Genomic DNA, 922746 nt, shown 5'->3' on the forward strand with positions numbered 1-922746 from the left:
GGAATTTTTACCCGATTATTTAGACACCGAATTTTAATTTAAAAGAATATCATGTTACAATATATACAAGAAACTGCTGCATTTTTAAAAGACCGAGGTTTCGACCAACCTGAAGTAGGAATTATTTTAGGTACAGGGCTGGGCAAACTATTGGAAGATGTTGAAATACAAAGCGAGGTTAGCTATAACCACATTCCTAATTTTCCAACAGCTACGGTAGAATTTCATAAAGGTAAATTGATTTTCGGAATGTTAGGCGGTAAAAAAGTAATGGTCATGCAAGGTCGTTTTCATATCTACGAAGGCTATTCGTTACAAGATGTTGGTTTTCCAGTACGTGTTATGCACGAATTAGGCATTAAAAAACTTTTGATTAGTAATGCTTCCGGAGCGGTAAACCTTAACTTCAAAAAAGGAGAGATCATGTTAATTGATGATCACATAAACCTACAAGGAAGTTCGCCATTAGCCATTCGTGGTATTGAAAAAATGGGCGAACGCTTTGTCGATATGAGCGCTCCTTATGATCCTGAAATGAACAGTACAATTGAAAAAATTGCTTCAGAAAAAAATATCAATCTACATAAAGGTGTATATGCAAGTGTTGTTGGACCACAATTGGAAACACGAGCAGAATATCGTTATTTAAAAATTATTGGCGCTGATGCCGTTGGGATGAGCACCGTGCCGGAAATTATCGTTGCCAATCATTTAGGATTGCGTGTTTCAGCCGTTTCGGTATTAACAGATGAATGTGATCCTGATAACCTAAAGCCTGTAGACATTTCAGACATTTTAGCCATGGCAGCAAAAGCTGAACCCGATATGATCACCTTATTTACTGAATTGATAAAGCAACTTTAAAAAGCTTAATACGCATTCATAAAATCCTCCTCCAATACGATTTTTAATTTTGAAACAAGCTCTTCAGCATGTTCTTTACTAAAAACCATTGGAGGTTTTATTTTTAATACGTTGTAGTCCGGACCGTCGGTGCTCATTAAAACACCTAGCGTTTTCATTCGGTCGGAAAGATAAGCAGCGTGTTCGGCCAAAGGTTTTTTATTGGTGTCATTTAATTCAAACCCTAAAAAAAGTCCCTCTCCCCTCACATCGCCAATAATGGGGAATTCATTTTGAAGCTGAAGTAATTCAGACTTTAAAAAGCCTCCTGTTTCCAAAGCATTTTCTTGAAGGTTTTCATCTTCAATCACCTCTAAAACCGTTCGGCCAATCGCACAAGATACTGGGTTACCACCAAAGGTGTTAAAAAATTCCATGCCGGTATGGAATTTTTCAGAAACTTCTTTTGTACAGGCTACAATGGCTAAAGGATGCCCATTTCCAGCTGGTTTTCCCATGGTGACAATATCAGGCACAACATCGAACAATTCAAAAGCCCAAAATGTTTTTCCCATTCTACCAAAACCAGTCTGCACCTCATCTGCAATACAAAGCCCACCAGCTTCTCTCACGGTTTTATATACTTCCTTAAAATAATTTTTTGGGGGTACAATCTGTCCGCCACAGCTAATCATCGATTCGCCAATAAATGCGGCTACATTTCTTTTCTTTTCTTTTAAATTCTGCACAACTTGTTTGGCATAATCTGCATATTCAATACCACAATCAGCACCTGTATGTTTTCCTCTATACGAATCAGGCAGCGGTAAAATATGCGTATGCTTAGGTTTTGGGAACCCTCCTTTTCCTTCAAATTTATAAGAACTCACACCCATTACCGAATTGGTGTTTCCGTGATATCCCACCTCAATAGCTAGTATATCTTTTTGTTTGGTAACGGTTTTAGCCATTCGCAATGCGAGTTCGTTGGCTTCACTCCCAGAATTGACAAAATGAAGCACCGAGAGTTCCTTAGGTAGTTTTTTAAGTAAAGCTTCGGCATAATTTACTATTTCTTTATGCAAATAGCGAGTATTGGTGTTTAAAACCGCCATTTGTTGTTGTCCCACCGCTACGACCTCGGGATGCTGATGCCCTACGTGGTTTACGTTATTGGCGGTATCGATGTATTTTTTTCCGTCGGAATCTATTAAATACACGCCTTCGCCCCTAACTATGTGCAAAGGATCTGAATACGAAAGACTCAAACTTTTTCCTAAATGTTCTTTTCTGAACGAAATGATTTGCTCGTTTGAATAGGTTTCAGGCGTATCGTGGGTTTCTTCAGTAAAAAGTAATTTCGGGTTTTGACAAATACTTTTCCAAACTTGAACTTCAGAAGGAAACGCAACTCCAGGATAATTTTCTGTGTTCCCTAACAAATCGAGCATCACTTGAAAGTGAAGGTGTGGTGTCCAGATTCCATTTTCAGAAGTATCACCTATATAACCAATTTGTTCTCCTTGTTTAACTTCTTGCCCAATCTTGGTCATCTCTAGTGAGGAAAGCGTTAAATGGCCATACAAAGTGTAAAAAGGATTACCGTTAAATTCGTGTTGCAACACCAAAAGCGGTCCATAATCTTTTAAATAATCATTGTAGTGCAGAATAACCACTTTCCCATCATAAGCGGCGTGAAGCGGTGTTTTAGCATCTACCCAAAAGTCGGTTCCTAAGTGTACTGTACGGTATTGGGGACCATTGTTGCCATCCATTCTAAAAGCATTGGTCGTATAAAAAGGACGGACTTCTAAATATCCATTCGCTAAAATGCTTTCCGGATTGTCTTTTTCAATTTGTTTCAACTTGTATTCGGTGATATCGGTATCACTATATTCTTGCTTATTTCCCAGCCAAGCACTCCCTATACTCATATCTACATGCGTTACTTTTTTAATAGTAAGCGTAGGAAATAGTTGATTTAATGAAATTTTGTTGCTCGATATCCAATCTTTAAAATCGTGTTCTTTTGGGTGTGGTGTGTAGCCACATGCATTTCTGAAATTGTACAACACAAAATTTTCATAGGTACCGTACCAATGTTTTAATAACTGCCAAGCATCGTGTTCACTAATAAAATGATACACGTTTTTAGAAACATCAGCCCTTCGCAAGGCTGCTTTTGTAACTGTAATCACTAAGCGCATTCCAACTAAAGTATAGAGACATTCCAGTTCTTTTTCTGAAAGCGGATATGCTGAATGATACCCCTTAACTAGTTCCACGGCTGCAGCCAACGGGTCTGGCGTATTCATAATGGCGTACGCTATAGCAATGGCCAAATCGTTTACGGTTTGGGTATAAACGGCATCACCAAAGTCAATAATTCCGGTAACTTTAGGGTTTTTTAAATTTGAAGAAACGAGAATATTATGGTCGTTTACATCGTTATGAACCACACTTTTAGGCAGTGATTGATAAACAGGTTTAATTTCTTGAAACCGCTTTTGGAAAAATGAAACCATATCCTTTTCAATATTTTTAAAAAGGTCGGTGTATTTTTGCGTCCAAAGAGAGTCGGCCAAATTCCAATCGAAGGTTCTATTGGCCTCGGGATGTTTAAAATCTTGTAATGCCTGTGTAATTTCTCCGGCTTTTTGCCCTAAACTAAACCGTAATTTTGAAGTTTTAGGATTAACATGGGCCCAAAGCCTTCCTGGCACCCACGTTAGCAATCGTGCTGTCCTTTTTTCTTCGGAACTAATAATTGAAGTTAATGGCTTTCCTTTATCATTAAGGATTACTTCAGAGAAATGACAATTTGTTTTCTTTGAGGCTAAATGATTTAAAATCTCTGTTTGAAACTGTAAAAATGATGCTGCTGTTTCCGAAGTGGAAATTTTTAAAAGGTAAGTGTTGCCATTTTCGGAAACCAATTTAAAGTTTTCATCTTCATCGCCTTGTAGAGCTGAAGCTTTACCAGTGATTCCATAGTGTTCTAATGCTATTTGAGATGCAATTTCCGTTGTCATTAGCAGTAATATATTTTACTAACAATATTAGGGAAAATTAGAATCATTTCGAAAGAGAAATAGTTAAGAAATGGTTTTTAAACTACAGTCATTTCGAGGAAAAATCGCATCTAAATAAAGGCTATCTTTTTCTTGAAATGTGAACGTGTCATGCAGGATGGGATTTATCCCTGCAGTCGAAATGATTATAACACTCCTTTCTGTTTCTTATAAAAAGCATCAGCCTGCAGTTGCATCAACTCGCGTGCTTTTTTACGTTTGTAATCGTACAATTCCTGTTCTTCGGCAATATCAGCGTACACCCTGTTGTTGATGTCTCGGTCTGTAGTAACAAGAATTTCTCTTTGGGCTTGTTGCTGCGTAACCCACGATTTTAATGCACTTTCTTGCTCTTCCAGTTTTAAATCGTACGCGCCTTTGGGTGATAATAGTTTAGCGATGATCGGTGACGTTTCAATGGCTAAAAACAATAAGAATATAAAGAATGACGGTAGCCAAGGTAATTTATCAAGCGCATTGACACGAGCCATCAACCCATCAAAACCATCAATTACCGGTTGGGTCTCGGCGACTTTGGTTTGATACGCATCAGAAACTGTTGCAATCTGGCTTTCCAATGCTGTAATCTTTTCAGTGTTTACAGTCTGTAATTCTTGTAAAGCAGCTAATTCTTCATCGTGTTTTTCCCGTTTTTCTTTGTAAACGGGACCTTTGCCAATAAGTTCGGTTCCTTTCCTACCTTCGGCTTCGGCGATGTAAGTTTCATACAAGGCGTTTACCTCGGTTTCTTTATCAGTGACCTCCTTTTTAAGGGCATCGATTTCAGTGTTCAATGCTTCAACCGTTGGGGTGTATTGCAAGGCCAATTGATCTTTGTTGGCGAGCGTCATGTCGTTTTTTTCTTCGAGTAGGACTTGATTAATTTCCTTTTCAAAAATTTTCATTTCCAACGGTTTTGAAATGACAATCGCTATAATAATCGCCAAAAGAATCCGTGGCGAAGCTTGTATTAGTTCATCAAAGAAATTCTTTCGTTTTTTGATGGTTGAAACTATAAACCGATCGAGGTTAAAAATGAGCAAGCCCCAAATCATTCCAAAGAAAATAGCGGTAAACAGGTTATCAAAAACGGTGTACAAAGCATACGAACCTGCAATAGCTGCCATGACAGCCGTGAAAAATACGGTGGCGCCAATACCAGCATATTTGGTGCGTTCGCCAGGTGAGCACGCTGATAGAATAGCCGTATCGGCACCGGAACAAAAAATAAAGAAACGTTGTAACATAGGTTGATTGATTTTGATTGACAGACTATTAGAACGTTAATTCTAGGTATTTGTTACAAAAAAGCCTCGATAATTCGAGGCTTTTGCATTTTGAATTAATATTGGTATTAGTCAATCTCAATTCCTTTTTTCGAAATTTTCACAATAGGATTGCTTTTTTCAAAGTTGGTTGTTTGGATATTTAAATTTCTATCCTTCTTCACTAAAGCGATGGCTTTTTCGGCTGTAATTCTTTTCTCTTCATAAAAAAAAGCAGCATTCCTTTTTGCCATCAATGTAATATGATCTACTGGGTTTAAAGACTCTGGTGGTAATGGCGGAGCCATTTCATTATCATCAATTTTTGGTGGCGGAGGTGGTGGCGGTATGTTTCCGCCCTTATCATTCACGCCTTTAATTACTTTTTTGGGTGGTTTAGGTGCCTTTGGAGCTGGTGGTGGGGGCGGAATTAACAAAGTCGCTCCTTTTTTATGTTGCGCATAGTCTGTTTTCTGAAATTCTACTTCTAATTTTTTTAAATAGTCTTCACTATTTTTTGAAATAAGTATAGAGGGAAGTGCTTTATTAAAATCATTTTTAGTCCATCCTTTTGTTATAACATTTAGATCGTCTTTAAAAGTTTTAATGCTCGACGGCTTTCCATTAAGGGTCACACTATTTACGCTAATCATGACTACAAATGTTTTTTTATTGTTTTTTTGAGCGCCTTCTACAAAATCGGTTGCATACGTATCATAACGGCCTATTTTATTTTCCAAATAGCATTCTGGAAAAGGTTGAGCCTTGTCTTTTTGATTAGCCGTCATTAATCCGTAAATATGCTCTAATGTTTCAAGATCGGTTACCGGAATTTTACGGTCCTCAATGGCTACAGCATTGTACTTTTTAGCTAATTTGTTATACGTAATAAGTTGTTCTTTTGTAGCTTTCTCAATACTTTTTTTTGAAACTGTTTCCGTTTGTGATGTTTCTTTCACAATGGTTTGCTTACTACTGAAGCCATAAAGCATGAGGGCTACTAATGGCATTAAAAACAAGCTTCGAAGCCAAATTGCTTTTTTTGAGGTGTGTGTTTTCATAACTGTAAATCGTTTTTTGATTAATGAATAATTGATTGAATTTGCCAATTGTGGCGTTACGGCATGTGATGAATATGCCAATAATAAATTTTGATACACTGATGTTTTTGTGCCTTGATTTAATACAGCACGATCGGCTAAAAATTCGTGATTGAGCTTCATACTTCTTTTTAAGAATATAAAGAGTGGATTAAACCAAAATAGGACGTGAAGCAATTCAATAACAAGAATATCGAAACTGTGCTTTTCTTGAGCGTGAGCTTGTTCGTGAAGCAATACTTCCTTCGGAATTTCATTCGCCTCATACTTAGTTTTATTTAAGAAGATGTAACTGAAAAATGTGTGTGGTGCTATATTTTTCTGAAGTAACACGTGGAAAAAGTTTCTTTCTTTCAGCATTGGGTTTTGTTGAATTTTCTTCCAAATACTGAAAAGGTTTCTACAAAAACGAAACCCGAAAAACGCGACACCCAATGTGTAAACAGTCCATAAAACATACGGTAAATAATCAACGCTTTCTTCGGCAGGAATTGCTTGAATATCTGAAACATTTGTAAGAACCATATTGGTTGTCTGTGGTACTTCAACATACGTAGTAAACGTGATAAATGGGATTATAAAAGAAACCGAAATAACGCCTAACAAATAGAATCGTTTAAAAGTATGTGCGCTTATTTTCTCCAAAAAAAACTTATAAAAAGCAAAGAAAATCAATAAACAAGCGGCCGATTTTAATAGATACCCTTCCATATTATTTTTCTTTAAGTTGTTGGTCAATCAGTTTTTTTAAGTCTTCCAATTCTTCTTTACTCAAATCAGTTTCTTGCGTAAAAAACGAAGCAAATTGCGAAGCGCTGTCGTTAAAAAAATCTTTGATCATGCCATTCATTTGCTTAGAGAAATAGTCTTTCTTTTTTACCAACGGAAAGTATTCTCGAGAACGCCCCAGTTGTTTATAATCCACAAAGTTTTTATCCTGCATGCGTTTTAACAGCGTAGCCACAGTAGTTGGGGCAGGTTTTGGCTCTGGATAAGCTTCAATTAAATCTTTCATAAACGCTTTCTTCTGTTTCCAGAGCAATTGCATTAATATTTCTTCGGAATTAGATAATGACATATTTCTACAAAATTAGAATCAACTCTACAAATGTAGAATAATATTTTAATTCTACAAACATAGAATTAATAATTTTTCAGAAAAAAATAAAATTCCAACTGGAAATGAATTAGGCTATCTTTGTATCAAATTGAATAGTAATACCCTAAAAAGGGTTTAATAAGATTCTCGACTTCTCGGGAAATGAATATGAGCCTGGAACGCGATTTAAGCAAACGAGCTGAAAACAAATGTGAATTATGTACTTCTGAAGAAAACTTATCGGTTTTTTCAGTTCCAGATTCCCCAAAAGAAGGGTTGGAAGCTAGTATTTTAATCTGTTCAACCTGTAAAGAACAAATTGAAGACGAAACCAAACGCGACCCTAACCATTGGCGTTGTTTAAATGATAGCATGTGGAACACTACCCCAGCTGTTCAAGTAATGGCATGGCGTATGTTACAACGGTTGAAAAGCGAAGGGTGGCCTCAAGATTTGCTGGATATGATGTATATGGAAGATGAAACCCGCGAATGGGCAAAAGCTTCGGGTGATGGCGTTGACAAAGGCGATGCAATTGTTCATCGTGATAGTAATGGAAATATTTTAGAAGCTGGTGACTCAGTCGTTTTAATTAAAGATTTAAAAGTAAAAGGAAGCAGTATGGTTGCTAAACAAGGTACTGCGGTTCGCCGAATTTCACTAGACCACGAAAACTCAACCTACATTGAAGGAAAAGTAGACGGACAACAAATTGTAATCATCACCGATTTTGTAAAGAAAATGTAATGTTTTTCAAACCCCTACACTTCAATAATTTATGAAGGGTTTGTAATTTTGTTATGATTATATAAAGAAATTTCCTGCTATTTTTATCGTATGGTAATAAAACAACCCGATGTAATTAAAGTATTGGAAGATCCTACTCAAGCTGCGGAGCTTGCAAACTTAGTATATATTACCGAAAAAAAACTCACCATACAAAGACACCGTCACGGACGCGGGTTTTATTATACCAAAAACGGCAAAAAGATAAAAAGTAAATCGGCCATTAAACGGTTTAAAAGTTTGGTCATTCCTCCTGCTTGGACCGATGTTTATATTACCCCACTTAAAAATGGTCATTTACAAGTTGTAGGACGAGATGAAAAGAAAAGAAAGCAGTATCGGTATCATCCACATTGGTCACAAATACGCAATAAGACGAAGTTCTTTAAAATGGCGGAATTTGGAAAAACACTGCCGAAGATAAGAAAGCAAATTGAAGAGGATTTGAAACGTCCTAAAATGGACAAGCGGAAATGTTTAGCAGTCGTACTTCATCTAATGGAAGAAACCCACATTAGAATAGGAAATTCCTACTATGCAAAGAAAAATAAATCGTACGGGCTCTCCACCATGAGAACGAAACATTTAGAAGTTTTGGAAAATGAACTATTGTTTGAGTTTGTAGGTAAAAAAGGGAAAGAACACCGTATCCCCATAAAAGACAAACGTCTTCAAAAGTTGGTTTTGCAATGTGAAGAAATACCCGGTTGGGAGTTATTTCAGTATTACGATGAAGATGGAGATCACCATAGTATTGACAGCGGAATGGTAAATAATTATATACAAGAAATTACAGGGGATATTTTTTCAGCAAAAGACTTTCGTACTTGGGCCGCCAGTAAAATTGTTTTCGAAACACTACATCATTTAGGTATTGAAGAAAACGAAAAACAAAATAAAAAAAATATTCTTACCGCTTATGATGCCGCTGCAGAAGGACTGGGAAACACCCGTACCGTTTGCAGAGAATATTATGTACATCCTGTTTTAATTGAAAAGTATGAAGATGGTTCTATTCGGTCCTATTTTGAAAAAGTAGATACCATTAAAAACAACAAAGATTTGCTTTCAACTTCTGAAACGGTGCTTTTAGACTTATTGAATGAATATGAAGTAACTATAAATTAAAAACTGTATCCAAATAGTTGAACTACTTGAATACAGTTTTTAAGAATGAATTGTTTGTCAGTTATTTACTCATCTCTGTAAAGTAATGATAGAACTGCGGAATAGTTTCAATTCCTTTTAAGTAATTCCATATCCCAAAATGTTCATTCGGTGAATGGATCGCATCGGTATCCAACCCAAAGCCCATTAAAATGGTTTTACTTTTTAATTCGTTTTCAAACAACGCAACAATAGGGATACTTCCGCCACTACGTTGAGGAATTGGTGTTTTACCAAAGGTTTCTTCATAGGCTTTACTTGCAGCTTGATACCCCGTATTATCGATTGGCGTTACATACGCTTGCCCTCCGTGATGTGGCTTCACTTCTACCGTAACAGCTTTTGGTGCAATACTTTCAAAATGATCTTTAAACAATTGGCTTATTTTCTTCCAATCTTGGTTGGGTACCAATCGCATACTTATTTTAGCGTACGCTTTACTGGCGATTACCGTTTTGGCGCCTTCGCCAGTGTACCCACCCCAAATACCATTTACATCTAGTGTAGGCCGTATAGAGTTTCTTTCGTTTGTTGTATAACCGGCTTCACCATATACATCGCCAATCCCTATTGCTTTTTTATAGGCTTCTTTATTAAAAGGAGCTTCGGCCATTTTAGCACGTTCTTCTTCTGAAAGAATCTCCACATCATCATAAAAACCAGGAATGGTAATATGATTGTTTTCATCCTGAAGCGACGCAATCATTTTCGCTAAAATATTAATTGGGTTTGCTACTGCCCCACCGTACAAGCCACTATGCAAATCGCGATTGGGACCAGTAACTTCAACCTCAACATAACTAAGTCCCCGCAGTCCTGTTGTAATCGATGGCGTATCGGGCGCAATCATTCCGGTATCGCTAATTAAGATAACATCGTTGGCTAATTTTTCTCTATTTCGAGTAATAAACCACTCCAAGCTAGCACTACCCACTTCTTCTTCGCCTTCAATCATAAATTTTACATTGCAAGGCAGTTGATTGGTTTCGGTCATATATTCCAACGCCTTTACGTGCATGTACATTTGTCCTTTATCATCACAAGCACCGCGGGCAAAAATAGCACCATCAGGATGAATGTCAGTTTTCTGGATTACCGGATCAAACGGCGGGCTGTTCCATAAATCCATCGGGTCTGGCGGTTGCACATCGTAATGACCGTACACTAAAACAGTTGGAAGATTTTTATCGATTATTTTTTCACCAAAAACAATAGGATACCCTGGTGTTTCACAAATTTCAACGGTATCACATCCTGCTTTTTTTAGGCTATCTTTTACTGCTTCCGCGGTATTAAACACATCGTCTTTATAAGCTGAGTCTGCACTAATACTTGGTATTTTTAGCAGCTCGATTAATTCGTCTATGAAACGTTGTTTGTGTTCTTCAATATAAGGTTTTGCACTTTTCATCTGTATAAAATATTTTGAGAAATAAGAAGATGGAATGCCCTCTATTATTCATTTTCAGTGAATTTTAAAATTATAAATGGGCATTTCATAGTAATTTTTTTAACTGAAAAGCTAAAGGTACCAAAAACAAAATTTTATCTGAAAAATTTGTTTGCCAATTATGAACTTTATGTATATTTGCACTCCTTTTGAAATAAAAAGGTACTTATTGAAATGCGGGTGTGGTGGAATTGGTAGACACGCTAGACTTAGGATCTAGTGCCGCAAGGTGTGAGAGTTCGAGTCTCTCCGCCCGCACTAAAAGCTTCTTTATGAAAATAGAGAAGCTTTTTTATTCAAAATAAGAAACGGCCAACGATTTCTTGGCAACTAAAAATTAGTTGTTATTTTAGAGGAATGAAAATCAACAGAAATTCATTCCTCCTTTTTTTCTTTAATCTATTTGGTTTCTTATTTATTATTTCTGGTTCGCTCTTTGCTCAAAAGGCAATTGATAGTACACATTATTATTATAAGGTAATTGTACAATCTGAAAACCCCACAGAGATTACTTCAGCACTTACTTTTTACGAACAAAATTACAAGCAAAAAATAAAAAAAGGCGACAGTATTGGGGCTGCATACGCATTGGAAATGCTAGCACTGGGAAAATACAATTTTGGAAGCTATAACGAAAGTGAACAAAAGACAATTTTGGCATTACAGCTTGTTGACACTAACACCGACTCTATTTCTATTAACACAAAAAAAAGGTTGTATAATCGATTAGGCATTTTATACAGTAAAATAAACGCATTCCAGAAAGGGTTAGACCTTTATAAAAAAGCTGCTGAGTATAGCTATACAGCAAAAGATTCGTTTTCCATTATCAACAATGTGGCCAATATTCTAAGAAAACAAGAAAACTATACACAAGCGGTTGACACATTGCAATATGCCAATATAATAGCATCGAAATTAAATGACCCAAATAAAAAAGCTTATGCATTGGATAATTTGGGCTTCGCTCAATCAAAATTAAACCACCCAAAAGCATTTCAAAACTTACAAGCTGCTCTTCGCTTACGACAGAACATCAAAGATTCCATTGGTCTTTTTTCCAGTTACAGACACTTATCACTTTACAGTAATGAAAACAATAAAAAAGAGCAAGCCAAAATATATGCAGATAAAGCACTCTTAGTTTCCCAAGCAATTAATGATATCCATTTTAAAAAAGAAGCCCTAAAGCTTATTACTGCATTAGATAACAACCCGAACATAAAAAGGTATCAATTTTTAACCGATAGTTTGCACAGTGCTGAACAAGAAAAACAAAACAAGTATGCGGCTATGCGTTACGATGTTGAAAAAGAACGACGCTTGACTCAACAAGTTGAACTAGAACGGGAAAAGGAAAAGCAACTAAAGCTTATCTACCTTGGTGTAGGAGCTATCATCCTATTGACATCCATCTTTATATATTTTATACTTCGTTCCCGTCACAAAAAAGAAAAAATACGGCAACTTTATAATACCGAAACCCGCATTTCAAAAAAAGTACACGACGAAGTTGCCAATGATGTGTATCATGTAATGACGAAGCTTCAGACTTTTAAATCTATTCAAGAAGATGTACTGGACGATTTAGAAGAAATTTATATTAAAACACGTGATATTTCAAAACAAAACAGCGGTATTGATCTAACTGAAAATTTTGATGAAACTCTAGACGATTTACTGCTAAGCTATAAAAATGAGGAGACAACAATTATTACAAAAAATAGTGCTTCAGTTGATTGGGTTCCCGTTTCTGATATTAAAAAAACAACCATTTACAGAGTACTCCAAGAATTGATGACCAATATGAAAAAACACAGTAACGCTACGGTAGTTGTTATTGCTTTTCAGCAAAAAAACAAAAAAATAACGATTGATTATAATGATAATGGCGATGGGTGTAGCTTAAAAAAAGGAAATGGTCTTCAGAATACGGAAAACCGTATAAAAACAATTGGAGGAACGATTACTTTTGATTCTCAAGTTAATAATGGGTTTAAATCTACCATTATATTGTAACTATTATGTTTAAAAAAGTACTAATTTCTGATGATCTAGGCAGTATTAACAAAGGAGTTGTTTCTGTTTTAAATAACCTTTCTATTCAAAATGTACAGCAAGTACAGTACTGTGACGATGCATATTTAAAAATTAAAGCCGCCATACAAGAAGGAACTCCGTATGACCTATTAATTACAGACCTTTCGTTTAAAACCGACCACAGAGAACAAAAATACATTTCGGGTGAAGCCTTGATTAAGGAATTAAGCCATGAAGGTATTGACATTAAAGTCATTGTCTATTCTATTGAAGATCGGCTTCAAAAAGTGAGAACACTTGTGAAAGACTTTAAAGTAGACGCATATGTATGTAAAGGTAGAAAAGGCCTTGTTGAATTAGCTGAAGCTATTAATACTGTAGTAACTGATAAAGTATATCTTTCACCCCAAGTACATGAAGCTCTCACAAAAAAAACTAATTTAGATATTGATGATTACGATATAGAGCTTGTAAATCAATTAGCCAACGGTTTGTCACAAGATGAAATTAGTAACTATTTTAAGAATAATTCTATATATCCCAATAGTTTAAGCACCATTGAAAAACGCCTTAATAAATTACGAATTCAGTTTAAGGCCAATAATGCTATTCAGCTTGTAGCCATCATGAAAGATTTAGGTCTTATTTAAAAATGTAGAAAACTTCCTTACATTAAGGAATCCCGTAAAATTTATTTAAAATTTCCTAGTACGTTTGAAAAACAAATGGTTTTCACCACTTTCCATACAACTGGGGAGTTAAAAAAGTGGTTTCAAAACTTCTATAGTATCTTCTATAGAAGTTTTTTATTTTTAAAAGTTTCATAACGGTCATTTTATTCTTTATCACGTCCCTAAAAGTTTCCAACTAACTATATGCTTATAGGTAGTCCTAACGATGATTTCCTGCATAAAATTCGGGTATTAGGTAAGGTCCAGCTTATCATTTAAGATAGCTACTTTCCCTCTTCAATCTTTTCTTCTACTTCTTTTTCTTCATCTCCGTTTAGTTTTCCTTTTGTTTCGGTTTTTCTTCTTTTTTTATGATGTATTTCATAATACATGGCAAAATGGTCACTTCCGAAGTTCTTGGTTCGCACCATCGTTTTTACAAACAGATCTTTGGTATGAAACAAATGATCCAATGGAAACCGCATTAACCGATATTTAGCATGATAGGTTGGAAAAAAACCACGCCCAATACGCGGATCGATCATAGCTGTCATTTTTTTAAATAACCGAGTAGTTCGGCTCCAAACCACATCATTCATATCACCACAAATTACTACTGGTTTATTAAGTTTACGTATTATTTTGCCCACAATCATCAACTCAGCATCCCGCTCTTTTGACGTTTCATTCTCAGTAGGGCTTGGTGGTGCTGGATGTAAACAAGCAAAGAAAATAGTTTGGTTTTCAGAAAGCGGGTATTCAAAAAAAATAGAGGGCACCCCTTCTTCCACATGGTAGTTTACTTCAACATTTATCAAATCAGTTTTGGAATATAGATGCATTCCATAATAATTGTCCAATGGTATTTTAACTGTATATGGATATACTTTTTCTATTTCTGAAAGACCTTCTTCCCATTTTATATCACTTTCCATAGTAAGCACCAAGTCTGGGTTGTATTGTTTTATTTCGGTTTTAAGTAAATTATATTGAGTATTATCTTGCAATACATTGCCTGCAAGTATAGAAACACAGCCGTCACTGGGAAAATCAGGCTTATTTCTTGGATATAAAGAACTATACGGGAATACTTTCACTACTTGATAAATAATGGATCCAACGAGTGCAGCAAGCAAAATCCAACTAAAAAGAGTAAAATAATTTTCAAAAATTAAAAACAAGGCAAGAAGCACCATCTGTATTGTCACGGATTGCAAACGGATAAAGTCTGGAGTTCTAAAAAACCAATGTGGATTTTCAGTAGCTGGAAAAAAGGGACTTACTATAAATATCAGGATTACAACATATAAAACCATTGTATAAATGTACTGTTTTAATTAAAAATTTTCTTCAGAAAAAAAGTAAATCCTATTTCATAAATCAATCTATTTTTTTCACTCGAGGCTAATATGTATTTTTGAGAAAAATAAACAACTCCTTAATTATTATGAAAAACATTACACTTTCAATTTTACTGACTTTTTTTGCAGTTGGCTTTATGCTGGCGCAAGAGACTTACACAACGCCTAATGACGGCGGAACCTATACACTAGACGATATTGCCGCCCTAAGCGCCACTACGGTTACCGTTTCTGGAACCGATTATACGCTTTTAGAAAACCTCATAATTGCTGAAAATGATACTTTTTTAATTGACCAAGATTTAACGCTTTCCATAGATATCGATTTATTAATCACTGTATTTGGCGCTTTCAATATCACAGCAGATGCAACAACAATTACTGCAATTGATACTGCCAATCCATATGAAGGCTTCCGCTTTGAAGAATTTTCAAGTATTGACCTTCAAAACACAACTATAGAGTATGGAGGCGGTCTTAGAGTGTTGACTGAAGATTTCAGCATAGATAATTGCACCTTGACCAATAACGTAGAAGGTGGAGCCACTACTGGCGGTGTTATTTCGTTGTTTAGAGGAACTCCTCAAATTACCAATAACACGATTACCTTCAATGCACTTCCAGCCGTAAGCTCGGGTGCAAATAGTGGCGTTTCACCAAATATTTCAAATAATTATTTGGAAGGCAACAACCAGTCCAACTCTAACCGACCACAGATTAATTTAGGTATTACAAATCCTGGTGATACTTTGAGAATTATCCAAAATACAATAATTGGTGATAGAAGCCTCGATATGGTAGGTGGAATCGCTGTTGCCAATTTTTTTGGTGGAAGCGGAAACATCTTAGCCCGAATTGATGACAATACTATTGTTGATAACCGTTACGGAATGAACATTGTAGGTAGTAACTCCTTTGCATTCGTGACAAACAATATTATTGAAGACAACGATACTCAAGGCCTACCAAATTCCGGAGGAAGTGGTATTTCCCTTAACAGTGCATCTGCCGGAATGGAGGTTATTGCTTCTGGTAACGAATTTAGACGAAACCTTTGGGGTATAACTGTAATTGACCAAGCTTCCATTAACTTAGGCGACGGAGAAGATAACACAGGTGAAAACGTTTTTTCTGAAAATGGAAATGGCGGCGTAACGTATGCAATATACAATAACACTGCAAATACTTTACAAGCTAAAAATAACTGTTGGATTGAAGGACAAGAAAGCGAAGAGCAAGAAGTAGAAGATGTGATTTTTCATGTGGTAGACGATTCTACTTTAGGTGAAGTAATTTTTGATCCCTTTTTATGTGGTGTATTAAACGTAAATGAAAACACCTTTGCAAACTTCAACTTTTACCCAAATCCAGCAAGTAGCCAAATTCAGTTCAACAACCAATATTCTTTTAAAACATTAAACATTTATAATGTTACTGGAAAATTAGTTTCTAAAACATCGCTTACCGAAGGAGAAAACACAGTAAAAACTAACTTACCTTCTGGGGTTTATTTTGCTCGTTTTAGTAATAATAGCGAATCAACTACTGAAAAACTAGTGATTAAATAAAAGATCACTTTATACTTATTTAAAAAACACGCTGATAACTAAACAGCGTGTTTTTTTGTTTAGTGCCCTCTTTCTATTGCTAAAAGCGTAATTTTGCACTTTTAAAAACCTCCAAAGAAAAAAGAATTGAAACTGGATAAAAACGCAAAATTAGAGTTGAATAAAGCCGAAATGAAAAAATATGGCTACGAAGTTGTAGAAGCCATTGTAGATCATTTTGATACACAGAAAGAGAAACATCCTGTAGCATTGGCTTCTCGTGAAGAAATGGATACAATGTTTCTTGAAAAAGCTCCTGAAAATCCTGAAGACGCTCATAAAGTACTCGATTTTGTATTGAAAAATGTGATGACCAAAAGCAACATCGTTTCGCACCCAAAATCATTTTCCTTTGTTCCGGGCCCTAGTAATTATATCAGTGCGATGGCCGATACGTTGGCTACAGGTTTTAACGTGTTTTCCGGCGGATGGGCTGCTTCTCCTGCCGCAGCGGAACTTGAAATTGTAACATTAAACTGGTTATTAAAAATATTTGGTTTCCCTGAAAAAAAAGGCGGTGGGATTTTCACTAGTGGTGGCTCGATGGCCAACTTAACGGCAATTGTAACTGCAAGAAGAATTAAATGTGGGGATGATTTCAGTAAAGCTGTGATTTACTTATCAGATCAAGCACATTCTTCCAATATTAAAGCCATTCGGATTTTAGGGTTTAAAAAGGAACAAATTCGTATTATCCCGACCGATATTGAGTTTAAGTTATCGATGAACAAGCTCCGAAATGCTATTGCCAAAGATCGCTTAGAAGGATTACAACCTTTCTGTATGGTCGCTACGGCCGGAACTACAAACACAGGAACGGTAGATCCACTTTCCGAACTTTCAAAAATCTGTAAAAAAGAAAATATTTGGTTTCATATTGATGGTGCCTATGGCGGAGCGGCTATCCTTGCCAAAAACGGTAAAAAATTATTGAAAGGTATTGAAAAAGCAGATTCACTTACCGTAGATCCACACAAATGGTTTTTCCAACCCTACGAAATGGGCTGTTTGTTGGTTAGAAATAGCAAATGGCTTAAAAATACTTTTACCGAAACGCCAGAATATTTACGCGATGTAGAAGGTAACGAAAGTGAAATCAACTTTTACGATCACGGCGTACAACTAACGCGGCGTTTTAGGGCGTTGAAGTTCTATATGTCTATTAAAACTTTTGGTCTAAAAGCATTTAGAAATGCCATTACCTACAATATTCAATTAGCAAAAAAAGTAGAAGGTTTACTTCGGAAAAGTGCCAATTGGGAAATTATTTCGCCCGCAACCTTGGCGGTTATCAACTTTCGCTACAACCCCATTGGCAACAAACTCACTGAAGATGAACTCGATGAATTAAACCAATATATTTCAGAAAAAGTAGTGGGTTCCCGCGAAGCATTATTGGTCACTACGGTTTTAAATGGTCAAACGGTTTTAAGAATGTGCCTGATTAATCCTCGAACCACGCTGGAAGATGTAACGGAAACTATTCTGCTGTGTAACGAGTTTGCTAAAGAAAAATATTCCACTTGATACATGCTGACGTCATAGTAATTGGCGGACTTTTTTTTCGACAATCAACGTGGTGGACCTATCTGCCCGCCCCCGTATTATCAGAATCGACTGACCGAGATGGTAAAGAACAATCCAAGTTTTAAAAAAAACTATTATATTTAGCTTAGAACATTGAAATTCAAGGCTCTAGAAACTTATTAAAACAATAAAAGAAAGACTGTTATGAAAACAAGTATAAATCTAAAATTGTTACTGGGTTTTATTTTTATATTCAACCTACAAACTGTTATTACAAATAAGCAATCAAGCACGCTTTACGCTCAAGACCCCGACCTTTTTGAACATACTTGGTATTTTATAACTGGTGAATTAGAAGGAGAAATGTTTTTTCAACCTCCAGAAGAACACAACATAGAAGTAAATTTTAGTAATGATGAGATATTTTTATGCTACCCCAGTTGTGATGAATGTTACAGTAATTATGTAAAAATAACAGCAGATAGTTTTACAGTGTCTGAGCTTGAATCTTGGATAGTGCTAATAGGTGATTGTATTCCGCCACAAAATGATTTTATAGGTGTACATAATTCAGTTTATTTTTATAATCATGAAAATTCAAAAAACCCTTTTACCTACACCATAGAACCCGTTGATGATTACCAACAGCTCACTATAACAAACGTCGAGGGTGACTGGGCAGTATATAACAGTGTGTTGTTGTCCACTCCAAATTTTAATGATACACGTTTTAGTATCTACCCCAATCCCGTAAAAGAAACCCTAAAAATAAGCAATGATTTAAACCAAACGGTAACAGCAACAATCTATGATGTGAGCGGTAAAAGATTACAAAGCCATGCTCTTGAAAACAGCTTGTCAAGTATAGATGTAAAAGCGTTAAGCGCAGGTTTGTACTTTGTATTTTTTGAAAATAAGGCCGGAGAGCGAGCAAGCAAAAAGTTTATTAAAAAATAATAGCTATCAACCCTTTCAAGTTTTACTACCTGAAAGGGTTATTTAACCTTTCTATTAGCAAAGTCAACATTTTTAAAAAATAGGTTTTATCAACCTGTTTCCTTAGCATTTCTTACTTTTATGGATTTGTAAACCAACCCTACTTTAATGCCCAATAAGTCTGACATACTAATAATTGGCGGCGGCGCGGCCGGATTTTTCACGGCGATCAATGCTGCAGAACAAAACCCCGAATTAAAAATAATCATTCTCGAACGCGGAAAAGAAGTACTTACCAAAGTGAAAGTTTCCGGTGGTGGACGTTGTAATGTGACCCACGCCAAATTTTTACCCAAAGAACTTACCCAAAATTATCCGCGTGGCGAAAAGGAACTCTTAGGCCCGTTCCACAGCTTTATGACCGGTGATACCATCGAATGGTTTTCAAAACGCGGTGTAGAACTAAAGATTGAAGAGGACGGTCGCATGTTTCCGGCAACCGACAGTTCTCAAACCATTATTGATTGTTTTATTTCAGAAACCGAACGGTTGGGGGTTGACGTGCTGAAAGGTCAATCCGTTAAGTCAATAGAACACTTCGACTCCGCTCAGCATCCATTTTGGAAACTAGGAACTCTTTCTGATGAATTTTCAGCAGAAAAACTAGTCATTGCAACGGGAAGTAATCCTAAAATTTGGAAGGTATTAGAAAGTTTAGAGCATACTATCGTCCCACCTGTTCCTTCATTATTTACATTTAATATCGATGATAAACGAATAAAGGATCTACCTGGTCTTAGCACTGAAGCTTCTGTAAAAATTTTAAATGAAAACAAAAAAACAATACTTGAAAGTGAAGGCCCGCTGCTTATCACCCACTGGGGCATGAGCGGTCCCGCTATTTTAAAATTATCGGCTTGGGGTGCCCGATTATTAGAACCTACCAAGTATCATTTTAGGGTGCAGGTTAATTGGCTGTTGGATGCTTCAAAAGAATCTATTTCAGAAAAACTTAAAAGCCTTAAAATAGAGCTTGCTAAGAAAACAGTTTTAAAAAACGCACAATTCGATCTTCCCAAACGGTTATGGCAAAGTTTGGTAGATGCTTCAGATATTTCAGAAACTACAACGTGGGCTGATATTTCAAAAGAACAGATAAACAACCTTGCTTCACAGCTTACCGAAAGTCGATTTAATGTACACGGAAAAAGCACTTTTAAAGAAGAATTTGTAACTGCTGGAGGTGTAAAACTAAAAGAAGTTGACTTTAAAACCCTTGAAAGTAAAAAACACAAAAACCTGTATTTTGCAGGAGAGGTGCTAAATATTGATGCGATTACAGGTGGTTTTAACTTCCAAAATGCGTGGACCGGAGGATATCTAGTAGCGCAATCTATTGCAAAATAATATGGCAAAACATATAGCTTTACTAAGAGGAATCAATGTAGGAAGACATAAAAAGTTTACCAAAGCTCAGCAACTTGACATGTTATCAGATTTGGGCTATAAGAATACAAATGTGTACTTACATACAGGCAATTGGATTTTTGAAGCTTCGGAAAAGAAAGAAAAAATAACCCAAAAAATTTCGGAAGCCATACAAACCAAATTTGGTTGGGAGTTGCCTATCCAAGTTTTGACACCTTCAGAAATTGAAACGATTTTTACAGCATGTCCTTTTTCCGAAGAAAAGAAAATAAAAAGCTATTTTGTAATCCTTTCAGAAAAACCTAGCGACAGCTTGATTAAAGAAGCAAATTCAATACAATATCCTAACGAAGAAATTATAATACTAGATAATTGCATCTACTTTTATGCTGCAAAGGGCTATGGCCGTACAAAGTTTAACATGAATACTTTTGAAAAAAAACTAAACGTACAAGCTACCTCCCGAAATTATAATACAATTACAAAAATAATTGCACTAGCTTCTACTTAAGGTGTTTTATTCAAAAAACAAATACATACTCTCTTTTTCAGTATGGATAACTGGTTCTAAGCGGTAGGCAGTTTTAATGTGTTGTTTGGTCAACACCGCTTCTTTAGGACCCGCGGCCAACAATTTTCCGTGATCCAGCAATACAATATGGTCTGCGAATTTTGCTGCTAAGTTGAGATCGTGGACTACTCCAACGATTACGATATCCTTTTGTTTTAGCAGTTCGAGCAGCTTATGCATAAAATGAAACTGATAATGTACATCCAAAAAAGTGAGGGGTTCATCCAACACCAAATATCTTCCTGCTTTGTTTTCAGGTGGATACCATATTTGCGCAACAACACGCGCAAAATGGACGCGTTGTTTTTCACCGCCGCTCAAGGTCATATAATCCCGGTTGGCCATATCCCAAACATCAAAAAACCGCATAGCTTCTTCGCAAGCGATTTCGTCTTTTTGACTGGGTTTAACCGAAAAGTGCGGGTATCGCCCCATCATTACCACTTCAGAAACTTGTAAGGGGAAGGCCAATTCAATATTCTGGGACAATACCGCACGGATTTTTGCCAATTGTGCTACGGTCATTTCGGTTAAATTTCTGTTTCCATACTGTACAGAGCCCGTTTTAGCTTTAATTTGATTACAGATAACTTTTACCAAAGTGGATTTTCCCGCGCCGTTGGGACCAATGATTAAATTGAGATTTCCAGGTTTAAAAGTGACCGAAATATCATCAAGAATTACCTTGTCGCCAATTTTGTATGTTATGTTTTGTGTCTGAATCATTTTAGAAGAAATAGTTTTTCTTTCGTAACAGAATTATAAAAATAGGAACACCCACTACGGAAGTTACAATCCCAATAGGAAGTTCGGCAGGACGCAATAGCATTCGGGACAATAAGTCGGCAAGACATAGCAAGACACCTCCCAGAACGGCACTATTCAGAATAAGAAAGCGATTGTCCGATCCTTTTAAAATTCGTAACAAATGCGGCACAATAAGCCCCACAAAACTAATTACCCCCACAAAAGCGGTTGCCACAGCTACCATAACCACGTTAATGAGTAGGATTTTCCATTTCAGACTTTTGAGGTTGACTCCAATAAACTGTGCTTCTTCTTCGCCAATCATTAAAGCATTTAAGTGTTTTGCATACCGTAAGGAAAACAACAAGCAGATAATAGTAGAAGCCCCCACAATAATAACCGATGGCCAATTAGCGCCGGAAAGGGTACCTAAATTCCAGAAAATAATGGAGCGTGCCTGTGGGTCACGTGCTATGTAGGATAAAAAGCCAACACCGCTTAAAAACAAGGCGTTAATGGCGATACCCACGAGCAATAAAGTGACCACGGAGCTTTTACCGGTCTGTTTGGATTGAGATAGGAAAAAAACCAAAGCTGTGGAACAAATGGCTCCCAAACAAGCGGCTAATGGAAGTGTGTATTCCCCAACATTAAAATCGAAAGTTGCTCCTAATGCAAAATACAAAGCCGCGCCAAAAGCTGCGCCACAAGACGTGCCTACCAAACCTGGCTCCACAATAGGGTTTCGGAACAATGCCTGAAGCAAAGCCCCGCCAACCGCAAGGCTTGCTCCCACAAAAATACAGAGGATAGCGCGGGGCAAGCGGATTTCCATAAAAATACGCTCGGTGAGGTTTAATCCTTGTTCGCCCGAAGTCATTTTTTTAATTGCAGAAACCATATCATCTAATGTAATCGATACGGCTCCATACCGAATGGAAAATAGCACGATAACAAGTAATACAATGCTTAATAATGGAAAAACACCTATATACTTACTACTTTTCTTTTTCATCTTGATGGATCAGTTCTTGAAGTTTTAATACATTTTCACCGGTTCGTGGACCTAGATACACCATATCATGCTCTTCAACCCGATAAATGTTTTTGTTTTTGAAAGCCCGTGTAGTGGAAACTCCGGGGAGATCTGCTATGCCATTCATAGAGCCTAATTTATCATAGCCATAATCGGTAAGCAGTATAACATCAGGATCTGATTTTGCAACTACTTCAGGTGAAAACTGTTTCATACCACGGTCGCCTTGTACAGCCATTTCGCCACCGGCCCATTTAATCAATTTCCCCGCGGTGCTTTTTTTGGTCATAACTAGATAAATATTGGAAGCACGCCCAAAGTGTATAACCAAAACTTTTGGTTTCTCTTTATAGCTATGGGTGTTTGCCAATGCCTTTTTCATATCACTATCCAGCTTTTTGCACAGTGCTTCTGCTCTAGATTCTTTGTCAAAATACCGTCCCATTTCGCGCATTAATGAATCTGTTCCAGCGATGGTATTTTCGTATTTCCCAAATTGTTTCATCGGGATTTTGAGTTTTTTTAATTGGGTTATCACATGTTCAGGGCCTATATTATTATCTTCCAAAATCAGGGTTGGTTTCATAGACAAAATAGCCTCCGTGCTCAGTGCTCGGTGATAGCCTACGTTGGGAAGTTCTTTAATTTCCGGCGGATACGTACTCGATACATCGACGGCTACAACATTCCCTTCAGCACCAAGTGCATAGATGATTTCGTTGTATTGTTTTGAAATTACAACAAGGCGTTCCTCATGATCCTTCTTTTTGTCTTCATTACCAAAACGTCCGCAAGCTGAAACCGAAAGCGCCAATAACGTATATATAATTAGTTTATTCATTTATTTAAATTTTAAAAAGGAGGTTGAAAAGGGCTTTCATTTGACAAGGCTCTATTAAGAAACTATTCAACTAAAAAATGTTAGCCCTAAAAAACATACAAAGCACCTTTTCAATACCTTCCTTTATAGTTATTTCTTATAAATTATATTTCAAATTTATACCTCCAAAATAATTGGTAACTAAGGGTGCTGGGATGTAGGCATCATCCAACTGGTTTAAAAAGAGCATGTAATAATATTGTTCGCCTGTTATGTTGTTGGCTCCAAAAAATGCATCTAAGTCAAACTGACCAATGCTGGTTCTATAACCTATTTTTCCATTCAGTAAGTTGTAAGAATCGGCTACATTTAGTCCGTCTGATGTAAAAGGAACAGCATCACGGTATAAATAAGTAAGGTTTCCGTAGAACCCGAGATTAGTATTTACATCTACCCCCGCATTAATTACCCAAGGTGCAACTCCGGCAACATCATTCCCGCTGTAATCTTGTTGGATCAATTCGCCATCCCTGCTTACCGCTTCGTATTGAAAATTCTCATATTTAAAATCGGAATACGTCACATTTGCATACGGATGCACACTTCTGAAAAACCCTGTCGATGATTCGTAAGCGGTGTATTTTACCAATGCTTCAACTCCTTTGTTGTTGAGTTTTCCTCCATTGGCCAAATAAGAATAAAGCGTTGTACCATCACCAGCCGGAACTGCCACCGATGTAAATTTATTTTTAAAGGTTGCTTGGAACAAAGCCACTTGGTAATACAATTTGTTGTCAATTACATTTCCTTTAGAGCCAATTTCAAATTGATTGCCTTCTTCTGGCACCAACCCTGTGTTTAACCTACCTGTAGTGGAAAGAATAATATTTCCACTTACTGGTGCTTTATACCCATTTCTGTATGAAGCATACACAGAAATATTATCGTTGAACACCTTATTTATAGCGAAATGTGGCGAAACCAGATCGTCGTAATTTGCTGAAACTACTCTAGGCGAATTGCTATCTGGGTTGTACATACGATCTTCAATGTCTATGAATAAGGAGCTTTTTCCCACTCCAGCCGTTAATGAAAAATCATACGGCATATTCAGTACCCATTCGGTAAATAGCAAATGTGACTTTGATGTAGCAAATTTATTGCTTTTAGTACCTCCAATAATGTTATATCCATCAGGATCGCTTGGGTTTTCTACCATACTGTAGCCAATATCTTGCGTGCGTTGCTCCTGAAATTCAAGACCAGCTTGACCAGAAAGAGTAAAATCGTCACCAAGGTCAAAGTTTAGGTCAAAAACAGAACGAGTTCCGTAGTTTAGTGGAGCACTGTCATTCCATCCACCTGCAGAGCTATTGTTAGCACTTCTTCCAGTACCAAAAACGGTTGTGGTATTGCTCAACCAGTTATTAAAAGCATAGGTATGGCTCAATCCTGCGCGAAAGCTTATTACTTCAGAATGAGCATTATTTTTTATATAACGAGAATTCCCACTGTAATCTTCGTTCTCATACTGTTCTATGGTAAGCTCTCCACCACGCTCGTCATAACTATTACTGAATCCAAAATATGTACTAATGTATTGCTTTTCACTAGGGCGAAAGTCGAACACCAAATTCATATAATCCTTAGTGGAATTGTTATGGTCCATAAACCCATCGGATATCTGATGTCCGTAATTCAGCAATAAAGAGGTTTTTTCACGCCCCATTTGAAATTGGGTGGTAAAACGTGCCAAGCCGTAATTGCCTACTGTTACTTTTTGTGATAAAGAGGTCTCCCCATTTTTAGGGCGAATGGTTTTTAAATTTACTGCTCCTGCAATAGCAAAACCATATTTACTGGCTGCCGGACCTTTTATAACGTCCACGCTACCAATAGACGCAAAGTCAATATCGTCTAAAAGCGTTACTCCTTCCGCATCGGTAATTGGAATATTGTTTAAATATGCTTTGTAACCTTGGCCATCAAAATTATTGCTAATTCCTTTAAAGCCGACCCCATTTCCATATCCTCGGATATTGAATTGTTGTCCTGAAGAAACTGCTCTACGAGTCATAGTAACGCCAGGAACATTGGCATTGATAGCGTCGTCCAAAAACAGCCCCGTACCTCTATTTAGCTCCATAGGATTCAGTTTTACCTCTGAAACAGGTTTTTCTAGTGATTCTTGCCTATAACTTTTAGCTGAAAGCTGCACCTCATCCAAACTACTAGTAGAAGGCACCATCAATATTTGAAGTGTTTCGCTGCAAGTGCTCACATTCGCGGTATAGGGTTTATAACCAATAAAAGTTATTGTTAATTTCATTTCTCCATTATTGCACGGCAATGAAAATGCGCCGTTGTCATCTGTGGTAGTTATTTGAGATTCATTTTTTTTAATGGTGGCACCTGTAAGAGGGTTATTATTGGTGGCGTCCAGAACTTTCCCATTCAGTTGGGATTGTGCAAATACAGATGCACACACAAGTATCCCACAAAGGGACAAAAGTATTTTTTTCATCATTTTGAAAGTTTAATAAGTTGTATAAATACGAATGGGCAGGCATAATAATTATGCTGCCTTATTTGAAATGAAAGCAAGAGGTGCTTTCTTTAAAAAAGTCATTAAACTGTTTTGGGAGGAGGGCTTGAAATATCAAGCTTGGGTGGATTGTAATAATTTACATAGTGAAAAATAACCTCTGGGTTACGTTCAAAAATTACTATTCCTTGTTTTTGTTGTTGAGGAGGTATTTTATTAAAAACCTTAAAGAACGTTTTTACAGGGTTCTTTCTATTGTTTTTGGTCTTTTTATTCTTTTTTAAAATATCTTGAAGTTCAGCCAGCAAGTTGGTTTCTTGCGTATCGGTAAGGCAATGGTAGATTGTAGTTTCTTTATCTACAGTTTCCATTTTTACCACATCGTACATGATTCCTTTGTAACGGAATTCTTCTCCATCTTCCCAAATAAGTTGGTTTTCGTTTTCTGAAGTGATTCTAATTTGGGTTAAATCTGCATCTGCAACACCCGCTTTTATCTGCTGGATCATCTCCTTTTTTGCCTGATGTTGTTGAAATTTTAGAATAATATAACAACCCCCAAAATTGAAGAGAAATGTTATAAGCAAAAATGTGGCAACAGTACTTTTCAAAACACTGGAAACAAACAAGATTTTCACGAAAGTAAAAAAAAATATAAAGTAATAGGATTTTCTGTGCTTATTTAACTAAACTAGCACAGAAAACTCTACCATATTTAAGTGTTTTTTCGCTTTAAGAAATAGAAAAACAAACTACCCATTAATAAGGCGGCAATAAGATACACGTACCAAGGCAATCCACTTTGTTGAAGTTCAATAGTTGCCGAATTGCCCATCAATGCCAGCCCACCCCAATAAAGTGGTGCCAAAGTGCGTCCTTCAGCTTTTGAAAGATAGGTTAATTTTGCTTCTTTTAAGGCTTGATCTTTAGGTAAACCGTTTTGTAAGTTATCGTAAAACGTCGCAATAATTTCGGCACTTGATTGTTCATCAATTTTCCAAAGACTGGTCAAAATACTTTCGCTCCCGGCATAGGCAAAGGCGTGCGCCAAGGAAATCATCCCTTCCCCGGCTTGATACGAAGGTTTTCCCGTTTCGCAAGCGGTTAGAATAGCAAGATCTGAAGACAAATCGCAATTGTAAATTTGGTAGGTATATAGAAAATTTTCACCCTTTTTATGTTCTGAAACGTTTTTAGCAAAAATCAATCGGGACAGTTCTGGACTTATATTATTAGATTCTGCGTGGGTGCCAATATGAATAATTTTATGGTTTTTAGCATGATTTATAAATGCATCTTTAGAAGCATTTTCGTTAACATAAGTGATACCGTTGAGCTTTTTCGAATAGGTATCGACCAAATTAATACTAAATGGCTGTGGCAACAGAGTTAGATATTCTTGGTCTAACAAAAGCGAGTCTTTTAAAGTACTTTTATACGTGGTTTTCATTTCTGAAGAAAACTCTGGTGCGAAGGCAATGAAATTTTCAGAGAAATTAGACTCAGAATGTTGATTTTTCAGAACTAGAAAGCTGAAATTATACGAAATGGTATGCTTTGCCAACAAACTTTTTGTTGCTAATTCTTTAAAAGAAGTGATTCGTTTTGGGGTCAGGGTTTCAAAACTTACATTGTACAACTCGCCATCTGGGATTATGATCACTTTTTCTGTGCCGATTTCTTTTTCAAAAGGCTGCCAAAGTGCATCGTACATTTTTTTTAATTTTGGGCCAACTTCAGTAATGTTGAAAGAGTTTTCATTTATTTGGGCAATATCTTTTTGAACGTTTTTAAAAGATAATCTATATAAGCTTTTTTCAGTATTTGTTAGCACCAAAGCGTACAATGATTCTTCGATGAAAACATATCGAACCACTGTTGTATTGTCAGGGATAAACTGTTTCATATTTTTTAACGAAGGTTCTATTTTAGCATAGCGCATTCGGTAATACTTGGGATAGTTTGCTTTTAGTGAATCTTTAAATGCATCCCATTGGTCTGAAAGTTCAAAATAATTGTTCAATCCTTCTTTTAAGAGTCCTATCGAAAGTCCTTCTTTCAACTTTTTTTCCCGCATTAAAATGGGTGTAGGGACGTTGGGAACATTTATTTCACTTCGAAGGTTTAATCGAGAACGTATTCTATTATACAATGATGTTTCGTGCAATGAAAGTACATTTGCTAAATAGGTTTCATTTTGGGTTCTTTCATACAAATCCACATTTAATTGCTTCGCAAAATCATACAGTTGATTATTTTCTTCTATGAGAGCTTTTACATTTTCGGCATCAGCAACAAACTGTTTTCTTCGGTTTAGAGTCGAAATGGCTTCTTGCAAATTGATTAGAAGTTCTTTTAAAAAAGTAGTGTCTTTTTCTTTTTTCAACAGATATTGAGAGCGGGTTTGTATCAAAATTGCTACAGGTTTACTGAACTCCACTTGAATGGAATCCAGTGCATACTCCCGTTGAAAAGCCTTGTCTTCAAAAGTTTTTAAAGCATTTGTACTGTATTCCAACGCCTTTTCCGTTTCGCCTATTTCAAAATAAATTCCCGCTAAATTCACAGTTTGCAAAAAAGCTGGAAGTGTATTTTTTCCTTGATGCTTTGTAACATACTTGTATGCCTTTTCCGCTAACTGCAAAGCCTTTGCCTTTTGGTTAGTTTCGGCATAAAATTGAGAAGCATCCTCAAAAAAAGTAAGAATAATCGGGTCGTAATAATTTTGTGAAGATAGGCTAAAATCAGCTGCCGCTTTTTCATAAAAATGTTCCGCCCTTTCCACTTGCTTATCTTCTGCATACAACTTTGCCAATCCATAATGTGCACTTGCACTCCAGTCATAAAAGTTGCCAGGCAGTTTTTTTATGGCGGTAATTCCTTCCGTGAAATGATTTTCCGCTTCCTGAAAGTTCAAAAGATTTAATTGGGCATTTCCCAACAAGATTTTCGATTTAAACAATTCAGGATTTCCCGTCTCAAAGTTTTGCAATTTTCCGCTATACGAGTACGTCAATAAATCTAATGCTTTCTTATAATCGCCTAATTTTTCATAAATACCAGCCAAGTTGTCTATATACTGAAAGTGTGCTCGTCGGGCATCCGTTTTTTTATACGTTTCGGCATCGGACTCCAGGAATTCTTTATTATACTCGATGCATTTTTTCATCGCCTCAAGGCTTTGTGTTGTTTGGCCTTGAAAACTATAAAGGCCGGCAATATTGTTAAGTAACAAAGCAGGCCGATAATAGGAGTTTATAGGCGAATCCTCTAATTGAGCCACATTGTCTACAGCCTTTTGGTAAAAATAAATAGAGCTGTCTATTTTTGAAGCATAATACATAGACGTGCCCATACCAGAGTAACTGAAATAATAATCTAAAAAGTTGGTTTCAGGATCGCTTTTGTAATGCTTCAACGCTTTTTTGTAATTATCAATAGCCTGGCTTACGTTTCCTTCTCGTAACTGTCCTGTTCCTAAATTGTAATACCCCTTCCCTATTTTTTTTCCGGGCTTCCCGGGAATTTTCAAGGCATATTCCAATGCAGTTTTATGGTTTTTGGTTTCTTCTTTATGAAGACCGATGGATTGATAAAAAGAACCTATTTCGGCATATAAATCCTGAAAGTAAATTGGGTTGGAAGTGTGTTTTTTAAAATCAGTCACAAAGGCGTTCATTTCTTTAATCGCCTGTCGCTGATTGGAATTTTCCAACGTTATTTTACCTACATAATAGGGATAACCCGAGAGAGAATCGTATCTTTTATTGGTTGTAAGTTTGTCAATTTGAGCCTGAAGTTCGGTTTGTGCCGTTTTGTGTTTTTTTTCTGAAAGTAAACTATCCAGAAGGGGCGTCCCAGTTTTTTGTTGCGCCATACCAAATTGTGATATAAAAATCACGAAAACAGTGAATGGTACAACAAAAAGTTTCATTTTAATTGTTTAGTTTTTTTAATATTGTTTGGCTTTCGTCGCTGTTGCTTTTTTTAAAACTTGTTTTGGCTTTTTCTAATTCGCCATTTTTTAAAAACGCCAACCCTAAATAATAATAGCTTTCCTGAAGGAACATACTCGATTTGGTTTTTGACACTTCGCCAAGGTAATCGATGGCTTCACCTTCATTTTTTTCAGCAAGGTAGGCCACGCCCAGAAAATAATTAAGTGTATCGTTCTCCGATTTTTCACTTAACAAAGGCGTCCATTTTTCGATGGCAGCTTTGTAGTTTTCCTGTTTATAATCCACCATTCCGTCAAAAAAAATATAGTTATTTGTCGTGCTCATAGTAGTGGGCAAACCAGGATCGGGTGTAAAATGTTCAGCAAATAACCTTTGGTTGGAATCAGCTGAATTAAAAAACCATAAAATACCAAATACCACCACTAAAACAGCGGCAATGGCGTATAACGGTATTTTAGATCGTTTTGGTTTTTGTATCAGTTTACTCTTATTGACTACTTTTGAATGTGTTTGTAGAAGCTCCTTATGAAAATCGTCCAGTTTATTTTTTAAAGCCGAAGCTTCTATCCCATCAATGAGCGCACGTACTTCATTTACTTTTTGCTGTAAAAAAGGGTCGCTTGAAAGTGTATCGACAAACGCTTTCTGCTCCTCAGCACTCATTTCATTCGTAAGATACCGTTCTATGGTTTCGAATTCTTTTTCTGTTATGCTCTGTTTCTCATTCATGATTTTGTTGGGGATAAGGTCAATGCTCTTAATTTATTGATACATCGGTATTTTTTGTTCCGTGCCGAAGCTTCTTCAATGTTAAATTCCGAAGCAATTTTTCGCATAGATTTTTTGTTGTAATAAAAGTCGGTCAACAGTTTTTTGCATTCAGCACCTAACTTTTCAAAGGCGTTCATGGTTTGTTTATGTTTTATTTCAGTTTCCGTATTAATAGTTTCTGAAATATCTATTTCTAAATTGTTTTCCAAAGGTTCAAGAGATGTTGTCTTTTTAAATCGTGACGATCGTAAATAGTCTAACCATTTATATTTCGCTATTTGATACAGATATCCTTGTACGGCTGTTTCATTTTTCGGAACAAATTTTCCGTCTTTAATATTTCGCCAAACCGCAATAAATGCTTCCTGGTATATATCTTTTGCTTGGGGCATGGTACCGTTGTTTTTCAAAACATACTGTTCAGTCTTATAAAAGTTTTCGGTATATAGCTTATGCAAAGCCCGTTCATTATTGCCTTTTATTGCAGTTATAAGCTGAAATTGTTTTTCTATGTACTTGATTTCCCCCATCTTGTAGATAAAGGAAAGTTACACATTTTTTTAATCTTTTAGTTTTCTTTTTCAAATTTCACCCATTCACTTCCATTGATTTTATTGTCTATTCGAGGATCGTACAACGAATTGTTCGTTCCAATATACTCGCCGTTATTATTTACCCAATAATATTTGCTTCCGGCTTGCACATTAAAATGTTCATTGGTTTGGTGATTGGCTATTATGGTGCGTTCACCAATGGTATTGATGGTTTTACTGTGTCCCGCACTGTTTATATCACTTCGTTTTAAATAACCTGCATGACTGATATCGGAAATCTCACTATATGTTTTAGCAATAGAATTTGATGTATTACCCCGAGCTTGAATAGCTGCCATGCGTTGCCGATGGGCTTGGGCACTTTCGGCTGTTTTCGTGGCCCAAAAAACTTCGTTTTGTTGTATTTGTCCCATTAATTTTCCGTTCATCATTTGTTGCCATTGTGGGTTTATTTCTATACTGCCCACACCCTGAAGGTATGATTTAACTGCTTTTCCAAAAAAAGCTTGTGGCGCTTCCAGCTCGGTTGTTTGCAATGACCAATGGACAATTTGATTTTTGGTCGTAATGGCCTGTACAATTGCGATAAATGAATAGTTGCCATTGCTGTCCTTCCATTCCGTTCCCAAAACACGATGTTGCCGTTGCGAACCTGTTTGTGGCATTCCGGCAGAAAAACGTTGCCAAAAGGCTTCTACTTTTGGTAAAGGATATGATTTTATATACCTATATCCTTCTGCTTGGGCAGCTGGTTGAATAAATTGTTGTACCACTTGTTCTAAGGGATATACCGGCGCAATTTGTTTTCCGGACATTTGCAACGTCTGCTGTGTAAAAGGATCATTGGAATAAACGAATTCTACCATTTCAGCTTTATTTACTTTTAAATTATTGGGCCCTGTTATAAAATATCGTGCATTGGGTTCTTGGTGAATTAACCAATCTATAGGTAACAACATTTTATATTGTACCATTCCTGATTTTGGATCTTTTACATATTGAAATTTAATGTTCTTTTCTTGTTGTGTTCTTGCACCTCTTTTTCTACTCAGGGTGGTTTTATTTGTTATTTCTTGTTTATCATATGCAACCCCGGTAGCGGGTTCTTTGGTTTTTGAAGTCCCCATCACACAAGATGAAAGGAATAAAGCTGTGGAAACCAGTAGTAGCGTTTTCATGTCAGGTTTTTTTAAGTTTCTTTTCTATTATTTCATCGGAAATTTTTTAAAATGTCATCAGATAAACTTTCACCCTTTTTTGTTAAACAAAAAAAACGCCCCCACTACAAAGGGCGTTTTGCAAACCACTCCAGTCCTCCTCAAAACGGGAAATAGCTTTTTATTATTTATGAAACATCGGTTTGTTTACACTATGTCATCATTATTCCAAAAATGAAACATATTTATATGCATAAAGGTTGATTTATCATCTTAAAAATTAATGCTTTACAATCCTTAACGTGCTTGATCCTTTTTTAGCGATACTTACTTTTATAAAATAGATTCCTGCGGAAGTGTTTATTTCCTTTTGAATGAATTTTGCCGAGGCATATCTTTCATCAGCAATTAGTTGCCCAAGAATATTGTAAATCTGTACAGTAACACCTGAGTATTCCCTTCCCAAATCAATGGTAAAATTACCGTCAGTTGGATTTGGATAAAGCGTAAGGTTGCTCAACGTATTTTCTTCGGCTCCCAAAATGATGTTGTTTACTTTTAGGATAATATTGTCTGGATTACAGATTACATCAAACGTGTGCTGCATAAAATTATAAGATGCAGTTACTGTAGCAGGCAGATTACAACTAGTAATATTGTTTGCGGTTAGGATTACGAATTCGTCATTCACATTTGCTACATACCCCATATTTATATTAATGTCGCCATTTAAAATTGCATCGCCTTGAATTTCAAAAACGTCATATTCGGTTCCAGAATTTGGTCCGTTTATTTCAGGAGCTATGATTGCATCTGAAGTGCTGGTATAATCACCAAAATGAGTTAAGATTCCTGGGTGACCTCCTGGTGAAAGCCTACCTTCGAATGCAATTCCATTAATAAGTTGTACCGTTCCATTTCCCATTAGGATACCATCGCCTACAAAGGTTTTTTCAAATTTTAGGGTGCCTGTTTCTACGTTTATTATTCCAGGTGCTCTATTGTCAACATTAATTGAAATATCAAAAATTCCTGATCCTTGCACTCTATTAATAAGACCTGTGTTTACTATAGTACCTGCCTGATTGTTGCTATCAACGATGGACCCATTTGAATTTAGATTAAGCACTCCTGTTGGTAAATTGTTAAGGATAGGGTTTCCATCGCCTATATGAAATACACTATTTTCTTCAACATTAATAATTCCTTCATTGTTCAGAGTCATTTGATCTTTGATTGTTGTGCCCTGACCGCCATCTACTATGTGGAGTACTCCAAGATTGGTTAGGGTACCATCACCTTTAAGTTTTCCTTGTATCCAATTAACATCACCAGGTCCATCAAAATCGAAGATAGCTTCCGTTCCAGCTTCTATATTCAAATTCCAATTCCAGTTAATAGGGCCGTCTAACTGACCACTAAGGGTGCCTTCACAGGTTATTCCTGGTTCAGGGACCGAATGCCATTCGAGTATGCCGTTAGATGATATGTTGTAGGTTCCGTTAGTCAATACTGTGTTTTCATCAGTAATTTGCAGGGTTCCACTTTCTACTAAAATTGTTCCATTGTTATTTAGTAGCGGGGTATTTATTTCAAATACACCTGTGCCCTGAGCTCTTTTTATAAGCCCTGTGTTAACTATAGTTCCATTTTGGTTATTCCCCCCAACAATTTGGGTATTTGAATTTAGATTGAGAACTCCAGTAGGTAAATTATTAAGTGTAGGATTGCCATAACCTATTTTGAATAAGCCAGTGTCATTAAAGTTGATAGTTCCTTCATTATTCAGGGTTACTTGTTCTCTGAGTGCCTGGGATAAAGCAGCACCTGGAACTAAATTTATTGTTCCAAGATTGGTGATGGTACCAGTCCCTCTAAACTCTCCAGTAGTCCAGGAAATTACTGCATTGGCCGAAATAGAAGAGGCTTCAGAAGTAGTAATAGAATTATTCGTTATCGTTGCCATAGCGTTCCCTTGAAGGGTAAAAGAACGAATAGTTGCCACTGTATTAAAAATCATATTACTTCCTGTGGGAATAATAACGTCATTACTTCCACCTGGAACACCTGTCGGACTCCAATAAGCCTCAACATCAAAGTCACCACCTGAAGGTCCAACCCATGTTTTCGTTTGTGCTGAGATGCTGAAACAAGAAATGCTCAAAACGTAAATTAATAGCAATTTTTTCATGATTTTTGGTTTTTATGATTAGTATGTATACATCGAAACAATTCAACTATGTCATCATATTAACCAAAAAGAACTTTATTTTTGTAACATAATTCTAATCTATGGTCAAACAATCCTTTATCCCTACTGCCTATTCAAATTTTTTAACTGAAGGAAGCATTTCTTGGCAAAGTCCTAGCAACATCGCTTTGGTGAAATACTGGGGAAAGTACGGCGAGCAGTTACCGAAAAATGCTTCCATAAGTTTTACGTTGAGCAATTGTCACACAAAAACGACACTTTCTTATAAAAAAATAAAACCTTCAGAAGGATTTCATTTTGAAGTGTATTTAGACGGAAAAAGAGAAAAAGATTTTGAACCTAAGATTCAAAAATTCTTCGAACGGATTGAAAAATACGTTCCTTTTCTGAAGGAGTATGAATTTAAAATTGAAACCAGTAATAGTTTTCCGCATAGTAGCGGGATTGCCTCTTCAGCCAGTGGGATGAGTGCCTTGGCATTGTGTTTGACACAACTTGAAAGGTCCCTGAGCGGAGCCGAAGGGACAGAAACCGAAGAGAAGGCTTCATTTTTAGCACGACTAGGTTCCGGAAGCGCATGTAGAAGCATAGAAGGCCCATTGATTGTTTGGGGCGAACACCCAGACATTTACGGAAGTAGTAACTTATTCGGAACAAAATATCCCTTTGAAGTTCACGATACTTTCAAAAATTATCAGGATACTATTTTGTTAGTCGATAAAGGTGAAAAGCAAGTGAGCAGCACGGTTGGGCATAATTTAATGCACGACCATCCGTTTGCCAAACAACGCTTTCAACAAGCCAATAACAATCTCTCAAAACTAATCCCAGTTTTAAGAGAAGGTGATATTTCAGAATTTATTAAAATCGTAGAAAGCGAAGCTTTGTCATTGCATGCGATGATGATGACGTCTATGCCTTATTTTATATTAATGAAACCAAATACCTTGGAAATTATTAACCGCATTTGGAATTTCAGAAAAGAAACAGGAAGCAACGTTTGTTTTACGTTAGATGCGGGTGCCAATGTTCACGTTTTATACCCCGAAGCTGAAAAAGAAAACGTTTCTACCTTTATTGAAACTGATTTGAAGCCTTTTTGTAAAAACGGGGAATATATTCATGATCACACCGGTGATGGAGCAGCTGCTCTCTAAAAACCACTGTAATTGTTTGATAAAGCATATTTTATAAAAAATTTCAGAAAAATACGAGTTCCATTCATATCTTTGCAGTACTGAAGGAAAATCAGTACATTTAAAAAACCATTAACCATTACTTTATGCGCGGCCCTTTATTCTATTCAAAAATCCTATTGTTTGGTGAATATGGAATTATAAAAGATTCCAAAGGTTTATCGATTCCTTATAATTTTTATAACGGAGCGTTGAAAATCGACGAACATAAAACCATCAATACCAAAAAGAGTAATGATAGTTTATTACGTTTTGCAAAGTACTTAGCGACACTTCAAAAGGAAAATCCAGAGTTAGTAACTTTCGATATTGAAGCCTTAAAAGCTGATGTTGAAAAAGGATTGTATTTTGACAGCAGTATTCCTCAAGGATATGGTGTGGGCAGTAGTGGCGCACTGGTTGCGGCTATTTACGATAAATACGCTAACAATAAAATTACGGTTCTTGAAAATTTAACTCGTGAAAAACTGCTACAACTTAAAGCTATTTTCGCTGAAATGGAGTCTTTTTTCCACGGAAAATCCTCTGGGCTAGACCCGTTGAACAGTTATTTAAGCTTACCTATTTTAATCAATAGTAAAGACAATATCGAACCGGCCGGAATCCCTTCGCAAACTGAAGATGGTAAAGGAGCGGTTTTCTTATTGGATAGTGGTAGTACTGGAGAAACGGCGCCGATGGTTCATATTTTTATGGAAAATATGAAGCAAGAAGGGTTTAGAAGCATGGTAAAAGACCAGTTTGTAAAACATACCGATGCTTGTGTTCATGACTTTTTAAAAGGTGATGTGAAATCGCTCTTCGGAAATGTAAAACAACTTTCAAAAGTAGTGCTGGACAACTTTAAGCCAATGATCCCAAAACAATTTCACACCTTGTGGAAAAAAGGAATTGACACCAACGCTTACTACTTAAAGTTATGTGGTTCTGGCGGCGGCGGTTATATGCTAGGTTTTACCGAAGATATTGACAAAGCACGCGAAGCTTTAAAGGATTATAGGCTAGAAGTGGTGTATAATTTTTAAAAATATTCAGTACTTTTTTCAACTTTGGTTTAAGTAAAATACTTTTTACTAAGGTTTCCTATAACTGCAATCTACAGGAAATCATTTTATTTCTTTAGATTTGACCTCAATACCCTAAAATTTACTTTTAATGAAAACACATTTACTTACCATATTTGTTTGTTTGTTAGCCTTTTGTAATTACGCTCAAGTTGATTTTGAAGAAAAAACAGTTATCGATAATCAAAATGCAACCAACAATGCAAGGTCTGTGTTTGCAGCTGACATTGATGGTGATGGGGACATGGATATACTTTCCGCTTCTTCAGACGACGATAAAATAGCATGGTATGAAAACACTAATGGACAAGGGGCTTATGGAAATCAGCAATTAATAAGTACAGAAGCAAATGGCGCTCAGTCAGTTTTTGCAATTGATATTGATGGTGATTCAGATATGGATGTACTCTCTGCTTCAAGTTTTGATAATAAAATTGCTTGGTACGAAAATTTAGATGGCCAAGGAACTTTCAGTTCGCAACAAATAATAACCACAAATGCTTTTAATGCTCAATCTGTCTTCGCAGCTGATATTGACGGTGATGGAAATATGGATGTACTTTCTGCTTCAGGGCCTTATGGAGAAGGCAAAATTGCTTGGCACCAAAATATAGATGGACTTGGCAATTTTGGAACTCAGCAAATAATAACCACCGAAATAAATCTTGCTCAATCTGTTTTTGCGGCAGATATTGATGGAGATGGGGATATAGATGTATTGGCCAATTCACTGGTAAACCAGAATTTAGCTTGGTATGAAAACACTAATGGTCAAGGGGATTTTGTAGCGCAACAAATTGTATCTTCTACTAGCACTAGTTCAATATCTGCTGCCGATATAGATAATGATGGAAATATAGATGTGGTTTCTGCTGGTGGTGATCAAGTAGCTTGGTTTAAAAACCTAGATGGCGAAGGAAGTTTTGGGCCGCAACAGGTTATTCTTACAACATCCTCGTCTGCCTATGATGCAATTACTTCAGATATCGATGGTGATGGAGACTTAGATGTAGTTTCAGGATTTTTTTCTGATGATACAACTCCAGCAATTGTATGGAATGAAAATTTAGATGGAGCAGGAAATTTTGGAACAATGCAAGAAATTAATAATACCGCTCAATATGCAATTTCACTTTATCTAAATGATATTAATAATGATGGAAATATAGATGTGCTTTTTGCCTCTCAAGATAGAATTGGTTATAATAAAAATGTAGATGGCAACGGAACATTTGAAACACAACAAAATATTACTTACAATGTAGAAGCCCCAACCTCTGTTTATGCCGCGGATATTAATGGGGATGGAAATATGGACATACTTTCAGCATCAGAAATTGATGGAGAGATAGCTTGGTATGAAAATCTAGAAGGCTACGGTAATTTTAGCTTACAAAAATCAATATCTCAAAAAATGTTTGGCACCAGAACTGTAGTGGCTAGCGATATTGATGGTGATAACGATATGGATGTACTGGCTACAGTCAATACTAAAATAGAATGGTATGAAAATTTAGATGGAAATGGAAATTTTAGTTTGCATAAAAATATTATTACCGATCAATATGCTTCTTTTGTAGATGCTTCGATTGCAGATATAGACAGAGATGGAGACAAAGATGTTGTATCTGCATCTTTTTTTAGCGGAAAATTATCATGGTTTGAAAACATGGACGGTCAGGGTAATTTTGGTCCTGAATACATTATCGCTGACGATTCTGGATTTGCACCTATTTCCATTGATATAGTAGATTTGAATAATGATGGAGCATTGGATATTGTTTCAGCTGCATTAAATGATGGAGAAGTAAATTGGCATGAAAATTTAAATGGTGAAGGTGACTTTGGACCACCACAACTTATTACTTCTAGTTATAACAATAATGTAGATTTTGTTCAAGGATCTGACTTAGACGGAGATAACGACGTGGATATTATTATCACCAATAGATCAGATGGTAAAATTGTCTGGTTTGAAAATACAAATTCACAAGGAAGTTTTAGTCAAGAAAAAATTATAACTACTGAAGTTGACACACCCCTAGCAACGTATAGTGTTGATTTAGACAATGATGGCGATTTAGATGTGATTTCTGCATCTGCAGATGATAATAAAGTCGCTTGGTATGAGAATATGGATGGACTAGGTAACTTTAGTTCTCAAAATATTATTTCAAATAATGCAGATGGTGCAAATTCTATTTATGCTGCTGACATAGACTCCGATGGTGATGTTGACGTTATTTCATCACTGGCGTTAGACAATCAAATAAATTGGTATAAAAACTCTTTAATACTTAAACTCAACGAAACCCCAACCCTAGATTTTTCAATCCACCCAAACCCTTCTTCAGATTATTTAAATATTACCCTTCAAAAAGAAATAACACAAATAGCCGTTTATAACAACGTAGGACAACTAGTAATGGAGCCTGTTGATTTTACAAATGACAATCCTACAATAAACACAGCAACATTAGCAACAGGAATTTATTTTATCAAAATTAAGACGGAAGATGGCAAAGTTGGTATTCGTAAATTTATAAAAATATAAACCATTTTAGTTTGTACTTTTAAGGCCAGGTATTAAACACCAAAAAAATGCTAAACAGAAAACAAAAACATTTTCTACTAAAGGTTTTCAGTCTGTTTTCGGTGGTTCGTGGTTATAATATTCTTATAATCATTATTGCGCAATACTTAACTTCTATATACATTTTAGCACCAGACTTGCCTGTAAAAAGGGTTTTATTTGATGTTAATTTGTTGATGTTAGTTTTAGCTTCGGCAGCAGCCATTGCATCGGGTTACATAATCAACAGTTTTTACGATAGCGAAAAAGATTTAATCAATCGCCCACGAAAAACGATGCTCGATCGGTTGGTAAGTCAGCGTACAAAACTTTCGGTATATTTTATTCTGAATTTCCTTTCCGTGATTTTTGCCAGCTATGTTTCATTCAGGGCTGTGCTCTTTTTTTCAGTGTATATTTTTGTGCTTTGGCTGTATTCGCATAAACTTAAAAAGTATCCTTTTATTGGAAATATAACAGCGGCAATTTTAGCGGTAATTCCCTTCTTTGCGGTATTTATCTATTACAGTAATTTCGACTTGGTGATTTTTGTCCACGCTACCTTCTTATTTCTTCTTATTTCTATGCGAGAACTAGTGAAAGACCTTGAAAACATTAAAGGTGACTTGGCGCAGGATTATCACACCATTCCTGTTGTGTATGGTGAAAAAGTTTCAAAACGGATGTTAACCCTCATGTGTTTCGTTGCATTTATACCAGCTTTGTTGCTCATTTTTAAGTTCCCAATTGGGTATATGAACTACTTTTTCTTCGGAAGTATTTTGGCGCTATTCATTTTCCTATTCGTCCTATGGAAATCAAAACACAAATTACACTATATGGTGTTACATAACATCCTGAAATTCATCATTGTTTTGGGTGTCTTTAGCATTGTTTTAATCGATGTAGATTTGTTATTGAATCGGTTTCTTCTGAAAATATAAATAGTGGATTTTTAACTATTGCTATTTGAAAACCAATGGCTTTGCCTACCTTTGCAAAAAATTTGAGAACGTTGCCTTTTATATAAGGCATTAAAAAGATTCCGAATTAAGTTCGGAAAAGAATATGAGCAGAAAAGACAATAGCGGAAAAGGAAAACCTTCTGGGCGTGGTGCCGGAAACACCCGAAAAGGAAGCAATGCACGAGGAAATGCTCCTTTAAGTAGAAAAAAACCTACCACGAAAAAACAAGACAAGAGTGGAAATACCAACCACCAAGAAAACCCGAATGGAATTCGGTTAAATAAATACATTGCTAACAGCGGTATTTGCTCTCGTAGAGAAGCGGACACTTACATTAAAACGGGTTTGGTATCGGTAAATGGAAACATTATAAACGAAATGGGCTATAAAGTTCAGTTAGCCGACGATGTTCGTTTCGATGGTCGTCGTATTAATCCAGAGCCAGACACCTATGTTTTATTGAACAAACCAAAGTCTGTTGCCACAACTACCAGTGAAAGCAAAGGATTAACCGTAATGGATTTAATCTCGAATGCAACTACTGCCGATGTAAAACCGATAGGCCGTTTGGGTAGAAATGCAACCGGATTATTGTTGTTCACCAACGATGATAAGCTAGTTAAAAAGTTGCATAGCAAAGGGATGCCTCGTCTGTTTCATATTGAATTAGACAAAAACCTTAAAGCTTCCGATCTTCAGAAAATAGAAGAAGGTTTAAAAATTAACGGTAAAACAGTTGAAGTAGAAGAAATTAGCTACGTAGACAATTCGCCTAAAAAAGAAATTGGTCTGAAAATCAAAAATATGGGAAACAGTATTATCCGTGATATTTTTGATCATTTAGACTACGATGTGGTGAAAGTAGACTGTGTAACCATTGCACATCTTACTAAAAAAGACTTACCAAGAGGCCGTTGGAAAATATTGACCAAAAGAGAAGTAGAGCTTTTTAGCATGATGTAATACTTTACTGATATTCAAACTAGAACACCTCTTTTTACAGGGGTGTTTTTTTATGCTAAATTTTTACTGAAATGATTTTCTATATCAAAAAATAAAGTACATTTGCTGCGCATTTAGCTGAACAAATTGAACCGTGTTTCTGTGTTCGGGTTTTTGAAGATTAGGAAGTCATATTCAAAAACAGGTTGCCAGGCAACCAGCCGAAATTTAAAGCTAGCTTCCGCCTTACCCTTAGAACCTGTAGAAGGTTTCTCACAACGTTTAGCCTACTGGCTCAACCCTATCCGTATTTGAAAATACCGTTAATTTTTTGTTATTTCTCTCAATTTTCTGAGGGTATCAACTAATTGATTTATAATTTTCATGTCTAACCGTTACTTTTTAAAATGAATACTAAATATATTGATCTCATTGATCAAACCTATTATTTTCCGCAGGAAGAGTTTGCTTTAAACGAAAACAAAACCTTAACTTTTCACGATATCGACTTAATGGATCTCGTTTCAAAATACGGGGCACCTTTAAAGTTTACCTATCTTCCTAAAATTTCAAAAAACATACAACGCGCCAAAAAATGGTTTGGCAATGCGATTGAAAAGCATAATTATCAAGGCAATTATAACTATTGCTATTGCACGAAAAGCTCTCACTTTAAACACGTGTTACACGAAGCGTTAAAAAACGATATTCATATTGAAACCTCATCGGCATTCGATATTAATATTGTTGAAAACTTAAAAGCGGAAGGAAAAATCAATAACAACACCTATGTAATTTGCAACGGTTTTAAGCGGGAACAATACGTTAACAACATTGCGCGATTAATTAATGAAGGACATAAAAACTGCATTCCTGTAATTGATAATTATGAGGAAATTGGGTTACTTTCCGAACAAATTGAAGGCAATTATAAAGTAGGAATTAGAATCGCTTCGGAAGAAGAGCCTAAGTTTGAATTTTACACCTCTCGCTTGGGGATTGGGTATAAAAATATTGTTCCTTTTTACGAAAAACAAATTAAGGACAACAAACAGGTTGAGCTTAAAATGCTTCACTTTTTCATTAACACCGGTATTCGCGACAACGCCTATTACTGGAACGAATTGGTAAAGTGTTTAAACGTGTACACCAAACTGAAAAAGGTTTGTCCTTCACTGGATAGCTTAAACATTGGCGGTGGGTTTCCTATAAAAAATTCATTGGCTTTCGAGTATGACTATCAGTATATGATCGATGAAATCATCAACCAAATAAATATCACCTGCGCAGAAGCCGATGTGCCTGTGCCTAGTATATTTACGGAATTTGGTAGCTTTACAGTAGGTGAAAGCGGTGGAGCCATTTATGAGATTTTATACCAAAAACAACAAAACGATCGCGAAAAGTGGAATATGATTAATTCTTCTTTTATTACAACCTTACCCGATACCTGGGCGATTAGTAAACGTTTCATTATGCTAGCAATCAATCGTTGGAATGATGAATACGAACGCATCTTATTAGGAGGGTTAACCTGCGATAGTGACGATTATTACAACAGCGAACAGCATATGAACGCTATTTATTTGCCTAAATTTAAAAAAGAAAAACCGTTGTATATCGGCTTTTTTAACACGGGAGCTTATCAAGAAAGCATTGGCGGATTTGGTGGATTACAACACTGTTTAATCCCTTCACCAAAACATATTTTAATTGACAAAGACGATGATGGAAACATCACGACCAAATTATTTTCACAACAACAAACAAGCGAGCAATTGCTAAACATTTTAGGTTATGAGCACTAAAACGTATGCCGGAATCCCGCAAAAATATGCGGCTCTGGAAACTTCAAAAATTGTATTAATTCCTGTTCCTTACGATGGCACCAGTACGTGGCAAAAAGGAGCCGATAAAGGTCCAGGAGCTTTTTTACACGCTTCAGAAAACATGGAATTGTACGATATTGAAACCGAAACCGAAGTTTACAAACAAGGAATCTATTTAAGCGAACCCATTACTGAAAATGCTTCACCGGAAGCGATGGTAGAAGCGGTTCACAAAAAAACAAAAGATTATATTCTTCGGAATAAGTTTGTAACTGTTTTTGGTGGTGAGCACAGTATTTCAATCGGTACAATCCGTGCATTTAATGAATGTTTTGACGATTTAACCGTGCTTCATATCGATGCCCATGCAGACCTTCGGAAAGAGTATGAAGGTTCTACTTGCAACCATGCTTGTGCGGTTTACGAAGCCAGCCAAATGACTAATTTAGTACAACTAGGCATTCGTAGTATGGATGTTGCCGAAACAACCGTAATGGACCGTGAAAAAACATGGTTTGCACACGAAATGGCAACCGATGAGTATTGGATGGACAATGTAATTGAAGCGCTGGGTGAAAACGTATTTATTACGTTCGATTTGGATGCATTTGATCCTTCTATCCTACCCTCAACGGGAACCCCAGAACCAGGTGGGTTGTTTTTCTATGAAACCATGGAGTTTTTAAAACAAGTTTTTGCTGAACGCAATGTGGTTGGATTTGATATTGTAGAATTATGCCCAAATCCAGCAGAGAAATCATCTGACTTTTTAGCGGCTAAATTGTATTACAAAATGCTTAGCTACAAGTTTGAAGGTACAGAAGGAGAAGATGACTATGAAAGCAATTTCACAGACTCAAAAAAAGGAATTTCAAAATTTAACGACAACGAAGATGAGGACTAATAAAGGAGCGATTTCAGAATTTATTCAAAAATATTATTTGCACTTCAACGCTGCCGCTTTGGTAGATGCTGCAAAAGGATACGAAGACCAATTGAACAAAGGTTCAAAAATGTTAGTGTCCTTAGCTGGAGCTATGAGTACTGCGGAATTAGGTAAAATATTTGCTGAAATGATCCGTCAGGATAAAGTGCATATCATTTCGTGTACGGGTGCAAACTTGGAAGAAGATATTATGAATTTAGTGGCGCACAGCCACTATAAACGAGTTCCTAATTATCGTGATTTAACCCCAAAAAATGAATGGGATTTATTAGAAAAAGGACTGAACCGAGTAACAGATACGTGCATTCCAGAAGAAGAAGCATTCAGAAGAATTCAAGAACATATTGTAAAAATATGGAAGGAAGCAGAAGCCAATGGCGAACGCTATTTACCGCACGAATATATGTACAAATTGCTTTTAAGTGGTGTGTTAGAAGAACATTACGAAATCGATTTAAAAGATTCTTGGATGTATGCTGCGGCAGAAAAAAACCTTCCTATTGTTTGTCCAGGTTGGGAAGACAGTACGATGGGTAATATTTTTGCTAGCTATGTTTTAAAAGGCGAGCTAAAAGCCTCAACCATGAAAAGTGGAATTGAGTATATGACCTTCTTGGCTGATTGGTACACCGATAATTCAGAAAAAGGAATTGGTTTCTTCCAAATTGGTGGTGGAATTGCTGGTGATTTCCCTATTTGTGTCGTACCGATGTTGTATCAAGATATGGAACGTACCGACACGCCTTTTTGGAGTTATTTTTGTCAAATTTCAGACTCAACAACGAGCTACGGAAGCTATTCGGGAGCAGTCCCAAACGAAAAAATCACGTGGGGTAAATTGGACATTGATACACCAAAATTCATTATAGAAAGTGACGCTACCATCGTCGCCCCTTTAATTTTCGCATATCTCTTAGATATGTAACCCATGGAAAACAAAATAGAAAATATAGAATTAAAATTCTTAACGCTTAAAGATTACGAAGCGTTAAAAAAAGCAACCCTTCAGTCATATGGAGGGTTGCCAAATTCTTATTGGAAAATTGAAGAGATTGGTAATTTAATTTCTTTGTTTCCAGAAGGTCAAGTGGTCATTATGGCCGATGGCGAAATTGCAGGTTGTGCCCTATCGATTATTGTAGACTATGATAAAATTGAAGACAATCATACCTATGATGATATAACGCGCGACCCGTCGTTTAAAATCCACGATCCCAACGGTGATGTGCTCTACGGAATTGACGTGTTTATACATCCCGATTACCGCGGACTTCGATTAGGTCGCAGACTCTACGATTATCGAAAAGAATTGTGTGAAAACTTAAACCTGAAAAGTATCGTATTCGGGGGAAGAATGCCTAACTACCATAAACATGCCGACACTATTTCACCAAAAAAATACTTAGAGAAAGTACGAAGCAAAGAAATTGAAGATCCTGTATTGAACTTTCAGTTATCAAACGATTTTCACCCGCTTCGTGTTTTAAAAGGATATTTAGAAGGCGATGCCGCTTCGGGCGAATATGCCGTTTTAATGGAATGGGACAATATTTACTACACCAAACCAGATAAAAAACCAAGTGCTACCAAAAGTATCGTTCGTTTAGGACTTATTCAATGGCAAATGCGTTCGTATAACGGCATAGAAGATTTAATGCAGCAAGTTGAATATTTTATTGACAGTGTTGCAGGATACCGAAGTGATTTCGCTGTGTTCCCCGAATTTTTCAATGCGCCGCTTATGGCTGAATACAACCATATGAGCGAACCAGAAGCGATACGCGAACTGGCAACGCACACTGCTGAAATTACCGAGCGATTGTCTAAACTTTCTATTTCATACAACATTAATATTATCTCCGGAAGTATGCCGGAAGTAGTAGATGACAAACTGTACAATGTTGGCTATTTATGCCGCCGTGACGGAAGTGTAGAGCGGTATGAAAAATTACACGTAACCCCAGATGAAGCAAAAGTTTGGGGCATGCAACAAGGAAATACGCTTAAAACGTTTGATACCGATTGCGGAAAAGTAGGAATATTAATTTGTTACGATTCTGAATTTCCTGAGCTTTCCAGACTTTTATCTGATGAAGGAATGGACATTCTGTTTATACCATTTTTAACAGACACACAAAACGGATATTCTAGAGTTCGGTTGTGTGCACAAGCTCGTGCCATTGAAAACGAATGCTATGTCGCCATTGCTGGCAGTGTGGGTAACTTACCGAAAGTACATAATATGGACATTCAATATGCACAATCGGCTGTGTTTACACCTTGCGATTTTGCTTTTCCTAACAACGGTGTTAAAGCAGAAACCACCCCAAATACTGAGATGATTTTGGTAGCCGATGTTGATTTAGATTTGTTACGGGAATTACACACCTTTGGCGCTGTAAGGAATTTAAAAGACAGACGAAAAGATTTTTATAATTTAGGACGGGTAAAGAAAATATAGTATTAATATCTGAGAGTTACTATTATACCAAAATCGCTAATACTTTATGCAAATGATTGTATTATCTTTATACGACATTCATAATAATATAGATAATGAAGAATAAGATAATAGCTATATTCGTTTTAATACCACTTTTGGCTTTTGGGCAAAACAATCCCGAAAATAGTTCTTCTTCAAGTGTCAAGCTTGAAAAGGATCTGATCTGGCAAACTTCCAATGGGCAAAGCATTATAGGTGTCTATCAAGTATTGCCTTTGGATTCTAAATTTCAGAACTATGATATATCCATGAATATATCTTATCATTATTCTGAGAATAGATCTCTTCAAAAATTAATTGCGGGCAAAGGTGCTGTGTTAAAAGATACCATCATTGTAGATGAATATGGAAATATGCACGATGTACAAGCTAAGTTTATTCGTCCTACTGATCTTTTTGTTTATAAGGACTTTAGTAATAACGTTTTTAAAATGCAGTTTGACAAGAATAAAAAAATGAGGGCAATCCAAGACACTATACCGAAATATAATTGGATTTTGTATAATGAAGCAAAAAAGTTGAAGGGCTATAAGTGCAAAAAGGCCACAACTACAGTACGAAAAGAAGGCAGAAATTTTAACATCGTTGCCTGGTACACTGATGAAATACCAGTAAGTGACGGCCCTAAAGATTACACCGGACTTCCAGGACTCATTTTACAATTATATGTAGGTAATTATACTGTCATAAAAATTGATAAGTTGAAAATCTTAGAAGATCAATCGCAACTCATACCAGAACCTGCTGTAAATGCTCCTTTGACTTTTTTACAATACAATACTATTTACAACCAAAATGATTGAGGTATTTATGAAACCTACTAACAGGCTACCAATAGAGAACTGAAAAAAATAACTTAAGGTGTATAACCATAATTTGGCTCACGTAACTCTTATGTTATTGCGCTTCCAAATTTTCTCCTAAAAAAAATCTCCCAAACCGCATACCCAATTACTACGACATACTCCGTAGCTACCAACCAGAGGTTTTCATTAAAACCATCAGCTCCATAAGCACTATAACTTAATATTACCACAGCACTCCAAACTATAGGAAAGCGGTATCTGGTAAACAAGCATAGCAGTAAAGGCGTTGCAACATACCAAGGATGTACGGTCGTAGACAACAAAAAGTAGAACGAAACGCCAAAGAGCATAGCCGTAATTAATTTTGGAAGTGTTTCATTTCTTCGGAAGAAGGTGAGTATCAATATGAAAGCAATGACAATCAGTGGTAATATCTTACCTACCGTAGCAATAATATTCCATCCCACGGTTTGAAAACCGATCCACCTTATGATGTAATACACACTCGCATTAAATTCAAAATTCTGAAACCATAATCCAATAGTTGTTGTGAAATTCTGAAGAAATTCTGAAGAAAAGAACGGTAAGAATGTTACAACAGCTGTTAACAGGCAAACTGAATAAAACATAATCAGTTTCTTTATTCCAAATGAGGTGAATTCCAATGAAGAGTTTTTTTCGCTCTTCTTATTCTTCAAGAAGTAGTTAAAAAATAGTGGCAAAAACAACAATGGCAACAATTTAACTGAAACAGAAACCCCTATCAATATAGCAGCCCAAACCCATTTCCTTTTTTGTAATAAATATAGTGCCCAAACTAGAAAGAAAAGCATAACGCCTTCAAAATGTAGGTTTCCCGTTAATTCAATAATGATAAAAGGGTTCAGGAAATACCAAAAAATAGTATGTGGATTTAGATTTAGGTTCTTTAGTAATTTTCTTCCGAAGTAAAAGGCACCTACATCTGCAAGAATCATAATTAATCGTAAAACTACCACTGAACCGAGTATACTGTTTTTAGCAAATAAAGCAGCTATTGCAAAAAATAGTTGATTGATTGGCGGATAATTACTGTAATGGCTGGCATTGAGAGCGCCCATACCATTTATTAGTTTCGTTGCTTCCGCTCCGCTAAGCCATCTTAAACTATTCAATATTTCAGATGTTTTATTTACATATTGTTCTGGGGTAAAAAGGTATGGGTTTTCACCTTGCAGCAACAATCTGCCATCCCAGATAAAACGATAAAAATCCTGTGACAAATTGGGGATGGCAACTAAAAAGACCAATCGAAAAGCAATTCCGAATCCGAACAGCACCCAGAAATTGCCTTTTGTTATTTGGATGAGCTTATAGGCTAAGAAAAATAAAGCTCCATACAGCGGAAGCAGTTTTGCAAAATCACTTCGGTTTAAATCGTAGCCAAAACTGGCGTATAAAGCAATGCTTATCACAGCGAAAAGCAATGGAATTCTATACAGGTTGAAAAAGTCTTTCACTTAGTTTTACTTTACGAAACCACAAGATATAAAACCTTCAAGGTTTTTTAAAGTTTAGGAGGTTTTATATAAAAAAGACGATCAAGAGATAGGAAGGTTTAATTAATGAAGGTTGTCTTTAAGGTAACAACTCATTTTTTTTAGCTTCTACTTTTCTGAAATGTTCACTTTCCGCTTCAGTTAGCAGCCTTGATTTTATTAAAAATCGAATACCTAATGGAATTTCTACAGAAAAACTAGAGCCACGACCTTTTGTAATATCGACGGTTAAATGTGTGTGTTTCCAGTATTCGTATTGATCTTGATTCATATAAAAAGAAACGCCAGCAACTGCTCCTAAAAGGATGTCGCTTTCATCTAAATAAAAGTCATCTTTTGAAATCAACATAGGTGACGATCCATCGCAACAACCTCCACTTTGATGAAAAATAAGCGAACCGTGTTGTTCTTTCATTTGTTCAACAATCTTTTTTGCTTCATCTGTTATTGCTACTCTACTATTTTTCATATTCTAAATTTAAAAATAAAGGCCGGAAATTAATTCCGACCTTCTTAAAACCAACTAAATATTAAAAGAAACCTAATTTTTTCTTATCATAGGAAATTAGCATATTTTTAGTTTGACGGTAATGATCGAGCATCATTTTATGGTTTTCTCGACCAATTCCAGATTTTTTATAACCTCCAAATGGAGCGTGCGCAGGATATGCATGATAGTTGTTTACCCATACTCTACCCGCTTTTACTTCTCTTGAAATTTGATACGCTTGATGCATATCACGTGTCCAAACCCCAGCGCCTAAACCATAAAGTGTATCATTCGCTATTTCGATCGCATCTGCTTCATTCTTGAAGCTTGTAACACAAACTACAGGACCGAAAATTTCTTCTTGAAATACCCGCATCTTGTTATTTCCTTTAAAAATAGTCGGTTTAATGTAATACCCGCCTTCTAAGCCTTCATTGTAAGCTGAATCTCCACCAGCAAGCACTTCACAGCCTTCTTCTTTTCCAATTTTTATGTAATTTAAAATTTTCTCGTATTGATCGTTAGAGGCTTGAGCTCCCATCATCGTTTCCGGATCTAACGGATGTCCTATTTTAATAGCTTTGGTTCGCTCTACAACACGCTCCATAAATTTATCAAAAATACTTTCTTCAACTAAAATTCTAGATGGGGCCGTGCAAACCTCTCCTTGGTTAAAGGCAAAAAGGACTGCTCCTTCAATAGCTTTATCAAGAAAATCATCATCTTCATCCATGATGCTTTTAAAGAAAATATTTGGTGATTTTCCTCCTAATTCTAACGTAACAGGAATAATGTTTTTAGAAGCATATTGCATAATTAATTGTCCGGTAGTAGTTTCACCCGTAAACGCAATCTTTTTAATGCGAGGGCTTGATGCTAATGGTTTCCCAGCTTCGAGACCAAATCCATTTATAATGTTTAATACTCCAGCAGGAACAACATCTTGAATCAATTCAGCTAAAATCATGATTCCAACAGGGGTTTGCTCAGCTGGTTTTAAAACCACACAGTTTCCTGCTGCTAATGCAGGGGCTAACTTCCAAGCTGCCATTAAAATTGGGAAGTTCCACGGGATAATTTGCCCTACAACCCCTAATGGTTCCCAAATATTTAATGAAACAGTATTTTCATCTAATTCACTAGCCCCACCTTCTTCGGCTCTAATAACACCAGCAAAATACCTAAAGTGATCTACTGCCAGTGGTAAATCTGCATTGGTAGTTTCCCGAATAGGTTTTCCGTTATCCCAAGTTTCAGCTCGTGCTAACGTTTCAATGTTATTTTCAATTATATCAGCAATTTTTAAAAGCACATTACTTCGTTCGGTTGCTGACTTTCTATTCCAAGTTTTAGCAGCTTCCCAAGCAGCATCTAATGCCTTGTCTACATCCTCTTTAGTGGATCGGGCTACTTTTGTAAACGAATTTCCATCTACTGGGGAAATACTTTCAAAATACTTTCCCTTAACTGGTTTTACCCATTTTCCACCGATAAAATTATCATACGTATCTTTAAATTTTGGTTGCTCAATAGCCTTTCCTTTTTCTGTTTCTATATTACTCATAATGACAATTATTTAGTTATTATTTTGTGAATTACATAATTTTAATAAAGGTATTTTATAATATTGTTAAGCAATTGAACAATACTATTGAAGAATAACACATTTCTATTTTTTATAGATTTTACTGAAATTTTTACGTAATATTGAATATGAATCACTCTTTAGCAAGGCATAAAGAAAGTCGGAAAATTTTCACTTTAGTTGAAAATAGAACTACGTACAATGCTGAATATTCTGAATTAAATATTTTTGAAACGCATAAAGTGGCAGAACGAGTTTCGCTTACTTTTGATTTCCCAGTTATTGCTAGTATGCTCACAGGCAAAAAAATAATGCACCTTGCCAATATCCCTGAATTTGATTTCCTTCCAGGCGAATCAGTCGTAATGCCCGCTAATAAAGAAATGATTATCGACTTCCCTACTGCAACTAAAAGTAGTCCTACGCAATGTTTGGCGTTGGGTATTGATCCCCAAAAAATAAATGAAGTCGCTTTAAAGTTTAATCAACAAGTAGAAATTGAAAACGAAAACAACAACTGGAGTCTAGAGGAAGGGTTTGCATCTCACCTTACCAATCAAGTTGAAGTGAATTACCTTATAGATAGATTGGTGAATACATTCACTAAAAACTCTTCGTCGAAAGATGTATTGCTAGATCTAATGATTCAGGAGTTAATTATTAGACTGCTTCAAACAAAGGCCAAATACAGTATTTTAAATGATCATTTAGAAATGTTTAGTGATACACGTATTGGCTCTGTAGTAAAGTACATAAAAGAAAATTTAACCAACAAAAATATTAGCGTGGACACCTTAGCCGAAAAGGCATATATGAGTACGTCTAATTTTCATAAAAAGTTCAAAAATACTTTAGGCGTTTCGCCAATAGATTTTATGAATTCAGAAAAGATCAAGTTTGCAAAAAGGTTAATGAAAAAAAATAAGACTATGCTTATCTCAGAAATTGCTTTTAAATCTGGATTTAATAATGTGAGTTATTTTAACCGCCAGTTTAAAAAATTAGAGCTGATGACCCCACAACAGTTTCGACTTTCTATTCACTAAATTAAGCTCTGCTTAACAAGCTCTTAAAAAACACAAAAGCAAAGCCTACAAAAAGCATCAAGTGAAAAGGAAATAGACCAAAATCGCCATCTTCTTTCCCAACAACAAAAGCACTGTACATCCCAAAGGCAAAATAGAGCATTAAAACCCCTTCAATAATCGTGTTTCCTGAAAGGTTTTTTGTCAGGTACTTGTTTTCTTTCCAGCTTTCTTTTAGAGAAATATTGAACTTTGGTGTTCGAATAAAATCACTTTTTTTACCAAAATGACCTTCTAAAACTGCAAGTGAGTTATGAACTGAAAAGCCCATGGCTACAGAAAAGAACGTAAAGAACATCCCAATATACTTTAGGAAGTTTTTAAATCCCCCACCATTTATTTTTGAATACGTGAGCCAATAGCACATAAAGAAGATAACAGTACTAAAGGCAAAACCTGCCAATACATAAAAAACCACAGCCCATTCAGGGTTTGCTGCTTTTATATAAAGCATGGGTACACTTAAAATGGCCACGGTTAAGATCAACAAAAACATACTACTATTTAATAAGTGGAAAAAACTATGAAATTTTGTTTTCCAAGGAACCGTAGGATCTTTCAGCAACCTTACATATAGTTTTTGAAAATTTTCAGCAGCACCTTTATTCCATCGAAATTGTTGCGATTTTGCAGCACTGATTACTACTGGGAGTTCGGCTGGAGTTTCTACATCTTCCAAATATTTAAACTTCCATTTTTTAAGTTGAGCACGGTAACTTAAGTCTAAATCTTCAGTGAGTGTATCACCTTCCCAATTCCCTGCATCGATAATACATGTCTTCCGCCAAATACCAGCGGTACCGTTAAAGTTGATAAAATGATTGCCGAAATTGCGGCCTACTTGTTCTAACACAAAGTGAAAATCGAGGGCAAAGGCTTGTATTTTTGTAAGGAGTGAGTAATCTCTATTAATATGGCCCCAACGAGTTTGTACCACGCCAATTTTTTCGTCTTTAAAATAAGGAACTGTCTTTTTTAACCAGTCTTTCTTCGGAAGGAAATCGGCATCAAAAATGGCAATAAACTCTCCTTTTGCAGTTTTAAGGCCTTCTTTTAATGCTCCAGCTTTAAACCCAGAACGCACTTCCCTACTCATCTGTTTAATATCTAAACCAGAATCTTTTAGTTTTTTTATGTGGGCAGTTGTCGCTTGAAAAGACTCATCGGTAGAATCGTCTAACACTTGTATCTCAAGCTTATGTTTTGGGTAGTCTATTTCAGCAATATTATTGAGCAGGCGCTCCATCACATACAGCTCGTTATAAACGGGAAGCTGGATGGTTACAAAAGGAATTTCTTCAGGATTGGAAAAATCGAAAACAGGATCAGTGCGCTTTTGCTTTTTCGCTTTTAAGTAGTTGACAAACAAATTAAGTTGTGCCAAAGCATACAAGAAAATGAGTAGCAATGCTATAGAATAGATGATGACTATGCTTATCTCAAGTATCATTTTTTAAAGCTATATTTAAAGATCCAACTTAATATTTTTACGCCGGCAAAGATAGCACCTTTTACCGTTCCTGAAACTTTTGACACCCCTATTCTGTTTCGATAATGAACGGGAATTTCACGGTATGAAAATTTTTGTTTTAATGCTTTTAATTGCATTTCTACGGTCCATCCGTATGTTTTATCTTCCATTTCTAATGCTATCAACTTTTCATATTTTATAGCACGAAACGGTCCAAGATCGGTAAATTTTGAATTGAAAAACAGTCGCATTAACGAAGTTGCCAACCAGTTTCCAAATTTCTGCGGAAATGTCATGGATCCCTCTTCCCTTAATTCTTTAACCCGCGTTCCGATAACAAAATCGATATTTTCTTCAATAATTGGTGCAACAATTTTTGAAAGTTCTTCTGGATAATCACTGTAATCGCCATCCAGAAAAACAACAATATCAGGTTTAGGGGTTTGTCGGGCAATGTAGGCCATTCCTTTCAAACAAGCGTGGCCATATCCTCTTTTTCCTTCGGAAAGAACGGTGGCACCGGCTTTTTTAGCAACCTTTTCTGTTTCATCGGTAGAATTATTGCTGATTACAATAATTTCTGAAACTTCCTTAGGAACATCACCAATCACCTTGGCAATGGAATCGGCTTCGTTAAAAGCCGGAATAATAACTTTTATAATTGGAGGCATGCAATTTTGAGGTTGTAAAAGGATTTCTTTTAAGGTTGGTAGATAGTTTTAATAAGTGTCAAAAGTCTTATTTCCCATTTACATATTCCATTAAATCTACATCGTTCCCTAGCAGTACTTCATTACCTTCAATACGCCCTTTTCTTGGTCCATCTTCTAGTTTTAAAACACCTCGAGGGCAAACGGCAGAACAAATTCCGCAGCCTACACATGAGCTTCGAACTATGTTCTCACCTTTTTGAGCATATGCTTTTACATCGATTCCCATTTCGCAATAGGTAGAACAGTTTCCGCAGGAAATACATTGTCCACCATTGGTTGTAATTCTAAAACGAGAGAACAAACGTTGCTGAAATCCTAAAATTGCAGCCATTGGGCAACCAAAACGACACCAAACACGACTTCCGAAGATAGGATAAAAACCAACCCCAATAACACCACTAAACATGGCTCCTATTAAAAATCCATAGGTTTGGCGCAATTCGTACGCATTAAAAAAGAATAGTTTTCCCGGCGTGCTGAAATACGTGAATAGCAAAATAGATGTTACCACTACAAAATACCCAATAGCACCATATTTAGCATCTTTAGCCAATTGTTCTCTTCGGAAAAGCATAACACCACCAAAAACCAAGGTTAGCACCCCAACAACAAACCAAATGAAAAACTCTTTCGAAATCCAAAGGTTGTCGAAAAAGGAAGTTTCTACTCCATCATTGATTGTTAAATATTCTTTTGAAGCAGAATCTACTAATAATGAAGCGCTCAATCCGTTTTTTAAACGAGTGAGGGCAATTTCATTTTCAGTTTCAGAAATAACATGAAACGGAATATTCATTCCTTCTGTTGTTTCTAAGACGGGGGCTTCTTTTGAGTCGGCTTTATTAATAAAAATCACCTGACTCGCTTTTGCTTTTTGAGCTGCCAAAATACGTTCGTTAATAGGTTTCCCATCCGGGTCACTCATAAAAACGGTTTTATTTTCCAGTCCGCTCCATTCACTTATAGATTGCGACTCGTTGCCTTGCAAATAGCTAAAAACAACGGCTGTGGTCATAACTGTAACAAAAACCACTACACTATGTACTACCCACCGTTCTACTTTCCAGGCGACCATGCGTTTGTCTGATAAATGACGAAAAGGGTCTCCAGCAGTTTCGGCCAAACCGCCACAACCACATACCCATGAGCAATACCATCGTTTCCCGTATTTATAGGTTAAAATAGGTGTAATTACAAAAATGGAAAGGATTCCGAAGATGATCATAATCAACCCTACATCGCCAGCACTTAAAAATTCATCTATCTTATAACCTGCAAAAAGCTCATAGTTAAGCGGCCAAATGTTTTTAAAATCGTAATACGGTTGATTAAGACGAACTAGTATTTCAGGAATAATAAATGCAAAACTTAGTTGAAAAAACATCACTGAACACGTTCTGATAACTTCGTACCGGTTATGACGGTATTTCCAGATAAATTTTATTCCGAAGGCTAAAATCGCCAAGGTATAAAGCGTTCCGTATAAAAACCATTGACTTGCTGGGTTGCCACTTAAAAATTTACTCAACGGATCGAATAACGAAATTACTCCTGTGTTATCACCGTCTTTAACCAAACCTAGATACTGCGGAAACCAATACAACGCTACATAAAATAATGTTAAGGTAATCCCTAGCATCCAACCCCAGAATCCACGTGAAGAAAGTGATTTAAAGTATACACCATTATTGCTTATCCCTTCGTGTTTACTTAAATATTCTGCTCTAGAAAACCATATAGTACCTACTGCTATAGACAATAATGAAACACTCAACCACAAGGTTTTATTCGGAAAATCGACATTAAATAATGCTACAAATAGCACTAACAAACCAGCTAAACCTATAAAGCTTGCTATTTTTTGTTGGGTATTAATTGTTTTTGGTGGTTCGCCAGTTAGGCTCATATTACGTTGAAAAGTACTCATAGGTTATACGGTTACAGGTTGTTGATTTTTATAAGCTGAAAGAATTTTTTTCTCATATTTTCTATAGAATTCAGGATCAAAATTGGCTTGTTTTAAATGATTTATCACATAATTGACGTCTCTCTTTTCATTGAGCCAACGGTCAAAAACTTCGTGACGCATTCGTATTCCGAAAGTGTTTATTCCCAAAAACTCATTTGTTTCTTTATGATAAGAAACGGTAACGGCCCGTTTATCACTCTTACATTTCCAATGAAATTGCGCTTCAAAATCTTTTCGTCTGTCTTTAGGCTGCACCCAACCATAGGTTTGGTATTCAATATCGAAAAACTTCGCACTATTAAACCAATTACCAGGTTTGTATTCCCAAGGGTTACCACAAATAGTTTGCGCTAGCGTTTCTCCCATTATGCGGCCGGTATACCAAACCGCTTCAACTGGTGGACGGTTACCAATTGGCTCTCTTTGTTGGGCACAATCGCCAATAGCATAGACGTCTTTTATATTAGTTTCCAATTTTCGATTTACTAAAATGCCTTTATCGGTTTCAATTCCTGAATCTTTTAAAAATGTGATATTAGGTTTTACGCCAGTTGTAATTCCAACGACGTTACATGGTATTTCTTCTCCAGTTTCTTTTACAACAACAGCACGTACATTTCCGTTTTCATCACCTAAAATTTTATCGAGATTAGTTTCGTGACGGATATTAACACCATGCGACTGAATGTGGCGTGATAACATTTCGGCCTCAGGTTTTGGTAAAGCACTAGTCCAAAAAGCATCTTCACGAACTAACATAGTGACTTCAATTCCACGGGTGCGAAGCATTTCGGCCATTTCTACGCCTATTAATCCGCCGCCTACTATAACCGCACTTGGGCACTCTTTTTTGTTTGGTGCATTTTTTTCTAATTTTTCTAAATCTTGCTTGGTTACCAAACCTTGTACACCATTTAAATCGAGTCCTTCCCACCCAAAAGTATTGGTAGTCGAGCCAGAAGCAATAATCAATTTATCGTATTGCATTGAACCTCCTTCAGCAAAATGAAGTGTTTTAGCATTGGCATCAACTTTTTCTACGTATGCATTTTTGAGGTTTAAATCGTTTTTCTTCCAGAAATAGCTTTCGTATGGTTCAATATCCCACCAACGCATATGTCCCATATACACATACATAAGAGCCGTTCGAGAAAAAAAATAATCTGCTTCCGCAGAAATAAGTGTGATTTTTTTATCGGATTTTTTTCGGATATGTCGGGCTGCCGTAACGCCCGCAATGCCATTTCCAATAATAACGATATGTTCCATAGAAAAAGAAGTATTGCTTTTATGTCGTACTTAAATGTACGCAATTACAAGCAAAACAGATTACAAATTAAAATAAGTGATAAATTAACTTGTGCTATTTGTAAGGTTTACTAAAACCAAGACGACTTAAAATGCGTAAATTATTATAATGAAACATTTTTTATTTCTTATTGCAACTATACTGTTTTTCAACATATCATCTGGGTTTTCACAGTCAACGGATACCTTCTTAAATGATGCTGATATATTTTTTAAAACCTATATTTCCAACGGAAAAGTTGATTATAAAAGTGTTGAAAAAAATCCTGAAAAATTAAATCGTCTTTTAGACCAAGCTGCAAACATTTCAGTTTCAATTTCTGAAGAAAAAACCTATCAAGCCTTTTGGATTAATGCTTACAATCTTGCTGTTATAAAAGGAATTATTGATAACTACCCAATTGATTCGCCTTTAGATAAAGGCGGTTTTTTTGAGAGTATAAAATATAATTTAGGCGGAACATCGCTTACCTTAAACGATATAGAGAATAAGAAACTCCGTGCTCAATTTGATGAACCTAGATTTCATTTTGTTTTGGTTTGTGGCGCAAAAGGATGCCCGCCAATTATTGCTGAAGCCTATAAACCTTCAACTTTAGAAAAACAATTACAAGAACAAACGGTAAAAGCATTAAACAATCCTTTATTCATTAAAGTTTCAGAAAATGAAGTTTCTATTTCTGAAATTTTTAAATGGTACAAAGAAGACTTTGAAAAGAACGGCCAAAGTGAGCTGGATTTTATCAATCAATTCCGAAAAGAGAAGATTATTCCTTCAAATTTTAAAGTTTCTTACTATCCCTACAACTGGCAATTAAACCAAAAGTAATTAGTACGATCTAATTTTTTAAACTATTTTCAGTTTTGAAAAAGTTGTCAATCACTCTATGAAAAATTACCTGTTAGTTCTAATTCTATTTTTTATCGTAGTTAGCCATGCGCAAGACACTAAAATAAATGGGATTAGTTTTGTTGCATCTCGTGATTCAGTATCACTTAAACACACAGCTCCACTTTTAATGATAAACGCTAATTATGCAGCGGTTATGCCTTTTGGCTTTATTGAAAGTTTGGATCATCCCGAGTTACTGTACAGTACAGACCGACAATGGTATGGCGAAACGATAGAAGGCACTAAACAATACATTAATAAGCTACAGCAAAATGATATTAACGTTATGCTGAAACCTCAAATTTGGATTAGAAAAGGTGAGTTTACAGGGCATCTTGCTATGTCTTCGGAAAAAGATTGGGAAATATTGGAAACTTCATACCGTAATTTTATACTCGATTTTGCTCGTCTTGCTGAAGAAACCAATGTGCCCATTTTATGTATTGGCACAGAACTAGAACAGTTTATAATGCGACGTCCAACATTCTGGAATCAATTAATTTCTGAAATAAAACGTTTCTATAATGGCAAGCTGACCTATGCTGCTAATTGGGATGAATACACTAAGGTTCCTTTCTGGAATCAATTAGATTTTATTGGCGTAGATGCTTATTTCCCTATTTCAGAAGAAAAAACCCCAACATTACAAGAAGCCAAAAAAGGATGGCAAAAGTGGAAGAATGAAATGAAAACTGTTTCAGAAAAACACAATAAAAAAATACTGTTTACTGAATATGGTTACAGAAACACAGACTTTTCCGGAAAAGAACCTTGGCACAGTGGCAGAGAGCAAAAAAGTATAAATCATGATAATCAAGGCACGTTACTTACCGCCCTTTTTGAAGAGGTTTGGCAAGAACCATGGATGGCCGGTGGCTTTTTATGGAAATGGTTTATTGACCATGATAAATCTGGGGGTGGATTGAACAATCAATTTACCGTTCAAAACAAGCCTTCACAATTAGTAGTACAATATTTTTACTCTATTTACGAATAATACTATCGTTTTTCTTTCATCACTTTTAAGTATTCTTCAGCTATAGAAGTTTTTTGCTTCTCGGTAAATACTTTCCCAGCGAGCTGAAAAAAAGTATGCTCTTCGTCTTCTAAATGGTGTTCTACTTTTTCGCAAAGTTGTTTAGCATGCACCAACCAACCAGGCGAATCTAAATCGGTATCGTCAATTTTTTCAATTAATTCGTCCATTTCATGATGTTCTGCTATTCCATGTCGCGCATGTTCTTGCATCATATCATTTTGAATAAGTGGAGTGTAAAAGGTACGCTCTTCAGCATCTGCGTGAACTTGTAGTTCGTGTTTTAGTTTTTCCCACATTTCTTTTCGGCCTTTACTATCGCCAGATGTGGAAGTAACTAGTTTACACAATTCACGTTGTTTATCGTGGTCTTTTCTTATCGCTTCAAAAATATTCATAGTTCGTTTTTTTGGTTTGAACTATTAAAATACAACCAACTAAATTAGTTCAGTGTTTAGAAAATCATAAAATTTTCAGGAAGAAATCTTGAAAGGAGTAATGAAAAAGAATCTAAAAAATTATTTATCTACAAAAGCTTCTCTTGGAGATTCTATGGAAGTCGCCTTTACCTTTCTATTTTGCTTAATATGTTTGTTATAATACGCCAGCAATTCGTTTGCATCGGCTCCGAACCACTTTTTAACGTAGATGGTCCAGAAATGATATTGTATGTACCAAACGCCTTTTTCGCGGTATAACCGTGCTGAGGAAGTCAGTTTTTTATTGATAACTATAAACTTATTACGTTCGTACAGTTCGTTTATAAGAATATTGTCTTCGTAAATTATAAAGCGCTCATCATAACCGCCTATTTCATCAAATAATTCACGAGTAATAAACTGACTTTGATCGCCTCCACGGCATGCGCGCCAACTAAATTTTGTTAACCAGCTTGCTAATTGCAACCACCAATGGTTGCTGTCAAACTGCATCCTGAAACAACCTGCGGGATTGCCTTTTTCCACTTCGGAACGTATTAATGCATCGTAATTTTTAGGAGGAAAAGAGTCGGCGTGTAAAAAATAAAGAATGTTTCCAGAAGCCACATTCGCTCCTGCGTTCATTTGTTTAGCACGTCCTTTTTCAGAAGAAATTAATTGAATACTAAAATCACTTTCAGCTACAATTTCTTTTACTAGTTGTTGTGTTCCATCGATACTGCCACCATCGACAATTATAATATCTGATATATATTCTTTTGAAGCATTTTCAACTAAATGGTTGAGTAAAACAGCTATAGATTGCGCTTCGTTTAAAACGGGGATAACAATACTGATCATAGGCTAAACTTACGAAATAATTAGCCCGGAAGTTTTTTCCGGGCTAATTTACTTCAAACAAATATTATTTCTGTTCATTTAAATTCCAATCGTATTCTTTAAAACTAAAGGTCGCCCTTGGGTTTATTTCCGTTTTACTATATTGGTTTACATACCCAATTACATCTGTTTTTCCACTGTACTTAAAATCCTTTGTATAAAAATCGAAAATCTTAGATAGTTTTGGATCATTTGCGGTAATCTCGTTTTTATCACTATTAATAAAATCTTTGGTCACCCTATCCAATTGTTCATTGATTTTTGAAGCCGTATAGGCTTCATCTAATAATGGAGGACACGAAATTGAAGCACAGTTAATCGCAAAGTGAATACGAGGTTCGTTCATTTTACGCAAAACGCCATTTTCTATACCTCCCAATGAAAGCTCTCTATCTCCTATTGGTATAAAACCTTTAGTAAAAGCACCATCAATATCCTGAATACTTTTTGTTGGATAATTGTTCAATATAAGATCGACCGTATACGCATTGTATAAGTTAATGTAATACGCCAATAATTCTTGTACACTCCAATCGTTGTTCGGTTCTGTTGACGATAATTTTTGAAGGTATTTGTTTAACGCTTCACGGTCGTTTTTAAAACCTTTATAGTCAACAAGACCTTGGCTGTTTACGTGCTTTTTTAAGAGTCTATCCCAATCTGAATGATCAAAATTTACTGTAGAATTTGCGGTAGTGGAAACTAAATCCCCTTCTACTTTCTTAGTTGGTTGTCCTTGACTTGTCAATCCTGCTGCTGAAGTTAAATTGCAACTTACCAATGAAACAGAAATAAGTAACAGTGTGACAACTTTAAGTATAATTTTCATAATTTTTGTGTTTGTACCCTTATATACGGGCAATGTTATTTTTTGGTTTTAATAGGATATATACTTTGATGAATGAATTTTTGAGGAAAGTGTTCATCACCATCAAAGCCTAATTCTATATCCCTTCCGTCGTGCGGAATGTGGTTTGTTTCAAAAAGATAGTCCCAAATACTTAAACTAAGCCCGTAATTAACACCGTATTTAGTATGTTTTGGCAAAATTTTAGCGTGATGCCATATATGCATCTTCGGGTTATTAAGCACATATTTTAAAATTCCGTAGTTCCATCCTAAGTTCGCATGGTTAAGGTGACCAATGGTTAAGGCAGTAAAATGAACAATCGCCACATCGGTAATATCAAAGCCGCCAATAATCGCCAACGGAATGTACAAAATGGATTTATAGACTACCGGTTCCATCCAGTGATAACGCAAATGAGCTGCGAAACCCATCTCTTTTACGGAATGATGGACTTGGTGAAATTTCCAAAGTATAGGTACTCGGTGTAACAATCTATGGGTGTTCCATTGTACAAAATCTGACACCAAAAAGAAAATCAATAATCCCAATCCATACGGTAAAGCATCTACGTTTAGCAATTCAAAATCTGAAACTTGCAATCCAATTAAACCGAGGAAATCATTAAAAAAAGCTTCAGCGGTGTTTGAAAGGAAAATGAGTACGATCAGGTTCAGCAAAAAGAAATTGAAGAACATATAGAATGTATCCAACCAAAAGTCTTTACGGAATACTTTCTGGTTTTTTCGCCACGGAAATAGCAGCTCCAATAACCAAACGACTACCGAAACGATAATAAGCCCGTAGAAATAGTTTTCCCAATGAAAACGGGTGATTTCATCTAACAAATAGTTGAAATACCCAATATATGAATCCTTAAATATCTGAATATACTTTTCCATAAGAAATCTATCCTACTTGTCGGATTTGTAGCTGCAAAATTACAGATTGTAAAAGTAAAATGGGAATTGTGTATCTTTATATTTCTCTGAAACTATTATTATGAAAAATATTTTTCTTTTAAGTATCCTCTTCACCCTAACCACAACCTTTGCTCAAACCGAAGCCGAAGACAAAGCCGCCATTTTAAAGATCATGAAAACCCAAGAAAAAGCTTGGAGCAATAATGATCTCGAAGGTTTTATGCAAGGTTATTGGAAAAGCGATTCTCTTAAATTTTACGGTAGCAACGGACTCACCAAAGGTTGGCTACAAACGCTGGACAACTATAAAAAAGGATATCCCACGAAAGAACATTCCGGTACGTTAAACTTTACTATTAAAGATATTTCAAAAATCAGTGATGAAAGTTATTGGGTAATGGGCGAATACTTTTTAAAACGAAATGTAGGCGATGCCAATGGCGTGTTTATGATTATTTTTAAAAGAATTAATGGCGAGTGGAAAATTGTAGCAGATACGAGTTGTTAAACAGAGTTGGTAGTTGGTAGTTGGTAGTTGGTAGTTGGTAGTTGGTAGTTGGTAGTTGGTAGTTGGTAAAGAAAATCAATTTCCCTTTACCCGTTCCCAAAGATCAGCCAACAATTTTTTAGCATCATCTCTATTTTTAGGTTCTTCAATCACATTCAATCCTCCTAAAGTTGGCTGTAATTGATAGCTAAAAGCGTATTTATCCGTTTGTGGATCTACGCTCAACAAACCAAAACGTAAATCGTTAAAATAGGTAACGTTGTTCTTTTCTGAAATAGCATACCATCCGTTAGAAATTGCAATGAGACGCTGTACTTTATTTTCATTCTTTAAATCTCCCAACGCTGCATGGTTTTTAGGATGCCTATAAAATTGGATAGGTTTGCTATCAAAAAAAGAGTAATCGCCAATTAAAAAAGCATCGTCCACCTCAACATTGGCCGTCCAAAGAATCGTGTTAAACGGACTCGGTTTGGTTTCAATAGCTTTGTAAGCGATGTTTTGTTCGTCTAAGGCGTTAGTAAACTTATGATAGGTAATTCCTTTTAAAATCAACGTGATTACCATATAACCACTACTAATTAATATGCCCGCGTTATTTATTTTACGTCGGTTTTCAGTTCCCCTTTTTAGGAAAGCTGCCCAGATCACGCACACTAAAAAGGGTAGTGTATATAAAGGATCGATCACAAAAATGTTTTTATACGCCAGGCGAAGATCGAAAGGCCAAAAAAGCTGGGTTCCCCAAGTGGTATGTGCATCGAGCAAGGGATGGGTTATAAAACACATAAACCACAACCAATACCACTGTTTAAACGTAGCTCGTTTTTCGTATAACGAAGTAAGCCAAGCAAAAAAACCTCCAAAAACAATTGAAAACACAATGGAATGCGTAAAACCGCGATGAATTTCCAACGCAGTAACAGTATCTACAAAATTACTGGATAACACATCTAAATCTGGAATGGTGCCGGCGATGGCTCCGTACAGCATCGCTTTATTCCCCATGGTTTTTCCAAGGGTGGCTTCCCCTACGGCGGCGCCTAATACAATTTGGGTTAACGAATCCATTAATCAACAATTTCCATTTTCTTCAATAGAAAAGAAGCGTTCATATTTTGACAAATCCCGGGCTTGAAGGTGTAATCAAAATACAATTCATCATCTTCTATTCGGGCATCAAAAAAGTAGTTTTTTACTTGCGGGATGCTTTCAGAAACTTCACATAAACTTAAATCGTGTGTTGCAATAATTCCAGTGGCACTTCCAGCTACTAATTTCTCCACAAACTTTTTAGAACCAATCGCTTTATCCGTACTATTCGTGCCTTTTAATATTTCATCCAGTATAATAAAATAGCGGTCGGTTTTTATTTCTTCAACGATAAATTTTAATCGCTTCAGCTCACTGAAAAAGTAGGATTCGTCATCCGTTAAACTATCCGTCGTTCGCATACTGGTAATGAGTTTAATGGGTTGGTAGGTCGATTTTGTGGCACACACCGGAAGCCCAACATTCGCCATCACAATTTGCAGGGCAACAGTCCGCAAAAAGGTACTTTTCCCAGCCATATTGGCACCGGTGACGATGAAAAACTCTTCCGAAGCAATTTTAAAATCATTGCGCACCAACTTGTCAGGATCTAATAATGGATGCCCAGCACCATCAGCTTGCAGCTGCGTAGTTGATGATGCAATAGTCGGGAAAACGTGATGTGGGTGGTTAAAAACATAGTTTGCAAAGGTGTTGTAGGCATCGAAAAAAACAATGCTGTCTATCCATTTTGAAACGTGTTCACTATGTTCTGAAATCCATTTTTCGATATTGTACGATTGCCGAAGGTCACGTAACATAAAACCATTAGCCACAACACCCACCAATAGGTTACTACGTTGATCCAGCGAATCGAGGTGCTTTGCAAATTGCTTTAAGATGGTAGAAGCTTTTGCGGTATCACTTACAACCGTTTTCTTTTTTTCTGAAAGTAAACTACTGCTGAAATCTTCCGTTTCAATCTCTAATAACAACTTATGAAACTGCTCAAACGTACTTTGGATTTTAGCTGTATGCTGCGATAAATCGTTTACTTTTTTTAAATAGCGGCCACTAATGATAAGACCTAACAAAAACCAGCCAAACACAATATAACCCGAAATAAATCCTGAAAAATAGGTCACTAAAAGTCCTAATGAAATGATAGAGAAAACGGTGGAACCCGCTTTTATCCAATTTGGCACAAACGATTTGTAGTTGGCTAACCAATTTAAAACAGTAGCAGCCGACACTTCAGTTTTTACCAACGAAGCAACCGCTGAAAAATGCTGTCGCCAGGTTGCTTTTTTAGCCAATTCTTGAATAGCTTCTTGTTTCTTCGGGATATTTTCAATTTCGTTTTCGGTAAGCAAATGGGCTAAATGGTCTGAACCACTTTCCAAAGCCGTTCTATTGATATATTGATAAAAAGAACCTCTTCCGAACAAATCGATATCCTGACTATAATAATGTTCCGGATTTTTATACTTTTCTCCGTCCGGTAAATGATGAAAAGCCCTATTCAAGACCTCCAATTCTACATTATTGGCTTCAAACAAGGCTTTCGTTACATCGCGTTTGTATTGTAAATTACTATGTCGGGATACTAAAAACACGAACAATGCAATGCCACCTAAAATTATGGCAATAACAAACTTTGTGTTTCCGAAAGTGAAATAAACGCCGGCACACAATGCCAGAAACACCAACAATCTAAACGTTCCGGAAAGGGCGAGCTGATTTTTAAGGGTTTTAAGGGTTTCGGTATGTTTGGTTATTTGTTCTTTATAAAACGATTCGGGTTTCTTCATTTTTCTTTTTATAGCTTTTCTAATTCCGCTTGTAATTTTTTTGTTAATCCTTGCACTACCAAATTATAGGAATGATCAATTAATTCTAATAGCAAGTCAGCTGGAATGTTGCGTTCCAATTCGACGGTGTTCCAATGTTTTTTACTCATATGATAACCGGCAGTGATAAGTCCATCATATTCGGCTCTCAATTCTATGGCGCGTTCTGGGTCGCATTTTAAGTTGGCGGTAGCGGGCATTTTTTCCAAAGCGCATAATGCAAACATTTTGTCCATTACTTTAAACACCAACACATCTGGACCAAATGGAAGCGATTCAGTTACACCTTTTTTTGACAGACAATACTCTCGGAATGCTTCAATGTTCATACCTAATCAATTTTATAGCCTAATGCTGGTTGGTCGTCAAAATAGATTAAAAGTGTTGAAGCACCTAATTGCAAGGGAATTTTAAATGTAATGAGATTTGCTTCTTTTTTAATTTCTGAAATAGCAATCGGCTCCTTTCCAAAAGAATATGAAATATTTGAAGGATTACTATTTCGGATTTGAAAATCAATATACCCATCGTCATCTTCCGAAGAAATAATCCCTGTCAACGGTTTTTCTACATCTTCCCTTCGTAGCGTTTCTGGAATGATAATCGGCATATTCGCAAACACTTCTTTTGAAATTACAGTATCTATCAGCGCATCTTCATAAATCGCTGGATAATGCGTTTTAAAAAACAGTTTAGGCGGCGTTTTGTAGTAAAAATACGTTGGCTCTTTTATAAACTTCCCGTTGTATTTTCCAGCTCCCCACGTGGGGTCGAATATATACTGATCTCCATCAATGGTGGCGATATTCCACATGTGGTTTTTCTTAAAAGGGCGGCCAATATCATTAAAACTGGCTTTGGTATCACCACGCACCAAATAGTTTTCAATTCCCTGTAACTCACATAAACGCTCAAAAAGCATGGCATAGCCTTCACAAACAGCGATTCCTTTTTGTAGGGTGCGTTCAATTATTTTTTTTCGGGTGGCTTCTTCCTTTTGATTTCGCTCTCTAAAATTTTTAAAGTTATAGTTGAATTTTTTGTATTCCGAAGGTTCATAAGCCACATTGTTTATAATCCAAGTGTAAATGGCCCGGACTTTATCTTCTTCGGAAGTGAAATCACGCGAAATAAACTTTGAAAGCTGCTCGGGATTGTTAAAACTCTTTGGATATAACTGAATGGTAGCAGCTACTTGCTCGTAGTTTTGAGCTGCTACTGAAAATGAACCGCTTACAATTAGCAAACAGAAAATCAAAAATTGCACATATAAAGGAAGTTTACTTTTCACTTCTTTCTGAAATTTTTTCCTGAGCGTTGCGATCGCTTTCCAAAGCCGAATAATCCAATTTCCAATTGATGGTTTCTACCAATTTTTCCATCAGTTTTATCGTTTCCATCGCTTGATTGGAAGCTTCGAGTAACAAACCACTACTTGGTACTTTATCAACTATGTGTTGTTTGGCTTCGCGGTTAATATCGGTTAAGTCGGATGACGTAAACGGGTTTGCCCACCCTTCGCGTTTGTCGTAATATTTAAAGTCGGTTTCAATGGTCATCAATTCTGGTTGGGGGAAATTGGTCAACGTGATTGTTTTATTTTTGGTGTCGGCATTCATATTAATCTTCGTAAGGTCGAACCCCACGTGAGCTTTCGCTTCAATTAAAATAAGTGCTTTTTTCTTTCCTAAAATCACGTTGAGCCATTTATCCTTTACGCTTTCGTAATGGTAAATTTCAGAAAAATCGCCTTCCACCGTAATAAATTTACAGACACTGCGAATACGCTCCATCAATACCACCGATTGTGAATGTACTTTCTCTTTTTTTCGAGAGCCCACAAACCATGAGAAAATGAAGTACGCCACTACAGCTCCAACAGCCAGACCTATAAAAAGTAATTCCATATTAATTGTTTCCTATGCTTCCTAAATGTGTGTTTTTAAAACTGTCTGGATATTTTAAGCCATACCCAAAAATCCGATCCATCGCTGAATGGGAAAACAAAATAACACCTATTAAGGTACAAATTTCGCCAAAATAAAGCATTCCCACTACAATTAATAGGATTGCGATTGCTTTATGATGAAATAAATTATACGTTATCGCTCCTATTTTGGTGTTAATCGCATAGCCAATCATACCAATATCGGGCACTAACAATAAGGCTGGAAAAACCCACCACGAAAATTCCAATTGCGAGAACAAGAAGATCCCAAACATAAATTGGGCAAACTCCTCAATTTTAAGTGTTGTTTTCATTTAAATAAAAGTATATAAAACCGGTTTACTCGGCGACGCATCGTTATGAAATGAAGCGATTTGTAGGTTTAGCAAATAACTGCCGTCTTTAACTTGGTTGGGCACATAAATAAATTCGGTTATGGTTGCTTCGTGTCTCGGGCTTTCAGGATAATTCCAAAATGCTTTGTGTGCTAGCAGTTTTCCCTCGTCTTTTTCTTTATCAACTGAAGGCAAGTCTATCAACAGATGCTTCACTCCTTTTTCACGAAGCAACAACGCAGCCTCTTCGTGTAAATACGGCCAATTGGTATTTGACCATTGCTTTTCTTTTTTTTCTGAAGTATTCGGTAAGGTTCTAATGATAACAGCTTCGGGGTTTTTGTTTTCAAGAGCCGATTTTATTTCGCACGCCGGAATTATTTGATCATCCCCTATTTTTTCTGGAACGAGTGAAATTACTTCCGCCGAAAAAAAGAACGTTTTCAAGGCTTCATTCACTGAAAGAAATTCTTCTGAAATATGCCCCACACATTCGGTGTGTGTACCGTGGGCATGTGGATTAAAAGCAATGTTATTAAAGTTCACCGAAGCGCCTTCGCTAACCTTCGCTACCCAACTTTCCATTTGGACTGGTTCAATTGTAGGCGGTTGTAAATACCATGCTTCTGGGTTTTTTTCTGAAGCCCGTAACGGAATCGAAAGGTCTAGAGGCTTAGAAAGATCGACTGTTTTTAAAACTCCGTCTATGTTAAAAGTAGCTCGCAAATGCTTGGTTTTTAAAAATGTAATATACGATTCTATTGTGAGATTAATCTGTTAAAAACAAATCGGACGCAATGCCATCACTTAAAAACTTCCCTTTTTTTGAAACTTTAAGTGAATCCTCTTCTATAAATAGCAAATCCTTCTGTAAATGCTGAGTCGCTTGCTCCAAAGCGTATATTTTATATTTTTTTCCGAAGGAATTTTCTAATTTTTCTAAGGAAACACCCCATTTGGTTCGCAAACCAGTCATAATATATTCGTTGTAGCGATCTTTTACGGAAAGTGTTTCCTGCTCTTGCGGAAGTTCTCCAGCGGTAATTGCTTGTATATATTTGGTGTTGTTGGCAACATTCCAACTACGGATTTTACCATCAAAACCGTGTGCCGAAGGGCCAATACCCAAATACGGTTTTCCTTGCCAATAAGCCGTATTGTTTCGGGAATAATAACCAGGTTTTCCAAAATTTGAGAATTCGTAGTTTTCAAATCCTGCGGTTTCGGTTTCTTTAAGTAACGTTTTGTAATGGGTTTCCGCAACGGCATCTTCAACGGGCGGAACGATTCCTTTCTCTATAAATTTTTTCAAGGCTGTTCTAGGCTCAACCGTTAAGGCATAACACGACAAATGCGGAATATCCAATGAAATAGCAGTGTCCAAATTCTGCTTCCACCGTTCGTTGGTCATTCCCGGAATGCCGTAAATTAGGTCGATACTTATGTTGTTGAAATGTTTTTTTGCTTCTTCAATACATAAAAACGCTTCTTTTTCATTGTGGGCGCGGTTCATGAGCGTTAAATCTGATTCAAAAAAAGATTGAACGCCAATGCTTAACCGGTTAATCTTACTCTTCGCTAATGTTTCAATTCGGTCTTTTGTTAAATCGTCCGGATTGGCTTCAAGGGTGATTTCAGCATCGGTAGCTATTATAAAATGCTTTGATATCGTTTCAAAAATCTGCTCTAATTCTTCCAAAGTAAGCAACGACGGTGTTCCGCCGCCAAAATAAATGGTCTGGACGATTTCAGTAACTTCTTTTTTCCGAAGAATTAATTCTTCACACAACGCATCGACCATCGCTCCTTTTTTCTTTATCGAAGTTGAAAAATGGAAGTCGCAATAATGGCAAGCCTGTTTGCAAAAAGGGATATGTAGGTAAATTCCGCTCATTCAGTACTAAAAAAGGTTCTGTTATTGTTTTTGACAAAAATACGCTATATTTTATGGCAGACCTTACGGTAGCTTTATAAACACAATTCATCTTTATGATTAAGAGAACCATCTATTTTTTATTTTTTATCATTGGTATTTCCGCTTCAGCGCAAACAACACAAGACACTACCTCATTACGGGTTGGTATTGCTGGCTCTGCTCCTTTCTACATCAATAATGAAAAACCAGAAGGTATTATTTCAGATTTGTGGCGAGAAATCGCTTTTAATATCGATAGACAATACACGTATAAAAAATACGCTTCGGTCGAAGAAGGCATGCAAGCCACTACAAATGGTGATATCGATGTGCTCATCGGGCCTATTACTATTAACTCTCTGCGAGCAGAAACCGTTAGTTTTTCACATCCATTTTATGATACCGAACTCGCTATTCTAGCTCCGGTATTAGAACTCACTTTTTGGGACCATTTAAAACCGTTTTTATCATCTACTTTCTTATACGCAGTAGGGTTATTATTGGTTATCTTAACTATTGTAGGCACTTTATTTTGGTTATTAGAAGGACGGAAATACCCCGATGAATATGATAAGCACCCAATTAAAGGAATTGGCGGCGGAATTTGGCTAGCGATTGTAACTATGACAACTGTTGGGTATGGTGATTATGCCCCTAAAACAATACCAGGACGGTTTTTAATAGGCGCTTGGATGATTATTTCGTTAATAATGGCAACTTCTTTTGTTGCTGGTATTGCGACTACATTTACTGTTACTAGTCAGCAGGAAAAAACCATTAAAAGCTTAGCTCAATTAGAAGGACAAAAGATTGCTACACCGAATTACGATAAGGTGCTTAATCAAGTGCGCAATGTAGGTGGAAACCCAGTACCTGTAAAGAATGTAAATGACGCGTATAAATTACTCTTGAATGAAGAAGTAGATGCTGTTTTATATGATGTGGTTCCGTTGGAATATGTTTTTAGCAACAAAGAGAAGAAGAATTTTGAACTGACGAAACGAAATATTCAACCGCAACATTATGGTTTTATATTTCCGCTGAACAGTCCTTTGCGAAGACAAGTAGATTTACAGATTATTCAGTTACGTGAAGACAATGAGATTGAAGATATCGTTACACAATGGATTAATACGAAGAAATAAGCTACCTTATTTTTCAAAAGCTGTTCCCATTACTACTAAATCGGCTCCGGCGGTATAAGCCGTTTGTTGTTGCGTTTCGGTTTTAATACCGCCACCTACAATAAGTGGAATATTGACGGCTTTTTTTACTTCGGAAATAATAATTGATTTTACCGGGTTAATTGCTCCACTTCCGGCTTCTAAATAGATTAATTTGGCACCCATAAATTCACCTGCAATTGCAGTATGTACTATTTTTGAAGTATTATTTTGCGAAAGTGGCTTTGTATTGCTTACCCGTGCTACGGCAGATTCTGTGCCGCCATCCACTAGAATATAACCAGTAGGAATTACTTCAAGTTTTGATGCTTTTAGTTTCTCAACCGCTTTTAATTGTTGGCCTACTAAATATTCTGGGTTTCTACCCGATAACAAAGACAAAAATAAAATGGCATCTGCAAACTCGGTGATTTGTGTGTGGTCACCTGGAAACAAGATTACAGGCAACTGAGAATGATTTTTTAGTGCTTTTACGGTAGCTTCCGTATGGCCATTAGCATCTGTACTGCCACCTACAAATAAATGTGTGGTTTCTGTTGGCAGTTGTTGAAGAAAAGAAGCGGTTTCAGAAACAGTAAATTTATCAGGGTCTATTAAAATGGCAAGGCTTTTCCTCTCTTCGGAAATAGCTTTTAAAATACTTTCGTAATGATAGTGTTTCATTACCTAATCTTTTCAGAGATTAACGCATAGGCGCAGGTAAACCCTTCAAATTCTAGAAACCATACTTTATAGGTTTCTTCTTTATCTTCAAAAGAAACTTCGGCGGTAGAATGCATATCATCGAAGCGGAAATCTTCCACATAAACGTGTTCTAAAAAGCTTACGCCTTTTCGGGCAAAACTCTTGTACAATGATTCTTTTGCACCCCAAACCATCGTCAATTTTCGCATTACGGCATCATCGTTAGCTAGGGTTCTATATTCTTCAATCGGGGTAAATTTATGGGCAATTTTTAATATTTTTTGACGTTGCTTTTCAATATCAATCCCCACTTCTTGATCACTGATTATAATCGCCGAAAAAATAAAGGAATGGGTAATGGAGATATGTTTGTCATCCGTTAAATGCGGCTTGCCTTTATCATCATAATACAGATCGTGATCGGTATAACCAGCAGCAGCCAATAAATGACGAACGCTCATAAATCCGCGACGGTGTAGGTCGCTTTTCATACCATCTACACGCTTTCGACAATGATTGGTAAGTGAGATTCCATCGGAAAGAAATTCGTAGGATTCCTCTATCTTCCAAATCAAGACCTTAGTCGTTTTATTTACTGTTATAGTTTTGTAAAGTGGCATAAACGTTTACTAGATATTATGTATTTTTGCAACCTGAAAACTGAGCAATATCAGTTAGCAGAAAAAAAGATTGTTAATCCAAAGATAAGAATATGTCAACGAAAACAGTGCCTTACACGGCGTATAAAGTAAAAGATATTTCCCTAGCAGATTGGGGACGTAAAGAAATTGAACTAGCAGAAGCAGAAATGCCAGGTTTGATGTCGTTACGTGAAGAATACAAAAACGAGCAACCGTTAAAAGGTGCCCGTATTGCCGGATGTTTGCACATGACCATACAAACTGCGGTTTTAATTGAAACCCTTATTGAATTGGGAGCCGAAGTAACTTGGAGTTCTTGTAACATTTTCTCTACACAAGATCAAGCTGCTGCTGCTATAGCTGATGCTGGAATTCCGGTATACGCTTGGAAAGGAATGACCGAAGAAGAATTTAACTGGTGTATTGAACAAACGCTTTTCTTTGGGGAAGATCGCAAGCCATTAAATATGATTTTGGATGATGGTGGTGATTTAACCAATATGGTTTTTGACAAATATCCTGAACTAGCTTCTGGTATTAAAGGACTTTCTGAAGAAACAACTACTGGTGTGCACCGTTTATACGAGCGTATGAAAAATGGAACCCTTGTTATGCCAGCAATTAACGTAAACGATAGTGTTACTAAAAGTAAGTTTGATAACAAATATGGATGTCGTGAAAGTGCTGTAGATGCGATTCGTCGTGCTACCGATGTTATGCTAGCTGGAAAACGCGTTGTGGTATGTGGTTACGGTGATGTAGGTAAAGGTACCGCTGCTTCTTTTAAAGGAGCTGGAGCTATTGTTACCGTTACTGAAATTGATCCTATTTGTGCATTACAAGCTGCAATGGACGGTTTTGAAGTGAAAAAACTGGAAACTGTTGTAGGCAATGCAGATATTGTAATCACTACTACTGGAAATAAAGATATTGTTCGTGGTGAGCACTTTGAAGCAATGAAAGACAAAACAATCGTTTGTAACATTGGTCACTTTGATAATGAAATTGCTGTTTCTTGGCTAAAAGAAAACCACGGAAACTCTCACGTAGAGATAAAGCCTCAAGTAGATAAATATACGATTGACGGTAAAGACATTATTTTGTTAGCGGAAGGTCGTTTAGTAAACTTAGGTTGTGCTACCGGCCACCCAAGTTTTGTGATGAGTAACTCGTTTACAAACCAAACGCTAGCGCAGATTGAATTGTGGAAAAATACAGATCAATACGAAAACAAAGTGTATATGCTTCCAAAGCATTTAGATGAAAAAGTAGCGAAATTACACTTAGAAAAAATTGGTGTAGAATTAACCAATTTAAGCGAAGAACAAGCTAAATACATTGGTGTAGAAGTAGAAGGCCCATTTAAGCCTGAGTACTACCGATACTAGATGCTAGACTGCGCTCTTGCGCTGTTAGAAAATAAAAACCCTCACAGATATTGTGGGGGTTTTAGTTTTTATAGCCTAAATTATCTTAAGGTCTACTTAAAACTTTCACCGTTACAACTAGCTTTTATAACTTTATATAGATTTAATTTAAAACACACTTATGAAACTTAAAGTAGCTATCCTCACCTTATTTATATGTTTTAGTTCGTATGCTCAAAAAGACGATATAAAGCAACTGGATATTGTACTGAGTAATTATGAATATCCTTTTGAAGTTGATTATATCAACCTTGACATTCAGCAGCAAGAATTAAAAATGGGTTATATGGATGTTACCCCAGATAATTATAATGGTAAAAACATTCTATTGTTCCACGGAAAAAACTTCAATGGCGCTTATTGGGAAACTACTGCTAAAGCACTTCTAAAAGATGGTTTCCGAGTTATCATGCCTGATCAAATTGGGTTTGGTAAATCTTCTAAACCAGCACATTTTCAATATACATTTCAGCAGTTAGCAAAAAACACAAAACAGCTTTTAGATACTTTAGGAATTTCAGAAACAGCAGTTTTAGGGCATTCTATGGGAGGTATGTTAGCCACTCGATTTGCCCTAATGTATCCTGAAACTACTGAAAAATTAATTTTAGAAAACCCAATCGGATTAGAAGATTGGAAGTTAAAAGTTCCTTACCAGTCTATAGATTGGTGGTATAAAAATGAATTGAAGAAGGACTACCAAAAAATTAAATCATACCAAAAAAGTAATTATTACGATGGAAAATGGAAGCCTGAATATGATGAATGGGTTAATTTATTAGCTGGATGGACTCTAAGCCCTGACTATGAAACCATAGCTTGGAATGCAGCCTTAACGTATGATATGATTTTCACACAACCAGTGGTTTATGAATTTAAAAATATCAGTAGCCCAACACTGTTAATTATCGGAACTCGTGATAGAACAGCTTTAGGAAAACCATTAGTAAGCGAAGAAGTACGAAAAACGATGGGTTTATATGACAAACTTGGGAAAGCGACGCAAGAAAAGATCCCTAATTCAAAATTAGTTGAGATTGAAGATATTGGGCATTTACCACATATTGAAAGTTTTAATAAGTTTATTACACCGTTAATTCAGTTTCTAAAAGAATAAATTAAACTATAAGTCGTTTTATAGCAAAAGACTATCCTTCTGCTATGCTTAGACAAATTATAATTGCTTTATTAATAAGTTGTTTTTCGGTAGGGAACAGTTATTCACAGATAGGTGATGTAATTAATACGCGCACTGCTTATAAAAGAACAGCTCCTGTACCGAAAGCAACACACATTGACACTAAAAACCTTGCAAAGCAGATTACCAAAAATAGTCGTACAGATTTTGAAAAGGCACAAGCTATTTTTTTATGGATAGCAAGTACTATTGAATATGATAATGAACTTCGTACCGATGCTACCCTTCAGAAGTCTATTTACACTTCAGAAAAAAACGTACTTAAAAATGTATTGGAGCGCAGAAAAGCACTTTGTGGTGGTTATGCCTTTTTATACAAAGAAGTTTGTAGACAAGTAGGCATTGAAAGCCAAGTAATACACGGCTATAGTAAAAAATATTATCGTGTTAGTAGAAGGAAACAAGTTGACCATACTTGGAACGCCGTAAAAATTAACGGAAAGTGGCGATTATTGGATCTTACCTTAGCAAGGAGCCAGCGAAAAAATAACATACCAAACATGTATTGGTTTGACACAAATCCTGACTTTTTTATAAAAACACATTATCCTGAAGAAATACAATGGACACTTATTCATAACCCTATCTCAAAACGTAAATTTGAAGAGCTTCCTTCGAGATAAAATTATCAGCTTTATCTATAAACAAAAAACCCTTAGTTTTCACTAAGGGTTTTCTAAATATGTTATAACTATTACTTACGCTTCTGCACTAGGTACAATAGAAACGTACGATTTGTTATTTCTTTTCTTGGTAAATTTTACAACACCATCAACTTTAGCATGCAAAGTATAATCTTTACCTGCATAAACATTATCAGCTGGGTGATGCTCCATACCACGTTGTCTTATAATGATATTTCCTGCAATGGCAGCTTGACCACCATAAATCTTAACACCTAAGCGTTTCGATTCTGATTCTCTACCGTTTTTGGAACTACCAACACCTTTTTTGTGAGCCATGGTTAAAAATTTTTGTGATTACTATTTATTTTTCAATAACGCTTTAGCTTGTTTTACCCACTCTTCAGATTCTATCTTTTCGCGAGTAATACCGTCTAATGCAGAAAGCTCATCTCTATCGGCAGCTTTCAATTTACTGATTTGTTCGTAGGAGTAAATACCTACTTCGTTTAATCTTTTTTCGTAAGCTGGTCCAATTCCGTTGATTTCTTTCAAGTCATCAGCGTCAGCTTTTGTAGCAGTACCAATACTGTGAAGTACTTTATCGATGTCCATTTCGATGTCGCTATCTTCAGCTCGGTGTTCTGCACGTGTTACCAAGTTATCACTTACCTCTTCTTCTTTTTTAGATTTAGGGGCAGCTTTTTTTGGTTCTGCTTTTTTAGTTTCAGCTTTCGCTTTTACTGGAGTTTCTTTTTTAGTTTCTTCTTTTTTAGCAGAAGATTTCTTTTTAGCTCCAGAAGAAGCAATGCTTTCAATTACGATTTCAGAAAGGGCTTGTCTGTGACCGTTTTTAACACGGTAACCTTTTCTACGTTTCTTTTTGAAAACTATTACTTTATCACCTTTAAGGTGCCTTAAGACTTTTGCTCCAATAAGAGCTCCGTCTATAGCCGGGGCGCCAACAGTAACATTGTCTCCGTCACCAATAAGAAGAACATTGTCAAAATCGACTTTCTTTCCTTCTTCTGTGGCTAAACGGTTAACAAAGACTTTTTGGTCTTTCGCAACTTTAAATTGCTGCCCTGCTATCTCTACAATTGCGTACATAGCGTATCGTTTATGATATTAATTTATTTAAAGCTTTTCACTATAAAAAGCCCGCCTATTTTTAAGGCGGGTGCAAATATAATTCTAATAATTTAAAAACACAACCTGTTTTTAGAGTAATTTACATAGTATTTCGCTTACCCTCAGGAGTGTTCCACGAGTCTTTTAAAAGTTGCATAAATGCCAAGGTTAACACTAAAGAAGTAGAAACCCCCATCATAACGATTGAAATTATTAAAATAAGTGTTCCCTTATTGAAGTTCATGTTCCAAGAGTCTAATATGTTGTGAGCAAACTCTGTATCAAGTTCAAAGATATAAAGAGACATGAAAATAGTAAAAATCACGGTCGCTATGGCTCCAGCTGCAAATCCAACTTCAAATCCTTTAGCATAATCAAATTTAGGAGTATCTGCTTTGTATTTTTTTAAGGCCAATAATATTCCAGCTCCATAAATTACTCCATTAGCAGCACTCAAAACAGGATATTGGTGTAAACCAAACAATTTCAATAACAAAAAATAAACAATTAGTGCCACTGCAATTATAACTCCGTATCGTGAATAAATTTTAAACATAATAGTTGGTTTAGATTTTAAAGCTACTGAAAGTTACAAAATATTCTTCTAAAGAGTTTGTTAACTTTTCTTTGAAAGGAGCACGCCAACTAAAATAACTGCTGCCGCAAACAACTGAAATAGACTAAATTGCTCACCATCCAAGACTCCCCAACATAAAGCAATAATAGGGATGGTATATGTTACTGAAGAAGCAAAAACCGGTGTACTCATTTGCACTAAGCTATTAAATAGAACCTTTGCCAAGCCAGTACCAATGACTGATAAGATTAATAAATACCCTAAGGAAGGATATAATTCTTCAGACTGCAATGTAGCTTCAGAAAAAAAGTCTGAACTAATTAAAACAAGGATGGCTGGTACAATAATTACTGAAAACTGTCCCGCGGTAATAGCCAATGCGGAAACATTTTGAAGGTGTCGTTTTATAATATTTACATTACATGCATAACAAACCGATGCGCATAGTATTAACCCGGCATACCAATAATTTTGTTTGGGGTTTACCTCACTACCACTCCAAATAAGAAGAAAACTCCCTAAAAGCCCTACTATAACACCTATTAATTGATTTCTAGTAAAACCAATACTAAAAGCAAGAGCCCCCAAAAGAAGCGTCATTATAGGCGTAGTAGAATTTAAAACGGAAGCAATAGCACTATCAATTTCAGTTTCGGCAAAGGCAAAGAGAAAAGCAGGTATAAAGGTTCCTAAAAAACCAGAAATAGCAATCCATTTCCATTCTTTCTTTTTTATGGTTTTTAATTTTCTGAAACCGATAATCAACAAAAAAATAGCAGCAAACAAGGAACGAAGCGCCCCCAACTGAAGTGGCGTTAACCCTATTAATGCTTTTTTAATAAGAATAAATGAACTACCCCAAACCACCGAGAGGATAGCCAAATAAATCCATTTTTTATCAATGCCTTTCATGCTTCAATTTTGAAGCGGCAAAGGTCGGGAAATTGGGTGGATTTTTACACCTTTATAAGTTCAAAAGAAATTACTTCCACTCCATCGTTTCCATCAACACTCTAATATCCTCCCGAAGATACATGGCTGCTGGATAAATAGAGTCGAAATTAGGTTTGGCCTTAAAATATAAGGAACCAGTGATAAAATGGTTTATACTATCGGTTACATAAAACTGTGATTGTGTTGCGGCATTACCATCAATCATGTAAAACATCCCATACACCTTGTTTATAGAATCCACCCTCGGCTGTTCTAAAATGCTATTGGCTTTTATAGTATGATCGTAGGTGAGCTTTTGAGCATCGTACAACAACGAATCAATATTATTATTTTTGATAGATTGATAGGTTAGATATACAGTAGCTTTCATATCTGGATAGTCAACATCAAGGTTACAGCCGTCAGTAGTATCTAACGTAGCATTGGTGTTCATTTTAAAAGAAAACGGACAATCAATAGCCACTTTTTTATAATTATTTTTCGGGTACTCTAATCTTAATTTTGCAGCAGGTTTTACAACCACCTCTTCATTACAGGCTATTATTAAGAAACAAAGGAAAAGAACTGCTAAAAACCTCATATATTGATAGAAAGTTTAATCTGTTTAATACGTTTATTTTCGAACGCTTCAATAGTAAACGAATAGCTATGGAAGGTTATTATTTCGTTTTTCTTCGGAAATCCTTTTGAAATTTCTAATAAGAAGCCTGCAAGGGTCTCGGCTTCTCCTTTTTCAGATTCAAAAACTTGTGGATCTTCGACACTAATTACTTTGTAAAAATCCTTTAACGGAGTTTTACCCTCAAAAACATAATTGTTTTCGTCCAATTTAGAAAAAACCAAATCTTCATCGTCAAACTCATCACTAATTTCACCCACGATTTCTTCAATAATATCCTCTAAAGAAATCAATCCGCTAGTTCCTCCGTATTCATCTACTACAATAGCAAGATGCATTTTCATTTCCTTGAACTCATTAAGCAAATCATCTAGTTTTTTATTTTCGGGTACAAAATATGAATCGCGTTTTAAAGATTTCCAATCGAACGTCTTTCTGTCTATATACGGCATTAAATCTTTTACATATAAAATTCCTGTAATATTATCAATGCTATCTTTATAAACAGGAATGCGGGAGTAACCGTTTTCCATAATGTGCGGCATTATCTCCTTATAGGACAACTCTTCGTTAAGGGCAAAAATATCCATTCGCGGCTTCATAACCTGTTTAGTGTCAGTATTTCCAAAAGTTACAATACCTCTTAATATTTTTTGTTCTTCATGAGTAGTGTCGGCTTCACTTGTTAAATCTAATGCTTGCGATAATTGATCAACACTAATATTTGCTTTTTGTTTACCAAACCGATTGTGTATATAAATAGTAGTACTACGCATAGGCAAACTGAGTGGCGAAAATACTTTGTCAAGCACCTGCAGTGGGTACGCCATGAACAACGAAAAGCTCACTTTATTTCGACTAGCATATATTTTTGGTAATATTTCACCAAACAATAAAATTAAGAAAGTGGCTACTCCAATTTTTAAAAGCAACAATAGACTTAATTGAAAAAAATAAAGGTTTATCGTATAATCAATCCCGCTAAACCAACTATCGCTCAGTGATTCAAACAACAACACAATAGCTATATTTATAAGATTATTGGCTATTAAAATAGTAGCTAATAGTTTTTTAGGACGATTTAATAGCCTTTGGACAATCTCCAGTTTTTTTGAAGCTGCATTATTCTCATCAGCATCAAAATCGGTTGGAGAAAGTGAGAAAAAGGCCACCTCTGCACCAGATATTAATGCCGAACATAGTAGTAAAACCACAAGTATGGCAATACCGGGTATTTCAGTATAACTTAGTAATGCAGTAATAAATAAACTCGGGGGTTCCGGATCCAAAATTATATGTTAGATTAAACTTGAAAGCTTATATTTCCCTTTATTCTAAAAAGGAAGGTCATCCTCTTCTTCACCAGCAGGTTGTTGAGATTGCTGCGGTTGATTTTGACGCTGTTGCTGCCCAGAATTGGTGTTATTTGAGTGACTCGCACTTTTGTTTTGAGGCATCGCACCACCTCCTTCAGATTCGTTTTTAGGACTTAAAAATGTAAAATCTGTACATTGTATTTCGGTGCTATAACGATCGTTCCCGCTATCATCTTGCCATTTACGGGTTTTTATCCGCCCTTCTATATAAACCTTGTCTCCTTTTTTAAGATATTTTTCGCAGATTTCAGCACCTTTATTACGCACGACAATATTATGCCATTCGGTATTAGAAACACGCTCACCAGTATTACGATTGGTATACGTTTCATTAGTTGCTAGAGGGAAACGCCCAATGCTTCCACCACCTTCAAAATAATGCATTTTCACTTCATCGCCCGTGTGCCCAATTAGCATCACTTTATTTAATGTTCCACTCATAATTATTGTATTAATTTACAAAGGTATATATAGTTTTAAAGATAGCGAATTTTTCAGTTTTTAAAAACCGAAAAGTTTGAAATAAAATTATTAATCAAGACTGGCACAGCGTATTGCTCTATTTCTGAATAAGGAATAGTTTTTTGTTTTATTTGTGAAACTTCAACAATCCAAAAACGTGTAAAAAGATGCTGGTGTGATAATTTATGCACTACTGAAGTTTCATTATACAATGAAATGGAATCTATTTCTATTTTTTCAGAAAAACATTTAAACGATTCTAATGCTATCAATTCTTTTTCTGAAACCTCCTTTTTACTTTCAAGTAAGGGAAACTCATACAATTGTTGCCAAATTCCTTTCCCGGTTCGTTGATTAAGAACAGTTTCACCGTTTTCAGAAAGTAATACCATATAATTAAAGTAACGTTTTTTTATTTTATTTTTTTTCAATTTTACCGGGAGAGAGGAAACCAAATCTTTATTATAAGCTTCGCAGCGCTCATTAAATATACAAATTTCACATTGTGGGTTTTGAGGCACGCAATACCGAGCACCAAATTCCATAACAGCTTGATTGTAGGTCCCCGGCTGTTCTCTATCAATTAATTGTTGCGCAAGGTTTTTAAATTCTTTTTTTCCGGTAGTACTATTTATAGGTGTAGAAATTCCAAAAACGCGAGACAAAACACGATACACATTACCATCTACCACCGCTTCGGGATCGTTAAAACAAATAGACGCAATGGCACTAGCCGTATAGTCTCCTACTCCTTTTAACTCCAAAAGACCCTTGTAGTTTGTAGGAAAGTTTCCGTTTAAATTTTCTGAAATATATTGCGCCGATGCATGTAAATTTCTGGCACGTGAATAATATCCTAACCCCTGCCATAGTTTCAATACTTTTTCCTGTGGCGCTGCAGCAAGATCGAAAACGGTTGGAAACTCCTCAATAAAGGTTAAATAATATGGTAAACCTTGTGCTACTCGTGTTTGCTGAAGTATAATTTCACTCAACCAAATATGGTACGGATTAGTAGTTTTTCGCCAAGGCAATTCTCGCTTATAATCTAAGTACCACGCTATTAGTTTATTACGAAAAAAAGTTGTATTTTCTGGCATCTAGCAAAAATAGGGTATATCTGTTTATATTTTAACCAATTAAGGTTTGAGTATTTGATTTTAAAATTGTTATATTTGCCCTCTTGAAAAAAATAACCCTAAATAAAAATTTATAATAATGACGAAAGCAGATATTGTAGCGAAAATCTCAGAAAAGGAAGGAATGGAAAAAGCTGACGTACAGGCAGTGATTGAAACTTTTATGAGTGAAGTTAAAAACACCCTTGAGGGTGGTGACAATGTTTATCTAAGAGGTTTTGGAAGTTTCATCATCAAGAAAAGAGCCGAAAAGACAGGTAGAAATATCTCTAAAAACACAACAATCAAGATTCCCGCACACAACATTCCCGCTTTTAAACCAGCAAAAGTATTTGTAGAAGGTGTAAAAACCAATGTGGAAGTAAAATAATAATAACACAAAAACAAGCTTAATATGCCAAGTGGTAAAAAAAGAAAAAGACATAAGGTAGCGACACACAAGCGTAAGAAAAGAAGACGCGCTAATCGCCACAAAAAGAAAAAGTAGTTTCTAAACTACTTTTTTCATTTAAAGACCTTTCATTTTGTTGCTTCTGTTTTGAAGCAACAAAATGAAAAAAAGAAATTTAAAACGTTCTTTGAAAATGAAATTACAACGTTTGCTTACCTTAAAACTGCGTGATTTCGACGGGTTATTCTGAATATATTAGTATTCTGAATACAAAAACCTGTGATAAAATATTGTTTAATCCATCCCGGAACCCCATTTGGGGCGGGATAAAAATTAATTACAAGTGAGCTACGAATTATTTATTAGATCCAGTTCACAAGAAGTTGATTTTGCCCTTTTAAAAGATGGAAAACTATTAGAATTACATAAAGAAGAAGAGGACAATAAGTTTTCGGTAGGTGATGTGTTTATCGCCAAAATACGGAAAACAGTTCCTGGTCTTAACGCAGCCTTTGTTAATGTAGGCTACGAGAAAGATGCATTTTTGCATTATCATGACTTGGGACCAAAAGTCACTTCTCTTTTAAAATTCGTAAAACGTGTAAGCACAGGTAAACTTAAAGACTATTCTTTAAAGGATTTCCCTTTTGAAAAAGAGATTGATAAAAACGGCGGCATTAATAACGCCTTAAAGTCTAATCAATCTATTCTGGTACAAATTGTAAAAGAACCTATATCCACAAAAGGCCCGCGGATAAGCTCAGAGCTTTCCATTGCAGGCCGGTATATAGTATTGGTTCCTTTTTCAGATCGCGTTTCTATTTCACAAAAAATAGAGAGCAAAGACGAAAAAGAAAGGCTAAAACGCCTAGTAACCAGTATAAAACCCAAAGGATTTGGTGTAATTATACGTACTGTAGCAGAAGGCAAAAAAGTAGCAGAACTGGATGGAGATTTACAAAATCTCATGGATCGCTGGACAGCGATGTGTAAAAAGCTACGGGGAGCGCACCACCCCAGCAAGGTGCTAAGCGAGTTAAACCGAGGAGCTTCTATTATTCGAGATGTATTTAATGACGATTTTTCGGCAATACATATTGATGATGAAACCCTTTACTTGCAAATAAAAGATTATGTGCAGCAAATTGCACCTGACAAAGAGAACATTGTCAAATTATACGACTCGAAAGTACCGATGTATGAAAAATTTGGTATTGAACGTCAAATAAAAACGTCCTTCGGAAAGACTGTTTCAAGCAGCAGAGGAACCTATTTGGTGGTTGAGCACACGGAAGCCATGCACGTAATAGACGTGAACAGTGGTAACCGCAGCAATAAATCGAAAAACCAAGAAGACACTGCGCTAGAAGTAAATTTAATAGCAGCAACCGAAGTAGCAAGACAACTACGCCTACGGGATATGGGAGGTATTATTGTGGTAGATTTCATTGATATGGGACATGCCAAAAACCGCAAAAAGCTCTACGATCATCTTCGTGATGAAATGAAAACAGATAGAGCAAAGCATAAAATACTACCCCCAAGTAAATTTGGATTGATCCAAATTACCCGCCAACGTGTTCGTCCAGAGATGAACATTAAAACAGCTGAAGAAGCCCCAGGCGGTGAAAACGGAGAAATTGAAGCTCCCATAGTTGTAGTAAACAAAATTACCGAAGACCTTAAAAAACTCTTCAACAAGAACCATAAAAAGATGACTTTAAACACACATCCTTTTATAGCAGCCTTCTTAATAAAAGGCTTTCCATCTGTGCGAACCAAATGGTTTATGGAGCACAAAAAATGGGTAAAAATTCAACCAAGAGATGCTTACACGTATCTGGAATATCATTTTTACGATAAAGACGGAGAAATGATTAAATAAATCCAATTAAAAAACCCTTTCAATTTGAGAGGGTTTTTTTTTGCCCTAACTTTAAATTCATTCTTATTTCTTTTTTCTGAAAAAGTATCCTTATTTTTCCACTTGTGAATACTGTAAAAATATATACTGTAGATGAAGCGAAGGCAAAGCTAGAACATTACTGTGCCTATCAAGAGCGTTGTCATAAAGAAGTAGAACAGAAACTAAAGGGAATGCGTATGATTCCTGATGCCATTGACCATATTATTCACCACTTATTGCAACATAACTTTTTAAATGAAACTCGTTTTTCCCAAGCGTTTGCACGAGGAAAATTCAAAACTAAAAAGTGGGGTAAACACCGGATTGTTCGTGAGTTGAAATTTCGAGATATTTCAGCCTACAATATTAAAAAGGCGCTTCAAGAAATTCCTGAAAAAGATTATTACAGTACTTTTCATGAACTTGCAGACAAACGAATAAAACAATTGGACGGTGAAACAAATCTTCAGAAAAAAAGAAAGAAATTGGCCGATTACTTGTTTTACCGAGGCTGGGAAAGCACTTTAGTATATGAAAAAGTACGGGAAATAACTCAATAAAAAAGGAGAGCAAAAACAGCTCTCCTTTTTTTCTTCAATTAACACAAAAATTAAGATCCACACATCAAGCAATCATCATCTTCCTCTGCCGTACGTGATTTGGCTAGCATCTCACGCAATTCTTGCGGCGATAGTGGCTTATTTGTAACTGCGGATGTTGCTTCCACTTCTGTTTCGGCTACTTCAGCTGTTTCTTTTACAGGCTCTTTCTTTACCTCTTTTTTCAAGGTAAATTTAATGGCATCCACAGCACTCTTGGTGCGTAAATAGTACATTCCCGTTTTCAGTCCGTTTTTCCATGCGTAGAAATGCATGGAAGTCAGTTTTGCATAATTTGCATTTTCCATAAACAAGTTAAGCGACTGTGATTGATCAATGAAATATCCTCTGTGACGTGACATATCAATGATGTCCTTCATGCTTAGTTCCCAAACGGTTTTATATAGTTCTTTTAAGTCCTGAGGGATAACATCCACTCCTTGAACTGAACCATTAGCACGCATAATTTCTTCTTTTACATCGTCGTTCCACAGTCCTAATTCAACTAAATCTTCCAGTAAATGCTTGTTAACCACGATAAATTCACCAGAAAGTACACGACGCGTATAAATATTTGACGTATATGGCTCAAAAGCTTCGTTATTACCAAGGATTTGAGATGTAGAAGCGGTTGGCATAGGCGCCACCAATAATGAGTTACGAACGCCGTTCTTTTTAATCTGTTTGCGTAGTTTTCCCCAATCCCAACGACCGCTTAATTCTTCATCTTTTATACCCCAAAGGTTATGCTGAAATTTCCCTTCGGAAATAGGCGAACCTTCATAACTTTGGTAAGGGCCATCTTCTTTGGCTTCTTCCATAGAAGCTGTTAGTGCAGCGAAATAGAGCGTTTCAAAAATTTCTTGATTTAATTTTTTAGCTTCATCGCTGGTAAATGGCAACCGTAGCATAATAAAAGCATCGGCCAACCCTTGAATACCCAAACCAACTGGACGGTGACGAAAATTAGAATTTTCAGCTTCTTTTACTGGATAGTAGTTTCTATCAATTACTCGGTTTAAGTTTTTTGTTACCCGTTTTGTAACTCGGAATAATTCTTTGTGATCGAATTCGCCTTTTTTAACAAACATTGGTAAAGCAATGGATGCTAAATTACAAACAGCAACCTCATCTGGTGAGGTATACTCCATAATTTCGGTACAAAGATTAGAGCTTCTTATAGTTCCGAGGTTTTGCTGATTGCTTTTTCGGTTGGCTGCATCTTTATACAGCATATAAGGTGTCCCCGTTTCAATCTGAGATTCCGTTATTTTCTCCCAAAGCTCACGAGCTTTAATAGTTTTACGGCCTTTATTTTCAGCTTCATATTTAGCGTATAATGCTTCAAATTCTTCTCCATGACAATCAAATAACCCAGGGCATTCATTAGGACACATCAAAGTCCACTCGGCATCCTCCTGAACACGTTTCATAAACAAATCTGGTATCCACATCGCGTAAAACAAATCGCGAGCTCGCATTTCTTCTTTCCCGTGGTTCTTTTTCAAATCAAGGAAATCGAAAATATCGGCATGCCACGGTTCAACATAAATTGCGAAAGAACCCTTCCGTTTTCCTCCTCCTTGATCTACGTACCGAGCGGTATCATTATATACGCGTAACATTGGCACAATTCCGTTTGAAGTTCCGTTGGTTCCTGCAATGTATGAACCAGTCGCTCTTACATTATGTATAGACAACCCAATACCACCAGCAGATTGTGAAATTTTTGCCGTTTGCTTTAACGTATCGTAAATACCGTCAATACTATCGTCTTGCATAGTCAACAAGAAACAGGAAGACATTTGTGGTTTTGGGGTACCACTGTTAAACAATGTTGGTGTTGCGTGTGTAAAGAACTTCTTAGACATAAGCTCATACGTTTCTTTAACCGAAGCTAAATCGTCTAAATGAATCCCAATAGAAACACGCATTAACATATGCTGTGGCCGCTCTACTATCTGACCGTTTAACTTCAATAAATACGACCGTTCTAATGTTTTAAAACCGAAATAATCATATCCAAAATCACGGTTATAAATAATGGTAGAGTCTAGCTCTTCGGCATTATCCATAATTACTTTATGCACCTCATCGCTAAGTAATGGTGCCGCTTTACCTGTACGAGGATTCACATATTCATATAGGTCAGTCATTACTTCAGAAAAGGTCTTCTTTGTATTTTTATGTAAGTTAGAGACTGAAATTCGAGCTGCTAACCGGGCATAATCTGGATGTGAAGTAGTCATTGTTGCTGCAATTTCAGCAGCTAAATTGTCCAATTCACTTGTTGTTACACCATCGTATAATCCTTCAATTACGCGCATGGCAACTTTTACCGGGTCTACCAATTCATTTAAACCGTAGCATAACTTACGCACACGTGCGGTAATTTTATCGAACATGATGGGTTCTCTGCGACCGTCTCTTTTAATTACATTCATACTTTTTTATTTATTGAGGTTAGCGATATAGTTGACTACTTTCTTTGTGCGCAATTATTACCCTGCACATTATCAGTTGATTATAAAAAAGCCCGCCCCTTGGGGAGAAAGCGGAGACTTTTATTCGTTAAAAATCTGCGTCGAAGCTGATTTTGTTAGATTCTTTGTCTTTATTGGTAACACCCGCTTTTTGGTATTCAGAAACACGTTTTTCGAAGAAGTTCGTCTTTCCTTGTAGGGATATCATATCCATAAAGTCGAATGGATTGGTGGCGTTATATTCTTTTTCGCACTCAAGCTCAACCAATAAACGGTCTGTTACGAATTCTAGGTATTGTGTCATTAGTTTTGAATTCATCCCAATAAGACTTGCGGGAAGAGATTCGGTAATAAATTCACGTTCTATGTTAAGCGCATCGACAAGTATTTCACGAATGCGTTCTTTTGGTACTTTATTTACTAAATGGTGATTGTGAAGGTGAACAGCAAAATCGCAGTGCACGCCTTCATCACGAGAAATTAACTCGTTAGAGAAAGTCAAACCTGGCATTAAACCACGTTTTTTCAACCAGAATAGTGAGCAAAACGAACCTGAAAAGAAAATACCTTCAACAGCTGCAAAAGCGATAAGACGTTCTGCAAACGAGTCCGATTCAATCCATTTTAAGGCCCAATCTGCTTTCTTTTTAATAGCTGGGAAGTTTTCTATTGCATTAAAGAGTTTGTCTTTTTCCTCTTCGTTTTTAACGTAAGTGTCAATTAGCAATGAGTAGGTTTCACTATGAATGTTTTCCATCATAATTTGGAAACCGTAAAAGAACTTTGCTTCGGAATACTGTACTTCACTCACAAAATTTTCGGCAAGATTTTCATTTACAATTCCATCTGAAGCAGCAAAAAAGGCAAGAATATGTTTTATGAAATATTTTTCATCCTTATTTAGTTTGTCATTCCAATCACTAAGATCTTGATGTAAATCTATTTCTTCCGCAGTCCAAAAACTTGCTTCACTTTTTTTATACCAATCCCAAATATCGTGGTGCTGAATTGGAAAAATTACAAATCTATCTTTGTTTTCTTGCAAAATCGGTTCTACTGCGCTCATTGTCCTTCGTTTTTATATTTGTTAAAATTTGACACCCCTTGGGACTAACAAATATGGAAAAAATTAAAGGTAATTACGGTAAAATGCCGTTTGGGTTTTTAACAAAGTTTTCAACACAACGTATTTACTGGGCTTAAGGGAGGTTATTTAAAAACAATGTATAATATATTGAATTTCAAAATGTTATTGTTTTTATTTCTTCTTTAGACAGTGTTAATTTTAGAGTCATAAAACAGTTGTGAGTATCCAATTTACCATAGTCTATGATGAATTTTCCTTACCGTTTTTTGAAATTAAAATTTCAACAATACATACTTGTGAATTTTAACATTTCAAAAAAAAATTAAAACCAAAAAAAGGCTGCCAAAAACTGGCAGCCCCTTACTATTAAACTAACAAAAAACACTTACTCTTTTATAATTTTATACGTTTCTGTTTGACCATTTACTCTTATTTCCATAACATATATGCCCGATGTTAAAGATGCAGTGTTAACTATAAACTCACGATTATCAGGGTAAGCTTTTAAGACTTCCTGCCCTAAAAGTGAATATAAGGCAATGGTGTCTATATTATTTTCTGCGTGAATGTTTAAAACCTCATTGGCAGGGTTTGGGTAATACGACAACCCCTCTATAATATTGTCTTGAGTACCTAATATCTCTGTCTTAGCATCGAAATATAGGCCATAACCAAAACTACCGCCTCCACTGGTCCCTGCAAAAGCCATACAGGGTAATTGGTCATCAGTTTCGGCAGTTGCTGAAGGGAACCCATCAAAAACGTCAATATCTGTATCGGCAACCTGTTCGAAAATATCAAAACCGGTACCGTTAAATGTCAAGGACCTGTTGAGATCATTTTCACTATTGTCAATGTTGTCCCTTACATATGCTGTACGGATTACCTCTGTTCCGTTTACTTTACGCACCCAAGAATCGGTATGTGCTATGTTCCAATTGCTGCCTCCAGAGGCAAAGTTGGAGAACAAGGCATAAGTCCCTTCATTTTCACGCAGATAACCAATACCATCAAAAGAGTCTGATGTCCCTGCATCACGTTGTGAAGCCCAGATAATCACTTTGTCGCTTGCCAAACTATTTCGGGCAGCAGCAATGGTAGGGTTGATTGTTTCTTGGCCCCCTCCCAATTCTATGGTTTCTCTGGCACCCCACGAAGTAGGGTCATTATAATCAGAGTTTACATTTGCATATAAACTTCCTGAAGTAGCGCCAGTATAGGTGGTATAAACAACCCCATTAAGACCATAGGTAAAATCCACTTGTTCGCCACAAGTATTACTTTCGGATACTTCATCTACCCAATCAAACCCATAGCTCCCAACTGTGCTTCGAGCAGAATGCACTTCGGTACAGGTCGTCATTTTCTGGTAGGTAGCAAACACCTGTTGGGCATTGGTAGCAACTGGATAGTTTCTGTCCACACTAAAATCTGAAACGTCCCCGGAAATAACCTGAGCATCAAAATTGCCATTGTCCATATTCCATCGCCAAACTTGAAAGTTCCCACTTTCCGTATATAAATATGCCAACAAATAATCGTCGCCATCCCCATCCATGGATATAATCTGCATTTTACGCATAGGGGCAGTAACATTAGCTGCCTGCCATTGCTGAAAGGTTTGTCCTCCATCAAGGGATCTGTAAATAAAAATGATGTCAAAATCACCTCCAAATTCAATGTTGTTCTGGAAGGCTGAAATATAGATGTCCCCATTCTGGGTTACTTCAATATCGACCCCACCATCTACAAACTCATCCAGTAACAGCCTATCGGTGTCCCAATCACGGATTTGTGGTACAGCATCACGTTCTTTAATGACATCCGGAAAGTATATCCCATTGATTGCTAAATTTTCCATTGTTTCAGGAAGTGCCCCACCATTATCGACTGGTTTGTACAAAGCCGCAATTTCAGGACTGACTGCCATCCAAGCTTCTTTGATTGCCAATCTATTGGCATTGATTTCTGCAGCCGTTCCGGTTGTTTCCAACACCTTGGCTTCGGCAAATAACTGCTCGAGTTCTGGGGTGCGTTCTACCTCCGCAGGAACAATCTGGTTTGATAGGACTGTCCTATCTATTTGCGAAAATCCTGTAATACTTATTAACAGGATACTGATTAATGTAATTGCATGTTTCATAACATTAAGTTTTAAAAATTAAGTTTCTGTTTTTTAATTAATATTGAATTCGTGTTTCAAATTTACTGTTCAACGCGTGTCTTCAACCAAAGTTTTCACCCTATAAATAAGCGTTTTATCCCCCTTTTTATAAACGGGGTTTTTCCTGTACTCTAATAATAAAAGCCTCTTTGTTTATTAATAAACACCCTTTTTTAAGACTCATGAACAGGTCAGGAAATTTTAATGAGGAGAGTGCTGAAGGTGTTTTTTGTCAAATTATTGATTGCTAATTATTTGTGATTCGCTTTATCAAAAAACATTTATTTCAAAACTAATGCGCTGACCCAAAGTCGTATATAACAAATGTTCCAAAGTGCATCACTTATGTAACATCATAAAAAAAGCCGGAAACACAGTGTTTCCGGCTTTAAAACATAGGTAAGGTTTTTTAATTATCCAAGGTCATCGACGTCCAATTCGTCAATAGCATCCCAAGTCTCATCGATATCCATATTGGTGCCGTTGGCTTTTATATAAAAACGGTTGCTTTCCATTAATTGAATTTCGCTGTTGTTATTGTTTTTCTTGTATTCTTCGATGGCTTTGTTTCCATTCTTTTTTACAGTTCTGCGGGTTTTATATTCGTCTTCCTCTTCAAAATCCTGCGAAAACAACATGCGCATTCCAGCAGTGGCTGCGGCACCCATTTGTCCGGCTCCATCGATAACCTGAAATTTAAACTTTTTAGATTTATCTTCGTTAGCATACGTAGCTTCAATAGAAGCAATTTTCATATAAGATGCTTGGCCTGCCTTATATGCAATGCGTTTCATTCCGTCTACCTCATCGGGCAACCACTCTTTTAATTCCTCATTGGTTAAAGGCTCCATTTTTTGGAGTTCTTTAATGTCATCACCCATTTTGTTCATTTCCTTTACCGCATTGGTAGTATTTGAAACATTTTCGCGGGTTTCTTTAATTTTTTTTGAAACGGGGTTGTCTTTACAAGCCACAACGATTAAAATTGCTGCTAATGCTATCCATATTTTTTTCATAATTAAGGTCATTTTAATTGGTTATTGATTTATTTTGATTTAACATGTTGAATATCAATATACTTATAAATGTATAAAAAATTAACTTATTTATAAACACATATATTATTTATATAAAATGGATAGCTCCTCCATTTTATTTCTACTTATTTTGAAACGTTTTCTGTTCTAATATTTCTGTAACATTTCAAAAATAGTCAATGCTATTATTACTAGTTTTCAAATATGTAACAAAGCGTATCAACTATGTAACAGATAAGACATACTGGTTCAACCAAAACCCTAATGTGACAAAAAACAACTAAAGAAAGTTAGGTTTATAGCTTCACAATTGTATGTGTTTTACAAATTTAAAAAACCTGTGCCAACCCCATACGTTGTTGACACAGGCCAAAAATTACACCAAATTATTGTTTGATTAGTTTAATAGATTCAACTGCTTTCCCGGCCTGGACTTTGGCTATATAGTTGCCTGCTGAAAGTCCTGATATATCTATAGTAAAGTTATTACTATTATTTCCGGTGATTTGTTTTACTTCTTGCCCCAGTAAATTGTAAATACTAATATTTGAAATTACTTCTTTTGAACCGAAAGTAACTTCTCCCGCTGTCGGGTTTGGGTATGATGTTATTTCAGCTACGATTTCGTTCTCAACACCTAATGGTTCATCGGCAACATACACATTAAACAGTGCATTTTCTGGCATTGTCGAGCTGTCTTCGGTGTAAATAGTCCACTGGTTACCATTGTACCAAACACCAAGGGTACGATCCAATAGTATGTTACTAAGATCTCCAGAAGACCCCCAGTTATGGGTAATCACGGGATACGCTTCTGGTTTTCCGTTTAGGCTCGGGTGGTCTATTACCGTGTAATTGGCGGTTATGTTTCCAGTTGTTGCTGTATGTTTAAATGCCGTGGCACCGCCTGTTCCTTCACCAATCAAAAGATCAAAAGCAGCTTGAGCGGGAATATTATCATCCGTAGATTCATTATATACATACCAATAATCATCACCATTATCGTAATACACCCCGTAATTATTATCGTTGCGTACTTGAAAAGTATTGTAATAGTTAGCATATAGAATTATGGCATCTGGGTTACCATTAATGCTCGGGTTATTCACTCTAACTCTATACTCAGTTCCAGACGCCACTACGCCATCCCCTTCACCACCATCAATGATATAAATATTGTAAGACGAGCCTTCTGCCATAGGATTACTATTTTCATTATACAACATCCATTTAGATGTACCAGTGTTATAATAGGTACCCGTTACATGGTTATTGTACTGTACTCCACCATAGTTAAGGTTATGCGTAACCATAATCATAGCACTGGGATTGCCGTTGAGGTCGGGATGGTCCAATTCGGTGGCATCACTAGTAATATTGCCTGTTGTTGCCGTGTGCACAAAAACTTTGTCCTGTGCCATTGCCACTGTAAAGAGTAGCACACTTAAAATTGTAAATATTGTTTTCATAATAATTAATTTAATTTTGATTTATAATTTCTTTTATCCCCTATATCTCACTTTAATAATGAACACTTGATTATCAAGTATAATTAACTATGCAACGAGAGTTAAAATAAAAAACCTGTACCAAGTCCAATTGAAATTGGCACAGGTTAAAAATTTAGTGAGAATTTTTATAAGTAATGATTTTAATTATTTAATCATGACACATATAGCCACCGTTTACATTTACTAAAGTATTATTACTTTCAGTAAGGTTTGGATTTGTTGAACCATAACGGTTATATAATGCGCAAGCATCAATATCTTTAAAAGTTGTGTTCGTAACAGTTAACACTGGATCTACCCACATTTCGATAGCACCACCTGCTCCTGCACCGCCAGCATATTCAATTAAAACATTATCTATTTTATTTTGGACAGAAGTAGTTCGGCGAACGGAAATTGCTTTCCAAGCACCTGGAACTTTAGTGACCCCTGTAAAAGTAATTGGGTTTGTAGGTGTTCCCTCCGCAATTATAGCACTGCCTTCATCAAAAAGTTTATCTATTTCAATACCTTTTGTGTCTTCAAATTCGATAACAACACCAGGTTCTATGGTAAACTTAGCTCCATTATTTATAACTAGATTACTAGCCATTCTATAAGGAACTCCTAATTCCTTCCAAGTAGTTGAAACGTCCATGACATTCGCTCCCGAACCACTAACTAACCTTATGACATCCGTGGCATTCCCCGTAAAATTTCCTCCAGAAATATTGCCTGCTGTAATGACATTGGTAAATATTGGTATACTACAATTAGTTATAGTACTATTATTAATTTCCACATTATAATTATACGATGTAGCGGCTATACCATAATTTAAGCTATTTTCAATACTTACATTATTTAGTCTAAAATAAGCAGTTGCCCCTAAAATTAAACTTGCTGGTTCACTATTACTTGTTAAGCCACCATCACCAGCATATTCAATATTTACATAGTCAAATTGGTTTTTAACACTTTCACTGCCAGAGAGGATTCCTTTCCAAGCTCCCTTTGCCTTAGTAATTGCACTTAGGGCTATGGGTTCATTTTGGGTTCCAATAGCATTTAATGACCCATCGTCTCTAATTATCATTCCTGCGCCATCAGCAAACTCAATAACCACTCCTGGTTCAATTTTTAGATCCAATTCCACCGAAGCTACACAGTCAATAATATAATCTACGTCGCTGCTTCCGTTTTCAAGTAAAGAAATGGCATCAGCATTGTTCCTTTGAAAAGAGTCGCAACTCAATACAATAGGACCTGACTGATTCACAGTCGTAAATGAAGCAACATTGCTCAAGGTCTCTCCTTGATTTCCATCTTTGGCTACTACCGCCCAATAATAAGTATCACCAGAATTTAAATTATCCTGCGGGATATAAGTAATGTCACTTAAATTTGAAGCAACTGCTGTGGTAGGTGGATTTTCAGTATCAAGATATACATCATAACTTACGGCATCGCCATCAGGATCTATTGCGGGTTCCCAAGAAAAAGTGGGGTTTAAATCTACATCGGTAGAACCATCCGGCACTGTTATCAGGTTAAAACTGTCAGGCGCCTGATTGCCCGGATTTGGACTGTCGTCGTCTTTACTACATGAGAATACACTTACTACCAAAAGGGCTAAAAGCGTTGATTTTAAATATTTCATAATTTTAATTTTTAATAGGTTTGTGGGAAGTTCTGCGATTATAATGTTTAATTTTTATTGATTTTTAAATGTTGAATTTAACACCGGCTGCCAGCACAAGCTGTCCGCCATCTATTATTACGTACTTTAATTCTGCAAAAGGCATAATGTTACTATCCAAATCCAGATTGGCTCCAGCACCTAGGTTAAGGCCAAACCGTCCATCGGAGGTATCGCTGGAAAAGTTACCAAATTCCCCAAAATCGATATCTGCATCTACACTAATATTAGTGTAATTAAGACCTCCAAGGCCATACACCTGAAAGCCTTCGTCTTGTAAGAAATAATAATTTACGTTTCCGTTGATTTCCCACCAGTTTACCGTAATAAAGCTTTCTTCTTTTGGCAAGTAATAGATAAAGCTCGGTGAGATACTAAGGTTGTCCAGCACGCCAAATTCTGCATTGGCTCCAATCCCGAGGTTTTCAATTTCGGTACCGTAGGCGAGTTCAGCGCCAATACGGGTATCGATTTGAGCCTGCGAGACCATAAAGCCTGCAAAAAATAATAGGGTGGCGAAAAATAATTTTTTTGTTTTCATGATAGAATAATTTAAATTTTAAGTTTTTTTAATCCTTTACCTATTTATGTGACAGAAAAGAAGAAGTAAACATTTTTGGTAAAAAATTTAAGACAAATATGTAAAGCAGGTCTCGTTTTGTCAATAAGCAATGAGTAAACAACCTGCATCAATGAGCGGACACATCAATTTTTTTATTCAAGCACTTTTCTTAAAAAAACTCCGGAAGATAAAAACCTTCCGAAGTCTAAAAGAATAAAAAACTATTTTATTAAGTACCTACTTTTTAATCACTTGCTTAACCAAGGTGCGGTCACCATCGGTAGTGATCTCTACAAAATAACTTCCAGATGCAAATGGAGCCATATTGATTTCAGATTTCCCTTCCCAGGTTTCTAAACGCTGACCGGTAATTGAAAGAAGGGAAACTTTTTGAATGGTACCGCCTTTAGTATCTAAGTGCAAAACATCTTGTACGGGATTTGGGTACAGGGCTATTTTGTTTTCCGATACCGCGTTGTTTTCAACACCCAACTGGCCATCGTCCACAAATACCGATAAGGCAATGGCATCGCTTGAACCATCAGTCAGGATTTGCGGGGTGCCGTTTTTCCATAGCTTGGCCAAAGCATTTGTAGCATTGTTTTCTTGTCCTGCCACAAACACATTACTACCAGAAACATAGGCCGACTGGGCACTGGCATTGTTCGAACCATCGGTTAGGGTTTGTGGTGTACCGTTTTTCCAAAGCGTGGCCACTTGATTTGTTCCATTATTATCACTGCCTGCGACATACACATCAGTCCCAGAAACGTAGACAGAATTGGCAAAGGCATTGCCTGAACCATTGGTTAAGATTTGTGGAGTTCCATTTTTCCATAGTTTGGCCAAAACATTTATGCCGTTATCTTCATAGCCAGCTACATAAACATCACTACCAAAAACAAAGACCGACTGGGCACCGGCGCCTTTCGAACCATCGGTTAGGGCTTGTGGTGTGCCATTCTTCCACAGCATGGCCACGTCTTTTGAGCCATTATTTTCATACCCGGCTACATAGACATCGCTGCCAGAAACATACACTGAATAGGCAGCGGCACTATTTGAACCATCTGTCAAGTTTTGAGGCGTGCCATTTTTCCAAAGATTGGCCACATTTGCCGTGCCGTTGTTTTCATAGCCTGCTGCATAAACATCGTTGCCAGAAACATATATAGAGGTAGCAGTGGCATCGTTAGAACCATCGGTCAAGATTTGGGGCGATCCGTTTTTCCACAGCATAGCCACATAATAATTACCATTATCTTCATAACCTGACGCATAAACATCATCACCTGAAACAAAGACCGAAAAAGCAGCGGCACGTTTTGAACCATCTGTCAGGCTTTGTGATGCACCGTTTTTCCAGAGCGTGGCTACATCGGTTGTACCATTGTTTTCAGCTCCCGCCACATAAACATCCTGTGCGTTGATACTTATGCTAAAGTATAAAGCCCATAGCAAGATCATTTGTTTTAAAATAGTAGTCGTTTTCATTGTTTTGTTTTTTTTAACAGTTAAAAATTGAATATTGATTTTTATTTTAACCCTTTACATATTTATACCGCAGCAATAAAGAAGTAAACGTTTTTGGTAAAAAAATATCGGGAGATTGACTTATATAACTATTAATGAGTTTATTGAATCTGAAAAAATTAAATAGCGAGGGCTTTTTATTGAATTGCCTTATTATGTCAGGTTTAAAAAGTTTAACTTTGTTTTTGTTTACTTTTACCCTACTTATGCATTAATGATTGAAGACCAACATTTAATAAAGAAACTCAAGCAAAAAAACTTAAAAACCTTAGACAAGGTTTACCTTACTTATAAAGAAGAGTTTTTCTTGTTTGCCAGAACGTTTTCAATTTCAGAAGAAGATATAGCAGATGTATATCAAGAGACCGTTATTTGTTTTTATGAAAATATTCAAAAAGGGAAACTCAACAAATTGACAAGCTCCTTAAAAACGTATTTATTTGCTATTGGGAAGTTTAAGATTTATAGGCAAATCAAAAAAAATAAATTGAGTTACGAGGATGACCTAATTATTCATTCCGACGAAGAGATAAAAATCTTTGAAGTAGAAGTAAGCAATAAACGCCAGAAAGTATTAAAGGAAGCTTTTAACTATTTAGGGAAAAAATGTAAAAAAGTATTGGAGCTTTATTATTACGAAGGCTTGACTTTAGATGAAATACAAAACTTTTTAAATTATAGCTCTAAAGATGTGTTGAAAAGTCAAAAATCAAGATGCTTAAAGCAATTAAAAGAACTTGTGAAAAAGAGAGATGAATAAGGAAGAATTAATAGCGCACTATTTTAACGGGCAGATTTCCAAGGATGACTTTTTACAGTTAAAAACGTTACTGGAAGAGGACAGCGAGTTCAAGAAAGAATTTTACGCCCAGCTGGAAGTGCAGCAGACTATTTCTGGAGAAAAAAGTGCTCCTTTAAAAGAGCGGCTTAAAAAACTGGACCAAGAGTCTGCACCAAAAACCAAATGGTATTTTTATGCGGCTGCTATTGTCATACTTATTGCTATTGGTTCTTTTTTTTACAATACGCAACCAGATTATCAAGATCTGTACGCCAAAAACTTTGAAGCATACCCCAATGTAATAGCCCCTACAGTTCGCGGCAATGAAACCCCGAAGAAAGATAAAATGGAGTTGACCTTTCATTATTATGACAACAAGGAGTATGCTAAAGCTGCAGAGTTATTTAAAACACTTTATAAAGAAACCAATGAGGATTATGCCTTTTTTTACCAGTCGGTAAGTTTAATGGCAGCAGGAGAAACTAATAAAGCTATCATTGCCTTAGAACAACATAACTGGAATGAACCAATAGACTACCAAACCATTACACAATGGTATGTAGGCCTAGGTTATTTGAAACTGGAAAATAAGGAAAAAGCCAAATTACATTTAAAAAAAGTAACCGTTTCAGGCAAACCCCTTGCTAAACAAGCAAAAGAAATCCTACAAAAAATAGAATAACATCGTCTTTTTTTTACCTTTGGGTATACTAATTATAGTGCCCCATTATGAAAAAAATTACGTTACTCCTTTTACTTTTCTTTTCTTTTCAATCGTTTTTTGCTCAAATCTCCAAAAATAAAAAAGCTGAAGAGCTTTTTTCTAACGAAGCTTATACTGAAGCCATATCTGTTCGGAAAAAAATTCTGAAATCCATTGACGACAAAGATTCAGATGCCTACAAAAGACAACTTTATAAAATAAAAGCCACAGAATCCTACCTTGCTTCCGATTATGCTGAGATGTTGAGCTTAGTGGAACAAGCTATCGAAGTGTTTAACGGCATAGAAGAACCATCAACCCTAGAAAAGATTGAAATAAATATTGAATATTTCAATGTACTGATACCTAATGGAAAATTGGAAAAAGCATGGCAAGTGGCTTCAGAAACCTATGATTTTACACTTACTCAACAAAATGATGAAAAATATGGATCACAGCTAGCCAAAATCTTTCAGGGCTTGGGAAATATTAAATGGTTTTTGCAAGAATGGGAAACCGCAATCCCATATTTCAAAAAAGCTATTGAAAAAACCACAGAGGTCTATGGCTATTATTCGGTGGAAACTGCAAAAAACTGTCGGTTGCTTTCTACTTTGTACACTTTCACCCCTGATTTTAATACTGGTTTAGATTACGGCCTGAAGGCACAAAAAATTTACGAAAAAATTCAGCCCGAGGACAAATTCTTGTTGTTCCAGCAATACGCGAATAATTTAACCAGCTTTAAACAGTACGGAGATTTGGAAAAAACCGAAGAATTGTTAGCTAAATTGACAGGATATTTTAATAAAAACAAAACCTACCTCCTTAATTATGAGCATCAAGATTTTCCTAACCTAAGCGCTGCCAAAACCATTTACTTATACAAAAAATTGGAGTATGCCACCGCAAGGCAAGATTTTAATGAAGCTGAACAAGTCTATGCCCGTTTTCAAAGGGAAATTATGCCCAAAATAATTCAACCTTATTCGGAAGCAGAACGTAATACCCTCGCAAAATTCAGTCTGGAAACCGGATCGCTTTTCCATCGGTCTGGGAATTATGAGAAAGCAAAAAAATATTATTCCAATGCCTTGAAATTTTCCCAAAGCATCGACTATAATTTTGGCATTTTACAAGCCTATTGGATTCTGAGCACCGCTGCAGCAGACAATCAAAAATGGGATGATGTTATTCATTATGTAGACCTTGCTTTCGAGAACCCTGAAATTGAAAAATTCAACCAATCCATGACGATGCGGAACAATCTTGGGCATGCATATTTTGGGAAAGGAAATTACGACAAAGCTTTTGCTGTTTTCAACAAAGTATTGAAGCACTATTTTTCTGCAGATGAAGAAATAAACAATTTTCATGCCATTCAAAACCTTAATGAAATTGCAGGGGTTTATTTGAAAATGCACCAAAAACAATCGGACAGTAAATATTTGGAAGAAGCCTACAAAGCCTATCACCTTTCTTCCGTCATATTCTCACGGCTCTACCGGGGAGGAAAATTCAATGACCGGTTAGCGACTTATCAGGATCAAATAAACGAAGGTATGCTTTTATGTACCACCATGCTGGATGAACACTTTCAAGAAACTGCCGAACGGGTGGAAATTAATAATTCAGATTTACTTTGGTCACGCTTTTTGAACAATCAAGAAGGTTCAGGATTAGAAGGCACAAGGCTTCAGGCCAAAATTGATTCGCTCATCACGGAAAAGGAAAAAACCAAATTCACAGCAGAAAACGATACTGGAGCAACAGTGGATTCCTTGAAGACAAAATTGGAGAAACTCACTAATTCAATTACTGAGGCACAAACAAAAATCGAGAAAAATCATCCTTCTTTTTACCAATTTTCACAGAAAGATTTTGATTTAAAAAGTCTGCAAAGTAAGATTAGCAAAAACGAATTAATTCTCCGTTATGTATTAACAGATTCAATGGTTTTTGCCTATGGCATCACAAAAAATAATCTGTTACTGAAACGCTTGCCAGTCGACAAGGTAGAATTACGGAAATCCATTGACGATTACCTTTCCGATCTTAAAAACTTCAAAACTTCCTATCTCGAAAAATCGAAAAAGTTGTTCGCGGTTTTAATAGAGCCTATGTCTGTCGAGAAATATGATAAACTAACTATTATCAATGACGGTTTTTTAGGCTACCTTCCTTTTGAAACCTTAATCAGTGAAAACAAAAGCTTTTTGTTGGAAAACTACCAAATAAGCTACTCCACTTCGCTGAAACTTTGGAGCATTCAAAACGAAAACAATGAGGGTTCCTCGACCAAGTTTACGGCCTTTTCGCCAAAATATAAATTGTCATTTGCCGCAAATACAGAAGATAAAGCTGTGAAAGATCTTGTCCGGGAAGGAAATTACGAACTGTTGGGCGCAGAAAGAGAGGCGAAAACAATAAATGCGCTTTTTGATGGAAGGCTCTACACGGCGGAAGAAGCTACAAAAAACAACTTTGTATCAAATGTGTCAAGCTATGACGTACTACATTTAGCAATGCACGCTGTTTTGGACGAGGACAACCCTGCCAAGTCCAGCCTCATTTTTGAGAATAATGAAAAACTCTACCTTCCAGAGTTTTACAAACTGAAAATTCCCGCACAGCTAGCCGTTTTAAGTGCTTGCAACACGGGTGTTGGTGAAATAAAACGAGGCGAAGGTGTACAGAGTCTTTCAAGAGCATTTACCTATGCTGGGGTAAAAAGCACGGTCATGAGCCTGTGGCCTGCACCCGATAAAGAAACTCCAGAAATCATGGTGTCCTTTTATAAAAACCTCAAAAAAGGCGAAAATAAAGCCCAAGCCCTGCAGCAAGCTAAATTAGACTACTTGAAAAACACGAAAACCGAAAAATTGCAGCACCCTTTTTACTGGGCAGGTTTTGTACTTTCAGGGGACAATTCTCCTATTCAATTTTCAAAACCATTATGGAAACAACCTCTTTTTTATATAATACTAGTATCTGTATTGGCGATTTTATTGGTTGTTATTTATTTCAGAAAAAGAAAAAACAATTCCACTTCTTTATAAAGAAACAAAGAACAAATTATTTTCTTTCCGCTATGTGTAGAAAAAATGGCTGAAATATTCTGAAAAAGGCTATCGCTCGGAAACTACTTTCTCCAATTCCATGTACCAATCTTCGCCATATTTACGTATCAACGCATCTTTTACAAATTTGTAAACAGGCACCTGAAGTTCTTTACCCAAGGTACACGCATCGTCACATATAGGCCATTTGTGGTAGTTTATAGCTGAAAATTCGCTATAGTCTTGAATACGGACAGGATATAAATGGCAAGAAATAGGTTTTCTGAAATCGACCTCCCCAGCATTATAGGCATCTTCAATACCACAACTGGCTGTCCCGTTTTCGGTAAAGGTTACGTAGGCACATTCCTTTCCGTTTACCAATGGAGTTTCCAGTTCGTCTTGCGGACTTTTTATAAACGTGCCTTGTGCTTCAATGGACTGGATCCCTTCTGGGCGTAAAAAAGGCTTCACTTTTGGATAGATTTCTTTTAATACGTTAGTCTCCTCTTCTGTGACGGGTGCACCCGCCTCTCCTTCAATGCAACAAGCTCCTTTACACGCACTGAGGTTGCACACAAATTCCTTCTCAATAATATCTTCTGAAATGATTGCTTTTCCTAATTGAAACATATGGCAAAGGTACTTTGTTTTCTATGTTTTTATCGAAAAAATTTTACTAAAAATTTAACAGCATTATATAGTTTAAAAAATTGCAATATTAATTACTTTTGCCGGCTTAAATTTTTAGGATATGGAATTCAATTTTAAACAAATAATAACAGCAACTATGGTATTGTTCGCTGTTATCGATATTATAGGAAGTATCCCTGTCATTATTTCGTTGCGGGAAAAATCTAAAGAAATAAAAAGCGGACGTGCGTCTATTATTTCAGCTATTGTTTTAATCGTTTTTCTATTTATAGGGGAGCGTATTTTAAACCTTATTGGCATTAACGTAAACGAATTTGCTGTGGCCGGGGCATTGGTACTTTTCTTTATTGCTTTGGAAATGGTTTTGGGTATTACTTTGTTTAAACAACAGGACAACGATTTAAGCATGGCAACTGTTTTTCCTATTGCTTTTCCAATTGTTGCAGGTCCCGGAAGTTTAACTACATTACTTTCCTTACGAGCAGAATTTGAATTAGAAAACATTATTGTTGCTATATTAATCAACATAATTGTTGTTTTTATTGTTCTAAGAACTTCTTCCTCCCTTCAGAGATTTCTAGGTAAGAACGGAATTGGAATTATTGAAAAGATTTTTGGGGTAATTTTGCTTGCTATTTCAGTAAAACTGTTTACATCGAATATTCAAGAATTATTTAGTTAATTTTGTAGTATGAAAATATTCATATACATACTCATAGCCTTAGCCGCAGGTTTAATAATTTTCAATGCTACAAAGTTAGATTTTGATCATCTTTTTGAAGGAGATAGCATGGTGGCCGTTATTAGTGTATTAGCCGGTGCTTGTGCTATTTTACTGTTGGTTATTTTACAGGTGTCGCAAGTAATACAGAAGAAAAGTAAAAGGAGAAGGTCTTAATTAGCAGGTTGTAATTACTCCTGTTTTGAGAGGACTATTGTGCCGCTTTTTCTTTCGCCTCTAATTCTAATACTTTGGTGAGCATAAGATCACCTTGGTTTAAAATTAATTCATGAGCATTGGGACCATAAAGTTGTTGCGCTATATTGGCTTTTAGAGCTTTTTTCAAACGCGCTTCGTAACCCGTTAAGTTTATTTGCGCTTCGTTAAAACGAGCATACTCTATAAATTCTTTTGACAGCGACTCGTCAACGGTATAGTTGTTAACAAAATCCTTGAAGTTCATTCCGCTGAATTGCTTTCGATTTTGCTCTAAATATTCAAAGATAAAATAACTCATAAAGCCACTTCGAGAAACATAATTAATCGTCTCACTACCCACACTGGTATCTTTTGGCACAAAAATATCAGGAATTATGCCTCCACCACCATAGACGATTTTTCCTTTTGGTGTTACAAATTTTAAAGAATCTACTACCTCGATATCTTCTTTGTGTTCCAGTTCGCCATTTTTGTAGCGTTTTTCATAGTCACTATAATAAGCATCGTTGCCATTACCATAAGGTCTTTGAATGGAGCGACCGGTTGGTGTGTAATATCTTGCAATGGTTAATCGTACAGCGCTACCATCACCTAAAGACATTTCGCGTTGCACCAAGCCTTTACCGAATGACCGGCGACCAATAATAACGCCTTTATCGTTATCTTGAAGCGCCCCGGCGACAATTTCGCTGGCCGATGCTGAGTTTTCATTAATAAGCACATAAACTTTTCCATCTTCAAAATCACCACGTCTTGTGGCATAATCTTTATTGATGTCACCACTTTTGTTTTTAGTGATCAATACTAGTTTATCATCTTCCAGAAACTCATCTATCACACGTTCAGCAGTCGAAATGTACCCGCCAGGATTATTACGAAGGTCTAAAACCAAGCTTTCTATATCCTTGTCGATCAAATCGTCTAACGCATCTTTAAATTCATTGTAGGTGGTTTCAGAGAAGCGATTCAGTTTTATATAACCTACATCATCATTGAGCTTATATGAAGCATCTACGCTGATTAAAGGCACTTCTTTTCTTCTGAATTTGAAGTCTAGCAACTCATCTTTGTTTTTTCGGTACACCTTCAATTTTATCTTAGAGTTTTTTTCACCTTTAAGGTACGATATCACACTATCGCGGTTAATGCTGTCTCCAAAAATTTTTCTTTCATCTGCGTATAAAATACGGTCACCTCCTTTAATTCCGGCTCGTTCTGCCGGTCCTCCTTTTATGGAGCGAATTACAGCAATTGTATCTTTATAAATGTAATAACTAACGCCAATGCCCACAAAGTTACCGCGCATATCATCGGCATTTTCTTCATACTCATCACTAGGAATATAAACAGAATGTGGATCGAGGTTTTCCAAAATACCGTTGACGGTAACATCTACAATACTATCGGTATTTACGCGATCTACATATTCGTAGTCAATGTAATCGATAAGACGGTTAAGTTTGTCTTTTTTGCTATTAGTAGCAAAAATCTTTTCCGTAGTGTCGTTAAAATTGAGTTTTGATCCCACAAAAACACCAGCGGCCAAAGCCGTACCAATAATTAATGGTAAGTATTTTTTGTAGTAACCCATTTTTCTATTCTAAATTTTCAATATGCATTATGGTAACGCCTGCTTTTTCTAAAAATTTTATACCGCTATTGTCTTTATAGCCCTTATGGTACACCAACCGCGTAATCCCTGCTTGATGAATTAACTTACTACATTCTTTGCAAGGTGACAAGGTGATGTATAACGTCGCACCGTTACAGGATTGTGTTGACGAAGCTACTTTTAATATAGCGTTTGCCTCAGCATGAAGCACGTACCATTTGGTATAGCCTTCTTCATCTTCACAAAAATTTTCGAAGCCACTAGGAGTACCATTGTATCCGTCGCTAATAATCATTTTATCTTTAACAATAAGCGCGCCAACTTGTTTGCGTTTGCAATAGGAAAGTTTGCTCCATTCTAGCGCCATACGTAAATAGGCGATGTCGTACTGTCGTTGTTTACTGATATTCATATTGTTGAATAAGTAGCGAAATTAGCAGGAAGTTACATGATTGCAAAATATACAGTGTTAAGCATTTGCAAAAGCTTCAAGTATTAAAAGTATCATTATTTACTGAAACTGAAATGGTTTAACTCCAAGATATTTTAAGAAAAAAGAAAAAAACAATTATCAATAAGCATTGGGATAACGAGCCCAATTACTATCGATGAAATCACCAACACCCAATCGCGTTTGTTAAAGCGGAAAATAGTTTGCATCAAAAAGGCTAAAATAAGCACTAAAATTACTACAATTAATTGTGCAGCTTCAATACCGAGGGCGAACTCTAATAAGTGCAAAACATCATTATCTCCGCTTATCATCTTGAAATAACCAGCAAAGCCAAAACCGTGAATCAACCCAAAAAAGACAGTTGCAACATATAATACCCCTAACTTTTCAGCTCTTTTTTCTTTTCCAGCCGTAAACAAATTAAATAAAGCTGTGACCAAAATGGTAATAGGAATTAAACACTCAATCCAACTGCTAGAAACACTTACAACTCCATAATTGGCCAATAATAGTGATATGGTATGCCCCACGGTAAACAGCGTAACTAAAACCAGTAATTTTCGCCACGCATTGAAGGTATATGCCGCGCACAACACAATAATAAAAAGCACATGATCATATGCTTGCCAGTCGAGCACATGTTCTAATCCTAATTTAAAAAAAAGCCAAAAATCGGTCATTGAGGAAGGTTTTAAGATTCCTCAAAGGTAGGAAAAGTCCACAAAATTTTATAACTTAGTAACCAACTGATAACCAATCATTATGAAAACACTATTACTTTTTATAGCCTTGTTAATAGGTTTCACATCCATAAGCCAAGAACCAGACCCAGATTTATACCAAACGTGGTATTTATATAGTTATGAATACGATTTGGGCGATTATATTTTGGTTACCGAAATTGAGCCAGCCATTTCCCCTAACCTAATAATAGAAGAGAATCTTGATTTTTTTGGGAATGGTGCATGCAATGCATACAATGGTAACTTTATATATGACGCTACAGCTGAAACTTTAACACCCGAAAATTTTGTACAGTCCCTATTAAACTGTGATTATCAATCGCATACCGACTTTGAGCTAGATTATTTTGGGTTTTTCAGCCCTGATGTGCCGTTTGAATATACTATAGACACAAACCCCAATAACCCCAATAATCAAACATTGATTTTGTCTCCTGCCCCGGGTTTTTTCCTTATTTATAGTAACACCCAACTTTCGGTTTCAGAAAATGAAATAACTTCTTTTAAAATCTATCCCAACCCAGTTTCGGAAACACTTTTTATCAGTTCCGAAAACAATACTATTGAAAATATTTCTGTATTTTCGATAAATGGGCAAGTAGTCCTTTCAGAAAAAAGCAATACCAATCAACTCGATGTTTCGACACTTTCTAACGGCTTGTATTTTGTGGAGATTGCCTCGGGAAATGGCACTAGTATTCAAAAATTTATAAAAAAATAAAGATGAAAAAAATCCTGTTTTTTTTGACAGTTTTATTAATAGGGCTTAACTCATATAGCCAAAATCCAGATCCAGATTTAATACAAAAATGGTATTTGCATTTAATAACAATTGAAGGAGAAGACCATTCGCCAGCAGTTTATGGCTTTTATCCTGATATTGAATTTGCGGACTTAGGCGAAACTCACGGCTTTTATCTTCCAGACCCCCTCAACGTATCTTGTACTATAGAAGACGTTGTATTTTCCCAAGATCCCCCCTATTTTCAGCTTTCAGAAAACCGAGTCTGTTTCCCAAAACAAACTTGTTTAGATGGACCAGAAGAACCTTGTAGCCAAATTTATGGAATGCACGCTGATTTTTATTACAACACCCTTCAAACACTGTTAAACTACAACCTTGTTACTAACGGAGATGGAACTCAAGCGCTAGAAATTACAAACGAAAATGGTAATGTATCACTATACGGCGATGAACCTTTATTGCAGCGTTCCCAATTTTCTGAAAACACTTTTAAAATATACCCTAATCCAGTTAGCAACCAACTTTTTATCTCTTCAAAAAATAATACCATTGAAAAGCTGAATGTGTATTCCATAAATGGACAATTAATGCTATCTGTAAGAAAAAACACTAATCAACTCGATGTTTCGACACTTTCTAACGGCTTGTATTTTATAGAGATTGCTTCGGGAAATGGCAGTAGTGTTCAAAAATTTATAAAAAAATAAAGCCCCAACATCTCTGTTAGGGCTTTGTACCTTGGGCGGGAATCGAACCCGCACGTCGTTAGACACTGGATTTTGAATCCAGCGTATTTACTACTAAATTTCCATAAGTTATATTATAATCAACTGACTAGCAAATATTTAATTTTATATAATATCAATTGATATCGTTTAAAATCATAATTTGTTGTACCTATGTTGTACCGAAATGATTATCTTTATATCCTAATATTTAAGATATGTCATCAAATGCAAAAATAGTACTTCGGAAAAAGCCTAATAAAGAAGGACATTGTCCTCTTTGTATTCGTATCACAAAAAACCGTCGCTCAAATTATCATTATATAGGTCATAATATTGACCCAAATGATTGGGATGTGAAAAATATTAGAGTTAGAAAATCACATCCTTACTCAGATAGGTTAAACGGTTTGCTTAGTACCAAACTGTCTGAGGCAAATAAAATGCTGATTGATTTGCAGTCGAGCAAAAAGGATATATCGGCAAATCAAATAAAAGAGAAACTTTATGCTTCTTCGGAATCAGTTACTTTTTTTGAAGTGGCACAAGACTTTCTTGATGATTTAGAAGCAAACGAAAAGCTGTCTAGGCTTTCAACAGATAAAGCAAGAATTAATCACGTTTTAAAATTTACCACGTCAAAGCAGCTAACCTTTCAAGAAATTGATGAAAATTTTCTAAAGAAATTTAAAACCTACCTCCGTACAAAACACAACCTATCAGAAAGGTCGATAGTAAATAATCTTATTGTGATTAGAACTATCTATAATAGGGCCATAAAATTGGGTATCGTAGATAGAAAACTTTACCCATTCGGTTCGGATAAAATACGAATTAAGTTCCCTGAAACTGAAAAAATAGGTCTTACTCGAAATGAAGTCATAGAGCTAGAGTCAGTTGATAATCTTACCAAGAATGAAACTCACGCTAGAAATCTCTGGCTTTTCAGTTTTTACTTTGCTGGCATCCGTGTAGCTGATATATTAAAAATTCGTTGGAACGACATTTTTGACAATAGACTTCACTATCGAATGAACAAGAATTCAAAACTGTTATCCTTAAAAATTCCAGATAAAGTTTTTCCAATTTTGAAAGATTACATAAATGACAAGCAGAGCGAAGAGGACTTTATATTTCCTGAAATGAAAAAAGCCGATTTAAAAAATGCTAAAGATGTTTATGCTAAAACAAAAACCGCTAATAAGAAATTCAATAAATATTTGGTAACGGTAGCTGATAAAGCCAAAATATCAAAAAAAGTAACTATGCATATTGCTAGACATACATTTGGGAATATATCGGAAGATAAAATCCCAATTAATATGCTCCAAAAATTATACAGACATTCATCGATTACCACTACAATAAATTATCAATCTAACTTTATGCATAGAGATGCAGATGACGCATTAGATAGCGTGGTAAATTTTTGAAGGGATAAAAAAATCAATTAGCGGATATTTTGAATATGCTAAACCTATCTGTAACAACAAAATATCTGTTCTTTATCTTTTCCAATTAAAAATTTAGTTTTTCCTAAATTAGGAATTAAATTTAAATTGGATCCGCTAATTTTTGATTGAAACATTTTACCAACATTTTATATAGGTCAGGATGTTTCTTTTTGAGTAAGTCTGGACGCTCGAAGAAATATTCTGAAGCTACTGCAAAAAATTCAGCTTGATTTGTACCTCCATATTTTCGGATATCAGAATGATTGTCGTTTATGGCTTCCATTTCCTTATGAATTAAATTCAACCAAGGTAATGCATATTGATGTTCTAATAATCGCTCTGGAACTCCATCTGTACTATCATCCAGCTTATCAATAAGATGCACAAATTCGTGTATGCCAGTATTGCTTTTATCGGTTGTATTTTTAAAGCCGTGGTACAATGCTTTCTTGGAAAGTATCATCTGTTTCTCGAACCTTCCATTTCCAACTATTCCACCAATATTCCGTGAGTTATCCTTACTGCTAAATTGCATATCCTCATTAAAATTATCAGGATATAAAAGGATGCCACTTAAATTTGTGTAGTGCCATTCCTTGAAGCCAAAAACTGGAATGACGGCACTTGCTGCAATTAAAACCTTATCCAACTCTTCCAGTTCAAACTGCACAGCATCGATATAGACCTCACTTAAAAATAGCATCATTTTTTGCTGAAAAATTAGCTGTGCGTCTTTTGATAGATTTCTATAAAACAGCACATTATCCGTCAATAATTTATGCCAATGTTCTGGAAATGGCTTTACACTATGACGTTTTGCTTTTCTATAAAAATGAACAGCAAAAAGAACAATCACAACCGAAATAAAAATATAAGCCATATTAAAAACGTATTAATCTACAGGTTCGGCCTTAAATCCCACTTTTTGCAAAGTCGCCTTTACATCTTCTTCGGTTACACCATCGCTTTCAATGGTTAGGAATTTATCAGGATTAGAGGTATCTACTTCCCAACTTTCTACACCTTCTTGTTTGTTTAAAAAAGGGGTGACTTTTGATACGCACCCACCACAATTGATATTTGTTTTAAATTTTAAAGTTTTCATAGTATTGAATTTATTTATTATTAAAGTTTTACTCGTTTAAGTCTTAAGCTATTTGCAACTACGGATACACTACTGAATGCCATTGCTGCACCTGCAATCATCGGATCCAACAAAAACCCATTTACAGGATAAAGAACTCCCGCTGCAATTGGAATGCCAATAATGTTGTAAATAAATGCCCAGAATAAGTTCTGACGTATGCCCAACACGGTTCTTTTTGATAGTTCCAATGCTTTTGGGATAGATTGTAAATCTGATGTTATCAAGGTCATTTTTGCTACATCCATTGCGATATCCGAACCTTTGCCCATAGCAATACTCACATTGGCTTGCGCCAGGGCGTGCGAATCGTTGATACCATCGCCCACCATTGCTACTATCTTTCCGTCCGCCTGTAATTTTTCGACAAAAGCCGCTTTGTCCGAAGGCATCACTTCTCCTTGGTAATTTGTTATTCCTACTTGTTTTGCGACAGCAGATGCGGTTTTATTGTTATCTCCAGTAAGCATATAGACCTCAATGCCTCGTTCTTGAAGTGTTGCTATGGCCATTTTTGAAGTTTCCTTAATCTTGTCTGCAATGGCGAGTATCGCCAGCACTTGTTTTTCATTGCCAAAGAAAATGACGGTTTTCGCTTGCTCTTCGAGACTTTCTGCTGTTTGCATCAAGGAAGCATCGATTTGAATATTTTTCTCAAGCATTAGTTTATGGTTTCCAACATAGTATGGTGAACCATTTTCTGTTTGAGCTTTCACACCTTTTCCTGTAATACTTTCAAAAGAAGCAATTTCAGCTTTTTCAATATTTTCATCTTTTAAGTGATTGACTACAGCTTCCGCCAAAGGGTGTTCTGATTGTGCTTCAATAGCTAGAAGAACTTTTTTGTATTCGTTGATATCTTCGAGTTTATCCTTCCAAAATATATCAGTTACTAAAGGTTTTCCTTCTGTAATTGTACCTGTTTTATCAAGAATGACAGCATTCACTTTATGACCGAGTTCTAAACTTTCGGCATCCTTTATAAGGATATTATTTTCTGCGCCTTTACCAATTCCCACCATAATGGCGGTAGGTGTTGCCAATCCCAAAGCACAAGGACAGGCGATTACCAATACTGCTACAGAGGTCAATAAGGCTTGTGAAAAGGCATTATCGCCTCCTAAAGACATCCAGACAATGAAGGTTACAATGGAAATACCCAATACCACAGGAACGAAAATACCGGCAATCTTATCGACCAGTTTTTGAACGGGTGCCTTACTCCCTTGCGCTTGCTGAACCATTTTAATGATTTGGGAAAGCAGGGTTTCTCCACCTACTTTTTCAGCGGTAAATTGAAAACTTCCTTTTTGATTAACGGTACCAGCGAATACCTTTTCATCTTTTATTTTTTCAACAGGAACAGGTTCTCCCGTAATCATACTTTCATCTACATACGAGCTTCCTTTAGATACTTCTCCATCCACAGGAATCTTTTCTCCCGGACGCACTAAAATGGTCTGACCTACTTGAACAGACGAAATAGGAATTTCCTTTTCTTCACCATTCTCAATAATTTTCAACGTTTTAGGCTGTAGTCCCATTAATTTTTTAATGGCTGAAGATGTATTTGACTTTGCCTTTTCCTCCAATAGTTTCCCCAAGGAAATAAAGGTTATAATTACCGTTGCCGCCTCATAATAAACGTGAGGCTCGATACCACGATTCAACCAAAATTCAGGAAAAAAAGTGTTGAACACACTAAACAGAAAAGCGATTCCTGTACTCAAGGCTACAAGCGTATCCATATTTGATTTACCGTGTTTGGCTTGCTTGAAAGCATTGATGAAAAAGCTACGACCGAACCAAAAAAGAATTGGAAAAGTCAACACCAAAGAAATCCACTTACCTGGTTCCCATTGCATAAAAAACATTCCTAATACAAAAATGGGAAGGGTAAGTATGGCCGACCAGATAGTACGGTTTTTTATGTCTTGATAATGTTTTTGCTGTAGTTCTTGTTGTACTGCTGAAGGATTCTCCGCATCAATGATTATGTCATAACCAACTTCGCGAAGTGCATTTTGAAGTTGATTAGGACTCAACTCTTTGTCGTACTCTACAAGAACAGAACTGCTCGCAAAGTTTACGCTAGCATCAAATACGCCATCTGTGTGTTTTAAAACGGATTCAACGCTTGCTGCGCAAGATGCGCAGGTCATACCTATAACTGGGAATGATTCTTTTATTCCCTGTTTAACATTCTTTTTTTCGGTTTCAAATATGTTGATTGTCTCCATAAACCCATTCTTATTTGTACACTGCAAATTTCAGGATTAAAGGACTTTAATGTGTTACATTATATGCTGAATGATTTGTAGAATTTGCTGATTAAAAGAATATCTGAATTTAATATGTTTATTTACTCAAATTTAATATTCTTAAAGCACCTTGAATTACTAAAACAAAGACAATCGTTCCTATAATCAAATCTGGTTTATTGGAATTCAACCAGTAAACTAAAAGTCCAGCAATAATTACACCTGTATTTATAATTAGATCATTTGAAGTAAAAATCATACTTGCTTTCATATGTGCCTCATCTTTACTCTTTGACTTTTGCAAAATGTAAAGACAAATTCCGTTTGCTATAAGTGCAAATATCGAAACGATAATCATTGTGGAAAAGTCGGGAAGTTTTTCCGCTCCGAAAAAACGCCTTAAAACTTCCAAAAATCCTATTGTAGCAAGTAGTATTTGAAAATATCCTGCAATTTTAGCTATTCTTTTCTTTTTGATTAATGTGCCACCTATTGCAAATAAGCTAATTCCATAAACGAAACTGTCTGCTAGCATATCTAAACTATCGGCAACAAGTCCCATTGATTCAGAAATCAGTCCTGTTGCCATTTCAATAACAAAGAAAGCAAAGTTTATTCCGAGAACCGTCCAGAGTAATTTCTTTTGGTTTTTATGTTCTTTGAATTCGATTTGGTCTGTTTCTTCTGTTGTGAGTAATTTTCCGCCTAAATTAAGTTGTAAAATTGATTGTTCTATTTCATCAATTTGACCTTTGTGAAAAACGGTCAGTTTTCGGTTAGTAATATCAAAATCGAGATTCGCTATACTCGAAACCCCATCCAATTTCATTCGGATTAGATTTTCTTCCGAAGGGCAATCCATTTGGGTTATTTCAAATATTGATTTTAGCATTTATTTCTTTTATTAAATTTAAATCTCATCCAAGGATTTTCGGTTTTTGCCCATCGATTTCTTAAACTGTGATGGTGTCATCCCAGTAATTTTCTTGAACTGATTGCTTAAATATGCAACGCTACTATAATGTAGTTGAAAAGCTATTTCACTTAAGGTTAGTTCATCGTAAACTATGAGTTCTTTTATACGTTCAATTTTTTGGTTGATGATATATTGCTCAAACGTGATGCTTTCTACTGACGAGAATAGGGAACTTAAATATTTGTAATCCAAATTAAGTTCACCACTTATAATATCTGCCCATTTTAAATCGGTTTCGTCGTTGGAATGATGTATTTTCTCAACAACCAAAGTTTTCATTTGCTCAATAAGTTGACTTTTACGGTCGTCAATCAAACTGAAACCTGAATTTTGAAGGGCTTCGGAAAGCTCTTTTTTGGTGTTTGCATTTAATGTTGACACTAATTTAACTTCTCCCAATTTAATAGAAGCATAGGATATTTCAAGTTGTTTTAAAATATTGGATACTGCCGAGATACATCTTGGGCAGACCATATTTTTAATATAGATAATCTCTCTCATATAATACTTGTCTTTAAAACAAGGTTAACCCAGATTTGTGTAGAGAATAGTAAACAGCAGCTATCGCAGCAATTACAAAAATCAATACTATCACAACAAAAGCTATAATTTTATCTTTTTTTGTGATATTACTTTTAGGTTGATGCTTCTTCCTTTCATTTTTTCGTCTATTTCTTCTGCTTTCACTCATTATCGTTCGCCATTATAAAACCAAGATTATTTTTTGGCCTTATGTAGATTACTTGATTAATCCGTAATTCGTTTTATTTTAAAGTTGCTTTTACCTCTCCACAGGTTAACATAGCCTCTCCATAATATGGATTTAGCACTTCTTCTTCCAAACTTATCCAATAGGCACCTTTATTGTTATTGGCCATTGGGCAAAACTGGATATATACATTTTGGTTGACCCCAAAAAGCTGTACACCACTTATCATATGTGCCGAAAGATGCTTGAAATGCCCTCTTTGTGCTGCTATGTCTGAACTGTTCTCAATAGCATTTGCAGATGATTTTAGTTCCTTTTGAATGGTCATCCAATGGTTATGCGCCTTTTTATCAGATAATAATTTCATATCCACTTTTTTCAAAGATTGGTTTATTTGTTTTCCTGCCTGTTGAGCGCCCTTGGCATCATCATTTACCAAAGCATCTTTTAAAAGGATATAATCATCAAAAACCTGTTTTAACTGATTCTGAAATTTGTTTGAAACTTCAATCCTTTCTTTCATTTGAGAATGGTTGGCTTCATTTGTATTTTCTCCAGAATTATCTTCTTGCATTCCCAAATGCCCTTCGTGGCCTGTCATTGTTTTACCACCAGATGCATTCATCATACTTTTTTTTCCCTGTAATTGTGCAGCGGCATCTACGGTAAACGTTCCGTTAGTTACGACTTCATCTCCATTCTTTAAACCTTCAAGAATGGTATAACTATCGCCATTGGCATTGCCCAATAAAACTTCCCTCATTTCAAAAATAGCTTCATTAGGGTTTGTTTTGACATAGACTACAGAGCGTTCTCCCGTCCACATAACAGCGGTTGACGGTACGGAAACGGTATTCTCGGTGCTTGTTTGCGTACCCTCAATTATACCTTCCACAAACATTCCCGGTTTAAAGAGGTCTTTCTTATTTTGCAAGACCGCTCTTACAACCACCGTTCTAGTTGCAGAATTTAATAAGGGGTCGATGAATGAGACTTTTGCATCAAAAACCTCATTGCGATAAGCATTTGTGGTCACTTTAATAGTTTGCCCTTCTTTTAGGGATGCAATTTGATTTTCATAAGCATCAAATTCTGCCCATACTGTATTGAGATTCGCAATTTTATATAAGGGTTGTCCTTGCTTTAAATAATCCCCTTCTTCTACCATTTTCATTGTTACCGTTCCTGAAACGGTTGCAAAAACCGGAAAGTTTTCTTGCACTTTCCCAGCAGTTTCTATGGCGTTGATTTGCTTTTCGGAAAGTTTCCAAAGTTTAAGTTTGTTCCTAACAGCCTTATACAATTCTGGTTGCGATTCTTTTAAGGATGAAGCGGTAAGCAGTTCTTGCTGTGCAGCAACCAATTCTGGCGAATAAATAGTTGCCAAGCGTTGTCCTGCTCCAACACGTTCTCCTGTAGAATTAACGTACAGTTTTTCTATTCTTCCTCCAAAATATGTAACCTGTACGGCATTTGACTCTTCATTAGCTTTTATCTTACCAGATAATTTAAGGGAATTATTTCCCATTTGTCCTTTTCCTACAAGTGATGTTTGGATATTGGCCAGTGCCATTGCGTTATCGGTCATTTTTATTTCATTGGCATTGAGACCATCTGCACCAGATTCGGCTGGAATTAAATCCATTCCACAAATGGGACAATCCCCAGGTTCTGGTTGCATAATCTGTGGATGCATAGAACACGTCCACATTTGATTAGAAGCAATTTCTTCTGAATGGTCGTGGGTGTCTTTCGCATTATTTGTTGCCTTGTCCGCAGAACCTCCACCGAATAGTAGAAAGCCGCCTAACAGGCCAACAATCAAGGCAACACTTATATAAATGATGTTTTTATTCATTTTAATTTTATTTATTTGTTATTTTCCAATCGTTTTATCATTGCTTTCATTTCTGCAATTTCCTTTTCTTGTGCCTTGATAATATCTTCAGCTAACTTTTTAACTTCTGGATCTTGGATATCAGCACGCTCACTTGTTAAAATCGCAATAGAGTGGTGAGGTATCATTGCTTTCATCCACAATATGTCTCCTACCGTTGACTTCTGATCGCGTACCAATCCTAATGCACCAACAAATAGCACAATGCTACCCAAAACAATGGCGATATTCTTCTTTTTGTTTTGGTACATATTACGCATCGCCACAAACATTATAATGGCCATAGCAGCAATACCCAAGCAACTCATATAAAAACGAGTAAGGCTAAAATAGACGTGATCTAATTGATAAGAGTTTAGGTACATTGTAATGTACATTGCCACAAATGATGCCGCCAGCATACCTACAAATTTTGTGTAATTGTTTTTTTTTGAATTTTGATTTGAATTTTCCATTATATATTGATTTTAGTGTTACTTATTTTCGTTTCTTTTTAATTATTTTTCTAATGGTTGGGGATGACGTGTACCAAAGTAAAAAACCACTTAATACAGTAATCAACCCTAATAGTGAAAACCCTCGCAATACTAATGTGTTAAAATTGTCTCTACCTTGATAATCCATAGTGTGTGTCATCCAAAGGAAATCGAACCAACGCCAATCCCTGTGTCTTACCGTTTGAAATGCGCCATTTTCAATGGCCACGTAGGCCTTTAAATTTTGAGGTGTTTCATACGAAATTTCATACGCCGGAAGTGGACGACCACGATATTCGTGATGCTGCCCTACCGTATCGACCCGTTGAATTTCAGCTATTTTTAAATCGGTTAGCATATACCTATTTGCAACTTCTTGCGCCTCTTCTTCAGAAACCCCATTTTTCTTATGTCCTGTTCTGGCATTAATAAGTTGTGTTTCATTAATCCAATAGTAAGGTTCGTTTGCAATTTCCAATAGTTCTAAAGTTTGGATTGGTTGCTCTGTATCGAGTTGAGATGTACCGAGTAAATCGTTAAAAGACTTCTGTTTAGGTGCTACTTTTTTAAACTGGTCGCCGTGAATTTCATCTATATCTGTCCAACTGAAATACATCCCGCTAATCGTCCACATCAAAAACTGGATACCTAAGAAGATACCCAAGTAACGGTGTGCTTTTCTAATCCATTTTGCTGTTTTTCTGTTGACCATTATTGTTTTTACTTTATTCTTTATCTATATTTTAATTCACGAAAAATTTTACAATCAGTCCACCTGCCAACCATATATAACAGATATAGGCCGCATATTTTAAAACACTTTCAAGCAATGGACTTTTCGGTGCCATTTCGCTCATTGAGTGCTTTACATCCTTTCTCTTGAAAAACCCTAAGTATATGAGATATCCTGAAATTGCGAGAAAAGCCATATTCAAATAGAAGGTATAGTCAATTTTGAAATGCTCTTTGTCCTGTATTTTAACTTGTGATGTGTCAGGCAACATACCCAACAAATCGAAAGAGTAATGCAGAGCCAAAGCTGTTCCTATTAATGCCGTAAACAGTAAGAATAAAATGAACAGCGACATTTTCCACCCATAATACTTGGCGTTAATACGAAGTACAGGAAAGACTACCAAATCACTAAAAATAAAAGCCATAACCCCTGCAAAACTCACGCCCTTTCCAAAAAGCAATGCCGCCAACGGAATATTACCCATTGAGCCAATAAAAGTTAAAAATGCGGCAATAGGTCCTACAACGATATGTTCCAATATTTCAAGAAAGGTAAAGTCTGTATTGCCTTGACCACTATTGATAAATAGTGTCTGGAAGAAAGAATCGGGAACGAAGGCTGCGACGATACCTGCAATGGTAAAGCCAACGGTAACGTCCTTCCATACCATCTGCCATTCCATCTTATATTTTTTGGCAACCCTTGCCCAACTATCTTCTTTCTTGATTTGTTTTTTCCAATCTTTGGAATCATCCATTGAATCGTCATCTTCGTTCTCTAAATTCTTGCGCGCTTTTTCTATGAGCTTTTTAGGATTGATTATTCGTATCAAAATCCACGAAATAAGAATTAAAAGGATTCCACCTACATATTCGCCGACTACAAACTGCCATCCCAAAAATATGGAAATGATGATTCCAAGCTCAATTACGAGATTGGTCGATGCAAGAAGAAAAGCAATGGAAGACACAAAGCTTGCACCTTTTTTAAAGATAGATTTTGTGCCCGCTAAAGCCGAAAAACTACACGAGCTGCTTATAAAACCGAAAAACGTGCCTAAGAGTACACTTTTACCTTCACTCTCGTTCATTGTTTTTTGCATCCTTTTTTCAGTCACAAAAATCTGTATCATACTACTGATGATGTATCCCAAGATGAATGCCCAAAGCGCCATCCAGAAAAATCCGGTGGTCGTATAGGCCGCTTCGCCCCATTGTTTTAAGAATTCGCTCACAGTTTAAATTTTATTTTACATTTCTTGACGAAGAATGTGTTTTAATAATCTTCCATTTACCATCCATCTTTTTTAAGATAGACGTCGCTACTCCTTTTTTCTTTATCGTTCTACTTTCGCCTTTTTCATCTGGATTGAGCACGATAGTGTAGATGTAGGTTTCAGTAGTAAATGCATAAGGCAAATCTACTTCCGCATCAATTTCATAATCTGAAAATTCAAATTTTTTGAAATGCCCCAACTCAGGCCCCAAATGGTGTTCTATATAGTGCGCATACGAGCCTTCTACACCACCAGATTCAAATACTTTTGAATCTTCTGTAAATAGTTCAAATGTCCCCTCGGTCGTTAAGTTTTGTAGTGCATCTTTGTAAGCTTTCATTACTGCGATAACATCTTCTTTATCTTTAGAATCTTTATCATTCTGTGCATTGGTAATGCTGACTGTTGAAATGAGAACAGTTACGAGTGTAATAATTTTAAGTACTTTCATATTTATATTTTTAAAGGGGTTATTTGTTAACGTGAATTCTATTAATGTTTGCAATACCAAATACCAATACCAAAAAGCTCAAGAAAACTTCCATCATTACCAATAGTTTACCTGCAATATTCAATGGTACAATATCTCCGAAGCCAACCGATGAAAAAGTAATTAAGCTGAAATATAAAAACTCAAAAAACTGTAATGAAAATGAGCCATTGAGCGCTGTACTCGATTTAAAATTTTCAGGGTTCAAAGTATATAAAGCGTGATAATCTGCTGAAAACGAAAGGACAATCAAAATAATCAATACCCCAAATAAAGTAAGAACGTGGGTTAGCTGATGACTTTCGCCTATTATTTTACTTAACTGTATAAAAGTGAGCCTTACGATAAAAATGGTTTTGACCAAAGCCAAACCAACAATTATAAAGGGTAAAAATTGGCTGGCGGAATCTACACCTACCCATAGTATATAACTTAACGATAGAGCAATCACTATACTTGCAGTAAGCAATACCTTTTTAAACAGTTGCTTGTAAAAGCCAATTCTTTCAGATTTTTCTATTGTGTTCACTTTAGTCATTTTCAATTTATTTCCTTAACTAAATAATTGAAGCGCCAAAGCACCACCAACTATTAAGATTAGTATGGTATATATTATGTAATTGAACCATTTTCTAATTACAGACTTTTCAGTTGTATTTTGACACCCGTCTTTGCAACACTCTTTCATTGTTATATCATCCTTTTTTATATGCAAAATCCTTTAAATAATACTTGAAAATGAGAGGCAACCTTTATTAACCAATAAACCAACCAAAATGTTTACCCCTCACAATCAAGTACTCTTCACTAAACTTCTCTTCATCATAAATTTTTAATTGCCTGACATAGGAAGAGAGATGTTATTATTTTAAGGGTTTAATCCCTCTCCCTTGTGCAGGCTGCTATTAACCAAATCAACTTTTCTTTTTCAAAATTCGTTGTGCCTGACTAGGGAAGGAACTAACACTAACCATCAACATTGTTTTTCCTTCCCAGGACAGGACTTAAAAACTATTCAGATATCTTTATCATTTTACAACCTTCTGTTAACTAATAAACCAGAACATTGAAAATATTTTTTAAACAAAGGATTATCTATTGAATAGTCTTTTGAACTTTTCCGCATTTAAGCATTCTACTGCCGTAATATGGATTTTTCACTTCTTTACTTGTACTCAACCACGCACTACCCTTATCATACATTGGGCAAAATTGCTCGTATAACGTGCTTTTTGTACCCGTAATAGCTACCATATCAGTAATATCCTTACTTAACGTTTTAAAGTGCTCGCGTTGGTGGTCTATCTCACTTTCAGAAATATGTTCTGCGTGCTCGGTAGCATCTTCTATGATATCGGCCAGCTCTTTTTGTTGTTCTTTTGTATAACTACCCATATCAAATGCTTTAAGAGTGGCTACCAATTTTGTTCCTGCTTGTGCTGCCTTTTTTGTATCGTCCGCAACTAAAGCATCTTTTAAATTAAAGTAATCACTTAAAATAGCTTCTGCTTTTGCGTCACTATTTTTATTCATCATTTTGCTATGGTCCATTTTCATATCTCCGTGATCGTGGTTCATTTTTTCTTTTTCCTGTGCATTGGTAAAAGAAACTGCTAACAATAGCATTGCTGCAATACTCATTTTTAAATTTTTCATTTTAATTACTTTTAAATTATTGTTTATAAACTATCTTTTAATTGTGTGATAAAATTGATTAACTCTTCTGCTTCAGCTTCTGTAAATGTTGCCTCACTATGTATCAAAGTGTAAGAATCCAAAGGCATTTCGCCATTTTCAATCTGCTTGATAATAGACCTTAACTTACTTGCTTTTCTTCGGCTGGATAATGAATCCCATTCGTTGAAATTAAGTTCAGCTTTTCCTTCTTTAATATGGTCTTCCAAAAACCAAGCAACAGGTTGAATCTTATTATACCAAGGGTATTGAGTATTATTGCTGTGGCAATCATAGCAGGATACCTGTAACTTTTTTTGAATAGTTTCTGGTACATTATTGACCAGCATAAAATCAGTTGACGGTACAGTATCACTTTGATTGCGTGTAGTCGGAATAAATTGAATTCCCACGAACGCTACCAGTAGTACTATTGCTATAATCTTTACAATTTTCATTTAGTTAATTTCACGTTGTACTTTGCCGCATTTTAACATTTGACTACCATAGTATGGATTGCGCACTTCCTCTTTAGTACTTAGCCAAGCTGTACCGCCATCATACATAGGGCAAAACTGCTCGTAAAGCTTCATCTCTGCTCCTGTTATAGCAACCATATCTATAACATCTTTACTTAAAACTTTAAAATGTTCGCGCTGGTGTGCTATATCACTTTCTGAAATGTGTTCTGCGTGTTCAACTGCATCCTCTACAATATCCTTTAATTCCGATTGCTGGGTATCGTTATATTGTGAGGCGTCAAAATTTCCTAAGGATGTTGCTAGGGTTGCCCCAAGTTCTTTGGCTTTGCCATTATCATCTCCCACCAAGGCATTCTTTAAGTTGAAATAGTCATTTAATACCGCTTGTGTATTACTATCTCCACCCATTGCCATTTCCCTCTTTTCGCCGTCGTGATGACCATCACTGTTATCGTGGTTCATTTCTGAATGGTCTCCATCCGTGCTATTTTGTTCTTTGCTGTTGTCTTTACAAGACATTACTGTTAAGGTTATGAATGCTATCGCAACTATACCTAATGTTGATTTTAATTTGCTCATTTTGTTTTAATTTAAGTTTGTGTTTATTAATTATTATTACTGCCTTTTTATAGTGTCTTATAATTTTTCAATGACGTTTTCCAACATTGCAGTTATTTCGCTGGCTACCTCATTCAATTTTTCATTTTTTACAGCTTGCATTGAAGCCATTGGGTTTACGGCCGCAACTTCAATGATACCTGCTTCGATTTCCTGTACTATGACATTGCAGGGCAACATCGTTCCAATTTTATCTTCTGCTTGCAAAGCTTTATGTGCATAGGGCGGATTACAAGCTCCGAGTATCCTATACTTTTTAAAGTCTATATCCAGTTTTTTCTTTAGTGTTTCTGTTACATCAATTTCTGTAAGGATTCCAAAACCTTCTTCCTTTAATCCTTGTGTCACTTTCTCTATGACCTCTTCGAAGGTTCCATTGATTGTTTTATTAAAATAATAGTTCATCTTTTTTTAATTTTTAGTTGTTTAAAATCTTGCTAATAGTCCACCACCCAATCCATATCGGTTATTGTAGTTAGCTTGGATTGAAAAATTGCGCGAAAGAATGTATGCAACCCCTACCAACCATTGTGTTTCGCTTTCAAATGATTTATTATTCTCTAAATCATTGACCCATCCAAAATCTGCTCTGTATTCGTATTCGCCTTCCAAAAAAATTCTTGGAAAAATCAATAATTCTCTGTCCAAACGTATTCTTGGGCGTAGCTGATGGTCCATACTCACATCTACATTAAATCTATAAGGCGTAAAATACTTTACACCAACCAATCCTACGGTATTAAATGTATCGTAAGAATCTGGTGTTGACGTTTCGGTATTTACTCCTGCATAAACACGTACCCAATCGTTCAGATACCTATTATAACTTATTTCGGCTTCAAGATTTTGGTCGTAATCGAACTCTGTTCTCAAACCAAATTCATTTCGGATATTGCTCGACGTTAAAAAGAGTTCATTAAAATTTGAACCTGCACGAGCCAATCCCCACGAATAATAATGGTCTGTCTCATCGATAAGTTTCTGAACTGGATAATCTTTCATTCTATCATCCCTTGGGGTATCGTAACTAAACACTCTTGCCATACCACCCATCATATGGTACAATACGTGACAATGAAAGAACCAATCGCCATACTCTTCGTTATAAAATTCAATAATAACTTTCTGCATTGGTGGTACGTTCACGGTATGCTTTAATGGGGAACGTTCTCCTTTTTCATTAATGACCCTGAAGTAATGACCGTGCAAGTGCATTGGATGGTGCATCATAGTCAGGTTATTTAATGTAATTCTGGTTACCTCGCCTCCTTTTATATTTATCTTATCGGTTTCTGATAATGGAACCCCATTCATACTCCATACATAGCGATTCATATTACCTGTTAGGTTAAGCAACACTTCATTTACTGGTAAATCTGCCTTAAATTCAGTTTTTTCTTTTGCCTCTAAAAAATCATAGTTGAAGTATGTCTTTCGCTCCTCATAATCAAAAGAAGTAGAATCCTTCTGCATCATTGGCATATTGTGCATATGACCTTCCATTTTATTTGATGCTCCATTATGGCTCATTGACATCGAGTCTTTTTTCATTCCCATTGTATCATCCATCTTCATATCCATTTGGTCATTCATTTTGCCATCTTTCATCGACATCTTATCGTTCCCCATTTTCATCTCGCCGTCCTTCATATTCATCTTCATTCCGTACTTCTGCATTAAAACTTCGGGTGTATTCTTCTTCTTGTTTCCAACCATTGCAGGTGCTCCCATTTTCATATCCATTTTAGCCATTTGCTTCATCATCGCTACCTTATCAGGTCTATCAATTCTTTTGGCTGGGTAAAGAGTGCCATTACCTAACTGTATAGAGGTATGACCTGAACCATCTTGAGCGGTTGCGGTAATTTCAATAGTTCCTTCTAGAATAGTTACAATTACATCATACGTTTCGGCTATGCCAAAGAGAAATCTGCTTTTGGAAACGGGTTGCACGTCAACACCATCACTGGAAACCAACATTGGGTTACCTCCGCCAAAGTCCATCCAATAATAGGTAGAAGCCGATGCGTTAATGAAGCGAAGCCTTACTTTTTCGCCAGCCGTAAATTCTGGATACTCTGCCAGTTTTTTACCGTTGGACAAAAATGCGGGATAATAAATGTCTGCAATATCAGCCCCTTCCATACGGTCTCTCCAAAATTTAAGTTGAGCACCAAAGGCACCTTCTGAAATGACCCTACTTAATGGCACTGCTGTGCCTTTTTTAACTTGATACCACTCGTTACCTCTTTTAAGGTTTCGTAATACATTCATTGGTTTTTCATTGGTCCAATCTGATAATACCACGACTAAATCTTTATCATATTCCAAGGTTTTCTCTTTTGGATGAATGATAATAGACCCATAAACACCTTTTTGTTCTTGTAGCATTGTGTGGGAATGGTACCAATATGTTCCCGATTGGTTGATTGGAATCCTGTATTGGAAGGTTGTTCCTGGCTCAATCGGTGGGGTAGTTAAATATGGAACCCCGTCGTAAAAATTGGGAAGTATCAATCCGTGCCAATGCACTGAAGTTTCTTCATCCATTTTATTGGTTACGTTGATTATAGCAAGGTCTCCTTCATTAAATTCCAAAACAGGCCCAGGGATACCTCCATTGATGGTCATTGCATTGGCAGTAACACCTCCAAGTGTCATTTCTTTTTCCTCAATGGTAAGGTTATACTCCTTAACAGGTCGCCCATCTTCCTTTCTATCATTTCCGTTTGTGCCTACTTGGGCAAAAATTGAAGTTGTGAAAAGTAATAGCGTAATAATTTTTATTGTTTTCATTTTGTCAAATAATTTATGATGGCATATTCTGTATAATACCCTCTATTAGATTCGATTAAATTGATTTGAAACCTTAACTGCAATTCTTGTACATCGAGCACATCGTTAAAATCTATAGTTCCGGTTTCGTAATTCTTAATGAGAATTTCTTCGGCGTCATTCGCCTGCTTTAAATTGTCTGTTTGTACATTAAACTTAATTCTCATTGTATTTCTATTATAAATAGCTTGTGCAAGACGTGTTTCAAGGTTATTGAGCCTCTCTTCTTTCTGTGATTTTATTTCCAATTGTTTCAATTCATTTTGCTTTGTCACTGACTTATATTTATTATTGAAAATGGGAATTGAAATAGAAACCATAGGCATCACAATGTCTTTACCATTATCGGAAAAATTCATATCTGGACGTTCTGACACAGGCACATAGTCCAAACCAAAACCGATATTGGGCGCACTCTCTTTTTGGTTTAATAATTCGGCTTCTTCGATAGATTCATATAATTTATCGTATTTGATAAGTTCTGGGTTAAGCTGTAGATTGTCAGTCAAAATAAACACATCTTCTTCGGGAATTATCATCTGCTTTACGACCTCTACGGCAATATTTTCATCACGATTCAAAAGATTATTAAAGAGCGCTTGCTCCGCCAAATAATCCTGTTCCAGCACTTCTTTCTGCTGAATCAACTCGTTCTGTCTTATCTGAAGGCGAAGTACATCAACCGCTGATGCCTTTCCCACTTCTACAGAGGTTAATGCAAGGCGTTCATAGGTTTCCAGAAGTTCTATATTCTCATCCAGAATACCCTGTTTTGCACTTATGGCATAGAGTTTATAATAGGATTGGGATACTGATAACGAAAGTTTTCTTTTTGCAATCGCTATATCAACAAATTGGGCTTCGGCCATTGATGAAGCATAGTTTTCCCTTGCTGATATGGTTCCAAACCAAGGCAACATTTGCTTTACTGAAAAACGTGCACGTTGCGCCCCTGTTCGGGTTTCTGGTTCGCTCACAAAGTAGCCTACGCCAATCTCTGTATTTGGTAACCAATCTGCTTCATTTACCTTTTCTTCCGCTATGTTGTAGCGCAATTCAAAAGCTTGAATTTCTGGATTATTCTTTTCAGCTTCCTGAATATAGGATGCTAAATCTTGTGCATTTACTTCAGCGAAAGCGAAAAAAACAAATATTATTAAAATTATATATCTCATTTTGTAGCTCGTTTTAATTGAAATTCCTGCTTCCAACTGAATAAAACTGGCACAACAAATAGCGTTACAAGTGCTATAAGCATTCCGCCAAATGAAGGGATTGCCATCGGAATCATTATATCACTCCCACGACCTGTTGATGTCAATACAGGTAACAAAGCGAGAATAGTTGTTGCAGTTGTCATTAAACACGGACGGATACGCTTTTCTCCAGCTTCAACTACAGATGCCCTAATTTCCTGTTTTGTTTCTGGGGTATTTCTATCAAAGGTTTGGGTCAAATAAGTTGCCATAACCACACCATCATCAGTTGCAATACCGAATAGGGCAATAAAACCAACCCAAACGGCAACACTTAAATTAATGGTGTGCATTTGAAAAAGGTCTCGTAAATTCTCCCCAAAAAAGTTGAAGTTTAAGAACCAATCTTGCCCATAACCCCATATCATCAAAAACCCACCTGCAAAAGCAACGGCAATACCCGTGAATACCATTAATGATGTACCAACGGAACGGAACTGGAAATAAAGGATGAGAAAAATGATTGCTAGGGCTAAAGGCACAACAACGCTTAAAGTTTTTTCTGCACGTAATTGGTTCTCGTAGGTTCCTGTAAAGCGATAGTTAATCCCTTTTGGCACGATAAGTTCTCCACTATCAATTTTTGATTGGATAAGCGCTTGTGCATTTTCCACCACATCTACTTCGGCGAAGCCATCAAGTTTATCAAAAAGAACATAGCCCACTAAAAATGTATCTTCACTCTTTATTACTTGTGGTCCTTGTTCATATCTAATAGTGACAAGCTCACTTAATGGCACTGGACTCCCTTTTTCAACAGGAACATAGATGTCTTTTAAATCATTAGGGTTTGCCCTTAATTCTCTAGGATAGCGAACTCGAATGCCATATCTTTCTCTACCTTCAACAGTCTGCGTAAGCACCATTCCTCCAACAGATACTTGAATGACCTGTTGTACCTGTTCGATGGTAATTCCATATCGAGCCAATCGGTCTCTGTCAATATCCAATAATAGATAAGGTTTCCCGACAATACGGTCAGCAAATACGGCCTCATCCTTAACCCCATCTGCTTGCTTAAGAATATTTTCCAATTGTACTCCAAAGGCTTCAATTTCCTTTAAGTCTTGCCCTTTTACCTTTATTCCCATTGGTGCTCGCATACCGGTTTGTAACATTACCAAACGTGTTTCAATGGGTTGTAACTTGGGTGCAGAAGTAACTCCAGGAAGCTTTGTGACTCTCACAATTTCTTTCCAAATATCATCTGGCGATTCAATTTCAGGTCGCCAGTTTCTAAAGTATTCTCCGTCATCATCTGGTATCAGTTGTGATATGTTGACAGAAAATGGGTCTGCTATTGCCGAAGCATCGTATGTTACATTTTCAGTTTCTACTTCATTATTTGGATTGGTAACCAACCTTCCGTCCTTTAGAATAAACAGTCCATCTTCATTTACCTTAAACCGCTGTCTTTTTCTTTTCTCATTTAATATATATTCAGACTTGTATTGAATGACATTCTCATACATTGATAATGGTGCTGGGTCTAATGCAGATTCTGTACGACCAGATTTACCAACTACGGTTTCAATTTCAGGAATACTGGCCACAGCCATATCCAATTGTTGTAATACCCGTTTGTTCTCTTCAACACCAGCGTGGGGCATTGAAGTGGGCATCAGCAAGAAAGAGCCTTCATTAAGAGATGGCATAAATTCCTTCCCTGTATTTTTCATAATCATTACCCCAAAAATTATAATGGCGGTGGGCAGGGAAAGAAACAATAGTTTATTCCGTAATGCCCAATTTAAAATACGCACATAATACTTTCTGAAAAGTGTGAATACACCTAGAAGGCCAAAACAGATAAGTCCAACAAAAATCAAATTTATAAATATGCTGCGATCGACGCCAAGTGGTCTCCAATATTCTGCCAATAAGAATATGATAGCAAAAGCAGATACAAATATGTTAATCACATTGGCACGTTTTGGGGTAATTTTCTCCTTTAGCGAGAGGATACCAACCACACCAAATGCAACTAATATTAATCCTAGCGGGTAACCAAAAATAAGTGCTACAACACCCAAAATAATCATTGCTCCATTTAGTATATAACTAAAAGAAATCTTTATGCTACGTTTTTTAAATAAATATGCTGCGAACGGTGGGATTAAAAATAAGGCCACAATTAGGGATGCTGTTAGGGCAGCCGTTTTGGTAAAAGCCAATGGTCGAAACAATTTACCTTCAGCACCAATCATCGTGAATACAGGAATAAAGCTTATAATAGTGGTGAGTACCGCAGTCAATATTGCCCCAGAAACTTCGGCGGTTGCATTATATACTACCGTGTTCATTGGCAGGTTTTCCTCATTTTCATCAATATGCCGAAGCACATTTTCTGTAAGAATCACACCCACATCGACCATTGTTCCAATAGCAATAGCTATACCTGACAAGGCCACAATATTGGCGTCTACATTAAACAGCTTCATTGAAATAAAAACCATCAATACTGCAACAGGTAATAATCCTGAAATTAAAACCGAAGCCCTTAAATTAAATACCATTATAATAATTACGAAAATTGTAATTAAAATTTCTAATGTAAGTGCTTCGTCCAGCGTACCTAATGTTTCTTGAATAAGTTCTGTTCTATCATAAAAAGGAACAATGGTAAGTTGAGATGTTCTACCATCACTTAATGTTTTAGAGGGCAAACCTGAACTTAATTCATTGATTTTTTCCTTCACATTATTAATAACCGCCATAGGGTTAGCACCATATCGGGCTACCACGACACCACCTACAACTTCTGCTCCTTCTTTATCCAACAGCCCTCTTCTTGTTGCAGGTCCGTGGGAAACTTTTGCAATATCCTTTAAGCGTATTGAGGTAAAATTTTCTGATGTTACTACAGCGTTTTCCAAATCGGCAATGGATTTGACATATCCCAAGCCACGTATGAGATATTCCGCTTGGTTAATTTCCAAAGTCTGTGCTCCAACATCCTTATTACTCTGTTTTACAGCTTTTACAACTTCATTCAAACCAATTTTATACTGCTTCATCAACTCGGGGTTGACATCTACTTGATATTCCAAAACATAACCACCAATTGAGGCGACTTCAGAAACACCACTTGCTGATGAAAGCGCATATTTCACGTAAAAATCTTGAATGCTTCGTAATTCCTGCAAATCCCAACCGCCAGTAACGTTTCCGTTTTCATCACGACCTTCCAGCGTGTACCAATAAATTTGCCCAAGACCAGTTGCATCAGGTCCCAATGCAGGATTTACTCCATCAGGTAGCAGTCCTGCTGGTAATGAATTCAACTTCTCAAGTATTCGGCTACGACTCCAGTAAAATTCGATATCCTCTTCAAAAATGATGTAGATACTTGAAAAGCCAAACATAGATGAACTTCGTATGGTTTTGACACCTGGAATACCAAGAAGTGATGTGGTTAAAGGATAGGTAATTTGATCTTCAATATCCTGTGGGGATCGACCATCCCATTTAGTAAATACAATTTGTTGGTTTTCGCCAATATCGGGAATGGCATCTACAGCCACAGGATTACGTGGAAGTGAACCAGTATTCCATTCAAATGGGGCATTAACGACTCCCCAAGCCACAAATAAAACTAATAGCAAAACTGCTACGAGTTTATTTTCAATTAGAAATTTGATGCTTTTATTCAGCATAGAAATGATTATTAAGTAATTATAAATCTTGTTTAAAAAGTGGCAAACAAGCAGAAATGTCCAAAACAAATTAATGTAGGACTACAGTTCTAATTACTTAAAAATCAAATAAGGAAAGTCTGGTCTAAAACTTGAATATCCCTGACCAAGGGAGGAGGTGTATAATCTCTATATGAATTTAAATCTTCTTGAGATTCGAAAAATAAATTTAAATAGGTATGGATAAAAGCAGCAACAAATAGTTGTTGGTCTTTATCTAATTTGTCGAACGATGTTTTTAAAGTATCTTGACCTTCAACAATCACTTGTTCATCACTACAGCAATCTTTTTTTGAAATATCACACTCTGATGACGAGGATTGTTGTTGAACTTCCATACCACAAGTTTCGACGTGGCCAAATAAAGAAGAATCCACTAAAGTATCGCCACAGTAATGACTATCAACAGTAAAAGAAACAGTTGACAACAACACAATAAGTGCTAAGCAAGCGGATGATATTTTATAAAAAACCTTCTTCATTAATTTTACAAAGCTATTAAATTTTTAGCAGAATGTCTTGATTTAACAAATAATTTAGATTCCACTTGAAGATTTGTACTGAATTTAATCCATTACAAATTATAAATTATTGAGTCTAAATTGCTTAAATTTTTTTATTAAGAATTATTCTAAATAATATTTGTTTAATTGAAAAAGACTACTACATTTGTCCTTTATTTATATTCATTCTAAATAATTTAAAGCAAATGCGAATTCTCTTTCTTCTAATACTTATTTTGCAATTCCCAAATATATGGGCACAAACTAATCCCCAAAAAAAGATACTATCCAACAAAAAACGGAACAGTTAAAAGAGGTTGTAGTCTCAGGAAATACTATACTAGGTAGTAGATTTGAGGTTAAAAACAAAACGGGTTCTGCAAGCTATATTACCGAAGAAGACTTAAAAAAATTCTCTTATACTAACATCAACAGGGTATTACAAATAGTTCCAGGAATTAACATTTATGAAGAAGATGGCTTCGGACTACGCCCAAATATAAGTTTGCGAGGCACATCGCCTGAGCGTAGTGCAAAAATCAATTTAATGGAAGATGGTGTGCTCATTGCCCCTGCACCTTATAGCGCACCTGCCGCCTATTATTTTCCTACCATTGGTCGTATGCAGGCCGTAGAAGTTTTAAAAGGAAGTAGTCAAATTCAATACGGGCCCAATACCACTGGTGGCGCCATAAATATGATATCTTCCCGAATTCCAAACAAATTCTCTGGAAGGGCTTCCATTGCTGCAGGAAATTACGATTCAAGAAGTACTCAATTAACAATTGGTGATAGCTATAAAAATTTTGGATTTGTAACGGATTATTTTAATTATAATTCTGATGGTTTTAAAAATCTTGACGGTGGTGGCAATACAGGATTTGACAAATCTGATTATTTGGCCAAGTTTAGGGTTAACTCAAATTTAAACGCAAAAACGTATCAGTCATTAACGTTTAAAATTCAGTATTCCGAAGAAGAGGCAAACGAAACTTACTTAGGTTTGACAGATGAAGATTTTCAAGAAAATACCTTTAGAAGATACAGAGCTTCTTCAGAGGATGTAATGAATGCCGAGCATCAACAATACCAACTTACCCACTTTATCCGATTATCATCATCATTAGAAATAAGCACTACGGGTTACTTGAATAAATTCAAACGTAATTGGTACAAATTGGATGATGTAAATTTAGGCGAAAGAGTGAGCATTAGTAATATCCTTTCATCGCCACAGAATTTCCCATTAGAATACCAAACCATTTTAGGAAACGAAAACACCGAAGAAGATGCTATGGGCGTAAAGGCAAATAACAGAGCATACACTTCAAATGGTGTTCAATCCATTGCCAAATTACGATGGGGTTCTGATTGGTTACAAACTTTAGAAGCCGGAATACGCTACCACGAGGATGATGAGGACAGATTTCAATGGGTGGACAGGTATGCATTCTTGAACAATGAATTAATACGTACCGAAGTAGGCGAAAAAGGGTCTGACGCTAACCGCATAAGTGGTGCAAAAGCTCTCGCTGCACACCTCTTATACACCCTAAAAGTTGAGAACTTGACCCTAACACCTGGCTTACGCTATGAGAATATAACTCTAACCCGAAGGGACTATGGTACCAATGACCCTTCGAGGACTGGTCAAGATTTATCCATTCGCGAAAACAAGGTAAACGTATGGATTCCTGGTTTAGGCGCAAACTACAGATTTAGTAACGATTTTTCAGTTTTTGGTGGTGTACACAAAGGGTTTTCCCCACCAAGCAATACACCAGGGCAAAATGCTGAAGAAAGTATTAATTACGAAGTAGGAACCCGAATTAGCGTTAAAGGGCTACAAGGGGAACTTGTTGGGTTCTACAATGACTATCAAAACCTACTGGGAAGTGATTTGGCTGCTACAGGTGGTACGGGAAGTCTTGACCAGTTTAATGCAGGTGAAGTGCGCGTAAGCGGTATTGAATTTTTACTGAATTACGACCTATTATATAATAAGTCAGGAAAATTTAAACTTCCTGTGTCGGTTTCCTATACCCTCACGGATACCGAATTTCTGACCAGTTTCGATAGCAACGAGGATATTTATGGAGTGGTGACCAAAGGGGACGAAATACCATACATCGCAAAAAATCAATTAAATGCAACTTTTGGGCTAGAGCATAAGAAATTTGAAGTAAACCTAAATTCACGATATACTGGAGCATTTAGAACTAAAGCCGGTTCAGGATCTATTCCTGAAAATTTTAAAGTGGATTCTAACTTCATAGTTGACTTATCTGCTCGTTATTTTCTTAATGAAAATTTTACGCTATCAACAAACATCATAAACCTATTTAATACAAAATATGCTGTATCTCGTGTGCCAGCAGGTTTACGTCCTGGCCATCCTTTTGGAGTTAACTTTTCTGTAGTATATGGATTTTAAGAGAAATTATATTTGATGACAAATATCATATTCCTGTTGAACCTTTAAAATTATCTTCGCATTAATTAATTATGCTTCCAATTGATAATAAGCTTATTAAGTAGTATCATTTAATCTATGAATAACCTTTAATGTTGGACAAAATTTATTAATTTTATAGAGTGAAATCTTTTTTTACCAAAATACTGTCCTTTTTTTTAGCAGTTTTTATACTGTTTTCTACTTCTTCTTTCACGGTGGATATGCACTTTTGCTGTAATAAATTGGTGGATATGGCTTTTTTTAGTAAGGCAGAATCTTGTATGGAGGCAGCGAAAAAAAAAGATACAAATTCCAAGCAATGTACTTCCATACAAGAGAAGGATTGTTGCGATAATCAGACCATTGTAAAAGAAGGAGATGACACCTTTAAGAAGTCCAATACAATTTTAGAGATTGAGACTTTAGTTTTCTTAAATACTTTTTTTAATACTTATATTAATCTGTTCGAGGGGCTAGAAGAAAACGTCATTTCTTTTAAAACCTATAGGCCGCCTTTATTATCTACAGATATTATAATTCTCAACGAGACCTTCTTAATTTGATTTTCTACATCGCAGATTGACTTTAATCTGCATTACCTCTATAGCCATAGTTTCACTTCTGGCTAACATTTGTTGTACCCTATTATCAACAATACCATACACCATTAACCCTGTTAGGTCTTAACCTTTCAAACCATTGAATTAAAACTCAATGACAATACATTATATACTATGAGCAAACCAAAAGAATTTTGGATTAAGAATATGGTCTGTAATCGCTGCTTAAAAGTAATTATGCAGGAGTTACAGGAACTTGAAGTAACCGTACTTTCATTGGAATTGGGAAGGTTGTTAGTAGAAGCACCAAATAAAACAGACAATGAAATTATCAATGCAGTAACAACCGTGCTTCACGCCAATGATTTTGAAATAGTGCAGAACGAAGAAGAAATGCTCGTTGAAAGAATCAAGATTATTCTAATTGAACAATTGCAAGAGCTACCATTACATATCAAAGTAAAAACATCTGAACTATTGGCATCAAGCCTTCATAGGGAATACAAGACATTGAGTAAATTATTTTCAGCAAATCAACAGACAACCATTGAAAAGTACTTTATCAAATTAAAGATAGAGAAAGTTAAAGAGCTCATTCAACTCAAACAACATTCCTTTTCAGATATAGGGTACTTATTGGACTACAGCAGCGTAAACCATCTGTCTAGACAGTTCAAAGAAGTAATTGGAGTGAGTATGACCGATTATAAAAATACTGAAAACTGGAAAAGAAATTTTTACGATGAAATTATGTAGATAACAACGAAAGTTATGCAGATAAACGCTTAAGGCAATCATTAATTTTATCAAAATAAATCAAACTAAAATGAAAAAACTACTCATCACATTAGTATTAATTCCGTTTCTAGGGATTGCACAAACTATAGAAAATTTAGAGTACATCTCGCCTTTTAACAATGAAGTAGCTGCCATTAAAAAAGGGAACGAATGGGGGTTTATTGACCAAGACGGCAAAGTAATCATTGATTTTCGAAATGATTTGGTGCTAACCAAAACAGGAAATGCAACCTACCCCATATTCAGTAACGAAAAATGCTTGATTGCCCATCAAAAAGATGGCATACTGTATTATGGCTATATCGATAAAACTGGAAAAACTGTCATTACACCTCAATTCTTGAATGCGACCAATTTCGAATATGATAAGGCATTGGTACTAAAAGTTGAAAAAGAGACCATAGGCTATAATGACATTTTCAACAAAGACGTCGTTAGCTACCATTATTTTGAAGTAGTTATAGATAAACAAGGAAAAGCCATTGACCATCTAACTCAATTGGCCATTCACATATCGCCTAAAGATAAGGAGGATAAAAATCCACCTACCATAACATCTAAATTCATTTCGGAAAATTTAGTGGCCATTAAAGACAGCAACAAGAAATGGCGTTTAAAAAAAATTGAATAACAACGAAAAAGTTCCGGACAGAAATGAAATTAAAGAAGATTGAAAACCTTTTTAAATCTGACAGTTAATAGCTGATAACCCATTCCCTAAACTACGGTTTGTGGATTGTTGGGAATGGGTTTATAAAAATAAAAGTTTAACTCAATAAAATAGAAAATTATGAAAACATTACTAATTGTTTTATCAACAATCGGGCTTTTAAGCTTAAGCAGTTGCAACCAAGGAGCAGATCCTCAAGCACTTTTGGAAAATCCTGAAACTCGTACGGAGGTGTTTAATGCCATTACCGAGAACCACGATTATATGACCGAGTTTATGGAAAGTATGCACGGCAGTCAACACACAATGGCAATGATGCAGGGCAACAAAAAAATGATGGGCTCTATGATGCAAGGAGAAGGAATGCAAATGATGATGAAGGACAGTACAATGATGCATTCGATGATGAACCAAATGATGAATGACGGAAAAATGATGGGAACAATGATGAAAATGATGCACGAAAAAGGAATGATGAGCGAGGACTGTATGGAATCTTGCTCAAAGATGATGGGCGAAAAAGGAATGGATATGCAGAATATGAATAGTCCAAACAAACAGGATCATACCGAGCATCATTAATTTTTAACTTCTAAATACAAAAACAATGAAAAACAATCACTGGATTTGGATGGTCATAGGTTGTGGGCTACCACTATTGTTCATCTTTTTAGCGCCCTCATTTGGTATAGGAGGTGGTTCATCACTATTTATTTTCATCCTTTTTATGTTCGGCATCCATCTGTTTATGCCCCACGGTTCACACGGACACGGAAGGCACAATAATCATAAGCATCAGGATAGCGACCACAATCATTCTGAACAAGAAACAAAAGAAGAACACAAAGGACATCAACATCACTAAAAACTATATACAATGAAACAAAAATTTCAAATAAACGGAATTAGTTGTGGTGGATGTGTAGCAAGGGTCAAGAAGACTTTGGAAGAACATCCCAATATCGAAAAGGCAGAAATTTTTCTGGCACCAAAAGGAGCTACACGTATCACGATGAATGAAGCACTTTCGGTTGCCGACTTGCAAAAGCAACTCGATGAGCTCAATGGATATACAATCACAGAACTTAATCAATAACAATTAAAACCTAAAAACTATGCATTTATACGACGGACACTTTGGAGGAATGCACCTAATATGGTGGATTATATGGGTCATCTTACTTGCTTGGATATTCTTTATCCCAGCAGATATACCCTATCAAAAAACAATGAAGGACAGCCCACTGGATATTCTTAAAAAACGCTATGCAAAAGGCGAAATATCCAAGGAAGACTATGAAGAATCTAAAAAAATTTTAAACTCGGACAACTAATCTTAAACTATAAAATTATGCATCGCTTAAACGTAAAAAAACTCGGATTTGCCTTCGGTCTTACAGGAACCATAATTTATTTGGGCTGTATGATAGTAATGGCTACAGCAGGACGGGAAGGTTCAATCATCTTTTTCAATAGCTTATTGCACGGCTTGGACACTTCCAATATCATTAGAATGGATATTCCCCTATTAGAAGTGTTAATGGGTATCGTACAAACTTTTATCCTTTGGTGGCTTATAGGCGCTTCTATTGGCGCTTTTTATAATGCGCAAATAAAAATAAAAAAGTAAAAAAACCTTTTAGGATTTATGCAATACGTCTGGTTTATATGGTCACTAATTATTCTTGCCCTTTGGGCAATAATCTATTTTTCAAAAAAAGGGCATAGAAAAGAAATGCTCAAAATGAGCCTGATTACGATGCCCTTTGGTTTAACAGAACCGTTGTTTGTACCAGAATATTGGTTTCCACCTTCGCTTTTTGATTTGGCCGAAAAAACAGGCTTCGATTTCGAAAGTTTGATTTTCTCTTTCGCAATAGGTGGCATTGGCACTGTACTCTACAACCTTATTTTTAAAAGAGGACTTGCCCAAATACCGCATAGCGAACGAAGTCATAGCAGGCACCGATTGCATATTTTTATACTTTTTATACCAGCAGCTGTATTCATCATTCTGGCGCTTTTTACGTCGCTCAATCACATTTATTGCGGCATTATAGCTTTGTTCATAGGTGGATTGGCGACTCTTTATTGTCGCCCAGATTTAAAAGGAAAGATTTGGGTTGGGGGAATTCTGTTTACGGTATTGTACTTCATTTATTTCGGAAGCATCCTTCCGTTCTATCCTCAATATGTGGAGTTGTACTGGAATCTTGACAACCTGACCCATATTCTTGTCTTGGGCATTCCTATTGAAGAATTAATGTTCGCCTTCACTTTTGGGATGTATTGGTCTGGATTGTATGAACATATCTATTGGCGAAAACTCATTCAAACTGAAATAATTATTCCACTTAAAGATTAACACTATGAAACGAATACAATCAAATCAAAAAAACAATGCTATCCAAGTTGTAGCCATTAAGAACCCAGTAAGAAAGATATGCCAGGTATCCATCGCTATATTGTTCCTTCTACTGCTTTCAGCAGTACTTCTATCCTGTTCTGGCAAGAAAAAAGATGTTGCAGAAAGCGTAACACAGCCAACTGTTGAAACATCCCAAACAGCAAATGAGGCCATTATATCAGCCCAAAATTATGAAATCGTTCCCAACGAAAAAGTCTGTATGGTCAATGACCGATTTATGGGTGTGTCACAAATACCTATTGACGTCAATGGAACTATCTACTATGGTTGTTGTGAAATTTGTGTTGAAAAGTTGCAGAAAAATCTAGATGATGTTCGCTTCGGGAGTAATCCACTAAATGATACAAAAGTTGATAAAGCTTCAGCAATTATTGTTCAAGATAAAAGTAGCGGAAGTGTTTTTTATTTTGCTTCCATAGTAGATGCCCAATCATTTATAAATAAGAATAAAGGATAGGAAATCTTTATTCATAAAAATTCAAGTTATGAAAATAGTGTTAGCCATAGATGGTTCTGATTTTAGTAAACTAGCGGTAAAAGAACTTGCAAAATTACCCTTACAAAATGAAAGTGAGATCTGCATTATAAACGTGTATGAACATCCTGCGATATCAACACCATCATTAATTACATCCACAAGTTCTATTAATTCTTACTACAAAGAGTTTTTATCAAACGCTGAAAAAATAGGGAAAAAGATTGTTTCCGAAGCTGGTAAAGTATTGAAAGAAAAAAATAGCTCACTTCGTATAACAACAAATGTTGTCAGCGGTCTTCCTAAAAAAGAAATTTTGGAAAAAGCGGAATCTTTTGATGCCGATTTGATTGTAGTGGGTTCGCAAGGGCAAGGCGCATTTTCACGTCTTTTATTAGGTTCCGTTTCACAGTATTTAGCAACACACGCCAAATGTTCAGTAATGATTGTAAAAGACAAGGACACAAAGTAAACTATTGCTAATACCAATGATATAAAAATTAAATATGAACGCTAACCACTTAAATAATAATACAAAAGAATCTGCTTGCAAGGTAACAGATGAAATCTGCCTTCCAGACTCTAATTTACCTCGTGTTATTATTATAGGTGGTGGGTTTGCAGGTTTAGCGTTGGTTGAAAAACTGAAACACAAAGAGGTGCAGGTGGTACTGTTCGATAAAAACAACTTCCACCAGTTTCAGCCCTTATTTTATCAAGTGGCAACGAGTGCTTTGGAACCTGATAGTATTGTATTCCCTTTCAGAAAACAAATTAGTGGTTATAAAAATGTATTGTTTCGTTTAGCTGAAGTCGAGGAAATCCAACCTTCTACAAACACCATTATAACCAATAAAGGAAGAGTTCACTTCGACTATCTCGTATTGGCAACGGGTACAACAACTAATTTTTTTGGTATGGACAATGTCGAGTCCCATAGTCTTGGGATGAAAAACATTCGCGATTCTTTAAATATTCGCCATATGATGCTGCAAAATCTGGAACAAGCTGCAATCACTTGTGATGATAAAGAACGTGATGCCTTAACAAATTTCGTCATCGTTGGCGGTGGTCCCGCTGGTGTGGAAATGGCAGGAGCTTTGGCAGAATTCCGCAAATATATTCTTCCCAAAGATTATCCAGAATATCCTTCTTCCATAATGAACATCTATTTGATTGAAGCCATTGATGAGCTTTTAAGTACAATGTCAGACAAGGCATCATCAAAAACGCTAGAATATTTGAAGGATTTGGAGGTAAAGGTATTACTCAATGAATCGGTAAGCAATTACGATGGTTCACAGGTTGTCACAAATTGTGATAAGATTATTTTAACAAAAAACCTAATCTGGACAGCTGGTGTGAAAGGACAGTTTCCAAAAGGTATTGATAAAAAACACGTGGTAAAGGGTAACCGCTTAAAAACAGACTCATTTTTAATGGTAGAAGGCTACAAAAACATTTTTGCCATAGGCGATATAGCGGCTGTAATTACAGAAGAAACGCCAAAAGGACATCCGCAAGTAGCACAAACAGCTATTCAGCAAGGTAAATATTTAGGTAATGTATTATTGAAAATTATTAAGGATGAGGGTGTGAACCCTTTCGAATATAAAGACAAAGGTTCATTAGCTACAGTAGGGAAACGTAAGGCAGTAGCTGATTTGGGCAAATTCAAATTTGCAGGTTATTTCGCTTGGCTATTATGGTCAGTTGTACACTTATTATCCATAAGCGGATTTAGAAATAGATTGATGGTTGGTTTTAATTGGGCGGTAAGCTATTTCACTTATGAAAAGAGCAACCGCCTAATTATTAGAAATTTTAAACCAAAACCGTCGGTTAATAACACAAAGAAATAATTTACGAATGAAAGGCACAACAGATAAAAACAATAAGCTTTCCTTAATAGGGTCTATATCTCTAGGAACTGGTGTAATGATTGGTGCTGGCATATTTGTTCTTATGGGACAAATAGCGGAGTTAGTTGGAGATCTGTTCCCGATTGCCTTTATTGCGGGAGCTGTTGTGGTGGGTTTCAGCTCTTATTCCTACGTAAAGTTCTCAAATGCTTTTCCATCCTCTGGAGGTGTGGTTAAGTTTTTCAATAAATCCTATGGACCTGGAACGACAACCGGTGTCTATTCTTTACTAATGTATGTTTCAATGGTCGTTGCACAAAGTTTGGTTGCAGGAACCTTTGGCGCTTATACCCTTCGATTATTCCCAGAAAGTTATGCTGGTTATGCATCCATACTTGGTATTCTACTTTTGGTAACAGCTTATATAATAAATATTCTAGGAAATAAAGTAATTGGAGCAACGGCCACTTTTACAGCAATTATTAAAGTAGGTGGTATTGCACTACTTGCGATTGCAGGTCTGGTAGCTTCCGGATTTGCGGATATTACAGGAGACTATATCCCACAAAATACCGAAACCTTACCACAAGGGTTCGGCTTTGTAGCGGCATTGGCATTATCAATCCTTGCCTATAAAGGGTTCACAACAATAACGAATCAAGGTGGAGACATCAAAAATCCACACAAAAACCTTGGAAGATCCATTGTGATTTCTATTCTTATCTGCACACTTATTTATGTAGCCTTGGCACTTGCTGTTGCAGGCGGTTTAAGCATTCCTGAAATAATAAAGGCAAAAGATTATGCTTTGGCAGCAGCAGCCGAACCTGTTTTTGGGGAATGGGGTTTATGGTTTACTATAGCAATCGCTATTGTAGCAACCTTTTCAGGGGTTATCGCCAGTGTCTTTTCGGCATCGCGCTTATTGGGGATGTTGAGTAATATGAAACAAGTACCCTCTTTAAAAAGGATAGGTAATTTTAAAAATCCAGCGCTCATATTCACGGTTTCCCTTGCCATTTTACTCACTGCCCTTTTCGATTTAACAAGAATCGCTTCTATAGGAGCTATTTTCTACCTCATTATGGATATCGCTATCCATTGGGGGCTTTTTCGCCACCTAAAAAACGAGGTAAAATTTAAACCCATCATTCCGTTAATAGCCATTGTAATGGACATTGCAGTACTAGCAGCCTTTCTATATATAAAATATCTGAATGATCCAATGGTGCTCATCGTAGCAGCAATTGGAATTATCCTGATTCTCATTGCGGAACGTTTTTTTATGATTTCGCATACAGACGATGATGGCAATATGCCTATGGGAATGGAGAATACAAATAATAAAAACAACAAATCATAATTAATTAAAACAATTTATATGAAAAATATAGCAGTTATAGGATACGGAGTCATAGGAAAAAGGGTGGCCGATGCCATCAATCTACAGGACGATATGAAGCTTTCGGGCGTGTGTGATATCATAAGCGATTGGCGCATTCAAAATGCCGTGAGAAAAAAGTACGATATCTACGCAGCAACTCAAGAAGCAGAAGACAGAATGAAATCCGAAGGTATTTCAGTAAAAGGCGATATGCACGACCTGTTGAAAAAATCAGATCTCGTTGTGGACTGTACCCCTAAAAAGATTGCGGCTCAAAATGTAGCAATTTATAAAGAGCAAAACATCAAATTTATTTTACACGGAGGCGAAAAACACGAAACAACAGGCCATTCCTTTAGTGCTGAAAATAATTATCAGTCTGCTCTAAATCTAGATGCTACACGTGTAGTTTCCTGCAACACCACTTCTATTTTAAGGACGTTGACCGCTTTAAAAAGAGCCAATTTATTGGATTATGCTAGAGGTACACTTTTAAGAAGAGCAACAGATCCTTGGGAAAGCCATTTAGGTGGTATTATGAATACGATGGTTCCTGAAAAAGACATCCCGAGCCACCAAGGTCCTGATGCTAAAAGCGTTGACCCAGATTTGGATGTCATCACTGCCGCAGTAAAAGTTCCAGAAACTTTAAGCCATATGCACTATTGGAATGTGAAGTTAAAAAAACAAGCCTCGAAAGAAGAAGTGCTGAATGCTTTTAAGACATCTAGTCGTATCAAGCTAATTCAATATGACAAAGGCCTAGTTTCTAACAACACTATCAAGGAAATGTTTTTGGATATGGGAAGACCTTGGGGCGATATGTATGAAGTAGCCCTATGGGAAGATATGCTGAAGGTAGTGGGGGATGAACTTTTCTACGCCTATGTGGTAGACAACCAAGCAATTGTTATACCCGAAACTATTGATGCCATTAGAGCACTTACAGGAATTGAAACAGATGGTGCCAAATCTATCGCTAAAACAAATGAAAGTTTAGGAATTCATTAATCATTAATACAATGAAAATAGACATAAATATTACACAACTGTTAGGGGAAAAAGCAGACTTCTATTTGAATCACGTTTGTGAAAAAATAACCAAGGATGAATTGCAAACCCCAAGTAGCACAAGCCTAGATAAGGCATTTACCCAAAGCAACAGAAATCCGCAGGTACTGCGAAGCCTTTCGCAATTGTATAACCACGGAAATCTTGGTGGTACAGGCTACTTGAGTATCCTTCCAGTAGACCAAGGTATCGAGCATAGTGCAGCTTTTTCTTTCTATAAAAATCCGGATTATTTTGACCCAGAGAATATCATAAAACTCGCCATTGAGGCCGGTTGTAATGGTGTGGCTTCCACCTTCGGTGCTTTGGGATTGAACGCTAGGAAATACGCCCATAAAATCCCGTTTATCGTAAAGATTAATCACAATGAACTGCTCACATTTCCTAATAAATATAACCAAACTTTATTTGGTAAAGTAAAAGCTGCGTGGGATATGGGAGCAGTTGCTGTCGGTGCTACTATATATTTTGGTTCCGAAGAAAGCAATAGACAGCTTAAAGAAATAGCTGAAGCTTTTGAAGAAGCCCACAATTTAGGTATGGCTACCATTTTATGGTGCTATACCCGAAATGAAGCTTTCAAAACTGGAAAAGAAGATTATCACGCTGCTGCCGATGTAACAGGGCAAGCAAATCATATTGGGGTAACCATTCAGGCAGATATCATTAAGCAAAAATTACCTACAAATAACTTTGGTTTCAAAGAAATCGGTTTTGGAAAATATGATGATGAAATGTATGAGACGCTGACAACAGAACATCCCATCGACCTATGCAGGTTGCAGGTGGCTAATTGCTTTATGGGAAAAATCGGATTGATTAATTCCGGTGGTGGCTCTAAAGGTAAGTCTGATTTGGTGGAGGCAATAACAACTGCTGTTATCAATAAAAGAGCTGGTGGCTCTGGATTGATAATGGGAAGAAAAGCGTTTCAAAAGCCCTTCGGCGAAGGCGTGGAAGTATTACAATCCGTTCAGAAAGTTTATTTGGATACTAAAATTAGCATTGCATAACAATAAAAAAAAATGTTCGACACAGAAGTAAAATCACTTAAATCATTCAATCACTACCTCTCAAAATTGGTAGAAAGTCGTCTATGGCTAAAGGTTATCATTGCCTTATTTTTGGGTGTTGGTTTTGGATTGCTGTTAAGTCCTCAAAACGGGTGGATTACTAAAGAAACAGCAGACATCGCAGGGAATTGGCTGGCATTGCCTGGCGTACTTTTTCTAAAACTGGTTCAAATGATTATGATTCCTTTGATTGTGGCTTCTATCATCACAGGAATCGCAAGTAATGATAAGGACAGTTTAAAAAAATTAGGTGGTGGCGTTTTATTATATTTTCTAGGCACTACCATAGTTTCGGTAAGTTTGGGTGTCATACTATCTCAAATTTTTAGACCTGGTCGCTTTTTACATCAACAGGCTCTAGCTGAACATAATGAAATTACTGCTGTTCCAACGGAAAATCCCGAGCTTTCCTTCGGTCTTGAAACTATTCCAGATGCCATATCAAACTTACTTCCAGAGAACCCTTTAGCATCTATGGTTAGTGGTGAAATGTTAAGTATTGTGATTTTCACAATCATTATTGGTGTAGCTGTGCTATCACTTGAAAATGCCTTACTGCGCCCAGTAAAGCTTCTTTTAAGTGCCATTCAGGAAGTCTGTATGACAGTAGTAAAATGGTCAATGCTTCTAGTACCTATTGCTGTTTTCGGACTAATGGCGGAGCTTACCTCTAGTGTTGGTTTAAGTTCTTTATCAGGTTTAACGTACTATGTTGGGGTAGTACTTCTCGGTCTTCTTTTATTGGTAATTTTCTATTTGGGACTCATCGTACTTCTCGGAAAGAAAAACCCATTGCATTTCCTAAAAAAAATAAGGGATGTTCAATTATTGGCTTTTTCAACCACAAGTTCTGCCGCTGTGATGCCCTTATCTCTAAAAACCGCCGAAGAAGAACTAAAAGTGGACAAGACTATTAGCAATTTTATCATACCTATAGGGGCGACCGTCAATATGGATGGTACTGCACTATATCAAACTATTACAACTCTTTTTATTGCCCAAGCTTACGGACTGGAAATGAGTTTACTCAATATTATAGTGGTCATTGTAACTATTGTCGCTGCATCCATTGGTACACCTGCCATTCCAGGAGGTGGTGTGGTTATACTCGCTTCTGTTTTGGGAAGTGTCGGCATACCTGCTGAAGGCATCATCATTATCATTGGTGTAGAAAGACTCTTGGGAATGTTTAGGACTGCTGTAAATGTAACTGGTGATTTAACTGCCTGTATGGTCTTCAATAGAATCTATGGTAAAACCCCAATCTTGGTTAGTGAGAAAACGAATAATAAATCAATTTCAAAACAATGACATTACTACTCATATCCATAGTGTTCATTCTTCCTGTTGTGGCTATTGCCAGCTATCAGCATTATAAGATTGGTAAGCAACCAGCTTATGATGCCAAAGAAACACTGTTGAATTATGAAATAATAGGCTCTGGAGAAAACAAACTTGTTTTGTTACACGGTTTAACAGGCTCATTGCATTATTGGAAACGCAATTTAGAAAGTATTACAACTACGCATAAGCTACTTTTAGTCGACCTGCTAGGTTTTGGTGATTCGCCAAAACCACAAAGTGATTATTCCCTTTCAATACAATTGCAGGCCCTTGAATTGATTCTTAACAAAGAAGGATTCAATGATGGAAATATCATTATTGCAGGACATTCTATGGGAGCTATGATTTCATTAGCAATATTGGAAAAGCAACCAACTTGGTTCAAGGCAGGAATTTTTATAAGCATACCTGTTTACAAGAACGCTGATGAGTTTAAAGAAATTATGTCTTCTCATTCCTTTGTAGATAGGATTTCAACAAGCAAATTCTCAAAATATATTTGTATGATTCATCCCATATTTATGTCACGTGCATTCAAGCCTGATAACCTCACGGATGATGTCTATGAAGATGCAAAAAAGCATCATTGGATGAGTTATTATTATTCTCTCACAGAAGTCATCCTAAAAACAGATTTATATGCGATTACAAAGAAAATTAAGGATAAAGATGTGCTCTTTATTCACGGAGAAAAAGACACTACTGCACCTTTAGAAAATGCCTTAAAATTATCGAGGGAATTTAAAAACGCACAAATAATTACTTCATCTGAAGGAGACCATCAGTTCTTTCTGAAAGAAGCAGAATTTGTTTGGGACACAATTCAAGATTTTACTATTTCTGAAAAAAAGTTAAAAAAAACCATACCCAATGAGCACGAATAAAATTAAACATATAGGCGTATTCACATCTGGAGGCGATAGCCCTGGGATGAATGCTGCACTATACGCCATTGCCAAATCCGCTGAAGCAAAAGGCATAAAAATAAGTGGTTTTCGAAAAGGGTATGAAGGGTTGATAGATGGTGATTTGATACCATTAAAATCTCACGAACTAAAAAAAATAACCCAAATAGGTGGCACTATTCTAAAAACAGCACGAAGCAAACGATTTCTGGAATTAGAGGGTCGTAAAAAAGCATTGCAAACTTTAAAAGCAAATAACATAGATGCTTTAATTGCTATTGGTGGTGATGGTACTTTTAAAGGGCTATTAGCTTTTTCAGAAATATGCGACATTCCGTTTATAGGCATTCCTGGCACTATAGACAACGATATTTTTGGTACTGATTACACCCTTGGTTTTGATTCGGCTGTAAACACTGCCATTGAAAATATTGATAAAATAAAAGATACTGCCGAATCTCACAACCGTGTATTTATTGTTGAAGTAATGGGAAGGGATTCAGGCTACATTGCTATTCATTCCGGGTTAATGGTAGGTGCCGATTCCATCCTTATTCCCGAGAGTGGAAAGGACTTTATTTATCTATTGGACAAGGTTAAGAATTACGATAGCGAAGATGCTTTCCTTGTCGTGGTTTCAGAAGGCGATGAATTAGGTGCCGAGCTTGTTTCATCAAAAATAAAGGAAGTCAATCCCAATGTCGATTTACGGATTACGAAGCTTGGGCACGTCCAGCGAGGTGGAAATCCGTCAGCTTTAGATAGAATGTTAGGCATTAGACTTGGAGTGGCGGCTGTGAAAACACTTTTACAAGGTAAAAAAAATGTAATGGTAGGAGTCTTAAATAATCAATTGCATCTAACCCCTTTTGAAGTGGTGGTCAAGCAACATCAAGTAGATAATGAATTGTATGAACTTTTAGAATTATTTGGAAAGTAAGAAATGATAGAAGCCTTTAAAAATATCAACCCTTTCATCCTTGGATTGCTCATCAGTCTGGGCATTGGCCTTATTCTTGGGCTGGAACGTGAATATGATAAATTGAAGGAAGAACAAGGCTTTGCAGGTATAAGAACCTTCCCAATTGTTGCCATTATTGGTTTTATATTGGGAAATCTTTCCACAACCTATACACCTTGGTTGGTCATTATCATTGCGGCAGCATTTCTTTTGTTTCTGTCTTTGAGTCATCTTTCCATAGTACAAAAGCATATTATGACTGGTATTACCACCAATATGGCCTTGTTCGCTACGCTAATTTTGGGTGTTATGGTTGCCAATCATTTGCATAAGGAAGCAGTTGCGACCGCAGTAGTCGTGGTTACGCTGTTATCATTGAAAACGACCTTTAATACATTCATTAAGAATATTACTTCTGAAGAGCTCTTTGCTTTTATTAAGTTTTCAATTATTGCGCTTCTTATTTTGCCTTTCTTACCAAATCAAGATTATGGTCCAGAGGGATTACTTAACCCTTTTGAAATTGGAGCGATAATAGTGATAGTGTCATTTCTGAATTTCATTGGTTACTTTCTTGTAAAATATGTAGGTTCTAAACGTGGTATTCTGCTCACTGCTATTTTAGGCGGATTGATTTCAAGTACCGCAGTAGCTTGGATATATGCTTCGCGAAGTAAGGAATCGCCAGAACTTTCAAAAGAATATGCTGCGGGTATCATTATAGCTTCCGCAATTATGTTTCCCAGACTTGCGATTCTGGCCTATATTTTCAATAGTGCCATACTTTTAAATTTAGTCATTCCATTTACTATTCTTACCCTTATCTGCTTGATAAGCGCACTCTTATTCATCAAAAAGAATACAGATGTCACAAAAACAGCTATCAATCTGGGTAATCCGCTCAATATTTGGAACGCCCTTGGGTTTGGTGGTATTTATGTGGTCATCCTGTTTGCAGTTTTTTATGGAAATCAATTTTTTGGCGAAAGCGGTTTATACTATTCAGCCCTAATTGCAGGATTGGCAGATACGGATGCAATAACTATTAGTATGGCAAAATTTGGGTCATTGGAAGAAAAACTCACGCTGGCCACCAATGTCATTATAACAGCAACCATAAGCAATATGATTGTAAAACTTGGTATTACCTATTTCAAAGGTTCTAAAAAGACCGGGAAACTCGTGATGCTAATTTTTGGAACTGTTGTCATCGTAGGGTTAGTATATATTTTAATACAGTTAGGAAATTAAAAAAAGTGAAATGAAAACAACAGTATTCAGCACGCATAAGTTTGAAGAGCCGTATCTCGTAAAAGCGAATGATGGCAAGCATCAATTAAAGCTGCTTGAGAGTCGTTTAACTCAAGAAACTGCTATTCTCGCAACGGGTTCTAAAGCAGTAAGTCTATTTACGGGCGATGATGCCTCGGCACACATTCTTGAAAAATTCAATGCTTTTGGCATAAAATATATTGCTCTGCGTTCAGCAGGATTCAATCACGTGGATTTAGCAAAAGCAGCTGAACTGGATATGAAGGTGGCACGTGTTCCAGCCTATTCCCCTTATGCCATTGCAGAGCATACAATGGCGCTCATACTTGCATTAAACCGAAAATTGATTAAAGCACACAACAGGGTTCGTGACCAGAATTTCTCATTGAACGGTCTTACCGGTTTCGACCTCAATGGAAAAACCGTCGGCGTTATCGGGACTGGAAAAATTGGGTCTGTATTGGTAAAAATACTACACGGTTTTGGTTGTAAAATACTTGTTCAGGATGTCATTGAGGATGAAAATTTAATCAAGTTTTACAATGTAATCTATACCAATTGTGAAACTATTTGTAAGCAGTCCGATATCATAAGCTTACACGTACCACTAACGTCTTCAACGAAACACTTGATTGATGCAAAACATATTTCATTAATGAAGCAAGGCGTAATGCTTATCAATACAAGTCGTGGTGGATTGGTCGATACCAAAGCTGTTATCGAAGGATTGAAAACTAAAAAAATTGGGTATTTCGGAATAGATGTGTATGAGGAAGAAGAAGGATTGTTCTTTGAAGACCATTCCGATGACATTTTGCAAGACGATGTCATTGCACGCTTAATGACTTTTAATAATGTTTTAATTACCAGTCATCAGGCCTTTTTAACCGAAACTGCATTGACAAATATTGCTGAAACCACAATATATAATCTGGATTGTTTTGAAAAAGGCAAAGTTTCAGGAAACGAAGTTTCTTGATTAAGAAGCAAAAAATAGTAGTAACACTTAAATCTTAAAATTATGAAACGAGTAAAAAATAAAGTAGCCATTGTCACAGGAGGAGCATCTGGTTTGGGAAAATCAAGTGCTAAACTATTGGCACGAGAAGGAGCAAAAATAGTCGTGTCCGATATAGACGAAGAAGGTGGTAAAAAAGTAGTTCAACAAATAAAAGAAGACGGTGGTGAGGCCATATTCATTAAACAAGATGTTGCCAAAGAAGATGAATGGAAAAACGTTATTGAAACTACCCTTGAAACTTATGGGAAATTACACATTTTAGCAAATTCTGCTGGAATAGGGCTCGGAGGAACAGTTGAAGATGTAACCCTTGAAGATTGGAAAAACCTTATAGATATAAACCTAAATGGCACTTTTTTAGGCACCAAATATGGTATAAAAGGTATGAGGAAAACAGATGAAGGTGGTTCCATCATTAACTTCTCTTCCATTGAAGGACTTATCGGTGACCCCAATTTACCTGCGTATAACGCAAGTAAAGGCGGTGTTACCATTTTCACTAAATCTGCCGCCCTACATTGTGCTAAACAAGGCTATGGCATCCGTATCAATTCTATCCATCCTGCTTATATCTGGACCCCAATGGTAGAGAATTTTCTCAAGGCTCAAGGTGACGTAGAAGAAGGCAAAAAACAATTGGAAAGTTTACATCCAATTGGTCATTTGGGAGAACCTGACGATATAGGGTACGGAGTTGTATATCTGGCCTCTGATGAATCCAAATTTATGACCGGTTCCGAACTGGTTATCGATGGTGGCTATACCGCCCAATAAGAAAAACAATAAAACTAAAATTATGAAAAACATACTCGTACCTACCGATTTCTCGAAAAACTGCACTAAAGCAGCAAATCTTGGTATCGAAATAGCCAAACTATACGATGCAGAGATACACTTTTTACATCAAATGACTACCCCTGTTGATTGGGTAAAACTGGATAAACAAAAAGAAAAAAGGTATCCCGAAACTTTAAAGGAAATTGGAGTCGTTAAATCAAAATTGCGGGAACTGGAAAAAAAGGCTGAGCACGAAGGTCTTAAATGTCGAACTTTTCTTCAATTTGATTCGGGACAGAAAGATATTTTAGAACATTCTGGTCATTTCCATCACGATTTCATCGTTACCGGCAGCAGTGGAACCAAAGGTGTCATTAGAGAAATTACGGGTAGTAATGTTGAAAAAATAGTTCGAAAAGCCAATGCACCCATTATCGTTGTCAAAGAAGAGGATGTAACGTTTCCCTTCAAGGACATTCTATTTGTTTCTTCTTTTGAAGAGGATGTCACGCATCCATTTCAAGAAATCTTGTCAATAGCCAAAAAATGCGATGCTAAAATCCATTTGTTACGAGTAAACACAGAAACTGACTTTAATAGCATAGAGCTTGGCTTAAATCCTGTAAAGGAATTTCTTGAAAAATTCCCCAATCTGAAGAACTTCTCAATGAGCGTCCATAATGAGTCTTCCGTAGAGGCAGGCATCAATACATTTTTAAAACATCAGCCCGCAGATTTAATTGCAATGAGCACCCACGGAAAAACGGGATTTTTGAGCCTATTTTCAAAAAGTATTGCCGAAGGTGTTACAAACCATTCTTCTCTACCTGTAATGACCATACATATTAAAAAATGAAAAATCCAATCAAAATAGTAAAGTATTCAGGTGATGTGGTAGCCTTTGATGTAGATAAGCTTATCAATTCCTTAAGGCGTTCACAAGCGAGCGAAGAATTAATTCAGCAAATAGTTGAACAAGTCGAAGGTCAACTCTATGATGGAATTACCACAAAAAAAATCTATCAGATGGCATTTAAAATGCTTAAGCGTAAATCTCGTGTAAGTGCCTCAAAATACAAGCTAAAAAAAGCGATAATGGAATTAGGGCCATCAGGATTTCCTTTTGAAAAATTTGTTGGTAAGATTTTAGAGATGGAAGGCTTTAGCACAAATGTGGGAGTTATTGTTCAAGGTAATTGTGTACAGCACGAAGTTGATGTTATCGCCCAAAAAGAAAACAAACACTATATGATTGAATGCAAATACCATAGCGACCAAGGCAGATTTTGTAATGTAAAAATCCCATTATATATCCATTCACGGTTTTTGGACGTAGAAAAGCAATGGGAACACCAAAAAGGTCACGAGGCTAAACTTCATAAAGGAGCTGTGTACACCAATACGCGTTTCACAACCGATGCCATTCAGTACGGGAAATGTGTTGGAATGCTTTTAAGCAGTTGGGATTATCCAAGAGGAAATGGTCTCAAGGACAGAATAGATAAATCTGGGCTACATCCCTTAACCGCTTTAACAACACTTACTAAAGCTGAAAAAACAAAATTATTAGATGAAGGCATCGTACTCTGTAAAGAGCTTCACGAAACCCCAAAAATTTTAGAACAAGTAGGAGTGCCAAAATCAAGACACAAAAAGGTTCTCGAAGATTCAAGAGAATTATGTGGAATTCATTAGAGCACTACTTAAATTTTTAATCTAAATAAATAGGACAAATGAAAACAGAAGAACTGAAAGAACAGAACCGTATAGATTTAGAGCCATTTTACCAAGCATTGGAAGATGATTCTAAACTACTTGAAGAAGCCCTCGAAATATTATTGGGTATGGTACACTTCGAGCCTAAATCCGTAAAGAAGTTGGCACTCGTAATAAAAGAGGATTCCCGCAATCTATATAACGAAATAGCGGAATTGAGCAAATCGAACCAAGACAAAGGAAATACGCCTTCCTGTTGTGGTGGACATTAATAAATACTATAACGATGAAAAACAAAAAAATAAACATCCACTTTTTGGGAGCGGCAGGCACCGTGACTGGCTCAAAATATTTGGTGGATACAGGAGATAGAAAGATACTTATAGACTGTGGCCTCTTCCAAGGGTTAAAGGAATTACGCCTTAAAAACTGGGAGTACCCACCTGTTAATGTAGGTGATATTGATGCTGTTTTGCTTACCCACGGTCATATGGACCATACAGGTTATTTACCCAGATTGGTAAAACAAGGCTTCAATGGTCCCATTTATGGTACGAATCCTACTTTGGACATTGCAAAAATCATTTTGAATGATAGTGCAAAAATACAGGAGCAAGAAGCCGAACGTGCCAATAAGGAAGGCTATTCCAAACATAGTCCCGCAGAACCATTATACGATTTAAAGGATGTAGAAAAAACTATCCCACACTTTAAAGGAATTCCACAATCACAATGGATTCTGTTATTTGATGGTATTAGGGCTCGCTTCCAATACAACGGACATATTCTGGGTGCAACCTATATTGAGTTGGATGTGCACGGAAAACGTTTTGTCTTTTCAGGAGACATTGGTAGAACCAATGATTTATTGCTCTATCCACCCCTTAAACCAAAAAAAGCGGATGTGCTTTTCATTGAATCCACTTATGGTGGAAGGTTTCATCCCGATGAAATAGAAGCACTTCCACATATTGAAAAATTAGTAAATGATACCATCAACAGAGATGGTAGCTTATTTGTCCCAAGCTTTTCGGTAGAACGTGCCCAGCTAATGATGCTCATCTTTTGGAAATTATTGAAAGAAAAGAAAATCCCCAGAGTACAAATGATTATGGACAGCCCGATGGGTGCCAATGTATTGGAACTGTTTCATAGAACTCGCGATTGGCACAGATTGGAGGACAACGAATGTGACGAAATGTGTTCTCACTTTACGGTCGTAAGCAGTTATCGTGAAACAATGGAAATAAGAACAGATAACAAACCAAAAATCGTGATTGCAGGAAGCGGAATGCTCACAGGGGGAAGAATGCTAAACTATCTTGAAACACAGGCACAAAATCCAAATAACACCTTACTTTTTGTAGGCTATCAAGCTGAAGGCACTCGTGGCAGAAAATTATTGGAAGGTGAAAAAGAACTAAAAGTATATGGAAAATGGGTGCCGTTTAAAATGCAAGTAGCAGAAATTGAAGGGCTTTCGGCACACGCAGACCACGCAGAGCTTATGGACTGGATGGACAGTATAAAAAACAAACCCGAACGCATTTTCATTATACACGGTGAAAAAGAGAGTGCAGAAGCATTGCAAAAAGGCATCAAGGAAACTTATGGGTGGGATGCAGAAATTCCGCAATTATACACTATCGAAGAAATAGAATAAATCGAAAAATCACAACAACCAATAATATATGGACACACACTCAAACATATTAAAATACAAACATCTCGGCATCTATACCCAAAACGAGAATGTAGTGTATATGCGCGAAGATTGCCACGTCTGTATTTCAGAAGGGTTTGAGGCACTTACCCGAATAAGAATATCGAACGCAAGTACATCAATCGTTGCAAGTCTTAATGTTCTGAATTCTGATATCCTTTTGCCCAATGAAATCGGACTATCAGATGCTGCTGCTAAAAAACTCAATGTGTCCCAAAACGATACATTATATGTTTCCCATTTAGAACCTATAGAATCATTAAGCCACGTTAGGGCAAAAATCTATAACAAAAAACTGGATTATAAGGCCTATAACAACATCATAACCGATATCGTGGAAGGCGATTATTCCAACATCCACCTTTCGGCATTTATTACTGCCTGTGCTGGCGACCGAATGGATATTGATGAAATAAGTGACCTTACTAAAGCAATGATTGCTTCCGGAAAGCAACTGAACTGGAACAAGGATATCGTGGTCGACAAGCATTGCATTGGTGGATTGCCTGGCAATAGAACAACACCATTGGTCGTTGCCATTGTTGCCGCGTATGGTCTTACTATGCCAAAAACATCCTCACGGGCAATCACTTCGCCAGCAGGCACAGCAGATACAATGGAAGTATTGACCAATGTTACGCTCTCTTCCGAGGAAATAAAGACTGTAGTAGAAAAAGAAGGCGGATGTTTTGTTTGGGGAGGCACGGCGCAGTTAAGTCCTGCCGATGATGTGCTCATCAAAATTGAAAAAGCCTTGGATATTGATAGTGAAGGGCAGCTCATTGCTTCGGTACTCTCTAAAAAAGCAGCAGCTGGTTCCACTCACGTGGTCATTGATATTCCCGTGGGTGAAACCGCCAAGGTTCGCAGTACCGAAATGGCTCAAAAACTAAAAAATCATATGGAAACCGTTGGGACATCTGTTGACTTGAATGTAAAAGTTGTAGTTACGGATGGCACGCAGCCTGTTGGAAGGGGTATCGGTCCAACATTAGAAGCCATAGATATATTAAAAGTTTTGAAAAATGAGGAAGATGCACCTAAAGACTTAACAGAAAGAGCATTGCTTTTAGCTACTGAACTATTAGAACTTTCTGGAAAAGTAGAAAAAGGAAAGGGACTGGAAACCGCACGTGAAATTCTCAAATCTGGTCAGGCTTATAAAAAATTCCTTGCTATTTGTAATGCGCAAGGTCGCTTTTCAAAACCTGTTTTAGCACCCTATAAAACCGAAATTAGAGCAGAAAACTCTGGGGTTTTAAAGCGCATAGATAATAGAAAGATAGCAAAACTCGCCAAGCTTTCCGGCGCACCGCAGTCTAAATCGGCAGGGATTCTTTTGAATGTCCATTTAAATGAAAAAATTGAAATAGACCAATTATTATATACCATATATGCTGAATCCAAAGGCGAACTCAACTATGCTCTGGAATATAAAAACAACCATAACGACATCCTAACTATAATTTAAAAAACTATGAAAACAATATTATTCAGTCTTCCCGGAAATGAAGAACTCACAGAACTTATGGCTACAAAAATGGATGCTGAAGTGGGCAAAGCCACTTTGCGTAAATTCCCTGACGGGGAATCGTACACACGTATATTATCTGATGTTAAAGATAAATGTGTGGTACTGGTATGCACCTTACACGAACCAGATGAAAAACTGTTGCCGCTTTATTTTCTAAGTCACACAGCCAAATCATTAGGCGCTATGTGTACCTGTTTGGTAGCACCCTATTTGGCGTATATGCGGCAGGACAAAGTATTTAATGAAGGTGAAGGAGTGACTTCTGGTTTCTTCGGAAAATTGATTTCTGGTTTTGCCGATAGCATTACCACGGTTGACCCTCACTTGCACAGAATTAGTTCGTTAGGGGAAGTGTATCAAATTCCAAATAAAGTGATTCACGCTGCCGATGCCATTTCAGAATGGATAAAAGAAAACATCGAAAACCCAGTACTTATCGGTCCCGATTCTGAAAGTGAACAATGGGTTTCAGAAGTCGCCAAAAATGCAGGAGCACCATTTATAGTATTACAAAAGGTACGTCACGGTGACCGTGATGTAGAAGTCTCTGTTCCCGATGTGGATAAATATAAAGATGCTACACCTATTTTAGTAGATGACATTGTTTCCACAGCCCGAACAATGATTGAAACCGTACAACATCTTAAAAAGGCAGGAATGAAACCGCCTATTTGCGTCGGCATTCACGCCGTTTTTTCAGGAAATGCCTATCAAGATTTATTGGATTCCGGAGTAGAAAAGATAGTGACCTGCAATACCATTCCGCATCCGTCCAATGGCATAGATTTAAGCGATATACTGGCAAAAGAGGTAAAAAAATTAATGCACCATATATGAGAAAGCAAAGTTTCATAGTACTATTTATTTTATTCAGCATCACAATGACTGGACAAACTGAAATGCTTATTGGGCAGATTTCAGGCAGATTGGTCATTCGTGAGAATTTTGATGAAAAAGGTGCTTTTCTCAATAAACAAACTTTTGAAGCTGGTAAAACAATAGAGAAAAATGGATACTATGAAATTAAGGTGGTTACGGAATTGTTTGATAAAGACAAAATAGCGACCGATAAATACACCACAACCTATCGCTGTAAGCCTGATGAAGCCAGTATAATGGTAATGGCATTTCCATTTTCAAACCCAAAATCAAAAGAAACCGAAATTAATACCACTTCTAAAAAATTTAAAGAACTCTACGACTTGAAAAATCTTGAAAATATAGAACTGGAAATGAGTTTTGATTCGGGCTTGTTGAATTTTTTTGGCTCAAAAAGTACCATAAAAATTTACGACCGAAAATTTAATAATAGCGAAAATAATATTAATTCAAAAATTAACATTAAGGCCTATGCCTTGGGAATTCGCATTAAGCAACTCAATTATACTGTTAACGAGAAATTAAATGCACAAGGTCTATTGACCTTTCAAAAATTTACAGAAGAAGACAACAGTTATTTTACAATGACTTATAAATAAAAATAAATGAAAAATTATGACACCCTTTCAGAAGCTATTAACGATTTACAGGCAAACGAATACCCTTATGATTTCAACTTAAAACCTGAATGTCTGGAATGTGCTTCCCTGAAAATTGAGATTCGACCAGAAGATTTTAAAGTGGATAAAATATATCGCTTTGAAGGAATGAGCAGTACCGATGATAACAGCATTTTATATGCAATATCTTCCAAAAAAGGGCTTAAAGGTCTTTTAGTAGATGCTTATGGCGTCTATGCCGAAAACATATCGGAAGCAATGAGAAAAAAATTACGATAACACTTAAACAATACTATAATGGAAAATCACGAGCAGCACAAAAACAACGAAATGGACCATTCGAAAATGGATCATTCTAAAATGAACCACGAAAAAGAAGATCATTCCAAAATGGATCATTCCAAAATGAGAAATGGAGGTGGAGACCATTCGGGTCATAATCCGGGTCACGGACAAATGGGTCACGACCATCATAAAATGATGATTGCAGACTTTAGAAAACGGTTTTGGGTAACACTCGTGCTTACCATCCCCATATTGTTCTTCTCACCAATGATTCAAGAATTTTTTGGTTATGAATTTTTACTTCCAGGAAATCCATACATCCTTTTTGCACTTTCCACTGTTGTATATTTTTATGGTGGTTGGCCTTTTCTTAAAGGATTTGTTTCCGAAATAAAGAATGGTGCACCTGGTATGATGACACTTATATCTATGGCAATAAGTGTCGCCTATTTCTACAGTTCTGCAACTGTCTTTGGTTTACGAGGAGTTGACTTTTTCTGGGAGCTTTCAACACTAATTGCTATTATGCTTGTTGGTCATTGGATAGAAATGAAAAGTGTATTAGGCGCTTCAAAAGCATTACAGCTTTTAGTTAGTATGATGCCTGCCGAAGCTCACAGGGTAAAAGGCGACACTATTGAAGATATACCACTTGAAGATTTATTGAAAAATGACGTGATTTTGGTAAAGCCAGGAGAGAAAGTTCCAGCTGATGGTATCATAGTAGAAGGTTCAAGTTATTTAAACGAATCAATGCTTACAGGGGAGTCCAAGCCTGTAAAAAAAGAAGAAAAGGATAAGGTAATAGGTGGTTCAGTAAATGGCAATAGCACTTTAAAGGTAAAGGTGGAACATACAGGAAAAGACAGCTATCTCAATAAGGTTATTACGATGGTTGAGGAAGCACAAAAGACCAAATCTAAAATGCAAAACCTTTCCGATAGGGCAGCAAAATGGTTGACTTATATAGCTTTGGCTATTGGTTTTGGTACGTTGGCAGTTTGGCTGATTTTAGGCTTTCCGTTTGTGTATGCATTAGAAAGAATGGTTACCGTTATGGTCATCGCTTGTCCACACGCATTGGGTCTTGCAATTCCTCTTGTAGTTGCCATTTCTACTGCTGTATCTGCACAAAATGGATTATTAATCCGTAATAGAACTGCCTTTGAAGAATCACGTAAGATATCCGCCTTACTATTTGACAAAACAGGGACTTTGACCAAAGGGGACTTTGGCGTTACTCGAATCAAATCTGTAAATGTGTCCTATTCAAACGATGAAATCTTAAGACTGTCAAGTGCATTGGAACAAAGTTCAGAACATCCAATTGCTGTTGGGATTATTAAAAAAGTTAAAGAAGACAATATTACAATCCCAAAGCCTGAAAACTTTAACGCGATCACTGGTAAAGGTGTAGAGGCAAATGTAGAAGGAAAGCAAATAAAAGTGGTTAGTCCTGGTTATTTAAGGGATGAAAAAATAACTATTCCTGAAGATGCTTATAGTGACGCTGCTGAAACTGTTGTATTTGTATTAATTGAAGGACAACTAGCAGGATACATTGCGCTTGCTGATGAAATAAGACCTGAATCTGCGGAAGCTATAAAAATATTTAAAAAGAATAATATCAAAGTTTTGATGGCAACTGGGGATAATGAAAAAACAGCCAAAGCTGTGAGTGAAAAATTAGGATTGGATGGCTACTATGCCGAAGTGCTACCACACCAAAAAGTAGAAATTGTAGAAGAATTACAAAACAAAGGAGAGTTTGTGGCTATGACTGGAGACGGCGTAAACGATGCGCCCGCACTTGCCAAAGCTGATGTAGGAATCGCTGTTGGTTCTGGTACTGATGTAGCCGCCGAAACAGCCGATATTATATTGGTAAATAGCAATCCACAAGATATTGCAAACCTAATTTTGTTCGGAAAGGCTACGTACAATAAAATGATTCAGAACCTAATATGGGCAACTGGGTATAATGTGGTGGCCATTCCATTAGCTGCAGGTGTTCTATACTCTTCTGGCTTTGTTTTAGGACCAGCTGTAGGAGCGGTATTTATGAGTTTGAGTACAATTATAGTGGCTATTAATGCGCAATTATTGAAGCGAAAAATCGGTAAAAAATAAATGGATAGAAAAGAAAAACTCAACAGGATATTTTTAATTCTATTGAGTTTGTTTGTAGTGATGTTGGGCTATGGTATATTATTGCCAACCCTTCCTTACTATACCGAAAGATTAGCTTTAAAAGACAATCTTGACACCGACCTTATTAATTTCCATATTGGATTGCTCACAAGCATTTATCCATTTTTTCAGTTACTATTCGTAGTGGTTTGGGGAAAACTATCGGACAGATACGGCAGGAAACCTATTATCATTTGTGGACTAATCGGTTTTGTAATTATGCAATTACTTACTGGCCTAGCCACATCCTTGACAATGCTATATATTGCTCGAATTTTTGGTGGAATTTTTACGTCATCAGTTATTCCAGTTAGCAATGCATATTTAAGTGATATTACATCTGAAGAACGTAGAACAAAAATAATGGCCTGGTCTGGTGTTGCCATTAGCTCTGGTGTTATTTTCGGCCCTGTCATTGGCGGCTTTCTGTCCCAAACTGATATTCATATAAAATATACAATAGGCCTGCTACATTTAGACCGATTTTCAGTGCCCTTTTTATTCGCTGCACTACTAGGATTGATTGTCCTTTTGGTTGTGATGAAATGGTTAAAAAACACCGCTCGCGTACATAAGTTCACAACACGAAAAGTGAGTTTGCGGTTCACATTTACTAAATATTTTATCGTATTACTAGTGCTATCGTTTGTTATCCAATTTGTGGTGACGCTATTTGAAACTGTCTTTTCAATCTACGGAAAAGATGAATTAGGATTTAATAGTAATCAAGTTGGTATTGGTTTTATGCTATGTGGTTCAATAATGGCTGTTTTACAACCTGTGTTCGCTACTTATGGAGAGAAGTTTTTATCAACAAAGAAACAAATTGCTTTAGGGTTATTAATATCTGGTTTATCCTTGATTGCCTTTCCATTTTTTAACAATGAATTTTTAGTCTATGGATTAATCGTTGTTTTTGCTGCTGGAGGCGCTATGGTAACACCAAATTTGCTCTCTGCGGTTTCATTGATATCAAAGAAAAATACTGGCAGGAATATTTCTATTCAGAGTTCGACCAATAGTATTGGTCAGATTTTAGGCCCCGTTTTAGGAACTTGGCTGATTGCAGGCGGTTTTTACTATCCTTTCATAATTGCTGGTAGCATTGTTTTGCTCGCTATTGGTTGTCTGTTATTTTTTAAAAATCCCCCATAAAAAGATATAACATACAAACATTACTTATTAATAATTAACCCAAATCTAAAGCCCCAAAAATATTTTGCATAAGTTAATTCATATAATACTAGACAATTACAAAGAGGAAATAAAAGTAGTTGAGGAATCTAATCTTGGCGATTTCAATAATGTTGAACAAGGTATTTCTATTTCAAGACAATACTTGCAGAAATTACGCATCTGTGTAAGGGAAAATGAATTCGTAGATAAACAGAATGAAATAATATTCTTTAAAAAGCATAAACCCTACATCTATAGCAGACTGAAATTTTATGCCAAACTCTACAATTTCTTGATAAATAGACCTGCGGGAACAATAAAATTTCAACAGGAATTTATTGATTCAGAAATAAATAGGCTACAAGAAAGTAATCGACGGAATATAGATTTCATTAAATATTATAGAGAGGATTCTGAACTTCTGGATGAATTCTATTTTCTGCGAGGAAATGATAAAATTAGCTTGGTATCAAACACTTCTCATTTTTATACAGATGCTGAATTTTCCACAAGCCACGATAATGCAATTGCCAAAATTATGGCCTATGACCTATTAATAAGCCATTACGTTGAAGAGTTAAGTAATTTAAGGGATTTGTCATACGGCATACCGAATAAGCTGAATACTCTATCAAACGGTGAGCGACTTGGTTGGACTGCTTCAAAAACAGACCTAATTGAGTTAATTTATGCATTACAGGCATCTGGCGCAATAAAAAGTGGTACAGCTGGTATTAAAGAAATGGCATCAGCTTGTGAAGATATTTTTGAACTTAATCTTGGTAACGTTTATAGAACTTTTCTCGAAATAAGAGAACGGAAAATCGACCAAACCAAGTTTATTGATAGACTAAAAGCAACACTTTTAAGGCGAATGGAAGAAACGGACGGTTGATATTTTCATTTTTAAAAATGTTAAATTTTTTCCCAAGTTGGGTCTTACTTGGGAAAAAATAAAATTAATTTTATCTATTATCATTTGGCATTTATGATTTTAAGTGACACCTCTAAATCAAACCAATTTAAACCATTGAAAATGAGTAAATAAAAACACCCTACTTGGGTACAACTTGGGATTAAAATCCAATAAACCATCCCAAATTTGTAGAACGAAAGTCAAATCAGGTCAGGGACTATCAAATTAGTTGAAATCGATACGATAGTCCCTTTCTTTAAAACCGTTCTATTATGCCAGCAAATATTATTACCACCGACGACCTTCGAGAATTTAAAATGGAATTGCTCGATGACATCAAGAATCTTCTATCTAAACAAGCAACTGGAAAACTCAAGAAATATTTAAAATCTTCCGAGGTAATGGACTTGCTTCAAGTCAGTCCAGGTACATTACAGAATCTTCGCATCAATGGAACGTTGCCATATACAAAAGTTGGGGGCATTATCTACTATGATGCAGAGGAAATTCAAGGTGTAATGAACTCAAATCGAGTGCAGCACAAGCAAAATTCTTAAAAGATGAACTATATAAAGCTACTAAATGCGGCTTTTGAAAAGTTCTTTTTTGATGACCGCCTCAATCCAACGCACATAAGCCTATATATGGCGCTGTTTCAAGAATGGAACAGTAGTCGGTTTGCAGATGAGTTCTATGTAAACCGTCGCGAATTAATGCGCGTTGCCAAGATTGGTTCAAAATCCACTTATCATAGATGTGTGACAGACCTCGATTCTTGGAACTATCTATCCTACTTCCCTTCTAACAATCCCTACAAAGGCAGTAAAATCAAGATGTCCATTATTGGGACAAGTGATGAACCTGTTACGGGACAGTACAATCCCATATTAGAACAGCTTGCGGAACAGTACCGTCCCATACGTGAACCAGTAGTGTACCAACACCATCCCAATAATGGACAAGCTGTGGACTCGCACCGTCCCACCAGTGGACAAGCATTGGTATCTACTATAAACAATACCAAACAAGTAAACAATATAAAACAACCAAAGGGCTGGCAGACCGTTATTAATTTTTTTATTGAAAAAGGTTTTAATGCTGATGAAGGAAAAAAATTCTTTGAGCATTATGAAACCCGGAACTGGCAAACGAGTGATGGAAATGAAATTAGAGATTGGCGTGCCTTGGCCACAAACTGGATGGACAGAACAGAATTATATGCCGAGGAAAACAAACCAAACAAAAAACAAGCGTCCCAAATCAAGGACAACCTGCGAACCACTAAAAGCAAAGATTATGGACAACCCCTCTAAAATTATCGAAGGTGGCGTGGAATATTCGCTCGGAAAATTTGATGGAAAAAGCGTGCTTTACGATTTTCCAAAAATCTTGATTTACCTGAATGCCAAAGGCAAGCTGCTGTTTGGGAAGAAGTTTAGGATATATGATGAGGACAAGGATATTTTGTTGAAACTCTGTTCCTACTTCATTAAAGATAAAGATAACTGTAAAACTTATGGGATTGACATCGATAAAGGCATCTTGCTTTCTGGACCCGTAGGCTGCGGTAAGACCAGCTTAATGAAATTGCTACGTCATTTGGTGCCGTTGCAACGTCCTTACGAAATGATTCCTTGCCGGAATGTAACCTTCAGTTTTAACCATTTAGGTTTTAAAACGGTCGAGGAATATGGAAATACCAAATTTTATTGCTTTGATGATTTGGGTGTGGAACCCTCTGGCAGATTTTACGGAAAGGATTTGAATGTGATGGGCGAAGTGCTTTTATCTCGATACGAACTGTACCTACAAACCAAACACAAAATTAAAACCCACGCCACAACCAATCTCAATGCTGAAGAACTGGAAGAACGCTATGGCAATCGTGTTCGTAGCAGGATGCGTGAACTGTTTAATCTGGTGGCTTTTGATAAGGGAGCTGGGGATAAGAGAAAGTAGATGCCTATTAGCTGTGGCATCACTAATGGTAATACTAGTTGGCTTAAAAATATTTCTTAAAGCAAATAGGCTTGTTTAAATATCCAAAATGTTATGTTAAATTTTATCTTTGTATAAAAATCTAAACCTTTTGCAACTATCTCAAACTTTTAAAGACGGACTCAATTCTCTTGGTTTTAACCAAGAGAACAATGATTGTCTTTTTCTTACTGATGATTACAAGCAAACAGAAGATTTATCGGTAAAACTTCAACTTGAAAAAGCAATGAAGTTTGAAGCCTCGGCAGTTTTTTTCAGGAATGAAATTAATAAGCTCAAAGCCCAAATTTATATCTACGACCATACTCAATTAGATTCTGATGAGAGCCATTTGAGCCACATACAAAAAATGGTATGGAGCAACGGAGCTGTTCCTATTGCCTGTATCTTTTACAGGACAGAAATAAAAATACTCGATTGTACCCAACATATTCAAGATGACAATAAGCCCGTTTACCTAGCAAGTTTAAAAATTGTAGCCAAAGCACATCAGCTTTATAATAAAAATTTTGCTGTTAAGATAAAAACTGGTACGTTCTGGGAAGAATCTAGTGTCAAAAATAAATTTAAATTCAATGCCTCTTCCTACGATATCCTTATACGGTGGATACGAGAGATAGCTAAACAAATTGCATTCTCAAATTCCAATGCCGATGAGCGAATAATAAAAAAAATCATTATTCAGTCTATAATGATTAAATATCTGGAGGAAAGAAAAGATCCAGATGGCAATAGCTCTTTTAATCAAAAATATTTCCAGAAATATGGCAGTTGCCAAGAATTTGTAGATGTTCTGTCTAATGGAAATTTTGTTGCTTTGCTAGACGATTTACAGCAAGATTTAAATGGTAATCTTTTTGAGTGGAATTCCGAAGAGAAGAATCTAATACCAACTTTAAATTTAAATGGTCTGGTAGAAGCTTTAAAAGCTTATAAAAGACCCGAAGAGAGCCACAACCAAATTCTGGAACTTATTAGATACTATGAGTTCAGCTACATTCCTGTAGAATTGATAAGTCGTATCTACGAAGAGTTTTTAGCAGGTGGCGATGATACTTTATTTAGTCAAAAAGAGAAAAAACAAAAAGATGGCATCTTTTACACACCATCTCATCTTGCGCAGTTATTAGTCGATGAGATTATGCCATTACATCAGTATATCAGTATTGATATCAAATCATTTACGATTTTGGATCCAGCTTGTGGATCGGGTATTTTTCTTGTATTGGCATTTAAAAGGTTAGTACAATGGTGGCGTTTACAGAACAGTCTAAAACAACCAAATATTCAAACTTTAAAGACTATTTTAGCCTGTCTTTATGGTGTTGATAAAGAGTATCAAGCAACCAAATTAGCAGCATTTAGTCTTTGCCTCGCACTCTGTGATGAGCTTTCGCCTAAACAGATTATCAATGAATTAAAATTTAGTGACCTTACAGAAAATCAAATTTTACATTCTGATTTTTTTATAGAACACTTATTAGTTAAGGAAGATAAAGATTCTGCACAGAGGTCTGCTTTTAAAAAAATAAGTAACAAGAAGTTTTCAAGAATTATCGGCAATCCACCTTTTGACCGTGGAGCCCTCAATTTATACACTAAAAAATGGGAGAAGGAAAATATAGATATTCCTCAAGGTCAAATTGCCTTAAAGTTTTTATCCGAAGCTTTAGAATTTTTAGAGCCTGGTGGTTTACAATGTCTTATAATCAAATCATCCAGTCTTCTTTACAATACAAGTTCAACGGAATTTAAGGAAAGACTATTTTCAAATTACAATGTGCTTCAAGTCCTTGATTTTACACCTTTGGGGCGTAACAACAGTTTATGGGATGGAGCAGATGTAGCTAGTGCAGCTATATTTCTACGTAATGAAAAACCTGACTTTAGCAAAAACATCTTGCATTTAATCTTTAGAAGAACTAAAGCGGTCAAAGAACGTATTGTATTCGAAGTCGATGAATACGATTTCCATTTTGTTAATAGGAATGACGCGATAAACAATCAATTTGTTTGGAAAATAAACTTGTTAGGTGGTGGTAGAATTGCAAGTTTAGTAGCCAAATCACAAGTGCTAAATACATTCGAAGAGTATCTAAAGGCAGAAGATTGTATTTCGATGGAAGGGTATCAAAAAGGGTCTCGTGGCAAAATGCAGCCCGATTATATGTATGAACTAAATAGTTTGCCTACATCAGCCATTACATCAAGAGGCATTGATTACAAACAATTGGAATCAATACCCAATAATACAGTTTTTTCAAAAGTTCCACAGAGATTATTTTTTGAATCCCCAAATGTAATCCTATGGGAAAATATGGGTGCAGAAAAACTACCTGTTTTTTTGAACACTCGAAAGTCTTTTTCGTTCAAGGACAAAATAATATCCTTAAAATCTAAAACCAATGATTTAAAAATTTTGCAGAGTATTGTTAAGAATTTCGAGACAAATTCTGATTTTTACCGCTTTTTTATATTCTGTACAAGTAGTCAAGTATTAGTTAATCTGAATTCTGCTATCCTAAAAAAGGATTATATGACCTTACCATATGTTGAGGATAGGAAAGGGTTTTTTAGCCAAATAGACCTGAATATCATAGATGATGTAAACACATATTATCAAGACTTTCTAAGGCACGGAGAACGTTCTGTAATCTTGGATAAACTTGAAGGAAATGAACTAAAAAATTCAATTGAGTTATATGGTATTGAATATTGCAAACTGTTAAACGATATACAAAACAACCAAAAGCAAAATTTCAAAATCTATGAAGTTTGCGAGCTGTATGATAGCACTTATATATGTATAATTTTTAAATATAGTTCGGCATCCTTGAAAAACGAGATTAGCTGGAAAAAAGATGGTCTTGAAGAAATTGAATCATTATCCAATTTCCAGATTTCAAGTAGATTAAATTCCCAAAGGATTGTTCGGTATTATCATTCTGACAATACGATAGTTATAGTTAAACCAAATCAAAAGAGGTATTGGCTTTCTCATAAGGCCTATAGAGATGCTGACAAAACCTTAATTGATTTAGTAAAAAATCGAAATTAAGAATGGTAGTCGATGATTTTTCTGAAGAGAGCACTGGAGCTTCTTTTAGTATAGACTTGTCTGCGGAAGATATTCGTGATAAGATTTTAGAAAGTATTTCAAATACTGCAAAACCGTTCGTTCATTCTGTACATACGCATAAAAATACCCATTGGAATGAGGATAGCCTAACCCAAGTTTTCATAGCACAAAACACAGTTCAATTACAAAAGCTTTCCTCATCGTTAATGGTTGCTGCTCAATACAGGGATATCTATCATAAAACTAAAGGTATTCCCGATGTATTTTATTCAATGATTGAAGAAGGCAGAGACCATAAGCCGTCCTTTGTAATGGAAGCTAAACGATTGCCTACACCCACAAGTACTCGTGAAAAGGAATATGTTGTAGGTAAAACAACAACTGGAAATCCCAATGGTGGAATCGAACGGTTTAAATTAGGAAAGCACGGTGCAGGCCATTCTCATTGTGGAATGTTAGCATTTGTAGAGAAAGAAGAATATCAATATTGGTTAAAAAATATAAATTCTTGGATAGCAGAATTATACCCTGTATGGTCTGAAAGTGAGTTGTTAAAACTACAAAAAAACTATTCGCATTACAGTCATTTTAAGTCCAAAGCAGAAAGAGATAAAGGTGAAGTTAATCTTGATCATTTTTGGATAAAAATTTAAAATAGATTTTTCCGCAACTTAATTATTTAACAACTTCAAGAAAACTGAATATTAGATGAATTGAAAAAAAAGATTTCATAAACCTAGAGATCCTAAAGAAGGGCATTATTTTGATATTAGATATTTTGTCTATTAGCATCATTTTTACGATGATTACATCAATAATCATATAAAGAAAGATAGGGAAAAAGTCACTGCCCTTATTGTGGAAAAAAAAGAATTATCATAGAGATAGAATCAGTTTTTGAAATGTTACCGAATGGTCTAAACTACAGTACAAAAATTGAGCTAAAATTCCAGTTTAAAGTATTATTTATTTCGAAATTTATAAGTGTATTTGTAAACTTCAATTAAAATCTCTTTTAAACATTTTACAATTTCAATTCCCAACTCTTTCATAACTACTTATATTTTATTAAACATTCCAATACCAGCAGAGCCAAAGTCAGAAAGCTATCTTGGTTGCTGAGATAGTTGCTTTCATCCTTATTACTCAAAAAACCCAATTCCAAAAGAACAGAAGGACAATAATTAACCGTTTCACGTAGCACCTGAAAACTTGCAAACTTCACACCCCTACTTTCAAAACCTAATTCTTTATTAAGCGCAGCTTGCAATTGAAAAGCCAACCAACTGGCATCCTTTGAATATTGTGAAGTGGCGTTTGCCACATACACTTCAATTCCTCTAGCGTTCGGATTATTGGAATGATTGCAATGCAAAGAAACGAACAAATCAGCATTCAATGTTATTGCCAATTTAGTTCTGTCCGATAATAAAATTAAAGTGTCTTTGTACCTGGTCAAATAAATATCCAAAGGCTCATCTAAATCGTTATTTAACTTCAAAATCTCATTTGCAATTGATAAAACCACATCCTTTTCTTGGATACCCTTTATTCCAATAGCACCAGAATCTTTTCCACCGTGTCCAACATCAATAATTATTCTTTTTTGAGTGGCAATTTCCTGTCCAAAAATGACACACATTTTTAGAAGCAAAATTACAAAACTGACGCTTTTGAGCACTTTTTTCATTTTCAACTTTTGGGTTATTAACAATTCAACTTCGAAAAATCATAAAATTTGATACCAAATAATAACAACGGAATCCAAACAATATCAAATAATATTTTATTCATAAATATTTGATTTTCAGTTATTTATAAACAAATATATGTAAATTTCCAATAACGAAAACAACACAAATTTTTAAATTTTCTGATATGAAAAAATCAAATTATTTCGCAGTATTTCTTTCACTTATCTCAACATCTCTTTTTGCACAAATTGGTGGCATTGAAGATTCTGTAAATGATGTAGGTGATACTATAAGAACAATCTTTCCAATTTTACTCGGTGTTATTTTTTTAGTTGGATTTCTTTTTAATGCAGGACACTTCTTTGGCGAGAACGCAGATTTAAAAAAAGGTATTACCAGAGTTTTGGTATTCGTTTTAATTGCGGGTGCTGTCGTTGGAATATTTACTTATCTAATTGGAATCGTAGTCTAATGAACCCTCATCGAGGGCTTTAACATCAAAGCTGTATGAAGAAATTCGAGGTCTATAAAAACATCAGAAAAAGGGCGGTCATTTTTGGACTGCCCATTTCCCTGTTTGCTTTAATGATGGTTTCCGTTTTGGCTTCGTTGCTCATCATCATCTTCTCTTTCAGCTTTGGGATAATAATAGGTGTGTTGGTATTCAATGCTTCCCTTTATGTGGCGCTGACACGAATAGCCCACAATCCACAGCTATTCCAAATGGCAAAGGCTTTCCCAAAAATCATTAGTAACAAAAGAAATTCTGGCTTCAATTATGAACAAGATTAACCTTTCGGCATATCAACCTATTGTAGATATTCAAGACAATATCGTATTTGCCAATAATGGCAATGTTATTCTGTGCTACAAAGGTAATCTACCAGAAATCTATTCCTTATCCGAAAAGGATTTTGAAGATATGCACGGTGCTTGGTTTCAGGCATTAAAGTCATTGCCAGTTGGTACTGTAGTTCATAAACAGGATATCTATCTCAAGAAATCATATACTTCAGAACAACTTCCGAATTCTACCTTTCTGGAAAAGGCTACCCACGAACATTTTAAAGGTCGTGGGGATATCGAGCATAGCTGCTATTTGTTCTTCATCTTGACCAAAAATAAGGCACTCAACAATCCGAAATACGTCAATCCCTTCAGAAAAGTTTCAAAAGGAATCGTACAGGAACTGGATGATAACATAAAGAGTTTCGTAAACTCAGTAAGTGATTCGGTTTCCTTTATCAACAATAGCAGAAAGATGGATTTTGTTTCGCTTAAAGCTGAAGAAATACAACAACTAACAAGTGCCTACTTCAATGGCTTTAATGAAGGTTATGATACTGACATTTTACTGGACAAAAAAAGTGTCAATATTGGCGAAAACCATTTTGATGCCCTGGCCATCAACAGCGAACTGTGCTTTGGCGAAAGTGTACAAAGTAGCAAAACCAATGAGAAATTCACTTCTGACGATTTTGTGTTTCATCAAGGGTTTATTGATGGCTTAGGGCTTACGCTAAACGAAAACCACATTGTCAATCAAATCCTTTATTTAGATGACAAACAAAAGTGGCGCAAGCTACTTGATAAGAAGATTGAGGAACTCAACAAAAGTTCCAACTTCGGTTCGCAGAATAAAGTGGTTCTTGGCAAAATCCAGCACATTCTTGACCAAATCAATGCCGATGATAATGCACGAATCATCCGTGGTCATCTCAATATCGTGTATTGGGCAAAGGAAGCCAAAGAGCTCGACAAAATAACTTCAAAAATAAAGACTGAATTTAAGGAATTGGATATCATACCATACTATCCAAGAGGCGAAGAACGTAAGAATTACATCCTAAATAGCTACTGCTGTTTCTCTTCTAACTTCTCAAATAATGATTTGTACGTAACCGATTTAAAACACGCGCTTTGCCTGTTCATCAATAACACTAATTACAAAAGCGATAACACCGGAATTATCTTTAATGACCGCGAGCACAACATTCCTGTTCTGAAAGATGTTTGGGATGAAAAGAAGAAACGCATCAAGGCACGAAACTTTGCCATTTTCGCGCCAACTGGCGAAGGGAAATCCTTTTTAGCCAATAATATTCTACGTCAATACTTTGAAGGTGGTGTTCGTCTGGTCATTATCGACCTCGGTGGATCCTACACCAAGTTTGCCAAACTCTATCCTGAAAAGTATACGGTGCTTCGTTATGAAAGTGGAAAGAACTTAGGCATCAATCCTTTTTACATAAGTGATACCAATGACCTTACACCGGAACGATTGGAAGACTTATCCGTTTTCCTGTTCGAACTGTTTGCTTCAGACTTGAAAGTTACGAAAGCACAATCGGTATCGGTTAAAAAGATATTGCGCCATTATTACGATAGCACTTCCGAAAATCACTCGTTGGATGGTTTTTACAGCTTTATAGAAAGGAATCAGAAGGATCTTCTGGACACCTTAAAAATCCATCCCGACTACTTCAATGTTGCGAGCTTTTTGCACGTAATGTCAGAGTATGTCGGCGATGGTCTATACAGTTTCCTTTTTGAAGTCAGCGAAGACCAGACTTACAAAATCGAAGACAAACGCTTGATTGTTTTTGAACTGGATGAAGTTAAGGACAATAAGGAAATCCTTTCCGTAATGCTCAAGCTCATCAAGTCTGCCATCCAGAGAACCATTTGGAAAAATAGAGCTGAAAAAGGTATTATCCTTTTTGATGAGTTTGCCAAGCAGCTAAAGTTCGAAAACGTACTGGAAAGTGTCGAGTTTTATTATCAGGCCATCCGGAAACAGAATGGTGCCATCGGTATAATTCTGCAATCCATCAATCAGCTTCCGAACAATTCCACCTCGGCAAGCATACTGGAAAACACACAGGTCATTTATAGTCTGAATAATGAAAAAGGTTATGACGAACTAGTCAAAAGGCTCAACCTATCCAGCCACGACCTGAACCAATTGAAATCTATCAAGAACAATCTTTCCGGTCCACGCAAGTACACCGAAATGTTCATTAAAATCGGAAAGGAAAGCAACATCTTCCGCTTGGAAGTCCCGAAAGAAGTCTTTGCGGCTTATTTGACGGATGGAACAGAAAACGACCGCATAATGCGGATTTATGAAAGGACAAACGATATGGAAAAGGCTATTAAAGAATTTGTTAATCCCAAAAACGAAATACAATGAAAATTAAAACAATCACAGTAATGCTGGTATTCGCAACCACATTTTTATTGCCATTGCGCGCCACGTGCCAAGGAATGCCAGTTTACGACAACACCAACTTTATAAGTTTGGTAAAACAACTATTGGAATCTGGAAAACAGACAGCAGAAATGATAAAGTCTGTGAAATTCCTAAAAGATGCAAAAGAAGCCATCGAGAAAGTATCAAGCGTTGTGCAACAGCTTAGGGCAGTTGAAGAAATAGCGGCCAACAATCAGCGCCTTATCAACGTAATGCAAAATGATTTACAGGATATTTTGAATTCGCCCTACATCAAACCCGATGAAGTTTCAAGGGTTATGGAATCGTTCGATGCCATAGTTCAAAATTCTTTGGACACGGTGGATTTTATTGATGAAGTCCTTTCCAGCGATTACCTAAAAATGAGTGATGCCGAACGTGCTGAAATTCTAAAGGCGAAAGAACTGGAATCCAAACAAATGGTTTCCAGCATCACTATGAAAACAAAACGCTATCGTGACATTATTTCTTTTAGAAAAATGCAGGATAAAGTCAATAATCGAGAAACCAATTACTAAACAATGACCGCCACTATTCTTTTAGGGATTGGACTGGAATACATCGATACCGTCTTCCAGACCATACAGGCCAGCAACTTTTCGCAATACACCATTGCGGGAATGAAAACGCTCGCTGTCCTGTTCTTTTTGGTCAACATCCTTAAAAAATACAATGAGGGCATTGCAGATAAGGACGGTTACACTTGGGGATTGAGTCCTGGTGAACTGGTCAAAAATTTTGCTATCGTCATCTTGGTCATTTTCTCAACACAGGTCTTAGGCTTTTTCGATGGCATCTTAGTCGCTATTGAAGGGCAATATCGTGGCACAGCACCAGCATTATTGCCTTTGCAAATGCAGGATATTCCTTTAGAGGAAGATGTAAGTCTCTTTGATGCCGCAAGTTCCGCAATGACACTATTATATGAAGCCTTGGTCACACCATTGTACGGTTTTAAGATATTGGCTTTCATACTGAGCACCATACTTTGGATATTAGATCTGTTCATCTATCCGCTATTCTTGGCAGAACGATTCTTCCTTTTAGGCATAATGCAAGCCTTTTTTCCTCTGGTCATTAGCCTTGCTGTATTTGAAAAGTTCCGTTCGCTCGCCTATACATTTTTCAAATTGTATGCTGCCGTGTATATGCTCGTTCCAGCGTTCTTTTTGGTCAATGTATTCATCAATGCCATTTATACGGAAATCAACACCAATTTTTGGGTCAACCTTTTTGGAACCGATACAGGTCAAGGCTTTTTTGCGCCCGTTGTTCAGTTAGGTTCGGTTGGATTTATTGTTTTCTTGAAATTCAAACTGTATAAACGTGCCACGTCATTCACTCTCAGACTATTTACTGCCTAAGGCAGATTAAAAATTAAAATATGAAAACACCATATAAGAATATTTACAATGTCCTAAAGCTGAATCGATTTATCGTTTTGGCAGTTGTTGTCTGCGCCTTACTATCCAGCACATTTTCGGTTTGGATGGTATTCAATACCAATCAAAAAGCCCTGAATAGTGCCTTTGCAATCAATACCGATGGTAGTATCATTCCGCTGAAGCTCGTGACCCAAAAGGAAAATTTTCGGGTTGAAGCTTTGGCACATTTGGATCTGTTCCACAACTACTTCTATAATATCGATGCCAGTAATTACGAACGCAACTTGGAAAAGGCGTTGTGGTTGGGCAATAGTTCCGTGGACAATCTCTACCGCCAGAAAAAAGCCGATGGTGTTTACAACAGATTGCTTCAGTATTCCTTGGTTCAAAAAGTATTGAGCATCGATTCAAGAATATCTGAAAATGATGGTTCGTATGGATTTACAACGATAACCATTTTTGAAATCAATAGAGGTTCAATCATCGACACTTACGAATTGGTTTCCACCGGAAACTTGATTATGGTTGACCGAAACTTCCCGAACAACCCACACGGATTATTGATTACAAACTATTTCGAAAACACCTTAAAGAAAATATCAGATGAAAGTTGAAAGCCGATAATCGGCATATAAAAAACACGATTATGAAAGTAGAAAAGAATAAAATAGTATTTGCAGCGGTATTGGCTGTAATCTTCATATTCCTGATTTCCTATTCCGTAATGGTAATGGGCGATGATGAAAATGAGACTGAAAACCTTAAACAGACTTTAGTGCCAGATTTGGAAGAGGACCAAAAAGAGTACGATTCTAAATTGGATGCGATTAACGACTTAAAAAAAGTGCGTGAAAACAATGCACCCAGCATCTATGATGAAAAGCTGATTGATTCCTTGGGGTTTTACGACCCAGATTTACCGGAACGAGAAAAAGAACGTATCGTAGATAGTATCTATGAGGCAGGCAAAATTCAGTATTCAGAACAGCGATACCAAAACTTGGGGCAGAAAAGAACTGTTCGCAAAGTGGTATCAACGGTCGATTCTGCTGAAGAAAAGCGGGAACAAAAAATTCAAGCGAAAGAATTGGGCTTGGAACATCAATTGTTTTTTGCTGCTTCCCCCCAACCCAATGAAATTTCAATCATAGGGAATACAGATGAAACTATTTACGTAGTTGTGGATGGCGACCAAGTTGTAAAAGCGAATACCAGATTGCGAATGCGACTGACCAAAACTGCTACAATCAATGGTAAGCTGATGCCCAAGAATACACCTGTATTCGGATTTATCAGTTTTCAGCCCAATCGTGCGCTCATTGAAATTGAAAAAATAAAGCACCATCCCACAAAACTCAAAGCTTTTGATTTATCTGATGGTAGTGAAGGCATCTACGTACAGAACAATTTTAGAGCAGAAGCTACTACTGAAGTGTTGGATGATATTATTGGCGACATCAACATACCTACCGTTCCGCAAGTAGGTGGCGTAACAAAGGTGCTCAGGCGTAGTAACCGCAATGTAAAAGTTACTGTACTGAACAATTACAGATTAATTCTAAAACCTAAATTATGAGCCTATAATGGGCATTTAAAACGCACTCTTATGAAAAAGTATATTATTATTTCCGCGCTTATTATTGTTTCCGCTTTCGCGAAAGCACAAGAGCAATCAATACCACTTGATACAATCTATGCCAACGACACCAAGAACGTTGCGCTATTCTTCCCAGAACCCATACGACAAGGCATAACGGGTTCGGACAATTTTGTATTTACTTATAACCGTGAAAAAGAACAGTATTTCGGACTTCTTCAAGCAAAGCCTGGGAAGGAAAGTAATTTGCTGGTAGTCAACAGAAATGGTTCAATTTTTTCGTATATTGTAAGGTATAAAAAACAGCTTTCTAAGCTCAATTATTTCATTCTGCTATCAAGTAGTATCGGTAATGAAAAGCCGATTGTAAAGGATTCGGTTCTTGTTGAATCTTCTGAAGAGCTTGTAGATAACAGCACCTATTATTACCAAAAATTCTGCTCATATCTTCTCAATAGAAAACAGCGCATAGCGCGCATCAAGAAACGAAACGAAGGTATTATCTTGACTGTAGAGAATATTGTTTTTGATAAGGATGAGCTCTATTTCGTTATCGAGATTGAAAATAATTCTACGTTGGATTACGATTTGAATTTCTTGAACCTTTCGATTGAAACTCGGCAAAAAGGGAAAAGGAAATCGTTGCAACGACTCTATAAAGAACCGATATATAAACATAATCTGCCGTCTAAGATTAAGGAAAATGAAATGGCTCGATTCGTTTATGTGTTGCCCAAATTTTCATTATCCGATGACCGTAGGGCAATTTTGGAATTGAATGAAAAGGATGGCGAACGGAACATAGAAATGAAACTATCGCATAGATATATTAATAACCCAAATTAATACTGTTATGAAAAAATTTGTTGTTTTCTCTCTCATAATGCTGTTCCTTTCTTGTGCTGATTCCGAAACTAAAATCTCGGGACCAAGTGCTACAGCCCAAATTGTTATTGAAAGTTTTTATGAAAAAGATGAAGAGACTTTAAAAGCTAACTCAACACCACAGGCATATTTTAACTATATGAATACTATAAATATGTTCAATGCGACCAAAAAGAAAGACTCTGAGTTCAAGGTGTTACAAGACACGATAATGGGCGACGTGGCTTGGGTAAAATATACCACAGCTTACGATAAAACGCCTGGTGTTTTTAAACTGGTCAAACAGAATGGTAAATGGCTGGCCACGGCAAGAGGTTCAAAGGATAAAGCACCGTTTTAAAAAAGACTTTCATTTTAAGCTTTATCAGTTCTTATCGAGATTGATTTCCCAATAACCTCTTGTATCGCCTTGACGCGTTAAAAATCCTTTATTTTTGATAGCTGTAATATGCTTACCAACAGCAGATTCATTAATACCCAAAGCTTCAGCTATTTCGTTATAAGTTATGGAAGGATTAGCAGCAATAAGTTTAAGAACTTCTTTTTGTCTTTTAGTTAGAGCTTCAGTCGTATCAATTACACCACCTATTGCACCACCTATTACACCACCTTTTTGACCACCCATTACACCACCTTCTTCAACAGCAGTTTCTTTAGCGGTAAAAGTCATTCTAAGGAAGTTGTCCGAAAAGCCAAAACTCTCTTTGCCATAGTGTTCCAAAATACGAGGGATGCCAGAACCCAACTGTTCCACAAGTTCCAAATCCTTAAAAATCCGCATCAGTTCTTTATTCCGTGGAACTGAAAAGCCCTCGAAAAATTCCTGTTTGCTCAATCCTTCCGGAAGACCGCCTGCCGATGTGATTTCAATTCTATCCGCAAATATTTCAAACTTTGGGGTAATTTCATTGGTATAATCATTATGTACAAAAGCATTAATGATGGCCTCTCGCAAGGCAATGGGATTCCAAAGGTTGGCTTGTTGTCTTTCTTTGGCGGTTATTTTTGTGTTGGTTCTGTTTTCAACCGCAATTTTATCAATCACTTGCTTGGTGGCTTTGACCAAGCATTCGTGACCATATTCGTTGCTTTCTATCAAGTCTGTTCGGGTTTTGCCCGAATACTTGGCTACTTTAATAGAAGTATTGTTCTTATCTGCCAAAAGATAGCCAGCATAATTGAATGCACCATCTTCAGTCAATAGTTCCAAGTTCTTTGCAAAAGCTTTACCAAGGGTGTGACCCGATTCCTCGTAGTAGATTTTCAACTGGCTAAAGCTTAAATCTTGACGACCCGCTTTAATTTTGCTGATGGAATTTCGGGTGCGCTTAGCAAAGAGCTCGTCAATCATTTTTTGTGGCATCGGTTCAGCTGCTGACCCTAAGCGGATAAAACAACCCTTTTCGCTCATCCCGTATTTTTTGAGATGATAAGGTTTTTCTGGACCGCTCGCCACAATGATTTTCAAGATATTCTTGCCTTCTCTTTCCTCGCTTACAATATCAAACAAACCCAAAGCTGAAGGACGGATATTGTTCTTTAACCTGTCTTTAATTTTTAATTGGTCGCCATCCGCATCAGCCAGACCGTAAGTATTCCCTTCCTTATCAATACCAATATAAATAATGCCGCCTTCACGATAGTTTAAAAAAGCAATGACCTCTTTTTCAAGTCCATCGGACAGTTCTCGTTTGTATTCTATGCGGTTTGTTTCGGTCATTATTTAAATAAAAAATCTGACAGTAAAGATAATGATATTAAATTGTGGGAATAGGTTTTGCTTCTTATCATAAAGTATATAGCATTAATAAATTATATTTATTTTTTCTTATAATCTGTTTAACATCCACTTTATTTAATGACACCTTCAGAACGCTATGTTGCCAATTTGTGCCAAAAATCTTTCCTTCCCTTTTGGAACTTTCCAAATCCTGTAGGTAAAAAGAATAAAGAGTTATGTGATGTTTTGGTTGTTTGCGGTAATTATATTTTAATCATTTCCGTAAAGGATATTAGAATGTCAAACCACTCTGATGAAAATGTTAGATATGAGCGTTGGGTAAAAAAAGCTATTGAAGATTCTGCAAAACAAATTTATGGTGCTGAACGCTTTCTTAAAACTGCGGATGAAGTTTATGCCAAAAACAGAGCGAACAAAATATCCCTACCACCAAAAGACGAAAGGATAATATTTAGAATTGCGATTGCTTTTGGAAGCGACAACACAGTCCCTTTACCTTATGGTGATTTTAGTCAAGGCTTTGTTCACGTTTTTGATGAGGAATCGACATCAATACTGTTGAGCGAACTTGACACCATTACAGATTTCACAAAGTATCTTACGGACAAAGTGCAGTTTCTAAAAGGAAAATATTTCTCTATGCCCAAAGAATCTGATTTTCTTGCTTTTTATATCCAAACTGCTCTCGATGTAGATGAAAAAGTGGACTCGATAGTATCTGACGGTGGGCTGTGGGATTCTTACATAGAGTCTAAAGAATATGCAGAATGGCAAAATCTCTTACCTCAAAGCTATATTTGGGATTATATGATTGCACAATTACATAATTACCATATTACCAAAGAAACTACTGATGAATACAGAAATGAGTTAGAGGAAGCCATAAGAGTTATCAATCAAGAATCTCGTATAAATAGAATAGAATTAGGTGGTATTTTGGATAATGCTATTCAAAGAAAGTCGAGTGCCAGAATGCTAAGACCTCTGAAAGACGCTAATCATTGTTACGTATTTATGCCCTTAACTTCCAAGAATTGGGAAGGCAAAGAAAAAGAGTTAGAGCTTAGATGCATTGTCGCCAGAATGGAAAATCCAAGTGTTGAGAAAGTTATAGGTATTGGTTTTGGGAATAATGGCAATGGACAAGATGTTTATGATATTTGCGCTCACTATATTCCGGAAATGAGTGAAGAATTCATAGCAAGTGCCAAGGAAGTTCAAAACGAATTAGGTTATTTTAAAAAACCAACTATCTCACATAGTAAGACTTACAGGAAAGAAGATTTCAAAGGATTTGGACTTTAATAGTTATTCTTCTTTTTATGCAGGATTAACTTTGTTAATTTTATAACCTAAAACCAACCTTTCGACTACCATATGTATGTATCACAACTTGAAGTAATAAATTATAGGAATTTTAAAAACTTTACTGTAAAACTAAAACCAGTAACGCAAATTATTGGTGAAAATAACATCGGAAAATCCAATTTTTTAGACTCTTTAGGCTTAATATTCAGCCAAGAAGTGTCTTTTTTCAAAAGGCGTATGTTAGAGGTCTCAGACTTTAATTACGAGACTATTCTGAAGCTTAAAAAAGAAATTCTTGATACTTCTATAGAGCCAAAGGATATTTCCTATCCAAAAATTACAATAAAAGCAACTCTTAAGGATTGGAATCTAAAACAAGAAGCTGTTATAACTGACTGGATGAGTAATTCTGAATTTACAGAAGCTACTCTTACCTATACGTTTGCACCAATATCATCTTTTGATACAATTGAAGAAATAACCCTGCAAAGGCAGTTTCTTAAGGACTACGAAAATGAATTAGGGTCTGAGGAATTTAATAAAATACCCGAAAGCGAAATTCTGAATCTAATAAATTTTCCCATTTCAAAGTACTATTACCGTATTCACGGTGGAAATCAAAATGAGAGCGTAGCGAATGCCTATCACTTAAACCAACTTAAGTTTGAGCTATTGGATGCACTCAGAGATGCCAAATCAGAACTTTCCGCAAGTAGGAATAACGGATTACTTTTTAGAGTGCTTAATGCAAATGAAGAAACCGAATATCAAGACTTAAAAAAACAGTTAGTAGGTCTTCAACGAGCAATTGAAGGTAATGTAGCTATTTCAGGAATAAAGACTCGGATTTCAGAGCAACTTGATAAAATTTCATTGAGTACCGAAACATCCAATAATGTAGTAGACCTTATATTCTCTCTACCAAATGTATCGGACTTATTAAGGAAACTGAGCCTAATTTACAACGATAACCCCATAAAAATCGAACGTAATGGAACTGGGCGAAACAACCTTCTTTTTATTTCGTTAATGCTCTCTTTCATAGAAGATCCAGAGCGAATGCAGTCCACTTTCTTCAGAATTGTCGGACTTGAAGAACCAGAAGCGCATCTTCACGCAAATCTTCAGAATCATTTAGCCTCTAATCTTGAAGGGCTTATAAAAAAAGAGGACGGTACTTACAGAAAAGATATACAGCTCATTCTAACTTCACATTCTAACCATATTACTACCAAAATTGATTTTGAAAATACTGTGGTGCTTCATTATAAAAACGGCATCGTACAACCTCATTATATATTGGAAGGTTTTGGAACAACTGCCGAAGAAAAAAGACAAGTAAACTATCTCAAAAAATATCTTGATAGTGAGAATGTCAATTTGTTTTATTCAAGAAGATTGGCATTGGTAGAAGGGATTTCTGAAAAACTTCTATTTCCTATATTCTATAAAATCCAAACTGGCGAAACTATTGACCAATCTGCAACTGCTGTGGTTAATGTTAATGGACTTGCCTTCAAAAATTTTATACAAATAATCGTAAACGGTTTTCATACAAGGTGCTTAGTTTTAACTGATAGCGATATTGGAACACAAACAGAGCATAGGGCTCAAGAACTTAAAGACAAATATGATGCTGTAGATGAAGTTGATGTTCAAATTTCTGAATTATCTACGTTTGAAAAAGATTTAATTGACTGCAATAAATCTGGAAATGGTAAAAAAATCTTGTGTAAAGTTGTTCAACTGGTACGGCCTAACTCTGGGAAAAAATATGTAGAAGAATTAGGCACAAGTGATATTGATGTCGAAGGATATTTTGCTTTAATTGAAGGCTATAAAAGCGAATTTGCTTTGCAACTCTCACTATCGCTGACAGAAGACCATAGCGGTTTTACATTACCAAAATACATTGAAGATGGTATTAAATTTTTAGACCCTTTGATGTAATAGATATGGGAAATGTAACTAAGCCAAAACTTGTTATCGCTGGTCCTGGGGCTGGAAAAACCCACGGAATGGTAGACGAAATAATTCACGCCCTAAAATCCTTGGAACGTCATCGTTATATGATAGTTGTTACCTATACCAATTCAGCAACAAAAAACATAAAAAAACGGCTCGGCAAGAGAATAGCCATACCACCTAATTTATTTATTGGCACCATTCATTCCTTTTTGAATAGATTTATAGTGATTCCGTATTCGAGTTTACATAATGAAGATGTAAATGGGGAAAAACTATTTATTCAATGCGGGACTGATGATGTTTTAAAAAGGATGTTTGACAACAACGGTGAAACACCTGACTATAAAGCTAAAAATCGTATTAAAAGCAAATTGACCAAATCCTTACACAAAAGTGGGTACATTACTTATGACCAGACTCTTAACTTAGGCGAAAAAGCTATCTTGAACAAGAGAATAAAGGAAATGTTGGCTAACAGAATACAGTATTTGTATGTGGACGAATTTCAAGATACTGGAAATAAAATGTTCTCAATAATAGAATCTCTTAGAAAGGAAAAAAGGACCGTAATTTATTGCGTTGGCGACCCAGAACAATATATCCAAAGCTTTGACTCTTCCGTTAAGAACTTTCAAAACATTCCGATTCTCAAAGCTTCAAGAATGAACCAATATGAGACCCGATTAAATAAGACTAATCGACGCTCAGTAAACACGATTGTGACATTCTTGAATAATTTTAGCAAACGTGTTTATGAGGACAATACATTTGAACAACAATGTCATAACGAGATACTTGGTACACCTGTAAAATTTATAAGTGCGACCCAAAATATTACGGTAATGCTTCCAGAATTCTTTGCTCGATGTGAAAACGAAAACATTTCGCATAAAGAGCGAGGTATAATAGCCAAAAAGAATGATGTCGTAAATAAGGCCGTCGCCGCTTTGAATGGAAATGTTCTTGCCCCAGATAAATCTGCTAAGGTTTCAGCAGTTTCAGAAATCAAAGACACATTACTATCCTCTTTGGGAACTAACCAAAATGCCTTTTGTGAAGAACAAGGTTTAACGCCATTTGATTTAAGGATAATGGCGGTTCAAATAATAAGAGCCATTCGTGCGGAAGTTATAACAAACGAAAACACTTTTGCTGCTTTCGTTAAAGATGAGTTTGACCTTACTATCGAAAACAATATACCTTTTAAATTGGATAACCTCAGGCAAATCATCGTTTCTAACACCGATGCAGAAGCTATAATGGTTTCAAACATTCATAGATTTAAAGGTCTTGAATTAGATGCTATACTCGCTGTTGCTAAAAATGAAGCAGAACTTAATCTTTGGTTAGAAACTAATACTGCAACCAGAGATGCACATTCGGACAGAGGCACAAGTGACTATCCAAGATTGGGCTATGTAGCTTTCAGTAGGGCGAGAAAAGTGCTATGTATCGCTTGTTTAGAACCAATCTCAGATAACACAAAAGAAAAACTTAATAATTTAGGGGTTGAATTAGATTCCCCAACTCTTAAGTTTCCCAGTTTAATTTAAGGCTGCTAATAATGCATATTTAATTCTGAAAAATCGACTTCGCCTCATCATAAACCCGCTCAAAATTAGCCACTAAATCCGCCTGAGAAAATTGCTTGGATTCTTCAGGAAGCTGCCGCTGAATTCTTGACAATTTAAACTGCACTTTCTTATCCTTACCATCAGCATAGGTTATAAATTCGCCCTGTTTTAATCGAAAGAAAACGTCTGCTCTAATTTTCGGGATTTCTTTTTCGCCCGTTGTGATTCGCGTATCAAAATCGAGATTATGGCCTCGGCTGATGCTTTTGGTTGGGTCTTTGATGATTTCAAAAAAGCGTTCGTAATATTTAGCAGTATCTGGGTCATTTACCTTACCGAAAAACTGGTAAGACAAGTTGCTCAATATTGCTTTGCTTGCCTTGTCGCCATACATCATATCGTTCTGTATCTTATCCTGCATTACGTAAATGGTGGCAATATCATAACTTCTAAGTGTTGCCGGAATTCGGTGCATATTCAATAGGCGAATCGTTGGTGCTTCTTCCATCAACAGGAATGACGGTTTGGAATTTCTTACACTCATTTGTTTAGTAATGGTGTGAATGATTGTGGCAATTACTGGCGAATAGGATGTTTCATATTTAGGGTTGTTTACTACCGAAATTATTGCAGGGTTTTCCTCGCTATTAATATTCAATGGCACTTCGTCTGCGGACAATGCCATAAAAATACGCTGTGTACTAATACGTTTCAGCGCATTCGCCAAAGTACTTTTTACACCAGCGGTCTGCCTATCCGAATCCTTACCACTAATAAAAGCATCTGCCATCGCTCTCGATGTGGTATTTGTTTCCAAAAACTGGATAAGGCTATCCGTATCGAGCATTTGATAGATGGCTATCAAATGTGGAAGCGTACAGTATTTGGGATAGTCGGTTTTCAGTTTCCAAATCAATCCACCTATCAAGCCTTCAGCGGCATCGTTAAAGAATTTTGTTGTTCCTGTAGTTCCACCTTCCCGTTGTTCCAAAAGGTTTTCAATCAACACCCTCGACACCTCGTTTACGCTTTCCTCGTTCTCTAAGTAGCGTGGCGCAACAGGATTTACCCTATGGATAATTTTATCAAAGGAAATAACCTTAAAAGGAATATCGCTATCCTTAAAAAGTGGATATGCCATTTCGGTTAATTCAAAATCCTTGTAGTCGTGAATGATTCCGCAAAAGCTTTCTTTCCGGAAATGTTTTAAAAAGCCATACACCACACTTTCGGTCTTTCCACTTCCCGCAGAACCAATGATGGATGCGCCCCTTTTGATATTATCCAATTTGAAATTTCCTTTGTTAGTGGCAAAATAGACTTGGTATTTTCTGTCGCCATTCTGTACGGTTTCGATTTTATGCAGAAAGACATACAACCCTATATTAATTAACATTAGAGGGCATACCAGATATAGCAATATCGATACTAATTCGTTCACTTCGGTTAAATAGATTACCAAGAACGAAAGCATTATGAAATTCAAGAAAAGCGCATACTTGCTCACTCGAAACATCGCATAAAAAACCATATTGGCCACACCAATAATTGAGAGTATCGTTATGAGATTGTCTATTTCCATACCCTAAATTCCAATTGAACTTGATTTGATGGCCACTTCTGCGCCACGTCTTAACCGTTTGAAAATTCGAAGTGCAATTTGTGCTTGATTAACTGGAATACTTGGCACTATCGGTAATCCTGATTTGGTAATCATTTTAAACGCCAACGCCTTTTCATTTGCTGGCAGTTTCATCAAGGCAGCGAAATAGAGATTGGGATTCTTTACAAAATCCTTTCTTGCTTTGTAGGTCTCAGCAAAGTTGCGTTTGTAGTCAAAAGTTTTGTCGAACGTTTTTTCCGCTTTCGTGAAAAAGGCATCTCTATCAAAACCACGCTTTACCTTTTTGCCGTGCATTTCAACTTCGGAAGCTTTGTGTTTACTTCCTGGGGAAAGACTGACCGAATTGGAAGCATCCTTTCGGCTCACGATTATATGAATATGACTTTGGTTTCCATCCTTTTTCATTCCCTGGACAATCCGTTTTCCGTTTTGTTGATGTGGCGCTTGCAGTTCCAGTTTGGCGATTTCTTTTTTCATCCTTTTAATATTCCCTTCAGCTCGTCCTTCTTGAATGTTTCTGATTTCGGTTTTCAGCTGAAGAATTTTTGTAGCAAAAGATTGGTTTTCTTTAATCTGAAAATCTGTTCCCTTGAATGTTCTTTGGTGTTCAATTTTCGCATAGTATTTTATATCATCGATGGTTATAGGTCGCCCGTTTATTTCCCGATTGAAACTGGCAACATAATCTTTCATCAATTGACGAGTGTAGGTTTTTAAATCTTGACTGTTGTTCTGAAGTTTTTGCAATTCATACTTTGAAGGACTGACCGTGATAGAATAAAACTTGGGTTCTTTCTTTTTTAATTTTGCGGTGTTTCCATCAATTTCTTTGACCACTTCTTCAGCGGAAATCTCATCGCCATATTGATTGAAAAAATGTTCCATTTCGTGCTGTTCCAAACCTTGATTTTCCTTTTCCAAATAGCCAACAAAATCTGCTGAACTTTGTGAATAATTAGTACCCAACTTTTGAGGTGTGATTGTGATGTACATAGCTCAAAAATCTACAGTTGATTGCTTTGGTTTTTCTTTTCGCGAAAGCGGACATCCTTCTTTTCTTCAGCATATTTCTTTTCTACAATCAAAGGTTTTTTTGCAGGTTCTTCCATTTCAAAAAGGGATTGAATCATCGCCACCGTAGGTTTAGTCTGTGTCTTTTCGACATCCCGCATAATGGCAATAACCGCATTGATTCTTTTAAGCAATTTAGCTTCGATGGTTCGTCCAGTTGGACCTAATTTTTCCTTTGGCGAAATTTCATTGTAGAAGAAAAAATCGAGCATCGTAGCCATTGCTTCGGTGTGTGATTTGAAGTACTTGCGTGAGAAAGTTTGGAAGCGTTTTGCGGTTTCCTTTTTAAATCTAATTCCAGTAAATGAGTTCATATTTCGCCGATTTGTCGCAAAATCTTCCCTAAAAATGGGTCTTTACAGCCCGTTTGTCGCAAATCGTTGATTGTCAAGAAATTATAAAATATTCAAATCGCTGGTAATCAGCTATTTGAAAACGAAAAGGAATCCGAAACATCGCGCAGCGTGTTACCCTCTTGCTATTCCTTTTCGTCACGCGCAAGCGTGACAAAAATCCATACAATCCGGCTAAAGAGCCGATTGCCATTTTCAGGGAAAATAATTTTCCGATAGTTATTTTTCGATGTGTACGGTTATCGGCGAAAGTCGAAAAGTGGATAACCCTACTTAAATTTGAATGCTGAATTTCAGCGAAATAAAGATACGTTTTTTTCTTGACTATATATTAACTGTATAAAAAAACACCTCTAAACTTTTAGAGGTGCTTATTTAATCAGTATCAAAAATTATATGTTGAATACATAGGTATAGGAATACAAATTCCGCAATGCTTCTTCATCCAATATTTTATCCAAATTGGTATTATGCTTTGTAGCATAATCAATTATATCCTTGCCATACTTATGCTTTACTTCTTCTTTGGAATTGGCAATTAATCGCTCTTGTGTTTCCTCGTTCAAATCGGTAAAATTTAGATATATCATAACGTCCGATTTTTAATATTCGCTTGGTAACATCAGCGTATCATTTACAAAAAATAACCGCAGTTCATCGAGTGGAAAATCGGTTGCTCTGTAACCGTGTTTTTCTAAAATATTATCGTTGCCATCGCTGTAAACTATCTCGGCTTCGTAACCTGTAAAATCCTGCTTTTCTTCGGATAATCTTTTGAAGTCAATGGTTACAAATTCGCTTCGGTTCATCAGACTTTTTGCGATTACCGATGTGTCCGTAATGAGCCAAAAACATTCTGCTACTTCCGATAAATATTTCAATCCGTCCGTAAATCGGGTTCTTAATAATGGGATTTGGTAGAACATTTCTGTTCCTGTAAAATATTGCAATCGCTCTTTTATTTCGTTAACTTGTGCTTTCATTGTTATCTGATTTTAATTAATGGATAATGTAAAAAGAGGGCGCATCTTTCGACGGTTACGCCCTCTTTCTTTTTGAAGATTACTTGTCGCTCTTGCTTCCAAGTAATAGGATTTCATCGGCTACAACTTCCGTTACATAACGTTGGTTGCCATCATCGGTGGTGTAAGTTCGGGTCTTTAGTTTCCCTGTAATTCCTACTTCTTTGCCTTTTTCGACAAATTTCTCAACGATTTCAGCAGTCTTGCCCCAAGCTACTACTGTATGCCAGTTGGTGTCCGTTTGCTTTTCGCCTTTGCTGTCTTTGTAATACTCGTTCGTAGCGAGTGAGAAGCGGGCTACTTTCTTACCGCTTTCAAGGTTCGTAATGGTTGGCTCTTGACCAACGTTTCCAATCAATTGTACGTGATTTCTAATAGTACTCATAATAAAATATTTAAGTGATTTATATTTCCCCTATTGATTTAAAACAGATTAAATTTTAAGGGGTGTTTGTTCTTTTCTTCTGTGCATCGCACAATGGATAGAGTGGGTTTTGTCAAGACTTTTGGGGAATAAATCAGGTGTGTTTGCGACGTAGTAAATTCCTTGGAATTTCAAGGAAGTAGAAACCTTATTTTTCACTAAAACTCGTACAGTCTTGACAAGTTCCATAAGGGCATTAGCAATTCTTTTAAACGCAGTTGCGTTTGAGCGTACCGACAGTTAAGCGAGATAAGTGGCTGTGGTTAAGTTAGAATTGGTTATGTCGTGCCTGTTTTTCGACGACCCGAAAAACAACAAAGGCTTTATCCATTATAAACCCCTTAAAATGTGTAAGACAGCGGTTTGGTTTTTAAGGATTTTCGAGTGAGGGCTCAAGAAGACCGCGCCGAAAATCCTGTCAAGAAAATCAAGCCGATGGCTTTCCGATGTAAAAGCGGACTTAATTCACGATTTTGGCTCTGGAATGAAGTGTTCCTTCCCAGCATAGCGGGAAGGGTTAACGGAATGGAAAGCTGAAATTGGGGATTGTGTCCAAGACCTTTGTAGTGAAGCTCTTTTCCCAAAATGAAGTGGTTGCCTGCTTTTTCAGCTGGCGAGCGTGGAATGTAGGGGAATGTGCTGAATGGGATTAGAAGTAATCGTTCGTTATATGCTCAGCCATCCAGTTTGAGGTACTGGACAAACCTTTATTTAATTTATGCCATAGCATAGACTTCATCAAACAGCTTTCTATCCAACCGTTCTTGTTGACCAAAGCTTTTCTTTAAGACATTATGAAGTACTGAATTAAACGCATTATAGCCCAACCAGAGATTTGGTTCTTCATTGAGCAACAAGGCTTCATAGTTCAAGATTTCTATGACCTCACGAGACTTTTTTGAAGGGTCGCTGTTCTTATCGCTACACTCGTATCTGAACAGTTTCGTTCCGTCGAGAATTGCCTTCACAAATTCTTGTGTATCGATGATTTTAAATTCCTTCATTTTGTCGAATTTCTTGGTAATAGTATAGAACTCATTGTCCAGAAATTTATCGAATAGATTATTTAATCTCGGCATAATCAAGTGTGTATTGTTCTTACTGTGTTTGATTGAAAACTCAATTTCAGCCTGTGAAACGTGCAGACCATTTGAGCATACTTCCCTATAAATCCCGAAGTGTCCAGAGGTCTTTTCACTTCCGTCATACGAGTTTTTGAACCGAAGCATCGGTAGTATCAGGTCTTTATCGTTCTTGACGGTAAACTGGCTTTTATCTTCGATAATAAAGTCAGTAATGAACGACCTGTCATTTTTGTTGATGGTGCGTTTATGGAAGTTCAGCTGTGCATCGGTCAGCATTTCTTCAGCTTTCTTGAAGAACAGTTGGTTCGGAATGTGGCCATAGCTGTTCGATACCACGTTGACGATTTTACCATTTGAGATAATGACATTTTCAAGCCCTCTTCGGGATTCCATCTGGGTCAGACTTTTTAAGGATTTCATTTCTGATGGTACGAAGATTTCATCCTGTTGCAAATTTTGTAAATACATAGCTTTTGAATTTAGATTAAACATTTTCTGATAATAATCGGTAATAGTTGGGATGCTTATCCCTGTAATAAGCCAAGTGACTTTCGCCACTATCAAAGTCATAATTTTCACTACTCGACTGATAATGCTTTTCAGCTTCTTGTAGCGAAATTTTAGGTTTTTTGGATACTCGTTTCATAATGATATATTTTGATTAAACAATATTTGAGCAGTACCCAAACGGAAGCTAAAATCTCAGCTCAAAAGGAAACGGAATAAATAAGCGTAGGATGTTGCGTTGGTTTTATGCCGTAGTCTTTTGATGGGTGTATTTTACGAGTTTACCTTTGCGCTAACTATTGATTGATAACCCCTTCCTTGTAGATGCATCTTTTAAAAAACTATCATACAAAAGAAAAAGGGCCAGCACGAATGCCGACCCTTCTTCAAACAACAAAAGCTACTCGTTGAGTTCCTGAACTTTCTTTTCAAGAACTGTGATGCGCTCTTTCAAACGTGCTTCACGCTTGTCTCGTTTTTCAGCATATTCCTTTTCTATGCTGGCAATCTTGGATTTGTAATACCCTTGCATCGCATTGTAGAATGAAATGTTCGTCAGATTGTTGACGTGATTGCTTTCGCCAAAATGTATTTGCTTTGTGAGCATATAGCGTATCAACTTATGGAAGATTTCCTTTTTGAACTTCTTCTTGAAATTCTCGACCATTTCAACTTTGGTCATCTTTGAAGTGTTGCCTAAGAATTTTGAGAAGTACTTCTGTTGGCTCATATAGTCCACATTGTTCTCAAATAGCGATATCGAGAATGCCACCATTTCATCTGTTGAAAGTGTCTTCTTCGTATCAATGTATTTGGTCTCACGAATCATCTGCACAACATCTTCAAACTGCTTGTTGTTCTCAATTTGCTTCTTCCGGATTTCCCTTTCGTTGATTTTTACGATTTGTTCTTCGGGCGTACAATCTGCCATTTTTCTGTTGGCTAATGGTTCTGAATATGTTGAATTTTCTGTTTCAGATTTCTCAATGACCTTAACAAATACTTCTTTGTGTTGATATGTTTCAGGATGAAACACAATACCGTTTTTAAATCCATCTTCTTTTGCTGAATTGAACTTTTCCAATGCTTCTTTATAATTCTGCATTGCTTCATCCAATTCTGCCTTTAATTCATCTTCAGAATAATCGTAATGCTGATATTCTATCTTGATACCCTCGATTGTAGGCTCAATCGGATGCTCTATAATTTCAACATCATCCAGTAAATAGACTTTCAATCCGTTCTTTTCCAATTTTGATATAACGAGCTGATTACTTTCGTCATCCGCCCAATACTGTCGTATTTCTGGAATCAACAGTATTTTCTCTTTCTTGCATTTCTCAATCAAGTTTAAGAACGACTTGCTTTTCTTCGTTTCAAAACAGGCTGCTTTCGTACAGACCATTTTTCCTTCGCCGAACAGATTGCCTTGATTAGCTGCATTGAAAGGACATTCAACACAAGACCCAACTTTCGGAACCAATTTTTTATCGGCTACATCAAAAGATGCTTTTTCCAAATCATAGGTCTGGTCTTTAATCATCCTGTTTATCTGATGTGCATTAAAATTTTCGCCCATTGTTTCCAACATCATCTGTTGTTCTTCAGGTTCAAATAAAGCGACACCAACACCCAAGGAAATGGTCATTTCGCCATTGCGGACATAGTGCTTGAAACCGTCAATCAATCCGGCTAATTTTAATCGCTGTCTGATGAAGTTATCCGTTCTACCCAATCGCTTCGCAATTTCGGTAGGTGAATATTTCTCACTTAGGTAAGCAATCGCCTCAGCTTCTTCGGTGGGCTCGACATCCTGTCTTTGCAGGTTCTCGATAATCTGAACTTCCAGAACATCGTTGTTCTCATAACTTCTTACGATACAGGGTACGGTCTTTTTTCCTGCAAGCTTGCTCGCACGATATCGACGTTCGCCCATCACGATGATGTAATGGCCATTTAGTTGCCTTACCGTGATTGGCTGCAACACACCGTGCTTTTCGATACTCTCAGAAAGCTGTTGCAAGGCATCATCATTAAAAGTCTTTCTGGGCTGCTCAAGGTCAGGCTTGATTTTACCCAATGGTAAGTTCTGAATTTGAAGTACGGATGATTTCTTTTCATTTACTTCATTCTTGGCAGCTACTTTAGTTCTACTGCGCTTCTTTGTGGTACTCGCTTTTGTTGTCATAATACTCAAATTTTTGATTAAACAATATTTGAGCAGAAACCAAACGGAAGATAAAATCTTGGCTCAAAAGGAAACGGAATAAATGAGTAGGGGAAGAAGCGGTGGCTTTATGCCGTAGTCTTTTGATGGAAGCATTTTACGAGTTTACCTTGCGTGTATATTGTATGATAAAAAACTCTCAACCGAAGAACAAAGGATGAGATATTGCAGAAAATATTAATTACAACCTTAAGAAATACTGTTTGATTGCAAATGAGAGCATCAAGCATCAAACTTAATTAAAGGAAGAAAAAAGTGAAAATGTTGTACCTATGTTGTACCAAGTCATAAAAAAAAGCCGAGATTTTCATCTCAGCTTTTTTAGTACCGAAGGCGGGAATCGAACCCGCACGCCTTGTGAGCAATGGATTTTGAATCCATCGTGTCTACCAATTCCACCACTTCGGCATACTTTATTGAGCCTTTCAAAATTTGGATTTTGAATCCAGCGCGCCTGCCTGCCGGCAGAGGCAGGTCTACCAATTCCGCCACCAAGGCAAATAGGGATGGCAAAAATACAATTTTTTTAAATTCAAGCAGTGTTCTTCAGTAAAAAAGTTAACTCCTAAAATTTATTATCTATTCCGTTTGCTTCTTATTAAAGAAATAAATTAAACCTATTACTACCTTGCTACAAAAATTTCCAAATCTCCTTTGAAAGTTTTTCTTAAAAAAACCACAAAATAAAAACCATTGTGTTAAGTTGTATAGGTAAAGGGATTCCTGCCTCCAGAGGAGAATAATATGAAATTATACCTGTTTATTTTAGCATTTCTTATAGCCGCAGTTGGCTTTGCGCAGGATACGCTGTCCAATTATCGAACAAAAAAAACAGTGATAACCGATACCGTTGTGGTGGATAGTTTTAGCATCAACCCTTCCCAATTTCGAGTTATAGACAATACAGGAGCGGTTATCGATTCCCTTTCCTATACCGTGGATTATGAAAAAGGAACTGTAATTTTTTCTGAAGAAATTAAACAATCCAAAGATTCCATCACTATTGAATACCTACGCTATCCTCTTTTTTTAACTCGCGACTATTATACGTTTGACAAAAATTTAATTGTTGAAAATACCGGTGCCATTGAAAAATTATACTCTTTGGAAGAAAGCACTGCCGATAACACTTTTACCCCTTTTGACGGTCTAAATACCGTAGGAAGTATTTCACGAGGCATTACCATTGGGAACAATCAAAACGCAGTTTTAAATTCCCAGCTAGACCTTCAGATTACAGGAAAATTAAGTGATAAGGTTTCTATTAGAGCTTCGATACAAGATGCCAACATACCTACACAAGAGGGTGGTTATTCGCAAAGTTTAGATGAATTTGATCAGATTTTTATTGAACTCTACAGCGATAATTGGAAAATAAGAGCAGGTGATGTAGATCTTGAAAACAACAATAGTTATTTTGGCCGTTTTACTAAAAAAGTTCAGGGAATTGCCCTCGGCGGTACTTTTGAACACAATAACGGAGCCAAAACCTCAGCTTTTGCGAGTGGTGCAATTGTTCGAGGAGTATTTCAGCGAAGTGAATTTACTGGGCAAGAAGGTAACCAAGGGCCTTATAAGTTGGTGGGACCCAATGGCGAACTGTTTATCTTGATTGTTTCGGGTAGCGAGCGAGTGTATGTAAACGGCCTGCTGTTACAAAGAGGGGAAAACAATGACTATGTAATTGATTATAACGCTGGGGAAATAAAGTTCAATTCTACCTACCCCATTACCGCTAATATGCGTATTACGGTTGAATATCAATATTCCGATCGTAGTTACACTAGATTTATTGGTTATGGTGGTGGAAACTACAGTAGTGAAAAATTGGATATTGGTACGTATATCTATTCGGAAAATGATGCTAAAAATCAACCGTTACAGCAAAACCTATCAGAAGAGCAAGTAGCTATTTTAGGGGCTGCTGGCGATGACATGGATAAAATGATTGCTCCTTCAGCTATTCCAGATCCATATTCAGAAAACAAAATTTTATATAAAAAAGAAGTTATTGGTGGTCAAGAAGTATTTGTTTTTTCCAATAACCCAGAAGATGAATTGTTTAGCGTTCGGTTTACGTTAGTGGGAAATAATCAAGGCAATTATGTAGTAAGTGACCAAAGTGCCATCAGTCGTATTTTTGAATATGTAGCTCCTGTCAATGGTGTGCCACAAGGTAATTACGAGCCCATTATACAATTAAATGCACCCACAAAATTACAAATTGGTGGCTTGAATGGTCGGTATCGCCCTTCGGGAAAAACAGACATTGGTTTTGAAGTAGCTGGAAGTCAAAACGACCTCAACCTATTTTCAAACATTGACGACGGCAATAATGATGGGTTTGCAGGGCGCTTAACCGCCAGACAACAAATTTTGAACACACAGGATACTCTACAAGTAAACGGGTATGGTACAGTAGATTTCATCAACAAGGATTTCAGGACCATTGAACGATTGTATAACATTGAATTTAATCGGGATTGGAACTTGATAAATCCAGTGGGGGATCAACGTTTTATAACATCTGGAGTAAATTTTTCATATCCTGAAATTGGTGGTGGAAGCTATGAGTTTCAGAATTTAGATTTTTCTGAAAACTTTAGTGGGGTGCGACACGTGATTACTTCAGCAATTAAACTAAAAAAGTTACGAACCCGAACCAATGCAAGCTTACTAAACAGTAAAAGTGATTCGCTAGACAGTAAGTTTACTCGCTTGGCAAATACCACAACCTATTCCTTCAATAAAAGCTGGGTGGGCGGTAAAATAGCGTATGAAGACAACCAAGTGCGAACCATACAAGATGATGAATTAACACCTGTAAGTCAAAAGTTTCAGTCTTACGAAGCATTTGCAGGAATTGGTGATAGCACAGATGTTTTTGTAGAAGCAGGCTATCGTCATCAAATTAACGATAGTATTCGCAATGCAACGCTTGAGAAAGTAAACAGCTCGAACACCTACTTTTTGAAGTCGAAATTAATTAGCAATGAAAACACACAACTTTCGGTATTTGCTAATTATCGGGTTTTAAAACGGGAAGCAGTTTCAAGAGATTCCACAGGTTTTTCTAACGTTATTAATCCTCCTCAAGCTGCAGAGGAACAATTGGAAAAATCGCTAAATTCCCGTATTATCTACAATCAATCTTTATTTGATAACGGGATCCGGCTTAATACCACACTAGAATCTAATAATGGTGTCGTGCCACAACAAGAATTCACATACGTAAAAGTGGATGCTGGTCAAGGGGTTTATACTTGGAACGATTATAATGATAATGGGGTTCAAGAGCTTGAAGAGTTTGAAGTAGCACAATTTCAAGATCAGGCAGAATATGTTCGGGTATTATTGCCAAACCAGGTTTTTGTGAAAATCAGGCAGAATAAATTCAGCCAGATTGTTACGTTAAACCCACAGCAATGGTCTAACAAAGAAGGGTTTTTTAAGATACTTTCCAAGTTTTACAACCAAACATCGTATGTAATTGACCGAAAGGTACGACGAGATAACGATGGGTTTAACATAAACCCTTTTGAAGATGGAGGCGATAACCAATTAGGGTTAAACCTCAACTTTAGGAACGCATTGTTTTTTAACCGTGGAAAACAGCGCTACACAACAAGCTATACGTATATTTCTTCTTCTAGCGACAACTTGCTTTCGGTAGGGCTTCAGAAAAACACATTACAGAGCCACCAATTAAAATTTAACCATAAGGTTTGGGAGAGTTGGTTGTTAAACCTAAAAGGTGCTTTGGGTAATAATGAGAGTACTTCGGAAAACTTTCCTGGGCGAAACTTTCAATTAGATACGTATGAGTTTGAACCTAAAATTTCTTATTTACTCGACAGACAGACCCGGTTTGATGTATTTTACCAATTTGCCAACAAAGACAATACCTTAGGAGAAATGGAACAATTGGATCAACAAAAACTAGGGGTTTCGTTTGCATATAGTAATGCCGAAAAAATTTCAATGAATGGTGAGTTAAATTATATTACCAACGATTTTTCAGGCAGTGCTTTTTCGCCAGTGGCTTACCAAATGTTAGAAGGACTGCAGCCTGGCACCAATTTTACGTGGCAAGTATTATTTCAGAAAAGAATAACTAAATACTTAGATGCTAATCTATCGTATTTTGGTAGAAAGAGTGAAACGTCAAAAACAGTCCACACCGGTAGCGTACAATTACGGGCTTATTTTTAGAGCATAAAAAAGGCGGAACTTAAATGCTCCGCCTTTTATTACTTATTTTAAAAAGAATAGTTATTCAACAATAATACGCTTTACGCTTCCATAAGTATTGTTTCCTATTCGTACAATATAAACTCCTGAAGCTACATATGACATGTCAAGGTTATATTCATACCCATTTCCGGTATTCTCTACTAAGTGACTTAATAAAGTTTGGCCTAACATGTTAGTAACTGTTATAGATAGTTTATTTGTCACATCTGTGGTTAACAACTGTGCTTTAAATTGATCATTGCCTTCGTTAATAACGATTAACTCAGACCCATCCACAAAATCTTCTCCTATTACTCCTAATAAATCGTCACTACACAATTGTAATGTCCAATCTAAAAGTTGACCACCGTCTCCACCAGCATTATCAGTAATAACCAATGTCCAGTCACCTTGTGAGGTTAGTCCATTGAAATCGGATAAATTACCATCTGGTGAAAATGATCCCGTAAATGGAGGTGTTCCAGAAGAAATAGGTGATGATGCGTCATCATCAAATGTAGTACTTATATAATCATCACCTGAACCACCATTTCTGTCAGATAGTATTACTTCAGTTCCGTCAGGAGCTACTATTTTAATATCTATATCACCTGTATAAGTGTGTTCTAGGTTTAAAGAAACATTTGCATCATTAATAATATAATCATCTGTTATAGTAATGATTGACTCAGTTACTTCACCAGAATCAGGACCTATAGGTTGATTGGTATCATTAGTATTTGAATCACAAGGGAAGTTTTCTACAATTTTTGTTACACCATCGTTACTAGAATCTCCATCTCCTGATAATTCAGTTTGTACTAATAAGGGGTGAGCTGAAGTTGAAGAAAAATTAAGTGTTTCAGTAAATGTATACGTAAGTGTGCTTCCAGCATCCAGTGGACCAGGAACTGTTTCGGTTATTTTTGAAACTGGATTATTGTCTACTTCTGCCGAAACATTAAAATCTGATTGGGATGCAGTACCAAAATTCTCTATTACAACTGTTATTTCTTCATCACCTAATCCATCTCCGCTTTCAGGACTTGTAATTTCAGTAACTCCAATATCATTAGAAAAAACATGTAAGATATTAGCTGTAGTACTATCATTAGAGTTATCCTCATCTCCACTTAAATTGGTCGATGATGTTATTTCATAGGTTTGTCCTTCGTTAGATAAATCTATTGATTCAGTAAATGTATACTGTTCAGATGTATTAGAAGCTAAAGGTCCTGCAAAAACTTCATTAGCTATGGTCGTTCCATCTACTACTAATTCAACTGGAATATCTGATTGAGAATTTTCACCATAATTAAATATGGTAACTGTTACATCTTCATTATTTGACAAAGTCCCATCTGTTGGCTCATCAATACTAACAACACCTACGTCATTATTAAAGTTAGGGGCAATCTGGAATACACCTACAACATCTTTTCTACCGCTGTTCATATATTCGTTAATAAACCAAAACTCTTTATCGTTATCGGGATCAATGTCAATTTTACTATAATCACCATATCTAAGACCTGGGATATTTTGGTTACCAGCTGCGATTAGTTCCTCAGAAATAGTCATTGTATTTAAAGGGTCGCCTGTAAATCTACCTGTATAATATGAACTTACTCTAAAATCTGTAGGGTTTGGGGTGTCTGGGCCAGCCATTGCTGTATATCCCATCCCTATATTCCCTTGAATATCCATCATCATACTAGCGTGCCAAGCATGTTTCCCATCAGGTGAAGTATATGTTCCTTCTTGGTGAATAGACCATGGTTGTCCATCACCAGATTGGCGTAATTCAAACCAACGAACACCCGCTAACTCTCCGCCAGAGGCATCTGTATCAACAACAAAATTGAATACAGCAGAATTATGCCCAGAGAATTTTCTGAATTGAGCTTGATTCATAACCGTAGCTTGCAAAGCATCAATTGCAACACCTCCATTGGGCTGTGTTAAGTTTGAGAAACTACCTCCGTCAAAAACAGAAATAAATGGAGTCGTTGTAATTTCGTTAGGCTGAGATATAGTTGAGTTTCCTGGGGTATCCCAATCCACATTAACTGTCCATAATTTTATATGATCTTCTGAAACTCCACTCCAAGCATCGTCCTGAAGAAATACAATAGGAGCATTACCTGGCGCAGGCATATTATCATCAGTTACATTAATAGCCTGTGGGCTGTAAAAACCATCCGTTGCAATCCCAGGAAGTGGGAATCCAATAACTTGTGCATTTGGATCACCTGCTAGCATTGCATCTCTTTCAAGTGCATATATACGATTGCTGGTGTTTGATGTATTATCAGTTATATAATATCCATCACTCCATACAGAAAGCTTCTGATAATCGTTCACAGAAGGGATTGTGTATGTAAACCAACCATCATTAATAGGGTCTGGTCCATCTGAAACTGCTATTTGAGCACCACCGCCTAAAAATGTTAATACCCAACGGTCTACTGCTTTATCATACGATACAGTAAGGTCACAACAACCTCCACTAGGAAATATTGTTGGGTTAGGTGCTATTTGATTTGTTAAAGCATTCCCTTCTTTATCGTAAATAATAAAACCCGTATTAAAAACTACTAGAACATGGTTTGGTCCTACGGCAAGAGAAGGATCGGTTGGTTGAGAACTTGATTCAGCAGCATCGAACACTAAGGAAGGTGTCTTTCCAGCTATTTTTCCAGCTAACCTATGAGGGTTACGTACAAAATAATCATCTTCAGTTTGTGGATCTTTCCCAGGTACAACATTATTTTTAGAAGCTCTTGCATCTTGCATTTCTACTTCTTTAACTCTAGCTGGAGGTAGGTTTGTTTGTGAAGCTATAGAGGGAACCTTTTGCATAGAAATTGCTTTTCCTACAAACGTGGGTTTCTCTCCATTTTTGTCTTGGGCTTTCACAGAAAATACAACTAAGAATAAAATTCCTAGTAGGGATAATTTTAATTTCATTATATAAAGTTTTAGTTAATGTTTCTTAATTTTATAAAAATACAATGTCTTTATTGAACAACAATAAGGCTTTACGTTAAAATTCCTGACCAATAAAGGTATTCTTTCTAATTTTTATACGATTTTAAATGTATTCGTTTTTCAAAAAGTCTAAAAATTATTTTTTTTAATATTTAATAGTTTTTTTGCGGTACATTATTTGTAATTTACCCTATTATAAAACAAAACCTAATATCAATGACACTACTAAAATTCAGTTTAGGATTCTTATTTTTATTTGCAATAGCTTGCAATAGTACTAAAGAAACACCCTCAGACAATAATGAAATGATTTCAATAGAAAAGCAAAACGAACAAAAAATGATGGATGCCGGCTTTAAAAAAGGCATGATTGTGTTTTCAGAAAAAGAAGGTGATTGTCCTTACACCATTAAATTGGAAGAGGGAGATACGTATTACGACCCCATTAACTTAGAGGAAAGCTATAAAAAAGACGGTGAAAAAGTTTGGTTTCAATTTAACCCATTGCGTAGAATGAATCGCTGTGTAAAAGCCAACCCAGTATTTGTTTCTGAAATACAAAAAAGAGCAGAATAGTATTCCGCTCTTTTTTACAATAAGTTTTTAACTATTTATTTTTATTGAAGCCATGCTTTAAAAGAAATGCTTTTTTTCAGTCTTTCTGAAAGCTCTGAAATGGCAATTCGCTCCTGCTCCATGGTATCACGGTCTCTAATAGTAACCGTGTTATCTTCTTTTGTTTGGTGATCTACCGTGATGCAATAAGGCGTTCCAGCAGCATCTTGACGGCGATAGCGTCTTCCTACTGCATCTTTTTCATCATACGCCACGTTATAATCCCATTGTAGGTCTTCTATTATTTTTTCGGCTATTTCTGGTAATCCATCTTTTTTAACCAATGGCAAAATGGCTGCTTTGGTAGGAGCTAAAATAGCTGGTATTTTTAAAACAGTTCGCGTAGAATCACCCTCCAACGCTTCTTCTTCTAAAGAATTACTCAATACTGCCAAGAACATTCTATCTAGACCTATTGATGTTTCAACTACATAAGGAACGTAGTTTTTGTTCATTTCAGGATCGAAAAACTGAAGTTTTTTTCCACTATGTTCTTCGTGCGCTTTTAAATCGAAATCGGTTCGGGAGTGAATTCCTTCTAACTCTTTAAATCCGAATGGGAAGTTAAATTCTATATCGGCTGCGGCGTTAGCGTAATGAGCTAGTTTTTCATGATCATGGAAACGATAATTTTCTTCTCCCATTCCTAATGACATGTGCCATTTTAAACGAGTTTCTTTCCAGTATTCGTACCATTTTAATTCGTCACCTGGACGTACAAAAAATTGCATTTCCATTTGCTCAAATTCCCGCATACGGAATATAAACTGACGGGCTACAATTTCATTTCTAAATGCTTTTCCGGTTTGAGCAATACCAAAAGGTATTTTCATCCGGCCGGTTTTTTGAACGTTTAAGAAGTTTACAAAAATACCTTGTGCTGTTTCAGGACGTAAATATAAATCGGTTGCACTCTCTGCTGAAGCACCTAATTTAGTGCCAAACATTAAGTTAAACTGACGTACGTCGGTCCAGTTTTTACTTCCTGTATCAGGGCAGGCAATACCAAGCTCTTCAATAAGGGCTTTAACGTCTTTTAAATCTTCTGCAGAAAGTGATTTTGCCATTCGGCTTAAGATTTCTTTTTGCTCTTCACGATACCGAACTACTCGCGGGTGCGTACTTACAAACTCATTCTCATCAAAATCGTCGCCAAAGCGTTTTTTGGCTTTCTTTATTTCTTTTTGGGCTTTTTGCTCTAATTTTTCGGCATAATCTTCAATCAACACATCTGCTCGATAACGTTTTTTAGAATCTTTATTGTCTATCAACGGATCGGTAAATGCATCAACGTGACCAGAAGCCTTCCAAGTAGTAGGGTGCATTAATATGGATGCATCGATCCCTACAATGTTTTGGTGCATATACACCATACTTCGCCACCAATACTCACGTATATTTTTTTTAAGTTCAACTCCATTTTGTGCATAATCATACACGGCGCTAAGCCCGTCATAGATTTCACTGGACGCAAAAACATATCCATATTCTTTTGCGTGGGAGACTACCTTCTTAAAATGATCTTCGTTGTTTGCCATAGCACAAAAATAAAAAAACCGCTACGATAACACCGTAGCGGTTCAATAAATTTATTATTGTTATTATTTTAATTCCATTGTGGTCGTGGCTACTTGCGTTTCGCCGTCAAAAACATTTACCGTATAACGACCCTCGATTAAGTTATTTTCGGTTGCATTAACAAGTACACAAACATCTAATTCTTCATTTTCGTAAAAAACACTTGTCTTAGCACTGTAGTTTAACACACCACTTTCAAAACTGATTGTTTCTTTATCTCCTAACAAATTGTTCTTTGGATTAATAACTTGAACATAGAGTTCTCTATCGCCACTTTCTGCAATAACGTTGGGAGCTAGCGTAAAACACGCTCTTACTTTATCGGCTCTGCTAGCCCTACGGGTATCGACTACTTTTCCACTGTTACGGATAATAACCGCTTCTCCTCTTAGATCGGTAGCATTCACTATAGACCCTTTTTTAATAGTTTCGGCCATCGACGTATTTTTTTCGTTTACAGAGTCTACCACCTTTATGGTCTCATTTAAAACAGTGGTTGTGCTGTCACGCTCCATCGAGATGCGTTTATTAACGGCTATCAAACTATCGGCTCGTTTAAAAAGCATTTTACGTTCATTCTTCAATCTTCCTACTTCAGATTTATAACGTTCTATCAACAAGACGTTGGCTTCTGCATTTTGTACAGAATCTAAAAGTATCTCTATTCGATCTCGCGCCGCTAAAAGATCTTTATCTTTCAACTCATTATCTTGGATCACCTCATCATAGTTAGCGATTAGTTCTTCCAATTCATTTTCAATGGTTTCTTTTTGTTGCTCAAGCCCTGTTACCTTATCTTTACTATCATTGTATAGGGAAACGGTGTAAACTGCAAGCGCAATTAACAATACAGATAGTACTCCTATAAGTATTTTGAACTTAGTTCCGCTAGTTTCTGATTCTGAACTCATATTTAAGATGGTTTTAAACGCTAAAATACGAACGTAGTAACCACCGAAACGTTTACAAAATGGTAAAAAAAATTAAATTATGTTAAATCTTTTGTTTCCGAAGGTTTGTAATGGTTGCAACGAGTTGCTTTTACAGGATGAAACCATACTTTGTTCTACCTGTAGATTTAATGTTCCTTTGGCTTGTCATCATAGAAATAACGATTCAACATTTATGGATATATTTTACGGTCGTTTCCCTGTTGAAAACGCTACTGCCTTGCTTCAGTTTCAAAAAAGAGGGATTACACAAAATATACTTCATAATTTAAAATATAGGAATCAAGATGAGATAAGTGATTTTTTTGGAAGATGGCTAGGAGGAGAACTTGCTGAAATTACAGCATACAAAAAAATCAATATGGTGATTCCTGTACCACTTCATAAACAGAAGCAAAAAAAAAGAGGCTATAACCAAGTGGAAGGTTTCGGTAAAGCGATTGCTGAGGCTCTAAATGTACCGTATCGGGATGATATTTTATTGAAAATTTCAAAAACAAACTCGCAGGTTTTTAAAGAACGATTTTCACGTTTTAACCCATTAAGGAAAGGAGAAGGTGTTTTTTCACTTCAGAAAAAAGAAATAATTGAAAATCAACATATTTTGCTAGTAGATGATATTATTACCACTGGAGCAACCCTCGAAACGTGTGCACAACAATTGTTAAAAGCAAACAATGTAAAACTTAGCCTTGCAACTATTGCGATTGCATAATAAAGATTCGTTATTTTTGCCCCAATGAAAAGCCGATTACTATACATTCCTATTTTACTGTTGTTTTCACTGTCGTTTGTAGAGTGCGCAAAAAAGGGCTCTCCTTCTGGCGGGGAGCGTGATAGTATTCCACCAGTAATTGTAAGGAGCGTTCCTGAAAATTATACTACTAACTTTAAAGGAAACGAAATAAGTATTTATTTTGATGAATATATTAAGTTGAAGGAACTTCAGAAAAATTTAATTATTTCTCCTCCCCTTGAGTATCCGCCCAATATCACACCGCTTAGCACATCTAAAACATTGCGTATTCAAATTGATGACACCTTAAAAGAAAACACCACCTACTCTATTAATTTTGGGCAAAGTATTGTAGATAATAATGAGGAAAACCCATTTGAGTATTACAAATACGTATTCTCTACCGGAAGTTATATTGATAGTCTTACGGTAAATGGCCGCGTACAAGATGCCGTACTTCCTAATCCGGAAATACCAACTACGGTCATGTTATATGAGGCAAATGAAGCTTATAATGATACTTTGGTCTATTCTGAAAAACCTAAATATATCACTACCACAAAAGACAGTACCGGTATATTTGAAATCACCAATGTAAAGGAAGGCAAATACCTATTAATGGCGCTTAAAGAAAGTAATAACGATTATACGTTTCAGCCCGGAAGTGATAAAATAGGGGTTGCTAAGAATTTTATAACATTACCTTCAGATAGTACTTACACGTTAACTCTTTTTAAAGAAACTCCAGAATACCTAATTGCACGACCCAAATACCAAGCAAAAAACCATATACTTTTTGGGTATGAAGGCATTGCCGATAGCCTGCAAGTAGAACTGCTTTCAGAAGTACCTGCAGATTTTGAGTATAAAACATACCGCGACCTAAAAAAAGACACGCTGCATTATTGGTTTAAACCTGAAGTGGAAAACGATTCACTACTCTTCTTGGCTAAAAACAACCGTTTTACTGACACTTTAAGTGTAAGAATCAAAGAATTATATAAAGATTCACTTAATATATCGGCTATTAATGCCGGAACAGTTTTACCTAAAGACACCTTAAAGTTATTGGTTAACACTCCTTTTGAATCTATCAATACTGAAAAAATAACCATTTTAGACAATGATTCTCTTAACATAGAGCCTAAAACGGCAATCAATAAAAAATATAATATTGCTCAATTATTTTTTCCTAAAACTGAAGGAAAAACGTACCAAGTACAACTATTACCCGGTGCCATAACCGATTTTTATGAAGCGACAAATGATACATTAAACTACACCCTGCGAACAAAAGTAATTTCAGATTATGGGACGTTGAATATTACGATGGAAAATTTGAAGCAGTTTCCGGTTATAATTCAGTTGGTCGATAGTAAGTTTAAGGTTATAGCCGAAGAATACGTAACCGAATTAAAGCCTATTTTATTTGAAAACATAAACCCTGGCAAATATTATGTTCGGGTTATTTTTGACGAAAATGAAAATGAAAAATGGGATACTGGAAGTTTCTTAAACCGACAACAGCCTGAACGGATTTTATATTATCCTTCACAGTTGGAAGTTCGTGCTAATTGGAGTTTAAACGAAACTTTTATTCTAACTGAAAACGATCCCGGTCCTGTAGAAACTTTAGATGACCCCGAGTAGCAGCAATATGTTCTTTTGTTATAGACACGGTTTCAATAAATTCTATTTCATATTCTTTTGTGGAGATCTGTTCGCCTAAAACATCATAAACCGCAGAATGGCCGCTGTATTCGTGATTATTTCCATCAAAACCTACACGATTTACCCCAATACAATAACTCATATTTTCAATGGCACGTGCTTTTAATAAGGCATCCCAAGCGGAAGTTCGTTTTTTGGGCCAATTGGCTACATATAATAGCAAATCGTAATCTTCTGTATTGCGAGCCCAAACCGGGAAACGTAAATCGTAACACACTAAGGGGCAAATTTTCCAGCCTTTGTAATCCACAATAAGCCGTTCGGTTCCTTTGCTGTATGTTTTATGCTCTCCAGCTAATGTAAACGTGTGCTTTTTATCATATATTTTATAATTGCCGTCTGGAAAGACAAAGAAAAGTCGGTTGTAAAAATTACTCTCTTCTGAAACGATGACACTTCCCGTTATAGCAGCATTGCTTTTTTTAGCTTCAGAAATCATCCATTTTAAGGTTGTTCCGTTTATTTCTTCAGCAAGATTTGAAGCATTCATTGAAAAACCGGTGGGAAACATTTCGGGAAGGATAATCAAATCGGTTTCTTCAGATATGGAATTTATTTTTTCTGAAAACATACGCCTATTTTCTTCAGCATTTTCCCAATGTAACTGTGACTGAATTAATGTGACGTTTAAAGTTTCAGAATTCAAAATGTATGTGTTTAAATTTCTACTTTTTACTTTCTAGTAACTCAATAATTGGTTGTGCCTCTTGCATTTGAGCATGGTCCATTGCTGTGTTGCCGCGATCATCTTTTATCGTTGTATCTGCACCATTCTCTAGCAAAAGCTTCACAATGTCTTTTTTAGCGAATGTAGCCGCATAGATTAAGGCTGTGGCTCCATTAAAGTTTGTGACGTTTACATTAGCGCCATTATCTATTAATAATTTTGCGATATTAGTATGACCTTTAAAACAAACACCCATTAAAGCGGTATTCCCAGATGCATCTTGGGCATCGATATTGGGGTTATACTCTATAATTATTTTTGAAATATCTTCAAGTCCGTAATAACACGCTAGTAAAAGGGGAGTAGATCCTCTTGCGTCTTTCTCGTTTATCCATTTGGGATGTTCTTGTAAAAGCTCTTTTACCTTTTTATCTTCTCCTTTTCTAATGGCGTCAAATAATATTGTACTCATAACAACTAAATTAATAAAGCGGAATGATAAAGTTACCATTCCGCTATGGGTTTAACAAAAGTTTACCTTGTTAAGAAAGGTCATACCTGTCTAAATTCATCACTTTGTCCCATGCTTTTATAAAGTCTTTTACAAATTTTTCTTTAGCGTCTTCTGAAGCATAAACTTCAGCAATGGCACGTAATTCAGAATTAGACCCAAAGATAAGATCTACTCTACTTCCTTTCCATTTAGCATCACCTGTTTTTCGGTCTGTGCCTTCAAAAACAGTATCATCATCAGAAGTTGCTTTCCATGTAGTTCCCATATCAACAAGATTTACAAAAAAGTCGTTTGTAAGTTTATCTGTTTTATCCGTAAATACACCCTTGTTAGAACCGTCGTAATTAGCGCCCAACGTACGCATACCTCCTACCAAAACAGTCATTTCTGGTGCCGTTAAGGTAAGCAACTGTGCTTTGTCAACTAATAATTCCTCTTCAGTAACTTTATATTTATCTTTTACGTAATTTCTAAAACCGTCTCCAAGTGGCTCTAAAGCGTCAAATGCTTCGGCATCGGTTTGTTCTTCAGACGCATCTGCTCTACCTGGAGTAAAAGGCACATTTAGATTATGACCTGCATTATTAGCAGCTTTTTCTACTGCAGCACATCCCGCTAAAACAATTAAATCTGCCAACGATACTTTTTTGTTTCCAGATTGTGCATTATTAAATTCTTTCTGAATACTTTCAAGCGTATTTAGAACTTTATCTAATTGTTTTGGATTATTTACTTTCCAGTTTTTTTGTGGTGCTAATCGAATGCGCGCTCCATTTGCTCCACCCCGTTTATCTGAACCTCTAAAAGTAGAAGCAGATGCCCAAGCGGTTGAAACCAATTCTGATATAGAAAGATTTGTATCTAGAATTTTAGATTTTAAATTGGCGATGTCTTGACTGTTTACTAATTCGTGATTTACTTCAGGAATTGGGTCTTGCCAAATTAACTCTTCTTGTGGCACTTCAGGACCTAAATATCGTTCTTTTGGTCCCATATCACGGTGTGTAAGTTTATACCAAGCACGTGAATAAGCATCGGCAAACTCTTCTGGGTTTTCGTAAAAATGTCTTGAAATTTTTTCGTAATCTGGATCCATTCGTAATGAAAGGTCGGTTGTTAACATAAACGGATCGTTCATTTTATTAGGGTCGTGAGCATCAGGCACTGTTCCTGCACCCGCATTATCTTTTGGTTTCCATTGATGTGCGCCCGCAGGACTTTTAGACAACTCCCATTCATATCCAAATAAGGTTTCAAAAAAGTTATTATCCCATTGTATAGGTGTTTTAGTCCACGCTCCTTCTAATCCACTAGTAATCGTATCGGCACCTTTTCCTGTCCCGAATTTATTTTTCCAACCCATACTTTGTTCTTCCAAACCTGCTGCAGCGGGTTCTGCATCTACATATTCTTCAGGATCTGCGGCTCCGTGGGTTTTTCCGAAAGTATGTCCGCCTGCGATTAAAGCTACGGTTTCATAGTCGTTCATCGCCATACGCCCGAAAGTCTCCCGAATGTAATGTGCGGCATCTACTGGGTCTGGATTTGCGTTATGGCCTTCAGGGTTTACGTAAATTAATCCCATATGAGCAGCCCCAAGAGGCTTTTCAAGTTGGTCCTCTGTAAATCGATCTTCGTTCCCTAGCCATTCGGTTTCTGAGCCCCAATATACTTCTTCAGGCTCCCAAACATCTTCTCTTCCTCCAGCAAAACCAAACATTTCTAACCCCATAGACTCGTGCGCACAATTACCTGCTAATACCAACAAATCTGCCCAAGATAATTTTTTACCATATTTTTTCTTAATGGGCCATAATAGAAGTCTAGCCTTGTCAAGGTTTGCATTATCCGGCCAACTATTTAAAGGGGCAAACCGCTGTTGTGCTGTTCCTGCACCACCACGACCATCTTGAATACGATACGTCCCTGCACTATGCCAAGCCATACGGATAAAAAATGGTCCATAATGACCATAATCTGCTGGCCACCAATCTTGGCTATCAGTCATTAATTTATATAGGTCTTCTTTTACTGCTTTTAAATCGAGTGATTCAAATTCTTTAGCATAATCGAAACCTTCATCCATAGGATCTACCAAGGATGAATTTTGGCGTAAAATATTTAAGTTTAATTGGTTTGGCCACCAATCTCTATTACTTGTACCGCCTCCAGTTGTGTTGTTTAGATTACCATTTAAAAAAGGGCAATTCGCTGATGATTCGTTTACTTCCCATGCTTCACCATGGTGGTTACTATTCTTGCTGTCCATAATTATATTGATTTTTTAAGGCTATAGAACGATAAAGTTAACATTTATAAACTATTCAAAATCAAAATCATGATTTCAATACATAATTTAAGTATCAGTATTTCTTATAACAACAGGTCAATCTATTTGTTTTCTAGATTGAATTTAAGATTGCAGCGGCTTTTTTCAACTCTGAATCTGTTTTGGCAAAACAGACTCGTATTTGTTTAAAATCCTCGTTATTCTCATTAAAAACCGAAGTGGGAATAGTTGCAATTTTATGTTCTCTAGTTAATCGATCCGCAAAATCGATATCACGTTCTTCTGAAATTTTAGAAAAATCAAGTAATTGAAAATAAGTACCATTTGAAGGAGTAAATTTGAAACGGGAATCTTTAATTAATTCTAGAAAGTAGTCCCTTTTTTGTTGATAAAATGAAGGAAGTGACAAATAATTCTCTTCATCTTGTAAATAGGTTGCTAATGCTTTTTGAATAGGATGGTTTACCGAAAACACATTAAACTGATGTACTTTTTGAAACTCTTTCATTAAATATTCTGGAGCTACGCAATAGCCCATTTTCCATCCGGTGTTATGAAATGTCTTCCCAAAAGAAGCGGTTATAAAACTGCGTTTTGCCAATTGTGGAAACTTAGCCGCGCTTTGGTGTTCTTCGCCATCAAAAACAATATGTTCATACACTTCATCACTTAAAACCAAAAGATCATGTTCTTCAGCAAGTTTTTGCAGTTGTAGCATATCATCTTCAGAAAACAACATTCCAGTTGGGTTGTGTGGCATGTTAATTATAATCATTTTGGTTTTTTCGGTTACCTTTTCAGTAACCTTTTTCCAATCGGGTTTATAATCTGGAACCTGTAATTGAATTTCAACCGTTTTACCTCCAAACAACTCTACCGATGGTTTATAGCAATCATATGCTGGGGTAAAGATTATTACCTCATCATCTTTGTGAATAGTGGCTGCAATGGCCGTAAAAATAGCTTGTGTAGCACCCGCTGTAATGGTAATTTCCCTATCAGCATTATATTTTTTATAATATAAACTTTCTATTTTTTTTGAAATAACCTCTCGCAATTTTTTATCCCCAGGCATAGGAGCGTATTGATTATAGCCATCTTTCATCGCTTTATTAACTAGATCAATCAAAACCGGATCGCTTTCAAACCCTGGAAATCCTTGAGCTAAATTGATAGCATTGTGGTCTGAGGCCAATTTGCTCATCACACTAAAAATTGAAGTTGTTGTATTTGGTAATTTTGAAGTCATTTTATAAATGTAACGGTATAGTTTAAGCTCTCCAAAACTTACTTTTTTAATTTCAGGCGGTTTTTTGTGAAATTATGTAACTTGTTGATTTTATTGAAGTCTTTTTTTATGAATAAAAATCTACTTTTATTTAGCTTTCTTCTTTTCTACATAGTTGGTTTTGGGCAAACCCAAGAACCATCTCTGGATAATCTACAGATTTATAAAAAATATTCCTTTAAGGAATTAGATGAAACTGCCGATATTTTTTATAACAAAGGAGACTTTACAGAATCTCTTAAAATTAATATCGAGTTATTAAAAAAAGGACTAGAAAGCAAAAACAATTATTACATACATCAAGGATACCGAAATTTAGGATATGATTATTTAGAGCTAAACGATACCCTTCAAGCCAAAGAAAGTTTTAAAAAAGCAGAAAAATATGCCAAACTTTCCAAAAACGATACTGCTAAAGCACTTTCATATATGGATCTGGCAAATGTGTATGCTGAATTAGATCATAACTACAAGAAAGCATTTCAGTACCATGATAAATCTATTGTTGTTTTTGAAAAATTAAAGGATTCTGCTGGCATAGCTGATGCGCACTACAACACCATCCTTACGGCAATGGACGCAAAGGATTATAACAAAGCCTATATACATCTATTAAAGGCCAGAAAGTTAAATGATTTTAATAAAAAGCATTACAATTACATAGGTATCGATGTTTTAACGGGTGAGTATCATATAGAAAAAGGCAATTATAAATTAGCGGATAGTTATTTAAATAAGGCAATAGAAAGTGCTAAAAAAGAAGGTCTTTCCTTAGAATTAGAATCTGCTTATCTAGCCCTTAGCCGAAGTTTGTATCATCAAAATGAGTTTGAAGAAGCATATATTATGCGAGCTGAATATGACAAATACCTTGAGCAAAATCTTCGTAATGTTAACAACGCACAAACAGAAACTGTTTCAGCTAAATTTCAAGTTTCAGAATACAGGAAAGACATTGAAGCTGCCGAGCTTAAAAACCAACTACAAGCTGAAATAGTAAAAAATAAAAGTAACTTAAACACCATACTTTATGTGGTTTCAGCAATATTATTGTTTTTGTTCATCATTTTCTTGTTAGCCTACCGCAGAAGAAAACAATTGGTGGAAAAACTTAGAAGACGAAATAGGGAATTTTTAGAAGCCAAACAGCATGCCGAAAAAATGTCTCGTTCCAAAACCGAATTTTTCTCAACAGTAAGCCACGAACTACGTACGCCGCTATATGGTGTAATAGGATTAAGTTCCATTTTATTGGAAGACCCCTCTCTAAAAGGGCACGAAAACGATTTAAAATCATTAAAGTTTTCAGCAGACTATTTATTGGCATTAATTAATGATGTACTTCAAATAAATAAAATAGATGCGAATAAACTGGAAAACCACACCACAACTTTCAATGTAGAGGATTTAATTGATAAAATAGCTTCTTCTTTTGAGTATATGCGGCTTCAGAACAAGAATAGGATATCAATAAATATTTCAGAAAAAGTACCGAAAGTACTAAAAGGAAACGTCATTGCCCTTTCGCAAATATTGATGAACCTTGTGGGCAATGCTTGCAAGTTTACCGAAAACGGACAAATAACAATTAGTATTAGTCCTAAAAAGGTTAGTCCTACCAAAGCTTTGTTATGCTTTGAGATAAAAGATACGGGTATCGGGATTTCGGAAAAAGACCAAGAGCGTATTTTTAATGAATTTTCACAGGTAGATAGTGAAAATTATAGTTATCAAGGAACAGGACTTGGCCTTACCATTGTTAAAAAATTGGTAGCACTTTCAAACTCCAAAATTTATTTAGAAAGTAAAAAAGAAGAAGGTTCCAGCTTTTGGTTTAATTTAAGTTTTGATGTAGTGAATAAAGCTGAAAAGAAATTAGAAGATAGCTTATTAAACAAGAAGCTATTGATAAATAAACGTATTTTAATTGTTGAAGATAATCGCATTAATCAAGCTGTGACCAAAAAAATACTGGAAAAAAACCAAGTAATCTGTTCTGTTGCCGAAAACGGGAAGCAAGCTGTTGAACAGATAAAGCAAAACACCTTCGATTTGGTTCTAATGGATATTAATATGCCTGTAATGAACGGACTAGAAGCAACCAAAAAAATAAGAGCTTTCAATACAACTATCCCTATTGTCGCCTTAACAGCCGTTGAAGTTGAGGATATGAGGTTTGAAATTTACAATAGCGGTATGAACGACATTATTGTAAAGCCCTACGATATGAACAAGTTTTTACAAGTTATTTTACGGAACCTGACTGTTTTTTACTCTGGTAAAATGGCGCCGCAATTCTTCTAAAAATAAAAAACCCAAACTAACTAGTTTGGGTTTTTTTATTATAAAATCAATTTTTTATCCTTCAGCACTTGCCTTTAAGTACTCACGGTTAATACGTGCAATATTTTCTAATGAAATATCCTTAGGGCATTCAATAAAGCAAGCTCCGGTGTTACTACACGCTCCAAAACCTTCTTTATCCATCTGCTCTACCATGTTTAAAACACGTCTTGTGGCCTCTACTTCACCTTGTGGCAATAAAGCAAACTGACTAACTTTGGCCGAAGTAAACAGCATCGCACTAGCGTTTACACACGCTGCTACACAAGCTCCACAACCAATACATGTTGCTGAATTAAAAGCTTCGTCTGCGTTATCTTTTTCTACTGGAGTAGCATTTGCATCGATTGTATTTCCAGAAGTATTTACTGAAACATATCCTCCTGCTTGTTGAATACGGTCAAAGCCACTACGATCTACCACTAAATCCTTAATTACAGGAAAAGCAGTTGCTCTAAACGGTTCAATTACAACTGTATCACCGTCATTAAAGCTACGCATGTGTAATTGACAGGTAGTTGTGTGACGTTGTGGCCCGTGTGGTTTTCCGTTAATTTGTAAGGAACATGATCCACAAATTCCTTCGCGACAATCATGATCAAAAACAACTGGTTCGTCTCCTTTTTCAATTAGCTGTTCATTTAAAACGTCCAGCATTTCTAAAAAGGACATATCTCCATCGATACCATCTATTGGGTAAGTCTGTAAACTTCCTTTCGTGTTAGCGCCTTTTTGACGCCATATTTTTAGAGTAAGCTTCATAAGTTAAGCTTTAAATATTATTTATAACTTCTAGTTTTAACTTCAATGTTCTCGTAATCCAAGTTCTCTTTGTGCAACACAGCTTCACTAGGTTCTCCTTTATATTCCCAGGCAGCTACATACATAAAGTTTTCGTCATCACGCATCGCTTCACCTTCATCGGTTTGGTATTCTTCTCTAAAGTGACCGCCACACGATTCTTCACGATGCAACGCATCTTTTGCAAACAATTCTCCTAATTCTAGAAAATCTGCTACACGACCTGCTTTTTCAAGTTCTGGGTTCATTTCGTCCATCGAACCGGGTACTTTTACTTCTTTCCAGAACTCTTCACGTAAGGCTTTAATTTCTGAAATAGCTTCTTTTAGTCCTTTCGCGTTTCTAGACATTCCAACCTTGTTCCACATGATCTTTCCTAGACGCTTATGGATATCATCAACAGACTTAGTTCCTTTATTGTTAATTAGTTTTTCTAACCGTTCGCGAACATCTTTTTCTGCTTGTTCAAAAGCTGGAAGATCAGTTGAAATTTCTCCAGTTCTAATATCATCAGCTAAATAATCTCCAATCGTATACGGCAATACAAAATAACCATCGGCCAATCCTTGCATTAATGCAGAAGCTCCTAGTCTGTTTGCTCCGTGATCGCTAAAGTTAGCTTCTCCAGTAACATAACAGCCTTTTATCGTTGATTGTAAATTGTAATCTACCCAAACGCCACCCATGGTGTAGTGCACGGCAGGATAAATCATCATTGGGGTTTTATAAGGATTCGCATCCACAATTTTTTCATACATCTCGAACAGGTTTCCGTATTTATTCGCAACGACTTCTGTTCCTAATTTTATGATTTCTTCTTTGCTCGGGTTGTGATTTCCATGCATTACGGCTTGCTCTTTTCCATAACGCTCAATCGCAGAAGCGAAATCTAAAAATACGGCTTCACCCGTTTTATTAACACCAAATCCAGCATCGCAACGCTCTTTTGCAGCACGAGAAGCCACATCACGAGGCACTAAATTACCAAACGAGGGGTAACGACGCTCTAAGTAATAGTCTCGTTCTTCTTCTGAAAGTTCTGTTGGTTTCTTTTTACCTTCACGAATAGCAATCGCATCTTCTTTTTTCTTCGGAACCCAAATACGTCCGTCATTTCGAAGGGATTCAGACATCAACGTTAATTTAGACTGATGATCTCCCGAGACTGGAATACAGGTTGGGTGAATTTGTGTATAACAAGGGTTTGCAAAGTAGGCGCCCTTTTTATGTATTTTCCAAGATGCAGTCACATTACTTCCCATCGCATTGGTGGAAAGGAAAAATACGTTTCCATATCCTCCTGAAGCAATAACAACCGCATGAGCAGAATGTCTTTCTAGTTTACCTGTAACCAAATCACGGGCAATAATACCACGTGCTTTTCCGTCAACAATCACTAAATCTAACATTTCGTGACGGTTAAACGGCTGAATTTTACCACGGTTTATTTGGCGGTTCATAGCAGCATACGCTCCTAGTAGTAATTGTTGTCCTGTTTGTCCTTTTGCGTAAAAAGTACGCGACACTAATACCCCACCAAATGAACGGTTATCTAGTAATCCACCATATTCACGAGCAAAAGGAACTCCTTGTGCCACACATTGGTCAATAATATTAGCAGATACTTCAGCAAGACGGTATACGTTTCCTTCGCGAGAACGATAATCGCCACCTTTTACAGTATCATAAAAAAGACGGTAGTTAGAATCGCCATCTCCTTGATAGTTTTTTGCAGCGTTAATCCCTCCTTGTGCCGCAATAGAGTGTGCTCTACGAGGGGAATCTTGATAGCAAAATGTTTTTACGTTATACCCTAGTTCGGCCAACGTTGCAGCGGCACTTCCACCAGCTAAACCTGTTCCCACAACGATAACATCAATGTTTCGTTTGTTCGCAGGATTAACAAGATTAATGCTGTTTTTATGGTTTTTCCACTTCTCGTCTAAAGGTCCTTCTGGTATTTTTGCATCTAATATCGACATAGCTTTTGCTGTTTAGTGGGAAATTTGATTAAAATGATGGTACAAGGCTATAATGATAAAGCCTAACGGAATTACAATAGCATAGAGCTTTGTAAATCCTTTAACCGCTTTTGAGAACTTATTATTCCAACCCATTGTTTGGAAAGAAGAAGCAAATCCGTGCCATAAATGAAACATTAATAACACAAATGATAGCACATAAATTCCAGTTCGTACTGGGCTTTCAAACTTATGAACCAACTCGCCATAATACCGTGTCGCATCTGCTGGATGGGATTCTACATATTTATGTACAATTTCCGGAACCCAAAAGTCGTAAAAGTGCAATCCTAAGAATGCTAAGATTACAGCTCCTGAAATAATCATATTTCGGGATGCCCACGTAGAATTGGTGTTTCCTTTATACGATTTGTAACTTATTTTTCGAGCTTTATTATTTTTAAGCTCTAAGATAATTCCCATTACAAAGTGAAATACAACACCAAAAATTAATACGGGTTGCAAAATAAACTGCACCAACGGGTTGGTTCCCATAAAATGAGACCAGCTGTTAAACGTTTCTTCAGAAAAAACCGAGGAAAAGTTTATGGTAAAATGTTGTGCAAGAAAAAATACAAGAAATAGACCTGAAAGGGCCATCGCCACTTTTTTGGCGATCGAAGCGGATAATATTCCCATTATGGTTTAATTTTTCAAAAATTAAGGTAGACAAAAGTACTACTGAAAAAGGTTTCAACAAAAAGTATCAATTGTTTTCCTCTTTATTTAGAACTGTTTTAAATACAATACTTATTTAATTTCAAGTTTTTGAGTTTTTGAGGCACCACTTATTGACACCTTTACATCATACATCCCCTCAGGCAAATAATACTTTTCATTATCTGCTTTCTTCACTTCGACATCAGCTTTTTCCAGAATTTTTCTACCTTTTTCTGAAACAGTTATATCATACTCAATTATATTAACACCTTTTACAACATCTTTTGTAAGCTGCTGTACTTCTTTTCCTTCTTTCGTTTTAATGGTAATAATTGCTTTTCCTTCGGAAGGACTATAAAGTTGAAGGTTTATTGAAGGTTCAATTACATCGTACCATTCTCCATATTTGCTACCCCAACGGCTCGAGAACTGGATGGGGTTTAATTCAGCTAACAATACATCATTCATTTTAGAAACATTCATTTGCTGAAGCAAAGAAACATTAGCCAAATAGAAAGAGCGGCCGTGTGTACCTAAAATCAAATCTTTTTCGCGCTCTTGAATGACCAAATCGTGAACCGCTACATTCGGCAACCCTTCTGAAAATGCCTCCCAAGAATTTCCTTTATTAAAAGAAACATAAGCTCCATTATCTGTACCTATATATAGTACATTTTCATTTTCAGGATCTTCCTTAATTACATTTACAGGTGATGCTGGTAGATTACTACTGATATCTTTCCACGTTTGTCCGTAGTTTTCACTTGCATACACGTAGGTTTTAAAATCATCCCAACGATACCCGTTCAACGTAACATATACCCTTTCTTTTTTATGTTTTGAAGCGATTACTCTGCTCACCCACAAATCTTTTGGAAATGATTTTGAAATATCCGTCCAATTACCACCTGCATTTTTTGAAACGTGCAACATACCATCGTCACTTCCGGCATATAACAACCCGAAGGTAAAAGGTGATTCACTAATACTTGTTAACGTTCCGTAAGCAACATTTCCAGGTTTTCCACCTTTGGTAAGATCGCCAGAAATGGCTTCCCAATCATCACCTTGGTTCATACTTCGCATGAGTTTATTTCCTCCTAAATAGAGAATATCTTGATTATGCGGACTCAATAAAATAGGTGTTTGCCAATTAAAGCGATACGGGCTATCACCCAGTTCATGTTTCGGCTGGATATAGGTTTGTTCTTCAGTTTCACGATTGATCCTGAAATAATTTCCAAACTGAAAACCGGTATAAACAATGTTACTGTTTCTGTTATCAATTTGAACATGCATACCATCACCGCCCATAATACTTTCATATGGGTTTTGTCCAGATTGTTGCCAACCATAATCTATTTTGGCATTGTGCGGCCCTACCCACACACCATTGTCCTGCAAGCCACCATACACATTATAAGGCTCTTCGTTATCTACATTCACAGTATAAAACTGCCCCACGGCCGGCGCGTTGTTTTTAATCCACGTTTTACCATCATCGTAACTAATGTTAACACCACCATCATTACCATCAATTAAATGACCTGCCTTTTTAGGGTTAATCCATAACGCATGATGATCTGCGTGTACGTTTTCTGCACTAATTGATTCAAAGGTTTTACCTCCATCGGCTGATTTTAGAATAGGAACTCCATAAATATATATTTTATCTGAATTGGAAGGATCTACATGTATTTTTCCGAAGTAATATCCGTACGAATAATACAAATTATTAATATACCCTTCGTGGGTTTTACCCCATGTTTTGCCCCCATCTGTACTTTTATATACCTCAGCACCAATAACTGGTGTGTCAAATAATTGCGTATTGGCATCTTCTAAATATTTAGCAAGATCTGCTGGTTTTACGCTGCCACTACGCACCATGTTTTTTACGTTTTCGGCTTTGTATTTTTCCTGAAAACCATTGGCGCGCAAAAACTTTTTCAGCTTATCATTGTCCAACGCCAAAAACTCTGAAGCACTCATTTTTTTGAATACATCTTTCGTCAACGCATCACTATCAGTGTCCATTTTTTCTTTTTTACGATGATCTTGGTTGTCGATTATAGCATAGACTGCATTATCATCAACCACAGCTAAACCAATACGACCAGCACCTTTTCCTGTTGGAAATCCGCTGCCAGAAACAGACATCTTTTTCCAAGTATCACCCCCGTCGGTGCTTTTATAAATAGCACTCCCTTCACCGCTTCCGGTAAAATTCCACGCTTTTCGGTCTTTTTCCCAAGAAGAAGCATAGAGTAAATCGAAATTATTTGGGTCGCGATCCATTTCGATAATACCGCTTTCGTCATTTACAAATAAGGTTTTATTCCATGTTTTTCCTCCATCTACCGTTTTATAAACACCGCGTTCTTCGTTGGTAGAATATAAATGCCCCACAGCACTTACCACCACCTCATCAGGATTTGATGGGTTTATCAATATTTTGCTAATATGGTGACTGCCTTTTAACCCCATATTTTGCCACGTTTCACCTTTATCGGTAGATTTCAGCAAGCCAATTCCAGCATATGACGAGCGAGAAGCGTTTACTTCTCCGGTTCCTACCCAAATCGTGCCGTTTTTCCAATCTACAGCAAGACTTCCTACATTTTGTGTTACGCTATTATCTAACACTGGTGTAAAGGAAGTACCGTTATTGTTGGTGTACCAAACGCCACCACTAGCATAGCCCGCATAAAATTCAATTGGATTATCAGGGTTTACAGCAAAATCAACAATACGGCCACTCATTACTGTCGGACCAATATTTTTAAAAGGTAGATTTTTTACGAGTGAGCTTTGCGAAAGTTGTTCTTTTTGCTGCAATGCTTTTTCTAATTCGGCTTTTGAAGTTGCCGGTTGTTGAGAAAATGCTGAAATAAAAAGGAAACTGAATAATAAAAGTAAGGATTGCTTCATTGAGAGTAATTTTAAACGTTGAAATTACTGAAATCCCTTGCTTTAACAAAATTTTATTTTCCTAGCAGCAGCCTTTGGTTTAATTTCCATTAATTTTGAAAAAATTCAGAAAAAAACACCATGAAGTATCATCCAATTGACAGCAACTTATTTATAAAAAACCGTAAAAATTTTATGGCTCAAATGAAGTCAAAAAGCCTTGCGGTATTTAACAGTAATGACATCTACCCTATTGGCGCAGACAGCACGATGCCGTTTCAGCAGTCTCGTGATCTTTTCTACCTAAGTGGTGTAGATCAAGATAAGAGTATGTTATTATTATTTCCAGATGCTGTAGAAGAAAAACACCGTGAAATTTTATTTTTAACTGAAACCAACGACCACATTGCCGTTTGGGAAGGTGAAAAACTAACAAAAGAAAAAGCAACTGAAACTACTGGCGTTAAAACCGTGTATTGGCTAAAGGAATTTGATAAAATTTTCTTTGAACTAATGACACAAGCCGAAACGATATATTTTAACACCAACGAGCATTACCGTGCCAATGTGGAAACGGAGACTCGTGAAGACCGTTTTATTAAAAAAACAAAAGCACAATTTCCGGCACACAGTTGGGCAAAAAGCAACCCTATTTTACAACGGTTGCGGTCTGTAAAAGATCCTATCGAGCTTGATATTATGCAACAAGCGTGTAATATTACCGAAAAAGGTTTTAGAAGAATTTTAGATTTTGTAAAACCAGGCGTGATGGAATACGAAATTGAAGCTGAGTTTATGCACGAGTTTCTAAGTAACCGTTCACGTGGTTTTGCTTACACTCCAATTGTTGCGAGTGGTAAAAACGCCTGTGTATTACACTATGTTGAAAACAACCAGCAATGTAAAGATGGGGATTTAATTTTACTAGACGTCGGTGCAGAGTACGCCAATTACAGTAGCGATATGTCTCGTACGATTCCGGTAGGTGGAAAATTCACCAAACGACAGAAAGAAGTTTATAATGCTGTAAATCGTGTTAAAAACGACGCTACAAAAATGCTCGTTCCTGGAACGCTTTGGAAAGAATATCACGAAGAAGTTGGAAAATTAATGACTTCAGAATTACTTGGATTAGGAATCTTAGATAAAGCTGATGTAAAAAACGAAAATCCAGACTGGCCAGCATACAAAAAATACTTTATGCACGGTACTAGCCATCACATTGGTCTAGATACACACGATTACGGAATTTTATGGGAGCCTATGCAAGCCAATCAAGTGTTTACCGTTGAGCCTGGTATCTATTTACCGGATGAAGGTTTCGGAATCCGCTTGGAAGATGATGTGGTTATTCAGGAAAATGGGGAACCTCATAACCTGATGCGCAACATTCCGATTGAAGCAGATGAAATTGAAGAAATCATGAATAAATAAACGTTTTAGGCGTTTTTAAATATATTCCGGTATAGAAATGAATCGCTATGCCGGATTTTTTTATACCATTATATAATGACACATACTTTTAAAAACACACCTATATATTATAGTATAACCGGAAGTGGTCCGGCAATGGTTTTATTACATGGATTTCTAGAAAGTTCAACTATATGGAATGAATATATTGCTGCCCTTTCTGAAAAACATACTGTCATTACTATAGACTTCCCTGGGCACGGAAAAAGCGAAATCGTTTCTAAAACACATAGTATGCAACTTATGGCCAAAGTGGTAAAAAGTGTTTTACATGAATTAAATATTGAATCTGCAATTCTTATTGGTCATTCTATGGGCGGCTATGTGGCATTGGCTTATACTGAATTGTTTCAGGATGACGTTGAAAAATTAATTTTATTGAATTCTACGCCTACAGCAGATTCTGAAGAACGTAAGCAAAACCGAAGACGCGCTTTAAAAGTACTAGATCATAATGCAGAAGCTTTTATAAGTATGGCGATTATGAATCTATTTTCTGAAAATTCAAAAAAGAGATTTACTTCAGAAATTGAAACATTAAAAAAAGAAGCGCTTCAGTTTCCAGTAGCTGGTATACAAGCAGCCATCCGTGGGATGATTAATCGAAAAGACCGGACCGATGTTTTAGCGAATTTTGATAAGAAGAAAATCATGGTTTGCGGTAATGAAGACCCAATTATGTCTATTTCAGATTCAAAAGTTATTTCAGAAACAACAAATACGGAGTTAATTCAGCTTGAGGGAGGACATATGAGTTGGCTAGAAAACACCGATGAAATTCATAAAATAATGCATTTCATCGAATAAATATGCGTTTTAACGTTTTTTTAAAACTTTTATCTATATTTATCACAACAAAAAAACGTAGAAAATATGGATAATTCCTCTAAATCATCATTTTCAATAGGAAGTGTAATTTGCCAAACCATAGGGCACAAGTATACAGAAACACGAAAAATCACTAATCACATTCACGAATACAAGTGCAAACACTGTGGCCGTGAAGTAACTGAAAATTCTGCAGGAAAAATTGAACTGCTTACCCATAAAATAAGGCAGGTAAACAATAACGTAGCTGAGTTTTTTGAACGTAAAAACAGAAAAGTAGCTGTATAAGCTCTAATTAATCTTCTTGCATTGAATTCCAGCCTCTTGCTACCAATGGAATTTTTGTATTAGCGCGTGTTATTAAATGCATCCCTTCGCTTTCTTGTGTCATATGCCCAATAACTGTTAAGTGTGGATTCCCCTTAATTTTCGGAAAATCTTCTGTAGAAACGGTAAACAGCAATTCGTAATCTTCGCCTCCACTTAAAGCAATTGTAGTGCTATCCATTTCAAATTCTTCACAGGTTGAGATAACTTGTGGATCTAACGGAATTTTGTCTTCGTATAAATTACAACCTACTTTCGAGTTTTTACAAATGTGGATTACTTCCGAAGATAATCCATCACTAACATCAATCATAGAAGTAGGTTTGACATCTAAATCTTTTAATAGAGCAGAGATACCTTGCCGCGCTTCGGGTTTTAATTGACGCTCAATTATATAAGTATATTTATCAAGGTCAGGCTGCGATTTTGGGTTTACCTTAAATACTTGTTTTTCCCGTTCTAACACTTGAAGCCCCAAATAGGCAGCACCCACATCACCCGTTAAAACTAAAAGGTCATTTTCTTTGGCGCCGCTTCTATAAACAACACTTTCTTTGTTTACTTGGCCTAAAGCAGTAACACTAATAACCAAACCCGTTGTAGATGATGTGGTATCTCCTCCCACCACATCAACATTATAAATACTTGCAGCCGTTTCAATTCCGGCATACAATTCTTCCAACGCCTCAACCGGAAACCGATTAGAAACAGCAATAGAAACCGTTATCTGGTTTGCCTTAGCATTCATAGCATATATATCAGAGAGATTGACTACAACAGCTTTATACCCTAAATGTTTTAATGGCATATAGCTTAAATCGAAATGTACGCCTTCTACCAACATATCTGTTGTAACTACTATTTGATTATTTTCTTCTGAAGTAATAACCGCAGCATCGTCTCCAATTCCTTTAATCGTGGTCTCTTGCTTTATTTTAAAGTTTTTTGTTAAATGATCTATTAGACCAAATTCCCCTAATTGTGAAATGCTGGTTTTAGAAGTATCTTTATTATCAAACATATATAGAAGGTTTTAAAGTACAAAAATAAGGGTTAGGGTTTAAACAAAGTCTCTTTCACTCTAAAAACTCAATATTGACAATGAGCAAATTAGATGTTCTCTATATAAATAATTTTTGTAGTTTCGCATCACATTTTTATGATAATACTATTAACTTTTATCTTTTAGTAAAGAATTCATAGTCTTCTATTAAATAATTTAATACCTCAATAATGAAAAAATCTCTACTTACCCTATTAATTTTAGCGTGCACACAAGTATTTGCTCAAACACCATGCAATAATGGTATGGCTGGTCAATATCCTTGCAATGGCTATGATTTACAGTCACGCGTTTCACTTTCTGACATGAATGCGAATGCGGCAAACGATTCTTGGGGTTGGACAGATCCTCAAGATGGAAAAGAATATGCCATAATAGGTTTAGAAGGCGGCACTACTTTTATTGATATTTCAAACCCAACAAACCCAATTTATTTAGGAAAATTACCAACACACAGTTTTAGTAGTAACTGGAGAGATGTAAAAACATATAACAACCATGCCTTTATAGTTAGTGAAGATTTTTCACACGGTATGCAAGTTTTTGATTTAACTCGATTGCGAAATGTATCAAATCCACCCGTAACATTTACAGAAGATGCCCATTACGATGGGTTTGGCAATGCACATAATATTGTAATTAATGAAGACTCAGGTTATGCCTACGCAGTTGGGACATCTACATATAGCGGAGGCTCTCATTTTATAAACATACAAGACCCTACAAACCCCGTTGCTGCTGGTGGTTTTGGAGGTGACGGATACACTCATGATGCACAAGTTATAACTTATAATGGACCAGACAGCGATTATACTGGCCGTGAAATTTTACTAAGTAGTAGTGGAAATGAAAACTACGTTTCTATTGTAGATGTAACCGATAAAGCAAATCCTCAAAGTATTTCCACAATTAGTTACCTTAATTCCAGTTATACACACCAAGGTTGGTTTACAGAAGATCAACGCTATTTTATACTTGGTGACGAAATAGATGAGCAAGATTTTGGATTTAACACTAGAACAATCATATTTGATCTGACCGATCTTGACAATCCAGTATTGGATTTTGAGCATTTTGGAGAAACCGAAGCAACCGACCATAATGGATACGTACTTGGAGACAACTATTATCTAGCTAATTATGCTGCTGGTTTAAGAGTACTCGATATTTCAGATATTGCGAATGGAAATATTTCCGAAGTAGGATACTTTGACTCATTTAGTGCTCATAATAGTGTTGGATATGAAGGGGTGTGGAATGTATATCCATACTTAGGAAGTGGCAATATTATAATTAGTGATCGCGTAGGAGGATTGTTTGTTGTAAAATCATCAGCTCCAGATACCACGGATCCAGTTGCTATTTGCCAGAATACAAGCGTATCCTTAGATTCAAACGGAGAAATAATTATTGATCCCGCTTTACTGGACGGAGGCTCAAGCGATGATAGCGGTTCTTTCTCATTGTCCTTGAGTGAAAACACATTTACCTGTTCAGATATAGGAGAAAACACGGTTACCTTAACCGTAACAGACCCTTCAGGAAATACCGATGCTTGTACAGCTATAATCACTATAGAAGATAACACAGATCCAATAATAACGTGTACAACAGACACAACTGTTGAATATGATTCTGGAGCCAGTTTTTATACGTTACCTAATTATGAGGCAGAAGGTTTAGTACTTACAATAGATAATTGTTCTCAAAATCCCACCGTTACACAAACCCCGGTAGCTGGAACAGAACTTACAGAAGGTATATACACCATTGATTTTCAGTCTGAAGACGCTGCTGGAAATACCGGAAACTGTTCATTTGAGTTAACCGTAATAGAAGAATTATCTATTAATGATAATACTTTTGAAAACAGCATTAAAGTGTTCCCGGTACCTGCTTTAAATGAAATAAACATCACTTCGGAAAACAAAACAATAGAATTTATTGATGTTTATGATATTATGGGGAAAAAGGTTTATACCGAAAAGAACATCAACACCACTAAAAAAACAATAAACATCTCAAGCTTTTCAAAAGGAATGTATTTTTTATCAATTAATAATAAGGCAACCAAAAAAATTGTAAAAAAATAAGCTTTTTTGTAATGTAATGGAGCTCGATGAGACATACTTACTGTTAATAGCACACTAACTTTTAACCTTTTACGTTAGGATGTAAAGCTTTAAAATAATATTTTATATATAAATTAAACTTAAATAATGAAACAATTCTATCTACTTGTATTTGCACTTATCAGCGCTGTCACTTTCAGCCAAACGCCTTGTGAAAATGGAACCGCTAGCGGTTTTCCTTGCCAAAATTTTGACTTATTATCGCGTATTAGCCTTAGCGAAATGAACGCCTCCGGTGGTAACGATTCTTGGGGGTGGACCGATTCGCAAGATGGCAAAGAATATGCTCTTATTGGATTAACCAACGGAACTGCTTTTATCGATATTTCAGACCCAATTAACCCGATTTATTTAGGAAAGCTACCTACGCACACATCTTCAAGTACATGGCGAGATGTAAAAGTATATAGTGACCACGCTTTTATAGTAAGTGAAGCTTCCGGTCATGGTATGCAAGTTTTTGACTTAACTCGATTGCGGGATGTAAGTAATCCTCCAGAAACATTTACAGAAGATGCTCATTATGATGGTTTTGGTAATGCTCACAATATTGTAATAAACGAAGACACGGGATATGCATACGGAGTAGGAACTTCAACATATTCTGGCGGGCCACATTTTATAAACATACAAGATCCAATTAACCCAGTAGGTGAAGGAGGATACGCAATGGATAGTTATAGTCATGATGCTCAGGTAGTCACTTATTCAGGTCCCGATTCTGACTATACAGGAAAAGAAATCTTAATTGGCAGTAACGAAAACGAAGTAGTATTAGTTGATATTACAGACAAATCTAGCCCTCAAGGTATTTCAACCATAAGCTATAATAATGTAGGCTATACACACCAAGGATGGTTTACAGAAGATCAAAAATATTTTATTCTTGGAGACGAAACAGACGAAATAAACTTTGGATTTAACACTAGAACATTAATATTTGACTTCACAGATTTGGACAACCCTCAATTTCACACTGAATATCTAGGGCCAACAGCTGCTACAGACCACAATGGATACGTAGTGGGTGACAAATATTATTTTGCTAATTATGCAGCTGGTTTAAATGTTTTAGATATAAGTGATATTGAAAATGAAAACATCTCACAATACGGATATTTCGACACCTTCCCAGGTAGTAACGGCGCAGGATTCGGCGGAAGTTGGAATGTATATCCATATTTTGAAAGCGGAAACATCGTAATTAGTGGTAGTGGTGGTTTTACCTTGGTAAAAGATACAAATGAATTAAATATTAATGAGTTAAACAATTCTGGCTTTGTCATTTATCCAAATCCAGCTAAAGATCATTTAAACATTGTTTCTTCAACGTCTCCTATACAACAAGTTGAAGTATATTCAGTTATAGGTAAACGTATTCTAAATTATACTTTTTCTGAAAATAATAATGAAGAAAACGTCAACATAAATTCACTGCAAAGTGGAGTTTATTTAGTTAAAATCAATAATCTAACTACCAAAAGATTGGTGGTAAAATAACACTATGAAAATTTATAGCTTAACCTACAACATACTATTACTTTTTACATTGATTGCATTTTTTTCGTGCAAAGACGATGACTCCCCAACGGTTGAGGAAGAAGAAACTGAAACTGAAACCACAGGTTTTCAGGGTGAAATAGACTATATAAAAACCTATGGCGGTAGTAATCTTGACAAAGCAGTTAGTATCGTATTGGCTAATGATGGCAACTATGTTATCTTAGGTTCTACTAAAAGTACCGATGGCGACATCACGGACAAAACAACTTCTGATGAAGATTACTGGCTCTTAAAAGTGAAGCCTGATGGCGAAATAATCTGGAGCAAAACATATGGTGGTCCCGAAGACGATACTGCCTCTAACCTAGAAAAAACAAGTGATGGAGGTTATATAGCCTCTGGTTACAGTAGAGGTGCTGGTGGCGATGTTAGTAGCAATGCAGGATTTCATGACTTCTGGGTTGTAAAATTTAGTGCCTCAGGTGATCTTCAATGGCAAAAAAGTTTTGGTTTTCCAGGAAGTGATAAAGCTTATAAAGCTAAACAAACTAGGGATGGTGGTTATATAGTTGCAGGGGTGCTAGATGTTTCTGCCAGTAATGGAGAAGGTGGATTAGGCTCCAAAAAACCTAAAGAAGCAGCAGGTAGATCCCCTCAGCATGCTGGAGGTGATTACTGGGTTATCAAACTCTCCGCAACGGGAGAAATGCAATGGAGAAATTATTTCGGTGGCACTTTTACCGATACCGCTTACGATGTTTTGCAGACCTCTGATGGAGCGTACCTTATTTTTGGCACCTCAGATAGTTCTGATGTGGACATTTCAGAAAATATTGGCACGTACGACTATTGGGTGGTAAAAGTTTCTGCAAATGGTGAATTGGTATGGGAAAAAAACTATGGCGGTAAACAAATAGAAAACTTATATACTGCCTCTACAGCTTCAAACGGAAATTTTCTCATCTTTGGCGACACCCGAAGTAATGATATAAACGTAACTAGTAATTTTGGTAAAGCAGATATATGGGGTGTAAAAATTGATTCAGAAGGAGAGCTATTATCACAGCAATCCTATGGCGGACTTGAATTTGAAAGTGCCAGAGGTATCTCTCAACTATCAAACGGAAATCACATAGTAACAGGCAACACCAGAAGTATCGATGGAGATTTTGATCAAAACAAAGGTGATAACGACGCTTTGGTTATGATAATAGATGATAAACAAAGTATTGAATTTCAATTAACAGTAGGTGGTTCAACCTTTGACTTTGCTCAGGATGCAATTGAGGCAGAAAACAAAACCTACGTTATTGCAGGTAGCACGCAGAGTGACGACAAAGATATTCCTTTAAACCGCGGCGTAGAAGATTTATTATTATTTAAAATTAAGTAAACGGCATTAACATTAAATCAAATCGAATGAAAAAAAATGTTTTATTATTATTTGCAATAGCTTTGAGTTTTTTTGCTTGTAAAGATGTAGATGAAGAAGAGGTTGTAAACCCAAACCGAAATGTTACTTTTAATTTTACTCAAAACTGGGAAGGTGAAGAAATCACTAACCCTGACTACCAAACGACTGAATATACAAATGCGAATGATGAGGTATTAACCATCTCAAAGTTACGCTATTTGATTTCAGATGTCACATTTACCGATGAAGAAGGCGACAGTACCGTTATTAAAGGCTATAACCTAGTTAATGCCAGAGAAGGCACAAACCTACAATACAAACCCTCTAAAAAAATACCCGAAGGAACTTACGACCTAAGCTTTACTTTTGGTTTTGACAAGGAAGACAATATTGACGGCACATATGAAGATTTAACTGCTGCCAGTTGGGGCGTTCCCGAACAACTTGGCGGAGGCTATCACTTTATGCAGATGGAAGGTACATTTATAGACAGTAATGATTCTCAAGCCCCATATCTATATCACACCATACGAGCAGCCGATATGACAGACGAAGGCTTGCTATTAGAAGACACTTCGTTTGAAGTAAGCTTAGGCACTGTAACAGTTAAAGAAGACGCCTCTTTTGAAATTAAGATGGACGTGTCCGAATGGTATAAAAATCCAAATCGATGGGATTTAAATGTTTTGAACACTAATTTAATGATGAACTTCGAAGCGCAGAAAATGATGTCTGAAAATGGTAAAACCGTTTTTAGCCTAGGAGAAGAAACCACTGTAGAAGAATAGTAATTGACTTATTTTAAACACATACAAACATTCTTTTTTGCAGCAGCATGTTGTTTTTTTATCGCTTCATGTGCTAGTGATGAAGGTAGTACCCCCGAAGAGGAAGGCTACGAACCAACTCCTTTGGACTTGAAAGTACCGGTATTGTTTCAACAAACAATATCATCGCCTGTAATTCCTGGAGACAACCCTCAAACCGTTGAGGGGGTTGCTTTAGGTAAAAAATTATTTTTTGATCCCATCCTCTCAGGAGACAATACCTTAGCTTGTGCTGGTTGTCATGCCCCAGAGGAAGCTTTTTCAGATTCAAGACAATTCAGTCCAGGGATTGATGGTATAGAAGGTAGAAGAAATTCCATGCCGTTATTTAATTTGGCTTGGAATTTCAAAGAAAACTTTTTTTGGGACGGCCGTGTTAATTCTTTAGAAAAACAAGCATTAGAGCCCGTTATAGATCCTGTTGAGATGCACAACACGTGGCCAAATGCCATTTCGAATTTACAAGCAACATCAGCGTACCCAGAACTTTTTTCAAAAGCATTTGGCACCTCTACTATAGACTCCACTATGGTTTCAAAAGCCATTGCACAGTTTGTACGTACACTTATTTCGGGCAATTCAAGATACGATCAATTTTTACGTGGTGAAATAGAACTAACGGAAGCTGAACAGAATGGTTTGGATATCTATATTGATGAAGAACGAGGCGATTGTTTTCACTGCCACGGCACACCCCCCAACGACCTGCTTTGGACAGACAATGATTTTCATAATAATGGCTTAGACGAAATCTTTGACGATCTTGGTCGTGGTGCTGCCACAGGTGATCCAAGAGAGTTTGGTCTCTTTAAAACCCCTTCCTTGCGTAATTTGGCCTATACAGCTCCATATATGCACGATGGCCGTTTTGAGACCCTAGAAGAAGTAATAGATCATTATAGCGAGGGCTTAGTCTATTCTGAAACCATAGACCCACTTATGAAAGCCGTGGGCGAAGGTGGTGTTCAGCTTACCGAACAAGACAAACAAGACCTTAAAGCTTTTTTACTTTCTTTATCTGATGAAAGTTTTATAAATAACCCAGACTTTCAGGAACCTTAGTTTTTTTCTTTAAAAAATCAATATTTCTCTTTCAATTTTAAGTCTTTACACGCCAATTTGTTAATTATTATTTAAAACTATCGCGTCATAAGTTTAAATCGATAGCTAACTATGGCTACCATCCGTATTTACCGTATATTTGCAGTCTAATAAGAACAAATTTATCTTATGATAAAAGTTAGTGAAAATGCAAAATCAAAACTAGAACAATTGATGTCTGAAGAAGGCTTCAATATAATAAACGATTTTGTAAGAGTAGGTGTAAAAAGCGGAGGTTGCTCTGGTTTGTCCTACGATCTTAAGTTTGACGACAAAATTGGAGAAAACGATAAGCTTTTTGAAGATGAATCGGTAAAAATTGCTATCGATAAAAAAAGTTTTCTCTATCTAGTAGGAACCACGTTGGAATACAGCGGTGGATTAAACGGTAAAGGGTTTGTGTTCAACAATCCCAATGCAAACCGCACCTGTGGTTGTGGCGAAAGTTTTTCGCTTTAATTAATTTGAATAAAAATCTTGCTTTGCTTTATATCTGAAATAGATCTAGTAAAGAAGAAAAAAAATAAAAGCTACAATGGCTAAGTTTACTGAAGACGATTTAAAGAAAGAACTCGAAACAAAAGAGTACGAATACGGATTTTATACCGATATAGAATCTGACACGTTCCCTGTTGGCTTAAACGAGGACATTGTTCGTGCTATTTCAAAAAAGAAGGAAGAGCCCGAATGGATGACCGAATGGCGTTTAGAATCATTTCGTTATTGGAAAGAAATGATTGAACCTGAATGGGCAAACGTTCATTACAACAAACCAGATTTTCAAAACATATCATATTATTCAGCTCCTAACAAAAAGCCGAAATATGACAGTATTGACGAAGTAGACCCAGAATTATTGGAAACCTTCAATAAGCTAGGTATTTCACTAGATGAGCAAAAAAAATTAGCAGGTGTTGCCGTAGATATTGTAATGGACTCCGTTTCAGTAACTACAACTTTTAAAGATACTTTAGCAAAGAAGGGGATTATTTTCTGTTCTATTTCCGAAGCGATTAAAGAGCATCCAGAATTAGTAAAAAAGTACCTTGGTTCAGTAGTACCACAAAAAGACAACTTTTATGCGGCCTTAAATAGCGCGGTATTTAGTGATGGTTCATTCTGTTACATCCCAAAAGGCGTTCGATGCCCAATGGAACTTTCAACCTATTTCCGAATTAACCAAGCAGGAACAGGGCAATTTGAACGCACATTGGTTGTCGCCGATGAAGACAGTTACGTGAGTTATCTAGAAGGTTGTACTGCCCCGATGCGTGATGAAAATCAATTACACGCCGCTGTTGTGGAATTGGTAGCGTTAGATGGTGCTGAAATTAAATATTCTACAGTCCAAAACTGGTTTCCAGGAAGTAAAGATGGAAAGGGCGGAGTATTCAACTTTGTGACAAAAAGAGGGATTTGCGAGAAGAACGCAAAAATTTCGTGGACACAAGTAGAAACCGGAAGCGCCGTAACTTGGAAATATCCTAGTTGTATATTAAAAGGCGATAACTCTATTGGAGAGTTTTATTCCATTGCTGTTACGAACAACTTTCAGCAGGCCGATACGGGTACCAAAATGATTCATTTGGGTAAAAACACCAAGAGTACCATCATTTCTAAAGGAATTTCGGCTGGAAAATCGCAAAACAGTTATCGTGGATTAGTACAGATAAATAGCCGAGCCGAGAATGCCCGTAATTTTTCACAATGTGATTCGCTGCTAATGGGTAATGAATGTGGTGCGCATACCTTCCCTTACATTGAAGCTAAAAATAAAACGGCCCAAGTAGAGCACGAGGCTACAACAAGTAAAATTGGAGAGGATCAAATTTTTTACTGTAATCAGCGTGGTATTGACACTGAAAAAGCTATTGCATTAATTGTAAACGGTTTCAGTAAAGAAGTGTTAAATAAACTGCCTATGGAATTTGCCGTTGAAGCGCAAAAACTATTAGAAATTTCACTAGAAGGATCTGTAGGTTAATTTTTATGAAAAAATAAAAAAACCAAAATATAGTGCCATGAAAAAAATATTTTTGCTGCTATTACTTTCAGCCACAGTGATTGCTTGTAACAATACTAAAAAAGAAACTGAAAAACAGTCTGAAGAAAAAGTAGCTTCAACAGCCGACGAGAGTCTAAAGACTTACAGGGGCGAATTTATTTATACAGATGAAGCCGCAGTTTTAAAAGGGAATAACTTTATTTATGGCGTTACCATAGATGAAAAAAGCCAAGAACTAGCTGATAAGGTTTCTGAAATAAAAAAAGACGCTTATGATATGGTTCCGGTAATTGTTACCGGTGAGGTAAAACCCAATCCAAAGGCCGAAACCGAAGAAGTTTGGGAAGAAGTGATTACCATTAAAGATATTTTACATGTTAGCGAGAAACCCGCTAAAAACGATATAAAATTAGAAGAAAAGAAAAGTTAATTATGCTACATATAAAAAACCTGCACGCAGGTATTGAAGGAAAAGATATTTTAAAAGGCATTGACTTAGAGGTTAATGCTGGGGAAGTTCATGCTATTATGGGACCAAATGGTTCTGGTAAAAGTACATTGGCTTCGGTAATTGCAGGAAAAGAAGAGTTTGAGCTTCAACAAGGAGAAATTGTCTTTGAAGGCGCTGAGATATCTGAACTGGATCCCGAAGAACGCGCACATAAAGGCTTGTTCTTGTCTTTTCAATATCCTATTGAAATTCCTGGGGTTACGGTAACCAACTTTATAAAAACGGCTATCAACGAAACTCGTAAGGCCAAAGGCTTGAAGGATATGCCAGCTAGCGAAATGCTTAAAAAAATCAAGGAAAAGGCGGATATGCTCGAGATAGACCGAAAGTTTTTATCTCGTTCCTTAAACGAAGGATTTTCGGGTGGTGAGAAAAAACGAAACGAGATTTTTCAATTAGCTATGATGGAACCAAAATTGGCCATCTTAGACGAAACAGATTCTGGCTTGGACATTGATGCCCTAAAAGTTGTGGCCGACGGAGTTAACAAACTAAAGAGTAAGGACAATGCCGTTATCGTAATTACGCACTATCAACGTTTGCTAAACCATATAGTTCCGGATTATGTACACGTACTAATGGGTGGGAAAATAGTAAAATCTGGCGGCAAAGAATTAGCTTATGAGCTTGAAGAAAGAGGCTACGACTGGATTAAAGAAGAATTGGTTTAAACAAGCCTATTCCCTCATTGAGGGCCGATAAGCATGTTTTCCATAAATCTTAAACAAAGATAAAAATGAGTTTAAAAGATAAATTAGTTTCATCATACATCGCTTTTGAAGATCACTTGGAGCCCGACTCTCCTATACACGACCTTCGCAATAAAGCCATGAAAGTTTTTGAAGAACAAGGTTTCCCTTCCAAAAAGGAAGAAGCTTGGAAATACACTTCTTTAAAATCAGTTGAAAAAACCGATTACAGTATTTTTCCAAAGCAACAGGAAAAGCACATTGAGTTTAAGGATGTCAAAAAATACTTCCTACACGACATCGATACCTATAAAATCGTTTTTATAGACGGTGTTTACAGTTCATTTTTATCCGAAACTACACACGATTCTATCGATGTTTGCCTGCTATCTTCTGCTTTGAACAAATCGAAATACCAACCGGTAATCGAAACGTATTTCAATAAAGTGGCTGAGAAAGATAGTCTTACCTCTTTAAATACCGCTTTTGCTAAAGAAGGCGCGTATATTCACATTCCAAAGAACAAAGAAGTTGAAAAACCTATTGAAATTATCAACTTCTCAACTGGAAATGAAGCGGCAGCTATGTTGCAGCCTCGTAATTTAGTAGTAGTTGGTGAAAATGCACACGTTCAGATTATTGAGCGACATCAAAGTCTTTCAGAAAATGCTGTGTTCACAAATAGCGTTACTGAAATATTCGCAGAAAAGCGCGCGTATGTAGATTATTATAAAATCCAAACTGACAACCCTACAGCTTCTTTAATTGACAACACATACGTTTCGCAACAACGAGAAAGCAACTGCCGAGTACACACCTTTTCATTTGGTGGAAAATTAACTCGTAATAACCTTCATTTTTATCAATTTGGAGAGCGTTGCGATTCTACACTTAATGGTATTACTATTATTGAGGATAAACAACACGTAGATCACAATACCTTGGTGCACCACACAGCACCAAACTGTGAAAGTCACCAAGATTATAAGGGTATTTATGCAGATAAATCAACTGGGGTTTTTAACGGTAAAGTATTGGTTGATAAAGTAGCTCAAAAGATTGATGCATTTCAAAAAAACAACAACATTTTAGTGGACGATGGTGCTACTATTAACTCTAAACCACAATTAGAAATTTTTGCAGACGATGTAAAATGTACGCACGGTTGTACCATTGGTCAATTAGATGAAGACGCATTATTCTATATGCGTTCTCGTGGTATTGCTAAAAAAGAAGCTCGTGCATTATTAATGTATGCTTTTGCAAATAGTGTACTTGAAAGTGTGAAAATTCCCGAATTGAAACAACGTATCAATAAACTAATTGCCAAGAAAATTGGCGTTAGTCTGGGTTTTCAATTGTAATCACCCCTTAAATAAAATTTTCCATGGCCTTTAACGTTCAGGAAATTAGAAAAGACTTTCCCATTCTTCAACGTGAAGTAAATGGCAAACCCCTTGTATATTTGGATAATGCAGCTACTGCTCAAAAACCACAAGCGGTGATTGACTGTATTGTAGATTATTATTCAAACTACAATGCAAACATCCATCGTGGTGTTCATACGTTGTCTCAAGAAGCAACCGACGCGTATGAAGGTGCTCGGAAAAAAATTCAAGAGCATTTCAACATACAGCATTCGCACGAAGTTATTCTAACCGCGGGTACCACTCATGGCATTAATATGATAGCGAATGGCTTTAATGAATTTCTAAAAAAAGGCGATGAGATTATCGTTTCTGCTTTAGAACATCATTCTAATATCGTTCCTTGGCAAATGCTTTGTGAACGTACGGGAGCTGAATTAAAAGTAATTCCTATTGATGAAAAGGGCGTTTTAGTTCTTTCAGAATATGAAAAATTGCTTTCAGAAAATACAAAGTTGGTTTTTGTGAATCATATTTCAAATGCATTGGGAACTATTAATCCTATTGCTGAAATTATAAAAAAAGCACACGAAAAAGACGCAGCAGTCTTGGTGGATGGAGCACAAGCCTGTTCGCACATTAAACCTGATTTACAAGCCTTAGATGTTGACTTCTATGTAACATCTGCCCACAAAATGTGCGGCCCCACAGGGACAGGAATGCTCTATGGAAAAGAAGACTGGCTCAACAAGCTACCTCCGTATCAAGGTGGTGGCGAGATGATTGCCGAAGTAACGTTCGAAAAAACGACGTATGCCGGACTTCCGCATAAATTTGAAGCTGGCACGCCTAATATTGCAGGAGGTATTGCTTTTGGCGCTGCAATTGATTATCTTAACAGTATCGGTTTTGATGAAATTGAAGCGTACGAACATGAATTATTAACCTATGCCACCGAGCAATTAACATTAATTGAAGGATTAAAAATCTACGGAACAGGAGTGGATAAAACATCAGTAATATCGTTTAATATTGAAGGTATTCACCCGTATGATATTGGTACTATTGTTGATAAATTAGGTATAGCAGTTCGAACCGGACATCATTGCGCACAGCCGATAATGGATTATTATAAAATTCCTGGTACGGTGCGTGCTTCGTTCGCTTTTTACAACACAAAAGAAGAAATTGATGCACTCGTTAAAGCTGTAAAAAAAGCAAAATCAATGTTAACCTAAACTTAATTAAATATGAAATCACTTGCCACGCTTAGCTTATTAGTATTCGCCCTTATTTTTACAAGTTGTGATGAAACCAAAAAAGTAATTGATGTTGCCGGAAATGTACAGTTATCTGGTGATTATACCGTAACTAATGTTGAAGGCACTTCTATGTCTGCAACTAAACCAACCATTACTTTTGCGGCTCTTAGTAGCAGAGTTTCTGGAAATGCTGGGTGTAACAATTACTTTGGTGATTACACAATTACCAACAATACGTTGACTTTGGGTGAACTGGCTGCCACAAAAAAAATGTGCGGAGAAGATGTAATGCAAGTTGAAGACAAGTTTTTAGAAACTATAAATAAAGTTGGTGGATACCGTATTCAAGATAACGTGTTAACTTTATATGCAAAAAGCGACCAAAGTGTCCTGATAACCGCAACAAAAGACAAAGAAGAAAATTAATGACCATACAAGAGATACAAAACGATTTAATTGACGAGTTTTCCATGTTCGATGATTGGATGGAACGCTATGAATATATGATAGAGTTGGGAAAATCGTTACCATTGATTGATGAGGAACTTAAAACGGAAGATAAACTAATTAAAGGTTGTCAGTCTCGTGTTTGGCTAAATGCCGAAGTAAAAGATGACAAAGTAGTCTTCACTGCAGATAGTGATGCCATTATCACAAAAGGCATTATTGCTATATTAATCCGAGCTTTTTCAAATCAAAAGCCAGAGGATATCATTGAAGCAGACACACAGTTTATTGACGAGATTGGCTTAAAAGAACATTTATCTCCTACACGTGCAAATGGTTTGGTTTCTATGGTAAAACAATTAAAATTGTATGCCGTAGCATATCAAGCACAACTAAAAAATTAAAATTATGAGCGCTGAAACTATAAATACAACCGAATTGGGCGATAAAATCGTAAAAGTGATTAAAACCATTTACGATCCTGAAATCCCTGTAGACGTATACGAGCTTGGACTTATTTACGATGTTTTCGTAAATGAAGATCACGAAGTAAAAATATTGATGACGTTAACTACTCCTAACTGCCCCGTAGCAGAATCTTTACCTCAAGAAGTTGAAGACAAAGTGAAATCTATAAAAATGGTTAAAGACGCCGAAGTGGAAATCACCTTCGACCCACCGTGGAGCCAAGAATTAATGAGCGAAGAAGCGAAGTTGGAATTAGGAATGCTTTAATTTCAGTTGGCGGTACGCAACAAATCGGTGGTTTCGATACTATTCTCTAAACCCTTTGGGTTGTAGAAAATCACTCAACCACCTTAGATTTAGAATGAATTAAGGTGGTTGAGTGATTTTTATGTTTTGCTTCGCAAAACATAAAAATTGTACCAAAACCCCCGATTAAAAAGAAACAGTTTATGGAAGAACAAATTATAAACCGCGTAGCGAACAGCAAGCTTATCACCTTTAATCTGGAAGACTTTTACCCAGAAGGGAAACGTGTTTCCATTGATATTTCGCAATGGTTACTGGAAGGTATTGTATTGCGCGAAAAAGATTTTCGTAGCGATGTAAAAGAATACGACTGGTCGCAATATGAAGCTTGTTTTGTAAATCTATATTGTTCTACCGATGCTATCATCCCCGGTTGGGCATATATGTTTCTTTCACTTCAATTAGCGCCGTATGCTAAAAAAACGGTAGTCGGTACTTCAGAAACACTTGAAAGTATTTTGTTTGCTGAAATTTTACACACATTAGATGTTTTAGAATATGAAGATAAACCAGTCATCATTAAAGGCTGTGCCAATAAGCCCATTCCTGAGAATGCTTATGTACTTCTTGCACAAAGACTTCAAGAAGTTGCCAAAAGTGTAATGTATGGAGAAGCATGTTCTTCTGTCCCCTTATTTAAGCGAAAAAAGTAGCATACACCTACTTTAACTTTCACTATACCTAAATTTTTGTTTTTCAGAATTCATCTACTTTTTAAATTGGATAGATGCCTTATATTTGCAAAAAAAATAAACGTAACAATTATGAAAAAAGTTTTAATTCTCCTACTGTTCATTTCCCCATTTATTGCAATGGCACAAGATGAAGAAACTGAAGAACCAAAAGACGGTTGGACCCGATCTGGAAATGTTTCTTTAATTTTTAACCAAGCAGCTTTTAACGACGAATGGACTGGTGGAGGAACATCCAATTATGCAGCAAACCTTAATTTTACTTACGACTTTAACTACCGACAGGGAAAATTAACGTGGGATAACCGGATATTGGCAGATTACGGAATTACAAAAACAAAAGATGATGATTTTTCCAGAAAAACAAATGACCGATTAGAACTAAATTCTATTTTAGGTCGTCAAATACAAGAAAGCAACTGGTATTACTCCTTTTTTGTAAACTTTAAAACCCAATTTGCAAAAGGATACGAATTTGGCGAAGATGCTGATGGTAACGAAATACGTACCGAAACCACACGCTTTATGTCTCCTGGTTATCTCCAGTTTGGACCTGGCATGCTTTGGAAAAAGAGCGATAACTTTAAAGTAAATATAGCTCCTGCAACTGCTCGTCTTATTTTTGTAAACGAAAAATTTACGACTGTTGATCCAGCTCTAGCTGATGAATTTAACGAAGCAGGTGGTTATTTTGGTGTTGACGCAAACGAAACTACTCGTTTTGAGTTTGGCGCCTCGATAAATGCATACTATAAAGTAGATTTAATGGAAAATGTATCTATGGAAAATGTTTTGGGGCTGTACTCTAATTACTTAGAAGATCCTCAAAATGTTGATCTAGATTATACAATGAATCTAGTATTGAAAGTAAACGACTGGATTACGGCCAATGCTACCTTCCAAGCAATTTATGACGATAATGCCGTACAAGCTTTTCAAATACGTGAAACTCTTGGTGTAGGTGTTGGTTATAAATTTTAATAGCTACTGTAAAAAATCATGAAAAAACCGGCAAATAGAATTTGCCGGTTTTTTTATTCTTCTTCATACAGGTACTTCTCTGGATAGAGAAAGTTATTGTAGGGGAAACGTGTAACGTGAATATCCCTTACTTTTTCATACACCAGCTTCCTAAACTCTTCAAAATTATCTTTATTCAATGCTGAAATGAAAATAGCGTTTTCCTCACGGTTCATCCAAGTCTGTTTCCAATCTTTCAAGGTGTTGTGTGCTGTTGTTTTTTCAGTAACCAAATCGTCTTCTTCAATCACTTCAGGGTTGTATTGATCAATTTTATTAAAAACCATAATTACTGGTTTATCTGCACTTTCAATTTCGTCCAATACTTTGTTTACCGAAGCAATATGATCTTCAAAAGAAGGGTGCGAAATATCCACAACGTGTAATAATAGATCTGCTTCCCGAACCTCATCCAACGTACTTTTAAATGATTCTACCAACTGGGTAGGCAGCTTTCTTATAAATCCAACGGTGTCAGTTAATAGAAAAGGAAGATTCCCAATTACTACTTTTCTAACTGTAGTATCAAGCGTTGCAAAAAGTTTATTTTCGGCAAATACTTCACTTTTACTAATGCTGTTCATCAAGGTAGACTTACCAACATTTGTGTAACCCACTAAGGCCACACGAACCAACGAACCACGATTTCCACGTTGCACTTCCATTTGCTTGTCAATCTTCTCCAACTTTTTCTTCAAAAGTGTGATGCGGTCTCTTACAATACGACGGTCGGTTTCAATTTCGGTTTCACCGGGCCCACGCATACCAATACCACCACGTTGACGCTCTAAGTGCGTCCACATACCGGCTAATCGGGGTAGTAAATATTCGTATTGGGCTAATTCCACTTGCGTACGAGCATAGCTAGTTTTAGCTCTTTGTGCGAAGATATCTAGTATTAAATTAGTTCGGTCTATAATTTTGCACCGTAATATTTTCTCAATGTTTTTTTGTTGAGCAGGTGATAATTCGTCATCAAAAATTGCGGTACCAATATCGTTTTCTTCAACAAATTCCCGCACTTGTTCCATTTTACCACTTCCAATAAAAGTTTTAGGATTTGGGGAATCCATTTTTTGGGTAAAACGTTTTGATACTTCACCTCCGGCAGTATAAGCCAAAAACTCTAGTTCATCTAAATATTCTGTAGACTTATCTTCGTCTTGATATTGTGTTATTAAACCAATGAGTATGGTTTTTTCGTATTCTATTTTAGTTTGTTCAATCATATATTTAGTTCTGTAACAAAGATACAAAAGGTTTTGCTTCAGAATTTTGTAATTTAGGTGCTTTTAAGAGTTTTAAAGTCTATAAGAAGTTATAAATAAATAGCCGCACTCAATTTATAGCTTCGGCATTAATTAAAACCTCGTCAAGTTCGTATGTTCCATCAAAATTTTCTTCGTCTTTACCCACATACTTAAATGCAATATGAACACTCCCTTCTATACAAGATAAATCTATGGTGCCAGACTCAATCCAATCTCCAAAAAAGTCACTATCCTCAACAATTAAGGCTTCAGGAATTGGTTTCCAATTGGCTAATGGAATATTTTTAGAATTCCCGTCCCAATCAGTTGCATATAAAACCACCATATAACTTAAATCAGAAAAACTATTCGATGTTTTAAAATTCAAGGTTTCTCCTTCTTGAGCATCAAAATCGATTTCTGGACTGACCAACCAACCAATTGAAAGTTCATCATTACTATTCCTGGCACTAAACCGTGCCGAAATACCCAATGACGCATTGCTGCTATCATCAAAATAAGCTTCCCACAACTCGGCACCCGCTTCGGCGTAATTAGTCCACCCATTTCCGCTAATAGGACTATCTTCAGTTTGAGTTTCAAAGAAATCCTTGAATAATTCTATTTCACCCATTTCGTTAGCTATACCACAAACATCGCAACGGTCACTTCCTTCTAACTTTATAGTAGAAGGATTGTTTACTGTCACAATAAATTCACTTCCATTAAAACTTTTACTCAATATTGCAGCCATAGAACCTTTACCTTGTGGTAAAAGCAATGATTTAAAATCTGCGAATGTGCTTGTACTGAAAACAGTTTTACTTCCTGTTGTACAACTCTCTAAAATACGTTCTCCGTCAAAGCTATCTTCAGGTTCACCGGAAAATGTTTTTCTATTTTCTCCGAAAACTTCGCTACTGTTAAACTGAACGTTTTCCAGTTGAATATATAGGTTTGTTTTTGAGTCATCAAACTCTGTTATGTTAATTGGTAACGCAACAATTTCAGCTAATTCTTCATCTCTAATAAGGAATTCATCAAATTGAGATTCTGCAATGCTTTCAATAGCGTTTCCATCTCTAATTCCCAATGTTAACACACCGCTATCCAAACCTACTGTAAGGCCATCCAATTTAACATGTACTTTTCGGCCAAATTCATAGACTGTAAACAATGGGTTTGAATCTATTAACACCTTTACTCCGGCTTTTGGATTTTCAGGGCTGTCCTGTATTATTAATTCTTCAAAAAAGTTTCCTCCTTCATCGCTTGAAATAACATATCCGGTAACATATGAGTCGGTTTCAGAAAAAGTTAAAAACTCATTTTCATTTGTGTTTAATTCTTGTAAATATAGGTTTCTAAGCTGCTCAACAGTAACATCGCCTTCTAGATCAACAACCGTAGTATCGGTATTTGGCACATTAAAATCGTCGTCCTTAACACAGGAAGTAGCTACTACTGCCAGTAAGAACAGGGTTATCAGTTTATAAAAGTTAAAAGTTTTCATTTTATATAGGTATTTGTTTTATTCGGTTTTAGTTAAAAGCGTACGTAAAAATTTAGGTAATAGGAAGTTCCATATCCAAAGAAATAACGGGGTCCAAAAATAGCGCCGTTTGCTCTAGATTGATCTTCTTGTAAATCTGGATAGGCAGTTTTTCTTCCTTGTTCAAAACCTCCTGTTTTATATTCTTGGTCTAAAATATTGGTGATTACAGCAAAGAAACCTACATAGTAATCGTTTATTTTCCAGGATTTTCCACCTATTGCATTTACCAAAAAGTAATCGCCAAATTCTTCTTGTTTAAGGATATCTTTTGCAACTTCAGGATCGTAATTTGAATAGGGTTGTCCATCAAAATCAGTACTGAAATTGGCAGATCGTGCCAAGTTATTTACATCTATATATGCATTGCTGAAATAATTGGTTGTTGTACCTACCCACCAAAAGTCAGGATCACGATATTCAAACCCTACTTGATATGCTCTTTCAGGCCCTCCAGCAATGTGATAGTTTTTTAAGTTGGTTGTACCGCCACCAAATACCAACGGGCCTTCAAAATCATCACTTGTTAAATACAAGTTAGGATTGTTATTGTAAATGTATTGTCCAACAGACGCCGCTGCTTTTAATTTAATTGTAGGTGTTACTTGGGCCTCAATACCTAATTCGGCTCCTAAGTGTCTTTTTTCGGCACCCTTAATCACTTCCTGTACAAAAGCCCCTTCGTCATAACCAAGACCAGTTAGATTTTCAGTAAAGTAGAAACCTATATCTGTTGCATCTTTAATATTTGCGTAAAATCCAGTCAATCTTGCTTTTACTATAGGCGAACGGAAAATGTAACTAAGGTCGGCAGTTGTAATTTTCTCATCTTCTAAACCAATAACTACATCGTTATTTTGACGTGCATTGCTAAAGGTGTTGCGAATGCTTGGGGCTTTCGTCAAGTAACCGGCATTAAAGTCAACCAAATGACGGCCTGTTACTTTATAAGTTGCCCCTCCTTTTACTTTAAAGTTAGTAAAGCTCACCTTTTCACTTTTCCCTAACGATCTGCTACCTGGGTAATTTCCGTTTTCATACAATCCATTACGTTGGTAATTAGTTGATGAAACTTCGGCACCTGTGTAAAAATCTATTTTGTTGTATTTAAATTGAGTTTGGGCAAAACCTGTAAGCACATCAGCGTTGATATCGTAATTATACTTGTAACGATCGCCTTCTTTTACAATACGATTTCGATTTTGCAAATCACTCTGTGCTATATCGCCTACACTTATTTGTTGGTTTTGGGCATCTTCGCCAGCAAAGAAATCTACATCTAAATAACCTGTACCTCCCAATAAGTCTTTTAGTTCAGCAAAATTTTCACTTTTTAAATTACGATAGTTCGCACTAGCAGTAAAAAGTATATTTTCTGCAAAACTGGTATTTAAAATGGTGTTTGCAGTAAGTTGTGTATCGTCAACTCTATCTTCTTGTATAGCATAAATAGCATTTCCTCCATTTGTTCTTACAATGGAATTAGCTCTATACAATGACTCCCAATCTAATTGACCGTCATTTATAAACTCTTGTTCGGCCAAATATGCATTTCGGTAATCAGCTGTTGTTGGGTCGTCGTCCTGTAAAAAATAACTAGGTAAACGTTGATAATAATTACCCAAAGGGTTTCGGGCACCCCCAATATAGGCTTCTTCTCCGTCAATGTTTATCAATCTAGTACCTCCATTGTCTATGCGGGTATTTCCCATTTTTCCAAATTGGTAGCCAAGATTGGTATTAAGTGTTGTTTTATCTGAAATATCCCAGTAATGGTTCAACATAATGACCGGTTCTTCAATCTCCCGAATGCGGCTATTGCGTTTACCCCCATCTTGATAGCCCCAGTTTGGGTTGTACCTTCTATCTTTTAGGTCTTTCATCTCTTGAGTAATAGCCGTAGATTTCCCTCTTCTATTTGGTGTATAAAAAGCCGAAAAATTTAAACTATGATCATCGCTCAATTGTTTTTCTACTGAAGCAAATATGGAGTTAGCATCATATAAAGTACCATCTATATATCCTTCGTTACCAAAACGTCTAGAAACCAATACTGAGTATGCCCAACCATTGTTTAATAGACCACTATTATACGACCCCATAACACGACCACTATAACTGCGGTTTGCCATAGCATATGAAATACGCCCTCCTTCCCTGTATTGAGATGCACGCATAACAATATTAGTAGTCCCAGCAATGCCCCCGAATGTATAATCATTAGGACTCAAGCCCATTGAAAACTCTCGGTTTCGTTGCGCATCGTTCAACCCGCCCCAATTGCTCCATTGTGGGCGGCCGTTGTATTGTTTGTTCATTTCAATACCGTTGATCAATACTTTCCCGTTTTCATTGTCTAGTCCTCTTGGACGGAAAAAAGTAGCACTGAAATCGAAAGCGGCAGCATTAAGAAATACATCCCTTGATGCTTGCAAAAGCCCTGAAATATTAAAAGAGGTTCCATCATCTTGGTCCAACTCATTATTTGAAAGACTAATAACACCTATCTGAGCTTCTACTTCAGTTAGGTCAACCTCTAATAAAATAGGGTCAAGGTTAATAGTTTCTCCATTTTGAATAATAATTGGAATACGTTGGCTTATGTAACTTGGGGTAGCAACTAAAAGTACTTGCTCCCCTTGTGGCAAGTCACTTGCTTTAATACTGAAAGTTCCTTCAGCAGAGGTTTCAGCACTAAAATTACTGGACTGAATATGTACCTCAACACCGGTTATGGGCTCACTGGAATCTGTATCAACAATTCTCCCCATTACAACTGTATCTTGGGCTTGAAACTGAAAGAAACTCAATAACCCAATCCACAGCACAAATAGATACTGTTTCATATTAAAAAATAGTTGCTTGTTGCTAAAAAAGGAGAGTCTTATTAAAAGTAAAATTACAATTTTTTATTGAATAACTTTCTTTTTAATACTTTTATAGTTATTTATTTACAATTTTAACTATATTTTAATGAAATTCACTTATTATTATTTTGTCCTTTTGACTCTCTATTGTACCCTTGCCTTCTCTCAAGAGACTAAAAAATATAAAATAAATACCATTGCTTTTTACAATCTTGAAAACCTATACGATACCGAAGATGACACTACTATTTATGACGAATCTAGCCCGATGATGGAAATGGGAGAGAATGTACGAGAAGAAGTATACAAACAAAAGCTTTCCAATATGGCGAAAGTTATTTCAGAAATTGGAGAAGATATAACTGGGACTAGCCCTGCTATTATAGGGGTTTCTGAAATTGAAAACAAGAAGGTAGTAGAAGACCTTGTAAACCAAGAACCTCTTTTAAACAAAGATTACGGTATTATTCAGTTTGACTCTCCCGACAGGCGTGGGATTGATGTAGCATTTTTATACCAAAAAAAACTATTTATACCAACTAATTATAAAGCGCACCCACTTTTAATATATTATAATAATGATCGTACTAGACGCATATATACAAGGGATCAACTTTTGGTTAGTGGTATGCTCGATGGTGAAAAAATACACTTTATAGTAAATCACTGGCCCTCTCGTAGCGGTGGGGAAGCTAGGAGTCGTCCCAAACGAATAAAGGCTGCAAAGCTGAACAAACAGATTATCGATTCACTTTTTAGTCAAGATCCATATGCTAAAATTATTACCATGGGTGATTTAAACGACGACCCCACTAGTCCAAGTGTAAAAGAAGTTTTAAAAGCTAAAAAAAATAGAGAGGATGTTAAACTTAAAGAACTTTATAACCCTATGGAAGAGATGCACAATAAAGGAATTGGTACTCTGGCATGGAGAGATAGCTGGAATTTATTTGATCAAATAATTCTCTCTAAAGAATTACTTAAGAAAGACTATTCTTCATATAGGTTTTACAAAGCTGGTATATTTAACAAGAGCTATCTTGCAAATCCTAGAGGGAGATATAAAGGGTATCCGTACCGAAGTTTTGCAAATGGTTTTACTGGTGGTTATAGCGATCACTTCCCAGTGTATGTTTATTTAATTAAAGAAGTTTCAAAATAAATATCTTCTTTTAACGACAATAAAAAGGGCTTTTTTTAATTCTTAAAACCACTGTCCCCAAGGTATTCTACTCAGCATTAAAATAAGGGCGATGGTATAAAATATAGCCAGCATCTTAAATTTTGGTTTGGAAACCAATTTCTTTTTATGTTTTGAGTAACCAATTGTTATAAAAACCACCGTAAGTATCATAACAAGTGGATGTTCTACTGCATATAAGCGTAACATAGAATCTTTCATAACAGTCCCCATACCATTACTTGTCAACGATTGTAAGCCTAAAGGCGACACAAAATAAAGTATTAGACCAATTAATAACTGAATATGAGTTACGATTAACGCAAATAACGAAATCCTGAAATCTTTAGGGGAATATTCTTTATTAGAGAAAAAGCTAATTAAAGCGTTTAGGGTTGCCAAGACAACAATAACTAAAACAAGGTATGCCCAATACGAATGAACAAATTGAAGAGTGGTGTACATAGTTAGATTTTTAGAATCCCAAAGGTAGCGATTATTCCATAAAAAAACCGCTTCAAATAGATGAAGCGGTTTTAGAAAATTTAAAGATATTTCTTAGAAGTTAAAACGAACACTTGCGTTCCATGTTCTTCCAAATCCGAAGAATACGCGGTTTTGAGTTGATATACCATCGTAAGTACTGTCTCCTGCTTCAGCAAAAACATTTGTATCAGATTCTGAAATATAAGTTTCGTCAAGAACGTTGTTGATGTTTAATCTAAACTCAACTCTTTCATCATTTACGAAAGGAACGTTAAAAGACAAACCTGCATCTAATAAACCATAAGATGGTAATTTAAGCGCTCCTTCTGGTCCTACAGATGTAGCGTCAAAGTCTGCATATAAATTATCGTGGAATCTGTAGTTTGCATCTACACTTAAATTATCTAAGATATTTACATCTGCTCCTAATGATGTTGTAAACTGTGCAGCATCACCTACTTTTACACCATCTAATTCCAATGTTTCTACTTGTGGCACTCCTCCAACAATAATTGGAGATTGGTCATTGTCAAAATAAGCTGCCGTTACATCATCCTGATATTGCCAATCTGCTACAGAAAGCATTCCTCGTAATGTAACAGTATTTGTCAATTTATATCTGAAATCTGCTTCAACACCCATATGGACTTGAGTAATACCTGTAATGTTAGCAGTACCTCTTACTTCATCTGGTTCACCTTGGTTAAAGGTAGCTCCAACTGATTCAAATCTATCTGCCCAGCTTGTTCTGTACACATTTACATTGGCTCTTAACTTTCTGCTTCTGTAACCATATCCTGCTTCTATACCTACTATCTTTTCGTTTTGTAAGTCTGGGTTTAGGTTATTTCCAAAGTTTATATATACAGCATCAAATAAAGGTTGTTTAGAGTAGTAACCTCCATTAGCAAAAACATTATGGTTGTCATCAATATTCCAGTTAACACCACCTTTTATATTTCCACCTAAGATGTTCTCATAATCAGTTTTCTCTGGAGGTGTTTCCCCGAAAAATTCTTCACGAGCAAATCCTTGGTTTGCTAAAGATCCTTGTACAAAAGTTGTTATATCCTCACCTATGGTATATTCTAATTGACCAAATGCACCTACCCAATTAACTAGACCTGTATTATAGTAGTCAATTTTTTCTTCATCGTCGATATCTCCAAATACCCACCAAGGTTGATCTGCATCATAGGTTTCATAGAAAATATTTGTTTCGCCCTCTCCTATAGGATTGTTTCTATCATCGGTTTGCTGGTATGCATCAGCACCTAGGCGGTCATTAACCCTTCTGTAGTGAAAACCTGTGTAGGTTCTTAAGTCAACACCAAAATCTAACACAAGATTTTCATTTAGTTCAGTTTTTAAGTTAGCTAATACACCGTACCAGTTATGTGAATTAATAGAAGCTCGACGAGTAATACCATTCGTATTATCGGCATTATCGTTTATATCGCTATTATTTAAGTATAGACCGTTTACTTGATCTCTTTGAATTACTCTAGTAAGATCCTCTCCTACTAATCCTTGTACTGAACCACCACTATTATAACGAATGATATCATCTACTCTAATTAATCCATCACTAGTTCTATTCAATTGAAACTGTCTAGCTCCTTGTATCTCACCAATTTCTCCGGTTCCACCACCACGGCCAAATGAAGCATAGGTAGTAGTCGTTAATTTTGTTGCATCAGTTATATCCCAGTCCCAAGTAAGGTTTAATACAGGCTTGTGGTAGAAGTTTCTTCTAAATGAAAATTCTTTTCCATTTTTATATCCCCATTCATCGTTATATTTTATATTCGGCTCTCCATCGTTACCATACTTTAGGTATTCACTTATTGCAATACCTCTAGAACGTTGGTGGTGCCACTGTGGTGCTCCAGTTACTGTAAACTCTAAAGAGTGATCTTCATTAGGCTTATAACCTATCGCAGCAAAATAGTTGTATCCTTCAAATTTTCCTCCGTTAATATAACCATCACCAGCAGTTCTACTGAAAAGGAATGATCCAGACCAACCATTTTCACTTAAACCAGTTGAGTAAGACACAACATTTTTTAAGTAATCATTATTCCCTACAGCACCTGAAAAGAAACCACCTTCTTTACGTTCTGAAGATTTAGTAATTACATTAATAGTACCTCCAACTGAAGAAATAGCCAGCTTTGAAGAACCTAAACCACGTTGTACTTGTATTGCCGAAGCAACATCAGACAAACCAGCCCAGTTACTCCAATATACTTGTCCGTTTTCCATATCATTAACAGGAACCCCGTTAATCATTACAGCAGAGTTTTGTGTATCGAAACCACGAATGTTAATACGAGCATCTCCAAACCCACCACCTTGCTTAGTAGCATAAATAGAAGGAGTGTTGCTTAAAATTTCAGGAAATTCCTGAGACCCTAGCTTCTGCTGAATTTGTTCAGCTCCAATTGTTGAAACAGCAACAGGTGTTTTTCTGTCTTTTGCAATATCTAATACCCCAGCAGCTGTAATTACAACTTCAGACAATGCATTGTCATCAGGCATTAATACGATTGTTTTAAGATTGGCTGAACCATTACTTAAAGTATATGAAATATTTTGAGTTTCATAACCTACATAAGTAATGTTAACACTTCCAGAATTTTCAGAAACTTTCAAAGAGAAGTTACCGTCAAAATCGGTAGTCGTTCCATTATTGGCTCCTGTTTCTACAACATTGGCCCCTAAAAGAGGTTCGTTTGTATTTCCATCTAATACTTTTCCCGAAATAGTCCCTTGCGAAAAGGCAGCAAAGCCTATCAAAAGGAAAGTAAATAAAAATAATTTTTTCATTGTAATGAAGTTTGTTTTTAAAAATTTCTGCAAATATACATCTCCTTTTTCCTTTTTTAAAGTATAAAGGTTAAGAAAACGCTAACAAATTTTTCAAAAATAAAAGTACAATGAAAATTGTAAGGAATTGAATTTCTGATTATTAGTTAATAACAGGTTTTTAACAAATTAAAAAAATGTTAAATATCAATATTCAATACAGTCTAATTGAGTCTTTAAAGGCGTCATAAATGAGATGTAATCTTCTTTATATTTTTCCTCTAAAGGTTTCGACATGGGTAAGTCTTGTTTAAAAGGATCTACTTGCTTACCATTTTTCCAAAAACGATAGCAAACATGAGGACCTCCTGTATTTCCGGTCATCCCAATCCAGCCAATTACATCGCCCTGGCGTACATAATTGCCCACGCGTACATTACGTTTTTTCATGTGGAGATATTGGGTTTCGTAGGTGCTGTTATGACGAATTTTTACATAATTGCCATTTCCACCGCGATATTCAGATTTTGTAACAGTACCATCTGCTGTTGCCAAAATTGGAGTACCTAATGGTGCAGCAAAATCCGTCCCTTTATGTGGACGTAACTTATACCCATAATAAGCAATCCTTCTATTAAGATTGTAACGGGAAGAAATTCTACTAAACTGTACCGGTGCTTTTAAAAAAGCACGACGTAGGTTATCTGCTTGCTCGTCATAATAATCCATTACTGTTGTGCTATCCAATTTCGTTTCGTAATTAAAAGCATACAATGGTGTGCCTCGGTGTTCAAAATAGGCTGCTTTAATTTCTCCCAAACCAGCAGGAATAGTATCATTAATAAATTTTTCAGTATAAACAACTTTAAAACGATCTCCTTTTTGAAGATGAAAAAAGTTAACAGTCCACGCATAAATATTAGATAGCTTATCGGTCATATACGGACTTAAATCTGCATCTGCCATAGTTTGCGACAAGGAACTTTCAATGATTCCACCTGCAGACTTTTCAACATACGTGACAGGTTTTTCGCCAGTATAACTCGATAGGTCATCCCTAAAATCGACCACCGAATAGTCCACTTTATTATTTTCGTAGATAAAAACCTGTGTGGTATTTAATGAGTCTTTTGAATTGAGAAGTACATACGGTTTGCCTACTACTATTTTACGGACATCAAAACTGTCTTTAAACTTAGTAGCTACTTTAAAAATTTTATCCTGTGGAACTCCATGAGCATCAAGAATATCCCCGAAGGTGTCACCAGACTGAATTGTATCCCTTATTATATTATAATCATTTAAAATATAACCGTATTCTTTAATTAATTCAGGGGCCTTTTCTATTTCTACAGCTTCGGCTAAGTCTTTATTGCCAGATTCGCAAGCTATTAAAAGCAAAACGGGCAAAAACATTACTAGTATTTTCTTCAATTTTTTGTAGCTTTATTGGGGTTCTACGATACTGCCATCTTTGGGAAGGAGCAGTAGGTTTTAAGTTCAGGTTCAATATTACGAAAAAAAAGGCCTTTTTGAATGTAAATCCTCAAAAAAAGAAGCTAACAGACTTATTTTAACACAAATAGCATAAAACTATGTTATAGCTAAGATGAAAATTAATTTCTTTTCCTTATTCCTTTAGTTTCGTTAACGTAGAAATTTCAAATATCTTATATTAAATAGGGTTTATTTTTGAAGTTTTCAATAACCTGTTAATCCATTATTATTTTAAAGGAATGTTTGAGGCCTTTAAATTCTGAAAGCGATGCTTTTAAAGATCCAACAGCTAAATCAGCTTTTATAAGCATAGGCATCTTGTTGTCATCATCTGTTACCCAAACAGTAAGGCTTTCTTTCTCTTTAAACACACGACCTGCTTGTACATATGGTCTAAATATTAAACAAGGGACTTTCCCAAATTTAGTGTCTAATACTTCTCTGCCTAAAAATTTTAAACGGAATTTATAGTTTTCTTTATCAAAAAACATATCCATGTCTATTGTTTCACCTTTCTGTATATTACTTGCATCTAAATTATTACGCAAGTAGTAAAAGGCCGAAACCATATCTTGTGCATTTTTAGGAAATGAAACTACCTCTTTTTTTTTGTGCTTTTTATTATTTATATGTGCAATTCCTGTTGCGTGGTCAAAATCTATCTGAATGTCTTTGGTATGTCCTCCTTCATCTATTTTCCTAATGAAACGGTATGGAATATCTTTTTCTTTATCTATATAAGATTGATAATCATCTTCTACATTAAAAAACACTTTTGAAAGCCCTACAGTTCTTCCTTTTCCTTTTACATGATACACTTCTCTACCTTCCAATTTGGCATTATCAACTTCAAGGGTTGCATAACCTGCAGTAACAAAGCCATAATGCACCCGAAATTTGAACCATTCACCATCGCCATAGGCCTTGTCTTGTGCCAGTAACACAAAAGAAGTACATAAAAACAGAAGAGAAAATAGGTATTTCATTATTTGGGGTTTTAGTTTGTATAAGAATATATACAAGTTTTATTCCAAAAAAATAAACTCCATCTTTAAGACGATGGAGTTTATTATATGTTACATTTATTTACAAGGTTCCTCTTGATGCTTGTTCACGTTCTATAGACTCGAATAACGCTTTAAAGTTACCAGCGCCAAATCCTCTAGCACCCATACGCTGTATAATTTCGAAAAATAAAGTTGGCCTATCTTCTACAGGTTTTGTGAAAATTTGCAATAAATACCCTTCTTCATCTGCATCGATCATAATACCTAAACTCATTAATTTTTCGATGTCTTCTTTTAATTCGTGCTCAAATTCTTTTAACCGAGCAGGTACAGCATTGTAATATTCTTCTGGAGGAATGGATAAAAACTCCACACCGCGCTCTCGTAATTTGGAAACCGTTGTGATAATATCGTCGGTAGCAACTGCGATGTGCTGAACGCCTGGTCCTTCATAAAAATCTAAATATTCTTCTATTTGTGATTTTTTCTTTCCTTCGGCTGGTTCGTTAATGGGAAATTTAATTCTTCCATTCCCATTACTCATCACTTTACTCATTAAGGCAGAATATTCGGTGTGAATTTGTTTATCGTCAAATGAAAGGAAATTCACAAAGCCCATCACGTCTTCGTACCATTTTACCCAAGTGTTCATCTCGTTCCAGCCTACATTACCAACCATATGGTCTATGTATTTAAGACCAACGGGTTCTGGATTGTAATCTGGGTTCCACTCTCTAAAACCTGGCATAAAAGTTCCGTTGTAGTTTTTACGCTCTACAAACATATGTACAGTTTCTCCATATGTGTAAATTCCGGCCCGTACCACTTCGCCATGTTCGTCTTTCTCAACTGTAGGTTCCATAAATGGTTTTGCACCGCGTTTAGTGGTTTCTTCAAAAGACTTTCGAGCATCTTCTACCCAAAGTGCCACCACTTTTACACCATCACCGTGTTTAACAATATGGTCATTAATTGGATTTTTTGAACTTAAAGGTGTTGTAAGCACTAAACGAATTTTATCTTGTTTAAGCACATACGAAACACTGTCTTTACTACCTGTTTCCAAACCTTTATAGGCGTATGATTGAAAACCAAAAGCAGTTTTGTAAAAATGAGCTGCTTGTTTGGCATTTCCTACGTAAAACTCTACATAGTCCGTCCCTAATAGAGGAAGAAAATCTTGTGCTCCCTCGAATATTTTCTCTAATCCGTAATCTACTGATTTTATGTCTTTACTCATTGTGTTTAGTTTTTAATGAATGCGTTACTGTTTTTTTCTGAATAATAATATATCTGCTTATTAAAGAGAATTACCACATAGCACGCATTTGTGCGGAAATAACTAGTTTTTTCAAATATTTCGTTTTTTTAGTCATGTTCTAACCAAGATTGGTAATACGTGCCATCGGCTAGCTTTAAAGCATCTTCGGTTACCTTAAGCGGTTTAAATGTATCGACCATAACAGCTAATTCGCCTGTTTTTTCTTTCCCAATACTACGCTCAGTCGCTCCCGGATGTGGGCCATGGGGTATTCCTGCCGGGTGTAATGAAATGTAACCTGCATCAATATCGTTACGACTCATAAAATCACCATCTACATAATACAACACCTCATCACTATCAATATTACTGTGATTATACGGTGCCGGAATAGATTCCGGATGATAATCATATAATCGAGGTACAAAACTACATACTACAAAAGCATCGGTTTCAAAGGTTTGATGTACTGGTGGTGGTTGGTGAATACGTCCGGTAATAGGTTCAAAATCGTGAATAGAAAAGGCATACGGATAATTATAACCATCGTAGCCTACTACATCAAAGGGATGAGTGGCGTAGGTCATTTCAAAAATATCATCCTGCTTTTTTATTTTTATTAAAAAGTCGCCTTTTTCATCGTGAGTTTCCAATTCTTGCGGTCTGCGTAAGTCGCGTTCGCAATATGGGGAATGCTCTAATAATTGCCCAAACCAATTTCTATAGCGTTTTGGAGTGTAAATAGGCCTTCTAGATTCTACAATAAACAAGCGGTTGTCATCTGTATCAAAATCTATTTTATAGATAATGCCACGAGGCACTAATAGATAATCCCCATACTTAAAATCCAAATTTCCTAAATGCGTCCGTAGCTTTCCACTGCCTTTATGAATAAAAATTAGCTCATCAGCATCTGTATTTTTATAAAAATAATCTCTTTGCGATTCTTGTGGTGCGGCAAGAATAATACTACAATCACTGTTTGTCAATACTGTTTTTCGACTTTGTAAGTAATCCTTTTCAGGTTGCACATTAAATCCCTTAAATTTATACGACTGCATATTATTATGCTTCGCAATTTTAGGTGCAACGCTGTATTGTTTCGCTATTTCTTTAACTTGAGTAGGGCGATGTTCGTGGTAACTATTAGTGGACATACCATCAAAACCAATGGTTCCGAAGAGTTGTTCTGAATATAGACTCCCGTCTGGTTTACGGAATTGTGTATGTCGTTTATGAGGTATTTTTCCTAATTTATGATAGAATGGCATAATGTGCTTGTTTTCTACACAAATATCGGAAAAAAATCACTGTTTTCGTTTTAAGGTTATGCTAAAACCTAAACCCTGCTGCAATATGCCATTCGCTTTCATCCCGTTCCGGCGAAAAAGCCCATTTCACTTCAAGGGGACCTAAAAAGGTTTCCATACCATACCCTAAAGCAAAACCACTATAGTCAATGCCGTCTATCCATTTTCCATCGGTTAAAAGATCATCGCCTACATTGGCAATATTAACTGCTATGTTGATGTGGTTTTTTCTAAAAAATTCATAATCTAACGTCAAAGAAGATTTTAAATAGGTGTCGCCACGAAGGCTCAAACCTTCATACCCATAAAATTGTTTTATATTATTTATAGGTCTATATCCATATCCGCCTAAGAAAAAATCTAATGAGTGAGTTGAATCATCCCCTATTTTAAAACCGCCTTCTGTGGTAATCACTGCCGAAAGTTTGCTTGAAAAAGACTGTGCATAGCCAACTTTTGCTTGAGCGATTGAAAACTGATCGAAACCTGTGTTTCTGCCCTCGCCCAAAATATATAAATGAAAATCTCCATTGAAGTAAAATCCATCATTCGGGAAAAAGCTATTGTTAAACGTATCGTAACGAAGGTATCCGTATGTGCTAAAATAGTTTGTACTTTCAAAAACAGTTCGAGGAATACCGTCTTCATCAATACCTATGGTTTCAGAAAGATATCGCAACCATTTATGCTCTATTCCCGCACCTAACAAAAAACTTCTTCTAAAAAGTGTTTCTACGAATATACGATTGGTTAAATCACTATACTCGAGCTCTAATTTATTTATTTGTGAATTTTCTTCCGGGGGTAATTCTGGAGAAAGGAAATCAATGTCTACATCTTTATCAAAAAAAGTATACTGAGAATTTAAACCAATGCTCCAGTAAAATCCTTTGTCAATATAATAGTTGAAATCGTACCTAATGTTATCACCTACCACAAAATCTAATGAAGCAATATCGTTATTGGTAAATATTCTTTTTCGAGTTACATTCATTAATGCTGCTGTGCCGTATAAATCGTCATAATGAGCGCCCAAACGCATCAGCATTTTAGATTCGTTTTCCCGTAAATTAAAAATAAGGTCATAGGTATTATCTTCATTAGTCTCCAATCGATAATTTATATCTTGAAAATTGCCTGTCGCCGATAGATTGTTAACTCCTTCGTTAAAACGGTCATAGCTTATTTTTGCAGGCACTTTTAGTTTTAGTTTTCCTAAAACATATGCGCGGGTATAATTTTCGTTACCTTTAATACTAACCGATTGAATAAAAATGGAGTTTTTACTGAAAAAATCTACCTTTTGCTTTTTATGTGTTTTTTGACGAGAAGCCACACTATCTAATTGATCTCTTAACCTATTAGCTTCAATCTCTCCTGATTCGATTATTTTTTTTCCATCATTAAATGAAACCACCGAAAAGTCTTTAATATTCGGATTAATATAAATATCCGTCCGCCCTCTTTTCTCTGCCATATCTTCGATGGTGCGATAATTATTTATTTGTACCAATACATCAAATGCCGATTTTAGCATTTTTCGGCCTTTCAAACTGTCTTGAACATCTACACCAATTACAATATCTGCCCCTTTATTTCGCACCTCATCTACTGGATAATTGTTAACCACACCACCATCGACCATGACCGTATCGTTTATTATTACTGGTGAAAATAAAGAAGGCAAGGCTCCACTTGCGGTAATGGCTCTAGGTAAATACCCTTTGTCTAATAACACTTCTTTACCAGTTTCCACATTGGTGGCCACACAAAAAAATGGAATAGGAAGTTTACTAAAATCTTCAATATCACTCACATGAAGGGTTAACTTTGAGAGTAGATTATATACATTCTGTCCTTTTGAAAGCCCTGAGGGAAATCCTACTTTAAAATCATCAAACGGTAAACTAATGGCGTATTTTTCAGATTCATCTTTTTCGTAAAAAGTTTTAGCACTTCGTGGAATATCATCCTGAATTAACGTATTAAAATCGACCATATTAAAAATAGAGTCTAATTGTTTTGCTGAATACCCCGATGCATACAAAGCCCCTACGATCGCCCCCATACTCGTTCCTCCAATGTAATCTACCCGAATACCTGCTTCTTCAATTACTTTTAACGCACCAATATGTGCCAAGCCTTTTGCGCCACCCCCGCTAAGGACCACACCGACTTTTAGGTCTTCTTGGTTCTCTTTCTCTTGAGAAAAAAGAATGCCTGAAAGTAACATGCATAGTATGATTAATATCTGCTTCATTTGGTTTGTTGAAAATGCGTGACTATTTTTTTTGCTCTGCTCGTTCCCACTACATCTGCTAATTCATCAAAACTTGCATTTTTTATACGCTTTGTGCTTTTAAACTGTTTCAATAACTGAATTACTGTTTTCTCTCCTATTCCCGGTATAGTCTCTAGTACTGTATCTAAAGCTTGTTTACTTCTTTTGTCACGGTGAAAGGTGATTCCAAACCGGTGTGCTTCATTTCGTAATTGCTGAATTATTTTTAACGTTTCACTTTTCTTGTCTAAATACAACGGAATTGGATCATCGGGATAAAACAGTTCTTCTAGTCGTTTTGCGATACCAATAATTGCAATCTTTCCGCGTAATTCTAATTTATCTAAACTTTTTAAAGAGGAAGACAACTGTCCTTTCCCCCCATCTATGATGATAAGTTGCGGTAAAGGTTGCTCTTCTTCTTTTAATCTTTTGTACCGACGATAGACTACTTCTTCCATAGAAGCGAAATCGTCCGGACCTTCCACTGTTTTTATATTAAATTTACGATAATCCTTTTTACTAGGTTTTCCATTTTTAAAAACCACACAAGCAGCTACCGGATTTGTCCCTTGAATGTTACTATTATCAAAACATTCAATATGCCTTGGCTCTTCACTCAACCGAAGGTCTTTTTTCATCTGCGCCATAATTCGGTTTTCATGACGGTCGGGATCGACAATCCTCGCTTGCTTAAATCGCTCCATCCGGTAATATTTCGCGTTGCGAAGGGACAGGTCCAGGATTTTCTTTTTATCACCTGCTTTCGGTATGTGTACTTTCAAACCTTCTTCAGTTTCAATTTTAAAGGGTACATACAATTCTTTAGACTGCGAATTAAAACGCTGTCGCAATTCGATTACAGCTAACGTGAGTAACTCTTTATCGCTTTCGTCCAGTTTCTTTTTTATCTCTAAGGTGTGGGAACGAATAATACTTCCAAAGGAAATTTGAAGGAAATTTACATACCCGTAGCTTTCATCTGAAGTAATGGAAAAAACATCGACATTATTAATTTTTGGATTCACTACCGTGCTTTTTGCTTGGTAATTTTCCAACACATCAATCTTTTCTTTTATGCGTTGTGCATCTTCAAACTTAAGATCGGCTGCATATTTTTTCATTTGGGTTTTAAACTGATTAAGCGAATCTTTAAAATTTCCTTTAATGATGTTTCGTATCGCTTCTATATTATCGTTATAATCGGCTTCGGTTTGTTTGCCTTCGCAAGGCCCTAAACAATTGCCTAAATGATATTCTAAACAAACTTTATATTTATCGTTTCGTATTTTTTCTTCGGCTAAATCGTAATTACAGGTTCGTAATTGATACAACCCTCGAATTAAATCTAGTAAGGTGTGTACCGTTTTCATACTGGTATAAGGGCCAAAGTATTCCGAGCCGTCCTTGATCAACCGTCGGGTGGGAAAAACTCTGGGGAAACGCTCCTTTTTAATGCAAATCCACGGATACGATTTGTCATCTTTAAGCAAGACATTATAGCGAGGCTGGTATTTTTTAATTAAGTTGTTTTCTAGCAATAGTGCATCGGTTTCGGTAGCTACAACAATATGCTTTATGGTTTTTATTTTTTTTACCAATAACCGTGTACGGGCATTATCGTGCTGTTTGGTAAAATAAGAGGAGACTCTTTTCTTTAAATTTTTTGCCTTTCCAACATATAACAACTTTTCGTTTTTATCATAATATTGGTACACCCCAGGAGAGTTAGGGAGTGTAGAAATTTGTAGCTGTACCGAAGCTTCTGCCATAGTTCAAAGATAGTGGCTATTTTGTAATTTACTTTTCCTATAACTTACGAAATTTTGTTAAGAAAGGGTTAAACAAAACTATTTATAAAACCAATCTTGCCTTTCTTTACGTACTTTATAGTAACTAACACAACTCAATGTTTAACACAGCCTTTCTTTCAATTTTAAAAAAGCGATTTATACTATCGCTGGCTGTCTTGTATCTTATAGTTCCGTTACATCAATCGTTATCGGAAGGCTTTCACAAACTTTCACATGCTTTAACGCACACTAGTGCAAACCATCACCATGATTTAGAACACGAATTGGACAAGGAACACACGCACGAACATAAAGCGATTGCCTTTTTCAATAACTTGTTTTCTGCAGACGATACAAATTCTGATAAAGATGCCCTCTTATTTGAAATAAAGTACGACAAACACATTACACAGGAATACTTTCAATTAAAACCCGTAATCTCACCCCAAACAAAACATACATTTACGTATCACTACGGAAAATACTGCACGTCTCTTTCTGTGCAAACACCTCCTCCCAGAGTAATGGTTTCATAATCCGTTTTTCAAGTTTCAGAAATACTTTTTCCTTCCCATCTTATATTGGGCAGGTCTGAAACAATCTATTTATTCAAAATTTTAAAATTTATGAAACCTATATTATTATGGGCACTATTACTATGCTCTGTTGTTGCGCAATCGCAAAGCATTACTGGTAAAATAGTTACCCAAAACAATACACCACTTGAAAACGTTTATGTTTTCAACAAAAACTCAAACACACATACCCATACAGACATTTCCGGAAATTTTACCATAGCTGGTAATACAGAAGGCGATCAACTTATTATTTCTCATTTAGGTTACAAAGGCATAACAATTCCTGTTACTGCTGAAAGTTTCACCGAAAATCTTAGCATTGTATTAAAGGAAGCTTCAGTAAGTTTGGGACAAATTGTTATCACACCTCAAGTAAATGCCTTAAACCAATTGACCGATGTTGATTTAAAAACCAATCCTGTAAAATCGTCACAAGAAATTCTACGGAAAGTTCCCGGACTTATGATTGGCCAACACGCCGGTGGTGGAAAAGCTGAACAGATTTTCCTTCGTGGTTTCGATATTGATCACGGTACAGACATCAGCCTTTCGGTAGATGGTATGCCGGTTAATATGGTATCGCACGCGCACGGACAAGGTTATAGCGACCTCCACTTTTTAATTCCAGAAACCATTGAAAATATCGAATTTGGTAAAGGCCCTTATTATGCATCACAAGGTGATTTTGCTACTGCCGGTTATGTAGATTTTAAAACTAAAAACAAATTGGACAACAGTTCCATTTCGGTTGAATACGGTGATTTTAATTCATTTAGAACCGTTGGAATGTTCAAGGTATTGGAAACCGAAAAAAGCAACGCCTACATTGCGACTTCCTTAAATACCTTTGACGGACCGTACGATTCCCCTCAAAACTTTAACCGTTATAATATAATGGGGAAATTTAATTTTCAACTCCCGGGTAATCAGCATGTGAGCGTAAGTGCATCACACCTGCAGAGTAAATGGGATGCTTCAGGACAAATTCCCCAACGCGCTGTAGACGCAGGTTTAATAGATCGTTTTGGTGCTATTGATGATACCGAAGGCGGTAATACCAGCCGTACCAACTTAATTTTAAACCATACCAAAATAATTTCACCAACACAGAAGCTTAAAAGCACTGCTTATGTGACTCATTATGATTTTGAATTGTATTCTAACTTTACTTTTTTTTTAGAAGATCCTGTAAATGGTGATCAAATAAAACAAAAAGAAGACCGTAACCTATTCGGCTTTAAAACCGCCTACACGGAAAAAATGGAAGCAGATGCTTTCGATTTTGAATATACTGCCGGTGGTGGCGTTCGGTATGACGATGTAAATGATGTCCAGCTTTCCAGAACCAAAAACCGAGATGAATTATTGGAGCGCTTAGCCTTCGGAAATGTAGACCAAATGAATGCCTTCGGATTTGTAAACACAGAATTTGATTTTGGCGACTTTAAAATAAATCCTGCCTTACGTTTGGATTACTTTAAGTTCGATTATGAAAATTTCTTAACGGAAACATACGATAACAAAAGTGAAAGCAAAGTCTTCGCCAGTCCGAAGTTAAACTTTGTTTATAGCCCCAACCGTCAATTACAATTGTTTGCAAAAACAGGAATTGGTTTCCATTCCAATGACAGCCGTGTAGTGGTTGCTAATAGCGGGGAAGATATTCTACCCGCTGCATACGGAGCCGATGTAGGAGCCATTTATAAAGTAACTGACAACTTAATCCTGAATACTGCTCTTTGGACGTTGTTCTTAGATCAAGAATTTGTGTACGTAGGCGATGCTGCCATTGTAGAACCTAGCGGAAAAACCCGTAGAATGGGAGTCGATTTTGGTGCTCGTTATGAAGCTACCGACTGGATGTACTTTTTTGGTGATGTAAATTATACGTATGCCCGAAGCACTGAAGCTCCAGATGGTGAGGATTACATACCGTTAGCTCCAGACTTAACCTCAACCGGAGGTGTTGCTTTTGATAATATTGGCGATTTTTCTGGCGGATTGAATTACCGTTACATCAAGGATCGTGCGGCTAATGAAGACAACAGTATTGTGGCAGAGGGCTATTTTGTAACCGATTTCAACATTAATTACACCTATAAAAACCTAGTTTTTGGGGTGATTATTGAAAACCTATTCGATACCGAATGGAACGAAACGCAATTCGCCACCGAAAGTCGTTTATTTAATGAAGCTAACCCAGTTGAAGAAATCCATTTTACACCGGGAACGCCTCTTTTTATTCGAGGGAAAGTGACAGTTAATTTTTAAAATTTTCAGAATTATTTATTATGAAAAGCACAGTGCTATAAGTACTGTGCTTTTTTAATTAAAAAGCTGTTGCAACACTGCCAATGATCTTGGTGTTTTAAACCCTTGCGAATGATATTGATAATAGGTAAGCATTAAATTTAATGTTGCCGTACGTGTATTCTTTGTGAGTTTTATTTCAATTAAATCGTTAAAATCTTTATTGAAAAACTGTTTTAAAGCTTCCACTTCATTGCCTTCTGCTGAAAAATGATCGTCAAATTGTTTTTCAAATGTACCTTCTTGTATATTGAAATATGAATATTCCATATGTGAAGTGTCTGGATAAAAACCTAAGTATTGTGATAATTTCAGCAGAAAAAGAATGTGAAAATCGGCATAGTTTTCATGTAAGTCCAACCACTGAAAGGAATAGGCTAAAAACTGAAATAGTTGGTTGTTGGTTTCTTCTTCTTTAATGGTGCTTTTTAGTATTTCAGAAAGGAACATAACGAGCGACGATTTAAAAACATCGTTATGCAAGGTTTGATAATGCAGGATAATTTTTGCCTCTTTTATATACTCTAAAGTTCCCTTGTTTTTATGGTTGGCAACCAGTTCAAGCTGTGTTAAAGGCTGAAAAAAAGAAGTACGTAATTTTCCTTTTTTGGACTTTAAAATATTGCGAAGCATATAGCTTTTCATGCCATCAGCTTCGGTAAAACAGCTCACAATTAAATCGGCTTCAGAATAGCGTAATGAAGAAACAACAATCGCTTTGGTGGAAACAAGCATTACCTGACAACCATGATTTTAGCGACTTTGGTTTCCAAGGCATCCTCTGTGCTTATTAACACCAAATACACTCCAGAGGCAACTTTATACTTACCAAAAGCTGTGGTATCCCACAAAATACTACCACCCTCGCTTGTTTCTTCAAAAACAAGATTTCCTTCTATATCGGTTATTTTTACATTGGCATTAGCGGTGAGCCCATCGATGGTTACATTTCCTTTAAACTCGGGGCGTACTGGATTGGGATATGCATAGACCTCATCTAAATTTTCACGTGGCGCTGTTGCTGTTCCATTATAAGAAACCAAACCTTTATTGGTTGCAATGTAAACCACTCCGCTAAAGTCATCGATAGCAATATCTTGTATGTTATTAGATGGCAATGGCGAGTTATCCTTTGTAAAGCGTAAAAGAGTTTCTTGTCCGTTAGGAGAAACATAAAAAACGCCGGAATTACCAGTGGCTATCCATTTATTATTTGAGCCGTCAACGACAATTTGTGTTATGGATTGTTCAAAAAGTAGTTCTTGCGGCACACCGTCTTCAACAATAATTATTTCTTGGGCTTCAACATTTGTATCTTCTTCAAAAAACCCTCCTGTATTGAAAAGTACGCGCAAACCTTCAAAAGTACCTATCCACAATCTGTTTTGTTTGTCCAATGCCAAGGCACGAATATACACACTGGGTAAATTTCCATTTCCTTCACCTTCGGTTATTCTGTTAAATTTATTTTGGTTCTGGTCATAACCAGCCAAGCCGCTTTGAGCGGTCCCAAAGAACACATAACCTTGGGAGGTTGTTACTACCTCAGTTAAGGCCAATTCACTCTCTGTATTAACAATATCGCTTACATCAACACGTTGAAATTGACCTTCAGGCGTACGTTTTATTAGCCCTTCGGCTATTCTTGACTGTGTAAACCACAAATTGCCTTGGTTGTCGTAATCCATTCCAAAAAGGCGAATTCCTTCAACACCTCCGCCTGAGGTAGTGGTTATCTCGAGCGGACTATTCGTCTCATTAAATAAAGTGGTTGGCTGCTGTTCTATAATTTGTAACAAACCCTTTTGATACGATGTCATGAAAACCTCTTCAAAATTATTTGGATTTATTTTTACCCTTACCAAATCGTTTACATCAGTATTAAATTTTTCAGCAAGTTCTTCATAAGATATATTGGTCCAGGTTCCTTCCCTTAAATTACTAATTCCTTTAAATGTTAATGGAAAAGGGTTAAAAGTAACGGTAACATCACCATAATTCATCCACAATTGTCCAGGAGATGCATCAATGCTAAACCCTTGATTAAAAAGTGGACCATCGGGTAAAATTTGTTCAGCTTGGTTGCTATCAAAGGGGACGGCTAAGATACCATCTTCGCTTGTACCCATGTAAAATACATTATTGAAAGCATAACCAGAAAGTAACTGATAATCAAACTCTGGAACCGAAGTTACAGATGCCTGCTGCTGAAAACCTTCTGTATAAGCATTTATAGATGTTGTGGTTGTAATCGTCAACACATCATTAAACGTTTGAAAATCTACAATATCATTAAAATTCCCTACGGAATTTATACCTCCATTGGGATTAAAGTTGAAAACAGTATTTCCAGTATTTGCAACATAGAGTTCTGCACCTAGTTTTTGAATCCCTTTAAAATTTCCGTTTTGTATGGTGGTCCATTGTTGAAAATCGATTAAATTTTCATTTTCCAATAGCGCTCTTTTAATTCCGTTGGAAGCAGTTGCTGCAAAAATATAGGGTTCTGCTACTGTTGTTTGTGCAATGTTTATTTGTGTTCCTCCGGCACCAATAAAATAGGTGTCCCCAAACTCTAAAGTTGCTAAATTATAGACAGATATACCGTATTCTGTTGAAATATAAAGCAGATCGTTGTATTCATCAAAATAATTAATATTTTTTTGATTCGGTGGAATCACCTGTTTGTCTAATATATCAACAACCGTCAATACGTTTTCTTCGCCGTCTTGAACAATCTCTATCAGTCCAGTTTCATAACCTATTACCAATAAATTATGATTTTCACTATAATGAATGGTTGAAATAAGCTCTCCGGAAAGACCGTTAATAGTTGAAATTGTTTGTATTTCGTTGGTGCTTAAATCGTACGTAAATACAGCATTTTCTGAAGCTGCATATATTTTATCATTTCCTTGAGATATGTCCTTGATTGAAGTGTATGAAAAATACCCGGACCAAGAATTTTCAAAATTTTGAGCACTACCAGAAAAAACAATGAAAAACAGAATAGTTGTTACAACATACTTCATAGAGAATACTTTTTCAGAAATATAACACGCTAAAATACTATTTATTGCAGGATTTTAATGAAAAAAGGTTGATGATTTGAAATACAAATCATCAACCTTTATACTATTTCGATTATATTGATATTCAGAAATTACACCACTCCTTGAGCCATCATAGCTTCTGCTACTTTTACAAATCCTGCAATATTGGCTCCTTTTACGTAATCTACATACCCATCGCCATCTTTACCATATTTAACGCAAGCTGCATGAATATCGTTCATGATTGTATGAAGTTTTTCGTCTACTTCTTGAGCAGTCCAATTTAAACGTAATGAATTTTGAGACATCTCTAGACCTGAAGTTGCAACACCTCCAGCATTTGATGCTTTACCAGGAGAAAATAATATTTTAGCTTTCTGGAAAACTTCTATTGCTTCTGGAGTAGAAGGCATATTAGCTCCTTCGCCCACGCACATACAACCGTTATCTATTAGTGTTTTAGCTTCATCAGCATCTAATTCGTTTTGAGTTGCACACGGTAAAGCAATATCGCATTTTATGCTCCAAGGACGTTTACCTTCATGGTATTCAGCCCCAGCATATTTATCAACGTATTCTTTAATACGTCCTCTTTGTTCATTTTTAAGCTCCATTACAAAAGCTAGTTTTTCTTCATCTATTCCTTCAGAATCATATATAAAACCTGATGAATCTGAAAAAGTAACTACTTTACCACCAAATTCCATCGCTTTTTGAGCCGCAAATTGCGCTACATTACCAGATCCTGAAATTACAACCGTTTTTCCTTTAAACGATTCGCCTTTAGTTTCTAACATGTTTTTTGCAAAGTACACGTTTCCATAACCAGTTGCTTCTGGACGGATTAATGATCCTCCGTACGAGCGTCCTTTTCCTGTTAAAACCCCGGTAAACTCATTTCGTAATCTTTTATATTGACCAAACATATAGCCAATTTCACGTCCTCCAACGCCAATATCTCCTGCAGGAACATCGGTATTTGGACCAATGTGTTTAGCCAATTCTGTCATAAAACTTTGACAAAAACGCATTACTTCATTATCACTTTTCCCTTTCGGGTTAAAGTTAGAACCTCCTTTTCCACCTCCCATTGGCAACGTGGTAAGACTGTTTTTAAAAACTTGCTCAAATCCTAAAAACTTTAAGATGCTCAGGTTTACTGAAGGGTGAAAACGCAATCCTCCTTTGTATGGTCCAATCGCAGAGTTATACTCAACGCGATATCCTTTGTTAACTTGAATGTCGCCATTGTCATCTATCCAAGGGACTCTGAATAATATAGTGCGCTCTGGCTCTACCATGCGCTCTAGCAACATTTTGTTTTGGTATTTTTCGTTTTTTTCTATAAACGGAATAACTGTTTCTGCAACTTCAGTCACAGCCTGCATAAATTCAGGTTCATTGGGATTGGATTGTTCAACTTTTGAAATGAAATCTTGAATACTTTGTTTCATCTTAGAAAAGGGTTTTTATTGTTTGTAGGAAAGTATTTCGAAAATAAGAAGATGATTTTTAAACTTTTACAAATAGTTTCTACCGCTTCAAAATACTTTAAAAAATTTGTTTACGTTATTAGATTGCAAATATAAACGTTATATAAAAAAAGGACGTTAATTTTTTACAAATAAGCTAAATATCTTTATTATATTTCACTGTTAGATATGTTTTTATATATTTGTTACGATTCAAACTAAACCCAATCGACAATGAATACCAGAAATCTACTATTGGTATTTTTACTACTAATTTCTGCTAGACAGGAAGTTTTAAGCCAATTTGGCTTCTCTCACGAGGTAGGTGTAATTACAGGACCTGTCACTTTTTATTCAGATTTTGGACAACGAAATGACTTTGAAACCAATGCAGGAAACGTAGGTTTTGGTATAGGTTTAGTGCATTATTTAAACTTTTCTTACAGAGCTGATTGTAATTGTTATACTCGCGACACCTACTTTAACGATCATTTTAAAATACGTAATGAGATAGATTACCATAAAACCAACTTGGAACATATGGGGCGTTGGGTTGACCCTGATGACAACTCTGAGTTTGCACAACAGTTGCGTGCCATGGAAGCTTCTACAACTGTTTTTGATATTGGTTCACAACTTGAATATTACCCTCTTAGTATTAGAGATTTTGCTGCCGGAGGTTACAAGCTTGCTCCTTTTGTAAGCTTGGGTGTTCACTATGTCAATTTTAATCCAGAAGTTACATCAAGCCGCGGTCCGTTAAACACACCTGCTTCCACCCCTGTTAAATATTTAAACGCATTTCAACAAGAAGCTGCATCTACATTCTCTATGGTAGGAAGTATTGGAGTTCGATATAAATTAACGCCTTTGAGCGACCTGATGCTCGATAGCCGCTGGCAATATTATTTTAGTGATTGGGTAGATGGTCTAAACCCAGGTATAGACCAAAATGAAGTACGTCCTGTTCCCGAAAATAAAAGTAATGATTGGATATTCTGGTTAAATGTAGGGTATATTTACTATTTAGATTAAAGAAACACACTTATTATATAAAGTCCGAAACTGTTAGTTTCAGGCTTTATTTTTATACTAAAATCAATTTTTGTTATCCAATTGCTTGTTTAAGATCGGCAACCAAATCGTCTCCATCTTCAATACCAACACTCAACCTAATTAGGGAATCTACAACTCCCGTCTTTTCACGTTCTGCTTTTGGGATGCTAGCATGTGTCATACTCGCAGGGTGTCCAGCTAAGCTTTCTACGCCTCCTAAACTTTCTGCTAAGGTAAATATGTTTAAGTTCTCCACTATTTTAATGGCTTCTTCATAGTTATTCCCTTTAGTAGTAAATGAAATCATCCCTCCAAAACCGTCCATCTGTTTTTTAGCAATATCGTGATTAGGATGATTTTTTAGTCCAGGCCAATATACATTTTCTATTTTTGGATGGTTAGAAAGATATTCTGCTACCTGTTTACCGTTTTCACAATGGCGCTGCATTCTTACATGTAATGTTTTTAAACCTCGTAATACCAAAAAACAGTCTTGTGGCCCAGCGATAGCTCCACTAGCATTTTGAATAAAGTATAATTTATCGGCTAGCTCCTTATCTTTTACTGCTAAAGTACCCATCACCACATCACTGTGTCCCCCTAAATATTTAGTAGCACTGTGCATTACAATATCTGCTCCTAAATCTAAAGGACGTTGCAAGTAGGCTGTCGCAAAAGTGTTATCTACTGCTAAGAGAACATTATGCTTTTTAGCAACTGCTGCTGCTTTTTTAATATCGATAATGTTCATCATTGGGTTGGTTGGTGTTTCTACCCAAATGAGTTTTGTTTTATCGGTAACGTATTCGTCTATTTTTTCGGCGTTTTCCATCCCGATGAACTTGAATTTAATCCCGAAATCTTCAAAAATAGACGTGAATAATCGGTACGTGCCTCCATACAAATCGTTGGTAGAAATCACCTCATCACCAGACTTCAATAACTTTAGAACCGCATCAATTGCAGCTAAGCCGCTTCCAAAAGCCATTCCGTGGTTTCCATTTTCAATACTAGCAATAGCTCGTTCTAAAGCATCTCTTGTTGGATTAGCGCTCCGGGAATACTCAAAACCCTTATGGCCACCAGGTGTACTTTGCGAGTAAGTAGTAGTTTGATAAATAGGAGGCATAACAGATCCATAAGCTGGATCTATTTCTTTTAGTCCCCCGTGAATTGCTTTTGTATTAAATTTCATATCCTTCATCTATACTGTTGCTTTTAACCTTTTAATATAATTTTGAGAGTTGCTTTCTCTAATCTTACTACTTTTGATAAATAAAGATACTGGTTTCCCTTTGGAAAGATAAACCCATCAATTATTTAACGTATGAATAACAAATTTTTACTCATTTGCATCTGTCTATTTTCATTACTAAGTTGTAAAAAAGAACAACCCCTTTCTTTTTCTTCAGAAAGTTTCACTGAAAAAACCCTCCCCGACTGTAACAATGGAGACTGTCCTGAAATTACTATCAACTATTTTACGGTAGAAGGAGAAGAAGCTGTTTCAAAAAATATTAATTCTAAAATAGAGAGATTTATTCTTTCTTCCTTAAAAACCATGGAAGAAGAACCAACTGCCAATAGTATGGAAAAAGCGGCAACAAACTTCATTAAAACATACCGAAGGGATAAGGCAGAATTTCCAGATATGGCAGGCGAATATGTAGTTGATATTACGGTGCGTAGGAATCTTGAAAACTCTGAAATCCTTTCGGTTGAAGAAAAACAATATAAATTTACTGGCGGTGCCCATGGCTACGGGAGCACCACTTTTGCTAATTTTAACCCTAAAACTGGCGAGTTACTTCAGAAAAAAGATTTGTTTAATAATATAGCTGATTTTAAAAGTTTTGCTGAAACAGCGTTTAGAAAACAACATACTATTTCAGAAAGCGAATCGATAAACTCAACGGGTTTTTGGTTTGAAAATGAAGCATTTTACCTTCCTGAAAATATCGGGTTTACAGAAAGCGACGTGATTATAGTTTATAATCAATACGACATTGCTAGCTATGCCGATGGTCCTATTGAACTGAAAATACCAATAGAAAAAGCCAAAGAGTTTCTAACCTTTTCACTTGATTAAATTCAAAATGTATATTTAAAATAACAAACCATGAAAAAAGTATATTATTTGAGCAGTTGCGATACATGCAAGCGTATTATGAAGGAAATTGAAATTCCTCAATCGTTTCAAAAACAAGACATAAAAACCCAAGGCATCACTGAAAATGAACTGGAAGAGCTTTATAATTTAGCAGGCACTTATGAAGCATTGTTTAGTAAACGCGCTCAATTATACAAAAAGCGTAACTTAAAAGATGAACAGTTGCTCGAAGAAGATTTTAAAAATCTGTTATTGGAACACTACACTTTTTTAAAGCGGCCTGTTATCGTGAATAATGACGAGATTTTTATCGGTAATAGTAAAAAAACGGTTGAAGCCGCTAAAAATTCAATCCATAACAATACATGAATAGCCGAGTACTAGCCTTACTCGCGGCTACTGCTGCCAGTGCTATATATGGAGTAAACCATACCATAGCAAAAGACTTGATGCCTACTATAATTGAACCTTATGGATTTATCGTCTTGCGGGTGGGTGGTGCTGCTGTACTATTTTGGGCGATAAGTATCTTTTATCCTTCGGAAAAAATTGACAAGAAAGATTGGCCACGAATCATTGCCTGTGCTTGTTTTGGAATGGTTATAAATATGTTGATGTTTTTTAAAGGTCTAAGTTTATCCACGCCAATTAACAGTTCCGTTGTGATAACGCTCTCGCCAGTATTGTTGCTTATTCTTTCAGCCTTATTTTTAAAAGAACGTATTACCCTTCGAAAAGCGATAGGTATTTGTATGGGTTTAGCCGGAGCCTTGGTGTTGATTTTATTTGGGTTGAAAATTCAGCCGAACGCACCCAACATTCCATTGGGTAATTTGTTGTTTATTATTAATGCCACTTCGTATTCCATCTATTTAATTATTGTAAAACCGTTGGTTTCAAAATATAGCTCTATCACATTAATGAAGCTGTTTTTCTTATTTGCCATAGTAATAAACCTACCTATAGGATTTACTGAATTTAAAGCTGTAGATTGGTTTAATTTACCGTTTGATGCTATTTGGAAACTGGCTTTTGTAGTGATTGGGACTACGTTTTTAACGTATTTATTCAACATTTATGCTCTAAAGCAATTAAGCCCATCAACCATTGGTGCATTTATTTATCTACAGCCCGTATTAGCTGTTTTATTTGCTGTTTTGTTAGGTGCTGACACGCTTACCCCAATTAGAATAGTAGCAGCTGTATTGATTTTTTTAGGGGTATATCTTTCTTCTAGAAAACCGAAAAGAAGAAAAAATCTATCGACTTGATATTTTATTTAATGTGAATAAATTAAACAAATAAAAAAAGAGCCCCGAAAGGCTCTTTTTTGTTTTATAAATTACGAATTACCAAATTCGAACGCGATCTTCTGGTGCTAACCACATAGAATCTCCTTCTTTAATGTCAAATGCTTCATAAAAAGAATCTACATTTTGTAAAGGCTGTGTTGCACGGTAACGACCTGGCGAGTGTGGATCGGTTTTCACCTGCTCGCTCAATGACTCGTCACGTTGCTTAGTACGCCAAACAGTTGCCCAACTCATAAAGAATCGTTGCTCTGGAGTAAACCCATCAATTTTTTCTGGACGTCCGTTCTTTTCGTAAAAACGTTGTAAACCATCATAAGCAGCTAATACACCACCTAAGTCACCAATATTTTCACCCAAAGTAAATTTACCATTGATAAACACACTGTCTAATACTTCAATATTGCTATATTGTTCAGCCAATTGGTTTCCTCTTTTAGTAAAGTTTTCAAGATCGGTATCGGTCCACCAGTTTACTAGGTTTCCGCTGGCATCAAAACGTGATCCACTATCATCAAAAGCGTGAGAAATTTCGTGACCAATAACAGCTCCAATTCCACCGTAATTTACAGCTTCATCAGCTTTATAATCGTAAAAAGGTGGTTGTAAAATTGCTGCTGGGAACACAATCTCGTTGTTAAACGGATTAAAGTATGCATTCACTGTTTGTGGCGACATACCCCATTCGGTACGGTCTACAGGTTCATTAATTTTTTCTAAGTTGTCTTTCAGGTTCCATTTACCAACAGCGATCATATTATCGTAATAACTGTTTCCTGATTTTACTTCCAAGGTTGAATAATCTTTCCACTTGTCTGGATATGCGATTTTAACAGTGAATTTATCCAATTTTTCAATGGCTTTTGTTTTGGTACTATCACTCATCCACTCTAAATTGTTGATGCGGTCTTCAAAAGCTACGATGATATTTTTTATCATATTTTCAGCTTTTTCTTTAGCTTCTGGAGGAAACATTTCGTCCACATACAATTTACCGACAGCTTCACCAACCGTTCCGTTTACAGTACTTAAAGCTCTTTCGTCTGCTGGTTTTTGTTTTTTACTTCCGTTAAGGTATTTGCTGTAAAAATTCCAGTTTGTTTTGTCAATTTCGGTAGTTAGCATTCCTGCAGAATCATTTAAGGTTGACCAACGTAGTACTGTTTTCCAAGTATCTACATCGTCATTTGCAAGTGTTTTTTCAACAACATCCATATACTTAGGCTGCATCACGATTAACGTATCGACCGCTTTGGTTACACCCAAGTCTTTTATCGCTTGCTCCCACTGGATAGTCGGCACCATCTTCTGTACTTCTGCCACAGATCGTGGGTTATTAAAGTTTCTAAAATCACGACTTGCTACTTTATCTAATCTTGGTTCTGCCAATTTTGTTTCAAAAGCTAAAATGGTTTCAGCTTGCTTACGTGCTTCTTCTTCAGTATCTCCTAAAAATTGAAGCATACGCGTAATATGGTTTACATACTCCTTTCGTATTTCAATAGATTTGGCGTCCGTATTGGTGTAATAATCACGATCTGGCAATCCTAATCCACCTGGAGTAAGATAAGCCGCATTCATAGCACTATTACTTGGGTTTGAATATGCCGCAATGCCAAAAAACGGTTGGCTCACCATTGTTGCATCTTCTGTAATAACTTTTTGAAAATCTTTTACCGAAGAAATACTTGCAATTTTATCCAATGCCGGTTGTAAAGGTTTAATTCCAGCTTCGTCTCGCGCTACAGTATCCAACTTCGTTTCAAAAATCATTAATGCTTTAGCCTGATCTGTATCATCGGCATATTTGTCACTTTCTTTTGCTGTTTCAAGAATGCCCAACATATCATGAGCAGTCTTTTTTCTTAACACACCAAAGCCACCCCAACGTACTTGATCGTCTGGAATTTCAGTGTTTTTCATCCACGTACCATTTACATAATTGTAAAAGTCATTTTTAGGATTTACAGTGGTATCCATATTTGAAAGGATAATCCCGCGCTCTTCTTCTTCGTTTTGAGCCATTTTTTTGTCCTTGTTATCACAAGCACTTACTGCTAAAGTAAGGACTGCAACAGCAACAACAGATTTTAACATATTTGTTTTCATTGTCTGGTTATTGAATTAGTACTTTTTTAAAGTTTGAATTATCTATATACGTATCAAAAAATTGATATTGTTACAGTTATTGTTGGGTTTTATCTTTTAATTCTTCTTGAAATATCGAGTCCCTAAGCCTTTTTTGCGTTTCAATTTCTTTTTTCTCGGTATTGATACGCTGCTGGTCTATAGCGTCTTTTTTAAATTTATCATTAAGCTGAACAATTAGATTACTCGTAGCATTATTCATCTCAGCAATGTATGTTTGAAGTGTAACAGAATCGATATGAGCTCTATGAACTAATTGGTCCAATAAATGGGCTCTTGTTTTGGCTATCATAACACGAGATTTTATAGACTGTACAGCCAATGTATCGGGTATTTTTTTTGCAATGGAATCGGTATATACTAAAAGACGCTCTGTTTTATTTTTCAATTCTTCCACAGTGCTTCCATTAATAGATATTGCCTGAGATTCGAAGTCTTCAAAAGCGCCCCATTGGTTAGTGTACGAACGAGTATTTTCAGATAATTCAGGAAATGAAAAGCTTGTGTTTCCATATAAAACATCGGTGTGTTCTTGTAGGGTATCGGTTTCGTTTTGCGTTTCTTCATTTCCGCAATTAACCATAAGTACGCCAATAAAAGCTACCGTTAAAAAAGATAAAAGTCGATTCATTCTAAATTTCAACAAGTGACAAATATACGTGATATCTGTAAAATTAAGTCCGTTTTGTGTTAAAGAAGTCCCTTATATAATGAGTATCTTTGCCCTGCTTTAAATCGATTAAAACTCCACTATGAAAAAAAGAATCCTCATTATTGGTGCTTGCGGGCAAATAGGAACTGAATTAACTGCCTTTCTACGAAACAAATACGGCGCTCACAAAGTAGTTGCCAGCGACATTCGTGAAGGAGACGATGAATTGATGGAAAGCGGTCCATTTGAGGTATTAGATGCTATGGATTATGATGCCGTGCAAGACATAGTAATTAATTACGAGATTACCGATGTGTATTTAATGGCGGCTATGCTTTCAGCTACGGGTGAAAAATTCCCTATGAAAGCTTGGAACCTGAATATGAATTCTCTTTTTAACGTTTTAAATCTAGCTAAAGAAGGAAAAGTGGACAAAGTATTCTGGCCTTCTAGTATCGCAGTCTTTGGCTCTACAACCCCAAAACAAGACACCCCACAACGTACCGTAATGGAACCTTCTACTGTATACGGAATTAGCAAACAAACCGGAGAACGTTGGTGCGAATATTACAACAAACGTTTTGGAGTTGATGTTCGTAGCATTCGCTATCCTGGTATTATCAGTTATAAAACTCTTCCTGGCGGCGGAACCACCGATTATGCGGTCGATATTTACCACAAAGCCTTAAAGCACAAAAAATATATTTGTTTTTTAAATGCTGAAACCACCTTACCGATGATGTATATGGAAGATGCCATTAGAGCAACTGTAGGTATTATGGAAGCCGATGAAAAAGACATTAAAATAAAGAGTTCTTATAATTTATCTGCTATGAGCTTTAATCCTGAAGATGTTACAGCAAGCATCAAAAAACACATTCCCGAATTTACAATTAGCTACGAACCTGATTTTAGACAAGAAATTGCTGACAGCTGGCCCAGTAGCATTGACGACAGCAAAGCCCGTGAGGATTGGGGTTGGCAGCATAAATATTCGTTAGATGAAATGACAGAAGAGATGTTGAAGAATTTGAAGGGGGAGTATAAGTAAACCTGTAAAAAATCATAAAAAAGGATTGCTATTTTATTTTCACAAAGTGGGTATAAAAAAGTTACTCCTATTCAGATTGCCAAAGTAATTTTTGGGCAGTACCAAAAGATCCCAATTGATAGACGCTTATGGAAGTAGCTTGAAACTTCGTTGGTCGAAAATTGTTTTGATTTAAACTGTCCAATAATGACGTTTTAGCTACGCCGAGGCTGATGTGTGGATTGTAGTTCTCAAAGCTATGCTCAGGTACAAAAACAGGCACATAGTCTATGGTAAATTGATCTATGGGTGTGTCATCGGTGTTTTGTACATACGATTCTTGGGAACCGTTGGTAACCATATATGGTTTTACAAGTGCTATTACTTTTTTATGAAGTGTTACTAACTGGTTACTTTTTTTAATACGGATAGACGAGAAACTTTCCTCTTTCTCTTTTGTGTACTGAAGATTATCAGCCCATAACGTATCATGCTCCACCGTTTTATAAAGTCCTTTTAATGCTTCAGCTACGTTGGAAAGATCACTTTCTGGAATATAACATTGCAACAGCGTAATATGTGGAATATGGTTTTTATCTAACGTAAAGTTAGTGGGATTGTCTTTTACTATCGCCTGGTTCAATTGAATGGCCTGTTGATCCATTTCTTTAGGAAGCGTTAGCAGTACGTCTATGGCTATAATTTCCTCTTGTTTCGGGGCGCAAGCGCTGGCAATGAAGAAAATGGATAATATAAGACCGAGAATGTTTTTGTTCATATGGTATGATTAAAGTTGGTGCTTGTATTGGGAAAGAAACATTATCCTTCCAAAAAATAGGACACCATCGTTTCGCTTAAACGATCCTGGTCTACTTGTCCTATTGGGTGTTTAAAACCTTCTATTTCCAAAAAAGTGCCATTGCTTAAAGTATCAGCCAATTGTTCTGATTCTTTCTTGCTGACCATCGTATCTTCTGTGCCCAGACAGACCAAAACTTCCGAATTAATGGTTTTAAAAGATTCCGAATTAATTGCTTTCCCGTTCCCTAATCCGTGCATCATCGTGGCTGTTTTTGTTACAAGATGTTTCCAAGTAGCTGAACCGTGCTCTTTTTTTAGTACTTCAACAAATTGTGGGATTTTTTCGACCATCTTTTCGGGGTTCAGGAGTCTAACTTCTTTTTCGGCCGTTTCAGGATCCCACTGAACTTTTGTCCCCAACGTCATCACTTTTTGGACTTTTTCAGGATACTCTATCGCTAATTTTAGCGCTACATACCCTCCCATACTATAGCCGAAAATGCTAGCCGAAGCCAATGAATTATCTTTCATAAAACGCAACACATCCTCCTGAAACAATTTCATAGAAAAACCTTTATCGGTCGGTTTGTTTCCGTGCCCAGAAAAATTGAATGTATGCACTTGAAAATAAGGCTCCAGCAATTTCTTTAAACGGGTAAATTGGGTTTGGCTACCCAAAGCACCGTGAAGTAATAGTAAGTCGGTCTTTTTTTTCATATTAAAAAAATGATTATTAGGAGACGCCAAGCGTCTCCTAATTTTCTTTAAATGCTTTTAACAAAGTCTGAAAACACCTTTTTATGACGTTCCAAATCTAGATTACCAGAAACAGATACCCGGACAATATAATCTTTGTCGCCCTCTTTAGTCGTCCCCTGCGTAGAAGTTGCAGGTACCGTCCAGTAGCATCCTTTTAACTGTCCGTAGCTCACACAAAACTTACTTTCATTCGGGATTTCGGTAATCATTAAATTGATTAACTTCAGGTTTAACGCTCTTTTATACGCTTCTTTTTCTTCAGCTGTTTCCCCTTTTGTGGGAAGATCTAATGAAAATACGGAGGGTGTAAACCCTTCAGCTGCTAATTCCTCTGAAACAAAGTTGATCTTTGCTTTTGGTAAAACATCGTGGATAAAGATTACAAATTCACGTGTGTTTTTATAAGCATCCTTAATCCGTTGGTTCATAGAAGGCATTTGCTTTGCCAATATTTCATATTGAAGTGCTGTAGCCTCATTATCGCAAAGATTTAGATGTGCTTCAATTTTATCTAGTAGTGAATTAGTTTTTGTATTTCCTACACAATAACCGGCCGTACATTTTCCGCCACTTGGGAATTTCGATCCACTAACATACGAAATAGTCCGCACTGTTGACAGTATTTCACCTTCCCCCAAAAAGTGATAGTTAGGGCAAAAGGTTTGATCTAAAATAAAAACGGGATCAATCGCAGTTTCACCTGTCGCCGTTTTACGTTCTTGACTTAAAACTTGTTTTAATTTTTGAAGGTCTGGAACTTCAACTCTAGGATTTGTCGGAATTTCAGCAATGATATACGGAACCGCATCTTCCTTGGCAATTTTAGTTAAAATAGTGTCAATACTTGTAACCATATCGTTATCACCATCCACGGGTAAATCTACCACTTCAACAGTATCAAGACACGCGGCAACACGTCTTGCTTGGTCATTTGTACCGCCGTAACAATTAGGAGGAACAATAAATTTGATGTCTTTGCCTTTATGGTTTTCTAATGCATCGTGAACGAGTCCCATCATAATCGCATACTGCATCGATAGCCCACAAGATGCAACAAGTGCCTTTGTAGTAGTGCCAGTAATGGTATTAATGGAATCTACAACACTTTTTTTGTTGGTTTCGACAGTATTTTGTTGAGCTTCAAAAGAAGAACTTTCTACTAAAGATTTTAACGCAGTATAACAATTGTCTGGCGTCATTGAAATGGTTTCCCTTCTTCTTACATGCTGTATTTCTGAAATATAGGGTTTATTTTGCGACCCATTTACCGTTAAAATACTTCCAAGGTGATCATGAAGGCTGATATAAAAGTCAACATTTGAGTTGAGTGCAACAGTCGAGATTTTATCATCTTGTGAAATAAAAATAGTACTGCCGTTAAATTCAGAAACATCCGCTACGTTGTCAACTTTCTTTAATTCAAATTTATATCCATACACACGTTTCACCGTTTCAACATCAAAATCTTTCGGTAATTCATCTGTGTAAACTATTTGAGTGTCCTTATGGTTTAATAAGTTTTTTCTCAAAATCGCCAAAATAGGAATCGTCTTGGATTGAAAACTGATTACGTTTTCTGAGTTAAGATGATGCACGTTTGCAATTCCCCATTCTAGTATACTAGATAACGGATGCCCTAATCGAATATAATCATAGGCAGTAGGTAATGCCCTGAGTGCCGATGTTTCGGCATTATTTTCTTTAAATAAGTTTTCAAATTGATCTAAAAACTGTGTTTTCGCCAATTTTTCATTATAAATATCCAGTCGATGGGTTGTTAGCTTCAACCAGTCTGTTGGCATATTTTCTAATACATCTTTTATATAATTGCGCATCTTATTGTCTGTCATATTTTATTTTTAGGTAGATTGGAAACATACGGTATTTAGATTTGTTTTAAAAGTAATATAAGACGTTTTGTAACACTTTAACTATTACACGAAACTACTATTTTGTAGCCTCGCCAAGAATCACTTCGACAAGCTCAGCATAAACTTCTCTTCTTTTCTCGTAGCCTCGCCAAGAATCGAACTTGGATCTAAAGTTTAGGAAACTTCTATTCTATCCATTGAACTACGAGGCCAATTGAATTTCAATAATAATACTACTTTTTTTTATCCCAATACACATAGACGCCAAAAGCAACTAAACAGACCAAGGAGCCCCACAACAATCCATTTTTTAAACTGTCGGTGTTTTGCCCTACAATAGCTATAAAGATAGTCAATGGTGTAATGCCCAACATGGTGGCACCAATAAAACGCCAATAGCCCATATTCAAGATCCCACCAACAAAACTAATTGCGTCGTTAGACAAAAATGGATTTATACGGGTTACCACAACAGCCCAAAAACCATAATCTTCAATAAAACCTTCGATTTTCTGTTCGGTTTTTCCTCCGATAATTTTTTCTACCAAGATTTCACCAAAATAATTACCGATGGCATAGCCTACTGAAGATGCCGTAAATACGGATAGTAAAATGATTAAACTTCCCCAGAGGGGTCCATATGCCAAAACCGAAACAACCATAAGTGCTACAGAAGGAATTACAATTAAAAACATTTGAACCACCATCGCTAAGACAAGCACCACCGGTCCCAGCCAACCAAAGCCGGAAACCCACTCCTCTATACGTTTTTCATCATTACTGGTAAGAACATTCCAAGCTTCGGTAAAAAACTGTTCAACAGAAGGAATTGTAAAATAACAGATAACCAAAGTAGCCACCAATGCAATTGAAACATACAAAGGCAAGCGTCCTTTGCTTTTTGAAGAATCGGTGTCGTTGTTACTCATATATCCTGTTAGGTTTTTATTTCAATTCTACTTTTAAAATACTAGGCACGCCGCCTGTTGCTTCATTAGAAATATACAACGTCCCGTCTGGAGAAAAAGTAATCCCTTCGGGTTGATAAAAAACCTTATTATTTAACGGATATTCTTTTTTTACGGAACCATTAGAGTTTACAATTAGTATTCTGGGTTTTGTACCTTGAAGCACGTAGATTTCTTTTGTTTTAGGATGAATGGCAATATCTGAAGGGCGGATTTTTTTCAGCGTTTTTTGTAAATCGGCATCTGTTGCGGTGATTAATAAAACTGGTTTTTCTTGTAATGTTTTTGTATCCAAATTATAACCGTAAATGCCCCTGCCGCCATTGTCAAAAGGTTCATGGTCTTTAGCCATTAGTAAGAGCCTGTTGTTTTCTTGATCGGCCAAAAGCGTTTCGATATTGTTTTTTTCTGAAAGGGGTAGCTCGTATTGATTAAAGACGGGTTCTTCCCCCAAAAAGTCAAGCAATTCAAAAATTTCACCGTCACTACGTACCACATACATATTTTCGCCCATTAAGGCTAATCCTTCATAATCGCCATCGCCTGCAAATTTCACTTGACCGTCCAGTTTTTTTGTTTCCAAATTATAGAAAAACACAATTCCTACTTCGTCTTGAATACAGGCAATGCGGCCATCTTTAAGCCACACGATTCCTGAAATTTCATCCAGTATAGAAGGCAGTTCCCAACTTTCAATCACTTCTTGTGTAGAGTCTAATGCAATCCGTTTTTTCTCGATGCGGGTTTTATAAAAATGGTAAAATAAAAAAGATACAACTATTACTACAACAGCAAGAATGGCCACTATTTTATTCATGTGCTTATTCATATATTTTCTTGTTTTGTTAAGTTCCATTTTTAATCCCAATAAGAAATGTTAGTAACTTGCCCTTTTAAATCTATCACCTTTTTAAGGTCTTTAAAAGATTTTTCTATTTCAATTTGATAATATTCCTTGTTGTCTATAAAAAGCAACTCTACATCATCTATTTCTGCATCTGGATGCGTTAATGAAATAGATTTTTTTACCGCTTCAGGTAGTTGCTCGTTGTTTACTTCATATTTATACTTTAAAATCTCTCCTTTGGAATTTAATTTTGCAGTATAATCTACATCCTCTTTTTCAAACTCAACTATAAAAAATTCATCCGATTTTTCCCATTCTCTGTCCGTTGTATTTAAAAAACTCACTTTAAGGGCGTTAACCACTACAGATGGTACTTGATTTTCATCAATATCAATATCGCTTTCACAAGCAAAACTTATGAGTGCTATAGTGATAAGTAAGAGTGTTTTTTTAAACATTTGTATCATAATACAAAAATGAGCTACAAAACTGTAAAGAAATAGGAATTACAATGTTTAAGGATGGTTTTTAAGAAATCTTTAAACTTCGTTTATACCACTTTCTAAAAGCGTATTGTAAAGGTATGAAGCTTTTTACTGTAATTATACTGAAGGTTGTATTGATATTTATCGACAATAGCTTTGGAAATTGCCAATCCTAATCCAGTAGATTTATTAGTAGTTTCACTTTTATAAAACCGAGAAAACAGTTGTTTAGAATTTAATTCTTTTTCTTCGGAAACATTACTAATCGCAACTAAAGTATCGTTTACTTCAATGATTACCTCCGTTTCAACCTTTCCATGCAACACCGCATTTTTAATAAGGTTAGCAAATAGAATACTAGCTAAGTCGCGATTCATACTAATACTTAGCTGCGCATTTTCTTTTATTGTAAATTTTACTTGTTTGTGAGTAGCGAAATCTGAAAAGTCTTCAATTTGTTGATGCAAAAGTTTATTTACATCAACTTGATCTTTAGCCGTAAACTGTTTATTGTCAATTTTTGAAAGCAATAGCAACGATTTATTTAACCGGGTAAGACGTTCTAAATTCTCTAAAGCTGAAATAAGTTTTACCGCCTGCTTTTCATGTAATTCGTTTTCTTCTAGAAAAAGTTCAATTTTATTAATGCTAATAGCTAAGGGTGTTTGCAATTCATGGGCTGCATTTTCAATAAATTGCTTTTGGCTGTTATAACTTTCTTTCGATTTTTCAAGTAATCTTTCTATACTTGTATTAAGTAGAGAAAACTCTTCAATATTGGTTTTCTGAAATTGTATTTCATCATTATTTTCAATACTAAACGTTTTTAATTGTGCTACCAATTTGTAAAAAGGTCGCCATACTTTGCGTAAAAAAACATTGTTAAGCAGTAAAATACTTATTAAAAGAGCGACATATAGGATGATTAAATACAAAAGCAGGTTTTGTAATTGATCGTCTTCTTCTACCATAGAAGTAACCACCTTTATTTTATAATAGTCCCCGTTTTGTTTAAACACACTTTCCAATAACCGAACAGGCTCGTAATCCTCTTCGTTTTGCATATACATTATGGTATCACGGTATTGGTCTTTAACGTTTTTTATTTCTGAAAAAGGAACTTTTTTAATCGTATACCCACTTTCATCAAAGTTCTGCTTACGTAAAATGGTGCTGTCTTTCTCGGCATATTGAATGACCAACATTTTTTGGTTCTCTAACCCATCGTCCAAGCTATCATAGATCTCATCGAACATTGCATAATAAAACAACACAGCCCAAACCGAAATAAGCACCAGCAACAGAATTGAAAAATACGTAGTCGTGTAGTTTAGCAGTTTCATATAACTTCCAGTTTATAGCCCATTCCGTACACCGATTTTATAGTTATATCTGCTTTGTTTGCTTCAAGTTTTTTCCGAAGATTTTTAATTTGTGAGTAGATAAAATCAAAGCTGTCCGTTTGGTCTATATGGTCGCCCCAAACGTGTTCTGCCAAAGCGGTTTTACGTACTAATCTTTTTTTATTTGAAACAAAATATAGCAATACATCAAATTCCTTACGGTTTAATTCAATCTCGGTATTGTCTATTGTTACTTCTCTGGTTTCTGGATTAATGGAAAAATTTCCCAATTTTATATTGGTTTTTCCTTCAAATTGATTGCGCCTTAACACAGCCTTTATTCTCGCGTTTAATTCGGCCATATGGAATGGTTTTGGCAAATAATCATCTGCACCAAAATCCAGTCCTTTTAATTTATCGTCCAAAGAATTTTTTGCCGAAACAATGATAACAGAATCTTGTAATTCCTTTTTTTTAATTTCTTTCAATAAATCGAGTCCGTTGCCATCGGGCAATCCAATGTCCAATAAAATACAATCGTAGTTATACACCCCTATTTTTTCTCTTGCATTAGTAAAATTAGTAGCAGTTTCGACAATATATGATTCCTTTTCTAACGATTCTTGTATGTTTTGAAGCATATCCTGCTCGTCTTCTACGATTAAAATTTTCATCTCAATTCAATTTACCGTTAAAAATACAGCTGAAATCTATAAAGAAATGGGATTATGGTCATTCTTTTACATCTCCATTCCAAATTCTTTACAGTTTTAGGTCTTTACTTTGACCTAAACATAAAAAAGAAATACTATGAAAACTTTAAAATTTTTATTGGTTGCATTATTTGTAACAACTGTTGCAACCGCACAGGATTTAAAACAAACTGATGTCCCTAACAGTGTTCTTTCTAACTTTCAGAAAGAAAACCCAAATGCTACAGATGTAGAGTGGGAAAAAGAAATGGACAATTACAAAGTAGAGTTTGATCAAGACAGTCAAGAATACGAAATCTGGTACTCGACTTCTGGCACTATGGTTAAAATGGAACAAGATATTACTGAAAACATGCTTCCAAAAGCCATTACAAGCGTTATTAGCAGCAAGTATTCTGGATACAAAGTAGATGATTGTGAAAAGATAACTAAAGACAATAAAACTACGTATAAAGTGGAGTTAGAAAATGGGACAGATGAAATGGATGTTGTCTTTAACGAAACTGGAAAAGTAGAAAGTGAAATGAACGACAACTAAATATAATATTCACTTTATTAAAAATAAAAAGCCTTACAGAATTCTGTAAGGCTTTTTTTGCTCCTCCACTTGGACTCGAACCAAGGACACCCTGATTAACAGTCAGGTGCTCTAACCAACTGAGCTATGGAGGAATTTAATTTTTATGTCTTTTTTGAACGTTTTGCTTAACCACACTCTAGTAAGTATTGTTAGGCGGCTGCAAATATACCCAATTTTTAATTTCATCAAAATAATTTTGAAAACTTTTTTAATGAATTTTGCAATTAACTTTAGCTTAAAATTGCTCTAATTTTAGTTCTGAAAGCTTCAGCAAAAAATGCTTCAAAATTTCTTCCGAAGCATTTTTATATATTGTACTCTCTTTCAATAGTATTACTCGAATAGCCAACGGTAAATATCGTTTCCATTTGCAAATAATACCAATGCTATTAGCAAGAAGAAACCGACCATTTGTGCGTATTCCATAAACTTATCTCCTGGTTTGCGACCACTTACCATTTCATATAATAAAAACATTACGTGACCCCCATCTAATGCCGGAATGGGAAGAATGTTCATAAACGCTAGAATAATAGAGATTAAGGCTGTTGTTTCCCAGAAACTTAACCAATCCCACGTATCAGGGAACAAGCTTCCTATAGCTCCAAATCCACCAACTTGTGTAGCACCTTTTGCGGTGAAAACATATTTAAATTGTGTAACATAATCTGTTAAAACATTATAGCCGTAGCTTATTCCTCCCGTAATACTTTCGCCTAGACCATACGTTATTTTGGTACCACTACCTGCTAGCTCTTTAGCGTAGTTGTTCACTCCTATTTGTCCCGTTTCGTTTGGTGTGACGGTAAGGGTTTCTAATGTATTATTTCTTGAAACCACTATTGTGTTTTCTTTATCTTTATTTGCTTTTACCAATGAAGTAAACTGGTGCCAATGCCCCACTTTAGTTCCATTTACAGACACAATGCTATCGCCATTTTTAAAACCTGCTGCAATAGCTGGAAAATCGGCTGCTACGGTATCGATTACCGCATTTCGCATCGGGTTAAATGGGCGTAACACATCTTGCTTAAACATTTTTGTCCCAATATCTTCCGGCATTGCAATTGTTTCTGTTGTTCCATCGCTATGTTCAACAGTAATGTTTTGAACATCCCTTAAAAATAAATGCTTGTTTATTAAAGTAACGTCTTCAAATTCTTTTCCATTTACTTGTAAAATATGATCGCCGTCTTCAAAACCCATTTCCTTAAAAGTCTCAGCTACTGCAAAACCTTTAGGAATATCTTCGTTTGTAATAATTGTAGTTCCGTTGAAAAATAAAATCCCCATATATATTACAAACCCAACGATAATATTCACGGTAACTCCACCCAACATAATAATTAATCGTTGCCATGTCGGCTTACTTCTAAACTCCCACGGCTCAGGTGGTTTAGCCATTTGCTCCTTGTCCATACTCTCATCGATCATTCCGGATATTTTCACATACCCACCCAGTGGCAACCAACCAATACCATAAACGGTGTCACCGATTTTCTTTTTGAAAAGGGCAAATTTTACATCAAAAAAGAGGAAAAATTTCTCGACACGGGTTTTAAATAACTTGGCTGGGATAAAGTGTCCCAGTTCGTGCAATACGATCAATATAGATAAGCTTAATAATAGCTGAATTGCTTTAACGGCAAATGGACTCATATACTTTATAAAATTAGCGTACAAAAGTAATCTTTTATAACCGCTTACAAAAATTAATAAAAAACTACTAAGAGCGTCTTCTAAAACTTTTAACGCTTACAACTTTACCATTTGTTTATTAGGCAGTAATTTTGCCTAAATTATACATATAACATGCTTCAATTTTTTTCAAAATATAAGTTTTTTGGCATCGTGATGCTTGTTCTTTCTGCCATTATCATCACTATTATTTATAATGTTTACACTATTGATGACGGGAAAACCTTACCCATTTATCAGCCCAATGATGTTACGGCTGAACTGGTTGACACAACCATTCAACACGTTAAAAAATACCATGAGATTGCAAATTTTTCATTGACCAATCAAAACGGGCAAACCATTACCCAAGAGGATTATAAAGATAAAATATATGTAGCCGATTTCTTTTTTACTACCTGCCAAACCATTTGCCCAATAATGACAGATCATATGGTTAAAATTCAGGAAAAAGTAAAAAATGATCCTGAAATTATGCTACTTTCACATTCGGTTACCCCAAAAGTAGATACCGTGGCACAGCTTAAAAAATATGCTTTGGAAAAAGGGGTGAACGATAAAAAATGGAACTTAGTTACTGGTGACAAAAAAGAAATCTACGATTTGGCTCGAAAATCATACCTCGCCGCTAAAGACATGCCATATAATGAGTACGATTTAATCCACACTGAAAACTTTGTGTTGGTCGATAAAAAGAAGCGTATTCGCGGATTTTACGATGGTACAGACCCCGAAGCCATTGAAGAAATAATGGAGGATATTAAAATATTAGAAAAAGAAAAATAACGCATTCATTTAAACCGCTTCCAAAAGATTACTTTATCACTTTAAAACCTTGCAAAGCAATCCTAATTCCCTTATTTTTGCGTTGTTTAAAATCAATCTAAATAAAGATAATGAACACAATCGCCACACTTAAAAAAGGGCAACGGGCTATCATTAAAGAGTTTTCGGTAGAACACGTCCCTTTGAAATTGCTCGAAATGGGCTGCTTGCCCGGCAATGAAGTGGCATTGGTACAATCAGCTCCTTTTCAAGACCCAATGTATCTCAACATTAATGGAAGCCATTTAGCTATTAGGAAAGAAACTGCTGCACTTATTGAAATTGAATTATTGTAATCTATGGCTAGGCAAATTAATGTAGCACTTATTGGAAACCCGAATACAGGGAAAACCTCTGTTTTTAATCGCTTAACAGGGTTAAATCAAAAAGTAGGGAATTATCCAGGAATCACTGTTGAAAAAAAACAAGGGCTTTGTAAATTGGATCGTGGCTTAAAAGCTCATATTATTGATCTTCCTGGAACTTATAGTTTAAATGCTTCTTCAGTTGACGAAAATGTAGTGATTGAGTTACTGCTCAACAAAAATGACAAAGATTTTCCAGATGTAGCAGTGGTCGTAGCCGATATAGAAAACTTAAAAAGAAACCTTCTACTCTTTACCCAAATAAAAGATTTAGGTATTCCTGCCGTTCTTGCCATTAATATGGCCGATAGAATGAAGCGCAAGGCCATTTCTCTAGACATTGATGCGCTTGAACAAAAACTAGAAACCAAAATTGCCCTAGTAAGTTCTCGTAAAAATGAAGGGTTTGACAACCTTAAAGAGCTTATTACAAATTACAGCCTGCTTTCTACTAAGCCGTGTTTAAATGCCTCCAGAATTGCACCTGAATATTTTGAAAGACTACGGAAAGCGTTCCCTAATCAAGAGTTATATAAACTTTGGTTGGTCATTACGCAAGATGTTAACTTCGGAACATTAACAAGGAATGAACTAAAAGGGGTTACTGGTTTTCAAACCGAATCGAAAAGCAACCTGAAACGGCTTCAGCAAAAAGAAACCATTGTCCGTTATCAGTTTATAAATGGTGTGTTAAAAGACACCCTGACTGTTGATACGGCAAATGCGAAAGACTTTAGAAGCCGAATGGATCGCATCCTTACTCATAAAGTGTGGGGTTATGTTATCTTTTTCGCCATTCTCATGCTTATTTTTCAAGCTATCTTTGATTGGAGTAGTTACCCAATGGATTTTATTGATAATACTTTTGCCTCCTTCAGTGAATGGATAAAAAATTCGCTTCCACCAGGTGATTTTACCAATTTAATAGCTGAAGGAATCATTCCAGGAATAGGCGGTATCGTGATTTTTATTCCACAAATTGCCTTTCTATTCCTCTTTATTTCCATTTTAGAAGAAACTGGCTATATGAGCCGTGTCGTCTTTTTAATGGATCGAATTATGCGCCGTTTTGGATTGAGTGGTAAGAGTGTCGTTCCGTTAGTTTCGGGTACTGCATGTGCTATTCCGGCGATTATGGCCACCCGAAACATTGAAAATTGGAAAGAACGATTAATCACTATTTTAGTTACGCCTTTTACCACCTGTTCAGCTCGGTTACCGGTATACCTAATTATAATTGCTTTGGTAATTCCCGACGAACGTGTTTTAGGCATATTCAGCCTACAAGGAATCACCTTAATGATTATGTACTTAATAGGCTTTGGCGCTGCAATTGGCTCGGCTTGGTTATTAGATAAATTTTTGAAAATACCAGGGCGTTCATTTTTTGTTATTGAAATGCCCAATTATAAAATTCCGCTACCTAAAAACGTATTGATTACTGTAGTTGAAAAGACAAAGTCCTTTGTTTTAGGTGCTGGTAAAATTATTTTAGCAATTTCTATTATATTATGGGTATTAGCTTCCTATGGACCTGGAGATTTTAATAATGCTGAAGAAATTGTAACTGCTGAGAGTAGTGGGCAAAATCTTACTCAAGAAGAGATAGACACTAAAATAGCTTCCTTTAAGTTAGAGAATTCTTATATTGGTATGATGGGTAAAGGCATTGAACCTGCCGTACGACCATTAGGATATGACTGGAAAATAGGAATCGCAATTGTAAGTTCGTTCGCCGCACGTGAAGTTTTTGTAGGTACACTTGCCACTATTTATAGTGTGGGTAGTGAAGAAGAAGAAACTATTAAAAATCGTATGGCAGCCGAAACAAATCCTGTTTTAGGCACTCCGTTATTCAATTTTGCGAGTGGTGTTTCGTTATTGCTATTTTATGCTTTCGCTATGCAATGTATGAGTACTCTGGCAATTGTAAAACGGGAAACAAACAGTTGGAAATGGCCTACTTACCAATTATTTATCATGAGCGGTATTGCTTATGTATTAGCGTTGGCGGCCTATCAACTATTAAAATAAATGAAGTTATAACCTAACGTTAGGTTATAAAAGAGGTTTCGACCAAAAAATGCTATTAGAAATTAAAAAACAATAAGATTATGCAGACGATATTGGTACTTATAACTTTTTTAATCGCAGCAGGCTATTTGCTGAAGAAATTTGTATGGAGCCCTCTAACTGAAAAAAGAAGGCAAACCACTACAGGAACTTTTGATGGAGGCAACACTAAGTGTGGTAAAAATGATTGTGGTTGTCACTAATTTTTATACGCACAAATTAAAAGCGTATATCCATTATCTATTTTCTCTTTCTCTGTATTAGGATAAGGCATTACTTTCATTCCCTCAAGTTTTATTGTTTCCGAAGAGAAAAATGTATGATTTTTATTCTCCCCTGATTTCGTAGCCCCAAAAATTAATTTTTCCGTCTTGGCATCTACCCCTTCTGCTTCGACCTTAACTTTTACCTTTACTCGACCTTCCCAAATACAGGTAACGTTTATAGGACAACGGGAATCTTCTAATACTTCAAGAAAAGTTATGGAATGACCATTGGTTTTAACAGTTTCTCCTAAAGCTATTTTCATGGCAATTTTTGGCACCTTTATTGGCTTATCTACGTTTTGCTGTGAAAAAACCGTTGTTGAAATGGTTAAAAGCAATAAAGCAACTATCTTTTTCATACTAATCCTATTTTTCAATTTTAAAGGTAAAGAAATATTGCCAAATAGATTACCCAAGTCCAACGTCTAGTGTCATCATTATTATAAAACCTCCAATAAAACCGAGTGTTGCGATATCTGCATTACCAGCTCGTTGTGTTTCAGGCACTACCTCTTCAATAACCACAAAAATCATTGCACCTGCTGCAAAAGCCAATGCATATGGTAAAATAGGTTGAAACGTTAATACTGCCCAGGCTCCAAGAACAGCTGCGATAGGCTCTACAATAGCAGAAGCTTGTCCGTACATAAAACTTTTCCTTCTACTCATGCCCATTCCGCGTAGTGGCATGGAAACAGCAATGCCTTCAGGGAAATTTTGCAAACCAATACCCATTGCAAGTGCAACAGCACCCCCAATAGTAGCGCCATCAAACCCAGCAGCGACTCCTCCAAATAACACACCTACAGCCAATCCTTCAGGAATGTTGTGTAAGGTAATAGCCAAAGTCAACAAGGTCGTTTTATGCCAAGGTGTTTTTATTCCTTCCTTTTCGGACTCTTTAAAGTTTATGTGTAAGTGTGGTAATACTTTGTCCAAGCCAAACAAAAATAAAGCTCCTAATAAAAATCCTACCGCCGCGGGTATCACTTTTACAAACCCTTCGCCAGGGCTCATTTCAATACCTGGCGCTAATAAACTCCAAAAACTTGCTGCTACCATAACACCACCTGTAAACCCTAACATTCCATCTAAAACAGTACGGTTCATATTCTTAAAAAAGAACACCAAAGCGGCTCCTAGTGCTGTTAAGCCCCAAGTAAACAAAGTAGCGTATAAAGCCGCTAAAATGGGATCTATCGATTGAAAATATTCTATTATTGATTCCATACTTTAATTGGTTTGTACATATAAATTTTCAGCCGTTTTTTTCGATATAAAAGATTGGTCTTTGCCTACCTGAATAACCATAGAACCATCGAAAAATTCTTTTCCTAAAACGTGAATTTTAGTACCTATCGTAATTTTCTTTTTATCTAAATACTGAAGAAACTCAGGACTTGATTCTTTCACTCCTACACAAACTCCACCTTGGTTTTTCTTTAAATCTGATAAAAGCTTTTTCTCAGTACGTTTTATATTTCCATCTTTATCAGGAATAGGGTCTCCGTGTGGGTCAAAATCTGGTTCTCCTAAAAATTTATCAAGTCTAGAAATTAGTTCTTCAGAATGAATATGCTCTAATTGTTCAGCAATTTCGTGGACTTGATCCCAATGAAAATTCAGTTTATCAACTAAAAAAACTTCCCACAGACGGTGTTTCCGAATGATGGTTAAAGCTGTTTTTTTTCCTTTTTCAGTTAGCGTAACCCCTTGATACTTTATATAGTTCACTAATTCCTTTTCCGAAAGCCTTTTAACCATATCGGTTACCGAAGATGGTTTAGTCTCCATTTGCTCGGCAATAGCGTTAGTAGCAACTCCAGTTGCAGCGATTTTCTCTAAATGATAAATCGCTTTTAAATAATTTTCTTCAGAAAGACTGTATTTCATATGGCAAAAATACATTTTTAAATTTAATAAACAATATTTTAGTCTTATCTAAAATTTAATTTAACTTTGTTGCAAAATAAAATTAACATCTATGAAAATTATATGGTTTTTTGTAATCATTCTTATTCCTTTATTGAGTCTCTCACAAACTGCAACTTTAAAAGGAACTATTAATACTGGAAATGAACCGCTCTCATTTGCAACTATTCAATTAAAAGGTCCGGAAACAAGAGGAGTCAATGCAGAGGAAGATGGAACGTATTCCATAAAACTTAAGAAGGGCTCTTATCAAATAAATATTTCATCAGTTGGATATAAAACCTTTTCTAAACAGATTTATATTTCAGAAGGTATCAATGAAATGTCTTTTACCCTCAAAGAAGATCTTCTAGGTTTAGAACAAATTGTAGTAAGTGCCACTCGAAATAGAGTAAACCGCAAGAAAGCCCCAGTTGTGGTATCTACGTTGAACCCTAAATTATTAAAAGCTACCCAATCTTTATCACTGGCCGATGGTTTAAATTACGCACCAGGTGTACGCGTTGAGACCAACTGCCAAAATTGTGGATTTACTCAGGTTCGCCTTAACGGACTCGATGGCGGTTATACTCAAATATTGGTAAACAGCCGTGCTATATTTACATCGCTTTTGGGTGTTTATGGTTTAGAGCAAATACCGACAAACACAATAGAGCGCGTAGAAGTGGTTAGGAGTGGCGGTTCCGCTTTATTTGGATCGAATGCGATTGCTGGAACCGTAAATGTTATTACAAAAGACCCGGTTTTAAACACTTGGGAAATTGGGAGTTCCCTCTCGCTCATCAATGGTGAACAACCCGATCGCGTCGTGAGTTTTAATACTTCGGTAGTGGCAGACAATTTAAATAGTGGTATTACCCTCTTTGGGAATTATAGAAGCCGAGATGCTTATGATGCCAATGACGATGGTTTTACCGAAATTACGAAACTCACCAATAACACTGTAGGAGCCAAAGCGTTTATAAAACCTACAGACAGAAGTAGAGTAACTTTAAATTTAACGGCCATCAGGGAGTTTAGGAGAGGTGGAAATAAATTAGACCTCGCCCCTCAATTTACTGACATTACCGAGCAATTAGACCACGATACTTTTACAGGTGGTGCTGAATATGAACTTAATAGTAAAGACTACACCAATAAATATTCAATATATACCTCTGCATCCTACACCCAACGCGATAGTTATTATGGTGGTTTAGGCGGTGGAAGAACCAAGCAGGATAGTATTTTAGCCAATAATGCCTTCGGAAATACTACCGATTTGGCGATTGTTAACGGACTTCAACATACCAAAACTTTTAAAAATGACGATGTATTAACCTCGGGAGCCGAATATAATTTTAGCACTACCGAAGATATTATCGCAGGATATAATCGGTTAATCGATCAATCGGTTGCTAGTGTGGGGGTTTACAGTCAATACGAATGGAAACCTACCGATGCATTTACGGCTTTATTGGGAGCCAGATTTGACAATGTATCCGTAGATGGAACGTATCGAGTTAACACCATAGAACGAAATGTAAACCTCAGCCAATCCTCATTAAGCCCGCGATTAACCATAGCCTATGAATTTACAGATGATTTAAAATTTAGAGGAGGGTATGCACGAGGATTCCGGGCGCCTCAAGCTTTTAATGAAGATTTGCACATTTCATCGGTTGGTGGTGAGCCCCAATTTGTCATTCTTTCTGAAAACCTAAAAACCGAATATTCCAATGCCTATACAGCATCTTTAAATTATTCAAAAGACTTCAACAAAGTGCAAACCGATTTTTTACTGGAAGGATTTTATACAGATTTAAAAAACCCTTTTACCATTGTAAGCACGGGAACCCTTTGCCTAATGGTTCTATTGTAGAAGAAGTACGAAATGGATCGGGAGCTGAAGTATTTGGAACCAATTTTGAAGTAGGGCTTTCGCCTTCAAAAAAGTGGCAATTTCAATTAGGAGGGACCGTTCAGAAATCAAAATACAAAGAACCTCAACTTTTATTTGAAAGTGACGGTACTGCAGGGGAAAATGATATTATAATTGATGAGTTTGTACGGAATCCAAATGTGTATGGTTATGCGAACTTATCGTGGCTTCCTTCCGAAGTTTTTAGCGTATACCTTACTGGAAATTACACTGGGGCCATGACGGTGCCACGTGTAATAAGTAATACTGGATTTTTAAAATTGAATGACGTAAATCCTTTTCTTGATATGAATATCAAGTTTGACACCCATATAGATTTTTCTGAAGATTTTCAGACCACCTTTTCGGCTGGAGTAAAAAACATTTTTAACAGCTATCAAGATGACTTTGATAAAGGTCCTACCCGAGATTCAGATTACATCTATGGTCCCAACGCGCCTCGAACTTTTTTTATAGGTATCACTTTCGGAAAATTACATTAAGATGAAACAGTCATTATTTTTAATAACGCTATTGGTTTTACTATTTTCTTCTGAAGAAATTAAAGCTCAAAAAACAGAAGCTATCAACTGGGTTACGTTCGAGCAATTAAACGATTCTCTTTCGGTTAAACCCAAAAAAGTGGTGTTGTTTTTCTATGCAGATTGGTGTGTGTATTGTAAAAAAATGGAGCAAGCAGCTTTTAAAAAGCCAGAAATAATTCAGAAAATAAATAGTGGTTTTTATGCAGTAAAATTTAATACTGAAACAACCCAAGCGGTTGTTTTTGACGGAGTGATTTTTAATAATACGGAAGCTAAAACCAAGCGAAATCCCGTTCACGACATCGCAACCCTTTTTGCATCCCGAGAAGAAGTTCCTTTTTCACTACCCGCCACCATTTTTCTAGATAAAGATTTTGCAGTAACCCATCGGGTTTTTGAATATATAAGCCCTAAAAAGATGATGGAACTTCTTAATAATTGAGTGTTTTTAAAACCTAACCCTCATTTTTAGTAAAACAAATCGTGGTAACAAGCGATACTGTGTACTAATGATTCCTGTATCGTCAATGTTTATGTTATTGAAGTTTTTGATATTGAAGAGGTTTTTTCCTTCCACAGAAAATGATAATTTATTTTTAAGGACAGTATATTTTGCTTCCATATCCATAAAATAATAGGTGTTGTTATCGCTGTCTAAGTTATCAAAAAAGTAACGTTCACCATTTGCTGAAATATTCAGTTTTTTAAATGGTTTATAAATCAAATCCAAAAAACTTTTGTTGGTCATGTTTGTTTGCTTGCCTGTGAATGATGTAGATTTTTGGGTTGTTTTAAAGACACTTTCAAACCATTCAGTCCCAATGTGAAAATTAAACGGACCTGAAAAAGCAGATCGGACTTCCATTCCGTAGGTATAGGTTTGAAGTTCTACATCTCTAAAATTTTTATTTACACTGTTTTGATATTTCTGTGTTGAAAATCCGCCTTTTAATTTCAAATTTGAATTAAGGGCTGCAAAGTAAATATTTCCTTCCGTTTGAATATTCAGTAGATCTCTGTCTTCCAGCCGCACCAACTCTCTGGTTGTAAAATTGGGTGTAATCACCGAGTTGGATGCAAAATAATCGTGGTATTTTTTATAATAAAAAGTAGTGTTCGAAAAAAACGTACTCAAGTAATGACCAAGCGTGTAATTTACTAAAAACGTAGAAGTTTTTAAAGGCTCTAAGGTGGCAACTCCTTTTGAAAAGTAATTATAGCGTTTTAAAACAAAGTCATCGTTTATGTTTGGGAGGCTTGGGTTTTCTTGTTCAAACTTGAAAGAAGAAATGAGTTTATTTTTGTCATTGGGTTGCCAGTCTAAAATGATTTCAGGGTTTATAAAAAAGGGGCTTTTATTTTGAGATCCTTCCCGGTTTTTTAATGAATTAATATGTTGCCGCAGTTCAAGATTTCCCGTAAGGGCAAAATTTCCAAATTCACGACGGTAACTGGAACGTACATACCCGCTGAACAATTGATAGGTCAAACTATTTTGAAAACCAGTGGGATTTATGTGTTGCGTATTTTCATCGTTTTCTAATTGAAAACTGGATTTATATTGGTTGTCCTGGTAATCAAGCCCAGCATCCAACTTAAACAAATCGCCATTGTCTTTCCGGTTAAAAAGGCTCGCTTCTACCTTGGCCGAATGCAAACTGTGTTCGCTATCCTGAAAAACGCCATCAACTGTTTCTTCAGGCATAAACAACCCATCAAATAAAAAGCGGTTATTGGTATAATCTTGTGGTTTTCTATCAAAAAGATACATCCCGGTCAATAAAAAAACCTGGTTCTTTTTAAACTTATGGGTATATGTTAGATTTTGGTGGGTTGAAAATTGATACTCGTTCAAGCGTTCGTTGGATGGGGAATTATTAAACAATAAATTGGAACCCGTATCCAAGTCGGTGCTGTTGTAATCACCAGAATATTCAAATGATTTTGTTTTGGAAATATCGTAGGTTAAAGTCGTTTTTCCAAATCCTGTAAACTGTTTGCCGCGCAGACTATAATTTTCGGTATTGGTAAAATCACCCGTAGGCAAAAAATAATTTTCCGTTTTATTTTTGAAAAAATCACGCTCATCCCAATTGAAAAACCCGATTGTTTTCAGTTTAACCTTATCGCTAAGGTTTTGGATATTAGTGAGCGAACCCATTTCGGCATTGTTAAAGTTGGTACGGGCATCGCCAATATCGTTGGGTTTCCTAAAGAGATTTATAAATGAAACTGCTTCGCCACCGTCATTGTTCGTTACAAAACTATTTTGTTGCCCTTCGCCCAATAGTTGATCGATGTCACCGGTAACATTTTCGCCTATGTTATTGAAATTGGCAAACAAATAGTACTTGCTTTTTTCCCGAAACGAAATCAAGTTTGCCTTGCTATCGTATTTATTTTTATACCCTAATCCGTATCCCGGTCGTACTACCCCAAACAATTGGTTTTTTGCCTCTTTGGTCAAGGTTAGGTTGAGGGCTACTTTATCGCTTTCTTCAATGTTTTTAAGCAAGCGGTTGCTGGAATATTTTTCATATACTTCAACTTTGTCCACCACCGAGGCGTCTAAGTTTTTGGTTAGTAGCTTATAGCCTTTTTCAAAAAGATCGTCGCCTTCCACCATTACTTTTTCCACTTTTTTGCCACCCACTTTTACGGTGCCATCGTTTTCCACCTCGACACCCGGTAGGTTTTTTAACAAATCTTCCACGGTTTCCTCGGTGCCTTGTTTAAACGAATCGGCATTATAAATAATCGTATCCTCTTTTACTGTTATGGCTTTGTCGTTATTAATGATTACCTCGTCCAGCGCAAAAGTGGCTTCGTTTAAAACCGCATTGACTGTTTTGGTTTCGTCTTTTTGCAAACTAACAGGAACAGTTTTGGTTGTATAGGATATAGAGCTGAAACTAAGTTGAAAATCTCCAGTTTTATCGGTTGTTATTTTATAGGTGCCATCTTCTTGAGTGGTGGAAAAGGCAATGATGGCATCACTGTTGTTAGGTTTTAAAAAAACATTGGCAAAGGCAACTGGCTGTTGTAAAGTGTCGGTCACGGTGCCGCTTACCACGCTTTGCGAATAAACACTATTGCCCGATACAAAAAGTATTAGGTAATATAAAGTTGTTGTAAAGTATTTCTTTATTCTTTTTCCCACTCGAACTCCATTTCTATAGCGTTAATCTCTATTTTATTAATCACAGTTTTTGATCCCTGTGGCATACGCGATAGAATGGCTTTAGAAATTTTATCAGTTCTCTCAGTTCTTTTTTTAATAAATTCTCTATGACCAATTTTTTTACCATTATTAGGAGCTTTTAGTAAATTAGTGTTTTCTTTAAATGGAATACTAATTTCATCTGCTGAAAAGTAAACTTGTTTATTTAAATCGTACACTTCTAAAATTAAACCTGGTAATCCAACAAGTTTCCAGGGGCCATACGGTAATGGAATTTCGGGAGTAAACCAAGCTTCATAACTACGTCCCCTAAAATTACCAGTTGCTTTTTGGCAATTGTATCCCGAAATGGTTTTAAAGTCATTTTGCAGTTTCCACAGTATTTTAGCAGCTCCCTTGTCCTCATAAATGTAAAATTTCAACTTAAGATTCTCTGTTACAGACCCTCTGCAAAGAAAGGTTTTGTCTTTTAAGTTATAATAATACTGATTCCCTATCGAATCATTATTAACGCTTATATATATGTTAACTTCTTTATTTGTACTTGATGTCTGTTTTTCCGTTACGCTATTTTTTTTAGTCTTCGCTCTACTTTTTGGCTGCTTTTGGTATAAAGAAGCCATTTTATTAAACAACAGATCTTTTTTTGTTTCTTTAAAGCGTGAGCCATTTAAATTAATGGCAGATGTATAGGTTATTTTTCCATTTTGGGCCATCAATATAGAAGAGGAAAAAAAAAGAATAAATAAATATTTCATAAATTTAATGTTTCAGTCTAAAAGAAATCTTCTATTTACCTTTATAAAAATTATAATGTTTACAAGTGTATTCAGTATTCTATTATTACCTCTTGCCTAATTTTTTTTAAGATAGCTTTCATGCATTTTTAAATCTGTCGGTAGAAAAGGCGATAGTAGTTTAATTTTTGTATTTAATACTATTTTAACTTCAAAATATAGCTTTTTAATCAATTTTTAGTCAAAAAATTACGTTTTTATGTTTATTAGTCGTTTTTTGCGTGTTTATTCTTTTTCCCACTCGTACTCCAGTTCTATATCACTTTTAATGGTTTTTACAGACGTCATTTTATGGTCTTTGGGCATACGGGCTTTTAAAGCCTTGACAATTTTGTTTGTAACATCATGCTTTGCCGTTATAAATTCTTTATGGCTTATTTTTGGATCATCGCTTGGTTTTTTCACCCAAGTATTGGCTTGTTTAAAAGGGATTTTTATGTCTTCGGCAGCAAAGTATACTTCCTTCTTTAAATCGTACACTTCCAAAATCAGGCCAGGCAACCCTACAAATTTCCATGGGCCATACGGTAAGGCTATTTCAGGGGTAAACCAGGCCTCATAGCTACGACCCCTAAAATCACCTATTGCTTTTTGGCAGTTATAACCCGAGATGGTTTTAAATTTACCCTCTAATTTCCAAGCTATTTGCTTGGGGCCTTTATCTTCATAAACATAGAACTTCATTTTGAAATTCTCGAAAAGAGCTTCCCGTATGGTAAAATTTCGGGTGGTAAGGTCGTAGTAATATAGGTTGCCCAAGGAATCACTTTCAATACCAATATGAATTTCCTCAACATTGGGGTCGTTGTTTTTATTTATATTCTTTTTTTTAGGTTTATCGTCTTTTTCACTTTTATAAAGCGAACCTTGCTTAGTAAAATACAAGTTGTTTTTACCTTGGGTTAAAGGCGAACCGGAAAAATTAAGAGTGCTTGTGTAAGTAATTTTTCCTGTTTGCGAAAAAGTTGTAACACAGAATAATAATAGAAGAGTAACGTATAAATACTTCATACAGGTCGAAATTTTTAGGCGTTTTAAAAAATGGTTAGCATCTTAAAGACGAGTAAAACCACCAACTGTTGCAAGTATGTATTTTACAAGATCTAATATTCAATAAATTTACCTAAAAAATGTATCTTAAAATCCGCGCTCCTTCTGCAATTGCTCATATGCATCTTGAACCTTCCTGAATTTTTCTTCGGCTCCTTTTTGGTAGGCTTCGTCCATGTGCTGTAGCTTGTCGGGATGATATTTTTTAGCCATCGTGCGGTAGGCTTTTTTAACCTCAGAATCAGTAGCGGTTCGGTCAATTTCCAAAATCTTGTAAGCACTGTCCGGATTTTTAAAGAACATGGCTTTTATACTGGAAAAATCACGCGCTGAAACTCCTAAGTAACCCGAAATTTCATTTATCTTCCGTACTTCCAGTTCACTTACACGTCCATCTGCATTCGCAATACTAAAGAGAAAGTGAAGCACTTGTAAGCGGGATTCGTACCGCATACGCTGGCGAAACATATTACAGATCTTTGCAGCAGAAATTTCCCGTTTTTTTATAACGTCATTAAAAACCCGAAACGTGGCATTGGCACGTTCCCTTCCGTAAGCTTGAACAAAATACTTGCGAACATAGTCCAATTCTTGTTGGCTTACTTGTCCATCGGCTTTGATGACCAAAGATGCCAAAGAGAGTAAGTTGAGTTCAAAATCGGCTGGAGTAACACGTCCACTTTGCTGTTGCTGAAAGGCCCTCTGAAAACTACCTCCGGATTTTTTTCCACCAATAAAATTATCTAATAGGCTTCCTATTAAAAATCCAACAATAGCGCCGGGAAACCGATACACCATATAGCCAATAAAAGCTGCAAACCAACGAATCATACTTCTTGTAATTTCTTATAAAAATTGCGACCAAAGATAACCATTTCCTGCACTACCCAATAACGAACCTAACATTCCTTATTGGGTATTTCAGACTTCGGGTTACTTAACCGTAAACCCGTTAAAAATTAGTTATCTTTGTGAAAAATTGTTACACACTTAAATTCAATATATTATGTATCCACCGGAATTAGTAAAACCTATGCGTGAAGACCTTACTAACATTGGTTTTTCCGAACTGTTCACTGAAGAAGATGTAAAGCAAGCCATGCAGAAAGAAGGAACCACCTTAGTTGTGGTAAATTCGGTTTGTGGTTGTGCTGCTGCCAATGCACGCCCTGGAGCCCGCATGTCGCTTCAAAATGCAAAAACACCCGATAATTTGGTAACTGTGTTTGCAGGAGTTGACCGGGAAGCGGTTGATGCTGCCAGAGCACAAATGGTACCGTTCCCTCCAAGTTCGCCTTCTATGGCCTTGTTTAAAAACGGAGAGTTAGTACATATGCTAGAGCGCCACCATATTGAAGGTCGCCCAGCAGATATGATTGCTGAAAACTTAAAAGGAGCATTTGACGAACATTGTTAATCCACTCCTCGATCCTCCTCAAAGGGGAGGAAGATAAAAATTCATATTAAAAAAAACCATTTTGGTCCCTGAGCGTAGTCGAAGGGACAATGGTTTTTTTTACTTTTGATAAACTATGAAGCAACTTTTACATATTTTAAGCTATCCATTATCGGTTATCTTTTACCTTTTTTTTGGGTTAAACCTCCTTATTTTCCATCCCATTCAATGGATTTGTTTTAATATTTTTGGGTATGAGGCTCATAAAAAAAGTGTTGATTGTTTCAACTGGGTCATTTTACGGTGTCTAAACTTATTAGGAACCACTTTCGATGTTACTATCAATTCGAGTATTCCCAACAACGTTCCAATTATCATGGTTTCCAATCATCAAAGCATGTGGGATATTTCGCCTATTATTTGGTTCCTACGGAAATACCATCCAAAATTTATTTCCAAAATTGAATTAGGAAAAGGAATTCCGTCGATATCCTATAACTTAAAACACGGCGGAAGTGTGTTGATAGACCGAAAAAATCCAAGGCAAGCCGCTGGTGAGATTATTAAAATTGCCAAATACGTTTCAAAATACAACAGAAGTGTTGTTATTTTTCCTGAAGGAACCCGCAGTAAAGACGGAAACCCAAAACCCTTCAGAAAAACAGGATTGCTCACGCTATTTAAAAAAGCACCTGACGCCTATGTGCTACCGGTTAGCATTAGTCATTCCTGGAAATTACAACGTCACGGCATGTTCCCTATTCCTATTGGGGTTAAAATGCAGTTAATTGTGCACCCTTCCTTAAAAGTTTCAGAACACGAACCCGAAGCACTAATTGATCTAGTTGAGACGCAAGTTAAATCGAGTATTACTGTATAATGAATAGTATTTCAGAAACACTCATAGAAAACACAATCACTTTTGTGAAAAATGAATTGAAAGATGCCGAAGGCGGTCACGATTGGTTTCACATAGAGCGGGTTTATAAAAATGCGATGCATATTTCGCAAACTGAGCAAGTAGGCACTTTAATTGTAGCTTTAGGCGCTTTGTTACACGACATTGCAGACTCAAAATTTCACAATGGTGATGAGACAGTTGGTCCCAAAAAAGCAACTGAATTTTTAGCTTCGGAAGATGTTTCCGAAGAAATTATTGAACACGTAGTGCAAATAATCAAGAATATTTCATTTAAAGGTGGAAATAAAGCACAGGCTTTTCACTCTAAAGAATTAGCGGTGGTTCAAGATGCCGATCGGTTAGACGCTTTGGGAGCTATTGGTATTGCTCGTACCTTCAATTACGGCGGATTTAAAAATAGATCGCTTTACAACCCTGACATACAACCTAATTTACAGATGTCTCCTGCTGAATATAAAGCTTCAGAAGCCCCAACCATCAATCATTTTTACGAAAAATTGTTGCTTTTAAAAGACCGAATGAATACTAAAACCGGACGGCGTATCGCCGCTGATAGACATATGTTTATGGAAACATTTCTGCAACAGTTTTATGCAGAATGGGATGGAAAAAAATAATGCCGATACATGAGTACCGGCATTTTAAATATTCAAATAAATTAATGGTTATCCTTTAACAGGACTTGTTTTTTCAACCTTAAGGTGCTCTGCGAAAAAGCCCATCATGGCATTGTATAGATCCAATCTGTTTTCTTCTTTACCAAATCCGTGTCCTTCATCGTATTTCACCATATACGGTACTTCTACGCCTTTTTTTCTTAGCGTTTCTACAATTTGATCAGCTTCATTTATATTCACACGAGGATCATTTGCACCTTGTACTACCAATAATGGATTCTTTATTTTATCTACGTGCAATGCTGGAGATATTTCGTCCATAATCGCTTTCTCTTCTGGATTGTTTGGATTGTACCAGATTTTATATAGTAACTCACGGTACTTTTCCCAGTATGGAGGAATGGTTTCCATAAAAGTATTTAAATTACTTACTCCAACATAATCTACACCACAAGCATATTTGTCTGGTGTTTTTGTCATGCCACGCAATACAGCATATCCACCGTGACTTCCTCCATAAATAGCTACACGGTCTTTATCTACCCAACCTTGTTCTACCACATAATCAACACCGTCTTCTACATCGTCCATTGCTTTACGGCCTATTTGTCCAAAACCGGCTTTTAAAAATTCTTTTCCATAGCCGCCAGACACTCTAAAGTTTACGTGCAATGTTGCGTAACCACGACTTGCAAACAACTGTGCTTCTGGGTTAAAGCCCCAATTATCACGAACACCTTGTGGACCTCCGTGTGGATTTACAATTAATGGTACTTTTTGTCCTTTTTTATAGTCATCGGGTAACGTAATATATCCGTGGATAGTAAGTCCATCACGACTTTTAAAGGTAATGGGCTTCATGCTTGCCATATCTTCTGCTTTTAGCTGTGGCAACAACTTGTACAATAAGGTAACATTATCTTTTTCTACATCGTACAAATAATACTCTCCTACAATTTTATCACTGGTAACAGCTACCATATATTTCGACTCATCATCAGTTCTGCCAACAGTAAAAAACTGCTTATCACCAAACTCTTTTTGAAGTCGTTTATAGATTTTTTTATACGTATTACTAACAGGAGTAATCACAGATTTTTCACCTGTATAACTATAATAGTCTATTTCGTAATTACGTTTTCTGGAAAGCGACATACCTGAAACGTCAAACGTATCATTACTAAAAACTGTTTTTATTTTTTTGTCTTTCTTTAAATCGTACAGTTGAATCTCAATTTTATCACCATCAAGGTTGGAGATTACATAAGCATCATCTGGATTTTCGGTATTCGGATTAAAAGAAGAAATGCCAAACGTATCACCAAAATCAGTAAGTTTTACCTGCTTAAATTCGCCGTCAATCTTGTACAATAGTTCCGTTTTAACACCGTCTACAATGCGGTTTATGGCTCGTAAGTTACCCTTACGGTCAAAATTATAACCAGCAACTGGTGGGTCGCCTGCTTGTACAGTGTATAATTTGGTTACTTCTCCGGTGTTTATATTCAGGCGATACGGCTCTTCCTGTTGCAGATTGTCCTTATTCATCTGTACAATTACGTGGTCTTCATCCTCTTTTAAGCTTTCGATGATGTTAACTCGTACACCATCAAAAGGAGTCAGTTCCTTGTCGTTTTCACCCGTAACATCTACTCCATACACATGGTAGTTTTCATCACCGCCCTTATCTTGAAGGTATAAAATACGGTCGTTGTTTGCCCACGAAAAGCCACGAATTAAATCTTCTTCTTGCTTTTTCATGAGCGTTTCTTTTTGTGTTGCGGTTTCTTTTAAATATAGGTCACGCTCTCCAGACTTTCTACGTTTCATATAAGCGATGTATTTTCCGTTAGGGGAAAGCTTAAACGAAAAAGCTTCTGGAGTTGTAAAATAATCTTCTACAGAGTATTTATAATCACCTTTTTCTTTTGCAGCAAGTTTATCTAATTCAGCTTCAGTAGATGGTAATGTCGTGTTTCCTGGTTTTGTCTTCACAGTTTTCTTGAATGTTAGTGGGTATTCTTTTCCCATTTGTTCGTAGGTTCCATCCATGCCATTTTCGGTCAATTTCCCTGTGTAGGTCATTTTCATTTTAGCCGATGTAATAGTCACAGTATCATCCTGCAAAACTACCGAATCAAGTTCGATTCCCGATGCTCCTTGAGCAGGAACATCTAAGGTTGCATCATAGCCGTCTTCAGTTGGTGTGATATTAAAAATCAACTCCATTTGCATTCCTTGAACATCAAGAGTGCCACTGTAAGAGCCATCTAATTTTTGAGCTTGTGCCGACGCTCCAAATAAGAGTATCGCCAGTACTATTGAATATTTTACAAGTGTTGTCATAATTTTGTGGGTTTTAAAAGATTAGTTGAATAAATAGATAAATTGTTACACCTATTAAGATGCCAATGGCAAACTTTATAAGTTTAATACGTTTTGTAGTTTTATTTTTCATTTTTAATGGTTTTGTAAGTGTATGCATTGAGTTATAAATATATATCTTGTTAAAGCGTAGGCTATGAACCATAAAATCGCTTGGTTTTTGAATTGTCTTTGATTATAAAATGGTTCCGTTCTTGATTTTTACGGTTTCGTTTTTCTCTCCTGATTTGAAGTGAAAAGTGATAAAATCTACTGTATTATAATCTTCCACTTTGTCTATTAAAATATCATTCAATCTTTTTGCTTCTTTTTCTGAGGAAGAAGTAAAATCGCAATTCATTAATGTGAAATTTAATTTAGTATTACTGATGCCATCACTTTTACTGAATTGAATTCCAGTATAACTATTTCCAGATTCTATATTCTCACAATTACAGTTTTGCTGAAGTGTGGTTTCAATTGAATTAATACGTTTTGTATTAGACTTTACCATTTTGCCAATCCCGAAACCAAAGGAGATTCCTATTATAAACCCTATCAATAATTTTAGGATTAACTTTTTTGTACTTTTCGTTTTGTTTCGTGTTTTCATAATAAAAAGTTTTAGTGGTTACTTTCTGAAAACAAATCTGCAACACAATGCACAATATAAAAAGAGAAGCTACCCCAGTTTTAGGAAATTGGGGTGGCAACAAAACTGTGAAATACACTTTAAACAGTGGATTATAAGCTTTTTTTAGAGAAATAAAATCCTGATAATACTGCAAACCCCATTTTTATAAATTTAGGGTGCGAAACCGGTTTTTAGGCGATATTTCTAATCTCTTTAATGTAGAAAGAAGGATTTAATCCTGTGTCTTTTTTGAAGTATTTCGTAAACGAATCGGCAGATTTATAACCTACTTCTTCAGCGATGGATTGAATGGAATAGGATCTGAAAATAACATCGTCCTTTAACCGGACAATGGTATAATTAATACGAAGATCATTAATATAGGTATTGAAGTTTTTTCCGAAATGAGAATTAATCACTTTAGAAAGATATGATGTATTGGTGTTTATTTTTTTGGCAACATTGTATGAGTTACAATCTTGGTTTAAAAAGTATTCCTTTTCTTCTAGTTTTTTGAGGCCGTTGAGAATTTGCTGCTTGGTTTCTTCAGGTATATCGGTGTTATTTTTTTCTTCAAGTTCTTCGTCCTTAGTATCAATAATGTCTTCGGGTTTCTCTGCAGCTTTAATTTTTGCCAATAAAGCCTCGAATTTGGCTTCGTTCGCTTTCTTATTTCGATAAAACTTCAGCAATAGAAACAGAAGTATTAAAATAATTATAGAGCCTCCTAGCAATAGATAGTTGAGTTTTGATTGGCTTTTTTCTTTTTCGGTAACCAACGCATCAAAATCTTCTTTGAAAGCGGCTCTTTCTTTTTTAATAAAGCTCTCCTTGGCACTTTCTTTTAGTTTATTAAATTCAGCTTGTGTGGTAAGGTATTTTTCAAAATAGTAACTTGCCCTTTCAAAATCGCCTGTGTGTTTATAGGCTTCAGCTAGTTTTTCGTAATAATCCCTCATGAAACCCTCTTCTGCAGCAGTTACTTGATAATCATCAAGACCTTGTTGTAATATTCTAATTGCCTCATGATAATTTTTTGCACCAACTTCTATTTTACCGAAAGCATACGCTTTATTTAGTTGAATTAAGTCATATTCGCTAGGACAAATTGTGTATGCTTTTCTATAAGCTTTTCTAGCGGTTTCAAACTTTTTTTCTTTATAGGCTATCTCTGCGTCTATACTATAAGAAAAACCTAAAAAGCAAGAATCAAGTTCCTTTTCTTGAAATTGTTTAACGTATTCGTTATATAATTTTGCGGAGTCTATTTGTTCTAATTTTATGTGTGAAAACGCTAAGCTCCCATATAGTGAAACAATAGCACTGTTCTTTTTTATTTGAGTGAAATTAGAATCTAACGGTTTGTTTTGGTAATACTTCAGTGATTTTTTTCGAATGGTTATGGCTTTTTCGGTATTTCCGCTTAAGTCCTGAACACCAGCTATTTTATTAAGTGCTATCTCCCTATATTGTTCATCATTTTGGGCTTTTGCAAGTTTCAACAACTCATTATAATAGTAAAGTTGTTTATCAACAGTTGTTGCTATTTTTTGAAGATCACCAAGCAATGTAAGTGCTCTCATCTCCTTTTTTGGAAGATTGTTTTCTCGGGCAAAGGCAAGTGTTTTTTCAGATTGTTCATTAGCCTCTTTATACATTCTGAAATTAACATAGATTAAGACTACAGACTCCATCCCTAACCATTCTTCGGTTTTGTCATCTTCTCTTTTTCCTTTTAAAATATAAGCTTCAGAAGCTTTGATAGCTTTCGGCATATTAGAAAACTCATATTTATGAATGGAATCCCTAATAGCATCAAAAGAAAGTTGAGATAGCTCCTCTTCGGTCTGTGAAAATGAAGAAGACACAAATGTGATGGCGAAAAAAAGGAGTAGGTAATATCTCATAAAATGTGAGTAGCTAAAAAGCTATTTTTGTAACACTTTGATGCCAAATATACCAATTAAAATAAACGCATTTGTGGATTTTTTAAATCCAAATAGTGCTTTGAGTCTAAAGAAGGTATCTCTCTATCGTTTAAGTACTTATTTTTAGCAATCGTCATCGTATTTTTTATTTGTTTGGCTATTGTTCCTTCTCCGCGCATGCGTCTACCCCATTGACTATCGTTTAATGTGCCGCCATGGCATTCTGCTATTTGATTGAGAATGCGTTCGGCTCGGTCTGGTATGGTTTTACGTGCCCAATCTTCAAAAATAGTGGCTATTTGACCATTAAGCCGAACAATAGTGTACGAAACCCCTTTTGCTCCTAATTCTGAAACCTTCTTAACCAACGGAAGTATTTCATGACTGTTTAATGAAGGAATAATTGGCGCCATCATCACGCGGACAGGAATACCATGTTCTGAAAGCACCTCAACTGCTTTTAACCGTTGCTTTATACTTGCCGTTCTAGGCTCTAATAACCGACGGGTTTCTTCGGACAGCGATGTGATTGAAATATTTACTGAAATAATATTCAGCTTTGCCATTTCTTTCAGGATATCTAAATCACGCAATAACAAAGCGTTTTTGGTAATAATTCCAGTTGGGTGTTTCCATTTTAGCATTACTTCAAGACATTTTCGAGTTATCTGAAGTTTTCGCTCAATAGGTTGGTAGCAATCGGTATTTCCGCTAAAAACGATGGTTTTTGGTTCCCAGGATTTACTTTTTAGTTTTTTCTCTAGCAATTCGGGAGCATTCTTTTTTACTAAAATGGTCCGTTCAAAATCGAGACCGGCGCCGTACCCCCAATATTCGTGGCTGTTTCGAGCATAACAATACACACAACCGTGTTCACAGCCTTGATATGGATTGGCCGAATACCCCATCCCCACATCGGGACTGTCCACTTTATTGACGAAGGTTTTAGGAAACACATCAATATACTTGGTTTTATTGGCATCGGCTTCCTCACCTTCGGCTTCACAATAGTTTAAAAAGTCGTCCCGAAGTTCATGGCTCAATTCAAAAAACCGGTTGTGAACTCGCTTTTGTGCGCCGCGACCTTTTATATGATTTTCATAATTGGACATAAAAAAAACTTTGAAGTAGATAATGAATACTCCAAAGTTAATTTAAATAATGGAAATATTCCTTTTTATATTGGATTTATTCCTTTTAAATAGAAACTTTAACTAATTGTTTCTTCTTATTTTTTCTTCCTAAGAAAATAACATCTTCTCCCTCATCTAGCAATGTACCTTGACTCACGTATAAAGGCACCTCAAGTTGATCGTCGGTTTGAATAATTGAGTAATCGAAACTGCCTTCTCCATTTATTTCAATTAGATAAAGGTTTTTCTTCTTTGCTCTGGCATCTTTAAATTCAATACGATCATTTCGTATCTTCTTTACTTTTTTAGATCCATTTAGAAAAATATATACATTACCATCTTTATAAGTAGATGTATAAGACTCCTCGTTAAAACTAGGATTCATCGATGTTTGCTTTTTATTTATATTTCTTGCCCACTCCAATGTTCCCTTTGCATCAATTTTTATAGACACAATATCATTATAGTGATAATAGGTACTTGTTGAGCCCATATTCATATTCATACGTTGCGTAAAAAAATATTCTTCAGCATTTAACACAATATCACCTGTATTTTCATCTAAGAATATTCCACGATATCGAAGCGAAGAAAGCTCCTTATCTTTTTTCTTTCCATATTTGTCAATAATAAACTGTTCCGTAAAGGGTTGGAATGATTTCTCTTGTAATGTAAAATCTGCTGTGTTAATGTTATATCGAATTACACCTTTATAACGACTTTCTTTTTTTTCAGAGTAAAAACCTACACATGATAAAAATGACCCTGCTTTAACCGTTGTTAACGAAGCTACAAAGTGTTCATCGGTCTCAAACGATATCATTTTTTGTTCTTCTTTATTAATTTTATACAACTCGTAATGATAGTTTATTTTTCCTTTTTTCTTTTTACGTTTAGATTCGCCTTTATAGGTTTTTCCTAAAAAGTAAACAGTTCCGTTTGTATCATCTACAGTTACATTTTCATATTCAAAATATTTATCCTTAATGTTTTTAGTAAATTCTTTTTCAAATACTTTCTCGAAATTTTTATTGAATACATATATTCTATGTACTTCATTATCCTTATCCTTTATGTCGAAATTAAAGGCCATAAAATTTTTATCTTTAGAAAAAGTTACCTCTCCAAATGAATCGTTGTCACCTTGAGCAGCTCCATTATTAAATAATAATGCGCCTATACCTATTGCGAAGTATTTTTTAATATCATCTTGATCTATTTTAAGTAACAAGCTAGAAGAGAAATTTAATTTTTCTACATTGGATGTTAATCTATTAATTTCGAAATATTCGTCACCGAATTTCTTTTCAAAAAGGTGCACTTTTCCATCCCTTACTAATATGCCTTCAATTTCACTTTGATCAACTTCTATTTCTGTATTGCTTTTTAAGTTTAGATCAGAATCGAAATGTTCTATATAATATCCTCTTGGAGTTTTTAATAGACCTCCATAAAACATTCGTACGGTAACGACACCTCCTTGCCCATCATCTTCTGAAAACACAAGTTCGGTATGTTTTTTCTTGTCTTTAAAAATTTCGCTTTTAGCTATTGAAACAGGATCGTTTTGTGCAATGAGGAAGGAGCAGACCAGCATTGCAATTACAGTAATAAAATTTTTCATTGGTTAGTTTTTGTGTGAATAAAGCCACAAAATATAAAAATTTTTCTTTTTAAAATTTTAAATGATTAAACATATCACATTTTAAAAAGAAATAAACCTCAACTACAGTACGTTATAGTTGAGGTCTTTATATAAATTCGTGTTTTTAACAAAACCCTTTTTATTTCCTTGGAAATTTTGGCTTAAGTTCTTCTAAACAAGTTTTACTCCTTTAGAGCTTTCTGAAATTTTTCCTTTCCACCCACTACTGGAATTTCAATATTTGTTTCGTCTAAGTCGATGGTTAATTCCGTGCCAGGTTCTGGCAAAAGCGTGAATTTGTTGTCGCTAGAAAAAATCATCAATCCAAATTGCTGTCCGGCTGGAATTACTTGATCGTCTGGAATAAGATCGAATGAAAGTTCATAAAATTTGCCAGGTTTTAAAGGTTCACTCTCGGTTAGGGATTTATAGTTTTGGGGATCTGCCCAGCCTCTTGTGATAATATTGTCTGTTATTTTAGCTTTCTTTTCTTTGTTCCAAGGCAAAGAAACCATCCAAACGGACAAGTTTGCCGCAGATTTGCTGCTGGCTAATTTTATCTTCAAGGTTGATAAACCCGAAAGATGAACGTCTTCCTTTAAAATAGGGGTTACAAATAACAAACGGTGCTTAGAGTTTGCTAGTTGTGCTAACGAATCGCCCGAAAGCGTATAATCATCAATCAAGGTTTGTTTACCTTGTTTTTTTCCCTTTTTGTTGGTTAAGCTCCCTGTTTTAAGACCGTCTTTTTGTAAGTATAGCGTAACGTTTTCGGCATCAGGATTTGGATAATTAGCATAAGCTGTTGGATTATCGTTTGAATCATTTTCACGAACAATATAGGCTTTCGGTCCTTTTTCGGCCCCATTGTCAATTCCGAAAAGGTATTTTGTAAACCAACGGTTCATCATCGATACTGGTGGTGGCCCACCGTGGCCGTATTGATGGTAATAAATTTTTGTAGGCAGCCCCATTTCTTCTGCAGCTTTGTAAATACGGTAACTATGCTCGGGCATCACGTTCCAATCGTTAAAACCGTGCGACATTAGTAAAGCGGCTTTCATTGGTTTCATATCGTTTAAATAATCGCGCCCAGCCCAGAATTCATTATAGTCACCTGTTTTACGGTCAATCCCATTTCGTATTTCGGTATCACGGTACACAGAATCTGCATACGCTCGTTTAGATTCATCACCACTATGTATAAAATCATACAAAACATCCACATCTTCTCCTAAATATCCACCAGGAGAACGCACTAACCCGTTAGATCTATAATAATGGTAATAAGAAGTGTTCGGTGCAATAGGAATGATTGCTTCTAAGCCTTCAACACCGGTTGTAGCAGCCGCAAGTGGCAACGTTCCGTTGTACGATGTACCTGTCATACCAACTTTTCCCGTCGTCCAATACGCTTTTACCTCTTCGTCTCCGTATGGTGTTTTGTAGCCTTTTGCACGACCGTTTAGCCAATCGATTACTGCTTTAGGAGCTAATGATTCATTATCCCCGCCAACTGTTGGAGATCCTTGTGAAAGACCTGTTCCTGGAGAGGAAGAATGCACTACAATATATCCTCTAGGCACCCAAGTATTTATTTTTGAATTTGAAATGATAGGTCGCTCACCCTTTCTTTTTACTGAAGGATGGACAATTTCTTTTCCTAAATCACCTAATTCGTGCTTTACATCGTGAAAAGCACCTTCCACATTGGGGGCTACGCCTGCAAAATAAGGACTAGACTCATATACAACAGGCAACTTCAACCCTTCAGTTTCTGTTTGTTTGGGCCGTGTAATAGCTACGTGCATCCTATCCATCTTGTTATCGCCATCGGTATCAAATGTTGTTTCTACCCAAAGGTCTTCCCGAATCCAATCTTTTGGATTCTCAAAAGCCGTGACAATCTGTGCCTCGCCGTCTTTAAAGATTGGTTTTACTTTTTCTTGGGCGATCAACGTACAAGTAGACGACCAAATGATAAGTAATAAAAAGTATTTTATCATTATAATTTCATTTTGATTATTGTCCTGGAAATTTCGGTTTACGCTTTTCTAAAAACGCACTCGTCCCTTCTTTAAAATCTGCGGTGCCAAAGCATTTTCCAAATTCTGTGATTTCGGTTTCAAATCCATTTTCTCCTGCTTCAAATCCAGCGTTGATCGAGGCAATGGCCGATGCGATTGCTACCGATGAGTTTTTCATAATTTTCCCAGCAATTCTCAAGGCCAAATCCATTACTTCTTCTTGGGACGTTACATGGTTTACTAATCCATATTCCAATGCTTGTGCAGCATCAATCATTCCGGCACTCATAATCATTTCCATGGCACGTCCTTTTCCCACCAATTGTGGTAAGCGCTGCGTACCTCCATAACCGGGAATTACTCCTAATGAGACTTCTGGAAGTCCCATTTTAGCATTATCACTAGCAATTCTGAAATGTGCCGCCATCGCCAATTCTAGTCCTCCTCCTAAAGCGAATCCATTAACAACGGCAATTACCGGAGTAGAAAGATGTGCGACAAAATCGAATAACTTAGCTTGTCCTTTTGCTGCTAATTGCTCTCCTTGTACTACTGAATAGCCAGCAAATTCATTAATATCAGCACCGGCAACAAATGCTTTTTCACCACTGCCAGTAATGACAATTATTTTGGTGTTAAAATCATCTTCTGCTTCTTTAAAAGCTTCGTGCAGTTCTTGTATTGTAGCCTGGTTAAGGGCGTTTAGTTTCTTAGGACGATCAATGGTAATAGTAGTAATCCCATTATCGTGTTCGTAAGCTAGGTTTTCAAATTTCATATTTAAATCTTTTTCAGTTTTTTTGTTAGTGCAAAAATACAAAATTGCCTATAACTGTCTCAAAAAGCGAACAGTAAATGTAGCTCCTTCGCCTTCTTCAGATTTGAGCGTTATGGTGCCTCCGTATGTTTCTACAATGTTTTTTACCATGGCAAGTCCAAGCCCCATCCCGCTATTTTTAGTAGTAAATTTAGGCTCGAATACTTTTTCTTTATTGTTTTCTGGAATTCCTGGCCCATTGTCACAAATATGCACACAAACATGTTCCGCTTCTGAGGCCACCATAACTTTAATCAACGGTACTTCTGGTTTGATTTGCTCAATGGCTTGAATACTATTTTTAACTAAGTTAGTCACTACTCTAATTAGCTGTGTGCGATCTAACTTAGCGATGATTTCTTCTTCTTCAGAATGAAACTCAATATACTCTTCGTTAAAAATATCAAGAGCGAGTTTAGTTATTTTAACCACATTGAGCGTTTCATCTTGTTGGGCGGGCATTTTTGCATAATTTGAAAACGCTTCGGCAATCGAACTCATAGTATCAATTTGCTGAATGAGGGTTTTACTGTATTCGTCTAAACGTTTTTCAATTTCAGGATCGTTTTGGTTAAATTTTCGCTGAAAACTCTGTACCGTTAAACGCATGGGTGTTAACGGATTTTTAATTTCGTGCGCTACCTGTTTTGCCATTTCGCGCCAAGCAGCCTCTCGCTCACTTGTTGCCAATTGTGCAGCACTATTTTCAAGCTCTTCAATCATACCATTATAGGCGTTTACAAGAGTTGAAATTTCTTCGGTAGTTGAATCGATCACTATTTTTTTATTGCGTTTATTCAGCCGGGTTTCGGTTATTTTTTCACTAATGGTGTTTAATGATCTTGTTATGTATTTTGAAAGAAAGTATGCCAAGGCAATAGCAATCAACAACATTAATAAGTATGCCATCCCCAAGCGGGTTAAGTTTTGCTTCAGTTCTTTTTTGATGAACCCGTCGTCTTCAATGTAGGGTAGGTTCAGGATTGCCAAAGGCTTAAAATAATTATCGGTTATGTATGAATAAGAAGATTGAAACTCCTGTCCGGCTTCAGTAAAGTTTTTTACATAATGTTTGTTAGAAGAATTACGTAATGCAGCTAGCGCAGTATCTGGCATTTTTTGATTGGCAGTATCCTTTAAAAAAGATGCTTTTGACGATTTTAGGAGGTTTCCGTCCAGATCATATAAATAAATTTCAAGATTGTGAATTTCCTTTATTTCATAAATTTCATCTTTAAAAATAAGAGGAATTTTAGCTGTTTCTATTGGATAAGTGGTTTCTTTTAAAACGTAATTAATTTTTTCACGAATAGCTGTTTCCTTACGTTCTAGGCGATCCCGATGATAATCTTTTGCCTCCTCTTGATATTGATAAACAGTAACCAGGGCTATCAAAATTGAGGCACCGACCACCAATAATAACATGGAGAAGAAAATGCGGTTGCGTAACGAATGCCTGAAGATTTTCATGAATGGTTTTTACAAAGGGAATATAGCAATAATTAAACCGAAATTGAAAGTCAAGTTTTAAAAAAGAAAAACCCCCACTTCTATTAAGAAATGAGGGTTTTCTAAACTCTGGTAATTAATTAAACTTTACTCTTTAATAAATCGTTCTACCAGTTCTTTCTGTCCGTCGTTAATCTTGATAAGATAAAGACCGTTAGAAAGCGTATCTACGTTGATGGTTGCAGTTCTGTTTACAGAACCCTTTAATACTTGTTGTCCAAGTACATTATAAATTGAATACGTAGCTTCTCTATTATCTAATAATTCAACATTTAAAATGTTGTGTGCAGGATTTGGATAAACATTAATTCCAAATGCTGCCTCAGAAGTACCCAAAGGTTGACCTTCTACTTCACCATAAACAGTATTGGTTGTTTGACCAATATTTACAGTATAATCCTCTACCTCTCCATATGAAAATGATTCGCAAGCAGTTTGCGCACTATTATATTTCATAGAAACACGCATTCTAGTTTGCCCAGATAGTGCTGAAGTAGGTACCGAGAAAGTAGCGCTTAAAGTTGCACTGCTACTAGAAGAACCACTAACAACTGCTTCACTGCTTTCAAATGTTCCATTCTGGTTATAATCAATCCAGATTTTCCAATATTCAGTATAACTAGAACTTGAGAAACCAGCACTAATATAAATGGTGTTAGAACCGTAAGGGACATTAGCAGATAGGTTTGAATAATCAGCATATCCACCATCATTTCCGGTAACATTATTTAGGTTATTAAGCCTAACTAAATCAACCCACTCGTATGATGAATTGTTTCCTTGAGAATCACAATAATTAATATTATTTGATAATGTTGAAACAGTAACGGTATTACTATCTGCTGAGTTATTTCCTGCATCATCAAAAGCTCTAACTTTAAATGAATAACTAGTTGCAGGAGAAAGTCCGGTGATATTTGTTGATGTTCCAGTTACATTTCCTAGGCTTGTACTTCCTTGGAAAACTTCATAACCAGTAACGCCTACATTATCAGTTGATGCATTCCAGTTTAATGTTAATGATGTTTGTGTAATATTGGAAGATGCTAAACTTGTTGGAGCAGTAGGCGCTTGAGTATCGGCACCGCCTCCAGTAATGTTTACTGTATAATCTTCAACTTCTCCATAAGTAAATGCTTCACAAGCGGAAGGAATACCATTATATTTCATTGAAATTCGCATTCTTGTGTTTCCACTTAATGCAGATGATGGTACTGTGAAGGTTCCGCTAATAGGTGTTGTTGTTGAGGCAGCTCTTGTCCATACTTGCTCTCCACTATCTGTAAAATCTCCATCTTGGTTATAATCTATCCAGGCCGAATATCCTTCAGAATACACTGTTCCGGTCCATACAGGTGTTACAGTAATAGTAGCTGAACTGTTTTTAGCTAAATCCGTACTTAGGTTTGTGAAATCTGAATACCCATTACCAGAACCAGAGGTGTTGTCAATTGATCCTATTTCAACTTGACCAATATATTCATCACTTACATTATTTCCTTGTGAATCACAATAATCAAGTTGTACTACTGAAGTTGTAAAGTTTACTGAGGACGAATAGTTCGAGGTACTCCCATCACTACATTTACTACGAACTTGAACTTCATAATCAGTTTCAGGAGACAATCCACTTAAAGTTGTTGAAACTCCAGAAGCTGCTTGAGTTATCCAAGAACTAGCACCATCTTCACGATATCTTACATCGTAAGTTGCACCAGATACCGCATCCCAAGCAACAATTGCAGAGTTAGAACCTACGCCTGAAACATCAACATTGCTAGGTGTAGTAGCTTCACAGACAGCAGCTTCTTCAGTAATTCCAGTTACAATCAAGCTAAAGTTTTGACTTCCTCCGCTTAAATTACCTTTATTAGTAACAGTAATTGTATAAGTTCCTGTAGCATTCGCAACATCAACTCTTTCATAGGGATCTACGTTATTATCACCCGTTCCATTACTTGTTACGGAGGTAAGTTTGTAAGGCATAAAAGTTGAACCGCTTTTTGTAACTCTAATGTCTAAATCATTCACTAATCTAGGTGTTGAAGAGTTTGTTTGTGTGGTTGCGGTTCCCGGTAAATCTGTCCAAGATATGGAGGCCATTAAATCATTTACGCCATCAGCTTCTACTGTTATAGTGTAGGTTTCTCCAGAGTTTAAAGTTAATTCATCAATAATAGAATTAGCACCTTCATCAGTAACGGCTTCAGCAGCACGTTTTGCGTTTAGCAATCCCCAACCATATACAGCATCAGGCCCAGAAGGTCCAGCATCATCAGCTGTATGCATTGCTAAACCTTTTAATGTAGAGGCACGCATAAAGCTTCCATTTAAATTATTGTGATGTTGTTGCAATAGCAAAAGAGTTCCTGTAACGTTAGGAGATGCCATTGAAGTACCTGTTATACTTGCATAGGCAGTATCACTATTTTCATATGTAGAATAAACCGAAGTACCATTTCCGGTAATATCTGGTTTAATTCTTAAGTCATCTGTTGGTCCCTCACTACTAGAGCTATTAATAGTAACACTTACTAGGTTACCGTTTGAGTCAATATTAGCATCTTGAGCATTTGCTACTACTAAGTTATTTTTTGAAGTAGAATGCCCAGTTAATTTATCATAAGCAGAATTTCCATTTAAGGGTGAGCCATTATAGTTTGTATTTCCGTCATTACCGGCAGCTACTACCATTAAGTAATATGGAGCATTATACATTACTTGATCCCAATCGCGAGATTCAGTTATGTAAGCACCAAAATAATAATCTGGAACTAAATCAGAACGAAACCCGTAACTATGATTTGAAAGAAGCATTCCGTTTGAGGCTGCGGCCGTTGCTTCAGCAATATCGTTATTCCACATATATCCTCTAACTTTAGATTGTGGGGACATTCCTTTTGCACTAGCTTGAACACCAGAGGCAGTAATTGTTCCTGTAACGTGAGCAGCGTGAAAATTAAGTTGAGTTCCACCTTCAGACGAGGCATCTTCTACACTTACACGATTGTTGCCTCCAGGGCCATCGTATTCTTGGTGTGTTACTCTAGCATGACCACCATCCCAAACGTAGGCTATCATATTTTGTCCATCAAGGTTTAATCCTAAGCCACCACCAGAGTTTAGAAAGTTAGCTCTTGTTGAAACTGCGGCATTAGCATTGAATGTCCTGTAATAAATAGGGCTTCCATCATCGGCAAAATACTGAAGTTCAGCAAAACCTCCATCAGCTAATTGAACTCGGGTTTCTATATTTCTTTGCTGAGCTAAAGCTAAAACTTCTTGCTTTTGTTGTTTGTTCTTACTGTCCAATCTTTTTTCAAGTTGGGATAAGTTCTGTAAGTCGTAACGACTTGTTATTTGTTTTAATTGACTTTCGGTTTGTGAAAAAGCCATTCCTGCAATTAAAAGTAGCGCAAATGTAAATACGCTTCTGTTTAAGAAGTACTGAGATTTCATAGGGATTGAGATGTTAAAAGGTTTTAAAAAAGGTTTGCTTAGATTGAAAAACATGTAGTGGTTTTATGGTACTTTGAAGTTTTTCTGCATAAAACCAATAATTGAAGCTAATAATAATGACGTTGCTACAGCAAGGTCTTTATAATTGTTTCTCATAATTAGTGAATATTAAGGGTTAATAATTAGGTCTGTTATTTTTAAGTATTTGTGGGGATACATATTGTGGGGCAATACGTTTATTACGTTTTCTCGTAAGTTATCTTAGATTTTGACCAAAAGGAATGGTACAAAAATTTTATAGGAAATTTTGAATGTTGAAATTGTGGTAAAGAAGGGAAAAAAAGTAAAAAGGAATAAAGTGGAAGCGTATTTTGAAAAAAGCAATATGTGAAAATTAGTCGGGGTGGTTGCTTTATTGTGCGCTTTTCATCTTTAACAGAATTAAAGAGATTTGCAACTTTATAAAAATCGTATTTTTTTGTCATAAGTGGGGATAAAAATGACTTTTTGTTCAAAATCTGACACGAATTAACCCAAAATATTAATAAAAACAAAATTTTATCGACAAACTACACACTTAAAATTGTTAAAATTTGTAGGTAAAATCCTTAAACCCTAGTGTTTATATAGGGTAAGGAAAAAATAGAAATAAAGTTAAAATTGGTACATTTGAATTAATGAACAACAATTTGCTTCTTTCAATTAACAATCTTTCCATTTCCTTCGGAAAAAAACCAAATTTGGTTGAAGTTATCCATGATATTTCCTTTTCAATTTCTGAAAATGAGATACTTGGTGTAGTAGGAGAATCCGGTTCCGGAAAATCAGTCACGGCTATGTCAATCATGGGGTTGTTACCTGAAAAACAATCACATGTAAAGGGCGAAGTCCTCTTTCAGAAAAAGAATATTTTAGAAATAAGTGCTAAAGAGTTTCGGAATATTCGCGGAAAGGAAATCGCTATGATTTTTCAGGAACCCATGAGTGCATTAAACCCTTCATTGAGTTGCGGATATCAAGTTTCAGAAATAATACAACACCATTTAAACTATTCTGCTTCCGAAGCAAAAAAAGAGACGCTGTCTCTCTTTGAAAAAGTAAAACTTCCAAGACCCAAAGAATTATATAACAGTTATCCGCATCAAATTAGTGGTGGGCAAATGCAACGGGTTATGATTGCCATGGCGATTGCTTGTAAACCTAAATTGCTTATTGCCGATGAGCCAACAACAGCTTTGGACGTTACCGTTCAAAAAGAAATTTTAATGCTATTGAAAGAATTGCAACAAGAAACGGGAATGAGTTTATTGTTTATCTCACACGATTTAGCTTTGGTTTCAGAAATCGCAGATCGGGTAGTAGTTATGTACAAAGGTAATATTGTTGAAACAGATACTGTAATTGAACTATTTAAAAACCCAAAAGACGAATATACTAAAGCTTTACTAGCTTCACGCCCAACGTTAGAAAAACGTTTGGAAAAATTACCTACCATTTCTTCTATTGCAGATAACAGTTTTGTGCCAAAGGTAGAAACATCGCAAACTCGTGCGAAACGACATAAAAAAATCTATACACAAACACCATTGCTAGAAGTAAAAAACCTCGAAAAAGAATATTATAGTAATGCCGGTTTTTTTAAAACTATACAGACGGTAAAAGCAGTAAATGATGTAAGCTTCGCCATTTTTGAAGGCGAAACCATGGGCCTTGTAGGTGAGTCTGGCTGCGGAAAATCAACTTTGGGTAAAACCATTTTACAATTAGAAAAAGCCACAAAAGGGCATATTTTATACCGCGGAAAAGAATTAACGCAATTAAAAGCTTCAGAAATACGAAAACTGCGCAAGGAGATTCAGCTTATTTTCCAAGATCCGTATTCGTCTTTAAACCCACGTGTTTTAATTGGTGAATCTATAACCGAACCCATGAAAGTACACAACATTGGCTCATCAAAAAAAGAACGCCAAGAAAAGGCAAAAAAAATATTAAACCGGGTTGGGTTAGATGAGTCATATTATTATAGATATCCGCACGAACTTTCCGGCGGACAAAGACAACGTGTAGGTATAGCTCGAACTATCGCTCTAGAACCCAAATTAGTTATTTGCGACGAGTCGGTTTCTGCATTAGATATTTCAGTACAAGCTCAGGTTTTAAATTTGTTGAATGAATTGAAAGATGACTTTGGGTTTACTTACTTATTTATCTCCCACGATTTGGCGGTTGTAAAATATATGGCCGATCAATTATTAGTAATGAATGAAGGGAAAATAGAAGAGATAGGCGATGCAGATGAGATTTACGCCAATCCTCAAAAAGAGTATACCAAAAAATTGATTGATGCGATTCCGAAGGGGATTTAGGCTTCAGGGCTTCGATAAAATCCCGATTCCATCGCGATCTCTCAGCCACCTCAAATTCGATTTATTAAAAAAATACTTTAAAAACGAAATAAGGCTCAAGTGCTGAGGTATTTGAGTGTTTTTTAAAAATTGCAAAGCAATGATTTAAAAAATGTATCGAAACCACCGACCGAAAAATTTTGAGCATAAAAAAACCCGTTCTAACCTCACAAAGAACGGGCTTATTATATGAATCATTGCAGATTCGGGGCATAATTAAGTAGCCCATAACTACCAACAAGTAGTAGTATTACATGAGCAAGAAAACTTTCTTTGCTACATAGAGCACATTTTTAAGTAATGAAAATGTATTCTTTAGGGAGTTAATTATGTTTTTCATAAGTAAGCTTTTAGTTAGTTAAATTTGGGAATGCTAATATGAAAAATAAACTAGATTTAGTCGATTAAAAACATATTAATTCGATAAAGAGCTTAAAATTTTAACACTTACAGTTATAATGTAGGAAATATCTTATTTTTATACTAAAAAAAGACCGATGTGTAAACATCGGTCAATTCTTTAAAGAAGTAAAAAAATTAAAATTTCATCTCGGGAATTTCTCCGTTTACTACCAATTCACCCTCAGTAGCTTCTTTAATTTCATCAATACTCACACCAGGTGCACGTTCCAGTAAATGAAAAGCATTGTCTTTTATTTCAAGAACTGCAAGGTTGGTAACTATCTTGCGCACACATTCTACGCCAGTAAGCGGCAAAGTACATTCTTTTAATAATTTTGAGGCACCGGCTCTATTAGTATGCATCATCGCAACTATTATATTTTCGGCAGAAGCCACCAAATCCATCGCGCCGCCCATTCCTTTTACCATTTTTCCCGGTATTTTCCAGTTGGCAATGTTTCCGTTTTGTGCCACCTCCATAGATCCTAAAATAGTCAGATCTACGTGCTGACCACGAATCATGGAAAAGCTCATAGCCGAATCGAAAAATGAAGCGCCTGGCAACGCTGTAATAGTTTGTTTACCTGCATTAATTAAATCTGGATCCTCTTCTCCTTCAAAAGGGAAAGGCCCCATTCCTAAAATTCCGTTTTCGCTTTGAAATTCTACTTGAATATCGTCCCGTACATAATTGGCAACCAAGGTTGGAATACCAATACCAAGATTTACGTAATAACCATCTTTTACTTCTTTCGCGATGCGTTGTGCTATTTGTTCTTTAGATAATGACATTATTTCTTAGGTCTTACGGTTCGTTGTTCAATTCTCTTTTCATAATCTTTTCCTTGGAAAATTCGTTGTACAAATATTCCTGGAATGTGTATTTGATTAGGATCTAATTCTCCGGCTGGCACTAATTCTTCAACCTCAGCTACCGTTATTTTGGCAGCACCACTCATATTCGCATTGAAGTTTCGAGCAGTTCCTTTAAAAATTAGGTTACCTGCTTCATCACCTTTCCAAGCTTTTATAAAAGCAAAATCGGCTTTAAAGGCCTTTTCCATTACATGCATTTTACCATCAAACTCTCGAGTTTCTTTTCCTTCGGCAACTTCAGTTCCATAACCTGCAGGTGTAAAAAATGCTGGAATACCGCTTTGGGCAGCTTGACACCGCTGCGCCAAAGTTCCTTGAGGGATTAACTCAACCTCCATCTCGCCACTTAACATCTGGCGTTCAAATTCTTTGTTCTCACCTACATACGATGAAATCATTTTTTTTATTTGGTGTTTTCTAAGCAGTAATCCCAATCCAAAATCATCTACACCTGCATTATTAGAAATACACGTTACATCTTGAATATTTAACCGAACTAATTCTTTGATAGCATTTTCAGGAATTCCGCTTAATCCAAAGCCGCCTAGCATTAAAGTCATACTGTCTTTTATGCCTTTACAAGCTTCTTCAACATTTGAAACCGTTTTATTAATCATTATTTTTTATTTTTCAGAAAATTACAAAATTTGCTTCAAAAATACTTCGTAAGGGAGTGGCATTTTCAGAAATACAATAAAAAAACCGCTTCAGAATCTGAAACGGTTTCAATTATTTTTTAGATTTAGCTAGAAGTCAAACTCGTCTGGCACATCATCTACGTCTTGATTGTCTTCTCTCCATTTAGCACAATCTGTTTCAATCGTGACACCCGAAGGACGTTTAAAGTTTTCATCGGAAACATTAAGCTCTTCATCGGCGAGGCATTTTTTCATATAAATAGCCCAAATAGGTAATGCCATAGTTGCTCCTTGACCGTAAGCGGTGCTTCTAAAATGCGTAGCACGGTCTTCACCGCCAACCCAAACACCGGTTACTAGATTAGGAACAATCCCCATAAACCAACCATCACTATTATTTTGTGTAGTTCCAGTTTTTCCAGCGATTGGATTTTTAAAATCGTATGGATAGCCTGTAATGACATTTTTATACATGTGACCTCCACGCCACGTTCCTCGCAGTCTACTACCCGACCCAGACTGCACCACTCCTTGCATAAGGCTTACCGTTACATAGGCGGTTTCGTCACTGATTACATCTTTGGTTTCAGGAACGTTTTGATATAAAACAGTTCCATTTTTATCTTCTATGCGTTGTATAAGTGTTGGTTTTACATATACACCTTCATTGGCAAAAACACTATAAGCGCCTACCATTTCATATAAAGAAACATCTGGTGTACCCAATGCAATCGATGGTGCTGCAGGCATATTTTTAGTATCTACTCCCATTTTTGAAATCAACTCAATTACTGGTTTTGGCCCAACACGATCTATTAATCTAGCTGTTACGGTGTTAATTGAGCGCGCCAAAGCTTCTTTTAAGGTTACCATACCTCCATAGTCACCTCCAGCATTTCTTGGAGTCCAAGGTTTTAATAAACCATATTTTCCTTCTTCAATAGTATATTGTGTATTTGGAAGCGTATCACAGGGCGACATATGCATTTGGTCTATCGCCGTAGCATAGACAAAAGGTTTAAATGTAGAGCCAATTTGACGGTGTCCTGTCTTTACCATATCGTACTTAAAATGCTTGTAATTAACACCTCCTACCCAAGCTTTTACTTCTCCTGTTTGTGGCGTCATCGACATTAAAGAGGCTCGTAAAAAACGTTTATAATACCGAATGGAGTCCATTGGGGTCATAATGGTATCGATGGCATTATTCTCGGCAGTCCAAGAAAAGATGCGCATTTGTGCTTTCTTTTTAAAACTGGCTATAATTTCTTCCTTATCCTTTCCTTGTTTTTCCATTTCGCGCCAACGATCGCTTCGTCGCATGGCCGATTTAAAAATTTGCTCGGTCTCTTCTTCGGTAATATCACGAAAAGGTGCTGTTTTGTTTTTTTCGTTTTGGCTGTCAAATTCTTTTTGAAGATTTCTCATATGCATATCGACAGCTTCTTCAGCGTATTCCTGCATTTTAGAATCTATAGTCGTATATACTTTTAAGCCATCACTATAAATATTGTATTGAGAACCGTCTGTTTTTGGGTTTTCCTTGATCCAATCTGACATAAAAGCACGAGCATACTCCCTAAAATACGTTGCAATCCCTTCATCGTGACCCTGTGGGGTGTATTTTATTTCAAGCGGTAATGCTTGTAGTGAATCTTTTACACTTTCAGTTATAAAATCGTACTTCTCCATTTGAGATAACACCACATTTCTACGATTTTTAACTCCAACTGGATTTCTTAATGGATTATATAAAGAAGAGTTTTTAAACATCCCAACTAACATAGCAGATTCTGCTGTAGTGAGTTCGGTAGGGCTTTTATCGAAATAAATGCTGGCTGCAGATTCAATACCAACCGCTTGATTAAGAAAATCGTACTCGTTAAAGTACATAGTCAATATTTCTTCCTTTGTATAGCGACGTTCTAAACGAGTAGAAATAACCCACTCTTTTATTTTCTGAAGCCCTCTTTCTAATTTATTATCTGAAACTTGTTCAGTAAAAAACAATTTGGCTAATTGTTGTGAAATAGTACTAGCACCACCTCTAGATCCTAAAAAAACTGCTGCTCTCAACGTTCCTTTAGCATCAATACCTGAGTGATCGTAATAGCGAGCATCTTCAGTTGCAATTAATGCGTTTATTAAATGATCGGGTAGTTCTTCATATTTAACTGGAGTTCGATTTTCTTTATAAAACTTTCCTAATGTTTTACCATCTGCAGAGATAATCTCGGTGGCGAGATTTTTTTCAGGGTTTTCAAGACTGGTTTCATCAGGCAAACTTCCGAAGAAGCCCCACGAAGCGAAAAGGAAGACAAGAATTATCAATCCTATTCCAATACCAAATATTTTCCAAAAGGTTCTAATGTGTCTTCCGGTATCGTCTTTTTGTTTCTTCGGCTTTTTTTTCGAGGCCGATTTTTTAGCTTGTTCTTTTGCCATGTTATTGTTGTTGCGATGCTTCTTCAATGCTGAAACCAACATCTGTAATGCCTTCTAGTTTGGTAACGCCCTCAACATCGCCGTTATTGCGTACGGCTTGCATGATGCGAAGTTGATATGTGCCTTCTTCTGGAAACGTAACATCTTCTTTAAACCAAAGTTTGCTGTCTTTTAAACTTCCAATTCCTTCACCTAGCCATGCGCCATCAGGTTCGGCCATTCTGTACTCTAACGTATCTTGAATGGTTTTACCGTGCGGGAATTCCATCGAAACAATTAAAAAAAGGTTGTTAAAACGATAGTCATTTGTATTCCGAAGATGTAAAAAGACATTATACTGTTTTAACGTGTCTAACTGCGGAATTGAAAACGCAATGGTGTCGTTTTTATCCCAGTAATTAGGCAACGAATGGGTGTCGCTCATAACAGCATCGGTATTGCAAGAGGCTAATAAACCTGCTATTGCAACTAAAAAAAGATTACGCATTCTTTTTTGAATTTCTATTTTTACTTCGCTTTCTGTTTTTGTTACGGCTTTTACGACGTTTGTTCCGCTTTTTACCTTTTGGTTGGTCAAAACGCGTTAAACTATCTTGCCCAACTACATTGCTAAACAGTTCTTCTTTCGATTTTTGAACCTCAACAACGTATTCTTCAAGGCTTGCAACTTTAGTGCCTTTTTTATTGAGTGCAATAATTTTATTTACATTTTCTACAGAAAGTTCCAGCCAATTCATTCCTTCTTTTACATACGAAAACCACATTAGCCCTTTAAAAATATCGGTTTTCTGGCATATGGCAGGTCCTTTTTCAGTCTGCAGCTTTACATCACTTTTCGGAAACTCTTTTAAAGCTTCTAAATAAGTGTCTAATTCGTAATTAAGACAACATTTCAGTTTGCCACATTGTCCGGCCAGTTTTAATGGGTTTAATGACAATTGTTGGTATCGAGCCGCTGAAGTGGTTACAGATCTAAAATCGGTTAACCAAGTAGAACAACACAATTCACGACCACACGAGCCAATACCGCCTAAACGTGCTGCTTCCTGACGGAAACCAACTTGTTTCATTTCGATACGGGTATTGAATGTACGGGCAAATTCTTTAATTAATTGTCTAAAATCTACACGCTCTTCAGCAGTATAATAGAAAATAGCTTTTGAACCGTCACCTTGGTATTCAATATCGCTAATTTTCATTTTTAAGCCTAAGCGAATAGCAATCTCACGGGATTGCTTTTGAATACTAGGTTCTTTATCACGGCAGCTCTGCCATTTATCAATATCTTTTTGAGAGGCTTTTCGGTATATTTTTGGAAGCGCATTCATATCTACGCGTTCATTTTTCTTTTTCATTTGTACACGAACCAATTCGCCGGTAAGTGTTACTATACCAATATCATGACCAGGGGAAGCTTCAGTAGCAACCACGTCGCCCATGCTTAGCGTAAGGTTTTCGTTATTATGGTAAAAGTGTTTCCGTCCGTTTTTAAAACGCACTTCCACGCCTTTAAAAGGTTCCATATCGGCAGGAAGTGACATATTGGAAAGCCAATCGAACACCGTTAATTTATTACAGCCATCGGTACCGCAAGTTCCATTGTTTTTGCATCCCTTTGGCTGTCCATTGGCGCCTGTGGCACAGCTTGTACAGCCCATATTGTATATATATAGCTCATTTTCAAAAGAAAACGAGACGAAGATTAAACATTCTCTTGAAAAGTAAAGATACCAATAATTGAAGAACCTACTTCTTAAACTTTAGTTTTTCTGAACGCCCCTTTTTAAAGATTTTATTACTATTCGGAATGCCTTTCCGAAGCTTTTTTTGTTCCTCATACGGAAGTTGAATAATCTCTTTACACTCAGTACTACAACAGGTTTCCATAGCAGACGAACAGTCTTCACACTGGATGAAAAGCAAGTGACACGCTTCGTTAGCACAGTTTACATGCGTGTCGCAAGGTTTTCCACATTGATGGCAACTAGCGATAATATCTTCGGTAATTCGTTCCCCGCGACGATGATCAAACACAAAGTTTTTACCAATAAATTTATTATCTAATCCTTTATTTTTCACTTGACGGGCGTATTCAATGATGCCGCCTTCTAGTTGAAATACATTTTTAAACCCCTTGTGTTTATAGTACGCACTGGCTTTTTCGCATCGAATCCCGCCAGTGCAATACATTACTAGGTTTTTATTTTCCTTGTGGTCTTTTAAATCGGCTTCAATAATATCCAGCGAATCACGAAATGTATCCACATCGGGCGTTACGGCTCCTTGAAAATGACCAATTTCACTTTCGTAATGGTTTCGCATATCGACCAACACCGTGTTGGGGTCATCGATAAGTTTGTTGAAATTTTCAGCATCTACGTGAACGCCTTTGTTGGTAACATCAAACGTTTCGTCGTTTAATCCGTCTGCCACGATTTTTGGGCGCACTTTTACTTTTAGTTTTAAGAACGATTTCAAATCGTGTTCAATGGCGATATTCAATCGAACGCCATTTAAAAAATAGATATTGTCGATAAATTCTTTAAAATTTCCGAAGTTCTTGGCAGGTACTGAAAGTTGGGCATTAATCCCTTCGTGTGCTACATAAATACGGCCTAGAACGTTAAGTTCGTCCCAAGCGATAAACAAATGATTTCTGAAAATTTCTGGATTGCCAATCTTGGCATATTGATAAAAAGAGAGGGTCAAGCGGTCTTCTCCTGCTTGTTCCAATAAATCGGCCCGCTCTTTTGCACTTAAGGTGTTGTACAGTTGCATGCTATACTTTGTTTAGTGAAAAGAAATATTTTTTAAATAATACGGCAAAAATAAGCAAACCCTTCGTTTTTGGCAATAAAAGAATGATGTTCATGATTTTTTTGTATTTTAGTAGAGACTTCCCTTATTTCCTAATTAAAATTAATTTTAATATGATGAAAAAATTACTTTTTTTTCTTTGCTTATTGACTGCTACGTCTGCTTTTTGCCAAAATTCTGAGCTTTTTGGGCATACTTGGCATGCAAAAAGCATTACAATAAATAATATCACCACCGAAGCACCAAAAAACCCCAATATGGAAATACAGGCTACGTTTGACGAAACTTCTTCGTTTACCGATATGTGCTGCGCGGGAACCTTGAATTTTAGTATTGATTATCAAAGCCAAACCACCTTTGGAATTACTGACTTTTCTCCATTTTTAGAAACTTGTAATGAAAATGACAATAATGAATTTAGGGGTTTATATATCAGCTTTTTTCAAGAAGGACTTGCTGATAATTTTGAATATGAAATTATTGAAGATTATAACAATTGGTACTATAAAATTTTGACATTAACCAATATAGATGGGGATACACTTCAATTATATAATTCACCACACAATACAGATGCGGATGGATATATTTTTGAAGATGGCCTTGGATATTGGTATTTACAGGATTTAACAAATGAAGGTACTTTTTATACACTACCTTATAATATCGCAAAGGAAACTGAAATTAGCTTTAATACCGATGGGAGTTTTAAAAGTATTATTTGTGGGGAAATAAATTCAAAAGTAGTTTTTAATGGAGATTACAACGAGGGAGATTTTTACATTTCTTGCGAGAGCTTAACCCTTACTTCAGGTAATTGCGGTAATCAGGATTCTATGGACGTAGAACAAGATTTTTATGCCATTCTTGAAGATCTTGCAACGAGTGACGATTTCACCTTTCAAAGATGGTTCTCAGAATTTGGTGATGATCCTTGCGATTATGCCAATGTTCTTGAAATTTATAATCCATCGAGGGATATTGGTTTTACTTTAATCGACTGTGTAGAGCATTTATCTCTAGAAAATTATTCTAAAAAAATGTTCTCCATTTACCCAAACCCAGTAAAAAACAAATTGATTATAGAAAATTCAAGTTTAAAGTCTTCACAATTAAACCTAAGTATTTATACAATTCAAGGAAAAGAGGTAGTTTCAAAAAATATCCAATTTGAAAATGAAACTTCCATAGATGTTTCCAATTTATCTTCTGGTATGTATTTTATCAATATAGAAGATGAAAGAGGGATCAAAACCACTCAAAAAATTGTGAAGTTTTGATGCTTTCTTCAGAATACAATTACTTTAAAAATAGCCCTATAGAATTCACTTCAATTTTTATTTCAATTCTGTTAACAAAAAAACTAGTTTCAGGGTTTTTCCTTTTGTAGTAAAAGCAAAGAAATAGTACCTTAGCCTACTGACTTATTTACAGCTAAAACACACACTATGAGCAAAGAAAAAGAAGCAAAATTAAAAGCGCTAAAGCTTACACTAGATAAAATGGATAAAACGTACGGAAAAGGCACCGTCATGAAAATGGGAGATGCCGCTGTACAGGAAGTAGATGTAATCCCAACCGGATCGTTAGGGCTTGATGTAGCACTAGGTGTAGGCGGATATCCACGCGGACGAGTAGTTGAAATATACGGTCCAGAATCTTCTGGTAAAACCACTTTGACCTTACATGCCATTGCCGAAGCACAGCGAAAAGGTGGAATCGCAGCTTTTATTGATGCGGAACACGCTTTTGACCGTTATTATGCCGAAAATTTAGGGGTTGACATTGAAAACTTGATTATTTCACAACCAGATAATGGAGAACAGGCTTTAGAAGTTACCGACAACTTAATACGAAGTGGTGCTATCGATCTTATTGTTATTGATTCCGTAGCAGCGTTGACACCAAAAAGTGAAATTGAAGGCGAAATGGGAGACAGTAAAATGGGGCTTCACGCTCGATTAATGTCACAAGCACTTCGTAAACTTACCGGATCAATTAGTAAAACTCAATGTACGGTAATCTTTATTAATCAACTGCGTGAAAAAATTGGAGTGATGTTCGGTAATCCGGAAACCACAACCGGTGGTAATGCCCTTAAATTCTATTGCTCTGTAAGACTTGATATTCGCCGTTCTACACAAATTAAAGACTCAAACAGTGATGTACAGGGGAACAAAACCCGTGTAAAAGTGGTGAAAAATAAAGTGGCACCACCGTTTAAAACGGCTGAGTTTGACATTATGTACGGCAAAGGAATTTCAAAAGTAGGTGAGGTTGTCGATTTGGGTGTTGATTTTGAAATCATTAAAAAAAGTGGTTCTTGGTATAGCTACGACGAAACTAAATTAGGACAAGGTCGTGACGCAGTTAAAACATTACTTTTAGACAACCCAGAGCTTATGGAAGAATTAGAAACCAAAATAAAAGACGCTATAAAAGCCCTTAAGGAATAAAAAGGTACATTCTGCACGCAACCTTTTGGAAATTAGGGTATCTACAGTATGTAGGGCCTTGATTATTAGTATCGTTTGCACTGTAATTAAGTAATAACCATCAATAACCACGGTACCGCAATTTGACTTTAGACGAGCTCATACTAAAATGTAAGAAGCAGGACAGTAAGGCACAGGAAGCATTGTACAAACGATATTCCGGCATCTTATTTGCCATTTGTTTGCGGTATTCGCCCAATAAAACCGAAGCCGAAGACAATTTACAAGACGCTTTCCTTACCATTTTTAAAAAGATTGAGCAGTATAAAGCAAAAGGCTCTTTTGAAGGTTGGATAAAACGAATAACGGTCAATACTGTACTTCAAAAATATCGTAAACAAAAGGTTTACAATATAGATGATGAAGAACGGATAGAACAAGAAGACGAAGTAACAGTAGAAACAGAAACGGTACCGTTGGATTTTTTATTGAAAATTATTCAAGAATTACCAGATCGTTATAGATTGGTATTTACTTTATACGTCTTGGATGATTATTCGCATAAAGAAATAGCCGAAATGTTAGGAATTAGCGATGGCACGTCTAAATCTAACTTGGCAAGAGCAAGAGGAATATTAAAAAATAAGATAGATAACTATAACCCTTAAATTAACGTATATAAAGTAGAACTCCCCTCTATGAAAAACAAAAAGCACATAGACGAGCTTTTTAAAGAGCGTTTCAAAAACCATGAAACGACTCCGCCTCCACACGTTTGGGATAATATTCAAGCAGAATTACAGGAAAAGAAAAAAGACCGAAAAGTAATTCCACTTTGGTGGAAACTAGGCGGTGTAGCTGCTTTATTGGCACTGTTGTTCACTATTGGAAATTCGGTTTTTAATAACGAAGAAACCAATAATAAAGTGGTTACTGAAGAAAAAACAGCCCCCATACCCACAGATTCTGAAACAAAAGCGGAAGAAACTATTTATAATGACTCACAAGTTGCTTCAGAAACAGGTGAAAAATCAACCGAAAAAACAATTGATGATGATCAAAAGCAACATTCAGATACAAACAAGGCTTCAAATAATAGCTTAAATTCTGAAGAAAACAACAAATCTGCTGTCGCTGTTGAGAATACTCCCGAAGGAAAAATAAAAAACCCAGTACATAAAACTACTTCTGAAAAAGAAGATAATAGAGCTAAGCAACGTAACGTAATTACTGAAAACGATGTTACTGCAATTGCTTCCGAAACTAAAAATAGCGATTCAAAAGAGGTTTCAGAAAAAAATAATTCGGAAAAAACGAATGATTTAATAAGGAAAGAATCTAGTATTTCAGAAGAAATAAATTCGGAAACAGCTATTTCCGAAACTGAAAAAGAGATAAAAAAAGAAACTGAAAAAAAATCCATTTTTGACGAAATTGAAGATACCAAAAAAGCAGAAGAAGCTGTTGCCACAACCAATAAGCCTCAAAATAGATGGGATGTTGCGCCCAACGTAGCACCGGTTTATTATAGTTCACTTAATGGCGGTTCATCAATAGACCCTGTGTTTGCAGATAATTCACAAAGCGGTGATGTTAACATTAGCTACGGCGTGCAAGTGGCATATAATATTACAGATAGATTAAGCATTCGTTCTGGTGTAAATAATGTAAATCTTGGTTATGCAACAGGAGGCGTGGACATTGGCACAGGCCCGGTAGCTTTTGGTCTTAGTACAATAAATTATAATGGCAATGAAAACATTATTATTCCTGCTGATAAGGGAGCGTTGAATATGGCGACACCTGGAGGAGATGGTTTTGGCACTATAACCCCAAAATCAACTGGTGGAAGTGCTCAAATTATACAGGACATTAGTTATTATGAAGTGCCCTTAGAATTAAAATACGCCCTTTTAAACAATCGTTTTGGTATTAATATGATTGGCGGGGTAAGTACACTCTTTTTAGGAAACAATGAAATATCAGTAAAAGACGGAAACTTCAGAAGTGTATTAGGAGAAGCGAACAACCTTAATTCATTAAGTTTTACCACAAACGTAGGTGTAGGTTTTGATTATAAAATAAGTAAACGCTTAAAGTTTAATGTTGAACCTATGTTTAAGTATCAACTTAATCCATACACAGACTCATCTGTAGGGTTTAAACCATATTACATTGGCCTGTATAGCGGGTTGAGTTTTAAGTTTTAGGTTAGTGCTAATTTTTTAAAGTTTAATTGGCACATTTTTTAGTTGGTTAGGTTTGGGTGATGCCAAACATGATTAAAGAAAAACCGTTCTTCGCCATAGGACGGTTTTTTTATATCGTAGGATTAACTAGCTCCTCTTCAATAATAGTATGAGTTGTATGATTCAAAATTCGTCTATCGTCCATACTCAATATTTTAGTGGGCAGAGTTTCGTGAACTTTCACCCGCATTTTACCAGGGCTTGCAGATAAAAAGGAATAGGAAAATCTTTTTTTATTATCGTGGAACGTCATCGGCGCAATAGGAATTTGATGATTTATTGCTAAACGAAAAGCCCCGTCCTTAAATGTATCTAATATTACAGTCAGGTCGTCCGGAACACGGCCTTCTGGAAAAATACAAACGCTTAACCCTTGATTCAATTTATCTTGTGCCCTTTTAAACACTTCTAGCCGACTTTTGGGATTAGTACGGTCTACCAGGATACAGGTACGTTTATAGAAAAAACCGAAAATGGGTATTTTAACCAATTCCTTTTTTCCTACAAATACAAATGGATTTCGGGTTACGTATAGCATCAACATAATATCGGCCATTGAGGTGTGATTGGCCACGAACATATAACTTTGTCCTTTTTTGTATCGGGTTTCGCGCTTTATTTTAGGAATAAAACCCATCCCGAATAAAATAATGGTAGCCCATAACCGCGCCAAAGCAAAAAAGAACGGATACCACTTTTCACGGAGAATACTTATCAAGAGTACTGGGAAGAGTATAATAATAGGCACCGAAAGAAGTATATAGAACCAAATACGGTATAAAAAAATAAAGAAGTAGTTTATTATTTTCATTCAAAGATCAAAAGTAATGATTTGGGGCGTATCAAAAAGGTAAAAAAAGTACCTTTGCTGAAAATTGATTATTAATTAAAATAGATTCCCGTTCTTTCGGGAAATTATTATGTCTAGAATACTTACAGGAATACAAAGCACAGGGACGCCACACTTAGGAAATATTTTAGGAGCCATCAAACCTGCAATTGACATGGCAAACGACCCTAAAAATGAATCGTTTTTGTTTATAGCCGATATGCATTCGTTAACTCAAATAAAAGATGCTGAAACATTACGGAACAACACCTACAGCGTTGCAGCAACCTGGTTAGCCTTTGGACTAGACATAAATAGAGTAGTATTTTATAGACAAAGTGATGTACCACAAACAGCAGAACTTTCGTGGTATTTAAGTTGTTTTTTTCCATATCAACGCCTAACCTTGGCACATTCATTTAAAGACAAGTCGGACCGGCTGGAAGATGTAAACGCGGGTTTATTTACCTACCCAATGTTAATGGCTGCCGATATTTTACTATACGATGCCGAGATTGTTCCCGTAGGAAAAGATCAATTGCAGCATATTGAAATGACGCGCGATGTCGCTTCCCGGTTCCACGCAAAAATGGGCGAAACTTTTGTGATGCCTGAAGGTAAAATTCAAGAAAACACCAAGCTTATTCCTGGTACCGATGGGTCAAAGATGAGTAAATCGAACAATAATTTCATTAACATTTTTTTGCCTGATAAAAAACTTCGGAAGCAAATAATGAGTATTGATACTGACAGTACACCTTTAGAAGAACCGAAAAACCCAGATACGTGTAATGTGTTTGCACTTTATAAATTATTGGGCTCATCTGAACAAGTATCTGAAATGCGCGGTAACTATGAAAACGGTGGCTACGGCTACGGTCATGCCAAACAAGCTCTCTTTGAACTGATAACCGAAACTTTTTCTGAAGAACGCACCAAGTACAATCATTACATCAATAATCTAAATGAAATTGATAAAGCCTTAAAAATAGGAGCTGAAAAAGCGAAGAATGTTGCTGATGAGGTGTTGAAACGCGTTCGTAAAAAGGTAGGGTACTAAATTAACTGAAACAATTTGCCCGGTAACGGCCGCACCACACCTTTCAATTCCATATTTAACAAAATGGTTGCGGCCTTAAAAGTGGGGATTTGGCATTCTAGCGCAATAATATCCAGTAACTCTTTGTCCTTTTGCTTTAAAAAATGATAGACTTTTTTCTCTTCCTCGGTCAATTCGACAAAAAGTTGAGTTTGCTGTGATTTTTTGTCTTTTTCTTCAACTTCCCAGCCTAATTGGTAGATAAGATCAGCAGCATTGGTTAGCAAATGTGCTTGTTGTTTTTTAATTAGGTTATTACAACCTTGGCTTTGCTTATCGGTACTTCGACCAGGCACGGCAAAAACCTCCCGGTTATAAGAATTTGCAATATCTGCCGTAACAAGACTTCCACCTTTTTCAGCAGATTCTATCACGATGGTAGCTTCAGATAAGCCAGCGATAATTCGGTTACGTTTTAAAAAATTGTTTCGATCAAAAGGATCATCGCTCCAAAATTCGGTAATAAAACCGCCGTTGTTCTCCATGTTTGCAACATACTTTTTATGCACTTTTGGGTAGACTTGGTTTAACCCATGTGCTAAACACGCGACGGTTTGTAATCCATTGTCCATTGCCGCTTTATGAGCGGTAATATCGACTCCATAAGCAAAGCCAGAAACAATAACGGGATTAAGTGGTGCTAATTCTTCAATAAAATTTTGACAGAAAGTAGTTCCATAAGTAGTTACTTTTCGTGTGCCAACAATGCTGATAATTTTTTTATTCTTTAAATCGATGTTCCCACTATGGAAAAATAAGATTGGGCCGTCCAAACAATGTTTCAGGTGTTCGGGGTATGTTTTGTCAAGAAAGTAACTGTATTGGATTTTTTCCTCTTCAATAAAACGGAGTTCAGCTTCTGCCTCGGTAAGTTGTTGATTTTCGTTGAGATCTTTTAGCTTAAAGGTTCCTATACCATCTACTTTTAGCAAATTTTGTTTTTTCTCTTTAAAAATAGCTTCCGCAGAACCTACCGCACGCAACAGTTTTTTAGCAGACGTGTCGCCCAAATTAGGAGTGCGCTGTAAAGCAAGAGTATAGAGTAATTCTTTTTGTGATAACATAAGAGTATATATGCAATCGGGGAGTTGTTAAAAATACAATTTTTTAAGTTGTTGATAAATTTTATGTCCAGCAATTGAAATACCTAAAAAAATAATCTATGTTTGTTAGTATGCAACTAGCCACCTACATAAAAGACTTACTCTATCGGTATGAGTGTGTTATCATTCCGGGGTTTGGTGCGTTTTTAACGCAATATCGTTCCGCTAGAATCGATGAAGAAACTAACACTTTTTATCCCCCTGGAAAATCACTTTCATTTAATAGGCAGTTGCAAACCAATGATGGGTTATTGGCAAATTATGTTGCTTCAGTAGAAAACTGTAGTTATGAAACAGCAGTTCAAAAAATTCGAAGTTTTACGGCTAACATATCCCTTCAAGTTACAGAAGGTGAAACCGTTTTACTTAAAAACTTAGGTAAGTTTTATTTGAATGCTGAAAAGTCAGTACAGTTTATTCCTTCAGAAACAGAGAACTTTAGTACTGCGTCCTTTGGGTTAAGTGCGTATGTTTCAACAAAAGTAAGCCGTGAAGAATATAAAGAATCGGTTGAAACCCTAGAAGAAAAGGCACCTATCCATTTTACACCAAAGCGTCGTACAGCTAGACCATATTTAAAATATGCAGCAATTGGTTTGATAACACTTACTTTAGGTGGTTTTGGAGGAATGAAACTATACGAAAGCCAAGTGCAAAAACATAATTTTGCAGCAAAGCAAGAGGCCGACAGCAGAATTGAAAACCAAATACAAGAAGCGACTTTTGTTATAGAAAATCCATTACCAGCATTAAAAATTACCGTTCCAAAACAAACTGGTAAATATCATATTATTGCTGGAGCCTTCCGTATGGAAGAAAATGCCAAGAAAAAAATTGCACAACTTTCAGAAAAAGGGTTTTCTGCAAAACTGATTGGCGCCAACAAATATGGTCTACACCAAGTTGTGTACAGCAGTTATGAAGATCGATTAGAAGCACTTCGAGAACTTCGAAACATTAAACGTACCGAAAACGAAGCCGCCTGGTTATTAGTTAAGGATCTTTCTAACTAAATAATAACCCCTTTCTTTATTCCATTTCATTAAAAACCAATGTACCTTTGCAAAAATTTATTTTGCAATGGAATCTAGAACATCTTTAGAGTCAAGAACTATTATTACAGACCTAGTGCTTCCTAGTGAGACCAATCCTATTGGTAACATGTTTGGAGGTGAATTATTAGCTAGAATGGACCGTGCAGCTGGTATCGCTGCCCGTAGACATAGTCGTCGTGTTGTAGTAACGGCTTCGGTTAACCACGTAGCTTTTAATAAAATGATTCCGCTAGGAAGTGTTGTAACCGTAGAAGCTAAAGTATCTCGAGCCTTTAAAAGCTCAATGGAAGTATTTATGGATGTTTGGATTGAAGATCGCGAAAGCGGTATGCGCAGTAAGGCAAATGAAGCTATTTATACTTTTGTAGCTGTAGATGAAATGGGAAGCCCGGTACCTATTCCTCCTTTAAAACCAGAAAGCGATCTGGAAAAAGAACGATATGAAGCTGCTTTGCGTAGAAGACAATTAAGTTTGGTATTAGCAAAAAAGATGGATCCTAAAGATGCAACGGAATTAAAAGCATTGTTTCAATAAAGGTGAATTTTTCATAGAAATTATAAAAAAACTGATTTGTTACTATTTATTGATTGTATCTTAGCTTTAATTCAGAAAAAGCGATCAATAATTACACATGAATCAATCAATTCATCCTACATACGCTTCAATTTTTGAAAAAGATTTAATAGAAGAAATTGAACAAACTGCGATCTTTAAACAAATTTCCCAAGACACAACCTTAATTAATATTGGCGATTACGTAAAATCAATGCCTTTACTACTCTCAGGTGCTATTAAAGTACTTCGTGTAGATGATAAGGGAGATGAGTTACTAATGTATTTTTTAGAGACTGGCGACACATGCGCCATGACCATGTCTTGCTGTTTAGGACATACCAAAAGTGAGATTAAAGCAGTAGCCGAATTAGATACAGAGCTTTTAATGATTCCTGTACAAAAGATGGAAGAATGGACTGCTAAATATAAAAGTTGGAGAAACTTTGTTTTTGAAAGTTATCATAACCGTTTACAAGAGTTATTACATACAGTAGATACCATTGCTTTTTTAAATATGGATGAGCGTCTGTTGAAGTATTTAAAAGAAAAAGCAAAAGTTTCTGGTGATACTACTCTACACACTACACACCAAGAAATTGCCTATGATTTAAACACTTCTAGAGTAGTGATATCAAGACTTCTAAAGAAACTGGAGACTATGAAAAAGATAAAGTTAAAGCGAAACAGCATAACATTATATTCCTTTTGATTGTTCTATGTAACATAAGATACGTTAGCACTAATGCCAATAGGCTACATTTGCCTAAAATCACTTTAGATTAATGGAGATCACTCAAATTTTAGGATATGTTGGCGCTTTAGCAATTGGCATTGTTTTAGGTTTAATAGGTGGCGGAGGTTCAATTTTAACCGTTCCCGTGCTTGTTTACTTACTATATATCAACCCTGTTACTGCAACAGCTTATTCTTTATTTGTCGTAGGTGTTTCGGCTTTAGTAGGAGCTATTCGAAATATCCAAAAAGGATTGGTAGACTTTAAAACAGCTATCGTTTTTGCTATTCCCGCTTTTATAGCTGTCTATGCCACTCGAAAATTTTTAGTACCCGCGATACCTGATCAATTATTTGAAATTAATGGTTTTTTAGTAACTAAAAACATCGCTATTATGGTGTTTTTTGCAATAATCATGTTTGTGGCTGCCATTTCGATGATTAAATCAAACGGTAAAAAAATAACTTCTGAAACAGCAGTTGTATATAACTATCCATTAATAATAATTGAAGGAGTTGTAGTTGGGCTTTTAACTGGAATTGTTGGTGCTGGCGGTGGTTTTCTTATTATTCCGGCGTTGGTTTTGTTGGCAAAACTACCCATGAAAAAAGCCGTAGCCACTTCCCTTCTTATCATTGCTATAAAATCGCTAATTGGTTTTATTGGCGATGTTGAAAACCTAGACATAGATTGGACTTTTCTATTAATTTTCACAACCATTTCAGTAGTTGGAATATTTGTAGGTACTTGGTTAAATAAGTTTATCGACGGTAAAAAACTGAAAAAGAGTTTTGGATGGTTTGTATTGGCCATGGCGTTGTATATTGTTTTTAAAGAGTTCACTAAATAAATAATAATGGAATCTTTAAATGAACCCTATTGGGACAACCGCTATAAAAATAAGGACACCAAGTGGGACATTGGCTATGTTTCCACGCCACTCAAAACCTATTTTGACCAGCTGACCGATAATAAAAACCTAAAAATTCTCATTCCAGGAGGAGGTAATTCGTATGAGGCGGAATACTTACACGAACAAGGTTTTGCCGAAGTGTATGTAGTTGATGTTTCAGAAACTGCTTTACAAAACTTTAAAAAAAGAGTTCCTACGTTTCCTTCTGAAAAATTACTACATCAAGACTTTTTTAAGTTAGAAGAAACATTCGACCTCATTATAGAGCAGACCTTTTTTTGTGCGCTCGATCCTTCTTTGCGTAACGAATATGTTGCAAAAATGCATCAATTGCTGAAGCCAAAAGGAAAACTGATCGGGTTACTTTTTAATTTCCCCCTAACCAAAGACGGGCCGCCCTTTGGTGGCAGCAAAACGGAATATAAAAAACGGTTTGCCCCTTTTTTTGAAATAAAGGTTATGGAAACTGCGTACAACTCTATCCCGCAGCGGCAGGGAAATGAATTGTTTGTTATTCTTCAGAAAAAATAAACTGTATTTCTACTAGCTAGGTAACCAATGTTACTGATAGCATCTTATTACTTGCCTATCTTTGTTATATAATTTTAAAACAGGTGTTATGAAAATAAAACAGTTTGAATATAAGCCACTTTCACATTACTCCTATGCTATCATCAGTGATGGTAAGATGGCATTGGTAGACCCTGAGCGTGATCCTATGCAATACTATACCTTTGCTCAAGCGAACAACGCAGAGATTGTTGCAGTATTCGAAACCCATCCACATGCCGACTTTGTGAGTTCTCATCTACAAGTTCACAAGGAAACGGGTGCTACTATTTATTCTAGTGAAAAAACAGGAGCAGATTATCCACATACGTCCTTTGATGATGGCAATACCATAAAAATGGGTTACATAACCTTTACTGCCATTAACACCCCTGGGCATTCCCCAGATAGTATTACCATACAAGCCACAGAGGGAGAAAACACAGCATTATTTACCGGAGACACACTGTTTGTAGGTGATGTAGGCCGTCCCGATTTACGGGAGAAAGCAGGTCATTTAAAAGCCAAACGGGAAGAGCTGGCAAAAATGATGTATAACACCATACAAACTAAGTTTAAAGACCTTCCCGATTCAGCACTTGTTTATCCAGCGCATGGTGCTGGTTCACTCTGCGGAAAAGGAATGAGCGCTGACGCTTCTTCAAGCACATTAGGAAACGAACGTATCGGTAATTGGGCATTTAAAAATCAAACAGAAGAACAGTTTATCAATCATTTATTGAATTCGCAACCGTTTATTCCGCATTATTTTGGGTACAATGTTGCCATTAATAAAGAAGGTGCTGAAAATCTTTCGGAAAGTATCGGTCGAATTCCTTTGCAACTTGCTGTTTCAGAAAAGAAAGATGATATTTTAGTAGTCGATTCCCGCGATGAAGCAGTTTTTAAGAAGAATCACTTGCCTGAAAGTATCAATATTATGGCAACTTCAGAAACTTCTAAATTTGAAACGTGGTTAGGATCTATCGTTAAACCAGAAGAAGAATTTTATGTCGTGGTGGATTCAGTAGAAAAAGCAAATTCATTACTGAATAGAATTGCAAAAATAGGCTATGAGAAGCAAGTTAAAGCGGTATTGACTTTAGGTGAAAAGAAAATAAATCAATCCCCAGCGTTTAATCTTTCAGAATTTAAGAAAAATCCCGATGCATTCACTATTGTTGATATTCGTAACGAAAGCGAAGTAAACGAGAGGAAATTTTTTGAAGAGGCTCTTGCTATTCCCTTGCATCAATTACGGGAACATGTTTCTGAAATCCCAACCGAAAAACCCATCATGGTTCATTGCGCTGGAGGCTACCGAAGTGCTGCCGGAAGCAGTATTCTGGAAACCGAACTAAAAAACACCCCCGTTTTCGATTTAAGTGATGCGGTAACTCAATTTCAAAACTAAATTCTATGAATTTAATATATGAACCTTGGCCGTGGTACGTGGCAGGTCCTTTAATTGCTTTAATTATGTTTTTACTGCTTTTTGCAGGAAAGCAGTTTGGTATGTCTTCAAACTTACGAACCATGTGTGCCGTAGGAGGAGCTGGAAAAGCAGCGGATTTCTTCAAATTTGACTGGAAAAAAGAACGTTGGAATTTATTGGTTGTTTTAGGCGCAGTAATTGGCGGATTTATTGCCTCTCAATTTATGTCTAATAACACAGTTGAAATCAATCCTAATGTTGCCGAACAGCTTTCCATAGATTATGGAATTACAAGTGCTAACGAAGCGTATATGCCACCGGAGTTATTTGCTACAGACCAACTGTCAAACCCATTTGTGTTATTGGTTTTATTAGTTGGAGGGTTGCTAGTTGGTTTTGGCGCCCGTTATGCTGGCGGATGCACATCCGGTCATGCTATTTCAGGATTAAGCAATTTGCAGCTTCCTTCGTTAATAGCCGTAATTGGATTTTTTATCGGGGGATTGGTTATGATTCACGCTTTATTTCCATTAATATTTTAAGAATATGAAACAGACAGTTTATTTAAGTATTGGTATTTTCTTCGGAATTGTAATGTATAAATCTGAAGCAGCTTCGTGGTTTCGTATTTACGAAATGTTCCAGTTTGGATCCTTTCACATGTATGGTATTATTGGTTCAGCTTTGGCGTTAGGGATTATCGGGATTCAAATTATAAAGAAGAAGAATTTTAAAGCAGTTGGCAATCAACAAATACAGTTAACCCCTAAAAATAAAAGTTTTGCCAGATATGCCATTGGCGGAATTATTTTCGGCTTGGGTTGGGCGTTAGCGGGTGCTTGTCCAGGACCGATGTACGTTTTGGTGGGATCGGGTTACCTTTCTATTTTGGTAGTGATTTTTGGCGCTTTGCTAGGCACGTTTTTATACGGAGTTTTAAAAGATAAACTTCCGCACTAATTTACATTCTATAGATCCAATCGGCTGGATTCATACGGTTGGTGTTTTGGTAAATCAAGAATTTCATAGTAGTTTTTCCAGTAGCAGGATTACTAAAAATAGTTCCTAAAGATTGCTTTGTATCTATTTTATCTCCTTTTTTAACCGTAACGGTAGCTAGGTTGTTATACACAGTTATGTAGTTACCATGCTGCACATAAATTGCCTTATTTGCCCCTTTTAGCTGTTGAATTTCCAATACCACACCTTTAAAAATAGCGCGAGCTTCTGCGCCTTTTTCAGTCGCTATTTCCACACCACTATTAAAAGTGGTTACATTAGGTAATTGTGGATGTCTGTGTTTTCCGTATTTTTTAACTACTACACCACCTTTTGTTATGGGCCACGGTAATTTTCCTTTGTTGCTAGTAAAGTTGGCAGCCAATTCTTTTGCTTCAGCATTTAAGGCAAAAGTAGATTCTCGCGTGCTTTCTACCTTATTTCCTGAAGCTTTATTAGATTTTGCAATGGCTTCACGAATCAGTTTGTCTATCTGTCGGTCAATTTCATCAGCTTTGCGTTGCTTTTCCCGTATTTGACGAGCAAACTTACCTTCGTCTTTTTTAAGCGACGCTACGAGTGCTTGTTGATCTTTCTTTTCTTTAGCGAGTTCGTTTTTGGTTTTTCGGTTTTGGGCAATCAACTCCTCTTTTTTACTTTTTTGAGTGATAAGATCTTTGTTCAATTGCTGCAACTCTGCCGTTTTTTCTTTAATGCTTTCCCCTTGTTCTTTGCGATGCTTGGCATATTGTTTCATATACTGCAAGCGTTTGTAAGCCTGCAAAAAACTTTCCGAAGACAGTAGAAACATCACCCGGCTTTGTTGTGACTTGCTTTTGTACGATTTATTAATCATCGCTGCATAGTCTTCTTTCAGCTCTTTCAGTTCTGTTCTCAAGTTATCTATTTTGGTAAGATTGTCGTTAATTTCGCGCGTTAATAAATTGGCTTGTCTATTGGTAATGCGGATTAAATTTTCAGTAGCACTAATACGTTGATCCAAATCTTCCACCTGAGTTAACACCGATTTTTCTTCCTTCCGGGTCTTGAATAAAAGGGAGTTAATTTGCTTAATTTCTTGAAGAATCGCCTGTCGTTGTTCTTCTAGTTCTTTTTGCTTTTCAGATTGAGCAGAAAGCGTTGTCGCTAGTAATAAGAAACATCCAAAAAGAAAATATGTAATATAGTTATTACGCATTATAGTTTAATTTCGTCATACCCTTCAGGAATACTAAATGGAAAACCAATATTTACATCCAGGTCTATTTTTTTATAAATAACGTCAATATTTGTTTTACTGTCTTTTTCAGTTGTGTTTATTTTTATTTCTGAAGGATAAAAATCGGTTCCCACTTTTTGATAGTCGGTATACCGAACGCTCAATAGCCGTTCATCATTTGGTTGCGAAAGGCTTTCAGAACTTATTTTGAAATTTTCAGGGTTTAAAAAAAGCGAGTGAATAAAATTTTGTGGCTGTACATTGGGCTGCAATTTGTATTTATTTTGAAGCACCGTAGATTTATAATCTGCCTTGTTGATATTAAAAATAGACTGTCCTAGTAAAATCGCTTGTGCTTTATCAAAATTAATTTCGGTACCCAACCAATCGCTTAACAAGGCATAATCCCCGTTAAAATAGGTGCCGCCAATAGTTTCGTAATACTGAACACGGTCTGGAGTAATGTTTGCTTTTACTAGTGTTATACCCAATAACGATACTTTTACCCAAATAGTTTTATCTTTTTCCATACGTAAACTAACCGTCACGCTTTGTTGGGTATCGTCGTCTTCATAGGTAACTTGAATACGGGCAGCCATCGTCTTAAAACTGGGTGATGCTGCTTCGTGTGAAGCAATGATATTTTTTACAGAAAGATTTTCTTTAGCAGTTTTAGAGCCTTTTACTTTCTTGGCCGCACCACAAGATGAAAGCACGATAGCCAAGACTATAAAAATATATTTTGTGTAGTTCATGTATTAGTTTGTCAACTTTATTTGTGAAGCTTTTTCAGCATACTCAGCGGCCTTTTTGGCTTCCCCTTTTAATGTATAAGCTTGTTGTAATTGTTTGTAAAAATCCTGCTCCATCGTTGGGTTGTCAAATAAATAATCCAAACCGCTGTTAAGACTTTCAATAGCTCCGTCTGGTTTTTTAAGATTATTTTGAGCCACGCCATTGATTAAATACAACAGCGGTTGCGCAGGAAATATTGCCAAGGCATCAGCACTTAACTGTTGAGCTGCATCATATTTTTGTAAATCAATTTGAAGCAATAACGTGCTTTTTAATAAGCTAAAATTATCCGAATCGCCTTCAATTCCTTTCTTATAAAACTTTAAAGCGGTTTCCTTTTCACCTTTTGAATTATAATAACCGCCTAGTTGTTCATAAATTTTACCAGTATTTGCTTCGCTGAAATTTTCTACCACTTTATCCAAATCGGTTTCGTATTGCGGGTTTTTTTCAACAAAACCTATAAAATCGCTTAACACCTTGTATTTACTTTCCTTTTCTATTTCATTAGCAGAAAATACAATTTTCATTGATTTGAAAGCTTCCTCAGTGTTGTTTTCTTCTAAATAGAATTTATACAAAGCCAAGTGAACCTGTTTGGAATTTGGCTGATTTTTTAATAGTTCTTTCGCAGTGGCAAAGGCTTTTTCGGTATTACCTTCTTCGCTGTACAAATAAATTAAACCTAAGTATTCTTGCTCTTTTTTTGGGTTTTTACTAATACGGGTTTCAAGATTTTCAATTTGACCTTCTGTATCACCGGTTTCCCGATAAATTTGAGCGCGAAGGGCATCTCGATAGTCACTTTCACCTAAGGTTTCATCCAAGTCATCTAGTACCTCAATGGCCTTATCAAATTGACGGGTTCGTGAATATAAGTTAGCTAAATCTTCTTTGTAATCTTCATCAAACTCAGTAAGCTGCTTCACCAACGGAATGGCAGCATCATAATCGTTTTTTTGATAATATAAATCGTACAACGACTCTAACACGTCCAACCGCTTGGGCTCGGTTTTCAACACTTTTTTAAAACTTACTTCGGCTTCTTCAAACTGCTTTAATTCAGTCAAGTTTTTAGCTTTTTCAAATGCAACGACAGCTTCTAATTTCGGATCATTTTCCGCTGCTTTTTCAGCTTTCCGAAGCGCATCTAATGCTAATTCATAATTTTCGATCCCTTTTTGCTTTAAGGCTTCAAAAAAGTTTTCCTGAAAAGCATCGGTAACATTCCCTAAATCGTCCGTAGGCTGTTCTGCAACAGGTTCAGTTTCTTGCGCAGCAACTTGCTTCGGAATTACAATGATTCCGAAAAAAACTAAAAAGATATATAAAAACTTAAGTTTCAAATTATAATTGAATCAGCCTTAATTGACTTATTTTAAAGTTGAATAATCCCCTATACTAACGTTGGTAAACTTACCGTCAAACGTGGCGTGATTACCAATCATCGCATTGTCCAAAGTAGCATTTTTAACGACCGAATGCGTTTGAATTATACTATTTTTAACGGTACTATCCTCAATTATTGTGCCTTTGCCAATCGACGCATACGGCCCCACTTTACTATTTTTAAGCACAACCCCTTCCCCGATAAAACACGGTTCTATAATTTCTGAATTTTCGATGGTATGATTATCTGCTATAAGCTTTTCGCTGGTTTCAGCAATAAAACCTAACATTTTCTTGTTGGTAGCAACGGTTACTTCTTTATTACCGCAGTCCATCCATTCGTCAACCGTTCCGGTTTTAAATATTTTTCCATCCGCCATCATGCGTTTAATACCGTCGTTTATTTGGTATTCGCCGCCATGAATAATGTTATTATCTAGTACATACTGAAGTTCTTGCTTTAAAATAGCAACATCTTTAAAATAATAAATACCAATTACAGCTTGATCGCTTACAAATTCGGTTGGTTTTTCAACCAATTCGGTAATTTCTTCTTTATCATTCAGGTTTACCACCCCGTACGCTTCTGGATTTTCCACTTTTTTTGTCCAAATAACGCTATCGGCTTCTTTGTCTAAGTTGAAATCGGCTTTAATTAATGTATCAGCATACGCAATAACCGCTGGACCTTGCAATGATGGTTCAGCACACATAATAGCGTGACCGGTTCCTTTAGGCTCTAACTGACGATAAATAGTAGGTTTTGCCCCTAAACTGTTTGCTAACTCTTCTAAACTTTCAACGACATCATCCCCAAAAAATGCAGGATCGCCTAGTATAAAAGCGATTTCATCTACTTTTTCATCTAAAATTTCGGTAATCTCGGTCACTAACCGGTGTACAATTGGTTTTCCCGCCACCGGAATTAACGGTTTAGGTATGGTTAACGTATGTGGACGAAGGCGCGAACCACGTCCGGCCATTGGTACAATTATTTTCATGATTTTTTTGTTTGTGGGGAGGTTTAGGTTTATAGTTATTTTATTATTTAGTTCCGGTGCTACCAAATCCACCAGTCCCTCGGGATGTTTCTTCTAGCGTTTCTACTTCTTCCCAAACAGCGCGTTCATGTTTTGCGATAACCAATTGTGCAATACGCTCGCCGTTTTCAATGGTAAAATCTTCATTGGAAAGATTCACAAGGATAACGCCAATTTCGCCTCGATAGTCTGCATCGATTGTTCCGGGGCTGTTTAGAACAGTAATTCCTTTTTTTGCAGCCAATCCGCTTCGTGGTCGTACTTGTGCTTCAAAACCAATGGGAAGCTCAATAAATAAGCCGGTTTTAACGATAGCACGCTGTAACGGTTTTATGGTTGAAGGTTCTGAAACATTAGCCCGAAGATCCATTCCTGCTGAGGCAATGGTTTCATAAGAAGGAATTGGGTGTTCAGATTTGTTGATTATTTTGACTTTCATATTTTGATTGCTTAATATGTATAATTCTGAAATATAAATCGATATGTTTCTTGAGCCATTCGCTTTTTGAGTCGAAGGGTCAAATTACGAAATACCCAGCAAAAGTACTAAGCTGAACCTAAAAATGAACAAAGTATTGCGTTTATTCAGAAAAGTATAACAATTGAAACACACAGAACGTTAATTAAACCCATTCTTTTGGGTTTTTTAAACACTCAACCAGTTTTCCTTCTTCGCTACCAGGCTCTGGATTATGATCATATCGCCATTGAACGTGAGGCGGTAAACTCATTAAAATGCTTTCAATACGGCCATTGGTTTTTAGGCCGAATAACGTGCCTTTGTCGTGCACCAAATTGAACTCAACATAACGACCGCGTCTTATTTCTTGCCAATCTTTATTTTCTTGGGTGTACGCTATGTTTTTTCTCTTTTCAACAATAGGCACGTAGGCTTCTAGAAAACTATCGCCCACTTCGGTAACAAAGTTATACCAGTCTTCCATGCTCATCGTTTCATTCTTCTTTAAGTAATCGAAAAACAAGCCACCAATTCCCCTGCCTTCGCCACGATGTGCGTTGTAAAAATATTCATCACAACGGGCTTTGTATTTAGGGTGAAATTTGGGATTGTGTTTATCGCAAGCTGTTTTACTAACTTGATGAAAATGTCTGGCATCTTCTTTAAACAAATAATAAGGAGTAAGATCTTGCCCGCCGCCAAACCATTGATCAACAATGTTTCCTTCTTGGTCGTACATTTCAAAATAGCGCCAATTGGCATGAACGGTAGGCACAAAAGGATTTTTTGGGTGTAATACCAAACTCAAACCGCAGGCAAAGAAGTTGGCGTCTTTTACGCCAAAATAGTTTTGCATACTTTCGGGCAACTCACCGTGCACTTCACTGATATTGACACCGCCTTTTTCAAAAACGGCTCCGTTTTCGATTACTCGCGTACGACCGCCGCCGCCCTCTTTTCGAACCCATGGGTCTTCTTTAAAAGTAGCTTTGCCATCGATTGCTTCTAATTTTGAAGTGATGGTATCTTGTAGGTTTTTTATGTAGGTTACGAATTTTTCTTTCATATTAATTATTTCTTTCTAATTCATATAATTCCATATCCATAGGCGATTCACCTGGTGGCGTATACTCTTGTAGCAATGTTTTTTTCCAGATAAAACCTGTTTTTTCGGCAACGCGGATACTTGCTGTATTTGTTTTATGTACTATAATTTTTAATGTTGAAAACTGTAATTTAGAAAAAGCAATTTTTGAAACTTCACTAATTGCTTTTTTCATAAGGCCTTTGCCTTCAAAATTACTTCCGATACAATAGGCTAGTTCTCCTTCTTTGTTATTCCAATCTATATCTTTTAAGATAACTAAACCGGCAACTAATTGTGAAGTAGTCTCTTTTATAGCAAAGGTAAATTCAGTTTTATCAGTACGTTCTTTAGCTTTATTTTTAATATAGGTTTCAGAATCTAAAACAGATAAATTTTGTGCCAGCGTTTTAGGAAAATACCGCTGAAAACGTTCTTTGTTTGAAACCATTAAACTGGAAAGAGACCTAGCGTCTTTTTTAGTTAAAAAGGAAAGATATGTGGTTTCAGAAACTCCCATAATTATTTGTTCTGAAGTGTTTCGGTATTTTGAATCTCCTCATTTTCTTTTATAAGTTTCACCGTTTCACTACTTGCAGCCGTAACCGATAGCGGTAAAACCAAAATAATGCCGATAACCGGGATTAGAAGCATTGCCATAAAAATAATTCCATTACCAAGGGCAGTGCCTTTGTTTCTTTTTACAAATGAAATGCTTTCCCTATAGGTAAAATGTCGTTCTAGTGTATAATCCATATTTCCGAAGCCAGCGTAATACGATTGTACCAAAAACAGTAAAACCGAAGTGAAAATATTTACAATTGGAATTAAACTGAGTAGTAAAATAGGAATAGTAAAGAGCAGCTCCAACAGTAAATTACGGACGTTGATCCGTATGCCTCTCCAGAGTTGCGCTGTATTTGTAGTGTTTCTGTGGGTATGAGTAATTCCTAAAAGATGTTGTTCAATTTTTTCTGAAACAGGACTCATAAAAGGCGCACTTAACGCCATAATGATGTGTTTGTAGAGAATAAGGCCAATGGCGACAATAACGAAAGCTCCCAATACATCGCTAATGGTTCTGAACGTTCCTGCACCCCATTCCCAAAACCAAATTTTTGAAATAAACGCGCCAATATTATCGCTTAATCCCCATGCTAAAAAGCCAATGGCTGTAGCCGTTAACAAACTTATTAAAATAGGTATACCAAAATATTTCCATAGCTTCAGTTTTGAAATTAGTTGAAAAGTTTTAAAATAAGCTTGTATGCCGCTTAAGATATTTTTAAGCATGGTTTGTTCTATAAAGGTTTTTTAATAAAAACTAATTCTTTTTTTAAAATTTCAATTTCGCTTGTTTTTACCACTTTTTGAGCATTTTCTGCCTTTTTTTGAAGAAAACTGATCATTTCTTCTTCTGAAACATCTAAAACTTCCTCAAAAAATTGGCGACCCATCTGATTATTGTGTAAATCCATCGCGGTTTCTAAGGGGCTGTTTGGCGCTAATTTTTCGTGTAAATCAGTCACTTTTTCTGCCCATTCGATGCTTTTGTCAACATTCTGAAATTTACTAAACGCCGCTTTTGCAATCAACACATTCCACATCGCATGCCGAAATGCATTGGAAGGGCCATTTTTATGGTGTGCCTTTCCATACAAATCACCACTAATTCTCATGGTTTTTTTAGTCGCTTTCAACGTTGGAAAGACTAAAAAAGGTTGTTTAATAAACACCACCGATAAATGCCACAACTGTTTTATGCTAAGCTGACGGATGCGTTTTAGAACATTCATGAATCGGCTTTATACTCTTTAACCGCTTCAATAAAAGCCCCAGCGTTTTCAATTGGAATATTAGGTAAAATACCGTGGCCTAAGTTTACAATGTATTTATCTTTTCCGAAGTCATTTATCATTTGCGTGACCATCTTTTTAATTTCAGATGGTGGACTAAACAATCGCGTAGGATCAAAGTTCCCTTGTAACGTAATATTTCCTCCGGTCAATTTTCTAGCTGTTTGTGGGTCACACGTCCAATCAACGCCTAAAGCAGATGCGCCACTCGCCGCCATCGTATCCAAAGCAAACCAACAGCCTTTTCCGAAGGCAATAACAGGTGCTTCGTCCTTTAAAGCATCGATAATCTGCTGGATATACTTCCAACTAAATTCTTGATAATCGGTAGGCGATAACATACCGCCCCAGCTATCAAAAATCTGCACTGCATCGACTCCTGCTTTTACTTTTTCCTTTAAATAAGCGATGGTCGTATCGGTTATTCTTTGCAGTAAAGTGTGAGCCGCAACGGGTTGCGTGAAACAAAATTCTTTTGCTTTATCAAAGTTTTTCGATCCTTGACCTTGCACACAATAACATAAAAGGGTCCAAGGACTTCCGGCAAAACCGATTAATGGAATTTCGTTATCCAACTTTTCCTTGGTCATTTTAATGGCGTCCATCACGTACCCTAACGTGTCATGAATATCGGGAACAATGACGTTGTCTAAATCTTTTTCGCTACGAATCGGGTTTGGAAGCCACGGCCCAACGCCGGGTTTCATCTCTACCTCAATATTCATCGCTTGCGGAATGACCAAAATATCGCAAAACAAAATAGCGGCATCCATTCCGTATCTACGGATGGGTTGTACGGTAATTTCACTGGCAAGCTCTGGGGTTTGACAGCGTGTAAAAAAATCATACTTGGCTTTTATCTCCATAAATTCAGGAAGGTAGCGTCCTGCTTGACGCATCATCCAAACGGGTGGTCGTTCTACTGTTTCGCCTTTTAAAGCACGAAGAAATAAATCGTTTTTAATCATAATTTTTTAATGTTTTAACTGCTTTGGCAATGACGCTTTCAACCGAAGTTGAATTAGAAATCACCACATTTTCGGTATGTTTTTTTGCTTCTGCCGCTGTGGTTGTACCAATACAGAAAGCAATTGAGTTTTTTAGTTTATTTTCTGAAACAAAACTTTGCACCGCACTTGGACTGAAAAACAAAATACCATCAAATTGACGGTCGAATTTCGTTGGGTTTAAGTTTGTTTTGTAGGTTTCTATTTCAGAAAATACAATGTTTGCTTCTTTTAGTGCATCAGGAATGGTATCTAATCGTTTATTTCCGCAGAAAAAGTGAAACGTGTCTTTTTTATGGTTTTTAGTCAAATAATCAGCCAATTCTGAACCATAATGCGTCATTTTCATCACCTTTTGACCATTTTCTTCCAAAAGCGCTTTTGTTTTTTCACCCACACAAAAGCAATTTTTAATTTCAGGAGTTGTCTTTTTATTTAAAAAAACAGCTTTTACAGCATTTTTACTCGTGAAAATTGAATTTTCAATACGTTTTGGAGTTTCAAAGGCCACAAATTCAATAGAAATGGCATTGTATTCTACAAAGGTTAAACCTGAGTTTAGAAGCAGCTCTTTTTGATTAAGAGTTAGTTTTTTAGTGGAGAGAAGTGATTTCATGCAGCATCTATTTTTCCATTTCAGACTTAATCACTTTCATCAATTCCTTTCCGCCAGTATTTAAAATTTCTTCAGCGCAGTTAGTGCCTAAAGTTTTGTAATCACTTTTTGAACATTGTTTGGCAACTTCTAACTTTGTTTGACCATCTAAAGAAAATAACACTCCTTTAAATTGGATTGTGTCGTCGATACAAGTGGCCAATGCCCCAATAGGTGCGGTACATCCACCTTCTAATTTCTGTAGAAAAGAACGTTCAATATACGTGCAAATATCGGCTTCTGTATTGTTTAATTTTGAAGTCGCTTCTCTACTAAACGCGTCCTTTTCTAAAGCTACAATCACCATGGCGCCTTGGGCGGGAGCGGGTATCATCCAATCTAAGGATTCAAAATTATCAGGCAATACGTTTATACGTTCCAAGCCTGCTTTTGCAAAAATGGCACCCTGCCAATCGTTATCTTGGAGCTTTTGTAACCGGGTGTTTACATTTCCGCGTAAATTGACGACTGTGTGGTTGGGGTAGCGGTTAAGCCATTGAGCTTTTCGGCGTAGGCTACCAGTTGCAATGGTGCTGGGTTGTTCGGGATCGAAGTCGCCTTTTGTTACCAAAATATCCGTTGATGTTGCCCTTGGTAAAACAGCGGTTTGTACAATCCCTTTTGGTAAATGGGTAGGCACATCTTTCATGCTGTGTACAGCAATATCTACCGTTCCGTTCAGCATAGCAACATCTAGGGTTTTGGTAAAAATACCCGTGATTCCCATTTCATATAAGGGTTGGTCTAATACCAAATCGCCTGTAGATTTTACAGGGACCAATTCTGTTTTATATCCTATTTTTTCAAGTTGGGCTTGTACGGTTTTTGCTTGCCATAGTGCTAATTCACTGTCGCGCGTACCGATTCGGATGGTTTTATTCACGTTCACTTTCTTCTAACTGAAACATGGTTTCCAGCATCTGTAAGTGTTCTTCTGTCGAACCATTTGCTTGTTTCAGGTGGTTTACAACTTGGGTTGTTATTTTTTGAATGATTCGGTCGCTGATAATTTCAGCTTGCTCTTCATTAAAATCATTGAGTTTTTTACGGTGATAATCAATTTCACCTGCTTTAATTTCAGAAAGCTTTGTTTTTAAAGCTATTACCGTAGGAATAAAGTGACGATTACGCACCCAGATATTAAATTCAGATTCAATCTCGTATATTATTTCTTTTGCAACAGGTATCTGCTCGGCTCGATGTTGTAAGGTTTGGTTGGTAACGGAAGATAATTCGTCTAAATGTACTAATGTAACCAACTCGTTTTCTTTTACGTCTTCTGAAACATTACGCGGAATGGAAAGATCTAAAATTAGTAGCGGTTTTTTTAAGAACAACAACTCTTTTGAGATAGTAGGCTGCTGTGCCCCGGTAGCAACTACCAATACATCGGTTTGCGCTAATTCGCTTTGTATATCGGCGTAATCTTTAACAATAAGATTGAACTTACCAGCAATTTTTTCAGCACGTTCCTTGGTTCGGTTAATGAGCGTAATATGCTCATTCTTGGTGTGCTTAATTAAGTTTTCACAGGTATTTCTACCAATTTTTCCTGTTCCGAAGAGTAAAATGTTTTTTTCTGAAACATAAGGAACGTGTGCCATTATATATTGAACGGCAGCAAAACTCACCGACGTAGCACCTGTTGATATTTCGGTTTCATTTTTAATACGTTTACTGGCTTGAATCACGGCATTGATCAACCGCTCCATATACGCATTAAGTAATCCGTGTTTTTTTGAACGGCGAAAGCCACTGCGTAATTGACTTATAATCTCAAAATCACCTAAAATCTGGCTATCTAACCCAGTACCAACATTAAATAAGTGTGAAACCGCCTCACTGTTTTTGTGAATGTAAGCTACTTTTTCAAACTCTTCAACAGTACCATGTGTATGTTCGCACAATAATTTAATAAGCTGAAAAGGATGTTGCGCAAAACCATATAACTCGGTACGATTACATGTAGATATTACCGTTAATGATGGAATCCCATCTTGTTTTGCCTGCTTTAGAATGTTTGCTTGCGCTGTCTCGTTGATACTAAAATGACCACGGATTTCAGCATCGGCCTTTTTATAATTAAGACCAATAGCATAAAAATTCCCTTCAGAAGTTGATAAAGGTGTATTGTTAATTCTTTTCATACCTAACGGCGCAAATGTAAGGGCAATAACAATCAAAAAATAACGCTTGCGGTATCAATTATATCGGAGGGTGTTAATTTCTATTAAAATATGACATTTGTCATATAAATGCCCTAATTTCGCATTGTTCGAGCAGTAATTTTGCTATACTGTTTAGAACAATTCTAAATAAAGATTAAAAATTTAGTTATGATTTCTGAAAAAAATGTCGCTGAAAGTTTTTATGATGAAACACTTATTTCTGAAGGGTTTTATATTTTAAAATTTGACAATGAAACCAATGATAACCAGACTTTTAAACGAGAGACAGGGTCCAACTTTATTCAGTTTCACTTTTGCATTAAAGGGTCCGCTAGCTTTCTTTTTAATGAAGGGAATTACACATTACCACTTAGTGAGGAAAATTCACTATTACTATACAACCCACAACGAGATTTACCATTACATATAAAGGTTCCAGCCCATTCTTGGGTAATTTCGGTGTTACTTCCTATTGAAAAATTCCATGCGTTATTTTCAAATGAAGCAAACTATATCACTTTTTTAAGTGCCGAAAATAAAGACAGGAAATATTACAAAGATGCGGGTATATCGCCATCAATGGCTATTGTTTTAAATCAATTAATGAATTATAATTTACATCCTTCTGTAAAACCACTTTATTTTAAAGGGAAAGTCTATGAGTTACTAAGCCTTTATTTTAACAGACCAGCCGATTTGGATGTGGAGCAATGTCCTTTTTTAGCTGATGAAGATAACGTAACCAAAATAAAAAGAGCCAAACAGATTATTATCACAAATATGGCAGAACCGCCTACTTTACAGGAATTAGCTGACCAAATCAATTTACCTATCAATAAATTAAAAGAAGGTTTTAAACAAATTTATGGTGACTCAGTCTTTAGTTTCCTCTTTGATTATAAAATGGAAGTAGCGCGACAATTATTAGCGACCGGTTCTCATAATGTAAATGAAGTAGGTCTAAAAGTAGGCTACAGTGCTGCCAGCCATTTTATTTCTGCTTTTAAGAAAAAGTATGGTACCACACCTAAAAAATATTTGATGAGTCTTTCAGCATAAGAAACGTAAATAACTTCATAGTTTTTATATGTTTCAGGTGTTTGACAATTCACTTTAATACAAGTAATTTTGCAACAGAAATATTCAATATGAAAAAGGGAGTCCTCCTTGTAAATCTTGGTTCGCCAGATACAACCAAACCTAAAGATGTTAAAAAGTATTTGGATGAATTTTTAATGGACCCACGTGTAATTGACGTACCGCGATGGGCAAGAATATTAATTGTTCGAGGTATCATTTTAAATACTAGACCAAAAAAATCTGCCGAAGCCTACCAAAAAATTTGGTGGGAAGAAGGTTCTCCATTGATTGTTCTTTCTGAAAGGCTTCAGAAAAAAGTGCAAGACAAAGTAACACTCCCTGTATCTTTAGCCATGCGCTATGGAAGTATGACGCTAAAAAAAGGATTGCAAGAACTAGTTGATCAAAATGTGGATGAAGTTTTAGTGGTTCCGTTATATCCACAATTTGCTATGGCAACCACCGAAACGATAAATGTAAAGGTAGAAGAACTTTGCAACGAATTTTTTCCGCAGCTAAAAACGGCATCTTTACCTGCATTTTACAACAAGCCAGAATATATTGAAGTACTCTCTAATAGCATTCAGGAACATATTAAAGGGTTGGATTACGAACACTTACTGTTTAGTTACCACGGCGTACCAGAAAGACACATTAGAAAGAGTGATATTACTAACAGCCATTGTAAAATAGATGGCTCATGTTGCGTTACTTCTTCAAAAGCACATCAATATTGTTACCGTCATCAATGTTATGAAACCACACGATTGGTTGCAGAAAAACTGGGCTTAACCGAAAATAGTTATTCGGTTTCCTTTCAATCTCGATTAGGTTTTGACCCTTGGTTACAGCCTTACACAGACAGAACCATTGAACGAATGGGAAAAGCTGGTATTAAAAAAATGGCAGTTGTAACACCAGCTTTTGTAAGTGATTGTTTAGAAACATTAGAAGAAATCGCGATGGAAGGTGAAGAAATATTTCATGAAACAGGCGGAAAAGAATTTACAACAGTCCCTTGTTTGAATGATCGGGATGACTTTGCTCAATTATTGGCAGATTGGATTGATGAATGGCGAATTATAGATGTTGATAAAGCAATAGCATAGAACTTAATTTAATCATTTAATGGCGTTACAAAACCGCTCGGCCAGTCTAGGTACAGAGCCCATTAGTAAGTTACTTATTAAACAATCGGTTCCGGCATCTATTGGTATTTTGGTAATGTCATTAAATATTCTTGTCGATACCATTTTTGTAGGGAATTGGATTGGCTCCATAGCTATTGCAGCTATAAATGTTGTGTTGCCTGTTTCATTTTTTATTGCCGCTTTAGGCATGTCAATCGGTATTGGAGGCTCTTCAATAATTTCTAGGGCTCTAGGCGCTAATAATAGAGAAAGAGCTCTTAAAACCTTTGGTAACCAAATTACTCTTACCCTTTTAGTAACTATATCAATGGCTGCATTAGGGCTCTATTTTGTAGATGAGCTCATTCCAGCTTTTGGGGGTAAAGGAGATATTTTTGAACCTGCAAAGGTTTATTATCAAATAGTACTTTATGGTGTCCCAATTTTAGGACTCTCCATGATGGGAAATAATGTGCTACGAGCCGAGGGAAAGCCAAAAATAGCTATGATTGCCATGATTATTCCATCTGTAGGTAATCTGCTATTAGATTATATTTTAATATATATCTTTGATATGGGAATGGCAGGTGCAGCCTGGGCTTCAACTGCTTCTTACGTCTGTTCTTTTCTATTTATTTTATGGTTCTTTTTAAGTGACCAATCTGAACTTCGCATAAGCTTTTCGCATTTTGGACTCAATAAAGTTATTTTAAAAGAAATAAGCGCTCTAGGTTTCGTAACCTTGGCACGACAAGCGGTTGTGAGTATTACGTATTTACTAATGAATAATATACTCTTTAATATAGGAGGAGAGGCTTCAGTGACTATGTATGGCATTATTGGTCGTATGCTCATGTTTGCGTTGTTCCCTGTGTTAGGAGTTACGCAAGGCTTTTTACCGATTGCCGGATATAATTATGGCGCTTATAAATTTCCTAGAGTTCGAGAAAGTATTAATAAAGCGATAAAGTATGCTGGGTTACTAGCTTTGGTGATTTTTATTCTGATTATGGTGTTTCCCGAAGCTATCGTTTCCGTATTTACAACCGATCAAGTGATTTTAGCTGAAACGCCTTCTGCGATGCGCTGGGTGTTTTTAGCCATACCCATAATTGCTATTCAATTAATAGGTTCGGCTTATTTTCAAGCGATCGGGAAAGCCACGCCTGCTTTATTACTCACACTTACTAGGCAAGGGTTTTTCTTTATTCCGTTGATATTGATTTTACCCAACTTTTTTGGTGAACTGGGTGTCTGGATCTCTTTCCCCATTGCCGATGTGTTGTCAACTATTGTAACTGGATATTTTCTGAATAAGGAAATTAGGAAAACATTGATTGAGTAACTTTAATAAAGATATTTGAAGTCTCTAAATTAGTACCTTTGAAAAATGGAATACAACTATATAAAAGCGCTACACTTAATATTTGTAATTACCTGGTTTGCGGGCTTGTTCTACATCGTCCGGCTTTTTGTATATCAAACTGAAGCCACTGAAAAGCCTTCTCCTGAAAAGGAAATTCTAGGAAAGCAACTTAGCATTATGGCTAAAAGGTTGTGGACTATCATAACTTGGCCTTCGGCGATATTGGCTATTGGATTTGCTATTTGGCTTATTTCGTTACGTACTTTTTACTTAACCGATGCATGGATGCAAGTAAAGCTCGGTTTTGTGTTTTTATTAATCTTATACCATTTAAAATGCCACCAAATTTATAAACAACTGCAAAAAGGAATTGTAAAACACTCTTCCAATTTTATGCGTTTGTTTAATGAGGGAGCTACCATTATCCTCTTTGCCATCATCTTTTTAGTAATGTTGCGCAATGCTGTAAATTGGATTTATGGTGTCTTAGGTCTTATCGCCTTTTCGGTTTTGTTGATGTTGGGTTATAAATTTTATAAACGGTTGCGGGAAAACCGGAACTCTTAAACCGACAACACCTCATCCTCTTCCAAAAGCAGCTCATTCCGAAGTTTTAAAAATATTTGAGCCACAGTAATAGTGTCTTTTTCGCAGTAGATAATAATGCGGTCTATATCATTTTCTTCGTAATACACATCACGCACATCGCTACCATCGATATCGTCTTTTGGGGAGGGAATACCTAAAACGTGCGCCATTAACTTTAAAGAAGTGAAGGTTTTATAGTCACCAAACTTCCATAATTCTAACGTGTCTAAATGAGGAACTTCCCAAGGCTTTTTTCCGAAGAGGTTCAGTTTAAAAGGCAAGCTTATTCCGTGGATAATCATCCGTCGGGCGATGTAAGGAAAATCAAACTCCTTTCCGTTGTGCGCACAGAGTACATGTTGCGGTTTATTAAAGTGAGTTTGTAGGAGCGTTTTAAACTCCTTAAGTAATGTAGCTTCTTCTCCGTGAAAGCTAGTCACCCGAAAGTTTCGAACGTCACCTTTCATTTTAAAATAGCCTACCGAAATACATACAATTTTTCCAAACTCGGCCCAAATACCAGCACGATCATAAAATTCCTCTGGAGTATATTCCTCTTTCCGTTGGTACTTTGTTTTTTGTTCCCACAATACTTTTGCAGTTTCGTCCAAATCATTATAATCTGGGTATTGCGGTACAGTTTCTATATCTAGAAACAATACGTGTTCTAGGTTTATTCGTGTAAGCATACTTCTGAAATTTTACAATCGGGGAGAACTTAAAGCTACGAAAAAATTACGAACCAGCATTTAGCATTTTATAGGCCTCTTCCATATACGTATAATAATCGTTGCTAAAAGAATCATCACCTTTTTTACCACGGTGATGCCCTAAACGCACAATTATCACATTATCTTCAGGAATAACAATCACATATTGCCCTAAAATTCCTCGCATGGCAAATACATCTTTGCCTTCGTGTTTATTGAGCCAAAATCCATAACCATATTCTGTACTTTCTTTAAATCGAGGTCTTATGGATTTAGCCACAAAAGTAGAGTCCAATAGTTGTTTCCCGCTCCACTTTCCGAAGTCTTTGTAGAGCTTACCAAAACGGGCAAAATCACGGGCATTACTGCCTATGCAACAGTATGCTTTCACCAAGCGATGATTTTCATCATCTATTTGCCATAAAGCTGGATTTTCTGCACCCAAGGGTTGCCAAAAGCTTTCTTGTAGATATGTAGATAAATCCATACTGGTAGATTGAATAGCCTTCTGAATTACCATTGCCAATAATTCTGTATTTCCACTCAAGTATTTATATTCTTTACCGGGCGTTTCTACCACTTTTAAATTGAGAATGGTTTCGGCCAGATTATCATCGTAATAGGCACGGGCGGTAATTCCAAAGGGATTTTTGTAAGACTCGTCCCAATTTAATCCTGAAGCCATGGATGATAAATCACCAACAGTTAAATTTGTTCCTTTAAATTCAGAATAAAAGTCTCCAACGGATTGATCTAAACTTTTTATATAGCCATCGTCAATTGCTTTTCCTAATAAAGCAGAAACCACGCTCTTTGCCATGGAAAATGAATTGGTTTGTGAAGAATCACTATATCCTTCTGCATACTTTTCATACCAAATACTGTCGCTTTTTATGATAAGGAACGCAACGGTACCGAACTCTTTATTTGTTTTGGTAAGTGTTTCGGTCGCTGATATGGTGTTATAATCTGAAGTTTTAGGCCAAGGCTGTGGGTTGCTACTCGCTGAGATAGTTTCACTTTCAAAATACTTAAAGTCGTCTATAAAGGCTGTTGTATGCCCAGTAAGATAAACCACACGGATTCCTTTTAAAATGTAGTTATAATCGGTTAGGTATAAAACCAATACAATTATTGCTATAATACCGAAAAACCAAGCAAGAAATTTTTTCATTGAAAGTAGATTATATTCTCAAATATAAAAGAAAAGATAGAAGTAGTTTGAAAATGTTTAGGTGTACTATTTTTTATGTTAGAAACAGCTCAGAAGGTAATCAATTAATAGTGTGTCCTGCTTCGTGAGTCTTTTAAGTCGTGGCTCTTTTTTAAAACAACTCTCCTTGTTTTACGGGGCTTTCGTGTTGCAATAACCATTTTTTTCGTTGCAGACCGCCTGCATAGCCGGTTAAGGATCCGTCGGTTCCAATAACGCGATGACAGGGAATAATAATGGAAATCGGGTTTTTCCCATTGGCAGATGCTGCTGCGCGAATTACTTTAGGGTCGCCCAAGGCATTTGCCATTTTTTGGTAGCTTGTGGTTTTTCCAAAGGGGATTTCTTGCAGTTCTCGCCATACCTTTTTTTGGAATTCAGTGCCTTGTGGACTTAATGGAATATCAAAAGTTTGTCGGTTCCCTTCAAAATATTCTGTGAGTTGTTCGATGGTTTTTTGAAGCGAATTAGGAAGTTTTTCTCGATTATTTTCTTCCGAAGAAATTTCACTATCAATAAAAATAACTGATCCTAAACCTGAAGCATCACCTTTCAATTCTATCCAACCTATCGGACTTTTAAAATAGGCTATTTTCACGATTGATTTTGGTCTTTAGTCTGCCCTTCATCTTGCTTAAACTCTTTTTCAGGGATGTCGCTAAGTTCTATTCCCATACGTTTAGCACGGCGTTCCCAGTTTTTACGAGCTTGTACTTGCATATCTTCAATGGCATCGCTTTCGTCCATAATTTCGAGACCTAATAAGGTTTCAATGATGTCTTCCATCGTTACAACACCTATTGTATTTCCAAATTCATCAACAACCGAAGCGATGTGAACACGTTGTTTAATAAAGGTTTCGAACAAGTCTGGAATGGGTTTATCAGCATCGACTACAAATATTTCTCTCTTCAGCTCCATCAACTGCATTTCACCATGTTCTTCCACAATTTGCTCTAGAATATCATCACGAAGCACAAAGCCAGTTATGTTATGTGTTTTTTCGCGATATACAGGAATTCTTGAAAATCGGAGGTTTTTATGTTGAGAATGAAAGTTTTTCAAAGACATGTCCTCGTTCTCCAACGTTACTACTGGAAAAGGTGTCATTACATCTTTTGCCTTAACCGATTTAAACACCAAAAGGTTTTTTATTACCGTAGTTTCATTTTCTTCAAAAACACCTTCTTCTTCAGCGGCATCTGTTATAGCAAGAAATTCCTCTCTACTCATCGTGCTTACGTGGGCAGATTTACCAATTAAACGCGTGGTGAGCATCAAGAGCCATAAAATTCCCGTGTATTTTAGCGGAAATATGATAATTTTCAAAAACTTAGCTGTAAAATTACCTAAGGATTTCCAATACGTAGCACCAATGGTTTTAGGTATAATTTCAGAAACAATTAAAATTAATCCAGTCATTATTGCAGATACAATACCTACCATCCCTCCAGAAGGCCATACTTTTTCGGCTTGAACTCCAACTAATATAGCTCCAACAGTGTGTGCTATCGTATTAAGCGTTAAGATAGCAATAAGAGGTTTGTCGATGTCCTTTTTAAAATTGGCCAACGTCAAAGCATAACTTTTCCCTTCGTTTTTTTTCATTTTTATGAAAGTAGGTGTAAAACTAAGTAAAGCTGCTTCCAAGATAGAGCAGAGAAATGAAAAGAAAATAGAAATTAAAGCGTACAGTATTAGTAGGGTCATTCCTTAAATATAAAATTTTGACTAAAATAAAAATTTAATTATCGTTTTATTACAATGTAATGTTAATAACACAAAAAAAGGGGCAAAATCGCCCCTTTTTAAAAAACAAACCTTAATCATTACCAATTACATTTGCTGTTTAATTATTTTCTCCCAATGACTGGCGCGGTTTAAGCAAATCTGCGCATCTGTTGAAGGAGATGAGTCATCATTTTCTTCGTAAAAGATAATTTCATCTGTAGCAGATGGGCTTCTCAACTCCAAAGCAACACGAGACAGCGGTTGTTTACGTTCTTTAAATGTAGCAACTCTACACTCATTTATAGTACTTAAATCGACCGTTTTAAAGGCTTCTGCTAATTTATTTTTATAAGAGAACACCAATTTATGAACGTTTTCATCTAGACCGATAAGGGTATTGCCAATCACTTCGGACGTATTTATTGTTACTCCGTTCTGGGATGATAGGTTTTGTAAACTCTTTTTCAGTTTTTTTTCAGTTGAACTACTTTTAATGATTACGAATACGATAGGCACCATAAATAATAATAATATGAAGAGCCCAATAAGGGTGGAACTTGTTTCCATTTTTATAAAGTTTTAAAGTTATTTTAAGTGAAATAAACGTGTATTTAAAAGTATTATACACGTGTTTGCCTAGACTAAATGTGTTTAGTCCGGCTGTTTACTGTTTCAAAAAAAGGAAACGTTCACCAAAAAAAATGGAAAGGGTATAACTGTTCTTGAATTCGCTTTTTATGATTCCGTTGCGGAAAATAATTGAGCGTATTAGAAGTGTTGTAATTTGTTGCCTCTGTATGTTCTAACGGCTGATAAAATATAAAAAACGGATTTACAGGTTCATCCGTTTGTTGATAGGATACCTCTACAACCGATACTTCATGAAAATAAAGTTGTTTAGAGAATGAATCAGCACTAAATCTCGTTTCGTTTGAGACTAAAGAAGTATGAGATGCATTTGAAACCGCAAAAGCATTACCCGAAATCAATAACAGACTTACGAGTAAAAAAAAGTAACTTATATGTGCTTTAAATGGTTTCACTAAGCAAAGGTATATAGAAATTGAATTGGAGGTGCCAAAATTGTATTAAAATTACTAGTTATTAAGACAATAGTTTCACAACATCTTTAGCAAAATAGCTAGCAATAATCTGTGCTCCAGCTCTTTTTATAGCTGTAATCTGTTCTAACACAACCGCATCGTGATCTAGCCAGCCTTTTTCAGCGGCAGCTTTTATCATCGCATATTCGCCGCTTACTTGATATACAGCAACGGGAACGTTCACCGTATTACGTATATCCCTAACAATATCTAAGTAACACAGTCCTGGTTTTACCATTACAATATCGGCTCCTTCTTCAATATCCATCAAGGTTTCTTTAATGGCTTCTTCCCGGTTGGCATAATCCATTTGATAACTGCTCTTATTTTTTGGGACATCTTTTTTGTCTACTGGCGCAGAATCTAACGCATCACGAAATGGACCATAAAAAGCAGAAGCGTATTTAGCACTGTAACTCATAATTCCGGTATCGTGAAACCCTTCATCTTCTAATAACGTTCGCATTTCAAAAATACGGCCGTCCATCATATCGCTGGGTGCGACAAAATCGGCTCCGGCTTTGGCGTGTGATAGGGCCATTTCGGCTAAAATTGCTGAAGAATCGTCATTGAGAATTTTCCCTTCGGAAACAATACCATCATGCCCAAAAATTGAATAGGGGTCTAACGCGACATCGGTCATAACCAACATATCAGGCACAGCATCTTTTACGGTTTTAATGGCGCGTTGCATTAACCCTTCGGCGTTCAAGGCTTCTGTTCCGCTGTTATCTTTTAAGTTTTCGGGTACTTTCACAAAAAGTAAAACGGATTTTAATCCTAAACTCCATAATTCTTTCACTTCTTTAGCCAATAAATCCAGACTATAACGATAATAATTAGGCATCGAAGCAATTTCTTCTTTCACACCTTTTCCTTCAACTACAAAAAGGGGAACTAGAAAATCGTTTGGAGAAAGCGTGGTTTCTCTTACTAAGTTTCTAAGGGTTTCGGTAGTTCGTAATCTTCGGTTTCTTCGTAGTGGATACATATTCAAATTATGAATTAAGAGTAGTGAGTTTACTCTATGGTGAAAAATTCAGTTTTAATAGTTCGCAACTACCGCTTTAGGATGCTGCTGAATTCTTTCTTTTCAGAAAAAAAAACTAATAGCAAAAATACCAATAATAAGACAGTACCTATAATTAAATTGCGTTCAAATACGTAAAATGAAAGGACAGAAAATCCGGTTGCGAGCAATAAATATCCGACTATTCGCTTTACATCGTATGGCACGGCGTAATTTCGTTGTCCGAAAAAATATGAAAGTAACATCATACTTCCATATGCAGCTAACGTTGCAATGGCCGAGCCTTGATAACTAATTATCGGAATTAACAAAAAGTTCAACCCCAAGGTAACTATTGCGCCAAACACTGAAATATACGCTCCAAATTTAGTGCGATCGGTCACTTTATACCAAACGGAGAGATTGTGATAAATACCTAAAAACAAATTGGCTAACAAGATAAGCGGTACAACTGAGAGTGCACCCCAATATTCGGAGTTAGGGATCAAAATGCGTTTAAAAATATCGATATATACAATTACAAACAGTAGAATAATGCTTCCAAAAATGGTGAAATATTTCGTAATAGTCGCATACGTCTGTTTAGCGTTTTTACTTTGCGCATGATTAAAGAAAAACGGTTCTATTCCTAACCGGAAAGCAGTGGCGAAAAGCGTCATAAAAACACCTAATTTATAACAAGCGGCATACACACCTACTTCAGCTTCTGCGATGTTTTCGGGTAATAGATATTTCAGCAAAATTTTATCAAATGCTTCGTTTATGGAAAAAGCAATCCCTGCAATTAATACCGGAAAAGCGTATTTAAACATCCCCTTCCAAATGGTTTTACTGAAACCAAACCCTATTTTAATATACAATGGCAGCAACACAACCAGTGTAATGGCACTAGCAATTAAATTGGCGATAAAAACATAGGCTACTTTGTTTTCTTCGGAATAAATACTACTCCAAAAAGAATCAGGAGCATTTTCTGCTAAATCAGGGAGTATTAAAAAGAAAAAGAGGTTAAGTCCTAAGTTTATACAGACATTGAAAATTTTAATGACTGCATATTTCATTGGTTTTTCGTTGGCACGATACCAAACAAACGGAAGCACTGCTAAGGCATCTAACGCTAAAATAAGTAGACCGTAGGTGACATATTCTGCTTTAAATTCAAGAAAATTCGCCAGCGAATCATTAGCAAGCAAGGTGATTGTCAGAAACAGAATGGTGGAAACAGTAAGCGACGTTAGCGCTGTGGACTGAACTAGCTTTTTCTGCTCTACGTGTTTATTGATAAACCGGAAAAAAGCGGTTTCCATTCCGTAAGAAAGTAAGACGTTTCCTAAAATTAAAAAAGCCATTAAAGAGGCGTAGACGCCGTATTGTTCTTTTCCCAATACGGAAACATACAACGGCACCAAAACGATTGCCAACGCCCTTGGAAGAACGGTGGCAAGGCCGTAAACAAAAGTTTGCTTAAATAGTTTTTTAAAAACGCTCAATCTATTCTATTTTGAAGCGTAAAAGTATTGAAATTATTGCCGCTTTCTGCTAAACAATTTGTCATTCCTTAATTATCTGACGGTGCATTGCTCTCTGGATACGCAAGCATTTCTTTTCGGCGGATATTGGCTATCTTATAATAGTTGGTCGTGCCATTTTGCACATAGCTCACAACGGCTTCGTTATCTGCTAGCTCAAATGGAAATTGTTTTGGAGGAATGTTTTGTGCTTCTTTTTTAGGGTCGCTATCCATCACAATACTACGATTGGCTTTATTCTTAAAATAGCCAATGTATTGCTTTCTAGCTTGGGGTGCGTTTTTAGCTTTTTCGGTTTTATTTCTGAAATAAATACTATCAATCCGTACATCTTCCGTGAAATCTTTAAAGGTAATATGAACATTAGTTCCCGAACCACCATCTTGCACACCGGCAACCCAATCTTGATAATACACATCGTCAATAGTAAACGGAGGGTCTTGCGTAAGCTTATAGGAGTTTATCTGGCTGCTACCACAGTTTGAAAAACTAAATAATACTAAGGAAACAATGCAAAGAGCAATTATATTTTTAAATGGGCGCATAAGCTTATTTTTATTGTGAAGATAGAAAAATTATAGTTTATACCCTATACCAATAAACGCTGTTGCTCCGTCTGCTGCTTTTGCATCTATTGTCACATTTTGGGCTTTAAAATAAGGGATGGTGAGTTTTAGCATCCAATTTTCAGAAAAATTATAGTTACCGCCAATACCTATGTTGAAGACGGTCAACGCGCTGTTTTCAATATATCCACGGGTTAAATCTTCGAATCCGTATCCGTAGCCAATTTGTGCAAATACATTGAACTTATTTTTATTAAAAGCATAGTATTGCAACGAAGGAACCACTCCATACGAGTGGATTGTTGTACCACTTTCATTTTTTAAAACGGTATTGTTGGTGGTGAAAAAACTAACTCCTGCAGAGAGTTTTGGAATAATAAAAAACTCTGCAGTTGCCAATGCCATCAATCCCAAATCATCAGGGCCATCTTGAGTAATAAATGGAGCTCCTTGTATGGAAAGAGAAATATCGCCTTTTTCATATTGCGAATAGACTGAGCTGAAGGCAATTAAAAATAGGATGCTAAAAAATAGTTTTTGAAATTTCATAAAAGTTGGTTTGGTTGTTTTCTCAAAACTATCAAATAGTATTCCATTACCAAGAGATGACTCAAACAAAAAAAGCCTTCCGAAACAACGGAAGACTTTTCTGCACTAAGTAGGTATTATATTTTATCCAGCTAATGCTTCGCTTTTTTAATGATTTGCCTTGCGGTCAATCTTATCCAGCTAATGCTTCAGCACCACCAACGATTTCTAAAATTTCATTGGTAATAGAAGCTTGTCGCGCTTTATTGTATTGTAATTTAAGATCATCACGAAGGTCTTTCGCGTTGTCTGTTGCTTTGTGCATCGCTGTCATACGAGCACCGTGCTCACTAGCTACACTATCACGAATCGCCTTAAACAATTGTGTTTTTAAGCTCTTCGGAATTAATTCTTCAACGATATCTTCTTTGTTTGGCTCAAAAATATAGTTTGGCGTTGCTTTTTGCGCCTCCGCTTCATCCATTTCAGGAGGAAGAATAGGTAAAAATTGCTCATTCATCACAATCTGCGTAGCTGCATTCTTAAACTTGTTGTAAACCAACACGATTTTATCGTATTCTCCTTCAGCAAATTTTTGCATTAACATTTCGGCGATTTCTGAAACATTTTCAAACGAAAGATCATCAAAAACTTCATTGTTATTTGAGATAACAGTTTCGGTCTTTTTTAGGATATCGTTTCCTTTTTTACCGATTGTTACGTAATCTACTTGTTTTCCAGAATAATTATCTGAAGCAATACGTTTTGAACCTTTGATAATATTACTATTAAATGCCCCTGCCAAACCACGGTTAGAAGTAATCGCTACCACTAACACTTTATTTACTTCGCGCTGATCTGAAAATTTACTTCCACTATCAGCATCTAGTGTTGCACTTAAATTTTGAAGCAACTCGGTTAGTTTATCAGCATACGGACGCATCGCTGTGATGGCATCTTGTGCTTTTTTCAACTTTGCAGCCGATACCATTTTCATGGCGCTCGTGATCTGCATGGTTGACCCAACAGAGGTGATTCTACTTCTTATTTCCTTAAGATTTGCCATTCTTTTATAGAATTAACTATTGAATATTGAGCATTTAGCTAGAAATGCTCAATATTAAAATCTAACTACTTTTTATACTTTGCTGAAAGATCTTTAGCTATAGCCGTTAAGGTATCAGTCACTTCATCAGTTAACTTACCAGATTTTAGCGTGTCTAGTGCATCTCTATGCTTTGCATTAAGCAATTCAAGATAATCTCTTTCAAATTCTTTTACTTTTTCTACAGGAACATCACGCAATAGGTTTTTAGAACCTGCATAAATAATTGCAATTTGATCTTCTACTGTAAATGGTGTATTTTCCGGTTGTTTTAAGATCTCTACGTTACGTTTTCCTTTTTCAATAACATTCTTAGTAGCCGCATCAAGGTCTGAACCGAATTTAGCAAATGCTTCCAATTCACGGAAAGCAGCTTGATCCAGTTTTAAAGTACCTGATACTTTTTTCATAGATTTAATCTGTGCGTTACCACCCACACGTGATACCGAAATACCTACGTTAATCGCAGGACGAACACCAGAGTTAAATAAATCACCATCCAAGAAAATCTGACCATCGGTAATCGAAATTACGTTGGTTGGGATATACGCAGAAACGTCACCCGCTTGTGTTTCAATAATTGGTAATGCTGTTAATGATCCACCACCTTTTACCATCGGTTTCAACACATCAGGAAGATCGTTCATTTCAGAGGCAATTTTATCATCATTGATTACTTTTGCTGCACGCTCCAACAATCTTGAGTGCAAGAAGAATACATCCCCTGGATATGCTTCACGTCCTGGTGGACGACGAAGTAATAGCGATACTTCACGGTAAGCAACTGCTTGTTTTGATAAATCATCAAATACAATTAAAGCAGGACGACCCGTATCACGAAAGTACTCACCAATTGCTGCACCTGCGAAAGGAGCATACACCTGCATTGGCGCAGGATCTGATGCATTTGCTGCAACAATAGTTGTATATGCTAATGCTCCAGCATCTTCTAATACTTGAGCGATGTTGGCTACGGTAGAAGCTTTCTGTCCTATGGCAACATAGATACAGTAAACTGGCTCACCAGCATCATAAAATTCTTTTTGGTTTAAGATGGTATCAATAGTAACTGTAGATTTACCAGTTTGGCGGTCACCAATAACCAATTCACGTTGTCCACGACCTACCGGGATCATCGCATCAATAGATTTAATACCTGTTTGTAATGGCTCAGTTACCGGCTCACGATAAATAACACCAGGTGCTTTACGCTCTAGTGGCATTTCGTACGTTTCTCCTTCAATAGGTCCTTTTCCATCGATTGGCTGTCCTAGTGTATTAACTACACGACCAACAATACCTTCACCAACGTTAATAGATGCAATACGCTGTGTACGCTTTACAGTAGATCCTTCGCTAATTTCTTTTGAAGGTCCTAATAATACAACACCAACGTTATCTTCTTCAAGGTTCAAAACGATTCCTTCTAAACCGTCTTCAAACTCTACCAATTCACCGTATTCTGCGTTAGCAAGCCCATATACACGTGCAATACCATCACCTACGGTTAAAACAGTTCCTACTTCGTCAAGTGAAGCTGATGCTTCAAAACCTGAAAGTTGTTCCTTTAAAATTGCTGAAACTTCAGCTGGTTTTACTTCTGCCATCTTATTTAGATTTTAGCTTGAGAAAATTCCTCAACCCTTAATTTAATGTAAACTCTCTTTTTAATCTATTTAATTTGTTTGCGATACTCGCGTTGTATTGAAGATCGCCCACGCGAAGGATAAACCCACCAATGATCGACTCATCAATTATATTTTCAACCGTAACTTTATCGCTACCGGTCATTTCTTTTACTTTAGCCAATACTTTTGCTTCCAACTCTGAAGACAATGCCACTGCTGTTGTAACTTTGGCAACCTGTATACCTTGTTCTTCATTATAAAGTTTCACATAGCTTTTGGCAACATCGCCCAATAAAGCGATACGTTGATTCGCTATCAAGACACCAACTAGGTTCTTGGTAACATCTGTTTGATTACTAAAAACTTTTAGCAATACTTGCTTTTTATCTTCTGCTTTTATTACCGGACTCGTTAGCATATTACGAAGCTCTTCGCTTCCTTCAATAGTAGCTTGAACGGATTGCATGTCACCAAACAAAACGTTTTCTGTTTTAGTTTCACTTGCATGTTGCAAGGCTGCTTTGGCGTATCGTATGGCTGCTCTGCTCATCTTATTACTAGTTTAAAGTAGCGTCACTTAACATTTCGTCAACCAACTCTAATTGCTCATTTTTAGAAGACAATTCTTTTTTTACAACTTTTTCAGCAATTTGAACTGAAAGTTCTGCTACGTGGCTTTTCAATTCGGCCATAGCTGATTTCTTTTCGCTTTCAATAGCTGTTTGTGCTTGCGTAATCATTTTGTTGGCTTCAGCTTGAGCTTCTTCCTTAGCATCTGAAATCATTTTTGTTTTGATTTCGCGTGCTTCTTTCATCATGCTATCACGTTCGTTTCTGGCTTCTTGAAGCAGTTTTTCATTATCTGCTTTAAGGTTTGCCATTTCAAGCTTTGCTTTTTCAGCTGAATCCAATGCATTTTTAATGCCCTCTTCACGATCATTAACCGCGCTTAAAATTGGTCCCCAAGCAAACTTTCGAAGCAACAGTATTAAAGCAACAAAAATAAGTATTTGCCAAAAAAACAGTCCAAATGAAAATTGTTCTAATAATTTTTCCATTATCTAAAATTTCAAAAAAATAATTTTTAATTTTTAATAACACAGTCGCTGTAACCAACCGTTACAGCCACTGTGTATGTAATTTATGCTGCGAATAAAGCAGCGAATCCGATACCTTCAATAAGCGCCGCTGCAATAAGCATTGCTGTTTGAATTTTACCAGAAGCTTCTGGTTGACGTGCAATCGCTTCCATAGCTTGACCACCGATTCTACCGATACCAAGACCAGCTCCGATTACAATTAAACCTGCTCCTACAATTGTTGGGATTTCCATAATATATATAATTAAAAATTAAACGTTCAACTTAATGTGATTCTTCGTTTGCCATACCAAAGTACAGTGCCGATAACATTGTAAATATATAAGCCTGTAAGGCTGCTACTAATAATTCTAATATCGCCAATCCAAATGCTAACCCGAAAGAAAGTGAACTTCCTAACCAGCTTTTAAATATAAACATCAATGCGATAATACTCATTAACACTACGTGTCCTGCAGTCATGTTTGCATATAATCGAATCATTAATGAGAATGGTTTAATAAACACTCCAAGTAATTCGATTGGTGCCAATACAATTCGCATTAATTTAGGCACTCCAGGCATCCAGAAAATGTGTGCCCAATAATTTTTATTTGCTGTAAATGTGGTGATTAAAAACGTAATTAAAGCCAAACCAAAGGTTACTGCAATATTACCAGTAACATTCACTCCTAATGGAGTCATCCCTAGTAAGTTTAAAAACCATATAAAGAAGAATATAGTTAACAAGAAGCTCATATACTTTTTATACTTCTTCTCTCCTATATTAGGTATGGCTATTTCGTCTCTAACGAACAAAACTAGTGGCTCAAGGAAACGACCCACCCCTTTTGGAATGCCTCTATTTTTCTTATACGATTTTGCAAGCGTACGAAACAAGAAAAACATAAGTATTGAAACCAATAACATAGTTACTACGTTTTTGGTAATAGAAAAATCTAGTGGTTTACCATTGGTAGCATGACCTTCCTCGTCATAATTTATATCACCCGCAGCATTGGTTTTATATATTTTTGAATGATATAATTTGTAATAATCTCCGTCTACCTCAGCAACTGTATTACCGTGGTTAAACTTTGAAGAAGAGAATACTTTTAATCCATCGTCAAAAAGAATAACAGGCAATGGAAAGCCATAATACTTTCCTGCTTCTTCATCAGAGAAGAACGTAAAATCGTAAGAGTCTAACAGGTGATGATTAATATACTCCTGTATCTCAGATTTTTTATCGCTGTCTTCTTGCTCGGTAAGCTCGTGGGTTTGAAGGTTTTCTTCAACATCTTGAGCATAGGCTGTAGTAAAACCTAATAAAACTACTACTACAAATAAAATCTTAACTATAAATGGCTTTTGCATAATACACAAATAGTGATGTCCTTAAAATCGGTGCAAAAATACAGTTATATATTTTATTGTAAAAACAATTTTAAGTCTTTTTTTAAAGTTATAAAACAGTCAATATACTTGATTATTAAGCTGTTTGGAAAGATACATTACTTCTAGGGCTAAACAGACGGCGTATGGGATGAAAAATGTAACAAATTCAATAGTCTGCATGCTTGCGTCGGCATTATATGCCGGATAGAAAATAAGGAAGAATACGAGGAATTTTAATCCGCTTCCTGCCATAAAAATAAAACCCGACTGAGCCGATTTCTTTTTTAATGACCGCTGAATAACCATCAAAATAGTAGCTGCCATAACAAAATTTACAACATAAGACAGTACAATTTGATGTGCAAAAAGGGGCTTTTCTAATGTGCTTAATAGTGCGAGATGGATACCAAAAGTAACAACCAATACAGCAGCCAGAATTCCTAAAAATCTAACGGTTTTCGCCATTGTCTATTTATTCAACCTATTCGTCTGTTGCACTACTAAATAAAGGGAAAGGCCTACTCCTAATAGTGTTCCAATAATCACGTACAGTTTATTACCGTCATTATATTCGGCATCAAGCCATAGACCTCCCTGAACAAAAAGATAGATAACCACGCCCATTTCAATCGCGATAGCACTGAGCACTGCCCACCGTCTTAAGCCATTATTTTTATTATCGCCCACAGTTATTTAAGGGGTTCTGAAGATTTTTTGGCACGCTGTTGCCTATGGTAAGGACTCGGCTTTGATGCCGGATCTTCTTTAAGCTTTGATTCAGTTTTAGGTTGGGTGTCTTTTTTAGATCCTTTCATTACACATGAAGCATTAAAAGTGGCTCCTGGCTCTACAGCTAATTTTCCCGCGACTACTTCACCCTCAATAGTAGCAGTAGATTTTAATGATAATGTTCCTGAAACATCTAGATTACCTTCAAACTTTCCTTCAATATCGGCATTTTCACAAGTTAGGGTTCCATTAATATAACCACTTTTACCCAACACCACTTTTGAAGGAGTTTTAATAGTGCCTTTTACGGTTCCATCTATTCTAAAAAAGCCTTGTGAAACCACATCACCTTCTAGTGTTGTGCCTTCATTAATTCGGTTTTGTCCGCTACTGGGCTCTTGTCCGGTTCGTTCTTTTTTTTCTGAAAACATAGGTCTGGGTTTTTAGGTTTGTCTTTACTATTCTACAGGTTCTTTTTCAGTATTTAAATAAGCATCCAAATTTTTATGAATCTGAATAATCTTGTAGTTAGGCGTTGAAATTTCAAAAGAAGGTTTCTTTATTTTAAACTCTTTGTTTTCTTTTAAAACCTGTGCAAAATTACGTCCGCCTGTTTTGGTATTTAAACCATGGATTACAACCAATTTGGTTTCTGGGGTATAATAATCCAGTGAAGCACTCATATTAGTATATCGATAGGCGTCAATGGCTTCAACTAATTTGTCTTTTAATTCTTGTGCAGCTTCGGTTTCAGTACTGTCAAACTTATAAACTACTTTCCACTTCTTAGCTTCTTCATCGGGTACAAAGTCGCTGGATTCTATAGTACGTAAGGTCTTTCCGTAAATAAATTCAGCTTGTTCCCCTTCTTCGGAATTTGGATAATTTAATGCTATAAAATTTAAAGCTTTTTTATACGCTTCAAATCCTTGCTGACGACCAATTGCCGTAGCTTTTAATATTTCAAATTTAGGAACAATTTCCGTTCCAGTGTATTGCGAAATATAATTATCGCTTTGTTCAATTACATATTCGTATTTTGAAGCTTCAAAATCTTTATACAATTGCTTGTACTTAAATTCTGGACTAGACTCGTCGGTTGCCAACGCAGTATTCGGGTTGCGCAATATTTCAGCATAACGCGAATCTGGGTGGTTGGTTATAATGTCATTTTTATATTTGCTTGCTAACGACTCGTTTTCCTGTTCGTTATAAATTTTATACAAATTATATTTAGAGGGAAGAATTAATCGTTCTTCTGGGTTGAAGGTTAATAATTTTTCAAGCCGTTCGATTGCAAGACCGTTTTCTTTAAATTTTTCTTTGTAGATGAGTCCTAATTGATAATAAGCAAAGTCTCTATCGCCAACCAAGCTATCTATTACTTTTTGATCGGTTGGAATTTCTGCAATATAAGTTTGTGGATCAAAACGCTTGTTCCCTGTAATAACTTCAACTGGTTTAATTTCTTCTTCGGTTATTAATGACGTTTGTTTTTCAGAACGTCTCCAATTGTCTTCCAGTTCTCGATCCCCCCAAACTTTTTGGAACTGCTGTTTTCCATACGCTACCGTGGTTGAGTTGTAAAAATAAAAGGTACTGTTGTTTTCATTAGGTCCACCAGGTCCGGCATTTTTGGTATAAAACTCGTTATTAGCAATACTTTGCTGTTGTTTTACTTGAGCAATGGAATCGGCAATCGCTTTTTCTTTCAATTTGGCAGTGTAATCTGTAAAATACGCCAATTGTTCGGCTTCGCTCATATTGGCAAAACGGATGATACTATCATTTTCTGTGGCGATGTCTTCGTATTTTATTACATCGTCCAAGTTTTCACGCTTCTTAGTAATACGTCGGTGTTTTTTTGTGTTAACCTCAAGATTTGTTAACGTACTATCATAATACGCTCCTGCTGTTTTATAATTAGTCGCATCAAAATTGATAATCGCCAGCGTTTCGTAATTCTTGGACTGAAGGATTTTATCTGGTGAGTTTTCCTTGATAGATTTATTGTAGTACCCAACAGCGGTTTGGATGCTATCTAAATTGTAATAGTATTCACCAATCTGGTTGTAGATTTTATCTAAAAACGGACGGTTTTCACGGTTTTCGGCTAGTTCATTCAATAATTCTAAAAAAGCTGTTTTGTCTTCGTTATCATAATCAAAATTCCTCGCTTTGGCTATGTAAGCGTTAATCATATACACTCGTGGTGATTTCCGATTAAGTTCAATCACCTGATCAAAGGCCATATTGGCGCTATCACGCTCGCCTATACGGTTATAAAGTTGTCCTTTAATATAGTTGTAACGTCCTTTTAGCTCATTTTTTTGTACGTTTTCCGAAGCTATTTTCATATACGGTAACGCTTCAGCAATCGAATCCATTTTAACGTAAGCTTCAGCCATGATGGCTGCAACGTCTGCTAACTCCTCTTCATCCATTTCTATCTTCTCTCGCTCGACATCTTCCAATAGTTCTTGCAAGCTTTCTAACGCTACTTCTTCATTGTCTAATCTAATATTTGCTTTTGCTTTCCACACATTGGCATTGGTAATATTATTACTAGTTGGGTAGCGATCTAGTATAAAGTTAAAAGCATCTAAGGAAGGAATAAAACGTCCATCGAAATAACGAGACTTGCCAAGCAACATATATGCTTCGTCTGTTTGTGGATTGTGTTCCTTGTTGTTTACATACACTGAATGCTTTTGAATAGCTTTCGCAGCTTTCTCTTCAGCACGGTTAAAGTTCGGATTTTTAGATTCTCCAGGTAAAGTTGAATTTTCATCAAGGTCGAGACGCTCAACAGGTAGAATTTCCCAATAGTTATCACGGTAGCCTGTGGCCAATTCTTCTTTGCCGTCTTCAAAAGCTAAATTTCCGTTGTACAACGCATTGTATTCTGCGGTTACTGCGTGATAATTACGACTTAAAAAAGTGTTCTTTTTTCGTGAACAAGCTGCTAAAACAATAACAGCCAATAAAAAGAGAGTAGTTTTATATATGCCTTTCAAAATTATGTCAATTTATTATAATACTGTAACTTAAAAGCGTTGCTTTTAGTATGTAAAAGCAAGAAATAAGCTGTAAAAATAAGGTTCTTTTTGGTTTCTGTAGGCTTATAACGTTAAAAATTGGTTGTAATTGGCTTATTTCTATTCTTTAAAATATTTTCCTTTGTAAATTTGCAAAAAATTGAAATCTATGAGTGGCTTCTATTCGCTACCCGTTTCCGAAGTAAACAAGGAAACCCCTAACGCTGTATCGATTACTTTTACTATACCCGAAGACTTAAAAGAGATGTTTTCTTTTAAAGCTGGGCAGTATATAACTATAAAACATACAATTAATGGAACTGAGTTGCGCCGAGCGTACTCCATTTGTTGTGCACCAGACAGCGGCAAGCTGAAAGTAGGTGTGAAAAAAGTGGAAAAGGGACTTTTCTCTGTCTTTGCCAACACCAAGCTAAAAGTAGGCGATACGTTGGAAGTATTTCCACCAGAAGGAAAGTTTGTTTTTGACCCCAAGGATGAAGAAATTGGTGAAATTTCAGATCATTACGCTGCTTTTGTCGCTGGAAGTGGAATTACTCCTGTACTTTCCATTGTAAAAACTATTTTAAATGAAGTGCCAGACAGTACCTTTTTATTGGTATATGGAAACCAATCGCTTTCTGAAACTATGTTTCATTCCGAAATATTAGAACTTCAAAAAAAATATAAAGACCGTTTATTTGTTGAATTTATTTACAGTCGCAAGCTGGAAAGTGACGCGTTATTTGGTCGTATTGAACGTTCTACCATCAACCTATTACTTAAAAATAAATTTAAGGACCGCACCTTTAACTCTTTTTATCTGTGCGGGCCCGAACCAATGATTGATGAAGTTTCTTCTACTTTGAAACAGAACGGTATCAATGAAAAACAGATTCTTTTTGAACTATTCAACACCGCAGAAAAAGGACTGCTGACCAAAAAACACGATGGTGATACCAAAGTAACTATTACTTTGGATGACGAAGTGGAAACCTTTTCTATGCCGCAGAAAAAATCGGTGCTCGAAGCAGCATTGGATCACGATTTAGATCCGCCGTATTCGTGTCAAGGTGGAATTTGTAGTACATGTATTGCAAGAATTACGGAAGGAAAAGCCGAAATGCGTAAAAATCAAATTTTGACCGATGATGAAATAGCCGACGGATTGATTTTAACCTGTCAAGCGCATCCTACCACCGAAACATTGTCTGTGGATTATGATGATGTGTAGCTTCGGCTTCGCTCAGTTGTTACCAGAAAAAGTTTAATGTTTTAATTCTACTGAGTTAAAAAAGTTTAAAAATAGCTTCAACAATCGTTTTTGGTGAGATGGTTTTTATTGCCTTTTCATATCCTTCAGGAAATTTGTTTCCATAAATTGAAGTAGGAATCAATGGAAATTGCTCTCTGTCTGCTGTCAACTGATTTACAGTGGGCTGATTGAACGGTACAAAACCCGCAAATGGATGTGTTACCCCCCAAAGTGTAATAACTGGAATACCAAACATCGCTGCTAAATGACCGTTTCCGCTGTCCATTGAGAGCATTCCGTCCAAGTTTGAAATTAACGCTAGTTCTTCTTCAAAAGTCAATTGTCCGGCGATATTGGTTACTTGTGTAAAATCTGAAGCCAACTGATTTAAAAGCTCTTCTTCTTTTTTGCCACCACCAAATAGGAATATTTTAAATTTTTCAGTTTTATGTAATTCTGAAATTACCTCTTTCATTAATTCCAACGGATACATTTTACTTTCGTGAGCTGCAAAAGGTGCGATCCCAATAGCTTTTTTTGTGTGTTTTCCTATCAAACTGTGCAACCTCTTATTAAGTTGTTGCCTTTCGGGAAACGTATGGTTGGAAAGGTCTAATGGAAAACCTAGTTTTTCAAAAACATCAACATAGCGTTGGTGCGTTGTTTTTAACTGAGAAAATTCTTTGTTTTCAGAAGCAGTGAGTTGTCTTTTTTCTTCTCTACCTTTATCAATAGTAGCTGTTTGTATTCCTTGTACCCGTAAATAATTAGAGATTATTTTTGAGCGAATTACATTATGCAAATCTGCGATTGCGTCTATTCCATTAGATTTTGCTTCATTGGCCAGTTTCAACAACCCAAAACCTTTGTGTATTCCATAAACATCAGCCTCTAAAAATTCTACAGTAGATATAGATTTGAAAAAAGGCTTAAAGTGCTTTTTTGAAACAACCGTAAGTTTCACTTGTGGGTATGTTTTGGCAAAAACCTGTAATACTGGGACAGTCATAGCCACGTCACCCATTGCGGACAGACGGATTACAAGGATGTGAAAAGGTTTGGGCATTGTTTGTTTTGACTTTGATGCCGGGGCTTCGATATAATTTAATTCCTTGATGTGCCATCACGGAATTAAATCACTCAGCCACCTTAAATTCAGCAATCTGAATACTTTTTAATTCAAATTATTTTTCACCTCGAAGTACTGGATTCAGCTCATCGTCGTTGTACATTTTCATCTGCTTATAGACTTTCATATACTTATCGCCATTTGCGATATCGTCCAGCAATTGATTAATGGCTGTACTTAAGTCTACTCGCTGTTCTAATAATACATCCAGCTTTGCTTTACAAGCCATTTGGTGCTTTTGAGAAGCGTCTTCTCGATTGGCTTCTTCATTCATGTGATAAACTTTCAATGCCAATATGGATAAACGGTCAATACCCCAAGCAGGACTCTCAGTGTTAATCCTAGCGTTGTCCTTCACTTTTACATCCTTGAACTTTTCTAGAAAATAGCTGTCAATATATTCTACCGTATCAGTACGGTCTTGATTAGAAGCATCAATTTTACGCTTTAATAATAAGGCTCCTGCAGGATCAATATTTGGGTCACGAATAATATCTTCGTAGTGCCACTGCACCGTATCGATCCAACATTTTCTATACAATAAATGTTCAATTAGATCCGAATCTTTATCATACGGATTGGTAAACGGCTGGTCCACCGTATCTATTTCGTGATATTTATTAATTACTTCTTGAAATATTTTGTTGGCTTTGTCGCTGAACATAGGTTTTATTTTTTAAATCGGTGGTTTTGGTACAAATTTACAAAATGCTAAGGCATTTTCCTGTGTTATTTTATAGCTTCACCATTCCAGATACTTACAAGTTCTTCGAGACCTTGTAGGATAGATCAATTGGTCCTTTACTACTATTTTGTTTTAAAGTTTTGTTCCAAGGTGGTTGAGTAATTTCAAAAAACCCTGTAGATTTTTTGAAATTGTATCGAAACCTTATTTTTTCTCCAATATATGCAAATACTCAACTGTCATACTGGCTTTATGGTTTCTATTTTCGGTTTTATCTGCTTTAAAACGTTGATATTCTTTTGTTTCCAGACTATATTCTCCGAAGCGTTTCATAATTGTTTCTACATCGTCTCGGCTCATTAATCCTTCGTTGTTATAACTTAAAAAGATGAATTTAAATTGTGCATTTTCAATCAATTCGGTGAACGATTGTAGCACTTCCCCTTTTTTACAATAATCACTTTTATAATACTCCCGTAGCCCCGTTTTTCCTTTAGGCACAAAGGTATCATATTTTGCAATAGTATTGAGTAGGTGGTAGTTTGCACCGTATTGCCGGGCGTTATACGGCGGATCTAAATATAAAATATCACCTTCAATTTCCTTAATCAATTCGTTGCTGTCTTTTTTAAATACTTGATGTGAACCTTCTGTTTTCTGAAACATTGCCGGTTTAATCACCATTGTTTTTGCGGCAGAAGTTTTTATTTTTTTCAAGAATGCACCGTAAACCGAAGCCGTATTCGCCACCTTATCGGCACTTTCCAGCAACGAAGCCAAAAGAAAGTAATATTGGTTTTCGTCTATTTCTGAAGCATTGCACCAAACTTCAATTTGCTGGCGAGCAGCATCTATTTTTTGTCCATTTTCTGAAGTAAAATACAACCGTCCAGCTTTTCCTCCTTCTGAATAATTATCGAAAATAAATCCTTTTTGACCTTTCAGGTTATTTAATTTGGTGATTGCTTCTTCAGAGCTTAATTCAGCATGGTTTTCTATATAATTCCTATTCAACACATAACTGTAAAACTCCACATCGTTGGCGATTACTTGTTTTACGTGATTTTTAAACGTTCTACCTACAATCCCAGTTCCCGCAAAAAGATCGCAAAATACTTTTTCGGACAAATTGTTTCCGCAGACAGAAGTGACAGCATCGAAAATAAAGGAGGATAATTTGTGTTTGGAGCCTATGTAATTCATTTTGTTACCCAAATAATTGCGCTTAACGCTTGTGAATTGTCTGCAAAAGTAAGGGAATGCAGCTTGTTAGGGTTAAAATTTGAAACATATTTTTCTACTTCAGATTTAAGTAGTGAGAGGTTAGCTTTCAGTTTCCAATGTTCTCCATGTTCATCAAAAACCAAAATAAATAATCTGTTTTTTAAGTGATGTCGCTGCTGCGTACTTTGGTTATCGTACAACCATGCAATCAATTCTTCTTCATTTTTTTTCGCATACGTCAAAGGCTTTTTAAACTGTTTGGGAAAAACAGTGGTTTTATGATCAAATGGAATATTGTGGATTGTAAAATCGACCAAACGATTTTTTGGGTTTTTAGATGGGTTTACTTCAGGCAAGCTTGTAAAAATATGTTCAACTGCTGTTGCACTCCAAAAGTTGTACCAGCGGTTTATGGTGTAATTAAAAAGATCGCGTTTATTCAACTTATGTTTTTCAAGTATTGTGGCCATTTGCGGCATTAAGGCTTCCCACGTTTTCGTGGTATAAATAAAGTTGGTGTAATTATCCCAAAGATTGTTTTGTTTACGGCCCCATACATATGGGTATTGCAAACGTTTTTGCAATTCGAATTCCAAAGTTTTTAGATTGATCGATTTCATATAAACAACAATACAATCGGTACTAGTACAACAAGCCAAAGCAATCCTTCTTTAAAACGAGCTTCCTGAACGTTTTCAATATAATTGGTTACAATAACAGATAACGGCGCGATGATGAAGAACAATTCAGCCCCTGTTTTTTGGGGACTAAAAAGTGCTATGACCATACAAATAGCCAAGGTTATAAGCAATAAAATAGCATTCGGCTTTTCTTTTTTTGACAGGGAAGCGATTTTTATTAGCCTAAACGGCAACGCCCAGATTAAAAACGTCGCCATAATAGCAGCCGGAAGTAATATCTTAATGTTGTTGTATGCAGAGAAATTTAAACTCACAGAAGGAATCCACTCAATTATCCATAAAAATGAATCGTCAACCATTAAATGAAACGATGTTGACAAAATAAATATAGTAATAAAGCCAATAAAGGGGATAATAAAAAGCTTGTGGTTAATTTCTGGTTTTTGTAGGATTGAAAAAAACAATGGTATAAAAAACAAAATACTCCAAAAATAGAACATGGTTGCAACGGTTATCCAAAGCGAGGCATCAAGAATTTTCCGCTCGGTATTTTTTTCCGAAGAAAGGCTTGCTAACCTTCTAAACGCCATTAACAGAAATACATTAGCAAGTAATATGTTTCGATCCAGAAAAATGACAGGTAGCGTTATCAAAAAACACGTAAACAATAATACAGTATAGGTGTTCTTGTAGGTAAGATCGTTTTTTCTAACAATAAAATCCAATAGAAAAATAGCAAATATAGCCCAGCCAATAAAAAACAAGCTAATAAGCAGTTGAGAAAAATCTAGTGGATTTTTAACTTGTACCAAAGCCCCGAAAACATAGCCCAAAAAAATGACCATTCCGAAGATTACGAAATTAATAGGCTTAGATTTTCCAAAAAAACTTGTAAGCATAGCGGGTATTATCTATTTTTGCGGTATAAATATACAGATATGGAATTGAAAGATTTGTTTTACGGTATTGCAGATTTATTTGAAAATGTACTTTTTATACCATACGATGCACTACGCAGCTTAGAATTGGATAGCTGGTGGTTGGCTAATGCAATGAGCTGGATATTTATTATTATTGGTTTTGTTGCCTTTTTCTATTGGATGAAGCAACTTAAAATATTTAATAATAATGACGAAGAAGATCGTTCATCTACTTCACATTCTTACTTAGGATAAAGGTTTAGCTTAAATCGAAACCAATATCGGTTCGAAAGTACATCCTGTCAAAAGATAGTTTTTCTATGTTTTGGTAGGATTTTTTTAGTGCCTTTTTGTAATCTTCGTCTAGTGAAGTAACTGCTAACACTCTTCCGCCATTAGTAAGTATTTTTCCATCTTTTATTGTCGTTCCTGCATGAAAGACTATAGCGTCTTGTATTGCATTAATTCCCTTTATTTCTTTTCCTTTTTCATACGCTTCAGGATATCCTCCAGAAACCGTCATTACTGTCGTAGCGGCACGATTGTCTATTTCTAAGTCTATCGTATTTAATTTTTGCTGAAAAGTTGCTTGTAATAATTTCCCTAAATCGGTTTTAATTCTTGGGAGTACCACTTCAGTTTCTGGATCGCCCATTCGCACGTTGTATTCTATCACATACGGTTCGTTATTAACCTTAATCAATCCAATGAAAACAAACCCCTTGTAATTAATTTTTTCTTTCTGAAGTCCTTCAACCGTAGGTTTTACAATTCGTTCTTCAATTTTTTGCATTAGAGATTCGTCAACAAAAGGAACAGGTGAGATAGCACCCATACCACCAGTGTTCAAGCCTTTGTCGCCTTCGCCAATACGTTTGTAATCTTTAGCGGTTGGCAATATTTTATAGTTTTTACCGTCGGTCAATACAAAAACGCTCAACTCGATTCCGTCTAGAAATTCTTCAATAACAACAGTACTACTCGCTTCGCCAAATTTTCCGCTCAACATATTCTCCAATTCGGTTTTTGCTTCTTCAATATCTTCCAATATCAACACCCCTTTTCCGGCTGCCAAACCATCTGCTTTTAATACATACGGTGGTTGTAGTGTTTCCAAAAACGCTTTTCCGGCTTGCAACGATTTTTTTGTAAAGCTTTCGTACGCTGCGGTCGGGATGTTGTGCATCGCCATAAACTCTTTTGCACGTTCTTTACTGCCTTCTAACAAAGCGCCTCGTTCTGAAGGACCTATAAGCATCACGTCTTTTAAGGTTTCAGAAGCAGAAAAATAATCTGCTATTCCTTGTACCAACGGGTCTTCTGGCCCCACGACAACCATCTCAATATTATGGTTTACAACCGCTTTTTCAATCGCTTTAAAATCAGTTACATTTAAATCTAGATTTTGTGCAATAGCTTCGGTTCCGGCATTTCCGGGCGCTACAAACAATGTATCGCAGAGTTCACTTTTTTTAAGTTGATAGGCAAATGTATGTTCGCGGCCACCAGAGCCCAATATTAAGATGTTCATGAGAAAGATTTTTTTCGACTTCAAAAATAATTGTTTGTAACTTGAAGCCCTAATTTTTTAGGTTGAATTTATTTGAAACTACATTACGGTTAAAGGGTTTTCCTATTCAGGAAGCAAAAAAGCGGTTAGCGGAAATACAAAAGATTCCGACAACCGATTATGAAACTTATGTCATGGATAGCCGACAAAAAGTGTTCGACTATCATTTGCGAGAGAATCCGTTCTATCAATCTTTTATTGGCAACAAGACCATTAAAAAATGGGAAGACGTTCCGGTTTTGACCAAAAGCGACTTACAAACCCCTTTAAAGCAGCGGCTTTCGAACGGTTTTTCAAATAAAAATAGTTATACCAGTAAAACTTCGGGGTCTAGCGGAACACCATTGTTTTTTGCAAAAGACAAATTTTGTCACGCCATGACTTGGGCGGTAATTATTAACCGTTTTGGATGGCATGGAGTTGATTTGGACGCTTCACTCCAAGCTCGTTTTTATGGTATTCCGTTAGATTTTAAAGGTTACCAAAAAGAACGATTAAAAGACAAGCTGAGCAATCGATACCGGTTCCCAATTTTTGATCTTTCGGAAGAAAAATTAGAGGAGTTTTTATCTGTTTTCAGAAGAAAAAAATTCGATTATATCAACGGACATACAAGCTCTATTGTTTTGTTTGCAAAATATCTTCAGAAAAAGAATTTGCTATTAAAATCTGTTTGTCCTACCTTAAAAAAGTGTATCGTTACTAGTGAAATGCTTTATGATACCGACAAAAAACTATTGGAAAAACAACTTGGTGTCCCAATTGTAAACGAATATGGGGCAAGTGAGCTTGATTTATTGGCTTTTACCAATGCTGAAGATGAATTTCAGGTAAACAATGAAACACTTTTTATTGAAATTTTAGATAAGAACAACCAAACTGTCAAGAGCGGAAATCCCGGTCGTATTGTTGTCACCTCATTATACAACAAAGCACATCCGTTTATACGGTATGATATTGGCGATATTGGAGTGCTAGACGAAACTTCTACCTTAAAAAAGCCTATTTTAAAAAAGTTAATAGGTCGATCTAACGATACCGCTGTTTTAAAGGGGGGAAAAACCGTACCTGGTCATACTTTTTATTATGTTACAAAAAGCATCGTAGAAGAAGACGGAAACGTAAAAGAGTTTGTTGTAGAGCAGACCGCTTTAGACGCGTTCACTATCGTGTACGTTTCCGAAGTAGTACTTTCTGCAAAAGACCTAAAAAAGATTGAAGTAGCGCTTTCTAAATACATTGGAGCCGACCTCAACATAAATTATGAACGCTTAGAAGTACTAGATAGAAATAACCGTGGAAAATTGAAGCAGTTTATTTCTAAAATAGATAGGAGAAATGAGCCGTGATATTCTATTAATTACTAATTACTTTCCGCCTGAAAAAGGAGCAGCTCCCAACCGCATGCATACCTTGGCTAGTAACTTGACCAAAGCTAACTATAATGTTCATGTGGTCTGCCCAATGCCCAATTATCCCAAAGGAGCCATATTTAATGGTTTTGAAGGTAGTGTTTATAAAAAAGATTCAGAAGCTGTGGGGACCATTCACCGATTGTGGTTGTGGCCCAGCAACTCGGAAAACAAATTTATACGCTTGCTTTCTATGATTTCGTTTTCGGTGAGCCTTTCGTTGTTTTTTTTGTTTAAAAGAAGTCCGAAAAAAATATTTATACAATACTCTCCTGTTTTTGTTGGGTTTACTGCTATTTTTTGGTCGTGGCTATTCGGTAAAAAACGGTTTTTAAATGTTTCAGATCTTTGGCCTTTGGCCGGACTGGAAATGGGTTTGTTGAAAAAAGGGCTGTATTATTCCGTTTTGGAATTGATGGAGCGGTTTTGTTATAAAAAGTCCCATTTAATTGTGGGTCAATCTGAAGAAATCCTTGCGCACGTAGATACCAAGTGCAACACGCCTCTTTTTTTATACCGAAATATTCCGGATTTCAACCCTCCTTCTATCACTGAAATCGCTGTTAAAAAACCCATTACGCTCGTGTATGCAGGTTTATTAGGTGTCGCACAAGGATTGGTTGAAATTTGTAAAAAAATAGAACTGCCCAAACATATTGAGCTCCATATTTATGGTGCCGGACCAGAGGAAAAACTAATTTCAAAAATCAACAAAGAGAACATTTTTTATCACGGCGAAGTAGAACGAACCGTACTGCATAAAACATTGCAGCAATATGATATAGCTTTTATACCGCTGACAAATAGAATTTATGGCTCGGTACCTTCAAAGTTGTTTGAATATACTCGCTTGGGACTTCCTGTAGCTTATTTTGCCGGTGGTGAAGGAGGAACGTTGGTAGAAACCCATAAACTAGGTTGGAACATACCAGTTTCAGATTTTAATGCTTTTCAGCATTTTATTTCTGAATTAACTATACTAGAATTAGAGCGGTTTAATAAAGAAAAGGTACAAGAAAAAGCAATTGATGCATTTAATTTTCAGAAACAGTTTGATAAGCTTACAAAAGCAGTAAGCGAACTTTAATATGCTTTCTTATCTCCTTTAATAGCGTTGTAGATAGTTTGAAACACAATTTTAATATCCAAAAATAGCGACCAGTTTTCTAGATAGAAAATATCGTACTTAACGCGGTTAATGATATCATTTTCGGTTTCCACTTCCCCGCGGTAACCACTTACCTGAGCTAAACCTGTGATGCCAGGTTTAATAAAATGGCGTACCATAAACTTATCAATCCTCCCAGCATACATATGCGTATGGCTTACCATGTGTGGTCTTGGCCCTGCAACGGACATATCGCCTTTTAGTACGTTTATAAACTGAGGTAGTTCGTCTATACTAGTTTTACGTATAATCCTACCAACATTGGTTACTCTTGCATCACCTTTACTTATTTGATGCAGGTTTGCCATTGGATTGGGCTTCATGGACCTAAACTTATAACAGAAAAATTCTTTGTAATCTAGCCCGTTTCTTTTTTGTTTGAAAAATACAGGACCTTTTGATTCTAGTTTTATAAGTATAGCTAATATAGGAGTTAACCAAGAAAGAACTCCAACTATTACAAGTAGCGACAAGATGATATCAAAACTCCTTTTTATAAATTGATTAAAAGGCTCGTCCATAGGTATTTTACGCAATGATAAAATGGGTAAGACTCCATAATAACTAAAATCTAGTTTTTTACTATAAATTTCTTTATTATCTGGTAAAAACTTCAGTGTTTTAAGATTATTATCTACATAATCAATTAACTGAATAAGATCTGTATTATTTACTTCGGCTACTGAGGAGTATATTTCATCTATATTATTATCGGTAATATATTGGATGCAATCTTCAATTGTCGTTTTTTGGGGTCCTTTTAAATTGAATGTCTTGTCGAGGTGATATCCATATTCTGGATTATCTGAAAAGAATTTACGCAACTGATCCGTTTTTTTGTTTAATCCAATAATTACAACTTTCCTTTTGTTCCCACCAGTTAATAGCCTATACCTTTTAAGTAAAAAATAAATAGTGAATTTTACAACCGTTATACACGCCATTACCAAAAGCACATAATTTACTACAGCAATAGCACTTTTATTTTCGGTGTTGAAAATACCGAAGTAAGCAAACACAATCAATAGGAAAATGATAAGCTGTTTGCCTATCAACGACATAATTTTCGAAACATGAGTGAAGCGATATATTTCGTAAAAGCTAGACTTTAACGAAAGGATAACCCACCCCATGGTTACAAACGCAATAAAGTTGATGATATCGTAAGTTTCAGAAAAGAAATAAAGCGCCCATAGATGAATGATTAACAGATCAATCACATAGGTTACTGGCCTTAAATAGCCCGAATATCTTCCACTTTTAAAAATCATCATTACTTTCTAATGTGTTCTGAAAAATCTTTATGTTCACTTTTCAATAATTCTTCTTTTGAAAACTCCTTAAAATATTCATAAGTTGTTTTCAACCCTTTTTTTCTAGATATTTTAGGTTCCCAACCCAATATGTCTTTTGCTTTTGTAATATCTGGTTGCCGTTGCATGGGGTCATCTTTTGGCAAGGATTTGAACACAATTTTCTGTTGAGTTCCGGTTAATTTTATAATTTCTTCGGCAAAATCTAAAATACTTATTTCATGCGGGTTACCAATATTAACTGGCAACGAATAATCACTCATTAATAATTTAAAAAGCCCTTCTACCTGATCATCCACATAACAAAAGGAACGGGTTTGCGAGCCATCGCCAAATACAGTTAAATCTTCACCCCGCAGCGCTTGCCCTAAAAATGCTGGAATAACACGACCATCGTTCAATCGCATTCTGGGACCGTAAGTATTAAAAATACGGGCAATTCTAGTTTCCAGACCATGAAACCGATGATAGGCCATGGTAATGGATTCCTGAAAACGTTTTGCTTCATCATAAACGCCCCTAGGGCCAATGGTATTTACATTTCCGTAGTATTCCTCATTTTGAGGGTGTACTAACGGATCTCCATAAACTTCGGAAGTGGAGGCTATTAAAATGCGGGCATTTTTTTCTTTAGCCAAACCAAGTAGGTTATGTGTACCGAGTGATCCCACTTTTAAGGTTTGAATTGGAATTTTTAAATAATCTATTGGACTAGCCGGGGACGCAAAATGTAAAATGTAATCTACCTTCCCCGGAACGTGTACAAACTTGGTAACATCGTGGTGGTAAAAATGGAAGTTTTTATTTTGAAAAAGATGTTCAATATTTTTTAAATCACCGGTAATAAGGTTGTCCATACCTATTACTTCAAATTCTTCTGCAATAAATCGATCGCATAGATGAGAGCCCAAAAAACCTGCGGCACCGGTAATTAATATCTTTTTTTTCATTTTTTAATTTCTTCCTATTGAAACGTACTTAAACCCTTCTTTCTTTACATCATCAACATTGTAAAGGTTTCTGCCGTCAAAAATTGTTGGGTTTTTCAACTCTTTTTTTATTCTACTGAAATCTGGCGTTCTGAAAATACTCCATTCGGTGCAAATTAATAATACTTCGGCTCCTTCTAAAGCTTGGTACATCGAATCTGCATAGTTTAGTTTATCTCCAAATTGCTTTTTAATGTTTGGTATTGCTTCAGGATCGAAAACAGTTAGTTTAGCGCCTTTTTTAAGCAGTCCATTCATCATATCGATAGCTGGTGCTTCGCGAACATCATCTGTTTCGGGTTTAAAAGCCAAGCCCCAAATAGCGATTTGCTTTCCTTGTAAATCTCCTTTAAAATAATCTTCAATTTTTGGAAGCAGGATTGTTTTTTGATTTTTGTTTACTTCAATGACCGAATTCAAGATTTTAAAGTCATAATTTTCATTCTTTCCGGCTTTCTGAAGTGCTTTCACATCTTTTGGGAAACAAGACCCGCCATAGCCTATACCTGGGAATAAAAAACGTTTGCCAATACGGGAGTCGGTACCCATTCCTGCGCGTACTTTATCAACATCTGCCCCTACTTTTTCACAGTAGTTAGCGATTTCGTTCATAAATGTAATCTTTGTTGCCAAAAAAGAATTCGCTGCGTATTTGGTCAATTCTGCAGATTTTTCGTCCATTACAATAATGGGATTCCCAGAACGCACAAATGGCGCATACAGTTTTTGCATTAATTGAGTTGCTTTTTCACTACTAGACCCAATAACAATTCGTTCTGGCTTTAAAAAATCGTCTACTGCAAAACCTTCTCTTAAAAATTCTGGATTTGAAACTACATCAAAGTCACAGCTAGCGTTTTCGGCAATTACCGCTTTTACTTTTTCGGCTGTACCAACAGGAACGGTGCTTTTATCGACAATTACTTTATAGGTTTTTATTTTCTTTCCTATTTCTGAAGAAACATTTAAAACATAGGAAAGATCGGCAGAGCCATCTTCATCTTCGGGTGTAGGCAATGCTAAAAATACAATCTCACCGTGTTCCAACCCTTCATCTAAAGAAGTTGTAAACTTAAGGCGGTTGGCTTCAATATTACGTTCAAAAAGGACATCAAGATGCGGTTCATAAATAGGGACGTTGCCATTACGCATCGTATTGACCTTTTCTTTGTCAATATCTACACAAACTACTTCATTTCCAGTTTCGGCGAGGCAAGTTCCTGTAACGAGACCTACATAACCGGTTCCTACAACTGTTATTTTCATAATTTAATGTCTTAATTTTAAGAGTGCAAAAATACAATTTGCTAGCATTTTAACCCTCATTTATGGTATTGTTTTGCGCAACCATTTTATTGGATACTAACACAATAAGTATAAACCCAATATAATATGCTCCTATTTGCCTGTGGAATACATTTTCCACCATACAATAGGCTACCAATGAAAGTAATAAGGCAATGGGAAAATATTTTTTTCTTTTTTTTATGAATAGAGCAGTTATAAGAATACTAAATAATAGAAACCCTATTAATCCTGTACTAACATAAAAATCTAAAAATTGATTATGAGTATTGTACCTTTTATTTGTAAAATCTTGCTTTTTTTCGGAGTCTATTATGTTTTCATAACAAGAAACTAACCGGTCTTTGGTATTGTAAAATCCTATTCCTGTTAAGTTAACCCCTTCCTTTTTGGCTGTTTTCCACCCACATTCCCAAGTTTCTGAGCGGAGCTCCCATGTCATCGTGTTAGTTACCAAACTGGTCAAGATAGATGGTTCTTTATCATCTTTGTGTGTAAATCCTACATAAAATAGGGTTCCTAAAATTGCTATAAAAAGCACTAGAATTGGTATCCGAACTCGCTTTTTTGTACCATACAATTGGCGCAATAAAAGCAAGAACACTAACAATAATAAGGCGATTTTTGTACCTATCAAAAACAAGAACAGTATATTGATAATCATATTGGCCAAATAGTAACGGTTTTTAGGGTGGAACTTAGGCCGCATTAAACTATATGATACTAAGATGCTTAAAACAGATAACATCCCTAAATACAATCTATCTACTAACAACGCTTCAATTATCATAGGTGAGTCACCAAAATGAAAGTCGTTTAACGTATTGGTTAATATTACAATATTTACAACCGAAAAAATAATAGCGGCCACTGAAGAAAAGATGATAGCTTTTTTGATTTTGTTAAAATCATTTACAGGGATGTAAAGTAAAACTAACCCGACTGCTATTAGTACTTTTTTTATAATACTGAAATCTTCACCCAGGGTTCCTGATAGTGCCGCATTGACCAATAAATAACCGAAAAAGAAAAGTAAAATAAGAATAAGGGATTGGTCAATTTTTTTGAAATCGTCTTTCTTTACTATAAAAGGAAATACAATAACCAAAATACCTAGCAAGATATTGGGCAATGCCCGTACATAATCTTCAAATGGAATAGTTACAAATAGCAATAGATATACGTATGGATAAATTGCAGAAAGTAGAATTTTCATATACCTAAGTTACTATTTATATTAAAAGACGAAAGATAAAAAACAAAAATATAATAACCCTGTTCTAGTTACAAAATCATAGGCTCTAAGATGTTCATCTGTTAGTTAGAGTTCTAATCCTTCCCAAAAATTTTCTCTCTAAATACCAACATAATAAACTTGGTATTCCCTACTAAATAACGCTTCCACATTCGTTTGGGTTCTTGTAAAAAACGATAAAACCATTCTAATCCAGAGTTTTGCATCCATTTAGGGGCTCGTTTTGTTTTTCCCGAAATGACATCGAAGCTACCACCTACACCCATTACAAAGTTGACTTTTTTTAATATCTCCCGATTATTATAAAGGAAGTTTTCCTTTACGGGAGAAGAAATGGCCACAAACAACATCTGCGCCCCGCTATTGGCAATTTGTTGGGCGATTTGTTCTTCTTCTCCAGGTTTAAAGTATCCGTTTCTATACCCTGCTACAAGGTTTTTACTGTATTGTTCTTTGTATATTTCGGCAACTTCTTTAACCACTTCTTCTTTGGCGCCAAATAAGAATATTTTATAGCCTTTTTCGTGTGCCATGGCAACTAGATTTGCCATTAGGTCTATTCCTGCAACGCGTTCCTTTAATGGCTTGCCCAAAAATCGAGAGGCCCAAACTACTGCTTGTCCATCGGCATTTATTAAATCGGAGCTGTTTACGCTTTCGCGAAGCTGCAAATCCTTTTGCATAGAAACCAGCTTACCCGCATTGACCACCACGTGGTGAACTTGTTTTTCCTCTTCAATGTTTTTCGCCACCAATTGCAAAGTTTCTTGCATGGTAAGGTTGTGAATTTGGGTGTTGAGTAGGTTTTGTTTTTTAACCATGTTACAATTTAAAATTTCTGTTTAGGGTTTTTATTTAATTATATTGTTTTGAGTTATAAAATGAGCCAACTTCTCCCCAATATCATTTAGTCCAGTCTGATTATAATGAACAACGTCTTTCATCCAATTGCGCTCTATAAAATATTGCGTTTCATCGTAACCAATAAAAGTGTATTCATCTTCCATAGCCACTTCTTTTTGAGCATCGCGAACTATCGCATTACCTTGATCACAAACTTTACATGAAGTATGCCTACCTGTAGTAATGATTATAAAAGGCAATGTTTCTCCATAACGCTCTCTGTAATTTAAAATAAGGTTTCTTAATGATTGTTTATACTCGTTTTTCAATAGCCTGCCTCTACCAATAGCAGCCCCATCTGCCTCCCCTTGCGACCATATAATTGCACTTAGTTTAGTTTTCGATTTGACTGTAGCGGCGTCTATTTTAATAAAACTGTTTTTTAATAACTTACCATCAATACTCCAATTACCTAAATTATCCTCTTCTGCTTTTTTGTTGAGCGAACTACCTCCTTTTGCGCATTGTACAACAACAATACTTTTATTATTTAAAATAGCATAATTATAGGCTAGGGAAGGTATAAAACTTCCTGTTTTAGCTGGTTCAAAACCTAAATGCTCTTCCCCAACAGGATCTTCTAATTCTAATAGGGCATTTCTAGAGGACAAATATTGAAAACAAATACTATTGTATTTTACAGATTTTGAAAATTCTCCTACCCCCATAGCATTGCTTTGCCCAAGAATTGCAAAAAGATTTTTATCTAGAATTTCGTTTTCATCTTTATTACAACTATAGACAAAGAAGATAATTAATAATCCTATTAAGAGCTTCACTTTCTATATTTAATAAGTTTTGCGGGGACTCCTCCCACTATTGAAAAAGGTTCTACATCTTTTGTTACAACTGCTCCAGCTCCAACAATTGAGCTTTCTCCAATAGTGATACCCGGCATAATTATTACATTTCTTCCAATCCAGACATTATCTCCAATTATGGGCGGTGAAGAGTCGGTATCACCTTGATTAACGATTGGAATTTCTATATTACTATGATTATGTGTCGTACTTAAAATAGCAGTATTAGGTGCTATTAAAACGTAATTTCCAATATGGGCTGCCTGTATAAAAACGTTTTCGTTTATTCGACAGGAATGGCCTATTTTAATATTTTTTGCATTAGAAAGATAAATATTATTTTCAAATTTACTAGCAACAGTGTAGGGCATAATCTTAAGTACTTTTGAAACGTACCATAAACGAATCCTACTCAAAAAGCTCAATAGTCTAGAATGAGGAAGATGACATATAAAAAGGTAATAAAATATTAATTTTATTTTATGCATCATTTATAGCTGTTTTAATTTAGTGAATAACTGTTTTGAAACTTTTTCCGAACTGTATTCAAGTGCCGTATTACGAGCATTTTTCTGTAATAGATTTTTTTCTGAAACAGGTAAATTAAAGTATTCAATCAGTTTTTCGGTTAAATTTTCGTCATTATTTATATCAAATAAAAACCCATTTATACCGTTTTGTATATAGCTTGAGGGTCCTCCTATATTTCTAGCAAAAACTACTGATCCAGAACTCATTGCTTCCAACCCTACTAAACCAAGGCTCTCTGGCAACCTCGTTGGAAATATAAAAACATCTGCTTCCTGATATATTTTGACCAATCCCTCAACTTCCTGAAAACCTTTATAGTCAACTTTATTTGAGTATTTACTTATTTGAATTACTTTCATTAAATTTTCACGTTCATAACCATCGCCAGCAATAAGCGCACTTACATCTAACCCACTTTCATTCAATTTATTAAAAGCTTGAATAAAAGTTTCCCACCCTTTTCCTTTATCTATCCTAGAAACGAATGCTAATGTATAATTACCTTGTTTTTTATTAACATTGGGTTTAAACAAAGATGTGTTGACTCCTCCTGATGGATATATATAAAAATTTAAATCGTCAATACTGTATCTTTTCTGTACAATAGATTTGAAGTAACCCGAAGGAACAATGAGTAGATTTACTTTTTTTAAAGCCTTTTTTTGAATTCTATCAATAAAACTCCCTTTAGCAACTTTATTAATATCAGAGCCATGAAGATTTAATACAATCTTAGAATTAGTAAACCAAAAGTACCAATAAACTAAAGGAATATTATGTGTTAAGAAATGTATATATATAATATTATCCTTAGATGAAAATGAAGAGCAAATAGCTTTAAAATAATATATTAAATAGGAAAAAACCTTTTTTACCTTGGAATTTGATTTTCCTTTAATAACGACTTTCTTAGAAAACTGTACTCCGAGACTCTCAAGCTGTAAAACAGTTTTTTTAACAAACACGCCAAATAACGCATCTTTTTTGGAAGGATACATATTTGACAAAAGAATAATTTTCATGATAAACCGATGTGATTTTTTCTTTGTAATATTACTAAAACAGAAAGGAACAAAGCCATATTTGTATTAATAAAGAATTGCCCAACAACTATTGCAACAAAAATCATTGTATAAAGAAGGTACTTTGGAAAATTACTAAAAGACTTTATAACAATCTTATAATATAATGCACAATATAAAGCAAACCCGATAAGTCCAAACATTATCAACATATCAAAAAACGCATACTCAAAACTGAGAATATGTCCATATTTTCCACCAAACAGATAATTTAAAAAATTCCAATCATTTTTGTAATAGGCAAAAAGTTCCGTGAATTTTGTACTTCTCTTCGATGTAATAACAGCCCATATACCTTCATCTTCGTATAACTTATAAAAATTTAACATTGTTTTATCGATAATCTTTTTGAATAGTAAATAGACTAGTACAATTAAAATAGGTAAGATAACCAATGAGGCTAGAAAGTACTTTTTATTTATTTTCAATTTCTTTGTCCACAAACCAATCGAAAAAGCCAATAAAAAAAATAGCCAAGGAGCTTTCGTGCCTACCAGAACACAACAAAGGAAAGTAGTTGCCAAAAACAGTTTATACCTCGCTATCTGTTTTTTAAATGTTTGAATATATATAAATACAATCATCAAAAAATAAGAAGCATCTGACGATTTGTTAAGTATCCCTTTGTACCCAAACCTATAATAATAGGTTTTAAAGCTATTAATGTCAAAAATTGATCCAATTACCATACTAACTAAAACCAAGCCAATGACAAAAAGAAAAGCCTTTTGCAGGTTTTTTATCTTTTCTTCTGTATTTACTATTCTGTTGAAGCCAAAGATGAGTATAAAAATGTAGGTATAGTTAAAGAACATCCCTGTCATTCTCAAGGCTTCTATTTCAAATTGGGACAAAGTAAGTTGACCTATTAAAAAGAATAAAAACAACAGGCCTATTAATAATAAATATCTTCTATTCTCTTTAAATGAAACAATCAAAAAAAAGATGAGTAAACAAAATTTTGCTAAAAAGGAGGGGAAAAATTTTTGTGGAGAATAAAATAAAATTTGGGTTTGTACTACATCCATAAAAAAGACGAATACAAATAGTAATGCCGGTAGCTTATTTTTAAACCAAGTTAGGTTCATCTCTATTATTGTTAAAAATGAGCATTGTGTTAAATGAAACAAATAGCATAATGCCTAACTGTCTTTCTAAAATAGATTCGGTGATAAAAAAAACAAAAAATGTTATTATTGTTAATATCAATAGTACGTCTTTTTTTCTAAACCCCCTAAAAAGCAAATACCCCATTAACAGTAGTAAAAACAAGAGCCCTAAAAGCCCTTTTTCGAGTAGCGTTTGCAGGTATTGGTTATGCGCATTATAATTAAGTTCGGCTCCAAAAAATCCATTTTTTGAATAGCAGGAGTTTATTATATCTTGGCTCTTTTTTAAACCCGCTCCAAAAATTTGTGATGGTGAATTCTCTATCGCACAAAATACACTCTCCCACAACACCTCTCTGTTTTCGATATCTGATCTATTTGCTTCATTTTCTTGTGTTAGATTATTTATACGCGTGCCAAAATATCCTGAAAAAATAAAAATAGACACACAAACTACAACACCGGCAAAGAAAAATACAGCTTTTTTTCTCTTTTTTAAAATCACTTGATCTATAAGGACAACTAGAAGAATAAGAGTTATAGCAACAAATGAAATGCGAGAAGACAAAAGAAATAAGATTATTAAGAAATAAAAACTAATGAAAATATATTTAAAATGAAATGCTTTTCTTTCTTTGAATATCCTTACAATTGAAACTATAAAAGCAAGTACAACCAATAAGGCAAAATAGGTTGAATGTATTTTTAAAACATTTGAAAAAGACTCATAAAATAATTTATTTTCTGTATCTAAAATATACAAGGTTATTATTTTAAAAACCCCTAACAGACTAAAAATAAAAACCGAAATCACAAAGTTTCTTAGTATTAGTTGTTTTTGTTTGTAGTTAATTTTTGGGCCAAGGAAAAACAAAAGGGGAATGGCCAAGAAAAATAGATTTTTTGTTACTTGACTGTCCAATAAATTTTCATTATTAATTAAGCCAGATAAAAAGGCAGAAACGAATATAAGTGCAGAAATTACTACATATTTTTTTCTGGTAAAGCTTTTCTTTTTAAGGTTTCTACTTTTTAAGGTTGATACAATAGCGACAGCCAGTGTTGTAAACAAAACGATATTTGTTAGTGGTGGAGAAGGAAAAGCAAACGAAATAAAGAGAACATTCAATAAAAAAAAATATCCCCCTTTTACATTACCTATTTTGGAAAACTGCATCATCAATGTTTTTTACAATAATTTCATATGCTTTTTCTGTGAGTCCGTAATTTTTAAAGAACATAGTTTCTTTCCAATTTTTTTGACTTTTAAGAAGCTCGTAGCTATTTATTTGTGTTACATCTGGCCAACGCTCTTTTTCTAAGGCCATAACTGTTTGTTTTATTTTATCGTCATATTCTTTTACTGGACTGGGAGCCGGATACAAAAGGATTAATCTTGACGTAGGTGTTTGTTTTTTTAAGCTTTTAAACGTTTCACTTATGTTTTTAACAGTTTCATTAGCTGACATATTCCAATCATTCCTGCCGGTCCATACAACAATTATATTTGCTTGTTCAATTTTTTTTGATTGTTCTAAGATACCTTTGGTGGTTAAATTTTCACCACCATAGTACTCATATCCATATACATCTTTTTGATTGCCTACAAAGTTAAGTTCTGGGTTTATTTTGTTCCATTGATACCGGAATTTTTTTCCGGTCAATAAACAGCATCCCATTTGTTCTGTTAACATGGCAACTTTAATTTGTCCTTTCTCTTTTCTATCTAAATCTACTTCTTCAATGTGGGCATAGCCTTCCTTTTCAATTGGCTTTTTAAAATACCAAACTACATAATTTAAATGTAAACTATCAGAAACCTCTTTATTGTTAAAAGAAAATAGGTAGGACTTATTTGATTTTTTAAATGTAAGTCTATAATGATGTTTTGGTTTAAGTTCTTTTCCAGTTTTATTATTAAGTATTAATTTATTGTAAAATGTTGTGTAAACATACATTTTCCCAATATCATCGATTACCTCGGTATTGCTGAGGTTGAACTTAAACCGGAAAAACAATTCATCTTTTAAATAAAAGACAAAACTTAGTATTGAAATGCAAATAAGCACCCCAAATACAATTATATATCTATATTTAATCAGCTTTTTCAAAAAGAGCGTTTATTTTTTTTGATTTAGAATAATATAGAATAGCATACAACAAAGCGAAAAGCAGCGGCCATGTTCCTGCAGAAAAGCCCATTGTAAAGATCACCTGCACAAAATAAAAGCACATTAACATATACACATAAACTTTTGCGTTTTTATGGGCTTTTAAAAGGGGAAAAAACAAAACAAATAAATAAAGCAAACAGGTTATACCTTGTTCTGCAATTACATGGGACAATGCGGAGTCTGACAAATACACAAATTGGTCTGGCCACAAAGAAGCAGGCATTTTATAGGCTTCTGGATTGTATTTAGATGAAGCATCCCCAAACGTCCCTAAACCTAACCCAAATAGATTATTTTGTACTATTTTAATACTTTGAGCCCAAAACATGGCTCGCATTTCCACATTGGCCAAATTGACTATTTTAGGATTGTATAAGTTCTCTAAGAAAAATTGATATTGAATTATCTTGGATATAATAGCTTTATAAGTATAGAAAAAAATTACGGTTCCAATTGCGGCTACCCCCGCAATAATTTTAAGAAAATGCTTTAAAAGTTGTTTTCTGAAATAAATAAATATCCATAAAATTAAAATAGCATACGAGGCTTTAGAGCTCGAAAAAATAACCGACAAAACCCCAAGTATCAAAATGTACTTATGGCTTTTGTTACCTTTGTTTCCTATTTCGTTTAACATAAGGATTAATAGAGCGGTTGCACCTAATGTTCCCACGTCGAACAGACCTGTGTAGCGTCCTATTTTTTCCCAACCACTTACCCTAAGTTCACTATAACCAATTTTAGTAAGGATTGCATTTTTAGTGATGTACTGGAGAACGATAAATACAAAATTAATTGACAGAACCAGCAAAAAAAGTTTGTGTAATAATTTTAAAAACCGCTGCAACGTGGCAGCATTAAAAAACTTTAAAACCGGCAAGAAAACAAGAAATATAAACAGTTTGTAATACTCATAAACAAAAGAAATAAAGGTCTCGTAATAAAAAAACACATAAACTAGTGTAAGCAACGGGAATAGTATTAAAAAGTCTTTATTGTACACCCGCACCTTGCGTAAAGAAAGTAATATATAAACCCCTATGCATAGCACCAATAAAATGCCCAATTCATCGGTAAATCCAATACGGTATATACCGTTTAAAATCTCTCCAAAAAAATTAAGCGAAAAAGCAAAAAGCAGTATCGTCGAAACGATAAAAAAATTAAATGTTTGGATACTGATTTTCATAAATAGATGATTAACTAAAATGTAATTTTAAGGATAACAAAACGCTAATAACAGTAAACTTATTTCTATATTCAAAAATGTCATCTTCTATCTTGGTGAGAAAAAATTATAATTTCTCCATTTCTGACATTCGTATGCACAATCAAAATTACAGTAATGACATTTATAACTATAAACAAAACCTTAATCAAATTATGCTTATTGTTATTCAGCTCCTTTTCTTTTATATTTAAATTGATCACTCTAAAAAAAGTTACCGAAATTGAAAATGCAATCAACCCAATCAAAAACAATTAAAAAAATTCTAATTACTGGAAAAGGAAAAAGTGATATTTTATCTTTTAAAGCCATTGGTCTTTTATCTATAGAAATGGAGCCGTATTGCCAATAAAACCGTAATAACACCAAATCTATTACGGTATTCAAAAATATCATCCTTATAGATTTTTTCTAAATCCCGTTGAAGTTCTTTATCTTTAATTAAAGTGATGTTTTCTTGAAACAGTTTATCAAACTGTTTTAAAATAGTAGAATCTTTCTGAAACCAGTTTGCAATAGGATTCATGCTGTCATATTTTAATCCAAAGTATTTTTTACCTCCATTGACATATTTTTTGATTAACCGCCCATAATTGATATTAAAGTTTGAGTTGGGTTTTAAACCTATTTTTTCCCATTTGTACCGCAAAACTTCAGGATGCTTTGCTTTAAGCCATTCGAAATAAAGGCGTTGATTCATTTTATATTTAAGTGGAACTGAAAGCGTATACTCAATAAGCTCTGTGTCATAAAACGGAGCTACATGATCTATAAAATTATTAAAAACTCGATCCCCTAACAAAGTTCCATTGATTTGGCGTTGTTCATAAGTGAAAACTTCATAATCTGACCCTTGGTAACGCTCGGTCAGTTCATTTAAAAAGGTTAATTTTTCCAAATACTTTCTATTTTGAACAAAGCCTGTAAGTCCTATTTTATCTTTATTGGCCTTAAAATCAAAGTTTTGTTTAATAAAATAACCAAAAGGGACATCCCCAATTTGACCAGAATGCAATACTCCATAAGAGGTTGTATTCACGCTTCGCATAACATTATAGATAATGGCATTGGCGGTGAAATGGGTTAATCCATCAGTAGCTTTCACATAATTTTCCAGCGTATTTTCAACAAAAAAGTCACCATTTTGCAAGTTAAATTGAAGCTGGGATTCAAAATTTTCACTAGCTACTTTTTGCGCAATTTTCACATCGCTGGAATTAGGATTTCCGTAGGTATAGCCATTTATTTTTTGAAACCCCATTTTTTTTGCAAGTAAGGCATTTACCCGCGAATCCATTCCACCGCTGATTAAACTCAAATGTTCTGAATACCCATTATCTGTGTCTTTCTGCCATTCCTCTTTAATGGCCTTAAGCATAATGCGGTCAACATTTTCAATGACATCATTAAGGTTTAGGTTTTGTGGTTCTATTTTTTTCTCTAGCTTAAAATACTGGTCAGCAATCAATTTTTTTGTTTCTAAATCATAAGAAAGTGTCGAGCCATACCGCAAACGCTTAATCTCTTTTACCAGCGTAAACTCATCAAACATTTGTCCATATAATGCCAAAGAATAAATACCATCGTAATCATAATTTATAGAGATTTTATTTTGACGTAAAAGCTTGGACAGCACATGCATTTCTGAAGAAAATGCAAAACCAACCTCTTTGTCATAAAAATAGTAAATATCCTTGGTGGCCAACTGATCATTAAAAAGAATAATCTTGTTTTTCTTCTTGGAAAAAATAAACCCTGAAAAGGTTCCTTTTAAGGAAGAGATGAAATCTTCTTGGCTTTGTTCAAACGCTTCAATAAAATCATGGGGGGTTCTTGTTAAAGAGTAATTAATCCCTTCATAACAAACAATATAATCTTCATTTTCATATAGAAATCGATCATCATTAAATTTATTAAGTACCGAACGACCAAAAGTAAACCCTCCAACTTCAATTTCCTCTTGAATCGTATTTGAGAAATCGGCGTTATAAAATTGTTTGTACAATTCCCGCTGTTTGTTCTCTTTTAATAAAACTCCGTAAATTCCTGCCATTATTATCGTTTTAATTTTTGAAAAGGATTAAAATAAGTTACAATATTCTCTTTTCGTTTTAAAAATACCGCATTGCTTACATTCCAAAAGCACAAACTAAATGCAGTGGCTATTGCCGCACCTGTAATTCCAAAATTAGGAATAAGAATGAAATTTAAGCTTAAATTAAACCCTAAACTTACCAGCGCAATATTATGATATTGTTTTTGATAACCCGTCATTTGCATAATTATAGCTGCGGACCCCATTGCGCTACTGATTAAGTGAATACTACATAAAATAAGTAATACAGTTGTACCCGACTTAAATTCTTCCCCAAACAATCCCAACAACCATTTATTGGAAATATTTTCACTCTTGTTATCCTTAATCAATACGCCATATATTCCTGCCATGGTTATATTTTTTTAAATAAAGTAAGTATCTAATTAGTAATCCCAATAAACTTACAGCCGCAATACCTATAAGACCATATTTTGGGTAAAGAAAAAAGCTAAAGCATATATTAAATAACAAAGCAACTATCAAAACGATTAAAACGTAGGTGTATACCGCTTTAGTAGCTAGGTATACTCCATAAGGTATTGTAAGGCTTTGAATTACTTTAGCGGCTAAAATTACGATAAACACCACTAATGTGTTTTCATATTCAGTATATATAAATTTTGTCAATAAAAAGTAAAAAATAAATAAAAGAATAGCTCCTAAAAAAGTAAAAAGAGTGTTTTTCCGCAATGAAGATTTGAAATAACTGTGTTTTTGTTTGTATTTTTCTATATCCACATTGGTTAAGGTCATAGAAACAATAAGCAACATATTTGCAATCATTAAAGGAAAATTATAATCAGCCAATTTTCCTTCACTACTGCCAGAATAATAATTAATAATAAAAACATCGGTAACTAAAAAAGAAGTGTTTACCAATGTTGTTAAAAACAAAACACTTCCATTATAAAATTGAGATTTCAGGATAGCTTTTGTTTTTTTGAAAGACGTAATAACTGCTTTAATACTGAAGTCCTTAATAAGGTAAATAATTCCGATAATAAAAAGTGGGTAGGTACAATATATGATAGAAAATTCCTTTTCCTCTATCGTAAAAAAGAACAATAAGATAGAGACTGTAAATAATATAGATACCAAACTCTTATAATAAGAAGCATATTTGCTGCCTTTTTCAACTAAATTATAGGCTTGATATATAGAATTTGAATAATGAAATATGGCAAAGAAAAGTATTGGTACTATCAAAAAAAGATAATTAGCATTAAATAGTATCAGGATTAAAGCAGCAAATATGGTAATACATAATGATAGAAATACACCCGTTATAAAAAAATCTTGTTTTTCTTGTTTGGTGCGCGTATAGGTCAATATTAATGCTGGGAAACCTAAAGATGCAAAAATTGCGAAGAACTCTATTATTTTTTTATAGAGCTCAAATTCACCGTATTGTTGTTTTGTGGCATAATAGCTAATTATAAAAAACCATAGATATTCTAGACCTCTACCAAAAACAATCGAAGAGCCATATAATAAATAATGGGAGTATTGCTTATATTTATTGTTAATCAATTCTAACATTTTACTTTAAAAGATTTACATCTCCATAAGATACACCATTAATAATACACCCTTTAATTGAATATGTTTTTGACACATGAACAACCTCATCGTTATTAAAAAGAGAATAACTTATTTGTCCAAACTTTAAAGAATATCCATAAGTAATCCTTTCTGGATAAATAGAAAATAAAAAATCATACTTTTTAGTCGAATAACCAAATAAAGAAACCGTTCCAACATACTCATATATTTCTGAATCAAATTCAGGGTTAATATTACTGTAAGTTACACTCTCTTCTCCGTCAGCTATTTTAATTTGTTTAATTTTATAATATGTTTTTGAGTCTTCTTGAAACTTTTCAACTGATTCAAATATATATTGAGTACTTACACTACTACTTCCCCAAGGATCAACGATACTTTCGGAACCTTCATAATACCATTTATTTCCTACTGAATAAGGGAATTGATACTTACCATCACAATTTTCATCTATTTCATTTCCGTCAATTTCTTGCGCATCAGGGTTTATTTCAGGGTTAATATCATTACAATCTAAGTTATTATCAACATAACCTTCAGGCTTAATACATACTTCTAGTAATACATCAGGGTTACCATAACCATCATTGTCCATATCTTCATACCAAATCGGAGTAGGAAAATCAGGGTTAATTTCAGGGTTACTATCATTACAATCTAAATCATTATCCACAAAGCCTTCAGGCTTAATGCATTCTTCTAGTGACACATCAGGATTACCATAACCATCGTTGTCCATATCTTCATACCAAATCGGAGTAGGAAAATCAGGATTTAATTCAGGGTTATTATCATTACAATCTAAATTATTATCTACATAACCTTCAGGCTTAATGCATTCTTCTAGTGACACATCTGGATTACCATAACCATCGTTGTCCATATCTTCATACCACGCGATTTTTTCACAATTATTTATTACCTCTTCTGAATCATCGGAATTACAACAGGTTAAAAATATACTTACAATTAATAAAAAATGTACTCTCATAAAATTGTATTTTAAGATTCTTAATAAATCAATTTTATTGCCTAACCCCACAAAAATCCAACACCTCTTTTGAAGTATCAATATCAAGCGTTTTAAAGGCTGTATGCGCTACCAAAAACACAATAATATCAGCTTGGTGTATCGCATCAGAAACAGTCGTTAAATCGCGTGTGTCACCTTCTTTTAGGTTGGGTTCTACATCTAAGGTTGAAAAACCTCCTTTCTTTAAGGTTTTGGCTACGTATAATGCTGGAGATTCCCGTAAATCGTCAATATCAGGTTTAAAAGCAAGGCCCATACAGGCAATTTTGGCTTCACGATCATTTTCAATCTTAAAAGCCAATGCTTTATTCTTTATTTTTTCAAGTACCCACTCGGTTTTGTAATTGTTGGTTTCGCGCGATTTTTTAATCAGGCCGCTTTCATTTGGAAATTCTGAAACGATAAACCAAGGGTCTACCGCAATACAATGGCCACCTACACCTGTGCCAGGCTTTAAAATATTAACACGCGGGTGTTTATTAGCCAAATTAATCATCTCCCAAACGTTGATGCCCGCTTTGTCACAAATTACTGAAAGTTCATTGGCGAAGGCAATTTGGTTGTCACGGGATGCGTTTTCTACCAGTTTTACCATTTCGGCAGTCTTGGCATTGGTTGGGTGAAGTTCGCCTACCACAAAGTGCTTGTAAAAAGCGATGGCTTTATCGGTAGCATCTTTATTGATACCTCCAATGGCACGGTCGTTATGCTTTAATTCGTGCAGTACATTTCCTGGCAATACACGCTCAGGACAATAAGCTATGTGAATGTGTCCTTTTAGTTCGGGACGTTCTTCAAAAATGAGTTTTTGCACCTTCTCTGTGGTTCCTACAGGGCTGGTGGATTCCAATATTACCAACGCTCCTTTTTTTAGAGTAGGAATTAAGTTTTTGGTTGCAGAGAGCACATAACTTAAATCAGGTACGTGATTATCTTTAAACGGCGTGGGAACAGCTATTAAATAAACATCTGCTTCAACTGGTTTTGTAGCTGCTTTTAAATGTTTTTCTTTTACCACGTGATGTACAAGGCCATCCAAATCAGGCTCTACAATATGTATTTTCCCTTGGTTAATAGTTTTCACCACATCTTCGCGAATGTCAACACCGGTTACTTTTAAGCCTCTGCTTGCTATCAATGCCGCTGTGGGAAGACCAATGTATCCCAACCCCATCATTACTACGCTTGGTTTGTGCTCCATGTTTTATAGTTCTTTTATAAATGAAATTATCTTTTGCGTCGATTTTCCATCCCCATACGGATTGTGGCGCAGGCTCATTCCATTGTAATATGCTTTATCGTTTAGTAGTTTATGTGTCTCAGAAGTTATTTTATCTGAATCGGTGCCAACTAATAGTACCGTGCCTTCTTCTACTGCTTCGGGACGTTCGGTGGTGGTTCGGGTTACCAATACCGGTTTACCCAAACTAGGCGCCTCTTCTTGTATGCCGCCGCTATCGGTTATAATCAAATATGATTTTTCCATTAGCCATATAAAAGCTGGATACGCCAACGGTTGTACCAAAATAATGTTGTCCACTCCAGCTAATAACTCATGAACGGGACCTTTTACATTTGGATTTAAATGAACTGGGTAAATTATTTGAACATCTTTATTTGCTAGAGCTATTTCTTTCAACGCTTTGCATATGTTCAACAAGCCTTCCCCGTGATTTTCTCTACGGTGTCCAGTGACTAAAATTATCTTTCTGTCAAGATCCAGCTTCTCTTTCAGCATTTCGATTTCAGTATCCTTGAAATTTTTTGCATTCACTTTATCGATTCCGTATAACAAGGCATCAATAACCGTGTTTCCCGTGACCAAAATATTTTTTTCTGAAGTATTTTCAGCTAGTAAGTTTTCTTTGGAAAGATTTGTGGGAGCAAAGTGATAATCTGCTATTTTCCCTGTTAATTGGCGGTTAAACTCTTCAGGGAATGGATACTGCCTGTCAAAGGTTCGTAAACCTGCTTCTATATGACATACTTTTGCGCCGCTATAAAAACCTGCAATCCCGACAGCCATGGAGGTGGTTGTGTCACCATGCACATATACATAATCTGGATTAAAGTCTTCCAATACCGGTTTCATCCCTTCAATAATGGTAGCGGTTAGGCTGTATAGGTTTTGGTTCGGTTTCATCACATCAAGATCGTAATCGGGTGTAATGTCGAAAAAAACCAATACTTGGTCCAGCATTTCACGGTGCTGAGCCGTAACGCATACTTTAGTTTCAAATTCCGAAGTGTTTAAAAATTGTAACACCAAGGGAGCCATTTTTATGGCTTCTGGACGTGTTCCGAAAACAATTAGGTTTTTTTTCTTCATAATCAGTTGTTCAAAATAATTTTGAGGCTTTCTTTCCAATGGATTGTTTCCACGTTTAAATTCTGTAATACTTTTTCAGTATTCAGCACACTGTACTTAGGCCGCGCTGCAAAAGTAGGATAATGGTCTGTTTTAGCAAGTTTTATCGCATCATTTTGATTGGAATAGTCTATAATAGCTTTGGCAAAATCATACCAAGTAGCTTCCCCAGTATTGCTATAATGGTATAAACCGTATTTTTTGTTTTCTGAAGCAATAGCCTGTAATAATACACTTGCCAAATCATTTGCATTAGTAGGAGTTCCCGTTTGCTCGGTTGTGATACTAATTGTTTTCCGCTCCTTGACAAACTTTAGGATGGAGTTTAAAAAGTTATGTCCGTAAGTGGAGTATAACCACGAGGTTCTAAAAATAAAATAGTTGGTGCAAATCTCCCGAATGTATTGTTCTCCTTTCAATTTTGAAGCACCATATACATTAATTGGATTCGTGGCATCGGTTTCTAAATACGCCGTTGTTTTCTTTCCGTCAAAAACATAATCTGTTGAAATATGAATTAAAGTGGTTTTGGCTGTTTTGCAGGTCAATGCCAAGTGTCTTACAGTTTCTGCATTGTTATTAAACGCCTTCTTTTGTTCACTTTCAGCTTTTTCAACATTGGTATAGGCTGCGGTATTTATGCAGTAATCGAATTTCTTTTCTGAAAAAAGGGCGGTAACCGCTACTTGGTTTTCAATATCAAGTTGGTTTCGCGAAGCAAAGAAAAAATTTAGTTGTGGATATTTTTCTGAGGCATCTTGTAAACACCTTCCCAATTGTCCGTTTGCACCTGTTACTAATACGCTAGTCATAAAATCGCTTCCTTAAACGCGGGAAGTTGTTTATCTTTTTCTGAAATGATTAAATCCTCTTTAGGCAGATGCCAATCCACCCCTAAGGTTGCGTCATCATAGATAATTCCTCCTTCTGAAGTTTTATCGTAAAAGTTATCACATTTATAGGCAAAAACAGAGGTTTTAGAAAGTGTAATGAAGCCGTGGGCAAAACCTCTAGGAACAAATAATTGTTTTTGCTCTACATCGTCAAGAATTACGCTGATGTGCTTTCCGAAAGTTTCAGAATCTTTTCTGATATCAACAATAATATCCAGAGCTTTGCCTTTTACCACCCGAACCAATTTGCTTTGCGCCATAGGTCCTCTTTGAAAATGTAAGCCTCTTAACACACCATAGGTGGAAATAGATTGGTTGTCTTGAACAAAATCAATATCTAAGCCCGTTGCTTCTTTAAATGTTTGTTTATTATATGTTTCAGAAAAAAAACCTCTTTCATCTTGAAACATACGGGGTTTTAAAATGAAGCAGTCTTTTAATGTTGTTTGTTGTAGTTCCAAATTAATCAAGTTGCATTAAATGGTTTCCGTATCCGCTTTTTAGTAATGGTTGGGCGAGTTTTACCAATTGTTCTTTATCAATATATCCCATCTCATAAGCAGCTTCTTCAATTGCGCCAATTTTTAGCCCTTGGCGTTCTTCAATCACCTCAACAAATTGAGCGGCTTGCATTAAAGAGGCGAATGTACCGGTATCTAACCAAGCCGTCCCTTTATCTAATATGCTAACGCTTAATTTTCCTTGATTTAGGTAAGCGTTGTTCACATCAGTGATTTCTAGTTCACCCCGATTGCTAGGTTTTATGTTTGCTGCTATCTCAACAACGCTGTTATCATAAAAATAAATACCTGGTACCGCGTAATTGGATTTGGCTTGTTTTGGTTTCTCTTCAATAGAAAGTGCTGTTCCGTTTTTATCGAATTCTACCACGCCGTAACGTTCGGGATCGTGCACGTGATAGGCGTAAATAATACCACCATCAGGGTTATTATTGGATTGTAATAGTTCTTTTAATCCGCTTCCGTAGAAAATATTATCGCCTAAGATTAAAGCTACTTTGTCTTTCCCTATAAACTCTTTTCCAATTATAAATGCTTCGGCAAGGCCGTTGGGTTCATCTTGCACTGCATATTGAAAATCGCAACCGTATTTTGAACCATCCCCCAATAATTTTTCAAATAAGGGCAGATCTTCAGGTGTTGAAATAATTAATATTTCACGTATTCCAGCATGCATTAGAGTTGACAAGGGGTAATAAATCATGGGTTTGTCATACACAGGCATTAACTGTTTGCTTACCGCAAGCGTCAATGGGTGTAATCGTGTGCCGGAGCCTCCTGCTAATATGATTCCTTTCATAATCTATCTGTATTTTTTAAATACCACTCAATGGTCTTTTTTATACCGCTTTCAAAATTTTCTTCTGCTTTCCAACCCAATTCATTTTCAATTTTTGAAGCATCTATGGCGTATCTAAAATCATGTCCCGGTCTATCGGTTACAAAAGTGATTTGTTCTTTATAGGAAACATCCTTTGGTTTTAAATTATCTAAAATATCACAAATAGTATGTGCGATGTATAGATTTTCTCGTTCATTCCGACCACCTATATTATAGGTTTCTCCTAATTCGCCTTTTTCTAAAGCTAATGTAATGCCTTTGCAGTGATCTTCTACATATAACCAATCACGTACGTTTTTACCGTCGCCATAAATTGGAATGGGGTCGCCTGAAATGGCTTTCCTAATGATTGTAGGGATTAATTTCTCTTTATGTTGGTTAGGACCATAGTTATTAGAGCAATTTGTAGTTACAACTGGCATGCCATAGGTGTGGAAATAGCTTCTTACAATAAAATCTGAGGATGCTTTTGATGCACTATACGGACTATTAGGAGCATAAGGTGTTTGCTCGGTAAACAATCCTGTTTTACCTAAGGTTCCATATACCTCATCGGTTGAAACGTGAAGAAAGCGAGCATTTTTAAAGAATTCTTTTACCTTATTCGGCCCATCCATCCACGTGGTATATGCTTGGTGCAATAAGTTAAACGTACCATTTATGTTAGTTTCAATAAAAGCAGCCGGACCGGTAATGGAATTATCTACATGCGATTCTGCCGCAAAATGAATCACTTTTTGAAATTGGTGTTTTTCAAAAAGTGTTTTCAAAAACTTTTTATCGCAAATATCCCCTTCGATAAAATGATAGTTTGGAAGCTGCGAAACAGTCTCTAAATTTTTCAAATTACCGGCATAGGTAAGCTTGTCAAGCACAAAAACTTCGTTACTTGTGTTGTTAAGGTAATACTGGGTAAAAATAGACCCAATAAAACCTGCCCCTCCGGTAATCAGTATATTATCGTTATTCAAAATATTTTTTTAGATTAATCTAAACAGATTTTAACACGGCATTGCGTATCTATATGCTCTGTCTACTTTGCTTTTCTGCATCTTCATTTTGAGCTAATTTCCTGGCGTAATTAAAAGCTCTTACCAGCAATGCAAACAACAAGAAAAGGAAGATTAACAGGATAGGATATACAATCATTTTATTACTTAGTTTACTGGGGGTAGCTTCAATCAATGATGACTTATTTATTAGAACACTCACACCTTTAGATAATATTAGATCTTCACTGAATTCTTCAATTTCTCTTTGAAGATCCATTTTTGTTCTAACTAAGCCTGTTAAATCTTTATCAAGTGTTATTTGATTGGTTCTTATACCAATTTCCCCTGTATTATAATTGTTTAATATATTGTTTATTTGTTTAATAGTTTCTTCATTTGTTGAAATCCGTTCCTCAATATTGCCAATAGATTTATTTTTTAGACTACCCAAAAGATCATTCGTGTTCAAATACTCAATAAAATAATCAACAGATTTTGGGGTAGCATTAGGGGCAAGAACCATTTCTATACTATGATATTTAAAATCAATTTTGAAAGTACTATTAATAGTGTTGCCGTTCTCGTATTCATAATTTTCAAACAGAGCCTTAAGTGTAGCATTATCTCTACCGTAAATACTTGCTATATCTTTAAAGCTTATTACAGGCTCTATTTTAACATCCTTTAAAAGAGGCCCATTTTTCCATAAATTAGCTTCTTTTAAAAAAACTGAATCCCTATTTATTATCTTATCATTAAGCAAATCAATCGTATTATAAACATAGCCAACAGTATCAAAATTAATACGAATCAAAGCATTAGCCTCTTTAGGATTTTCGGTATCATTCTGAGAAAAATATCCCGCTAAAACTCCTACGATTATAAGCGCTAATAAAATAATCCAGTTTTTGAGTAAAAAAATGATAAAACGATAGGCAGCAATAAAGCATTTTTTAAAAAAATTGCCTACTAAACTAAAGAGATAAAATAAATCTATTTCTTCGGAAGAATTGGTGGTTTGATTGCTCATAATCTATAGCGTATTATTGGTCTAAAATTTGTTTTATTATTTTTTCGGTAATTAAATAAGTGGGTTTTACACCACTGGTACCCAATCCGCCAGAAGCTAATGTGCTTCCTGTTTCTAAAGGGTTGTCCGATGCGTAATACGCATATCTCACTTGTACTTTCGAGCTAATGCTTCCCCTTATTTTAGCTGCCGCCTGGATGGCTTTTTGATAATGTGCTCCTTCCATTTCTAGCCCTATTACATTCCAGGTAGATTCGTGGAAAAAGCGCAACACATCTCTGTTTTGAAGCGATGTTCCCAAAACTGTTATCATCGCTCCAGTACACACGTTTACATCTTCCTCTTTAAAATCTGATATATTCAGTTGGTTATCAAACGGATAATTATCTGCTGTCCCTTCAAATACGTGTGCCGAAGGAATCATAATATCGCCTTTGCCTCCTTCTAAAATACCTGCTTTGCCCATAATGGAAACCGAAGCCACATTTAAAAAATGGGAGTTATTAGTGCTGTCTTCGAAAGGTTTCAACAACTCATCCATCGTTTCATAAGCTTGTTCACCAAAGGCATAGTCCATTACGATAATAACAGGTTTATCCTTTGTTTCAACTTCTTTAGCGTTATATAATAACTTCGGAAATTTATCCGAATCAAATACCTGTACATCAATGTTGGCACCACTGTCATCATCTATAAAGGTCATTCCATTCTTTAAGGCTGTTTTTGTTACTTTATCTCGCAATTTCCCGTTGGCTGGGTTACTTAAAGATTCAAAAAGTTGTAAAGGTTGCTTCTTTTTTGCTTCTGAAGTTAAAGCGGAGTTTGCATACAAGGTATTCATAACGCTGTGCATATTCGCACTTATAATGTGCAATGGCCTTTGCAACAGGTCATTATCTTCGAGAGCTTGCTTAATTTTTAAGGCCCATTTTTCTCCGTGAATATGGTGTCCCAACCGTTCCCGCAATACAGGACTGAAGGTAATAATACGTTTATTGTTATTAACCACCTCATCAAGCGCCAATTTTCCTAAGTAATAGATGATATTTAAAAAGCGATGTGGGTCTTCTTTTGTGGCAAATTGTGGATATACATCATTTACTTCTTCAAAAGTTCTACCCAAAAAGTTTGCGGTATGTGTTAGCGCAATTTCCTTTTCTTCTTTAGTTAATTCATCTTTTTTCTGAATAGCTTGTTCCAGTTTTTTCCAATCCCGAATCACTTTCCCTTTTTCATCGATCATGATATGTTTCATAATCTTGTGCGATTCAACATAAAGAAAGGTAAGGTGCGTAAGTACATCGTAGATTTCTGATCGCCCTCGCGTTACTTCTATATTCATCTGCTCTTCATCAATACGGTAACAGTTTCTGCGCCTTTTTGAAGGGATAATGGTTTTAAAATGCGAGTTTTTATAGCCTTCGTCACTAGTCAAATTAATGAATCGACATTCTTCAATTCCTGTGGGAAGTCTATCTATTACGTATAACAGGCCTTGTAATTCTATTTTATCTTCGGAAATAGAACCGTAAATTTCTGGACGGAGCGTTAACAATGATTCCCGCAACGTTTCACCAGAAACACCCATAGGCTTATAAAACCCTCGATTAAATAAGTGACGCATTGTGATATACAATCGTTCTATAGCGCTAGTGCTTTCTTGGGCGCGAGTTCTATTATGTGGCTTCAATTTTCTCATTGCTGCAAATATACATTAATTTCAATCTTGTAAAGAAATGAGTTGTTCCGCAATTTTTCGGTCATTAGAAAGCCTTGGTAATTTATTTTGACCCCCTAGTTTTCCTTGCGATTTCATATACTTTGTAAAGCTACTTTTCTTTAGCGTCCTAATTTGTAAAGGCTGCAATATTTTTCCTTCAATTAAATCAAGATAATAGGAGTTTTGTTGTTGCATCGCTTTATCTATGGTGTTTTCAATTTGCTGAAGTGATTCAGGCTCACTTTCAAATTCAACAAACCATTCGTGATAGGGCAACCCATCTTTCGGGTTGGTTTGTGGAGCGACTGTAAATTCTGAAATGGAAAAACCATGTTGCTGTATCGCTTCTTGCATAGCTTGCTCTACTTCTTTCCCAATCACATGTTCACCAAATGCCGAAATAAAGTGCTTAATTCTCCCTGAAACAATTACCCGATACGGTTTTGTAGAAGTAAACTGAATGGTATCGCCCACGTTATACGCCCATAAGCCCGCGTTGGTTGAAACTATCATTACATAGTTAACACCAATTTTTACATCGCCAATAGTAAGCCGTTCGGGGTTTTCATCGAAAAAATGTTCGGCTTCAATAAATTCATAAAAAATACCTGAATCTAATAACAACAACATCCCATTAGCCTCTTGCCTATCCTGAAAGGCAAAAAACCCTTCCGACGCAGGAAAAAGCTCGATACTATCCACTTTTCGACCAATCAACGATTCAAATTTTGCACGGTACGGCTCGTAATTAACACCACCGTAAATAAACAATTGGAAGTTTTTAAATAAATCGCCTACATCTTTTCCTGTCTTTGTCCGTAAGCGTTCAAAATACATCTGTACCCACGACGGAATACCACTTATCACAGTCATATTTTCTGCTTTGGTTTCTTCTACAATGGCATCGACTTTAGTTTCCCAATCGTCTATACAATTGGTTTCCCAGCTAGGCATGCGGTTTTTTTGTAGGTATTTGGGCACGTAATGCGCTACGATGCCAGAAAGTCTCCCTAATTTAATTCCGTTTTTTTCGGTCATTTCTGGGCTTCCTTGTAAAAAAATCATTTTACCATCTACAAAATCGGCGTTTCCAGTTTCGTTTATGTAGCAAAGTATAGCATTCCTAGCGGCCTCAACATGGTGTGGCATTGATTCTTTAGTTATGGGAATGTATTTTGCTCCGCTAGTAGTTCCAGAAGTTTTAGCGAAATAGAGCGGTTTTCCCGGCCATAGAATATCGTTTTCTCCTGAAACAACACGATCCACATACGGTTTTAGTTCTTCGTAATCCCGAATGGGAACTTTTTTAGCATAATCGGCAGGGGATTGAATAGCATCAAAATTATGATCTTTTCCAAAAGCAGTATTTTTTGCTTCAGAAATAAGGGTTTTAAATACTTTTTGCTGTGCCTCAATCGGGTTTTGTGACCATTTTCTAATTTTGGAAACAACAATTTTTGCGAAAATTTTAGCTGCGAAGGATTTTATAAACATAATTTGCTATTCAAAATCTATAAAATTTGTTGGATTGATGGGATAACCGTCACGCCATAGCTCGAAATGGAGATGCGGACCTGTAGTGAGCTCTCCTGTGCTGCCTACCGTAGATATAACCTCACCCGCTTTTACTAATTCTCCTTGTTCTTTGGTCAAAGATGCATTGTGTTTATAAGCTGAAAGCAAATCGTTACGGTGTTTAATGATCATTACATAGCCTGTTTCAGCAGTCCATTCGGCAAAAATCACCGTTCCGTCTGCAATAGCTTTAACTGGGGCATTTTTAACAGTAACAACATCAACAGCGTAGTGTTTTTCGGCTGGATTGTAGGCTTGAGAAATTGTCCCTTTAACAGGAGCAAACAGTACATAGTTTATCCCAGAGTCACTCAACAACGGATTATATTTATCTTCTTGTGACACTTTTTCACGTAAGAGTAAATCTTCTTTTGAGGCGGATAGATCTACTTCCGAAGCATCAACACTAGCGGCATTGAGAATAGAATCTTTATTAAAATGAACCGTTTTAACGTCGCCTGTGAGTACTTTTCGTATCGAGGCAAGGTATTGATTATTTATATCTAGTTCGCGCTGTATAGAGTCTGTTTTATAGGTTAAACGAGTGGCGCGTTGCTTCAGTTTGGTTGATGAGTAGCCTGGTATGTACTCCCGAAGCGGGGTAAAAGCAATCAATATAGTAGTTCCGGTAATTAAAAGTAAGGCTGAAATAACACTAAATACAAAAACATTTAACCGGTTTAACTTAAAAGAGAAGCGTTCTTCAAATGTATCCTCATTAAGCACAACCAACCGGTATTTGTGCAGCAGCTTCTTTTTTATCTTTTTTGTTCTTTTTTCTTTTTTAGCCATGGTATTAACTTGCTAGTACAAATATAAAACAATCTTACGCCCTCCTGCACTAAACTTATACTGAAAACGTTTTATGTAAGGAATTCTTGTTACCTTTGCTTTATAAAATTTTATATGATGATTGCACTCTTTTTACCCCTTGCTATAGGCCCTTGGCAAATTGTTTTAGTAGTATTGGTCGTTTTGCTATTGTTTGGCGGACGTAAAATACCAGAATTAATGCGAGGTCTGGGTAGCGGAATTAAAGAATTTAAGGACGCTTCTAAAGACGAAAATGAAGATACCAAACACGTGGAGGACAAAAAATAATCTCTCCCAGTTGTTAAAAACACTAAAAACCCGCTACTTTTTGTTGAAAGTAGCGGGTTTTTAGTTAATGTCTTTTACTTTATTTAGTTAGTAAGCTTCGCAGACCGTAAAATAGACTCCAGCTCAAACTGTAAATCTCTTTTTTCTACGGACGGTGCGTATGTAAAGCCCTCCAAGATCAAATATCGATCGTTTTTTTCATCTTTTACAGCAAAATTTAAAAAAGGTCCACCCATAAAAGCACCTTTCACTTCCCAAGTACCTTTAGTTTCGTAAGCAAAATGTCCGTCTATTTCAGACTTAAAAAGATAAGGAGCATAGGCATCTTCAGTAATAAAACGGCCCTCATCTTCAACCGGAAGGTAGTCACCGCCTATAGAATCACGCATTTTAATTATCTGGCTCACTGCCATGCTATCGTTTGTAATGGTGTTTAGCGGTACCTGATAAATCAATATATTGGTTGTTCCAGATTTTAAGTTTTTACGCAACCAATAAAAATCATCACTTGAATTGGCAAGGCGATATGCAGAAGGTACCTTCAGACTAACGCCAAACTGTTCTTTAAGTGAATCGGTATCCATCATCGAAACTTTAGTGCGGCGTTGTCGCTCTTGTATTTCTGAAGCGTGGATTGCTTCAATTATTCGGTCGTGCTTTTCTTCAATTAATTTAATTAACCCTTCCTCTGAAGTAGCAGTAATAATAGCTCCTACTTGTGGTCTAGCATATTCATTTTTGGCAATTTTCACGTTGTCCTCCTTCCCCAAACTCACATGAAGAAAGATGCGGTTGGTACGCGCAAAATCGGTAAATGTTGATACCGGCATTTGGTTCATGGTAAACAAGGGTTCATCTTGTGGTAAACCATCGGTCGGAGCGGCAAAATAAGTTCTTATTTCTTCGCCTACAGGACCGTTCCATAAATCGTTGTCGATAACTACTTGTAGATTATTGATATTTCCAACGGAATCAGGGCGATACGAAGTGTCTTTTTTCCCTGAGTCGTTGCATGAGAATAGTATAAAAACCGCTAGAAAAGCGATGTACATTGTTTTCATAATAGTGTTTTTGTTGGTTTCTTAGCCTTTTTGAATTTTTAATTTCATCCCTGGCTTTAAGTTAGTACCACTAATATCGTTCCAATTTTTAATTTTTTCAACGGTAACTCCAGGAAATTTTTGAGATATGCTCCATAATGAATCTCCGTTTTTAACTGTGTATAATTTTACGTTATTAGTTGAAGCGGTTGTTTTTGAAGATCCACCAACTGGTTTTCTCGGGTGTATTGTTAACCGTTGTCCCACTCGCAATCTGTTGCTTCTAAGGCTGTTCCATCGTTTTATTTGACTTACACCAACACCGTATCGTTCTGCAATTTTACCTAGATAATCCCCTTTTCGCACGCGATATCGAATGCGATCAGGGTGATCATTTACTTCGTCTAAAGGTTTTTCACGTTCGTTTAATTTTTTTTCAGCGTACGCATAAATTGCCTCTTCATGAGTTACAAACTTTCCTATTTGATCAATTGGAAGACGAAGTACATAGTTTTCATCTTTAATAACAGGGATTATACCTAGCTTATACGCAGGATTTAAATATTCTATTTCTTCCTTTGGAATTGATGTAATTTCAGCAATTTGATCAAAGGTGATCATTTTCTTTACCTTGATGGTATCAGTAGCAATGAAGGGAACCTGAGGTCCGGAACTTTTTAAACCAAGCTCATCGGCATATTCAAAAATATACATCGTTGCCAAAAAAGCTGGCACATAACCTGCTGTTTCACGTGGAAGATAAGAGCGGATGTTCCAGTAATTTCTTTTACCTCCAGAACGACGAATAGCTTTTGCTACATTTCCAGGACCTGAATTATAAGCCGCCAACGCAAGATCCCAATCTTCTAAACTGTTGTACAAACTGAAAAGATACTTGCTAGCTGCTTCCGTAGCCATAGTCGGATCTGAACGCTCATCAACATAGGAGTTTACGTCTAACCCAAACATTTTACCCGTACTAAACATAAACTGCCAAAGACCTGTTGCTCCCACACGGGAAACCGCGCGAGGGTCTAAAGCAGACTCTACAATAGCAAGATACTTCATTTCCAGCGGTAAACCGTACCGGTCCAACTGTTCCTCAAACATAGGAAAGTAATAATCGCTTAAGGACATTAATTTGGATAAGCTGTTTCGGCGGTTTTTTAAATAACCGTTAATCACACTTTCTAAGGAAATATTATATTCTACATTAAAAGGGGTACGGGCATTCAATTCGGCTAATCGCTGTTTTAAAACTTCTGTGGGAACCTCTTTATATGGAAGCGGATCATAGGTCTGGTTTTGGACCGTACCGTACATTTCTTCAAAACGGCCAGTAGAAAATAACTCCTGCAACCAAAGACTATCTACTTTTCTGGCATTTGCCATATCTTCCAATGAAAAAACCATCGTATCTTTTACTTGAGTGGCAATGACAGTTTTGGGTAAATCTCCAGTTATTTTCTGTACGGTTATAGAATCTACAACTTGAAGATTTTTTTTCTGAATAGAGTCAATAGCAGGTTTATCTTGAGCATTCGAAAATAATAATCCGAATACTAATATACTTGAAACAAAAAGGAGTTTTTTCATAGTCTTAATAGCCTGGGGTTAAGCTTAAAATATTATTAAAAATACACAAAAGGAAAAAATGGACAACAAATTTCAATATTTATTCCCTTGTTTTAACGGTTGTAAAAGGGTTTTATTCTCTAATTGCTTTAATTCCTGGAAGGGTTTTTCCTTCTAGCATTTCAAGCATAGCACCACCTCCGGTAGATACATAGCTTACCTTATCAGAGAAATTAAACTTTTTTACTGCAGCTACCGAATCACCTCCGCCCACAAGTGAAAAAGCACCATTTCTGGTAGCTTCGGCAATTGCGTTACCTAGGCTAATGGTTCCTTTTGCAAACGGTTCCATTTCAAAAACACCGGCAGGACCGTTCCAAAGTATCGTTTTAGATTCTGCAATAACAGAGGCAAATAATTCATTCGTTTTTGGACCGACATCTAAGCCCATCCAGCCTTCAGGGATTGTATCGATATCGCTTACATCGGTAGTTGCCATTTCAGAAAAACTATCAGCAATTATAGCATCGGACGGTAAATGAATGGCCACACCTTTATCTTTTGATTTTTTAAGAATTTCAAGTGCTAATTCTTGTTTGTCTTCTTCAACCAAGGAAGCACCAACCTTTCCGCCTTGGGCTTTTACAAAGGTAAAAGCCATCCCACCACCTATAATTAGATGATCAATTTTATCTAATATGTTCTCAATTACAGTAATTTTTGAAGAAACCTTAGCACCACCAATAATGGCAGTTACGGGAGGTTTCCCATCGGTCAACACCTTATTTACATGTTCAATTTCTGAAGCTAACAGTAAACCAAAACATTTATTTTCTGGAAAAAACTCAGCTATTACAGCAGTTGAGGCATGTGCTCGATGTGCAGTTCCAAAGGCATCGTTCACGTAATAGTCACCTAATTTGGCTAATTTTTCAGCAAAAGCACGATCGCCTTGCTTTTCTTCATCGTAATATCGAAGATTTTCAAGCAATAAAATTTCACCGGATTTTAAATTTGCAACAGCTTGTTCTACCGTTTCTCCAATGCAATCTTCCACAAATTTTACGGTCACTCCTAGAACATTTGTAGCAGCTTCTACCACGTGGCGTAATGAAAACTCCGCTTCTTTATTTTTGGGGCGACCTAAATGCGACATTAAAATACAACTTCCTTCATCTTCCAGAACATTGATTATGGTAGGCTTAGCAGCTTCAATCCGGGTAGTATCAGTTACTTCATGATCATCGTTTAACGGGACATTGAAATCCACACGAATCAATACTCTTTTTCCTTTAAAGTTTACATCTTTTGCTGTTCTCATACTTGAAATTTTACACTTGCAAATATAGTTTTTTAAACGGCAATGCTGAAACGATTACTGACACATGCTACTATGGGTATTTTACTGAAAAATTCCGAAGAAAAAATATGTAGTTTTGCGTATGGATTTTTCAGAAATAATTGGTCAAAAGCACTTGCAATCTCACTTACTAACCACGATTGAACACGGGCGTATTCCACACGCTCAGCTCTTTATTGGCAAGGCGGGAACAGGTGTTTTACCCGCTGCCATTGCGTATGCTGGTGCTATTTTATGCACTAATTATGAAAAAGATTCTACTGCTTATAAAAAATGTTCTCAACAGGTGTCAAGGTTGGCACATCCCGATCTGCACTTTGTATATCCCGTTAACACGAACGATAAGGTGAAAAAACATCCAGTTTCCGATAATTTTAGTGAAGAATGGCGGGAGTTTATGAAGGAAAATCCGTATGGATCGCTTTTTCAATGGCTTCAAAAATTAGGAATTGAAAAAAAGCAGGGTACTATTAAGGTTGACGAAGCAGCAGATATTATGAAAAAACTGTCCTTAAAAGCATATGAAGGCGGCCATAAAGTGATGATTATTTGGATGGCCGAAAAAATGAACACCCAATGTGCCAATAAAATTTTAAAATTAATAGAAGAGCCACCCGAAAAAACCGTGTTGTTGTTGCTTTGTGAAGATGAACAACAAATTATGGGAACCATACAGTCCCGGTGTCAAAAGCTTAACTTTCCATTGTTATCTGAAGAAGATATTGCTACTTTTTTAACTAATACAAAAGGACTTGACCAAAACATTGCATTGAAATTAGCGCATCGTGCCAATGGCGATGTAAACAGAGCCTTACAGCTTTCCGAAGAAGGGGGTGATGATTCAGATTTTGAACGATTATTTATTCAATGGGTACGCACAGCATTTCAAGCTAAAGGAAATAAAAAGGCTATTAACGACTTGTTAAGTTGGAGTGAAAAAATAGCCAGTTTGGGACGTGAAACACAGAAAAAATTTTTGGTTTATTGTATTGAAGTTTTTAGGCAAGCTTTACTGAAAAACTACAAAGCTGACGATTTATTATTTTTTGAAGCGGAAGATCCTAAATTCTCCCTTGAAAAATTTGCGCCTTTTGTACATCAAAACAATATTTTTGACATTACCCAAGCACTGGAAGATGCAACCTACCATATTGAGCGAAATGGAAATGCCAAAATTATCTTTACAGATTTATCCATCTCTCTAACACGACTTATCCATAAAAAAGAGCTTGTATAATAAATTTCTATTATAATTTAATATTTAAATAGTTTTAAGCTATTGAATTTGACTTAAAAGTGATTGGTTTTCCGTTTATAAAAGAAAAAAGGAGACATCAGAACCTTTTTAGAGTTCAAAACAGGCTTAAAACGGCTCTAATTAACTTTTGAGCTCTTTTTGAAGCAATATATGTGAGAAGAATACTCTTTTGACGACCAAGCACGCACATTAGACCAAAACCCAATCCAAACAGCTCGTAACGAAAAAGAATTACCAGTTTTATATTTTTCTGAAAGTAGGCTTACATAAAACGAATCGAAAATCATCGGCTTTATTTTTTGTACTGTTGTGGTTTCAGAAAAAAGTTCAACCATGCTTTCTTTTGAAAAATGCCAAAGATGTCTAGGCACATCATAAGCAGCCCAAAAATCTTTGTAAAATTTTGCGTCGAACGATTTATAATTTGGCACAGCAATTAAAAGGGTCCCTCCTGGTTTTAATAAATTCTCAATTTCTTTAATAGATTCATGCAAATTAGGCAGATGTTCCAGAACGTGCCAAAGGGTGATTACGTCAAATTTTTGATTTGAGTAATCATTAAAAATTTCTATCAAATCAATTCCTTTTTTCTCTGAAATTAATCTAGCTTTTTCATTTGGTTCAGCTCCATAAATCTCCCAACCTTTTTCTGAAGCTACTTTTAAAAACTCTCCTGTTCCAGCTCCAATATCCAAAACAGAACCTGTCCCCTTATTTAATTGTGTGATAAGATGTACTTTCTTTTTTAAGGCTCTTTGTTTTACTTTTTGATATAAAAAAGGAAGTAATCCTTTTTCAGAATCGGTATGCGAAATGTAGGCATCACTCTCATAATAATCAGGAAGATTTTCTGCAGCAGGTTGTGGTGTTGTAACCAACATTTTAAATTCTGGATCATATACCAATTGGAAAGATTCCCCCGAAACAAAAAAATCTTTTGTGGTTATATAAGTTGGATTTTGTGTGTTTTTCAAATGGAATATTTTAATTTAATCTATTAGCACACTTCGACTCCGCTCAGTGTACGATAATTTATCTAGGCAGAAAAAGGTTACTGAGCGGAGCCGAAGCACCCATGTGTTCCACGTGGAACACATTTTTCTATCGCCCCATATATACAAGCATTACAGAAACATCATTTGGTGACACACCACTAATTCTTGAAGCTTGAGAAACCGTAGCTGGTTTAATAGCTTTCAGTTTTTCCATTGCTTCGTAGGATAATGATTTCAACTTTGTGTAATCGAAATTTTCTGGAATTTTAATCCCCTCTAGCCTATTCAGTTTATCGGCATTGTTCTTTTCTTTTTCTATATATCCAGCGTATTTAATTTGAATCTCGGCCTGATCCAACACTTCATAATCAAGATTATTCTCTTTAATATATTCTTCAACATTATCGATTTTACGCATATCGTTCATGTCGATTTCTGGTCTTGAAAACATCTTAACCATCTTGTCACTTTGCTTTACTTCGGCAGAATTCTTTTCTTTTAAAATAGGATTCGCAACAGTATCACTTACACTCGTTTCTTTAAAGAATTGAACAAACTTTTCAGATTGATCTTTTTTCTCCTCCATTCTTCGAAGACGCTTTTCAGAAGCTAAACCTATTTCAAAAGACTTTGGTGTCAATCTAAAATCGGCATTATCTTGTCTAAGTAGCGTTCTGTATTCAGCCCGAGAAGTAAACATTCTATAAGGTTCCTCTGTGCCTTTTGTAATAAGATCATCTATTAAAACACCTATATATGCTTCGTTACGTTTTAAAATAAACGGCTCTTTCTCGTAGGTTGTTAAGTGTGCATTTATACCAGCCATCATTCCTTGACAAGCTGCTTCTTCGTAGCCCGTAGTTCCATTAATTTGTCCCGCGAAAAACAATCCTGAAACCAACTTGGTTTCCATCGTATGTTTTAATTGCGTAGGTGGAAAATAATCATACTCGATTGCATAACCCGGACGGAAAAATTTCACATTTTGAAAACCATCACACTCCCGTAACGCTTTAAATTGAATATCCTCTGGCAAGGAAGTTGAAAAACCGTTTACATAATACTCAACCGTATTCCACCCTTCCGGTTCTACAAACATTTGGTGCCGATCTTTATCGGCAAAGCGATTTATTTTATCTTCGATAGAAGGACAGTATCGAGGCCCAACACTATCAATTGAACCGTTAAACATCGGTGAACGATCAAAACCTTCCCGTAGAATATCATGCACCAATAAACTAGTGTGGGACATATAACAATCGCGTTGTTTAGTCAAAGGCTTAGTTTTGTCTGAATATGAAAATTTCTCAGGAGTAGCATCTCCTGGTTGAACTGACATTTTAGAAAAATCCAACGAACGTCCATCAACTCTTGGCGGGGTTCCAGTTTTCATTCTACCCGATTCAAAACCTAAATCGATAAGATCTTTTGTGATTCCGGTAGCAGCTCTTTCTCCTGCTCTACCACCTCCAAATTGTTTTTCTCCAATATGGATTAGTCCGTTTAAGAAAGTTCCGTTTGTTAATACAATTGATTTAGCTTTTACTTCTAATCCTAAGGAAGTTTTTACGCCTACTACTTTACCTCCCTCAACTAAAATACCCGAAACCATTTCTTGATAAAAATCTAGGTTTGGAGTTTGCTCTAACATGAATCGCCAAGTTTCAGCAAATAGCATTCTATCACTTTGAACTCTTGGGCTCCACATGGCAGGCCCTTTAGATTTATTCAACATCTTAAATTGGATTGCAGACTTATCTGAAACTATTCCGCTATAGCCACCAAGCGCATCTATCTCTCGAACAATTTGCCCTTTAGCAATTCCACCCATAGCGGGGTTGCAAGACATCTGTGCAATGTTTTGCAAATTCATCGTAATCAACAATGTTTTTGACCCCAAATTAGCAGCAGCAGCAGCAGCTTCAGAACCCGCGTGACCAGCACCAACTACTATAACATCATATTCCTTTTCAAACATAAATTATCTTTTATTTTCAATTGTTCCACGTGGAACACACTTCGTCTTCGCTCAGTGTTAACTTCATTAGCTCGATTTTGATCACCAACCTCTACACTCAAGAAAACTCTTTAAGTCGTTTGGTTTTCTAAAACGGGTGCAAAGATAGCTAAATTGCTAATAATCAACAACTTAATTATATAAATATTTGTAAATCAACGTTCTACAGAAAAGAACGCTTTTCTAAAGCTTCATTTTCTTTGGTACGCATAAGGGCGGCTTCCTCTTCCGTTTTGTCCTTATAGCCACAATAGTGCAGGATTCCGTGTATTATAACGCGGTGCAATTCATCTTGAAATGACACCGAATATGTTTTTGAATTTTCCTTTACACGTTCTACAGAGATATAAATTTCGCCGTGAATTTGCTTTCCTAATGAATTATCAAAGCTGATAATATCGGTCAACGTATCGTGATCTAAAAACTGAACATTCAATTTATGCAAATAGGCATCATCGCAAAACACGTAAACTAGCTCCCCTTCTTTATATTTTTCAGTAGAAATTATTAATGAAATCCAGTCTGAAATTTCTTGACTGTTCTCTAACTCAAAATCAGTTTCAGAATAAAATTCAATCATTCGTTTGCTTAAAATAAGTTTGTACTTTTTCCTTAAATTGTGGTTGCAAAGGTAGTGCTTCCCTATTTAAAATTTCAGTGGTATTAAAGTACTTTTTAATAGCTTCAGGTGATAAGCGTAGGTTATTAGAAAATTGCTTTCTATTGGTTTCAGATTCTCTTCTATTTTCTTGACCTTGTTCAAAAGAAGCTTTATCCAATTTTAATAATTGATGCTGTAAATTAAGCATGCGTTGGAGCGTTTGTTGGTTAAATCCTTTTTCTAACAACTGCTGTTCTACACCTTCCATTTCGCGTAGCAATTCGCCTCCTTTTCCTTTTAGTCCTTCTTTGTTTAATCGGTCTTCCAATTGTTGTCTAAGCATTTGCTGTTGCTTATAAATTTCATACAATTTTTCACTGGATTGTTCGCTATTTCCATTTCCAGACTTTCCGTCTTGCTGTCCTTGATTTCCGCCTTGTCCACCTTCACCGTTTCCACCTTCGCCTTGGCCTTCACCCTTACCTTTTCCTTCACCTTGACCCTGACCTTCTTTTTCACCTTTATCGCCTCCTTTTTGTCCTTCCATTCCTTCTTTCATTTGTTCGGAAAGACTTTCTTGTTTTTTAATAATATCTGGAAGTTGAAAGCCCTGACCCTCTCCTTGACCCTTACCTTGACCTTGGCCCTGACCCTGTCCTTGACCAGAAGCATTCATTTGCATTTGATTTTGCATATTGTTTAATAGCTCACTTAGCATGATAGCAAGTTCATTGGCTCCGGTTACAGTGTATTGCTGACTTGAGACGCCTTGTCGCATTTGGTTTTGTGCTAAACGGTCAAGGGATTTATCGAGATTATATTGTATTTCAGTAAGTGTACTGTTTATTTTACCGCTAATCATAGGTTGGCGTAACGAAAGGGCAAAAATACTATCGTCCACGTGTTCAAAATTGAGCTTAAGGTCATTTTGAATGTTTAATTTTTTTCCGAAGACAGGACTACCATAATCGATGGTTTTAAACTCTTCCATTAAATCCTCTTGGCCAAAAGAAAATACAATTAAATTGTCTAATATCTGTCGAAGCATTTTTACATCTTCGCTTATGGTTTCCATTTGCCCGGCTTGCATTTGCATCTGCATTTGCTTGCCCATTTCCTTCATCTTTTCACCTGCCTTTTGCTGACTTTTTTGAGCATCTTGCTTTTGTTGCTGTTCTAGTTTTTCTGAAGCATTTTGTTGTTCCTTATCTACAACTTTCTCACCTACCTCATCTTTAGGGAGCTCCATTGGGTTTTTTAAATCTTCGTTGTCTTTTTCTAACTGCTTCTTCTCTTCTTTATATTCCTCAAACTTTTCATTAAGTTCCTCTTGTGCTTGTTTAGTATTTTCTTCCTCGGGCGCTTCTGAAAGCTTCTCCTGTTCCTCTCCTAATTTAAAAAGATCTTCAGCCAGCTTTTCAGCTTTTTTGGTAACATAATAGCGCTTGGTTAACTCAACCAATTGTTCTAAGTTCTTTTCTTGATTTTTATTTTGCTTTGCAAGTTTTTCTAATTTTTCGGTTAAGTCTTCTTTCTGGATTTTATCTTGTAGCTTTTCCAGTTCATCCAGGAGCTTTTCATTCTCTTTTAGGCGTTCTTCATTTTCTTGCAAACGGTCTTCCAATTGTTCTTTAAAAGGATCATCTTTTTCCTCTGGTTGGAAGTTTTCAAGGTTTTCCTTCATTTCTTTTGAAAAATTCTTCATCATCTGCTCTTGTTGTTTTTGCCGTTTGATGAAATTTTCCAGTTTCTTCTTATCGTTCCAATTCAGTTCTTTCTTTTCTTTTTGGGTTTTAGACAACTCTTCCAAACTTTTATCCTGCTCCTTCATTTTTTCCAAGGTTTTGTCTAAGTCTTTAATATTTGAATCTTGTTGTTTCAATTGTTCGTTTTGTAATTCATTATCCGTTAATTTTCTGAAAGAATACACCCCAGATTTACTAGATTTAAAATTATGAATGGCATCGTTATCAAACACTTCAAAATAATAATCGTAGGCTACGCCTTCTTGTAAAGGCAATTGCCCTGGAAAGGTGTACACAAACTGATCGAAATTGCTCTTGTTAAGCGAAAGTGGCTCCTTTTTAGCCTTTTCTTCCTCACCGGTTGGGTAGTAGACCAAACGGAGTTTTGTTAACCCATAATCGTCGCTTACACGGCCTAAAAAATAAACCAACTGCGTGTCGGTACTGTCTTGTTTGGACTGCACATCAATTTCAGGGTATTCGTCTTTAATTACACCTAATGTAAACGACAGATTTTCGTAATCTTTCAAGCTTTCATTCGAAGTAGTAATGGCATAATCCAGTTTATTATAAATGTTCTTCTGAAAATTAAATTGTTGTTCTTTTTCAGCAAAACCATACACCGTATCGGCTGTTTTCAAATTAACCTGCTGTGTGTTTTTAGTGGCCACTTGCCAAGTAACCTGTGTGCCCTCAGGAATGGTCGCATTCCCCGTGCTTTTTAAGGTTTCGTCTTGCTTTCCGGTATAAGAAGGATAATTTAAAACCATTTCAAAACCCAATAAGGATGGGGTTTTGACTACATCGAGTGTGTAGTTTCTAGATTGAACTTTATTGGCTTTTAATCTAAAGTCAATCGGTTCCAACGGTTGTGAAAATGTATATTCAAACAAACCGGGTGCTGTTTGTTGCAGGTAATAGGTTTCGTTATTGAATTCAATACTCGCGTTCTGCGGAATGACGGTTCCTTCGGTTCTTATTTTTAGCGTATAATTTTTACTTTCTATGGCTGAAAGGTTATCGTTCAACACCACAAAACTAAAGGGTGCTGGCGGTTCATAAGCCGTATTATAATTTACAACTCGCTCATAACTACTGGAGAAAAGATCTTTTTCACCCAACAAACTAATCACTATAAATATGAACACTGGGATGGCAGCATATTTTAAATATTTACCATTTTTTTTGAAATCAACTGCAGTTTGAAATGGAATGGGTTGCAGTTCGGAAGCTTTTTGGTCAATACTCGCTGCTAATAACTCACTTTCCTGTTGGTTTCTGTTCAACTGAATTACATTTAATAGCTTATCGCTCACATTTGGAAAGTGATTTCCAATAATAGCAGAAGCTTCTTCGTGTGAAATTCCATTCTGGAATTTGAGTAGTTTCGCTAATGGAAACGCAATAAAACGAATAAAAAGAGTAGCTTCAACTACTATGAAAACCCAAAACAAAATAGTTCTGCCTAATGGGCTAAGCCATAAAACATATTCTACCAGCAGTGTGATGAGAAAATACAACAGCCCAATAGCAAAAAACAAAATAGCGCCTTTAATCAATTCATTTGTGTAGAATTTTTTAATGAATTGTTCCAGCTTTTGCTGAATGATATTAAAGGTGCTCATAGTACGTACAATCGTTTTATATAGAACTCCTAAAAATACAATTTTATTTCAAGACTTCTATGAGTTAGTTTAGTATCAAAAATTGCTCCAAAACGCTAAGAAAAACACTATCCGTTAAGATGTGCATGGGTACAAAGAGAATTGTATCTTTGCTATCCTAATAAAATTTACAATCCATGGCTCAAAAAACACGGGTACGTTTTGCTCCAAGTCCTACAGGACCGTTACATATTGGTGGTGTTCGCACTGCTTTATTCAATTATTTGTTTGCTAAAAAACACGGGGGCGATTTTGTGTTGCGTATAGAGGATACCGACCAAACTAGATACGTGGAAGGTGCTGAAAAATATATAATTGAAGCCTTAGATTGGTTAAATATTCCTTTTGATGAAGGTCCTAAAAAAGATGGAGGTTTTGGCCCGTATCGCCAAAGTGAACGAAAACATTTATACAGAGAATATGCCGATAAGTTGCTCGCTTCAGAGAATGCTTATTATGCATTTGACACCCCTGAAGAGTTAAATGAACACCGAAAAAACCATGAAGCCGAAGGGAAAACTTTTATCTATAATTGGCATAATCGATTAAAACTGAAAAATTCCTTATCACTTTCAAAAGAAGAAGTTCAGCAGAAATTAGATGCAGGTGACGAATATGTAATTCGGTTTAAATCTCCTGAAAACGAAACGCTTCATTTAAAAGATATGATTCGCGGTGGCATGCAGATTGACACCAATATTTTAGATGATAAAGTATTGTTTAAAAGTGATGGTATGCCAACCTACCATTTAGCGAATATTGTAGACGATCATTTAATGCAAATAACCCACGTAATTCGTGGGGAAGAGTGGTTGCCTTCTTTAGCACTTCACGTTATGTTATACAGAGCGTTTGGTTGGGAAGCACCTAAATTTGCCCATTTACCATTGATTATGAAACCCGTTGGTAAAGGGAAGTTAAGTAAGCGTGATGGCGATAAAATGGGCTTTCCAGTATTTCCCTTGGAATGGAAAACAGCTGACGGCGATACTTATTCTGGGTACCGAGAAGATGGATATCAGGCCGAAGCGGTTATCAATATGCTCGCTTTATTAGGATGGAACCCAGGAACCGAACAAGAGATTTTTAGCTTAGAAGAATTAGTTCAGGCGTTCGATTTAGACCGTGTAAACAAAGCCGGTGCTAAGTTTGATCCTGAAAAAACGAATTGGTTTCAACATCACTATTTACAGGAGGTTGACAACGGTATTTTAGCCGGACAATTTAAAGAGTTATTGAATAATAAAGGAATTAAAACCGCTCTTCCAGTTGAAACAATCACTGCTTTATTAAAAGAGCGCGCTACGTTTGTAGAAGATATTTGGGATCAAGGAAGCTTTTTCTTTATCACTCCTGAAACATACGATGAAAAAGCAGCTAAAAAAGCCTTTAAAGATGGGACAGCTGAATTACTTCAACAGGTTATTAAACTTATGAACGAAGTGGACGATTTTTCTGCAGCCAACGTATCTGATAAAATAAAGGGTTGGATTACTGACAATGAAATAGGCTTCGGAAAAGTAATGATGCCATTACGCTTATCGTTAGTTGGCGAAATGAAGGGCCCCGATGTGTTTGTAATAGCTTCACTTCTTAGGAAAGAAGAAAGTATCAAGCGCATTGAAAAAGCTATTGATACTATAAGTTAGAGGATTCTATTCCTATTTTGTGTTAAATTCAAGTAACCTGTATTCCTCATTTTTGTAGTCTGCTTCAAACATATACAGGCTTCCATTCGGTAAGAAATGTGAATAGTAAAATGTCTCTGATTCAGGTGAAATTGACTCAAAATAATTTTTCACTGAATCCTCAAATAAGTAAGCAATTATTGAATTTTCATCTAAAACTGTTTCTTTTGGTAATTCTTCTAAACGGATACCGTAAACATAGTCTCGCCATCTAGGTTCATTTCTAGTAATGTGATCAAGGTTTGTGATTTTATCCATTTTAAGCAACTTTCCTTCTTTCTTATCTATTGATAAAACAGAAGCCACTTTACTATCTGGTTCACCGTTGTAACAAAAAAAGTATACTTTATCTTCAGCAAAAACGGGCTTAGTATATGTATATTTCATTTTTGCTACTCCTATATCTTCATCCATTATAAGTTGTTTTATTTCCCATACTTTTTCACCATCTTCATTAAATTTTGAAAAATAAACTTTTACACCATCTTCTTTTTCTCTACCTGCAAGTAATGAGGTTACATAATAAAAATTGCTGTTATGATCAATATTTATTGTTCCTGTAGCGGGAGACTTCATTTGTCTAACTGCACGATTTCCAGCAAAAGTGTTTATAAAACCCTTGGCTAACGATGCATTAGCAAATTTATAGTGTTTATCGTCAATGCTAATTGTAAAAGATTTATCTTCAAGTAGGTTGCCATTAAAGTCATAGATTGAAACGATAAGTTCTTGTTGATTTATACGTTCATTATTATTAGTGGAAGTTAATTTTTTTGAGAGTAAGTAAAATTTATCTTCTCTCACATCTAGAAGGGTATATCCATTTACAGATTCTTTTCCTTCTATCCCTTTCGGGGTAAAGGGTATTAATTGTTCTTCTTTAGAGGAAATATTCATTTTATAAAGATACCATTCAAATGGTTTATCTTTTTTAAGCCTTTTAGAAAGGTCATATCCTCTTTCATTAGGACCTATTGTATATAAGTAATCTTTCATTAGATAGGTCCTAGGAGTGCCATCATATTCAATTTCACTATTATCTACAGTTATTGTTTCTGATACATTTCCATTGGTATCGACAAATTGATATTTTGATTTTCCGCTAGAAACCCCATTAGACTTAGAAATAACATAATTACCATAACTACTCTCAAAAAATAAGTTATGTTTTTTTCCCAATAAATATTGGTTCAATAATTTGCTGTTTTCTAAATCAACTGTTTTAATCATAATATCCTTTCTTCCTTCTAGCGCCTGTACGGAAAAAGTATTTTCTTCCCAATTAAAATCAGTAACACCTTTTTTATTGATTTCTAAATCAACAACTTCTGTCTGAGCGTTATTAACTATAGGGAGCAGAATAAAAAGAAGTAGAAATTTTTTCATAATAGTTCAGTTAGTTTATCAAATAATTAATAGAAAGTGAAAAGCTATTTTGTTTAAGTTCAGGCTCTCTTGGGCCATCTTCTTCTAGGTAGGTAAATTTTCTTAACGTATTGGTAAGCGCTAGCTGGTATCTAATATTTACTCTCAGCCAACTATACCCTGTTGTTAGACCTAAAACCAATCCTGCATTGAATGGCTTTATTTGCTCAAAATCATCGTTTGTGTAGCCTAATGGTTCATAAGAATATCTAGAATTATCATATGTTTCTTCGGCTTTCCATTCATTTGAAAACATAAAAATTGGTCCCAATTGGGGGCCAAAAAAGAATGCTTCATCATTATTGATTACATATTGAGTATATAAAAAAGTGAGGTTTAAATTATCTGCTGAAAATTTTACATCAGCTCTTTCTGTAGGGTCAAACGTTTCATAACCATCTAAAACAATTTTATTTGAAGTGTAGGTGAATTCTGCTATAAAATCGCCTTTTTCGTAAATTTCTTCCTTAAAAGCAATTCCAAACCCGTACCCAATTCCACTACTGTTATTGAGATCTTCATCACTGAAAGAAGAAAAATTAGCTTCGGCTATTAGTCCAAATTGAGAAAAGCTTTTGGCACTAATTAAAATAAAGAAAATTAAAAATAAGTAAGAACATCTATCCATAGATGATGCAATATATTAAAAATAAAGAACAGCAGAAATTATTATAGTAGAGCTATTTCCCTTAATATCATCAATTTCTGAAATATCTTTATCATTTAAATTGTTAAGCATATTAGTAAGTCCGTATTGGTAATGAGCACCTAATCTGAAACTTTTTAACCCAGCAGTAAGGCCACCCATAAGCCTAAAATTAAACGTTGAAATCTCTTGTATAACTTGTGCTCTAACAGTCGTATAGCCGTCTAGAATATAATCTTCATATGCACTGTCATCGATTTTCATTTTTCCGTTGACGTTTAAAATTGGGCCAAATTCAAGGCTTAAATGGTGTTCTACAATGTTAAAACTTCCAAGGAAATTTATCTGGGCTGCCAAAATGGAATATTTAATATACTGAGAATCGGTTAAGTTACTTCCTAAAACTTCAATATTGGATTGCGTAAAGTTTATTCCGTAGATTAAATCAAAATTATTTCTGAAAGAGCCGCGGGTAGTAAAACCTCCAGAAAATCCTTGTCCCTGTTTCGTTGTAAGGTCTGATGTGTTTATATCAAACAATGTTAAACCCCCGTTGATTCCCAATCGGTTATATTCGTTAAAATTACGCTGTGCCGTAAGTTGTTGAAAAGATATAACTAATACGGTAACAATAAACAGGTTTTTAATACTCATAGTATGGTAGATTAATAGCGTTTAAAAGTAGCTTTATTTTTGTATCTTCAACTAATTATTCAACTAAAAAAATTAACAAATGGGTGGTTTACTTTTATTAATACCGGTTATCATTATCGGTTTTTTTATTTTGCTTTCGGGAATTTTCACTGTAAAACAACAAACGGCAGCTATTGTAGAACGTTTTGGAAAGTTTTTAAGTATCCGAAATTCCGGCTTACATTTTAAAATCCCGATTTTCGATCAAATTGCAGGCCGAATCAATCTAAAAATTCAACAATTGGATGTTTTGGTAGAAACCAAAACAAAAGATGATGTGTTTGTACGGCTTAAAATTTCGGTCCAATTTAAGGTAATTCCAAATAAAGTCTACGATGCTTTTTACAAGCTTGAAGATCCGCACGGTCAAATTACCGCATATGTATTTGATGTAGTTCGAGCCGAAGTACCTAAAATGAAATTAGATGATGTTTTTGAGCGTAAAGACGATATTGCCATTGCTGTAAAAGAAGAATTGAACGATGCGATGATTGATTACGGGTACGATATTATTAAAACCCTAGTAACCGATATTGATCCTGATGTACAAGTAAAAGCTGCGATGAACCGTATTAACGCTTCTGAGCGTGAAAAAGTAGCAGCTGAATATGAAGCCGAAGCCGAACGTATTAAAATCGTTGCTAAAGCACGTGCAGAAGCTGAAAGTAAACGTTTGCAAGGACAAGGTATTGCTGACCAGCGTCGAGAAATTGCTCGTGGTCTAGAAGAAAGTGTAGATGTTTTAAATAATGTGGGGATTAATTCGCAAGAAGCTTCTGCCTTGATTGTGGTTACACAGCATTACGATACCTTACAATCTATTGGGGAAGAAACCAACACCAACTTAATTTTACTCCCTAATTCGCCGCAGGCCGGTAGTAATATGCTCAACGATATGATCGCTTCGTTTGTTGCCAGTAACCAAATTGGGGAAGAAATGAAAAAACAAAACGAAGCTAAAGGCATTGGAGCTTCCCAAAAAACTAAGAAAAAACGGAATCCGCCACCGGAAAGTAATGATGATATCAATTTTTAAAATAAAAAACGCCGCTTAGTATTATATAAGCGGCGTTTTTTTCTATGTGTTATAAGTTCGTTTAGTAATCTTTATCCTCTACCTCTTTTACTTTCTTAACTCCTAAAATACTATTGGCAATTTTTACAACAAGTGCCTTTTGGGCAATCGATCCAATCATACTAGCAATGAGGTTTAAGGGCGAAAAGCTATCTTTAATAGATGTTTTTGTATCACTTACGCTAAGCTTCAGTTCCTCTTTATCAATTTCAGATTTTAGCTTTAAGTATTTAAGATCACGGTCTATTTCATCAAAAGTAGTGTATCGTTTCATACGCTTTCGTTTTCTACGGTGTCAATAAATTCTTCTGCATCTTCATGCGCTTGTTCTTTTGCGTTTTTTTTGGCATAATCATCATCATAAAGTAATGCCGAAAATTTCTTGAGAAGACTCCTTTCTATCAATTTCTTTCCAAAAATGACTAAAAATAAAGTCACTAGCCCATAAAAACCTCCTACAATTAAAAAACCTGCAAAACTACTTTCCATAACAATCCCAAGATATAGTGCTACACCAATTGATATAAAAAGTAAAACAAATAAAAAAAAGCTGCCAAACACAAGTAAATTTACCAATGATATGGCTCCTTTCATAGACGACTTGAAAAAGTGAAGTTTATAATACTCCACTGTACTAGTGGTATAGTCTTGAAATTTCTCGCTTATAGTATGTAAATTGTCGTTAAGACGATCAAAAGCCATATTATGAAGTTGCTTTTTTAGCTTTAGTTTTTGTTTTTTCTTTTTGAGTTTCCAACTGTAACTTGGCGTTTTGTTTGCGAAGTGTTTCCAGCTTATCTTCCATAGCTAATAAAATATCATCGGCTTTATAGCTTGCTGAAGACAACGTATTCTCCAATTTTTCTTCAAAGTTTAACCGAGCTTTTTGTGCCTTTTCGCTAAGGTTACTTGATGTTTCTTTAACTTGTTTATCAAATTGTTTACGAGCTTTATTAGCTTCTTTGCTAATTTGCTTTCTAGTTTTAGAGCCTTTATCAGGAGCGTATAGAATTCCAATCCCTGCTCCAATAGCAGCTCCTGTTAATAGAGCCAAAAGCGTTTGTCCTGTGTTAGATGCCATAGTGTGTATTTATTGGTTAATATATTTATGTTCAAACAAAGTTACGTAAGTAGCATTATAGTTGCTGTTAACAACCGGTTAATACTCAAAATTTTACTAATAAAATATTCTTAAAATAGCGTTTTTATTGCCAAAAACTCTTAATTTTTACTTGTTATCATATGCAAAAGGTTAAAACAAGGTGTTGTATTTAATTCATTCAATTGTTTTACATTTGCTGCCTATGCATTTTCTGAAGATATTAAAAAATGTACTTACTTCAGTGCTACAAATAGCACTGTTTTTTGTTTTTCCAGTATTGGTAGTTTGGATAAGCTGTTATTTTTTAATTCCACAACTAAAGTTTTATTTAAAAGAGGCTATAGGCTTTACGGTTATGACGCTATTTTTATTTTGCGTTGTACTCCTTCTACCAAAGTTGCTAAGAAAAGGTTTTAGTTACTTTTCAATCGCCTTATTATCATTCCTGGCATTCGTAAAAATTAGTTTTTATCATCATTATGGTGTAAAATTAAGTGCTTCTGCCTTGTTTGTTATTTTTGAAACCAACAACACCGAGGCATCGGAGTTTTTATATTACTACTTAGATACATATACGCTGGCTTTGGCAATGCTTATGCTTCTATGTTTAGCTGTTACAGCTTTCTTTTTGTTCTCCAGAAGAAGTTTTTTCAATGTATTCCAAAAGGCATTTCAAATTAAAATAAGACCAAAACTACTATTTATAGTGCCGTTAGCGATGATAGCTGTTTCAATGTATTTTATACAAAGAACCTTTGCTGAAGAAAACATTCTCTATAAAAGCTATCATGCCTATAATGAATATAAAGCCACTAAGAAAGTGTTGAAAGGGCAATTGGCTAAAAAAAGCAGTGAAAATCTTACTGTTACAAGCAGCTCAGAAAAACAACAAACTTATATAGTTGTAATTGGTGAATCTACCACCCGAAGACATTTGCAATTGTATGGCTACAAAAGAAAAACTAATCCACAGTTAAGTAAAATAAAAAACAATTTACTCGTTTTTGATAGTATTATAAGCCCAAACGTACATACCATACTTTCACTTGAAAAAGTATGTACACTTTCCAACTTTAAAGAACCCAACAAAAAGAAAAACGGCTCTATTGTACAATTGGCCAACCAAGCTGGTTTTAAAACCTATTGGATTTCCAACCAAAGACCTGTAGGTATTCATGAAAGTATCCCGACTTTAATTTCCGGTGCTGCAACGGTAAAAAATTACGTAGCGACCGATAATTATTCCGAATCAATTTATGACGAAGCGTTGCTGCCTTACATAAACAAAGCAATAAACGACAAAGAAAAAAAGAAAGTCATTTTTGTGCATCTAATTGGTACACATAGTAGGTATGGTTATCGTTACCCTAAAAACAAAACTTATTTTAAAGGTAATCCTAACACTACTTTTAGTAAAACAGCAAACGCCATCGAAACCATAAATGAATATGATAATGCCGTTAGGTACAACGATTCAATCGTCAATGCTATTATAAAAATGACGCAACGTAAAGAAGAAAATAGTTACGTGCTTTATTTTTCAGATCATGGCGATGATGTTTTTGATACTAGCCAAACGTTTTTGGGCCATAACGAGTTTCACGGCACCAAACCTATGTACGAAGTGCCTTTTATTTTTTGGGCTTCTGAAACCTATAAAAAGAATCATTCTTTCTTCGGTAAAGGAGGAGAAATTACCACCCGAAGATATAATTTGGAAGATTTTATCCATACCTTTTCCCACCTCAGCGATATTGATTTTGATAAAAAGGACTTAAGCCGAAGTATTTTTAGTGAAACTTTTAAATCGCGACCTAGGATTATAAAAAAAGGCGAAGACTATGATGCGCAGTAAAAAGGTAAAAATTATCTTGTTTTCTATACTTGCACTAGTTGTATTACGGTATGCTTATAAATTTAGCCCTTATAAAATTGAATTTTTAGGCCATTATGACAAAGTCTGGGCGCACCGAGTAAACTCAACCGATAAACTCAATTCCGCCACTACTTTTTTTAAAGGAATTGAACTAGATTTAGTGTACCAAAAACAAACCAATAGTTTTGATGTAAACCATCCGCCTGCAGAAAGTATCGATTTAACCTTTGCCGATTATCTTTCCACTTTAAAACCTGATGAAAGACCTTATTTGTGGTTAGATATTAAAAATCTGAATCCAGAAAACGCAACGTCCATTCACGAAAAATTGATTTCCATTTTTTCTTCTTTAAGCTATCCTTTTGAAACGATTTTAGTTGAAACCAAACATCCTGAAGCACTTGCCATTTTTCAACAATCTGGTTTCAAGACCAGTTATTACTTGCCTTACGAAATGTATAAAAAAGATCCGCAGGCATTGAAAACAGCTATTTCAACCGTAAAAAAATTTTTAGCTACCGATACTGTTTTTGGTATTTCGGCTAGTTATAAGGATTATGAAATTTTAAAAAATCACTTTCCTAAACGCACAAAATATATTTGGGCCACAGGACGGTGTACGGTATGTGATTATACTGAAATACGTGAACTTTTAAACGATACCACAGTAAAAGTAGTGCTGAGTACCTTTAGATCATTTAAAGGAAATAGATAGCTACTTCTTATCTATTTTCCCCCAAGAATCACGTAATGGCACAGTTCGGTTAAAAACAATTTTTTCTTCGGAAGAATCCTTATCGACAACAAAATAGCCTAATCGTTGAAATTGAACTTTATCCTCCACTTCTAGATTTTTTAAACTTGGCTCCGCATAAGCTGTGATAACTTCTAAAGAATTTGGATTTATAAATTCCATAAAATCTTTTTCTTTATCAGCATCTGGCGAAGCTTCCGTAAACAAACGATCGTAGAGTCTAACCTCAACAGGAAGTGCTTCTTTTACTGAAACCCAGTGTAACGTTCCTTTTACTTTCCGTTTTGAAGCTTCAGAACCACTTCCACTTTTACTATCAGGGTCGTAGGTGCAATGTATTTCGGTAATATTTCCATCTGCATCTTTTACAACACTTTCACCCTTTATGATGTATGCATTTTTTAACCGTACTTCTTTATTCAGTGTTAATCTGAAGAATTTTCTATTGGCTTCTTCTTTAAAATCTTCTTGTTCAATATACAGCTCACGCGAAAAAGGAACTTCTCGATAGCCAGCACTTTCATCTTCAGGATTATTTTCAGCTTCGAGCATTTCGGTTTCACCTTCAGGATAATTGGTAATCACCAATTTTATAGGATTTAAAACCGCCATCACACGAGGCGCTCGTTTGTTAAGATCTTCGCGTACATTAAACTCTAAATGCGAAACATCTATGACATTCTCTCGTTTTCCAACACCAATGCTATCTACAAAATTTTTAATGGATTCTGGCGTATAACCACGTCTTCTCAACCCTGAAATGGTAGGCATTCTTGGGTCGTCCCAACTGTCAACAATTCCTTCTTCAACTAATTTTGCCAATTTACGTTTACTCACCACGGTATGACTTAAGTTTCTGCGGGCAAATTCTCGCTGCTTAGGACGTAATGTATCTTTCTGGTGTACTTGGTCCAAGAACCAATCGTAAAGCTCTCTATGGGGTAAAAATTCGAGTGTACAAAGTGAATGTGATACACGCTCTATATAATCGCTCTCGCCGTGGGTCCAATCGTACATCGGGAAAATTTTCCAATCGGTACCTGTTCTGTGGTGACTTTTATGCAACACGCGGTACATAACTGGGTCGCGCATCAACATATTTCCAGAGGTCATATCAATTTTAGCACGTAGGGTGTGCTTGCCTTCCCCTAATTCGCCATTCTTCATTTTTTCGAAAAGATCTAAACTTTCTTCCACAGGACGATTTCTGAAAGGACTTTCAGTTCCTGGTGAATTAGGTGTTCCCTTTTGCTCAGCAATTTGTTCAGATGTTTGCGAATCTACATACGCTTTACCGTCTTTAATTAATTGAACAGCCCAATCATATAATTCTTGAAAATAATCGGAAGCATAGCGTTCTTCAGCCCATTCAAATCCTAACCAAGAAATATCACGTTTAATAGCGTCCACAAATTCCTGTTCTTCTTTTGCAGGATTTGTATCATCAAAACGTAGATTTACTGGGGCTTTGTAGCGTTCGCCTAAACCAAAATTTAAACAAATAGAAGAAGCGTGACCAATGTGCAAATATCCATTAGGCTCTGGCGGAAACCGAAACCGCAGTTCATCTTGTGTGTGCGATTTAGTTAAATCTTCTTCAATAATATGCTCAATAAAATTAAGTGGTGCTTCTTCTTTTGCCATGATTGGTATATTGTTCCTATAAAAGGAATTATAACTAGTTAAATGTAAATAGAATTTATTGGTCAGCCTATTTATAAATAGACAAGTAGCAAAGGTAAAAAAAGTATCTTTGTAAAAACAATTTGCATGAGTACAATACGCTTAAAGAACATCCGCATTTTCGCTAATCATGGATGCTTAACTGAAGAAGAAAAAATAGGGAGTGACTACATTGTAAACTTAAAGGTTACGGCAAATCTATCAAAGGCTGCAAAAACTGATGATTTAGGCGATACAGTAGATTACGTGCACCTTCAAAAAATAGTTAGAGAGCAGATGGCTATTCGTTCAAAACTACTAGAACAAGTAGGCCAGCGTATTATAGATGAAATTTTAAAAGAAATTGAATTGGTTGATACTGTAAAGGTTCGGGTTTCAAAGATTAATCCGCCAATTGGTGGTGATATTGCTGAAGTAAGCGTTACAATGTCATCATCTCGCTAATTTCAATTTAAAATAGGAAAATTCAGTTTAATTTTTTTACATTTGCAAACCTTATTGGCATCGTGGCCGAGTGGCTAGGCAGAGGTCTGCAAAACCTTGTACAGCGGTTCGAATCCGCTCGATGCCTCAACAAAACCTTCTTTCTTAATTGATGGAAGGTTTTTTTATTGAATAGGGTCTTCTACTGGGGGAATCGGTTTTTCTAAAGGATGTTTCGGTCCCGGAATTTTATCCAAATTGGACTGCATTTCATCAGGAAAAATTCCTTGAAGCAATAATGCTACGCCAAAGCCTGCAATTAAGATACTCACCCATTTCTTAGTTTTAATAATAAAACGGGGTGTCATTTTATTTTTAAGCTTTTTAGCTAATGTAATTTTTAATAAATCGGTACAGAAAAAGGTGATCAAAACGGTTAATAGGAAGAAAAATACACCGTTGTCAGAATTAGTTAAGGCATTTGCCATAATAATAGTACCTATCCATCCTGCTAGCACACCAAAGTTTACAAAATTCAGTAGAAAACCTTTTAAAAATAAACTTCCTAGTTTCTTTTTAACCTTGACTCCGTAATGTTCTCGTACTATTTTAAAAAAGGAACGGTTGGTGCGGATGTATGATATAATTCCGTAGGCTATTAAAACAGCACCTCCAAAGATTAATAATCCTGGATCATCTTTTACTTTATCTAAGATTTTACTAGTACTAAAATAAGCTATGACAATAAAGACAATATCTGCGAAGATTGCTCCTAAATCAAAGAACACTCCTGCTTTAAAACCTTTAGTAATACTGGTTTCAATGAGTGTAAAAAAGACAGGACCTACTGCAAAAGCAAGTAGGAACCCGTAAAAAGCTGCGTATCCAATACCATCAAACATAGTATTGTAAAAGTACAAATAAGTTTATAGTTGAAAACGCTTTAGCTAACTATTAATCCACAATACGAATAGTACCGCCTGCAAAACTCTTTTTCTTTACTTCTTTAGGGTTTCCATACACCGTAACATCGCCGCCTGCAGTTACTTTTATAGTTGCTTTTTCACTAGCGTTAATTTCAGCTTCGCCAGCTGCAAAAAGTTTTAAGTTAGTGTCTTGGGTTTGTAAATGCATTGCTTCGATGATACCGCCGGTTCTAATGGTAATATCTTGTGATTTGGCTAAACCGGAAGCTTCAATTGTTCCTCCCGTCACGGCTTTCATTTCAACATAATTTACTTTTAAACCTACTCGAATCTTTGCTCCTTCTTGTGAACGTAATTCAATTTTATTTTGAGTTATTGCTTCGTTTGCAACAATTCTAGCTCCTTCATTGGCATCGATTATATCAACATCAGTGTAGTGAACTTCAACAAAGGTTTCTTCTCCATCAAAACGTTCGTCTAATTGCATTCGGATTTTTAATTTTCCGTTGTCATTAATTATCTTAACACTTTCGGTGTTTTCACCTTTGATAACAACTTTGTTTTCTTCAGAAGGAATTAAATTCACTTCAATTAAATCGAATACTTTTAATTCATCAAAATCGCCTATATTTTTTTCAACCATACGTTGAGAAAATGCTGAAAAAGTAATTAATGCAATAAGAATTGTGGAAAATGTCTTCATAATTAAATGGTTTAGTTTTCTTTAAAGAGTAGGTTACAATTGAAATGTTACACTTACTTTTCAATTTCTTTTTTACTTCCCAACAGGGTGAAATCTAAATGCTTTCTAACAAGATCGGCATTTTTCACTTTTACATAAACCTCGTCTCCTAATGTATATTTATTATGTGTCCGTTGACCCACTACTGCAAATTCATCTTTATCAAAAACATAATGATCGTCGCGTATATCACTTAAACGAACCATTCCTTCACATTTATTAGAAACTATTTCTATATAAATTCCCCATTCAGTCACACCAGAGATAACACCAAGAAAATCTTCATCTTCGTGGTCTAACATGTATTTTACCTGCATGTATTTTATACTGTCGCGTTCAGCGTTTGTGGCAAGGTTTTCCATTTCGCTGGAATGACCACATTTATCTTCGTACTCATCTTGGTTAGCCGATTTATTTTTATCTAAATAAGATTGTAACAACCTATGTACCATAACATCAGGATAACGACGAATAGGTGACGTAAAATGTGTGTAATAATCGAATGCTAACCCGTAATGACCAATATTATTAGTAGTATAGACCGCTTTACTCATCGTTCTGATAGCTAATACATCGACTAAGTTTTGTTCTTTTTTTCCAACGACATCTTTCAATAATTTATTGATAGAATTAGCTGTTTTTTTAGGATCTCTAGTATCTAGTTTATAACCAAATCGTTGGATAATACGTTCCAGAGCGGCAATTTTCTCATCATCCGGCTCGGCGTGTACACGGTATACAAATGTTTTTGGTGGGTTTTGTTTCCCTATAAATTCAGCAACACTACGGTTGGCAAGCAACATAAACTCTTCAATTAGTTTATTTGCATCTTTACTTTCTTTGAAATAAACACCTTCTGGTTCATTGTTTTCATCTAATTTGAATTTCACTTCCACTTTATCAAACGAAATAGCACCTTGGCGCATCCTGTCTGTACGTAAAATTTTAGCCAACCGATCCATTTCTAAAATTGCCGAAGCAATATTAGAATCTACCGTATATTTTTTATCTGTAATAGAAATATTGGATGGTATTTCGTGCTTTTTAGCATCTTGATTTTCAATTACATGCTGTGCTTCTTCGTACGCAAAACGAGCATCGCTATAGGTTACTGTACGACCAAACCATTGGTTTTTAACCTTCGCTTGATTATCGATTTCAAAAACAGCTGAAAAGGTATATTTTTCTTCGTTAGGGCGAAGCGAACACGCATTGTTAGATAACACTTCAGGAAGCATCGGTACCACGCGATCTACTAAATAAACTGAGGTTGCACGTTCATACGCTTCATCATCTAAAACGGTTCCAGGTTTTAAGTAATGTGAAACATCGGCAATATGGATTCCTATTTCGTAATTTCCATTTTCTAATTTCTGAAAGGATAACGCATCGTCAAAATCTTTTGCATCTTTTGGGTCAATGGTAAAGGTTAATACATCGCGCATATCACGACGTTTATTAATTTCGTCTTCTTGAATGGATGTATCTAATTGATTCGCATATTCTTCTACTTCAGGTGGAAATTCATACGGCAATCCATATTGTGCTAAAATAGAATGAATTTCGGTATGATGTTCACCAGGCATTCCCAATACCTTTTTAACTTGACCCAATGGAGAATCTGCTTTTTCTGGCCAATCTATAATTTCGACTAATACTTTTTCACCGTTTTTTGCTTCTCCAATATTACTTTTCGGAACAAAAATATCAGTGTACATACTGGTATCATTAATTTTAACAAAAGCAAAATTATCAAGTATATCGATAGTTCCTACAAATTCTGTGCGTTTACGTTGTAATATATTAGTTATTTCGCCTTCAGCTTTACCACCCTTTTTACGTTTAAAAACATAGACTTCAACCACATCGCCATTTAAGGCTTTGTTTAAGTTTTTATTATTGACGAAAATATCGTCTTCGAGACCGTCAACGATAATATATCCTTGTCCGCGACTGGTAACATCGACCTTTCCAGTGTAGTAATTTTTTGAAGGAGCAATAACGTACTTTCCCCGTTCAACTTCGTTGATGGTTCCTTTAGCTAGTAACTCTTTTATTTTTTTTGTAATCTGATTGCGGCTGTTAGGATCATCAACTCCTAGTTTTGCAGCAATTTGTTTGTAGTTGTAGGGTTTGGAATTTGCTTTTCGTAGTATTTTTGTGATGCTTTCTCCAAGCCCTTTTATTTTGTTATTTTTTTTCTTCGTATTTCTTTTTGGCATTGTTTTATTTTAATTGTTGTAAATGTACTATTATTAAGATAATAGCGTGTTTCCTTTAGGAAAGATTTAGTACCTTAGTAAGGCTTCAATAAAGCATTTTTTAAGCTATGGAAAACTTTATTACAGTTGCTACTTTCACGTATCAAAGTGAATATGCTGTTCTTGCATTACTACTAGAACAGCATGACATCCCGCATGTTTTTTTAAACGAAACCATGGCGAGTGTTTTTCCTTTTTATTCAAACGCAATTGGCGGTATTCGCTTGCAAGTACACAAGGAAGATGCAGAGCGTACTCGTGAAATCATCAAAGATTTTGACAATACGTCAAAAATGAGAATTGTTTAAATTTAAAGTTTTCAACCTTATTAACAATATAATAATCATCTCTTTTCTTTTTATAAATTTTAAAATAAATAATGATGGTTATTATAGTGTGTTAATATGTAGCATAACTTTTTGAAGTTTAATTTTGTTTTTAAGTTATAGGTTATTTTATACACGTTGTTAACATAGTTTTAAGAATGTTTTCTTCTGAAAAATAAACGAATAGGTATCGTAATTAACAGCTGTCAACAATCCTTGTTAACAACGTATTTTTAATATGTATTTATGAAATATCTGTTTGAAACTTACTTTTTAATGCTGATAACTCGGTCAAAAAAGAAGGAGTTAAAATTTGCTTTTAAAAAATTAAAGTACCTATGGAATTTTATATCGGATTTCACAACTTTTTTTTTGCTAAACTATTAACAAATGTAAACATAGTTGTTAACTATAAAGTAAGCTAAACTTTAATAAAACGTAAAGGATTGATTTTTAATTATAACCGTTTTATTATGTAATAATACAACTATATTTGTTGTAAAATAAACACCATGAAAATAGCAATAGGAAACGACCACGCAGGGACTGATTATAAAAATACAATTTCAAATTACTTAAAATCAGAAGGATACGAAGTTATTAACTACGGTACCGATACGGAAGAAAGTGTAGATTATCCAGATTTTGTACATCCTGTTGCAGACGATGTAGAAAACAAAAAAGTGGATTTCGGTATCATAATTTGCGGAAGTGGAAACGGTGCAAATATGACGGCTAATAAACACCAAAAAGTACGTTCAGCTTTATGTTGGACCAAAGAAATTACAGCCTTGGCCAGAGAACATAACGATGCTAATATTTTAAGTATTCCAGCTCGTTTTACTAGCGAACCACAAGCACTGGAAATGGTAAAAACCTTTATTTCTACAAAATTTGAAGGTGGTCGTCATCAACGACGTGTTGATAAGATTGCATGTTCATAAGTACGTTACTTTTTTAAATGTCCCAGGCGCAGACACATACACACGATCATACAGATTTAAAGGGTAGAAATCTGTTAATAACGATTGTTTTAAATATTATTATAACAGTTGCACAGGTTATTGGTGGGTTAATTTCTGGTAGCCTTTCATTATTAAGTGATGCCTTACATAATTTTAGTGATGTAACCTCTTTAGTCATTAGTTATGTGGCCGATCGGTATTCAAAAAAAGAAGCGTCTTTCGATAAAACTTTTGGGTATAAACGTGCTGAAATAATTGCAGCCTTTGTAAATGCTGCTACACTTCTGGTAGTTGCTATTTACCTTATTTATGAAGCTATAAAAAGATTTTTAAATCCACAAGAAATTGAAAGTGGATTAGTAATTTGGTTAGCAGTCCTTGGTATTATTGCAAACGGTTTTAGTGTGTTACTCTTACATAAAAATGCCAAAGAAAATATGAATATGCGTTCGGCTTATATTCATTTATTTACCGATATGTCTGCTTCGGTAGCCGTTTTAATAGGTGGTTTGCTAATGAAAAATTTTGGATGGTTTTGGGTAGACAGTGTACTAACTGTTTTAATTGCTATTTATTTATTGGTTGTAGGGTATGACTTGCTAAAAAATTCTTTTAATGTATTGATGTTGTTTACCCCTAAGGATATTAAACTGGAACGTATCAGTAAAAAAATAACAACTATTTCTGAAGTAAAAAGCATCCATCATATTCACGTTTGGCAGCTTAACGAAAAGGAAATGCACCTAGAAGCGCATATGGAATTTTCAAAAGATTTGACGCTTTCTGAATTTGATGCCATTTTAGAAAAGGTAGAAAAAATACTCTTTGATGACTTCGGAATAAATCATGTAAACATCCAGCCAGAATTTCAAAAAGACGATCCGAAAGAAATCATTGTTCAAGATTAAAAAAATAGAATCAATGGAAATAACCATTAAAAAATTTGAAAACCTATCTATTTACGAATTATACGATATACTACAGCTTCGTTCCGAAGTATTTGTTGTAGAGCAAGACTGTGTATATCAAGATATTGATGGGAAAGATGCAAAAGCACTTCACATTATTGGTAAAAAAGACGGAAAAGTAATCGCGTATACCCGTTGTTTTCCAGCCGGTTTTTACTTTGAAGAAGCTGCCATCGGCAGGGTCGTTGTAGCTGAAAACCAACGGAAATTTAGTTATGGTCACGACATTATGGATGCTTCAAAAAAGGCCATAAAAAAATATTATCAAACCGAAAACATAAAGCTTTCGGCTCAACAATATTTAATTAAATTTTACCAATCTCATGGTTTTGAACCCATTGGTGAGGGATACCTTGAGGACGGCATCCCTCATATTGCTATGGTTAAAGCTTGATAAGCTTTTTTTCCATATTCAAATGGTCCAGCATTTCATTGGTAAATTTATAATGCCCCCGTCTTGTAATTATTTTAAATCGCTCGTTTCGCATACGAGTCAATACATCTAAAAAGCGCCATTTTGACTTCAATAAATTTGTTCTGTCAGACTTTAAGCTTACTTCAAAATAATGCTTAATTCCTGCTCGCTCCGCTACAATATCAGGGGTGATACTTATATCACTTCCTTTTTTATTGTACGACTTAGGGGTCTCATAGCCTTCAATATCGGCTTTAATGTTTTCGAATCCTTTGTTTTCTAAATACGTAACGGATTCTTTAAGAACCTCGTCGTTTTCCTGTTTGTCTCTCTGTACCATAACCCATATTATACGAAAATTTAAGCAGTATCACTATTAAAAATATGTTAATAAGTTGGATTAATGGCTTTCTTTTCCTTTTGAAACCACTGTTTTGTTAAAAGGAATTCCTAATTGTGTGAAGATATTCTCGTCATCAATATGATCGGCTAGGTCCACTCCATATTTAATTTTCTTGGTGTCATCATATACGAATGTCCCAAATAATCGGTCCCAAATGGAAAACATATTCCCGAAGTTACTGTCCGTCCAAGGGAGTTGATAATGGTGATGAAACTTATGCATATTAGGTGTTACAAATACATAGCTAATTCCTTTATCCAACCAAGCAGGCAGACTGATATTAGCGTGCGTCCAATACGTAAAAAGTACACTTAAAATACGATAGAATAAATAAAAAGCGATTGGCATGCCCATAATGACGACGGCAATGAGGGCAAACGTTTCACGGATAATAAAATCAAATGGATGATGGCGGGTTCCTGTGGTAGCGTCTACATGTTTATCGCTGTGATGTACAATATGCAGCCGCCACATTGCTGGAACTTTGTGCAACAAGTAATGCACACCGTATTGCGCTATAAAATCCAATACTAAAAGTGACAATAACAATTCAACAAAAATAGGTGCTTCAAAAAGGTGTAATAAGCCAAATTGCGAATCGTTCAGCCAAATGAAAATAGCTGCGGTAGCAATACCGAAAACGGCGTTGATAACCATGACAAAAGCCAGTAAAATAAGATTGGTTTTGGCGTGCTTCCACTTCTTATACTTTAAGTTTATTAAACTGTAGTACCCTTCTAACACCCAAAATAACGCCAACACAAAAAATACCCAGGCGGCTTTCATCCAGATAGGCATGGTTTCAAAAAAGGTTAAGAAGTCTTGCATGGAGTATTAAATATACGGTTCTCTTGGTTTCGATACAATTTTGAAAGGCTTTTTGCCTTTCAAAATCACTCAACCACCAATAATCACAACTATTTTAAAATCTTCTCATATCTATTTCCATCACTAAGTACCGAAACAGCTTCCAAAATCTCAGGATTATGGTTAGAATGATAGTTATACATACCGTCCCTGTAAAAATAACGCTTTAAAATTTCGTCGCTTAGCAATGATTTAATCTCTGCTTTTTTAGCGACCAACGCTTTTTCCTTGGCTTTATCTATGGAAGTCATTAATTGGTTATACCCTTGCTGTATTTCATCTTTTAGGTCATCATCTTCCGCTCTACGGAGTGCTTCAGCAAATTCTTTTTCAGTTTCGGTTTCGTATTCAAAACCGTTTTTAGTTAAGTAGGTCACGAAATCTTGAAAATCAGCATCGGTAAATTCAAACGTATTATAATCTTCTAATTGATGTGAATAATAATACTGCGTGGCATAATCAAAAATCGCCATATCTTTTAGCAAAGCCGTCGTAATAGGACTGAATTTTGCCGTTTCCACTTCCACATCGGGCATAATACCACCGCCGTCATAAACCGTTCTACCGCCTTTGGTTTTAAACTCATTGTATTCTTCGGTATCTACCCGAAGTGGGTCGCCATTTTCATCACGATGCCAATAATCCAATGCTTGAATACAGCGGCCGCTTGGCGTATAATACCGTGCAATAGTTACTTTTAGTTGGGTTCCATAGGTTAGCTTTTTAGGGCGTTGTACAAGACCTTTTCCGAAACTACGCGCACCAACTACTACCGCGCGATCTAAGTCTTGCAAACCTCCTGAAACAATCTCACTAGCCGATGCACTACGACCATTGACCAACACGACTACCGGAATCTCTGTATCTACCGGATTAAATTGGGTTTTATAGACTTTGTTGTATTTTTCAATCACCGATTTTGTCGTGGTGATCACTTCACCTTTATCAACAAATAAATTAACTACGTTTATCGCTTCATTTAAGAGTCCGCCAGGGTTTCCGCGCAGGTCTAAAATTAATTTATCGGCGCCTTGTAGTTTTAAATCTTCCAAAGCAGATTTTGTTTCAATAGTTGTTTTTCGATTGAATTTACTCAACACGATATACCCAATATTATCGTCCAATAATTTATAAAATGGAACGGCTTTTATCCCAACCTTTTCACGTTTAAGTGTTGTAGTCTGTGTTTTACCTTGACGTTTATAAGTGATTTCAACCGAACTGCCTTTCGAGCCTTTTAGCAGCTCTCCAGCATCCCCATCAAAACCTGCCACCGGCGTCGTACCGATTTTAATGAGTTCGTCCCCTGCTTTTAACCCAGCTTTGTCGGCTGGATAATTTTGAAAAGGTTCTATAATGGTTATTTTATCTTTTGTGGTTTTAACCGAAGCTCCTATCCCGGTGTAGGTACCCGAATTTTGTATGCGCCCATCTTCTACATCTTGTTCGTTCCAATATACGGTGTAGGGATCCAAGTCTTCCAGCATGCCGGTGATGGCTTTATCCATTAACGTAGCGGGCGTTACCTCGTCCACATAGTTCATATTGAGTTCTTTGTAGAGCGTGGTGAATATTTCTATTTGTTTGGCAATTTCAAAGAAATCGCTTTTAAAACTCACCGTTGTAAACATGATAACCACGGCGATTATTGGAATAAATATTTTCTTTTTCATGGTTATAACAGTTTTTTATTTTTATAATTAATTAAAATTTTTTCTAGATTAGTTTTAAATTCAGAAGCATTAATAAAAAGGCCAGGATCTTTAAACTTAGAATCATTATATTGATTCCCAGATTTCAAAATTGGGCCAAACTCTTTAACACCTAATCCAAAGGTATGAATATATTCTAAACCAGACTTTTCAGGATGCTCAATAAGAATATTTCTTACGTTTCTAATGCCTTTACTTTCAAAAGACTTGCCTAATCCTGCGGAATATCTAATTATATTTCGAAGTCTGAAAGCTTTATAATAAAACATCTCTGCATATAGCTTCGTTTTAAATAACATTTCCTCAAACTTTTTATAGTCCGATATTTCAGAAATTTTATGATAATTTTGAATTAGATATTTTTTACTGTTTATGTTATTTTCTCTAGAATATTCCATCCAATTATTTATTTTGTTGGTTAGAACCTCATTTCGATCGAAAAAAAAATTATTTAATATTGTAGTCTCTTTAATTAGATAGTCAAGCTGTTCTAAAATTTCTAGTCCATCAATTGTATATCCTAAATGAAATCCTTCAATAGGATTTTCTAAATTTTCAGTTTTGTATTTTTCATATAGCTTATATACATAACTGAAATAGAACATTAATAATTTTTTTATAAAGTTTATTTATTTCTTCCTATTCCTCCTAACCAACCAACGCACCACCAACAGCACAATAATAACTACAATAAACAATGGCCAGAGGTATAACAACCCTAAAAAGAACACCGAAACGCCATTCCAACCGCCTTGTAGAGCGTTTTTAATTTTTTGTCCGTAAGAAACGGTTACGCCACTTTCGGCAGTGTATTTGTAAAACTCTAAGTTGATGGTACTAACCGATACCCTGTTTTGAAGGTATTTTAAGCGGCCTTCTTTGGCTTCAATCTCTTCACGGATATTGGAAAGTTCGCGTTCAATTTCGAGCATTTCCTTGACGTTTTTCGCTTTGGAAAGGAGTTCTAAATAACGGTCTTCCAACTTACGTTTGGCTTTTAAACGCGCTTGTAGATCGACAAACTCTTCGGTTACGTCTTGGCGCGAAATATCCCGCTGATCGAAATACTCCACCCCTTCTGAAACCGAATTGATAAACGCTTGAAAGTTTTTGGTGGGCACGCGAACCGTCATATTCCTAAAAATACGGTTGTAGCTTTTCCCGGAATTGTCATTGGCTACAAATCCTTCGTATTGAGACGTTAGTTTGAGTATTTTTTGGTGGGTTTCCTCGGGTGATGGGGTTTCAAAAGCGAGCCGGGCGGTTTTAATGATTTTCTGCTCTTGCTCTTGAGTAACCGTTCTCTTTTGCTGAACCATACTTTCTTCAGAATACGCTTGGTCTTCTAGTACTTCACCAGCAGGAGAAGGCGGAGCAGAAATAGCATTAGAGTTCCCCCCATTTGAACATGCGAGAATAAACGAAAATAAGAATAAGCTAATTGTTTTCATCTTTTAGTTTTTTAAGAAGTGAAATAACCGAAGCTTCAACAGCTTCGTAGGTTGGTTTTTCCCTTCCAAGATACAAAAACAACAGCGCAAATTTCTTGCCGCTTTTTTCTATATACGCTCCTTTGTTGAGTCTATAGGCTTCGCGAAGCTTTCTTTTTATATGGTTTCGGCTTACGGCCAACTTAAAATTTCGTTTGGGAACGGCGAAGGTGGCTTGATTGGTTTCAGCATCTTCCACTTCAACAAAAAACACTTTTACGGGATATTTTTTATAGGATTTCCCTTCAGAAAAAAGCCGGGCTATCATTTTTCGGCTTTTTAGTTTTTCAGTTTTAGGAAAATTTTGACTCATAGCGTAAAGATATAAAAAGACCTCACAAGTTATGTAAACTGTGAGGTCTGTTCTTTAAAAGAGGTTTCAGAATAACTTATTCTACACCCCACGTATTGTTTTCCAAATTGATATCGGCCATAAGGTTTGACGCATCAATCTTCATACTTTTTACTTTTTTACCGTCCGTGATTTCAAATTGGTAGGTAGGATACGCCCACGCCCAATCTGGTAACACACGGGATTTCATATTTGGATATGGAGTTGGTTTTTCAGCACGTGCCATTTGCAACGGAATGTAGAAGTACTCTTCCGTTCCGTCTTCATACGTTACAAATAAATCGATAGGCATTGGCATTAAACCGATACGCTCCAATGTTATAGTTGTTGTGTTTCCAATAGATTCAACACCTTTAATTCCGTAGTCTATAGTGTTTGTAGTTTGAGCAAAATCGGTTAAATACCAATCTAATTCAAAACCAGAAACTTTTTCAGCTACACGTATAAAATCGTTTGGTGTAGGGTGTTTAAACGCCCAATCATCGTAATACTTTTTAAGTGTCTTTGCTAAATTTTCTTCGCCAATTACATATCCTAATTGCGCTAAAAACACAGCTCCTTTACTATATGCGGTAATTCCGTAGGCTCTGTTACTGGCATAACGATCTGCATGCGTGGTTTGTGGTTGCTCTTTGCCGCTTTTAGCTAAAAAAGTATAACCTCTATAGGAACCACTAAACGGATTTGGCTTCTGCTCGTCCATTACCTCGTTCATGGCAGCTGCGGAAATGTAACTTGTAAATCCTTCGTCCATCCATTCGTGTTTTGCTTCGTTGGTAGCCATTAAAAACTGAAACCATGTGTGGGCCAATTCGTGAGCGGTAACGCCAACTAAACTTCCAAACTTACGCTCGCCAGTTATTAGGGTGCTCATACCATATTCCATACCGCCGTCTCCACCTTGAATTACAGAGTATTGCTTATATGGGTAAGGTCCTATCTTTTCATTGAAATACTTAAGTAGTTCGGCAGTTTTAGGCTGTAAATTTTTCCAGTTTTCTTTTATTTCAGGATTGTCTTTGTAGAAAAAGTGAAGTGTTACGTCGTTAGGTCCTTCATAGGTATCATGAACATACTCATCATCTGCAGCCCAAGTAAAGTCGTGTACATTTGGTGCTTTAAAATGCCACGTATATTTTCCATCCACTGGCTTCATATTTTTTAAGCCTTTAGGTCCGTAGCCGTGACCTACTTGTTCAGGATTTTGTAAATAACCAGTACCGCCAATAGTATACGCAGCGTCTATCGTTATTTTCACATCATAATCACCCCAAACACTAAGAAATTCTCTTCCTATGTAAGGATATGCGTGCCATCCTTGAAAATCGTATTCGGCTATTTTAGGAAACCATTGTGCCATTGATAAAGCAACACCTTCTTCATTATTACGACCAGAACGACGAATCTGTACCGGTACTTGTGCATCCCACTCCATATTGAAAGTGGTGCTTTCACCTGGCTGAATGGGTTTGTTTAATTCTACTTCAAGAACAGTACCTACTACTTCATAATTTAAAGTTTGACCGTCTTGTGTTAATAAAGTTGGTTTAATGTACCCTATTTCTGAAGGAGATAATTTTGAAATTCGATCTGCTACTCTACTATCTGGATCTGTAATGGTTCTAGAACGAACGTCCATTTCGCTTCCCGGTTGAAAAGCGTTGAAATATAAGTGATAAAATACTCTATCGAGAACATCGGGTGAGTTGTTTGTATAAACTAATTCTTGTTTTCCTTTATATTGATAGGATTTAACATCCATATCAATTTCCATCTTATAATCAACTTTTTGTTGCCAATATGACGTATTGTTCTGCGCTAAAGCAGTAGCAACCATACAAAAGATTAAAATGTTTCCGAAAATATATTTCATAAGCGTAGTATTAGATTCAAAAAAAATACGGGATTTCATACTTTAATAAAACCCCGTATTGCTAAATTATTTTAAACGAGACCTTTTATCGGCCATTATAAATGCATTGTACATATTCACCATCTTTCCAGAGGTTGAAATGTTTTCGAAATTATCGGTATTAGATTCTTCTCCACCTAGTATAACAGGGCTTTTTGTAGTAAGACCGCTATCCATTATAACTTGCTTTACTTCTTTTGCTGAAAGGTTAGGATAGTAAGAACGAATCATCGCAGCAACTCCAGCAACAGCAGGTGCCGCCATAGAAGTTCCTTGTAAATATTCATACGTATCTAAAGGTGTAGTTGCCCATATTTTTACACCAGGTGCAAAAACATCAACATTAGATTTACCGTAGTTTGAAAAGTTAGCCACTAATTCGTTACCGTATTTGAAGTTTAAGGCACCAACAGTTAATACGTTATCTACATATTCAGCTCCAGTTTTAGTTTGATCATTTGGATATACTTCCGTTTCATCTAGATTAAGACCTTCGTTCCCGGCTGCATTTACAATTAATACATCTTTTGAAGCAGCATATTCAATAGCTTCACGAACCCATTCTGGATGTGTGCTGTAATACTTTCCGAAGCTAGTGTTTATTACTTTCGCGCCATTATCGGCAGCATAGCGAAAAGCAAGTGCGATATCTTTATCGTACTCATCGCCATCTGGCACCGCGCGAATAACCATAATTTCAACATTTTTTGCTACTCCATCGATGCCAATTTCGTTGTTACGTTCTCCAGCAATTATTCCTGAAACGTGTGTACCATGTTTAGCATCTTCTTTTTTAGGATCTGGACCGTCTACATCGTTGTTTCCGTAATCAGTGTCTGTAATGTCATCAGGGTTATCGCCTAATACACCTCTAAAATCTTTTTCAAGGTTGAAGTGAGTGTCTAATCTTCCATCAAAATATTCAATACCACCTTCTAATTGCTCTACTACTTCTGGCACAGCATCGCCATAGCTAAGCATTTGAGTAAGCATACCAATTTGTTGTTGTTCTATTGCAGTTGGGTTTGCGATTCCAGCTAAGTCTTTAGCAGTATAATCTTCTTTACCCAGTTTTTTAATCATTGCTTCGTGAGCAGGTTTTACTTGCGATAATATTTGCTCATATCTAGTTTTATTAGCTATCGCATCTTGCTTTTCTTTTTCATACTCAGCTTTAGCTTTTTTATAAAAAGCAAATGACTCACGATCTGCAGCACTTATAGAAGCATCTGTTTTTCCTTCAAATTTTGGACCTAATTTCTTAACGATACGAGCGTATTCCATATTTTCACCTACAATATCCCCTAGGAAATTCCATCCGTGAATATCATCTACGTACCCGTTGTTATCATCATCTTTACCGTTACCGGCAATTTCTTCTCTATTTGTCCAGATAACATTTTTTAAATCTTCGTGCTCAATATCAACACCACTGTCTATTACACCTACAATAACAGTTTTTCCTTTCCTTTTTGATAAAATTTCGGCATATGCTTTATCAACACTCATCCCTGGGATCGTATCATTTATAAGATCTGCAGCACCCCATTTTTTATATTGCTCGTCATTTAAAGGAGCTGTTTTAAGTGGTAAGGTATCAATGTTTTCAATAGGAGTTGAAACAATTGGAGCCGAGATGCTTCCGCAACCAGCTAAGACTACTGCTGAAGCAGCAGCCATAAAGGATGTTTTAAGAATATTCATTTTTTGTAAATTAATTAAAAAGTTCATTAAAAGTAAAAACCTGATCTAAACGAACGCCTTTTTCAGTGTGTTTTACGGTAATAATTTGGTTATGAGCATCGTGCTCTAAAAAAAGATAATACTTGTTATCTGCTGCTTGATTCAGAAACTTTTCTTTTTCAGGTAGCGTTAATAAAGGCCTAGTATCATATCCCATTACGTAGGGTAATGGTAAGTGACCTGCGGTTGGCAATAGATCTGCCATAAACACTAATTTTTTGCCTTTGTAATCTATGTGGGGTATCATTTGTTTATCGGTATGACCATCTGCAAATAACATGCCGAAGTCCATTTCATTTGCTTTGGCAAAATCACCAGTTGGTTTATCTACAAAATGTAATTGTCCGCTTTCTTCTATGGGAAGGATGTTTTCTTTCAAAAAAGAAGCTTTTTCACGTGCATTTGGATGCACTGCCCAATCCCAATGATCTTTATTACTCCAAAATTTTGCATTTTTAAAAGCAGGTTCATAGCCAGAATGGTCTTTGTTCCATTGTATAGCTCCGCCGCAATGATCGAAGTGAAGGTGTGTTAAAAAAACATCTGTAATATCATCACGATGAAAGCCGTGCTTTTTCAAAGATTCATCGATATTATGATCTCCCCATTGGTAATAATATCCAAAAAACTTTTCACTTTGCTTATCACCCATTCCAGTATCGATAAGTGTTAGGCGATCTCCGTTTTCAATAAGAAGACAACGGGCCGCCATATCGATCATATTATTGCTGTCTGCGGGGTTTGTCCGGTTCCAAAGAGATTTTGGTACTACTCCAAACATAGCACCACCATCTAATTTAAAATTTCCAGATTCTATGGGGTACAACTTCATATTTTGAATTTTAAAGTGTGCAAAATACTAAAAGGGAAGCAGTCCCTTGGGTGCAGACCGAAATATTTGTATTATTTTTAACAAAAAGTTAGCTTTTGAGAAATTTCAAAAGACCTTATTTTACAAAAAAGGAATTATATGGTTGAATTAGCAGGAATTATCGTTTTAGGAATTTTAGCACAATGGGTTGCTTGGAAATTTAAGATTCCAGCTATTTTACCGTTAATACTTATTGGTTTATTTGTAGGTCCAATTTCCACATTGTTATCTGAAGATGGCCAACAATGGATACAGCCTATTTATAATGGAGAAAAAGGACTCTTTCCAGGAGAAAACCTCTTTTACTTTGTTTCCTTAGCCATTGGTATCATTCTTTTTGAAGGAGGGCTCACCCTTCGGCGTGGTGAAATTACCAAAGTTGGTGGTGTTATAGGAAAGCTCATCAGTTTAGGCTCAACGGTAACATTTATAGGTGCTGGTGTTGCAGCCCATTACGTTTTTGGACTCGATTGGCGTATCTCTTTTCTATTTTCAGCCTTGATTATTGTTACGGGTCCTACTGTAATTACCCCTATTCTACGTAATATTCCATTGAAAAAACATGTTTCTGCAGTATTAAAATGGGAAGGTATTTTAATAGATCCCATTGGTGCTTTGGTAGCGGTTTTGGTTTTCGAGTTTATAAGTGTGGAAGGCGATGCCGGGTACACTAAACAAGCCTTGGTTGAGTTTGGTAAAATTATCTTAATAGGTTTTTCATTCGGAATTTCAGCAGGGTACGCTTTATACTTTTCAATAAAAAGAAAGTTTATACCTCATTACCTTTTAAATGTGGTTTCACTTTCTATGGTATTGATGATTTTTGTTTTAAGTGATCAATTTGCACATGAATCTGGTTTGTTAGCAGTTGTAGTAATGGGAATGTTTTTAGGGAATAGCGATTTACCAAGTTTAAAAGAGTTGCTGTATTTTAAAGAATCATTAAGCGTTTTATTAATATCTATTCTGTTTATACTTCTGGCAGCCAACATTAGTATAGAAGATCTTTTATTGGTGTATAACTGGAAAACAGCCATTTTGTTAGCCGTTATCATTTTTTTACTGCGGCCACTTGCGGTTTTTTTAAGTACTGCCGGCTCTAGTTTAAAAACCAATGAAAAACTATTTATTAGTTGGGTAGGACCACGTGGTATTGTTGCTGCAGGTATTGCTTCTCTTTTTGGTACCAAGTTGGTAAATGAAGGTGTTCCAGGAGCCGAATATATAACGCCGCTAGTTTTTGCAGTAGTATTGGTTACGGTTTTATTAAATGCGGCTTCTGCCAGGTTGTTTGCTTCAGCAGTTGGGGTTTTCTTAAAATCTTCAGAAGGAGTTATGATAGTAGGTGCATCAAAAGTTTCAAGATTGATTGGTACGTACCTTCAGAAAAACAATCGTCACGTAGTGTTGGTCGACACCAATCGATTGAACATTGAAAGAGCCAAAGAATTAGGCCTTGAGGCTATCAACGGAAACATCTATTCTGACGATCTTACAGATAATATAGAACTGAATGACGTTGGATATCTCTTGGCTATGACTGGAAATGACGAAATCAACAAACAAGCCATTCTAAGATATGGTTCTGTTTTTGGCGAAAATGGTTCGTTCCGGTTGATGAATACCGAAGAACGGAAAGTAAAAAACACACTTTCTTCAACAGAGCTTTTCTCAACTACCCACGATTATGTGCGTTTTACCGAAGTGGCTCGCGATTTTCCTTCCATACAAGAACTGCCCATTGAAACACAATCCAAGTTCATGAAACTACTGGGTTATATTGAAGAAGAGGAAAATGCTGTTGCCTTGTTTGTTAAAAACGATGAAAACCATATCGATCTCATTGAAAACCCTCAGGAAATGGAAATTACCGAAGGCAGTCAATTAGTCTATCTTGGAAAACCAATCGATTTTGAAGATATTGTAAACGCGACCAAAGAAGAAGAGGAGAAGATTCAAGAACAAAACTCATAATAAACTAGTTATGTTTTCGTTTTTCAATAAAGCTTCTTCATTATGAAAAAAGGTCTATACCTGAAACTATTAGCGATATCTTCAATCGTATTTACTCTATCGTGCGAAGATGATCCCGAAATTTCATGTGTAACGTGTAACTCTCCTGAAACCACACCTTTTGAAGTGTGTCGTGATCAAAACGGAAATGCTACCGTAAATGGTGAAAATACAGATACCGATTATAATGTTTATGTAGCTGGTTTGGAAGAATCTGGGGCTACTTGTGGCGGCTAGCTTGCCTTAATCATTCAACTTCAACACCGCCATAAATGCTTCCTGTGGTATTTCAACGTTACCAACAGCCCGCATACGCTTTTTACCTTTTTTCTGCTTTTCCAATAGCTTACGCTTACGTGAAATATCACCTCCGTAACATTTTGCAGTCACATCTTTTCGAAGTGCTTTTACAGTTTCTCTGGAAATAATTTTAGAGCCAATGGCAGCTTGAATAGGAATATCAAATTGCTGTCGTGGAATAAGTTCTTTTAGTTTTTCACACATACGCTTACCAATATCATAGGCATTATCACGGTGTAAGAGTGCAGAAAGGGCATCTACTGTGTTTCCGTTCAATAGCACATCTACTTTTACCAAATGTGATTCGCGCATTCCAATGGGTGCATAATCAAACGAAGCATATCCTTTTGAGACTGTTTTTAAGCGATCATAAAAGTCGAATACAATTTCAGCAAGGGGCATATCAAAAGAAAGTTCTACGCGTTCTGTAGTCAGATATGTCTGATTTACAATTTCACCACGTTTTTCAATACATAGCGACATAACAGACCCTACAAATTCTGATTTTGTAATAATCGTTGCTTTTATAAAGGGTTCCTCTACCCGGTTTAAGCTAGAAGGCTCCGGTAAATCTGATGGGTTATTAACCATAACCAGCTCATCCGGCTCTTTATTTGTATAAGCATAATAAGATACGTTGGGAACGGTTGTAATAACCGTCATATCAAACTCACGCTCTAATCGTTCTTGAATAATTTCTAAATGAAGCATTCCTAAGAAACCACAACGAAAACCAAAACCAAGTGCAGCCGAACTTTCTGGTTGAAAAACCAGAGAAGCATCGTTCAATTGCAGCTTTTCCATAGAGTTTCTAAGCTCTTCATACTCTTCCGTATCAACAGGGTAGATACCGGCAAATACCATAGGTTTTACATCCTCAAAACCTCCAATCATATTAGTGGTGGGGCTATCAGCATCGGTAATAGTATCACCTACTTTTACTTCACGGGCATCCTTAATTCCAGTAATTAAATAGCCTACATCTCCAGTTTTTACTACCTTTTTTGGTAGTTGCTTAAGTTTTAGGGTACCTACTTCGTTAGCTTCGTAGCTTTTATCGGTAGCCATAAACTTTATTTTTTGGCCTTTCTTTATTTCACCGTTTAATACTCTAAAATAGGTTTCCACCCCACGAAACGGATTGTAAACTGAATCGAAAATCAAGGCTTGCAACGACTCGTCTGGATTTCCTTTAGGTGCAGGAACACGCTTAATAATAGCTTCTAAAATCTCGTCGATTCCCAAGCCTGTTTTCGCACTAGCAGGAATTATTTCCTCACGATCACAACCTAAAAGATCAACAATATCGTCTGTAACCTCTTCAGGGTTTGCTGAAGGAAGATCTATCTTGTTTAACACAGGAATGATTTCCAAATCATTTTCCAACGCTAAATATAAGTTTGAAATGGTTTGCGCTTGAATACTTTGAGCGGCATCAACTACCAATAAGGCTCCTTCACATGCTGCGATGCTACGGGAAACCTCGTACGAGAAATCCACGTGACCAGGAGTGTCTATTAAATTTAAGGTATATTTTTCCCCTTCAAATTCATAATCCATTTGTATAGCGTGGCTTTTAATGGTAATGCCGCGCTCACGCTCTAAATCCATACTGTCTAGCAACTGTTCTTGCTTTTCACGCGATGTTACCGTTGCGGTTGAGTCCAATAATCTGTCAGCCAAGGTGCTCTTACCGTGGTCAATATGGGCGATTATACAAAAATTGCGAATGTTCTTCATAGTGTTCTTCTTCCGTAGCAAATGTTAACTGCAAATATAGTTTAAATTGAAACGAAAGAAAGGATTTGTTCTCTTTCATCGAAAAAATTACTCACTCTTTGGGAGTTTAAGATAATATTAACATATTTGTAAAAGCTGTGTATTTAATTGAAGCCTGCTTCATCTCCCCTTAAATCGCATTAAAAAAAAAGAATAACAAACCAAATCTTAATCATGGAAAGACTGTGTTTTCTGGTCTTGCTATTTTGTACTACCTCACTTTTTGCACAAGAATTTTCAATTTCTGGGAAGATTATTAATGCTAAAAGCAACCCACTTTCATTTGTAAATGTGCTTGTTTTTGAAGGTGAAGCTATAGAACCTCTCAAAGGAACAACTACAAATAAAGACGGAAGTTTTTTACTGAACGGCCTTGAAGCTAAAAAATATAAACTTACTTTTAGTTTTGTAGGGTTTAAGACAATCGAAAAAGTAATTTCTGTCTCTTCCGAAGAAAATATAGGCACAATAACCTTACAAGAAACTACTGAAACCCTAGACGAAACTATAATTACTGCAAAAAAACCAACGATCGAAAAAACAGTTGGAAAACTGGTTTTTAATGTTGAAAACACCTCACTTTCTATAGGAAGCACCTTTGATCTATTGAAAAAAACACCAGGTGTAGTGGTAATAGGCGAGTCTATTCAGGTTAAATTTCAAAGTCCCGAAATATATATTAATGAAAAGCGGGTGCACCTAAGCTCATCTGAGGTTGTTTCTCTGCTTGAAAATACCGATGCTTCAAACATTAAATCGGTTGAGGTGATTACAATCCCTTCGACCAAGTATGATGGTGCTACGGGAACAGTATTAAATATTAATACTTCAAAAGCGATCTCCATAGGCTATAAAGGTTCGTTTAATGGATCTTACAAACAAGGAACGTATCCAAAATATCAATTGGGTACCTCACATTTTTATAAAAATGATTGGCTTAATTTTTACGGAAGCTATGGTTTTAATACTCGAAAAGACCTTAAGGAAGATGAAAATTTCACTCGGTTTTTTAACCCTGATGGCAGTACCAATTCTATTTGGAATACCGATTTTAAAAAAATTACACGTACCAATGCCCACCAAGGAAATTTGATTGCGGATTTTACCCTTGATGAAAAACAGACTATAAGCTTAGCGACCACGCTTTCCATAAATCCGAACGAAACGTTTGACAACAATGGCTTTGCAGTTATACGAAATGCCCAACGAGTAATCGATAGTACGTTTACTACACTGAGCGACCTAGGATCAAATACGCACACATTATCCATTACAGGTGATTATAGGGTTTTGTTGAATCCAGAAAATTCCAATATAACGGTTTCAGCTAATTATACAGACTATAATAACGAACGGTTACAAGATGTGGCTACCACATACAATGATCCCGCAGGCAGTTTATTGCGCCAAAATAGTTTTTCAACCAATGCTGACCAAGGCACGAATATTTTTACCGGACAAGCAGATTTAACCCATTCCTTTTGGAAAGGAACTTTGGAAGCCGGTGTAAAATACAGTAACATAGACAGTAACAGCAAACTTGATTTTTTTGATACCGATATGGGCGGTATGCAGTTCAATCCATCTTTTTCAGATGATTTCAATTATCGTGAAAAAGTATATGCCGAATACATAAACTTCGAGCAAATATTTGGCGATTTTAGTCTTGTTGCAGGGCTACGGGGCGAATATACCGATGTGGAAGGCCGTTCAAGAACGTTAGGCGAAACGAATACAGACGATTATTTTAAGTTGTTTCCTAGAGTTTCGGGACAGTACAGTTTTAATGAAAAGCACAGTGCTGGTTTTGCATACACCAAAAGTATTTCACGGCCTAACTATCAAAATTTAAATCCCTTCCGCTATTTTATAAACGAGAATAATTTCAATGAAGGAAACCCGCGCTTGGTGCCTGGAATTTCAGATAAAATTGCACTGAATTATTCGTTTAACAATGTGTGGAATTTTGAGGCGTATTATGAAACGATAGACAATTCATTGAGCGCTTTGACTTTTCAAGACAATGAAAACAGAACACTACGTAACAGTGAAGCAAACCTGTTACGCGATTTTCAATATAGTTTCGACATACAATATACCCCAAGAAATTTACCAAATTGGCTCTATTTTTACGTGATAACTTCTACGTATTATTTGGAAAACAAATTTTTGGCAGTAGAAAGTGTCCCGAGAACTTATAAAAACCATACGGCTGGATTCTATGGTTATGTATATTCTAATTTTACGTTGACTAAAGACAGGTCTTGGACGGCAGACCTATCATCACAATATTTGTCTAACTTTATTCAAGGTTCCACATCTTTTAAAAACGGCTACTTTTTAAATATTTCGTTCCGAAAGTCTTTTTGGAACAATCAAGCCAGTATTACGGCAGGGATTGACGATATTTTTAACACAGCAACTAATTATCGGCAAGTTTCCCAATATTATAATCAAGATAATTATTTTTCCGCTCAAGTGGAAAGCAGAGTGTTTACAGTAGGTTTTAAATATAACTTTGGCAATGCTCGTTTGCGCGATAATAATCGATCTACTACAACTGATGAGAAAAACCGTATCAATTAACAGAAAATAGACTTCTTTAGTCCATAATTGTTTCCTAGCGTATTTTCCGTAATTTTGCAGACATAAATCATTAAAAAACTTCCGCTAAATAGTATTTGTTAATACTGAGCGGAGCCGAAGTATGGCAAAAATTGGAAACATAGATGTAGGCGATTTTCCGCTGTTGCTCGCACCCATGGAAGACGTGAGTGATCCCCCTTTTCGTGCGCTTTGCAAAGAGCAAGGGGCCGATGTGGTGTATACGGAGTTTATTTCTTCGGAAGGATTAATTCGTGACGCTGCCAAAAGCACAATGAAACTTGACATTTACGAAAAAGAACGTCCTGTGGGTATTCAGATTTTTGGTGCGAACCTCGATTCTATGCTAAAAAGCGTGGAAATAGTGGAAGCTAGCGGTCCGGATATTATTGATATTAACTTTGGTTGTCCGGTTAAAAAGGTGGTGAGCAAAGGCGCTGGAGCCGGTATTTTAAAGGATATTGATTTAATGGTTTCGTTAACCGAAGCCATGGTAAAACACACCAAGTTGCCTGTTACTGTAAAAACGCGCTTAGGGTGGGACGAAAACACCATTATGATTAAAGAGGTGGCCGAACGCCTGCAAGATGTAGGTTGCCAAGCTATTTCCATTCATGGTCGCACTCGTGCACAAATGTATAAAGGCAGTGCTGATTGGGCTCCTATTGCCGAAGTTAAAAACAATCCTCGCATGCACATTCCTGTTTTTGGAAACGGCGATGTAGATACACCAGAAAGAGCAATGGAAATGCGTGATAAGTATGGACTTGATGGTGCCATGATTGGCCGAGCGAGTATTGGGTATCCTTGGTTTTTTAAAGAAGTAAAACACTACTTTAAAACCGGAAAACACGCATTACCCCCAACGATGGAAGAACGTGTGGAAGCTGCTCGCCGCCACCTACAAATGGCAATCGACTGGAAAGGTGAAAAATTAGGTGTTTTTGAAACACGTCGGCATTATACTAATTATTTTAAAGGTATTCCAGACTTTAAACCGTACCGAATGAAAATGGTAACAAGCGATGACAGCGTCGATGTTTTTGCTGCCTTCGATGAGGTGTTACAAAAATTTGGTGATCACCAATTTGTTTAAGTAAGCAGTTTTTTCCGAACTCGACTCGATGCAATCTTTGAAGCAATCAGTCCTAAAATGGTAATCGTTACAAATACGACTACCACATTTATAATCTTAAATTTTACAGGATATGGCAGTGTTTGGGTAATGTTCACAAACCCGAACTGTAGCTGTGCCCAAACCAATAACATTCCTAAGCCAATGCCCAGCAAACCGCCAAATGTGGTCATGAGCGTGCCTTGAAGGAAGAAAATTTTCCGTATGTCTTTCAGGGTAGCACCCATATTATAGAGGGTTTTAATGTCCTTTCGTTTATCAAGGATCATCATGATAATAGATCCAACTACATTAAAAAGAGCGATAATTAGCACCAAAGTAAAAATGAGGTATACGGCAATGTTTTCAGTATTCAACATTTTATACAACGCGTCATTTTGCTGAATGCGGTTTTTAATAAGTACTTCTTCTGAAAAGATAGGTTTAATTTTTTGACGTATTTCAGCTTCTGAAACACCCGGCTTTAATTTCAACTCAATAGACGAAACGGTAGTGCTGTCCAGTTTCAGTAAACTACGGGCAAAATTGATGTCACTGAATACATATTTGCTGTTCAATTCTTCATTTACATCATAAATACCTGAAACTACGGCATTCCTTTTAGTGAACGCGTTGGCAACATCGGTGGCTAAAATTTGACCAGTTCCGGGGCGCGGCACGTAAATATCCAATAAATCGGTGTAATCGTTTACTCCCACGGAAAGTTTATGGGCAATATTAAAGCCAATGACCACTTCTTGCTGACCGGGCGTAAACCAATTACTTAAAAACAAAATGCTATCGGTAGGATTTACTGCATTGTAATTTTCATCCACGCCTTTTATGTAGGCAATATGGTTTCGGCCTTTATATTGAAGGAACACGCGTTCCTCTATTACTTTTGAATAGCTTTCAATGCCTGTAATGTTTTTTAGTTTTTCTTCGGAAGCTTCAGAAAAATTGATTGTTTTTCCGCTCTCAGGAAATATTTTTAAATCGCTATCAAAAACGTTTGTAAACTGAAGACTAAAGTCTTTTAAGCCAGAAAAACCGGAGAGAACAATAAACAAAGACATAGCCCCCACAATAACACCTAAAGCTGCAATTCCTGTAATGATATTAATAGCGTTGTTGCTACTTTTTGAAAATAAATACCGCTTGGCGATGTAGAGCGGAAATTTCAATGTTATGATTTTTTTCTTTTAGGGAGTAAATCCGGATTTTCGATTGGGTTTTCCTTGTCTTTTACCGCTTTTTCTATGTTTTGAATATACTCCATAGAATCGTCATTGTAAAAAGAAAGATCGGGCATTTTGCGTAGCTGATGCTTGGTAAGCTGTGCTATCTGGTGTTTTATTTTTGGGGTAAGTTGTTTAAGTTCCTTTATAAGAGCTTCTGCTTTATCGGAAGGAAAAACACTCACATACACCTTCGCAATGGAAAGATCTACTGTTACCGAAACTTTTGAAACGGTTAAAATCGTGCTTAACTGCCCCGATTCGCGAAGCAATTCTTGTAAAACTTTAGCAAGGTCGTTTTGTAACACCCCTGCAATTTTTTTCTGTCTGTTACTTTCTGTTGTACTCATACTGCAAAAGTAGGACAATTAATACTAACAACCATGTATTTAATTGAAACAAGACCAAAGGGAAACAAGAGGCTGGATAACTTATACTATATAAATTCTTTGAAAATGATTGCAGATACAACTGTAAAGATTTTGTAATTTTGAAATAGATAACAAGTTATACAAATGAAAAAAATAGAACATATAGGCATTGCTGTTAAGGATATAAGCGAAGCAAATAAGATTTACAAAAGTTTGCTGGGATATGAACATTACAAAACAGAAAATGTGGAGCGGGAAGGTGTAACGACTTCTTTTTTTAGATGTGGTGAAAGTAAGATTGAACTTCTAGAAGCGACAAATCCAGATAGTCCTATTGCAAAATTCATTAAAAAAAAGGGAGAGGGAATCCATCACATTGCTTTTTCCGTAAGTAATATTAAGAAAGAAATAGAACGCCTAAAACAAGAAGGCTTTACTGTAATTAATGAAGAACCCAAAAAAGGTGCTGATAATAAATTAGTGGTTTTTTTACACCCAAAATCAACCAATGGCGTGTTAATTGAACTTTGTCAAGAAATAGAATAAAAGACAAAAAGTGTAATTATTGTAAAAAAATGTTTGCATTAACTGTAAAGTGTTTTACATTTGCAGCCATTCTGGTCCCATAGCTCAGCTGGTTAGAGCACCTGACTCATAATCAGGGGGTCCATGGTTCGAGCCCATGTGGGACCACTTTTATTTGGTTTAAAGAGTTTAGTTCTTTTTTTTAATTATAAAAGTTTTCAATTTCGTATTACTTTTTTATATTGATGATTTTATTTAAAAACAGCTTTAATTTACTTTTTCATAGAATTATAAATTATAATTTTTTATTTGAAACAGTAATATAAAGCAGCAAAATGAGTTAATAATTATTGGATAACTTTAATTTTACTTTGAAATTAATAAAAAAATAGTACTTTAGACCCCAACTATGCGATCCCGAATCATTTTCATATTAACCATTGCACTAAGTTTTTACAATAGTGCGCTAAGCCTTGGGCAATCTCTTGCAGAGACATCCTCTGGACCACCACCACCTAATGAAGGTGGGGGTACTATGAATGGCCCAGAATTTCCTATTGATGATAATATTTTTATCCTTGTAGGGTTAGGATTGGCTTTAGGCATCTACTTTTTTATAAAAAAATACCGCTCTAACGATATCCCTGCGTAATACGTCTTACGTATTTTCCCACTACGTCAAACTCTAGATTAACAACCGATTCCTTTTTCAGTTCTTTAAAGTTCGTGTTTTCATATGTATAAGGTATGATAGCAACGCTAAACTCATTTTTTTTAGAACCTACAACCGTTAAGCTCACCCCATTTATAGTAATAGAACCTTTTTCAATGGTTACATTTCCTTTTTCCTCTTTATAGGTAAAGGTAAAAACCCAGCTTCCGTTTGCTTCGGCAACAGATTTGCAAACGCCAATCTGGTCTACGTGGCCTTGCACAATATGTCCATCCAATCGGTCACCAAGTTTCATAGCACGTTCTAGATTTATAGAATCGCCCTTACTAAGATTTCCAAGATTGGTTTTTCGCAATGTTTCATCAATAGCAGTTACAATGTAGCTGTCGTTCTTTACTTCAACCACAGTAAGGCAAACGCCATTGTGAGCCACACTTTGGTCAATTTTTAATTCCGAAGACACATCACTTTTTATTTCTATATGAAGGTTACTGCCTTGTTTGGTTAGCTTTTTTATTTTACCAACCCGCTCAATAATTCCTGTAAACATCCTTAAATTAGTTACATTTGTATTGCAAAAATAGAAATTAAAAACCGCATTAACGGCTATGGCGAAAAAGGAAAAAACAATTGTAGGGATTTCAATAGGCGACCTTAATGGAATAGGTAGCGAAATAGTGCTGAAAACATTTGAAGATTCCCGCATGTTAGAGTTTTGTACACCTGTAATTTTTGCTTCGACTAAACTACTATCCTTTTTCAAAAAACAATATAACCTTGATCTCAACTTTCACGGGATTGATTCGCTCGATAAAATAGCTCATAAAAAAATAAATGTGCTCAACGTTTGGGAGGAACATGTAGATATTAATTTTGGGTCAGAAGATAAAAAAATAGGGGAGTATGCTATAAAATCGCTTAAATCTGCTGTTTCAGCATTAAAAGATAAAAAGATAGATGTTTTGGTAACGGCTCCAATCAACAAATCTAACATACAATCTGAAACTTTTACCTTCCCAGGTCATACAGATTATCTTGCGCAAGAACTAAAAGGTGACAGTTTGATGTTATTAATTTCAGGTAGTTTGCGTGTAGGTTTGCTTACTGATCATGTTGCTGTAAAAGATGTGGTGAAAAACATTACTTCTGAAGTTATAGAAAAAAAAATTAATACTATTCACAACACTTTAATTCAGGATTTTGGCATAAGAGCGCCTAAAATAGCCGTATTAGGTATCAATCCCCATAACGGAGATAATGGTGTTATTGGTAATGAAGACGATACTGTTTTAAAGCCTAGTTTGGAAATCCTGCGGGAAAATAGCAAATTGGTCTACGGTCCTTACGCCGCCGACAGTTTTTTTGGTTCTGGTAATTATAAAAATTTTGATGCCATTATTGCATCCTATCATGATCAAGGTTTAATTCCATTTAAAACACTTGCTTTTGGAAAAGGCGTAAATTACACAGCAGGGCTCAATAGAGTTAGAACGTCTCCAGACCACGGCACGGCTTATGATGTAGCTGGAAAAAATGAAGCAGATTATGAGTCGTTTAAAGAAGCTGTTTTCAGTGCTATTCAAATTTATAAAAAGCGAAAAGAGTACAAGAAAATTTCAAAAAATCCTTTAAAAACTAGTCAAAAAAAATCCTTTTCAAAAAAGAAACGATAAATTAATTTGCTATTCAAATAATTTTTTATCTTTGCACCCGCCTTACAAGTAAGGTGGGAATGAGAAATTGGTGTGATTATGAAGGAATTGAAAGAGTTTACGATCCCTTTTGTAGGGTTGAAAATAGGCGAACACTGGTTTAAATTTACGATTGAAAAACCGTTCTTTGAGCATTTTGAGTATAACGAATTTAACGATGCGACTATAAAACTAGACGTATTGTTGGTTAAAAAGGCAACATTGTTAGAGTTTACCTTGTTTTATACAGGAACTGTAAATGTAAATTGCGATGTTAGCAATGAGCCGTATGACCAGAAACTAGACGGAGAATATAAATTTGTTGTAAAGTTTGGCGAAGAAACTAACGTAGAAGATGAAGATTTATTAATTCTACCTCACGGAAGTTACGAAGTTAACATACAGCAATTTGTATATGAATCTATTGTATTGGCAATGCCGATAAAAAAGATACATCCAGGAGTAGAAGACGGTACGTTAAAAAGTGAGATACTCGATAAACTTGAAGAATTACAGCCTAATAATGATAAAAATCCAGACGAGAAAGAAATTGATCCTCGCTGGAACGAATTAAAAAAACTATTAACGGATAAATAATATAGAGCAATGGCACATCCTAAAAGAAAAATCTCGAAAACAAGAAGAGATAAAAGAAGAACACATTATAAAGCTACTGCCCCTCAAATAGCTACAGATCCTACAACGGGAGAGGCTCACCTATATCACAGAGCACACTGGCACGAAGGTAAATTATACTACCGAGGACAGATTGTAATCGATGCTGTAGAAGAGGTTGAAGCATAGAGCGTTCAAACTTAAAACAAGTAACTCTCACATACCAGTGGGAGTTTTTTGTTTTTGAACTTGTAAACGTTAAAAACACCCCATTTTACCCTCCATTTTGATGAATTTTTAGTAATTTTCACTTCCTTTAAAAGGTTCTGAAACCTTTTTTGGTGAATTTAATTCAAATCTATGAACAAAATCACAGCAGCAGTTACCGCTGTCGGTGGCTATGTGCCGGACTACGTGCTTTCCAACGAGATTCTTGAAACCATGGTTGAAACCAATGATGAATGGATAACATCCCGTACTGGAATTAAAGAACGTAGAATTTTAAAAGATAAAGACAAAGGAACTTCTTTTCTTGCTATTAAAGCAGCTGAGGATCTCCTTAAAAAGAATAATACCGACCCTAAAGACATCGATATGGTGATTATGGCAACAGCCACACCCGATATGCCGGTAGCAGCAACAGGCGTTTACGTAGCCACCCAAATAGGTGCCGTAAACGCTTTTTCGTACGATTTAGTAGCTGCTTGTTCAAGCTTTTTATATGGAATGTCAACTGCCGCTCGCTATATTGAGTCGGGACGCTATAAAAAAGTACTGTTGATAGGGGCAGATAAAATGTCTTCTATTATCGATTATGAAGATCGAACAACTTGTATTATTTTTGGAGATGGAGCAGGCGCTATGCTTTTTGAACCCAATGAAGAGGGCTACGGACTTCAGGATGAAATTTTACGCAGTGATGGAATAGGGCGACAAAGTTTGAAAATAGATGCTGGTGGTTCCCTTTTACCAGCTTCTGCAGAAACAGTTGTAAATAAAAAGCACTATGTTTTTCAAGATGGAAAAACGGTTTTTAAATTTGCAGTTTCAAATATGGCAGATGTAAGTGAAAAAATAATGAATCGTAATAACCTAACTGGTGAAGATGTAAATTGGTTAGTGCCGCATCAAGCAAACAAGCGAATAATCGATGCCACTTCAAAACGGATGAATCTTCCTTCAGAAAAAGTGATGATGAACATCCATAAATATGGTAACACAACATCAGCAACTTTACCATTGTGTATTTACGATTACGAAAAACATTTAAAAAAAGGAGATAACTTAGTATTTGCTTCCTTTGGGGGAGGCTTTACTTGGGGTGCTATTTACTTAAAATGGGCCTACGATGCAAAATAAAAAACGAAAGATTAAACCAACTGATATGAAGTTAAAAGAAATTCAAAATTTAATCAAGTTTGTGGCAAAATCCGGAGCCAGTGAAGTAAAACTTGAAATGGACGATGTTAAAATTACCATTAAAACCGGAACAGAGGATGGTAAAGACAAGACGACGTATATTCAGCAAGTGCCAGCGATGGCTGCACAGCCACAACAAGTAGCCCCTTCGGCTGCTCCACAACAAACGGAAGCTTCAGCCGCTCCAGCATCTGAAAGTAAAGAACCAGCTGGTGATGACGATTCAAAATACATTACTGTAAAATCTCCAATAATCGGAACTTTTTACCGCAAACCTTCTCCAGACAAACCTGTTTTTATAGAAGTAGGCGACACAATAAAAGAAGGAGATGTACTATGTGTTATTGAAGCGATGAAACTTTTCAACGAAATTGAAAGTGAAGTTTCAGGAAAAATAGTAAAAGTATTGGTAGATGATTCTTCTCCAGTTGAATTTGATCAACCACTTTTCTTAGTAGATCCTTCATAAATAACCTCTAAAATTTCGAATCGAAGTCTGAATTTTTTAGAATTTAGGATTTGGAATTTGTTAATTTCAGAAAGTTATGTTTAAAAAGATATTGATTGCCAATAGGGGAGAGATAGCACTTCGTATTATCCGAACCTGCCGCGAAATGGGTATTAAAACCGTTGCGGTTTACAGTAAAGCAGATGAAGAAAGTTTGCACGTTCGTTTTGCAGACGAAGCTGTGTGTATAGGCCCTGCGCCAAGTAATGAAAGTTATTTAAAAATTTCTAATATCATTGCTGCAGCTGAAATTACTAATGCAGATGCCATTCATCCTGGATACGGATTTTTATCAGAAAACTCCAAGTTTTCTAAAATTTGTGAAGAGCACGGTTTTAAGTTTATTGGTGCTTCTCCTGATATGATTGACCGTATGGGGAACAAAGCAAGAGCCAAAGCTACTATGCGCGAAGCAGGTGTACCTTGTGTTCCAGGAAGTGAAGGTGTAATTCCAGATTTTAAAGCGTGTAAAAAAATTGCCAAAGAAACCGGTTATCCAGTCATGCTTAAAGCAAGTGCTGGGGGTGGTGGGAAAGGAATGCGTGCCGTTTGGAAAGAAGAAGACCTTCAAGATGCTTGGGAGTCTGCGCGTCAAGAAAGTAAAGCTGCTTTTGGTAATGACGATATGTATATGGAAAAGCTAATTGAAGAGCCACGCCATATCGAAATACAGATTGTAGGTGATAGTAATGGTAAAGCGTGTCATTTAAGTGAACGTGATTGCTCCATACAACGTCGTCATCAAAAATTGACCGAAGAAACTCCAAGCCCGTTTATGACTAAAAAGTTGCGGGACGACATGGGGAAAGCTGCGGTAAAAGCTGCTGAATTTATTAAATACGAAGGAGCTGGTACTGTAGAGTTTCTAGTGGATAAACACCGTAAGTTCTACTTTATGGAAATGAACACCCGTATTCAAGTAGAGCACCCGATTACCGAACAAGTTGTGGATTACGATTTGATTCGTGAGCAGATTTTGGTAGCCGCAGGTGTTTCTATTTCAGGAAAAAACTATTTACCAAAATTACACGCCATTGAATGTAGAATTAACGCAGAAGACCCATACAACAATTTTAGACCTTCTCCAGGAAGAATAGAAGTATTGCACGCTCCAGGAGGTCATGGAGTAAGGCTTGATACACATGTGTATGCAGGGTATATTATTCCGCCAAATTACGATTCTATGATAGCCAAGCTAATAACCACAGCCCAAACAAGGGAAGAGGCTATTAGTAAAATGAAACGTGCCTTAGATGAGTTTGTTATCGAAGGTGTAAAGACTACAATACCATTCCATAGACAGTTAATGGACGATCCGGCTTATGTAAGCGGAAACTACACCACGGCTTTTATGGATACTTTTGTAATGAACGAACCCGAAGAGGAGAAGTAAAAATTTTTACAGTAAGTTGAAAGCATCAAGTTCCAGAAAGATCTAATTTCTTTGGAGTTTGATGCTTTTTTTATTGAAATTTACTATTAAATGAATATAAGTAAGGTTGCTGAGTGTTTCGAGGAACGAGAAATGCGATGCACTGAGTTTACCGAAGTGTATCGAAGTGACCGATAACGTCTAATTACTGCATACATGAATCTCTCCTATTGGGAACATAAATCCTGGTTACAAAACATCGACTTCGCTGTCATTGGCAGTGGATTGGTCGGTCTCAACTGTGCCTTGGCTCTTAAAAAGAAGCATCCAACGGCCAACATTACGGTATTCGAAAAAGGAATGTTGCCCAGTGGCGCCAGCACTAAAAACGCCGGTTTTGCTTGTTTTGGAAGCCTTTCGGAAATAGTAGACGATCTTTCAACACATTCTGAAGCAGAAGTTACCAACCTTGTAAAAGAACGCGTAGAAGGCTTGCAATTGCTTCGGAAGAATATTGGTGATGGACAACTTCAATTTAAAGAATATGGCGGATATGAATTGTTTACGGAAGAAGACGGCGAACTCTTTCAAGCGTGTCAATCCCAATTACAAAGTATCAATGAATTATTGAAGCCAATTTTTAATGACGACGTGTTTTCAATTACTGAGAATACTTTTCAATTTAAAAAAATTCAGCAGCAGCTTATCTTTAACAAGTTTGAAGGGCAAGTAGATACCGGAAGGATGATGCATGCGTTGCTTCAGAAAGTATACAAAGAAGGAATTACTGTTCTAAATTGTGCCGAAGTTACTACTCTGTCACAAGAAAATAACTCAGCTTCCTTTCAGCTTAACAATGAAATTGAAGTTTCAGCAAAAAAAGTGTGCATTGCAACTAACGGCTTTGCCAAACAATTGTTAAGTGAAGAAGTACAGCCCGCACGTGCTCAAGTTTTAATTACAAAGCCCATTGATAACCTACATATTAGAGGCACTTTTCATCTAGATAAAGGCTATTATTATTTCAGAAATATTGATAATCGAATTCTTTTTGGTGGCGGAAGAAACCTTGATTTTAAAGGGGAAGAAACCACTGAAATGATTACTACAGAAAAAATTCAAAGTAAATTGGAAGTACTACTACAAACCACTATTTTACCTAAAACTTCATTTGAAATTGATAGGCGATGGAGCGGTATTATGGGCGTAGGAACACAAAAAAAACCCATTGTAAAACAGCTTTCAGAAAGGATATTTTGCGGGGTTCGTCTTGGCGGAATGGGAGTGGCCATTGGGAGTGCTATTGGTACTAATTTAGCTAAACTAGCAAGTGAATGAAACGACTATTAAAATTTATTTTTAAAACACTGGTATGGTTTATCGTTATCACTGTCCTGTGGGTGGTTGCGTATAAATTTGTACCCATTCCGTATACGCCGTTAATGGCAATTCGTTCGTATAACGGAGATGAAAATTATGAAATGAAGCATCAATGGGAATCTATTGATGCTATTTCTTCTTATTTACAATTGGCTGTTATTTGTTCGGAAGATCAAAATTTTATAAACCATAACGGGTTTGATTATGATGCCATTGAAAAAGCGTACGAAAAGAATAAAACAGGAAAGAAGTTGCGCGGAGCAAGTACTATTTCGCAACAAACGGCAAAAAACGTTTTCTTGTGGCCAGAACGAAGTTGGTTTAGGAAAGGAATGGAAGTGTATTTCACCTTTTTAATCGAAACGATGTGGAGCAAAGAGCGCATCATAGAAGTGTACTTAAACAGTATCGAAATGGGTGACGGTGTGTTTGGTGCGGAGGCTGCTGCACAGTATTGGTTTAATAAAAATGCTAAAAATTTATCACAATACGAAGCCGCCGCAATCGCTGCTATCTTGCCAAACCCAAGAAATTATAGGGCTTCTCCAGCTTCATCTTATATTGAAAAAAGAAAGGCGTGGATTGTAAAACAAATGCGCTATTATGGTACTTTTACGTTACAAGAAACTAGTGATAAATGACGACAAAAGAATTAAAAACCACTTTATTGAACCAATGCAAAGATGTGGTAGAAACGCGTTATGGTAAAATAAAACAAACTATTTCAGGTATTGAGGAATCGCTTTTTGAAGAGTCTAAAAGCAGTGCGGGTGACAAACATGAAACCGGTCGGGCGATGCTACAAATAGACCGTGAAAATGCCGGAAAGCAATTGCAAGAAATAGAAAAACTTCAGCAGTTGGTGCGTAAAATTGACGTCAAATCCAAGTCAGATTATGCCCGTCTTGGGAGTTTGGTTTACACTAATCAGGCAACGTATTTTCTTAGTATTTCAATTGGCACTTCGATAGTTGGAAAAACAAATTATATGTGTGTGGCGTTAAATTCACCCATCGGGCAATTGCTTTTGGGGAAGCAAAAAGGAGATGCGTTTGTGTTTAATGAGAAAGAAATTAAAATTAAACGTGTGGTTTAGTGAGCAAGTAACTTTATAGAAACACGATGATAGGGAAACAAGAACCACGAGCAAATACGTCGTGAATCCTGTTTCGTGTTACATCCTTTCTGCGGTAACTTTTCCTTATTTAGATGTATTGACTTCAGTAATAATTAACCAAATTGAACTTTTTCACTTATCTGAAGCATCTTTTTACTAATAGAAAACAACCAGTGTAATTGTTCCCGCACCAAATGTGCTTCCTGAAATTGGCGCTCTAACTTAGGATGAACAGAGGTAGGTAAATCAGGATTTTCTGTAGTGAATTTCGGAAGCTCTTGTTTGAAAAACTCATTCTTATTTTCCACATTAACCGCTACTGAACCATTTTTTTTTTGTTGTAAAAAGGATAAAATATGCTCTAAATTTTCATCGATATGTTCTCCTGCGGTTGTAAACCTACTAGAAGCTTCAGTCGTTGGGTTGTTTTGAATATAGGTGCTTAACGAGGCGAGGGAAGATAAAAAAGTATGGTTCAGTACGACTAGCTCATAAATCTTTTCCAAGTTTTTTTGTTTCGATTTTGGGTCTTGTGTCATGCGTTGAAAAGCGGCACTTAAATTAGACATTTCTAAAAATGCATGTTTTCTCGCTAGTTTAAATGTGGGTGGCAAACTACCTTTTTCTTGATAGTAATCGATAATCTCTGAAAGGAAAACCCTATTAGCCGCTACGCTTTTTTCAATGCTGCTTTTAATGTCCATAAACTCCCAGGCTGGCCATAAAAATAACATAGCAACGGTAGAAATTCCTGCTCCAATTAATGTATCAATCACTCTAAACTGAATAACCGTTAAAACATCGGGTCTAATAATGGCGTAAATAAACACCACACTCAGTGTAATAAAGGTGGCGGCAGTTTTATAATTTTTTTGCAGCATGGAAAGTGCCATAACCAAAGAGCCTATTCCTAAAACAGCAAAAACGTAGGTGTTTTGAGTAATGAAAACAATTCCGGTTGCAATGGCGCCACCAATTAACGTACCTATAATACGTTCTTTTGATCGGGTTTTAGTTAGGCCATAACTAGGGCGCATAATAACAATAAGAGTTAGCAAAATCCAGTATGGGTTTTGGAAATCAAAAAACACGCCAATGCCGTAACCTACCATCACCGCTACTGCTAAGCGTAAAGCGTGTTTAAAAATAGCCGATTTAAAACTTAAGTTTCTAATCAACAACGCTGGATTATAATCTTGTGTGGTTACAAAACGCTTTGCCACCTCTTTTTTAATAAAAGTAAGTTCTCTAGGGTTTGGATTGCTTAGCAACCATTTTATTTTCTGAATTTTTTCAATTTGCTTCTCTTGATATTCCAATAAGTTTTGAAGCATTAAAAACCCTTCATAATCGTAATCTTCTTTACTGGATTTTAAAAGGGAAATCTCTTCTTTAATCTTTCTGAAAATTTGAATTAGTTGGTCATGCTTCGGAATTTTCTTCGCATTTTGACCTGCTTCAGAAATAAGAAGTAATTGATTGGACATTTCAAAAAGTAAATTTTGAAAGCTTTTTATGTACTCAGGATGGTCATCTAATAACTCATCCATTTTAGAATAATTCACAGGGTTTGCCAAGGCCATTTCTTGTATATCGACCAACTGAACAAAAACCAATAATCGTTTACTTTGATAGATAGATCTACCAGAGCTTTTACGAGAGGAAATTAAAATTTCCCTAAGGGTTTCATGATTGTCACTAATGTCCGCTTGTAAATCTAAAAGCTGAGATTGCAACGCTTCCCTGTTTGACTGGGGACCAATTAACTTTCCTCTAATTCTTAAAAATTGTGCCGTTAATTGATAGGCTTGCGTGAGGAGTTCTTCGGTTTGTCCTTTCGGGTTGATTTTGTGCCAAATCGTAGCTAATAATAAATACCATAGTCCGCCAAGGCCTACAAAAAAAGCATATTCATAGGTTTCTAATCGTTCGGCTTCGTGGGCAAAACTCAATACCAGCGCCAATAAGCCGGAAAAACTAATTAAAGATGCCCTAAAGCCAAAAACAGCTATATATGAAATGGCAAAGGTCAACACACCTAGTACAGGTACTAAAAACCATGTATCAAAATCAAGATATCCGCCAATAAAACTTACTATAACAATGAGTGCAATAGAATATAAAATTCCGTAGGTCTTATGGCGAAAACTACCGCTTACATCACTTGGTGAGCTCCAGAAGGCACCAAACGACAAGGCAATAGCTATTTCGAAATAGCCAAGTTGCAAACCAATTAAAATAGGTAATGAAAGGGCAATACCAACAATGATAGCTTTTGAAAAGTCGGTGCTTTTTAAAAACTGAATCAGGTCTTGAAAGTTGCTTGAAATGGTTTCTGTAAGGTTCAAATCTTGATGTTTCAATTGCAAAGGTACTGTGTTACTAAGGTAAGAACGTTAATCTTTTCAGAAAAAACCCAAAAATCAACATAACACCTAAACTGCTGTCCTTACAAACTTGTAACTTTATAGAACACTGAATTTAAAAAAAATTGAAAAAGAAATGAATAAGGCCATATTGCTAAAAAATAGACCAAAAGGAAGACCAGCCCTTGACGATTTTGAGTTTAAAGAAATTGAAAAACCAAGCCCAGAAAAAGGAGAAGTATTATTAAAAACAAAGTATGTTTCCGTAGATCCATATTTACGCGGAAGAATGCGGGATGAAAAATCGTACATAGAACCATTTCAACTTAATGAACCAGTAGAATCGGGTATTATCGCTGAGGTACTGGAGAGCAACTCGAACGATTTTAAGAAAGGAGATTATGTAAATGGCATGTTGCAATGGAAGCAATTTCAAACCTCAAATGGAGAAGGGCTTCAAAAAGTGGATGGCAGCAAAGCACCATTATCAGCATATTTAGGAGTTTTGGGACTCACCGGAATTACGGCACTTTTAGGCCTCAAAAAAATTGGTAAACTTGAAAAAGGGGAAACATTATTAGTTTCTGGAGCATCAGGTGCTGTGGGAACGGTTGTCGGCCAAATAGGAAAAATTAAAGGCTGTAAAGTAGTTGGTATTGCCGGAACCGATGAAAAAATAAAAACCATTAAAGAGAAGTTTCATTTTGACGAAGGCATCAACTACAAGACCACTGATAATATGAGCAAAGCAATTGCAGAAGCTTGTCCAAATGGAGTAGATGTCTATTTTGACAATGTGGGTGGTGAAATTCTAGATGCCGCTATGGCAAACATTAATAGAAAAGGTAGAATTATAAATTGTGGTGCTATCTCACTATATAATGAGACTGAACGACCTACTGGTCCAAGACATGAAACTACCCTAATTAAAAAAAGTGTTTTGATGCAAGGGTTTACCGTTCGAGATTTTCAAGAGGAGTTTGGTGAAGCCGTTCAACAGCTAGCCACTTGGTTGCAAGAAGATAAATTAACGTATACAGAAACCATTGTGGAAGGCTTTGACAAAATACCACAGGCCTTTATTGACTTGTTTGACGGAAAAAACAAAGGAAAGATGATTGTAAAAGTGTAAACCTACTTTTTTAAACTTAAAATTTATTAAAACCATCCTAAAACCTACGTTAAAAGGCGTTAACGTAGGTTTTTAAGTTTCATAGTGTTTGTAAATTGCACATATGGAAAAAGTATTAGTAGTGGGTGCCAACGGTACCACAGGAAAAAAAATAGTAGATATATTAGACGAATATAGAAATTATGAACCTGTAGCGATGATTCGCCATCAAGAACAGGCGGAGCAATTTAAAAAAAATGATATCGAGACAGTTATGGGCGATTTAGAGAAAAACGTAAGCCATACTGTAACGCGAATCCATAAAATTGTTTTTGCAGCTGGTGCTGGTGGAGGTAGTTCAAAAGAAAAAACCACAGCTGTTGACCAAGAAGGGGCTAAAAAACTAATTGACCTTGCCGAAATTGCTGGGATTAGAAAATTTGTAATGTTAAGTTCTATGGGGGCTGATAATCCAGAGCAAGTTGAAGATTTGCAACACTACCTGGAAGCCAAGCAAAATGCAGATGAACACTTACGAAATAGCGGAATGAATTATTCCATAGTGCGTCCAGGAGCGTTGACTGATGATAAAGGCACAGGCAAAATAAAACTAGCCAAAAAACTAAATGAACGTGGTAGTATTACTCGTGATGACGTAGCCGAAACATTGGTTGCAGCCCTTCACGACGATATTGCAAGCGATAAGACTTTCGAAATTTTACAAGGCGAAACAGAAATTGATGATGCTGTAAAAACTATTTAGAAGTTAGATAATATAGAAGAAATAGAAGAATATGTAAGCCTCACAAATTTTTAAATCTTGTGAGGCTTTACTTTTAGAGGTATTGTTTTACCATTTTCAATACTTTCAAAATGGTTGAAGAATACTGGAAGTTCTTTATAAACAGCTTCAATTAAATAATGACTTCCTTTAAAAAAAGACTTTTTAATCTGTACTTTTAGATTGGTTTCTTTTAAAGAAACGATTAATTGATGCGGTAGCAATATCCTTTTTTCTGAAGAGTTTACTTGCGAAGGAAGGACTGTAACATCTCCAAAAAAACCAGCTTGATATTCAGTTTCTAAACTGTTATAAATTGTCTCTGGTTTCCCAAAGCGTTCCATTTCTCCTTCTTTCAACAGTAATAATTCATCTGAAAAAGCGAGGGCTTCTTCAGCATCGTGCGTAGCGGTGATACAACTTATATTCTCTTCTTTTAGATAACGAAACAAACTCCGACGTAATTTATTTTTCCGAAAAGTATCAATACTGCTAAAAGGTTCATCTAACAATAACAATTTTGGGGCTTTTGCAAGTGCTTTAGCCAAGGCAACTCGTTGTTTTTGGCCGCCGCTGAGGTTCTTTACTTTTCGGTTAGCAAAAGCTTCTAAATCGACTACTTTCAACAAAGTGTTTACACGATCACTTTCTTCATTAGGATTCAATCGTGGTAAATGCTCCGCGATATTTTCTCGAACAGTGGTAAAAGGCATCACGTTTAAATCTTGAGCGACTAACTTCATAAACGGTTCGCCCGGGATGAGCGTGTGACTAGGACCTTTTAATTTTTCATTTTCCCACAAAACAGACCCATTTTCTACATGCAACAAACCATAAACAATATGAAGTAAGGTAGATTTTCCACAACCGCTTTCGCCTAAAACGGCAAGATGATTTCCACGCTTCAGTTCAAAATTAATATTTTGAAGTATCGTTTTTGAATCGTATGAAAATGATTGTATGGATACGGACAGCATAAAATTATATATTGAAAAAGGTTGTCAACCGAGTTTTAAATAGATTGACAACCTTTTTTATGATATTAACAAGAAGTTACTCTTTAATTTTTTCGTTTACTTTTTCAGGTAACACTTCATACCCCATATTGTATAAGGTAAATCCAAAAATATCAGCATATTGATCGATGGTTTTACTTACAGGAGTTCCTGCACCGTGACCCGCATCGGTTTCAATTCTAATTAAAACTGGGTTTGAACCGCTTTGGTGTTCTTGAAGTTCAGCAGCAAACTTAAAGCTGTGAGCCGGTACTACCCGGTCATCGTGATCGCCAGTGGTAATCATGGTTGCAGGATACTCCATACCGTCTTTTACATTGTGCAATGGCGAATAGCCTTTAAGGTATTCAAACATTTCTTTACTTTCTTCGGCTGTTCCATAGTCATATGCCCAACCAGCTCCAGCTGTAAATGTATGGTACCGCAACATATCTAAAACACCAACAGCAGGTAATGCTACTTTCATTAAATCGGGACGTTGTGTCATAGTTGCTCCAACTAATAATCCTCCATTAGAGCCTCCACGAATGGCTAAATAATCTTTTGAAGTGTATTTATTCTCTATTAAATATTCAGCTGCAGCGATAAAATCGTCAAACACATTTTGCTTTTTCATCTTAGTTCCGGCTTTGTGCCACTCTTTACCGTATTCGCCACCACCACGTAGGTTGGGTACCGCATAAATACCGCCTTGCTCCATCCAAACGGCATTGGTAATACTGAAACTTGGGGTTAGGCTAATATTAAAACCTCCATAACCATATAAAATGGTTGGGTTTTTACCGTTCAGTTCGATACCTCTTTTGTGGGTAATAATCATTGGGACTTTTGTACCATCTTTTGAAGTATAAAATACTTGCTTGCTTTCGTAATTTTCAGGATTGAAATCTATTTCTGGTTTGCGGTACAATTCTGAAGTTCCTTCTTCAATATTAAATTTATAAATACTTCCTGGTGTTACATAGTTAGTGAAGCTGTAATAAAGCTCTTTTTCATCTTTTTTGGCTCCAAAACCTCCTGCGCTTCCTACGCCTGGCAGTTCTATTTCCCGTATTTTGTTTCCTTCATAATCATATTGGGACACTTTTGAAACAGCATCGACCATATATTTTGTAAAGAAATAACCACCTCCTTTTGAAGGACTCAACACGTTTTTGGTTTCAGGAATAAAATCGTTCCAATTTTCAGGAGTTGGGTTTGCAGCGTCAACGGTAACTATTTTTTTATTGGGTGCGTTCAGGTTGGTTACTAAATACAATTTGCTACCGTCATTGTCCAATAAATAGGTATCGCTATCGGTATTGTCTAGAATAGTTTCCAGCTTACTATCCGGTTTGGTCAGATCTTTTAAAAATAATTTGTTTCCAGAGGTAGAAGTACTAGCACTAATGGTAAGGTACTGGTTATCTTCGGAAACACTCCCGCCAATATAACGGTGTTTTTCGGCTTCTGTACCACCAAAAATCAATTCATCTTCTTTTTGAGACGTTCCCAATTTGTGATAATACAATTTATGCTGATCTGTTTTTGCTGAAAGCTCACTACCTTTTGGTTTGTCATAACTAGAGTAATAAAAACCCTCGTTTCCTTTCCATGAAAGGCCACTGAATTTAATGTCTATTAACGTGTCTTCAACAATTTCTCTGTCTTCAACATTCATAACTAGCACCTTCCGCCAGTCGCTTCCTCCTTCAGAAATACTATAAGCAGTTGTTTTTCCATCTTCAGAAAAACTCAAATTGTCCAATGAAATAGTACCATCATCTTTAAATGTGTTGGGGTCGAGAAAAACCTCAGCAGTACTTGGGTCTTCTCCTGTTTTGTAGCGATAAACTACATATTGGTTTTGTAAACCATCGTTTTTATAAAAATAGGTGTAGTCACCTTCTTTAAAAGGAGCGCCTACTTTTTCGTAATTCCAAAGTGTTGATAAGCGTTCTTTTAGTGCATCACGATAAGGAATATTATCTAGATAGCCATAGGTGGTTTTATTTTCACGTTGCACCCAGTCGGCAGTTTCGTCACTCATATCGTCTTCGAGCCAACGGTAGGGATCTTTTACTTCGGTTTCAAAATAGGTGTCTACGGTATCGACTTTTTTGGTTTCGGGATAGGTCAAAGCAGTAGTTTCTTTTTTAGGTTCTTCTTTGCAAGCCACAACGGTAAGGCCAATTACAATAGGTATGATTAGTTTTTTCATATTAAAATAATTTAGTAGTCGGTAAATGTAGTAAAAACCACTCATGTAAACTGTTATAAGTTTGTTAGTAATTTCTTCAGAAAAAAAATTAATACTGAAACAATGGACGATACACTTTCCAGTACTTATAAATTAGAATAATATTGATTACTGTAACCACAATGGCGCCTGCTATACCTGGAAGATCCAAAAACAAGTGAAATAATACAATGTTAACCGAAATGGGAGCTAATAAAAGCAAAGCAAACGGAACCCATTTTTTAATAAGTAAAAGGAAACCAATAAAAATCTCCAGAGCACCCACAATAGGTAAAACATAACCAGTTGCTTTTAAAGATTGCATAAAGCTCCCAGCAGTTTCCGGTAGCTCTGGCGCAGGCATAAAACCAATAAATTTATTAAATCCGAAAACGAGTAAACCCAACGCAAGGATTATACGCAGAATAGTAGTAAAAGTTGAATTCATAGGGATGGTTGTTTAGTGTTTCTTTTTTAAATATACTGAAAAATAAAAAACCTCGACACCAAATTATTGATTTCGAGGTTAAAAGACTTTTTTTAAAAGATTACACTAATTTATTTTCTACCAAATATTCAGCAATTTGCACGGCGTTGGTAGCAGCCCCTTTTCTTAAATTATCACTCACAATCCACATATTTAATGTGTTTGGTTGCGTTTCATCCCTTCGTAAGCGACCGACAAACACCTCATCTTTGTTATGCGCATAGACTGGCATTGGATAGGTATTGGTATCTGGATTGTCCTGCACTGTAATTCCTAGGGTATTGTGTAATTCCTTTCGAATATCCGTCAGGTCAAAATCGTTTTCAAACTCCACATTAACCGATTCACTGTGTCCACCAGCCGTTGGAATACGTACCGCAGTTGCCGTTACTGAAAATGTACGATCGTTTAATATTTTTTGAGGTTCGCGCGCCAATTTCATTTCTTCTTTAGTGTATCCATTTGTTTCAAAAACATCGCAATGTGGTAATGCGTTTTTATGAATGGGGTATGGATACGCCATTTCGCCTTTTACACCAGCCATTTCGTTTTCCATTTGCTGTACCGCTTTTACACCAGTTCCTGAAACAGATTGGTAGGTAGAAATTACCACACGCTTCATTTTATATTTTTTATGAAGCGGTGCCAACGCCATCACTAACTGAATAGTTGAACAATTGGGGTTAGCGATGACTTTATCTTCTTTGGTTAATTCAGAAGCATTAATTTCTGGAACAATCAGTTTTTTATCTGGATCCATTCGCCAAGCGGAAGAATTATCAATAACCGTAGTACCCGCTTCGGCAAATTTTGGTGCCCAATCTAATGACGTATTTCCTCCAGCAGAGAAAATAGCGATTTGCGGTTTGGCTGCTAGCGCATCTTGCAATGAAACGATTTTATACTTTTTACTCTTAAAAGTAACCTCTTTTCCTACAGATCGCTCTGAAGCTACAGGCAACAGGTTACTAATTGGGAAATTACGTTCTTCCAATACTTTTAAAAGGACAGTGCCTACCATTCCTGTGGCACCAATAACGGCTATTGTCATGGTTTTCAATTTTGATGTAAAAATACACAGTATGGTTTGATTTTTTCTGAAATAAAACCAAAAAAAGACCCTCCGAAACTTTTAGTAACGAAGGGTTTAATTAGTATTGAATAATAAGTAGTGTAGCGGTTTCCTAACTTAAATTAGGAACTAAATAGTTTATTTGCTTTGTTTTTTTAATTCATCACGAATTTCAGCCAACAACTCTTCCTGAGTAGGACCCTTTGGTGCAGCAGGAGCTTCTTCTTTTGGTTTTTTGGTCTTGTTATAAGCTTTAACCATAAGGAAAAGGACAAAACCAACAATAATCAAGTTAATAATAGCATTGATCCAATTACCATACATCACGGCATTTTCGGGCTTAACAATTTTGCCATCGGCACCTACAACCGCCTGATCGAGTACTACCTTCATATCGGCAAAATCTAATCCACCGGCAAAATGACCTACAATTGGCATCATAATATCAGTAGTAAATCCTTTGACCACTAAACTAATGGCTCCGGCAAGGATAACAGCAACGGCCAAATCGATGACATTGCCCGTCATAATAAATTTCTTGAATTCTTTTAACATGTTGATTGGTTTATTAGGTTAACAGCAAGTAATTTAGACAAAAACTTGTATTAAAAGAAGTAAGAAGTGTTTATTTTCGACAAATAACCCGTTTTACACGTTGTGAAACGCCTGTAATCAACTCATAAGGAATGGTGTTAATTACTTTAGAAAGCTCATCAGCCGAGGGGTTTTCGCCAAATACAATCACCTCATCGCCTTCGTCACAATCGATACTAGTAACATCTATCATAATCATGTCCATACACACATTACCAATAATTGAGGCTTTTTTACCATGTACAGTTACCCAGCCTTTTCTGTTTCCGAAAATACGTTTAATTCCATCAGCATGACCTACAGGTAAGGTTGCAGTTTTTGTTGTTTCAGAAGCTTTAAAGGCACGGTTGTATCCAACAGTTTCCCCTTTTTTTACGGTATGGATTTGTGAAATCACCGTTTTTAAAGTCGCAACTGGTTTTAGATTTTTGTTTTCTTCGGGGTCGTTACCAAAACCATACAAACCAATCCCAGTACGTACCATATCGTATTGCGCTTCGGGGTAATTTAAAACGCCAGATGTATTTAACGTATGAAGCAATGGTTTATACCCAATCTTATTAATAATTTTTTCTGAAATATCTTTGAATTGACCCAACTGCGATTCAGTAAAATCTTTTTCTGCAGCATCTTCACTTGCTGCTAAATGCGTGAACATTGATTTAATTTTCACACTAAAAGTAGCAGTAGTCTTTTCAGCAATAAAATCAATATCATCTGCAATAAAGCCTAATCTATTTAACCCGGTATTAAACTTTAAATGGATGGGAAAATCTGTGAGGCCACTTTTTTCAGCAAAATCAATAAATTGCGTTAACATGGAACGTGAGTAAATCGCGGGTTCCATACAAGAATCGGTTATTTTTTTAAATGTTGCCGGTAACGGATGTAAAACTAAGATAGAAGTTTCAATGCTTGCTTTGCGAAGTGAAATTCCTTCATCCGGATAAGCAACTGCAAAATAGGAAACACCTAAAATAACTAACTCTTTCGCTACTGCTACCGAATCGCTTCCATAACCAAAAGCTTTTACAACCCCCATAACCCGGGTGTCTTTATCTAATTTTGAAGTAAGATACCGATAGTTTTGCGCTAAGGCGTTTAAATCTATTTCTAAAACTGTTTCGGTTGCTTTTTGCATAAATTATGCTTGCTTTTTAGGCGGTATTTGTTGCGGATCTTTCACCTCCATTTTTTTTACTTTATCCCGTAAAACGGCTTTGTAATAAGCTGCACGGCTTAGTGGTTCGTATTCTTCGTTTTCTCCCAAAAGTACCAAATCGTCACTTTGAGCTTTTCTAAAACTATAATTTGCAAGGTTTCCGGTACGCGTACAAACAGCGTGTACTTTGGTTACATATTCTGCTGTGGCCATTAAATTGGGCATCGGGCCAAAAGGGTTTCCTTTAAAATCCATATCGAGTCCGGCGACAATGACGCGAATCCCTCGATTGGCAAGATCGTTACAAACTTGTACAATTTCATCATCAAAAAACTGGGCTTCATCAATACCAATAACATCACAATTATCGGCAAGCATAGGGATATTCGCCGCTGCCGGAACTGGGGTTGACCGAATTTCGTTGCTATCGTGAGAAATTACTTTTTCTTCGTCGTACCGAATATCGATGGTCGGTTTAAAAATTTCTACCCTTTGTCGTGCAAACTTAGCACGTTTTAGTCTGCGGATGAGTTCTTCCGTTTTTCCCGAAAACATAGAGCCACAAATAACTTCAATCCAGCCAAATTGTTCTTTTTGATTAACGGTATTTTCAAGAAACATACTTCAATTTTAGAATAAAACGCAAATCCTTGACGTTTTCATATAGGATGCGTAAATTTAACAAAACAAAATACAGTAAAAACACATCATTTTAAAAAGTTATGAAGAAGAAGCTGAGGGAGCAGATACAGGCATTGATAGAAAAACTTTCAGAAGAAGAAAAACAGTTTAACACCACTTCTGTAAAAAAAATAGTGGGACAATTATACGAAAAACTGGCCATTCTAGAATATATGGAAAGTCAGATTAATACCGGCCAAGAAGAAGAGTCTTTCGACTCTAAAAGCTTCCGGGAACAAAACTGGTTTAAAGAACCCGAACCGGTTCCGCAGCCACAACATGAAGAAGATTTGGTAGAGCCTTTAATGGAAAAAATAAAGGATATCGTGGCCCAAATGCCACAGGAAGCCGATCGGGTGGATCAATTGCTTGAAGATATACTTCCGAAGAAAAAGTATCAGAAAAATGATAAAAATGAGTTGGAAGATTTTGCGGCTCAATATCAACAAATGCCCACTTTTGAGCGTAAAGCGAGTGATGAGAAAAAACAAGACAATGGGCAAGAACCTCAAAAACCAACTAATACCGTTAAAGTAGCAGAACTTGCTAATACAAAAGAAGCAAGGCAGCGATCTTTAAACGAATCGGTAAACAAGGGTCTTCAAATAGGATTGAATGATCGTTTGGCATTTATTAAACACTTATTTAATGATGATGCAAACGATTATACCCGAGTATTATCGCAAATTAACACGATGAAAACGTTCGATGAAGCCGAAAACTTCATTAAAGGAAAAATAAAACCCGATTACAATTATTGGCTTAACAAAGATGAATATGCCGAACGGTTTATGACGGTAGTAGAGAAAAATTTTAATTAAGCCTTTTTCAATTTTTTATGGGAAAACTCTATCTCGTTCCAACACCAATAGGGAATCTAAAAGATATTACCTTCCGCGCAATTGAAGTATTAAAAGAAGCCGATCTTATTTTAGCTGAAGATACTCGCACCAGCGGAAAATTACTGAAACATTACGAAATTGACACACACATGCATTCGCACCATATGCACAACGAGCATAAAACGGTGGAAGGTATTGTGAACAGAATAAAAAGTGGTGAAACCATTGCTTTAATTAGCGACGCCGGAACACCCGCCATAAGCGACCCTGGTTTTTTATTAACTCGAGCATGTGTAGAAGCTGGTCTTGAAGTAGATTGCCTGCCAGGTGCCACAGCATTTGTTCCCGCTTTAGTAAATAGTGGATTGCCGAATGATAAATTTGTATTTGAAGGCTTTCTACCTGTTAAAAAAGGCCGCCAAACTCGGCTAACCCTTTTAGCTGAAGAAACCCGGACGATGATTTTCTACGAATCACCACACAAACTAATTAAAACCTTAACCCATTTTTCCGAATATTTTGGCCTAGACAGAAAGGTTTCCGTATCCCGGGAAATAACAAAACTACACGAAGAAACCGTTCGCGGTACCGCGGAAGAAGTATTGAAACATTTTACTAACAAGCCTCCTAAAGGCGAATTAGTTGTTGTTGTGGAAGGAAAAAAATAAGTCTTTCTAAACGTGTTTCCCTTTTTCCCAACCGTGCTTGCCCAAATACTGCTCACCACTTTCTACAGCTCCTTCTTCAATAGAAGTTCCCATGGAGTCGTTCCAACGGTTTAGGTAGCCAAATAGAGAAATAACACCTAGCATTTCCACAATTTCACCATCATTCCAATGCTCGTGTAAGCGTTTTTCAATTTCTTGAGTTACTGCATTCGGTACTTGTGAAGCGGCTAATGAAAAATCTAAGGCCGCACGTTCAGCTTCCGAAAAAGCGGGATGCGTTCTGTATTCCCAAATGTTATCCAATTGCTCTTGCTCGGCGCCGTAGCGTTCTGCAGCGCGAATGGCGTGTGCTTGACAATACCGACATCCCGTTGCATTACTGCTTACCCAAGCAATCATTCGTTTTAAGGCTGAGGTTACGCTACCTTCATTAGCCATTACCGCTTTATTGAGGTTTATAAATGCTTTACTAATGGCTGGTCTGCGTTGCATAGTCAATACGCTGTTGGGGCAAAAACCGAGGGTTTCATTGAAAAATTCAGCTAATTCTTGAGTTTCTTTGTCGTGATCAGAAGATAGAGGGGTAACTAATGGCATGTTTTGGTTTTAAAAAATTCAGAGTATGAAATTACAAAATTGAAACTTATTTGATGGAACTATTTTAATTTGAAATGTTTAATTTTACGTTTCTCCCCTTGTTTAGAATAGAACTTTTATGCGCTGGACCATACAACCAAAACCTTCTGAAGAAATCGTCAATCATCTTTCAAAAGAATTAGGTGTCGATACTATGATAGCCACTTTATTGGTTCAACGTGGAGTTGAAACCTTTGATGAAGCAAAGCATTTTTTTCGTCCGCAATTGAGCAATCTTCACGATCCTTTTTTGATGAAAGATATGGACAAAGCGGTAACTAGAATTGAACAAGCTATCGCTGCTGAAGAAAACATTTTAGTGTACGGTGATTACGATGTAGATGGGACCACTAGTGTCGCCTTACTTTCTTCGTATCTAAAAAGTTATTATCCCAATGTAGCCACATATATTCCGGACCGTTATGATGAAGGCTACGGGGTTTCATATAAAGGAATTGATTTTGCCGAAGACAATGGCTTTTCATTAATTATTGCATTAGACTGTGGCATAAAAGCGATTGATAAAGTAGCGTATGCTTCCGAAAAAAATATAGATTTTGTTATTTGCGACCACCACCGTCCGGGTATTGAACTTCCCAAAGCAGTTGCTGTTCTCGATCCCAAACGAGAGGATTGTTCCTATCCCTATAAAGAGTTATGTGGTTGTGGCGTTGGTTTTAAACTGATCCAAGCACTTTCAGAAAAAAGAGGTCTGCAACTCGATGACTTGTTGCTGTATTTAGATTTGGTGGCTACAGCCATTGGAGCCGATATTGTTCCTATCACTGGGGAAAATAGAGTGTTAGCATTTTATGGCTTAAAAGTCATTAACAGCAATCCTAGAGTTGGGTTTCAAGCTATTTTACAACAAGTAAAAAAAGAAACGCTCACGATTACCGATGTGGTTTTTATAATCGCTCCCAGAATTAATGCCGCCGGAAGAATGAAACACGGCAACCACGCCGTCACTTTATTGACTGAAACTGATTTAAATCGTGCTGCTGAATATGCTTCGGAAATTGAACAATTTAATACCGATAGGAGAGAAGCCGATAAAATCATTACGGAAGAAGCCCTACTTCAAATTATTGAAAACAAGGAGGAAGAACGTACTACAACCGTGGTATATCAAGAAGATTGGCATAAAGGCGTCATCGGTATTGTAGCGTCGCGATTAACGGAAACCTATTATCGCCCAACGCTTGTGTTTACCAAAAGCGGCGAAAAACTGGCCGCTTCGGCGCGTTCTGTTAAAGGTTTTGATGTATACAATGCACTTGAAAGCTGTTCAGAATACATTGAGCAGTTTGGGGGGCATAAATATGCAGCTGGATTAACCCTGCACGAAAAAGATTTTGAAGCATTTAAAGCGGAATTTGAAAAAGTAGTCTCAGAAACCATTGACCCCAAATTATTGCAACCCGAATTAAAAATTGCTTCTGAAATCAATCTAACTGAAATAACTCCAAAATTTTATCGTCTTTTAAAGCAGTTCGCTCCTTTTGGCCCTGGAAATATGACCCCTGTATTTATGACGCAAGGCCTAAAAGACACCGGTTGGGGAAAATGTGTAGGCGAAGATAAAACGCATTTACGCATTACGGTACAACAAGGCAATTCACCACAATTTGTGGGAATTGGTTTTAGCATGGCAGAGAAACAAGAGATTGCTTGTGGAGGCATCTCGTTTAAAGCAGCCTACGTAATCGATGAAAACGAATGGCAAGGCAATGTAAGTTTGCAGCTTCGGTTAAAAGACATAAAAGAATAGTTTGAATATAAAATCCCATCTTTTTAGAACATTAAAAAACCTACTATTCTTTGTTGGACTTATATTCTTTTCAACTTCTCTTTTATCACAAGAAATTTCAGGAAGGGTCTATGATGATACTTCGGTACTACCTGGCGTTACTGTTTTTAACAGTAATAATAAAACGGCTGTTGTAACTAATGAAGATGGTGCGTTTACAATTAAGGCTGCTGTTAACGACACCCTTCAATTTCAATCTTCGTTTCATGAAAGCCAAGATAAAATCATCACATTAGCCGAGTATAGAACGATTTTAATTGTTGAACTGAAGCAAAAAGTAAACACACTAGATGAGGTGCTGTTAAGCGGAGAAGAAAAAGAATTTGATGTAGAAAAGTATAATGCTGATTTAAGCAAACAAATAGAAAATGATATTGAGAACAATCCTTTTGATTATGGGAAGGCTCCCGCTGGAGGTGGTGTAAATTTGTTAGCTCTTGTAAAGCTGGTTATTTCCATTTTTAAAAAGAAACCTGAGGAAAAGATTATATACGCTACCCAAATAGACTTAATACAACTTTTTGAAAAAGATAAATTTTTTACTGAAACCTTACTTGAAAACACGCTAAAAATTCCGAAGCAGTACAAAAATCTATTTTTAGATTATTGCGCTGCAAAACAAATTGAAGAAGCTCTTTTAATAGAAGAAAATAAATTTCAATTGCTTGATTTATTGGTTGTTAGTAGTAACGAGTTCAGAGATATTGTTAAGGAATATGAAGCGAATAAATAATTTATTTAAACTCCTTCAAATCAAACTTCTCACCATCAAAAACCCCGTAGGTATAATGATTAATCCAATCACCAAGGTTAAAGTAGGTTGAATTTTCACCTACTTTTATTTCCATCGGTAAATGACGGTGACCAAACACAAAATAATCGTAATGTTTGTTTCCGAGTTTACGTTTTGCATATTGTGCCAACCATTCGTTTTCTTCACCTAAAAACTCTTGGTCTTCGTCGCCCGAAATCAATTTATTTTTTACTGAAAGGTGTTGTGCTAAGCGCACTCCAATATCGGGATGTAACCAGCGGAACAACCATTTAAAAAAAGGATTGGTAAAGATTTTTTTCATTCGTTTGTAACCTTTATCACCCGGACCCTTTCCGTCACCATGACCTATAAAAAAGCGTGTGTTGTTAAAGACAAACTCCTTGGGTTCGTGATATACAGGAATGTTTAGTTCCTCTTCAAAATAACCGTGCATCCAAAGATCGTGATTTCCCACAAAAAAGTGAATGGGAATACCGCTGTCTCGAATTTCAGCCAACTTCCCTAAAACCCGCACAAACCCTTTTGGGACTACCGTTTTATATTCAAACCAAAAATCGAATAAATCACCTAGCAAAAAAATGGCAGTTGCGTCTTCTTTTGCTTCATCTAACCAAGCGATAAATTTTTGTTCCCGGGGTTTGCTTTCGGTAGCAGTAGGAGCGCCTAAGTGATTGTCGCTAGAAAAGTAAATTTTTTTGCCTTCTGGTAGTTGCATAGTGGGTAAAGATAATAAAAGACCCTTCGACTCCGCTCAGGGTCTGCAGTAAAGTTAGTTGTCAGAAGCGTACCACTCTGCGTAGCTGGTAGCGGTTTCTTGCAATTTTAATGAATGCAGTTGTATGGTGTTGGGTAATCTGTTTTTAATTTTTTCAGCAAAATCAATCACCATCATTTCACTCGTGGGTTGGTAATCGACCAATAATACATTGTGGTCTCTGTCCTGTAATTCTTTTGCTAGTTCTACGTGCGGAGTGTTTTTATTAAATACCGTTGCATGATCAAAAACATCGACAATATCTTCTTTTACAATCTTTTTAAGATCACTAAAATCAATCACCATTCCGTATTTAACGTTATTGTTATTATCAATTGGCGTACCAATTACCGTAACGGAAAGTTTATAACTATGCCCGTGCACATTGCGGCATTTACCGTCGTAACCATACAAGGCGTGTCCGGTTTCAAAAGAAAACTGTTTGGTAATTCGAATCTTGCTCATGTTTTTACTTTATGTTGCAAAGGTAGTGGTTTTGACTACAACTATTTTTTCTTCGGAAGAACTTATGCCACCGATTACCGTTTTTTATATTTTTGGTAAATAACTACGATTACTACAAGAATAGCAAGGATTAGAAACAATCCGGGACCGCCTAAAAATTCTAAAATTTCCATTTTTTTTTTTCTTTCTAGTAAAATTACGATTATACTTCTTTATTCAAATATTTTCGTCGGAATTTTATTACCAACCCGCCGGCCCTGATAAGCATCCATACAAAAAAGGCAATCCATATAGCGTGTAGTTTTAGTCCAAAATAATCTGAAATAAGCAACGCAGGCGTAAAGCCTAAAAGGGTAGCGACCAATAATAAATTACGAAGGTATTTTGCTTCGCCCAAGCCCTTAAAAATTCCATCGAACATAAAGGCAATAGCATTGATGGGTTGCATTAACAAAACAATCCAAAATACCGAACTAAACAACACCAGAACGGTTGCTTCTTTGTTGAATAACAGTCCAATTTCGTCATACGCCAGCGCACAACCTCCCATTAAAATAAGCGCTATCAAAATGGCGTACTTACTTATTTTCTTACTCAACACCCAAAGGGATTTATAATCTTTTGCACCTAATAAACGTCCGCCAATGGCATTACCGGCATTGGCATAGCCGTCGATAAAGAAGCTAAAAAACAACCAGATATTCATTAAAATACTCTGGGCGGCGATGTAGTTTTTACCGTAATCGGTTGCATAGGCGTTGGCTAAATAAATAGCAAAATTTAATGCCGCCGTACGCACAAAAAGATTAGCCGCCATTAAAATCAAAGGCTTCATCTGTGGATTGATATTGAAACTCAATTTTAAATGAAATGGGGTTTTTTTCCAGAAAAACCACAAAGCCATTAGCAACATCACACTTTGTGCTGCTAAACTAGCGTAGGCAGCACCTTTTAAATGCAGTGGCGGAATAATGCCTTCTACTCCATACACCAGCAAGTAATCTAAAACCACATTTACCAACGCTCCAGTAAGGCTACATTTCATCGCCCAATAGGTGTTTTGCAAGCCTCGGAAAATTCCGAAAATAGCGAACGTAATCAAGGTTAGCGGATAACCGATGGCTCGAATTCGGTAATAGTCTGCCGAATAACTTAGAATAAGTCCTTCAGCATTGTACAAACTAAAAATAGCTTCAGCAAAAAAAGCGGTAAGACCATAAATAAAAAGACTCAATATAAAGTTGAATCCAATGGCCTGCGGAATTAAGGTTTTAACGGCATGCAACCTATTGGCTCCCAAATGCTGTGAAACAATAGCAGAAATTGCAGTCTTTGTTTGTGCTACTATCCAAATAATAGCGGATAAAAAAGAACCCACTAAACCTGCCGCCGCCAAAGCTTCAACCGAATGCTCTTCCACATTACCAATTATTGCAATATCGGTTAACGAAATAAGCGGCTCGGCAATCCCAGCGATGATGGCAGGAATTGCTATTTTATTGATGCTCTTAAAATTGACCGTTGTGCTCAAAGCAAACTAATTAAGTTGGCAAAAATAGCAGTCTAAATTTTAAAAGACCAACTCGTAACAATAAAAAGGATGTTTGCTTTGCTTCGGAAAATAAATAGATTCTAGTTTTTGATAGCCACGAGCTTCATAAAATTTTTGGTTTCGGGGGTTTTGGCTAAATGTGTCCAATCGAATTGAAGTCGCATCCTTTTCTTTAGCTGTAGTTTCAGCAAAATCCATTAATTTTTTGGCATATCCTTTATGTTGATGTTCTGGATGAATGGCCAATCGATGGATGTAATAGTTGTTTCCATCTACAGTAAGCCAGGTTATGTCGTTATATTCTTTATCTTTTAATGTTGAAACAACGACGCTACCAATTATTTCTTCAGAAAAAGTAAGTACATAAAGCTCATTTCTTTTAATATCGTTTTCAAATGCTTCATATGTAGGGTACTTTTCATTCCATTGATAGATTTTTTCAGCTATCATTTTAGTGGCACACGCCCGTGTTATTGTTATAATCTTATCAATATCAGAAAGGGTTGCTTTTCGAATCATTTAATAAAAAAATTAATTGTTTATTGATTTTAAAGGTTCAAGATTAATAAAAATTATTATTTTCGCTTTTAAATTGGGGGATTAGCTCAGTTGGCTAGAGCGTTTGGCTGGCAGCCAAAAGGTCATCGGTTCGACTCCGATATTCTCCACAAACCACCGTTAACGCGGTGGTTTTTTTATTTTATAAAATCTATTGTTGCTTTTACAACTTTCTTAAGAGCGGATGGCATTTTATCATCGTTCCATGGATGTTTCGCTCCAAAAACATGGTTGGTATCTTCTATAATTTTTAGTGTGCTTTTTGGGTTCCACTTATGCATAGATTCTGCTTCTTTTACTGAAACCGTTGGGTCATCACTTCCGTGTATAATAAGGTGAGGGGTTTCCAGATGTTCTACTGCTCGTTGAATGGTCAGTCTGTTTTCATTTTCCTTAAAATCTTCAGTACCTTCCTTAAAACGGGTTTTATAATCACTCACGCCAGCCCAGGTGACGATATTTTTTACTTTATCGTTTTCTTCAGCTTTTATCAAGACAATCCCACCGCCACGACTATGCCCAACTAACGATATTTTTTTTACATCGGCTTCCAGCATATAATGTTTGGTCGTTGCAAAATACTCAATGACTGTTTCTAGGTCGTCTAATTCTTTGGTATAATTGTTTTCGGCAAAAGCCTCCAAGTCTGGAAAGTCAATAGGTTCGTCAACCGTACCGCCATTATGCGAAAAATTGAATTTAATAAAGAAAAAACCTGCTTTGGCAAACGCTTCGGCAACCAAATGCCAGGCTCCCCAATCTTTAAAACCTTTATAACCGTGGCAGAAAATCACTACTGGTTTAGGTTTTTGATTTTCATTGTAATACACATCGTACACAATGGGCTTTTTATTTTCTCTATGCAATATGTTGTTTTGTTCAATCATCATGATGCAATCTCTTTTTCGGTAAACGGTTCCTCTGCGTTACAAATGTCAAGGATCAACCGTTTTAATTCAACAGTAAAGCTGTCCAGCGTATTTTGCGTAATAATTTGATCTTTCGTGCGAGCTCCAGCTTTCTCTTTTTTTCCAAATTTTAAAAATCCGCTGCTCAGGTTTTTAAACGAAATAATACCTGCTTCCGCATTGTTAATAGGAATTTTTTTGTTCATCATTAACGCATATGCTAACACTTGAAACACTTTACTGTATTTGTAATCTAATGTTATCTCTTCCCAATCTACTAATTCTACATCGTTTTGAGCTACTTTTCCGGTTTTATAATCAACGATGCGCAATTGTCCATTGTACTCGTCCACGCGATCCACTTTACCTTTTATTTTCACGGGAAACGATAATTCTGAAATGGACACTTCAACCTCTAAATTGTTTTCAATAGAAATAATTTTAATTTCATTCCCTGCTTCTATTTCTGAAATCTCTTGATTAATGAAATTTTCAATATAGCGTTTCGCTACTTCAAAAATGATGAGGTTTTTGCCTTTGCTGAAGGTTCCTCCTTTAAAAGTTTTTTTAAATTGGGCGGCAACTTCTTCCTCAGTCTTCGATTTTAAAGACTTTAAAATTTCCGAAGTTAATAGTGTTCCTTGTAGGGGTTTATAAAACTCCTCTAGTGTGTCATGAACGATAGTACCAAGCGTATTGGCGGCAACGGTTTCTTCTACTTCTTCGGTTTCGTTTAGTCGCAATATTTTCTGAAAATAAAAATCAATCGGATTCCGAATGTAACTGGTAAGCGCCGATGGAGAAAAGCCTTTACCGGCTATATCCTGCAAGCGCTGCATGACCGTATCAGTTTTCTTAATGGTTTTCAACGTCTGTACCGTCGGAGTAATTTTTGGCGATAAAACGGTTTTTGAAAGCGTATGGTTGGCCTGTTTTTCAATTTCTAACTGTAAAATAAAACGGCTTTTTTCACCTGTATTTATGCCTTCAGAATGATTGTTATACAACAGCGTAACCTCCTTTGCGCGTTGTAACATGTGGTAAAAGTGATAGGTATAAATAGCATCCTTTTCGGTATAAAGCGGAAGGTTGAATTCCTTTTTTAAATCATACGTTATAAAAGAAGCGTTTGATTTTCCAGTGGGTAAAACACCTTCATTTACCGAGGTAACAATAAGTGTCTCAAAATCGAGGACACGAGTTTCTAAAACTCCCATTATCTGAAGTCCTTCGTAGGCATCGCCTTCAAAGTCTAACGATGTAGTTGCAATAAGTTCGGTAAACAAACCTTGAACCGTTTTTATGGAATCTAAATGGGAGTATGAAGTGCTCAACGCTTCAATCTTAGTGAAAACCTGATATAACTGGTATAAAACAACACGTTCAATAGGGTTTTCCTGAAATTTATTTTTCAGTTTATTTAATAGTTTTAAGCAGGTAGTAATGGCTGTTTTGCTACTATTGTTCCAATCCTGAAATAAAAGCAATACAACTTCGGCGTCTTCTTTATCTGAAAACTGGAGTACATCTTTACTAGTGAGATGTGTTTTGTTTTCAATACTGATCTTTGATGCTATCACAGGAGCGTTAGTTAACAATGAATTTCCTAACGGATGGTTAATAAGCGAGAGAACATCTTTATAGTAAATTGCTTTTGCTGTTTCGGTTGAAGCTTCCGAAGTAACCGAATGAAGTGACAATAGGAGTTCGAAAAATAAGGTTGCTGGAAAATTTTTAAGCACAGTCCCCATCGTGACATTTACAGAATCTACATTGTCTGGTAATGAATGCAATACTGGAATTAACAAATTTTCATCGGCCAATACCACAGCGGTAGTATTGAGTTTTTCCTTTGAATAAGAGGCTAATAGTTCGCCTACATATTTTGCCTGTCCTATATTTTTCTGCACTTCAATGAAACGAATATCTTTCTGCTGTTTAAAATGATTGGAAGTGCCCAGTGGTTTGTTCTTTTCAAAATACGGCCAGTTTTTGAAATATCGTCGTATAAAAAGAGAGGCGCTGTGTTTGGTATCGTTAACAAAGGTTTTATCAGCGTCCCAATATACTTCTGTATTGCCAGTTTGTAATAATTGTTGGATAATGTGCTGCTCGGCTGAGTTAAGCGCATTAAACCCTATAAAAACGTGTTTTTTATCAGGATATGTATTTTTATAAGCTTCTATTTTTTCTGAAGCCATGCGGTATACCAACCCTTGATACGCTATTGATTCTTTAAGTTGTGTTTCTTTTAAATTGGTATATAGTTCTAATAGACTATTCCAAAATTGAAGATATTTCTCTATAAGTTCGGTTTTCTCTTCTTTCAAGTTCCACCGCTCCATGGTTTTTATGCTTCCTAAATAGGTGAAGAAGTCTTTTGGATTCACTAAATAGCGATCAATTTCATTAAAATCATTTAGTAAGGTAATTGCCCAAGCATTGTAATTTTCAAAATTTTCTTTTTCTGAAAATGAATCGGTATTTAAATAAACCTGATAGCTCTTAAAGAGGAGTTCTGTGCTATCTAATATAGAAATTCCTGAAACGGTTTCTATAAATTCTTCAATACTAATTATATGGGGTAGAAAAGAGGTTGTTTTCGAGTACTTACTCAAGTAGTTTTTAAGAAAACTACCAGCACGTTTACTGGGAAGAATAAGTGTAAGACCTGAGAGGTCTTCGTGTTTACTTTTTAAGCTAATTAGGGTTTCTTCCAAAAATGTTTGCATACCCTAAAAATAAGAAACGCCCCCGATTTACGGAGGCGTTTCTGCTATTTATTTAATGAACATTAGTTCATTATCGTTTAGTTATCTCTGTTTTTGTTAAGAGAGATTTCAACACGTCTGTTTTGTTGTCTTCCAGCAGCAGTATTGTTTGTAGCAACTGGTTTCTCTTCACCATAACCTTCAGAAGTTAATCTGTTAGATGGCATTCCGATTGTAGTTAAGTAATCTTTTACAGAAGCTGCTCTTTCTTTAGAAAGCTTCAAGTTGTAAGAATCACTACCTCTACTATCTGTGTGTCCTCCAATGTGGAATACAGTGTTTGGATATTCTTTCATAATATCTGCAATACTCTGTAGTGCACTATAAGACTCTTGACGGATAGAAGATTTGTTGTAATCAAACAAGATTGTTTTAGAGTACTCGTTGATTTCTTTAATTACTTCTACAGTTACTTCTGGACAACCGTTGTTTGCAACAGTACCAGCAACGTCAGGACATTGGTCATCTTTATCTAATACACCGTCGCCATCTCTATCTTCGAAAGGACAACCGTTATTAGCAGCAGGACCAGCTTCGTTTGGACACTCATCGTCTCCATCAGCAATTCCGTCACCGTCAGCATCTGGACAACCGTTTAATTCAGCTAAACCAGCTACAGTAGGACAAGCATCTTGTGGATCAGCGATTCCATCACCATCAGTATCAGGACAACCGTTAAACTCAGCTAAACCAGCAGTTTCTGGACAAGCATCGTTTCTGTCTTCGATTCCATCACCGTCAGTATCAGGACAACCGTTGAATTCTGGAAGACCAGGAGTTTCTGGACATTCATCATCTTGGTCGTAGATTCCGTCGCCGTCAGTGTCTTTTCCACCGAACTTAAACACAATACCAGCAGAATGTTGGAAATGCTTTACTCCGTAATCATCTTCAAATGCATGCTTATAAGTTGTTTGTAGGTTTAATGCTATGTTTTCAGCAAACCAGATTTTAACGCTCGCTAAACCGTTAGCGGTTCCAAAGCCGATATCATCAACCCAAGTGTAACCACCACCAACACCAATAGATGGGTCAAACCATCCACCAGGACCGTTGATAAGGTCTCTGAAGCTATATCTAATTTCACCATCAGCAGCGTAGTAACTTAAATCGTCTACACTTACATCACCTACTTTATCTATTCTGTTAATAGAACCTACAGCAGAAAAAGTAAAACCACTACCAACATATCTGCTGATTGCAATTTTAGATACTGAAGGTAAGATGTTCCAGTGATCGTTTACATTGTAAAATTCTTCAAAAAGCTCTCCTCTCATAGAGTTGGAAGCTGATTGGCCGTCCTCGAGGCCAACGGGAAAGACGTCAACAGCATTGACACCAATCTCAAAAGCCCAAGGGTTGTTTTCGTCTTGTGCGTTCGCTACGCCAATACCCATAAATAGGATGGCAGCAACTAATAAACTGTTAAGATGTTTCATATTCGATTGTTTAATTTTTAAGTGTTAATTAGAGCAAAAGTAAGTTGTTATAACTTATAAACAAAGTCAAATCTATTAAATTTTTCATAAATACAAAGCCTTTTGCTCGCAAATTTATTTTATTCAGTCTTAATAATATCTAGTTTTTTACCTACTTTAATGAAGGCGGCTATAGCTTTGTCTAATTGCTCATTTGTATGAGCGGCAGATAATTGAACCCTGATTCTTGCTTTCTCTTTTGGTACTACAGGGTAGAAAAATCCGATAACGTATATGCCTTCTTCTAGTAACATATCGGCCATATCTTGCGATAATTTTGCATCATATAACATGACAGGAACAATGGCAGAATCACCATCAATTATATCAAAACCTGCTTTTTTTATGCCTTTTTTAAAGTATGTGGTGTTTTCCTGTAAACGATCTCTTAATGTGGTGTCGGTATCTAGCATGTCAAACACCTTAATAGAGGCTCCAACAATTGCCGGAGCTAATGAATTTGAAAATAAATACGGACGCGATCGCTGGCGAAGCATTTCAATAATTTCTTTTTTTCCAGTAGTATAACCGCCCATAGCGCCACCTAAAGCTTTACCTAATGTACCCGTTATTATATCTACACGATCCATAACTCCTTTTTCTTCTAAGGTTCCACGGCCTGTTTTACCTATAAAGCCTGTAGCGTGACATTCATCGATCATAACCAATGCGTCATACTTATCTGCTAAATCACAGATTTTATCTAATGGTGCTACTAAACCATCCATAGAAAATACACCGTCGGTAACGATAATCTTAAAACGTGCACCATTTTCATTAGCTTTAATTAATTGCTCTTCTAGCTCATCCATATTGCTGTTTTGGTATCGATACCGAGCAGCTTTACATAAACGAACGCCGTCAATAATAGAAGCGTGGTTTAGTGAATCTGAGATGATCGCATCTTCCTTGGTCAATAACGGTTCAAAAACACCCCCGTTTGCATCAAAACAAGCTGCATATAGTATAGTGTCTTCTGTTTGGTAGAAATCGGCTATTTTTTGTTCCAGTTCTTTATGAATGTCTTGCGTTCCACAAATAAACCGAACAGACGACATACCAAAACCGTGGGTATCCATCGCATCTTTGGCTGCTTGTATAACATCTGGGTGTGAAGAAAGCCCTAGATAATTGTTGGCACAGAAGTTAATTACCTCTTGGCCTGTCGAAATTTTAATAGCGGCATCTTGTGGAGAGGTGATAATCCGCTCTTTTTTAAATAATCCGTCGTTTTTTATTTCCTGAAGTTCTTCTTGCAGGTGTTCTTTAATCTTTCCGTACATAATGTCTGTTTTTTTTCGAGTAACAAAGTTAGGCTTTATTTATAAGTATGCCATTTTCTGAAGTATAAACCAAGATTTTTTCGGCAATCTTAAAATTCATTTCTGAAAGCGCTGTTGCATATTGGTTTATTTGAATCTTGTGTTTTTCAGATTGACTTCCGGTTTTATAATCTATAATACTTACGCTGCCGTCGGGATGAAAATTCAATCGGTCGGGACGTAATATTTTCCCTTCTGAAGTCATTAAATCCCGTTCGTTTTCTACTTTTTCTGAAGGTTGAAATAAGTGGTTTAACTTCTTATCACTTATTAAAGTTTCAACCGCTTCTTTTAAAATTTTAAAATCACTTTCTGAAACAATCGCTCGTTTTTTTATATTGTCTAATATTTCCGAAGCATCGCTTTCATATTTAATTTCAGCCATCGTATCGTGGAAGAGGTTTCCGCTTAAAATGGCAGCTTCGGTTTCGGTATCCCAAAGCAATGCTTCTTTAGTAACAATTTTTAAGTTACGACTTGACGGCGAACTGTTAATATATGTAGGCGCTACCGTATTCGTTATAGAACGTTCTTTTTTAACTTTTTTGGTGGCTTTATTACCAAATTGATACAACAATTGGCCATCGTTCCATTGTTGCTCATGTTTAAGGTATTCCACAAACAGTTGATTAAAATTCTTTGGCTGATCCTTTACCTTACTTGGCTTTTCAGAAAAAATATAGAGTTGTTCTACCGCCCTTGTTAGGGTTACGTAGAGCAGGTTTAAGTTGTCGAGTTCTAACGTGTTTCTGCGTTCGGCATAAATTTTAGCGCCTTGTTCACCAAATTCTGCTACACTACTATTAAAGTTTATTAAAGCCTCTTCAAAACCAAAATTATTTTCAGGGGCTTTAAACCAAGTTTTAGGTTCTATTTCTTTATACAAATCGGTTTCAGCAAACGGGAATATCACGATAGGAAATTCGAGTCCTTTTGCTTTATGAATAGTCATTAATCGTACCGCTCCGGTAGTTTCGGCCGCGGCGACAGAGGCTTTTTCTTTTTTGGCATCCCAATACTCCAAAAAAGCAGTTTTTGAAGCCAAGGGTTGTTGTTCAAACTCATACACTAAATCCATGAATCCGAAGAGATAGGCATCGGCATTTGGCTCTAATTTAAATTGACGAATGCAATATTCAAACGCCTCATATAAGGAAACTGAATGTATGAAATTGGGGTTAAAATCGATTTCGTATTGCTGTAAGGTTTGCGTTACTTCTTCAGCAGATTCGTTTAAAAACTGGATGAAAAATGTATGTTTTTCTTCTGAAATGGCAAGAAACTCGTGTATAAAATCAAGCATATTTATTTTTGCTTCTTCATTTTCAGGTTGTAAAGAATAGATAAGCGTTTGCATTAATCCTTGAACCAATGGCGAAGATTGTAGTAATAATGTTTCAGAAGAAACAATTGAAATTCCGTTTTCCATAAGCCAAGAACCCAGCGCAATTCCCTCTTTTTTACGGCGCGTTAAAATACAGATGTCTTGTTCTTGATAACCACTGTCTTTTAAATCCTGTATGGTTTGTAACACCAATTTTGCGTAAGTTTCTTCCTTTTCTGCAGCCGATTGTTTTTCAATAAATTCAATCTGAACATAGCCACCTTCTTTTTTAGTATGCTTTTGTTTATTACCTATTTCATATAAATGCGTATGACCGGAATCACCGAAGTATTTTGAAACAAACGTAAAAAATGAATTATTGAACGTAATAATCTCTTTGTAACTCCTATAATTGGTGTCTAAGGTTTCTACCTCGGCTTTTGAGACAGCAAAAGGAGTTTTGCCACCATACAAATCCATAAACTGTTCGGGTTTGCCGCCTCGCCAACGATAGATAGATTGTTTGGCATCGCCTACCAATAATAACGAACCTACTTCTTCATCTGCTACTTGTTGTGATAACGCATTTTCAATCAATGGAATTAAGTTTTCCCATTGCAATTCGGAAGTGTCTTGAAACTCATCAATAAAATAATGACGGTATTTTTCGCCCAGTCGTTCATAAATAAAAGGTGCTGGCTGGTTTTTTATTTCTTTATTAATGATGGAATTAAACTCTGAAATAGGTAAGATGTTTTTCTCTTCCTTAATGGCTTCTATTTCTTGCTGAACCAAGTTTATCACGGAAAGCGGCGTAAGATTTTTTACTATGGAATTGATTAAGTGAAGCTGAAACACCAATTTTTTACTCGTTGAAAAAGCAGAAACCAATTCTGGAGTCAATCCGTCCATAATGCTGCTTTCGGGTGCTTTTACACGTCCTGGATACAATGGTTTATCTCCTAAAGTTTCTTGCCATTTGGCTCCATAGGGAACATCAAAATTTCCTTCAGAAAGCTTTACAAAATAGCTGTATAAGTATTTGCCACTAAAGTGGCTTTCGTCTAACCCATTGTCGGCAATTGTTTTTAGTGTAATGGAGGCAACTTGAATGATGTTTCCTGAAAGTTTTTTCTGTTGTTTCAGCAATTGCTTTTTAAACGAAAGAAAGTCATCGAGGGATCGTTGCTTCAGCTTTCCAACTTGATTAGATTCATTCTCAGAAAAAAGTAGCGAAGAAGCTTTGGTAATGTCGCGAGCAATATCCCACGATTTATCATCATCGGTTTTTTCAAGTGCGAAATCCAATAGGATATTAGTAATCTTTTTATCGTCGCCTGCTTTGCTTATCAATTGATCCACGGCTTCTGCCAATAATTGATCTACATCCAGACTCACTTCAAAATTTGAAGAAAGTTTCAAATCACGTGCAAAGGTTCGTAATAATTGGTGGTTAAAACGATCAATTGTTTCTACACTAAACGCCGAATAATGATGTAGTAAATGTTTTACAATTGCTTTTGAAGTTGTTTGAATAGTTTCGAGGTTCATCCCGGTTTCAGCAGCGAGAAGTGTCATCATATCCGGCGGGTTGGTAACTGAAGTTTCCTTTGAAAATTCAACTAAATTTAAAACAATACGTTGTTTCATTTCAGCAACCGCTTTGTTGGTAAAGGTTATTGCTAACAAATTTTTATAGCTTCCTTCATTTTTTGAAAGCAGTAACGAGCTTAAATATTCTTTTACAAGGGTGAAAGTCTTCCCACTTCCTGCGGCAGCGTTATAAATGGTAAAAGGCGAGGTTGTTTTCAAGCTGTTTTTGTTTAAAAGTAGCAAATTGTGCTTTTATCTACACAAATTATCAATATAATTTATATGGTTATAAAATCTTATAAATTTTATAACATTTTTTACGTCATCTTCTGCGTACCTTTGATAATGAACATAACAAAAAAATATAAACAACTAAAAAAGATATAATTATGGCTTTTGAGTTACCGAAATTACAGTATGCTTTTGATGCATTAGAACCACATATTGACGCAAAAACGATGGAAATCCATCATGATAAACACCACAACGGATACACCAACAAATTGAACGCAGCCATTGAAGGAACTGATCAAGATGGAAAAACAATCGAGAATATTTTGAATAATCTTGATATGGACGATAAGGCTGTCCGTAACAATGGTGGTGGTTTCTACAATCACCGATTGTTCTGGGAAGTAATGTCACCAAATGGTGGTGGAAAACCCTCAGGAGCATTAGCCGAAGCAATTAATAGTGCATATGGAAGCTTTGAAGATTTTAAAGAGAAATTTTCTACAGCAGCGAAAACTCAATTCGGATCAGGATGGGCTTGGCTTTGTGTTCATGAAGGGGGTAAAGTGGAGGTTTGCTCTACCCCTAACCAAGACAATCCATTAATGCCTGGAGTAGGCTGTGGCGGAACACCAATTCTTGGGTTAGATGTTTGGGAACACGCGTATTACCTAAATTACCAAAACCGCAGACCTGATTACGTAAATGCATTTTTTAATGTGATCAATTGGGATGAAGTTTCTAAACGATACGAGCAGAATAAATAAGTAGAAGCTTATAGATTAGAAAGGAAATCCCACTGGAAACGGTGGGGTTTTTTTGTTTATGACTTTTTAGTTAAAGGACGAAGAATCGTGTTTGACTAAAAACTTTTTTTTAAATAGAAAAGCAGAGAGTTAAAAGCGGGTGGTATTTCTCCTGCCGTCGAAATGACTATCAGATTTATACATAAAAAAGCGGATAAGATGTTTGAAAGAAGAAAAGCGGCTCGCACTAAAGTTTGTTCAGCAGGGAATGAAGTTTTTTCGGTTACTCGCTACCCCATTTAGGTTTATGGCATAAAAAAAGGCGGATAAGTGTTCATGGAGAAATATGAAACGGCTCGCTTTAAATTTTCTTCTTGTGATTCAAGTTTTGTCTATAGCTTGCCACTCCATTTAGATTTGGCGCATAAAAAAAGGCGAACAAGTGTTCGCCTTTTTTTGCCCCAAATCTACCATGAACTTAACCTACTTATGCTATGGTATGATTCAAATATATACAATAAAGTATTTCAATATTTATTTTTTAGACCAATAGCTTTTATTTTCGATAAAGAGGGTTTTTTGATAAGTGTTTTCCTTCAAAAAAGGGAAAACATGTGAATGATTTATTAAAAATTCATATTTTTTGCTATTTGCTTGATAAACAGCTTTTAAATGTTAATCCAATGTTATGTCAATGTAAATTTAACGTTAAGTAATTAAATTTTTCATATATTTGGGTGTGATAAAAATGAATGTATTATGAGTAATGATGAAAACAAATATTATATACTGAAAGTAAAATATTCTGTCCAAGAAATATCTGGAAAGAAAAAGAATGGTAAAAAATCAATCCATAAAAGGAAGAAACGGTATTTGGTTAAAAACCTTGACACGTTAGATAGTAAATTTCAAGATATTGAACACGCATTAACCGAAGTGGATGATTCTACATCCAAAAATATCTTTACTCTTTTTAAAAATTATATGGTCAGGTTTGGCTCTAATTGCAATTCAACTTATCATAGAATGTTAAGGATTTAAACCTTTATAAAACATCGATCAACAAAGCAAGTGGTTTTAAATCACTTGCTTTTTTTATTTAAAGGTGAAGTTTTAATTAGCTCTCACCAACCGAAATTTAATTAAAAAAAAAGATAAACAATTGTCATTGGAAGATGGGAAACGACTCGTAATAAAATCCGTTCAACAGGAATGGAGTCTTTTCTGTTACTCACCACCCCACAATTTAGCGCATAAAAAAAGGTGAACAAGTGTTCACCTTTTTTTGCCCCAAATCTTACCATAAACTTAACCTACTTATGCTATGGTATAATTCAAATATATATCAAATTTTCAGTTCTGCAATAAGGCTTTTCCTACTTTTGGATGAACTGTTTTATAAACTCGATTAAGTGTTCAATAATAGTTATTTACACTGTTTTTTAACAGTTTAATACGCTCTTTCTGGGTTTCCTTCGTAAAAATGAACGTAAGCTTTGTTAACCACTCGCTTTCCGCCATTTGTTGGGTAATTACCTGTAAAATACCAGTCACCTAAATTCTTAGGACAAGCTTTGTGCAGGTCATCTACCGATTGAAAAATCAATTTTACATCAGCATTAATGTTATTATCACTAATAATATCAGCAATCTTATCTGAGATCTCTTGATCGCTAAATGGAGCATATAGATCTTTCACGTGATTCACTACATCCTTATCTTCTACATGTAGTTGCTCTTTACATTTATGGTAAATTTCTTCAACAACATCATACGTACCGCGTTCTTTATGTAAAGCCAATGCTGCTTGAAATGCAACTAAACCTTCCAAACGTGCCATATCGATACCATAACAATCTGGATATCGAATTTGCGGAGCAGATGAAACCACGACGATTTGCTTCGGGTTTAATCGATCCAGCATCTTTAAGATACTCTTTTTAAGTGTTGTCCCGCGTACAATACTATCATCAATAATAACTAGATTGTCCGTTGGTTTAACAACCCCGTAGGTGACGTCGTATACGTGGGCAACTAAGTCATCACGACTGCTATCTTCGGTAATAAAAGTTCGCAGTTTTACATCTTTAATCGCAATTTTTTCGGTGCGAATTTTATGTCGTTGTATTTGCTGAAGCCTTTCAGTGGTTAAATTACCTTCTTCTTCTAAAATGGCTTCATTTTTCTGCTTGTTCAGTTCGTTTTGGGCAGCGTCAAGCATCCCATAGAAGGATGTTTCAGCTGTATTTGGAATAAAAGAAAATACGGTATTTTCGGTATCATGATTTATTTCTTTTAAAACCTTTGGCATAACTAAACGCCCTAATTCTTTTCGCTCTTCATAAATTTCAGCATCGCTTCCGCGGGAAAAATAAATTCGCTCAAACGAACAAGATTTACGCTCTAGAGGTTCTAATATCTTTTTTTCTGAAAAACTACCATCTTTTTTCAAGATAATAGCGTGTCCAGGTTCTACTTCTTTAATATCTTCAAACGCCACATTAAATACGGTCTGAATTGCCGGTCTTTCTGAAGCGACAACTATCACTTCATCGTCTTTGTAGTAATAAGCTGGACGTATTCCTGCAGGATCGCGTAACACAAAACCGTCACCGTGACCCAACATTCCGGCCATGGCATAACCACCATCCCAATCTCTAGCCGACTTTTTAAGTATTTTTTCAATCTTTAGATTTTCAGCAATAAAGGGGGAAGCTTCCATTTTGTTTAACCCTGCCTTTTTTGATTTTTTATAAAGCTTGCGAACACCTTCGTCTAGAAAATGACCTATTTTTTCCATTACAGTAATGGTATCAGCCTTTTCTTTAGGGTGCATTCCAAGTTTAATCAAATTATTGAACTGTTCGGTAGTATTCGTCATATTGAAATTACCAGCAATAATTAAATTACGGTGCATCCAGTTGTTCTGGCGAAGGAAAGGATGTACGTTTTCCACGCTGTTAATACCGAAAGTTCCATACCGAACGTGACCTAAAAGTAATTCGCCAATGTAAGGGATGTTCTTTTTTTGGGCGGCGACATCATTTTTGTATTCTGGGTGTCTTATAAACTCCTCATTTATACGACCGTTAATTTGAGCAAAAATATCCTGTATAGGCTGCGATTTATTAGATCGTACTCGGCTTATATAACGCTCTCCAGGATCTACGTCGAGTTTAATACTAGCAAAACCAGCACCATCTTGACCACGGTTATGCTGTTTTTCCATCATCAAGTACATTTTATTTACCCCATAAAATGCAGTTCCGTATTTCTCCTTATAATATTCAAGCGGTTTCAGCAATCGTACCATTGCTATTCCACATTCGTGTTTTAACGCGTCGCTCATTTTTCTAAAAAATTAGTTCAATTAAAAACGCCCCGAAAATTCAGGGCGCGTTATTATGTTAATTCTATATCAAATTGTGTTAGGCTTTGAAATTGTTTCAAGCGCTGATGTACTTCTTTTTTTGTGAGACCCTCCAATCGTTCTGTTCCAAATTTTTCTACACAGAAGGAAGCTAAAGCCGAACCATAAATAATGGCATTCTTCATATTTTCGAAACTGTAATCTGCGGTTTTTGCCAAATAACCTGTAAATCCTCCTGCAAAGGTATCTCCAGCTCCGGTTGGGTCAAAAACTTCTTCTAATGGTAATGCGGGTGCAAAGAAGACATCTTCATTATGAAATAATAATGCGCCGTGTTCCCCTTTTTTAATGACCACATATTTAGGTCCCATCTCTCTTATTTTTTGAGCTGCAACCACCAATGAATATTCGCCGGTTAATTGCCTAGCCTCTTCATCGTTAATCGTAATTACATCTACCTTAGCAATGACTTGTTTTAATTCGGCTAACGCATGATCCATCCAAAAATTCATGGTATCTAATACTATTAATTTTGGCGAATCCATTTGCTCAATTACGCTTAATTGGACGAGTGGGTGCAAGTTTCCTAACATCACTACTTCAGCATCTTTATAGCTTTCAGGTACTTTTGGCTGGAAATTTTCCAATACATTCAACTCGGTTGCCAAGGTGTCGCGGGAATTCATATCGTTATGGTATTTACCACTCCAAAAGAATGTTTTTCCCTCCTTAATAATTTCAAGTCCTGAAACATCCAAATTATTGTTTTTCAGCATAGCGATATATTCTTCTGGAAAATCACCTCCAACTACTGAAACAATGGCGCCATCGGCATTAAATTGACTAGCAGCCAATCCTATATATGTAGCGGCGCCACCTAATATTTTATCGGTTTTGCCAAAAGGCGTTTCAATAGCGTCGAAAGCAACGGTACCAACTATAACAAGTTTGCTCATATCTAATGCCCGCAAAAGCGGGTATCTTTTTAAGGTTTCTATCTAATTTTGAAAGTACAAAGATATGGTTTTGGGTTTGGAAATGCTAAAAAAATAAACCCCTCAGTTTTTAAAGCCGAGAGGTTTTTCTAAAATGCATGAAGACTATTTATTTTTGAATGGTAATATAAGTTCTTGTATCTGAATCATCAAAAATGTCTTTAACCTCTTTTAACTCTCCGTTAATATAAAGCTCAAAAGTTCTTTCGAAGTTAGATTGTAAAATATCTATTATTTTTAATGTGTCAAATTCTTCGTTGGGATATTGTAATACATATTGTCTTTCATTTGTCCAACTATCATCTTCCTTTACTTCGTCATTTTCCCAGCCTTGGCCATAAACCAATGCAATATATTCACTTTCCGGGCAATTGTCATTAGGACATTCGGGACCGAACAAAACCATCTCATTATCAAAAGTGTTTACCCTGCCTAAATTGCTCAATTCAGGGTTTTCGGTACTATATGTAATTTCGCCATCCTCTTTAGACTGAACAAGGCCAATTTTAACTTCGTTGTTTTCAAATAAAGAGCCATCCTGTATTAAAAATTGAAAATAGAGTTCTTTATTGTCTGGATCATTTTGAGGTGTTGTACTTTCTTCTTTGTTACAAGCAACAAATAAAGAAAGGCATACCAATAAGGTGCTAAAATAAAATACTGTTTTCATGATGTTGATTTTTAAATTAAGACCGCTATTTCTCTATAGTAATATAATTAGCGCTAAACAGACTAAAATTAGTTGGTTCACCTAGAATTTCTTTCTCTTGTCCATTAAGGAAAAAAGTGAAATCAGTCGATGGTGGATTTGTATAAAAACGCTCTCTTATTCGAAGCGTATCGGTATCATCACCTTGATATCTTAGCAAGTAGTATCTATTAATGTCGTAAGCATCTTCTTCCTCATATTCAATATTTTCCGGACTCATAGAAAAAATGAATCCAATATAATCACCTAGACAACTTTGTCCTGCACATTGCGTGCCAGTTAAAGTTTTATCTATATCGTCTAGATACTCTACTTTCCCCATTGGCACCCAATGGATAATTTCGCCAGTGGGAACTATTTCACCATTTTCCATTTTCATTTCATCTGACAATTCAACACTTCCATTTTCAAAAAAACTTCCGTCTACTTTTGAAATATCAAAATATAAAAAATAATCTGCAGGGATACCTCCACTATCATTGCTTTCGTCTTTATTACAGCCTGCACACAATAACAGGAATAAGCTGCTTAAATATAGTAATGCTTTCATAATTTTATTTTTTTAAGATTAATTTTTTAGTGAAATATTTTTCTTGCCCAATAAGCTTTACAAAATAGATACCCGAGGAATAATTTTGTATGTTTAATGAAAAGGTATCCTTTTTATATCTTTTTTGTCTATAGAGTACTTGGCCCAACAAATCATATAAAATCAATGTATATTTGGTTTGATCTGGTGGCACAATAGTGATACGTCCTGATGTTGGATTTGGATATAGTTGCAAATCTCCAGTAAATTTAACAGGCAGATTCGTTTCATTGGATAGTACTACATTATTTCCAGTTTCTATAGCGAGTATTGAATCAGAATGTTTTTCAGTTTCTGTTTTTTCACTGTTTGGACGTGTCGAAAAACATTGCTGTGCTGGTGGTGGCGGATCTCCATGCACAATTGTTTTTTGTCCAAATACACTGCCATCACAGAGCCCAGTTACTTCTAAATCGAGTATTGTTTCGTCTGAAGGATGAACCGCTAATGCCACATCTACTTCATTAGTCCCTTGTCCCGAGACAATAGAGCCATGGGTTACGCTCCAATCATAATTTACAGATGGAAAATCAGGTGCTGTGTATGTATAAGTAAAAAGTGGGCACGCTTGGTCGAGTCCGTCAATATCAATGGTAAAAATATCTAAAACACTAAATTTTGCTGTCTTTGTACCACAATTGGGTGTTACTTTTATCACACCACCAAAATCGCTGACTGCCTCTACAGTAAGGGTATTGGTGCCTTGACCGCTTAAAATATTCATATTATACGGTGGATCCCAAGTATACTCTGTAACACCCGGCAAGGTATTTACAGTATAAGTAGCGGTTTGCCCTGCGCAAATACTTGAAGGGCCTGTAATTTCAAAATTTGGATAATTAATGCCAATGTCGCCAATGTAACCGTACATTTTTCCAACTTGCAATGGAGAAAAAGAATTTCTACAATTTGATGGTGCATAGCTCATTATATTTGTAACATCAGGAGTCCAATTATCATTCCAGTTATCAGAACCTCCATCCATGGTATTATAATCACAAGGAAAATCTACATAAGATTCAGGGACTCTTCCGATTTTTCTTAATCCAGGATCAGCTTGTGTATCACATAAAGCATCGCCATTAATTTCACATTTTAAATCATCAATCGTACTAACACAAAAAACACCCTGTCTTTTAGACCTGCTTACAGCCTCTTGGTAACAATTACCGGCACTTTCGTTATAATGTTCACTGGAACGGGAGGTTTCTTGGGTGTGTAAGAGCCCTAATGTATGCCCTATTTCGTGTCCTAAAGTTTTTGATATAGACGAAGACCCTCCAATACTTACAGCGCAGGTGTATGCCCTTGGGTCAGGTATGCCTGGAAAAAGCTCGAAAGGAAAATTTGCTTTGCCTCCCCATATTTCCCTATTGGGGGGAGGAGCGGAATGTAAAACAAAATGCACGTTAATTGCACCTGTTGTTTTGTTGCTTAACGTGTAATCATCAAAATATTGTTCTCCATAATTTGCATAATTACTGTTATTTACCTCACTAATATCACATAATAAGTAGAAATTAATATTGCTTTCATATGCATAAAGAGAATTTAATTGGTCAATAACATTGTAAACTTGACTGTTTGAAATATTTCCGGCACCATTGTCATTTTTATAAATCCAAGCTTTGATGGGAATGTTTCTTTTATAACTTTCTGCGGAAAACCTGCTTTGATCCATAACCATTTTGGCGGTTCCTTCCATTACATTCTTCATATAATTGGTATCGATATTTACTTTGTTTTCCAAAAGTATGTCCACCAATTTTTGATTATTGCCAAAGAACTTGTCGTTTTTATAGGCTCCTGGCGCTGCTTCTGTACCACAATCTAGAGGGTCAGGGTTTTTTTGTGAAAAAAGTATAAAAGATGAAAACAGTAAAAATAGAAATAAAGTCCCTTTTAAAAAATTGAGGGGGGGGGGTAGTGGTTAGCTTCATAATATGTAGTTTTAATAAATTACAATTGTCTTATTGGCAAAACCGTTTACACGAAAAAAAACCTTTTTAAACAGAGTTTTAGTTAGCCAAAAATTGCTTGTTATTAATTTAGGGAGCCAAAATGTAGGATAAATCTACAAAAATTATGTTAATTTAAAAAAGATATAAATGGGAAAGGTTTTATTTGCGACAATAGCCTATTTCCTCCCAAAATCTGCTGGAATTTCGCCCCACGCTTTGGTTTCCCATTTAACCACTTTGGTGGAATAAGTGTTTGTTTTAAGCCAAGTTTCGGCTCGGGCAATTAATTCAAATAACGATTTATTTTTTGAAGACTTCTTTAATTTAGTGTTGCATTTTTTTCGTTTTACCCACCCCATCGCAATTTTGCTGTCCGTATAAATAATACGGTCGCTATTAATCTTTTTTAAATAGGCTAATCCGTGAACCAATGCTAAAAACTCACCCACATTATTTGTGCCTTGCTTAAATGTCCCTTGATGAAACAATTGCTTATGCGTTTGCGTATCTACACCGCGATATTCCATTTTCCCAGGGTTGCCGCTAGAAGCCGCATCAACAGCGATGGAATATAAGTTTGGCTGGCCTATTTTGGCTAATTGCTCTTTGGTGAGTGTTTTTTTCTTTTTGGTATTTTTTCCTTTATAGTCAGCATATTCTTTACTGAAGGCAATTTTTGCTTCTTTTAAACTTTCAAAGCTTTTGTATTGTGCACCGGTAACTCCTGTAATAGCTTTTTTGCATTCTTTCCAACTGTGAAAAATTCCTGCTGGGTTTCCAAACCAGACTACATAATATTTTTTGGTCTTTGCCATCAGTTAGTTTCTTCTCCAATTAATACTTGTTCAATCACTTTCGGGAAATGCTTATATTCTAATGTATGCACTTTTTCCGCAACTGTTTTTGGTGTTTCATTATCTGAAAGCGGCGTTTTTTCTTGAAATATAATAGCACCTTCATCATAATTTGCGTTCACATAATGAATTGTAATACCAGTTTCAGGTTCTTTATTTGCAATAATTGCTTCGTGAACATAATTCCCATACATTCCTTTTCCGCCATATTTAGGAAGCAAAGCCGGATGGATATTTATTACTTTGTTAGGGTATTCTTTTAAAATTAATTCAGGAAACTTCCATAGGAATCCTGCTAACACAATTAAGTCTGGTTTGGTTTCTTGGAGCGTTTTTAAAATACCATCTTCAGAAAATAAATTTTCCTTATTAAAGTATAGCGATTTGATATTGTGTTTTTTAGCCTTTTCTAGCACCTTGGCATTCTTCTTGTTTGACAACACAAGAACAACTTCACCAACATTAGATTGTTTAAAATATTTTATTATATTTTCGGTATTGGTACCACTACCGGAAGCGAATATGATAATGCGTTTTTTCATCAAAATAATAATGAGGTTTTCAAGAAGTAATATAAAATAAATAACAAAAGTAAGGTAATAGGGTTTTACTTCTCCCAAAAATGTTTAAATTGGTATTCACATTTTATGTTTAAAATGGTGTATTAAATTAAAAAATTTTATTTTTGCCACTTAATTAAATTTTAAAAACAAAGATTATGTCAGACATTGCATCAAGAGTAAAAGCAATTATAGTAGACAAACTAGGAGTTGATGAGAACGAAGTTGTTAACGAAGCAAGCTTTACAAACGACTTAGGAGCTGATTCCCTAGATACAGTTGAACTTATTATGGAGTTCGAAAAAGAATTTGATATCCAAATTCCAGATGATCAAGCTGAAAACATTGCAACAGTAGGTCAAGCAGTTTCATATATAGAAGAAGCTAAATAAATTTAGTCCTTTATGGAACTTAAGCGAGTTGTAGTTACAGGTCTTGGAGCACTTACGCCTATTGGTAATACTATTCCTGAGTATTGGGAAGCATTAATCAATGGAAAGAGCGGTTGTGCCCCTATTACTTATTTTGATGCTGAAAAGTTCAAAACTAAATTCGCTTGTGAGCTAAAAGATTTTAAACCAGAAGATTTTTTTGATAGGAAAGAAGCCAGAAAACTGGATCGCTTTGCCCAATATGCTTTAGTTTCTTCAGATGAGGCCATTAAAGATGCGGGAATAAACCTAGACGAAGTTGATAAATTTCGCGTAGGTGTTATTTGGGGTGCTGGTATTGGCGGACTTGAAACCTTTCAAAATGAGGTAATAAATTTTGCAGAAGGGGACGGAACACCACGTTTCAACCCCTTCTTTATTCCTAAAATGATAGCAGATATTGCCCCTGGTAATATTTCTATTAAACACGGCTTTATGGGGCCTAACTATACTACGGTCTCTGCTTGTGCATCTTCCGCCAATGCAATGATTGATGCTTTAAACTACATTAGGTTAGGGCATTGTGACGTGATTGTAACTGGGGGTAGTGAAGCTGCAGTAACCAAAGCAGGTATGGGAGGATTTAATGCTATGCACGCCCTTTCAACCCGAAATGAAAGCCCTGAAACAGCATCAAGACCTTTTGATGCAACCCGTGACGGATTTGTATTAGGAGAAGGTGCTGGCGCATTGATTCTTGAAGAATACGAACATGCCAAAAAGCGTGGAGCTAAAATCTATGCCGAAGTTGTTGGTGGCGGGATGTCTAGTGATGCCTACCATATGACAGCTCCTCATCCAGATGGTATTGGCGTAGAGCGCGTAATGCTTAACTGTCTGCGAGATGCAGGAATGAGTCCTAATCAAGTCGATGCCATTAACACACACGGAACTTCAACACCACTAGGTGATGTGGCCGAACTGAAGGCGATCACCAAAGTATTTGGGGAACACGCTAAAGACATTAATATAAATTCTACCAAATCCATGACCGGACACTTATTGGGTGCCGCCGGTGCAATTGAAGCGATAGCTTCTATTTTAGCCATGGAAAATAGTGTAGTACCACCTACTATTAATCATACTACAGCAGATGAGAACATTAACTCATCGCTTAACCTTACCCTTAACAAAGCCCAAGACCGCGAAATTAAAGTAGCGATGAGCAATACCTTTGGCTTTGGAGGACACAACGCTTGTGTGCTGTTCAAAAAACTGGACGCATAAACACTAGATGACATCTATAAAACACATATTCAATTCCCGCACCACAAATGACGGGGATTTTTTTTATGCGATGAAAAAAATTCTAGGCTTTAAACCCAAGAATATTTCAATTTATAATGAAGCGTTCACCCACAGATCCCTTCATGAGAAAAACAACGAAGGACAACCCCAAAACTACGAGCGCTTAGAGTTTTTAGGCGATGCCATGCTAGGCTCAGTGATTGCAGCCCACCTTTTTAGTAAAGTGCCTTCAGGCGATGAAGGGTATCTTACCAAAATGCGCTCTAAAGTAGTAAGCCGCGAACATTTGAACGAATTAGGACGGGATTTAAACCTTATCAAGTTTTTAAAATCCTCCGTTTCTTCTGATCAATTTGGAGGGAATATTCACGGCAATATCTTTGAAGCTTTGGTAGGTGCAATTTATTTAGACCGTGGCTACAAGTATTGTGAAAAATTCATCTATAAACGGGTGATAAAACCATATGTTGATATTGAACGCTTGGAAGGTAAGATAATTAGCTACAAAAGTATTTTCATTGAATGGTGCCAAAAAACAAAACAGCATTTTAAATTTAATATCTATGAAGATACTGGTAAAGATGAATTGAAACACTTTGCAGTTAAACTTCAACTAGATAACGAAACAATAGCCAAAGCAAGGGCTACGTCAAAAAAGAAAGCTGAAGAACGAGCCGCCAAAAGAGCCTATTATAAGTTTCAGTCAAAAATTGACAAAGAATTAAACTAAGCCGTTCGAAAGTTCCCTAAAGTATCCTTATTTTTATGCTAAAATCCGTTATGGGTAAACATAGATTAGTGCTCGAAGACGATTTTAGAGAAAATTTTCAGATACTAGCCATTCACTGTGCTGTAGAGCCCTATAAAATGGCGTTCTATCTAAATAAATACTTACAATTACGGTTAAAAAGACGACGAACAGATCTTGAATTTTCAAAAGATGGATTAGAAGTTCAGTTTCCGTTGTTTGAATTTGAAAACACTGCAAATTACACGGTGTACAATCTCGTTTCAAATACCTGCAAATCTGCTACTGCGCATACAACAGCTAGCGGAGGATTGTTTGAGTTAAATACTTCGGAAGAATATGTAACCACCTATTTAATTCCGGAGTATAAAAAAGTAGATTATTTTTTGAAAATCACGTCAGAGCACGATCAGGTTTCAATAAACACACTACTTTCAGAAGTAAATAAAATAAAATCCATTATTTCTTCTTATCTTATAGATAGTGAGCATATAAAGTCTAAAAACAATTTAATATTTAATTAATGCCGAAATTAAAACGAACCAAAATAGTTGCCACCTTAGGCCCATCGACCACCAAAAGAGAAGTTTTAAAAAAAATGATTTTGGAAGGAGTGGATGTTTTTCGTATCAACTTTTCCCACGCTAAATACGAAGACGTAAAAAAGCGAATTATCATGATCCGAGAGTTAGGGGAACAATTAGGTATTACTCCTGCAATTCTGGGCGATTTACAAGGCCCTAAATTACGGGTAGGTATTATGAAAGAAGAAGTGGTGGTTAAACCAGGAGATAAGCTTAGTTTCTGTACTGGAAAAGAGTTTGAAGGCACCAGTAAAAAGGTGTACATGAATTATGATAATTTCCCTAAAGATGTAAAAGCGGGCGAACGAATTTTATTGGACGACGGTAAATTAATGTTTGAAGTACTTGAAACCAATGGCAAAGATGAAGTGAAAACCAAAGTTATTCAAGGCGGGCCATTGCGTTCTCGCAAAGGGGTAAACCTACCTAACACTAACATTTCTTTACCAGCACTTACCGAAAAGGACAAAAAAGACGCCATTTTTGCAGTACAACAAGAGGTAGATTGGATTGCACTTTCGTTTGTGCGCCACGCCGAAGACTTAAAAGAATTGCAGGCTATTATTGAAGCACATTGCGATTACAAAATCCCGATTATAGCCAAAATAGAAAAGCCCGAAGCGGTACAAAACATTGATAAAATTGTTGCTTATTGTGACGGTTTAATGGTTGCTAGAGGCGATTTGGGAGTAGAAGTTCCAGCTGAAGAAGTACCACTCATTCAAAAAGAATTAGTATTAACAGCTAAGCGAGCTCGGATTCCCGTTATTATCGCTACGCAAATGATGGAAACAATGATCACCTCATTAACACCCACTCGGGCAGAAGTAAACGACGTCGCTAACTCTGTAATGGATGGTGCGGATGCCGTAATGCTGAGTGGTGAAACTTCGGTTGGTAAATATCCGGTAGAAGTGATTAAAACCATGGCCAATATTTGTAGAAGTGTAGAAAACTCTAACCTAATTGCTGTACCTCACGAGCCACCACAAATTAGAACCAATCGTTATATTACTAAATCGGTTTGTTACCATGCAGCAACCATGGCGAACGAAATTGATGCGACCGCAATTTGTACTTTGACTAACAGTGGTTATACAGCCTTTCAAATTTCGGCATGGCGACCAGACGCGAATATTTTGGCGTTTACTTCCAACAAACGTATTTTGTCACGGTTAAATTTACTGTGGGGTGTTAAAGCCTTTTACTATGACAAATTTGTAAGCACGGATGAAACGGTTGACGATGTAAACAAAATTGCCCAAAATCAAGGGTACGTAACAAAAGGTGACTACTTGATAAATCTTGCGGCAATGCCCATTGCTGATAAAGGAATGGTAAATACGTTAAGAGTATCATTGATTAAATAAAAAAAGCCGAGTTTTTAACTCGGCTTTTTCAATTTTAATAAATTTTTAATCCGCCATTTCAGTGCGTTCTAATTTCATTTTATTTCCTTCTTGGAGAATGTCTACAGAATAGCCATAGCCTTCAGTTCGGTAGTCGTAATTTATTTTTTCTAAATTATTATTTTTTCTATTCACGGTTAACTGGCTTGTCCAAGTTCCGCTTTTAGGGTCTTTTTCTTTAACGGTTTCTTCATTGCTTCCTTTTGGGTTGGGGTATGCAAAACTCTTCGGAATATCGAACAACTCGGCTGCAATATAGAATACTTCGTGCCACTTGTCTGTTGGGAGTACTAATGTTTCAGTGTTTGTAGGTTTACTAGCCGTTCCGCCGCTGGTTTCTGTAAATGAAACTCCTGGGAACTGTCCTTTTAAATCATCAGCGTAAATTTTAGCTTTTATGTCTTCTTCCGGAGGAAAAAATCTGGAAAGATATCCGTTAAAAGCATAACCGGTTTTCTGATTGTATTCAATTTGATGCATCGCGCCTCTAATACCGCCAATAGTCATCGTCTCTTCATCTTCTGGGGCAATTACTTTAATTTTTGTTCCGTACGGCATCACCCCTAATTTTTCACTGTTTAGGTTATTGTGTTCTCGTAATGTGAGTCCGCTTGAAGCAGTTACGTAGAGAAAATCTGGCGTGGTTTCGGTTTCTTTTTCAGCAAGGGCAAGTTCGTTGGTTTCTTCTGAAATTTCTGAAGATTCATTTGATTTCGTTTCATTTTTACAGGATAATACTGAAATGATCACGGTAAAAACAAGCAAAGAATAAGCTACTTTTTTCATAATAGATGGGTTTTGGAATTACTAATTAGATTCAAGTAGTTTTATTGCATGTTTTAAAAATCAAGTTTAAGTTGAACGTCTATACTTTCCTCAGGTTCGGGCTGTTGCTCCTTTTTTTCATTGTTGAGGTTCGATAAAGAAATCCCCAATAATCGCACCGAATTTTTCATTTTCTCTTGAAATAACAAATCTTTAACAGCTTCTAGCATTAATGACTTGCTTGAAATATAAAACGGTAACGTCTTGCTTCTAGTTTGTAACGTAAAATCGCTATACTTAATTTTAAGGGTAATCGTTTTTCCTGCCACATTGCTTTTTGTGAGGCGTCGTTCTACTTCTTCGGCAATGGTTTCAAGACGTTCCAACATATAGACTTCCGAAGAAATATTTTCTGAAAAAGTCCGCTCGGCAGCTAATGATTTTCTCGTTCTGGTTGGTTTTACGGCGCTGTTATGGATTCCGCGAACCACGTGGTAATAATAGCCACCACTTTTTCCGAAGTGTTCCTGTAAATACTCTAACGATTTGGATTTTAAATCTTCCCCTGTATAAATTCCGTGGCGATACATTTTTTCTTTGGTCACTTTCCCAACACCGTAAAACTTTTTAATGTCGAGTTTTTCTAAAAAATCTAAAACCTCTTCGGGCGGTACAGTTTTTTGCCCATTGGGTTTGTTGATGTCACTCGCAACCTTGGCAATAAACTTATTAATGGAAATCCCTGCGGAAGCATTCAGGCCGGTTTTCTCTTTAATTTTCTGCCTAATTTCTTTCGCAATTAAGGTCGCACTAGGATTTCCTTTTTTATTTTCTGAAACATCTAAATACGCTTCATCTAACGATAATGGTTCCACTAAATCGGTATATTCATGAAAGATCTTCCGGATTTGTTGCGAAACTTCCCGATAGCGATCAAAATTACTTTTTACAAAAATTAGATGGGGACAAAGGCGCTTTGCCGTTACACTGCTCATTGCCGATCGCACCCCAAATTTTCGCGCTTCATAACTTGCAGCACTAACGACCCCACGTTTACTGCTTCCGCCCACAGCTATAGCCTTTCCTCGTAATTCGGGATCGTCCAGCTGTTCTACTGAAGCATAAAACGCATCCATATCTACGTGAATTATTTTACGAATGGGCAGCCCTTCTTCCATAGTGTAAATTTAATATCTTTATAGCAACCAAATCTCTAAGAGTTTCAATTATTAAACAGAAAATTTTGGTTAACTACTAATTAAAAAAACCCGTTTGCGGGCATAATGATGAGCAAAACAGCGATTATTTTAGGAGCAACTGGTTTAACTGGAAGTATGTTGCTTCAGCAGTTACTTGATGACGATTCAATTTCGACCATAAAATTGTTCTCACGTAGTTCAAGTAACATAAAAAGCCCTAAAGTTGAAGAATATCTAATTGATATGTTTCAATTGGAAAAAGAAACGGAACGTTTTACCGGGGATGTTGTTTTTTGTTGCATTGGCACCACAAAATCAAAAACACCGGATAAGGAAACGTATAAAAAGATAGATTATGGTATTCCGGTAGCGGCGGCAAAACTTGCCAAGCAAAATTCTATTAAAAAATTTGTTGTAATTTCAGCTTTAGGATCAAACCCAGATAGTAGCGTATTTTATAACAAAGTAAAAGGTGAAATGGAGCGCGATGTGTTGCAGCAGAATATTTCAGAAACCTATATCTTGCAGCCGTCATTAATAGGTGGTGACCGAAATGAAAACAGAACGGGAGAGTCGATTGCGCAGTTTTTTGCTAAAACCTTCAGTTTTTTAATTCCTAAGAAATATAAAATGATTGAACCAGAAACCATTGCAAAAGCCATGCAAAATTTACTATATAAACCCTATGCTAAAACGAGAATCCCTTCAGATGAAATTAAAAAGATAGCAACAGTATGATTGAAATAGAACGGAAATTTTTAGTGACTTCCGAAGCTTTTAAAGAACACGCGTTTAAAAAAACGAGAATCGTACAAGGATTTTTAAATACACATCCCGAACGGACAGTGCGTGTGAGAATAAAAGGCACCGAAGGATTTATTACCGTAAAAGGCATTGGAAACGAAAGCGGAGCCAGCCGTTTTGAGTGGGAAAAGCAAATTACTGAAGAAGAGGCTGAATCGTTATTAGAACTTTGCGAACCGGGAAGTATTGAAAAAATAAGATATGAAGTAAAAGCTGGAAAGCATATTTTTGAAATAGATGAATTTTTTGGTAATAATAGAGGGTTAATTGTAGCTGAGGTTGAACTTCATGAAGAGCAGGAAACGGTCACCATCCCCAATTGGATAGGAAAAGAGGTTACCGGAGAAACAAAATATTACAATTCGCAACTAAGCAAGCACCCTTTTAAAACGTGGAATCATGAAAAATAAAATTAAGTTATTTTGTATGTTGGCAGTACTTTTTAGCTGCAATAATCCTCAAGAAAAAGAAGAAACAAACACTTTTGTTGAGGAAAAAGAGCAAGCATTGGAAACTGAAAAAGAATCAGCTGCACAACTTAAAAAAGAACTGACCGATAAAGGCTACCAGATTTTTGACTATGTAGATGAAAAAACCGGCGATACGGTATTGATGCAACAATATTTCATTGCTTTTTTAAAGCAAGGCACCAATAGATCGCAAAATAAAGCTGAGGCAGATAGTTTGCAAAAACTGCATTTAGCACATTTAGGCAGCATGTATGAACAAGGCTTTGCCGACATTTCAGGTCCTTTTGGGGATGATGGAGATATTCGCGGGATTACCATTTACAACGTACCTACACAACAAATGGCAGATAGTTTGGCTAATATGGACCCTATGGTACAAGCAGGTCGTTTAGCCATTGAAATACACCCGTGGTGGGCAGCAAAAGGGTTTTCGTTACGCTAATTAATCTATCAACGAAGCATCAATGACAATACCTCGTAAATTATAAACCACCAAGTGGTTTAGCATTTGCTGCGTGGAATATTGGGTGTTGAATTCAGGATCGGCCAGAATTTCATCAATTTTAAATAAGTGTATTTCACAAAAAAGGTTCAGGTTTAGATCTTGCCTGATTTCGTTTACTTCTTGTGCTTCCTTCAATAAGCCTAAAATTGTTTCAAAAATTATCTCATTTTTATATTTTTCATAATGTTTGTGTGCCGAAATATGATATTTTTTTAGCTCAAAATAAAAAGCGGGATCGTAAGAAACCATTTGGTTAATTCCGTAACGATAAATAAGAATGATTTTTTGAAGTGGGGAAAGGTCTTTTTCTAATATACGATCTATTTTGCTGAAATGTTCCGTGAAAACATAACAGATAGTATCTTTAATAAGCAGGTCTTTACTATCAAAATATGTGTACAATGTTTTCTTTGATACGGCTAATGCTTTAGCAATATCATCCATAGAAACGCTTTTAACACCGTACTTTTTAAAAAGTTCTAATGTTTTAATTATAATTTTTTTGTTGTCGTCTTGCATACTATCTTCTAAAAAAATTCCCGCCCTGCATCGCTACAGGGCAGGAATCAACAATCAACCAATCATGAAAACTATGATTTTTATTGCCAACCGCCACCTAAGGCTTCATACAAGTCAACGATAGCTTGTAACTGGCTATTTTTTGCACCTACTAAATCTAAACTTGAACTTAACGCATTTTCACGGGCAGTTAAAACTTCTAAGTAGTTTGCCAACCCATTATCCAATAACTCTTGGGAATAATCGGTAGCTAAAGAATAGGCTTCATTTTCTTTTTCTTTTACTTCAATTTTATCGGTAGCAGCTTCATACGAATACATCGCATCTGAAACTTCTTTTCCGGCATTTAAAATGGCAAACTTAAAATCCAATCTTGCTTGCTCTTGCAGCGCTTGTGATACTTCGTATTGAGTTCGTATTTTTCGTCCATTAATAATAGGTTGCACTAGGCCTCCCGTTATGGTTGCAAACAACGAGCTAGCACTGAATAAATCGTCTATATCCAAACTCTGCAATCCTCCGGTTGCTGTTAGCGTAAGTGAAGGGTAAAAACTACTTCTTGCTACGTTTGTTAATTCAAATGCATTGACTAGGTTATACTCTGCGGCAATTACATCGGGGCGATTACGTAAAAGCTGAGCAGGAACGCCCGTTTTTAAATGCGTATTTATTTCTTGGTTTTCCAATGCACCCCGAGTAATATCCTTCATAGGACTTCCTAATAAAATAGACATGCTATTCTCTAACAGTCGGGCTTCATTTTTCAAATCAATTAGTATGGCTTGTGCGGTGTATAACTGTGCTTCCGTTTGCTTAACGCCTACTTCGGTCACATTACCAGCTTCTTTTAACGCCTCCGTTGTTTCTAAACTATTGGTTCGGGTTTTGATGGTTTCTTCTGTAATTTTTATTTGCTCATCCAATGCCAATAATTGATAATACGTAGATGCAATATTCGCCACCAATCTACTTTTAACAGCTTTGTGAGCAGCAACGGTTTGTAAGTAGGAAGCTTGAAAAGCTCGTTTGTTACTGCGTATTTTCCCCCAAATATCAGCTTCCCAGGAAAGACCACCGCTTAACTGATATTGATCTAAGGTAGAAAATTGGCTTCCAAACTGACTGTTTTCTGAAAGTTCCTGTCGGGTATACGTAGCATTTCCATTTAAAGTAGGGAAATAACCTGCTTTTCCTTGTTTTAAATATGCTTCGGCAGCCGAGATTTGCTGAATGGCTATACGAATGTCAATGTTGTTCTGAAGCCCTTCTTCAATATAACTTTGAAGTTGTGCATCGGTAAACAACTCTTTCCAAGAAACTGAAGCCATGGATAAACTGTCTTGAGGTAGTTTATCCGTTCGATAATATTCAGTTTCTACAACGGTTTCCGGTCTGTTGTACTCTTTAGCTACAAAGCAAGATTGTAGTGTTAAGAAAACCAATCCTACCGTAGCTATTTTATATATTTTAAATCGTTTCATTTTTTCAATTTTCAGTATTAGTTGGCTTCTACGGCTTCCGGTTTTTTACTAACTTTTTCTTGTAACCATTGGAACATGATAAACAGTATAGGTATTATAAATACGCCTATAATAGTTCCTATTAACAGTCCTCCAGCGGCCCCAGTACCAATAGATCGGTTTCCTTCGGCCCCAACACCGCTTGCCAACACTAATGGCATTAGTCCTAAAATAAAGGCGAAAGAGGTCATTAAAATAGGGCGTAAGCGCACTCTTGCTCCGTCAATGGCTGCATCTGTCAAGGACATTCCTTCCTTACGTCGCTGTATGGCAAATTCGACTATTAATATGGCATTTTTAGCCAACAAGCCAATTAACATAATCAAGGCAATCTGGAAGTAAATGTTATTTTCCAATCCTGCCATCCAAGTTGTAAAATAGGCTCCTGCTACACCAATAGGTAGCGAAAGAATTACTGAAAATGGTAGCAGATAACTTTCATATTGTGCCGCTAATAAAAAGTACACAAAAATGATACTCAATAAGAATATGATGCCTGCTTGACCAGAAGAAGCAATTTCTTCTCTTGTAAGTCCAGAGAAGGCGATATCATACTCATTAGGAAGATTTTGCTCGGCAACTTCTTCAATGGCAGTAATAGCATCTCCTGAACTATAACCAGGTGCAGCCGACCCATTTAAAGCAACAGAGTTGAATAAATTAAAACGGGTTACTGTTTGTGGACCATATATTCTATTTAAAGTTACAAACTGTGAAACGGGTGCCATTTCGCCACTAGGCGTTTTCAAAAACATGCTGTTTAAGCTTTGTTGGTCTACCCGATCTTCAGGTAAGGCTTGTACAAATACTCTAAATTGTTTTCCAAAACGGCTAAAGTTGGCAGTATAAACCCCTCCTACATACCCTTGCAACGTTCCCAATATATCACTAATGGTCACCCCCGCTTCTTTCGCTTTTGGAACATTGATGTCCATTTGCAATTGCGGATAATTAGTACTAAAAGGATTGGAAGCAAATGCAATTTCTGGACGTTGAAAAAGACCACCCACAAATTGATTGGCAGTTTCATCTAAGGCTTTTAATTCTCCTGAAGTACGGTCTATTAACTGTACTTCAAACCCATCGGCGCTACCAAAACCGGGAACACTGGAAGGCGTAAAATAAATAATATTGGCATCGCTAATAGCCGCCGCCTTTTTGTTTAGTTGAGCAATAATCCCATCTACTGAAGTTTCATCAGTTTCCCGATCTTCCCAATCTTCAAGAATGATAAAGCCCATTGCGTTTGAACTACCAGCCCCAGAGAAGAAGTTTCGTCCTGCAATTACAGTTGCCGTTCTAATTCCTTCCACGCTCTGCATTTGTCCATATAACGTTTCTGAAACTTCATACGAACGGTCTAGAGAAGAACCTGGAGGCAATTCAGCATTTACGAAAATAACACCTCTGTCTTCTGTAGGTACAAATCCTGTTGGAATGGTGCTGTCTGCCCAGAAAATTGCTGCTCCAGCAAGTACTAAAACTAAAAAGGTAATCCACTTATGTTTTATCAAAAACCCTAAGGAATTGGTGTATTTTTTAGTGGTGGTTTTAAAAGCAACATTAAATGCTGTATAAAATCGTTGTAATAAATTTTTCTTTTTGTCTTTTTCAGTATGAGGCTTTAAAAACACCGCACATAATGCTGGGCTAAGTGTTAAAGCGTTTAATGCTGAAATTAATATGGCTACAATCAGGGTAACACCAAATTGCTCGTAAAACACTCCAGAGGGTCCTTGAATAAAGGTAATAGGAACGAAAACTGCAGCCATTACCAAGGTTATGGATACAATGGCTCCACCTATTTCACTCATGGCAGACACAGATGCTTTTTTAGCACTTTCGGCACCGTCTTCCAGTTTTGCATGGACGGCTTCCACCACCACAATGGCATCATCTACCACAATACCAATGGCCAATACCAATGCGAATAATGTAAGTAAGTTAATGGAGTATCCTAAAACTCCTAAAAAGAAAAACGTACCTATAATAGATACCGGTACTGCAATAGCAGGTATAAGGGTAGATTTTAAATCCTGGAGGAAAATAAACACTACCAAGAAGACTAGTAAAAAGGCTTCAATTAATGTGGTTTTTACTTTTCCTATAGATGCGGTTAAGAATTTATTGGTGTCATAATTAACAATGTAATCCACACCTTCTGGAAAATCTTCTTTTAAGTCGTCCAGTTTAGTATAGATTTCTTCAATAATTTCCTGTGCATTCGATCCAGGTGTTTGGAAAATACCAAAACTAATCGCTGGATTTCCTTTAGAGCGTGATAACGATGAATACGAGAAAGCATCTAATTCTACCGTCCCGACATCTTTTACTCGTAAAAACTGACCGTTACCTTGCGATTTTATTATGATATTTTCATATTCTTCGGCTGTTTTGTAACGGCCTTTATATTTCAGAACATACTCAAAAGACTCCCCAGCGTTTTGTCCTAACGATCCCGCTGCAGCTTCTAAACTTTGTTCGCCAATAGCATTGGTAACATCGGTGGGCACTAATCCGTAGTTTGCCATTTTAGCAGGGTCTAACCAAACGCGCATAGCGTAATCTTTTCCACCAAAGACATTTACCTCACCCACACCATTAATACGTTGCAGTTCGGGTTTTACATTAATATTCAGATAGTTTTGAACAAACGTATCGTCATAATCGGGATTAGTCGAGTATAACCCAGCGTATAATAGTGCTGAGTTTTGCTTTTTCGTAGTAGTTACTCCTGAACGGATTACTTCGGCAGGTAAAACGGAATTTGCACGAGATACTCTGTTTTGAACGTTTACGGCAGCGATATCTGGATCGTATCCTTGTTCAAAAAATACTGAAATACTCGCACTACCATTATTACTTGCACTGGAAGTTATATAGGTCATTCCTTCCACACCGTTAATTTGTTCTTCAATAGGAACAATGACACTTTCCAGTATTGTTTCGGCGTTGGCTCCGGGATAGGAAGCATTTACCTGCACAGTAGGTGGCGCAATATCAGGATATTGGGTTACGGGCAATTGCGTGAGCCCCAATATACCCAAAATCACGATAATGATGGATATAACGGTAGATAGTACCGGGCGTTCTATAAATGTTTTTAGCATAGCTTTTTATTTAAAAACTGTGTTGAATGAGTTTACGATACTGTCCATGGAAGTGGTTTGTGGCTTAATCTTAGCTCCAGGCTTTACTTTATTAGCCCCTTTAGCCAAAATAATAGATCCTTTTTCCACCCCGTCTTTTACTACATATACTTTGTTTACTTCGGCAAGAACAGTAAGAGAAGAAGCTACTAACGAGTCGTTCACTACTTTATAAACAAATGTTTTTCCTTGCTGCTCATATGTGGAAAGTGCTGGGACAATTAATGCATCTTCATATATTTCTGGAACTTTAATGGTACCACTGCTTCCATTACGCAGTAAACCAGAAGTATTGTCAAATTTTGCTCGAAAGGTCACTGTTCCAGTCTGTTGGTCTATTTCGCCTGAAATGGTTTCAATGGCTCCTTCCTTTTCATATTCTTGTCCGTTGGCTAAAATCAACTTTACCTTCGGTAGGTTTTTAATTCTATCTTCCATAGAATTTCCTTCAGCGTTATTCATAAAACTTAAAAAGTCTTTTTCATTCATAGAAAAATAAGCGTACACATTTTCTATAGACGAAACACGCGTCAAAGGCATTTGATCTTGCCCACTAACCAACGCTCCTTTTCTGAAGTTTATAGAACCTACAACACCATCAACAGGACTTTTAACATTGGCATACCCAATATTAGCTGCGATGCTGTTGTAACCGCTTTTCGCCTGCGCCAATTTTGCTTTAGCTGTCTCTAGTTGTACGTTACTGATAATGTTTTTTTCCACTAAAGGTTTTAGTTTGTCTACTTCAACCTGCGCTGCATTTACGTTGGCTTTTGCTGCTGCCGCATCTTGGGTTAAAGACTGCGTTTCCAGCTTAAACAATAGCTGCCCTCTTTTTACGGCTTCTCCTTCATCGACTAAAACATCTGTAATATATCCTGAAACTTTAGGGCGCACTTCACTGTTTACTACACCTTCAATACTGGTAGGGTAGGCCTTATAAGCAGTAACGGTTTTGGTGGGAACTTCTACTACAGGAAAAGGCTTCGGACCTTGTGCTGCCTGCGCTTGTTGTTTCTTGTCATTCCCGCAGGATATTAGTGCAAGAGATGATATAAAGAGCAAGATTAATAATTGCGTTTTTTTCATAGCTAGTTAAATTTACAGTTGATCAAATTCGTTTTTAAACGCGATCATCTTTTGAATGGTAGTTTCTAAATTTTCTTTTTGTGTGGTTAAATATTCTTGAAATATGAGGCCAAGATTTTTATTTTTTTTAAATTTTTCAGGATTGTGTTTCTTGTTAAAGGTATTTACTTTTTTTACTAACTTCAGTTCTTTATCTATGGACTCGTGGTACTCTTCTAAGGTAATTCTTAAATAATTTTTAGTTGTTTTGAAATAACGTTTCCGATCTCCTGTTTTTGTGAAATATTCGATAAATTTTAACTGGACCAACAAATTAAGATTGGTAGATACAGAACTTTTACTTGCACACGTTATTTCTATAATGTCTTCAAAACTGTGACCTTCCATGCTGGAAAGAATCATAAAAGCATATATCCTTCCTGCAAGAGGGGGTAGGCTGTGCTTTTCTTCAAAGTTTAAACCTAACTCTTCAACGAGCTTACATTTTTCTTCTGAAATATTTTGCATTAAAATAATTTTCAGCAAAGATAGTATTGGTTCGGAAACTACCGAACTAACCACATGCTAAACTTTTGTTAAATGAAATTAAAGAAGAAAATACACCCATTAATTAGCTGCTGAGGCCACTTTTATCTGTTGCTTCACTTCATTTCCTTGGGCATCGGTGGCAGTCAATAGATAAGCACCCGGTTTTATTAAAACGGAAATCTCATGAAAGGTTTCGGTTGAACCTATGTAATTTGAATCAAGATACCAATAGACGGTCCGTTCTGGATCGCGGTGTGCAAGCTTGAAGATTAATTCTTGTGTAGCTTCATTAAAATCTTTTGCTAATAAAATGGTTTCGTTTTTCTTCGGAACTATAAACTCCATCAATTTTTCGCCTTCTTGCATACAACCATTTTTAAAAGGTGGCAACGGTTTGTATTCAGGGTGCAAGGGTGCGTAGTAATATTCCATTACAGGCGGAAGGGCAAACCAACTCTTTTGTTTCATTTCAGACAATTCATAACAAGATGAATTTACGCGTGCTGTTTCTGAAGCATTTAAAAATACTTTTTGATGGTACGGACAAGGGTCGGTTTTCACACCGTTCTTTGGAATAAATTCCAAAATAGTTTCTTCACAAAACACATTGGCTAAATGGCCACTTTTTTGGCATATTTCAGCTTCAGTTAGTTCATCATATGGCGTTGCAAACCACTCTGAAGTAGTGGGCAACACATCTAAGACATCAAACAAAACAGGTGCTGCGGCTTCAATTCCAGTTAAACCTGGACGACCTTCTCCATCGGCATTGCCTACCCAAACCCCTATGGCATATTTTGGGGTAACGCCAACGGCCCACGCATCTTTAAAACCAAAACTAGTTCCCGTTTTCCATGCGATAGCCTGCGAATTACTGAAAAAACTCCAGTTTTCCTCCCCTTGTGGACGATTCACCTCCTTCATAGCAGTAAAAGCTTCATAAATAGCACCCGCATTAAAAGCAGAAGGATTCGCCTGTTTTTTTCCAAAATCAACTTTTTTATTTTTCACATAAGTGGGCTCGGTAAACTCATTGGGACGGTATTCGCTGGACGAGTGATTAAAATAATTCAAAGTCGAAGCAAGCCCCGCATATGCATTTGTAACTTGCCACAAGGAACTTTCCGCTCCTCCAAGAATCAAGGATAAACCGTAGTAATCGGCAGGATGATCCATGCTGCTTAATTTAACGTCGTGCAGCCGATTGTAAAACCGTTGTAATCCATATTCCTGAAGCATACGCACGGCGGGGACATTCAAGGAGCGCGACAAAGCTACACTAGCAGGAACAGCACCGTTAAAGGAATTGTCAAAATTTTCAGGGCTATAGCCGTTTACTGTGGTTGGGACATCGGCTACTAGCATATTTGGTAATAACTCGCCACCATCTAGTAATGCAGAATATAAAAAAGGTTTCAATACACTTCCGGTGCTTCGATTTTTGTCTATAATATCAACATAATTATTGTGATCAAGAGTAGTGGGAGCGTTGCCAACATACGCCATCACTTCACGTGTATTTACATCTAAAATCAACACCGAGAGATTATGAATCTGATTTTGCTTTAGTTGAAAATGATGCTCTTTTACAATGCGATTGGTTTTTTGTTGCAGTGAAAGATCTATTGTGGTTTGTATGCGTTCACCGGGATATTCAATCCGGGATTTTTCGGTTAAATGAGGGGCAATTTCAGGAAGCGGCATCGGTTTACCGGGTAATCGTTCGGCGATTGCCAATTCATATGTCGTTTTATCGATTACATTTTTCTGAAATAATTTTAATAACAATCGATCACGTTTCTGTTTTAAAATAGGTTCATTTTTACCTGGAAAAATCAAAGCCGGGGCATTAGGTAAAACTGCTAATGCAGCCGATTGTCCCCAACTCAATTCACTGGCTGGAATGCCAAAATACCGCCATGATGCGGTTTCCAACCCTACCACATTACCGCCAAAAGGCGCATGCGAAACATATAAATTTAAAATTTCATCTTTTGAATTTCCCGCTTCCAATCTGGTAGCTTGGAAAATCTCAATCAATTTTTCAAAATACGTTCGTTTTTGGTTTTTACGGGAAAGCCTGATTACTTGTTGGGTGAGTGTACTTCCGCCACGACGGGAATCGGTCGTGATATTTTGCCAAAGCGCTTTTGTAATGGACACCGGATTAAAACCTGGATGACTGTAAAAATATTCATCTTCAAAATATAAAATGGATTGCTCAAATCTATGAGGTACCGAATCCAGCTGTGGGAATCGCCATTGTCCGTCATCGGCAATACGAGCGCCCATCATAATTCCTTCCCGACTTTCAACAACGGTTGAGGTGGGTGTTTTAAATAATTGAGAAGGAAGACAAAACAACCAAACAAGGAAAACCACAAACATAACACTAAGTTTGAGCTTGTGTTTTTTAATGAAAGCTTTTACGTTCGTTTTCCTTTTCAAAATTTAATTTCAACATTTTATATAAATGATATTTTACTTTTCAACCTCAACCCACATCCCCTTATTACGCGCATAATAATTACGGTCGTACATTGCTTCTACTTGTGTTCCTGGCAAATAATAGGTTCCTAAATAGGAAGCGTTCAATTTTACCGTAAACGTTTTCGACTTCTTTGCTCGTAAATCGAAGTAAAAGTTTACTCGGTCATCACGAATATCGGTATAACGAGCCTCGCCATTGGCTCCACCTCCAAGCTCCGTATAACTGGTATTGACAATTTCCCAACCACTTGGGAAGATTTTAGTGAGTGCCACGTTATTTATGTGATCATTTGAGATATTTGTGACTGTAACGGTTGCGGAAATTTCGGTTCCTTGACGTAACTTAGAAACGTCAATTGTTTTCCCTGTACCATCTAAATATTGTGCTTGAATGGTAAGGTTTTTTCGTTCTGCTAATTCTTTACCTAACGGAAGTTTCCCTTGCTGAATTAATGTAACATAGACTACATTTCCTTTTTTATTGGAAACCGATACTGAGTTGCCACCCATAGTAAATCCAAGTTCTCGTTGCGCTACGGCACGTTCGGTTTTGATCTTTTTGGTTTTTCCATTGTCCGTATAGGTTAATTCCATCGCTTTCCCACCATTTTTATTGATCATTTTTGCCATAGCTAATAAAGAGTAAGCAGTTTCTTGCGTACTGTACCAACGCTGTGATGATAATTCTTTCGCTACGGAAACGGCCATCTCTCGTTGTTTTGAATCTCCCAAAGCCACCATCGTTTCTAAAGCCATTGCTTTGTTTCTAAAAGGGGATCCATAGGTGTAATAATCATACCGTTTAGGCTCAAAATTGATGTTTGCAGTTTGTGAAATCTGCTCCGCCACGTTCTTTTTCCCGGCTAAAGCATAAGCTGCTGCCAATCTCCATTTAGCATCATTACTCAAGTTTTTAGACTCTCTAAGTCGGTTCATTGCTGCTAATTCGGGTTGGCCAGCTAGTGCCAAGGTGTACAACCGATACGCTTGTGTGAAACTGGAATTGTAACTCGTACTGCTATTGCGCCATTGCCGTGCTGTATTTTTCTGAAACTGCAACCAACTACTTAAAAACGAAATGGGCAAGGCATATCCTTTTTGCTTCGCCTCTAGCATAAAGTGGCCTACGTAATTGGTACTCCATTCATCAGCCTCTCGCTCGCCAGGCCAATAACTGAGACCGCCAGACGTGTTTTGATACGTCCCTAATTTTCTAATGGCGGTTTCTATATTTTTTTGAATGGTTTTTTTCTTATCGTACGTAATATCGAAGACGTCAGCTAAAAACAATTGTGGAAAAGCTGCCGAGGTAGTTTGCTCTACACAACCGTGTGGATACCGAATTAAGTATTCCATCCGTTTGCCGAAATTCATGGGCGGGACGGTAGAAAATTCGAGCATCACTCCGTTACTTCCCGATACACCGAAGGTTTCAAAATTAATAGTTTCATTTCCGTTTTCCGTCAAGGTGTATTGAGTGGTTTTTTGCGAAATAGGGTTCGGGTTTTCTACATCAATTTCTACGTTATAACTCGCTTTTTCTCCGCTTCCAGAAGCCAACACATCAATGGCTTGTATTTCAGAAGTAGGTAGTACTTCAAATTCAAAATTCACTATTTTTTCACCTATCGAAGGAAATGATATGTTTTTTGAAGTTCCACTGATTGGTTTTAAGCTTTCGCCAGTTTTTACAGTAATTGTTGCATTTTTCACTTTTTCTTCCATCGCAAAAACGGTTACTGGAAGCGTTACTTTTTCACCTGGGGATAATTTCCGAGGAAGCGAAGCTAACACCATCAACGGCTTTCGTACCGGTGTTGTTTCGTCAGCTTTTCCATAGGCACTTTTTGAGTTGTCACCAGCAATAACCATGGTACGAACCGAACCGACATAATTAGGCATAGTAAGGGTATGCGATGCTTTTTCGCCGGCCTCCAAACTAAACGGACCTATATATTTTACCACGGGTTTAAATCGGTCAGCTTTTCGGTTTTTGGCACCGGCAGCCACGTCGCCACCACCAATAGCATAGATATTATCGACACTTCCAGAATACGAACCAATTACATCATCGTACATATCGAATGTCTTCACGCCCAGGGCTTCACGAGTGTAAAAAGCTTTGTGAATTTCTGGTGTTTTAAAGCGGGTAAGATCCAGCAAACCTTCATCGACCATGGCCAATGTATAGGTCATTGGTTTGTCATTTGCTTCGGAAACGTTCACGGTAAAGTTTTCTTCTGGCTTTAATACAGTTGGCATATTAATCTCCGGTTTTAAGATGGTTGAAGCATCTACCACCAACAACGGAATTACACCATACAAACGAATGGGCAAATCGTTTTTAGTTTGTGCATGCGGTTGCAACAAGGAAATATTTACATACACGTTGGGCGTCATTTCCTTGGTAAGCTTGATTGCAGCTTTGGTCTCGCCTTTTTTAGTCTCAATCCAATGAGTTGCTAAAACCTCAGTGCCGTTTTCCACACTAATCAAGGCTCGACCTTCACTACCGGAAGGAAATGTTATAAAGGCTTCTTCGCCTACATTGTACTTTTCTTTATCAGCTGAAAAAACCAACATTTTAGCACTTTCAGCATCGCCATCAACAGGGGCTTTCCACCAATTTCGATAAAAATAAGCTACCCGACCTGTGGCGTGACCAGACTCTTTATCAATCACCCGAATTAAATACCGACCGCCTTCATCTTCTGGAATGTTGACGGTAAAATTGGCTTTTCCTTTGCCGTTGGTCGTGACCTTAAAATTTTTAACGGGTTTGTGAACGGTTGCATTTTCATAGCGGGATAGATTATCGTTGCCGCGGTTCCACCACCAACGCCATTCAATTCTGAACACTTTTATTTCTACTTCACGGTTGGCACTCGCATTGCCTTGGGCATCGACAGTTGCAACATCAAACTCCGTGTTTTCATCGGTAAAATAAGAACCGTATTTATGGGCCTCAGGCGAGCGTAATCCTACAAAATGTGAATAGGGCGCTAAGTTTTTTGAAAATACATCGATTGAAAAATCGCCTCCGCCTTCAAAAACCTTGGTTAAAAAAGTAGCTTGGAGCATTCCCGGAGCTTTGCCACTGATTTCAAAATCTTTTGAAAAGGCCGTGGTTCCTTCCGAAGAAAGTTTGGTATCCAACACTGGGACTTCTAGTTCGTTGAACGTTCGAACTGGGTCATTAAATTGATACTTTGGATATTTTTTAAAAGCGGTCGACGTTGTTCTAAGTGTAGCGTCCATTTCTACTTTTAAGTTTCGGGCTGGCGCACCGTGTAACCAAGCAGCGGTTGCCATTCCTTTTACCAGTTTGCTGGCATCGAGGATTTCATCGTCAAAATCCAATTTAATTTTTAAACGGTTTGGTTTTACTGTAGCAACCTTTAACGTTTTACTGAATTTTACCCCTCCAACGGTCAAAGTAGCGTTCCAATTGCCGGTTGGAGCCGCTTGTTGAGTAGTGATGGGGAAGTGGTAAAAACCATCTTTGCTTGTGGACACCTCCCTGCCCCCTTCAAGGGAGGAATTACCGCGTAAAACTGAACGTTGCACTAATTTTCCACGGGCGTCGGTTACTTCTAGTTTTACTGGATGGTTTTTGGGTAAAGGGTTGGCAACATCGTTCAATACAAAAGTCAAGTGAATGCTATCACCAGGGCGGTGTACCCCGCGTTCGGTATATAAAAACCCTTTAATTCCTTTTTGTAATTGTTTTCCAGAAACATCAAACTTACTTAATGATAATGCGTTTCCGTCTTCCAGTTTTGCGTAGGCATAGTCATTTCCCTTTTGGGCAACGGCAAACGCAATGTTCTTTTCACTGTCATATAAGGTCATCCCTTCAGAATCTGTTGTAACAGTTTCCACCAATTGCTGCTGATAATTATAGAGCTTGATTTTTACACCGCTTTCTGGGTTTGTAGTAAGTAGGTTATTGGTGATAAAATGATAGGAACGGTTGCTGCTTTCTTTAACAATCAAACCAAGATCACTGCCTAACACATTGCTGCTAATTATGCGATCTTGATTATAGTAGGCGGGATGGCAAGGGTTATCATTTTCACGCCAATTATAGGTATAATCGCGCCAACGGTATATTTCGTTATCCCAATACTGTTCTTCTAGTTCATCTTCATAGGTTTCGTCAGTGCTGGCATAATAATTTTCATTTTCTGTTTCTTCGGAAGTAGTTTCCGCGCAATCATACGTAGTATATTCTTTCTTAAAACTTAGCTCTACGCGATAAATAGCACCTGGGTCGGCCTTAAAAAATTCAGAAAGATTTAAGGCGTGGGCTTTCCAAGTGTCATTACTTCCAATTGAATTTTCAGTTAGGTTGATGGTTTTTTTAGCAATGCGTCTACCTACTCGCTTTATATCGTACACATTGTTGCTGTTCAGGTTTGCCGTTTGTAAATATTGAAGGATGTTATCCTGATAAATCTTTATAATGCGTACATCAACTGCTGAAAGGTTAACCGTTTCAAAATAATAAGGCGTAGAAGTGGCATTGGGTAAGATTGTTCCTTTTGAAATAAGCCGAATGGCAGGTTTAAGCTCTTCAAAAGAAACCAATTCTGAAAATTCTTTTTTCAGACCGAAGTTTTCGGTGTTTTTAATTCCGTTGAAAATAGTAACGCGGGCATCGCCAGTGATTCGCGTGTTTGGATAGATATTCAAAACGTTTCCGTTTACTTCAAAACGGAGGTTTTGGAGGCTGTCAATAGTCACCAAACCTGCAAAATCTTGATTTTCCTTTAACGGATCGGAGAAATTAATGGCAAGGGAGGTTTGTGGCGAAAGGGTGCTTTCTACATCGATCACCGTAAAATTGTTCTGTCCAGGAATTTCGAAGGTGTTTTCACCTTTTGTTTCAGCACCTATCGCATCGCCATTCCAGCGTATTTTAATTTCTGAATCGTCTATCTTGCGCTGTATGCTATCAATAGTAAAACTGAAATATTTAGCATATTTCCCTTCCGAAGGCCATTGAAATTTTAAGTTTTTATTGTTTTGTTCTGCTTGAACCAGTTTTTTGGCTTTTTCTAATGTAATCACATCTGAAGTTTCTATGCTTCCATTTACATATTGCCATTTTTTACTATAGGACTGCAAGTTGCCCAAATCGACTTTAAAATTGGGCGTAATGGTTTTAAAGCTGAAGGTGTATTCTTTAAAATCTTTCCCTACCCCATCATAGAGTTTACTCAGCTTTACTGTTACGGTGTATTCGGTGTCTGGTTTTAGGTATTCTGAAGGGTTGAAAATAAGAGTCCGACCGTTTTTTATGGTGAGTTTACCTTCAGTTTTGGGTGAGATTGCTACATAATCTTTATCAATTTCCTGGGTGAGTTCAAATTGTTCTAAAGGTTGTTGCAACTCAATACGAATAGGCTCTGCAATGCTTTTGTTTCCGTAGGTATTATATGAAATATACTCTTTAAACTTAAAAAGATTATCGGTTTCTGAATGTTCTTTATCCCCGCAAGCGGAAAGAAATACAATAGCGACTAGGGCAAATAAACAAGACAGATTTTTCATAATTGATGGTTTTTAGCGTTCTTAAAAGTATAAAGAATGTGACCTAACAACAAACAAAAGTCGCTGTTTTAGGGGGATAAAACGTCCCTGATTTCAGGGGTTTCAATTTTTTAAAAATATTGGAAGGAAGCTATTTATGAAACGGAAAAACGATTAAGCTTCGTATTTGAAATTTTAACATTTAGGAAGAGTTTAACAAGCCTTTGCCCAATCTAGGTGTTTTTAGAAATGTACTTTATACATAGGTTTGGGGTAAGAACTATTTTTTAAATTCATATTCTCGTTCCACTTTACAAATCCGCACTTTATACCAAGCATACCACTGTTTTCTACCTAATTTTTGAGCCATTTGATGGTCCAGATTGGCTTTCCAGTTTTTAATGGCTTCAAGATTTTCCCAATAACTTACGGTTATTCCTATTTGGGATCGAGCACTTTCAATACCTAAATATCCCGGCTGTTGTTTTGCAAGGCTTTCCATGGTTTGCGCCATTTCATCATAGCCTTTTATGGTTTCTGCTTGTTGACTGGTAAAAATAACTGCGTAATACGTTGAATCCATATTATTCTTTATAAAGACCTATTTTTAAATCTCCTTCAGCATTCATATGAGCACGATACATGCCAGCGGTATTAAATTCCATAGAAACATTTCCATCTTTATCAATAGCAATGATACCACCATTACCGCCTAAGTCTGGTACTTTCTTCTGTATCACTTCTTGCGCAGCTTCTTGAAGCGTTACACCTTTATATTCCATCATGGCCGAAATATCATGCGCGACCATGGCACGGATAAAATATTCACCCCAACCCGTTGAAGAAACAGCACACGTAGCATTGTTGGCATAGGTTCCGGCACCGATAATAGGTGCATCCCCAATACGGTTCCAGCGTTTATTGGTCATTCCACCCGTTGAGGTTCCAGCAGCCAAGTTTCCGTTTTTATCTAAAGCGGCACAACCCACGGTACCAAATTTAGAATCTTTAATAAATGGATCGTCGGCGAAGGAAACTTTTGAGTCGTGATCCAATTCGGCTTTTTCTTTATCTTTAATCCGTTGTAAGGACTGAAATCTTTTTTCTGTGTAGAAATAAGAAGGATCTACCAGTTCAAACCCTTGTTCTTCTGCAAAGCGTTCGGCCCCTGTTCCGCTAAGCATTACGTGTGGTGAGTTGTTCATTACCGTTAACGCTAAGTTTATTGGGTTTTTAATCTGCGTAACGCCCGCAACGGCTCCTGCATTTAAAGTAGCACCATCCATAACAGAAGCATCTAGCTCATTTGTTTCTTCATGAGTAAATACAGCTCCTTTTCCGGCGTTAAATAAAGGAGAGTTTTCCATAACATTAATGGTTTTGGTAACTGCTTCCATAGCAGAGCCACCATTTTTTAAAACAGTATGTCCTATTTTAATAGCTTCTTCTAATTTTATTTTATAAGCATTTTCTAACGAATCACTCATGTTTTTTTTCAGGATGATTCCGGCTCCTCCATGGATTACAATTCCGAAGTTTGGTTCAGCTTTTTGTTTGGTTTTTGTTAATTTATCAGAATTTTCTGACACATTTTCTTCATTTTTACAGCTGAAAAGCACAAAAAACAGGATTAAAAGTGTTAAAGTTTTTTTCATAACATGTTCAGTTTTAGGATGTACTAATATAATAGAAATTATAGTGTTTATAGAAGCTAACAGCTTTTTTAACGATGTTTTGTAATCGTAAAAATAACGTTAATTATCGATTAAGTGCTTAATAAAATCGATTAACTGTATTTTTTTGTAAGTTTTTTTCTATATTTGACTCAGCATCATGCCCCAAATTTGATGCCCCCGTACTTATGAATCTACTAAAAACTAGCCTACTGGCAATGGTACTTTTTTGTACTGTGACATCATGTAGCAAAGACACAGATGTAATCGTTGAGGAAACACCAGAAGATTACACAATCGATTTAAACCTTGCCAATGAAACCGACTGGGAGATGGCAAATGAAATTTTAGACCTTGTTAACCAGCACAGAGTATCTCAAGGGCTTACTCCTCTTAAACGTGATCAACAATATGCTTCTGCGTATGCAGTAGATCACACCTTTTATATGATTGACCTTGAGGAAATTAATCACGATCATTTTGATGTTAGAAAAAAAGGACTGAAAGACAGAGGCGCCAAAATCGTTGGTGAAAATGTGGCTTTTGGTTATCCAACAGCTGAGGAAGTGGTAAATGCTTGGATAAATAGTCCAGGTCACCTTGCTAACATTGAAGGTAATTTCACTCATTCAGGTTTTGGAGTTATAGAAGCTCCTGACGGAAGAGTTTATTTTACTCAGCTTTTCTATAAAAAATAATTCCCACTTTTTTGTTTATAGCTTTTGCCGTATTTTTATGGAAATATAAAAATACGGCTATGGCTATTAAAAAACCTTTCAATCTTACTAAATGGGTAGAAGAAAACAGAGAACAACTTAAACCACCTGTTGGGAATAAAAACCTTTATAAAGATGCTGGCGATTATATTGTCATGATCGTAGCTGGCCCCAACGCTCGTAAAGATTATCATTATAACGAAACAGAAGAGCTTTTTTATCAATTAGAAGGCGAAATTGAAGTACACGTTCAAGACGAAGGGAAAAAGAAAACGATGAAGCTAGGTCCTGGCGATATGTATTTACACCCTGCAAAAGTGCCACATTCTCCAGTTCGAAAAGAAAACTCTATTGGGCTGGTTGTAGAACGTAAACGTACAGATTTAGAAGGAAAAGATGGCCTTCTATGGTTTTGTGACAACTGCAACAATAAATTATATGAAGTGTATTTTGAATTGGACGATATTGAAAAAGATTTTCTGAAACACTTTAAACACTTTTACAATTCAAAAGAGCTTCGCACTTGTAAGAATTGTGGCACGGTAATGGAATCTGACGATCGATTTACTGCAGATTAGCACCTTGTTTTAAGATAATACCTTTAATTTCAAATTCTAACTTCGATTATGTACCTTCGCATTTATTAAAAATAGCGAACAAAATCTTATTAAAATATGTCAACAGTAGCCACAAGCTTCGGTATTGAAGAAGCATTGAAAGAATTAGGATTAAACGAAACAAACAACGGTACTTCAACCGGTGCAAATTGGTTTTCTAATGGAGAGGAAATAGCGTCTTACTCCCCAGTAGATGGAAAATTGATAGGAAAAGTTTCTGCTACCACAAAAGAGGATTACGAAAAAGTAATTTCTACAGCAACAGAAGGCTTTAAGGAATGGAGACAACTTCCTGCTCCACAACGAGGAGAAATTGTAAGAAAATTTAATGATGAACTTCGTCGTTTAAAAGAACCTCTTGGAAAATTAGTTTCCTATGAAATGGGAAAAAGTTACCAAGAAGGTTTGGGTGAGGTACAAGAAATGATTGATATCTGTGATTTTGCAGTTGGGTTGTCTCGTCAGTTACACGGTTTAACCATGCACAGCGAGCGTCCAGGCCACAGAATGTACGAGCAATACCATCCGCTTGGTGTAGTTGGTATTATTTCAGCATTTAACTTTCCTGTAGCTGTTTGGAGCTGGAATACAGCTTTAGCTTGGGTTTGTGGAGATGCTTGTATTTGGAAAGGTTCAGAAAAAACCCCATTAACATCAGTGGCTTGTCAAAATATTGCAGCACGTGTATTTTCTGAAAACGGCGTACCTGAAGGAATTTCTTGTTTAATTACAGGAGATTATACGGTAGGTGAAATGATGACTAAAGATGAGCGAGTTCCTTTAATTTCTGCTACTGGTTCTACCCGAATGGGAAAAATTGTAGCTAAAGAAGTTGCTGGCCGTTTAGGAAAAACATTACTAGAGCTTGGCGGAAATAACGCCATCATTGTAACACCAGATGCAAATATTAAAAACACCGTAATCGGAGCTGTATTTGGCGCTGTAGGAACATGTGGGCAGCGTTGTACTTCTACTCGTCGTTTAATTGTACACGAAGATGTATATGATAAAGTAAAAAGTGCTGTTGTAGATGCGTACAAGCAAATTAAAATAGGAAACCCATTAGACGAAAACAATCACGTAGGTCCTCTTATCGATAAAGATGCCGTTAAAAACTATCAACATGCATTAGATAAAGTAGTAGAAGAAGGCGGTAAAATTTTAGTTGAAGGTGGCGTTTTAGAAGGCGAAGGTTACGAAAGCGGATGCTACGTAAAACCAGCCATTGCTGAAGCAGAAAATAGCTTTGAGATTGTACAACACGAAACGTTTGCCCCAGTACTTTACATTATGAAGTATAAAGGTGATGTCTCTGATGCACTTGAATTACAAAATGGAGTTCGTCAAGGACTTTCTTCAGCTATTATGACAAATAACTTGCGAGAAGCAGAGCGTTTTCTTTCTGTAGAAGGATCTGACTGTGGAATTGCCAACGTAAATATCGGTACTTCTGGTGCAGAAATTGGTGGTGCTTTTGGTGGTGAAAAAGAAACCGGAGGCGGTCGTGAAAGTGGTAGTGATGCTTGGAAAGTGTATATGAGAAGACAAACCAATACCATTAACTACACAACGGAATTGCCATTAGCGCAAGGAATCAAGTTTGATCTTTAGTATCTAGATGTTAGACCGTTTGTCTGCCTGGATCGGCAGACTCACTAATAGAATATAGAAAAACCCGTTGCAAAATGCAGCGGGTTTTTTAATTTCGGTAATAAATAAATTTATGACCTTTTAGCGAAATGGTCTGTCTTCTCCTTTAAATTATTCCGTTTGGCTCTACCCATTTAAACAAGGTTTGATCTTGCGGAATGGAAATACGGTTAGCAATGCGTCGCATTCTACTTGGAAGCTTCATTAAATAATCACGAGCTTTTTCGGCTTCATCGTTTAGGGAATTTAGCTTGTCTATTTCCCAATACGTGTTTAGTTTTTCCATGATATCGATATAATCGAACGTAGTGTAAACGCCCAATCGCTGTGCGGCATTCGAGAAATTTTCAAAAGCGGAAGCAATTCCTTCGCCAGATTCACGTAAAAACTGCGCCGGCATGACGATTTTCTTTTTCATCATATCTTCATAAGCGAGAATCATTTCACTCGCATCATATTCCATAATGGTTTTTACAAATTCACGATACGCTAAATGGTGTCGCATTTCATCTCCTGAGATAAGCTTGCACATTTTAGCGAGCATCTTATTGTTTCTTTTTCTTGCCAATTGTCCCACACGTTTGTGTGAAATATTGGTTGCCAATTCCTGAAAACTCGTGTACACAAAGTTTCTATAGGGATCGCGCCCGGTACCAATATCGAAACCATCATTAATCAAGTGGTGTGTGGTGATTTCAATCTCGCGCATATTAACCCGTCCGCAGAGATATAAATATTTGTTCAGTGTATCGCCATGACGGTTTTCTTCACCCGTCCATTGTCTAATCCATTTAGACCAGCCATCACGACCATGTTGATCAACGCCTTCCATATCCATTAGCCAAGATTCGTAAGTAGGTAAGGCTTCTTCAGTAACCATATCGCCTACCAAAACCACCCAAAAATCATATGGTAATTCTTTTGCTTCTTCCCGCATTTGGGTAAGCTCATCCATGTAATTTTCATTTTGAAGGTTAGGCAATAAGTCGTTAGGTTGCCAAATTTCTTCAACTGGAATTAAATAGTTTTTTACATAGTCATCTACCGATTTTTCAACCGTTTTCATGACTTCAAGACGTTTATTTTTAAGAATCATTCTTTTGTAATTTTGGGTATTCGAGAAATTTAAGGTATTGTTTTTTCTGAAGAAAACATTTACTTACCGTAAAGATACGAAGCTATAAATTAAACTATACTAAAGTAGTCTTAATTTCTACCGTCTTCATTAGGGTATAATTGCCACACAGGGTCACTTTGCCATACTTCTTTGGTATCAGCATTTATTACTGAAACAGCGCCTTTAAAAGCCGCCCCAGTATCTACATTCCAAACATTGGCAAAATTGGCCGGTTTTGTAAAGCCAACACGTGTAACTGGGGTGTGACCAATGTAAATTTCTTTGAATAATTTTAAGCGTTTTGGGTAGGTATCATCTTCTTCTGAAATTGAATTATCGAGTGCACAGACCATCTCCCATAACGTTCTATCCCAATACACCATATTGGGGTAATATTCATATTCTGGACCGTGAAGGTTGGTGAACCCGGCGTGTAGATAAAGTCGGTTTTCTTCATCTACAAAGTAATTTCGTAGGTTTTCAAGAAAATTGATATGCGCTTTAACTTCTCCTTCGGAAAGGTTTTCGTAGCTTTTTTTACTGGATTCGCCACCGTGTTGCAACCAAGTGGGGTTATTATCGCCTTTTTTCAGAAAATTATAAAGTAGCGCATCGTGATTACCACGAATAAAAACACATTCATATTTTTCAGAAAAATTGATTAAATACGAAATGGTTTCGGCACTTTCACTCCATCCATCAACATAATCGCCCACAAAAATAAAACGGTCGTCCTGTTTTAAATCCATACGTTCAAAAACCTGTTTCAACCCTTTTAATCCTCCGTGAATATCACCAATAACTACTGTTCTCATACGTTAGAAATATATACAATTGCAGCGATTATTAAAAGGATACCGAGGACTAAAAAGAAAATCTTCCAAAAAGAGTACGGTCTTTTTCCAGATAGGGCTCCGGTCTGTCCATTTATAAAAAAATTGTATCGTTTTCCCTTAAACTTATAAGCACTTATATAAACGGGAAGCAGAATGTGCTTAAAGGTTTCGTCGCTTAACTTCATATCGATGGAATGTACGCGTTGCGTGTCCCCTCCAATATCCCGTCTTGCCCAGTTGTCGGCTATATTTCGGGCTTCTTTGGTAGCCCCTAAATGACCGTCTTGTAATGGAATCGTATATTTTTCGGTTACAAAACCTGCTAAAAAACTACTGTCAAAAGGCTGTAGTTCTTTTAAATTCCAATGAGCAACCTTAGAAGGAATAACTCCAGAGCGTTGTTTTGAAGCTTTAATTAAAGTATCATCTACAAATCCTGAAACATTACCAGAAGCTGGATACCAGCGGGTACGCCTTTCTCGTACAGTACGTTTATTTTTTCCACTACCCACTGTTTTAGTTACATAATAATATTCACCTCGTTGTCCTGAATAATCGGCATACAATTGAGCATCGAAGGTCCAATACGGCGCGTAGAGTCCTTTGGTAAATTGCGGGTCGATGGCCGCTTTTTTTAAATCGTTTGGGGCAAACCACAGGCCTTTTACCCATTTTTTAAAGATTTGATGTGCTTTTCCTTGGTTTATCTGAAATGGTAGTACTGCTCCTGGCAAAATCCAAGATTCTTTTTTAGCATCTTCAATAATGAGTGGCGAGCCGCAATACACACAATGTAGGGATTTGTAATTTTCTTCTATATGTTGCTCGGCGCCACAGCTTTTACATTGCAGCATCATTATTTCTTCGCTATGCGATTGGCTGCCTAGCTTTTCTAGATATGGTTTTAGTTCAAGCTCTTCAAAAGTAGTTTTGGCAGGGTCTATTTCTTGTGTATAGCCGCAATAATCACATTTTAAACTTGTCGTGCCTGGTGCATACCGAAGCTCCGCCCCACAGTTGACACAGGATTTTTTGAGTTCGGATTTTTGTTGTTTGGGTTGTTGCATTTTCTATTATAAGAGGCTATGGACGGTCATCTCGATGGTTTCGATACAATTTAAAGCGTTGCTTGGCAACGTTTTAAAATCACTCAACCATCTTAAATTGAGCATTGTCTATGGTGGTTGAGTGATTTTGATATTTTTTGCAGAGCGAAAAATATCAAAATCGTATCGAAACCACCAAAAACTAATTATTCCGGTATCGGCGGAGGTGTATTTCCACCCAAAAATGCTTTTAATTCTTCCACTTCTTGTAATGCAGTCCAGTTTTGCATGCCTTGTTTCCAGACTAGGGTGTCTTTATTAACGGTACGGTTGGCAAATAACGCACGTAGTTGTTCAAAACCTACCGGACCATTTTGTTGCCCGTTGCTGGCGTAGAAATACTGAACGGCTTTCGGCATAGGTGGTGGCATACTTCCGGCTTGTTGTTGCGGTTGTTGCATCTGTTGTTGTTCACCCATCTGAGGGTTCATCATGCCGCCCATTTGTTGTGCGAGGACGAAGCCCATTCCCATGCCCATACCAGCACCAGCTGTTCCGCCTTCATTAGCAGCGGCTGCTTCAATAGCTTTCGCGGTTTTAAATTTGGTCAATTTATCCAGATCCAATTTATCGATACGGCTGTACTCGAAGATTTCTTTTTTAAGGTCTTCTGGCATGGATACGTTTTCAATAAAGAATTTTTCTAAACCAATTCCGACGCTGTTAAATTCTGGCTTCATTACTTCTTTACACGTTTCAGAAAGTTCGGTGGTGTTGGCAGCGTAGAGTTCAATAGGTAAGTTTGCTTCGCCAACAGTATCAGTAAAACGAGTGGCGATTAAACTTTTTAGGTGTTCATTGATTTCAAAATTGGTAAAATTGTTATCTGTTCCTACAATATCGACAATAAACTTGCCTGGATCATTAACTCGAAATGCATAAGTTCCGAAGGCTCTAATTTCAACCAACCCAAACCGGTCATCATTTAAGGTAATCGGGTTTTTAGTGCCCCATTTTTCATCGGTAAACAAATGGGTATTTACAAAATACACTTCAGCTTTAAAAGGACTGTCAAAACCGTATTTCCAACCTTTTAAGGTGGTTAAAATAGGTAGGTTTTTGGTGTTTAAGGTGTAGGTGCCGGCTTCAAAAACATCGGCTAGTTGTCCTTCGTTTATAAAAACAGCGGTCTGTCCTTCGCGTACAATAAGCTTGGCATTATTTTTAATTTCGTTTTGGTAGCGCTCAAAACGATGACAGATAGTATCGTCTGTATAATCTAGCCACTCGATGATGTCTATAAACTCGTGGCTCAGTTTTTCCTTGATTTTGTCGAATATGCCCATTTGTTAGTTGTTTTTTAGTGAGTGATTGAAAGTTAAAGGTATAAAATTTAGCTGAATGGATTGTTAGTTATATCGCACCTTTCTTAATATCCTAATTGATTCCTTGTAAGCCTTATACACCTTTCCATTGGTTTCCTTTAAATAAGGTTTGGCTTCCAGTAATTTTTCTTTCGCATTTTTAAAATCGTTCAAGTAGCAGATTAAATAGGTTTCTGGTAGGTTTTGTAGGTCTTTTTCTTCAGAAGAATTAAGGCGCACATTCTTTTTTAGTTTTTTGATCAACGTATTATTAGCATTATAAATATGATGTAACGTTTTTTTGTTGAATCGTGGTGGTTTAAAAATCATTTTGGAGTCAATATGATACGACCCGTTTTCCTGAAAAGTGATTACTACTTCTTCCAAGGGATAATGTTCTTGACGGTTGTTCAATCCTAAACTTACGTACTCTATTGTTTTAAAATAGTGGTCGGTTACTTCAATAGTTACTTCATCTAAAGCAGAATAGAACAATCTTACTTGTTCGTTAATCAATTCAATATCTAACCGAGAATAATAGGTTTCATTTTTTGCATGTTTGGTGTTGCCTGCCCAGCAAACCACAAATTGTTCTTTAAAAACTTTGTAGTGTGATTCGAGCTCGTCGTGGCGGTTATTCATAAAATCGATTACGCCGTCCAAAGTATGCTCAATGTTATTTTTCGCTTTGTTTTCAATGGACTTAACAATTTCAGAATTCACATCTTTAATCTTGATGTCAAAATCCTTAGGCATAGAGATGCTTCCGTCTCGAAGAAAAATGCTACCGCCCCAATATTTCCAAATATTCTTCCGAAGTGAAGTAATTTCTCCTGTTGGCCGAATGGTGACCAACCCGACCACCTTGTCTGGTGGCAGATGTGGAAACATTACATTTTCATAACTTATCAGCGGCGCATTTGTTAAATAGGCGTTCACTAAATTTTGAAGCTTGCTATCATCAAAAAAATCAACGCCTCGTATTTCGTTCACTTCATCTTCCACACCCACCACGATAAACGAATTGTTTTTCGGGTTGCTGTTACTAAGTGCGCAAATGTGTTTTAAAAATTTCGCTTTTCCTTCTTTACTACCCAAATCAATCTTTCGCTTTTTATCATAGAAACTGCTCTCGTCATTATGTGCGAGTAAGTTTTTAATAAGAAGTCGTTTGTTGATCACAGGGTAAAAAGTTATTGTTTACTATGTTATTGAGTTTTTAAGGGCTCTTCGATACATTTTTAAATGATGCTTTTCAAGCATTATTTAAAACACTCAGAGACCGGCACATCTTAATGTTTAAAGGTGGCTGAGTGATTTATTATCAAAATGGAACATTTTGCTAATAAATTGTATCGAAGCTTAAATTATACCGAAGTCTTATTTACAATCATACTTGACGATTGGTCTAAACACATTACCGTTAAATCGGCTATATTTACGTGTGGCGGTCTGGTTACAGCAAACCAAATAATATCCGCAATATCTTCCGGTTGCAACGGTGTGTAACCTTGATAGACCTTATCAGCTTTTTCGGTGTTGCCTTTATAACGCACTTCGCTGAACTCAGTTTCCACCAACCCCGGATTGATAGCACCAATTTTTATGCCTTTTCCGTTTAGGTCTAATCGCATTCCTTCGTTTATAGCTTCTACGGCGTGTTTACTGGCACAATACACATTTCCGGTAGGATAGACTTCTTTTCCAGCGGTAGAACCAATATTGATAATATGCCCAGACTTTCTGTCGATCATTTGCGGAAGAATCGCTTTGGTAACATACAACAATCCTTTTACATTAATATCAATCATCGCATCCCAATCATCCGTGTTTCCCTCATCAATCGGGTCTTTTCCGTGGGCATTTCCTGCGTTATTTATTAGAATATCGATTTTTGAAAATGCATCCGGTAGATCTTGAAGCTGTTCAAAAACGGTTTTTTTATGCCGAACGTCAAATTTAAGCGTGAGAACTTTTGTGATTTTTGAAAGCTCTTCTTGAAGTTTATCAAGTCGTTCTTGTCTTCTTCCACAGAGAATAACGTTCAATCCGTTTTTGGCAAAATTCTTAGCAATGGCGCGACCAATTCCTGAAGTAGCACCCGTAATTAAGGCAGTTTTATTTTTCATTCTATAGTTTTCATTAAAAATAGAACTTCTGCTGCTTTTATTAAAGTTAAGATAGGGTTAATTGCCAAGTTAAACCATGTTAATTCCTCCGAAAGAGCTATAGTAACTAGCTACATTAGTGGTAACCAAAAACAAATTAACTATGAAATCTTACATAAAAACAAGTTTACTTATTGCTGTTACAGCCTTATTTATTAGCTGTAGTAGTAACAATAATATATTTGGAGGAAACAATAATGCTTCAAATGCAGAATCTACTAATGAAACAGAAGTCACTAACAACGACAAAGAAACTGAAACTCAAAAAACTGACGGTGCTATAATGGGAAGTGTAATTGCTCCTAATTCTGAAGTGTCAATTGTTGCGACAAATTCTGAAGAAAAAATTATAGGAACCACAAATGACGTCGGCGAATTTTTTATCACAGGATTTCCAGCAGGAAATTATACTGTGAAAATAAAAACCGAAGACAATAAATTAGCTGAACAAACTTTTGAAAACGTTGAAGTACGTATTGGTGAAGTAACCGCTTTAGGTACTGTTACGGTAGCTTCAAACTAATGTTTTTACGTTATAAAACTTTAACAGCACTGTAACTTTATTTTAAGAAACAGTGCTTTTTTTGTATCGTCTATTAAGATGAATTTTTTAACCCTTTATTAACAGCCTTTTTAGCAATAATTATACAATTTGCGAGACTGTATATAGAAACGTTTACTATTTGAAATTTTAAAGTATGGATCAAACAGATACTGCCTTGGATATTGGCGCGCTAAATGAAAAAATTGAAAAGGAAAGTGCATTTGTAAACATCCTTTCCATGGAAATGAACAAAGTAATTGTTGGCCAAAAACATATGGTCGAGCGATTACTTATTGGTCTTTTAGGCCAAGGACACATATTATTGGAAGGTGTTCCTGGTTTGGCAAAAACATTAGCTATTAATACACTTTCAAAAGCCGTTCACGGAAGCTTTAGCCGAATACAATTTACACCCGACTTACTTCCTGCCGATGTTGTGGGTACGATGATATACAACATGAAGGTGAACGATTTCAGCATTAAAAAAGGGCCAATTTTCGCCAATTTTGTGTTAGCAGATGAGATTAACCGGGCACCGGCAAAAGTGCAATCTGCTCTTTTAGAGGCGATGCAGGAAAAGCAAGTGACTATTGGGGAAGAAACTTTTATCTTGGATAAGCCATTTTTGGTAATGGCAACTCAAAACCCGATTGAACAGGAAGGAACTTATCCGTTACCAGAAGCTCAGGTTGACCGTTTTATGCTTAAAACAGTTATAAATTATCCTAAGATTACCGAAGAGCAGCTAATTATGCGTCAAAATCTTAAAGGTGGTTTTGAAAAAGTAAATCCTGTTGTTTCCATAGAGCAAATTTTACGTGCTCAGCAAGCCGCTCGGGAAGTATATATGGACGAAAAGATTGAAAAGTATATTCTCGACATTATTTTCGCAACAAGAAATCCTGAAAATTACAAATTGGACGACTTAAAGCATCTAATTGGTTTTGGAGCTTCTCCTCGTGGTAGTATAAATTTGGCAGTTGCTTCAAAGTGTTATGCGTTTATTAAACAAAGAGGGTATGTAATTCCAGAAGATGTTCGCGCCGTGGTTCACGATGTATTACGTCACCGTATCGGGATTACTTACGAAGCCGAAGCAGAAAATATTACTTCAGAAGATATCATTAACAAAATTGTAAATGTAATCGAGGTACCATAAAAACAGTACGCAGTAAGCAGTGGTCAGTATGCAGTTTTGTTGTCTGACTACTGTTTTTTACTGCTCCCACTACTTATTGAATATTGACTACTGGAATAATGGATACAAAAGAACTTCTTAAAAAAGTACGAAAAATCGAAATCAAAACGCGTCGGTTAAGCGATCACGTTTTTGGTGGCGAGTATCACAGTACGTTTAAAGGTCGCGGGATGACCTTTAGCGAAGTGCGTCAATATCAGTTTGGTGATGATGTACGAAGTATTGATTGGAATGTGACCGCTCGTTATAACGAACCCTTTGTAAAAGTTTTTGAAGAAGAGCGCGAACTTACGTTAATGCTTGTGGCAGATATTAGTGGCTCAGAGTTTTTCGGTACAGACTCACAATTTAAAAACGAAATTATTACTGAAATCGCTGCAACGCTTGCTTTTTCGGCACTTCAAAATAATGATAAAATAGGATTGATTCTTTTTTCAGATGAAATTGAACTCTTTATTCCACCGAAAAAAGGAAAATCGCATGTATTACGTTTGATTAGGGAATTGCTTGAGTTTAAACCAAAAAGTGAAAAAACAGATTTATCGCAGGCTTTAAAATATCTAACCAACGTAATGAAAAAGAAAGCCATTGTTTTTGTGCTTTCTGACTTTATTACAGATAATTATAAAGACACGCTAAGGATTGTAGCTAGAAAACATGACGTAACAGGAATTCGGGTGTATGACAAACGCGAAGAAGAAATACCGAATCTTGGAATGGTACAAATGCAAGATGCGGAAACGGGTGAACTCATGTTGGTAAATACCAATGCAAAATCTGTTAGAACAAATTACAATAAGTATTATCGAGAACGTGTGGATTATTTTCAAGAATCGTTTACCAAAAGTGGCGCCGGCGCATTAAGTTGTCGCGTGGATGAAAGCTACGTAAAAAAATTACTGGGTTATTTTAAACACAGAGCATAAAATATAATGAAGGAGAGTACTGAACATACTAATTTTTTGTCTTTGAAAATGAAACAGCGATACCTTTTTGTCACTGTTCTTTTTTTCCTTTTCTCTTTTGCAGGATTTTCTCAAGTAAAATCGTCGATCGACTCTACTTCCATTAAAATTGGGGAAGAAATTGTTTATAGCATTCAGGTGGAAGCAGACTCCACTGATTTGGTTGTTTTTCCCGAAGGACAAACCTTTACACCTTTAGAAGTAATCGAGTCGTATAAAATCGATACTACTTTTGAGCAGGCAAAGTACCGCTTAATCAAAAAATACGGTCTTACACAGTTCGATTCAGGACGTTATACGATTCCGCAACAACAAGTGGTTATTAACGATAAGCGATTTGGAACCGATTCTGTTTCAGTCGAAGTTCGTGATGTTGCCGTCGATACGACCAAACAGAAGATGTTTGATATAAAACCTGCTATAGAGGTAGATGAGCCGCCTTTAGATCTTAAAACATTATTGTTATGGCTTATTTCCATCGTAATTGTTTTAGCGATTGTGGGGTATATTTTATTCCGAAGAAAAAAATTAAAAGATGCCAAAGAAGAACAGTTGCCGCCTTATGAAGAAGCAATTACAGCTTTGCATACGCTTGATAGTTCTACGTATCTAAAGGAAAACAAACCCAAAGAATATTACTCGCATTTAACTGAAATTGTAAAACGCTACTTAGACCGAGAAGTTGATGAAACCGCTTTGGAAAGCACTTCAGATGAATTGATTGCTCGTTTACAGCTACATAAGGATTCTGGTAATTTCGAATTTAGCAATGAAACCATAAAAAGACTCGACGCTATTTTAAAGCGAGCCGATTTGGTAAAATTCGCCAAAATGTATCAGGCCGAAGGACAAGCCTCGTCTGACCGGAAAACCATTGAAGAAATTATAAACGAAACCAAAGAGGTAATCCCCGAACCCACCGAAGAAGAATTACAGGAAAACGCCGAATATCAAGAAGCACAACGTAAAAAGCGTATCCGTAGAAAATGGGCATATGGTGCTTTGGGTCTATTGGGGGTTGTTCTTATTGCCGGTGCTGTTTATGGAGGTGTAAAAGGATTTGATGACCTTAAAGATGCCGTAATTGGCAATGAAATACGCGATTTGGCCGAAAGCCGATGGATAAAAAGTGAATACGGAGATCCTGCTATTATCATAGAAACCCCAGAAGTTCTAATACGAACTGATATTGAGGTTCCAGAGTCACAAAATATGCGCGTTGCCAATGCAAGTGTGTTTACGGAAGGTGAAATTACCGATCCGTTATACGTTTGGTTAAATACAACGATGCTAAAACAATCTTCGCAAGGACAACAAGAAGGACAAGCAGAAGCCGATTTAGAAGCATTAATGGATGAAGCCTTAACCAACCTTGAAAAACGGGGCGCTAAAAATATGCTGGTAAAACGTGAAAGTTTTGAAACCGAAAAAGGCATTACGGGCTTAAAAGCTTATGGAAAATTTAATGTACAAGTATCCGACGATAAAGTATTGACAAATGCTAGTAACTACGAGTTGTTATTGTTTGCTCAAAAAGGCGGTATACAACAAGTGCTAGTCGTGTATCAAGAAGACGATGGCCGTTTTGCTGAAGATGTAAAAAACAGAATAATTAATTCTGTAGAACTTGAAATTTCAGAAAAATAATGTTTGAAAATTTTGAATTTGTAAACCCTATTTTTTTCTGGTTGCTGTTAGCACTTCCGGTGTTAATTGCATGGTATCTATGGAAACGGAATAAACAAACCGCTACCTTAAAAATTTCCAGTGTAAAAGGCTTTAAAAGTGGGAAAAACTGGATAGCAAGACTGAAACCTTTGTTGTTTGTCCTACGTTTATTGGCTTTGGCAGCAATAATTGTAGCCTTGGCACGTCCCAGAACAGTTGATGAATCTACACGTATTAAAACGACAAAAGGAATTGATATTGTGATGGCGATTGATGTTTCAGCAAGTATGCTGGCGCGTGATTTAAAACCAAACCGACTTGAAGCATTAAAAACTGTAGCAGCCCGTTTTATACAAGCCCGACCAAACGATCGTATTGGCTTAGTAGAATATGCTGGCGAAAGTTATACTAAAAACCCGCTCACTAGTGATAAAACTGTTGTGTTGTCGTCTTTAAAAAGCATGGAGTACAATACCGTTATTGAAGGCGGAACCGCAATTGGGATGGGGCTAGGTACAGCTGTAAACCGATTAAAAGAAAGCCGAGCAAAGAGTAAAGTGATTATTTTATTAACCGATGGTGTAAACAATAGCGGATTTATAGACCCTAAAATTGCAAGTGAATTAGCAGTCGAGTTTGGTATTAAAGTATACACCATTGGTTTGGGAACAAACGGCTTGGCCATGTCGCCAATTGGTTTGCGACCTAACGGTAGTTTTCAATATGGAAGTATTCAAGTTGAAATTGATGAAGAATTATTAAAAAAAATAGCTCAAACCACCGGAGGACAATATTTTAGAGCTACCAGTACCACAAAGTTGAACGAGATTTATAACGAAATCAATAAACTGGAAAAAACAGATATTGAAGAATTTAAATACACCAATTACGAAGAAATGTTTCGTCCTTTAATATTCCTAGCTTTGGGATTATTATTGATAGAATTATTACTTAGATATACGGTGTTTAGGAGTTTTATTTAAAAATTAAAAAAGATTCCTGCTTGTGCAGGAAATGAATATGTATCAATTAGAACAGCCCATATATTTTTACGTGCTCTTCGTCATTCCGGCGGTGGTTGTACTATTTCTATTGGTGTTGGCTTGGAAAAAACATACCCAAAAGAAGTTTGCAGACAAGCAGCTATTAAAGAAGCTGAGTCCCAACCAATCAGTTTTTAAATCTATTTTAAAAGTTTTGGTTGTTTGCTTGGCAATTGCATGCTTAAGTTTTGCAATGGTTAACCCAAAAATTGGTACCAAATTAGAAACCGTGAAACGTGAAGGTGTAGATGTGGTGTTTGCTTTAGATGTTTCAAAAAGTATGTTGGCTGAGGACATTGCGCCTAACCGTTTAGAAAAGTCAAAGCAATTAGTTACGCAGATAATAAATAGTCTAGCAGGTGATCGTATTGGTATTATTGGGTATGCGGGTAGTGCTTTTCCGCAAGTACCGATTACAACTGACTTTTCTTCAACAAAGCTCTTTTTAAACGGAATGAATACCGATATGGTTTCTTCGCAAGGAACAGCTATTAATGAAGCGATACAAATGGCCGAAACCTATTATAACGATGAAGAACAAACCAATCGAGTGTTGTTTATCGTTTCAGATGGGGAAGATCACGAAGGGAATGTTGCAGGTATAGCAGAAGAAGCTGCACAAAAGGGAATAAAAATATATACAATTGGTGTAGGAACACTTCAAGGAGGTCCTATTCCGATAAAGCGAAATGGTATTTTGCAGAATTATAAACGCGACCAGAATAATGAACAGGTTATAACCCGTTTAGGAGAAGAAACGTTAAGAGAAATTGCTGAAGAGGCAAATGGCGAATATATTAATGGGAGCAGCACTAAGGAAGTGGTTGATACAGTGACAGCAATCCTTAACGGAATGGACAAAAAAGAATTCGAAGCCAAACAATTCACAGATTTTAAAGATCAATTTCAATGGTTTTTAGGTGGGGCATTATTTTTGTTGTTAATAGATGTGTTGCTGTTAGAAAGAAAAACAGCTTGGGTAAAAAGACTCAACTTATTTAATGAAGGAGCTAAAGAAGACAAATAATATGAAACCGAAACTTTCTGAAATAACTACTATTTTAAAACTACTTTTAGTGATATTGGCTTTTAGTTTTTCTACCGAAGCGTTTTCACAAACTTCTAATAAAGAGCAAACGAAACTTCAAGAAAAAGAAATACGTCAATCTAAGGAATTAATGAGTAATGCAAGCTTAGAGTTGCAAGATGAAAACTTTCCAGTGGCAGAAGCAGATTACCGAAAAGCTATATCATTAAACCCTGGAAGCGAAATTCCGAAATACAATTTAGGAAACGCTTATTACAACAAAAGTAAAGGAAGTGAAGCCATGTTACGGTATAAACAAGCAGCTTCAGTAGGTACTTCAAAGGCTCAAAAACACAAGGCGTTTCACAATCTTGGGAATGTGTTTATGAACCAGAAAAAATACCAAGACGCGGTTGAAGCCTATAAAAATGCTCTTCGCAATAATCCAACAGATGATGAAACCCGATATAATTTAGCGTTGGCAAAAGAAATGTTGGAGAAAAATCCACCACAAGGTGATGGCGGCGATGATGATAAAAATGACAAAAACGAAGACAACAAAGACAATAAGGATAAGCAAAACCAAGACGATAAAAGCGACGAAGGAGATAAAGGGGATGAAAAAGAGGAAAATGACGAAGGTGACAAACAAGAGGATAAAAAAGAAGGTGACGATAAGGAAGATAAAGGAAAACCTGATGAACCTAAAGACAAGGATCAAGGTAAAGGAGATAAGCCTCAGCAGCAACAGCAACAACCTGTTCCTGGTCAACTTTCGCCACAGCAAGTAAAAAGCTTATTAGAAGCGATGAACAACGAAGAGAAAAAAGTTCAGGATAAAATGAATGCCGAAAAACAAAAAGGCGCCAAAACAAAGTCAGATAAAGACTGGTAAGATGAAACCTAATTATATTCTTTACATATTGATTTTTATGCTGTGCAGCGCAGGCTCGTTTGCACAAGTAACTTTTGATGCTAAAGTGAGCAAAAAAAGATTGGGTATCAATGAACGGCTTCGCATAGATTTTGAAATGAACCAAGATGGCGATAACTTTAATCCGCCAGATTTTAATGGTTTTCGAGTGGTTGGAGGTCCTAATCAAGCCATTAGCAATTCGTACATCAACGGAAAACGTAGTTACAGTAAAACCTATTCATATTTCCTTTCTCCACAGTCCCAGGGGAAATTTACTATTGGGCAAGCAACTATTGAAATTGATGGCGAAACCTATAAAAGTTTGCCTATTCAAGTACAAGTTACAGCTGCGGTTTCTAGACCACAGGACGGTAACAATGCCGATTATATCGCCAGTGAGAAAGTACATCTAGTTGCTGAGATTTCAAACAACAAACCATTTTTAAACGAAGCTATTACTGTGGTTTATAAAATGTATGTCTCACATGATGTAAGTATTACCAGTAGTTGGCGAGAAATTGATACCCCTAAATTTGCCGACTTCTGGAGTCAGAATATCGATAATCAAGGGAATTTTAAAGTGTACGAAGGTAAATACCAAGGTGAAGACTATCGGTATGTTGTACTAAGAACTACCGTCCTTTACCCACAAAAAACTGGAGAATTAGAAATAGAACCACTTACATTAGATGTTCCTATAGATGTGCCAACCAATCGCCGTGATTTCTTCGGAAGAAGAGTCACTACACGGGTTAATAAAACTATTTCTGCTGGAAAAAGAAATATTAACGTAAAACCATTGCCTTTAGAGGGAAAACCAGATGATTTTGCTGGTGCAGTAGGCGATTACAGCTTTGATGTTTCGGTAAATAAAAATAAGTTAGATGCTAACGAATCGTTAGAACTTACTACTACAGTTTCCGGAACAGGAAATTTAAAATTATTCGAGTTACCAAGTGTAACCTTACCTAGTTCATTAGAAATCTATGAGCCAGAACGTTCTGAAAAAGTTCGAACCACACGAAGTGGGATGAATGGTTCAGTAACCGAAAAACACACGGTTGTACCACAATTTAAAGGTAATTACCCAATTAGACCAATCACATTCTCTTATTTTGACCCGAAGACCGAAACGTATAAAACGCTTTCTTCTGAAGAGATTATAATAGATGTAGAGAATGGTCCTGTTACAGCTTCTGCAAATAATGATACTTCAGAAAAACAAGAGTTGGTGCTAGATAAGGAACAATTTAAGTTTATAAAACTAGACACTAATTTGGAGCCTATCGCTAGTGAATCATTTTTTAAATCTACTTTATTCTGGTCATTGTTAGGAGGACCGCTATTGCTTATTCCAATATTTATATTAGCTGGAAGAAACCGACAGAAGCGATTGGCAGATGTAAAAGGAAACCGATTGCGTAGAGCAAATAAACTCGCTAAAAAATACCTAAGTGAAGCTAAAAAGCAAATGAACAATAAGGCTGTTTTTTATGAATCGTTAGAAAGAGCTTTACACAATTATTTAAGAGCAAAACTGAATATCGAAACATCAGATTTCAGTAAAGAACGCATTGCGATACTTCTTTCAGAAAGAAGTGTGGAGTCGCAAACGGTTACTCAATTTATAACCTTGCTTAAAAGTTGTGAGTTTGCGCGTTATACCCCAACTTCAGCTGTTGAAATTAAAGAGGACTATAATAAAGCCGTCTCGGTTATTTCAGAAATTGACAAACAAATTCAATATCCAGAATCATGAAGAGATTATTGATACTTGGTATGCTATTGGTTTCCGCTTTGGGATTTGCTCAAAACGACGCATTGTTTGAACAAGGAAAAGAAAATTATAAAAATGCCAAATTCAGCGAAGCTGTAACCAATTGGAAAAAAATAGTAGACAATGGACAGCAATCTGCCGAGCTGTATTTTAACCTTGGCAACGCTCATTATAAGCTTAATAATATTGGGCCTAGTATTTATTATTTTGAAAAAGCACTTCAGTTGCAACCCAATGATGACGATATAAAAACCAATCTTGCTTTTGCTGAAAACGCCCGAATAGATGTAATTGAACCTTTACCTAAAACCATCTTTTCCAGATGGTATAAAAACGTGTCAGGAGTTTTTACGTATAATGGCTGGGCTATTGTTTCGGTAATAGGTGTTATATTATTTGTATTGCTCTTTCTGTTATATTGGTTTTCTATTTCAGAAACTAAAAAACGCGTTTATTTTACCACCTCTTTATTTTCAGTAGTTGTTTGTATAACTGCCTTGGTTATGGCTTTTCAAACCTATGTGGACTTTAATAAAAATAAACCAGCCATTATTTTTGCCGAAAACACCGAAGTAAAAGGCGAACCCAATATGGGAAGCGACACAGCTTTTGAACTTCATGAAGGTACCAAAGTACAAATTATTGGAAACGAGCAAAATTGGGTGCGTATAGAATTAGCAGATGGAAAAGATGGTTGGATGCCTGTTAATGATCTAAAGCAATTGTAGATTTAATAAATAGTTAACAGGAAATTACCTCTAAAATACTATTTTTGTAAATCTTAAAAGACAAAGCGTATTGAGGTTAAAAAGTATTTTCTTTTTATTGGTATTTTCTTCATTCCTACTAACACCTGTATTGGTTGTTATGGTAGACTTGGATGTAGATATGACCTCTTATTTCTCCATGAATGAAGAAGAAAATACCGATGGTTTTAAAGTAGGACCAAAACAGAAATACGCTTCAGAAAAAGACTTAATTCCAGATTTTTTAAATGAAACGGAATTAAAGAAAAGAGTTCAATCTCCGTATTTAAAGACCTGGAGACCTATTTATTTTGAAACTCTGTCCCCACCTCCTGAACGAATTTTATCTTAACAATTGATTTTAATTTAAAGAAAACTGTAACTATCTATTTTTGATAGAAACAGTACATTGCTATTATTCATAGCCTTGTAATATATTATATAATTATAAAATTTTAATACCAATGAAAGCACATACTAAAGAAACACAAGCAAAATTAACACCTAATACAGCATTAGACATTTTAAAAGAAGGTAATAAGCGATTTACCAATAACTCTAAAGCGGATAGAAACTTATTAGAACAAGTAAAAGACACACAAGGAGGGCAATACCCATTTGCAGTAATTTTAAGCTGTATAGACTCTCGTGTTCCGGCTGAAATAGTATTCGATCAAGGAATTGGTGATGTGTTTAGTGCACGAGTAGCTGGTAATATTGTTGACAAAGATATTTTAGGAAGCATTGAATACGGTTGTAAAGTAGCCGGGTCAAAATTAGTTGTGGTATTAGGACATACCTCTTGTGGAGCTGTAAAAGGAGCTTGTGACGATGTGGATCTAGGTAATATTACCAGTCTTGTTTCAAAAATAAAGCCAGCTGTTGCTGCTGTAAAAGAACCAACAGATGAATCACTTCGAAACTCAAAAAACACTGATTTTGTAAATGAAGTTTCAAAAACTAATGTAAACCATACGCTAGATAACATGCGCAAACAAAGCCCTCTTTTAACCGAAATGGAAGCTGAAGGCGAGATAAAAATAGTAGGCGCTATGTACAACGTAAGTACAGGCGAAGTAACGTTTTACAACTAAATAAAAAACTATGTTTAAAGGAATATTTACAAATTTTAAAGGCAATCTTTTTGGTGGTATCACCGCTGGGATTGTAGCACTACCATTAGCATTGGCCTTTGGTGTGCAGTCTGGTCTTGGACCGGCCGCCGGTTTGTATGGAGCTATCATGATCTGTTTTTTTGCTTCCCTTTTTGGAGGGACAAATACACAGATATCTGGACCAACTGCACCTATGACAGCCGTTTCCATGATTGTTGTGGCAGGGATTGTTGCAGCTAATAATGGTAGTGTAGAGCAAGCTTTGCCTTATATATTAATGGTATTCTTATTGGCCGGATTATTTCAGGTCGTTATGGGAGTCGTAGGTATTGGTAAATACATTCGTTATATACCTTATCCCGTTGTTTCTGGTTTTATGACCGCTATTGGGGTTATTATATTAATAACGCAAATATTACCCATGTTAGGCTATTATGCTGAAGACGATACGGAATATATTAGTGAATTTAAACCCCAAGCCGAGGAAGTCTTATTGGATAATATCTTAAAAGATGAAGCTGGAGAAGGCATTTTAGTTTTAGAAGATTTCAAAGAAACGGTAATCAGAGCTGGAGAAATAACTGAATCTGAAATTAATAAAGAAGCGACAACACTTGCTAAATCTGAAAGTTCAGGGGTTTTAGGAGCTATAAAATCAATGCCTAGAGCCTTAAGCAGTATAAGCTGGTTGGAGTTTGCCTTGGCCGCATTGACCATATTTATCATTTATGGCTTTAAGCGCATAACAACTGCAGTACCTAGTACTCTTGTGGCTTTATTGGTTGTCTCGGTAGGAGCTTATTTTTTAAATTTAGATTATCGCCCAATTGAACAAATACCAGGTGGTTTTCCTATACCAAACCTTGATATGTTTGCAAGTTTCAGTGTAGGGAAAATTTCTCCCTATGTGTTTAGTGCCATAACTTTGGCGTTTTTAGGGGCAATCGACTCGCTTTTGACCTCTGTTGTGGCAGATAACATGACCAAAACTAAACACAAACCCAATAAAGAATTGGTAGGACAAGGTATTGGTAACAGTATTGCTTCTATTTTTGGTGGTATTCCAGGTGCGGGAGCGACCATTCGTACCGTTGTAAATATTAAATCTGGAGGTACTACTCGGCTTTCTGGTATGGTTGCAGCAGTATTATTACTTATTATTTTACTAGCATTGGGTCCTGTAGCATCACAAATTCCAGCCGCTGTACTTGCAGGTATTCTAATTACAGTGGGTATTGGCGTTATGGATTATAAAGGTTTAAAAGCTATCCCAAAAATGCAGAAAAGTGAAATTGCTGTGATGATGGTAGTTTTAGTATTATCCGTTTTTTGGAACTTAGTATATGCCGTAGGTATTGGACTAATATTAGCTTCCATAATTTTCATGAAAAAAATGGGAGATCTCACAGCAGACCAATCGAAAGTAGTTCCATTAGACAACGCAGATGAATTGGCATTGCCTTGGAGAGACGAAGTGGAATTTCCAAATAAATTTCGTGAAGAGGTGTTTATCAAAAGATTGGAAGGGCCATTATTTTTTGGGTATACATCAGATTTCCAACTCCTATCAGAGCAAATTCCAAATACGGCTAAACATGTTGTAATTCGAATGGGGAAAGTTCCATATATGGATCAATCCGGTTTATATGCTATGGAAGAAGTGTTGTTAGAACTACGAAGAAGAAAGGTAAAAATCATTTTCGAGCAATTGCAAACACAACCGCGCATTATGATGGAGAATATTGATATTATTCCAGATTTAGTGTCGAAAGATAGAATTTTCGATAACTTTAAAGAAACGATAGTCTACATTAAAGACAATGTAGAAGATGAAGTTTAATATTTCAAAGCCTCGCAAAAGCGGGGCTTTTTTATTTTTCTTGTGAAGAAGTATCAGGAAATTGTTCTTGAATTTCAGGTTCTACTTCTCTTATTTCCTCCTCTTCATATCTTAAGTCATCTACTTCTCGTAAAATATGAGGAAGAACCAATGGCGCTAAGGAAGCTACTGGCGGATATAAAATTGATTCACTACGTTGTTCTTCAGAAACAATAGAATAACTCTCCGAAGCATTTACAAACATAAAGATTACACTTACTATAAAAGCATACTTTAGTACGCTAAAAACGGCTCCCAATAGTTTGTTTACAATTCCTAAAGCGGCAAAGTCTGCTATTTTTGTCAACAGCTTTCCGGCCAATGAAACCACAAAAACAATAATTAAAAACGTAACAGCAAAAGCCGCTAGATTGGTAGTTTGCGTGCTCCAGTCAAATCGGTTGGTAAGAAAATCAGCCGCATAATGCGAAAAGTAAATCGCACCATACACGCCGGCAACAATCCCAATTAAAGACGCTAGGGTCACAAAAAGGCCCTTTTTAAATCCTAAGTAAAAAGCAATTAATAAAATTACGCCTAAAATAATATCGATTGTGACCATATTAGAAGTTTGAAGTAAATATACTATTTCTTAAAATATTGGTGTGTGTCTATCGTACTTTTACTCTTTTTCCATTTGCCTTTTGGCGTTTTAAACACGTATCTTTGCCACTATAATTTATGGCAAGAGACGAACAATTAAAACAACAATGGGAAACGCTAGTTACGCTTTTAAGTAACCGCTTTGCCGATGGCGAAAAGTTAGACCTGGACGCAATAATCTATTTAATTGGCGTGCAAGAGCTAGGGCAACTACACAGAAAATTTAAGAAAGACGATAAAATAAACTTAATGCATATTGCTATTTGTAGGTTGCTAGAACCTTTTGGGTATTATGAGTTTGAATATTTTGATGACCAAGGTTGGCCACATTATAAAATGCTAGAGCAACTGCCACCTTTAAAGGCTGGAGAGCAAAGTGTATTAATGAAAGAAGCAATTGTACAGTATTTCCTTGAAAAGGAAGTGATTGAATAGCCAATAATTTATGTAATTTTGCCATCCACAAGAATATGGGTATGCTAGATAAAATTAAAGAACATATTACCGAAGTTGAAGCGTTTAACACAACTTCAAAAGACGAAATAGAGAAATTCCGCATCAAATACCTTGGAAAAAAAGGCTTGCTGAATGATTTCTTTGCCGAATTTAAAAACGTTCCTAATGAGCAAAAAAAGGAATTTGGGCAGACTATTAACACACTTAAAAATGCTGCTCAAGAAAAAGTAGATTCTTTAAAAGCAACATTAGAAGCGAAAGAAGAAACCAAAGGTATTTATGGTGATCTTTCTCGTCCAGGTGAACCGATTGAACTAGGTTCACGCCACCCTATTTCTGTCGTTAAGAATAAAATTACGGAGATATTTTCTCGTATTGGTTTTAATGTTTCCGAAGGACCCGAGATTGAAGATGATTGGCACAACTTTACAGCTTTAAACTTACCCGAATACCACCCAGCTCGTGATATGCAGGATACCTTTTTTGTGCAGACTGATCCTGATATTATGCTACGGACGCATACATCGACCGTTCAAGTTCGATACATGGAAAATAACAAACCGCCCATTCGTACTATTTCCCCGGGACGCGTATATAGGAATGAAGCTATTTCAGCACGGTCTCATTGCTTTTTTCATCAAGTGGAGGGTTTGTATGTAGATAAAGGCGTAAGCTTTGCAGACTTAAAACAAACGCTTCAATACTTTACGACGGAATTGTTTGGGAAATCTAAAATACGATTGCGACCTTCTTACTTTCCATTTACAGAACCCAGTGCCGAAGTAGATGTGTATTGGGGACTAGAAACCGAAACCGATTATAAAATGACTAAAGGTACCGGTTGGTTAGAAATCATGGGTTGTGGTATGGTAGATCCCAACGTTCTTGAAAACTGCGGAATCGATTCTGAAGTATATTCAGGTTTCGCCTTCGGGATGGGAATAGATCGTATCGCCTTGTTATTACACCAAATACCAGACATTCGCATGTTAAGTGAAAATGATATTCGCTTTTTACGACAGTTTAAAAGCGTATTATAAAACTAGCATAATGCTAGACCCAAAATAGCTTCTCACAAGTACTGATTAAAACCTAAAAACAGATGAAAAAATACTTAATTGTTGGTCTTTTAATCGTTGCACTATTTGTAGTTGCCTACCTCACCTTTGTAATTGCCGCTATAAAGATTATCGTGGGTAGTATTTTCTTAGGCATATTTGCCTTGGCTTTGTTAGGCATTTGGATTACTTGGAAAGTTAAAAAAGATTGATCCTGTATGCGTAAAGATATTATAATCCCTGAAGTGAAGAATGTTTATATAGCTGCTGTTAACGAGTTTAACGAGGAGTTTAAAACATATGATTGGAACGCCTATATTATTAATGATAACTCCGAACCATTAGAAACGGTCATCATTATATCACAAGGCTACGATAATGAAAAGATGACTGCTCCTATGCGGAAAACAATCCAATTATTACCGGCTAAAGGATACGCTAAAATTGAATACCTAGAAGAAAACGTATTGAAAGTAAACAACTTTTTTACTGTCACCTATTTTATTGGCGACAAATTATACGACAAACGTTTTGAAATTCCAGCAAACGCAGCCATTAAAGATAACGCCGTTTCACTCCCTGTGATGAAAAAGGATGGAGTTTTAGCTCGGTAATTAATCCAACTTATCCGTTAACTTTATAAACACCTTTTTCGGGTCTTTTCCTTCATATAGAATATTATACACAGCAGTTATAATAGGGGTTTTTGCTTTCTTCTTTCCTTTGGCCTGGTTGAGGTTATAGGCACTTTTGGTGGCATAATAACCTTCGGCAATCATACTCATTTCCATTTGCGCACTTTTTACGGTATAGCCTTTCCCTATCATATTGCCAAACATCCTATTTCGACTAAAAACGGAATAGCCCGTAACCAATAAATCTCCTAAATAGGCAGAATCGTTTATGTTACGTTTCATTTTGTGTACTTTCTTCACGTACTTTTTCATCTCGCGTATGGCATTGCTCATCAACACACTCTGGAAGTTATCTCCGTAACCCAAACCGTGTGCAATTCCGGCAGCAATTGCATAGATGTTTTTAAGCATTGCCGCATATTCGGTGCCCATTACATCATCGCTAGTGGTACATTTTATATAATCGCTGGACAATGTATCTGCAACTAACTTGGCTTTTTCTTCATCGGCGCAGGCAATGGTTAAATAAGACAAACGTTCTAAAGCGACCTCTTCGGCATGACAAGGACCGGAAATAACGCCAATATTATTAAAAGCTACATTATAGTGGGTGTTAAAATGGTCTCCAACAATTAAACTAGTTTCAGGAACAATCCCTTTTATCGCTGAAAAGATTACTTTTTCTTCAAGAGAAACAGTAAGTTTCTTAAGTTCGGTTTCCACAAATGCTGAGGGGATAACGAAGATAAGGTAATCTGCATATTCCACCATTTCATTGATGTCATTACTCAATTTAAGCTGTGAAACCTTAAACTCCACAGAACTCAAGTAATTGGGGTTGTGGTCTTCTTTTTTAATATGCTCTAGTGCATATGTGTTACGCATGTACCAACCTACTTCATCTAGATTTTCACAAAGCATTTTCACAATGGCGGTTGCCCAGCTTCCGCCGCCAAAAACGGCAAATTTTGGTCTTTCAGTCATAATTAAGTTTTCAATTGTTTCAAAAGTACGCAATTATTGTCAAGGCTCGAATTAAAGTGTAAATTTCAAGAATAGAACGAATCAATTAAAAAACTTGGCACGTGTTTTGAATCTTTTAAAACTGAAATAATTATTGTTTTAGTGGTGTAGATTATTTAACAATGGATTATGAATGTTTAAATAAGAATACCTTAAACTTTGCGTTATAAGAAGACAAGAAAAAACTGAATTGTAAAAATAATTTCAGAAAATATATAAACCTTTTTTTTGGTTGGTTAGTAGAAGCCGTCTCACACTGTTTAATTTAATCAGTTGGGGCGGTTTCTCGTTTAAAAAGGGTTATTTATAAAAATTCATTTCATCCAAATACTTCCAAACAGTATGAGGCAACATAGGGCGAATATTAATTCCAGACTGTATTCCTTTTCGTATAAAAGTTGAAGAAAGCTCCATAATGGGAGCATCTACTTTAGTAATTTTTGGATGATCTGTAAACTGAGTTTCAATCGTCCCTTCGGAAATTCTAGGATATACATAAATGGAATACCGGTCTAAAATGACCTCGTAATTTTTCCACTTATGCAAACTCTTTAAATTATCCTCACCCATTATTAAAGAGAATATCTTTTCAGGGTATTTTTCTTCTAAATGTGCCAACGTGTTGGTCGTATAATTGGGCTGCGGAAGATCAAATTCAATATTGCTAGCTTTAAGTTTTGGATATTCTTCTAACGCAATGCGTACCATCGCCAAACGGTGATGATCTTCAAGTAATGTTTTTTTCTTTTTATGCGGATTGTGTGGCGTTACTACCAACCAAATTTCATCTAAATCACTATTCTCCACTAAATGGTTGGCAATAATGAGGTGACCAACGTGAATAGGGTTAAACGTACCAAAATAAAGGCCTATTTTTTTTGCCGAAATCATTTACTCTTCTTCTTTTTCCGGGTGACCATTTTTAATAAAATCAGATACTAATTCTTTCGCTTCGTTTAAAGCAGTATCTAAGTCGTTATTCTTAATGATATAATCAAACTGTGGGGCAGTAGCTAATTCGACTGAAGCTTTTGCAATGCGCATATTAATACGCTCATCGCTTTCAGTTTTTCGTTTTTTAAGTCTGCGTTTTAATTCGTCCACACTAGGTGGTTTTACAAAAACGGCTAAGGTTTTATCGGGATATTTCTTCTTAATTCGAAGTCCGCCAACTACATCGATATCAAAAATTACATTTTTACCTTGTGCCCAAATGCGTTCTACTTCGGTTTTTAAAGTTCCGTAAAAATTATCGCGATAGACTTCTTCCCACTCTAAAAACTCATCATTTTTAATGTGTTGTTTAAAGTCTTTTAAACTAATAAAATGATAGTCTTTACCGTGCGTTTCGTGCCCTCTAGGTTCTCGAGAAGTACACGAGATGGAAAAGGCTAAATTCAGTTCTTCTTGGGCGAGCAAATATTGTACAATCGTTGTTTTACCGCTTCCGGACGGGGCCGAAAAAACAAATAATTTCCCTCCTTCCATTACAATACATTTAAAGCTTGTTCCTTTATTTTTTCCAGTTCATCTTTCATTTGAACCACTACTTGTTGCATAGGGGCAAAGTTGGCTTTGCTACCAATGGTGTTGATTTCACGACCAATTTCTTGAGAGATAAACCCTAATTTTTTACCGTTACTATCTTTACTTTGTAAGGTTTCAGAAAAATAAGAAAGGTGATTACTTAATCGAACTTGCTCTTCGGTAATGTCGTATTTTTCAAGGTAATAAACCAATTCTTGCTCAAAACGGTTTTCGTCAACGGTTTCTTTTAAATCGCTTACGGCTTTTGTCAACCGTTCTTTAACATTATCCATACGTTGTGGATCGAGTTCCATAACTTCATCTAACAAAGAGGAAATGTTAGTAATACGTTTTTTAAAATCGGATTCCAATGCTTTTCCTTCGTCATTTCTGTATTCATTTATAGAATGCAATGCTTCGTCAACCGCTTCGATTATTTTATTGTATTCTGTCTCATCAACTTCATCTCGCTCGGTTTGTAACGCATCGGGAAAACGAACGGCCATTTTCATCAACTCAACGGGATCACCATCTGTAATATGAGCCAATTGTTTCATGTATTGTTTAACAGCAGTTTCGTTTATTACAGTTGATGTTTCCTCACCTGTTTGCTCTACGTACAGGTTAAAATCTACTTTCCCGCGAGAAAGGGATTTTGAAATTCGTTTCCGAATATCTAATTCCTTTTCACGATAAGCAGAGGGAACCCTCGCATTTACATCAAGGTTTTTACTGTTTAACGATTTTATTTCAACCGTAATTTTTTTGGAAGGCAATTGCACTAGGCTTTTACCATAACCGGTCATGGACTGGATCATATTTTCAATTTAATGGTTGCAAAGGTAGTAAATTAGAATATAGTAGCTTATCATTTAAAGGTTGCGGACTAATTAAATGTATTATGCTTCTTTATTTAAAAAAGAAGTCGCTCTTTTTTCACTGTAATAGGTTGCATTTGTTTGATGAAACCCTACGTGACCACCATATTCTGGGGTTTCTAAATAGATATTTTCAGAATTTTTTGCAAACGAATACGGATAGCTTTCCTCCGTTAGAAATGAATCATTTTTGGCGTTTAAAATCAACACCGGGATACTGATAGTAGGCAAAAATTGACCGCTACTATTTTGTTTGTAATAATCGTACGCATCTTTAAACCCAAATGCGGGAGCGGTATATAGGTTGTCGAAATCCAATAGGGATTTAACTTGTTTTACATCTGAAGGGCTCATTTTTTCAGGGAACTGTTGCACCTTAATCTTTAATTTCTTCCGAAGATTGTGTAAAAACGAAGTTCGGTATACCCAATTATCAAAATTGGAAAGCGATTCTAGTGTTCCTCTCAAATTTAAAGGCGTAGAAATGGCAACGGCACTTTCTATTTCCTTCGGAAGGTTTCTTTGCTCACCTAAATATTTCAACATTAAATTTCCGCCTAAACTGAAACCAATTAACGATAGGGTATCATACTTTTCTTTCTTCAGAAGAAAATCGACAACGGCTTGCAAATCGTCTGTTTTTCCGGCATTATAAGAAGAAAATAGCTTATTTGGTTCGCCGCTACAACCCCTAAAGTTAACAGCCACGGCATCCCAACCGTGTTTTGTTAGGCTTTTCGCTTGTCCTTTTATATAGCGGCGTTGCGCGTTTCCTTCCAATCCGTGCAAAATAATAGCCACTTTTGAAGTTTTATTATCTGCAAACGAGAAATCAATATCTAAAAAATCACCATCTTCTAGATTTATGCGTTCGCGACGCTGCAGTATGTTAGGGACAGGACGCAGTTTAGCTGAATAAATCGTGGCAACATGCCCGCTTTTAAAGATACCGCTAGGGGAATAAGTAGATTCAATTAGTGGCATAAATAGGCTTGCTTTTAATTACAAAAGTACCTAATTCTTAATTTGTAGTTAATGTATCTATGCTTTTTTGTATTTAAGATACCAATCGGTATCTTTGTGGAATGAGAAATGCACAGGCAACAAAAAATACCATTATTAATGAAAGCGCAAATTTGTTTAATACACAAGGATATAAGGCGACTTCCATTAGTGATATCACCAAAGCAACGGGTTTGACCAAAGGGGCAATTTATCGTCATTTTGAAAACAAAGGTGATCTAGAAAAACACGCATTGCAGCGATTGTCTAAAGTTATGTTTGGCGAAATAGGAACTACTATTAAAGAAGCGAAAACCTTCACGAGCAAAATAGAGGCTATTTTTTTGTTTTTTGAAAATTATATGGACACACCGTTGTACGAAGGCGGTTGCCCTGTAATGAATGCAGCCGTCGAGGCAGACGATGCCAACCCAGTTTTACGCGAACAAGCCTGCGCGATGTTACAACAGTTTAAAGATGCGGTGTCTACATTAATTGAAAACGGCATTAAAAACAACCAAGTTAAACCTGATGCAGATGTAGCTTTTTACAGTACCATTTTTATTGCTACACTAGAAGGCGGAATTATGATGAGCCGTTTACAGCGGGACAAAAAGGCGATTACACATACCATTGCCCACTTACGAAATATAGTTGCTGAGATTTCAATCTAAAAAACTATTTAATATATCACATAGAAAATTTCCTATGAAAAAGTTACTTACCAAATTAACAGGAAAATATTTAAACGCAACGGCACCATTATTCCCAAAACTGAATAGGGAACAAGCTTTTAAACTGTTGTGTAAGGTGAGGTCCGTTCCTATTTCAAAAGAAGGACATGATTTTTTTGATACTGCTGAAACCTCATACATTGAAGTGCCTCAAGCTTCCATTGCGGTGCACAAATGGGGTAATGGACCTAAAAAAATACTTTTTTTGCATGGTTGGATGAGTCACTCTAAAAGATGGCAACCTTATATTAATAAGTTAGATACTTCAGAATATGCTATTTACTCATTAGATGCTCCAGCCCATGGTCTTTCAAAAGGAAAAACCATGAATATTGAGATGTATCGTCAGGCTACCGAGACTATAATTCAAAAATTAGGAGGCGTAGACCATTTAGTTTGTCACTCGTTAGGAAGTTTAGTGGGCGCTTATACTTTTTTAGCTAACAAACAAATTCAGGTTAACGACTATATTATTATGGGAGCTCCTGCCGGGATGAATTCCATTTATGGATTTTTTAGAGACGCGCTAAAACTTTCAAATAGAACCATTGATAATTTAGGAATAAAAGTAGATTCTGTTTTAAAAGTTCCGGCATCAAAACTTACCATGAAACATTTTTTTGAGGAAGCTGAAAAACCAATATTTGTGGTTCATGAAGAATCTGATAAAGTAACGCCTATTTCAGAAATAAAAAAAGCAATACAAGCTACTAATCCACCTATACAAACGTGGTTTACAACCGGTCAAGATCATAATCTTACCAAACCGGAAACAGTTGAAACCATACTAAACCATATAACAGAAAAAAATAGTAAACAAAAAGAACTATGTATTTAAAAAAATTTGAAATTCGTTGGGACGATGTAGATGCCAACCGCCACTTACGTAACAGTGCCTTTATAGATTATATGAGCCATACTCGAATGAGTTTTTTTAGCGAAAAGGGTTTTGGGCAAAAACATCTAGCCGAAATGAACTTAGGCCCAGTGGCACTTTACGAACGTATGTATTATTTTAAAGAAGCATTTCCAGGCAAACCACTACGTGTTTCATTACAATTAAGAGGACTTTCTGAAGAAGGAACTTTTTTTGAATTTGTGCACAATTTTTATGACCATAAAGGAAGAAACTTAGGTCGTTGCGAAATGTTAGGCGCTTGGATTGACCTTAAAGAACGAAAACTGGTTCCATTACCAAAAAAGTTTTATAGCTTTTTAGATGGTATTGATAAAACCGATGATTTTAGAACAATTACCAAAGAGGATACTCGTAAACACGGACAATTTCCGAAGGATTTAGAATAGAACTTTTTCATTCTGGGCTTCGGGACATTCCGTCAAAGACAGAAAAATTAGCCACCTCACATTTTTAATTTAAAATTCATATTGTGAGGTGGTTGAGTGATCCCGATAATAATCGGGATTGTATCGAAACCTCCGTGATGCACTGAATATTCCCTGTCATAAAAAGCTGTTAGGGTTGCTGTTTAAAAGCATATCCTAATATTTCTGGAACATTCACAGACGTAACTTTCTTGTAAACTGCAAGATCATCTTCTTCGGAATAAGAAGGTGGCTCAAGGTTCAATTCAGTTGCTTTTTGAGTGTAATAATGTTTTTTTAAAGGATGAAAAGGGGCTACGGCATTAAAAATATGCCCAAAAGCCTCTTTTTTTATAATTTCTGAAAGAATGCCAATACAATCTTTTCTATTGATAAGATTAACTGGCGCATTTCCGTTGTTCAGATTTTTTCTTCCAGCTAAATACCGAACCGGCTGTCGTTTGCCACCTAATAATCCACCAAATCGTACAATTGTGGTTTGTAGTTTTTCAGAAGTAAAAAATAGTTTTTCTACTTCAATTAATTGTTTGGCAGCATTATTTTCAGCAACAGGGATGTCTTTTTCGGTTACAGTGCCTTGCGCATCACTATAAACCGCAGTACTGCTAACTACTATTACTTTTTGTACCGCAGCTTTTTCAATTTCGGTTAAAAAATGCGTCATTTTTGCCACGTAATCGGCACCTGTATTTTTCCGTAAACCCGGGGGAATCATAATAACTAAACAATCAATATCTTTTAAGAGAGCTTCCACTTCACCAGAAATTCCATTTTCTGAAATTTCAACAGGAAAGGCTTCAAGACCGTTGCGTTGCAATGTGCCAGCTTTTTCAATGCTTGTTACCGAGCCTTTTACGCGATATCCTAAATTTTGTAAGAGTAAGGCAAACGGTTTCCCTAGCCACCCAAGGCCTGCAATTGCTATAGTTTTATTCATTCCGTAGTTTATTTTGCTTAAAAAGTAATGCTATCCTTTTTCAAAGTTGACAACGTGTCAACGGCAAAAGTACGTTTTATAACAATGGCATCGGTAACCACAAAAGGTTTTGGCATCATATCCTTGGGACGCTTACTAATACTGAAATTAGCATTGTCCATTAAGTCATACGAAAATTCCAAAGCTGTAAATGAAATGGGTTTTTTAGATTCGGTTGTATAAGAAACTTCTAAGGAATCATTGTTATTCACCCAATACCGAAGTAATAAATCATTTTTTCTGTTTCCATAGACCAAACCGGTGCTGTCTTTTAATGCCTTTTGACCATTAAAGGAAAGCGAATTAAATGAAATCTCTAAATCTGCATACAAATTTAATTGATTCACATTTCGTTTTGGAATAATGGTGAATGTAACTTCCTTTTTGTTATTGACGAGCGTGTCTTTCTTCAGAATAATTTCAAACGGTGCAATCGATTTTTTAGATGCTTTCGCTGCGTAGGTATAACCGGTATTGTATTTACTTCCGGAAGCGCTCAATATTTCTGAAGGAACTTCGTCTGGCTTTTCGCCCAAATAGCCTTTGGTCCAATCGTCGAGTATTTTATCATATGTTAACCAATATGATTTTTGAGTATCTGCATCTTGATAATAGACCAAACTATTTGGTTTTTGCCGTGTTTCAGAAAAATCACTGGTAAAATGTGCTTTCAGAAAAAAGCCAAAGGCAAACAAAAAGCAAAGAATGGACAGTAGTTTTTTCCAACTATAAAAACCAAATACTGGAAGTAATAAACCAAACAATAAAACGGTAAATACGCAGCTTATCACGACCATTTCAGAACCCAACCCAACTGGAAAAAATTGTATAAGTGGAGAAAAGAAAAACAATGCTGGAGCTGCTAATAAGGCCATTATTATCAAGCTGGGTTTTTCTTGCTTGATAAGTAACCAAAACGATAACAGCCCAAAAAACACAGGAATGATAAAATAGGCTGCTCCTTTCAGAATAACAAAAACGGCTACGTTGACCAGCAACCAAAAAATAAGCGGTGCGACATAAACTGAGGCTACTGGTTCTCTATTCGCAAAACGTCTGTACAAATAGAAAGTGATGGAAAGGGTAAGGAATACAAAAAACGCTACATAAGCGTGCCCGTTGTATTTAAATCCGTGTTGCACTTCGTTGTATTGTGGATAGATGGCAAGTAATAATTTCCATCCAAAAAAACCGATAGCACCACAAATAACCAACGAAAGTAAAAACGGAACAAAACCTTTTGCAATGCCCTTTGCAGTTATTTTCCCTTTTTTAAACCCGTAAAAAACCAAAATACCAAACAATACCATGGCGACTAAGAGCAATGGTAAAATCCATAAAAACGGAAAGGAAATCATTTTTAACAGTGGAATATTTACATACACATATTCATCGTTCGATTTTAAGTTGTTTAAGTCTGCATCGGCAAAATAGTGAAGTAACGGCAAGAGATAACTTCCTTGATGCTGTAAGGTTTTAATATCTAAATTTTCAATGGTATCGTTAGCTGTATGATAGTCAAAATGATCGTCTATAAATGCAAAAAAGTAACTAGGAATATCGCCATTTTCTCTAAAAATGGTAGAATCGGTATCGTTGGGCAACATTTTATAGACACTGTACATCAAAGAGGAAGCCACTGGGTAATCAGGATTTGCTTCTTTAAAGGCTTTTACTAGTTTTTCATTGCCTCCATTGGTTTCTAAAATCATATTGCTGGGACCACCACTGCCACGAGCTTCAAAGTTGAGTACGAGGCCAACATCTTTTGCCCACGGATGTTCGTTTACAAAAAGCTTGGCACCGTCTAAGCCTATTTCTTCTGCATCGGTAAAGAGGATAATAATATCATTTTTAGGCTTTTTCCCGCTCGCTTGGTATGCACGAAGGCTTTCTAAAATAGTTACAAGTCCGCTACCAGCATCGCTGGCTCCCGGTGATGGAACCAACGCGCTATCGTAATGCGAAAGCAATAAAAGTGCTTTTCCATTTCCAGTTCCTTCAATTCGTGCCACAATATTAATGGGGCGGTTCATGGTTCTACTTTGTGTAGTAAAAACAAATCCTTCTTGTGTTTGGGTTTGCAACCCAAGCTTCTCTAATTCACTGACTAAATAGTTTCTAACCGTTGCGTGTTCTTTTGAGCCGTGATAATGAGGTTTTTGGGCTATGTTTTGAAGCTTTTCAAGAGCTCGCTCGGTTGAAAACTCGGTTTTTTCGATACTCTTAGGAGTACCTTCTCTAGGCATTAAGCTATAAAAGGAGTAAAAAATTAATCCTAGTACGATTAGTAGGGAAAGAACAGCAGGTATTCGTTTCATGGGTTGGTTTTTTTGCGTTCTAAAAGTACAATATTTAATGAGATTGTTCTTTTTCAGAAATAAATAGTAAGCTGCCTATTATAAAAATGACTATATTTAAAGGAGATAAAAAGCTAAGAATATGGGAATTAAAAATTATATAGGCAAACGTGCAAAACCAAAAAAGGGTTCTACGGAAAACATAAAAGTCTCAGATTATATGACCAAGAATTTGATAACCTTTAAGCCGGAACAGACTGTTTTAGAAGTAATGAACACGCTTATAAAAAAGAAAATTTCCGGTGGTCCAGTGGTAAACGAAAATCATGAACTGGTAGGCATTATTAGTGAAGGAGATTGTATTAAAGAAATAAGCAATAGCCGTTATCATAATCTTCCAATGGAAGAAATAAAAGTGAAAGACCACATGATAAAAGAAGTGGAAACCATTGATGGTGAAATGAATCTGTTTGATGCCGCCGAAAAATTTTTAAGAGACAAACGTAGGCGTTTCCCCATCTGCGAAAACGGAAAATTGGTTGGGCAGATAAGCCAAAAAGATGTATTAAAAGCGGCGTTGGAACTAAAAGGAAATAGCTGGTAGTTACATAGTAAGCTCTGTCTTTACCAATAAATACCAATCCTCCTCAAGAGGGAGGTAACCTTGGTCGTACACATAAAAATAAACCGTTCCTGCCTTGGTGACGTACTGCCCGGTAAAAAACTGAAAATTAAAGCCGTGTTTATGTAAAGTTTGTTTTTTAACCTTGGTTTTATCTTTTGTGTTTAGTTTTTCAAGGATACGGTAGTTTTTACGAAGGCGGTTGTTGATATTCCGCACGAGGTTTTTGTTGTCTTTATTTAAGGCGTTATTGTGAGCATTGCGGCAAGCATCGCTGCAAAACTTTTTGTCTGCTCGACCAATTATTTTATCGCCACATTCGGGACAGGCTCGTTCCATACTTACTTATAATCTATGTGTCCCCAGTTTTTACCAGATTTTATACGGTATAATTGCATTTCTGATATTCCAAATTGCTTAGCAATTAAACGCAATCGTGTTCTACGGTTGGGGTCAAATATTTTCTTTTTTAATAATCTAACTTTCTCGGGCGTAAGCTTCGCATATTTTGGTTTTAGCAAGGCTTCTTTTTTTGCTTGTATTACTGCCGGATTATTTTTATTGTGTTCCGTTAGCTCTTTCCGGTTAGCAAATTGCAAGTTATTTATGTGATTATTTGCTTTGTTAAAATCTTTATGGATAACCAAGTTTTTACCTTCTATTTCTTCTAAAAATAATTGGGCAACGGCTCGATGTATATAAATTAAACTGGTTTTTCCATTTTTTTTAAGGGTTGAAAAAACTTCATAACCATTTAACATATAGGTTTTTAAAAATTCACCTTTGGGATCATTTTTATAATGTTTTATTCTTCCGTAGTTTGAAATATCAAATAAGTCATTTCTACGCCATGAGGGATCGGAAAATTGTTTCCAGACCTCTCCTTTTAAATTTGGTATCATTTTAGGGGGAGTTTATATCAAATATAGTAAAAATAACTTTTTGGAGTATAAATTTATTGATTTTCAGGTGTTTTGTTCTCTTTGGTGGGTAAGTTAAAGCGATAAATGGCTTCAATTTTAGCAAAAAAACCACCGTTCAGTTCAGGATTTAATTGGGTTCGGTCATCTCCAAAACTAAAGGCTGAAAGGCCTAAATCTATCGTTTCCCCATCTGCATATACTTCATAATTATTACTGGAATACCCTAATTTGGTGCGTAACAACACACTTTTATCCAAAAAATTGAATTGCCAGTAGGCGGCAAATTCCAACGAACTTAAATCAACATACGTATCGGGCTGATTTTCTTTTTTTAAATTGAAACTTCTTCCAATTCCAAAATAATCCATCCCAATAGTGGTTTTTCCCAAAGCATAGCTTAAATCTGCTGAAATGGGCAACGACATATCCATTTCAAACTTTTTATTAGGGCTTAAATAATACCAACCAATAATTGGGGTGGTAAAAAACCCAAAAGCTTCTTGTGAGCCATACACCCCAAAACGATAAATTAAATTTTCTTTTTTCTGAAGTTTCAGCAATGCAAACCCACCTAAATAAAAATCATCGCCAGAAATATCGTTATAATCTGAAGCAATTTTAGGCAATAAAATAATGGTCGAACTCCATGTTGAAGAATACGTTGAAGCTAACCCCAGTTTTATGTTTGTACTGTATAAACTCGTGCGTTCGGCCTCCGGAAACAGTTGTAGATTGTTCACGCTAAAATCTGCTCCAGTGATTAGAGCATTATTGTTATTGAGGACGACAGGAAGAGTGAGTCCAACTTCAAAAGATCGTATGCTCGTACCGCTATTAGTACCTTCAAAGTTATTGTTAAATGTTTCGCCGTGGCCTATCCTAAATAGATCCACATAATCTTGTGCGGAAGTGAACATGGGAAAAAGAAGCAGCAGAAGGAATAGTTTTCTCAAAAGGCGGTGATTTTTTAGTAAATATAGAAAAATATGAAAGAAACTTCTGTAAGCGAATAAAAAACGAGGTAGCGATGTGTTATTTGAAGGTTTTCGACATAGACTTTTTCAGTAAAATTTCTTACTTTCGCAACCTTATTGAAATGCAACTTGTTATGAGCAAAAAGTTTAAAGAATACAAGGGATTAGACCTTCCTAAAACAGCGACAGAAATACTTGATTTTTGGAATGAAAACAACATTTTTGAAAAAAGTATTTCCATTCGTGAAGGGAATGAACCGTTTGTGTTTTTTGAAGGACCTCCATCTGCAAATGGAATGCCGGGTATTCACCATGTCATGGCACGTTCTATAAAGGATATTTTCTGCCGTTATAAAACCCAAAAAGGATTTAAAGTAGACCGAAAAGCCGGTTGGGATACGCATGGATTACCGATTGAATTAGGCGTGGAGAAAGAATTGGGCATCACCAAAGAAGACATAGGTAAGAAAATTTCCGTAGAGGCTTATAACGCTGCGTGTAAAAAAGCCGTGATGCGGTATACCGATGCGTGGAACAAAGTAACCGAAGGCTATGGCTATTGGGTGGATATGGACGATCCATACATTACCTACAAACCAAAATACATGGAAACGGTTTGGTGGTTGCTAAAAGAAATATACAACAAAGGCTTTATGTACAAAGGCTACACTATACAACCGTATTCGCCAAAAGCGGGAACGGGTTTAAGTTCGCACGAATTAAACCAACCGGGAACCTATCAAGATGTTACCGATACAACGGCCGTAGCCCAATTTAAAGCCATTGCAGATACATTACCAGACTTTTTAGCTGAAGAAAGCAACAACATCTTCCTTTTAGCTTGGACCACCACACCGTGGACGCTGCCAAGTAATACGGCACTTACCGTAGGAAAGAAAATTGATTATGTCTTGGTAAAAACCTATAATCAATATACGTTTGAACCTATTTACGTAGTACTTGCTAAAAACTTGGTAGGGAAACAATTTGGTGGCAAATATGAAGAAAAGCCAAATGAAGAGGTCCTTGACAGCTACAAACAAGGCGATAAAAACATACCGTATTTTATTGTAAAAGAATTTAAGGGGAAAGACCTTTTAGACATTCGGTACGAGCAGTTATTGGACTATGCAAAACCGTATGAAAATCCTGAAAATGCGTTTCGTGTAATTGCTGGGGATTTCGTAACTACCGAAGACGGTACGGGTATCGTGCATACCGCGCCAACTTTTGGTGCAGATGATGCCAAAGTTGCTAAAGAAGCATCGCCAGAAGTTCCGCCATTATTGGTGAAAGATGAAAATAGCAATTTAGTTCCGTTGGTGGATTTACAAGGGAAATTCCGTTCGGAAATGAAAGAACTCGCCGGAAAATACGTAAAAAATGAATATTACGATGATGGTGAAGCACCTGAAAAATCAGTCGATGTTGAATTAGTCATCAAACTGAAAACTGAAAACAGAGCTTTTCACGTTGAAAAATATGTGCACAGCTACCCAAATTGCTGGCGAACTGACAAGCCTATTTTATATTATCCATTGGATTCTTGGTTTATAAAAGTGACCGATTTTAAAGATCGCATGCACGATTTAAATAAAACTATCAACTGGAAGCCAAAAGCAACCGGAGAAGGACGTTTTGGCAATTGGTTAGCCAATGCAAACGATTGGAACTTATCTCGTTCCCGCTATTGGGGAATTCCATTACCCCTTTGGAGAACTGAAGATGGTAAAGAAGAAAAATGTATTGGCAGCATAGAAGAGCTGAAAGCCGAAATGGAAAAAGCTGTTGCAGCTGGCGTGATGGATAAAGCAATTTACGAAGACTTTACCCCAGGCGATTTTTCCGAAGAAAACTACGATACAGTAGATTTACATAAAAACATTGTTGACGAGATTACGTTGGTTTCAGAAAGTGGAAAACTGATGAAGCGCGAAGCCGATTTGATCGATGTATGGTTTGATAGTGGAAGTATGCCGTATGCGCAATGGCATTACCCATTCGAAAATAAAGACAAAGTAGAACAAACGTGGCGTAAAGCTGATTTTATTGCTGAAGGCGTAGATCAAACCCGTGGATGGTTCTATACCTTGCATGCTATCGCAACGATGATTTTTGATGATGTTGCCTATAAAAATGTAGTGAGCAACGGATTAGTACTCGATAAAAACGGGCAGAAAATGTCCAAACGTTTAGGAAATGCTGTAGACCCATTTGAAACCTTAAAAACATACGGTCCCGATGCTACGCGTTGGTACATGATTAGCAATGCGAATCCGTGGGATAACTTGAAGTTTGACTTGGATGGTATTTCGGAAGTGCGTAATAAATTCTTCGGAACGCTTTACAATACGTATAGTTTCTTCAGTTTGTATGCCAATTTGGATAATTTCACATACGCTGAAGCTGATGTTCCGTTAGAAAAACGTCCGGAGATAGACCGATGGATTCTTTCCGAATTACACACGCTTATTGAAAAAGTAGACACTTTTTATAGCGATTATGAGCCTACAAAGGCAACGCGCGCTATTTCAGAATTTGTACAAGAAAACTTAAGTAATTGGTTTGTTCGATTGAGCAGAAGACGCTACTGGAAAGGAAGTTATAACGACGATAAAATTTCAGCCTATCAAACACTTTACACGTGTTTAGAAACAGTTGCAAAGCTTAGCGCACCGGTAGCGCCGTTCTTTATGGATCGTTTGTATAAAGACTTAAATGAAGGCGTTGAAAAAGAAGGAAAAGAGTCGGTTCACGTAAGCGATTTCCCTAAAGCAGATGTCTCTTGTATCGATAAAACCTTAGAGCGAAAAATGCAACGGGCGCAAACAATTTCTTCGCTTGTTTTATCGTTACGACAACGTGAAAAAATAAAAGTGCGGCAACCGCTTCAGAAAATAATGATTCCAGTTTTAGACGAAACCGTTAGAGCCGAAATTGAGGCAGTGGAAGATTTGATAAAATCTGAGGTAAATGTCAAAGAAATCAAATTAATTGATGAGGCTTCTGGTCTTTTGGTGAAACAAATTAAACCCGACTTTAAAAAACTGGGACCACGTTTTGGTAGAGATATGAAATTAGTATCTCAAGCCATCGCTGGTTTTGGACAAGATGAGATAGCCAAACTGGAGAAAGATGGTGAAATTTCAGTAGAAATAAACAAAAAAAATACTACATTGGTCCTTGACGACGTTATTATTAGCTCTCAAGATATTGAAGGTTGGTTGGTTGCAAACGCCAATGGAATAACGGTTGCACTCGATGTAACCATAACCCCTTCGCTTAAAAATGAAGGTATAGCTAGAGAATTGGTAAACCGAATTCAAAACCTACGGAAAGATTCTGGATTTGAAGTAACCGACCGTGTAGAAGTAACTATTAAAGATGATAATTACTTAAAATCTGCAGTTGAAGAAAATTTAACGTATATTAAAGAAGAAACATTAACCGAAGTTTTGCAATTTAATAATGATGTAAGCAATGGAACGGAAATTGCTTTTGATGATATTGCAACCCAAATTAAGATAAAAAAACACTAGATATGGCAAACGACGTAAAAACCCGATACAGCGATAAAGAGCTGGAAGAATTCAAAGTATTGATTCAGGGAAAAATAGAAAAAGCTAAAGAACAATTAGAGCTTATAAAAAGTGCTTATAAAAACGATAGCAACAACGGTACTGATGACACTTCGCCTACGTTCAAGGCTTTCGACGAAGGCAGTAAAGTAATGAGTAAAGAGGCAAATTCACAACTGGCTATCCGTCAGGAAAAATTTATCCGCGATCTTAAAAATGCTTTAATTAGAATAGAGAACAAAAGCTACGGTATATGCCGCGTAACCGGTAAACTAATTAATCCAGAGCGATTAAAATTGGTGCCACATGCTACATTGAGCATCGAAGCCAAAAACATGCAGAAGTAAATGCAGTTGTTAAGCTAGATCACATTGGGCGAGAACATTCTAACAAATATTAGAATGCGCTATTTTTTTTAATTCACTTAAATATCGCACTTTATAGATCATAAAATGCTTTAAAAAATACGCCCCAAATTTTGGGGCTTTTTTATGCTAAAATACATTGTAATACTAGTAGGTGTCATTTTGTTTACAACTGAAGCTAAGGCTCAAAAAGTACTTCAGAAAGAGTTTAGTGCGTCAGGTTTTGAAACTCTAATTATTGAGTCTGACGATGTGTTTACCATAGACATTTCAGCAAAAAAGACGGATAAAATCAAGATTAATACTCATATTGAAGGCGAGTACTATGAAAGTGTCGTTTTAAATACTTCTGAAGCACATAAAACGTTGACACTTTCAACGGGATATACCCCATTTTTCAAAAAAGAAAACGATAAATTGGCCGCACACAAAGTAATTGCCATAGATATGGTCATCACCGTTCCGGAAAACCTAAAAGTGGAAATACGGTCAAAAATTGCTTCGGTAACCGGTAAAGGGACTTTTAAAAATATGTTCATAGCGCTGGAAAACGGACAGTGTTTACTTAAAAATTTTACTGGAAACGCTACTTTATATACCAAACAAGGAGCTATAACCGTTTATGCAAAACCAGATGTTTCTGGACAAGGTCTTTCCAAAAAAGGGACTATTTTAAATGAACTCTCTAAAACAGGAAAGTATAAAATTACAGCCGAAAGCATAACAGGCTCAATCACACTGCTACAAAACAAATAATATTGCTATTTTTGCAGCTGTTAAAATAACCTATGTCACTAAAGAAGGCTTCCCTAATTATAATTTTGGTTCTATTAATCGACCAAATTTCAAAAGTATATATTAAAACTCACTTTATTTTAGGTGAAGAAATCCCTGTGTTCGATTGGTTCCGCATTCTTTTTGTGGAAAACGAGGGCATGGCTTGGGGGGCCAAAATCCCTGGAGAGTACGGAAAATTATTCCTTACGTTGTTTCGCTTAGTTGCTATTGTAGGAATAGGGTATTGGCTGTGGGATTCAATTCGGAAAAATGCTTCCCGAGTGTTGATTTTTTCCATTGCTCTTATTTTTGCAGGTGCTTTCGGCAATATTATAGACTCTGTTTTCTACGGAATTATCTTCGAGGACAGCCACAATCAACTTGCCAACTTTATGCCCGTAGATGGCGGTTATGGCACGTTGTTTCACGGAAAAGTAGTCGATATGCTATACTTTCCGCTATGGAAAGGCTATTTGCCTGAATGGTTGCCTTTTTGGGGTGGTGATTACTTTACATTTTTTGAACCCGTATTTAATGTTGCTGACACTTCGATAAGTGTGGGAGTGATATTGTTATTGCTTTTTCATAAAAAAGCATTTCCTGCTAATGAGGAAGAGGAATAAGAAAAAGATACTTTTTATAAAGTAGTTGGTGCTAAATAGCTAAACGGCTCAATTGGTATATTTCTCAATATCCAAAAAGCAACCACAATCCCAAAATAGGTATAGATAAATGTATTCTTGTAAAAAAACGAAACCCGGTATTTGGTTTGGTTAATAAAATTATACAACGTTATTCCTACACTGTAAATAAGTATAGGTAAAGAAAGCACCAATAACGGGTTATACCGAAAAGCTTCATACATATTAAAATGAACCAATTGATGCAATGCCCGTTGTGAACCACACCCAGGACAATGTAGTCCTGTTAAATAGTGAAAAGGACAGGGAATAAAAAATGACTGCTCTATCGGGTTAAAGGCATAAAAAAGCAAGAGACCACTTGCTAGTATGATAAAAATGACCCCTATTTTTAAAACTTTTTTAATAGCCACTATCTAGTATTGCTCCAAACACTCCAAGAGCAAGTAAAATAACCATCGGAATTACAATAAGTAACAACCAGCCTAAAGCACTCCACATGGCCCATTTTTTTGCTTCCTGTGCGGCTTGCTGTGCTTCAGCGAAATTGCCTTGCGCATATAACTCATTCACTTTTGTTGATTTAACAATAGAGATAATCCCTAAGGGTAAGCAACAAAATATAGTTGATAAAATAGCCCAAACTAAGTAATTGTCAGGTTTTGGAGGTTGGTTGGTTAAGTTTTCCATTTTTTTGTTTTTTGAAGAAGTAAATATAGATAGTTTTTTTAAAAGGAAAATACTTTTGTGGGAGTTATGCAGTAATGCAAAGGTATGTCGGTCTTTTCAAAAGGGATTTCTTTTTCGGGTGAAAAAAACGAAAGCCCTACAAAAATCGTTTCGGGTTTACAATTAGCTAAAAAGCGGTCATAAAAACCCTTTCCGTAGCCTATTCGGTTGCCTTTTTCATCATACGCCAATAATGGAACGAAAACCACATCTAGTTTTTCTGCGGAAACTTCAATGCCGTCCACCGGTTCGGGAATGTCATATTTTGAACGTTTTATAACGGTGTTTTCCTGCAACAAATAATGTTTTAGTTCACCTGTTTCAAATTCAGATTTTGAAACGACGATGCTTTTGTCTTTCCCTTGTAGAATATGCATGATATATTCTGTATTAACTTCTTTATGTGATTCAATAGGAAGAAAGATGTGATAATACGTTTCTTCCCAAATTGATAGTTTTAAAGCTTGATTAGCAATTTGCAAACTCAATTCTTCTATTGTTTCCGAAGAAAGTTGCTCCCGACGTGCTTTATATTCTTTTCTAAGTTGTGCTTTGTCCATTAATAATCTTCTTCCTCTTTTTCTAAAATAGGCGTATTTTCTGTTGAAATATGAAAAATAGCATCCCCTTGATAGATAATAGGCGATTGGTTTACATTAATAATATAACCATCATTGGGCGAAAGTACTTTAAACCGCATGGTTCCATACGGGTCGGTAATCGTGGCTAAAAATTCACCTTTTACTACATGTTTGTGACAGGGAACTTTAACATGCAACAAGCCACTTTTTTGGGCGCGTAGCCATTTGCTTTTTTCAATTAGGACACTTTCTGTCTTCGTTTTTGGCACTTCAAAAGTATCTTGAAGCATATCTAGGTGTTTTAAAACTCGAGCAATACCATCAACGCCGTGTTTGGCAATATGTTTATCGCTTTCTAATGATTTTCCGCCTTCAAATAACAAGGTGGGGATGTTCATACTGTCACATGTTTCGCGATATGATTTTTTCAACAAACTTGAATACACGATGAACGGTGGATTGAATACTTGAGCTAAGTTCAATAGTTTTTCATCATTAGGTTTAATGCGAATCTGTGCGGCATTAAACCGACTTGCGCCACCAGTATGAAAATCTAAACAATAATCTGCGTGTGGAATAATTTCTTTACTAAAATGATAGGCTACCCTGCTGGCTAAAGAACCGTGCTTAGTTCCCGGAAACTTACGGTTTAAATCTTTACCATCCGGAAATTCGCGTTGGGCGTTTAAAAATCCGAATACATTTAAAATAGGAATACAAATTATAGTACCGCGTTTGGGGCGGTTCATCTTTTTAGCAATAAGTTGTCGAACTACTTCAACACCGTTTACTTCATCACCATGAATACCAGCAGTAATCAAAATAGTTGGGCCAGATGCTACAGCACGCTCTACAATAATAGGAATTTCAACTTTGGTTCCAGTATATAGTTTAGCGATACTGAAATTAAGTTTTTTACTTTCGCCCGGCGCTATCTTTGTTTTCAGAAGTATTAAATCGGTGTTTTCTTCTGCCATAGTTATACGTTTCGTTCTATATATTTTATGATGGTAGTTGCAATATCTTTTCCAGTTGCAGCTTCAATTCCTTCTAATCCCGGTGATGAATTTACTTCTAGAATCAAAGGTCCTCTATCTGACTGTAACATATCAACGCCTGCAATACCTAAGCCCATAGCTTTGGCAGCTTTTAAGGCAGCTATTTCTTCTTCGTCACTTAGCGTTATAATAGAAGCATTTCCGCCACGGTGTAAGTTTGAACGGAACTCTCCTTCTTTTCCTTGCCGTTTCATAGCGCCAACTACTTGTCCGTCCACAATAAAAGCACGAATATCGGCACCGCCGGCTTCCTTGATAAATTCTTGAACAATTACACGTGCTTGCAGATTGTTGAATGCTTCAATAACCGATTCGGCTGCTTTTCGTGTTTCGGCTAGAATAACTCCGATTCCTTGTGTGCCCTCCAAAAGTTTGATAATTACTGGGGCTCCACCAGCTTGTTCCACAATTTCCTTTACGTTTTTTGAATAATTGGTAAAAATGGTTTTAGGTAATCCCAATCCGGCGCGGGATAGTATTTGTAAACTCCGCAGTTTGTCGCGAGAACGCACCAAAGCCATCGATTCGGTAGTAGAAAAGACGCGCATCATCTCAAACTGGCGAACTACAGCTGTTCCATAAAAGGTTACCGAAGCACCAATACGCGGAATTACAGCATCGGTGTGTGATAATGGTTTACCCTTGTAATACACCATTGGGTTTTTCTTTTCAATGACAATATCACATTTGGTGTGATTAATAATCTCTACTTCATGCTTTCGTTTTTTAGCAGCTTCTATTAAGCGTTGTGTAGAGTATAACCCTGCATTGGCCGAAAGGATCTTTATATTCATTTCTGTTTTGCTTTAAGTTTGTGTGATAGGTTGGTTTTATTAATATCTACTACAAATTTCTTGGTTAAAAAATTACGTCCCAATAATACGGGAAATTTCATTTCCTTTCGGTCGCTTAAGGTTAAAAAAATAGGATGTCTTTTTCCGAATAATATAATTTCAGTGTGTATTCTATAACGGGTTTGCGATTCACCGTTACTACTTTTTACAATTTTCACATCATACTGATCAAAAATAAACTCTTTATTATGATACTGTGGGTGTTCTTCATCTAAAAAACGACATTTTAAATAATCGTTTTCTATGGTAACGTCGGTACAATGAATAGACGATGTAAACGCTCCTGTATCAATTTTTACTTCTATATCTTCTAATTCTAATTTTGGAAAATCTGCTTTATCTATTCGGCCTATATTTCTCTTCATATATTTAATTTATGCACGTTATAACGGCACGTTTTTTATAATTCACTAATCACTTTGCAAGGGTTTCCATATGCTAAAACATTACTAGAAATGTTTTTAGTTACAACACTTCCTGCTCCAATTGTAACATTATCACCAATTGTTACCCCAGGAAAAATAACAGAATTTCCTCCAACCCATACATTATTACCTATTTTAACTGGTTTTGATGAGGTTAAATAGCGAGATTGATTTCCATCTTCTAATATTCTGTCTGCTGCTTTCAAAGGATGACTTGCAGTATAAATTTGTACGTAAGGTGCAATAAGGCCATTTTTTCCAATTGTTATTTTGTTATTGTCTATAAACATACAGTTTGTATTAACAAATGTATTTTCTCCAATTGAAATATTCTCTCCATAATCGCAAAAGAAAGGTGTTTCAATCCAGACACGCTTTCCTTTAAAACTAAATAATTCAGTTAAGATGTTTTCACGCTCTTCAGTTAATTCTGAATCAAGACCATTATATTCCTTCAATAGCTTTCGTGCATTATGATACATTTTTATCAATTCTGGATCTCGAGAATCATAAAAGTCACCATTCAGCATTTTTTCTTTTTCAGTCACAGAAACCTTGTATTTATATTAACAATATACCAAAAACCACTGCCAATCTAAGGGCAGGGACTGTTTTTATATTTCCTTTAACCCTTATCGCTTACTTCGTTCTATATAGCCGATAATACTTTTGGAAATATTTTTTTGTGTAGTTTTTTCAATTCCTTCTAGTCCTGGGGTAGAGTTAACTTCTAATACTAAAGGCCCTCTTTCAGATTGTAAAATATCGACCCCGCAAACACCCATTTTTAAAGCTTTGGCGGCTTTTAGAGCAACGGCTTCTTCTTCGCTGCTTAGTTGCAAGCTTTGAGACGAACCGCCCCGGTGTAGGTTAGACCTAAAATCACCTTCTTTACACTGTCGTTTCATGGCTGCAATTACAACGCCGTCCACCACAATAACACGAACATCGGCTCCTTTGGATTCTTTAATAAACTCTTGTAGTACAAATTTTTGGTTGGCTGCCTGAAGTGTTTCAATAATAGGCATGGCTTGTTTACCGTTTTTGGCTAGTATTACACCTTGTCCGTGGGTGCCTTCTAATAATTTTATGATAATTGGATTGTCCTCAAACGTATCTACTTGCTCAGTTGTTAAATAGGGATTTACGAAAACAGTATGCGGAACGGCTACTCCTGCTTTTGAAAGTATTTGAAAAGAAGTCCATTTATCACGAGAATCTAATATGGCTTGCGCCGAAACAATACTGAACACATCCATTGCTTCAAAATGCCGCACTAGCGAAGAACCGTAGTAGGTATTTGAAGCTCCTACCCGAGGAATAACAGCGTGTAAGTCGTCCACTTGCTCTTCGTGATAATACAGTATAGGTTTTCCTTTTTGAATACTCAGCCTACAGTAGGTGGGGTCTAGCACTTCCATAGTATGGTTGCGTTTTTCACCTGCTTTTAAAAGACTTTGTGTTGAGTATAAATGATATCCTCTAGATAAAATAGCTATGTTCACAATGGGTTCAATTAAAAACGCAAGATATAAATTGTCTGCCTCTTTTCAGAAAAATAAAACCTTACAATGCATTCTTAATAATATCTTCAACCACCTCAGGATTAAGCAGTGTGCTTGTATCTCCCAAGCTATCGGTTTCATTAGAAGCTATTTTCCGAAGAATACGGCGCATAATTTTACCACTTCGGGTTTTAGGCAAGCCGTCTGTAAACTGAATTTTATCCAACTTCGCAATCGGTCCTATTCGATCGGTTATTAACTGATTTATTTCTTTCCGAAGGTTATCTTGGTTTCTACTTTCTCCGGCTTCTTTCAGTGTAATATACCCGTATAGAGCATTTCCTTTTACCTCGTGTGGAAAACCAACAATTACACTTTCTGCCACAGCTGGATGCTCGTTAATCGCATCTTCAATTGGCGCGGTGCCTAAATTGTGCCCCGAAACAATCACAACATCGTCTACACGACCCGTGATACGGTAATAACCAACACTGTCGCGCATCGCACCATCACCTGTAAAATACATGTTTTCAAAACTTGAAAAGTAGGTGTCTTTATACCGCTGGTGATTGCCCCAAATGGTACGTGCCATAGACGGCCAAGGGAATTTTATACATAACCTACCATCTACTTGGTTGCCTTTAAGTTCGTTTCCGTCGGCATCCATAAGCGCCGGTTGTATGCCAGGTAACGGCAAGGTTGCAAAAGTGGGAATGGTGGGTGTCACATACGGAATGGCTGCAATCATAATACTACCGGTTTCGGTCTGCCACCATGTATCGGTAATGGGGCTTTTTTTATGCCCGATGTTTTCGTCATACCAGTGCCATGCTTCTTCATTAATAGGCTCCCCAACGGTACCCAAAACTTTTAGTGAGCTGAGGTCGTATTTTTCAACAAATGCTATGTTTTGCTTTGCCAACGCTCTAATGGCTGTAGGCGCTGTGTAAAACTGATTTACTTTATGTTTTTCAACTATTTCCCAAAAACGACCCCAATCTGGGTAGGAGGGAACGCCTTCAAACATAACCGTTGTGGCTCCATTCGCCAAAGGTCCGTATACGATGTAACTGTGGCCGGTAATCCAACCAATATCTGCTGTACACCAATATACATCGTTTTCACGGTATTGAAATACATTTTTAAACGTAAATGCACTGCCAATCATGTACCCAGCAGTGGTATGTACCATTCCTTTGGGTTTTCCAGTAGAGCCGGATGTATATAAAATAAAAAGCGGATCTTCCGCGTCCATAATCTCAGGTTCGCATGTAGTAGCTGCATTATTTAACAAAGGTTGTAGCCACTCGTCACGGCCTTCTTTCATGGTGATGTCTGCTTCTATTCGCTTTGCTACCAATACGGTTTTTACCCCCTCGCAAGTCTCCAACGCTTTGTCTACAATTCCTTTTAAATCGATTGTCTTTTTTCCTCGGAAAGAACCATCTGCTGTAATCACTATTTTACAATCGGAATCGTTAATTCGCGTGGCCAAGGCATTAGAAGAAAACCCTGCAAACACCACAGAATGTATCGCCCCAATTCGAGCACAGGCCAATAAAGAGATGGCCAATTCAGGAATCATCGGCACGTAAATACACACTCGATCCCCTTTTTTAACGCCTTTTTCCTTTAACACGTTGGCGAATTGGCACACCCTGTCGTGCAATTGCTGATAGGTAATATGTTCTGCCTTTTCTGAAGGGTCATTCGGTTCAAACAGAATAGCCGTTTTATCACCCCGAATACGCAAGTGGCGGTCAATGCAGTTTTCGGTAATGTTTAGTTTGGCGCCTTTAAACCAAGTGATTTCTGGTTTGCTGAAATCCCACGATAGCACTTCATCCCATTTTTTACGCCACATAAAATGCTCCTCGGCAATCTCGTCCCAAAACGTTTCGGGGTATCGAACCGACTTGCGATATACGGTAAAATATTCTTCTAAATTTTTTATGTGGTAGTTACTCATGAGTTGCGATTTATGATGAAATAATGTGCTTGGTTACCAAATTTAGCAAATGTTTAGGGAAGTAGGAAGGTATTAAAGGATACTAACACGATATTTAACGAATGGTGTGAAATTTTAAGAGGATTGTGTTAATGTGCTTTATAATTATAGAAAATATAACAGTCAATTGACGTCATTTGACTGCGATTGACGACGTATGGATACGACTGCTTATTTTTAAATACAAATGCACGGCATTGCTTACCGATGCATTTATTTGCGTGCGATTGACTTTACATGACGAATAAACCCAAATTTTAGGGGGTTTTGTTCGGGCTTCCTTCGGGGATCCTTCGGGAACGGCTTGGGTATATTTTCTAAAAATGGACGTTTTGCGAAGAAAGGGCGAATGATGATGGGAGGGGACTAGTTCTTCTAATTGATAGTAATAACCTTATTTTGAATTAAATAAAGGAAATATAGTTGTTAGCCTTTAGTTCTAACTATGCTTATAGCTTCACTATCTTTTTAGAGATCCTGTTATCAAAATTGTTTATTTGAAGAAAATAAATTCCTGATTGTAGGTTAGAAATATCAATAGTATCAACATTTGTTTCTTTTTCAATAACCAAGCCCCCAATACTATTATATAGCTTTATACATTTAATGGGCATTGCACTATCGATTTGTATCAAATTATTAGCAGGATTTGGATATACAGTAAGTTTGTCAGAGTTAAAATCATCTATGTCCAACGTACAATCTTCACTGTAAATAGCCTCTTCATCTTTACACCAACCCCAATCTTCTGTACAAGTAGGGCGCGTTGCATTTTCATCATCCACTAAAATACAAGGTAAATTTTTGTTTGAAGTTGCTACCATAACAGACATACTGTTATTATTTCCGTTCCGCACATTTAAATACGTTAATTCATTGTTCCAAGACCATAACCGACGAAGATTCGTGTTTTGTGAAACATCTAAAGAAGTTAATAGATTATAGCCTATATTTAGTTCTTCTAAAATTATATTTTGTGAAACATCAAGAGTTGATATTTGATTTTCTCTTATGTCTATAATTTCTAAGAGTGTGTTATTAGAAACATCTATTGATGATAAATTATTACCTATGGCCCCTAATCTTATTAAATTGGGGTTTTGAGAAACATCTAGTGTTGTTAGCTCACTTCCAGAGAGAAAAATATGAGTCAGTTCTGAAAGTTGACTAAGATCAATCTCTGTTATATCATTTCCAAAAAGGGTTAAAATTTCAATGTTTACAAAACTTTCGATTCCTTCAACTGAAACGATTCCTTCGTTAGTTCCTCGCAATCTTAATACAGCTTCGGCCTCACTTACTTGAATTTCACCATCATTGTTAGTATCTACATCGCCATCATAAACTCCGTCATTATCAAAATCTGCACAGTTTTGGTTTAGTAATACATTTTTAAAATTTGCATCTGGAATATTTACAATTTGAGCAACTGAAGAAACACTTAAAAGAAAAGTTATAAAGTAAATTAGTCTCATTGTTTTTTTATAAACCTACAACTATTTTTTTGTTTTATAGATAGTTATATATAAATACAAATACTTACAAACGTTTATAAACAACTATAAACGAAAGTAAATACGTACCAACCGATTAAAACTTCTTGCTCGTTCTATGTTTGTACCGTTGAATAATTAGTTCAACAATAATCTTAACTGTTAATCCTTAAAATTTAAAATTATGAACGCACTTAGAAACAAAGTACAGTTGATTGGAAGATTGGGACAAGACCCAGAAATCCTAACCTTTGCCGACGGTAATAAAATGGCAAAATTCTCAATGGCTACAGATGATAGCTACAAAGACAAAAACGGACAAAAAGTAGAGCGTGCCTATTGGCACAACGTTGTAGTAAAAGGCGGCTTGGTAAACGTTGTAGAAAACTACGTAACCAAAGGTCAAGAAATCGCCATAGAAGGCAAACTCACCAACCGCGCCTGGGACGATAAAGACGGCAATAAACGCTACATAACCGAGGTGTTGTGTAATGAATTGTTGATGTTGAGTAAATAGCTTCGATACAGTTTTAAAATGGGCGTCGTAAGGGCGCCCATTTTAAAATCATTCGGCAAGTTGTCGGTCGCTTCGATACATTCTGCTGTGCAGAACACTCAGCAACCTTCGAAGGATAATTTTAATGCTAAATCCGAGGTGATTGAGTATTTCGAGGCACGAGAAATGTACCGAAACCACCGAATCAGAAAGCCAAAACCGAATTGCATCAAAAGCAGTATCATCACTCATTAAATTAATTTAACTTTGCACCCTATGCCCATTACAAACACACCTCCCACCATACAAGACCTTTTAAAAACCCACTTTGGGTACGATGCTTTTCTGCCGAATCAGGAAAAAATTATCCAAAATGTGCTGAAAGGAAACGACACGCTGGCTATTATGCCTACAGGTGGAGGGAAGTCGTTGTGTTTTCAATTACCGGCTTTGGCGTTGCTGGGAACAGCAATTGTTGTATCACCCCTAATTGCATTAATGAAAGATCAGGTGGATGCGTTGCGCTCTAATGGAATTTCAGCAGCCTATTTTAATAGTTCACAACCGCAAGAAGAGCAGCAACAAACCCTTTCCGATTTACAAGCAGGGAAGTTGAAGCTCTTTTATGTAGCACCAGAAAGTATTTTTTTACTGGAAGATACCTTGCACCATATTGATATAAACCTGTTTGCCATCGACGAGGCACATTGCATTTCGTCCTGGGGGCACGATTTTAGACCGGCTTACACCCGACTGGGGAGCTTAAAAGAGCAGTTTCCGAAAAAACCTTTAATAGCGCTTACCGCAACAGCAGATAGTGCTACGCAAAATGATATCGCAAAGCAATTGGCCATTCCAAAGGCTAAAAAGGTTATTGCTTCGTTCGATCGTCCTAATTTATATTTAGATGTTAGACCTGGACAGAAAAGGATTCAGCAAATACTACAATTTCTGAAATCACACAGAGAAGAGAGCGGTATCATTTATTGCTTAAGCCGAAAAAGCACACAAAATGTAGCCGATAAATTACTTGCTGCTGGGTATGACGCAAAAGCCTATCACGCTGGGTTGTCTTCAGAAGAAAGAAGCAACATACAGGAAAGTTTTGTTAATGATAGAACAGCTATTATCGTGGCGACTATCGCTTTTGGGATGGGGATTGACAAAAGCAATGTTCGTTGGGTGATTCATTATAATATGCCTAAAAATATTGAGGGTTATTATCAAGAAATTGGACGAAGTGGCCGTGATCGATTACCAGCACATACTTTACTGTTTTATAGTTTTGCCGATGTTGTTCAGCTTCGGAAATTTGCCGAAGGAAGTCCTACAGAAGAATATCAACTTGCCAAACTAGAACGGATGCAGCAGTTCGCTGAAGCCTTGAGCTGCCGCAGGCGAGCTTTATTGGGTTATTTTGGGGAGCACTTACAAGAAGATTGTGGGAACTGTGACATTTGTAAAAATCCACCAACGTATTTTGATGGTACGTTGCTTGCACAGAAAGTATGTTCAGCGGTAGCACGTTTGCAAGAACAAGAAGCATTGGGGATGGTAATCGATGTATTACGAGGCGCCCAAAATGCACAAGTGTTCAACAAAGGGTATCAAGGTGTAAAAACGTACGGCGCAGCAAGTGATGTTTCGTGGCGAGATTTGCAGCAATACGTCATTCAATTAATCAATCAAGGAGTGTTGGAGATTCGGTTTCACGAAAACGGAAGATTGATATTGACACCTTTGGCAAAGTCTGTTTTATTTGAAAATAGAAAAATATATTTGGCGCGTCCGCTTCAGGAAAAAGAAGAAGAAAAGACAACGAGCGAAAGTGCTGTAAAAACCAGCGGACTTTTTGATAAGCTTAAAAAACTTCGAGGCACATTAGCAAAAGAAATGGGTGTCCCAGCGTATGTAATTTTTAGCGATGCCAGTTTAAAAGATATGGTGGCAAAAGTTCCGCAAACTGAAACTGAATTCGCGACTATAAGCGGTGTAGGGCAGGCAAAATTAGAAAAGTATGCAACACCTTTTCTAAAAGTCATTACAGAGGAACAGAAAAAGAATCCAAAAAAAGCGATAAAAGCCACCAAAAAAAAAGGATCTAAAAAAACACCCACACACCTTGTGAGTTTGGCATTATTTAATGACGGATTAACCGTCGATGAAATTTCAAAAGAACGAAACCTAACTACGGGAACTATCTATGCACATCTGGAAAAAGCACATATTTCTGGGGAAGAGATCGAGATAGAACGCTTAATCACTTCAGAAGAAATAGATAAAATTATCGCCGCAAAAGATAAGATAGAAAGCCCTGAAAGTTTAAAAGCATATTTCGAATATTTTGAGGCTAAAGTTCCGTATTGGAAAATAAAACTGGGGTTACATCTTTCGGAATAAGTGATTTTGAATTCGGTGCTTTCGATACAATCCCACCTTTCGGCGGAATCACTCAATCACCTCACATATTGCTTTAAAATTCACAATATGAGGTTGCTGAGTGTTCTGCGAAGCAGAATGCGGTGTGCTGAGCAGAGCCGAAGTGTACCGAAGTGACCGGGTTATTTACACAAAAAACAAATCCTGCGCCAAGCGATACGTATTTGCGTGGGCATCAATAATTACTTTTATATCAGGCGAATAGCCTCCGCCCATACTCACTTGCATTGGAATTTCAAGATTACGGATAGTTTCCAACACAAAAAGATCGCGTTCCTTACAACCATCGACCGTGCAGTTTAATCGACCTAACTTATCAGTTTCCAAAATATCGACACCGCTGAGGTAGAAAATAAAATCGGGTTGTACGGTTTCAATTAAATTAGGAAGTGTTTCCTTTAGTTTGGACAAATAAAAATCATCACCCGACCCATCAGGAATAGGAATATCCAAATCACTTACTTCTTTCTTGAAGGGATAATTTCCGGCGCCGTGCATAGAAAAGGTAAAAACCGAATCATCGTTTTGAAAGACTTCAGCAGTACCGTTTCCTTGATGCACATCTAGATCGACGATTAGAATCTTTTTCGCCAATCCTTGGCGTTGTAAATAACGCGCGCCAATGGCTTGATCATTAAAAATGCAAAAGCCTTCCCCATGATCGGTATACGCATGGTGTGTGCCTCCGGCTATGTTCATGGCAATACCGTGTTCTAAAGCATATTCGCAGCCTTGAATGGTTCCTTGTGTAATGAGATGCTCTCGCTTTACCAAGCCTTCAGAAAGTGGAAAGCCTATTTTGCGGGCGGCTCGTTTATCAAGCGTCAACTTTTTTAAATGTGAAAGATACTCAGCTGTGTGTACTGCAAGAATATGTTCATCTAAGGGCATGTTAGGTTCAAAAAAATTAGCTTCATTACACGTTCCCTCATATAACAACTGCTGCGGAAGGAGTTCGTATTTTTCCATAGGAAATCGATGCCCTTCCGGTAACGGATGTTTATAAATAGGATGATATGCTATTTTGAGCATGCAATACGTCTTCTTTTTGAAGGAAACAATCGATTTTTGAAGTTGATTTCTTTATTGTAGAAGGTAATTCTAATTCCTAACAATAAAATTAAACCCCCAATAACCATTTGCAAGTTAATGGTTTCATCTACAAATAACCACGCTAAGATAGACGCTAAAATTCCTTGTCCCAACAAACTCACCGATACGAGGGTAGCTCGCATTCTTTTAGTGGCAAAACTTATCAACAACCAAGCAGCCAACTGGCATATTACCCCTTGAATAAGTAATACAAACCAGCCCATGTTGCTAAACCCAGAAAACGGTTCGCCAATAGCATAGCTAATAATGCCCAAGGCAATGGCCGAAGCAAGTAAACTAATGCTCATAAAAGACACCACGTTAAATTCGTGTAAGATGAATTTACTCACTAACATATAAACGGCATACAGCATCCCCGATAGAATGCCAAATATAAAAGCAAGATCGAAATTAAGGTTTATGAAAAAGTGAAAACCGACTAAGGTTACCATACCTAAAACAGCAACGACGGTACCAATCCAAAAGTTCTTTTTAGGTTTATTTTTTAAGAAAAAGAAGGCACCAATTCCTACCCACACAGGTGATAAATTGGTTAACAACGAAGCCTGCGTTGCGGTTGATTCTTGTATGGCGACATTCCAAACGGCTACGTCTAGCCCAAACACCACACCACACAAGATGCCCAAAAGCAAAATTTTGGTAGAAGGAATTTTTAACTGCCTTGTTATTAATGCATACGGAAGCAATAAAGCCGAAGCAATTGCCATTCGGTAAAACGCAGAGATAACCCCCGGCGTAAGACTCAATTTTACTAATACTGGAAAGATGGAAATACAAATTATTCCTACTACTAAAGCGATTCTTGCCTTTTTCATAAGCCTAACAGTTAAAAGGATGAAATAATAAAAACGCGAAATTAGCTAATAAAAAACACTAGCAAATAGAAAAAGGGAAAGAAAACAGATATTTAACACCTATTTATGAAGTTTCAACTGAATCCGTTTTCTGTCAACATCTACCTCCAATACTTTTACGATAATTTGTTGGTGTAAATGTACGTGTTCATTGACATCAGAAACAAAAGAATCTGCCAAATTTGAAATGTGAATAAGACCACTTTCTTTTATCCCAACATCCACAAAAGCACCAAAATTTGTGACATTATTTACAATTCCTGGTAGTAATTGACCTTCTTCTAGATCGGTTATTGTTTTAATGCTTTGGTTAAAAGTGAATACTTTCGCTTGCTCCCTGATATCAAGACCAGGCTTTTCCAATTCTTTTATAATATCCTGAAGCGTAGGTAAGCCGATGGTTTCTGTTTGGTATTTTTCTAACGGAATTTTTTGAAGCAATGTTTTATTTCCTATTAATTCTGAAATATCAACCTTTTTATCTTTTGCCATTTTTGAAACCACAGCATAACTTTCTGGGTGTACGGCTGAATCGTCCAATGGGTTTTTGGCTTCTTTTATCCGAAGAAACCCAGCCGCTTGCTGATATGCTTTTCCGCCTAATCTGGAAACATCTTTAATTTCCTCTCTGGAAGTAAAAGCGCCGTTTTCATCGCGATGTTTTACAATATTTTCAGCCAGTTTATCACCAATACCCGAAACATAGCTTAGCAATGAAGTACTCGCAGTATTAATATTGACACCTACAGCATTTACACAGGTTTCCACTACGCGATCTAGTGAGTTTTTAAGTTTGGTTTGGTCCACATCGTGTTGGTATTGCCCAACTCCAATTGATTTTGCATCGATTTTCACCAGTTCTGCTAAGGGGTCTTGCAAACGTCGCCCAATAGAAACCGAACCCCGAACGGTAACATCATAATTTGGAAACTCATCGCGTGCAATTTTTGAAGCCGAATAAATAGAAGCACCGGCTTCGCTCACAACAAATACTTGAATGGAACGGTCAAATTGAATACGGCGGATTAGCTGTTCGGTTTCTCTAGAAGCGGTTCCGTTACCAATGGCAATGGCTTCAATTTTATGAGCATTCACCAACGTGCTGATCTTTTTGATTGCCCCTTTTGAATCATTTTTTGGCGGATGCGGGTAGATGGTTTCGTTGTGTTCTAGTCCGCCTTGCGCATCGAGGCAGACAATTTTACAACCCGTTCTAAAACCTGGATCGATTGCTAAAACTTTCTTTTCACCTAACGGGGAACCCAATAACAATTGTTTCAGGTTTTTCGCGAATACCTGTATGGCGGTTTCGTCTGCTTTTTCTTTAGCCGCGGTTAAAATTTCGTTGGAAAGTGCCGGAAACAATAATCTTTTATAGGCATCTACTATAGCCATTGAAATTTGTTCAGCACAGTCACCGTTCGATTTTATAATTCGGTTTTCTATTTTGTAAAGCGCCTTTTCATCATCAATTTCTATTTTAAGACGAATAAACCCTTCTTCCGTAGCACGAAGAATTGCCAACAATCGGTGTGACGGACAACGACTTAATGCTTCGCTCCAGTTAAAATAATCCCTAAATTTCTGCGCTTTTTCATCATCTTTCTTCGTTTTCACCACTTTGGTTGTGAGGATAGCGTGGCGTTCTAATTGGTTCCGAAGCATATTTCGAATGTCGCTCCGTTCGTTAACCCATTCTGAAATGATGTGGCGCGCGCCCTCCAAAGCATCTTCGACTGGAATGGAATTCGAAGAATATTGTTCAGCAATCGAATCGATATTTGAAGCATTTTGCGCCATAATAATTTTGGCGAGTGGCTCCAAACCATTGTTTCTAGCCGTATCGGCTTTGGTTTTCCGTTTCTTTTTATACGGCAGGTATAAATCTTCTAATGTGGTGCTATCGGTAGTTTCTTCTATTTTTTTCTGAAGTTCATTGGTAAGTACGTCTTGTTCTTTCAACGCTTTTAAAATAGTGGCTTTTCGCTTTTCTAAGGTTTCAAATGCTTCTTTATACGATACAATATCTCCAATTTGCACTTCGTCTAAATTCCCTGTTTGTTCTTTTCGGTAGCGCGAAATAAATGGAATGGTACAGTCTTCGTTCAACAAAGCAATGGTGTTTTGTATTGCTTTTTCGGGAAGTTGGGTTTTGGAAGTTATATATTTAAGAAGGCTGTTCATTTTAAATTTATTCTGAAAATTTTACAAGCCTATAACTGTTCTCTTTCCTATTGTAATGTCCCCAGATAAAGGATTCGTTTAATTTAAAGATAGTTTCGGCGGTCGCTCCTTTTGTGTTTTCAAAAGCAGTTTTTATTCTATCAAAGGGATTTTCAGAAATCGACCCTTCAAGATGGTTAAAATCTTTATCAAACAAACCTGTAATTCTAACAGATTTTGTGTTTTTATATCCGTTGTATGTGGAGTTTAAGTTATTAAAAGAGGCTGCTATAATTCCACCGGCAAGACCTCCTAATGCACCTCCAATAATCATTGCGTTACTTGGTTTTTCTGTGGCACTGCCCATTGTAATTTCATAAATTCCATTTTGTTTATAAATGGATAGACCAATACCTTCATTCGAAATTTTCCGTAGGAATTGATTAGTTTTTTCTAGTTCTCTATACGAATCAAAATCACCTCCTTCTTGTATTATTGGGGTGTTTTTAAATTCTAATTGTTCGTCATCAGTGACAGCGATTTTTTTAATTATTTTTCCTGAAGGTATCTCTGCTATTTGAAATTGAAGCTCATCTGAATTGGAAGCTATTTGAAAAAGCTTATTATCCAAAAGAAAGCTATTGCTGTATGTTGACATTTGGAAACCGTCAAATTCCCGTTGCGCTACTTTTTCAACTGTTTGCTTAAAGGAATCTAAATCAAACTTAATAACATAAGTATATTCCTTGAAATGGTCTGAGGTTATGCTTACTAAACTACCTCTTCGGTAAATTTTAAAATCTTTAGAGGTAAGCTCTAATGAATTTGGTGTATTTAATTCAATCTGACTTATTGTAGATCTACTTACAATTTCACTCAGTCTAATGGGTCTGTCATTTCTATCTAAAAGAGCTTGTTCTTCAAATTTAACTTTGTTAACTATGGGTGTAAGCGTATTTTTAAACGAGTAAATATTGATTTGTGAGCTTCTTTTAGGAACAGATAAAACGTGTAGTGTATTGTTGTAATATACTGCGTCTAAATAGGTCTCACCACGAAGTTTAAAGTCTAATTCCTTAGCTTGACTAATACTTTTTTCAAAATCAAAGATCATTGCTCCATAACTCCTACCATTTAAGGTATTCATAAAAAGAGTTACTTTTTTATCCTCGATAGTATACCCAATTATAGACTTAAATTTTGAAGAAAGGTCTGGGCAGATTACATTTCCCAAGGTATTATAATTTTCATCATAGAGAAAACCATATACTCTATCACTGTCTTCAAGAAAAACAAAGAAATTCCCTGATTTTTCATCTACTATACTAAAGGATTGCTTTATAGTATTGAACTTGTCGTCGCCATTTATCTGTATAACTTCCTCCTGTCCATTCATAAATGTATAAAAGAACATGGTTAGAAATAGAAATAATTGTTTCATAAAGTATTAATTTATCGATGCTCCGTTTTCAACTCCAGCTCCTGTACTGAGCGGAGTCGAAGTGTCTGGGTTTACAAAAGATAACTTCCCTTCAGCTGTTTCGGTCATTAAAATCATGCCTTGGCTTTCTACACCGCGTAATTTTCTAGGCGCTAAATTAACGAGTACCGTCACTTTTTTACCAATAACTTCTTCTGCTTTAAAACTTTCAGCAATTCCTGAAACGATGGTGCGTACATCGATACCCGTATCCACTTTTAATACCAGTAATTTTTTCGTTTTTGGCATTTTATCGGCTTCGATAATGGTTCCCACGCGCATATCGAGTTTGGTGAAATCTTCAAACTGAATGGTTTCTTTTTCAGGCTCTACGGTTTTGTTCATGGCTTCATTGGCTTTTTTACTGGCTTCTAGCTTATCTAACTGCTTTTGTATTTGCTCGTCCTCAATTTTACTGAACAACAAACTTCCCTTTCCTGTTTGGTGACTAGGCTTTATAAGTTCAGTTTTTGAAGTGACATCACTCCAAATAAGTTCATTTTCACCTTTTTCAAGATGAAGCATTTCTCTTAATTTTTCTGAAGTAAATGGCAAAAACGGTTCGCTCAAGACTGATAAAGCAGAGGCGATTTGCAATGCGACATACATCACCGTTTTGGTTCGTGTTTCATCGGTTTTAAACGTTTTCCAAGGTTCTTCGTCTGCTAAATATTTGTTACCTAATCGCGCGACATTCATCAATTCTTGCTGCGCTTCTCTAAAACGATACCGCTCTATCGAACTCGCAATAACAGCTGGATAGGCCTGTAACTCTTTTAATGTTTGTTTGTCAACTTCAGAAAAATCTGAAGCCTCTGGAACAATACCATCGTAATATTTATTGGTTAAAACCACCACTCGATTTATGAAATTTCCGAAGATAGCAACCAACTCATTATTGTTTCTAGCTTGAAAATCGGACCAAGTAAAGTCGTTGTCTTTTGTTTCTGGAGCGTTTGCTGTTAATACATAGCGCAACACATCTTGTTGATTTGGAAACTCCTCCAAATACTCGTGCAACCAAACCGCCCAGTTTTTACTAGTGGATATTTTATTGCCTTCCAGGTTTAAAAATTCATTCGCAGGAACGTTATCTGGTAAAATATAACTTCCGTCAGCTTTTAGCATACTCGGGAAGATAATACAGTGAAAAACAATGTTGTCTTTCCCAATAAAATGAAGCAGTTTAGAATCTTCATCTTTCCAATATGGTTCCCAGTCTTTACCTTCGCGTTCGGCCCATTCTTTGGTTGCCGAAATATACCCTATCGGCGCATCAAACCAAACATATAAAACCTTGCCTTCACCTCCTTCAACAGGTACGGGAATTCCCCACTCCAGATCGCGGGTTACCGCTCGTGCTCGTAAGCCGTCGTCAATCCAAGATTTGCATTGGCCGTACACATTGCTTTTCCAATCTTTTTTATGGTCTTTTAAAATCCATTCTTTTAAAAAGCCTTCGTATTGGTCTAAAGGTAAAAACCAATGGCGTGTTTCTTTTAAAACAGGCTTGTTACCCGTAATGGCACTTTTTGGATTGATTAAATCGGTTGCGTTGTGTGAGGTTCCGCAGTTTTCGCACTGGTCGCCGTAGCTTTCTTCAAAACCACATTTTGGGCAGGTTCCTAAAATAAACCGATCGGCCAGAAATTGGTCGGCTTCGGCATCGTACAATTGCTCGGTAACTTCTTCAATAAACTTTCCGTCTTCATACAATTTTTTGAAAAATGCTGAAGCAGTATCGTGATGAACTTTTGCTGAGGTGCGGGAATAGTTATCAAAGGAAATTCCGAAATCTTCAAACGATTTTTTAATGATTCCGTGGTATTTATCCACTACTTCTTGAGGCGTGATGCCTTCTTTTTTGGCCTTAATGGTAATAGGCACGCCGTGTTCGTCACTTCCGCAGACAAATGCTACATCTTTATTTTGTAAGCGTTGGTAGCGCGCGTAAATATCTGCTGGCACATATACCCCAGCTAAATGCCCGATATGAACAGGGCCATTGGTGTACGGTAAAGCGGCGGTAATAGTATATCTTTTTGGTGTCGTTTGCATAATTGAATCCTTCGTTTTCTTGATGGAGGTGCAAAATTACGGATAAATGTGTTAATTTGGGTGCTATACTATTTTAGATTACCACTACTTATGATTACACCTGAATTTTTACAAAAAGGCGATACCGTCGCAATTGTTTCCACTGCTCGAAAAATTTCAAAAACAGAATTAAAACCCGGTTTAGACTTGTTAGAAGGATGGGGCTTGAAAGTAATTTTAGGAAAAACAATCGAAGCCGAACAAAACCAGTTTGCAGGAGATGATGGATTACGAACAGCTGATTTTCAAGAGATGTTAGATAACCCAAAGGTAAAAGCCATTTGGTGTGCGCGAGGTGGTTATGGAACGGTTCGGATGGTGGATGGACTGAATTTTTCAGAATTCAAAAAAAATCCGAAGTGGGTTATTGGGTATAGCGATATTACGGTGCTGCATTCGCACATTCATAATTTGGATGTAGAAACGATGCACGCTGATATGCCAGCAGATATTAAGAAGAGAACAGTAGAAGCAGCAACTTCCATAAAAAAAGTTCTATTTGGAGAAGAATATAAAATTTCATTTCCTTCCGAAGAAAAAGAATTAATCCGAACCGGAAAAGTAACAGGGCAATTGGTGGGCGGTAACCTTTCGGTTTTGTATTCTATTTTAGGAAGTACTTCGTCAGTAAATACCGATGGAAAAATACTTTTCATAGAAGATTTGGATGAATACCTATATCACATTGACCGAATGATGCAAAACCTTAAACGCAGCGGATTTCTGAAAAACCTTTCTGGATTGGTAGTAGGTGGTTTGAGCGATATGAATGATAATACGATTCCTTTTGGAAAAACGGCTGAGAAAATTATTGCTGAAGTTGTTTCAGAATATGAGTACCCGGTTTGTTTTAATGCTCCGGCAGGTCATATAAAAGACAATCGCGCATTGATAATGGGACGAAACGTTACGTTGGAAGTGACTGAAAAGGAAGCGAAACTTACTTTTTAAATGCTATTTGTCAATCGTATATTTTTTGGAATTAGATCGAATCAATAAATAGGGAATCCCTATGATTAATGCCCCAAAGAAAGCGATGTTTTCAATTTCGGGATTCGCAAACCATGTAGCGGCAAAATAACCGATTATCATTATAAAAGCCATGCCAAACATGGCGTTTCTAAAGACTGTTGCAATTCCATCGACATCTACTTTGGCTTTTTCTTCTTTTGGAATGGTATTATAGCCTGCTATTAAAAAATATAGTTTACCGTATTTAATCAGTATGCCAAGGATAATAAAGAGGATTGCTATTGCTATCATTATTTTAAGTGGTAAATATGTGAAAAACGGTATCATAGATATGATACCACAATGATTTGTTTGTTTTTTCAGAATTAGGGTCTTCAATCCAATATTCACAAACATTACAAATTACCTGATTTTTGGAAGTTACTTTTACTGTTAATCCATCCATTGAGGCAATTTCATCCTCATAACCAATTTTATTTGTAGTATCTGTCCATTCAACTTTCTCGGTTCGAATTTTATCCGATGAACATCTGGGGCATCGCATTTTTCCTTTTTTTTCTTCTTTTTTTGGGTTGATAGCGATTAGTTGATTAATCCTCTCTTCCGTGAAACCTTGTTTTAAAAGATGCTTTTTAATCTTTAATTGAGTTTCTGGCATATAGGTTTGAAGTTTGAATTTTGCAAAATATGCTAATTCATAATCATCCAATTCATTCAGAAATCTTATTATTCGACTCATTATCAAATAAAAATATAAAAAAATCCCCTTTTCAAGTGAAAAGGGGATTTGAAAATTAAAGCGTTTCTTTTAGCCATTTAAAAAATTCGTTTTGCCAAACCAACGCGTTTTGCGGGGTTAGGATCCAGTGGTTTTCTTCTGGAAAATAAAGCAATTTACTCTTTATTCCTAACAATTGTGCAGCTTGATAGGCGCTTAAACCTTGTTCAATCGGCACACGATAATCTTTTCCTCCTTGAATAATTAAAATAGGCGTGTCCCAATTTGATACTTTGGTAATTGGGTTGAACTCGTTGTAAACTTTTTGGGTTGTTTTATTGTTTTTGTCCCAATACGGTCCGCCAAAATCATGGTTTACAAAGAACAATTCTTCGGTGGTGCCATACATACTTCTAGTATCAAATACACCATCGTGAGCGATAAACGACTTAAAACGGTTGTTATGGATTCCAGCTAAGTAAAACACTGAATATCCGCCATAACTAGCGCCAACAGCTCCTAATCTATCATTATCAACGTACGGCTCTTTAGCGATTTCATCGATGGCCGAAAGATAATCGTCCATTACTTGTCCGCCCCAATCTTTGCTAATGGCTTCGTTCCATTCTACACCGTGACCGGGCATACCGCGACGGTTAGGCGCCACGACAATATATCCTTGCGATGCCATTAATTGGAAATTCCAACGGTAGGAATAAAATTGTGATAGCGGCGATTGTGGACCACCTTGGGCGTATAATAAGGTTGGATATTTTTTGGAAGCGTCAAAATTTGGAGGTAGAATTACCCAAACCAACATTTCTTTGCCGTCGGTAGTAGTTACCGTCCGCTTTTCAACTTTTGGCAAGTCGATACTATTGTATAACTCTAAATTGATATTCGTCAATTGCTTAAACGTGTTGTCTTTTAAATTAAAACTAAAAATTTCAGCAGCATGATTCATATCGGTTCGAGTAACTAACAGCGTATTGTCTTTTTGTGCAATAATACTTGTTACATCAAATTGGCCTTTGGAAAGTTGTTTTACTACCGGCGCAATTCGTTTTTTACCTGGATAGTTCACCTTAAAAAGTTGAATGGTTCCATCAACGGCAGCGGTAAAATAAACATCGGTTCCGTCGTTATTCCATAAAAAGCTACGTACTGTACCATCCCATTGTGCAGTAAGATTTTGCTTTACATCATTTTGTAAAACAACGATATCGTTTTTATCAGCTTCATACCCATCGGTTTTCATCTGCAACCACGCCAAAGCTCCTTTTGACGAAAAAGCTGGATTAGTATCGTAACCTTTATTGTCCTTGGTAATATTTTCGGTGGTTTTAGAATCCAGATTGTACTTGTAAATATCAGTATTAGTACTAGTAGCATACTCTTTACCTTTTAACTTCTTGCTTACATAGTAAATGTCTTTGCTGTCTGGCGACCAAATATAATCTTCGTCACCACCAAAAGGACGTTGTGGTGTATGATACGGTTGTTTGGGCATAATATCGGTGCCAGTCGCATTTTCGTTATCAGTAGGTTTGTAAAAAACATGGTTGTAGCTACCATCTTGCCACGTGTCCCAGTGACGGATATCTAAATCGGAAAAAATATAGGCGTTAGACTCTTCCAGATTTTTATATACATCTTTTCCTTTAATGGCTTCAACATGCACTTCTTCATTAAACAATTTATACGTGCCGTCGGGTGAAATATTTTTGTCTTTTGCGTTAGCATCGTCTTCATTAATTTCGACTATAGTTCCTCCCGAAACTGGCATTTTATAGTACTTGGTGTTAAAATCATTTTCTTCAATATTCGGTGTTTTTACCTTGAAAAAGATTGTCGCACCATCTTGATCCAACCCCATTACGCTTAAGCGTTTTACTTGCCATAGCAGTTCGGGGGTCATTGTTTGTTGTCCAACCATTAAACTACTGCTTAGCATTACACTTAGAATTAGAATTATTTTTTTCATACCTGTTCTTTTTTATACTAGAATTATTTTTTTCTGAAATGTTATAGGATATAATCATACAAAACAAAGTTAACCATAAGTAACGTTATTTGCCTGGGGTTTCAAAGGTTATTCTTTTCAACTTTAATGGTTATCTTGTAAGGTGTAATCCTAAATTGGCATGGCACACCACAACGAACTTGGAAAAATAGGCGAGCAATTGGCAGCAGACTATCTTCTGAAAAACGGCTATGAAATTTTAGAACGAAATTTTTTCTTCGACAAGGCCGAAATAGACATCATAGCCCAAAAAGATGAAGACACTATTGTAATTGTAGAAGTAAAAACCCGAAATAGTTCTTTTTTTGGGGATCCACAAAGCTTTGTTACTAGAGGAAAAGTAAAACTATTGGTAAAAGCTGCCAATGAGTATATGATTGATAACAACCTTGACAAAGAAGTTCAGTTTGATATTATTGCCGTGTTGAAAAACAAAACTACCGAACAGATTGAACATTTTGAAAATGCATTTTATCATTTTTAAAAAAACCCTTATTCTATTGGTATTTCTGTAATTTTGAAATAAGGCAATCGACTCACTCAATCTTAGTTTCAACTTATGAATTTTACCAAAAAAGATATTATTCAAGCCATTCAGCAACAGAAAGAAAACCCTAATTTAAAGTATCGTTTAAAAGAGCGTACCGAAGAGTTTACAAGGTTGTTATTCCATACCTTATTCGATTCGGAAACATCCGTTTCAGAAAATTTTGATACGTTAGAAACACTTTTTGAAGAATTAGTAGATATTGCGTGTTGGACACCAGAAAAACCGTGTAAAAAGCTGTGGAAATCATACTTACAAAAACTTCCAGGAATTTTAGAAAAATTAAATAAAGATGCGAAGGCATTTGTTGAAAACGATCCTGCAGCAAATTCTATCGAAGAAGTATATCTTTCGTATCCAGGATTTTACGCTATTGTAATCTATCGATTAAGTCACGAATTATATGAAGTGGGAATGCCTTTAGTGCCCAGGCTTATGAGTGAATATGCACACCGTATTTCAGGAGCTGATATCAATCCCGGGGCGAAAATAGGCGAGTCCTTTTTTCTAGACCATGCAACAGGTACGGTAATTGGAGAGACTACAATTATTAAAAATAATGTAAAAATTTACCAAGGGGTTACCTTAGGAGCGCTTTCAGTAGCAAGAAATTTACGAAATATAAAACGGCATCCAACTGTTGAAAACAATGTGGTTATTTATGCAAATGCAACTATTTTGGGCGGAAAAACAATCATTGGTGAAAATAGCGTAATAGGAGGAAATACGTGGATTACCAATTCTATTCCGCGGAACTCTATTGTTTCAAACACCAATGAAGTGAAAATTAAAACAACAGAAAATGTTTAAAAATATAACCGATTTTATAGGTAAGACTCCTTTAATTGAAGCACAAACCTTAATTAAGAACCCGAAGATCACCTTACTCTTAAAAATGGAAGGTCATAACCCAGGCGGAAGCGTAAAAGATCGGGCGGCTTATAACATGATTAGATCTGCTTTAGATCGAGGCGAAATTGATAAAAGTACGAAGCTAATTGAAGCCACAAGCGGAAATACCGGTATTGCATTAGCGATGATTGCCGGAATTTTTAAGCTTAACATTGAACTCGTGATGCCCGAAAATTCAACTAAAGAGCGTGTGCAAACCATGCGAGCGTATGGTGCGAAAGTTACGTTAACGTCATCCGATATCGGTATTGAAGGTGCAAGAGATTATGCCGAACAAAAAGTAGCTGAAGAGGGATATTATTCCTTTAATCAGTTTGCAAATGATGATAACTGGAAAGCCCATTATAAAACCACAGGCCCTGAAATTTGGAAGGATACAGAAGGGAAAATAACGCACTTTGTTTCAGCAATGGGAACTACGGGAACCATTATGGGCACCTCTACTTATTTGAAAGAACAAAATAAAAACATTCAAATTGTAGGTGCGCAACCAACAGACGGTTCTAAAATTCCTGGAATTCGAAAATGGGAGAAAGCATATTTACCTAAAATATTCAATCCTAAAAAAGTGGATCAAGTAATTGAAGTAAGCGAAACGGAAGCTACCGAAATGGCAAAACGCTTAGCAGAGGAAGAAGGTGTATTCTCTGGGATGAGCAGCGGCGGCAGTGTTACAGCAGCGTTGAAATTAGCCGAAACATTAGAAAGTGGTGTAATCGTAGCAGTAATCTGTGATCGAGGCGATCGGTATTTGTCTTCTCTCTTGTTTGAGTAAATTGTTACGTCGCTTCTGAAAAACTACTTGAAAAAGGCGCTAGCGCTTCCAATGCTCTATCTACTGAAGTAATTCTATCAAAAGTCAATAACAACCGCAGTCCGTTGCGGGTTTTCTTTTCTTTCATCGTTACGCGCTGCGGATGGTTTTGAACGTATTGCAATACTTTTGTAAACGCCGGACTCTGATAATACGCACTTGCTTGATCGCTCACAAAATAACCAACCAATTTGTTTTTCTTCATAATCACGCGTTCCAGTCCCATTTTAATCGCAATCCATTTAATACGAACACTGTTCAATAAATCAATTGCTTCGTCAGGAAGTTCCCCAAAGCGGTCTATTAATTCTTTTTCAAATTGTTGGAGTTCTTCCTCAGTTTTTAACTGATTTAACTTGGTGTACAGATTAAGCCGTTCCGTAATGTTATTGATGTAATCATCAGGGAAAAGCAATTCAAAATCGGTATCGAGCACGGTTTCTTTTACAAAATCCTTTTTCTCATGTTCGGTACCTTCATACAGATCTTTAAATTCTTTCTCTTTAAGTTCATCAATCGCTTCGGAAAGAATTTTTTGATAGGTTTCAAACCCAATTTCATTGATAAACCCGCTTTGTTCGCCGCCTAATAAATCTCCCGCACCACGAATTTCCAAATCTTTCATTGCAATGTTTAACCCGCTACCTAATTCTGAAAATTGCTCCAAAGCTGTAATTCGTTTTCGCGCTTCGTCGGTCATGGCTGAATAGGGAGGTGTGATAAAATAACAGAACGCTTTTTTATTACTTCTACCCACACGCCCGCGCATTTGGTGTAAATCGGACAATCCGAAATTATTGGCATTGTTGATAAAAATAGTGTTGGCGTTTGGAACGTCCAGTCCGCTTTCAATAATAGTGGTTGAAACCAATACATCAAACTCATTGTTCATAAAACCGAGCATGAGTTTTTCCAGTTTTTTACCGTCCATCTGGCCGTGACCAATTCCTATTTTGGCATCTGGAACTAAGCGCTGAATCATTCCGGCTACTTCTTTAATGTTTTCAATACGGTTATGAACAAAAAATACTTGTCCGCCACGTGATATTTCATACCGAACGGCATCGCGAATACTTTCTTCCCCAAAACGAATCACGTGGGTTTCTACCGGATAGCGATTGGGTGGCGGCGTGGTGATTACCGATAAATCCCGTGCGGCCATTAAACTAAACTGTAACGTTCTCGGGATAGGTGTAGCGGTCAATGTCAAGGTGTCTACGTTTTCCTTTATGGTTTTTAGTTTGTCTTTTACCGCAACACCAAATTTTTGTTCTTCGTCAATTATTAATAATCCAAGATCTTTAAATTCAACCGATTTGTTTACCAATTGGTGCGTCCCAATCACAATATCAAGTGCTCCATCTTTTAAACCTTCTAGTACAGCACGACGTTCTTTGGCAGTTCGAAAACGGTTGAGGTAATCTACGTTTACAGGCATTTCGGCCAATCGCTCCGTAAATGTTTTGTAATGCTGAAATGCCAAAATGGTGGTGGGCACCAAAATAGCAACCTGTTTGTTGTTATCAACCGCTTTAAAAGCGGCACGAACGGCTACCTCCGTTTTTCCGAAACCTACATCGCCACAGATTAAGCGGTCCATTGGTCGCTCGTTTTCCATGTCGCGTTTTACATCTTCGGTAGCGGTAGATTGATCGGGCGTGTCTTCAAACATAAAAGACGACTCCAATTCAGCTTGTAAATACGAATCGGGATCATACGCAAACCCTTTTTGCAAACGACGTTTGGCGTAGAGCTCAATTAAGTTGAAAGCAATTTCCTTAACTCGTTTCTTGGTTTTCTGTTTTAATTTTTTCCAAGCAGCACTTCCCAGTTTGTATATTTTGGGTTCTTTTCCATCTTTGCCGTTGTACTTGGTGATTTTATGAAGCGAATGAATGCTGAGGTATAAAATATCGCGTTCGCCATAAATCAATTTGATGGCTTCTTGTTGTTTTCCTTCCACATCAATTTTCTGAAGTCCGCCAAATTTCCCAATTCCGTGATCAATGTGGGTAACGTAATCGCCTACTTCAAGGTTGGTCAATTCTTTTAAGGTAATTGCCTGCTTTTTGGCGTAGCCGTTTTTAAGCTGAAATTTATGATAACGCTCAAAAATTTGATGATCGGTATAACACACGTTTTTTTGAGTGTCATCGATAAATCCTTGAAACAATGGAAATACGACCGTTTGGTATTCTTTTACATGTTGTTCAGCATCTTCAAAAATGTCGTGAAAACGTTTTGCTTGCTGTTCGCTACTGCAGAAAATGTAGTTTTTATAGCCATTTTCAACGTTCTCGTTCAAGTTTTCAATTAACAAATTGAACTGCTTGTTAAACGACGGTTGCGGTTTTGTATTAAAATGAATTGCCTCGCTACTGGTTTTACTGTCTAGCGTTACGGTTGTAAATTCAGAGAGTTGGCTTTTTAATAATTCTGAAGTGCAAAATAAATCTTGTGGTTCGCTTTGTTTTACTTCGCCAGAAGCTTCATTAAAAGCGTGGGTTGCTTTTTCAAATAATTTTGTGATACTGCTGCTTAATAGTTCTTCATTTTTCAGAAAAACCACAGTTTTGGAAGCGATATATTTTAAGAAACTTTCACGGGTTTCTTCCATCATTTTATTCTCCACATTGGGAATGATGGATATTTTCTTTAATTGCTCGTCTGAAAGTTGTGTTTCTACATCGAAGGTACGGATGCTATCTACTTCATCGCCAAAAAATTCAATACGATATGGCTCGTCATTACTAAAACTGAAGACATCTAAAATCCCACCACGGACTGAAAACTCACCAGGTTCAGTTACAAAATCGGTACGTTTGAATTTATATTCAAATAACACTTCATTTACAAAATCGATAGACACTTCTTCGCCTACTTTTAGCTTTAAGGTGTTTTTTTCAAGTTCTTTTCGAGTTACTACCTTTTCGAATAAGGCTTCGGGATAAGTAACAATAATAGCCGGCTTTCTGCGGGAATTAATACGATTTAATACCTCACTCCTCAGCAACACATTCGCATTGTCGGTTTCTTCAATTTGGTAGGGTCTGCGATAACTTCCTGGATAAAACAACACGTTATCGTCGCCGTGCAATTGTTCTAAATCGTTTAAGTGATAAGCAGCTTCTTCTTTATCATTTAAAATAAGAAGGAATGGTTTTTCTGAAGCTTTAAACACTTCAGAAATAACAATAGAAGTAGCAGAGCCAACTAAGCCTGAAACCGAAATTTTTGGTTGCGAATCGAATATAGCTTCCCCTAGCTTTAGGGTTTCTTCAGCCTTTGCAAAAAGCGTATTAACAAGAGTCTTGCTCATAAAGGCGCAAAGATAGTATCTTATCTTCTTATTTTAAGCTGCCTTATTGAGTTTTATCATTTTCATAACACAATTAGGGTAATGCATTGAGTAATTTTAATACTTATGAAAAAGATTAGTAATAACCAGTTAGCGTTTTTTGTAGCTCGACTCACTATTGGGATTAATTTATTGGTTCACGGATTGGTTCGAATACCTAAATTAGACGCTTTTGCAAATGGAATAGTAAAAGGTTTTTCTGAAACCTACTTGCCTGAAATTTTAGTAAGCCCATTTGCATATTCCTTACCTTTTATCGAATTTACAATCGGAGCCCTGTTATTACTAGGTTGGAAAACTAAATATGCAGCAGCTGCGGGCGGACTTTTAATCGCCTTGTTGATTTTAGGCTCTGCTTTTAAAGAAGATTGGGCAGCGGTAGGAACACAAATGGTATATGCAATCTTTTTCTTTTTACTAATTAAAAATCTAGACCATAATTATTGGTCTATTGATACAAATGCAAGAAAAAAAGTAGATGGATTTAAAACTGAAAGATAAACGAGTTCTCATTACAGGATCAACGAAAGGAATTGGTTATGCAACCGCAAAACTATTTGCCGAAGAAGGCGCTCACGTTATTTTAAACGGACGTAGTGAGCAATCTGTGAAAAGCGCAGCAAGTTCTTTGAAGAAAAGTGTAAAAGGTGCAATGGTTACAGGAATTCCCTGTGATTTTTCCAATGCTGTTGAGGTGGGAAAACTTATAGAAGAAGTACAAGAAGTAGATATTTTAGTGAATAACGTAGGAATTTTTGATCCGACAGAATTTCTAGATATTCCAGATGAAGATTGGCAACGTTTTTACGATGTCAATGTTATGAGTGGCATACGTCTATCCCGTGCGTTTTTACCTAAGATGATGAAAAAAGATTGGGGACGTATTATTTTTATTTCAAGTGAAAGCGCGATAAATATACCTGTTGAAATGATTCACTACGGAATGACGAAAACAGCACAATTAGCTATTTCTCGTGGTCTTGCAGAAACCACTAAAGGTACTAATGTTACCGTAAACAGTGTGCTACCTGGGCCCACATTTTCAAATGGCGTAAAAGATATGACAGGGGTAAGTGATGGAAAATCTAAAAAAGAAGTAGAAAATGGTTTTTTTAAGACCGAACGCCCCACTTCCCTTATTCAGCGGTTTGCAGATCCTGAAGAAGTAGCTTCGATGATTGCTTATGTTGCGAGTCCGTTAGCGTCTGCGACAAATGGAGCCGCACTTCGTGTAGATGGCGGTGTAATTAAAACAATATATTAAGATGGCAATAGAAAAATTTGATGTTTTTGTAATAGGAACCGGAACAGCTGGAAAAAGTGTAGCGTACGATTGTATAGAAGCCGGAATGAGCGTTGCCATTGCCGATAATAGAGAATTTGGCGGTACATGTGCCAATCGTGGATGTGACCCAAAAAAAGTATTAGTAGGGTTTACCGAAGCCATACAATTAGCTGAAAACTTAAAAGGAAAAGGAATTACGGCTGCCCCTGAAATAAATTGGAAAGACATACAAAAATTCAAATCTAATTTTACTGAAGCGGTTCCCGCGGCAACGGAACGCGATTTAAAAGAAGCTGGGATTGCAATGTACCACCAATCACCGCAGTTTTTGGATGAAAACACCCTTACGGTGGAAGGAAAAACCGTAAAAGCTAAAAAAATAGTAATCGCTACGGGCCAAAAACCGATGGAGTTAAAAATTCCTGGAAGAGAACATTTAAAATTAAGTGACGATTTTTTAGACTTGCCAGAATTACCCGAAAGCATCGTCTTTGTTGGAGCGGGTTATATTGGGATGGAATTTGCACACATCGCCGCTCGCTGTGGCGCCAAAGTTACCGTAGTGGAATTTGCTCCACGACCGTTAACACCATTTGATGAAGATATTGTGAGTCATATTACAAAAGCTTCAGAGGAATTAGGAATTGATTTTATTTTTAACGCCCAAGTAACCGAAGTGGAAGAGCTTCAGAAAAACTACCGAGTTATTTTTCAGAAAGACGGAAAAAAGAATTCTGTAAAAGGACGGGCTGTTTTTAATACGGCAGGCCGTGTACCTTCGATAGACGCATTGGATTTAGAAAAAGGAAACGTTGCCTTTGAAAAAGGAGGTATTTCGGTGAATGAATTTCTTCAAAATACTACCAATCCGTCGGTGTATGCTTGTGGTGATGTTTCGGCAAGTGGTTCTTTACCATTAACACCTACTTCGTCTCAAGAAGCGAGGGTTGTTTCAAAAAATATTCGAAAAAACAATATCTTGAAAATGGATTTTCCGCCGGTTCCTTCCGTGGTATTTACATTGCCGCAAGTCGCTGCTATTGGTTTAACCGAAGAGCAAGCTAAAAAACAAGGCTATGATATTGTGGTGGAGTATAAAAGTGTGCCTTCTTGGTTCAATGCAAAACGTATAAATGAAAAGACCTACGCTTATAAAACCATAGTCGATAAAGAACGAAATTTGATTTTAGGTGCGCATATTATTGCGCCTCATGCAGGCGAAATGATTAATTTATTTGTACTCGCCATGTGCGGTAAATTGAAATGTGAAGATTTAAAAGCCATGATTTTTGCCTACCCAACGTGGGGTAATGATATTAAGGGGATGGTTTAAGGAAGTCGAAATTGAAATCGAAACTGAAATCAAATCTGAAAAATTGAAAATCAGAGCTATTTACCAAAATGCTCTTTGCATTTTTGCACCGGGCTAGTATCCTTGTTTTGAAAGGAATGAACGGCACTACTTATAAATAACACAGCAGCAGTTATCAAGGTTGCGTAAACGACAGCTTGGTTGCTGTCCCAATTGGCTACGGCAATTGCGATTAACGCCCAAACGCCTACTAATGCAAACTCGCGCATATTGCGTTTCCAGGTGACGGCTAGATTGATGATTCCGGCAATGATAACCATTATCACCGTCCAAGAAGTTTCAGAAAAACCCCAACCATCCCATCCGGTACTGCTTAAATAAGCAGCAATATTGGCAATACTTGCGACGGTTATCCATCCGCTATAAAAAACAAACGGCCACCATAAAAATGTAATGACTGAAATAGGGGCGTCCCACAATTCCATACGATTGTTCATGACAATTTTCAGTAGTGAAAATAGTAATACGAACATTACTAGTATAGAAAAACTAATATATCCGTAAAGCCAAAAGGTAACCCATAACATATTAGCCACGCACGATAACACGAACCACCAACCCGTTTTCAGCACAAAAGCATCATCCCTAACGGAGGTAAAAAGACTTCGGCTTTGGTAGATTATAAACCCTAATAATAATAAATAGATAAACCCCCAAATGGAGAAAGCATAGCCTGCTGGAGTAAACAAGTTTGGCATGGAGGCCGAAACTTCACCGATTGTGGTGTTGTTCATCGCGCCAGTGTTTGAGAGGTAGTTCACAAAAATAGTGGCCAAAAAGGCAAGAATATTAGCAATTTGTAGTGTTTTTTTCATAGTCCTTTAAAGTTAAAAGTTTAAAAGATGACTTCTTTTTAAATTAAGAAAAATTTAGCGAACGGTATTTTTATTGAAAAATAAAAAAGTCTAGTTTGCTAAACTTGATTTGTAAATATTTTATATTTGTAGCTTAATACGATACTATGTCATTTACAGATCTTTTTGAAAGAGGAGAACACTCCAGAAATTTGAGCCACTTTGCTTCTATAGCGAACATTGCAGCCATTGATGGTGAATTGAACGAAGAAGAAGAAAAGCTATTGAAGCGTTTTGCACGAAAGTTGGATATCGATGAAGATGAATACAAAGAAGTGATTAAAAACCCTTCAAAATATCCGATAAACCCTCCTAATAGTGCTGATAGGCGTTTGGAGCGTATGCACGATCTTTTTGAAATGATCTTTGCCGATCACGAAATAGACGATCATGAGCGTTTTTTAATTGAGCGCTATGCAATAGGGTTAGGTTATACGGCAGAATTAGCTCAAAAACTAATTAAACGCTCTATCGAAATCTACGATGGGGGATTAAACCTTGAAGATTATCGTTATTTATTGAACAGAGATAAGTAACTAAAAATCACAGAAATATAATGGGAACACCCAAGGCTTAAACTAGCTTTGGGTGTTTTTTTGTATGTTTGAATTATACAACTTAACCAATAATTTAGATATTCTGTTATGAAAACCATACCGCCTATTAAAAAAATAAGCACTTTTTTGTTATGTATTTCAATTTTCTCCTCCTCGTTTGCGCAAACATTGGAAATTGTGGAGAACCAGCCTGAATATGATTATGCTGAAGCTTTTGAAACTGAGGATAATATTGTTTTTACTGATTATTATGGGGGAACAAACCCTGCTATGTATAATTTTGATGGGATTAATTTTCAATCTATTCCTTTTGAAGATTATGCTAATGTTCAATACTTAGATAAATATAATAACAAATATTATTTTGCTCAATATGACCCTATAGCGAGCTTAATGGAATATGACGGATCTCAAGTAATATCCTACAATCTCCCAGAGGGTTATGAAAACCCTGTATTTCTAGGTAACTTTAATAATAGATTATTTATAGTAGGACAAAATTATCTGGAGGGTGATATAATTCTTGGTTTTAATGGTAATGAACTTGAAGAATTTGAAGTTCCAAACCAAAGAGAAATAATAGGTTATTATTTCTCTGAAAACAACCAGTCTTTATACCTTATTCTTAGAGATAATCAACAAAATAATCCTACATCAGCTTGGGTTTTTGACGGAGAAAATTATACCGTGATACCAAACCCCCAAGAAAAGGAAATAGTATCTATTCAAGGTGAAATAGATGGTGTATTGACTTTGGCCTGTATAGATGTCGTAAATACGGATATCTTTTCACTGTATTCTTTTGATGGGACAAATCTTACAGCCCTTCCGACCTCTGGAAATACTTCACTATCCTACAAATTAGGTTCAAATAATCAACAGATATTTTTTCGGTATAAAAATTTAGCCTCTGAAAAAGGAGAGTTGTATGGCTTTGATGGTAATGGGTTAAACCCGATTTACACAAATTTGGATAAAGACGCATATTTGTATGGAGGTAATTTTAATAATGAAGATTATTTTATCTTTTCTATGTATAATAGTTCCTCTCAATCTCATTTTTACAAATATGATGGGGTATCTTTTACAGCTATCGGAGTGCCAGAAAATTTAAGTGCGGTGGGATATGCTACGTCAACAGATGAAAAATTATATATGGTCTATGAGGATACCGAAGAAAATTATTCATTGACCGAACTGACATTAGGAGAAACAACAGCCACGTTGGTGTCAAACCCTCCTGAAAATTACAGCTTCTCTGATTTTCTAACTAGCTATGGAAACACATTATTTTATAGTTATGAATCGGATTCAGAACAATATCTCTATAAGCTTTATGCTGTAGATCAATCAGGGTTTGTTGAAGTTGTAGTGCCAGAAAATGCAGCCTTAGTTGATTACGAATTTACTTTAGACCAAGATTTGTATTTTAATTATTTAAATCAACAAACCAACACTACGCAACTATATAAAATAAATGGCAATGACTTAGGAAGGTTAGAAGCAGTAGAAACCAATCAAAATATCATCGTATCCCCAAACCCCGCAAACGGATATTTTAAAGTTCACTTTACGGATGCTACAATAGCAGGAGAAGTGAAAGTAAACCTATTCTCCATTTCTGGAAAGTTGATCAACGCTCAAGATTTTACGGTTTCAGGTTCAAATCCTGAAATTTTTTACCCAACTGAAAGTTTAACTTCCGGTGTTTATGTCATGGAAGTTATTTCATCTTCAGGTAGGGCTATTGAAAGAGTAGTTGTGCAATAATTTTTTGATGTGAATGAAAGACAATTTATTTGTCCGCATTCCTCATAAACTCTTCAGCCTTGTTCATCATTTTTATGCTTCCGCAGAAAAAAGGAACGCGTTGATGTAGTTTAGTAGGTTGAATATCTAAAATACGAGTATAGCCATCACTGGCTTTTCCACCAGCTTGTTCGGTTAAATAAGCCATCGGGTTGCATTCATACAACAAGCGAAGTTTGCCTTCAGGGTTTTTTGAAGTACTTGGGTAAATGTAAATTCCACCTTTTATTAGATTTCTATGAAAATCTGAAACCATCGAACCAATATATCGTGCCGTATAAGGACGATCCTCCTCTTCTTTTTGGCAATATTTTATGTAATCCTTTACGCCTTGCGGAAATTGAATATAATTTCCTTCATTTACAGAATAGATGTTACCATCTTTTGGGAATTTCATATTTGGATGCGATAAATAATACGTTCCAATTGCTGGATTTAATGTAAAACCGTTAACACCATGGCCTGTAGAATATACAATCATCGTTGAGGTGCCATATACTATATAACCTGCTGCCACTTGGCGGTTACCAGGTTGTAAAAAGTCGTCTAAAGTAACAGGCGAACCAGAGGGAGTTACCCGTCTATAAATAGAAAAAATAGTCCCTACCGAAACATTTACGTCGATATTTGAAGAACCATCCAACGGATCAATCAACACCACATATTTATTGTCGTTTTTTTCGTTCCGACCTTGAATGTTGATAAAATCATCTTCTTCTTCACTGGCAATACCACAAACAATCTCTCTATTGGTTAAGGTATTAATAAAAGCTTCATTGGCATAAACATCCAATTTTTGCTGATCTTCACCTTGTATATTTTGGTCGCCAGCTGTACCTAGAATATCTACTAAACCCGCTTTGTTTACTTCGTGATTGACCACCTTTGCTGCTAAGCGAATGGAATTAATTAACCGCGATAATTCGCCCGAAGAATACTTAAATTCCTCTTGATTTTCAATAATAAACTCGCCTAACGTTTTGTTTTTGTTTGCCATTTTTATCTTAATAGGTGGATTTTAGTCGCAAATATCGATATTTTTGTCCAAAGCGTATTTTAATTAAACCAAAAATAAGATGGATTTCAACATTCGCAAAAGTACTAAAGAAGACATGCCTGCCGTATTGCACTTGATAAAGGAGCTAGCAGATTACGAAAAAATGGAACACGAAGTAGAAATAACTTCAGAAGACTTAGTGAAAGAAGGTTTTGGGGATGATCCATTGTTCGATTGTTTTATTGCTGAAAAGGAAGATGGCGAAGTAGTGGGAATGGCATTGGTTTATTTTCGATTTTCTACGTGGAAAGGTAAAACACTCCACTTAGAAGATTTAATGGTTAAAAAAGAATACCGTGGAGAAGGTTTGGGTATTGCTATCTATTCTGAAGTGATAAAATTTGGCGCTTCACACGGCGTAAAACGTATAGAATGGATTGTACTCGACTGGAATAAAAACGCTATTAAGTTTTATGAAGATACAGGAGCTTCGCTTCAAAAACAATGGTACACAGTACAAATGGATGAAGAAGGAATTAAAAACTTTGTTGAAAATTTATAGATGAAAGTATTTAAGTTTGGAGGGGCATCGGTTAAAGATGCTCAGGGAGTTCAAAATGTAACAACCGTACTTAAAAAAACCGGAGAAAAAGATTTAGTAGTTGTAGTTTCGGCAATGGGCAAAATGACCAATGCGTTGGAAGAAGTAGTTACCGCACACTTAGCAAAAAGTGATACGTTAAAAGACCATCTTTTAACTATTGAAACATATCATTACGATATTTTAAAAGAGTTATTCCCTAATCAGGAACACGTTATTTATAAAGCCATATCAGGCCTTCTTAATCAATTAAAAGGGTTTTTAGTCTCTTCAAAATCGAAAAATCACGCTTTTGTTTATGATCAAATAGTAAGCTACGGTGAGTTGATATCTACAACAATTGTTTCGACATATCTTTCTGAAGAAAACATTAAAAACACTTGGTTAGATGTTCGCGGCTGTATTAAAACCGACGCTAATTATCGTGATGCCAAAGTAGATTGGGAAGTGACACAAAAACGAATTATCGATAATGTGTCCCCTACCGGAATTACAGTGACACAAGGATTTTTAGGTGCTGAACACGAAAATAACTTCACAACTACACTAGGGCGGGAAGGGAGTGATTACACCGCAGCAATTTTTGCCTATTGCTTAAATGGCGAATCCGTTACTATCTGGAAAGATGTACCGGGTGTGTTAAATGCCGACCCGAGATATTTCAGTAAAACGCAGTTGTTGAATAAAATATCGTATCGTGAAGCGATTGAGCTTGCTTTTTACGGCGCTTCTGTAATTCACCCGAAAACCTTGCAGCCTTTACAACGAAAAGAGATTCCGTTGTATGTAAAATCATTTTATAATCCCCAAGATGAAGGGACTTGCGTAGGTAAAGGCGTCACCTTAGACCCTCAAACGTCTTGTTTTATTTTAAAAAATAACCAAGTACTTATTTCACTTTCATCGTTGGATTTCAGTTTTATGATGGAAGACAATATAGGCGATGTTTTTAAATGGTTACACGAGTATAAAATGAAGGTGGAATTAATTCAAAATTCGGCCATAAGTTTTTCGGTTTGCGTTGATAATAAGTACGATAAGTTAGATGAATTATTAGTGAAACTTCGCGAAAAGTTTAAAGTTAAATGGAATGAAGGGGTAACATTATACACCGTTAGGCATTCTGTTCCCTCTGAAATTAAAGCGTTGATCGAAAACAGAAACGTATTATTAAAACAAGAAAGTAGGGACACCGTTCAAATTATTGTTGAAAATTAGTTGAATTGCTTTCGCTATATTTGTGTAAGGTATAAACCATACTAGATTCAAAATTAAAAATTCTATGGGATTAGTGAATGCTAAAGAAGTGGCCAAAGCCATTAATGTCGATAACCTCGGCTTTTTGGGCACTTTTATGGGCTGGTCCTTAATGAAGGTACTGAACATTTCTACCCTCAACAAAATTTATGATCGTAACAAACACCTAAGCGATCTTGAATTTATAAATGCCCTTTTAGAAGAATTTGAAATTAATTTTGAAATCCCAGAAGAAGATTTAAAAAGAATTCCAAAAACAGGTCCTTTTATAACGATATCTAATCACCCATTGGGAGGTATAGACGGCATTCTTTTGCTGAAGTTGTTATTAGAGCATCGTCCCGACTTTAAAATTATTGCAAACTTTTTACTACATAGAATTGAACCGCTAAAACCATATGTGATGCCCGTAAATCCTTTTGAAGACAGAAAGGATGTGAAATCAAGTTTAATGGGCTTTAAACACGCTTTGGCTCATATAAAGGAAGGTCACCCCTTGGGCATATTTCCTGCTGGGGAAGTTTCAACGTATAGAGATGATAAGTTGGTAGTAGATAAGCCTTGGGAACCAGCCGCTATGAAATTGATAAAAAAGGCAGAGGTTCCAGTGGTTCCTATCTATTTTCATGCCAAGAATAGTAAGATGTTTTATAGAATGGCGAAGCTGAACGATACGTTACGGACAGCTAAATTACCTTCTGAATTACTAACCCAAAAAGAACGCGTTATTAAAGTGCGTATTGGGAACGCAATTTCAGTAAAAGATCAAACTGAGCTTGAATCGTTGGAAGACTTCACAAACTTTTTAAGAAGAAAAACGTATGTTCTTGCCAATCCATTTCAGAAGAAAAAATTACTGGATACCATTCCAAAATCTTTAAAAATACCAAAATTGCCCAAAAAAATTGCAGGACCTATTCCTTTAGAAGCCTTGGAGCCCGAAATTGAAAAGCTACGTAAAAATGATAAAAGGTTACTAATTAGTAAAAATTACGAGGTGTTTTTGGCTCAAGCCGAAACGATACCCAATATACTTCGTGAAATAGGGCGTTTACGAGAAATTACGTTCCGGGAAGTAGGAGAAGGAACCAATAATGCTGTCGATCTTGATAAATTTGATGCCTATTATCACCATATGTTTTTATGGGATAATGATGCCAAAAAGCTAGCTGGAGCCTACCGTATGGGCCTTGGCGAACAAATTTTTAAGCAATTTGGTATCGATGGTTTCTATTTACAAGATTTATTTAGGTTCGATCAAGAATTATATCCTATGATGAGTAAAAGCATCGAAATGGGACGCGCTTTTATCATTAAAGAATATCAGTTAAGACCGATGCCACTTTTCTTATTATGGAAAGGAATTGTACATACTACGCTTAGATTTCCAAACCATCGATATTTAATCGGTGGAGTAAGTATTAGTAATAAGTTTTCCGATTTCAGTAAAAGTTTAATGATTGAATTTATGAAATCAAACTACTACGATCCGTATGTGGCGCAATATATTAAACCTAAAAAGGAATATAAGGTAACGTTGAAAGATGCCGATAAAGACTTTATTTTTGATGAAAGTGAAGCCGATCTTAACAAATTTGATAAAATAATTGATGAAGTAGAACCAGGCGATTTGCGACTTCCCGTTTTGATAAAAAAATACATTAAGCAAAATGCAAAAGTAGTAGCTTTTAATGTAGACCCGCTGTTCAATAATGCGGTAGATGGTTTAATGTATATTCGAATAGCTGACTTACCTGAAAGTACCGTTAAACCCGTTATGGAAGAATTTCAAGAAGAGTTGGAAAAAAAGTATGCCAACGGAAAAACCAAAGAAGAAGAATAGATTAATCTACACTCAAACTACTGTATTTGGCTTTAATAAACATAAACACCCCGTAAGCAATTAAACCAAGAGCAATTATTCCCAGTACCAAAGATCCAAATTCATTTTGAAGAAAGTCAAAAGCTTGTGTTTTATCGACCTTTTCACCAGAAGTTGAAAAAGCGGCTCTGAACATTAAAAAAGCCATAATCCCTACAACAATACCACGGGCGGTAAAACCAATTTTTCCAGCATGTATAACCCCTTTTTTTGCTTTATGACCCAATCCAGACTCATCAACTTCTTCCCGGAATTTCCCAGAATAGGCTTGATAAAACTCATAAATCGATTTTCCTACTAATGCTAAACCAATTATAATTACAATTACTGTATAGTCAAATAATTTTATTAGAAAGCTACTGCTTCCACCTCCAGAGCTGTTACCTATTATTTGTTTAACCGCTGAAAAAGCTAAAAGACCATAAAAAGTACCACTTATAAAATAACTTACTCGCTTAACTATTGCCTTGAAATCTGTTCCTGCACCTTTTGGATCGGCAAATGCTTGATACCACCTCCAAAACACATAGCCAATAAGCCCAACAGCTGTAATTATGAGTAAAATTTTTCCAAAAACTTGTTGCGAAATAAAATCCAATGCATTGCTACTGCCAGATTTTTCTCCACCAAGTCCAAAAGCTCCCAAAGCGGTAAGGCCTCCAATTAAAAAATAGACTAATCCTTTAGTTGCAACTCCGAAACGGGCAAAGTTTTGTTTTTTGTTTCCCATCCATTGATTTTTACATTAGTAATGTACTTATAAAGAATAATATATGAAAGGAAAGAAATTAACGATACTCTGGATTTTCAAAATTCCATCGAGTGCCGTCATCCCAATCACCACGTGAGTTTCCATAAGCGGGATATCCTCCTTGGTCTTTTAGCATTTTAGCTAAATGTAAAAGATTATAGGTCATAAAAGTGGTGTTCCGATTGGTAAAACTGTTGTTTTTTGCATCACTTTCTTCGTCCATATAACTTGGGCCGGGGCCTGCTTCGCCAATCCAGCCACAATCAGCTTGAGGGGGAATACTATAGCCAACGTGTTGTAAGGAATATAAAATATTCATCGAGCAATGTTTTATACCGTCTTCATTACCGGTAATAATGCAACCACCTACTTTTCCATAAAAATAATACTGTCCTTTTTCATTCTGTTTGCTACTCATAGCATAGAGCCTTTCAATAAGTTTGGTGGCTTCGGAAGACTTTTCACCTAACCAAATTGGGGTGCCAATTATTAAAATATCGGCAGCATCCACTTTTTTCCAGAGTTCGGGCCACGCATCTTTTTTAGCACCGTGTTCGGTCATATCAAAATAAACGCCGGGAGCTACTTCATAATCTACAAAGCGGATAATTTCTACTGAAACCCCTTCGGCCTCCATAATATTTGCCGAAACATCTATTAAACCACGGGTGTGGCTCATTCTAGGAGATTGCTTTAGTGTGCAATTAATGTATAGTACTTTAAGATTGCTGAAATCTGGTTTTTTTGTAGCCATAGAAGTAGTTTTTTTGTTATACGTATGTCGAAGAGGCTATGAAAACCTTTCAAAACAAACGTATTAAAACTACTGAAAAGATATAAGAAAGAAACTATTCTGAAGTCAAATCTTCCATAATGAATTTAATTTTATCTTCAGAAATAGGTTTGATGACAAAGTTTTTAACTTGCGAATATTTTTGTGATTTTTTAAAATCTGCAGGATCTATGGAAGAGCTGACGATATAAATTATAACTTTTTTTGTGGTTTTTATTTTAATGAATTCATCTAAAAATTGCCATCCGTCCATAACTGGCATGTTCAAATCTAATAGAATTATATCAGGGAGGATCTCTTTAGAGTTTCCTACCATGATTGGGGTAAGATGGTTAAGGGCATCTTTTCCATTGTTAAAAATAAGAAAGCCATTGCAAAAATTAGATAGTTGCATCATTCGCTTAGCCCCAAAAACAAAAATGGGGTCGTCGTCAACTATGCAGGCTAGATCAATTTTTTTCATGTTGTAAATATATAATAAATGTAGTTCCCTTGTTTATTTTGCTTAAAACTTCAATTTTACCGCCGATGGCTTCAACCTGGTTTTTAGTAATAAAAAGGCCTAAACCCCTAGCATCTTTATGTTGATGAAAGGTTTTGTACATGCCAAATAGTTTTTCACCATACGTTTTTAGGTCGATGCCCAAACCGTTATCTTCAATTTTTACCTGTACAAATTCGTCCTTAATTTCTGTATTTATTGTTATTAAGGGAGTACGTTCTGGGCTTTTGTATTTTAAAGCATTTGTGAAGAAGTTTAAAAATATACTATCTAAATATGCGGGTATCCCTTTTATATTAATGTTTTTATCTGCGTTATTTTTAAAAGTGGCATTATTCTCCAGAATTTGAGGTTTTATACTGTCAATCGATTTTTCAATATAATGAGACAAACTTAATGTTGTTAAGTTTTCAGTTGTTTTGGTATTTACAACAGCAACTTCATTTAGATTTTCGATGGTTTCCTGTAAATGATCTACCGCAGTTTTCAGCATAGGGAAAAATTCATTTTCGGTAGATTCGGGCAGGTCCATTTCCATTAAATTGAGTAGCATCTCTAAGTTACCGGAATGGGAACGTAAATTATGCGAAACGATATGCGCAAAGTTAAGAAGCCGCATATTCTGGTCTTTGGTAACCTCGAGTAGCGATTTATTTTTTACTTCAGTCTTTTTTCGCTCTGTTATATTGTTTATTTGAGATACAAAATACTGTGGTTTTCCTTTGCTGTTTTTAACTAACGAAACCGACAACAACGCCCAAATTATGGAACCGTTTTTATGAAAATATCTTTTTTCAATTTTATAGCTATCCCTTTCATTAATGAGCATTTCTTGTAATAAAGACACATCAGAATATAAATCGTCAGGGTGAGTAATATCTTGGAAGGTCAATTTTAAAAATTCTTCACTTGTGTAGCCAATCATCTCGCATAGCGTGTCATTTACTTGAAGCCACGTACCGTCTAAGTCTACCAATGCCATGCCATTGGCGGCATATTCAAATATTTTTCTAAAACGCTCTTCGTTAAGGGCTAACTTTTTAGAGGCCTTTGTTTTTTCATGAATGTCTTGAAAAATCCCGTGTACTTTTACACAAGAATCATTTTTATCAAAAACCGCTGCGCCGATAGAACGCACCCATTTTTCTTTCCCTTTGGAAGTTATTATTTGAAATTCTCCATCAAATTTTTCACCAGTTTCTATACAGTTATTAAAGAGTTTGGTTATTCTTTCTCTATTTTCTCCTTCTTTATAAAAGTTTATACCTTCTTCAAGGATTGGCATGTAATCTGATTCAACTTCGTGAATTTCTTTTGTGACTTTACTCCAAAAAATCGTATTGTCTATAAGATCTACTTCCCAACTTCCAATTTTTGCAGCTTCCTGCATGAAACTGAATATTAGGTTGTCTTCATTTAATTGTAGGTTGTTTTGGGCATTGGCTTCCATTAGCTTACTAAATTGGGGAGTTAAAACTAAATTTTATAATATTAACGTGGTTAACAATTAGCTGTATATTATTGCAGTTTTTTAATGCTTTAAAAAAACGGCAAAGTACATTAAATATACGATTAAAGACCTAAAATAGTTTTAATGAAACCTTAAAGTGTAGAATTTTAACGTGTACAGGTTAGTACATGCTATCGAGAAAAGTAAGGATTACTTCATATTGAAATAAAATAAAAAGCTTTCAGTTGAAAAACTGAAAGCTTTTTTAAATAGATTTTAAAACCAAGGTTTTTGTCCAGCTTGGTACGTGTTGTAAAATTCTTCGTCGCTTTTGGTAAGGTAGATAATACCTTCAATAAGACCTACAATTCCTGTAGCCATTAAAATAAAGAATCCTACGCCTAAACAAGAGGTGGCGTATCCAATTAAGGTGGCTACAAGCAGTATAATACCTTCTTTATTATAGCCTAAAATGAATTTGTGGATACCTAAAGAGCCTAAAACAATAGCTAAAATACCTGCCATTAATTTTTTATTGTCGCCGTTATTGGTTGCTTGGTTCCAGCCTTCTTTAAATTCATTAGCCGAGTTTTTAGCTTCGTTTTCAAAGTTCTCGGCCGTATTGTCGGTGTTTTTTTTAGTGCTATCGTAGCCTTCGTTTTTATTTTCTTCCATGATTGTAGTTGGTTATTTTTTGTTTACTACGTAAAAGTATGAAAAATTAATCTAAGAAAGCACTATCAATAGGTTCCCAAAGTTCAACTTTATTTCCTTCAGGGTCAAGGATCCATCCAAATTTTCCATAATCATATTCTTCCATTTCACCTACAATAGTTACGCCTTCCTCTTTAAGCACTTTTAACAATTCAACTAAGTTTTCAACCCGGAAATTCATCATAAATTCTTTTTCACTGGGTTTAAAGTATTCTGTTTTTTCATCAAAAGGACTCCATTGAGTTGAGCATTTGTTGCCTTCTTCGTCTTTCCACCAAAACGTACAGCCGTATTCATCGGTGTTTAATCCTAAATGTTCGTTGTACCAGTTTTTTACGGTTTTTGGGTTTTTGGTTTTAAAGAAAAATCCACCTAGACCTGTGACTCTTTTTTTCATTTTGTTAGTTCTTTAAATTTATCTAATATCTTTTCTACAATCGTTTCTGCTAATTTTATTCTACTCTCCACTGTCCAACCAGCAATGTGCGGGCTTAGCAATACGTTTTCAAGCTGCAATAACTGCTGAAGCGGTTGTGGCATATCTTTATCAGCGAAAAGCGATTCAAAAGATAATTTTTCATATTCAAGCACATCAAGGCCTGCGCCTAAAATTTTTCCATTTTCTAAGGCTGAAACCAAATCGGAAGTTACGACGCTTTTCCCTCTTGCAGTATTAATAAACCAAAACGGTTTGCTGAAGTTGTTTATAAAATCTGCATCAATCATTTTATCGGTCAAAGGTGTCCAAGGGGTGTGAAGGCTTAAAACATCTGCCATTTCTTGAAGTGTCTTAAGCGAAACTTGGGTAGCATGTTTATCACCAACATCGTCCTTAATATCGTAACACAGCACGGTACAGTCAAAACCTTGTAGTTTTTTGGCAAACGCTTTGCCCATATTTCCGTAGCCAATAAGCCCAACCGTTTTACCGTCTAATTCGGTGCCTCGGTTTGCTTCACGGTTCCATTGTCCGTTTTTTACTTCTGTATTGGCTTTGTTTAAATTGTTAAATAATGACAATAGCATTCCTAAGGCGTGTTCTCCAACGGCATTTCTATTGCCTTCGGGTGCTGCGATTAAATGAATGTTTTTGCTTTCGGCGTAGTCAATATCGATACTTTCTAGTCCGGCGCCAACACGAGCGATAAATTTCAGGTTTTTGGCAGCATCGATAAATTGTTTGTCAATTTTAAAGCGACTTCTAATAACAATACCATTATACTTTCTAATATCTTTTTCAATTTCTTCTTTTGAAGACGTATAATCTTCTTCATTATTAAAACCAGCTTCTGCTAGGCGCTCCAATAAAAGCGGATGGTTGTTATCTAAGTGAAGAATTTTCATAGTTTAGATTTTTGGATAGTCAGAAACTGTTTTTTTATCGATTACGTTTCCTGTGTGGTTTGTGACCAGTTTTTCAAATAGCAGTACGTGTACTTCTTCGTTATTTTGAGTTTTTGGGCAATGTTCCACACCTTTAGGAACAACAATTAGTTCACCTTCTTTTACAATTTCAACGGTATCCCGAAAATGCATTTCGAGGGTTCCTTTTTGAACGAAAAATAGCTCGTCTTCCTCTTCGTGTTTGTGCCATACAAATTCATCTTTTAGTTTGGCGAGTAGCACTTGCATATCGTCCACAACAGCTATTTGATGCGGGTGCCAGTGTTTGCTAAATGATTTGAGTTTTTCCTGAAGGTTTATTGTCTTCAATTTGTTTCAGTTTATAGAAACAAATTACGAATTTCTTCTGTAATACGTGTAGGCTTTTGGCTTTTCAGTTCAACAAAACACCAAAGGGTTTTAGCAGTGACCATTACTTTATCGTCACTTTTTCTGAAAATCTTGTAGTGTCGCTCACTTTTTACGCCTTCGGCAGAAGTTACCCAAGTTTCAATTTGTAATTCTTCACCTTCAAAAGATGGGTTTTTATATTCAATAAAGTGGTTTAAAACAACCCAAAAGTAGGTGTTGTGTGTTTCTTTAGGAGCTTTTGAAAACCAATGCTTTTCAGCAATATCAAGGCACCATTCTAAATAGGTGATATTATTAACGTGACCATTAACATCGATAGCCGATTTTGGTACTTGAAACGTATATGAGAAAACCGAGTTCAAAATCCTAAAATTAATTTAGCAATAGTAAAGTAAATCAAGATACCCAAAATATCGTTGCTGGTAGTAATAAAGGGACCTGTTGCCATAGCGGGATCTATACCGCGTTTATCTAAAATAATAGGGACAAAAGTTCCTATTAAAGAGGCGCTTATAATTACGGAAATTAAAGAAATGGCAATAGTAAGACCAAATTTAAAATCGAGACCCATGATAAAAATCCCTCCGGCGATTAATAGCAAGGAAAGCACAAAACCATTAAATAGACTCAAAACAACTTCTTTTAACAATCGTTTTAAAAGGGAATCTTTTAGGCTGTTGTTTGCCAAGCCTTGCATAACAATAGCAGACGATTGTACACCAACATTACCAGCCATCGCCGCAATAAGCGGAACGAAAAAGAAAAGCGCAGCGTGTTTTGCCATCGCATCGGAAAAAGTGCCCAAAACGGTAACACTTATAAAACCACCTGCCAACGCTAAAATTAGCCAAGGCAAACGAGCTCGGATGATTTTCCGCATGCCGTCATCGGCTTCAACATCTTCAGAAATACCGGCTGCCATTTGGTAATCGCGCTCGGCTTCTTCTTTTATAAAATCTACAATATCATCAATGGTAATTCTACCTACTAATATGCCATTGTCATCGACTACTGGGATAGCTTCCAGGTCGTATTTTTGCATAATACGAGCTACTTCTTCATTTTCAGTATGGACAGTTACATAGTCAACTTTCGGAATAAAAATATCACTTATATGCGCTTTTTCACCAGCGGTCAATAAATCTTTTAATGAAAGTCTTCCAGTTAATTTTCCTTGTTTGTTTACAACGTAAATAGAGTGAACGCGGGTAACATTTTTGGCTTGTCGGCGCATTTCACGAACACATCCGGCTACCGTCCAAGTTTCTTTTACTCGTACTAACTCTTTAGCCATTAGAGCTCCGGCGGTGTCTTCTTCATACTTGAGCAGTTCCACAATATCGGCAACGTGCTCCGTATCTTCAATTTCTTTAATTACTTGTTTTTGGATATCTTCATCCAATTCGCCCATGACATCCACCGCGTCATCGGTGTCCATTTCTTCAAGTTCGGCGGCAATTTCTTTAGGGGAAAGACGGTCTAATATTTTTTCTCGAATATCCTCATCTAGCTCGATTAAAGCTTCGGAAGTGATATCACTTTCAAGCAATTTTATAAGATACGTGGCATCGTCAGAGTCTAATTCCTCTAAAATTTCGGCGACATCAGCAAAGTGAAACTCTTGCAATAATTCACGCAGCGCACTACCATCTCTAGTGGTAATGAGTTGTTCAACTTGCTCAAGAAATTCATTAGTGAGTTGAAATTGCATCGTTTTCTATCTTTTGGGTGAGCGAAATAAATTGAGATACCGAAAGTTGTTCCGGACGCTTGCCAAATATACTATCTTCTTTTAGCTTATTGGAAAGATTAAAGGTTTTTAAACTGTTCCTTAACGTTTTCCTGCGTTGCTGAAACCCTGTTTTAACCACTCTATAAAATAATTTTTCATTACAAGGCAGTGAGAAATCTTTTTTCCGCTTTAACCGAAGTACACCGCTATCTACTTTTGGAGGTGGGTTAAAAACACTAGGCTTTACCGTAAAAAGATATTCGGCATCGTAGAAAGCTTGCGTAAGCACTGAAAGTATTCCGTAGGTTTTATTACCTTCTTTCTCACAAATTCGTTGAGCAACTTCTTTTTGAAACATTCCTGTAAACTCTGGAATTTGCGCTCTATTTTCTAATGCTTTGAAGACAATTTGTGTTGAAATATTATACGGAAAGTTGCCTGTTATAGCGAAAGGCTCATCCCCAAAGAAATCACTTAATTCTGTTTTCAGAAAATCCCCTTCTAAAATTTGAAGGTTTTCATTGGGATAATTTGCTTCGAGAAATGTAATGGAATCGCTATCCAAATCCATTGCAACTACTTGAATATCCTTTTTAATCAGATATTTTGTGAGCACACCCATTCCAGGACCAATTTCTAACACATTTTTATAGCCTTGCAGGGTGAGTGTATCCCCAATTTTTTCAGCAATATTCTCGTCGTGGAGAAAATGCTGACCCAAATGTTTTTTTGCTCGAACTTGTTTGCTCATACTAATTAATGTAATTGGCTAAATATACTGTTATTGAATAAGAAATGGATAGCATTCTACAATTAAAAAAACACCTTAAAATGGTGCTATTTGCGTAGTTGAACGAAAAAAACATCATTTAAACAAAAACTGATAAAGAATGTTTTAGCATAAATTATTTTGACAGTATATTGCGTTCAGTAATTGAAAATCAGTGCATTGTCTTGTTGAGGAGTGAGTGCAATGTACATCTTATAAAGCCCATTAAAACTATTTTAGTTTTTTGGGCTTTGTTGTTTACTATTCAAAATTACTGTTCATTAACAACTTGCATCTCTGTTCTAAAAGCTACAAACTTTCCTTCAAATGGTTTGCTCTGTTCTCGCAATGTTTGGGCATCTTCTTCGTAATATTTTTGAAGCATTTCCTTACTTTCGGTTCGGTATTGTACCGAGTAAGTAATCCCGCCCATTTCTTCTTCTACTTGGACCCGGGTCATTAATGCTTTTTTAAATTTTCCAGTATCCAACATTGCTGGAATGTGTTTTGTTTTCATCCAATCTAGCCATTCGTCGTGAACGCTATTGTCTATATTTATAGTTACATTATATATGTACATAGAGGTTTAATTTTTATTAATGCTCCGTCATCTGTGTTTCAACATATTACTCAATAGCATCTCCGCGTAGAGTCCTAAAGCGTTTTCTGGCTTCTACAAAGTAGATACTGTCTGCAAAGTTATAGATTATTTGTTCGTACAAGTCTTTTGCCTTATCGGGTTGCGCTAGTTTATCCTCGTAAAGTTTTGCCAGTCTATAATAGGCATCGTCAGCAACGATTTCGTCTGGATATAATTCTATTAATTTATTGTAATTAGTTTCGGCTTTTTGCAGTTGCTCTGTTTTTTCAAATAATTCAGCTTGTTTTAATAAGGCTTCATCTTCTATTTTTTCTCCTTTATGGTTGGTAAGGATATCTTCTAGTTTTTGGATGGCTTCAAAATCTTTGTTCTGTAATGCCAATAAATCTGCGCGAGCATACTTTTTCAAAGCAGTTTGGGTAGAATCTTCCAACGAATTATCACGAATCATTAAACTAAGTTCCATTGCATCGTTGGCGATAAGTTGGGAAGCAGATTTTCTTAAAACGTCCAATTGTATTTGCGCCCATTCAAAATCACCTTTATAATAACTCGTTTGGGCTACTTTAAACCTTGCTTCTTGTGCCAAGACATCATTTTTAACTTTTTTCTGAATTTGTGAATAATAAATTAATGCTTGGTTAAATTTTTCATCGAATACCAAAATATCGGCAAGTTCCATTTTTACTCGTGCTTCCTGAAACGAAGTGAGTCTGTCTTTTAAAAGTGTTTTTAAATTTAAAATAGCATCTTCTTTTTTTTCAGCGTTGAAAGCCAAGAAATGATTGTAATCTACTTGAAGCGCATAAGTTTGTGAACCATAACCAAATTCGTCTAATAAAGCTTTAAACTTTTTTTCAATTTCTGGATAGTCGTTTTTTGTAGTCGTTTTTAAGGCAATTTTCATTAAATATTGATGGCCTTGTAATTTGGCTTCTGGGGTATATGAGTGTTCTATTATAAAAGTGACAATCTCCTTTGCATTTTCATAATCTTCTTCGGCTATAGTAACCAAAGCAAGATTGGCAATACCACTTAAATCTTCTCCAGTGCGTTTATAAATAGCTTTTTCTTGTGTAAATGCTTTTTTAAAGTCTTTTTGCTGAATAAATAACCAACTTAATAAATCATTATACAGAACATCAGGATTGCTTTGTAGCTTTTGTAGTAATAATTTTCTAAAGATTGTATTTCCTTCGTTTGTCGGCTCTTCTTTAATAAAACTACTGAACTTACGCTTTGCACTAGATTTATAAGAAGGATTTTTTTCGATTAAATTAATATAGCTAGAAAACATTTTCTCCAACTTTCCCTGTTCGCCATAAATTTCAGCCAATTGAATATCGTAGTTTTTATTAGAGTCATTTTCCATTGCTTTTTCATAGGTAGTGATTGCATAATCAAGCAAACTATATTTCGAAAAAGCTTTTCCAATGGAGTATGAATAATTAGGACTTTCGAGCGTATATTCAATCGCTTTATTATAATTGGCATTCGCTAAACTATCTTTTTGTTGAAGCGAATAGTTATACCCTAACTCCACATATAATTGTGGATTAATCATGCGGCTATTCAACTTTTCTTGAAGTAGTTTTTCTGAAGCAGTAAAATTTTCCAACTGTTGGTTCACTTCCACCAAAGCGATAAAAAAGTCTAATCGGTTTGGGGTTTGTTTATATAGTTTTTCATAAATAGTTAAAGCCTTTTCATACTCGCCTTGTTCAAAATAATTTTTGGCCAATGCCTCATTTTGAGCAGTCACGGATGTGATTGTTAGAATAAAAAGTAGACTAAATATAAAAATACGCATGGGTTAAAGATACTGAAATGATATGGTACAACCATTGCAAAAATAAAGCCAGTTAATTAGAATATCAACTCCGTAATCTTATTGATCTTCCTCCTTTTATAAAGTTGTAATATCTGTACCTTTGGCTATAAACTTATTTTAATATGAATATTTCAGTAGAGTTAACACTTACGCCCATTCAAGATGATTACGAGCCGGCTATTATTAATTTTATAAAAAACTTACGAAACTCTGGCCTTACTGTAAAGGAAAATCCGTTGAGCACTCAAGTATATGGAGAGTATGACGCCGTAATGCAATTGCTCAATAAAGAAATGAAAACAGCCCTAGAAGCTGTTGAAAGAGGGCTGTTGTTCATAAAAATAGTAAAATCAGACCGAAGCGACTATGAACCCCATTTTTGAGTTTTTATTCGGGCAGTACGAAGGCTATGCCACCCACCAAATAGTACTTGAAATCACAGCTGTTTTATTTGGGTTAGCCTCTTCATTATTTTCAATGAAAAATAGTATTTGGGTCTATCCTACGGGGATTGTCAGCACATCGATTTTTGTGTATTTGCTATGGCAATGGGGTTTGTTGGGTGATTTGATTATAAACGGCTACTATTTTATAATGAGTGTGTACGGCTGGTATATTTGGACCCGAAAAGTTACTCCAACTCGATATACGCCAATCAGTAAAACAACCAAAAAAGAACAGTATATTTCAGCAGGAATTTTTGCGGGCACTTTATTGTTTATCTATGCGGTCTATGATTTTTTTGAAAAATGGACCAGTTGGACCGCTTATGTAGATACCTTAACCACCGCACTCTTTTTCGTAGGAATGTGGCTCTTAGCAAAACGGAAAATTGAAAATTGGCTTTTCTTATTAGCAGGAAACATAATAAGTGTCCCATTGTATTTTTACAAGGGGTACACCATTAGCAGTATGCTGTATATTATTTTTGTCTTTATATCAATCGCTGGTTATTTCGCATGGAAAAAACGCTTAAACAATCCGCAGGAAACGGGGATCATTGCATAAAGATTGTGCTGTATGGCCCTGAATCTACAGGAAAAACAACCTTAGCCAAACAATTGGCTACACATTACAACACCAAATGGGTGCCTGAATATATGCGTGGTTATTTAGAGGAAAAGTGGGAAACTAAAAATGAAACCATTACCCGTGACGATCTGTTGCCCATTGCAAAAGGGCAGATTGCATTGGAAAATAAAATAACCAAAATAGCCAACACCCTGCTGTTTTGCGACACCAACCTTTTGGAGCTGAAAGTATATTCAGAATACTATCATACTGGGTTTTGCCCTTCGGAAATAGTAGAAGCTACCGAAGAGAACCAGTATCACCATTATTTTTTAACCTATATTGATGTACCGTGGGAAGCAGACAGATTACGAGATCGTCCTAACGATAGGTTAAAAATGTTTACTATTTTTGAGGCAGAACTACGTAAAAAACAACTCCCTTATACTGTCTTAAAAGGTTCTGTGGAACAACGGATGAAAACCGCGACTAAAATAATTGAGGGATTGCTCAACAGCCAAGTATGCTAAACAAAAAAGACGTAAAACAAATAGAGAAAAGCGGCCATACCGTAGAAAGTGTTGCAAAACAACTGGAAACCTTTGCAAAGGGGATTCCGTATTCAGCTATTGTAACTACTGCTTCTATTGGTAATGGAATCGAAGCTATTTCAGAAGAAAAGCAACAACAGCTAATCCATCTTTTTGAAGCCGAAAAGCAGCAAATGGAACTCGTAAAATTTGTTCCAGCTTCTGGCGCAGCAACGCGTATGTTTAAATTTTTGTATCAGTTTTTAAAAGAATACGATCCTGATGAAGAATCCCTAAATAAATACATTAAAAAGGGAAACCATAAAGCACTGGATGTTTTTATAAGTAATGTAAAAGATTTTGCTTTTGTAAACGAAGTGCGGAGCAAAATACGTGAACTATACCCAGATTATAAAACCAGCAAAAAAGGAAAACGGGCTCATTATTTTGTAAAAGCCATGTTGCAACCAAAAGGTTTGGGATACAGAAACCTTCCAAAAGGATTGATACCGTTTCATAAATATAAAAAATACTACACCACAGCTTTTGAAGAGCAATTATACGAAGCCGCTTTCTATGCTTCGGCAAAAGACAATGCGTACTTACACTTTACGTTTTCAGAAGCGCATGTTTCGAAATTCAAAGAAGAGTTTGAAGCTGTAAAAAGTAGGTTGACAAAGAGTACCAAGACTAATTTTCATATTTCGTATTCCTTTCAGAAAAAAGAAACCGATACCATTGCGGTAACCGAAGAAAATCAACCTTTTCGCGACACCAATGGAAACCTTATTTTCCGACCTTCTGGTCATGGAGCTTTATTGGAAAATCTCAATGAGGTTAATTCCGATATTGTTTTTATTAAAAACATAGACAATGTAATAATTCGTGAACGCGTGGAGGAGGTTGCACAGTATAAAAAAATGTTAGCTGGTAAATTAATTTGGTTGCAGGAAAAAGCTTTTGATTTTCTTGAAAAATTGTCGAGTGATACCATTTCCGAAGAAGAAATAAACGACATCCGTTCTTTTCTGTGGAACCATCTTAACTGTAAAGAATTGCCTCAAACCAAAGAAAAACTGTACGAAAAATTGAATAGACCATTGCGTGTTTGTGGTGTGGTAAAAAACACGGGAGCTCCTGGAGGCGGTCCTTTTTGGGTGAAAAATAATGAGGGGGAAACCACCCTACAGATTGTGGAAACCGCCCAAATAGACATGGAAGATTCTCATCAAAAAGCAATTGTAAACGAAGCAACACACTTTAACCCAGTAGATTTGGTATGCGGTATCCGAAATTTTAAGGGCGAAAAATTCGACTTAAAACAATACAGCGATCCTGATACTGGCTTTATATCCTTAAAATCGCAAGATGGAAAACCATTAAAAGCTTTAGAACTTCCTGGACTTTGGAATGGTGCGATGGCCAAATGGAACTCGGTTTTTGTAGAAGTTCCCTTACTTACCTTTAATCCGGTAAAAACGGTAAACGATTTACTGCAGCCGGAACACCGCTCTAATAATTAAGATGAATACCGAAAAACTAATAAAAGAACTAACCTTTAAAGCCATGCGAAGTAGTGGCCCAGGTGGTCAACATGTAAATAAAACGTCCAGTAAAGTTGAGGTGAGTTTTAGTATTGAAACATCACAAGCATTAAGTGATCAAGAAAAGCAGCGGATGCAACAAAAACTGCAAAATAAAATCTCTTCGGAAGGAATCCTGAGCCTTCAAAGCAGTGAAACTAGAAGCCAGCACCGCAACAAAGCAATCGTGATCGAGCGCTTGATTAATTTGCTGAAATACAGCTTGAAACCGGTTAAAAAAAGGAAGAAAACAAAAAAACCAAGAAAGGCAATCGAAAAACGGTTGAAGGCAAAAAAGAATACCGCCCTAAAAAAAGCCAACCGCAAACCTCCCAAAATTGACTAATTAAATACAGTTAATGTGTATTTTTTACACAGCTGTACCTGTTTTCTATACAGTTTTCCGCTTTTTTATAAAAAATCGAATACCATTTAAAATACTGAAAACAAGTATTTTAGACTGATATTTTATAAAAAATTATTATGTGGCACTACTTTTTCATTATACAATTTAAATAACAAAAAAAACAATAACAAACCTATAAACTTAAAAACTATGAAAAAGTCAATATTAGCAATCGCAATCACGCTGGGATCCCTAACAGCAGTACAAGCACAAGACAAAGCAATCGCACAATCTTCTACCAATGAAGCAAAAGCGACTTTAAGTGCTCAAGCTCCAGCCCAAGATAACTTTAAGCAAATTAAAGCAACCGAATTACCAAAACCAGTATTGGAAGCCGTAGCCAAAGAATTTGAAGGTGCTACTGTATCTAAAGCTTACAAAAATGAACAAGGCGAATACAAACTGGTACTTGCAACAGCTGAGAAAGCAGAACAAACCGTTTATGCAAACAGTCAAGGTGAGTGGATTAAGAAGCAGTAAGCTGCAGTAGTTAGATTCAATACTTCTGAGGATGTCCAATAGGGCATCCTCTTTTTTATGCTTTTTCCAGATAATAAGTAGAAGGTTGGCTTTTACAGAATAGATTCTCAATAAACGCTTTTTGTGGGAATATTACACAATTGTGTAGATGTTTACACACTTTATGTGTTGAATTAAAAAACAAGTAAAATCTTGTTATCCTAATGATAACAGTACTTTTAAAGGGTTTTAGGTGAGGTTTTCATTTAATGGCACTACTTTTTCACTATATAGAATAGAATTAGAAATAATAATAACAACATAAAATTTTAAAACTATGAAAAAGTTAATTTTTGCAACCGCACTAGCAATAGGATCATTAACCGCAGTAAATGCACAACAAGATGCCGCAATAGCACAAGCATCGACTGACGAAGCAACGATTACAAAAGCTGTCGATACTCAAGAAACCGTTGCACAAGACTTTAAAGAAATTAAAGCGACTGAATTACCAAAACCAGTATTAGAAGCAGTAGCAAGTGATTTTAAAGGCGCTACCGTATCTAAAGCATATAAAAATGCTAAAGGAGAATATAAAGTTGTTATTGCAACAGCAGATAAAAAACAAAAAACAGTATATGCAAGTGCTGACGGTGAGTGGATGAAGAAAAAAATGAAAATGAACAAAAAAAGTAGACAATAATTTGAATTAGCCACATTCAATACTTTTAAGGGGTGTCCAAACGGACATCCCTTTTTTTATGCGCGGTTTTTAAAAAGTAATACTATACGTTCTGAAGTTTGCATCTTTTGTGAAGTGTTTCGATTTGCTTCAACGTTTATATTGAGCAAGGTTATGTGATTTTTAAAAAGACTTGGCTGTTTTTGTCTAGAATAAAAAGTGTTTTAATAAAAAATAGTTTCGAGTCTACAACTTTCACCTCTTCAAATAAATTAATTTCTCTTTTATGATTAAACGCTTTTTGTGTGAAAATTATACAGGTGTTTAGTGATTTTACACAGCTTTAAAATAGCTGTAAAATAAGTAGAATAGTTGTTGTTTTAGTATTGATAGGGGCTTTGGTTAAGTTAAATCTTCTTCGTAATCTTCGTGGCATTACTTTTTCACTATACAGAACAGATTTAGAAAACGAAATAATAATTATAAAATTTAAAATTATGAAAAAGTCAATTTTAGCAATCGCAATCGCAATCGCATTAGGATCATTAACCGCTGTAAACGCACAAGATGGAGCAATTGCTCAAGCATCAAGTGATCAAGCAACATTAGCTCAAAAAGCACAGGCTTCAGAAGCGCAAGGATTTACTGAGGTTAAAGCTTCAGAATTACCAAAAGCAATTTTAGAAGCTGTATCTACAAAGTATGATGGAGCAACTGTATCTAAAGCATATAAAAATGCTAAAGATCAATATAAATTAATGCTTGCAACAGCTGACAGTAAAGAGAAAACTGTTTATGTAAATAGTGAAGGACAGTGGTTACAGACTAAGTAATTTCACTTGATTATATTCGATATATTTGGGATGTCCTTCGGGGCATCCCTTTTTTTATGAAAACTTTAAAAGTTTGCTCCTACCATAGCTGTATTTTTGTGTGGAGACAAAATTAGCATGACACACAAAATTCTTATTGTTGAAGACGATATCGCTTTCGGAAAAATGCTGGCCACATTTTTAGAGCGTAAAAATTTTTCGGTGACCACAACCAGTACCGGTACAGACGGTAAAGAACACCTTAAGAAAGAAACGTTCGACTTACTGATTACCGATTTAAAACTACCCGACACCAACGGAATGGCACTGTTGGAGCACGTAAAAGAAACCTACTCCAATACCCGCGTTATCCTTATGACAGGTTATGCTGAAGTAAACACAGCGGTCGAAGCCATTAAAAAAGGAGCCTTGGATTATATTTCAAAACCTTTCCGTCCAGAAGAATTGTTAATGATTATAGAACAAGCTTCTGAAAGTCTTGAAAAGCCTGTTACAGAACATTCAAAGAAATCTTCAAGCCAACAGAAACCTGCCTCCTCCTCAAGCACAGAACCAAAAGCGGTACAAAAAGAAGAATCGAAACCGAAACCATCGGAAAGCAATTTCGTTACCGGAATTAGTGAATCTTCAAAAAAATTCAATCAGTATTTAAAGTTGGTAGGTCCTACCGATATGTGTGTACTTATACAAGGCGAAAGCGGTACTGGAAAGGAAGTAGCGGCAAATGCCATTCACAAATTTAGTAATCGAAGTAATAGACCATTTGTAGCCGTAGATTGTGGTGCTATTCCCAAGGAAATTGCTTCTAGTGAGTTTTTTGGTCATGTAAAAGGAAGTTTTACGGGTGCTGTAAACGATAAAAAAGGTCATTTTGAAGCAGCAGATACCGGAACGTTATTTTTAGATGAAGTAGGAAACCTCTCCTACGAAAATCAAGTGCAATTGCTCCGTGCCTTGCAAGAAAGGAAAATAAAGCCAGTTGGGAGTAATACAGAGATACACGTAGATGTACGGATTATTTCCGCTACTAATGAAGATTTAACCAAAGCAGTTGAAGAAGGAAGGTTTCGGGAAGATTTATATCATCGTTTAAATGAATTTTCAATTCACATCCCTTCGTTGCGTGAACGTAGTGAAGATTTATTTTTATTTACCGAATTTTTCTTAGAACAAGCCAACCAATCATTAAATAAAAATGTGATGGGTCTTTCTAAAGAGGTAGAAGCAGCCTTTAAACAATACGCTTGGCCAGGAAATCTTCGCGAGTTGAAAAATATTATAAAAAGGTCTGTATTGTTAACACCTGGCGAACAAATACCGCTAGATGTAATCCCGCGGGAAGTGGTGACAGCTAAAGAAACAGAAACAAAAACAACTGATTTTTCAAAAGAAAGTAATGAAAAACAATTGATTTTGAATGCTTTAAAAGAAACAGAAAATAACAAATCGCGTGCTGCCAAGCTATTAAACATCACCCGGAAAACCCTCTATAATAAATTAGAACAGTACGATATTGAGCTTTAGTGGTCTTGTTGCAAAGCAGTAAGCAATTTATTTATTTCAACCTTTAAATCCTCAAAAAGGAAGGGAAGCTCTTTATTTCCCTCTTCTGAAATAACTTCTAAAGTTTCCAAGAGTGGAATTACTTTTTTGGCACTAATCTGTCGGCACATGGTCAACATTCTATGTACGGTTTGGCCCACATTTTCTAATTTTTCTCTTTCTACAAACCGCTCCAATTCAGCTATATCTTTTTTAGTTTGGGTATAAAAAACCTGCAAGACATCATCTAAGGCTTCATCAGTATCTAGAAACGATCGTAATAGGGACAAATCATATAACTCACTCTTTTCGTGTCTAACAGTCTGGATGGATTTGTCTTTAAGTGCATCTTCTGAAGGATATGTTTTAATTTTTTTGGATGAATTTGAAACGAAAGAAGGGAGCACTTTCTCTAAAACCAGTGCTAAGTTTTTTTTGGTAAACGGTTTTTGTAATACTTCAGAGAAACCTTTGTCCAGATAATTTTGTCGGGAGTGTTCTCGGCTTCCAGTCATCGCAATTATAGGCTGGTTGCTATAATTTTTTATGGCTCCATTTTTTAAGTGTTTTAAAATTTCAAAACCACTAGTTGTTGGCATTTGTATATCAGTCAATACAAAATCAAAATAGATTTCTTTAGCTTTTTCAAAAGCAGAGAATTTTTCGAAATCATGTACTTCAATGTTCATTTGCCCAAATAATTCAGAAAGCATAGTTCGCATTGCGGGATCATCATCAAAAACAACCGCTTTCAATCCTTTAAAGACTGTTTCAGGTTTTTTTGTAAGTTTCCGAACTGCCCGATCAGATTTTTTTAAAGGAATTTTTAATGTAAACGTACTCCCTTTGTTGGGTTCGCTTTTCACTTTAAGGCTCCCGTCAAGCAGACTAGCTAACTTCTTTGAAATGGCCAATCCAAGTCCATAACCCCCAAATTTTTTACCCGTATCGGCTTCAGCTTGGGTAAATTCTTTAAAAATGAGTTGTTGTTTTTCTTCTGAAATACCAATCCCTGTATCGATTACATCGATTTTAACTCTAACTGATTTTTTTCTGGCTTTTTGTAAAGTGGCTTTTAGTTCAATGCTTCCGGTTTCAGTAAATTTAAAAGCGTTCCCAACCAGATTATTTAGAATTTGTTGCATTCGCAATGGATCGCTTTCAAAGACTTTTTCTTGTAATTCAGGAGCTATGGTAACCAAAAGTTCCACTTTCTTTTCTGAATACATATCCCGATACGTTTCTGTTGTTTGCTGCAATAGATTTTCCAACGAAAATGGTACCGACTCCATTTTTAATTTTCCTGCTTCTAATTTTGAAAAATCAAGCAAATCATTCACTAATTTCGAAACGTATTCAGATCCTGAATGAATTTGGTTTACATAGTGATGTTGTTTTTCTGAAAGCGGCGTGTTTTCCATCAAGCCAGTGTAACCCACAATGGTGTTTAAAGGGGTTTTAAGGTCGTGGCTAACGGTAGCTATTAATTGTTCCCGACTTTTAAGTAAGTCTTCAGCATATTTTTTTGATTTTTCAAGCGATTGTTTAAAACGTTCGGCTCTAAAAAAGTCACTTAAAATAAAATAGGTAAACAATAAAATTACTACGAATCCAACCACGGCTGCACCTTGTAAAATAGTGACCGTTCGTGCTACCGAAGCTTCTCTTTTGGTTTTTTCTAGGTTGTTTAGTTTTGTGTTTTCTGCTTCAAAATTGGTAATGAGGAGTCGTAGCTGAGAAGATAAGGTTAGATCACTTCTAATTAACTCATTTTCTTTTTGTTGAAGCGAGCGCTGGGCTCTCGAATTTTCACGTTTAGCTTCAGCAACAAGATAACGGGATTGTGCCAACATAGAATCGACCATACGGGCCTGTACTTGGGTGGTATCTACCTCGTTGTTCTGGTTTATTATATCAATGTAAGAGTTCCAAAACGAACGTTCTTTTGGAGTAAGGGCAGCAGGATTTTCAACAAACGTTTCCAAGGTGAGTTTGCCCATGGAGTTATCCAGCTTTTTGAACTCATTTAAAATATCGTCTAAAGAAGTGTCTTTACTATTGGTGATTTTTAAAATGCGGAGTTGCTCTATATTTTTTTTCTTTTCGGTAAGCAGTTCACGCACGCTGTCCAGTTGTCTTTTCTGGCTTTCATCATTGGTGAGTAACTTTATGGTTTCTACCTTTTCAAAGAGCGAGTCACTTAATGTTATGTATTTTTTGTAATCTTCCTCTTTTTGGGTTAGCAGTGCCAAACGTGAAAAACTATCGGCTTCATAAACCAGATTAACTAGTGATCCTGTAGCAAAAAACTTTTTTTCCTCGGTTTTTTCGGTAGGATTAATAACATAGTTTTTAAATTCAGAATAGATAAAGTATCCTACTACAACAGCCAATGCTCCTAAAACCAGATAGCTTAGGATGATTTTAAAGGTAAACCTGTTTTTGGTTTTTGGCATGGTTCAAAAATACATACAATGTAAACGACAGCATATTAATGATATGATAAAAAAGTACGATTACGCTTTTACAATCTTAAAGTCTTGATTACTTTTGCCGCACATCTCAAAGGGGTGCCTATTTTAATTTGTTTTTTAAATTATTAGAAGCTGAGATGATACCCATAGAACCTAGAACAGGTAATGCTGTTTAGGAAAAGAACAACAAGCAGTTGTAGCCAGTAAAAATCATTTTTACTGGAATTTTTAAACCTTTTATTAACCGAGAATAATGGCCCCTTTTATTCGTAATTAAATTTTTTACGAATGAAATCCTTATTTATTTCGGCTGCTTTACTAACAACAACCATAGCAGCCATTGCACAAGAAACACAGCAAGATTCAACCAAAGTTGAAAGCTTGGAAGAAGTTTTTATTCAGGCAGTTCGCGTAGACGCAGACTCACCAATTACCCACTCTAACCTCGATGAAGAGGAAATTGAAACCCGAAATTTAGGACAAGATGTTCCTTATTTACTTAACTATTTACCGTCTGTAGTGACTACCAGTGATGCCGGAGCCGGTGTTGGGTATACCTATATTCGTGTAAGAGGTAGTGATGCCTCTCGAGTGAATGTAACACTAAATGGAATCCCCTATAACGATTCTGAAAGCCAAGGAACTTTTTGGGTAAATATGCCAGATTTTGCTTCTTCTATTCAAAACTTACAGTTACAACGGGGTGTAGGTACATCAAGTAATGGCTCTGGAGCATTTGGAGCGAGCTTGAATATTTTAACCGACGGAACTTCTGAAGAGGCTTATGGTGAAATTTCAAATTCATTTGGTTCATTCAACACCCGAAAGCACAATGTGAAATTTAGCACAGGTCTTTTAAAAGATCGCATAGAAATTGCTGGACGGTTATCCAAAATTGAATCAGATGGATATATTGACAGGGCAAGTTCCGATTTAAAATCCTATTTTTTGCAAGGAGCTTATAAAGACAAAAACACCTTAATAAAAGTATTAACCTTTGGTGGAACCGAAGAAACCTATCAAGCTTGGAACGGTATCGATGCGGAAACATTGGAAAATGACCGAACGTTTAATCCGTCAGGAATGTACACAGATGAAGATGGAAACACTCGTTTTTATGATAATGAAGTAGATAATTACGCACAAGATCATTATCAAGTTCTTTGGAACCAGCGTTACGATAACAATTGGAGTAGTAACGTTGCATTAAATTATACCTACGGAAGAGGTTATTTCGAACAATATAAAGAAGACGAGGATTTTGATACCTACACATTTGACCCTATTGAAATAGGAGGCGATACTATTAACACTACCGATTTAATACGTCGCCGTTGGTTAGATAATGATTTCTACGCCGTAAATGCCAATGTAAACTACAAAGATGATGCGCTTAATATTTCCGCAGGAGCATTTTTTAGCACTTACAAAGGGGATCATTATGGTGAAGTAATTTGGGCACGCTATGCAAGTGATTCTGAAATACGAGATCGATATTATTTTAGCGATGCTACAAAAAACGAATTTACAACCTTTGCAAAAGCTACCTATCGATTTAATAATCAATGGCAGGTGTTTGGAGATTTACAAGGACGGTTTTTAAGTTATGAAACTGGAGGAATTACATCAGATGTTGTGCCAATTGATGTAGATGAAACGTATAGCTTTTTTAACCCCAAAGCGGGTGTTTCATTTCAATTGAACGATGCCAATCAGTTTTATGCTTCCTACGGAAGAGCACATCGCGAACCTACCCGAAATGATTTTGAAGAAGATATTACCACACCAGAAAAATTAGACGATTTTGAATTAGGGTGGCGTTTTGCTTCAGAAAAAGTTCAAGTAAATACCAATTTGTTTTATATGGATTACAAAGATCAGTTGGTGCTTTCTGGCGAGTTGAATGATGTAGGCGCACCGCTTCGAACTACCAGTGGTGAAAGTTATCGTTTAGGGCTAGAAGTGGATGCCACTATTGCTATTACAGAAAAAATAAGCATTCGTCCTAATGTAGCGCTAAGCTCTAATAAGAATGTAGATTTTGTAACCTCTCAAGATGGCGAATTAGTGAATCTTGGAAATACAAATATCTCCTTTTCACCAGAAATTGTAGCTGGAAATATGCTAGAGTACCGTCCAGTAAAAAATGTACAACTAGCTTTATTGTCTAAGTTCGTGGGCGAACAGTTTATGGGAAATATTGACAGTGAGGTTTCAAAACTGGATAGTTTCTTTATAAATAACTTCAATATTGCGTATCGTTGGGACAATGTGCCTTTTGTAAATGAAATTCTGTTCACGGGATTAGTGAACAACATTTTTAATGTAGAATATGTTTCCAACGGATACTTTTTCACGTTTGATGGTGTAAACGACCAAGGAGATGTTACCACATTTGAAGGTGCAGGATATTACCCACAAGCTAAGACTAATTTCTTAGTAGGGGCTACGGTTAAGTTTTAACACCAATGTAGTAATATAGTAAAGAAAGCCTGTTCAATTTGAACAGGCTTTCTAATAATTAGTTTGTAATACGAATAGTATTGCCTGAACGTACAGCACGATAGCGTTGCATAGGGTAACGGCTTGGGTCGGTTATGTTTTGGCCAGTTACAATATTGTATTTATTATCATCATCGCAAGGACAAGTAGCTTCAATACCATCAACCTCCATAAGAGAACAATCTGTAGGTACGTGATTAGGGTCGCTTAATTCAAAAGCGTGATACGTTGTGTTGTCCACATTATAAATAACAACGCCTCGAATGCCTTGTCGAGTAACGACTAATGAATTACTTGGGAAGTTAAGGGAATTATACTCTGGCAGATTTAAATTTAGGTTTAAATTTACCAAAGGGGACGTTAAAAAAGGATTATCGTCTAAATTATCATCATCATTTTTGCAGGCAAATAGCATACTAAGTGATAAGAGGAAAACAATTTTTTTCATAGCTTAATTTTTCAATCGCGAAATTACAATTATTTATGCAACAAGTTATTTTTTAGTATATTTGTTAGAACAGATCCCGTCAAGCGCATGGGATTTTTTGTGTTTAATATCTTAACGCCAAAGTAAAAGTGGTGTTCTATATAAAATAAAAGAATAACGTGTTTAGTACACAAACGATGAAGTTATGAGTAAAGTATCTTATTATACTGCAGAAGGACTAAAAAAATTGAGGGACGAGCTTAATCAATTAAAGGATGTGGAGCGCCCAAAAGCTTCTCAAGCTATTGCCGAGGCAAGAGACAAAGGGGATTTAAGTGAAAATGCCGAGTATGATGCTGCCAAAGAAGCGCAAGGAATGCTTGAGATGCGTATTTCAAAATTAGAAGAAGTTGTTGCAAATGCTAGAGTTATTAATGAGTCACAATTGGATACATCAAAAGTATTGATACATTCCAATGTGAAAATTAAAAATCAATCTACCGGAGCAGAAATGCAATATAAACTGGTGGCACAGAGCGAAGCAGATTTAAAAAGCGGAAAAATTTCCGTAGATTCACCTATTGGAAAAGGACTTTTAGGAAAAGAAGTAGGTGACACAGCCGAAATAAGTGTTCCTAATGGAACTATGAAATTTGAAATTCTTGAGATAACAAGGGGATAACCATGGCAACACTATTCACAAAAATAATAAAGGGTGAAATACCAAGCCACAAAGTGGCCGAAGACGATAGTTTTATCGCTTTTCTTGATGTGAACCCTAATGCAAAAGGACATACTCTATGTGTTCCAAAGGAAGAGGTGGATAAAATTTTTGAAATGGGCGAGCATAAATACTTGGGATTAATGCAGTTTTCTAGGCGCGTGGCTAGGGCGATCGAAAAAACAGTCCCTTGTAAACGAGTGGGAATGGCTGCTGTGGGTCTTGAAGTGCCACACGTGCACGTACATTTAATTCCACTTAATGGAATGAGTGATATGGACTTTTCTAAAAAAGTTGACATGTCGCAAGATGAACTTTCTCAACTTGCTGCCGCTATCCACAAAAACTTGGATTAAAAGCTTTTTTTAATCAGGCTTGATTCAAAAGTAAAAAGGTTGCAGCTCCAATTATCACAATCCCAAACAAAATTAAACCATACGTTAATGGTTTTAATTTTAGATAGGTAGTGTTTGGGTGTGCTTGTTTTTTATGGTATTGGTAAACTCGTTCAATATCTTCATCCCAATTTACCGGGTAAATAGTATTCTTACACGTATGGCAATATAGTTTTTCATCAATTTCCTTATTTGCTTGGGTGTACAGTTTTGTGTGTTTTTCCTCTTGGGTAAAAGTAAACTCCAAACCATCTGTATCGTAACATTCTGGGCAATTGTTGTTTAGGCGTGCAGTGTGTAATACGTGTCTTGTTGTCATATTTAATTTTGTAAGCGTAATACTATTTCCATTGTGGTTCCTTTACCGGGTGCACTGTTTAAAACGTGTATTTTTCCGTTATGGTATGTTTCAATAATGCGTTTTACCAACGAAAGCCCAAGTCCCCAGCCTCTTTTTTTGGTGGTATAACCGGGCAGGAATACTGTTTTATATTTTCTTTTTGAAATGCCTTTTCCCGTATCGCTTATGCGCAAGTATACTTTTTTGGTGTTCTTTTCTATGGAAATAGTAATGGTTCCTTTTCCTTTCATAGCATCGATGCCATTTTTCACTAAGTTTTCTATAGTCCATCCAAAAAGTTGATGATTCAGTAAAACTGGAATAGGCTCTTTTGGAATATTTAACTGGAAATCAATTAATTTTGAACTTCTCCTTTTTAAATAATCAAAAGCAGCTTGTGTTTCAACAGCTAAATCTGCTTCTTCCAATTTTGGCACTGAGCCAATTTTTGAAAACCGTTCGGTAATGGTTTGCAATCGGTCTACATCCTTTTCAATTTCAACAATGTATTCCTGATTTACATTTTCCTCTTTTAAAATTTCGGTCCAACCAACTAACGAAGATAGCGGGGTTCCTATTTGGTGTGCAGTTTCCTTAGCCATACCGGCCCAGAGTTTGTTTTGTTCGGCAGATTTAGATGTTTGGTAAAACAGGTAAATAGCCAAAAATATGAGCAGTATGATCACGATTAACATCGCTGGATAATATTTTAGTTTATTGATTAAGGATGAATTTCCGTAGTAAATAACCTGTAACAATTCATCTTTATAATAAACCTTAATGGGTTTATATTCTGAAGAAAACTGCGCAATGAGCTTTTGTCTTTTTTCAGGTGTGTTAAATTGTTTTTCAGGAATATTACGTTCGTTGTAACTATCTGCTTCGGGACTGTAAAGAATCATTGGAGTAGTATTGTTACTCTGTATTACTACCGAAGCTGTTTCGCTCATGGCATCTTCTGCAGGATTCAGTTTTTGAAGTTCCTCTTGAGCCGCTGCCCAAACCTTCATTTTATTGCGCTCGTCATCTTTTAATTGATTAAAAAACACAAATGTGTTCCATAAAATAAGACCAATGATTATAATGGAGGCAGCGATGAAAAACCATCGTGTAAAAGCTGTTTTGTTAAACATAAAAAAAATGTAAAATGTGTTTTACTTCTATAGTTATTTTAAAAGGGGAATAAATATAAAGCAAATATGTTGATATTATTGTACAATCAAATTTTTACAACTTTTTAAGTTTGGGTACATTTGTAGCTTATGATTAGTATTGACCCACAAGAAATTACCACAAAAAAACTGCACGGCTACTTAGTAGGCGCCGTAGCACCACGTCCCATCTGTTTTGCTAGTACGGTAGATGCAGACGGACATGTAAACTTATCCCCCTTTAGTTTTTTTAATGTATTTGGTGCTAACCCACCTACGATGATTTTTTCACCGGCTCGTCGGGTTCGTGGCAATACCACCAAGCACACTTTGGAAAACGTCTTGGAAACCAAAGAAGTGGTTATCAACATTGTAAACCACGCTATGGTACAACAAATGAGTTTGTCTTCTACGGAATACGATAAAGGCGTAAACGAGTTTGTAAAAGCGGGCTTTACCGAAGTTACTTCCGATGTTGTAAAACCACCTAGGGTTGCCGAATCGCCTGTTCAGTTTGAATGTAAGGTGAAAGAAGTTATCGAGACCGGAAAAGAGGGCGGTGCCGGTAATTTGGTAATTTGCGAAGTAGTAAAAGTACATGTAGATGAAAGTATTTTAGATGATAAAGGGAGTATTGATCCAGACAAATTAGACGCCGTAGCACGTATGGGTGGCAATTGGTACACGCGAGCAAAAACTGGTATGTTCGAAGTGCCAAAACCGCTAAGAACTTTAGGTATGGGCGTTGATGCCTTGCCAGAGCCAATTAGAACAAGTGATATCCTTACTGGAAATGACTTAGGAATGCTGGGCAATGTGGAAAACTTACCAACGCAACAGCAAATTCAAACATATATTGAAGATGCTTCGGAAACAGAGCAATACTTAATTGCATCCGGTACGGAGGAAGAAATTCATACTAGAGCACAAGAGTTGCTTTGCGATGGTAAAGTAGCAGAAGCATGGAATTTATTGTTGGCACGTTCTAATTCAGAAAAACCCAATAAATAAAAAGAAAAACTTAATCTTGATAACGAATAAATCAATAACACAATAACGAACACGATGGAAGTACAAGGAAAAATAAAGATGATCGATGACACGAAAACCTACGGAAGTAATGGTTTTAGAAAACGTGAGATGGTAGTAACCACAGAAGAGCAGTACCCACAACACATTTTAATAGAGTTTATACAAGATAAAACCGATTTGCTAGACAAGTATAACGTTGGGCAAAACGTAAAAGTGAGTATTAACCTTCGTGGTCGCGAATGGACAAACCCACAAGGGGAAACAAAATATTTCAACTCCTTAAATGGATGGCGTATTGAAAATGTAGATCAGTCGGTGTCGCAAAATATGCCACCAATGCCGCCTGAAGATGCTTTTGAGCCAGCAAACGATTTAAACGAAGAAGATCACGACGATTTACCGTTTTAAATATAGAAATTATAATAGTAAAAAAAACAGCTTCAGAAATGGAGCTGTTTTTTTTATGATAGCGTTTTTTCTTTAGCTGCTTTTATTAAATAAAATTTCATCTCCATTCTTTTTTATTTATTATCTTTTAAAAAAGTTCTCCTTTTCTAAAGAAAAAAACCATAAACTAATTTTATGCATTTTTTAACCGAAACATTATGGTTTCCACCCGTTACCGATGCTTCAGAAGACGGATTATTAGCCGTTGGTGGCGATTTGTCTTCAGAACGATTGTTGTTAGCGTATCAATCGGGAATTTTCCCTTGGTATTCAGAAGGACAACCAATATTGTGGTGGAGCCCAGATCCACGAATGGTTTTATTTCCGAAGAACTTAAAAGTGTCTAAAAGCTTCCGGAAAACAATTAATTCTGAAAAATTCACGGTTACATTCAATCAAAATTTTATGGATGTAATTGAAAACTGCGCTTCCATACGAAGAGAAGGGCAAGATGGAACTTGGATTACTTCAGAAATGGAAAAAGCATATATCAATTTACATGAAAAAGGTCATGCCGTTTCGGTAGAAGTGTGGCAAGAGAGTGAATTAGTAGGAGGATTATACGGTATCGATTTACCAGAACTGCGGGTGTTTTGTGGTGAAAGTATGTTTACGAAAGTAAGCGATGCTTCAAAAGTGGGGTTTTATCATTTGATAGAATTTCTGAAAGGAAAAAATTATAAAATAATCGATTGTCAAGTTTATACAGAACATTTAGAGCGCTTAGGGGCTGAAGAAATTTCTAGAAAAGAGTTTTTGCAACACCTTAATTTTTAAAGACTTAATCGAATTTCTTCCTTAGCATTAAAAAAAGTATCTTCGTAAGGTTAATTAATTTAGTATGAAAAATCAATACCTTACATTTCTATTACTTACAATATTCTGTTCTAGTGTAGCATTTTCACAGCAAAAACCATTACCAAAAGGATTATCCGAAGCTGAGAAAGAAATAATAGCTGATTATCAATTTACATCTAATAGAATTACACCACCACCCAGTACTCCGGTTCGTGCCGCCGCCGAATGGGAAGAGGTAGAATATTTAGTAGTAAGTTGGGATCCAAGTTTTCCAAACATTTTAAAACAAATAGTAGAAGCAGGAGTTGAGGAGTGTAAAGTGATTATCACAACTACAAATCAGGCTTCGGTAGCATCGTATTTACAATCTGAAGGAGTAGACTTAACCAATGTTTCTTTTTTAAATGAAGAGTTTGATACCATTTGGATTCGTGATTATGCTGGAAATACCATTTACAGTAATGATGTAGGAGAAAGAGCTCTTACGGATTGGATTTATAATAGACCAAGACCTAATGATGATGTTATGCCAACAGCGCACGCAAACTTAGTAGGTATGCCTATTTATACAACCACTTCAGGTAATAGCGATTTAGTGAATACAGGCGGAAATTATATGAGTGACGGAATGGGAAATGCGTTTGCTTCAGAATTGGTTTTAGATGAAAATGCACCCGGTAATCCTTATGGAGTGTCTGTAAAAACTGAAAGTGAAATCGATGCTATTATGAATGAGTATATGGGCATAGAAAATTATATTAAGATGGAAACGCTGCCGTATGATGGTATTCATCATATTGATATGCATATGAAGTTACTGGATGAAGAAACCATTTTAGTAAGCGAATATCCTGAAGGCGTGGCCGATGGTCCTCAAATTGACGAGAATATAAACTATGTGTTAGATAATTTCCAATCCCCTTTTGGGACACCCTACAAAATTAAATGGATTCCTGCCCCACCAAGTCCATCTGGCGCATACCCTGATACAGGGGGAAGTTATAGAACCTACAGTAATATGATTTTTGTAAATAAAACGGTAATGGTACCTACATATAGGCCAGAAGTAGACCAACCAGCTTTGGATTATCTGGAAGAATTATTACCAGGTTATACTATTGTACCTATAGATGTAGATAACTCAGGAGAGAATTTAATTTCATTATCAGGCGCTATTCATTGTATTTCACATACTATTGGAGTAGAAAACCCATTATGGATTGTTCATAATCCTATTGAAGAAGCGCAAGCAGGTAGCACAGTAGATATCAATGCCATGATAAAGCACAATTCAGGGGTAAATACCGCGGATCTTTATTGGAGAGAAGTAGGGGCTACAGATTTTACTGAAGCTTCCATGACATTAAGTAGTGACGATAATTGGACAACCAACCTTACTTTGCCTTCAGAAGATGTAGATATTGAGTATTATATTCACGCTGAAGCAAATTCAGGAAAAACCATAAATAGACCTATTGTTGCACCAGAAGGCTATTGGACAATCGATACCGCTACGTTGTCTTCTGAAGAGTGGGCAGAGAACAATATTTCAGGTCCGTATCCTAATCCGGCGACAGATGAAGTGAACTTTAATCTGAATGCTATAGAAGGTCCTGTTGAACTTTCAGTTTACAATATTTTAGAACAACAATTATACAGTACGATTATTACAGATGCCAACGGAACTATAAACCTAAAATTAAATTCAAGTTGGAAGGGAACCTTATTTGTATCCTTTCAAGGACGCTTTGGACAGGTAAATAAAAAAGTACTTAAGTTGTAGTAAATAAGCTACTTTGTGTTAGAAATACTTTAACAAAACAACTGCAATAATTTGCGGTTGTTTTTGTTTTCTTTACAACCTAATTATAACAAACCTGTATTTTATCGAATATATTTGCTTTTTAATCAGTTAATTAGCATATTTGACTAAGTAATTTCTTACGCCCCAAATTATGAAACGATTTCCCCTCGCTCTGTTTCTGTTGTTATTTTGTGTTTCATTCACAATAACGGCACAAAATAGCGCTACTGAAAAAAACATAGATGTCAATAAAGATGTTGATGTTATAAAAGTGTATGAACAAGTAGTAAAGGAAGGCTATGGCACTCCTTTCATTTATAAAAAACTTGCCAACGCCCATTATTTTAAAAATAATTATGGTGCTGCTAAAAAATGGTTTGAAAAGCTTTTTTCAATTGAAAAGCCAACGGACGAAACCCTAAAATATAGATATAAGCAAAGCTTAAAAGCCTTGAGCTCCCGTTCTTCTGAAAACAAAGATGTTACGTATTCAGGTACAAATTAGGCAGATCTCGAAACTTCCTTTTTAATTTCTTGATATCGAAAACAGGAAGTTACATGGTCATTAACCATACCGGTTGCTTGCATATGTGCATACACTACGGTGGAACCTACAAATTTGAACCCTCTTTTCTTGAGATCTTTACTTATGGTGTCACTTAAAGGTGTATTTGCGGGTGCTCCATCTAGTGATTTTAATTTATTCTGAATAGGTTTTCCGTCTACAAATCCCCAAATATATTTACTGAAGCTACCAAATTCCTCTTGTACTTTCATAAAAGCCTGTGCATTGGTCACAGCCGAATTCACTTTTAATTTGTTACGGATAATACCAGCATTCTTTAAAAGCGAATCAATTTTTGTTTGATCGTATTTGGCTATTTTTTTATAGTCAAATTCATTAAAGGCTTCTCTGAAGTTTTCCCGCTTTCGTAAAATGGTAATCCAACTTAACCCAGCTTGAAAGGTTTCTAACAATAAAAATTCAAAGAGGGTTTTGTCATCATAAACCGGGACGCCCCATTCGGTATCGTGATAGGCGATATATAAAGGATCCTCTCCACACCAGGAACAGCGTTGTTTTGTCATAACACGTAATTTTAAGGGAAAGATACTAAGATTTAGGACAACTAATTACTGTCCTGGGAAATTGTACGTAATGGTACCTAATTGCCTTTTTTTACTGGCTTTTGTAGTGAATCGGGCTTGTTCTGCGTATTCAATAGCGCTGTCTATTAAACAACCGTTTGCGGTAGTTGAAGCACTTTCACTGTAAGAAGTTTTTACTACTTTCCCTAGCGAATCAACGACAATGTTAATTACTACTTTCCCGCTTCCTTCACAGGTATAAACGGGGTTGGGTAAATCTAAATCGCTTCTGTTTACCAAACGGTAACTAACTGTGGTATTTCGATTGGCAGATTTTTTTCCAGAATTTTCCTTAGCAGAATTACTTACAGGTTTTTTGTTTTTATTGGATGCTTTTTCAGCAGCTTTAATGCCATTTCCGTTATTTGAAGCATTTGAACTTTCAATAGCCGCATCAATTTCATCCATTTTGCTTTGCATCTCATCAGAAGTCTCTAGTTCTTCTTGACTCATTTCAGCAAGCATTTTTTCAGCTTCATTGTAGGCACGGTTGGTTTCTATGGCTGTTTTTTCTGAAGACATTTTAGCCAACTCTTGTTCTTTGGGTAACAATTCTTCCACTTCTGCATATTCAATGTCGTAAACCGGTTCTTCTACTTTTTTTACACTGCCTAATTTGATGCTATACAGCAATAGAAAGAGTATCCCAAATAAAAGGGACGTTACGAGTAGGGATCGGTATGAGTAGTTTAGGTTCATTACTTCGGGGAAAAATTACGTAAAATAAAGCAAAACCGCTTGGTAATTAATAGATTATTAAGACTCAGAAGGTTATAAGGATTGCTCAAAAGCTTCAATTGTAGTGGCGTTTTCTACGGAAAAATCACCAATTTTAGTTCGTTGTAAGGCAGAAAGATGTGCTCCGTTATTAAGTGCTTTTCCAAAATCGTGTGCTAATGAGCGGATGTAGGTTCCTTTACTGCATGCTACTCTAAAATCAACTTCCGGAAGTTCAATTCGCGTAATTTCAAAAGCTGAAATATGTACCGTTCGTGTGGGGATTTCGACTTTTTCTCCTGCTCGAGCATATTCATACAATCGTTTCCCTTCTTTCTTCAACGCTGAAAAAACGGGCGGTTGCTGTTGAATTTCTCCTGTAAATTGTTCAGTAGCATTCTTAATTTCTTCCGAAGTTATTTCTGAAATATCAAATTGTTGGTCAATTTTAGTTTCCAGATCGTAACTAGGGGTTGTAGCGCCTAATGTAAATGTTCCGGTATATTCTTTTTCCTGCGCTTGAAAAGTTTCGATTTTTTTAGTGAATTTTCCAGTACACAGAATAAGCAATCCGGTTGCCAATGGGTCTAACGTTCCGGCGTGACCTACTTTTATTTTTTTTAAACCAAAGCGTTGTTTAATGAGCCAACGGACTTTATTAACCACCTGAAATGAAGTCCAGTTAAGAGGTTTGTCTATTAAAAGTACTTGTCCGTCTTTAAAATCTTGTTCGGTCATTTAGATAAAGCTTACGATGATGGCTATCAATCCAACGATTACACAATACACAGAGAAATAGCGAAGTTTGCTCTTTTTTACCAATGAAATCATCCACGTGCAAGCAATGAGTCCGCAAATAAAAGCAGCGGTAAAGCCCAATCCAAGTGTTGTGAAATTAGTGCTTTCGGCAGAAAGGTCGCCACTTAATAAATCTTTAGCAATTTTACCAAATATTAACGGCACGACCATTAAGAAAGAAAAACGAGCGGCCTTACTTTTATCATTTCCTAATAAAACGGAAGTTGAAATAGTCGCCCCACTTCGGGAAATCCCAGGAAGCATGGCAATGGCTTGCGAAATACCGATAATGAACGAATCTTTAAATGTAACGGGTTTACCAGTGTTTTTGGAACGGTCTGCTAGCCACAAAAGTACAGCGGTTACAATAAGCATAGCGCCTACAAAAGCGATGCTTCCGCCGAAAAAGGATTCTAATTGTTCTTCAAATAACAACCCGATAACAACTGCGGGTAGCATGGAAACGCCAATTTTTACAATAAACTGGGTTTCTTCATTCCATTGAAATTTCAGCAAAGCGGTTATAATTTCAATAATATCTTTTCTGAAAACTACAATCGTACTTAAAGCCGTAGCAAAGTGTAAAACGACAGTAAATAAAAGGCTTTCTTCGGCAACCATAGTGTCGCCAAGAATGGCTTTTCCTAATTCAAGGTGACCACTAGAAGAAACGGGTAAAAATTCGGTAAACCCTTGGATAATACCCAAGAGAATGGCATCCCAACTATTCATGGATTATTTTTTCTTGTGAGGATTCAATAAAATAGCGTACACTTCAATGCCAAAACCAATCAAGATTAAAGCAGGTGCTAAGCGAATGCGTCGCCAACTGTAAATTTCAGGATTAAAAACATTAGGATCATCGCTACCACCGCCAGACATTAAAATAAAACCTAGGGCGATAAACGCAATACCAATAAGCATAAACTGGTAGTTTTTACGCTCAAATATAAAGTATCGTTTTTGGGCTTCTTCTTTTCTTTTCTGTTCTCCCATACTAATAATTGTTTCCTGTTTTCGGGTGCAAAGGTACGGTTTAATAATATAATTCGTCTGTGCGTAAATTTAAGAATCGCTGCGTTGCAAAAAAGGTGCTCAACCAACTTATAAACACGCCTACGAAAAAGACACCTGCAAATAACCCGACTAATAATAATTTGTCTTCCAGTAATTGTAATTCAGGGAAGCTTCTGTTGAGATAATATAACACGAAGCCCATTCCTATTAGCGCCAAAACTGCGCCAATCATACCTAACCGAACACTTTTCCAGATAAAAGGGCGTCTAATAAATCGTTTGGTGGCACCTACCATTTGCATGGTTTTAATGGTGAAACGTTTCGCATACACCGAAAGCCTAATGGAACTATTAATAAGCAATACGGCTATAAATAAAAAGATGCCGCTAATCACTAATACCCAAAAACTGATTTTTTTCACATTGTCATTCAACAAAGCGATAAGGGGTTTATCGTACACAACTTCATCGATAAAATCTTTGGTCATCAGCTCGTCTGTAATTTCTTCCAACTGAGTAGGCGATACATAATCGGCCAATAAATAGACATCAATGCTATTTTGTAGCGGATTGTACCCTAAAAAGTCCATAAAATTTTCACCAATGGTGGCACTGTGGGCTTCGGCGGCTTGTTCTTTGCTGATGTATTCAGCCGTTTTAGTGTATTCGGCTAATGCCAAACTTTGCTTTAATTGCGTGATTTCAACTTCCTTGGCGGTGTCTTTTAAATAGACGGTTAAGGCAATTTGCTCTTTAAAATGATCGGCAACTTTCTTGGTGTTTAGCACCAACAACCCTAACAATCCCAGTAAAAATAAGACAAGCGAAATGCTAATTACTACTGAAAAGTAAGAAGAAATCAACCTGCGTTTTTGATATTTTTCAAAAGATGATGCCATAAATATGTTGAATTAGTGTTGTAAAAATACAAGGAATTTTAAAGCTACGAGTAACTAACGTTTAAACTTTTGTCTTTCGTACAATAGCCGTAAATTTGCCACCTATTTTCAAACGGTAGCGATGAGCAAATACGACTTTAAAAATATTGAAAAAAATTGGCAGAAATATTGGGCGACCAACAAAACCTTCCAAGCTAAAAATAATAGCGAAAAACCTAAATATTATGTATTGGATATGTTTCCCTATCCTTCTGGTGCAGGGTTACACGTTGGGCATCCACTTGGGTACATAGCCAGTGATATTTATGCGCGTTACAAACGCCATAAAGGGTTTAATGTATTGCATCCGCAAGGGTACGATAGTTTTGGGTTGCCGGCAGAACAATACGCGATTCAGACTGGGCAACATCCTAAAAAGACTACCAAAGAAAATATAGCGCGTTACCGTGAACAACTGGATAAAATCGGTTTTTCATTCGATTGGAGCCGTCAGGTTCGGACTTCAGATCCGGAATATTACAAATGGACGCAGTGGGTTTTTATGCAGCTTTTTGAAAGTTGGTACGATTATGAAGCGGATAAAGCCAAGCCGATTTCAGAATTAGAAGAAATCTTCACTTCTGAAGGAAATACGAAGGTAAATGCAGCTTGCGATAGCGATGTAGAAGCTTTTTCTGCGGATGCATGGAACAAATTTTCTTCTGAAAAACAACAAGAAATATTATTACAATACCGATTAACCTATTTAGCCGAAACCGAAGTAAACTGGTGTCCGCAATTAGGAACGGTGTTAGCCAACGATGAAATTGTAAACGGCGTTTCCGAACGTGGTGGTTATCCCGTTGTTCGTAAAAAAATGAAACAATGGAGTATGCGCATTACTGCGTATGCACAACGTTTGCTGGATGGTTTAGACGACATCGATTGGCCACAGCCGCTTAAAGATTCACAAACCAACTGGATTGGTAGAAGTGAAGGGTCAAGTGTGACGTTTGATGTAAAAGATCACAACGAAACCATTGAGGTGTTTACAACCCGTCCCGATACTATTTTCGGAGTTAGCTTTATGACGCTAGCGCCAGAGCACGATTTGGTGTCAAAAATAACAACCGAAGCTCAAAAAGCTGCTGTAGAAGCCTACATTGAAGCGACCGCAAAACGTAGCGAACGCGAACGCATGGCTGATGTAAAAACCATTTCAGGAGTGTTTACAGGTGCGTATGCTGTACATCCTTTTAGCGGAGAATCGATTCCTATTTGGATTGGCGACTATGTATTGGCAGGCTACGGAACCGGTGCCGTGATGAGCGTTCCGTGTGGCGATCAACGAGATTACGATTTTGCACGTCATTTTGATATCCCAATTCCCAATATTTTTGAAGGGGTTGATATTTCTGAAGGCGCTTTTGCTGATAAGGATAAAACGGTAATCACCAATAGTGATTTCTTAAACGGATTACAATACAAAGCCGCCACCAACAAAGTAATTGAAGCGTTGGAACAAAAAGACGCGGGAAAAGGAAAAATAAATTACCGATTGCGCGATGCGGTTTTTAGCCGTCAGCGGTATTGGGGAGAACCATTTCCAGTGTATTACAAAAATGGATTGCCACAGTTAATTGACGAGAAGCATTTGCCACTAACCTTACCCGAAGTATCTGCTTATTTACCGACCGAAGAAGGCGAGCCGCCATTAGGCCGTGCCGATGTTTGGGCGTGGGATACGCAGAACAACGAAGTAGTTTCCAATGACAACGTGGATGATGAAACCGTGTTTCCGTTGGAATTAAACACTATGCCGGGTTGGGCAGGAAGTAGTTGTTATATGTTCCGGTATATGGATCCAAAAAATGACGACGCATTAGCCAGCCAAGAAGCGATGGACTATTGGCAAAACGTCGATTTATATGTTGGTGGAAGCGAACACGCCACCGGTCACTTATTATACAGCCGTTTTTGGGTGAAATTTTTACACGATCGTGGGGTTTTACCAGTAGAAGAACCGTTTAAAAAGCTGATTAACCAAGGAATGATTTTGGGAGAGAGTGCTTTTTTAAATATTGTTTACTTAGTTTATAGAAATGAAAAAGCACCAGACTCTGTTTTAGGCTTAACATTCGCAATAGATGAAAAAAATTATCAGAAAATAAAGAATGGTGATATAGAAGGTTTAGATTTAGAAATCTTCAAAAATCATCATCGATATGATAAAGATTTCAATTTCGATAATCTTGTTATAGAGTCGATTGACAAAGGCAACATTCGGAAAGTTCATATTCCTGTAGAGTTCGTTAATACTTCAAATGAACTTGATATTGAAAAAGCGAAAAAGTGGGACCCTAACATGGATTTTGTGAGCTTTAAGTTTAATTCAGAAGGAAAATATATTGTTTCTCGCGAAGTCGAAAAAATGTCCAAATCCAAATACAACGTGGTCAACCCCGATGTTATTTGCGAAGACTACGGCGCCGATACCTTACGAATGTATGAGATGTTTTTGGGGCCGCTAGAGCAAGCGAAACCTTGGAATACCGCTGGAATTAGTGGTGTGCACAACTTCCTAAAGAAATTATGGAAATTGTATCATCAAGGTGATTCCCCCCTTGAGGGGGGCACGGGGGGTGTTTTCCACGTCACCGACGATTCCGCTTCCAAAGACAGTTTAAAAACCTTGCATAAAACCATCAAAAAAGTAGAAGAAGATATTGAAAACTTCAGTTTTAATACATCGGTTTCTACGTTTATGATTGCCGTAAATGAGTTGACGGCTCAAAAATGCACCAGTCGGGAAGTGTTAGAGCCATTGGCGGTGTTGATTTCACCGTATGCGCCGCATATTTCAGAAGAGCTGTGGAGTTTGTTAGGGCATAAGGAAAGTATTGCTACTGCACCGTTTCCGAAGTTTGAAGAAAAACATTTGGTCGAAAGCAGTAAAGAATATCCAATTTCGTTTAATGGAAAAATGCGATTTACATTGGAGTTGCCGTTAGATATGAGCAAAGATGAAATTGAATCTGCCGTAATGGCACATGAGAAAACAGCACATTACCTCGAGGGTCGCACGCCTAAGAAGGTGATTGTAGTACCGGGTAAAATTGTAAATATTGTTGGATAACAATTTGCACAGTATTTGCTATATTTAGTTTAGAATTTAGGTTTAACAATAAAAAAATCACAGAAGCTTTCGCTACGTTATGGACACTAAGTGGAGCCGAAGTGTAAAACAATAGAAATGATAGGATATTATATATTAGCAGGGATCATCTTTTTGGTGAGTATGTACGTAAGTAACAAGCTGAAAAGTAAGTTTAAAAAATACTCTAAAGTACACCTGCAAAACGGAATGAGCGGTAAGGAAATTGCCGAAAAAATGCTAGCCGATAATGGTATTACCGATGTTCAGGTAATTTCAACGCCGGGACAACTAACAGATCACTACCATCCAGGAAAAAAGACGGTGAATTTAAGTGAGTCTGTGTATATGCAGCGCAATGCTGCTGCAGCTGCGGTTTCGGCACACGAATGTGGTCACGCTATTCAGCACGCAAGGGCGTACGGTTGGTTAAAATTTAGATCAGCTATTGTGCCGGCGGTAAGTGTCGCGAGTAAACTGTCTAATTTTGTGATTATGGCAGGTTTGATATTATCGTTCGCAACCTCTATGACAGGTTTAGGAAACACACTTTTCCTAGTCGGAATCATTTTATTTGCGGCGACCACCGTATTTGCATTTATCACTTTACCCGTAGAATTTGATGCGAGTAAACGTGCTTTAGCTTGGTTAGAAAATGAAAATATGCTTACGCAACAAGAACACGACGGCGCGGAAGATGCTTTAAAATGGGCAGCTAGAACGTACGTAGTAGCCGCATTAGGTTCGTTAGCGACGTTATTATACTTTATAAGTATGTTTTTGGGGGGAAGAGATTAAAAGAGGTAAGTTCGAGCGGACTCAATAACGCTTGTATATACGAAACGGAGTATTTAAAAAGAGGCTAACTTTCAGGATGAATAGAAAGTCGAATTTTTATTTAAAAGGCAAAAACCTTTTAGAAAGCCTAAATACTTATGTTCAGTAAATATTGTTAAGCACAGTTTTTTATTCGAATCTAACAGGATTTAATTTTATTTCGCTAATATTCAGTTCTTTTCCTTTAAAAAAATTACAGACTAAATCCCCAATGACTGGAGATAACATATATAAATTATGACCTGCATTTTCAATAATTATATGTTGCCCGTTTTTAAATGACTTAGCAATTTCAATAGCAGAAGAAAGATAGGTCCGACCATCCATTTTTCCACTTAAAAGTAAAGCGGTAACGTTGTTTTCTTTGAGTTTTCTGAATTCTTCTGGACGATGAAAATAATTAAGCTCTTCTATCCAATCTAGCATCAAATAATTAATGCCATCACCGAGCAATGAAGTTTTCTGTTCATTCCTAATTTCTTTTCTTCTTGATTCTGATGCACCGCTTTGCATATCCATGGCAAAAGACATAGGGTTTTCAGGTTCTGAAATAGATTGTTTAATCAGTTTTATCATGGGTGCGATTTCAGAAAAATCGTTTTTGTACATTGCGGAATATAATTTCGGTATCTGTTTCGACATTGATGGGTCTCTTAAATAAATAGCTGTAATTGCAAGCTGCAATTCAAATTCTGAGATTCCTACTTTCGTTTTTCCCCCATTTTCATTTTTTATTTCAACGACAATAGGCTGCGCCTTTAACTTCTTATGTACTTCCGTTATCTTATTCTTGAGATTTGGATACTTGGGGCTCTGACCGTAATTGTCTTTCGCTCGTTCACATATTTGGTTTAAAAAAAAGTCTGTTTTTGAAGGAAGTCTTAAAGTTTCATTTGGACCCTCTAAACTTGCTAAGACCAGTTTATCGATATTTTCTTCAAAAAGTCTTATGTATTCAAAACCCAAGTGCGAACCGTAGCTAATTCCCCAAAGAGATATTTTCTTTGCACCTAATACTTTTCTTAACACATCTAGATCTTTTGCATTTTCTGTAGTATTGTAGGCAGACAAATCCACATCATTAGAATCCCAGAATGACTTGCATTTTTTTAGATTCTTGGTTGTTATTTTTAAATAGTCCTCTTTTGTTAACGGTTTATCTAAGGGAACGTTCAATTTATAGGGACAATCAATTAATTTGTCTGACATTCCAGTTCCTCTTTGGTCGAAAGCTATTACATCAGCAACTTCGCTCAATTTCATAAATAATTCAAATCGTTCGTGCTTGGCAGTTTCAGAACCGGAACCGCCTGGCCCACCAGATAAATAAACAATTGGACTGGATGGACTTGGGTTTGTGCTTTTAAACCTTATAAAGGATAGTTGAATAGAATCAGAGAAAGCTTTTTCTCTATTTTCTTTAACTTTAAACGTTCCCCTTTCTGCTTGTACTGTATCATTTGAAGTGGTTATGAATTCGTAAGGTTTAATTTCAAGTTGTTGGCTGAAAATAAGATTTTGATTTAAAAACAAAATGAATGCTATAGACAGTTGTAAGATGTTCTTTTTTGACATATTTGATTGTTTGCTATAATGACGACTGCAAAAGCCGAAATGTTACATTAAATTCTGCCTAAAGCATAATAAAAAAAGCCCGATTCATTAGAATCGGGCTTTTTAGTTTAATAACCTTGAACGTTATCAGGATTGTATCCTAGGTATTTGGTGAAGTTTTCTTTAAAGGTAATTCCGTGTTTTTCCATTTCTTCTAGAATAGGTTCGTATACCTCTTTTTTAATTGGGCGTTGTACACCTGGAGTGGTAATTTCTTTATTCAGAATTTTAATGGCGGCCATGGCTACTGGAAGTCCAACGGTTTTTGCCATTGCGGTGTAGGTTTGGTCTTCGCCTGTTAACACCATATGGCTGTCAATCTGTTTCTTTTCGCCATTTAGCTCGTACCCAAATTTGTGGTACATAATAATCATGTCCTTATCTTCAGGTTGAAGCGTCCATTTATCTTCTAATATTTTCTGAAGTGCCTTCGCCGGGGTTGCATCTTTAATCCCGATCTTTTTGTTAGGGTTGAAAATATCAAGCTCTTCCAATTTTCCCCACATTAGATCGTCTTGATCTATTTTAAGGCTGTGGCGCATTTTTAACTCTACTGAATCGGTTGGGGAATACGGTAAAAATAGGTTTACAAAATCACGATACGATAAGTTTTCTGAATCTGGAATCGTATATCCATCATCGGTCATTCCTAATTGCACAAACATGTTCCACGCTTTACTAAACCCAACACGACGGATGGTTCCGCGGTAAAGCGTAAGGACATCTTCCAAGCCATAAACTCCTCTATATTTAAGGGAATTTCGGTTAGCAAGTCCTTCAAAACGGCCGTGGCCTTCAATGTTTAAAAATTCAGTTCTTCTAAACAAACGGTGATATGGAATGTATTTATACGTGCCTTCTTGTATAAATTCGGCAGCGCCACCTTGACCAGCAACCACTACATTTCTTGGGTTCCAAGTAAATTTATAATGCCAAAGGTTGTCATCACTTTCTGGAGCTACTAATCCGCCAGTGAAGGATTCAAACAACAGCATTTTTCCGCCGTTATCACGAATGCGATCAATCACTTGCATGGCACTCATATGGTCAATACCTGGATCGAGACCAATTTCGTTCATAAAAACCAGTCCCTTTTTTTCTACGTCACTACTTAAAGCTTGCATTTCATCACTTACATACGAAGCGGTGACCATATGTTTGTCAAACTCTAGGCAGTCTTTTGCCACTTCAATATGAAAACGGGCTGGCAGCATGGAAATTACCAAATCGGCTGCTTTTACAGTTTTTCTTCTTTCTTCTTCGTTGAAAATATCTAATTTAATAGCGGTTGCATTGGGATGCTCACTCGCTAATTTTTGAGCATTTTCCAAAGAAAGGTCACCAATAGTAAGAGCTAATTTTTCAGCTTCAGACTTTTCTAGTAAATATTGAATTAAACTCGTTGCAGATCGGCCAGCGCCGATTATTAAAATGTTTCGCATCGGTAGGTTTTTTCGTAATTTTGAAATTGATTTTTCAGATTGACGAATTTACTAAAATCCATTTGGACAAATGCGAGATTATAATAAAAATATAGTGGTTATGGCTTCTATTTTAACGGCAATTACCATTGCTATTGGAGCTTTCGGCGCTCACGGATTAAAACAATTAGTTGATGCAGAATCAGTTGCTACTTTTGAAACGGGGGTGCGTTACCAAATGTATCACTGTTTAGCACTTTTGGTTGTTGGTTTTGCAAAACCCATACCGGCAAAAATCAAAAAATGGGTGTTTCGTTTCTTTATTTTCGGAATTATTTTCTTTTCTGGTTCTATTTATTTGCTGGCATTAAAACAGGTTTTACCTTTTAATGTTTCCTTTTTAGGGCCTGTCACGCCAATTGGTGGGTTGTTTTTCATTGTTGGTTGGCTGTGGTTGGCGCGAGGACTTTATTCGTTAAAGTAATTACAATTCCTTAATTAATTTCTCGTTATCTATTTCAGAATTCATATTTTTGTAACCCACAACAATTAAAATAAGTGATGGTCGATAAAAACCAAACTATACGAAAAATCTCATTAGATAATTATGGGATTAAAAATGCAACAGTTAATTATCAACTCTCTTCAGAAGAACTTCACAACGCAACAATACAAAAAGATCAAGGTAAAGAAGCATCTAGTGGTGCTCTTGCAGTGAACACTGGTGAATTTACTGGTCGATCGCCTAAGGATCGTTTTATTGTTAAAGATGAGGTTACCGAAGATAAAGTATGGTGGGGAAGTATAAATATCCCCTTTGATGCTTCAAAATTTGATGCATTGTATAATAAAGTAACGGATTACCTTTCTGAAAAAGAAGTGTATGTAAGAGACAGTTATGCTTGTGCACATGATGACTACCGTTTAAATATTCGTGTTATTAACGAGTATCCGTGGTCTAACATGTTTGCACATAACATGTTTTTACGCCCTACCGAAAAAGAACTAGAAAGTTTTGATCCAGAATGGGTCATTGTAAATGCACCTGGTTTTATGGCCAACCCAGGCGAAGATGGGACGCGCCAACATAACTTTGCTATCTTAAATTTCAGTAAAAAAATCGCTTTGATTGGTGGTACTGGTTATACAGGTGAAATTAAAAAAGGTATTTTTTCTGCACTGAATTTTATTCTACCGGTGTATAAAAATACATTGCCTATGCACTGCTCTGCGAATGTAGGTGAAGATGGTGAAACGGCAATTTTCTTTGGTCTTTCTGGAACAGGAAAAACAACATTATCTGCAGATCCCACACGAAAATTAATTGGTGATGACGAACACGGTTGGACAGCAAACAACGAAGTATTTAACTTTGAGGGTGGTTGTTATGCAAAAGTGATTGATCTTTCAGCGACCAAAGAGCCAGATATTTTTAAAGCTATTAAGCCGGGAGCGATTCTTGAAAATGTAGTAATGGATAGCAAGGGCAATGTAGATTTTAAAGATACTTCCGTTACACAAAACACTAGGGTAAGTTACCCTATTTATCATATTGATAACATACAGCAACCTTCAATTGGGAAAAACCCTAAAAACATATTCTTCCTTACGGCAGATGCGTTTGGGGTGTTGCCTCCTATTTCAAAATTAACACCTGGTCAAGCAGCATATCACTTTATTAGCGGGTATACGGCAAAAGTAGCCGGAACCGAAGCTGGAATTGATGAGCCGTTACCGAGCTTTTCAGCTTGTTTTGGAGCACCTTTTATGCCGTTGCACCCAACAAAATATGCTGAAATGCTAAGTACTAAAATGAAAGAATCCGGGGTAAATGTTTGGCTGGTAAACACGGGTTGGACAGGTGGTCCTTATGGTACTGGAAGACGTATGAAGTTGAAATATACTCGTGCGATGATAACAGCAGCGCTAAACAATCAGCTGGAAGATGTGGCGTATGAAAACCATCCTATTTTTGGTTTGAATATGCCAAAAGAATGTCCTAATGTGCCAGACGATGTTTTAAACCCACGGCAAACTTGGGCAGATAAAGAGGCTTATGATGTGAAAGCTGAATCCTTAGCAAAATCTTTTAAAACTAATTTTGAGAAGTTTGAATCCTATGCGAATGAAGAAATTCTTTCTGGAGCACCTATTAAAGGGTAACTAACACTCAATAATAAACTAAAAAACGCGCTGTAATTAAACAGCGCGTTTTTTGTTAGAAGTTTTTAACGAAGTCCCTTTATTTTTTATTTACCTCCTTAATGTACTTTTCAAGTGCCATAGTCATAGATGGGGTTTCAGTTGTAGGAGCTTGAATATCTACTCGCAGACCATTATCGGTTACGGCCTTTACAGTTGTGTTTCCAAAGACGGCGATTCGTGTATTTTTTTGTTCAAAATCTGGGAAGTTTTCCAAAAGAGATACAATTCCACTTGGGCTAAAAAACACTAAAATATCATACGATACGTGACGAAGATCAGAAAGATCGCTTACTACAGTTTTGTAAAAAGTGGCTTGTTTCCACTTTACGCCTAACTCATCTAATAATTCAGGAACGATAGGTTTCAACTTATCTGAAGAGGGAAGTAAAAAACTCTCGCTCTTGTATTTTTTAACAAGAGGCATAAGTTCTTGAAACGTACGTTTACCAACATAAATCTTTCGTTTTCTATAAACAACATATTTTTGCAAGTAATAAGCTACCGCTTCACTCTGGCAGAAATACTTCATTGAGTCCGGCACTTTAAAACGCATTTCTTCGGCTATTCTGAAAAAATGGTCAACCGCATTCCTACTTGTCAAAATAATTGCCGTGTATTGAGACAAATCAACTTTTTGCCCCCTAACTTCTTTGCTAGGAACTCCTTCAACGTGAATAAAAGGTCTGAAATCTATTTTTACTTTTTGTCTATCAATAAGATCAAAATAGGGGGAGTTTTCAACCTTGGGCTCAGGTTGCGAAACCAAAATAGTTTTCACTTTCATAAAATCAGTTTTTTTAATTCTTTTCTATCTAAACCAACGTTTTATACAAGATAAAATAGGGTGAGATTTCAAGTGCGCAAAGATACAAAATAAAATAGAAGAAATTACCAATTATTAAATTTCTGTTAGTTTTGTAGCTGTAAAACAGTGCAATACCATTAAACACTACAATTACCGCTAGAAAGATAAATAGGATTTTAGTCGTAGGCTCAATAATAAAATATAAAAAAAGATTGAATATGAAAATCAAAAGCGAAATTAGGTTTCGGTAACTTAGCTTTTGAAACAAATAAGAGTTTATAACGGTATCTATTGAAAAAGCAGTTCCTATAATTTTTTCAATGCAAAATTTTACAAAAACGAACACCGAGTAGCCGGTACAAATTTGAATAAACAGAAACTCGTCCGAACTTACAATTTCAGGACTAAAAACCTTGAAAAACAAATAAATGAACAAAGAGACCGAAAGAATCTGGCCAACAAACAATAAAATATTAAAGGGATGCACGATGACTTCTGTCTTTCCTTGAACCAAAAAATACTTGTCACTTACAGGCAATGTTATAAATTGCTGAAATTGTCTCGGGTACAAATGTTTTGCAAGGGTTATTACCAATAGACAAATAACTAACGTGATTATCACCCAATCTATGGACTCAATATGTCTTTCAATATACTGCAACTGTTGCTTTTTGGAGTTAAAGGTACATTAAAATACATATGACAAAAAGCAATTCAATTAGAATTTCCTTCACGTTTATTTGCTGAAAAAAGGGTACATTTGCCTCAAAAAGTAGGCTATGTCCAAAGCCCTTGTGGTGATACCAACATACAATGAAATTGAAAATATAGAGCGGTTGGTACGTAATGTTTTTTCGTTGGGAATGGGTTTCCACATATTAGTGGTCGATGACAACTCTCCAGATGGTACGGGACAAGCTGTTGAGTCACTTTTTGAAAACTACCCCGAACAACTTTTTTTGCTAAAAAGGAAAGAAAAAGCAGGGTTGGGCACAGCATATATAGCAGGATTTAAGTGGGCGTTGCAACGTGATTATGAATATGTTTTTGAAATGGATGCTGATTTTTCTCATAACCCAAACGATTTAATACGTCTCTATAATGCCTGTAGAAAAAATGGTGCGGACGTATCCATCGGTTCCCGGTATGTGCAAGGTGTAAATGTTGTAAATTGGCCTATGGATCGCGTATTGCTATCTTGGTCGGCTTCAAAATACGTTCGGTTTGTAACTGGTATGAAAATTTATGATACTACGGCAGGGTTTGTGTGTTATCGACGTAGAGTACTAGAAAAAATAAACCTGGATAAAATACAGTTTGTAGGGTATGCGTTTCAAATAGAGATGAAATATAAAGCTTACCTAGCAAAATTTAAAATAGAAGAAGTCCCCGTTATTTTTACAGATAGAACTCGGGGCGAATCAAAAATGGATAGAGGGATTATTTCCGAAGCCATTTTTGGAGTAGTAAAAATGAAATTTAAGAGCCTTTTTGGCAACACCGACTTTAATGAAATTTAAATGAGTAGCATTTTAATAAAAAACGCGAATATTGTAAACGAAGGAAGCATTTTTCAAGGAGATGTGCTTGTAGAGAATGATATAATTGCCGAGATTTCCAATAGTATCAGCGCAAAATCTTCTGATACTAAAATCATTGATGCAGATGGTCAATATTTATTGCCAGGGATGATAGACGATCAGGTTCATTTTAGAGAACCAGGTTTAACCCATAAAGCCGATATTGAAAGCGAATCTAAAGCTGCAGTTGCTGGTGGGATTACAACTTTTATTGAAATGCCCAACACCATTCCGCAAGCTACAACCATTGAGCTTTTGGAGGATAAATTTACCATTGCTAAAGAGACTTCTTGGGCCAATTATAGCTTCATGTTTGGTGGCACGAATGATAACCTTGATGAAATTTTAAAAGTTGATCCTACTAAAGTTGCAGGATTAAAATTGTTTTTAGGTTCTTCTACAGGAAATATGCTGGTGGATGATCCTGAAACCATTGAAAATATCTTCAGTAAAACAAAATTGTTGATTTCTACCCATTGTGAAGATGAAGCCACGATAAAGAAAAACTTAGAAGAGCACATTAAAGAATATGGAGATAATATTCCATTAGAAAAGCATCCAGTTATTAGAAGTGAAGAAGCTTGTTACCTTTCTTCTTCAAAAGCAATTGAATTGGCTAAGAAAACAGGAGCTAGATTACACGTGTTCCATCTTTCAACAGCAAAAGAAACAAAGTTATTTAGCAATAAAAAGCCACTTTCAGAAAAGAAAATCACAGCAGAAGTATGCATTCATCACCTTTGGTTTAGTGATGAAGATTATAAAACCAAGGGCACAAAAATTAAGTGGAATCCAGCCGTGAAAACTAAAAACGACCGGGAAGGATTATTGAAAGCATTGAAAGATGATCGTATTGATGTAATTGCCACCGATCACGCTCCACATACTTGGGATGAAAAAAACAATGTATATACAAAAGCCCCTTCTGGAGGACCTTTGGTACAACATGCGATGGTTGCGTTAATGGAGATGTACCATAAAGGACTTATTTCGTTAGAAAAAATTGTTGAAAAAACAGCGCATAACCCAGCGATATTATTTCAAATTAAAGATCGTGGTTACATTCGCAGGGGTTATAAAGCAGATTTGGTATTGATGGATTTACAATCACCTTGGACGGTAAATAAAGAAAATATTTTATACAAGTGCGGCTGGTCACCTTTTGAAGGTGCCGTATTTAAATCGCGTGTAACGCACACCATTGTAAATGGAACATTGGCTTACGAAAATTTAAAATTTCCTAATAGAAGTCATGGCGAGCGTATAACTTTTGATCGTTAATGAAGTATCTATTTTTCATACTATTTTTTGCGGCTTTTGGTTGCCAAAGTGTTGAAAAACCTAAGAAACCAGATAATTTAATCTCTGAGGAAAAGATGATTGAAATTATGATGGAATCTTACATTAGCAATGCTGCACGAAGTGTAAACAACCGAAAAATAAGATCTTACGGCTTAAAACTAGATTCGGTTATATATGCGAAATATAATGTAGATAGTACCCAAGTTAGTAATAGTAACAATTACTATGCGGCAAATCTAGAGGACTATGAGTCGATGTTTCAAATTATTGATGAACGGTTGAAGGCTTTGAAAAAAGAAGCAGATAGTATTCAAAAATTAGAAGAGGCTAACAAAAGTGAAGAAGAAAAGGTTAAAGATTCCGTTTCGGAACAATCCGGCTTGGTGCCAGCTTTACAGGCATCTTCTCAGGACTCCATTGAGTAACGATCTACTACGCGGTCTAACGTTTCAGAAATAGGTGTAAACTGAAAATTTAATTCCGATTCAATTTTTGAGCTACTGTAATTAGAGACCGTATATAATGAATTAACCGTAGCTTTTAGCATGGTCCGTTTTGTTCCAAAAAGTTTAGAAATAAACCAATCAAATTTACTGAATACCATCAAAACCCATTTAGGTGCTCGTTTTTTAGGGGGCTTTACTTTCAAAGTAGTGGCTATTTTGGTAAGTAATTTTTTATACAATACATTATCACCTACTAATATATATGATGTGTTTTTTACTGAAGTCTGCATCCCTTGAATCATAGCTTTCACTACGTCTTGTACATCCACAACTCCCATCCCTCCATCAGTATAAAAAGGGATTCCTTTTGAAGCCGTTTTAATAATTACGCCACTACCAGAATTAAAATAGCCTTCGCCAAGAATAACGCCCGGTTTAAAAATAACGGCATCCAGTCCTTCTTGCGTACCCCGCCAAACTTCCATCTCGGCTCCGTATTTTGTAATGGAATAGATATTATTTTTTTCTTCGGGATTCCAATGTGTTTCTTCTGTTATAGGAGCTCCATTTAAAGCTGTACCTAAGGTTGCAACCGAACTCACATAACACAATTTTTTTACCGAATGAGCCAAACATAGATTAACAATATTCGCTGTACCTTCAATATTGGCTTTCTTTAGTTTTTTGTAGTGCTTAGGGTCAAAACTAATGTAGGCGGCAGCGTGATATACATAGGTAATATCTTTAAAGGCATCAGTTAAAGCTGGTATTTCGGTGATATTGGCTTCTTGCCATTCAATTTTATTAAAAAGTGTTTCAGCTTCAGTTTCATTTACATAATAGCTAAAAATCTTTTTCACAGCTTGCAAATCGCTAGATTTTCTATGGATGGCACGAACCTGTTTGTTTTCTTTCAGAAGAAAATATAACAAATGCGATCCTACTAATCCTGTGCCTCCGGTGACTAAAATCATGCTGTAAAAATAGTCTTTTTTATAGTATTCTTTTCTGTTAACGCCATTGGGTATATCTTTGCTGAAATAATACAAATAAAATATTTTAAAAGTGAAAAATTTCGTTGAAGAATTGCAATGGCGAGGTATGGTACACGATGTAATGCCAGATACCGAAGAACACCTTATGGAACAAATGCGATCTGCTTATATAGGATTTGATCCTACGGCAGATTCATTACACATTGGGAATTTAGTTCCTATTATGCTGTTGTCTTTTTATCAACGCTGTGGACATAAACCATATGCCTTGGTTGGTGGCGCCACAGGAATGATTGGTGATCCTTCTGGGAAATCGAATGAACGTAACTTATTGGATGAAGAAACCCTTCAGCACAATCAGAATTGTGTAAAAAAACAATTGTCTCAGTTTTTAGATTTTAAATCGGAAGCAGAAAATGAAGCAGTTATATTAAATAACTACGACTGGATGAAAGAGTTTTCATTCTTAGGCTTTATTCGCGATGTTGGAAAGCATATAACGGTTAATTATATGATGGCGAAAGATTCAGTTAAAAAACGTTTAACTGGAGAAGCAGCCGATGGCATGTCTTTTACCGAATTCACTTACCAAATGGTACAAGGCTACGACTTTTACCATTTGTACAAAAACTACGATTGTACCCTACAAATGGGCGGAAGCGACCAATGGGGAAATATCACTACGGGTACCGAAATGATTCGTCGTATTGGTGGTGGAAAAGGTTATGCGTTAACCTGTCCATTAATTACTAAAAGTGATGGTAGTAAGTTTGGAAAGAGTGAAGGCGGAAATGTTTGGCTGGATGCAAAGCGTACTTCTCCGTACAAATTTTACCAATATTGGTTAAACACCAGCGATGAAGATGCTGAAAAGTATATTAAGATATTCACTTTTTTAGATAAACAAACTATTGAAGCTTTGGTTGCTGAGCATAACGAAGCTCCACATGCTAGATTGTTACAAAAACGATTGGCTAAAGAAGTAACCGTAACGGTGCATAATGAAGAAGAATATGAAAAAGCTGTAAAAGCTTCGGAAATATTATTTGGGAAATCAACTTCGGACGATTTAAAAACGTTGGATGAACAAACTTTTTTAGATGTGTTTGAAGGTGTTCCCCAAGCCGAGATTGCCAAAACTGAAATTGAAAACGGAATGGACATTATAGCTGCGCTAGCTTCAGAAACCAATTTCTTGAAATCCAATGGGGAAGCGCGTCGGGCGTTACAACAAAATTCCATTTCGGTGAATAAAGAAAAAGTACAAGAGGATTATAAAATCACTTCAGATAACTTAATAAATAATCAATTTATACTACTGCAACGCGGTAAGAAAAATTACTTTATTATTAAGGCTGTTTAGGCTATAAACATAAGAAAACCCCGTTTCCTAAGAAGGAGCGGGGTTTTCCAAATTAACTAACCAACCAATTATGAACTGAGCCCGAAGGCTCAAGACATCTTTGCACTACAGTAGTCGTATATCTTTACGTATCTTACAGCTAATTGTATAAATTTAGCATTTAATTAACTTTATAACAGAGGGTTACAGCATCATCAAATTGCAGCCTCGTATATCGCTATCATCAAATCGTCCTAAAATTTCAAAAGTGTTATTTTTATGTAGTTTGCCCAAATCTTGGGTGGCGATGAAACTACATGAATACAAGTTTGCTAAATCGATTACATTAATTCCTCCGTTTTTTTCATTGACGTATGTAAATGGATCTTCGGTGTCTCGAGTTAAGGTTTTCATCCAAGGCGGACAGGTAAAGATTCCGTTTCCGGTTGAATAGGCTTGGGAGAGTAGTTCGGTCATTCCATACTCGCTGTGTATTTCAGAAACACCAAAACCTTGTTGAAGTACTGCGTGTAATTCTTCTTTTATCATTTCTTTTCTTCGACCTTTCATACCGCCAGTTTCCATAACGATGGTGTTTTTTAACTGAAATGATTGTGTTTCAATTAAATCTAATAACGCATACGAAACACCTAATAATAAGGTCTTTTTTCCTTCAGCTTCTAAAAATGTAAGTTTTTCAATTAGGGCGTCCATTTCATGTAAATAAAAACCACTGTTTATATTTTCACTTTGCTTTATTAACGAATCGACCATATAAATTAAGGAAGAACCTTCGCGTTCTAGGTAAGAGGGTAATAAAGCCAAGATGGTATAATTGGTAGGGTTTCCGTATTGATTTTGAAATGCTTTGTTGAAACTTTCTTCGTATAGCTTTGTACTGGCAACATAATGTTTACTTGTTATACTTCCGGTGGTCCCACTACTAGTAAAAATAGTTTCTTCGTTATATCCTTCAGCAATAATAGGATGGCTTTTAAAAAACTGAATTGGGAGAAATGGTATTTCAGAAATTTCTTTTACTTGCTTCGGATTAATTTTTAAGATATCGCAAAACTGCCTGTACACTTTTACATGTTCGTATTGAAAGTTAAACACTTCTAATGCAATTTCATTGAAGTCTTCGGGTGTTTGTATGTTGAAAATTTTTTCTTGAAGCATGGTTTCAGAATAGACATTTCAAAAATAAGGAAATAAAAAAAGCTCCTGCCTAAGCAAGAGCTTTATTAGTATTATAATTTCAGAAAAATTACTTCACTACTAACTTCTTAGTAACAGAAGCGTTTCTTTGGTTTATTTTTACAATGTAAACACCAGTTGTAAGTGTAGCAATATTTAAACGCTCACCATTTAAAGTAGTATTAATTACTTGCTTTCCTAATACATCAAAAATAGCAACTTGTTTTGTGCCGTTTACTTTTGAAACGATATTTACAAGACCATTAGAAGCTGGATTTGGGTACATTGAAAACTGGCTTTCAAAATTATCACCTACGCTTAATGGCTCACAATCACTCTCAGCTCGTAAGGTAGGTTCAGCAATACAGTAAGTTCCATCAGTATTTAACTGTAAAGACTCTGTGTCCTTGTTTCCGTTAGCATCTTCATCATATTGTACAGTTTCTCCTAAAGCGGCCAATAAGTCTGTATCGTTATCGTCACCTGTTCCATAGACAATAGCATCAATTAAATTGGTAGTTGTAGCTGGTGTTTCATTTGGAAAGTTAGCAGCATCGTCTTGATAAATAGCCACGGCATCTGCACCATTTTGTATAGTATTACTAGCGCCTAAAGTTACGTCTGCACCAGAAACAGCATCACTACCTATAACAAAATAGCCATCTGAATCGGTTTGAAAACCTGCCAAATCAACTGTTGTATAACTTACGTTGTCAGTTGTGTTTCCGTTAAACAGCACCACTATATACCCGTCGAGTGAAAAGTTTGGGGTATCGGACAAAAGTTCTATAAACTCTTCTGTGTCCGTTGAAGTTTGATCTGAGTCAACCTCATTAATAGAAATCTGGGCAAAAGAAGCAACACTTGCAAAAAGTGTAACCAATAAAGTAATTTTTTTCATTAAGTATAAAATGTTTGATTACTTTGCAAATATACATAAATGTCTGTTAGTTGTTGATTTTGAATAACAGTTTATAAATTGCTTAACATTAGGATAATATACATGATAAAAGAGCTTGATTTAAGGGTGTTCATGTTACAATATCGTTATCATTTAAAATAATAAACGATACGAAAAAGTAATATATGGTATCTTTAAACTTTTAAAAAACCAATAGTTACTATCTATGAAGAAAAAAGACATAAAAATTCTATTAGTAGATGATGAACCAGATATTTTGGAAATAGTTGGTTATAATTTATCATCAGAGGGCTATACAGTTATTACTGCTGAAAACGGTAAACAGGCTGTGAAAAAAGCAAAAAAAGAAATACCGCACTTAGTCATTCTTGATGTAATGATGCCCGAAATGGATGGAATGGAAGCTTGTGAAAAAATGCGTAACATGCCCGAGTTGGCCGAAACCATCATTACCTTTTTAACAGCCCGTGGTGAGGATTACTCACAAGTTGCAGGTTTTGATGCAGGTGCCGATGATTATATTACAAAGCCCATTAAGCCAAAAGTATTGGTAAGTAAAGTGAAAGCATTGCTTAGAAGGTATAAAGAAACAAAAGAAGAAACGGGTAAAATTAAATTAGGTAACTTAGTAATTAATAGAGAAGAGTATAAAATCATTTTAGGCAAAGAGGAAATGGTACTGCCTAGAAAGGAGTTTGAATTATTAGCTTTGTTAGCGTCAAAACCTGGGAAAGTATTTAAACGTGAAGTAATTTTAGACCGTGTTTGGGGCAACGAAGTGGTTGTAGGAGGAAGAACCATCGATGTTCACATTCGTAAGCTTCGTGAAAAACTCGGGGATGAAAAATTTAAAACCGTAAAAGGAGTAGGTTATAAGTTTGTAGTTTAATGGCGAAAGAATTTAAAAGAACATACAAGTTTGCTGCCTATACATCAAGCTTTTTGACATTCTTTCTAACACTCGTCGTGGGTGTTTTTTTTTATGTCACTAAAGTTGAGATGTATTGGTTTATAATCGCATTTGCCATTGTGTGTTTTTCTTTTTCATTCTTTTTCATTCAATATAGAGTTGAAAAGTTCATCTATCGTAGAGTAAAAAAAATATATGATGATGTTCGGTTACTCGACGCTTCTACTTTTGATAAAAAACAAATCACTACCGACATGGCAACGCTTACTAGAGAAGTGGAACGTTTTGCTGAAACCAAAAAAATTGAGATTGAAACCCTTAAAGGCCGCGAAAACTATAGGAAAGAATTTATGGGAAACGTTTCTCATGAATTAAAAACTCCCTTATTTACTGTTCAAGGCTATATTTTAACTTTGCTTGATGGTGCTATGGAAGACAAGGCCATCCGTAAAAAATACCTGCAGCGTGCTAATAAAGGTGTGGAACGACTTATATATATTGTAAAAGACCTTGATATGATCACCAAGCTTGAAGTAGGTGATCTAAACCTGAACAAAGAACGCTTCAACATTATCGAACTAATACAAGGTGTTTTTGACCTGTTTGAAATGAAAGCAGCCAAGAAGAATATTACATTAACGTTCGATATTGATTATAAAGAAAGCATTTTTGTGGAAGCAGATCGTGAACGTATACAACAGGTATTGACCAATTTGATTGTAAATTCTATTAAATACGGTAAAAAAGATGGCACAACTGAAGTAAGCATAGAAGACCTAATTAAAAACAAAGTAATTGTAAGGGTGACCGATAATGGCGAAGGTATACCAAAAGATAAAATACCGCGGTTATTCGAACGTTTTTTTAGGGTTGATAGGAGTGGTTCGCGTAAAGAAGGCGGTAGCGGTTTGGGACTTTCTATTGTAAAGCATATTCTCGAAGCCCATGATGAAAAAATTTATTTGGAAAGCCAACTTGAGGTAGGCTCGGAGTTCTCATTCACCCTCGAAAAAGCGAAATAGATTTTTAAAATCAGGTTGGCTGTTAAAATCTTTCAGCCCCTTATAAAACGAAATTTTATCCAATTTCACTATTTTAAATTTATGTTGCTTGCAACTTGGTACAAACCCAGCTTGTTTTAAACGTTTGGCCAAGTAAAGTTGCTCAAATTGTCCGGGTGTAGGTATAAAAAAAGCTTTCTTTTCCATAGCGGCCAGATCCATAATAGTTGTGTAACCCGAGCGAGAAACTACACAAGCACTTTCATTAATAGCCTGTTCTAGTTCGTTGCTTTGTAGAAAGTTTATAATTTTTATAGTCCCTGCTTGCCTTTCTTTTTTTTTGTCTTCAACAACTCCTTGAACCAATAAAATCTTTTTTTCTGAATTTTTAAAAACTGAAATTAATTGCTCCTCCAAAGCTGTCCGTTGCGGTTCTGGTCCGGAAAGTAAGCACAAAACATCATACACAATGGGGGTTTTATTTTTTTGCATTCGGCTTAACAAGCCAATATAAGTAACAGGAAAAGGAACGGAAAGCGCGTTTTTAAAATGACCTAATTTCCCACTTAAGTTAATAGAACCTTCCAAATCTGGAACCCAACAAGCATCAAATTTTTTAATTAATTTTTGATGCATTTTACTGCTTACATACGAGGTGCTCCCCGACAACACATTTAGTTGATGGGTTATAATCACCGAAGGAATTTTTTCACTGCGTACACCCCAACGGTTATCACTTATTATTGCGTGGATTTTCCCGTCAGAGACTACTTTATCAATTACTTTTTTTTCTGAAGCAATTATTTTCTGAATATAGGGGATTTTCAATAGTAATTTTAGCTTAAAAAAAGTCCCCTTTTTAGGATAGGTTATATTGTAGGAGGGTAACGAAACGTACGGTAACTCGGGAAATTCTTTCCGAAGTAATAATAAAGCACCTCCATCTGAAGCTAGAAGAACATTATAATTGTTTTTAATTAACGCCCGTATAATGGGTATACAACGCGTAGCATGCCCTAAACCCCAATGTAAAGGGGCGACCAAAATCGTTTTTTTACTGTTCACAAAAACAAAGGTACACAATGTAGTCACTTACTACTATTTCCTTAATTTTACCAAATTATCAACAGTACTAAGAAATAGGTAACAGTGGGCAGTAAAAACAAACTAAAACGATTTAAGCAAAACGAGACTTTTGAAAACGTAATCCAACCAACACGGGAAGAAGTATTTTCGAATAGCTTAAACTTAAAAGGAAATTGGAAAAAAAACTTTTTTAAAAATAATAAACCATTAGTGTTAGAACTTGGTTGTGGCAAAGGAGAATATTCAGTAAACTTGGCCCGAAACTATCCAGATCATAATTTTTTAGGAATAGATATTAAAGGAGCTCGCTTTTGGCGTGGTGCCAAGACAGCCTTAGAAGAAAAACTAGACAATGTTGGTTTTCTAAGAACACAAATTGAGTTAATTGATCTTCTTTTTGAAGAAAACGAAGTAGATGAGATCTGGATTACCTTCCCCGATCCACAGATAAAATATAAGCGCACAAAACACCGCCTTACCAATGAAGATTTTTTAAATAAATACCGAAAAGTTTTAAAACCCGACGGTTTAGTACATTTAAAAACCGACAGCGAATTTATGCACGGTTATACCTTGGGATTACTGCATGGTCTTGATGAAAAAATAGAATATGCTCATCACGATGTGTACGGAAACGCCCATTCTCCAAAAGAAGTAACCGGTATCCAAACCTTTTACGAGCAACAATATTTGGAGGAAAACAAAAAGATAACCTATATCAGGTTTACATTCAGATAGATAATTTTGTTTATATTCACACTTGAAACAGCGTTTTTATGACTGTACTTGTAAATTTTGCCATTGGCTTTTTAGCAGCATTTGTAGGAGTAATCCCTCCTGGTTTGCTAAACTTATATGCGGCAAAAATAAGTATGAAAGAAGGTCGGAAAAAAGGATTCTTGTTCTCCACTGGCGTTTGCATTACCGTAATGTTTCAAACCTTGGTCGCTTTATTTTTTGCTCGGTTTTTAGATCAGCACCCTGAGTATGTTTCTATGCTTCAAAAAGTAGCATTGGGTATTTTTATTTGTATCACCATTTATTTTTTCTTCATAGCAAAAGATACCCGTAGGCAATTACCTGATGATGTAAACCATTCTAAAACCAATCGATTATTTTCAGGAATGTTATTGGCGTTAGTAAACCTACTGCCCCTACCATATTGGGTATATATAAGTATCACCTTTGCAGGTTTTGGCTGGTTTAGTTTTTCTCAACCAGACCTATGGAGTACGGTGGTGGGATCAGGTTTAGGCACTTTTGCCGTGTTGGCTATGTATGTGTGGTTTTTTAGGCAAAAAGATGACCAAAACAAACTGAATGTCAACATGAATTTTATCATTGGGATAATCACAGCAGTTATTTCAGTTATTACGTTACTTAAAATTATGCAAGAAATATAAGATGGCTTCGGAAGGTTTTTTTGAAAAAGTGTACCAAGTTGCAAAACAAATTCCCTACGGAAGAGTAACAAGCTACGGTGCCATTGCCCGTTATTTAGGATCTGCCGGAAGTGCTCGAATGGTAGGTTGGGCTATGAACGGAAGTGGCAAAGATCCAGACGTTCCTGCGCATAGAGTAGTAAATAAAAGAGGATTACTTACCGGAAAGCACCATTTTAAAGGAACCAACTTAATGCAACAGTTGCTGGAAAGTGAAGGAGTAGAGGTTGTTGACAATCAAATTCAGAATTTTGAAAAATTGTTCTGGGACCCCATGAAAGAACTTTAAGCTTATATTTTTCACTCCCAACTTCTAATACCCCCGCATCTGTCACGTCGAGTAATTTTGATTGGCCATTAAGGGCAAACAAAATTGTATCGAGACGCGGCTTCGATCAACGTCTATCTATCCATAAATCATTTCAATCCAACTCCTTTAAAATCCAAACTAATACCGTTATATTTGTACTTTAGAATCAGTCTAAATATTGTGAAAAAGAATTTATGAAATTGAATAAAACAGATATACTTAAAGCATTAGAAACCATAACTGTAGCCGGAGAAGGTAAAAATATGGTAGAAAGTGGTGCTGTGAAAAATGTAGTAACATTTGCCGATGAAGTAATTGTAGATGTTACGCTTTCCACTCCTGCTTTACACATTAAAAAAAGAGCTGAAGCAGACATTATAAAAACTATTCAGGAAAAGATAGATGCCAATGCTAAAGTTCAGGTTAATATAAAAATAGAAGCTCCAACAAAAAAGGAAAATCCGAACTTGATTAAAGGGAAAGCCATTCCAGGGATCCAGAATATCGTAGCAGTAGCTTCAGGTAAAGGTGGCGTTGGTAAATCTACCGTAACGGCAAACTTGGCGGTTACCCTTTCAAAAATGGGCTTTAAAGTAGGGGTTCTAGATGCTGATATTTACGGACCATCCATTCCTATTATGTTCGATGTGGCTATGGAAAAACCACTTTCCGTAAAAGTGGATGGAAAAAGTAAAATGAAGCCTGTAGAAAATTATGGCGTTAAAATATTATCGATAGGGTTTTTCACAAAACCAGATCAAGCAGTAATTTGGCGAGGCCCCATGGCTGCAAAAGCATTAAATCAGCTGATTTTTGATGCTGATTGGGGCGAGTTAGATTTCTTATTAGTAGATCTCCCTCCAGGAACGGGTGATATTCACTTAAGTATTATGCAATCCTTGCCATTAACAGGTTCTGTCGTGGTGAGTACGCCTCAAAATGTTGCCTTGGCCGATGCCCGTAAAGGAGTCGCCATGTTTCAGCAAGAAAACATACAAGTGCCCGTATTAGGAATAATAGAAAATATGGCTTATTTTACTCCTGAAGAATTACCGGAGAATAAATATTATATCTTCGGAAAAGAAGGAGCCAAAAATTTAGCTGAAGATTTAGATATCCCCTTTTTAGGAAGTGTGCCATTGGTACAAAGCATTCGGGAATCTGGTGATGTAGGTCGCCCGGCAGCTATGCAAACTGCTACGCCTACCGAAGAGGCTTTTGAAGAAGTAACAAAAAATGTGGTGGAGCAAACGGTACGTCGTAACGAAAATCTCCCCCCAACCGAAGCCATTAAAATAACAACAATGGCAGGTTGTAGTGCCGTTAAAAAATAATATGGAAGAGCAAGAATTAAAATTAAAGGTAGAAGATGCGTTGGAAGAAATACGTCCATTTCTTCAAAGCGATGGGGGAGACATTTCCCTTATCTCTATAGATGATGGGAAAAGAGTAGTGGTGCGTTTAGAAGGTGCATGCGTAGGCTGTACCGTAAACCAAATGACCCTAAAAAGTGGCGTGGAAATGACTATTAAAAAACATGCTCCCCAAATTGAAAGTGTAGTAAATGTAGAGTAAGCTGATTTATGTCATTTACTAACCCTAAAAACAATTATACTTTTATACTTGTAAAGACGAATTAGATTCATGATTAAAACAGATATATTGATAATCGGTGCAGGTCCTACGGGGCTTTTTACCGTTTTTGAAGCCGGATTATTAAAACTGAAATGTCATTTAATTGACGCATTACCGCAACCTGGCGGTCAGTGTTCCGAAATTTACCCAAAAAAGCCTATTTACGATATACCCGCTTTTCCAGAAGTATTAGCTGGAGATTTGGTTGATAATTTGATGAAACAAATTGAACCGTTTCAACCGGGTTTCACCTTAGGCGAAAGAGCACAAACGATAGACAAGCAAGATGATGGAAGTTTTATTGTTACCACCAATAAAGGAACAAAACACCATGCGCCAATTGTAGCTATTGCAGGTGGATTGGGAAGTTTTGAGCCTCGTAAACCCCCTATCACGGGTATTTCAGAATACGAAGATAAAGGAGTGGAATACATTATACGTGACCCGGAAGTGTATCGAGACAAAAATGTTGTAATTGCCGGTGGAGGTGATTCTGCCTTAGACTGGAGTATTTTCTTAACCGATGTAGCCGCAAGTGTTACGCTAATTCACCGTCGGAATGAATTCCGTGGTGCGTTGGATAGTGTAGAAAAAGTACAAGAACTCAAAAACTTGGGTAAAATTGAATTAATTACCCCTGCTGAAGTAATTGATGTCTACGGAAAAGAAACCATAGAAGGTGTTTCTATCAAGAGAGGTGCAGATGTATTTAACAGAGAATGCGATCATTTTATTCCATTGTTTGGATTGGCTCCAAAATTAGGGCCTATTGCAGATTGGGGACTAGAGATTGAAAAAAACGCCATTAAAGTTGACAATTCATTAGATTACCAAACTAACATTCCCGGAATTTATGCCATTGGCGATGTAAACACCTATCCTGGAAAATTAAAATTAATTCTTTGTGGTTTTCACGAAGCAACATTAATGTGTCAAAGTGCCTATCATCGCATCTTTCCAGATAAGCGTTATGTTATGAAGTATACAACTGTAGGTGGTGTACAAGGATTTGACGGAAGCAAAAAACAGGCTCCTAAAGCTGTTGTTAAAGCGATAAATTAAACTTATAAGATAGAAACCTCACAAACTTTCAAAATCTTGTGAGGTCTTTTGCGTAAAGATATGGCACAGGATATAAAAATAACCATAATAGATAGGGAGGGTAAAAGCCATCAAATTGACGCTCCAACCGATATGAATATGAACCTTATGGAAGTGGTGCGCTCCTATGAGCTTGCTCCGGAAGGAACCATTGGTGTCTGTGGTGGAATGGCGATGTGCGCTTCTTGTCAATGTTATGTTCAAAGTGACCACGAACTCCCTGAAATGAGCTACGACGAAGATTTAATGCTTGCTGAAGCGTTTCACGTTAAAGATAACAGCCGATTGGGATGCCAAATACACATACACCCTGAAATGGATGGTTTGCAAGTGAAATTGGCTCCAGAGAGCTAATTCCAGTCATCTCGACCGTAGGGAGAGATCGCATCCTAATTGTAACGTCCTACTTATCATTTCGACTGAAAGGAGAAATCACATCCTGTTATTCACGCTTTACTTTTCAATTGTTATTTAGGATTAAGAAATTGTGTGATTCCTCGTTGTTCCTCCTTCGGAATGATAACTTTATTTTAAAATCTCAACTGCTTTCACAGACAATAGCTTCACAAACTGGTTATACGCTTCTTTTGAAGGATGCAAACCATCTGAAGCGACCAGAGTTTCATCCTCTAGCCCTTTTCTGGTAATCGGAGTAATATTTACAAAAGCAGCAACACCTTCTTTTTCTGAAATGTTCTTTGCGTATGCATCATATTGACCTAATTCTTCTGAAATTTTAGATGGATTGTTCTTCGTTTGTCCAAAAGGTGTAAACGCATAATCCGGAATGGAAACTACAATCACATTGTCTTTATTACCGCCAGCAAACTGTATGGCTTTACTTAACAATTCAGGAAATTCTTTTTCGTAAGTAGAAAAGGGTTGTCCTTGATATTGATTATTAACCCCAATTAATAAGGTAACAAGATCATATTTGTTTGAAGGTTTTTGTTGCGCTATAGCGTTTAATAAATCGGTGGTGGTCCAACCGGTTTTGGCAATGATTTTTAAATCGCCTTGCTCATTTAAACGCTGGTCAAGCTCTTTTTTTAACTGTTCAGGAAATCTGCAGGTATCACAAACACTTTCGCCAATGGTATAACTATCGCCAAGGGCCAAGTATTTATAATCTGAGGTTGAATCTTTATCCTTAACGGTTCCTTTTTGTACGGAACAATTCAGAAATAAAAAGAAGCTTGAAAGTAACGTTAATATAGAAAAGGTCTTTATCATAGTATGTTATTTACGTGAAATTATTTTATTCGGTTTTGTAATCGATTAATTGTTGCGGTCCTTCCAGAAGAATACGAACGACTTTTAATGTACCGTCTTCGGTAGTGGAGATGTTCCATTTTACGAGTGAAATTTCGCCATTTTCTATTTCTAGCCCGGTAATGCTCCGTGGGTGCACGCAACTACCGTCGTTAAAATAGGCTATATCTCTAGGTTCAGGAAACCGGGGGCGATGGGTGTGACCCGTTATGGTAAAGATGTTGTCGTTATCAACAATCCACTTTTTGGTACGTCGTTCTACTTTTATGAGTTCTTTGTAATTACGTGCCGGACTCGTGGGGTCGCCAATACCAAAAACCTGCAAGGGCCGCCAAAGGGCACGTACTAAGAAACGATTGAATTTCCACCCGTGGTAATTCATCCAATCGGCTTGGTGGCCGTGGAGCATAAAGATCTCCTGCTGTGTTTCTTCGTGTTTTAAAATCAATCCTTCGGTGAAGGTTATTTCAGGAAAAAGCGGGTCGTCTTTTCCCGTTACTTTATTAAAATAGCTGAAGAGATTTTTCTCGATATACTTTTCATTTTTATACACCATATCATGGTTGCCAATTAAACGGTACAATTTGTTTTCCGCATAAAATTTCCGAAGTAATTCAAATACATTTTGGTGTGCTTCAAAAACAGATTGAAACGTAAGGTTTTCCCACAATTCATCGCCATCGCCCAATTCGCAATAGGTAAATCCTTCTTTATAATAATACTCTAAAGCGTGAAAGTAGATGTTCCGGTTGTTGGCAAACTCATCGGCAAAACTGTTGTCACCTCTGTGGCAATCGCTAAAAACGATAAATTTTGAATGGTCGTTAAAAGAAACACGCCGCGCATTCCTGTAGGCGTTCGTAATTCTTTTTTGTGAGGACATCGATGGTTTCTTTGTTTAAAGATACAACTTGCCTCGAGTGCTATGCAAGTTTGTCGTTTAAAATTTCAGAAAGTACGCCTTCCCATAACTGTTCTCTTGCTTGTAACGATTGCACGATGGTCCGTTCGGCTTCGCGCCATTTTTTACCGTCATCGCCACAAAGGTTCTTTACCATTTGCAGAGCCATAGGACCGTGTTCGTCTTCATCTAATTCAATGTGGCGGTCAAAATAGTATTTAAACTCCGTTAAATCTTCTTTCGGGAAGTTTTGTTGAATTCTTTTAATAATTTCTGAAAACATTTCCGGAATTAAATCCTCTCTGCCAAAAGTAAAAGCGGCCGCTATTTTATGAGGTTTGTTTTCTTCAATAACCGAGAATGTATAAGTTAAGGATTTTTGTACAGCTTTGGGGACATCAGATTTTTCAATCGCTTCGGAAATAGAAGTGCTTTTTAAAAGTTTTAAAAAATCATTCATTGGAGTCGTATTCGCCTTTGCTTTTTTCATAGCATCGAGGTACATTTCAAAATGACTCTGACGTTCTCCTTTTAAGTTTATATCGGTTTCTTCAGCTAATACAATTTCATTGATTAAATACCGAGTTTCTGGTTCACCATTAGGTATCCACGGAACAGCTGTACACGTTAAGTTGTTTTGCAATGATTTAAGGAGCGACATAAAATCCCATACGGCAAACACGTGATATTCCATAAAGGTTTGCAGATGTTCTGGGGTTTTTATCTCACTATATAATGGATGCTGAAGCAGTGTGTCGCGATAAGGCTTTATTCTTTTGTTTATTTGGGCAATCATAGCTGTTTTTTAGCAAAAATAAAAGGCTTCACCTTTATAGGGAAGCCTTTATCAAAATTTTAATACCTAATTTTTTACTTAAATGCGTTTTCACCAGTAATATCCAATCCAGTAATTAATAGGTGAATATCGTGTGTTCCTTCATAAGTGATTACACTTTCTAAGTTCATCATGTGGCGCATAATGCTGTATTCTCCAGTGATGCCCATTCCGCCTAGCATTTGTCTAGCTTCGCGGGCAATTTTTATAGCCATATCTACATTATTTCGTTTTGCCATGGAAATTTGTGCAGAGGTAGCTTTTCCTTCATTTTTTAGTTGTCCAAGGCGTAAAGCTAATAGTTGTGCTTTTGTGATTTCAGTAATCATTTCAGCTAATTTTTTCTGCTGTAATTGAAATGCTGCAATAGGTTTTCCAAACTGCACACGTTCTTTTGCGTAGCGTAAAGCTGTATCGTAGCAGTCCATTGCCGCTCCAATAACTCCCCAAGAAATTCCGTAACGAGCAGAATCTAGGCACCCTAATGGTGCGCCCAAGCCACTTTTGTTGGGTAATAAGTTTCCTTTAGGGACTTTTACGTCTTGAAATATTAACTCTCCAGTTGCACTAGCGCGTAAAGACCATTTGTTGTGTGTTTCTGGAGTAGTGAAACCTTCCATACCACGCTCCACAACCAAGCCGTGAATGCGTCCTTCTTCATTTTTTGCCCAAACAACAGCAACATCACAAAACGGAGAATTTGAAATCCATAACTTAGCTCCATTTAATAAATAGTGATCCCCTTTGTCTTTAAAGTTGGTCACCATCCCAGCTGGATTACTTCCGTGATCAGGCTCTGTCAATCCAAAAGAACCCATCCATTCACCAGTAGCTAATTTTGGCAGATATTTTTTGCGTTGTTCTTCATTACCATATTTCCAAATAGGATACATAACCAATGAAGATTGTACTGAAGCTGTAGAACGAACACCACTATCACCACGTTCAATTTCTTGCATGATAAGTCCGTAGCTAATTTGGTCTAAACCTGCTCCGCCATATTCTTCAGGAATATAGGGGCCAAAAGCACCTATTTCAGCAAGTCCTGGAATAATAGATTTTGGAAATTTAGCGTCTTGAGCTGCTTCTTCAATTATTGGAGATACATCGCGTTTTACCCAATCGCGAGCAGCATCGCGTATAAGCTTATGCTCTTCGGTTAATAAATCGTCGATATTATAATAATCTGGAGCTTCAAAAAGGTCTGGTTTCATGGTTTCATATTTTTAAGGAATACAAATGTAGAAATCACGACTTTAACCTCCTACATTTTCAAGTAAAAATCACGCACCAAGTTTTTATAAGCTTCAGTATAGTTGTGGCGACTGATTTCAATAACAAGATTTTCAATTTTAGGAGAAATTTCAGAAAATGAAAACTCTAAAAGGCTTCTTTTTTCTTCGGTAGTTTCTGTGCCGCGAACTCTGCAAATACGATTAATAAAAAGCCCTTTGGCAAAAGCTAATTGAATAAAACGTTCTTCTTCTCTCTTTGGAATAATAATAGAAAAAATACCGCTCTCAGAAAGTAAAAGAGAAACACTAGTCACTAAATGTTCAAAGGGTAAGGCTTCGGTAAAACGTGCTGTATCTCGAGCAGCATTACCTGAGGTGTAGTCTTCAGAATGAAAAGGCGGATTAGAAACAATCAAATCGTACGTCTCGTCCACCATTTCTTCAGTAAATTCATTTAAATCTGCGTGATAGCAAAACAAACGATCGCCCCAAGGCGATGCTTCAAAGTTTTCAACACATTGTTCATATGCGTTTTCATCTATTTCAATAGCGTCTATAAGTTCTGCGGTGCTTCTTTGTGCGAGTTGTAAGGCGATTATTCCAGTTCCTGCACCAATGTCTAAAATAGAGGAGGGATTGTGTTGTAGTGAAGTCCAAGCACCTAACAATACGCCATCGGTGCCAATTTTCATTTCACAATGATCTTGCGCTACAGTAAATTGTTTAAAGTGGAAAGGTTTGTTCACGATTAGGTAATTCAAATTATTTTATAACAAAGATAAATGATGTGGGTGGCTGAGTGATTCGAGTAACAAGAAGCGCGCTGCACTGAGCTTGCCAAGGTGTATCGAAGCCACGAATACGTTCATGACCTCCTATTCAAGATACAACTCAATCAATCCTTCCGGTGCGGTTATACGGATGTCTTTCTTTTCGCGGTCTACTTTTTCAATTAAATCGTCACTAACAGGAATTAAAACTTCTTTTCCGTCGTGGTCAATCTCAAACAAAGCTTGCGCAGTAGTGTCGTTTACACCAGTTATAGTCCCGACAGTACCAAAATTGGTATCGGTAACGGTAAAACCTACTACTTCGTGAAAGTAAAATTTGTTGCCGCTAAGTTTAGGTAGCATATTTAAAGGTAGATACAATTCATCTCCCAATAAGTTAGTAGCATCGGTTTCGTTTTTCACGCCTTCAAATTGAATACGGAGTAAGGTAGATTTGTGTAAGGAAAGTGATTCAATAAAAAATGGAATCAAATTTTTGTTGTGTTCAACAAAAACCGATTCCATTTCCAGAAATTGTTCAGGGTCGTCTGTATCTAGCTTTGCTAGCAGCTCCCCTTTAAAGCTGTATTTTTTAACGATTTTGCCTAAGTAGAAACAAGCTGACTTTTGCATCGTTAGGCTACGCTTTATTCTTCTTCTTTTGCAGCATCATCAGTAGTAGGAGCCTCTTCGGCTGCCTTTGCTTCTGCTTCCGCTTTTGCCTTAGCCTCTTCTTCAGCTTTCGCTTCATCTTCAGCTGCTTTGGCTTCTGCAATACGTGCATCACTAACTGCTTTTTCAGCTGCTAAAGCTTCTGCTCTCGCTTTTTCTTCAGCTTCTGTTAGTTTTGAACGTTTCCCTTCAACTTTCTTAGCTTTTTCTTCTAACCAAGCGTTGAATTTTTCTTCGGCTTGTTCTTCGGTTAATGCACCCTTACGAACACCTCCTGCAAGGTGGTTTTTAAGCAAAGCTCCTTTGTAAGAAAGAATAGCTTTTGCCGTATCGGTTGGTTGCGCCCCGTTTTGAAGCCAGTTTACAGCACCGTCCACATCTAGTTCAATGTGAGCAGGGTTAACGTTAGGATTATAAACACCTAATTTTTCTAGGTATTTACCATCTCTTTTCACTCGGCTGTCTGCAGCCACGATCCAGTAAAAAGGTTTTCCTTTTTTACCGTGTCTCTGTAATCTAATTTTTAAAGGCATACTATAATTAATTTTTGAGGTTCCCGACCCCGGTTATAATTTTGAGTTTGCAAAGATACAGCATTTTTTGTTTGAAAGTCAACCCAATATAACTTTTTCTTTCTTTTCTGAAATTTTATTAATCATCACCTTTTTTCTTCAGAATTAAAACAATAATCCTTCATTTTACCAGAAGCAACACAGTTCCACTGTTTATAAGGGTTAAACTCTGTTAAATTATTATAAGCTTAGGTTAATTGTTCGTCAAGAGGACTTTTATAAGTTATATTAATATTAGTTGAAGATTGATGAAGAAAGCAGCCAATCACGGACTGAATGTAAAATAAACTAATTATGAAGTACACAGAAGATATATCAAAAAGAGTAAACAACTTGTTAGAAAAGAATTATGACGCCGAAAAAGGATATAAAAAAGCCGCAGAAATTGTTGATAACAATAAATTGAAGCAGTTTTTTAATGAACAAGCTCAAAATCGATACGATTTTGGACACCAACTTAAAAGTGAAATAGAAAATTTTGGTGAAACCCCTGATAAAGGTGGAAGTGCTAAAGGTTCTATGCACAGAACGTGGATGGATATTAAAAGTACATTTACATCAAACGATGAGCAAGCTATTTTAGAAGAAGTGAAAACTGGGGAAGAAGCTGCTATTGAAGAATACAATGAGGTTATTAACGATACGACTTTGCCTCCAACGACACAGAAAATTTTAACGCAACAACGCAATAATGTGCAGACCACATTACAGAACGCAAAAAATTTCGAAGCAGTATTATCCTAAGATAAAATGCTATGAGAAAGAAGAGAGACCGGTTATTTTTCCGGTCTTTTTTTATGTAAAAAGTTAACAACTCGTAGCAAGTTTCTTTCCTTAACTGTTGGTCTTTTTTTATTTTTACTTTTTTCAGAACGTATTCTGAAAACTTCTTATTTCTGAAACTAGACCGAGACCCATGTACCTGATTTTTGACACCGAAACAACCGGATTACCTAAGCGATGGAACGCTCCAGTAACTGATACCGACAACTGGCCAAGATGTATACAGATAGCTTGGCAGCTACACGATGCAATGGGGAATGTCATTGAGCATCAAGACTACTTAATACAGCCGGAAGGTTTTACCATCCCGTTTGATGCGGAGAAAATTCATGGAATTTCTACTGCCTTAGCACAACAAAAAGGTATTCCTTTAGCTGATGTTGCTGAAAAATTCGCAGAAGCTTTATCCAAAACAAAATTTGTAGTGGGTCAAAATGTAGGTTTCGATCTTAACATAATGGGAGCAGAATTCCACCGTTTGGAAATGCATAACCCATTGCCACAATTACCCGTTTTAGACACCTGTACCGAAACTACCGCACAATTGTGTCAAATTCCCGGAGGTCGAGGCGGTAAGTTTAAATTGCCGACGCTAACCGAGTTGCACGAGTTTTTGTTTAACAAGCCTTTTGCTGAAGCCCACAACGCAACTGCCGATGTGGAAGCAACTACTCGGTGTTTTTTAGAGTTGGTTAGAAGAAATATCTACACTGAAAAAGAACTAGATGTACAGCCAGATTATTTCGAGAAGTTTTCAGAAGAAAATCCAAAAGAGATTGAATTAATTGGTTTAAAACACATTAATCTTAAAAAAGCTTCTGAAAAAATAAGGAAAGAAATTGAGGCAGCGACACAGACTGAAACCATTTCTTCCGAAGAAATAAAAGAAAACATTGCTACGCTTGAAGAAACGGCTTTTTCACACCTTCATAACCATTCGCAGTTTTCTATTTTACAATCCACTTCATCTACTCAAGACTTGGTAAATGCAGCTATTAAAAATGAAATGCCCGCCGTAGCGCTTACTGATAGTGGGAATATGATGGGGGCTTTCCATTTTACAAAAGCGGTAAATTCATATAACGCAGGTCTTCCCGAAGAAGAAAAACACAAAGAATTAAAAGCAATTGTTGGATGTGAATTTTTTGTTTGTGAGGATCATCTTAACAAAAACCACAAAGACAATGGCTACCAAGTTATTTTGCTGGCTAAAAACAAAAAAGGCTACCACAATTTGGCCAAAATGGCTTCGATTGCTTATATCGAAGGGTTTTACTATGTACCGCGTATAGATAAAAATGTAGTTGAGAAGTATAAAGAAGATATTATAGTGCTTACCGGTAGTTTGTATGGGGAAGTACCTGGAAAAATATTAAACGTAGGTGAGCATCAAGCGGAAGAAGCATTAATCTGGTGGAAAGAGCAATTTGGTGACGATTTGTATGTAGAAATTATGCGTCATAATCAAGAAGATGAAAAACGCGTAAACACCGTTTTAATTGAGCTGGCTAAAAAGCATGAGGTGAAATTAGTGGCGTGCAACAACACCTATTATATTGACAAGGAAAATGCCAACGCTCACGATATTTTACTCTGTGTAAAAGATGGTGAAAAGCAAGCTACGCCCATTGGTAGAGGTCGTGGGTATCGGTATGGATTGCCAAACGATCAATATTACTTTAAGTCTCAGGAGGAAATGAAAAACCTCTTTAAAGACCTGCCAGAGGCGATTAGCAACATTTCAGAAGTTGTCAATAAAATTGAATCGTATACGCTGGCAAGAGACGTTTTGCTTCCTAAGTTTAGTATTCCTGACGAATTTCAAGATCCAAAAGATGCTGAAGACGGCGGAAACCGAGGTGAAAATGCATACCTAAAATACCTAACCTTTAAAGGTGCTGAAAAGCGCTATCCAGATATCACCCCTGAAATTGAAGAACGCCTTAATTTTGAATTGAGCGTAATTGAAAACACAGGATATCCGGGTTATTTTTTAATTACCGAAGATTTTATTCGTGAAGCTCGAAATATGGACGTTTCGGTAGGGCCGGGACGTGGATCTGCTGCCGGTAGTGCCGTGGCATATTGTTTGGCAATTACGAATATTGATCCAATTAAGTACGACTTGCTTTTTGAGCGTTTCTTAAATCCGGATCGTGTGAGTATGCCTGATATTGATATTGATTTTGATGATGAGGGCCGAAGCCGGGTGATGGATTATGTGATTGAAAAATACGGTGCAAATCAAGTAGCGCAGATTATCACCTATGGTACGATGGCGGCGAAGTCTTCCATTCGAGATACCGCTCGGGTGTTGGATTTACCATTGAATGAAGCCGATAGGATTTCGAAGTTGATTCCGAATATGACCAAGCTGAATAAGATTTTCGGTATGAGTGAGCAGGAATTGCGAAGTAAATTTAGAAGTGATGAACTTCCTAAGGTTAATGAATTATTGAACCTTTCAGAAGGAAGTGATTTAGAAGCCGAAACCATCAACCAGGCTAAAATATTAGAAGGATCGGTTCGAAATACTGGAATTCATGCGTGTGGAGTAATCATAACCCCAGACGATATTACCAACTTCGTGCCTGTTGCCTTGGCAAAAGATTCCGATTTATATGTAACCCAGTTTGACAACTCGGTAGTGGAAAGTGCCGGTTTGTTGAAAATGGATTTCTTGGGATTGAAAACCTTGACCCTAATTAAGGACACGGTTAAAATTGTAAAACACAAACACAATATAGATCTCGATCCAGATAGTTTTCCGCTAGACGATGAAGAAACCTATGCGCTTTTCCAGCGTGGGGAAACGGTAGGGATATTTCAGTATGAATCTGCAGGGATGCAGAAGTATATGAAAGAGCTAAAACCTACCGTTTTTGCCGATCTTATTGCAATGAACGCGCTGTATCGTCCGGGTCCATTAGAATATATTCCAAGTTTCATTCGAAGAAAAAACGGAGAGGAAGAAATTGAATACGACCTTCCAGCGATGGAAGAATATTTACAAGAAACCTATGGAATTACGGTTTATCAAGAGCAAGTGATGCTGTTGTCGCAAAAGCTAGCTGATTTCAGTAAAGGTGACGCCGATGTCTTGCGGAAAGCAATGGGTAAAAAGCAAAAAGCCGTACTGGATAAAATGAAACCACGTTTTATTGAAAACGCTTCCAAAAAAGGGCATGATGCCGAAAAATTAGAAAAAATTTGGAAAGACTGGGAAGCATTTGCAAGTTATGCGTTTAACAAATCGCACTCTACTTGCTATGCTTGGATTGCTTATCAAACAGCCTATTTAAAAGCTCATTACCCTGCTGAATATATGGCAGCGGTGCTTTCTAATAATATGAACGATATTAAGCAGGTGACCTTTTTTATGGAAGAATGCAAACGGATGGGCATGACAGTTTTAGGGCCCGATGTAAATGAATCCTTCTATAAATTTACAGTAAATGATCAAGGAAATATCCGTTTTGGAATGGGTGCTGTTAAAGGGGTTGGTGGTAATGCCGTGGCTACTATTGTTGACAACAGAAAAGACGGAAATTACAAATCTATTTTTGATTTAGCTAAGCGAATTGATTTACGAGCGGCCAACAAAAAAGCCTTTGAAAGTCTAGCATTGGCAGGTGGTTTTGATAGCTTTGATACCCACCGCGCGCAATACCTACACGATGAAGGCGATGGGGTGATGTTTGTTGAAAAGGTGTTGAAGTATGCTTCAAAATATCAGGAAACGCAAAACTCGTCTCAAGTAAGTCTGTTTGGTGAAGCCAGCGATGTGCAAATTCCTGAACCGGAAGTTCCACCATGTGAAGAATGGGGAACGATGAAAAAATTAAAATTAGAGAAAGATGTAGTTGGGGTTTATATTTCTGGACATCCGTTAGACGATTTCAAATTAGAGATGAAATATTTTACAAACTGTAAAGTTTCAGATTTTAATGAACTTGAAAAGTTTGTAAATAGAGAGCTAAGTTTTGGTGGAGTAGTGAGCGATGTGCAACACCGGGAATCAAAAGCCGGTCGTGGCTGGGCTATTTTTACAGTTGAAGATTATAATGACAGTTATGAGTTTAAAATTTTCGGAGAAGATTATTTAAAATTACGCCACTTTTTGGTGCCTAATTCTTTTATCTACGCACGGGTTTTTATAAAAGAGGGATGGACAAACCGAGATACAGGTAAAAAGAGCGAGCCACGCATTCAGTATTCGAGCATGTTGCAGTTACATGATGTAATGGAAAAACACTCCAAGAAACTAACGATACGCATGCCTTTGGAAGATCTTGAAAATGATAGAATAGACCGTTTAAAGGATTTGTTTACTATTCATAAGGGAGAAAAACAGCTACACTTTCTGGTGTATGAGATGGCAGATAAGGTAAAATTGAACATGCCAAGCCGAACTCAAAAAATTGAAATTAATAAAGAGCTTTTAGACGAATTACAGCAAGAACAGGTAAATTTCAGGCTCAATTAAGACAGAAATACTATCAACAAAAACAATAAACCTATTACTTAAAGTAATGTTAGGGCTGTAAGGTTTAGCCTAAAAAATGACTACTTTTGCATAACAATAAAAAACAAAATTATGGCTTTAGAAATAACTGATGCAACATTTGACGAAACCGTTTTAAAAAGTGATAAACCGGTAGTAGTAGATTTTTGGGCAGCTTGGTGTGGACCATGTAGAATGGTAGGACCAATCATCGATGAGATAAGTAAAGACTACGAAGGCAAAGCTGTTGTAGGTAAAGTTGACGTTGACGCAAATCAAGAATTTGCAGCTAAATACGGCGTTCGTAATATTCCAACAGTATTGGTTTTCAATAAAGGAGAACTAGTTGGAAGACAAGTAGGTGTTGCGCCTAAAAATGTATATGAAGAAGCGATTGATCAGCTTTTATAAGAAGAAAATTGAAAAAGAAAAATTAAGTTGAAAAGGCTTGGCGATTTGCCGAGCCTTTTTTTATTTTTAGTAAGTTTACAAGAAGTACATAAACACAAGTGTTTTAAAACAAATAATATGGAAAAAGAAAAAGTATATAAAGTACAAGATAAAATAGATAACCAGCTTTTAAGCGAACGAAAAGTGTTTCTTTGGGGACAAGTAGATGATAAAAGTGCCCGTCACGTAGTAGATAGATTATTGTATTTAGATTCATTAAGTAACGAGGAAATTAAATTTTACATCAACAGTCCAGGAGGGTATGTAACCTCAGGTTTTTCAATGTACGATACGATTAAACAGATTAAAAGCCCTGTTTCAACTATTTGTACTGGTTTGGCAGCTTCTATGGGAAGTATTTTATTGTCAGCTGGAGAAAAAGGGAAACGATATATTCAGCCTAATGCTCGGGTGATGATACATCAGCCAAGTGGAGGAACAAGAGGACCTGCAAGTGATATTGAAATTACGGCTCAAGAAATTTTAAAGACGAAAGAATTAAGTGCTCAAATTTTAGCCGATAATTGTGGTCAAAAGGTTGAAAAAGTAATGAAAGATTTTAACCGTGATCATTGGATGGATGCTGAAGAAAGTGTTGCCTATGGTATTGTGGATGGAGTATTAAAATAAAAGTCACCTCGCGTGGATCTTCAAAAAGAAATAAATGAAATAACCGGATTTAAAAACTTAGAACTGCTTGCAAACCAAGTGGTAGAAGGTTTTATTTCCGGTTTACATAAAAGTCCATTCCACGGATTTTCAGCAGAATTTGCTGAACATAAAATTTATAATCAAGGCGAAAGCACCAAACATATAGATTGGAAATTGTTTGCCAAAACCGATAAGCTGTATACAAAACGATATGAAGAAGAAACCAATTTGCGATGCCATATAATTATTGATAACAGTAGTTCGATGCATTATCCTAAGATAAAGCAATTTGGGATCAATTCTTTAAATAAAATAGGGTTTACGGCTTTGGCTTCTGCTGCAATCATGAACCTACTAAAAAGACAACGAGATGCAGTAGGGATGAGTATTTATAGTAATGAATACGAGTTTTACGCCAATGAAAAAGGTAGCGAACGGCATCACCAAATGCTATTAGGAAAGTTAAATGAAGCGATACAAAAGACTGCAGAAAAGAAAACAACAAAAACCTATTCGCACCTACACTTAATCGCTGAAAAACTAAAAAGGCGTTCGTTGGTTTTTTTATTTACCGATATGTTTCAAAGCGATGCTGAAGAAGAAGCTTTGTTTGAAGCATTGCAGCATTTAAAATACAATAAGCACGAAGTGATTCTGTTCCATACTTTCGATAAAGAGAAAGAACAGAATTTTAATTTTAGTAATCGCCCGAAGCGCTTTGTAGATGTAGAAACAGGTGAGCATATTAATTTATATGCCGAAAACATTAAACAATCTTATGAAACTGCTGTAGCTAATTATTTTTCAGAATTAAAATTGAAGTGCGGTCAATACCGAATTAAGTATGTAGCAGCTGATATTAATGAGAGTTTCAATAAAATTTTGACTACCTATTTAGTAGAGCGTCAAAAGTTTGGGGGATAGAAGTAAATTTTTTTCAAAAAATGTTTGTCAGAATGAAAATGCGTGGTATATTTGCCACCGCTAAGATAGCAACGGTCTGGTAGTTCAGTTGGTTAGAATACCTGCCTGTCACGCAGGGGGTCGCGAGTTCGAGTCTCGTCCAGACCGCTAAATGGGAAATCAAATTTCCTCAAAACCTTGTAAATCTTATGATTTGCAAGGTTTTATGTTTTTAGGGCAATCATATAATTTCATATCATTTGCATCTAAAAGGTCACAAATCGTCAACATATTTTTTTATCTGCGATTATGTTGACAGATTGACGTAACTTACTGGTGTTAGTATAGTTGATTTGACTTTCGTCTCACTAAATGTTTAATCATTAAAGACGACAATTATGCGAACTTCATCAACATTTTCAATATTGTTTTGGGTGTACGGAAAACGTGCTGTAAACAACAAAGCAAATATCTACATTCGGGTTACCTTAAACGGTAAACGTGTCAACATTAGTCTCAAGAAGAAAATCAATATTTCTACTTGGGATGAAAAACTACAAAGAGCAAGTGGGACCGATAAGGATTCCCGTATTCTCAATCTTTACTTGAACGAAGTACAATCAAAAGTATATAGGATTTACGAAGATTTCAAGAGGGATGAAGTGCCTTTCACTTCCCAAATGGTCAAAGCCAAATTTTTAGGCGAAGATAAAACACGTTTTTCCTTTCAAAACCTTGTTGATTACTACAATGAAAAGATGCAACATAAGTTGCATAGGAATACGATGGGTCAATATAAGACCAGTCAACGTTATATGATGGAATATATTCTAAAGGAATACAAACTGACAGACATCCCACTTTTCAATCTTGAATATGGTTTTATCGTGGGCTTTGAAGATTTTCTTCGGTCGTATGTACCTAAAAGCGGACAATCTAAAATTGGCAATAATACCGCAATGAAGCATATTAAGCGTTTACGCAGAATGGTTACTCTTGCCTATCGGATGAAATGGATTGAAAGAGACCCGTTTGTCAATTTTAAAATGAAAATTGAAAAGAAAGAACGTGGTTTCCTTACAGATTTTGAATTATTAAGTATTGAAGATTTGTCTTCTTCCATAGAGCGTCTTATGGTTGTGAAAGATTTATTTGTTTTTAGTTGTTACACCGGTATTTCTTATGTTGACATTGTACAATTAAATGAAGATAATATTGTAATGGGTATAGATGGTAGTCCTTGGATAATGGCCGAAAGAGTAAAAACAGGTGCACCATTCAAAATTCCACTATTACCCAAAGCTGCAATCTTAATAGATAAATACAAAGACCATTATAGAACCAATGACACATCCAATCTTTTGCCCAAGTTATCTAATCAGAAATTGAACAGTTATTTAAAGGAAATCGCTGACCTATGTGGTATCAAAAAAAACCTGACTTTTCATATGGCGCGCCATACTTTTGCTACCACAGTAACTTTAAGCAATGGTGTTCCAATAGAGACAGTATCTAAATTATTAGGGCATACCAAACTATCCACAACACAAATCTATGCAAGGGTCGTTGAGAGGAAAGTGAGTGATGATATGGCGCTTCTCAAATCAAAAATTGGTTGATGAAATTTTATAAGCATTTACTAACTGTTGAAATCTTCAATTGAGATTTTAACAGTTTGCATTTTCATTCCACTACCTTTACAGACTAAAATAGTGTGTATGATTATAAAGGTAAAATGGGAAGATTTTAAAGAAGAAATCGATGGGTTTGTATCTACTGGAAATGCAATTGTCGATAAATATAGGTCTTCAAAAACAGAAGATGAATTTAATAATTTTAAGGAAGAAAAACAATCTTGGGAAAATACTGTTGTTAGCTATGTTCGAGCATCTTTTGAACCAGAAAACAGAAATTTTGCAAATGAGTTTAAAGCTCAAAGAGGATATAATACTGGCTTTAAATTAGGGACTGACCAAAAAATTAAAAATGAAATTCAAGCCCTAAAAGATGAAATCAACGGGCTTGACTACTACTTGAAAATGTTATTCATTTCAGATGCAATTGTAAGGCCAGATGAAATTGATTTGAATGAACGTCAAAATCTTGACACCGAAGGCATACTCGAACTAATACTTTCAAAACTATATGACCTTTATAAAGATGGTAAATACCATTCTATTAACTGGATTCTTGAAGGCAATGGAATTAAATTAAACGGTCGTGGCGAAGATTGGGACTATGGAAGAATGCTTGAAAACCGAGGATTTATTGAATGTATGAATGGCAGGAATGTAAATGCCAAACTGAAATTGGAAGGTAAATATGCCATTGAGCAATCAAGAAAAGCCCAGACAACGGACTATTCCAAAATTAGTAATTCCGATGAGGAACTGAAAGAACTTATAAAACAGGTTCTCTCGAAAATTGAAGGTTTAGGTTTTGGACAGCAAATTATTTTCGACGAGTTCGATGAGCTTCGCGATGACATTCCGCATTTGAGCAAAAAGTCATTTGGTCAATTATTAAAATCGAAACTTGGCGATTTAGTAACAGCCAAGGCATTTGATAAGGCATTAGCGAGCGAAATATTCAAAGAATTTACAAGTCAAGTATTGCCATTTTAATTTATGAGGTTACGCAATACGTGTTTTCAGATAAACAACGTATCTATGGTAAATCTACAGTTTCCTTCTTCGTAAATAATCTTGAGCCAGATGATAGTGTAACACGAACTTTTGAGAGTGAAGATGAGACCGTGAATTGGCTTATGGACAATGACGATTACCCAAGAATGTTATTTGAAAACCTATTTCACACATCCAATTCTGTAATATTTCATTGCGGTGTTAAAGAGCCTATTACAAATTCCTATTCAAATGCTGTAAAAATTATATTGACATTTTTCTTTCACAACAACCATACGCTATCAAACAAACTTCATCCACAAAGAGGCAGATGATACATTAAATAGTGTGATTAATTTCTGATTTCATACTGCTGATTAATCTTTGCACAGCCTGTGCATCGATTAATTTGTATCTTTGTCAAACTTTATGAAAATATTCTTTTCCATATCAATGTCAATTTTATTCTTTTTTCAGGGAATTAGCATTGATATGGACTTTTGTGGACCAATTAAAGAAATTTCAAGCATTATTACCCATTATCAAGACCATAAAGTTTATGGAGACTCTTTCCTTGAATATGTAGTTGAAGATTACATTGACAATGATGCAAAAAATGAAGGGCATCATAATAACCCAGATAAGGAGAATACACCAGTCCATTCCCATCATCAATGTTGTCACCCTTTAGTATTAATTATTGCGAACAACAATTCGGTTTTAACCAATCGACTAAAGTTTGAAGAGAAAAAACAGTTTAACTTACATAAAGTAAACTTCACTTCCAGATATCTGGAATCGCTTTTCCAACCCCCTAAAGTATAATTCAGTTTTTTTTTAGGATAGCTATATCCTACCGTGATGCTTTTCAAAGTAAGTATCGCATCATAAACGTATTGCACCTCTTTGCATTGCGATGTTTAAACTGAATTAATACTTTTTCTATGATTAACAAAATCATTTCATTTTCCATTAATAACAAGTTTATTATTGGGCTCTTTATAGTGGCACTTGTAGGTACGGGCATTTGGTCTATGGCCACTATAAATCTGGGTTCTGTACCCGATATTACCAACAACCAAGTACAGGTTATTACAGTGGCCCCAAATTTAGGTACTGAAGATATTGAGCAATTTGTTACCTATCCGGTAGAATTGGCAATGGCAAATCTTCCTGACGTTATCGAGCTGCGTTCAGTATCCCGTTTTGGGCTGTCCGTGGTTACCATTGTATTTAAGGACGAGGCAGGCACTTATCTTCCCCGGCAATTGGTACAAGAGAAATTAACCGAAGTTGCTGGAGAAATCCCCGAAGGCTTCGGCACGCCATTTATGGCACCAATAACTACAGGTCTGGGCGAAATCTACCAATACACCTTAAAATTAAAAGAGGGCTACGAAGATAAATACGATGCAATGGAGCTTCGTACCATCCAAGATTGGATTGTAAAACGTCAAATGGCATTAGTCCCCGGAGTGGTCGAGGTCAATGCTTTTGGAGGTTATGTAAAACAGTATGAAGTTGCAATAAATCCTAATAAGCTGAAAAGTTTCGGTATTACAATGAATCAGGTCTTTGAAGCCTTGAAAGTCAACAATGCCAATACTGGTGGTGCTTACATTGAAAAAAACCACCAAGCAAATTTCATTCGTGGAGAAGGTTTGGCACGTAGCATTGAAGATTTGGAAAATACAGTTGTAACCACACAAAACGGAAGCCCTGTTTTAATACGGGATGTCGCCGAAAAAGTAGGCTATGGTAATCAAGTGCGTTATGGTGCGTTTACCCAAGATGGACACGAAACTGTTGGTGGACAAATTTTAATGCTGAAAGGCGAAAGCCCAGGCAACGTAGTCGAAAATGTGGAGAAGCGCATTGTAGAAATACAAAAATCCCTACCCGAAGGCGTTTACATAGATACATTTTTAAGCCGAAGTGAACTCATTGGAAGAACCACAAGCACCGTTGAAAAAAACCTTATTGAAGGTTCATTGATTGTGATTTTTGTGCTTGTCTTGCTTTTGGGAAGTTTCCGTGGCGGCTTGATTACCGCTTCGGTAATTCCTTTGTCATTATTGTTCGCATTTATTTTGATGAAACAATTTGGAGTATGGGCAAACTTAATGTCCTTGGGTGCAATCGATTTTGGAATCATCGTGGATGGTGCTGTAATCATTGTGGAAGGAATGGTATTCCACATTCATCAACGGATGAAAAAAACCACAACCGCCATAGACCAGTCTGAAATGGATGAAATAGCCTATGAATCGGCAAGTACGATGATGAATTCGGCATTTTTCGGACAATTGATTATCCTTATTGTATTTACCCCCATTTTGTTCTTAACAGGTGTTGAAGGAAAAATGTTCCGTCCAATGGCATTTACCTTCGGATTTGCAGTTTTAGGAGCGATTATCCTTTGTCTTACTTATGTTCCAATGATTTCTGCAATGTTCCTAAAACCTGCTAAAAATCAGAATAGTTGGTTTGCCAAATTTGAAAACAAGATTGATAGGTTCAGTGATAAAATAATGTCCGGTTTAAACAGAGGGTATGTACCATTGCTCAATTTTGCACTTCGCTTTCGAGCTGGTGTCGTGATTGGCGCAGTTGCTCTATTACTGATTGCAGGATTTATTTTCAGCAATATGGGTGGCGAATTCATACCTAAATTTGATGAGGGCGATATTGCGTTTCAAGCGTTGATAAAACCGGGGAGCAGTCTAACAGAGTCCATTGAAGCTTCAAAAAAACTTCAAAATCTAATTAATGAATTTCCAGAAGTAAAAACGGTAGTTTCAAGGATTGGTGTGGCCGAAATACCAACAGACCCAATGCCTATGGACATTGCCGATAGTTACATTATTCTTGAAAAAGATAAGAGTAAATGGACTTCCGCAGATAGCAAAGAAGAACTCATAGAAAAAATACAGGAAAAAATTTCAGTCGTTCCCGGCGTAAATTTCGTATTTACCCAACCCGTAGAACTTCGTTTTAATGAATTGCTTACCGGTGTTCGTGAGGACGTGGCAATTAAATTGTACGGCGAGGATTTAGAAGTGTTAGCCGACAAGGTACAGGAAATCGCAGCGGTCATCAGAACCGTTCCCGGAGCGGCTGACCTCAATGTGGAAGCTACAAGCGGTTTACCTCAAATGACGGTGGAATATAACCGTGCAAAAATGGCCCAATATGGTGTAACCGTTGACAAGTTGAACGATTATGTAAGTGCATCATTTGCAGGCGAACAGGCAAGTGTGATTTTTGAGGGCGAAAAACGATTCGATGTGGTCATTCGTTTGGCAAAGGAATTTAGACAGGACATCAACAGCCTTAAAAATCTTTATATCGATTTGCCAAACGGAGCGCAAGTGCCTTTAAAGGAAGTGGCAGATATCAGCTACAAACCCGGGCCAATGCAGATTTCAAGGGACAATACCTCTCGTCGTATTTCGGTTGGTGTAAATGTTCGTGGGCGCGATGTGAAATCGATGGTCGAGGAAATACAGCAAAAATTGGAAACGGACGTGAAACTACCGCCAGGTTATTTTGTAACCTACGGAGGTTCGTTTGAAAACCTTCAACGTGCTTCAGACCGATTGATGATTGTAGTGCCTATTGCACTTTTCCTAATATTCATATTGCTCTATTTTGCATTGAGTTCGTTCTCACAATCCCTAATGATTTATATGGCAGTGCCCTTGGCGGCTATTGGTGGCGTGTTTGCCCTTTGGATAAGGGGAATGCCTTTTAGTATTTCTGCCGGAGTAGGTTTTATTGTGCTCTTTGGAGTTGCGGTTTTAAACGGGTTGGTACTGATAAACAAATTCAATGAACTAAAAGAAAGTGGAATGACAGACTTAAAAAAACGAATATACGAAGCAACGCACGAACGTTTACGACCAATTCTGCTGACGGCAACGGCGGCCATTATGGGCTTTATCCCGATGGCGATTTCTACCTCTGGTGGTGCGGAAGTACAACGTCCCTTGGCAACAGTGGTTATTGGCGGTTTGATAACCGCAACATTTTTAACGCTTGTAGTCCTTCCTGTATTGTATTATTGGCTCGAATCGAGAAAGGAACGAAACAATAACGATGGAGATGTAAGTTATGTCAACAAATCAACGAATATTGTAACTGTATTATTGATGGTTGGCGGTTTGATGGCTTCTGGAACTGCGTTTGCCCAAGACATCAATCAAGATGGTACAATTCCAAAAACATTGACCATTGATGAGGCCATTGCTCTGGCAAAACAGAATTATCCATCCCTTAAAGAGAGCCAAGCTTTTATTGAACGGGAAAAGGCTATGAAAGGCACCAGTTTTGACCTTGGTAGCACCCAAGTTTTCACGGGCAAAGAAGAATATGGCAATAATCTTCCTGGAGTACAGACCACCGTTGGTGTACAACAGGGCAATATTGATTTGCTTTCCGGATTTTCAAAATCGAAGTTTTACAAAGAGCGTATTGCCTTGGGAGAAAAGTTTTATGTGGCAAGTGAACAACAATTGGTGCGTAATGTGATGCAGGCGTATGACCAAATAAATTATTACAAGGCACAGTTGCGCTTTGCAGACCAATTGGACAGTATTTATGCCAATTTTAAGACCGCTGCCCAACTTCGGTATGATACTGGAGAAACAGGTAAGTTGGAATTTATTTCGGCCTCTTCCGAATTTCAACAGATTCAAGTATTAAGGCAACAAGCTTTTGATGATATTGAAATAGCCAAACGTGCCTTAAAACAATATTTGGGAACGGATGAATCCATTGAAACGATTAGTGAACCATACAAAACATTGGATTTTATGGCGACATTAGATTCCACTTCGGTAGCGAATAACCCAATGTTGCAATATGCCTTGCAAAATGCCGAAGTAAGTAAAGCAAACGTGGGCGTTGAGAAATCACAATTCCTACCGAAATTCAGCTTATCGTATGGCAGACAGGTTGTGGATGAAGTGTCAGGCTTCAACACCTATCAGGCAGGTATTAGTATTCCGTTGTGGTTTTTTCCGCAGAAGTCGAGGGTCAAGGCAGCCAAGGCAGACGCAATGGTAGCAGAGAATCAATATTTGGAACAAAAGGCCGTCACGGAAAGTCGTGTGTCGCAATTGACCAAATCCCTTGAAAAAACAAAGAAGATTTTGCAATATTACGAAGAAGGTGCACTACTCTTGGCAGAAGAACAAATTACCACCGCACAATTGGCATCTAAAGAAGGCGAAATAGATTACGTCAATTACATCACGATTCTCAATAGTGCCATCCGCATTAAACAAAACCATTTACAATACATCAATCAGTATAACCAACAAACCATTGATATGCAATATCAATTGGGCAATTTATAACCTTAAAAAAAGAGAAATGAAGAATATACTATTAGTAAGTACCGTATTATTTGCACTTATGTTTATAAGTTGTAACGATGCCCAAAAATCTGAACTTGGGCATAACGAAGCTGAAGGCGTATCAAAAACCAATGAAGCCAAAGAGGATGCGCACGGCGAAGAAGGTCACGATGAAGGAGAGGAAGAAGGTGGACACAGCGAGGAAGAAGGCGTTGTCGAACTTACAAAACAACAGGCCGAAACCATCGGTTTGGAAATGAAACCTTTGGAGGAACGGAATTTAGGGAACAACATTAAAGTAACAGGTACGTTGGAGCTTTTCCCACAGGACAAGGCGAACATCAGTCCGTTTGTTGGTGGAAATGTGAGTTCCATAAAAGTAATACCCGGAGATAACGTAAGCAAAGGACAGGTGTTGGCATATATAGAACACCCTGATATCATTGCAATGCAACAAGATTATCAGGAAAAAAATGATGAATTGGTCTTTTTGAAACAGGATTTTGAGCGCAAGCAGACTCTTTATGATAAAGGTGTTTCTTCTGGCAAGGAATTTCAAATGGCACAGTCAAAATTTCGTTCTACAACATCCAGCGTCAATGGTTTGCGGTCCCAATTGAGACTGTTGAGCATTAACCCGGACAAAGTGGCGGAAGGACAGATATATTCCGCTGTTCCCATTACCTCGCCTATAAGTGGGTATGTGGATGAAGTAATGATTAGCCTTGGCGATTACGTGGCACAACAATCCAAAATGTTCTCGATAAGCGACAACTCAAAAATTTATGTCAACTTCAAAGTATATGAGAAGGACATAAAGCAAATCAAGCAAGGGCAACAGATATATTTTTCCACGGCCTCTCGTCCAGATGAACTGCTTAAAGCAACCGTTCGGTCTGTTGGTAAAACCTTCAATACAGACCCAAAAGCTTTGGAAGTTCTGGCAGATATTGAAAACAAGGATAAAAACCTATTGCCGGGTATGTATGTGGAAGGGCGCATAGTGCAGGGCGAGAAAAAGGGTTTTGCCGTACCGGAAGCTGCCATTATAAAAGAAGGCGAGCAATCCTTCATTTTCATTTTGGATGAAGATGAAGAAATGGAAGCGGGCAAAATGAAATTCAAAATGATACCCGTAACGGTCGGTATTACTGATTTAGGCTTTGTTGAAGTCAATCTTCCTGCCGAAGTTTCAAAGGATGCCAAAGTCGTGATAAACGGAGCTTATAACCTGTCTTCGGAAATGGTCAAGGGCGAACTGGAACACGGACATTAATTCAATAACAATCAAAGATTTTGATTCCGAGTTTGTTTATCGTCTTAATTAATTAGTTAAAAATTAAAAAACAGGCTCGGTTCAAAATCGATTAAAAATTTAAAAATATGAAATGAGCTATAACAATGTGGATACCAACCACAATGTTGATTGGGGAATTACATATGACCATTAAAAAACAAATAAATATCAACAGATGAAAGAAATAAAAGCATTTATAAAACCAAACCGAATCCAAAGAGTCATTGAAGCACTTTCTGACAATGGATTTGAAAGTATGACCCTTTCACAAGCAGAAGGCACGGGCGCATTCAAGGCAAAAGGTGCAAGACCGTCGCTAGATTTTCACGTAACAGATAGTCCTGTGGTAAAATTGGAATTGGTCTGTCAAAATGAGGAAGCCCAAGCGGCCATTGAAACAATTATAGCCAACGCCAAAACCGACGGGCCTGGAGATGGTATTATTTATATAGCAAATATTGAAGATGCCTTTCAGATTAAAACAGGAGATTCCTTAAAACGGCACGACCTGTAAATCTCTTTTTAAACAAATGGAAAAAATAGTTCAATTTTTAGAAAGCAAAGGGATACGACCTACGGCTATGCGCCTTATGACTTATAAACGTTTGGTGGAATTAAAGGTAGCCATCAGTCTTGGCGATTTGGAAAAGGATTTTAAGGTCAGTGAAAGAAGCACCCTATTTAGGACTATGAAAGCGTTTGAAGAAAAAGGTATTGTGCATCAAATCGAGGATGGAACAGGAGTCATAAAATACGCCCTTTGCGAAGAAAATTGTGAGTGCGAGGTCGGCAACGACCTTCATTTGCACTTTCATTGCAACAATTGTAATGAAACTGTCTGTTTAACAGAGCATAAAATCCCTCATATCAACTTACCTGATGGCTATATTACCGAGGATATCAACTTGGTGGTAAAGGGCATTTGCGAAAAATGCAGTGGCAATTTGGATTAAACGTTTGGTTTTTAAATTTAATTATCATTTATAAATAATTAGCAATGATAACAATCTATAAAAAAGAGGCTACTGTATATATGGTGGCAGAGAAAAAGCTGGATGCCAAGGATTATGAAAACTTGATACCAGTCTTAACCGAGCATATAACTGTTCATCCCGAAGTTTTCTGGTACATCGAGATGGAAAATTTTGAAGGTTGGACGGCAGAGGCACATTGGAAGGGAATTGAATTAAACCTTCCGAATGAAAAGCATTTAAAGCGTGTTGCTTTGGTGGGTAGCGTTAAATGGCAGGAGCAATTTACCGAGGTATTGCTTCCTTTTTCAGAAGCTCATATAAAATTTTATAAGACCGAAGAAAAAGACGATGCCAAAGAGTGGATAAAATAAAAATAAAAAATGGAAAAACTACAACTAAAAATACCGGTCATCCTTCCGCAAGTTCCTAACGAAAAAGATTCTTGTGTTGAAAGGCTTATTCAAAAACTACAAGCTAAAGAGGGCATCGAAAAAGTGCACATTGCCGATGCAAACGGAGATGATGTGCCGCAGCTCTGTTTTCATTATGACCCAGATATCATTTCCATTGACCGCATTCAATCCCTCGCCGAAAGTACTGGTGCCGAGATTACCGAAAAATACGGGCATTTGCTCATTGAAGTTAAAGGAATCAGACACACAAGGCAGGCTCGTTCCATAGAGAAAAGCCTTTTGACAATCAATGGAGTTTTGGAAGTTTCCGTTTCAGGCTCTGGAATGGTACGACTTGAATTTGATAAAAAGCAAACAAATTTTGATGAAATAAGTAAACAAATTGAAAAAGAAAACCTTCAGATTCAGCGGAGTGCTTCAAACGAAAATGATTACACCAAAGCATCCAAAAAACAGGAGCGTTCAAAGAAGGAAGATACTAAAGAACAAACTTCCACAGAGGGCGAGACCCACGATGAAGGAGAAGAGCACGCCCACGGTGGTATTTTCGGTAAAAATACGGAGCTCATTTTTTCCATTATCTGTGGGGCACTTCTCGGAATAGGTTTCGGGCTTTCCTATGTAGAATCCATCCCAGATTGGGTCAGTCTTACTTTATATATTGGTGCTTACTTTTTCGGTGGTTTCTTTACGGCCAAGGAAGCAGTACAGACCGTCGCCAAAGGCGGTTTTGAAATTGACTTCTTAATGCTTGTTGCAGCCATTGGGGCAGCCATTTTGGGAGAATGGGCAGAAGGTGCCTTGTTGCTGTTCCTGTTTAGTTTGGGTCACGCCCTTGAACATTATGCAATGGAAAAGGCCCGAAAGTCCATTGCGGCACTGGCAGATTTAGCACCAAAAACGGCATTGCTCAAAAAAGATGGCAAGACCGAAGAAGTTGGAATTGAGGAATTGAGTATTGGCGATATTATAGTGGTCAAGCCCAATAGTAAAATATCCGCAGATGGCGTCGTGGTCAATGGAAAAAGCAGCGTCAACCAGGCACCTATTACCGGGGAAAGTGTACCCGTGGACAAAATTCCCGTGGAAGATACGAGCAGGGACTATTCCGCAGATGATGATATAAATGATGAAAACCGCGTGTTCGCCGGAACTATCAACGGTAATAACACGCTGGAAATAAAGGTAATCAAAGAAGCCAAAGACTCTACGCTGTCCCGACTGGTCAAATTGGTCAACGAGGCACAGACCCAGAAATCCCCAACCCAACTGTTGACCGACAAGTTTGAAAAATACTTTGTACCATCCGTACTGATATTGGTGGGTATCCTACTCTTTGCCTTTTTGGTCATCGACGAGCCATTTAGTGCCAGCTTTTATAGGGCGATGGCGGTATTGGTCGCAGCAAGTCCCTGTGCATTGGCCATTTCAACACCAAGCGCCGTATTGAGCGGTGTGGCACGGGCAGCACGGGGCGGTGTACTTATTAAAGGTGGGCGACCTCTGGAAGACTTGGGCGAATTGACCGCCCTTGCTTTTGACAAAACAGGCACGCTTACCGAAGGAAAGCCTAAACTTACCCAAGTTGTTCCACTTGGGGATATAGAAGAAAATGAACTTATAAAAATAGCCGTAGCTGTTGAAAATTTGAGCGACCACCCTTTGGCAAAAGCCGTTGTAAGGGATGGAAAAGAACGTCTGGAAGGCACTTCAATACCCGATGCGACCGATTTGGAAGCTGTTCTTGGAAAAGGTATCAAAGCTTCTTTGGGCAAGGATAAAATCTATATTGGAAACCTTGACTTGTACGAAGACCTCGATGAAGCAAAACCATCCGAAGAAATATCGAATAAAGTAAAAGAACTTGAAGGTGGTGGAAATACCACAATGCTCATAAGAAGGAACAAAGAATATATCGGTATCATCGCCCTGATGGATACCCCACGGGAAGCGGCCAAGGAAACACTGAAAAAATTAAAGGAAATCGGCATCAAACGGATGATAATGCTAACCGGGGATAATCAAAAGGTTGCCGATGCCGTTGCTAAAGAAATTGGGTTGACCGATGCCTGGGGAAGCCTGTTGCCAGAGGAAAAGGTTGATGCCATTAAAAAATTAAAAGAACAGGAATCCAAAGTCGCAATGGTAGGCGACGGTGTGAACGATGCCCCTGCAATGGCAAACAGCACCGTAGGAATCGCAATGGGTGCTGCGGGCAGTGATGTAGCATTGGAAACAGCTGACATTGCCCTAATGGCCGATAAACTGGAAACCCTGCCCTTTGCCATAGGTTTGAGCAGGAAGGCAAAAACCATTATTAAGCAAAACCTTTGGGTAAGCCTCGGTATTGTGGCATTGCTCATACCATCGACCATTATGGGTTGGGCCAATATCGGTATTGCAGTGGTCATCCACGAAGGCTCAACGTTACTTGTGGTTTTTAATGCGTTAAGGCTTTTGGCTTATAAAAAATAAATTTAATAAAAAAGGGTTGCTTTTGAAAAGGTTAAAATGACCAAAACGGAAAAGATACTATCATATCACGGGATTCGACCTACTAAAATGAGGTCGAAGATATACAAGTTCCTAAAAAGGAAACAAAGTGCCGTGTCCTTTTCCGATTTGAAAAAGGCCTTTGTTCAAAAGAGCGAAACCAATAAAACAGCAAACAGAACGACCTTTTATCGCAATCTCAAGATTTTTGAGGATAAAGGGTTGATTCATCAGATTAATGATGGTGTCGGGGTGTCAAAATATGCGATTTCTGATGAAAATGCCAGAGATAAATACGGTACAGATTTACATATGCACTTTCATTGTACCGAATGCAGAAAAACAATCTGTTTACCAAATAAAATATCGGAAGAAAGCCTGCCAGAAGATTATGAAGTGAACGATGTGAACCTTGTATTGAAAGGAATATGTGAAAAATGCAGGAAAAAATGACAGGTGGGAGTACTTGAACCTTGAACCCTTGCGCCCAATAGTCCAGTTCAGGTTTCTTCCACCCTCTTTAACTAAAAAATATGGCAGAATTAAAAAAATCATTGGGAACACTTCGACTCACTTTTTATGGCGTTGGGACAATTGTTGGCGCAGGAATCTATACCGTAATCGGTGCAGCTGCTGGACAAGCGGGCACAGACCTTTGGTTGAGTTTTATTTTTGCAGCAATTGCGGCTAGTGTCTCTGCAATGTCCTATGCAGAGTTGTCCTCTACCTATCCCAATGCTGGTGCGGAATTTATTTTTGTACGCAAGGCATTTCCAAAAATTGATATTCCGTCTTTTCTCACGGGTTGGACGATTGCGTTTCATAGTTCGGCCACCATTGCAGCCGTGTTACTTGCCTTTTCGGGGTATTTCAATACGTTTTTTAATATGCCCTCTCTTCTAATAAGTTATGGCATTTTATTGGTGTTGTCATTAATTAGTATTACAGGCATCACAAAATCGTCGACAGCAAATATTATTATGGTCAGCATTCAACTTTTGGGATTGTTATTATTGATAGTATTTGGACTTTTGGAAACTGGTCCACCCAAAGCAGAATTTTTTAAAGTTGAATCGATTTCTGGAACTTTGGCGGCCACAGCTACACTGTTCTTTATCTATACTGGTTTTGAACATATGGCAGCTTTGGGTTCGGAAGTTAAGAACCCAGGGAAAACAATTCCCCGCGCATTTTTAATGACTATGGTAATAACTACAATAATTTATTTATTTATTGCTTTTACGGTTTTGAATATTGCAGACCCTTCCGCTTTGGCAAACGTGGATTCGCCACTTTCTCTTGCGGCATCCAATCTCAACAGTTGGTTGCCTTTGGTATTGGCTATCGCTGCACTTTTTGCTACGGCTAATGCTGCTTTTAGTGGTATCATATCCATAAGTAGGTTGCTTTTTGGAATGGCCAGTGTGGGAGAACTTCCAAAGTTTATGACCAAAACCAATGCACAGAAAGTACCGTGGGTTACTACCATTGTAGTTATGGCAGCAGTTGCGGGATTTTTATTGTTGGGCGATATTAAGATTGTAGCGGGTATGTCTTCTTTAGGCGCTTTACTTGTTTTTGTTTCCGTAAATGTCGCACTTATCGTGCTTCGGTTTAAAGCACCAGAGCAAGAACGACCATTTAAAGTTCCTTTGGCTATAGGACGAGTGCCGATTTTACCCATTTTGGCGATACTTATAAGTCTATCATTGATAATCCAATTTAATTGGCAGGTTTATGCAGCGTTCGTAGGTGCTGTTATCGTGGGTATTGTGCTTGATTATTTTTTGGACAAAAAGTCAAAAGATGAAATAGACCCTGAAAAAGAAAAGGAACTTTTTAACCATTAAAATGAAGCTATGGACTGGACGTTTGAAGATTTTAAAACTGACCTAGATACCTTAAATCCTATTGTACGAGAAAAAGCCCTGTCCATAGCAAAAGAACTAATTGAAAAAAAAGATATTTCAGCAAAAGAAGCTTTATCAGAAGGCATCATAAGGGCGGAAGAATGGTTTTACGATTTAGAAGGATAATTATTAATTAAAAACTATATAAAATGTTACAGATAATCGAATTAAAAGAAAAAAATATTGTTGCAACAAAAGCTTCGGGCAAATTGAGAAAAGAAGATATAGAAAAAATCCACCCACTTATCCACGCCATACTGGACAAGGGAATGAAAGTCCGTTGGTATTTTGAGATGGAAAACTTTACAGGTTGGGATTTACCTGGTTTATGGGAAGACCTGAAAATGGACACAGCCCACGCCACGGACTATGAAAAGATTGCTATGGTTGGAGATAAAAAATGGCAGAATTGGATAACCCAATTTATGAAGCCTTTTACGAACGCCGAAATTAAGTATTTCAATATAGACCAAAAGGAAGATGCCAAAAATTGGATTGAGAGCCAGTAAGCTTACTTCCGTAAAAGACAGACGATGAATAAAAAAAGCATTCTTATTACCATTTTAATTGGGTTTGCCATAGGTGTTTTTATCCTTCAACCTTTGGGGATAACAATTTTCACGTTTAGCAGCCAGAATTACGAAATCAATTGGTGGCAATATTTAATAAATAATTTCATTGAAATTTTGAATATCAATGGGAATCAAATTTTTGAGAATATTCTGTTTGGATTATTAGGTGCCAGTGTTGCGCTGATGTATTCGGTAACAGAGAAAAGGATATAGATAATAAGTAGCGGTAACTGGTTATGTGAAAGAGTGAAATTTTTTATTTAAAATAAATTAAGTGAAAACTTAATTAATAGCAGGCAGCTTTTATGATGCTTCTTAAAGCAAAATGATTAATAGCATTAAAAGCAAAAGTAGAAGCTGCTTTTTTTTTGTTATAAAATTAAAGATGGATATTATGAATGTTAAACATTGTATTTTAATAATCTTGTTGGTTAGTTATTATAAAGTAAACGCCCAAAAAATTTATACAACTGAAGAAGGTCATATTATGATGATGACTTTGGTTGATGATAAAGCCGTCAAGGCAGAAAGCCATAAATTGGCCTTATATCTTGATTATGATTCCAAAGTGGTTAATGGTGTACTCGACCTTAAGACTTTATCAACAGATATTCCTGAAATCAATACCATTTTACAACAGCAGGAAGCCCCTTTGATGCTTCGGTTCACGGGCACTATTCCATCACAGGATTTTTTATCAAAACGGCACGACCCTATCAACTTTAATTGGTTGATAGATGTTACTTATCAAGGAAAATCTTTTAAATCACAATTTAAAGCAACCCTTACCCATATAGAAGAAGGAGTAAGTATGTCCTGCCTGATAAGTGCAACCGGACAATTATTGGTTTCAAATACTGGTTTGGATTCCTTAATAGAGGGTATCGATGATACCATAGAGGTGCAGTTTGCCCAAATGGTGTTGAGATTGGAATAACCATAGATTTAAATGAAATTATAATCGAATTAATGAAAAAAAAGAAATTGAATTTAAGAGATTTGAACAAAACTTCATCAGATACTCACAAGCGCAATGATGGCCGCAACCATAGCAGTTCAGAAAACATAGAGAAATTCAAAACCTATTTGCCAGCAATTTTCAGCTTTGTAATGCTGATTATTGGTATTGCGGTGGATTATTTTGACGTAGCATTTTTTAAAGATTGGATACGTATCGTCTGGTATGCAGTCGCATACCTTCCAGTAGGTTTTCCTGTAATAAAGGAAGGTTGGAAAAGCATCAAAAATGGCGATTTTTTTACCGAGTTTTTATTGATGTCCATCGCAACCATAGGTGCATTCGCCATTGGCGAATATCCCGAAGGTGTGGCAGTAATGTTGTTTTATGCTGTAGGCGAATTGTTCCAAAGTGCCGCCGTTAAAAAAGCCAAGGGAAGCATCAAGGCATTATTGGATGTACGACCTAATGAAGCCTTGGTCTATAGGAACAACAATTATGTGTCTGTAAATCCCGAAATTGTTCAAATTGGCGAAAAAGTACAAGTTCGTGTAGGCGAAAAAATCCCTTTGGATGGTGTTTTATTGTCCGAAAAAGGCTCATTCAATACAGCAGCCTTAACAGGCGAAAGCAAACCTGATACCATTGCAAAAGGAGAAAAAGTTTTTGCAGGAAGCATCAATTTGGATGGCGTTATTGAAATCGAGACTACCAAAGAATTTAAGGATAGTTCCATTGCAAGAATTCTTGATATGGTGCAAAACGCCACAGCACGGAAATCAAAAACCGAATTGTTCATTAGAAAGTTCGCAAGAATCTATACACCAATCGTTGTCTTTCTCGCGATTGGATTAACGTTTATACCCTACTTTTTTGTGGACGATTATGTCTTTAGCGATTGGTTGTACAGAGCATTGATTTTCTTGGTTATTTCCTGTCCGTGTGCTTTGGTTATCTCTATTCCGTTGGGCTATTTTGGTGGATTGGGAGCAGCTTCAAAAAACGGGATTTTGTTCAAAGGCGCATCTTATTTGGATGAAATGACAAAGGTTAATACCGTTGTTATGGACAAAACAGGAACCGTGACCAAAGGTGTTTTTAAAATCAAAGAAATAAAAGCCATTGGTTGGAAAGAACCTGAATTTATGAAATACCTAATGGCGATGGAAGAACAATCCACTCATCCCATTGCCAAGGCAATTATGGAATATAAAGCCGATGGCGAAGATTTTCAAGCTACCAAAGTAACTGAAATAGCAGGAAAAGGCTTAAAAGGAACAGTAAACGGCAAAACCGTATTGGTTGGGAATAAAGCATTGATGATTTCAAACAATATCGAAGTTCTATCTGAAACCGACAGCATTGTAGAATCTATCGTGATGGTTTCCATTGAAGGCAAATTTGCAGGCTATGTAATCATTGCAGATGAGTTAAAGGATGATGCACACGAAGCCATTAAACAAATTCGGGAATCTGGTATTTCAAAAATCATAATGCTTTCGGGCGATAAGGATTCCATTACGCAACAAGTCGCAAAAGAAATGGGCATTGATACCGCAAAAGGCGGATTGTTGCCAGAAGATAAATTGAACGAAGTCGAAAAGCTGATGTCCGAAAATGACGGAAGAGTAGCCTTTATTGGAGACGGTATAAACGATGCACCAGTATTGGCAGCAAGTGATGTAGGTATTGCAATGGGTGGTTTAGGTAGCGATGTCGCCATTGAGACCGCAGATGTTATAATACAAACAGACCAACCGAGCAAAATTGCAAAAGCTATTAAAATAGGTCGTTCAACCAGAAGTATTGTATATCAAAATATTGCGCTTGCTTTTGGAGTAAAAGCTGTGGTACTTGTTTTGGGTGCTGGCGGTCTGGCGACAATGTGGGAAGCTGTATTTGCGGATGTGGGAGTGGCTTTGTTGGCTATTTTAAACGCTGTGCGATTGCAGAAGATGAAATGGAAATAATCAAAAACGATGTATCAAAAACAGAGAAATAAAAGAAATAAGAAAGTTAAAAAATCATCGAATAACAAAATCACAAAAAAAGATAAGTTCAATGGGATTCTTGCAATAATCTTTGTGGTAATAGCTGCATTACTATTATACTATTTTGTACTAAAAGGGAATATTCATAAGCATTGATTAAGTGCGAGAATTTAATGTTCCAAGTGGTTTGTGGGATTACAGCATATAAAGTGGAAGTGATTGGTTGGTTGGTTCATAGCAAAAATGATATTCTATGTTAGAAAATAGACGAGATAGACGAAAAAAAAAAGACAATAAAGTACCAGCTGTAAAAAATAGCATTACCAAAAAAGATAAAATAATTTGGATTGGTATTCTAATCGTTGTTATCCTGTTAATCTGCTTTGTACTGTTCTTGCAGTTCCTAAAGTATTTTATATCTGTTTAAGTGATTAATAAAAATTAAAGAAAATATTTAGCATAGCTATAAAATATGCAAGAGTTGTGAAGGATAAATTGACTGGTTTTAACTTTCCCAATTTAACGTTACTTATAATTTTGAATGCAACGTTTTTGCAAAATATGAAACGGTAATAATGATACCGAAAATAAATGACAACAAATTACGACGACATATTAAAAAAATTAGACTCTGAATTAAATGTTCTTGAAATAGAAGAAGAAGATATTTTAGTGAGAGCTGAAAAAGGGATTAAACTTGCAAAGCAAACCCTTAAGAAAGTTAGAAGTATCATAGTTGACTATGAATTTAAAACCAAATCAGAGGAAATACATTTCTTTAAATGTACTAAACCGAAAATTTATAGCAAACTCATCTATTATGTAAAACTATTTAATATTGAAGGTAAAAGACCGAGGGGAAGTAATAAATCTCAAGTAAAATATTTGAACAATTATATTGAAAAACTTCAAACTTATTTTAACGACAATCTCGATTTTTACCATTATTACCGTAGGGAAGCAACTGTATTTGATGAACAATATTTTTTGAGAGGCAAGGCAGATATTCGGTTATTCCCGGATTCATTTCACTTTTTTGTAGATGAACAATTTGCAACAAGCCACGATAGTACCGTAGCCACAATTTTAGCCTACGACCTTTTGATTGTACACTTAAAACGGGAAATTGATAAATTGGAAAATAATGGAAATTATGCAAGTTTAAGATTGTTACAAAGTAAAACCAAAATTACCTGGACAGCCCACAAAATATATTTAATTGAACTGATATACGCTTTGCACAGCACAGATGTCATAAATAATGGTACTGTTGACATTAAAGATATTGCCTATTTTGTTGAAAAAACGTTTAAAGTGGACTTGGGCGATTATTACAGAGCTTTTCTGGAAATACGAATGCGTAAAAATGGTAGAACCAAATTTTTGGATATACTGAAAAAGCAGTTGACCAAAAGGATGGATGATACTGATAACATAAAATAAAACACCCAAGATGCTTCAACTTGGGTGTTTCTCGTTTTGAGGGAAAAATCATTTTTTTTGGTGGTTTTTAGATGTGGTATTTTTTGGGAAAGTACCAAAACCCTCTATTGTATTACATTGAAAATGAGAGAGAAAAAATACCCAAGTAGCCGCATCTTGTGAATAAAATCCATCAAACTATCTCAATTTTGTAGAACGAAAGTCAAATCAGGTCAGAGGCTATCAAATTACTTGACAGCGATGCGATAGTCTCTTACTATTAAAACCGTTCTATTATGCCGACATCAATAATTACTACAGACGACCTTCGGGAATTCAAAATGGAATTGCTCGATGACATCAAAAACCTTCTTTCCAAGCAAGCTACTGGAAAACTGAAGAAATATCTTAAATCTTCCGAGGTTATGGATTTACTACAAGTAAGTCCAGGAACACTTCAAAATCTGCGTATCAATGGTACGTTGCCCTACACAAAAGTTGGCGGAATCATTTACTATGATGCAGAGGAAATCCAAAATGTGATGAACGCCAACCGCGTTCAACACAGCATAAATTCTTAAGCGATGAACTATATAAAGCTACTCAATGCGGCTTTTTCAACGTTCTATTTTGATGACCGCCTCAATCCCACGCACATAACCCTGTATATGGCATTATTTCAAGAATGGAATAGTAGCCGATTTGCGGACGAATTTTATGTGAACCGCAGAGATTTAATGAGGGCTGCCAAAATTGGTTCTAAATCAACCTATCACAGATGCGTTACGGATTTGGACTCTTGGAATTATCTATCATACTTCCCTTCCAACAATCCTTACAAAGGCAGTAAAATCAAGATGGCCATAATTGGGACAAGTGATGAGCCTGATGTGGGACGGTACAGTCCCATATTAGAACAACTTGCGGGACACTACCATCCCAGAAATGAACCAGTAGTGTACCAACACCATACCACAAATGGACAAGTAATGGACTCGCACCGTCCCGTGAGTGGACAAGCATTGGTATCTACTATAAACAATACCAAACAAGTAAACAATATAAAACAACCAAAGGGCAGGCAGGCCGTTTTTATTTTTTTTGAAGAAAAAGGTTTTGATGCTGATGAAGGAAAAAAATTCTTCGACCACTACGAATCGAACGATTGGAAAACAAGCGACGGAAAACCGATACGAGATTGGCAAGCTTTGGCTAAAAACTGGATGGACAGAACTGAATTATTCAATGAGGAAAACAAACCAAACACAAAGCAACCGTCCCATATTAAGGACAACTTGCGTACCACTAAAAACAAAGATTATGGACAACCCCTCTAAAATTACCGAAGGTGGCGTGGAATATTCGCTTGGAAAGTTTGATGGTAAAAGCGTGTTATACGATTTTGATAAAATCCTGATTTATTTGGATGCAAAGGGAAAGTTGCTCTTTGGCAAACAATTTAGAATCTATGATGAGGACACGGTTATCATCCGCAAACTATGTCACTATTTCATCAAGGACAAAGAAAATTGCCTGAAAGATGATATCGACACTAACAAGGGTATTCTTCTATCCGGGCCTGTGGGATGTGGAAAGACCACTTTGATGAAACTATTGCGATATATCGTGCCAATGCAACGACCTTATGAAATGATTCCGTGCAGGAATGTTGCTTTTAGCTTTAACCATCTAGGCTTTAAAACCATTGAGGATTATGGCAGCACCAAATTCTACTGCTTTGATGATTTAGGCATTGAACCTGCAGGACGATTCTATGGTAAAGATTTGAATGTGATGGGCGAAGTATTACTTTCCCGATACGAACTTTACCTTGAGACCAAACACAAAGTCAAAACCCACGCTACTACAAACCTAAATGCTGAAGAACTGGAAGAACGGTATGGAAACCGTGTTCGTAGTAGAATGCGCGAACTGTTTAATTTGATTGCTTTTGATACAAAAGCTGGGGATAAGCGGAAGTAAATTTTAGAATACTATTTTTCAAATTGGCGCTTGTTTAATGGATGGTCATTTAAAACCTATTTACTTAACAACAACTGTTGTTTTCTTGAATTGGTGGACAAGAAACTGTCCCATAACTGCAATAAACACAGCAATCCCCTTCATTTGGTTTTAGAACCGTTTTACAATTCTCACATTCGTAGAAAAACTGACAAGCTTTTGTTGGCATATCCTCTACTTTTTTATGTCCGCAGTTTGGGCAGGTAATTTCTGATTTTAATTGGACTTCCATTAGTTTTCTTCTTTGTAGGTTACTTTATAGCCTGTAGAATTAATTGCTTTTTCTATATCCTCTTTAGTAGTTTTCGAATTATCGAATTCTACTTTTGCGTTAGCTTTTTCATAGGAAGCATTTACATTTACAATACCCTCTAATTCATTAACAGCGTGCGTAATGTGTTGTTCGCAAGAAGCACAAGTCATCCCTTTTACATCAAAATTTACCGTTTGAATATTGGATTGATTCACTATAACCACTTCTTTTTTATTAACTGGATAAAAAATATGAGAGTAGTATGGAAAGCTTATTGAGATAGCCGCAAATAATGTAATTCCTATTAAAAACCCTTTAGTTTGAAACCACTTTGGCTTTGCATCTATTTCACAGCAATCATCTGCTTTTTTAGGTTTTAGATAATCATACCACGCATAACCAATTGCTATGATAGCGACACCAATTAAATAGGGTCTAAAAGGTTCCATCCAAGATAAAGCGGATGCACTCCCTCCAATTCCAGCAATTAATGCAATAACTGGTGGTATGCAACAAGATGACGCTGCTATTGCAGCAAACAAACCTGTATATGCTACATTTTTTGATGTTTTTTCTGTACTCATAATTAAAAATTTATGCTGTTTTTCTTTCTAATTTGATTGACTTAAATATACTATTCAGAATATCCGTCTCATCCTCATTCAATGAATAGTATAAGGTTTGCCCTTCTCTCCTTGAGCTTATAATACCTGCATCTTTCATTTTTCGTATATGCTGAGAAACGGCAGGAACACTCATACCTAAAATATCAGCTAAATCACAAGGGCATAATTCTTTTTCCATATTTAAAAGAAATAGAACTTTTAAGCGCACTTCATTACCTGAAATAGATAGTAGTTTCGATATTTTGTCGAAACCATTAGCCATACCATCAATGGTAGTTCTACAGTTTAGTAATTGCTTATGGTCAGCCTCAGCTCTTGTACAGGATATTTCTAATTTCATATTAATGCTTTAGACGAGCAAAGGTAAAAGTAATTACTTATTTAAGCAAATACTTAAATATTAAATTATATTCTGCTCTAACTTTTAGTTGGTTGTCTTAAATAAGATAGCGGGTGTTATGCGGAAATAATCTAATTTCTGAAAGACTTATATAAGAAAATCACTTCAGAAATAAATTGGATTACAATCGCTTTTAAACTCTTTGTTAATTCTAAAAATAGGTCTTTCATAATAGTATTAGTTTTGTATAGATAACAAAATGGCTGTGGCAATCAATTGGATATTGTTAGAATTTGAAATATAGTTGCCTTCATCTTTATTACTCAAAAACCCTAATTCTATAAGTACAGAAGTGCAAACATCAACCGTTTCTCGAAGTACCTGAAAATTTGCAAACTTGACACCTCTACTTTCATATCCCAATTCTTTATTAAGTGCGGCTTGCACTTGAAAAGCAAACCAAGTAGAATCATCTGAATATTTGGATTCTGCATTTGTCACGTAAACTTCAACACCCCTAGCATTCGGATTATCCGAATGATTGCAATGCAACGACAAAAATAAATCAGCTTTTAGAGCTTTGGCAAGTTTGGTTCTATCTGATAGTGAAATAAGTGTATCGCTGTACCTGGTCAAATAAATATCCAAAGGCTTATCCAACTTGTTATTTAGCTTCAAAATCGCACTTGCAATATTGAGTACAACATCTTTTTCTAGGATGCCATTTACACCTATCGCACCAGAATCTTTTCCACCGTGTCCAACGTCAATTAGTATTCTTTTTTGAATGGCTGTTTCCTGTCCAAAAATGATACACATTTTCAAGAGCAAAATCATAAAACTGACGTTTTTGAGCACTTTTTTCATTTTCAATTTTAGGGTTATTAACAATTCAACTTCCAAAAGTCATAGAATTTGATATCAAATAATAACAAAGGAATTCAAACAAAATCAAATAATATTTTGTTCACAAATATTTGATTATCAGGTATTTGTAAATAAATATATGTAAATTTCCAATAACGAAAACAACACAAAAATTTAAACTGTTACGTTATGAAAAAATCAATCTATTTGGCAACTTTTTTGTCGTTGCTCTCAACATCACTTTTTGCACAAATTGGGGGAATCGAAGATTCGGTCGATGATGTTTCCAACACCATCCGAACCATTTTTCCAATCATATTAGGGGTCATTTTCCTCATCGGTTTCCTGTTTAATGCAGGGCATTTCTTTGGGGAAAATGCTGACCTAAAAAAGGGTATTACCAGAGTACTTGTATTTGTTTTGATAGCTGGCGCAGTAGTCGGCATCTTCACTTACCTAATTGGAATCGTTGTATAATGAAGCGGTTCGAGGTCTATAAAAACATTAGGAAACGGGCAGTCATTTTTGGCTTCCCCATTTCCCTGTTTGCCTTAATGATAGTTTCCATATTGGCCTCATTGCTCATAGTAATTTTCTCTTTCAGCTTCGTGATGATTATAGGTATTCTCGTTTTTAACGCTGCGCTCTATGTGGCTTTGACAAGAATTAGCCACAACCCACAGATTTTTCAAACAGCCAACGCTTTTCCAAAAATTATAAGTAACAAAAGAAATTCAGGTTTTAACTATGAATAAGATTAACCTTTCGGCATATCAGCCCATCGTAGATATTCAGGACAATATCGTCTTTGCCAATAATGGCAATGTGGTCTTGTGCTATACAGGGAATCTACCTGAAATTTATTCGCTTTCCGAAAAGGACTTTGAAGATATGCACGGTGCTTGGTTTCAGGCTTTGAAATCGCTGCCTGTGGGAACTGTGGTTCATAAACAGGATATATACCTGAAGAAATCCTATTCTTCTGAACAGCTTCCGAATAAAACATTTTTAGAAAAAGCAACGCACGAGCATTTTAAAGGTCGTGGACATATTGAGCACAAGTGCTATTTGTTTTTCATCTTGACCAAAAACAAAGCGCTCAACAATTCAAAATATGTCAATCCCTTTAGAAAAATTTCAAAGGGAATTGTACAGGAACTGGACGATAACATTAAGAGTTTTGTAAACTCTGTAAGCGATTCTGTTTCCTTTATCAATAATAGCCGAAAGATGGCATTCCTTCCGCTTAAAGCGGAAGGGATTCAGAAACTCACAAATGGCTATTTCAATGGCTTCAACGAAGGCTTCGATACCGACATTCTATTAGATAAGAAAAGCGTCAATATTGGCGAAAACCATTTTGATGCCCTTGCCATCAATAGCGAACTGTGCTTTGGCGAAAGTGTACAGAGTAGCAAAACCAATGAGAAATTCACATCTGACGATTTTGTGTTTCATCAAGGGTTTATTGATGGCTTAGGGCTTACGCTTAACGAAAACCACATTGTCAATCAGATTTTATATCTCGACGACAAACAAAAGTGGCGCAAGCTGCTCGACAAGAAAGTCGAGGAACTTAACAAGAGTTCCAATTTCGGTTCACAGAACAAAGTGGTTTTGGGGAAAATCCAACATATTCTTGACCAAATCAATGCCGATGACAATGCACGGATTATTCGTGGTCATCTCAATATTGTGTATTGGTCTAAAGAAGCCAAAGACCTAGACAAAATAACTTCAAAAATTAAAACTGAATTTAAGGAACTGGATATTATTCCATACTATCCGAGAGGCGAAGAGCGCAAGAATTATATATTAAACAGTTACTGCTGTTTTTCGTCCAATTTCTCGAACAACGATTTATATGTTACCGATTTAAAACACGCATTATGCCTATTCATCAATAATACCAATTACAAATCTGATACTACCGGAATCATCTTCAATGATAGAGAGCATAATATTCCTGTTCTAAAAGATGTTTGGGACGAGCGAAAAAAACGTATCAAGGCTCGGAATTTTGCCATTTTCGCACCAACGGGCGAGGGTAAATCCTTTTTAGCCAATAATATTTTACGCCAATACTTTGAAAGTGGTGTTCGTCTGGTCATTATCGACTTGGGTGGCTCGTACACTAAATTTGCCAAACTATATCCTGAAAAATATACGGTACTTCGGTACGAAAGTGGAAAAAATCTTGGCATCAATCCTTTTTATATAAGTGATACAAATGATCTGACACCTGAACGATTGGAAGATTTGTCTGTTTTCCTTTTTGAGCTGTTCGCTTCAGATTTAAAGGTTACTAAAGCACAGTCGGTTTCAGTCAAAAAAATATTGCGTCATTATTACAATAGCATTTCAGAAAATCATTCGCTCGAAGGATTTTACAATTTTATAGAAAGGAATCAAGAGGATCTTCTTGACACCCTAAAAATCCATCCCGACTACTTCAACGTTACCAGCTTTTTGCACGTAATGTCCGAATATGTCGGCGATGGTCTATATAGTTTTCTGTTTGAAGTGAGTGAAGACCAAACCTATAAAATAGAGGACAAACGTTTGATTGTTTTTGAACTCGATGAAGTCAAAGACAATAAGGAAATCCTGTCCGTAATGTTGAAGCTGATTAAGTCAGCCATCCAAAGAACCATTTGGAAAAATAGGGCTGAAAAAGGTATCATCCTATTTGACGAGTTTGCCAAGCAACTGAAGTTCGAGAACGTTCTTGAAAGCGTAGAATTCTATTATCAAGCCATCCGTAAACAGAACGGTGCTATTGGTATCATTCTTCAATCCATCAATCAACTTCCCAACAATTCAACATCTGCAAGCATCCTTGAAAATACACAGGTCATTTACAGCCTTAACAACGAAAAAGGCTATGCCGAATTGGTCAAACGCCTTAATCTTTCAAGCCACGATTTAAACCAATTAAAGTCCATCAAAAACAACCTTTCCGGGCCACGGAAGTACACCGAAATGTTCATTAAAATCGGTAGGGAAAGTAACATCTTCCGTCTTGAAGTTCCGAAGGAAGTCTATGCGGCTTACTTAACCGACGGACAGGAAAACGAAGAAATAATAAAGCTCTACAACGAGCATCACGATATGGAAAAAGCAATAATTCAATTCACATCTAAAACATAACATTATGAAGACAAAATTCAAAATTTTAGTAATGACAGTAGCATTGACCTTATTTATGTCGGGCAACGCTACTGCCCAAGGAATGCCCACTTATGACAATACCAATTTTATCAGCTTGGTAAAACAACTGATTGAATCGGGTAAACAGACTGCTCAAATGATTAAGTCTGTAAAATTCTTAAAAGATGCAAAAGAGGCCATCGAAAAGGTTTCAAATGTGGTTCAGCAACTTAGAGCAGTTCAAGAAATTGCAGACAACAATCAACGCCTTATTCAGGTAATGCAAAATGATTTACAGGACATTTTAAACTCGCCTTATATAAAGCCAGATGAAGTAAGCAGGGTTATGGAATCGTTTGATGCTATAGTTCAAAATTCATTGGACACGGTAGATTTTATTGATGAAGTTCTATCAAGCGACTATCTAAAAATGAGCGATGCAGAGCGTGCCGCAATTTTGAAAGAAAAAGAACTGGAATCAAAGCAAATGGTTTCTACCATCACTACAAAAACGAAACGCTATCGTGATATCATTTCATTCAGAAAAATGCAGGATAAAGTAAATAACCGCGAAACAGGATATTAAAAATGACCGCAACCATACTTTTAGGAATTGGATTGGAATATATCGATACGGTATTTCAGACCATTCAGAACAGTAGCTTCTCGCAATATACTATTGCCGGAATGAAAACGCTTGCTGTCCTGTTCTTTCTGGTCAACATCCTTAAAAAGTACAATGAAGGTATTGCGGACAAAGACGGGTACACTTGGGGATTGAGTCCTGGTGAACTGGCAAAGAATTTTGCTATTGTTATTCTGGTCATATTCTCAACGCAGGTATTAGGGTTTTTCGATGGAATTTTAGTGGCCATCGAAAGTCAATATCGAGGGACTGCACCTGCATTATTGCCATTACAGATGCAGGATATTCCGTTAGAGGAAGATGTAAGTCTTTTTGATGCTGCGAGTTCAGCAATGACGCTTTTGTATGAGGCCTTGGTAACACCCTTATATGGGTTCAAGATATTAGCTTTCATTTTAAGTACAATACTCTGGATATTGGATTTGTTCATCTATCCGCTATTCTTGGCAGAGCGTTTTTTCCTTTTGGGGATAATGCAAGCGTTCTTCCCTTTGGTCATTAGCCTTGCAGTATTTGAAAAATTCCGTTCACTTGCTTATACATTCTTCAAGTTGTATGCTGCTGTATATATGTTAGTGCCGGCATTCTTTTTAGTCAATGTATTTGTTAACGCTATTTATACGGAAATCAACACCAATTTTTGGGTTAACTTATTTGGTACCGATACAGGTCAAGGCTTTTTTGCGCCTGTGGTTCAATTAGGTTCTGTTGCATTTATTGTTTTCCTGAAATTCAAATTGTACAAACGAGCAACGTCCTTTACACTCCGATTGTTTACTGCCTAAGGCAGATTAAAAATAAGAATATGAAAACACCATACAAGAATATTTATAACGTCCTAAAATTGAATCGGTTTATCGTTTTGGCAGTTGTTGTCTGTGCCTTACTGTCCAGTACCTTTTCAGTTTGGATGGTATTCAATACAAATCAAAAAGCGCTCAATAGTGCTTTTGCCATCAATACAGATGGCAGTATAATTCCCCTGAAGCTCGTAACTCAAAAAGAGAATTTTAGAGTCGAAGCTCTGGCACATTTAGAACTGTTCCACAACTACTTCTATAACATCGATGCCAGTAACTATGAAAGGAATTTGGAAAAAGCACTTTGGTTAGGCAATAGTTCTGTGGACAATCTTTACCGCCAGAAAAAAGCCGATGGTGTTTACAACAGGTTGCTTCAGTATTCATTGGTTCAAAAAGTATTGAGTATTGACTCAAGGATAAACGAAAATAATGGCTCGTATAGTTTTACAACCACCACCATTTTTGAAATTAACAGAGGTTCAATAATTGACACCTACGAACTGTTTTCAACTGGAAACCTGATTATGGTTGACCGAAACTTTCCCAACAATCCGCACGGACTTCTAATTACAAATTACTTCGAAAACACTTTAAAAAAACTGAATGATGATAGTTGAGCCGAAAATCGGCATTTAAAAAACCAAGATTATGAAAGTAGAAAAGAACAAAATAGTATTTGCAGCAGTATTGGCGGTGATTTTCATATTCCTTATTTCCTATTCCGTAATGGTAATGGGCGATGATGATAGCGAGAACGAAAGCCTACAACAAACATTAATTCCCGATTTAGAGGAAAACCAAAAAGAGTACGATTCTAAACTGGATGCCATCAATGATTTAAAGGAAGTGCGTGAAAATAACGCACCCAGCATCTATGATGAAAAGCTTATAGACTCGTTGGGCTTTTACGACCCAGATTTGCCCGAACGTGAAAAAGAACGTATTGTGGATAGTATTTACGATGCTGGCAAAATTCGATATTCTGAAAAACGCTATCAAAATCTGGGACAGAGAAAAGTTGCTCAAAAAAGCACAAAACAAATCGATTCATCAGAAATCAAACGAGAACAAAAAATTGAAGCCAAAGAATTAGGCTTAGAACATCAATTGTTCTTTGCCGCATCGCCAAAACCCAACGAGTTTTCAATCATCGGTAATACTGATGAAACAATTTACGTAGTAGTAGATGGCGACCAAATAGTCAAAGCGAATACCAGATTACGAATGCGCCTTACCAAACCTGCAATAATAAATGGTAAGCAGATGCCGAATAACACACCAATTTTTGGGTTTATCAGCTTTCAGCCCAATCGAGCTTTAATTGAAATTGAAAATATAAAGCACCATCCTACTAAACTCAAAGCATTCGATTTGTCAGATGGTAGTGAGGGCATTTATGTCGAGAACAATTTTCGAGCTGAAGCCACCACCGAAGTCTTGGACGATATTATTGGCGATATCAACATTCCCACCGTACCACAAGTTGGTGGTATATCCAAAGTACTCAGACGTAACAACCGAAACGTAAAAGTTACGGTATTGAATAATTATAAATTAATTCTAAAACCTAAATTATGAGCCCATAATGGGCATTTAAAAACACACTCTTATGAAAAAGTATATCATAATTTCCACTCTTGTTTTAAGTTTCGCTTTCGCGAAAGCGCAAACAACTACAGTCCTCGATACCATATATGCCAACGACACCAAAAACGTTGCATTATTCTTCCCTGAACCTATTCGGCAAGGTATAACCGGTTCAGATAATTTTGTTTTTACCTACAACCGTGAAAAAGAACAGTATTTTGGACTTCTTCAAGCAAAGCCTGGCAAAGAAAGTAATCTACTGGTAGTCAATAGAAATGGTTCAATTTTTTCGTATATTGTAAGATATAAAAAACAGCTATCTAAGCTCAATTATTTCATTCCGTTATCTAATAGTATAGGGAATGAGAAACCGATTAAGGTCGATTCGATTCTTGCTGAATCCTCTGAAGAACGTGTAGATAATAGAACGTATTACTACCAAAAATTCTGCTCGTATCTTCTTAACAGAAACCAGCGTATAGGTCGAATTAAAAAGCGAAATGAAGGTATCGTTTTGAGTGTTGAGAATATTGTTTTTGATAAGAAAGAACTCTACTTCGTTATCCAGATTGAGAATAATTCTACTTTGGATTACGATTTGAATTTCTTGAACCTTTCGATTGAAACAAGACAAAAAGGGAAAAGAAAATCGTTACAACGCCTGTATCAAGAACCAACGTACAAACACAATCTGCCTTCAAAAATTGCAAAAAGTGAGACGGTTCGCTTCGTTTATGTATTGCCCAAATTTTCATTATCTAATGACCGTAGGGCGATTTTAGAATTGAACGAGAAAGATGGCGAACGCAATATAGAAATGAAAATATCACATAGATATATCAATAACCCAAATTAAAATATTATGAAAAAAATTATTGTTTTCTCACTCGTACTGTTGTTCCTTTCTTGTGCCGATTCTGATACTAAAGTTTCTGGGCCAAGTGCTACAGCCCAGATTGTTATTGAAAGCTTTTATGAAAAGGATGAGGAAGCTTTAAAAGCCAACTCAACACCACAGGCATATTCTAATTATATGAATACTATAAATATGTTTAATGCGACGGTAAAGGATGATTCAAACTTTACTGTTTTGCAGGATACCATTATGGGTGATGTGGCTTGGGTAAAATATACGACAGCCTATGATAAGACACCAGGCCTTTTTAAACTGGTTAAGCAAAATGGCAAGTGGCTGGCGGATGCGAGAGGCTCAAAGGACAAATCTCCTTTTTAAAAGGACTTTTACTGATTGTTTTTGAGATTAATTTCCCAATAGCCTTGCGTGCCACCGTGACGTATTAAAAAGCCTTTAGTTTTTAGTGCGTTTATATGTTTGCCCACAGGGGATTCATTGATACCTAAAGCTTCAGCTATTTCAGTATAAGTAATAGTAGTATTGGTTGCAATAAGTTTAAGCACTTCTTTTTGTCTTCTAGTTAGAGCTTCAGTTGAATCAATTACACCACCTATTGCACCACCTATTACACCACCTTCTTGACCACCCTTTACACCACCTGTTTGACCACCTTCTTCAACAACAGCTTCTTTAGCAATAAAAGTCATTCTAAGAAAGTTATCTGAAAAACTAAAACTCTCTTTTCCGTAGTGTTCTAAAATACGAGGAATGCCAGAACCTAATTGTTCAACCAGTTCTAAATCTTTAAAAATTCGCATCAGTTCCTTGTTTCGTGGGACTGAAAAGCCTTCAAAAAATTCTTGCTTGCTCAATCCTTCCGGAAGACCACCAGCCGATGTGATTTCGATTCTATCGGTAAAGATTTCAAACTTTGGGGTAATCTCATTTGTGTAATCATTATGCACAAACGCATTTATGATGGCTTCACGCAAGGCGATGGGATGCCAAAGATTGGCTTGTTGTCTTTCTTTGGCTGTAATTTTTGTGGTTGTTCTGTTCTCGACCGCAATTTTATCTATCACTTGTTTGGTAGCCTTAACCAAACATTCGTGACCGTATTCGTTGCTTTCTATTAAGTCTGTTCTGGTTATACCCGAATATTTAGCGACTTTAATTGATGTGTTATTCTTATCTGCCAAGAGATAGCCGGCATAATTAAAAGCACCATCTTCAGTAAGTAGTTCCAAGTTCTTGGCAAATGGTTTACCAAGGGTGTACCCAGATTCTTCGTAGTAAATTTTTAGCTGTCCGAAGCCTAAATCCTGCCGTCCTGCTTTAATCTTGCTGATGGAATTTCGGGTACGTTTGGCAAAGAGCTCGTCAATCATTTTTTGTGGCATCGGTTCAGCTGCTGAACCTAAACGAATAAAACAGCCCTTTTCGCTCATCCCGTATTTTTTAAGATGATATGGTTTTTCTGGACCGCTGGCCACTATGATTTTTAGAATGTTCTTACTATTCCTTTCCTCACTCACAATATCAAACAGACCAAGGGCGGAAGGGCGGATGTTGTTTTTTAATCTATCCTTAATCTTTAACTGGTCGCTATCAGAATCTGCCAATCCGTAAGTATTTCCATCCTTATCGATGCCAATATATATAATGCCACCTTCGCGATAGTTTAGAAAAGCGATGACCTCTTTTTCAAGTCCATCAGACAATTCTCGTTTGTATTCTATGCGGTTTGTTTCGGTCATTAATTAAATAAATTGGCAATTTGGAAATAAAGATAACTATACGCTAACAGTTTTTTCGCTTAGTAAGGTTTTCATTTTATCCAATAATAGTGCCTTCCTTTTTTCGTGGAAATTTCCATATTCATTCAAATTCAAATCGACATCTGGAATTAAATGAGCGTTCAAAAATTGAGTTCTATTATTTTCATTTGTTTCTTTCTCAACCCAATCCAACAGATTCATATTACTCTTGGACATATTCTCATTGGCATCTAACATTTGAAGGTTATAGATAGAATTGTAAGTGTGCCATCCATAGCTTTCTTTGTCGGAAGCTTCAAGATTATTAAACTCAAATGCAGAATGTATATGGTCTTTATGAAAATTATTATTTCTATAATCTAAATCTGGATATAATAGAGAGAGAATAGAAAAAGCATACTGATTGTCTTTCTGTGTGAAAAGTACTTCTTCTATAAATTCATCGCCAACGCTCGTATCCTTTCTTATATGATTAAAAATAGAATTGACAGGAAAAGAAGTAATCTCTGGCTTAATTTTCATTTCAACTACATTGTCCGTGAAAGTCCTTCTTATTTGAGATAAAACTGAATCTGATGTTCCACCAAAAATCCTCTTAATCAACACTATGTGAAGCCATTTTTTTATCGATTCTCTGTCCTCTTTGAACTCTATCTTAGTTGAATAATCTCTATAAATATTCTTGTGGTACAAATAATAAATGATAGGGATTACAGAGTTCTTGGAAGTCAAAGTGTAATCCGTAAATCCGAAAGTTTTTATTAAATCAAATGTGGATAGGATTGAATCTCTAATCTTTTCCCATTCTGTCTCAAAATCCTTTGCGTTACCTTTGGAAAAGTTTGTAACCCTAAACTTAATATCTCGACTGTACAAATAAAGAAAGGATTTAAGTATTAGGTCTTTGGATATTGAAAAACCCTTATCTCTTATACTATCTACAAGTTTATGAATCTCTTTACGCGCATCTTTTTTTGTCCAGTTTGCAACTGCAATAGACATTAATAAATCTGAAAAATTTAAAGGTTCGCCACCACTATTTATCCTGATAAAAATGTTTAGCGCCTTATCTAAACTTTGGTCTTTTTCAAGGAAATAATTAATTATAGGCTTTTCCATTATGGTTCGCCTTAGCTGTCTTATTGCTTTCCGGGAAAAGCTACTTTCAAATTCTTCTACAAACTCATCAAAAGCTTCATCCTCGGTATAATTTAAAATTGCACCTACCTTAAACCATTTTTGTTCATTCGCTTCGTAAATTTCAGATTCTTCTGTTTCAGATTTTTCAAGAAAACTAAATTCGTATATTCTGCCATCTTCCTCGTCTTGAAGTTCAGTTGTAATGTTCAAATACAAATGGCGCGTTGGAATACTCCATTCTGTATCTTCCCACTTTCTACGGTACTCTTTATAACCGAAACTACCTTTTAACCCAAGATATAAAGAAGTTAATCTTTGCTGACCATCTAAGACCGCATTAAAAGAACTGATACCATTTGTTGAAATTTCCTCATTGTGGGTTTTATATCGTTCGCGATACTCATTTATGAACTTGTAGAATCTATATCCTTTTGACGTGGTTTCTTCTACTTTCCAAAATAGAAAAGAACTGATTGGATAATTTCTCATTATTGAATCAAAAAGCCATTCAATTTTAGAGTGATTCCAAATGAATTCTCGTTGTATGGCTGGAAGTAAAAACTGATTTGAGTCTATTTTTTCGATTGCATCAGAAATGGTTATAGGGGTTTGAAATGACATAAATTTCTTGGTTGGTTTTAGTTTCTATTATGCAGTTGGCATTTATTTTATATTATTTTTTTACCAGCTTATTAAATTATTTTCGATATCAAATCCTGAAGCTTCTACTTTTCCAGTTTCGGTAAATCCGTGTTTTCCGTTTTCATTTTTGGAAACGGTTAACTCATTTCTCAGGATATGTGTGAGTTCAAGATTATTTCCTAAAATATAATCTGAATTAATCGCAAAATTGATTCCTTGTTCGCCAAAAGGTACACTTGGATAATAAATTCCATCTACTTTACCCTCGGAATGAGCAAGAGCCACGTTGCAATAGGCTGTTGTTATAATATATGTTTTTCGGTCATTTTTTGCAGATTTCCTGAACTTCTCGAAAAGAAATCTATAAAATAAGATTGTAGCTTCTCTTATTTCAGGGTCACTTTGTTCAATGAAAGTTTCCATAGCTGCTCCGTGTTCTTTGTCGAACTCCGAAATTCTATGGTCTTTATCGGGTGTCGTTACTATAATTCCGATTAAGGGTTTCTTTAATTGCCAACGCCCAATTGTAACGTAAACTTTATCGCCAAAATCTTTTGTATCAGACCAATACTCGACTAACTCAGCAAATGAAGTAGGTCTATTTTCTGAACAGTAGAATTTAGACTGAAAAGGTCTATTACATCTCGCAAAATCTTTGACAAATTTATTTGGTGTTATTGAGATGTCGGATATTAATGGAAATAAATCATCGTCTTCGTGGGTGCGTGTTCTGAAAAATACTGATTTGGCAGGAATTTCATATTGTAAAACTGGAAGCCTTCCTATGGTTAAATAGGCTAAAACCGCTTTTTCGTAAGCGTACTCATTTTCTGGATTTATCGCTTCCAATAAAGTAATAGCTTTTTTTACATTTTCAACAGTCATATTCTTTTAGTTCTATGTACTCAATTCTTTATCCAAATTACTCGTAAATAGGCCTTGAACCAATTTACCATTTCTCAAATATTCAAAGAAATCATCATAATTCTCAGGACTTAGGAAATGAAAATTATAGCGTTGATTCACATTATTTTCTTCAAGTTGTTTATTTAATTCCTGAAAATGAATGGTCGCCCATTTAAATTTTGCTTTATTTAAATCAGAATAGTCTTGGTCATCTTTAATCTCGACAACGGTAATATATTCTATTTCCGTATCTGAGGTTTTAACAAAAAAGTCTGGATTGAATTTGCCCTGTTTTGTATGGTTTCCTGATTTACTTGATAGCGAATACTCAATAGTATAGAAGCTTTGATTAGTTGATTTTAGCCAAGCATCCAAGGCTTTGGAATTTTCATTCCTAACCAATTTTTCAGCAAATTTTCTTTCAGGTGTTGCGTTAAGGAACGCTAAATCTACCGGTGTTTTAAAATCATAACTATTTGCCTGCAAAGTAGCATTACGAGGAAAAGTTCCATCATCAATTACTTCCTGCAAAAAGTTTAAGACGTCTGTGTCTTTAACTTCTTCATTGTAATTATTTGAATACATAACCGTAGAATTATGGCGTAAATTCCCTATTGACAATGTTTCCTTTATTCTTTCTTTAGTTGAGATAACAAAGGGCTTTTGCGCTATTCTGACTAATTCAAGCGATTTATTTTTTCGTCTTAGAAGCGTATTGAATGAAGAAAAAATATTTCGTTTATTCTTTTCGTTCAATTCATCTCCTTCCAGACCAACCTTATCCATAGAACGCCTTATCAGCTTTGTAATCTCTTCTTTGGGCGGAAGGTTGTTTTTTGTGTATTGACCTTCTTGTAATTTAAGTGTAACACCTTCCCATTCTCTCGTCTGAAACTCGTGATAGATTTTATCAACGATTTCCTTAATTGGTGTCATTCTATTTTTAATCTTGTACTCTACACTCTTATAATCACTCGCAAGGTTGGTATATGTTGTTTCCTGACTTACTTGGTCTACCGAAGATTCTAAGTTTATGATACCTTTATAATTAAACTCTTTCTCTTTACTGTTGTTTTCTACCGCTTTTTCAATTTTGTTGTAATCTATATTGTAAAGTTCAAAATGAAATTTACTCCTATCGCCATCGATTAAGTTAGAACTCTCCAATCGCATTTCTAACTCCAGTACTTCATCTACCAATCCTTTAATTTTTGAGCCCCAAGATGAATGGTTAAATATTGTAACTTCTGCATTATTTATATATTCAGGCGGCACTCTTAGTCCTCTACCTAAAACCTGAGAAATCAATAATTTTGAATTAAAAGCTCTTTCTTCCATAGGGACTATTTGGAATACATTCTTAACATCCCATCCCTCTGTAAGCATAGAAACGGACACAATCCATTCTACAGTAGAGTCTTGTTCATCTACTTCCTCTAAACGAATTACATTATGCTTATGTACCTTATCTGAAGTTACCGTCATAACCAATTTATCCCGAACCTCTTGTTCTTCCAAACCTTCTTCCAGCATTAAAAATTCAACCAATCGTGTTTCAAGTCTTTTGGCATTTGTAATATTGTTTGTTACCAGAATTGTTAATGGTTTTACATTTTTGTAAGTAACTTTATTATTGCTATGGTTCTGATATATTTTCTGAAATCTTTGGTCTTCGTTTATGCTATCATCCTCTGAAACATAATTAATCTTCTTAACAAATTTTTCATCAACAGCTTCTCGTAAAGAGTATCTGTAAATAACGTCATTGAAGTAATCATTCCCTATATATGCTGTACCTGTAAAACCAAGCATATATTTAAAATTATAACCATCGTCCAATAAAAATTTCTTCCATATTTTTAACCCTCTTGCTTCTGTAGTATTACCTGAAATCTTATTATAAATGTGATGGGTTTCATCATTCAAAACTACCGTGTCAAAACCTCTTTTGAAACCAAAACTATCTTCAATTGATGAACCTGTCCTTTCGTAAACAGCGTGGACATTTTCAATACAAATGGCACCTTCATCCACGGTAACACTTCCATCAACTATACTCGGATTTCTAATAATTGCAGATGGCGGAATTGTTTCTTTTAGAATTGGGTCAGAAACCAAGGCTAAAAACTTTTTATGCAGTTCTTTTTCAATTGTCGTTGATGGACACAAGACGAGTACTCTTTTGACCAAGCCTAAACCTAATAAGATTTGTGCTATGCCATACATTACGTAACTTTTTCCCGTTCCTGTAGCAAGGTCTATTGTCGCAGATAACTTTGAAGGTAACTGTAGCTTACGGTGGTAATCTGCAAGCTCAGGATATCTCTCCCGTAATTGAGGATTTTGATAATGATTTTTAGAAACCAAGTCTTGAATATTAGTATACTCTTTGGATGCCAAGTAAATGACTGAACTTCTTATGGCTTTCTTTTGGTATTCCCTTGTTCCACAAAGTGCATCCAAAAACCTATCCCAATAAGGAAGTGGTAGCTCGCTTTGATTATAAAATTGATTTACTTTTAATATTAAATCTTTTGTGTCGTATCGCTTTTTTTCCTGAATCATCCCTTCGTATTTTTATTGGTAAATACCTCGCGGAATTCATTGCCATAAATGTCGATATATACTGCACTTACTTTAGAGCCACAATCTTCAATGGAAACATTAGCTTTACCATCCTCACTAACAATATCAGCAGCAAAAAATACATCGGACATTAAAAACTCATTGCCGTTATAGTTTTTATCTACAACAACCATTGCCAAGGCTTCCAGACCAGGAATATCTTCCAAGGTATCTTCATCAGGGTAGTAGGCTTTAAAAGCCTTTATTGTGATTACACCATCATCAAACGAGGACTTAACTTCTGGTTGTCTTATAAAGTGAAAACCAACTGCATTTTCAAGTGAATTTACGTTGCTGGAACTGGTAGGCTGTCTGAATTTTTTAAATTTCTCCTTATGCAATTCTTGAATAATTTGATATGGTACTTTCAAAAAGTAATAGCGCACATTCCCTATCTCATAGTAATCATCAATAAATTGAACAGAATTTGCTGGCGCTATAATATAGATACGGTCGCCAACTTTTTTGCCAATATTTTTGTGAAGAATTTCTAAATAATCTTCATCAACTGCTGCATCCTTATGCTCCCAATATTTCCAAATCAATACGTCATACCCATCCTTACGTTCTCCTTGAAATTCAATACCTGCAATTTTTTTTGGTTTTGGGGTTACTTCAAAGAGATTTAGTACGAAGTCTTGATATTCTTTATGTTGTAATGAAAATAGTTTTTCTATATCGTAAAAACCCGTATTAATCGTGTGAAATGATGTTGACTTCTTGCCAAAATCTTTAGTTTTATTTTTTAGAGATTTTGAGTTTTGAATTGTCAATATTCTTTTTTGAATCGTGTAAAAAGCAAATTTACCAATATCACAAGTAATCCATTTTCTACCTAATTTTTCAGCAACTGAGGCTACGGTTCCGCTACCTCCAAAAAAATCCAAAACTAAATCATCCTTATTGGTTGACAACCGTATAATTCTTTCGATTAGTTCTTCAGGCTTTTGTGTGGGATAACTAACTCGCTCTTTGGACTGTGAATTGATGGGATTTACTGTATCCCATAATGACTGTAACGGAATTCCTTTTAATTCCTCTAAATACTTTTTAACCCGGATTCCTCCCTTGTTCGTAAAGTGCAAACGATTCTCAGAATCAAGTCTTTCCATTGTTGATAATGGACATCTCCAATATCCTTTTATGCCTTTGTATTCATAGGTATAACCTGAACCCTTTAACCCCTTAGCTGTTACAGGACCATCAGTCCATAAACGACCATCTTCATCTTGATTACGAAAGCGTTTCAAATGTTTTTCTGAATAATACTCATAAAGCTGATTCCATATATATTTTTCAGAATTTGTATAGTAGAAAATAAATTCACAGTTTATTCCTAACTTTCCGCTATCGCTGTGAGCACTTGTTCTTTTCCAAACTATTTCATTACGAAAATTACCTTCTCCAAAAATCTCATCTAATATGGTTTTGATATAGTGAGATTTTTTTTGGTCAAGATGAATATAAATACTTCCATCACGAGCCAAAATTTCTTTGGCAATAATTAATCTTCTTCGTATAAACTCTACAAATTCAGCATCTTTAGCCTTGTCTGTATATGCTTTTTGACCTTGTGACCCTGAAAAATCAGATTCTGTCGCAAATGGTGGGTCTATGTAAATTAATTTAACCTTTCCCTTAACCTTGTCTTTTATAAGTGGGTCTTCATTTTTGTAAATGGTTTTGAGAAATTGAAGGTTGTCGCCAAATACAATCATATTTTTCCAACCGTCAGGATAAGACTCACGGTCGCCGTTATACGTTCTTTCAATTTGTAAAGGTGCGGCAGTTACTCCATCTTCGTCTGCAAGAATATCTTCTTTACGCATTTTTCCAGCATAAACGAGTTCATATTCCTTTTGAATAGTGGGGAAAAGCTTGTACTTGAAGTCCTCGGGTAGTTGCTCGCCCTTTTGTAATTTTTCTATTAAATAGTCCTTTTCTCTTTGGCTTAATTCTGTCATTTGGTGGTAAAAATAAGTGTTAAAGATATTGGTATAATTTCACGTTGCAAAAAAAGGGTTAAGATAATTTTAAGATTATCATTTATTAACCGTTTAGCCCAATGAATTAAGGTGTTTAACGTTATTTAAATATAGACCGTGCTTCCTCATAAACCCGCTCAAAATTAGCTCCCAAATCAGCTTTAGAAAACTGTTTAGTCTCATTAGGAAGTTCCCTTTGAATGTCGGCTAATTTAAACTGCACCTTTTTATCCCTACCATCTGCATAAGTGATAAACTCGCCCTGTTTCAACCTGAAAAATACGTCCGCCCGAATCTTTGGGATTTCCTTTTCGCCCGTAGTAATGCGAGTATCAAAATCGAGGTTATGTCCTCGACTTATGCTCTTGGTTGGGTCTTTAATGATTTCAAAAAAGCGTTCGTAATATTTTGCGGTGTCCGGGTCATTTACCTTTCCGAAAAATTGATAGGATAGATTACTAAGAATCGCCTTGCTTGCCTTATCGCCATACATCATATCATTCTGAATTTTATCCTGCATCACATAAATCGTAGAAATATTATAGCTTCTCAATGTTGCAGGAATTCGATGCATATTCAATAAACGAATGGTTGGTGCTTCTTCCATAAGCAAGAATGATGGTTTTGAATTACGCACGCTCATTTGCTTTGTAATAGTGTGTATAATTGTAGCGATTACTGGTGAATACGAAGTTTCGAATTTTGGGTTGTTCACAATCGAAATTACGCAGGGATTTTCAGCACTATTTATATTTAGCGGTACTTCATCTGCGGACAAAGCCATAAAAATCCGTTGTGTACTAATTCTTTTCAGCGCATTTGCCAATGTGCTTTTTACACCAGCGGTCTGCCTTTCAGAATCCTTGCCACTTATAAAGGCATCTGCCATTGCTCGTGATGTGGTGTTGGTTTCCAGAAACTGAATCAAACTTTTAGTATCGAGAAATTGATAAACCGCAATTAAATGTGGCAACGTACAAAACTTGGGATAGTCCGTTTTCAGTTTCCAAATCAAACCACCAATCAACCCTTCTGCAGCATCGTTGAAGAATTTTGTCGTGCCAGTTGTTCCGCTTTCTCTTTGCTCTAATAGATTCTCAATCAACACCCTTGACACCTCGTTTACGCTTTCCTCATTCTCTAAATACCGTGGCGCAATAGGATTTACCTTATGAATGATTTTATCGAAGGAAATGACCTTAAAAGGGATGTCGCTATCCTTGAAAAGCGGATATGCCATTTCGGTCAATTCAAAATCTTTATAATCGTGAATAATTCCGCAGAAACCTTCTTTTTCAAAATGCTTTAGAAATCCATAAACCACGCTTTCGGTTTTACCACTTCCGGCAGAACCAATGATGGATGCACCACGTTTGATATTATCCAATCTGAAATTTCCTTTAGTAGTTGCAAAGTTTACTTGGTATCTGCTGTCGCCATTTTTCGGGCTTTCGGTTTTATGTAGAAAAACATACAGTCCTATATTAATTAGCATTAGCGGACAAACCAAATAAAGTAATATAAATATCAATTCATTTCCTTCAGACAAATAGAACACGAGAACTGAAAGCGATATGCTATTCAACACAAACGCATATTTTGATACTCGAAACATTCCATAGAAAACGGTACTGGCCAAACCAATAATTGAAAGTATCGTTATAAGATTGTCTATCTGCATATCTATTAGATTCCGATGGAACTTGATTTGATGGCCACTTCTGCGCCACGTCTCAATCGCTTAAAAACTCGAAGCGCTATTTGTGCCTGACTTACTGGAATACTCGGCACTATGGGCAATCCTGATTTACTTATCATTTTAAAAGCCAATGCTTTTTCATTGGCTGGCAATTTCATCAATGCTGAAAAATATAGGTTTGGGTTCTTTACAAAGGTCTTTTTAGCTTTGTAGGTCTCTGCGTAATTGCGCTTATATCCAAATGTCTTATCAAATGTTTTTTCCGCTTTCGCGAAAAATGTATCTCTATCAAAACCACGCTTCACTTTTTTTCCGTGCATCTCTACTTCGGATGCTTTGTGCTTACTTCCTGGGGAAAGGCTTATAGAATTTGAAGCATCCTTTCGGCTAACGATAATATGAATGTGACTTTGGTTTCCTGCTTTCGGCATTCCCTGAACTATCCGTTTTCCGTTTTGTTGATGTGGCGCTTGGCGTTCCAGTTTGGCAATTTCCTTTTCCATTTTCTTAATATTCCCTTCAGCTCGTCCTTCTTGAATATTTCGGATATCCGTTTTGAGCTGAAGTATTTTTGTGGCGAAAGGTTGGTTTTCTTTTATCTGAAAGTCCGTACCCTTGAAGGTTCTTTGATGTTCAATTTTAGCGTAATATTTTATGTCGTCTATTGATATAGGTCGTCCATTGATTTCCCGATTGAAGCTGGCAACATAATCTTTCATTAGCTCACGAGTGTAGGTTTTTAAATCTTCACGACTGTTCTGTAATCTGTTCAATTCATACTTGGAAGGACTGACCGTTATGGAATAAAATTTAGGTTCTTTCTTTTTCAATTTTGCGGTGTTTCCATCAATTTCCTTTACCACTTCTTCTGCGGAAATCTCGTCGCCATATTGATTGAAAAAATGTTCCATATCTGCTTCCTTTATCCCTTCATTTTCTTTCTCTAAATAGCCTACAAAATCGGCTGAACTTTGTGAGTAATTTGTTCCTAATTTCTGTGGTGTGATTGTGATATACATAGTTCAAAAATTAGAGTTCGTTCTTTAAGTTTCGCTTTTCGCGAAAGCGCACTTCTTTCTTTTCTTCCGCATATTTCTTTTCCACAATCAGCGGTTTTTTTTCTGGCTCTTCTGTTTCAAAAAGTGATTGAATCATAGCCACCGTAGGTTTGGTTTGTGTCTTTTCCACATCTCGCATTATGGCAATAACCGCATTGATTCTTTTGAGCAATTTAGCTTCGATGGTTCGCCCCGTTGGACCTAATTTTTCTTTTGGCGAAATTTCATTATAGAAGAAAAAATCTAGCATTGTAGCCATCGCCTCGGTGTGCGATTTGAAGTAAGTACGTGAGAACGTTTGGAAACGTTTTGCAGTTTCCTTTTTAAATCTAATTCCAATAAATGAGTCCATATTTCGCCGATTTGTCGCAAAATCATCCCTAAAAATGGGCGTTAACAGCCCGTTTGTCGCAAATCGTTAACTGTCAGGAAATTATAATATATTCAATTCGCTGATTATCAGCTATTTGAAAACGAAAAGGAATCCGAAACATCGCGCAGCGTGTTACCCTCTTGCTATTCCTTTTCGTCCCGCTCGCGGGACAAAAATCCATACAATCTGGCTAAAAAGCCAATTGCCATTTTCAGGGAAAATGATTTTCCGATATGTTATTTTTCGATGTGTAAGATTATCGGCGAAAGTCGAAAAGTGGATAACCCTACTTTAATTTGAATGCTGAATTTCAGCGATATAAAGATACGCTTTTTTTTGACTTGATATTAATTGCAGACAAAAACACCTCTAAAATTTTAGAGGTGTTCGATGCTCTATTTTAATGGTGCTACATATTGAAAATAAAATTATAAGTGTATAAGTTTTTAATCATTTCTTCGTCAATCAAGTTTTCATAATCTGCACCAGTTTCTTCCACATATTTTTTTATGGAATCCCCATAAAGATGTGTTACGTGTTCTCTCGAAACCTGTAAAAGTTCCTCTTGTTTTTCCTCGCTCAAATCTTGAAATTTTATGTAAATCATAGCTTCAAAATTTTAATATTCGCTTGGTAACATCAGCGTATCATTTACAAAAAATAAACGCAGTTCATCGAGCGGAAAATCGGTTGCCCGATATCCGTGTTTTTCCAAAATATTGTCGTTGCCATCGCTGTAAATTATCTCTGCTTCATAGCCTGTAAAATCCTGTTTATCTTCGGGCAATCTTTTGAAGTCTATGGTTATAAATTCGCTTCGGTTCATCAGACTTTTTGCAATTACGGAAGTGTCCGTAATGAGCCAAAAACAATCTGCCGCATTAGCAAGATATTTTAGTCCGTCCGTAAAACGTGTTCTTAATAATGGGATTTGATAGAACATTTCCGTTCCGTGAAAATGTTGCAATCCTTCTTTGATTTCGTTAACTTGTGCTTTCATTGTTTTGCTTTTTTAAATTAGTGAATAATGAAAAAGAGGGCGCAACTTCTCACGGGAACGCCCTCTTTATTTTAAGATTTACTTGTCGTCTTTGCTTCCAAGTAAAAGAATTTCATCGGCTACAACTTCCGTAACATAGCGTTGTTCGTTATCATCATTTGTATAACTTCGGGTTTTAAGTTTTCCCGATATTCCAACTTCTTTGCCTTTAACAACATACTTCTCTACAATTTCGGCAGTTTTGCCCCAAGCTACTACGGTATGCCAATTCGTGTCCGTTTGCTTGTTGCCTTCTTTGTCCTTGTAATACTCATTTGTTGCTAATGAAAAACGGGCTACTTTCTTTCCGCTTTCAAGGTTCGTAATGGTTGGCTCTTGTCCAACGTTTCCGATTAACTGTACGTGATTTTTAATAGTACTCATAATAAAAAGATTTGTGTCTGCTTTGTTACAGACTGGTTTATATTTCCCTTATTTGATTTAAACTGAATTAAATTTTAAGGGGTGTTTGTTCTTTTCTTCTGTGCGCCGCACAATGGATAGAGTGGGTTTTGTCAAGACTTTTAGGGAATAAATCAGGTGTGTTTGCGACGTAGTAAAATGCTCGCATTTTCAAGGAAGTAGAAACCTTATTTTTCACTAAAACTTGTATAGTCTTTACAAGTTCCATAAGGGCATTAGCAATTCTTTTAAACGCAGTTGCGTTTGAGCGTACCGACAGTTAAGCGAGATAAGCAGCTGTGGTTAAATTAGAATTGGTTATGTCGTGCCTGTTTTTCGCTGTACCGAAAAACAATAAAGGCTTTATCCATTATAAACCCCTTAAAATGTGTAAGGCAGCGGTTCGGTTTTTAAGGATTTTCGAGTAAGGGCTCAAGAAGACCGCGCCGAAAATCCTGTTAAAAAAACCGAAGTGATGACTTTCCGATGAAAAGCGGACTTGATTCACAATTTTGGCAAAGGAATGAAGTGTTCCTTACTAGTCCCGATAGCTATCGGGACGGGAAGGGTTAACGGAATGGAAAGCTAAAATTGGGGATTGTGTCCAAGATATTTGTAGTGAAGCTCTTTTCCCGAAATGTAGCTTTTCGGGAAATGCAGGGGAATGTGCTGAATGGCTTATGAAACTCGCATTAAATAAAAGGGTAATAGTACTTTTGTGAATAGTTAGCTCACTCTTCAAAAAGTACTTTTTGATTTTTAGAATAAACATTATTTAAAAGTATTTGGTAGTAAAGGGGATGCTTCTCTCTGTAGTAAGCTAAATGACACTCTGCACTTTCAATAGTATAATTTTCACTACTTAATTGGTAATGTTCTTCGGCTTCTTTTAATGAAATGTTGGATTTTAAAGCTGTACTTTTCATAATGTTAAAATTTTTGGGTTAAACAATATTGAGCAGAAACCAAACGGAAGCTAAAATTCTTGGCTCAAAAGGAAACGGAATAAATAAGCGAGGGAAGAAGCTATGGCTTTATGCCGTAGTCTTTTGATGGAAGTATTTTACGAGTTTACCTTGCGTGTATATTGTATGATAATTGATTTCCTTTTTTAAGCGGACTTGATTCACTATTTTGGCTAGGGAATGAAGTGTTCCTTCCCAGCATAGCGGGAAGGGTTAACGAAATGGAAAGCTAAAATTGGGGATTGTGTCCAAGACTTGCGTAGTGAAGCTCTTTTCTTGGAATGTAGCATTCCGCGAAATGTAGGGAAATGTGCTGAGTGGGTTATTAAAACTGATATCTATCTTAAAGTGAATGGGGTGTATTTGTTGCTTGATTAAGCACTTAATCTTTGGTAAAGCACGAAGCCATATTTTTAATTTCCTTTTTAACTTTCTTATCGTCAAAATACAAATTAAAAATATGGCTACTTTGCAAATACTCCAAAGCTTTTATTTAAGGACTATTTGCCCTCTTTTTTATATACATTGCTCTGTGTTTGTTCTTTTTCACTCGTTTAGTTCGGTGAATGCAGACCGATTTTATTTCCTTCCGAATCAAGAAATAGACCGTAATAACCACTTTCATCTGCGTGAAGTGATTTCGGAACAATTATTTCGCCACCATTTTTCTCAACTTTATCAAGAATAATTTGAAGATTATCTCCACCATTTAAGTATATAGTTACACCATCAGATGAAGGTTTATAGCCTTCTGCTTTAATGATAACTCCTGTAACCATTTGTTCTTCATAAGGGAATATCCCCATTTCCATTTCGGGCATTTCTATCTTCTCAATGTTAATGTCTAAAATTGCTTGATAAAAATTTACTGCTCTTGAAACATCCGTTGCTGGAATTTCAAAGATTGAAATATGACTTTTCATTTCTTTTGTTTTTTGATTAATATTAGATTCAACCGGGATAGTTTCGGTTTTAGATTTGTTTTGGTTGTTACAGGCTGTAATGCTAAAGGAAAGAATTATGGCTGTACAAAGAATGGATTTTTTCATTTCGTCCTGTTTGATTTGACAAGACAAATTTAGATTTCGTGCAAATACAAAAATTGTAAAAATGCGACACGCTGACTATTTGTAGAAGAGGGTAGAGAGTGCCATATTTTCATTGCCTAAAAATTCCTTCGGATTAATTCCGGTAAACTCTTTAAAGTCTTTTATAAAATGCGCTTGGTCGAAGTATTCACTTTCGTAAGCAATGTCGGTTAGGTTTTCTGACTTTTTATTAAGAAGCATTTTTAGTGCATTTTGCAGTCGGATTACTTTACCCAACTGTTTTGGGCTAACACCAATTTGTTTTTTGAAATTTCGTTCAAGTTGTCTCCGTTTTGATAAATCTTCTTTAAGGATTTTGCTTATCGAAGCACTTCCATTTGTTGCTAAAAGAGCATCAATTGTTGTTTTTACGATATTATTAATTGTAGTTTTTTCATTCAACTTGTCTAAAAAAAAATTTTCAATAATTTCTATTCGTTCACTAGTATTAGTTGCCTCAATTATTTTTCGCTCCAAGTCACTAGCAGTTTTTTCTCCGAACAACAATTCTATTGTCGTTTCCTTGTTTGCCAAGTTATTAATGGGCATTGTTACAAAATTTGCAAAACCATAAGGGTAAAAACGAATTGCAAAAGTATTCACATATCCTGTAGGTTCTATATAAAAGGGTTCAATTGTCTGTCCGAGAACCATTGCACGAGGTTGTAGTATAAATTCATCTTTCGAAGTGTATCGTTTAATGTCGTCTCCAAGTATAAACGCCATTTCAATTGTGCCATCAGGAATGATTCGTTGTTTTTGTACATCAGGTTCAGCAGGAACTTCTAAAGTCCAATAGCAACTGACAAGAGATTCTAAATCCGGATGTGGTTGGAATGTTTGATAGTTCATTGAATAATTGATATTTTGTTAAATGACGCACAACTCATTTTTGTGGTCAATAAATATAATGTTATTCGTATTATTAGATAGGATTAATTAATTCTTATAAAAATTTCTATTTGAACATTACTGATTAATTTACGTATTTGAATAGGAACTGAAATGTTATTTAGCAGTCTCGAAGTTTCGTGACGGGAAGGGTTAACACTATGGAAAGCTAAAATTAGGGATTGTGTCCAAGATTATTATAGGGAAGCGCTTTTTCCGGAATGAAGCTTTTCGCGAAATGTAGGGGAATGTGCTGAACGGTATTGCTTTTAAACATAAGTAGCAAGCACAAAAAAATCCAGTTTAAGGTACTGGATGAACCTTTTGGCTTTAGGCCATTTCATAAATTTCATCAAACAATTTCTTGTCCAATCTTTCTTGTTGGCCAAAGCTTTTCTTCAGCGTGTTGTGTAAAACTGCATTGAAGGCATTGTAACCTAACCACAAATTAGGTTCCTCGTTTAGCAACAATGCTTCATAATTCAGGATTTCCAGGACTTCACGAGATTTTTTCGAAGGGTCGCTGTTCTTGTCGCTGCATTCATATCTAAAGAGTTTCGTTTTATCAAGAATGGCTTTTACAAATTCCTGTGTATCGATGATTTTAAATTCTTTCATCTTGTCGAATTTCTTGGTTATCGTATAGAATTCATTGTCCAGAAACTTGTCGAACAGGTTGTTTAGTCTTGGCATAATAAGGTGTGTATTGTTCTTACTATGCTTGATGGAAAACTCAATTTCGGCTTGTGAAACGTGCAAACCATTGGAACATACTTCTCTATAAAATCCGAAGTGTCCAGAAGTCTTTTCACTACCGTCATACGAGTTTTTGAACCGTAGCATTGGCAGTATCACGTCCTTATCGTTCTTGACGGTAAACTGACTTATATCGTCTATGATAAAGTCGGTAATGAACGACCTATCATTTTTGTTGATGGTGCGCTTGTGAAAGTTCAGTTGTGCATCTGTCAGCATTTCTTCAGCTTTCTTGAAGAACAATTGGTTTGGAATGTGTCCATAACTGTTAGATACCACATTGACGATTTTACCATTTGAAATGATGGCATTTTCAAGCCCTCGTCGGGATTCTATCTGTGTCAGAGTTTTTAAGGATTTCATTTCTGATGAAACAAAGATTTCATCCTGTTGCAAATTTTGTAAATACATAGCTTTTGAATTTAGATTAAACAATATTTGAGCTTAACCCAAACGGAAGCTAAAATCTCAGCTCAAAAGGAAACGGAATAAATAAGTAAGGGAAGAAGCGGTGGCTTTATGCCGTAGTCTTTTGATGGGTGTATTTTACGAGTTTACCTTTGCGTTACTATTGATTGATTATTCTCTCTATTCCTTGACCATTTTAACCAAGTGTCTATTATAAAAAAAAAAGAAGGACCAGCACGAATGCCAATCCTTCTTCAAACAACAAAAGCTACTCTTTCAATCCTTGAATTTGCTTTTCAAGAACTGTTATTCGCTCTTTCAAACGTTCTTCACGCTTGTTTCTTTTTTCGGCATATTCTTTTTCGATGCCGTCAATCTTGGACTTGTAATAACCTTGCATCGCATTGTAGAATGAAATGTTAGTCAGATTATTAACGTGATTGCTTTCGCCAAAATGCACTTGCTTCGTTAGTATATACCGTATCAACTTATGAAAGATTTCCTTTTTAAACTTCTTTTTGAAACTCTCAACAATTTCTTCATCTGTCATCTTGGATGTATTGCCCAATAAATTTGAAAAGAATCTTTGTCGTCCAACATAATCTACATTGTTTTCATACAACGTCAATGAGAATGCTACCATTTCATCCACCGAAAGTGTTTTCTTCGTATCAATGTATTTGGTGTCTCTAATCATTTCAACAACTTCTTCAAACTGCTTGTTGTTCTCTATTTGCTTCTTGCGTATTTCCCTTTCGTTGATTTTAATTATCTGTTCTTCAGGGGAACAATCTGCCATTTTTCTGTTTTCCAAAGGTGCTGAATACGATGTCGATTCATTTTTGGACTGTTCAACAATCTTTATAAAGACTTCTTTGTGTCTGTATGTTTCAGGATGGAACACAATACCTTTTACAAATTCATTTTCTTTAGCGGAATTGTATTTTTCCAATTCTTCTTCGTATTGCTGTAAGGCTTCATCCAGCTCAGCTTTAAATTCATCTTCGGAATAATCGTAATGTTGGTATTCTTTCTTGATGTCCTCAATTGTTGGCTTTATCGGATTTTCTATGATTTCAACATCATCCAGCAAATAGACTTTCAAACCGTTCTTTTCCAATTGTGAAATAATCAGCTGATTGTTTTCCTCGTCTGCCCAATACTGTCGTATTTCAGGAATTAACAGTATGTTCTCTTGTTTCGATTTTTCAATCAAATTCAAGAACGACTTGCTTTTCTTCGTTTCATAACAAGCTGATTTTGTACAAACCATTTTGCCATCGCCGAAAAGATTACCTTGATTTGCCGCGTTAAACGGACATTCAATACAAGAGCCTACTTTTGGCACCAATTTCTTATCATTTACATCAAAAGATGCTTTTTCCAAATCATAGGTCTGGTCTTTAATCATCCTGTTCACCTGATGGGCACTAAAATCTTCGCCCATCGTTTCCAACATCATCTGCTGTTCTTCTGGTTCAAAAAGTGCAACACCCACACCTAACGAAATCGTCATTTCGCCATTACGAACAAAATGCTTAAAACCTTCAATTAAACCAGCCAGCTTTAATCGTTGTCTGATAAAGTTATCTGTTCTTCCCAATCGCTTTGCAATTTCTGTAGGCGCATATTTTTCGCTTAAGTAAGCAATCGCCTCAGCTTCTTCGGTAGGTTCAACATCCTGCCTTTGCAGATTTTCGATGATTTGAATTTCAAGAACATCGTTGTTCTTATATTCCCTGACAATACACGGAATAGTTTTCTTGTCGGCCATCTTACTTGCTCGATACCTACGTTCGCCCATCACGATGATAAATTCGTTTCCAGATTTTCGGACTGTAATAGGCTGTAGAACACCGTGCTTTTTGACGCTTTCGGAAAGCTGTTGCAGATGTGCTTCATTAAAAGTCTTTCTGGGTTGCATCGGGTCGGGAATGACCTTTGCAGTTGATAGGTTCTCAATCTGAAGCCCAATCGCTTTTTGTGTCAATTTTTCTTTGACTTCTTTCTTGGCGGTGGTAATTTTTTTACCGCTCTTTCTTGTGGTACTCGCTTTTGTTGTCATAATACTCAAATTTTAGATTAAACAATATTTGAGCAGAAACCAAACGGAAGATAAAATCTTGGCTCAAAAGGAAACGGAATAAATAAGCGATGGAAGAGACGTTGGCTTTATGCCGTAGTCTTTTGATGGAAGTATTTTACGAGTTTAAATTGCGGTCATATTGTATGATAATAAACCCCCTTAGTTAAATTTTTATTTTCAATTCATTGGTAATATATTAGTTTAATATTTATTGGTAATAAATGTTGTTAATTGAAAAGAATTATTATTTTTGCATCAGACGAATCAAATTGAACTACAACTCACGAGAATTAGTTCACAAATCGTCAACATAGATAAAAATATTTGGCAGAAGTGCCACAGCGACAGGGCTCGCCAAGCAAGGTTCGAGTCTCGTCCAGACCGCAAAATTTCCTTCTTCAAGGAAAATTAAAATGTTGTGTTGTCCCGATTAAGTTCGGGAAGTGGTTTAGAAATAGACCGATGAGAAGCTTATCCAAATGGATGGGCTTTTTTTGTTTTGCGCTATTCTATAAAATGAAACATAAAAAACCCGAAACGTTTGTTTCGGGTTTTACATTTTTAAAGAAAATTAAAAATTAATTATCGTTATCGGTCTTAACCTTCATTTTGGTTTCGCCGTCTTCTTCTTTAATTTTTACTTTTTTGTCTTCGGTTTCCATTTTTATTTTGGTTTCGTCACCGTCAACTTTTCTCTTTACTTCAGCACCTTCGTCTTGCATTTCTTCTACCATTTCTTCAGCTTCGGTCTTTTTTTGATCGCGACACGAAGTTAATGGGGCTAAGAATAATGCAGCTAAGGCAATCATTGCTATTTTTTTCATAATAATTGGTTTTGTTTATTGGTTAAAGTTTGGTTTACATGTCATCAGTACCACCGGTGCCTGTGTTTTCTTCCACTTCATTAACACCTTCTTCAATAGCGTCTCCTGTGTCATTCACTGCATCTTCAACTGCATCACCAGCATCGTCCATAGAATCTTCTACATCATCTGCTACGTCTTCTACGTCGTCTGCTTTTTTGTTGGTGTCTCTACAAGACACAAAAGTGGTGCTAAATGCGACTACTAATGCTAAACTTAAAATTACTTTTTTCATGATTATTGGGTTTTTGTTGTTAGGTTACTAAATTTAATTATCATCACCAATTTTGTCAATCTCTTCGTTAACTTCTTTGTTAACTTCCTTATCAACTTCTTTAGCAGTTCTTTCTAAAATTCCTTCAGACTCTTTTTCTACAGGAACCTCTTTTTCTACTTCTACTTCACGAACAACCTCTTTGGTTTCTGTTTTAGTATCTCTACACGAAGTTGTACAGAAGCCTACTAATGCCAATGCGGCTACAATAAATACTTTTTTCATAATTGGTTTGTGTTAAATTATGTGACAAATCTATGTATTTTAACAGTTGGCATATTGTAAAGTTTTATTAAAATTTAAATCCAAAGGCTTTAAAATAAGTAGATTTAAAAGAAAAAATGAACTTTAAGAGCTTATATCAATTCCTTCGGAACCTACAGAAAAACAACAATAAGGAATGGATGGACGCACACCGTGGAGAATATCATACTGTACGTGATTCATATATTGATTGGTTAAACGAAATGGATATAAAATTGGCCGCTATTGATGCTGATTATACACCCACCACAGGTAAAAAAGCCATCAATCGTATAAATAACAACCTGATGTTTCATCCCAATAAACCTATTTATAAAGACCATTTTGGAGCGGGTTTGGATCAAGAAAGCAAACAAGGTGATTTTTACATTCACTTAGGGGTTAATGAGTCGTTTATTGGAGGCGGGTACTGGCACCCGTCTTCTAAAATTTTAAAAAGTATCCGCGCAGCGATAGATTATAATGGAGAAGAATTAAAAAGGATTCTTAACAAACAGAGCTTTAAAGCCCTGTTTGGGGATATGATTGTTGATGATCCTCTTAAAACATCCCCGAAAGGATACTCCCAAGACCATAAGCATATTGATTTATTGCGACGAAAATCGTTTGCAGTCTCCTGTCCACTTACCCAAAAGGAAGTAATGGCATCAAATTTTGAAGAAAAGGTCATTGCTATTTACAAAGAAATGTTGCCTTTTAGGCGTTATTTAAATCAGGCCGTTACGGTTTAATTTAGTTATATAGTTTAATGTGATGTTTGTCGCGCCTGTATTGCTGTTTACAAAATGCTCGGCAATCATCCCGGTTTTCTCCCTGAAACTTGAATTAGTAACTAGTTTGTTTAAAATTTCGGTGCATTCTGCTGCTGAATCTACTGCATAAAGCCCAGCTAATTGCTGTAATCGCTTGGCTTCTGGAAAGTTCTCAAAATTCTTTCCAATTACAATAGGAACCCCAAAAGTGGCGGGTTCTAATATGTTATGTAAACCGGTTTTTCCCATGGCACCACCTACATATGCAATATCGGCGTAGCTATATATTTTGGTCAATAAGCCAATAGTGTCAATTATAAAAACGGAATAATCAGCTAATTTTTTTCCTTCTTTTTCTGAATACTTAACCGATGAACCTTTCAGTTTTTTTCTAAAGTGCTCAATTTTTGAAGTATCAATATTATGGGGTGCAATAATGAATTTTACATCTTCCGAAGCTTCATTTATATACTTCAGTAAAACTGCTTCGTCTTCTGGCCAAGTACTTCCGCAGACAATACAAAGCGAATTTTCTTTAAATGCTGAAATAAAAGACAACGAGTTGTCATGCTCAATCTGATGCGAAACTCGATCAAAACGAGTATCTCCACTCACAGTCACATTTGTTATATTGATGCTGTGCAATAGTGCTTCTGAAGTTTTATCCTGCACAAAAATATGATCAAAACTTTTTAGAGCTTTTCTCATAAAACTACCGTGTCCTTTAAAAAACACTTGACCTTCCCTGAACAACCCTGAAATTAATAGCGTAGGGATATTACGATTTTTTAATTCGAAAAGGTAATTGGGCCAAAATTCATACTTAACAAATAAAACAAGAGAAGGATGAACGACATTAATGAATTTTTTAGCGTTAGAAATGGTATCTAATGGAAGATAAATCACCACATCAGCCACTGGAGTGCTTTTCTTTACTTCATAGCCCGATGGCGAAAAAAACGAAACCACTATTTTATGATTTGGAAATTCCCTTTTTACAGCTTTCATAATGGGAACGCCTTGCTCAAACTCTCCTAATGATGCGCAATGAAACCAAATAGTTTTATCTTTAGAAGTAATGTGTTGTGCCAAATTTTCAAAAACTTGTGTTCTACCTGACACAAACAGCTTCATTTTTTTGCTAAAATATTGTGCTATCCATAAAAACAGGTAACTAATTCGGGTTAAAAAACTATATAAAATACGCATACATGGAATATATACCGCTAAAATACGGTATTATACTATTATTGGAAATTTATAGTTATATCTATTGAAGTTTTAATAGTAAAATCCCCTTTTTTTCTGAAAATCCTATTATTAACAAGAGCAGTCTGTGTCTTATTTCCCCGTGAATTTCAAAATAAAATCGGTTTAACAAAAAATTAGTACGTTTATAAATGGTTGGCACGGTTTTTTATATAATTTAGAACATTAAAATAGAAGAAGAAAGATATGCGAATTATGAAAAAGAATTTAAAGGTACTGTTCCTTGCTGTATTTGTTGCGGTCGCATCATGCAGTTTTACAACCAAAGAGTTTAACGATACCGATAAAGATAAAGTACTTATAGATCTTATAACCTATGTATTGCAAAAAGGGCATTACAGTCCGGCAGACATAAACGATGAGTTTTCTGCAGAGGTTTATAAAGATTTTATAACAGGGTTAGATCCATTAAAAAGATACTTCCTTGCTTCAGACATTGAAGAGTTCAGTAAATACAAAACTGAGATTGACGACCAAATAAAAAGTAAAGACCTTACGTTTTTTAACTTGGTGTACAATCGTTTGCAAGAACGGATGGAAGATGTGAAAAAAATCTATCCTGAGGTATTAAATACTCCTTTTGATTACACAAAAGACGAATCTATAAATGTAGATTATGACAATATTGATTACGTATCTTCCAAAAAAGAATTGAAAGAACGTTGGAGACAACAGCTTAAGTTTTCCACTATTTCTACTTATTACGATAATGTTGAGGAAAATAAAACAGCAGCTGCTGATAATGATTGGGAAGAAAACGAAGACTTTAAGCCTGAGAGTGAAGAAGAATTAGAAGTTAAAGCTCGCGAAACCTCAAAAACTTCATTAGATGAGTATTTCGATTTCACACAAGATTTAGAACGAAAAGACTATTTTTCAATCTATTTAACCACTATTGTTGAGGAGTTTGATCCGCATACCAATTATTTTGCTCCGCCAGATAAAGATCGGTTCGACCTTAGAATGAGTGGGCGTTTAGAAGGTATTGGAGCACGGCTTCAAAAGAAAAATGATTATATAAAAGTAATCGAAGTAATAAGTGGTGGTCCAGTGTGGCGTGGTGATCATCTTCAAGTAGGAGACCTAATCACAAAGGTTAGACAAGAAGATGAAGATAAAGCTGTCAGTATTGTAGGAATGCGTGTTGACGATGCTGTAAAATTGATAAAAGGACCAAAAGGTACAAAAGTGACGTTGACGGTAAAACGTGTAGATGGTGCTATTGAAGAAGAAACTATTACTCGCGATGTAGTAGAATTAGAAGAAACGTATGCTAAATCTTCTCTTATTGAAAAAGAGAACAACAATTATGGGCTTATAAACCTTCCACAGTTTTATTTTAACATGGAAGACTATAAAGAGCGAAATGCTGCCAGTGACGTAAAAAAAGAAATTGAGCGACTTAAAGAAGAAGGTATAGAAGGATTGGTTCTTGACCTTCGTGGAAATGGCGGAGGTTCTTTACGTACAGCAGTAGATATTGCTGGTCTTTTTATAGAAGAGGGGCCTGTTGTTCAGGTAGCTTCTAACGGTAAAAAAGAAGTGTTAGAAGATGAAGACGATGCCATTGTATGGGACGGACCATTAGTAATTTTAGTTAATGAGCTTTCAGCTTCAGCTTCTGAAATTTTAGCTGCAGCAATGCAAGATTACGAGCGTGCTATTATTTTAGGAAGTAAGCAAACTTACGGTAAGGGTACTGTTCAAAACGTATTGGATCTAAACCAATGGATTAGAAAAAGTGATATGGGCGATATGGGAGCTTTAAAAATAACTACCCAAAAGTTCTATAGAGTTAATGGTGGTTCAACACAGCTTGAAGGTGTAAAAAGTGATGTGGTTATGCCAGATCAATACAGTTATTTTGATGTAGGGGAACGCGATTACGATAATCCATTGCCTTATGATAAGATAGACTCAGCTGATTATAAGAAATGGGATGGTTATATTGACTATAAGGAAACCATTAGCAAGAGTAAAGCTCGTATGGAAAAAAATGCACAACTTCAATTAATAGATGAAGATGCAAAATGGATAAAAGCACGTCGTGATGAGTCTGAAGTTCCACTTAACTTTGATAAATACGTAGCCGATATAGAGAAGCGAAAGGAAGAAACAAAAAAGTTTGAAGAGATAGATAAATATGATAATAAGTTAGATTATAAATCGCTTCCTTACGAAATTGAAATGATGAAGCAAGATACTACCCTACGTGAAAAGCGTAAAAGATGGCACACAAATCTTGCTAAAGATATTTATGTTGAAGAGGCAATTAACGTTCTTAGAGACCTGAAAATAAATAATATCAAAGCCGGAAAAATGGCAGATATTAAAAATTAAGTTACGTTATAAGTGTTGTAAGTAAAATGGAAAGCTTGAACCTTTTTGTTACATTTACAGCGTGAAAACGTCTACTTCATTAACAAAATTAGCGCTCCAAAAGTTTAAGAAGAACTTTTGGGGCGTTTTTAGTTTTTCATTTTTAGTAGTTTGTGCCTTCATTGCAATTTTTGCATATGCCATAGCACCGGATAATTCGCAAGATGCTAACCAGATGCATCTTTCTGTTCATTCAAAACAACCCGGTTTTGCTGTGAAAATGCTTACAGTACCAGCAGAGCTTAAAGAACAAAACGCTATTTCGGTATTTTTCTTCGGAAAAAAGAATGCCGATAGTGAAATTCCTATCTCAACCTATTCAGTTAAAGATTCAACACCTCAAGCAACATTATATACAGGTGATGGAAGTAGTGGTCTTCAAAAGGAATATCCTTTAAACTTATTCCCAGAAGCTAAAACGGTTAAAGAAATTCCTCAAAAGTATATTTCAGAAAAAACGTTTTTATTGGGTACCGATAAATATGGCCGTGACCTATTAAGCAGAATGCTAATCGGTATTCGAATATCATTGGGTATTGGTTTTGTAGCGGTTTTTATTTCCTTAGTGATAGGAGTTAGTTTAGGTGCAATAGCGGGTTATTTTGGAGGTAAAGTAGACGCAGCTATTATGTGGATTATCAATGTCACGTGGTCTATCCCTACTTTACTTTTGGTAATTGCCATCACTTTAGCTTTAGGGAAAGGGTTTTGGCAGGTTTTTATTGCTGTGGGGCTTACTATGTGGGTTGAGGTAGCAAGAGTTGTAAGAGGTCAGGTTATGGGTGTTAAACAGATGCAATATGTTACAGCGGCAAGAGCTTTGGGGTATAAAGATTTTAGAATTATCACCAAGCATATATTACCCAATGCGATGGCTCCTGTCATTATCATTTCGGCGGCTAATTTTGCTTCCGCGATTTTAATTGAAAGTGGATTAAGCTTTTTAGGAATAGGCGCACAGCCACCTATGCCTAGTTGGGGAGGCATAATAAAAGATCATTACGCCTATATTGTGTTAGGGAAACCTTGGCTAGCCATTATCCCAGGTTTAGCTATTATGAGTTTGGTAACTGCTTTTATGCTAATTGGTAATGCGCTAAGGGATGCTTTAGATGTAAAAACATAAAAGCAAACGACTACACTTAGTCTACTCGTGTATAATTTTCAGAATAATATTTATTGCCTTGTTCGTCAAGTGCTATTTGACTAAAAGTGCTTTCGGTTATCTCTAAATTAAAACGGAACACTTTTGTAGTGTCTATTATTTTCATCATCTGAAAAGATCCGTATTCTAAGCGTTCTTCTAGAGTACCGTCTTTTACAATATAGTTTCCATAACCAAACCATTCTACGGAATCCTTGGGGTTGTAACGTGTCCACATTACCTTATTGTTTGTGTACATTTTAACTTGGCGACTATTTTTATAATTTTCAATTGTATCAACCACCATATTGTTTTTGTACATATATTGATCTTGAAGTTCCCAAACACCTTTGAGAGTATTTTTTTCTTGTTGATCTGTTGTTGAAGCACTAATTAATATGGCAACAAGGGTTAATCCGAGAATAATAGAAGTTATTTTTTTCATAGGGATAGGTTTTTAAATGAAAAAAGAATTAAGTACAGTAAGGTACAAAAAATCAGTAACTTAACATATTATATATGAATGTGGTTTTATAAAATTGAAGTCTAGCGTAGATTTAAAATAGAAAAGCCATCACAGATGTGATGACTTTTCGCCCCAAATTTGATCGACCCACCTTAGGTTGGTCAACCTACTTATGTATAACAAAGCTACTAAAATTTATAAGTTTACTATCATAATTTTCTTTTTTGTGAAAAAAATAAGGGTTACTACGTAGGATATAACTCTCTAAAATAGAAATGGTTACTGGGTGTTTTTGTAGGAAAAGTCCAAATAGTTGTAACGTGTTATTATAATCTATCAATTGTAAACACTTATAAAACAGTTAAAAAAAAGTAAATTCACTTTTCAGCGTTTTTAAACATGGTATCTTTAAAAAATTCTTACTGCGCTTATGACACTACGTTGGGTAATTTTTATTTCAATATATATATTAGTTGACCTTTATGCTTTTCAAGCGATTAAAACTCTTACCCGCAACTATTGGGTATATGGGCTTTGGGTGCTAATTTCTCTTTTAATATTGGGAGCCTTAATCTATCAATTAGGAATTTTAGATTCTGGAAGAATGATAGGTTTGGACAAAATGTATGTTTTTGGCTTTTTTTTAGTCGTTTTTGTTCCAAAATTGATATTGATTATTTTAATGTTCGGCGAAGATATTATCCGCCTATTCGTTGGGCTTTTTACAAAAATTGGAGGTGGTAGCGAAGCATTTCATCTTCCTTCAAGAAGAAAATTTGTTAGTACGTTGGCATTGGGTATTGCGGCAATTCCTTTCGCTTCATTGTTGTACGGTATGTACAAAGGGAAATACAATTATAAAGTTTTAAAGTACGCTTTAGAGTTTGATGATTTACCAGATGCTTTTCACGGTTATACTATTACGCAACTAAGCGACATTCATAGTGGAAGTTTTAACGATGAAGACAAAGTTGCTTACGCAGTAAACTTAGCCAATGAGCAGGAGAGTGATGTAATTCTTTTTACGGGTGATCTTGTTAATAATGTTGCAGATGAAATGAATCGTTGGAAAAAAACTTTTTCAACTTTAAAAGCAAAAGACGGCGTGTTTTCAATACTTGGAAATCACGATTACGGTGATTATGTAAGCTGGGAAACCGAAGTTGCTAAAAAAGAGAATCTTGCGCAATTGAAAGCCCTTCAGAAAGAAATAGGGTGGGATTTATTGTTGAACGAAAATCGAACGCTTACACGAAACGGAGAACAAATTAAATTAATAGGAGTTGAAAATTGGGGAGAGGGAGGATTTAAAAAAGCAGGTGACCTCAATAAGGCTTCCGAAGGCGTTGCTAAAGAAGACTTTAAAATACTTATGAGCCACGATCCATCACACTGGAAAGCTCAAGTAAAAGAAGATGATAGAAATTATCAGCTTACCTTAAGTGGTCACACACATGGCATGCAATTTGGTATTGATATACCTGGATGGATTAAATGGAGTCCGGTGAAATACCGCTATGAAAACTGGGCAGGTATTTATGAAGAATTTGGAAGGTATATAAATGTAAACCGTGGTTTTGGCTTTTTGGGTTACCCAGGAAGAGTTGGAATGTGGCCTGAAATTACGGTTATCCAACTTAAAAAACGAGGTAAAGAAGCATAATCAAAGGGAAATACTATATTTGTAATAGAGGTATTCAAGAAACACGATAAGAAATGTCAAAATTTGGAGAATTAATCGAAACGAAGCTACCAGTCCTACTTGCATTTTTTGCAGATTGGGACGAGGCTTGTAAAGAAATGCACCCAACCTTACGGGATGCAGCCGCTGCGCTTGGTGATAAAGCAAAAGTTGTTAAAATTGATGTAGAAAAAAATCAAGAACTAGCCGAAGCACTTCGCATTAAAGGGCTGCCTACGCTTATGATCTACAAAAATGGCGAAATGAAATGGCGCCAAAGCGGAGAACAAGATGCCAATACACTTATCGGTTTAGTCAAGGAATATATATAGTCCTTCTTACCATAATGCGTTCGCAGTCATTTTGATAAAAATGAAAAACCACATCTTGATAATCACGCCTTACTTTTTATTTTTAAATTAGTACTGCCTACTATTTGATTCAAATATCAACAAATAACATTTTTATGATTTCAGAAATAATAAAAAGCAGACGTTCTGTTTTTCCAATTCAATATAATAATCAACCTATTTCAAAAGAAGAAATTCAGACGATCCTTCAATCGGCCAATTGGGCACCTACCCACAGAAAGACTGAACCATGGCGCTTTAAAATTTTTCATTCTGAAACTGCTAGAAAACAATTAGCTGAATTTTTAGGTAAAACCTATAAAGAGATAGTTGAGAGTCCTTCAGAATTTAAACAAAAAAAGATTGAGGAGAAACCGATGCAATCTGCTTGTGTTATTGCTATTTGTATGCAGCGCGATCCTAAAGAATCAGTACCCGAATGGGAAGAGGTTGCAGCTACAGCGATGGCGGTTCAAAATATGTGGCTCACTGCTCACGATCTAAAAATAGGTGCATATTGGAGCTCCCCAGCACTGAAAGACCATATACATAAATTAGTAGATTTTAATGAAGGAGAACGGTGCTTAGGCTTTTTCTTTATGGGAAAATACGACGAAAATTTACCCGAAGGTGTTAGAAAAACTAGTGTTGAAGAAAAAACAACTTGGTTTTAAAAAAAGGAATCCAAGTTAGTCCAGACTTTATAAACAAATAGCCCTAAATAAACTAGCGTAGCCATAAACTTGATAAAAGTGGAAGCTAAGAATCCAATAAAAGATCCAAATGCAGCTTTCAATGCATGATTACCACGGGTTTGGTTAAATACCACTTCGCCTATAAAAGCGCCAGCAAACGGACCAATTAAGATTCCGAAAGGGATGGGAGCAATAATTCCGACAATTAGACCAATTGTAGTTCCCCACGCTCCAGCTTTACTACCGCCAAACTTTTTAGTACCCATAGCTGGAATTACATAATCCAATACATATAAGCCAATTGCCACAATGCCAGTTATGGTAATAAAAATCCAATCAAATTCAAGGGAAGGTGCGAGATATAAGAGTATTAAGCCCAACCAACTAATGGGTACGCCTGGTAAAACGGGTAGAACACTTCCTAATATGCCAATGAGCATACACACCAATCCCAAAACAAGTAAAATGACATCCATACAATCAATTAGACACTAAAAATAAGGAAGTGTTACAACTTTATAACTAAAAAATTAGTTTAAACTAAACATTTAGTTTATATTTGAAATATCAATTGTAATATTATGAAGCAACTTACAAAAGCAGAAGAAGATATTATGCACATACTCTGGGAACTTGGAGAAGGCAATGTGGCAGCAATAATTGATGAGCTGCCAGAGCCAAAACCAGCATATAACACTGTCTCTACAATCGTTCGGATTCTAGAAAGCAAAGAATTTGTGGATTATAGAAAAGAAGGTCGCGGTCATATTTATTTTCCAAAGGTGAAAAAGAACGAGTACAGTAACCAATCGATTAATAAGTTGGTTGATGGCTACTTTCAAGGCTCTTTTAAAAGTATGGTTTCGTTTTTTATGAAGAAAAACGACATCAGTATCAACGAACTGGAAACGATAATGAAAGAGATTAATAAAGAAGAAAAGTCATGATACATTACATACTACAAACCATCGCTTTTCAACTACTGTTTTTAGTAGTGTACGACCTATTTCTGAAAAAAGAAACATTCTTCACTTGGAATAGAATCTATCTAATAGCAACCCCAGTAGTAAGTTTTTTACTTCCTTTATTTAAAATTGAAGCGTTCAGGAATGCAATTCCAGAACAATATTTAATACAACTTCCGGCTGTGATTATAGGTGGAGAATCCGCTCAAAAAGCAATACAGTTAGATGCTGTGACCATTTCAGAAACAACCGCCTCTTTTTTAACTATTTCCGAAATAGTACAAGCGATTTGGGTACTCGGAATGTTAGTGGCTTTAACTCTTTTCAGTTTAAAAGTGATCAAGTTTTATAAGTTGAAACAATCGGGTATTAAAAACGAATTTGAGAACTTGAAAATCATCCAACTACCAAACAGCAAAGCGGCTTTTTCTTTTTTCAACACCATTTTTTTGGGAAGTGACCTTTCAGAAGAGCAAACCGAAAACATTTTACTGCACGAGAAAGTACACGCTAAACAAAAACACACAGCAGATTTGTTATTTTTTGAAGCCTTACGCATCATTTGGTGGTTTAACCCATTGGTGTATGTATTTCAGAAAAAGATAACCGAACTGCAAGAATTTATAGCCGATAGTAGTGTGGCTAAACAGCAAACCAGAAAAACATATTATCAAAACTTATTATCGCAGGTGTTTCAAACATCGGATATTTCATTTACAAATACATTTTTCAATCAATCATTAATCAAAAAACGAATCGTTATGTTACAAAAATCAAAATCAAAGAAAATTTTTCAACTAAAGTATTTATTACTTATTCCCGTAGTTTGCGCCATGTTGTTTTATACATCGTGTACCAATGAAGCGGACGAAGTAAAAGAGGAAGCAAATTTAGTTTCAAACACTGGCGATAGTGAGGTGATGACCAAAATCAATGAACTTTCCGAAGCTATTATGAAAAAAGGAAACTTGACTCCTGAAGAAGAAAAAGCGTTGCAGTTTTTGGCCACAAAAGCAGAACTTGGAGATAAGGTATATACTTCTGTTCAAGAATATCTTGACAAAACTGAGGACGATACAGATGTTCCGTTTTCGGCAATCGATAAAGTACCTACTTTCCCAGGTTGCGAAGGAATGAGTAATGAAGATGCTAAAAAATGCATGTCTAATAACATAATGCAATTAGTGGTAGACAATTTTAATAGCAAAGTAGGCGATAATGCCAATTTAAATGGAAAGCAGCGTATTTTTGTTCAGTTTAAAATAGACAAACAAGGAAATGTTGCAGATGCCAAAGCGAGAGGGCCACATCCCGATTTAGAGGAAGAAGCACTTCGTGTGGTAAATAAAATCCCGCAAATGCTACCAGGTGAGCACAGAGGAAAAAAGGTAGGTGTGCTATATTCATTGCCAATTATTTTTGAAATTAATTAAAGTAGGCCTACAGATAAAAATTCAAACCCGAAACAGATCTGTTTCGGGTTTTTTATTGAAGAACTTCATTTTTCAAAGGATTAAGTTTCAGTAAATTTGTACTTTTCAAGCTGTATTAATTCTGTAAATGAAATACGTTTTACTTTTTATAATTATGCCATTGGCAACTTCTTGCCAGTTTTTTGAAACCGAGAAAATTTCTTCGGAAACTTTTTATGATGAAGAAATTAAAACGATAGACTGGAAAGATGTAGATCAATACCCTGTTTTTAAGTCGTGCGAGGCTTTTTCAGAAAAAGAGGCGCAAAAAAACTGTTTTGAAAATACGTTGGCAACGTCTCTTTTTGAGGCTGTTACCAGTAATAAGGATATGTCTATAAAAGACTTGAGCGATACGGTGTATGTGAAGTTTTCAGTTTCAGAAAAAGGGCAACTTTCCGTAAAAAGTATTGAGATGGATAGTCTAACCCAAGCCGAATTACCTAACTTAAAAAAGAGTCTGCATATTAAAATTGATTCTATAACGTTGATTGCTCCAGCTTACAAACGTGGCATTCCTGTAAAAACCAAATTTACACTGCCCATTGTTTTGCAAACAGACGAGGAATTATAAATTGAACTTATACCCTACCGTAAAATCCACCGGAAATTCGTCACTGCTTTCTCGTCCAATAGCTACAATATCGTTGTAGGAGACGGTAAGATAACCATTACCTAATGCAATGTCGGCACCTAACCCAAAAGCTCCAGGCGTTTGCAAATCACCTCCAGAACCAGTGATGCGCTCTTCGTTTCCGCTACTGTTAATAAAAATAACATCACGTGATGCATACGAATAAGCAACAAGCTTGGTGTTTACAAAAACCTCTATCGCACTTCTTTTTATAAACTTAAAGCGGTAGTTCAAGGAAAATTCCGAATTTGAAAAGTCATAATCACTGTTTTTCAATAATTGCTTAAACCGAAATACAATGGCGTGTCTTTTTAGCTTTACTTCATCTATAATTTCAAAATCTATCCCAAAAGCCGGTAGCACTGTATTATCAGGATTTGTGTAATACACATTATTTGAAGCTCCTACAAATGCTCCCAAGCGTGTTTTAAGTTGGATAGATTTTTTTTCAGAAGTATACGTAGAATCTACTTGTTTGTTGTAACGCACAACAAAATCTCGTAAGCTGGGTAAGGTTAATTTTACATCGTCCACTGCAAGCGAAGTATCTGAAGTTTGCAACTGCAACACTTCTTTATATTCTTCTTGGTATTCGCCGTTAACCTCGGTGTTTTTTAGTTCGGTTATGGTATTGTCTTTTTGTAAGAAATAGCGGTACTCATTATCAATACTATTCCATAAAAGGGTGAGTGGACCATCAACTTCCTTCTGTAACATATAAGTTTCACCATTTACAGAATATTGTTGCTGGGCTATAGTAGTAATACTGGCTAATATGATGAATAAGAAGAGCAGACGTTTCATAGGGACAAATTTTATAATGCTAAAGTTAACTAAAAGTAATCAATTTGAAGTTATGCTTTAAAACGGCGGCCTTTCCAGTGATAACTCCCTAATAAGCTCATAATAAATACAGTTACCGTTATAAATGGATATAGTAGACCACTGGCTATAACGTGCAAAATTGATGTTAAAGACACTGCTTTATTTTTGAAAAGAGCTTTTGTTGAGAAAATAATAAACCCTTCAACTACTATTTTTATAAGAAGAACAAAAAGGTAAAAGTATAGAAATTGCGTGTTGTAAAAAATGTAAATCCATCCAAAGGCAACCCAAAGATTAACCATAAAAACAAGTACTCCAATTATTTTTGGAAGCCAATTCTCCTGTTTTGTTGTTTTTGAAGCCCATCGCACCCGCTGATTGATTATTTGTTTCCAGCTTTTTTGTGGTTGAGTTGTTACAATAGCGGCAGCGGTTTTTAAAAATCGTATTGAGTTTGGAGCGTGGTTTTTTATTTTTTCCAATAAAAATATGTCATCACCACTAGCAATATGATTATTTCCGCTAAAACCCTTTAATTGATTAAACACATCCTTTTTGTACGCTAAGTTCGCTCCATTGCATAAAATTTCTCGTTGTAGTCCAAATCCTCCCATAGTTACGGCTTGTAAACTCAATCCATCAAACTGTTGAAAAGCTTCAATTAGGCTACCGTTACTTTTATAAATAACTGGACCGCAAATCATATTTGGATTATTTTTTTGAATAATAACATCAAAACATTGTAACCATTTTTTTGGTACAGAACAGTCGGCATCAATTGTAAGAATCCATTCGTGTTTTGCTTCAGAAATAGCAGTAGTAATTGCATCTTTTTTTGGAGAATTTGAAAACCGCTTGTTTCGAATTATTTTAAAAGGGAACACACAGTTTTCTAATGCTTTTGAAACGGTCAATACCGAGTTATCTTCCGATTCATCATCCACTAAAATCACCTCAAACAATTCAGAAGGATAGTTTAGTTGTTTTAATGAAGTGAGTAAGGCTGGTATTTTTTCGGCTTCATTTCTAAAAGGAACAATAATAGTAAATGCTGTTGTGGGTTTTGTAGCATGTAAAATGGTAGGCTTTAACTGTATCACCCCTATCCAAATAAATAGTAGAAGTACTAGATAAAAGGTGAGCAAAATAAAACCTAATGTCATCATAAGTTGGTGGTTTTATAACGTGCTACATAAAAACCTCCAATTAATGCTGGGAGAATAAAATTAAGCAGCCACATAGTAAAAACAGTACAAAGTACAGTTAATTCGTCCACGCCTGCTAATGAAAAAAGCCAAACGGCTACACCTCCTCGCACAACCACATCAAAAACAAAAAAAGAAGGAAGAATTGAAACCAAAAGGTACATAGCGAATATGAGTGGAACAGCTTTTAAAATCGAAATATTAGCATCAAAAAATAATAAGATTACAAAAAATAAAAAGCTAAAAACAAAGTATCGTATAAAGGAATATAACAGCAATTTTAATTTTAAAGAATAAGATAATTTTTTGATGTATTGAAATAGGTTTATAACAGAGAGTCCCTTTATAAGAAGTTGTTTTTTTCTGAAAAAATACGTAGCAACAGCTACGATTAATAATACAGAAATTAAAATACTTAGTTTGACGCTTGAAACTGGCAAGGAATAATTTAAAGCCAAAATACAAAGTCCAATGCCACCAAAAAAACAGGTAATGATCATTTGGATACTGTTGCTTAAAAAGTTGAGTAAGAGTATTTCTTTTCTTTTCTCTGAAGGATAAAAAAACGCTTTGGCACCATAATCACCAATACGGTTAGGCGTTGGTAAGGATATTGTTAAAGCCATCAAGCTTTGTTTAGTAGCTTCGAAAAATGAAATAAATTTTATTTTTGAAACTGTTGTTTGCCATTTCGCTATTTCAAAAAACCAGTTAATCGCCGCTAACAATATAAAAAGTAGAATGTATGCAAAGCTTTTCGATTGAATTTCAGAAGTAAACAAGTTCCATTTTAGTGTTTCTCCAGAAGTGATTTTATAGTATATATACGCAAATGTGAGCCCAAGCAACAAAACTTTTAGGGCAACCAGCCAATATTGTTTAGATTTGTGCAAAACGGTGCGCATAAGCAACGAAGTTACAGAAAGTTTTCAAATATGAGTTCAGAAAGGATAATCTTGGGTATAGATCCCGGAACCACCATTATGGGTTTTGGACTTATAAAAGTTGTGGGTAAAAAGATGCAGTTTATGCAACTGAACGAACTGCAACTTAAAAAGTATAAGGATCACTACGTTAAACTGAAACTTATTTTTGAACGCACTATCGAATTAATCGACACCTATCATCCCGATGAAATAGCCATCGAAGCCCCGTTCTTTGGGAAGAACGTGCAATCCATGCTTAAGCTGGGAAGGGCACAAGGTGTTGCCATGGCGGCCGGACTTTCAAGAGAAGTCCCCATCACCGAATACTCCCCTAAAAAAATTAAAATGGCCATCACCGGAAACGGAAATGCAAGTAAAGAGCAGGTCGCTAAAATGTTACAAAGCACGCTTGGCTTAAAAGAATTACCTAAAAACCTAGATAGCACCGATGGCCTTGCGGCAGCCGTTTGTCATTTTTATAACGAAGGTCGCATGGAGACGGGTAAAAGCTACACGGGTTGGTCCGCTTTTGTTAAACAGAATGAAGATAGGGTGGGAAGGAAATAAATGTTTTTCCCTAAGAAACTTTCTTGAGCTATGATTTAACCACCCCGCCCTTTGGGCACCCCTCCTAAGTTAGGAGGGGATAAATTATATGGTTTAAAACAAAAACCAAGACTTCACTAGATAGTCTTGGTTCTTATTTCCTGTAGCGCAGCGGTCTTGGCTCTTGTAGTTTATTTTATCATATCAAAACCACAATACGGCACTAGTACCTCAGGAATTTTAATTCCTTCAGGAGTTTGGTAATTTTCCAAAATTCCTGCTAATACACGTGGTAATGCTAGAGCACTTCCGTTTAAAGTGTGAAGAAGGTTGTTTTTACCGTTTTCATCTTTAAACCGAAGTTTTAATCGGTTAGCTTGAAAGGTTTCAAAGTTTGATACAGAAGAAATTTCTAACCACCTGTCTTGAGCAGTTGAAAATACTTCAAAATCGTAGGTTAAAGCAGCGGTAAACCCTAAGTCACCTCCACATAGACGTAAAATTCGGTAGGGTAATTTTAATTCTCGTAATATATCCTTTACATGTTCTACCATGCCATCTAATGCTTTGTAGCTATTATCAGGATGCTCAATACGTACAATTTCAACTTTATCAAATTGGTGCAAACGGTTTAAACCACGAACGTGGGCGCCGTAACTTCCAGCCTCTCTTCTAAAGCAGGGTGTATACCCAGTACATGTGATTGGCAATTGATCTTGCTTTAATAAATCACCTCGAAACATATTGGTTACAGGTACTTCAGCAGTAGGGATCATATACAAATCATCGTTGGTGATATGATACATTTGCCCTTCTTTGTCAGGCAATTGACCAGTACCACGCGCAGAATCTTCATTTACCATTAACGGTACTTGATATTCGGTATACCCAGCCTCCACATTTTTATCTAGAAAATAGGTGATTAATGCACGCTGTAACCTAGCACCTTTTCCTTTATAAATAGGAAATCCAGCTCCAGTTACTTTTACACCCAATTCAAAATCGATAAGGTCGTATTTTTTGGCCAACTCCCAATGTGGTAATGAGCCTTCCTCAAGGGTTGGAATGTCTAATTCACGAAAAATTTCTTCATTGTCTTCTTCGTCATTTCCGGCGGGTACGGTCTCATGTGGTACGTTGGGAAGGTTGTACAACAATTCTTGTAGCTTTTCTTCGGCAGCATTTAACTGTTCTTGTAGCGTTTTAGACTCCTGTTTTAATTGGGTTGTTTTTTCTTTTAGCAAGTTTGCTTTTTGGGCTTCTCCTTTTTGGAAAAGCATCCCAATTTCTTTTGAAAATTTATTGGACTTTGATAATATGTCATCCAGTTTCGTCTGGGTGTTTCTACGAGTTTCGTCTGCAGCAATAATTGCATCCAGATCGTTAGTAGCATCAATACCTCTTTTAGCAAGTGCTTTAATAAATTGATCCTTGTTTTCTCGGATTTCGTGTACTTGTAACATAGTCCTAAAATTTTAAGAAAGCAAAGTTAGGGAAATACAGCTTTTAACGAAGATTATTTTAGGAGTTTTATTTTTTCCTCGCAAACCCTTCTGGGGAAGGTAAAATCCAATCGGTGTGTTTAAAATGTTGCCAAGGCTGGGCAGCTAGATCTATTTCTGGGTTGGTTAGTTGGTTGTAAATCCCTGTATTCACTCGTATATATGAATCCATGTAAACCTCTACATCCTTCTTCCCATTTTTTTCTTCAATTTGTTTAATACGCTGTGCGAGTTGCCAAAGCATATCAGGCTTCGATTTTACAGCTCGTTGTTGTTTTTTACTTAGTAGCAAGTTGTAATTATAGCGTTTTTTCTCCGTATCCCCTTTTTCTTTTATCCAAACTGTCAAACTACCTGCTTTGCTACGTAGCATCATGCGCCAACTTAGACGGTGACCTTCTTCGGTCCAGAGTACGTCGTCTTTAAAAAACCAATGGCGTAACGGTAATCCTATTTGAATTATAAAATAGACTGAAAATATAGTTAGTAGTGCTGGTTTATAATTTGGTACAATAATCTCCCCTTTGGTGTATAATTTTTTCTTCGGAAGAAATCGTTTTTGTAATATTTCCGAAGAAAAGAAAAAGAAGGCAAATGCCATGGACATATACGGGAAAATCCCTATTTGAAATATAATTGAGTTAAATAGATGAAAGAATATGGAAACAATAAAAGCTGCCAATCGGGTCCTTTTCCAAAGTAATAAGGGGACAATCAATAAATCGAACAAAATACCAACGTACGCAATGCACCAATGTACCCAATTTTCCTGAAGCAACCCTCCCACCAACCAGTAATCACTTTTACTCTTCATAAATAGGGCAGGTACACTGGCATCAAACCAGCCAGGATACCATTTTGCTATAGAACCGTACGTATAAACAATCCATACTTGAAGAATCAATACCAACAGTACCCATCTAGGCATGGATGGTGACTTAAGTTCAGAGCTTTGTCTGGCATCGATGGAAAACCATCGGTTGGCTGGTAAAAAAACCATTAGCCAGCATAGTAGCATCATTAAATAGTAGTGATTGTTGTAAGATGATTTTTGCATTAAATAGACGCAGCTCCACATAAGGGCGTAGCAAAACATACCAAACCGGTACTTGTAGCCTAACATAACCAAAACGCCAAAAGTGCCCATCAAGGCAAAATACCAATACATTAAATCGCCTGGCAATGGCTGTAAAAACTCAAAACCGATAAAGTTGAAGGTAAATTTAGGTTCAACCAAAGTACGTCGTACCCAACCAGAAGCAATTGCACCAAATCCTTCTATGGCAATTAACGCTCCAAAAACTACTCTCCAAAGTACGAGACCAGTATTGTCTATATGTTTGAATAAAAACCTATTCACGAGTTTTAAGTAAATTCCTTGCAAATAATTCGTCTTGTTTTATCGCTTTTTTCAATGTTTCCATTCCGTCAAATGTTTCTTCATCTCGTATATGGGTTATAAACTCTATTTGTAAATCTTGATTGTACAAGTCTTGATTGTAATCTAAAAAATGGGTTTCAATAGTTTTTTTTCTTCCTCCAACAGTTGGATTGGTACCAATACTTGTTATTCCAAATACTTGTTTATTGTTAATTGTAGCTTTTACAACGTACACTCCATTTTTTGGAATTAACTTATAATCTTCGGTAAGGTTTAGGTTGGCGGTTGGGTACTCCATCGTTCTTCCAATGGCTTTTCCTTGCACTACTGTTCCTGAAATCATAAATTGATAGCCCAGGTATTCATTAGCCGTACTAATATCGCCTGCCTCCAATGCTTTTCGAACTTTGGTGGAGCTTACCGTTACTTCATCCAATTCTTGAGCACTTATTTCTTCTACCTCAAAGCCATAAGTGTTTCCGAATTCTTTTAAATCGTTTATATCTGCGGTCCGATTTCTCCCAAAACGGTGATCGTATCCAATAATTACTTTTTTAGCTTTGAGTTTGTTTACCAAAATATCACGGACATATTCTACTGCGGTTAACCGTGAGAACTGTCTAGTAAACGGATGGATGACCAAGTGGTCCAAACCTGTTTTTTCTAGCAGTTCTTTTTTTTCTGAAAGCGTATTAATGAGCTTGATGTTTGAATCTTTTTGAAGCACCATCCGTGGATGTGGAAAAAAAGTTAACAAAACAGAGTCCAAATTGTCTTTTTCTGCGGCTTGAACTAAACGTTTTAAAATAGCTTTATGGCCAATATGAACACCATCAAACGTGCCAATGGTTATTGCACAAGGTCTTTCATTATCGTATTTCGAAGCTGAGCTGTATTCTTTCACCTTAGTTTCCGTTAAAAGTATTCATAGTATTGTTTATGCCTGCCAACCCGAAAGACTCAATGGCTTTAGACGCTTTTTCTAAGCGTTCAGGTAATTTTTTATTTTCTTCTTCATCCCATTCTCCTAACACATAATCTACTTGTCTGCCTTTGCTGAATTCATCACTTATACCAAACCGAAATCGATTGTATTTATTTGTCTGTAAGGTATTTTGTATGTCTTTTAACCCATTATGACCACCATCACTCCCTTTTGTTTTTATTCGAAGTGTACCAAATGGGAGGTTTAAGTCATCGGTTACTACCAACAAGTTTTCTAGCGGTATTTTTTCTTTATCCAGCCAATATCTTACTGCTTTTCCGCTGAGGTTCATAAAAGTACTAGGTTTTAGTAATAAAAAAGTGCGTCCCTTCTTTTTATGAATTGTAATATCACCTAGTTTTTCTGTTTCCCAGGTTAAATCATTTTCTTTTGCTAGAGCATCTAGAATCTTAAAACCAATATTATGACGTGTATTATGATACTTTGGACCTATATTTCCTAATCCTGCAATTAAAAATTTTTTCATGGGGTCACCTTCTGTGTAGGGTTGTTTTTGGGTTGTGCTAAAAAGCTTTTTAAAAAATGATAGCATTTCATAAAATGTTTCAGCGGTAAAAATAAAAAAAGCATCCCAAACTATAGGATGCTTTTTATATATCTTAAGATAGAGAGATTTATTCGTCAGAAGATCCTTCTTTCTTTTCAGTTCCTTCAGCAGTGCTTTCAGTTCCTTCTTCGCCTTCAGCTCCTTCTTCAACTTCTTCGTCTTCGTCTTCATCTTCTGGTACTTCGTCAACGATAGCTGTACGAGAAGTTCTAACTTGACAAATTACTTTTTTGTCTTCGTGCAAGAATTCAAAATCCTCTGTTTCGATGTCACCAACTGCCATGACATCTCCAATTTTCATATTGGTAATATCAACATCGATAAAATCTGGAAGGTTTTTAGGCAATGCCCTAACACGCAACCTACGGTTAATAATACGCAATACCCCACCATTTTTAACTCCAGCGGCGTTACCTGAAACACGTACCGGAATGGTCATGCTTATTGGGGTACCATCGAATAATTGATAGAAATCAATGTGTAGAATTTGGTCTGTTACCGGGTGAAATTGAATATCCTGTAAAGCACAGTCAATTTTATCGCCATCTGCCAACTCTAATTCAACCCTAAAAACGTCAGGTGTATAGACTAGGTTTTGAAATGATAGTTCATCTGCTGAAAAATGAATGGTACTATCCCCTCCGTACACGACGCAAGGAACCTTTCCAGCATTACGTAAAGCTTTGGTTGCTACCTTGCCTACGCTTTCTCTTTTAGATCCTTTGATTGTAATTGATTTCATTGTAATGAATTGTAAATTAGTATATATTAAAAATTTTGGAGTGCAAAGATGCAGTTTTTTTCTTTGTACTGAAAATAAAAAAGCGGTTATTTTATCGCTTTTCTGTCTGTATTGTTGAGGGTTACATTAAAAACTTAGAACTAATGCTTTTATTGTGGTTTACACTTAGCATGACGTCAGCAAATAGGTTAGCGCAGGTTAACACTTTTACTTTTTTACTTTCTTGACTTAACGGAATGGAATCTGTAACAATCAACTCTTCCAGTTTCGATTTTTCAATACGTTCGTAAGCATTGCCTGAAAGGATTGGATGCGTACAAATTGCACGTACACTCAAGGCTCCACGTTCCATCATAAGGTCAGCAGCTTTGGTTAAAGTTCCTGCGGTATCAACCATATCATCAACCAACACCACATTTTTGCCTTTTACATCGCCAATGAGTTCCATATGTGAAATAACGTTTGCTTTTTCACGCTGTTTATAACAAATTACAACATCGCTATCCAATGCTTTGGAATAGGCATATGCTCTTTTACTACCACCCATATCTGGGGAAGCTATTGTTAAGTTATCTAAGTTTAACTTTCGTAAATGCGGTAAAAAGATTGTAGAAGCAAAAAGATGATCTACTGGTCTTTCAAAAAAACCTTGAATTTGGTCGGCGTGCAAATCCATGGTGATTATTCTTGTAGCTCCTGCTGTTTCTAGCATTTTAGCTACTAATTTTGCAGCAATAGGAACACGCGGCTTGTCTTTTCTATCTTGCCGAGCCCATCCAAAATAAGGCAACACAGCTGTAATATGCCTTGCCGAAGCTCTCTTTGCAGCATCGAGCATTAACAGCATTTCCATTAAGTGGTCACTGTTTGGGTGGGTGGAACCAATTATAAACACACGGCTTCCGCGAACAGACTCTTCAAAGGAAGGTTGAAATTCACCATCGCTGTAAGTAGACGTTATTATTTTACCGAGCGAAATACCAAATGCTTTGGCAATATTGCCAGCAAGGGTTTCACTTTGTTTACATGCAAAAATTTTGGGCTCTGGAATGGGAACGGACATGGTTTCTGTTTTGAAATTGGTTGTGTGCAAATGTAAAAATTTATTGTTTAGCTGATTGAGAATAGACCATAGAAATATAGTAATTTTAAAAACTTCTTTTATTTCTAAATTAAACGTATTAAGATGGTAAAGATTTAGAAGTAGAGTTGCTTAAAGCGTTTTAGATTTTTAACTTGCCTTTCATAAACTAATTGATAACCTATAAAAAGATCTCTGCCTTTGCAGCGAATATTATGAAAATTATTTCCTACAATGTAAACGGCATTCGAGCTGCCATTAGAAAAGGATTTTTAGATTGGATAAAGAGTGCTAACCCCGATGTTATCTGTATTCAAGAAACCAAAGCGATGAAAGAGCAGGTTGATACCGATGCGATTTCCGAAGCCGGTTATCCGTATCAATATTGGTATAGCGCCCAAAAAAAAGGATATAGCGGTGTTGCTATATTTTCAAAAACAGAGCCTAACAATGTAGCCTACGGGACAGGCGTAGATTATATGGATCACGAAGGACGAAACATTCGGGTAGATTTTGACGACCTTTCGGTGATGAGTCTCTACTTACCCAGCGGAACAAACATCGCCCGTTTGGAGCATAAATTGGGTTATATGGATGACTTTCAAATTTATATTAATCAATTAAAGCAAGAAATACCTAATTTAGTTATTTGTGGTGATTATAATATTTGTCACGAAGCGGTTGATATTCACGATCCGGTTCGGAATAAAAACGTTTCTGGATTTCTACCGGTAGAACGGGAGTGGATAGGCAATTTTATGGATAGTGGATTTATAGATTCGTTCCGTCATTTCAACAAAGAACCACATAATTATACTTGGTGGAGCTATCGTGCCAATGCTCGCAATAATAATAAAGGATGGCGTATCGATTATAATATGGTGGCAAGACCATTACAAGAAAACCTGAAAAGAGCCGTTATATTACCCGAGGCCAAACACAGTGACCATTGTCCCTTGTTAGTTGAGCTCGAATTTTAATTTTTTCTGAAATACCAACAAACAACGGCATGAGTTTTCCTAACGATTTCTACGCACATTTAAAAAATCATAATTACACCGAAATTAAAGGTGGAATAGAAAGAAAGAACTTTTTAGAAATATGGGTCGTTGCAGTTGATAATCGCATTTTTGCAAGAAGTTGGAATAAAAGTGCAAAAAGTTGGTTTACTGCTTTTATAGAAACAGGTGTTGGGCAATTAAAATACGGTGAAAAAATAATTAATGTTGAAGGTGAGAAACTCGATAAAACGAATAAAATCCAACAGTCGATTAACGAAGCTTATCTTTCAAGATACAATCAAAAAGAAAATATTTATTACTCAGAAGGCATCACAAAACCTGAATATTTAGACTATACAATGGAGTTTTTCTTCTCAAAAAATGATAATTAATATGAAACGAATTATTCAAGTTTTCTTCTTCGGAATTCTAATCGTATCGGTAACTACTTCGTGCGTATCATCAAAAATCTATGACGATTTAAAAGACCGTTATGCGGCTTTAAAATCTGAAAACGAATCGTTAATGAATCAATTGGACAATACTTCATCAAATGGAGAAGTGTATTCCGTTGCTCAGTTGCGGGAAGAAATTGAAAAATTAAAAGCCGAAAACACGCGTTTGGCGATGGATTTGGCTGCTTCAGAAAAAAGCTTAGCCCGTTTACAAGAATCTTATGATGCGTTGGAAGCAAATAGCTCATCGGCCTTGACTGAAAACTTAGAACGTAACCGAAAGCTATTAACGCAGTTAGAAGAAAAAGAACGAGCGTTGGCTGCGGAAAGCCAGCGATTAAATAAACTACAAAAAGACTTAGCTGCCAGATCACAACGTGTAGATGAACTGGAAGGCATCATCGCTGCAAAAGATGCAAAAATGAAAGCCTTAAAAGATGCTATCTCTGCTGCCTTAACCAATTTTGAAGGCAACGGCCTTACAGTAGAACAGCGGAACGGAAAAGTCTATGTTTCCATGGAAAACAAGTTGTTGTTTGAAAGCGGAAGCTGGGCGGTAAATTCACGTGGGAGACAAGCGGTGGTTCAGCTAGGAAATGTACTAGCTCAAAACCCCGAAATAGCCGTGTTAATTGAAGGGCATACCGACAATGTACCATACGGTGGTAATGGCCCTTTAAAAAATAACTGGGATCTTTCCACCAAACGAGCGACTGCAATTGTAACTATTTTGACTGAAAATGCTTTAATACCAAAAGATAACCTCACCGCTGCAGGGCGAGGGGAATACGCACCCATCGCAACAAACGCAACTTCTGAAGGGAAAGCAAAAAACCGTAGAATTGAAGTAATTTTAACTCCAAAACTGGATGAAATTTCTAAGTTGCTGAATGATATTTAATAGTATTCGAGTTTTACTAATATGTTGTAAGTAATTAACAAATAGCTTTATTACACCATTAGCGTTTATTTAGAAAAGAATATGAGTAGATTTAAACACATAAATTCTCTATCCTCTGCAATATTTTTGGCCTTGACAATAGTTCTAATTTTGATAGAAATTATTGCTTCCAAAATGGCATTTCAGAATTTTGGCGAAGTAACATCTGGATTTTATAAAATTTTGATATTCACAAACATTCTTCCGATTTTACTTTTCCTCTTTAATTTTAAAAAGACAGCATTAATAACTTTAATATTAATCGGACTAATTATCGTACCTGAAAATCTAACATTAAATAATAGGTTAGTAAAACTTAAAGAAGAAAGTTCAAATATTATTCTGTTTGCCTACCAAAATAAAATCAATAATGGATCTTTTCCAAAAAACATAAATGAATACAAATTTAAATACCCTGAATTAAAAGAACATATAAATTATACCCAAAAAATTATTAATCATAGTGAGGATAAAGAATATATAAAAGACCATTTTGGTTTAATTTATCACGTTGGAACGAGAAATACGTCACATATGTTAATGAAATCTGATTATTTTGATAATAGCGGATATATACAATGGTATTATTATCCAGACTGAAAAACACTCGAAAGCAATAAACAACTGTTAACAACCTATTCTTGACTAAAGAGAACCTTGAAAAAGAAAAATTACTAGATCATTCAACTAAAAAGAAAAAATGAATAAAAGGTACATCGACTACGCTAACTATAACATTTGGGCAAACAATAGATTGGCAAACGATTTATTAAAACAAAATGATGAATTGTTACATAAAGAATTGGTAGCGAGTTTCCCGACTATTCGTGCCACAGTTTCACATATTTGGATTGCAGAAAAAGGCTGGCTTTCCCGTTTAGAAAAGAATGACTGGGACGTATCTGATGTTCTAAATTTCTCAGGAAACAACAAGCAGCTGTTTGATTCTTGGCGTGCTACTTCCGAGGATTTTAAAAAATTTGTAGAAAAAGCAGATTTAGAAAGAGAAATTAAATTTGAACATAAAGGAGAGCACTTTTCAATCCCTACACGTGAAATAATTCAGACCGTTTTTAATCACGGAAGCTTTCATCGTGGACAAGTTGTGATGATGATGCGACAGCTAGGAATTTCAGATATATCGCAGACAGATTATATTGAATGGGTTCGAGAAAAAGAGAGAGCCAATTTTTAACTAACAAATGCACTATAACCAGTAATTGCTCTACCCACAATAAGTGAATTAATTTCTTTCGTACCTTCATAGCTGTAAATCGCTTCAGCATCTGCTACAAAACGAGCAACATCGTGCTCTAATAAAATACCGTTTCCGCCCATTACTTCGCGAGCTCGGCTTACGACGTCTCGGGTTCGCATACTACAAAACACTTTAGCAAGTGATGCGTGTTCGTCAGTTAATAAGTCTTCATCTTGTAATTCAGACAGTCGGAAACACAATGTTTGCATCGCAGTTAAGTTAGAAACCATTTCCACCAAATGATTTTGTATCAATTGAAACGAAGCAATAGGACGACCAAACTGCTCGCGTTTTTTAGTGTATTTTAAAGCACTTTCATACGCACCTCTAGCACAACCTACAGCCTGCCAAGCAACGGCAGCACGTGTCATTTTCAGCACTTGTGCCGTATCTTTAAATGATTCACATTTTTGTAATCGATCACTTTCCGGAACACGACAATCTTTCATCGTTATCAAAGCATTTTGAACCGTACGAAGGGCCATTTTGTTTTCCATTTTCTCAGCTTTAAAACCAGGGTTTCCTTTTCTAACTAAAAACCCTTTAACGCGATCACTTTCTTCGTCTCTTGCCCAAATAATAATCACATCGGCAAACGTGGCATTTCCAATCCACTTTTTTTGTCCGTTAAGAACCCACTCATCACCTTCTTGTCTACACGTAGTGCCCAAACCACCGGCAACCGCCGACCCTACATCAGGTTCGGTTAAACCAAAGGCACCAATTTTTTCCATGCGCTGCATTTTAGGGAGCCATTCTTGTTTTTGTTCTTCACTTCCACATACGTAAATAGAACCCATCGCCAGACCACTGTGTACACCAAAGAACGTTGAGATAGATACATCAACACGGGCTAATTCCATGGCGATAATTCCTTCCATTAAAAAGCTTTGTTCGTCTGGACCAATGCCTTCATAGGCAATTCCGCAGATGTCTAATTCGGCCATTTTTGGGATTATTTCAAAAGGAAATTCGGCTTTGTTCCAATATTCGTTAGCAATTGGCTTCACTTCCTTTTCCATAAAATGCCGCACTTTTAACTGAATTTCGCGCTGACGTTCGGTTAATTTTAAACTTAGATTATAAAAATCACCATCGATGGGCGGTAAATTGTGCTGTCCTTTTTTGCCTTGACTTTTCAGCATCTTCATCAATCCTTTTAATTGACGATCATCCAATTGGCCAACCGCAGTCATTACTTCGGGTAAATCTACTTTTTGAGATAATTTCCCTAGGGCATCAAGATCTACATCTTTTAACAACGATATGGTTTGTTTAATTTTTGAAAAGAAAGACATGCTGTATTTTTTAAGATTGAATCTTAAAGATACCCTGTCTGTTTTAGTTTCGAGCCTAAAGAAGTGTTAATTTGAAGAAGTGGGTTTCAATAACGATTGATGAATAAAGCCTTTTAACGAATTGTTTTTCTGAATGTGATACCAACTGTTATTCTTTCCAAGAATTGAAACCGAATCGTTTTTTTGCAAACTAGCTATTTGCTGAAATTTGGTTGATGAACCTAATCGCAATTTGGCATTATTGCGGGTTACTGTTCCGAAGAGATTTGTATTGGCATTTTTAACTTCAGGAATTTCTTGCTTTTTAATAAACGGTAACGGGTTGATAGCTCCCGAATAGCCTTTATAAATTCCGAAGTGTAAATGTGGTGCCGTGGTTTTTGCGTTTCCGGTATTCCCTACAAACCCCAATGTGTCGCCTCTTTTTACACGTTTTCCACTGGAAGTTGCAATACTATCTAAATGTGCGTAATAAACAGAACTACCAAAAAGTCCATCGCGCAGCCAAACCTGTTTGCCACCTAAACCGCGGTTGCCGGTAGATGAAATGCGGCCATCGGTTACTGCTAAAATAGGTGTTCCTCGTTCGGCAAAAATATCCACCCCTTCGTGTGAACGTTTTCCGCCATCTCGTGTGGCACCCCAATAACTTTGGATGTTTTTGTTTGTGGCACCGCTTACTGGAAAACCATAGGTGGGAACAGAATAAATTTTAAAAGAAAAAGAAGTGTTTGCAGCTAATTCTGGTTGAATGATAAGTTTTATCGTTTCATTTTTAGTGCTTTCATACGTTACCGATGCTGTGCTTGGCTCGTTACTTAGTTTTGGCTTTTGTTGAAATATAGAATCGTTTTTTTTCTGAAATAAATCGATAAATACAGATAATGAATCGGTTTCTAGCTCAGTAGAAATCACCAGCTTTTCTCCTTCTTGAACAAAAACCAAATAACTATAAACTAGATGATTTTCGGAATTGAAAACTCCCGTTTCAGTATACGGAAGTTCAATTTTTAAACTGTCGTTGAATGCTCGATTATAAGCAGCTTTCCAAGAAGTAAATTGTAGGTTTTCATCATCAAAATCACGTTCGTACACTTCTCTGGCGGTAGGTTGTGTAACGACATCGGTTGCTTTTTGTATTTGTTTACATCCTAATAATACAAGGAATGTTGCAATAGCGAATATTTTTATTTTCATAGCTACCTGATACTGTGCAGAAACTGTACCAAAAATTAGCCAAACAGATGTCGAACCACATCGTGTACCTTCGCCACTTTTATAATGTTGATGGTGAACTTTTGTTTTGGAAATTTGCAGTGTTTAGACACAATAATACTGCCAAAACCTAACTTTTCCGCTTCCAGAATACGTTGTTCTACTCGGGTTACGGGACGTACTTCGCCTGCCAGACCAACTTCGGCAGCAAAACATAAGGATTTATCAATTGCTACATCGATGTTTGAAGAAAGTACTGCGGCAACAACCGCTAAATCGATGGCTGGGTCGTCTACCGAAATCCCGCCAGTGACATTTAAAAATACATCTTTAGCGCCCAGTTTAAAGCCAGCGCGTTTTTCCAGAACGGCTAGTAGCATGTTCAATCGTTTCGAATTATAACCAGTTGCGCTTCGTTGTGGAGTTCCGTAGACGGCAGAACTTACCAAAGCTTGTATTTCAATCATCAACGGACGCATGCCTTCTAGTGTTGCGGAGATAGCTGTTCCGCTGAGGTCTTCTTGGTTTTTAGAAATTAATATTTCCGAAGGATTAGAGACTTCTCTAAGTCCGCTGCCTTGCATTTCGTAAATCCCTAATTCGTTTGTACTTCCGAAGCGATTTTTTTGAGCACGCAGTATTCGGTACACGTGGTTTCGGTCGCCTTCAAACTGAAGCACAGTATCGACCATATGTTCCAAAATTTTTGGACCAGCAATATTGCCATCTTTGGTAATATGACCAATTAAAATTACAGGCGTAGCTGTTTCCTTAGCAAACTTTATAAGCTCGGTAGTGGTTTCCCGTATTTGCGAAATACTTCCGGCACTGCTCTCAATTTGGTCTGTATGTAGGGTTTGAATGGAATCGATCACCACAATATCGGGTTCGGTTTCTTCAATATTTCGGAAGATATTTTGTGTTTTTGTTTCGGTAAGAATGTAGCAATTTTCTGAAACCGGTTGTATGCGTTCGGCACGCATTTTAATTTGTTGCGCGCTTTCTTCCCCTGAAACATAGAGTGTTTTGTAGGGTAGTTGCAAGGCTACTTGAAGCATTAACGTACTTTTCCCAATACCAGGTTCACCGCCCAATAACGTTAGAGAGCCAGGAACCAATCCGCCACCCAACACGCGGTTAAGCTCGTTGTTTTTTGTATTCATTCTCGCTTCTGAAACATTAGATATTTCAGAAATACGTAAGGGCTTTGCTGCTCTTTTTGCGTTTGCTGAAGCCGGTTTCCAAGTTACCTTTTCAGCTTTTTGAATAACTTCTTCGGCGATGGTATTCCATTCGCCACAAGACGTACATTTGCCTTGCCATTTTGAATATTGTGCGCCGCAGTTTTGACAGAAAAAAGTGGTTTTGGTTTTTGCCATAATCTTTTGCTAAAATAAGTATATTTACACAAGTAATGGCATTCCCCATGAAACAACTTTTACTTCTCACATTTTATACTTTCAGCTTATTCGTTTCAGCTCAAGAAACCGATGCAAAGATAAATGTACTTACCCAAAAAATAAACACTTCAGAAAAAGGAAAAAAATTGAAGTTGATGGAGAGTTTGTCCAACTATATTTATTTTGAAACCAATCGTGATCCTGATTCAATTTTAGCAGAAACTATCGATTTTGCTCTACAAGTAGATTCATTAAATGTTGCCATCTATCAGCTTTCAAACTGGATGGATTATTTAAATAACAGAAAAACAAACCCTGAAAAAGCCTTGCGGAAATATAAAAATTATAGTAAACAGGCTTTTTTGCTTCAAAACAATAAGACAAAAGCAAAATTGTATTTAAATATAGGCGATAGTTACTATTACTTAAAAGAATATGAAAAGGCCATTGAATATTATGATACTACAGAGGTTTTTGCAAAATGTGCAGAAGAAAAAAAATTGTTGGGTCTTGCAATGATGTATAAGGCGGGAACGCAAAGTCAAATGGGGCGTTTTGCCGAAAGCTCACAAGGCTTACAAGAATCAATTAGAATATTTAGACAATCAAAAGATACTTTCAATATAATAAGTGCAAAAAACTCACTCTCCATATTATATAGCCAAAACGGGTTTTTTAACGAAGCCAAAAAAGAACGTGACGAAGCAATTAATTTGGCAAAAGGAATTAATAGCAGAACACATTTAATTTCATTTTATGTTAATGCGGCAACCGATGCCAAAAAACAAAACCATACAAAAAGCAGGATTGAAAATTTGCTATTGGCTAAAAAAATATCGGATAATTCTTCTCATTCAGGCTTTTACAATTCAATTTTGTGTTCACATCTTAGTATTGCTTATGCACAGCAAGACAGCATTGATCTTGCAGAAAAATATTTACAGAAACTGGAAGAAATATTAAAAACAAATGAAAGCCAACAAAACAAAGTAGGTTATATTGAGGCTTTAAAAAACGTTTGGTTTGCGAAAAAAAATTATTCTAAAGCGTTGCAATACGGGAAAGAGCACTTAGAGATTACCAGGAAAACTTCCGATTTTGAAAATGTTATGAATGCCGAAAAATTTTTAGTTGATGTCTATGAAGCACAGAATAATAACTCTCAAGCATATCAACATTTTAAAGTGTATGAAAGGATAAAAGATTCTATTTCAAACGTTCAAAAGGTTAAAGGGTTAAGCTATTTTCAAACCTTGTATGAAACTGAAAAAAGGGATTCACAAATAGAAGTGCAGCAAAGTGACATTGCGTTGCTTGATGCCGAAAATAGGCTCAAAAACCAGTGGTTGCTTTTTGGTGGGTTGGGAATGTTGGGTTTGTTTGGTGGAGTATTGTTGGTGCGCTCTCGATCTGCAGTCAAAAAACGACAGAAACTTCAGGAACGGTTTTCACAAGATTTAATAAAAGCACAAGAAGAAGAGCGAACTCGTGTAGCCCGGGAGCTTCACGATAGTGTGGGGCAAAAATTGATGTTGCTCACCAAGAGAACCAAAACAGCAGGCGATGCTGATATGGAATCGTTAGCAGGGAATACACTGGAAGAACTTAGAAGCATTTCAAGAGGCCTCCATCCGGCAACCCTTGAAAAGTTAGGTGTCACCAAAGCCATTGAAACGATGATAAACGAGGTTGATGCGAATACGAATATTTTCTTCACCAATGAGATTGAGAACATCGATGGTGATTTAAACCAAGATCAGGCGTTACATTTGTACCGTATAATACAAGAAGTACTCAATAATATGGTAAAACATGCCGAAGCTAAAGCAGCTTCGGTAAGCATACATAGAAAAGGAAAAACCATTGAAGCACTTATTAAAGATAATGGTAATGGTTTTGAGTATTCAGAAAAACTGAATAGCGGTGAAAGCTTAGGTATGAAAACCCTGTTAGAACGCGCCAAAATAATTCAATCTAAACTAACCATACAAAGTGCACATTTAAAAGGTACGTCTATTTTATTGCAAATTCCTACTTAATATGAACGATAAAAACTTTACAATAGTAATTGCAGATGATCATCCTATGTTGTTGAGCGGACTTAATGAAGAGTTAACTCGTAACGGATATAATGTGATTGGCCAGGCTAATAATGGTAACAAAGCGTTGAGTTTAATTTTACAATTAAAACCTAACATTGCCTTGCTAGATATTGATATGCCCTTGATGACTGGACTGGAGGTTATTAAGGCTGCTAAAGACAACAATTGTGAAACTAAGTTTATAATTCTTTCCTTTCATCGCGAACCTGAATATGTAGTACAAGCTAAGGCTCTTCAAATTGATGGATATTTGCTAAAAGAAGACTCCTTTAAAGAAATTGGCGATTGTATGGAGTCTGTGCTTAACGGGCGGGAATATTTCAGTGAATCTTTTGATAATGATTCTTTAAATACCGCTTCAGAAGAAATGAAAAAACTTAAAACATTAACCCCTTCTGAAATTACCATACTTAAATTAATAGCGTCGCAAAAAAATACAATGGAAATTGCAGATGAACTTTGTGTATCTACACGAACCGTAGAAAAACATAGAAGCAATATTATTGATAAACTTTTAATTGAAAAAGGTACCAACGCCCTTACCAACTGGGCATTGATTAATCGTGTGGTTATTAGTGAAATTTAATAACCAAAGTCTGCTTTTATTTTATCGGCACGATCCAATAACATATCTACCGTTATAAAATCGGTTTCTTCTTTATCAAAACCTCCTTGAAAGGTTCGCATGGCCTTTTTAGATTCGCCTGTCTCTTCATAATAACGACCTAGGTAATAGTCGCTCATGTTTTTATCTGGATATTGTTTTTTTGCCATCGTGCCAATTTCTCGAAGTGACTCCCATTGCTTCAATTTTTCGGCAGCTGTAGCAGTTGCAATAAAATCATTTACCCTAATAGGATTTGTCAGGCCAAACAGCGTTTCAATTGTATTGTACTTTTCTTTAAGGTATTCGTCCACTGGACTTTCCATTTTTAAAAGAACCTCATTATATTCTTTTTTACTAATAGGGCGGTAAACAGAAAATATTTTTTCTAAGGCGTTAGGAATTCCCCGGCTTACAAGGGAATAATGGGTAGCACCATCAAAATTATCAAAATAATATTCAAAATTGTCTTTTTCTATTTTTTGTAAAGGTTCGTTAAGTAATTTTGTAACGTCCATCAATGATTTAATATCGTCAGTTCCCGTAGCCAAATAATAAAAAATCTTAGATTCTATTTCAGGAATCCGTTGAGGTATGCGCTCGTCTAGCAACGGAGCTAAATCTGGACTTAAGCTAATGTACCCATTAAAAAGCGGCGGGTCTTTAAAAAGATAGTAATTAATAAAGTTTGCAGTGAAATCGTGACCTACAGCGATGGTAAATTTTGCCGTACGGTAATTATTATCTATATAAGGTAACAGCTCAAGGCCAATAAATTCAAAAAAATCGGCGCCTTTTTCAGCAGGAAAAAAATTAGTGTCATCATAGTTACAGTCATCATAGCGCGACTCGCCTTGCATAACGCCTACAACAATACTTTCTGGCATATCTTCCCAATAGCTAAGGTAATCCACGTTTCCGGCAACAGGCTCAAATAGATAATCGGCATCGAGTACAATGACAATCGGATACACTTTTTCGGAATTTGCGTCGTAATTTCGGGGAAGTTGTATTTTTAACTTTCGGGTTTCCTGTAGTTTTTCGGAGTTGAATTCTTCATAAAGAATTTGTGCGGAAGTTGAAATGGTTACTAAGCAACAAAGGACGAGGAATATTATTTTTTTCATGCAGGTTACGTTTTAGGATGGGAAAGATACTAAAATTTAAAAAACACTGTTTTCAGAAAAAAAAGAAAATTACTTTTTGCCCTTATTATATATAGGAAGAAATAGAAATGACAACCCGCCAAAAATAATAATAGAACTTATGTTTGAAGTCCAAACAATCCAGCCAAATGCTGTTCCAGCAGTTTCAGCAATACCAAATACGGCGAGGATTGCAGCTACAAAAAATGGATAACTACCAAAGCCACTATTAGTAAACGCAAATGCAAAGCTACCTACTACAAAAGCGATAATTACCGTTCCAATAGGAATAGAAGCGGTGTCTTCAAGCGCATACATAGCTGTATAAAAAGAAAGTAGGTATAACCCCCAGATTAAAAAGGTTTGAATAATGAAGGAAAACTTCTTCTTCATCTTGAAAATACTAAAAACACCATCTTTCAACCCTAGTAAAAACTGTTTTATTTTTTGGGTTAAATTTGATTTTGAATAGTTTAAGAAAAGTAGAAAAATAATCCCGAAAGCCAGCAATGCACCAAAAACGAGGATTAATTTTGAAGGGTTGATTATTTCGGTTAAAAAGGCATATAAATCATCGAATTCAAGAAATAGAGCCAAAGCGGTAAAAGCCATTAAAAAAACCAGATCAACCACCCGTTCTGAAATAATGGTTCCAAAACCCTTATCAAAAGGCACTTTTTCATATTTGTCAAGCACAATTCCACGTGAAATCTCACCACTTTTTGGGATGAACATATTCATTAAATAGGCTACTGAAATGGCCATAAAATTATTGACCACACTAGGCTTGTATCCTACAGGTTCTAATAGTAAATTCCACCGGACAGCCCTAATTATATGGCTTACCAAACTGAGAAACACTGATAATACAATGAAGGTGTAATCTGCTTTTTTAAAGTAAAAAGCAATTTCGTCTAGTTGTTCTGGAGTGAACTTAGTATATGAATAATAGACTAAAAAAATGCCCAGCGCCAATGGCAGGGCAATTTTAAGAAATTTTGTAAGTGATTTTTTCAAATTACTTTAAAAGGTTGTTTTCTTCATTTGGGAAAACCAACGCAGGTTTAAATTGTTTGGCTTCTTCTATGCTCATCATAGCGTATGTAATGAGTATTAAAATATCGCCCGGAGCAACTTTTCTAGCAGCGGCGCCATTGAGGGTTATTTCGCCACTATTGCGAGGTCCCGGTATTGCATATGTTTCTAGGCGTTCACCATTGTTATTGTTAACAATTTGTACTTTTTCACCTTCAATAATATTAGCGGCTTCCATTAAATCTTCATCAATGGTAATACTGCCAATATAGTTGAGGTCTGCACCGGTAACTTTAACTCTGTGAATTTTAGATTTTACTACGTGTACTTGCATTTTGCAAAGATATTAATTTAGAGCCATATTATCTATTAATCTTATTTCTCCTGCAAAAACAGCTATAAAGGCTCTATATTTCTCGTTTTTAGACTTTTTTATTGCTGTTTTTAAGGTTTTTTCATTAGCTATTTCAAAATATTCTAGGGCTAATTGGTCGTTTTTATCGAATGTTTCTTTCACAAAACGGTTTAATTCTGAAATAGAATGTGACGCAAATCGCTCTTTCACTTCTTTTAGCATTTTTGAAATTAAAACGGCTTCCTTTTTATAAGTTTCGGTAAGGCGTTTGTTTCGGGAACTTAAAGCTAGACCGCTTTTTTCACGAACAATAGGTACTCCCACTATGTTTAGAGGGAGATTCTCAATTTCAACGAGTTTTTTTACAATTTGTAATTGCTGAAAGTCTTTTTCACCAAAATAAGCATTATCTGGTTCAATAATTCGGAAGAAAATATTTAAAATAGTACCTACCCCGTTAAAGTGACCTTCACGATGTTTGCCCTCCATCTCGTGTTCTAAGCCTTGAAAGTTATAATCTGTGGCAGTAATTGAATCCCCATACAAGTCAGAAGCTTCTGGTGCGTAGATTATTATGTTTTTCCCTAACGATTTTAATAAAGCTACATCTGTTTCTAGATCCCTTGGGTATTTTTCTAAATCTTCTGTATTGTTAAATTGGGTGGGGTTTACAAAAATGCTTATAACTACACAGTCGTTTTCTTCTAATGCTTTATTAACAAGGGTTAGGTGGCCTTGGTGTAAAGCTCCCATAGTAGGGACGAAGCCAATTTTTTTAGATTTCCGCCTAGGTGTGAGAGCAGCTAAAAGCGATTCTCGGTTGGTATATACGCTCATGATTTTAAATTGAGTGGCGGCAAAATTAATAGATTATGAGCAATCTACATAAATTTTCGTAATTTTGCACTTTCAAAACAGCTAAGCTATTAAAGTAATAAATATATGAAAGATAAAAGAGTCTTGTATGTGTCTTCTGAAGTAATTCCTTATCTACCGGAGACCGAGATTTCTTCCATGTCGTTTGAAGCCCCTAAAATGGTTAATGACAATGGTGGTCAAATTCGAATTTTTATGCCACGTTATGGCAATATAAATGAAAGACGCCATCAACTACATGAAGTAATACGTTTAAGTGGGATGAATTTGGTGATAAATGATTTAGATATGCCATTGATCATTAAAGTCGCTTCCATTCCCAAAGAGCGTATGCAAGTATATTTCATTGATAATGACGATTACTTTAAGCGTAAAGCAACTTTTGCAGACGAAGAAGGAAACTATTTTGGTGATAATGATGAGCGTGCAATCTTTTTCGCGAAAGGTGTAATAGAAACAGTTAAAAAATTAAATTGGTCGCCAGACATTATCCACGTACATGGTTGGTTGGCTTCCTTTTTGCCTTTATACTTAAGAAACTACTACGGAACAGAACCTTTGTTTGAAAATAGTAAAATAGTTACCTCTGTATACAATCAAGGCTTTGATGGAACGTTAAACAATAATGTAATGGAAAAAATATTGTTTGATGGTATTGAAGAGGAAAGCATAGAAGAGTTGAAAGAGCCTAATTATGTTAATATGATGAAAGTGGCTGTAAAAAACTCTGATGCTGCTATTATTGGCTCTGAAGAACTACCCGAAGAAATGGAAAACTTCCTTAACAACTTGGATAAACCGGTGTTAAAATATCACAAAAAAGAAGAGTTTTCCGAAGCATATTTAGACTTTTACCAGTCAGAATTATCATAAAAAAGAAAATACCCGTACACATTTAAATTTGCTTATGAAGATTAAGAATATGTTGCCAAAATTAGCAACCGTTTTACTATTGGTTGTAGTAGTGGCATCTTGCGAAGAGGATATAGATATAATTGGATCTGAAATTGTTGGGGATAATACCTTTATTGAGCCAGATCAAACTAATTCAGTAGTATCATATAGCCGTAAACTATTGCCTATACAAACCAATGGCCTTAGTGCTTATCAATTGGGAGTTAAAAACGATCCTATTTATGGCAAATCTACTGCTAGCTTACTTTCTCAAGTGACTTTGGGAGAAGTAGAGCCTGAATTTGGTGAGGGTGCTACACTCGATAGCGTTGTGCTTTACATTCCATTTTTTAGTGAAAGCGAAATTGTAGGCGAAGACACCCTTAGTTATACTTTAGATTCAGTATTTGGTAGTGACCCTATTAATATTTCAATGTATGAGTCTAATTATTTTTTAAGGGATTTAGACCCTGAATCGGGTTTTCAAGACCCTCAAAAATATTATTCAGACCTAGAAAAAACATTTGACAATAACCCAGCGCTTATTGGAGATTTAATTCACGAAATTGAAAATTTCACACCAAGTGATGAGGGTTTTAACTTAGTTTCTTATACTTCGGCAGGAGATACTATAAATGAAACAGTAGCTCCGGGACTGCGAGCTAAACTTCCAATTGAGTATTTTCAAGAAAAAATTATTGATAAAGAAGGTTCACCAGAACTTTTAAGTAACAATAACTTTAAGGATTATTTTAGAGGTATTTACTTTAAGACTGAATCTGCTACTGATAACGGTAACTTTTTTCTTTTTAATCCTTCAAATGCGAATATAACCCTGCATTACTCATTTAGTGATGATGACGATGAAGAGGATGACGGTAGTCTAAGATTGAATTTAGGAGGAATAAATGTTAGTTTGCTACAGGACGAATTACCTCAAAATGTATTGTCGGCTATTGAAAACCCCGATGTTGAAAATGGCGATGAAAATCTTTATATAAAAGGAGGCGATGGTATTACAGCAGTGGTACAATTATTTGGAACAGAAGATAACTTGAATGCTAACCTAGAACAAGGATCAAATGGAGTTGCAGATGAGCTTGATATGCTTAGAGAACAAAAACCAATAATAAACGAGGCTAACTTGGTGTTTTATGTGAATAAGGATAAAACAGCAGCTTTAGATAATGAACCTGAACGAGTGATTATTTTCGATGCAAAAAATGGAACGGTACTTATTGATTATGTTATAGATGACTTGAGTACACAACTACCATTAACTCACAAGACAAACCACTTAGGGCCTCTTGAAAAAGATGCGAGTGGTAAGGGTGATTTTTATAAAATACGATTGACTACCCATATAAGTAACCTTATAAACAACGACTCTACAAATGTTCCATTGGGCCTTATGGTTACCGATAATGTGGTGAGTCCTAATTTTAAAAGTCTTCAAAACACCCAAGAGCCAGGGCTAGAAGAAGTTCCAGGTACTAGTGTGCTAACACCAAAAGGAACTGTTTTACACGGGAATAACTCTCCTGATGTAGACAGAAAACTAAAATTACAACTTTATTATACTAAACCTGAATAGATAACTATGTGTGGAATTGTAGGATATATAGGTAAAAAAGAAGCGTACCCAATTATTTTAAACGGTTTAAAAAGGTTAGAATATCGGGGTTATGATAGTGCAGGAATAGCACTGTTTGATGGAGAAGATATTCAATTATGTAAAACAAAAGGAAAAGTAGCTGGTCTAGAAGCAAAAGCCGAAAAAAACATTTCTTTAAAAGGAAGTTTAGGAATTGGGCATACAAGATGGGCTACACACGGAGTACCTAATGATGTAAATTCACATCCACATTATTCTAATAGTGGTGATTTAGTGATTATACATAATGGAATTATAGAAAACTATGCTTCTATAAAAAAAGAATTAATCAATCGTGGTTATACATTTACTTCAGATACCGATACAGAAGTATTAGTAAACTTAATTGAAGAAGTAAAAAAGCAAGAAGATGTAAAGCTTGGAAAAGCAGTTCAAATTGCTTTAAATCAGGTAGTTGGTGCTTATGCTATAGCGTTGTTTGATAAAAATAAGCCAGATGAAATTGTTGTTGCTAAGTTAGGAAGTCCGCTTGCCATAGGTATTGGTGATGATGAGTTTTTTGTAGCTAGCGACGCTTCTCCTTTTATAGAATTTACAAAAAATGCGATTTACCTTGAAGACCAGCAAATGGCTGTTATACGCCGAGGTCGTGAAGTTAAAGTACGAGAAATAAAAGACGATAAACTGGTTACTCCTTATATTCAAGAGCTTCAACTTAACTTAGAGCAGATTGAAAAAGGTGGTTACGATCATTTTATGCTGAAAGAGATTTACGAGCAGCCATCAGTAATTAAAGATACATACAGAGGTCGCTTGTTAGCCGATAAAGGTATTGTTCGCCTAGGAGGACTGGAAGATCATATAAAGCGATTTACAAATGCAAACCGAATTATAATTGTTGCTTGTGGAACCTCATGGCATGCCGGTTTGGTAGCCGAATATGTTTTTGAAGATTTAGTTAGAATACCAGTTGAGGTTGAATACGCTTCAGAGTTTAGATACAGAAACCCAATAATCACCGAAAAAGACGTGGTAATTGCCATTTCACAAAGTGGTGAAACAGCCGATACTTTAGCAGCTATTAAACTCGCTAAACAAAAAGGTGCTTTTGTATATGGAGTGTGCAATGTGGTTGGCTCTACTATTTCTAGGGAAACACATAGTGGTACTTACACACACGCTGGCCCTGAAATTGGAGTGGCATCAACCAAAGCATTTACTACACAAATAACAGTATTGACGATGATGGCCCTTAGATTAGCAAAATCTAAAGGGACACTATCACAAAGTGATTATATGCTGCACCTACGCGAACTGGATATGATTCCTGGAAAAGTAGAAGAAGCTTTACAGAGTGATGAAAAAATCAAAGAAATTGCAAAAGTATTTAAAGATGCTGCAAATTTCCTGTATTTAGGTAGAGGGTATAACTTCCCAGTTGCATTGGAAGGAGCTTTAAAGTTAAAAGAGATTTCATACATTCACGCTGAAGGGTATCCCGCGGCCGAAATGAAACACGGTCCCATCGCCTTGATTGATGAGCAAATGCCAGTTGTGGTTATCGCAATCAATAACAACCATTACGAAAAAGTGGTTAGTAATATTCAGGAAATTAAATCCAGAGCAGGAAAAATAATTGCCGTGGTAAGCGAAGGTGATACCACTGTAAAAGAAATGGCAGATTATGTTATGGAAGTTCCTGTTACCCCTGAAACGCTATCACCGTTGGTAACCACCATCCCACTGCAATTGCTATCATATCATATTGCGGTTATGTTGGGCAGAGATGTAGATCAACCTCGAAATTTGGCAAAATCTGTTACAGTAGAATAACTAGATTTAATAATATTTTGAAAGCCTTCGTATTTTGCGAAGGCTTTTTTATTTCCCTTCACCCAAGGTGTGTTAAAGTATATTTTTTGATGTATTTTTAGTATTTGTTTCTTTAATTCACGAGCTATTACTATGAAAATCGTCAACCTCATTTCAGGTCCTAGAAATCTCTCTACTGCACTTATGTATTCATTTGCACAACGGGATGATTTTAATGTTTTAGATGAACCTTTTTATGGGTATTATTTAAAAAATACGGAAACAGAAATAGACCATCCTGCATCTAGTGAAATTCTCCGTACGATGGATTTAAAGGAAGAAGTCGTCATAGATAGTATTCAATCACTTTCAGGTTTGAAGCATGTTTTTGTAAAAGGAATGGCGCATCACTATATTAATAAGGAGCCTGATTTTTTTCTGAAATGGGACAATATTATTTTAATAAGGCATCCTGAAAAATTGCTTGCTTCGTTTTCAAAAGTGATTGAAAACCCAAAATTGGACGATATAGGGTTACAAAAAGCAGCAGAATTATTTTTATTTCTGAAAAAAAACGGACGCATTCCTATTGTAATCGATAGTGACGAATTGATGATAAACCCTGAACGCTATTTAAAAAAGCTTTGTAAAAAATTAGATGTTTCATTTACTTCAAATATGCTCAGTTGGGAAAAAGGAGGCATTCCAGAAGATGGAGTTTGGGCGCCCTATTGGTATACAAACGTGCATAATTCCGAAGGGTTTCAGAAACAAAAGAAAACACATTCCGAACTTCCAAAACAATTAGAGCCTGTGCTAGAAGAGGCCATGATTTATTACAACACTTTAAAAAAACACATTCTTAAAAACGATTGATTATGTTACAACAATTTGACGAACGCAACCGCGATATTAAAGTATTTATAAAGGACAAGCTGCATCATAGAGATGAAGCCAAAGTATCGGTTTTTGACAGCTCGGTACAAGGTGGCGATGCTGTTTGGGAAGGATTGCGGGTGTATCCCGAAGGAGTGGTTTGTTTAGATAAACACCTTACTCGGTTGCACGAGAGTGCAAAAACATTAGCGTTTGTCGATATTCCATCTAAAAAAGCTATAAAAGAAGCCATTCAAAAAACACTCGATGCAAACGGTATGAATGATGAGGTGCACATCCGTTTAACGTTAACACGAGGGGAGAAAATTACCAGTGGTATGGATCCGCGTGTTAATCAAAATGGCTCTTGCTTAATAGTTTTAGCCGAATGGAAACCCTTGGTGTATGATAATAGTAGTGGTATTAAAGTGATAAGTACAAGTCAACGTCGAAATGCCCCGCAGTTTTTAGATAGTAAAATTCATCATGCGAATCTTCTTAATAATATTCTTGCAAAAATACAGGCCAATGTAGCTGGCAAAGACGCTGGGCTTATGTTAGATGAACGTGGTTTTGTAGCCGAGTTAAATGGAAGCAATATTTTTATGGTAAAAGAAGGTGTAATTTATACGCCGTATGCTCACGCTTGCTTGCCAGGTATTACCCGCGGAACTGTTATAGAATTATGTAAGGAAAACAATATACCTATTGAGGAAGCAGATCTTACGCTTTCACAATTGTACAATGCAGACGGTGTTTTTGCCACAGGAACAATGGGAGAACTTACTCCAATTATAGAAATTGATGGCAGAGCTATTCTTGATAAAAATGAATTACAACAAAAAATAAGATCGTTATTTAAAAACAACATAAAGGGATATTGTGAAAAATTAACATAATTTTAAAAAAATTCATATCTTTCATATTAAATCGTATAACTAACTGAAAGATTATGAAAAAAACTTTACTCTTCTTATGTCTACTTGTATTAAGTAGTGTTGCATTTTCACAAACAAAAATTACGGGAACCGTTACCGATCAGAATCAAGTACCTATTTTAGGTGCTAACATTATTATAGTGGGTACCAATACAGGTACTGTTTCAGATTATGACGGTAATTTTTTACTTACGGTCAACCAAGAACCACCCTTCACTCTGCAAGTTAGTAGTGTGGGATTTCAATCGGTAACTGAGGAAGTCACGGCTTTAGATCAAGACTTATTAATTGTATTGCCTGAAGGGGACAAATTGGATGAGGTAATTATTTCAGCTTCCAGAACTCCAGAAAGTGTCCGTGAATCGCCCGTAACCATTGAGCGTATCGATGCTCGCGATATTGAGAATAGTTCGTCTCCAAACTTCTACACTAGTCTTGAAAATTTAAAGGGTATCGATGTTAACAAAGGGGGATTGACTTATAATTCAGTAAACGCGAGGGGCTTTGCTGGTTTTGCCAATACACGCTTTGTTCAACTCGTTGATGGTATGGATAATGCATCACCAGCGTTGAACTTTGTGATTGGAAACTTTCTAGGAGTTAATGAGCTCGATGTGCAAAGTGTTGAAATATTACCTGGAGCATCCTCTGCCTTATATGGTGCTAATGCTTTTAACGGTATTCTTTTTATGACTACCAAAAGCCCATTTGATGATCAAGGCATAAGTGTGTACTATAAGACAGGAATTACTAGTCAAGAAGCGGCTGGTGATAACCGTTTTTACGATTTTGGAATCCGCGCCGCTCATAAGTTTAGCGATAAAGTGGCGGCGAAAGCATCGTTTTCTTATTTAAATGGAACTGATTGGTTTGCGACAGATTATAGCCAATATACCTTGAACGAACCAGGAGAATCCGACTTTATATTACCGTTCCGTTCTGGTTTAGCTCACGATGGAATTAATATTTATGGAGATGAAGTGGCAACCGATATTAATGCCGTAGCGCAATCTTTAGAGGCAGCAGGTCTTATTCCTCCAGGGGCAAGTGCCTTGGTGCCATCTGTATTGGTAGGAAGAACAGGTTATCAGGAAAGAGATATTACAGATTATGAAGCCGTCAATGGAAAGGCAGATTTTTCATTGAACTTTCGACCTTTCAACAATAGTAATACAGAGATTATATTGAATTCAAGACTTGGTTTTGGTAATTCTATCTATCAAGGAGCGAGTCGCTATCAGCTTAAAAACTTCCTGTTACAACAACACAAACTAGAGGTTAAAGGTGATGACTTTTTTGTACGCGGATATGCTACTACTGAAACAGCTGGTGATTCTTATGATATGCGTTTTACAGGAATTAACATAAATCGTATTAATGCCTCAGAATGGTTTGGAACATACGTAGGGGCTTATTTAACCGGAGTTACTACAGGCGCTACACCAGAACAAGCACATGCAGGAGCCCGAGTTTTTGCCGATGAAAATGTAACCCTTCAGCCTGGAACTCCTGAGTTTAAAGCTGCTTTTGATAAAGTAACCTCAAACCCCGATGTAAGTGTAGGGTCTAAATTTGTAGATAATTCAAAAATGTATGTAGGTGAAGGAAATTATAATTTTAAAACGTTGCTCAACGATGCAATGGACCTTCAGGTTGGAGGCTCTTTCAGAAGATATTCTTTAGATTCTGGAGGAACTATTTTTACTGATTACGACGGTCCTATTGAATATGATGAATATGGAGCGTATGTACAAGGAATAAAGAAATTCTTAGACGACAGACTTAAATTAACAGGATCTATTCGGTATGATAAGTCAAATAGATTTGATCCAAGTTATTCTCCAAGAGTTTCTGTGGTGTACTCAGCAGGTGAAAATAAAAACCATAACTTCAGGGCTTCTTTTCAAACAGGATTTAGAAACCCAGATACACAATCCCAATTTATAGGGTTGAATGTTGGGCGTGCCATTCTTGTAGGTTCAGCTGAAGATAACCTAGATCGCCGTCTACCTGGCACCAATTTAACAGGACGGGACGCTTATTTTGATTCGTACTCCTTGGCTTCGGTAACGGCTTTCACTCAATCAGGCGATCCTTCATTGCTGGTTCCGGTACAGACCCCTTTGGTTGAACAGGAAAAAGTTTCGGCTTTTGATGTAGGTTACCGCGGACAATTAGATAGAATATTTTTAGATATAAACGCCTATTACAATATTTATGATGGCTTTATAAGCAGTAAATTGGTTGTAACTCCAAGAAGTGGAAGTGCTTTCGACGCATCTGGTATTGGTGATTTAGCAATAGGGAATTTTGATGTATTTCAATTATATACCAATTCGCAAGCAGATGTATCTTCTTATGGTGTAGTAACAGGATTGTCAACTAAATTCGCTGAAAACTATCAAGTAGGATTGAGTTATACGTATGCAAAATTTGATTTTGATCAAGCTTCCGATCCAGATTTCAGGGCTGCCTTTAATACTCCAGAGCATCAAGTGAAATTTTCTTTTGGAAACCCAGAAGTATTTAAAAACTTCGGGTTTAATATTAATGCCCGATGGAGTGATGAGTTTTTATGGGAATCTACTATTGCAAATGCTATAATAGATTCTAGAACCGTTCTGGATGCGCAGATAAATTATGCTATTCCAAAACTTAAGTCGGTCATTAAAGTTGGTGGAACAAACATTGGCGGTGAGGAATATCGAAGTGCTCCTGGCGCTGGTTCTATAGGGTCGCAATATTATATTTCATTGACTATTAATAATTAACATATATACTTTTTTAATAGATTGACCTTTATATAATCAAAAAAACCCGAGGAACTATCTCCTCGGGTTTTTCATATGTATGAAACCTTAAATTATTTTATGGTATTCACTTTAGATAAAGTGACGTATTTTTTTCTGAAACATGAAGTCATAATATTCTGATAGCTATCAGAAAGATGTTTTAATTGACTTTTATTGAAAATAAATAATAAATAGCACTATTTGAAGCAGAGTTAAAAATTCACTAATTTCCATTGCGTAATTTAAACAGAAAAAACTATCTTTGCACCGTTCAAAAACAGGGTGATAATTGCACCCTTAGATAACTAAAAAATAAACAGTTAATAATGTCACAAGTTAAAGGAAAAGTTGCACAGATCATTGGCCCAGTAGTAGATATAGAGTTTGCTAACGGAGCAAAACTTCCAAAGATATACGACTCAGTAGAAGTTGACAACAACGGAAGCCTGTTGGTTCTTGAAGTACAATCTCACATTGGGGAAAATACAGTACGTACCATTTCTATGGATTCTACTGATGGATTAAGCCGAGGTGTAGAGGCTGTAGCAACAGGAGCGCCTATACAAATGCCAATTGGTGAAGATGTATATGGACGTCTATTTAACGTAATTGGAGATGCTATTGACGGGATGCCAGACCTTCCTAAAGCAGGAAAAGACGGACTTCCAATTCACCGTGAAGCACCAAAATTCGAAGACCTTTCAACCTCTACCGAAGTTTTATTTACAGGTATTAAAGTAATCGACTTGATTGAGCCATACGCAAAAGGTGGTAAAATTGGATTATTTGGTGGTGCCGGTGTAGGTAAAACGGTATTGATTCAAGAATTGATTAACAACATTGCAAAAGGTCACGGTGGTCTTTCTGTATTTGCTGGTGTAGGAGAGCGTACTCGTGAAGGGAACGATTTACTTCGTGAAATGCTTGAATCTGGAATTATCAAGTACGGTGACGACTTTTTACATTCTATGGAAGATGGCGGATGGGATTTATCTAAAGTAGATAAATCTGTGATGAAAGAAAGTAAAGCAACATTCGTATTTGGACAAATGAACGAACCACCAGGAGCACGTGCTCGTGTGGCACTTTCAGGATTAACGATTGCCGAGTATTTCCGTGATGGAGCAGGGGATGGACAAGGAAAAGATGTACTTTTCTTCGTTGATAACATTTTCCGTTTTACACAAGCAGGTTCAGAGGTGTCGGCACTTCTAGGTCGTATGCCTTCTGCGGTAGGTTACCAACCAACATTAGCAACCGAAATGGGTGCGATGCAAGAACGTATTACTTCAACTAAAAAAGGATCTATTACATCTGTACAAGCGGTTTACGTACCTGCAGATGACCTTACAGATCCAGCACCGGCAACAACCTTTGCTCACTTAGATGCAACAACGGTATTGTCTCGTAAAATTGCTGAGCTTGGTATTTATCCAGCGGTAGATCCATTAGACTCTACCTCTCGAATTCTTACAGCAGATATTTTAGGAGCAGAACACTATGATTGTGCACAGCGAGTAAAAGAGCTATTACAGCGTTATAAAGAATTACAAGATATTATTGCTATTTTGGGTATGGAAGAATTATCTGAAGAGGATAAGCAAGCGGTAAACCGTGCACGTCGTGTACAACGTTTCCTTTCTCAACCATTCCACGTAGCAGAACAGTTTACAGGTATTCCAGGTGTGTTGGTAGATATTAAAGAGACCATTAAAGGCTTCACTATGATTATGGACGGAGAGTTAGATCACCTTCCAGAAGCAGCCTTTAACTTGAAAGGTTCTATTGAAGAAGCAATCGAGGCTGGAGAAAAAATGTTAGCTGAATCATAAAAATAGATTTGAGAGATGAGTACTGAGATAGTAGAGTATCTTAGTACTCATCTCTCAAATCTCAATACTAAAATATATGTATTTAGAAATAGTAACCCCAGAAGCATTATTGGTAAGTGGCGAAGTAGATTCGGTAACAGTACCAGGAGTAGAAGGTGAGTTTCAAATGTTGAACAATCACGCTCCTATCGTTTCTGTTTTAGCGAAAGGAAAAGTAAAGTTCTCCGGAAGTCCTACTATAGCTGAAGGATTTGAAAATAAATTCAGTAAAGAAGATGGGAAATGGGTACTTGAAATTACCAGCGGAACCATTGAAATGAATAACAATAAAGTGATAGTGTTGGCAGATTAAACAGCATACATTAAAATAATTACACCCCAAATTTCAAATATGAAATTTGGGGTTTTTTATTAAAGTGTGTATTATTGATTAGTGAATAAACAAGACGTTTATATTTCCGAAGGAAATCGGCCTCTGTGGCATAGAATTATAGCTGCGCTTTGCTATACTCTTATGCTAGTCTGCGCTTACAAATTTATTATACAACCAAATATTAGCTGGCTATACGGGGCAAGTTTTCTTTTTTCAACAGGGGTGACGTTTTCCTTGGTTAGAGACTATCATTTTGATTTCGAAAACAAAAAGTATAAAGTTGAAAAGTGTGTTGGTCCTTTAAAATTTGGTAAATGGAAAGCTTTTAAAAAGTTAGAGTATATCTCAATTTTTAAAAACGGAAAAGGGTTTTACGAAGTTAATCTTTGGTACAATAGAAACAAACATTTTAATATAACTACGCTCGATACTTTTCAAGACTGTTTTGAAATAGGGAAAAGTATTGCAGAAAAACTTAAAATCAACTTTTTAGATGCTGCCACAGATCCAAGAAACTCTCTTTGGATTAAGCTATAATTTCATTTAATGAGGAGCAGATGCCTTTTCTTCTTCTTTCTTTTTAAGCTGGATACGTAAAATAAAATAACCCGCTATACCTGCGACTACTGTTCCTAATAATATACCAATTTTCGAGGTAGTTAATAAATCGTCTGAGCGGAAAGCTAATTCGGCTATAAAGAGTGACATGGTAAAACCTACCCCTCCTAAAAAGCTAACCCCTATAATTTGTTTAAAATTAATTCCAGTAGGTAATACGGCAATTTTTAGCTTATAAGCTAAATAGCTAAAGAGAGAAATTCCAATTACTTTTCCTGCAACCATAGCAATGGCTATTTGCGAGATAAGCTGTGTTTCGTTTAATGAATCAAGATTGATAGTGATTCCGGCATTAGCGAGTGCAAATACGGGCATTATGACAATGGCTACCCAGCCACTAAGACCATTTTCTAATTGCTGCATGGGTGTTTGTACACGGTCGGTTATTAAATTTATTCTATCAACTGCATCTTGTTGTTTGTTGGAGAGTACAAATTTTCTAGCTTTTGTTTTTTCAAAAACATTAAGAGAGCTTCGTATTTCTTTAAAAAAGTTATCCAGATTCATATTTCTGGCTGAAGGAATTACTAATGCTAATAAAACCCCTGCAATTGTAGGATGTATTCCAGATTTCAAGAAAAGAATCCAAACAGCAATACCACAAATAAGCAATAAGTATTTTGAGTGAAATTTTTTGTAGGCCAAAAAAGCTAAAAAAGTTAAAATGCCAAGCGCAATAAATAAATAGGAGAGGTGCATCTCATGACTATAAAAAGTTGCAATTACCAAAATGGCACCAATATCGTCAATAATAGCGAAGGTTGTCAAAAATATTTTCAGTCCCAAGGGTACGCGTTTACCTAATAAATTGAGTATTCCCAATGAAAAGGCAATGTCTGTGGCCATAGGGATACCCCACCCCGAAGCACCTCGATCTTGATCGTGTAGTAATAAGAAAATGGCAATAGGCACTACAATGCCACCTAAAGCCGCAAAAATAGGCATGGAAGCCTTCCGCATAGTAGTAAGCTCTCCATCGAGTATTTCCCTTTTAATTTCCAATCCTACATAAAAGAAAAAGATGGTCATTAACCCATCATTTACCCAGAGGTATAGCGGTTTTTCAATAATAAAATCTGTATTACTAAAACCAATGGCAAATGTTTCACTCCAGAAAGTATGATAGCTTTCTTGCCAAGGTGAATTTGCCCAAACCAAAGCAATGACCGTAAATAGGATAAGGATGTAACTCCCCGAAGTTGAACTGTTTATGAATGTTTCGACGGGGTTTTTGGCTATTTTCAAGTCAATTTATATTTTGAAATTATATATGAAGGCATAAAGTTATAAAATGTGATTATGTTATACTCATAAAAATATGTCAATCTTTAGAGTACTTTAAAATATCGCCTGGCTAATACTTTAGCAAAGCACACATGGCTTCTGAAGAAAAACTCATTACGCTTCTATTTGAAACGTTACTTTTTTATTCCACCTATACGTATATATGTGAGGTATGTAAAGAAAAATTCAACCTCACAAAAGGCAATACCTTTGCAAAGTAAACTTTTCTTTAAGAAAACCTTTCGACTAAGTTTTGTAGTTTTGTCGTTTTCAGATTATTTATGCAATTACAAGAAATAGATAGAGTCGAGACAATTTCAAAAAAAGACTTTATTTCAAAATACTTTAAGCCTCAAAAACCAGTAGTTATCGAACGTTTTGTTGAAGATTGGCCTGCCTTTAAAAAGTGGGACTTAGACTATATGGCCAAAGTAGCGGGAGATAAAGAGGTGCCGCTTTATGACGATAGACCAGTAAGTCATGAAGATGGTTTTAACGAGCCACACGCAACTATGAAAATGAGCGAGTATATCGATTTGCTCAAGAAAGAACCTACTAAATACCGTATTTTTCTTTGGAATGTTTTAAAAGAAGTGCCTGAGCTACAGAAAGACTATTCGTATCCAGATTTTGGTATAAAACTAATGAAAGGGCTTCCTATGCTTTTTTTTGGTGGGCAAGACAGCTACACCTTTATGCATTACGATATTGATTTGGCTAATATATTCCATTTTCATTTCCACGGAAAAAAAGAAGTTATTTTGTTTGATCAAAAACAGAACGACTACCTATATAAAATTCCTCATTCGCTAATAACTCGTGAAGATATCAACTTTGCAGATCCGGATTATAAAAAATGGCCTGCTCTAAAAAAAGCAAGAGGTTTTAAAACTCATTTAGAACACGGAAACGTATTGTATATGCCTGAAGGCTATTGGCACTATATGCGGTATATAACGCCTGGTTTTTCTATGAGTTTGCGCGCCATTGCTCGAAACCCTAAAAATTTAGGTAAAGCGATTTATAATATTACTATTATGCGTCATTTTGATACCTTGATGCGTAAATTAAAAGGACAAGATTGGATTGATCAAAAAAATGAAAAAGCCATTACCAAAACACATAACAAGCTTGGGATAGACGGGTAATCAAGTTATTCTAAAATTAAAAAAGAGCCTTCTAGATATTTTGCAGAAGGCTCTTTTTGTTTCCGAATAATACTACTACTACTATGCTTTTTTATAGCTTATATAATACTCTTCCATTAAGTTCATTAAAGCAGTAATCAAATCTTTTGTTTCTAACAATAGACTGAAATACAGTGCCGTATTTTTCGGGCTCGATTCTTCTGTTCTAGTACGAGCTATCTGTTTTTCAATTTTTTCTGAAACAAACTCAAAAAGCTCTTGTTTTTTATCTAACACGTTTTCAATTTTTTCAATTTCCCTATTTTGGAAAATGGATTCAATATCAGTAAAGAGGTCTTGCAGGGATTGATCAATTTCCTGAAGATCTTTAATTTGATTGAAACGTAACGCCTTGTGGTTGTTGTTTACGTGCTTGTAACTTGCTTTTGAAATAAACTCAAGCGATTGGGCTACATCTTGTAAATAACCAAGGATAATAATGTAGAAGTTGCTTCCGCGAACACTTTTCTCGTCTAGGTCTTTAATGAAATAGAAAATATTATCACGTAATTCGTCAATTTCATCATTTAGTTTCTTAACTCCCTTTTTGCTCTTTTTAAGCTTAGATGTGTCTTGTTTAGCCAATCCGCGAAGCATGTCAGAGTAAATTTTATTGCTTCGGTGAATCACTTTTGCGATATTATCAGCACTTTCTTGAATGATGCCTTGTACGGTATTACTTTCGGTCTTCTTAAGTCCGGTTTCATCCATAATGGCATTGCTTTTCTTTTTGTAAGAAAGGTAATTTCTAACTAATAAAAGGACAGCCAACATTAGTAAAATAGCGATAGCAACTCCTTTTCCTAAAAAGATAAGGTATGCTAATGTTCCTGCGGCTACAAAAGCGCTAAATGCTGTAAAGAACCAGCCGCCAATTACATTAAGTACTCCAGCAACACGGTACACCGCACTTTCTCGTCCCCAAGCTCTATCGGCCAAAGAAGTACCCATAGCAACCATAAAGGTTACGTATGTTGTAGATAAAGGCAGTTTCATAGAGGTAGCTATTGAGATAAGTACTCCTGCCACGACTAAGTTAATTGAGGCACGAATCATATCAAAAGCTGGTAATTCGTAGGTTCTATGTTTTGGTAATTCTACTACAGGTTTCTCAAAACGTGAGTTTATATTTTTAGTGGTAGCTTTTGGCAAAACATAATTTAATCCTTGAGCTACTCTCGAAGTACCTTTTACAACTACCCTAGATAACATATTAGGTTGAAATTTTTCATGACCTTCTCCTTGTCTGGATAGTCCGATTTCGGTTTCAGCGACGCTACGGGCTTTTTTAGAGAACCAAAGTGTCAATACCATTACACCACCAGCTATAAATAGCAAGAAAGGTTCTGCGGGCACTTTTTCAGAAAGAACATCCATAGAGAAAGTAGAGGCAGATTCACCAGAGGCCAACCAAGCTTCGTAAGAATGAAAGGCAGCCATAGGGACACCAATAAAGTTAACCAAATCGTTACCTGAAAAGGCGAGTGCTAAGCCAAACGTACCTATTGCAATTACCATAATAAGGATGCTTTTCTTGAACAGTTTCATAAAGAGAAAAGAAAAGAGCGTCCAGAAAATAAAGCTTCCTCCAATAAAGTATAGCTCGTTTCCTTCTACTACTTCTTTAAAATCCCCGTAATAAGGGGTTCCTTTCAATCCTTTCATAAAGATGAAATATCCAATGGCCGTTAGGGCAACGCCGCCAAATAATGCACCAAAATTTTTAATTCTCTTTTCGTAATGGAAGGTAAACACCAAACGGGATAACCACTGAACGACTGCCCCTACCGTAAAGGCGATGACGACGGAAAGTAGAATCCCCAATATAATTTCAGTAGCTTTTGCAGTGTTTATGTATTTGCCAAGATCTGCCCAAGTTTCAGTTTCATTAGCACCAATTTTTATTAGCGACATCACTACGGCAGCTCCCAATAATTCAAAAACGATTGAAACTGTTGTTGATGTTGGTAAACCGAGGGTGTTAAAAAAGTCGAGCAGTAATATATCGGTTATCATAACTGCCATAAAAACAATCATGATTTCTTCAAAGTAAAATTGTCCAGGGTCGAAAATACCTTTTCTTGCAACCTCCATCATCCCGCTTGAAAAGACGGCACCGATAAAAATACCAAGACTGGCAATGATCATTATCGATTTAAATGATATGGCTTTAGAACCGATGGCCGAGTTAAGGAAATTAACGGCATCGTTACTAACCCCTACAACAAGATCGGCAACGGCAAGTACTGCCAATGCTACGATCATTAATAAGTATATGTTTTCCATTTTCTTTAATTAAAGTGGTGCAAATCTCTTAATTTAATTGCCTTTTATTGTTACCAAATTGTTATCTATTATCTTTTAAAAATGTAGGTCAAACCCTATGCGAAATGTTATTGGGCCTTTTTCATTTTCAATTGTATTATAACTTAAATCACTTTGTACTTTTAGTTTATGACCTACAATATATTTTGAAACGCCAAAAGTATATTGATTTTGATTTTGTTTCTCAGTTATACTGTCAAAACTTAAAGTAGTAAAGCGTCCAGCTACTTCATAATTGTTTTTAAAAAGATAGCCGGCTTGAAAATTTAAAGCGTCTCCAACTAAAACAACATCGTTGGTTGGGTTTCCTTCTTTATCTAAAGCAGGTGAGCCATCAGTTTCTGTAGCAACGGGATCGTCAGCATTTCTATTTGAATATTCACCCATAAAAGAGAAGCCTTTGTATTTAAACATCGCATCAACAAATACAGTTGAGATATCTGTCTCGTAAAAACCTGTGCTGGTCTGCATATAGCTTCCTTGGTTACTTCTTGTCTTTACAGCATTATCATTATAATCATAGGTAACACCTATCATTAATTTTGGGGTTTGTTCGCGTTTTAAATCACTCTGCACATACTCAGAACCTCCAGTAAAAGCACCGAAAGGTAAAAGCTCTAGCCTTCCTGTATATTGGTGGCCTCCAAGATTACCTGAAGTAATATTTCTTCCTTCACCTTGTGAAAGCGCAAACTTTTCACGTAGAATAATTTTTTCTGAAAGTTTAGTACGGTGTCGTAATTGAATACCTAAATCCCGGTCTATATTAAATCTTCTGTTTAACAAGGATCGGTCAATCAATTGCATATTGGCAGATGATACCACCCGCTCTATGTTACCAGGAAGTTTGGTTTGTCCTGCCCATAATTCGAAATTTTCATAAAAATTCCACATAAGTACGGCATCCAAAATATACCGTGGGGCATTGCTGGTAAATTGGTTCTCTCCAGATAGATCTCGGTTGGAAAGACCAAGTTCTATTTTATATTTTAGTTTTGGGGAATAAGCGAAACCATCAAACTTTAGCCGAGCTCTTCTAATTAAAAAATTTTGATCTGGCTTTGTATACTGGACTCCATTATGATCCCAAGTAGAAAGTGCCCTAAACTGAATGCGAGGGGCAAATTTAACACTCCATGAACTATCTTTAGCAACTATGTTTAGGAGCCCTTTGCCAAACGAAGTGTTAGTTGTATCTTGAGCACTTCCCTTTAAAATAAAGGAAAATAATGCTAGAAACACTATTAAATAGTGTAGCCTCATATAAAATCGTTTTTAAGTTTTTGTCGCTGCAAAGAACTTACTTCCGTGTTAAGTTAACGTTTCCTGAATATTATTTCTATATAATAATACAGTTATTTGTTAACAAGAAACATATAAAAAAGCTGCCTGATCAGGGCAGCTCATACACTTAAAAAATCCAGTCGACAAAAACTTTAACGATTTTAGATAGGTGTAAAAATTGTCTATAGACTTTACAAATTAAGGGATTTAATGTAGTGTAGTTATCATGGTAAGATTACTAAATTATTAATTTGCTGAGATTTCTAATGTTAAGTTTTTATATATAAATAACTGATAATAAGGTTTATAAAATTTTAATGTAAATTTAATGTTAAGTAAACATTTAATTAATGTAAAATATGTTGTATATTTGGTATATAGATATTAAAAAAGAATATTATGAAAAATATAATCACACTTCTAGCTTTAGTAGCCATAGTAGCAATAGGTACAGCTCAAGAAAAAAATAATAAAGATAAGTATGTACTTACTGGATTGGATGGTAATGTTGTTGAGGCAACTTTGTATCACGATAATGGTGTAGTGGCACAAACAGGCTTTTATACCTTAGATAATAAATTACAAGGTAAATGGGTAAGTTATGACACGAATGGAAATAAAACAGCTATTGCAGAATATGACAAAGGAAAAAAAGTAGGATCTTGGGTTTTCTTTCAAGGTGAGACCATAAAAGAAGTTACTTATATGAATTCTAAAATTGCAAAAGTGAATACTTTTAAAAAGGATAACACTCAGATTGTTTCCAACTAGAGTTTAAACAATAAAATAAGAAAGCCCGACAGTTTAAACTTGTCGGGCTTTTTTTAGTAACTTATTTATTATTCTAAAACCGAATACTATAAGAAAGGCTAATTTCTTGTCCGGGGTTCCACTTAGAATAAATTTGATCTTCTCCACCAAAAGATTGATAAACACTTTCTACGTCGTCATCTAATAAATTTTCAAATTGTAAACTAATTGTAGAATTTTTGTTTTCACCAAATGTCTTTGAAATATTCAACTTAACATTATGGAAGGGTAGCGTAAATACATCGGCTACATCACCTGCACCTACAATTTGTAATGTTTTACCTTGCGTATTATAAAACAATCCACCTTGCCAGCCAGTGTCGTCGTTGTTATAATTAAGTCCAACATTAATTAAGTAAGGAGATTGACCTTGAAGTTGGCGTGTATCGTCTAGTGTTTCGCCTTCTCTAAGGTTATCAAGTCTTCCTTCCCTTTCATCGTCACTGTAGTCCTGTTGTGATTCTATTAATGAAAAATTGGCGTTGAATGAGAGGTCCTGCAACCCATCAATAAAACCAAGGTTTTTTCTAACCTCAATTTCTCCTCCAAAAACATTAGCGTCTCCAAGGTTTAAAGGGGTGTACTGTCCATACGCTCTTCTAATAAAGGAAAGTTCAATTGGATCATTAAATGATTTATAAAAACCACTTAATGCGAAGAAATCACTGTTTTCGCCGTATTTTTCAAACCGCAAATCAAAGTTATTGATATAACTAGGCTGTAGATCAATGTTACCAATAAAAGTGGTGCTACTAATAGGATCGAAAATTTCAGCTAATGATGCTTCTTTAAATGAAGGTCTTGCGGTAGTACGTGCGTATGAAGCTCGTATTTTTTCATTGCCATCTTCATCAAGGTCAAAGATTAAATTTGCTGAAGGGAAAAAGTCGGACTTATCTAAAATAGTAGCATCAACTAATTCAGTTCCATTTTGGTTTTCTCCAGTGTAGATTAAATCGAATTTTTCAAAACGAACTCCTAAAATAGCATTAAACCAACTGGTAACTTTAAACTCTTCTGAAAGATATCCTGCAGCAACAGATACCTCAGAATCATATGAATCTGAGTCGTTAGAGTCATCTCTAATATAAAAACCACTATTTGTAGTTGGATTATATACATTCTCATCATCAAGAATTAAATTAGGATTTCCGCCTAACGAAGCCGATGGAAAGTTTAAGAATGGGATTGCAAATTTAACTACTTCAAAATCACGTTGCTTATACGTATAAGCACCACCAAATTTTACTTTAGCGTCGTAACCAAATAGGGTGTGTTTTTTTTCAATATCTAATTTTCCAGCTAAATTTATTTCTTCTAAGTTTCTATAAAACCTTGAAGGTAGACCAGACTCACTAGGTTCGATTGTGAAAACTTCTTCGCCAGTTTGTGAGTTAGTAGACACTCTAAAAGGTGTTACTCTAAAATCTTTATCGTCAATTCGGGCTATAGTAGGAGATAACTTCCATTCAATAGTCCAATTATTTTCACTTCCCAAAGAGTGTTTTCCGCTTAATAAACCATTGGTTATAGCTCTTTCAGTGTAAATTAAATTATCTTTCTTTACATTATTGCTGCTTATAATAAAGTTACTTTGTCTAAAGATTGATGCTTCAGATTCTCCATTTTGAATGTGAAGTACATTAAATCTATATTTAGATTTTTCAGTTTTGAAAGACAATCCAGCTAAACCACTAATTAATACATTGTTGTTACCTACGTCTCCATTTTGGGTTCTATCGGCAAGTAGTTCAAAGTTAGATTTATCAGTTTCATCTTTTCTGTATATCTGGCCATCAACATATTCATCATAGTATTTAGTTTCATTTTTGTAAGACAATGAAGCTAAAAACCCAAGTTTGTTATCACCAATTTCATATTGATTACCAGCTGTGGCTGATAATTTAAAATCCATCAAACTTTGTTCACGTTGTGCAGCTAAGGTTGGGTTAAAACGTTGTGTTATAACTTGTGCAACCTCACCGTTTTGTTGTGGTAATGGCACATCTTGATTAGGAACCAATGGGTTATCTCTCAAGCCATCATCAAAACCTAAAAAGTCGGTGTTACTTTTATCAGATACTAAATAATTATCCTGAAAGTGGAAATCTGAATTATAACTTGCTCCTATAGATAAACTATATTCTTCTCGGCTTGGGATGTCTTTTGTTACAATATCAACAACACCACCAGTAAAGTCTGCAGGTTGATCTGCTGTAGCAGATTTAACAACTAAAATATTTTCTAGTATTTGGGTAGGGAAAATGTCAAGTTGTAATGTATTTCTGTCTGGGTCAAGACCTGGAACATCTACTCCGTTTAAAATAGATTTTGTGTACCGGTCGCCAAGCCCTCTTACATACACAAATTTTCCACCTTGAATAGAAACACCTGGTACATTTTTAACAGCATTTGCTACACTACTAGCCCCTGTTTTTTTAATACTTTCAAGAGATAGACCATCCATTAAATTAACTGAATTTTTCTGTAAGCTAAGAACAGCTGCTTCAGTGTTTTTTCGGGCAGTTGTAGTAATTATTACCTCGTCTAATTGACCAGCACTTGCTTGTAGCGTTACATTAACAGCTGTAGATTCGTTTTCAGAAATAATAATATCTGTTATTTCTTTAGTTTGATATCCAACAAACGAAAAAACCAATGTATAGGTACCTGGCTTTAAATCTAATGTGTATTTTCCTTCAAAGTCTGATGTAGTTCCTGTTTGAGTTCCTTTAACTACAACATTTGCAAATGGAAGGACATCGTTGTACTCTCCATCATTTATGGTGCCGTTTACAGAACCTGTTTGACTAAAGGCTAATTGTGTTAAAAAAAGTAATAATACTAGTAACGTATTTTTCATAACTATTATTTATAAAACTTGCCCGCTTTGTTTAAAGCGAGCAAGTTGGCTAATTATATGAGAACAAAAATTTAATCAATCGAATTAAAGTGCTCCTTTAGAGCTTGCGAATGTCCAAGAGAATACAGACATATTAGCACCACCACTAGTTCCTTGTGAGGTCCAATTAGCAGCTCTTTCGCTAAAAGAAGGGTTTAAAATTATTAAGTCTTCAAATACATCATTTTCATCATTTTCATCATCACAGTTTTCAATACAACCTCCTTTTTCAACGAATATAGTATTGTCAGCTCCATTAAGTATCCAATTTTGGAATACTATTTTTCCATCTAAAAAGTTTTGAGAAACTACGTTGTTGTCTAATTCTACATCTGAAGAGGATTTAAATCCTGTTGCGTAAACGTTACGTACAGTTCCCATTGCATTATCTCTAAAATCTGCGTACTCACCATTTTCGGTTGTAGTGTTTCCAATTAAAGTAAGACCGTCAATAGTAAAGCTACCTTCTAATGAACCTGCAGGACCGTCAATTTCAAGACCGTGGTCAGAAATATCGCCCATAACTACTGCGGCATTAGATATAGTACCTGAGTAAGCTTCGTCAATATCAAGACCATCATCTCCTTGTGCCCAAACCAATAGGTTAGAAGAGTTTACTGAACCTCCAAACCATTCGATACCGTCATCAACATTCCCTACAACTTCAATGTTTGAAACTGTTGTTCCTGTACCTACACCACCTAAAGTAAGACCGTTAATTTCATTTCCTTCACCAATTAAAGCTCCACCGTGACGGATAGAAATGTAGTTAAGCGTTCCTGAATCATCAGAATCATCGTTACCACCATATAATCCATTTCTGTCACTAGCAGGAATTCCTTCAATTTGGTTTTCTGTAGCATCACCAGATAGAGATGCTCTAGCATTTCCTAAAACAATAACTCCACCCCAAAGGCCACGATCACTTTCGCTTAGATTAGTTCCAGCAACTTGTCCTAATTCAATATTATCAGTTACAGAAGTAAATATTATAGGATTGTTAGCTGATCCGTTAGCTTCAATATTTGCATTTCTTGCAATAATTAAAACAGAAGCATTTGAATCTTGACCAGTTTCGGCTTTAATTATAGTTCCTGGCTCAATTGTTAAAGTTGCTTCGTTAGTTACAGTAACACGACCGTCTAAAGTCCATATTACATCGTTAGTTAATGTGAAATCTTCAGTAATTTGGCCTGTAAGTACAGAGTTTACAGGAGTTGGATCATCATCTACTGCGATTGGATCATTATCATCACTGCTACAGCCAACAAATAATATTGTTGCTGTAATCGTTATACAAGAAAGAAAGAATTTTTTCATTTTTTAATCTATTTTTTAGTTTTATTTAGTGCCACAAAGAAACTCACATACTGTAAAGCTGGTGTTAACTAGTCATTACTAATTTGTCATAAGAAAGTTATCTTAATGTTAATTGCTTAACATTGCCTTTTCACTTTGCACGGTGTGGTCAAAATAGTATCTTGCAAGTAAAATTCAGTGTTATGATGCAATGGGAAAAACTACTCTCGCTTAAACGACAAGGCGATACCAATAAGCGACTACGGATAGAACAAGACGAAACTCGTTTAGGTTTTGAAGTAGATTATGATCGTGTTATCTTTTCTTCTGCCTTTAGGAGCTTACAGGATAAAACCCAAGTTATTCCGCTTTCTCAAACATCGTTTGTGCACACGCGTTTAACCCATAGCTTAGAAGTTTCTGTGGTTGGGCGATCATTAGGGAGGCAAGTAGGGAAGGCTATTCTTGAAAAACACCCACAACTTAAAAAAACACATGGATATCAGTTTAACGATTTTGGTGCTATTGTAGCAGCAGCAGCGTTAGCACACGATATTGGTAACCCGCCTTTTGGTCATAGTGGTGAAAAAGCGATTGGTGATTATTTTTTAAATGGAAAAGGAAAGCGTTTCAAAGAAAAGTTAACCCCAAAAGAATATCAAGATTTGGTAGATTTTGAAGGAAATGCCAATGGTTTTAAAATATTGACTGAATCCAAAAATGGAGTCGATGGTGGGCTACGTCTATCATACGCAACTTTAGGTGCTTTTACAAAATACCCTAAAGAATCTCTTCCCAAAAAACCTACTAACCATATAGCAGATAAAAAGTACGGTGTATTTCAATCTGAAAAAGATTCTTTTAAAGAAGTAGCTGAAGAATTAGGGTTACTAAAACGTGGTGAAGATAATGATATGAGCTATTACCGTCACCCCTTAGCGTATTTGGTGGAAGCGGCCGATGACATTTGTTATACCATCATAGATTTTGAAGACGGTATTAACCTTGGTTTGATAGAAGAGGAATTTGCGTTAGAATATCTAATCAACTTAGTAAAAAATACCATCAACACTGAAAAGTATCATAATTTAAAGCAAAGTTCTGACCGGTTGGCGTATTTACGTTCTTTGGCAATCAATACGTTGATAACCGAGGCAGTTGAGGTTTTTTTAGAACACGAAGAAGAAATTTTAAAAGGCGAATTTTCCCAAGCTTTGTTGGATAAAAGCCGGTATCAAGCACAGATAAATGATATTATTAAAATTAGTATCGAAAAAGTATACCAGAGCAAAGAGGTGGTGGAAAAAGAAATAGCAGGCTATAAAGTGTTGGAAACCTTAATAGACACCTTTACAACCTCCGTTGAACGTGTAGTTAACGGTGAAGAAAGACATTACGACCGCTTGATTTTGAAAAATTTTAACGACACTATATCTGAAAAAGAATCACTTTATAAAACTATTTTAGCCGCTTGTCATTATGTGTCAAGATTAACGGATGGGAAGTCGTTACAGCTTTTTGACAGAGTACGTGGAAATTTTAAGTAGATAGTGTTTATAAAGCTACAACCAATGTAAACAGAAATAATCATCTTAGTAATGGATAAAGAAAACCCACAACAAAAAGAACAGCCCAATAACCCGATGCATGGGGTGAAACTGAAGACATTATTAGAGGTATTGGTGGAACATTATGGTTGGGAAGGATTAGCAAAGAAGATTAACATCAATTGTTTTAAAAATGATCCTTCCATTAAATCGAGCCTCACGTTTTTAAGAAAAACACCCTGGGCAAGAGATAAAGTGGAACAATTGTATCTTGATTTAGTAAAAAGGAGTAAATAAAATAAGCCAGACTTTGCACATCCAAACGGTTACCACAATTAAATTATAATCCAAAAACATTGAAAACAAAATTATACTTTTTGATTCTTTTTTGCTTCACTTTGTTTAGTTGCGGGATAAAAAATGACGACCGATTTATTTTCTTTCTTCACAATCGATTTTTAGAAGAACACGAATTGCATGAATTGCATCCTGAATTCGGGCGGACTGAGTACAACGAAATTATTGCCGAGTTTGAACAAAGTGGATTAAGGGTTATTAGTGAAAAAAGAAATGGAAATGTAAATGCGAGAGAATATGCAGTTGGGATTGTCGCTCAAATTGACAGTTTAATAAAAACAGGAATTGAACCTAAAAAAATTACAGTTGCTGGAACTTCAAAAGGGGGATATATCGCTCAATACGTTTCAACCTTGGCAAATAATCCTGATTTAAATTTTGTCTTTATTGCAAGTTTTAGGGATAGCGACATCGATACTATACCTGAAATTAATTATTGCGGGAATATTTTAAACATTTATGAAAAGTCTGATTCGTTTGGAGTTTCTGCATTAGAGAGGAAAAATACTTCCACTTGCCAAATCACACATTACAAAGAAATTGAGTTGAATACAGGAATGGGACACGGATTTTTATTTAAACCTTTAAAAGAGTGGATTGAACCAACGATAAATTGGGCAAAAGGATATTACGATGCGAAATAAAAACTATGGGCCTGTTTCCTATGAAAAGTACTACTATACTTTTTTGAAGATTAATCTCTTTTTTACAACTCATTCAGGAACCTTTTTATAAAAAACTCAAAATAGTTTCTTTTATTTTTCCCTCAGAAATCCCTGCTTCATGTTTCAATTCATCAACCGTTCCATGTTGGGGAAAGTAATCTGGGATTCCTAACATTTTGATAGTTCCTTGATATTCTTTTTCTGAAGCATATTCTAACACAGCACTTCCAAATCCTCCTTTTATTACACCATCTTCTACGGTGATGATAGTTTGGTGTTTTTTGAAAATAGCGTTCAACAATTCAGTGTCTAATGGTTTTACAAAGCGCATATCATACACGGCAACTTTTTCTTTTTCTGATATACGTTCAATGGCATTCAAAACTGTTTCAGACATTGTACCAATAGTCAAGATAGCAATTGCATAACCTTTTTGTAGGGAAACTCCTTTTCCTATTTCAATTTCAGAAAATGGTTTTTTCCAATCTTTTATGGAGCCTCTTCCACGTGGATACCGAATGGCAATTGGGTTTTTAAGTCCTAATTGAGCTGTATAAAGGATGTTCCGTAGTTCAATTTCATTTCTAGGAGCAAAAATGATGAGGTTAGGAATGCATCGTAAAAAAGCAAGATCGAAAATACCATGGTGTGTGGCGCCGTCCTCACCTACAATACCAGCTCTATCCAAACAGAATATCACGGGCATATTTTGTAAACAAACATCGTGAATCACTTGATCATAAGCACGTTGTAAAAATGTTGAATAAATATTACAGAAAACGGTCAGACCTTGTGTAGCAAGACCAGCAGAGAGCGTAACAGCGTGTTGTTCGGCTATACCTACATCAAAAGCACGTTCTGGGAAGGTTTCCATAAAGTATTTTAGCGAACTTCCTGTTGGCATAGCAGGGGTAATACCTACTATTTTTTTATTTTCTTTAGCTAGTTCCACGATTGTTTCACCAAAAACATCTTGAAATTTAGGAGGAAGTCCATTGCTATCTTTTGGCAATAAATCGCCTGTGAGCGCATCAAACTTTCCTGGGGCGTGATATGTTACTTGGTTCTCTTCAGCTTGCCGAAGTCCTTTTCCTTTTTTGGTGATGACGTGCATTAATTTAGGACCGGGAACATGTTTTAGACGCTCTAATTCCGAAGTTAATTCTTCTAAATTATGACCATCAATAGGGCCAGAATAGTTGAAGTTTAAGGCTTCGAAAATATTGTCTGTGTCTGGCGCTCCATCTAAGGTGACCTTTGTTAGATAGTCTTTAAGCGCACCAACACTAGGATCGATTCCGATAGCGTTGTCATTCAGAATAACCAAGATATTGGTGTTGGCAATTCCTGCATGATTTAAGGCTTCAAAAGCCATTCCGCTAGCTATAGAAGCATCGCCTACTACCGCAATATGCTGTTTATGTGTTTCTCCCTTAATTCGTGAGGCAATTGCCATTCCCAGCGCCGCTGAAATTGAGGTGCTACTGTGCCCCACGCCAAACGCATCATAGTTGCTTTCACCTATTTTAGGAAACCCAGAAATTCCATTGAGCTTTCTATTTGTGTGGAAACTATCTTTTCTTCCAGTCAAAATTTTATGTCCATATGCTTGATGTCCCACATCCCATACCAAAATATCTTCAGGTGTATTAAAAACGTAATGTAGCGCAATAGTTAATTCTATTACACCAAGACTAGCTCCTAAATGACCTTCTTTGGTTGCTACGATATTAATAATGAAGTCACGCAGTTCTTTCGCAACTTGCGGTAATTTTTCCTTTGAAACCTTCCGAAGGTCCTCAGGAAATTGAATGTTATCTAATATCTTTTTTGACACGTAACAAAGATACATTTTGATATTGTACTTTTGAATATTCTATAAAAGATACTCATGGATTTATTAGAACCGTACGACGACACCTATTTTATGAAACGCGCTCTTATGGAAGCCGAGGCTGCTTTTGAAAAGGATGAAATACCTATTGGAGCAGTAATTGTTGTAAACAACCAGATAATTGCTCGCGCACATAACCTTACTGAAACGCTAAACGATGTTACTGCGCATGCAGAAATGCAAGCAATTACCGCAGCTGCAAATTATTTAGGAGGGAAGTATTTAAAAGATTGCACGCTATATGTAACCATTGAACCCTGCCAAATGTGTGCGGGAGGCTTGTATTGGAGTCAAATTGATAAAATTGTATATGGAGCAAGAGATGAGCAGCGTGGGTGTATTAATATGAACACAAAACTACATCCTAAAACCAAAATGAGCGGCGGTGTTTTGAAAGAAGAAGCTTCACAATTACTTAAAAAATTCTTTATTGAAAAACGGAATATGAACTAATAAAAAACCCTTCACAAAGTGAAGGGTTTACTAAAATCTGTAAAAGTATATCACTTATTCGTGAATAACGCGCACTTGACCTGCGGTCATTCCTTTTCTTCCTTCTTCTTCAACATATTCTACTTTGTCACCTTCGTTAAGGGCTTCGCCGTTAAGACCGGTAACGTGTACAAAAATGTCTTTTCCGGTTTCATCATTTGTGATAAATCCGTAACCTTTAGATTCGTTAAAAAACTTTACTGTTCCTTCCATTGTAATAAAAAAATAAATTAATAATAACTCAAAGGTACTATTAATTTAGGCTGAAACGTTAAAAAAATGCAAAAAAAGTCAAAAAAGCGTGTAGTTTACATTTTTTTATCTTTTCCTTCTTTTCTCATTTTATCAAGGTTTTCTTTGGTTAGCATATAGTCTTTAAAATTTCTTTTTCGCCACCTATGGTAGATAAAAAGAGGCATCCAGACAAAAAATAAACCAACTATGGAAAGTCCAATACAAAGCTCTCCCGTACTGTAATCTTCTGGGCGGATGTAAAACCCATAACTTCCACAGCCAACAATTGCTATAAATACTATAATTAAAACAGACCTCATAAATGTTTTGTTAGTTTCCTGAAAAATCAATTAATTTTCTACGATAAGCTGTAAGCAATTTGGATTTTGAAATAAAGCCGTAATATTTTCCCTTATTAATTACAGGTAAATTCCACGCGCCACTGGCTTCAAACTTTTTCATTATTTCTTGCATGGTATCTTCTTTGTAAAAAATTAATGAGGGCGCACTTTCCATTAAATCTTTTGCCGTAATCTTATCATATAACTTTTGATCGAACATGATTTTACGAAGATCATTCAGTAAAATGATTCCTAAAAAAGTATTGTCTTTATCTACTACTGGGTAAATATTCCTGTTTGATTTTGCGACTGCGTGATCCAAAATTTCGCGTAGCTTCATCTCTGGCGTAATACTTATAAAGTTTTGTTCTATAACTTTATCAAGTTCCATTAAAAGCAATGCATTTTTATCTCGATTATAGGTTAACAAAGAATCTCTTTTTGCAAGTTCGTGGGTGTAAATGGTATGTTCCATTCCTTTTTTGGTGATCATATACGATATAGCAACGGTAATCATTAAAGGTACAAAAAGCTCATAACCTCCAGTAATTTCAGCAATCAAGAAAATAGCGGTCAAGGGAGCATTTATTACCCCAGCTATTAAACCTGCCATACCAATTAGTGTGAAATTTGTTTCTGAAACATAAAAATCCAGGCCAATGTTATTAATCACTTTGGCAATTACGTTTCCTAAAGCACTCCCCATAACCATAGTAGGAATAATTACTCCTCCTACACCACCAGCAGCGAATGTAGTTGTCATGGCGATTGCTTTGAAAACTGTAATTCCGAATAACAATGCAATAACAATCCAAATATTATCAGTGGCATCACCAAATGGAGTGTTCCCTAGAGCGTGCAGATGATTTCCCTCTAATAAATCTGTGATAAAACTTAAACCCTCACCATATAAGGGTGGGATAAAATAAAGCATAGTACCAATGGCGAGCCCTCCTACCAAAAGCTTTAAAAAACGTGATTTTATATGATCGAAAAAACCATATATGGCAAAATATATTTTTGTGAAATAGATAGATGCAAGCCCGGTTCCGATACCTAATAGTATATAAAATAGCGTGTCTTTAATAACAAATTTATCTGATGCTTGTATGTTGAAAAGCAATTCATCTCCCAAAAAAAAGTAAGATGTTAAAACTGACGAGATAGATGCTATCAGTAACGGTAACAAGGAAGCAAAAGTTAAGTCTAAACTAAAAACTTCTACCGCAAAAACAATAGCTGCAATAGGCGATTTAAACATAGACGCCATTACACCCGAGGTTGCACAGGCAATTAATAATGTTCTAGTTTTTTTATCGACGTGCAATATCCTGCCCAAATTTGAACTTATTGCCGAACCAGATGTAATTGCAGGGCCTAATAACCCCACCGAACCACCAAACCCAACTGTTAACGGTGCCATAATTAAAGGTTGGTATATTAAGCGATACGATAACAATCCTTTTTGACGCAATAAAGAATAAAGCAATGAAGGGATGGAACGTTTAATAAATGAAGGGACAGAGGGTTTCAACTCTTTTACTAAAACGTATTTCTTCAGCAGATATACTAGTAACAGCCCTACAAAAGGTAAAACAAAATATATATGGTTTTCAGTAATTATAAGAGCGTGCTCAAAAAAAGACTGAATTGTAAAGGTTATATTTTTTAATGATAATGATACAATACCTGCTAATAAGCCTACTAAAGCACTTAAAACAAGTACAAAGTTTTTTTGGGAAATATGTTTATATCTCCACTTTAAAAATTTGGACAGAAACGTTTTAGACTCTGGCATTGTATAAAGATATAAATAAAGAGTTGGTATATACTTGTTATTGTTTTTTAGCTATAAGTATAGAGTACAAAAAAGTATTTTAAATCACGACTATTTACGTAGTTAGTTTTTCAATTCATTTAGTAATTCTGTAAAATTTTCTGAGTACAGTTGACGTAGGGTTTCAACATAATGTCTATTGTTATGACTACCTGTATTATAATCCTCAATAGCATTATTTGTTAAAGCTAATGCTTCTTCGTTTTTACCTCTAGCTTTTAAAATATGCGCCTTGTAATATTTTGCATCGGCAGAGCGATTATTGTTATAAAGCAATACTTTATCAAAATCTGCTAGTGCTTTTTCAACGTCATTGCTTTCGTAATATGCAATGCCTCTGTATAAAAAAGCAGTTGGTTCTACCCAATCTTCACCATATTTTTCGGTTTCTGTATGAATGTTTTTATTAAAATATTTAATAGAATTTTCGTGATCTTTTAACCCTAAATAGGCAATACCACGCCAATAATCTACACTGTGACCTTGGGGTGCATCAATAAAATTCGGTGTTAAGGTGTCACTTGCGTTAAAATCTGCAATGGCTTTTTTATAATCTCGGTAAAACCATAAATAGTTATACCCTCGATAGGGTTGCCAAATAACAGGGTCGCAGGCAACAGCCTTGTCTATTTGTAGCTTCCATTTATCGGGCATTCCTCTTTTTAAATAAGCGATTGAAAGTTCACGAACAGCATCACAATTATTGGGGTCAATTTCAATAGCTTTTTCTATACGGGTCATACTTTTAGGTGAACCTTGAAAAAGATGACTTCCACCTTCAAATACCTTTTTGGAAAGTGCTGTGCGTTCTTCTTTGGAAAGTATTGAGTAATCATCACTATTAGCGCACGAAAACAATAATACAACACAAAATAAACTAAGGTAATATTTCAAGTAGTTCCCCATTTTCAATTTTATAAAGCACATACATATAGTGATTGTAAGCGTTGCCGTCTTCATCTTTCATATATCCTACTTGCCAATTTTCTTTTCTAACGGTCAGTTTTAATAGTTGCTGAACCATATCGTCATTCATAGTAATAGGTTGCATTTCTTGGTTTAACTCTGAAACAGCTACATTTCCAGTTTCTCCATTACAATTTATATGAAAACGGAATATTAAAAAACCACTATCGGTATAAGAATCATTTGTATAATGCTCTTGAATATAGTTTCTAAAAGCATACTTACCTCCTTTATATATTTTAGGCTGCGAACTAGAATGAATTCCTGCAATTCCAATGTCACAAAGTTTAAAATTTTCAGTTAATAAAGCCTTTTCAGGATTTATATAGCCAATATGATTTGAGTATTTTTCTTCATCAACAGGAAATTTACCATAGTATTTGTAATAGACATAGCCGACTAAAACACCACCTATAACAACAAGTGACCCAATTATAATTGCTAAAACCTTAAAGGTCTTTTTCCAATTCATCTTACGGTTTAAGCGTGATCGCTAAATTAAGTTCTTTAAGCTGTTCTTTGTCAATTGCTGCAGGAGCATCTATCATAACATCGCGTCCAGCATTGTTTTTAGGGAAAGCAATAAAATCTCGGATGGTTTCTTGACCACCTAAAATAGCGACTAATCTGTCTAAGCCAAAAGCAAGGCCACCGTGTGGAGGTGCTCCGTATTGAAATGCGTCCATTAAAAAGCCAAATTGAGCTTTTGCTTCTTCAGGTGTAAAGCCTAAATAATCAAACATTTTTGACTGTGTTTCTTTATCGTGAATACGAATAGAACCACCGCCAATTTCATTTCCATTAAGGACCAAATCGTAGGCGTTGGCTTTTACAGCACCTGGGTTGGTGTTTAGTAATTCCATTTGGCCGGGTTTTGGAGACGTGAAGGGGTGGTGCATCGCGTGGTAACGCTCTGTTTCTTCATCCCATTCTAGTAATGGAAAATCGATAACCCATAAAGGGGCAAACTCATCGGCCTTTCTTAGCTCTAAACGTTCTGCCATTTCCATGCGCAGAGCACTTAATTGCGAACGCGTTTTATTAGTTTCACCAGAGAGTACACAGATTAAATCGCCTGCTTTGGCTCCTGTAGTCTCAGCCCATTTGGCTAAGTCGTCTTGGTCGTAAAATTTATCTACGGAAGATTTATAACTTCCGTCGTCATTACAACGCACGTAAACCATTCCTAAAGCACCTACTTGTGGTCGCTTTACCCAATCTATTAATTTATCAATTTCCTTTCGAGAATAACTGTTTCCGCCGGGAACGGCAATTCCGGCGACTAATTCAGCTGTATTAAACACCTTAAAATCTTTATGTTGCACTACTGTGTTTAACTCTCCAAACTCCATCCCAAAACGGATATCAGGTTTGTCATTTCCGTATCGTTGCATGGCTTCATCATAAGTCATTCTTGGGAAATCGCCAATTTCAACATTGTTAATTTTTTTCAGCAAATGGCGTGTTAACCCTTCAAAAATATTTAAGATATCTTCTTGTTCTACGAAAGCCATTTCGCAGTCAATTTGAGTAAACTCTGGTTGGCGATCGGCACGAAGATCTTCATCACGAAAACACTTTACTATTTGGAAATATTTATCCATTCCGCCAACCATAAGCAATTGCTTAAAGGTTTGTGGTGATTGTGGCAAGGCGTAGAATTGACCTTCATTCATTCGGCTAGGCACGACAAAATCGCGAGCGCCTTCAGGTGTTGATTTAATAAGGTAGGGTGTTTCAACCTCAACAAAATCTTTTTCCGAAAGATAATTTCGCACCGCCATAGTTACTTTATGACGAAAAACCAGATTGTTGCGTACTGGATTTCGGCGAATGTCGAGGTAGCGATACTTCATACGTAAATCCTCTCCGCCATCGGTTTTGTCTTCAATGGTAAAAGGGGGTGTTAGTGAGGTGTTTAAAACAGAAATTTCAGAAACTAATATTTCCACATCGCCAGTTGGCATATTTGGATTTTTAGATTCACGCTCAATTACGGTTCCAGTAACTTGGATAACAAACTCTCTTCCTACTTTTGAAGCTTTGTCCATCACTTTTTTAGGAGTTCGTTCTTCATCAAATATTAGTTGGGTAATTCCATATCGATCTCTCAAATCTACCCAGACCATAAACCCTTTATCCCGAATTTTTTGAACCCAACCTGATAGGGTTACTTCGGTATTAATATTTTTAGCTCTTAACTCGCCGTTGTTGTGCGTTCTATACATGTTCAGAAAATTGAATTGCAAATTTAATAAGATAAAGAAACTTGAGAAGATTTATCTAAGAATATTTAAAATCATTGTTGACGGTTAATAATAATGTGTATAAATAACTAAGTTAATGATAATTTGTTAATAAATGTTTAGTAAATTCGAGGTATTAACAATAAAACACATAATTATGAAACAAAACAACTTTAGTCACAGGTACCTCCTGTTCTTAATTTTACTATTACCGTTTTTTGCCTTTTCGCAAACAACTTTAACGGGAACAGTGATTGGTGAAGCAGGAGAAACCGTCCCCTTTGTCAATGTAATTGAAAAAGGGACAAGTAATGGAACAACGACTGATGTAGATGGTAAATTTACCATTGATGTTGGTGAAGTGCCGGTAGTTTTAGTCTTTTCTTCTCTAGGTTTTGAAAGCCAAGAATTTCGGGCTATTAATAGAAATCCTATAAATATAACGTTAGGAGAATCTGCTCAGGCATTAGAAGAAGTAGTTGTAACCGGTTTAGCAACATCGGTTAAACGAACAAATTCTGCAAATGCCGTAGCATCACTTTCCGCAGAGCAAATTACAGGAACAACGCCTCCGCCAACATTAGATGGAGCTTTATATGGTAAATTTCCTGGTGCTGTTGTAAATGCAAACTCAGGTGCTCCTGGAGGAGGGCTTTCTGTTAAATTAAGAGGAGCAACTTCCATTCAGGGAAATACACAGCCTCTTTATATTATTGATGGGGTGTATGTAGATAACTCTTCCATAGCAGCAGGGTTAAATACTGTTTCTGCCGCCTCTGCGGGTGGTAGTGCTTCCAATCAAGATAACCCAACCAATCGTATTGCGGATATAAACCCAGAAGATATTGCTAATATTGAAATATTAAAAGGAGCTTCAGCAGCTGCAATTTATGGATCGCGAGCTGCCGCAGGGGTAGTTATTATTACCACTAAAAGAGGTAAGGCTGGTGAAACAAAATTTAGGTTTTCACAAACAACTGGTTGGAGTGAAGCTATTAACTTGCTAGGGGTTCGTGATTATACTGAAGAACGCGTTCTAGAAAGTTTTGGAGAGGCAGACCTTATAGCATACAGAGCTGCACGAGATGCTGGAAGATTAGTTGACTATGAAGATGAAATTTTTGGTGAAAAAGGTATTATCAGTATTACCAATTTTAATATGAGCGGTGGTAGTGAAAAAACTAAATTTTTTGCTGGTGTAACTCATAATAATGAAAAAGGAATTGTATTAAATACTGGATATGAAAAAACATCATTACGGTTAAATTTAGACCATAATCCAGAGGACTTTTTGAAATTTACATTGAGTTCTAATTATATCTACTCCTCATCCGACCGTGGATTTTTTAATAACGATAACTCAGGAACAACAATTGGTATTGCTTTAACTAGAACGAGACCTTGGGATCAATTATTTCCAAATGAAGATGGTATTTACCCAGATCATCCCAACAACGGATCCAATCCTTTGCAAACCCGTGATTTGGTTACAAATAGAGAGACAGTAAACCGTCTTATAATGGGGGGTACCGCAAACTTAGATATTTATAGGGCTGATAATTCTAACCTAGAATTAATCCTTAGAGGGGGTATTGACTTTTATGGTCAACAAAGTAGAGCTATATTCCCAAAGGAGTTACAATTTCAGAAACTATCTAACGGAGGGTTAAATGGAGTTTCAGCTCAGGGTGATACTCAAAATAAAAACTATAACCTTTCTGCTTTTTTAGTACATAACTACTTTACAGATAGTGATATTAATTTTAGAACTCAGTTTGGTTTAACAAGAGAATATTTTAATCAAAACACAGAGCTTATAACAGCTACTGGTTTGGTTGCTTCAGAAACCAATGTGGATCAAGCAGCAAATACAGGTGTAAACCAGACAAGACTGTTGCAGGAAGACTCTGGTTTTTTTGCGCAAGAAGAGGTTAATTTTAAAGATATGTTTATTGCAACCGTGGGTGTTCGTGGTGATAAGTCGTCTAATAATGGAGATGCAAACGAGCTATTTTATTACCCAAAAGCATCGTTAGCTGTTAATTTAAATGAGTTTGATTTTTGGAATGAAGGATCTGCTTGGAATCAACTTAAACTACGCGCAGCGTATGGAGAAGCAGGTAACTTTCCGCCTTTTGGTGCGTTGTTTACATCTTATAATGCCTTTACTACAGATGGTATATTAGGAATAAGCCTTATTGGTGTAAGAGGAGATGCTAATTTAAAATCGGAACGTCAAAAAGAATTGGAATTTGGTACCGATATTGGATTTTTTAATGGCCGAGTTAATCTATCTGCCACGTATTATATTAAAACAATAGATGACCTTATCTTACAAGCCAACTTAGAGCCGACTACAGGTTTTACTAGCCAATTTGTTAATGCAGGTAGCTTAGAGAATAAAGGTATTGAAATAGGTTTGAACACAACTCCTATACTAACAGATGATATACAATGGAACTTAGGTATCAACTTCTTTAAAAACCAATCTGAAGTTACTCAACTAGATGTTCCTGCGTTTAATACTGGAGCGTTTGGCCCAAGTTTAGGTTCTTTTAGAATTGAAGAAGGACAAAGTGCTACACAAATAGTAGGGGCTTACCCTGAAGGATTACGGGTAATTGGTGATGCAGAACCTGATTTTCAAATGGGTTTCAACAGTGATTTAAAATATAAAGACCTTCAATTTACTATGCTATGGCAATGGAAAAACGGAGGGGATAACGTAAACCTTACTACTTTATTAACTGACCTTAACAGAACGAGTCATGATTATGACGATTTTGGAGCAGATCCATCTGGCGAATTACCAAATGGTGAGTATAGACCAGGTGCACCACCAGAAGTACACGTTGAGGATGCTAGTTATGTGCGTTTACGTGAAGTAGGGTTGTACTATACCTTACAAAGCGAAGTTTTGGCGGGAATTCTAAACGGAAGTATAGATAGTATAAAGTTTGGTGTATCTGGTACCAATGTGCTTAACTTTTTCGATTACAATAGTTATGATCCTGAAGTATCAAACTTTGGTGGAGGCTCCATTTTTACAGGAGTTGATGTATTGCCTTTCCCATCGTCAAAAAGATTCTTATTTAATGTATCGGTTAACTTTTAAAAATAAAAATGATGAAAAAATATATATTTAAAATATTATTTTTCACTTCGATAGTCGCAACCCTCGGTTCGTGCGAAGTAGAAGAATTTAATGATCTAAACAATGCGGAAGTAGATGTTTTTGAAGAAAACCTCACCCGTGGAGATTTACAGGATCTCGTTGGAGGTATTTTGTACAGTTCTAGGGTTCGTTTAGGAACTTATTATGACGATTGTGGTGTTATTGGTCGTGAATACTATCGTTTCTCAGGTTCTGAGCCTCGATTTACAGGAGATTTATTAGGACGTGAAGGTCTTATCCTGGACAACAATACCTTTTATATAACAGGTCCTTGGGGGGCTCGGTATAGAACGGTTAAAAATGCTAATTTAATTATTGGATTTATTGAAGGGCAAGATCTTTCGGCACTATTTACAAGTGCTGAATTATCGGGGACAAAAGGGTTTCTAAAAACCTTTATTGCTTATGAACTGTTGTTAAATTTAAATCTTACCTATGATAATGGAATCCGGCTTGATGTAGATGATGAAAATAACCTTGGGCCTTTTGTGTCTAGGTCTGCTGCGTTAACTGGAATTAGAGTTTTATTAGAAGAAGGCGCCAACGATTTGGCAAATGGAGGAGCAGAATTCCCGTATATTTTATCTTCAGGGTTTGATGGGTTTGATACGCCAAGTAGCTTTTTACAAGTGAATAAAGCTATTTCAGCAAGAGTAGCTGCTTATCAAGGAGATTATCCGGCAGTGTTATCATTTTTAGATGATTCATTTTTATCATTGGACGGTTCGACTTTAAACACGGGAATTTTTTATAACTTTTCTTTAAATCAAACCGATATTATAAATCCATTGTTTCAAGCAATTGACGGTTTATCCTCAGCAAATGCACGAGTTGCTCAGCCCTCTTTTGTAACAGACGCAGAAGTCGATGACAATAGGTTAGAGAAGGTAGTAGAACTTGACGAGCCTTTAAGTCAAGATGATTTAGAAGGAAATTTTGCACTTTTTAGATATGAGACTAATATATCTGATATTCCAATTATTAGAAATGAGGAATTAATTTTATTGTATGCTGAAGCCAATATAAATATTAACTCAACTGAAACTGTAAATGCACTTAACATTATTAGATCAAGTGCAGAATTGGATCCATATACAGGACCTACAGATTCAGCTTCGTTAACAGATGAAATGTTAACCCAGAGAAGGTATTCGTTATTTGCTGAAGGACATCGCTGGATTGACATGAGAAGATTTGGGAGATTAGATGAACTTCCAACAGATAGACCAGAAGATGATGTGTTTTCTCAGTTTCCAATTCCATTAACAGAGAATCAGTAATAGAAAGTTATTTTCTAACTAATTAAAAAAACCCTTTCCGTTTGGAAAGGGTTTTTTAGTATTAAATAAATTCTTGTTTAATTATTCTATAGGTTTTTCTGTTCTTTCTTTTTCTTCTAACTTTCGTTGCTTCCTGTCTGCTCTTTTATTTGCAAATTTCACTTTTGCACGGTTTACCAAATAGAACATTACGGGTACCACAACCAGAGTAAGGAAGGTAGCAAATATTAATCCGAATATTACTGTCCAAGCTAATGGCCCCCAGAAAATAACGTTATCACCACCAATATAAATACCAGGATCATAATCTGTAAACAATCCAAAAAAGTCAATGTTTAACCCTACAGCTAATGGTATTAACCCCAGAACTGTTGTAATAGCTGTTAACAATACAGGGCGTAAACGTGATTTACCACCTGCTACAATTTGTTTGAAATACTCTTGTTTTGTTAGCAAATCATCTTCATCCATTCCCAACTCTTCTTTTTTACGATCGAAGAGTATTTGTGTGTAGTCTATCAATACGATGGCATTGTTTACCACAATACCTGCAAGTGAAATAATACCCATCATCGTCATAATGATTACGAAGTCCATTCCAAATATAACTAAGCCTAAGAATACACCAGCCAAACTCAATACAATAGCCGAAAGAATAATCATAGGTTTTGACAGGGAATTAAACTGTGCTACCAAGATTAATAAAATACCTCCCATTGCATAAAATAAAGCGAGGAGTAAGAAGCTCATATTGTCTGCTTGTTCTTCTTGTTCTCCCGTGAAAGCATAATTTATATCTTGCGGCATTTCATAGTTGTCTAGTTCGCTTTTAAGTTCGGTTACTATTTCAGTAGGGTTATATCCACCCAACACATTAGAGTACAATGTAATTACTCGTTTTAAATCCTTTCTTTTTATGGAACTAAATGAAGACGAATTACTTTTTGTAATTAACGATGAAATAGGAACTTGTATTAACTCTCCGCTATTATTCCTGAATGTAACGGGCTGATTAAACAAAGCACTTTCATCGTATCGGTATTGGTCATTTAAACGAACATTTATTGGGTAATCATCATCACCTTCTTTATAAGTTGAAACTTCTTCTCCATAAATAGAACGGCGTAACGTTTGCCCTACAGAAGCTGTTGAAACCCCTAATTGACCTGCTTTTTCACGATTTACGCGAACATCCATTTCTGGCTTAGATTTGTTTACGTCAATTTTAAGCTCTTCAATTCCAGCTATGCCTAAGTTCTCAATAAAGTTTCGCATGCTTTCAGCTTCGCGAAGCATTTCTTCGTAATCTTCTCCACTTAATTCAATATTAATTGGGTAGCCTACGGGTGGTCCAGCAGCGTCTTTTTCTACTACGATAGAAGCACCAGGAAATCCTTTAACAGCATCCCGTACTTCAGATAAAACAGTACTGCTTTTTACACCCCGACGCAATTTAAACTCACGCATGGAAAGCGTTATTTTTCCTTTATGCGGCATCTCATTGGACTGTCCAGCATCGGTCTGCGGGTTACCTGCGCCTTCACCTACTTGAGAAATAGCAGACTCGACCATATAGTTATATCCATCTTCATCTTCATATTTCTCTATGGCACTATAAACTTGATCTTCAATTTTCTTAGTAAGCTTATTCGTTTTTTCAATATCCGTTCCTTGTGGATATTCAATATAAGTGATAATTTGATTGGGTTCATTCTCAGGGAAAAACAATACATTAGGTTGTGCTAATCCTACTAAAACAAAGGAAAGAAGAAGCACGCCAAATGTTCCAAAGAAAAATACATACGCTTTTCTTCCTCGAAGCGCATATTTCAGGAAACGTTCATAAAAATTCTCTAATTTTTTAAGTGATTTAAACTGAAAATATTCTACAGCGCCCGCAAGGAAATATTTATATACCCAAAGCATAATGGCAGCAAGAATACTTAAGTTACCAATTCCACGAAGGCCAGCAACATCTAATACAAATCCTGCTATTAACAAAATGGCACCTACGCCTGCTAAAATTAAACTCCAACGAACCAATTTCTTTTTAGTCAATGATTCTTCTTCTGTTTCCATAAATTTTGAAGTAAGCATGGAGTTGATAATCAATGCTACAAATAATGAAGAACTCAACACTACGGAAAGCGTAATAGGGAAGTAAATCATAAATTTACCAATAAGTCCTGGCCATAATCCTAATGGGAAAAAAGCAGCCAAGGTTGTTGCTGTTGAGGCAATAATTGGCCAAGCAATCTCACCCATACCTTGTTTGGCAGCTTCCTTTCTAGACATGCCTTCACTCATTAAGGAGTACACGTTCTCTACCACTACAATACCATTATCAACCAACATACCTAGCCCCATTACAAGACCAAAAAGCACCATTGTATTTAATGTAAATCCAAAAGAGGATAAGATAAACAAGGATAGTAACATCGATAGTGGGATTGCAAATCCAACAAATAATGCGTTTCTAAACCCTAAAAAGAACATTAATACCAAAACAACCAATATGACCCCGAAAATGATATTATTTACAAGGTCGTCAACTTGATTTTGAGTTTTTATAGATTGATCATTACTTAATGAAATATGAAGTCCTTCAGGTAAATAATTTTCCTGTTCGACTTCAATTATTTCCTTGATGTTTTCAACCGCTTCAATCATGTTTTTTCCGGCACGCTTTTTAATATCAAGCATTACTACTGGCTGATTGTATTCACGGGCAAACGTAGTAGGGTCTTCTTCTTTAAATTTAATAGTAGCAATATCTTTCAAGAAAATATTTCCACCATCTCTTTTAACCACAATATTTTCTAGTTCTTTGGGATTTTCTATCTCACCGAGAATACGAATGTTTTTTTCAATGCCATTGCTAATAACATTTCCTCCAGAAATCGTATTGTTTTCTCCTCTTACAGCGTTAATAATATCATTGAAGCTTACTTTTGAAGCGGTCATTTTATAGATGTCCACACCAATTTCCACTTCTTTGTCTTCGACACCGCGGATAGTAGCTTCTTTAATAGGTGCAAGCAATTCAATTTTATCCTGAAGGTACTCTGCGTAATCTTTTAGCTTTTGTACTGGATAATCACCCGTTAAATTAATGTTGAGAATGGGCTGTTCTTCAGAGAGGTTTAAATCGAAAACATTAGGTTCAACTTTAGCGCCGTTATCTAATGTAGGCCAAGTAGTTTCAGCCTTTACTTGATCTACTTTGTCTTTTACTAGCTGTTTTGCGTTTGGAATGGCAACATCTTCTTCAAATTCAATAATAACCATCGAATAATCTTGAAGGGTAGTTGAGGTTATTTCGCGAACGCCGCCAATATTATTGAATTCTTCTTCGAGAGGTTCAGTGATGAATTTTTCAACATCTTCTGCTGAGTTTCCAGGATTAATGGAGCTTACATAAATTTTTGTTTCCACAATCTCTGGGAACGATTCTCGTGGCATGGTGTAGTATGAAAATACACCCAAAAATAGAATGATGGCGATGATAACATACACCGTCATTTTATTGTCAATCGCCCAGGAGGATATACTAAATTCTTTATACGTGTTCTTGCTCATAGTGCAATAGGTTGTTTAGTTTTTGGTAGTTACTTTCTGGCCGTCTCGTACGCTTTTCGCGCCTTCTACAATAACAATTTCTCCATCTTTCAAGCCGCTTTTCACTTCTATTTTACTGTCATAATTAAGTCCGGTTTCAAGAACAATTCGTTTTGCTGTTCCGGTAGAATCGGTTACTGGCTCATAAATAAAAGCAATAGTTTCTCCCTTTGAATTTTCCTGCAAAATACTCTCAGGAATGGTAATTGCATTTTCGCTAGTATAATCGTTTACTTGCACCGTAGCAATCAAGTTAGGCTTTACTTTTTCATCTTTGTTTGGGATGGCTATTTTTACATCAAACGTTCGGTTGTCTGGATTTATATAATTTCCTACTTGTCTCACAGTCCCTTCATACTCTTCGCCAATAGAAGAAAGACGAACATTCACTTCGGTACCTTTTTTAATACTGTTTAAGTAATTTTCTGGCAAGGAAGCTTTTACATACATGTCGCTTAAGTTAACTATACGTATCACTTCAGTCTGACCTTGATTTACCACTTGGCCTTGTTCGGCGATAACATTGTCAACTACACCAGAAAAGGGAGCTGTAATCATTGTTTTTCCTAATTGCGATCGAATTTGTTGTGCTGCTTTATCGGCGGCTTCGTAATTGGCTTTTGCTTCTAAAAATTGAATTTCTGAACCAATTTTTTGATCCCATAATCGCTTTTGACGTTCAAAAGTAGTTTTTGCCAAAGCTACTTGTGTTTCTTGTTGTGCCAATTGACTGGAAAGTCCACCATCATCAATCTTAGCGAGTCTTTGCCCTTTTAAAACACGCTGACCTTCGTTAACGTAAACATTGGTTAGAATTCCAGAAAATTCTGGGTAAATAATAATGTTTTGATCGGTTTCGACATTTCCTTGAACTTCAACAAAATGTTTAAAAATAGTATCGGTTACTTTTTGTGTACTTACTAAAAGCGCACGATCGTGTTTTTCTTCTTTTTCAATAAACGTGTTAAGTTTATCTATTTTGGCTTTCAATTCTTTTTGTTGCGTTGAAAGCTCCGCTTTTTTAGCTTTTATTTCAGAAAGGTTCCCCTTTTCTAAAAGAGAATCTACAGATCCTTCTTTGCCACCACAGGAGGCTACTGTAATTGTGATTAATAATAGGTATATAAACTTTTTCATAATTGTATGGATTGCGGTGTTTTTAGTTGTCTTTAGTCTCAGGGTATTTTGTTGTGTCTAATAATGTTTCAAGTTCTGCTTTAGTGTTTATAACATCTAACATAGCTTGTAAATAATCTTGTTGTGCCTGAAAAAGTTGCTGTTGGGCTTCACTTAGCTCGAAACTGGTTGCAATTCCTTCAAAAAACTTGATGCTATTTTTCTTTTCAATACGTTCAGCTAACTCTAAGTTGCGCTCTTTGTTTTCGAAGTTTTCCAAGGCAAATTGATAATCGTTACGAGCGTTCGCTATTTCTAATTTTACTTGATTGCGGGTTTGCTCTAACTCTAATTTTGCTTGCTCAAAAGCTAATTGTTTTTGAGCTGTTTTAGCACTTCGCATACCACTACTGAAAATGGGAATACTTAAATTAACTCCCAAGACGGATTGTGTAAAATATTCTTGGTTGCTATCAAAAAAATTGAATTCATCACCATAACCGGCAACACCATAATTAACGAAAGCGGAAAGCGTTGGTAATGCTTTACTTTTTTCAAGCTTAACTTCTACTTCTGAAAGATTTGTTTGGTCTTCTGCTATACGATAATCAATATTTTCTTCAATATTAATTTCTTTAGAAAGTAACAGTAAGTTGAAGTTTTCCTTACTTAATTTATTTAAATCATCTGTCGCAACGATTTCTTCTTCTACTGGAATGCCCATGGTTACTTTTAGCATATCGTAGGCAATAGCTTGCATGCGTATGGAATTATTCAGATTTGTTTTTAAGTTTAAAAGGGTTATTTCCAGTTGTTCTGCATCTTCTTCTTCGGCTAGTCCATTTTCAAAGATCTTTTGGGTGTCGCTGAGGTTTTTTTCAACGGTAGCAACGTTTTTCTTTAAAATTTCTACGCTTTCAGTTGCTAACAGTACATTTCCGTAAGCATCGGTAATAGCTTTTTTGACTTCCAAATCTGTTTTTACCTTTGCATTTTCTGAAATTTGCAATAAGGTTTTGGCTGATTGAATTCCCACGATATAAGAGCCGTCAAAAATTAATTGGTTCCAAGTTCCGGTTGCATTTACGCTATGTTGAGTTCCAAATGTAACAGGCACAAAAGTTCCGGGCTCTCCTCCCGCAACTTCACTAGGAATTAAAGTTACAGGTTGTTTAAGGTTATTAGTATAGTTGGCATCTCCGCTAATTTGAGGGAGGCCTTGCGCAATAATTTCCCACTTTTGTTTTAATGCAATAGCAACGTCTTTTTTAGCGATACGTGAGTTATATCCATTGTCAAGACCATACAAGATGGCTTCTTCTAGTGTGAAGGCTCGCTTTTCAACTTGAGTTGAGTCTTGTGCATTTACTAAAATGGCACATAGGGAAAAGGCAATTAAAAAAATATGTTTTTTCATTAATTTGAATTCTCGTTAATAAACTTATTGAGTGTTTGTAATCCTTTAGGGGTTACAATTCCACGTAAATGATATTCTAGATAATCCTCCATTAATTGGATTTTTGAAAACTGAGATACAGGAAAAAGAGTCTCATCATTAATACCATCTATCCCTAAAAAATAGAGTTTTGAAATAAAATCAACATCGATATTTTTTCTGTAAACTCCTTTTTCAACCCCACGTTTTAAGTTCTCTACCGTACATTCTGCCATATTCTTGTACTTTTTGGCCTTTATCATCGTGTATATCTCGGGATAGTATTTTTGAAGTTGGTATTGTGGTGATGATTTTTCATCTTTTAATCGAAGCATTACGAATTTTTTAATTTCATATAACTCTTCAATCGGGTCCTTCTCTTCTATGCGGATGTTATCAATACCGCAAGAAATACCTTCAAAAACTTTTAATACAGATTCCTTAACAAGTTCTGTCTTGTTTTTGAAATGGGTATAAATAGTTTTTTTAGAAATACCCATTTCATTGGATATATCATCCATTGTCACACTCTTAAAACCAAGAGAGAGAAACATTTCTGCTGCTTTTATAGTAATTTTTTCTTTCATAATTTGGCACAAAGGTATATAAAGGAAACTCTAGGAACAAAATAAGTTTCCAAAGTTTTACTATTATTTAACATATCAGTTAAATAAAAAATAGAAGGTGTAATTTTTTTAAATTTTAAGGCAGCGGTTTATCTGGCAACTTGTATTTTAGCGGCAAATTTTTAGCATCATGGAATTACTCAAAAAATATAATATCGCGCTCGCCGATGAATTAAAAAAAATAGTGCAAATAAAAGAGCCTGAGCAGTTATATGAGCCTATTCAATATATTGTTAATATTGGAGGTAAGCGTTTACGTCCAATTCTTACTTTATTAACGTGTGATTTTTTTGGTACTGACTTTAAAAAAGCTATGCCTGCGGCCTTGGCTATTGAGTTGTTTCATAACTTTTCATTAATCCATGATGATATTATGGATAAAGCCCCCTTGCGCCGAGGAAAAGAGACTGTTCATGAAAAATGGGATTTAAATACTGGTATTTTGTCTGGTGACGCTATGTTGATTCTAGCTTATCAACTATTTGAAGAGTATGAACCGGAGCTTTTTAGAGAGTTGGCAAAACTCTTTAGCAAAACAGCTATTGAAGTTTGTGAAGGGCAACAATACGATGTTGATTTTGAAGATCGCGACGATGTAACAATCGATGAGTACATTAAAATGATAGACTATAAAACAGCCGTTTTATTAGGAGCAGCTATGAAAATGGGGGCAATTGTTGCTGGCGCCTCTGAAAGTTGTAAAGAAAACATGTACAAGTTTGGAAGAAACCTTGGAATTGCTTTTCAATTGCAAGATGATTACTTAGATGTTTTCGGAAACCCAGAATCCTTTGGAAAACAAGTAGGCGGAGACATTATTGAAAACAAAAAAACGTTTTTGTACCTAACGGCACTCAATAAAAGTGAAACGATACAAGCTGAAGAGTTAGAGCATTTATATACCATAAATCCACGGGAGCCATCTGGTAAAATTGAAACGGTGACACGTATATTTAAAAACTCAGGTGCTGCGGAAGCTACTCAAGCAGAAATTTCAAAATATACAAATAAAGCAAATGAGCTATTGGAGCAGATTAAAATCTCAGAAGAAAAGAAAACCGAACTCCGAGAATTTGGCGAATGGTTGATGAAAAGAACGTTTTAAAAGCTTAAAAATAAAACCGTACAAAGGGCAACCAGGGAGAAGTGTAAATGTCCTCGTTATCTTTGTATAAAACATTGTATCGTACACCTATTGTTACGTTTCCATTTCTATATCCAGCACCTGCAAAGAGTGCCGTATTCCAAAAGTCATCTTCAAAATTACCACCTTCCAATTCAATAGTTTGGTTTACCCGAAGTTGTTCTACTTCAGCGGATAGTTGAATTTCAGGAATAGGATTAAAGAGCGTAATTAAACTTGCACCATATAATACGGTATTGAAATTATCGCCCGATTGATAACTAAATTGTAGCGCAGGACCAGCACTGAAATAGCGATTAAAATCATAAATCGCGCTAGGTGAAATCGTGCCGCTAAAATAACCATTACCGATATTTATCCCCAGCCCGCCACCAAAGCGAACACGGTCCCAAAAATTATTTTCGGGTTGTGCTTGTACACCAATTTGCCCAAAACTTACATTCGAAAAAAATATAAATAAAATCGTTAATACGGTAAAATATAGTTTTTTCATTAGGAAATATTTAAGAGTTAGATGACCATAAATATACGTATTACAATCGCCTATTTATTGTAAATGTTGTATTTTTGTACTGTTTTACAACATGAAACCCTTGTATTCCAATTATGGATAGATATTCTTTTCTAAATGCGGTACACCCTTCGTACATCGCAGAACTTTACGACAAATACTTACAATATCCAGATAGTGTTGAGCCTAGTTGGCGAGCTTTCTTCCAAGGTTTTGACTTTGGGATTGAAAACGATTCGTTAGAAGCACTCGGTATTGAGAAAAATGGTGAGATACCTGAAGGCTATTTTAAAGAATTTCAGGTAATTAAGTTGATTGATGCATATCGATCTCGTGGCCACTTGTTTACAAAAACAAACCCTGTACGCGAGAGAAGAAAATATACTCCTAAACTTGATATTGAGAATTTTGGATTGTCACAAGACGATTTGCAAACTTCTTTTAAAGCAGGAGAAATACTAGGTATTGGCGAATCAACGCTTGAAGAAATTCTAAAACACCTAAATAAGATCTATTGCGATTCTATTGGTATTGAATATATGTATATTCGGAAGCCTGAAGAAATTCAGTGGATTCAAGATAAGCTGAATGTTAATGAAAATCAGCCAAAATTTTCAGCAGACAAAAAGAAACATATTCTTAAAAAATTAAATGAAGCCGTCGCTTTTGAAAGCTTTTTGCACACTAAATATGTGGGGCAAAAACGGTTTTCATTGGAAGGTGGAGAAAGTTTAATCCCTGGTTTGGATGCTTTAATTGAAAGTGCTGCCGAAAAAGGTGTTGAAGAGTTTGTTATGGGAATGGCCCACCGAGGTCGTTTAAGTACTTTGACCAACATTTTTGGTAAAAGCGCTAAAGACATTTTTAGTGAATTTGACGGGAAAGATTACGAACAAGTTATTTTTGATGGTGATGTAAAATATCACTTAGGTTGGACTTCAAAGCGGAAAACCGATAGCGGAAAAGAAATTAACCTTAATATAGCACCAAACCCTTCGCATCTTGAAACGGTTGGCGCTGTAGTGCAGGGTATTGCGCGTGCAAAACAAGATGATCACCACTTAGAGCATCCTGAAAAAGTACTACCTATTGTAGTGCACGGAGATGCTGCTATTGCGGGACAAGGTATTGTGTACGAAATTGTGCAAATGGCGCAATTAGATGGCTACAAAACACAAGGAACCATTCATATTGTAGTAAATAACCAAGTTGGTTTTACCACGAATTATTTAGCGGGTCGTTCTTCAACCTATTGTACCGATGTAGCTAAAGTAACGCTTTCACCAGTGCTTCACGTAAATGCAGATGATGTAGAAGCTGTGGTGCATGCGATGCTTTTTGCGTTAGAATTTAGAATGCATTTTAAACATGATGTTTTTATAGACTTACTAGGATATAGAAAATATGGACATAATGAAGGTGATGAGCCTAAGTTTACACAGCCAAAATTGTATAAAGCAATATCAAAACACGAAAATCCTCGTGACCTTTATTCTGAAAAGCTAATTAAAGAAGGTGTAATAGATAAAGAGTACACTAAAAAATTAGAAAAAGAATACAAAAACAAATTAGAAGAAAACCTTGAAGATTCTCGTAAAGAAGAGAAAACGGAAATCAGTGCCATTATGCAAGAAGAATGGGAAGGTTTTAATTATGCCGAAGAGGACAAGATGATGGAAGACGTAGATACTACGTTCGATCTTGATAAAATGACAGAAATAGCCGAAGTAATCACGAAACTTCCAGAAGATAAAAAATTCCTTCGTAAAGTAACTAAGCTGATTAAAGCAAGAAATAAAATGTACTTTGAAGACAACAAGCTAGATTGGGCTATGGGTGAGTTGTTAGCTTACGGTACGTTATTAGCAGAAGGACATGATGTTCGTATAACTGGGCAAGATGTAGAAAGAGGTACTTTTTCACATAGACATGCTGTAATTAAAGCTGAGGAAAACGAAGAAGAAGTTGTATTGTTAAATGAGTTGAGTGAAGAACAGGCTCATTTCTATATTTACAATTCATTACTCTCGGAGTATGCGGTAGTAGGTTTCGATTATGGTTATGCAATGGCAAGCCCTATTACATTGTGTATTTGGGAGGCACAATTTGGTGATTTTAGTAATGGAGCCCAGATAATGATCGATCAATACATTTCGGCTGCAGAAGACAAATGGAAGCTGCAAAACGGATTGGTAATGTTGTTGCCGCACGGTTATGAAGGGCAAGGAGCAGAGCACTCGTCAGCAAGAATGGAACGCTACCTTCAATTATGTGCAAAAGATAACATGTTTGTGGCAGATTGTACCACGCCGGCAAACTTTTACCATTTACTTAGAAGACAAATAAAAGTTGATTACCGTAAACCATTAATTGTATTTACACCAAAAAGTTTGTTGCGTCATTCAAAAGTAGTTTCAACTAAAGAAGAATTAGCGAATGGAACTTTCCAAATGGTTATTGACGATGCAGATGCAAAAGTTTCAAAAGTAAAGACGCTCGTGTTCTTAACGGGTAAATTTTATTACGATCTTTTAGAGGTAAAAGAAGAAGAGAAGCGTGATGATGTTGCGTTGGTTAGAGTAGAACAGTTGTTTCCACTGCCAACTGAACAGATGAAGAAGTTAATGAAAAAATATAAAAACGCTAAAGATGTAGTTTGGGCACAAGAAGAACCTAAAAATATGGGTGCTTACTCACATATATTAATGCATTTTGAGGAAGCACGTAACTTTAGAGTGTGTAGTCGAAAAATGTATGCGGCCCCTGCATCAGGAAGCAGTGTGCGTTCTAAACAACGTCACCAAAAAGTAATTGAGAGCGTTTTTGATACTAACGAAAAATAATACTATTATATAATATCCGTAACAGGTAAATTAAATTACTATGGCATTAGAAATGAAAGTTCCCTCACCGGGAGAATCCATAACCGAAGTAGAAATAGCACAATGGTTAGTTGAGGATGGCGACTATGTAGAAAAAGATCAAGCCATTGCAGAAATTGACAGTGATAAAGCAACCTTAGAATTACCTGCTGAAGCAAGCGGTATTATTACCCGTAAAGCAGAAGAGGGCGATGCTGTAGCTGTGGGAGAGGTGGTTTGTTTAATCGATACTGAAGCTGAAAAGCCAAGTGGCTCAGATGATGATTCTGATGATGATTCTGATGATGAAAAAAAATCAGAAGATAAAGACAACGATAAACCTGAAGCAAAAACAGAAAAACCATCTAAGCCTTCTACACAATCGCAAGAGCAGGATAAAAAAACATATGCTACCGGAACACCATCTCCTTCTGCTAAGAAGATTATGGACGAAAAAGGAGTGGATGCCAAAAATGTTAAAGGCTCTGGACGTGATGGACGTATAACAAAAGACGATGCAGTGAAAGCGAATCCATCGATGGGATCCCCTGGAACTGGTAGCAGAGGCACGGAACGTAAAAAGCTTTCAATGCTTAGACGTAAAGTTGCAGAGCGCTTAGTTTCAGCAAAAAATGAAACAGCTATGCTTACTACCTTTAACGAGGTGGATATGAGTCCTATTTTTGAGTTACGTAAAAAGTATAAAGAAAACTTTAAAAAGAAGCATGGTGTAAGTCTTGGCTTTATGTCATTCTTCACGTTAGCCGTTGTTAGAGCATTAGACATGTACCCAGATGTTAACTCTATGATTGATGGTGATTATCAAATAAAATATGACAACAAAGACATTTCAATAGCGGTTTCTGGTCCTAAAGGATTGATGGTTCCAGTTATTAGAAATGCAGAAAATTTAAGCTTTAGAGGTGTTGAGGACGAAGTAAAACGATTGGCACTTAGAGCTCGTGATGGAAAAATCACGGTTGATGAGATGACAGGCGGTACTTTTACCATCTCCAATGGAGGTGTTTTTGGAAGTATGCTTTCAACTCCAATTATTAACCCTCCACAATCTGCTATTTTGGGAATGCATAATATTGTTGAGCGTCCAATTGCCAGAGATGGAGCTATAGCCATTGCGCCAATTATGTACGTTGCACTATCCTATGACCATAGAATAATCGACGGAAAAGAATCTGTTGGGTTTTTGGTTGCTATTAAAGAAGCTTTAGAAAGTCCTGAAGAACTTTTAATGGACAACGATGTTAAAAAAGCTTTAGAACTTTAAAAAATATCAATTACTATAAACTAAAAACACCCGGCAAAAGCTGGGTGTTTTTTATTTAATTAGTTAGTTGAAATATTAACATAAAAATTAAGAAACAAAATAATTAACAATATTCAGTAATACAATAGAAATTACAATGACAACTAAAAGGGTAAAAACCCTTTTCTTATTTTTTTCATTTTTCTTGTCGTCATCTTTAAACACCATGTTAATATTCAGTAAGTAAATGTCAGAAAATAAATACAATTATAAAATACGTGTAAACACGTAATTATCCTATAAATGATGTTTTTACAGCATTTTATCGTGATTTTCCTTGGCCCAAATAAGCAAGCTGTTTGTTTTAGGCTCTAAATCTAATTTAGATATTATATTACTTCTATGTTTTTCAACAGTTCGGTGCGAGATAAAAAGCAGAGAAGCTATTTCTTTATTGGTTTTATCGTTTGCAATTAATTTTAATATCTTTTTTTCAGAAGGGGTTAATGCATTTAAGGCACTATCAGAAAAAAGAATTTCATCAAGTAGTTCCTTTATCTTTGGGCTGAAATACTTATCGCCTCTTGTAACGGTATTAATACAATTTTCAATTTCTTCTAATGCAAATTCTTTTAAAACATAACCAAATATGTTTAACTCTTGGGCTTTAAGATAAAGCTCTTTCTCTTTATGCAGTGTTATGAGTACAATTTTAGTGGCGATTAAATTCTCCTTGCATTTTCTGGCTATTTCAATTCCAGACATATAAGGCATTTGTATATCTAGAATGGCAATGCTAGGTTTTTCTTTGGCAATTATATTGTAGGCATCCCTTCCATTATGCGCACTACCAATAATGTTATATTCTTTTTCTAGTAAAAAATCATTTAACCCTTTCAATAAAAGGGGATGATCATCTGCTGTTATGATGGTTTGTGTGTTCATGATACCGGAAATTGAAAAATGATTATAGTACCATTATTTTTTATTGATTTCACCTTCATTTGTCCATTTAAAAATCGGGTTCGTTCCAAAAGTGTTTTTAAGCCTAGGGATTTTATATTTTGGTACTTTTCAGTAAAATCAAAACCTACACCATTGTCCTTAACTGAAATAACGATGTTTCCGGTGAGTTTTTTTATGGTTACTCTACTGGCTTCAGCTTTGGCGTGCTTTAAAATATTATTGAGTGCTTCTTGCACAATCCTATAGATATTCACCTCTTGCTCTTTGGTGAACAAGTTATCAATATTATCTATTTCAGAAGAAATAAAAAGCGTTGTATTTTCATCTATTTGTGTTAATGTGTATTCTATTGCTTTGGTTATCCCCATTTCCTGAAGCTGAAACGGATGAAGGTCTCTTGATATAGACCGAACTTCGTCAATTGCATCATCAACCATTTTTTTGGTGTCATTGTCGCCGTTGGCCACAATTTTATTTTTAATGAGTAGTAATCTTTGTCCAAGTCCATCGTGAAGGTCTTTAGAGATACGCTTTCGTTCTAGTTCTTGTGATACCAAAAGTTTTTGACTAAATTTTTCTTGTACTTCTTTATTACTTTTAAGGTAGCGTTGGTTACGATATAGTAGTATAAGGCCAAATAGAAGTACGACCGCTAAACTTGAAAAGAACACAATCTTCTTGAAGTTTTCATTGTCTTTTTCCAATAATTGAATGTTAGTGTTTTTTTCAACTAGCTTTTTTTCTTTTTTTTCGGTTTCGTACAAGGTTTGATAATAGGCTAGAAATTGTGCTGTACCTTTATTGTATAAAGAATCCCGTAAGTTTAAGTAAGCATTTTTATTTTCAAGACTTTTTTTAAATTTTCCCGTTTCAGAATAAATATTAGAGAGTAATAAGTGGGAATACATAATATCATCCTCATGGCCAACCGCCTTTGCAAATAACAATTGATCTTCGGCAAATTGCAATGCTTCATTATCGAGGCCCATAGCATGATAATATTTAGCCTTGGCACCATTGTAACTTATTTTAGCTAAGCGATCTTGTTTTGCCTTGCCAATCCATTGATCTAGTATTTTTATATACTCTTTTGCTTTAAATAATTGATTGTTGCTTATGTAATATTCGGCAAGTTTAGCATTAACGTCTATGCGGTTAATGTAATCTTCTTGCGTATTGTCGGTGATAGTAAGTAACGAATCTGCTTTTAAAAGATATGCAAGTTCTAATTCTTTGTTCCCAGTTTTTTGATAATCAATAGCTTGATTGTAATACTCGGTTATTATGTATTTTTTGTTTTCCAACCCTTTAAGGGTTTCAATAAGATCTTTACGTTCTTTTTCAGCCTTATCATAAAAACCGTTCATGCTGAACATGGTAATGATACCTTGTCTAGCATGTAACATATACTCATACTCTTTTCTCTTTTCGTAAAAGCGATATGCTTTTTCATAATAATCACTCGCGGCTACAAATTTCCCGATGTTCGAATACGCTTGCCCACTAAACAAGTAGGCATCTGCAATATATATGGAATCTTTTGTAGAAAAATTATTTATTGCCTTTGCATAGTCTTCTATAGATTCTTTTACGTTAAGCTTAAGATTTGCTTTTCCTCTTTTAAGGTAGAGTCCACCTAATAAAAAGCTGTCTTTTATTTTATACTTATGAGCCAGAACCCCATCGATTATCATTATGGCTCGTCGGGGTTCATTTTTATAGTCTGAAAGAATCAACTGTAAATTCATGGCCTTTTTGGCGGCTAATGATATGCTGTCTATTTCTTTAGCCAACTCAATATATTGACCACTATATTTAACAAAGGTGTCATTATCAACACTATAGCTTTTTGAGAGAACAGAGTCGATAGCCGCTAGCTTGGAGAGCGTGTCAGTGGCAATACGGGCTTTTCTTTTATAAAAAGATATATCTTGCCCACTACCCATAAAAGGGTATACTAATAATAGGCTAAATACTACCAAAAACTTTTTTTGCATTGTTACCTATAAGTTAGGGGGGAGTATCTAAAATTACTAAAAAATATTCAGTGATAGGATACTTATAGGAAACTTATTTTAAATACACACAGTTTCTTCCATAATCAATAACAGCGCGGAATTGCTTTAAAAAATCGGCTCCGATAATTCCGTTTACAGAATCTTCTTCCGCTTGTTGTAGTGCTTGATTTACATGTGAGAGATCAAAAACCACAAAATCCATAGAATTTGAACTCCAATTTCCTATAGCAATTTTGTTTTTTCGAGTAATTTTCGTTTCCATATTGATAGCTCCGGCACCAGCAGCTTTTATTTCACTGTCTTCACTTTCCATCATAAAATAATTGATTTCATCAAAACCAATACAACTTGTTGAAGCCCCTGTGTCTAAAATAAATAAACCTTGAACTCCATTTATTGTGGCAGTTAATTCATAATGTCCTGTTGCCAATTTTTTTAACGGTATTCTATAAAATTTTTTCCCTTCAAGGAATGTACGTAATTGCATCTCTTGTTTTTTGTAAAGATAGCCAACAAATTTAAGTAGCTTTGTTGTTATGTTAACAGATACACACACACATTTATATAGTGATGCTTTTAATGAAGATAGAAAGCAGATGATGCAGCGGGCTATCGATGCTGGAGTAGAACGTTTTTTTATTCCTGCAATAGATTCGGGGCATACAGAAGAAATGTACGAGTTGGAAAAAAACTATCCTGATCAGGTTTTCTTAATGATGGGGTTGCACCCAACTTCGGTTAAAGAGAACTATGAAGAAGAACTTGCCCACATAGAAAAACAGTTTAAAAAACGTAGCTTTTATGCGGTAGGTGAAATTGGGATTGACCTATATTGGGATACTTCAACCTTGGCTATTCAACAAGATGCATTTAAAAGACAAATACAATTAGCTAAAAAGTACAAATTGCCTATTGTAATTCATTGTAGAGATGCATTTGATGAAGTGTTTGAGGTTTTGGAAAGTGAAAAGGGTGATGGCCTCTTTGGGATTTTTCATTGCTTTACCGGTACAAAAGAGCAAGCAGAGCAAGCCTTGTCTTATAATATGAAATTAGGCATTGGCGGTGTAGTAACCTTTAAAAATGGTAAAATCGATCAATTTCTGAATCAAATTGATTTAAAACATATCGTTTTAGAAACCGATTCACCTTATTTATCTCCAACACCGTATCGTGGTAAACGAAATGAAAGCAGTTACTTAAAGTTGATTTGTAAGAAAGTGGCGCAATTATATACTATTTCAGAAGAAGAAGTAGCTAGAGTGACCACTCAAAATTCAAAAGAAGTATTCAGTAAATAATATAACAGCATGCATAAAAAACCCAACATACTTTTAATATATACTGGAGGTACCATAGGTATGATTAAAGATTTTGAAACCGGAGCACTTCGTAATTTCAATTTTGACGATCTGTTAAAGCACATTCCAGAATTAAAGTTGTTGGACTGCGAAATAAGCACTCGAAGTTTTGAAGAGCCCATCGACAGCTCTAATATGAGCGCTAAATATTGGACGATGATAGCGGGTATTATTGAAGAAAATTATGCAGACTTTGATGGGTTTGTGGTATTGCACGGAAGCGATACCATGTCTTACACTGCTTCGGCTTTAAGTTTTATGTTGGAAAACTTAGCAAAACCAGTCGTGTTTACAGGATCGCAGTTACCTATTGGTGATTTACGCACCGATGCGAAAGAAAATTTAATTACCTCTATACAAATAGCAGCACTACAAGAAAAGGGGAGGCCTAAAATATCTGAAGTATGTCTGTATTTTGAATATAAATTGTACCGGGCGAACCGTACCACAAAAATAAATGCAGAACATTTTGAAGCATTTGCTTCCTTAAATTATCCGCCATTGGTTGAGAGCGGTGTTCATCTTTTTATCAACCACGAAGCACTTTATAAACCCAACCGAAGAAAAAAACTGAAGGTGCACAAGCGGATGGAATCTAATATTGTGTTGCTGAAAATGTTTCCCGGAATCGATATTGCTACCGTAGAACACATTTTTGCATATCCCGAGATAAAAGGGTTAGTGATTGAAACCTACGGAAGTGGAAACACAACAAATGAAGAATGGTTTTTAAAAGCTCTAAAAAAAATAACCACAAAGGGAATTCCAGTAATTAATGTAACTCAATGTTCAGGTGGAAGTGTAGTAATGGGGCTTTACGAAACTAGCACAGCCCTAAAAAAAATGGGGGTTATTTCAGGTAAAGACATAACAACTGAAGCCGCCTTGGCAAAATTAATGTACCTTTTAGGGCAAAAAATATCACCTAATAGCTTTAAAACCATATTTGAAACATCTTTAAGAGGAGAGATGATGTAAATTTCCTTGTGAAATGTTTTATCAACCAACATTTTTTTTGTTATTTGGCACTCCGTTTATAAAATGCCTTTACCTCAGTATTAAAATAAGATTCTTTATTTGATAGAATAAGGTTTTTTGCTTTGTTTGGGGTTAGTAAGAAAAAAATTTAGAGAGGTGGCCGAGTGGTCGAAGGCGCACGCCTGGAAAGTGTGTATACGCCAAAAGCGTATCGAGGGTTCGAATCCCTTCCTCTCTGCTAAGAAAATTAACAATTACCGTTAAAATATAACAAAAGGGTTGATTTTGTATAAGTTCTTGTTATTTTCGTTTTTCAGGGCATAATCACATTAACTAAATTAATGTGATTTACACACGAAACAAAGCATTTTGAAGCTATATAATAGCTTATTAAACTTAAAAAAAAGCCTTAACTAAATAAATTTAGGGTAATAAAAATCAATAAGTCTTGAAATACAGTTGTTTATTGGTAATACACAAATTTATTATTGTATATTAATTAATTATTTTTATATCTTTAAACCTTTAACTAAAAACAAACTTTAAGTCGATAGCAATGAAAAAATTATTTTCTATTATGGCAATTGCCGCAATGGTCTTTGCGGGAACATGTAACGTAAACGCAGCAACTGCTCAAACAGTACAGAGCAATGCCCAAACATTAACAACCGCAGCTACAGTGACCTTTGTACAAGACGAGGAAGCAGCAGCCGAGGCAGATGAGCCACAAGGATGGCATCAAGAATTAAAACAACGTTTTATAGAAGGTGGTCCTGCTTTTATGGGGATTGTACTTTTATGTCTTATCCTTGGTCTAGCAATTGCGATTGAAAGAATTATTTATTTAAACCTTTCAACTACCAATACACAGAAATTAGCTGCAAATGTAGAAGATGCGCTAAATAGTGGAGGTATTGAAGCGGCTAAAGAAGTGTGTAGAAACACTAAAGGGCCAGTAGCTTCTATTTACTACCAAGGTCTTGATCGTGCAGACGAGGGTGTTGACGCCGCTGAAAAAGCTGTAGTAGCTTATGGAGGTGTACAAATGGGACAATTAGAGAAAAACGTTTCTTGGGTGTCCTTATTTATCGCTCTTGCTCCTATGCTTGGTTTTATGGGTACCGTAATAGGTATGATTAAAGCCTTTGATAAAATTCAGGCTGCAGGTGATATGAACCCTTCTCTTGTTGCTGGTGGTATTAAAGTAGCACTTTTAACAACAGTATTCGGTTTGATCGTTGCGATTATACTTCAAATTTTCTATAACTATATTATCGCTAAAATTGATAGTATCGTAAACAGTATGGAAGATGCTTCTATCACATTAATTGATATGTTGGTAGATTACAAAAACAGAAAATAAAAACATAAAACCACCATAATAATGGCTTTACATAAAATTTTAAAAATTGTAGCAGTAATCCTTAGCTTGGCTGGCATTATTTTCCTTGGTTTAATTATTTCAAAAGGAGACGATGTTGTTAAAGCAACAGGTGAAGGTGTTGATGGATACTTGTATGTAGCATACATTACATTTGCCATTGTGCTTTTATTTGTAACAGTATTTGTATTAAAAGGGATTTTTGCTGGAAATATAAAACGAACGCTCTTATCTATTCTTGGCTTTCTTGTTATTGTAGCTATTGGCTTTGTACTCGCAAATGGAGTAGAAACACCAATGCAAGATGGCGAAATGCTTTCTGAAAGTGGTTCTCGATGGGTAGGTACAGGTTTGTATGTATTTTACATCTTAGCGGTATTAGCAATAGGTGCAATGGTATTCAGCGGAATTAAAAAAATGACAACAAGATAATATGGCAAGAAGAGCAACACCCGAGGTTAACGCAGGGTCTATGGCAGACATCGCATTCCTGCTCCTTATATTTTTCTTGGTAACAACTACCATTGAAAAAGATAAGGGTATTGCGAGACAATTGCCCCCTGACGAAGAGATAGAAGATCCACCAATAATCAAGCAAAAAAACTTGTTTATTGTTAGTGTGAACAAAGACGATCAATTATTGGTTGAAGATGAATTGATGAAAGTAGGAGATTTACGCGAAGCTGCAATACAGTTTTTAGACAATGGAGGTGCTCCAAACGGAAGCCCCGAATATTGTAATTACTGTAAAGGAGCAAGAGATCCGAAATCATCAGATAATCCTGAAAAGGCAGTTATATCGGTGCAAAATGACCGTTTAACCTCCTACAGTATGTATATAACCGTTCAAAATGAATTGGTTGCAGCATACAACTTCCTACGGAACAGGGAATCACAACGATTATTTGGTTGGAAATTTACAGAGGTGAAACAGTCTATAGATGAAGGTAGCTTTAATGGAAATGAGGATGATGCTCAAGAAAAATTAGAGCGAATTCAAAAACTATTCCCTCTTAAATTATCAGAAGCTGAACCTAAGAAGAGCGGACAATAAATAAAAAGGTATTATGTCAAAATTTAAAAAGAAAAAAGGCGGCGAAATCCCAGCAGTTAATACAGCATCCTTACCCGATATTGTATTCATGCTATTATTCTTCTTTATGGTTGTAACCGTATTAAGGGATAATAACCTGTTGGTGCAAAATACGCTTCCTAAAGCAGATCAGTTAGAAAAGTTGAAAAAAGACCGCTCTGTATATATTTATGCAGGGAAACCAAGCTCTCGATATAAAGACAAGTATGGTACTGAAGGTAAAATTCAAATTGGAGATAAATTTACAGACATCTCTAATGTAAAATTTGCCTTAACAGAAGCCAGAGAGGCATTACGTCCTGAGTTACAAGATAAAGTAATGGTGGCACTTAAAGTAGATGAAGAAACCAATACCGGACTTGTTACAGATATTAAACAACAATTAAGGGACTTGAATATGTTAAAAATTATTTACATAACAGCTCCTGGAAACCCTGTTAATCAATAAACAGAAAACATAATAATAAATAAAAAAAAGCCTTGTTCTACAATAGATCAAGGTTTTTTTTATTTCAATATTTTAAAAATACACCTATCTTTAACGTATGTTGAATAGCTTTAAAATAGTATTTTTTTTAATTGGATTAGTATATGCTTTTCCCAGTTTTTCGCAGGAAAAAGAAAATGATACCACATTAGATACAAAATATAGGGAAGATCAATTTTACATCGGGCTTAACTATAATATAATCTCCAGTGTGCCCAACGGTGTTAACTCCAGAGGTCTTTCAGGAGGTATTCAATTAGGTTATTTTAGAGATATGCCCATTAATAAAAGACGAAATATAGCCATAGCAATTGGCGCGGGATTGGCTTTCGATCAGTTTGGGCAAAACCTATTTATTGGAGAGGAAGCTAATGAAACCACAATTTTTAGAGTACTTGATGATGAAGTGAGCTTTGATCAAAACCGTTTTACGATGGCTGCTTTAGAAATTCCTATACAATTTAGATGGCGCACATCAACCGCAGAGACTTATAAGTTTTGGCGTATTTATGCCGGAATGAAAGTAGGATATACCTATTGGTACAAAGCTACTTTTAAACAATCTAATAATAAAGTAGTACAAACCGACATACCAGAGTTTGATAATGTTCGTCTTTCAGCAAACCTAAGCTTTGGATATAATACCTTTAACTTTTATGCTTCTTATAGTATAAATCCATTTTTTAAAGACGCAACTACAAGTGATGGTGAAACTGTAGATTTTAAAGCTATTAAATTAGGGTTGATATTCTATATTTTATAACCAAAAGTTCACCACAATTAGCTGCGGAATCAGGCCTATAAAGAAACCGATAATAAGCTCTAAATACGAGTGTGATTTAGTATGTAACCTTGACGAAGCAACCCACCCGTTAAAAAAGAAGAAAGCACTTATCCACGGCAATACATTTATTTTAAAATGAATACTTAACACAATTAAGAACATAGTAATGCCCGCAATTCCTATTTGGTGGAGGCTTACCTTAACTTTTAAAATAACCATTAACAATGCTGCGATAGCAGAAAATAGAATTCCGACAAAAAAGTAGTATAGTTCGGGGCTATCATAAGCATCAAATACTAGTTTAATAATCAGTAATAATAATACACACTGAATCATTAAGGGTATTTTACGTTCTTTAGTAGTTTCTAAATGAATAGAGTTGATGACCCCAAGGTTTTTCAGAAGAAAAAAAGTTATAATGGGGATAAGCAGCGTGACAATGGCTACGGCAAATAACTTTGCTCGCATTAAATCCATTTCAACGTAGCGTGGTGTAAAAACAAAATAAAGTATAGTGCCCAAGGTAGGCATTAACAGAGGGTGCAGTAAATAAGCTCCAAGACGTAAAAACCGATCCATTAAATTTCTTTTCGAAGGCGTGCCACGGGAATATCCAACTGTTCCCTATATTTTGCTATTGTACGGCGTGCAATAGGGTACCCTTTATCTTTGAGTACATTTGCTAATTTATCGTCCGTTAGGGGTTTTTTCTTGTCTTCTTCTTGTACGGTGATCTCGAGAATCTTTTTTATTTCTCGTGTTGAAACATCTTCCCCTTGATCATTTTTCATCGATTCACTGAAAAATTCTTTTATCAGAAACGTACCATAAGGCGTATCTACATACTTACTGTTGGCCACCCGTGAAACAGTTGAAACATCCATATCTATTTCATCGGCGATATCTTTTAAAATCATCGGCCTTAATTTACGTTCGTCACCGCTTAAAAAATACTCTTTTTGATAGTTCATAATACTGCTCATAGTGACAAAAAGGGTTTGTTGTCTCTGTTTAATGGCTTCGATGAACCATTTTGCAGCATCCAACTTTTGTTTAATAAACATCACAGCATCTTTCTGCTTTTTCGATTTTTCCTTCGATTCCTTATACCCTTTAAGCATATTGGTATAATCACGCGATACGTGGAGTTCAGGTGCATTTCGGCCGTTTAGAGTGAGTTCTAGTTCGCTATCGCGTATTTTTATGGTAAAATCGGGTATTACGTGCTCAACAATTCGGGTATTGCCCGAATAACTTCCTCCTGGTTTAGGGTTTAAGGTTTCAATTTCGTGAATTGCATTGCGTAATTGGTCTTCAGAAATATCAAATTTTTGAAGTATTTTCTTGTAATGTTTTTTTGTAAACTGGTCAAATGCTTCATCTAAAATAGAAATCGCTAAAGCGACAGATTCAGTTTCTTCTCTTCTTTTTAATTGTATCAATAAACACTCCTGAAGGCTTCGGGCTGCAACCCCGGCAGGATCTAAACCTTGTACTACGTTTAGGATTTTTTCTACTTTTTCTTCGCTGGTGTATACGTTTTGGGTAAAAGCCAAATCATCTACTATATCCAATACTTCACGGCGTATGTAACCACTTTCATCTACACTACCAACTAAAAATTTGGCAATTTCCATTTCCTCATCATCAAGACGATAGGTGTTTAATTGCTGTAATAAATGCTGATTAAACGATTTTCCAGATGCGTATGGTACTTGCTTGTCCTCATCATCTGCGCTGTAATTGTTAGATGATAATTTATAACTAGGTACTTCGTCATCACTTAAATAATCGTCAACATTTATTTCGGCTTCAATTACTTCGGTGCCTTCGTCTTCATAGTCATCTTCATAAGAATCTGAAAATTCATCTTCATATTCATTGAGTTCTTCCTTGCCACCTTCTAAGGCAGGATTCTCTTCCATTTCCTCCGAAATTCGTTGTTCAAAAGCTTGCGTAGGCAATTGTATCAACTTCATCAACTGGATTTGTTGAGGCGATAGCTTTTGCGATAGTTTAAAATTAAGTTGTTGCTTTAACATAGATTATAACTTACTTATAAAGTTAAAAAAATCCAGCTACAAAAATAATATTGTAGCTGGATTTAATAAACTATTGGGAAATTTTGACGAATATGCAGAAAGTTTAAAATTCTGCATTACCTGGTGTGCGTGGATAAGGTATTACATCACGAATGTTGCCCATACCAGTAACAAACTGTACCATGCGTTCAAAACCAAGACCAAAGCCACTGTGCACACAGGTGCCAAATTTACGGAGCTCTAAATACCACCAAAGTTCTTTTTCTTCGATGCCCATGGCTTCCATTTTTTCTTTTAAAACATCATAACGTTCCTCTCGTTGCGAACCGCCAACAATCTCACCTATTCCTGGGAAGAGAACATCCATAGCCCGAACGGTTTTACCATCGTCGTTTAATCGCATATAGAAGGCTTTAATTTTTGCTGGGTAATCAAATAATATTACGGGACATTTAAAATGTTTCTCTACTAAAAAGCGCTCGTGCTCGCTTTGCAGATCGGCACCCCATTCGTCGATTATATACTTAAATTTTTTCTTTTTGTTGGGTTTGGAGTTTCTAAGGATTTCAATAGCTTCAGTATAGGTAACACGTTTAAAGTTATTTTCCAATACAAACTTCATTTTTTCCCGAAGTGCCATATCGCTACGTTCTGCTTGAGGTTTGCTTTTTTCAATCTGTAGCAAACGGTTTTCCAGAAATTCAAGGTCGTCCGCACAGTTTTCCAATGCGTAGTTGATGATATATTTAATAAAATCTTCAGCTAGATCCATGTTTCCGTCTAGATCGCAAAAGGCCATTTCGGGTTCGATCATCCAGAACTCTGCTAAGTGGCGAGAGGTGTTAGAGTTTTCTGCTCTAAAGGTTGGGCCAAACGTGTATATTTTGCCCAATCCCATAGCATACGTTTCACCTTCCAATTGACCACTTACAGTTAAGTTTGTCTCTTTTCCGAAGAAATCTTTTTTATAGTCAATATTTCCTTCTTCATCTAAAGGTGGATTTTTAGGATCCAAGTTACTCACACGGAACATTTCGCCGGCACCTTCTGCATCACTACCAGTTATGATAGGAGAATGCATATAATTAAATCCGTTTTTCTGAAAATATTCATGGACCGCAAAAGCCAATTTAGATCTAGTGCGCATAACCGCTCCAAAGGTATTGGTACGAACGCGTAAATGGGCTTGCTCTCTTAATGTTTCTAGTGAATGACGTTTGGGAGAAAGTATGGTTAGTTTTACATCTTCAGGGTCTGCTTCACCTAAAATAGTAACTTTTGAAACCTGAACTTCTACAGTTTGTCCTTTTCCTTGGCTCTCCACCAAAATACCATTTATTTCTATAGCTGCACCAACATTGATTTTCTTTAATGTTTCTTCTTCAAAATTTTCAAAATCAACAACACATTGTAGGTTTTTAATGGTAGAACCATCATTTAATGCAATAAATCGATTGCTTCTAAAAGCACGTACCCAGCCCTTCACGGTTATTTCGTGTAAGGAAGGCTCTGTTTTTAATAGTTCTATAATTTCTGTATGCTGCATGATGCTTATTTTTTTCGAATGGTAAAGATACTTTTTCTATTAATTTCAGAAAAATATAATCTGAAACAGCGAATGTCTTTACTCTTTGTTTTTATTAGAATAAGGTGTGTCTTCTTCATCTTCATCGTCTGTCAAAATTTTCAATGAAGGCTTTTTAAAGGTTTTTTTATTGGCAATTTCTTTTTCAAGAGATAATAGTAATGCTGGCAGTAACAACAAATTAGCTAGCATCGCAAATACTAAAGTTATAGATACTAGTGCTCCTAGAGCAACTGTACCCCCAAAACTGGAAATGGTAAATACCGAAAAACCGAAAAAGAGCACAATGGAGGTGTAGAACATACTTACTCCAGTTTCACGCAAAGCTGCGTAGACGGATTTTTTAATCTTCCAATTATTGGCAATAAGCTCTTGCCTATACTTTGCCAAAAAGTGAATGGTATCGTCAACCGAAATACCAAAGGCAATACTGAAAACCAAAATGGTGGAAGGTTTAATGGGCACGCCTAAAAAGCCCATAAGTCCAGCGGTAATTATCAATGGAAGCAAATTGGGCAATAATGAAACCAATATCATTTTGAAACTACGGAACATCCACGCCATAAATATGGCGATTAATAAGATGGCGAGTGATAGCGAAATAATTAAATTATGTACTAGGTATTTAGTTCCTTTTTGGAACACTAAAGCTTTTCCTGTAAGCGTAACATTATAGCGTTCTGGAGGAAAAATTTTATCTATTTTAGCTTTTAAATCTTCTTCAATCCTTTCGTAACGCTCTGTTTCGGTATCTTTAATAAAGGTGGTAATACGGGCAAATTGACCGGTGCTATCCACATAGCTTTCCAATAAATTGGTTTTGCCTGCACTGCTTTTAGCTTGCGAAAGAATGAACGTCCGTTCTTGACTATTTGGTAATTGATAATATTCAGGATTGTTATTGTAGTATGCCTGTTTGGAGTATTTAACCAACTCAACAACAGAAAGTGGTTTAGAAAATTCAGGAACTTCTTCAATATATTCCTGCAATTCATCCATTCGTTTTAAGGTAGCGAGTTTCATCACCCCTTTTTTACGTTTGGTATCGACCAATATTTCCAAAGGCATGATGCCCTCATATTCTTTTTCAAAGAAACGAATGTCCTTAAAAAATTCAGCATTTTTAGGCATATCTTCAATGAGACTACCTGAAATTTTAATCGTATAAATACCAATAATACTCACACAGAGCGTTATAATAGAAATAATGAAAATTGCAATACGGTGCTCTTTTACCATACGCTCCATCCAGTTTACAAACGTAGTGATCCACCCTTTGTTCAAGTGCTTTAAATGTTTGTACTTAGGGATGGCCATATAGCTGTACACTATAGGAATAATGAACAAACTGAGTAAGAAAATAACGATGATGTTGATAGATGCTACAATACCAAACTCACTGAGCAGTTTGCTATTGGTCAATATAAAAGTGGCAAAGCCCGAAGCGGTCGTTACATTAGTCATTAATGTAGCGTTTCCTACTTTACTTATAACACGTTGTAGCGATTTTGCTTGATTTCCATGCTGCTTAATTTCCTGTTGGTATTTATTAATAAGAAATATACAGTTGGGTATTCCAATTACAATTATAAGCGGTGGAATTAAAGCGGTAAGCACCGTGATTTCATAATGAAGCAACCCCAAAATACCAAAAGACCACATGACACCAATGATAACTGTGGCCATGGAGATGAGTGTGGCACGAATAGAACGGAAGAAAAAGAAAAATATCAATGAGGTGACTAAAAGCGCCGCACCAATGAACATTCCGATTTCATCAATTATATTTAGTGAGTTTAGGGTACGTATGTAAGGCATACCCGAGGTATGGACATTAATTCCCGTTTCTTTTTCAAATTCTTCAATGCTCGGTATTAGGTCATCAACAATAAAATCTTTCCGTTCCGCAGTGTTTACAATCCCTTTTTTTAAATAAACAGCCGTTCTAACAGATTTTTTATTAGGACTATATACCAGTCCATTGTAAAAAGGAAGGTTGTTGAAAAGATCTTGTTTGTATTTCTGAAGTTTTTCTGAAGTAGTGATAGAATCTTCAATAAAAGGTACTAATTGAAATCCAACAGTATCTTTTTTTCGTTCTAGTTTTTGAAGATCCCCAATGGACAATGTAAGGTCTACTTCATCATATCCCCCTATTTTTTTTGAAAGCTGTGTCCAAGCATTAAAATGGGAAGGAGTAAAAAGGCTAGAATCTTTTATACCTAAGACTATTAAATTACCTTCTTCCCCAAATTTTGAAAGAAACTTATTGTATTCTAGGTTGATTTCGTGGTCATCGGGCAGTAAATTGGCTTCGGTGTAGGTAAAACGCATGTTTTTCCACTGTAAAGCGAAAAACACGGTAGCTACTGCAATAGCAATAATAATAAGAGTACGATTACGTAATATGAACCGGGCTACGGCACTCCAAAAACCGATACTAAAAAGTTTGTTCAATTTATTTGTTCTTTAGAAGGCGCAAAGGTATAAAATATAAGGGATTGCAAGTTGTTTTGCTAATGATTTTTACAGGCTAAAAGGTAGCATAAAATGTAAATTTAAACGAAATGTTATCTTCTAAATCGGGTAGATGATAATATCCGTAGCGATACGCAAAGCTCAACCCAAAGCCAAAAATAAGTTTGTTGAGTTCAAACCCCGACTCTGAATAAAACTGGTCTAAGGTATTAAAGTTAATACCGGTGTGCTTTTTGGGATTTTCCATGTTACCAATAGCGTGACGGGTAATTATAACTAATTCGGGTTTGAAATGATCGGAAAAATAAAACCGTCTCAGGCTGTGCTTAATCTGTAGGGTAGCAAGTTTATCTGAAAAAAACTCCCCAAAGTACATGGTTTCAAAACTTTTCCGTCCCGCAACCGAGAAGCGCTGTAATATTGTATTTTTAGTAGGGCTGTTGGGGTAGGCGTGAAATAAGTGTGTTAACGGTACGTCACCAATTGCATAATCACCTTCCAATAAAATACTAGTAGAGGAGAGGTCTGTGCGTTTAATATAATAGTCTAGCTTTAACCCAAATTTTGTATAATTGAAATCACTACCACCAATACCTTTTAATCCTTGGGTAACCTGTGCACTTATTTTTGGGGAGCCATCAAAGTATTCTACAAAACCATCATTAGTAGTCGTAAAATCTTTTTTAGGGCTAATTCTAATCGAAGCAGTAATTTCACCCAACTCGTAACCATCATATATTTTACCGTCATTTATAAAGGTGTAATTTTCAATTTGCTCTACATTACTGTGAGAAATACGGAATTCTGATAAAATTTTAGGATCAAATTCACTTTGGATATTAGCCTGCCAAGTACGGTGCTTAAAAAACTGTGTCACATTAACCAAACGGGGCTCAAAAACCGAATACACGCGGGCATCGGTTAAATATTGAAAAGTTCCAATCTCTCGGATATCATCAATGTAATAAAGGTTAACCCATGTTTTAGTGTCTTTGTCTATGCGTGCGCTTCCACCTAAACTGAACTTAAAATCGTGGTCTTTAAAACCGTGGGCTATATAGCCACCAAATTTATAATTTTCTAAAAGTCGATCATTAGTAATTCCACCAATGCCCAACCGAATACCTTCGTAATTATTGTATTTTATTAAATAGCGTAGATCGACATCAAAAAACCCAATAGGGTAAAAACCGGTATTAAAAGGATTTTTCTTTTGTTCTTTTTTAGATGCAGTTGTATCTTTTTCGGTCTTAATGGCGGGTTCTTGCGCAGCAACAACATAACCAAGCAGCAGCGAAAAAATAATAAGAAAGTTGCGCATACAGGGATTCCGAAGTTTATTTTTTAAAAATATAAAGAAAGCGGCATAGGAGCCGCTTGTTTTTGTTTTGTTTAACGTAACTATTATTTAAACAGTCATTATTTCTTTTTCTTTTTTCTCAAAAATTTGATCAATTTTAGCAATATGACTGTCCGTCATTTCCTGAATATCGTCTTCTAGATTTTTTTGTAAATCTTCTGAAATATCCAATTTTTTCAAATCGTTATTTGCATTTTTACGGTCGTTTCTAATCACAACCTTTGCCTCTTCGGCTTCGGCTTTTGCCTGCTTTGCCAAATCTTTACGACGCTCTTCGGTTAATGGTGGTACGTTAATTATAATACTTTCACCGTTGTTTTGAGGATTGAACCCAAGATTGGCAATCTGTATTCCTTTTTCAATTTCAGGTATCAACGATTTTTCCCACGGCTGAATGGAAATGGTCATCCCGTCTGGGGTATTTACGTTAGCAACTTGACTAAGTGGAGTAGGACTACCATAGTAATCTACCATCACACTACCTACCATAGAAGGAGAGGCTTTGCCAGCTCGTATATTCGCTAATTGTTTTTCAAGGTGGTTAACAGCTTTGTCCATAGCTTCGCGGGTGCCGTCTATCAAAAATTCAATTTCGTCTTCCATTTTTAATTTTTTAAGTGTTTTTCAAAAATCAAGCCAGAGGTTAGCTGGCAAATTATTCGATTTTATAAATTTACTTTAGTTCCAATTTTTTCACCTGAAACTACTTTCAGTAAATTGCCTTTTGTGTTCATGTCAAAAACAATGATGGGCAGTTTGTTTTCTTGGCTTAAGGTAAAGGCAGTAGTGTCCATCACTTTTAACCCTTTTTTTAGAACATCTTCAAATGTAATATAATCATATTTTTCGGCAGCTTTGTCTTTCTCAGGGTCGCTGGTATAGATACCATCTACGCGTGTTCCTTTTAAAATAACATCGGCGTGAATTTCGATTGCCCGCAATACGGCTGCACTATCAGTAGTAAAATAAGGATTTCCAGTACCACCGCCAAAAATAACTACACGTCCTTTTTCAAGATGGCGAATGGCTTTTCTTCGTATAAAAGGTTCTGCTACTTCGTTTATTTTAATGGCGCTTTGCAAGCGGGTAGGCACTTCCTCATCTTCTAAGGCACTTTGTAATGCTAGGCCATTTATAACTGTGGCAAGCATTCCCATATGATCACCTTGTACGCGATCCATTCCGCGACTAGCTCCAGCAACACCTCTAAAAATGTTTCCGCCGCCAATTACTATGGCCACTTCAACCCCTTTATCAATAAGTTGTTTTATTTCTTCAGCGTATTCTTTCAGCCTTTCAGGATCTATCCCGTATTGGCGTTTCCCCATTAAAGCTTCGCCTGATAATTTTAAAAGGATTCTTTCGTATTGCATAGTGGTGTTTTACTCGATAATCGAGATTTGAATGCTCCGAGGCTTTCCTCGAAACCAAACTGTTTTTTCTATAAATGTCTTGTGGATCTGCCACAAGGTAATTTACTTGAGCAAAAATAATGAAAAATTTTGTACGGTGTGGAGAAATTTAAAAAGGTTGAAAGATTCCAAATCTTTAATTAATATTAAACTATGATGACATATTGAAGTGACTTCGATGTAAAGGCATATAGACGATTAACTTAAAATTACTTTATTATGAAAAATCAATTACTGCTTTTCTTCTGCTTGCTTGCCATAGGTGTAACAGCGCAACAGCCCAACGGTTCTCATTTTTCCTTTACTCCTGCGGAATTTGAAAAAACCGAATGTATTTCAGCTTCCGAAAGGCAAGCGGTACGACAAACTATTTCGGAAAACAAAAAACAAATTTTAAAGAAGAATCCCACTGCATTTCAGCAAAGGGGCGGTTCACCTTTGTTTATTCAACCAATACGTGCCAATCCTAGCTTTGATGATTATGGCTATTTCATTATCAACAATCAGGTAGATCACGATTTAACCCCCAATGGAAGCTTATTAGATTATGACTGTAACGAACGAACTTACGATTGGGCAACAGGCAACCATGAGGGTACCGATTATGTATTATGGCCGTATCCATGGAAACGCATGCAAGAAGAGGTAATGCAGGTAATAGCGGCTGCGCCGGGTATCATTATCGAAAAACGAGATGGTAATTTTGACCTTAACTGCCAAAACAACGGTAACCCAAACTGGAACGGAATCATTATTGAGCATCCAGACGGTTCGCAAGCTTGGTATTGGCACTTTAAAGATGGTGCTATTACGGCTAAAAATATTGGTGATACGGTTGAAGTAGGTGAATACCTTGGTGCTGCCGGAAGCTCGGGCAGTAGTACTATTCCACATTTGCATTTTGAGGTGTATGATGCCAACGGAAACTTAATAGATCCTTACGAAGGTCCTTGTAATGATATGAACCCTTCCAGTTGGTGGGCGGACCAACCAGATTATTTTGTGCCTGAAATCAATCGCCTTTCAACACATAACTCGTCCAATTTTGATACAGAATGTGGCGTAGTGGAAAACACGTATGAGGAATTGAATTTTGAACCAGGCGAAGATGTGATTTTCCATATTTATTATCGAGACATTAGCACGGATGATAACACCCACATAACGGTTACCAAACCGGATGGCTCTATTTTATACGATTATGATTTTACTTCGCCTTGGCCCAATTACACCGGAGTGTATGCCGAATGGGTTTTTCCTGTTGATGCTACTTGGCCAGACGGAGTCTATACTATAACGGCCGAATTTTACGGAACTACGTACGAAACCATTTTTGGAGTAAACACCAATCTTGGAACTGAAGAAGAGGAACTTCAAGAACTATCCATTTACCCTAATCCAACTTCAGGAATTGTGTTTTTTGAAAGCAACTCCGTAATTGAAAAAATTGAAATTTATGATATGTTAGGGCGAAAGGTATTGCAGCAATTTTCAGCTGAACGAAAATTAGAGATTAATACCGAAACTTGGAGTAGTGGGCTGTATTTGGCTTTTATTACTTCAGAAGGGAAAACTGTTTCGAGAAAAATTGTGAAGAAATAATTTTTAGTTAATACAAAAAAAGAGGTTTCAGCAATAGTTGAAACCTCTTTTTACTTATTATATGGTATATGTTTAGTCTAGAGAAACACGTTCAAAAGCTACCACTTCTACGTCACCAAATGATTTTACATATTGAGCAACACTTTGTTTGTTGTCTTTAATAAAAGCTTGGTTTACCAACGTATTGTCTTTAAAGAAACGCTTAATTTTACCTTTGGCAATATTGTCTAACATTTCCTCTGGCTTCCCTTCTTGGCGTAATTGATCTTTAGCAATCTCGATTTCTTTATCGATTGTTGATTGATCTACACCATCTTCGTTTAAAGCAACTGGGTTCATCGCTGCAGCTTGCATAGAAATATCTTTGGCAACCTCTTCAGCATTATCAACATTTTTTGAAAGTCCTGTTACTACAGCAATTCTATTTCCTGCGTGGATATAAGAACCTACAAAAGGAGCTTCTAAAATTTTAAAAGCACCAATTTCAACTTTCTCACCAATTACACCAGTTTGCTCAGTTAATTTTTCCTGAACTGTGATGCCATTGTAATCTGCAGCTAAAAATTCATCTTTAGATGAAGTGTTTAAAGCTAACTCAGCAAAATCGTTTGCCAATTTTACGAAACCATCGTTTTTGGCCACAAAGTCTGTTTCACAGTTAAGAGAAACAATAACACCTTTAGAGTTGTCCTTGTTTACTTTTGCGATTACAGCACCTTCACCAGATTCACGGTCGGCTCTTTTAGCAGCAATTTTCTGTCCTTTTTTACGAAGAATTTCAATTGCTTTGTCAAAATCACCTTCTGCTTCGACCAATGCTTTTTTACAGTCCATCATACCGGCACCGGTAGATTTTCTTAATTTATTTACTTCTGCGGCGGTTATTTTTGCCATCTTTATTACGTTTTTAATGTATTAGTAAAAAAGCCGTTCAATTGATTTTCAACAAAGAAAATAACCAAACGGCAAATTTGTTTTAACAATGGGTTATTTTATTCTTCTTCTTTAGCAGCTTTCTTCTTTGCTTTTGCATCAGAAGTTTTTTCTTTCTTGGCGTCAGCTTTCTCTAAAGTTTCTTCTTTAGACTCTAATTTAGTCGGCTTTTTAGCCTCCTTCATTGCTTTTTTATCTTCTTTGTCTTTAGAAGGAACTTCTTTTTTGTCAGCGTTCTTTTCTTTAGCCTCTTCTTCTTTCTTCGCTTCCTTTTTAGCTTTTTTAGCTGCTTTTTCTTCTTCGCTCTTTTCTTTCCCGGCTTTACGTTCTGCAAGACCTTCTATGATAGCTTCAGAAACTTTACCAACGATTTTCTCAATAGATTTAGATGCATCATCATTAGATGGAATTGCATAATCAATCTCACGTGGATCACTGTTGGTATCCACCATTGCAAAAATTGGAATGTTTAATTTTTGAGCTTCTTTAACTGCAATGTGCTCGCGAGTAGTATCTACTACAAACAATGCACCAGGAAGACGGCTCATATCACTAATAGAACCTAAGTTCTTTTCTAGCTTAGCACGAAGACGATCTACTTGTAAACGTTCTTTCTTAGAAAGTGTATTAAAAGTACCATCTTGTTTCATTCTATCAATAGAAGCCATTTTTTTAACAGCTCTTCTGATAGTTACAAAATTAGTAAGCATTCCACCAGGCCATCTTTCAGTAATGTATGGCATTTTGGCGTCGCTTGCTTTTTCTGAAACGATGTCTTTTGCTTGTTTTTTAGTAGCTACGAAAAGAATTTTTCTTCCGCTTGCTGCAATCTTTTTTAAGGCTTCATTCGCCTCTTCTAGCTTTGCAGATGTTTTATAAAGGTTGATAATGTGGATTCCGTTACGCTCCATATAGATATATGGTGCCATATTTGGATTCCATTTACGGGTTAGGTGACCAAAGTGTACACCTGCGTCAAGTAACGACTTAACTTCTTTGTTGTCTGCCATTTTGTTTTAGTTTACGTTCCTGTTTAGATAGCAACCTTTCCTATATAGTAGGACTTGGTTTAGATGCTAAACTAACTTCCGCGACATACGGAATTAACAGCTTGTTTATAATTATAGTTTGTATTTGAATGGTTCTCTTTCGAATATACATAAGAAAGAGAACCAATTTTTTCTGTGTAAAAACGGTATCTGGCCGAAGCCGAAGATTAACGTTTTGAGAATTGGAATTTTTTACGCGCTTTCTTCTGTCCGAATTTCTTACGCTCCACCATTCTTGGATCTCTTGTTAGCAATCCTTCTGGTTTTAAAATACCTCTGTTCTCTTCGTTAAGCTCACACATGGCTCTAGATAGGGCCAAACGGATCGCTTCAGCTTGTCCGGTGATTCCTCCTCCAAATACATTTACTGAAACGTCAAAGTTTTTGTCGTTTTCAGTTAACATAAGAGCTTGTTTAACTTTATATTGTAACGTACCTGTGGTAAAGTATTTTTCCATATCACGTTTATTGATAGTGATATTCCCTTTTCCATCAGAAAGGTACACACGCGCAACAGCGGTTTTTCTTCTTCCTATTTTGTGAATAACTTCCATTACTTGATATCGTTAAGGTTAATGGTTTTTGGTTTTTGTGCGTCTTGATCGTGCTCAGCACCTGCATATACTTTAAGGTTTCTGAAAAGATTTGCTCCTAATTTATTTTTAGGCAACATTCCTTTTACGGCTTTTTCTACTACTCTCGCAGGATCTTTTCCGTATAATTCTTCTGCAGTTAAGCTACGTTGTCCACCTGGATACCCTGTGTGACGAATGTATTGTTTTTCGTTCCACTTGTTTCCAGTCAATACAATTTTACTTGCATTTGTAATTACAACGTTATCTCCACAATCTACGTGAGGAGTAAAATTAGGTTTGTGCTTACCACGTAGCAATTTTGCTACCACACTGGCCATGCGACCTAGCGTTTGTCCATCAGCATCCACATGCAACCACTCTTTGTTTACAGTAGCGCTGTTTGCTGAAATTGTTTTATAACTTAGTGTATCCACTTTTAATAATTTTTTCTACTGGCATTCACCTACCAACAGGTTAAACATTTCCTTCTTTTGGATAAATCGGGGTGCAAATGTACTATTATTTATTTGAAAAACAACACCCAAGGTTTTAAATTTTTATGCCTCAAAGTGATAGCTACTTAATTTTCTTTATAGGGTGATTATTGTTTTATAAATTTCTTCGTAGCAATTTGCCTACCGGCTGTAAACTGAACATAATACATGCCGCTTGCCAATTGTGAAACATCGATTGTTTTTGAAGTTTCGAAACCTTCAACCTGTTGCACCAAATCACCTTTTACCGAAAAGATTTTTACTCGGACTATTTGCTGGTTGTTAGCGTTGAGCTGTAGGGTGTTTTTTGTGGGGTTGGGATAGAGGGTTAGGTTTGAATATAAGGAGTTTTCGTCTAGGCCTAAGGTGCCGTTTAATTTTAATAGCCAAAAATCATAATGTCCCCTTGAGTTTTCAGTTTTATCGCCTGAGATGCTTGAAACAGATTGACCACAAACGTAAAAATGTCCATCATCGGTTTCAATTATTTTAGCATAGATATCTGCATAAGCAGCTCCAATTGTATTTTGCCATTCAATTACACCCACATTATTAAGTTTAACAATCCAATAATCATCTCTTCCTTGAGAGTTTTCTGTTTTGTCTCCAGAAATTTCTGAGTCTGAATTACCAGAAACAATATAGCCTCCATCTTGTGTTTGTGTTATATCCCATGGCTGTTCTCCAAATGCACCTCCAATTGTATTTTGCCAATTAATTTCTCCGTTAGAGTTTAATTCTAAAACCCAAAAGTCAAACATCCCTTGCGAATCTTCTTCTTTATCTTCAGAAATATCTGAACTCGACGTTCCAGCAATTATAAAATTTCCTTCATTCGTAGCTTTTACAAAAGGAGTTAATTCAATCCTATTCCCTTCATAGCGATAATCCCATAATACATTTCCTGAAGCATTTACTCTTGTAATATAATAGGCGTCATTTTGTCCATTAAGTGTTGAGCTAAAAATATAATCCCCGTTATTTACAATGTCTAGGTTTACTGCTTGATGAGGGGAATGAGGAACTGTTAAAAATCCATAAGAGTTTTGCCAAGTAATTGATAAATCAGAATCTAATTTTAACACCCAAAGGTCCGGATATCCTTTATTTGTTGCTGTTCTATCTCCAGAAGGCTCAGAACTAGAATCTCCATATATAATAAAGCCATTGTCATCCGTTTGTTTTATTGTTCGTAAGTCGTCATCCTCTGTACCCCCAAGCGTCTTTTGCCATAAAATGGAGCCCGATTCATCTAATTTTAATATCCAATAATCAAAACCACCTCTTGAGTCTTCTGTTTTTTCACCAGAAATTGGAGAGTTTGAAAATCCTCCTATTAAATAACCCCCATCATTCGTTTTTGATAGGCTGGTTAAATTGTCATCTCCACTACCACCAATCGTTCTTTGCCAAAGTATATCACCATTATCATTTAATTTAAGTATCCAAAAATCTTTTCCACCCCTTGAGTCTTCAGTTTTTTCTCCTGAAATATCTGATTGTGAAGTACCGCCTACTAAAAGGCCATCCTGAGTTTTTAATAAAACTGGGCGTTTGTCTTCATTAGCTCCCCCAATAGTCCGTTGCCAAATAATATTTGGGTCTTGCGCATATAGAGTTGCGGCTATTAAAACTAAAACGAGAGTCACGTAATTTTTTAATTTCATAAATTATTGTTTTATAAATTTCTTCGTAGCAATCTGCCTACCGGCTGTAAACTGAACATAATACATCCCACTTGCCAGTTGTGAAACATCGATTGTTTTTGATGTTTCAAAACCTTCAACCTGTTGCACCAAATCTCCTTTTACCGAAAAGATTTTTACTCGGTCTATATGTTGGTTGTCAGCATTGAGCTGTAAGGTGTTTTTTGCTGGGTTAGGGTAGAGGGTTATGGTTGAGTATAGGGAGTTTTCGTCTAGGCCTAAAGTAGTGTTTAATTTTAAAATCCAAAAATCTTTGAGTCCTCGACTGTTTTCTGTTTTATCAGCAGAAATATTTGAGTTGGATTCACCACAAACGAAAATGTTCCCATTTTCACCCTCCATTACTTGTGCATAGTCATCAATAAACTCACCTCCAATAGTATTTTGCCATGTAATTACACCTACATCATTGACTTTTACAATCCAATAGTCACTTCCTCCTTTGGAATTTTCTGTTTTATCTCCAGAGATGTCTGAGTCTGAATTCCCAGAAACTATATACCCTCCATCTTGTGTCGTTATCACATCCCATGGCTGTTCGCCAAATGCACCTCCAATTGTATTTTGCCAGTTGATAGCTCCATTAGAATCCAATTCTAAAAGCCAATAATCAAACGAACCTTGCGAGTTTTCGTTTTTATCTCCTGAAATACTTGAGTCTGAAGCTCCAGCAACGATAAAATTCCCTTCATTAGTTGCTGAAATAAAAGGTGCTAACTCTGTCCTTTCACCTCCATATATGTTATTCCATAAAGTAGTTCCTGAGGAATTTATTTTTGTAATATGGTAAGAGCTAATTTGTCCAAAGGAATCAAGAGTCGAGCTGAAAATATAATCACCATTATCGGTAATCTCTAAGTTAGATGCGTGATGACTAAAAGTGGGAATATAGTTATAAGAATTCTGCCAAGAAATCGATAAATCTGGTTGTAGTTTTAAAATCCAAAGGTCTGGATCTCCATTATTTGAGACTGTTCTATCTCCAGAAATTCCAGAATATGAACTTCCATAAACTATATAGCCCCCATCATCAGTTTGCTTCAAGGTTCTAGAGGTATCATTTTCTGTACCTCCAATGGTTTTTTGCCATAAAATGGAGCCCGATTCATCTAATTTTATTATCCAATAATCTGATCCACCTTTTGAGTTTTCTGTTTTTTCTCCAGAAATAGGTGAATTTGAAGATCCTCCTATTAAATAACCCCCATCATTCGTTTTTGATAGGCTGGTTAAATTGTCATCTCCACTTCCACCAATCGTTCTTTGCCATATAATATCACCGGTATTGTTTAATTTAAGTATCCAAAAATCCTTTCCACCTCTTGAGTTTTCAGTTTTTTCTCCTGAAATATCTGATTGTGAAGTACCGCCTACTAAAAGGCCATCCTGAATTTTTAGTAAAACAGGGTCCTTGTCTTCATTAGCTCCCCCAATAGTCCGTTGCCAAATAATATTCGGGTCTTGGGCGTAGAGATTGAAAGCTGTAATTAAAATTGAGATAAAACATAAAAAGGTAGTCGTGCTTTTCATAAAATGGATTGTAAAATTAGGCACGCAAAATACATACCTTTTCTACTATTCCAAAAGTTTTGAGGGATTTTTCTTAAAAAAATGTTAATGAAAAAATCTTGACTCCATTACAATTGTTACCAGTAACATAAATTGCTTCAACTTAAGTTTCGAATTCAATTTCACTCCACCGTCACCACTAAATCACCTTTCATCAACATCGTTCCCGGTTTTAAAACAATCGATTTTACTTTTCCGGCTTTATTGGCAGTAACCGTGGTCTCCATTTTCATGGCTTCAATAACAAAAAGCGGTTCGTTTTCCTCGATTTCCTGTCCTTTTTTAACCAACATTTTATATAACATTCCTTGAAGCGGAGCACCGTATTGGTTGGCATCTTCAGGATCTGCTGGGACATGGACTTCTTTTTCAACCTTGATAGATTTATCCTTAATTTCCACAAAACGGTTTTCACCGTTTACAGAGAAGAATACAATCCGTACGCCTTCATCATTCGGTATTCCTACTGAAAGCAATTTTACGATAATGGTCTTTCCTTCTTCTAGCTCAATGATGGCTTCTTCTCTCGGTTTCATTCCGTAGAAGAAGGTTTTGGTTGGTAAAATAGCTAGGTTTCCGTACAACTTATACTTCTCGTGGGCTTGTTCAAAAACTCTTGGATATAAACTATAGGAAAGAAAATCTTCAAATTCAATGGGACGACTAAATCCTTTCTGAAATTTCTTTCGGAACGCAGCATATTCTTTATCAAAATCAATGGGTTCTAAATGAGCGTTCGGTCTGTCGGTGTAAGGATCGGTGTTTCTTAAAATTATTTTTTGCAGTTCCTTTGGGAATCCACCCAACGGTTGTCCTAAATCACCCTTAAAGAAATTGATAACAGATTCTGGGAACGAAATTTCATTTCCGCGTTCCATTACGTCTTCTGGTGTTAAATCGTTGGTGACCATGAAAATGGCCATATCGCCAACCACTTTACTACTTGGGGTTACTTTTACCAAATTTCCGAAGAGATCATTTACCTGCTCATACATTTTAGTCACTTCGTGGAACCGATCGGCAAGGCCTAATGCTTCAGCTTGTGGACGCAAATTAGAATATTGCCCGCCAGGTATTTCGTGTTGATAAACTTCGGCCGTTCCTGCTTTTAAACCTGATTCAAATGGATAATATACCTCGCGGGTGTCTTCCCAGTAGTTTGAGAATTCATTCAGCTTCTTAATATCGTAATCGTGAGCACGTTCGTGGCGTTTCATCATTTCAACAATTGAGTTGAAATTAGGCTGCGAGGTTAACCCAGATAAACCACCCAAAGCAACATCAACTACATCTACACCCGCTTCAATCGCTTTTAAATAGGTGGCAGATTGTATGGAAGATGTATCGTGCGTATGCAAGTGCAACGGAATGTTCACCGTATCTTTTAAAGCCGAAATCAATTCGGTGGCAGCATACGGTTTCAATAAACCGGCCATATCTTTAATGGCAATCATGTGGGCACCTGCATTTTCTAAATCTTTCGCTAGTTGCGTATAATACTTTAAAGTGTATTTACTTTCATCAGGATCTAGGATATCTCCGGTATAACTAATAGCAGCTTCTGCAATTCCGCCCGTTTTATTTCGAACATAATTGATGCTCGGTTCCATGGCTTTTACCCAGTTTAACGAATCGAATATTCGGAACAAATCCACGCCGTTTTCCCACGATTTTTCTACAAATTTTTCGATTAAGTTATCTGGATATGCTTTGTATCCTACGCCGTTGCTGCCTCGAAGCAGCATTTGGAACAAAATATTCGGCATACGCTCCCGCAATTCTCGCAAACGTGTCCACGGGCTTTCGTTTAAAAAACGCATACAAACATCAAAAGTAGCACCGCCCCACATTTCAATACTAAAGGTATTTGGATGGTTTTTAGCATAACTTTCGGCTACTTTCAACATATCATACGTTCGCATACGTGTTGCTAACAGTGATTGATGCGCGTCGCGAATGGTCGTATCGGTATAATGTATTTTCTTTTCGTCTTTTAACCACGCACAGAATTTTTCAGGTCCCATTTCGGTAAGCATGTCTTTTGTGCCTTTTGGGAATTTTTCTGCAGGACTGTAAATAGGAATTGTAGGATTTCTGAATTTTTTATTCTCGTCAACAAATTTCACATCAGGATTTCCATTCACAATTATTTCTCCTAAATAATTGGTGATTTTGGTCGTTCTGTCTTGTGGTAATTTTACATCGAACAACGAAGGTGTGTTCCCGATAAAGTTTACCGTTGCCATTCCTTCTTTGAAAGTCTCGTGCTGAATGACGTTCTGAAGAAAATGAATATTGGTTTTTACACCACGAATTCTAAACTCTTTTAATGCACGGACCATTTTCCGAACCGCACCATCCAACGTTCGACCGTGTGCTGAAACTTTTACCAGCATCGAATCGAAAAAAGGACTGATGCTATACGATTGATAAATACTACCGGCGTCTAAGCGAATACCCATCCCTGAAGCACTTCGATAGGTAGTAATCGTACCATAGTCTGGTGTAAAGTTATTGGTGGGGTCTTCGGTTGTTAATCGACATTGCAGGGCAAAACCGTAGGTTCTAAGCGAATCTTGATCGTAAATTTTAATTTGTTTGTCGGAAAGTTTATAACCCCCAGCAATAAATATCTGAGACTTAATTAAGTCAATTCCCGTCACCATTTCAGTAACGGTATGTTCAACCTGAATACGCGGGTTTACCTCGATAAAGAAAACATTGTCGTTTTTATCTACTAAAAACTCTACTGTTCCTACGTTATTGTAGCTTACTTCTTCGGCAATAGAAACCGCATATTTATATAATGATTGTTTTACTTTTTCTGAAACATTATACGAAGGAGCAACCTCTACTACTTTTTGATGACGGCGTTGTACCGAACAATCGCGCTCGTATAAATGACGAATATTTCCGTGGTTATCGGCGACAATTTGTACTTCTAAATGCTTGGGTTCCTCCACATATTTTTCTAAAAACATGGTATCGTCTCCAAAGGCGTTTCCGGCTTCACTTTGTGCCGATTCAAAATTATTTTTCAGGTCATTATCATTTCTTATAATGCGCATCCCGCGACCACCGCCACCTGAAGCTGCTTTTAACATCACAGGATAGCCAATTGTTGAAGCTTCAGAAAGAGCGATTTTAAGAGAAGTAAGATCTTTTGTATTACTTTTTATAGTGGGTACGTTGCATTTTTCAGCAATTTTTTTGGCTGTAATTTTATCGCCCAAGGCATCCATCACTTTTGGGTCCGGACCAATAAAAATAACACCTGCTTCGGCACATTTGCGAGCAAATTCAGAATTTTCAGATAAAAAACCGTATCCAGGATGAATGGCATCGACGCCTTTTGCTTTTGCTAACGCAATAATTTCATCACCGTTTAAATAGGGTTTAAGTGGTTCGTCGTCTTTACCAATTTGATAGGCTTCATCAGCTTTATACCGGTGTTGCGAGTAGCGGTCTTCATAGGTGAAAACGGCGACAGTTGTCAAATTTATCTCGGTGCAGGCTCTAAAAACACGTATGGCAATTTCTCCGCGGTTGGCAACTAATACTTTTTTAATATCCATGATGGTGTGGCTTTTTATCTGAAAAACTTAAATGCTGCTAAAGATAAAAAATACTATGCACGCATAATAATTTTTAAACACTTTTTCTGAAAATCTTTATGAAATATAATACGGGTTCTCATTTTTATAGTTTCGGATGATGAAATCTAAGGCGCTTTGCAATATCTCGCCCATGTTTTTCGACTTTTTAAAGTTTACATCGCCTGTTAATTTAAAAAGGTCTTTTTTTAATTGATTTATTTTTTCCGGTGGCGAAATGGTGTCGCTATTCATGCATTCCATAATTTCACTCAATCGACTTTGTTCACTTACTGCTCTTTTCGCTAATAAAGATCGTTCTTCTCGTTTGTATTGTTCAATGGATTCTTCTTGCAATAAACCCATTGTCATTTTCACCAATTCGTTGTTTTCTTTTAAAAATTGAGGTTTATAAACCTTAGCATTACCTTCATAACTTTGTTGGTCAAAATCGATAGCGCGGATTCTATATTGAATTCTGTCAAAATCGTGGGTGAGGACCATTACGTAATTGTACGAACGCATATCGCCTAACAACCTAACAAAACAACGTTCGTTAAATTTCACAAACTCTTTGGCAATCTCTTTTTTTTGTTGCTCGGAACATTTTGCTAATTCATTTTCAATAAAATCATCACCGGGAATGCCCGAAATATGTTCTTCAATTAGTGTGTTGCCATGTACTAAAAAGTTGATGTGATTAGGGGAGAGCAGGTGTTCCAACTCAAGTCCGTAAATACGGGAAGCATCTGCTTTTTTAATGTAGAGGAACAAATAGTTGTCGTTTAGGATGTTTCTGACCTTTACTCTAAAAGGTTTTGAGTTTCCGAAGGTGCAGAAATCGATACTATCGATACTAAGGTAGGGCAATAAGCTATCACTACCATCGGAATGCAAAATGGAATACATTCGTTTTAAGCTAAAATCTATTTCTTCCCGTTCAAATTCAGAATAATAGACACTTATCCAAAGCGTGTCGTTTCCGTGTTTGTCATAAATAGAAACTGAACCCTGAAACCGTAACAAATCGTCATAATAAATGGTGATCTTGCTATTTCGTCCGTGTTTAGTTAAGTAATCGGACAAGGCATCGGTAATTTTGTAAGCCGGTTTCTTTTTGGAGATTAATTTTCGCATAGCAACATTTTAAACCTTAAAGATACCATATTTAAGACGATGTAAATAATAGGATTGAACTCTCAAAAAAAACCTTTAAATATACTCTAACTGTCACATTTCTTTAAAAATTTAGTCTTTTAAAGAAATTAACCAATCATGTTCAAGTCTCTTTTCTTTTTTATCATCAGTATTTTTGTATCACTCTCACTTCACGCTCAAGTAGAAACAAGTTCTGACACCGCTGACGGTAACACCAAAAAAAGAAGTTATACCACGCAATCTATAGGCAGTGAAGCAGCTCCCACGATTGACGGGATAATAGATGAAAAAGCTTGGAGTAAAGTACAATGGACAACTGATTATGTAGAAAACCAGCCAGATAACGGAACGTCGCCAACCGAACAGACCAAAATGAAAATAGTCTATGATGCCAAAAACTTATATGTGGCGTTTAGATGCTATGATGCAGAACCAGATGAAATAGTGCGGAGGCTTTCCCGAAGAGATGGTTTTGAAGGGGATTGGGTAGAGTTGAATATTGATAGTTACAACGATAATAGAACAGGTTTTTCATTTACTATCACTGCTGCTGGGGTTAAAGGCGATGAATTTATTTCAAAAAACGGAAACAACTGGGATGGAAGTTGGAATCCTATTTGGTATGTAAAAACACAAATAGATGCAGAAGGGTGGACCACGGAAATGCGAATCCCGTTGAGTCAGCTACGGTTTGGAAATGAAGAAGAACAGATTTGGGGTATACAATCTACGCGTCGTTATTTCAGAAAAGAGGAGCGTTCTCTTTGGCAACCTGTAGATGCTAATGCTCCAGGTTGGGTAAGCGAGTTTGGTGAATTGCGAGGAATTAAAGGTATAAAACCACAAAAGCAATTAGAAATACAGCCTTATGCGCTTACCAAGTTGAACTCGTATGAAAAAGAACCTGGAAATCCGTTTCGCGACGGAAACGATACCCGTTTTACAGCCGGATTGGATGCAAAAATCGGCATTACAAATGACCTTACCTTAGACGCCACTATAAATCCAGACTTTGGTCAAGTAGATGCCGATCCCGGAGCTATAGCTTTGGATGGTTTTGAAATTTTCTTCCAAGAGCGGAGGCCCTTTTTTGTAGAAAACAAAAACATATTCGATTATAGCATTAGCGGCGGTTCTGATAATTTATTTTTTTCTCGAAGAATAGGAAGAAGTCCACAAGGCTCAGCCTTTGGACCTACAACTGCTTATGTGGATCAACCTCAAAACTCTACCATTTTAGGTGCGGCAAAATTTAGTGGAAAAACCAAAGATGGCTGGTCTATAGGGGTGTTGGAAAGTGTAACAGCTAAAGAATATGCTGGTGTTATCAACGAGGATGGCTCAGAAGAAGAAGTATTGGTAGAACCTTTAACTAACTATCTTGTTGGGCGATTACAGAAAGACTTTAATAATAGAAACACATATATAGGTGGAATATTTACAGCTACTAACCGAAACTTGGAAGATAATTTGGACTTCTTGCATAAAAATGCATATTCTGGCGGGCTGGATTTTAAACATAACTGGAATGATAGAAATTATTATGTGGAAGGGAAAGCCTTTTTAAGTCAGGTTAATGGGAGTGAAGAAGCCATTGAAAGAACCCAGCGATCGATAGTTCATTTATTTCAACGGGTAGGTGGCAGCCATGTTAAAGTAGATTCTACAAGAACATCTCTAACAGGAACAGGAGGAAGAATGGAGTTTGGAAAAAGCGGTGGTGGAAATTGGCGGTATAATATTGGTGGTTCTTGGCGATCACCAGAGCTCGAACTAAATGATATAGGTTTTTTACGGCAAGCAGATGATATTAACCAATATGCCGGTGTAACCCGTGTTTTTAATAAACCTACTAGCTGGTATAGAAGAGCAAATGTTAGAGTGTATCAATCTTTAAACTATGATTTTGAAGGAAATTATAATAGCTTGTTTTATCAATTGGTAGGATATGTAAATTTTAAAAACAATTGGTTTGCGGAAGCTGGTTCAGAAAATAATGCCACAAGATTTGATAATTCTGAATTACGTGGCGGACCACGATTTAGAAGAAATGGGGATCATTTAGGTTTTTTATATGTAGGGACCGATAGCCGAAAAAAGTTTAGTACTACGTTGGGCTATGTGTATGGGCAAGCGACTGAAAAAAACTACTCTTTTACGCGTTATGAAGTTCGGTTTAACTATCAGCCGTTAAATGCGTTGAGCCTTTCTATGACGACCAAATATGAATCTAGACCCGATAAAACTCAATATGTTGACCAGCCAATTTTTAATGGAAGCAAACGCTACGTTACAGGCGAAATTGATCAAGAGACTATAAGTACAACCCTTCGGGTAAATTATACGATTAACCCTAACTTGACGATTCAATATTATGGACAACCATTTATCGCACGTGGAAAATATAGAAACTTCAATTATGTAAATGATCCTATAGCTAAAAGTTTACGTGATCGTGTAACGTTGTATGATACCAATCAAATATCTTTTGAAGAAGATAGCTACTTGGTAGATGAAAACCGAGATGGTACAACTGATTATTCTTTTAGAAACCCAGATTTTGCTTTTGTACAGTTTCGGTCTAATTTGGTATTACGTTGGGAGTATATTCCAGGTTCTGAAGTTTTCTTTGTATGGTCACAAGGCATCAATGGTTTGGGTGATTCTATGAACGATTTCAATAAAATTGTAGATAATCAATTATTTAGAAAACGACCTCAAAATACCTTTTTGATTAAAGCTACATATCGATTTGTATTGTAATTTAATGCGCCTCCAACCAATTATCACCTAACCCAATTTCAACATCTAAGGGAACTTTCATAGTGTAAGCGTTTTCCATTTCCGTTTTAATGAGTTTTTGAAGCTCATCTAATTCTGGTTTATATACATCGAACACCAATTCATCATGTACCTGAAGTAGCATTTTACTTTTATAGTTGGCTTCCCCCATTTTTTTGTGAATGTTGATCATCGCCAATTTTATAATATCAGCGGCGCTACCTTGTATGGGCGCATTTACTGCGTTTCGTTCTGCGGCACCACGAACTATAGCGTTGCTTCCGTTGATGCCATTCAAGTATCTACGCCTTCCTAAAACAGTTTGTACATAGCCATTATCACGGGCAAAATCGACCAATTCGCTCATGTAATTTCGAAGCTTCGGGTAGGTTTTGTAATAGGTATCAATTAATTCTTTTGATTCTTTTCGGGATAAATCGGTTTGATTGCTTAATCCGAAAGCTGAAACACCATAAATAATTCCGAAGTTCACGGTTTTAGCGTTGCTACGTTGTTCCCTTGTCACTTCGTCAATTGGAACATTAAAAACTTTTGCAGCGGTGGAAGCGTGAATGTCTTCGCCGTTTTTAAACGCTTCAATCATGGTATCCTCTTCACTTAAAGCAGCGATGATGCGTAATTCAATTTGAGAATAATCGGCGGCCAGCAAGGTGTAGTCTTTGTCTCTAGGTACAAATGCTTTTCGCACTTGGCGACCTCGCTCCGTACGGATGGGAATGTTCTGCAAGTTTGGGTTATTACTGCTCAATCGCCCAGTGGCGGCGACGGTTTGCATATAATCTGTATGGACGCGACCCGTACTTTCCTCCACTTGTTCGGGTAAGGCATCAACATACGTACTTTTTAATTTTGCTAAGCCGCGATATTCTAATACATCCCGAATTATTTTATGATCTTTCGCCAAATAGGAAAGTACATCTTCCGCAGTGGAAAACTGCCCTGTTTTTGTTTTCTTAGGTTTATCAACCAGTTTCATTTTTCCGAAGAGAATATCACCCAATTGTTTCGGAGAAGCGATATTAAATTCTTCTCCAGCTTCTTCGTAAATATCTTTTTCTAAGCGGTCAATATCGTTATTTAGTGCTTCGGAAAGACTGCCAAGGTATTCTTTGTCTAATTTAATTCCTTCCAATTCCATATCGGCTAATACGCGAAGTAGTGGAATCTCAATATCATCAAACAACTCTTGAGTGTTTGCTTCGCCTAATTCTTTGGCAAAATGCTCTTTTAGTTGAAGCGTGATATCTGCATCTTCTACTGCATATTCGGTTTGATCTTTCACCGGAACATCTCGCATCGATTTTTGATTCTTTCCTTTTTTGCCAATGAGTTCGGTAATGGAAACAGGCGTATAATTGAGATATGTTTCAGCTAATACATCCATATTATGCCGCATATCTGGATTGATAAGGTAATGTGCTAACATGGTATCGAACAATTTTCCTTTCACTTCTACATTGTATTTAGCCAAGACTTTAATGTCATATTTTAAATTCTGACCAATTTTTTCAATGTCTTCTGCTTCAAAGAAAGGACGTAATTCTTCAATTAATTTTTGCGCTTCGTCTTTATCTTCGGGAAAAGGAATGTAAAAACCTTTTCCTGTTTCCCAAGAAAAAGCAATCCCGACCAATTCGGCAGTTAATGGATTTAAACCTGTAGTTTCAGTATCGAAACACACACTTTTTTGTTTCATTAAATTTTGAAGAAACAATTTAGTACCCATCCCAGGTTTAATGGTTTGGTAAAAATGCTCGGTATCTTTTATAGTTTTTCGAGAATTGTACGCTTCTGCTTCTGTAGCGGCTTCTCCATCCCCACCAAATAAAGAAAATTGACCTGTACCAGCAGATTGCGATGTTTTTTTAGCGGTTTCAGAATTGGAAACTTTTGTTACCTCTTCTTGTGCCCCTTCTGAAGAAAAAAGTTTTAAAAATTGATCGCGCAGCCTTCTAAATTCTAACTCTTCAAATATTTCCTGAACCTTTTCAGAATCAGGCATCGACATTTCGTAATCTTTTTCATTAAAGGTTACTTCACAATCGGTAAAAATAGTCGCTAGTTTTCTGGAAAGTCGTCCTAATTCGGCATTGGCAATTACCTTTTCTTTCATCTTACCCTTTAGCTGGTCGGTGTTTTCTAACAAGCCTTCCATAGAATCAAATTGCTTGATGAATTTTTTGGCTGTCTTATCACCCACGCCAGGTAATCCGGGAATGTTATCACTAGCATCGCCCATCATTCCTAAATAATCTATCACTTGCTCGGGACGTTCTACCCCAAAGCGTTTTTGTATCTCAGGAATTCCCCATATTTCAATGGCATTTCCCATTCGAGCTGGGCGATACATAAAAATATTTTCTGAAACCAATTGCCCAAAATCTTTATCGGGTGTCACCATAAACACTTGGTAATTCTCTTTTTCAGCTTGTTTAGCCAACGTACCAATAATATCATCTGCTTCCATTCCTGAAATTTCTACACAAGGTATATGCATCGCCTTTATAATGTCTTTAATAATAGGAATGGATTGTCTAATAACATCTGGAGTTTCGTCACGATTGGCTTTATATTCTGGATACATTTCCTTTCGTTCTTTACTACCGTCTTTATCAAAACAAACAGCAATGTGATCGGGTTTTTCACGACGAATAACATCAAATAGGGAGTTAGTAAAACCCATAATAGCTGAAGTATCTTGCCCTTTTGAGTTGATTCGTGGGTTTTTAATAAGTGCGTAATAGCCACGGAATATTAGAGCATAGGCATCGAGAAGGAACAGGCGTTTTTTATCAGACATGGAATGGTAAATTGTGTTTCCCTCAAAAGTAAAAAGAAGACTTCAGAAATAGGGTGTTTCCATAAAAAAATAAAAGCCGTTCTTCCTCAAAAACGACTTTTATCTGTGATTTATAGTGCAAGGCAACTGAATGTTACTTACACTTATTAATACATACGTAAGACTTGTAAAACTGGTTTTCCTTTTTTAAAGTTTTAACAATTAAAAAGTCGCTCCTCCTCAAAAGCGACTTTTAGTTTTGATTACTATTGAAAAGAGCTCTCTTTTCGATAGTAAATCTAATTTGTTTTACCATTATACAGATTACCTTACTATTAAGGTTTCTTAAAAATACACATCAAATCTTTAAAGTATTGTTAAAGTGATTTAAATACTTACAAATAAAACACATTTATTATTTTTTCTACGATAAAAAGGTTACTTTAAAGGATTAATGGCATACATTCGTGCCCAGATTAAATAACCTTACAAATCCCCAAAGCTATGAAGTCTATAAAATTACTCCTTTTAAGTTTATTATTTACCGGTTTTTCTTACGCACAAGTAGGAATCGGTACCACAGATCCACACTCCTCATCTATGTTAGAGATTGACTCTGACTCACAAGGATTATTAATTCCAAGAATGACCTCAGGCGAGCGGGATGCAATTGTTGATCCTGCAAACAGTTTGTTGGTATTTGACACAGATGAAAATACATATTATTATAATGAGGGTGATAGTACTACTCCTAATTGGGTTCCATTTTTTTCTGATAATGAAAAAAGAGATAATTATGTACTTGTTAAGAGTGTAGCGGATTTTCCAGGAGTCACCAGTGGAACTATAACATTAGATGAAAACACGTATTATGAAATTAATGGGACTATTGATTTAACTGCTCCCATTGATTTAAACAATGCGTATGTTTCAGGATTGGATGCCAATGAAGATGTGCTTTCTGCACCTGGTGTTGTTTTTCAGGGAAACACAGGAGGAGCTATTAGAAATGTTACTTTAGAAGGCACAACAGCCTTTAGTCTAAATGGTCCGGGGATTTCAACAAATTCTACTTTATTGATTCAAAATACAATTGTAGATGGAATGAGTGGAAGTGTTGGGAGTATTTCAAACTTTGGTGTGTATTTTTCTAATATTGTTCAATTTGTAAATAATTCCAATGGTATTACATACTCTAATATTGGCAATTTGTTATTGAATAATCAAGCTTGGTTTGGGAACAATACAGGTACGTATGAGACGTTTACCAACAATTTTGGTTTAATAGAGAAAGTAAGTGGTTTGTCTGCTGTTTCATCTGGTAATACAGGTATTGATGTAAGTTCAAACCCTTCTGTTGGTGCAGGGATTATTCAAGGAACTGTTTTTTCAGGAGCTGGAACAGATGTTAATGGCTATCCTATGGCAAACACGTATCCTGGTTATAATTTTTCTGTTAATTGGGAAGTAAATGCGCCAGGTATACCTAGGGAAAGTGATGATAATGCATCAGGAAATTTTTACATTACAAGGAACTCAACAACTAGCAACACTGTATTTAGTATAGCCACACCAACTCCCATCAACGCTTCAATAGATCCAGGGCAAATGTTTAGATTTTCAAATTCGACACCTACAGTTACAGGTAGTAATAATGTTTTAGAGTATGAAGGGAAAGAAACCAGGACGTTTAGTATAAGAGGAAATCTTTCTTATAAGCCTTCACCTTTACCAACAACTGGTGTAGCGACCGTACATGTTTTTTATATAAGAAGATATAGTAGTGGTGGTAATCCAATTGAAGTGCCATTGGGTACAGAGGTATATGAAGAAGTAGGGGCTCAAGGTGTAGATGATTTAGTAAGAGCGATTCCTTTAAGTGGTAAGGTTACATTAGATCCTGGTGATTATGTTAGGATATTTGGGCAAAGAATATCAGCTTCAGGAACAGGAAGAAGTAATATTCAAATTTATTCAGTCAGTTTAACCTTAGATTAAGGCATTTTTATTTAAAGAAAAATTATTTTTAATACAATACTCCAAAACCTTCGGTAACACATACCGAAGGTTTTTTTGTGCTTTTATACTATCATGAAAAACGATAATAGTTCCAGTATCAATGTTTTGCAACACATTTTGCAGACATTTTTCTTCTGAAACGGAAGCATCATAATCATAACTCAATACACTCCACATAACTATTTTATATCCTTTTTGCTGAAGCAGATTAGCTTGTTTGGAAGTAATTTTTCCATACGGAGGACGGAACAGCGAAGTACGAGGCGCAAGGTGCGAATAACGAGTGCTTTGTATTTCTTTTTTAAAAAGCAAAACGTTATCAACATAACTTTGGGTCTCTGTTTTCCATCCATTCAAATGATGAAACGTGTGGTTGCCCACTGAATGACCTTCAGAAATTATCCTTTGAAAAATTTCAGGATGTTTTTTTATGTTATCGCCAATACAGAAAAAAGTGGCTTTGGCGTTGTATTTCTTTAAGGTGTCTAGCACCCAGGGCGTCACTTCGGGGATTGGACCGTCATCAAAAGTAAGATAAACCTTGTTTTCATTATTTGGCAATGCCCAAATTCGCTTCGGATAGATCCGTTGCACAAATTTGGGCACTGTTACCAAACGCAGTTTCACTTTTTTTACTCTTCTATTGCTTCGTTTATAACTTCACTAGGAACCGAATCTGCCATTATCTGGATAGACTCTTTTTGCTGAAGATCTTGCTCCACATCAACGCCTTCGCTTTCATTATAAAAATGACGGAAGAGCTTTAAGTAGTCATTAAATTCAGAGGCTTCATCTTTAGCAAAAGTTTCATCATCGTAGACTATTATAATATCGACTAGGCCACGATAACGTTCCATATCACTGATTATTTCATCAGCAATATTGTATTGTTTTTTTACTTTCATTCCGCTGTAATACAACAATTTTTCTTGGTATTTTTTAGCGACTTCTTCGTATAATTCTCGGGCCTTTTCAGGTTTGTTTACTTCATAATACCCTAAAACAAAAGGTTCTAATAGCGAGTAATATTCAAAATACTTAACGGGCATTTTCTCCATTGCTAAGTCTAAAACATCTTCAGCTTTATCTTTCTTGCCTTCATTAATTAAATTTTCGGCTAGACGCGCTAAGTTGCTTCGGTACGTAATACCATTTCTTCTGGTTTCGGTATCATGATATATGTCTGGACTTCCGCTATTTCCCCAATCCCAGTTCATAACGATATCATACATTTTATCGGTATCAACACGGCCCATGTCAAACGGATTACGTGGATTAACAGGTGTTCTTATAGGTACTAATTTATATACAACTCCGTCTAATTGTAGATAATCCTTCATCCATAAATAATCGTCATCGCCAAAAGCACCACCGCTAAAGTAAATAGGGCGTTCCCAATCGTTATTGGCGATAATGTCCAACATCATCATTCGGTTTTTGTAAATAACATTTCCTTTTAGCTGAATGTAAATCTCATCTACAATTTTATCAGCATCTTCCTGTGGAACAATACCATTGCGTAATACAGCCTCTTTATCAACCGGAATACGAATGGTTTTTGAAGGGAAGGTATTTGCCATTTGGTTACTCTCCAGTTCAACACGTGTAGCAGGGCTATCGTTTGCAACCCAATTCATCCAAGTTTTGATGTCTATAGTATCTTGCTTGGTTTCTTGGTAATAGAGAAAATCTCGAGTTCCATACCGATATTTATCATGCGTTAATTGCGATGGAATAGGATCGCTAGTAAACGCCTTCTTTTTCATATCGTCTATATACCAATCGGTTTGAAAGAGACTAGTATTAATAATACGAGCATCCTGACGGTAGCCTTCTATATTTTGTGCGTACCACAAGGCAAACGTATCATTGTCCCCAATGGTAAACAAGATGGCATTTTCATCAACCGAATCGAGATACATTTTTGCCATCGAGTTAGCGGTATATCGATCTGAACGATCATGGTCATCCCAGTTTTGATACGCTAACAAGACTGGCGAAGCTAATAAAGTAGCACTCAGCACAACTGGAATGGCAATTTTTGGAGACAGGTATTCTTTTACCATTTCAAAAAGGGCATAGACTCCAAAACCAATCCACATAGCGAATATGTAAAACGAGCCTACCAGTGCATAATCCCGTTCTCGAGGTTCAAAAGGGCGTTCGTTGAGGTATATTTTTAGGGCTAGGCCTGTAAACAGGAAAAAGACGAGTAGCACCCAGAATTTCTTTTTATCATTTTTAAAGAGGAAAACCACTCCTAAAATTCCTAATATTAAGGGCAGGAAAAAGTAGGTATTTCGGGCCTTATTGTTTTTAACATCACTAGGCAGATTATCTTGTGAGCCTAAACGGAGTTCGTCTATAAAGTCGATACCACTCAGCCAGTTTCCGTGCAGGTCGGTATATTGCCCTTGCACATCGTCTTGTCTTCCGGCGAAATTCCACATAAAATAGCGCCAGTACATATAACCAAACTGATACTCAAACATAAACTTGAGGTTTTGGCCAAAGGATGGTTTTTCAATATTGAGTGCTACCCCAAACTCACGTAAAAATTTATCGTAGTCTTTACTATCTACGACGCCTTGGTCGTAAGCTTGTTTAAATTTATTTACCTCTTGTACCAATCGTTTTTCATTTCGGTATTCGGGTTTTATTGTAAAATCAAGTCCTCCAGTAAACTCCAAATAATTGGCATTGTTCTCTACACTCCACATTCTGGGTAGATATGCTTTTTGCGAATCATCGGTGTTTTGCCCAGCATTTTTATATTCGTTTACGATAACGTATTTACCAGCTTTCTCATCTTCTTCATATTTTGGCTTCTCGTCTTTATATGGATTGTCTGGATCTAAACCTACATATGCTTCAGTAAATAGAGGGCCATAAAATAAATGGGTTTGTGGGTATTGTTCTCGATTATAATAAGCTAATAATTCTCGGGCATTGTCAGGGTTATTTTCATTAATTACGGTTCCCGCATTAGCACGAATAGGAAGCATCAACCAACTTGAAAAACCTATAAAAATGAACAGCACACAAAGCAACAAAGTGTTAAACTGTGTATGGTTTTTTCTGCGGGTATACCGTAATCCGAAATAAAACAATGCAATAAATAAAATACCAGCAATAAGTGTCCCGGTATGGAAAGGCAAGCCAATACTGTTTATAAAGAAGAGTTCCGAAGCACTGAAAAACTTCAGGGTCATCGGCAACAATAACTTAAAGATAAACAGTAAGATCGCTACCATCACTACATTAGCAATTATAAAGTTTTTAACTGAAATGGTTTTATAGTTTTTGAAAAAGTATAAAAACCCAATAGCCGGAATAGTAAGCAGTCCTAAAAAGTGAATCCCGAAGGAAAGCCCGATGATAAAAGAAATTAAAATAACCCATCTGTCGCCTCTAGGGGTGTTCATTTCACGTTCCCAACGCAGGCCACAATAAAACAAAACCGCAGTAATAAATGCTGAAGAAGCATATACTTCGGCCTCCACAGCACTAAACCAAAAACTATCGGTAAAAGCAAAACTGAGCGATCCTACCACAGCACTTCCTAATATTGCGATTGCAGAGCTTTTGGTTAATTCTTTATGCTTTAAAATCACTGTTCTTAATAAAATAGTAAGCGACCAAAACATAAACAAGATGGTAAAAGCACTGGCAAAAACCGACATCAGGTTAATGGTAAGTGCAATGTTTGAAGCTTCCATAGCAAAAATGGAGAAAAATGCTCCCAATAATTGATACAGAGGAGCTCCAGGTGGATGCCCAACTTCTAGATTACTTGCTGTAGTTATATACTCACCAGCATCCCAAAAACTGGCAGTGGGTTCTACTGTAAGCCAGTAAGTAATAAGGGATATAAGAAATACGGACCAACCTAAAATCTGGTTCCATTTTTTAAAGTTGAAAGAAGCCATAAGCTCGTACAGTTTTTGTTGTGGCGAATTTACTAATAATATACGTAGTGCAAACCACCAAAACTATGTAACGTACCGAAACAATGTGTTATTTTATGATTTTTTTAAAAAGTTTACATTGAAGCAAGATTTTTTGGTATTTTTATTTGCGGAAGAAAAAGTTTGTATTAAATTTGCAACCGCATTACGGTATTGGCCCATGGTGTAACTGGCAACACGTCTGTTTTTGGTACAGAAGAGTCTAGGTTCGAGCCCTAGTGGGCCAACAAAAGTCTCAAACTATAAAAAGTTTGGGACTTTTTTTATTTAAAGGATAATCCAGAATTATTTATTTTCAATTTCTATAACCTTAGCCAATGTCCTCACTAACCGTTGGTGGTTTTTTACAAATGGATTGCTGGTATCCCACACATAACCAGCCAATACTGCGCAGATTTGTTTTTTAATTTCAGGGTTTATAGTACTAGCAAAGAATATTTTCTGAAGGTTACCAGAGTACCATTCATCAACATACGTTTTAAAAACTTCGACGCCTTGTTTTAAGTGGTTTTCGTAATCCCTTTCCCAATCCACTACTTCGTCTCGTAGTTTTCTGGCTGTTAATTTAGCGGCCAATAATCCAGATTCCGTTGCAAACGTTACTCCAGATGAAAAAACGGGATCCAAGAAACCTGCACTGTTCCCGGTAATGGTATAACCTTTTCCATAAAGCGCATTCATGGACGAAGAGAAATCTTTAAACTCTTTGGGTTCGAATAAAAAGTCGCTATTTTCAAACCTTTTTTTATAGTGTTTTGAAAGGTTTAAAAGTTTCCGAAGTTTTTCAGAAGATGCACCCGAAAAAGAATCGATAAATTCTGAAGGGCCCACAAAACCAATACTCGTATTTCCGTTAGAGAACGGAATGACCCAAAGCCAAGCTTCATCAGTAACCACATCAAAAGTTATTAACGTGCCTTCTTCGCCTTTTGGCCTTTTAATATCTTCAACATGGGTAAAAATTGATGAGTTCCCTTGAGATGTTGTAGGTTTCACAAGATGTAATAACTTCGGAATAACCCGTCCCGGACCACTAGCATCAATAATATGTTTTGCTGAAATTATATCTGCTTTCTCTTCTGAAGTTTTTATCGTCGTTTTTGAAGTTCCGTCTGCATGAAATTCAATCCCTGTCATTTCAGTTTCAAAGGAAATGGAAATACCTCTTTTTTGAAGCTCGTTTGTCAAAGTTTCGTCAAATTTGGCTCTCGGAACTTGCCAAGTCCAATCCCAACCCTCAGTGTGTTTTTCCTTAAAATCGAAGTGACAACTTTTATCTTCTTTTAAAAACCGAGCGCCTTTTTTTATCTGGAAGTTTTCAGATTTCAGACAATCTAATAACCCTACTTCCTCAAAATGTTCCATACAGCGAGGCAACAGACTTTCACCAATGGCAAACCGAGGAAATTTGCTTTTTTCTACTACTTGTACTTTGAACCCTTGTTGGTGTAAATAGGCTGCTGCTACCGAGCCCGAAGGTCCTGCACCAATAATTAAGATATCAATTTCTTGTTCAGTCATTCAATAAGGGTAAAAGAATAGTTTTTTATTATAATTTTACACCCCAAAATAACTACATTACGTTGGTTATTGCAGGATAATTTGCTAAAATTTCCAATTTATTTCAAATGATAATAGGTAAAGAAGGGTTGGTACTTCAAGATTTTCAGGATATCGTTTTTTCTGAAACAAAAATATCCATTGATGATTCGGTTTTAAAAACGGTTCAGGATAGTTTCGATTTTTTAACGGAATTCTCTGAAAATAAAATTATTTATGGTGTTAATACGGGTTTCGGCCCGATGGCGCAATATAAAATTGACGATTCCAAACGCATTCAACTTCAATATAATTTAATACGCAGCCACGCTTCAGGAACGGGAAATCCCATTCCGCCAAAATACGTAAAAGCATCTATGTTGGCGCGTTTAAACACGTTAGCAATTGGTAAATCTGGGGTTCATCCATCGGTTGTCGAGTTAATGACAACGCTTATAAATAGAGATATTATTCCGGTTGTGTATGAACACGGTGGCGTGGGTGCAAGTGGCGATTTGGTTCAATTGGCGCATATTTCGTTGGTACTGATTGGCGAAGGCGAAGTAACTTATAAAGGTAAAACTAAGCCAACCGCAGAAGTTTTTAAAACCGAAAACTTACAACCCATTACAGTTGCCCTTCGAGAAGGACTCGCATTGATGAATGGCACATCCATTATGTCCGGAGTGGGTATTCTGAATACTATTTTTACGAAACGTTTACTTAATTGGGTAGTGGCGTGCTCTTCGGCTATTAATGAAATAGTAAAAGCGTACGATGATCATCTCTCTTTTGAGTTAAATGAAGCCAAAAAGCACAGCGGACAACAGCAAATTGCCGAACGTATGCGAAGCCATTTGGAGGATAGCAAACTGACCCGAAAACGCGAGCATCATTTATATAATGGGGAACATACGGAATCTGTAATTGAAGAAAAAGTACAAGAGTATTATTCCTTACGTTGTGTGCCGCAAATTTTGGGACCAGTGTTAGATACGCTGCAAAATGTGGAGAAAATTGTTCTGGAAGAAGTAAACTCAGCCAACGACAACCCAATTGTTGATGTTAAAAAACAGCAAGTGTATCACGGCGGAAATTTTCACGGCGATTACATTTCGTTAGAAATGGATAAATTGAAACTGGTAGTCACTAAAATGAGTATGCTTGCCGAACGACAGTTAAATTATTTACTCAATTCTAAACTCAACGGAATTCTTCCTCCTTTTGTAAATTTAGGTGAGTTAGGGTTGAATTATGGGATGCAAGGCGTGCAATTTACAGCTGTTTCTACAACTGCAGAAAATCAAACGCTTTCCAACCCGATGTATGTGCATAGCATCCCAAATAATAATGACAATCAAGATATTGTGAGTATGGGCACCAATGCAGCATTACTCACCAAAAAAGTAATTGAAAACACCTATGAAGTGGTCGCTATTGAGTTAATAACAGTGGTTCAGGCGATAGAATATTTGAAAATTCAAGGTGAAGTTTCTTCAAAAACAAAGAAATTATATGATGAAATCAGGTCGATTGTACCTCCTTTTAAAGAAGATGAAGTGATGTATCCGTATGTGAAAGAAGTAAAAGAACATCTAATTAATTCTGAAATATAATTATGAAATGTGCATTGGTTACAGGAGGTTCACGAGGAATAGGAAAAGCAATCTGTCTACAACTAGCTGCCGATAGCGAGTATCATATTCTTATAAATTACTATAAAAATAAAACGGCGGCTCTTGAAACATTGCAAACCATTGAAAAAACAGGTGGAAAAGGTTCGTTGCTTCCGTTTGATGTTTCAAATAGGGAATCTGTGGTTGATGCTTTGGAGACTTTTCAGAATAACAATCCGGAAGCCGTTATCGAAATACTTGTAAACAACGCCGGAATTACAAAAGACGGACTCTTTATGTGGATGAAACCGGAAGACTGGAATTCAGTTATAAACACCAATCTTAATAGCTTTTTTAATGTCACCAATCACCTTATTCAAAATATGTTGATGAATCGCTACGGGCGTATTATTAATATTGTTTCATTGGCTGGTGTAAAAGGCAATGCTGGACAAGTAAACTACGCTGCCGCGAAAGGCGCAGTAGTTGCAGCAACCAAATCACTTGCGCAAGAAGTAGGAAAACGCAATATTACCGTAAACGCGGTGGCGCCGGGGTTTATTAAAAGCGAGATGACGGAAGATCTAGACGAAAAAGAGCTTAAAAAAATGGTTCCATTAAACCGTTTTGGCAATCCCGAGGAAGTTGCACATTTAGTGTCTTTTTTAACTTCCAAAAAAGCATCGTATATCACGGGCGAAGTCATTAATATTAATGGCGGAATCTACTCCTAAGCCAAAAATTCCTGTAATTTTGCCACGTATCTAATTGCTAATTTAATAACGCACATGGCGGCAGAGTGGGACGGAAAATCACGAGGGACGGTCTTCGGGTTTAAAGTATTTGTCTTTTTTATCAAAAACTTTGGTATTCGCGCTGCGTATGCCTTGATGCATTTGCCGATTCCTTATTTTTGTCTGTTTTCTAGAAAAAATGTCCGCGGACTCTTTTATTATTTCAGAAAACGGAAGCACTATTCTTGGTTTAAAAGTTCAATGAATATTTACAAAGGTTATTACCAATTCGGTCAAACCTTGGTCGATAGGATTGCCATTCAATCTGGGCTTCGGGATAAATACACCTACGAGTTTGACGGCATTGAAAATTTAAAAGAAACATTAGCACTCAATAAAGGCGGAATCCTGATCAGTGCTCATGTTGGCAACTTTGAAATGGCGCAGTACTTTTTTAATGATTTAGATGAAGAAGCTAATATCAGCATTGTTATTACCGATCAAGACCACGAGAATATAAAAGAATATGTAGGTTCGGTGATAAACCGAAAGCAAGAGAATTTCATCATTGTAAAAGATAATATGTCCCATATTTTTGAAATAAACGCCGCATTAGCTCAAAATAAAATGGTTTGTATTTCCGGCGATCGGTATATGGATGTTGCCAAAACCATAGAAGCTTCTTTACTTGGAAAACAAGCAAAATTTCCAGTAGGTCCTTTCCTTTTAGCAACTCGATTAGAGGTCCCGGTATTATTTGTATATGTGATGCGCGAACCGAAACGTCATTACCATTTATACGCAAGAAAAGTGGCCGTAACGCGACGCGATGCTAGTGGTTTATTAACTAAATACACCCAAAGTTTAGAAGAGATTTTAAACCAATATCCGCTGCAATGGTTTAATTTTTACGACTTTTGGGATGATATTGATTAAATGCAATTGAGTTTTGAAAGAATTACGATTCCCTATTACTGATCCTTTTGTATTGGAAGAACTCCTTCCACAGCGCCAACCTATGATTATGGTCGATGCTTTAATGTATTACGATAAAAAATCCTTAGTTTCAGAACTGACTATTTCCGAAGAAAATATTTTTGTTGCTGATGGATTTTTATCTGAAACAGGGTTATTGGAACACATTGCTCAATCGGTGGCCTTACACACCGGATATACGGAATATTTAGAAGAAAAACCGACCAAAGAAGGCTATATTGGTGCCATTAAAAAAGCTGAAATTTTAAAAACACCAGCTATCAATAAAACCATTGAAACTGAAGTGAAAATTATTCACGCAGCGATAGGAATTACTTTGGTAAAAACCATAACTAAATTAGAGCAAGAAGTGATTGCGACCACCGAAATGAAAACGATGTTAAAACCGTAATGCAGAAACCTGTTTACATACAAGAAGCTTCGCTTATTACCCCTTTGGGGTTTTCAGTTTCTGAAAACGTATCTGCTATCGAAAAGGAACAATCCGGAATTCAAGAACAACATTGTACGGATATTTTAGACACCCCTTTTTACGCAGCGATGATAGCTTCAGAAAAAATTGATGCTGCTTTTGAAAAATTGGGTGACCCTTCAAAATTTATGAAGCTGGAGAAAATGATGTTACTTTCCGTTGCTGAAACGGTAGAAAAATCAAAACTTCATATTTCAGAAAAAACCGCCTTGATTATTGCGACCACAAAGGGAAGTATCGACGCACTCGATCCTGATAATTCTTTTTCAGAAGAACGAGCGTATTTGCCGGTTTTAGGAAAGAAAATTCAATCTTTTTTTGGTTTTAAAGAAGAACCGATCGTGGTTTCCAACGCGTGTGTTTCAGGAATCTTAGCGGTTGCGGTCGCTAAACGCCTTATTCAGAACAATGTATGTGAAAATGCTGTAGTTGTTGCGGGCGATTTAGTTTCTAAATTTACTGTTACCGGGTTTAACACCTTTCAAGCACTGAGTGATGGCCCTTGCAAACCTTATTCAAAATACCGAAATGGCATTAGCATTGGCGAAGCGGCGGCATCAGTCGTGGTTTCTTCTGAAAAAAATAAAAATACAATTATCGAAGTCGTTGGAGATGGTTCGTGTAACGATGCCAACCATATTTCGGGTCCATCACGAACAGGAGAAGGTTTGCTGAAAAGTATTCAATCTGCTATGAAAGAAGCTAAAATTTCAGCAAATAATATTGACTTAATTTCCGCCCACGGAACCGCAACTATTTATAATGACGAAATGGAAGCTATTGCGTTCAACCGGGCGAACCTGCAACAGGTTCCCTTACATAGTTTAAAAGGCTATTATGGGCATACGTTGGGCGCTTCTGGTTTGGTAGAGGCCATTGTCGGTTTTGAAGCAATGAAACAAAATAAATTGTTTACGTCGTTAGGATATGACGAATCGGGAACTTCAAAACCGTTGAATATCATTCAAAAAGTTGAAAACTGCACCGTAAACACCTTTTTAAAAACCGCTTCTGGTTTTGGGGGTAGTAATGCAGCCGTACTCTTTAAAAAAGTCGCTTTTGAACAATAAACTAAACATACAAGCGTGGTGCAGCGTACAAAACGGAATGGTAATTTGCAATGGCAAGGAAATTATAACTGTTGATAATAAACAAACATTTTCAGCATCTGCAAAACAAGTTTACAAAGACCAGCACTGGGAATACCCTAAATTTTTTAAGATGGATCGGTTGAGTAAACTCACCTTTTTAACTGCTGAAATTTTAATGAATGAAGTGACAATCTCTTCTGAAGAAAAAGAAAGCTTAGCGGTTGTATTGTCCAATAAAAGTGCGAGTTTGGATACCGATAGAAAGTATCAAGACTCTATAAACAGTATTGAAAATTTTTACCCCAGTCCGGCAGTATTTGTGTTTACATTGCCTAATATTGGGATGGGCGAAGTGTGCATTCGGCATAAGATACAAGGTGAAAATGCTTTTTTTGCCTTTGATGATTTTAATCCGTTATTTTTGAAGCAATATGCTGAAAGTTTAACGCAAAACAACAAAGCAAAGCAGGTTTTGTGTGGTTGGACCGAAATAGATGAAAAAGGATATAATTCTTTTTTATATTTGGCATCCCCAAATGGAACCCTTCCGCATACGGAAGAATCAATTAAAAAATTATACACCCCAAGTTGATGGACGCATTAAAACAGGAACTAAAAGAAAATATCATCGAGCAATTAAACCTCGAAGAATTTACCATTGAAGATATTGATAATGACGATGCGTTATTTGGCGACGGCTTAGGATTGGATTCTATCGATGCCTTGGAATTAATTGTGATGCTCGATAAAGATTACGGTATAAAACTGACCGATCCTGAAAAAAGCAAAGAGATTTTTCAGTCCATTAATGTTTTGGCAACCTATATTACTGAGCATCGTACTAAATAAGAAAATTCATAAGAGAAACATGGCTTCTTTTCCAAAGCTTATTATTAATACTCTTTTCTTATTGCTTATATTAATTTGTACAGCTTTTACAATATTTTTAATAGTTAATTGGAATTTTATTTCTAATCCAGCTTTAGTACCTGGATATGTTGAATCACAAGCAACTTTTGCATATGGCAGAGATGATTTAGCTAAGTTTAGAAATTGGGCTTTTAATTATCCAATGGCAATACTTCCGTACTTAATATATATTCAAAGCATTCTCTTGGTTCATTTGATAATTAAGAAAAATCTCTTGTTGAATAAACTTCAATGGGTTGCTCTTTTTGTATTTCTGTTGTTTATGATATTCTCAGATTATATTTTTGATAATTTATCTGAGATATTTAACTCAAATTATTATCGCCAAACAGGCTATGACATTAATGATATCTTAGGTGTATTATTTAATATTGCTTTTTTGTTTGTTTTAATCAGTTCTTTAATTTTAATCTTTATTCCAAGATTCAAAAACTATAGAAAACTTTTTACTTTAAATATAATAACAATCGTGGTGTTTGTTATTTTTATATTTTCGTTCATTGAATTTTTCTTTGATTAAAAAATAAGGTATGAAAAAAGGAGTCGCTATAACCGGAATGGGCATTGTTTCTGCCATTGGTTGTTCGGTTGAAGAAAATCTGCAAGCGCTTCTTACTTCAAACAGTGGATTAGGAATTTTAAAACACATTCAAACGCATCATAAAAATAGCATTAAAGTAGGGGAAGTAGGTTTTACCAATACTGAAATAGCTGCGAAATTAAACCTTCCGGAAGATAATAACTATACTCGAACGGCTTTGCTAGGGTCTTTGGCAGCAAAGGAAGCTTTAGAACAAGCTGAAATTAATGACATTTCAACATATAGAACTGGACTCATTTCGGCCACCACCGTTGGCGGAATGGATATGACCGAAAAATACTGGAAACAATTTGCTTCAAACCCCGAAGTTCAAAAATACATCTCGAGCCATCATGCGGGCGATAGCACAAAAAAAATAGCAACACTTTTAGGAATTACCGGTTATGTCACGACTATTAGCACCGCATGTTCGTCAGCCGCAAACGCTATTATGTTAGGGGCACGGCTTATTAAAGTGGGAAAACTCGACCGGGTTGTAGTTGGTGGAACCGATGCGTTGTCAAAGTTTACCATAAATGGATTTAAATCATTGATGATTTTAAGCGAAACCAATTGTACACCTTTTGATGCCAACCGAAGCGGTTTAAACTTAGGCGAAGCCGCTGCTTATTTGGTATTGGAATCTGATGAGGTAGTTGCAGCGCAAAACAAATCTGTTTTAGCCTATGTAAGTGGCTATGGCAATGCCAACGATGCTTTTCATCAAACGGCATCTTCAAAAACAGGCGAAGGGGCATATTTGGCCATGAAAAAAGCTTTGGAAGTCGCAGGTTTAAAATCTTCAGAGATTGATTATGTGAATGCTCACGGAACCGCAACGCAGAATAATGACTTATCCGAAAGCATTGCGCTGCAACGAATTTTTAAAGAAAAAATCCCCAGTTTTAGTTCCACAAAAGCGTTTACAGGTCATACACTGGCTGCTGCTGGAGCAGTGGAAGCTTTATTTTCTATATTGGCGTTGCAAGAAAATTGCATGTTCGCCAATTTAGGTTTTAAAACGGCTATGTCCGAAACAAGTTTGGTTCCGGTTACCCAACTTCAGAAAAAAGAACTAAAACATGTACTGTCTAATTCCTTTGGTTTTGGCGGAAATTGTTCCACCTTACTATTTTCCAAATAATGAAAACGTGTTACATCCATAGCGTAGTGAGTATTTCGGCACAAGACAGTTTTGCTGAAGATGGGATTATTTCTGAAATACAAGAACAAGCAGATTATAAAATTTTAGCAGTTCATCCACCGTATCGCGATTTTATTCCGCTTTCCCAATTGCGAAGAATGTCACCAGCCATTAAAATGGGGGTTGCTGCATCAAAAAAAGCATTGGAAAAAGCTAATGTAGAGCAACCTGACGCCATAATTACCGGTTCTGGTTTGGGCTGTATGGCCGATACCGAAACGTTTTTGAATACCTTACTGGAAAACGACGAGCAATTTTTAACACCGACAGCTTTTATTCAATCGACACACAATACCGTTGCCGGGCAGATTGCGCTTGGCTTAAAATGTAAGGCTTATAATACAACATACACCCATGGTTCGGTATCGTTTGAATCGGCTTTGGTAGATGCGCAATTACAGATTGAAGCCGGAGAAGCTAGCAATATATTGATAGGTGGCGTGGACGAATTGGGAAGTGAATTTGTGGATTACGTTCATTTAGTTGAACAAAAACAAAAGCAACCCATTCAAGTGCCTTTAGGTGAAGGGGCTACGTTTTGTGTATTGTCTTCAGAAAAAAAAGAAGAAGCGGTAGCGGTTTTAAAAGCGGTTGAAATTCATTCAAAAATTACTGACGAAAATATAGTTGCTGAAATGCAAGCTTTTCTAAAAAGAAACAAGGTTGATGCTTCAGATATCGATGCCGTAATTTTAGGAAATAACGGTGATGCTTTTGATGTCTATTATCAAAATATTGAAGAGGTATTTCCTAAAATTGACTTTCTTCAGTACAAAAAACACATTGGTGAATTTTTTACAGCTTCCGCATTTGCTTTTTGGATGGGAGCGCAATTAATAGAAGGTGAAACGCTTCCAAAGGATTTTTTTATTCGTAAAGCTGAAAGCAAATCGTATAAAACTGTTTTATTGTACAACCAATTTAAAGGAAGCCAACACAGTTTTGTACTTTTAACCCAATGCTAAAATTTGGTCAAATAACAGTTGTTGCCACCATTGCTTTACTCACTATTGGCGTAATTGATTTCTTCTTCAAGATTTCACCTATTTTATATGTAACAATACTTTTACTTTGGTTTTTAATCGTAGCATTAGGCTCATTTACTATGCGATGGCAAATTTTTACTACTGCTTTTACAAAAGGTAACCAAAATAAAAAACAAGTAGCGATCACTTTTGATGATGGTCCAAATGCAGAATTTACGCCTCAAATTTTACAAATACTGAAAGCGTATAACGCAAAAGCCACGTTTTTTTGCATTGGGAAACACATAGAGAAATATCTAGGAATCGTGCAACAAATACTAGCTGAAGGGCATACTATCGGAAACCATTCCTATTCGCATGCCACAAATTTTGGGTTTTTCAGAAAAACGAGGATTGTGCAAGAACTTTCAAAAACCGATGCTTTAATTAAAAAAATAACTGGTTCAACAAACACATTATTTAGACCGCCTTATGGAGTCACCAATCCTTCAATTGCCAAAGCAGTAAAAGAAACAAATCATACCATTATTGGTTGGAATGTCCGTTCGTACGATACGGTTATAAAAAATCCTACTAAAGTTTTAAATCGTTTAAAAAAACGTTTGTCACCAGGTAGCATCATTTTATTGCACGATACACATTCCCGATGCCCAGAAATTGTGGAACGTTTGTTGCAATTTCTGAAAAAAGAAGGATACGAAGCTGTAACCATTGAAACGCTACTAACTAAAAATTAATATGAAACCTACATTTATAATACTATTCAGTTTGCTTGTGCAACAAGCTTTTGCGCAAACGCCTTTGACTTCTACTGAAATTAAAGACTTTAAACAGCACGTAGAACAAACCGCCCAACAAACCGAAACCATTGTAAGCGATTTTGTACAGGAAAAACAATTGGAGTTCTTAAATGAGGCGGCTCTTTCCAAAGGGACACTCACTTTTAAAGCACCCGATGCCATTCGTTGGGAATACACCAAACCGTATACATATGAAGTGATTTTTAAAGGAAATCAATTAACGGTTCATGAAGCAGGCTCGACAAAAAACATTGATTTAAGTTCCAATAAATTATTTGAAAGTTTCAACTCGTTACTTATCAATAGTATAAAAGGTGATATGTTCAAAGATGAGGATTTTACTATTTCGTATTACAAAACCGAAAAAGGGTTTATGGTGAGTTTTATTCCGAAAGAAAAGAGAATGAAGCGCTTTATCGCATCGTTTCAGCTCAGTTTTTCTGAAAAAGATTATCAAGTAACGCAATTGAAATTAATTGAACCTTCAGAAGATTTTACATTGATTACCTTTAAGAACAAACAGATTAATGTGCCGGTTCCCGATTCGATTTTTAAAATGTAAAAAGATGTTATTGCCCAATTTATATCAGGTTATAGAGAAAAAAGTAATTGATGCAGATGCTGTTTCGGTAACGGTAGCGGTGAATAAAAATCATCGCGTATTTGAAGGCCATTTCCCGAATAATCCAGTTATGCCTGGGGTGTGTATGCTTCAAATAATAAAAGAACTTTCAGAAGAACATTTGGAAACATCCCTTTTTCTTCAAAAAACATCGAATGTGAAATTCACAGCGGTGATGAACCCTCAAATACAATCCAATCTCACCGTGAACTTGTCTTTTATTCGAGAAGAGGATTCGATAAAAATAAAAAACACGAGTACTTTTCCAGATGGGACGGTCGTGTTAAAATGTAATGCTATTTTTGTGGAAACAAACCGTGTGCATGAAAACGGCTGAGCAAAATAAAATTCATTCAACTTATCTTGAAATAACCCAAAAACTCAAGCAGTATAAGTGTTGTGTGTTGATGCCAACTTACAACAATTATAAAACGCTAAAACGGGTATTGGATGGTGTTTTAAAATACACCGATGATGTGGTTTTGGTCAACGATGGTTCTACTGATGAGACACTTCAAATTCTTTCTGCGTATCCGCAAATTGAGCAAATTCATATTAACAAAAACCAAGGAAAAGGATATGCACTGAAAAAAGGATTTAAACACGCTGTTTCTTTAGGTTTTGATTATGCCATTACGTTAGATAGCGATGGACAACATTTTCCATCGGATATTCCAGTATTTATTAATGGGTTAGATGCTTCGGAAAACAAAAACCTGTTATTGATCGGTGACCGAAATATGAACGAGGCCGATGTACTCGCCCAAAGCCGAAAAGGCAATAAAGTGTCTAGTTTTTGGGTAAAAGCAGTAACCGATTTGGAATTGCACGACACACAAGCTGGTTTTAGACTGTATCCAATAAAAGCATTGAAGGATATTAACTTTTTCAGAAATACCAAAAAATTTGAATTTGAAGTTGAAGTAATCGTTAAAGCAATTTGGGGCGGTATCTTGGTTAAAAATGTCCCTATTCAGGTTTTGTATGATTTAGAAGAACGGGTTTCGCATTTCCGACCGTTTATGGATATTGCTCGAATTACCATTTTGATCATTTGGTTCTTGATTGTTAAGTATTTTTATATTCGTCCGCGTGATTTCTTCAGAAAATTAAAAAAAAAAGGAATCCGTCGCTTTTTGAATGAAGAGTTTTTAAGAAACAACGATTCCCCTGAAAAAAAAGCACTTTCGGTAGCGTTAGGACTCTTCATTGGGTTGTCGCCACTTTGGGGTTTTCATACCGTAATCGTTATATTTCTCGCTATTGTTTTAAAGCTGAACAAAGTAATTGCCTTTGCCTTTTCAAACATAAGTTTGCCACCATTTATTCCGTTTGTGTTTTTAGCTAGTTTAACCACAGGATATTGGGTTTTGGGACAAGATAATGAAGTTACATTAGCAAGTGTAAACAATAATTTTGAAGTGATTACTTCGTTAAAGGCTTATTTTATTGGTAGCATCACGCTTTCGGTTGGGGCTGCAGTTATTTTGGGAAGTTTATCGTATTTGTGTTTTTACCTTTTCGATACTAAGAAAATACAGCCAGATGGATAGATTTTTCTTCAAGCTATATACATCGATTCAGAAACAGAGAGCGGTCTTTTTTATAGTATTGGCAGTAATCTGCGCAGGGTTGTGTTCCATAGCGTTTCAAGTTTCTTTTGAAGAAGATATTTCTAAATTAATACCTTCCAATTCTGAAAATGAACAATTTCAGAAGGTTTTAAAGAACATCCGTTTTACCGATAAGGTAATTATAAACATCAAAAAAGAAGGCGGTACGACCGAAGATTTGGTTGGTTATGCTTCAGCTTTAAAAGACAGTTTAATCCCCTTAAAGAAGGATTATATAGAGAACATTCAAGGTGCTGCGAAAGAAGAAACGCTTTTCGAGACCATGGATTTTGTGTATGGTAATCTTCCGTTGTTTTTTACAGAAACAGATTATGCAATTCTGAAAAATAAATTATCTAAAGATAGCATTTCAAAAACCATGAAGGCGAATTACAAAACCTTGGTGTCGCCCTCGGGAATGCTTGCAAAAAAAGAAATTCTAAAAGACCCACTGCATCTTACCAACTTAGCATTGCAAAACCTTAAAAATATAGGAATTGAAGACGGGTTTAAGTTGAAAAATGGCTTTGTAATGACCGATGATGAGCAACATATTTTGTTATTCATCACCCCAAAATTCTCTTCTTCCGATTCTGAAAAGAATACAGCTTTCACTAAGAAACTGTATCAACTGCAAGAGCAAATAAATACAACATTTGATAGAAAAGTAACAAGCAATTATTATGGAGCGGCTTTTATTGCTGCTGCAAATGCAAAACAAATAAAGAGTGATATTCAACTTACCATCGGGATTGCATTAACCATTCTATTGCTAATTTTTATTGGCTTTTATCGCAGTGTTTGGATTCCATTAATCATTTTATTCCCTACAATTTTTGGCGCGTTAGTATCGATTGCTTTTTTGGTATTGATTAGGCCGCAACTTTCCGCTATTTCGTTGGGGATTGGCTCTATTTTGTTGGGCATTACCTTAGATTATTCTTTACATATCCTTACACACATAAAAAATGGCGAAACCGGCAAGCAATTGTACAAAAGCATTACCAAGCCTATATTAATGAGCAGCTTGACAACGGCTTTGGCTTTTCTATGTTTGCTTTTTATCAAGTCACAGGCGTTGCAAGATTTAGGAATTTTCGCCGCAGTGAGTGTGTTGGGCGCTTCGGTGATGGCGTTGTTGTTTATTCCGCAGGTGTATAAAAAGAAGACGGTTTCAAATACAAAAAAGAAAACAGTTTTTAATCGTATCACAGCCTATCCCATACATAAAAACAAAATGGTGGTCGTTTGTCTGGCTGTTTTGTTAGTGATAAGTTGTTTTAGCTATAGTTCGGTTGAATTCAATAAAGATTTAGAACAATTAAACTACAAACCAGAGCAACTTGTAAAAGCTGAAGAAGAACTGGAAACGATAACTAATTCGGTATCCAAATCTTTGTATGTAACCACGTATGGGGCTACATTGGAAAAAGCATTACAGCAAAATGATTCAGTGTATAGTTTGCTGAAAGCATTAGAAAAACAATCAGAAATTGAAGCTTTTAATTCAGTAGGCGGTTTGGTCGCTTCGGAAGAAAAACAAAACGAGAAGATTCAGGAATGGAATCAGTTTTGGAAATCAGAACGGCTTGAAAATGTAAAGAGTTCCATTAACAACACTTCAGAAGCATTAGGATTTAAGTCCAATGCGTTTGCATCATTTTATAACCATTTGAATTCAAACTATAAACCTTTGGAGTTATCTGATTATCCTGAATTTGGAAGCAAGATGATAGCCGATTACATTTCAGAAAAAAATGGATTTGTAACAGTGACTTCGGTTGTAAAAGCAAATGAAAATCAAATAGAAATGCTTCAAACAAGAATAGAGGAACTTCAAAATACATTAGTGATTGACCGTAAACAATTAAATGAAACCCTACTGAATACCTTACAAAACGATTTTAACACACTGTTGTGGTATTGTTTTGGCGTGGTCGTGTTAGCGTTATTGTTGTTTTACCGAAATTGGAAATTGGTTGTTGTAACAACCGTACCTATTTGTCTAACGTGGCTGTTGACCATTGGGGTTATGGGAGTATTTCAATTACAATTTAATGTATTTAACAGCATCATTTCGGCCTTTATCTTTGGGTTGGGTGTAGATTACAGCATTTTTATTACCAACGCTTTATTGAATAAAGAAAACACAAACACTTTGGCAACCCATAAAACAGCTATTTTGTTGTCGGTTGTAACGACTATTTTAGGTGTTGGAGTGTTGGTTTTTGCAAAACATCCTGCTTTGCAATCGGTTGCGGCGGTATCGGTAATTGGTATTTTTTCAGCTATGTTAATTGCCTTTACCGTTCAGCCTTTGTTGTTTAATCTTCTTATTTTTAGAAAAAGAACCAGTACCGATGGGAACCATTAAAACAACACCTGTAAAACGAGTAACCTCTATCACCAAAGAGGAGTTTGTAAAAAACTATTACAAACCGCAACGTCCTGTGTTAATTGAAGGTTTTGCAAAACAATGGCCAGCCTACGAGAAGTGGAACTTGGAGTACATACAGCAATTAGCGGGCGACCAAATTGTACCTCTGTACAATAACAAACCTACGAAAGGACATAAAAAATCTGTAGTTCCCGCGAAAAAGTTGAAGCTTTACGATTATATAGAACTATTAAAAGCGGGCCCCACCGATCTGCGGATGTTCTTTTACAATGTGCTTCAAAAAATGCCAGCGTTGACCAAGGATTTTGATTATTCAGATATTGGCTTACCGTTTTTTAAAAAACTTCCTGTGATGTTCTTTGGCGGAAAAGGCTCGAAAGTATTAGCGCATTACGATATGGATTTGGCCGATTTGCTGCACGTGCATTTTCACGGTACTAAAAAGGCGATGTTGTTTGAACCTAAACAAGCGAAAAATCTTTATAGAGTTCCATTTACGGTTCATAATATTGAAGCCATCGATATGGATAATCCAGATTTCGGAACCTATCCAGCATTACAACAAGCTGAGGGAATTTCAGTAGAAATGAAACACGGCGATGCGTTGTACATGCCAAGCGGCTATTGGCATTATATTACGTATGAAGATGCTGGTTTTTCCATTAGCCTTCGAGCATTTCCACGGAAACCTAAAAAACTGGGAAAATTGCTTTCTAATTTGTTGTTTATGCGCAATTTTGAGAATATCATGCGTTATATTGCAGGAAGTAAGTGGGTGGATTACAAGGAAAGCAGTATGATAAAACGTACCAATAGAAAATTTAAAAACACGCAATAATGATGCGTAGTCAAACAGTTTCTACATACTTTTTTTGCCTTTCTTTTTTGTTGGTGTTGGCTTCTTGTGGCGTTAAAAAATCGTTGCAAGATCGATCTGATATCAGTCAATATACAGCAGATATTCCTGAACGGGAAATAATAAACGATTCCACCTACGTTGCCGGAAACAATTTTCTTACCAAAAACAAACACGGCCAATGGGAATTGTATGTAGAAGGCGACCCACTTGAAATTGGTTTGTTAACCGGAAGCTTAACGCGAGAATTACTTCAAAAGCAAGAGCGGGTGTTTCTTCAAAAAGTAGAAGAATTGGTGCCTTCAAAAGGAAAACAAAAATTCCTTCGGAAATTTTTATCGTGGTACAACCGTAAGTTATACAAACATGTAACCGAAGAATACAAAACTGAAATCTATGGTGTTTCCCGCTACGCTTCAGATGAATTTAACAACATAGCGCCACCTTATTTACGCGCACTTTATTTGCACGGAGCACACGATATTGGACACGCATTAAAAGATTTAATGTTGGTGGGTTGCAGTTCGTTTGCGGTTTGGGGTGAAAAATCGGAAGATGGCAACTTACTCATTGCTCGTAATTTCGATTTTTACGCCGGTGATGCTTTTGCAGAAGATAAAATAATCGCCTTTGTAAAACCCGATCAAGGCTATCCGTTTATGTCAGTCACTTGGGGTGGGATGATGGGAGTGGTTTCCGGAATGAACAATCAAGGATTGACCGTTACGATTAATGCAGGAAAATCGGATATTCCGTTAGTAGCAAAAGCACCTATTTCGTTGGTTACACGAGAGATATTGCAATATGCTTCCACGATCGATGAAGCCATTGAAATCGCAAAAAAGCGAGAGGTATTTGTTTCCGAAGCTATTTTTGTAGGCAGTGCCAACAATGGAAAAGCAGCTATTATTGAAGTGTCGCCAAATGATTTAGGCGTGTACGAAGTGGAGAATACGAGTGAATTAATCTGTTCCAACCACTTTCAGAGTGAAACCTTTGCTAACGATCGAAAAAATGTAAAATGGATTAAAGAAAGTCATTCACAATACCGTTTTGATCGAATGGAAGAACTGCTGAATGAAGACCAAAAGATAAATCCTACAGAAGCGGTTGCTATTCTTCGGAATAAAAAAGGATTAGATAATATCCCTTTGGGTTACGGCAACGAAAAAGCACTGAATCAATTATTGGCGCATCACGGAATTGTATTTCAGCCCGAAGATTTAACCGTTTGGGTGTCTTCAAACCCATATCAATTAGGGGAATTTGTTGCTTATGATTTAAACAAAATTTTTAATGAGAATAGGAGATTTTCAAGTCAGCCCATTTCAGAAGAAAACTTAACCATTGCTGAAGATTCTTTTGCAGTTTCCCAAGAATTTAAAGATTATGAAGCCTATCGTATATTAGAACGTAGAGTAGAGGAGGCTTTAGAAGAAGAAACCGAAATAGGCGCTGCTCAATTAATGAAATTACAGTCTTTAAATCCTGAATATTGGAAAGCATACTTTTTATCTGGGAAGTATTATTACGAACATACACAGTATGAAAAAGCCTTAAAAGCCTTTACTTTGGCAGAAAGCAAAGAGATAACCACAGTTCCTGACGAGGAAAAGGTGGAAAAATATCTTAAAAGAACAAAACGAAAACTACGCTAATGATCCCTGAAATAGAAAAAGTATCCCAAACCGAAATAAAACCGTTTCAGGAGCAGAAGTTGAGAGAGCTTGCTGCTTATGTTTATGCCAAATCGCCTTATTATAAAAGACTGTTTGTAAAGCATAATCTTACTCCGGAAAGCATACAGACATTAGAAGATTTGCAGCGCTTTCCAGTGACCACCAAAGATGACTTGCAAACGTATAACGATGATTTTTTATGTGTTCCGAAGCAACAAATAATAGATTACGTGACTACTTCCGGCACGTTGGGGGAGCCGGTAGTAATCGGGTTAACAGATGCCGATTTAGATCGATTGGCGTATAACGAAGCGATTTCGTTTGCGTGTTCAGGGGTAACAAAAGACGATATCATTCAATTAATGACCACGATGGATCGTCGTTTTATGGCTGGGATGGCTTATTTTTTAGGGGCTCGAAAACTGGGAGCGGGGATTATTAGAGTAGGCTCAGGTGTGCCCGAATTGCAATGGGATTCCATTTTAAAATTTCAACCCACCTATTTAATTACCGTACCTTCCTTTTTGTTAAAACTAATAACTTATGCAGAAGCGCATAATATAGATGTAAACAAAACAAGTGTAAAAGCAGCCATCTGTATTGGCGAACCCATCAGAAACCAGGACTTTACCTTAAATGTTCTTTCTGAAAAAATAAAATCTAAATGGAATATCGAGCTTTTTTCTACCTATGCTTCCACCGAAATGAGCACCGCTTTTAACGAATGTGAAGCGCATTTGGGTGGTCATCATCATCCCGAATTAATAATTACTGAAATTTTAAATAAAGAAAACAAACCCGTTTTAGAGGGTGAAGTAGGCGAGTTGACCATTACTACGTTAGGTGTGGAAGGAATACCTTTAGTACGTTTTAAAACTGGTGATATGCTCAAGGCTCATTCAGAACCTTGTTCCTGCGGAAGAAATACGTTGCGATTGGGCCCAGTTGTAGGGAGAAAAAAGCAAATGATAAAATATAAAGGCACGACATTATATCCGCCAGCTATGTTAAATGTGTTACAGCATTTTGAGGCGGTAGAAGCTTTTGTAATCGAAATTTTGACCAACGATTTGGGAACAGACGAAATTTTGTTGAAAATAGCTGCAAGAGATCCTTCAGAACAATTAGTCCAAGATATTAAAGATCATTTTAGAGCAAAGCTACGAGTGACACCACAATTGGTTTTTGAAAAAGCGGAAGTCATTGAAGCGTTAAGAAGATCAAAGACTGATAGAAAGCCACAGGTTATTATTGATAGACGGACATAAACATTTTATTCTTCTTCTATAGGAATAGTTTCTGTAAGTAACTTCCAAGTATAACCTGTTTCAGAACTTTTATCCATATCGAAAACAGAATAATACCGGATTACTTTTGTAGAATCTTTTGGGTCTATAACAATTGGCCGTAAGGTGTCGGGGCGATTACTTTTATGAATGGCAAAACCATTGACCACTGGTTTCCATTGGTCGTTTTGTAATTTATAAAGAAAGTATTTGTTGAAACTAGTGTCTTTTAATTTTACAGTTGCTAATAATAAGTCCCTGTCAACCCCTTTCATTTTTAGAGAGTCTAACAAAACACCATACGTTTTTGGTATTTCGATAACTGGATATTGATCATTTTCAAAAGCTATAGTTGTTAAAGCTTTTGTGGTATCTATTTTTTGAACATAACTATAAAATGGTGTGCGATTACCGTTAAAATCTGCAGTTACAGCGCCATCCGGTATAACGGGTTCAATAGCTATAACCTCTTTTTTAGATGGCTCATCTTCTATAATACTCTTTTCTTTTTTGTTAGGAGTACCACAGCTTACAAAAATAAAGATGAGTGAAATAACAATATATTTCATTAAATTTTGAATGTTACAACCGGCATATTAGCGTGGTTCACCAAGTCTTCACTAATACTACCATTAAAAAAGTGTGATAAGCCCTTTCGACCGTGTGTACTCATTCCAATTAATTGATACTTGTTTTCCTTGGTAAAATTTAAAATACCTTTTTCTACAGCGGTCTCATTATAAACGTTCAAGGTGTAATTTTCGGCGCCCATTCCTTTAATAAAATTGTTCATTATTTTATGAGCTTCGCTGGAAGTTTTAAAGCCGCTAGGTGTGTTTACGTATAGTAAGTGCATTTTCGCACCCAAGGTATCTGCAAATTTTTGAGCTTTGCTGAACGGCGTACGGCATTCTTCAGAAAAGTCGGTTGCAAAAACAAAATCGTTTACCTCAAATTTTTCGTGTTCATTTTTAATTACTAAAACAGGAATTTTTGAAGTCCGGACTACTTTTTCGGTATTGCTACCTATAAACATTTCTTTAAACCCACTAGCACCGTGTGAGCCCATTATGATAAGATCTATGTCTCTTTCTTTAACTGCATTTAGAATATCTTCATAGATTTCGCCGTGACCAATAGTTTGGCTTATGTTCACGTTCTCTATATAAGGACGTTTCATAATGTCTGCAAACCGTTTTTCGGTTAGTTTTATAAAATAAATGGATTCTGGTAGTGCGCTGGTATTAGCTGTAGTTGCAAGATGGCTTGGCAGTTCTACAGTGTGAAATAAATAAATTTCACTGTCGTGTTTTTCTGCCATTTGTACGGCTACTTTCAGTGCGTTTTCTGCTTGAGGTGAGAAGTCGGTGGGTACTAAAATCCGTTTCATAGGCGTGGTTTTTGGAAGGTGTTTTTTCGTACCATTAAAATACAAAAATAAATTGGTAGCTACTCATTTTTATAATATTAAAATTTGTATTATATTTGCAGCGAATTAGATAAGCAACTAGCTGAGGGGACAAGAAAGTCCCCTCTTTTTATAGCTTAAATTTATGCGTGAAGAGGTATTACAATTATTGGAAAAAGCCCTTGAAGACAACAAATCGTTGTTTTTAATTGACTTTACTATTACTGAAGCTAATCAGATTAGGATAACCATAGATGGTGACAACGGTGTTACTGTTGAAGATTGTATTGCTGTAAGTCGCGCTATTGAGCATAATCTAGATAGAGAGGAAACTGATTTTTCTTTGGAGGTTATGTCGGCAGGGGTTTCACAACCTCTACAGGCGCCTCGCCAATACAAAAAGAATATTGGAAGAAAATTACAAGTTAAAACCGAATCTGGAGAATCCATAGAAGGAGAGTTAACCGAAGCCACAGAACAGGAGGTTACTTTAAAATGGAAAACCCGCGAACCCAAGCCAATTGGTAAGGGGAAGCACACTGTTAAAAAAGAAGCAGTTGTGCCCTATAACGATATTGTTGAAGCAAAAGTGATGATAACATTTAATTAGAATGACATGGAAAATTTAGCGTTAATCGATTCTTTTTCGGAATTTAAAGACGATAAGCTCATTGATAGGGTAACGCTTATGGCGATACTGGAAGACGTTTTTAGAAACGCTTTGAAGAAAAAATACGGAAGTGATGATAATTTTGATATAATTATAAACCCTGATAAAGGTGATTTAGAAATTTGGCGTAACCGAATTGTGGTTGCAGATGGCGAAGTTGAAGATAGTAATGAAGAAATATCACTTTCTGAAGCACAAAAAATTGAACCCGATTTTGAAATTGGGGAAGATGTTTCAGAAGAAGTAAAATTAATAGATTTAGGACGCCGCTCTATTTTAGCGCTACGTCAAAATTTAATCTCAAAAATACACGAACACGATAATACAAACATTTACAAGCAGTTTAAAGAGTTAGAAGGTGATATTTACACCGCCGAGGTACATCATATTCGTCACCGTGCAGTAATTTTGCTTGATGATGAAGGTAACGAAATCATTATGCCGAAAGACAGGCAAATTCCTTCAGATTTCTTCAGAAAAGGAGACAATGTCCGAGGAATTATTGAAAGTGTTGAGCTTAAAGGAAACAAGCCGGTTATTATCATGTCGCGTGCAAGCCCTATATTCCTCGAAAAACTATTTGAACAAGAAATCCCTGAAGTGTTTGATGGGTTAATAAATGTTCAAAAAGTTGTAAGAATACCAGGTGAAAAAGCAAAAGTTGCTGTAGATTCGTACGATGATCGTATTGACCCTGTAGGAGCTTGTGTAGGGATGAAAGGATCTCGTATTCATGGTATAGTTCGTGAATTGGGTAATGAAAATATTGATGTAATAAATTACACCAATAACCTTAATTTGTTTATCACAAGAGCATTGAGTCCTGCAAAAGTGACCTCAATCAAGATAGATGAAGAAACTAAACGCGCAGAAGTTTTATTGCGCCCAGAAGAAGTTTCAAAAGCTATTGGTCGTGGCGGTCACAACATTAGATTGGCTGGACAACTAACTGGATATGAAATTGATGTATTGCGTGAAGGCGCAGAAGAAGATGTAGAATTACGTGAATTTTCCGACGAAATCGAAGATTGGATTATTAAAGAATTTCAAAAAATTGGTCTGGATACAGCCAAGAGTGTTCTTGAATATGACATGGCCGATTTGATTAAAAGAACCGATCTTGAAGAGGAAACTGTTAAGCACGTTATTAACATTTTAAAAGAAGAATTTGAAGAGTAGTTGTAACTTTACCTACTTTTACAAATATTTATAAGAAAAAAAAAGGAGAAAGCATTTATATGGCTGAAGTAAAATCGAAAAGGCTAAACAAAGTATTACGCGAATTCAACATCTCGCTGGATCGTGCCGTAGAATTTTTAGGTTCTAAAGGCTACGAGGTGGACGCACGTCCTACCACGAAAATCTCAGATGAAGAATACGAAGTGCTTTTTGACGAGTTCCAAACCGACAAGAGCAAGAAGATGGAGTCGAAAGAAGTTGGAGAGGAAAAACGCAAAGAGAAAGAAGAACTTCGTTTGGAACGGGAACGCGAACAGGAAGAAAAGCAAAAGAAGGAAGCCAAAAAAGTCGTAAAAGCTGAAGCCAAGCTTGATGGCCCTAAGCAAGTAGGGAAAATTGACTTAGATGCTGATAAAAAGAAAGCCAAAGAAAAAACCGAACCTGCTAAGAAAACGGAAGAGAAAGTAGAAGAAAAGGCAGCGGAAAAAGTTGTAGAGGCAAAACCTGAAACTAAGAAGGATACTTCTAAAAAGGAAGCCACTAAAAAGGAATCCACTAATAAGGAATCCCTTAAAAAAGAAACTCCTAAAAAGGAAGAGCCAAAAGCTAAAGAAGAAAAGCCTGAAGCTAAAAAACCTAAAGAGGAACCTAAAAAAGAGGAGCCTAAAGCTGAAAAAATAGAGAAAGAAGAAGAGAAAGATTCTGGCTCTGTTCAAACTAATTATAAAAAGCTTGACGGTCCTAACTTTACAGGTGAAAAAATAGACCTTTCTAAGTTTAAGAAGCCTGAAAAGAAAAAGAAGGAAAAGAAAGAGGACGACAAAAAAGGCAAAAGAAGCCGAAGACGTCGTATAAGTAAAAAAGCTCCTAATAAAGGTGGTAATTATAAAGATAACAGAGGTCGCGGAAAAGGCAGATCTAATGCGCCTAAAGAAGAGCCTACTGAGGAGGAAATCCAAAAACAAGTAAGAGAAACCCTTGAAAAACTTCAAGGAAAATCTTCAAAAGGAAAAGGAGCTAAGTATCGTAGGGATAAAAGAGATACCCACCGTCAAAAAACGGAAGACGATCTAGCACAGCAAGAAGCAGACAGCAAATTACTTAAAGTTACCGAGTTTGTAACTGTAAGTGAAGTTGCTACGATGATGAATGTTCCGGTAACCAAGATTATATCGACTTGTATGTCTCTTGGTATGATGGTAACTATGAATCAACGTTTAGATGCAGAAACCCTTACCATTGTTGCAGAAGAATTTGACTACGAAGTGGAATTTGTAACTGCTGATATAGAAGAAAGCGTTCAAGAAGAGGTAGATGCACCTGAAGATTTAGAGGCAAGAGCTCCAATTGTTACAGTAATGGGTCACGTTGACCACGGTAAAACATCGTTATTGGATTACGTACGTAAAGAAAATGTAATTGCAGGAGAGTCTGGTGGTATTACACAGCACATTGGTGCGTATGCCGTACAACTGGAAGATGGTCAGAAAATATCATTCCTTGATACACCGGGACACGAAGCGTTTACCGCGATGCGTGCTAGGGGTGCTCAAGTTACCGACCTTGCAATTATTGTAATTGCGGCAGATGATGATATTATGCCACAAACCAAAGAGGCAATTAGTCACGCGCAAGCTGCTGGAGTACCTATTATATTTGCTATTAATAAAATTGATAGACCTGTATCTAACCCAGAAAAAATTAAAGAAGGATTAGCAGGTATGAACCTCTTAGTTGAAGACTGGGGTGGAAAAATACAATCACAAGATATTTCGGCAAAAACGGGACAAGGTGTTCCTGAGTTGTTGGAAAAAGTATTACTAGAAGCCGAATTATTAGAGCTTAAAGCTAACCCAAATAAAAAAGCAAACGGTACTGTTGTTGAAGCCTATTTAGATAAAGGGCGTGGTTATATTTCCACAATCTTAGTACAAGGCGGAACTTTAAAAATTGGAGACTACGTATTGGCCGGTCAGCATAGCGGTAAAATTAAAGCGATGCAAGATGAACGGGGTAATAATGTTAAAGAAGCAGGGCCTTCAACGCCAGTCTCTATTTTAGGATTGGACGGAGCGCCACAAGCAGGTGATAAGTTTAATGTGTTTGAAGACGAGCGTGAAGCTAAAGATATTGCAAATAAACGTACTCAATTACAACGTGAACAATCTGTAAGGACTCAGCGTCACATTACACTTGATGAAATTGGAAGAAGAATTGCATTAGGCGACTTTAAAGAGCTTAACATTATCCTTAAGGGTGATGTAGATGGTTCGGTTGAAGCATTGACAGACTCCTTCCAGAAACTCTCTACGGAAGAAATACAAGTTAATATCATCCATAAAGGAGTTGGTGCCATTACCGAAAGTGATGTGCTGTTAGCTTCGGCTTCAGATGCTATTATAATTGGATTTAATGTACGCCCAATGGGTAATGCACGCCAAATAGCTGATAAAGAAGAAATCGATATCAGAATGTATTCTATTATCTATGCAGCCATCAACGATCTTAAAGATGCGATGGAAGGTATGCTTTCCCCTGAAATAAAAGAGGAAATCACAGGTAATGCTGAAATAAGAGAAACCTTTAAAATCTCGAAAATCGGAACGATTGCTGGTTGTATGGTAACAAGCGGGAAAATATATCGTAACTCGGGTATCCGTTTAATTCGGGAAGGTGTAGTTGTTTATACGGGTGAACTAGCATCCCTTAAACGATTTAAGGACGATGTTAAGGAAGTAGCTAAAGGATACGATTGTGGTATTCAGGTTAAAAACTACAACGATATAAAAGAAGGTGATGTAATTGAAGCCTTCCAAGAAGTTGCGGTTAAAAAGAAACTTAAGTAGTTTTAGTAAACTTCAAACTTATATATAAAAAACGACCTCATATTGAGGTCGTTTTTTTTTGTTTTAATCTTTAGTGTAGCTTCTCTAGTTTTAATAGGCGTATTACAAGAACAGTTCTTAGCTGCAACAAATTGAATTATAAGTATATTTCAGATTAAATAACCCGATAACGTAGTAGCAATTTATAACTTCTAAATTACTTAAAAATCTATGTGTTTTCAATTCAAATTAATAGTGGTTCAATTTTTTGTGGCTTGATGCTATTTTAGCCTCTATTCTGTGGTTTTAAAATAAAAGCGGAAGGAAATCCTTTTTGAATTTCAATCAGTGCTCTATCGGCGTCTAAACGATCGTTAAAACTACCAACCCAAACTTTATAGTTAGGTGTTTCATATTCAATAGAGGCAGGCCAAGTTCCGTAGAGACCACGATATTTTTTTATGAATGTGTTGGCTTTTGTAAGTTCACCATAGTACAACTGTATGGTATATCCGTTGGATAGCTTGTTGTCTTTTTCCAAGCTTTTTTTTAATTCCAACAATTTCGTGATTTTCTGGTCTTGATCAATGGTTACTTTTCCTTGTTGTGCTAGCGTGGACTGTGAAAAAAAAGTAAATAAAATACTGGCAATAACCAATTTATAAATATAGGCTGTTTTCATAATTTAATTTATATAGTGCAAATGTACTTGATAATAACTATAAAACCGACTCCAATATTATTTAGAACAAGTATAAATTAGTTGTTAACACTTTGTTTGGATTTCTAAAATCGACTTTATAATGTATTTTTGTGCCGTTATTTGAGGTACGTTAAAACACTAATTTTAGTAACTAATTACGTACCAAACTTATGGACAATAATTAACTGTCAGTATGAAAAAGGTGAATTACCGAAATCTATCCTCCTGTTTGTCATTTCTCTTGTTGGCTCTATTGCTAACAGTTTCCACTACCGTTTTAGCGCAAGATGAATCTGCTGCTGATACAACAGCAACTGCGTCTACTGAAACTGCTCCGGCCGAAGGGTCTGGTGGTGATGTGGCCGCCGGGGAAAATTTGTTTAAGGCCAACTGTGCCGCTTGTCATAAACTTGATCGTAAAGCGACAGGGCCTGCTCTTCGTGGTGTGGCTGATAAATATGATCGTGATTGGTTGTACGAATGGATAAAGGATAGTCAGGCAATGATTAAGTCTGGAGATCCTCAAGCTGTAAAATTATTTGAAGAAAACAATAATTCTGTTATGACTGCCTTTCCGCAGTTGAGTAATGGTGACATAGATAATATATTAGCGTATACTAGCGCACCAAAACCTGAGCCAACTGTTGCTCAAACACCTGCAAACGGTGGCGGTGGCGAAGGAGGAAGTGGTGTTTCCAATAATATTGTGTTAGGCGCTCTTGCTTTAGTGTTTTTGTTGTTAGTTGTAATGTTGTTCTTAGTAACAAATACACTTAAAAAGATTGCTGCGGCCAATGGCGTTGAATACCCAGAAAAAGAAGCTCGCACTCCAATTTGGAAAGCTTTTGTTCAAAATCAATTTTTGGTATTAGTAACCTCTGTTTTCTTATTATTGACAGCGGGATATTTTATGTACGGTTTTATGATGCAGGTGGGTGTAGATCAAGGTTACGCTCCTGTCCAGCCTATTCATTTTTCACACAAAATACATGCGGGTGATAATCAAGTAGATTGTAACTTCTGTCACTCTTCGGCAAGAAAAAGTAAAACATCAGGTATTCCTTCATTAAATGTTTGTATGAACTGTCATAAGAACATTGCTGAGGTAGCTCCCGAAACTGCTACTGAAGAATACTCAAAAGAGTTCTATGACGCTGAAATTCAAAAATTATACGATGCAGTAGGTTGGAATGTAGATGAACAGGCTTACACGGGTGAAGAAAAGCCGGTTAAGTGGGTTCGTATTCATAATTTACCAGATTTTGCATACTTTAACCATTCACAGCACGTAACTGTGGCTGGGATAGCGTGTCAAGAATGTCACGGTCCTGTAGAGGAATTTGAAATAATGGAACAACATTCTCCATTAACAATGGGATGGTGTATTAATTGTCACCGTGAAACCAATGTGCGTATGGAAGGCAACGAATATTATGAAAAAATTCATGAGGAACTTGCTAAAAAATACGGCGTTGAAAAAGTGACTGCTGCACAAATGGGTGGCCTTGAATGTGGTAAATGTCACTACTAAACTTAAAATGATTAAAGAAATCGTACTTTCAAAAAATATTTTGAATAAACGATTATTAAATTAAATAAAAATAAATGGCATCAAACAAGAAATACTGGAAAAGTGTTGAGGAGCTTAATGAAGATAGTTCTGTTGTTAAGACGTTGCAAGAAAATGAATTTGTAACAGAAATTCCTACAGATGACTTTTTAGGCGATAAAGAAACATTAGAAGCTTCTTCAACAACACGTCGTGATTTCTTAAAGTACGTTGGTTTCACCACAGCAGCTGCTTCACTTGCAGCCTGTGAAGGGCCAGTTGTAAAATCAATCCCTTATGTAGTGGCACCGGATGAAATAGTTCCTGGGGTAGCAAATTTCTATGCTACTACAATTGCAGATGGGTTTGACTTTGCTAATGTGTTAGTAAAAACAAGAGAAGGTCGTCCTATTAAGATAGAGCGAAATGATCTTTCAAAATACGGTGATGGCGTAAATGCCCGAGTGCATGCTTCTGTTTTGTCTCTTTATGACAACAATCGCTTGCAAGCTCCTTCGGTTAATGGAAGTGAAGTATCTTGGAGTGATTTCGACGCCAAAATGGCTCAAAAAATGAATGAAATGGGTGGAAAGGACGTTGTGTTGCTTACACAAACCTTTGCTAGTCCATCAACTTCAAAACTTATAAAAGAGTTTACTGCAAAGTATCCAAATGTGCGTCACGTAGTGTACGATACAGTGTCTTCTTCTGAAGCACTAGATGCTTTTCAAGCTAAATATGGCGCTCGTGCCCTAGCAGATTATGACTTCTCTAAAGCCGAAGTAATTGTTTCCGTTGGAGCTGATTTCATAGGAGATTGGCAAGGTGGAGGCTATGAAGGTAGTTATGCTAAAGGGCGTGTACCTAAGAACGGGAAAATGTCTCGCCACGTCCAGTTTGAATCTAATATGAGTCTTTCTGGTGCAAACGCAGATAAACGTGTGCCAGTAACTCCTTCTCAACAGCTTCAAATTTTAAAAGCCTTAACAGGTGGAAGTGCTTCTGGTTTACCAGAAAACATAGCTGATGCTGTTTCTAAAGCAAAAGCACAATTAAATAAAGCAGGTAGCAAAGGTGTTCTTGTAACAGGATTGCCTAATGTTGCTGCTCAGAAAATGGTATTAGACTTTAACGAATCTAAGGGTAGTGTGGTAATGGATACTGCAAAGCCAAAAATGACTCGTAAAGGAAATACTGCTGAAGTAATGCGCGTATTAGATGGCGTTATTTCAGGAAGTGTAAAAGGATTGATTACAGTAGGAGTAGACCCTGTGTATTCATTCCCAAATAATAAAGCATTTAAAGAAGCGTATCAAAAACTAGATATGAGTCTTGCGTTTTCTATGAAAGAAGATGCTACAGCTTCTTTAGCACAAATGGTTGCTGCAACTCCACATTATTTAGAATCTTGGGGAGATGTACAGATGAAAAAAGGAAGTTTCAGCTTAATGCAACCAACTATTCGTCCGTTGTTTAATACTAGGCAATTTCAAGATTGCTTGTTGAAATGGACCGGAAATACAAAAAATTATTACGATTATATAAAAGAAACTTGGACTTCTTCCGTGTTAGCCGGTGGTTCTTGGAATCAAGCGCTTCACGATGGTTTTGTTGAAAGCAGTGTTGAAGTTTCTATGGAAGATGCAACTGCAGACGAAGCTAATATGACTTTAGAAAGCAGTACTAATAATGGAGCATTAGCTGCTTCAGCTCAAAATGGAGATGGATATGAGTTAACATTATATAGTAAAACTGCTTTAGGTGATGGTCAGCAAGCTAACAACCCATGGTTGCAGGAAATGCCAGACCCTATCACTCGTACATCTTGGGATAACTATTTAACTATTTCGGCAGCCGATGCTAAAGAATTAGGTGTTGAGAATGAAAACGTAGCAAACGGTGCATTAAACGGCGGGTACGTTAATGTGAAGATGGATGGTGTTGTGGTAAATAAAGTTCCTGTTCTTGTTCAGCCTGGACAGGCTAAAGGATCTGTTGGTTTAGCATTCGGATACGGAAAAACTGCTGCTATTCAAGAAGAAATGCAAACAGGTGTAAACGCCTTCCCGCTATATAAAGATTTCTCTTCAGTACAAAACGTTACCTTAGAAAAAGTAGGGGGTGTTCACGAATTTGCTTGTGTTCAATTGCATAATACTATGATGGGTCGTGATATTATTCGCGAAACAACTCTTGAAATATTTAATACGAAAAACGTTGAAGAGTGGAATGCGGTACCTAAAGTATCTAAAGATCATCAAGAGATTCCAGTGACCTCACCAGATGCAGATCTTTGGGAAAGCTTTGACCGTTCAGTAGGTCATCATTTCAATCTTTCTATAGACTTAAATGCCTGTACAGGTTGTGGGGCTTGTGTTATAGCATGTCACGCTGAAAACAACGTTCCTGTTGTAGGTAAATCTGAAGTTAGAAGAAGTCGCGATATGCACTGGTTGCGTATTGATAGATACTATTCAGCAGAAGAATCATTAGAAGTTGATCAAGATAAAAAAGAAGGATTCTCTGGTTTATTTGGAGATAATGGTTCGTTAGGTGGTTTTGGAGAATTAGAAGATCCATCTGCAAACCCACAAGTGGCTTTTCAACCGGTAATGTGTCAACACTGTAATCACGCTCCATGTGAAACAGTTTGTCCGGTAGCGGCAACTTCTCACGGAAGACAAGGTCAAAACCATATGGCATACAACCGTTGTGTGGGTACGAGGTATTGTGCAAACAACTGTCCTTATAAAGTACGTCGTTTCAATTGGTTCTTGTATAATGAAAATGATGAGTTTGACTACCACATGAACAATGATCTTGGTCGTATGGTGTTAAACCCAGATGTAGTGGTACGTTCAAGAGGGGTTATGGAAAAATGTTCTATGTGTATTCAGAAAACACAAAAAACAATTCTTGATGCGAAACGTGATGGACGTCCTGTTAAAGATGTTGAATTCCAAACTGCTTGTTCTGCAGCTTGTGGAACTGGTGCGATGGTATTTGGAGATATTAACGATCACGATAGTGAAGTATATAAAGAGAAAAAAGATAAAAGAATGTATCACTTATTAGAATATGTAGGAACTGAACCAAATGTGTTCTACAAGACTAAAATAAGAAATACAGAAGAAGTTTAAACTAACTAAGTAACAGTAGTAAAGATATGGCGTCGCATTACGAAGCACCTATTAGAAGACCCTTAATTGTAGGAGATAAAAACTACCACGATGTAACTGTGGATGTTGCTGCTCCTGTAGAAGGAAAAGCCAATAAATCGTGGTGGATTGTTTTTACAATTTCCCTAATAGCATTTTTATGGGGGCTAGGTTGTATAATATATACAGTATCCACCGGTATTGGTGTATGGGGATTGAATAAAACAGTAGGCTGGGCCTGGGATATTACCAATTTTGTTTGGTGGGTAGGTATCGGTCACGCAGGAACTCTTATTTCTGCGGTACTTTTATTGTTCCGCCAAAAGTGGAGGATGGCAATTAACCGTTCTGCAGAAGCAATGACGATTTTCTCTGTGATACAGGCGGGATTGTTTCCTATTATCCACATGGGGCGACCTTGGTTAGGGTACTGGGTGTTACCTATACCAAACCAGTTTGGTTCGTTATGGGTAAATTTTAATTCGCCATTACTTTGGGATGTATTTGCAATTTCAACCTACCTATCAGTGTCGTTAGTTTTCTGGTGGACAGGTTTACTTCCAGATTTTGCAATGATTCGTGATAGAGCAATTACACCTTTTACAAAAAGAATTTATAGCATCCTATCATTTGGATGGAGTGGTCGTGCAAAAGACTGGCAACGTTTTGAAGAAGTTTCATTAGTATTAGCCGGATTGGCAACACCACTTGTACTTTCGGTACACACCATTGTATCTTTTGACTTTGCTACATCGGTAATACCAGGATGGCACACTACCATTTTCCCTCCTTATTTTGTGGCAGGAGCAATTTTCTCAGGATTTGCAATGGTAAATACACTTCTTATCATTATGCGTAAAGTGTCTAATCTTGAAAATTATATTACCATTCAGCATATCGAATTGATGAACATAGTAATTATGATTACAGGTTCTATTGTTGGGGTGGCATATATTACTGAGCTATTTATCGCTTGGTACTCAGGAGTAGAGTACGAACAGTACGCTTTCCTTAACCGTGCAACGGGACCTTACTGGTGGGCATATTGGGCTATGATGACTTGTAATGTGTTCTCCCCGCAGTTTATGTGGTTTAAAAAATTGCGTACAAGTATTATGTTCTCTTTCTTTATTTCGATTGTAGTAAACATAGGTATGTGGTTTGAGCGTTTTGTTATTATTGTAACATCACTTCATAGAGATTATCTACCATCATCTTGGACAATGTTTCAACCAACGTTTGTTGATATAGGTATCTTTATTGGGACAATAGGATTCTTCTTTGTATTATTCTTATTATATGCAAGAACATTTCCTGTAATTGCTCAAGCAGAGGTAAAATCTATCTTGAAGTCTTCAGGTGAAAAGTATAAAAAGCTTAGAGCTGAACACGGCGATGATGTAAAACATTACGACGCTGCGGTAGCGCCTGCTGCTAATAATGAATTTCTAAAAAGCACGGAAGAAACAGCAACAGATACTGTACATGCTGGTAAAATTGCTGAAAATGATGTAGAACGTGAAAAAATAGAGGATCTTTTAGATGGAATTGGACGTTTTGATCCTGAAACTGAAACCCAAGACGATCTAAAAAAGATAAGTGGAGTTGGTCCTGTAATGGAACAAAAGTTACACCAAATAGGTATCTATACATTTAATCAAGTAAGTAAAATGACCGATAGAGAGTATGACCTTCTTGATACTATTATAGACGAATTCCCTGGAAGAGCAAAACGTGATGACTGGGCAGGCCAGGCAACAAAACTTAAAAACAATTAGTAAGATGGCATCGAAAACAATTCACGCTATTTACAACGATGACGACCTGTTAATGCAAGCTGTTAAGCAGGTACGTGCAGAGCATTATCATATTGAAGAGGTATATACTCCTTTTCCGGTTCACGGGCTAGATAAAGTAATGGGCTTAGCTCCTACAAGAATTGCCATAACATCATTTATGTATGGATTGGTAGGACTTACAGTAGCAGTTTTAATGATGAACTTCATTATGATTGAAGATTGGCCACAAAATATAGGTGGTAAACCAAGTTTCAGTTATATTGAAAACATGCCAGCCTTTGTGCCAATTATGTTTGAACTAACTGTTTTCTTTGCAGCTCACTTAATGGTAATCACTTTTTATATGAGAAGTAAATTATGGCCATTCAAAAAAGCTGAAAATCCTGATGTTCGAACTACCGATGACCATTTTTTAATGGCTATAGATGCAGGATCACATGATGTAAAGAAACTTACTAAGTTTTTATATGATACGGGAGCCATGGAGATTAGTTTAATTGAAAATGAAGAAGACCATTAATATGAAAAAAAGTTTAAACATAACCATAGCGCTTGTAGCTGCATTCAGTTTGTTTTCTTGCTTTAATGATAAAAAACCCAATTATCAGTTTATGCCTAACATGTATGAACCGGTTGGGTATGAAACTTACGGTGAATATGACGTTTTTGAAAATGAACAAGAGGCAAAACTTCCTGCCGAAGGCTCTATCCCTAGAGGATGGACACCTTACGAGTATGACAATACAACAGAAGGATTAAACTTAGCCAAAGCAGAGTCAAAAAATCCTTTAGAGATTACGGAAGATAATATTTCAGAAGGAGAAGCACTTTATACTATTTATTGTGCAGTATGCCACGGTGATAAAGGGGATGGACAAGGTATATTAGCTGAAAGAGAAAAATTTCTAGGTATTCCGAGCTATGCAGATCCGGGAAGAGAAATTACTATGGGAGGTATCTATCACGTAGAAATGTACGGATTAAATGCAATGGGTTCTTATGCATCACAAACTAATGAAAAAGAGCGTTGGCAAATTGCTATGCATGTAATGGATTTGAAAGCTGCTTTAAATGGTGAGCCTTCATTACTAGAAACAGTTGGTGCTAAAGCTGTAGATTCAAGCAATACCGAAACGTCTCAAGTGGAACAAAATGAAACTGATACCGAAGGTGAAGATGTTTCAGAAGCATCAGAAAACGAAACTAACTAAAGAATAAAGAGAATAGTTAAAGATATGTACACGCTACCAAGTAAATTAAAACTGTTTGCAATTATTTTTATGGTCGTTGGAGCCATAGGAATAGTATCAGGTTTCCTTACTGCTCCCTCAACCACAGCCGAGGTTAAAGAAATGATGGCTAGTCATGGAGATGGACATGGGTCAGACCAATCAACAGCCGAAGAATCACACAGTACAAATGAAAACCACAATGCAGAAGGAAACCTTGGCGACGAGCACGCTCAAGTTGCTAATGAACACGGCGAAAACGCACATGATAGTGAAGAAGCACATTTAGAGCATACTTTACATCAAATGCAAAATAGACCTTGGTCAGCATTATATATTGCTTGTTTATTCTTTTTATTTATTGCATTAGGAACCTTGGCTTTTTATGGTATACAATATGCCGCACAAGCCGGTTGGTCCCCTGTCTTATTCAGAGTAATGGAAGGAATTACAGCTTATTTACCAGTAGCTTCGGTAATACTATTTGTATTATTATTGCTTTCTGCTTTCCATGTAAATCATATTTTCCATTGGATGGATCCAGAATTAGTTGATCCTAATAGTCCACATTACGATAAGTTAATTGCTGGAAAAAGCGGATGGTTAAATGTTCCTTTCTTTTTAATTAGAGCAGCTATATTCTTAGCTGGATGGAACCTATATAGATATTTTTCAAGAAGAAATTCTATTAAACAAGATGCTGCTGATGATAACAGTTGGTTCAAAAAGAACTTTAAAATGTCAGCTGGATTTCTAGTGTTTTTTATAGTAACTGAGTCTATGATGTCTTGGGATTGGATTATGAGTTTTGATCCGCACTGGTTTAGTACTTTATTTGGATGGTATGTTTTTGCAGGGATGATGGTTTCAGCTATTACAGTAATAGCAATGGTGTCTATCATTTTAAAGAAACAAGGATATTTAGAATTTGTAAATGATAGCCATATCCACGATTTGGCAAAATATATGTTTGGCTTTAGTATTTTCTGGACCTACCTTTGGTTCTCACAGTTTATGCTAATATGGTACGCAAACATTCCGGAAGAAGTAACCTATTTTGTAACACGTATAGAAGATTATAAATTACCATTCTTCGGAATGCTAGTAACAAACTTCGTATTCCCTGTACTGTTATTAATGAATAGTGATTACAAGCGTGTAAACTGGTTTGTAATCTTAACAGGGGTGGTGATTTTAGCAGGACAATACATAAACCTATTTGTTATGGTTATGCCTGGTACCGTAGGAACCTCTTGGTTTATTGGCTTGCCAGAAATAGGTTCCATATTATTTTTCTTTGGCTTATTTGTGTTTGTTGTGTTCACAGCATTAACCAAAGCGCCTCTACTTGCTAAACGAAATCCGTTTATGAAGGAAAGTAAACATTATCATTATTAATTAATTGAATAGAGACAGATAACGATGACCGCATTTTTAGTTGTATTAGTAATTATTCTTTTTGGAGTTGCCGTTTGGCAAATGACCAAGGTTTTTGAAATGTCTAAAACCAAACAGACAGATACCGGCGATATAGCATCAGACAAGGACAATAAAGTAAACGGATACCTAATGGTGATGTTCTTGGTCTTTTTGTATGTGCTAGCTATTGTTTGCTTTTGGAAATGGGGAGATGTACTCCTTCCTGAAGCTGGTTCAGAACATGGATCACAGATAGATAATTTAATGTTAATATCCATGATTCTTATTTTCTTTGTGGGTATAGTAACACACTGGCTTTTACTTTCTTTTGCGTTTAAGTATAGAGGCGAAAAAGGTAAAAAAGCAGTTTTCTATGCAGATAATGATAAATTAGAGTTCATATGGACCATAATCCCAGTAATTGTATTAGCAGGTCTTATTATCTATGGTCTTTTTACATGGACTGATATCATGAATGTAAGTGAAGAGGATGATCCATTAGTTGTTGAATTATATGCTTATCAGTTTGATTGGCGTGCTAGATACTCAGGTGAAGATAATACCTTGGGAGAAGCCAATGTACGGTTAATCGAAGGGGTTAATCAACTGGGTGTTGATGCTTCAGATCCCAATGCTCAAGATGATATTGTAGTGAATGAATTACACTTACCAGTAGGTAGAAAGGTGTTGTTCAAAATGCGTTCTCAAGATGTATTACACTCTGCTTATATGCCACATTTTAGAGCACAAATGAACGTAGTTCCAGGTATGGTTACTCAGTTTGCATTTACCCCAACCATCACTACTGAAGAAATGAGGCAAAATGATGACGTAGTAGAAAAAGTAAGGCATATTAATGAGATACGAAGGGAAAATAGTAAAGAATTAGCAGCAAAAGGGGAACAACCTTTAGAGTCTTACGAGTTTGATTATTTATTGCTTTGTAATAAAATATGTGGAATTAGCCACTATAACATGCAAATGAAAATTGTAGTTGAATCACAGGAAGATTATGAGGCTTGGTTGAAAGAACAACCAGCACTCGAAGAAACATTTGCACAACTGAAAGAGAACAGATAAGAAATTAGTTTACAAGATATGTCAGCACACACAGAAGATTTAGCAGTAGATCACCACGATGATCACGGGCATCATCACGAACAGACCTTTATATCTAAATATATATTTAGTACAGATCATAAAATGATATCCCGGCAATACCTTATCACCGGTATTTTCATGGGGATAATTGGGATATTAATGTCCGTTCTTTTCAGAATGCAGATAGCATGGCCTGAAGAACCATTTACAATTTTTGAAATTTTCTTAGGGAAATGGGCAGAAGGTGGCGTAATGGACCCAAGTGTTTATTTGGCATTGGTAACTATACATGGTACCATAATGGTATTCTTTGTATTGACAGCAGGGCTAAGTGGTACCTTTAGTAACTTATTGATTCCGTTGCAAATCGGGGCTCGTGATATGGCCTCAGGCTTTTTAAACATGGTATCATACTGGCTTTTCTTTATATCTAGTGTGATTATGGTACTCTCGTTGTTTGTTGAGGCAGGACCCGCATCAGCTGGTTGGACAGTTTATCCTCCGCTGAGTGCTTTGCCACAAGCTATACCAGGATCTGGTACTGGAATGACGTTATGGTTGGTGTCATTAGCTATATTTATTGCATCCTCTTTATTGGGATCGCTTAACTATATTGTAACAACATTAAACTTACGTACCAAAGGAATGTCCATGACAAGACTTCCGCTTACTATATGGGCGTTTTTTGTAACAGCCATTATTGGTGTGGTATCGTTTCCTGTATTATTATCAGCAGCGCTGATGTTAATTATGGATAGAAGTTTTGGTACATCATTCTTCCTTTCAGACATTTACATTGCTGGGGAAGTGCTACACAATCAAGGAGGGTCACCTGTATTATTTGAGCATTTATTTTGGTTCTTAGGACACCCAGAAGTATATATTGTTATTTTACCGGCAATGGGTATTGTTTCAGAAGTTATGGCTACCAACTCACGGAAACCAATTTTTGGATATAGAGCAATGATTGCGTCAATACTTGCAATTGCCTTTCTATCTACTATTGTTTGGGGGCACCATATGTTCGTTTCAGGGATGAATCCTTTCTTGGGGTCTGTGTTTACCTTTACAACATTGTTAATCGCAATTCCTTCAGCAGTAAAAGCATTTAACTGGATTACAACAATATGGAAAGGTAATCTGCAAATGAATCCCGCCATGTTATTTTCTATTGCATTTGTTTCTACCTTTATTACAGGTGGGTTAACAGGGATTATCCTCGGGGATAGTGCTTTAGATATTAACGTGCACGATACGTATTTTGTAATTGCTCACTTCCACTTGGTAATGGGTATTTCAGCTGTATATGGTTTATTGGCTGGAGTATATCATTGGTTCCCAAAAATGTTTGAAGGGCGATTGATGAATAAAAATTTAGGATATGTCCACTTTTGGGTAACTGCAATAGGAGCATATGGAATTTTCTTCCCAATGCATTTTGTGGGTATGGCAGGTTTACCGAGAAGATATTATACAAATACTAACTTCCCATATTTTGATGATCTGGCTGATATAAATGTGGTGATAACCATCTTTGCTATCATTACGGCAGCGATTCAAGTGGTATTTTTGTATAACTTCTTCCATTCTATTTTCTACGGAAAGATAGGACCAAAAAATCCTTGGAAATCTACTACCTTAGAATGGACGGCCGAAATGAAACATATTCACGGAAACTGGGATGGTCCAATACCACATGTATACCGTTGGCCTTATGACTACAGTAAGTTGAATAAAGATGAAACCGGCTATGTAATACCAGGACAGGATTTTATCCCTCAGACCGTTCCTTTAAAAGAAAACGAGGATGAATTAAATCACTAAATAAATTAATTTATAATATAAATGAAATTTACGTATTATTACGTATTGACTTCACTGCTCCCTGTTCGTATATTTGGTTAACGATTAAGGAACAAAGAGTGGGGACTTTGTGACTGTAAAAGCCGTACTATAAAAAAAGTACGGCTTTTATATTTTTAAATTGTATGTAAAAATACCCACAATTGGGTATTGTTTATAGACTAATTATTCTTCTATATTTGGAGAAGATTTAATTAGTAAAATGGGGAGTTTACTGATTTAATAAACCGCACTTTTTGAGGAGGAGTGCGGTTTTTTTATTTATTTTCCGCCCCTAGCAGGATAATCTTCTTTTAATACAAAATCAAGAGACTTTAGCAAATCATCAAATCCAGGTCTAGCAAATGGCATCGTCTGTATAGAAGCACTATAAATAGTTGCGTCTTTATTAATTAAAAATAAAGCAGGTTCAGAAAATACGTCTGGTTCAGCATCTTTAATCGCATGGCTAATGAACAGTCCATATTCTCTAGCTTTTTCTTCAGTCATCCCATACGCAAGTGGAATGGAATCAATATCCCATTTTTCAGTAGAGATAGTAGCTCTTTTCTTAGTATCCATACTTGCAGCTACTACATTTACACCTTTTTCTTTAAAGTCATTTATTTTAGTCTGTAATTCTTCTAAGTACTTTTTACATACAGGACAGTGTAGACCTCTGTAAAAAATAATCATTGTAAAATTTTCAGGTTGTTGTTTCTCAATATCCCAAGTTGTACCATTAGTTAAATCTAACTGTAGTTTGGGTGCTTTTTCTTTCGGCTTAATCATAACTTTTTTTTGTAAGGTAGCTAATGGAATACTGTTTCTGTCCCAAGGCATTATTAAATCTTGTTAAATATTTCCAAAGCTTACTTAAATACACTTCGTATATTTGTTTTTATGAATGAAAATCTTGATCCTACTGGCGATAATCTTTCCCCTCAAGAAATTGATCTGGAAAAAAAACTAAGACCACTTAGCTTTGACGATTTTACAGGCCAAGATCAAGCCTTGGAAAACCTTCAGATTTTTGTGCAAGCCGCCAATCTACGTGAAGAAGCGTTAGACCATACGCTATTTCATGGCCCTCCTGGCTTAGGCAAAACCACATTAGCTCATATTTTAGCTCATGAACTGGAAGTTGGGATTAAAGTTACCTCAGGTCCGGTATTGGATAAACCTGGAGATCTTGCCGGTTTATTGACCAATCTTGAAGACCGGGATGTGTTGTTTATTGATGAGATTCACCGGTTAAGTCCTATTGTTGAAGAGTATCTCTATTCAGCAATGGAGGATTATAAAATTGATATTATGATTGAAACGGGTCCTAACGCTCGGACGGTTCAAATTAACCTAAATCCATTTACGCTAATAGGGGCCACAACGCGTTCAGGATTATTAACGGCCCCTATGCGAGCTCGTTTTGGTATTTCATCCAGGCTTCAATATTACACTACTGAATTGCTTACTTCTATCGTTCAGCGAAGCTCTGGAATATTGAACATTCCTATTTCCATGGAAGCAGCGATTGAAATTGCTGGAAGAAGTAGAGGAACACCACGTATTGCTAACGCCTTGTTACGAAGGGTGCGAGATTTTGCACAAATAAAGGGAAATGGGAAAATCGATATTGAAATATCAAAGTTTGCATTAAAAGCATTGAATGTTGATGCTTTTGGTTTGGATGAAATGGACAATAAAATTCTCACGACTTTAATAGATAAGTTTAAAGGCGGTCCAGTAGGGATATCGACTATTGCTACGGCTGTTTCAGAAAGTCCTGAAACTATTGAAGAGGTTTACGAACCTTTTTTAATACAGCAGGGGTTTATCGTAAGAACACCGCGTGGTCGAGAAGTAACAGAAGCAGCTTACAGACATCTGGGAAAAACCAAACAGGGAACGCAGGGAGGTTTATTTTGAGTATAAAAGAACAAAACACAAAACTTATTAAAACCGAAGCCAAACGCCTCGGTTTTCTTTCCTGTGGCATTAGCAAAGCTGAATTTTTAGAAGAAGAAGCACCTCGGCTCGAAACATGGCTTAAACAGAATATGCACGGTGAAATGAGCTATATGGAAAACTATTTCGATAAGCGGTTAGATCCAACAAAATTAGTGCCTGATTCTAAAAGTGTTATTTCATTATTGTTAAATTATTACCCTTCAGAAACACAAAATGAAGACAGTTATAAAATTTCAAAATACGCCTACGGAAGGGATTACCACTTTGTTATAAAAGACAAGTTAAAACAATTGTTGAATCATATTCAAGAAGAAATAGGCGATGTTCATGGCCGTGCCTTTGTAGACTCTGCTCCAGTACTAGACAAAGCGTGGGCTGCTAAAAGTGGTTTGGGCTGGATTGGTAAACACAGCAATTTATTGACAAAACAAACCGGTTCCTTTTATTTTATAGCTGAATTGATTGTTAATCTCGATCTTGAATACGATACTCCAGTTACAGATCATTGCGGAAGTTGCACCGCTTGCATTGACGCCTGTCCTACTCAAGCCATAGTAGATCCGTATGTGGTAGATGGAAGTAAATGCATTTCTTATTTAACGATAGAATTGAAAAACGAAATACCTACTGAGTTTTCAAAAAAGATGGACGATTGGATGTTCGGCTGTGATATCTGCCAAGATGTATGTCCTTGGAACCGGTTCAGCAAACCCCATAACGAACCACTTTTTAATCCACATCCTGAGCTATTAGAAAACACTAAAAAGGATTGGGAGGAAATCACTAAAGAGCTTTTTAATGAAATTTTCAGAAAAAGTGCTGTAAAACGTACTAAATACGAAGGCTTAAAAAGAAATATTCAGTATTTGAAGAACTAATATTTCTTATAAAAAACAACCTTTAAAATTTCATCATTCCACTTACTCGGCTAACTTTGTATGTCATCAATTTATTTTTTGACGATTAAAACTTCAGACTATGAGTAAAGAGAGCAGACGCCGAGAGGCTTTAGTATACCACGCAAAACCGAAACCAGGTAAAATTCAAGTAGTGCCTTCAAAAAAATACGCGACCCAAAGAGATCTTTCTTTGGCGTATTCTCCAGGTGTTGCTGAACCTTGTTTAGAAATAGAAAAAGAAACGAATAACGTTTATAAATATACCAACAAAGGAAACTTAGTTGCTGTAATATCAAACGGAACAGCGGTTTTAGGGTTAGGTAACATAGGGCCTGAAGCTTCAAAACCTGTGATGGAGGGGAAAGGATTGCTCTTTAAAATATTTGCGGATATTGATGTGTTTGATATTGAGGTAAATACTGAGAATATAGATGAGTTTATCGATACTGTTAAAAACATCGCCCCCACATTCGGCGGTATTAATTTGGAGGATATTAAGGCTCCTGAAGCTTTTGAAATTGAGCGCAGATTAAAAGAAGAGTTGGATATTCCGGTGATGCATGACGATCAACATGGAACAGCTATTATTTCAGCCGCAGCTTTGTTGAATGCATTAGAGTTGGCAGACAAAAAAATTGAAGAAGTTTCCATCGTTATTAGTGGTGCTGGTGCTGCGGCAGTTTCTTGTACAAAGCTTTATAAGTCTTTCGGAGCAAAAGCTGAAAATATTGTAATGCTCGACAGCAAAGGAGTAATTAGAAAAGACCGTGACACACTTTCCGAAGAAAAAGGAGAATTTGCGACTGCTCGTAAAATAGACACGTTAGCTGAGGCCATGAAAAATGCAGATGTCTTTGTAGGCTTGTCAATTGCTGATATTGTATCGCCAGATATGCTAAAAAGTATGGCAGACAATCCAATTGTCTTTGCCATGGCCAACCCGAATCCAGAAATAGATTACGATTTAGCGATTAAAACACGTAAAGATATCATTATGGCGACTGGTCGCAGTGATCATCCTAATCAAGTTAACAATGTACTTGGGTTTCCTTTCATTTTTAGAGGTGCACTAGATGTTCGTGCCACCAAGATTAATGAAGAAATGAAGATGGCTGCTGTGAAAGCCTTAGCTGAATTAGCGAAAGAGCCGGTTCCAGAACAGGTAAATATTGCTTACGGTGAAACAAGATTAACTTTTGGAAGAGACTATATTATTCCAAAACCCTTCGACCCTCGCTTAATTGCTGCGGTTCCTCCAGCGGTTGCCAAAGCGGCTATGGAAAGCGGAGTAGCCACTGAAGATATTGTCAATTGGCAAAAATATGAAGATGAGCTACATGAACGTTTAGGTAGTGATAATAAAATTATACGATTGTTATTAAACAGAGCTCGTACAAACCCCAAACGAATTGTATTTGCTGAAGCCGATCATTTAGATGTTTTAAAAGCAGCTCAAATTGTACATGAAGAAGGAATTGGGACTCCAGTCCTGTTAGGGAGAAAAGAAATTATTCTCGAATTGATGGAGCAAATTGAATTCGATGTAGAGAATTTAGAGATTATCGATCCAAAGTCTGACGAGCAGGAAGAAAAGCGAAATTATTATGCTGAAAAGCACTGGAAAAACCGAAGAAGAAGCGGTATTACACTATATGATGCTCAAAAAATAATGCGGGAGCGTAATTATTTTGCTGCCATGATGGTAAATGAAGGCGATGCAGATACCATGATTTCAGGATACTCAAGAGCGTACCCTTCAGTTGTTCGGCCAGTTTTAGAAACCATTGGTAGGTTTGATGGGGTAAGTAAAGTTGCCACTACCAATTTAATGTTAACAAAGCGAGGACCTTTATTTATTTCAGATACTTCGATAAACATAGACCCTACAGCTAAGGAATTGGCTAAAATTGCACAGATGACCAATTACACTATGAAAATGTTTGGGTTAACACCAGTAATTGCGATGGTTTCATATGCAAATTTTGGTTCGTCAAAAGACCCACACGCCACTAAAGTAAAAGAAGCTGTGGAGTATCTTCATAAAGTGACGCCAGATATGCACGTAGATGGAGAGTTGCAAACAGATTTTGCGTTAAATCCAACGTTACTTCAGAAAAAATTCCCTTTTTCAAAATTGGCTGGTAAAAAAGTAAATGCTTTAGTATTTCCAAACTTAGACTCTGCAAATAGTAACTACAAGCTTTTAAAAGAACTGAACGGAGTAGAATCTATTGGTCCTATTATGCTTGGTATGCGAAAACCTGTACACATCCTTCAATTAGGGGCTAGTGTTGAAGAAATGGTTAATATGGCTGCTGTTTCAGTTGTAGATGCACAACAGAAAGAAAAGCGTAAAAAAGAAGCTTTAAAGCAGCAAAAAGACTAAACTTTTTCCTTCTATATTTTCACATTTTTCAGACGGGCAGATGCAAATAATTATGCTATATTTGGCCTTTAACATTTTTATAACGTATGATAACCCACATTGAGGGAAAATTAGTAGAAAAAAACCCGACTGATATAGTGATAGACTGTAATGGTGTTGGTTATTTTATCAATGTTTCGCTACATACGTTTTCTCAACTTCCTAATTCTGAAAATATAAAAGTATATACTCATCTACAGGTGCGTGAAGATGCACATACATTATTTGGGTTTTATGAAAAAGCAGAACGAGAGATTTTTAGGTTGTTGGTGTCGGTTTCTGGAGTAGGTGCTAGTACAGCTCGCACCATGTTATCATCTTTAACACCCGATCAAGTAAAAGATGCGATAGCTACAGAAGATGCAGCGGTTATTCAATCTGTTAAGGGAATAGGTACAAAAACCGCACAAAGGGTGATATTAGATTTAAAAGACAAAGTACTAAAAGTAGAAGGCTTGTCTGGTATTTCTTCTAGTTCAAGCAATACGAACAAAAATGAAGCGTTATCTGCTTTGGAGACGCTGGGATTTGCACGTAAACAATCTGAAAAAGTTTGCGAAAAAATAATAAAGCAAAACCCACAGGCAACTGCTGAAGAAATTATAAAACAAGCTTTAAAAAATTTATAACAATTGGGCGCAAAAAATTACAATTACATTCATAAGTTTTGTAGGTTATTATTAATTATAGGGGCTGTCTTTGCAACTACAGCAACTGCCTTTTCACAAGATTCTACCAAAACTGGATATGTTGAGGGACGAATAGACCTACCACAACCAACAAGCATTGAAGATTTATACACCTACGACCCGGTTACCGATCGGTATATTTACACCAGAACATTAGGGAGTTTTAAAATTTCGTATCCTATTATTCTTACTCCGGAAGAATATCAACAACTTATTTTGGAACAGGATATGAAGTCCTATTTTAAAGAAAAAATCGATGCGGCCGATGGAAGGAAAGAAGGATCTGAGGAGGCACAAAAAAACTTGTTACCAACATTTTATGTAAACTCTAATTTTTTCGAATCTATTTTTGGCGGAAATACAATTGAAGTAATTCCACAAGGTTCGGTAGAAATTGATCTTGGTCTTTTATATACCAAGCAGGACAATCCATCTTTTTCTCCTAGAAACCGAAGCAACTTGTCTTTTGATTTTGACCAACGTATCAGTTTAAGTTTATTAGGTAAAGTAGGAGAGCGGCTTCAGATTACCGCAAATTACGACACTCAATCAACGTTTGATTTTCAGAATCAAATAAAATTAGAATATACGCCTACCGAAGACGATATCATTCAAAAAATAGAAGTAGGTAACGTAAGTATGCCACTCAACAGCTCCTTAATTCAAGGTGCTCAAAGTCTGTTTGGGGTAAAAACCCAATTACAATTTGGAAAAACGACAATTACAGGAGTGTTTTCTGAACAAAAATCTGAAACTCGTACCGTAACAGCAGAAGGCGGTGCTACCGTTACTGATTATGAGCTTTTTGCTTCCGAATACGATGAAAATCGTCACTTTTTCTTAGCACATTACTTTAGGGATAATTATGATAGGACATTAGAACAGTATCCTTTTATCAACTCAAACGTACAAGTTACAAGGGTAGAGGTGTGGATTACTAACCGTAATAATAATACTGAAAACGTTCGTAATATTGTTGCTTTACAGGATATTGGGGAGTCAAACTCAGAAAATATTGGTCTTACTGTGCCACCAGGAGGGTTTATCAATAAACCTCGAAATTCATTTCCTGATAATAGTAATAACGATTTTAATCCCTTTGGTATAAATGATCCTTCAGTACCTTCTGTTTTGAACAGTGCGATACGTGATGTTGCCACAGTACAATCTGGTTTTGGAGGTGTTCCTGTACAACAAGGAGTTGATTATGTAGTTCAGGAAAACGTAAGAAAGTTGCAGCCAAGTGAATATACGTTACATCCTCAATTGGGGTATGTTTCCTTAAACCAACGGTTGAGTAATGATGAAGTCCTTGGTGTGTCTTACCAATTTACCGTAAATGGGAAAGTATATCAAGTTGGTGAATTCTCTAATGATGGAGTAGAAGCTACGGGTACTGGAAATACTGGTGACGGTGGCGGTGATCCAAATATTCCACCACAAGGAGGTATAGAAGGAGTGGCTCAAAACTTAGTGGTTAAAATGTTGAAAAGTAATATTACCAATGTTGAAGAACCGGTTTGGGACTTGATGATGAAAAACATCTACTCTATAGGTGCTTTTCAATTAGAGCAAGAAGATTTTAAAATGAATATTCTTTATACAGACCCTTCTCCGCTTAACTATATTACTGGTGTAGATGGAGTACCGTTACCCGAAGACGTTGAAAGCACGACGTTGCTTCGTGTCTTTAATTTAGATAGATTGAATTTTAACGGAGATCCACAACAAGGAGGAGATGGTTTCTTTGACTTTTTGCCCAATATTACAGTTGATACACAAAACGGTCAAATAATATTCACCTCGGTGGAACCTTTTGGTAAGTACTTATTCGACAAGTTAGACAATACACCAGGTGGTGTGGAAAATTATAATGTACCATCTACCTATAACGCCAATCAAAATAAATATGTGTTTAGAACTTTATATACTTCTACCAAAACACAAGCAGAACAAGAAGACAGTGATAAAAACAAGTTTCAGTTAAAAGGTAGTTATAAATCTACCGGAGCAGATGGTATCCCAATTGGAGCTTTTAATATCCCACAAGGTTCGGTTACAGTTACAGCTGGAGGGCGTGAATTAGTTGAAGGGGTAGATTACACCGTAAATTATCAACTTGGGAGGGTGCAAATTTTAGACCCATCATTATTGAACTCCAATACACCTATACAGATTTCTACAGAAAATAACACGCTTTTCGGGCAGCAGACTAAACGTTTTACAGGGTTAAATGTAGAGCATAAATTCAGTGATAAGTTTCAAGTTGGAGCTACGTATTTAAATTTGAACGAACGTCCTTTAACGCAAAAGTCTTCTTACAATGCAGAGCCTATTAATAATACTATTTTTGGGTTCAATGCAAATTATTCTACCGAAGTGCCATTCTTAACAAGGTTGGTAAACAAATTACCTAATATAGATACCGATGTAGAATCGAACGTTTCATTAAGAGGTGAATTTGCTTACTTGATGCCTGGAGCACCAAAAGTTTCAGACTTTGAAGGAAAAGCGACAGTTTATGTTGATGATTTTGAAGCTTCACAGACCGAGTTGGATATCAGTACACCAAATACTTGGTTCTTAGGAAGCACCCCAGTAAATTTTGGAGGTGAAATTTCAAACGAGTTATCTTATAATTACAATCGCGCAAAACTAGCTTGGTACACAATAGATCCTATATTTTATAGTAGCCAACGTCCAGATGGCATTACAGATGAAGACCTTTCATCACCTTTTACAAGAAGAGTTTTTAGGGATGAAATTTTCCCACAACAAGATATTATACAAGGGCAAACACAGGCTTTATTTTCTTTAGATTTAGCTTATTTTCCTTCAGAAAGAGGCCCCTATAACTTTAACCCACAAGCGGCAGGGGGGAATACATTACCAAACCCTCAAGATAGGTTTGCAGGTATTTCTAGGCAATTAACCACCACAGATTTTGAACGGTCCAATGTAGAGTATATCCAGTTTTGGGTTATGGATCCCTACATTTATGATGAAACTAGTGGGCAGACTGGTGGATCTATTAATTTTAACTTAGGTAATATTTCCGAGGATCTTTTAAAAGACGGAAGAAAACAATATGAAAACGGATTGCCTGAAAATGGTGGGGATGAGAATACGATACCTACCATTTTTGGAAAAGTACCAACTAACCAATCACTTGTTTATACATTTGATACTGAGGGACAACAGCGTACCAACCAAGATATAGGTTATGATGGACTTAATGATGCTGGTGAAGCTGCTAAGTTCACAGACTTCGGTAACTTGGCCGATCCGGCAAATGACAACTATCAATACTTTTTACAAGCAGATGGCGATGTAATCAACAGATACCGTCAATATAATGGTACAGAAGGGAACTCTCCTGTAGAAGTTACTGACGTTAACCGTGGTTCAACTACACAACCAGATGTTGAAGACATTAACCGTGACAACACCATGAATACGGTAGATGCTTATTTTGAATATAACGTTCCAGTATTTCCAGGGATGGACGCAAGTAACAACGATTATATTACCGATGTAAAGGAAATACAAGTAACCACACCTAACAACGAAACCATTGATGCTCGTTGGGTACAATTTAAAATACCAATTAGTGATCCAGACCAGGTCATTAATGGAATATCTGACTTTAGATCTATCCGTTTTATGCGAATGTATCTTTCACAATTCTCTGAAGCGACCGTACTTCGTTTTGGTACCCTAGAATTGGTACGTGGTGATTATAGAAGATATACTCAAACACTTGATTTAACTGGAGAAGACCCTGAAATGGATGATACTGTCTTTGAAAGTGAAGCAGTAAATATTGAAGAAAATGAAAATAGGCAGCCAATTCCTTATGTATTACCTCCTGGGGTGTTGCGTGAGCAATTAAATAATAACAACAACTTGATCCGTCAAAATGAGCAATCCCTTGCTTTACGGGTTAATGGATTGGAGCCTGGCGATGGTCGTGGAGTTTATAAAAATTTCAATGTAGATATGCGTCAGTATAAAAACTTAGAAATGTTTATCCACGCAGAGTCGTTACAGAATGAAGCAGCTTTAGCTGATGGCGAAATGGTTGCGTTTATGCGTTTGGGGAATGACCTTTCACAAAACTATTACGAAATTGAAATCCCGTTAAACCCAACCTCCTTTGGATCAACGTCTCGAGAAGAAATTTGGCCTGCCGCAAACCGAATAAACCTTCCATTGGCATTACTTCAAGAAGTAAAAACACGTGTATTGGGAGCAACAGAACCGCCTGAGGATCTAACGCAGCCTGTTTATTTTAATCAATCGGAACTCGATCCCAATTTCTCAGGTCCTGAAAATGAAATGCGTATTGGTATTAAAGGAAACCCGAGTTTTGGTAATGTACGTACCATCATGTTGGGTATGAAAAATAGAGAATCTAATACCAGTGATATTGCTGGAGAAGTTTGGTTTAACGAACTGCGTCTTTCTGATTTGAAAAATGAAGGCGGTTGGGCAGCAGTTGCTACGCTCGATGCGAATATGGCCGACTTTATGAATGTAAGTGCAACTGGGAGAAGAAGCACCGTTGGTTTTGGATCTGTAGAACAAGGACCAAACCAAAGAAGCCGTGAAGATATAAAGCAGTACGATGTTGTTACTAACTTTAACTTAGGACAATTACTTCCTGAGAAATGGGGTATTCAGTTGCCATTTAATTATGGTCGTTCTGAAGAATTGATTACGCCACAATACGACCCCGAATTTCAGGATATTGAATTAGACACTCGTCTTGATAATACCGACGATGAAGATGAGAAAGAAGATATTAGACAACGATCTGTAGACTATACTAAAAGACAAAGTATAAACTTTATAGGTGTTCGGAAAGATAGGACTGGTGATAAAAAACCTATGCCGTATGATATTGAAAACTTTACCTTCTCATATTCTTATAATCAAGTAGATCACCATGATTTTGAAATCGAAGATGCCTTGGATCAAAACGTAAGGTTAGGTGGAACTTATAATTATAATTTTGATCAAAAACCCTACGAACCTTTTAAAAAGAATGATTCTCTTTTTACCGGGAAGTATTGGCAGTTTTTGAAAGATTTTAATGTCAATTACAAACCAACAAATATTTCGGTAAGTTCAAATATAGTTCGTCAATACAATGAACAAAAATTTAGAGAATTGAATACGTTACCTGGAAACATTGGTATTCCTACATTATATCAACGTAATTTCTTGTTTAATTGGGAGTACACTATCAATTATAATTTAACTAAATCACTACGTTTCAACTTTACTTCATCAAACAACAGGCTTGTAACCAATTATTTGGACGATCAAGGTTTTTCAGATGATAGTATTGGTATATGGGATGGATTTTTCGATATTGGAGAGCCTAATCAACATTTTCAGTCTTTACAATTGAATTACGATTTACCTTTCGACAAATTTCCGTTCTTGAAATTTATTAGGGCAACCTATTCTTACACGGGTGATTTCCAATGGCAGGATGGTAGTGATCTCTTTAACAACATTTCAATACCAAATAATGATGGTTCGGGTAGTCAAGTGTATGATTTAGGAAATTCGGTGCAAAACGCAATGACGCATGCCATTAATTCTAATATTGATATGAGTGGCTTCTATCGTTATGTTGGTCTTACCAAGAAAACTAAAAGCAGCAATGAGGCCAACGCACGTAGTGCAAGACAGAACAGTGCCGCTGGCGGTAACAAGGCAGGATTGGGTAATGACAGAGAAGGCAAAGACAGGGAAGAACAAGAAGATAGAAATGCCCAGTTCACCAAAAGTGGCGATTCCAATGTTTTAGGTAACAACGGGAGCACTCAAACAGGTGGCGGTTCATTAAGTACTGGCGATAAAGCTGTTAATACTGTTATTGGCTTGGTTACTTCCATTAAGAAAATTAAGTTCAATTATCAAGAAAACCAAGGTATTTTCCTTCCAGGATATACTCAATCCATAGGTTTTATTGGTACGTTAAGGCCTACAACCGCTTTTACTTTCGGTAGCCAAGCTGAAATAAGAGAAGAAGCGGCACGCAAAGGGTGGCTTACGCTGTATCCGGAATTCAATGAGCAATATACTGAAGTGGAAAATAGGCAAATGGATATTCAGGTGAACCTAGAACCATTAAATGACCTTACCATAGATATTAACGGAAACCGTTTATATTCTGAAAATTATGCTGAAAATTATATAGTTGAAGATAATAGATACCGTTCATTAACGCCAAATACCTTCGGAAACTTTAATATATCTACCTTATTAATAAAAACAGCATTCAGTGCTAGTGACGAAAATAGTTCTGAAGCTTTTAATGACTTCAGAAGCAACAGACTTGTTATTGCAAACAGACTCGCTGAAGATTATTATGGCGGAGGAAATATTCCACGTGATCCTGATACAGGATATCCAATAGGTTTTGGCAGAACTAGTCAAGATGTATTGTTGCCAGCGTTTCTAGCAGCTTATAAAGGGAGCGATGCTTCTAGCGAAAAGAAAGGGTTTTTAAGAGACATACCGCTACCTAACTGGGATATTAAATATACAGGGTTAATGAACTTAGATTGGTTCAAAAAACGATTTAAACGTTTTTCATTACAACATGGTTATAGAGCTGGTTACACGGTAAATCAATTTCAAACCAATTTAGATTATGATCGCTTTAATCCAGATGCGGTAGACCAAGCAGGGAACTTTAAAAGTGAGACTTTGTTGAGTAATGTAAATCTTACCGAACAATTTTCACCATTATTACGTGTAGATTTTGAGATGAAAAACTCTATAAAGATTCTTGCCGAATACAGAAAAGACAGGGCACTATCTTTGAGTTTTGCAAACAACTTACTTACCGAAATACAAGGAGATGAAATTATTCTTGGTTTAGGCTATAGATTGAAAGACCTTACTATTGGGACTAATTTTGGTGGAAAAAAGAAAATACTTAAAAGTGATTTAAACTTTAAAGTAGATCTTTCTAGAAGGGATAACAAGACTATTATTCGCTACTTAGATATTGAAAATAACCAAACAACCGCAGGGCAGACCATATATGGACTTCAGTTTTCTGCAGATTATGCGTTGAGTAAAAATTTGACAGCATTATTTTATTACGATCATACGTTCTCAGAATATGCCATCTCAACAGCATTCCCACAAACGACAATTAGAAGCGGTATAACCCTTCGGTATAACTTCGGAAACTAAACTACAAAATAAACTTTTTAAGAATTATATATTATGAATATACCAGCAGACCTAAAATACACCAAAGACCACGAATGGATAAAAATTGAAGGCGATGTAGCAACGGTTGGAGTAACCGATTTTGCCCAAGGCGAATTGGGTGACATTGTCTATGTGGAAGTAGAAACTGTAGATGAAACTATGGAAAGGGAAGAGGTTTTCGGAACTGTAGAGGCTGTCAAAACTGTTTCTGACCTTTTTTTACCGCTTTCAGGAGAAATTATTGAGTTTAATAAAAACCTAGAAGAAGAGCCCGAAAAAGTGAATTCTGATCCATACGGCGAAGGATGGATGATAAAAATTAAACTATCAAACCCTGATGAGGTTGAAGATTTATTAGATGCAGCAGCTTATCAAGAGATTATCGGAGCCTAAAGTCCTTGGCATACTGGCCATAACATATACAACTTTCATAACCATTATGTTGTTGGTGCCTTCACAAGGTTTATTGCCTCAACAAGATGGAATACCGTATGACAAAGCCGCCCATGTAATTATTAATTGCATTTTAATAGTGTTTTGGCTTTTGTTTTTTTATATAAAGGAAAACAAAATGATGGCTGTAATAACTATATATGCAGTTTTTGGCTTTTGTTTGCTCTATGGCATAATAATTGAAGCTTTACAATATATGTTTACAACCTATAGACAAGCAGATATGCTTGACGTAGTGGCAAATGCAATAGGACTACTTATAGGTGTTGGCCTTTTTAGAAAGGTAAAAGACAAAATTTACAACTAAATAGTATTTTAGTTTTCAATTGAACTAGAATTTCTATATTTTAGCAATATAATAAATACTCTATTATGGAACCGAAGAAAAACCCTAAAGCGAACATGAATCGCAAAAGCACATTGTTCTTTCAAATAGGAATGATTTTGATGCTTTTGTTGGCATGGCAAGCTATTGAATGGAAAACGTACGATAAATCAGATTTAGATGCCGGAATGGTTGATGTAGGTGATGATCTTGAAGAAGAAGTGCCAATTACCCAACAATTAACACCTCCACCACCGCCACCGCCACCACCACCAGCACCTGAGGTAATAGAAGTGGTAGAAGATGAAGAAGAAGTGGAAGAAACCATAATAGAATCTACCGAAGCAAGTCAAGAAGAAGATATTGTTGAGGTAGAAGAAATTGTAGAAGAAGAAGTAGAAGAAGAAATTGCTGATGTACCCTTTGCCGTTATTGAAAACGTGCCAATCTACCCAGGTTGTGAAAACGAGAGTGGTAATAATGCCAAGAAAAGATGTATGTCGGAAAAAGTACAAAAATTTGTACAGAAAAAATTCGACACAGAACTTGCTAACGATTTAGGATTGGACGGAAAACAACGTATTTTTGTTCAGTTTAAAATTAACAAGAGTGGAGATATAGTAGATGTACGTGCACGTGCTCCGCATCCAAGATTAGAAAGGGAAGCAGTTGATGTTGTAAAGTCATTACCTCAAATGACACCTGGAAAACAAAGAGGAAAAGCAGTTGGGGTATTGTACTCACTGCCAATCTTATTCCAAGTACAGAACTAGACGCTTAAAATATAGAGTTACAAACGCCTTCAGCAATGAAGGCGTTTTTTTATTTGGCATAACCCTTGTATTAGGTTTTATATATTAACCAGTAAATACAATAGGTATGAAATCTTCAACACGGAAACATTCAGGAAATTATATACGGTATGAATCAGGAAACTCCAAAAAAAATCTTCACTAAAATCAAAACCGATTAAATTTTAAATTGTATTTCTTATGAAGATTCATAAAACTATAATAATAAGTTTGTTAATATTAAGCCCATTAATTGGGTTTGGACAACATAAAGAAATAAGTGTTGAGTTGAATAAGTTGGAGCTGAGAAATGATAATTTCAACACAGTTTTAGATTCTTTAGTGAAACATGAGAAGGTATGTAACTATTATAGCACGGAATTACTCTTTACAATAGACATACATAAAACTTTTGACAATGCTTCAATATTAATTGAATCCATAGACGATAAAAATATTGCATTTGATTTAGATCCAAATGGTTTTTTTTATTATGATAAACATTTGTTTCTTGTTATTGGAGATAAGTTAAACTCTATTTTTATTGAATCACAAATTAAAAAAACGTTTGAATATTTAGAATATGACATTTTTTACAAAGAATATGATTCTAAAGAGCGACGAATTTTAAGAATTATACATGACGATTCATTCTCACAATGGGAGTTTTTATATGATACGGAGAATTTAATTTTAATAAATAAGTCTACTACCTGTGAATAATAAATATGGAATCGACGCAAGTAATTTTTGTATCTTCCGAGCGTTGAATATATGTTGACCCGCCACAGTTGTTAAAATGGGGTATTAAAATTTTAAAAGCTCTTCTTCGTGAAGGGCTTTTTCTTTTTATCTTTTCAGAAAACGAAAAAACCGTATCTTTCAACAAAATTTGTATCCTACAATGAAGCGTTTTTTTTCAGTTTTGCTCATATTGGCTTGTCTTCCCGCAGTGGCTCAAAAGGTAAGCGGTTCCTTCGAAAAATATCCTGTTTTCCCTGAATGCGATAATCAAAACATCGACAATCTTCAAAATTGTTTTGATGTAACGGTACGCTCTAAAGTGTTTTCAAATTTTAAAGTACCTGAAGTGGTGACTGAAGAAAACTATACTGGTAATGTGTCTGTCTTTTTCGAGATCACAAAAAAAGGGGATTTTAAAGTGCTGTACGTAGATGCTATGTATGATGAACTTAAGAAAGAAACCAGACGTGTTTTTGAATCACTTCCACGGATAAAACCTGCTACTTACAACAGTAACCCTGCTTATGTACAGTTTACCATGTCTATCCCTATTCCTATAAAAGCTGTACCCGCTCAAATGGATAATGAAGCAGCTGTTTCAGAAACTAAAAAAGTGGAAACATTAAAAAATGAATATGATGAAATTAAAAACCTACCCTATGAAAATGAAGAATATACCAGCCAGATAAACATCCCGTTTTCACATCATAATTATAGCTTATTCGATCCTGCTTTAAACCGTGTAGGGCAAAACAACCATACAGCACAAAAGCCATATGTTTATTCTGAAATTAACAAATACTACGATTTTGAGGCTGAAAACCAAAAAATATTAAAAGATAAATCGTCTTGGTTTGGCAAAAAACTATGGAATGAGCATTTAGTTACCCTAAAGGGTAAAGACTATTGGATTACTTTAGACGCTGGAGTTGACCTACAAGTAGGAAAAGATTTTGATGCCGATATTGATACTTATAATAATACCCGTTTGGTATATACACAAGGTGGTTTGGGTAAAAACTTTAATTTTTTTGCTGTAATTTATGAAAGCCAAGGGAGATTTGCTGATTACTTCAACCGATTTGCGGAAGCTAGAAGACCTGCCGGTGGTAATCCTGCTTTAATACCTGGTCGTGGTATAGCCAAAAAATTCAGAAGTGACTCCTATGATTACCCAATAGCAACGGGGCATATTTCGTATTCACCTTCAAAACATTTTAATTTTCAATTAGGTCACGGAAAAAACTTTTATGGTGATGGATATCGCTCCCTGTTGCTGAGTGATAATGCAAGCCCATATCCGTACTTTAAGATAAACACAACCTTCTGGAAACTTAAATATACCAATACTTGGATGTCGTTGCGCGATGTAAGACCGGAAGTTCAGGATGGCGGATCGTTTCGTACCAAGTTTTTTGCCAATCATTATCTAAGCTATAACGTTACAAAACGTTTGAATATAGGTCTATTTGAGTCCGTTGTTTGGGAAAACGATAACGATCGTGGGTTTGATTTTAACTACATAAATCCAGTCATTTTTTACAGGGCAATAGAGTTCTCTACAGGCCCAAGGGGAGGGAATGCTTTGATTGGGCTTACCTCAAAATATAAATTTACCGATCGCATTAATGTTTATGGGCAATTGATTATAGATGAATTTTCTTCTAGCGATATCTTTGGAGGCGAGGGAAGTTATAAAAATAAGGTTGGTTACCAGCTGGGAGCCAAGTATTATGATGCCTTTGGCATAGATGGTTTGTATCTGCAAGCAGAATACAACCGGGTTCGGCCTTATACTTATTCGCACAACTCCATTATTTTAAATTATGGGCACAACAATCAATCAATGGCACATACTTTAGGAGCGAATTTTTCTGAATTTATAACTATTGCTCGCTACCAAAAAGGACGGATTTTTGGTGATTTAAAGTTGATAGTTGCTAAACGTGGTTTTGAGTTCAATACAGATGAAGATAGTCTTTTTTACGGCGGGAATATATATGGAACAGAAGATAACCGCGTTTCAGACCTTAATAATGAAGTAGCGCAAGGTAATACCGCCGATTTTTTTCACGGCGAACTGCAGGCTGGATATTTGATAAATCCAGCCACTAATTTAAAAATATATGCAAGCTTAATCGTTCGCGATTTTAAACCAGAAATTAATACTGAATCCGTTTTTGAAAACCAGACTACGTGGCTGAACTTTGGTTTACGTACCGATCTGTTTAATTGGTATTATGATTTTTAAAAAAAACTAGGACAAACAATTAATTGTCTTTTTTCTCTTTTTGCTGTTGTTTGTACTTGTCCTGTAGTCGCTCTTCCATACTTCGGTTGTCAACTGGGCCTTTTGTCTTTTTTATTTCATTGTAAATAGTAGTGAGTATTTTATCTGTGGAAATAAAACCTTTTCCATAGTCTTGTTCATCATATTTTGAAGTAATATCTTTCATAGCAATAATGTCTTGAAGCGACTTTTCTTTTGCGTAATGAAAGCGGACTTCTTTATATATGTCTGTAAGCATATTAATGGTGAAAGTAAGGTCGTCAATAGTACCCAAATCTCCATGACCCGGAATAACCTTGGTGTCTTCATTTATCATCATTTTAATTCTCTTTAACCCTCTAATATATCCATCTATTGAACCGCCATTTTCGGTATCTATATAGGGGTATTTTCCGTTAAAAAAAACATCACCCGTATGGATTACGTTGCTTTTTGGAAAATAAATAGCCACATCACCATCGGTATGGGCGTTTTCAATATGGAAAGCTTGTATGGTTTCACCGTTATGATGAAACTGTAAGTTGTTTGTAAAAGTAACCATGGGTAAAGCAGATTGGTCAATTCTCTTTTGATCAGAATTTACAATACCAGCAAGTCGTTCTCGTGCCTTTTCGTGTGAAAAAATAACAGCTCCTTCTTTGTTAAACGCCATGTTTCCACCGGTATGATCGCCATGAAAATGGGTGTTAATAAGCATTTTAATTGGTTTGTTGCTAATTTTCCTAACAGCTTTAAGTATATCTTCTGAAAGCTCTGCGTATTGGTCATCAATCATTAAAATAGATTCCTTTCCGAAACTTAACCCAATATTACCTCCTTTGCCTTGTAGCATATATACATCGCCACTGGCTTTAATAACTTTAAGGTTTATTTTTTCACCTGAGTCAGTTTGTGAAAAAGCAATAGTTGTAAATAATAGAAGCAATGAAAGGATCGTTTTTTTAATGTTCATCTTTTATGGATTTTATTAGGGTATTAAAATAATAAAAAAGTATAAATAAAGCACTAAGAAATGATAGAATAAATTGTGGAAATTGGGTAGTTGCTGTATCTTTGCAGCGCAAAAAAAATGAGCTTGTCCGTAACACAAACACAAACTGTTCCTCAAACCCTTGTCAGGAATTTTACCGAGATAACCAAGTTTCGGTTATCAGTCAGTGTGGTTTTTTCGTCCGTAGCCGGATATTTGTTAGGTGCCGAAACTGTTGACTACTATATTTTACTACTGCTATGCGTAGGTGGCTATTGTATGGTAGGAGCTTCCAATATTTTCAACCAAATTATTGAACGCGATCTGGATGCCTTAATGGATAGGACAAAGGACCGTCCCATTCCAGCTGGCCGGATGCAGGTAAATTCAGCTCTTGCGCTGGGAATTGCTTTAACTATTATAGGTTTAGTGGTTTTATATAGCATTAACCCTATTACAGCGATGTTTGGTGCCATTTCGATATTTATGTACGTAAGCTTGTACACACCACTTAAAACTAAAACTCCCTTATCGGTTTTTATAGGAGCTTTTCCAGGAGCGATACCTTATATGTTGGGGTGGGTTGCAGCTACTAACAACTTCGGTATTGAGCCAGGTACTTTGTTTATGGTGCAGTTTTTCTGGCAATTTCCACACTTTTGGGCTATAGGGTGGTTTTTATATGAAGATTATCAAAAAGGAGGCTTCTTTATGTTGCCTACAGGAAAAAGAGATAAAGGAACAGCCATACAAGTGGTTTTATATACCATATGGACCGTATTGGCGTCATTGATTCCTGCTTTTGGCGTAACGGGTAAACTCTATGTGACTCCAGTAAGTGCTGTAATTATTGGATTGTTGGGAGTAGGATTATTATATTATGCTATTCGCCTATTCAAAGAAAAAACAAATAAAGCTGCCAAACAACTAATGTTAGCAAGTGTTAGTTATATTACACTACTGCAAGTGGTGTATGTGCTAGATAAATTTATACGATAATGGATTATACGGAAGGGACCGAACAACATAAAATAAAGCGTGCTAAAAAAATGATGCTTTGGTTTGGCATTATAAGTCTGTCAATGAGTTTTGCAGGACTTACTAGTGCTTATGTAGTAAGTAAAGAGCGACCAGATTGGTTAACCGATTTTCAAATTCCACAGGCATTTTACATTAGCCTTGCAGTAATTTTAGCGAGTAGTATCACGGTTCATTTAGCAAAAATGGCCATAACTAAAGAACAAAATAAAAAGGGAATGCTCTTTTTAATAGCTACCCTTTTATTAGGAGCAGCTTTTGTTTTTTTTCAGTTTAGAGGTTTTTCACAGATAATAGCAAATGGGTATTATTTTACTGGCAGCGAAAGCACTATTACTACTTCGTTTATTTATTTAGTGGTGTTATTGCACCTAGCCCACGTTAGTGCGGCGCTAATTTCAATACTTGTTGTAATTTATAATCATTAT

Annotated in this window: 835 protein-coding genes, 11 tRNA genes and 2 pseudogenes (2 of these 848 running past the window's edge); 401 read left to right on the forward strand and 447 right to left on the reverse strand. The window is 36.3% G+C overall.

Annotation, left to right across the window (positions count from 1 at the left end):
* Together DZ858_RS01770 and DZ858_RS01775 are read left to right on the forward strand one after the other, a co-directional pair.
* Positions 1 to 37 carry the 3' end of a TIGR04282 family arsenosugar biosynthesis glycosyltransferase gene (locus DZ858_RS01770; protein WP_117157858.1) on the forward strand. The gene continues 653 nt to the left of window position 1, outside the view, so only the last 37 of its 690 coding nucleotides appear in the window; its start codon lies beyond the left edge, outside the window; its stop codon occupies positions 35 to 37.
* Positions 38 to 51: 14 nt separating this feature from the next.
* On the forward strand, positions 52 to 864 hold the full coding sequence (locus DZ858_RS01775) for a purine-nucleoside phosphorylase (protein WP_117157859.1): 813 nt from the start codon (positions 52 to 54) through the stop codon (positions 862 to 864).
* Positions 865 to 869: 5 nt separating this feature from the next.
* Here the strand turns inward: DZ858_RS01775 and DZ858_RS01780 are convergent, their stop codons facing one another.
* The 4 genes from DZ858_RS01780 to DZ858_RS01795 form a co-directional block, all read right to left on the reverse strand.
* On the reverse strand, positions 870 to 3875 hold the full coding sequence (locus DZ858_RS01780) for an aminotransferase class III-fold pyridoxal phosphate-dependent enzyme (RefSeq protein WP_117157860.1): 3006 nt from the start codon (positions 3873 to 3875) through the stop codon (positions 870 to 872).
* Between the two features lie 185 nt (positions 3876 to 4060).
* Positions 4061 to 5161, reverse strand: a complete 1101-nt coding sequence (locus DZ858_RS01785; RefSeq protein ID WP_117157861.1) for a DUF4407 domain-containing protein — start codon at positions 5159 to 5161, stop codon at positions 4061 to 4063.
* Between the two features lie 107 nt (positions 5162 to 5268).
* Positions 5269 to 6990, reverse strand: a complete 1722-nt coding sequence (locus DZ858_RS01790; RefSeq protein ID WP_147309560.1) for a M56 family metallopeptidase — start codon at positions 6988 to 6990, stop codon at positions 5269 to 5271.
* A 1-nt stretch (position 6991) separates the two neighbouring features.
* Positions 6992 to 7357 (reverse strand): BlaI/MecI/CopY family transcriptional regulator, encoded by a 366-nt coding sequence (locus DZ858_RS01795; RefSeq protein ID WP_117157863.1) that lies wholly within the window; start codon positions 7355 to 7357, stop codon positions 6992 to 6994.
* Between the two features lie 189 nt (positions 7358 to 7546).
* Between DZ858_RS01795 and DZ858_RS01800 the strand changes: the two genes are divergently transcribed.
* Positions 7547 to 8125 carry a PhnA domain-containing protein gene (locus DZ858_RS01800; RefSeq protein WP_117157864.1) on the forward strand — a complete coding sequence of 193 codons (579 nt, stop codon included), beginning with the start codon at positions 7547 to 7549 and terminating at the stop codon, positions 8123 to 8125.
* 90 nt (positions 8126 to 8215) lie between these two features.
* Complete coding sequence (locus DZ858_RS01805) at positions 8216 to 9292, forward strand: DNA topoisomerase IB (RefSeq protein WP_117157865.1); 1077 nt, start codon at positions 8216 to 8218, stop codon at positions 9290 to 9292.
* A gap of 61 nt (positions 9293 to 9353) precedes the next feature.
* Here the strand turns inward: DZ858_RS01805 and DZ858_RS01810 are convergent, their stop codons facing one another.
* Positions 9354 to 10742 (reverse strand): dipeptidase, encoded by a 1389-nt coding sequence (locus DZ858_RS01810; RefSeq protein ID WP_117157866.1) that lies wholly within the window; start codon positions 10740 to 10742, stop codon positions 9354 to 9356.
* A gap of 215 nt (positions 10743 to 10957) precedes the next feature.
* On the opposite strand from DZ858_RS01810, the gene DZ858_RS01815 reads away from it, so the two are divergent.
* From DZ858_RS01815 to DZ858_RS01825, 3 genes are all read left to right on the forward strand, one after another.
* Positions 10958 to 11039 (forward strand) — tRNA-Leu (locus DZ858_RS01815).
* 99 nt (positions 11040 to 11138) lie between these two features.
* The gene (locus DZ858_RS01820; protein WP_117157867.1) at positions 11139 to 12800 is read left to right on the forward strand and encodes a tetratricopeptide repeat-containing sensor histidine kinase; all 1662 of its coding nucleotides are present in this window, start codon (positions 11139 to 11141) and stop codon (positions 12798 to 12800) included.
* A 5-nt stretch (positions 12801 to 12805) separates the two neighbouring features.
* Complete coding sequence (locus tag DZ858_RS01825) at positions 12806 to 13471, forward strand: response regulator (RefSeq protein ID WP_117157868.1); 666 nt, start codon at positions 12806 to 12808, stop codon at positions 13469 to 13471.
* A 305-nt stretch (positions 13472 to 13776) separates the two neighbouring features.
* Here the strand turns inward: DZ858_RS01825 and DZ858_RS01830 are convergent, their stop codons facing one another.
* The gene (locus DZ858_RS01830; protein ID WP_117157869.1) at positions 13777 to 14808 is read right to left on the reverse strand and encodes an endonuclease/exonuclease/phosphatase family protein; all 1032 of its coding nucleotides are present in this window, start codon (positions 14806 to 14808) and stop codon (positions 13777 to 13779) included.
* A gap of 131 nt (positions 14809 to 14939) precedes the next feature.
* On the opposite strand from DZ858_RS01830, the gene DZ858_RS01835 reads away from it, so the two are divergent.
* The 5 genes from DZ858_RS01835 to DZ858_RS01855 all read left to right on the forward strand — a co-directional run bounded on the left by DZ858_RS01835 (position 14940) and on the right by DZ858_RS01855 (position 20862).
* Positions 14940 to 16421: a T9SS type A sorting domain-containing protein gene (locus tag DZ858_RS01835; protein WP_117157870.1), complete on the forward strand. Its 1482-nt coding sequence runs from the start codon at positions 14940 to 14942 to the stop codon at positions 16419 to 16421.
* A 132-nt stretch (positions 16422 to 16553) separates the two neighbouring features.
* The gene (locus DZ858_RS01840; RefSeq protein ID WP_239990758.1) at positions 16554 to 17987 is read left to right on the forward strand and encodes a pyridoxal phosphate-dependent decarboxylase family protein; all 1434 of its coding nucleotides are present in this window, start codon (positions 16554 to 16556) and stop codon (positions 17985 to 17987) included.
* Positions 17988 to 18191: 204 nt separating this feature from the next.
* Positions 18192 to 18944, forward strand: coding sequence for a T9SS type A sorting domain-containing protein (locus DZ858_RS01845; RefSeq protein WP_117157871.1), 753 nt, complete (start codon positions 18192 to 18194; stop codon positions 18942 to 18944).
* Between the two features lie 147 nt (positions 18945 to 19091).
* Positions 19092 to 20330, forward strand: a complete 1239-nt coding sequence (locus tag DZ858_RS01850; protein ID WP_117157872.1) for a BaiN/RdsA family NAD(P)/FAD-dependent oxidoreductase — start codon at positions 19092 to 19094, stop codon at positions 20328 to 20330.
* 1 nt (position 20331) lies between these two features.
* Positions 20332 to 20862, forward strand: a complete 531-nt coding sequence (locus DZ858_RS01855; RefSeq protein ID WP_117157873.1) for a DUF1697 domain-containing protein — start codon at positions 20332 to 20334, stop codon at positions 20860 to 20862.
* Positions 20863 to 20868: 6 nt separating this feature from the next.
* Here DZ858_RS01855 and DZ858_RS01860 read toward each other — a convergent pair whose 3' ends face one another.
* From DZ858_RS01860 to DZ858_RS01905, 10 genes are all read right to left on the reverse strand, one after another.
* A complete protein-coding gene (locus DZ858_RS01860; protein ID WP_117157874.1) occupies positions 20869 to 21648 on the reverse strand; it encodes a heme ABC transporter ATP-binding protein in 780 nt (259 codons plus the stop codon).
* 1 nt (position 21649) lies between these two features.
* Positions 21650 to 22684 (reverse strand): FecCD family ABC transporter permease, encoded by a 1035-nt coding sequence (locus DZ858_RS01865; protein WP_117157875.1) that lies wholly within the window; start codon positions 22682 to 22684, stop codon positions 21650 to 21652.
* On the reverse strand, positions 22668 to 23546 hold the full coding sequence (locus tag DZ858_RS01870) for a heme/hemin ABC transporter substrate-binding protein (RefSeq protein ID WP_117157876.1): 879 nt from the start codon (positions 23544 to 23546) through the stop codon (positions 22668 to 22670). Before DZ858_RS01870 ends, DZ858_RS01865 begins: the two co-directional genes overlap by 17 nt.
* Before the next feature lie 136 nt (positions 23547 to 23682).
* Positions 23683 to 26052: a TonB-dependent receptor gene (locus DZ858_RS01875; protein WP_239990699.1), complete on the reverse strand. Its 2370-nt coding sequence runs from the start codon at positions 26050 to 26052 to the stop codon at positions 23683 to 23685.
* Positions 26053 to 26153: 101 nt separating this feature from the next.
* On the reverse strand, positions 26154 to 26579 hold the full coding sequence (locus tag DZ858_RS01880; protein WP_147309561.1) for a hypothetical protein: 426 nt from the start codon (positions 26577 to 26579) through the stop codon (positions 26154 to 26156).
* Between the two features lie 206 nt (positions 26580 to 26785).
* Complete coding sequence (locus DZ858_RS01885) at positions 26786 to 30004, reverse strand: CHAT domain-containing protein (protein ID WP_117157878.1); 3219 nt, start codon at positions 30002 to 30004, stop codon at positions 26786 to 26788.
* A 1-nt stretch (position 30005) separates the two neighbouring features.
* Positions 30006 to 30758, reverse strand: a complete 753-nt coding sequence (locus DZ858_RS01890) for a tetratricopeptide repeat protein (protein WP_117157879.1) — start codon at positions 30756 to 30758, stop codon at positions 30006 to 30008.
* Positions 30755 to 31330, reverse strand: a complete 576-nt coding sequence (locus DZ858_RS01895) for an RNA polymerase sigma factor (RefSeq protein ID WP_117157880.1) — start codon at positions 31328 to 31330, stop codon at positions 30755 to 30757. Before DZ858_RS01895 ends, DZ858_RS01890 begins: the two co-directional genes overlap by 4 nt.
* Before the next feature lie 38 nt (positions 31331 to 31368).
* Positions 31369 to 32532 carry a hypothetical protein gene (locus DZ858_RS01900; RefSeq protein WP_147309562.1) on the reverse strand — a complete coding sequence of 388 codons (1164 nt, stop codon included), beginning with the start codon at positions 32530 to 32532 and terminating at the stop codon, positions 31369 to 31371.
* Between the two features lie 259 nt (positions 32533 to 32791).
* Positions 32792 to 34702, reverse strand: coding sequence for a T9SS type A sorting domain-containing protein (locus DZ858_RS01905; RefSeq protein ID WP_117157882.1), 1911 nt, complete (start codon positions 34700 to 34702; stop codon positions 32792 to 32794).
* Positions 34703 to 34803: 101 nt separating this feature from the next.
* Here DZ858_RS01905 and DZ858_RS01910 point away from each other — a divergent pair, with 101 nt between their 5' ends.
* The 10 genes from DZ858_RS01910 (at position 34804) to DZ858_RS01955 (ending at position 47544) form a co-directional block, all read left to right on the forward strand.
* Positions 34804 to 35880: a diphosphomevalonate/mevalonate 3,5-bisphosphate decarboxylase family protein gene (locus DZ858_RS01910; protein WP_117157883.1), complete on the forward strand. Its 1077-nt coding sequence runs from the start codon at positions 34804 to 34806 to the stop codon at positions 35878 to 35880.
* A 125-nt stretch (positions 35881 to 36005) separates the two neighbouring features.
* Positions 36006 to 36944 carry a mevalonate kinase family protein gene (locus tag DZ858_RS01915; RefSeq protein WP_117157884.1) on the forward strand — a complete coding sequence of 313 codons (939 nt, stop codon included), beginning with the start codon at positions 36006 to 36008 and terminating at the stop codon, positions 36942 to 36944.
* A gap of 130 nt (positions 36945 to 37074) precedes the next feature.
* Positions 37075 to 39537 (forward strand): T9SS type A sorting domain-containing protein, encoded by a 2463-nt coding sequence (locus DZ858_RS01920; RefSeq protein WP_117157885.1) that lies wholly within the window; start codon positions 37075 to 37077, stop codon positions 39535 to 39537.
* 47 nt (positions 39538 to 39584) lie between these two features.
* Positions 39585 to 40499, forward strand: coding sequence for a geranylgeranylglycerol-phosphate geranylgeranyltransferase (locus DZ858_RS01925; RefSeq protein ID WP_117157886.1), 915 nt, complete (start codon positions 39585 to 39587; stop codon positions 40497 to 40499).
* A gap of 124 nt (positions 40500 to 40623) precedes the next feature.
* Positions 40624 to 41484, forward strand: coding sequence for a pseudouridine synthase (locus tag DZ858_RS01930; protein WP_117157887.1), 861 nt, complete (start codon positions 40624 to 40626; stop codon positions 41482 to 41484).
* Positions 41485 to 41870: 386 nt separating this feature from the next.
* Positions 41871 to 43271: a type III PLP-dependent enzyme domain-containing protein gene (locus tag DZ858_RS01935; RefSeq protein ID WP_117157888.1), complete on the forward strand. Its 1401-nt coding sequence runs from the start codon at positions 41871 to 41873 to the stop codon at positions 43269 to 43271.
* Positions 43261 to 44196: an agmatinase gene (gene speB, locus DZ858_RS01940; RefSeq protein ID WP_117157889.1), complete on the forward strand. Its 936-nt coding sequence runs from the start codon at positions 43261 to 43263 to the stop codon at positions 44194 to 44196. Before DZ858_RS01935 ends, speB begins: the two co-directional genes overlap by 11 nt.
* Positions 44186 to 45163: a deoxyhypusine synthase family protein gene (locus DZ858_RS01945; RefSeq protein WP_117157890.1), complete on the forward strand. Its 978-nt coding sequence runs from the start codon at positions 44186 to 44188 to the stop codon at positions 45161 to 45163. Before speB ends, DZ858_RS01945 begins: the two co-directional genes overlap by 11 nt.
* A gap of 3 nt (positions 45164 to 45166) precedes the next feature.
* On the forward strand, positions 45167 to 46699 hold the full coding sequence (locus tag DZ858_RS01950; RefSeq protein ID WP_117157891.1) for a bifunctional GNAT family N-acetyltransferase/carbon-nitrogen hydrolase family protein: 1533 nt from the start codon (positions 45167 to 45169) through the stop codon (positions 46697 to 46699).
* Between the two features lie 95 nt (positions 46700 to 46794).
* Positions 46795 to 47544, forward strand: a complete 750-nt coding sequence (locus tag DZ858_RS01955; RefSeq protein ID WP_117157892.1) for a GLPGLI family protein — start codon at positions 46795 to 46797, stop codon at positions 47542 to 47544.
* A gap of 89 nt (positions 47545 to 47633) precedes the next feature.
* Here the strand turns inward: DZ858_RS01955 and DZ858_RS01960 are convergent, their stop codons facing one another.
* The 3 genes from DZ858_RS01960 to DZ858_RS01970 all read right to left on the reverse strand — a co-directional run bounded on the left by DZ858_RS01960 (position 47634) and on the right by DZ858_RS01970 (position 51139).
* Positions 47634 to 49046, reverse strand: coding sequence for a glycosyltransferase 87 family protein (locus tag DZ858_RS01960; protein WP_239990700.1), 1413 nt, complete (start codon positions 49044 to 49046; stop codon positions 47634 to 47636).
* A 118-nt stretch (positions 49047 to 49164) separates the two neighbouring features.
* Entirely contained in the window at positions 49165 to 49554 is a 390-nt protein-coding gene (locus tag DZ858_RS01965; protein ID WP_117157893.1) for a DUF779 domain-containing protein, read from the reverse strand.
* A gap of 61 nt (positions 49555 to 49615) precedes the next feature.
* Entirely contained in the window at positions 49616 to 51139 is a 1524-nt protein-coding gene (locus tag DZ858_RS01970) for an aldehyde dehydrogenase family protein (RefSeq protein ID WP_117157894.1), read from the reverse strand.
* Positions 51140 to 51288: 149 nt separating this feature from the next.
* Here DZ858_RS01970 and DZ858_RS01975 point away from each other — a divergent pair, with 149 nt between their 5' ends.
* A complete protein-coding gene (locus tag DZ858_RS01975; RefSeq protein ID WP_117157895.1) occupies positions 51289 to 52206 on the forward strand; it encodes an AraC family transcriptional regulator in 918 nt (305 codons plus the stop codon).
* Position 52207: 1 nt separating this feature from the next.
* Here DZ858_RS01975 and DZ858_RS01980 read toward each other — a convergent pair whose 3' ends face one another.
* From DZ858_RS01980 to DZ858_RS01995, 4 genes are all read right to left on the reverse strand, one after another.
* Positions 52208 to 53695, reverse strand: coding sequence for a cellulose synthase family protein (locus DZ858_RS01980; RefSeq protein WP_117157896.1), 1488 nt, complete (start codon positions 53693 to 53695; stop codon positions 52208 to 52210).
* Positions 53692 to 54387, reverse strand: a complete 696-nt coding sequence (locus tag DZ858_RS01985; protein ID WP_117157897.1) for a glycosyltransferase family 2 protein — start codon at positions 54385 to 54387, stop codon at positions 53692 to 53694. The genes DZ858_RS01980 and DZ858_RS01985 overlap by 4 nt, the downstream gene beginning before the upstream one ends.
* Positions 54388 to 54454: 67 nt before the next feature.
* Positions 54455 to 56356, reverse strand: a complete 1902-nt coding sequence (locus tag DZ858_RS01990) for a 4Fe-4S binding protein (protein WP_117157898.1) — start codon at positions 56354 to 56356, stop codon at positions 54455 to 54457.
* Positions 56357 to 56359: 3 nt separating this feature from the next.
* On the reverse strand, positions 56360 to 57667 hold the full coding sequence (locus DZ858_RS01995) for an NAD(P)/FAD-dependent oxidoreductase (RefSeq protein ID WP_117157899.1): 1308 nt from the start codon (positions 57665 to 57667) through the stop codon (positions 56360 to 56362).
* Positions 57668 to 57815: 148 nt separating this feature from the next.
* Between DZ858_RS01995 and DZ858_RS02000 the strand changes: the two genes are divergently transcribed.
* Both DZ858_RS02000 and DZ858_RS02005 read left to right on the forward strand, forming a co-directional pair.
* Positions 57816 to 58535, forward strand: coding sequence for a DUF547 domain-containing protein (locus DZ858_RS02000; RefSeq protein WP_117157900.1), 720 nt, complete (start codon positions 57816 to 57818; stop codon positions 58533 to 58535).
* A 58-nt stretch (positions 58536 to 58593) separates the two neighbouring features.
* Positions 58594 to 59595 (forward strand): glycoside hydrolase family 113, encoded by a 1002-nt coding sequence (locus DZ858_RS02005; RefSeq protein ID WP_117157901.1) that lies wholly within the window; start codon positions 58594 to 58596, stop codon positions 59593 to 59595.
* Between the two features lie 2 nt (positions 59596 to 59597).
* On the opposite strand, the gene DZ858_RS02010 is transcribed toward DZ858_RS02005, so the two are convergent.
* The 4 genes from DZ858_RS02010 to DZ858_RS02025 form a co-directional block, all read right to left on the reverse strand.
* Complete coding sequence (locus tag DZ858_RS02010) at positions 59598 to 60032, reverse strand: hemerythrin domain-containing protein (protein ID WP_117157902.1); 435 nt, start codon at positions 60030 to 60032, stop codon at positions 59598 to 59600.
* A 120-nt stretch (positions 60033 to 60152) separates the two neighbouring features.
* On the reverse strand, positions 60153 to 60914 hold the full coding sequence (locus tag DZ858_RS02015; protein WP_117157903.1) for a TIGR04283 family arsenosugar biosynthesis glycosyltransferase: 762 nt from the start codon (positions 60912 to 60914) through the stop codon (positions 60153 to 60155).
* Positions 60915 to 60978: 64 nt separating this feature from the next.
* Positions 60979 to 61782 (reverse strand): DUF547 domain-containing protein, encoded by an 804-nt coding sequence (locus tag DZ858_RS02020; protein ID WP_117157904.1) that lies wholly within the window; start codon positions 61780 to 61782, stop codon positions 60979 to 60981.
* A gap of 35 nt (positions 61783 to 61817) precedes the next feature.
* Positions 61818 to 62702 (reverse strand): sterol desaturase family protein, encoded by an 885-nt coding sequence (locus tag DZ858_RS02025; protein WP_117157905.1) that lies wholly within the window; start codon positions 62700 to 62702, stop codon positions 61818 to 61820.
* A 100-nt stretch (positions 62703 to 62802) separates the two neighbouring features.
* Between DZ858_RS02025 and DZ858_RS02030 the strand changes: the two genes are divergently transcribed.
* Positions 62803 to 63231 (forward strand): YybH family protein, encoded by a 429-nt coding sequence (locus DZ858_RS02030; protein WP_117157906.1) that lies wholly within the window; start codon positions 62803 to 62805, stop codon positions 63229 to 63231.
* Between the two features lie 75 nt (positions 63232 to 63306).
* On the opposite strand, the gene DZ858_RS02035 is transcribed toward DZ858_RS02030, so the two are convergent.
* Genes DZ858_RS02035 through hemW form a run of 8 tightly spaced genes read right to left on the reverse strand, consistent with a single transcriptional unit; the run spans position 63307 to position 70290 of the window.
* Complete coding sequence (locus DZ858_RS02035) at positions 63307 to 64302, reverse strand: metal-dependent hydrolase (protein ID WP_117157907.1); 996 nt, start codon at positions 64300 to 64302, stop codon at positions 63307 to 63309.
* The gene (locus DZ858_RS02040; RefSeq protein ID WP_117157908.1) at positions 64302 to 66074 is read right to left on the reverse strand and encodes a MutS-related protein; all 1773 of its coding nucleotides are present in this window, start codon (positions 66072 to 66074) and stop codon (positions 64302 to 64304) included. Before DZ858_RS02040 ends, DZ858_RS02035 begins: the two co-directional genes overlap by 1 nt.
* Positions 66075 to 66082: 8 nt before the next feature.
* Positions 66083 to 66442: an MmcQ/YjbR family DNA-binding protein gene (locus DZ858_RS02045; RefSeq protein ID WP_117157909.1), complete on the reverse strand. Its 360-nt coding sequence runs from the start codon at positions 66440 to 66442 to the stop codon at positions 66083 to 66085.
* Positions 66443 to 66444: 2 nt separating this feature from the next.
* Positions 66445 to 67404 carry a transglutaminase domain-containing protein gene (locus DZ858_RS02050; RefSeq protein WP_158548340.1) on the reverse strand — a complete coding sequence of 320 codons (960 nt, stop codon included), beginning with the start codon at positions 67402 to 67404 and terminating at the stop codon, positions 66445 to 66447.
* On the reverse strand, positions 67394 to 68020 hold the full coding sequence (locus DZ858_RS02055) for a DUF4230 domain-containing protein (protein WP_117157911.1): 627 nt from the start codon (positions 68018 to 68020) through the stop codon (positions 67394 to 67396). Before DZ858_RS02055 ends, DZ858_RS02050 begins: the two co-directional genes overlap by 11 nt.
* 1 nt (position 68021) lies before the next feature.
* The gene (locus DZ858_RS02060; protein WP_117157912.1) at positions 68022 to 68375 is read right to left on the reverse strand and encodes a DUF4260 domain-containing protein; all 354 of its coding nucleotides are present in this window, start codon (positions 68373 to 68375) and stop codon (positions 68022 to 68024) included.
* Positions 68376 to 69122, reverse strand: coding sequence for a cyclase family protein (locus tag DZ858_RS02065; protein ID WP_117157913.1), 747 nt, complete (start codon positions 69120 to 69122; stop codon positions 68376 to 68378).
* Positions 69123 to 69165: 43 nt separating this feature from the next.
* Complete coding sequence (hemW, locus tag DZ858_RS02070) at positions 69166 to 70290, reverse strand: radical SAM family heme chaperone HemW (RefSeq protein ID WP_117157914.1); 1125 nt, start codon at positions 70288 to 70290, stop codon at positions 69166 to 69168.
* 95 nt (positions 70291 to 70385) lie between these two features.
* Here hemW and DZ858_RS02075 point away from each other — a divergent pair, with 95 nt between their 5' ends.
* Positions 70386 to 71456 (forward strand): transporter substrate-binding domain-containing protein, encoded by a 1071-nt coding sequence (locus DZ858_RS02075; RefSeq protein ID WP_117157915.1) that lies wholly within the window; start codon positions 70386 to 70388, stop codon positions 71454 to 71456.
* A 6-nt stretch (positions 71457 to 71462) separates the two neighbouring features.
* Here the strand turns inward: DZ858_RS02075 and DZ858_RS02080 are convergent, their stop codons facing one another.
* Positions 71463 to 72158 (reverse strand): geranylgeranylglyceryl/heptaprenylglyceryl phosphate synthase, encoded by a 696-nt coding sequence (locus tag DZ858_RS02080; RefSeq protein WP_117157916.1) that lies wholly within the window; start codon positions 72156 to 72158, stop codon positions 71463 to 71465.
* Positions 72158 to 72799 (reverse strand): 4'-phosphopantetheinyl transferase family protein, encoded by a 642-nt coding sequence (locus tag DZ858_RS02085; protein WP_117157917.1) that lies wholly within the window; start codon positions 72797 to 72799, stop codon positions 72158 to 72160. The genes DZ858_RS02080 and DZ858_RS02085 overlap by 1 nt, the downstream gene beginning before the upstream one ends.
* Before the next feature lie 92 nt (positions 72800 to 72891).
* On the opposite strand from DZ858_RS02085, the gene ahcY reads away from it, so the two are divergent.
* From ahcY to DZ858_RS02100, 3 genes are all read left to right on the forward strand, one after another.
* Positions 72892 to 74208, forward strand: a complete 1317-nt coding sequence (gene ahcY, locus DZ858_RS02090; protein ID WP_117157918.1) for an adenosylhomocysteinase — start codon at positions 72892 to 72894, stop codon at positions 74206 to 74208.
* A gap of 160 nt (positions 74209 to 74368) precedes the next feature.
* A complete protein-coding gene (locus DZ858_RS02095) occupies positions 74369 to 75364 on the forward strand; it encodes an alpha/beta fold hydrolase (RefSeq protein ID WP_117157919.1) in 996 nt (331 codons plus the stop codon).
* 44 nt (positions 75365 to 75408) lie between these two features.
* Positions 75409 to 76068 (forward strand): transglutaminase domain-containing protein, encoded by a 660-nt coding sequence (locus DZ858_RS02100; RefSeq protein ID WP_117157920.1) that lies wholly within the window; start codon positions 75409 to 75411, stop codon positions 76066 to 76068.
* 75 nt (positions 76069 to 76143) lie between these two features.
* Here DZ858_RS02100 and rpmA read toward each other — a convergent pair whose 3' ends face one another.
* The 8 genes from rpmA to mutY all read right to left on the reverse strand — a co-directional run bounded on the left by rpmA (position 76144) and on the right by mutY (position 82287).
* A complete protein-coding gene (gene rpmA, locus DZ858_RS02105; RefSeq protein WP_117157921.1) occupies positions 76144 to 76407 on the reverse strand; it encodes a 50S ribosomal protein L27 in 264 nt (87 codons plus the stop codon).
* A gap of 21 nt (positions 76408 to 76428) precedes the next feature.
* Complete coding sequence (gene rplU / locus DZ858_RS02110) at positions 76429 to 77178, reverse strand: 50S ribosomal protein L21 (protein WP_117157922.1); 750 nt, start codon at positions 77176 to 77178, stop codon at positions 76429 to 76431.
* 121 nt (positions 77179 to 77299) lie between these two features.
* On the reverse strand, positions 77300 to 77755 hold the full coding sequence (locus DZ858_RS02115) for a DUF4199 domain-containing protein (RefSeq protein ID WP_117157923.1): 456 nt from the start codon (positions 77753 to 77755) through the stop codon (positions 77300 to 77302).
* A 60-nt stretch (positions 77756 to 77815) separates the two neighbouring features.
* Entirely contained in the window at positions 77816 to 78688 is an 873-nt protein-coding gene (locus DZ858_RS02120; protein WP_117157924.1) for a DMT family transporter, read from the reverse strand.
* A gap of 70 nt (positions 78689 to 78758) precedes the next feature.
* The gene (gene gldD / locus DZ858_RS02125; RefSeq protein WP_117157925.1) at positions 78759 to 79310 is read right to left on the reverse strand and encodes a gliding motility lipoprotein GldD; all 552 of its coding nucleotides are present in this window, start codon (positions 79308 to 79310) and stop codon (positions 78759 to 78761) included.
* A complete protein-coding gene (locus DZ858_RS02130) occupies positions 79307 to 80638 on the reverse strand; it encodes a gliding motility-associated protein GldE (protein WP_117157926.1) in 1332 nt (443 codons plus the stop codon). Before DZ858_RS02130 ends, gldD begins: the two co-directional genes overlap by 4 nt.
* Positions 80639 to 80683: 45 nt before the next feature.
* Positions 80684 to 81166: a single-stranded DNA-binding protein gene (locus DZ858_RS02135; RefSeq protein WP_117157927.1), complete on the reverse strand. Its 483-nt coding sequence runs from the start codon at positions 81164 to 81166 to the stop codon at positions 80684 to 80686.
* 53 nt (positions 81167 to 81219) lie between these two features.
* The gene (gene mutY / locus DZ858_RS02140; protein WP_117157928.1) at positions 81220 to 82287 is read right to left on the reverse strand and encodes an A/G-specific adenine glycosylase; all 1068 of its coding nucleotides are present in this window, start codon (positions 82285 to 82287) and stop codon (positions 81220 to 81222) included.
* Between the two features lie 118 nt (positions 82288 to 82405).
* On the opposite strand from mutY, the gene DZ858_RS02145 reads away from it, so the two are divergent.
* The 3 genes from DZ858_RS02145 to DZ858_RS02155 all read left to right on the forward strand — a co-directional run bounded on the left by DZ858_RS02145 (position 82406) and on the right by DZ858_RS02155 (position 85183).
* On the forward strand, positions 82406 to 82696 hold the full coding sequence (locus DZ858_RS02145) for an HU family DNA-binding protein (protein ID WP_116693152.1): 291 nt from the start codon (positions 82406 to 82408) through the stop codon (positions 82694 to 82696).
* A gap of 364 nt (positions 82697 to 83060) precedes the next feature.
* Complete coding sequence (locus DZ858_RS02150; protein WP_117157929.1) at positions 83061 to 84602, forward strand: Rne/Rng family ribonuclease; 1542 nt, start codon at positions 83061 to 83063, stop codon at positions 84600 to 84602.
* Between the two features lie 104 nt (positions 84603 to 84706).
* Entirely contained in the window at positions 84707 to 85183 is a 477-nt protein-coding gene (locus DZ858_RS02155) for a regulatory protein RecX (RefSeq protein WP_117157930.1), read from the forward strand.
* 50 nt (positions 85184 to 85233) lie between these two features.
* Here the strand turns inward: DZ858_RS02155 and DZ858_RS02160 are convergent, their stop codons facing one another.
* The 8 genes from DZ858_RS02160 to DZ858_RS02195 all read right to left on the reverse strand — a co-directional run bounded on the left by DZ858_RS02160 (position 85234) and on the right by DZ858_RS02195 (position 97238).
* Complete coding sequence (locus DZ858_RS02160) at positions 85234 to 87666, reverse strand: ribonucleoside-diphosphate reductase subunit alpha (RefSeq protein WP_117157931.1); 2433 nt, start codon at positions 87664 to 87666, stop codon at positions 85234 to 85236.
* A gap of 127 nt (positions 87667 to 87793) precedes the next feature.
* Complete coding sequence (locus DZ858_RS02165; RefSeq protein WP_117157932.1) at positions 87794 to 88771, reverse strand: ribonucleotide-diphosphate reductase subunit beta; 978 nt, start codon at positions 88769 to 88771, stop codon at positions 87794 to 87796.
* 406 nt (positions 88772 to 89177) lie between these two features.
* On the reverse strand, positions 89178 to 90935 hold the full coding sequence (locus DZ858_RS02170; RefSeq protein ID WP_117157933.1) for a T9SS type A sorting domain-containing protein: 1758 nt from the start codon (positions 90933 to 90935) through the stop codon (positions 89178 to 89180).
* A 434-nt stretch (positions 90936 to 91369) separates the two neighbouring features.
* Positions 91370 to 91972: a hypothetical protein gene (locus tag DZ858_RS02175; protein WP_147309563.1), complete on the reverse strand. Its 603-nt coding sequence runs from the start codon at positions 91970 to 91972 to the stop codon at positions 91370 to 91372.
* Between the two features lie 407 nt (positions 91973 to 92379).
* Positions 92380 to 93462: a T9SS type A sorting domain-containing protein gene (locus DZ858_RS02180; RefSeq protein ID WP_117157935.1), complete on the reverse strand. Its 1083-nt coding sequence runs from the start codon at positions 93460 to 93462 to the stop codon at positions 92380 to 92382.
* A 190-nt stretch (positions 93463 to 93652) separates the two neighbouring features.
* On the reverse strand, positions 93653 to 95143 hold the full coding sequence (locus DZ858_RS02185) for a fibronectin type III domain-containing protein (RefSeq protein ID WP_117157936.1): 1491 nt from the start codon (positions 95141 to 95143) through the stop codon (positions 93653 to 93655).
* Between the two features lie 64 nt (positions 95144 to 95207).
* Entirely contained in the window at positions 95208 to 95723 is a 516-nt protein-coding gene (locus tag DZ858_RS02190) for an outer membrane protein (protein ID WP_239990701.1), read from the reverse strand.
* Between the two features lie 258 nt (positions 95724 to 95981).
* Complete coding sequence (locus DZ858_RS02195) at positions 95982 to 97238, reverse strand: T9SS type A sorting domain-containing protein (protein ID WP_117157937.1); 1257 nt, start codon at positions 97236 to 97238, stop codon at positions 95982 to 95984.
* Positions 97239 to 97491: 253 nt separating this feature from the next.
* Between DZ858_RS02195 and DZ858_RS02200 the strand changes: the two genes are divergently transcribed.
* From DZ858_RS02200 to DZ858_RS02210, 3 genes are read left to right on the forward strand one after another with little or no spacing between them, the layout of a single operon-like run.
* Positions 97492 to 98037 carry an RNA polymerase sigma factor gene (locus tag DZ858_RS02200; RefSeq protein WP_117157938.1) on the forward strand — a complete coding sequence of 182 codons (546 nt, stop codon included), beginning with the start codon at positions 97492 to 97494 and terminating at the stop codon, positions 98035 to 98037.
* Complete coding sequence (locus DZ858_RS02205; protein ID WP_117157939.1) at positions 98030 to 98740, forward strand: tetratricopeptide repeat protein; 711 nt, start codon at positions 98030 to 98032, stop codon at positions 98738 to 98740. The genes DZ858_RS02200 and DZ858_RS02205 overlap by 8 nt, the downstream gene beginning before the upstream one ends.
* A gap of 47 nt (positions 98741 to 98787) precedes the next feature.
* Positions 98788 to 101820 carry a CHAT domain-containing protein gene (locus DZ858_RS02210; protein WP_117157940.1) on the forward strand — a complete coding sequence of 1011 codons (3033 nt, stop codon included), beginning with the start codon at positions 98788 to 98790 and terminating at the stop codon, positions 101818 to 101820.
* Positions 101821 to 101889: 69 nt separating this feature from the next.
* On the opposite strand, the gene DZ858_RS02215 is transcribed toward DZ858_RS02210, so the two are convergent.
* Entirely contained in the window at positions 101890 to 102453 is a 564-nt protein-coding gene (locus DZ858_RS02215) for a DUF3109 family protein (RefSeq protein WP_117157941.1), read from the reverse strand.
* A 121-nt stretch (positions 102454 to 102574) separates the two neighbouring features.
* On the opposite strand from DZ858_RS02215, the gene DZ858_RS02220 reads away from it, so the two are divergent.
* Positions 102575 to 103156 (forward strand): MarC family protein, encoded by a 582-nt coding sequence (locus DZ858_RS02220; protein ID WP_117157942.1) that lies wholly within the window; start codon positions 102575 to 102577, stop codon positions 103154 to 103156.
* 9 nt (positions 103157 to 103165) lie between these two features.
* Positions 103166 to 103372, forward strand: coding sequence for a hypothetical protein (locus DZ858_RS02225; protein ID WP_117157943.1), 207 nt, complete (start codon positions 103166 to 103168; stop codon positions 103370 to 103372).
* A gap of 34 nt (positions 103373 to 103406) precedes the next feature.
* On the opposite strand, the gene DZ858_RS02230 is transcribed toward DZ858_RS02225, so the two are convergent.
* The 3 genes from DZ858_RS02230 to DZ858_RS02240 form a co-directional block, all read right to left on the reverse strand.
* Positions 103407 to 105005 carry a S41 family peptidase gene (locus tag DZ858_RS02230; RefSeq protein WP_117157944.1) on the reverse strand — a complete coding sequence of 533 codons (1599 nt, stop codon included), beginning with the start codon at positions 105003 to 105005 and terminating at the stop codon, positions 103407 to 103409.
* 4 nt (positions 105006 to 105009) lie between these two features.
* Positions 105010 to 105438, reverse strand: coding sequence for a deoxycytidylate deaminase (locus tag DZ858_RS02235; RefSeq protein ID WP_117157945.1), 429 nt, complete (start codon positions 105436 to 105438; stop codon positions 105010 to 105012).
* Between the two features lie 134 nt (positions 105439 to 105572).
* Positions 105573 to 106160 (reverse strand): HupE/UreJ family protein, encoded by a 588-nt coding sequence (locus tag DZ858_RS02240; RefSeq protein WP_117157946.1) that lies wholly within the window; start codon positions 106158 to 106160, stop codon positions 105573 to 105575.
* An 82-nt stretch (positions 106161 to 106242) separates the two neighbouring features.
* On the opposite strand from DZ858_RS02240, the gene DZ858_RS02245 reads away from it, so the two are divergent.
* Positions 106243 to 106944 (forward strand): T9SS type A sorting domain-containing protein, encoded by a 702-nt coding sequence (locus DZ858_RS02245; RefSeq protein ID WP_117157947.1) that lies wholly within the window; start codon positions 106243 to 106245, stop codon positions 106942 to 106944.
* Positions 106945 to 106946: 2 nt separating this feature from the next.
* A complete protein-coding gene (locus tag DZ858_RS02250; RefSeq protein WP_117157948.1) occupies positions 106947 to 107675 on the forward strand; it encodes a T9SS type A sorting domain-containing protein in 729 nt (242 codons plus the stop codon).
* Positions 107676 to 107702: 27 nt separating this feature from the next.
* Here DZ858_RS02250 and DZ858_RS15150 read toward each other — a convergent pair.
* Positions 107703 to 107784, reverse strand: a tRNA-Leu gene (locus tag DZ858_RS15150).
* A 127-nt stretch (positions 107785 to 107911) separates the two neighbouring features.
* Here DZ858_RS15150 and DZ858_RS02255 point away from each other — a divergent pair.
* Entirely contained in the window at positions 107912 to 109126 is a 1215-nt protein-coding gene (locus tag DZ858_RS02255; RefSeq protein WP_070237438.1) for a site-specific integrase, read from the forward strand.
* Between the two features lie 121 nt (positions 109127 to 109247).
* Here DZ858_RS02255 and DZ858_RS02260 read toward each other — a convergent pair whose 3' ends face one another.
* The 19 genes from DZ858_RS02260 to DZ858_RS02350 all read right to left on the reverse strand — a co-directional run bounded on the left by DZ858_RS02260 (position 109248) and on the right by DZ858_RS02350 (position 130154).
* Positions 109248 to 110027 carry a M90 family metallopeptidase gene (locus DZ858_RS02260; RefSeq protein WP_117157949.1) on the reverse strand — a complete coding sequence of 260 codons (780 nt, stop codon included), beginning with the start codon at positions 110025 to 110027 and terminating at the stop codon, positions 109248 to 109250.
* Between the two features lie 12 nt (positions 110028 to 110039).
* Positions 110040 to 110252: a heavy-metal-associated domain-containing protein gene (locus DZ858_RS02265; RefSeq protein WP_117157950.1), complete on the reverse strand. Its 213-nt coding sequence runs from the start codon at positions 110250 to 110252 to the stop codon at positions 110040 to 110042.
* A gap of 20 nt (positions 110253 to 110272) precedes the next feature.
* Positions 110273 to 112531 carry a heavy metal translocating P-type ATPase gene (locus DZ858_RS02270; RefSeq protein ID WP_117157951.1) on the reverse strand — a complete coding sequence of 753 codons (2259 nt, stop codon included), beginning with the start codon at positions 112529 to 112531 and terminating at the stop codon, positions 110273 to 110275.
* A gap of 118 nt (positions 112532 to 112649) precedes the next feature.
* Positions 112650 to 113444, reverse strand: coding sequence for a cation transporter (locus DZ858_RS02275; protein ID WP_117157952.1), 795 nt, complete (start codon positions 113442 to 113444; stop codon positions 112650 to 112652).
* A gap of 18 nt (positions 113445 to 113462) precedes the next feature.
* Complete coding sequence (locus DZ858_RS02280; RefSeq protein ID WP_008616465.1) at positions 113463 to 114029, reverse strand: helix-turn-helix domain-containing protein; 567 nt, start codon at positions 114027 to 114029, stop codon at positions 113463 to 113465.
* Between the two features lie 263 nt (positions 114030 to 114292).
* The gene (locus DZ858_RS02285; RefSeq protein ID WP_117157953.1) at positions 114293 to 116095 is read right to left on the reverse strand and encodes an efflux RND transporter periplasmic adaptor subunit; all 1803 of its coding nucleotides are present in this window, start codon (positions 116093 to 116095) and stop codon (positions 114293 to 114295) included.
* 11 nt (positions 116096 to 116106) lie between these two features.
* Positions 116107 to 116589, reverse strand: coding sequence for a DUF305 domain-containing protein (locus DZ858_RS02290; protein ID WP_026754892.1), 483 nt, complete (start codon positions 116587 to 116589; stop codon positions 116107 to 116109).
* Positions 116590 to 116611: 22 nt separating this feature from the next.
* A complete protein-coding gene (locus tag DZ858_RS02295) occupies positions 116612 to 117322 on the reverse strand; it encodes a PepSY domain-containing protein (protein ID WP_026754891.1) in 711 nt (236 codons plus the stop codon).
* A gap of 31 nt (positions 117323 to 117353) precedes the next feature.
* A complete protein-coding gene (locus DZ858_RS02300) occupies positions 117354 to 118580 on the reverse strand; it encodes a permease (protein ID WP_070237428.1) in 1227 nt (408 codons plus the stop codon).
* 10 nt (positions 118581 to 118590) lie between these two features.
* Complete coding sequence (locus DZ858_RS02305; RefSeq protein WP_026754889.1) at positions 118591 to 119073, reverse strand: YybH family protein; 483 nt, start codon at positions 119071 to 119073, stop codon at positions 118591 to 118593.
* A 19-nt stretch (positions 119074 to 119092) separates the two neighbouring features.
* Positions 119093 to 119641, reverse strand: a complete 549-nt coding sequence (locus tag DZ858_RS02310; protein ID WP_394330317.1) for a potassium channel family protein — start codon at positions 119639 to 119641, stop codon at positions 119093 to 119095.
* Positions 119642 to 120207: 566 nt separating this feature from the next.
* Entirely contained in the window at positions 120208 to 120768 is a 561-nt protein-coding gene (locus DZ858_RS02315) for a DUF3347 domain-containing protein (RefSeq protein ID WP_117157954.1), read from the reverse strand.
* Positions 120769 to 120791: 23 nt separating this feature from the next.
* Positions 120792 to 121244 (reverse strand): heme-binding domain-containing protein, encoded by a 453-nt coding sequence (locus tag DZ858_RS02320; protein ID WP_026754886.1) that lies wholly within the window; start codon positions 121242 to 121244, stop codon positions 120792 to 120794.
* Positions 121245 to 121847, reverse strand: coding sequence for a DUF3347 domain-containing protein (locus tag DZ858_RS02325; protein WP_072316388.1), 603 nt, complete (start codon positions 121845 to 121847; stop codon positions 121245 to 121247).
* Positions 121848 to 121904: 57 nt separating this feature from the next.
* Positions 121905 to 122291 (reverse strand): DUF302 domain-containing protein, encoded by a 387-nt coding sequence (locus tag DZ858_RS02330; RefSeq protein WP_008991354.1) that lies wholly within the window; start codon positions 122289 to 122291, stop codon positions 121905 to 121907.
* 21 nt (positions 122292 to 122312) lie between these two features.
* Positions 122313 to 124682: a multicopper oxidase domain-containing protein gene (locus DZ858_RS02335; protein WP_117157955.1), complete on the reverse strand. Its 2370-nt coding sequence runs from the start codon at positions 124680 to 124682 to the stop codon at positions 122313 to 122315.
* Positions 124679 to 125896, reverse strand: coding sequence for a TolC family protein (locus DZ858_RS02340; RefSeq protein ID WP_070238255.1), 1218 nt, complete (start codon positions 125894 to 125896; stop codon positions 124679 to 124681). Before DZ858_RS02340 ends, DZ858_RS02335 begins: the two co-directional genes overlap by 4 nt.
* On the reverse strand, positions 125893 to 129633 hold the full coding sequence (locus DZ858_RS02345) for an efflux RND transporter permease subunit (RefSeq protein ID WP_117157956.1): 3741 nt from the start codon (positions 129631 to 129633) through the stop codon (positions 125893 to 125895). The genes DZ858_RS02340 and DZ858_RS02345 overlap by 4 nt, the downstream gene beginning before the upstream one ends.
* 104 nt (positions 129634 to 129737) lie before the next feature.
* The gene (locus DZ858_RS02350; RefSeq protein WP_117157957.1) at positions 129738 to 130154 is read right to left on the reverse strand and encodes an HYC_CC_PP family protein; all 417 of its coding nucleotides are present in this window, start codon (positions 130152 to 130154) and stop codon (positions 129738 to 129740) included.
* Positions 130155 to 130563: 409 nt separating this feature from the next.
* On the opposite strand from DZ858_RS02350, the gene DZ858_RS02355 reads away from it, so the two are divergent.
* The 38 genes from DZ858_RS02355 (at position 130564) to DZ858_RS02540 (ending at position 166000) form a co-directional block, all read left to right on the forward strand.
* On the forward strand, positions 130564 to 132609 hold the full coding sequence (locus tag DZ858_RS02355) for a TonB-dependent receptor family protein (protein ID WP_239990759.1): 2046 nt from the start codon (positions 130564 to 130566) through the stop codon (positions 132607 to 132609).
* A gap of 161 nt (positions 132610 to 132770) precedes the next feature.
* Positions 132771 to 133193 (forward strand): HYC_CC_PP family protein, encoded by a 423-nt coding sequence (locus DZ858_RS02360; protein WP_117157958.1) that lies wholly within the window; start codon positions 132771 to 132773, stop codon positions 133191 to 133193.
* A 171-nt stretch (positions 133194 to 133364) separates the two neighbouring features.
* Entirely contained in the window at positions 133365 to 133946 is a 582-nt protein-coding gene (locus tag DZ858_RS02365) for a helix-turn-helix domain-containing protein (RefSeq protein WP_047418824.1), read from the forward strand.
* Positions 133947 to 134016: 70 nt separating this feature from the next.
* A complete protein-coding gene (locus DZ858_RS02370; protein WP_117157959.1) occupies positions 134017 to 134619 on the forward strand; it encodes a WG repeat-containing protein in 603 nt (200 codons plus the stop codon).
* 159 nt (positions 134620 to 134778) lie between these two features.
* Positions 134779 to 135240, forward strand: coding sequence for a hypothetical protein (locus DZ858_RS02375; protein WP_117157960.1), 462 nt, complete (start codon positions 134779 to 134781; stop codon positions 135238 to 135240).
* A 49-nt stretch (positions 135241 to 135289) separates the two neighbouring features.
* A complete protein-coding gene (locus tag DZ858_RS02380; RefSeq protein WP_239990703.1) occupies positions 135290 to 135523 on the forward strand; it encodes a hypothetical protein in 234 nt (77 codons plus the stop codon).
* 12 nt (positions 135524 to 135535) lie between these two features.
* The gene (locus DZ858_RS02385) at positions 135536 to 135754 is read left to right on the forward strand and encodes a heavy-metal-associated domain-containing protein (protein WP_034886844.1); all 219 of its coding nucleotides are present in this window, start codon (positions 135536 to 135538) and stop codon (positions 135752 to 135754) included.
* A 19-nt stretch (positions 135755 to 135773) separates the two neighbouring features.
* Positions 135774 to 135992, forward strand: a complete 219-nt coding sequence (locus DZ858_RS02390; protein WP_117157961.1) for an SHOCT domain-containing protein — start codon at positions 135774 to 135776, stop codon at positions 135990 to 135992.
* Positions 135993 to 136009: 17 nt separating this feature from the next.
* Positions 136010 to 136288, forward strand: a complete 279-nt coding sequence (locus tag DZ858_RS02395) for a DUF5676 family membrane protein (RefSeq protein ID WP_117157962.1) — start codon at positions 136010 to 136012, stop codon at positions 136286 to 136288.
* Positions 136289 to 136306: 18 nt separating this feature from the next.
* Positions 136307 to 137023, forward strand: coding sequence for a lycopene cyclase domain-containing protein (locus DZ858_RS02400; RefSeq protein ID WP_117157963.1), 717 nt, complete (start codon positions 136307 to 136309; stop codon positions 137021 to 137023).
* Between the two features lie 4 nt (positions 137024 to 137027).
* Positions 137028 to 137543 carry a hypothetical protein gene (locus DZ858_RS02405; protein ID WP_117157964.1) on the forward strand — a complete coding sequence of 172 codons (516 nt, stop codon included), beginning with the start codon at positions 137028 to 137030 and terminating at the stop codon, positions 137541 to 137543.
* 28 nt (positions 137544 to 137571) lie between these two features.
* Positions 137572 to 138033 (forward strand): universal stress protein, encoded by a 462-nt coding sequence (locus DZ858_RS02410; RefSeq protein WP_117157965.1) that lies wholly within the window; start codon positions 137572 to 137574, stop codon positions 138031 to 138033.
* Between the two features lie 34 nt (positions 138034 to 138067).
* Entirely contained in the window at positions 138068 to 139423 is a 1356-nt protein-coding gene (locus DZ858_RS02415) for an NAD(P)/FAD-dependent oxidoreductase (RefSeq protein WP_117157966.1), read from the forward strand.
* Between the two features lie 7 nt (positions 139424 to 139430).
* Positions 139431 to 140786 carry an APC family permease gene (locus tag DZ858_RS02420; protein WP_117157967.1) on the forward strand — a complete coding sequence of 452 codons (1356 nt, stop codon included), beginning with the start codon at positions 139431 to 139433 and terminating at the stop codon, positions 140784 to 140786.
* Between the two features lie 18 nt (positions 140787 to 140804).
* Complete coding sequence (locus tag DZ858_RS02425; RefSeq protein WP_034886831.1) at positions 140805 to 141818, forward strand: type II glyceraldehyde-3-phosphate dehydrogenase; 1014 nt, start codon at positions 140805 to 140807, stop codon at positions 141816 to 141818.
* A gap of 11 nt (positions 141819 to 141829) precedes the next feature.
* Positions 141830 to 142891, forward strand: coding sequence for a class I fructose-bisphosphate aldolase (locus tag DZ858_RS02430; RefSeq protein ID WP_117157968.1), 1062 nt, complete (start codon positions 141830 to 141832; stop codon positions 142889 to 142891).
* A 12-nt stretch (positions 142892 to 142903) separates the two neighbouring features.
* Positions 142904 to 144262, forward strand: coding sequence for a dicarboxylate/amino acid:cation symporter (locus DZ858_RS02435; RefSeq protein WP_117157969.1), 1359 nt, complete (start codon positions 142904 to 142906; stop codon positions 144260 to 144262).
* Positions 144259 to 145179 carry an alpha/beta fold hydrolase gene (locus tag DZ858_RS02440; RefSeq protein WP_117157970.1) on the forward strand — a complete coding sequence of 307 codons (921 nt, stop codon included), beginning with the start codon at positions 144259 to 144261 and terminating at the stop codon, positions 145177 to 145179. Before DZ858_RS02435 ends, DZ858_RS02440 begins: the two co-directional genes overlap by 4 nt.
* Positions 145166 to 146140, forward strand: coding sequence for an ATP-dependent 6-phosphofructokinase (locus DZ858_RS02445; RefSeq protein ID WP_009778888.1), 975 nt, complete (start codon positions 145166 to 145168; stop codon positions 146138 to 146140). The genes DZ858_RS02440 and DZ858_RS02445 overlap by 14 nt, the downstream gene beginning before the upstream one ends.
* 3 nt (positions 146141 to 146143) lie before the next feature.
* A complete protein-coding gene (locus DZ858_RS02450; RefSeq protein WP_009778887.1) occupies positions 146144 to 147412 on the forward strand; it encodes an MgtC/SapB family protein in 1269 nt (422 codons plus the stop codon).
* A 10-nt stretch (positions 147413 to 147422) separates the two neighbouring features.
* A complete protein-coding gene (locus DZ858_RS02455; RefSeq protein ID WP_009778886.1) occupies positions 147423 to 148412 on the forward strand; it encodes a 2-hydroxyacid dehydrogenase in 990 nt (329 codons plus the stop codon).
* Positions 148413 to 148454: 42 nt separating this feature from the next.
* Positions 148455 to 149228 carry an SDR family oxidoreductase gene (locus tag DZ858_RS02460; protein WP_009778885.1) on the forward strand — a complete coding sequence of 258 codons (774 nt, stop codon included), beginning with the start codon at positions 148455 to 148457 and terminating at the stop codon, positions 149226 to 149228.
* 22 nt (positions 149229 to 149250) lie between these two features.
* The gene (locus DZ858_RS02465; protein ID WP_117159490.1) at positions 149251 to 150087 is read left to right on the forward strand and encodes a universal stress protein; all 837 of its coding nucleotides are present in this window, start codon (positions 149251 to 149253) and stop codon (positions 150085 to 150087) included.
* Entirely contained in the window at positions 150084 to 150926 is an 843-nt protein-coding gene (locus DZ858_RS02470) for an ATP cone domain-containing protein (protein WP_117157971.1), read from the forward strand. Before DZ858_RS02465 ends, DZ858_RS02470 begins: the two co-directional genes overlap by 4 nt.
* Positions 150927 to 150964: 38 nt before the next feature.
* Positions 150965 to 151219: a hypothetical protein gene (locus tag DZ858_RS02475; protein ID WP_009778882.1), complete on the forward strand. Its 255-nt coding sequence runs from the start codon at positions 150965 to 150967 to the stop codon at positions 151217 to 151219.
* A gap of 14 nt (positions 151220 to 151233) precedes the next feature.
* Positions 151234 to 152610, forward strand: coding sequence for an MBL fold metallo-hydrolase RNA specificity domain-containing protein (locus tag DZ858_RS02480; protein WP_009778881.1), 1377 nt, complete (start codon positions 151234 to 151236; stop codon positions 152608 to 152610).
* Between the two features lie 28 nt (positions 152611 to 152638).
* Positions 152639 to 154141: a thymidine phosphorylase family protein gene (locus DZ858_RS02485; RefSeq protein WP_117157972.1), complete on the forward strand. Its 1503-nt coding sequence runs from the start codon at positions 152639 to 152641 to the stop codon at positions 154139 to 154141.
* Positions 154142 to 154147: 6 nt separating this feature from the next.
* Positions 154148 to 155041 (forward strand): ribose-phosphate pyrophosphokinase, encoded by an 894-nt coding sequence (locus tag DZ858_RS02490; RefSeq protein ID WP_117157973.1) that lies wholly within the window; start codon positions 154148 to 154150, stop codon positions 155039 to 155041.
* Positions 155038 to 155682 (forward strand): hypothetical protein, encoded by a 645-nt coding sequence (locus tag DZ858_RS02495; protein ID WP_117157974.1) that lies wholly within the window; start codon positions 155038 to 155040, stop codon positions 155680 to 155682. The genes DZ858_RS02490 and DZ858_RS02495 overlap by 4 nt, the downstream gene beginning before the upstream one ends.
* 6 nt (positions 155683 to 155688) lie before the next feature.
* The gene (locus DZ858_RS02500) at positions 155689 to 155982 is read left to right on the forward strand and encodes a hypothetical protein (protein WP_047418780.1); all 294 of its coding nucleotides are present in this window, start codon (positions 155689 to 155691) and stop codon (positions 155980 to 155982) included.
* 18 nt (positions 155983 to 156000) lie between these two features.
* A complete protein-coding gene (locus tag DZ858_RS02505; protein ID WP_117157975.1) occupies positions 156001 to 158118 on the forward strand; it encodes a copper-translocating P-type ATPase in 2118 nt (705 codons plus the stop codon).
* Positions 158119 to 159333 carry an MFS transporter gene (locus DZ858_RS02510; RefSeq protein ID WP_117157976.1) on the forward strand — a complete coding sequence of 405 codons (1215 nt, stop codon included), beginning with the start codon at positions 158119 to 158121 and terminating at the stop codon, positions 159331 to 159333. It begins immediately after the preceding gene.
* Positions 159334 to 159397: 64 nt separating this feature from the next.
* On the forward strand, positions 159398 to 160249 hold the full coding sequence (locus DZ858_RS02515) for an RteC domain-containing protein (RefSeq protein ID WP_117157977.1): 852 nt from the start codon (positions 159398 to 159400) through the stop codon (positions 160247 to 160249).
* A 293-nt stretch (positions 160250 to 160542) separates the two neighbouring features.
* Entirely contained in the window at positions 160543 to 160827 is a 285-nt protein-coding gene (locus tag DZ858_RS02520) for a helix-turn-helix domain-containing protein (RefSeq protein ID WP_026754847.1), read from the forward strand.
* Positions 160828 to 160830: 3 nt separating this feature from the next.
* The gene (locus DZ858_RS02525; RefSeq protein WP_117157978.1) at positions 160831 to 161583 is read left to right on the forward strand and encodes a cupin domain-containing protein; all 753 of its coding nucleotides are present in this window, start codon (positions 160831 to 160833) and stop codon (positions 161581 to 161583) included.
* Positions 161567 to 162229, forward strand: coding sequence for a P-loop NTPase family protein (locus DZ858_RS02530; protein ID WP_117157979.1), 663 nt, complete (start codon positions 161567 to 161569; stop codon positions 162227 to 162229). The genes DZ858_RS02525 and DZ858_RS02530 overlap by 17 nt, the downstream gene beginning before the upstream one ends.
* 130 nt (positions 162230 to 162359) lie before the next feature.
* Entirely contained in the window at positions 162360 to 165326 is a 2967-nt protein-coding gene (locus DZ858_RS02535) for an HsdM family class I SAM-dependent methyltransferase (protein WP_117157980.1), read from the forward strand.
* 2 nt (positions 165327 to 165328) lie between these two features.
* Complete coding sequence (locus tag DZ858_RS02540) at positions 165329 to 166000, forward strand: hypothetical protein (RefSeq protein WP_070237399.1); 672 nt, start codon at positions 165329 to 165331, stop codon at positions 165998 to 166000.
* 401 nt (positions 166001 to 166401) lie between these two features.
* Here the strand turns inward: DZ858_RS02540 and DZ858_RS02545 are convergent, their stop codons facing one another.
* Complete coding sequence (locus DZ858_RS02545) at positions 166402 to 167037, reverse strand: N-acetylmuramoyl-L-alanine amidase family protein (RefSeq protein WP_117157981.1); 636 nt, start codon at positions 167035 to 167037, stop codon at positions 166402 to 166404.
* A 188-nt stretch (positions 167038 to 167225) separates the two neighbouring features.
* On the opposite strand from DZ858_RS02545, the gene DZ858_RS02550 reads away from it, so the two are divergent.
* Genes DZ858_RS02550 through DZ858_RS02590 form a run of 9 tightly spaced genes read left to right on the forward strand, consistent with a single transcriptional unit; the run spans position 167226 to position 174501 of the window.
* A complete protein-coding gene (locus DZ858_RS02550; RefSeq protein WP_070237397.1) occupies positions 167226 to 167513 on the forward strand; it encodes a hypothetical protein in 288 nt (95 codons plus the stop codon).
* A 35-nt stretch (positions 167514 to 167548) separates the two neighbouring features.
* Entirely contained in the window at positions 167549 to 167833 is a 285-nt protein-coding gene (locus DZ858_RS02555; RefSeq protein WP_083265060.1) for a hypothetical protein, read from the forward strand.
* Entirely contained in the window at positions 167820 to 170234 is a 2415-nt protein-coding gene (locus tag DZ858_RS02560; RefSeq protein WP_117157982.1) for a TraG family conjugative transposon ATPase, read from the forward strand. The genes DZ858_RS02555 and DZ858_RS02560 overlap by 14 nt, the downstream gene beginning before the upstream one ends.
* Positions 170235 to 170254: 20 nt before the next feature.
* Positions 170255 to 170812 carry a conjugal transfer protein gene (locus DZ858_RS02565; RefSeq protein ID WP_117159491.1) on the forward strand — a complete coding sequence of 186 codons (558 nt, stop codon included), beginning with the start codon at positions 170255 to 170257 and terminating at the stop codon, positions 170810 to 170812.
* A gap of 3 nt (positions 170813 to 170815) precedes the next feature.
* On the forward strand, positions 170816 to 171658 hold the full coding sequence (locus DZ858_RS02570; RefSeq protein WP_117157983.1) for a hypothetical protein: 843 nt from the start codon (positions 170816 to 170818) through the stop codon (positions 171656 to 171658).
* Positions 171659 to 171678: 20 nt separating this feature from the next.
* Entirely contained in the window at positions 171679 to 172293 is a 615-nt protein-coding gene (locus tag DZ858_RS02575; RefSeq protein ID WP_117157984.1) for a conjugal transfer protein TraK, read from the forward strand.
* A 32-nt stretch (positions 172294 to 172325) separates the two neighbouring features.
* Positions 172326 to 173255 carry a conjugative transposon protein TraM gene (gene traM, locus DZ858_RS02580; protein WP_117159492.1) on the forward strand — a complete coding sequence of 310 codons (930 nt, stop codon included), beginning with the start codon at positions 172326 to 172328 and terminating at the stop codon, positions 173253 to 173255.
* A 30-nt stretch (positions 173256 to 173285) separates the two neighbouring features.
* Positions 173286 to 174122, forward strand: coding sequence for a DUF4138 domain-containing protein (locus DZ858_RS02585; RefSeq protein WP_117157985.1), 837 nt, complete (start codon positions 173286 to 173288; stop codon positions 174120 to 174122).
* Positions 174123 to 174129: 7 nt separating this feature from the next.
* Positions 174130 to 174501 (forward strand): hypothetical protein, encoded by a 372-nt coding sequence (locus tag DZ858_RS02590; RefSeq protein ID WP_117157986.1) that lies wholly within the window; start codon positions 174130 to 174132, stop codon positions 174499 to 174501.
* A 24-nt stretch (positions 174502 to 174525) separates the two neighbouring features.
* Here DZ858_RS02590 and DZ858_RS02595 read toward each other — a convergent pair whose 3' ends face one another.
* A complete protein-coding gene (locus DZ858_RS02595; protein ID WP_117157987.1) occupies positions 174526 to 175881 on the reverse strand; it encodes an RNA-binding domain-containing protein in 1356 nt (451 codons plus the stop codon).
* Positions 175882 to 176019: 138 nt separating this feature from the next.
* Here DZ858_RS02595 and DZ858_RS15255 point away from each other — a divergent pair, with 138 nt between their 5' ends.
* The 3 genes from DZ858_RS15255 (at position 176020) to DZ858_RS02610 (ending at position 180731) form a co-directional block, all read left to right on the forward strand.
* The gene (locus DZ858_RS15255) at positions 176020 to 177207 is read left to right on the forward strand and encodes a nuclease-related domain-containing protein (RefSeq protein ID WP_239990705.1); all 1188 of its coding nucleotides are present in this window, start codon (positions 176020 to 176022) and stop codon (positions 177205 to 177207) included.
* A 72-nt stretch (positions 177208 to 177279) separates the two neighbouring features.
* Positions 177280 to 179160 (forward strand): ATP-dependent nuclease, encoded by a 1881-nt coding sequence (locus tag DZ858_RS02605; RefSeq protein WP_117157988.1) that lies wholly within the window; start codon positions 177280 to 177282, stop codon positions 179158 to 179160.
* A gap of 5 nt (positions 179161 to 179165) precedes the next feature.
* Positions 179166 to 180731 (forward strand): UvrD-helicase domain-containing protein, encoded by a 1566-nt coding sequence (locus DZ858_RS02610; protein ID WP_117157989.1) that lies wholly within the window; start codon positions 179166 to 179168, stop codon positions 180729 to 180731.
* A 19-nt stretch (positions 180732 to 180750) separates the two neighbouring features.
* Here DZ858_RS02610 and DZ858_RS02615 read toward each other — a convergent pair whose 3' ends face one another.
* The 10 genes from DZ858_RS02615 to DZ858_RS02655 form a co-directional block, all read right to left on the reverse strand.
* Positions 180751 to 182334 (reverse strand): type IV secretory system conjugative DNA transfer family protein, encoded by a 1584-nt coding sequence (locus tag DZ858_RS02615; RefSeq protein WP_117157990.1) that lies wholly within the window; start codon positions 182332 to 182334, stop codon positions 180751 to 180753.
* Positions 182335 to 182337: 3 nt separating this feature from the next.
* Positions 182338 to 183369 carry a MobB family relaxase gene (gene mobB / locus DZ858_RS02620; RefSeq protein ID WP_117157991.1) on the reverse strand — a complete coding sequence of 344 codons (1032 nt, stop codon included), beginning with the start codon at positions 183367 to 183369 and terminating at the stop codon, positions 182338 to 182340.
* Positions 183370 to 183380: 11 nt separating this feature from the next.
* Positions 183381 to 183761 (reverse strand): BfmA/BtgA family mobilization protein, encoded by a 381-nt coding sequence (locus tag DZ858_RS02625; RefSeq protein ID WP_117157992.1) that lies wholly within the window; start codon positions 183759 to 183761, stop codon positions 183381 to 183383.
* Positions 183762 to 184192: 431 nt separating this feature from the next.
* Positions 184193 to 184390: a hypothetical protein gene (locus tag DZ858_RS02630; protein WP_117157993.1), complete on the reverse strand. Its 198-nt coding sequence runs from the start codon at positions 184388 to 184390 to the stop codon at positions 184193 to 184195.
* A gap of 12 nt (positions 184391 to 184402) precedes the next feature.
* Positions 184403 to 184783: a DUF6876 family protein gene (locus DZ858_RS02635; protein WP_117157994.1), complete on the reverse strand. Its 381-nt coding sequence runs from the start codon at positions 184781 to 184783 to the stop codon at positions 184403 to 184405.
* A 79-nt stretch (positions 184784 to 184862) separates the two neighbouring features.
* Positions 184863 to 185207 carry a single-stranded DNA-binding protein gene (locus tag DZ858_RS02640; RefSeq protein WP_089369785.1) on the reverse strand — a complete coding sequence of 115 codons (345 nt, stop codon included), beginning with the start codon at positions 185205 to 185207 and terminating at the stop codon, positions 184863 to 184865.
* 755 nt (positions 185208 to 185962) lie between these two features.
* Positions 185963 to 186799 (reverse strand): DUF932 domain-containing protein, encoded by an 837-nt coding sequence (locus DZ858_RS02645; protein ID WP_117159493.1) that lies wholly within the window; start codon positions 186797 to 186799, stop codon positions 185963 to 185965.
* Positions 186800 to 186815: 16 nt separating this feature from the next.
* Positions 186816 to 186977 (reverse strand): hypothetical protein, encoded by a 162-nt coding sequence (locus DZ858_RS15155; protein ID WP_158548341.1) that lies wholly within the window; start codon positions 186975 to 186977, stop codon positions 186816 to 186818.
* A 261-nt stretch (positions 186978 to 187238) separates the two neighbouring features.
* Positions 187239 to 189026: a ParB/RepB/Spo0J family partition protein gene (locus tag DZ858_RS02650; RefSeq protein ID WP_117157995.1), complete on the reverse strand. Its 1788-nt coding sequence runs from the start codon at positions 189024 to 189026 to the stop codon at positions 187239 to 187241.
* A gap of 364 nt (positions 189027 to 189390) precedes the next feature.
* Positions 189391 to 189473 (reverse strand) — tRNA-Leu (locus DZ858_RS02655).
* A gap of 336 nt (positions 189474 to 189809) precedes the next feature.
* Here DZ858_RS02655 and DZ858_RS02660 point away from each other — a divergent pair.
* Positions 189810 to 193277, forward strand: coding sequence for a hypothetical protein (locus DZ858_RS02660; RefSeq protein ID WP_117157996.1), 3468 nt, complete (start codon positions 189810 to 189812; stop codon positions 193275 to 193277).
* 60 nt (positions 193278 to 193337) lie between these two features.
* Here DZ858_RS02660 and DZ858_RS02665 read toward each other — a convergent pair whose 3' ends face one another.
* Positions 193338 to 196268: a proprotein convertase P-domain-containing protein gene (locus DZ858_RS02665; RefSeq protein ID WP_117157997.1), complete on the reverse strand. Its 2931-nt coding sequence runs from the start codon at positions 196266 to 196268 to the stop codon at positions 193338 to 193340.
* Between the two features lie 237 nt (positions 196269 to 196505).
* Between DZ858_RS02665 and DZ858_RS02670 the strand changes: the two genes are divergently transcribed.
* Positions 196506 to 196865: a hypothetical protein gene (locus tag DZ858_RS02670; protein WP_117157998.1), complete on the forward strand. Its 360-nt coding sequence runs from the start codon at positions 196506 to 196508 to the stop codon at positions 196863 to 196865.
* A 41-nt stretch (positions 196866 to 196906) separates the two neighbouring features.
* Here DZ858_RS02670 and DZ858_RS02675 read toward each other — a convergent pair whose 3' ends face one another.
* Complete coding sequence (locus DZ858_RS02675; RefSeq protein WP_117157999.1) at positions 196907 to 198442, reverse strand: glycine--tRNA ligase; 1536 nt, start codon at positions 198440 to 198442, stop codon at positions 196907 to 196909.
* A gap of 63 nt (positions 198443 to 198505) precedes the next feature.
* Complete coding sequence (locus DZ858_RS02680) at positions 198506 to 199393, reverse strand: hypothetical protein (RefSeq protein WP_117158000.1); 888 nt, start codon at positions 199391 to 199393, stop codon at positions 198506 to 198508.
* A 79-nt stretch (positions 199394 to 199472) separates the two neighbouring features.
* Between DZ858_RS02680 and DZ858_RS02685 the strand changes: the two genes are divergently transcribed.
* Positions 199473 to 200147 carry a ComF family protein gene (locus DZ858_RS02685; RefSeq protein ID WP_117158001.1) on the forward strand — a complete coding sequence of 225 codons (675 nt, stop codon included), beginning with the start codon at positions 199473 to 199475 and terminating at the stop codon, positions 200145 to 200147.
* Between the two features lie 24 nt (positions 200148 to 200171).
* The gene (locus tag DZ858_RS02690) at positions 200172 to 201818 is read left to right on the forward strand and encodes an Ig-like domain-containing protein (protein WP_117158002.1); all 1647 of its coding nucleotides are present in this window, start codon (positions 200172 to 200174) and stop codon (positions 201816 to 201818) included.
* Here DZ858_RS02690 and DZ858_RS02695 read toward each other — a convergent pair.
* The 4 genes from DZ858_RS02695 to DZ858_RS02710 all read right to left on the reverse strand — a co-directional run bounded on the left by DZ858_RS02695 (position 201763) and on the right by DZ858_RS02710 (position 206619).
* Positions 201763 to 202545 carry an amidohydrolase gene (locus tag DZ858_RS02695; protein WP_239990706.1) on the reverse strand — a complete coding sequence of 261 codons (783 nt, stop codon included), beginning with the start codon at positions 202543 to 202545 and terminating at the stop codon, positions 201763 to 201765. The genes DZ858_RS02690 and DZ858_RS02695 overlap by 56 nt on opposite strands.
* A 19-nt stretch (positions 202546 to 202564) precedes the next feature.
* The gene (locus DZ858_RS02700; protein ID WP_117159494.1) at positions 202565 to 203038 is read right to left on the reverse strand and encodes an ankyrin repeat domain-containing protein; all 474 of its coding nucleotides are present in this window, start codon (positions 203036 to 203038) and stop codon (positions 202565 to 202567) included.
* 70 nt (positions 203039 to 203108) lie between these two features.
* Positions 203109 to 205349, reverse strand: a complete 2241-nt coding sequence (gene katG / locus DZ858_RS02705; RefSeq protein WP_117158004.1) for a catalase/peroxidase HPI — start codon at positions 205347 to 205349, stop codon at positions 203109 to 203111.
* Positions 205350 to 205482: 133 nt separating this feature from the next.
* The gene (locus DZ858_RS02710) at positions 205483 to 206619 is read right to left on the reverse strand and encodes a methionine aminotransferase (RefSeq protein ID WP_117158005.1); all 1137 of its coding nucleotides are present in this window, start codon (positions 206617 to 206619) and stop codon (positions 205483 to 205485) included.
* A gap of 108 nt (positions 206620 to 206727) precedes the next feature.
* On the opposite strand from DZ858_RS02710, the gene DZ858_RS02715 reads away from it, so the two are divergent.
* A complete protein-coding gene (locus DZ858_RS02715; RefSeq protein WP_117158006.1) occupies positions 206728 to 208962 on the forward strand; it encodes a tetratricopeptide repeat-containing hybrid sensor histidine kinase/response regulator in 2235 nt (744 codons plus the stop codon).
* A gap of 54 nt (positions 208963 to 209016) precedes the next feature.
* Here the strand turns inward: DZ858_RS02715 and DZ858_RS02720 are convergent, their stop codons facing one another.
* The 4 genes from DZ858_RS02720 to DZ858_RS02735 all read right to left on the reverse strand — a co-directional run bounded on the left by DZ858_RS02720 (position 209017) and on the right by DZ858_RS02735 (position 215414).
* The gene (locus tag DZ858_RS02720; protein WP_117158007.1) at positions 209017 to 209763 is read right to left on the reverse strand and encodes a succinate dehydrogenase/fumarate reductase iron-sulfur subunit; all 747 of its coding nucleotides are present in this window, start codon (positions 209761 to 209763) and stop codon (positions 209017 to 209019) included.
* 17 nt (positions 209764 to 209780) lie between these two features.
* Entirely contained in the window at positions 209781 to 211784 is a 2004-nt protein-coding gene (locus tag DZ858_RS02725) for a fumarate reductase/succinate dehydrogenase flavoprotein subunit (RefSeq protein WP_117158008.1), read from the reverse strand.
* 12 nt (positions 211785 to 211796) lie between these two features.
* Entirely contained in the window at positions 211797 to 212462 is a 666-nt protein-coding gene (locus DZ858_RS02730; RefSeq protein WP_117158009.1) for a succinate dehydrogenase cytochrome b subunit, read from the reverse strand.
* 111 nt (positions 212463 to 212573) lie between these two features.
* Positions 212574 to 215414 carry a WD40/YVTN/BNR-like repeat-containing protein gene (locus DZ858_RS02735; RefSeq protein WP_117158010.1) on the reverse strand — a complete coding sequence of 947 codons (2841 nt, stop codon included), beginning with the start codon at positions 215412 to 215414 and terminating at the stop codon, positions 212574 to 212576.
* A 120-nt stretch (positions 215415 to 215534) separates the two neighbouring features.
* Between DZ858_RS02735 and DZ858_RS02740 the strand changes: the two genes are divergently transcribed.
* The 3 genes from DZ858_RS02740 (at position 215535) to DZ858_RS02750 (ending at position 217982) form a co-directional block, all read left to right on the forward strand.
* Positions 215535 to 216827 (forward strand): aminopeptidase P family protein, encoded by a 1293-nt coding sequence (locus tag DZ858_RS02740; protein WP_117158011.1) that lies wholly within the window; start codon positions 215535 to 215537, stop codon positions 216825 to 216827.
* 75 nt (positions 216828 to 216902) lie between these two features.
* Entirely contained in the window at positions 216903 to 217673 is a 771-nt protein-coding gene (locus tag DZ858_RS02745; protein WP_117158012.1) for an alpha/beta fold hydrolase, read from the forward strand.
* 66 nt (positions 217674 to 217739) lie between these two features.
* On the forward strand, positions 217740 to 217982 hold the full coding sequence (locus DZ858_RS02750; RefSeq protein ID WP_117158013.1) for a hypothetical protein: 243 nt from the start codon (positions 217740 to 217742) through the stop codon (positions 217980 to 217982).
* Between the two features lie 7 nt (positions 217983 to 217989).
* On the opposite strand, the gene thiL is transcribed toward DZ858_RS02750, so the two are convergent.
* Positions 217990 to 219042 (reverse strand): thiamine-phosphate kinase, encoded by a 1053-nt coding sequence (thiL, locus tag DZ858_RS02755; protein ID WP_117158014.1) that lies wholly within the window; start codon positions 219040 to 219042, stop codon positions 217990 to 217992.
* A 212-nt stretch (positions 219043 to 219254) separates the two neighbouring features.
* On the opposite strand from thiL, the gene DZ858_RS15370 reads away from it, so the two are divergent.
* The 16 genes from DZ858_RS15370 (at position 219255) to DZ858_RS02835 (ending at position 234789) form a co-directional block, all read left to right on the forward strand.
* Positions 219255 to 221177: a choice-of-anchor B family protein gene (locus DZ858_RS15370; protein WP_117158015.1), complete on the forward strand. Its 1923-nt coding sequence runs from the start codon at positions 219255 to 219257 to the stop codon at positions 221175 to 221177.
* Between the two features lie 126 nt (positions 221178 to 221303).
* Entirely contained in the window at positions 221304 to 222716 is a 1413-nt protein-coding gene (locus DZ858_RS02765; RefSeq protein WP_117158016.1) for a choice-of-anchor B family protein, read from the forward strand.
* A 4-nt stretch (positions 222717 to 222720) separates the two neighbouring features.
* Entirely contained in the window at positions 222721 to 224112 is a 1392-nt protein-coding gene (locus DZ858_RS02770) for a hypothetical protein (protein ID WP_117158017.1), read from the forward strand.
* A gap of 26 nt (positions 224113 to 224138) precedes the next feature.
* Positions 224139 to 224921: an MbnP family protein gene (locus DZ858_RS02775; protein ID WP_117158018.1), complete on the forward strand. Its 783-nt coding sequence runs from the start codon at positions 224139 to 224141 to the stop codon at positions 224919 to 224921.
* Between the two features lie 3 nt (positions 224922 to 224924).
* Entirely contained in the window at positions 224925 to 226022 is a 1098-nt protein-coding gene (locus DZ858_RS02780) for a cytochrome-c peroxidase (RefSeq protein ID WP_394340443.1), read from the forward strand.
* A 168-nt stretch (positions 226023 to 226190) separates the two neighbouring features.
* Entirely contained in the window at positions 226191 to 226520 is a 330-nt protein-coding gene (locus DZ858_RS02785) for a HesB/IscA family protein (RefSeq protein WP_117158019.1), read from the forward strand.
* A 76-nt stretch (positions 226521 to 226596) separates the two neighbouring features.
* Complete coding sequence (gene sufB / locus DZ858_RS02790; protein ID WP_117158020.1) at positions 226597 to 228045, forward strand: Fe-S cluster assembly protein SufB; 1449 nt, start codon at positions 226597 to 226599, stop codon at positions 228043 to 228045.
* A gap of 37 nt (positions 228046 to 228082) precedes the next feature.
* Positions 228083 to 228496: a hypothetical protein gene (locus DZ858_RS02795; RefSeq protein ID WP_117158021.1), complete on the forward strand. Its 414-nt coding sequence runs from the start codon at positions 228083 to 228085 to the stop codon at positions 228494 to 228496.
* A gap of 2 nt (positions 228497 to 228498) precedes the next feature.
* Positions 228499 to 229248, forward strand: a complete 750-nt coding sequence (sufC, locus tag DZ858_RS02800) for a Fe-S cluster assembly ATPase SufC (protein WP_117158022.1) — start codon at positions 228499 to 228501, stop codon at positions 229246 to 229248.
* 65 nt (positions 229249 to 229313) lie between these two features.
* Complete coding sequence (gene sufD / locus DZ858_RS02805) at positions 229314 to 230630, forward strand: Fe-S cluster assembly protein SufD (protein ID WP_117158023.1); 1317 nt, start codon at positions 229314 to 229316, stop codon at positions 230628 to 230630.
* A gap of 23 nt (positions 230631 to 230653) precedes the next feature.
* Positions 230654 to 231871 (forward strand): aminotransferase class V-fold PLP-dependent enzyme, encoded by a 1218-nt coding sequence (locus tag DZ858_RS02810; protein WP_117158024.1) that lies wholly within the window; start codon positions 230654 to 230656, stop codon positions 231869 to 231871.
* Positions 231872 to 231883: 12 nt separating this feature from the next.
* The gene (locus DZ858_RS02815) at positions 231884 to 232321 is read left to right on the forward strand and encodes an META domain-containing protein (protein ID WP_117158025.1); all 438 of its coding nucleotides are present in this window, start codon (positions 231884 to 231886) and stop codon (positions 232319 to 232321) included.
* Positions 232321 to 232746, forward strand: a complete 426-nt coding sequence (locus tag DZ858_RS02820; RefSeq protein ID WP_117158026.1) for a SufE family protein — start codon at positions 232321 to 232323, stop codon at positions 232744 to 232746. Before DZ858_RS02815 ends, DZ858_RS02820 begins: the two co-directional genes overlap by 1 nt.
* 4 nt (positions 232747 to 232750) lie before the next feature.
* On the forward strand, positions 232751 to 233077 hold the full coding sequence (locus DZ858_RS02825; protein WP_117158027.1) for an SUF system Fe-S cluster assembly protein: 327 nt from the start codon (positions 232751 to 232753) through the stop codon (positions 233075 to 233077).
* A 182-nt stretch (positions 233078 to 233259) separates the two neighbouring features.
* A complete protein-coding gene (locus DZ858_RS02830; RefSeq protein ID WP_117158028.1) occupies positions 233260 to 233769 on the forward strand; it encodes a DUF2480 family protein in 510 nt (169 codons plus the stop codon).
* 111 nt (positions 233770 to 233880) lie between these two features.
* A complete protein-coding gene (locus DZ858_RS02835; protein ID WP_117158029.1) occupies positions 233881 to 234789 on the forward strand; it encodes a DUF3078 domain-containing protein in 909 nt (302 codons plus the stop codon).
* 53 nt (positions 234790 to 234842) lie between these two features.
* Here the strand turns inward: DZ858_RS02835 and hflX are convergent, their stop codons facing one another.
* The 3 genes from hflX to DZ858_RS02850 all read right to left on the reverse strand — a co-directional run bounded on the left by hflX (position 234843) and on the right by DZ858_RS02850 (position 240476).
* Complete coding sequence (hflX, locus tag DZ858_RS02840; RefSeq protein WP_117158030.1) at positions 234843 to 236057, reverse strand: GTPase HflX; 1215 nt, start codon at positions 236055 to 236057, stop codon at positions 234843 to 234845.
* A gap of 109 nt (positions 236058 to 236166) precedes the next feature.
* A complete protein-coding gene (locus tag DZ858_RS02845) occupies positions 236167 to 237591 on the reverse strand; it encodes a DUF5689 domain-containing protein (RefSeq protein ID WP_117158031.1) in 1425 nt (474 codons plus the stop codon).
* Positions 237592 to 237623: 32 nt separating this feature from the next.
* Positions 237624 to 240476: a carboxypeptidase-like regulatory domain-containing protein gene (locus tag DZ858_RS02850; RefSeq protein ID WP_117158032.1), complete on the reverse strand. Its 2853-nt coding sequence runs from the start codon at positions 240474 to 240476 to the stop codon at positions 237624 to 237626.
* A 127-nt stretch (positions 240477 to 240603) separates the two neighbouring features.
* Here DZ858_RS02850 and DZ858_RS02855 point away from each other — a divergent pair, with 127 nt between their 5' ends.
* Positions 240604 to 241659 (forward strand): endonuclease/exonuclease/phosphatase family protein, encoded by a 1056-nt coding sequence (locus DZ858_RS02855; protein ID WP_117158033.1) that lies wholly within the window; start codon positions 240604 to 240606, stop codon positions 241657 to 241659.
* 42 nt (positions 241660 to 241701) lie between these two features.
* Here DZ858_RS02855 and DZ858_RS02860 read toward each other — a convergent pair whose 3' ends face one another.
* From DZ858_RS02860 to uvrC, 8 genes are all read right to left on the reverse strand, one after another.
* Positions 241702 to 242142: a hypothetical protein gene (locus tag DZ858_RS02860; protein ID WP_117158034.1), complete on the reverse strand. Its 441-nt coding sequence runs from the start codon at positions 242140 to 242142 to the stop codon at positions 241702 to 241704.
* Between the two features lie 93 nt (positions 242143 to 242235).
* Positions 242236 to 244992, reverse strand: coding sequence for a TonB-dependent receptor (locus tag DZ858_RS02865; protein WP_117158035.1), 2757 nt, complete (start codon positions 244990 to 244992; stop codon positions 242236 to 242238).
* 186 nt (positions 244993 to 245178) lie between these two features.
* Complete coding sequence (locus DZ858_RS02870; RefSeq protein ID WP_239990707.1) at positions 245179 to 246405, reverse strand: M23 family metallopeptidase; 1227 nt, start codon at positions 246403 to 246405, stop codon at positions 245179 to 245181.
* Between the two features lie 278 nt (positions 246406 to 246683).
* The gene (locus tag DZ858_RS02875) at positions 246684 to 247454 is read right to left on the reverse strand and encodes a DUF3108 domain-containing protein (RefSeq protein WP_117158037.1); all 771 of its coding nucleotides are present in this window, start codon (positions 247452 to 247454) and stop codon (positions 246684 to 246686) included.
* 100 nt (positions 247455 to 247554) lie between these two features.
* A complete protein-coding gene (gene hppD, locus DZ858_RS02880) occupies positions 247555 to 248715 on the reverse strand; it encodes a 4-hydroxyphenylpyruvate dioxygenase (protein ID WP_117158038.1) in 1161 nt (386 codons plus the stop codon).
* A gap of 128 nt (positions 248716 to 248843) precedes the next feature.
* Positions 248844 to 250007 carry a homogentisate 1,2-dioxygenase gene (locus DZ858_RS02885; RefSeq protein ID WP_117158039.1) on the reverse strand — a complete coding sequence of 388 codons (1164 nt, stop codon included), beginning with the start codon at positions 250005 to 250007 and terminating at the stop codon, positions 248844 to 248846.
* A 61-nt stretch (positions 250008 to 250068) separates the two neighbouring features.
* Complete coding sequence (locus DZ858_RS02890; RefSeq protein ID WP_117158040.1) at positions 250069 to 252306, reverse strand: patatin-like phospholipase family protein; 2238 nt, start codon at positions 252304 to 252306, stop codon at positions 250069 to 250071.
* Entirely contained in the window at positions 252303 to 254099 is a 1797-nt protein-coding gene (gene uvrC, locus DZ858_RS02895; protein ID WP_117158041.1) for an excinuclease ABC subunit UvrC, read from the reverse strand. The genes DZ858_RS02890 and uvrC overlap by 4 nt, the downstream gene beginning before the upstream one ends.
* A gap of 137 nt (positions 254100 to 254236) precedes the next feature.
* On the opposite strand from uvrC, the gene DZ858_RS02900 reads away from it, so the two are divergent.
* Together DZ858_RS02900 and DZ858_RS02905 are read left to right on the forward strand one after the other, a co-directional pair.
* On the forward strand, positions 254237 to 254656 hold the full coding sequence (locus DZ858_RS02900; protein ID WP_117158042.1) for a hypothetical protein: 420 nt from the start codon (positions 254237 to 254239) through the stop codon (positions 254654 to 254656).
* 90 nt (positions 254657 to 254746) lie between these two features.
* Complete coding sequence (locus DZ858_RS02905) at positions 254747 to 256969, forward strand: TonB-dependent receptor (RefSeq protein ID WP_117158043.1); 2223 nt, start codon at positions 254747 to 254749, stop codon at positions 256967 to 256969.
* A 54-nt stretch (positions 256970 to 257023) separates the two neighbouring features.
* On the opposite strand, the gene recO is transcribed toward DZ858_RS02905, so the two are convergent.
* The 3 genes from recO to gdhA all read right to left on the reverse strand — a co-directional run bounded on the left by recO (position 257024) and on the right by gdhA (position 261515).
* On the reverse strand, positions 257024 to 257743 hold the full coding sequence (gene recO / locus DZ858_RS02910) for a DNA repair protein RecO (protein WP_117158044.1): 720 nt from the start codon (positions 257741 to 257743) through the stop codon (positions 257024 to 257026).
* Positions 257743 to 260040 (reverse strand): type IX secretion system anionic LPS delivery protein PorZ, encoded by a 2298-nt coding sequence (gene porZ, locus DZ858_RS02915; RefSeq protein ID WP_117158045.1) that lies wholly within the window; start codon positions 260038 to 260040, stop codon positions 257743 to 257745. Before porZ ends, recO begins: the two co-directional genes overlap by 1 nt.
* Positions 260041 to 260171: 131 nt before the next feature.
* On the reverse strand, positions 260172 to 261515 hold the full coding sequence (gdhA, locus tag DZ858_RS02920) for an NADP-specific glutamate dehydrogenase (protein WP_117158046.1): 1344 nt from the start codon (positions 261513 to 261515) through the stop codon (positions 260172 to 260174).
* A 252-nt stretch (positions 261516 to 261767) separates the two neighbouring features.
* Between gdhA and DZ858_RS02925 the strand changes: the two genes are divergently transcribed.
* Positions 261768 to 262568, forward strand: a complete 801-nt coding sequence (locus tag DZ858_RS02925) for a THC0290_0291 family protein (RefSeq protein WP_117158047.1) — start codon at positions 261768 to 261770, stop codon at positions 262566 to 262568.
* Between the two features lie 73 nt (positions 262569 to 262641).
* Here the strand turns inward: DZ858_RS02925 and DZ858_RS02930 are convergent, their stop codons facing one another.
* Entirely contained in the window at positions 262642 to 263784 is a 1143-nt protein-coding gene (locus DZ858_RS02930; protein ID WP_117159496.1) for a cystathionine gamma-synthase, read from the reverse strand.
* Positions 263785 to 263916: 132 nt separating this feature from the next.
* On the opposite strand from DZ858_RS02930, the gene DZ858_RS02935 reads away from it, so the two are divergent.
* The 3 genes from DZ858_RS02935 to DZ858_RS02945 are packed head-to-tail and all read left to right on the forward strand — an operon-like array spanning position 263917 to position 265970.
* Positions 263917 to 264678 carry a DUF3298 and DUF4163 domain-containing protein gene (locus DZ858_RS02935; protein WP_117158048.1) on the forward strand — a complete coding sequence of 254 codons (762 nt, stop codon included), beginning with the start codon at positions 263917 to 263919 and terminating at the stop codon, positions 264676 to 264678.
* 30 nt (positions 264679 to 264708) lie between these two features.
* Complete coding sequence (locus tag DZ858_RS02940; RefSeq protein ID WP_117158049.1) at positions 264709 to 265068, forward strand: arsenate reductase family protein; 360 nt, start codon at positions 264709 to 264711, stop codon at positions 265066 to 265068.
* Positions 265065 to 265970 carry a DMT family transporter gene (locus DZ858_RS02945; RefSeq protein ID WP_117158050.1) on the forward strand — a complete coding sequence of 302 codons (906 nt, stop codon included), beginning with the start codon at positions 265065 to 265067 and terminating at the stop codon, positions 265968 to 265970. Before DZ858_RS02940 ends, DZ858_RS02945 begins: the two co-directional genes overlap by 4 nt.
* Positions 265971 to 266048: 78 nt before the next feature.
* On the opposite strand, the gene DZ858_RS02950 is transcribed toward DZ858_RS02945, so the two are convergent.
* Together DZ858_RS02950 and DZ858_RS02955 are read right to left on the reverse strand one after the other, a co-directional pair.
* Positions 266049 to 268118, reverse strand: a complete 2070-nt coding sequence (locus DZ858_RS02950; RefSeq protein ID WP_117158051.1) for a M13 family metallopeptidase — start codon at positions 268116 to 268118, stop codon at positions 266049 to 266051.
* A gap of 76 nt (positions 268119 to 268194) precedes the next feature.
* Positions 268195 to 268788: a hypothetical protein gene (locus DZ858_RS02955; RefSeq protein ID WP_117158052.1), complete on the reverse strand. Its 594-nt coding sequence runs from the start codon at positions 268786 to 268788 to the stop codon at positions 268195 to 268197.
* Between the two features lie 121 nt (positions 268789 to 268909).
* Between DZ858_RS02955 and DZ858_RS02960 the strand changes: the two genes are divergently transcribed.
* Complete coding sequence (locus DZ858_RS02960) at positions 268910 to 269860, forward strand: NAD-dependent epimerase/dehydratase family protein (RefSeq protein WP_117158053.1); 951 nt, start codon at positions 268910 to 268912, stop codon at positions 269858 to 269860.
* Between the two features lie 67 nt (positions 269861 to 269927).
* Here DZ858_RS02960 and DZ858_RS02965 read toward each other — a convergent pair whose 3' ends face one another.
* The 9 genes from DZ858_RS02965 to DZ858_RS03005 form a co-directional block, all read right to left on the reverse strand.
* Positions 269928 to 270617 (reverse strand): 2'-5' RNA ligase family protein, encoded by a 690-nt coding sequence (locus DZ858_RS02965; RefSeq protein ID WP_117158054.1) that lies wholly within the window; start codon positions 270615 to 270617, stop codon positions 269928 to 269930.
* 41 nt (positions 270618 to 270658) lie between these two features.
* Positions 270659 to 271357 (reverse strand): alpha/beta fold hydrolase, encoded by a 699-nt coding sequence (locus DZ858_RS02970; RefSeq protein ID WP_117158055.1) that lies wholly within the window; start codon positions 271355 to 271357, stop codon positions 270659 to 270661.
* Between the two features lie 47 nt (positions 271358 to 271404).
* Positions 271405 to 273249 (reverse strand): PLP-dependent aminotransferase family protein, encoded by a 1845-nt coding sequence (locus DZ858_RS02975; protein WP_117158056.1) that lies wholly within the window; start codon positions 273247 to 273249, stop codon positions 271405 to 271407.
* A gap of 161 nt (positions 273250 to 273410) precedes the next feature.
* A tRNA-Arg gene (locus DZ858_RS02980) sits at positions 273411 to 273482 on the reverse strand.
* A gap of 21 nt (positions 273483 to 273503) precedes the next feature.
* On the reverse strand, positions 273504 to 274199 hold the full coding sequence (locus DZ858_RS02985; RefSeq protein WP_117158057.1) for a TVP38/TMEM64 family protein: 696 nt from the start codon (positions 274197 to 274199) through the stop codon (positions 273504 to 273506).
* Between the two features lie 16 nt (positions 274200 to 274215).
* A complete protein-coding gene (locus tag DZ858_RS02990) occupies positions 274216 to 275067 on the reverse strand; it encodes an SdiA-regulated domain-containing protein (protein ID WP_158548342.1) in 852 nt (283 codons plus the stop codon).
* A 29-nt stretch (positions 275068 to 275096) separates the two neighbouring features.
* A complete protein-coding gene (locus tag DZ858_RS02995; protein WP_117158059.1) occupies positions 275097 to 275543 on the reverse strand; it encodes a PepSY-like domain-containing protein in 447 nt (148 codons plus the stop codon).
* 104 nt (positions 275544 to 275647) lie between these two features.
* Entirely contained in the window at positions 275648 to 276913 is a 1266-nt protein-coding gene (locus DZ858_RS03000; protein ID WP_117158060.1) for a sensor histidine kinase, read from the reverse strand.
* Entirely contained in the window at positions 276910 to 277587 is a 678-nt protein-coding gene (locus DZ858_RS03005) for a response regulator transcription factor (RefSeq protein ID WP_117158061.1), read from the reverse strand. Before DZ858_RS03005 ends, DZ858_RS03000 begins: the two co-directional genes overlap by 4 nt.
* Before the next feature lie 136 nt (positions 277588 to 277723).
* Between DZ858_RS03005 and DZ858_RS03010 the strand changes: the two genes are divergently transcribed.
* A complete protein-coding gene (locus tag DZ858_RS03010; protein WP_117158062.1) occupies positions 277724 to 278164 on the forward strand; it encodes a PepSY-like domain-containing protein in 441 nt (146 codons plus the stop codon).
* A gap of 60 nt (positions 278165 to 278224) precedes the next feature.
* Here the strand turns inward: DZ858_RS03010 and DZ858_RS03015 are convergent.
* Both DZ858_RS03015 and rseP read right to left on the reverse strand, forming a co-directional pair.
* A tRNA-Asn gene (locus DZ858_RS03015) sits at positions 278225 to 278298 on the reverse strand.
* Positions 278299 to 278539: 241 nt separating this feature from the next.
* Positions 278540 to 279865 carry an RIP metalloprotease RseP gene (gene rseP, locus DZ858_RS03020; protein ID WP_117158063.1) on the reverse strand — a complete coding sequence of 442 codons (1326 nt, stop codon included), beginning with the start codon at positions 279863 to 279865 and terminating at the stop codon, positions 278540 to 278542.
* Between the two features lie 153 nt (positions 279866 to 280018).
* Here rseP and DZ858_RS03025 point away from each other — a divergent pair, with 153 nt between their 5' ends.
* The 4 genes from DZ858_RS03025 (at position 280019) to DZ858_RS15120 (ending at position 283370) form a co-directional block, all read left to right on the forward strand.
* Positions 280019 to 280690, forward strand: coding sequence for an SCO family protein (locus DZ858_RS03025; protein ID WP_117158064.1), 672 nt, complete (start codon positions 280019 to 280021; stop codon positions 280688 to 280690).
* A 110-nt stretch (positions 280691 to 280800) separates the two neighbouring features.
* Positions 280801 to 281025: a FeoA family protein gene (locus DZ858_RS03030; RefSeq protein ID WP_394340444.1), complete on the forward strand. Its 225-nt coding sequence runs from the start codon at positions 280801 to 280803 to the stop codon at positions 281023 to 281025.
* A gap of 3 nt (positions 281026 to 281028) precedes the next feature.
* Positions 281029 to 283128 (forward strand): ferrous iron transport protein B, encoded by a 2100-nt coding sequence (gene feoB / locus DZ858_RS03035; RefSeq protein ID WP_117158066.1) that lies wholly within the window; start codon positions 281029 to 281031, stop codon positions 283126 to 283128.
* Between the two features lie 80 nt (positions 283129 to 283208).
* Positions 283209 to 283370 (forward strand): ATP synthase subunit B family protein, encoded by a 162-nt coding sequence (locus tag DZ858_RS15120; protein WP_147309565.1) that lies wholly within the window; start codon positions 283209 to 283211, stop codon positions 283368 to 283370.
* Here DZ858_RS15120 and DZ858_RS03040 read toward each other — a convergent pair.
* Genes DZ858_RS03040 through DZ858_RS03050 form a run of 3 tightly spaced genes read right to left on the reverse strand, consistent with a single transcriptional unit; the run spans position 283367 to position 285326 of the window.
* Positions 283367 to 283792: a hypothetical protein gene (locus DZ858_RS03040; RefSeq protein WP_117158067.1), complete on the reverse strand. Its 426-nt coding sequence runs from the start codon at positions 283790 to 283792 to the stop codon at positions 283367 to 283369. The two genes, DZ858_RS15120 and DZ858_RS03040, sit on opposite strands and share 4 nt — an antisense overlap.
* 49 nt (positions 283793 to 283841) lie before the next feature.
* Complete coding sequence (locus DZ858_RS03045; RefSeq protein WP_117158068.1) at positions 283842 to 284663, reverse strand: ZIP family metal transporter; 822 nt, start codon at positions 284661 to 284663, stop codon at positions 283842 to 283844.
* A gap of 3 nt (positions 284664 to 284666) precedes the next feature.
* Positions 284667 to 285326, reverse strand: coding sequence for a metal-dependent transcriptional regulator (locus DZ858_RS03050; RefSeq protein ID WP_117158069.1), 660 nt, complete (start codon positions 285324 to 285326; stop codon positions 284667 to 284669).
* 91 nt (positions 285327 to 285417) lie between these two features.
* On the opposite strand from DZ858_RS03050, the gene DZ858_RS03055 reads away from it, so the two are divergent.
* The 3 genes from DZ858_RS03055 to DZ858_RS03060 are packed head-to-tail and all read left to right on the forward strand — an operon-like array spanning position 285418 to position 288252.
* Positions 285418 to 287226, forward strand: coding sequence for a TonB-dependent receptor (locus DZ858_RS03055; RefSeq protein WP_239990708.1), 1809 nt, complete (start codon positions 285418 to 285420; stop codon positions 287224 to 287226).
* Positions 287205 to 287768, forward strand: a complete 564-nt coding sequence (locus DZ858_RS15270; RefSeq protein ID WP_239990709.1) for a porin family protein — start codon at positions 287205 to 287207, stop codon at positions 287766 to 287768. The genes DZ858_RS03055 and DZ858_RS15270 overlap by 22 nt, the downstream gene beginning before the upstream one ends.
* A 1-nt stretch (position 287769) precedes the next feature.
* Positions 287770 to 288252, forward strand: a complete 483-nt coding sequence (locus DZ858_RS03060; RefSeq protein ID WP_117158070.1) for a thioredoxin family protein — start codon at positions 287770 to 287772, stop codon at positions 288250 to 288252.
* A gap of 6 nt (positions 288253 to 288258) precedes the next feature.
* Here the strand turns inward: DZ858_RS03060 and DZ858_RS03065 are convergent, their stop codons facing one another.
* From DZ858_RS03065 to DZ858_RS03080, 4 genes are all read right to left on the reverse strand, one after another.
* Positions 288259 to 290970 (reverse strand): carboxypeptidase-like regulatory domain-containing protein, encoded by a 2712-nt coding sequence (locus DZ858_RS03065; protein ID WP_117158071.1) that lies wholly within the window; start codon positions 290968 to 290970, stop codon positions 288259 to 288261.
* Entirely contained in the window at positions 290955 to 291749 is a 795-nt protein-coding gene (locus tag DZ858_RS03070; protein ID WP_117158072.1) for a GLPGLI family protein, read from the reverse strand. The genes DZ858_RS03065 and DZ858_RS03070 overlap by 16 nt, the downstream gene beginning before the upstream one ends.
* Before the next feature lie 264 nt (positions 291750 to 292013).
* On the reverse strand, positions 292014 to 292799 hold the full coding sequence (locus tag DZ858_RS03075; RefSeq protein WP_117158073.1) for a GLPGLI family protein: 786 nt from the start codon (positions 292797 to 292799) through the stop codon (positions 292014 to 292016).
* A gap of 126 nt (positions 292800 to 292925) precedes the next feature.
* The gene (locus DZ858_RS03080; RefSeq protein ID WP_117158074.1) at positions 292926 to 293669 is read right to left on the reverse strand and encodes a TerB family tellurite resistance protein; all 744 of its coding nucleotides are present in this window, start codon (positions 293667 to 293669) and stop codon (positions 292926 to 292928) included.
* 175 nt (positions 293670 to 293844) lie between these two features.
* Here DZ858_RS03080 and DZ858_RS03085 point away from each other — a divergent pair, with 175 nt between their 5' ends.
* From DZ858_RS03085 to DZ858_RS03095, 3 genes are all read left to right on the forward strand, one after another.
* Complete coding sequence (locus DZ858_RS03085; protein WP_117158075.1) at positions 293845 to 294255, forward strand: BrxA/BrxB family bacilliredoxin; 411 nt, start codon at positions 293845 to 293847, stop codon at positions 294253 to 294255.
* Between the two features lie 115 nt (positions 294256 to 294370).
* Positions 294371 to 295114 (forward strand): lysophospholipid acyltransferase family protein, encoded by a 744-nt coding sequence (locus DZ858_RS03090; RefSeq protein WP_117158076.1) that lies wholly within the window; start codon positions 294371 to 294373, stop codon positions 295112 to 295114.
* Positions 295114 to 295773 carry an HD domain-containing protein gene (locus DZ858_RS03095; protein ID WP_117158077.1) on the forward strand — a complete coding sequence of 220 codons (660 nt, stop codon included), beginning with the start codon at positions 295114 to 295116 and terminating at the stop codon, positions 295771 to 295773. Before DZ858_RS03090 ends, DZ858_RS03095 begins: the two co-directional genes overlap by 1 nt.
* A gap of 48 nt (positions 295774 to 295821) precedes the next feature.
* Here DZ858_RS03095 and DZ858_RS03100 read toward each other — a convergent pair whose 3' ends face one another.
* The 9 genes from DZ858_RS03100 to DZ858_RS03140 all read right to left on the reverse strand — a co-directional run bounded on the left by DZ858_RS03100 (position 295822) and on the right by DZ858_RS03140 (position 311289).
* The gene (locus DZ858_RS03100; RefSeq protein WP_117158078.1) at positions 295822 to 298119 is read right to left on the reverse strand and encodes an alpha/beta hydrolase family protein; all 2298 of its coding nucleotides are present in this window, start codon (positions 298117 to 298119) and stop codon (positions 295822 to 295824) included.
* 214 nt (positions 298120 to 298333) lie between these two features.
* Positions 298334 to 298750, reverse strand: coding sequence for a hypothetical protein (locus tag DZ858_RS03105; protein ID WP_117158079.1), 417 nt, complete (start codon positions 298748 to 298750; stop codon positions 298334 to 298336).
* A gap of 212 nt (positions 298751 to 298962) precedes the next feature.
* Positions 298963 to 300678: a helix-turn-helix domain-containing protein gene (locus DZ858_RS03110; protein ID WP_117158080.1), complete on the reverse strand. Its 1716-nt coding sequence runs from the start codon at positions 300676 to 300678 to the stop codon at positions 298963 to 298965.
* Between the two features lie 56 nt (positions 300679 to 300734).
* Positions 300735 to 301811 (reverse strand): PA0069 family radical SAM protein, encoded by a 1077-nt coding sequence (locus DZ858_RS03115; protein WP_117158081.1) that lies wholly within the window; start codon positions 301809 to 301811, stop codon positions 300735 to 300737.
* An 85-nt stretch (positions 301812 to 301896) separates the two neighbouring features.
* The gene (locus DZ858_RS03120; protein WP_117158082.1) at positions 301897 to 303456 is read right to left on the reverse strand and encodes a hypothetical protein; all 1560 of its coding nucleotides are present in this window, start codon (positions 303454 to 303456) and stop codon (positions 301897 to 301899) included.
* Between the two features lie 203 nt (positions 303457 to 303659).
* Positions 303660 to 305483 (reverse strand): Xaa-Pro dipeptidyl-peptidase, encoded by a 1824-nt coding sequence (locus DZ858_RS03125; RefSeq protein ID WP_117158083.1) that lies wholly within the window; start codon positions 305481 to 305483, stop codon positions 303660 to 303662.
* Positions 305484 to 305499: 16 nt separating this feature from the next.
* On the reverse strand, positions 305500 to 306282 hold the full coding sequence (locus DZ858_RS03130; protein ID WP_117159497.1) for an enoyl-CoA hydratase/isomerase family protein: 783 nt from the start codon (positions 306280 to 306282) through the stop codon (positions 305500 to 305502).
* A 48-nt stretch (positions 306283 to 306330) separates the two neighbouring features.
* Positions 306331 to 307791 (reverse strand): sensor histidine kinase, encoded by a 1461-nt coding sequence (locus DZ858_RS03135; protein ID WP_117158084.1) that lies wholly within the window; start codon positions 307789 to 307791, stop codon positions 306331 to 306333.
* Between the two features lie 126 nt (positions 307792 to 307917).
* Entirely contained in the window at positions 307918 to 311289 is a 3372-nt protein-coding gene (locus DZ858_RS03140) for a GEVED domain-containing protein (RefSeq protein ID WP_193550704.1), read from the reverse strand.
* Positions 311290 to 311966: 677 nt separating this feature from the next.
* On the opposite strand from DZ858_RS03140, the gene DZ858_RS03150 reads away from it, so the two are divergent.
* Positions 311967 to 313655 carry an ABC transporter ATP-binding protein gene (locus DZ858_RS03150; RefSeq protein WP_117158086.1) on the forward strand — a complete coding sequence of 563 codons (1689 nt, stop codon included), beginning with the start codon at positions 311967 to 311969 and terminating at the stop codon, positions 313653 to 313655.
* 576 nt (positions 313656 to 314231) lie between these two features.
* On the opposite strand, the gene DZ858_RS03155 is transcribed toward DZ858_RS03150, so the two are convergent.
* The 6 genes from DZ858_RS03155 to trhO all read right to left on the reverse strand — a co-directional run bounded on the left by DZ858_RS03155 (position 314232) and on the right by trhO (position 320833).
* A complete protein-coding gene (locus DZ858_RS03155; protein WP_117158087.1) occupies positions 314232 to 314888 on the reverse strand; it encodes a CoA transferase subunit B in 657 nt (218 codons plus the stop codon).
* Positions 314888 to 315589 carry a CoA transferase subunit A gene (locus DZ858_RS03160; protein WP_117158088.1) on the reverse strand — a complete coding sequence of 234 codons (702 nt, stop codon included), beginning with the start codon at positions 315587 to 315589 and terminating at the stop codon, positions 314888 to 314890. The genes DZ858_RS03155 and DZ858_RS03160 overlap by 1 nt, the downstream gene beginning before the upstream one ends.
* A 129-nt stretch (positions 315590 to 315718) precedes the next feature.
* Positions 315719 to 318055 carry a penicillin-binding protein 1A gene (locus tag DZ858_RS03165; protein WP_117158089.1) on the reverse strand — a complete coding sequence of 779 codons (2337 nt, stop codon included), beginning with the start codon at positions 318053 to 318055 and terminating at the stop codon, positions 315719 to 315721.
* 1 nt (position 318056) lies between these two features.
* A complete protein-coding gene (locus DZ858_RS03170; RefSeq protein ID WP_117158090.1) occupies positions 318057 to 318542 on the reverse strand; it encodes a gliding motility lipoprotein GldH in 486 nt (161 codons plus the stop codon).
* Positions 318535 to 319713 carry a PSP1 domain-containing protein gene (locus DZ858_RS03175; protein ID WP_117158091.1) on the reverse strand — a complete coding sequence of 393 codons (1179 nt, stop codon included), beginning with the start codon at positions 319711 to 319713 and terminating at the stop codon, positions 318535 to 318537. The genes DZ858_RS03170 and DZ858_RS03175 overlap by 8 nt, the downstream gene beginning before the upstream one ends.
* 88 nt (positions 319714 to 319801) lie before the next feature.
* Entirely contained in the window at positions 319802 to 320833 is a 1032-nt protein-coding gene (gene trhO, locus DZ858_RS03180) for an oxygen-dependent tRNA uridine(34) hydroxylase TrhO (RefSeq protein WP_117158092.1), read from the reverse strand.
* A gap of 152 nt (positions 320834 to 320985) precedes the next feature.
* Here trhO and DZ858_RS03185 point away from each other — a divergent pair, with 152 nt between their 5' ends.
* From DZ858_RS03185 to DZ858_RS03200, 4 genes are all read left to right on the forward strand, one after another.
* Complete coding sequence (locus DZ858_RS03185; protein WP_158548343.1) at positions 320986 to 322152, forward strand: T9SS type A sorting domain-containing protein; 1167 nt, start codon at positions 320986 to 320988, stop codon at positions 322150 to 322152.
* 168 nt (positions 322153 to 322320) lie between these two features.
* A complete protein-coding gene (gene recA, locus DZ858_RS03190; RefSeq protein ID WP_117158094.1) occupies positions 322321 to 323328 on the forward strand; it encodes a recombinase RecA in 1008 nt (335 codons plus the stop codon).
* A 122-nt stretch (positions 323329 to 323450) separates the two neighbouring features.
* Positions 323451 to 323975: an RNA polymerase sigma factor gene (locus DZ858_RS03195; RefSeq protein ID WP_117158095.1), complete on the forward strand. Its 525-nt coding sequence runs from the start codon at positions 323451 to 323453 to the stop codon at positions 323973 to 323975.
* Positions 323976 to 324005: 30 nt separating this feature from the next.
* Positions 324006 to 325517, forward strand: a complete 1512-nt coding sequence (locus DZ858_RS03200; protein WP_117158096.1) for a porin family protein — start codon at positions 324006 to 324008, stop codon at positions 325515 to 325517.
* A 109-nt stretch (positions 325518 to 325626) separates the two neighbouring features.
* Here DZ858_RS03200 and DZ858_RS03205 read toward each other — a convergent pair whose 3' ends face one another.
* On the reverse strand, positions 325627 to 326367 hold the full coding sequence (locus DZ858_RS03205; protein WP_117158097.1) for a lysophospholipid acyltransferase family protein: 741 nt from the start codon (positions 326365 to 326367) through the stop codon (positions 325627 to 325629).
* 109 nt (positions 326368 to 326476) lie between these two features.
* Between DZ858_RS03205 and trpS the strand changes: the two genes are divergently transcribed.
* Positions 326477 to 327445 (forward strand): tryptophan--tRNA ligase, encoded by a 969-nt coding sequence (gene trpS, locus DZ858_RS03210; RefSeq protein ID WP_117158098.1) that lies wholly within the window; start codon positions 326477 to 326479, stop codon positions 327443 to 327445.
* Here trpS and dprA read toward each other — a convergent pair.
* Complete coding sequence (gene dprA / locus DZ858_RS03215; RefSeq protein ID WP_117158099.1) at positions 327442 to 328548, reverse strand: DNA-processing protein DprA; 1107 nt, start codon at positions 328546 to 328548, stop codon at positions 327442 to 327444. The genes trpS and dprA overlap by 4 nt on opposite strands.
* 98 nt (positions 328549 to 328646) lie before the next feature.
* On the opposite strand from dprA, the gene DZ858_RS03220 reads away from it, so the two are divergent.
* From DZ858_RS03220 to DZ858_RS03255, 8 genes are all read left to right on the forward strand, one after another.
* Positions 328647 to 329600, forward strand: coding sequence for an HU domain-containing protein (locus DZ858_RS03220; RefSeq protein ID WP_239990710.1), 954 nt, complete (start codon positions 328647 to 328649; stop codon positions 329598 to 329600).
* A gap of 67 nt (positions 329601 to 329667) precedes the next feature.
* Positions 329668 to 330177, forward strand: a complete 510-nt coding sequence (locus tag DZ858_RS03225) for an acyl-CoA thioesterase (protein WP_117158100.1) — start codon at positions 329668 to 329670, stop codon at positions 330175 to 330177.
* 97 nt (positions 330178 to 330274) lie between these two features.
* On the forward strand, positions 330275 to 330907 hold the full coding sequence (locus DZ858_RS03230; protein ID WP_117158101.1) for a Crp/Fnr family transcriptional regulator: 633 nt from the start codon (positions 330275 to 330277) through the stop codon (positions 330905 to 330907).
* A 73-nt stretch (positions 330908 to 330980) separates the two neighbouring features.
* Positions 330981 to 331781: a sulfite exporter TauE/SafE family protein gene (locus DZ858_RS03235; protein WP_117158102.1), complete on the forward strand. Its 801-nt coding sequence runs from the start codon at positions 330981 to 330983 to the stop codon at positions 331779 to 331781.
* Between the two features lie 6 nt (positions 331782 to 331787).
* Complete coding sequence (locus DZ858_RS03240; protein ID WP_117158103.1) at positions 331788 to 332375, forward strand: methyltransferase domain-containing protein; 588 nt, start codon at positions 331788 to 331790, stop codon at positions 332373 to 332375.
* A gap of 88 nt (positions 332376 to 332463) precedes the next feature.
* Entirely contained in the window at positions 332464 to 333807 is a 1344-nt protein-coding gene (locus DZ858_RS03245; RefSeq protein ID WP_117158104.1) for an MBL fold metallo-hydrolase, read from the forward strand.
* A gap of 5 nt (positions 333808 to 333812) precedes the next feature.
* Entirely contained in the window at positions 333813 to 334370 is a 558-nt protein-coding gene (locus DZ858_RS03250) for a YeeE/YedE family protein (RefSeq protein ID WP_117158105.1), read from the forward strand.
* 4 nt (positions 334371 to 334374) lie between these two features.
* Positions 334375 to 334788 carry a DUF6691 family protein gene (locus DZ858_RS03255; protein WP_117158106.1) on the forward strand — a complete coding sequence of 138 codons (414 nt, stop codon included), beginning with the start codon at positions 334375 to 334377 and terminating at the stop codon, positions 334786 to 334788.
* Position 334789: 1 nt separating this feature from the next.
* Here the strand turns inward: DZ858_RS03255 and DZ858_RS03260 are convergent, their stop codons facing one another.
* The 13 genes from DZ858_RS03260 to hemA all read right to left on the reverse strand — a co-directional run bounded on the left by DZ858_RS03260 (position 334790) and on the right by hemA (position 346479).
* The gene (locus DZ858_RS03260) at positions 334790 to 336025 is read right to left on the reverse strand and encodes a murein hydrolase activator EnvC family protein (protein ID WP_117158107.1); all 1236 of its coding nucleotides are present in this window, start codon (positions 336023 to 336025) and stop codon (positions 334790 to 334792) included.
* On the reverse strand, positions 336025 to 336801 hold the full coding sequence (locus DZ858_RS03265; RefSeq protein WP_117158108.1) for a DUF4292 domain-containing protein: 777 nt from the start codon (positions 336799 to 336801) through the stop codon (positions 336025 to 336027). The genes DZ858_RS03260 and DZ858_RS03265 overlap by 1 nt, the downstream gene beginning before the upstream one ends.
* A gap of 3 nt (positions 336802 to 336804) precedes the next feature.
* Complete coding sequence (locus tag DZ858_RS03270; protein ID WP_117158109.1) at positions 336805 to 338187, reverse strand: tetratricopeptide repeat protein; 1383 nt, start codon at positions 338185 to 338187, stop codon at positions 336805 to 336807.
* Between the two features lie 27 nt (positions 338188 to 338214).
* Positions 338215 to 339231 (reverse strand): sugar phosphate nucleotidyltransferase, encoded by a 1017-nt coding sequence (locus tag DZ858_RS03275; RefSeq protein WP_117158110.1) that lies wholly within the window; start codon positions 339229 to 339231, stop codon positions 338215 to 338217.
* A gap of 43 nt (positions 339232 to 339274) precedes the next feature.
* A complete protein-coding gene (gene dut / locus DZ858_RS03280; RefSeq protein ID WP_117158111.1) occupies positions 339275 to 339709 on the reverse strand; it encodes a dUTP diphosphatase in 435 nt (144 codons plus the stop codon).
* 184 nt (positions 339710 to 339893) lie between these two features.
* Entirely contained in the window at positions 339894 to 340796 is a 903-nt protein-coding gene (hemF, locus tag DZ858_RS03285) for an oxygen-dependent coproporphyrinogen oxidase (protein WP_117158112.1), read from the reverse strand.
* A 1-nt stretch (position 340797) separates the two neighbouring features.
* Positions 340798 to 341334 (reverse strand): GNAT family N-acetyltransferase, encoded by a 537-nt coding sequence (locus DZ858_RS03290; RefSeq protein WP_117158113.1) that lies wholly within the window; start codon positions 341332 to 341334, stop codon positions 340798 to 340800.
* A 2-nt stretch (positions 341335 to 341336) separates the two neighbouring features.
* Positions 341337 to 342107: an EI24 domain-containing protein gene (locus DZ858_RS03295; RefSeq protein ID WP_117158114.1), complete on the reverse strand. Its 771-nt coding sequence runs from the start codon at positions 342105 to 342107 to the stop codon at positions 341337 to 341339.
* An 8-nt stretch (positions 342108 to 342115) separates the two neighbouring features.
* Entirely contained in the window at positions 342116 to 342610 is a 495-nt protein-coding gene (locus DZ858_RS03300) for a DUF6973 domain-containing protein (protein ID WP_117158115.1), read from the reverse strand.
* Entirely contained in the window at positions 342607 to 343638 is a 1032-nt protein-coding gene (gene hemE, locus DZ858_RS03305) for a uroporphyrinogen decarboxylase (RefSeq protein ID WP_117158116.1), read from the reverse strand. The genes DZ858_RS03300 and hemE overlap by 4 nt, the downstream gene beginning before the upstream one ends.
* Positions 343631 to 344293, reverse strand: coding sequence for a uroporphyrinogen-III synthase (locus DZ858_RS03310; protein WP_117158117.1), 663 nt, complete (start codon positions 344291 to 344293; stop codon positions 343631 to 343633). Before DZ858_RS03310 ends, hemE begins: the two co-directional genes overlap by 8 nt.
* Positions 344294 to 344300: 7 nt before the next feature.
* Complete coding sequence (gene hemC, locus DZ858_RS03315) at positions 344301 to 345215, reverse strand: hydroxymethylbilane synthase (RefSeq protein WP_117158118.1); 915 nt, start codon at positions 345213 to 345215, stop codon at positions 344301 to 344303.
* Positions 345208 to 346479 carry a glutamyl-tRNA reductase gene (gene hemA / locus DZ858_RS03320; protein ID WP_117158119.1) on the reverse strand — a complete coding sequence of 424 codons (1272 nt, stop codon included), beginning with the start codon at positions 346477 to 346479 and terminating at the stop codon, positions 345208 to 345210. The genes hemC and hemA overlap by 8 nt, the downstream gene beginning before the upstream one ends.
* A gap of 189 nt (positions 346480 to 346668) precedes the next feature.
* Between hemA and DZ858_RS03325 the strand changes: the two genes are divergently transcribed.
* From DZ858_RS03325 to DZ858_RS03340, 4 genes are all read left to right on the forward strand, one after another.
* Positions 346669 to 347559 (forward strand): AraC family transcriptional regulator, encoded by an 891-nt coding sequence (locus tag DZ858_RS03325; RefSeq protein ID WP_117158120.1) that lies wholly within the window; start codon positions 346669 to 346671, stop codon positions 347557 to 347559.
* Positions 347560 to 347648: 89 nt separating this feature from the next.
* Positions 347649 to 348689, forward strand: coding sequence for a ferrochelatase (hemH, locus tag DZ858_RS03330; RefSeq protein WP_117158121.1), 1041 nt, complete (start codon positions 347649 to 347651; stop codon positions 348687 to 348689).
* Positions 348690 to 348708: 19 nt separating this feature from the next.
* Positions 348709 to 350055 carry an MATE family efflux transporter gene (locus tag DZ858_RS03335; protein ID WP_117158122.1) on the forward strand — a complete coding sequence of 449 codons (1347 nt, stop codon included), beginning with the start codon at positions 348709 to 348711 and terminating at the stop codon, positions 350053 to 350055.
* A 45-nt stretch (positions 350056 to 350100) separates the two neighbouring features.
* Entirely contained in the window at positions 350101 to 350643 is a 543-nt protein-coding gene (locus tag DZ858_RS03340; protein WP_117158123.1) for a CopD family protein, read from the forward strand.
* Here the strand turns inward: DZ858_RS03340 and DZ858_RS03345 are convergent.
* The 20 genes from DZ858_RS03345 to porW form a co-directional block, all read right to left on the reverse strand.
* Positions 350640 to 351353, reverse strand: a complete 714-nt coding sequence (locus DZ858_RS03345; RefSeq protein WP_117158124.1) for a 3'-5' exonuclease — start codon at positions 351351 to 351353, stop codon at positions 350640 to 350642. The two genes, DZ858_RS03340 and DZ858_RS03345, sit on opposite strands and share 4 nt — an antisense overlap.
* Positions 351354 to 351399: 46 nt before the next feature.
* A complete protein-coding gene (locus tag DZ858_RS03350; protein WP_117158125.1) occupies positions 351400 to 352548 on the reverse strand; it encodes a serine hydrolase domain-containing protein in 1149 nt (382 codons plus the stop codon).
* 151 nt (positions 352549 to 352699) lie between these two features.
* Positions 352700 to 353185, reverse strand: coding sequence for a methylated-DNA--[protein]-cysteine S-methyltransferase (locus DZ858_RS03355; RefSeq protein WP_117158126.1), 486 nt, complete (start codon positions 353183 to 353185; stop codon positions 352700 to 352702).
* Entirely contained in the window at positions 353182 to 354297 is a 1116-nt protein-coding gene (locus DZ858_RS03360) for a CNNM domain-containing protein (RefSeq protein ID WP_117158127.1), read from the reverse strand. The genes DZ858_RS03355 and DZ858_RS03360 overlap by 4 nt, the downstream gene beginning before the upstream one ends.
* 126 nt (positions 354298 to 354423) lie before the next feature.
* Entirely contained in the window at positions 354424 to 354885 is a 462-nt protein-coding gene (locus DZ858_RS03365; protein ID WP_117158128.1) for a hypothetical protein, read from the reverse strand.
* Positions 354886 to 355007: 122 nt separating this feature from the next.
* Positions 355008 to 355361, reverse strand: a complete 354-nt coding sequence (locus tag DZ858_RS03370; RefSeq protein WP_117158129.1) for a hypothetical protein — start codon at positions 355359 to 355361, stop codon at positions 355008 to 355010.
* Positions 355362 to 355422: 61 nt separating this feature from the next.
* Positions 355423 to 356412: a porphobilinogen synthase gene (gene hemB / locus DZ858_RS03375; RefSeq protein ID WP_117158130.1), complete on the reverse strand. Its 990-nt coding sequence runs from the start codon at positions 356410 to 356412 to the stop codon at positions 355423 to 355425.
* Positions 356413 to 356480: 68 nt separating this feature from the next.
* Positions 356481 to 357941 carry a lipopolysaccharide biosynthesis protein gene (locus tag DZ858_RS03380; RefSeq protein ID WP_117158131.1) on the reverse strand — a complete coding sequence of 487 codons (1461 nt, stop codon included), beginning with the start codon at positions 357939 to 357941 and terminating at the stop codon, positions 356481 to 356483.
* 68 nt (positions 357942 to 358009) lie between these two features.
* Positions 358010 to 358525 (reverse strand): hypothetical protein, encoded by a 516-nt coding sequence (locus tag DZ858_RS03385; protein WP_117158132.1) that lies wholly within the window; start codon positions 358523 to 358525, stop codon positions 358010 to 358012.
* Positions 358526 to 358555: 30 nt separating this feature from the next.
* On the reverse strand, positions 358556 to 359095 hold the full coding sequence (locus DZ858_RS03390) for a porin family protein (RefSeq protein ID WP_117158133.1): 540 nt from the start codon (positions 359093 to 359095) through the stop codon (positions 358556 to 358558).
* A gap of 172 nt (positions 359096 to 359267) precedes the next feature.
* Positions 359268 to 360140: an ATP synthase F1 subunit gamma gene (gene atpG, locus DZ858_RS03395; RefSeq protein ID WP_117158134.1), complete on the reverse strand. Its 873-nt coding sequence runs from the start codon at positions 360138 to 360140 to the stop codon at positions 359268 to 359270.
* Between the two features lie 65 nt (positions 360141 to 360205).
* Positions 360206 to 361786 carry a F0F1 ATP synthase subunit alpha gene (atpA, locus tag DZ858_RS03400; protein WP_117158135.1) on the reverse strand — a complete coding sequence of 527 codons (1581 nt, stop codon included), beginning with the start codon at positions 361784 to 361786 and terminating at the stop codon, positions 360206 to 360208.
* Between the two features lie 37 nt (positions 361787 to 361823).
* A complete protein-coding gene (atpH, locus tag DZ858_RS03405) occupies positions 361824 to 362357 on the reverse strand; it encodes an ATP synthase F1 subunit delta (RefSeq protein ID WP_117158136.1) in 534 nt (177 codons plus the stop codon).
* A gap of 7 nt (positions 362358 to 362364) precedes the next feature.
* Positions 362365 to 362865: a F0F1 ATP synthase subunit B gene (locus DZ858_RS03410; RefSeq protein WP_117158137.1), complete on the reverse strand. Its 501-nt coding sequence runs from the start codon at positions 362863 to 362865 to the stop codon at positions 362365 to 362367.
* A gap of 83 nt (positions 362866 to 362948) precedes the next feature.
* Complete coding sequence (gene atpE / locus DZ858_RS03415; RefSeq protein WP_117158138.1) at positions 362949 to 363140, reverse strand: ATP synthase F0 subunit C; 192 nt, start codon at positions 363138 to 363140, stop codon at positions 362949 to 362951.
* 31 nt (positions 363141 to 363171) lie between these two features.
* On the reverse strand, positions 363172 to 364263 hold the full coding sequence (atpB, locus tag DZ858_RS03420; protein ID WP_117158139.1) for a F0F1 ATP synthase subunit A: 1092 nt from the start codon (positions 364261 to 364263) through the stop codon (positions 363172 to 363174).
* 99 nt (positions 364264 to 364362) lie between these two features.
* Positions 364363 to 364749 (reverse strand): DUF6168 family protein, encoded by a 387-nt coding sequence (locus DZ858_RS03425; protein WP_117158140.1) that lies wholly within the window; start codon positions 364747 to 364749, stop codon positions 364363 to 364365.
* Positions 364750 to 364752: 3 nt separating this feature from the next.
* On the reverse strand, positions 364753 to 364971 hold the full coding sequence (locus DZ858_RS03430) for an AtpZ/AtpI family protein (protein ID WP_117158141.1): 219 nt from the start codon (positions 364969 to 364971) through the stop codon (positions 364753 to 364755).
* 2 nt (positions 364972 to 364973) lie between these two features.
* Entirely contained in the window at positions 364974 to 365444 is a 471-nt protein-coding gene (locus DZ858_RS03435) for a bactofilin family protein (protein WP_117158142.1), read from the reverse strand.
* A gap of 27 nt (positions 365445 to 365471) precedes the next feature.
* The gene (gene porW, locus DZ858_RS03440) at positions 365472 to 368030 is read right to left on the reverse strand and encodes a type IX secretion system periplasmic lipoprotein PorW/SprE (RefSeq protein WP_117158143.1); all 2559 of its coding nucleotides are present in this window, start codon (positions 368028 to 368030) and stop codon (positions 365472 to 365474) included.
* 190 nt (positions 368031 to 368220) lie between these two features.
* On the opposite strand from porW, the gene DZ858_RS03445 reads away from it, so the two are divergent.
* Complete coding sequence (locus DZ858_RS03445; RefSeq protein ID WP_117158144.1) at positions 368221 to 369282, forward strand: ferredoxin--NADP reductase; 1062 nt, start codon at positions 368221 to 368223, stop codon at positions 369280 to 369282.
* A gap of 55 nt (positions 369283 to 369337) precedes the next feature.
* On the opposite strand, the gene DZ858_RS03450 is transcribed toward DZ858_RS03445, so the two are convergent.
* The 5 genes from DZ858_RS03450 to DZ858_RS03470 all read right to left on the reverse strand — a co-directional run bounded on the left by DZ858_RS03450 (position 369338) and on the right by DZ858_RS03470 (position 373881).
* On the reverse strand, positions 369338 to 370369 hold the full coding sequence (locus tag DZ858_RS03450) for a glycosyltransferase family 9 protein (protein ID WP_117158145.1): 1032 nt from the start codon (positions 370367 to 370369) through the stop codon (positions 369338 to 369340).
* A gap of 118 nt (positions 370370 to 370487) precedes the next feature.
* Positions 370488 to 371096: a DUF4254 domain-containing protein gene (locus DZ858_RS03455; RefSeq protein WP_117158146.1), complete on the reverse strand. Its 609-nt coding sequence runs from the start codon at positions 371094 to 371096 to the stop codon at positions 370488 to 370490.
* Positions 371097 to 371321: 225 nt separating this feature from the next.
* A complete protein-coding gene (locus DZ858_RS03460; protein WP_117159500.1) occupies positions 371322 to 372320 on the reverse strand; it encodes a DNA adenine methylase in 999 nt (332 codons plus the stop codon).
* A complete protein-coding gene (locus DZ858_RS03465) occupies positions 372317 to 372937 on the reverse strand; it encodes a hypothetical protein (protein ID WP_239990711.1) in 621 nt (206 codons plus the stop codon). Before DZ858_RS03465 ends, DZ858_RS03460 begins: the two co-directional genes overlap by 4 nt.
* A gap of 20 nt (positions 372938 to 372957) precedes the next feature.
* Positions 372958 to 373881: a DUF6427 family protein gene (locus DZ858_RS03470; protein WP_117158148.1), complete on the reverse strand. Its 924-nt coding sequence runs from the start codon at positions 373879 to 373881 to the stop codon at positions 372958 to 372960.
* A gap of 45 nt (positions 373882 to 373926) precedes the next feature.
* Between DZ858_RS03470 and DZ858_RS03475 the strand changes: the two genes are divergently transcribed.
* Complete coding sequence (locus tag DZ858_RS03475) at positions 373927 to 374157, forward strand: DUF6341 family protein (protein WP_117159501.1); 231 nt, start codon at positions 373927 to 373929, stop codon at positions 374155 to 374157.
* 4 nt (positions 374158 to 374161) lie between these two features.
* Here the strand turns inward: DZ858_RS03475 and purD are convergent, their stop codons facing one another.
* Complete coding sequence (gene purD / locus DZ858_RS03480) at positions 374162 to 375433, reverse strand: phosphoribosylamine--glycine ligase (RefSeq protein WP_117158149.1); 1272 nt, start codon at positions 375431 to 375433, stop codon at positions 374162 to 374164.
* 173 nt (positions 375434 to 375606) lie between these two features.
* Between purD and DZ858_RS03485 the strand changes: the two genes are divergently transcribed.
* Together DZ858_RS03485 and DZ858_RS03490 are read left to right on the forward strand one after the other, a co-directional pair.
* Positions 375607 to 376821, forward strand: a complete 1215-nt coding sequence (locus tag DZ858_RS03485) for a phenylacetate--CoA ligase family protein (protein WP_239990712.1) — start codon at positions 375607 to 375609, stop codon at positions 376819 to 376821.
* Positions 376811 to 377971, forward strand: a complete 1161-nt coding sequence (locus tag DZ858_RS03490) for a glycosyltransferase family 4 protein (protein ID WP_117158151.1) — start codon at positions 376811 to 376813, stop codon at positions 377969 to 377971. Before DZ858_RS03485 ends, DZ858_RS03490 begins: the two co-directional genes overlap by 11 nt.
* Here DZ858_RS03490 and DZ858_RS03495 read toward each other — a convergent pair.
* The 26 genes and pseudogenes from DZ858_RS03495 to DZ858_RS03620 all read right to left on the reverse strand — a co-directional run bounded on the left by DZ858_RS03495 (position 377968) and on the right by DZ858_RS03620 (position 406167).
* Complete coding sequence (locus DZ858_RS03495; protein ID WP_117158152.1) at positions 377968 to 379323, reverse strand: exopolysaccharide biosynthesis polyprenyl glycosylphosphotransferase; 1356 nt, start codon at positions 379321 to 379323, stop codon at positions 377968 to 377970. The two genes, DZ858_RS03490 and DZ858_RS03495, sit on opposite strands and share 4 nt — an antisense overlap.
* A 2-nt stretch (positions 379324 to 379325) precedes the next feature.
* Entirely contained in the window at positions 379326 to 380315 is a 990-nt protein-coding gene (locus tag DZ858_RS03500) for a UDP-glucuronic acid decarboxylase family protein (protein WP_117158153.1), read from the reverse strand.
* A gap of 3 nt (positions 380316 to 380318) precedes the next feature.
* Positions 380319 to 381620 (reverse strand): UDP-glucose dehydrogenase family protein, encoded by a 1302-nt coding sequence (locus DZ858_RS03505; RefSeq protein WP_117158154.1) that lies wholly within the window; start codon positions 381618 to 381620, stop codon positions 380319 to 380321.
* A gap of 49 nt (positions 381621 to 381669) precedes the next feature.
* Entirely contained in the window at positions 381670 to 382875 is a 1206-nt protein-coding gene (locus tag DZ858_RS03510; protein WP_117158155.1) for an O-antigen ligase family protein, read from the reverse strand.
* A gap of 113 nt (positions 382876 to 382988) precedes the next feature.
* Complete coding sequence (locus tag DZ858_RS03515; protein ID WP_117158156.1) at positions 382989 to 383735, reverse strand: WecB/TagA/CpsF family glycosyltransferase; 747 nt, start codon at positions 383733 to 383735, stop codon at positions 382989 to 382991.
* A gap of 30 nt (positions 383736 to 383765) precedes the next feature.
* Positions 383766 to 384596: a sialate O-acetylesterase gene (locus DZ858_RS03520; protein WP_117158157.1), complete on the reverse strand. Its 831-nt coding sequence runs from the start codon at positions 384594 to 384596 to the stop codon at positions 383766 to 383768.
* 2 nt (positions 384597 to 384598) lie between these two features.
* Positions 384599 to 384781, reverse strand: a pseudogene (locus tag DZ858_RS15380) (DapH/DapD/GlmU-related protein); the annotation flags it as partial.
* A 327-nt stretch (positions 384782 to 385108) separates the two neighbouring features.
* Positions 385109 to 386170, reverse strand: a complete 1062-nt coding sequence (locus tag DZ858_RS03530) for a glycosyltransferase family 4 protein (RefSeq protein WP_117158158.1) — start codon at positions 386168 to 386170, stop codon at positions 385109 to 385111.
* Entirely contained in the window at positions 386167 to 387318 is a 1152-nt protein-coding gene (locus DZ858_RS03535; protein ID WP_117158159.1) for an O-antigen ligase family protein, read from the reverse strand. The genes DZ858_RS03530 and DZ858_RS03535 overlap by 4 nt, the downstream gene beginning before the upstream one ends.
* Positions 387299 to 388102 (reverse strand): O-antigen ligase family protein, encoded by an 804-nt coding sequence (locus tag DZ858_RS03540; RefSeq protein WP_158548344.1) that lies wholly within the window; start codon positions 388100 to 388102, stop codon positions 387299 to 387301. Before DZ858_RS03540 ends, DZ858_RS03535 begins: the two co-directional genes overlap by 20 nt.
* 391 nt (positions 388103 to 388493) lie before the next feature.
* Positions 388494 to 389450 carry an SGNH/GDSL hydrolase family protein gene (locus DZ858_RS03545; protein ID WP_117158161.1) on the reverse strand — a complete coding sequence of 319 codons (957 nt, stop codon included), beginning with the start codon at positions 389448 to 389450 and terminating at the stop codon, positions 388494 to 388496.
* Positions 389434 to 390702 carry an O-antigen ligase family protein gene (locus DZ858_RS03550; protein WP_117158162.1) on the reverse strand — a complete coding sequence of 423 codons (1269 nt, stop codon included), beginning with the start codon at positions 390700 to 390702 and terminating at the stop codon, positions 389434 to 389436. The genes DZ858_RS03545 and DZ858_RS03550 overlap by 17 nt, the downstream gene beginning before the upstream one ends.
* A gap of 358 nt (positions 390703 to 391060) precedes the next feature.
* Positions 391061 to 392794, reverse strand: a complete 1734-nt coding sequence (locus DZ858_RS03555; protein ID WP_117158163.1) for an asparagine synthase-related protein — start codon at positions 392792 to 392794, stop codon at positions 391061 to 391063.
* 2 nt (positions 392795 to 392796) lie between these two features.
* Entirely contained in the window at positions 392797 to 393189 is a 393-nt protein-coding gene (locus tag DZ858_RS03560) for an MATE family efflux transporter (RefSeq protein ID WP_117158164.1), read from the reverse strand.
* Positions 393161 to 394378, reverse strand: a complete 1218-nt coding sequence (locus DZ858_RS03565; protein ID WP_117158165.1) for an oligosaccharide flippase family protein — start codon at positions 394376 to 394378, stop codon at positions 393161 to 393163. Before DZ858_RS03565 ends, DZ858_RS03560 begins: the two co-directional genes overlap by 29 nt.
* Before the next feature lies 1 nt (position 394379).
* Entirely contained in the window at positions 394380 to 395393 is a 1014-nt protein-coding gene (locus tag DZ858_RS03570; protein ID WP_117158166.1) for a putative metal-binding motif-containing protein, read from the reverse strand.
* Between the two features lie 34 nt (positions 395394 to 395427).
* A complete protein-coding gene (gene wecC, locus DZ858_RS03575) occupies positions 395428 to 396636 on the reverse strand; it encodes a UDP-N-acetyl-D-mannosamine dehydrogenase (RefSeq protein WP_205120343.1) in 1209 nt (402 codons plus the stop codon).
* 3 nt (positions 396637 to 396639) lie between these two features.
* Complete coding sequence (gene wecB / locus DZ858_RS03580) at positions 396640 to 397764, reverse strand: non-hydrolyzing UDP-N-acetylglucosamine 2-epimerase (RefSeq protein WP_117158167.1); 1125 nt, start codon at positions 397762 to 397764, stop codon at positions 396640 to 396642.
* 2 nt (positions 397765 to 397766) lie between these two features.
* Complete coding sequence (gene rfbD / locus DZ858_RS03585) at positions 397767 to 398615, reverse strand: dTDP-4-dehydrorhamnose reductase (protein ID WP_117158168.1); 849 nt, start codon at positions 398613 to 398615, stop codon at positions 397767 to 397769.
* Positions 398612 to 399157, reverse strand: a complete 546-nt coding sequence (gene rfbC / locus DZ858_RS03590; RefSeq protein WP_117159504.1) for a dTDP-4-dehydrorhamnose 3,5-epimerase — start codon at positions 399155 to 399157, stop codon at positions 398612 to 398614. Before rfbC ends, rfbD begins: the two co-directional genes overlap by 4 nt.
* A gap of 1 nt (position 399158) precedes the next feature.
* On the reverse strand, positions 399159 to 400016 hold the full coding sequence (gene rfbA / locus DZ858_RS03595) for a glucose-1-phosphate thymidylyltransferase RfbA (RefSeq protein ID WP_117158169.1): 858 nt from the start codon (positions 400014 to 400016) through the stop codon (positions 399159 to 399161).
* On the reverse strand, positions 400013 to 401029 hold the full coding sequence (rfbB, locus tag DZ858_RS03600; RefSeq protein ID WP_117158170.1) for a dTDP-glucose 4,6-dehydratase: 1017 nt from the start codon (positions 401027 to 401029) through the stop codon (positions 400013 to 400015). Before rfbB ends, rfbA begins: the two co-directional genes overlap by 4 nt.
* Before the next feature lie 49 nt (positions 401030 to 401078).
* The gene (locus DZ858_RS03605; protein WP_117158171.1) at positions 401079 to 402080 is read right to left on the reverse strand and encodes a hypothetical protein; all 1002 of its coding nucleotides are present in this window, start codon (positions 402078 to 402080) and stop codon (positions 401079 to 401081) included.
* Positions 402081 to 402093: 13 nt separating this feature from the next.
* The gene (locus DZ858_RS03610; protein WP_117158172.1) at positions 402094 to 403779 is read right to left on the reverse strand and encodes a DUF6909 family protein; all 1686 of its coding nucleotides are present in this window, start codon (positions 403777 to 403779) and stop codon (positions 402094 to 402096) included.
* A 21-nt stretch (positions 403780 to 403800) separates the two neighbouring features.
* On the reverse strand, positions 403801 to 405294 hold the full coding sequence (locus DZ858_RS03615; protein WP_117158173.1) for a GH3 auxin-responsive promoter family protein: 1494 nt from the start codon (positions 405292 to 405294) through the stop codon (positions 403801 to 403803).
* Positions 405295 to 405300: 6 nt separating this feature from the next.
* On the reverse strand, positions 405301 to 406167 hold the full coding sequence (locus DZ858_RS03620; protein WP_117158174.1) for a M23 family metallopeptidase: 867 nt from the start codon (positions 406165 to 406167) through the stop codon (positions 405301 to 405303).
* A 117-nt stretch (positions 406168 to 406284) separates the two neighbouring features.
* Between DZ858_RS03620 and tatA the strand changes: the two genes are divergently transcribed.
* The gene (gene tatA, locus DZ858_RS03625) at positions 406285 to 406476 is read left to right on the forward strand and encodes a twin-arginine translocase TatA/TatE family subunit (RefSeq protein ID WP_117158175.1); all 192 of its coding nucleotides are present in this window, start codon (positions 406285 to 406287) and stop codon (positions 406474 to 406476) included.
* A gap of 83 nt (positions 406477 to 406559) precedes the next feature.
* Here tatA and DZ858_RS03630 read toward each other — a convergent pair whose 3' ends face one another.
* The 3 genes from DZ858_RS03630 to DZ858_RS03640 all read right to left on the reverse strand — a co-directional run bounded on the left by DZ858_RS03630 (position 406560) and on the right by DZ858_RS03640 (position 410412).
* The gene (locus tag DZ858_RS03630) at positions 406560 to 407537 is read right to left on the reverse strand and encodes a DUF4837 family protein (RefSeq protein WP_117158176.1); all 978 of its coding nucleotides are present in this window, start codon (positions 407535 to 407537) and stop codon (positions 406560 to 406562) included.
* 21 nt (positions 407538 to 407558) lie between these two features.
* Entirely contained in the window at positions 407559 to 409112 is a 1554-nt protein-coding gene (locus tag DZ858_RS03635; RefSeq protein WP_117158177.1) for a lytic transglycosylase domain-containing protein, read from the reverse strand.
* Positions 409113 to 409224: 112 nt separating this feature from the next.
* On the reverse strand, positions 409225 to 410412 hold the full coding sequence (locus DZ858_RS03640; RefSeq protein ID WP_117158178.1) for a phosphoglycerate kinase: 1188 nt from the start codon (positions 410410 to 410412) through the stop codon (positions 409225 to 409227).
* Positions 410413 to 410533: 121 nt separating this feature from the next.
* Between DZ858_RS03640 and DZ858_RS03645 the strand changes: the two genes are divergently transcribed.
* The gene (locus DZ858_RS03645) at positions 410534 to 411688 is read left to right on the forward strand and encodes a DNA polymerase III subunit (RefSeq protein ID WP_117158179.1); all 1155 of its coding nucleotides are present in this window, start codon (positions 410534 to 410536) and stop codon (positions 411686 to 411688) included.
* A 137-nt stretch (positions 411689 to 411825) separates the two neighbouring features.
* On the opposite strand, the gene DZ858_RS03650 is transcribed toward DZ858_RS03645, so the two are convergent.
* The 4 genes from DZ858_RS03650 to DZ858_RS03665 all read right to left on the reverse strand — a co-directional run bounded on the left by DZ858_RS03650 (position 411826) and on the right by DZ858_RS03665 (position 418692).
* Positions 411826 to 412683, reverse strand: coding sequence for a class I SAM-dependent methyltransferase (locus tag DZ858_RS03650; protein ID WP_239990713.1), 858 nt, complete (start codon positions 412681 to 412683; stop codon positions 411826 to 411828).
* Positions 412684 to 412810: 127 nt separating this feature from the next.
* Positions 412811 to 414682 (reverse strand): tRNA uridine-5-carboxymethylaminomethyl(34) synthesis enzyme MnmG, encoded by a 1872-nt coding sequence (mnmG, locus tag DZ858_RS03655; protein ID WP_117158180.1) that lies wholly within the window; start codon positions 414680 to 414682, stop codon positions 412811 to 412813.
* Positions 414683 to 414884: 202 nt separating this feature from the next.
* Entirely contained in the window at positions 414885 to 415301 is a 417-nt protein-coding gene (gene ybeY / locus DZ858_RS03660) for an rRNA maturation RNase YbeY (protein ID WP_117158181.1), read from the reverse strand.
* Complete coding sequence (locus DZ858_RS03665; protein ID WP_117158182.1) at positions 415294 to 418692, reverse strand: DUF4175 family protein; 3399 nt, start codon at positions 418690 to 418692, stop codon at positions 415294 to 415296. The genes ybeY and DZ858_RS03665 overlap by 8 nt, the downstream gene beginning before the upstream one ends.
* 176 nt (positions 418693 to 418868) lie before the next feature.
* Between DZ858_RS03665 and gltX the strand changes: the two genes are divergently transcribed.
* Positions 418869 to 420380 (forward strand): glutamate--tRNA ligase, encoded by a 1512-nt coding sequence (gltX, locus tag DZ858_RS03670; protein WP_117158183.1) that lies wholly within the window; start codon positions 418869 to 418871, stop codon positions 420378 to 420380.
* A 12-nt stretch (positions 420381 to 420392) separates the two neighbouring features.
* On the opposite strand, the gene DZ858_RS03675 is transcribed toward gltX, so the two are convergent.
* The 3 genes from DZ858_RS03675 to DZ858_RS03685 are packed head-to-tail and all read right to left on the reverse strand — an operon-like array spanning position 420393 to position 423144.
* Positions 420393 to 421805 carry a hypothetical protein gene (locus DZ858_RS03675; protein ID WP_117158184.1) on the reverse strand — a complete coding sequence of 471 codons (1413 nt, stop codon included), beginning with the start codon at positions 421803 to 421805 and terminating at the stop codon, positions 420393 to 420395.
* A 10-nt stretch (positions 421806 to 421815) separates the two neighbouring features.
* The gene (locus DZ858_RS03680) at positions 421816 to 422472 is read right to left on the reverse strand and encodes a porin family protein (protein WP_117158185.1); all 657 of its coding nucleotides are present in this window, start codon (positions 422470 to 422472) and stop codon (positions 421816 to 421818) included.
* A gap of 15 nt (positions 422473 to 422487) precedes the next feature.
* A complete protein-coding gene (locus tag DZ858_RS03685) occupies positions 422488 to 423144 on the reverse strand; it encodes an outer membrane beta-barrel protein (RefSeq protein WP_117158186.1) in 657 nt (218 codons plus the stop codon).
* Positions 423145 to 423223: 79 nt separating this feature from the next.
* Here DZ858_RS03685 and DZ858_RS03690 point away from each other — a divergent pair, with 79 nt between their 5' ends.
* On the forward strand, positions 423224 to 424219 hold the full coding sequence (locus DZ858_RS03690) for an SPFH domain-containing protein (protein WP_117158187.1): 996 nt from the start codon (positions 423224 to 423226) through the stop codon (positions 424217 to 424219).
* Positions 424220 to 424280: 61 nt separating this feature from the next.
* Here the strand turns inward: DZ858_RS03690 and DZ858_RS03695 are convergent, their stop codons facing one another.
* Genes DZ858_RS03695 through DZ858_RS03705 form a run of 3 tightly spaced genes read right to left on the reverse strand, consistent with a single transcriptional unit; the run spans position 424281 to position 425339 of the window.
* Positions 424281 to 424532, reverse strand: coding sequence for a DUF6327 family protein (locus DZ858_RS03695; protein WP_117158188.1), 252 nt, complete (start codon positions 424530 to 424532; stop codon positions 424281 to 424283).
* Positions 424529 to 424960, reverse strand: a complete 432-nt coding sequence (locus DZ858_RS03700; protein WP_117158189.1) for a phage holin family protein — start codon at positions 424958 to 424960, stop codon at positions 424529 to 424531. Before DZ858_RS03700 ends, DZ858_RS03695 begins: the two co-directional genes overlap by 4 nt.
* Position 424961: 1 nt before the next feature.
* Complete coding sequence (locus DZ858_RS03705; RefSeq protein ID WP_117158190.1) at positions 424962 to 425339, reverse strand: YtxH domain-containing protein; 378 nt, start codon at positions 425337 to 425339, stop codon at positions 424962 to 424964.
* Positions 425340 to 425601: 262 nt separating this feature from the next.
* Here DZ858_RS03705 and DZ858_RS03710 point away from each other — a divergent pair, with 262 nt between their 5' ends.
* Both DZ858_RS03710 and DZ858_RS03715 read left to right on the forward strand, forming a co-directional pair.
* Positions 425602 to 427215: a sulfatase-like hydrolase/transferase gene (locus DZ858_RS03710; RefSeq protein ID WP_158548345.1), complete on the forward strand. Its 1614-nt coding sequence runs from the start codon at positions 425602 to 425604 to the stop codon at positions 427213 to 427215.
* Positions 427202 to 427951, forward strand: a complete 750-nt coding sequence (locus DZ858_RS03715) for an FAM151 family protein (RefSeq protein WP_117158192.1) — start codon at positions 427202 to 427204, stop codon at positions 427949 to 427951. The genes DZ858_RS03710 and DZ858_RS03715 overlap by 14 nt, the downstream gene beginning before the upstream one ends.
* On the opposite strand, the gene DZ858_RS03720 is transcribed toward DZ858_RS03715, so the two are convergent.
* Positions 427952 to 429634: a glutamine--tRNA ligase/YqeY domain fusion protein gene (locus DZ858_RS03720; protein WP_117158193.1), complete on the reverse strand. Its 1683-nt coding sequence runs from the start codon at positions 429632 to 429634 to the stop codon at positions 427952 to 427954.
* Positions 429635 to 429760: 126 nt separating this feature from the next.
* Here DZ858_RS03720 and folB point away from each other — a divergent pair, with 126 nt between their 5' ends.
* Together folB and DZ858_RS03730 are read left to right on the forward strand one after the other, a co-directional pair.
* Complete coding sequence (gene folB, locus DZ858_RS03725; protein WP_117158194.1) at positions 429761 to 430117, forward strand: dihydroneopterin aldolase; 357 nt, start codon at positions 429761 to 429763, stop codon at positions 430115 to 430117.
* A 56-nt stretch (positions 430118 to 430173) separates the two neighbouring features.
* Positions 430174 to 430244, forward strand: a tRNA-Cys gene (locus tag DZ858_RS03730).
* A gap of 37 nt (positions 430245 to 430281) precedes the next feature.
* Here DZ858_RS03730 and DZ858_RS03735 read toward each other — a convergent pair.
* From DZ858_RS03735 to rnr, 3 genes are read right to left on the reverse strand one after another with little or no spacing between them, the layout of a single operon-like run.
* Positions 430282 to 430998, reverse strand: coding sequence for a LysE family translocator (locus DZ858_RS03735; RefSeq protein ID WP_117158195.1), 717 nt, complete (start codon positions 430996 to 430998; stop codon positions 430282 to 430284).
* A gap of 52 nt (positions 430999 to 431050) precedes the next feature.
* Positions 431051 to 431725 (reverse strand): head GIN domain-containing protein, encoded by a 675-nt coding sequence (locus tag DZ858_RS03740; RefSeq protein ID WP_117158196.1) that lies wholly within the window; start codon positions 431723 to 431725, stop codon positions 431051 to 431053.
* A gap of 53 nt (positions 431726 to 431778) precedes the next feature.
* Positions 431779 to 433986, reverse strand: coding sequence for a ribonuclease R (gene rnr / locus DZ858_RS03745; protein ID WP_117158197.1), 2208 nt, complete (start codon positions 433984 to 433986; stop codon positions 431779 to 431781).
* Between the two features lie 107 nt (positions 433987 to 434093).
* Between rnr and DZ858_RS03750 the strand changes: the two genes are divergently transcribed.
* The 4 genes from DZ858_RS03750 (at position 434094) to DZ858_RS03765 (ending at position 436678) form a co-directional block, all read left to right on the forward strand.
* Complete coding sequence (locus DZ858_RS03750; RefSeq protein WP_117158198.1) at positions 434094 to 434333, forward strand: putative signal transducing protein; 240 nt, start codon at positions 434094 to 434096, stop codon at positions 434331 to 434333.
* A gap of 530 nt (positions 434334 to 434863) precedes the next feature.
* Complete coding sequence (gene rpiB, locus DZ858_RS03755) at positions 434864 to 435295, forward strand: ribose 5-phosphate isomerase B (protein WP_117158199.1); 432 nt, start codon at positions 434864 to 434866, stop codon at positions 435293 to 435295.
* A 17-nt stretch (positions 435296 to 435312) separates the two neighbouring features.
* Positions 435313 to 436224, forward strand: a complete 912-nt coding sequence (locus DZ858_RS03760; protein ID WP_117158200.1) for a cation diffusion facilitator family transporter — start codon at positions 435313 to 435315, stop codon at positions 436222 to 436224.
* 13 nt (positions 436225 to 436237) lie between these two features.
* Positions 436238 to 436678 (forward strand): GNAT family N-acetyltransferase, encoded by a 441-nt coding sequence (locus tag DZ858_RS03765; RefSeq protein WP_117158201.1) that lies wholly within the window; start codon positions 436238 to 436240, stop codon positions 436676 to 436678.
* Here DZ858_RS03765 and DZ858_RS03770 read toward each other — a convergent pair.
* From DZ858_RS03770 to DZ858_RS03810, 9 genes are all read right to left on the reverse strand, one after another.
* On the reverse strand, positions 436668 to 437039 hold the full coding sequence (locus tag DZ858_RS03770) for a hypothetical protein (RefSeq protein ID WP_117158202.1): 372 nt from the start codon (positions 437037 to 437039) through the stop codon (positions 436668 to 436670). The genes DZ858_RS03765 and DZ858_RS03770 overlap by 11 nt on opposite strands.
* A gap of 60 nt (positions 437040 to 437099) precedes the next feature.
* A complete protein-coding gene (locus DZ858_RS03775; RefSeq protein WP_117158203.1) occupies positions 437100 to 437930 on the reverse strand; it encodes a sterol desaturase family protein in 831 nt (276 codons plus the stop codon).
* 89 nt (positions 437931 to 438019) lie between these two features.
* Positions 438020 to 439642 carry a S41 family peptidase gene (locus tag DZ858_RS03780; RefSeq protein WP_117158204.1) on the reverse strand — a complete coding sequence of 541 codons (1623 nt, stop codon included), beginning with the start codon at positions 439640 to 439642 and terminating at the stop codon, positions 438020 to 438022.
* 2 nt (positions 439643 to 439644) lie between these two features.
* Positions 439645 to 440286, reverse strand: a complete 642-nt coding sequence (locus tag DZ858_RS03785) for a hypothetical protein (RefSeq protein ID WP_117158205.1) — start codon at positions 440284 to 440286, stop codon at positions 439645 to 439647.
* 24 nt (positions 440287 to 440310) lie between these two features.
* Complete coding sequence (locus tag DZ858_RS03790) at positions 440311 to 441132, reverse strand: DUF4349 domain-containing protein (RefSeq protein WP_117158206.1); 822 nt, start codon at positions 441130 to 441132, stop codon at positions 440311 to 440313.
* Positions 441119 to 441484, reverse strand: a complete 366-nt coding sequence (locus DZ858_RS03795) for a ribonuclease P protein component (RefSeq protein WP_117158207.1) — start codon at positions 441482 to 441484, stop codon at positions 441119 to 441121. Before DZ858_RS03795 ends, DZ858_RS03790 begins: the two co-directional genes overlap by 14 nt.
* Before the next feature lie 76 nt (positions 441485 to 441560).
* Positions 441561 to 443396 carry a M1 family metallopeptidase gene (locus tag DZ858_RS03800; protein WP_117159506.1) on the reverse strand — a complete coding sequence of 612 codons (1836 nt, stop codon included), beginning with the start codon at positions 443394 to 443396 and terminating at the stop codon, positions 441561 to 441563.
* Positions 443397 to 443462: 66 nt separating this feature from the next.
* Positions 443463 to 445139 (reverse strand): S8 family peptidase, encoded by a 1677-nt coding sequence (locus tag DZ858_RS03805; protein WP_117159507.1) that lies wholly within the window; start codon positions 445137 to 445139, stop codon positions 443463 to 443465.
* A gap of 10 nt (positions 445140 to 445149) precedes the next feature.
* Positions 445150 to 446010, reverse strand: coding sequence for an MBL fold metallo-hydrolase (locus DZ858_RS03810; protein WP_117158208.1), 861 nt, complete (start codon positions 446008 to 446010; stop codon positions 445150 to 445152).
* Positions 446011 to 446148: 138 nt separating this feature from the next.
* Between DZ858_RS03810 and DZ858_RS03815 the strand changes: the two genes are divergently transcribed.
* Together DZ858_RS03815 and DZ858_RS03820 are read left to right on the forward strand one after the other, a co-directional pair.
* A complete protein-coding gene (locus DZ858_RS03815) occupies positions 446149 to 448023 on the forward strand; it encodes a cation:proton antiporter (protein ID WP_117158209.1) in 1875 nt (624 codons plus the stop codon).
* A 42-nt stretch (positions 448024 to 448065) separates the two neighbouring features.
* Complete coding sequence (locus DZ858_RS03820) at positions 448066 to 448299, forward strand: hypothetical protein (RefSeq protein ID WP_117158210.1); 234 nt, start codon at positions 448066 to 448068, stop codon at positions 448297 to 448299.
* Positions 448300 to 448305: 6 nt separating this feature from the next.
* Here DZ858_RS03820 and lepA read toward each other — a convergent pair whose 3' ends face one another.
* On the reverse strand, positions 448306 to 450102 hold the full coding sequence (lepA, locus tag DZ858_RS03825; RefSeq protein WP_117158211.1) for a translation elongation factor 4: 1797 nt from the start codon (positions 450100 to 450102) through the stop codon (positions 448306 to 448308).
* Between the two features lie 213 nt (positions 450103 to 450315).
* On the opposite strand from lepA, the gene DZ858_RS03830 reads away from it, so the two are divergent.
* Together DZ858_RS03830 and dusB are read left to right on the forward strand one after the other, a co-directional pair.
* Entirely contained in the window at positions 450316 to 452727 is a 2412-nt protein-coding gene (locus DZ858_RS03830; protein WP_117158212.1) for a TonB-dependent receptor domain-containing protein, read from the forward strand.
* A 121-nt stretch (positions 452728 to 452848) separates the two neighbouring features.
* Positions 452849 to 453841, forward strand: coding sequence for a tRNA dihydrouridine synthase DusB (gene dusB / locus DZ858_RS03835; protein ID WP_117158213.1), 993 nt, complete (start codon positions 452849 to 452851; stop codon positions 453839 to 453841).
* Here the strand turns inward: dusB and DZ858_RS03840 are convergent.
* Together DZ858_RS03840 and rbfA are read right to left on the reverse strand one after the other, a co-directional pair.
* Positions 453838 to 455043 (reverse strand): ABC transporter permease, encoded by a 1206-nt coding sequence (locus DZ858_RS03840; RefSeq protein WP_117158214.1) that lies wholly within the window; start codon positions 455041 to 455043, stop codon positions 453838 to 453840. The genes dusB and DZ858_RS03840 overlap by 4 nt on opposite strands.
* A 2-nt stretch (positions 455044 to 455045) precedes the next feature.
* Positions 455046 to 455447 (reverse strand): 30S ribosome-binding factor RbfA, encoded by a 402-nt coding sequence (gene rbfA, locus DZ858_RS03845; RefSeq protein ID WP_117158215.1) that lies wholly within the window; start codon positions 455445 to 455447, stop codon positions 455046 to 455048.
* A 165-nt stretch (positions 455448 to 455612) separates the two neighbouring features.
* Between rbfA and mce the strand changes: the two genes are divergently transcribed.
* From mce to DZ858_RS03860, 3 genes are all read left to right on the forward strand, one after another.
* Positions 455613 to 456014 (forward strand): methylmalonyl-CoA epimerase, encoded by a 402-nt coding sequence (gene mce, locus DZ858_RS03850; protein ID WP_117158216.1) that lies wholly within the window; start codon positions 455613 to 455615, stop codon positions 456012 to 456014.
* 73 nt (positions 456015 to 456087) lie between these two features.
* Positions 456088 to 456161 (forward strand) — tRNA-Ile (locus DZ858_RS03855).
* A 241-nt stretch (positions 456162 to 456402) separates the two neighbouring features.
* Complete coding sequence (locus DZ858_RS03860; RefSeq protein WP_117158217.1) at positions 456403 to 456645, forward strand: hypothetical protein; 243 nt, start codon at positions 456403 to 456405, stop codon at positions 456643 to 456645.
* On the opposite strand, the gene DZ858_RS03865 is transcribed toward DZ858_RS03860, so the two are convergent.
* Positions 456626 to 457216 carry a riboflavin synthase gene (locus tag DZ858_RS03865; protein ID WP_117158218.1) on the reverse strand — a complete coding sequence of 197 codons (591 nt, stop codon included), beginning with the start codon at positions 457214 to 457216 and terminating at the stop codon, positions 456626 to 456628. The genes DZ858_RS03860 and DZ858_RS03865 overlap by 20 nt on opposite strands.
* Positions 457217 to 457274: 58 nt before the next feature.
* Here DZ858_RS03865 and pdxA point away from each other — a divergent pair, with 58 nt between their 5' ends.
* The 9 genes from pdxA (at position 457275) to DZ858_RS03910 (ending at position 464747) form a co-directional block, all read left to right on the forward strand.
* Complete coding sequence (gene pdxA, locus DZ858_RS03870; protein WP_117158219.1) at positions 457275 to 458339, forward strand: 4-hydroxythreonine-4-phosphate dehydrogenase PdxA; 1065 nt, start codon at positions 457275 to 457277, stop codon at positions 458337 to 458339.
* 78 nt (positions 458340 to 458417) lie between these two features.
* Positions 458418 to 458954, forward strand: coding sequence for a YceD family protein (locus DZ858_RS03875; protein WP_117158220.1), 537 nt, complete (start codon positions 458418 to 458420; stop codon positions 458952 to 458954).
* 9 nt (positions 458955 to 458963) lie between these two features.
* Positions 458964 to 459161 carry a 50S ribosomal protein L32 gene (gene rpmF / locus DZ858_RS03880; protein ID WP_116694094.1) on the forward strand — a complete coding sequence of 66 codons (198 nt, stop codon included), beginning with the start codon at positions 458964 to 458966 and terminating at the stop codon, positions 459159 to 459161.
* Between the two features lie 171 nt (positions 459162 to 459332).
* Positions 459333 to 460331, forward strand: a complete 999-nt coding sequence (locus DZ858_RS03885; protein WP_117158221.1) for a beta-ketoacyl-ACP synthase III — start codon at positions 459333 to 459335, stop codon at positions 460329 to 460331.
* Between the two features lie 25 nt (positions 460332 to 460356).
* Positions 460357 to 460860 carry an acetyl-CoA carboxylase biotin carboxyl carrier protein gene (gene accB, locus DZ858_RS03890; RefSeq protein ID WP_117159508.1) on the forward strand — a complete coding sequence of 168 codons (504 nt, stop codon included), beginning with the start codon at positions 460357 to 460359 and terminating at the stop codon, positions 460858 to 460860.
* Between the two features lie 76 nt (positions 460861 to 460936).
* On the forward strand, positions 460937 to 462292 hold the full coding sequence (gene accC, locus DZ858_RS03895; protein ID WP_117158222.1) for an acetyl-CoA carboxylase biotin carboxylase subunit: 1356 nt from the start codon (positions 460937 to 460939) through the stop codon (positions 462290 to 462292).
* Between the two features lie 195 nt (positions 462293 to 462487).
* A complete protein-coding gene (locus tag DZ858_RS03900) occupies positions 462488 to 463609 on the forward strand; it encodes an NAD(P)/FAD-dependent oxidoreductase (RefSeq protein ID WP_117158223.1) in 1122 nt (373 codons plus the stop codon).
* Entirely contained in the window at positions 463606 to 464292 is a 687-nt protein-coding gene (gene mtgA / locus DZ858_RS03905) for a monofunctional biosynthetic peptidoglycan transglycosylase (protein ID WP_117158224.1), read from the forward strand. The genes DZ858_RS03900 and mtgA overlap by 4 nt, the downstream gene beginning before the upstream one ends.
* Positions 464289 to 464747 (forward strand): 3-oxoacyl-ACP synthase, encoded by a 459-nt coding sequence (locus DZ858_RS03910; RefSeq protein WP_117158225.1) that lies wholly within the window; start codon positions 464289 to 464291, stop codon positions 464745 to 464747. Before mtgA ends, DZ858_RS03910 begins: the two co-directional genes overlap by 4 nt.
* Before the next feature lie 134 nt (positions 464748 to 464881).
* On the opposite strand, the gene DZ858_RS03915 is transcribed toward DZ858_RS03910, so the two are convergent.
* Positions 464882 to 467131, reverse strand: coding sequence for an FUSC family protein (locus DZ858_RS03915; RefSeq protein WP_239990714.1), 2250 nt, complete (start codon positions 467129 to 467131; stop codon positions 464882 to 464884).
* A gap of 139 nt (positions 467132 to 467270) precedes the next feature.
* Between DZ858_RS03915 and DZ858_RS03920 the strand changes: the two genes are divergently transcribed.
* The gene (locus DZ858_RS03920) at positions 467271 to 468266 is read left to right on the forward strand and encodes an NADP-dependent oxidoreductase (RefSeq protein WP_117158226.1); all 996 of its coding nucleotides are present in this window, start codon (positions 467271 to 467273) and stop codon (positions 468264 to 468266) included.
* Between the two features lie 103 nt (positions 468267 to 468369).
* Entirely contained in the window at positions 468370 to 469008 is a 639-nt protein-coding gene (locus DZ858_RS03925; protein WP_117158227.1) for an SDR family oxidoreductase, read from the forward strand.
* A 50-nt stretch (positions 469009 to 469058) separates the two neighbouring features.
* Here the strand turns inward: DZ858_RS03925 and DZ858_RS03930 are convergent, their stop codons facing one another.
* The 7 genes from DZ858_RS03930 to DZ858_RS03960 all read right to left on the reverse strand — a co-directional run bounded on the left by DZ858_RS03930 (position 469059) and on the right by DZ858_RS03960 (position 476196).
* Entirely contained in the window at positions 469059 to 470003 is a 945-nt protein-coding gene (locus DZ858_RS03930; RefSeq protein ID WP_117158228.1) for an ABC transporter ATP-binding protein, read from the reverse strand.
* A gap of 76 nt (positions 470004 to 470079) precedes the next feature.
* Complete coding sequence (locus DZ858_RS03935) at positions 470080 to 472242, reverse strand: prolyl oligopeptidase family serine peptidase (RefSeq protein ID WP_117158229.1); 2163 nt, start codon at positions 472240 to 472242, stop codon at positions 470080 to 470082.
* An 88-nt stretch (positions 472243 to 472330) separates the two neighbouring features.
* Positions 472331 to 472708, reverse strand: coding sequence for a DoxX family membrane protein (locus DZ858_RS03940; RefSeq protein ID WP_117158230.1), 378 nt, complete (start codon positions 472706 to 472708; stop codon positions 472331 to 472333).
* A gap of 100 nt (positions 472709 to 472808) precedes the next feature.
* Positions 472809 to 473798, reverse strand: a complete 990-nt coding sequence (locus DZ858_RS03945) for an aspartate-semialdehyde dehydrogenase (protein WP_117158231.1) — start codon at positions 473796 to 473798, stop codon at positions 472809 to 472811.
* A 159-nt stretch (positions 473799 to 473957) separates the two neighbouring features.
* The gene (gene mscL, locus DZ858_RS03950; RefSeq protein WP_117158232.1) at positions 473958 to 474374 is read right to left on the reverse strand and encodes a large conductance mechanosensitive channel protein MscL; all 417 of its coding nucleotides are present in this window, start codon (positions 474372 to 474374) and stop codon (positions 473958 to 473960) included.
* Positions 474375 to 474444: 70 nt separating this feature from the next.
* Complete coding sequence (gene alr, locus DZ858_RS03955; RefSeq protein WP_117158233.1) at positions 474445 to 475554, reverse strand: alanine racemase; 1110 nt, start codon at positions 475552 to 475554, stop codon at positions 474445 to 474447.
* Positions 475555 to 475557: 3 nt separating this feature from the next.
* A complete protein-coding gene (locus DZ858_RS03960; protein WP_117158234.1) occupies positions 475558 to 476196 on the reverse strand; it encodes a thymidine kinase in 639 nt (212 codons plus the stop codon).
* A gap of 101 nt (positions 476197 to 476297) precedes the next feature.
* Between DZ858_RS03960 and DZ858_RS03965 the strand changes: the two genes are divergently transcribed.
* Entirely contained in the window at positions 476298 to 477077 is a 780-nt protein-coding gene (locus DZ858_RS03965) for a hypothetical protein (RefSeq protein ID WP_117158235.1), read from the forward strand.
* 17 nt (positions 477078 to 477094) lie between these two features.
* Positions 477095 to 477766, forward strand: a complete 672-nt coding sequence (rsmI, locus tag DZ858_RS03970; protein WP_117158236.1) for a 16S rRNA (cytidine(1402)-2'-O)-methyltransferase — start codon at positions 477095 to 477097, stop codon at positions 477764 to 477766.
* 6 nt (positions 477767 to 477772) lie between these two features.
* Here the strand turns inward: rsmI and DZ858_RS03975 are convergent, their stop codons facing one another.
* Positions 477773 to 478363, reverse strand: coding sequence for a carboxymuconolactone decarboxylase family protein (locus DZ858_RS03975; RefSeq protein WP_117158237.1), 591 nt, complete (start codon positions 478361 to 478363; stop codon positions 477773 to 477775).
* 118 nt (positions 478364 to 478481) lie between these two features.
* On the opposite strand from DZ858_RS03975, the gene recJ reads away from it, so the two are divergent.
* Both recJ and DZ858_RS03985 read left to right on the forward strand, forming a co-directional pair.
* On the forward strand, positions 478482 to 480173 hold the full coding sequence (gene recJ / locus DZ858_RS03980) for a single-stranded-DNA-specific exonuclease RecJ (RefSeq protein ID WP_117158238.1): 1692 nt from the start codon (positions 478482 to 478484) through the stop codon (positions 480171 to 480173).
* A gap of 1 nt (position 480174) precedes the next feature.
* On the forward strand, positions 480175 to 480945 hold the full coding sequence (locus tag DZ858_RS03985; RefSeq protein WP_117158239.1) for a carboxypeptidase-like regulatory domain-containing protein: 771 nt from the start codon (positions 480175 to 480177) through the stop codon (positions 480943 to 480945).
* 1 nt (position 480946) lies between these two features.
* On the opposite strand, the gene DZ858_RS03990 is transcribed toward DZ858_RS03985, so the two are convergent.
* The 4 genes from DZ858_RS03990 to DZ858_RS04005 all read right to left on the reverse strand — a co-directional run bounded on the left by DZ858_RS03990 (position 480947) and on the right by DZ858_RS04005 (position 484277).
* Positions 480947 to 481702 (reverse strand): UDP-2,3-diacylglucosamine diphosphatase, encoded by a 756-nt coding sequence (locus DZ858_RS03990; protein ID WP_117158240.1) that lies wholly within the window; start codon positions 481700 to 481702, stop codon positions 480947 to 480949.
* A gap of 54 nt (positions 481703 to 481756) precedes the next feature.
* Positions 481757 to 482206 (reverse strand): 6-pyruvoyl trahydropterin synthase family protein, encoded by a 450-nt coding sequence (locus DZ858_RS03995; protein WP_117158241.1) that lies wholly within the window; start codon positions 482204 to 482206, stop codon positions 481757 to 481759.
* A gap of 202 nt (positions 482207 to 482408) precedes the next feature.
* Entirely contained in the window at positions 482409 to 483737 is a 1329-nt protein-coding gene (locus DZ858_RS04000; protein ID WP_117158242.1) for an MATE family efflux transporter, read from the reverse strand.
* A gap of 39 nt (positions 483738 to 483776) precedes the next feature.
* Entirely contained in the window at positions 483777 to 484277 is a 501-nt protein-coding gene (locus DZ858_RS04005; RefSeq protein ID WP_117158243.1) for a GNAT family N-acetyltransferase, read from the reverse strand.
* A gap of 75 nt (positions 484278 to 484352) precedes the next feature.
* Here DZ858_RS04005 and DZ858_RS04010 point away from each other — a divergent pair.
* Positions 484353 to 484426, forward strand: a tRNA-Ala gene (locus tag DZ858_RS04010).
* Positions 484427 to 484453: 27 nt separating this feature from the next.
* Here DZ858_RS04010 and DZ858_RS04015 read toward each other — a convergent pair.
* From DZ858_RS04015 to DZ858_RS04035, 5 genes are all read right to left on the reverse strand, one after another.
* Entirely contained in the window at positions 484454 to 485206 is a 753-nt protein-coding gene (locus tag DZ858_RS04015; RefSeq protein ID WP_117158244.1) for an alpha/beta hydrolase family protein, read from the reverse strand.
* The gene (locus DZ858_RS04020; protein WP_117158245.1) at positions 485203 to 487956 is read right to left on the reverse strand and encodes a PD-(D/E)XK nuclease family protein; all 2754 of its coding nucleotides are present in this window, start codon (positions 487954 to 487956) and stop codon (positions 485203 to 485205) included. Before DZ858_RS04020 ends, DZ858_RS04015 begins: the two co-directional genes overlap by 4 nt.
* A gap of 77 nt (positions 487957 to 488033) precedes the next feature.
* A complete protein-coding gene (locus DZ858_RS04025; RefSeq protein ID WP_117158246.1) occupies positions 488034 to 489434 on the reverse strand; it encodes an OmpA family protein in 1401 nt (466 codons plus the stop codon).
* A gap of 119 nt (positions 489435 to 489553) precedes the next feature.
* A complete protein-coding gene (kbl, locus tag DZ858_RS04030; protein WP_117158247.1) occupies positions 489554 to 490756 on the reverse strand; it encodes a glycine C-acetyltransferase in 1203 nt (400 codons plus the stop codon).
* 28 nt (positions 490757 to 490784) lie between these two features.
* The gene (locus DZ858_RS04035; RefSeq protein WP_158548346.1) at positions 490785 to 493931 is read right to left on the reverse strand and encodes a UvrD-helicase domain-containing protein; all 3147 of its coding nucleotides are present in this window, start codon (positions 493929 to 493931) and stop codon (positions 490785 to 490787) included.
* A gap of 170 nt (positions 493932 to 494101) precedes the next feature.
* Here DZ858_RS04035 and DZ858_RS04040 point away from each other — a divergent pair, with 170 nt between their 5' ends.
* Both DZ858_RS04040 and DZ858_RS04050 read left to right on the forward strand, forming a co-directional pair.
* Entirely contained in the window at positions 494102 to 494710 is a 609-nt protein-coding gene (locus tag DZ858_RS04040; protein WP_117158249.1) for a superoxide dismutase, read from the forward strand.
* A gap of 738 nt (positions 494711 to 495448) precedes the next feature.
* Positions 495449 to 495730: a hypothetical protein gene (locus DZ858_RS04050; RefSeq protein ID WP_117158251.1), complete on the forward strand. Its 282-nt coding sequence runs from the start codon at positions 495449 to 495451 to the stop codon at positions 495728 to 495730.
* A 409-nt stretch (positions 495731 to 496139) separates the two neighbouring features.
* Here DZ858_RS04050 and DZ858_RS04055 read toward each other — a convergent pair whose 3' ends face one another.
* From DZ858_RS04055 to purN, 7 genes are all read right to left on the reverse strand, one after another.
* Positions 496140 to 498038, reverse strand: coding sequence for an amidophosphoribosyltransferase (locus DZ858_RS04055; RefSeq protein WP_117158252.1), 1899 nt, complete (start codon positions 498036 to 498038; stop codon positions 496140 to 496142).
* A 53-nt stretch (positions 498039 to 498091) separates the two neighbouring features.
* Entirely contained in the window at positions 498092 to 499015 is a 924-nt protein-coding gene (locus DZ858_RS04060; protein WP_117158253.1) for a PfkB family carbohydrate kinase, read from the reverse strand.
* A gap of 148 nt (positions 499016 to 499163) precedes the next feature.
* Positions 499164 to 499724 (reverse strand): hypothetical protein, encoded by a 561-nt coding sequence (locus DZ858_RS04065; protein ID WP_117158254.1) that lies wholly within the window; start codon positions 499722 to 499724, stop codon positions 499164 to 499166.
* A 25-nt stretch (positions 499725 to 499749) separates the two neighbouring features.
* Positions 499750 to 500313: a hypothetical protein gene (locus tag DZ858_RS04070; protein WP_117158255.1), complete on the reverse strand. Its 564-nt coding sequence runs from the start codon at positions 500311 to 500313 to the stop codon at positions 499750 to 499752.
* A gap of 4 nt (positions 500314 to 500317) precedes the next feature.
* Positions 500318 to 502102 carry a T9SS type A sorting domain-containing protein gene (locus DZ858_RS04075; RefSeq protein ID WP_158548347.1) on the reverse strand — a complete coding sequence of 595 codons (1785 nt, stop codon included), beginning with the start codon at positions 502100 to 502102 and terminating at the stop codon, positions 500318 to 500320.
* A gap of 387 nt (positions 502103 to 502489) precedes the next feature.
* The gene (locus DZ858_RS04080; protein ID WP_117158257.1) at positions 502490 to 503128 is read right to left on the reverse strand and encodes a ribonuclease H1 domain-containing protein; all 639 of its coding nucleotides are present in this window, start codon (positions 503126 to 503128) and stop codon (positions 502490 to 502492) included.
* Positions 503128 to 503709, reverse strand: coding sequence for a phosphoribosylglycinamide formyltransferase (purN, locus tag DZ858_RS04085; RefSeq protein WP_117159510.1), 582 nt, complete (start codon positions 503707 to 503709; stop codon positions 503128 to 503130). Before purN ends, DZ858_RS04080 begins: the two co-directional genes overlap by 1 nt.
* Positions 503710 to 503885: 176 nt before the next feature.
* Here purN and DZ858_RS04090 point away from each other — a divergent pair, with 176 nt between their 5' ends.
* Genes DZ858_RS04090 through pyk form a run of 5 tightly spaced genes read left to right on the forward strand, consistent with a single transcriptional unit; the run spans position 503886 to position 508108 of the window.
* Complete coding sequence (locus DZ858_RS04090; RefSeq protein WP_068590783.1) at positions 503886 to 504119, forward strand: acyl carrier protein; 234 nt, start codon at positions 503886 to 503888, stop codon at positions 504117 to 504119.
* A gap of 12 nt (positions 504120 to 504131) precedes the next feature.
* Positions 504132 to 505385, forward strand: coding sequence for a beta-ketoacyl-ACP synthase II (gene fabF / locus DZ858_RS04095; RefSeq protein WP_117158258.1), 1254 nt, complete (start codon positions 504132 to 504134; stop codon positions 505383 to 505385).
* Positions 505386 to 505392: 7 nt separating this feature from the next.
* Positions 505393 to 506136 (forward strand): ribonuclease III, encoded by a 744-nt coding sequence (rnc, locus tag DZ858_RS04100; protein WP_117158259.1) that lies wholly within the window; start codon positions 505393 to 505395, stop codon positions 506134 to 506136.
* Positions 506137 to 506171: 35 nt separating this feature from the next.
* Positions 506172 to 506678: an IPExxxVDY family protein gene (locus DZ858_RS04105; RefSeq protein ID WP_117158260.1), complete on the forward strand. Its 507-nt coding sequence runs from the start codon at positions 506172 to 506174 to the stop codon at positions 506676 to 506678.
* Entirely contained in the window at positions 506678 to 508108 is a 1431-nt protein-coding gene (gene pyk / locus DZ858_RS04110) for a pyruvate kinase (protein ID WP_117158261.1), read from the forward strand. The genes DZ858_RS04105 and pyk overlap by 1 nt, the downstream gene beginning before the upstream one ends.
* A 45-nt stretch (positions 508109 to 508153) precedes the next feature.
* Here pyk and DZ858_RS04115 read toward each other — a convergent pair whose 3' ends face one another.
* Together DZ858_RS04115 and dinB are read right to left on the reverse strand one after the other, a co-directional pair.
* The gene (locus DZ858_RS04115; RefSeq protein WP_117158262.1) at positions 508154 to 508933 is read right to left on the reverse strand and encodes an SH3 domain-containing protein; all 780 of its coding nucleotides are present in this window, start codon (positions 508931 to 508933) and stop codon (positions 508154 to 508156) included.
* A 53-nt stretch (positions 508934 to 508986) separates the two neighbouring features.
* Positions 508987 to 510090 carry a DNA polymerase IV gene (gene dinB, locus DZ858_RS04120; RefSeq protein WP_117158263.1) on the reverse strand — a complete coding sequence of 368 codons (1104 nt, stop codon included), beginning with the start codon at positions 510088 to 510090 and terminating at the stop codon, positions 508987 to 508989.
* Between the two features lie 105 nt (positions 510091 to 510195).
* Here dinB and DZ858_RS04125 point away from each other — a divergent pair, with 105 nt between their 5' ends.
* Genes DZ858_RS04125 through DZ858_RS04135 form a run of 3 tightly spaced genes read left to right on the forward strand, consistent with a single transcriptional unit; the run spans position 510196 to position 511827 of the window.
* Positions 510196 to 510849: an NAD(P)H-binding protein gene (locus DZ858_RS04125; protein ID WP_317124714.1), complete on the forward strand. Its 654-nt coding sequence runs from the start codon at positions 510196 to 510198 to the stop codon at positions 510847 to 510849.
* Positions 510846 to 511325, forward strand: a complete 480-nt coding sequence (locus DZ858_RS04130) for a CYTH domain-containing protein (protein ID WP_117158265.1) — start codon at positions 510846 to 510848, stop codon at positions 511323 to 511325. The genes DZ858_RS04125 and DZ858_RS04130 overlap by 4 nt, the downstream gene beginning before the upstream one ends.
* Positions 511315 to 511827: a YciI family protein gene (locus DZ858_RS04135; protein ID WP_239990715.1), complete on the forward strand. Its 513-nt coding sequence runs from the start codon at positions 511315 to 511317 to the stop codon at positions 511825 to 511827. The genes DZ858_RS04130 and DZ858_RS04135 overlap by 11 nt, the downstream gene beginning before the upstream one ends.
* Here the strand turns inward: DZ858_RS04135 and DZ858_RS04140 are convergent, their stop codons facing one another.
* The 9 genes from DZ858_RS04140 to DZ858_RS04180 form a co-directional block, all read right to left on the reverse strand.
* Positions 511828 to 512409 (reverse strand): TetR/AcrR family transcriptional regulator, encoded by a 582-nt coding sequence (locus tag DZ858_RS04140; RefSeq protein ID WP_117158266.1) that lies wholly within the window; start codon positions 512407 to 512409, stop codon positions 511828 to 511830. It lies immediately after the preceding gene.
* An 80-nt stretch (positions 512410 to 512489) separates the two neighbouring features.
* Positions 512490 to 513890 carry an efflux transporter outer membrane subunit gene (locus DZ858_RS04145; protein ID WP_117158267.1) on the reverse strand — a complete coding sequence of 467 codons (1401 nt, stop codon included), beginning with the start codon at positions 513888 to 513890 and terminating at the stop codon, positions 512490 to 512492.
* A 17-nt stretch (positions 513891 to 513907) separates the two neighbouring features.
* Positions 513908 to 517039, reverse strand: a complete 3132-nt coding sequence (locus DZ858_RS04150) for an efflux RND transporter permease subunit (RefSeq protein ID WP_117158268.1) — start codon at positions 517037 to 517039, stop codon at positions 513908 to 513910.
* 6 nt (positions 517040 to 517045) lie between these two features.
* On the reverse strand, positions 517046 to 518167 hold the full coding sequence (locus DZ858_RS04155) for an efflux RND transporter periplasmic adaptor subunit (protein WP_117158269.1): 1122 nt from the start codon (positions 518165 to 518167) through the stop codon (positions 517046 to 517048).
* Between the two features lie 12 nt (positions 518168 to 518179).
* The gene (locus tag DZ858_RS04160) at positions 518180 to 518674 is read right to left on the reverse strand and encodes a GbsR/MarR family transcriptional regulator (RefSeq protein ID WP_117158270.1); all 495 of its coding nucleotides are present in this window, start codon (positions 518672 to 518674) and stop codon (positions 518180 to 518182) included.
* A 99-nt stretch (positions 518675 to 518773) separates the two neighbouring features.
* On the reverse strand, positions 518774 to 521083 hold the full coding sequence (gene pbpC, locus DZ858_RS04165; protein ID WP_117159512.1) for a penicillin-binding protein 1C: 2310 nt from the start codon (positions 521081 to 521083) through the stop codon (positions 518774 to 518776).
* A 93-nt stretch (positions 521084 to 521176) separates the two neighbouring features.
* Positions 521177 to 526741, reverse strand: a complete 5565-nt coding sequence (locus tag DZ858_RS04170; protein WP_117158271.1) for an alpha-2-macroglobulin family protein — start codon at positions 526739 to 526741, stop codon at positions 521177 to 521179.
* A 259-nt stretch (positions 526742 to 527000) separates the two neighbouring features.
* Entirely contained in the window at positions 527001 to 527303 is a 303-nt protein-coding gene (locus DZ858_RS04175) for an antibiotic biosynthesis monooxygenase family protein (protein ID WP_117158272.1), read from the reverse strand.
* Position 527304: 1 nt separating this feature from the next.
* Positions 527305 to 528375 carry an isoaspartyl peptidase/L-asparaginase family protein gene (locus DZ858_RS04180; protein ID WP_117158273.1) on the reverse strand — a complete coding sequence of 357 codons (1071 nt, stop codon included), beginning with the start codon at positions 528373 to 528375 and terminating at the stop codon, positions 527305 to 527307.
* A gap of 236 nt (positions 528376 to 528611) precedes the next feature.
* On the opposite strand from DZ858_RS04180, the gene DZ858_RS04185 reads away from it, so the two are divergent.
* From DZ858_RS04185 to amaB, 3 genes are all read left to right on the forward strand, one after another.
* Entirely contained in the window at positions 528612 to 529091 is a 480-nt protein-coding gene (locus tag DZ858_RS04185; protein ID WP_158548348.1) for a CAP domain-containing protein, read from the forward strand.
* Positions 529092 to 529150: 59 nt separating this feature from the next.
* Positions 529151 to 529687 carry a 3-hydroxyanthranilate 3,4-dioxygenase gene (locus tag DZ858_RS04190; protein WP_117159513.1) on the forward strand — a complete coding sequence of 179 codons (537 nt, stop codon included), beginning with the start codon at positions 529151 to 529153 and terminating at the stop codon, positions 529685 to 529687.
* A 96-nt stretch (positions 529688 to 529783) separates the two neighbouring features.
* Positions 529784 to 531337 (forward strand): L-piperidine-6-carboxylate dehydrogenase, encoded by a 1554-nt coding sequence (gene amaB, locus DZ858_RS04195; RefSeq protein WP_117158275.1) that lies wholly within the window; start codon positions 529784 to 529786, stop codon positions 531335 to 531337.
* Positions 531338 to 531482: 145 nt separating this feature from the next.
* On the opposite strand, the gene DZ858_RS04200 is transcribed toward amaB, so the two are convergent.
* From DZ858_RS04200 to DZ858_RS04225, 6 genes are all read right to left on the reverse strand, one after another.
* Positions 531483 to 532472 (reverse strand): acyl-ACP desaturase, encoded by a 990-nt coding sequence (locus tag DZ858_RS04200; protein ID WP_117158276.1) that lies wholly within the window; start codon positions 532470 to 532472, stop codon positions 531483 to 531485.
* Between the two features lie 110 nt (positions 532473 to 532582).
* Complete coding sequence (locus tag DZ858_RS04205; RefSeq protein ID WP_117158277.1) at positions 532583 to 533308, reverse strand: metallophosphoesterase family protein; 726 nt, start codon at positions 533306 to 533308, stop codon at positions 532583 to 532585.
* Positions 533305 to 534396, reverse strand: a complete 1092-nt coding sequence (locus tag DZ858_RS04210) for a DNA helicase PriA (RefSeq protein WP_117158278.1) — start codon at positions 534394 to 534396, stop codon at positions 533305 to 533307. Before DZ858_RS04210 ends, DZ858_RS04205 begins: the two co-directional genes overlap by 4 nt.
* A 185-nt stretch (positions 534397 to 534581) precedes the next feature.
* Complete coding sequence (locus DZ858_RS04215) at positions 534582 to 535721, reverse strand: SPFH domain-containing protein (protein WP_117158279.1); 1140 nt, start codon at positions 535719 to 535721, stop codon at positions 534582 to 534584.
* Positions 535722 to 535784: 63 nt separating this feature from the next.
* A complete protein-coding gene (locus DZ858_RS04220) occupies positions 535785 to 536921 on the reverse strand; it encodes an ATP-binding protein (RefSeq protein WP_117158280.1) in 1137 nt (378 codons plus the stop codon).
* A gap of 185 nt (positions 536922 to 537106) precedes the next feature.
* A complete protein-coding gene (locus tag DZ858_RS04225; RefSeq protein WP_117158281.1) occupies positions 537107 to 537868 on the reverse strand; it encodes an SDR family NAD(P)-dependent oxidoreductase in 762 nt (253 codons plus the stop codon).
* A 142-nt stretch (positions 537869 to 538010) separates the two neighbouring features.
* Between DZ858_RS04225 and DZ858_RS04230 the strand changes: the two genes are divergently transcribed.
* From DZ858_RS04230 to DZ858_RS04285, 12 genes are all read left to right on the forward strand, one after another.
* On the forward strand, positions 538011 to 538430 hold the full coding sequence (locus DZ858_RS04230; protein ID WP_117158282.1) for a peptidase associated/transthyretin-like domain-containing protein: 420 nt from the start codon (positions 538011 to 538013) through the stop codon (positions 538428 to 538430).
* Positions 538431 to 538605: 175 nt separating this feature from the next.
* Positions 538606 to 539610 carry an AAA family ATPase gene (locus tag DZ858_RS04235; RefSeq protein WP_117158283.1) on the forward strand — a complete coding sequence of 335 codons (1005 nt, stop codon included), beginning with the start codon at positions 538606 to 538608 and terminating at the stop codon, positions 539608 to 539610.
* A gap of 98 nt (positions 539611 to 539708) precedes the next feature.
* Entirely contained in the window at positions 539709 to 540575 is an 867-nt protein-coding gene (locus tag DZ858_RS04240) for a DUF58 domain-containing protein (protein WP_117159514.1), read from the forward strand.
* Positions 540576 to 540623: 48 nt separating this feature from the next.
* A complete protein-coding gene (locus tag DZ858_RS04245) occupies positions 540624 to 542261 on the forward strand; it encodes a BatD family protein (RefSeq protein WP_117158284.1) in 1638 nt (545 codons plus the stop codon).
* Positions 542261 to 543265 (forward strand): vWA domain-containing protein, encoded by a 1005-nt coding sequence (locus tag DZ858_RS04250; protein ID WP_117158285.1) that lies wholly within the window; start codon positions 542261 to 542263, stop codon positions 543263 to 543265. The genes DZ858_RS04245 and DZ858_RS04250 overlap by 1 nt, the downstream gene beginning before the upstream one ends.
* A gap of 37 nt (positions 543266 to 543302) precedes the next feature.
* Positions 543303 to 544352, forward strand: a complete 1050-nt coding sequence (locus DZ858_RS04255) for a VWA domain-containing protein (RefSeq protein WP_117159515.1) — start codon at positions 543303 to 543305, stop codon at positions 544350 to 544352.
* Between the two features lies 1 nt (position 544353).
* Entirely contained in the window at positions 544354 to 545247 is an 894-nt protein-coding gene (locus tag DZ858_RS04260) for a tetratricopeptide repeat protein (RefSeq protein ID WP_239990716.1), read from the forward strand.
* 1 nt (position 545248) lies between these two features.
* On the forward strand, positions 545249 to 547027 hold the full coding sequence (locus DZ858_RS04265; RefSeq protein ID WP_117158287.1) for a BatD family protein: 1779 nt from the start codon (positions 545249 to 545251) through the stop codon (positions 547025 to 547027).
* Positions 547024 to 547773: a tetratricopeptide repeat protein gene (locus DZ858_RS04270; RefSeq protein ID WP_117158288.1), complete on the forward strand. Its 750-nt coding sequence runs from the start codon at positions 547024 to 547026 to the stop codon at positions 547771 to 547773. The genes DZ858_RS04265 and DZ858_RS04270 overlap by 4 nt, the downstream gene beginning before the upstream one ends.
* Positions 547774 to 547843: 70 nt before the next feature.
* A complete protein-coding gene (locus tag DZ858_RS04275; protein ID WP_117158289.1) occupies positions 547844 to 548143 on the forward strand; it encodes a hypothetical protein in 300 nt (99 codons plus the stop codon).
* Positions 548144 to 548255: 112 nt separating this feature from the next.
* Entirely contained in the window at positions 548256 to 548885 is a 630-nt protein-coding gene (locus DZ858_RS04280) for a carbonic anhydrase family protein (RefSeq protein ID WP_117158290.1), read from the forward strand.
* A gap of 10 nt (positions 548886 to 548895) precedes the next feature.
* Positions 548896 to 550746 carry a SulP family inorganic anion transporter gene (locus tag DZ858_RS04285; protein ID WP_117158291.1) on the forward strand — a complete coding sequence of 617 codons (1851 nt, stop codon included), beginning with the start codon at positions 548896 to 548898 and terminating at the stop codon, positions 550744 to 550746.
* A gap of 31 nt (positions 550747 to 550777) precedes the next feature.
* Here DZ858_RS04285 and DZ858_RS04290 read toward each other — a convergent pair whose 3' ends face one another.
* Positions 550778 to 551347 carry a CvpA family protein gene (locus DZ858_RS04290; protein ID WP_117158292.1) on the reverse strand — a complete coding sequence of 190 codons (570 nt, stop codon included), beginning with the start codon at positions 551345 to 551347 and terminating at the stop codon, positions 550778 to 550780.
* Between the two features lie 119 nt (positions 551348 to 551466).
* Between DZ858_RS04290 and DZ858_RS04295 the strand changes: the two genes are divergently transcribed.
* The 4 genes from DZ858_RS04295 to DZ858_RS04305 all read left to right on the forward strand — a co-directional run bounded on the left by DZ858_RS04295 (position 551467) and on the right by DZ858_RS04305 (position 553516).
* Positions 551467 to 551823 carry a hypothetical protein gene (locus DZ858_RS04295; protein ID WP_117158293.1) on the forward strand — a complete coding sequence of 119 codons (357 nt, stop codon included), beginning with the start codon at positions 551467 to 551469 and terminating at the stop codon, positions 551821 to 551823.
* 41 nt (positions 551824 to 551864) lie between these two features.
* Entirely contained in the window at positions 551865 to 552884 is a 1020-nt protein-coding gene (gene pheS / locus DZ858_RS04300) for a phenylalanine--tRNA ligase subunit alpha (RefSeq protein ID WP_117159516.1), read from the forward strand.
* A 62-nt stretch (positions 552885 to 552946) separates the two neighbouring features.
* Positions 552947 to 553114, forward strand: a complete 168-nt coding sequence (locus DZ858_RS15200; RefSeq protein ID WP_168926318.1) for a hypothetical protein — start codon at positions 552947 to 552949, stop codon at positions 553112 to 553114.
* A 6-nt stretch (positions 553115 to 553120) separates the two neighbouring features.
* Positions 553121 to 553516 (forward strand): hypothetical protein, encoded by a 396-nt coding sequence (locus DZ858_RS04305; RefSeq protein WP_117158294.1) that lies wholly within the window; start codon positions 553121 to 553123, stop codon positions 553514 to 553516.
* Here DZ858_RS04305 and DZ858_RS04310 read toward each other — a convergent pair whose 3' ends face one another.
* The 5 genes from DZ858_RS04310 to DZ858_RS04330 all read right to left on the reverse strand — a co-directional run bounded on the left by DZ858_RS04310 (position 553517) and on the right by DZ858_RS04330 (position 557949).
* On the reverse strand, positions 553517 to 554521 hold the full coding sequence (locus DZ858_RS04310) for an NAD(P)H-dependent glycerol-3-phosphate dehydrogenase (RefSeq protein ID WP_117159517.1): 1005 nt from the start codon (positions 554519 to 554521) through the stop codon (positions 553517 to 553519).
* 339 nt (positions 554522 to 554860) lie between these two features.
* Entirely contained in the window at positions 554861 to 555451 is a 591-nt protein-coding gene (gene nadD, locus DZ858_RS04315) for a nicotinate (nicotinamide) nucleotide adenylyltransferase (protein WP_117158295.1), read from the reverse strand.
* Positions 555452 to 556048 carry a guanylate kinase gene (gene gmk, locus DZ858_RS04320; protein WP_117158296.1) on the reverse strand — a complete coding sequence of 199 codons (597 nt, stop codon included), beginning with the start codon at positions 556046 to 556048 and terminating at the stop codon, positions 555452 to 555454.
* Positions 556048 to 556905: a YicC/YloC family endoribonuclease gene (locus tag DZ858_RS04325; RefSeq protein WP_117158297.1), complete on the reverse strand. Its 858-nt coding sequence runs from the start codon at positions 556903 to 556905 to the stop codon at positions 556048 to 556050. Before DZ858_RS04325 ends, gmk begins: the two co-directional genes overlap by 1 nt.
* A gap of 81 nt (positions 556906 to 556986) precedes the next feature.
* Positions 556987 to 557949 carry a YheT family hydrolase gene (locus DZ858_RS04330; RefSeq protein WP_117158298.1) on the reverse strand — a complete coding sequence of 321 codons (963 nt, stop codon included), beginning with the start codon at positions 557947 to 557949 and terminating at the stop codon, positions 556987 to 556989.
* Positions 557950 to 558050: 101 nt separating this feature from the next.
* Here DZ858_RS04330 and DZ858_RS04335 point away from each other — a divergent pair, with 101 nt between their 5' ends.
* From DZ858_RS04335 to DZ858_RS04345, 3 genes are read left to right on the forward strand one after another with little or no spacing between them, the layout of a single operon-like run.
* Complete coding sequence (locus tag DZ858_RS04335; RefSeq protein WP_117158299.1) at positions 558051 to 558641, forward strand: TetR/AcrR family transcriptional regulator; 591 nt, start codon at positions 558051 to 558053, stop codon at positions 558639 to 558641.
* Between the two features lie 34 nt (positions 558642 to 558675).
* Positions 558676 to 559539, forward strand: coding sequence for an alpha/beta hydrolase (locus tag DZ858_RS04340; protein ID WP_117158300.1), 864 nt, complete (start codon positions 558676 to 558678; stop codon positions 559537 to 559539).
* The gene (locus DZ858_RS04345) at positions 559530 to 560006 is read left to right on the forward strand and encodes an acyl-CoA thioesterase (protein ID WP_117158301.1); all 477 of its coding nucleotides are present in this window, start codon (positions 559530 to 559532) and stop codon (positions 560004 to 560006) included. Before DZ858_RS04340 ends, DZ858_RS04345 begins: the two co-directional genes overlap by 10 nt.
* A gap of 169 nt (positions 560007 to 560175) precedes the next feature.
* On the opposite strand, the gene DZ858_RS04350 is transcribed toward DZ858_RS04345, so the two are convergent.
* Both DZ858_RS04350 and DZ858_RS04355 read right to left on the reverse strand, forming a co-directional pair.
* The gene (locus DZ858_RS04350; protein WP_117158302.1) at positions 560176 to 560982 is read right to left on the reverse strand and encodes an NAD(P)H-binding protein; all 807 of its coding nucleotides are present in this window, start codon (positions 560980 to 560982) and stop codon (positions 560176 to 560178) included.
* Between the two features lie 17 nt (positions 560983 to 560999).
* Complete coding sequence (locus DZ858_RS04355; protein ID WP_117158303.1) at positions 561000 to 563342, reverse strand: M20/M25/M40 family metallo-hydrolase; 2343 nt, start codon at positions 563340 to 563342, stop codon at positions 561000 to 561002.
* A 121-nt stretch (positions 563343 to 563463) separates the two neighbouring features.
* On the opposite strand from DZ858_RS04355, the gene DZ858_RS04360 reads away from it, so the two are divergent.
* On the forward strand, positions 563464 to 563925 hold the full coding sequence (locus DZ858_RS04360) for a CBS domain-containing protein (protein WP_117158304.1): 462 nt from the start codon (positions 563464 to 563466) through the stop codon (positions 563923 to 563925).
* On the opposite strand, the gene DZ858_RS04365 is transcribed toward DZ858_RS04360, so the two are convergent.
* Genes DZ858_RS04365 through DZ858_RS04375 form a run of 3 tightly spaced genes read right to left on the reverse strand, consistent with a single transcriptional unit; the run spans position 563926 to position 565819 of the window.
* Positions 563926 to 564282, reverse strand: a complete 357-nt coding sequence (locus tag DZ858_RS04365) for a hypothetical protein (RefSeq protein WP_117158305.1) — start codon at positions 564280 to 564282, stop codon at positions 563926 to 563928.
* Positions 564283 to 564284: 2 nt separating this feature from the next.
* Positions 564285 to 564845, reverse strand: coding sequence for an HNH endonuclease (locus DZ858_RS04370; protein WP_117158306.1), 561 nt, complete (start codon positions 564843 to 564845; stop codon positions 564285 to 564287).
* A 53-nt stretch (positions 564846 to 564898) separates the two neighbouring features.
* On the reverse strand, positions 564899 to 565819 hold the full coding sequence (locus DZ858_RS04375; protein WP_147309568.1) for a DUF6268 family outer membrane beta-barrel protein: 921 nt from the start codon (positions 565817 to 565819) through the stop codon (positions 564899 to 564901).
* A gap of 155 nt (positions 565820 to 565974) precedes the next feature.
* Between DZ858_RS04375 and ileS the strand changes: the two genes are divergently transcribed.
* The 4 genes from ileS to DZ858_RS04395 all read left to right on the forward strand — a co-directional run bounded on the left by ileS (position 565975) and on the right by DZ858_RS04395 (position 571183).
* Positions 565975 to 569379 (forward strand): isoleucine--tRNA ligase, encoded by a 3405-nt coding sequence (gene ileS, locus DZ858_RS04380; RefSeq protein WP_117159518.1) that lies wholly within the window; start codon positions 565975 to 565977, stop codon positions 569377 to 569379.
* Positions 569380 to 569381: 2 nt separating this feature from the next.
* A complete protein-coding gene (locus tag DZ858_RS04385) occupies positions 569382 to 569765 on the forward strand; it encodes a TraR/DksA family transcriptional regulator (RefSeq protein WP_117158308.1) in 384 nt (127 codons plus the stop codon).
* Between the two features lie 144 nt (positions 569766 to 569909).
* The gene (locus DZ858_RS04390; RefSeq protein WP_117158309.1) at positions 569910 to 570539 is read left to right on the forward strand and encodes a hypothetical protein; all 630 of its coding nucleotides are present in this window, start codon (positions 569910 to 569912) and stop codon (positions 570537 to 570539) included.
* Between the two features lie 32 nt (positions 570540 to 570571).
* Entirely contained in the window at positions 570572 to 571183 is a 612-nt protein-coding gene (locus DZ858_RS04395; RefSeq protein WP_117158310.1) for a lipoprotein signal peptidase, read from the forward strand.
* 14 nt (positions 571184 to 571197) lie between these two features.
* Here the strand turns inward: DZ858_RS04395 and DZ858_RS04400 are convergent, their stop codons facing one another.
* From DZ858_RS04400 to DZ858_RS04445, 10 genes and pseudogenes are all read right to left on the reverse strand, one after another.
* On the reverse strand, positions 571198 to 571614 hold the full coding sequence (locus DZ858_RS04400) for a DUF2752 domain-containing protein (RefSeq protein ID WP_158548349.1): 417 nt from the start codon (positions 571612 to 571614) through the stop codon (positions 571198 to 571200).
* Positions 571604 to 571891 (reverse strand): CD225/dispanin family protein, encoded by a 288-nt coding sequence (locus DZ858_RS04405; RefSeq protein ID WP_117158312.1) that lies wholly within the window; start codon positions 571889 to 571891, stop codon positions 571604 to 571606. The genes DZ858_RS04400 and DZ858_RS04405 overlap by 11 nt, the downstream gene beginning before the upstream one ends.
* Before the next feature lie 38 nt (positions 571892 to 571929).
* The gene (locus DZ858_RS04410) at positions 571930 to 572490 is read right to left on the reverse strand and encodes a 5-formyltetrahydrofolate cyclo-ligase (protein ID WP_117158313.1); all 561 of its coding nucleotides are present in this window, start codon (positions 572488 to 572490) and stop codon (positions 571930 to 571932) included.
* Positions 572490 to 573488: a succinylglutamate desuccinylase/aspartoacylase family protein gene (locus DZ858_RS04415; RefSeq protein WP_117158314.1), complete on the reverse strand. Its 999-nt coding sequence runs from the start codon at positions 573486 to 573488 to the stop codon at positions 572490 to 572492. Before DZ858_RS04415 ends, DZ858_RS04410 begins: the two co-directional genes overlap by 1 nt.
* Before the next feature lie 2 nt (positions 573489 to 573490).
* Positions 573491 to 574363: a 30S ribosomal protein S6--L-glutamate ligase gene (gene rimK / locus DZ858_RS04420; RefSeq protein WP_117158315.1), complete on the reverse strand. Its 873-nt coding sequence runs from the start codon at positions 574361 to 574363 to the stop codon at positions 573491 to 573493.
* The gene (locus tag DZ858_RS04425; RefSeq protein ID WP_117158316.1) at positions 574360 to 574788 is read right to left on the reverse strand and encodes an ATP-dependent zinc protease family protein; all 429 of its coding nucleotides are present in this window, start codon (positions 574786 to 574788) and stop codon (positions 574360 to 574362) included. Before DZ858_RS04425 ends, rimK begins: the two co-directional genes overlap by 4 nt.
* A gap of 35 nt (positions 574789 to 574823) precedes the next feature.
* Entirely contained in the window at positions 574824 to 575396 is a 573-nt protein-coding gene (locus tag DZ858_RS04430) for a sugar O-acetyltransferase (protein WP_117158317.1), read from the reverse strand.
* An 84-nt stretch (positions 575397 to 575480) separates the two neighbouring features.
* Entirely contained in the window at positions 575481 to 576353 is an 873-nt protein-coding gene (locus DZ858_RS04435) for a RimK family alpha-L-glutamate ligase (protein ID WP_117158318.1), read from the reverse strand.
* Between the two features lie 61 nt (positions 576354 to 576414).
* Positions 576415 to 578331, reverse strand: a pseudogene (acs, locus tag DZ858_RS04440) (acetate--CoA ligase); the annotation flags it as partial.
* A 479-nt stretch (positions 578332 to 578810) separates the two neighbouring features.
* Positions 578811 to 579836: a T9SS type A sorting domain-containing protein gene (locus DZ858_RS04445; RefSeq protein ID WP_117158320.1), complete on the reverse strand. Its 1026-nt coding sequence runs from the start codon at positions 579834 to 579836 to the stop codon at positions 578811 to 578813.
* A 202-nt stretch (positions 579837 to 580038) separates the two neighbouring features.
* Between DZ858_RS04445 and DZ858_RS04450 the strand changes: the two genes are divergently transcribed.
* Positions 580039 to 580371 carry a single-stranded DNA-binding protein gene (locus DZ858_RS04450; protein ID WP_117158321.1) on the forward strand — a complete coding sequence of 111 codons (333 nt, stop codon included), beginning with the start codon at positions 580039 to 580041 and terminating at the stop codon, positions 580369 to 580371.
* A 48-nt stretch (positions 580372 to 580419) separates the two neighbouring features.
* On the opposite strand, the gene DZ858_RS15160 is transcribed toward DZ858_RS04450, so the two are convergent.
* Positions 580420 to 580602 carry a hypothetical protein gene (locus tag DZ858_RS15160; protein ID WP_158548350.1) on the reverse strand — a complete coding sequence of 61 codons (183 nt, stop codon included), beginning with the start codon at positions 580600 to 580602 and terminating at the stop codon, positions 580420 to 580422.
* Positions 580603 to 580626: 24 nt separating this feature from the next.
* On the opposite strand from DZ858_RS15160, the gene recQ reads away from it, so the two are divergent.
* Positions 580627 to 582750, forward strand: a complete 2124-nt coding sequence (gene recQ / locus DZ858_RS04455; protein WP_117158322.1) for a DNA helicase RecQ — start codon at positions 580627 to 580629, stop codon at positions 582748 to 582750.
* Positions 582751 to 582915: 165 nt separating this feature from the next.
* On the opposite strand, the gene DZ858_RS04460 is transcribed toward recQ, so the two are convergent.
* The 5 genes from DZ858_RS04460 to metG all read right to left on the reverse strand — a co-directional run bounded on the left by DZ858_RS04460 (position 582916) and on the right by metG (position 590457).
* Positions 582916 to 583821: a histone deacetylase family protein gene (locus DZ858_RS04460; RefSeq protein ID WP_117158323.1), complete on the reverse strand. Its 906-nt coding sequence runs from the start codon at positions 583819 to 583821 to the stop codon at positions 582916 to 582918.
* Positions 583809 to 584717, reverse strand: a complete 909-nt coding sequence (locus DZ858_RS04465) for a DMT family transporter (protein ID WP_117158324.1) — start codon at positions 584715 to 584717, stop codon at positions 583809 to 583811. Before DZ858_RS04465 ends, DZ858_RS04460 begins: the two co-directional genes overlap by 13 nt.
* A 99-nt stretch (positions 584718 to 584816) precedes the next feature.
* Positions 584817 to 586940, reverse strand: a complete 2124-nt coding sequence (locus DZ858_RS04470) for a Tex family protein (protein ID WP_117158325.1) — start codon at positions 586938 to 586940, stop codon at positions 584817 to 584819.
* A 7-nt stretch (positions 586941 to 586947) separates the two neighbouring features.
* Entirely contained in the window at positions 586948 to 588360 is a 1413-nt protein-coding gene (locus DZ858_RS04475) for a hypothetical protein (RefSeq protein WP_147309569.1), read from the reverse strand.
* 6 nt (positions 588361 to 588366) lie between these two features.
* Positions 588367 to 590457 carry a methionine--tRNA ligase gene (gene metG / locus DZ858_RS04480; protein WP_117158327.1) on the reverse strand — a complete coding sequence of 697 codons (2091 nt, stop codon included), beginning with the start codon at positions 590455 to 590457 and terminating at the stop codon, positions 588367 to 588369.
* Between the two features lie 90 nt (positions 590458 to 590547).
* Between metG and DZ858_RS04485 the strand changes: the two genes are divergently transcribed.
* Positions 590548 to 591447: a S66 peptidase family protein gene (locus tag DZ858_RS04485; RefSeq protein ID WP_117158328.1), complete on the forward strand. Its 900-nt coding sequence runs from the start codon at positions 590548 to 590550 to the stop codon at positions 591445 to 591447.
* A gap of 3 nt (positions 591448 to 591450) precedes the next feature.
* On the opposite strand, the gene DZ858_RS04490 is transcribed toward DZ858_RS04485, so the two are convergent.
* From DZ858_RS04490 to DZ858_RS04500, 3 genes are read right to left on the reverse strand one after another with little or no spacing between them, the layout of a single operon-like run.
* Positions 591451 to 591759, reverse strand: a complete 309-nt coding sequence (locus DZ858_RS04490) for a DUF3784 domain-containing protein (RefSeq protein WP_117158329.1) — start codon at positions 591757 to 591759, stop codon at positions 591451 to 591453.
* Between the two features lie 4 nt (positions 591760 to 591763).
* The gene (locus DZ858_RS04495; protein WP_147309570.1) at positions 591764 to 592207 is read right to left on the reverse strand and encodes a hypothetical protein; all 444 of its coding nucleotides are present in this window, start codon (positions 592205 to 592207) and stop codon (positions 591764 to 591766) included.
* A gap of 55 nt (positions 592208 to 592262) precedes the next feature.
* Positions 592263 to 594170, reverse strand: coding sequence for a S9 family peptidase (locus tag DZ858_RS04500; protein ID WP_117158331.1), 1908 nt, complete (start codon positions 594168 to 594170; stop codon positions 592263 to 592265).
* A 160-nt stretch (positions 594171 to 594330) separates the two neighbouring features.
* Here DZ858_RS04500 and DZ858_RS04505 point away from each other — a divergent pair, with 160 nt between their 5' ends.
* From DZ858_RS04505 to cysM, 3 genes are all read left to right on the forward strand, one after another.
* A complete protein-coding gene (locus DZ858_RS04505; protein ID WP_117158332.1) occupies positions 594331 to 594693 on the forward strand; it encodes a YraN family protein in 363 nt (120 codons plus the stop codon).
* A 75-nt stretch (positions 594694 to 594768) separates the two neighbouring features.
* A complete protein-coding gene (locus DZ858_RS04510) occupies positions 594769 to 595566 on the forward strand; it encodes a serine O-acetyltransferase (RefSeq protein ID WP_117158333.1) in 798 nt (265 codons plus the stop codon).
* On the forward strand, positions 595559 to 596443 hold the full coding sequence (gene cysM, locus DZ858_RS04515; protein WP_117158334.1) for a cysteine synthase CysM: 885 nt from the start codon (positions 595559 to 595561) through the stop codon (positions 596441 to 596443). Before DZ858_RS04510 ends, cysM begins: the two co-directional genes overlap by 8 nt.
* Before the next feature lie 4 nt (positions 596444 to 596447).
* Here cysM and mfd read toward each other — a convergent pair whose 3' ends face one another.
* Positions 596448 to 599801 carry a transcription-repair coupling factor gene (gene mfd, locus DZ858_RS04520; RefSeq protein ID WP_117158335.1) on the reverse strand — a complete coding sequence of 1118 codons (3354 nt, stop codon included), beginning with the start codon at positions 599799 to 599801 and terminating at the stop codon, positions 596448 to 596450.
* Between the two features lie 105 nt (positions 599802 to 599906).
* Between mfd and DZ858_RS04525 the strand changes: the two genes are divergently transcribed.
* From DZ858_RS04525 to DZ858_RS04535, 3 genes are read left to right on the forward strand one after another with little or no spacing between them, the layout of a single operon-like run.
* The gene (locus DZ858_RS04525; protein ID WP_205120345.1) at positions 599907 to 600341 is read left to right on the forward strand and encodes a DoxX family membrane protein; all 435 of its coding nucleotides are present in this window, start codon (positions 599907 to 599909) and stop codon (positions 600339 to 600341) included.
* Positions 600319 to 601104 (forward strand): SDR family NAD(P)-dependent oxidoreductase, encoded by a 786-nt coding sequence (locus tag DZ858_RS04530; protein ID WP_117158336.1) that lies wholly within the window; start codon positions 600319 to 600321, stop codon positions 601102 to 601104. Before DZ858_RS04525 ends, DZ858_RS04530 begins: the two co-directional genes overlap by 23 nt.
* 1 nt (position 601105) lies before the next feature.
* On the forward strand, positions 601106 to 602458 hold the full coding sequence (locus DZ858_RS04535; protein ID WP_117158337.1) for a dihydrolipoyl dehydrogenase family protein: 1353 nt from the start codon (positions 601106 to 601108) through the stop codon (positions 602456 to 602458).
* Between the two features lie 56 nt (positions 602459 to 602514).
* Here DZ858_RS04535 and DZ858_RS04540 read toward each other — a convergent pair whose 3' ends face one another.
* On the reverse strand, positions 602515 to 603312 hold the full coding sequence (locus DZ858_RS04540) for a tryptophan-rich sensory protein (protein ID WP_117158338.1): 798 nt from the start codon (positions 603310 to 603312) through the stop codon (positions 602515 to 602517).
* 146 nt (positions 603313 to 603458) lie between these two features.
* On the opposite strand from DZ858_RS04540, the gene DZ858_RS04545 reads away from it, so the two are divergent.
* Positions 603459 to 603887, forward strand: coding sequence for a TerB family tellurite resistance protein (locus DZ858_RS04545; RefSeq protein ID WP_117158339.1), 429 nt, complete (start codon positions 603459 to 603461; stop codon positions 603885 to 603887).
* Positions 603888 to 603995: 108 nt separating this feature from the next.
* On the forward strand, positions 603996 to 605678 hold the full coding sequence (locus DZ858_RS04550; RefSeq protein WP_117158340.1) for a T9SS type A sorting domain-containing protein: 1683 nt from the start codon (positions 603996 to 603998) through the stop codon (positions 605676 to 605678).
* A gap of 25 nt (positions 605679 to 605703) precedes the next feature.
* Here the strand turns inward: DZ858_RS04550 and fbp are convergent, their stop codons facing one another.
* The gene (fbp, locus tag DZ858_RS04555) at positions 605704 to 606714 is read right to left on the reverse strand and encodes a class 1 fructose-bisphosphatase (protein ID WP_117158341.1); all 1011 of its coding nucleotides are present in this window, start codon (positions 606712 to 606714) and stop codon (positions 605704 to 605706) included.
* A 79-nt stretch (positions 606715 to 606793) separates the two neighbouring features.
* Here fbp and DZ858_RS04560 point away from each other — a divergent pair, with 79 nt between their 5' ends.
* From DZ858_RS04560 to DZ858_RS04570, 3 genes are all read left to right on the forward strand, one after another.
* Positions 606794 to 607276 (forward strand): GNAT family N-acetyltransferase, encoded by a 483-nt coding sequence (locus DZ858_RS04560; protein ID WP_117158342.1) that lies wholly within the window; start codon positions 606794 to 606796, stop codon positions 607274 to 607276.
* Positions 607277 to 608533 (forward strand): aspartate kinase, encoded by a 1257-nt coding sequence (locus DZ858_RS04565; RefSeq protein WP_117158343.1) that lies wholly within the window; start codon positions 607277 to 607279, stop codon positions 608531 to 608533.
* 64 nt (positions 608534 to 608597) lie between these two features.
* A complete protein-coding gene (locus tag DZ858_RS04570) occupies positions 608598 to 610415 on the forward strand; it encodes a GNAT family N-acyltransferase (RefSeq protein WP_117158344.1) in 1818 nt (605 codons plus the stop codon).
* Between the two features lies 1 nt (position 610416).
* Here the strand turns inward: DZ858_RS04570 and DZ858_RS04575 are convergent, their stop codons facing one another.
* The 13 genes from DZ858_RS04575 to DZ858_RS04635 all read right to left on the reverse strand — a co-directional run bounded on the left by DZ858_RS04575 (position 610417) and on the right by DZ858_RS04635 (position 621331).
* Positions 610417 to 611184, reverse strand: a complete 768-nt coding sequence (locus tag DZ858_RS04575) for a DUF1206 domain-containing protein (RefSeq protein ID WP_117158345.1) — start codon at positions 611182 to 611184, stop codon at positions 610417 to 610419.
* 58 nt (positions 611185 to 611242) lie between these two features.
* The gene (locus DZ858_RS04580) at positions 611243 to 611959 is read right to left on the reverse strand and encodes a flavodoxin family protein (protein WP_117158346.1); all 717 of its coding nucleotides are present in this window, start codon (positions 611957 to 611959) and stop codon (positions 611243 to 611245) included.
* Positions 611960 to 612053: 94 nt separating this feature from the next.
* Positions 612054 to 612461, reverse strand: a complete 408-nt coding sequence (locus DZ858_RS04585) for a response regulator (protein ID WP_117158347.1) — start codon at positions 612459 to 612461, stop codon at positions 612054 to 612056.
* Positions 612448 to 613950: a PAS domain-containing sensor histidine kinase gene (locus DZ858_RS04590; RefSeq protein WP_117158348.1), complete on the reverse strand. Its 1503-nt coding sequence runs from the start codon at positions 613948 to 613950 to the stop codon at positions 612448 to 612450. The genes DZ858_RS04585 and DZ858_RS04590 overlap by 14 nt, the downstream gene beginning before the upstream one ends.
* Before the next feature lie 276 nt (positions 613951 to 614226).
* Positions 614227 to 614625 (reverse strand): TM2 domain-containing protein, encoded by a 399-nt coding sequence (locus DZ858_RS04595; protein ID WP_117158349.1) that lies wholly within the window; start codon positions 614623 to 614625, stop codon positions 614227 to 614229.
* A gap of 46 nt (positions 614626 to 614671) precedes the next feature.
* Complete coding sequence (locus tag DZ858_RS04600) at positions 614672 to 615061, reverse strand: VOC family protein (RefSeq protein ID WP_117158350.1); 390 nt, start codon at positions 615059 to 615061, stop codon at positions 614672 to 614674.
* A complete protein-coding gene (locus tag DZ858_RS04605) occupies positions 615058 to 616008 on the reverse strand; it encodes a 2-hydroxyacid dehydrogenase (protein WP_117158351.1) in 951 nt (316 codons plus the stop codon). The genes DZ858_RS04600 and DZ858_RS04605 overlap by 4 nt, the downstream gene beginning before the upstream one ends.
* Before the next feature lie 3 nt (positions 616009 to 616011).
* Positions 616012 to 616377, reverse strand: a complete 366-nt coding sequence (locus DZ858_RS04610) for a cupin domain-containing protein (RefSeq protein WP_117158352.1) — start codon at positions 616375 to 616377, stop codon at positions 616012 to 616014.
* 11 nt (positions 616378 to 616388) lie between these two features.
* Entirely contained in the window at positions 616389 to 616781 is a 393-nt protein-coding gene (locus tag DZ858_RS04615) for an acyl-CoA thioesterase (RefSeq protein ID WP_239990717.1), read from the reverse strand.
* A complete protein-coding gene (gene mgtE / locus DZ858_RS04620) occupies positions 616778 to 618130 on the reverse strand; it encodes a magnesium transporter (RefSeq protein ID WP_117158354.1) in 1353 nt (450 codons plus the stop codon). The genes DZ858_RS04615 and mgtE overlap by 4 nt, the downstream gene beginning before the upstream one ends.
* A complete protein-coding gene (gene rsmA, locus DZ858_RS04625) occupies positions 618111 to 618902 on the reverse strand; it encodes a 16S rRNA (adenine(1518)-N(6)/adenine(1519)-N(6))-dimethyltransferase RsmA (protein WP_117158355.1) in 792 nt (263 codons plus the stop codon). The genes mgtE and rsmA overlap by 20 nt, the downstream gene beginning before the upstream one ends.
* A 289-nt stretch (positions 618903 to 619191) precedes the next feature.
* Positions 619192 to 619500: a DUF4286 family protein gene (locus tag DZ858_RS04630; protein WP_117158356.1), complete on the reverse strand. Its 309-nt coding sequence runs from the start codon at positions 619498 to 619500 to the stop codon at positions 619192 to 619194.
* A gap of 46 nt (positions 619501 to 619546) precedes the next feature.
* Positions 619547 to 621331 carry a tetratricopeptide repeat protein gene (locus tag DZ858_RS04635; RefSeq protein ID WP_117158357.1) on the reverse strand — a complete coding sequence of 595 codons (1785 nt, stop codon included), beginning with the start codon at positions 621329 to 621331 and terminating at the stop codon, positions 619547 to 619549.
* A gap of 143 nt (positions 621332 to 621474) precedes the next feature.
* Here DZ858_RS04635 and DZ858_RS04640 point away from each other — a divergent pair, with 143 nt between their 5' ends.
* The 9 genes from DZ858_RS04640 (at position 621475) to DZ858_RS04680 (ending at position 628380) form a co-directional block, all read left to right on the forward strand.
* Positions 621475 to 621735, forward strand: a complete 261-nt coding sequence (locus DZ858_RS04640) for a thiamine-binding protein (protein WP_117158358.1) — start codon at positions 621475 to 621477, stop codon at positions 621733 to 621735.
* Positions 621719 to 622360, forward strand: a complete 642-nt coding sequence (pnuC, locus tag DZ858_RS04645; protein ID WP_117159520.1) for a nicotinamide riboside transporter PnuC — start codon at positions 621719 to 621721, stop codon at positions 622358 to 622360. Before DZ858_RS04640 ends, pnuC begins: the two co-directional genes overlap by 17 nt.
* The gene (locus DZ858_RS04650; RefSeq protein WP_117158359.1) at positions 622312 to 622893 is read left to right on the forward strand and encodes an AAA family ATPase; all 582 of its coding nucleotides are present in this window, start codon (positions 622312 to 622314) and stop codon (positions 622891 to 622893) included. Before pnuC ends, DZ858_RS04650 begins: the two co-directional genes overlap by 49 nt.
* Positions 622887 to 624416: a DUF4301 family protein gene (locus DZ858_RS04655; RefSeq protein WP_117158360.1), complete on the forward strand. Its 1530-nt coding sequence runs from the start codon at positions 622887 to 622889 to the stop codon at positions 624414 to 624416. The genes DZ858_RS04650 and DZ858_RS04655 overlap by 7 nt, the downstream gene beginning before the upstream one ends.
* A gap of 1 nt (position 624417) precedes the next feature.
* Positions 624418 to 624822, forward strand: a complete 405-nt coding sequence (arfB, locus tag DZ858_RS04660; RefSeq protein WP_117158361.1) for an alternative ribosome rescue aminoacyl-tRNA hydrolase ArfB — start codon at positions 624418 to 624420, stop codon at positions 624820 to 624822.
* 210 nt (positions 624823 to 625032) lie between these two features.
* Positions 625033 to 625362, forward strand: a complete 330-nt coding sequence (locus tag DZ858_RS04665; protein WP_117158362.1) for a hypothetical protein — start codon at positions 625033 to 625035, stop codon at positions 625360 to 625362.
* Between the two features lie 316 nt (positions 625363 to 625678).
* Positions 625679 to 626044 (forward strand): hypothetical protein, encoded by a 366-nt coding sequence (locus DZ858_RS04670; protein WP_117158363.1) that lies wholly within the window; start codon positions 625679 to 625681, stop codon positions 626042 to 626044.
* 476 nt (positions 626045 to 626520) lie between these two features.
* Complete coding sequence (locus tag DZ858_RS04675) at positions 626521 to 626856, forward strand: hypothetical protein (protein ID WP_147309571.1); 336 nt, start codon at positions 626521 to 626523, stop codon at positions 626854 to 626856.
* A 117-nt stretch (positions 626857 to 626973) separates the two neighbouring features.
* Positions 626974 to 628380, forward strand: a complete 1407-nt coding sequence (locus tag DZ858_RS04680) for a sigma-54-dependent transcriptional regulator (RefSeq protein WP_117158365.1) — start codon at positions 626974 to 626976, stop codon at positions 628378 to 628380.
* Here the strand turns inward: DZ858_RS04680 and DZ858_RS04685 are convergent.
* A complete protein-coding gene (locus DZ858_RS04685; protein ID WP_117158366.1) occupies positions 628377 to 630854 on the reverse strand; it encodes a hybrid sensor histidine kinase/response regulator in 2478 nt (825 codons plus the stop codon). The genes DZ858_RS04680 and DZ858_RS04685 overlap by 4 nt on opposite strands.
* Positions 630855 to 631160: 306 nt before the next feature.
* On the opposite strand from DZ858_RS04685, the gene DZ858_RS04690 reads away from it, so the two are divergent.
* A complete protein-coding gene (locus tag DZ858_RS04690; RefSeq protein WP_117158367.1) occupies positions 631161 to 633335 on the forward strand; it encodes a TonB-dependent receptor in 2175 nt (724 codons plus the stop codon).
* 58 nt (positions 633336 to 633393) lie between these two features.
* Here DZ858_RS04690 and DZ858_RS04695 read toward each other — a convergent pair whose 3' ends face one another.
* On the reverse strand, positions 633394 to 633822 hold the full coding sequence (locus DZ858_RS04695) for a Rieske (2Fe-2S) protein (protein ID WP_117158368.1): 429 nt from the start codon (positions 633820 to 633822) through the stop codon (positions 633394 to 633396).
* A 184-nt stretch (positions 633823 to 634006) separates the two neighbouring features.
* On the opposite strand from DZ858_RS04695, the gene greA reads away from it, so the two are divergent.
* Together greA and DZ858_RS04705 are read left to right on the forward strand one after the other, a co-directional pair.
* Positions 634007 to 634483 carry a transcription elongation factor GreA gene (gene greA, locus DZ858_RS04700; protein ID WP_117158369.1) on the forward strand — a complete coding sequence of 159 codons (477 nt, stop codon included), beginning with the start codon at positions 634007 to 634009 and terminating at the stop codon, positions 634481 to 634483.
* A 2-nt stretch (positions 634484 to 634485) separates the two neighbouring features.
* Positions 634486 to 634878, forward strand: coding sequence for an HIT family protein (locus DZ858_RS04705; RefSeq protein ID WP_117158370.1), 393 nt, complete (start codon positions 634486 to 634488; stop codon positions 634876 to 634878).
* Between the two features lie 13 nt (positions 634879 to 634891).
* On the opposite strand, the gene DZ858_RS04710 is transcribed toward DZ858_RS04705, so the two are convergent.
* Both DZ858_RS04710 and DZ858_RS04715 read right to left on the reverse strand, forming a co-directional pair.
* Positions 634892 to 635236, reverse strand: a complete 345-nt coding sequence (locus DZ858_RS04710; protein ID WP_117158371.1) for a hypothetical protein — start codon at positions 635234 to 635236, stop codon at positions 634892 to 634894.
* A gap of 2 nt (positions 635237 to 635238) precedes the next feature.
* Positions 635239 to 636390 carry a sensor histidine kinase gene (locus DZ858_RS04715; protein ID WP_117158372.1) on the reverse strand — a complete coding sequence of 384 codons (1152 nt, stop codon included), beginning with the start codon at positions 636388 to 636390 and terminating at the stop codon, positions 635239 to 635241.
* Between the two features lie 129 nt (positions 636391 to 636519).
* Here DZ858_RS04715 and DZ858_RS04720 point away from each other — a divergent pair, with 129 nt between their 5' ends.
* From DZ858_RS04720 to DZ858_RS04740, 5 genes are all read left to right on the forward strand, one after another.
* Entirely contained in the window at positions 636520 to 637419 is a 900-nt protein-coding gene (locus DZ858_RS04720) for a flavin reductase family protein (RefSeq protein ID WP_117158373.1), read from the forward strand.
* Positions 637420 to 637473: 54 nt separating this feature from the next.
* Positions 637474 to 637848: a DUF3127 domain-containing protein gene (locus DZ858_RS04725; RefSeq protein ID WP_117158374.1), complete on the forward strand. Its 375-nt coding sequence runs from the start codon at positions 637474 to 637476 to the stop codon at positions 637846 to 637848.
* A 174-nt stretch (positions 637849 to 638022) separates the two neighbouring features.
* Positions 638023 to 638664: a leucyl/phenylalanyl-tRNA--protein transferase gene (gene aat / locus DZ858_RS04730; RefSeq protein ID WP_117158375.1), complete on the forward strand. Its 642-nt coding sequence runs from the start codon at positions 638023 to 638025 to the stop codon at positions 638662 to 638664.
* A 64-nt stretch (positions 638665 to 638728) separates the two neighbouring features.
* Complete coding sequence (locus tag DZ858_RS04735) at positions 638729 to 640468, forward strand: agmatine deiminase family protein (protein WP_117158376.1); 1740 nt, start codon at positions 638729 to 638731, stop codon at positions 640466 to 640468.
* A 172-nt stretch (positions 640469 to 640640) separates the two neighbouring features.
* Complete coding sequence (locus DZ858_RS04740; RefSeq protein WP_117158377.1) at positions 640641 to 640994, forward strand: hypothetical protein; 354 nt, start codon at positions 640641 to 640643, stop codon at positions 640992 to 640994.
* Here DZ858_RS04740 and DZ858_RS04745 read toward each other — a convergent pair.
* The 6 genes from DZ858_RS04745 to DZ858_RS04770 form a co-directional block, all read right to left on the reverse strand.
* Positions 640991 to 641578, reverse strand: coding sequence for a DNA-3-methyladenine glycosylase I (locus DZ858_RS04745; protein WP_117158378.1), 588 nt, complete (start codon positions 641576 to 641578; stop codon positions 640991 to 640993). The genes DZ858_RS04740 and DZ858_RS04745 overlap by 4 nt on opposite strands.
* A gap of 45 nt (positions 641579 to 641623) precedes the next feature.
* Positions 641624 to 642337 (reverse strand): hypothetical protein, encoded by a 714-nt coding sequence (locus tag DZ858_RS04750; protein WP_147309572.1) that lies wholly within the window; start codon positions 642335 to 642337, stop codon positions 641624 to 641626.
* A 72-nt stretch (positions 642338 to 642409) separates the two neighbouring features.
* On the reverse strand, positions 642410 to 643093 hold the full coding sequence (gene truB, locus DZ858_RS04755) for a tRNA pseudouridine(55) synthase TruB (RefSeq protein ID WP_117158380.1): 684 nt from the start codon (positions 643091 to 643093) through the stop codon (positions 642410 to 642412).
* The gene (locus DZ858_RS04760) at positions 643094 to 643885 is read right to left on the reverse strand and encodes an undecaprenyl-diphosphate phosphatase (RefSeq protein WP_117158381.1); all 792 of its coding nucleotides are present in this window, start codon (positions 643883 to 643885) and stop codon (positions 643094 to 643096) included.
* 3 nt (positions 643886 to 643888) lie between these two features.
* A complete protein-coding gene (locus DZ858_RS04765) occupies positions 643889 to 644149 on the reverse strand; it encodes a DUF3098 domain-containing protein (protein ID WP_116694647.1) in 261 nt (86 codons plus the stop codon).
* A 40-nt stretch (positions 644150 to 644189) separates the two neighbouring features.
* Entirely contained in the window at positions 644190 to 645068 is an 879-nt protein-coding gene (locus DZ858_RS04770) for a cell division protein FtsX (protein WP_117158382.1), read from the reverse strand.
* Between the two features lie 121 nt (positions 645069 to 645189).
* Here DZ858_RS04770 and DZ858_RS04775 point away from each other — a divergent pair, with 121 nt between their 5' ends.
* Together DZ858_RS04775 and DZ858_RS04780 are read left to right on the forward strand one after the other, a co-directional pair.
* A complete protein-coding gene (locus DZ858_RS04775; RefSeq protein ID WP_117158383.1) occupies positions 645190 to 648183 on the forward strand; it encodes a leucine--tRNA ligase in 2994 nt (997 codons plus the stop codon).
* A gap of 117 nt (positions 648184 to 648300) precedes the next feature.
* Entirely contained in the window at positions 648301 to 648999 is a 699-nt protein-coding gene (locus DZ858_RS04780; protein WP_117159521.1) for a zinc metallopeptidase, read from the forward strand.
* Positions 649000 to 649167: 168 nt separating this feature from the next.
* On the opposite strand, the gene DZ858_RS04785 is transcribed toward DZ858_RS04780, so the two are convergent.
* Complete coding sequence (locus DZ858_RS04785; RefSeq protein ID WP_117158384.1) at positions 649168 to 650613, reverse strand: alpha/beta fold hydrolase; 1446 nt, start codon at positions 650611 to 650613, stop codon at positions 649168 to 649170.
* Positions 650614 to 650720: 107 nt separating this feature from the next.
* On the reverse strand, positions 650721 to 652094 hold the full coding sequence (locus DZ858_RS04790; RefSeq protein WP_117158385.1) for a saccharopine dehydrogenase family protein: 1374 nt from the start codon (positions 652092 to 652094) through the stop codon (positions 650721 to 650723).
* A gap of 100 nt (positions 652095 to 652194) precedes the next feature.
* Between DZ858_RS04790 and DZ858_RS04795 the strand changes: the two genes are divergently transcribed.
* Both DZ858_RS04795 and pckA read left to right on the forward strand, forming a co-directional pair.
* Positions 652195 to 652557, forward strand: a complete 363-nt coding sequence (locus tag DZ858_RS04795; RefSeq protein ID WP_239990718.1) for a DUF423 domain-containing protein — start codon at positions 652195 to 652197, stop codon at positions 652555 to 652557.
* Positions 652558 to 652634: 77 nt separating this feature from the next.
* Positions 652635 to 654236: a phosphoenolpyruvate carboxykinase (ATP) gene (gene pckA / locus DZ858_RS04800; RefSeq protein ID WP_117158387.1), complete on the forward strand. Its 1602-nt coding sequence runs from the start codon at positions 652635 to 652637 to the stop codon at positions 654234 to 654236.
* A 79-nt stretch (positions 654237 to 654315) separates the two neighbouring features.
* Here pckA and DZ858_RS04805 read toward each other — a convergent pair whose 3' ends face one another.
* Both DZ858_RS04805 and DZ858_RS15385 read right to left on the reverse strand, forming a co-directional pair.
* Positions 654316 to 655062, reverse strand: coding sequence for a uroporphyrinogen-III synthase (locus DZ858_RS04805; RefSeq protein WP_117158388.1), 747 nt, complete (start codon positions 655060 to 655062; stop codon positions 654316 to 654318).
* 28 nt (positions 655063 to 655090) lie between these two features.
* On the reverse strand, positions 655091 to 655705 hold the full coding sequence (locus tag DZ858_RS15385) for a DUF4271 domain-containing protein (RefSeq protein WP_394340448.1): 615 nt from the start codon (positions 655703 to 655705) through the stop codon (positions 655091 to 655093).
* A 157-nt stretch (positions 655706 to 655862) separates the two neighbouring features.
* Here DZ858_RS15385 and DZ858_RS04815 point away from each other — a divergent pair, with 157 nt between their 5' ends.
* From DZ858_RS04815 to DZ858_RS04825, 3 genes are read left to right on the forward strand one after another with little or no spacing between them, the layout of a single operon-like run.
* Complete coding sequence (locus DZ858_RS04815; RefSeq protein WP_117158390.1) at positions 655863 to 656603, forward strand: polyprenol monophosphomannose synthase; 741 nt, start codon at positions 655863 to 655865, stop codon at positions 656601 to 656603.
* Positions 656604 to 657944 (forward strand): dihydroorotase, encoded by a 1341-nt coding sequence (locus DZ858_RS04820; RefSeq protein WP_117158391.1) that lies wholly within the window; start codon positions 656604 to 656606, stop codon positions 657942 to 657944. It abuts the gene before it with no gap.
* Positions 657944 to 658390, forward strand: a complete 447-nt coding sequence (locus DZ858_RS04825) for a DUF4296 domain-containing protein (RefSeq protein ID WP_117158392.1) — start codon at positions 657944 to 657946, stop codon at positions 658388 to 658390. The genes DZ858_RS04820 and DZ858_RS04825 overlap by 1 nt, the downstream gene beginning before the upstream one ends.
* Here DZ858_RS04825 and DZ858_RS04830 read toward each other — a convergent pair.
* Positions 658372 to 659385: an NAD-dependent epimerase/dehydratase family protein gene (locus DZ858_RS04830; RefSeq protein WP_117159522.1), complete on the reverse strand. Its 1014-nt coding sequence runs from the start codon at positions 659383 to 659385 to the stop codon at positions 658372 to 658374. The genes DZ858_RS04825 and DZ858_RS04830 overlap by 19 nt on opposite strands.
* Before the next feature lie 91 nt (positions 659386 to 659476).
* Here DZ858_RS04830 and tyrS point away from each other — a divergent pair, with 91 nt between their 5' ends.
* Positions 659477 to 660769: a tyrosine--tRNA ligase gene (gene tyrS / locus DZ858_RS04835; protein WP_117158393.1), complete on the forward strand. Its 1293-nt coding sequence runs from the start codon at positions 659477 to 659479 to the stop codon at positions 660767 to 660769.
* A 183-nt stretch (positions 660770 to 660952) separates the two neighbouring features.
* Here the strand turns inward: tyrS and DZ858_RS04840 are convergent, their stop codons facing one another.
* Together DZ858_RS04840 and DZ858_RS04845 are read right to left on the reverse strand one after the other, a co-directional pair.
* Entirely contained in the window at positions 660953 to 661927 is a 975-nt protein-coding gene (locus DZ858_RS04840) for a LuxE/PaaK family acyltransferase (RefSeq protein ID WP_117158394.1), read from the reverse strand.
* A gap of 88 nt (positions 661928 to 662015) precedes the next feature.
* Complete coding sequence (locus DZ858_RS04845) at positions 662016 to 662846, reverse strand: T9SS type A sorting domain-containing protein (protein WP_117158395.1); 831 nt, start codon at positions 662844 to 662846, stop codon at positions 662016 to 662018.
* Positions 662847 to 663072: 226 nt separating this feature from the next.
* Between DZ858_RS04845 and DZ858_RS04850 the strand changes: the two genes are divergently transcribed.
* Both DZ858_RS04850 and DZ858_RS04855 read left to right on the forward strand, forming a co-directional pair.
* The gene (locus DZ858_RS04850; RefSeq protein WP_117158396.1) at positions 663073 to 663756 is read left to right on the forward strand and encodes a response regulator transcription factor; all 684 of its coding nucleotides are present in this window, start codon (positions 663073 to 663075) and stop codon (positions 663754 to 663756) included.
* Positions 663756 to 664799, forward strand: a complete 1044-nt coding sequence (locus tag DZ858_RS04855; protein WP_117158397.1) for a sensor histidine kinase — start codon at positions 663756 to 663758, stop codon at positions 664797 to 664799. Before DZ858_RS04850 ends, DZ858_RS04855 begins: the two co-directional genes overlap by 1 nt.
* Here the strand turns inward: DZ858_RS04855 and DZ858_RS04860 are convergent.
* Positions 664773 to 665843, reverse strand: a complete 1071-nt coding sequence (locus DZ858_RS04860) for a glycosyltransferase (RefSeq protein WP_117158398.1) — start codon at positions 665841 to 665843, stop codon at positions 664773 to 664775. The two genes, DZ858_RS04855 and DZ858_RS04860, sit on opposite strands and share 27 nt — an antisense overlap.
* Positions 665844 to 665927: 84 nt before the next feature.
* Between DZ858_RS04860 and trmB the strand changes: the two genes are divergently transcribed.
* The 7 genes from trmB (at position 665928) to DZ858_RS04895 (ending at position 670706) form a co-directional block, all read left to right on the forward strand.
* A complete protein-coding gene (gene trmB / locus DZ858_RS04865) occupies positions 665928 to 666602 on the forward strand; it encodes a tRNA (guanosine(46)-N7)-methyltransferase TrmB (RefSeq protein ID WP_117158399.1) in 675 nt (224 codons plus the stop codon).
* Positions 666603 to 666640: 38 nt separating this feature from the next.
* Positions 666641 to 667267, forward strand: a complete 627-nt coding sequence (locus DZ858_RS04870) for a lysine transporter LysE (protein ID WP_117158400.1) — start codon at positions 666641 to 666643, stop codon at positions 667265 to 667267.
* A 1-nt stretch (position 667268) separates the two neighbouring features.
* Positions 667269 to 667595: an MGMT family protein gene (locus DZ858_RS04875; protein WP_117158401.1), complete on the forward strand. Its 327-nt coding sequence runs from the start codon at positions 667269 to 667271 to the stop codon at positions 667593 to 667595.
* A gap of 215 nt (positions 667596 to 667810) precedes the next feature.
* Positions 667811 to 668950 (forward strand): Mrp/NBP35 family ATP-binding protein, encoded by a 1140-nt coding sequence (locus DZ858_RS04880; RefSeq protein WP_117158402.1) that lies wholly within the window; start codon positions 667811 to 667813, stop codon positions 668948 to 668950.
* Position 668951: 1 nt separating this feature from the next.
* Positions 668952 to 669191 carry a NifU family protein gene (locus DZ858_RS04885; protein WP_117158403.1) on the forward strand — a complete coding sequence of 80 codons (240 nt, stop codon included), beginning with the start codon at positions 668952 to 668954 and terminating at the stop codon, positions 669189 to 669191.
* A 69-nt stretch (positions 669192 to 669260) separates the two neighbouring features.
* The gene (locus DZ858_RS04890; RefSeq protein ID WP_117158404.1) at positions 669261 to 670313 is read left to right on the forward strand and encodes an NAD(P)/FAD-dependent oxidoreductase; all 1053 of its coding nucleotides are present in this window, start codon (positions 669261 to 669263) and stop codon (positions 670311 to 670313) included.
* 60 nt (positions 670314 to 670373) lie between these two features.
* Positions 670374 to 670706 carry a 2Fe-2S iron-sulfur cluster-binding family protein gene (locus DZ858_RS04895; RefSeq protein ID WP_117158405.1) on the forward strand — a complete coding sequence of 111 codons (333 nt, stop codon included), beginning with the start codon at positions 670374 to 670376 and terminating at the stop codon, positions 670704 to 670706.
* Between the two features lie 171 nt (positions 670707 to 670877).
* Here DZ858_RS04895 and DZ858_RS04900 read toward each other — a convergent pair whose 3' ends face one another.
* The 7 genes from DZ858_RS04900 to DZ858_RS04930 form a co-directional block, all read right to left on the reverse strand.
* Positions 670878 to 671585 (reverse strand): SGNH/GDSL hydrolase family protein, encoded by a 708-nt coding sequence (locus DZ858_RS04900; protein WP_117158406.1) that lies wholly within the window; start codon positions 671583 to 671585, stop codon positions 670878 to 670880.
* A 25-nt stretch (positions 671586 to 671610) separates the two neighbouring features.
* Positions 671611 to 672507: a metallophosphoesterase gene (locus DZ858_RS04905; RefSeq protein WP_117158407.1), complete on the reverse strand. Its 897-nt coding sequence runs from the start codon at positions 672505 to 672507 to the stop codon at positions 671611 to 671613.
* Positions 672508 to 672547: 40 nt separating this feature from the next.
* Positions 672548 to 673321, reverse strand: coding sequence for a DUF3050 domain-containing protein (locus DZ858_RS04910; RefSeq protein ID WP_117158409.1), 774 nt, complete (start codon positions 673319 to 673321; stop codon positions 672548 to 672550).
* Between the two features lie 74 nt (positions 673322 to 673395).
* A complete protein-coding gene (locus tag DZ858_RS04915; protein ID WP_117158411.1) occupies positions 673396 to 674574 on the reverse strand; it encodes an acyl-CoA dehydrogenase family protein in 1179 nt (392 codons plus the stop codon).
* 50 nt (positions 674575 to 674624) lie between these two features.
* Complete coding sequence (locus tag DZ858_RS04920; RefSeq protein ID WP_239990719.1) at positions 674625 to 675341, reverse strand: tRNA1(Val) (adenine(37)-N6)-methyltransferase; 717 nt, start codon at positions 675339 to 675341, stop codon at positions 674625 to 674627.
* A gap of 129 nt (positions 675342 to 675470) precedes the next feature.
* Positions 675471 to 675998, reverse strand: coding sequence for a ribosome maturation factor RimM (gene rimM, locus DZ858_RS04925; RefSeq protein WP_117158413.1), 528 nt, complete (start codon positions 675996 to 675998; stop codon positions 675471 to 675473).
* A gap of 14 nt (positions 675999 to 676012) precedes the next feature.
* Positions 676013 to 676570 carry a 30S ribosomal protein S16 gene (locus DZ858_RS04930; protein WP_117158415.1) on the reverse strand — a complete coding sequence of 186 codons (558 nt, stop codon included), beginning with the start codon at positions 676568 to 676570 and terminating at the stop codon, positions 676013 to 676015.
* A gap of 333 nt (positions 676571 to 676903) precedes the next feature.
* On the opposite strand from DZ858_RS04930, the gene DZ858_RS04935 reads away from it, so the two are divergent.
* From DZ858_RS04935 to DZ858_RS05065, 27 genes are all read left to right on the forward strand, one after another.
* Entirely contained in the window at positions 676904 to 677353 is a 450-nt protein-coding gene (locus DZ858_RS04935) for a ferritin-like domain-containing protein (RefSeq protein WP_117158416.1), read from the forward strand.
* Between the two features lie 172 nt (positions 677354 to 677525).
* Positions 677526 to 681878 (forward strand): DNA polymerase III subunit alpha, encoded by a 4353-nt coding sequence (gene dnaE, locus DZ858_RS04940; protein WP_117158418.1) that lies wholly within the window; start codon positions 677526 to 677528, stop codon positions 681876 to 681878.
* 111 nt (positions 681879 to 681989) lie between these two features.
* Positions 681990 to 682307 carry a thioredoxin gene (gene trxA / locus DZ858_RS04945; protein ID WP_117158420.1) on the forward strand — a complete coding sequence of 106 codons (318 nt, stop codon included), beginning with the start codon at positions 681990 to 681992 and terminating at the stop codon, positions 682305 to 682307.
* Between the two features lie 117 nt (positions 682308 to 682424).
* Entirely contained in the window at positions 682425 to 682976 is a 552-nt protein-coding gene (locus tag DZ858_RS04950; RefSeq protein WP_117159524.1) for a ClpP family protease, read from the forward strand.
* A gap of 12 nt (positions 682977 to 682988) precedes the next feature.
* On the forward strand, positions 682989 to 683921 hold the full coding sequence (locus DZ858_RS04955) for a DUF58 domain-containing protein (protein WP_117158421.1): 933 nt from the start codon (positions 682989 to 682991) through the stop codon (positions 683919 to 683921).
* A 73-nt stretch (positions 683922 to 683994) separates the two neighbouring features.
* Positions 683995 to 684068: transfer RNA gene (locus tag DZ858_RS04960), tRNA-Asp, on the forward strand.
* Positions 684069 to 684298: 230 nt separating this feature from the next.
* A complete protein-coding gene (locus tag DZ858_RS04965) occupies positions 684299 to 685519 on the forward strand; it encodes a site-specific integrase (protein ID WP_076547111.1) in 1221 nt (406 codons plus the stop codon).
* A gap of 99 nt (positions 685520 to 685618) precedes the next feature.
* Positions 685619 to 686524, forward strand: coding sequence for a hypothetical protein (locus DZ858_RS04970; protein ID WP_076547110.1), 906 nt, complete (start codon positions 685619 to 685621; stop codon positions 686522 to 686524).
* Between the two features lie 20 nt (positions 686525 to 686544).
* Positions 686545 to 686859: a hypothetical protein gene (locus tag DZ858_RS15375; RefSeq protein ID WP_179004449.1), complete on the forward strand. Its 315-nt coding sequence runs from the start codon at positions 686545 to 686547 to the stop codon at positions 686857 to 686859.
* Positions 686860 to 686953: 94 nt separating this feature from the next.
* The gene (locus DZ858_RS04985) at positions 686954 to 687349 is read left to right on the forward strand and encodes a hypothetical protein (protein ID WP_228547182.1); all 396 of its coding nucleotides are present in this window, start codon (positions 686954 to 686956) and stop codon (positions 687347 to 687349) included.
* A 119-nt stretch (positions 687350 to 687468) separates the two neighbouring features.
* On the forward strand, positions 687469 to 691884 hold the full coding sequence (locus tag DZ858_RS04990; protein WP_117158423.1) for a CusA/CzcA family heavy metal efflux RND transporter: 4416 nt from the start codon (positions 687469 to 687471) through the stop codon (positions 691882 to 691884).
* Between the two features lie 16 nt (positions 691885 to 691900).
* Entirely contained in the window at positions 691901 to 693160 is a 1260-nt protein-coding gene (locus DZ858_RS04995; RefSeq protein WP_117159525.1) for an efflux RND transporter periplasmic adaptor subunit, read from the forward strand.
* 196 nt (positions 693161 to 693356) lie between these two features.
* Positions 693357 to 693695 (forward strand): P-II family nitrogen regulator, encoded by a 339-nt coding sequence (locus DZ858_RS05000; protein WP_026775392.1) that lies wholly within the window; start codon positions 693357 to 693359, stop codon positions 693693 to 693695.
* 16 nt (positions 693696 to 693711) lie between these two features.
* Positions 693712 to 694134: a Fur family transcriptional regulator gene (locus tag DZ858_RS05005; protein ID WP_110355855.1), complete on the forward strand. Its 423-nt coding sequence runs from the start codon at positions 693712 to 693714 to the stop codon at positions 694132 to 694134.
* A gap of 44 nt (positions 694135 to 694178) precedes the next feature.
* Positions 694179 to 694526 (forward strand): SpoIIAA family protein, encoded by a 348-nt coding sequence (locus DZ858_RS05010; RefSeq protein ID WP_110355856.1) that lies wholly within the window; start codon positions 694179 to 694181, stop codon positions 694524 to 694526.
* Between the two features lie 9 nt (positions 694527 to 694535).
* A complete protein-coding gene (locus DZ858_RS05015; RefSeq protein WP_117158424.1) occupies positions 694536 to 697043 on the forward strand; it encodes a heavy metal translocating P-type ATPase in 2508 nt (835 codons plus the stop codon).
* A gap of 36 nt (positions 697044 to 697079) precedes the next feature.
* The gene (locus tag DZ858_RS05020; RefSeq protein ID WP_117158425.1) at positions 697080 to 697514 is read left to right on the forward strand and encodes a Fur family transcriptional regulator; all 435 of its coding nucleotides are present in this window, start codon (positions 697080 to 697082) and stop codon (positions 697512 to 697514) included.
* A gap of 80 nt (positions 697515 to 697594) precedes the next feature.
* A complete protein-coding gene (locus tag DZ858_RS05025) occupies positions 697595 to 698911 on the forward strand; it encodes an APC family permease (protein ID WP_117158427.1) in 1317 nt (438 codons plus the stop codon).
* Between the two features lie 9 nt (positions 698912 to 698920).
* Positions 698921 to 699097, forward strand: coding sequence for a hypothetical protein (locus DZ858_RS15205; protein ID WP_168926319.1), 177 nt, complete (start codon positions 698921 to 698923; stop codon positions 699095 to 699097).
* Positions 699098 to 699120: 23 nt separating this feature from the next.
* The gene (locus DZ858_RS05030; protein ID WP_026775382.1) at positions 699121 to 699480 is read left to right on the forward strand and encodes a SpoIIAA family protein; all 360 of its coding nucleotides are present in this window, start codon (positions 699121 to 699123) and stop codon (positions 699478 to 699480) included.
* Positions 699481 to 699504: 24 nt separating this feature from the next.
* Positions 699505 to 699756, forward strand: a complete 252-nt coding sequence (locus DZ858_RS05035) for a hypothetical protein (RefSeq protein WP_117158429.1) — start codon at positions 699505 to 699507, stop codon at positions 699754 to 699756.
* 181 nt (positions 699757 to 699937) lie between these two features.
* Entirely contained in the window at positions 699938 to 700480 is a 543-nt protein-coding gene (locus tag DZ858_RS05040) for a hypothetical protein (protein ID WP_117159526.1), read from the forward strand.
* 32 nt (positions 700481 to 700512) lie between these two features.
* Positions 700513 to 702471, forward strand: a complete 1959-nt coding sequence (locus DZ858_RS05045; RefSeq protein ID WP_117158431.1) for a heavy metal translocating P-type ATPase — start codon at positions 700513 to 700515, stop codon at positions 702469 to 702471.
* 612 nt (positions 702472 to 703083) lie between these two features.
* The gene (locus DZ858_RS05050; RefSeq protein ID WP_117158433.1) at positions 703084 to 703935 is read left to right on the forward strand and encodes an RteC domain-containing protein; all 852 of its coding nucleotides are present in this window, start codon (positions 703084 to 703086) and stop codon (positions 703933 to 703935) included.
* A 275-nt stretch (positions 703936 to 704210) separates the two neighbouring features.
* Positions 704211 to 704495, forward strand: a complete 285-nt coding sequence (locus DZ858_RS05055) for a helix-turn-helix domain-containing protein (RefSeq protein WP_076547100.1) — start codon at positions 704211 to 704213, stop codon at positions 704493 to 704495.
* A 3-nt stretch (positions 704496 to 704498) separates the two neighbouring features.
* Positions 704499 to 705251 carry a hypothetical protein gene (locus DZ858_RS05060; RefSeq protein ID WP_076547099.1) on the forward strand — a complete coding sequence of 251 codons (753 nt, stop codon included), beginning with the start codon at positions 704499 to 704501 and terminating at the stop codon, positions 705249 to 705251.
* A complete protein-coding gene (locus DZ858_RS05065) occupies positions 705235 to 705897 on the forward strand; it encodes a DEAD/DEAH box helicase family protein (RefSeq protein ID WP_076547098.1) in 663 nt (220 codons plus the stop codon). The genes DZ858_RS05060 and DZ858_RS05065 overlap by 17 nt, the downstream gene beginning before the upstream one ends.
* 64 nt (positions 705898 to 705961) lie before the next feature.
* Here DZ858_RS05065 and DZ858_RS15280 read toward each other — a convergent pair whose 3' ends face one another.
* The 4 genes from DZ858_RS15280 to DZ858_RS05085 form a co-directional block, all read right to left on the reverse strand.
* On the reverse strand, positions 705962 to 706168 hold the full coding sequence (locus DZ858_RS15280; RefSeq protein WP_076547097.1) for a GDCCVxC domain-containing (seleno)protein: 207 nt from the start codon (positions 706166 to 706168) through the stop codon (positions 705962 to 705964).
* A complete protein-coding gene (gene merTP / locus DZ858_RS05075) occupies positions 706168 to 706773 on the reverse strand; it encodes a mercuric transport protein MerTP (protein WP_076547096.1) in 606 nt (201 codons plus the stop codon). The genes DZ858_RS15280 and merTP overlap by 1 nt, the downstream gene beginning before the upstream one ends.
* Positions 706774 to 706783: 10 nt before the next feature.
* A complete protein-coding gene (locus DZ858_RS05080; protein WP_076547095.1) occupies positions 706784 to 707155 on the reverse strand; it encodes an ArsR/SmtB family transcription factor in 372 nt (123 codons plus the stop codon).
* A gap of 237 nt (positions 707156 to 707392) precedes the next feature.
* Positions 707393 to 708022: an N-acetylmuramoyl-L-alanine amidase family protein gene (locus DZ858_RS05085; RefSeq protein WP_076547094.1), complete on the reverse strand. Its 630-nt coding sequence runs from the start codon at positions 708020 to 708022 to the stop codon at positions 707393 to 707395.
* Positions 708023 to 708211: 189 nt separating this feature from the next.
* Between DZ858_RS05085 and DZ858_RS05090 the strand changes: the two genes are divergently transcribed.
* The 8 genes from DZ858_RS05090 (at position 708212) to DZ858_RS05135 (ending at position 715442) form a co-directional block, all read left to right on the forward strand.
* The gene (locus DZ858_RS05090) at positions 708212 to 708499 is read left to right on the forward strand and encodes a hypothetical protein (protein WP_031428457.1); all 288 of its coding nucleotides are present in this window, start codon (positions 708212 to 708214) and stop codon (positions 708497 to 708499) included.
* Between the two features lie 270 nt (positions 708500 to 708769).
* Entirely contained in the window at positions 708770 to 711172 is a 2403-nt protein-coding gene (locus tag DZ858_RS05100; protein WP_076547092.1) for a TraG family conjugative transposon ATPase, read from the forward strand.
* Positions 711173 to 711176: 4 nt separating this feature from the next.
* Entirely contained in the window at positions 711177 to 711758 is a 582-nt protein-coding gene (locus DZ858_RS05110) for a conjugal transfer protein (protein ID WP_076547091.1), read from the forward strand.
* Between the two features lie 2 nt (positions 711759 to 711760).
* Positions 711761 to 712603 carry a hypothetical protein gene (locus tag DZ858_RS05115; RefSeq protein WP_076547090.1) on the forward strand — a complete coding sequence of 281 codons (843 nt, stop codon included), beginning with the start codon at positions 711761 to 711763 and terminating at the stop codon, positions 712601 to 712603.
* Positions 712604 to 712623: 20 nt separating this feature from the next.
* Positions 712624 to 713238: a conjugal transfer protein TraK gene (locus DZ858_RS05120; RefSeq protein WP_076547089.1), complete on the forward strand. Its 615-nt coding sequence runs from the start codon at positions 712624 to 712626 to the stop codon at positions 713236 to 713238.
* A gap of 31 nt (positions 713239 to 713269) precedes the next feature.
* Entirely contained in the window at positions 713270 to 714199 is a 930-nt protein-coding gene (gene traM, locus DZ858_RS05125; RefSeq protein ID WP_076547088.1) for a conjugative transposon protein TraM, read from the forward strand.
* A gap of 31 nt (positions 714200 to 714230) precedes the next feature.
* On the forward strand, positions 714231 to 715064 hold the full coding sequence (locus tag DZ858_RS05130; RefSeq protein ID WP_076547087.1) for a DUF4138 domain-containing protein: 834 nt from the start codon (positions 714231 to 714233) through the stop codon (positions 715062 to 715064).
* 6 nt (positions 715065 to 715070) lie between these two features.
* Positions 715071 to 715442, forward strand: coding sequence for a hypothetical protein (locus DZ858_RS05135; RefSeq protein ID WP_076547086.1), 372 nt, complete (start codon positions 715071 to 715073; stop codon positions 715440 to 715442).
* A gap of 8 nt (positions 715443 to 715450) precedes the next feature.
* Here DZ858_RS05135 and DZ858_RS05140 read toward each other — a convergent pair whose 3' ends face one another.
* From DZ858_RS05140 to DZ858_RS05230, 19 genes are all read right to left on the reverse strand, one after another.
* Positions 715451 to 716821 (reverse strand): RNA-binding domain-containing protein, encoded by a 1371-nt coding sequence (locus DZ858_RS05140; protein WP_076547085.1) that lies wholly within the window; start codon positions 716819 to 716821, stop codon positions 715451 to 715453.
* Between the two features lie 36 nt (positions 716822 to 716857).
* Positions 716858 to 718603 (reverse strand): DUF262 domain-containing protein, encoded by a 1746-nt coding sequence (locus tag DZ858_RS05145; RefSeq protein ID WP_076547084.1) that lies wholly within the window; start codon positions 718601 to 718603, stop codon positions 716858 to 716860.
* Between the two features lie 60 nt (positions 718604 to 718663).
* On the reverse strand, positions 718664 to 719509 hold the full coding sequence (locus DZ858_RS05150) for an RES domain-containing protein (RefSeq protein ID WP_076547083.1): 846 nt from the start codon (positions 719507 to 719509) through the stop codon (positions 718664 to 718666).
* Positions 719510 to 719521: 12 nt separating this feature from the next.
* The gene (locus DZ858_RS05155) at positions 719522 to 722095 is read right to left on the reverse strand and encodes a DEAD/DEAH box helicase (protein WP_084181969.1); all 2574 of its coding nucleotides are present in this window, start codon (positions 722093 to 722095) and stop codon (positions 719522 to 719524) included.
* Positions 722092 to 724119, reverse strand: coding sequence for a site-specific DNA-methyltransferase (locus tag DZ858_RS05160; RefSeq protein ID WP_076547082.1), 2028 nt, complete (start codon positions 724117 to 724119; stop codon positions 722092 to 722094). Before DZ858_RS05160 ends, DZ858_RS05155 begins: the two co-directional genes overlap by 4 nt.
* 121 nt (positions 724120 to 724240) lie before the next feature.
* Entirely contained in the window at positions 724241 to 725821 is a 1581-nt protein-coding gene (locus DZ858_RS05165) for a type IV secretory system conjugative DNA transfer family protein (protein ID WP_076547081.1), read from the reverse strand.
* A gap of 5 nt (positions 725822 to 725826) precedes the next feature.
* On the reverse strand, positions 725827 to 726858 hold the full coding sequence (mobB, locus tag DZ858_RS05170; protein WP_076547080.1) for a MobB family relaxase: 1032 nt from the start codon (positions 726856 to 726858) through the stop codon (positions 725827 to 725829).
* A 10-nt stretch (positions 726859 to 726868) separates the two neighbouring features.
* Positions 726869 to 727249 (reverse strand): BfmA/BtgA family mobilization protein, encoded by a 381-nt coding sequence (locus DZ858_RS05175; protein ID WP_076547079.1) that lies wholly within the window; start codon positions 727247 to 727249, stop codon positions 726869 to 726871.
* Between the two features lie 430 nt (positions 727250 to 727679).
* The gene (locus DZ858_RS05180) at positions 727680 to 727877 is read right to left on the reverse strand and encodes a hypothetical protein (protein WP_076547077.1); all 198 of its coding nucleotides are present in this window, start codon (positions 727875 to 727877) and stop codon (positions 727680 to 727682) included.
* Between the two features lie 12 nt (positions 727878 to 727889).
* Positions 727890 to 728270: a DUF6876 family protein gene (locus tag DZ858_RS05185; protein WP_076547076.1), complete on the reverse strand. Its 381-nt coding sequence runs from the start codon at positions 728268 to 728270 to the stop codon at positions 727890 to 727892.
* Positions 728271 to 728348: 78 nt separating this feature from the next.
* Entirely contained in the window at positions 728349 to 728693 is a 345-nt protein-coding gene (locus DZ858_RS05190; protein ID WP_026813265.1) for a single-stranded DNA-binding protein, read from the reverse strand.
* A gap of 749 nt (positions 728694 to 729442) precedes the next feature.
* The gene (locus tag DZ858_RS05195) at positions 729443 to 729637 is read right to left on the reverse strand and encodes a hypothetical protein (protein ID WP_076547075.1); all 195 of its coding nucleotides are present in this window, start codon (positions 729635 to 729637) and stop codon (positions 729443 to 729445) included.
* Positions 729638 to 730230: 593 nt separating this feature from the next.
* Positions 730231 to 730725, reverse strand: coding sequence for a VOC family protein (locus DZ858_RS05200; RefSeq protein WP_076547074.1), 495 nt, complete (start codon positions 730723 to 730725; stop codon positions 730231 to 730233).
* 75 nt (positions 730726 to 730800) lie between these two features.
* Positions 730801 to 731616: an AraC family transcriptional regulator gene (locus tag DZ858_RS05205; protein WP_076547073.1), complete on the reverse strand. Its 816-nt coding sequence runs from the start codon at positions 731614 to 731616 to the stop codon at positions 730801 to 730803.
* A 369-nt stretch (positions 731617 to 731985) separates the two neighbouring features.
* Positions 731986 to 732822 carry a DUF932 domain-containing protein gene (locus DZ858_RS05210; protein WP_076547953.1) on the reverse strand — a complete coding sequence of 279 codons (837 nt, stop codon included), beginning with the start codon at positions 732820 to 732822 and terminating at the stop codon, positions 731986 to 731988.
* Positions 732823 to 733087: 265 nt separating this feature from the next.
* Positions 733088 to 734884 (reverse strand): ParB/RepB/Spo0J family partition protein, encoded by a 1797-nt coding sequence (locus DZ858_RS05215; protein ID WP_076547072.1) that lies wholly within the window; start codon positions 734882 to 734884, stop codon positions 733088 to 733090.
* Positions 734885 to 735483: 599 nt separating this feature from the next.
* Positions 735484 to 735729, reverse strand: a complete 246-nt coding sequence (locus DZ858_RS05220; RefSeq protein ID WP_117158435.1) for a hypothetical protein — start codon at positions 735727 to 735729, stop codon at positions 735484 to 735486.
* Positions 735730 to 735763: 34 nt separating this feature from the next.
* Positions 735764 to 736003, reverse strand: coding sequence for a hypothetical protein (locus tag DZ858_RS05225; protein WP_117158437.1), 240 nt, complete (start codon positions 736001 to 736003; stop codon positions 735764 to 735766).
* A 33-nt stretch (positions 736004 to 736036) separates the two neighbouring features.
* A complete protein-coding gene (locus DZ858_RS05230) occupies positions 736037 to 736267 on the reverse strand; it encodes a hypothetical protein (RefSeq protein ID WP_117158438.1) in 231 nt (76 codons plus the stop codon).
* Positions 736268 to 736383: 116 nt separating this feature from the next.
* Here DZ858_RS05230 and DZ858_RS05235 point away from each other — a divergent pair, with 116 nt between their 5' ends.
* A complete protein-coding gene (locus DZ858_RS05235; RefSeq protein ID WP_117158440.1) occupies positions 736384 to 737037 on the forward strand; it encodes a DUF2461 domain-containing protein in 654 nt (217 codons plus the stop codon).
* Here DZ858_RS05235 and DZ858_RS05240 read toward each other — a convergent pair.
* Positions 737014 to 738192 carry a 3-deoxy-D-manno-octulosonic acid transferase gene (locus DZ858_RS05240; RefSeq protein WP_239990721.1) on the reverse strand — a complete coding sequence of 393 codons (1179 nt, stop codon included), beginning with the start codon at positions 738190 to 738192 and terminating at the stop codon, positions 737014 to 737016. The genes DZ858_RS05235 and DZ858_RS05240 overlap by 24 nt on opposite strands.
* 330 nt (positions 738193 to 738522) lie before the next feature.
* Here DZ858_RS05240 and DZ858_RS05245 point away from each other — a divergent pair, with 330 nt between their 5' ends.
* Entirely contained in the window at positions 738523 to 740667 is a 2145-nt protein-coding gene (locus tag DZ858_RS05245) for a carboxy terminal-processing peptidase (protein ID WP_117159527.1), read from the forward strand.
* A gap of 61 nt (positions 740668 to 740728) precedes the next feature.
* A complete protein-coding gene (locus tag DZ858_RS05250) occupies positions 740729 to 741832 on the forward strand; it encodes an ABC transporter permease (protein WP_117158444.1) in 1104 nt (367 codons plus the stop codon).
* A gap of 16 nt (positions 741833 to 741848) precedes the next feature.
* On the opposite strand, the gene DZ858_RS05255 is transcribed toward DZ858_RS05250, so the two are convergent.
* Positions 741849 to 742295, reverse strand: coding sequence for a hypothetical protein (locus tag DZ858_RS05255; protein ID WP_117158446.1), 447 nt, complete (start codon positions 742293 to 742295; stop codon positions 741849 to 741851).
* A 451-nt stretch (positions 742296 to 742746) separates the two neighbouring features.
* Here DZ858_RS05255 and DZ858_RS05260 point away from each other — a divergent pair, with 451 nt between their 5' ends.
* The 3 genes from DZ858_RS05260 to DZ858_RS05270 all read left to right on the forward strand — a co-directional run bounded on the left by DZ858_RS05260 (position 742747) and on the right by DZ858_RS05270 (position 745021).
* Positions 742747 to 743979 (forward strand): metallophosphoesterase, encoded by a 1233-nt coding sequence (locus DZ858_RS05260; protein WP_117158448.1) that lies wholly within the window; start codon positions 742747 to 742749, stop codon positions 743977 to 743979.
* A 53-nt stretch (positions 743980 to 744032) separates the two neighbouring features.
* Complete coding sequence (locus tag DZ858_RS05265; RefSeq protein WP_117158450.1) at positions 744033 to 744329, forward strand: thioredoxin family protein; 297 nt, start codon at positions 744033 to 744035, stop codon at positions 744327 to 744329.
* A gap of 134 nt (positions 744330 to 744463) precedes the next feature.
* The gene (locus DZ858_RS05270; RefSeq protein ID WP_117158451.1) at positions 744464 to 745021 is read left to right on the forward strand and encodes a nitroreductase family protein; all 558 of its coding nucleotides are present in this window, start codon (positions 744464 to 744466) and stop codon (positions 745019 to 745021) included.
* Here the strand turns inward: DZ858_RS05270 and DZ858_RS05275 are convergent.
* On the reverse strand, positions 745018 to 745518 hold the full coding sequence (locus DZ858_RS05275; protein WP_117158453.1) for a DUF456 domain-containing protein: 501 nt from the start codon (positions 745516 to 745518) through the stop codon (positions 745018 to 745020). The two genes, DZ858_RS05270 and DZ858_RS05275, sit on opposite strands and share 4 nt — an antisense overlap.
* A 105-nt stretch (positions 745519 to 745623) precedes the next feature.
* Between DZ858_RS05275 and DZ858_RS05280 the strand changes: the two genes are divergently transcribed.
* From DZ858_RS05280 to DZ858_RS05290, 3 genes are all read left to right on the forward strand, one after another.
* Positions 745624 to 745989 carry a BlaI/MecI/CopY family transcriptional regulator gene (locus tag DZ858_RS05280; protein ID WP_117158455.1) on the forward strand — a complete coding sequence of 122 codons (366 nt, stop codon included), beginning with the start codon at positions 745624 to 745626 and terminating at the stop codon, positions 745987 to 745989.
* Complete coding sequence (locus tag DZ858_RS05285) at positions 745986 to 747440, forward strand: M56 family metallopeptidase (RefSeq protein ID WP_117158457.1); 1455 nt, start codon at positions 745986 to 745988, stop codon at positions 747438 to 747440. The genes DZ858_RS05280 and DZ858_RS05285 overlap by 4 nt, the downstream gene beginning before the upstream one ends.
* A 127-nt stretch (positions 747441 to 747567) precedes the next feature.
* On the forward strand, positions 747568 to 748053 hold the full coding sequence (locus tag DZ858_RS05290) for a hypothetical protein (RefSeq protein WP_117158459.1): 486 nt from the start codon (positions 747568 to 747570) through the stop codon (positions 748051 to 748053).
* On the opposite strand, the gene DZ858_RS05295 is transcribed toward DZ858_RS05290, so the two are convergent.
* From DZ858_RS05295 to DZ858_RS05305, 3 genes are read right to left on the reverse strand one after another with little or no spacing between them, the layout of a single operon-like run.
* The gene (locus tag DZ858_RS05295; protein WP_117158461.1) at positions 748048 to 748917 is read right to left on the reverse strand and encodes a hypothetical protein; all 870 of its coding nucleotides are present in this window, start codon (positions 748915 to 748917) and stop codon (positions 748048 to 748050) included. The genes DZ858_RS05290 and DZ858_RS05295 overlap by 6 nt on opposite strands.
* A gap of 50 nt (positions 748918 to 748967) precedes the next feature.
* On the reverse strand, positions 748968 to 750104 hold the full coding sequence (locus tag DZ858_RS05300; protein WP_117158463.1) for a glycosyltransferase family 2 protein: 1137 nt from the start codon (positions 750102 to 750104) through the stop codon (positions 748968 to 748970).
* Positions 750101 to 751048, reverse strand: coding sequence for a lysylphosphatidylglycerol synthase domain-containing protein (locus tag DZ858_RS05305; RefSeq protein ID WP_117158464.1), 948 nt, complete (start codon positions 751046 to 751048; stop codon positions 750101 to 750103). Before DZ858_RS05305 ends, DZ858_RS05300 begins: the two co-directional genes overlap by 4 nt.
* A gap of 30 nt (positions 751049 to 751078) precedes the next feature.
* Here DZ858_RS05305 and ruvC point away from each other — a divergent pair, with 30 nt between their 5' ends.
* Positions 751079 to 751636 carry a crossover junction endodeoxyribonuclease RuvC gene (gene ruvC / locus DZ858_RS05310; protein WP_117158466.1) on the forward strand — a complete coding sequence of 186 codons (558 nt, stop codon included), beginning with the start codon at positions 751079 to 751081 and terminating at the stop codon, positions 751634 to 751636.
* A 170-nt stretch (positions 751637 to 751806) separates the two neighbouring features.
* On the opposite strand, the gene serS is transcribed toward ruvC, so the two are convergent.
* The 6 genes from serS to DZ858_RS05340 form a co-directional block, all read right to left on the reverse strand.
* Positions 751807 to 753078 (reverse strand): serine--tRNA ligase, encoded by a 1272-nt coding sequence (gene serS, locus DZ858_RS05315; RefSeq protein WP_117158468.1) that lies wholly within the window; start codon positions 753076 to 753078, stop codon positions 751807 to 751809.
* Positions 753079 to 753145: 67 nt separating this feature from the next.
* Positions 753146 to 754477 carry an HTTM domain-containing protein gene (locus tag DZ858_RS05320; RefSeq protein WP_117158470.1) on the reverse strand — a complete coding sequence of 444 codons (1332 nt, stop codon included), beginning with the start codon at positions 754475 to 754477 and terminating at the stop codon, positions 753146 to 753148.
* On the reverse strand, positions 754470 to 755402 hold the full coding sequence (locus DZ858_RS05325) for a bifunctional riboflavin kinase/FAD synthetase (protein WP_117158471.1): 933 nt from the start codon (positions 755400 to 755402) through the stop codon (positions 754470 to 754472). Before DZ858_RS05325 ends, DZ858_RS05320 begins: the two co-directional genes overlap by 8 nt.
* A gap of 1 nt (position 755403) precedes the next feature.
* A complete protein-coding gene (gene pth / locus DZ858_RS05330) occupies positions 755404 to 756036 on the reverse strand; it encodes an aminoacyl-tRNA hydrolase (protein WP_117158473.1) in 633 nt (210 codons plus the stop codon).
* An 82-nt stretch (positions 756037 to 756118) separates the two neighbouring features.
* Positions 756119 to 756793, reverse strand: coding sequence for a 50S ribosomal protein L25/general stress protein Ctc (locus DZ858_RS05335; RefSeq protein WP_117158474.1), 675 nt, complete (start codon positions 756791 to 756793; stop codon positions 756119 to 756121).
* 121 nt (positions 756794 to 756914) lie between these two features.
* The gene (locus DZ858_RS05340) at positions 756915 to 757856 is read right to left on the reverse strand and encodes a ribose-phosphate pyrophosphokinase (RefSeq protein ID WP_117158476.1); all 942 of its coding nucleotides are present in this window, start codon (positions 757854 to 757856) and stop codon (positions 756915 to 756917) included.
* A gap of 233 nt (positions 757857 to 758089) precedes the next feature.
* Here DZ858_RS05340 and DZ858_RS05345 point away from each other — a divergent pair, with 233 nt between their 5' ends.
* The 5 genes from DZ858_RS05345 to DZ858_RS05365 all read left to right on the forward strand — a co-directional run bounded on the left by DZ858_RS05345 (position 758090) and on the right by DZ858_RS05365 (position 761465).
* Positions 758090 to 758854 (forward strand): exodeoxyribonuclease III, encoded by a 765-nt coding sequence (locus tag DZ858_RS05345; RefSeq protein ID WP_117158478.1) that lies wholly within the window; start codon positions 758090 to 758092, stop codon positions 758852 to 758854.
* A 29-nt stretch (positions 758855 to 758883) separates the two neighbouring features.
* A complete protein-coding gene (locus tag DZ858_RS05350; RefSeq protein ID WP_117158480.1) occupies positions 758884 to 759267 on the forward strand; it encodes a DUF2255 family protein in 384 nt (127 codons plus the stop codon).
* 1 nt (position 759268) lies between these two features.
* Positions 759269 to 760231, forward strand: a complete 963-nt coding sequence (locus tag DZ858_RS05355) for an OmpA/MotB family protein (RefSeq protein WP_117159528.1) — start codon at positions 759269 to 759271, stop codon at positions 760229 to 760231.
* 81 nt (positions 760232 to 760312) lie between these two features.
* Positions 760313 to 760870: a hypothetical protein gene (locus DZ858_RS05360; RefSeq protein ID WP_147309573.1), complete on the forward strand. Its 558-nt coding sequence runs from the start codon at positions 760313 to 760315 to the stop codon at positions 760868 to 760870.
* Between the two features lie 100 nt (positions 760871 to 760970).
* Positions 760971 to 761465 carry a DinB family protein gene (locus DZ858_RS05365; protein WP_117158483.1) on the forward strand — a complete coding sequence of 165 codons (495 nt, stop codon included), beginning with the start codon at positions 760971 to 760973 and terminating at the stop codon, positions 761463 to 761465.
* On the opposite strand, the gene DZ858_RS05370 is transcribed toward DZ858_RS05365, so the two are convergent.
* The 3 genes from DZ858_RS05370 to radA form a co-directional block, all read right to left on the reverse strand.
* A complete protein-coding gene (locus tag DZ858_RS05370) occupies positions 761462 to 762826 on the reverse strand; it encodes an acyl-CoA dehydrogenase family protein (protein WP_117158485.1) in 1365 nt (454 codons plus the stop codon). The two genes, DZ858_RS05365 and DZ858_RS05370, sit on opposite strands and share 4 nt — an antisense overlap.
* Positions 762827 to 762892: 66 nt before the next feature.
* The gene (locus DZ858_RS05375) at positions 762893 to 764023 is read right to left on the reverse strand and encodes a M23 family metallopeptidase (RefSeq protein WP_117158487.1); all 1131 of its coding nucleotides are present in this window, start codon (positions 764021 to 764023) and stop codon (positions 762893 to 762895) included.
* A gap of 35 nt (positions 764024 to 764058) precedes the next feature.
* The gene (gene radA / locus DZ858_RS05380) at positions 764059 to 765420 is read right to left on the reverse strand and encodes a DNA repair protein RadA (RefSeq protein ID WP_117158489.1); all 1362 of its coding nucleotides are present in this window, start codon (positions 765418 to 765420) and stop codon (positions 764059 to 764061) included.
* A 47-nt stretch (positions 765421 to 765467) separates the two neighbouring features.
* On the opposite strand from radA, the gene DZ858_RS05385 reads away from it, so the two are divergent.
* Both DZ858_RS05385 and DZ858_RS05390 read left to right on the forward strand, forming a co-directional pair.
* Entirely contained in the window at positions 765468 to 767480 is a 2013-nt protein-coding gene (locus DZ858_RS05385) for a tetratricopeptide repeat-containing sensor histidine kinase (protein WP_158548352.1), read from the forward strand.
* Position 767481: 1 nt separating this feature from the next.
* Complete coding sequence (locus DZ858_RS05390) at positions 767482 to 768129, forward strand: response regulator transcription factor (protein ID WP_117158493.1); 648 nt, start codon at positions 767482 to 767484, stop codon at positions 768127 to 768129.
* Here the strand turns inward: DZ858_RS05390 and DZ858_RS05395 are convergent.
* From DZ858_RS05395 to panC, 4 genes are all read right to left on the reverse strand, one after another.
* Entirely contained in the window at positions 768126 to 769274 is a 1149-nt protein-coding gene (locus DZ858_RS05395; protein ID WP_117158495.1) for an alpha/beta hydrolase, read from the reverse strand. The genes DZ858_RS05390 and DZ858_RS05395 overlap by 4 nt on opposite strands.
* A 69-nt stretch (positions 769275 to 769343) precedes the next feature.
* Entirely contained in the window at positions 769344 to 770309 is a 966-nt protein-coding gene (locus DZ858_RS05400; protein ID WP_117158497.1) for a lysylphosphatidylglycerol synthase transmembrane domain-containing protein, read from the reverse strand.
* A gap of 1 nt (position 770310) precedes the next feature.
* Complete coding sequence (panD, locus tag DZ858_RS05405) at positions 770311 to 770661, reverse strand: aspartate 1-decarboxylase (protein ID WP_117158498.1); 351 nt, start codon at positions 770659 to 770661, stop codon at positions 770311 to 770313.
* 12 nt (positions 770662 to 770673) lie between these two features.
* Positions 770674 to 771519: a pantoate--beta-alanine ligase gene (gene panC / locus DZ858_RS05410; RefSeq protein WP_117158499.1), complete on the reverse strand. Its 846-nt coding sequence runs from the start codon at positions 771517 to 771519 to the stop codon at positions 770674 to 770676.
* A 105-nt stretch (positions 771520 to 771624) separates the two neighbouring features.
* Here panC and DZ858_RS05415 point away from each other — a divergent pair, with 105 nt between their 5' ends.
* From DZ858_RS05415 to DZ858_RS05455, 9 genes are all read left to right on the forward strand, one after another.
* Entirely contained in the window at positions 771625 to 772431 is an 807-nt protein-coding gene (locus DZ858_RS05415) for a glycogen/starch synthase (protein WP_117158501.1), read from the forward strand.
* 34 nt (positions 772432 to 772465) lie between these two features.
* The gene (locus tag DZ858_RS05420) at positions 772466 to 774046 is read left to right on the forward strand and encodes a DUF4270 domain-containing protein (protein WP_117158503.1); all 1581 of its coding nucleotides are present in this window, start codon (positions 772466 to 772468) and stop codon (positions 774044 to 774046) included.
* 6 nt (positions 774047 to 774052) lie between these two features.
* Positions 774053 to 775900, forward strand: a complete 1848-nt coding sequence (gene glmS / locus DZ858_RS05425) for a glutamine--fructose-6-phosphate transaminase (isomerizing) (RefSeq protein WP_117158504.1) — start codon at positions 774053 to 774055, stop codon at positions 775898 to 775900.
* Between the two features lie 132 nt (positions 775901 to 776032).
* A complete protein-coding gene (locus DZ858_RS05430; protein ID WP_117158506.1) occupies positions 776033 to 776755 on the forward strand; it encodes a sulfotransferase-like domain-containing protein in 723 nt (240 codons plus the stop codon).
* A gap of 2 nt (positions 776756 to 776757) precedes the next feature.
* On the forward strand, positions 776758 to 777654 hold the full coding sequence (locus tag DZ858_RS05435; RefSeq protein WP_117158508.1) for an aminotransferase class IV: 897 nt from the start codon (positions 776758 to 776760) through the stop codon (positions 777652 to 777654).
* Positions 777655 to 777707: 53 nt separating this feature from the next.
* Positions 777708 to 780464 (forward strand): TonB-dependent receptor, encoded by a 2757-nt coding sequence (locus DZ858_RS05440; RefSeq protein ID WP_117158509.1) that lies wholly within the window; start codon positions 777708 to 777710, stop codon positions 780462 to 780464.
* Positions 780465 to 780811: 347 nt separating this feature from the next.
* Positions 780812 to 782317 carry a F0F1 ATP synthase subunit beta gene (atpD, locus tag DZ858_RS05445; RefSeq protein ID WP_117158511.1) on the forward strand — a complete coding sequence of 502 codons (1506 nt, stop codon included), beginning with the start codon at positions 780812 to 780814 and terminating at the stop codon, positions 782315 to 782317.
* Between the two features lie 76 nt (positions 782318 to 782393).
* Entirely contained in the window at positions 782394 to 782669 is a 276-nt protein-coding gene (locus DZ858_RS05450; RefSeq protein ID WP_117158512.1) for a FoF1 ATP synthase subunit delta/epsilon, read from the forward strand.
* A gap of 243 nt (positions 782670 to 782912) precedes the next feature.
* A complete protein-coding gene (locus DZ858_RS05455; RefSeq protein ID WP_147309574.1) occupies positions 782913 to 783227 on the forward strand; it encodes a hypothetical protein in 315 nt (104 codons plus the stop codon).
* 6 nt (positions 783228 to 783233) lie between these two features.
* Here the strand turns inward: DZ858_RS05455 and nhaA are convergent, their stop codons facing one another.
* On the reverse strand, positions 783234 to 784553 hold the full coding sequence (gene nhaA, locus DZ858_RS05460; protein WP_205120347.1) for a Na+/H+ antiporter NhaA: 1320 nt from the start codon (positions 784551 to 784553) through the stop codon (positions 783234 to 783236).
* Positions 784554 to 784873: 320 nt separating this feature from the next.
* Between nhaA and DZ858_RS05465 the strand changes: the two genes are divergently transcribed.
* On the forward strand, positions 784874 to 785740 hold the full coding sequence (locus tag DZ858_RS05465) for a cupin-like domain-containing protein (protein WP_117158517.1): 867 nt from the start codon (positions 784874 to 784876) through the stop codon (positions 785738 to 785740).
* A gap of 81 nt (positions 785741 to 785821) precedes the next feature.
* Here DZ858_RS05465 and DZ858_RS05470 read toward each other — a convergent pair whose 3' ends face one another.
* Both DZ858_RS05470 and DZ858_RS05475 read right to left on the reverse strand, forming a co-directional pair.
* Positions 785822 to 788065: an inorganic phosphate transporter gene (locus DZ858_RS05470; RefSeq protein ID WP_117158519.1), complete on the reverse strand. Its 2244-nt coding sequence runs from the start codon at positions 788063 to 788065 to the stop codon at positions 785822 to 785824.
* Between the two features lie 75 nt (positions 788066 to 788140).
* A complete protein-coding gene (locus tag DZ858_RS05475; protein WP_117158520.1) occupies positions 788141 to 789367 on the reverse strand; it encodes a porin in 1227 nt (408 codons plus the stop codon).
* Between the two features lie 420 nt (positions 789368 to 789787).
* Between DZ858_RS05475 and DZ858_RS05480 the strand changes: the two genes are divergently transcribed.
* A complete protein-coding gene (locus DZ858_RS05480; RefSeq protein ID WP_117158522.1) occupies positions 789788 to 790159 on the forward strand; it encodes a toxin-antitoxin system YwqK family antitoxin in 372 nt (123 codons plus the stop codon).
* Between the two features lie 73 nt (positions 790160 to 790232).
* On the opposite strand, the gene DZ858_RS05485 is transcribed toward DZ858_RS05480, so the two are convergent.
* Both DZ858_RS05485 and DZ858_RS05490 read right to left on the reverse strand, forming a co-directional pair.
* Positions 790233 to 793061 (reverse strand): TonB-dependent receptor, encoded by a 2829-nt coding sequence (locus tag DZ858_RS05485; protein WP_117158524.1) that lies wholly within the window; start codon positions 793059 to 793061, stop codon positions 790233 to 790235.
* Between the two features lie 84 nt (positions 793062 to 793145).
* Positions 793146 to 794420: a hypothetical protein gene (locus tag DZ858_RS05490; protein WP_117158526.1), complete on the reverse strand. Its 1275-nt coding sequence runs from the start codon at positions 794418 to 794420 to the stop codon at positions 793146 to 793148.
* Positions 794421 to 794605: 185 nt separating this feature from the next.
* Between DZ858_RS05490 and DZ858_RS05495 the strand changes: the two genes are divergently transcribed.
* The 3 genes from DZ858_RS05495 (at position 794606) to DZ858_RS05505 (ending at position 796947) form a co-directional block, all read left to right on the forward strand.
* On the forward strand, positions 794606 to 795946 hold the full coding sequence (locus DZ858_RS05495; RefSeq protein ID WP_117159529.1) for a deoxyguanosinetriphosphate triphosphohydrolase: 1341 nt from the start codon (positions 794606 to 794608) through the stop codon (positions 795944 to 795946).
* 51 nt (positions 795947 to 795997) lie between these two features.
* Positions 795998 to 796243, forward strand: coding sequence for a VF530 family protein (locus tag DZ858_RS05500; RefSeq protein WP_117158528.1), 246 nt, complete (start codon positions 795998 to 796000; stop codon positions 796241 to 796243).
* 80 nt (positions 796244 to 796323) lie between these two features.
* Positions 796324 to 796947: an alpha/beta hydrolase gene (locus DZ858_RS05505; protein ID WP_239990722.1), complete on the forward strand. Its 624-nt coding sequence runs from the start codon at positions 796324 to 796326 to the stop codon at positions 796945 to 796947.
* An 85-nt stretch (positions 796948 to 797032) separates the two neighbouring features.
* On the opposite strand, the gene dxs is transcribed toward DZ858_RS05505, so the two are convergent.
* Positions 797033 to 798820, reverse strand: a complete 1788-nt coding sequence (gene dxs / locus DZ858_RS05510; RefSeq protein WP_117158531.1) for a 1-deoxy-D-xylulose-5-phosphate synthase — start codon at positions 798818 to 798820, stop codon at positions 797033 to 797035.
* A gap of 39 nt (positions 798821 to 798859) precedes the next feature.
* Between dxs and DZ858_RS05515 the strand changes: the two genes are divergently transcribed.
* On the forward strand, positions 798860 to 799315 hold the full coding sequence (locus DZ858_RS05515) for a nucleoside deaminase (protein ID WP_117158532.1): 456 nt from the start codon (positions 798860 to 798862) through the stop codon (positions 799313 to 799315).
* Between the two features lie 54 nt (positions 799316 to 799369).
* Here DZ858_RS05515 and DZ858_RS05520 read toward each other — a convergent pair whose 3' ends face one another.
* From DZ858_RS05520 to aspS, 6 genes are all read right to left on the reverse strand, one after another.
* Positions 799370 to 799567 carry a cold-shock protein gene (locus DZ858_RS05520; RefSeq protein WP_117158534.1) on the reverse strand — a complete coding sequence of 66 codons (198 nt, stop codon included), beginning with the start codon at positions 799565 to 799567 and terminating at the stop codon, positions 799370 to 799372.
* A 95-nt stretch (positions 799568 to 799662) separates the two neighbouring features.
* Entirely contained in the window at positions 799663 to 799908 is a 246-nt protein-coding gene (locus tag DZ858_RS05525; RefSeq protein WP_117158536.1) for a hypothetical protein, read from the reverse strand.
* Between the two features lie 10 nt (positions 799909 to 799918).
* Positions 799919 to 801727: a chloride channel protein gene (locus DZ858_RS05530; protein ID WP_117158538.1), complete on the reverse strand. Its 1809-nt coding sequence runs from the start codon at positions 801725 to 801727 to the stop codon at positions 799919 to 799921.
* Positions 801728 to 801829: 102 nt separating this feature from the next.
* Positions 801830 to 802660 carry a tetratricopeptide repeat protein gene (locus DZ858_RS05535; protein WP_239990723.1) on the reverse strand — a complete coding sequence of 277 codons (831 nt, stop codon included), beginning with the start codon at positions 802658 to 802660 and terminating at the stop codon, positions 801830 to 801832.
* Positions 802644 to 803204, reverse strand: coding sequence for a hypothetical protein (locus tag DZ858_RS05540; protein WP_117158541.1), 561 nt, complete (start codon positions 803202 to 803204; stop codon positions 802644 to 802646). The genes DZ858_RS05535 and DZ858_RS05540 overlap by 17 nt, the downstream gene beginning before the upstream one ends.
* A 1-nt stretch (position 803205) precedes the next feature.
* Positions 803206 to 804960 (reverse strand): aspartate--tRNA ligase, encoded by a 1755-nt coding sequence (gene aspS, locus DZ858_RS05545; RefSeq protein ID WP_117158543.1) that lies wholly within the window; start codon positions 804958 to 804960, stop codon positions 803206 to 803208.
* Between the two features lie 175 nt (positions 804961 to 805135).
* Here aspS and DZ858_RS05550 point away from each other — a divergent pair, with 175 nt between their 5' ends.
* Both DZ858_RS05550 and DZ858_RS05555 read left to right on the forward strand, forming a co-directional pair.
* On the forward strand, positions 805136 to 808093 hold the full coding sequence (locus tag DZ858_RS05550) for a SusC/RagA family TonB-linked outer membrane protein (protein WP_117159530.1): 2958 nt from the start codon (positions 805136 to 805138) through the stop codon (positions 808091 to 808093).
* 11 nt (positions 808094 to 808104) lie between these two features.
* Positions 808105 to 809433, forward strand: coding sequence for a RagB/SusD family nutrient uptake outer membrane protein (locus DZ858_RS05555; RefSeq protein WP_239990724.1), 1329 nt, complete (start codon positions 808105 to 808107; stop codon positions 809431 to 809433).
* Positions 809434 to 809514: 81 nt separating this feature from the next.
* Here DZ858_RS05555 and DZ858_RS05560 read toward each other — a convergent pair whose 3' ends face one another.
* From DZ858_RS05560 to DZ858_RS05575, 4 genes are read right to left on the reverse strand one after another with little or no spacing between them, the layout of a single operon-like run.
* The gene (locus DZ858_RS05560) at positions 809515 to 813012 is read right to left on the reverse strand and encodes an efflux RND transporter permease subunit (protein WP_117158547.1); all 3498 of its coding nucleotides are present in this window, start codon (positions 813010 to 813012) and stop codon (positions 809515 to 809517) included.
* A 15-nt stretch (positions 813013 to 813027) separates the two neighbouring features.
* Positions 813028 to 814188 (reverse strand): efflux RND transporter periplasmic adaptor subunit, encoded by a 1161-nt coding sequence (locus tag DZ858_RS05565; protein ID WP_117158548.1) that lies wholly within the window; start codon positions 814186 to 814188, stop codon positions 813028 to 813030.
* Between the two features lie 22 nt (positions 814189 to 814210).
* Positions 814211 to 815584 carry a TolC family protein gene (locus DZ858_RS05570; protein WP_117158550.1) on the reverse strand — a complete coding sequence of 458 codons (1374 nt, stop codon included), beginning with the start codon at positions 815582 to 815584 and terminating at the stop codon, positions 814211 to 814213.
* Positions 815584 to 816189, reverse strand: coding sequence for a TetR/AcrR family transcriptional regulator (locus DZ858_RS05575; RefSeq protein ID WP_117158552.1), 606 nt, complete (start codon positions 816187 to 816189; stop codon positions 815584 to 815586). The genes DZ858_RS05570 and DZ858_RS05575 overlap by 1 nt, the downstream gene beginning before the upstream one ends.
* 169 nt (positions 816190 to 816358) lie before the next feature.
* Between DZ858_RS05575 and DZ858_RS05580 the strand changes: the two genes are divergently transcribed.
* Entirely contained in the window at positions 816359 to 817333 is a 975-nt protein-coding gene (locus tag DZ858_RS05580) for a polyprenyl synthetase family protein (protein ID WP_117158553.1), read from the forward strand.
* Positions 817334 to 817337: 4 nt separating this feature from the next.
* Here DZ858_RS05580 and DZ858_RS05585 read toward each other — a convergent pair whose 3' ends face one another.
* Positions 817338 to 817865, reverse strand: coding sequence for a hypothetical protein (locus tag DZ858_RS05585; RefSeq protein ID WP_117158555.1), 528 nt, complete (start codon positions 817863 to 817865; stop codon positions 817338 to 817340).
* 113 nt (positions 817866 to 817978) lie between these two features.
* On the opposite strand from DZ858_RS05585, the gene DZ858_RS05590 reads away from it, so the two are divergent.
* Positions 817979 to 820726, forward strand: coding sequence for a 2-oxoglutarate dehydrogenase E1 component (locus DZ858_RS05590; RefSeq protein WP_117158557.1), 2748 nt, complete (start codon positions 817979 to 817981; stop codon positions 820724 to 820726).
* Positions 820727 to 820766: 40 nt separating this feature from the next.
* On the forward strand, positions 820767 to 822029 hold the full coding sequence (odhB, locus tag DZ858_RS05595; RefSeq protein WP_117158558.1) for a 2-oxoglutarate dehydrogenase complex dihydrolipoyllysine-residue succinyltransferase: 1263 nt from the start codon (positions 820767 to 820769) through the stop codon (positions 822027 to 822029).
* A gap of 291 nt (positions 822030 to 822320) precedes the next feature.
* Here the strand turns inward: odhB and DZ858_RS05600 are convergent, their stop codons facing one another.
* The 3 genes from DZ858_RS05600 to DZ858_RS05610 form a co-directional block, all read right to left on the reverse strand.
* Positions 822321 to 822953, reverse strand: coding sequence for a response regulator (locus DZ858_RS05600; protein WP_117158560.1), 633 nt, complete (start codon positions 822951 to 822953; stop codon positions 822321 to 822323).
* Positions 822950 to 824971 carry a tetratricopeptide repeat-containing sensor histidine kinase gene (locus tag DZ858_RS05605; RefSeq protein WP_117158562.1) on the reverse strand — a complete coding sequence of 674 codons (2022 nt, stop codon included), beginning with the start codon at positions 824969 to 824971 and terminating at the stop codon, positions 822950 to 822952. Before DZ858_RS05605 ends, DZ858_RS05600 begins: the two co-directional genes overlap by 4 nt.
* Positions 824972 to 825044: 73 nt before the next feature.
* The gene (locus tag DZ858_RS05610; protein WP_117158564.1) at positions 825045 to 825479 is read right to left on the reverse strand and encodes a retropepsin-like aspartic protease family protein; all 435 of its coding nucleotides are present in this window, start codon (positions 825477 to 825479) and stop codon (positions 825045 to 825047) included.
* Positions 825480 to 825528: 49 nt separating this feature from the next.
* Here DZ858_RS05610 and DZ858_RS05615 point away from each other — a divergent pair, with 49 nt between their 5' ends.
* From DZ858_RS05615 to DZ858_RS05650, 8 genes are all read left to right on the forward strand, one after another.
* A complete protein-coding gene (locus DZ858_RS05615) occupies positions 825529 to 826293 on the forward strand; it encodes a TatD family hydrolase (RefSeq protein ID WP_117158567.1) in 765 nt (254 codons plus the stop codon).
* 9 nt (positions 826294 to 826302) lie between these two features.
* Positions 826303 to 827331 carry an asparaginase gene (locus tag DZ858_RS05620; protein WP_117158569.1) on the forward strand — a complete coding sequence of 343 codons (1029 nt, stop codon included), beginning with the start codon at positions 826303 to 826305 and terminating at the stop codon, positions 827329 to 827331.
* Between the two features lie 150 nt (positions 827332 to 827481).
* A tRNA-Ser gene (locus tag DZ858_RS05625) sits at positions 827482 to 827569 on the forward strand.
* Positions 827570 to 827887: 318 nt separating this feature from the next.
* Complete coding sequence (locus DZ858_RS05630; RefSeq protein WP_117158571.1) at positions 827888 to 828694, forward strand: MotA/TolQ/ExbB proton channel family protein; 807 nt, start codon at positions 827888 to 827890, stop codon at positions 828692 to 828694.
* A gap of 21 nt (positions 828695 to 828715) precedes the next feature.
* Positions 828716 to 829144 carry a hypothetical protein gene (locus tag DZ858_RS05635; protein ID WP_117158573.1) on the forward strand — a complete coding sequence of 143 codons (429 nt, stop codon included), beginning with the start codon at positions 828716 to 828718 and terminating at the stop codon, positions 829142 to 829144.
* A 1-nt stretch (position 829145) separates the two neighbouring features.
* Complete coding sequence (locus tag DZ858_RS05640) at positions 829146 to 829766, forward strand: ExbD/TolR family protein (protein WP_117158575.1); 621 nt, start codon at positions 829146 to 829148, stop codon at positions 829764 to 829766.
* 13 nt (positions 829767 to 829779) lie between these two features.
* Positions 829780 to 830253, forward strand: a complete 474-nt coding sequence (locus DZ858_RS05645) for an ExbD/TolR family protein (protein WP_117158577.1) — start codon at positions 829780 to 829782, stop codon at positions 830251 to 830253.
* A gap of 97 nt (positions 830254 to 830350) precedes the next feature.
* Positions 830351 to 831055, forward strand: coding sequence for a porin family protein (locus DZ858_RS05650; RefSeq protein WP_117158579.1), 705 nt, complete (start codon positions 830351 to 830353; stop codon positions 831053 to 831055).
* On the opposite strand, the gene DZ858_RS05655 is transcribed toward DZ858_RS05650, so the two are convergent.
* The 7 genes from DZ858_RS05655 to pyrH all read right to left on the reverse strand — a co-directional run bounded on the left by DZ858_RS05655 (position 831050) and on the right by pyrH (position 839914).
* Entirely contained in the window at positions 831050 to 831655 is a 606-nt protein-coding gene (locus DZ858_RS05655) for a hypothetical protein (protein ID WP_117158581.1), read from the reverse strand. The two genes, DZ858_RS05650 and DZ858_RS05655, sit on opposite strands and share 6 nt — an antisense overlap.
* Positions 831655 to 833118 carry an RNA polymerase factor sigma-54 gene (rpoN, locus tag DZ858_RS05660; protein WP_117158583.1) on the reverse strand — a complete coding sequence of 488 codons (1464 nt, stop codon included), beginning with the start codon at positions 833116 to 833118 and terminating at the stop codon, positions 831655 to 831657. The genes DZ858_RS05655 and rpoN overlap by 1 nt, the downstream gene beginning before the upstream one ends.
* 103 nt (positions 833119 to 833221) lie before the next feature.
* Positions 833222 to 834664 carry an asparagine--tRNA ligase gene (asnS, locus tag DZ858_RS05665; RefSeq protein WP_117158585.1) on the reverse strand — a complete coding sequence of 481 codons (1443 nt, stop codon included), beginning with the start codon at positions 834662 to 834664 and terminating at the stop codon, positions 833222 to 833224.
* A gap of 78 nt (positions 834665 to 834742) precedes the next feature.
* Entirely contained in the window at positions 834743 to 837160 is a 2418-nt protein-coding gene (locus DZ858_RS05670) for an efflux RND transporter permease subunit (RefSeq protein ID WP_117158587.1), read from the reverse strand.
* A gap of 76 nt (positions 837161 to 837236) precedes the next feature.
* Positions 837237 to 838502 carry a hypothetical protein gene (locus DZ858_RS05675; protein WP_117158589.1) on the reverse strand — a complete coding sequence of 422 codons (1266 nt, stop codon included), beginning with the start codon at positions 838500 to 838502 and terminating at the stop codon, positions 837237 to 837239.
* An 87-nt stretch (positions 838503 to 838589) separates the two neighbouring features.
* Positions 838590 to 839144, reverse strand: coding sequence for a ribosome recycling factor (frr, locus tag DZ858_RS05680; protein ID WP_117158591.1), 555 nt, complete (start codon positions 839142 to 839144; stop codon positions 838590 to 838592).
* 62 nt (positions 839145 to 839206) lie between these two features.
* Positions 839207 to 839914: a UMP kinase gene (gene pyrH, locus DZ858_RS05685; RefSeq protein WP_117158593.1), complete on the reverse strand. Its 708-nt coding sequence runs from the start codon at positions 839912 to 839914 to the stop codon at positions 839207 to 839209.
* A gap of 258 nt (positions 839915 to 840172) precedes the next feature.
* Here pyrH and DZ858_RS05690 point away from each other — a divergent pair, with 258 nt between their 5' ends.
* Positions 840173 to 841555, forward strand: coding sequence for a T9SS type A sorting domain-containing protein (locus tag DZ858_RS05690; RefSeq protein WP_117158595.1), 1383 nt, complete (start codon positions 840173 to 840175; stop codon positions 841553 to 841555).
* 72 nt (positions 841556 to 841627) lie between these two features.
* On the opposite strand, the gene tsf is transcribed toward DZ858_RS05690, so the two are convergent.
* From tsf to DZ858_RS05730, 8 genes are all read right to left on the reverse strand, one after another.
* Complete coding sequence (gene tsf / locus DZ858_RS05695) at positions 841628 to 842449, reverse strand: translation elongation factor Ts (protein ID WP_117158597.1); 822 nt, start codon at positions 842447 to 842449, stop codon at positions 841628 to 841630.
* 98 nt (positions 842450 to 842547) lie between these two features.
* Positions 842548 to 843498 (reverse strand): 30S ribosomal protein S2, encoded by a 951-nt coding sequence (gene rpsB / locus DZ858_RS05700; RefSeq protein ID WP_117158599.1) that lies wholly within the window; start codon positions 843496 to 843498, stop codon positions 842548 to 842550.
* Between the two features lie 206 nt (positions 843499 to 843704).
* Positions 843705 to 844091 (reverse strand): 30S ribosomal protein S9, encoded by a 387-nt coding sequence (gene rpsI, locus DZ858_RS05705; protein ID WP_117158601.1) that lies wholly within the window; start codon positions 844089 to 844091, stop codon positions 843705 to 843707.
* Positions 844091 to 844546, reverse strand: a complete 456-nt coding sequence (gene rplM, locus DZ858_RS05710) for a 50S ribosomal protein L13 (RefSeq protein ID WP_117158603.1) — start codon at positions 844544 to 844546, stop codon at positions 844091 to 844093. The genes rpsI and rplM overlap by 1 nt, the downstream gene beginning before the upstream one ends.
* Positions 844547 to 844713: 167 nt before the next feature.
* On the reverse strand, positions 844714 to 846273 hold the full coding sequence (locus DZ858_RS05715) for a T9SS type A sorting domain-containing protein (RefSeq protein ID WP_117158605.1): 1560 nt from the start codon (positions 846271 to 846273) through the stop codon (positions 844714 to 844716).
* A gap of 3 nt (positions 846274 to 846276) precedes the next feature.
* The gene (locus tag DZ858_RS05720; RefSeq protein WP_117158607.1) at positions 846277 to 847842 is read right to left on the reverse strand and encodes a T9SS type A sorting domain-containing protein; all 1566 of its coding nucleotides are present in this window, start codon (positions 847840 to 847842) and stop codon (positions 846277 to 846279) included.
* 161 nt (positions 847843 to 848003) lie between these two features.
* Positions 848004 to 851456, reverse strand: coding sequence for a pyruvate carboxylase (locus DZ858_RS05725; RefSeq protein ID WP_117158608.1), 3453 nt, complete (start codon positions 851454 to 851456; stop codon positions 848004 to 848006).
* 96 nt (positions 851457 to 851552) lie between these two features.
* Positions 851553 to 852611 (reverse strand): hypothetical protein, encoded by a 1059-nt coding sequence (locus tag DZ858_RS05730; RefSeq protein ID WP_117158611.1) that lies wholly within the window; start codon positions 852609 to 852611, stop codon positions 851553 to 851555.
* A gap of 138 nt (positions 852612 to 852749) precedes the next feature.
* On the opposite strand from DZ858_RS05730, the gene DZ858_RS05735 reads away from it, so the two are divergent.
* Positions 852750 to 855395, forward strand: a complete 2646-nt coding sequence (locus tag DZ858_RS05735; protein WP_117158613.1) for a DUF5916 domain-containing protein — start codon at positions 852750 to 852752, stop codon at positions 855393 to 855395.
* 1 nt (position 855396) lies between these two features.
* Here the strand turns inward: DZ858_RS05735 and polA are convergent, their stop codons facing one another.
* Positions 855397 to 858234, reverse strand: a complete 2838-nt coding sequence (polA, locus tag DZ858_RS05740; RefSeq protein WP_117158615.1) for a DNA polymerase I — start codon at positions 858232 to 858234, stop codon at positions 855397 to 855399.
* A 483-nt stretch (positions 858235 to 858717) separates the two neighbouring features.
* Here polA and DZ858_RS05745 point away from each other — a divergent pair, with 483 nt between their 5' ends.
* Positions 858718 to 860211, forward strand: a complete 1494-nt coding sequence (locus DZ858_RS05745; protein ID WP_117158617.1) for a hypothetical protein — start codon at positions 858718 to 858720, stop codon at positions 860209 to 860211.
* Here the strand turns inward: DZ858_RS05745 and DZ858_RS05750 are convergent.
* Both DZ858_RS05750 and DZ858_RS05755 read right to left on the reverse strand, forming a co-directional pair.
* Positions 860203 to 860859, reverse strand: coding sequence for a polysaccharide deacetylase family protein (locus tag DZ858_RS05750; RefSeq protein WP_317124715.1), 657 nt, complete (start codon positions 860857 to 860859; stop codon positions 860203 to 860205). The two genes, DZ858_RS05745 and DZ858_RS05750, sit on opposite strands and share 9 nt — an antisense overlap.
* Positions 860860 to 860864: 5 nt before the next feature.
* Positions 860865 to 864161, reverse strand: coding sequence for a glycosyltransferase family 117 protein (locus tag DZ858_RS05755; RefSeq protein WP_117158621.1), 3297 nt, complete (start codon positions 864159 to 864161; stop codon positions 860865 to 860867).
* Between the two features lie 193 nt (positions 864162 to 864354).
* Between DZ858_RS05755 and DZ858_RS05765 the strand changes: the two genes are divergently transcribed.
* Positions 864355 to 864427, forward strand: a tRNA-Gln gene (locus DZ858_RS05765).
* 58 nt (positions 864428 to 864485) lie between these two features.
* Here DZ858_RS05765 and DZ858_RS05770 read toward each other — a convergent pair.
* Positions 864486 to 865721, reverse strand: a complete 1236-nt coding sequence (locus DZ858_RS05770; RefSeq protein ID WP_117158625.1) for an NAD(P)/FAD-dependent oxidoreductase — start codon at positions 865719 to 865721, stop codon at positions 864486 to 864488.
* Between the two features lie 107 nt (positions 865722 to 865828).
* On the opposite strand from DZ858_RS05770, the gene DZ858_RS05775 reads away from it, so the two are divergent.
* The 18 genes from DZ858_RS05775 to DZ858_RS05860 are packed head-to-tail and all read left to right on the forward strand — an operon-like array spanning position 865829 to position 883584.
* Positions 865829 to 867355, forward strand: coding sequence for an HAL/PAL/TAL family ammonia-lyase (locus tag DZ858_RS05775; RefSeq protein ID WP_117158627.1), 1527 nt, complete (start codon positions 865829 to 865831; stop codon positions 867353 to 867355).
* A gap of 2 nt (positions 867356 to 867357) precedes the next feature.
* Complete coding sequence (fabG, locus tag DZ858_RS05780; protein WP_117158629.1) at positions 867358 to 868089, forward strand: 3-oxoacyl-ACP reductase FabG; 732 nt, start codon at positions 867358 to 867360, stop codon at positions 868087 to 868089.
* A gap of 54 nt (positions 868090 to 868143) precedes the next feature.
* Positions 868144 to 869025, forward strand: a complete 882-nt coding sequence (locus DZ858_RS05785) for an LpxL/LpxP family acyltransferase (protein ID WP_117158631.1) — start codon at positions 868144 to 868146, stop codon at positions 869023 to 869025.
* A 13-nt stretch (positions 869026 to 869038) separates the two neighbouring features.
* Positions 869039 to 869476, forward strand: coding sequence for a hypothetical protein (locus DZ858_RS05790; RefSeq protein WP_117158633.1), 438 nt, complete (start codon positions 869039 to 869041; stop codon positions 869474 to 869476).
* Positions 869476 to 870627, forward strand: coding sequence for a beta-ketoacyl-[acyl-carrier-protein] synthase family protein (locus tag DZ858_RS05795; RefSeq protein ID WP_117158634.1), 1152 nt, complete (start codon positions 869476 to 869478; stop codon positions 870625 to 870627). The genes DZ858_RS05790 and DZ858_RS05795 overlap by 1 nt, the downstream gene beginning before the upstream one ends.
* The gene (locus DZ858_RS05800) at positions 870617 to 871240 is read left to right on the forward strand and encodes a 3-oxoacyl-ACP synthase (protein ID WP_147309575.1); all 624 of its coding nucleotides are present in this window, start codon (positions 870617 to 870619) and stop codon (positions 871238 to 871240) included. The genes DZ858_RS05795 and DZ858_RS05800 overlap by 11 nt, the downstream gene beginning before the upstream one ends.
* A complete protein-coding gene (locus tag DZ858_RS05805; RefSeq protein ID WP_117158636.1) occupies positions 871240 to 871497 on the forward strand; it encodes a phosphopantetheine-binding protein in 258 nt (85 codons plus the stop codon). The genes DZ858_RS05800 and DZ858_RS05805 overlap by 1 nt, the downstream gene beginning before the upstream one ends.
* A 19-nt stretch (positions 871498 to 871516) precedes the next feature.
* Positions 871517 to 872098 carry a hypothetical protein gene (locus DZ858_RS05810; RefSeq protein ID WP_117158637.1) on the forward strand — a complete coding sequence of 194 codons (582 nt, stop codon included), beginning with the start codon at positions 871517 to 871519 and terminating at the stop codon, positions 872096 to 872098.
* Between the two features lie 10 nt (positions 872099 to 872108).
* The gene (locus DZ858_RS05815; protein WP_117158638.1) at positions 872109 to 873302 is read left to right on the forward strand and encodes a beta-ketoacyl-[acyl-carrier-protein] synthase family protein; all 1194 of its coding nucleotides are present in this window, start codon (positions 872109 to 872111) and stop codon (positions 873300 to 873302) included.
* Positions 873302 to 874327, forward strand: a complete 1026-nt coding sequence (locus DZ858_RS05820) for a beta-ketoacyl synthase chain length factor (RefSeq protein ID WP_117158639.1) — start codon at positions 873302 to 873304, stop codon at positions 874325 to 874327. The genes DZ858_RS05815 and DZ858_RS05820 overlap by 1 nt, the downstream gene beginning before the upstream one ends.
* Positions 874321 to 875085: a polysaccharide deacetylase family protein gene (locus DZ858_RS05825; RefSeq protein WP_117158640.1), complete on the forward strand. Its 765-nt coding sequence runs from the start codon at positions 874321 to 874323 to the stop codon at positions 875083 to 875085. The genes DZ858_RS05820 and DZ858_RS05825 overlap by 7 nt, the downstream gene beginning before the upstream one ends.
* Position 875086: 1 nt before the next feature.
* Positions 875087 to 875710, forward strand: coding sequence for a LolA family protein (locus DZ858_RS05830; protein ID WP_117158641.1), 624 nt, complete (start codon positions 875087 to 875089; stop codon positions 875708 to 875710).
* A 4-nt stretch (positions 875711 to 875714) separates the two neighbouring features.
* Entirely contained in the window at positions 875715 to 876107 is a 393-nt protein-coding gene (locus DZ858_RS05835; RefSeq protein WP_158548353.1) for a hotdog family protein, read from the forward strand.
* Entirely contained in the window at positions 876094 to 877323 is a 1230-nt protein-coding gene (locus tag DZ858_RS05840) for a DUF2062 domain-containing protein (RefSeq protein ID WP_117158643.1), read from the forward strand. Before DZ858_RS05835 ends, DZ858_RS05840 begins: the two co-directional genes overlap by 14 nt.
* Positions 877316 to 879757, forward strand: coding sequence for an MMPL family transporter (locus DZ858_RS05845; protein ID WP_117158644.1), 2442 nt, complete (start codon positions 877316 to 877318; stop codon positions 879755 to 879757). The genes DZ858_RS05840 and DZ858_RS05845 overlap by 8 nt, the downstream gene beginning before the upstream one ends.
* Positions 879744 to 880619, forward strand: coding sequence for a cupin-like domain-containing protein (locus DZ858_RS05850; RefSeq protein ID WP_117158645.1), 876 nt, complete (start codon positions 879744 to 879746; stop codon positions 880617 to 880619). The genes DZ858_RS05845 and DZ858_RS05850 overlap by 14 nt, the downstream gene beginning before the upstream one ends.
* Positions 880620 to 880621: 2 nt before the next feature.
* Positions 880622 to 882295 carry a C45 family autoproteolytic acyltransferase/hydolase gene (locus DZ858_RS05855; protein WP_117159531.1) on the forward strand — a complete coding sequence of 558 codons (1674 nt, stop codon included), beginning with the start codon at positions 880622 to 880624 and terminating at the stop codon, positions 882293 to 882295.
* Entirely contained in the window at positions 882295 to 883584 is a 1290-nt protein-coding gene (locus tag DZ858_RS05860; protein ID WP_117158646.1) for a phenylacetate--CoA ligase family protein, read from the forward strand. The genes DZ858_RS05855 and DZ858_RS05860 overlap by 1 nt, the downstream gene beginning before the upstream one ends.
* A 5-nt stretch (positions 883585 to 883589) precedes the next feature.
* Here DZ858_RS05860 and DZ858_RS05865 read toward each other — a convergent pair whose 3' ends face one another.
* Complete coding sequence (locus tag DZ858_RS05865; RefSeq protein ID WP_117158647.1) at positions 883590 to 884171, reverse strand: hypothetical protein; 582 nt, start codon at positions 884169 to 884171, stop codon at positions 883590 to 883592.
* On the reverse strand, positions 884171 to 884992 hold the full coding sequence (locus DZ858_RS05870) for a universal stress protein (RefSeq protein WP_117159532.1): 822 nt from the start codon (positions 884990 to 884992) through the stop codon (positions 884171 to 884173). The genes DZ858_RS05865 and DZ858_RS05870 overlap by 1 nt, the downstream gene beginning before the upstream one ends.
* Before the next feature lie 163 nt (positions 884993 to 885155).
* On the opposite strand from DZ858_RS05870, the gene rimP reads away from it, so the two are divergent.
* Genes rimP through infB form a run of 3 tightly spaced genes read left to right on the forward strand, consistent with a single transcriptional unit; the run spans position 885156 to position 889705 of the window.
* Positions 885156 to 885620 (forward strand): ribosome assembly cofactor RimP, encoded by a 465-nt coding sequence (gene rimP / locus DZ858_RS05875; protein ID WP_117158648.1) that lies wholly within the window; start codon positions 885156 to 885158, stop codon positions 885618 to 885620.
* A 6-nt stretch (positions 885621 to 885626) separates the two neighbouring features.
* On the forward strand, positions 885627 to 886859 hold the full coding sequence (gene nusA, locus DZ858_RS05880; RefSeq protein WP_117158649.1) for a transcription termination factor NusA: 1233 nt from the start codon (positions 885627 to 885629) through the stop codon (positions 886857 to 886859).
* Between the two features lie 59 nt (positions 886860 to 886918).
* Positions 886919 to 889705 carry a translation initiation factor IF-2 gene (infB, locus tag DZ858_RS05885; RefSeq protein ID WP_117158650.1) on the forward strand — a complete coding sequence of 929 codons (2787 nt, stop codon included), beginning with the start codon at positions 886919 to 886921 and terminating at the stop codon, positions 889703 to 889705.
* 265 nt (positions 889706 to 889970) lie between these two features.
* On the opposite strand, the gene DZ858_RS05890 is transcribed toward infB, so the two are convergent.
* On the reverse strand, positions 889971 to 890366 hold the full coding sequence (locus tag DZ858_RS05890) for an SPOR domain-containing protein (RefSeq protein ID WP_117158651.1): 396 nt from the start codon (positions 890364 to 890366) through the stop codon (positions 889971 to 889973).
* 214 nt (positions 890367 to 890580) lie between these two features.
* On the opposite strand from DZ858_RS05890, the gene DZ858_RS05895 reads away from it, so the two are divergent.
* The 8 genes from DZ858_RS05895 (at position 890581) to DZ858_RS05930 (ending at position 902466) form a co-directional block, all read left to right on the forward strand.
* Positions 890581 to 891918 (forward strand): c-type cytochrome, encoded by a 1338-nt coding sequence (locus DZ858_RS05895; RefSeq protein ID WP_117158652.1) that lies wholly within the window; start codon positions 890581 to 890583, stop codon positions 891916 to 891918.
* A gap of 74 nt (positions 891919 to 891992) precedes the next feature.
* A complete protein-coding gene (locus DZ858_RS05900) occupies positions 891993 to 895076 on the forward strand; it encodes a TAT-variant-translocated molybdopterin oxidoreductase (RefSeq protein WP_117158653.1) in 3084 nt (1027 codons plus the stop codon).
* A gap of 26 nt (positions 895077 to 895102) precedes the next feature.
* On the forward strand, positions 895103 to 896872 hold the full coding sequence (gene nrfD / locus DZ858_RS05905) for an NrfD/PsrC family molybdoenzyme membrane anchor subunit (RefSeq protein ID WP_117158654.1): 1770 nt from the start codon (positions 895103 to 895105) through the stop codon (positions 896870 to 896872).
* Between the two features lie 4 nt (positions 896873 to 896876).
* Positions 896877 to 897413, forward strand: coding sequence for a DUF3341 domain-containing protein (locus tag DZ858_RS05910; protein ID WP_117158655.1), 537 nt, complete (start codon positions 896877 to 896879; stop codon positions 897411 to 897413).
* 1 nt (position 897414) lies between these two features.
* On the forward strand, positions 897415 to 898104 hold the full coding sequence (locus DZ858_RS05915) for a c-type cytochrome (protein ID WP_239990725.1): 690 nt from the start codon (positions 897415 to 897417) through the stop codon (positions 898102 to 898104).
* A gap of 24 nt (positions 898105 to 898128) precedes the next feature.
* A complete protein-coding gene (locus tag DZ858_RS05920; protein ID WP_117158656.1) occupies positions 898129 to 899520 on the forward strand; it encodes a quinol:cytochrome C oxidoreductase in 1392 nt (463 codons plus the stop codon).
* Between the two features lie 24 nt (positions 899521 to 899544).
* Entirely contained in the window at positions 899545 to 900621 is a 1077-nt protein-coding gene (locus DZ858_RS05925) for a cytochrome c oxidase subunit II (protein WP_117158657.1), read from the forward strand.
* Between the two features lie 18 nt (positions 900622 to 900639).
* Entirely contained in the window at positions 900640 to 902466 is a 1827-nt protein-coding gene (locus DZ858_RS05930) for a cytochrome c oxidase subunit I (RefSeq protein ID WP_117158658.1), read from the forward strand.
* A gap of 300 nt (positions 902467 to 902766) precedes the next feature.
* Here the strand turns inward: DZ858_RS05930 and DZ858_RS05935 are convergent, their stop codons facing one another.
* Complete coding sequence (locus DZ858_RS05935) at positions 902767 to 903276, reverse strand: redoxin domain-containing protein (protein ID WP_117159534.1); 510 nt, start codon at positions 903274 to 903276, stop codon at positions 902767 to 902769.
* Between the two features lie 111 nt (positions 903277 to 903387).
* On the opposite strand from DZ858_RS05935, the gene ruvB reads away from it, so the two are divergent.
* From ruvB to DZ858_RS05985, 10 genes are all read left to right on the forward strand, one after another.
* Positions 903388 to 904410 carry a Holliday junction branch migration DNA helicase RuvB gene (gene ruvB, locus DZ858_RS05940; protein WP_117158659.1) on the forward strand — a complete coding sequence of 341 codons (1023 nt, stop codon included), beginning with the start codon at positions 903388 to 903390 and terminating at the stop codon, positions 904408 to 904410.
* A complete protein-coding gene (gene queG / locus DZ858_RS05945) occupies positions 904407 to 905330 on the forward strand; it encodes a tRNA epoxyqueuosine(34) reductase QueG (RefSeq protein ID WP_117158660.1) in 924 nt (307 codons plus the stop codon). Before ruvB ends, queG begins: the two co-directional genes overlap by 4 nt.
* Positions 905331 to 905430: 100 nt before the next feature.
* A complete protein-coding gene (locus DZ858_RS05950) occupies positions 905431 to 907737 on the forward strand; it encodes an NADP-dependent malic enzyme (RefSeq protein WP_117158661.1) in 2307 nt (768 codons plus the stop codon).
* Between the two features lie 86 nt (positions 907738 to 907823).
* The gene (gene ruvA, locus DZ858_RS05955; protein WP_117158662.1) at positions 907824 to 908405 is read left to right on the forward strand and encodes a Holliday junction branch migration protein RuvA; all 582 of its coding nucleotides are present in this window, start codon (positions 907824 to 907826) and stop codon (positions 908403 to 908405) included.
* Positions 908406 to 908408: 3 nt separating this feature from the next.
* Positions 908409 to 915686, forward strand: a complete 7278-nt coding sequence (gene sov, locus DZ858_RS05960) for a T9SS outer membrane translocon Sov/SprA (protein WP_117158663.1) — start codon at positions 908409 to 908411, stop codon at positions 915684 to 915686.
* A 33-nt stretch (positions 915687 to 915719) separates the two neighbouring features.
* Complete coding sequence (gcvH, locus tag DZ858_RS05965; protein WP_117158664.1) at positions 915720 to 916100, forward strand: glycine cleavage system protein GcvH; 381 nt, start codon at positions 915720 to 915722, stop codon at positions 916098 to 916100.
* Positions 916066 to 916467 carry a VanZ family protein gene (locus DZ858_RS05970; RefSeq protein ID WP_117158665.1) on the forward strand — a complete coding sequence of 134 codons (402 nt, stop codon included), beginning with the start codon at positions 916066 to 916068 and terminating at the stop codon, positions 916465 to 916467. The genes gcvH and DZ858_RS05970 overlap by 35 nt, the downstream gene beginning before the upstream one ends.
* Positions 916468 to 916532: 65 nt before the next feature.
* Positions 916533 to 917258 carry an energy transducer TonB gene (locus tag DZ858_RS05975; protein ID WP_117158666.1) on the forward strand — a complete coding sequence of 242 codons (726 nt, stop codon included), beginning with the start codon at positions 916533 to 916535 and terminating at the stop codon, positions 917256 to 917258.
* Positions 917259 to 917477: 219 nt separating this feature from the next.
* Positions 917478 to 917999, forward strand: a complete 522-nt coding sequence (locus tag DZ858_RS05980; protein ID WP_117158667.1) for a hypothetical protein — start codon at positions 917478 to 917480, stop codon at positions 917997 to 917999.
* Positions 918000 to 918180: 181 nt separating this feature from the next.
* On the forward strand, positions 918181 to 920271 hold the full coding sequence (locus DZ858_RS05985) for a gliding motility protein RemB (RefSeq protein WP_117158668.1): 2091 nt from the start codon (positions 918181 to 918183) through the stop codon (positions 920269 to 920271).
* Positions 920272 to 920290: 19 nt separating this feature from the next.
* Here DZ858_RS05985 and DZ858_RS05990 read toward each other — a convergent pair whose 3' ends face one another.
* On the reverse strand, positions 920291 to 921262 hold the full coding sequence (locus DZ858_RS05990; RefSeq protein ID WP_117158669.1) for an MBL fold metallo-hydrolase: 972 nt from the start codon (positions 921260 to 921262) through the stop codon (positions 920291 to 920293).
* Positions 921263 to 921379: 117 nt separating this feature from the next.
* Between DZ858_RS05990 and cyoE the strand changes: the two genes are divergently transcribed.
* The gene (gene cyoE, locus DZ858_RS05995; protein ID WP_117158670.1) at positions 921380 to 922279 is read left to right on the forward strand and encodes a heme o synthase; all 900 of its coding nucleotides are present in this window, start codon (positions 921380 to 921382) and stop codon (positions 922277 to 922279) included.
* Positions 922279 to 922746, forward strand: the 5' portion of a protein-coding gene (locus DZ858_RS06000) for a cytochrome c oxidase subunit 3 (RefSeq protein ID WP_117158671.1). Its footprint extends 114 nt past the window's final position; only the first 468 of its 582 coding nucleotides appear in the window; it begins with the start codon at positions 922279 to 922281; the stop codon falls past the right edge of the window. The genes cyoE and DZ858_RS06000 overlap by 1 nt, the downstream gene beginning before the upstream one ends.

Source organism: Marixanthomonas ophiurae, assembly GCF_003413745.1.
Taxonomy (GTDB): Bacteria; Bacteroidota; Bacteroidia; order Flavobacteriales; family Flavobacteriaceae; genus Marixanthomonas; species Marixanthomonas ophiurae.

Excerpts from the sequence above, each read along its gene's own strand:
- DZ858_RS01775 (WP_117157859.1), top strand. The coding sequence starts at position 52 with ATGTTACAATATATACAAGAAACTGCTGCATTTTTAAAAGACCGAGGT.
- DZ858_RS01780 (WP_117157860.1), bottom strand. The coding sequence starts at position 3,875 with ATGACAACGGAAATTGCATCTCAAATAGCATTAGAACACTATGGAATC.
- DZ858_RS01785 (WP_117157861.1), bottom strand. The coding sequence starts at position 5,161 with ATGTTACAACGTTTCTTTATTTTTTGTTCCGGTGCCGATACGGCTATT.
- DZ858_RS01790 (WP_147309560.1), bottom strand. The coding sequence starts at position 6,990 with ATGGAAGGGTATCTATTAAAATCGGCCGCTTGTTTATTGATTTTCTTT.
- DZ858_RS01795 (WP_117157863.1), bottom strand. The coding sequence starts at position 7,357 with ATGTCATTATCTAATTCCGAAGAAATATTAATGCAATTGCTCTGGAAA.
- DZ858_RS01800 (WP_117157864.1), top strand. The coding sequence starts at position 7,547 with ATGAGCCTGGAACGCGATTTAAGCAAACGAGCTGAAAACAAATGTGAA.
- DZ858_RS01805 (WP_117157865.1), top strand. The coding sequence starts at position 8,216 with ATGGTAATAAAACAACCCGATGTAATTAAAGTATTGGAAGATCCTACT.
- DZ858_RS01810 (WP_117157866.1), bottom strand. The coding sequence starts at position 10,742 with ATGAAAAGTGCAAAACCTTATATTGAAGAACACAAACAACGTTTCATA.
- DZ858_RS01820 (WP_117157867.1), top strand. The coding sequence starts at position 11,139 with ATGAAAATCAACAGAAATTCATTCCTCCTTTTTTTCTTTAATCTATTT.
- DZ858_RS01825 (WP_117157868.1), top strand. The coding sequence starts at position 12,806 with ATGTTTAAAAAAGTACTAATTTCTGATGATCTAGGCAGTATTAACAAA.
- DZ858_RS01830 (WP_117157869.1), bottom strand. The coding sequence starts at position 14,808 with ATGGTTTTATATGTTGTAATCCTGATATTTATAGTAAGTCCCTTTTTT.
- DZ858_RS01835 (WP_117157870.1), top strand. The coding sequence starts at position 14,940 with ATGAAAAACATTACACTTTCAATTTTACTGACTTTTTTTGCAGTTGGC.
- DZ858_RS01845 (WP_117157871.1), top strand. The coding sequence starts at position 18,192 with ATGAAAACAAGTATAAATCTAAAATTGTTACTGGGTTTTATTTTTATA.
- DZ858_RS01850 (WP_117157872.1), top strand. The coding sequence starts at position 19,092 with ATGCCCAATAAGTCTGACATACTAATAATTGGCGGCGGCGCGGCCGGA.
- DZ858_RS01855 (WP_117157873.1), top strand. The coding sequence starts at position 20,332 with ATGGCAAAACATATAGCTTTACTAAGAGGAATCAATGTAGGAAGACAT.
- DZ858_RS01860 (WP_117157874.1), bottom strand. The coding sequence starts at position 21,648 with ATGATTCAGACACAAAACATAACATACAAAATTGGCGACAAGGTAATT.
- DZ858_RS01865 (WP_117157875.1), bottom strand. The coding sequence starts at position 22,684 with ATGAAAAAGAAAAGTAGTAAGTATATAGGTGTTTTTCCATTATTAAGC.
- DZ858_RS01870 (WP_117157876.1), bottom strand. The coding sequence starts at position 23,546 with ATGAATAAACTAATTATATATACGTTATTGGCGCTTTCGGTTTCAGCT.
- DZ858_RS01875 (WP_239990699.1), bottom strand. The coding sequence starts at position 26,052 with ATGATGAAAAAAATACTTTTGTCCCTTTGTGGGATACTTGTGTGTGCA.
- DZ858_RS01880 (WP_147309561.1), bottom strand. The coding sequence starts at position 26,579 with ATGATCCAGCAGATAAAAGCGGGTGTTGCAGATGCAGATTTAACCCAA.
- DZ858_RS01885 (WP_117157878.1), bottom strand. The coding sequence starts at position 30,004 with ATGAAACTTTTTGTTGTACCATTCACTGTTTTCGTGATTTTTATATCA.
- DZ858_RS01890 (WP_117157879.1), bottom strand. The coding sequence starts at position 30,758 with ATGAATGAGAAACAGAGCATAACAGAAAAAGAATTCGAAACCATAGAA.
- DZ858_RS01895 (WP_117157880.1), bottom strand. The coding sequence starts at position 31,330 with ATGGGGGAAATCAAGTACATAGAAAAACAATTTCAGCTTATAACTGCA.
- DZ858_RS01900 (WP_147309562.1), bottom strand. The coding sequence starts at position 32,532 with ATGAAAACGCTACTACTGGTTTCCACAGCTTTATTCCTTTCATCTTGT.
- DZ858_RS01905 (WP_117157882.1), bottom strand. The coding sequence starts at position 34,702 with ATGAAAAAATTGCTATTAATTTACGTTTTGAGCATTTCTTGTTTCAGC.
- DZ858_RS01910 (WP_117157883.1), top strand. The coding sequence starts at position 34,804 with ATGGTCAAACAATCCTTTATCCCTACTGCCTATTCAAATTTTTTAACT.
- DZ858_RS01915 (WP_117157884.1), top strand. The coding sequence starts at position 36,006 with ATGCGCGGCCCTTTATTCTATTCAAAAATCCTATTGTTTGGTGAATAT.
- DZ858_RS01920 (WP_117157885.1), top strand. The coding sequence starts at position 37,075 with ATGAAAACACATTTACTTACCATATTTGTTTGTTTGTTAGCCTTTTGT.
- DZ858_RS01925 (WP_117157886.1), top strand. The coding sequence starts at position 39,585 with ATGCTAAACAGAAAACAAAAACATTTTCTACTAAAGGTTTTCAGTCTG.
- DZ858_RS01930 (WP_117157887.1), top strand. The coding sequence starts at position 40,624 with ATGAGCAGAAAAGACAATAGCGGAAAAGGAAAACCTTCTGGGCGTGGT.
- DZ858_RS01935 (WP_117157888.1), top strand. The coding sequence starts at position 41,871 with ATGAATACTAAATATATTGATCTCATTGATCAAACCTATTATTTTCCG.
- speB (WP_117157889.1), top strand. The coding sequence starts at position 43,261 with ATGAGCACTAAAACGTATGCCGGAATCCCGCAAAAATATGCGGCTCTG.
- DZ858_RS01945 (WP_117157890.1), top strand. The coding sequence starts at position 44,186 with ATGAGGACTAATAAAGGAGCGATTTCAGAATTTATTCAAAAATATTAT.
- DZ858_RS01950 (WP_117157891.1), top strand. The coding sequence starts at position 45,167 with ATGGAAAACAAAATAGAAAATATAGAATTAAAATTCTTAACGCTTAAA.
- DZ858_RS01955 (WP_117157892.1), top strand. The coding sequence starts at position 46,795 with ATGAAGAATAAGATAATAGCTATATTCGTTTTAATACCACTTTTGGCT.
- DZ858_RS01965 (WP_117157893.1), bottom strand. The coding sequence starts at position 49,554 with ATGAAAAATAGTAGAGTAGCAATAACAGATGAAGCAAAAAAGATTGTT.
- DZ858_RS01970 (WP_117157894.1), bottom strand. The coding sequence starts at position 51,139 with ATGAGTAATATAGAAACAGAAAAAGGAAAGGCTATTGAGCAACCAAAA.
- DZ858_RS01975 (WP_117157895.1), top strand. The coding sequence starts at position 51,289 with ATGAATCACTCTTTAGCAAGGCATAAAGAAAGTCGGAAAATTTTCACT.
- DZ858_RS01980 (WP_117157896.1), bottom strand. The coding sequence starts at position 53,695 with ATGATACTTGAGATAAGCATAGTCATCATCTATTCTATAGCATTGCTA.
- DZ858_RS01985 (WP_117157897.1), bottom strand. The coding sequence starts at position 54,387 with ATGCCTCCAATTATAAAAGTTATTATTCCGGCTTTTAACGAAGCCGAT.
- DZ858_RS01990 (WP_117157898.1), bottom strand. The coding sequence starts at position 56,356 with ATGAGTACTTTTCAACGTAATATGAGCCTAACTGGCGAACCACCAAAA.
- DZ858_RS01995 (WP_117157899.1), bottom strand. The coding sequence starts at position 57,667 with ATGGAACATATCGTTATTATTGGAAATGGCATTGCGGGCGTTACGGCA.
- DZ858_RS02000 (WP_117157900.1), top strand. The coding sequence starts at position 57,816 with ATGAAACATTTTTTATTTCTTATTGCAACTATACTGTTTTTCAACATA.
- DZ858_RS02005 (WP_117157901.1), top strand. The coding sequence starts at position 58,594 with ATGAAAAATTACCTGTTAGTTCTAATTCTATTTTTTATCGTAGTTAGC.
- DZ858_RS02010 (WP_117157902.1), bottom strand. The coding sequence starts at position 60,032 with ATGAATATTTTTGAAGCGATAAGAAAAGACCACGATAAACAACGTGAA.
- DZ858_RS02015 (WP_117157903.1), bottom strand. The coding sequence starts at position 60,914 with ATGATCAGTATTGTTATCCCCGTTTTAAACGAAGCGCAATCTATAGCT.
- DZ858_RS02020 (WP_117157904.1), bottom strand. The coding sequence starts at position 61,782 with ATGAAAATTATACTTAAAGTTGTCACACTGTTACTTATTTCTGTTTCA.
- DZ858_RS02025 (WP_117157905.1), bottom strand. The coding sequence starts at position 62,702 with ATGGAAAAGTATATTCAGATATTTAAGGATTCATATATTGGGTATTTC.
- DZ858_RS02030 (WP_117157906.1), top strand. The coding sequence starts at position 62,803 with ATGAAAAATATTTTTCTTTTAAGTATCCTCTTCACCCTAACCACAACC.
- DZ858_RS02035 (WP_117157907.1), bottom strand. The coding sequence starts at position 64,302 with ATGGATTCGTTAACCCAAATTGTATTAGGCGCCGCCGTAGGGGAAGCC.
- DZ858_RS02040 (WP_117157908.1), bottom strand. The coding sequence starts at position 66,074 with ATGAAGAAACCCGAATCGTTTTATAAAGAACAAATAACCAAACATACC.
- DZ858_RS02045 (WP_117157909.1), bottom strand. The coding sequence starts at position 66,442 with ATGAACATTGAAGCATTCCGAGAGTATTGTCTGTCAAAAAAAGGTGTA.
- DZ858_RS02055 (WP_117157911.1), bottom strand. The coding sequence starts at position 68,020 with ATGGAATTACTTTTTATAGGTCTGGCTGTTGGAGCTGTAGTGGCGTAC.
- DZ858_RS02060 (WP_117157912.1), bottom strand. The coding sequence starts at position 68,375 with ATGAAAACAACACTTAAAATTGAGGAGTTTGCCCAATTTATGTTTGGG.
- hemW (WP_117157914.1), bottom strand. The coding sequence starts at position 70,290 with ATGAGCGGAATTTACCTACATATCCCTTTTTGCAAACAGGCTTGCCAT.
- DZ858_RS02075 (WP_117157915.1), top strand. The coding sequence starts at position 70,386 with ATGATTAAGAGAACCATCTATTTTTTATTTTTTATCATTGGTATTTCC.
- DZ858_RS02080 (WP_117157916.1), bottom strand. The coding sequence starts at position 72,158 with ATGAAACACTATCATTACGAAAGTATTTTAAAAGCTATTTCCGAAGAG.
- DZ858_RS02085 (WP_117157917.1), bottom strand. The coding sequence starts at position 72,799 with ATGCCACTTTACAAAACTATAACAGTAAATAAAACGACTAAGGTCTTG.
- ahcY (WP_117157918.1), top strand. The coding sequence starts at position 72,892 with ATGTCAACGAAAACAGTGCCTTACACGGCGTATAAAGTAAAAGATATT.
- DZ858_RS02095 (WP_117157919.1), top strand. The coding sequence starts at position 74,369 with ATGAAACTTAAAGTAGCTATCCTCACCTTATTTATATGTTTTAGTTCG.
- DZ858_RS02100 (WP_117157920.1), top strand. The coding sequence starts at position 75,409 with ATGCTTAGACAAATTATAATTGCTTTATTAATAAGTTGTTTTTCGGTA.
- rpmA (WP_117157921.1), bottom strand. The coding sequence starts at position 76,407 with ATGGCTCACAAAAAAGGTGTTGGTAGTTCCAAAAACGGTAGAGAATCA.
- rplU (WP_117157922.1), bottom strand. The coding sequence starts at position 77,178 with ATGTACGCAATTGTAGAGATAGCAGGGCAGCAATTTAAAGTTGCGAAA.
- DZ858_RS02115 (WP_117157923.1), bottom strand. The coding sequence starts at position 77,755 with ATGTTTAAAATTTATTCACGATACGGAGTTATAATTGCAGTGGCACTA.
- DZ858_RS02120 (WP_117157924.1), bottom strand. The coding sequence starts at position 78,688 with ATGAAAGGCATTGATAAAAAATGGATTTATTTGGCTATCCTCTCGGTG.
- gldD (WP_117157925.1), bottom strand. The coding sequence starts at position 79,310 with ATGAGGTTTTTAGCAGTTCTTTTCCTTTGTTTCTTAATAATAGCCTGT.
- DZ858_RS02135 (WP_117157927.1), bottom strand. The coding sequence starts at position 81,166 with ATGAGTGGAACATTAAATAAAGTGATGCTAATTGGGCACACGGGCGAT.
- mutY (WP_117157928.1), bottom strand. The coding sequence starts at position 82,287 with ATGCCAGAAAATACAACTTTTTTTCGTAATAAACTAATAGCGTGGTAC.
- DZ858_RS02145 (WP_116693152.1), top strand. The coding sequence starts at position 82,406 with ATGACGAAAGCAGATATTGTAGCGAAAATCTCAGAAAAGGAAGGAATG.
- DZ858_RS02160 (WP_117157931.1), bottom strand. The coding sequence starts at position 87,666 with ATGAATGTAATTAAAAGAGACGGTCGCAGAGAACCCATCATGTTCGAT.
- DZ858_RS02165 (WP_117157932.1), bottom strand. The coding sequence starts at position 88,771 with ATGAGCGCAGTAGAACCGATTTTGCAAGAAAACAAAGATAGATTTGTA.
- DZ858_RS02170 (WP_117157933.1), bottom strand. The coding sequence starts at position 90,935 with ATGAAACATGCAATTACATTAATCAGTATCCTGTTAATAAGTATTACA.
- DZ858_RS02175 (WP_147309563.1), bottom strand. The coding sequence starts at position 91,972 with ATGAAAAAAATATGGATAGCATTAGCAGCAATTTTAATCGTTGTGGCT.
- DZ858_RS02180 (WP_117157935.1), bottom strand. The coding sequence starts at position 93,462 with ATGAAAACAATATTTACAATTTTAAGTGTGCTACTCTTTACAGTGGCA.
- DZ858_RS02185 (WP_117157936.1), bottom strand. The coding sequence starts at position 95,143 with ATGAAATATTTAAAATCAACGCTTTTAGCCCTTTTGGTAGTAAGTGTA.
- DZ858_RS02190 (WP_239990701.1), bottom strand. The coding sequence starts at position 95,723 with ATGAAAACAAAAAAATTATTTTTCGCCACCCTATTATTTTTTGCAGGC.
- DZ858_RS02195 (WP_117157937.1), bottom strand. The coding sequence starts at position 97,238 with ATGAAAACGACTACTATTTTAAAACAAATGATCTTGCTATGGGCTTTA.
- DZ858_RS02200 (WP_117157938.1), top strand. The coding sequence starts at position 97,492 with ATGATTGAAGACCAACATTTAATAAAGAAACTCAAGCAAAAAAACTTA.
- DZ858_RS02205 (WP_117157939.1), top strand. The coding sequence starts at position 98,030 with ATGAATAAGGAAGAATTAATAGCGCACTATTTTAACGGGCAGATTTCC.
- DZ858_RS02210 (WP_117157940.1), top strand. The coding sequence starts at position 98,788 with ATGAAAAAAATTACGTTACTCCTTTTACTTTTCTTTTCTTTTCAATCG.
- DZ858_RS02215 (WP_117157941.1), bottom strand. The coding sequence starts at position 102,453 with ATGTTTCAATTAGGAAAAGCAATCATTTCAGAAGATATTATTGAGAAG.
- DZ858_RS02220 (WP_117157942.1), top strand. The coding sequence starts at position 102,575 with ATGGAATTCAATTTTAAACAAATAATAACAGCAACTATGGTATTGTTC.
- DZ858_RS02225 (WP_117157943.1), top strand. The coding sequence starts at position 103,166 with ATGAAAATATTCATATACATACTCATAGCCTTAGCCGCAGGTTTAATA.
- DZ858_RS02230 (WP_117157944.1), bottom strand. The coding sequence starts at position 105,005 with ATGGGTTACTACAAAAAATACTTACCATTAATTATTGGTACGGCTTTG.
- DZ858_RS02235 (WP_117157945.1), bottom strand. The coding sequence starts at position 105,438 with ATGAATATCAGTAAACAACGACAGTACGACATCGCCTATTTACGTATG.
- DZ858_RS02240 (WP_117157946.1), bottom strand. The coding sequence starts at position 106,160 with ATGACCGATTTTTGGCTTTTTTTTAAATTAGGATTAGAACATGTGCTC.
- DZ858_RS02245 (WP_117157947.1), top strand. The coding sequence starts at position 106,243 with ATGAAAACACTATTACTTTTTATAGCCTTGTTAATAGGTTTCACATCC.
- DZ858_RS02250 (WP_117157948.1), top strand. The coding sequence starts at position 106,947 with ATGAAAAAAATCCTGTTTTTTTTGACAGTTTTATTAATAGGGCTTAAC.
- DZ858_RS02255 (WP_070237438.1), top strand. The coding sequence starts at position 107,912 with ATGTCATCAAATGCAAAAATAGTACTTCGGAAAAAGCCTAATAAAGAA.
- DZ858_RS02260 (WP_117157949.1), bottom strand. The coding sequence starts at position 110,027 with ATGGCTTATATTTTTATTTCGGTTGTGATTGTTCTTTTTGCTGTTCAT.
- DZ858_RS02265 (WP_117157950.1), bottom strand. The coding sequence starts at position 110,252 with ATGAAAACTTTAAAATTTAAAACAAATATCAATTGTGGTGGGTGCGTA.
- DZ858_RS02270 (WP_117157951.1), bottom strand. The coding sequence starts at position 112,531 with ATGGAGACAATCAACATATTTGAAACCGAAAAAAAGAATGTTAAACAG.
- DZ858_RS02275 (WP_117157952.1), bottom strand. The coding sequence starts at position 113,444 with ATGCTAAAATCAATATTTGAAATAACCCAAATGGATTGCCCTTCGGAA.
- DZ858_RS02280 (WP_008616465.1), bottom strand. The coding sequence starts at position 114,029 with ATGAGAGAGATTATCTATATTAAAAATATGGTCTGCCCAAGATGTATC.
- DZ858_RS02285 (WP_117157953.1), bottom strand. The coding sequence starts at position 116,095 with ATGAATAAAAACATCATTTATATAAGTGTTGCCTTGATTGTTGGCCTG.
- DZ858_RS02290 (WP_026754892.1), bottom strand. The coding sequence starts at position 116,589 with ATGGAAAATTCAAATCAAAATTCAAAAAAAAACAATTACACAAAATTT.
- DZ858_RS02295 (WP_026754891.1), bottom strand. The coding sequence starts at position 117,322 with ATGGTCAACAGAAAAACAGCAAAATGGATTAGAAAAGCACACCGTTAC.
- DZ858_RS02305 (WP_026754889.1), bottom strand. The coding sequence starts at position 119,073 with ATGAAAGTACTTAAAATTATTACACTCGTAACTGTTCTCATTTCAACA.
- DZ858_RS02315 (WP_117157954.1), bottom strand. The coding sequence starts at position 120,768 with ATGAAAAATTTAAAAATGAGTATTGCAGCAATGCTATTGTTAGCAGTT.
- DZ858_RS02320 (WP_026754886.1), bottom strand. The coding sequence starts at position 121,244 with ATGAAAATTGTAAAGATTATAGCAATAGTACTACTGGTAGCGTTCGTG.
- DZ858_RS02325 (WP_072316388.1), bottom strand. The coding sequence starts at position 121,847 with ATGAGCAAATTAAAATCAACATTAGGTATAGTTGCGATAGCATTCATA.
- DZ858_RS02330 (WP_008991354.1), bottom strand. The coding sequence starts at position 122,291 with ATGAACTATTATTTTAATAAAACAATCAATGGAACCTTCGAAGAGGTC.
- DZ858_RS02335 (WP_117157955.1), bottom strand. The coding sequence starts at position 124,682 with ATGAAAACAATAAAAATTATTACGCTATTACTTTTCACAACTTCAATT.
- DZ858_RS02340 (WP_070238255.1), bottom strand. The coding sequence starts at position 125,896 with ATGAGATATATAATTTTAATAATATTTGTTTTTTTCGCTTTCGCTGAA.
- DZ858_RS02345 (WP_117157956.1), bottom strand. The coding sequence starts at position 129,633 with ATGCTGAATAAAAGCATCAAATTTCTAATTGAAAATAAACTCGTAGCA.
- DZ858_RS02350 (WP_117157957.1), bottom strand. The coding sequence starts at position 130,154 with ATGAAGAAGGTTTTTTATAAAATATCATCCGCTTGCTTAGCACTTATT.
- DZ858_RS02365 (WP_047418824.1), top strand. The coding sequence starts at position 133,365 with ATGAGCAAACCAAAAGAATTTTGGATTAAGAATATGGTCTGTAATCGC.
- DZ858_RS02370 (WP_117157959.1), top strand. The coding sequence starts at position 134,017 with ATGAAAAAACTACTCATCACATTAGTATTAATTCCGTTTCTAGGGATT.
- DZ858_RS02375 (WP_117157960.1), top strand. The coding sequence starts at position 134,779 with ATGAAAACATTACTAATTGTTTTATCAACAATCGGGCTTTTAAGCTTA.
- DZ858_RS02380 (WP_239990703.1), top strand. The coding sequence starts at position 135,290 with ATGGTCATAGGTTGTGGGCTACCACTATTGTTCATCTTTTTAGCGCCC.
- DZ858_RS02385 (WP_034886844.1), top strand. The coding sequence starts at position 135,536 with ATGAAACAAAAATTTCAAATAAACGGAATTAGTTGTGGTGGATGTGTA.
- DZ858_RS02390 (WP_117157961.1), top strand. The coding sequence starts at position 135,774 with ATGCATTTATACGACGGACACTTTGGAGGAATGCACCTAATATGGTGG.
- DZ858_RS02395 (WP_117157962.1), top strand. The coding sequence starts at position 136,010 with ATGCATCGCTTAAACGTAAAAAAACTCGGATTTGCCTTCGGTCTTACA.
- DZ858_RS02400 (WP_117157963.1), top strand. The coding sequence starts at position 136,307 with ATGCAATACGTCTGGTTTATATGGTCACTAATTATTCTTGCCCTTTGG.
- DZ858_RS02405 (WP_117157964.1), top strand. The coding sequence starts at position 137,028 with ATGAAACGAATACAATCAAATCAAAAAAACAATGCTATCCAAGTTGTA.
- DZ858_RS02410 (WP_117157965.1), top strand. The coding sequence starts at position 137,572 with ATGAAAATAGTGTTAGCCATAGATGGTTCTGATTTTAGTAAACTAGCG.
- DZ858_RS02415 (WP_117157966.1), top strand. The coding sequence starts at position 138,068 with ATGAACGCTAACCACTTAAATAATAATACAAAAGAATCTGCTTGCAAG.
- DZ858_RS02420 (WP_117157967.1), top strand. The coding sequence starts at position 139,431 with ATGAAAGGCACAACAGATAAAAACAATAAGCTTTCCTTAATAGGGTCT.
- DZ858_RS02425 (WP_034886831.1), top strand. The coding sequence starts at position 140,805 with ATGAAAAATATAGCAGTTATAGGATACGGAGTCATAGGAAAAAGGGTG.
- DZ858_RS02430 (WP_117157968.1), top strand. The coding sequence starts at position 141,830 with ATGAAAATAGACATAAATATTACACAACTGTTAGGGGAAAAAGCAGAC.
- DZ858_RS02435 (WP_117157969.1), top strand. The coding sequence starts at position 142,904 with ATGTTCGACACAGAAGTAAAATCACTTAAATCATTCAATCACTACCTC.
- DZ858_RS02440 (WP_117157970.1), top strand. The coding sequence starts at position 144,259 with ATGACATTACTACTCATATCCATAGTGTTCATTCTTCCTGTTGTGGCT.
- DZ858_RS02445 (WP_009778888.1), top strand. The coding sequence starts at position 145,166 with ATGAGCACGAATAAAATTAAACATATAGGCGTATTCACATCTGGAGGC.
- DZ858_RS02450 (WP_009778887.1), top strand. The coding sequence starts at position 146,144 with ATGATAGAAGCCTTTAAAAATATCAACCCTTTCATCCTTGGATTGCTC.
- DZ858_RS02455 (WP_009778886.1), top strand. The coding sequence starts at position 147,423 with ATGAAAACAACAGTATTCAGCACGCATAAGTTTGAAGAGCCGTATCTC.
- DZ858_RS02460 (WP_009778885.1), top strand. The coding sequence starts at position 148,455 with ATGAAACGAGTAAAAAATAAAGTAGCCATTGTCACAGGAGGAGCATCT.
- DZ858_RS02465 (WP_117159490.1), top strand. The coding sequence starts at position 149,251 with ATGAAAAACATACTCGTACCTACCGATTTCTCGAAAAACTGCACTAAA.
- DZ858_RS02470 (WP_117157971.1), top strand. The coding sequence starts at position 150,084 with ATGAAAAATCCAATCAAAATAGTAAAGTATTCAGGTGATGTGGTAGCC.
- DZ858_RS02475 (WP_009778882.1), top strand. The coding sequence starts at position 150,965 with ATGAAAACAGAAGAACTGAAAGAACAGAACCGTATAGATTTAGAGCCA.
- DZ858_RS02480 (WP_009778881.1), top strand. The coding sequence starts at position 151,234 with ATGAAAAACAAAAAAATAAACATCCACTTTTTGGGAGCGGCAGGCACC.
- DZ858_RS02485 (WP_117157972.1), top strand. The coding sequence starts at position 152,639 with ATGGACACACACTCAAACATATTAAAATACAAACATCTCGGCATCTAT.
- DZ858_RS02490 (WP_117157973.1), top strand. The coding sequence starts at position 154,148 with ATGAAAACAATATTATTCAGTCTTCCCGGAAATGAAGAACTCACAGAA.
- DZ858_RS02495 (WP_117157974.1), top strand. The coding sequence starts at position 155,038 with ATGAGAAAGCAAAGTTTCATAGTACTATTTATTTTATTCAGCATCACA.
- DZ858_RS02500 (WP_047418780.1), top strand. The coding sequence starts at position 155,689 with ATGAAAAATTATGACACCCTTTCAGAAGCTATTAACGATTTACAGGCA.
- DZ858_RS02505 (WP_117157975.1), top strand. The coding sequence starts at position 156,001 with ATGGAAAATCACGAGCAGCACAAAAACAACGAAATGGACCATTCGAAA.
- DZ858_RS02510 (WP_117157976.1), top strand. The coding sequence starts at position 158,119 with ATGGATAGAAAAGAAAAACTCAACAGGATATTTTTAATTCTATTGAGT.
- DZ858_RS02520 (WP_026754847.1), top strand. The coding sequence starts at position 160,543 with ATGCCAGCAAATATTATTACCACCGACGACCTTCGAGAATTTAAAATG.
- DZ858_RS02525 (WP_117157978.1), top strand. The coding sequence starts at position 160,831 with ATGAACTATATAAAGCTACTAAATGCGGCTTTTGAAAAGTTCTTTTTT.
- DZ858_RS02530 (WP_117157979.1), top strand. The coding sequence starts at position 161,567 with ATGGACAACCCCTCTAAAATTATCGAAGGTGGCGTGGAATATTCGCTC.
- DZ858_RS02540 (WP_070237399.1), top strand. The coding sequence starts at position 165,329 with ATGGTAGTCGATGATTTTTCTGAAGAGAGCACTGGAGCTTCTTTTAGT.
- DZ858_RS02545 (WP_117157981.1), bottom strand. The coding sequence starts at position 167,037 with ATGAAAAAAGTGCTCAAAAGCGTCAGTTTTGTAATTTTGCTTCTAAAA.
- DZ858_RS02550 (WP_070237397.1), top strand. The coding sequence starts at position 167,226 with ATGAAAAAATCAAATTATTTCGCAGTATTTCTTTCACTTATCTCAACA.
- DZ858_RS02555 (WP_083265060.1), top strand. The coding sequence starts at position 167,549 with ATGAAGAAATTCGAGGTCTATAAAAACATCAGAAAAAGGGCGGTCATT.
- DZ858_RS02560 (WP_117157982.1), top strand. The coding sequence starts at position 167,820 with ATGAACAAGATTAACCTTTCGGCATATCAACCTATTGTAGATATTCAA.
- DZ858_RS02565 (WP_117159491.1), top strand. The coding sequence starts at position 170,255 with ATGCTGGTATTCGCAACCACATTTTTATTGCCATTGCGCGCCACGTGC.
- DZ858_RS02570 (WP_117157983.1), top strand. The coding sequence starts at position 170,816 with ATGACCGCCACTATTCTTTTAGGGATTGGACTGGAATACATCGATACC.
- DZ858_RS02575 (WP_117157984.1), top strand. The coding sequence starts at position 171,679 with ATGAAAACACCATATAAGAATATTTACAATGTCCTAAAGCTGAATCGA.
- traM (WP_117159492.1), top strand. The coding sequence starts at position 172,326 with ATGAAAGTAGAAAAGAATAAAATAGTATTTGCAGCGGTATTGGCTGTA.
- DZ858_RS02585 (WP_117157985.1), top strand. The coding sequence starts at position 173,286 with ATGAAAAAGTATATTATTATTTCCGCGCTTATTATTGTTTCCGCTTTC.
- DZ858_RS02590 (WP_117157986.1), top strand. The coding sequence starts at position 174,130 with ATGAAAAAATTTGTTGTTTTCTCTCTCATAATGCTGTTCCTTTCTTGT.
- DZ858_RS02595 (WP_117157987.1), bottom strand. The coding sequence starts at position 175,881 with ATGACCGAAACAAACCGCATAGAATACAAACGAGAACTGTCCGATGGA.
- DZ858_RS15255 (WP_239990705.1), top strand. The coding sequence starts at position 176,020 with ATGACACCTTCAGAACGCTATGTTGCCAATTTGTGCCAAAAATCTTTC.
- DZ858_RS02605 (WP_117157988.1), top strand. The coding sequence starts at position 177,280 with ATGTATGTATCACAACTTGAAGTAATAAATTATAGGAATTTTAAAAAC.
- DZ858_RS02610 (WP_117157989.1), top strand. The coding sequence starts at position 179,166 with ATGGGAAATGTAACTAAGCCAAAACTTGTTATCGCTGGTCCTGGGGCT.
- DZ858_RS02615 (WP_117157990.1), bottom strand. The coding sequence starts at position 182,334 with ATGGAAATAGACAATCTCATAACGATACTCTCAATTATTGGTGTGGCC.
- mobB (WP_117157991.1), bottom strand. The coding sequence starts at position 183,369 with ATGTACATCACAATCACACCTCAAAAGTTGGGTACTAATTATTCACAA.
- DZ858_RS02625 (WP_117157992.1), bottom strand. The coding sequence starts at position 183,761 with ATGAACTCATTTACTGGAATTAGATTTAAAAAGGAAACCGCAAAACGC.
- DZ858_RS02630 (WP_117157993.1), bottom strand. The coding sequence starts at position 184,390 with ATGATATATCTAAATTTTACCGATTTGAACGAGGAAACACAAGAGCGA.
- DZ858_RS02635 (WP_117157994.1), bottom strand. The coding sequence starts at position 184,783 with ATGAAAGCACAAGTTAACGAAATAAAAGAGCGATTGCAATATTTTACA.
- DZ858_RS02640 (WP_089369785.1), bottom strand. The coding sequence starts at position 185,207 with ATGAGTACTATTAGAAATCACGTACAATTGATTGGAAACGTTGGTCAA.
- DZ858_RS02645 (WP_117159493.1), bottom strand. The coding sequence starts at position 186,799 with ATGTATTTACAAAATTTGCAACAGGATGAAATCTTCGTACCATCAGAA.
- DZ858_RS15155 (WP_158548341.1), bottom strand. The coding sequence starts at position 186,977 with ATGAAACGAGTATCCAAAAAACCTAAAATTTCGCTACAAGAAGCTGAA.
- DZ858_RS02650 (WP_117157995.1), bottom strand. The coding sequence starts at position 189,026 with ATGACAACAAAAGCGAGTACCACAAAGAAGCGCAGTAGAACTAAAGTA.
- DZ858_RS02660 (WP_117157996.1), top strand. The coding sequence starts at position 189,810 with ATGAAATTATACCTGTTTATTTTAGCATTTCTTATAGCCGCAGTTGGC.
- DZ858_RS02665 (WP_117157997.1), bottom strand. The coding sequence starts at position 196,268 with ATGAAATTAAAATTATCCCTACTAGGAATTTTATTCTTAGTTGTATTT.
- DZ858_RS02670 (WP_117157998.1), top strand. The coding sequence starts at position 196,506 with ATGACACTACTAAAATTCAGTTTAGGATTCTTATTTTTATTTGCAATA.
- DZ858_RS02675 (WP_117157999.1), bottom strand. The coding sequence starts at position 198,442 with ATGGCAAACAACGAAGATCATTTTAAGAAGGTAGTCTCCCACGCAAAA.
- DZ858_RS02680 (WP_117158000.1), bottom strand. The coding sequence starts at position 199,393 with ATGAGTTCAGAATCAGAAACTAGCGGAACTAAGTTCAAAATACTTATA.
- DZ858_RS02685 (WP_117158001.1), top strand. The coding sequence starts at position 199,473 with ATGTTAAATCTTTTGTTTCCGAAGGTTTGTAATGGTTGCAACGAGTTG.
- DZ858_RS02690 (WP_117158002.1), top strand. The coding sequence starts at position 200,172 with ATGAAAAGCCGATTACTATACATTCCTATTTTACTGTTGTTTTCACTG.
- DZ858_RS02700 (WP_117159494.1), bottom strand. The coding sequence starts at position 203,038 with ATGAGTACAATATTATTTGACGCCATTAGAAAAGGAGAAGATAAAAAG.
- katG (WP_117158004.1), bottom strand. The coding sequence starts at position 205,349 with ATGGACAGCAAGAATAGTAACCACCATGGTGAAGCATGGGAAGTAAAC.
- DZ858_RS02710 (WP_117158005.1), bottom strand. The coding sequence starts at position 206,619 with ATGACTTCAAAATTACCAAATACAACAACTTCAATTTTTAGTGTGATG.
- DZ858_RS02715 (WP_117158006.1), top strand. The coding sequence starts at position 206,728 with ATGAATAAAAATCTACTTTTATTTAGCTTTCTTCTTTTCTACATAGTT.
- DZ858_RS02720 (WP_117158007.1), bottom strand. The coding sequence starts at position 209,763 with ATGAAGCTTACTCTAAAAATATGGCGTCAAAAAGGCGCTAACACGAAA.
- DZ858_RS02725 (WP_117158008.1), bottom strand. The coding sequence starts at position 211,784 with ATGTCGATATTAGATGCAAAAATACCAGAAGGACCTTTAGACGAGAAG.
- DZ858_RS02730 (WP_117158009.1), bottom strand. The coding sequence starts at position 212,462 with ATGGGAATATTATCCGCTTCGATCGCCAAAAAAGTGGCGATGGCCCTT.
- DZ858_RS02735 (WP_117158010.1), bottom strand. The coding sequence starts at position 215,414 with ATGAAGCAATCCTTACTTTTATTATTCAGTTTCCTTTTTATTTCAGCA.
- DZ858_RS02740 (WP_117158011.1), top strand. The coding sequence starts at position 215,535 with ATGAAGTATCATCCAATTGACAGCAACTTATTTATAAAAAACCGTAAA.
- DZ858_RS02745 (WP_117158012.1), top strand. The coding sequence starts at position 216,903 with ATGACACATACTTTTAAAAACACACCTATATATTATAGTATAACCGGA.
- DZ858_RS02750 (WP_117158013.1), top strand. The coding sequence starts at position 217,740 with ATGGATAATTCCTCTAAATCATCATTTTCAATAGGAAGTGTAATTTGC.
- thiL (WP_117158014.1), bottom strand. The coding sequence starts at position 219,042 with ATGTTTGATAATAAAGATACTTCTAAAACCAGCATTTCACAATTAGGG.
- DZ858_RS15370 (WP_117158015.1), top strand. The coding sequence starts at position 219,255 with ATGAAAAAATCTCTACTTACCCTATTAATTTTAGCGTGCACACAAGTA.
- DZ858_RS02765 (WP_117158016.1), top strand. The coding sequence starts at position 221,304 with ATGAAACAATTCTATCTACTTGTATTTGCACTTATCAGCGCTGTCACT.
- DZ858_RS02770 (WP_117158017.1), top strand. The coding sequence starts at position 222,721 with ATGAAAATTTATAGCTTAACCTACAACATACTATTACTTTTTACATTG.
- DZ858_RS02775 (WP_117158018.1), top strand. The coding sequence starts at position 224,139 with ATGAAAAAAAATGTTTTATTATTATTTGCAATAGCTTTGAGTTTTTTT.
- DZ858_RS02785 (WP_117158019.1), top strand. The coding sequence starts at position 226,191 with ATGATAAAAGTTAGTGAAAATGCAAAATCAAAACTAGAACAATTGATG.
- sufB (WP_117158020.1), top strand. The coding sequence starts at position 226,597 with ATGGCTAAGTTTACTGAAGACGATTTAAAGAAAGAACTCGAAACAAAA.
- DZ858_RS02795 (WP_117158021.1), top strand. The coding sequence starts at position 228,083 with ATGAAAAAAATATTTTTGCTGCTATTACTTTCAGCCACAGTGATTGCT.
- sufC (WP_117158022.1), top strand. The coding sequence starts at position 228,499 with ATGCTACATATAAAAAACCTGCACGCAGGTATTGAAGGAAAAGATATT.
- sufD (WP_117158023.1), top strand. The coding sequence starts at position 229,314 with ATGAGTTTAAAAGATAAATTAGTTTCATCATACATCGCTTTTGAAGAT.
- DZ858_RS02810 (WP_117158024.1), top strand. The coding sequence starts at position 230,654 with ATGGCCTTTAACGTTCAGGAAATTAGAAAAGACTTTCCCATTCTTCAA.
- DZ858_RS02815 (WP_117158025.1), top strand. The coding sequence starts at position 231,884 with ATGAAATCACTTGCCACGCTTAGCTTATTAGTATTCGCCCTTATTTTT.
- DZ858_RS02820 (WP_117158026.1), top strand. The coding sequence starts at position 232,321 with ATGACCATACAAGAGATACAAAACGATTTAATTGACGAGTTTTCCATG.
- DZ858_RS02825 (WP_117158027.1), top strand. The coding sequence starts at position 232,751 with ATGAGCGCTGAAACTATAAATACAACCGAATTGGGCGATAAAATCGTA.
- DZ858_RS02830 (WP_117158028.1), top strand. The coding sequence starts at position 233,260 with ATGGAAGAACAAATTATAAACCGCGTAGCGAACAGCAAGCTTATCACC.
- DZ858_RS02835 (WP_117158029.1), top strand. The coding sequence starts at position 233,881 with ATGAAAAAAGTTTTAATTCTCCTACTGTTCATTTCCCCATTTATTGCA.
- hflX (WP_117158030.1), bottom strand. The coding sequence starts at position 236,057 with ATGATTGAACAAACTAAAATAGAATACGAAAAAACCATACTCATTGGT.
- DZ858_RS02845 (WP_117158031.1), bottom strand. The coding sequence starts at position 237,591 with ATGAAAACTTTTAACTTTTATAAACTGATAACCCTGTTCTTACTGGCA.
- DZ858_RS02850 (WP_117158032.1), bottom strand. The coding sequence starts at position 240,476 with ATGAAACAGTATCTATTTGTGCTGTGGATTGGGTTATTGAGTTTCTTT.
- DZ858_RS02855 (WP_117158033.1), top strand. The coding sequence starts at position 240,604 with ATGAAATTCACTTATTATTATTTTGTCCTTTTGACTCTCTATTGTACC.
- DZ858_RS02860 (WP_117158034.1), bottom strand. The coding sequence starts at position 242,142 with ATGTACACCACTCTTCAATTTGTTCATTCGTATTGGGCATACCTTGTT.
- DZ858_RS02865 (WP_117158035.1), bottom strand. The coding sequence starts at position 244,992 with ATGAAAAAATTATTTTTATTTACTTTCCTTTTGATAGGCTTTGCTGCC.
- DZ858_RS02875 (WP_117158037.1), bottom strand. The coding sequence starts at position 247,454 with ATGAAATACCTATTTTCTCTTCTGTTTTTATGTACTTCTTTTGTGTTA.
- hppD (WP_117158038.1), bottom strand. The coding sequence starts at position 248,715 with ATGAGTAAAGACATAAAATCAGTAGATTACGGATTAGAGAAAATATTC.
- DZ858_RS02885 (WP_117158039.1), bottom strand. The coding sequence starts at position 250,007 with ATGCCATTCTATCATAAATTAGGAAAAATACCTCATAAACGACATACA.
- DZ858_RS02890 (WP_117158040.1), bottom strand. The coding sequence starts at position 252,306 with ATGAAGCAGATATTAATCATACTATGCATGTTACTTTCAGGCATTCTT.
- uvrC (WP_117158041.1), bottom strand. The coding sequence starts at position 254,099 with ATGGCAGAAGCTTCGGTACAGCTACAAATTTCTACACTCCCTAACTCT.
- DZ858_RS02900 (WP_117158042.1), top strand. The coding sequence starts at position 254,237 with ATGTTTAACACAGCCTTTCTTTCAATTTTAAAAAAGCGATTTATACTA.
- DZ858_RS02905 (WP_117158043.1), top strand. The coding sequence starts at position 254,747 with ATGAAACCTATATTATTATGGGCACTATTACTATGCTCTGTTGTTGCG.
- recO (WP_117158044.1), bottom strand. The coding sequence starts at position 257,743 with ATGCTTGTTTCCACCAAAGCGATTGTTGTTTCTTCATTACGCTATTCT.
- porZ (WP_117158045.1), bottom strand. The coding sequence starts at position 260,040 with ATGAAGTATGTTGTAACAACTATTCTGTTTTTCATTGTTTTTTCTGGT.
- gdhA (WP_117158046.1), bottom strand. The coding sequence starts at position 261,515 with ATGAAACAAAGTATTCAAGATTTCATTTCAAAAGTTGAACAATCCAAT.
- DZ858_RS02925 (WP_117158047.1), top strand. The coding sequence starts at position 261,768 with ATGAATACCAGAAATCTACTATTGGTATTTTTACTACTAATTTCTGCT.
- DZ858_RS02930 (WP_117159496.1), bottom strand. The coding sequence starts at position 263,784 with ATGAAATTTAATACAAAAGCAATTCACGGGGGACTAAAAGAAATAGAT.
- DZ858_RS02935 (WP_117158048.1), top strand. The coding sequence starts at position 263,917 with ATGAATAACAAATTTTTACTCATTTGCATCTGTCTATTTTCATTACTA.
- DZ858_RS02940 (WP_117158049.1), top strand. The coding sequence starts at position 264,709 with ATGAAAAAAGTATATTATTTGAGCAGTTGCGATACATGCAAGCGTATT.
- DZ858_RS02945 (WP_117158050.1), top strand. The coding sequence starts at position 265,065 with ATGAATAGCCGAGTACTAGCCTTACTCGCGGCTACTGCTGCCAGTGCT.
- DZ858_RS02950 (WP_117158051.1), bottom strand. The coding sequence starts at position 268,118 with ATGAAAACAAATATGTTAAAATCTGTTGTTGCTGTTGCAGTCCTTACT.
- DZ858_RS02955 (WP_117158052.1), bottom strand. The coding sequence starts at position 268,788 with ATGAATCGACTTTTATCTTTTTTAACGGTAGCTTTTATTGGCGTACTT.
- DZ858_RS02960 (WP_117158053.1), top strand. The coding sequence starts at position 268,910 with ATGAAAAAAAGAATCCTCATTATTGGTGCTTGCGGGCAAATAGGAACT.
- DZ858_RS02965 (WP_117158054.1), bottom strand. The coding sequence starts at position 270,617 with ATGAACAAAAACATTCTCGGTCTTATATTATCCATTTTCTTCATTGCC.
- DZ858_RS02970 (WP_117158055.1), bottom strand. The coding sequence starts at position 271,357 with ATGAAAAAAAAGACCGACTTACTATTACTTCACGGTGCTTTGGGTAGC.
- DZ858_RS02975 (WP_117158056.1), bottom strand. The coding sequence starts at position 273,249 with ATGACAGACAATAAGATGCGCAATTATATAAAAGATGTATTAGAAAAT.
- DZ858_RS02985 (WP_117158057.1), bottom strand. The coding sequence starts at position 274,199 with ATGAGTAACAACGACACCGATTCTTCAAAAAGCAAAGGACGCTTGCCT.
- DZ858_RS02990 (WP_158548342.1), bottom strand. The coding sequence starts at position 275,067 with ATGAATAAGCACATGAATAAAATAGTGGCCATTCTTGCTGTTGTAGTA.
- DZ858_RS02995 (WP_117158059.1), bottom strand. The coding sequence starts at position 275,543 with ATGTTTAAAAAAACACTCTTACTTATCACTATAGCACTCATAAGTTTT.
- DZ858_RS03000 (WP_117158060.1), bottom strand. The coding sequence starts at position 276,913 with ATGAAACTGCTAAACTACACGACTACGTATTTTTCAATTCTGTTGCTG.
- DZ858_RS03005 (WP_117158061.1), bottom strand. The coding sequence starts at position 277,587 with ATGAAAATTTTAATCGTAGAAGACGAGCAGGATATGCTTCAAAACATA.
- DZ858_RS03010 (WP_117158062.1), top strand. The coding sequence starts at position 277,724 with ATGAAAACTTTAAAATTTTTATTGGTTGCATTATTTGTAACAACTGTT.
- rseP (WP_117158063.1), bottom strand. The coding sequence starts at position 279,865 with ATGAGTCCATTTGCCGTTAAAGCAATTCAGCTATTATTAAGCTTATCT.
- DZ858_RS03025 (WP_117158064.1), top strand. The coding sequence starts at position 280,019 with ATGCTTCAATTTTTTTCAAAATATAAGTTTTTTGGCATCGTGATGCTT.
- DZ858_RS03030 (WP_394340444.1), top strand. The coding sequence starts at position 280,801 with ATGAACACAATCGCCACACTTAAAAAAGGGCAACGGGCTATCATTAAA.
- feoB (WP_117158066.1), top strand. The coding sequence starts at position 281,029 with ATGGCTAGGCAAATTAATGTAGCACTTATTGGAAACCCGAATACAGGG.
- DZ858_RS15120 (WP_147309565.1), top strand. The coding sequence starts at position 283,209 with ATGCAGACGATATTGGTACTTATAACTTTTTTAATCGCAGCAGGCTAT.
- DZ858_RS03040 (WP_117158067.1), bottom strand. The coding sequence starts at position 283,792 with ATGAAAAAGATAGTTGCTTTATTGCTTTTAACCATTTCAACAACGGTT.
- DZ858_RS03045 (WP_117158068.1), bottom strand. The coding sequence starts at position 284,663 with ATGGAATCAATAATAGAATATTTTCAATCGATAGATCCCATTTTAGCG.
- DZ858_RS03050 (WP_117158069.1), bottom strand. The coding sequence starts at position 285,326 with ATGAAATACAGTCTTTCTGAAGAAAATTATTTAAAAGCGATTTATCAT.
- DZ858_RS03055 (WP_239990708.1), top strand. The coding sequence starts at position 285,418 with ATGAAAATTATATGGTTTTTTGTAATCATTCTTATTCCTTTATTGAGT.
- DZ858_RS03060 (WP_117158070.1), top strand. The coding sequence starts at position 287,770 with ATGAAACAGTCATTATTTTTAATAACGCTATTGGTTTTACTATTTTCT.
- DZ858_RS03070 (WP_117158072.1), bottom strand. The coding sequence starts at position 291,749 with ATGAAATATTTATTTATTCTTTTTTTTTCCTCTTCTATATTGATGGCC.
- DZ858_RS03075 (WP_117158073.1), bottom strand. The coding sequence starts at position 292,799 with ATGAAGTATTTATACGTTACTCTTCTATTATTATTCTGTGTTACAACT.
- DZ858_RS03080 (WP_117158074.1), bottom strand. The coding sequence starts at position 293,669 with ATGATTCGTTGGTTTGCAGCTTTTATTGGCTATATGGTGTATCGGTTT.
- DZ858_RS03085 (WP_117158075.1), top strand. The coding sequence starts at position 293,845 with ATGTATCCACCGGAATTAGTAAAACCTATGCGTGAAGACCTTACTAAC.
- DZ858_RS03090 (WP_117158076.1), top strand. The coding sequence starts at position 294,371 with ATGAAGCAACTTTTACATATTTTAAGCTATCCATTATCGGTTATCTTT.
- DZ858_RS03095 (WP_117158077.1), top strand. The coding sequence starts at position 295,114 with ATGAATAGTATTTCAGAAACACTCATAGAAAACACAATCACTTTTGTG.
- DZ858_RS03100 (WP_117158078.1), bottom strand. The coding sequence starts at position 298,119 with ATGACAACACTTGTAAAATATTCAATAGTACTGGCGATACTCTTATTT.
- DZ858_RS03105 (WP_117158079.1), bottom strand. The coding sequence starts at position 298,750 with ATGAAAACACGAAACAAAACGAAAAGTACAAAAAAGTTAATCCTAAAA.
- DZ858_RS03110 (WP_117158080.1), bottom strand. The coding sequence starts at position 300,678 with ATGAGATATTACCTACTCCTTTTTTTCGCCATCACATTTGTGTCTTCT.
- DZ858_RS03115 (WP_117158081.1), bottom strand. The coding sequence starts at position 301,811 with ATGTCCAATTATGAAAATCATATAAAAGGTCGCGGCGCACAAAAGCGA.
- DZ858_RS03120 (WP_117158082.1), bottom strand. The coding sequence starts at position 303,456 with ATGAAAAATTTTATTACTGTAATTGCAATGCTGGTCTGCTCCTTCCTC.
- DZ858_RS03125 (WP_117158083.1), bottom strand. The coding sequence starts at position 305,483 with ATGATAAAATACTTTTTATTACTTATCATTTGGTCGTCTACTTGTACG.
- DZ858_RS03130 (WP_117159497.1), bottom strand. The coding sequence starts at position 306,282 with ATGAAATTTGAAAACCTAGCTTACGAACACGATAATGGGATTACTACT.
- DZ858_RS03135 (WP_117158084.1), bottom strand. The coding sequence starts at position 307,791 with ATGAAAATCTTCAGGCATTCGTTACGCAACCGCATTTTCTTCTCCATG.
- DZ858_RS03140 (WP_193550704.1), bottom strand. The coding sequence starts at position 311,289 with ATGAAATCTCAGTACTTCTTAAACAGAAGCGTATTTACATTTGCGCTA.
- DZ858_RS03150 (WP_117158086.1), top strand. The coding sequence starts at position 311,967 with ATGAACAACAATTTGCTTCTTTCAATTAACAATCTTTCCATTTCCTTC.
- DZ858_RS03155 (WP_117158087.1), bottom strand. The coding sequence starts at position 314,888 with ATGTCATTATCTAAAGAACAAATAGCACAACGCATCGCGAAAGAAGTA.
- DZ858_RS03160 (WP_117158088.1), bottom strand. The coding sequence starts at position 315,589 with ATGATTAATAAAACGGTTTCAAATGTTGAAGAAGCTTGTAAAGGCATA.
- DZ858_RS03165 (WP_117158089.1), bottom strand. The coding sequence starts at position 318,055 with ATGGCAAAAGAACAAGCTAAAAAATCGGCCTCGAAAAAAAAGCCGAAG.
- DZ858_RS03170 (WP_117158090.1), bottom strand. The coding sequence starts at position 318,542 with ATGCGTAATCTTTTTTTAGTTGCAATAGCAGGTTTATTAGCCTCTTGC.
- DZ858_RS03175 (WP_117158091.1), bottom strand. The coding sequence starts at position 319,713 with ATGGGCTGTACAAGCTGTGCCACAGGCGCCAATGGACAGCCAAAGGGA.
- trhO (WP_117158092.1), bottom strand. The coding sequence starts at position 320,833 with ATGCAACTGTACAACACCTTAAGTGCAAAAGAGCGGGCCGATTTATTG.
- DZ858_RS03185 (WP_158548343.1), top strand. The coding sequence starts at position 320,986 with ATGATGAAAAAATTACTTTTTTTTCTTTGCTTATTGACTGCTACGTCT.
- recA (WP_117158094.1), top strand. The coding sequence starts at position 322,321 with ATGAGCAAAGAAAAAGAAGCAAAATTAAAAGCGCTAAAGCTTACACTA.
- DZ858_RS03200 (WP_117158096.1), top strand. The coding sequence starts at position 324,006 with ATGAAAAACAAAAAGCACATAGACGAGCTTTTTAAAGAGCGTTTCAAA.
- DZ858_RS03205 (WP_117158097.1), bottom strand. The coding sequence starts at position 326,367 with ATGAAAATAATAAACTACTTCTTTATTTTTTTATACCGTATTTGGTTC.
- trpS (WP_117158098.1), top strand. The coding sequence starts at position 326,477 with ATGTCTAGAATACTTACAGGAATACAAAGCACAGGGACGCCACACTTA.
- dprA (WP_117158099.1), bottom strand. The coding sequence starts at position 328,548 with ATGTTATCACAAAAAGAATTACTCTATACTCTTGCTTTACAGCGCACT.
- DZ858_RS03220 (WP_239990710.1), top strand. The coding sequence starts at position 328,647 with ATGTTTGTTAGTATGCAACTAGCCACCTACATAAAAGACTTACTCTAT.
- DZ858_RS03225 (WP_117158100.1), top strand. The coding sequence starts at position 329,668 with ATGGAATCTAGAACATCTTTAGAGTCAAGAACTATTATTACAGACCTA.
- DZ858_RS03230 (WP_117158101.1), top strand. The coding sequence starts at position 330,275 with ATGAATCAATCAATTCATCCTACATACGCTTCAATTTTTGAAAAAGAT.
- DZ858_RS03235 (WP_117158102.1), top strand. The coding sequence starts at position 330,981 with ATGGAGATCACTCAAATTTTAGGATATGTTGGCGCTTTAGCAATTGGC.
- DZ858_RS03240 (WP_117158103.1), top strand. The coding sequence starts at position 331,788 with ATGGAATCTTTAAATGAACCCTATTGGGACAACCGCTATAAAAATAAG.
- DZ858_RS03245 (WP_117158104.1), top strand. The coding sequence starts at position 332,464 with ATGAAAATAAAACAGTTTGAATATAAGCCACTTTCACATTACTCCTAT.
- DZ858_RS03250 (WP_117158105.1), top strand. The coding sequence starts at position 333,813 with ATGAATTTAATATATGAACCTTGGCCGTGGTACGTGGCAGGTCCTTTA.
- DZ858_RS03255 (WP_117158106.1), top strand. The coding sequence starts at position 334,375 with ATGAAACAGACAGTTTATTTAAGTATTGGTATTTTCTTCGGAATTGTA.
- DZ858_RS03260 (WP_117158107.1), bottom strand. The coding sequence starts at position 336,025 with ATGCGTAATAACTATATTACATATTTTCTTTTTGGATGTTTCTTATTA.
- DZ858_RS03265 (WP_117158108.1), bottom strand. The coding sequence starts at position 336,801 with ATGAACTACACAAAATATATTTTTATAGTCTTGGCTATCGTGCTTTCA.
- DZ858_RS03275 (WP_117158110.1), bottom strand. The coding sequence starts at position 339,231 with ATGAAAATAATTGTACCAATGGCCGGACGTGGTTCGCGCCTTCGTCCA.
- dut (WP_117158111.1), bottom strand. The coding sequence starts at position 339,709 with ATGAAAGTCAAAATAATCAACAAATCTGAACACCCAATTCCTTCTTAT.
- hemF (WP_117158112.1), bottom strand. The coding sequence starts at position 340,796 with ATGAAAGAAAAATTCGTAACCTACATAAAAAACCTACAAGATACCATC.
- DZ858_RS03290 (WP_117158113.1), bottom strand. The coding sequence starts at position 341,334 with ATGGGAGTTTCTGAAACCACATATCTTTCCTTTTTAACTAAAAAAGAC.
- DZ858_RS03295 (WP_117158114.1), bottom strand. The coding sequence starts at position 342,107 with ATGCTTAAAAATATCTTAAGCGGCATACAAGCTTATTTTAAAACTTTT.
- DZ858_RS03300 (WP_117158115.1), bottom strand. The coding sequence starts at position 342,610 with ATGAATGTTCTAAAACGCATCCGTCAGCTTAGCATAAAACAGTTGTGG.
- hemE (WP_117158116.1), bottom strand. The coding sequence starts at position 343,638 with ATGATTAAAAACGATTTATTTCTTCGTGCTTTAAAAGGCGAAACAGTA.
- DZ858_RS03310 (WP_117158117.1), bottom strand. The coding sequence starts at position 344,293 with ATGAAATCACTTCTCTCCACTAAAAAACTAACTCTTAATCAAAAAGAG.
- hemA (WP_117158119.1), bottom strand. The coding sequence starts at position 346,479 with ATGAAAAGAATTAACAATACACCTTTATCAACTTCTGAAGGGAATTTT.
- DZ858_RS03325 (WP_117158120.1), top strand. The coding sequence starts at position 346,669 with ATGATTTCTGAAAAAAATGTCGCTGAAAGTTTTTATGATGAAACACTT.
- hemH (WP_117158121.1), top strand. The coding sequence starts at position 347,649 with ATGAAAAAGGGAGTCCTCCTTGTAAATCTTGGTTCGCCAGATACAACC.
- DZ858_RS03335 (WP_117158122.1), top strand. The coding sequence starts at position 348,709 with ATGGCGTTACAAAACCGCTCGGCCAGTCTAGGTACAGAGCCCATTAGT.
- DZ858_RS03340 (WP_117158123.1), top strand. The coding sequence starts at position 350,101 with ATGGAATACAACTATATAAAAGCGCTACACTTAATATTTGTAATTACC.
- DZ858_RS03345 (WP_117158124.1), bottom strand. The coding sequence starts at position 351,353 with ATGCTTACACGAATAAACCTAGAACACGTATTGTTTCTAGATATAGAA.
- DZ858_RS03350 (WP_117158125.1), bottom strand. The coding sequence starts at position 352,548 with ATGAAAAAATTTCTTGCTTGGTTTTTCGGTATTATAGCAATAATTGTA.
- DZ858_RS03360 (WP_117158127.1), bottom strand. The coding sequence starts at position 354,297 with ATGACCCTACTAATACTGTACGCTTTAATTTCTATTTTCTTTTCATTT.
- DZ858_RS03365 (WP_117158128.1), bottom strand. The coding sequence starts at position 354,885 with ATGGAAACAAGTTCCACCCTTATTGGGCTCTTCATATTATTATTATTT.
- hemB (WP_117158130.1), bottom strand. The coding sequence starts at position 356,412 with ATGTATCCACTACGAAGAAACCGAAGATTACGAACTACCGAAACCCTT.
- DZ858_RS03385 (WP_117158132.1), bottom strand. The coding sequence starts at position 358,525 with ATGCGCCCATTTAAAAATATAATTGCTCTTTGCATTGTTTCCTTAGTA.
- DZ858_RS03390 (WP_117158133.1), bottom strand. The coding sequence starts at position 359,095 with ATGAAATTTCAAAAACTATTTTTTAGCATCCTATTTTTAATTGCCTTC.
- atpG (WP_117158134.1), bottom strand. The coding sequence starts at position 360,140 with ATGGCAAATCTTAAGGAAATAAGAAGTAGAATCACCTCTGTTGGGTCA.
- atpA (WP_117158135.1), bottom strand. The coding sequence starts at position 361,786 with ATGGCAGAAGTAAAACCAGCTGAAGTTTCAGCAATTTTAAAGGAACAA.
- atpH (WP_117158136.1), bottom strand. The coding sequence starts at position 362,357 with ATGAGCAGAGCAGCCATACGATACGCCAAAGCAGCCTTGCAACATGCA.
- DZ858_RS03410 (WP_117158137.1), bottom strand. The coding sequence starts at position 362,865 with ATGGAAAAATTATTAGAACAATTTTCATTTGGACTGTTTTTTTGGCAA.
- atpE (WP_117158138.1), bottom strand. The coding sequence starts at position 363,140 with ATGGAAATCCCAACAATTGTAGGAGCAGGTTTAATTGTAATCGGAGCT.
- atpB (WP_117158139.1), bottom strand. The coding sequence starts at position 364,263 with ATGCAAAAGCCATTTATAGTTAAGATTTTATTTGTAGTAGTAGTTTTA.
- DZ858_RS03425 (WP_117158140.1), bottom strand. The coding sequence starts at position 364,749 with ATGGCGAAAACCGTTAGATTTTTAGGAATTCTGGCTGCTGTATTGGTT.
- DZ858_RS03435 (WP_117158142.1), bottom strand. The coding sequence starts at position 365,444 with ATGTTTTCAGAAAAAAAAGAACGAACCGGACAAGAGCCCAGTAGCGGA.
- DZ858_RS03445 (WP_117158144.1), top strand. The coding sequence starts at position 368,221 with ATGAGTGGCTTCTATTCGCTACCCGTTTCCGAAGTAAACAAGGAAACC.
- DZ858_RS03450 (WP_117158145.1), bottom strand. The coding sequence starts at position 370,369 with ATGCCCAAACCTTTTCACATCCTTGTAATCCGTCTGTCCGCAATGGGT.
- DZ858_RS03455 (WP_117158146.1), bottom strand. The coding sequence starts at position 371,096 with ATGTTCAGCGACAAAGCCAACAAAATATTTCAAGAAGTAATTAATAAA.
- DZ858_RS03460 (WP_117159500.1), bottom strand. The coding sequence starts at position 372,320 with ATGAATTACATAGGCTCCAAACACAAATTATCCTCCTTTATTTTCGAT.
- DZ858_RS03470 (WP_117158148.1), bottom strand. The coding sequence starts at position 373,881 with ATGCTTACAAGTTTTTTTGGAAAATCTAAGCCTATTAATTTCGTAATC.
- purD (WP_117158149.1), bottom strand. The coding sequence starts at position 375,433 with ATGAACATCTTAATATTGGGCTCTGGTGGCCGCGAACATACATTTGCC.
- DZ858_RS03485 (WP_239990712.1), top strand. The coding sequence starts at position 375,607 with ATGGATAGCCGACAAAAAGTGTTCGACTATCATTTGCGAGAGAATCCG.
- DZ858_RS03490 (WP_117158151.1), top strand. The coding sequence starts at position 376,811 with ATGAGCCGTGATATTCTATTAATTACTAATTACTTTCCGCCTGAAAAA.
- DZ858_RS03495 (WP_117158152.1), bottom strand. The coding sequence starts at position 379,323 with ATGATTTTTAAAAGTGGAAGATATTCGGGCTATTTAAGGCCAGTAACC.
- DZ858_RS03500 (WP_117158153.1), bottom strand. The coding sequence starts at position 380,315 with ATGAAAAAAAAGATATTAATTACCGGTGCCGCAGGTTTTTTGGGCTCT.
- DZ858_RS03505 (WP_117158154.1), bottom strand. The coding sequence starts at position 381,620 with ATGAAAATAACAGTTGTAGGAACCGGTTATGTAGGTCTCGTTACAGGA.
- DZ858_RS03510 (WP_117158155.1), bottom strand. The coding sequence starts at position 382,875 with ATGAAAATTCTACTTTCTGCAATTTATCCATACGTATATCTATTGCTA.
- DZ858_RS03515 (WP_117158156.1), bottom strand. The coding sequence starts at position 383,735 with ATGGTTAAAAAACAAAACCTACTCAACACCCAAATTCACAACCTTACC.
- DZ858_RS03530 (WP_117158158.1), bottom strand. The coding sequence starts at position 386,170 with ATGAAAATTATTCTTTTGTCAAATATGTATCCTTCCAAAAAAGATGCG.
- DZ858_RS03535 (WP_117158159.1), bottom strand. The coding sequence starts at position 387,318 with ATGAACCTAACTTGGTTTAAAAATAAGCTACCGGCATTACTATTTGTA.
- DZ858_RS03550 (WP_117158162.1), bottom strand. The coding sequence starts at position 390,702 with ATGAAAATCAGTATCCAAACATTTAATTTTTTTATCGTTTCGACGATA.
- DZ858_RS03555 (WP_117158163.1), bottom strand. The coding sequence starts at position 392,794 with ATGGCAGGAATTTACGGAGTTTTATTAAAAGAGAACAAACAGCGGGAA.
- DZ858_RS03560 (WP_117158164.1), bottom strand. The coding sequence starts at position 393,189 with ATGGCAGGAATATATGGCGTATTGATTAAGGATAACAAGAGTGAAAAT.
- DZ858_RS03565 (WP_117158165.1), bottom strand. The coding sequence starts at position 394,378 with ATGTTAGAATTGATTAACAATAAATATAAGCAATACTCCCATTATTTA.
- DZ858_RS03570 (WP_117158166.1), bottom strand. The coding sequence starts at position 395,393 with ATGAGAGTACATTTTTTATTAATTGTAAGTATATTTTTAACCTGTTGT.
- wecC (WP_205120343.1), bottom strand. The coding sequence starts at position 396,636 with ATGGAGCACAAACCAAGCGTAGTAATGATGGGGTTGGGATACATTGGT.
- wecB (WP_117158167.1), bottom strand. The coding sequence starts at position 397,764 with ATGAAGAAAAAAAACCTAATTGTTTTCGGAACACGTCCAGAAGCCATA.
- rfbD (WP_117158168.1), bottom strand. The coding sequence starts at position 398,615 with ATGACTAGCGTATTAGTAACAGGTGCAAACGGACAATTGGGAAGGTGT.
- rfbA (WP_117158169.1), bottom strand. The coding sequence starts at position 400,016 with ATGAAAGGAATCATATTAGCAGGAGGCTCCGGCACACGATTACACCCA.
- DZ858_RS03605 (WP_117158171.1), bottom strand. The coding sequence starts at position 402,080 with ATGAGCAATCAAACCACCAATTCTTCCGAAGAAATAGATTTATTTTAT.
- DZ858_RS03610 (WP_117158172.1), bottom strand. The coding sequence starts at position 403,779 with ATGAGAAAATTGAAGCCACATAATAGAACTCGCGCCCAAGAAAGCACT.
- DZ858_RS03615 (WP_117158173.1), bottom strand. The coding sequence starts at position 405,294 with ATGTTTATAAAATCCTTCGCAGCTAAAATTTTCGCAAAAATTGTTGTT.
- DZ858_RS03620 (WP_117158174.1), bottom strand. The coding sequence starts at position 406,167 with ATGGCTAAAAAAGAAAAAAGAACAAAAAAGATAAAAAAGAAGCTGCTG.
- tatA (WP_117158175.1), top strand. The coding sequence starts at position 406,285 with ATGATTGCACTCTTTTTACCCCTTGCTATAGGCCCTTGGCAAATTGTT.
- DZ858_RS03630 (WP_117158176.1), bottom strand. The coding sequence starts at position 407,537 with ATGAAAACAATGTACATCGCTTTTCTAGCGGTTTTTATACTATTCTCA.
- DZ858_RS03635 (WP_117158177.1), bottom strand. The coding sequence starts at position 409,112 with ATGAAAAAACTCCTTTTTGTTTCAAGTATATTAGTATTCGGATTATTA.
- DZ858_RS03640 (WP_117158178.1), bottom strand. The coding sequence starts at position 410,412 with ATGAGAACAGCAAAAGATGTAAACTTTAAAGGAAAAAGAGTATTGATT.
- DZ858_RS03645 (WP_117158179.1), top strand. The coding sequence starts at position 410,534 with ATGGATTTTTCAGAAATAATTGGTCAAAAGCACTTGCAATCTCACTTA.
- mnmG (WP_117158180.1), bottom strand. The coding sequence starts at position 414,682 with ATGTTTGAAAAGGAATATGATGTTATAGTAGTTGGTGCTGGTCACGCG.
- ybeY (WP_117158181.1), bottom strand. The coding sequence starts at position 415,301 with ATGATTGAATTTTATTCTGAAACTGATTTTGAGTTAGAGAACAGTCAA.
- DZ858_RS03665 (WP_117158182.1), bottom strand. The coding sequence starts at position 418,692 with ATGAGCACCTTTAATATCATTCAGCAAAAGCTGGAACAATTCATTAAA.
- gltX (WP_117158183.1), top strand. The coding sequence starts at position 418,869 with ATGGCTCAAAAAACACGGGTACGTTTTGCTCCAAGTCCTACAGGACCG.
- DZ858_RS03675 (WP_117158184.1), bottom strand. The coding sequence starts at position 421,805 with ATGAAAAAATTTCTACTTCTTTTTATTCTGCTCCCTATAGTTAATAAC.
- DZ858_RS03680 (WP_117158185.1), bottom strand. The coding sequence starts at position 422,472 with ATGGATAGATGTTCTTACTTATTTTTAATTTTCTTTATTTTAATTAGT.
- DZ858_RS03685 (WP_117158186.1), bottom strand. The coding sequence starts at position 423,144 with ATGAGTATTAAAAACCTGTTTATTGTTACCGTATTAGTTATATCTTTT.
- DZ858_RS03690 (WP_117158187.1), top strand. The coding sequence starts at position 423,224 with ATGGGTGGTTTACTTTTATTAATACCGGTTATCATTATCGGTTTTTTT.
- DZ858_RS03695 (WP_117158188.1), bottom strand. The coding sequence starts at position 424,532 with ATGAAACGATACACTACTTTTGATGAAATAGACCGTGATCTTAAATAC.
- DZ858_RS03700 (WP_117158189.1), bottom strand. The coding sequence starts at position 424,960 with ATGGCTTTTGATCGTCTTAACGACAATTTACATACTATAAGCGAGAAA.
- DZ858_RS03705 (WP_117158190.1), bottom strand. The coding sequence starts at position 425,339 with ATGGCATCTAACACAGGACAAACGCTTTTGGCTCTATTAACAGGAGCT.
- DZ858_RS03715 (WP_117158192.1), top strand. The coding sequence starts at position 427,202 with ATGATGCGCAGTAAAAAGGTAAAAATTATCTTGTTTTCTATACTTGCA.
- DZ858_RS03720 (WP_117158193.1), bottom strand. The coding sequence starts at position 429,634 with ATGGCAAAAGAAGAAGCACCACTTAATTTTATTGAGCATATTATTGAA.
- folB (WP_117158194.1), top strand. The coding sequence starts at position 429,761 with ATGAGTACAATACGCTTAAAGAACATCCGCATTTTCGCTAATCATGGA.
- DZ858_RS03735 (WP_117158195.1), bottom strand. The coding sequence starts at position 430,998 with ATGTTTGATGGTATTGGATACGCAGCTTTTTACGGGTTCCTACTTGCT.
- DZ858_RS03740 (WP_117158196.1), bottom strand. The coding sequence starts at position 431,725 with ATGAAGACATTTTCCACAATTCTTATTGCATTAATTACTTTTTCAGCA.
- rnr (WP_117158197.1), bottom strand. The coding sequence starts at position 433,986 with ATGCCAAAAAGAAATACGAAGAAAAAAAATAACAAAATAAAAGGGCTT.
- DZ858_RS03750 (WP_117158198.1), top strand. The coding sequence starts at position 434,094 with ATGGAAAACTTTATTACAGTTGCTACTTTCACGTATCAAAGTGAATAT.
- rpiB (WP_117158199.1), top strand. The coding sequence starts at position 434,864 with ATGAAAATAGCAATAGGAAACGACCACGCAGGGACTGATTATAAAAAT.
- DZ858_RS03760 (WP_117158200.1), top strand. The coding sequence starts at position 435,313 with ATGTCCCAGGCGCAGACACATACACACGATCATACAGATTTAAAGGGT.
- DZ858_RS03765 (WP_117158201.1), top strand. The coding sequence starts at position 436,238 with ATGGAAATAACCATTAAAAAATTTGAAAACCTATCTATTTACGAATTA.
- DZ858_RS03770 (WP_117158202.1), bottom strand. The coding sequence starts at position 437,039 with ATGGTACAGAGAGACAAACAGGAAAACGACGAGGTTCTTAAAGAATCC.
- DZ858_RS03775 (WP_117158203.1), bottom strand. The coding sequence starts at position 437,930 with ATGCAAGACTTCTTAACCTTTTTTGAAACCATGCCTATCTGGATGAAA.
- DZ858_RS03780 (WP_117158204.1), bottom strand. The coding sequence starts at position 439,642 with ATGAAAAAGAAAATATTTATTCCAATAATCGCCGTGGTTATCATGTTT.
- DZ858_RS03785 (WP_117158205.1), bottom strand. The coding sequence starts at position 440,286 with ATGTTCTATTTCAGTTATGTATATAAGCTATATGAAAAATACAAAACT.
- DZ858_RS03790 (WP_117158206.1), bottom strand. The coding sequence starts at position 441,132 with ATGAAAACAATTAGCTTATTCTTATTTTCGTTTATTCTCGCATGTTCA.
- DZ858_RS03795 (WP_117158207.1), bottom strand. The coding sequence starts at position 441,484 with ATGAGTCAAAATTTTCCTAAAACTGAAAAACTAAAAAGCCGAAAAATG.
- DZ858_RS03800 (WP_117159506.1), bottom strand. The coding sequence starts at position 443,396 with ATGAAATATATTTTCGGAAACATTTTAATCTTTTGTATGGTTGCTACT.
- DZ858_RS03805 (WP_117159507.1), bottom strand. The coding sequence starts at position 445,139 with ATGAATATTCTTAAAACATCCTTTATGGCTGCTGCTTCAGCAGTAGTC.
- DZ858_RS03810 (WP_117158208.1), bottom strand. The coding sequence starts at position 446,010 with ATGAAGTTGTACCCCATAGAATCTGGAAATTTTAAATTAGATGGTGGT.
- DZ858_RS03815 (WP_117158209.1), top strand. The coding sequence starts at position 446,149 with ATGGTTGAATTAGCAGGAATTATCGTTTTAGGAATTTTAGCACAATGG.
- DZ858_RS03820 (WP_117158210.1), top strand. The coding sequence starts at position 448,066 with ATGAAAAAAGGTCTATACCTGAAACTATTAGCGATATCTTCAATCGTA.
- lepA (WP_117158211.1), bottom strand. The coding sequence starts at position 450,102 with ATGAAGAACATTCGCAATTTTTGTATAATCGCCCATATTGACCACGGT.
- DZ858_RS03830 (WP_117158212.1), top strand. The coding sequence starts at position 450,316 with ATGGAAAGACTGTGTTTTCTGGTCTTGCTATTTTGTACTACCTCACTT.
- dusB (WP_117158213.1), top strand. The coding sequence starts at position 452,849 with ATGGCAAAAATTGGAAACATAGATGTAGGCGATTTTCCGCTGTTGCTC.
- rbfA (WP_117158215.1), bottom strand. The coding sequence starts at position 455,447 with ATGAGTACAACAGAAAGTAACAGACAGAAAAAAATTGCAGGGGTGTTA.
- mce (WP_117158216.1), top strand. The coding sequence starts at position 455,613 with ATGAAAAAAATAGAACATATAGGCATTGCTGTTAAGGATATAAGCGAA.
- DZ858_RS03860 (WP_117158217.1), top strand. The coding sequence starts at position 456,403 with ATGCGATCCCGAATCATTTTCATATTAACCATTGCACTAAGTTTTTAC.
- DZ858_RS03865 (WP_117158218.1), bottom strand. The coding sequence starts at position 457,216 with ATGTTTACAGGAATTATTGAGCGGGTTGGTAAAATAAAAAAGCTAACC.
- pdxA (WP_117158219.1), top strand. The coding sequence starts at position 457,275 with ATGGCGAAAAAGGAAAAAACAATTGTAGGGATTTCAATAGGCGACCTT.
- DZ858_RS03875 (WP_117158220.1), top strand. The coding sequence starts at position 458,418 with ATGAAGGAATTGAAAGAGTTTACGATCCCTTTTGTAGGGTTGAAAATA.
- rpmF (WP_116694094.1), top strand. The coding sequence starts at position 458,964 with ATGGCACATCCTAAAAGAAAAATCTCGAAAACAAGAAGAGATAAAAGA.
- DZ858_RS03885 (WP_117158221.1), top strand. The coding sequence starts at position 459,333 with ATGAACAAAATCACAGCAGCAGTTACCGCTGTCGGTGGCTATGTGCCG.
- accB (WP_117159508.1), top strand. The coding sequence starts at position 460,357 with ATGAAGTTAAAAGAAATTCAAAATTTAATCAAGTTTGTGGCAAAATCC.
- accC (WP_117158222.1), top strand. The coding sequence starts at position 460,937 with ATGTTTAAAAAGATATTGATTGCCAATAGGGGAGAGATAGCACTTCGT.
- DZ858_RS03900 (WP_117158223.1), top strand. The coding sequence starts at position 462,488 with ATGAATCTCTCCTATTGGGAACATAAATCCTGGTTACAAAACATCGAC.
- mtgA (WP_117158224.1), top strand. The coding sequence starts at position 463,606 with ATGAAACGACTATTAAAATTTATTTTTAAAACACTGGTATGGTTTATC.
- DZ858_RS03910 (WP_117158225.1), top strand. The coding sequence starts at position 464,289 with ATGACGACAAAAGAATTAAAAACCACTTTATTGAACCAATGCAAAGAT.
- DZ858_RS03920 (WP_117158226.1), top strand. The coding sequence starts at position 467,271 with ATGAATAAGGCCATATTGCTAAAAAATAGACCAAAAGGAAGACCAGCC.
- DZ858_RS03925 (WP_117158227.1), top strand. The coding sequence starts at position 468,370 with ATGGAAAAAGTATTAGTAGTGGGTGCCAACGGTACCACAGGAAAAAAA.
- DZ858_RS03930 (WP_117158228.1), bottom strand. The coding sequence starts at position 470,003 with ATGCTGTCCGTATCCATACAATCATTTTCATACGATTCAAAAACGATA.
- DZ858_RS03935 (WP_117158229.1), bottom strand. The coding sequence starts at position 472,242 with ATGAAAAAACTAATCATACCTATTGTAATTGGCCTTACCGTTGTGGCT.
- DZ858_RS03940 (WP_117158230.1), bottom strand. The coding sequence starts at position 472,708 with ATGAATTCAACTTTTACTACTATTCTGCGTATAATCCTTGCGTTGGGT.
- DZ858_RS03945 (WP_117158231.1), bottom strand. The coding sequence starts at position 473,798 with ATGACAATAGCCGTTATTGGTGCCACAGGAATGGTAGGCACTGTCCTT.
- mscL (WP_117158232.1), bottom strand. The coding sequence starts at position 474,374 with ATGTTAAAAGAATTCAAGAAATTTATTATGACGGGCAATGTCATCGAT.
- alr (WP_117158233.1), bottom strand. The coding sequence starts at position 475,554 with ATGCAAAAAGCAACCGAAACAGTTTTAGAAATAGATTTAAACGCCTTA.
- DZ858_RS03960 (WP_117158234.1), bottom strand. The coding sequence starts at position 476,196 with ATGTTTCTTGAAAATACCGTTAATCAAAAAGAACAATTTGGCTGGATT.
- DZ858_RS03965 (WP_117158235.1), top strand. The coding sequence starts at position 476,298 with ATGAAGAAGAAGCTGAGGGAGCAGATACAGGCATTGATAGAAAAACTT.
- rsmI (WP_117158236.1), top strand. The coding sequence starts at position 477,095 with ATGGGAAAACTCTATCTCGTTCCAACACCAATAGGGAATCTAAAAGAT.
- DZ858_RS03975 (WP_117158237.1), bottom strand. The coding sequence starts at position 478,363 with ATGCCATTAGTTACCCCTCTATCTTCTGATCACGACAAAGAAACTCAA.
- recJ (WP_117158238.1), top strand. The coding sequence starts at position 478,482 with ATGCGCTGGACCATACAACCAAAACCTTCTGAAGAAATCGTCAATCAT.
- DZ858_RS03990 (WP_117158240.1), bottom strand. The coding sequence starts at position 481,702 with ATGCAACTACCAGAAGGCAAAAAAATTTACTTTTCTAGCGACAATCAC.
- DZ858_RS03995 (WP_117158241.1), bottom strand. The coding sequence starts at position 482,206 with ATGAGCAAGATTCGAATTACCAAACAGTTTTCTTTTGAAACCGGACAC.
- DZ858_RS04005 (WP_117158243.1), bottom strand. The coding sequence starts at position 484,277 with ATGATTCGAAAAGCAACCCTTTCTGATATTGATAAGATTATAACAATA.
- DZ858_RS04015 (WP_117158244.1), bottom strand. The coding sequence starts at position 485,206 with ATGATGATTGAACAAAACAACATATTGCATAGAGAAAATAAAAAGCCC.
- DZ858_RS04020 (WP_117158245.1), bottom strand. The coding sequence starts at position 487,956 with ATGCAAACATTTTTGGAAGAAACCCTAATTAGCTTAAAAAGTAAACAC.
- DZ858_RS04025 (WP_117158246.1), bottom strand. The coding sequence starts at position 489,434 with ATGAAACATCTTAACAGTTTATTAGTTGCTGCCATCCTATTTATGGGT.
- kbl (WP_117158247.1), bottom strand. The coding sequence starts at position 490,756 with ATGTACGGAAAGATTAAAGAACACCTGCAAGAAGAACTTCAGGAAATA.
- DZ858_RS04040 (WP_117158249.1), top strand. The coding sequence starts at position 494,102 with ATGGCTTTTGAGTTACCGAAATTACAGTATGCTTTTGATGCATTAGAA.
- DZ858_RS04050 (WP_117158251.1), top strand. The coding sequence starts at position 495,449 with ATGAGTAATGATGAAAACAAATATTATATACTGAAAGTAAAATATTCT.
- DZ858_RS04055 (WP_117158252.1), bottom strand. The coding sequence starts at position 498,038 with ATGAGCGACGCGTTAAAACACGAATGTGGAATAGCAATGGTACGATTG.
- DZ858_RS04060 (WP_117158253.1), bottom strand. The coding sequence starts at position 499,015 with ATGAGCAAACTTGTTATAGTTGGTACCGTTGCTTTCGACGCTATTGAA.
- DZ858_RS04065 (WP_117158254.1), bottom strand. The coding sequence starts at position 499,724 with ATGAAAACAGTATTTTATTTTAGCACCTTATTGGTATGCCTTTCTTTA.
- DZ858_RS04070 (WP_117158255.1), bottom strand. The coding sequence starts at position 500,313 with ATGAAAGCATTACTATATTTAAGCAGCTTATTCCTGTTATTGTGTGCA.
- DZ858_RS04080 (WP_117158257.1), bottom strand. The coding sequence starts at position 503,128 with ATGGCAAAGACCAAAAAATATTATGTAGTCTGGTTTGGAAACCCAGCA.
- purN (WP_117159510.1), bottom strand. The coding sequence starts at position 503,709 with ATGAAAAAACGCATTATCATATTCGCTTCCGGTAGTGGTACCAATACC.
- DZ858_RS04090 (WP_068590783.1), top strand. The coding sequence starts at position 503,886 with ATGTCAGACATTGCATCAAGAGTAAAAGCAATTATAGTAGACAAACTA.
- fabF (WP_117158258.1), top strand. The coding sequence starts at position 504,132 with ATGGAACTTAAGCGAGTTGTAGTTACAGGTCTTGGAGCACTTACGCCT.
- rnc (WP_117158259.1), top strand. The coding sequence starts at position 505,393 with ATGACATCTATAAAACACATATTCAATTCCCGCACCACAAATGACGGG.
- DZ858_RS04105 (WP_117158260.1), top strand. The coding sequence starts at position 506,172 with ATGCTAAAATCCGTTATGGGTAAACATAGATTAGTGCTCGAAGACGAT.
- pyk (WP_117158261.1), top strand. The coding sequence starts at position 506,678 with ATGCCGAAATTAAAACGAACCAAAATAGTTGCCACCTTAGGCCCATCG.
- DZ858_RS04115 (WP_117158262.1), bottom strand. The coding sequence starts at position 508,933 with ATGAAAAAAGTAGCTTATTCTTTGCTTGTTTTTACCGTGATCATTTCA.
- dinB (WP_117158263.1), bottom strand. The coding sequence starts at position 510,090 with ATGGAAGAAGGGCTGCCCATTCGTAAAATAATTCACGTAGATATGGAT.
- DZ858_RS04125 (WP_317124714.1), top strand. The coding sequence starts at position 510,196 with ATGATGAGCAAAACAGCGATTATTTTAGGAGCAACTGGTTTAACTGGA.
- DZ858_RS04130 (WP_117158265.1), top strand. The coding sequence starts at position 510,846 with ATGATTGAAATAGAACGGAAATTTTTAGTGACTTCCGAAGCTTTTAAA.
- DZ858_RS04135 (WP_239990715.1), top strand. The coding sequence starts at position 511,315 with ATGAAAAATAAAATTAAGTTATTTTGTATGTTGGCAGTACTTTTTAGC.
- DZ858_RS04140 (WP_117158266.1), bottom strand. The coding sequence starts at position 512,409 with ATGCAAGACGACAACAAAAAAATTATAATTAAAACATTAGAACTTTTT.
- DZ858_RS04145 (WP_117158267.1), bottom strand. The coding sequence starts at position 513,890 with ATGAAACGATTTAAAATATATAAAATAGCTACGGTAGGATTGGTTTTC.
- DZ858_RS04150 (WP_117158268.1), bottom strand. The coding sequence starts at position 517,039 with ATGCTAAAAACATTTATAGAACGCCCGGTACTATCTACCGTTATATCC.
- DZ858_RS04155 (WP_117158269.1), bottom strand. The coding sequence starts at position 518,167 with ATGAAAAAAACGCAATTATTAATCTTGCTCTTTATATCATCTCTTGCA.
- DZ858_RS04160 (WP_117158270.1), bottom strand. The coding sequence starts at position 518,674 with ATGCAAAATATTTCAGAAGAAAAATGTAAGCTCGTTGAAGAGTTAGGT.
- pbpC (WP_117159512.1), bottom strand. The coding sequence starts at position 521,083 with ATGTTTGTGGTTTTCCTTGTTTGGTTGTTTTGTCTTCCTTCTCAATTA.
- DZ858_RS04170 (WP_117158271.1), bottom strand. The coding sequence starts at position 526,741 with ATGAAAAATCTGTCTTGTTTATTTGCCCTAGTCGCTATTGTATTTCTT.
- DZ858_RS04175 (WP_117158272.1), bottom strand. The coding sequence starts at position 527,303 with ATGGATTCAACGTATTACGCAGTTATTTTTACCAGTCAACAAGCAGAA.
- DZ858_RS04180 (WP_117158273.1), bottom strand. The coding sequence starts at position 528,375 with ATGAAAAAAACTTTAACACTTTTAATCCTGTTTTTTGTGCTTTTCAGC.
- DZ858_RS04185 (WP_158548348.1), top strand. The coding sequence starts at position 528,612 with ATGGTACTTTTTTGTACTGTGACATCATGTAGCAAAGACACAGATGTA.
- DZ858_RS04190 (WP_117159513.1), top strand. The coding sequence starts at position 529,151 with ATGGCTATTAAAAAACCTTTCAATCTTACTAAATGGGTAGAAGAAAAC.
- amaB (WP_117158275.1), top strand. The coding sequence starts at position 529,784 with ATGTCAACAGTAGCCACAAGCTTCGGTATTGAAGAAGCATTGAAAGAA.
- DZ858_RS04200 (WP_117158276.1), bottom strand. The coding sequence starts at position 532,472 with ATGATTCTTAAAAATAAACGTCTTGAAGTCATGAAAACGGTTGAAAAA.
- DZ858_RS04205 (WP_117158277.1), bottom strand. The coding sequence starts at position 533,308 with ATGAGAACAGTAGTTATTGGTGATATTCACGGAGGATTAAAAGGGTTG.
- DZ858_RS04210 (WP_117158278.1), bottom strand. The coding sequence starts at position 534,396 with ATGCAACAACCCAAACAACAAAAATCCGAACTCAAAAAATCCTGTGTC.
- DZ858_RS04215 (WP_117158279.1), bottom strand. The coding sequence starts at position 535,721 with ATGGGCATATTCGACAAAATCAAGGAAAAACTGAGCCACGAGTTTATA.
- DZ858_RS04225 (WP_117158281.1), bottom strand. The coding sequence starts at position 537,868 with ATGAAAAATAAAACTGCCTTAATTACGGGTGCTACTTCAGGAATTGGT.
- DZ858_RS04230 (WP_117158282.1), top strand. The coding sequence starts at position 538,011 with ATGAAATCTTACATAAAAACAAGTTTACTTATTGCTGTTACAGCCTTA.
- DZ858_RS04235 (WP_117158283.1), top strand. The coding sequence starts at position 538,606 with ATGGATCAAACAGATACTGCCTTGGATATTGGCGCGCTAAATGAAAAA.
- DZ858_RS04240 (WP_117159514.1), top strand. The coding sequence starts at position 539,709 with ATGGATACAAAAGAACTTCTTAAAAAAGTACGAAAAATCGAAATCAAA.
- DZ858_RS04245 (WP_117158284.1), top strand. The coding sequence starts at position 540,624 with ATGAAACAGCGATACCTTTTTGTCACTGTTCTTTTTTTCCTTTTCTCT.
- DZ858_RS04250 (WP_117158285.1), top strand. The coding sequence starts at position 542,261 with ATGTTTGAAAATTTTGAATTTGTAAACCCTATTTTTTTCTGGTTGCTG.
- DZ858_RS04255 (WP_117159515.1), top strand. The coding sequence starts at position 543,303 with ATGTATCAATTAGAACAGCCCATATATTTTTACGTGCTCTTCGTCATT.
- DZ858_RS04260 (WP_239990716.1), top strand. The coding sequence starts at position 544,354 with ATGAAACCGAAACTTTCTGAAATAACTACTATTTTAAAACTACTTTTA.
- DZ858_RS04265 (WP_117158287.1), top strand. The coding sequence starts at position 545,249 with ATGAAACCTAATTATATTCTTTACATATTGATTTTTATGCTGTGCAGC.
- DZ858_RS04270 (WP_117158288.1), top strand. The coding sequence starts at position 547,024 with ATGAAGAGATTATTGATACTTGGTATGCTATTGGTTTCCGCTTTGGGA.
- DZ858_RS04280 (WP_117158290.1), top strand. The coding sequence starts at position 548,256 with ATGAAAGCACATACTAAAGAAACACAAGCAAAATTAACACCTAATACA.
- DZ858_RS04285 (WP_117158291.1), top strand. The coding sequence starts at position 548,896 with ATGTTTAAAGGAATATTTACAAATTTTAAAGGCAATCTTTTTGGTGGT.
- DZ858_RS04290 (WP_117158292.1), bottom strand. The coding sequence starts at position 551,347 with ATGGTCACAATCGATATTATTTTAGGCGTAATTTTATTAATTGCTTTT.
- DZ858_RS04295 (WP_117158293.1), top strand. The coding sequence starts at position 551,467 with ATGGCAAGAGACGAACAATTAAAACAACAATGGGAAACGCTAGTTACG.
- pheS (WP_117159516.1), top strand. The coding sequence starts at position 551,865 with ATGCTAGATAAAATTAAAGAACATATTACCGAAGTTGAAGCGTTTAAC.
- DZ858_RS15200 (WP_168926318.1), top strand. The coding sequence starts at position 552,947 with ATGAAAAAATACTTAATTGTTGGTCTTTTAATCGTTGCACTATTTGTA.
- DZ858_RS04305 (WP_117158294.1), top strand. The coding sequence starts at position 553,121 with ATGCGTAAAGATATTATAATCCCTGAAGTGAAGAATGTTTATATAGCT.
- DZ858_RS04310 (WP_117159517.1), bottom strand. The coding sequence starts at position 554,521 with ATGACTGAAAGACCAAAATTTGCCGTTTTTGGCGGCGGAAGCTGGGCA.
- nadD (WP_117158295.1), bottom strand. The coding sequence starts at position 555,451 with ATGATTTCGGCAAAAAAAATAGGCCTTTATTTTGGTACGTTTAACCCT.
- gmk (WP_117158296.1), bottom strand. The coding sequence starts at position 556,048 with ATGGAAGGAGGGAAATTATTTGTTTTTTCGGCCCCGTCCGGAAGCGGT.
- DZ858_RS04325 (WP_117158297.1), bottom strand. The coding sequence starts at position 556,905 with ATGATCCAGTCCATGACCGGTTATGGTAAAAGCCTAGTGCAATTGCCT.
- DZ858_RS04330 (WP_117158298.1), bottom strand. The coding sequence starts at position 557,949 with ATGCCACTAATTGAATCTACTTATTCCCCTAGCGGTATCTTTAAAAGC.
- DZ858_RS04335 (WP_117158299.1), top strand. The coding sequence starts at position 558,051 with ATGAGAAATGCACAGGCAACAAAAAATACCATTATTAATGAAAGCGCA.
- DZ858_RS04340 (WP_117158300.1), top strand. The coding sequence starts at position 558,676 with ATGAAAAAGTTACTTACCAAATTAACAGGAAAATATTTAAACGCAACG.
- DZ858_RS04345 (WP_117158301.1), top strand. The coding sequence starts at position 559,530 with ATGTATTTAAAAAAATTTGAAATTCGTTGGGACGATGTAGATGCCAAC.
- DZ858_RS04350 (WP_117158302.1), bottom strand. The coding sequence starts at position 560,982 with ATGAATAAAACTATAGCAATTGCAGGCCTTGGGTGGCTAGGGAAACCG.
- DZ858_RS04355 (WP_117158303.1), bottom strand. The coding sequence starts at position 563,342 with ATGAAACGAATACCTGCTGTTCTTTCCCTACTAATCGTACTAGGATTA.
- DZ858_RS04360 (WP_117158304.1), top strand. The coding sequence starts at position 563,464 with ATGGGAATTAAAAATTATATAGGCAAACGTGCAAAACCAAAAAAGGGT.
- DZ858_RS04365 (WP_117158305.1), bottom strand. The coding sequence starts at position 564,282 with ATGGAACGAGCCTGTCCCGAATGTGGCGATAAAATAATTGGTCGAGCA.
- DZ858_RS04370 (WP_117158306.1), bottom strand. The coding sequence starts at position 564,845 with ATGATACCAAATTTAAAAGGAGAGGTCTGGAAACAATTTTCCGATCCC.
- ileS (WP_117159518.1), top strand. The coding sequence starts at position 565,975 with ATGAGCAAAAAGTTTAAAGAATACAAGGGATTAGACCTTCCTAAAACA.
- DZ858_RS04385 (WP_117158308.1), top strand. The coding sequence starts at position 569,382 with ATGGCAAACGACGTAAAAACCCGATACAGCGATAAAGAGCTGGAAGAA.
- DZ858_RS04390 (WP_117158309.1), top strand. The coding sequence starts at position 569,910 with ATGCTAAAATACATTGTAATACTAGTAGGTGTCATTTTGTTTACAACT.
- DZ858_RS04395 (WP_117158310.1), top strand. The coding sequence starts at position 570,572 with ATGTCACTAAAGAAGGCTTCCCTAATTATAATTTTGGTTCTATTAATC.
- DZ858_RS04405 (WP_117158312.1), bottom strand. The coding sequence starts at position 571,891 with ATGGAAAACTTAACCAACCAACCTCCAAAACCTGACAATTACTTAGTT.
- DZ858_RS04410 (WP_117158313.1), bottom strand. The coding sequence starts at position 572,490 with ATGGACAAAGCACAACTTAGAAAAGAATATAAAGCACGTCGGGAGCAA.
- DZ858_RS04415 (WP_117158314.1), bottom strand. The coding sequence starts at position 573,488 with ATGGCAGAAGAAAACACCGATTTAATACTTCTGAAAACAAAGATAGCG.
- rimK (WP_117158315.1), bottom strand. The coding sequence starts at position 574,363 with ATGAATATAAAGATCCTTTCGGCCAATGCAGGGTTATACTCTACACAA.
- DZ858_RS04425 (WP_117158316.1), bottom strand. The coding sequence starts at position 574,788 with ATGAAGAGAAATATAGGCCGAATAGATAAAGCAGATTTTCCAAAATTA.
- DZ858_RS04445 (WP_117158320.1), bottom strand. The coding sequence starts at position 579,836 with ATGAGACTAATTTACTTTATAACTTTTCTTTTAAGTGTTTCTTCAGTT.
- DZ858_RS04450 (WP_117158321.1), top strand. The coding sequence starts at position 580,039 with ATGAACGCACTTAGAAACAAAGTACAGTTGATTGGAAGATTGGGACAA.
- DZ858_RS15160 (WP_158548350.1), bottom strand. The coding sequence starts at position 580,602 with ATGAGTGATGATACTGCTTTTGATGCAATTCGGTTTTGGCTTTCTGAT.
- recQ (WP_117158322.1), top strand. The coding sequence starts at position 580,627 with ATGCCCATTACAAACACACCTCCCACCATACAAGACCTTTTAAAAACC.
- DZ858_RS04460 (WP_117158323.1), bottom strand. The coding sequence starts at position 583,821 with ATGCTCAAAATAGCATATCATCCTATTTATAAACATCCGTTACCGGAA.
- DZ858_RS04465 (WP_117158324.1), bottom strand. The coding sequence starts at position 584,717 with ATGAAAAAGGCAAGAATCGCTTTAGTAGTAGGAATAATTTGTATTTCC.
- DZ858_RS04470 (WP_117158325.1), bottom strand. The coding sequence starts at position 586,940 with ATGAACAGCCTTCTTAAATATATAACTTCCAAAACCCAACTTCCCGAA.
- DZ858_RS04475 (WP_147309569.1), bottom strand. The coding sequence starts at position 588,360 with ATGAAACAATTATTTCTATTTCTAACCATGTTCTTTTATACATTTATG.
- metG (WP_117158327.1), bottom strand. The coding sequence starts at position 590,457 with ATGCAAACGACACCAAAAAGATATACTATTACCGCCGCTTTACCGTAC.
- DZ858_RS04485 (WP_117158328.1), top strand. The coding sequence starts at position 590,548 with ATGATTACACCTGAATTTTTACAAAAAGGCGATACCGTCGCAATTGTT.
- DZ858_RS04490 (WP_117158329.1), bottom strand. The coding sequence starts at position 591,759 with ATGATAGCAATAGCAATCCTCTTTATTATCCTTGGCATACTGATTAAA.
- DZ858_RS04495 (WP_147309570.1), bottom strand. The coding sequence starts at position 592,207 with ATGAGTCGAATAATAAGATTTCTGAATGAATTGGATGATTATGAATTA.
- DZ858_RS04500 (WP_117158331.1), bottom strand. The coding sequence starts at position 594,170 with ATGAAAAAAATAATTCTAATTCTAAGTGTAATGCTAAGCAGTAGTTTA.
- DZ858_RS04505 (WP_117158332.1), top strand. The coding sequence starts at position 594,331 with ATGGCACACCACAACGAACTTGGAAAAATAGGCGAGCAATTGGCAGCA.
- DZ858_RS04510 (WP_117158333.1), top strand. The coding sequence starts at position 594,769 with ATGAATTTTACCAAAAAAGATATTATTCAAGCCATTCAGCAACAGAAA.
- cysM (WP_117158334.1), top strand. The coding sequence starts at position 595,559 with ATGTTTAAAAATATAACCGATTTTATAGGTAAGACTCCTTTAATTGAA.
- mfd (WP_117158335.1), bottom strand. The coding sequence starts at position 599,801 with ATGAGCAAGACTCTTGTTAATACGCTTTTTGCAAAGGCTGAAGAAACC.
- DZ858_RS04525 (WP_205120345.1), top strand. The coding sequence starts at position 599,907 with ATGAAAAAGATTAGTAATAACCAGTTAGCGTTTTTTGTAGCTCGACTC.
- DZ858_RS04530 (WP_117158336.1), top strand. The coding sequence starts at position 600,319 with ATGGATTTAAAACTGAAAGATAAACGAGTTCTCATTACAGGATCAACG.
- DZ858_RS04535 (WP_117158337.1), top strand. The coding sequence starts at position 601,106 with ATGGCAATAGAAAAATTTGATGTTTTTGTAATAGGAACCGGAACAGCT.
- DZ858_RS04540 (WP_117158338.1), bottom strand. The coding sequence starts at position 603,312 with ATGAAAAAAACACTACAAATTGCTAATATTCTTGCCTTTTTGGCCACT.
- DZ858_RS04545 (WP_117158339.1), top strand. The coding sequence starts at position 603,459 with ATGTCATTTACAGATCTTTTTGAAAGAGGAGAACACTCCAGAAATTTG.
- DZ858_RS04550 (WP_117158340.1), top strand. The coding sequence starts at position 603,996 with ATGAAAACCATACCGCCTATTAAAAAAATAAGCACTTTTTTGTTATGT.
- fbp (WP_117158341.1), bottom strand. The coding sequence starts at position 606,714 with ATGGCAAACAAAAACAAAACGTTAGGCGAGTTTATTATTGAAAATCAA.
- DZ858_RS04560 (WP_117158342.1), top strand. The coding sequence starts at position 606,794 with ATGGATTTCAACATTCGCAAAAGTACTAAAGAAGACATGCCTGCCGTA.
- DZ858_RS04565 (WP_117158343.1), top strand. The coding sequence starts at position 607,277 with ATGAAAGTATTTAAGTTTGGAGGGGCATCGGTTAAAGATGCTCAGGGA.
- DZ858_RS04570 (WP_117158344.1), top strand. The coding sequence starts at position 608,598 with ATGGGATTAGTGAATGCTAAAGAAGTGGCCAAAGCCATTAATGTCGAT.
- DZ858_RS04575 (WP_117158345.1), bottom strand. The coding sequence starts at position 611,184 with ATGGGAAACAAAAAACAAAACTTTGCCCGTTTCGGAGTTGCAACTAAA.
- DZ858_RS04580 (WP_117158346.1), bottom strand. The coding sequence starts at position 611,959 with ATGGCTACAAAAAAACCAGATTTCAGCAATCTTAAAGTACTATACATT.
- DZ858_RS04585 (WP_117158347.1), bottom strand. The coding sequence starts at position 612,461 with ATGAAAAAAATTGATCTAGCCTGCATAGTTGACGACGACCCCATTTTT.
- DZ858_RS04590 (WP_117158348.1), bottom strand. The coding sequence starts at position 613,950 with ATGGAAGCCAATGCCCAAAACAACCTACAATTAAATGAAGACAACCTA.
- DZ858_RS04595 (WP_117158349.1), bottom strand. The coding sequence starts at position 614,625 with ATGGAAGAAAATAAAAACGAAGGCTACGATAGCACTAAAAAAAACACC.
- DZ858_RS04600 (WP_117158350.1), bottom strand. The coding sequence starts at position 615,061 with ATGAAAAAAAGAGTCACAGGTCTAGGTGGATTTTTCTTTAAAACCAAA.
- DZ858_RS04605 (WP_117158351.1), bottom strand. The coding sequence starts at position 616,008 with ATGAAAATTCTTCACTTAGATAACAACCATCCGCTTTTATTGGAGCGC.
- mgtE (WP_117158354.1), bottom strand. The coding sequence starts at position 618,130 with ATGCAATTTCAACTCACTAATGAATTTCTTGAGCAAGTTGAACAACTC.
- rsmA (WP_117158355.1), bottom strand. The coding sequence starts at position 618,902 with ATGAGCAAACAAGTTCGAGCAAAAAAACATTTGGGTCAGCATTTTCTC.
- DZ858_RS04630 (WP_117158356.1), bottom strand. The coding sequence starts at position 619,500 with ATGTACATATATAATGTAACTATAAATATAGACAATAGCGTTCACGAC.
- DZ858_RS04635 (WP_117158357.1), bottom strand. The coding sequence starts at position 621,331 with ATGCGTATTTTTATATTTAGTCTACTTTTTATTCTAACAATCACATCC.
- DZ858_RS04640 (WP_117158358.1), top strand. The coding sequence starts at position 621,475 with ATGAATATTTCAGTAGAGTTAACACTTACGCCCATTCAAGATGATTAC.
- pnuC (WP_117159520.1), top strand. The coding sequence starts at position 621,719 with ATGAACCCCATTTTTGAGTTTTTATTCGGGCAGTACGAAGGCTATGCC.
- DZ858_RS04650 (WP_117158359.1), top strand. The coding sequence starts at position 622,312 with ATGGAAAAAACGCTTAAACAATCCGCAGGAAACGGGGATCATTGCATA.
- DZ858_RS04655 (WP_117158360.1), top strand. The coding sequence starts at position 622,887 with ATGCTAAACAAAAAAGACGTAAAACAAATAGAGAAAAGCGGCCATACC.
- arfB (WP_117158361.1), top strand. The coding sequence starts at position 624,418 with ATGAATACCGAAAAACTAATAAAAGAACTAACCTTTAAAGCCATGCGA.
- DZ858_RS04665 (WP_117158362.1), top strand. The coding sequence starts at position 625,033 with ATGAAAAAGTCAATATTAGCAATCGCAATCACGCTGGGATCCCTAACA.
- DZ858_RS04670 (WP_117158363.1), top strand. The coding sequence starts at position 625,679 with ATGAAAAAGTTAATTTTTGCAACCGCACTAGCAATAGGATCATTAACC.
- DZ858_RS04675 (WP_147309571.1), top strand. The coding sequence starts at position 626,521 with ATGAAAAAGTCAATTTTAGCAATCGCAATCGCAATCGCATTAGGATCA.
- DZ858_RS04680 (WP_117158365.1), top strand. The coding sequence starts at position 626,974 with ATGACACACAAAATTCTTATTGTTGAAGACGATATCGCTTTCGGAAAA.
- DZ858_RS04685 (WP_117158366.1), bottom strand. The coding sequence starts at position 630,854 with ATGCCAAAAACCAAAAACAGGTTTACCTTTAAAATCATCCTAAGCTAT.
- DZ858_RS04690 (WP_117158367.1), top strand. The coding sequence starts at position 631,161 with ATGAAATCCTTATTTATTTCGGCTGCTTTACTAACAACAACCATAGCA.
- DZ858_RS04695 (WP_117158368.1), bottom strand. The coding sequence starts at position 633,822 with ATGAAAAAAATTGTTTTCCTCTTATCACTTAGTATGCTATTTGCCTGC.
- greA (WP_117158369.1), top strand. The coding sequence starts at position 634,007 with ATGAGTAAAGTATCTTATTATACTGCAGAAGGACTAAAAAAATTGAGG.
- DZ858_RS04705 (WP_117158370.1), top strand. The coding sequence starts at position 634,486 with ATGGCAACACTATTCACAAAAATAATAAAGGGTGAAATACCAAGCCAC.
- DZ858_RS04710 (WP_117158371.1), bottom strand. The coding sequence starts at position 635,236 with ATGACAACAAGACACGTATTACACACTGCACGCCTAAACAACAATTGC.
- DZ858_RS04715 (WP_117158372.1), bottom strand. The coding sequence starts at position 636,390 with ATGTTTAACAAAACAGCTTTTACACGATGGTTTTTCATCGCTGCCTCC.
- DZ858_RS04720 (WP_117158373.1), top strand. The coding sequence starts at position 636,520 with ATGATTAGTATTGACCCACAAGAAATTACCACAAAAAAACTGCACGGC.
- DZ858_RS04725 (WP_117158374.1), top strand. The coding sequence starts at position 637,474 with ATGGAAGTACAAGGAAAAATAAAGATGATCGATGACACGAAAACCTAC.
- aat (WP_117158375.1), top strand. The coding sequence starts at position 638,023 with ATGCATTTTTTAACCGAAACATTATGGTTTCCACCCGTTACCGATGCT.
- DZ858_RS04735 (WP_117158376.1), top strand. The coding sequence starts at position 638,729 with ATGAAAAATCAATACCTTACATTTCTATTACTTACAATATTCTGTTCT.
- DZ858_RS04740 (WP_117158377.1), top strand. The coding sequence starts at position 640,641 with ATGAAACGATTTCCCCTCGCTCTGTTTCTGTTGTTATTTTGTGTTTCA.
- DZ858_RS04745 (WP_117158378.1), bottom strand. The coding sequence starts at position 641,578 with ATGACAAAACAACGCTGTTCCTGGTGTGGAGAGGATCCTTTATATATC.
- DZ858_RS04750 (WP_147309572.1), bottom strand. The coding sequence starts at position 642,337 with ATGAACCTAAACTACTCATACCGATCCCTACTCGTAACGTCCCTTTTA.
- truB (WP_117158380.1), bottom strand. The coding sequence starts at position 643,093 with ATGACCGAACAAGATTTTAAAGACGGACAAGTACTTTTAATAGACAAA.
- DZ858_RS04760 (WP_117158381.1), bottom strand. The coding sequence starts at position 643,885 with ATGAATAGTTGGGATGCCATTCTCTTGGGTATTATCCAAGGGTTTACC.
- DZ858_RS04765 (WP_116694647.1), bottom strand. The coding sequence starts at position 644,149 with ATGGGAGAACAGAAAAGAAAAGAAGAAGCCCAAAAACGATACTTTATA.
- DZ858_RS04770 (WP_117158382.1), bottom strand. The coding sequence starts at position 645,068 with ATGGCATCATCTTTTGAAAAATATCAAAAACGCAGGTTGATTTCTTCT.
- DZ858_RS04775 (WP_117158383.1), top strand. The coding sequence starts at position 645,190 with ATGAGCAAATACGACTTTAAAAATATTGAAAAAAATTGGCAGAAATAT.
- DZ858_RS04780 (WP_117159521.1), top strand. The coding sequence starts at position 648,301 with ATGATAGGATATTATATATTAGCAGGGATCATCTTTTTGGTGAGTATG.
- DZ858_RS04785 (WP_117158384.1), bottom strand. The coding sequence starts at position 650,613 with ATGTCAAAAAAGAACATCTTACAACTGTCTATAGCATTCATTTTGTTT.
- DZ858_RS04790 (WP_117158385.1), bottom strand. The coding sequence starts at position 652,094 with ATGCGAAACATTTTAATAATCGGCGCTGGCCGATCTGCAACGAGTTTA.
- DZ858_RS04795 (WP_239990718.1), top strand. The coding sequence starts at position 652,195 with ATGGCTTCTATTTTAACGGCAATTACCATTGCTATTGGAGCTTTCGGC.
- pckA (WP_117158387.1), top strand. The coding sequence starts at position 652,635 with ATGGTCGATAAAAACCAAACTATACGAAAAATCTCATTAGATAATTAT.
- DZ858_RS04805 (WP_117158388.1), bottom strand. The coding sequence starts at position 655,062 with ATGAAAGTGAAAACTATTTTGGTTTCGCAACCTGAGCCCAAGGTTGAA.
- DZ858_RS04815 (WP_117158390.1), top strand. The coding sequence starts at position 655,863 with ATGTCCAAAGCCCTTGTGGTGATACCAACATACAATGAAATTGAAAAT.
- DZ858_RS04820 (WP_117158391.1), top strand. The coding sequence starts at position 656,604 with ATGAGTAGCATTTTAATAAAAAACGCGAATATTGTAAACGAAGGAAGC.
- DZ858_RS04825 (WP_117158392.1), top strand. The coding sequence starts at position 657,944 with ATGAAGTATCTATTTTTCATACTATTTTTTGCGGCTTTTGGTTGCCAA.
- DZ858_RS04830 (WP_117159522.1), bottom strand. The coding sequence starts at position 659,385 with ATGATTTTAGTCACCGGAGGCACAGGATTAGTAGGATCGCATTTGTTA.
- DZ858_RS04840 (WP_117158394.1), bottom strand. The coding sequence starts at position 661,927 with ATGCTTCAAGAAAAAATTTTCAACATACAAACACCCGAAGACTTCAAT.
- DZ858_RS04845 (WP_117158395.1), bottom strand. The coding sequence starts at position 662,846 with ATGAAAAAAATTACTTTATTGGTTACACTTTTTGCAAGTGTTGCTTCT.
- DZ858_RS04850 (WP_117158396.1), top strand. The coding sequence starts at position 663,073 with ATGAAGAAAAAAGACATAAAAATTCTATTAGTAGATGATGAACCAGAT.
- DZ858_RS04855 (WP_117158397.1), top strand. The coding sequence starts at position 663,756 with ATGGCGAAAGAATTTAAAAGAACATACAAGTTTGCTGCCTATACATCA.
- DZ858_RS04870 (WP_117158400.1), top strand. The coding sequence starts at position 666,641 with ATGACTGTACTTGTAAATTTTGCCATTGGCTTTTTAGCAGCATTTGTA.
- DZ858_RS04875 (WP_117158401.1), top strand. The coding sequence starts at position 667,269 with ATGGCTTCGGAAGGTTTTTTTGAAAAAGTGTACCAAGTTGCAAAACAA.
- DZ858_RS04880 (WP_117158402.1), top strand. The coding sequence starts at position 667,811 with ATGAAATTGAATAAAACAGATATACTTAAAGCATTAGAAACCATAACT.
- DZ858_RS04885 (WP_117158403.1), top strand. The coding sequence starts at position 668,952 with ATGGAAGAGCAAGAATTAAAATTAAAGGTAGAAGATGCGTTGGAAGAA.
- DZ858_RS04890 (WP_117158404.1), top strand. The coding sequence starts at position 669,261 with ATGATTAAAACAGATATATTGATAATCGGTGCAGGTCCTACGGGGCTT.
- DZ858_RS04895 (WP_117158405.1), top strand. The coding sequence starts at position 670,374 with ATGGCACAGGATATAAAAATAACCATAATAGATAGGGAGGGTAAAAGC.
- DZ858_RS04900 (WP_117158406.1), bottom strand. The coding sequence starts at position 671,585 with ATGATAAAGACCTTTTCTATATTAACGTTACTTTCAAGCTTCTTTTTA.
- DZ858_RS04905 (WP_117158407.1), bottom strand. The coding sequence starts at position 672,507 with ATGTCCTCACAAAAAAGAATTACGAACGCCTACAGGAATGCGCGGCGT.
- DZ858_RS04910 (WP_117158409.1), bottom strand. The coding sequence starts at position 673,321 with ATGATTGCCCAAATAAACAAAAGAATAAAGCCTTATCGCGACACACTG.
- DZ858_RS04915 (WP_117158411.1), bottom strand. The coding sequence starts at position 674,574 with ATGAAACCAGACCTTTTTGAAGCTCCAGATTATTATAATATCGACGAT.
- rimM (WP_117158413.1), bottom strand. The coding sequence starts at position 675,998 with ATGCAAAAGTCAGCTTGTTTCTACTTAGGCAAAATCGTTAAAAAATAC.
- DZ858_RS04930 (WP_117158415.1), bottom strand. The coding sequence starts at position 676,570 with ATGCCTTTAAAAATTAGATTACAGAGACACGGTAAAAAAGGAAAACCT.
- DZ858_RS04935 (WP_117158416.1), top strand. The coding sequence starts at position 676,904 with ATGAAGTACACAGAAGATATATCAAAAAGAGTAAACAACTTGTTAGAA.
- dnaE (WP_117158418.1), top strand. The coding sequence starts at position 677,526 with ATGTACCTGATTTTTGACACCGAAACAACCGGATTACCTAAGCGATGG.
- trxA (WP_117158420.1), top strand. The coding sequence starts at position 681,990 with ATGGCTTTAGAAATAACTGATGCAACATTTGACGAAACCGTTTTAAAA.
- DZ858_RS04950 (WP_117159524.1), top strand. The coding sequence starts at position 682,425 with ATGGAAAAAGAAAAAGTATATAAAGTACAAGATAAAATAGATAACCAG.
- DZ858_RS04965 (WP_076547111.1), top strand. The coding sequence starts at position 684,299 with ATGCGAACTTCATCAACATTTTCAATATTGTTTTGGGTGTACGGAAAA.
- DZ858_RS04970 (WP_076547110.1), top strand. The coding sequence starts at position 685,619 with ATGATTATAAAGGTAAAATGGGAAGATTTTAAAGAAGAAATCGATGGG.
- DZ858_RS04985 (WP_228547182.1), top strand. The coding sequence starts at position 686,954 with ATGAAAATATTCTTTTCCATATCAATGTCAATTTTATTCTTTTTTCAG.
- DZ858_RS04990 (WP_117158423.1), top strand. The coding sequence starts at position 687,469 with ATGATTAACAAAATCATTTCATTTTCCATTAATAACAAGTTTATTATT.
- DZ858_RS04995 (WP_117159525.1), top strand. The coding sequence starts at position 691,901 with ATGAAGAATATACTATTAGTAAGTACCGTATTATTTGCACTTATGTTT.
- DZ858_RS05000 (WP_026775392.1), top strand. The coding sequence starts at position 693,357 with ATGAAAGAAATAAAAGCATTTATAAAACCAAACCGAATCCAAAGAGTC.
- DZ858_RS05005 (WP_110355855.1), top strand. The coding sequence starts at position 693,712 with ATGGAAAAAATAGTTCAATTTTTAGAAAGCAAAGGGATACGACCTACG.
- DZ858_RS05010 (WP_110355856.1), top strand. The coding sequence starts at position 694,179 with ATGATAACAATCTATAAAAAAGAGGCTACTGTATATATGGTGGCAGAG.
- DZ858_RS05015 (WP_117158424.1), top strand. The coding sequence starts at position 694,536 with ATGGAAAAACTACAACTAAAAATACCGGTCATCCTTCCGCAAGTTCCT.
- DZ858_RS05020 (WP_117158425.1), top strand. The coding sequence starts at position 697,080 with ATGACCAAAACGGAAAAGATACTATCATATCACGGGATTCGACCTACT.
- DZ858_RS05025 (WP_117158427.1), top strand. The coding sequence starts at position 697,595 with ATGGCAGAATTAAAAAAATCATTGGGAACACTTCGACTCACTTTTTAT.
- DZ858_RS15205 (WP_168926319.1), top strand. The coding sequence starts at position 698,921 with ATGGACTGGACGTTTGAAGATTTTAAAACTGACCTAGATACCTTAAAT.
- DZ858_RS05030 (WP_026775382.1), top strand. The coding sequence starts at position 699,121 with ATGTTACAGATAATCGAATTAAAAGAAAAAAATATTGTTGCAACAAAA.
- DZ858_RS05035 (WP_117158429.1), top strand. The coding sequence starts at position 699,505 with ATGAATAAAAAAAGCATTCTTATTACCATTTTAATTGGGTTTGCCATA.
- DZ858_RS05040 (WP_117159526.1), top strand. The coding sequence starts at position 699,938 with ATGAATGTTAAACATTGTATTTTAATAATCTTGTTGGTTAGTTATTAT.
- DZ858_RS05045 (WP_117158431.1), top strand. The coding sequence starts at position 700,513 with ATGAAAAAAAAGAAATTGAATTTAAGAGATTTGAACAAAACTTCATCA.
- DZ858_RS05050 (WP_117158433.1), top strand. The coding sequence starts at position 703,084 with ATGACAACAAATTACGACGACATATTAAAAAAATTAGACTCTGAATTA.
- DZ858_RS05055 (WP_076547100.1), top strand. The coding sequence starts at position 704,211 with ATGCCGACATCAATAATTACTACAGACGACCTTCGGGAATTCAAAATG.
- DZ858_RS05060 (WP_076547099.1), top strand. The coding sequence starts at position 704,499 with ATGAACTATATAAAGCTACTCAATGCGGCTTTTTCAACGTTCTATTTT.
- DZ858_RS05065 (WP_076547098.1), top strand. The coding sequence starts at position 705,235 with ATGGACAACCCCTCTAAAATTACCGAAGGTGGCGTGGAATATTCGCTT.
- DZ858_RS15280 (WP_076547097.1), bottom strand. The coding sequence starts at position 706,168 with ATGGAAGTCCAATTAAAATCAGAAATTACCTGCCCAAACTGCGGACAT.
- merTP (WP_076547096.1), bottom strand. The coding sequence starts at position 706,773 with ATGAGTACAGAAAAAACATCAAAAAATGTAGCATATACAGGTTTGTTT.
- DZ858_RS05080 (WP_076547095.1), bottom strand. The coding sequence starts at position 707,155 with ATGAAATTAGAAATATCCTGTACAAGAGCTGAGGCTGACCATAAGCAA.
- DZ858_RS05085 (WP_076547094.1), bottom strand. The coding sequence starts at position 708,022 with ATGAAAAAAGTGCTCAAAAACGTCAGTTTTATGATTTTGCTCTTGAAA.
- DZ858_RS05090 (WP_031428457.1), top strand. The coding sequence starts at position 708,212 with ATGAAAAAATCAATCTATTTGGCAACTTTTTTGTCGTTGCTCTCAACA.
- DZ858_RS05100 (WP_076547092.1), top strand. The coding sequence starts at position 708,770 with ATGAATAAGATTAACCTTTCGGCATATCAGCCCATCGTAGATATTCAG.
- DZ858_RS05110 (WP_076547091.1), top strand. The coding sequence starts at position 711,177 with ATGAAGACAAAATTCAAAATTTTAGTAATGACAGTAGCATTGACCTTA.
- DZ858_RS05115 (WP_076547090.1), top strand. The coding sequence starts at position 711,761 with ATGACCGCAACCATACTTTTAGGAATTGGATTGGAATATATCGATACG.
- DZ858_RS05120 (WP_076547089.1), top strand. The coding sequence starts at position 712,624 with ATGAAAACACCATACAAGAATATTTATAACGTCCTAAAATTGAATCGG.
- traM (WP_076547088.1), top strand. The coding sequence starts at position 713,270 with ATGAAAGTAGAAAAGAACAAAATAGTATTTGCAGCAGTATTGGCGGTG.
- DZ858_RS05130 (WP_076547087.1), top strand. The coding sequence starts at position 714,231 with ATGAAAAAGTATATCATAATTTCCACTCTTGTTTTAAGTTTCGCTTTC.
- DZ858_RS05135 (WP_076547086.1), top strand. The coding sequence starts at position 715,071 with ATGAAAAAAATTATTGTTTTCTCACTCGTACTGTTGTTCCTTTCTTGT.
- DZ858_RS05140 (WP_076547085.1), bottom strand. The coding sequence starts at position 716,821 with ATGACCGAAACAAACCGCATAGAATACAAACGAGAATTGTCTGATGGA.
- DZ858_RS05145 (WP_076547084.1), bottom strand. The coding sequence starts at position 718,603 with ATGTCATTTCAAACCCCTATAACCATTTCTGATGCAATCGAAAAAATA.
- DZ858_RS05150 (WP_076547083.1), bottom strand. The coding sequence starts at position 719,509 with ATGACTGTTGAAAATGTAAAAAAAGCTATTACTTTATTGGAAGCGATA.
- DZ858_RS05155 (WP_084181969.1), bottom strand. The coding sequence starts at position 722,095 with ATGATTCAGGAAAAAAAGCGATACGACACAAAAGATTTAATATTAAAA.
- DZ858_RS05160 (WP_076547082.1), bottom strand. The coding sequence starts at position 724,119 with ATGACAGAATTAAGCCAAAGAGAAAAGGACTATTTAATAGAAAAATTA.
- DZ858_RS05165 (WP_076547081.1), bottom strand. The coding sequence starts at position 725,821 with ATGCAGATAGACAATCTTATAACGATACTTTCAATTATTGGTTTGGCC.
- mobB (WP_076547080.1), bottom strand. The coding sequence starts at position 726,858 with ATGTATATCACAATCACACCACAGAAATTAGGAACAAATTACTCACAA.
- DZ858_RS05175 (WP_076547079.1), bottom strand. The coding sequence starts at position 727,249 with ATGGACTCATTTATTGGAATTAGATTTAAAAAGGAAACTGCAAAACGT.
- DZ858_RS05180 (WP_076547077.1), bottom strand. The coding sequence starts at position 727,877 with ATGATTTACATAAAATTTCAAGATTTGAGCGAGGAAAAACAAGAGGAA.
- DZ858_RS05185 (WP_076547076.1), bottom strand. The coding sequence starts at position 728,270 with ATGAAAGCACAAGTTAACGAAATCAAAGAAGGATTGCAACATTTTCAC.
- DZ858_RS05190 (WP_026813265.1), bottom strand. The coding sequence starts at position 728,693 with ATGAGTACTATTAAAAATCACGTACAGTTAATCGGAAACGTTGGACAA.
- DZ858_RS05195 (WP_076547075.1), bottom strand. The coding sequence starts at position 729,637 with ATGAAAAGTACAGCTTTAAAATCCAACATTTCATTAAAAGAAGCCGAA.
- DZ858_RS05200 (WP_076547074.1), bottom strand. The coding sequence starts at position 730,725 with ATGAAAAAATCCATTCTTTGTACAGCCATAATTCTTTCCTTTAGCATT.
- DZ858_RS05205 (WP_076547073.1), bottom strand. The coding sequence starts at position 731,616 with ATGAACTATCAAACATTCCAACCACATCCGGATTTAGAATCTCTTGTC.
- DZ858_RS05210 (WP_076547953.1), bottom strand. The coding sequence starts at position 732,822 with ATGTATTTACAAAATTTGCAACAGGATGAAATCTTTGTTTCATCAGAA.
- DZ858_RS05215 (WP_076547072.1), bottom strand. The coding sequence starts at position 734,884 with ATGACAACAAAAGCGAGTACCACAAGAAAGAGCGGTAAAAAAATTACC.
- DZ858_RS05220 (WP_117158435.1), bottom strand. The coding sequence starts at position 735,729 with ATGAAAAAAATAGCAATGATTGCCTTAGCTGCATTATTCTTAGCCCCA.
- DZ858_RS05225 (WP_117158437.1), bottom strand. The coding sequence starts at position 736,003 with ATGAAAAAAGTAATTTTAAGTTTAGCATTAGTAGTCGCATTTAGCACC.
- DZ858_RS05230 (WP_117158438.1), bottom strand. The coding sequence starts at position 736,267 with ATGAAAAAAGTATTTATTGTAGCCGCATTGGCATTAGTAGGCTTCTGT.
- DZ858_RS05235 (WP_117158440.1), top strand. The coding sequence starts at position 736,384 with ATGAACTTTAAGAGCTTATATCAATTCCTTCGGAACCTACAGAAAAAC.
- DZ858_RS05240 (WP_239990721.1), bottom strand. The coding sequence starts at position 738,192 with ATGAAGCTGTTTGTGTCAGGTAGAACACAAGTTTTTGAAAATTTGGCA.
- DZ858_RS05245 (WP_117159527.1), top strand. The coding sequence starts at position 738,523 with ATGAAAAAGAATTTAAAGGTACTGTTCCTTGCTGTATTTGTTGCGGTC.
- DZ858_RS05255 (WP_117158446.1), bottom strand. The coding sequence starts at position 742,295 with ATGAAAAAAATAACTTCTATTATTCTCGGATTAACCCTTGTTGCCATA.
- DZ858_RS05260 (WP_117158448.1), top strand. The coding sequence starts at position 742,747 with ATGACACTACGTTGGGTAATTTTTATTTCAATATATATATTAGTTGAC.
- DZ858_RS05265 (WP_117158450.1), top strand. The coding sequence starts at position 744,033 with ATGTCAAAATTTGGAGAATTAATCGAAACGAAGCTACCAGTCCTACTT.
- DZ858_RS05270 (WP_117158451.1), top strand. The coding sequence starts at position 744,464 with ATGATTTCAGAAATAATAAAAAGCAGACGTTCTGTTTTTCCAATTCAA.
- DZ858_RS05275 (WP_117158453.1), bottom strand. The coding sequence starts at position 745,518 with ATGGATGTCATTTTACTTGTTTTGGGATTGGTGTGTATGCTCATTGGC.
- DZ858_RS05280 (WP_117158455.1), top strand. The coding sequence starts at position 745,624 with ATGAAGCAACTTACAAAAGCAGAAGAAGATATTATGCACATACTCTGG.
- DZ858_RS05285 (WP_117158457.1), top strand. The coding sequence starts at position 745,986 with ATGATACATTACATACTACAAACCATCGCTTTTCAACTACTGTTTTTA.
- DZ858_RS05290 (WP_117158459.1), top strand. The coding sequence starts at position 747,568 with ATGAAATACGTTTTACTTTTTATAATTATGCCATTGGCAACTTCTTGC.
- DZ858_RS05295 (WP_117158461.1), bottom strand. The coding sequence starts at position 748,917 with ATGAAACGTCTGCTCTTCTTATTCATCATATTAGCCAGTATTACTACT.
- DZ858_RS05300 (WP_117158463.1), bottom strand. The coding sequence starts at position 750,104 with ATGATGACATTAGGTTTTATTTTGCTCACCTTTTATCTAGTACTTCTA.
- DZ858_RS05305 (WP_117158464.1), bottom strand. The coding sequence starts at position 751,048 with ATGCGCACCGTTTTGCACAAATCTAAACAATATTGGCTGGTTGCCCTA.
- ruvC (WP_117158466.1), top strand. The coding sequence starts at position 751,079 with ATGAGTTCAGAAAGGATAATCTTGGGTATAGATCCCGGAACCACCATT.
- serS (WP_117158468.1), bottom strand. The coding sequence starts at position 753,078 with ATGTTACAAGTACACGAAATCCGAGAAAACAAGGATCAATTTATTAAA.
- pth (WP_117158473.1), bottom strand. The coding sequence starts at position 756,036 with ATGCTATCATTTTTTAAAAAGCTTTTTAGCACAACCCAAAAACAACCC.
- DZ858_RS05335 (WP_117158474.1), bottom strand. The coding sequence starts at position 756,793 with ATGAAATCAATTACAATCAAAGGATCTAAAAGAGAAAGCGTAGGCAAG.
- DZ858_RS05340 (WP_117158476.1), bottom strand. The coding sequence starts at position 757,856 with ATGTCCGTTCCCATTCCAGAGCCCAAAATTTTTGCATGTAAACAAAGT.
- DZ858_RS05345 (WP_117158478.1), top strand. The coding sequence starts at position 758,090 with ATGAAAATTATTTCCTACAATGTAAACGGCATTCGAGCTGCCATTAGA.
- DZ858_RS05350 (WP_117158480.1), top strand. The coding sequence starts at position 758,884 with ATGAGTTTTCCTAACGATTTCTACGCACATTTAAAAAATCATAATTAC.
- DZ858_RS05355 (WP_117159528.1), top strand. The coding sequence starts at position 759,269 with ATGAAACGAATTATTCAAGTTTTCTTCTTCGGAATTCTAATCGTATCG.
- DZ858_RS05360 (WP_147309573.1), top strand. The coding sequence starts at position 760,313 with ATGAGTAGATTTAAACACATAAATTCTCTATCCTCTGCAATATTTTTG.
- DZ858_RS05365 (WP_117158483.1), top strand. The coding sequence starts at position 760,971 with ATGAATAAAAGGTACATCGACTACGCTAACTATAACATTTGGGCAAAC.
- DZ858_RS05370 (WP_117158485.1), bottom strand. The coding sequence starts at position 762,826 with ATGTCTTTCTTTTCAAAAATTAAACAAACCATATCGTTGTTAAAAGAT.
- DZ858_RS05375 (WP_117158487.1), bottom strand. The coding sequence starts at position 764,023 with ATGAAAATAAAAATATTCGCTATTGCAACATTCCTTGTATTATTAGGA.
- radA (WP_117158489.1), bottom strand. The coding sequence starts at position 765,420 with ATGGCAAAAACCAAAACCACTTTTTTCTGTCAAAACTGCGGCGCACAA.
- DZ858_RS05385 (WP_158548352.1), top strand. The coding sequence starts at position 765,468 with ATGAAACAACTTTTACTTCTCACATTTTATACTTTCAGCTTATTCGTT.
- DZ858_RS05390 (WP_117158493.1), top strand. The coding sequence starts at position 767,482 with ATGAACGATAAAAACTTTACAATAGTAATTGCAGATGATCATCCTATG.
- DZ858_RS05395 (WP_117158495.1), bottom strand. The coding sequence starts at position 769,274 with ATGAAAAAAATAATATTCCTCGTCCTTTGTTGCTTAGTAACCATTTCA.
- panD (WP_117158498.1), bottom strand. The coding sequence starts at position 770,661 with ATGCAAGTACACGTAGTAAAATCTAAAATTCACAGAGTTAAAGTTACC.
- panC (WP_117158499.1), bottom strand. The coding sequence starts at position 771,519 with ATGAGCGTATATACCAACCGAGAATCGCTTTTAGCTGCTCTCACACCT.
- DZ858_RS05415 (WP_117158501.1), top strand. The coding sequence starts at position 771,625 with ATGAAAGATAAAAGAGTCTTGTATGTGTCTTCTGAAGTAATTCCTTAT.
- DZ858_RS05420 (WP_117158503.1), top strand. The coding sequence starts at position 772,466 with ATGAAGATTAAGAATATGTTGCCAAAATTAGCAACCGTTTTACTATTG.
- glmS (WP_117158504.1), top strand. The coding sequence starts at position 774,053 with ATGTGTGGAATTGTAGGATATATAGGTAAAAAAGAAGCGTACCCAATT.
- DZ858_RS05430 (WP_117158506.1), top strand. The coding sequence starts at position 776,033 with ATGAAAATCGTCAACCTCATTTCAGGTCCTAGAAATCTCTCTACTGCA.
- DZ858_RS05435 (WP_117158508.1), top strand. The coding sequence starts at position 776,758 with ATGTTACAACAATTTGACGAACGCAACCGCGATATTAAAGTATTTATA.
- DZ858_RS05440 (WP_117158509.1), top strand. The coding sequence starts at position 777,708 with ATGAAAAAAACTTTACTCTTCTTATGTCTACTTGTATTAAGTAGTGTT.
- atpD (WP_117158511.1), top strand. The coding sequence starts at position 780,812 with ATGTCACAAGTTAAAGGAAAAGTTGCACAGATCATTGGCCCAGTAGTA.
- DZ858_RS05450 (WP_117158512.1), top strand. The coding sequence starts at position 782,394 with ATGTATTTAGAAATAGTAACCCCAGAAGCATTATTGGTAAGTGGCGAA.
- DZ858_RS05465 (WP_117158517.1), top strand. The coding sequence starts at position 784,874 with ATGCAATTACAAGAAATAGATAGAGTCGAGACAATTTCAAAAAAAGAC.
- DZ858_RS05470 (WP_117158519.1), bottom strand. The coding sequence starts at position 788,065 with ATGGAAAACATATACTTATTAATGATCGTAGCATTGGCAGTACTTGCC.
- DZ858_RS05475 (WP_117158520.1), bottom strand. The coding sequence starts at position 789,367 with ATGAGGCTACACTATTTAATAGTGTTTCTAGCATTATTTTCCTTTATT.
- DZ858_RS05480 (WP_117158522.1), top strand. The coding sequence starts at position 789,788 with ATGAAAAATATAATCACACTTCTAGCTTTAGTAGCCATAGTAGCAATA.
- DZ858_RS05485 (WP_117158524.1), bottom strand. The coding sequence starts at position 793,061 with ATGAAAAATACGTTACTAGTATTATTACTTTTTTTAACACAATTAGCC.
- DZ858_RS05490 (WP_117158526.1), bottom strand. The coding sequence starts at position 794,420 with ATGAAAAAATTCTTTCTTTCTTGTATAACGATTACAGCAACAATATTA.
- DZ858_RS05495 (WP_117159529.1), top strand. The coding sequence starts at position 794,606 with ATGCAATGGGAAAAACTACTCTCGCTTAAACGACAAGGCGATACCAAT.
- DZ858_RS05500 (WP_117158528.1), top strand. The coding sequence starts at position 795,998 with ATGGATAAAGAAAACCCACAACAAAAAGAACAGCCCAATAACCCGATG.
- dxs (WP_117158531.1), bottom strand. The coding sequence starts at position 798,820 with ATGTATCTTTGTTACGTGTCAAAAAAGATATTAGATAACATTCAATTT.
- DZ858_RS05515 (WP_117158532.1), top strand. The coding sequence starts at position 798,860 with ATGGATTTATTAGAACCGTACGACGACACCTATTTTATGAAACGCGCT.
- DZ858_RS05520 (WP_117158534.1), bottom strand. The coding sequence starts at position 799,567 with ATGGAAGGAACAGTAAAGTTTTTTAACGAATCTAAAGGTTACGGATTT.
- DZ858_RS05525 (WP_117158536.1), bottom strand. The coding sequence starts at position 799,908 with ATGAGGTCTGTTTTAATTATAGTATTTATAGCAATTGTTGGCTGTGGA.
- DZ858_RS05530 (WP_117158538.1), bottom strand. The coding sequence starts at position 801,727 with ATGCCAGAGTCTAAAACGTTTCTGTCCAAATTTTTAAAGTGGAGATAT.
- DZ858_RS05540 (WP_117158541.1), bottom strand. The coding sequence starts at position 803,204 with ATGAATTGGAAAAAGACCTTTAAGGTTTTAGCAATTATAATTGGGTCA.
- aspS (WP_117158543.1), bottom strand. The coding sequence starts at position 804,960 with ATGTATAGAACGCACAACAACGGCGAGTTAAGAGCTAAAAATATTAAT.
- DZ858_RS05550 (WP_117159530.1), top strand. The coding sequence starts at position 805,136 with ATGAAACAAAACAACTTTAGTCACAGGTACCTCCTGTTCTTAATTTTA.
- DZ858_RS05555 (WP_239990724.1), top strand. The coding sequence starts at position 808,105 with ATGAAAAAATATATATTTAAAATATTATTTTTCACTTCGATAGTCGCA.
- DZ858_RS05560 (WP_117158547.1), bottom strand. The coding sequence starts at position 813,012 with ATGAGCAAGAACACGTATAAAGAATTTAGTATATCCTCCTGGGCGATT.
- DZ858_RS05565 (WP_117158548.1), bottom strand. The coding sequence starts at position 814,188 with ATGAAAAAGTTTATATACCTATTATTAATCACAATTACAGTAGCCTCC.
- DZ858_RS05570 (WP_117158550.1), bottom strand. The coding sequence starts at position 815,584 with ATGAAAAAACATATTTTTTTAATTGCCTTTTCCCTATGTGCCATTTTA.
- DZ858_RS05575 (WP_117158552.1), bottom strand. The coding sequence starts at position 816,189 with ATGAAAGAAAAAATTACTATAAAAGCAGCAGAAATGTTTCTCTCTCTT.
- DZ858_RS05580 (WP_117158553.1), top strand. The coding sequence starts at position 816,359 with ATGGAATTACTCAAAAAATATAATATCGCGCTCGCCGATGAATTAAAA.
- DZ858_RS05585 (WP_117158555.1), bottom strand. The coding sequence starts at position 817,865 with ATGAAAAAACTATATTTTACCGTATTAACGATTTTATTTATATTTTTT.
- DZ858_RS05590 (WP_117158557.1), top strand. The coding sequence starts at position 817,979 with ATGGATAGATATTCTTTTCTAAATGCGGTACACCCTTCGTACATCGCA.
- odhB (WP_117158558.1), top strand. The coding sequence starts at position 820,767 with ATGGCATTAGAAATGAAAGTTCCCTCACCGGGAGAATCCATAACCGAA.
- DZ858_RS05600 (WP_117158560.1), bottom strand. The coding sequence starts at position 822,953 with ATGAACACACAAACCATCATAACAGCAGATGATCATCCCCTTTTATTG.
- DZ858_RS05605 (WP_117158562.1), bottom strand. The coding sequence starts at position 824,971 with ATGCAAAAAAAGTTTTTGGTAGTATTTAGCCTATTATTAGTATACCCT.
- DZ858_RS05610 (WP_117158564.1), bottom strand. The coding sequence starts at position 825,479 with ATGCAATTACGTACATTCCTTGAAGGGAAAAAATTTTATAGAATACCG.
- DZ858_RS05615 (WP_117158567.1), top strand. The coding sequence starts at position 825,529 with ATGTTAACAGATACACACACACATTTATATAGTGATGCTTTTAATGAA.
- DZ858_RS05620 (WP_117158569.1), top strand. The coding sequence starts at position 826,303 with ATGCATAAAAAACCCAACATACTTTTAATATATACTGGAGGTACCATA.
- DZ858_RS05630 (WP_117158571.1), top strand. The coding sequence starts at position 827,888 with ATGAAAAAATTATTTTCTATTATGGCAATTGCCGCAATGGTCTTTGCG.
- DZ858_RS05635 (WP_117158573.1), top strand. The coding sequence starts at position 828,716 with ATGGCTTTACATAAAATTTTAAAAATTGTAGCAGTAATCCTTAGCTTG.
- DZ858_RS05640 (WP_117158575.1), top strand. The coding sequence starts at position 829,146 with ATGGCAAGAAGAGCAACACCCGAGGTTAACGCAGGGTCTATGGCAGAC.
- DZ858_RS05645 (WP_117158577.1), top strand. The coding sequence starts at position 829,780 with ATGTCAAAATTTAAAAAGAAAAAAGGCGGCGAAATCCCAGCAGTTAAT.
- DZ858_RS05650 (WP_117158579.1), top strand. The coding sequence starts at position 830,351 with ATGTTGAATAGCTTTAAAATAGTATTTTTTTTAATTGGATTAGTATAT.
- DZ858_RS05655 (WP_117158581.1), bottom strand. The coding sequence starts at position 831,655 with ATGGATCGGTTTTTACGTCTTGGAGCTTATTTACTGCACCCTCTGTTA.
- rpoN (WP_117158583.1), bottom strand. The coding sequence starts at position 833,118 with ATGTTAAAGCAACAACTTAATTTTAAACTATCGCAAAAGCTATCGCCT.
- asnS (WP_117158585.1), bottom strand. The coding sequence starts at position 834,664 with ATGCAGCATACAGAAATTATAGAACTATTAAAAACAGAGCCTTCCTTA.
- DZ858_RS05675 (WP_117158589.1), bottom strand. The coding sequence starts at position 838,502 with ATGCGCAACTTTCTTATTATTTTTTCGCTGCTGCTTGGTTATGTTGTT.
- frr (WP_117158591.1), bottom strand. The coding sequence starts at position 839,144 with ATGGAAGACGAAATTGAATTTTTGATAGACGGCACCCGCGAAGCTATG.
- pyrH (WP_117158593.1), bottom strand. The coding sequence starts at position 839,914 with ATGCAATACGAAAGAATCCTTTTAAAATTATCAGGCGAAGCTTTAATG.
- DZ858_RS05690 (WP_117158595.1), top strand. The coding sequence starts at position 840,173 with ATGAAAAATCAATTACTGCTTTTCTTCTGCTTGCTTGCCATAGGTGTA.
- tsf (WP_117158597.1), bottom strand. The coding sequence starts at position 842,449 with ATGGCAAAAATAACCGCCGCAGAAGTAAATAAATTAAGAAAATCTACC.
- rpsB (WP_117158599.1), bottom strand. The coding sequence starts at position 843,498 with ATGGCAGACAACAAAGAAGTTAAGTCGTTACTTGACGCAGGTGTACAC.
- rpsI (WP_117158601.1), bottom strand. The coding sequence starts at position 844,091 with ATGGAAGTTATTCACAAAATAGGAAGAAGAAAAACCGCTGTTGCGCGT.
- DZ858_RS05715 (WP_117158605.1), bottom strand. The coding sequence starts at position 846,273 with ATGAAATTAAAAAATTACGTGACTCTCGTTTTAGTTTTAATAGCCGCA.
- DZ858_RS05720 (WP_117158607.1), bottom strand. The coding sequence starts at position 847,842 with ATGAAAAGCACGACTACCTTTTTATGTTTTATCTCAATTTTAATTACA.
- DZ858_RS05725 (WP_117158608.1), bottom strand. The coding sequence starts at position 851,456 with ATGGATATTAAAAAAGTATTAGTTGCCAACCGCGGAGAAATTGCCATA.
- DZ858_RS05730 (WP_117158611.1), bottom strand. The coding sequence starts at position 852,611 with ATGCGAAAATTAATCTCCAAAAAGAAACCGGCTTACAAAATTACCGAT.
- DZ858_RS05735 (WP_117158613.1), top strand. The coding sequence starts at position 852,750 with ATGTTCAAGTCTCTTTTCTTTTTTATCATCAGTATTTTTGTATCACTC.
- polA (WP_117158615.1), bottom strand. The coding sequence starts at position 858,234 with ATGTCTGATAAAAAACGCCTGTTCCTTCTCGATGCCTATGCTCTAATA.
- DZ858_RS05745 (WP_117158617.1), top strand. The coding sequence starts at position 858,718 with ATGAAGTCTATAAAATTACTCCTTTTAAGTTTATTATTTACCGGTTTT.
- DZ858_RS05755 (WP_117158621.1), bottom strand. The coding sequence starts at position 864,161 with ATGGCTTCTTTCAACTTTAAAAAATGGAACCAGATTTTAGGTTGGTCC.
- DZ858_RS05770 (WP_117158625.1), bottom strand. The coding sequence starts at position 865,721 with ATGACTGAACAAGAAATTGATATCTTAATTATTGGTGCAGGACCTTCG.
- DZ858_RS05775 (WP_117158627.1), top strand. The coding sequence starts at position 865,829 with ATGATAATAGGTAAAGAAGGGTTGGTACTTCAAGATTTTCAGGATATC.
- fabG (WP_117158629.1), top strand. The coding sequence starts at position 867,358 with ATGAAATGTGCATTGGTTACAGGAGGTTCACGAGGAATAGGAAAAGCA.
- DZ858_RS05785 (WP_117158631.1), top strand. The coding sequence starts at position 868,144 with ATGGCGGCAGAGTGGGACGGAAAATCACGAGGGACGGTCTTCGGGTTT.
- DZ858_RS05795 (WP_117158634.1), top strand. The coding sequence starts at position 869,476 with ATGCAGAAACCTGTTTACATACAAGAAGCTTCGCTTATTACCCCTTTG.
- DZ858_RS05805 (WP_117158636.1), top strand. The coding sequence starts at position 871,240 with ATGGACGCATTAAAACAGGAACTAAAAGAAAATATCATCGAGCAATTA.
- DZ858_RS05810 (WP_117158637.1), top strand. The coding sequence starts at position 871,517 with ATGGCTTCTTTTCCAAAGCTTATTATTAATACTCTTTTCTTATTGCTT.
- DZ858_RS05815 (WP_117158638.1), top strand. The coding sequence starts at position 872,109 with ATGAAAAAAGGAGTCGCTATAACCGGAATGGGCATTGTTTCTGCCATT.
- DZ858_RS05820 (WP_117158639.1), top strand. The coding sequence starts at position 873,302 with ATGAAAACGTGTTACATCCATAGCGTAGTGAGTATTTCGGCACAAGAC.
- DZ858_RS05825 (WP_117158640.1), top strand. The coding sequence starts at position 874,321 with ATGCTAAAATTTGGTCAAATAACAGTTGTTGCCACCATTGCTTTACTC.
- DZ858_RS05830 (WP_117158641.1), top strand. The coding sequence starts at position 875,087 with ATGAAACCTACATTTATAATACTATTCAGTTTGCTTGTGCAACAAGCT.
- DZ858_RS05835 (WP_158548353.1), top strand. The coding sequence starts at position 875,715 with ATGTTATTGCCCAATTTATATCAGGTTATAGAGAAAAAAGTAATTGAT.
- DZ858_RS05840 (WP_117158643.1), top strand. The coding sequence starts at position 876,094 with ATGAAAACGGCTGAGCAAAATAAAATTCATTCAACTTATCTTGAAATA.
- DZ858_RS05845 (WP_117158644.1), top strand. The coding sequence starts at position 877,316 with ATGGATAGATTTTTCTTCAAGCTATATACATCGATTCAGAAACAGAGA.
- DZ858_RS05850 (WP_117158645.1), top strand. The coding sequence starts at position 879,744 with ATGGGAACCATTAAAACAACACCTGTAAAACGAGTAACCTCTATCACC.
- DZ858_RS05855 (WP_117159531.1), top strand. The coding sequence starts at position 880,622 with ATGCGTAGTCAAACAGTTTCTACATACTTTTTTTGCCTTTCTTTTTTG.
- DZ858_RS05860 (WP_117158646.1), top strand. The coding sequence starts at position 882,295 with ATGATCCCTGAAATAGAAAAAGTATCCCAAACCGAAATAAAACCGTTT.
- DZ858_RS05865 (WP_117158647.1), bottom strand. The coding sequence starts at position 884,171 with ATGAAATATATTGTTATTTCACTCATCTTTATTTTTGTAAGCTGTGGT.
- DZ858_RS05870 (WP_117159532.1), bottom strand. The coding sequence starts at position 884,992 with ATGAAACGGATTTTAGTACCCACCGACTTCTCACCTCAAGCAGAAAAC.
- rimP (WP_117158648.1), top strand. The coding sequence starts at position 885,156 with ATGCGTGAAGAGGTATTACAATTATTGGAAAAAGCCCTTGAAGACAAC.
- nusA (WP_117158649.1), top strand. The coding sequence starts at position 885,627 with ATGGAAAATTTAGCGTTAATCGATTCTTTTTCGGAATTTAAAGACGAT.
- infB (WP_117158650.1), top strand. The coding sequence starts at position 886,919 with ATGGCTGAAGTAAAATCGAAAAGGCTAAACAAAGTATTACGCGAATTC.
- DZ858_RS05890 (WP_117158651.1), bottom strand. The coding sequence starts at position 890,366 with ATGAAAACAGCCTATATTTATAAATTGGTTATTGCCAGTATTTTATTT.
- DZ858_RS05895 (WP_117158652.1), top strand. The coding sequence starts at position 890,581 with ATGAAAAAGGTGAATTACCGAAATCTATCCTCCTGTTTGTCATTTCTC.
- DZ858_RS05900 (WP_117158653.1), top strand. The coding sequence starts at position 891,993 with ATGGCATCAAACAAGAAATACTGGAAAAGTGTTGAGGAGCTTAATGAA.
- nrfD (WP_117158654.1), top strand. The coding sequence starts at position 895,103 with ATGGCGTCGCATTACGAAGCACCTATTAGAAGACCCTTAATTGTAGGA.
- DZ858_RS05910 (WP_117158655.1), top strand. The coding sequence starts at position 896,877 with ATGGCATCGAAAACAATTCACGCTATTTACAACGATGACGACCTGTTA.
- DZ858_RS05915 (WP_239990725.1), top strand. The coding sequence starts at position 897,415 with ATGAAAAAAAGTTTAAACATAACCATAGCGCTTGTAGCTGCATTCAGT.
- DZ858_RS05920 (WP_117158656.1), top strand. The coding sequence starts at position 898,129 with ATGTACACGCTACCAAGTAAATTAAAACTGTTTGCAATTATTTTTATG.
- DZ858_RS05925 (WP_117158657.1), top strand. The coding sequence starts at position 899,545 with ATGACCGCATTTTTAGTTGTATTAGTAATTATTCTTTTTGGAGTTGCC.
- DZ858_RS05930 (WP_117158658.1), top strand. The coding sequence starts at position 900,640 with ATGTCAGCACACACAGAAGATTTAGCAGTAGATCACCACGATGATCAC.
- DZ858_RS05935 (WP_117159534.1), bottom strand. The coding sequence starts at position 903,276 with ATGATTAAGCCGAAAGAAAAAGCACCCAAACTACAGTTAGATTTAACT.
- ruvB (WP_117158659.1), top strand. The coding sequence starts at position 903,388 with ATGAATGAAAATCTTGATCCTACTGGCGATAATCTTTCCCCTCAAGAA.
- DZ858_RS05950 (WP_117158661.1), top strand. The coding sequence starts at position 905,431 with ATGAGTAAAGAGAGCAGACGCCGAGAGGCTTTAGTATACCACGCAAAA.
- ruvA (WP_117158662.1), top strand. The coding sequence starts at position 907,824 with ATGATAACCCACATTGAGGGAAAATTAGTAGAAAAAAACCCGACTGAT.
- gcvH (WP_117158664.1), top strand. The coding sequence starts at position 915,720 with ATGAATATACCAGCAGACCTAAAATACACCAAAGACCACGAATGGATA.
- DZ858_RS05970 (WP_117158665.1), top strand. The coding sequence starts at position 916,066 with ATGCAGCAGCTTATCAAGAGATTATCGGAGCCTAAAGTCCTTGGCATA.
- DZ858_RS05975 (WP_117158666.1), top strand. The coding sequence starts at position 916,533 with ATGGAACCGAAGAAAAACCCTAAAGCGAACATGAATCGCAAAAGCACA.
- DZ858_RS05980 (WP_117158667.1), top strand. The coding sequence starts at position 917,478 with ATGAAGATTCATAAAACTATAATAATAAGTTTGTTAATATTAAGCCCA.
- DZ858_RS05985 (WP_117158668.1), top strand. The coding sequence starts at position 918,181 with ATGAAGCGTTTTTTTTCAGTTTTGCTCATATTGGCTTGTCTTCCCGCA.
- DZ858_RS05990 (WP_117158669.1), bottom strand. The coding sequence starts at position 921,262 with ATGAACATTAAAAAAACGATCCTTTCATTGCTTCTATTATTTACAACT.
- cyoE (WP_117158670.1), top strand. The coding sequence starts at position 921,380 with ATGAGCTTGTCCGTAACACAAACACAAACTGTTCCTCAAACCCTTGTC.